This window comes from Brevundimonas sp. GW821-FHT12E07, assembly GCF_058807035.1.
The window spans coordinates 655881-1574390 of record NZ_JBXAQH010000001.1; the positions used below are offsets into that span (position 1 = coordinate 655881).

788 protein-coding genes, 6 tRNA genes, 1 other RNA gene, 4 pseudogenes and 1 riboswitch (1 of these 800 cut by a window edge) are annotated in these 918510 nt (G+C 67.9%); of the genes and pseudogenes, 439 read left to right on the forward strand and 360 right to left on the reverse strand.

All coding sequences use genetic code 11. From position 1 onward, the window contains the following. The 4 genes from hisB to AC1ROD_RS03380 all read right to left on the reverse strand — a co-directional run. Positions 1 to 937: the 5' portion of an imidazoleglycerol-phosphate dehydratase HisB gene (hisB, locus tag AC1ROD_RS03365; protein ID WP_492946839.1), read on the reverse strand. 488 nt of this gene lie to the left of the window's left edge; the window shows 937 of its 1425 coding nt (coding positions 1-937); it begins with the start codon at positions 935 to 937; its stop codon lies off the left edge, out of view. Positions 938 to 1085: 148 nt separating this feature from the next. After that, positions 1086 to 2393, reverse strand: a complete 1308-nt coding sequence (gene hisD / locus AC1ROD_RS03370; RefSeq protein ID WP_492946840.1) for a histidinol dehydrogenase — start codon at positions 2391 to 2393, stop codon at positions 1086 to 1088. Next, positions 2393 to 3274, reverse strand: coding sequence for an ATP phosphoribosyltransferase (hisG, locus tag AC1ROD_RS03375; RefSeq protein ID WP_492946841.1), 882 nt, complete (start codon positions 3272 to 3274; stop codon positions 2393 to 2395). Before hisG ends, hisD begins: the two co-directional genes overlap by 1 nt. A 7-nt stretch (positions 3275 to 3281) precedes the next feature. Then, on the reverse strand, positions 3282 to 3605 hold the full coding sequence (locus AC1ROD_RS03380; RefSeq protein WP_492946842.1) for a YerC/YecD family TrpR-related protein: 324 nt from the start codon (positions 3603 to 3605) through the stop codon (positions 3282 to 3284). Positions 3606 to 3795: 190 nt separating this feature from the next. Between AC1ROD_RS03380 and AC1ROD_RS03385 the strand changes: the two genes are divergently transcribed. From AC1ROD_RS03385 to pgsA, 7 genes are all read left to right on the forward strand, one after another. Then, positions 3796 to 5202 carry a circularly permuted type 2 ATP-grasp protein gene (locus AC1ROD_RS03385; protein WP_492946843.1) on the forward strand — a complete coding sequence of 469 codons (1407 nt, stop codon included), beginning with the start codon at positions 3796 to 3798 and terminating at the stop codon, positions 5200 to 5202. Next, positions 5202 to 6140: an alpha-E domain-containing protein gene (locus AC1ROD_RS03390; protein ID WP_492946844.1), complete on the forward strand. Its 939-nt coding sequence runs from the start codon at positions 5202 to 5204 to the stop codon at positions 6138 to 6140. Before AC1ROD_RS03385 ends, AC1ROD_RS03390 begins: the two co-directional genes overlap by 1 nt. 4 nt (positions 6141 to 6144) lie before the next feature. Beyond that, positions 6145 to 6987, forward strand: coding sequence for a transglutaminase family protein (locus AC1ROD_RS03395; protein ID WP_492946845.1), 843 nt, complete (start codon positions 6145 to 6147; stop codon positions 6985 to 6987). A 102-nt stretch (positions 6988 to 7089) separates the two neighbouring features. Further along, on the forward strand, positions 7090 to 7845 hold the full coding sequence (locus AC1ROD_RS03400) for a proteasome-type protease (protein ID WP_492946846.1): 756 nt from the start codon (positions 7090 to 7092) through the stop codon (positions 7843 to 7845). Positions 7846 to 7898: 53 nt separating this feature from the next. Beyond that, complete coding sequence (uvrC, locus tag AC1ROD_RS03405; RefSeq protein ID WP_492946847.1) at positions 7899 to 9797, forward strand: excinuclease ABC subunit UvrC; 1899 nt, start codon at positions 7899 to 7901, stop codon at positions 9795 to 9797. Between the two features lie 37 nt (positions 9798 to 9834). After that, positions 9835 to 10458 carry a carbonic anhydrase gene (locus tag AC1ROD_RS03410; RefSeq protein WP_492946848.1) on the forward strand — a complete coding sequence of 208 codons (624 nt, stop codon included), beginning with the start codon at positions 9835 to 9837 and terminating at the stop codon, positions 10456 to 10458. A gap of 76 nt (positions 10459 to 10534) precedes the next feature. Beyond that, on the forward strand, positions 10535 to 11191 hold the full coding sequence (pgsA, locus tag AC1ROD_RS03415) for a CDP-diacylglycerol--glycerol-3-phosphate 3-phosphatidyltransferase (RefSeq protein ID WP_492946849.1): 657 nt from the start codon (positions 10535 to 10537) through the stop codon (positions 11189 to 11191). On the opposite strand, the gene AC1ROD_RS03420 is transcribed toward pgsA, so the two are convergent. The 4 genes from AC1ROD_RS03420 to AC1ROD_RS03435 form a co-directional block, all read right to left on the reverse strand. Continuing rightward, positions 11188 to 11406 (reverse strand): hypothetical protein, encoded by a 219-nt coding sequence (locus tag AC1ROD_RS03420; protein ID WP_492946850.1) that lies wholly within the window; start codon positions 11404 to 11406, stop codon positions 11188 to 11190. The two genes, pgsA and AC1ROD_RS03420, sit on opposite strands and share 4 nt — an antisense overlap. A gap of 169 nt (positions 11407 to 11575) precedes the next feature. Continuing rightward, complete coding sequence (locus tag AC1ROD_RS03425; protein WP_492947728.1) at positions 11576 to 12091, reverse strand: GNAT family N-acetyltransferase; 516 nt, start codon at positions 12089 to 12091, stop codon at positions 11576 to 11578. 5 nt (positions 12092 to 12096) lie between these two features. Further along, complete coding sequence (locus tag AC1ROD_RS03430; protein WP_492946851.1) at positions 12097 to 14157, reverse strand: S46 family peptidase; 2061 nt, start codon at positions 14155 to 14157, stop codon at positions 12097 to 12099. A 205-nt stretch (positions 14158 to 14362) separates the two neighbouring features. Next, positions 14363 to 16444: a S46 family peptidase gene (locus tag AC1ROD_RS03435; protein ID WP_492946852.1), complete on the reverse strand. Its 2082-nt coding sequence runs from the start codon at positions 16442 to 16444 to the stop codon at positions 14363 to 14365. A gap of 182 nt (positions 16445 to 16626) precedes the next feature. Between AC1ROD_RS03435 and AC1ROD_RS03440 the strand changes: the two genes are divergently transcribed. From AC1ROD_RS03440 to AC1ROD_RS03450, 3 genes are read left to right on the forward strand one after another with little or no spacing between them, the layout of a single operon-like run. Next, complete coding sequence (locus AC1ROD_RS03440; protein ID WP_492946853.1) at positions 16627 to 17799, forward strand: ABC transporter permease; 1173 nt, start codon at positions 16627 to 16629, stop codon at positions 17797 to 17799. Continuing rightward, positions 17796 to 18554, forward strand: coding sequence for an ABC transporter ATP-binding protein (locus tag AC1ROD_RS03445; protein ID WP_492946854.1), 759 nt, complete (start codon positions 17796 to 17798; stop codon positions 18552 to 18554). The genes AC1ROD_RS03440 and AC1ROD_RS03445 overlap by 4 nt, the downstream gene beginning before the upstream one ends. A gap of 34 nt (positions 18555 to 18588) precedes the next feature. Next, positions 18589 to 19599, forward strand: a complete 1011-nt coding sequence (locus tag AC1ROD_RS03450; RefSeq protein ID WP_492946855.1) for an HlyD family secretion protein — start codon at positions 18589 to 18591, stop codon at positions 19597 to 19599. A 3-nt stretch (positions 19600 to 19602) separates the two neighbouring features. On the opposite strand, the gene AC1ROD_RS03455 is transcribed toward AC1ROD_RS03450, so the two are convergent. From AC1ROD_RS03455 to AC1ROD_RS03465, 3 genes are all read right to left on the reverse strand, one after another. Continuing rightward, complete coding sequence (locus tag AC1ROD_RS03455) at positions 19603 to 20268, reverse strand: DsbA family oxidoreductase (RefSeq protein WP_492946856.1); 666 nt, start codon at positions 20266 to 20268, stop codon at positions 19603 to 19605. Between the two features lie 75 nt (positions 20269 to 20343). Next, a complete protein-coding gene (locus AC1ROD_RS03460; protein WP_492946857.1) occupies positions 20344 to 22503 on the reverse strand; it encodes a histidine kinase dimerization/phosphoacceptor domain -containing protein in 2160 nt (719 codons plus the stop codon). A gap of 1 nt (position 22504) precedes the next feature. After that, a complete protein-coding gene (locus AC1ROD_RS03465; RefSeq protein ID WP_492946858.1) occupies positions 22505 to 23062 on the reverse strand; it encodes a biliverdin-producing heme oxygenase in 558 nt (185 codons plus the stop codon). 106 nt (positions 23063 to 23168) lie between these two features. Here AC1ROD_RS03465 and AC1ROD_RS03470 point away from each other — a divergent pair, with 106 nt between their 5' ends. Continuing rightward, the gene (locus AC1ROD_RS03470) at positions 23169 to 24380 is read left to right on the forward strand and encodes a hypothetical protein (protein WP_492946859.1); all 1212 of its coding nucleotides are present in this window, start codon (positions 23169 to 23171) and stop codon (positions 24378 to 24380) included. A 12-nt stretch (positions 24381 to 24392) separates the two neighbouring features. Here AC1ROD_RS03470 and AC1ROD_RS03475 read toward each other — a convergent pair whose 3' ends face one another. After that, positions 24393 to 25205 carry a crotonase/enoyl-CoA hydratase family protein gene (locus AC1ROD_RS03475; protein WP_492946860.1) on the reverse strand — a complete coding sequence of 271 codons (813 nt, stop codon included), beginning with the start codon at positions 25203 to 25205 and terminating at the stop codon, positions 24393 to 24395. Positions 25206 to 25318: 113 nt separating this feature from the next. Beyond that, positions 25319 to 25474, reverse strand: a complete 156-nt coding sequence (locus AC1ROD_RS03480; RefSeq protein ID WP_492946861.1) for a hypothetical protein — start codon at positions 25472 to 25474, stop codon at positions 25319 to 25321. A gap of 149 nt (positions 25475 to 25623) precedes the next feature. Between AC1ROD_RS03480 and AC1ROD_RS03485 the strand changes: the two genes are divergently transcribed. After that, positions 25624 to 25854: a DUF1289 domain-containing protein gene (locus AC1ROD_RS03485; RefSeq protein WP_492946862.1), complete on the forward strand. Its 231-nt coding sequence runs from the start codon at positions 25624 to 25626 to the stop codon at positions 25852 to 25854. Between the two features lie 118 nt (positions 25855 to 25972). After that, a complete protein-coding gene (locus tag AC1ROD_RS03490; RefSeq protein ID WP_492946863.1) occupies positions 25973 to 26503 on the forward strand; it encodes a TIGR02281 family clan AA aspartic protease in 531 nt (176 codons plus the stop codon). A gap of 3 nt (positions 26504 to 26506) precedes the next feature. On the opposite strand, the gene AC1ROD_RS03495 is transcribed toward AC1ROD_RS03490, so the two are convergent. The 6 genes and pseudogenes from AC1ROD_RS03495 to AC1ROD_RS03520 form a co-directional block, all read right to left on the reverse strand. Next, on the reverse strand, positions 26507 to 27181 hold the full coding sequence (locus tag AC1ROD_RS03495; RefSeq protein WP_492946864.1) for a hypothetical protein: 675 nt from the start codon (positions 27179 to 27181) through the stop codon (positions 26507 to 26509). 86 nt (positions 27182 to 27267) lie between these two features. Further along, entirely contained in the window at positions 27268 to 28302 is a 1035-nt protein-coding gene (dusA, locus tag AC1ROD_RS03500) for a tRNA dihydrouridine(20/20a) synthase DusA (RefSeq protein WP_492946865.1), read from the reverse strand. 57 nt (positions 28303 to 28359) lie between these two features. Continuing rightward, complete coding sequence (locus tag AC1ROD_RS03505) at positions 28360 to 29757, reverse strand: FAD-containing oxidoreductase (RefSeq protein ID WP_492946866.1); 1398 nt, start codon at positions 29755 to 29757, stop codon at positions 28360 to 28362. Between the two features lie 50 nt (positions 29758 to 29807). Next, a pseudogene (mmsB, locus tag AC1ROD_RS03510) lies at positions 29808 to 30719 on the reverse strand (3-hydroxyisobutyrate dehydrogenase); the annotation flags it as partial. A 16-nt stretch (positions 30720 to 30735) separates the two neighbouring features. Continuing rightward, the gene (locus AC1ROD_RS03515) at positions 30736 to 31875 is read right to left on the reverse strand and encodes an isobutyryl-CoA dehydrogenase (RefSeq protein ID WP_492946867.1); all 1140 of its coding nucleotides are present in this window, start codon (positions 31873 to 31875) and stop codon (positions 30736 to 30738) included. A gap of 9 nt (positions 31876 to 31884) precedes the next feature. After that, the gene (locus AC1ROD_RS03520) at positions 31885 to 33387 is read right to left on the reverse strand and encodes a CoA-acylating methylmalonate-semialdehyde dehydrogenase (protein ID WP_492946868.1); all 1503 of its coding nucleotides are present in this window, start codon (positions 33385 to 33387) and stop codon (positions 31885 to 31887) included. A gap of 185 nt (positions 33388 to 33572) precedes the next feature. On the opposite strand from AC1ROD_RS03520, the gene AC1ROD_RS03525 reads away from it, so the two are divergent. The 10 genes from AC1ROD_RS03525 (at position 33573) to AC1ROD_RS03570 (ending at position 47472) form a co-directional block, all read left to right on the forward strand. Next, a complete protein-coding gene (locus AC1ROD_RS03525) occupies positions 33573 to 34673 on the forward strand; it encodes a DUF2855 family protein (RefSeq protein ID WP_492946869.1) in 1101 nt (366 codons plus the stop codon). Between the two features lie 24 nt (positions 34674 to 34697). Beyond that, positions 34698 to 35588, forward strand: a complete 891-nt coding sequence (locus tag AC1ROD_RS03530; RefSeq protein ID WP_492946870.1) for a LysR family transcriptional regulator — start codon at positions 34698 to 34700, stop codon at positions 35586 to 35588. A 167-nt stretch (positions 35589 to 35755) separates the two neighbouring features. Then, complete coding sequence (locus AC1ROD_RS03535) at positions 35756 to 36397, forward strand: TetR/AcrR family transcriptional regulator (protein WP_492946871.1); 642 nt, start codon at positions 35756 to 35758, stop codon at positions 36395 to 36397. Between the two features lie 50 nt (positions 36398 to 36447). After that, positions 36448 to 37980 carry an acyl-CoA carboxylase subunit beta gene (locus tag AC1ROD_RS03540; protein WP_492946872.1) on the forward strand — a complete coding sequence of 511 codons (1533 nt, stop codon included), beginning with the start codon at positions 36448 to 36450 and terminating at the stop codon, positions 37978 to 37980. Between the two features lie 143 nt (positions 37981 to 38123). Beyond that, entirely contained in the window at positions 38124 to 40106 is a 1983-nt protein-coding gene (locus AC1ROD_RS03545; RefSeq protein WP_492946873.1) for an acetyl/propionyl/methylcrotonyl-CoA carboxylase subunit alpha, read from the forward strand. After that, positions 40106 to 41497, forward strand: coding sequence for a methylmalonyl-CoA mutase family protein (locus AC1ROD_RS03550; RefSeq protein ID WP_492946874.1), 1392 nt, complete (start codon positions 40106 to 40108; stop codon positions 41495 to 41497). Before AC1ROD_RS03545 ends, AC1ROD_RS03550 begins: the two co-directional genes overlap by 1 nt. Continuing rightward, positions 41494 to 43656, forward strand: a complete 2163-nt coding sequence (gene scpA, locus AC1ROD_RS03555; RefSeq protein ID WP_492946875.1) for a methylmalonyl-CoA mutase — start codon at positions 41494 to 41496, stop codon at positions 43654 to 43656. The genes AC1ROD_RS03550 and scpA overlap by 4 nt, the downstream gene beginning before the upstream one ends. Continuing rightward, the gene (gene mce, locus AC1ROD_RS03560) at positions 43653 to 44075 is read left to right on the forward strand and encodes a methylmalonyl-CoA epimerase (protein ID WP_492946876.1); all 423 of its coding nucleotides are present in this window, start codon (positions 43653 to 43655) and stop codon (positions 44073 to 44075) included. Before scpA ends, mce begins: the two co-directional genes overlap by 4 nt. Positions 44076 to 44118: 43 nt before the next feature. Continuing rightward, positions 44119 to 46473, forward strand: a complete 2355-nt coding sequence (locus tag AC1ROD_RS03565; RefSeq protein ID WP_492946877.1) for a TonB-dependent receptor — start codon at positions 44119 to 44121, stop codon at positions 46471 to 46473. Between the two features lie 123 nt (positions 46474 to 46596). After that, a complete protein-coding gene (locus AC1ROD_RS03570) occupies positions 46597 to 47472 on the forward strand; it encodes a hypothetical protein (RefSeq protein ID WP_492946878.1) in 876 nt (291 codons plus the stop codon). Between the two features lie 11 nt (positions 47473 to 47483). Here AC1ROD_RS03570 and AC1ROD_RS03575 read toward each other — a convergent pair whose 3' ends face one another. The 5 genes from AC1ROD_RS03575 to AC1ROD_RS03595 form a co-directional block, all read right to left on the reverse strand. Then, positions 47484 to 48227 carry a hypothetical protein gene (locus AC1ROD_RS03575; protein ID WP_492946879.1) on the reverse strand — a complete coding sequence of 248 codons (744 nt, stop codon included), beginning with the start codon at positions 48225 to 48227 and terminating at the stop codon, positions 47484 to 47486. A gap of 109 nt (positions 48228 to 48336) precedes the next feature. Then, positions 48337 to 49131, reverse strand: a complete 795-nt coding sequence (locus tag AC1ROD_RS03580; RefSeq protein ID WP_492946880.1) for a hypothetical protein — start codon at positions 49129 to 49131, stop codon at positions 48337 to 48339. Positions 49132 to 49142: 11 nt separating this feature from the next. Next, positions 49143 to 49679: a hypothetical protein gene (locus tag AC1ROD_RS03585; RefSeq protein ID WP_492946881.1), complete on the reverse strand. Its 537-nt coding sequence runs from the start codon at positions 49677 to 49679 to the stop codon at positions 49143 to 49145. Continuing rightward, a complete protein-coding gene (locus tag AC1ROD_RS03590) occupies positions 49676 to 50494 on the reverse strand; it encodes a DUF2092 domain-containing protein (protein ID WP_492946882.1) in 819 nt (272 codons plus the stop codon). Before AC1ROD_RS03590 ends, AC1ROD_RS03585 begins: the two co-directional genes overlap by 4 nt. A gap of 11 nt (positions 50495 to 50505) precedes the next feature. Next, positions 50506 to 51108, reverse strand: coding sequence for a DUF4136 domain-containing protein (locus AC1ROD_RS03595; protein ID WP_492946883.1), 603 nt, complete (start codon positions 51106 to 51108; stop codon positions 50506 to 50508). A 202-nt stretch (positions 51109 to 51310) separates the two neighbouring features. On the opposite strand from AC1ROD_RS03595, the gene AC1ROD_RS03600 reads away from it, so the two are divergent. Then, positions 51311 to 52516 carry a BamA/TamA family outer membrane protein gene (locus tag AC1ROD_RS03600; protein WP_492946884.1) on the forward strand — a complete coding sequence of 402 codons (1206 nt, stop codon included), beginning with the start codon at positions 51311 to 51313 and terminating at the stop codon, positions 52514 to 52516. Between the two features lie 4 nt (positions 52517 to 52520). On the opposite strand, the gene AC1ROD_RS03605 is transcribed toward AC1ROD_RS03600, so the two are convergent. The 3 genes from AC1ROD_RS03605 to AC1ROD_RS03615 form a co-directional block, all read right to left on the reverse strand. Beyond that, positions 52521 to 53483: an HAD family hydrolase gene (locus AC1ROD_RS03605; RefSeq protein WP_492946885.1), complete on the reverse strand. Its 963-nt coding sequence runs from the start codon at positions 53481 to 53483 to the stop codon at positions 52521 to 52523. Positions 53484 to 53653: 170 nt separating this feature from the next. Beyond that, the gene (locus AC1ROD_RS03610; protein ID WP_492946886.1) at positions 53654 to 55192 is read right to left on the reverse strand and encodes an arylsulfatase; all 1539 of its coding nucleotides are present in this window, start codon (positions 55190 to 55192) and stop codon (positions 53654 to 53656) included. A 91-nt stretch (positions 55193 to 55283) separates the two neighbouring features. Next, positions 55284 to 56279, reverse strand: a complete 996-nt coding sequence (locus tag AC1ROD_RS03615; RefSeq protein WP_492946887.1) for an HAD family hydrolase — start codon at positions 56277 to 56279, stop codon at positions 55284 to 55286. Positions 56280 to 56414: 135 nt separating this feature from the next. Here AC1ROD_RS03615 and AC1ROD_RS03620 point away from each other — a divergent pair, with 135 nt between their 5' ends. Both AC1ROD_RS03620 and AC1ROD_RS03625 read left to right on the forward strand, forming a co-directional pair. Continuing rightward, complete coding sequence (locus AC1ROD_RS03620) at positions 56415 to 57440, forward strand: hypothetical protein (RefSeq protein WP_492946888.1); 1026 nt, start codon at positions 56415 to 56417, stop codon at positions 57438 to 57440. Positions 57441 to 57454: 14 nt separating this feature from the next. Continuing rightward, positions 57455 to 58123 carry a hypothetical protein gene (locus AC1ROD_RS03625; RefSeq protein WP_492946889.1) on the forward strand — a complete coding sequence of 223 codons (669 nt, stop codon included), beginning with the start codon at positions 57455 to 57457 and terminating at the stop codon, positions 58121 to 58123. A 182-nt stretch (positions 58124 to 58305) separates the two neighbouring features. Here AC1ROD_RS03625 and AC1ROD_RS03630 read toward each other — a convergent pair whose 3' ends face one another. After that, positions 58306 to 58863 carry a hypothetical protein gene (locus AC1ROD_RS03630; RefSeq protein WP_492946890.1) on the reverse strand — a complete coding sequence of 186 codons (558 nt, stop codon included), beginning with the start codon at positions 58861 to 58863 and terminating at the stop codon, positions 58306 to 58308. 691 nt (positions 58864 to 59554) lie between these two features. On the opposite strand from AC1ROD_RS03630, the gene AC1ROD_RS03635 reads away from it, so the two are divergent. From AC1ROD_RS03635 to AC1ROD_RS03645, 3 genes are all read left to right on the forward strand, one after another. Then, positions 59555 to 60220 carry a hypothetical protein gene (locus tag AC1ROD_RS03635; protein WP_492946891.1) on the forward strand — a complete coding sequence of 222 codons (666 nt, stop codon included), beginning with the start codon at positions 59555 to 59557 and terminating at the stop codon, positions 60218 to 60220. A 326-nt stretch (positions 60221 to 60546) separates the two neighbouring features. Further along, on the forward strand, positions 60547 to 61140 hold the full coding sequence (locus tag AC1ROD_RS03640; protein WP_492946892.1) for a hypothetical protein: 594 nt from the start codon (positions 60547 to 60549) through the stop codon (positions 61138 to 61140). A gap of 477 nt (positions 61141 to 61617) precedes the next feature. After that, positions 61618 to 62646, forward strand: a complete 1029-nt coding sequence (locus tag AC1ROD_RS03645; RefSeq protein ID WP_492946893.1) for a retron St85 family RNA-directed DNA polymerase — start codon at positions 61618 to 61620, stop codon at positions 62644 to 62646. Positions 62647 to 62648: 2 nt separating this feature from the next. Here AC1ROD_RS03645 and uvrB read toward each other — a convergent pair whose 3' ends face one another. Next, a complete protein-coding gene (uvrB, locus tag AC1ROD_RS03650) occupies positions 62649 to 64880 on the reverse strand; it encodes an excinuclease ABC subunit UvrB (protein WP_492947729.1) in 2232 nt (743 codons plus the stop codon). A gap of 317 nt (positions 64881 to 65197) precedes the next feature. On the opposite strand from uvrB, the gene AC1ROD_RS03655 reads away from it, so the two are divergent. Continuing rightward, positions 65198 to 65920: an extensin family protein gene (locus tag AC1ROD_RS03655; protein ID WP_492946894.1), complete on the forward strand. Its 723-nt coding sequence runs from the start codon at positions 65198 to 65200 to the stop codon at positions 65918 to 65920. Here the strand turns inward: AC1ROD_RS03655 and AC1ROD_RS03660 are convergent. After that, complete coding sequence (locus AC1ROD_RS03660; protein ID WP_492946895.1) at positions 65917 to 66888, reverse strand: hypothetical protein; 972 nt, start codon at positions 66886 to 66888, stop codon at positions 65917 to 65919. The two genes, AC1ROD_RS03655 and AC1ROD_RS03660, sit on opposite strands and share 4 nt — an antisense overlap. 258 nt (positions 66889 to 67146) lie before the next feature. On the opposite strand from AC1ROD_RS03660, the gene AC1ROD_RS03665 reads away from it, so the two are divergent. From AC1ROD_RS03665 to AC1ROD_RS03680, 4 genes are all read left to right on the forward strand, one after another. Continuing rightward, positions 67147 to 67827 (forward strand): hypothetical protein, encoded by a 681-nt coding sequence (locus tag AC1ROD_RS03665; protein ID WP_492946896.1) that lies wholly within the window; start codon positions 67147 to 67149, stop codon positions 67825 to 67827. Positions 67828 to 67939: 112 nt separating this feature from the next. Further along, positions 67940 to 69589, forward strand: a complete 1650-nt coding sequence (locus tag AC1ROD_RS03670) for a tetratricopeptide repeat protein (protein WP_492946897.1) — start codon at positions 67940 to 67942, stop codon at positions 69587 to 69589. Between the two features lie 188 nt (positions 69590 to 69777). Continuing rightward, positions 69778 to 70566 (forward strand): isocitrate lyase/PEP mutase family protein, encoded by a 789-nt coding sequence (locus AC1ROD_RS03675; RefSeq protein WP_492946898.1) that lies wholly within the window; start codon positions 69778 to 69780, stop codon positions 70564 to 70566. Next, positions 70566 to 71087, forward strand: coding sequence for a methylated-DNA--[protein]-cysteine S-methyltransferase (locus tag AC1ROD_RS03680; RefSeq protein WP_492946899.1), 522 nt, complete (start codon positions 70566 to 70568; stop codon positions 71085 to 71087). The genes AC1ROD_RS03675 and AC1ROD_RS03680 overlap by 1 nt, the downstream gene beginning before the upstream one ends. Here AC1ROD_RS03680 and AC1ROD_RS03685 read toward each other — a convergent pair. After that, complete coding sequence (locus AC1ROD_RS03685; protein WP_492946900.1) at positions 71084 to 71461, reverse strand: winged helix-turn-helix transcriptional regulator; 378 nt, start codon at positions 71459 to 71461, stop codon at positions 71084 to 71086. The genes AC1ROD_RS03680 and AC1ROD_RS03685 overlap by 4 nt on opposite strands. Before the next feature lie 108 nt (positions 71462 to 71569). Here AC1ROD_RS03685 and acuI point away from each other — a divergent pair, with 108 nt between their 5' ends. Next, the gene (gene acuI, locus AC1ROD_RS03690) at positions 71570 to 72568 is read left to right on the forward strand and encodes an acrylyl-CoA reductase (NADPH) (RefSeq protein ID WP_492946901.1); all 999 of its coding nucleotides are present in this window, start codon (positions 71570 to 71572) and stop codon (positions 72566 to 72568) included. Between the two features lie 19 nt (positions 72569 to 72587). Here the strand turns inward: acuI and AC1ROD_RS03695 are convergent, their stop codons facing one another. Continuing rightward, on the reverse strand, positions 72588 to 75293 hold the full coding sequence (locus AC1ROD_RS03695) for a M14 family metallopeptidase (RefSeq protein WP_492946902.1): 2706 nt from the start codon (positions 75291 to 75293) through the stop codon (positions 72588 to 72590). A gap of 142 nt (positions 75294 to 75435) precedes the next feature. Here AC1ROD_RS03695 and AC1ROD_RS03700 point away from each other — a divergent pair, with 142 nt between their 5' ends. From AC1ROD_RS03700 to AC1ROD_RS03740, 9 genes are all read left to right on the forward strand, one after another. Further along, a complete protein-coding gene (locus AC1ROD_RS03700; RefSeq protein WP_492946903.1) occupies positions 75436 to 76125 on the forward strand; it encodes a hypothetical protein in 690 nt (229 codons plus the stop codon). Beyond that, positions 76118 to 76327, forward strand: coding sequence for a helix-turn-helix transcriptional regulator (locus tag AC1ROD_RS03705; RefSeq protein ID WP_492946904.1), 210 nt, complete (start codon positions 76118 to 76120; stop codon positions 76325 to 76327). The genes AC1ROD_RS03700 and AC1ROD_RS03705 overlap by 8 nt, the downstream gene beginning before the upstream one ends. A gap of 88 nt (positions 76328 to 76415) precedes the next feature. Beyond that, complete coding sequence (locus AC1ROD_RS03710; RefSeq protein WP_492946905.1) at positions 76416 to 77162, forward strand: helix-turn-helix transcriptional regulator; 747 nt, start codon at positions 76416 to 76418, stop codon at positions 77160 to 77162. 339 nt (positions 77163 to 77501) lie between these two features. Further along, complete coding sequence (locus AC1ROD_RS03715; protein ID WP_492946906.1) at positions 77502 to 77831, forward strand: PadR family transcriptional regulator; 330 nt, start codon at positions 77502 to 77504, stop codon at positions 77829 to 77831. 22 nt (positions 77832 to 77853) lie between these two features. Further along, positions 77854 to 78996 carry an HAAS signaling domain-containing protein gene (locus AC1ROD_RS03720; protein WP_492946907.1) on the forward strand — a complete coding sequence of 381 codons (1143 nt, stop codon included), beginning with the start codon at positions 77854 to 77856 and terminating at the stop codon, positions 78994 to 78996. 64 nt (positions 78997 to 79060) lie between these two features. Continuing rightward, on the forward strand, positions 79061 to 80176 hold the full coding sequence (locus AC1ROD_RS03725) for a bifunctional transcriptional activator/DNA repair enzyme AdaA (RefSeq protein WP_492946908.1): 1116 nt from the start codon (positions 79061 to 79063) through the stop codon (positions 80174 to 80176). Further along, positions 80157 to 80699: a methylated-DNA--[protein]-cysteine S-methyltransferase gene (locus AC1ROD_RS03730; RefSeq protein ID WP_492946909.1), complete on the forward strand. Its 543-nt coding sequence runs from the start codon at positions 80157 to 80159 to the stop codon at positions 80697 to 80699. Before AC1ROD_RS03725 ends, AC1ROD_RS03730 begins: the two co-directional genes overlap by 20 nt. 29 nt (positions 80700 to 80728) lie before the next feature. Beyond that, positions 80729 to 81928, forward strand: coding sequence for a GAF domain-containing sensor histidine kinase (locus AC1ROD_RS03735; RefSeq protein WP_492946910.1), 1200 nt, complete (start codon positions 80729 to 80731; stop codon positions 81926 to 81928). Between the two features lie 67 nt (positions 81929 to 81995). After that, entirely contained in the window at positions 81996 to 82883 is an 888-nt protein-coding gene (locus AC1ROD_RS03740) for a hypothetical protein (protein WP_492946911.1), read from the forward strand. 12 nt (positions 82884 to 82895) lie between these two features. Here the strand turns inward: AC1ROD_RS03740 and AC1ROD_RS03745 are convergent, their stop codons facing one another. Together AC1ROD_RS03745 and ilvA are read right to left on the reverse strand one after the other, a co-directional pair. Then, positions 82896 to 83624, reverse strand: coding sequence for a LamG domain-containing protein (locus AC1ROD_RS03745; protein WP_492946912.1), 729 nt, complete (start codon positions 83622 to 83624; stop codon positions 82896 to 82898). Positions 83625 to 83628: 4 nt separating this feature from the next. Continuing rightward, a complete protein-coding gene (gene ilvA / locus AC1ROD_RS03750) occupies positions 83629 to 85143 on the reverse strand; it encodes a threonine ammonia-lyase, biosynthetic (protein ID WP_492946913.1) in 1515 nt (504 codons plus the stop codon). 289 nt (positions 85144 to 85432) lie between these two features. Between ilvA and nadA the strand changes: the two genes are divergently transcribed. From nadA to AC1ROD_RS03770, 4 genes are all read left to right on the forward strand, one after another. After that, positions 85433 to 86512: a quinolinate synthase NadA gene (gene nadA, locus AC1ROD_RS03755; protein WP_492946914.1), complete on the forward strand. Its 1080-nt coding sequence runs from the start codon at positions 85433 to 85435 to the stop codon at positions 86510 to 86512. A gap of 1 nt (position 86513) precedes the next feature. Then, the gene (locus AC1ROD_RS03760) at positions 86514 to 88034 is read left to right on the forward strand and encodes an L-aspartate oxidase (protein WP_492946915.1); all 1521 of its coding nucleotides are present in this window, start codon (positions 86514 to 86516) and stop codon (positions 88032 to 88034) included. 4 nt (positions 88035 to 88038) lie between these two features. Beyond that, positions 88039 to 88896: a carboxylating nicotinate-nucleotide diphosphorylase gene (nadC, locus tag AC1ROD_RS03765; RefSeq protein ID WP_492946916.1), complete on the forward strand. Its 858-nt coding sequence runs from the start codon at positions 88039 to 88041 to the stop codon at positions 88894 to 88896. 87 nt (positions 88897 to 88983) lie between these two features. Beyond that, on the forward strand, positions 88984 to 89202 hold the full coding sequence (locus tag AC1ROD_RS03770; protein ID WP_492946917.1) for a hypothetical protein: 219 nt from the start codon (positions 88984 to 88986) through the stop codon (positions 89200 to 89202). Between the two features lie 7 nt (positions 89203 to 89209). Here the strand turns inward: AC1ROD_RS03770 and AC1ROD_RS03775 are convergent, their stop codons facing one another. Further along, entirely contained in the window at positions 89210 to 90355 is a 1146-nt protein-coding gene (locus AC1ROD_RS03775; RefSeq protein ID WP_492946918.1) for a cell wall hydrolase, read from the reverse strand. Between the two features lie 457 nt (positions 90356 to 90812). Here AC1ROD_RS03775 and AC1ROD_RS03780 point away from each other — a divergent pair, with 457 nt between their 5' ends. Continuing rightward, positions 90813 to 91013 (forward strand): hypothetical protein, encoded by a 201-nt coding sequence (locus AC1ROD_RS03780; protein ID WP_492946919.1) that lies wholly within the window; start codon positions 90813 to 90815, stop codon positions 91011 to 91013. Between the two features lie 253 nt (positions 91014 to 91266). Further along, positions 91267 to 91629 carry a DUF6481 family protein gene (locus AC1ROD_RS03785; RefSeq protein ID WP_492946920.1) on the forward strand — a complete coding sequence of 121 codons (363 nt, stop codon included), beginning with the start codon at positions 91267 to 91269 and terminating at the stop codon, positions 91627 to 91629. Between the two features lie 63 nt (positions 91630 to 91692). Here the strand turns inward: AC1ROD_RS03785 and AC1ROD_RS03790 are convergent, their stop codons facing one another. Beyond that, complete coding sequence (locus tag AC1ROD_RS03790; RefSeq protein WP_492946921.1) at positions 91693 to 95361, reverse strand: PAS domain S-box protein; 3669 nt, start codon at positions 95359 to 95361, stop codon at positions 91693 to 91695. 199 nt (positions 95362 to 95560) lie between these two features. Here AC1ROD_RS03790 and AC1ROD_RS03795 point away from each other — a divergent pair, with 199 nt between their 5' ends. From AC1ROD_RS03795 to AC1ROD_RS03815, 5 genes are all read left to right on the forward strand, one after another. Further along, a complete protein-coding gene (locus AC1ROD_RS03795) occupies positions 95561 to 96040 on the forward strand; it encodes a Dps family protein (protein WP_492946922.1) in 480 nt (159 codons plus the stop codon). 107 nt (positions 96041 to 96147) lie between these two features. After that, complete coding sequence (locus AC1ROD_RS03800) at positions 96148 to 97359, forward strand: cell wall hydrolase (RefSeq protein WP_492946923.1); 1212 nt, start codon at positions 96148 to 96150, stop codon at positions 97357 to 97359. 109 nt (positions 97360 to 97468) lie between these two features. Further along, entirely contained in the window at positions 97469 to 99409 is a 1941-nt protein-coding gene (locus tag AC1ROD_RS03805; protein WP_492946924.1) for a PAS domain-containing protein, read from the forward strand. A gap of 72 nt (positions 99410 to 99481) precedes the next feature. Beyond that, a complete protein-coding gene (locus AC1ROD_RS03810; RefSeq protein WP_492946925.1) occupies positions 99482 to 99889 on the forward strand; it encodes a response regulator in 408 nt (135 codons plus the stop codon). Positions 99890 to 99964: 75 nt separating this feature from the next. After that, positions 99965 to 100936, forward strand: coding sequence for an aldo/keto reductase (locus AC1ROD_RS03815; protein WP_492946926.1), 972 nt, complete (start codon positions 99965 to 99967; stop codon positions 100934 to 100936). Between the two features lie 3 nt (positions 100937 to 100939). Here the strand turns inward: AC1ROD_RS03815 and trxB are convergent, their stop codons facing one another. Next, positions 100940 to 101947 carry a thioredoxin-disulfide reductase gene (gene trxB, locus AC1ROD_RS03820; RefSeq protein WP_492946927.1) on the reverse strand — a complete coding sequence of 336 codons (1008 nt, stop codon included), beginning with the start codon at positions 101945 to 101947 and terminating at the stop codon, positions 100940 to 100942. A gap of 72 nt (positions 101948 to 102019) precedes the next feature. Here trxB and AC1ROD_RS03825 point away from each other — a divergent pair, with 72 nt between their 5' ends. Further along, a complete protein-coding gene (locus AC1ROD_RS03825; RefSeq protein WP_492946928.1) occupies positions 102020 to 102343 on the forward strand; it encodes a hypothetical protein in 324 nt (107 codons plus the stop codon). 12 nt (positions 102344 to 102355) lie between these two features. Here the strand turns inward: AC1ROD_RS03825 and AC1ROD_RS03830 are convergent, their stop codons facing one another. The 7 genes from AC1ROD_RS03830 to AC1ROD_RS03860 all read right to left on the reverse strand — a co-directional run bounded on the left by AC1ROD_RS03830 (position 102356) and on the right by AC1ROD_RS03860 (position 108740). Then, on the reverse strand, positions 102356 to 103327 hold the full coding sequence (locus tag AC1ROD_RS03830) for a mitochondrial fission ELM1 family protein (protein ID WP_492946929.1): 972 nt from the start codon (positions 103325 to 103327) through the stop codon (positions 102356 to 102358). Between the two features lie 8 nt (positions 103328 to 103335). Further along, a complete protein-coding gene (greA, locus tag AC1ROD_RS03835) occupies positions 103336 to 103809 on the reverse strand; it encodes a transcription elongation factor GreA (protein WP_207868605.1) in 474 nt (157 codons plus the stop codon). A 163-nt stretch (positions 103810 to 103972) separates the two neighbouring features. Continuing rightward, positions 103973 to 104173: a hypothetical protein gene (locus tag AC1ROD_RS03840; RefSeq protein WP_492946930.1), complete on the reverse strand. Its 201-nt coding sequence runs from the start codon at positions 104171 to 104173 to the stop codon at positions 103973 to 103975. Between the two features lie 90 nt (positions 104174 to 104263). Beyond that, entirely contained in the window at positions 104264 to 104929 is a 666-nt protein-coding gene (locus AC1ROD_RS03845; RefSeq protein WP_492946931.1) for a glutathione S-transferase, read from the reverse strand. Positions 104930 to 104998: 69 nt separating this feature from the next. After that, entirely contained in the window at positions 104999 to 105217 is a 219-nt protein-coding gene (locus tag AC1ROD_RS03850) for a cysteine protease (RefSeq protein ID WP_492946932.1), read from the reverse strand. Between the two features lie 68 nt (positions 105218 to 105285). Next, positions 105286 to 106620: an amidohydrolase gene (locus tag AC1ROD_RS03855; RefSeq protein ID WP_492946933.1), complete on the reverse strand. Its 1335-nt coding sequence runs from the start codon at positions 106618 to 106620 to the stop codon at positions 105286 to 105288. Beyond that, entirely contained in the window at positions 106620 to 108740 is a 2121-nt protein-coding gene (locus AC1ROD_RS03860) for a discoidin domain-containing protein (RefSeq protein WP_492946934.1), read from the reverse strand. Before AC1ROD_RS03860 ends, AC1ROD_RS03855 begins: the two co-directional genes overlap by 1 nt. 90 nt (positions 108741 to 108830) lie before the next feature. Between AC1ROD_RS03860 and AC1ROD_RS03865 the strand changes: the two genes are divergently transcribed. Further along, positions 108831 to 110123 (forward strand): dicarboxylate/amino acid:cation symporter, encoded by a 1293-nt coding sequence (locus AC1ROD_RS03865; RefSeq protein ID WP_492946935.1) that lies wholly within the window; start codon positions 108831 to 108833, stop codon positions 110121 to 110123. 4 nt (positions 110124 to 110127) lie between these two features. Here the strand turns inward: AC1ROD_RS03865 and arr are convergent, their stop codons facing one another. From arr to AC1ROD_RS03890, 5 genes are all read right to left on the reverse strand, one after another. Further along, positions 110128 to 110541 carry an NAD(+)--rifampin ADP-ribosyltransferase gene (gene arr / locus AC1ROD_RS03870; RefSeq protein WP_492946936.1) on the reverse strand — a complete coding sequence of 138 codons (414 nt, stop codon included), beginning with the start codon at positions 110539 to 110541 and terminating at the stop codon, positions 110128 to 110130. A 16-nt stretch (positions 110542 to 110557) separates the two neighbouring features. After that, on the reverse strand, positions 110558 to 113857 hold the full coding sequence (carB, locus tag AC1ROD_RS03875; RefSeq protein WP_492946937.1) for a carbamoyl-phosphate synthase large subunit: 3300 nt from the start codon (positions 113855 to 113857) through the stop codon (positions 110558 to 110560). A 21-nt stretch (positions 113858 to 113878) separates the two neighbouring features. Continuing rightward, the gene (locus AC1ROD_RS03880) at positions 113879 to 114181 is read right to left on the reverse strand and encodes a hypothetical protein (protein ID WP_492946938.1); all 303 of its coding nucleotides are present in this window, start codon (positions 114179 to 114181) and stop codon (positions 113879 to 113881) included. A 108-nt stretch (positions 114182 to 114289) separates the two neighbouring features. Then, the gene (locus AC1ROD_RS03885) at positions 114290 to 114991 is read right to left on the reverse strand and encodes an HAD family hydrolase (RefSeq protein ID WP_492946939.1); all 702 of its coding nucleotides are present in this window, start codon (positions 114989 to 114991) and stop codon (positions 114290 to 114292) included. A 54-nt stretch (positions 114992 to 115045) separates the two neighbouring features. Beyond that, positions 115046 to 116047, reverse strand: coding sequence for an acyl-CoA thioester hydrolase/BAAT C-terminal domain-containing protein (locus tag AC1ROD_RS03890; protein ID WP_492946940.1), 1002 nt, complete (start codon positions 116045 to 116047; stop codon positions 115046 to 115048). 152 nt (positions 116048 to 116199) lie between these two features. Between AC1ROD_RS03890 and AC1ROD_RS03895 the strand changes: the two genes are divergently transcribed. From AC1ROD_RS03895 to AC1ROD_RS03905, 3 genes are all read left to right on the forward strand, one after another. Next, the gene (locus AC1ROD_RS03895) at positions 116200 to 116661 is read left to right on the forward strand and encodes a DUF805 domain-containing protein (protein ID WP_492946941.1); all 462 of its coding nucleotides are present in this window, start codon (positions 116200 to 116202) and stop codon (positions 116659 to 116661) included. 94 nt (positions 116662 to 116755) lie between these two features. Further along, positions 116756 to 117913, forward strand: coding sequence for a glutamine-hydrolyzing carbamoyl-phosphate synthase small subunit (gene carA / locus AC1ROD_RS03900; protein WP_492946942.1), 1158 nt, complete (start codon positions 116756 to 116758; stop codon positions 117911 to 117913). Continuing rightward, complete coding sequence (locus tag AC1ROD_RS03905; protein WP_492946943.1) at positions 117913 to 118866, forward strand: hypothetical protein; 954 nt, start codon at positions 117913 to 117915, stop codon at positions 118864 to 118866. Before carA ends, AC1ROD_RS03905 begins: the two co-directional genes overlap by 1 nt. Here the strand turns inward: AC1ROD_RS03905 and AC1ROD_RS03910 are convergent. The 4 genes from AC1ROD_RS03910 to AC1ROD_RS03925 all read right to left on the reverse strand — a co-directional run bounded on the left by AC1ROD_RS03910 (position 118863) and on the right by AC1ROD_RS03925 (position 120787). Continuing rightward, entirely contained in the window at positions 118863 to 119132 is a 270-nt protein-coding gene (locus AC1ROD_RS03910; RefSeq protein ID WP_492946944.1) for a hypothetical protein, read from the reverse strand. The genes AC1ROD_RS03905 and AC1ROD_RS03910 overlap by 4 nt on opposite strands. Before the next feature lie 212 nt (positions 119133 to 119344). Further along, entirely contained in the window at positions 119345 to 119620 is a 276-nt protein-coding gene (locus AC1ROD_RS03915) for a transcriptional regulator (protein ID WP_492946945.1), read from the reverse strand. Next, the gene (locus tag AC1ROD_RS03920; RefSeq protein WP_492946946.1) at positions 119617 to 120279 is read right to left on the reverse strand and encodes a hypothetical protein; all 663 of its coding nucleotides are present in this window, start codon (positions 120277 to 120279) and stop codon (positions 119617 to 119619) included. The genes AC1ROD_RS03915 and AC1ROD_RS03920 overlap by 4 nt, the downstream gene beginning before the upstream one ends. A gap of 118 nt (positions 120280 to 120397) precedes the next feature. Then, a complete protein-coding gene (locus tag AC1ROD_RS03925; RefSeq protein ID WP_492946947.1) occupies positions 120398 to 120787 on the reverse strand; it encodes a cupin domain-containing protein in 390 nt (129 codons plus the stop codon). Positions 120788 to 120902: 115 nt separating this feature from the next. Here AC1ROD_RS03925 and dnaG point away from each other — a divergent pair, with 115 nt between their 5' ends. From dnaG to AC1ROD_RS03945, 4 genes are all read left to right on the forward strand, one after another. Continuing rightward, positions 120903 to 122783, forward strand: coding sequence for a DNA primase (dnaG, locus tag AC1ROD_RS03930; protein ID WP_492946948.1), 1881 nt, complete (start codon positions 120903 to 120905; stop codon positions 122781 to 122783). A 94-nt stretch (positions 122784 to 122877) separates the two neighbouring features. Then, positions 122878 to 124827, forward strand: a complete 1950-nt coding sequence (gene rpoD / locus AC1ROD_RS03935; RefSeq protein ID WP_492946949.1) for an RNA polymerase sigma factor RpoD — start codon at positions 122878 to 122880, stop codon at positions 124825 to 124827. A gap of 375 nt (positions 124828 to 125202) precedes the next feature. Beyond that, positions 125203 to 126093: a hypothetical protein gene (locus AC1ROD_RS03940; protein WP_492946950.1), complete on the forward strand. Its 891-nt coding sequence runs from the start codon at positions 125203 to 125205 to the stop codon at positions 126091 to 126093. Between the two features lie 69 nt (positions 126094 to 126162). Next, the gene (locus AC1ROD_RS03945; RefSeq protein WP_492946951.1) at positions 126163 to 129027 is read left to right on the forward strand and encodes a M16 family metallopeptidase; all 2865 of its coding nucleotides are present in this window, start codon (positions 126163 to 126165) and stop codon (positions 129025 to 129027) included. A gap of 38 nt (positions 129028 to 129065) precedes the next feature. Here the strand turns inward: AC1ROD_RS03945 and AC1ROD_RS03950 are convergent, their stop codons facing one another. From AC1ROD_RS03950 to AC1ROD_RS03960, 3 genes are all read right to left on the reverse strand, one after another. Further along, a complete protein-coding gene (locus AC1ROD_RS03950; protein ID WP_492946952.1) occupies positions 129066 to 131582 on the reverse strand; it encodes a TonB-dependent receptor domain-containing protein in 2517 nt (838 codons plus the stop codon). 291 nt (positions 131583 to 131873) lie between these two features. Beyond that, positions 131874 to 132380: a VOC family protein gene (locus AC1ROD_RS03955; protein WP_492946953.1), complete on the reverse strand. Its 507-nt coding sequence runs from the start codon at positions 132378 to 132380 to the stop codon at positions 131874 to 131876. A gap of 252 nt (positions 132381 to 132632) precedes the next feature. After that, the gene (locus tag AC1ROD_RS03960) at positions 132633 to 132842 is read right to left on the reverse strand and encodes a flagellar basal body rod C-terminal domain-containing protein (protein WP_492946954.1); all 210 of its coding nucleotides are present in this window, start codon (positions 132840 to 132842) and stop codon (positions 132633 to 132635) included. 172 nt (positions 132843 to 133014) lie between these two features. Between AC1ROD_RS03960 and AC1ROD_RS03965 the strand changes: the two genes are divergently transcribed. From AC1ROD_RS03965 to AC1ROD_RS03975, 3 genes are all read left to right on the forward strand, one after another. Further along, positions 133015 to 133548 (forward strand): hypothetical protein, encoded by a 534-nt coding sequence (locus tag AC1ROD_RS03965; RefSeq protein ID WP_492946955.1) that lies wholly within the window; start codon positions 133015 to 133017, stop codon positions 133546 to 133548. A 36-nt stretch (positions 133549 to 133584) separates the two neighbouring features. Continuing rightward, entirely contained in the window at positions 133585 to 133905 is a 321-nt protein-coding gene (locus tag AC1ROD_RS03970) for an Mpo1-like protein (protein WP_492946956.1), read from the forward strand. 83 nt (positions 133906 to 133988) lie between these two features. Then, positions 133989 to 134747 (forward strand): SDR family NAD(P)-dependent oxidoreductase, encoded by a 759-nt coding sequence (locus AC1ROD_RS03975; RefSeq protein ID WP_492946957.1) that lies wholly within the window; start codon positions 133989 to 133991, stop codon positions 134745 to 134747. Positions 134748 to 134824: 77 nt separating this feature from the next. On the opposite strand, the gene AC1ROD_RS03980 is transcribed toward AC1ROD_RS03975, so the two are convergent. Further along, on the reverse strand, positions 134825 to 135424 hold the full coding sequence (locus tag AC1ROD_RS03980) for a 3D domain-containing protein (protein WP_492946958.1): 600 nt from the start codon (positions 135422 to 135424) through the stop codon (positions 134825 to 134827). Positions 135425 to 135643: 219 nt separating this feature from the next. Here AC1ROD_RS03980 and AC1ROD_RS03985 point away from each other — a divergent pair, with 219 nt between their 5' ends. Continuing rightward, on the forward strand, positions 135644 to 136234 hold the full coding sequence (locus AC1ROD_RS03985; protein ID WP_492946959.1) for a glutathione S-transferase family protein: 591 nt from the start codon (positions 135644 to 135646) through the stop codon (positions 136232 to 136234). Positions 136235 to 136362: 128 nt separating this feature from the next. Beyond that, complete coding sequence (locus tag AC1ROD_RS03990; RefSeq protein ID WP_492946960.1) at positions 136363 to 137139, forward strand: transglutaminase-like domain-containing protein; 777 nt, start codon at positions 136363 to 136365, stop codon at positions 137137 to 137139. A 204-nt stretch (positions 137140 to 137343) separates the two neighbouring features. On the opposite strand, the gene AC1ROD_RS03995 is transcribed toward AC1ROD_RS03990, so the two are convergent. Continuing rightward, positions 137344 to 137565, reverse strand: a complete 222-nt coding sequence (locus AC1ROD_RS03995) for a hypothetical protein (RefSeq protein ID WP_492946961.1) — start codon at positions 137563 to 137565, stop codon at positions 137344 to 137346. Between the two features lie 112 nt (positions 137566 to 137677). Here AC1ROD_RS03995 and AC1ROD_RS04000 point away from each other — a divergent pair, with 112 nt between their 5' ends. Then, positions 137678 to 139282, forward strand: coding sequence for an NAD(P)/FAD-dependent oxidoreductase (locus tag AC1ROD_RS04000; protein WP_492946962.1), 1605 nt, complete (start codon positions 137678 to 137680; stop codon positions 139280 to 139282). Here AC1ROD_RS04000 and AC1ROD_RS04005 read toward each other — a convergent pair. The 4 genes from AC1ROD_RS04005 to AC1ROD_RS04020 form a co-directional block, all read right to left on the reverse strand. After that, positions 139279 to 139869, reverse strand: coding sequence for a hypothetical protein (locus tag AC1ROD_RS04005; RefSeq protein ID WP_492946963.1), 591 nt, complete (start codon positions 139867 to 139869; stop codon positions 139279 to 139281). The two genes, AC1ROD_RS04000 and AC1ROD_RS04005, sit on opposite strands and share 4 nt — an antisense overlap. Before the next feature lie 26 nt (positions 139870 to 139895). Beyond that, a complete protein-coding gene (locus AC1ROD_RS04010; RefSeq protein ID WP_492946964.1) occupies positions 139896 to 141638 on the reverse strand; it encodes a M1 family metallopeptidase in 1743 nt (580 codons plus the stop codon). Between the two features lie 67 nt (positions 141639 to 141705). Next, positions 141706 to 142272: an NUDIX domain-containing protein gene (locus AC1ROD_RS04015; protein ID WP_492946965.1), complete on the reverse strand. Its 567-nt coding sequence runs from the start codon at positions 142270 to 142272 to the stop codon at positions 141706 to 141708. A gap of 25 nt (positions 142273 to 142297) precedes the next feature. Next, a tRNA-Arg gene (locus AC1ROD_RS04020) sits at positions 142298 to 142374 on the reverse strand. Positions 142375 to 142702: 328 nt separating this feature from the next. Between AC1ROD_RS04020 and AC1ROD_RS04025 the strand changes: the two genes are divergently transcribed. After that, positions 142703 to 143449 carry an SDR family NAD(P)-dependent oxidoreductase gene (locus tag AC1ROD_RS04025; RefSeq protein ID WP_492946966.1) on the forward strand — a complete coding sequence of 249 codons (747 nt, stop codon included), beginning with the start codon at positions 142703 to 142705 and terminating at the stop codon, positions 143447 to 143449. After that, entirely contained in the window at positions 143449 to 144069 is a 621-nt protein-coding gene (locus AC1ROD_RS04030; RefSeq protein WP_492947730.1) for a 2-hydroxychromene-2-carboxylate isomerase, read from the forward strand. Before AC1ROD_RS04025 ends, AC1ROD_RS04030 begins: the two co-directional genes overlap by 1 nt. Here AC1ROD_RS04030 and AC1ROD_RS04035 read toward each other — a convergent pair. Continuing rightward, positions 144066 to 144638, reverse strand: a complete 573-nt coding sequence (locus AC1ROD_RS04035) for a hypothetical protein (RefSeq protein WP_492946967.1) — start codon at positions 144636 to 144638, stop codon at positions 144066 to 144068. The two genes, AC1ROD_RS04030 and AC1ROD_RS04035, sit on opposite strands and share 4 nt — an antisense overlap. 117 nt (positions 144639 to 144755) lie before the next feature. Between AC1ROD_RS04035 and AC1ROD_RS04040 the strand changes: the two genes are divergently transcribed. Then, positions 144756 to 147236, forward strand: coding sequence for a helicase-related protein (locus AC1ROD_RS04040; RefSeq protein ID WP_492946968.1), 2481 nt, complete (start codon positions 144756 to 144758; stop codon positions 147234 to 147236). Further along, positions 147233 to 147547: an RNA-binding S4 domain-containing protein gene (locus AC1ROD_RS04045; protein WP_492946969.1), complete on the forward strand. Its 315-nt coding sequence runs from the start codon at positions 147233 to 147235 to the stop codon at positions 147545 to 147547. The genes AC1ROD_RS04040 and AC1ROD_RS04045 overlap by 4 nt, the downstream gene beginning before the upstream one ends. Here the strand turns inward: AC1ROD_RS04045 and AC1ROD_RS04050 are convergent. Continuing rightward, the gene (locus AC1ROD_RS04050) at positions 147507 to 148181 is read right to left on the reverse strand and encodes a YceI family protein (protein ID WP_492946970.1); all 675 of its coding nucleotides are present in this window, start codon (positions 148179 to 148181) and stop codon (positions 147507 to 147509) included. The genes AC1ROD_RS04045 and AC1ROD_RS04050 overlap by 41 nt on opposite strands. Positions 148182 to 148371: 190 nt before the next feature. Here AC1ROD_RS04050 and fdxA point away from each other — a divergent pair, with 190 nt between their 5' ends. Next, positions 148372 to 148713, forward strand: a complete 342-nt coding sequence (gene fdxA / locus AC1ROD_RS04055) for a ferredoxin FdxA (RefSeq protein WP_207868559.1) — start codon at positions 148372 to 148374, stop codon at positions 148711 to 148713. Between the two features lie 312 nt (positions 148714 to 149025). Then, positions 149026 to 149583, forward strand: a complete 558-nt coding sequence (locus tag AC1ROD_RS04060) for a CarD family transcriptional regulator (RefSeq protein WP_492946971.1) — start codon at positions 149026 to 149028, stop codon at positions 149581 to 149583. A gap of 75 nt (positions 149584 to 149658) precedes the next feature. On the opposite strand, the gene AC1ROD_RS04065 is transcribed toward AC1ROD_RS04060, so the two are convergent. The 3 genes from AC1ROD_RS04065 to AC1ROD_RS04075 all read right to left on the reverse strand — a co-directional run bounded on the left by AC1ROD_RS04065 (position 149659) and on the right by AC1ROD_RS04075 (position 153950). Continuing rightward, on the reverse strand, positions 149659 to 152322 hold the full coding sequence (locus AC1ROD_RS04065) for a glycoside hydrolase family 3 C-terminal domain-containing protein (protein WP_492946972.1): 2664 nt from the start codon (positions 152320 to 152322) through the stop codon (positions 149659 to 149661). 128 nt (positions 152323 to 152450) lie between these two features. Next, a complete protein-coding gene (locus tag AC1ROD_RS04070; protein WP_492946973.1) occupies positions 152451 to 153395 on the reverse strand; it encodes a DUF808 domain-containing protein in 945 nt (314 codons plus the stop codon). A 75-nt stretch (positions 153396 to 153470) separates the two neighbouring features. Continuing rightward, positions 153471 to 153950 carry a DUF3617 domain-containing protein gene (locus tag AC1ROD_RS04075; RefSeq protein WP_492946974.1) on the reverse strand — a complete coding sequence of 160 codons (480 nt, stop codon included), beginning with the start codon at positions 153948 to 153950 and terminating at the stop codon, positions 153471 to 153473. 239 nt (positions 153951 to 154189) lie between these two features. Between AC1ROD_RS04075 and rpmB the strand changes: the two genes are divergently transcribed. Next, positions 154190 to 154486: a 50S ribosomal protein L28 gene (gene rpmB / locus AC1ROD_RS04080; RefSeq protein WP_492946975.1), complete on the forward strand. Its 297-nt coding sequence runs from the start codon at positions 154190 to 154192 to the stop codon at positions 154484 to 154486. A gap of 133 nt (positions 154487 to 154619) precedes the next feature. Here rpmB and AC1ROD_RS04085 read toward each other — a convergent pair whose 3' ends face one another. Then, the gene (locus tag AC1ROD_RS04085) at positions 154620 to 155042 is read right to left on the reverse strand and encodes a DUF983 domain-containing protein (RefSeq protein ID WP_492946976.1); all 423 of its coding nucleotides are present in this window, start codon (positions 155040 to 155042) and stop codon (positions 154620 to 154622) included. A gap of 95 nt (positions 155043 to 155137) precedes the next feature. Then, on the reverse strand, positions 155138 to 155503 hold the full coding sequence (locus AC1ROD_RS04090) for a hypothetical protein (RefSeq protein ID WP_492946977.1): 366 nt from the start codon (positions 155501 to 155503) through the stop codon (positions 155138 to 155140). Positions 155504 to 155651: 148 nt separating this feature from the next. Here AC1ROD_RS04090 and AC1ROD_RS04095 point away from each other — a divergent pair, with 148 nt between their 5' ends. Continuing rightward, entirely contained in the window at positions 155652 to 158492 is a 2841-nt protein-coding gene (locus AC1ROD_RS04095) for a tetratricopeptide repeat protein (RefSeq protein ID WP_492946978.1), read from the forward strand. A 48-nt stretch (positions 158493 to 158540) separates the two neighbouring features. Here AC1ROD_RS04095 and AC1ROD_RS04100 read toward each other — a convergent pair whose 3' ends face one another. From AC1ROD_RS04100 to AC1ROD_RS04110, 3 genes are all read right to left on the reverse strand, one after another. Then, on the reverse strand, positions 158541 to 158819 hold the full coding sequence (locus AC1ROD_RS04100) for an HU family DNA-binding protein (protein ID WP_207868550.1): 279 nt from the start codon (positions 158817 to 158819) through the stop codon (positions 158541 to 158543). Between the two features lie 111 nt (positions 158820 to 158930). Next, positions 158931 to 159758 (reverse strand): flagellar type III secretion system pore protein FliP, encoded by an 828-nt coding sequence (gene fliP / locus AC1ROD_RS04105; RefSeq protein WP_492946979.1) that lies wholly within the window; start codon positions 159756 to 159758, stop codon positions 158931 to 158933. Continuing rightward, positions 159755 to 160123, reverse strand: coding sequence for a FliO/MopB family protein (locus AC1ROD_RS04110; RefSeq protein WP_492946980.1), 369 nt, complete (start codon positions 160121 to 160123; stop codon positions 159755 to 159757). The genes fliP and AC1ROD_RS04110 overlap by 4 nt, the downstream gene beginning before the upstream one ends. Positions 160124 to 160266: 143 nt before the next feature. Between AC1ROD_RS04110 and flgB the strand changes: the two genes are divergently transcribed. From flgB to AC1ROD_RS04140, 6 genes are all read left to right on the forward strand, one after another. Beyond that, positions 160267 to 160680 carry a flagellar basal body rod protein FlgB gene (flgB, locus tag AC1ROD_RS04115; RefSeq protein ID WP_492946981.1) on the forward strand — a complete coding sequence of 138 codons (414 nt, stop codon included), beginning with the start codon at positions 160267 to 160269 and terminating at the stop codon, positions 160678 to 160680. Between the two features lie 20 nt (positions 160681 to 160700). Further along, entirely contained in the window at positions 160701 to 161120 is a 420-nt protein-coding gene (gene flgC, locus AC1ROD_RS04120; RefSeq protein ID WP_404822028.1) for a flagellar basal body rod protein FlgC, read from the forward strand. A 10-nt stretch (positions 161121 to 161130) separates the two neighbouring features. Further along, a complete protein-coding gene (gene fliE / locus AC1ROD_RS04125) occupies positions 161131 to 161430 on the forward strand; it encodes a flagellar hook-basal body complex protein FliE (protein ID WP_492946982.1) in 300 nt (99 codons plus the stop codon). Between the two features lie 18 nt (positions 161431 to 161448). Then, a complete protein-coding gene (kdsA, locus tag AC1ROD_RS04130; protein WP_492946983.1) occupies positions 161449 to 162300 on the forward strand; it encodes a 3-deoxy-8-phosphooctulonate synthase in 852 nt (283 codons plus the stop codon). Between the two features lie 64 nt (positions 162301 to 162364). Further along, positions 162365 to 162745: a VOC family protein gene (locus tag AC1ROD_RS04135; RefSeq protein ID WP_492946984.1), complete on the forward strand. Its 381-nt coding sequence runs from the start codon at positions 162365 to 162367 to the stop codon at positions 162743 to 162745. Between the two features lie 77 nt (positions 162746 to 162822). After that, a complete protein-coding gene (locus AC1ROD_RS04140; protein ID WP_492946985.1) occupies positions 162823 to 163239 on the forward strand; it encodes a response regulator transcription factor in 417 nt (138 codons plus the stop codon). A gap of 7 nt (positions 163240 to 163246) precedes the next feature. Here AC1ROD_RS04140 and AC1ROD_RS04145 read toward each other — a convergent pair whose 3' ends face one another. From AC1ROD_RS04145 to folE, 4 genes are all read right to left on the reverse strand, one after another. After that, positions 163247 to 165274 carry a GAF domain-containing hybrid sensor histidine kinase/response regulator gene (locus AC1ROD_RS04145; protein WP_492946986.1) on the reverse strand — a complete coding sequence of 676 codons (2028 nt, stop codon included), beginning with the start codon at positions 165272 to 165274 and terminating at the stop codon, positions 163247 to 163249. Positions 165275 to 165377: 103 nt separating this feature from the next. Beyond that, complete coding sequence (locus AC1ROD_RS04150) at positions 165378 to 166532, reverse strand: acyltransferase family protein (RefSeq protein WP_492946987.1); 1155 nt, start codon at positions 166530 to 166532, stop codon at positions 165378 to 165380. Positions 166533 to 166608: 76 nt separating this feature from the next. Further along, entirely contained in the window at positions 166609 to 167460 is an 852-nt protein-coding gene (locus AC1ROD_RS04155) for a 2OG-Fe(II) oxygenase (RefSeq protein ID WP_492946988.1), read from the reverse strand. Between the two features lie 10 nt (positions 167461 to 167470). After that, positions 167471 to 168040: a GTP cyclohydrolase I FolE gene (gene folE / locus AC1ROD_RS04160; RefSeq protein WP_492946989.1), complete on the reverse strand. Its 570-nt coding sequence runs from the start codon at positions 168038 to 168040 to the stop codon at positions 167471 to 167473. Between the two features lie 103 nt (positions 168041 to 168143). Here folE and fliQ point away from each other — a divergent pair, with 103 nt between their 5' ends. The 5 genes from fliQ (at position 168144) to AC1ROD_RS04185 (ending at position 174331) form a co-directional block, all read left to right on the forward strand. Then, complete coding sequence (fliQ, locus tag AC1ROD_RS04165) at positions 168144 to 168407, forward strand: flagellar biosynthesis protein FliQ (protein ID WP_492946990.1); 264 nt, start codon at positions 168144 to 168146, stop codon at positions 168405 to 168407. A 7-nt stretch (positions 168408 to 168414) separates the two neighbouring features. Further along, a complete protein-coding gene (fliR, locus tag AC1ROD_RS04170; RefSeq protein ID WP_492946991.1) occupies positions 168415 to 169197 on the forward strand; it encodes a flagellar biosynthetic protein FliR in 783 nt (260 codons plus the stop codon). Next, positions 169190 to 170269 (forward strand): flagellar biosynthesis protein FlhB, encoded by a 1080-nt coding sequence (gene flhB / locus AC1ROD_RS04175; RefSeq protein WP_492946992.1) that lies wholly within the window; start codon positions 169190 to 169192, stop codon positions 170267 to 170269. The genes fliR and flhB overlap by 8 nt, the downstream gene beginning before the upstream one ends. Before the next feature lie 121 nt (positions 170270 to 170390). Next, on the forward strand, positions 170391 to 172406 hold the full coding sequence (gene cckA, locus AC1ROD_RS04180) for a cell cycle histidine kinase CckA (RefSeq protein WP_492947731.1): 2016 nt from the start codon (positions 170391 to 170393) through the stop codon (positions 172404 to 172406). An 89-nt stretch (positions 172407 to 172495) separates the two neighbouring features. Continuing rightward, a complete protein-coding gene (locus tag AC1ROD_RS04185) occupies positions 172496 to 174331 on the forward strand; it encodes a DUF885 domain-containing protein (protein WP_492946993.1) in 1836 nt (611 codons plus the stop codon). On the opposite strand, the gene AC1ROD_RS04190 is transcribed toward AC1ROD_RS04185, so the two are convergent. Further along, entirely contained in the window at positions 174328 to 175251 is a 924-nt protein-coding gene (locus AC1ROD_RS04190) for a LysR substrate-binding domain-containing protein (RefSeq protein ID WP_492946994.1), read from the reverse strand. The genes AC1ROD_RS04185 and AC1ROD_RS04190 overlap by 4 nt on opposite strands. Positions 175252 to 175574: 323 nt before the next feature. Here AC1ROD_RS04190 and AC1ROD_RS04195 point away from each other — a divergent pair, with 323 nt between their 5' ends. Further along, the gene (locus AC1ROD_RS04195; RefSeq protein WP_492946995.1) at positions 175575 to 177425 is read left to right on the forward strand and encodes a DUF885 domain-containing protein; all 1851 of its coding nucleotides are present in this window, start codon (positions 175575 to 175577) and stop codon (positions 177423 to 177425) included. A 9-nt stretch (positions 177426 to 177434) separates the two neighbouring features. On the opposite strand, the gene AC1ROD_RS04200 is transcribed toward AC1ROD_RS04195, so the two are convergent. Genes AC1ROD_RS04200 through AC1ROD_RS04210 form a run of 3 tightly spaced genes read right to left on the reverse strand, consistent with a single transcriptional unit; the run spans position 177435 to position 178712 of the window. Further along, positions 177435 to 178349, reverse strand: a complete 915-nt coding sequence (locus AC1ROD_RS04200; RefSeq protein ID WP_492946996.1) for an NAD(P)/FAD-dependent oxidoreductase — start codon at positions 178347 to 178349, stop codon at positions 177435 to 177437. 7 nt (positions 178350 to 178356) lie between these two features. Then, a complete protein-coding gene (locus tag AC1ROD_RS04205) occupies positions 178357 to 178569 on the reverse strand; it encodes a hypervirulence associated TUDOR domain-containing protein (RefSeq protein WP_492946997.1) in 213 nt (70 codons plus the stop codon). Beyond that, positions 178566 to 178712, reverse strand: a complete 147-nt coding sequence (locus AC1ROD_RS04210) for a hypothetical protein (protein WP_492946998.1) — start codon at positions 178710 to 178712, stop codon at positions 178566 to 178568. Before AC1ROD_RS04210 ends, AC1ROD_RS04205 begins: the two co-directional genes overlap by 4 nt. A 191-nt stretch (positions 178713 to 178903) precedes the next feature. Here AC1ROD_RS04210 and AC1ROD_RS04215 point away from each other — a divergent pair, with 191 nt between their 5' ends. The 3 genes from AC1ROD_RS04215 (at position 178904) to AC1ROD_RS04225 (ending at position 181521) form a co-directional block, all read left to right on the forward strand. Next, a complete protein-coding gene (locus AC1ROD_RS04215; RefSeq protein ID WP_492946999.1) occupies positions 178904 to 180124 on the forward strand; it encodes an NADP-dependent isocitrate dehydrogenase in 1221 nt (406 codons plus the stop codon). Between the two features lie 148 nt (positions 180125 to 180272). Continuing rightward, positions 180273 to 180902, forward strand: coding sequence for a DUF2939 domain-containing protein (locus tag AC1ROD_RS04220; protein ID WP_492947000.1), 630 nt, complete (start codon positions 180273 to 180275; stop codon positions 180900 to 180902). A gap of 52 nt (positions 180903 to 180954) precedes the next feature. Then, positions 180955 to 181521 (forward strand): DUF2939 domain-containing protein, encoded by a 567-nt coding sequence (locus tag AC1ROD_RS04225; RefSeq protein WP_492947001.1) that lies wholly within the window; start codon positions 180955 to 180957, stop codon positions 181519 to 181521. 11 nt (positions 181522 to 181532) lie between these two features. On the opposite strand, the gene AC1ROD_RS04230 is transcribed toward AC1ROD_RS04225, so the two are convergent. The 4 genes from AC1ROD_RS04230 to AC1ROD_RS04245 form a co-directional block, all read right to left on the reverse strand. Beyond that, on the reverse strand, positions 181533 to 183323 hold the full coding sequence (locus tag AC1ROD_RS04230; protein WP_492947002.1) for a DUF885 domain-containing protein: 1791 nt from the start codon (positions 183321 to 183323) through the stop codon (positions 181533 to 181535). Between the two features lie 68 nt (positions 183324 to 183391). Beyond that, positions 183392 to 184684: an ammonium transporter gene (locus AC1ROD_RS04235; RefSeq protein ID WP_492947732.1), complete on the reverse strand. Its 1293-nt coding sequence runs from the start codon at positions 184682 to 184684 to the stop codon at positions 183392 to 183394. An 81-nt stretch (positions 184685 to 184765) separates the two neighbouring features. Beyond that, a complete protein-coding gene (gltB, locus tag AC1ROD_RS04240) occupies positions 184766 to 189283 on the reverse strand; it encodes a glutamate synthase large subunit (protein ID WP_492947003.1) in 4518 nt (1505 codons plus the stop codon). Then, complete coding sequence (locus tag AC1ROD_RS04245) at positions 189280 to 190710, reverse strand: NAD(P)-dependent oxidoreductase (protein WP_492947004.1); 1431 nt, start codon at positions 190708 to 190710, stop codon at positions 189280 to 189282. Before AC1ROD_RS04245 ends, gltB begins: the two co-directional genes overlap by 4 nt. Positions 190711 to 190972: 262 nt before the next feature. Here AC1ROD_RS04245 and AC1ROD_RS04250 point away from each other — a divergent pair, with 262 nt between their 5' ends. Continuing rightward, positions 190973 to 193780 (forward strand): M16 family metallopeptidase, encoded by a 2808-nt coding sequence (locus AC1ROD_RS04250; protein ID WP_492947005.1) that lies wholly within the window; start codon positions 190973 to 190975, stop codon positions 193778 to 193780. 82 nt (positions 193781 to 193862) lie between these two features. Here AC1ROD_RS04250 and AC1ROD_RS04255 read toward each other — a convergent pair whose 3' ends face one another. Genes AC1ROD_RS04255 through AC1ROD_RS04265 form a run of 3 tightly spaced genes read right to left on the reverse strand, consistent with a single transcriptional unit; the run spans position 193863 to position 199763 of the window. Next, positions 193863 to 195293, reverse strand: a complete 1431-nt coding sequence (locus tag AC1ROD_RS04255; protein WP_492947006.1) for an efflux transporter outer membrane subunit — start codon at positions 195291 to 195293, stop codon at positions 193863 to 193865. Beyond that, positions 195293 to 198541, reverse strand: a complete 3249-nt coding sequence (locus AC1ROD_RS04260) for an efflux RND transporter permease subunit (RefSeq protein ID WP_492947007.1) — start codon at positions 198539 to 198541, stop codon at positions 195293 to 195295. The genes AC1ROD_RS04255 and AC1ROD_RS04260 overlap by 1 nt, the downstream gene beginning before the upstream one ends. Positions 198542 to 198548: 7 nt before the next feature. After that, positions 198549 to 199763, reverse strand: a complete 1215-nt coding sequence (locus AC1ROD_RS04265) for an efflux RND transporter periplasmic adaptor subunit (protein ID WP_492947008.1) — start codon at positions 199761 to 199763, stop codon at positions 198549 to 198551. Between the two features lie 166 nt (positions 199764 to 199929). On the opposite strand from AC1ROD_RS04265, the gene AC1ROD_RS04270 reads away from it, so the two are divergent. The 11 genes from AC1ROD_RS04270 to AC1ROD_RS04320 all read left to right on the forward strand — a co-directional run bounded on the left by AC1ROD_RS04270 (position 199930) and on the right by AC1ROD_RS04320 (position 213071). Further along, positions 199930 to 200499 (forward strand): TetR/AcrR family transcriptional regulator, encoded by a 570-nt coding sequence (locus tag AC1ROD_RS04270; RefSeq protein WP_492947009.1) that lies wholly within the window; start codon positions 199930 to 199932, stop codon positions 200497 to 200499. Positions 200500 to 201062: 563 nt separating this feature from the next. Beyond that, positions 201063 to 202799: a dihydroxy-acid dehydratase gene (gene ilvD, locus AC1ROD_RS04275; protein WP_492947010.1), complete on the forward strand. Its 1737-nt coding sequence runs from the start codon at positions 201063 to 201065 to the stop codon at positions 202797 to 202799. 3 nt (positions 202800 to 202802) lie between these two features. Continuing rightward, positions 202803 to 203810 (forward strand): ketol-acid reductoisomerase, encoded by a 1008-nt coding sequence (gene ilvC / locus AC1ROD_RS04280; RefSeq protein WP_492947011.1) that lies wholly within the window; start codon positions 202803 to 202805, stop codon positions 203808 to 203810. A 26-nt stretch (positions 203811 to 203836) separates the two neighbouring features. Further along, a complete protein-coding gene (gene ilvG, locus AC1ROD_RS04285) occupies positions 203837 to 205549 on the forward strand; it encodes an acetolactate synthase 2 catalytic subunit (protein ID WP_492947012.1) in 1713 nt (570 codons plus the stop codon). Next, positions 205546 to 205800, forward strand: coding sequence for an ACT domain-containing protein (locus AC1ROD_RS04290; RefSeq protein ID WP_492947013.1), 255 nt, complete (start codon positions 205546 to 205548; stop codon positions 205798 to 205800). The genes ilvG and AC1ROD_RS04290 overlap by 4 nt, the downstream gene beginning before the upstream one ends. Positions 205801 to 205803: 3 nt before the next feature. Next, positions 205804 to 207219 carry a 3-isopropylmalate dehydratase large subunit gene (gene leuC, locus AC1ROD_RS04295; protein WP_492947014.1) on the forward strand — a complete coding sequence of 472 codons (1416 nt, stop codon included), beginning with the start codon at positions 205804 to 205806 and terminating at the stop codon, positions 207217 to 207219. Beyond that, on the forward strand, positions 207212 to 207802 hold the full coding sequence (gene leuD / locus AC1ROD_RS04300) for a 3-isopropylmalate dehydratase small subunit (protein WP_492947015.1): 591 nt from the start codon (positions 207212 to 207214) through the stop codon (positions 207800 to 207802). The genes leuC (AC1ROD_RS04295) and leuD (AC1ROD_RS04300) overlap by 8 nt, the downstream gene beginning before the upstream one ends. Further along, positions 207802 to 208902: a 3-isopropylmalate dehydrogenase gene (leuB, locus tag AC1ROD_RS04305; protein WP_492947016.1), complete on the forward strand. Its 1101-nt coding sequence runs from the start codon at positions 207802 to 207804 to the stop codon at positions 208900 to 208902. Before leuD (AC1ROD_RS04300) ends, leuB begins: the two co-directional genes overlap by 1 nt. A gap of 195 nt (positions 208903 to 209097) precedes the next feature. Further along, entirely contained in the window at positions 209098 to 210456 is a 1359-nt protein-coding gene (locus AC1ROD_RS04310; RefSeq protein ID WP_492947017.1) for an ammonium transporter, read from the forward strand. A 137-nt stretch (positions 210457 to 210593) separates the two neighbouring features. Continuing rightward, entirely contained in the window at positions 210594 to 211286 is a 693-nt protein-coding gene (locus AC1ROD_RS04315) for a TorF family putative porin (RefSeq protein WP_492947018.1), read from the forward strand. Between the two features lie 249 nt (positions 211287 to 211535). Further along, the gene (locus AC1ROD_RS04320) at positions 211536 to 213071 is read left to right on the forward strand and encodes an MFS transporter (RefSeq protein ID WP_492947019.1); all 1536 of its coding nucleotides are present in this window, start codon (positions 211536 to 211538) and stop codon (positions 213069 to 213071) included. A 409-nt stretch (positions 213072 to 213480) separates the two neighbouring features. On the opposite strand, the gene AC1ROD_RS04325 is transcribed toward AC1ROD_RS04320, so the two are convergent. From AC1ROD_RS04325 to AC1ROD_RS04335, 3 genes are read right to left on the reverse strand one after another with little or no spacing between them, the layout of a single operon-like run. After that, positions 213481 to 214110, reverse strand: a complete 630-nt coding sequence (locus AC1ROD_RS04325) for a DUF1190 domain-containing protein (protein WP_492947020.1) — start codon at positions 214108 to 214110, stop codon at positions 213481 to 213483. Positions 214111 to 214115: 5 nt separating this feature from the next. Then, positions 214116 to 214535: a DUF350 domain-containing protein gene (locus AC1ROD_RS04330; protein ID WP_492947021.1), complete on the reverse strand. Its 420-nt coding sequence runs from the start codon at positions 214533 to 214535 to the stop codon at positions 214116 to 214118. 27 nt (positions 214536 to 214562) lie between these two features. After that, positions 214563 to 215222, reverse strand: coding sequence for a YjfK family protein (locus AC1ROD_RS04335; protein ID WP_492947022.1), 660 nt, complete (start codon positions 215220 to 215222; stop codon positions 214563 to 214565). 390 nt (positions 215223 to 215612) lie between these two features. Between AC1ROD_RS04335 and AC1ROD_RS04340 the strand changes: the two genes are divergently transcribed. From AC1ROD_RS04340 to AC1ROD_RS04380, 9 genes are all read left to right on the forward strand, one after another. Further along, positions 215613 to 216050: a YjfI family protein gene (locus AC1ROD_RS04340; protein WP_492947023.1), complete on the forward strand. Its 438-nt coding sequence runs from the start codon at positions 215613 to 215615 to the stop codon at positions 216048 to 216050. 22 nt (positions 216051 to 216072) lie between these two features. After that, positions 216073 to 216816 carry a PspA/IM30 family protein gene (locus tag AC1ROD_RS04345; RefSeq protein WP_492947024.1) on the forward strand — a complete coding sequence of 248 codons (744 nt, stop codon included), beginning with the start codon at positions 216073 to 216075 and terminating at the stop codon, positions 216814 to 216816. Positions 216817 to 217001: 185 nt separating this feature from the next. Next, entirely contained in the window at positions 217002 to 218165 is a 1164-nt protein-coding gene (locus tag AC1ROD_RS04350; RefSeq protein ID WP_492947025.1) for a glutathionylspermidine synthase family protein, read from the forward strand. Between the two features lie 169 nt (positions 218166 to 218334). Next, positions 218335 to 220602, forward strand: coding sequence for a glycoside hydrolase family 3 N-terminal domain-containing protein (locus tag AC1ROD_RS04355; RefSeq protein ID WP_492947026.1), 2268 nt, complete (start codon positions 218335 to 218337; stop codon positions 220600 to 220602). Positions 220603 to 220774: 172 nt separating this feature from the next. Beyond that, positions 220775 to 224416: a hydantoinase B/oxoprolinase family protein gene (locus AC1ROD_RS04360; protein WP_492947027.1), complete on the forward strand. Its 3642-nt coding sequence runs from the start codon at positions 220775 to 220777 to the stop codon at positions 224414 to 224416. 173 nt (positions 224417 to 224589) lie between these two features. After that, complete coding sequence (locus AC1ROD_RS04365; RefSeq protein ID WP_492947028.1) at positions 224590 to 225294, forward strand: DUF969 domain-containing protein; 705 nt, start codon at positions 224590 to 224592, stop codon at positions 225292 to 225294. Further along, a complete protein-coding gene (locus tag AC1ROD_RS04370; protein ID WP_492947029.1) occupies positions 225291 to 226256 on the forward strand; it encodes a DUF979 domain-containing protein in 966 nt (321 codons plus the stop codon). The genes AC1ROD_RS04365 and AC1ROD_RS04370 overlap by 4 nt, the downstream gene beginning before the upstream one ends. Before the next feature lies 1 nt (position 226257). Beyond that, positions 226258 to 227265 (forward strand): DUF2891 domain-containing protein, encoded by a 1008-nt coding sequence (locus AC1ROD_RS04375; protein WP_492947030.1) that lies wholly within the window; start codon positions 226258 to 226260, stop codon positions 227263 to 227265. A 94-nt stretch (positions 227266 to 227359) separates the two neighbouring features. Continuing rightward, complete coding sequence (locus AC1ROD_RS04380) at positions 227360 to 230773, forward strand: amidohydrolase family protein (protein ID WP_492947031.1); 3414 nt, start codon at positions 227360 to 227362, stop codon at positions 230771 to 230773. Here the strand turns inward: AC1ROD_RS04380 and AC1ROD_RS04385 are convergent. The 6 genes from AC1ROD_RS04385 to AC1ROD_RS04410 form a co-directional block, all read right to left on the reverse strand. Next, the gene (locus tag AC1ROD_RS04385) at positions 230770 to 231228 is read right to left on the reverse strand and encodes a GNAT family N-acetyltransferase (RefSeq protein ID WP_492947032.1); all 459 of its coding nucleotides are present in this window, start codon (positions 231226 to 231228) and stop codon (positions 230770 to 230772) included. The two genes, AC1ROD_RS04380 and AC1ROD_RS04385, sit on opposite strands and share 4 nt — an antisense overlap. Positions 231229 to 231236: 8 nt before the next feature. Continuing rightward, positions 231237 to 232295, reverse strand: coding sequence for a pyrimidine utilization protein A (gene rutA / locus AC1ROD_RS04390; protein ID WP_492947033.1), 1059 nt, complete (start codon positions 232293 to 232295; stop codon positions 231237 to 231239). Positions 232296 to 232306: 11 nt separating this feature from the next. After that, the gene (rutD, locus tag AC1ROD_RS04395) at positions 232307 to 233116 is read right to left on the reverse strand and encodes a pyrimidine utilization protein D (RefSeq protein ID WP_492947034.1); all 810 of its coding nucleotides are present in this window, start codon (positions 233114 to 233116) and stop codon (positions 232307 to 232309) included. Further along, positions 233113 to 233502 (reverse strand): pyrimidine utilization protein C, encoded by a 390-nt coding sequence (rutC, locus tag AC1ROD_RS04400; protein ID WP_492947035.1) that lies wholly within the window; start codon positions 233500 to 233502, stop codon positions 233113 to 233115. Before rutC ends, rutD begins: the two co-directional genes overlap by 4 nt. Before the next feature lie 3 nt (positions 233503 to 233505). After that, positions 233506 to 234213 carry a pyrimidine utilization protein B gene (rutB, locus tag AC1ROD_RS04405; RefSeq protein ID WP_492947036.1) on the reverse strand — a complete coding sequence of 236 codons (708 nt, stop codon included), beginning with the start codon at positions 234211 to 234213 and terminating at the stop codon, positions 233506 to 233508. 73 nt (positions 234214 to 234286) lie between these two features. Next, positions 234287 to 234997, reverse strand: a complete 711-nt coding sequence (locus tag AC1ROD_RS04410; protein WP_492947037.1) for a FadR/GntR family transcriptional regulator — start codon at positions 234995 to 234997, stop codon at positions 234287 to 234289. A gap of 190 nt (positions 234998 to 235187) precedes the next feature. Here AC1ROD_RS04410 and AC1ROD_RS04415 point away from each other — a divergent pair, with 190 nt between their 5' ends. After that, positions 235188 to 236105, forward strand: a complete 918-nt coding sequence (locus AC1ROD_RS04415; RefSeq protein ID WP_492947038.1) for an ROK family protein — start codon at positions 235188 to 235190, stop codon at positions 236103 to 236105. A 63-nt stretch (positions 236106 to 236168) separates the two neighbouring features. Here the strand turns inward: AC1ROD_RS04415 and AC1ROD_RS04420 are convergent, their stop codons facing one another. Beyond that, a complete protein-coding gene (locus tag AC1ROD_RS04420) occupies positions 236169 to 238595 on the reverse strand; it encodes a membrane-bound PQQ-dependent dehydrogenase, glucose/quinate/shikimate family (RefSeq protein ID WP_492947039.1) in 2427 nt (808 codons plus the stop codon). Between the two features lie 207 nt (positions 238596 to 238802). Between AC1ROD_RS04420 and AC1ROD_RS04425 the strand changes: the two genes are divergently transcribed. After that, positions 238803 to 241355, forward strand: coding sequence for an ATP-binding protein (locus AC1ROD_RS04425; RefSeq protein ID WP_492947040.1), 2553 nt, complete (start codon positions 238803 to 238805; stop codon positions 241353 to 241355). 191 nt (positions 241356 to 241546) lie between these two features. Here the strand turns inward: AC1ROD_RS04425 and AC1ROD_RS04430 are convergent, their stop codons facing one another. Further along, a complete protein-coding gene (locus AC1ROD_RS04430; protein ID WP_492947041.1) occupies positions 241547 to 242464 on the reverse strand; it encodes a WecB/TagA/CpsF family glycosyltransferase in 918 nt (305 codons plus the stop codon). Between the two features lie 115 nt (positions 242465 to 242579). Between AC1ROD_RS04430 and AC1ROD_RS04435 the strand changes: the two genes are divergently transcribed. Together AC1ROD_RS04435 and AC1ROD_RS04440 are read left to right on the forward strand one after the other, a co-directional pair. Next, complete coding sequence (locus AC1ROD_RS04435) at positions 242580 to 243329, forward strand: type 1 glutamine amidotransferase (protein ID WP_492947042.1); 750 nt, start codon at positions 242580 to 242582, stop codon at positions 243327 to 243329. A 39-nt stretch (positions 243330 to 243368) separates the two neighbouring features. Further along, on the forward strand, positions 243369 to 243824 hold the full coding sequence (locus tag AC1ROD_RS04440) for a hypothetical protein (RefSeq protein ID WP_492947043.1): 456 nt from the start codon (positions 243369 to 243371) through the stop codon (positions 243822 to 243824). Positions 243825 to 243988: 164 nt separating this feature from the next. On the opposite strand, the gene hemF is transcribed toward AC1ROD_RS04440, so the two are convergent. Further along, the gene (gene hemF / locus AC1ROD_RS04445; RefSeq protein WP_492947044.1) at positions 243989 to 244885 is read right to left on the reverse strand and encodes an oxygen-dependent coproporphyrinogen oxidase; all 897 of its coding nucleotides are present in this window, start codon (positions 244883 to 244885) and stop codon (positions 243989 to 243991) included. Between the two features lie 71 nt (positions 244886 to 244956). Next, positions 244957 to 245313: an aspartate 1-decarboxylase gene (gene panD / locus AC1ROD_RS04450; RefSeq protein ID WP_207868482.1), complete on the reverse strand. Its 357-nt coding sequence runs from the start codon at positions 245311 to 245313 to the stop codon at positions 244957 to 244959. A gap of 216 nt (positions 245314 to 245529) precedes the next feature. Between panD and sppA the strand changes: the two genes are divergently transcribed. From sppA to AC1ROD_RS04465, 3 genes are all read left to right on the forward strand, one after another. Continuing rightward, the gene (gene sppA / locus AC1ROD_RS04455; protein WP_492947045.1) at positions 245530 to 247317 is read left to right on the forward strand and encodes a signal peptide peptidase SppA; all 1788 of its coding nucleotides are present in this window, start codon (positions 245530 to 245532) and stop codon (positions 247315 to 247317) included. Between the two features lie 133 nt (positions 247318 to 247450). After that, on the forward strand, positions 247451 to 247768 hold the full coding sequence (locus tag AC1ROD_RS04460) for a hypothetical protein (RefSeq protein WP_492947046.1): 318 nt from the start codon (positions 247451 to 247453) through the stop codon (positions 247766 to 247768). Between the two features lie 10 nt (positions 247769 to 247778). Then, positions 247779 to 248543, forward strand: coding sequence for an N-acetylmuramoyl-L-alanine amidase (locus AC1ROD_RS04465; protein WP_492947047.1), 765 nt, complete (start codon positions 247779 to 247781; stop codon positions 248541 to 248543). On the opposite strand, the gene bamE is transcribed toward AC1ROD_RS04465, so the two are convergent. Next, a complete protein-coding gene (gene bamE, locus AC1ROD_RS04470; RefSeq protein WP_492947048.1) occupies positions 248540 to 248860 on the reverse strand; it encodes an outer membrane protein assembly factor BamE domain-containing protein in 321 nt (106 codons plus the stop codon). The genes AC1ROD_RS04465 and bamE overlap by 4 nt on opposite strands. 111 nt (positions 248861 to 248971) lie before the next feature. On the opposite strand from bamE, the gene rnpB reads away from it, so the two are divergent. From rnpB to AC1ROD_RS04530, 12 genes are all read left to right on the forward strand, one after another. Then, positions 248972 to 249345, forward strand: an RNA gene (gene rnpB / locus AC1ROD_RS04475) — RNase P RNA component class A. A 451-nt stretch (positions 249346 to 249796) separates the two neighbouring features. Continuing rightward, complete coding sequence (locus AC1ROD_RS04480; protein ID WP_492947049.1) at positions 249797 to 250231, forward strand: division/cell wall cluster transcriptional repressor MraZ; 435 nt, start codon at positions 249797 to 249799, stop codon at positions 250229 to 250231. Beyond that, positions 250228 to 251181, forward strand: a complete 954-nt coding sequence (gene rsmH / locus AC1ROD_RS04485) for a 16S rRNA (cytosine(1402)-N(4))-methyltransferase RsmH (protein ID WP_492947050.1) — start codon at positions 250228 to 250230, stop codon at positions 251179 to 251181. The genes AC1ROD_RS04480 and rsmH overlap by 4 nt, the downstream gene beginning before the upstream one ends. Next, positions 251178 to 251579 carry a cell division protein FtsL gene (gene ftsL, locus AC1ROD_RS04490; RefSeq protein ID WP_492947051.1) on the forward strand — a complete coding sequence of 134 codons (402 nt, stop codon included), beginning with the start codon at positions 251178 to 251180 and terminating at the stop codon, positions 251577 to 251579. Before rsmH ends, ftsL begins: the two co-directional genes overlap by 4 nt. Before the next feature lie 68 nt (positions 251580 to 251647). After that, positions 251648 to 253339 carry a peptidoglycan D,D-transpeptidase FtsI family protein gene (locus tag AC1ROD_RS04495; protein ID WP_492947733.1) on the forward strand — a complete coding sequence of 564 codons (1692 nt, stop codon included), beginning with the start codon at positions 251648 to 251650 and terminating at the stop codon, positions 253337 to 253339. Then, entirely contained in the window at positions 253336 to 254802 is a 1467-nt protein-coding gene (locus AC1ROD_RS04500) for a UDP-N-acetylmuramoyl-L-alanyl-D-glutamate--2,6-diaminopimelate ligase (RefSeq protein ID WP_492947052.1), read from the forward strand. Before AC1ROD_RS04495 ends, AC1ROD_RS04500 begins: the two co-directional genes overlap by 4 nt. Continuing rightward, positions 254795 to 256207 carry a UDP-N-acetylmuramoyl-tripeptide--D-alanyl-D-alanine ligase gene (locus AC1ROD_RS04505; RefSeq protein WP_492947053.1) on the forward strand — a complete coding sequence of 471 codons (1413 nt, stop codon included), beginning with the start codon at positions 254795 to 254797 and terminating at the stop codon, positions 256205 to 256207. Before AC1ROD_RS04500 ends, AC1ROD_RS04505 begins: the two co-directional genes overlap by 8 nt. Before the next feature lie 63 nt (positions 256208 to 256270). After that, complete coding sequence (mraY, locus tag AC1ROD_RS04510; RefSeq protein WP_492947054.1) at positions 256271 to 257380, forward strand: phospho-N-acetylmuramoyl-pentapeptide-transferase; 1110 nt, start codon at positions 256271 to 256273, stop codon at positions 257378 to 257380. Positions 257381 to 257384: 4 nt separating this feature from the next. Next, a complete protein-coding gene (gene murD / locus AC1ROD_RS04515) occupies positions 257385 to 258824 on the forward strand; it encodes a UDP-N-acetylmuramoyl-L-alanine--D-glutamate ligase (protein ID WP_492947055.1) in 1440 nt (479 codons plus the stop codon). Between the two features lie 6 nt (positions 258825 to 258830). After that, a complete protein-coding gene (gene ftsW, locus AC1ROD_RS04520) occupies positions 258831 to 260015 on the forward strand; it encodes a putative lipid II flippase FtsW (protein WP_492947056.1) in 1185 nt (394 codons plus the stop codon). Between the two features lie 7 nt (positions 260016 to 260022). Further along, positions 260023 to 261105, forward strand: a complete 1083-nt coding sequence (gene murG / locus AC1ROD_RS04525) for an undecaprenyldiphospho-muramoylpentapeptide beta-N-acetylglucosaminyltransferase (protein ID WP_492947057.1) — start codon at positions 260023 to 260025, stop codon at positions 261103 to 261105. 44 nt (positions 261106 to 261149) lie between these two features. Further along, a complete protein-coding gene (locus AC1ROD_RS04530) occupies positions 261150 to 262295 on the forward strand; it encodes a mechanosensitive ion channel family protein (RefSeq protein WP_492947058.1) in 1146 nt (381 codons plus the stop codon). Here the strand turns inward: AC1ROD_RS04530 and AC1ROD_RS04535 are convergent. The 3 genes from AC1ROD_RS04535 to AC1ROD_RS04545 all read right to left on the reverse strand — a co-directional run bounded on the left by AC1ROD_RS04535 (position 262243) and on the right by AC1ROD_RS04545 (position 264050). Next, positions 262243 to 262686: a hypothetical protein gene (locus AC1ROD_RS04535; RefSeq protein WP_492947059.1), complete on the reverse strand. Its 444-nt coding sequence runs from the start codon at positions 262684 to 262686 to the stop codon at positions 262243 to 262245. The two genes, AC1ROD_RS04530 and AC1ROD_RS04535, sit on opposite strands and share 53 nt — an antisense overlap. Positions 262687 to 262691: 5 nt before the next feature. After that, positions 262692 to 263510, reverse strand: a complete 819-nt coding sequence (gene map / locus AC1ROD_RS04540) for a type I methionyl aminopeptidase (RefSeq protein WP_492031776.1) — start codon at positions 263508 to 263510, stop codon at positions 262692 to 262694. A gap of 102 nt (positions 263511 to 263612) precedes the next feature. After that, entirely contained in the window at positions 263613 to 264050 is a 438-nt protein-coding gene (locus AC1ROD_RS04545; protein ID WP_492947060.1) for a MarR family winged helix-turn-helix transcriptional regulator, read from the reverse strand. A gap of 50 nt (positions 264051 to 264100) precedes the next feature. On the opposite strand from AC1ROD_RS04545, the gene AC1ROD_RS04550 reads away from it, so the two are divergent. Further along, on the forward strand, positions 264101 to 264763 hold the full coding sequence (locus tag AC1ROD_RS04550) for a glutathione S-transferase family protein (protein ID WP_492947061.1): 663 nt from the start codon (positions 264101 to 264103) through the stop codon (positions 264761 to 264763). Positions 264764 to 264765: 2 nt separating this feature from the next. On the opposite strand, the gene AC1ROD_RS04555 is transcribed toward AC1ROD_RS04550, so the two are convergent. From AC1ROD_RS04555 to AC1ROD_RS04600, 10 genes are all read right to left on the reverse strand, one after another. Continuing rightward, complete coding sequence (locus AC1ROD_RS04555; RefSeq protein ID WP_492947062.1) at positions 264766 to 265419, reverse strand: glutathione S-transferase family protein; 654 nt, start codon at positions 265417 to 265419, stop codon at positions 264766 to 264768. Then, positions 265416 to 265892: an SRPBCC domain-containing protein gene (locus AC1ROD_RS04560; RefSeq protein WP_492947063.1), complete on the reverse strand. Its 477-nt coding sequence runs from the start codon at positions 265890 to 265892 to the stop codon at positions 265416 to 265418. The genes AC1ROD_RS04555 and AC1ROD_RS04560 overlap by 4 nt, the downstream gene beginning before the upstream one ends. Continuing rightward, positions 265889 to 266245 carry an ArsR/SmtB family transcription factor gene (locus tag AC1ROD_RS04565; RefSeq protein WP_492947064.1) on the reverse strand — a complete coding sequence of 119 codons (357 nt, stop codon included), beginning with the start codon at positions 266243 to 266245 and terminating at the stop codon, positions 265889 to 265891. Before AC1ROD_RS04565 ends, AC1ROD_RS04560 begins: the two co-directional genes overlap by 4 nt. A 56-nt stretch (positions 266246 to 266301) precedes the next feature. Further along, complete coding sequence (locus AC1ROD_RS04570) at positions 266302 to 266979, reverse strand: SDR family oxidoreductase (RefSeq protein ID WP_492947065.1); 678 nt, start codon at positions 266977 to 266979, stop codon at positions 266302 to 266304. A gap of 40 nt (positions 266980 to 267019) precedes the next feature. Beyond that, on the reverse strand, positions 267020 to 270457 hold the full coding sequence (locus AC1ROD_RS04575; RefSeq protein WP_492947066.1) for an AAA family ATPase: 3438 nt from the start codon (positions 270455 to 270457) through the stop codon (positions 267020 to 267022). Between the two features lie 21 nt (positions 270458 to 270478). Further along, a complete protein-coding gene (locus tag AC1ROD_RS04580; protein ID WP_492947067.1) occupies positions 270479 to 271087 on the reverse strand; it encodes a thioredoxin domain-containing protein in 609 nt (202 codons plus the stop codon). Between the two features lie 4 nt (positions 271088 to 271091). After that, entirely contained in the window at positions 271092 to 271709 is a 618-nt protein-coding gene (locus AC1ROD_RS04585) for a DsbA family protein (protein ID WP_492947068.1), read from the reverse strand. Positions 271710 to 271712: 3 nt separating this feature from the next. Beyond that, a complete protein-coding gene (locus AC1ROD_RS04590; protein ID WP_492947069.1) occupies positions 271713 to 272339 on the reverse strand; it encodes a DsbA family protein in 627 nt (208 codons plus the stop codon). A gap of 23 nt (positions 272340 to 272362) precedes the next feature. Beyond that, on the reverse strand, positions 272363 to 273001 hold the full coding sequence (locus tag AC1ROD_RS04595) for a DsbA family protein (protein ID WP_492947070.1): 639 nt from the start codon (positions 272999 to 273001) through the stop codon (positions 272363 to 272365). Between the two features lie 95 nt (positions 273002 to 273096). Continuing rightward, the gene (locus AC1ROD_RS04600; RefSeq protein ID WP_492947071.1) at positions 273097 to 273669 is read right to left on the reverse strand and encodes a DUF721 domain-containing protein; all 573 of its coding nucleotides are present in this window, start codon (positions 273667 to 273669) and stop codon (positions 273097 to 273099) included. A gap of 20 nt (positions 273670 to 273689) precedes the next feature. On the opposite strand from AC1ROD_RS04600, the gene mutY reads away from it, so the two are divergent. Further along, on the forward strand, positions 273690 to 274727 hold the full coding sequence (gene mutY / locus AC1ROD_RS04605) for an A/G-specific adenine glycosylase (protein ID WP_492947072.1): 1038 nt from the start codon (positions 273690 to 273692) through the stop codon (positions 274725 to 274727). Here the strand turns inward: mutY and AC1ROD_RS04610 are convergent. The 7 genes from AC1ROD_RS04610 to AC1ROD_RS04640 form a co-directional block, all read right to left on the reverse strand. Further along, entirely contained in the window at positions 274724 to 276871 is a 2148-nt protein-coding gene (locus AC1ROD_RS04610) for an amylo-alpha-1,6-glucosidase (protein WP_492947073.1), read from the reverse strand. The genes mutY and AC1ROD_RS04610 overlap by 4 nt on opposite strands. A 138-nt stretch (positions 276872 to 277009) precedes the next feature. Beyond that, positions 277010 to 278125: a glycosyltransferase family 4 protein gene (locus AC1ROD_RS04615; protein ID WP_492947074.1), complete on the reverse strand. Its 1116-nt coding sequence runs from the start codon at positions 278123 to 278125 to the stop codon at positions 277010 to 277012. Positions 278126 to 278275: 150 nt separating this feature from the next. Beyond that, complete coding sequence (locus tag AC1ROD_RS04620; RefSeq protein ID WP_492947075.1) at positions 278276 to 279835, reverse strand: permease-like membrane multi-spanning protein; 1560 nt, start codon at positions 279833 to 279835, stop codon at positions 278276 to 278278. Continuing rightward, on the reverse strand, positions 279832 to 280572 hold the full coding sequence (locus AC1ROD_RS04625; RefSeq protein ID WP_492947076.1) for an ABC transporter ATP-binding protein: 741 nt from the start codon (positions 280570 to 280572) through the stop codon (positions 279832 to 279834). The genes AC1ROD_RS04620 and AC1ROD_RS04625 overlap by 4 nt, the downstream gene beginning before the upstream one ends. A gap of 76 nt (positions 280573 to 280648) precedes the next feature. Next, positions 280649 to 281248, reverse strand: a complete 600-nt coding sequence (locus AC1ROD_RS04630) for an HD domain-containing protein (protein WP_492947077.1) — start codon at positions 281246 to 281248, stop codon at positions 280649 to 280651. A gap of 57 nt (positions 281249 to 281305) precedes the next feature. Continuing rightward, entirely contained in the window at positions 281306 to 282397 is a 1092-nt protein-coding gene (locus AC1ROD_RS04635; protein ID WP_492947078.1) for a site-specific DNA-methyltransferase, read from the reverse strand. Between the two features lie 45 nt (positions 282398 to 282442). After that, positions 282443 to 282910, reverse strand: coding sequence for a GyrI-like domain-containing protein (locus AC1ROD_RS04640; protein WP_492947079.1), 468 nt, complete (start codon positions 282908 to 282910; stop codon positions 282443 to 282445). Positions 282911 to 283006: 96 nt separating this feature from the next. Between AC1ROD_RS04640 and AC1ROD_RS04645 the strand changes: the two genes are divergently transcribed. The 4 genes from AC1ROD_RS04645 (at position 283007) to AC1ROD_RS04660 (ending at position 288396) form a co-directional block, all read left to right on the forward strand. Further along, positions 283007 to 284677: a M28 family metallopeptidase gene (locus AC1ROD_RS04645; RefSeq protein WP_492947080.1), complete on the forward strand. Its 1671-nt coding sequence runs from the start codon at positions 283007 to 283009 to the stop codon at positions 284675 to 284677. Positions 284678 to 284755: 78 nt separating this feature from the next. Further along, positions 284756 to 286348, forward strand: a complete 1593-nt coding sequence (locus tag AC1ROD_RS04650; protein ID WP_492947081.1) for a M28 family peptidase — start codon at positions 284756 to 284758, stop codon at positions 286346 to 286348. Between the two features lie 3 nt (positions 286349 to 286351). Beyond that, positions 286352 to 286780: a thiol-disulfide oxidoreductase DCC family protein gene (locus AC1ROD_RS04655; RefSeq protein ID WP_492947082.1), complete on the forward strand. Its 429-nt coding sequence runs from the start codon at positions 286352 to 286354 to the stop codon at positions 286778 to 286780. Further along, complete coding sequence (locus tag AC1ROD_RS04660; RefSeq protein ID WP_492947083.1) at positions 286777 to 288396, forward strand: saccharopine dehydrogenase family protein; 1620 nt, start codon at positions 286777 to 286779, stop codon at positions 288394 to 288396. The genes AC1ROD_RS04655 and AC1ROD_RS04660 overlap by 4 nt, the downstream gene beginning before the upstream one ends. Here the strand turns inward: AC1ROD_RS04660 and AC1ROD_RS04665 are convergent. Continuing rightward, positions 288393 to 289394 carry a DUF6607 family protein gene (locus AC1ROD_RS04665; RefSeq protein WP_492947084.1) on the reverse strand — a complete coding sequence of 334 codons (1002 nt, stop codon included), beginning with the start codon at positions 289392 to 289394 and terminating at the stop codon, positions 288393 to 288395. The genes AC1ROD_RS04660 and AC1ROD_RS04665 overlap by 4 nt on opposite strands. Before the next feature lie 21 nt (positions 289395 to 289415). Beyond that, positions 289416 to 291701, reverse strand: a complete 2286-nt coding sequence (locus tag AC1ROD_RS04670) for a TonB-dependent hemoglobin/transferrin/lactoferrin family receptor (RefSeq protein WP_492947085.1) — start codon at positions 291699 to 291701, stop codon at positions 289416 to 289418. Positions 291702 to 291848: 147 nt separating this feature from the next. On the opposite strand from AC1ROD_RS04670, the gene AC1ROD_RS04675 reads away from it, so the two are divergent. Further along, a complete protein-coding gene (locus AC1ROD_RS04675) occupies positions 291849 to 292346 on the forward strand; it encodes a hypothetical protein (protein ID WP_492947086.1) in 498 nt (165 codons plus the stop codon). Between the two features lie 22 nt (positions 292347 to 292368). Here the strand turns inward: AC1ROD_RS04675 and ychF are convergent, their stop codons facing one another. The 8 genes from ychF to AC1ROD_RS04715 form a co-directional block, all read right to left on the reverse strand. Then, positions 292369 to 293469, reverse strand: a complete 1101-nt coding sequence (ychF, locus tag AC1ROD_RS04680; protein ID WP_492947087.1) for a redox-regulated ATPase YchF — start codon at positions 293467 to 293469, stop codon at positions 292369 to 292371. Positions 293470 to 293540: 71 nt separating this feature from the next. Then, positions 293541 to 294017, reverse strand: a complete 477-nt coding sequence (locus AC1ROD_RS04685) for a copper chaperone PCu(A)C (protein WP_492947088.1) — start codon at positions 294015 to 294017, stop codon at positions 293541 to 293543. Positions 294018 to 294029: 12 nt separating this feature from the next. Further along, on the reverse strand, positions 294030 to 296090 hold the full coding sequence (locus tag AC1ROD_RS04690) for a TonB-dependent receptor family protein (protein ID WP_492947089.1): 2061 nt from the start codon (positions 296088 to 296090) through the stop codon (positions 294030 to 294032). Positions 296091 to 296161: 71 nt separating this feature from the next. Next, positions 296162 to 296569: a DUF2946 family protein gene (locus tag AC1ROD_RS04695; RefSeq protein ID WP_492947090.1), complete on the reverse strand. Its 408-nt coding sequence runs from the start codon at positions 296567 to 296569 to the stop codon at positions 296162 to 296164. Between the two features lie 49 nt (positions 296570 to 296618). Beyond that, positions 296619 to 297224, reverse strand: coding sequence for an aminoacyl-tRNA hydrolase (gene pth / locus AC1ROD_RS04700; protein ID WP_492947091.1), 606 nt, complete (start codon positions 297222 to 297224; stop codon positions 296619 to 296621). A gap of 78 nt (positions 297225 to 297302) precedes the next feature. Next, positions 297303 to 297989, reverse strand: a complete 687-nt coding sequence (locus AC1ROD_RS04705) for a 50S ribosomal protein L25/general stress protein Ctc (RefSeq protein WP_492947092.1) — start codon at positions 297987 to 297989, stop codon at positions 297303 to 297305. Positions 297990 to 298139: 150 nt separating this feature from the next. Beyond that, entirely contained in the window at positions 298140 to 299231 is a 1092-nt protein-coding gene (locus AC1ROD_RS04710) for a hypothetical protein (protein WP_492947093.1), read from the reverse strand. Positions 299232 to 299320: 89 nt separating this feature from the next. Continuing rightward, positions 299321 to 300253: a ribose-phosphate pyrophosphokinase gene (locus AC1ROD_RS04715; protein WP_207868428.1), complete on the reverse strand. Its 933-nt coding sequence runs from the start codon at positions 300251 to 300253 to the stop codon at positions 299321 to 299323. Between the two features lie 281 nt (positions 300254 to 300534). On the opposite strand from AC1ROD_RS04715, the gene AC1ROD_RS04720 reads away from it, so the two are divergent. The 3 genes from AC1ROD_RS04720 (at position 300535) to AC1ROD_RS04730 (ending at position 306806) form a co-directional block, all read left to right on the forward strand. Beyond that, positions 300535 to 301362: an outer membrane protein assembly factor BamD gene (locus AC1ROD_RS04720; RefSeq protein ID WP_492947734.1), complete on the forward strand. Its 828-nt coding sequence runs from the start codon at positions 300535 to 300537 to the stop codon at positions 301360 to 301362. A gap of 74 nt (positions 301363 to 301436) precedes the next feature. Continuing rightward, complete coding sequence (gene recN / locus AC1ROD_RS04725; protein WP_492947094.1) at positions 301437 to 303137, forward strand: DNA repair protein RecN; 1701 nt, start codon at positions 301437 to 301439, stop codon at positions 303135 to 303137. A 342-nt stretch (positions 303138 to 303479) separates the two neighbouring features. Next, positions 303480 to 306806: a TonB-dependent receptor domain-containing protein gene (locus AC1ROD_RS04730; RefSeq protein WP_492947095.1), complete on the forward strand. Its 3327-nt coding sequence runs from the start codon at positions 303480 to 303482 to the stop codon at positions 306804 to 306806. A gap of 239 nt (positions 306807 to 307045) precedes the next feature. Here the strand turns inward: AC1ROD_RS04730 and AC1ROD_RS04735 are convergent, their stop codons facing one another. The 4 genes from AC1ROD_RS04735 to AC1ROD_RS04750 all read right to left on the reverse strand — a co-directional run bounded on the left by AC1ROD_RS04735 (position 307046) and on the right by AC1ROD_RS04750 (position 310437). After that, entirely contained in the window at positions 307046 to 307957 is a 912-nt protein-coding gene (locus AC1ROD_RS04735; RefSeq protein ID WP_492947096.1) for a cobalamin biosynthesis protein CbiG, read from the reverse strand. Positions 307958 to 308033: 76 nt separating this feature from the next. Continuing rightward, positions 308034 to 308549: a hypothetical protein gene (locus tag AC1ROD_RS04740; RefSeq protein WP_492947097.1), complete on the reverse strand. Its 516-nt coding sequence runs from the start codon at positions 308547 to 308549 to the stop codon at positions 308034 to 308036. Next, positions 308549 to 309349, reverse strand: coding sequence for an exodeoxyribonuclease III (gene xth / locus AC1ROD_RS04745; RefSeq protein WP_492947098.1), 801 nt, complete (start codon positions 309347 to 309349; stop codon positions 308549 to 308551). Before xth ends, AC1ROD_RS04740 begins: the two co-directional genes overlap by 1 nt. 89 nt (positions 309350 to 309438) lie before the next feature. Next, positions 309439 to 310437, reverse strand: coding sequence for a hypothetical protein (locus AC1ROD_RS04750; RefSeq protein WP_492947099.1), 999 nt, complete (start codon positions 310435 to 310437; stop codon positions 309439 to 309441). 268 nt (positions 310438 to 310705) lie between these two features. Here AC1ROD_RS04750 and AC1ROD_RS04755 point away from each other — a divergent pair, with 268 nt between their 5' ends. The 6 genes from AC1ROD_RS04755 to AC1ROD_RS04780 are packed head-to-tail and all read left to right on the forward strand — an operon-like array spanning position 310706 to position 315572. Further along, positions 310706 to 311794, forward strand: a complete 1089-nt coding sequence (locus AC1ROD_RS04755) for an MBL fold metallo-hydrolase (RefSeq protein WP_492947100.1) — start codon at positions 310706 to 310708, stop codon at positions 311792 to 311794. After that, entirely contained in the window at positions 311791 to 312567 is a 777-nt protein-coding gene (locus AC1ROD_RS04760) for an enoyl-CoA hydratase (RefSeq protein WP_492947101.1), read from the forward strand. The genes AC1ROD_RS04755 and AC1ROD_RS04760 overlap by 4 nt, the downstream gene beginning before the upstream one ends. A 33-nt stretch (positions 312568 to 312600) precedes the next feature. After that, positions 312601 to 313098, forward strand: a complete 498-nt coding sequence (locus AC1ROD_RS04765) for a GNAT family N-acetyltransferase (protein WP_492947102.1) — start codon at positions 312601 to 312603, stop codon at positions 313096 to 313098. A 40-nt stretch (positions 313099 to 313138) separates the two neighbouring features. Next, positions 313139 to 313696 (forward strand): DUF1285 domain-containing protein, encoded by a 558-nt coding sequence (locus AC1ROD_RS04770; RefSeq protein WP_492947103.1) that lies wholly within the window; start codon positions 313139 to 313141, stop codon positions 313694 to 313696. After that, positions 313693 to 314355 (forward strand): CoA pyrophosphatase, encoded by a 663-nt coding sequence (locus AC1ROD_RS04775; protein WP_492947104.1) that lies wholly within the window; start codon positions 313693 to 313695, stop codon positions 314353 to 314355. Before AC1ROD_RS04770 ends, AC1ROD_RS04775 begins: the two co-directional genes overlap by 4 nt. Next, the gene (locus AC1ROD_RS04780; RefSeq protein WP_492947105.1) at positions 314352 to 315572 is read left to right on the forward strand and encodes a CCA tRNA nucleotidyltransferase; all 1221 of its coding nucleotides are present in this window, start codon (positions 314352 to 314354) and stop codon (positions 315570 to 315572) included. Before AC1ROD_RS04775 ends, AC1ROD_RS04780 begins: the two co-directional genes overlap by 4 nt. On the opposite strand, the gene AC1ROD_RS04785 is transcribed toward AC1ROD_RS04780, so the two are convergent. Next, complete coding sequence (locus AC1ROD_RS04785) at positions 315532 to 316545, reverse strand: endonuclease/exonuclease/phosphatase family protein (RefSeq protein WP_492947106.1); 1014 nt, start codon at positions 316543 to 316545, stop codon at positions 315532 to 315534. The genes AC1ROD_RS04780 and AC1ROD_RS04785 overlap by 41 nt on opposite strands. Positions 316546 to 316610: 65 nt before the next feature. On the opposite strand from AC1ROD_RS04785, the gene AC1ROD_RS04790 reads away from it, so the two are divergent. From AC1ROD_RS04790 to AC1ROD_RS04840, 11 genes are all read left to right on the forward strand, one after another. Beyond that, the gene (locus tag AC1ROD_RS04790) at positions 316611 to 317084 is read left to right on the forward strand and encodes a DUF4112 domain-containing protein (protein WP_492947107.1); all 474 of its coding nucleotides are present in this window, start codon (positions 316611 to 316613) and stop codon (positions 317082 to 317084) included. Between the two features lie 317 nt (positions 317085 to 317401). Beyond that, positions 317402 to 318895, forward strand: a complete 1494-nt coding sequence (locus AC1ROD_RS04795) for a DUF2793 domain-containing protein (protein WP_492947108.1) — start codon at positions 317402 to 317404, stop codon at positions 318893 to 318895. A 154-nt stretch (positions 318896 to 319049) separates the two neighbouring features. After that, positions 319050 to 319340 carry a hypothetical protein gene (locus AC1ROD_RS04800; protein WP_492947109.1) on the forward strand — a complete coding sequence of 97 codons (291 nt, stop codon included), beginning with the start codon at positions 319050 to 319052 and terminating at the stop codon, positions 319338 to 319340. Positions 319341 to 319669: 329 nt separating this feature from the next. Then, positions 319670 to 320503 (forward strand): flagellin, encoded by an 834-nt coding sequence (locus AC1ROD_RS04805; protein WP_492947110.1) that lies wholly within the window; start codon positions 319670 to 319672, stop codon positions 320501 to 320503. Between the two features lie 92 nt (positions 320504 to 320595). Continuing rightward, entirely contained in the window at positions 320596 to 320877 is a 282-nt protein-coding gene (locus tag AC1ROD_RS04810; RefSeq protein WP_492947111.1) for a flagellar protein FlaG, read from the forward strand. Positions 320878 to 321031: 154 nt separating this feature from the next. Next, positions 321032 to 321862 carry a flagellin gene (locus AC1ROD_RS04815; protein WP_492947112.1) on the forward strand — a complete coding sequence of 277 codons (831 nt, stop codon included), beginning with the start codon at positions 321032 to 321034 and terminating at the stop codon, positions 321860 to 321862. 288 nt (positions 321863 to 322150) lie between these two features. Then, the gene (locus tag AC1ROD_RS04820) at positions 322151 to 324973 is read left to right on the forward strand and encodes an NHL repeat-containing protein (RefSeq protein WP_492947113.1); all 2823 of its coding nucleotides are present in this window, start codon (positions 322151 to 322153) and stop codon (positions 324971 to 324973) included. A gap of 97 nt (positions 324974 to 325070) precedes the next feature. After that, the gene (locus tag AC1ROD_RS04825) at positions 325071 to 325751 is read left to right on the forward strand and encodes a hypothetical protein (protein WP_492947114.1); all 681 of its coding nucleotides are present in this window, start codon (positions 325071 to 325073) and stop codon (positions 325749 to 325751) included. Further along, entirely contained in the window at positions 325751 to 326152 is a 402-nt protein-coding gene (locus AC1ROD_RS04830) for a hypothetical protein (protein ID WP_492947115.1), read from the forward strand. Before AC1ROD_RS04825 ends, AC1ROD_RS04830 begins: the two co-directional genes overlap by 1 nt. A gap of 203 nt (positions 326153 to 326355) precedes the next feature. Beyond that, positions 326356 to 326844 carry a single-stranded DNA-binding protein gene (ssb, locus tag AC1ROD_RS04835; protein WP_492947116.1) on the forward strand — a complete coding sequence of 163 codons (489 nt, stop codon included), beginning with the start codon at positions 326356 to 326358 and terminating at the stop codon, positions 326842 to 326844. An 87-nt stretch (positions 326845 to 326931) separates the two neighbouring features. Continuing rightward, positions 326932 to 327837 (forward strand): DMT family transporter, encoded by a 906-nt coding sequence (locus AC1ROD_RS04840; protein ID WP_492947117.1) that lies wholly within the window; start codon positions 326932 to 326934, stop codon positions 327835 to 327837. Positions 327838 to 327847: 10 nt separating this feature from the next. Here the strand turns inward: AC1ROD_RS04840 and AC1ROD_RS04845 are convergent, their stop codons facing one another. Further along, a complete protein-coding gene (locus tag AC1ROD_RS04845; protein ID WP_492947118.1) occupies positions 327848 to 328438 on the reverse strand; it encodes a superoxide dismutase family protein in 591 nt (196 codons plus the stop codon). Between the two features lie 121 nt (positions 328439 to 328559). Between AC1ROD_RS04845 and gyrA the strand changes: the two genes are divergently transcribed. Then, entirely contained in the window at positions 328560 to 331349 is a 2790-nt protein-coding gene (gene gyrA / locus AC1ROD_RS04850; RefSeq protein ID WP_492947119.1) for a DNA gyrase subunit A, read from the forward strand. Between the two features lie 4 nt (positions 331350 to 331353). Then, positions 331354 to 332157, forward strand: coding sequence for an aminotransferase class IV (locus AC1ROD_RS04855; RefSeq protein ID WP_492947120.1), 804 nt, complete (start codon positions 331354 to 331356; stop codon positions 332155 to 332157). Positions 332158 to 332160: 3 nt separating this feature from the next. On the opposite strand, the gene AC1ROD_RS04860 is transcribed toward AC1ROD_RS04855, so the two are convergent. Beyond that, positions 332161 to 333693, reverse strand: a complete 1533-nt coding sequence (locus AC1ROD_RS04860; protein WP_492947121.1) for a L,D-transpeptidase family protein — start codon at positions 333691 to 333693, stop codon at positions 332161 to 332163. Positions 333694 to 333903: 210 nt separating this feature from the next. Then, the gene (gene rpmE / locus AC1ROD_RS04865) at positions 333904 to 334128 is read right to left on the reverse strand and encodes a 50S ribosomal protein L31 (RefSeq protein ID WP_492947122.1); all 225 of its coding nucleotides are present in this window, start codon (positions 334126 to 334128) and stop codon (positions 333904 to 333906) included. A 127-nt stretch (positions 334129 to 334255) separates the two neighbouring features. On the opposite strand from rpmE, the gene AC1ROD_RS04870 reads away from it, so the two are divergent. From AC1ROD_RS04870 to AC1ROD_RS04890, 5 genes are all read left to right on the forward strand, one after another. Further along, positions 334256 to 336103: an ABC transporter transmembrane domain-containing protein gene (locus tag AC1ROD_RS04870; protein ID WP_492947123.1), complete on the forward strand. Its 1848-nt coding sequence runs from the start codon at positions 334256 to 334258 to the stop codon at positions 336101 to 336103. A gap of 77 nt (positions 336104 to 336180) precedes the next feature. Further along, on the forward strand, positions 336181 to 336537 hold the full coding sequence (locus AC1ROD_RS04875) for a hypothetical protein (RefSeq protein ID WP_492947124.1): 357 nt from the start codon (positions 336181 to 336183) through the stop codon (positions 336535 to 336537). A gap of 46 nt (positions 336538 to 336583) precedes the next feature. Further along, positions 336584 to 337453 (forward strand): TIGR01459 family HAD-type hydrolase, encoded by an 870-nt coding sequence (locus AC1ROD_RS04880; protein ID WP_492947125.1) that lies wholly within the window; start codon positions 336584 to 336586, stop codon positions 337451 to 337453. A gap of 43 nt (positions 337454 to 337496) precedes the next feature. Further along, positions 337497 to 337958 carry a MaoC family dehydratase gene (locus AC1ROD_RS04885; protein ID WP_492031846.1) on the forward strand — a complete coding sequence of 154 codons (462 nt, stop codon included), beginning with the start codon at positions 337497 to 337499 and terminating at the stop codon, positions 337956 to 337958. Next, on the forward strand, positions 337958 to 338893 hold the full coding sequence (locus AC1ROD_RS04890) for a bifunctional riboflavin kinase/FAD synthetase (RefSeq protein ID WP_492947126.1): 936 nt from the start codon (positions 337958 to 337960) through the stop codon (positions 338891 to 338893). Before AC1ROD_RS04885 ends, AC1ROD_RS04890 begins: the two co-directional genes overlap by 1 nt. 3 nt (positions 338894 to 338896) lie before the next feature. Here AC1ROD_RS04890 and AC1ROD_RS04895 read toward each other — a convergent pair whose 3' ends face one another. Continuing rightward, a complete protein-coding gene (locus AC1ROD_RS04895) occupies positions 338897 to 339448 on the reverse strand; it encodes a DUF3828 domain-containing protein (protein WP_492947127.1) in 552 nt (183 codons plus the stop codon). Between the two features lie 220 nt (positions 339449 to 339668). On the opposite strand from AC1ROD_RS04895, the gene ileS reads away from it, so the two are divergent. After that, positions 339669 to 342608, forward strand: coding sequence for an isoleucine--tRNA ligase (ileS, locus tag AC1ROD_RS04900; RefSeq protein ID WP_492947128.1), 2940 nt, complete (start codon positions 339669 to 339671; stop codon positions 342606 to 342608). Positions 342609 to 342685: 77 nt separating this feature from the next. On the opposite strand, the gene AC1ROD_RS04905 is transcribed toward ileS, so the two are convergent. Further along, on the reverse strand, positions 342686 to 344287 hold the full coding sequence (locus AC1ROD_RS04905; protein WP_492947129.1) for an isocitrate lyase: 1602 nt from the start codon (positions 344285 to 344287) through the stop codon (positions 342686 to 342688). A 155-nt stretch (positions 344288 to 344442) separates the two neighbouring features. Here AC1ROD_RS04905 and AC1ROD_RS04910 point away from each other — a divergent pair, with 155 nt between their 5' ends. The 3 genes from AC1ROD_RS04910 to AC1ROD_RS04920 are packed head-to-tail and all read left to right on the forward strand — an operon-like array spanning position 344443 to position 346784. Further along, positions 344443 to 345846 carry a helix-turn-helix domain-containing protein gene (locus AC1ROD_RS04910; protein ID WP_492947130.1) on the forward strand — a complete coding sequence of 468 codons (1404 nt, stop codon included), beginning with the start codon at positions 344443 to 344445 and terminating at the stop codon, positions 345844 to 345846. Positions 345847 to 345876: 30 nt separating this feature from the next. Next, positions 345877 to 346437: a hypothetical protein gene (locus AC1ROD_RS04915; protein WP_492947131.1), complete on the forward strand. Its 561-nt coding sequence runs from the start codon at positions 345877 to 345879 to the stop codon at positions 346435 to 346437. Continuing rightward, on the forward strand, positions 346434 to 346784 hold the full coding sequence (locus AC1ROD_RS04920) for a hypothetical protein (protein ID WP_492947132.1): 351 nt from the start codon (positions 346434 to 346436) through the stop codon (positions 346782 to 346784). Before AC1ROD_RS04915 ends, AC1ROD_RS04920 begins: the two co-directional genes overlap by 4 nt. A gap of 236 nt (positions 346785 to 347020) precedes the next feature. Here AC1ROD_RS04920 and cobU read toward each other — a convergent pair whose 3' ends face one another. Next, a complete protein-coding gene (gene cobU, locus AC1ROD_RS04925) occupies positions 347021 to 347536 on the reverse strand; it encodes a bifunctional adenosylcobinamide kinase/adenosylcobinamide-phosphate guanylyltransferase (RefSeq protein WP_492947133.1) in 516 nt (171 codons plus the stop codon). Positions 347537 to 347572: 36 nt separating this feature from the next. Next, a riboswitch (cobalamin riboswitch) is annotated at positions 347573 to 347779 on the forward strand. Positions 347780 to 347929: 150 nt separating this feature from the next. On the opposite strand from cobU, the gene AC1ROD_RS04930 reads away from it, so the two are divergent. Genes AC1ROD_RS04930 through AC1ROD_RS04980 form a run of 11 tightly spaced genes read left to right on the forward strand, consistent with a single transcriptional unit; the run spans position 347930 to position 358802 of the window. Next, the gene (locus AC1ROD_RS04930) at positions 347930 to 349930 is read left to right on the forward strand and encodes a TonB-dependent receptor plug domain-containing protein (RefSeq protein ID WP_492947134.1); all 2001 of its coding nucleotides are present in this window, start codon (positions 347930 to 347932) and stop codon (positions 349928 to 349930) included. Positions 349931 to 349933: 3 nt separating this feature from the next. Beyond that, complete coding sequence (gene cobD, locus AC1ROD_RS04935) at positions 349934 to 350911, forward strand: threonine-phosphate decarboxylase CobD (RefSeq protein WP_492947135.1); 978 nt, start codon at positions 349934 to 349936, stop codon at positions 350909 to 350911. After that, positions 350908 to 351513 carry a cob(I)yrinic acid a,c-diamide adenosyltransferase gene (gene cobO, locus AC1ROD_RS04940; RefSeq protein WP_492947136.1) on the forward strand — a complete coding sequence of 202 codons (606 nt, stop codon included), beginning with the start codon at positions 350908 to 350910 and terminating at the stop codon, positions 351511 to 351513. The genes cobD and cobO overlap by 4 nt, the downstream gene beginning before the upstream one ends. Next, a complete protein-coding gene (locus AC1ROD_RS04945; RefSeq protein ID WP_492947137.1) occupies positions 351513 to 352391 on the forward strand; it encodes an ABC transporter substrate-binding protein in 879 nt (292 codons plus the stop codon). Before cobO ends, AC1ROD_RS04945 begins: the two co-directional genes overlap by 1 nt. Then, complete coding sequence (locus tag AC1ROD_RS04950; protein WP_492947138.1) at positions 352388 to 353374, forward strand: FecCD family ABC transporter permease; 987 nt, start codon at positions 352388 to 352390, stop codon at positions 353372 to 353374. Before AC1ROD_RS04945 ends, AC1ROD_RS04950 begins: the two co-directional genes overlap by 4 nt. Beyond that, positions 353371 to 354141: an ABC transporter ATP-binding protein gene (locus tag AC1ROD_RS04955; RefSeq protein ID WP_492947139.1), complete on the forward strand. Its 771-nt coding sequence runs from the start codon at positions 353371 to 353373 to the stop codon at positions 354139 to 354141. Before AC1ROD_RS04950 ends, AC1ROD_RS04955 begins: the two co-directional genes overlap by 4 nt. After that, complete coding sequence (cbiB, locus tag AC1ROD_RS04960) at positions 354134 to 355075, forward strand: adenosylcobinamide-phosphate synthase CbiB (protein WP_492947140.1); 942 nt, start codon at positions 354134 to 354136, stop codon at positions 355073 to 355075. Before AC1ROD_RS04955 ends, cbiB begins: the two co-directional genes overlap by 8 nt. After that, positions 355063 to 356544 carry a cobyric acid synthase gene (locus AC1ROD_RS04965; RefSeq protein WP_492947141.1) on the forward strand — a complete coding sequence of 494 codons (1482 nt, stop codon included), beginning with the start codon at positions 355063 to 355065 and terminating at the stop codon, positions 356542 to 356544. The genes cbiB and AC1ROD_RS04965 overlap by 13 nt, the downstream gene beginning before the upstream one ends. Next, complete coding sequence (gene cobT, locus AC1ROD_RS04970) at positions 356541 to 357542, forward strand: nicotinate-nucleotide--dimethylbenzimidazole phosphoribosyltransferase (protein ID WP_492947142.1); 1002 nt, start codon at positions 356541 to 356543, stop codon at positions 357540 to 357542. The genes AC1ROD_RS04965 and cobT overlap by 4 nt, the downstream gene beginning before the upstream one ends. A gap of 1 nt (position 357543) precedes the next feature. Next, a complete protein-coding gene (gene cobS / locus AC1ROD_RS04975) occupies positions 357544 to 358311 on the forward strand; it encodes an adenosylcobinamide-GDP ribazoletransferase (RefSeq protein ID WP_492947143.1) in 768 nt (255 codons plus the stop codon). Further along, a complete protein-coding gene (locus AC1ROD_RS04980; RefSeq protein ID WP_492947144.1) occupies positions 358308 to 358802 on the forward strand; it encodes a tyrosine phosphatase family protein in 495 nt (164 codons plus the stop codon). The genes cobS and AC1ROD_RS04980 overlap by 4 nt, the downstream gene beginning before the upstream one ends. A gap of 10 nt (positions 358803 to 358812) precedes the next feature. Here the strand turns inward: AC1ROD_RS04980 and AC1ROD_RS04985 are convergent, their stop codons facing one another. Genes AC1ROD_RS04985 through AC1ROD_RS04995 form a run of 3 tightly spaced genes read right to left on the reverse strand, consistent with a single transcriptional unit; the run spans position 358813 to position 362306 of the window. After that, positions 358813 to 360225, reverse strand: a complete 1413-nt coding sequence (locus tag AC1ROD_RS04985) for a DUF6880 family protein (RefSeq protein ID WP_492947145.1) — start codon at positions 360223 to 360225, stop codon at positions 358813 to 358815. A gap of 39 nt (positions 360226 to 360264) precedes the next feature. Then, entirely contained in the window at positions 360265 to 360867 is a 603-nt protein-coding gene (locus tag AC1ROD_RS04990) for a response regulator transcription factor (RefSeq protein ID WP_492947146.1), read from the reverse strand. Continuing rightward, a complete protein-coding gene (locus tag AC1ROD_RS04995; protein WP_492947147.1) occupies positions 360864 to 362306 on the reverse strand; it encodes a sensor histidine kinase in 1443 nt (480 codons plus the stop codon). The genes AC1ROD_RS04990 and AC1ROD_RS04995 overlap by 4 nt, the downstream gene beginning before the upstream one ends. Before the next feature lie 192 nt (positions 362307 to 362498). On the opposite strand from AC1ROD_RS04995, the gene AC1ROD_RS05000 reads away from it, so the two are divergent. The 14 genes from AC1ROD_RS05000 (at position 362499) to AC1ROD_RS05065 (ending at position 373486) form a co-directional block, all read left to right on the forward strand. Beyond that, complete coding sequence (locus AC1ROD_RS05000; protein WP_492947148.1) at positions 362499 to 362936, forward strand: response regulator; 438 nt, start codon at positions 362499 to 362501, stop codon at positions 362934 to 362936. A 127-nt stretch (positions 362937 to 363063) separates the two neighbouring features. After that, positions 363064 to 363744, forward strand: coding sequence for a TorF family putative porin (locus AC1ROD_RS05005; RefSeq protein WP_492947149.1), 681 nt, complete (start codon positions 363064 to 363066; stop codon positions 363742 to 363744). A 59-nt stretch (positions 363745 to 363803) separates the two neighbouring features. Then, a complete protein-coding gene (locus tag AC1ROD_RS05010) occupies positions 363804 to 365771 on the forward strand; it encodes a methyl-accepting chemotaxis protein (RefSeq protein WP_492947150.1) in 1968 nt (655 codons plus the stop codon). Continuing rightward, positions 365771 to 366049, forward strand: coding sequence for an STAS domain-containing protein (locus AC1ROD_RS05015; protein WP_492947151.1), 279 nt, complete (start codon positions 365771 to 365773; stop codon positions 366047 to 366049). Before AC1ROD_RS05010 ends, AC1ROD_RS05015 begins: the two co-directional genes overlap by 1 nt. Continuing rightward, the gene (locus AC1ROD_RS05020; RefSeq protein WP_207868367.1) at positions 366046 to 366411 is read left to right on the forward strand and encodes a response regulator; all 366 of its coding nucleotides are present in this window, start codon (positions 366046 to 366048) and stop codon (positions 366409 to 366411) included. Before AC1ROD_RS05015 ends, AC1ROD_RS05020 begins: the two co-directional genes overlap by 4 nt. A 1-nt stretch (position 366412) precedes the next feature. Next, a complete protein-coding gene (locus AC1ROD_RS05025; protein WP_492947152.1) occupies positions 366413 to 368791 on the forward strand; it encodes a chemotaxis protein CheA in 2379 nt (792 codons plus the stop codon). Between the two features lie 2 nt (positions 368792 to 368793). Then, entirely contained in the window at positions 368794 to 369258 is a 465-nt protein-coding gene (locus AC1ROD_RS05030; protein ID WP_492947153.1) for a chemotaxis protein CheW, read from the forward strand. Further along, entirely contained in the window at positions 369255 to 370121 is an 867-nt protein-coding gene (locus tag AC1ROD_RS05035) for a CheR family methyltransferase (RefSeq protein ID WP_492947154.1), read from the forward strand. Before AC1ROD_RS05030 ends, AC1ROD_RS05035 begins: the two co-directional genes overlap by 4 nt. Beyond that, a complete protein-coding gene (locus tag AC1ROD_RS05040) occupies positions 370118 to 371158 on the forward strand; it encodes a protein-glutamate methylesterase/protein-glutamine glutaminase (RefSeq protein WP_492947155.1) in 1041 nt (346 codons plus the stop codon). The genes AC1ROD_RS05035 and AC1ROD_RS05040 overlap by 4 nt, the downstream gene beginning before the upstream one ends. A 12-nt stretch (positions 371159 to 371170) precedes the next feature. Continuing rightward, entirely contained in the window at positions 371171 to 371560 is a 390-nt protein-coding gene (locus AC1ROD_RS05045; RefSeq protein ID WP_492031863.1) for a response regulator, read from the forward strand. Further along, a complete protein-coding gene (locus AC1ROD_RS05050; RefSeq protein WP_492947735.1) occupies positions 371560 to 372099 on the forward strand; it encodes a chemotaxis protein CheD in 540 nt (179 codons plus the stop codon). The genes AC1ROD_RS05045 and AC1ROD_RS05050 overlap by 1 nt, the downstream gene beginning before the upstream one ends. Then, positions 372099 to 372434 (forward strand): DUF8776 family protein, encoded by a 336-nt coding sequence (locus AC1ROD_RS05055; RefSeq protein WP_492947156.1) that lies wholly within the window; start codon positions 372099 to 372101, stop codon positions 372432 to 372434. Before AC1ROD_RS05050 ends, AC1ROD_RS05055 begins: the two co-directional genes overlap by 1 nt. Before the next feature lie 3 nt (positions 372435 to 372437). Further along, entirely contained in the window at positions 372438 to 373043 is a 606-nt protein-coding gene (locus AC1ROD_RS05060; RefSeq protein ID WP_492947157.1) for a response regulator, read from the forward strand. Then, positions 373040 to 373486, forward strand: a complete 447-nt coding sequence (locus AC1ROD_RS05065; RefSeq protein ID WP_492947158.1) for a chemotaxis protein CheE — start codon at positions 373040 to 373042, stop codon at positions 373484 to 373486. Before AC1ROD_RS05060 ends, AC1ROD_RS05065 begins: the two co-directional genes overlap by 4 nt. An 8-nt stretch (positions 373487 to 373494) precedes the next feature. On the opposite strand, the gene AC1ROD_RS05070 is transcribed toward AC1ROD_RS05065, so the two are convergent. From AC1ROD_RS05070 to AC1ROD_RS05085, 4 genes are all read right to left on the reverse strand, one after another. Continuing rightward, positions 373495 to 374202, reverse strand: coding sequence for a response regulator transcription factor (locus AC1ROD_RS05070; RefSeq protein ID WP_492947159.1), 708 nt, complete (start codon positions 374200 to 374202; stop codon positions 373495 to 373497). A gap of 174 nt (positions 374203 to 374376) precedes the next feature. Continuing rightward, positions 374377 to 377352, reverse strand: a complete 2976-nt coding sequence (locus AC1ROD_RS05075) for a TonB-dependent receptor domain-containing protein (RefSeq protein WP_492947160.1) — start codon at positions 377350 to 377352, stop codon at positions 374377 to 374379. A 342-nt stretch (positions 377353 to 377694) separates the two neighbouring features. Continuing rightward, a complete protein-coding gene (locus AC1ROD_RS05080) occupies positions 377695 to 379128 on the reverse strand; it encodes an ATP-binding protein (protein WP_492947161.1) in 1434 nt (477 codons plus the stop codon). Continuing rightward, positions 379125 to 379838 (reverse strand): response regulator transcription factor, encoded by a 714-nt coding sequence (locus tag AC1ROD_RS05085; RefSeq protein WP_492947162.1) that lies wholly within the window; start codon positions 379836 to 379838, stop codon positions 379125 to 379127. Before AC1ROD_RS05085 ends, AC1ROD_RS05080 begins: the two co-directional genes overlap by 4 nt. Before the next feature lie 208 nt (positions 379839 to 380046). On the opposite strand from AC1ROD_RS05085, the gene AC1ROD_RS05090 reads away from it, so the two are divergent. From AC1ROD_RS05090 to AC1ROD_RS05105, 4 genes are read left to right on the forward strand one after another with little or no spacing between them, the layout of a single operon-like run. After that, positions 380047 to 381366, forward strand: a complete 1320-nt coding sequence (locus AC1ROD_RS05090) for an MdtA/MuxA family multidrug efflux RND transporter periplasmic adaptor subunit (protein ID WP_492947163.1) — start codon at positions 380047 to 380049, stop codon at positions 381364 to 381366. A gap of 4 nt (positions 381367 to 381370) precedes the next feature. Then, positions 381371 to 384505, forward strand: coding sequence for an efflux RND transporter permease subunit (locus tag AC1ROD_RS05095; protein ID WP_492947164.1), 3135 nt, complete (start codon positions 381371 to 381373; stop codon positions 384503 to 384505). Then, the gene (locus AC1ROD_RS05100; protein WP_492947165.1) at positions 384502 to 387684 is read left to right on the forward strand and encodes an efflux RND transporter permease subunit; all 3183 of its coding nucleotides are present in this window, start codon (positions 384502 to 384504) and stop codon (positions 387682 to 387684) included. Before AC1ROD_RS05095 ends, AC1ROD_RS05100 begins: the two co-directional genes overlap by 4 nt. After that, on the forward strand, positions 387681 to 389102 hold the full coding sequence (locus tag AC1ROD_RS05105) for an efflux transporter outer membrane subunit (protein ID WP_492947166.1): 1422 nt from the start codon (positions 387681 to 387683) through the stop codon (positions 389100 to 389102). Before AC1ROD_RS05100 ends, AC1ROD_RS05105 begins: the two co-directional genes overlap by 4 nt. A gap of 4 nt (positions 389103 to 389106) precedes the next feature. On the opposite strand, the gene AC1ROD_RS05110 is transcribed toward AC1ROD_RS05105, so the two are convergent. From AC1ROD_RS05110 to AC1ROD_RS05130, 5 genes are read right to left on the reverse strand one after another with little or no spacing between them, the layout of a single operon-like run. Then, entirely contained in the window at positions 389107 to 389979 is an 873-nt protein-coding gene (locus AC1ROD_RS05110) for a flagellin (protein ID WP_492947167.1), read from the reverse strand. Between the two features lie 10 nt (positions 389980 to 389989). Further along, positions 389990 to 391684 carry a flagellar hook-associated protein FlgK gene (gene flgK / locus AC1ROD_RS05115; RefSeq protein ID WP_492947168.1) on the reverse strand — a complete coding sequence of 565 codons (1695 nt, stop codon included), beginning with the start codon at positions 391682 to 391684 and terminating at the stop codon, positions 389990 to 389992. Positions 391685 to 391697: 13 nt separating this feature from the next. Beyond that, positions 391698 to 392039: a hypothetical protein gene (locus tag AC1ROD_RS05120; protein ID WP_492947169.1), complete on the reverse strand. Its 342-nt coding sequence runs from the start codon at positions 392037 to 392039 to the stop codon at positions 391698 to 391700. Then, a complete protein-coding gene (gene flgE, locus AC1ROD_RS05125) occupies positions 392039 to 393304 on the reverse strand; it encodes a flagellar hook protein FlgE (RefSeq protein ID WP_492947170.1) in 1266 nt (421 codons plus the stop codon). The genes AC1ROD_RS05120 and flgE (AC1ROD_RS05125) overlap by 1 nt, the downstream gene beginning before the upstream one ends. 11 nt (positions 393305 to 393315) lie before the next feature. Further along, positions 393316 to 393969, reverse strand: coding sequence for a flagellar hook assembly protein FlgD (locus AC1ROD_RS05130; protein ID WP_492947171.1), 654 nt, complete (start codon positions 393967 to 393969; stop codon positions 393316 to 393318). Positions 393970 to 394193: 224 nt separating this feature from the next. On the opposite strand from AC1ROD_RS05130, the gene AC1ROD_RS05135 reads away from it, so the two are divergent. The 10 genes from AC1ROD_RS05135 (at position 394194) to AC1ROD_RS05180 (ending at position 406048) form a co-directional block, all read left to right on the forward strand. Then, entirely contained in the window at positions 394194 to 395018 is an 825-nt protein-coding gene (locus AC1ROD_RS05135) for a flagellin (RefSeq protein ID WP_492947172.1), read from the forward strand. Between the two features lie 62 nt (positions 395019 to 395080). Beyond that, positions 395081 to 396769, forward strand: coding sequence for a flagellar filament capping protein FliD (gene fliD / locus AC1ROD_RS05140; protein ID WP_492947173.1), 1689 nt, complete (start codon positions 395081 to 395083; stop codon positions 396767 to 396769). 22 nt (positions 396770 to 396791) lie between these two features. Then, a complete protein-coding gene (locus AC1ROD_RS05145; RefSeq protein ID WP_492947174.1) occupies positions 396792 to 397151 on the forward strand; it encodes a flagellar protein FliS in 360 nt (119 codons plus the stop codon). 96 nt (positions 397152 to 397247) lie between these two features. Further along, positions 397248 to 397904: a sigma-70 family RNA polymerase sigma factor gene (locus AC1ROD_RS05150; RefSeq protein WP_492947175.1), complete on the forward strand. Its 657-nt coding sequence runs from the start codon at positions 397248 to 397250 to the stop codon at positions 397902 to 397904. Further along, positions 397873 to 398061, forward strand: coding sequence for a hypothetical protein (locus tag AC1ROD_RS05155; RefSeq protein WP_492947176.1), 189 nt, complete (start codon positions 397873 to 397875; stop codon positions 398059 to 398061). Before AC1ROD_RS05150 ends, AC1ROD_RS05155 begins: the two co-directional genes overlap by 32 nt. 114 nt (positions 398062 to 398175) lie before the next feature. Further along, positions 398176 to 400689 carry a TonB-dependent receptor gene (locus AC1ROD_RS05160; protein ID WP_492947177.1) on the forward strand — a complete coding sequence of 838 codons (2514 nt, stop codon included), beginning with the start codon at positions 398176 to 398178 and terminating at the stop codon, positions 400687 to 400689. 12 nt (positions 400690 to 400701) lie between these two features. Continuing rightward, positions 400702 to 402405 carry an alkaline phosphatase D family protein gene (locus tag AC1ROD_RS05165; RefSeq protein WP_492947178.1) on the forward strand — a complete coding sequence of 568 codons (1704 nt, stop codon included), beginning with the start codon at positions 400702 to 400704 and terminating at the stop codon, positions 402403 to 402405. Between the two features lie 76 nt (positions 402406 to 402481). After that, positions 402482 to 404056 (forward strand): DUF5605 domain-containing protein, encoded by a 1575-nt coding sequence (locus AC1ROD_RS05170; protein WP_492947179.1) that lies wholly within the window; start codon positions 402482 to 402484, stop codon positions 404054 to 404056. 55 nt (positions 404057 to 404111) lie between these two features. Next, a complete protein-coding gene (gene cheB, locus AC1ROD_RS05175) occupies positions 404112 to 405212 on the forward strand; it encodes a chemotaxis-specific protein-glutamate methyltransferase CheB (protein ID WP_492947180.1) in 1101 nt (366 codons plus the stop codon). After that, the gene (locus AC1ROD_RS05180; RefSeq protein ID WP_492947181.1) at positions 405209 to 406048 is read left to right on the forward strand and encodes a CheR family methyltransferase; all 840 of its coding nucleotides are present in this window, start codon (positions 405209 to 405211) and stop codon (positions 406046 to 406048) included. The genes cheB and AC1ROD_RS05180 overlap by 4 nt, the downstream gene beginning before the upstream one ends. 55 nt (positions 406049 to 406103) lie before the next feature. Here AC1ROD_RS05180 and AC1ROD_RS05185 read toward each other — a convergent pair whose 3' ends face one another. Genes AC1ROD_RS05185 through AC1ROD_RS05195 form a run of 3 tightly spaced genes read right to left on the reverse strand, consistent with a single transcriptional unit; the run spans position 406104 to position 411483 of the window. Further along, complete coding sequence (locus tag AC1ROD_RS05185) at positions 406104 to 408035, reverse strand: methyl-accepting chemotaxis protein (protein WP_492947182.1); 1932 nt, start codon at positions 408033 to 408035, stop codon at positions 406104 to 406106. Positions 408036 to 408058: 23 nt separating this feature from the next. Further along, on the reverse strand, positions 408059 to 408529 hold the full coding sequence (locus AC1ROD_RS05190) for a chemotaxis protein CheW (protein ID WP_492947183.1): 471 nt from the start codon (positions 408527 to 408529) through the stop codon (positions 408059 to 408061). Further along, positions 408529 to 411483 (reverse strand): hybrid sensor histidine kinase/response regulator, encoded by a 2955-nt coding sequence (locus AC1ROD_RS05195; protein ID WP_492947184.1) that lies wholly within the window; start codon positions 411481 to 411483, stop codon positions 408529 to 408531. The genes AC1ROD_RS05190 and AC1ROD_RS05195 overlap by 1 nt, the downstream gene beginning before the upstream one ends. 125 nt (positions 411484 to 411608) lie before the next feature. Between AC1ROD_RS05195 and AC1ROD_RS05200 the strand changes: the two genes are divergently transcribed. From AC1ROD_RS05200 to AC1ROD_RS05215, 4 genes are read left to right on the forward strand one after another with little or no spacing between them, the layout of a single operon-like run. Beyond that, positions 411609 to 411995 (forward strand): response regulator, encoded by a 387-nt coding sequence (locus AC1ROD_RS05200; RefSeq protein WP_492947185.1) that lies wholly within the window; start codon positions 411609 to 411611, stop codon positions 411993 to 411995. Positions 411996 to 411997: 2 nt separating this feature from the next. After that, positions 411998 to 412318, forward strand: coding sequence for a hypothetical protein (locus AC1ROD_RS05205; RefSeq protein ID WP_492947186.1), 321 nt, complete (start codon positions 411998 to 412000; stop codon positions 412316 to 412318). A 7-nt stretch (positions 412319 to 412325) separates the two neighbouring features. Next, complete coding sequence (locus AC1ROD_RS05210; RefSeq protein WP_492947187.1) at positions 412326 to 412895, forward strand: response regulator; 570 nt, start codon at positions 412326 to 412328, stop codon at positions 412893 to 412895. Beyond that, a complete protein-coding gene (locus AC1ROD_RS05215) occupies positions 412892 to 413368 on the forward strand; it encodes a hypothetical protein (RefSeq protein ID WP_492947188.1) in 477 nt (158 codons plus the stop codon). Before AC1ROD_RS05210 ends, AC1ROD_RS05215 begins: the two co-directional genes overlap by 4 nt. Positions 413369 to 413377: 9 nt before the next feature. Here the strand turns inward: AC1ROD_RS05215 and AC1ROD_RS05220 are convergent, their stop codons facing one another. From AC1ROD_RS05220 to AC1ROD_RS05250, 7 genes are all read right to left on the reverse strand, one after another. Continuing rightward, a complete protein-coding gene (locus tag AC1ROD_RS05220; protein WP_492947189.1) occupies positions 413378 to 414211 on the reverse strand; it encodes an enoyl-CoA hydratase-related protein in 834 nt (277 codons plus the stop codon). A gap of 86 nt (positions 414212 to 414297) precedes the next feature. Continuing rightward, on the reverse strand, positions 414298 to 414678 hold the full coding sequence (locus tag AC1ROD_RS05225) for a MerR family transcriptional regulator (RefSeq protein ID WP_492947190.1): 381 nt from the start codon (positions 414676 to 414678) through the stop codon (positions 414298 to 414300). Positions 414679 to 414702: 24 nt separating this feature from the next. Continuing rightward, complete coding sequence (locus tag AC1ROD_RS05230; protein WP_492947191.1) at positions 414703 to 416028, reverse strand: MFS transporter; 1326 nt, start codon at positions 416026 to 416028, stop codon at positions 414703 to 414705. Positions 416029 to 416082: 54 nt separating this feature from the next. After that, positions 416083 to 417336: a serine hydrolase domain-containing protein gene (locus AC1ROD_RS05235; RefSeq protein WP_492947192.1), complete on the reverse strand. Its 1254-nt coding sequence runs from the start codon at positions 417334 to 417336 to the stop codon at positions 416083 to 416085. After that, positions 417329 to 418102 carry a TetR/AcrR family transcriptional regulator gene (locus AC1ROD_RS05240; RefSeq protein ID WP_492947193.1) on the reverse strand — a complete coding sequence of 258 codons (774 nt, stop codon included), beginning with the start codon at positions 418100 to 418102 and terminating at the stop codon, positions 417329 to 417331. Before AC1ROD_RS05240 ends, AC1ROD_RS05235 begins: the two co-directional genes overlap by 8 nt. A gap of 62 nt (positions 418103 to 418164) precedes the next feature. Then, complete coding sequence (locus AC1ROD_RS05245; protein WP_492947736.1) at positions 418165 to 419715, reverse strand: AMP-binding protein; 1551 nt, start codon at positions 419713 to 419715, stop codon at positions 418165 to 418167. A 23-nt stretch (positions 419716 to 419738) separates the two neighbouring features. Further along, positions 419739 to 421904: a TonB-dependent receptor gene (locus tag AC1ROD_RS05250; protein WP_492947194.1), complete on the reverse strand. Its 2166-nt coding sequence runs from the start codon at positions 421902 to 421904 to the stop codon at positions 419739 to 419741. A gap of 195 nt (positions 421905 to 422099) precedes the next feature. On the opposite strand from AC1ROD_RS05250, the gene AC1ROD_RS05255 reads away from it, so the two are divergent. Further along, positions 422100 to 422915: a GDSL-type esterase/lipase family protein gene (locus tag AC1ROD_RS05255; protein ID WP_492947195.1), complete on the forward strand. Its 816-nt coding sequence runs from the start codon at positions 422100 to 422102 to the stop codon at positions 422913 to 422915. Between the two features lie 54 nt (positions 422916 to 422969). Here the strand turns inward: AC1ROD_RS05255 and AC1ROD_RS05260 are convergent, their stop codons facing one another. Then, positions 422970 to 423746: an alpha/beta fold hydrolase gene (locus AC1ROD_RS05260; RefSeq protein ID WP_492947196.1), complete on the reverse strand. Its 777-nt coding sequence runs from the start codon at positions 423744 to 423746 to the stop codon at positions 422970 to 422972. Between the two features lie 132 nt (positions 423747 to 423878). Here AC1ROD_RS05260 and AC1ROD_RS05265 point away from each other — a divergent pair, with 132 nt between their 5' ends. Next, positions 423879 to 424664 carry an alpha/beta hydrolase gene (locus AC1ROD_RS05265; RefSeq protein ID WP_492947197.1) on the forward strand — a complete coding sequence of 262 codons (786 nt, stop codon included), beginning with the start codon at positions 423879 to 423881 and terminating at the stop codon, positions 424662 to 424664. A gap of 3 nt (positions 424665 to 424667) precedes the next feature. Here AC1ROD_RS05265 and AC1ROD_RS05270 read toward each other — a convergent pair whose 3' ends face one another. From AC1ROD_RS05270 to AC1ROD_RS05280, 3 genes are read right to left on the reverse strand one after another with little or no spacing between them, the layout of a single operon-like run. Then, the gene (locus AC1ROD_RS05270; RefSeq protein ID WP_492947198.1) at positions 424668 to 425741 is read right to left on the reverse strand and encodes a DUF3089 domain-containing protein; all 1074 of its coding nucleotides are present in this window, start codon (positions 425739 to 425741) and stop codon (positions 424668 to 424670) included. 35 nt (positions 425742 to 425776) lie between these two features. Beyond that, positions 425777 to 428284 (reverse strand): beta-mannosidase, encoded by a 2508-nt coding sequence (locus AC1ROD_RS05275; RefSeq protein WP_492947199.1) that lies wholly within the window; start codon positions 428282 to 428284, stop codon positions 425777 to 425779. Beyond that, positions 428281 to 429081: an alpha/beta fold hydrolase gene (locus AC1ROD_RS05280; RefSeq protein WP_492947200.1), complete on the reverse strand. Its 801-nt coding sequence runs from the start codon at positions 429079 to 429081 to the stop codon at positions 428281 to 428283. The genes AC1ROD_RS05275 and AC1ROD_RS05280 overlap by 4 nt, the downstream gene beginning before the upstream one ends. A gap of 223 nt (positions 429082 to 429304) precedes the next feature. On the opposite strand from AC1ROD_RS05280, the gene AC1ROD_RS05285 reads away from it, so the two are divergent. Then, a complete protein-coding gene (locus tag AC1ROD_RS05285; protein ID WP_492947201.1) occupies positions 429305 to 430486 on the forward strand; it encodes a lipid-transfer protein in 1182 nt (393 codons plus the stop codon). Here AC1ROD_RS05285 and AC1ROD_RS05290 read toward each other — a convergent pair. Together AC1ROD_RS05290 and AC1ROD_RS05295 are read right to left on the reverse strand one after the other, a co-directional pair. Beyond that, positions 430483 to 431823 (reverse strand): hypothetical protein, encoded by a 1341-nt coding sequence (locus tag AC1ROD_RS05290; protein ID WP_492947202.1) that lies wholly within the window; start codon positions 431821 to 431823, stop codon positions 430483 to 430485. The two genes, AC1ROD_RS05285 and AC1ROD_RS05290, sit on opposite strands and share 4 nt — an antisense overlap. A 60-nt stretch (positions 431824 to 431883) precedes the next feature. After that, complete coding sequence (locus AC1ROD_RS05295) at positions 431884 to 433182, reverse strand: MFS transporter (protein ID WP_492947203.1); 1299 nt, start codon at positions 433180 to 433182, stop codon at positions 431884 to 431886. Positions 433183 to 433512: 330 nt separating this feature from the next. Here AC1ROD_RS05295 and AC1ROD_RS05300 point away from each other — a divergent pair, with 330 nt between their 5' ends. Beyond that, complete coding sequence (locus tag AC1ROD_RS05300) at positions 433513 to 435861, forward strand: TonB-dependent receptor (protein ID WP_492947204.1); 2349 nt, start codon at positions 433513 to 433515, stop codon at positions 435859 to 435861. 187 nt (positions 435862 to 436048) lie between these two features. On the opposite strand, the gene AC1ROD_RS05305 is transcribed toward AC1ROD_RS05300, so the two are convergent. Continuing rightward, positions 436049 to 437287: a serine hydrolase domain-containing protein gene (locus tag AC1ROD_RS05305; protein ID WP_492947205.1), complete on the reverse strand. Its 1239-nt coding sequence runs from the start codon at positions 437285 to 437287 to the stop codon at positions 436049 to 436051. 240 nt (positions 437288 to 437527) lie between these two features. Here AC1ROD_RS05305 and AC1ROD_RS05310 point away from each other — a divergent pair, with 240 nt between their 5' ends. Genes AC1ROD_RS05310 through bktB form a run of 4 tightly spaced genes read left to right on the forward strand, consistent with a single transcriptional unit; the run spans position 437528 to position 441604 of the window. Further along, positions 437528 to 438190, forward strand: a complete 663-nt coding sequence (locus AC1ROD_RS05310) for a glutathione S-transferase family protein (RefSeq protein ID WP_492947206.1) — start codon at positions 437528 to 437530, stop codon at positions 438188 to 438190. Then, entirely contained in the window at positions 438187 to 439482 is a 1296-nt protein-coding gene (locus AC1ROD_RS05315; RefSeq protein ID WP_492947207.1) for a spinster family MFS transporter, read from the forward strand. Before AC1ROD_RS05310 ends, AC1ROD_RS05315 begins: the two co-directional genes overlap by 4 nt. Before the next feature lie 50 nt (positions 439483 to 439532). Next, positions 439533 to 440426: an SDR family NAD(P)-dependent oxidoreductase gene (locus AC1ROD_RS05320; RefSeq protein ID WP_492947208.1), complete on the forward strand. Its 894-nt coding sequence runs from the start codon at positions 439533 to 439535 to the stop codon at positions 440424 to 440426. Continuing rightward, positions 440423 to 441604: a beta-ketothiolase BktB gene (gene bktB, locus AC1ROD_RS05325; protein WP_492947209.1), complete on the forward strand. Its 1182-nt coding sequence runs from the start codon at positions 440423 to 440425 to the stop codon at positions 441602 to 441604. The genes AC1ROD_RS05320 and bktB overlap by 4 nt, the downstream gene beginning before the upstream one ends. Before the next feature lie 51 nt (positions 441605 to 441655). Here the strand turns inward: bktB and AC1ROD_RS05330 are convergent, their stop codons facing one another. The 4 genes from AC1ROD_RS05330 to AC1ROD_RS05345 form a co-directional block, all read right to left on the reverse strand. Further along, positions 441656 to 443224 carry an AMP-binding protein gene (locus AC1ROD_RS05330; protein WP_492947210.1) on the reverse strand — a complete coding sequence of 523 codons (1569 nt, stop codon included), beginning with the start codon at positions 443222 to 443224 and terminating at the stop codon, positions 441656 to 441658. A gap of 82 nt (positions 443225 to 443306) precedes the next feature. Next, positions 443307 to 444356 carry a serine hydrolase domain-containing protein gene (locus AC1ROD_RS05335; RefSeq protein WP_492947211.1) on the reverse strand — a complete coding sequence of 350 codons (1050 nt, stop codon included), beginning with the start codon at positions 444354 to 444356 and terminating at the stop codon, positions 443307 to 443309. Next, complete coding sequence (locus AC1ROD_RS05340) at positions 444353 to 445123, reverse strand: GntR family transcriptional regulator (RefSeq protein WP_492947212.1); 771 nt, start codon at positions 445121 to 445123, stop codon at positions 444353 to 444355. Before AC1ROD_RS05340 ends, AC1ROD_RS05335 begins: the two co-directional genes overlap by 4 nt. A 191-nt stretch (positions 445124 to 445314) precedes the next feature. Further along, a complete protein-coding gene (locus tag AC1ROD_RS05345) occupies positions 445315 to 447006 on the reverse strand; it encodes a thiamine pyrophosphate-binding protein (protein ID WP_492947213.1) in 1692 nt (563 codons plus the stop codon). Positions 447007 to 447206: 200 nt separating this feature from the next. On the opposite strand from AC1ROD_RS05345, the gene AC1ROD_RS05350 reads away from it, so the two are divergent. Continuing rightward, a complete protein-coding gene (locus AC1ROD_RS05350) occupies positions 447207 to 449480 on the forward strand; it encodes a TonB-dependent receptor (RefSeq protein WP_492947214.1) in 2274 nt (757 codons plus the stop codon). Between the two features lie 154 nt (positions 449481 to 449634). Here AC1ROD_RS05350 and AC1ROD_RS05355 read toward each other — a convergent pair whose 3' ends face one another. Together AC1ROD_RS05355 and AC1ROD_RS05360 are read right to left on the reverse strand one after the other, a co-directional pair. Continuing rightward, entirely contained in the window at positions 449635 to 451527 is a 1893-nt protein-coding gene (locus AC1ROD_RS05355) for a hypothetical protein (RefSeq protein WP_492947215.1), read from the reverse strand. Positions 451528 to 451675: 148 nt separating this feature from the next. Beyond that, positions 451676 to 452890, reverse strand: coding sequence for a LysR family transcriptional regulator (locus tag AC1ROD_RS05360; protein WP_492947216.1), 1215 nt, complete (start codon positions 452888 to 452890; stop codon positions 451676 to 451678). Between the two features lie 237 nt (positions 452891 to 453127). Between AC1ROD_RS05360 and AC1ROD_RS05365 the strand changes: the two genes are divergently transcribed. The 20 genes from AC1ROD_RS05365 (at position 453128) to AC1ROD_RS05460 (ending at position 480343) form a co-directional block, all read left to right on the forward strand. Then, a complete protein-coding gene (locus AC1ROD_RS05365; RefSeq protein ID WP_492947217.1) occupies positions 453128 to 454708 on the forward strand; it encodes an aldehyde dehydrogenase (NADP(+)) in 1581 nt (526 codons plus the stop codon). Positions 454709 to 454808: 100 nt separating this feature from the next. After that, positions 454809 to 455783, forward strand: a complete 975-nt coding sequence (locus tag AC1ROD_RS05370) for an ABC transporter substrate-binding protein (RefSeq protein WP_492947218.1) — start codon at positions 454809 to 454811, stop codon at positions 455781 to 455783. A gap of 10 nt (positions 455784 to 455793) precedes the next feature. Continuing rightward, a complete protein-coding gene (locus AC1ROD_RS05375; RefSeq protein ID WP_492947219.1) occupies positions 455794 to 456819 on the forward strand; it encodes an amidohydrolase family protein in 1026 nt (341 codons plus the stop codon). Between the two features lie 113 nt (positions 456820 to 456932). After that, a complete protein-coding gene (locus AC1ROD_RS05380) occupies positions 456933 to 457838 on the forward strand; it encodes an amidohydrolase family protein (RefSeq protein WP_492947220.1) in 906 nt (301 codons plus the stop codon). Then, positions 457810 to 459108, forward strand: a complete 1299-nt coding sequence (locus AC1ROD_RS05385) for an MFS transporter (RefSeq protein ID WP_492947221.1) — start codon at positions 457810 to 457812, stop codon at positions 459106 to 459108. Before AC1ROD_RS05380 ends, AC1ROD_RS05385 begins: the two co-directional genes overlap by 29 nt. A gap of 102 nt (positions 459109 to 459210) precedes the next feature. Beyond that, positions 459211 to 460224: a DODA-type extradiol aromatic ring-opening family dioxygenase gene (locus AC1ROD_RS05390; RefSeq protein WP_492947222.1), complete on the forward strand. Its 1014-nt coding sequence runs from the start codon at positions 459211 to 459213 to the stop codon at positions 460222 to 460224. A gap of 20 nt (positions 460225 to 460244) precedes the next feature. Next, the gene (locus AC1ROD_RS05395) at positions 460245 to 461102 is read left to right on the forward strand and encodes an HpcH/HpaI aldolase family protein (RefSeq protein WP_492947223.1); all 858 of its coding nucleotides are present in this window, start codon (positions 460245 to 460247) and stop codon (positions 461100 to 461102) included. Further along, positions 461102 to 462655, forward strand: coding sequence for an acetolactate synthase large subunit (locus AC1ROD_RS05400; RefSeq protein ID WP_492947224.1), 1554 nt, complete (start codon positions 461102 to 461104; stop codon positions 462653 to 462655). The genes AC1ROD_RS05395 and AC1ROD_RS05400 overlap by 1 nt, the downstream gene beginning before the upstream one ends. Before the next feature lie 13 nt (positions 462656 to 462668). Next, a complete protein-coding gene (locus AC1ROD_RS05405; RefSeq protein WP_492947225.1) occupies positions 462669 to 463553 on the forward strand; it encodes a substrate-binding domain-containing protein in 885 nt (294 codons plus the stop codon). Beyond that, a complete protein-coding gene (locus AC1ROD_RS05410) occupies positions 463550 to 465211 on the forward strand; it encodes an MFS transporter (protein WP_492947226.1) in 1662 nt (553 codons plus the stop codon). The genes AC1ROD_RS05405 and AC1ROD_RS05410 overlap by 4 nt, the downstream gene beginning before the upstream one ends. Further along, positions 465208 to 466341 carry a lactonase family protein gene (locus AC1ROD_RS05415; RefSeq protein ID WP_492947227.1) on the forward strand — a complete coding sequence of 378 codons (1134 nt, stop codon included), beginning with the start codon at positions 465208 to 465210 and terminating at the stop codon, positions 466339 to 466341. The genes AC1ROD_RS05410 and AC1ROD_RS05415 overlap by 4 nt, the downstream gene beginning before the upstream one ends. Positions 466342 to 466520: 179 nt before the next feature. After that, positions 466521 to 469364 (forward strand): TonB-dependent receptor plug domain-containing protein, encoded by a 2844-nt coding sequence (locus tag AC1ROD_RS05420; protein ID WP_492947228.1) that lies wholly within the window; start codon positions 466521 to 466523, stop codon positions 469362 to 469364. A gap of 202 nt (positions 469365 to 469566) precedes the next feature. After that, positions 469567 to 471204, forward strand: a complete 1638-nt coding sequence (locus tag AC1ROD_RS05425; RefSeq protein WP_492947229.1) for a TldD/PmbA family protein — start codon at positions 469567 to 469569, stop codon at positions 471202 to 471204. A gap of 23 nt (positions 471205 to 471227) precedes the next feature. Continuing rightward, positions 471228 to 472562: a TldD/PmbA family protein gene (locus tag AC1ROD_RS05430; RefSeq protein ID WP_492947230.1), complete on the forward strand. Its 1335-nt coding sequence runs from the start codon at positions 471228 to 471230 to the stop codon at positions 472560 to 472562. A gap of 34 nt (positions 472563 to 472596) precedes the next feature. After that, on the forward strand, positions 472597 to 473310 hold the full coding sequence (locus AC1ROD_RS05435; RefSeq protein ID WP_492947231.1) for a DUF4159 domain-containing protein: 714 nt from the start codon (positions 472597 to 472599) through the stop codon (positions 473308 to 473310). A 49-nt stretch (positions 473311 to 473359) separates the two neighbouring features. Beyond that, positions 473360 to 474355, forward strand: a complete 996-nt coding sequence (locus AC1ROD_RS05440) for an AAA family ATPase (RefSeq protein WP_492947232.1) — start codon at positions 473360 to 473362, stop codon at positions 474353 to 474355. A 63-nt stretch (positions 474356 to 474418) separates the two neighbouring features. Then, positions 474419 to 475258 (forward strand): DUF58 domain-containing protein, encoded by an 840-nt coding sequence (locus tag AC1ROD_RS05445; RefSeq protein ID WP_492947233.1) that lies wholly within the window; start codon positions 474419 to 474421, stop codon positions 475256 to 475258. Next, on the forward strand, positions 475255 to 476406 hold the full coding sequence (locus AC1ROD_RS05450) for a BatA domain-containing protein (protein ID WP_492947234.1): 1152 nt from the start codon (positions 475255 to 475257) through the stop codon (positions 476404 to 476406). The genes AC1ROD_RS05445 and AC1ROD_RS05450 overlap by 4 nt, the downstream gene beginning before the upstream one ends. Continuing rightward, entirely contained in the window at positions 476403 to 478520 is a 2118-nt protein-coding gene (locus tag AC1ROD_RS05455) for a DUF4175 family protein (RefSeq protein WP_492947235.1), read from the forward strand. Before AC1ROD_RS05450 ends, AC1ROD_RS05455 begins: the two co-directional genes overlap by 4 nt. Continuing rightward, entirely contained in the window at positions 478517 to 480343 is a 1827-nt protein-coding gene (locus AC1ROD_RS05460; RefSeq protein ID WP_492947236.1) for a hypothetical protein, read from the forward strand. Before AC1ROD_RS05455 ends, AC1ROD_RS05460 begins: the two co-directional genes overlap by 4 nt. On the opposite strand, the gene AC1ROD_RS05465 is transcribed toward AC1ROD_RS05460, so the two are convergent. Continuing rightward, the gene (locus AC1ROD_RS05465) at positions 480340 to 481974 is read right to left on the reverse strand and encodes a TldD/PmbA family protein (protein WP_492947237.1); all 1635 of its coding nucleotides are present in this window, start codon (positions 481972 to 481974) and stop codon (positions 480340 to 480342) included. The two genes, AC1ROD_RS05460 and AC1ROD_RS05465, sit on opposite strands and share 4 nt — an antisense overlap. Positions 481975 to 482045: 71 nt before the next feature. After that, positions 482046 to 485837 (reverse strand): LamG-like jellyroll fold domain-containing protein, encoded by a 3792-nt coding sequence (locus AC1ROD_RS05470; RefSeq protein WP_492947238.1) that lies wholly within the window; start codon positions 485835 to 485837, stop codon positions 482046 to 482048. A gap of 573 nt (positions 485838 to 486410) precedes the next feature. On the opposite strand from AC1ROD_RS05470, the gene AC1ROD_RS05475 reads away from it, so the two are divergent. Further along, positions 486411 to 489839 (forward strand): autotransporter outer membrane beta-barrel domain-containing protein, encoded by a 3429-nt coding sequence (locus tag AC1ROD_RS05475; RefSeq protein ID WP_492947239.1) that lies wholly within the window; start codon positions 486411 to 486413, stop codon positions 489837 to 489839. A gap of 40 nt (positions 489840 to 489879) precedes the next feature. After that, on the forward strand, positions 489880 to 490545 hold the full coding sequence (gene trhA / locus AC1ROD_RS05480; RefSeq protein WP_492947240.1) for a PAQR family membrane homeostasis protein TrhA: 666 nt from the start codon (positions 489880 to 489882) through the stop codon (positions 490543 to 490545). A gap of 10 nt (positions 490546 to 490555) precedes the next feature. Here the strand turns inward: trhA and AC1ROD_RS05485 are convergent, their stop codons facing one another. Genes AC1ROD_RS05485 through ligK form a run of 3 tightly spaced genes read right to left on the reverse strand, consistent with a single transcriptional unit; the run spans position 490556 to position 493165 of the window. After that, positions 490556 to 491446: an amidohydrolase family protein gene (locus AC1ROD_RS05485; RefSeq protein WP_492947241.1), complete on the reverse strand. Its 891-nt coding sequence runs from the start codon at positions 491444 to 491446 to the stop codon at positions 490556 to 490558. Continuing rightward, positions 491443 to 492498, reverse strand: a complete 1056-nt coding sequence (locus tag AC1ROD_RS05490; RefSeq protein ID WP_492947242.1) for a 4-oxalomesaconate tautomerase — start codon at positions 492496 to 492498, stop codon at positions 491443 to 491445. Before AC1ROD_RS05490 ends, AC1ROD_RS05485 begins: the two co-directional genes overlap by 4 nt. Beyond that, positions 492491 to 493165 (reverse strand): 4-carboxy-4-hydroxy-2-oxoadipate aldolase/oxaloacetate decarboxylase, encoded by a 675-nt coding sequence (gene ligK / locus AC1ROD_RS05495; protein ID WP_492947243.1) that lies wholly within the window; start codon positions 493163 to 493165, stop codon positions 492491 to 492493. The genes AC1ROD_RS05490 and ligK overlap by 8 nt, the downstream gene beginning before the upstream one ends. Before the next feature lie 101 nt (positions 493166 to 493266). Here ligK and AC1ROD_RS05500 point away from each other — a divergent pair, with 101 nt between their 5' ends. The 6 genes from AC1ROD_RS05500 (at position 493267) to AC1ROD_RS05525 (ending at position 498634) form a co-directional block, all read left to right on the forward strand. Next, on the forward strand, positions 493267 to 494433 hold the full coding sequence (locus AC1ROD_RS05500) for a LysR family transcriptional regulator (RefSeq protein WP_492947244.1): 1167 nt from the start codon (positions 493267 to 493269) through the stop codon (positions 494431 to 494433). A gap of 71 nt (positions 494434 to 494504) precedes the next feature. Further along, on the forward strand, positions 494505 to 495392 hold the full coding sequence (locus AC1ROD_RS05505) for an NAD(P)-dependent oxidoreductase (RefSeq protein ID WP_492947245.1): 888 nt from the start codon (positions 494505 to 494507) through the stop codon (positions 495390 to 495392). Then, positions 495389 to 496414, forward strand: coding sequence for an amidohydrolase family protein (locus AC1ROD_RS05510; protein WP_492947246.1), 1026 nt, complete (start codon positions 495389 to 495391; stop codon positions 496412 to 496414). The genes AC1ROD_RS05505 and AC1ROD_RS05510 overlap by 4 nt, the downstream gene beginning before the upstream one ends. After that, positions 496411 to 496833: a protocatechuate 4,5-dioxygenase subunit alpha gene (ligA, locus tag AC1ROD_RS05515; protein WP_492947247.1), complete on the forward strand. Its 423-nt coding sequence runs from the start codon at positions 496411 to 496413 to the stop codon at positions 496831 to 496833. The genes AC1ROD_RS05510 and ligA overlap by 4 nt, the downstream gene beginning before the upstream one ends. Beyond that, positions 496833 to 497675, forward strand: coding sequence for a class III extradiol dioxygenase subunit beta (locus AC1ROD_RS05520; protein ID WP_492947248.1), 843 nt, complete (start codon positions 496833 to 496835; stop codon positions 497673 to 497675). Before ligA ends, AC1ROD_RS05520 begins: the two co-directional genes overlap by 1 nt. Before the next feature lie 17 nt (positions 497676 to 497692). After that, on the forward strand, positions 497693 to 498634 hold the full coding sequence (locus AC1ROD_RS05525; protein ID WP_492947249.1) for a Gfo/Idh/MocA family oxidoreductase: 942 nt from the start codon (positions 497693 to 497695) through the stop codon (positions 498632 to 498634). Positions 498635 to 498645: 11 nt separating this feature from the next. Here AC1ROD_RS05525 and AC1ROD_RS05530 read toward each other — a convergent pair whose 3' ends face one another. Then, complete coding sequence (locus AC1ROD_RS05530; protein ID WP_492947250.1) at positions 498646 to 500502, reverse strand: bifunctional sugar phosphate isomerase/epimerase/4-hydroxyphenylpyruvate dioxygenase family protein; 1857 nt, start codon at positions 500500 to 500502, stop codon at positions 498646 to 498648. 107 nt (positions 500503 to 500609) lie between these two features. On the opposite strand from AC1ROD_RS05530, the gene AC1ROD_RS05535 reads away from it, so the two are divergent. From AC1ROD_RS05535 to AC1ROD_RS05550, 4 genes are all read left to right on the forward strand, one after another. Further along, positions 500610 to 501506, forward strand: coding sequence for a LysR family transcriptional regulator (locus tag AC1ROD_RS05535; RefSeq protein ID WP_492947251.1), 897 nt, complete (start codon positions 500610 to 500612; stop codon positions 501504 to 501506). A 171-nt stretch (positions 501507 to 501677) separates the two neighbouring features. Next, positions 501678 to 504137, forward strand: coding sequence for a TonB-dependent receptor (locus AC1ROD_RS05540; RefSeq protein ID WP_492947252.1), 2460 nt, complete (start codon positions 501678 to 501680; stop codon positions 504135 to 504137). A 75-nt stretch (positions 504138 to 504212) separates the two neighbouring features. Then, positions 504213 to 505454, forward strand: a complete 1242-nt coding sequence (locus AC1ROD_RS05545; protein WP_492947253.1) for an MFS transporter — start codon at positions 504213 to 504215, stop codon at positions 505452 to 505454. Continuing rightward, entirely contained in the window at positions 505441 to 506295 is an 855-nt protein-coding gene (locus AC1ROD_RS05550) for a shikimate dehydrogenase (RefSeq protein ID WP_492947254.1), read from the forward strand. The genes AC1ROD_RS05545 and AC1ROD_RS05550 overlap by 14 nt, the downstream gene beginning before the upstream one ends. Here AC1ROD_RS05550 and AC1ROD_RS05555 read toward each other — a convergent pair. The 6 genes from AC1ROD_RS05555 to AC1ROD_RS05580 all read right to left on the reverse strand — a co-directional run bounded on the left by AC1ROD_RS05555 (position 506292) and on the right by AC1ROD_RS05580 (position 516528). Further along, positions 506292 to 507707: a glycoside hydrolase family 53 protein gene (locus AC1ROD_RS05555; RefSeq protein ID WP_492947255.1), complete on the reverse strand. Its 1416-nt coding sequence runs from the start codon at positions 507705 to 507707 to the stop codon at positions 506292 to 506294. The two genes, AC1ROD_RS05550 and AC1ROD_RS05555, sit on opposite strands and share 4 nt — an antisense overlap. Before the next feature lie 40 nt (positions 507708 to 507747). Beyond that, positions 507748 to 510375, reverse strand: a complete 2628-nt coding sequence (locus tag AC1ROD_RS05560; RefSeq protein WP_492947256.1) for a TonB-dependent receptor — start codon at positions 510373 to 510375, stop codon at positions 507748 to 507750. Between the two features lie 27 nt (positions 510376 to 510402). Then, positions 510403 to 512874: a beta-galactosidase GalA gene (galA, locus tag AC1ROD_RS05565; RefSeq protein WP_492947737.1), complete on the reverse strand. Its 2472-nt coding sequence runs from the start codon at positions 512872 to 512874 to the stop codon at positions 510403 to 510405. Positions 512875 to 513057: 183 nt separating this feature from the next. Next, a complete protein-coding gene (locus AC1ROD_RS05570) occupies positions 513058 to 514857 on the reverse strand; it encodes an IlvD/Edd family dehydratase (RefSeq protein WP_492947257.1) in 1800 nt (599 codons plus the stop codon). Then, positions 514857 to 515606 carry an SDR family NAD(P)-dependent oxidoreductase gene (locus AC1ROD_RS05575; protein WP_492947258.1) on the reverse strand — a complete coding sequence of 250 codons (750 nt, stop codon included), beginning with the start codon at positions 515604 to 515606 and terminating at the stop codon, positions 514857 to 514859. The genes AC1ROD_RS05570 and AC1ROD_RS05575 overlap by 1 nt, the downstream gene beginning before the upstream one ends. A 151-nt stretch (positions 515607 to 515757) precedes the next feature. Then, positions 515758 to 516528 (reverse strand): IclR family transcriptional regulator, encoded by a 771-nt coding sequence (locus AC1ROD_RS05580; protein WP_492947259.1) that lies wholly within the window; start codon positions 516526 to 516528, stop codon positions 515758 to 515760. A 172-nt stretch (positions 516529 to 516700) separates the two neighbouring features. Here AC1ROD_RS05580 and AC1ROD_RS05585 point away from each other — a divergent pair, with 172 nt between their 5' ends. From AC1ROD_RS05585 to AC1ROD_RS05600, 4 genes are read left to right on the forward strand one after another with little or no spacing between them, the layout of a single operon-like run. Then, positions 516701 to 518284, forward strand: coding sequence for a sodium/sugar symporter (locus AC1ROD_RS05585; RefSeq protein WP_492947260.1), 1584 nt, complete (start codon positions 516701 to 516703; stop codon positions 518282 to 518284). Between the two features lie 9 nt (positions 518285 to 518293). Continuing rightward, on the forward strand, positions 518294 to 519169 hold the full coding sequence (locus AC1ROD_RS05590; protein ID WP_492947261.1) for a 2-dehydro-3-deoxygalactonokinase: 876 nt from the start codon (positions 518294 to 518296) through the stop codon (positions 519167 to 519169). Further along, positions 519166 to 519807 (forward strand): 2-dehydro-3-deoxy-6-phosphogalactonate aldolase, encoded by a 642-nt coding sequence (locus tag AC1ROD_RS05595; protein WP_492947262.1) that lies wholly within the window; start codon positions 519166 to 519168, stop codon positions 519805 to 519807. Before AC1ROD_RS05590 ends, AC1ROD_RS05595 begins: the two co-directional genes overlap by 4 nt. Continuing rightward, positions 519807 to 520667, forward strand: coding sequence for an SMP-30/gluconolactonase/LRE family protein (locus tag AC1ROD_RS05600; RefSeq protein ID WP_492947263.1), 861 nt, complete (start codon positions 519807 to 519809; stop codon positions 520665 to 520667). Before AC1ROD_RS05595 ends, AC1ROD_RS05600 begins: the two co-directional genes overlap by 1 nt. A gap of 16 nt (positions 520668 to 520683) precedes the next feature. Here the strand turns inward: AC1ROD_RS05600 and AC1ROD_RS05605 are convergent, their stop codons facing one another. Further along, complete coding sequence (locus tag AC1ROD_RS05605) at positions 520684 to 521754, reverse strand: DUF2332 domain-containing protein (protein ID WP_492947264.1); 1071 nt, start codon at positions 521752 to 521754, stop codon at positions 520684 to 520686. Positions 521755 to 522250: 496 nt separating this feature from the next. Here AC1ROD_RS05605 and AC1ROD_RS05610 point away from each other — a divergent pair, with 496 nt between their 5' ends. Beyond that, complete coding sequence (locus tag AC1ROD_RS05610; protein ID WP_492947738.1) at positions 522251 to 524083, forward strand: methyl-accepting chemotaxis protein; 1833 nt, start codon at positions 522251 to 522253, stop codon at positions 524081 to 524083. 394 nt (positions 524084 to 524477) lie between these two features. Continuing rightward, complete coding sequence (locus tag AC1ROD_RS05615; protein WP_492947265.1) at positions 524478 to 527009, forward strand: TonB-dependent receptor; 2532 nt, start codon at positions 524478 to 524480, stop codon at positions 527007 to 527009. A gap of 105 nt (positions 527010 to 527114) precedes the next feature. Here AC1ROD_RS05615 and AC1ROD_RS05620 read toward each other — a convergent pair whose 3' ends face one another. The 4 genes from AC1ROD_RS05620 to AC1ROD_RS05635 all read right to left on the reverse strand — a co-directional run bounded on the left by AC1ROD_RS05620 (position 527115) and on the right by AC1ROD_RS05635 (position 534090). Next, positions 527115 to 529412, reverse strand: coding sequence for a CHASE2 domain-containing protein (locus AC1ROD_RS05620; protein WP_492947739.1), 2298 nt, complete (start codon positions 529410 to 529412; stop codon positions 527115 to 527117). Continuing rightward, a complete protein-coding gene (locus AC1ROD_RS05625; protein ID WP_492947266.1) occupies positions 529409 to 530746 on the reverse strand; it encodes a FecR family protein in 1338 nt (445 codons plus the stop codon). Before AC1ROD_RS05625 ends, AC1ROD_RS05620 begins: the two co-directional genes overlap by 4 nt. Next, positions 530746 to 531471: a response regulator transcription factor gene (locus tag AC1ROD_RS05630; RefSeq protein WP_492947267.1), complete on the reverse strand. Its 726-nt coding sequence runs from the start codon at positions 531469 to 531471 to the stop codon at positions 530746 to 530748. Before AC1ROD_RS05630 ends, AC1ROD_RS05625 begins: the two co-directional genes overlap by 1 nt. A 369-nt stretch (positions 531472 to 531840) precedes the next feature. Next, positions 531841 to 534090, reverse strand: coding sequence for a TonB-dependent receptor domain-containing protein (locus tag AC1ROD_RS05635; RefSeq protein ID WP_492947268.1), 2250 nt, complete (start codon positions 534088 to 534090; stop codon positions 531841 to 531843). Positions 534091 to 534365: 275 nt separating this feature from the next. Here AC1ROD_RS05635 and AC1ROD_RS05640 point away from each other — a divergent pair, with 275 nt between their 5' ends. The 14 genes from AC1ROD_RS05640 (at position 534366) to AC1ROD_RS05705 (ending at position 549521) form a co-directional block, all read left to right on the forward strand. Next, on the forward strand, positions 534366 to 535364 hold the full coding sequence (locus tag AC1ROD_RS05640; protein ID WP_492947269.1) for a 3-oxoacyl-[acyl-carrier-protein] synthase III C-terminal domain-containing protein: 999 nt from the start codon (positions 534366 to 534368) through the stop codon (positions 535362 to 535364). After that, positions 535361 to 536344: an NAD-dependent epimerase/dehydratase family protein gene (locus tag AC1ROD_RS05645; protein WP_492947270.1), complete on the forward strand. Its 984-nt coding sequence runs from the start codon at positions 535361 to 535363 to the stop codon at positions 536342 to 536344. Before AC1ROD_RS05640 ends, AC1ROD_RS05645 begins: the two co-directional genes overlap by 4 nt. After that, positions 536341 to 537186: an MBL fold metallo-hydrolase gene (locus AC1ROD_RS05650; RefSeq protein WP_492947271.1), complete on the forward strand. Its 846-nt coding sequence runs from the start codon at positions 536341 to 536343 to the stop codon at positions 537184 to 537186. Before AC1ROD_RS05645 ends, AC1ROD_RS05650 begins: the two co-directional genes overlap by 4 nt. Next, positions 537176 to 538429 carry a cell division protein FtsA gene (locus tag AC1ROD_RS05655; protein ID WP_492947272.1) on the forward strand — a complete coding sequence of 418 codons (1254 nt, stop codon included), beginning with the start codon at positions 537176 to 537178 and terminating at the stop codon, positions 538427 to 538429. Before AC1ROD_RS05650 ends, AC1ROD_RS05655 begins: the two co-directional genes overlap by 11 nt. Beyond that, positions 538422 to 539582, forward strand: a complete 1161-nt coding sequence (locus tag AC1ROD_RS05660; protein ID WP_492947273.1) for an ATP-grasp domain-containing protein — start codon at positions 538422 to 538424, stop codon at positions 539580 to 539582. Before AC1ROD_RS05655 ends, AC1ROD_RS05660 begins: the two co-directional genes overlap by 8 nt. Further along, complete coding sequence (locus AC1ROD_RS05665) at positions 539579 to 540592, forward strand: Rieske 2Fe-2S domain-containing protein (RefSeq protein ID WP_492947274.1); 1014 nt, start codon at positions 539579 to 539581, stop codon at positions 540590 to 540592. Before AC1ROD_RS05660 ends, AC1ROD_RS05665 begins: the two co-directional genes overlap by 4 nt. A 199-nt stretch (positions 540593 to 540791) precedes the next feature. Continuing rightward, positions 540792 to 540875, forward strand: a complete 84-nt coding sequence (locus AC1ROD_RS05670) for a potassium-transporting ATPase subunit F (RefSeq protein WP_492947740.1) — start codon at positions 540792 to 540794, stop codon at positions 540873 to 540875. A gap of 16 nt (positions 540876 to 540891) precedes the next feature. Beyond that, positions 540892 to 542595: a potassium-transporting ATPase subunit KdpA gene (kdpA, locus tag AC1ROD_RS05675; RefSeq protein ID WP_492947741.1), complete on the forward strand. Its 1704-nt coding sequence runs from the start codon at positions 540892 to 540894 to the stop codon at positions 542593 to 542595. A 13-nt stretch (positions 542596 to 542608) separates the two neighbouring features. Then, positions 542609 to 544672: a potassium-transporting ATPase subunit KdpB gene (kdpB, locus tag AC1ROD_RS05680; RefSeq protein ID WP_492947275.1), complete on the forward strand. Its 2064-nt coding sequence runs from the start codon at positions 542609 to 542611 to the stop codon at positions 544670 to 544672. A gap of 11 nt (positions 544673 to 544683) precedes the next feature. Further along, on the forward strand, positions 544684 to 544848 hold the full coding sequence (locus tag AC1ROD_RS05685; protein WP_492947276.1) for a hypothetical protein: 165 nt from the start codon (positions 544684 to 544686) through the stop codon (positions 544846 to 544848). Further along, positions 544848 to 545549: a TorF family putative porin gene (locus AC1ROD_RS05690; RefSeq protein ID WP_492947277.1), complete on the forward strand. Its 702-nt coding sequence runs from the start codon at positions 544848 to 544850 to the stop codon at positions 545547 to 545549. Before AC1ROD_RS05685 ends, AC1ROD_RS05690 begins: the two co-directional genes overlap by 1 nt. 10 nt (positions 545550 to 545559) lie before the next feature. After that, entirely contained in the window at positions 545560 to 546135 is a 576-nt protein-coding gene (gene kdpC, locus AC1ROD_RS05695) for a potassium-transporting ATPase subunit KdpC (protein WP_492947278.1), read from the forward strand. A gap of 76 nt (positions 546136 to 546211) precedes the next feature. After that, the gene (locus AC1ROD_RS05700) at positions 546212 to 548821 is read left to right on the forward strand and encodes a DUF4118 domain-containing protein (protein ID WP_492947279.1); all 2610 of its coding nucleotides are present in this window, start codon (positions 546212 to 546214) and stop codon (positions 548819 to 548821) included. A gap of 10 nt (positions 548822 to 548831) precedes the next feature. Then, positions 548832 to 549521: a response regulator gene (locus tag AC1ROD_RS05705; protein ID WP_492947280.1), complete on the forward strand. Its 690-nt coding sequence runs from the start codon at positions 548832 to 548834 to the stop codon at positions 549519 to 549521. A gap of 9 nt (positions 549522 to 549530) precedes the next feature. Here the strand turns inward: AC1ROD_RS05705 and lldD (AC1ROD_RS05710) are convergent, their stop codons facing one another. Beyond that, on the reverse strand, positions 549531 to 550673 hold the full coding sequence (gene lldD / locus AC1ROD_RS05710) for an FMN-dependent L-lactate dehydrogenase LldD (protein ID WP_492947281.1): 1143 nt from the start codon (positions 550671 to 550673) through the stop codon (positions 549531 to 549533). A gap of 29 nt (positions 550674 to 550702) precedes the next feature. Next, positions 550703 to 553063: a glycoside hydrolase family 95 protein gene (locus tag AC1ROD_RS05715; protein WP_492947282.1), complete on the reverse strand. Its 2361-nt coding sequence runs from the start codon at positions 553061 to 553063 to the stop codon at positions 550703 to 550705. Positions 553064 to 553317: 254 nt separating this feature from the next. Between AC1ROD_RS05715 and AC1ROD_RS05720 the strand changes: the two genes are divergently transcribed. Together AC1ROD_RS05720 and AC1ROD_RS05725 are read left to right on the forward strand one after the other, a co-directional pair. Beyond that, the gene (locus AC1ROD_RS05720; protein ID WP_492947283.1) at positions 553318 to 556707 is read left to right on the forward strand and encodes a TonB-dependent receptor; all 3390 of its coding nucleotides are present in this window, start codon (positions 553318 to 553320) and stop codon (positions 556705 to 556707) included. 110 nt (positions 556708 to 556817) lie between these two features. Next, positions 556818 to 558143, forward strand: coding sequence for a pectate lyase family protein (locus AC1ROD_RS05725; protein ID WP_492947284.1), 1326 nt, complete (start codon positions 556818 to 556820; stop codon positions 558141 to 558143). 9 nt (positions 558144 to 558152) lie between these two features. Here the strand turns inward: AC1ROD_RS05725 and AC1ROD_RS05730 are convergent, their stop codons facing one another. The 4 genes from AC1ROD_RS05730 to fucP are packed head-to-tail and all read right to left on the reverse strand — an operon-like array spanning position 558153 to position 562390. Beyond that, positions 558153 to 559451 carry an L-fuconate dehydratase gene (locus tag AC1ROD_RS05730; protein ID WP_492947285.1) on the reverse strand — a complete coding sequence of 433 codons (1299 nt, stop codon included), beginning with the start codon at positions 559449 to 559451 and terminating at the stop codon, positions 558153 to 558155. Positions 559452 to 559462: 11 nt separating this feature from the next. Continuing rightward, positions 559463 to 560308 (reverse strand): fumarylacetoacetate hydrolase family protein, encoded by an 846-nt coding sequence (locus AC1ROD_RS05735; protein WP_492947286.1) that lies wholly within the window; start codon positions 560306 to 560308, stop codon positions 559463 to 559465. A 25-nt stretch (positions 560309 to 560333) separates the two neighbouring features. After that, entirely contained in the window at positions 560334 to 561083 is a 750-nt protein-coding gene (locus AC1ROD_RS05740) for an SDR family oxidoreductase (protein ID WP_492947287.1), read from the reverse strand. Further along, positions 561080 to 562390 (reverse strand): L-fucose:H+ symporter permease, encoded by a 1311-nt coding sequence (gene fucP, locus AC1ROD_RS05745; protein WP_492947288.1) that lies wholly within the window; start codon positions 562388 to 562390, stop codon positions 561080 to 561082. The genes AC1ROD_RS05740 and fucP overlap by 4 nt, the downstream gene beginning before the upstream one ends. A 177-nt stretch (positions 562391 to 562567) precedes the next feature. On the opposite strand from fucP, the gene AC1ROD_RS05750 reads away from it, so the two are divergent. Continuing rightward, a complete protein-coding gene (locus tag AC1ROD_RS05750) occupies positions 562568 to 563344 on the forward strand; it encodes an L-fucose dehydrogenase (RefSeq protein WP_492947289.1) in 777 nt (258 codons plus the stop codon). 12 nt (positions 563345 to 563356) lie between these two features. On the opposite strand, the gene AC1ROD_RS05755 is transcribed toward AC1ROD_RS05750, so the two are convergent. After that, positions 563357 to 564133 (reverse strand): IclR family transcriptional regulator, encoded by a 777-nt coding sequence (locus tag AC1ROD_RS05755; RefSeq protein ID WP_492947290.1) that lies wholly within the window; start codon positions 564131 to 564133, stop codon positions 563357 to 563359. Positions 564134 to 564292: 159 nt separating this feature from the next. On the opposite strand from AC1ROD_RS05755, the gene AC1ROD_RS05760 reads away from it, so the two are divergent. From AC1ROD_RS05760 to AC1ROD_RS05775, 4 genes are read left to right on the forward strand one after another with little or no spacing between them, the layout of a single operon-like run. After that, entirely contained in the window at positions 564293 to 565348 is a 1056-nt protein-coding gene (locus tag AC1ROD_RS05760; protein ID WP_492947291.1) for a zinc-binding alcohol dehydrogenase family protein, read from the forward strand. Next, positions 565342 to 566181: an amidohydrolase family protein gene (locus AC1ROD_RS05765; protein WP_492947292.1), complete on the forward strand. Its 840-nt coding sequence runs from the start codon at positions 565342 to 565344 to the stop codon at positions 566179 to 566181. Before AC1ROD_RS05760 ends, AC1ROD_RS05765 begins: the two co-directional genes overlap by 7 nt. A gap of 10 nt (positions 566182 to 566191) precedes the next feature. Continuing rightward, positions 566192 to 569320 (forward strand): sugar-binding domain-containing protein, encoded by a 3129-nt coding sequence (locus tag AC1ROD_RS05770; RefSeq protein WP_492947293.1) that lies wholly within the window; start codon positions 566192 to 566194, stop codon positions 569318 to 569320. Positions 569321 to 569333: 13 nt separating this feature from the next. Further along, positions 569334 to 570707, forward strand: a complete 1374-nt coding sequence (locus AC1ROD_RS05775; RefSeq protein WP_492947294.1) for a pectinesterase family protein — start codon at positions 569334 to 569336, stop codon at positions 570705 to 570707. Positions 570708 to 570757: 50 nt separating this feature from the next. On the opposite strand, the gene AC1ROD_RS05780 is transcribed toward AC1ROD_RS05775, so the two are convergent. Further along, complete coding sequence (locus AC1ROD_RS05780) at positions 570758 to 573004, reverse strand: glycoside hydrolase family 88 protein (protein WP_492947295.1); 2247 nt, start codon at positions 573002 to 573004, stop codon at positions 570758 to 570760. 202 nt (positions 573005 to 573206) lie between these two features. On the opposite strand from AC1ROD_RS05780, the gene AC1ROD_RS05785 reads away from it, so the two are divergent. After that, positions 573207 to 576401 carry an alpha-L-rhamnosidase gene (locus AC1ROD_RS05785; RefSeq protein WP_492947296.1) on the forward strand — a complete coding sequence of 1065 codons (3195 nt, stop codon included), beginning with the start codon at positions 573207 to 573209 and terminating at the stop codon, positions 576399 to 576401. 11 nt (positions 576402 to 576412) lie between these two features. Then, positions 576413 to 577804: a glycoside hydrolase family 28 protein gene (locus tag AC1ROD_RS05790; protein WP_492947297.1), complete on the forward strand. Its 1392-nt coding sequence runs from the start codon at positions 576413 to 576415 to the stop codon at positions 577802 to 577804. Between the two features lie 84 nt (positions 577805 to 577888). On the opposite strand, the gene AC1ROD_RS05795 is transcribed toward AC1ROD_RS05790, so the two are convergent. The 8 genes from AC1ROD_RS05795 to rhmD form a co-directional block, all read right to left on the reverse strand. Next, positions 577889 to 580678, reverse strand: a complete 2790-nt coding sequence (locus AC1ROD_RS05795; protein WP_492947298.1) for a TonB-dependent receptor — start codon at positions 580676 to 580678, stop codon at positions 577889 to 577891. Positions 580679 to 580870: 192 nt separating this feature from the next. After that, positions 580871 to 582322: an oligogalacturonate lyase family protein gene (locus AC1ROD_RS05800; RefSeq protein ID WP_492947299.1), complete on the reverse strand. Its 1452-nt coding sequence runs from the start codon at positions 582320 to 582322 to the stop codon at positions 580871 to 580873. A gap of 31 nt (positions 582323 to 582353) precedes the next feature. Beyond that, entirely contained in the window at positions 582354 to 584636 is a 2283-nt protein-coding gene (locus tag AC1ROD_RS05805; protein ID WP_492947300.1) for a hypothetical protein, read from the reverse strand. Further along, a complete protein-coding gene (locus AC1ROD_RS05810; protein WP_492947301.1) occupies positions 584636 to 585898 on the reverse strand; it encodes a sugar MFS transporter in 1263 nt (420 codons plus the stop codon). The genes AC1ROD_RS05805 and AC1ROD_RS05810 overlap by 1 nt, the downstream gene beginning before the upstream one ends. A 59-nt stretch (positions 585899 to 585957) precedes the next feature. Next, positions 585958 to 586854, reverse strand: a complete 897-nt coding sequence (locus tag AC1ROD_RS05815; protein WP_492947302.1) for an amidohydrolase family protein — start codon at positions 586852 to 586854, stop codon at positions 585958 to 585960. A gap of 16 nt (positions 586855 to 586870) precedes the next feature. Then, entirely contained in the window at positions 586871 to 587617 is a 747-nt protein-coding gene (locus AC1ROD_RS05820) for an SDR family NAD(P)-dependent oxidoreductase (protein ID WP_492947303.1), read from the reverse strand. Beyond that, positions 587614 to 588462: a fumarylacetoacetate hydrolase family protein gene (locus tag AC1ROD_RS05825; protein WP_492947304.1), complete on the reverse strand. Its 849-nt coding sequence runs from the start codon at positions 588460 to 588462 to the stop codon at positions 587614 to 587616. Before AC1ROD_RS05825 ends, AC1ROD_RS05820 begins: the two co-directional genes overlap by 4 nt. 19 nt (positions 588463 to 588481) lie before the next feature. Continuing rightward, positions 588482 to 589675, reverse strand: a complete 1194-nt coding sequence (rhmD, locus tag AC1ROD_RS05830; RefSeq protein WP_492947305.1) for an L-rhamnonate dehydratase — start codon at positions 589673 to 589675, stop codon at positions 588482 to 588484. Positions 589676 to 589812: 137 nt separating this feature from the next. Here rhmD and AC1ROD_RS05835 point away from each other — a divergent pair, with 137 nt between their 5' ends. The 6 genes from AC1ROD_RS05835 (at position 589813) to AC1ROD_RS05860 (ending at position 596403) form a co-directional block, all read left to right on the forward strand. After that, positions 589813 to 590607, forward strand: a complete 795-nt coding sequence (locus AC1ROD_RS05835) for an IclR family transcriptional regulator (RefSeq protein ID WP_492947306.1) — start codon at positions 589813 to 589815, stop codon at positions 590605 to 590607. A gap of 21 nt (positions 590608 to 590628) precedes the next feature. Next, positions 590629 to 591390: an L-rhamnose 1-dehydrogenase Lra1 gene (gene lra1, locus AC1ROD_RS05840; RefSeq protein WP_492947307.1), complete on the forward strand. Its 762-nt coding sequence runs from the start codon at positions 590629 to 590631 to the stop codon at positions 591388 to 591390. Positions 591391 to 591399: 9 nt separating this feature from the next. Further along, complete coding sequence (lldD, locus tag AC1ROD_RS05845; RefSeq protein ID WP_492947308.1) at positions 591400 to 592533, forward strand: FMN-dependent L-lactate dehydrogenase LldD; 1134 nt, start codon at positions 591400 to 591402, stop codon at positions 592531 to 592533. A gap of 125 nt (positions 592534 to 592658) precedes the next feature. After that, on the forward strand, positions 592659 to 593972 hold the full coding sequence (gene pelA / locus AC1ROD_RS05850; protein ID WP_492947309.1) for a pectate lyase: 1314 nt from the start codon (positions 592659 to 592661) through the stop codon (positions 593970 to 593972). Positions 593973 to 594170: 198 nt separating this feature from the next. Further along, positions 594171 to 595520: an MFS transporter gene (locus AC1ROD_RS05855; protein WP_492947310.1), complete on the forward strand. Its 1350-nt coding sequence runs from the start codon at positions 594171 to 594173 to the stop codon at positions 595518 to 595520. Continuing rightward, a complete protein-coding gene (locus AC1ROD_RS05860; RefSeq protein ID WP_492947311.1) occupies positions 595513 to 596403 on the forward strand; it encodes an SGNH/GDSL hydrolase family protein in 891 nt (296 codons plus the stop codon). Before AC1ROD_RS05855 ends, AC1ROD_RS05860 begins: the two co-directional genes overlap by 8 nt. Positions 596404 to 596408: 5 nt before the next feature. On the opposite strand, the gene AC1ROD_RS05865 is transcribed toward AC1ROD_RS05860, so the two are convergent. The 11 genes from AC1ROD_RS05865 to AC1ROD_RS05915 all read right to left on the reverse strand — a co-directional run bounded on the left by AC1ROD_RS05865 (position 596409) and on the right by AC1ROD_RS05915 (position 608969). Beyond that, positions 596409 to 597158: a FadR/GntR family transcriptional regulator gene (locus AC1ROD_RS05865; RefSeq protein WP_492947312.1), complete on the reverse strand. Its 750-nt coding sequence runs from the start codon at positions 597156 to 597158 to the stop codon at positions 596409 to 596411. Then, positions 597158 to 597988 (reverse strand): helix-turn-helix domain-containing protein, encoded by an 831-nt coding sequence (locus tag AC1ROD_RS05870; protein ID WP_492947313.1) that lies wholly within the window; start codon positions 597986 to 597988, stop codon positions 597158 to 597160. The genes AC1ROD_RS05865 and AC1ROD_RS05870 overlap by 1 nt, the downstream gene beginning before the upstream one ends. An 84-nt stretch (positions 597989 to 598072) precedes the next feature. Next, entirely contained in the window at positions 598073 to 599026 is a 954-nt protein-coding gene (locus AC1ROD_RS05875; RefSeq protein ID WP_492947314.1) for an alpha/beta hydrolase, read from the reverse strand. Between the two features lie 10 nt (positions 599027 to 599036). Continuing rightward, entirely contained in the window at positions 599037 to 600440 is a 1404-nt protein-coding gene (locus AC1ROD_RS05880) for an FAD-binding oxidoreductase (RefSeq protein ID WP_492947315.1), read from the reverse strand. 25 nt (positions 600441 to 600465) lie between these two features. Further along, complete coding sequence (locus AC1ROD_RS05885; RefSeq protein WP_492947316.1) at positions 600466 to 602598, reverse strand: TonB-dependent receptor; 2133 nt, start codon at positions 602596 to 602598, stop codon at positions 600466 to 600468. Positions 602599 to 602710: 112 nt separating this feature from the next. Continuing rightward, positions 602711 to 603661, reverse strand: coding sequence for an ROK family protein (locus tag AC1ROD_RS05890; protein WP_492947742.1), 951 nt, complete (start codon positions 603659 to 603661; stop codon positions 602711 to 602713). Continuing rightward, positions 603661 to 604434 carry an SDR family NAD(P)-dependent oxidoreductase gene (locus AC1ROD_RS05895; protein WP_492947317.1) on the reverse strand — a complete coding sequence of 258 codons (774 nt, stop codon included), beginning with the start codon at positions 604432 to 604434 and terminating at the stop codon, positions 603661 to 603663. Before AC1ROD_RS05895 ends, AC1ROD_RS05890 begins: the two co-directional genes overlap by 1 nt. Positions 604435 to 604441: 7 nt before the next feature. Then, on the reverse strand, positions 604442 to 605917 hold the full coding sequence (locus tag AC1ROD_RS05900; protein ID WP_492947318.1) for a carboxylesterase/lipase family protein: 1476 nt from the start codon (positions 605915 to 605917) through the stop codon (positions 604442 to 604444). 129 nt (positions 605918 to 606046) lie between these two features. Then, a complete protein-coding gene (nagA, locus tag AC1ROD_RS05905; protein WP_492947319.1) occupies positions 606047 to 607180 on the reverse strand; it encodes an N-acetylglucosamine-6-phosphate deacetylase in 1134 nt (377 codons plus the stop codon). Continuing rightward, positions 607180 to 608226, reverse strand: coding sequence for an SIS domain-containing protein (locus AC1ROD_RS05910; RefSeq protein WP_492947320.1), 1047 nt, complete (start codon positions 608224 to 608226; stop codon positions 607180 to 607182). The genes nagA and AC1ROD_RS05910 overlap by 1 nt, the downstream gene beginning before the upstream one ends. Then, positions 608226 to 608969, reverse strand: a complete 744-nt coding sequence (locus tag AC1ROD_RS05915; protein WP_492947321.1) for a GntR family transcriptional regulator — start codon at positions 608967 to 608969, stop codon at positions 608226 to 608228. Before AC1ROD_RS05915 ends, AC1ROD_RS05910 begins: the two co-directional genes overlap by 1 nt. A 284-nt stretch (positions 608970 to 609253) precedes the next feature. Between AC1ROD_RS05915 and AC1ROD_RS05920 the strand changes: the two genes are divergently transcribed. From AC1ROD_RS05920 to nagE, 4 genes are all read left to right on the forward strand, one after another. Beyond that, the gene (locus tag AC1ROD_RS05920; protein WP_492947322.1) at positions 609254 to 611893 is read left to right on the forward strand and encodes a TonB-dependent receptor; all 2640 of its coding nucleotides are present in this window, start codon (positions 609254 to 609256) and stop codon (positions 611891 to 611893) included. Between the two features lie 113 nt (positions 611894 to 612006). Beyond that, the gene (locus AC1ROD_RS05925) at positions 612007 to 614127 is read left to right on the forward strand and encodes a family 20 glycosylhydrolase (RefSeq protein ID WP_492947323.1); all 2121 of its coding nucleotides are present in this window, start codon (positions 612007 to 612009) and stop codon (positions 614125 to 614127) included. Position 614128: 1 nt separating this feature from the next. Beyond that, positions 614129 to 616666 carry a phosphoenolpyruvate--protein phosphotransferase gene (gene ptsP, locus AC1ROD_RS05930; RefSeq protein WP_492947324.1) on the forward strand — a complete coding sequence of 846 codons (2538 nt, stop codon included), beginning with the start codon at positions 614129 to 614131 and terminating at the stop codon, positions 616664 to 616666. After that, positions 616663 to 618339 carry an N-acetylglucosamine-specific PTS transporter subunit IIBC gene (nagE, locus tag AC1ROD_RS05935; RefSeq protein WP_492947325.1) on the forward strand — a complete coding sequence of 559 codons (1677 nt, stop codon included), beginning with the start codon at positions 616663 to 616665 and terminating at the stop codon, positions 618337 to 618339. Before ptsP ends, nagE begins: the two co-directional genes overlap by 4 nt. Positions 618340 to 618387: 48 nt before the next feature. Here the strand turns inward: nagE and AC1ROD_RS05940 are convergent, their stop codons facing one another. The 3 genes from AC1ROD_RS05940 to AC1ROD_RS05950 are packed head-to-tail and all read right to left on the reverse strand — an operon-like array spanning position 618388 to position 619318. Continuing rightward, positions 618388 to 618672: a DUF5985 family protein gene (locus tag AC1ROD_RS05940; RefSeq protein WP_492947326.1), complete on the reverse strand. Its 285-nt coding sequence runs from the start codon at positions 618670 to 618672 to the stop codon at positions 618388 to 618390. Next, complete coding sequence (locus AC1ROD_RS05945) at positions 618669 to 618941, reverse strand: DUF5985 family protein (protein WP_492947327.1); 273 nt, start codon at positions 618939 to 618941, stop codon at positions 618669 to 618671. Before AC1ROD_RS05945 ends, AC1ROD_RS05940 begins: the two co-directional genes overlap by 4 nt. Continuing rightward, positions 618938 to 619318, reverse strand: coding sequence for a hypothetical protein (locus AC1ROD_RS05950; protein ID WP_492947328.1), 381 nt, complete (start codon positions 619316 to 619318; stop codon positions 618938 to 618940). The genes AC1ROD_RS05945 and AC1ROD_RS05950 overlap by 4 nt, the downstream gene beginning before the upstream one ends. A 276-nt stretch (positions 619319 to 619594) precedes the next feature. Between AC1ROD_RS05950 and AC1ROD_RS05955 the strand changes: the two genes are divergently transcribed. The 3 genes from AC1ROD_RS05955 (at position 619595) to AC1ROD_RS05965 (ending at position 628979) form a co-directional block, all read left to right on the forward strand. Next, entirely contained in the window at positions 619595 to 625399 is a 5805-nt protein-coding gene (locus AC1ROD_RS05955) for a HAMP domain-containing protein (RefSeq protein ID WP_492947329.1), read from the forward strand. A 1-nt stretch (position 625400) separates the two neighbouring features. Beyond that, positions 625401 to 627410, forward strand: a complete 2010-nt coding sequence (locus tag AC1ROD_RS05960) for a response regulator (protein ID WP_492947330.1) — start codon at positions 625401 to 625403, stop codon at positions 627408 to 627410. A gap of 126 nt (positions 627411 to 627536) precedes the next feature. Then, on the forward strand, positions 627537 to 628979 hold the full coding sequence (locus tag AC1ROD_RS05965; RefSeq protein WP_492947331.1) for a CehA/McbA family metallohydrolase domain-containing protein: 1443 nt from the start codon (positions 627537 to 627539) through the stop codon (positions 628977 to 628979). A 3-nt stretch (positions 628980 to 628982) separates the two neighbouring features. Here AC1ROD_RS05965 and AC1ROD_RS05970 read toward each other — a convergent pair whose 3' ends face one another. The 5 genes from AC1ROD_RS05970 to AC1ROD_RS05990 all read right to left on the reverse strand — a co-directional run bounded on the left by AC1ROD_RS05970 (position 628983) and on the right by AC1ROD_RS05990 (position 637293). Continuing rightward, on the reverse strand, positions 628983 to 631952 hold the full coding sequence (locus tag AC1ROD_RS05970; RefSeq protein WP_492947332.1) for a TonB-dependent receptor: 2970 nt from the start codon (positions 631950 to 631952) through the stop codon (positions 628983 to 628985). 79 nt (positions 631953 to 632031) lie between these two features. Further along, complete coding sequence (locus AC1ROD_RS05975; protein WP_492947333.1) at positions 632032 to 633015, reverse strand: FecR family protein; 984 nt, start codon at positions 633013 to 633015, stop codon at positions 632032 to 632034. An 84-nt stretch (positions 633016 to 633099) separates the two neighbouring features. After that, positions 633100 to 633588, reverse strand: a complete 489-nt coding sequence (locus AC1ROD_RS05980) for an RNA polymerase sigma factor (RefSeq protein WP_492947334.1) — start codon at positions 633586 to 633588, stop codon at positions 633100 to 633102. An 80-nt stretch (positions 633589 to 633668) separates the two neighbouring features. Then, positions 633669 to 636479 (reverse strand): TonB-dependent receptor, encoded by a 2811-nt coding sequence (locus AC1ROD_RS05985; RefSeq protein WP_492947335.1) that lies wholly within the window; start codon positions 636477 to 636479, stop codon positions 633669 to 633671. Positions 636480 to 636687: 208 nt separating this feature from the next. Further along, positions 636688 to 637293, reverse strand: coding sequence for a carboxymuconolactone decarboxylase family protein (locus AC1ROD_RS05990; RefSeq protein WP_492947336.1), 606 nt, complete (start codon positions 637291 to 637293; stop codon positions 636688 to 636690). A gap of 243 nt (positions 637294 to 637536) precedes the next feature. Here AC1ROD_RS05990 and AC1ROD_RS05995 point away from each other — a divergent pair, with 243 nt between their 5' ends. The 4 genes from AC1ROD_RS05995 to AC1ROD_RS06010 all read left to right on the forward strand — a co-directional run bounded on the left by AC1ROD_RS05995 (position 637537) and on the right by AC1ROD_RS06010 (position 641597). Continuing rightward, on the forward strand, positions 637537 to 638946 hold the full coding sequence (locus tag AC1ROD_RS05995) for an acyclic terpene utilization AtuA family protein (RefSeq protein WP_492947337.1): 1410 nt from the start codon (positions 637537 to 637539) through the stop codon (positions 638944 to 638946). Then, positions 638939 to 639244, forward strand: a complete 306-nt coding sequence (locus tag AC1ROD_RS06000; protein ID WP_492947338.1) for a DUF4387 domain-containing protein — start codon at positions 638939 to 638941, stop codon at positions 639242 to 639244. Before AC1ROD_RS05995 ends, AC1ROD_RS06000 begins: the two co-directional genes overlap by 8 nt. A gap of 139 nt (positions 639245 to 639383) precedes the next feature. Then, a complete protein-coding gene (locus AC1ROD_RS06005) occupies positions 639384 to 640271 on the forward strand; it encodes a LysR family transcriptional regulator (protein ID WP_492947339.1) in 888 nt (295 codons plus the stop codon). Positions 640272 to 640406: 135 nt separating this feature from the next. Beyond that, positions 640407 to 641597: a carboxymuconolactone decarboxylase family protein gene (locus AC1ROD_RS06010; RefSeq protein ID WP_492947340.1), complete on the forward strand. Its 1191-nt coding sequence runs from the start codon at positions 640407 to 640409 to the stop codon at positions 641595 to 641597. 60 nt (positions 641598 to 641657) lie between these two features. Here AC1ROD_RS06010 and AC1ROD_RS06015 read toward each other — a convergent pair whose 3' ends face one another. Then, positions 641658 to 642821 carry an alpha-hydroxy-acid oxidizing protein gene (locus AC1ROD_RS06015; RefSeq protein WP_492947341.1) on the reverse strand — a complete coding sequence of 388 codons (1164 nt, stop codon included), beginning with the start codon at positions 642819 to 642821 and terminating at the stop codon, positions 641658 to 641660. Positions 642822 to 643016: 195 nt separating this feature from the next. Between AC1ROD_RS06015 and AC1ROD_RS06020 the strand changes: the two genes are divergently transcribed. The 3 genes from AC1ROD_RS06020 (at position 643017) to AC1ROD_RS06030 (ending at position 646880) form a co-directional block, all read left to right on the forward strand. Further along, a complete protein-coding gene (locus tag AC1ROD_RS06020) occupies positions 643017 to 643871 on the forward strand; it encodes a fumarylacetoacetate hydrolase family protein (RefSeq protein ID WP_492947342.1) in 855 nt (284 codons plus the stop codon). Between the two features lie 121 nt (positions 643872 to 643992). Further along, positions 643993 to 645723, forward strand: coding sequence for an IlvD/Edd family dehydratase (locus AC1ROD_RS06025; protein ID WP_492947343.1), 1731 nt, complete (start codon positions 643993 to 643995; stop codon positions 645721 to 645723). A 29-nt stretch (positions 645724 to 645752) separates the two neighbouring features. Continuing rightward, on the forward strand, positions 645753 to 646880 hold the full coding sequence (locus tag AC1ROD_RS06030; protein ID WP_492947344.1) for an AbrB family transcriptional regulator: 1128 nt from the start codon (positions 645753 to 645755) through the stop codon (positions 646878 to 646880). A 4-nt stretch (positions 646881 to 646884) separates the two neighbouring features. Here AC1ROD_RS06030 and AC1ROD_RS06035 read toward each other — a convergent pair whose 3' ends face one another. The 6 genes from AC1ROD_RS06035 to AC1ROD_RS06060 form a co-directional block, all read right to left on the reverse strand. Beyond that, the gene (locus AC1ROD_RS06035) at positions 646885 to 648183 is read right to left on the reverse strand and encodes a CitMHS family transporter (protein ID WP_492947345.1); all 1299 of its coding nucleotides are present in this window, start codon (positions 648181 to 648183) and stop codon (positions 646885 to 646887) included. Positions 648184 to 648344: 161 nt separating this feature from the next. Then, positions 648345 to 649217, reverse strand: a complete 873-nt coding sequence (locus tag AC1ROD_RS06040; protein ID WP_492947346.1) for an SDR family NAD(P)-dependent oxidoreductase — start codon at positions 649215 to 649217, stop codon at positions 648345 to 648347. Positions 649218 to 649221: 4 nt separating this feature from the next. Then, positions 649222 to 650229: a phosphoglycerate dehydrogenase gene (locus tag AC1ROD_RS06045; RefSeq protein ID WP_492947347.1), complete on the reverse strand. Its 1008-nt coding sequence runs from the start codon at positions 650227 to 650229 to the stop codon at positions 649222 to 649224. A gap of 27 nt (positions 650230 to 650256) precedes the next feature. Next, complete coding sequence (gene leuD / locus AC1ROD_RS06050) at positions 650257 to 650883, reverse strand: 3-isopropylmalate dehydratase small subunit (RefSeq protein ID WP_492947348.1); 627 nt, start codon at positions 650881 to 650883, stop codon at positions 650257 to 650259. 2 nt (positions 650884 to 650885) lie between these two features. Continuing rightward, positions 650886 to 652301 (reverse strand): 3-isopropylmalate dehydratase large subunit, encoded by a 1416-nt coding sequence (leuC, locus tag AC1ROD_RS06055; RefSeq protein ID WP_492947349.1) that lies wholly within the window; start codon positions 652299 to 652301, stop codon positions 650886 to 650888. An 88-nt stretch (positions 652302 to 652389) separates the two neighbouring features. Next, positions 652390 to 653091: a Crp/Fnr family transcriptional regulator gene (locus tag AC1ROD_RS06060; RefSeq protein ID WP_492947350.1), complete on the reverse strand. Its 702-nt coding sequence runs from the start codon at positions 653089 to 653091 to the stop codon at positions 652390 to 652392. An 86-nt stretch (positions 653092 to 653177) separates the two neighbouring features. On the opposite strand from AC1ROD_RS06060, the gene AC1ROD_RS06065 reads away from it, so the two are divergent. After that, positions 653178 to 653957, forward strand: coding sequence for a class II aldolase/adducin family protein (locus AC1ROD_RS06065; protein ID WP_492947351.1), 780 nt, complete (start codon positions 653178 to 653180; stop codon positions 653955 to 653957). Positions 653958 to 654096: 139 nt separating this feature from the next. On the opposite strand, the gene AC1ROD_RS06070 is transcribed toward AC1ROD_RS06065, so the two are convergent. Together AC1ROD_RS06070 and AC1ROD_RS06075 are read right to left on the reverse strand one after the other, a co-directional pair. Next, positions 654097 to 656316 (reverse strand): TonB-dependent receptor, encoded by a 2220-nt coding sequence (locus AC1ROD_RS06070; RefSeq protein WP_492947352.1) that lies wholly within the window; start codon positions 656314 to 656316, stop codon positions 654097 to 654099. 304 nt (positions 656317 to 656620) lie between these two features. Beyond that, positions 656621 to 657424: an SDR family NAD(P)-dependent oxidoreductase gene (locus AC1ROD_RS06075; RefSeq protein ID WP_492947353.1), complete on the reverse strand. Its 804-nt coding sequence runs from the start codon at positions 657422 to 657424 to the stop codon at positions 656621 to 656623. Positions 657425 to 657622: 198 nt separating this feature from the next. On the opposite strand from AC1ROD_RS06075, the gene AC1ROD_RS06080 reads away from it, so the two are divergent. After that, positions 657623 to 659035, forward strand: a complete 1413-nt coding sequence (locus tag AC1ROD_RS06080; protein ID WP_492947354.1) for an FAD-binding oxidoreductase — start codon at positions 657623 to 657625, stop codon at positions 659033 to 659035. Between the two features lie 22 nt (positions 659036 to 659057). On the opposite strand, the gene AC1ROD_RS06085 is transcribed toward AC1ROD_RS06080, so the two are convergent. The 3 genes from AC1ROD_RS06085 to AC1ROD_RS06095 all read right to left on the reverse strand — a co-directional run bounded on the left by AC1ROD_RS06085 (position 659058) and on the right by AC1ROD_RS06095 (position 663085). Then, on the reverse strand, positions 659058 to 661346 hold the full coding sequence (locus tag AC1ROD_RS06085) for a TonB-dependent receptor (protein WP_492947355.1): 2289 nt from the start codon (positions 661344 to 661346) through the stop codon (positions 659058 to 659060). 115 nt (positions 661347 to 661461) lie between these two features. Beyond that, positions 661462 to 662475 carry a FecR family protein gene (locus AC1ROD_RS06090; RefSeq protein ID WP_492947356.1) on the reverse strand — a complete coding sequence of 338 codons (1014 nt, stop codon included), beginning with the start codon at positions 662473 to 662475 and terminating at the stop codon, positions 661462 to 661464. Positions 662476 to 662575: 100 nt separating this feature from the next. After that, positions 662576 to 663085, reverse strand: a complete 510-nt coding sequence (locus tag AC1ROD_RS06095) for an RNA polymerase sigma factor (RefSeq protein WP_492947357.1) — start codon at positions 663083 to 663085, stop codon at positions 662576 to 662578. A gap of 277 nt (positions 663086 to 663362) precedes the next feature. Here AC1ROD_RS06095 and AC1ROD_RS06100 point away from each other — a divergent pair, with 277 nt between their 5' ends. The 5 genes from AC1ROD_RS06100 to AC1ROD_RS06120 all read left to right on the forward strand — a co-directional run bounded on the left by AC1ROD_RS06100 (position 663363) and on the right by AC1ROD_RS06120 (position 667365). Then, on the forward strand, positions 663363 to 663953 hold the full coding sequence (locus tag AC1ROD_RS06100) for a methyltransferase family protein (protein WP_492947358.1): 591 nt from the start codon (positions 663363 to 663365) through the stop codon (positions 663951 to 663953). A 119-nt stretch (positions 663954 to 664072) separates the two neighbouring features. Further along, the gene (locus AC1ROD_RS06105) at positions 664073 to 664906 is read left to right on the forward strand and encodes a DUF3313 family protein (RefSeq protein WP_492947359.1); all 834 of its coding nucleotides are present in this window, start codon (positions 664073 to 664075) and stop codon (positions 664904 to 664906) included. A 22-nt stretch (positions 664907 to 664928) separates the two neighbouring features. Then, positions 664929 to 665303, forward strand: coding sequence for a hypothetical protein (locus AC1ROD_RS06110; protein ID WP_492947360.1), 375 nt, complete (start codon positions 664929 to 664931; stop codon positions 665301 to 665303). Beyond that, positions 665300 to 666406: a Rieske 2Fe-2S domain-containing protein gene (locus AC1ROD_RS06115; RefSeq protein ID WP_492947361.1), complete on the forward strand. Its 1107-nt coding sequence runs from the start codon at positions 665300 to 665302 to the stop codon at positions 666404 to 666406. Before AC1ROD_RS06110 ends, AC1ROD_RS06115 begins: the two co-directional genes overlap by 4 nt. A 287-nt stretch (positions 666407 to 666693) precedes the next feature. Continuing rightward, positions 666694 to 667365, forward strand: coding sequence for a Crp/Fnr family transcriptional regulator (locus tag AC1ROD_RS06120; RefSeq protein WP_492947362.1), 672 nt, complete (start codon positions 666694 to 666696; stop codon positions 667363 to 667365). Here the strand turns inward: AC1ROD_RS06120 and AC1ROD_RS06125 are convergent. From AC1ROD_RS06125 to AC1ROD_RS06135, 3 genes are read right to left on the reverse strand one after another with little or no spacing between them, the layout of a single operon-like run. Then, entirely contained in the window at positions 667358 to 668965 is a 1608-nt protein-coding gene (locus tag AC1ROD_RS06125) for a tetratricopeptide repeat-containing protein (protein ID WP_492947363.1), read from the reverse strand. The two genes, AC1ROD_RS06120 and AC1ROD_RS06125, sit on opposite strands and share 8 nt — an antisense overlap. A gap of 27 nt (positions 668966 to 668992) precedes the next feature. Further along, the gene (locus tag AC1ROD_RS06130) at positions 668993 to 669616 is read right to left on the reverse strand and encodes a nucleotide synthetase (protein ID WP_492947364.1); all 624 of its coding nucleotides are present in this window, start codon (positions 669614 to 669616) and stop codon (positions 668993 to 668995) included. Beyond that, entirely contained in the window at positions 669613 to 671208 is a 1596-nt protein-coding gene (locus AC1ROD_RS06135; protein ID WP_492947365.1) for a toll/interleukin-1 receptor domain-containing protein, read from the reverse strand. Before AC1ROD_RS06135 ends, AC1ROD_RS06130 begins: the two co-directional genes overlap by 4 nt. 162 nt (positions 671209 to 671370) lie before the next feature. Between AC1ROD_RS06135 and AC1ROD_RS06140 the strand changes: the two genes are divergently transcribed. The 5 genes from AC1ROD_RS06140 (at position 671371) to AC1ROD_RS06160 (ending at position 675998) form a co-directional block, all read left to right on the forward strand. After that, complete coding sequence (locus AC1ROD_RS06140; protein WP_492947366.1) at positions 671371 to 672303, forward strand: hypothetical protein; 933 nt, start codon at positions 671371 to 671373, stop codon at positions 672301 to 672303. Positions 672304 to 672364: 61 nt separating this feature from the next. Next, the gene (locus AC1ROD_RS06145; protein WP_492947367.1) at positions 672365 to 673249 is read left to right on the forward strand and encodes an SH3 domain-containing protein; all 885 of its coding nucleotides are present in this window, start codon (positions 672365 to 672367) and stop codon (positions 673247 to 673249) included. Between the two features lie 52 nt (positions 673250 to 673301). Further along, positions 673302 to 673571 carry a hypothetical protein gene (locus tag AC1ROD_RS06150; protein ID WP_492947368.1) on the forward strand — a complete coding sequence of 90 codons (270 nt, stop codon included), beginning with the start codon at positions 673302 to 673304 and terminating at the stop codon, positions 673569 to 673571. Between the two features lie 4 nt (positions 673572 to 673575). After that, complete coding sequence (locus tag AC1ROD_RS06155; protein ID WP_492947369.1) at positions 673576 to 674592, forward strand: hypothetical protein; 1017 nt, start codon at positions 673576 to 673578, stop codon at positions 674590 to 674592. Positions 674593 to 674630: 38 nt separating this feature from the next. Then, the gene (locus AC1ROD_RS06160) at positions 674631 to 675998 is read left to right on the forward strand and encodes a hypothetical protein (protein WP_492947370.1); all 1368 of its coding nucleotides are present in this window, start codon (positions 674631 to 674633) and stop codon (positions 675996 to 675998) included. Between the two features lie 92 nt (positions 675999 to 676090). On the opposite strand, the gene AC1ROD_RS06165 is transcribed toward AC1ROD_RS06160, so the two are convergent. From AC1ROD_RS06165 to AC1ROD_RS06200, 8 genes are all read right to left on the reverse strand, one after another. Further along, positions 676091 to 676180, reverse strand: a tRNA-Ser gene (locus AC1ROD_RS06165). A 110-nt stretch (positions 676181 to 676290) separates the two neighbouring features. Continuing rightward, a complete protein-coding gene (locus AC1ROD_RS06170) occupies positions 676291 to 677256 on the reverse strand; it encodes an NUDIX hydrolase (protein ID WP_492947371.1) in 966 nt (321 codons plus the stop codon). A 2-nt stretch (positions 677257 to 677258) separates the two neighbouring features. Further along, positions 677259 to 677852: a YfbR-like 5'-deoxynucleotidase gene (locus AC1ROD_RS06175; RefSeq protein WP_492034981.1), complete on the reverse strand. Its 594-nt coding sequence runs from the start codon at positions 677850 to 677852 to the stop codon at positions 677259 to 677261. Between the two features lie 122 nt (positions 677853 to 677974). Then, positions 677975 to 678898: a methyltransferase type 11 gene (locus tag AC1ROD_RS06180; RefSeq protein ID WP_492947372.1), complete on the reverse strand. Its 924-nt coding sequence runs from the start codon at positions 678896 to 678898 to the stop codon at positions 677975 to 677977. Between the two features lie 121 nt (positions 678899 to 679019). Next, positions 679020 to 679892 carry an AAA family ATPase gene (locus AC1ROD_RS06185; RefSeq protein ID WP_492032015.1) on the reverse strand — a complete coding sequence of 291 codons (873 nt, stop codon included), beginning with the start codon at positions 679890 to 679892 and terminating at the stop codon, positions 679020 to 679022. A gap of 548 nt (positions 679893 to 680440) precedes the next feature. Continuing rightward, positions 680441 to 680641, reverse strand: a complete 201-nt coding sequence (locus tag AC1ROD_RS06190) for a hypothetical protein (protein WP_492947373.1) — start codon at positions 680639 to 680641, stop codon at positions 680441 to 680443. Beyond that, the gene (locus AC1ROD_RS06195) at positions 680638 to 681084 is read right to left on the reverse strand and encodes a hypothetical protein (protein WP_492947374.1); all 447 of its coding nucleotides are present in this window, start codon (positions 681082 to 681084) and stop codon (positions 680638 to 680640) included. Before AC1ROD_RS06195 ends, AC1ROD_RS06190 begins: the two co-directional genes overlap by 4 nt. A gap of 57 nt (positions 681085 to 681141) precedes the next feature. Next, positions 681142 to 682956, reverse strand: a complete 1815-nt coding sequence (locus tag AC1ROD_RS06200; RefSeq protein ID WP_492947375.1) for a tetratricopeptide repeat protein — start codon at positions 682954 to 682956, stop codon at positions 681142 to 681144. Positions 682957 to 683105: 149 nt separating this feature from the next. On the opposite strand from AC1ROD_RS06200, the pseudogene flbT reads away from it, so the two are divergent. From flbT to AC1ROD_RS06215, 3 genes and pseudogenes are all read left to right on the forward strand, one after another. Continuing rightward, positions 683106 to 683547: pseudogene (gene flbT, locus AC1ROD_RS06205) on the forward strand (flagellar biosynthesis repressor FlbT). Next, positions 683495 to 683860 carry a flagellar biosynthesis regulator FlaF gene (gene flaF / locus AC1ROD_RS06210; RefSeq protein WP_492947376.1) on the forward strand — a complete coding sequence of 122 codons (366 nt, stop codon included), beginning with the start codon at positions 683495 to 683497 and terminating at the stop codon, positions 683858 to 683860. The pseudogene flbT and the gene flaF overlap by 53 nt, the downstream one beginning before the upstream one ends. Positions 683861 to 684079: 219 nt before the next feature. Next, positions 684080 to 684910, forward strand: a complete 831-nt coding sequence (locus AC1ROD_RS06215; RefSeq protein ID WP_492947377.1) for a flagellin — start codon at positions 684080 to 684082, stop codon at positions 684908 to 684910. Positions 684911 to 685042: 132 nt separating this feature from the next. Here AC1ROD_RS06215 and AC1ROD_RS06220 read toward each other — a convergent pair whose 3' ends face one another. From AC1ROD_RS06220 to AC1ROD_RS06250, 7 genes are all read right to left on the reverse strand, one after another. Then, the gene (locus AC1ROD_RS06220; protein ID WP_492947378.1) at positions 685043 to 685330 is read right to left on the reverse strand and encodes a hypothetical protein; all 288 of its coding nucleotides are present in this window, start codon (positions 685328 to 685330) and stop codon (positions 685043 to 685045) included. A 90-nt stretch (positions 685331 to 685420) separates the two neighbouring features. Continuing rightward, positions 685421 to 685708: a hypothetical protein gene (locus AC1ROD_RS06225; RefSeq protein ID WP_492947379.1), complete on the reverse strand. Its 288-nt coding sequence runs from the start codon at positions 685706 to 685708 to the stop codon at positions 685421 to 685423. A gap of 350 nt (positions 685709 to 686058) precedes the next feature. Then, positions 686059 to 686739, reverse strand: coding sequence for an exopolysaccharide biosynthesis protein (locus AC1ROD_RS06230; protein ID WP_492947380.1), 681 nt, complete (start codon positions 686737 to 686739; stop codon positions 686059 to 686061). A gap of 127 nt (positions 686740 to 686866) precedes the next feature. Continuing rightward, on the reverse strand, positions 686867 to 687055 hold the full coding sequence (locus AC1ROD_RS06235; RefSeq protein ID WP_492947381.1) for a DUF3008 family protein: 189 nt from the start codon (positions 687053 to 687055) through the stop codon (positions 686867 to 686869). A gap of 68 nt (positions 687056 to 687123) precedes the next feature. Beyond that, the gene (locus tag AC1ROD_RS06240; protein ID WP_492947382.1) at positions 687124 to 689094 is read right to left on the reverse strand and encodes a lysozyme; all 1971 of its coding nucleotides are present in this window, start codon (positions 689092 to 689094) and stop codon (positions 687124 to 687126) included. Positions 689095 to 689239: 145 nt separating this feature from the next. Then, the gene (gene mgtE / locus AC1ROD_RS06245) at positions 689240 to 690652 is read right to left on the reverse strand and encodes a magnesium transporter (protein WP_492947383.1); all 1413 of its coding nucleotides are present in this window, start codon (positions 690650 to 690652) and stop codon (positions 689240 to 689242) included. Between the two features lie 143 nt (positions 690653 to 690795). After that, positions 690796 to 690880 (reverse strand) — tRNA-Leu (locus AC1ROD_RS06250). 185 nt (positions 690881 to 691065) lie between these two features. Between AC1ROD_RS06250 and AC1ROD_RS06255 the strand changes: the two genes are divergently transcribed. Continuing rightward, positions 691066 to 691674, forward strand: a complete 609-nt coding sequence (locus tag AC1ROD_RS06255; RefSeq protein WP_492947384.1) for a hypothetical protein — start codon at positions 691066 to 691068, stop codon at positions 691672 to 691674. A 72-nt stretch (positions 691675 to 691746) separates the two neighbouring features. Here the strand turns inward: AC1ROD_RS06255 and AC1ROD_RS06260 are convergent, their stop codons facing one another. Continuing rightward, positions 691747 to 692004, reverse strand: coding sequence for a hypothetical protein (locus AC1ROD_RS06260; RefSeq protein ID WP_492947385.1), 258 nt, complete (start codon positions 692002 to 692004; stop codon positions 691747 to 691749). Positions 692005 to 692164: 160 nt separating this feature from the next. After that, entirely contained in the window at positions 692165 to 692416 is a 252-nt protein-coding gene (locus AC1ROD_RS06265) for a FliM/FliN family flagellar motor switch protein (protein WP_492032028.1), read from the reverse strand. 75 nt (positions 692417 to 692491) lie between these two features. Between AC1ROD_RS06265 and lipB the strand changes: the two genes are divergently transcribed. The 5 genes from lipB (at position 692492) to AC1ROD_RS06290 (ending at position 697968) form a co-directional block, all read left to right on the forward strand. Then, the gene (gene lipB / locus AC1ROD_RS06270) at positions 692492 to 693220 is read left to right on the forward strand and encodes a lipoyl(octanoyl) transferase LipB (RefSeq protein WP_492947386.1); all 729 of its coding nucleotides are present in this window, start codon (positions 692492 to 692494) and stop codon (positions 693218 to 693220) included. 146 nt (positions 693221 to 693366) lie between these two features. Then, positions 693367 to 695028 (forward strand): ATP-binding protein, encoded by a 1662-nt coding sequence (locus AC1ROD_RS06275; protein WP_492947387.1) that lies wholly within the window; start codon positions 693367 to 693369, stop codon positions 695026 to 695028. A 126-nt stretch (positions 695029 to 695154) separates the two neighbouring features. Continuing rightward, complete coding sequence (locus tag AC1ROD_RS06280; protein ID WP_492947743.1) at positions 695155 to 696633, forward strand: hypothetical protein; 1479 nt, start codon at positions 695155 to 695157, stop codon at positions 696631 to 696633. Positions 696634 to 696874: 241 nt separating this feature from the next. Next, the gene (msrB, locus tag AC1ROD_RS06285) at positions 696875 to 697369 is read left to right on the forward strand and encodes a peptide-methionine (R)-S-oxide reductase MsrB (RefSeq protein ID WP_492947388.1); all 495 of its coding nucleotides are present in this window, start codon (positions 696875 to 696877) and stop codon (positions 697367 to 697369) included. 50 nt (positions 697370 to 697419) lie between these two features. Continuing rightward, positions 697420 to 697968, forward strand: a complete 549-nt coding sequence (locus tag AC1ROD_RS06290; RefSeq protein WP_492947389.1) for a hypothetical protein — start codon at positions 697420 to 697422, stop codon at positions 697966 to 697968. 86 nt (positions 697969 to 698054) lie between these two features. Here the strand turns inward: AC1ROD_RS06290 and AC1ROD_RS06295 are convergent. Beyond that, positions 698055 to 698129: transfer RNA gene (locus AC1ROD_RS06295), tRNA-Thr, on the reverse strand. Positions 698130 to 698225: 96 nt separating this feature from the next. On the opposite strand from AC1ROD_RS06295, the gene AC1ROD_RS06300 reads away from it, so the two are divergent. The 13 genes from AC1ROD_RS06300 to AC1ROD_RS06360 all read left to right on the forward strand — a co-directional run bounded on the left by AC1ROD_RS06300 (position 698226) and on the right by AC1ROD_RS06360 (position 705867). Next, on the forward strand, positions 698226 to 698402 hold the full coding sequence (locus AC1ROD_RS06300; protein WP_492947390.1) for a hypothetical protein: 177 nt from the start codon (positions 698226 to 698228) through the stop codon (positions 698400 to 698402). A gap of 120 nt (positions 698403 to 698522) precedes the next feature. Beyond that, positions 698523 to 699827 (forward strand): UDP-N-acetylglucosamine 1-carboxyvinyltransferase, encoded by a 1305-nt coding sequence (gene murA / locus AC1ROD_RS06305; RefSeq protein ID WP_492947391.1) that lies wholly within the window; start codon positions 698523 to 698525, stop codon positions 699825 to 699827. Continuing rightward, a complete protein-coding gene (locus AC1ROD_RS06310; RefSeq protein WP_492947392.1) occupies positions 699817 to 700347 on the forward strand; it encodes a DUF2948 family protein in 531 nt (176 codons plus the stop codon). Before murA ends, AC1ROD_RS06310 begins: the two co-directional genes overlap by 11 nt. Further along, positions 700344 to 700817 (forward strand): UPF0262 family protein, encoded by a 474-nt coding sequence (locus AC1ROD_RS06315; protein WP_492947393.1) that lies wholly within the window; start codon positions 700344 to 700346, stop codon positions 700815 to 700817. The genes AC1ROD_RS06310 and AC1ROD_RS06315 overlap by 4 nt, the downstream gene beginning before the upstream one ends. 136 nt (positions 700818 to 700953) lie before the next feature. Beyond that, entirely contained in the window at positions 700954 to 701175 is a 222-nt protein-coding gene (infA, locus tag AC1ROD_RS06320; RefSeq protein WP_131253431.1) for a translation initiation factor IF-1, read from the forward strand. Between the two features lie 7 nt (positions 701176 to 701182). After that, the gene (locus AC1ROD_RS06325; protein ID WP_492947394.1) at positions 701183 to 701761 is read left to right on the forward strand and encodes a Maf family protein; all 579 of its coding nucleotides are present in this window, start codon (positions 701183 to 701185) and stop codon (positions 701759 to 701761) included. 4 nt (positions 701762 to 701765) lie between these two features. Continuing rightward, positions 701766 to 702788 carry a ribonuclease E/G gene (locus tag AC1ROD_RS06330; RefSeq protein ID WP_492947395.1) on the forward strand — a complete coding sequence of 341 codons (1023 nt, stop codon included), beginning with the start codon at positions 701766 to 701768 and terminating at the stop codon, positions 702786 to 702788. A gap of 3 nt (positions 702789 to 702791) precedes the next feature. Then, entirely contained in the window at positions 702792 to 702998 is a 207-nt protein-coding gene (locus AC1ROD_RS06335; RefSeq protein WP_492947396.1) for a DNA gyrase inhibitor YacG, read from the forward strand. Positions 702999 to 703072: 74 nt separating this feature from the next. Then, positions 703073 to 703148 (forward strand) — tRNA-Phe (locus AC1ROD_RS06340). Between the two features lie 461 nt (positions 703149 to 703609). Beyond that, entirely contained in the window at positions 703610 to 704482 is an 873-nt protein-coding gene (locus AC1ROD_RS06345) for a MotA/TolQ/ExbB proton channel family protein (RefSeq protein ID WP_492947397.1), read from the forward strand. 5 nt (positions 704483 to 704487) lie between these two features. After that, positions 704488 to 704922 (forward strand): biopolymer transporter ExbD, encoded by a 435-nt coding sequence (locus AC1ROD_RS06350; protein WP_492947398.1) that lies wholly within the window; start codon positions 704488 to 704490, stop codon positions 704920 to 704922. Positions 704923 to 704934: 12 nt separating this feature from the next. Continuing rightward, positions 704935 to 705642 (forward strand): TonB family protein, encoded by a 708-nt coding sequence (locus AC1ROD_RS06355; protein WP_492947399.1) that lies wholly within the window; start codon positions 704935 to 704937, stop codon positions 705640 to 705642. Positions 705643 to 705790: 148 nt separating this feature from the next. Next, positions 705791 to 705867, forward strand: a tRNA-His gene (locus AC1ROD_RS06360). A gap of 116 nt (positions 705868 to 705983) precedes the next feature. Here AC1ROD_RS06360 and AC1ROD_RS06365 read toward each other — a convergent pair. Further along, positions 705984 to 707825, reverse strand: a complete 1842-nt coding sequence (locus AC1ROD_RS06365; RefSeq protein WP_492947400.1) for a patatin-like phospholipase family protein — start codon at positions 707823 to 707825, stop codon at positions 705984 to 705986. 166 nt (positions 707826 to 707991) lie between these two features. On the opposite strand from AC1ROD_RS06365, the gene serS reads away from it, so the two are divergent. The 11 genes from serS to AC1ROD_RS06420 all read left to right on the forward strand — a co-directional run bounded on the left by serS (position 707992) and on the right by AC1ROD_RS06420 (position 717955). Next, entirely contained in the window at positions 707992 to 709542 is a 1551-nt protein-coding gene (serS, locus tag AC1ROD_RS06370; protein ID WP_492947401.1) for a serine--tRNA ligase, read from the forward strand. Positions 709543 to 709545: 3 nt separating this feature from the next. Beyond that, positions 709546 to 709929: a hypothetical protein gene (locus AC1ROD_RS06375; RefSeq protein WP_492947402.1), complete on the forward strand. Its 384-nt coding sequence runs from the start codon at positions 709546 to 709548 to the stop codon at positions 709927 to 709929. 19 nt (positions 709930 to 709948) lie between these two features. Beyond that, entirely contained in the window at positions 709949 to 710737 is a 789-nt protein-coding gene (surE, locus tag AC1ROD_RS06380) for a 5'/3'-nucleotidase SurE (protein WP_492947403.1), read from the forward strand. Then, on the forward strand, positions 710734 to 711378 hold the full coding sequence (locus AC1ROD_RS06385; RefSeq protein WP_492947404.1) for a protein-L-isoaspartate(D-aspartate) O-methyltransferase: 645 nt from the start codon (positions 710734 to 710736) through the stop codon (positions 711376 to 711378). The genes surE and AC1ROD_RS06385 overlap by 4 nt, the downstream gene beginning before the upstream one ends. A 32-nt stretch (positions 711379 to 711410) precedes the next feature. Continuing rightward, positions 711411 to 712220 carry an OmpA family protein gene (locus AC1ROD_RS06390; protein ID WP_492947744.1) on the forward strand — a complete coding sequence of 270 codons (810 nt, stop codon included), beginning with the start codon at positions 711411 to 711413 and terminating at the stop codon, positions 712218 to 712220. Between the two features lie 112 nt (positions 712221 to 712332). Beyond that, entirely contained in the window at positions 712333 to 713511 is a 1179-nt protein-coding gene (locus AC1ROD_RS06395) for a peptidoglycan DD-metalloendopeptidase family protein (protein WP_492947405.1), read from the forward strand. A 122-nt stretch (positions 713512 to 713633) separates the two neighbouring features. Beyond that, positions 713634 to 713963 (forward strand): preprotein translocase subunit YajC, encoded by a 330-nt coding sequence (gene yajC / locus AC1ROD_RS06400; RefSeq protein WP_492947406.1) that lies wholly within the window; start codon positions 713634 to 713636, stop codon positions 713961 to 713963. Positions 713964 to 713998: 35 nt separating this feature from the next. Beyond that, on the forward strand, positions 713999 to 715612 hold the full coding sequence (gene secD, locus AC1ROD_RS06405) for a protein translocase subunit SecD (protein WP_492947407.1): 1614 nt from the start codon (positions 713999 to 714001) through the stop codon (positions 715610 to 715612). Then, entirely contained in the window at positions 715609 to 716592 is a 984-nt protein-coding gene (gene secF, locus AC1ROD_RS06410; protein WP_492947408.1) for a protein translocase subunit SecF, read from the forward strand. The genes secD and secF overlap by 4 nt, the downstream gene beginning before the upstream one ends. A gap of 85 nt (positions 716593 to 716677) precedes the next feature. Further along, positions 716678 to 717307 (forward strand): hypothetical protein, encoded by a 630-nt coding sequence (locus AC1ROD_RS06415; RefSeq protein ID WP_492947409.1) that lies wholly within the window; start codon positions 716678 to 716680, stop codon positions 717305 to 717307. An 18-nt stretch (positions 717308 to 717325) separates the two neighbouring features. Next, positions 717326 to 717955 carry a squalene/phytoene synthase family protein gene (locus tag AC1ROD_RS06420; RefSeq protein ID WP_492947410.1) on the forward strand — a complete coding sequence of 210 codons (630 nt, stop codon included), beginning with the start codon at positions 717326 to 717328 and terminating at the stop codon, positions 717953 to 717955. Here AC1ROD_RS06420 and AC1ROD_RS06425 read toward each other — a convergent pair. The 3 genes from AC1ROD_RS06425 to trmFO form a co-directional block, all read right to left on the reverse strand. Continuing rightward, positions 717952 to 718842, reverse strand: coding sequence for an oxygenase MpaB family protein (locus AC1ROD_RS06425; protein WP_492947411.1), 891 nt, complete (start codon positions 718840 to 718842; stop codon positions 717952 to 717954). The two genes, AC1ROD_RS06420 and AC1ROD_RS06425, sit on opposite strands and share 4 nt — an antisense overlap. Before the next feature lie 67 nt (positions 718843 to 718909). Next, positions 718910 to 719386 (reverse strand): DUF1579 domain-containing protein, encoded by a 477-nt coding sequence (locus AC1ROD_RS06430; RefSeq protein ID WP_492947412.1) that lies wholly within the window; start codon positions 719384 to 719386, stop codon positions 718910 to 718912. Between the two features lie 32 nt (positions 719387 to 719418). Beyond that, complete coding sequence (gene trmFO / locus AC1ROD_RS06435) at positions 719419 to 720819, reverse strand: methylenetetrahydrofolate--tRNA-(uracil(54)-C(5))-methyltransferase (FADH(2)-oxidizing) TrmFO (protein WP_492947413.1); 1401 nt, start codon at positions 720817 to 720819, stop codon at positions 719419 to 719421. Between the two features lie 96 nt (positions 720820 to 720915). On the opposite strand from trmFO, the gene AC1ROD_RS06440 reads away from it, so the two are divergent. Beyond that, positions 720916 to 721722, forward strand: coding sequence for a hypothetical protein (locus AC1ROD_RS06440; RefSeq protein ID WP_492947414.1), 807 nt, complete (start codon positions 720916 to 720918; stop codon positions 721720 to 721722). A 112-nt stretch (positions 721723 to 721834) separates the two neighbouring features. Continuing rightward, on the forward strand, positions 721835 to 722665 hold the full coding sequence (locus AC1ROD_RS06445; RefSeq protein ID WP_492947415.1) for a hypothetical protein: 831 nt from the start codon (positions 721835 to 721837) through the stop codon (positions 722663 to 722665). 74 nt (positions 722666 to 722739) lie between these two features. Here the strand turns inward: AC1ROD_RS06445 and flgH are convergent, their stop codons facing one another. From flgH to flgF, 4 genes are read right to left on the reverse strand one after another with little or no spacing between them, the layout of a single operon-like run. Further along, positions 722740 to 723501, reverse strand: coding sequence for a flagellar basal body L-ring protein FlgH (flgH, locus tag AC1ROD_RS06450; protein ID WP_492947416.1), 762 nt, complete (start codon positions 723499 to 723501; stop codon positions 722740 to 722742). Between the two features lie 12 nt (positions 723502 to 723513). Continuing rightward, the gene (gene flgA, locus AC1ROD_RS06455; RefSeq protein ID WP_492947417.1) at positions 723514 to 724302 is read right to left on the reverse strand and encodes a flagellar basal body P-ring formation chaperone FlgA; all 789 of its coding nucleotides are present in this window, start codon (positions 724300 to 724302) and stop codon (positions 723514 to 723516) included. Between the two features lie 3 nt (positions 724303 to 724305). After that, entirely contained in the window at positions 724306 to 725094 is a 789-nt protein-coding gene (gene flgG / locus AC1ROD_RS06460; RefSeq protein WP_492947418.1) for a flagellar basal-body rod protein FlgG, read from the reverse strand. 12 nt (positions 725095 to 725106) lie between these two features. After that, positions 725107 to 725844 (reverse strand): flagellar basal-body rod protein FlgF, encoded by a 738-nt coding sequence (flgF, locus tag AC1ROD_RS06465; RefSeq protein WP_492947419.1) that lies wholly within the window; start codon positions 725842 to 725844, stop codon positions 725107 to 725109. 180 nt (positions 725845 to 726024) lie between these two features. Here flgF and AC1ROD_RS06470 point away from each other — a divergent pair, with 180 nt between their 5' ends. From AC1ROD_RS06470 to AC1ROD_RS06495, 6 genes are all read left to right on the forward strand, one after another. Next, entirely contained in the window at positions 726025 to 726693 is a 669-nt protein-coding gene (locus AC1ROD_RS06470; RefSeq protein ID WP_492947420.1) for a flagellar basal body-associated FliL family protein, read from the forward strand. Beyond that, complete coding sequence (fliM, locus tag AC1ROD_RS06475) at positions 726693 to 727739, forward strand: flagellar motor switch protein FliM (RefSeq protein WP_492947421.1); 1047 nt, start codon at positions 726693 to 726695, stop codon at positions 727737 to 727739. The genes AC1ROD_RS06470 and fliM overlap by 1 nt, the downstream gene beginning before the upstream one ends. Beyond that, the gene (locus AC1ROD_RS06480; RefSeq protein ID WP_492947422.1) at positions 727736 to 728338 is read left to right on the forward strand and encodes a DUF6468 domain-containing protein; all 603 of its coding nucleotides are present in this window, start codon (positions 727736 to 727738) and stop codon (positions 728336 to 728338) included. The genes fliM and AC1ROD_RS06480 overlap by 4 nt, the downstream gene beginning before the upstream one ends. A 40-nt stretch (positions 728339 to 728378) precedes the next feature. Then, a complete protein-coding gene (locus AC1ROD_RS06485; protein ID WP_492947423.1) occupies positions 728379 to 729329 on the forward strand; it encodes a MotE family protein in 951 nt (316 codons plus the stop codon). A gap of 94 nt (positions 729330 to 729423) precedes the next feature. Next, positions 729424 to 729684 carry a DUF3297 family protein gene (locus tag AC1ROD_RS06490; RefSeq protein ID WP_492947424.1) on the forward strand — a complete coding sequence of 87 codons (261 nt, stop codon included), beginning with the start codon at positions 729424 to 729426 and terminating at the stop codon, positions 729682 to 729684. A gap of 87 nt (positions 729685 to 729771) precedes the next feature. Beyond that, the gene (locus AC1ROD_RS06495; protein WP_492947425.1) at positions 729772 to 732123 is read left to right on the forward strand and encodes an arylsulfatase; all 2352 of its coding nucleotides are present in this window, start codon (positions 729772 to 729774) and stop codon (positions 732121 to 732123) included. A gap of 39 nt (positions 732124 to 732162) precedes the next feature. Here AC1ROD_RS06495 and AC1ROD_RS06500 read toward each other — a convergent pair whose 3' ends face one another. From AC1ROD_RS06500 to lgt, 5 genes are all read right to left on the reverse strand, one after another. Next, positions 732163 to 732627: a chemotaxis protein CheW gene (locus AC1ROD_RS06500; RefSeq protein WP_492947426.1), complete on the reverse strand. Its 465-nt coding sequence runs from the start codon at positions 732625 to 732627 to the stop codon at positions 732163 to 732165. 2 nt (positions 732628 to 732629) lie between these two features. Then, positions 732630 to 734111 carry a methyl-accepting chemotaxis protein gene (locus AC1ROD_RS06505; protein WP_492947427.1) on the reverse strand — a complete coding sequence of 494 codons (1482 nt, stop codon included), beginning with the start codon at positions 734109 to 734111 and terminating at the stop codon, positions 732630 to 732632. Positions 734112 to 734391: 280 nt separating this feature from the next. After that, on the reverse strand, positions 734392 to 735162 hold the full coding sequence (pgeF, locus tag AC1ROD_RS06510; RefSeq protein ID WP_492947428.1) for a peptidoglycan editing factor PgeF: 771 nt from the start codon (positions 735160 to 735162) through the stop codon (positions 734392 to 734394). Then, positions 735162 to 736235 (reverse strand): class I SAM-dependent methyltransferase, encoded by a 1074-nt coding sequence (locus AC1ROD_RS06515; RefSeq protein ID WP_492947429.1) that lies wholly within the window; start codon positions 736233 to 736235, stop codon positions 735162 to 735164. Before AC1ROD_RS06515 ends, pgeF begins: the two co-directional genes overlap by 1 nt. Beyond that, on the reverse strand, positions 736232 to 737146 hold the full coding sequence (lgt, locus tag AC1ROD_RS06520; protein ID WP_492947430.1) for a prolipoprotein diacylglyceryl transferase: 915 nt from the start codon (positions 737144 to 737146) through the stop codon (positions 736232 to 736234). Before lgt ends, AC1ROD_RS06515 begins: the two co-directional genes overlap by 4 nt. A gap of 204 nt (positions 737147 to 737350) precedes the next feature. On the opposite strand from lgt, the gene AC1ROD_RS06525 reads away from it, so the two are divergent. The 3 genes from AC1ROD_RS06525 (at position 737351) to AC1ROD_RS06535 (ending at position 739056) form a co-directional block, all read left to right on the forward strand. Continuing rightward, positions 737351 to 737650 (forward strand): accessory factor UbiK family protein, encoded by a 300-nt coding sequence (locus tag AC1ROD_RS06525; protein ID WP_492947431.1) that lies wholly within the window; start codon positions 737351 to 737353, stop codon positions 737648 to 737650. 99 nt (positions 737651 to 737749) lie between these two features. Further along, the gene (locus tag AC1ROD_RS06530) at positions 737750 to 738253 is read left to right on the forward strand and encodes a type III secretion system chaperone family protein (protein ID WP_207868002.1); all 504 of its coding nucleotides are present in this window, start codon (positions 737750 to 737752) and stop codon (positions 738251 to 738253) included. Further along, a complete protein-coding gene (locus AC1ROD_RS06535) occupies positions 738253 to 739056 on the forward strand; it encodes a pyrroline-5-carboxylate reductase family protein (RefSeq protein WP_492947432.1) in 804 nt (267 codons plus the stop codon). Before AC1ROD_RS06530 ends, AC1ROD_RS06535 begins: the two co-directional genes overlap by 1 nt. Here AC1ROD_RS06535 and AC1ROD_RS06540 read toward each other — a convergent pair. Further along, on the reverse strand, positions 739053 to 741434 hold the full coding sequence (locus tag AC1ROD_RS06540; protein WP_492947433.1) for a pectinesterase family protein: 2382 nt from the start codon (positions 741432 to 741434) through the stop codon (positions 739053 to 739055). The two genes, AC1ROD_RS06535 and AC1ROD_RS06540, sit on opposite strands and share 4 nt — an antisense overlap. A gap of 188 nt (positions 741435 to 741622) precedes the next feature. Between AC1ROD_RS06540 and AC1ROD_RS06545 the strand changes: the two genes are divergently transcribed. The 3 genes from AC1ROD_RS06545 to AC1ROD_RS06555 all read left to right on the forward strand — a co-directional run bounded on the left by AC1ROD_RS06545 (position 741623) and on the right by AC1ROD_RS06555 (position 744218). Continuing rightward, complete coding sequence (locus AC1ROD_RS06545) at positions 741623 to 742108, forward strand: hypothetical protein (RefSeq protein WP_492947434.1); 486 nt, start codon at positions 741623 to 741625, stop codon at positions 742106 to 742108. A 93-nt stretch (positions 742109 to 742201) separates the two neighbouring features. After that, positions 742202 to 743194: a mechanosensitive ion channel family protein gene (locus AC1ROD_RS06550; RefSeq protein WP_492947435.1), complete on the forward strand. Its 993-nt coding sequence runs from the start codon at positions 742202 to 742204 to the stop codon at positions 743192 to 743194. Between the two features lie 7 nt (positions 743195 to 743201). Then, positions 743202 to 744218 carry a threonine aldolase family protein gene (locus AC1ROD_RS06555; RefSeq protein ID WP_492947436.1) on the forward strand — a complete coding sequence of 339 codons (1017 nt, stop codon included), beginning with the start codon at positions 743202 to 743204 and terminating at the stop codon, positions 744216 to 744218. Here the strand turns inward: AC1ROD_RS06555 and AC1ROD_RS06560 are convergent. From AC1ROD_RS06560 to AC1ROD_RS06585, 6 genes are all read right to left on the reverse strand, one after another. Further along, positions 744215 to 745258, reverse strand: a complete 1044-nt coding sequence (locus tag AC1ROD_RS06560) for a glycerophosphodiester phosphodiesterase (RefSeq protein WP_492947437.1) — start codon at positions 745256 to 745258, stop codon at positions 744215 to 744217. The two genes, AC1ROD_RS06555 and AC1ROD_RS06560, sit on opposite strands and share 4 nt — an antisense overlap. Before the next feature lie 55 nt (positions 745259 to 745313). Continuing rightward, entirely contained in the window at positions 745314 to 746120 is an 807-nt protein-coding gene (locus AC1ROD_RS06565; RefSeq protein WP_492947438.1) for an inositol monophosphatase family protein, read from the reverse strand. A gap of 110 nt (positions 746121 to 746230) precedes the next feature. Then, complete coding sequence (gene efp / locus AC1ROD_RS06570; RefSeq protein ID WP_492947439.1) at positions 746231 to 746800, reverse strand: elongation factor P; 570 nt, start codon at positions 746798 to 746800, stop codon at positions 746231 to 746233. 101 nt (positions 746801 to 746901) lie between these two features. Then, positions 746902 to 747459 carry a tryptophan-rich sensory protein gene (locus tag AC1ROD_RS06575; protein WP_492947440.1) on the reverse strand — a complete coding sequence of 186 codons (558 nt, stop codon included), beginning with the start codon at positions 747457 to 747459 and terminating at the stop codon, positions 746902 to 746904. 62 nt (positions 747460 to 747521) lie between these two features. Further along, positions 747522 to 747758: a helix-turn-helix domain-containing protein gene (locus tag AC1ROD_RS06580; RefSeq protein ID WP_492947441.1), complete on the reverse strand. Its 237-nt coding sequence runs from the start codon at positions 747756 to 747758 to the stop codon at positions 747522 to 747524. Further along, entirely contained in the window at positions 747758 to 748258 is a 501-nt protein-coding gene (locus AC1ROD_RS06585) for a DUF2975 domain-containing protein (RefSeq protein WP_492947442.1), read from the reverse strand. The genes AC1ROD_RS06580 and AC1ROD_RS06585 overlap by 1 nt, the downstream gene beginning before the upstream one ends. Positions 748259 to 748367: 109 nt before the next feature. On the opposite strand from AC1ROD_RS06585, the gene AC1ROD_RS06590 reads away from it, so the two are divergent. Both AC1ROD_RS06590 and AC1ROD_RS06595 read left to right on the forward strand, forming a co-directional pair. Beyond that, entirely contained in the window at positions 748368 to 749312 is a 945-nt protein-coding gene (locus AC1ROD_RS06590) for an ABC transporter ATP-binding protein (protein WP_492947443.1), read from the forward strand. After that, the gene (locus tag AC1ROD_RS06595) at positions 749309 to 750034 is read left to right on the forward strand and encodes an ABC transporter permease (RefSeq protein WP_492947444.1); all 726 of its coding nucleotides are present in this window, start codon (positions 749309 to 749311) and stop codon (positions 750032 to 750034) included. The genes AC1ROD_RS06590 and AC1ROD_RS06595 overlap by 4 nt, the downstream gene beginning before the upstream one ends. Here AC1ROD_RS06595 and bfr read toward each other — a convergent pair. Together bfr and AC1ROD_RS06605 are read right to left on the reverse strand one after the other, a co-directional pair. Further along, a complete protein-coding gene (gene bfr / locus AC1ROD_RS06600; RefSeq protein WP_492947445.1) occupies positions 750031 to 750531 on the reverse strand; it encodes a bacterioferritin in 501 nt (166 codons plus the stop codon). The genes AC1ROD_RS06595 and bfr overlap by 4 nt on opposite strands. A 156-nt stretch (positions 750532 to 750687) precedes the next feature. Further along, a complete protein-coding gene (locus AC1ROD_RS06605; RefSeq protein ID WP_492032089.1) occupies positions 750688 to 750873 on the reverse strand; it encodes a (2Fe-2S)-binding protein in 186 nt (61 codons plus the stop codon). Positions 750874 to 751001: 128 nt separating this feature from the next. Between AC1ROD_RS06605 and thiE the strand changes: the two genes are divergently transcribed. After that, a complete protein-coding gene (gene thiE / locus AC1ROD_RS06610; protein WP_492947446.1) occupies positions 751002 to 751658 on the forward strand; it encodes a thiamine phosphate synthase in 657 nt (218 codons plus the stop codon). A 99-nt stretch (positions 751659 to 751757) separates the two neighbouring features. Further along, positions 751758 to 753467 carry a sensor histidine kinase gene (locus AC1ROD_RS06615; RefSeq protein WP_492947447.1) on the forward strand — a complete coding sequence of 570 codons (1710 nt, stop codon included), beginning with the start codon at positions 751758 to 751760 and terminating at the stop codon, positions 753465 to 753467. A 317-nt stretch (positions 753468 to 753784) separates the two neighbouring features. Here AC1ROD_RS06615 and AC1ROD_RS06620 read toward each other — a convergent pair whose 3' ends face one another. Next, positions 753785 to 754033 carry a hypothetical protein gene (locus AC1ROD_RS06620; protein WP_492947448.1) on the reverse strand — a complete coding sequence of 83 codons (249 nt, stop codon included), beginning with the start codon at positions 754031 to 754033 and terminating at the stop codon, positions 753785 to 753787. A gap of 142 nt (positions 754034 to 754175) precedes the next feature. Between AC1ROD_RS06620 and AC1ROD_RS06625 the strand changes: the two genes are divergently transcribed. Continuing rightward, a complete protein-coding gene (locus AC1ROD_RS06625; protein WP_492947449.1) occupies positions 754176 to 754670 on the forward strand; it encodes a hypothetical protein in 495 nt (164 codons plus the stop codon). 3 nt (positions 754671 to 754673) lie between these two features. Here AC1ROD_RS06625 and AC1ROD_RS06630 read toward each other — a convergent pair whose 3' ends face one another. From AC1ROD_RS06630 to AC1ROD_RS06640, 3 genes are all read right to left on the reverse strand, one after another. Then, on the reverse strand, positions 754674 to 755015 hold the full coding sequence (locus AC1ROD_RS06630; RefSeq protein ID WP_492947450.1) for a VOC family protein: 342 nt from the start codon (positions 755013 to 755015) through the stop codon (positions 754674 to 754676). Positions 755016 to 755206: 191 nt separating this feature from the next. Continuing rightward, positions 755207 to 756400, reverse strand: a complete 1194-nt coding sequence (locus AC1ROD_RS06635) for a thiolase family protein (protein ID WP_492947451.1) — start codon at positions 756398 to 756400, stop codon at positions 755207 to 755209. A 119-nt stretch (positions 756401 to 756519) separates the two neighbouring features. Continuing rightward, positions 756520 to 757389, reverse strand: coding sequence for an acyl-CoA thioesterase (locus tag AC1ROD_RS06640; RefSeq protein ID WP_492947452.1), 870 nt, complete (start codon positions 757387 to 757389; stop codon positions 756520 to 756522). A gap of 191 nt (positions 757390 to 757580) precedes the next feature. Here AC1ROD_RS06640 and AC1ROD_RS06645 point away from each other — a divergent pair, with 191 nt between their 5' ends. The 3 genes from AC1ROD_RS06645 to AC1ROD_RS06655 all read left to right on the forward strand — a co-directional run bounded on the left by AC1ROD_RS06645 (position 757581) and on the right by AC1ROD_RS06655 (position 760675). After that, a complete protein-coding gene (locus tag AC1ROD_RS06645) occupies positions 757581 to 758087 on the forward strand; it encodes a winged helix-turn-helix transcriptional regulator (protein ID WP_492947453.1) in 507 nt (168 codons plus the stop codon). Between the two features lie 36 nt (positions 758088 to 758123). Further along, on the forward strand, positions 758124 to 759254 hold the full coding sequence (locus AC1ROD_RS06650) for a zinc-binding dehydrogenase (RefSeq protein WP_492947454.1): 1131 nt from the start codon (positions 758124 to 758126) through the stop codon (positions 759252 to 759254). Between the two features lie 86 nt (positions 759255 to 759340). Beyond that, complete coding sequence (locus AC1ROD_RS06655) at positions 759341 to 760675, forward strand: APC family permease (protein WP_492947455.1); 1335 nt, start codon at positions 759341 to 759343, stop codon at positions 760673 to 760675. A 5-nt stretch (positions 760676 to 760680) separates the two neighbouring features. Here the strand turns inward: AC1ROD_RS06655 and AC1ROD_RS06660 are convergent, their stop codons facing one another. From AC1ROD_RS06660 to AC1ROD_RS06690, 7 genes are all read right to left on the reverse strand, one after another. Next, the gene (locus AC1ROD_RS06660) at positions 760681 to 761637 is read right to left on the reverse strand and encodes an SDR family NAD(P)-dependent oxidoreductase (protein WP_492947456.1); all 957 of its coding nucleotides are present in this window, start codon (positions 761635 to 761637) and stop codon (positions 760681 to 760683) included. An 85-nt stretch (positions 761638 to 761722) separates the two neighbouring features. Continuing rightward, the gene (locus AC1ROD_RS06665; RefSeq protein ID WP_492947457.1) at positions 761723 to 762337 is read right to left on the reverse strand and encodes a hypothetical protein; all 615 of its coding nucleotides are present in this window, start codon (positions 762335 to 762337) and stop codon (positions 761723 to 761725) included. Positions 762338 to 762914: 577 nt separating this feature from the next. Next, positions 762915 to 764129: a tRNA 2-thiouridine(34) synthase MnmA gene (gene mnmA / locus AC1ROD_RS06670; protein ID WP_492947458.1), complete on the reverse strand. Its 1215-nt coding sequence runs from the start codon at positions 764127 to 764129 to the stop codon at positions 762915 to 762917. 134 nt (positions 764130 to 764263) lie between these two features. Further along, entirely contained in the window at positions 764264 to 764548 is a 285-nt protein-coding gene (gene sciP, locus AC1ROD_RS06675; protein ID WP_207867961.1) for a CtrA inhibitor SciP, read from the reverse strand. A gap of 170 nt (positions 764549 to 764718) precedes the next feature. After that, positions 764719 to 766191 (reverse strand): flagellar hook protein FlgE, encoded by a 1473-nt coding sequence (gene flgE, locus AC1ROD_RS06680; protein ID WP_492947459.1) that lies wholly within the window; start codon positions 766189 to 766191, stop codon positions 764719 to 764721. Between the two features lie 44 nt (positions 766192 to 766235). Beyond that, the gene (locus AC1ROD_RS06685) at positions 766236 to 766946 is read right to left on the reverse strand and encodes a flagellar hook assembly protein FlgD (protein WP_492947460.1); all 711 of its coding nucleotides are present in this window, start codon (positions 766944 to 766946) and stop codon (positions 766236 to 766238) included. 4 nt (positions 766947 to 766950) lie between these two features. Then, on the reverse strand, positions 766951 to 768744 hold the full coding sequence (locus AC1ROD_RS06690; protein WP_492947461.1) for a flagellar hook-length control protein FliK: 1794 nt from the start codon (positions 768742 to 768744) through the stop codon (positions 766951 to 766953). A 395-nt stretch (positions 768745 to 769139) separates the two neighbouring features. Here AC1ROD_RS06690 and flgK (AC1ROD_RS06695) point away from each other — a divergent pair, with 395 nt between their 5' ends. The 8 genes from flgK (AC1ROD_RS06695) to AC1ROD_RS06730 all read left to right on the forward strand — a co-directional run bounded on the left by flgK (AC1ROD_RS06695) (position 769140) and on the right by AC1ROD_RS06730 (position 778577). Continuing rightward, positions 769140 to 771263, forward strand: coding sequence for a flagellar hook-associated protein FlgK (flgK, locus tag AC1ROD_RS06695; protein ID WP_492947462.1), 2124 nt, complete (start codon positions 769140 to 769142; stop codon positions 771261 to 771263). Then, the gene (locus AC1ROD_RS06700; RefSeq protein ID WP_492947463.1) at positions 771260 to 772189 is read left to right on the forward strand and encodes a flagellin; all 930 of its coding nucleotides are present in this window, start codon (positions 771260 to 771262) and stop codon (positions 772187 to 772189) included. The genes flgK (AC1ROD_RS06695) and AC1ROD_RS06700 overlap by 4 nt, the downstream gene beginning before the upstream one ends. 73 nt (positions 772190 to 772262) lie before the next feature. After that, a complete protein-coding gene (locus tag AC1ROD_RS06705) occupies positions 772263 to 773504 on the forward strand; it encodes a putative DNA modification/repair radical SAM protein (RefSeq protein ID WP_492947464.1) in 1242 nt (413 codons plus the stop codon). After that, a complete protein-coding gene (locus tag AC1ROD_RS06710) occupies positions 773504 to 774949 on the forward strand; it encodes a UdgX family uracil-DNA binding protein (protein WP_492947465.1) in 1446 nt (481 codons plus the stop codon). Before AC1ROD_RS06705 ends, AC1ROD_RS06710 begins: the two co-directional genes overlap by 1 nt. A gap of 108 nt (positions 774950 to 775057) precedes the next feature. Further along, positions 775058 to 776176: an ABC transporter permease gene (locus AC1ROD_RS06715; RefSeq protein ID WP_492947466.1), complete on the forward strand. Its 1119-nt coding sequence runs from the start codon at positions 775058 to 775060 to the stop codon at positions 776174 to 776176. Next, on the forward strand, positions 776173 to 776985 hold the full coding sequence (locus AC1ROD_RS06720) for an ABC transporter ATP-binding protein (RefSeq protein WP_492947467.1): 813 nt from the start codon (positions 776173 to 776175) through the stop codon (positions 776983 to 776985). Before AC1ROD_RS06715 ends, AC1ROD_RS06720 begins: the two co-directional genes overlap by 4 nt. Positions 776986 to 777000: 15 nt before the next feature. After that, on the forward strand, positions 777001 to 777939 hold the full coding sequence (locus AC1ROD_RS06725; RefSeq protein ID WP_492947468.1) for an MlaD family protein: 939 nt from the start codon (positions 777001 to 777003) through the stop codon (positions 777937 to 777939). Further along, on the forward strand, positions 777936 to 778577 hold the full coding sequence (locus AC1ROD_RS06730; RefSeq protein ID WP_492947469.1) for an ABC-type transport auxiliary lipoprotein family protein: 642 nt from the start codon (positions 777936 to 777938) through the stop codon (positions 778575 to 778577). Before AC1ROD_RS06725 ends, AC1ROD_RS06730 begins: the two co-directional genes overlap by 4 nt. Here AC1ROD_RS06730 and AC1ROD_RS06735 read toward each other — a convergent pair whose 3' ends face one another. From AC1ROD_RS06735 to AC1ROD_RS06745, 3 genes are all read right to left on the reverse strand, one after another. Then, complete coding sequence (locus AC1ROD_RS06735; protein ID WP_492947470.1) at positions 778578 to 779444, reverse strand: hypothetical protein; 867 nt, start codon at positions 779442 to 779444, stop codon at positions 778578 to 778580. Positions 779445 to 779555: 111 nt separating this feature from the next. Next, positions 779556 to 780206 carry a 3-oxoacid CoA-transferase subunit B gene (locus AC1ROD_RS06740; RefSeq protein WP_492947471.1) on the reverse strand — a complete coding sequence of 217 codons (651 nt, stop codon included), beginning with the start codon at positions 780204 to 780206 and terminating at the stop codon, positions 779556 to 779558. Positions 780207 to 780208: 2 nt separating this feature from the next. Continuing rightward, entirely contained in the window at positions 780209 to 780913 is a 705-nt protein-coding gene (locus AC1ROD_RS06745) for a CoA transferase subunit A (RefSeq protein WP_492947472.1), read from the reverse strand. A 472-nt stretch (positions 780914 to 781385) separates the two neighbouring features. Between AC1ROD_RS06745 and AC1ROD_RS06750 the strand changes: the two genes are divergently transcribed. From AC1ROD_RS06750 to AC1ROD_RS06790, 9 genes are all read left to right on the forward strand, one after another. Then, positions 781386 to 782276, forward strand: a complete 891-nt coding sequence (locus AC1ROD_RS06750; RefSeq protein ID WP_492947473.1) for an SGNH/GDSL hydrolase family protein — start codon at positions 781386 to 781388, stop codon at positions 782274 to 782276. Then, positions 782273 to 783115 (forward strand): GDSL-type esterase/lipase family protein, encoded by an 843-nt coding sequence (locus AC1ROD_RS06755; protein ID WP_492947474.1) that lies wholly within the window; start codon positions 782273 to 782275, stop codon positions 783113 to 783115. The genes AC1ROD_RS06750 and AC1ROD_RS06755 overlap by 4 nt, the downstream gene beginning before the upstream one ends. Further along, on the forward strand, positions 783116 to 784534 hold the full coding sequence (locus tag AC1ROD_RS06760) for an MBOAT family O-acyltransferase (RefSeq protein WP_492947475.1): 1419 nt from the start codon (positions 783116 to 783118) through the stop codon (positions 784532 to 784534). It begins immediately after the preceding gene. Positions 784535 to 784550: 16 nt separating this feature from the next. Next, a complete protein-coding gene (locus AC1ROD_RS06765; protein ID WP_492947476.1) occupies positions 784551 to 785048 on the forward strand; it encodes a hypothetical protein in 498 nt (165 codons plus the stop codon). A 104-nt stretch (positions 785049 to 785152) separates the two neighbouring features. Beyond that, positions 785153 to 786499 carry a tyrosinase family protein gene (locus tag AC1ROD_RS06770; protein WP_492947477.1) on the forward strand — a complete coding sequence of 449 codons (1347 nt, stop codon included), beginning with the start codon at positions 785153 to 785155 and terminating at the stop codon, positions 786497 to 786499. Next, positions 786496 to 787278: a zinc metalloprotease gene (locus AC1ROD_RS06775; protein ID WP_492947478.1), complete on the forward strand. Its 783-nt coding sequence runs from the start codon at positions 786496 to 786498 to the stop codon at positions 787276 to 787278. The genes AC1ROD_RS06770 and AC1ROD_RS06775 overlap by 4 nt, the downstream gene beginning before the upstream one ends. Positions 787279 to 787350: 72 nt before the next feature. Then, positions 787351 to 788508, forward strand: coding sequence for a GNAT family N-acetyltransferase (locus AC1ROD_RS06780; RefSeq protein WP_492947479.1), 1158 nt, complete (start codon positions 787351 to 787353; stop codon positions 788506 to 788508). Next, positions 788505 to 789401: a hypothetical protein gene (locus AC1ROD_RS06785; RefSeq protein ID WP_492947480.1), complete on the forward strand. Its 897-nt coding sequence runs from the start codon at positions 788505 to 788507 to the stop codon at positions 789399 to 789401. Before AC1ROD_RS06780 ends, AC1ROD_RS06785 begins: the two co-directional genes overlap by 4 nt. A 135-nt stretch (positions 789402 to 789536) precedes the next feature. Beyond that, positions 789537 to 790865 carry an FAD/NAD(P)-binding protein gene (locus AC1ROD_RS06790; RefSeq protein WP_492947481.1) on the forward strand — a complete coding sequence of 443 codons (1329 nt, stop codon included), beginning with the start codon at positions 789537 to 789539 and terminating at the stop codon, positions 790863 to 790865. 281 nt (positions 790866 to 791146) lie between these two features. Here AC1ROD_RS06790 and AC1ROD_RS06795 read toward each other — a convergent pair whose 3' ends face one another. The 8 genes from AC1ROD_RS06795 to cyoA all read right to left on the reverse strand — a co-directional run bounded on the left by AC1ROD_RS06795 (position 791147) and on the right by cyoA (position 799390). Further along, positions 791147 to 792271, reverse strand: a complete 1125-nt coding sequence (locus AC1ROD_RS06795) for a hypothetical protein (protein WP_492947482.1) — start codon at positions 792269 to 792271, stop codon at positions 791147 to 791149. A gap of 102 nt (positions 792272 to 792373) precedes the next feature. Then, the gene (locus AC1ROD_RS06800) at positions 792374 to 792910 is read right to left on the reverse strand and encodes a response regulator transcription factor (protein WP_492947483.1); all 537 of its coding nucleotides are present in this window, start codon (positions 792908 to 792910) and stop codon (positions 792374 to 792376) included. Beyond that, on the reverse strand, positions 792910 to 794244 hold the full coding sequence (locus AC1ROD_RS06805; RefSeq protein ID WP_492947484.1) for an ATP-binding protein: 1335 nt from the start codon (positions 794242 to 794244) through the stop codon (positions 792910 to 792912). Before AC1ROD_RS06805 ends, AC1ROD_RS06800 begins: the two co-directional genes overlap by 1 nt. Positions 794245 to 794246: 2 nt before the next feature. Continuing rightward, positions 794247 to 795017 (reverse strand): SURF1 family protein, encoded by a 771-nt coding sequence (locus tag AC1ROD_RS06810; RefSeq protein ID WP_492947485.1) that lies wholly within the window; start codon positions 795015 to 795017, stop codon positions 794247 to 794249. 22 nt (positions 795018 to 795039) lie between these two features. After that, the gene (cyoD, locus tag AC1ROD_RS06815) at positions 795040 to 795546 is read right to left on the reverse strand and encodes a cytochrome o ubiquinol oxidase subunit IV (RefSeq protein WP_492947486.1); all 507 of its coding nucleotides are present in this window, start codon (positions 795544 to 795546) and stop codon (positions 795040 to 795042) included. Beyond that, a complete protein-coding gene (gene cyoC / locus AC1ROD_RS06820; protein WP_207867910.1) occupies positions 795543 to 796175 on the reverse strand; it encodes a cytochrome o ubiquinol oxidase subunit III in 633 nt (210 codons plus the stop codon). Before cyoC ends, cyoD begins: the two co-directional genes overlap by 4 nt. A gap of 3 nt (positions 796176 to 796178) precedes the next feature. Next, positions 796179 to 798176: a cytochrome o ubiquinol oxidase subunit I gene (gene cyoB, locus AC1ROD_RS06825; RefSeq protein ID WP_492947487.1), complete on the reverse strand. Its 1998-nt coding sequence runs from the start codon at positions 798174 to 798176 to the stop codon at positions 796179 to 796181. A 14-nt stretch (positions 798177 to 798190) separates the two neighbouring features. Next, positions 798191 to 799390 (reverse strand): ubiquinol oxidase subunit II, encoded by a 1200-nt coding sequence (cyoA, locus tag AC1ROD_RS06830; RefSeq protein WP_492947488.1) that lies wholly within the window; start codon positions 799388 to 799390, stop codon positions 798191 to 798193. Between the two features lie 150 nt (positions 799391 to 799540). Here cyoA and AC1ROD_RS06835 point away from each other — a divergent pair, with 150 nt between their 5' ends. From AC1ROD_RS06835 to AC1ROD_RS06845, 3 genes are all read left to right on the forward strand, one after another. Further along, a complete protein-coding gene (locus AC1ROD_RS06835) occupies positions 799541 to 800875 on the forward strand; it encodes an MFS transporter (protein WP_492947489.1) in 1335 nt (444 codons plus the stop codon). 99 nt (positions 800876 to 800974) lie between these two features. Then, positions 800975 to 801286: a UBP-type zinc finger domain-containing protein gene (locus AC1ROD_RS06840; protein ID WP_492947490.1), complete on the forward strand. Its 312-nt coding sequence runs from the start codon at positions 800975 to 800977 to the stop codon at positions 801284 to 801286. Positions 801287 to 801388: 102 nt separating this feature from the next. Further along, positions 801389 to 801643, forward strand: coding sequence for a hypothetical protein (locus AC1ROD_RS06845; RefSeq protein ID WP_492947491.1), 255 nt, complete (start codon positions 801389 to 801391; stop codon positions 801641 to 801643). A 239-nt stretch (positions 801644 to 801882) separates the two neighbouring features. On the opposite strand, the gene AC1ROD_RS06850 is transcribed toward AC1ROD_RS06845, so the two are convergent. The 7 genes from AC1ROD_RS06850 to AC1ROD_RS06880 form a co-directional block, all read right to left on the reverse strand. Further along, complete coding sequence (locus AC1ROD_RS06850; protein ID WP_492947492.1) at positions 801883 to 802305, reverse strand: helix-turn-helix domain-containing protein; 423 nt, start codon at positions 802303 to 802305, stop codon at positions 801883 to 801885. 252 nt (positions 802306 to 802557) lie between these two features. Beyond that, positions 802558 to 802977 (reverse strand): MerR family transcriptional regulator, encoded by a 420-nt coding sequence (locus AC1ROD_RS06855; protein ID WP_492947493.1) that lies wholly within the window; start codon positions 802975 to 802977, stop codon positions 802558 to 802560. Positions 802978 to 803086: 109 nt separating this feature from the next. Continuing rightward, a complete protein-coding gene (locus AC1ROD_RS06860) occupies positions 803087 to 804028 on the reverse strand; it encodes a 2-hydroxyacid dehydrogenase (RefSeq protein ID WP_492947494.1) in 942 nt (313 codons plus the stop codon). 2 nt (positions 804029 to 804030) lie between these two features. Next, the gene (locus tag AC1ROD_RS06865; protein WP_492947495.1) at positions 804031 to 805155 is read right to left on the reverse strand and encodes an acyl-CoA dehydrogenase family protein; all 1125 of its coding nucleotides are present in this window, start codon (positions 805153 to 805155) and stop codon (positions 804031 to 804033) included. Continuing rightward, positions 805152 to 806072 (reverse strand): acyl-CoA dehydrogenase family protein, encoded by a 921-nt coding sequence (locus tag AC1ROD_RS06870; RefSeq protein ID WP_492947496.1) that lies wholly within the window; start codon positions 806070 to 806072, stop codon positions 805152 to 805154. The genes AC1ROD_RS06865 and AC1ROD_RS06870 overlap by 4 nt, the downstream gene beginning before the upstream one ends. Then, entirely contained in the window at positions 806069 to 807235 is a 1167-nt protein-coding gene (locus AC1ROD_RS06875) for an acyl-CoA dehydrogenase family protein (protein WP_492947497.1), read from the reverse strand. The genes AC1ROD_RS06870 and AC1ROD_RS06875 overlap by 4 nt, the downstream gene beginning before the upstream one ends. Beyond that, positions 807235 to 808815: an AMP-binding protein gene (locus tag AC1ROD_RS06880; RefSeq protein WP_492947498.1), complete on the reverse strand. Its 1581-nt coding sequence runs from the start codon at positions 808813 to 808815 to the stop codon at positions 807235 to 807237. Before AC1ROD_RS06880 ends, AC1ROD_RS06875 begins: the two co-directional genes overlap by 1 nt. Before the next feature lie 354 nt (positions 808816 to 809169). Here AC1ROD_RS06880 and AC1ROD_RS06885 point away from each other — a divergent pair, with 354 nt between their 5' ends. From AC1ROD_RS06885 to AC1ROD_RS06895, 3 genes are all read left to right on the forward strand, one after another. Further along, positions 809170 to 810249: an AraC family transcriptional regulator gene (locus tag AC1ROD_RS06885; RefSeq protein WP_492947499.1), complete on the forward strand. Its 1080-nt coding sequence runs from the start codon at positions 809170 to 809172 to the stop codon at positions 810247 to 810249. Between the two features lie 147 nt (positions 810250 to 810396). Then, a complete protein-coding gene (locus tag AC1ROD_RS06890; RefSeq protein WP_492947500.1) occupies positions 810397 to 811374 on the forward strand; it encodes an acyl-CoA dehydrogenase family protein in 978 nt (325 codons plus the stop codon). A gap of 20 nt (positions 811375 to 811394) precedes the next feature. Continuing rightward, positions 811395 to 812144: a class II aldolase/adducin family protein gene (locus AC1ROD_RS06895; RefSeq protein WP_492947501.1), complete on the forward strand. Its 750-nt coding sequence runs from the start codon at positions 811395 to 811397 to the stop codon at positions 812142 to 812144. A 4-nt stretch (positions 812145 to 812148) separates the two neighbouring features. Here AC1ROD_RS06895 and AC1ROD_RS06900 read toward each other — a convergent pair whose 3' ends face one another. From AC1ROD_RS06900 to AC1ROD_RS06920, 5 genes are read right to left on the reverse strand one after another with little or no spacing between them, the layout of a single operon-like run. After that, on the reverse strand, positions 812149 to 812598 hold the full coding sequence (locus tag AC1ROD_RS06900) for a MaoC family dehydratase (protein ID WP_492947502.1): 450 nt from the start codon (positions 812596 to 812598) through the stop codon (positions 812149 to 812151). 1 nt (position 812599) lies between these two features. Further along, the gene (locus AC1ROD_RS06905) at positions 812600 to 813385 is read right to left on the reverse strand and encodes an enoyl-CoA hydratase (RefSeq protein WP_492947503.1); all 786 of its coding nucleotides are present in this window, start codon (positions 813383 to 813385) and stop codon (positions 812600 to 812602) included. Continuing rightward, positions 813382 to 814299 (reverse strand): SDR family NAD(P)-dependent oxidoreductase, encoded by a 918-nt coding sequence (locus AC1ROD_RS06910; RefSeq protein WP_492947504.1) that lies wholly within the window; start codon positions 814297 to 814299, stop codon positions 813382 to 813384. Before AC1ROD_RS06910 ends, AC1ROD_RS06905 begins: the two co-directional genes overlap by 4 nt. A 13-nt stretch (positions 814300 to 814312) precedes the next feature. Further along, positions 814313 to 815212 carry a LysR family transcriptional regulator gene (locus tag AC1ROD_RS06915; protein WP_492947505.1) on the reverse strand — a complete coding sequence of 300 codons (900 nt, stop codon included), beginning with the start codon at positions 815210 to 815212 and terminating at the stop codon, positions 814313 to 814315. A gap of 16 nt (positions 815213 to 815228) precedes the next feature. Continuing rightward, positions 815229 to 816071, reverse strand: a complete 843-nt coding sequence (locus AC1ROD_RS06920) for a cupin domain-containing protein (protein WP_492947506.1) — start codon at positions 816069 to 816071, stop codon at positions 815229 to 815231. A gap of 153 nt (positions 816072 to 816224) precedes the next feature. Here AC1ROD_RS06920 and AC1ROD_RS06925 point away from each other — a divergent pair, with 153 nt between their 5' ends. Then, entirely contained in the window at positions 816225 to 816944 is a 720-nt protein-coding gene (locus AC1ROD_RS06925; protein WP_492947507.1) for an SDR family NAD(P)-dependent oxidoreductase, read from the forward strand. A 7-nt stretch (positions 816945 to 816951) separates the two neighbouring features. On the opposite strand, the gene AC1ROD_RS06930 is transcribed toward AC1ROD_RS06925, so the two are convergent. From AC1ROD_RS06930 to AC1ROD_RS06940, 3 genes are read right to left on the reverse strand one after another with little or no spacing between them, the layout of a single operon-like run. After that, a complete protein-coding gene (locus AC1ROD_RS06930) occupies positions 816952 to 817290 on the reverse strand; it encodes a hypothetical protein (RefSeq protein ID WP_492947508.1) in 339 nt (112 codons plus the stop codon). Continuing rightward, positions 817290 to 818084: an SDR family NAD(P)-dependent oxidoreductase gene (locus AC1ROD_RS06935; RefSeq protein WP_492947509.1), complete on the reverse strand. Its 795-nt coding sequence runs from the start codon at positions 818082 to 818084 to the stop codon at positions 817290 to 817292. Before AC1ROD_RS06935 ends, AC1ROD_RS06930 begins: the two co-directional genes overlap by 1 nt. Continuing rightward, positions 818081 to 818881: an enoyl-CoA hydratase-related protein gene (locus AC1ROD_RS06940; protein ID WP_492947510.1), complete on the reverse strand. Its 801-nt coding sequence runs from the start codon at positions 818879 to 818881 to the stop codon at positions 818081 to 818083. The genes AC1ROD_RS06935 and AC1ROD_RS06940 overlap by 4 nt, the downstream gene beginning before the upstream one ends. Positions 818882 to 819228: 347 nt before the next feature. Between AC1ROD_RS06940 and AC1ROD_RS06945 the strand changes: the two genes are divergently transcribed. From AC1ROD_RS06945 to AC1ROD_RS06955, 3 genes are all read left to right on the forward strand, one after another. Then, on the forward strand, positions 819229 to 821406 hold the full coding sequence (locus AC1ROD_RS06945; RefSeq protein ID WP_492947511.1) for a TonB-dependent receptor: 2178 nt from the start codon (positions 819229 to 819231) through the stop codon (positions 821404 to 821406). A 103-nt stretch (positions 821407 to 821509) separates the two neighbouring features. Continuing rightward, the gene (locus tag AC1ROD_RS06950; RefSeq protein ID WP_492947512.1) at positions 821510 to 822289 is read left to right on the forward strand and encodes an SDR family oxidoreductase; all 780 of its coding nucleotides are present in this window, start codon (positions 821510 to 821512) and stop codon (positions 822287 to 822289) included. 15 nt (positions 822290 to 822304) lie between these two features. Beyond that, positions 822305 to 823087 (forward strand): enoyl-CoA hydratase/isomerase family protein, encoded by a 783-nt coding sequence (locus AC1ROD_RS06955; protein ID WP_492947513.1) that lies wholly within the window; start codon positions 822305 to 822307, stop codon positions 823085 to 823087. Here AC1ROD_RS06955 and AC1ROD_RS06960 read toward each other — a convergent pair. Continuing rightward, positions 823084 to 823704: a TetR/AcrR family transcriptional regulator gene (locus AC1ROD_RS06960; RefSeq protein ID WP_492947745.1), complete on the reverse strand. Its 621-nt coding sequence runs from the start codon at positions 823702 to 823704 to the stop codon at positions 823084 to 823086. The genes AC1ROD_RS06955 and AC1ROD_RS06960 overlap by 4 nt on opposite strands. Before the next feature lie 153 nt (positions 823705 to 823857). Here AC1ROD_RS06960 and AC1ROD_RS06965 point away from each other — a divergent pair, with 153 nt between their 5' ends. The 8 genes from AC1ROD_RS06965 to AC1ROD_RS07000 all read left to right on the forward strand — a co-directional run bounded on the left by AC1ROD_RS06965 (position 823858) and on the right by AC1ROD_RS07000 (position 839846). Then, positions 823858 to 825141, forward strand: a complete 1284-nt coding sequence (locus AC1ROD_RS06965; protein WP_492947514.1) for a spinster family MFS transporter — start codon at positions 823858 to 823860, stop codon at positions 825139 to 825141. Then, on the forward strand, positions 825125 to 825937 hold the full coding sequence (locus AC1ROD_RS06970) for an enoyl-CoA hydratase/isomerase family protein (protein WP_492947515.1): 813 nt from the start codon (positions 825125 to 825127) through the stop codon (positions 825935 to 825937). Before AC1ROD_RS06965 ends, AC1ROD_RS06970 begins: the two co-directional genes overlap by 17 nt. A 300-nt stretch (positions 825938 to 826237) precedes the next feature. Beyond that, positions 826238 to 828529 carry a type I secretion system permease/ATPase gene (locus AC1ROD_RS06975; RefSeq protein ID WP_492947516.1) on the forward strand — a complete coding sequence of 764 codons (2292 nt, stop codon included), beginning with the start codon at positions 826238 to 826240 and terminating at the stop codon, positions 828527 to 828529. Next, positions 828526 to 829923 carry an HlyD family type I secretion periplasmic adaptor subunit gene (locus AC1ROD_RS06980; protein ID WP_492947517.1) on the forward strand — a complete coding sequence of 466 codons (1398 nt, stop codon included), beginning with the start codon at positions 828526 to 828528 and terminating at the stop codon, positions 829921 to 829923. The genes AC1ROD_RS06975 and AC1ROD_RS06980 overlap by 4 nt, the downstream gene beginning before the upstream one ends. Positions 829924 to 830659: 736 nt before the next feature. Further along, positions 830660 to 831607, forward strand: a complete 948-nt coding sequence (locus tag AC1ROD_RS06985; protein WP_492947518.1) for a hypothetical protein — start codon at positions 830660 to 830662, stop codon at positions 831605 to 831607. Continuing rightward, complete coding sequence (locus AC1ROD_RS06990) at positions 831597 to 838898, forward strand: SPM autocatalytic domain-containing protein (protein ID WP_492947519.1); 7302 nt, start codon at positions 831597 to 831599, stop codon at positions 838896 to 838898. The genes AC1ROD_RS06985 and AC1ROD_RS06990 overlap by 11 nt, the downstream gene beginning before the upstream one ends. Then, positions 838895 to 839377: a toxin-activating lysine-acyltransferase gene (locus AC1ROD_RS06995; RefSeq protein WP_492947520.1), complete on the forward strand. Its 483-nt coding sequence runs from the start codon at positions 838895 to 838897 to the stop codon at positions 839375 to 839377. The genes AC1ROD_RS06990 and AC1ROD_RS06995 overlap by 4 nt, the downstream gene beginning before the upstream one ends. Then, positions 839349 to 839846 (forward strand): hypothetical protein, encoded by a 498-nt coding sequence (locus tag AC1ROD_RS07000; protein ID WP_492947521.1) that lies wholly within the window; start codon positions 839349 to 839351, stop codon positions 839844 to 839846. The genes AC1ROD_RS06995 and AC1ROD_RS07000 overlap by 29 nt, the downstream gene beginning before the upstream one ends. A gap of 205 nt (positions 839847 to 840051) precedes the next feature. Here AC1ROD_RS07000 and AC1ROD_RS07005 read toward each other — a convergent pair whose 3' ends face one another. The 5 genes from AC1ROD_RS07005 to AC1ROD_RS07025 all read right to left on the reverse strand — a co-directional run bounded on the left by AC1ROD_RS07005 (position 840052) and on the right by AC1ROD_RS07025 (position 849574). Then, positions 840052 to 842133: a pYEATS domain-containing protein gene (locus tag AC1ROD_RS07005; RefSeq protein ID WP_492947522.1), complete on the reverse strand. Its 2082-nt coding sequence runs from the start codon at positions 842131 to 842133 to the stop codon at positions 840052 to 840054. Then, positions 842120 to 843220, reverse strand: a complete 1101-nt coding sequence (locus AC1ROD_RS07010; protein WP_492947523.1) for a caspase family protein — start codon at positions 843218 to 843220, stop codon at positions 842120 to 842122. Before AC1ROD_RS07010 ends, AC1ROD_RS07005 begins: the two co-directional genes overlap by 14 nt. Beyond that, positions 843217 to 844746: a hypothetical protein gene (locus AC1ROD_RS07015; protein WP_492947524.1), complete on the reverse strand. Its 1530-nt coding sequence runs from the start codon at positions 844744 to 844746 to the stop codon at positions 843217 to 843219. Before AC1ROD_RS07015 ends, AC1ROD_RS07010 begins: the two co-directional genes overlap by 4 nt. Positions 844747 to 845064: 318 nt before the next feature. Beyond that, on the reverse strand, positions 845065 to 848976 hold the full coding sequence (locus AC1ROD_RS07020; RefSeq protein ID WP_492947525.1) for an SIR2 family protein: 3912 nt from the start codon (positions 848974 to 848976) through the stop codon (positions 845065 to 845067). Then, positions 848891 to 849574: a hypothetical protein gene (locus AC1ROD_RS07025; RefSeq protein WP_492947526.1), complete on the reverse strand. Its 684-nt coding sequence runs from the start codon at positions 849572 to 849574 to the stop codon at positions 848891 to 848893. Before AC1ROD_RS07025 ends, AC1ROD_RS07020 begins: the two co-directional genes overlap by 86 nt. A 688-nt stretch (positions 849575 to 850262) precedes the next feature. Here AC1ROD_RS07025 and AC1ROD_RS07030 point away from each other — a divergent pair. Further along, positions 850263 to 851576, forward strand: coding sequence for a tyrosine-type recombinase/integrase (locus AC1ROD_RS07030; protein ID WP_492947527.1), 1314 nt, complete (start codon positions 850263 to 850265; stop codon positions 851574 to 851576). Positions 851577 to 851666: 90 nt separating this feature from the next. Here AC1ROD_RS07030 and AC1ROD_RS07035 read toward each other — a convergent pair whose 3' ends face one another. After that, positions 851667 to 852173 carry a thermonuclease family protein gene (locus AC1ROD_RS07035; RefSeq protein WP_492947528.1) on the reverse strand — a complete coding sequence of 169 codons (507 nt, stop codon included), beginning with the start codon at positions 852171 to 852173 and terminating at the stop codon, positions 851667 to 851669. 67 nt (positions 852174 to 852240) lie between these two features. Here AC1ROD_RS07035 and radC point away from each other — a divergent pair, with 67 nt between their 5' ends. The 4 genes from radC to AC1ROD_RS07055 all read left to right on the forward strand — a co-directional run bounded on the left by radC (position 852241) and on the right by AC1ROD_RS07055 (position 860287). After that, positions 852241 to 852852, forward strand: coding sequence for a RadC family protein (gene radC / locus AC1ROD_RS07040; RefSeq protein WP_492947529.1), 612 nt, complete (start codon positions 852241 to 852243; stop codon positions 852850 to 852852). Continuing rightward, complete coding sequence (locus AC1ROD_RS07045; RefSeq protein ID WP_492947530.1) at positions 852849 to 853760, forward strand: toprim domain-containing protein; 912 nt, start codon at positions 852849 to 852851, stop codon at positions 853758 to 853760. Before radC ends, AC1ROD_RS07045 begins: the two co-directional genes overlap by 4 nt. A gap of 38 nt (positions 853761 to 853798) precedes the next feature. Next, on the forward strand, positions 853799 to 855865 hold the full coding sequence (locus AC1ROD_RS07050) for a ParB/RepB/Spo0J family partition protein (protein WP_492947531.1): 2067 nt from the start codon (positions 853799 to 853801) through the stop codon (positions 855863 to 855865). A 141-nt stretch (positions 855866 to 856006) separates the two neighbouring features. Continuing rightward, positions 856007 to 860287 (forward strand): strawberry notch-like NTP hydrolase domain-containing protein, encoded by a 4281-nt coding sequence (locus AC1ROD_RS07055; protein WP_492947532.1) that lies wholly within the window; start codon positions 856007 to 856009, stop codon positions 860285 to 860287. A gap of 17 nt (positions 860288 to 860304) precedes the next feature. Here the strand turns inward: AC1ROD_RS07055 and AC1ROD_RS07060 are convergent, their stop codons facing one another. Then, positions 860305 to 861024 carry an NRDE family protein gene (locus AC1ROD_RS07060; RefSeq protein WP_492947533.1) on the reverse strand — a complete coding sequence of 240 codons (720 nt, stop codon included), beginning with the start codon at positions 861022 to 861024 and terminating at the stop codon, positions 860305 to 860307. Positions 861025 to 861183: 159 nt separating this feature from the next. On the opposite strand from AC1ROD_RS07060, the gene AC1ROD_RS07065 reads away from it, so the two are divergent. The 5 genes from AC1ROD_RS07065 (at position 861184) to AC1ROD_RS07085 (ending at position 865358) form a co-directional block, all read left to right on the forward strand. Then, positions 861184 to 861549 (forward strand): single-stranded DNA-binding protein, encoded by a 366-nt coding sequence (locus tag AC1ROD_RS07065; protein ID WP_492947534.1) that lies wholly within the window; start codon positions 861184 to 861186, stop codon positions 861547 to 861549. Between the two features lie 37 nt (positions 861550 to 861586). After that, positions 861587 to 862012, forward strand: coding sequence for a single-stranded DNA-binding protein (locus AC1ROD_RS07070; protein ID WP_492947535.1), 426 nt, complete (start codon positions 861587 to 861589; stop codon positions 862010 to 862012). 124 nt (positions 862013 to 862136) lie between these two features. Then, positions 862137 to 862544 (forward strand): GcrA family cell cycle regulator, encoded by a 408-nt coding sequence (locus AC1ROD_RS07075; RefSeq protein ID WP_492947536.1) that lies wholly within the window; start codon positions 862137 to 862139, stop codon positions 862542 to 862544. A 305-nt stretch (positions 862545 to 862849) separates the two neighbouring features. After that, a complete protein-coding gene (locus AC1ROD_RS07080) occupies positions 862850 to 863788 on the forward strand; it encodes a DUF2493 domain-containing protein (protein ID WP_492947537.1) in 939 nt (312 codons plus the stop codon). Between the two features lie 331 nt (positions 863789 to 864119). Continuing rightward, complete coding sequence (locus AC1ROD_RS07085; RefSeq protein WP_492947538.1) at positions 864120 to 865358, forward strand: DUF3363 domain-containing protein; 1239 nt, start codon at positions 864120 to 864122, stop codon at positions 865356 to 865358. A 139-nt stretch (positions 865359 to 865497) separates the two neighbouring features. On the opposite strand, the gene AC1ROD_RS07090 is transcribed toward AC1ROD_RS07085, so the two are convergent. The 7 genes from AC1ROD_RS07090 to AC1ROD_RS07120 all read right to left on the reverse strand — a co-directional run bounded on the left by AC1ROD_RS07090 (position 865498) and on the right by AC1ROD_RS07120 (position 874416). After that, positions 865498 to 866637: a hybrid sensor histidine kinase/response regulator gene (locus tag AC1ROD_RS07090; protein ID WP_492947539.1), complete on the reverse strand. Its 1140-nt coding sequence runs from the start codon at positions 866635 to 866637 to the stop codon at positions 865498 to 865500. Beyond that, entirely contained in the window at positions 866634 to 867206 is a 573-nt protein-coding gene (locus AC1ROD_RS07095; RefSeq protein ID WP_492947540.1) for a chemotaxis protein CheB, read from the reverse strand. The genes AC1ROD_RS07090 and AC1ROD_RS07095 overlap by 4 nt, the downstream gene beginning before the upstream one ends. Further along, a complete protein-coding gene (locus AC1ROD_RS07100; RefSeq protein WP_492947541.1) occupies positions 867203 to 868027 on the reverse strand; it encodes a CheR family methyltransferase in 825 nt (274 codons plus the stop codon). Before AC1ROD_RS07100 ends, AC1ROD_RS07095 begins: the two co-directional genes overlap by 4 nt. An 8-nt stretch (positions 868028 to 868035) precedes the next feature. Next, positions 868036 to 871491: a response regulator gene (locus AC1ROD_RS07105; protein WP_492947542.1), complete on the reverse strand. Its 3456-nt coding sequence runs from the start codon at positions 871489 to 871491 to the stop codon at positions 868036 to 868038. Positions 871492 to 872347: 856 nt separating this feature from the next. Then, the gene (locus AC1ROD_RS07110) at positions 872348 to 872515 is read right to left on the reverse strand and encodes a hypothetical protein (protein WP_492947543.1); all 168 of its coding nucleotides are present in this window, start codon (positions 872513 to 872515) and stop codon (positions 872348 to 872350) included. A 144-nt stretch (positions 872516 to 872659) separates the two neighbouring features. After that, positions 872660 to 873475 carry a transglutaminase-like domain-containing protein gene (locus AC1ROD_RS07115; protein ID WP_492947544.1) on the reverse strand — a complete coding sequence of 272 codons (816 nt, stop codon included), beginning with the start codon at positions 873473 to 873475 and terminating at the stop codon, positions 872660 to 872662. 2 nt (positions 873476 to 873477) lie between these two features. Continuing rightward, complete coding sequence (locus tag AC1ROD_RS07120; RefSeq protein WP_492947545.1) at positions 873478 to 874416, reverse strand: transglutaminase family protein; 939 nt, start codon at positions 874414 to 874416, stop codon at positions 873478 to 873480. A gap of 13 nt (positions 874417 to 874429) precedes the next feature. On the opposite strand from AC1ROD_RS07120, the gene AC1ROD_RS07125 reads away from it, so the two are divergent. Further along, complete coding sequence (locus tag AC1ROD_RS07125; RefSeq protein ID WP_492947546.1) at positions 874430 to 875200, forward strand: N-formylglutamate amidohydrolase; 771 nt, start codon at positions 874430 to 874432, stop codon at positions 875198 to 875200. A gap of 25 nt (positions 875201 to 875225) precedes the next feature. Here AC1ROD_RS07125 and AC1ROD_RS07130 read toward each other — a convergent pair whose 3' ends face one another. The 4 genes from AC1ROD_RS07130 to AC1ROD_RS07145 are packed head-to-tail and all read right to left on the reverse strand — an operon-like array spanning position 875226 to position 878819. Beyond that, positions 875226 to 875606, reverse strand: a complete 381-nt coding sequence (locus AC1ROD_RS07130) for a hypothetical protein (RefSeq protein ID WP_492947547.1) — start codon at positions 875604 to 875606, stop codon at positions 875226 to 875228. Between the two features lie 45 nt (positions 875607 to 875651). Then, a complete protein-coding gene (locus AC1ROD_RS07135) occupies positions 875652 to 877118 on the reverse strand; it encodes a S41 family peptidase (RefSeq protein WP_492947548.1) in 1467 nt (488 codons plus the stop codon). Between the two features lie 40 nt (positions 877119 to 877158). Next, positions 877159 to 878340: an AraC family transcriptional regulator gene (locus tag AC1ROD_RS07140; protein WP_492947549.1), complete on the reverse strand. Its 1182-nt coding sequence runs from the start codon at positions 878338 to 878340 to the stop codon at positions 877159 to 877161. A gap of 59 nt (positions 878341 to 878399) precedes the next feature. Then, a complete protein-coding gene (locus AC1ROD_RS07145; protein ID WP_492947550.1) occupies positions 878400 to 878819 on the reverse strand; it encodes a BLUF domain-containing protein in 420 nt (139 codons plus the stop codon). 515 nt (positions 878820 to 879334) lie between these two features. Here AC1ROD_RS07145 and AC1ROD_RS07150 point away from each other — a divergent pair. After that, a complete protein-coding gene (locus tag AC1ROD_RS07150) occupies positions 879335 to 881257 on the forward strand; it encodes a response regulator (RefSeq protein ID WP_492947551.1) in 1923 nt (640 codons plus the stop codon). Between the two features lie 295 nt (positions 881258 to 881552). Here the strand turns inward: AC1ROD_RS07150 and AC1ROD_RS07155 are convergent, their stop codons facing one another. Next, positions 881553 to 882494, reverse strand: coding sequence for a histone deacetylase family protein (locus tag AC1ROD_RS07155; RefSeq protein WP_492947552.1), 942 nt, complete (start codon positions 882492 to 882494; stop codon positions 881553 to 881555). A gap of 499 nt (positions 882495 to 882993) precedes the next feature. On the opposite strand from AC1ROD_RS07155, the gene AC1ROD_RS07160 reads away from it, so the two are divergent. Continuing rightward, the gene (locus tag AC1ROD_RS07160; RefSeq protein WP_492947553.1) at positions 882994 to 884094 is read left to right on the forward strand and encodes a serine hydrolase domain-containing protein; all 1101 of its coding nucleotides are present in this window, start codon (positions 882994 to 882996) and stop codon (positions 884092 to 884094) included. Between the two features lie 117 nt (positions 884095 to 884211). Here AC1ROD_RS07160 and AC1ROD_RS07165 read toward each other — a convergent pair whose 3' ends face one another. Further along, positions 884212 to 884769 (reverse strand): lipocalin family protein, encoded by a 558-nt coding sequence (locus tag AC1ROD_RS07165; RefSeq protein WP_492947554.1) that lies wholly within the window; start codon positions 884767 to 884769, stop codon positions 884212 to 884214. A 62-nt stretch (positions 884770 to 884831) separates the two neighbouring features. Beyond that, a complete protein-coding gene (locus AC1ROD_RS07170) occupies positions 884832 to 885734 on the reverse strand; it encodes a DUF3313 family protein (RefSeq protein ID WP_492947555.1) in 903 nt (300 codons plus the stop codon). 75 nt (positions 885735 to 885809) lie between these two features. On the opposite strand from AC1ROD_RS07170, the gene AC1ROD_RS07175 reads away from it, so the two are divergent. Both AC1ROD_RS07175 and chrR read left to right on the forward strand, forming a co-directional pair. Then, complete coding sequence (locus tag AC1ROD_RS07175; protein WP_492947556.1) at positions 885810 to 886424, forward strand: sigma-70 family RNA polymerase sigma factor; 615 nt, start codon at positions 885810 to 885812, stop codon at positions 886422 to 886424. After that, positions 886421 to 887056 (forward strand): cadmium/peroxide/UV radiation responsive anti-sigma factor ChrR, encoded by a 636-nt coding sequence (chrR, locus tag AC1ROD_RS07180; protein ID WP_492947557.1) that lies wholly within the window; start codon positions 886421 to 886423, stop codon positions 887054 to 887056. The genes AC1ROD_RS07175 and chrR overlap by 4 nt, the downstream gene beginning before the upstream one ends. A gap of 138 nt (positions 887057 to 887194) precedes the next feature. Here chrR and AC1ROD_RS07185 read toward each other — a convergent pair whose 3' ends face one another. Next, positions 887195 to 887593 carry a DUF3253 domain-containing protein gene (locus tag AC1ROD_RS07185; RefSeq protein WP_492947558.1) on the reverse strand — a complete coding sequence of 133 codons (399 nt, stop codon included), beginning with the start codon at positions 887591 to 887593 and terminating at the stop codon, positions 887195 to 887197. A gap of 215 nt (positions 887594 to 887808) precedes the next feature. Between AC1ROD_RS07185 and AC1ROD_RS07190 the strand changes: the two genes are divergently transcribed. Further along, the gene (locus AC1ROD_RS07190) at positions 887809 to 887991 is read left to right on the forward strand and encodes a ComEA family DNA-binding protein (protein WP_492947559.1); all 183 of its coding nucleotides are present in this window, start codon (positions 887809 to 887811) and stop codon (positions 887989 to 887991) included. A 346-nt stretch (positions 887992 to 888337) separates the two neighbouring features. Here the strand turns inward: AC1ROD_RS07190 and AC1ROD_RS07195 are convergent, their stop codons facing one another. From AC1ROD_RS07195 to AC1ROD_RS07220, 6 genes are all read right to left on the reverse strand, one after another. After that, complete coding sequence (locus AC1ROD_RS07195) at positions 888338 to 889096, reverse strand: alpha/beta hydrolase family protein (RefSeq protein ID WP_492947560.1); 759 nt, start codon at positions 889094 to 889096, stop codon at positions 888338 to 888340. After that, the gene (locus AC1ROD_RS07200; RefSeq protein WP_492947561.1) at positions 889093 to 890304 is read right to left on the reverse strand and encodes a DUF3182 family protein; all 1212 of its coding nucleotides are present in this window, start codon (positions 890302 to 890304) and stop codon (positions 889093 to 889095) included. Before AC1ROD_RS07200 ends, AC1ROD_RS07195 begins: the two co-directional genes overlap by 4 nt. Before the next feature lie 1529 nt (positions 890305 to 891833). Beyond that, the gene (locus AC1ROD_RS07205; RefSeq protein WP_492947562.1) at positions 891834 to 892259 is read right to left on the reverse strand and encodes a BLUF domain-containing protein; all 426 of its coding nucleotides are present in this window, start codon (positions 892257 to 892259) and stop codon (positions 891834 to 891836) included. Next, the gene (locus tag AC1ROD_RS07210; protein WP_492947563.1) at positions 892259 to 894094 is read right to left on the reverse strand and encodes an ATP-binding protein; all 1836 of its coding nucleotides are present in this window, start codon (positions 894092 to 894094) and stop codon (positions 892259 to 892261) included. The genes AC1ROD_RS07205 and AC1ROD_RS07210 overlap by 1 nt, the downstream gene beginning before the upstream one ends. A gap of 373 nt (positions 894095 to 894467) precedes the next feature. Further along, positions 894468 to 895007, reverse strand: coding sequence for a response regulator (locus tag AC1ROD_RS07215; RefSeq protein WP_492947564.1), 540 nt, complete (start codon positions 895005 to 895007; stop codon positions 894468 to 894470). 602 nt (positions 895008 to 895609) lie between these two features. Further along, the gene (locus tag AC1ROD_RS07220; RefSeq protein ID WP_492947565.1) at positions 895610 to 895876 is read right to left on the reverse strand and encodes a hypothetical protein; all 267 of its coding nucleotides are present in this window, start codon (positions 895874 to 895876) and stop codon (positions 895610 to 895612) included. A gap of 325 nt (positions 895877 to 896201) precedes the next feature. On the opposite strand from AC1ROD_RS07220, the gene AC1ROD_RS07225 reads away from it, so the two are divergent. From AC1ROD_RS07225 to moaA, 8 genes and pseudogenes are all read left to right on the forward strand, one after another. After that, a complete protein-coding gene (locus tag AC1ROD_RS07225; protein WP_492947566.1) occupies positions 896202 to 897419 on the forward strand; it encodes a DUF2252 family protein in 1218 nt (405 codons plus the stop codon). A gap of 764 nt (positions 897420 to 898183) precedes the next feature. Further along, the gene (locus tag AC1ROD_RS07230; protein ID WP_492947567.1) at positions 898184 to 898456 is read left to right on the forward strand and encodes a hypothetical protein; all 273 of its coding nucleotides are present in this window, start codon (positions 898184 to 898186) and stop codon (positions 898454 to 898456) included. 219 nt (positions 898457 to 898675) lie between these two features. Then, positions 898676 to 898957: a hypothetical protein gene (locus AC1ROD_RS07235; protein ID WP_492947568.1), complete on the forward strand. Its 282-nt coding sequence runs from the start codon at positions 898676 to 898678 to the stop codon at positions 898955 to 898957. Between the two features lie 202 nt (positions 898958 to 899159). Further along, positions 899160 to 899786 (forward strand): aldehyde dehydrogenase iron-sulfur subunit PaoA, encoded by a 627-nt coding sequence (gene paoA, locus AC1ROD_RS07240; RefSeq protein ID WP_492947746.1) that lies wholly within the window; start codon positions 899160 to 899162, stop codon positions 899784 to 899786. After that, positions 899783 to 900433, forward strand: a pseudogene (locus tag AC1ROD_RS07245) (FAD binding domain-containing protein); the annotation flags it as partial. The gene paoA and the pseudogene AC1ROD_RS07245, both read left to right, overlap by 4 nt. Further along, positions 900416 to 900733, forward strand: a complete 318-nt coding sequence (locus tag AC1ROD_RS07250; RefSeq protein ID WP_492947747.1) for an FAD binding domain-containing protein — start codon at positions 900416 to 900418, stop codon at positions 900731 to 900733. The pseudogene AC1ROD_RS07245 and the gene AC1ROD_RS07250, both read left to right, overlap by 18 nt. Then, positions 900730 to 902922, forward strand: a complete 2193-nt coding sequence (paoC, locus tag AC1ROD_RS07255; RefSeq protein ID WP_492947569.1) for an aldehyde oxidoreductase molybdenum-binding subunit PaoC — start codon at positions 900730 to 900732, stop codon at positions 902920 to 902922. The genes AC1ROD_RS07250 and paoC overlap by 4 nt, the downstream gene beginning before the upstream one ends. 9 nt (positions 902923 to 902931) lie before the next feature. After that, on the forward strand, positions 902932 to 903978 hold the full coding sequence (gene moaA, locus AC1ROD_RS07260) for a GTP 3',8-cyclase MoaA (protein ID WP_492947570.1): 1047 nt from the start codon (positions 902932 to 902934) through the stop codon (positions 903976 to 903978). A gap of 23 nt (positions 903979 to 904001) precedes the next feature. On the opposite strand, the gene AC1ROD_RS07265 is transcribed toward moaA, so the two are convergent. From AC1ROD_RS07265 to AC1ROD_RS07295, 7 genes and pseudogenes are all read right to left on the reverse strand, one after another. Further along, entirely contained in the window at positions 904002 to 904595 is a 594-nt protein-coding gene (locus AC1ROD_RS07265) for a nucleotidyltransferase family protein (protein ID WP_492947571.1), read from the reverse strand. Beyond that, complete coding sequence (locus tag AC1ROD_RS07270; RefSeq protein WP_492947572.1) at positions 904592 to 905509, reverse strand: XdhC family protein; 918 nt, start codon at positions 905507 to 905509, stop codon at positions 904592 to 904594. Before AC1ROD_RS07270 ends, AC1ROD_RS07265 begins: the two co-directional genes overlap by 4 nt. 337 nt (positions 905510 to 905846) lie before the next feature. Further along, positions 905847 to 906146 carry a low affinity iron permease family protein gene (locus AC1ROD_RS07275; protein ID WP_492947573.1) on the reverse strand — a complete coding sequence of 100 codons (300 nt, stop codon included), beginning with the start codon at positions 906144 to 906146 and terminating at the stop codon, positions 905847 to 905849. A gap of 590 nt (positions 906147 to 906736) precedes the next feature. After that, positions 906737 to 907342 (reverse strand): cysteine hydrolase family protein, encoded by a 606-nt coding sequence (locus AC1ROD_RS07280; RefSeq protein ID WP_492947574.1) that lies wholly within the window; start codon positions 907340 to 907342, stop codon positions 906737 to 906739. 182 nt (positions 907343 to 907524) lie between these two features. Continuing rightward, positions 907525 to 907704: pseudogene (locus tag AC1ROD_RS07285) on the reverse strand (con-10 family general stress protein); the annotation flags it as partial. A gap of 81 nt (positions 907705 to 907785) precedes the next feature. Next, a complete protein-coding gene (locus AC1ROD_RS07290; RefSeq protein WP_492947575.1) occupies positions 907786 to 908961 on the reverse strand; it encodes a zinc-dependent alcohol dehydrogenase in 1176 nt (391 codons plus the stop codon). A 43-nt stretch (positions 908962 to 909004) separates the two neighbouring features. Next, a complete protein-coding gene (locus AC1ROD_RS07295) occupies positions 909005 to 909577 on the reverse strand; it encodes an SRPBCC family protein (protein WP_492947576.1) in 573 nt (190 codons plus the stop codon). Positions 909578 to 909697: 120 nt separating this feature from the next. Here AC1ROD_RS07295 and AC1ROD_RS07300 point away from each other — a divergent pair, with 120 nt between their 5' ends. Then, positions 909698 to 910504 carry an SDR family NAD(P)-dependent oxidoreductase gene (locus tag AC1ROD_RS07300; RefSeq protein ID WP_492947577.1) on the forward strand — a complete coding sequence of 269 codons (807 nt, stop codon included), beginning with the start codon at positions 909698 to 909700 and terminating at the stop codon, positions 910502 to 910504. Here the strand turns inward: AC1ROD_RS07300 and AC1ROD_RS07305 are convergent. From AC1ROD_RS07305 to AC1ROD_RS07315, 3 genes are all read right to left on the reverse strand, one after another. Beyond that, the gene (locus AC1ROD_RS07305; protein ID WP_492947578.1) at positions 910501 to 910671 is read right to left on the reverse strand and encodes a hypothetical protein; all 171 of its coding nucleotides are present in this window, start codon (positions 910669 to 910671) and stop codon (positions 910501 to 910503) included. The genes AC1ROD_RS07300 and AC1ROD_RS07305 overlap by 4 nt on opposite strands. Then, positions 910672 to 910998: a plasmid stabilization protein gene (locus tag AC1ROD_RS07310; RefSeq protein ID WP_492947579.1), complete on the reverse strand. Its 327-nt coding sequence runs from the start codon at positions 910996 to 910998 to the stop codon at positions 910672 to 910674. It lies immediately after the preceding gene. A gap of 322 nt (positions 910999 to 911320) precedes the next feature. Then, on the reverse strand, positions 911321 to 913420 hold the full coding sequence (locus tag AC1ROD_RS07315) for a glycoside hydrolase family 65 protein (RefSeq protein ID WP_492947580.1): 2100 nt from the start codon (positions 913418 to 913420) through the stop codon (positions 911321 to 911323). Between the two features lie 496 nt (positions 913421 to 913916). Between AC1ROD_RS07315 and AC1ROD_RS07320 the strand changes: the two genes are divergently transcribed. The 8 genes from AC1ROD_RS07320 to AC1ROD_RS07355 all read left to right on the forward strand — a co-directional run bounded on the left by AC1ROD_RS07320 (position 913917) and on the right by AC1ROD_RS07355 (position 918498). After that, entirely contained in the window at positions 913917 to 914693 is a 777-nt protein-coding gene (locus AC1ROD_RS07320) for a Crp/Fnr family transcriptional regulator (RefSeq protein ID WP_492947581.1), read from the forward strand. Positions 914694 to 914752: 59 nt separating this feature from the next. Beyond that, on the forward strand, positions 914753 to 915508 hold the full coding sequence (locus AC1ROD_RS07325) for a Crp/Fnr family transcriptional regulator (protein WP_492947582.1): 756 nt from the start codon (positions 914753 to 914755) through the stop codon (positions 915506 to 915508). A gap of 172 nt (positions 915509 to 915680) precedes the next feature. Beyond that, positions 915681 to 915872, forward strand: a complete 192-nt coding sequence (locus tag AC1ROD_RS07330) for a hypothetical protein (RefSeq protein ID WP_492947583.1) — start codon at positions 915681 to 915683, stop codon at positions 915870 to 915872. Beyond that, positions 915869 to 916489 carry a Crp/Fnr family transcriptional regulator gene (locus AC1ROD_RS07335; protein WP_492947584.1) on the forward strand — a complete coding sequence of 207 codons (621 nt, stop codon included), beginning with the start codon at positions 915869 to 915871 and terminating at the stop codon, positions 916487 to 916489. The genes AC1ROD_RS07330 and AC1ROD_RS07335 overlap by 4 nt, the downstream gene beginning before the upstream one ends. Before the next feature lie 108 nt (positions 916490 to 916597). Further along, positions 916598 to 916990 (forward strand): opioid growth factor receptor-related protein, encoded by a 393-nt coding sequence (locus tag AC1ROD_RS07340; RefSeq protein WP_492947585.1) that lies wholly within the window; start codon positions 916598 to 916600, stop codon positions 916988 to 916990. A gap of 265 nt (positions 916991 to 917255) precedes the next feature. Beyond that, the gene (locus tag AC1ROD_RS07345; RefSeq protein WP_492947586.1) at positions 917256 to 917453 is read left to right on the forward strand and encodes a hypothetical protein; all 198 of its coding nucleotides are present in this window, start codon (positions 917256 to 917258) and stop codon (positions 917451 to 917453) included. Next, the gene (locus AC1ROD_RS07350) at positions 917428 to 917820 is read left to right on the forward strand and encodes a hypothetical protein (RefSeq protein ID WP_492947587.1); all 393 of its coding nucleotides are present in this window, start codon (positions 917428 to 917430) and stop codon (positions 917818 to 917820) included. The genes AC1ROD_RS07345 and AC1ROD_RS07350 overlap by 26 nt, the downstream gene beginning before the upstream one ends. A gap of 72 nt (positions 917821 to 917892) precedes the next feature. After that, positions 917893 to 918498 carry a DUF4142 domain-containing protein gene (locus AC1ROD_RS07355; protein WP_492947588.1) on the forward strand — a complete coding sequence of 202 codons (606 nt, stop codon included), beginning with the start codon at positions 917893 to 917895 and terminating at the stop codon, positions 918496 to 918498. The last annotated feature ends 12 nt before the right edge of the window (positions 918499 to 918510 follow it).

Genomic DNA, 918510 nt, shown 5'->3' on the forward strand with positions numbered 1-918510 from the left:
TCGTGATCGGGCCGGTCGCATCCAGATCGACGGCGCAGACGATGCGCGTCTCCCTGGTGTCGCGCACGGCCTGTCCGGTGCGGTGCGGCCGGGCGCGTGGGACGTTGAGGCCCAGCGCCAGCAGCAGCCGGTCGTTGACCTCGGGCTTGATGGAGATCGGCAGACGTAACCGGTCGCCGGAACGGTCCCCCGCCACGCCATATTTCGCCAGCTCGGCCAGGGTCGCCTCGGGATCGGAGGGGCGGGCCATCAGGATGGGGCCGACGCCGCTTTCGACCGTCATGAGGCGGGCGACTTCGCGGGCCACACGGGCGCGCTCCAGCTTGACCGAGGCGATGCGTTCGGCGGTCTCGATCATCCGCGAAGGATCCAGCGCCTGCTGCGCCAGCCGGACGAGGGGCTCGGGCAGGGCGTAGGGCTCCAGCACCGACGCGAGACGCCCGAGGGTCTGCGGCTGGGCCAGCGCCGCCCCGACCCGTGCTCCGGCCAGACCATAGGCCAGCGACAGACTGCGCAGGACCACGAGATTGGCGTGGTCGCCGACGACGGTCACGGCCGAGGCGCCGTCGGCGAACTCGATCAGCCCCTCGTCCACGACCAGCAGGGCGGGGGCGACGCGTTCGGCCATCTCGGCGACGGCTTCCGGCGAGCCGAGGGCGCGGATGACGACGGCGGCCGGTTCGCTCTTGCCCGGATAGATGGCGGCCAGGCCGGTGTAGGGCTGGGCGTCGGGCGCCTGGACTGACCGGCCTTCACGCGCGGCGAGACGCCAGACCAGCTCCAGCCCATGGGTCAGGCCGCGCACCGGCAGGACCTGTTCGGCCGGCGCGCCATAGATCTGGGCCATGCGGGCGGCGAGCGCCGAGGCGTCGCCCGGATAGCGGTCCAGACCTTCGCCGCCGGAGACCAGCGGGGCATAGGGGGCGGGGAGGGTCATCTTGATCCTCCCCCGTTGGGAGAGGTGGCGCGACGCGGCTTCGCGTCGTGACGGAGGGGGCCAAATCCAGATGTGGCGTATGGGGTGAGCCCCCTCCACCGCTTTGCGGTCCCCCTCCCCCGACGGGGGAGGATCGACAGGGCAGGCATCATCCCTCGCTCCTCAAATCCGCAGCCCTTGCGTGGGCCTCCAGCCCCTCCAGCCGCGCCAGCCGGGCGGCGACGGGGGCGAGCACGGCGGCGCCGGCCTCGGTCACCGTCTGCACCGACATCGAGGTCATGAAGCTGGAGGTAGTGATCCCGCCCAGGGTCTTCGCCCCGCCGTCGGTCGGCAGGACATGGGACGGACCGGCGGCGTAGTCGCCCAGGGTCTCGGCGGCCCAGCGGCCGACGAAGACCGCCCCGGCGCACGCGATCTGTTCGACCAGATCCCCGGCGTCCTCGGTCTGGATGGCGAGGTGTTCGGGGCCATAGAGGTTGGCGACCTCGCAGGCCGTGTCCATGTCGCGCACCTTGACGATCCGGGCCTCGGCGAGAGAGGCGCGGGCGATGTCGGCGCGGGGCAGGGTTTCCAGCTGCTCCTCAACCGCTTCCAGAATGGCGTTGATCGTCGCGGTGCTGTCGGAAACGAGGATCACCTGGGCGTCCGCATCGTGCTCGGCCTGGCTCAGAAGATCGGCGGCTGCGATCTCGGGATCGGCCGAACCGTCGGCGATGACCAGCAGTTCCGACGGCCCCGCCGGCATGTCCTGCGATGGTCCGCCCGGCAGGGCCGAGGCGTAGCGCTTGGCCTCGGCGACATAGGCGTTGCCCGGTCCGAACAGCTTGTCGCAGGCCGGGATGGTCCCGTCCGCCAGTTCGACCCCGTAGGTCAGGGCGGCGATGGCCTGCGCCCCGCCGATCAGCCACAGGGCGTCGAGCCCAGCCTCGGACGCCGCCATGATCATAGCCGGGTGGACCCCACCGTCTTTCGCGGGCGGGGTCACGGCGACCCGCTCCCGCACGCCCGCCACGCCCGCCGGAATGGCCAGCATCAGCAGGGAGGAGAAGAGGGGCGCCGAACCGCCGGGCACATAGAGGCCGGCCGCCCCGATGGGCCGCCAGACCAGACGCGACTTCACCCCGGGCGTGGTCTCGACGAAGGGCGTATCGGCCGGCTTCGTCATCTGGTGGAAGACGCGGACGTTTTCGGCGGCGATGCGCAGCGAGCGCGCGTCGGCGGGCGCTAGGGCGTTGCGGGCCTCCGACACGACATCGGGCGTGATGGCGATCCGGCGCGGCGCGGCCTTGTCGAGCTTCAGGCTCCAGTCGGTGACAGCCTGACCGCCCCGGGCGCGGACGTCCTCGAAGATCTCGCGCACCACATCGACGACGCGGCCTTCAGTGCGCTGCGTCGGCCGGGCCAGCGCGGCCTTGCGGCCGGCGGCGTCCAGCGATGCCCAGTCCAGCCTTTTCATCACATCATCTTCTCGATGGGGAGGACGAGGATGGCCGAGGCGCCGGCGGCCTTCAGCTTCTCCAGCGTTTCCCAGAAGACGGCCTCCTGACAGACGGCGTGGACGGCGACGGCGTCGTCGCGACCCATCAGGGGCATGACGGTCGGGGCGCCGGCTCCGGGCAGGATGGCGGTGATCTCATCCAACGCCGAGCGCGGGGCGTTCAGCATCACGTATTTGGCCCCTTGAGAGGACACGACGCCCGCCATCCGCTCGATGATGGAGTCCAGCAGATGGGCCAGCTCGGGCTCGGGTCCGGTCGGCGATTTGATCAGGACGGCCTGGCTTTCGAACACCGTCTCCTTGGCGTTCAGGCCGTTGGCCTCCAGCGTCGCGCCGGTCGAAACGAGGTCGCAGATGGCCGAGGCCAGCTTCAGTCGTGGGGCCACCTCGACCGCGCCGCGCATGATGACGGTGTCCGCCTGAACCCCCCTGTCATTGAGGAACCGCTGCAGGATCTTGGGGTAGGAGGTCGCGATCCGCAGGCCCTGCAGCGAGTGCGGACCTTCGTAGGCAAGCGTCGGCGGCACGGCGAGCTTGAGGGTGCAGCGCCCGAAGCCCAGCGGCATGATCACCTCGGCCGTGGCCCCGCCGTTCTTGTCCTCCTCCAGCACATTCTCGCCGACGATGCCGAGGTCGCAGACGCCGTCGGCGACGAAGGTCGGGATGTCGTCGTCGCGCACGCGCAGCAGGTCGATCGGATAGTTCTCCACCCGGTACAGCAGGTCGTTGTGGCCCTTGACCCACTTGAGGCCCGCGTCGCGGATCAGCTCGAGCGAGCGGTCGGCCAGGCGGCCGGATTTCTGGACGGCGATGCGCAGCCGTCCCTGGACAGTACTCATGGCGGGATCAGGCTTTCTTCTTTTTCAGGCGTTCCAGCACCAGGCTGTAGCCCTGATGCGGCATGTCTTTCAGGAACCGGGCGACGCGCACCACGGTGGTCGGACTGGCGCCGGCCTCGGCGGCGATTTCACGATAGGACTTGCCTTGCTCGTGCAGCAGACGCGCCACGGCCCAGCGTTCGGCGAAGGCGCGCAGTTCCGACGGCGTGCAGAGGTCCGACAGAAAGGCGTCGACCTCCTCGCGCGTCTTCAACGTCAGCAGGGCGTCGTAGAGAGCGATCCTGTCGTCGGCGGCCTTGTGAACGGCCTTGCGGGTGATCGGGGCGGTCATAGCGTGTTCCACTAGAGTGTAACAGTGAAACGGTCAAGGGGTTCGGGCGTTCGTCTCCCTGCGCGGGGCGCACAGGTCTGACCCGGCGAAAGAAAACGTCTTTGCGCTGCAACATTTCTGTTGCGCGATGCGGCGAGGCCAGCCCAATCTGAAACGGCTTAGCAGAGGGAATGGGGCCACGTTCGACGAGATGTCAGGCGAAAGCGGATCCGGCGAGATCCGTCCCAGCTACCGGACCCTGGCCCGGTGGCTCGAGAACGCGCCGTCCGATCTGCTGCAGTCCCGGTCGCGTCAGGCCGAACTCTTCTTCCGCCGCATGGGGGTGACCTTCGCCGTCTATGGCGATGTCGAGTCCAATGAACGGCTGATCCCCTTCGACGTGGTGCCGCGCATCATCGGGGCGAAGGAGTGGGAGGACCTCGAGAAGGGCCTCAAACAGCGCGTCTCGGCCATCAACGCCTTCCTCAAGGACATCTACGGCCCGCAGGAGTGCATCAAGGCCGGCATCGTCCCGGCCGACCTGATCTTCACCAATCCCCACTATCGCCCCGAGATGCAGGGCCGCCGCCCGCCGGGCGACATCTGGACCCACATCACCGGCGTCGACCTGGTCCGCACCGGCGAGGACGGCTTCCTGGTGCTGGAAGACAACTGCCGCACCCCCTCGGGCGTCTCCTACATGCTGGAGAACCGCGAGATGATGATGCGGCTCTTCCCCGACCTGTTCGCCGAGCACCGCATCCGTCCGGTCGAGACCTATACGGACATGCTGCTGGCCAGCCTGCAGGCCTCGGCGCCGGCGGGCGCGGGGGCGGATCCGAACATCGTCGTCCTGACACCGGGTCCCTATAATTCCGCCTATTACGAACACTCCTTCCTGGCCGACAAACTGGGGGTGGAGCTGGTCGAGGGCGGCGATCTCGTGGTCAATGACGACATCGTCTACATGCGCACGACCGAGGGTCTGAAGCGCGTCGACGTCATCTATCGCCGCGTCGACGACGAGTTCCTCGACCCCCTGACCTTCCGTCCGGACTCGGCGGTCGGCATCCCGGGGATCATGGCGGCCTATGCGGCGGGCAATGTCACCCTGTCGAACGCGGTCGGCACCGGGGTCGCCGACGACAAGGCCGTCTACACCTATATGCCGGACATCATCCGCTTCTTCTCGGGCGGCGATCCGATCCTGGGCAATGTGCCGACCTGGCGCTGCCGCGAGCCGGACGCGCTCAAGGAGGTGCTCGACAAGCTGCCGGAGCTGGTGGTCAAGGAGGTCGGCGGCTCGGGCGGCTACGGCATGCTGGTGGGCCCCGCCTCGACCAAGGCCGAGATCGAGGAATTCCGCGCCAAGCTGATTGCGGATCCCGACGACTTCATCGCCCAGCCGACCCTGTCGCTCTCGACCGCGCCGACGCTCGATTCCTCCGGCGCCCTGTCGCCGCGCCACGTCGACCTGCGTCCCTTCGTCCTGTCCAGTCCCAAGGGCATTCGTGTCGCCCCCGGCGGCCTGACGCGGGTGGCGCTCAAGGCTGGATCCCTGGTGGTCAACTCCAGTCAGGGCGGCGGAACCAAGGACACCTGGGTGCTGGATGACTGATGCTTAGCCGGACCGCAGACAGCCTTTACTGGACCGGCCGCTACATGGAGCGGGCGGACTTCCTCGCCCGGATTCTGGAAGCCGCCGTGCGTCTGGCCGCGCTGCCGGCCAAGGACGGCGCCGCCGCCACGGCCTGGGCCAGCGCCATCGCCTCGGCCGGCGTGTCGCGCGCCTTCGCCGCTTCGGGCCGGACCCCGAACGAGAAGTCGGTGCGCGAATACCTGGCCTTCGCGCCGGACAATCCGTCGTCGATCCGCGCCTGTATCACCGCCGCCCGCACCAATGCGCGCTCGGTCCGCACCGCCCTGACCATCGAGCTGTGGGAGGCGATCAACGGCGCCTGGAACGGCATGAACGAGCTGGGCGAGCCGTCGAAGCGCGACGACTTCGTGCGCTTCCTGGAATGGGTGAAGACCGTCTCCCTGAACGTCGAGGGCGCCTCCTCGCGGACCATGCTGCGCAACGACGCCTACTGGTTCCTGCGTCTGGGCATGGCCATCGAGCGGGCTGACAACACCGCCCGCCTGCTGGACGTGAAATATCACCTGCTGCTGCCTGCCGACGAGCGCGTCGGCGGCCAGCTCGACTATTTCCAGTGGACCACCCTGCTGCGTGAGGTCTCGGCCCTGACTGCCTATCGCTGGGTCTATCGCGAAAGCGTGCGGCCGTGGCTGGTCGCCGACCTGATGGTGCTCAACCGACAGATGCCGCGCTCGCTCGCCAGCTGTCAGGGGATGATCGTCTCCTATCTGGAGAAGCTGGCCACCGACTACGGCCGGCGCGGTCCGGCCCAGCGTCTGGCCTCGGCGCGTCTGGCCCAGTTCAACGACGCCAGGATCGAGGACATCTTCCAGTCCGGCCTTCACGAATACATTCTCGGTTTTCTGAACGAGAACAACAATCTGGCCGCCGCCATTCACGACCAGTACCTGGTGTGACCTGATGCGCATCCGGATCGACTACCAGACCCAATATTCCTACGCCCGGCCGGCGCGGTTCATCGTCCAGACCCTGCGTCTGACGCCCCGCTCCAACGACAGCCAGCAGGTGCGGGAGTGGCGGATCGAGACCGACGTCGACACCCGCCTGCGCCGTTCCGACGACGCCTTCGGCAACATCGTCCACACCCTCTATACCGAGCGGCCGACGCCGACCCTGACCATCCGGGTCTCGGGCGAGGTGGCGACGACCGACACCGGCGGGGTCCTGCGCGGCGCCCCCGAACGCCTCTCGCCGCTGGTCTATCTGCGCGACACGCCGCTGACCCACGCGGATGCGGCCCTGCGCCAGTTCACCGACAAGGTGGACGGAGAGGGCGACGTCCTGGCTCGTCTGCACCGGCTGATGTCGGCCATTCACGGCGAGGTCGCCTTCATGGTCGGGGCCACGACCGCCGATCACACCGCCGCCGACGCCTTCGCCCAGCGTCAGGGCGTCTGTCAGGACCACGCCCAGATCTTCATCGCCTGCGCCCGCCGCATGGGCATTCCGGCCCGCTATGTCTCGGGTCACCTGCACCGGTCGGACGGGATCATCGATCAGGACGCCGCCCACGCCTGGGCCGAGGCCTGGGTTCCCGATCTGGGCTGGGTGGGCTTCGACGCGGCCAATGGCATCGCCCCGACCGAACACTATGTGCGGGTCGCCTCGGGACTGGACGCGCTCGGGGCCTCGCCCTTCCGGGGCACCAGCTACGGCGGCGGCCCTGAGACCATGACCGTGGCCCTGCGTGTGCGCCAGATGCAACAGACCCAGCAACAACAACAGACCATCGGATGGTCATGAAGTGTCAAGGGTCGTTGTGAGAAGAGAATCTGTTAGCGTTACGGCTTGCTTAGCGCGTGCGCGCCCCGAGGCTGTACTGAACCGATGACCTATTGCGTCGGCATGTTGGTGAATGAAGGTCTGGCGATGATCGCCGACACCCGGACGAACGCGGGCGTCGACAACATCTCGTCCTACAAGAAGCTGCACGTCACCGAAGTCCCGGGCGAGCGGATCATCTCCATCTGCACCGCCGGCAATCTGTCGGTCACCCAGACGGCGCTCTCCATGGTCGCCGAGGGCATCAAGATGCCCGGCCATGACGACATCGAGACGCTCGAGACCACGCCCAGCCTGTTCCGCGCGGCCCAGCTGGTCGGCTATGCGCTCAATCAGGTCCGCAAGGAAATCGCCCCCTCGCTCGAGGCCGACAGCCTGAAGGTCTCGGCCTCCATGCTGCTGGGCGGCCAGATCCGTGGCGGCAAGATGGGCCTGTATCTGATCTACGCCCAGGGCAATTTCATCGAGTGCAGCGCGGACACCCCGTATATGCAGATCGGCGAGCTCAAGTACGGCAAGCCCATCCTCGACCGCGCCCTGCGCCCCGACACCCCCATGGCCGAGGCGGTCAAGCTGGGACTGATCTCCTTCGACTCGACCATCCGCTCCAACGTCGCCGTCGGCGCCCCGTTCGACATGGTCGTGATCAAGCGCGACAGCGTGCATGGCGAGCAGCGCCGCATCGAGGTCGACGACCCCTACTTCAAGGACCTCGGCCGCCGCTGGTCCGAGGCCCTGGCCAACGCCCACCGCAACATGCCGCCTCCGCCCTGGCTCGAAGAGCAGAGCGGCCGTCCGCAGATTTCGGTGGTCGGCTAACTCGCCGCTCGATCCCGCCAGCAATCGGTTTCAAATCGCCTATATTGCTCCCGATGACCGAGGAGACGATTCTGGCTGAAGACGGTTCGGGCGCCCTGAAAGCCGCCGAGCTGATCCGCGACGAGGCGCGCCGCGCGCCGGACAAGCCCGGCGTCTATCGCATGTATGGCGAGGACGGGACCTGCCTCTATGTGGGCAAGGCGCGCTCGATCAAGAAGCGCATCCTCCAGTACGCCCAGGGGCGGTTCCATACCCAGCGCATCGGGCTGATGGTCTCCCTGACCCGGTCGATGGAGCTGGTGGTCACGGCGTCCGAGACCGAAGCCCTGCTGCTGGAATCCAACTTCATCAAGAAGCTGAAACCGCGCTTCAATGTGGTGCTGCGCGACGACAAGTCCTTCGCCGAGCTGATGATCCGCCGCGACCACCGCGCGCCCCAGGTCCGCAAGCACCGCGGCGCCCATACGACGCCCGGCGACTATTTCGGCCCCTTCGCCTCGACCTGGGCGGTGAACCGGACCCTGAACACCCTGCAGAAGGCCTTCCTGCTGCGGTCCTGTTCGGACAGCGTCTACGAGACCCGGACGCGGCCCTGCATGCTGCATCAGATCAAGCGCTGTTCGGCGCCCTGCACCGGCCTGATCTCGCTGGAGGACTATGGCGAGCTGGTCACCGAGGCGGAACAGTTCCTGCGCGGCAAGTCGCGCGCCGTCATCGGCCGCCTCTCGACCGAGATGACCGCCGCCGCCGAGGCCGAGGACTTCGAACAGGCCGCCCGCGTCCGCGACCGCATCCGGGCCCTCTCGGCCATCTCGATGGAGAATTCGGTCTCGGCCGAGGGGGTGGCGGAGGCCGATGTCTTCGCCCTGTTCGCCGAGGGCGGTCAGGCCTGCGTCCAGGTCTTCTTCTACCGCGCCGGCCAGAACTGGGGCGGCCGCGCCTATTTCCCGCGGGTCGACAAGTCGGACACCGATCCCGAGATCCTGTCGTCCTTCCTCGGCCAGTTCTACGAGGACAAGCCGGTCCCGCGCGTGATCCTCTCCAACATCGTCCCGTTCGAGAAGGAACTGCTGGAAGAGGCCTTCTCGATGAAGGCGAGGGAGGCGGACGGGCGGCGCGTCGTCTCGATCGATCGCCCACAGCGTGGCGACAAGGCCGCCCTCGTCGACCACGCCCTGACCAATGCCCGGGAGGCGCTGGGCCGCAAGATGGCCGAGGGCTCGGCCCAGGGCAAAATCCTCGACGAGGTCTGCGAGGCCTTCGGTCTGGAGAGCCGGCCCGAGCGGATCGAGGTCTATGACAACGCCCACATCTCCGGGACCAATGCGGTCGGCGGCATGATCGTGGCGGGGCCCGAGGGCTTCCAGAAGTCGCAGTACCGCAAGTTCAATATCCGCGATCAGGAGATCACGCCCGGCGACGACTACGGCATGATGCGTGAGGTCATGCGCCGTCGCTTCGGCCGTCTGGTCAAGGAAGAGGAGGAGGGCACCGAGGAGGTGGTCCGCCCCGACCTGCTGCTGATCGACGGCGGCGCCGGGCAACTGGCCGAGGTTCTGGCGGTGCTCGCCGATCTGGGGCTCGACGACATCCTGGCCGTGGGCGTCGCCAAGGGGCCGGACCGGGACGCGGGCAAGGAGCATTTCTTCGTGCCCGGCAAGCCGCCCTTCATGCTGCCGCTCAAGTCGCCGGCCCTCTATTACATCCAGCGGCTGCGCGACGAGGCCCACCGCTTCGCCAACGGCGCCCACGCCAAGCGCCGCTCGATGGACATCAAGAAGAACCCGCTCGACGAGATCGAGGGCGTCGGCCCCGGCCGCAAGAAGGCCCTGCTGCACGCCTTCGGTTCGGCCAAGGGCGTGGGCCGCGCCTCGGTCGTGGATCTGGTCAAGGTCGACGGGATCAGCGAACCGCTGGCGGAACGCATCCACGCCTTCTTCCGCAAGCCCTGACTTCCGTTACGGAAATACCCGGCCTAGAACCGCGATCATGAGCGACCACAAAGACGACATCCTGGCCGAAGGCTATCGCCGTTTCCGCCAGGAGCATTGGCCGGAAGCCCGCGCCGAATACGAAGCCCTGGCCAAGGGGCAGAAGCCGCACACCCTGATCGTCGCCTGTTCCGACAGCCGCGCCGACCCGGCCCTGATCTTCGACGCGGCGCCCGGCGAGCTGTTCGTGGTCCGCAACGTCGCCAATCTGGTTCCGCCCTATGAGCCCGACGGCCAGAGGCACGGCGTCTCGGCGGCGCTGGAGTTCGGGGTCAAGGTGCTGGAGGTGTCGCGCATCGTGGTCATGGGCCACGCCAGCTGCGGCGGCGTCGGCGCCATGCTGCACGGCGCCCCCGACAACTGCCGTGACTTCGTCGCTCCCTGGGTCGAGCAGGGCACGCCGGTCGTCCGCCACGTCGCCGAGACCGTGGCCCCCGATCAGGTCCAGAGCGCGGCGGAGGAAGCCGTCGTCCGGCTGTCGATCCGCAACCTGCGCACCTTCCCCTGGATCGCCGAGCGCGAGGCGGCGGGCAAGCTGACCCTGACGGGCCTGCATTTCGGCATCGCCGACGGTGTGCTGCGCCAGCTGGGCGACGGGCCGAGGTTCGAACCTCTGGGCTGATCGGTCGTTTGGTCGATGCAGTCGCGTCCGGCGGCGAAGCATGGCAAACGATATGCATCCGCCTGAAAGAGACCCGATGACCCCCGCCCATCACGCCAATCCGATCCCCAACATCCTGACCGGCATCCGCCTGTTCGCCGGGGTGGTGATGTTCCTGATCCTGGCCGGGGCCACCGGGGGCTTCGGGCCGCTGTCGGCCTATCTGGACCCGGACGACCAGTTCGCCCTGTATCGCGTCGCCTTCTGGATCTTTGTGGTCGCGGCCTCGACCGACTGGGTCGACGGCTATCTGGCGCGCCGCTGGAACGCGACGACGCGCTGGGGCGCCATCCTCGATCCGATCGCCGACAAGATCCTGGTCACGGGCGCCATCCTGGGCGTGCTGACCTCCGGCTCCGTGCCCCAGATCGCCATCCCCTGCGGCCTGATCCTGTTCCGCGAGTTCGCCGTCTCGGCCCTGCGCGAGACGGTCGCCGGCAAGGTCAAGCTGGACGTCACCCTGCTGGCCAAGTGGAAGACGACGCTGCAGATGGTGGCGCTGGGCGCCCAGCTTCTGGCCCGCAACTGGGACGGCTTCGGCTGGGACCTCGACTATATCGACCAGTTCCAGCTCGTCGCCGACACCCTGATCTGGGCCGCCGCCTTCGCCACCCTGTGGACCGGCTGGCAGTATTTCGACAAGGCGCGGCGCGAGATGAACAAGCCCGAGGTCGTCAAGCTGGACCCGCTCTAGCGGCGGCGTTCGGTCAGCCGCTGGTTGTCGTTCAGGCCCGTGTAGGGCGGGGCGGCTGTCGGGGCGTTGAGACGCGCCCGCCTCTCGCGCAGCATGGCGTGAAAGTCGTCGGCCAGTTCCAGCAACTGCCGGTTCGACAGGCGTTTGGCCACGGAGAGCAGTTCGCCTTCCAGCTTGCCGAAGGTCCGTAATGAGACTCCTGGACGGCCGGGCATGCGAATTCTCTACTGTTTGGCGGGGGGACCTGCGGATCAGCTAAATCGGCGTGGGGCCCGGTGTCATGGGGGCGGCATGATTAACGCCGCCCGAAACTCGCCATTTCTGAAAGCTGTCCACAGCTTTTAGCTGCAAAGCTTACCCGTTCCGCGATACGGCAGGATCGGATCACAGCGCCTTGGCCATGACCACAAACTCCAGATCGCGCCGCTTGGGCAAGCCGAACCGTTCGTCGTCCATCGGAAACGGCTGGGTCTCGCCGGTCAGGGCATAGCCGCGCCGCTCGTACCAGGCGATCAGCTCCGCGCGCTGGCGGATGACGGTCATCTCCATGCGCGGCGCCTTCAGCGTCCCGGCCGCAAAGGCCTCGGCGCCCGCCATCAGCTGACGCCCCAGACCGCCCGCCTGCCTGTCCGGATCGACCGACAGCATGCCCAGATAGGCCGAGCCGTCCGCCTGGCGAGCGACGAGGACGCAGCCGATCAGGACGTCGCCCTCGAACGCGACAAGCAGCGTCTTGTCCGGATCGGCGATGATCCCGGCCAGACCGTCCGCATCGGTGCGCTGGCCGCCCAAGAGGTCGGCCTCGTGGGTCCATCCCTTCTTCGCCGTCTCGCCGCGATAGGCGCTCTCGACCAGACGGTGCAGGGCCGGGATGTCGTCCGGCGTCGCCGGCCTCAACATCAGGCTCACCGAACCCCCAGCTCCGCCACCAGACCCGACATGCCATAGACGTCGCGCAGGGCGGCGGTGACCGCGCCGGTGGTGACGATGACGCTGCGGTTGACCTGACGATCATAGCCATAGGCGTTGCGCTGGCTGAGGACGGTCGAGTCGAAGTTCGCCCCGACGATCTCGCCCTTCGCATTGACGACCGGCGAGCCCGAGGAGCCGCCGATGGTGTCGGAGGACACGGTCATGTCCAGCACGGTGTCGGCCGGGATGCGGTCCTTCGCGGCCAGCAGTTTCGGCGCGACGTCGAACGGCGGGGCGCCGGTGGCGCGGTCCCATAGGCCGGCGAAGGTCGTGAACGGACCCCAGCGCTGGCCGGGCACGTCAGAACCTTCGATCTTGCCGTAGGTCAGGCGCAGGGTGCCGGTCGCATCCGGATAGACGGCGTCGCCATAGGCGGCGAAGCGGGCGGTGGCGAGGGCTTCCGAGCCGCGGTCGGTCGGGGCCTGAACCTTCTCTTCCCATTCGGTGCGAATGGCGCGGGTCGGCTCCTGGATCGACAGCAGGTACTGGATCATCGGATCGTCCGAGGCCTGGATGGCGGCGAGACCGCCTTCCCACAGGGCGCGGCGCACGGCCGGGTCAGCCAGCTTCGTGCCGGAGACCACGCGCGCCGAAAGTTGCTCCGGCGACTCGCGGCCCAGCAGAGGGCGCACATAGGGGCTGTCGACGGTCAGCCATTCGCGGGTCTTGGACAGCCACCATTCCATGCGGATCTGCTCGAGCTCCGGATAGACCGGTCGTTCGGCGAACAGGGCGGTGCGGGCGGCGGACAGGCGGCTGTCGGCGAACTCCGGCAGGCGTTGGTCGGACGGCTTGGCCCGCTCCTGGGCGCCGCGCACCAGCGTCCGGGCCCAGAGGAACAGCTGCGACCCGCCGGCGACGGAGGTGGTGCCGATACCGGTGCCGCCTTCCAGCAGGGCGTAGGGGGCATAGAGCTCGCGAACGGCAGGCTGGATCGCGGCGAGAGCGTTGAAGGTGCCTTCGCCGGCCTTCTGACGGAAGTCGGCTTCATTGGCCGCCCGCGTGGCCATGAAGGCCGGGTCGGTCAGGGCGCGCATCCGGCCGAGGCCGCGCTTGTAGGTGTTCTCGAGGCTGACGATCGGGTCCATGGCCTCGAACGCCTGACGCTCGCCCTCTTCGGAATAGCGGATCATCCGGCCGCGCAGCTCCGAGGCGATCAACTGGTCCATCGGCAGGACCACGTCGCGCACCGTCATGAGCTGGTCCTGGGTCAGCAGGCGCTGGGTCGCGCCCGGGCTGCCCGTGACGAAGACCGGCGTGCCCTCGACGGGCTTGGCGGCGTTCCAGACGAAGTGGGTCGGGGTCCGGGCGGGCGCATTGTTCTCGTACAGCCGAATGAAGGCCGCATCGATGGCGAAGCGCGGGAAGCTGAAGTTGTCGAGGTCGCCGCCGAAGGTCGCGGCGCGGTCCTCGGGCGCGAAGGCCAGGCGGACGTCGGTGTATTTCTTGTAGGTGTAGAGCTTGAACTGGCCGCCCCGGTACAGGCTGACGACCTGACAGCGCTTGTCCGTAGCCTCGCCACAGGCCTCGCTCTCGATCCGCCCGGCCTCGGCGTCGCGGGCCTGGGTGAAGGCGGCGCCCGACAGGCCTTCACCGGCCTTGTGCATCCGCTCGGTGACGTCGGCGATGCCGGTCAGGACCTCGGCGGTCGAGCCCGGGCATTTGACCTCTTCCTCGCGCGCCTTCGGGGTGAAGCCGGTCTCGGCGTAGTTGACTGCTTGCGTCGAGAGATTGGCCACGCAGGTCGCGACGCAGTGGTTGTTGGTCATCACCAGCCCCTCGCCGGAGACGATCCCCGCCGAACAGCCGCCGAACTTCACCGACGACAGCCGCACCTGATCCAGGAAACCCTGATCGATGTTCGTGCCCAGGGTCTGGTTGGCCCGGGCGATGGGGAAGTTGTCGAAGGTCCACATGCCTTCTTCGGCGCTGGCGGCAGAGGCGGCGGCGAAGCCGAGAACGGCGATGGAGGCGGCGAAGGCGAGATGACGCATGGAGTTCTCCTTCCTTCTCCCCTTGCGGGAGAAGGTGGCCGGCGGAGCCGGCCGGATGAGGGGTCACGCGGTGGCGTGAACAATTCTGGGTGCACGTATGAAAGAAAAAGGGGCCGACCGGCAAGACCGGTGCGACCCCTCATCCGTCAGCCCCCGAGCAAGTCGAGGGCTGCCACCTTCTCCCGCAAGGGGAGAAGGCCGGGCTTTAGCGAACCCCCAGCTCTTCGAGCAGGCGGGGCTGGTGGTAGATGTTGCGCAGGGCTTCGGTGATGGCGGCGGTCGAGACCGTTACCGTCCGGTTCAGCGTACCGTCGTAGCCGAACGACCCGCCCAGCGAGTGGATGTTGCCGTCGAAGGCCGCGCCGATCACTTCACCCTTGGCGTTGATCACGGGCGAGCCCGAGTTGCCGCCGATGATGTCGTTGGTCGAGACGAAGTCGTAGACGGTGTCCTTGTTCACCTTCGACTCGTTGTCGAGGAAGGCCTGGGCCGCGTTGAACGGCTCGGCGCCCGTGGCCCGCTCATAGAGGCCGCCCATATAGGTGAAGGGCGGGACGGTCACGCCGCGATAGGTCCAGCCCTCGACCGCGCCGTAGGAGAGGCGCAGCGAGAAGGTCGCGTCGGGATAGAGGTTGGTCCCGTAGACCGCGAACCGGGCCTGGGCGATCTTCTCGCCGGCCTTGGCGGTCGGGCCGTTGACGGCCGAGTCCCACTGGGCGCGCACGGCCTGGGCCGCATTGTCATTGGCCAGGACGAAGGCGATCATCGGGTCGCCCGAGGCGGCCAGCTGTTCCGGCGTCATGGCGAACATCTGCGCGCGCACGGCCGGGTCGCCCAGTTTGGTGCCCTGGACCAGACGGTCGGCGATGTCGGCCGGGGCGTCCTTGCCGAGCATGGCTTTCACCTCGGCATTGTCGACGGTCAGATATTCCCGCGTCTTCAGCATCCAGTGGGTCAGGTAGATTTCTTCCAGACCCTGATCGATCGGGGTCACCTCGGCCAGACGGCGGGCCTGCTGGGCCAGGGCGGCGTCGGTATAGCCGGCGCGGCGCTCGGCGACCGGCTTGGCGCGTTCCTTGGCGGCGCGGACGATGGTCTTGGCGTAGCGGTACAGGTCCGAACCGCCGCCGGCCGAGGCTTCCAGCTGGCGGTAGGGCAGGTAGAGGTCGCGGGCCGAGGCCTGAACGCGCTCCAGATCGCCCCACGGATCGCCGATGCGGGCGGCGATGGCGGGATCGGCGGCGACGCGGGCGCGCAGCTCGGCCTCTTCCTCACGCTTCTTGCCCATGAAGGCCGGGTCGGTCAGGGCGCCTTCCTGGCCGTAGTAGACCTTGAAGCTGTTCTCCAGACCGAACAGGGGATCGAAGACGACCCGCTTGGCCTCTTCCGAGGTGGTCGCATATTCCTGCAGGCGGCCGCGCAGTTCCGAGGCCTGGATCAGGGTGATCGGGTTCACCTGATCGCGCAGGCGCTCCAGCTGCGACATGGTCAGCAGACGCGAGGTCGAACCGGGGTTGCCGGCGACGAAGGTCACGTCGCCTTCCTTGGGCGGGTTCGGGTTCCAGGTCAGGTGGGTCGGGGTCGAGACGGGCTTGCCGTCCTCGTAGATACGCAGGAAGCCGCTATCGAGGGCGTAGCGCGGGAAGTTGAAGTTGTCGGGATCCCCACCGAAGAAGGCGGCCTGGTTTTCGGGCGCGAAGACCAGACGGACGTCCTCATACTTGCGGAACTTGTACAGGGCGTAGCGGCCGCCGCGGTAGAAGCTGATGACCTGACAGGTCTGGGTTTCCTTGTCGGAGCAGTTCTCGTCCTCGATCTTCGTCGTCTCGGCGCCGCGCGCCTGGACAAAGGCCGCGCCTTCCAGCCCCTGCCCGGCGCCCAGAACCCGGTCGGTGACGTCGATGATGTCGGTCAGGATCTCGGCAGTCTCGCCGGGGCATTCCTTCTCTTCCTCGCGGGTCGCGGTCAGGAAGCCGTTCTTGACGTAGTCATGCTCGGCCGACGACAGCTCCTGGGCGCAGCCGACGACGCAGTGCCAGTTGGTCAGGATCAGGCCTTCGCCCGAGACCAGCGACGCCGAACAGCCGTTGATGCGGACCGCCGAGTTGCGGATGTGGTCCAGCCAGGCCTGGTCGATGTGGGTGCCGTATTTGTCGTTCACCGTCTGGATCGGGAAGTTGTCGAACGTCCACATGCCCTCGTCCGCCTTCGCGGGCGTGGAGACGGCGGACAGGACGGCCGTGGCGGCGCCGAGCGCGGCCAGGGAGACGGTAAAGCGTAGCGACATAGGGTCGATCTCCGATGGGAACGCGGGAGTGCTAGACCCAAGCCGGGTGACCTGTCCATGCCGCTGGCCTGTGTCGTCGCGACACGCCCCCCGGCCGACGCGGCGCCTTACCCCGATTTAACTTGGTCTTGATCCCCGGCGGCCTCAGATAACGGGACACTTCGGGGTTGAAACGCTTTTCCATGTCGCTTGCACTATCCACGCTGCTGTTTGAGTGGCGGCGCTATATGGCCGCCGTCATGGCGCTTGCGCTGTCGGGTCTGCTGGTCCTGGCCATGACCGGTGTCTTCATCGGCATCGGCAAGGGCTTCACCGCCACCATCGAACGTTCCAGCGCCGACATCATCATCATGCAGCCGGGCGCCAAGAGCCTGATGGGCGGCCCCTCGGGCGTGCCGCGCCGCTTTATCCCGCTCGCCTACAACCACCCCGAGGTGGTCGAGGTGAAGCCGCTGGACGGCGCCGGCGGCTCGTTCCAGTCGATCAAGAACGTCGACCCGACCATGTCCCAGGCCGAGCGCGCCCGGCGCGGCGCGCCCAAGCAGCAGTTCGTCCAGACCTCGATCATCGACACCACGCCCGGTTCGGTGACCATTCCGACCGACTATTCCCAGGAACTGATCGACGCCCTGCGCCAGCCCTATACCGTCGCCATTGATGAAACGGCGCTCAAACCGCTGGGCGTCAAACTGGGCGACAAGGCTCTCTACAACGGTCAGACCGTGACTGTGGTCGCCATCCTGCGCGGCTATCCGAACATGATGCAGTCCAATATCGTCATGTCGCGCGACACCCTGCGGATGGTGGGTCAGGCCGACACCGGCCCACGCGTTGGACCGCTGATGGTCAAGCTGCGCGATCCTGCTCGCTCCCAGATCGTCGCAGCCCAGCTCAACGCCATGGGCAACGGCCAGTGGAAGGCCTGGACCCGTCAGGAACTGGCCGACGCCAACGCCGGCGCCATGTTCGAGGAAGGCATTCTGGTCATCATCATCGGCGGCTGCGTGGTGCTCGGCACCATCATCGGGGTGGCCATCACCTGGCAGACCCTGCGCGGCGCCATCATGGCCAACATCAAGGAGTTCGCCTCCCTGCGGGCGCTCGGCGTCGGCATGGGTTCGCTGAACCGGATCGTGGTCGAACTCAGCTTCTGGGTCGGTTGCGTCGGGGTGGTGGCCGCCATCGTCCTGACCTGGCTGGTGTCGCTGCTGGCCATGGCCAACGCCGTCATCATCGCCCTGCCGCCCATGCTTCTGGTGGTCGTCGGCGGCGGCCTGATCCTGATCGCCATGCTGTCCGGCATCCTGTCGCTGGGCATCCTCAAGAACAGCCAACCGGCGGACCTGCTGCGATGAACGCCCATACGAAAGTTCACGGCAAGCACGGCGACTTCGCCATCGAGGCCAAAAAGCTGGTCAAGCGCTTCAAGTCCGGCAAGTCATTCGTCGAGGTGCTCAAGGGCGTCGATTTCGATGCGCGCCACGGCGATCTGACCATGGTCATGGGGCCGTCGGGCTCGGGCAAGTCGACCCTGATCGCGGCGCTCTCGGGCCTCCTGCGTCCCGAGGAAGGCCGCGTCGACGCGCTCGACGTCGACGACCTGTGGAAGCTGTCCAGCGGCCGGATCGACAAATTCCGCCTGGATCACTGCGGCTTCATCTTTCAGGGCTTCAACCTGTTCCCGGCCCTGACCGCCCTGCAGCAGGTCGAGATCGTGCTCAAGTTCCAGGGTCTGTCGCCGGGGCAGGCGAAGAAGCGCGCCACCGAAGCCCTGACCGAGGTCGGGTTGTCGCATCGCCTGCATCAGCGTCCCGCCATCCTCTCGGGCGGCGAGAAGCAGCGCGTCGCCATCGCCCGGGCCCTGGCCAAGGACCCCAAGATCCTCTTCGCCGACGAACCGACCTCGGCGCTGGACGGCGAGAACGGCCAGGTGGTCATCCGTCTGCTGCGCCGGGCCGCCACCGAACACGGCGCCGCCGTCATCTGCGTGACCCACGATCCCCGCCTTGAGGCCTGGGCTGACCGGGTCATCAAGATCGAGGACGGCGTCATCGTCTCCGACGAGCGGCGGGTCCCCGACCCGACCGCCACCCTCTCCTCGCACCATTAATCGCCAGAACAAGATCCTTCAGGACCCACCTCCCATGCCCGCCTTCCTCAAGAACAAATGGACCTGGATCGGCCTTCTGCTGATCATCGTGCTGGTCGTCGGCTTCCTCGTCTTCAGCAAGGGACAGGCCGCCAAAAAGGCCGAACTCGCCAAGGCGGAAGCGACCAAGGTCGAAAGCCCCTATGCGGCCATCGCCAACGGCAAGGTCGATATCGAGGGCGGCATCATCCAGGTCGCGGCCCGTCGCGGCGGCATCATCCGCGAAGTCCTGGTCCAGGAAGGCGACCGCGTCGTCGCCGGCCAGATCCTGGCCCGTCAGGAAGACGACGAAGCCCGTCTGGCCGTCCAGAGCGCCCGCGCCCAGGTCGCCCAGGCCGAGAGCCAGCTGGCCCAGATCCGCGTCGACATCCGCACCGCCCAGCGCGAGCGCGAGCGCCTGCAGAAGCTGGTCGCCACCAACTTCGTCGCCGCCCAGCGGATCGACCAGGCCCAGGACGCCATCGACACGGCCCAGGCCCGCCTCGGCTCCCAGACGGCCGCCGTCCAGACCGCCCGCGCCCAGCTGTCGCAATCGCTCTACAATGAAGAGCTGACGGTGATCCGCAGCCCCATGGCCGGCCGCATCGTGCGCCGCTACGCCAACCCCGGCGCCGGCGCCTCGACCCTGAACGTCTCGGCCATGTTCGATCTGGAGCCCGACGCCCCGCGCATCGCCCGCGCCGAGATCGTCGAATCCGACATCCCCAACATCGCCGCCGGTCAGGCCGTCGAGATCACGCCGGAAGGCGATCCGACCAAGGTCTATATCGGTTCGGTCCTGCGTCGCGCCGCCGTCTTCGGCGCCCGCAAACTGGCCTCGGACGACCCCTCGCAGCGCTCCGACGAACGCGTCGTCGAGGTCGTGGTCTCGGCTGGCGACGCGCCCCTGCTGATCGGCCAGCGCGTCCTGGTCAAGTTCATGAAGCCCGGCCAGACCGCCGGCGCCCCGCGCGCTCCGTCCAACGGCGTGCCCGCCGACCGCTCAATGCGTCAGCCGGGAGCCTAAGGTCTAGGCGGCGGAGGGCGCGTTGCTCTCCGCCGCGACCTGCCTCAGCGCCTGTTCGAACACCTCGGCGGGCTGGCCGCCCGAGATCAGGTATTTGTCGTTGATGATGATGGCCGGGACCGAGTTGATCCCCCGGCTGCGCCACAGCTCCTCGGCCGCGCGCACCTCGTCAGCGTAGCGGCCCGAGGCCAGCACCTCCGCCGCCTCCGCCCGGTCCAGCCCGACGGACGCCGCCGCATCGGCCAGGACCTCACGGTCGCCCGGGCTCAGCTGCTTGGTGAAATAGACCTCGAACAGGGCCGCCTTCAGCGCCGCCTGCTTGCCGCTCTCCTCGGCCCAGTGCAGCAGGCGATGGGCGTCGAAGGTATTGTAGATCCGGCTGTCGTCGCTCATCCGCATCTCGAACCCGACCTCGGCCGCGCGGCCCTTGATCATGGCGCGGGTCTGGGCCGACTGCTGCGGCGTCGCGCCGTATTTGCGGCCGATGTGTTCGACGATGTTCTCGCCCTCGGGCGCCATCTGCGGGTTCAGCTCGAACGGCTGGAAATGGATGTCGACGGCGGCCACATCCCCGACCCGGCCGATCGCCGTCTCCAGCCCGCCCAGTCCGATCACGCACCAGGGGCAGGAGACGTCGGAAACGAAGTCGATCTTGATCGGGGTCGGCATGGCGGGTCCTCGAAGCGGTTCGCCAGCATATGGGGCGGGACGCCGCCGCCGCCAGTGTTTCCCGTGATGAGCCCGCTAACCGATCGGCGCCGTCAGGATGACCCGCAGCCCCGGCCTGGCCGCCCGGTATTCGATCGCCGCCCCCAGCTGTCCGGCCAGGCTCTCGATCAGGCGCGAGCCGAAGCCCTTGCCCGACTGGTGCCCGCCCACGCCCTCGTCGGCGACGATGACCCGGGCCGCGCCGCGGTCTTCCTCCAGGGTGACGTAGAGAGGGCCCGGACGGCCGCCATAGGCGTATTTCTGGGCGTTGATGATCAGTTCGGTCAGGACCAGGCCGAAGGTCACGGCGCGTCCGGCCTCGATGCTGATCGGAGCCAGTTCGGTATGGATCAGCGCCGCCCAGTCCTGCCCCGAGGAGGCCGCCATGTCCTCGATAAGCTCCGAGAAATAGCGGCCCAGATCGATCGTCTCGAACTGGTCGGCCCGGTACAGGCGGCTGTGGACGAGCGAGACCGCCTTCACCCGCCGCTGGGCCTCCCTCAGCACCTCGGACGGCGGACGGGTATCCACATTGTCGCGCGCCTGCAGCGACAGGAAGCTGGCGATCAGCTGAAGGCTGTTCTGGACCCGGTGATTGACCTCGCGCAGCAGGAAGTCCTGATGCTCGAGCTTCAGGTCGCGGTCGGCGACCGATTCCTGGAGCGACTGGTTGACCCGCCGCATCTGGCGAAGGGACCGCAACTCGAACAGGGCGTCGCGGAAGCGGCCGGCGCTTTCGATCTCGGGATTGGTCCAGCGCTGGGCACGGCCGCTGACCGTCTCGGTCCATTCAGCAAAGCTGGCGCGCGGCGTCAGCTTGCCGGCCTCGCCCGTCTTGACCGCCGTATGGGGATCGCCCGCCCAGCGCACGACCTCCAGTTTCTCGGCCCGGAACCACATCAGGACGAAGGGTTCGTCGGCGGCGATGACAAAGGCCATGAAGCCGCTGGCCTCGGCCTTCCACGCGGTCGCGGCCGGGAAAAGTTCGGACAGGCTGGCGCTCGAGATGACTCGCCCCGCCGCCGTCTTCGCCACCCAGTTCCCGAGGGCCGCGACCCCGTTGGCCGGGGGACAGGCGCCGCCGGTCGAAACGTTCTTGCCGCGCAGCACCGCGGCCCCGGTCGCCCCGATCAGGGACGCGATCTCGTCCAGATGTTTGGCCAGGGCCGCGTCCAGCGGCTCCTCCAGCGGGATGCGGGCGACCAGTTCGTCCTCCAGCCCGCGCAGCCGCACCCGCTCGCGATAGAGTTCGGCGTCATCCTTCGCCTTGAGCTGACGCGCCAGGCCCCGGGCCAGAGCCGTGGCGGCGATTCGTGTCTCATGGGTCAGCAGGCGCGGCTGGCTGTCGTGACAGGCGACCAGACCCCACAGGACCCCGTCGGTGACGATGGAGATCGAGGCCGAGGATCCGACGTCCATATTGCGCAGATACTGGAGGTGGATCGGCGAAACGCTGCGCAGGACGCTGTCGCTCATGTCCAGCGGCGGGTCGCCCTCGGGCAGGGGCGGGCGCAGCGGGCGGGGCTGGTAACGCACCTCGGGGATGACCCGCACCGGATTGCGGACATAGAGGGCGCGCGCCTGTTTCGGAATGTCCGTCGCCGGGAAGTGGTGGTTCAGGAAGGACGACATCTCCGGCGCCTTCGATTCCGCCAGAACGCTGCCGGCCTCGTCATCGAGGAAGCGGTAGATCATCACCCGCTCGAAGCCGGTCAGGCTGCGGAATTCGTCGGCGGCCCGGGCGGCCAGCTGGCGCACATTGGCGGCGCGTTCAAAGGCGACCCCGGCCTTGTCCATCCGCGACAGGAGGTCGATGCCGATATGGGTGGTCTCGCCGCTCTTCTCGGCCTCGATGATGCGGTGCGTCCCGCTGCGGTGGGTGCTGACGTCGAAGGTCTCACCTGAGGGCGCGGTCCAGCGGCCGATGAAGACGGCCCCGTCACCCGGAGGCGGGGCGGCGACGGCCTCACCGATCGTGTCGCCGAGCAGGGCGGACACGGGACCGCCGATCCAGTCCTGAACGCCCGTGATGTCCTCGATGTCGCCCGCGCCATGGGCCACGACGGCATCGTCACCGCCGGTCACCAGCATGAAGCCGTGCGGCTGTATCGACCCGGGAATGTGGATGGGCTCCCGATCGCAATCGTTCAGATCGGCGTCGGACAGCAGCAGTTCGGCGGAGGGCGTTTCAGGCACGTCAGTCTCCGCAAAGAACCTCATGGGCATAGCGGAAGCCGGCGACGCCGCCGGCCAGAACGTCCGGACGCGCCTCGGGTTCCCGGCGGTCGGCCGCGTCGAGAACCTCGACGAAGCGCCGCCACCAGTCCCCTGTATCAGGGCCGTAAGGATGCAAAAAGCTCAATCCCCGCAAATCCTTACCCTGGCCGAGAAGTGTACGGTGGATGACCCGCCCGCCCAGCGAACTGCCCTCCAGCACATACCACCAGCCGAGAGCCTCGGCCGCCGAGCCGATGTATGGCGGGGCGGCCTTCAGGGGGTGGCCTTCAAGGTCGACGAGGTCCCGCGCGATACCGTCGGCGCGACGGCGATGCGCGAACTCCAGCCCCGGCAGGTCCGCGAGGTAAGGCTCCACCGCCGGCTCGACCGAGGCGTGCAGCCTATGGAACCGCGCCACGAGATCCCGGCGGCGCTCCGGATCGGCGACCCGGCCGAACAGGTCGATGTCGGTCTCCAGCGCCTTGTGCGCCTCGCCGGTCGCTTCGCGCAGGGCCTCGATGATTGCAGGTTGGGACATGAGGCTTGTCTGCCGAACCGGGGGCGCCGACGCCAGAGGCGAATGTGTCGTGAGACGTTAAGACCGATGGTGCAGTGTCGGCTGCGGTCGTTTCGGGAGGGGCGTCATGAAGCGTGCGACGCTCATTGTGTTTCTGCTCCTCGTGATCGCGTGGGTCGCGGGGCCATTCCTCTACCGCGCCAGCTGGGCCCTGACCGGCGTCCCGGTCGCGGCGCGGACGACCTTCCCGATGCCGAAGGTCACGCCGGACAAGGTGAGGGTTTTCGGTCGCGACACCACCGAGGCCGCCGAGCCAACTCCCTCATGGGCACGACCTCTTTCGCCCGATGGGTATGGGCGGTCCGGCGACAAGCCGCTCACGTCGGAGGCACAGCTGAAGAAATGCGGTCTGCCGCGGCCTGACCCGAACGCCGAAATCATTCTGCTGGGGGTTGGCAGCGGCGAGGCGCTCGCCACTGTCAGCCTGGCGCATGAGGGCATGGCGACGACAGTGGTAGATCTGATTGTGGAGCCCGGAGATCGGCCCCTCTATCTGGTCTTATCCTCCTGGCAGAACGTCATTTGGCGGGTCGAGGGGGCCACGGACCGTGTGTCGCAAGTCGGTTTGCTCGCCTGGCCCCGGGCGTTCGCGTGGCCTGGGGCGCGAAAAGGGTTGCAGTTCAATGTCCCGCCGACTCCGCCCCGTTATGCGGGGGTAACCGGCCTCCCGGCGGCGCGCGTGGTGACGGCACAACCCGCCAGCTGTCTCCAGGTTCACGACATGGCGCGTGAGGACGTGATGGAGACCACCGAGGCACAGGCGAAATCCCTGTTCGGACGGGTCGCGGTGGTGATGGCCGGAGGCGACCGGGTCAGCGCCGTCCGGCTGCCGTCCGGGGTCGCCGCCACGATGCAGGCGACCACGCAGGGCGCGGAGCTCCTTGTGCCGGCCCCTCCCGCCATCATGCCCGAATCCTGGGCGGAGGCTCCGGACCCCCTCAGCCAATGGCCGGGCGGGCTGGCGGCGGTCCGGGCAAACCAGATCGTTTCCGCCGTTGCAGTCAGGTCCCCCGGGCTACTGCCCGGCTCCATGGGGCTCATGCAATTGATCGAGGCGGGAGACATCCGCCGGGTCAAGCGCGGCGACCGCGTTGAGTATCAGGTCCATCGGCCGATCGCGCGTCTCCCATCAGGAATGTCGCCATGGTCCGTCTTCGTGCTGGAACCCGGCGTGCCGGTTCCCGTCCGTGGTGATGGGACAGACTGCATCCGACGCCGAACAATCCTCGGACTGCCCTTCACTTACCCGGTCGGGCCAAAGCCGTGCATGGAATGGTGATCCTGACCCGTATCAGTCGCCGGTGAAGGTCCCGGGGCGCTTCTCGAGCACCGCCGTCACCCCTTCGATATGGTCGTCGGTCAGATGGGCCAAAGCCTGCATGGCGGCGGACAGTTCCAGGGTCTGGTCGAAATTCATGTCGCGGCCCTGACGCAGCAGGGACTTGGCCATGCGCAGGGCGCGCGGCGGCTGGGCGGCGACCTGGCCGGCGGTGGCCAACGCCTCGGTCATCAGGGCCTCATGCGGCACGACCCGGTTGACCAGACCCCAGCGGTCGGCGGTCTCGGCGTCCACGGCCCGGGCGGTGAACAGCATTTCGGCGGCGCGGACATAGCCGACGTTACGGGGCAGCAGCCACGATCCGCCGTCGCCGGGGATGATGCCGAGCTTCAGGAAGGGCACGCCGAAGCTGGCGCGGTCCGAGGCGATGCGGATGTCGGCCAGCCCCGCGATGTCGCAGCCCAGGCCGAAGGCGGGGCCGTTCACCGCCGCGATCAGCGGCACTTCCAGCCCGTAGAAGGCGCGGACGATCCGGTGCACGACCCGGCGGTACTGTTCGCGGATCGCCGCGCCCGAACCGGCGAACAAATCCTCGCGCGCCTTCATCGAATTCAGGTCGCCGCCCGCCGAGAAGGCGCGTCCGGCGCCGGTCAGGACCACGCAGCGGATGTCGAGGTCGGCGTTCACCGCCTCGCAGATCGCGGCCACCTCATCACCGTCGCCGAGGTCGGGGAGGGCGTTCAGCCGCTCGGCCCGGTCGAAGGTCAGGACCAGCACCGATCCGCCGCCGGGCTGGGCGATCTTTTCCTGAAGGATGAAGGCCACGACGCGCTCCGGAATTGCAAAACCCCGGCCTTGTCGGGGCCGGGGCGCGGGGGCGCAAGTCGAAACCTGCTGTTTGATCTTGCGATCTGGGCTTCGGCCCGGATCAGCGGACCCTATCGGGGGCGCTTGATCTCGATGGGCGTGAAGTTGGACGGATGACTGACCACGCGGTCGTTCGCGCGGCTCTGTTTGCCCGAGTTCACCAACATCCCGCCCCAGAAGGCGAAGGACGTCATGGCGTGCTGGAGATTCCTGTCCTTGTCGTTCATCTTTGATGTCTCCTTTCGTTGAACGAGGAAAAGAGACGCGTCGTGCTTGCAGGGGTTTGCACCCTCTTAGTCGTTTTGCGTCGAGTTTTAGATCGCATACGGAATGATTAATTGCAAGAGTTTTGGTCTGGGTTCGGAATATATTTCGCATGTCTGTCACGCCTGTGACTCCTGAGCCACGGCCCATTCCGCGGGCGATCGCGACCCCGTGCGTCAAGGTCTGCATCGTCGACGGCGCATCGGGCCTCTGCCTGGGCTGCTACCGGACCTTGGTCGAGATCGGCGGCTGGTCCGGCCTGACCGACGAACAGCGCGCTGAAATCATGGCCGAATTGCCGGGCCGCCGCGACCGGATCGAGCCCGCGAAACTCGGCCTCTAGCCCTCTCCCGATACGGCTCCGCTCGCTAACCTTTTGTCAGCCACATCGGTTCACCGCATCCCAAGACGGCTGTGAGAGGGTGATATCGCCGCAGAAGCGGTTTCAGTCGCGTGAGCCCATGATCCGCTTCGATTTTCAGACCATCGCCGTGATGGTGATGGCCACCGCCTCCTCGCTGAGCGTGGCCTTCTGGCTGAATCACGCCGATGCGCGCGGTCAGGCCCATGCCGAGACCGCCGCCGTCATTCCGGCCGTGAACGCTCCCGCCCATCATTCGACCTCAGGGGCCGCCCAGGTGCTCAAGGCCGCCGACGGTCACTACTGGGCCGAGGCCGAGATCGACGGCCGCGCCGTCCGCGTCCTAGTCGACACCGGCGCCAGCGTCGTGGCCCTGACCCGCGAGGACGCCCTGCGTCTGGGGCTCGATCTGGCCCCTGGGGATTTCACCCGCTCGGTCCAGACCGCCTCCGGCCCCGCCCGCGCCGCCGCGGTCGAGCTCAAGTCGGTCGCCATCGCCGGCGCCGAGGTCGAGCACGTCCAGGCGCTCGTGGTCGAGAACGGCCTGAAGCAATCCCTGTTGGGAATGAGCTATCTGGGCCGCCTGTCCGGCTTCGAAGCGACGCCCGCGGGCCTCACCCTGCGGCCCTAGACCCTAGAACCGGTAGGTCACGCCCACCTGCACGACGGGCAGCACCTTGTAGTTGTCCGCGTCGTCCTGGATGTCGGTCTCTTCCTGCGCGAGCCGCGCCTGGAAGGTCGGGTCGTTCGACAGGGTTCCGCCGCTCGAGTTCAGATCGACCTGGGGCGCATCGCCGAACGCCGCCCCGGCCAGCAGGCGGAAGCCCCAATGGCCCGTGTGGGTGAAGGTGTTGTCATAGCCGATGCCGACGAAGGGGGCGGTGCTCTCCAGCTCGATCTTGCCCGTCAGATTGCCGATCTGGGCCGGGGTGAAGACCGTGCCGCCGATGTTGGTGTTGGTCGTCGGCGTGGCGTCCAGGTTGACGTCTCGGGAGCCGAAGAAGGCGCCGGCTGAGACGAAGAAGGCGTTGCCGGTCGGGTGCCAGTCGAGGAAGGCGCCGGGCGAGCTGAAGTCCAGCTGGGCGTTGTAGTCGACGTCGTCATAGCTGTCGTCGCGGTCGAACTTCAGCGCGTCGTAGGAGCCGCGCACGACGAAGTTCGGCGACAGGGAATAGAGGACCGAGACGCCGCCGCCGGGCGTGCCCAGCTGGCCGCCGACGGCGAGGCGGCCGTCCTGGGCGGAAGCGCCCGACGCGAGGGTGAGGGCGGCGACGGCGGTCGCGGCGAAGACGCAGGTCGTGCGGATCATGGGGAGAACTCCGAAGGAACGGCCGGGGGAGGGGCTCGCCTTCTAATGGATTCACCCGATGGACGTTCCCGGCGCCTTGTGCCTGGTCAGGCCGCGCGATCCTCGGCCTGGCTGATTTCAAAGGCCCGCTCGGCCTCGCGCACGGCCTCGACGGCCCGGTCGACGATCTCGATTCCGGCGCCCCGGACGATGGAGTCCGTCGTCAGGATGCGGCGGAAGGCGCGGGCCCCGCGACGGCCATGCATCAGTCCCAGCATGTGCCGCGTCATGGCCGGCAGATGCACGCCTTCCTCCAGTCGGGCGGCCAGATAGGGACGATACCGGGCGATGGCCTCGAACGGGTCGACGTCGGGCGTGTCCGCCCCGAAGAAGCGCCGGTCGACCTGACCCAGCAGGGCCGGTTCGTGATAGGCGGCGCGGCCCAGCATGACCCCGTCCAGCTGAACGCCGTCGGACGCATCGAGGTGCGCCTCGGCGGCTTCCAGCGAGGCGATGCCGCCGTTGATGCAGATGGTCAGATGCGGCCGCTCGCGCTTCAGCCGGCGCACCAGCTCATAGTCCAGCGGCGGCACGTCGCGGTTTTCCTTGGGCGACAGACCCTTCAGCCAGGCCTTGCGGGCATGGACGATGAAGGTCGTGATCCCGACGGCGGCCGAGGCGTCGACCGTGGCGAACAGACTGGTCGCCGGGTCCTGATCGTCCACCCCGATGCGGCATTTGACGGTGGCGGGGACGCTGACGGCCTCCCTGATCGCGGCCATACAGTCGGCGACCAGCTCTGGCTCGCGCATCAGACAGGCGCCGAACCGGCCCGACTGCACCCGGTCCGAGGGGCAGCCGACGTTCAGATTGATCTCGTCATAGCCGAAAGCCTCGCCGATCTTCGCGGCCTCGGCCAGCTGGGCCGGATCCGATCCGCCCAGCTGCAGGGCGACCGGATGCTCGACGGCGTCGAAGCCCAGCAGCCGCTCGCGATCGCCATGCACCACGGCGGGCGAGGTCACCATCTCGGTATAGAGCAGGGCCCGGCCCGACAGGGCGCGGTGGAACGCCCGGCAATGCCGGTCGGTCCAGTCCATCATGGGGGCCACCGAAAGCCGGTGGGCGGGCGGGGTCTGCATGTCGGGCCTTGGGAAGGAAGCGGCGGTCTATAGGCGAAACCGGCCGAAAAGGCGACCTCAGGGCTTTTGGGGTTCCAGCATGCCGAACACGGTCGGGATCAGCTCCGAGACGGTAGGATGGATGTGCATGGTCCGGCGCATGTCGTCGGCGGTGGCGCCCCGGGCCATGGAATCGAGGATGGCGTGGATCGCCTCGTCGCCCTCGACGCCCAGGATGGCGGCGCCGAGTATGGCGTCGGTGTCGGCGTCGACGATCACCTTCATGAACCCTTGCGTCTCGCCGCGCTCCACTGCCCGGCCGACGCGCGTCATCGGTCGGACTCCGACGCTGATCTTGTGGCCCTTCGCCTTCGCCTGGCCCTCGGTCAGGCCGACGCGGCCCAGAGGCGGGTCGATATAGAGGGCATAGGCCTCGATCCGGTCGCTGACCTTGCGGTCGTCCCCCTCGGGCAATCCGTCCAGCAGATTGGCCGCGACGATCTCGAAATCGTTGTACGCCGTATGGGTGAAGGCCCCGCGCCCGTTGCAGTCGCCCAGCGCCCATATCCCGGGCGTGGCGGTCGCCAGCCGGTCGTTGACGGCGATGTAGCCGCGCCCGTCGACGGCCACGCCCGCCTTGTCGAGGTCCAGATCGTCCGTGTTCGGAGTTCTGCCGACTGCCAGCAGCACATGGGAGCCCGTGACGCTGGGATCGCCCGACTTGCAGTCGACATGGACCTCGATCCCTCCGTCCTTCGCCGGCTTGAAACGGATGCATTCGGCGTCGGTGCGGACAGCGATTCCCTCGGCCTCCAGGATTTCACGAATAGCGTCCGAGACCTCCGGGTCCTCCCGGCTGATCAGTCGTTCGCCCTTCTCGACGATGGTCACCTGCGCGCCGAAGCGGCGGTACATCTGGGCGAACTCCAGTCCGATGTAGCTGCCGCCGACGACCACCAGATGTTCGGGAACGACGTCCAGCTTCAGGATGTCGGCATTGGTCATCAGGGCGACGTCGTCGATCCCCGGCATCGGCGGACGCGCGGCCCGCCCACCGACATTGATGAAGATGCGCGGCGCGGTCAGGATCCGGTCATCCACGGCGATCGTGTCGGCCGAGACGAAACGGGCGTGGCCCCGGATCAGGGCCACATTCTCCATCCCTTCCAGCCAACGCTCGACGCCGCCGCGGGCGTTGTGAATGACTGTGTCGGCCCGGCCTTTCACGGTCGCCATGTCGATCGAGGCCTCGCCCGGGATCGTCACGCCCCAGTCGGCGGCGCGGCGCACCACGGCGGCCGCGCGGGCGCTGGCGACCAGGGTCTTGGTCGGCATACAGCCGGTGTTGACGCAGGTCCCGCCGACCCGATGCCGCTCGATCACGGCGACCTTCATGCCCGACTTTCCGAGCCGTTCGGCCAGAGGCGGCCCGGCCTGTCCCGCGCCGATGACGATGGCGTCGAACTGTTCGGTCATGGGCGGGCTCCGGATTGCGCCCGGAGCCTAGGCCGCTTCCGGAGGGGCCGCTACGCCTTCGGCAGCCCGTCCAGTTGTCCGCGCAGCATCTGCAGGATGGCCGAGAAGTCGCGGCCGCCGTAGCCCAGGCCGTTGAACATCTGGAACAGGGCTTCCGACTGGGCGCCCAGCGGGGTCGAGGCGCCGGCCTTGGCCGCCGCGTCCTGGGCCAGCTTCAGGTCCTTCAGCATCATCGCCGTGGCGAAACCGCCGTCATAGTTGCGGTTGGACGGCGCGGTCGGCACCGGGCCGGGCCACGGATAGTAGGTCGTCACCGACCAGCTCTGGCCCGAGGACTTGGCGGCGATGTCGAAGAATTTGACCGGGTCCAGACCCAGCTTCTCAGCCAGCGCAATGGCCTCGCAGGTCCCCAGCATGGTGATGCCCAGGATCATGTTGTTGCAGATCTTGGCCGCCTGTCCGGCGCCGTGATCCCCGGCGCGGAAGGTGGCGCGGCTCATCGGCTCCAGCGCCGCCTCGATACGCGCGAACTGGTCCTCGACGCAGCCGACCATGAAGGCCAGGGTCCCGGCGTCGGCCGCCATCGTCCCGCCCGAGACGGGGGCGTCGGCGAAGACATAGCCGGCCTCGGTGGCCATCGCCGCCACGGCCCGGGCCGTGTCGACGTCGATGGTCGAACAGTCCAGCAGCAGGGCCGAGGAGGGCGCCGCCCCGATGATCTGCTCCGAATAGACCGAGCGCACATGCGGCCCGGCGGGCAGCATGGTGATGACCACATCGGCGTCCTTGACCGCCTCGGCGACCGAACCGACCGGCGTGCAGCCCGCGCCGGCCGCGCGATCCAGCGCCGCCTGCGACAGGTCGAAGGCCGCGACCTCATGGCCCGCCTTGGCCTGGTTCGCGGCCATGCCGCCGCCCATGTTGCCCAGGCCGATGAATGCGATCTTCATGGTCGTTCTTCCCTGTGATTTTCGCTGCTTACTGACGAAGCATTTCGCGTGCGGTGATCACCCGCATGATCTCGTTGGTGCCTTCGAGGATGCGGTGGACCCGCAGGTCCCGCACGATCCGCTCCAGCGGATAGTCCTTCAGATAGCCGTAGCCGCCATGCAGCTGCAGGGCCTCGTCGGCGATCTGGAAGCAGGCGTCGGTGGTCAGGCGTTTGGCCATGGCGCACCATTTCGTCTTTTCCGGATGGTCGTTGTCGATCGCCCAGGCGCCGCGCAGCACCATCAGGCGGGCGGCTTCCAGATCGGTCGCCATATCGGCCAGTTTGAACTGGGTGTTCTGGAAATCGGCCAGGGCGCTCCCGAACTGTTTCCTCGACTTCACGTAATCCAGCGTCGTTTCCAGTGCGAGCCGCGACCCGCCCAGCGAACAGGCGGCGATGTTCAGACGCCCTCCGTCCAGCCCCATCATCGCATAGCGAAAGCCGTCGCCTTCCTTGCCCAGCAGGTTGGCCGCCGGGATGCGGCAGTCGTCGAACTGGACGATGGCGGTCGGCTGGGCGTTCCAGCCCATCTTCTTTTCCTGCGCCCCGAAGCTCAGCCCCGGCGCATCCTTGTCGATCACGAAGGCGGAAATGCCCTTCGGCCCGGCCTCGCCCGTGCGCGCCATGACCACATAGACGTCACTGGTCCCGGCGCCCGAGATGAAGGCCTTGGAGCCGTTCAGCACCCATTCGTCGCCTTCCAGGCGCGCGGTGGTCCGCATCGCCGCCGCGTCCGAGCCCGAGCCCGGCTCGGTCAGGCAGTAGGAAGCGATGTTCTCCATCGTCGTCAGGGCCGGCACATAGCGCTGGCGCAGATCGTAGGAGCCGAACCGGTCGACCATCCAGGTCGCCATATTGTGGATCGAGATGAAGGCCGCGACCGAGACGTCGCCGCGCGCCAGCTCCTCGAAGATGATCGCCGCCTCGACCCGGCCCAGACCCGTGCCGCCGAAATCCTCGGACGTGTAGATGCCGCAGAATCCCATCTCCGCCGCCTGACGCATGACGTCGACGGGGAAGATCTTGTGCTCGTCCCACTCGGCCGAGTTGGGCTTGAGCAGGTCCTCGGCGAAGGCGCGGGCCGCGTCCTGGATGGCGCGCTGGTCGTCGTTGAGGGCGAAGTCCATCTGCGGACCTCAGCCCATCGTCGGGATGACGAACGAGCTGTCGGCGTGCTCCAGCTCACTGTCGGGCCAACGGGCGGTGATCGTCTTGACCTTGGTCCAGAACTTCACGCCTTCCATGCCGTGCTGGTTGGTGTCGCCGAAGGCCGAGCGCTTCCAGCCGCCGAAGGTGTGATAGGCGACCGGCACCGGGATCGGCACATTGATGCCCACCATCCCGACGTTGACGCGGGCAGCGAAGTCGCGGGCCGCGCGGCCGTTCTGGGTGAAGATGGCGACGCCGTTGCCGTACTGGTGCTTCGACGGCAGGCTCAGGGCCTCTTCGAAGCTGGCGGCGCGGACGATCTGCAGCACCGGACCGAAGATCTCTTCCTTGTAGGATTCCATCTCCGGCGTGACGTTGTCGAACAGCGACGGGCCGACGAAATAGCCCTTCTCATGGCCCTGCAGGGTGAAGCCGCGGCCGTCGACGATCAGGTCGGCGCCGTCCTTGACGCCCTGGTCGATCCAGCCCTCGACGCGGGCCTTGTGCTGGGCCGTGACGACCGGGCCGTAGTGGGCGCCGGCGTCGGTGGAAATCCCGACGCGCAGGGTCTCGATCTCGGCGACCATGCGATCACGCAGTTCGTCGGCGGTCTTCTTGCCGACCGGCACGACGACCGGCAGGGCCATGCAGCGCTCGCCGGCCGAACCGAAGGCGGCGCCGGCCAGATCCTTGACCACCTGGTCCATGTCGGCGTCGGGCAGGACTACGCCGTGGTTCTTGGCGCCGCCCATGGCCTGGACGCGCTTATGGTTGGCTGCGCCGGTCTGATAGACATAGTGGGCGATGTCGGACGAGCCGACGAAGCTGACCGCATGGATCAGCGGGTGGGTCAGGATGGCGTCGACCGCCTGTTTGTCGCCGTGGACGACGTTCAGGACCCCGGCGGGGGCGCCCGCCTCCATCATCAGCTCGGCCAGACGCACCGGCACCGAAGGATCGCGTTCGGACGGCTTCAGGATGAAGGTGTTGCCCACCGCGATGGCCACGCCGAACATCCACATCGGGATCATGGCCGGGAAGTTGAACGGGGTGATGCCCGCGACCACGCCCAGCGGCTGGCGCATCGAATAGACGTCGATGCCGGGACCCGCGCCCCAGGTGTATTCGCCCTTCAGCGCATGCGGGATGCCGCAGGCGAACTCGATGACTTCCAGGCCGCGCTGGATGTCGCCCTTGGAGTCGGCGATGACCTTGCCGTGCTCGGACGACAGCATCTCGGCCAGCTGATCCATGTTCGCCTCGACGAGGCGTTTGAACTCGAACATCACCCGGGCGCGGCGTTGCGGATTGGTCGAGGACCAGCCCTCGAAGGCGCCCTGGGCGGCCTGGACCGCGCGGTCCATCTCGGCGTCATTGGCCAGTTGCACCCGGGCCTGAACCTCGCCGGTGTTCGGATTGAACACGTCCGAGAAACGCCCCGAGGCGCCCGCGAAGCTGGCGCCGTTGATGAAGTGGTTGATCTCGCGCATCGGCTGCGTCCTGTTGGTTTCGTCCCTGTTGCGGCCCGATCTAGCAGGCCGGGCAGGGCGATGGCATTGCAAAGTTGCGGTCACAGGCTTGCGAAAACGCATTATCGCGCGACACCGAAGCTTCTCCTGCGTCAACCGCGATATTCGCTAGGCTTGGCGTAACGAGGAAATGCCGGAGAGGCCAGATGCCCGATTTGAACCGCCGCCTGATGACGTCAAAGGCCGATCTCGGCGCGACCCTGCTTCAGCCCAGCGGCCCGTTCGAGCCCAAGGATGGCGAGGTGGTTCTGGCGCTCGACCGCTTCTCCCTGACCACCAACAACATCACCTACGCCGCCTATGGCGACCAGATCGGCTACTGGAGCGTCTTCCCGACCGGTCAGGACGGATACGGCATGATGCCCGTCTGGGGCTTCGCGGACGTGGTCAAATCGCGCGCCGAGGGCGTCGAGGTGGGGCAGCGGGTCTTCGGCTATTTCCCCATGGCCGACACGCTTCTGGTTCAGGCCGAGAAGGTCACCCGGGGTGGGTTCGCCGACGCCGCGCCCTGGCGCAAGGCCGTGCCGGACATCTACAACCGCTATGTCCTGTGCGCCGCCGACGCCAACTATGCGGCCGCGCTGGAGAATCCCGAGGTCCTGTTCCGGCCCCTGTTCATCACCTCCTATACGGCGGTCGATTTCCTGCGCGACCACGACTTCTTCGGCGCCAAACAAGTCGTGGTCTCCAGCGCCTCGTCCAAGACGGCCTATGGCGCGGCCTGGTGTCTGGGCGAGGACGACGTCGCCCTGATCGGCCTGACCGGCGCCCGCAACCGCGCCTTTGTCGAAGGGCTCGGCGCCTATTCGTCCGTGTACGGATATGATGAGGTCGAGGCGCTTCCGACGGGCGTTCCGACCCTCTATCTCGACCTCGCCGGCGATCCGGCCCTGCGTCGCCGGGTCCATGCGCATTTCGGCGCCGACCTGACCTATGACTGCCTCGTCGGCTCGACCCAGAGCGACGAATTCACCCAGGACGATCCCGACCTCGTGGGACCGAAGCCCGAGTTCTTCTTCGCCGCCACCTGCCTCGACGCTCACCGCGAGCGCGGCACGCTGCGGGCTTTCTACGAGAAATTCTTCGCGGACCAGCGCGCCTTCTTCGAGCGCGTCGTCGATCCGGCCTCGCCCTGGATCCGCATCGTCGAACACAGAGGGCTGGGCGAGGCGGCGAAGGTCGTGCGCGCTCTGGCGGACGGGGTAAGCGACGCGGCCGAGGGCGCTGTCGTGCGCATCCAGCGCTAACCCCTTGCATTATCGCAGTGGTCCATGCGCAATCGCGCAATGTTCGACTGGGACGACGTTCGCATCTTCATCGCCGCCGCCCGCGCCGGCTCGCTCGGCGGAGCCGCGACGCGCCTCGGCATCGACGCCGCCACCGTCGGCCGGCGCGTCGCGCGGCTGGAGAGCGCGCTGAAATCGACCTTGGTCGTTCGCTCCGCCTCGGGCCTGCAGCTGACGGCGGCGGGCGCCCAGCTGCTGCAGGTCGGGCTCGAGGCCGAGAGCGCCATGGACGCCGCCGCCCGGGTGGCCCAGCCCGACGTCGTCGCCGGCACCGTCCGCATCAGCGCCTCGGAGGGTTTCGGCGGCGCCGTCCTGGCCCCCGCGCTCGCCGGGCTTCACGCCGCCCGACCGGGCCTGCGCATCGAGCTGGCCGCCAGCTCGGGCTTCCTGTCGCCGTCGCGGCGCGAGGTCGACATGGCCATCACCCTCAGCGCCCCCGACAGCGCCCGGCTGATCGTCGAGCCCCTGACGCCCTATCAGCTGGCCCTCTACGCCGCGCCCGCCTATCTGGCGGCCCGCCCGGCGCCCGACAGCGTCGAGGCCCTGAGCGACCACGACATCGTCGGCTATGTCGACGACCTGATCTATGCGCCCGAGCTGCGCTATCTCGACGAGGTCCGGCCCGGACTGACGCCGCATCTGGCCTCCTCTTCGATCCGGGCCCAGCGCGAAATCATCGCCGGCGGCGGCGGGATCGGCGTCCTGCCCTGCTTCCTGGCTGACGGTTTGACGCGCGTCCTGCCCGGCGTCCTGATCGAGCGCCGCTTCTGGCTCAGCACCCATCGCGAGGTTCACGATACTGCCCGCCTGCGCGCGGTGACGAGCTGGGTCCGGACGTTGTGTGCTGAAGCAAGCGAGCGCCTGTCGCCTTTCTAGATCCTCCCCCATCGGGGGAGGGGGACCGCGAAGCGGTGGAGGGGGCCAGCAGCGGACACCGCATCCGGCCCGAGCCCCCTCCGTCTCCTCGCAAGGGCTCGGAGCCACCTCCCCCGATGGGGGAGGATCAAGGCTGACTTCTGCGTCCAGTCTGCTATGTCTGACGCATGAGTAGTGTTTCCGCACCCGCCGCTGCTTCCGCCACCGACGACCTCTGGTCCGCGCCGGGCCGGCCGCGCGACCCCGACGCCAAGCGCGAGGCCATCCTGACCGCTGCCGCCACCGCCTTCGTGAAAGACGGCTACGGCGCCACCTCCATCGACGACGTCGCCGCCCGCCTGGGGGTGTCCAAGCCCACGGTCTACTACTACGCCGGATCCAAACAGGCCCTGCTCAGCGCCTGTTTCATGATCGCGCTCGACGCCTATTCCGAGGCCGTGGAGGAGGGGGCGGTTTCGGGCATCGACGGGCGCGAACGCTTGCATCAAGTCGTTCAGAAATATGTAGAAATCACCACGACCGTGTTCGGACGCTGCCTGCATCGGGTGCCCGATGTCGAGCTGACCCCGCCGGTGCGCGAGCGTCTGCGCGCGGTCAAGCGCAAGGTGGACGCCCGCATTCGCGACCTGCTGCGCGAGGGGGTCCGCGACGGCTCCCTGCGCACCGCCGACGTGCGCATGTCGACCTTCGCCATTTCCGGTGCGATGAACTCCATCGCCCAGTGGTACGCGCCCGAGGGCAAGCTGAGCCCTGAGGAAATCGCCGAACGCCTGTGGGACGCCTTCTCCGAAGGGGTGAGGCCCCGTTGACCCGCTGTCAGCCTTCCGCCATTAAGTCTACTCGCAAGTAGGAAATCGGTATGCAAGCCATCCTCGACCAACTGGAACAGCGCCGCGCGGCGGCCCGCCTCGGCGGCGGCGAGGCGCGCATCGCCGCCCAGCACGCCAAGGGCAAGCTGTCGGCGCGCGAACGCATCGACGTCCTCTTGGACGAGGGCTCCTTCGAGGAGACCGACATGTTCGTCGAGCACCGCTCGACCCAGTTCGGCATGGACAAGCAGCGCATCCCGGGCGACGGCGTCGTCACCGGCCGCGGGACCATCGGCGGCCGTCTGGTCTATGTCTTCTCCAAGGATTTCACCGTCTTCGGCGGTTCGCTCTCGGGCGCCCATGCGGCCAAGATCGTCAAGCTGCAGAAGATGGCCCTGACGACCGGCGCCCCGATCATCGGCCTGTTCGACGCCGGCGGCGCACGCATTCAGGAGGGGGTCGAGGCCCTGGCCGGCTATGCCGACATCTTCCTGCAGAACACCCTGGCCTCGGGCGTCATCCCCCAGATCAGCGTCATCATGGGCCCGTGCGCGGGCGGCGACGTCTATTCCCCCGCCATCACCGACTTCATCTTCATGGTGAAGGACACCTCCTACATGTACGTGACCGGCCCGGACGTGGTGAAGACGGTCACCAATGAGGTCGTCAGCCATGAGGACCTCGGCGGCGCCAAGGTCCATGCGGGCAAGTCCGGCGTCGCCGACGGCGCCTTCGACAACGATCTGGAGGCCCTGTCGGAGGTCCGCCGCCTGATCGGCTTCCTGCCCCTGTCGAACCGCGAGAAGCCGCCGGTCCGCGACAGCTATGACGACCCGGCCCGGGACGAGGCCTCGCTCGACACCCTGGTCCCGGCCAATCCGAACCAGCCCTATGACATGAAGGAGCTGATCCTGAAGACGGTCGATGAGGCCGACTTCTTCGAGATCGGCGCCGACTTCGCCAAAAACATCATCTGCGGCTTCGGCCGTCTGGACGGCCAGCCCGTCGGCATCGTCGCCAACCAGCCCCAGGTTCTGGCCGGCGTTCTCGACATCGACAGCTCGCGCAAGGCCGCCCGCTTCGTGCGCTTCTGCGACGCCTTCGGCATCCCGCTGGTGACGCTCGTGGACGTTCCCGGCTTCATGCCCGGCACCAAGCAGGAGTACGGCGCCCTGATCAAACACGGGGCCAAGCTGCTGTTCGCCTATGCCGAGGCGACCGTGCCCAAACTGACCCTGATCACGCGCAAGGCCTATGGCGGCGCCTATGACGTGATGAGCTCCAAACACCTGCGCGGCGACGTCAACTACGCCTGGCCCACCGCCGAAATCGCGGTCATGGGCGCCAAGGGCGCGGTCGAGATCATCTTCCGCAAGGAGGCCGGCGATCCGGAAGCCCTCGCCGCCCGCGAGGCCGAATACAAGGATCGCTTCGCCAACCCCTTCGTCGCCGCCGGCCTCGGCTATATCGACGACGTCATCATGCCCCACGGCACGCGCCGCCGTTTGATCCGTGCGCTGAAGACCCTCGCGAACAAGGTCCAGGACAATCCCTGGAAGAAGCACGACAACATTCCGCTGTAGCGCACACCCGTCATCCTCGGGCTTGTCCCGAGGACCCATGTTTCCGCCCCACGATCAATGCCGACAAGCGCTGATCGATGGGCCCTCGGGACAAGCCCGAGGGTGACGGATTTAAAAGACTTCGCAGGACCGAGACGACCCTCATGTTCTCCAAAATCCTCATCGCCAACCGGGGCGAGATCGCCGTTCGGATCATCAAGACCTGTCGCCGGATGGGCATCAAGACGGTGCTGGTTCATTCCGACGCCGACACCGGGTCGTTGGCTTACGAGATGGCCGATGAGACCGTGCACATCGGTCCGTCGCCCGCCGCCCAGTCCTATCTGATCCAGGACAAGATCGTCGAAGCCGTGCGCCAGACGGGCGCCGAGGCCGTCCATCCGGGCTTCGGCTTCCTGTCCGAGAACCCGGTCTTCGCGCGGCGGCTGGAGGCCGAGGGCATCGCCTTCATCGGCCCCAAGCCCCACGCCATCGAGGCCATGGGCGACAAGATCACGTCCAAGAAGTTCGCCGCCGAGGCCGGCGTCTCCACCGTGCCCGGCCACATGGGCCTGATCGAGACGCCCGAAGAGGCCGTGAAGATCGCGCGCGAGATCGGCTATCCGGTCATGATCAAGGCCTCGGCCGGCGGCGGCGGCAAGGGCATTCGCGTCGCGGAATCCGACGCCGACATGGCCGAGGGCTTCGCCGCGGTGAAGGCCGAGGCCCTGACGGCCTTCGGCGACGACCGCGTCTTCCTCGAGAAATTCATCGTCAATCCGCGCCACATCGAGATCCAGGTGCTGGGCGACAAGCACGGCAATATCGTCTCCCTGTTCGACCGCGAATGCTCGATCCAGCGCCGCAACCAGAAGGTCATCGAGGAGGCGCCGTCGCCCCTGCTCGACGAGGCCACGCGCAAGAAGATGGGCGATCAGGCCGTCGCTTTGGCCCGCGCCGTGAACTACGACTCGGCCGGCACGGTCGAGTTCGTCGCCGGTCAGGACAAGAGCTTCTACTTCCTCGAAATGAACACCCGGCTGCAGGTCGAACACCCGGTGACCGAACTGATCACCGGCGTCGATCTGGTCGAACAGATGATCCGTTCGGCGGCCGGCGAGACCATGGCCTTCAGCCAGGATGATCTGAAGATCAACGGCTGGGCCATCGAGAGTCGCATCTACGCCGAAGACCCCTATCGCGGCTTCCTGCCCTCGATCGGCCGTCTGGTCCGCTACGAGCAGCCCGAGGAAGGCGATCAGGGCGACTACACCGTCCGCAACGACACCGGCGTCCGCGAGGGCGACGAGATCTCCATGTTTTACGACCCCATGATCGCGAAGCTCTGCACCTGGGGCGAGACGCGCATCGCCGCCGTCGACGGCATGGCCCGGGCGCTGGAGGACACCCATCTGTCGGGCGTCGGCCACAACGTCCCCTTCCTCGCCGCCGTCATGGATCAGGAGCGGTTCCGCTTGGGCGCCTTGTCGACCTCCTACATCAAGGACGAATTCCCCGAGGGCTTCCACGGCGTCCCCGCCGGCCCCCTGCAGAAGGACGTCATGGTCGCCACCGCTGTGGCCATGAACGAAATCCTGTCGGATCAGGCCGGCGACACCTCGCAACGCACCGACTGGATCGTCCTGATCGACCGCGAGGCGACCGGGGTCACCGTCGGCTATGACGACGAGGAGGCCCTGACGCTGGAGCTGGTCGAGGACGACCGCGTCCTGCAGCTGTCCGAGATCGACTGGCGGCCGGGCCTGGCCCAGTTCCGCGGCGTGCTGGACGGCGAGGCCTTCACCGCCGAGGTCAAGCGCGTCCCCGGCGGCTTCGAGATCCGCAGCCGGGCGTCGAAGGCCCGCGTCCGCGTCCTGTCGCCCCACCATGCCGAACTCTTCGCCCGCCTGCCGGAGAAGGTCGCGGCGGATACCTCGAAACTGATCCAGTCGCCCATGCCGGGTCTGGTCGTCTCCATCGCCGTCGAGCCAGGCCAGTCGGTCAAGACCGGTGAGACCGTGGCCATCATCGAGGCCATGAAGATGCAGAACATCATGAAGGCCGAGCGCGACGGCGTCGTCAAAGCCGTCGGCGCCAAGGCCGGCGACCCCGTCGCCGCCGACGACGTTCTGGTCGAGTTCGAGTGATGAGCAGCGCGGCCTTCGACACCCCCACGCCCGAGCAATGGCGCGAGTCCGCCGTCAAGGCGCTGAAGGACAGGCCGATCGAAAGCCTGCTTCATCTGGATACGGATCATCTGGTCGTCCGGCCCCTCTATGCCGATGCGACCGGCATCCAGCCCCTGTTCACGCCGCGCCCTTCGGACGCCGAGGGCCGGGCCTGGGACCTGCGGACGCAGGTCGAGGGTGATGAGCCAGAGGGTGTCAACGCCGCCGTCCTGACCGATCTCGAAGGCGGCGCGGCGAGCGTCATCCTGTCCGGCGCGGTGCTGGAGGATTCCGAACCTCTGGCGAAGGCCCTCGCCAACGTCGCGCTCGAGCTGGCCGCCGTCGGTCTCGACGCCGGCCTCACAGGGCCCGAGGCCGCCAATGCCCTCGCCGTCGTCGCCAAAGGGTCGCCACGCGCGAAGCTGATGTTCCACATGGACCCGCTGTCGGCCTATGCGGCTGCGGGCGGTTCGCCCCTGCCGATCGCCATGCATCTGTCGCAGGCGGCCGCCACCGCCGACCGTCATTCCGGCGCCTATCCCGACGCCAGCTTCTTCCTCGCCAGCGGCCGCGCCGTGCACGAGGCGGGCGGTTCGGCCGGGCAGGAGCTCGGCTTCACCGCCGCCTCGGCGATCGCCTATGTGAAGGCCGCCGTCGACGCCGGCCTGTCCGCCGAACGGGCGCTCAAGGGCACGGTCCTCGGTGTCTCGGTGGACGCCGAATATTTCGACAGCCTCGCCAAGGTCCGGGCCCTGCGCCTCATCTGGGCCTCGATGACCAGGGCCTTTGGTCTCGATCTCCCCGCCAATATCGAGGCCCGGTCCTCGCGCCGCATGCTGGCCACGCGCGACCCCTGGCCCAATCTGCTCAGGCTCACCGCCGCCGGGTTCGCCGGCGCCGTGGGCGGCGCCGACGCCGTGGTGCTGGACGGCTTCACCCGCGCCTCGGGCCGTCCCGACGCCTTCGCCCGCCGTCAGGCCCGCAACACCCAGATCGTCCTGATGGAAGAGGCGCACATCGGCCGGGTCGACGATCCCGCCGCCGGCAGCTGGTTCCTCGACGCCCGGACGCGTGATCTCGCCGAGGCCGGCTGGGCCGAGTTCCAGCGCATCGAACGCGAGGGCGGCGTCGTCGCCTCGCTCAAGGGCGGCGCCATCCAGATGCGCGTCGCCGCCAGCCGCCAGACCCTTCAGGCCGCCTTCGACAAGGGCGCGAACCAGATCATCGGCGTGACCAAATACGTCGACCCCGACGTCCGCCCCGCTCTGGTCGAGCCTGCGACACCCACCCCCGCCGCCGCCATTACCGACAGCTGCGCCCCGCTCCTGCCGATCCGCTTCGCCGCCGCCTTCGAGGAGGCCGGACAATGAGTTTCCCCGACTTCACCAAGGCTCAGCTCAACCTCCGCGCCACCGGAACCGGCCCCGCGCGCGATCCCTGGCGCACGCCCGAGGGCATCGAGGTCGCCTCCGCCTATGACGCCTCGGCCATCGCTGGCAATGAGACGGTGCACGGCCTGCCCGGCTTCGCCCCCTTCCTGCGCGGCCCCTATCCGACCATGTACGCGGGCAATCCCTGGACCATCCGCCAGTACGCCGGCTTCTCCACCGCCGAGGCCTCCAACGCCTTCTACCGCCGCAACCTCGCCGCCGGTCAGAAGGGTCTCTCCATCGCCTTCGATCTGGCCACGCACCGCGGCTACGATTCCGACCACCCGCGGGTGAAGGGCGACGTCGGCATGGCCGGGGTGGCGATCGACAGCATCCTCGACATGCGGACCCTGTTCGACGGCATTCCGCTGGACCAGATGTCGGTCTCCATGACCATGAACGGCGCCGTCCTGCCGATCCTGGCCCTCTATGTCGTGGCGGCGGAGGAGCAGGGCGTGCCGCACGCCGCCCTGACCGGGACCATCCAGAACGACATCCTCAAGGAGTTCATGGTCCGCAACACCTACATCTATCCGCCCGAGCCCTCGATGCGGATCATCGCGGACATCTTCGAATGGACGGCGAAGGAGACGCCGAAATTCAACTCCATCTCGATCAGCGGCTACCACATGCAGGAGGCCGGGGCCTCGGCCGATATCGAGCTGGCCTACACCCTGTCGGACGGGATCGAATATCTGCGGGCGGGCAAGGCGGCGGGCATGGCGATCGACCGGTTCGCGCCGCGCCTGTCCTTCTTCTGGGCCATCGGCATGAACTACTTCATGGAGGTCGCCAAGATGCGCGCCGGCCGCCTGCTGTGGGCGGAGGCCGTCCGCAAGGAAGGCGGCGTCGATCCCAAATCACTCAGCCTTCGCGCCCACTGCCAGACCTCGGGCTGGAGCCTCGCGGCCCAGGACGTGTTCAACAATGTCTCGCGCACCATGGTCGAGGCCATGGCCGCGGCGGGCGGCCAGACCCAGTCGCTGCACACCAATGCGCTGGACGAGGCCCTGGCCCTGCCCACCGATTTCTCGGCCCGGATCGCGCGCAACACCCAGATCCTGCTGCAGTCGGAGACCGGCCTGACCCGCGTCATCGATCCCTGGGGCGGCAGCTATTACGTCGAGAAACTGACCCAGGAACTGGCCGCGAAAGCCCGCGCCCTGATGGATGAGGTCGAGGCCGCCGGCGGCATGGCCAGGGCCATCGAGGCCGGCATTCCCAAGCTGCGCATCGAGGAATCCGCTGCGAAGACCCAGGCCCGCATCGACACCGGCCAGCAGACCGTCGTGGGCGTGAACCGCTATCTGAACGACGTCGCCGACGACATTCCGATGCTCAAGGTCGACAACGCCGCCGTCCTCGCCGCCCAGATCGAGAAGCTGAAACGCCTGCGCGCGGAACGCGATGAGGCGGCGACCCAGACCGCGCTTCAGGCCCTGACCGACGGCGCGCGCGGCACGGCCAATCTGCTCGAACTGGCGGTTCAGGCCGCCCGCGCTCATGCCACCGTCGGCGAGATCTCCGACGCGCTCGAGGCCGCCTTCGGCCGTCACGTCGCCTCGGTGAAGACCGTCTCCGGCGTCTATGCGAAGGAGGCCGGAGGTGACGCCCGCTTCGCCCGCGCCCGCGACATGGTCGCGACCTTCGTCGAAAACGACGGCGGCCCGCCGCGCATCCTGATCGCCAAGCTCGGTCAGGACGGCCACGACCGGGGGCAGAAGGTGATCGCCACCGGCTATGGCGACCTCGGCCTCGACGTCACCGCCGGCGCCCTGTTCCAGACCCCGGCCGAGGCCGCGCGCGATGCGGTCGCCGCCAATGTCCATGCGGTCGGCGCCTCGTCTCTCGCCGCCGGTCACCTGACGCTGGTGCCCGAGCTGAAGGCCGAGCTGGAGAAGCTCGGGCGATCCGACATCATGATCGTGGTCGGCGGGGTCATCCCGCCCTCGGACGTCCAGCCCCTGATCGAGATGGGTGCCGCCGCCGTCTATCCGCCCGGCTCGACCGTCGCCGACACCGCTGTCGACCTGATCGAGAAGCTGAACCAGCGCCTCGGCTACGCCCAGCCCGCCCCGCAGAAGGAGCCCGCCCGATGATCGGCAAGCTGAACCACGTCGGCGTCGCCACGCCCTCCATCGCCGACTCCATCGCCCTCTATCGCGACGTCCTCGGCGCGACGCGGATCGGCGAGCCCTTCGACCTCCCGGCCCAGGGCGTGAAGGTCTGTTTCGTCGACCTGCCCAATGCCCAGATCGAACTCATCGAGCCCTATGACGACAGCTCGCCCATCGTCGGCTTCCTCGCGAAAAACCCGAAGGGCGGCCAGCATCACGTCTGTTTCGAGGTCGAGGACATCCACGCCGCCGTCGCCGAATCCCGGGCCAAGGGCCTGACCATCCTCGGCACCGGCGAACCCCGCATCGGCGCCCACGGCACCCCCGTCGTCTTCCTCCATCCGAAGGAGATGGGCGGCGTCCTGATCGAACTGATGGAGACGCCGAAAGGCGCTCACTAACCGTCCCCCGGCGGCCTTTTCTTTCCCCCAACAAGAGTCTCTCATGACCTCCGCCTCTCTCGCCCGCGCGAGCGCCCTCGCGCTCGTCGCGTCCGCCTTCGCCCTTCCCGCGTTCGCGCAGACCGCCCAACTGGACGAGATCGTCGTCACCGCCGAGCGCCGCGAGAGCTCCCTCCAGCGCACCCCCCTGTCGGTCTCGGTCGCGGCCCAGCCCCTGCTGGCGGGCGCCGGCGTGGTGGACATCAAGGACCTGGCCATCGTCACGCCGGGCCTGCTGGTCGCCTCGACCTCGAACCAGACCTACACCACCGCCCGCATCCGGGGCGTCGGCACCGTGGGCGACAATCCGGGTCTGGAAAGCTCGGTCGGCGTCGTCGTCGACGGCGTTTTCCGCGCCCGCAACGGCGTGGCTCTCGGCGACCTCGGCGAGGTCGTGCGCACCGAGGTTCTGCGCGGCCCGCAGTCGACCCTGTTCGGCCAGAACACCTCGGCGGGCGTCATCAATGTCGTCACCGCCGGCCCGAGCTTCGACTTCGGCGCCACAGGCGAGGTCACTGTCGGCGACCACGGGACGCGCGGCGGTTCGGTCTCCGTCACCGGCCCTCTGATTGAGGACAAACTCGCGGGTCGCCTCTACGCCTCCGTCCGCCGCCGCGACGGCCTCTATGACGTGCGTACCGGCAATGGTCCGCGTACGGAATCCGACGACCAGAACGAGGCCTATGAGACCATCAGGGGCCAGCTGCTCTGGACGCCGGTCGAGGGGATCTCGAACCGCCTCAGCGCCGACTTCACCCATCGCGACGAACGCTGCTGCATCGGCGTCCAGCAATCGACCGGCCCGACCGCAGGCATCCTCGCCCTGCTCAGCCCGGACGGCGGCGTGATGAACCCGGCCGATCCCTCGGCCCGCACCGGCTATGCCGACCGCGACACCAATACCCGCATCAAGGACGGCGGCGTCTCCCTGCATACGAAGATCGACACCCGCCTCGGCCTGGTCGAACTGACCACCGCCGGGCGTCAGTGGCGCGCCGTCCTCAGCCAGGACTGGGACTTCACCTCCGCCGACATCGCCTACCGTCCCGACGACGGCAGCTGGTCCAACCGCTTCCGTACCTTCAGCGAGGAAGCCCGCCTGACCGGCTCGCGCGGCTCCCTCGACTATACCGGCGGCGTCTTCCTCCTGCGCGAGACCCTGCTGCGCAAGGACGCCTTCCTCTACGGCTCGGCCTATGAGGACTACCTCGGTCGCGTCCTGACCCGTTCCACCGCCAACCCGGTCGGCCTCGCCGGCTATGTCTCCACCCTGACCGGCCTTCCCGTGGGCCAGAGCTTCATCGCGGGGCAGGGGGCGCTCGACACCTACGAACAGACCGCCACCACCGCCGCCCTGTTCGGCCAGACGACCTGGCATGCGACCGACAAACTCGGTCTCACCCTCGGCCTGCGCTACAGCCATATCGAGAAGGATCTCGACGCCCGCTACACCAATACCGACGGCGGCAAGGCCTGCGCCGCCGCCCTCGCGCGCGGTATCAACAACGCCACGATCTGCCTGCCCTGGGCCAATCCGGCCTTCAACAATCTGAGCCGCTCCGAAGGCCTGACCGACGACGGCTGGTCGGGTCTGGCCCGGGTCGAATACCAGCTGACGCCCGCCGTCCTGACCTATGTGTCCTGGGCCCGCGGCCGCAAGAGCGCGGGCTACAACCTCGACCGCGCCCAGACCAACCTCGTCCCCGACGCCTCCACCGCCTTCGCGCCTGAGGTCGTCGATTCCGTCGAGGTCGGGGCCAAGGCCAACCTTCTGCAGGGTCGCCTGCTCGTCTCCGCCGACGCCTTCCATCAGGCCTATACGGACTTCCAGCTCAACACCTTCCTCGGCACCACCTTCCTGGTGAAATCCATCCCCGAGGTGACGGCCAAGGGCGCCGAACTCGAGACCACATATCGTCCCTTCACCGGCCTCAGCCTGCAGGCCGGCGTGGTCTACGCCCAGACCGAATACGGCGACGCCCCCGTCTCCGGCCTGCCGCTTCTGGCCGGGTCGCGCCTGTCCTTCGCCCCCCTCTGGTCGGGCAATCTGGCGGGCACGTATCGCCGCGACGTCGGCAATGGGTTCGCGGTCCGCGCGGCCCTCGCCGCCAAATACGCCTCGGCCTACAACACCGGCTCGGACCTTGCGCCCGAGAAGGTCCAGACGGCCTTCTGGCTGGCCAACGGCTCGGTCGGTCTGGACTCGGAGAACGGCTGGTCGGTCGAGCTCTGGGGCCGCAACCTGTTCGACGAGCGCTACAGCCAGGTGGCCTTCGGCGCCCCCTTCCAGACCGGCACCATCGGCGCCTTCCTCGGCGCCCCGCGCATGGTCGGGGTGACGCTCCGCGTCACGCGCTGACCCTGAGGCCGGGGCCCGCCGCGCGCGGGCCTCCGGCGTGGCCGTCAGGGTTCGTGCTGATTTCCGGGATCGGGCCGGACGGGGAGACTTCGGGCCTCCTGTCACGATCCCGAAGGCGCGATCATGGAAGTCCTCAAGTCGCTGATCCCTATCCTCCTGACCGTCAGTCTGGCCGGTCTGGTTCTGACCGTCGCCCTGAACTCCGTGGCCGGAGATCTGGTCTATGTCCTGCGTCGGCCGGTGCTGTTCGCGCGCTCTCTGGTCGCGGTGATCGTCATTCCGGTCGTGGTCGCGGCCTTCGCGATCTGGCTGCTGCCGCTCAATCCGATGGTGAAGGCGGGGATCATGCTGATGGCCGTGGCCCCGGTTCCGCCTCTGGTCCCGGGTCAGGAACTCGGCGTAGGCGCGCGCAAGGCCTATGCCTACGGCCTCTATATCGCCATGGCCCTGCTCAGCGTCGTCTCGGTGCCTCTGGCCCTGGGCGTCGCTTCCCATCTGTTCGGGCGGGACGACACGGTGACGGTGGCGCATATGGCCGTGACCCTGCTGACCGGGGTTCTGATCCCGCTGGCGCTCGGCCTGCTGGTGCGCCTGATCGCCCCGGGTCTGGCGGCGAAGGCGGCGCCCTGGGTTTACAAGCTCAGCATGCTGCTCGTGGTCCTCGCCTTCCTGCCGATCATCGTCAGCGTCTGGCCGGCGATCCAGTCCCTGATCGGCAACGGGACCCTGGTGGCCATGGCCGGGGTGGTGCTTGCCTGTCTGGCGGGCGGACATCTGCTGGGCGGGCCCGAGCGCATCGACCGCGCCACCCTGGCGATCGCCAGCGCCGTGCGTCACCCCGGCATCGCCATGTCCCTGGCCGGCGCCAATTTCGTCGACAAGCACGTCTCGGCGGCCGTGCTGCTGTTCATGCTGGTCGGCCTGATCGTCGGCGTGCCCTACAAGATGTGGATCAAGCGCACGACGAAGGCGGAGGCGGCTCAGGCGGCGACCGCCTGAGCCCAGACCCTCTAGAAGGTGATCGACATCCCGATCAGCGGGCCATACTCCGCCACGTCGAAGACGAAGCCGTCGTGGTCGTAGTCGATGGCGTAGTAGCGATAGCCCGCCGTCAGGGCGAGGCCGTCGCTGAAGTGATAGTTGACCGCCGCCATGGCCTGCCAGGTCAGGTCCGAGGACACACCGAAGCCGCCCACATCGCCATAGCCGGTCAGCGACCAGCGCGGGCTCAGCCAGACGATCCCCTTGGCGCCCACGACCGGATCGGCCCAGGTCTCGGTGTCGTTGGCCTTCACCGAACTGCCGTCGGGCCGCATCAGCCTGACGTCGTTGTCGGCCCAGTTGATCCGGGCGCCGCCCAGCACGTCCAGCGAGGCGCCGTCGCCATCGATCACCCGATAAGAGATGGCCAAAGTGCTCATCAGCGATTTGGAATCCAGCCCGGCGGAATCGAACCCTGAGGTCGGGGTCTTCAGGTCGGCGCTCTGGCCGGTGTCGACGTAGCTGAGGTCGCCGACGAAGGCCCACTGGCCGTTGCGGATCTCGAACGAGGAGGCCAGGCCCAGCTGCAGTTCGTCGACGATGTCGCTGAAGCTGGAATCGGTCTCCACCGTCGGCAAGCCCGGCACGGGGGCGACGTCTCCCTTCATCCCGGCGGCCCAGAAATACGGCGTCACGGTTACCTGTGCGGCGACAGGCGAAGCGACGGCGACGAGCGCCAGCACGGCGCAGGCGGCGGGGATCAGGGGCTTCATTGTCGGGACCTTCCGAGGCGGATGATTGAACCACCTCAGTATTTCCAACCCGCCCCGCATGGCCCATCAGGCGAAACCCCATGCGTCTCGCGGCGGGGCCCCCGGCGCGCTATTGCGGGAACAGGAAGGTGGCGGTCGCGCGCAGGCCCCAGTCGGGGGCATTGGTCTCATTGACCAGATAGATCTTCGCCCCAATGCCCAGCGACACCCGCTGCTCGCCGAACTTGTACAGGTGCGACACCGACAGATTGGCCGGCACGCTCCAGGTCTCGTGGGTCCAGTCGTAGGAGGCCTCCAGATTGGCGCCCCAGGTCGTCGCGTCGTGGGTGGTGTAGCTGTAGAAGGGCTGCAGGAAGGTCTGGCTGACGTCGTCGCGCGCCTTCGACCCCGCATAGGACCAGATGTGGTTGGCCAGCAGGCCATAGGTCGACTGGCCCTGCTGTTTGAGCACCAGCCCGGTCGGCCCCGCGCCCCATTTGTTCGTGCCCAGTTCGTCGGTCCCGACGGGCCACAGGAAGACCGGCCCCACCGCCCAGGTCAGGCCGTCCTTCGACTGCGGCGAGAAGAAGAAGCTCTGGGTGATGTCCGACAGGCCGTAGGCGTCCTCCACCCCCGGCGCCGGACTGGCCTGATACACCAGCGGCACGATGGTCCGCACGATCAGGTTCCAGTCATCGTTCAGCTTGAACGGCACGACCGGCTGGATGTTCAGCGTCTGCCGCGCCCCGTCGTCGGGACCGAAGCAGCAGTCGTAATTATACTGGAACGGCACGCTGATCATGCTGGCCACGGGATTGGACAGCTTCTTCGCCAGATCCGCGTCGCTCTCCTGGGCGAAGGCCAGACCCGGCGCCGCCCAGGCGGCCAGGATCGCAGCCGCCCGGATCGGATTTCTCCGTGTCATCCGCCCGCCCCTCAGGGTTGTTCGACGACGACATAGGTGATCGTGTCGCCCTGATACTGCGGGGCGTAATAGACCCCTCCGCAATAGTAGTAGCTCCCCGCATAGGGCGAGCAGGCCGGCGGCAGGGAATAGACCATCGAGCCGATCACCGCCGAGGTGACCGCCGCCGCCGTGCCGATCGCCACCCCGGTCGCGATCGGGTGGTAGTGGTCGTCCCAGTCGTAGCCGTGGTCGTGGTGATCGTTGTCGACGTTGATGTTCACGTCGCCGGTGTTGATGCGATTGTTGTTGCCGCGGTTGCCGCTGTTGTTACCGCCGCGATTGATGGTGTTGTTGCCGCCGCGGTTGCCCACATTGGTGTTGCGGTTGGGAGCGGGGCGGGCGGCGCCGCCGCCTCCGCGTGCGCCTCCCCCTCCGGCATGGGCGCCGCCGCCGTGGCCGACGCTGGACCGTCCGGCGCCGCGCACCTGGGCGTCGGCCTCGAGCGCCGGCGCGGCGGCCAGCAGCGCAGCAGCGGCCGCGACGAGGAGCGTGTAGGAGCGGATCATTGCGAACCTCCCTGATCGGCCATGCGGATGGGGGCATCGCTGCTGGCGGGGGTGAAGGCGAAGGTGGAGGCGTCGAACCGCGGGTTCAGGTTCCAGGTCAGCGTCGCCGAAAACTCCGGGCGCGCCGGATCGGTGCGGTCGACGATGACGACCTTGAGCGGCAGGGGCTTGTCGCCCTGCTGGATCCAGACCTGCCATTCGATGTCGTCGCCGGCGAACGAATACTGGTCTGTCGCGACGCCGTTGATGGTGGCCGTGCCGACATGCTGGGCGGTGGTGTAGCCGGTCGGCAGATTGGCCGGATCGCCCCAGTGGAAGATGTCTTCCAGCGGCAGGACGATGCCATAGCGGTCGGCGGCGACGTCCAGCACCCCGGCGATGGTCGGCGGCGCCTCGACACTGGCGTAGAAGCCGCGCGCTGGCGCATAGACGGTGAACCGCTTGCCGTCATAGATGAAGCGGCGGACCTTCTTGTCGGTCTTCGTCTCGATGACGAAGGCGTCCGGGCGGCGAACCTTGTAGGTGTTGGTCCCGTCCAGATCGATGCGGCGATCATCCTCCGTGACCAGGTCGATGCTGCTGGTGGCCACGACCTCGAAGCTCTGCAGCGTGCCCAGATAGGCGCCCATCCGGTGCAGGGCTTCGGTGGGTTCGGGCGCCGGATAGGGGGTTTCCTGGGCGGCCGCGGCGGCCGCCGGTTTCGTCATCATGGCGACGGCGATGGCGGGCAGGACGGTCATGGCCGCCGCCACGGCCAGGCCGACGAGGGCCGGCGCGGCCCGCGCCGAAGTCGGGGCGGAAGCAGGGATGCGCATCGTCATCGCCCCTACTGCGCCCCGCCCGGCAGGGTCTTGACCATGTCGGCGGCGACGGCGTTCAGGCTGGCCTGATCGGCGTCCGAGCTGTCGACGCGGCGGTTCGAGGTCGCCCGCCAGGCCAGCTGGCCCGAGGCCCGGTCGACCAGATCCAGGATCATCGTCCCTTGCGTGTAGTTGATGGTTTCGACGTCCAGCATCGGCGCGCCGTAGAAGCCCCAGCCGGCGACACAGCCGCGGAAACCGCAGGCGGCGGCCGGCGGCGGGCCCATGTTGTTGGACTGGATGTCGGAGCGCGCTTCCAGTCCGACGTAGTAGGACACCAGCAGGGTCGCCTGGCTGGTCGAGCTGACACGGCGATAGCCCTTGGCGGCCAGGGCGCTGTCGACCGCCGACTGGATGCGCTGGTTGATGATGTCGTTGGCGACGCGCGGATCGGTCGAACGCTGGGTCGCGCTGGTTACCGGCGCCCAGGCATAGGTGGAGCCGGGCACGACCGAGGTCGAGCTGGACTGGAGCACATCGACCTTGCCGGCGGGGGTTTCGCAGCCCGCCAGGGCGAGGACGGAAAGGGCGGCGGCTGCAACCGCGGCTCGGGCGAGGAAGACGGACATGGGTCAATTCCTTTGGGCTGAATGCCGGGGGAGTTGTCGGTCCGTGGGGGCGCAGGGGTAATCGGGTAAAAACCTGAGACCTCCGAAATCTCACCCGGAAGCAGGGAGTTGCCGCGCCCGCCCCAGCCCCCGTCTCAGGTCATCGCCCGATAGGATTCTCCTGTCCCGGGCCCGATACCGGAGCCGCCAGGAGGCGCCTCCCATGCCGTTCGCCGGTTCCCGATCTCCGTTCGCCGTCCCGAAGACCCGCGCCCTTCAACGGCGCCTTATGACCGGCGTGGCGCTCGGCCTCTGCATGGCCGCAACGGCGGGATCCGCCTGGGCCCAGATTGCTGCTCCGCCCGAAACCTCGTCCGGCGCCACAGCCGAAGCTCCGGTCGATCCGGATACGGATTCCACGACGAAGAAGCCTCACGACTTCAGCTACATCGCGCTGCCGATTCCGGTCTCCAACCCGACCATCGGCAGCGGCTTCGCGGTCGGCGCCGGCGCCCTCTACAAGGCGGGTCAGTCGGACAAGCCCTGGGTCACGGGCATCGCCTTCCTCTACACCAACACCGAAAGTTGGGCCCTCGCCCTGGTCCAGAAGGCCTATATCGGCGACGACAAATTCCGCTTCACCGGCGGCGTCGGGGGTGGCGAATTCCACGTCGACTACTACGGCATCGGGCCCGACGCGGGCGATCGCGGCTTCTCGGTTCCGATCACCCAGGACGCCGGCTTCGTCGGGCTTCAGGGCCTGATGCGGGTGGCCCCCAACCTCTATGCCGGGCTGCAGTATCGCTACATCGACATGTCGACGAGCCTGCACGTCGACCCGCCGCCCTATCCCGATCTGGACCTGCCGCCGGCGGAGCTGGAGTCTGTTTCGTCCGCGCTCGGGTTGTCCGCCGAATACGACACCCGCGACAGCGAGTACCAGACCTCCAGCGGGATCTACGCCACCGGCGTCTGGCTGGTCGCGGATCAGGCCTTCGGCAGCGATCGCGACTACAGTCGGGGCGAGGCGCGCCTCAACGGCTATCACCGGCTGGACCCGAAATCGGTCCTGGCCTGGCGCGGCTCGGTCTGTGTCGCCGGCGACGACGCCCCCTTCTACGACATCTGCAACTACGGCAGTCAGAGCGACCTGCGCGGCTATGCCTCGGGCCAGTATCGCGACCGGGCCATGGTCGCGGTCCAGGCCGAGTACCGGCGCCATCTGTTCGGCCGTTTCGGCGCCGTGGTCTTCGCCGGCGTCGGCGGGGTGGGCCCCGATTTCGGCTCGGTCACCGACGCCTTCCTGCCCGCCGCCGGGGCCGGACTGCGGTTCGAGGCCTCGCGGAAATACGGTGTCAACGTCGGTGTCGACTATGCGGTCGGCAAGGATTCCGACGCCTTCTACTTCCGCATCGGCGAGGCCTTCTGAGGCGTCAGATCCCCCGGCGGCGGATACGCTTCGGCGGCGCGACCGCCTCGCTCACGTCCGGAAAGACCGTCGCCCAGTCGCGGCTCATACTGACCCGCTTCAGCCCGTAGAACTCGGCCCGGTCCAGCGCCTCGACCAGGGGGCTCAGGACGAAGTCGCGGTCATAGGCGACCTCGCGATCCGCATCGTCGTGGTGCAGCAGCAGGGCCAGCCGCTTGCCCGGTCCGGACAGGGTGTAGCGCATCATCGACAGATCGCCGTCCGAGTTGCCGAAGGCCAGGATCGGCCGCCGCCCGATGTGCAGGCCGATGTTCTCGGTCTTCGCCTCGCGGTCGTCGAAGCTTTCCAGATGCGGCAGCTTGAACAGGTCCAGATGGCCGTTGGTGTCCTGCACCTGGGTCCGCACCGTGCTGCCGATCACCCGCTCCGGCGGCACCCCGTAGCGGCTCTCGGCGAAGGCCCGGATGAAATCTGATCCGCCGCCCGAGACGATCCAGATCTGGAACTCGTGATCGCGCAGCCAGTCCAGCAGCTCCAGCTGCGGCTGGTACGCCAGATCCGTATAGAGGCGGTCGAACCGCGGATGCGGCGTTTCGGTCAGCCAGTCCTTGGCCGAACGCATGAAGTTGTCGACCGTCATCCCCGCGTGAACGGCGAAGGCCACCTCGAACACGCCGCGCTTGCCCAGGGCCTTGAGCGCCGTCAGGTCGTGGTCGAGGAAGGCCTTGTACGGCGCCCGGTCGGCCAGCCCCGGATTGGTCCGCACCAGATGTTTGAGCCGCGCCTGGGCGAAAGCGACCTGGGGCTGGACCGGCTGTTCGCACCACAGGGTGCCGTCATTGTCGAACACGGCGATCCGCTCGGCGGCGGGCACGAAGTGGGGCCCCTTCGTCGTCACCGCCTCGACGAAATCGACGATGGCCTTGCGGATGGAGCCGGCGCGCCAGGAGGGCAGGGGGTCGATCATCGGAAGCATCGCCGTCTGTTCGTGGAGAGAGGCTGAAACAGACACGACGGCCGAGCTCGCGGAATCGGGTGAAACCCCGTCCCACGGCTCAGGTTGGTCTGTGACCTGCCTCGACGAAAAAGGCCGGCGGTCGCCCGCCGGCCTTTCCGCTTCCTGATCGGGAGAGCGCCTCAGCCGCCGCCCTGGGCCTCCGCCATCTTCGCCACCGCATCGTCGATGGTGAAGGTGTTGGGCTTCTGAACCGGCGGGAAGTCCTTGAAGGTGGCCGCGAACTGATCGGCGAGGCCCCAGGCGCCGTACAGGATGTAGGCGTGGTAGATGAACCACTCGTAGTAGCTGTTCGAGGTGACGTCCGCGTATTCGTATGGATCGGTCCTCAGGTTGAACAGCTTGGGCAGGCGCAGGGGAATGAACGGTTCGGCCCACAGACCCATCGTGCCCTTCAGCCGCTGCTCCATGAACACGACCTTCCAGTTGTCGTAGCGGACGCCCAGGATGTCGCCGTCGTCGGAGATATAGACGAACAGCTGACGCGGGCTCTTCTCCACCTCGCCGGTTAGGTAGGGCAGCAGGTTGAAACCGTCGATGTGGTTCTTGTACGACCGCCCGGCGGCGGTGACGCCCTTCTTGACCTTCTCAACGATGTCCGGCTCGCCCGCCGCCGCCAGGAAGGTCGGCAGCCAGTCGTGGTGCTGGATGATCTCGTTGGAGACGCTGCCCGCCTTGATCTTGTTGGGCCAGCGGATCAGCTCGGGAATGCGGAAGGCGCCTTCCCAGTTGGTGTTCTTCTCGCTGCGGAACGGGGTGGTGCCGGCATCCGGCCAGCTGTTGCGATGCGGCCCGTTGTCGGTCGAATAGACGACGATGGTGTCCTCGGCCAGGCCCAGCTCGTCGAGCAGATCCAGCATCTGGCCGACGTTCTTGTCATGGTCGATCATGGTGTCGTGGTACGGCGACTGCCACCGTCCGGCCTGACCCAGGCTCTCCTTCTTCGTGTGCGTGAACATGTGCATGTGGGTGGTGTTCAGCCAGACGAAGAAGGGCTTGTCGTCGCCGTCGGCGCGCTTGATGAAGTCGGTCGCCTTCTCGACGAACTCGTCGTCGCAGGTCTCCATCCGCTCGATGGTCAGCGGACCGGTCTCCTCGATCTTCTGCTTGCCGACCTTGCCCCAGCGCTCGTGGGTGGTGTCGTCGTCGACGTCGGTCGCCCAGCTGTGGACCACGCCCCGCGGCCCGTTCTTCTTCTTGAAGTTCGGGAAGTCCTTTTCGGGGTAATAGTCATACATTTCAGGCTCTTCCTCGGCATTCAGGTGATAAAGATTGCCGAAGAACTCGTCGAAGCCGTGGTTGGTGGGCAGCATGTGGTTCAGGTCGCCCAGATGGTTCTTGCCGAACTGGCCGGTGGCGTAGCCCTGCTCCTTCAGCAGGGCGGCGATGGTCACCAGCTTGTCGTTCATGCCCACCGGCGCGGCCGGGGCCCCGACCTTGGACAGGCCCGTCCGCAGCACGCTCTGGCCGGTGATGAAGCTCGACCGGCCAGCGGTGCAGGACTGCTCGCCATAGCTGTCGGTGAACAGCATGCCCTCGTTGGCGATGCGGTCGATATTGGGCGTCTGGTAGCCCATCAGCCCCTTGGTGTAGCAACTCAGATTGCTGATCCCGATGTCGTCGCCCCAGATGACGAGGATGTTCGGTTTTCCGTTCGGCATGGCGGTTCTCCTGAAGAGGGGAAGGCCGGTATCGCGCCGGGCGGGGCTCGCCGGGATCGGGTCAAACCCCCGCGACAGGTCCGGGGAGTCCTCAGCGGGCCTCGTCGGGGAAGACGATGCGCCAGTCGTTGCGGATGCTGACCACGGTCCATCCGGCCGGGCCCGCGGCGTCCAGCGCCTTGTCCAGCTTGCCGATCGCGCTCTGGCGGTCATAGGCGTATTCGCGCGCCGCATCGTCGTGATGGACCAGCAGGCCGAACCGCGTCCCGGTCGCCCCGGTCGCATACTGCAGCATCTGCAGGTCGCCGTCGGAGTTCCCCGCCGCGAAGATGGGCCGGATGCCGATCTGCAGGGCCAGGTTACGCACCTTGTCCGGCCCGTCGTCGGGCAGGGCCTTGTCCGTCCGCGTCAGGACCCAGCCGCCGTCCGCCTCGACCATGTCCAGCGCGTTGCTGGAGCCGATCACCTGCCAGGGCGCCACCCCATAGGTCTCGCGCGCGAAGGTCCGCATGAAGTCGCGGTCGCCGCCCGAGACGATGAAGACCTGAAACCCGCCTGCCCTCAGATAGTCCATCAGCTCCAGCATCGGCTGATAGACGCTGTCCGGGTACGGACGGCCCGACTGCGGATGCCGCGCCGTGGCCAGCCACTGCGCCGCCGCGGCCGAGAAGGCGTCGGTGGTCAGGCCGCTGTGCGTCGCCGCGACCAGCTCCAGCAGCTCGCTCATCGACAGGGCCGCGATCCGCGCCCGGTCGGCGCCCCCGTCGCTGGCCAGCACCGCCTGGAAGGCCGGTCGCGCCGCCAGGGCCGGGTCCGCCTTCGCCAGCTCCGCCGCCCGCGCCATCGAGAAGGCGACCTCCGTATAGACCGGCTGCTCGGTCCACAGGGTGCCGTCGTTGTCGAACACCGCCACCCGCTGACCCTCCGGCACGAAGCCCGGCCCCGGCGAGGTCACCGCCGTGACGAAGGCCACGATCGCGCTCTTCGTTGCGCCCGCGTTCCACGACGGCAGCGCCGCCCAGGCCGGGCTCGTCAGCGCCAGCGCGACCAGCATCACCAACGGGGCCAGCAGGCGTCTCACAGACATTCGCGATCTCCTTCCCCGCCAGCATCCCCGTGCGCGCCCCCGCCGTCTGTCCGGCCAAACCCCAATCCCGCCTGACCCGCCCCCTCAGGTTCTCGCCCGATGGCGGCCTGCGGGAGAACCGCGTCTTCTGCCCCCATGCCCAGCCGTCTGATCTCCCTGACAGGCGCCGTCCTCCTCGCCCTCACGAGCGGGGGCTGTATCGGGCTGGGCGGCCAGCGCATCGGCATCGACCGCGCCGACTACACCGTCCGCCTGCGCGACAGCGAGAAGGCCGAGCTGCTGTCCAATATCGTGGCCCTGCGCTTCGGCGACGCCCCCAGCTTCCTCAGCGTCGCCTCCGTGATCAGCCAGTACACGCGCGAGACCTCCGGCCGCCTGCATCTCGAGATCTCCGCCCCCGGCGACGACAGCCCGGGCAATACCGACGGCTCTATCCTGTTTCGCGAGACCCCCACGGTCACCTACACCCCCATGTCCGGCGAGCGGTTCGCGCGCAGCCTGCTGTCGCCCATTCCGCCCGCCTCCCTGCTGGGGATGATCGAGGCGGGCTGGGCGGCGGACGACCTGTTCCGCATCGCCGTCCGCTCGATCAACGGCGTCCGCGCCGGCGCCCGCGCCCCCCTGTTCGCCACCCCCGGCGACCCGAACTTCCCCGTCGTCGTGGCCTGTATGCGCCGCCTCCAGGCCTCGGGCGCCCTCAGCATCCGGCTCAAGCAGGAGGACGGCGTCTGGGCCTCCGTCGCCCGTTTGTCCGCCACCCTGACCGACCAGGACCGCGCCGACCTGGACACCCTCGCCGCCACCCTGAACCTGCGCCCCGAGGGCCGCGACATGCGCGTCGTCTTCGCCGTCGAGCCGGTCCAGAAGGACGAGCTGGCCGTCACCACCCGCTCGATGCTGGAGGTGCTGCAGGAGATGGGGCAGGGCGTCGACCTGACCGGCGACGACGTCTTCGACCCCTCCGACCTGATCCGCGTACACTCCGGTCCCAAGGCGCCCGACCATGTCCACGTCGCGGTCCAGCAGCGCGGCCGCTGGTTCTGGATCGAACAGGACGACACCGCCTCGATCCGCGCCTTCCTGCTGGCCCAGATCCTGATGTCCCTCAATGACGACACCGGCGCCGCCCGCTCGCCCCTCGTCACCATCCCCGCGGGCTGAGCCCGGAGAGCAAAATGGCCACCGCCGCTGCCACCCCCGCCCCGACGACCCTCTGGTCCCGCCTTGTCCACTGGATCGGCGGCCATGCCGACATCGCCAGCGCCGTCACCCTGTCGATCGCGGGCCTGCTGACCTCCTGGTCCGGCTATCAGGCGGCCCTGTGGGACGGGGACCAGGCCGCCGCCTACTCCCAGGCCGGCGCCCTCAGAACCGAGGCCTCGCGCCGCCAGATCCAGGCCGGCCAGCTCGAGGGCGGCGACGTCCTGATGTTCACCCAGTGGCTGGGCGCCGAGGCCCACGGCGACACTGCCCTGGCCCGGTTCTACGAACAGAGGTTCCGCCCCGAATACCGCCCCGCCCACGCCGCCTGGCGCGCGCGTCAGCCCCTGACCAATCCGGCCGCCCCGCCGACCCCCTTCGTCATGCCCGAATACCGGCTCGCCGCCCGCGCCGAGGCCGCCGTCATGGAGCAGAAGGCCACCGCCACCTTCGACCACGGCCAGTACGCCAACAAGGTCAGCGACGCCTTCGTCCGCGCCACCGTCATCTTCGCCAGCGCCCTCTTCTTCGGCGGCATCGGCCAGGCCTTCCGCCGCCCGTCCCTGCACGTCGTCATGCTGACCATCTCGGTCCTCCAGTGCCTCTGGGGCGTCATCGCCATGGTCCAGCTGCCGGTGAACTAACCCCGCCACCCTCTCCCGTCGGGAGAGGGCTTGAGCGCACGGCGGCGCAGCCGTCGTTCTTGCGCGAAAGGGTGAGGGGCTCCCCCTCACCGGTCAGCGCCAGCCCCTCACCCTTTCGGCTTGCGGATCGCCTGCGGCTCCCCGAGCCTCAAGCCCTCTCCCGCCGGGAGAGGGAACAAGAGTCACGGAACCCCCACCGCCTCCCCCTCCGGCAACCCCATCTGCTCGCGCCACTCTTTCCGATGCAGCCGCAGCATCGCCTCATCCAGCGCCCACAGCGGCTTCAGCCGCCCCTCCTCATCCCAGAACTCGTCCGCCCACGGATGCTCCGCCGCCCGCGCCCGATCCATGGCCGCGACCTCGGGCCCCAGATGGTCGGCGCGCCAGCGATAGAGGAAGGTCATGTGCCACATCGGCGCCTCCTCCATCGGCCCGCCGTCCATCATCCGGATCAGGTCCCGCACCAGCTCCCGCGCCGCATCCCGCTGGGCCAGAAACGCCTCCAGCTTCCGCTCGCCGTGCTTGTCCCAGCCCTCCGGCGGGATCGGCGACGGATCGCAATCCCCCCGCATCCCCGGCCCCCGCCGCCACCGCTCCGAGGCCCGCCGCCGCCACAGGTTGGCCAGCCCGACGTCATACCGCTCGGCCACCGACGCCGCCGGCTCCCCCGCCTCCCACGCCCGCCTGACCTCGCCCCAGGTCTCCTCCGACCGTATCTTCGGCGTCGCCCACCGGCTCATGGGTGGAGCTCCGGGGAGAGCGTGGCGGCGGATCGAGTGCGGGAAGGCGGCGACATGGATGGGACCCCGGTTGAAACCCCCGCAGTCTGACGCCACCCGCGACCGTGCGCGGTCGAACGGCCCGGCTGCGCCTAGGACCGGGCCGCAAGCCGTTCAAAGTATTGGGGCCGGACGTGTCCACCCGGCGCGGAGCGTGCGAGCTCAAGCCGGTCGGCCCAGCATCACCTCCCCATTCGCGAAGGCGAATGGGGAGGACAGATCGCGCAGCGATCAGGAGGGGGCGACACCGTGCCAAACATCAGCGACCCTCTCCCATCGGGAGAGGCTTGACGCTCGCAGAGCGCAGCGATGCGTGGAGCCGAAAGGGTGAGGGGCACCCGCCAGACGTCAGCTCAACCCGCATCCCCGGCCGCGCCACGGCTCACGCCGACTGACTCGCCAACCCCTCATCCGGCCCTGCCGGGCCACCTTCTCCCGCCGGGAGAAGGACAGATAAGCGCGGGCCCCATTCGTCATCCTCCGGCGTGGCCCGGTCGGACCCGGAGACCCAGCGGCTCCGAAGGCGACCTATTCAAACCGGCGGAGAGCCACCATAAACAGCCTCGTCACGTGCTTCAGAATCGCTGTAGCGACTGGGACTCGTTGAACGAGAGAATCGCACTAACCTCCGGTTAAATATCGGAGGTGCGCCGTGCCTACTTTCGGGTTCTCAGCCTTTCTGAAAATGCTCTCGCTCAATCCGCGCCCGCAGCGGACCGAGATGCGAAACCGCCTGCTTCCCAGCTCCGGGTCGGGCTATGACTTCCATCGTCAGTTCAGGGCGCTCGCCCACCGGTATCTCAGCGACGGCGAAGACCTAGAAGATCTGCTCGCGGAGACGGTGGGCTACGGTAACGCTGCTGAAGGTCGACAGGCTCGGGAAGCCTTGGAGTTTCTGGAGGAGTGGCGCGCTGGAATGCCTGGGCGCCTTCATGCGTTCGGGCCGCAGACGTGGAGCAGTACCAACGAAGTGTTCAAGGTGAAATACACTCCCGACTTCGGGATTGAGATCGATGGGGTCCGGGTCGCGGTTCACATCTGGAAAACCCAAAAGCCACCCCTTGACGCGCGTATGACCTACGCGGCGCTCTCCCTGTTCCCCGAGATGTACGCCGGCGAGGTGAACGGGCCGCAGGATTTCGCGGTCTTGTCGGTTTTGGATGGGCGCCTGTATCGTCTGAGCGACGTGCCGGACCAAGCCGTCTTGGCGGGACGCGTCATGGCCTTCATTGAAGGGCTTATCACAGAGATCATCGACGAAATCGCTCCGCCACCGTCTCGTCCTCCGGAAGGTGAGCAGCCCGGCCGGAATGCGTGACCGTTGACGCCCTCAATGTGCTTGTCCTCGAGTAGGCGATGAAGGCCTAGGGCATCACCCGCGCTGCCATGGCCGCCGAGATGGAAACCAGCCGCACCTGACCGACCCGTGTCCTCGATCCGGAGGCTGCCAACGTGACGCTGGACACCCTGAGCCGCGCGGCGCGGGTGCTGGGGCATTCGCTGAAGGTCGAGTTGGTCTAAGCGGCCGATAGAGCGGTTTTGCCCATTTCATTCCGCTCTTGTCCCGGAGGCACAGTGAAGGCTACGCTTGCTCGTTCACGTCGCTAATCGGCATGGCTCTCATAAGAATTTTCCAGAGTACTTGTGTCGTTAGCCCCCAAGCCATTCACAACGCCCATCCAACGAACCGCCTTAAATCTCGCGGCGAAGCGCCTTGCCCAAAAACTCAGCGTCTTCGTAGCTGGCCCGCTAATCGAAAAGGGTTGGGGGGAGGCGGAACTAGACGAGCGACCTGCATCTAAGCTTCGGTTATGGATTAAAACCTTTGTAGAAGATCAACTTCAGCATCACGTAATTTTTGGTGAACATCGTGGGGTATCCGAGATAGGAGACGAGCATTTCGGAACGCAAGCTAGTTTTGCGATTACCGAAATGGCCTTAGTGAACGATGCGCATGCTATAGTCATAGTCCCCGCAAGCGCTGGTTCGTTCTGTGAACTTGGTACGTGGTCCGCCCGGGAACATCTGTGTCCAAAGCTGCTTATTATAGCGGACAAAAAGTTTGAAACTGACAACAGCTACCTTCGGCTCGGTACGCTTCGAATGGCCGTCAACAACGGTGCCACTGTAGCGTGGTGCGACTATAACGATCCCGATACCGTAGCGACGCATGTGCACGCCTTTGTGCAGAGAGCCCATGATCGAGTGATGGCCAAATTGGTGGACCGTGGCCAGTAAGAAGCAGATCGACGACATATTGTTGCTGCTCGCCGTCCAACTGGCTCAGCCAGGCTTGCTGGGTGACGTGTCGCAAGCCTACGAACGGCTAGCCCCGCCTGAAGCGTTCACAGCGCACGTTGAATGGGAGAAGGCAGATATCCAGGCTCGTTTGGCTGATTTGATCGATTCTCGACTGGTCTGGCTTTACGTCGGACGCCGCTACATGCTGACAAGAAATGGCGAAAGATACGTTGGCTCTTCGGGGCTCAGGAGCCAGTTGGACGGTCGCCGACTGTACTTGCTCAAAGAGACCCGAAAGGCTAGCGTTGCCGCGCGGAGCGACGCTCGCAATGGGCCGCTGAAGCAGCGGTCGTAGGTTAAATGGTTCGGCATAAAATGCTCGCGGAAAGGCTGATGTCTCGCTTGCGGACGCAGCCACAACCGAGACATCAGCCTTTCCGCGCGCTCGAAGCAATCTTCCGGGATTGGTAAAACGTGTCGCTCCGCACCTATCCTCTCATTGTTCATCCCGCCTATCAGGAACTGATTGCGGCATCGTTGGTGTTTGGAAAGTCGGCAGAGCGAGCAGCGAATCTAGATGTCCTGTTCACGGTGCCTCCTCTCCGGGATACCCGAGAGATTGGGAACTATCTTGGAATATCTCCTGAGATAATCTGGAGCGTTCTCGCTCTAAACCACAAAGCATACCGTCACTTTGATGTGCGTAAGCGCTCGGGAGGCGTGCGCCTTATATCTGCTCCAAGAACATATCTGAAAGTAATCCAATGGTGGATATTAGATACTATTCTTCCGGCCGCAAAAATTTCCAATAGCGCGTACGGTTTTGTCCGAGGCAGGAGTTTCGTTGACAATGCAGAGTATCACCTTGGCGCAGCTTACATTTTAAACGTTGATATAAAAGACTTCTTCCCATCCGTTTCGTTCGTACGCGTTGTCAGTCTATTTCGCGAGTTGGGGTACGAGGCACACGTGGCGAACGGACTCGCAAAATTGACCACGATGTTCAACGGTCTTCCGCAGGGTGCTCCTACTAGTCCGGCCATCGCCAATGCGGTTTGCCTGTCCCTAGATTCCGAACTGGATGAGCTCGCCTATTCTCTTGATATGAAATACTCGAGATATGCGGATGACATTACATTTTCCTCTTCAAGGAAGATGCCTGAAAGCCTGCTTAAAAATCTATCTGAAACTATCGAGCGACATGGATTTAAACTGAACGAGTCCAAAACTCGTTTCATGGGAAAAAACCAGAGAAAAGAAATCACGGGCTTAGTTTTGGGTCAATCAGCTGTCGCTGTAGATCGTAAATACCTGAATTCCCTTCGTGGGTGGGCGCATACGCTAGAAGTATCGAACTTACCAAACCCGTTGGAGTTCGAGCGGCTCAGAGGAACGTTAGAGTTCGTCAGAATGGTCGGCGGCAGAGGAAGCGGCGCGGTTCTGAGGCAAGGCGACAGAGCGCTTACTAAGATGAAGCGGCTGCTAGATGGGGCCGCCATCTAACCCTACAGCCTGCTCTTCCGGAACGCCTCCGCCTTCTCCGCCGCCGCGTCTGCCCGCCAGCGCTTCGGCGCGGACTTGTCGACCTCCTGGCCCTCCGCCGTCATGACGTCGTTGGCGAATTCCAGGTCCAGAAGCTTGAGCTTCTTGATCTCGTCGCGCAGGCGGGCGGCTTCCTCGAACTCGAGGTTGGAGGCGGCGTCGCGCATCTTGCCTTCGAGGTCCTTGAGGGTGGCCTGGAAGTTGGAGCCGATGAAGGGCTTGGAGTCCTCGCGGACGCCGGCGGGGATCAGGACGCGGTCCTTCTCATAGGGGCTGTCGAGGATTTCCTTGATGTCGCGCTTGACGCTCTCGGGCGTGATGCCGTGTTCGAGGTTGTAGGCCTCCTGACGCTCGCGGCGCCGGTTGGTCTCGGCCATGGCGCGCTCCATCGAGCCGGTCATGCGGTCGGCGTAGAGGATGACGCGGCCGTCGACGTTGCGCGCGGCGCGGCCGATGGTCTGGATCAATGAGGTCTCGGAGCGCAGGAAGCCCTCCTTGTCGGCGTCGAGGATGGCGACCAGGCCGCACTCGGGGATGTCGAGGCCCTCGCGCAGCAGGTTGATGCCGATCAGGACGTCGAAGGTCCCCAGGCGCAGGTCGCGGATGATCTCGATGCGTTCGAGGGTGTCGACGTCGGAGTGCATGTAGCGGACGCGGACGCCCTGTTCGTGCATGTATTCGGTCAGGTCCTCGGCCATCTTCTTGGTGAGGACGGTGACCAGGGAGCGGTAGCCGTTGCGGGCGACGGCCTTGACCTCGTCGATGACGTCGTCGACCTGGTTGCGGGTCTGGCCGCTGACGGGGCGGATCTCGACGGGCGGGTCGATCAGGCCGGTGGGGCGAATGACCTGTTCGACGAAGACGCCGCCGGTGCGCTCCATCTCCCACGGGCCAGGGGTGGCCGAGACGTGGACCGTCTGGGGCCGCATGGCGTCCCATTCGTCGAACTTGAGCGGGCGGTTGTCGATGGCCGAGGGCAGGCGGAAGCCGTACTCCGCCAGGGTGGATTTGCGGCGGTAGTCGCCGCGGTACATGCCGTTGATCTGGCCCACGGTGACGTGGCTCTCGTCCACGAACAGCAGGGCGTTGTCGGGGATGTATTCGAAGAAGGTCGGCGGGGGCTCGCCGGGGGCGCGGCCGGTCAGCCAGCGGGAATAGTTCTCGATGCCGGCGCAGGAGCCGGTGGCCTCCATCATCTCCAGATCGAAACGGGTGCGCTGTTCGAGGCGCTGGGCCTCGAGGAGTTTGCCGTTCTCGACCATCCAGTCGAGCGTCTCCTTGAGCTCGGCCTTGATGCCGGTGACGGCCTGGTTCAGCGTCGGGCGCGGCGTGACGTAGTGGGAGGCGGCGTAGACGGTGATCTCCTGGAGCTCGGCCGTCTTCTTGCCGGTGAGGGGGTCGAACTCCTGGATGGATTCCACCTCGTCGCCGAACAGGCTGACGCGCCAGGCGCGATCCTCCTGGTGGACCGGGAAGATCTCCAGCACATCGCCGCGCTTGCGGAACATGCCGCGCTCGAAGTGGACGTCGTTGCGCTTGTACTGCAGCGCGATCAGATCCGCCCGCAGCTTGCCCTCGTCGATCGTGTCCCCGACCTTCAGCGTGAAGGTCATCGCCGTATAGGTCTCCACCGACCCGATACCGTAGATGCAGCTGACCGAGGCCACGACGATGACATCGTCCCGCTCCAGAATCGACCGCGTCGCCGAGTGGCGCATACGGTCGATCTGCTCGTTTATGGACGAGTCCTTTTCGATGTAAGTGTCTGTTCTTGGTACATAAGCTTCCGGTTGGTAGTAGTCGTAGTAGCTGACGAAATACTCGACTGCGTTGTCCGGGAAGAAGGCCTTGAACTCGGAATAGAGCTGCGCCGCCAGGGTCTTGTTGGGGGCGAGGATCAGGGCGGGGCGCTGGGTCTGTTCGATGACCTTGGCCATGGTGAAGGTCTTGCCGGAGCCGGTGACGCCGAGGAGGACTTGGTCGCGGTCGCCCTCGCCGGCCTGGGCGACGAGTTCGGCGATGGCGGCGGGCTGGTCGCCGGCGGGGGTGTATTTCGTCTCAAGGCGGAACTTGCCGCCTTTGCGCTTGCCTTCGTGCGAAGGGCGGTGCGGGACCCAGTCTTCGGGCGCGCCGGGGGCCTCCTCGGGCGTCAGGCGCGGGCCGGACACCGGGGCGAACATCGGCATCTTCGACATCGCCTTGGGCATCGAGCCGGCGTCGTCGCGCAGGAAGGCGGCGGGGGCCTCCTGCATCCCCGAGCCGGGGACGTGCACGGGCTTGGTGATCCGGGGCGCGGAGCCTTTGGGCGTCGAGGAACGGTTCATGAACGCAAGATAGGTCCGGAGGGCTGCAGACGCCAGTCAGAGCGCCCGGGACGGCGGAGGGTTGCTGACAGCAGGGTGGCAGCAAGTTCGAAGTGCGGCGACGCTTCGGTCCCGGCGCGACGTGACCTACCCTGCCACGGGGCGTCGCGTGGATGATTCGATTGCGGTTTGGAATAAGAGGCAGGGCGGTGCTGGCGGCTCTGCTGCTGCTGTCCGGCTGCGGGCGGCTGATCCCCGATGCACCGAAGCCGACGCCATACTATCCGCCGAGCATGAGCCGGCCGGGGCAGACCTCCTACGCCAGCGCGACGGGAGTGATCGGCCAGCCGATCGACGGTGACACCTTCCGGCGGCTGCGAGGGGCTACGAGTTCGCTGGGTCAATGTGTGGCCGAACTGGACGCAGCGCGGGTGACTTTCTCGCCGACGCCGGACCGGGTGAACTCCGAGACCTGCGGCCTGACCGACGCCGGGGTGCTGGGGCCGGACTTCGGGACGGTGGCGCGGATGCAGCCCTCTGACGTGACCATGACCTGCGCCCTGGCGGCGGCGGTCAGCGTCTGGCGTCGGCAATCGGTCGAGCCGGCGGCGCGTGAGCTGTTCGGCTCCGACGTGGTCCAGATCGATCACATGGGCGTCTACGCCTGCCGCCCCGTCAACTCCCAGGCGGGCAACCGGCCGAGCGCGCACTCACGCGCGGCGGCGCTGGACTTCGCGGGGGTGCGGCTCAGGGACGGGACGCGGATCACCGTGACCAACGACTGGAACGACCCGGGGCCGAAGGGGCAGTTCCTGCACCGGATCCGCGACGACGCCTGCAAGGTGTTCGGGACCACGCTGAGCCCCGACTACAACGCCCTGCACCACGACCACCTCCACCTTGAGGCGGAGGCCAGTCGCTTCTGTCGTTAGCGGCGGGTGCTGACCCGGGCACGGGTTTCCAGATCGCTCAGACGACCCGTCAGGTAGTCGCGATCGGCGGCCGAGGGCGGGGTGCGGCTGTAGGCGGCTTCGAGACGCAGTAGGTCGCCGTATTCGACGCGGATGTCGGCGGCTTCGGTGCGGCTGATCGAACCCGAGCGCTCGCCGGCCGAGACGGCGGCGTCAATGTTGGCGAGGCGGGTGCGGTTGTCGAGAACGGGCTGGTACCCGCCGCCATTCGACGGACCGTCGCCGAGCCGGGCGTCCAGCGCATCCAGACGCGCGTCGAGATCGGCCTGTTCGCGGGCGTCGATGCCGTTGCGGGCATAGGAAGCCTCGGTCTGGATCAGGGCCTGATAGTCGGTGCGCAGGCTGGTGGCCTGGGTGCGGGTGATGCGGCGCGCGGTGACGGCGGCGTTGATGCGGGCCTCGAAGTCGGCGCGGCCGTCGGCGACCGAGATGTTCGAGCCGTATCCGCCGCCGTTGTTGGGATAGCCGCTGCCGGTGTTGTCGACGACGTTCAGCCGTTGGGTGAAGGATTGATACTGGGCGTTCAGATCGGCGCGCTCCTGGGTGGTGAAGCGGCCGTCCGAGCCGTAGCGAGCTTCCAATTGGACCAGGGCATTGTAGTCGGTGCGCAGACGGTCGGCGCTGCTGCTCGACCGGGTCCCGGCGCGGACGTCGGCCGTCAGCTGGCTCTCGAACTGGGCGCGGCCGGTCTCCAGCGGGCGGCGGTTGGCCAGCCACTGCGGATCGAGGTTGGAGTTGATGCCGAAGAGGGCGCCGACGACGCTGCCGAGATTGGGCTGCTGGGTCTGGCTCTGGCCGTAGGGCGTCGTCTGGCCATAGGGCGTCTGGGCGTGGGCGTTCGTCGTGATCGCCATGGCGGCCGCCGCGATCCCGATCAGGGCGGGCGCGATCAGGTCGCGCGGGGTGACGGTGGTCTTGATCGAACGCATGGCGATATCTCCGAACGGGCCGGCCCCTGGCCCTGAGCCGACAGAACGACGATGGGCCGGATCGGTTGCGCAGAGCGGCAGACGGCAGTCGATGTTACGCACCTCAGAAGCAGACTCTTCGGCATTTTTGCTTTGGCGCTCGCCGGGCCGTCTTCGCCCTTTAGTTGAGAGTCGACGTCTCTCCTGCGTCGTGAGAGGGTCGTATATCGATGGTTTTCAGGATCGGGGGCTGGATTGAGAATCCAACGACTTAGGGAATTGCTGCGGACGTACGGCCCGGCGGCAGGTCCGATCAAGAACGCGACCGGCACGGTACTATCCGTTGATAATCTGTTGGCTTCCGATGCGCTGGAGGCATTTGACAAGGCGCACCCCGGGCTTTTCGGAATCGTTGTGTTCGATGAAATTGCCGACGCAGAGATTGCAGCCTATCTGCACACGGCTTCGCCTCAAAACGACACCGGGCCGGATATCCTGCTCCTTTTCGAGGGGGAAGCGACGGAGCGCTCGCTGCCTGCCGCAACAGGAAACGGCGTCCGCTTGATGCAGGCCAGCCCGCTGGTTGATTTCGCCCGCTCCCGGTTTGAGGGGAAGTTCATCGTCTTCCCAGGCATCGTCCTTCTCGATGGTCTCGCTTCCGCTTCGGACGCTGTCTACGCTCCTCTGAAAGGGGCTGGGGAAAAGGGCTCTGTCGTTGGACGCTTCAAGGATATTCTTGGAGCGGTGGCTACGGTGGCTGCGACTCTGGATGACCGGTCGCATTTCGCCGAGCCAACGGGTGTCGCCCTTGCGAAGGCAGGTTTCGCCTATGTGCGAAGTGGGGTCCGGTCCAAAAAGGAATGGACACTTCTGTTGCTTCGAGGGTTGTGGGACATTCGTCGAGACCTGCTCGCAGTCGTCCCCGTTATTGGAAAACTAGCGAGCCAGCGTAATGCCTAACCACTTCGCTGACCCCAAAACGGGAGGTGTGGCGAGAGACCTGTGGTTTCAATTCAAGGCCTTTGGGCGCCTCAGCTCGTCGGTTCATGACAAGGACAAATGCCGAAGGTGCTTGGAAGCTCTGCTGCATCCACAATTCGGCGTACTTGAGATTCTTCTAGCTACTCAGGATTCGTCTGAACTAAGGGTGCAATTTTCGGATGAGCCTGTAATTTACAATACCGCTGACTGGCCGATTAACTTGCCGGCTGCGGGGTACGTCGGATCGCTTCCTGACCTGCCGTTGACTTTGGTCCTGCGCACCAAATGGCTATTCTGGTATCTCCAATTGCGAGAAGAATCCGGACCAATCGTTCAGGGAAAACTCATCAGGGCCGCGCTTTGGATTTTGAAGCAAGGCTCCTTCGCTGACGCCATAAACTACATTCTCGACCTCGACGCGCACGGATGGCTGATCGATCCGCGGCCCGCGTTCGCAGCCATACGAACCTTGATGGTGATCCGGCGACGGGTTTCAACCGATGCGGATATTATTGACTACCTTGTGGATTCTGCTCCAGACGCTCAGGGCGACTGGATAGCCGTTGAGCTAAGGCATTGTCCTCAGGAAGCGCCTTGGCGTCGGGAGCTTGAGGACGATTTCTGGTTGCTGGTCGAGCGTTGCGAATCTCTGATTGAAAACATTCGTGACGTGAAAACGTTCGACGACTGGTTCTTGGGGCAGGGGGATATTGAGCGTCTGCTTCGGCATACCCATGGGATACTTCAGACGTTCGAGGTTGACCAATCGATAGGGTTCCGGACCTTCATGGCCAGAACGGAAGAGGTTTTGGCAGATGCTGGCGCCTTACGCCTTACGACCGGTCGGTTTGGCGCAGAACGTCTCTATTCGCCCTTCGAAGTGATGCCATGGCCATCGACAGGGATAATCAAGCTGCTCATGGAGGTGGGTGAGGGCTGGGAGGATTACGCCTATGGCGAGAGGCTTCTGGTGCCGTCCTGTATGGAGCAGTTCATTGAGGACGGTGAACTTGTCCCGCACAATGTCCCGGAAGCCTTGCAACGGTTTTCACCCCTTCTCGCTCCGATCGTAGGGCCTCTACATCTGAACGAGGATCGCCTGCAATTTATGCGGCGCCGCGCGTTCGACCTTGACGAATTGTCCGGTCTTTCGATCGACTCCTCCGTTTTGGCGACAATCTGCAACCCGGCCGTTTTCACCGCCCTGTACGGGTTCCTTGATGGCTCTGTCTCCGGAGTTGAAGAGGCATGTCTGTGGACGGAGGGATTTTCAATGGTCGCAGGCCGCCTGGTCTCTGATGACAGGTTGGAAGCGCTCCGGGCTCTTGGACTATCCAGTGCGAAGGACATCGAGAAGGTGGTTGGCCGTCTTGTGCGCGAGCATTGTGCGGCGGAGGTTCTCGCGGCTATCAAAAGCCGCGAGGCGTACGCGGCGGCAGGAGACCTTCAGGCCTTTTCCCGGAGTATGGATCGGATGATCAGCCTCTATCCCTACTGTGCTCCCCTGTACTGGGAACGCGTCATAGTGCGGGATGAGTGCGGTGATTTCGCGGGCGCTTGGGACGATATCACCAAGATGTTGCAGCTTGCGCCGGGCTTGCCTGTTTATTGGGAGGCAGCCGGTGTCGCGCTATTGCGACTGGGTGCGGATCCGGCGTCGATGGTGGCGCATGTCGTCGCCGATGCGATCAAGAGCGCCCCCGAAACCCGCCCCGACTTTGGTTGGCTTGAACCGCTTTGACTAGTGATGACAGGCGCGGCCCGATTGGGCCTTGGCTACGCACAGATGGCCGGTGTCCCGCCGCGACCGCGTCGGTGGATAGCGTAGCGTCGTTTTCAAACCTGTCAGCATCGCTCGTCCGCGTCCGAAAACCGCGAGACGCCGGCCGCGCGCGGGCCTAGTTTCTTTGACGCACACGGAGACCCGCCATGACCGAATTCCGCGACCTGCACGCCTCGGGCCTGCTGATCCTGCCCAATGCCTGGGATGCGGCCAGCGCCGTGATCGCGCGCGAGGCGGGGGCGAAGGCGGTGGCGACGACCAGCGCGGGGATCGCCTGGACCCTGGGCTGGCCGGACGGGGCGGAAGGCGAGGCGGCGCCGCCCGAGGGCGAACTGTTGGCCGCGCTTCAGAGGATCGTGCGAGTGGCGGGCGTGCCGGTCAGCGCCGACTGCGAGGCCGGCTTCTCCGACGATCCGGCCGAGGCGGCGGGCTTCATCCGCCGGGTGGTCGAGACGGGCGCCGCGGGCATCAATATCGAGGACGGGGCCGGGGCGGCGGAGCTGCTGGCCGAGAAGATCGCGGCCATCAGGGCGGCGGCGGGGCCGGATCTGTTCATCAACGCCCGCTGCGATCTGTGGCTGAGGGGGATCGGGCCCGTCGAAGGGCGCATGGAGGAGGCGGCGCGGCGTACGGCGCTGTTCCGTGAGGCGGGCGCCGACGGCCTGTTCATGCCGGGCGTGACGGACGAGCCGACGATCCGCGAACTTGTCGGCTTGGGCCTGCCGTTGAACCTGCTGGCGCGGGCGGCCCTGCCGGGGGCCGGGGCGCTGGAGGCCATGGGCGTGCGACGGCTGAGCGCCGGATCGAACATCTCGGCGGCCGCCTATGGAACCGCCGACCGGCTGACGCAGGCGTTTCTGGCCGACGGACTGTCGGCGCCGCAGGTCGAGGCGGCCATGGACTATGGGGCGCTGAACGCGCTGATGAGCCGCTGATGTTCTACCGCGCCATCATCGACAGCCCGATCCAGCCGCTGGCCATCGCCTTCGATGAGGCGGGGGCGCTGAGGGCGCTCAGCTTCGAAGCGAAGGGCGACAGCCTGCGCGCGACGATGGCGCGGGAATATCCGGGCGCGGCGCTGGTCGAGGCGCCCCTTCCGCAAGCGATGGCCGAGGCGTTTGACGCCTATTTCGCCGGCGACCGGGCGGCGCTGGAGCGGATCCCGTGGTCGCTGGACGGCGCGACCGGGGAGGGCGGGTTTCAGGCGCGGGTCTGGGTCGAGCTGACGCGGATCCCGGCTGGCCAGACGATCAGCTATGGCGAGATGGCCAAACGCGCCGGTGGTTCAGGCCCCGAGGCCGCACGCGCCGCCGGGGTCGCCCTGAACCGCAACCCGATCGCTCTGGTGCTGGCCTGTCACCGCGTCGTCGGCGCCGATGGGGCCATGACCGGCTTCGGCGGCGGGCTGGAGCGCAAGACCTGGCTGCTGCGCCACGAGGGCGCGCTGCTGCTCTAGGCGGCGGCGCTCTCCGCCGCGCAATAGCCCTCCGACACCGGCATGCCGTGGTCGCGTTGATAGGCCATGCCCCATTCGCGCAGGGTCAGGAGGATGGGCTCCAGGCTGCGGCCATAGTCGGTCAGCTCATATTCGACCCTTGGGGGAACCTGCGGAAAGACGTGGCGGGCGACGAGACCGTCGGCCTCCAGCTCGCGCAGCTGAAGGGTCAGCATCCTCTGGGTCGCATTGGGGATGCGTCGGGTCAGCTGCATGAAGCGCAGCCGCTTCTCCAGAAGATGGAACAGGATCAACGGCTTCCACACACCGCCGATGACCGACAGGGTCACCTCGACAGCGCATCCGCTCTTCGCGTCCAGGCGTTTGGGTCGCATCGCTATACGTCCATTCTTGTAAGTACCGGTGATGATTGTGCCTTCTTGCGATCATCGGCGCACCGACCGATCTGGGCCTCATCGACACTCCAGACAAGGACCGGACCGATGAGCGAACAGGCGAATTTCAGGGCGTTGCTGACCACGAAGGGGGAGGGCGGACTGCAGACGGCGGTGGTCGATTTCCCCGTGTCGGACCTGATGGCGGGCGAGGTCACCGTCGCGGTCGAATGGTCGACCATCAACTACAAGGACGGGCTGGCGATCACGGGGCAGGCGCCGGTGATCTCGGTGTTCCCGTTGATCCCGGGCATCGATCTGGCAGGTGTGGTCGAGGCCTCGGCGGACGATCGGTTCAAGGTTGGCGACCGGGTCCTCGTCAACGGCTGGGCGCTGAGCCAGACCCATCACGGCGGCTATGCCCAGAAGGCCCGGGTGCCGGGCGACTGGCTGGTCCCCGTGCCTGAGGCCTTCACGACGCGCGAGGCCATGGCCATCGGAACTGCGGGCTATACGGCCATGCTGTGCTTACTGGCGCTGGAGCACGGTGGCGTGACGCCGGAGCAGGGCGAGGTGCTGGTGACCGGGGCGAATGGCGGGGTCGGGTCGATCGCCATCGCCCTGTTGTCGAACCTTGGCTACCGCGTCGTGGCCTCGACCGGGCGGCTGGAAGAGGCCGACTATCTGAAGGCGTTGGGGGCGGCTGAGGTGATCGACCGCGCGACGCTGTCGGAGCCCGGCAAGTCGATCCAGGCCGAGCGCTGGGCTGGGGCTGTCGACTCGGTCGGCAGCCATACGCTGGCGAATGTTCTGGCCCGGACGAAGTATCGCGGGACGGTCGCCGCCTGTGGTCTCGCGCAAGGCATGGACCTGCCGGGCTCAGTCGCGCCCTTCATCCTGAGGAATGTGACCCTGGCCGGGATCGACAGTGTCAACGCCCCGCGCGACGTCCGGCTGGAGGCCTGGCGTCGACTGGCGACGGATCTGGATGTCGCGAAGCTCGCCTCGACCATCACCGAGGTGGGGCTGGCCGAGGTTCCGGGCGTCGCGGCGGACATCCTGCAGGGCAGGGTGCGCGGCCGGACAGTGGTGGACGTAAACCGCTGAGGCCTTTCCGGCCCGGCTCCTACCAGTTCGGACTGGCGTGGGCCGGGCCGCGGAAGATGGCGTTGGCGAAGATGACCTTCATCCCGTCCAGATAGCCGCGCGTGGTCGGGTCCTGGGCGAAGCCGATGATCCAGCCCCGGCCCGAGGGCGCCGCCATGATCGCCGGCTTGAAGGCCAGCTGGGCGCGGTTCTGGGCCCAGAGCTGGCCGGACATCAGCAGGTCGTCGGCGGAGGCGAAGCGGGCGACGTTCGTCCCCTCGCCGACCTTGAGCGGGGTGTAGATGTCGCTGCCGCCAACGAGGACGTTGAGCGACGGCGCAACGCCAGCCGAGAGCCAGTGGTCCGGGTCGACGTCGGCGCGAGCCAGGACGCCGGCGACCGAGGCGGGGCCATGCTGGCTGTCGCCGACCTGCTTCTCGTAGTCCGAGAGGCTGGCGATCAGCTGGCCATCGACGCGGGCCTTGTCAGAGGCACCCGAGCCGTCGCCGGCTTCGGCGGCGTTCTCGCGGCGCGAGGCCAGCATGTCGGAGGCCGGGTCGGTCAGGAAGCGGGTCGCCGAGCCGAGGCCGATCAGGGTGCCGCCGTTGTCGACCCATTCCTTGAGATGTTTGGCGCCGCCGTCGCCGAGGACCCCCTTGTAGCCGCCGCCCGCGGGCAGGACGATCACCTGGAAGGCCGAGAGGTCGGCGTTGCCGAGGTTGGAGGTGCGAACCACGGTGACCGGATAGCCGAACTCCCGCTCGAGCACGTAGCGGGTGGCGCCGACCGCGGTCGGGTCGGTCGGATCATCCCAGGCGAGGGCGATGCGCGGGGCGCGGACGGCGACGGCGTCGCCCGAACCGAAGCTGGGACCATCCGAGTTCCAGCTCTCGGCCGCGCCCACGACCTCGGCTCCGGTCGCAGCGGCCCAGCCGGTCATCTTTGCGGTCAGGTCGGCGGGGTTGCCGGCGCGGGGGATGACGAGGGTCCCCGCGGGCCAGCGGCGGCCCGCGTGGGTGAAGGGCTTGTCCATGGTGCGCATGGCCACGCCCTGACGCAGGGCGGCGGCCATCAGCCGGGTCGCGCCGAGGCCGGGGGCGACGAGGAAGCCATAGGCGGCGTCGGCCTCGGCGACGCCGCGCGGCGTGACCTTGTCCGTGCTGGCGGCGGTGACGCTGACGGTCGGGGCCGAGGCGCAGCGGTCCGAAGGCGTGTTGAACATCAGGGGCAGGGACCAGGCCGTGACGTCATAGATTTCGTCGCCCAGACCGCGGGCGCGACGGCGCTCCTGTTCGGCCAGGAAGGCGGCGGGGACGGCGACATCCTTCGTCAGCAGGACCTCGGCCATGCGGCGCTGGGGCTGGCTCAGGTTCACGACGTAGGAGCCGGCCGGATAGGACTTGCCGCAGGCGGAGAATCCCGCCTCGGCCTTGCCCACCTCGACGCCCGAGGCGACCAGCAGGCCCGCCAGACGGTCGGCCTCGCCCGGGTCCCAGCTGGAGCGCGACAGGATGTAGGCGCCGCGTCCGGCGACGCCGTCGGCGCCGTAGGCATAGAAGTTGTTGAGCAGCCGGTCGTGGTTGGCCGAGGCCGCCTCGATGGTCGAGAGGGAGGCGACGAAGTGGTTCCGCACCGTATCGCGGTAGGTCAGGATCTCGCCCGACGAGCGCCGCGCCGCCAGCCCCCGGGCCGAGCCCTGCTCATAGGTCATGGAGATGGCGCCGAGGTAGCCCGGCCAGCCGTCGCCATAGCCCGGATAGAAGGCGTCGAAGACCTGCCGGTTGAAGTACGGGATGCCGTTCTGGTCGAAGCGGCGGGCGGTGTTGCGGCCGATCAGTTCGCGGCTCTCCAGCGTCGCCGGATAGATCCACGGGTTCAGCGGCTGGGCCTCGGGCGGGAAGAAGAAGGTCTCGTCGGTGCCCATCTCATGGGCGTCGACCAGGACCTGCGGGCGCCAGTCGCGCACGGCGGCGGCCTGACCGCGCGTCTCGGGCTGGGTCTGGATGAACCAGTCGCGGTTCAGGTCGAAGAGGTCGTGGTTGAACCGGCCGCCGGGCCAGATCTGGTCGCGCTCGGCCGACAGGGGGTCGGGGTTGGGCTCGACGCCGAAGCCGGAGGCATTGGAGTTCAGGAAGCGCTCGCGGCCGTCGGGGTTCTGGGTCGGGACGAAGACCACGACGGTGTTGGCCAGCCATGACTGAACGGCCGGGTCGCGCGAGGCCAGCAGGTGGCGGGCGGCGGCCATCGAGGCATCGGCGGGGCTGATCTCGTCGCCGTGCACCGAATACATCAGCCAGACGATGATCGGCTGGTCGGCGATGATGGCGCGGGCGCGCTCGGGCGAGGTGACGCGGGCGTCGGCCAGGGCGCGGGAGTTGGCCTTGATCTGGTCCAGCCGGGCGATGTTGGCGGCCGAGCCGACGGCGGCCCAGAACACCGGGCGGCCCTCATGCGTCGTCGCATAGTCGCCCATGGCGACGCGGTCGGGGGCGGCGGCGCGCAGGGCCTCGAAATAGCGGCGCACGTCGGCCGCGCGGCTGATCCGGGCGCCGCTGTCATAGCCCAGCACCTGCGCGACGGACGGGATGGAGGCGTCGTAGTCGGCGCCGGGGATCAGCGGGACCGATACGGGCGCCGTCGTGGACGCGCTGGTCTGCGACAGGGCGGGGGCGGCGCCCAGGACGGTGGTGGCGGCGAGAACGGCGGCGAGGCCGGCCGGAACGAGACGGCGCGAGAAAGACGGCATGTGTGATGGGATCCCCGAAAGCGCAGCCACCCTAGCTTGGCCGCCGCGAAAGGAAAGTCGGTCGGCCCGGGGCTCTTGACGTCATGTAACCCATAGGTGATATATGTAACCCGAAGGTGACATCAGACGCAGGGGCGTGGCGATGACGACGGGTAACGGAAAATCGACGGAGCGGACCAGCCGGACGAAGTTCGTGCTGCTGGTCATGCTGACGGCTGTGGGGGCCGCCATGCTCGGCGGCGGCATCGCCTGGGGCGTCGACCTGACCGGAGATGAGGCGACCACGGCCGGGGTGATCGCAGGCATGGGAGCGGCCTTCATGGCGGCCGGGGCGATCTGCGCCTGGTTCTATCGCCCGGGCGGTCCGCGCTGGCGCACTGATCCGGCCGAGCCGGGCAAGCGCGACCGGCTGCAGGCCCAGAGGGCGCGGCAGCTGGCCATCTTTCCGGCCCTGTCGCTGCTGTTCCTGGCCCAGGCCCTGGGCGCCCTGGACCATGTGATGGCGGGCGAGCACCGTTGGGTCGACTATCTGAGACTGGCCGTGCCGGTTCTCTACGCCTGGGTCACGGCCCTGCTGGTCATGGGCTGGGACGGCGCCTCGCTCAAGAACAAGCGCTTTCTCGAGGACGAGCTGACCCAGTCGCTGCGGGCGAGGGCGATGACGCTGGCCTTCTTCGTCCTGCTGGCGGGGACGACCCTGTCGCTGGGGCTGGGTCTGTGGCGCCCGATGATCGGCGTCCTGAGCCTGATCCTCGTCCTGGCGGCGGCCGGGGCCGCGGCGGGACTACGCTTCGCCTGGCTGTTCCGCGAGGCGGGGCGCGACGATGGGTGATCCGCGTCTGGGGTCGCGGCTGAAGGCCGTGCGCACGGAAGCGGGCCTGACCCAGGCCGAACTGGCCGACCGGGCCGGCGTGTCGAGGAAGACCATCAATACTGTCGAGAACGGGGTCTTCATTCCCTCGACCCTGCTGGCGCTCAGCCTGGCCAAGGCGCTGGGGACCACGGTTGAGGCCCTGTTTTATCTGACCGAATAGGCCGGTCGCGGAAAATACCCCTTTCTGTCGGCTATTGGACATTGATCAACCCAAGGCTGTGCCTCATGGTGGGGCGTGGGGTTGGATCATGCCGAACAGAGACCTGTCGCTCGGTGAGCATTTCGCCGGACTGTTGTCCGAACGCGATCCGGACCGGCGCTGGAAAGTCCTGACCAGGGGTCTGGCCCGGATGGGGCTGGATCAGGTGAACTACGCCTTCCTCGACATGGTCACCTACGACCGGATGGAGGCGCGGGGCGACCCGGCCATGTCGACCATGCGGTCCGACTGGATCGAGTATTACACCGAGCGGATGTACGACATGCGCGATCCGCTGGTCGGTCATATCCGGGCGGCGCGATACGACCCGGTGGTGTTCGAGACCACGACCCACTACGGCCCGTCGCAGATCCTGAACGAGGCCGACGAGGCCGGACTGGCCGGCGGCATCCTGATCCCGCTACCGGGGGCTCCGGGGACGTTGGGGCCGGGCGCCGGGATCGTCATGGGCTCGGGCATGGACCCGGCCGAGTGCCGCCGGCTGATCGAGGAGCATGGGCCGCGGCTGGTGTCGGTGGCTCACCTGTTCCACGCGGGCGCGGTCGGGGAGATGATGCGGCGGCGATATGGAGCGGCGAAGCTGACGACGCGCGAGCGGGACTGTCTGCAGGCCGTGGCCCAGGGGCGGCGGATCAGCGCCATCGCCCACGACCTGATGCTGGCGGAGGTCACCGTCAGCCTCCATCTGAAGAACGCGCGCCAGAAGCTGGGCGCGCGCAGCCTGCCCGAGGCCGTGGCGCGGGCCCTGCTGTTCCAGCAGATCGAGGTCGCCTGACCGGTTTCAAGCTTGACCGTAACGTCTCAAATCCGGGACGCCCTATGGTTTTCCGCAGGTAGCGGCTGAGACTGCCCACCCCTAGATTCCGGGAACCCGACGGGATGGCTCCCAGATGTCGATTCGCCGGGTTCCGGGATCGCCCCGCCTGACCGTAGAGCGGCCACGGAACGGGCGTCCCGCCTTCGCCCCACGGGGACGGGACGCCCCCTTCAGCTCCTCCGAAATTCCCCGAAATGATCGGTTCGCGATTGCGGATTCCGGTGTTCGCTTGACTCGGTCATACAGTATGTCGCATACACTGTGCGTCACACACTATGTGACGCCAAGGCAGATGTGATGACCCCGGATCCCGAACTGTTCGAAAGCATGAGGCTGGAGCTGCGGCGCGGGTCGCTGGTCCTGGCCGTGCTCGCCCGCCTGAGGGAGGAACGCTACGGCTATACCCTGCGTCAGGCCTTGGCCGGTGACGGGCTGGAGATGGAGGAATCGACCCTCTATCCGCTGCTGCGGCGGCTGGAGAGCCAGGGGCTTCTGGTCTCCGAATGGCGCGAGGAGGAGAAGCGGAAGAAGCGCTTCTACCGCCTGTCGCCGCCGGGCGAGGCCATGCTGGGGGCCCTGGCTGACGAATGGCGGGGCATCAACGCCTCGCTCGACAAGATTCTCTGACATTCACGCTGGAGGGATGAACATGACCCTGACGGAACGCTATCTGAAGGCCGTGGCGGCGCAGCTGCCCAAGGCTTCACGCGAAGACATCGTCGCCGAGCTGCGCGACGCGATCCAGACCCGGATGGAGGACCGCGAGGAGGAGCTCGGCCGACCCCTGAGCGAGGCCGACGAGGAGGCGGTGCTGCGCGAGTTCGGCCATCCGCTGAGCGTCGCCGCCCGCTACGGTTCGGGCCCGCAGCATATCGTTGGACCTGAGCTCTATCCCTGGTGGATGTTCGGGGTGAAGGTTGGGTTGATGGCCCTGGTCTGCATCACCGCCATCGGCGCCATCGTCCGCGTTCTGGTCGGCGACGAGGAGGTCGGTCGGGCGGTCGGTCAGGCCTTCCACAGCATCTTCACCGGCGGGATCACCATCATCGGCCTGGCCACGATCGCCGGCTTCATCATCGAGCGGCAGAAGGAGAAGCCGGCCTTCCTGCGCGACTGGCGGGTCAAGGATCTGGGCCTGTTCGAGCTGGCGGGCATGGATGCGGATGCGGTGTCGCGGCAGCTGGCCGGGACGGTGGAGACCTCATCCCGGGACCGGCGCGGGCGTCGTCGCGGCCGGGTGGCCCTGTCGCCTTCGGCGCGGGCGATGGGCAGCGCGGCGGCCTGGACAGTGCTGCTGCTGTGGTGGGCCGGTCTGTTGATGGTCACGCCCCTGCGGCCCGAGGACCTGTTCACCCTGGGTGGCGCAACGATCAACGGGGTCGACTATGCCGACATCTTCCGCCGCATCCTGGACGTGCTCTACTGGCCTGGGATCGCCTATGCCGCCTGCCGGATCGGCTTCGACCTGATCCGGGCGGCCAACCCCGGACAGGTGCGGTTCACCGCCTTGGGCGACCTGATCTTCGGCGGGGTTCAGGCCTGGCTGTTCGGCTGGCTCTGGGCTGTCTCGCCCCTGTCGCCGGTGATCCATGTCGACAGTGTCCAGGCCTTTTTCGACCGGATCGGCGACGCGACCCGGGACGGCTGGTGGAGCCTGTCGACCGTGCTGATGGCCTGTGTGATCTTCGGTCTGGTCCAGGCCCTGTTCAGGATGTCGGGCGCCCTGTGGCAGCTGATCACCGGCCAGCCCATGCCGTTCGACCGGGGCCGTTGGGACATCGCCTCGGCCTGAGGTCTTCAACTCAAATGTCCGAAAACCGCGAGACATGGGGGCCGCGCGCCCCCATGTTGTCGGCATGGAAACGCGGCACACGGATCTGGATCAGGACGCCTGCTACCGCGCCGCGGTGACGCGGGACGCGCGGTTCGACGGGCGCTTCTTCGGCGGAGTGACCTCGACCGGCATCTACTGCCGGCCGGTCTGTCCGGCCCGGACGCCCAGGCGCGAGAACATGATCTTCTATCCCACGGCGGCGGCGGCCGAGGAGGCGGGCTTCCGCGCCTGCCTGCGCTGCCGGCCCGAGACGGCGCCCGACATGGGGGCGTGGCGGGGGACGTCCAATACAGTCAGTCGCGCGCTCAGCCTGATCGAGGCGGGTGCGCTGGATGAGGGCGATGTCGACACCCTGGCCGGGCGGCTGGGGGTCGGCGAGCGACAACTCCGCCGCCTGTTCCGCCAGCATCTGGGCGCGGCGCCGGTCAGCGTGGCCCAGACGCGAAGGGTGCTGCTGGCCAAGGCTCTGATCCACGAGACCGACCTGACCATGGCCGAGGTGGCGCTGGCGTCCGGTTTCGGCAGCGTGAGGCGTTTCAACGAGACCTTCCAGTCCCTCTACGGACGGCCGCCCTCGGCCCTGAGGCGTCGCAAGGAACGGCCGGGGGAGGGCGGGGTCCGGCTGAGCCTGCCTTATCGGCCGCCCTATGACTGGGACGCCATGCTGGCGGTGCTTCAGGCCCGCGGCGACGCGGTCGAGGACCGGGTCTGGTCGCGGGCGCTGGATGTGGCGGTCGACGGAGCGAGCGGGCGGGTGTCCGTCACGCCGGAGAAGCCGGGCCGGGTCGAGGTGCGGGTCGAGGCCTCGGACCTCAGGGCGCTGCCCGGGGTTCTGGCCCGGGTGCGGCGGGTGTTCGACCTGTCCGCCGATCCGGAGGCTATCGCGCGGGACCTGTCGGCGGATCTGGCGCTCGAGCCTTTGGTTGCGGCCCGGCCCGGGCTGAGGCTGCCCGGCGAGTGGGTCGATACGGGATCGGAACCGCCGAACGACCGGCTTCCGGAAGATTTCGACGCGCGGCTGACCGGCCGCGCGGATCAATGGCGGCCTTGGCGGGCCTATGGCGCGCTCCACCTGCGGACGGCGGGGATGGGGGCCGATGAACTGAAGGAGACGGACCATGGCCTCGAAGCGGCCTGAACCCCTTAAACTGACGCTCGACCGGATCGAGACCCCGGTCGGTACGGTGCTGCTGGTCGTCGATCCGGACGGGGCGGTCCGTGCCCTGGACTTCGCCGGCTACGAGGATCGGATGCATCGGCTGCTGCGCCGGCACTATGGCGATGCTCCGTTGACGGACGGGCAGGCGCCGGGCGTGGTGCGGGATGCGGTCGCGGCCTATTTCGCCGGGAATCACAAGGCCCTGGACGGGCTGACGGTGAAGACGGCGGGCACCGATTTCCAGCGCTCGGTCTGGGCGGCGCTGCGCGACATCCCGGCGGGCGAGACCCGCACCTATGGTGAGCTGGCGGCGGCGATCGGCAAGCCGAAGGCGGTGCGGGCGGCGGGGCTGGCCAATGGACAGAACCCGGTCGCGGTCATCGTCCCCTGCCATCGGGTGATCGGCGCTAACGGGACCCTGACGGGCTATGCGGGCGGGCTGGAGCGCAAGCGCTGGTTGCTGGATCATGAGGCCGGATCTGTACGTAGACACCCATTTTAACGTGACGCTTCATGGGGTAAGCCTGTCGCATGGCTTCCATGGAAATCCCGGCTGAGGCTGAAAACCCCATCGCGCGCGATATTGCGGCGGTGGCGCGGATCGCTGCGGTCGAGAATATCCTGGAGGTGGTTTGCCGCATCACCGGCATGGGCTTCGCCGCCGTCGCCCGGGTGACAGAGACCCACTGGATCGCTTGCGCCGTGCGCGACGAGATCGGCTTCGGCCTGCCGGTGGGCGGCGAGCTGCCGCTCAAGACCACGATCTGCGACGAGATCCGGGACAGCCGCGACCCGGTGGTGTTCGACGACGCCCAGGCCGACCCGGTTTGGCGCACGCATCACACGCCGCAGATGTACGGCCTGCGCAGCTACATCTCCTTCCCGATCGTGCGGTCCAACGGCGAGATGTTCGGCACCCTGTGCGCCATCGATCCCAATCCGCATGTGGTCGACACGCCTGAGACGCGGTCGATGTTCAAACTGTTTGCCGAACTGATCGCCTTCCATCTGGACGCGGCCGACAGTCTGGCGACGAGTGCGGCGGCCCTGATCGACGCCGATGAGGCGGCGGTGTTGCGCGAGCAGTTCATCGCCGTCCTGGGCCACGACCTGCGCAATCCCCTGGCCGGAATCCAGGCGGGGCTGACCCTTTTGAAGACGACGCCGCTGAATGACCGGGCGCGGACCGTGGTGGGTCAGATGGAGGCCAGCGCCACGCGGATGGAGCGGCTGATCTCCGATGTGCTGGACTTCGCGCGCGGCCGGCTGGGCGGCGGAGTGCCGCTGGCGCGTCAGGCCGAGGCCCATCTGACCGGGGTGATCGAGCAGGTGATCCAGGAGCTGGGCGCGGCCTGGCCCGACAGGACCATCACGACCGAGATTACGCTCGACCGGCCCGTCGCCTGCGATCCCCAGCGGGTCGGCCAACTGCTGTCCAACCTTCTGGCCAACGCCCTGACCCACGGGGCGGCGGACGGCGAAATCCATGTCCACGCCACCTGTGAGGGCGGCGCGTTCGAGTTGACGGTGACCAATACGGGCGAGCCGATCCCCGACCACGCCCTGCCGCATCTGTTCAAGCCCTTCCACCGGCCCAGGACGGACGAACCCCAGGCGGGGCTGGGACTGGGCCTCTACATCGCCTCCCAGATCGCCGAGGGCCACGCCGGTTCGCTGGACGCCCATTCGACGGCGGAGCGGACGCGGTTCCGCTTCGTGATGCCGATCTGATCAGCCTGCTTGACGGCTCGAGCTCGCGCATGTGTCATACGCGCTTGCTTGGAAGTGGGGGCTTCAAATGAGTGGAATGATCGTGGCCGGGCTCTGGTCCGCCCTGGCGATGCTGGCGCCCGCAGGCGCGGCGACGAATGCGCCTGCCAATGCGGCGATTCAGCAGGACGACGACTGGGAGTTCGCCGCCGATCCGGCGCGGAATCTGAGCGTGGCCTCGGTGCGGTACGGCGACGGTCAGGCGATCGTCGCGCAGTGTCAGGGCGCCGAAATGAAGCTGGTCATCGTCGGCCTGCCCGCAACGACGGAAAACAACCGGATCCTGACGGCGACGCGCGCTGACGGTCGCCATGACACCCAGGTCTGGACCGCCGAGGTCGGAGCCACCGCGTTTTCCAGCACGGTCACGGACCGTGACGCCCGCTTCCTCCGGGGCGGCGGGATGCTCGAACTGCGGACGCCTGCCGGAAAGCCGGCGCCCCTGCGGGCGAACTTCGACCTTCCCACCCAGAACGCCAACCTTGACCGCGTCCTGACGGCTTGCGGCGTCGCCCTTTCCGATGACCGGGACCTGCTTCAGCGGGCCGGCGACGACCTGAAGACGGCGTGGCAAGCGGAGCGCGAAGACGCTCCCAGCGGCCCGACTGTTCATGCGCGCAGTCGCAGCCGCAGCGTCAGCGGGGCGACCCGTCGTCCGGCTCCGCCCCCGCCGGCGGCGCCCCAGGTGCTCACCCAGGCCGATGTAAGCTGTCTCGTGCGAAACGCGACCTATGCGGATTGTCGTCTGATCCGGGCGACCGTGGGTACGCCGGCTGCGGCAGAACGGCAGGTCCGCGAAATGAACGGCACAAAGCTAGAACCGGTCAGCGCGGCGGCCAACGAAGGACGGGTCATCTATCTCACCGTGACCGGAACCCGCGTCGTGATCGACCACATCGCCACGCGGCCCGGCTGACCGTTCCGCGCCTCAGGCGAACGGGTTGCTGAACCGGTCGGGCGTCAGGGCCGCGGCATGGAAGCGGGCTTCGCGAACCGCGCCGTTGAAGTAGTTGCGCTTGTTGAAGCGGCACCCGACCGAGGACTTGCCCGGCCCCTGCGGCTTGAAGGCCAGCGGGCCCTCGGCCTGGACCACGCCGTTGACGAAGCTGCGATAGGTCGTCCCGTCGTACGTCTGGGCGACGTGGAACCACTGGCCGACAGGGAAGCGCTTGGCCGGGTCGATCAGGGTCAGGTTATAGCCCTCGCCCTTGGTGAAGGCGTCGAGATACCATTCGTTCTCGACCACGCGGATCTCGAACAGGAAGCGGGTCCCGATCGGCGCCGAGCCGTCGGCCGGGGTCGGTTCGTCAACGGCGAGGTGGAACCAGCGCTGCTCGAAGGCGCCGCCGTCGGGACGGAACAGGGCCTGGAAGGTGAAGTGTTCTGCGCCGGCCAACGGATGATCGTCGATGAACAGGGCGTCGTCGACGCCGTCGAACTTGACCGCCTGACCCCAGGGGCTGTCGGTCAGGATGGGCGCGCCTTCGACATGGGTCGGATGGCCGCCGATGTCGGCGAGTGTGTCGAAGGTCCAGACCTGGCCGGTCGCCGCATCGCGGGGGCGGGCGGACGGAGTGGCGCAGGCGGAGGTCGCGGCGAGCAGGGGCGCGGCGGCGGCCGCGAGGATCAGGTCGCGGCGGGTGGCGTCGGTCCGCATAGGTTCACACTCCGTCGAGGAACAGGCGACTGGCCGGGTTGTCGGTCTCGTCGACGTAGGGATAGCCCAATCCATCGAGCGCCGCGACCAGGGCCTCACGCTCCCCCGGCTGCACCGAAACCCCCGCCAGCACTCGCCCGACGTCGTCGCCGTGGTTGCGGTAGTGGAACAGGGTCAGGGCCCAGGCGGGCTGCAGGCTGTTGAGGAAGCGCAGGAAGGCGCCGGGGCGTTCCGGGAACTGGAAGCGCAGGATGCGTTCGTCGCCCAGCCCCGTGGCCCGGCCGCCGACCATGTAGCGGACGTGCAGCTTGGCCGTCTCGTTCTCGCTCATGTCCTCGACGGACCAGCCGTCGGCGCGCAGGGCGGCGATCAGGGCGTCCTTCTCGGCGGCGCCCTCCTTGAGCCCGACGCCGACGAAGAAGTGGGCCGCGCCGGTGTTGGACCAGCGATAGTTGAACTCGGTCACCGAGCGCCCGTCGAGCGAACCGAGGAAGCGGCGATAGGCGTCGCGGTCGTCGGGCAGGGCCACGGCCAGCAGGGCCTCGGCGCCCTCGCCGATCTCGGCCCGCTCGGCGACGTGACGCAGCCGGTCGAAGTTCAGATTGGCGCCGGAGTTGATGGCGACCAGCGCGCCCGTCCCCGGGTTGGCGGCGGCCCAGGCCTTCATCCCGGCCAGCGCCAGCGCTCCGGCCGGTTCCGCGACGGCCCGAACGTCGTCGAAGATGTCCTTCACCGCCGCGCAGATGGCGTCGGTGTCCACGAGCACGATGTCGTCCAGCAAATCCTTGCAGAGTTCGAAGGTCAGGTCCCCGGCGCGGCGCACCGCCACCCCGTCGGCGAACAGCCCGACCTGATCCAGGGTCACGACATGACCCGCGTCGATGGAGGCCTTCATCGTCGGGGCGTCGACGGGCTCGACGCCGATGATCTTCGTTCCGGGCCGCAGGAAGCGGACGATGGCCGCGACCCCCGCCGCCAGACCGCCGCCGCCGATGGGGACGAAGACGGCGTCGATCGTGTCCGGGTGCTGGCGCAGGATCTCCAGCCCGACCGTGCCCTGACCCGCGATGACGTCCGGGTCGTCGAAGGGGTGGACGAAGGTCGCGCCGGTTTCGGCCTCGATCTCGCGGGCATGGGCATAGGCGTCGTCGAAGCCGTCGCCGTGGAGCACGACCTCGCCGCCGCGCGCCCGCACGGCCGCGACCTTGATGCCCGGGGTGGTCACCGGCATGACGATGGTCGCCCTGGCCCCCCGGGTGGCGGCGGCCAACGCCACTCCTTGCGCATGATTGCCGGCCGAGGCGCAGATGACGCCGCGCGACAGTTCGGCCTCTGACAGGTTGGCGATGCGGTTGTAGGCGCCGCGGATCTTGAACGAGAAGACCGGCTGCAGGTCCTCGCGCTTGAGAAAGACCGGGCGGTCGAGGCGGCGCGACAGCCGGGTCAGGCCGTCCAGGGCGGTTTCTTCGGCCACGTCATAGACCCGGGCGGTCAGGATGCGGCGGATGGTGTCTTGCACGAACGTCTCGGAAAATCAGCGCGGGGAGAAAGGAAGCTGTCGTCTAGGCCGCTCTGAAGGCGCGGTCGAGCATAAATGCACCGCTTTGATCGCCAGGTTCCAGAGGCCGCCTGCACCCGGGGCGGCGAGTTTTACTTTTCTGGCGTGAAGGAAAACCCGTCGCGATCCGGCGCATTTACGCTTGCGCCCCACGAAGATCGGCCTACATTGAATGCACATATGTTCAAGTTGAGCATAAGTCTTGAATGTGAGATGGGGCGGCAGAGAACGCCCATCAGGAGGACCCGCGATGGCGGATGGAATGTTCGGTCTTTCGGAGCGCACGGCGCGCGAGACGGCCCCGGTCTGGGAGAAGGTCAAGGACCACGTCACCCCGATCGAATGGCCCTCGCAGGCGGAGCTGATCGTCGAGATCAACCGCCTGAAGAAGGAGCGCGACGCGGTCATCCTGGCCCACAACTATATGACGCCCGAGATCTTCCACGGCGTGGGCGACTATGTCGGCGACAGCCTGGGTCTGGCCAAGGAGGCCGCGCGGTCGAACGCCAAGGTGATCGTCCAGGCGGGCGTCCACTTCATGGCCGAGACCTCAAAGATCCTGTCGCCCGACAAGACCGTGCTGATCCCCGACCTGAAGGCCGGTTGTTCGCTGGCCGAGGCCATCACGGGCGAGGATGTGCGGCTGATCAAGCAGCGCTACCCCGGCCTGCCGGTGGTCACCTATGTGAACACCACCGCCGATGTGAAGGCCGAGACCGACATCTGCTGCACCTCGGCCAATGCCGTGCAGGTGGTGGAATGGGCGGCGAAGGAGTGGGGTGTCGACAAGGTCATCCTGATCCCCGACGAATTCCTGGCGCGCAACGTCGCGGCCCAGACGAGCGTCGGCATCATCGCCTGGAAGGGCCGCTGCATCGTGCATGAGCGCTTCACCGGCGAGGACATCGTCGCCATGCGCGAGGCCTATCCCGGCGCCGAGATCCTGGCCCACCCGGAATGCCCCGAGGACGTCCTGTCCGCCGCCGACTTCGCCGGATCGACGGCGGCGATGACCGACTATGTGATGGCGAAGAAGCCGAAGCAGGTGGTGCTGATCACCGAATGCTCGATGGCGTCCAACATCAAGGGCGACGTGCCAGAGGTGAACTTCATCGGCCCGTGCAACATGTGCCCATACATGAAGCGCATCACCCTGGAGAACATCCGCGACTGCCTTCTGAACATGGAATACGAGGTCACGGTCCCCGAGGACATGATCGCCAAGGCCGCGCTTGCCGTGCAGCGAATGATCGACCTGCCGCCACCCGCCGTTCCGGCGCGCTACGACATGGTCAAGGCCAAGCACCATGTCGCGGTGGAGCTGATCTGAGGTGGACCGGATCGTTCATAACGGCCCGCTGATCATCGGCGGAGGCCTCGCCGGGCTGTCGGCGGCGCTGGAGGCGGCGCCGGCGGAGGTGCTGGTCGTGAGCCCTGCGCCCCTGCTGCAGTCGGCCTCGAGCGCCTGGGCCCAAGGCGGCGTCGCGGCGGCCCTGTCGGCGAAGGACGCGCCGGCGCTGCACCTCAAGGACACCGAGGCGGCGGGCGCCGGTCTGGTCAATCACCATGCGGCCGAGGTCCTGACGGACGACGGCCGGGCGACGGTAGAGTGGCTGGCGTCGCTGGGCGCCCCCTTCGACCGCGAGGCCGACGGCGGCTTCGCCGTGTCGCGCGAGGCGGCCCACTCCATGGCCCGCGTGGCCCGGGTCGGCGGCGACGGGGCGGGCAGGGCGATCCTGTCGGCCTTGGTCGCGGCCGTGCGCGCGGCCGGACATGTCACTGTCTGGGAAGACGGCCGTCTGCGCGGCCTGCTGCAGGACGACACCGGCCGGGTGGTCGGCGCCCTGATCGAGCGCCACGATGCGGAGATGGTCGAGGTGCTGGCGTCCGCCGTGGTGCTGGCCACCGGCGGGGCGGGCGGCCTCTATGGGGCGACGACGACCCCGGCGGCCCTGCTCGGCGAGGGTCTGGCCCTGGCCTGGAAGGCCGGCGCCGAGGTGCTGGACCCCGAGTTCATGCAGTTCCACCCGACGGCCATCGACGTCGGTCTCGACCCCATGCCGCTCGCCACCGAGGCCCTGCGCGGCGAGGGCGCGCGGCTGATCGACAGGGATGGCGTCTTCATCCTGGGGCCCGCCGACGACGCCGATCTGGCCCCACGCGACGTGGTGGCGCGGGCGGTGCATCGGGCGCGGGCCGAGGGGCGCGGCGCCTTCCTTGATGCGACCAAGGCCATCGGCAAGCATTTCCCGAAAGAGTTTCCCGCCGTCTTCGCCTCCTGCATGGCGGCGGGGCTGGACCCGCGCACGACGCCGATCCCGGTGGCCCCGGCGGCCCACTACTATATGGGCGGGATCACCGCCGATCCGGACGGGCGCACGACCTTGCCAGGCTTGTTCGCGGTCGGGGAATGCGCGGCGACGGGGGTGCACGGCGCCAACCGTCTGGCCTCCAACTCCCTGCTGGAAGCCGCCGCCTTCGGTCGTCGCACCGGGCGGTCGGCGGCGGCTGAAAGCGTCGGCGGCGGTGAGCCTGTCGCGACCGCTGAGCCGGTCGATCACATGAGCCCCGAGGGGCTGCTGGAACTGCGTCAGGGGCTGAGCCGCGATGCGGGCGTGATCCGCGACGCGGCGGGTCTGACCCGTCTGCTGCAACTGATCGACCGGCTGGAAGGTGTCGAGGGCGAGGCCCTGCCTTTGGTCACCGCGCGGCTGATCGCCGAGGCGGCCCTGGCGCGGCACGAGAGCCGGGGCGGGCATTTCCGGTCGGACTATCCGCTGACGAAGGACAAGGCCGAACATACCCGGGTGCGACTGACGCCGGCGGGCGTGGTCATGATGGCGGCGGAGTAGGCGTATGCGACAACTGCCGGACATCATGATCGACGCGATCGTGCGCGCGACCCTGGCCGAGGATCTGGGCCGGGCGGGCGACGTCACGGCCCAGGCCTGCATCCCTGACGGCGCCCGGATGCGGGCGGTGGTGGGGGCGCGCAAGGCCGGGGTGCTGGCGGGCATCGACTGCGTGCGGCTGGCGGTTCTGGCCATGGACCCCAAGGGCTCGGTGGAGATTCGGGTGCGCGACGGCGAGGCCTTCGAGGCGGGCGCAGTGATGGCCGAGATCGAGGGCGATGCCCGGGCCCTGTTGTCGGCCGAGCGGACGGCGTTGAACCTGCTGGGTCGGCTTTGCGGGGTCGCCACCCTGACCCGCGACTATGTCCGGGCCGTCGAAGGCACAGGGGCTCGCATCGCGGATACGCGCAAGACCACCCCGGGCCTGAGGGCGCTGGAAAAGTACGCGGTGGTCTGCGGCGGCGGGATCAATCACCGCTTCGGGCTGGATGACGCCATCCTGATCAAGGACAACCACGTCGCCGTCTGCGGCGGGGTGGAGCCGGCGGTGCGGCGCGCGCGCGAGATGGCGGGGCATCTGATGAAGATCGAGCTGGAGGTCGACGGGCTGGCGCAGCTGGATGAGGCGCTGGCTCTGGTCGATCAGGGCGTCGGGCCGGACGTGGTGATGCTGGACAACTTCAGCCTCGATGACTTGCGGGCGGCGGTGACGCGCACGGCCGGGCGAGTGACGCTGGAGGCCTCGGGCGGGGTCAATCTGACGACCGTCAGGGCCATCGCGGAAACCGGGGTGAACGTGATTTCGGTCGGCGCCCTGACCCATTCGGCGGCCGCGCTGGACGTGGGTCTGGACGCGATCTGAGGGTTTTCCCCGATCGCCAAAGAGCGGCGTTCCGGAACAGCCTTGAGTCCCGGGGGTTTAACTCCCTGAGAGATCAAGGAGGTCTTCATGAGCAAGCCGCTGAAAATCCCGAAGGAACAACGCAGTTTCGCCGCTGCCGGCAATCTGTCCGCGGCCGATCTGGCCATGGCGCATGACCGGCGAGACCTGCTGACCGGAGCCCAGTCGGGCCAGCCGGGCGACGCCGACGTCAACCTCGGCGAACAGGGCCGCTACGGCAATCTGAAGCAGAACCTGACCACCCACTGGAAGGTGCAGGAACGCTAGACCTCCATCAGGCTTGCGGCGTGGCGACCGAGGCGGAGGCGGCCGCGGTGGCAGGCGCTGCGGGACGTTCGGCCGCCGTTACGCGCGGTGCGGGCGTGGCGGCCGGGGCCGGCGCGGGAGCCGCGGTCGCGGTCGCCGGGGCTGTGGGGCGGCTTTCCGTGGGGCGAGCGCTTTCGCCAGACAGGGCTTCCTGGGCCAGGACCATCGTATAGGCCACGGCCTGACCGGCCTGGCGGACCGGCACGCTCGGGTCGAGGCTGGCCTGCATCAGCTGCGGGCGATCCTCCGACGGGCGGGCGGCATAGGTGAAGGCATTGCTGGAGCCCGAACGGCCGCCGAAGCGGTAGAAGAGGTGGTGGCCGACCTGGCTGACCTGGATCAGGGCGCTGCGCCAGCCCGGCGAGACGCCGGTGGTGTGGAAGTGGGTCGCATTGCCGACCTGGGCGTAGACGGCGCCGGACAGGGCGTTGGAGGCGACGTCGCGGGCGCGGTTCCAGGCGATCGGATTAACCCGACCGCGCATCGAACCGTCGCAGGTGAAGCTGAACTGGCAGCCCGCGCGCAGGGCCGCGCCCTGGAAGACCACGCCGCAGATGCTCTTGGGGAAGGCGGGGTGGCGGACGCGGTTAAGGACCACCTGGGCCACGGCCTGCATGCCGTCGCGGCCTTCGCCGCGGGCTTCGTAATAGGCGGCCTGGGTCAGGCATTCGAGATCGCGCGAGGCGTCCAGCGCATTGCCCATGCGGAACGGGCGGGCGGCGTCGGTGGTCAGGCTGACCCGGCGCAGGGCCTTGTCCGCCGGTTCGCCGCGCAGCTGTTCGAGGCGGGCGGTCATCAGTTCGGCCTGACGGTCGCGCTGGGCGCCGCCGGCGACCGTATAAGGGTCGTGGCGTCGGGCGATGGTCAGGGCGCTTTCATCCAGCCCACCGGCCGCGGCCGAAAGAGCCTCTTCGGTGAAGCCCGCCGCGGTGGCGCCTTCAAGTCGTTCCGCCTGCGCGCGCAGGGTCGTCGCCTTTGCCACCGTGCCGCCCATATAGGCGCAACCGATAGCCAGTCCGACCAGCCCACCGAACATCGCGGCCGCCGTCACGGGCCGGATGCGGGCCACGTGGTCGGCAGGCGTGTTCGCACGCGTCTGCGCGGAATGAAACAAAGGCGTAGTCCTGTTCAGCAGGGCGAGAAACGCAGCCCCCGGGGTCGTCTTCACAGACGGGCGAGGTCCCTCTTCGGGGTTTGTCGCATCCGGCTGTCGTTAATCGATGGTCGGCGAACGGCCGGTCGTCGAAGCCGCGCCTTAAGCCATCCGTTTATGGCGTCAATGTGTTTGATTCGCAAGCTGACGCTGCGTCGCAGCAATTTGCGGGGATGAAAAGGCATTCGTTGCAGGCGTGTGTGTCGTTACGATACATCGCCTTCAGTCGGTCTATCCTTTACTGTATTGGATTTGCACTGATCAACTCAATGAGGATGATCCGATTGTGACATAAACTGAACGCGGTGAACTCTGTTGTCTTCGGCAGGTGGGGCTGGGGGCGTTAAACTTCAAGGACGGAATCGCGGAACCGTGTCCGTTAAACGGACGTTAAGCGTGACCATTCCGGAGTTTATGCATGATCCGCACCACTCATCGCGCGTTCGCCGCCGCCATCCTGACCGCCTCTGTGGTCGCCCTCGGCGCCTGCGGGCACACCATCGAACAAAAGGCCGCGACCGGAGCCGTCGCGGGCGCTGTCGTCGCCGGCCCGGTCGGCGCCGCCGTCGGCGGGGCGGCGGGCACGGCCGTGGGTCAGGCGCAAAAGCCGCACCGCTAGGCCGCGTCACGGGTTGGATTTCTGGCCCGCATGCCTATATCGACCTGTGATCAGAGGGGCGCCATCCGCCATGGATCGGCGCCGTCCCCGATTATCGGCCATGGCGAACCTTGCTTTTCGGCGCGGTTTCCGCTTTGTCCCACCCGCCCCGGCTCGCCTTAGTTTCGGCGGAGCCCCTCCCTAAGAGACGCGACGCTGTCACCCGGCGACGCCGCGTGACCTGAACCCGTCTGAAGGACAACCGACCCTACGCATGCGAGATCTGAAACAAACCGGCTTCAACGACCGTATCTCCGCCCAGCAAGAGGCCAAGAAGGCGCTGCTGGCCAAGTTCAAGCCCAAGACCGCCGCCCCCGACCCCGAGTTCGAAAAGCTGGCTGAGAAACGCGCCGCCGAGAAGGAGGCCCTGCGCCAGCAGCACGAGCTCGCCAAGGCCGAGCTTCGCCGCGAGAAGGCCGAGAAGGAAGCCGCCCGTCTGGCCGAGGAAATGGCCAGCCAGGAAGCCATCGACGCCGAAAAGCGCGCCGCCCGCAAGGAGCGCAAGCAGCTTTCCAAGGAAGAGCAGAAGGCCGCGCGGGACGCCCGCTACGCCGCCCGCAAGGCGCGTCAGCGCTAAGGGCTCTTTACTGAAGACCACGACGCCGGCGAGGGCCTCCTCGCCGGCGTTTTCGTTTGCGCCCTATTCGAGAGGCAGAAGGTCGCCGAGCGCCTGACGCAACTGGTCGCCGGAATAGGGTTTGCGCAGGAAGGGCCAGGGCGCGTCGCTGAGCGCCTCATCGACGTCGTCGCCCGCATAGCCCGAGGTCAGCAGGATGCGCATCGCCGGATAGCGGTCGGCGCAGACGCGGGCCAGCTCGATCCCGGTCATCCCGCCCGGCATGACCACATCGGTCAGCATGACGTCGAACGATCGGGCGGCGAGACGTTCCAGGGCCTCGGGCCCGGTCTCGGCGGCCTCGACGTCGAGGCCGAGACCGGTCAGCAGTTCCATGGCGATGGCGGCGACGCCCGCGTCGTCCTCGACCAGCAGCAGGCGGCGGCCGGAGGGGATGGCGTCGATCTCGGTGCGAACCTCGGGCGCGGCGACAGCCTCGCTCGTATCCAGCGGCGGCAGATAGAGTCTGATCTCCGTGCCCCGGCCGACGGTCGAGGCGATGTGGACGCCGCCGCCGCTCTGGCGCGCGAAGCCGTAAACCTGGCTGAGGCCCAGCCCCGTGCCCTTGCCGACGGCCTTGGTGGTGAAGAAGGGCTCGAACACCCGGGTCATGGTCGCGGCGTCCATGCCCGCGCCATTGTCCGAAACGGTGACGCAGACGTACTGACCGGCCGCCAGCTCGGAGACCTCCCCCGCGGCGACGGAACAGCTCATCGTCTGGACGGTGATCCGGCCCTTGCTCCTGGCGCCCACCGCGTCGCGGGCGTTGACCATCAGGTTGAGCAGGGCGGCCTCGAACTGGGCCGGGTCGACGCTGACCCGTGCCCCGCCGCGCTTCAGCTTCATCCTGTATTCGACCGCCTCTCCGACCGCGCGGCGCAGCAGGGGTTCGCTCTCCTGGATCAGGGCGTTGAGGTCGACCGGTTCAGGCCTCAGGGCCTGACGGCGCGAGAAGGCCAGCAGCTGGTGGGTCAGGCCCTCGCCGCGACGGGCGGCGGCAAGCGCCGCCTCGCCCAGCTTCTTCCGGCGCGCCGCGTTGTCCGGCGACTTCAGGATCATGTCCAGCGCCCCGATGACCACGGTCAGCAGGTTGTTGAAGTCGTGCGCCACCCCGCCGGTCAGACGGCCGACCGCCTCCATCCGCTGGGCGTGCATCAGGTCGGCCTCGGCCTTGGCCTTTTCGGCGAGGGCCTCGCCGACCCGCTCTTCCAGCAGTTCGTTGATGCGCTTGAGGTCGTCCTCGGCGCGTTTGGCGTCGGTGATGTCCAGGCTGGCGCCGACATAGCCCTGGAAGGCGCCGGTCGCGTCGAAGCGCGGCACCCCTTCCGAGCGCAGCCAGCGCTGGCCGAAGGTCGGGTGCTGGACCCGCATGACGGCTTCGAACTTGTCGCGCGCCTTGAAGGCCCTGAGGAAGGTCAGGGAGAAGATCTTCAGGTCGTCGGGATGGATGAAGCCCATCCAGCGGTCGTCCTGGATCTGTTCGGCGTCGACGTTGAAGAAGGTCTTGTAGCGCCGGTTGGTGAAGACGATGCCCGGGCGTTCGTCGGTCATCCAGATCAGGGCCGGGGCGCTGTCGGCGACGGTTCGGAAGCGGGCTTCGGACTCGGCCAGCGCCGCCTGGGCCTCGCGCGCATCGGTCACATCGAAGGCCACGCCGACGAAGCCCAGCACCTGACCGCCAGGCCCCAGTCGCGGGCGCGAGAAGGACTTCAGCCAGCGGTATTCGCCGGAATGATGCCTGTAGCGCGCCTCCAGCGAGAAGGGCTGGCCGGTGGCCTCTCCGGACATGGACTCCCGGACCAGATAGTCCTGGTCGTCGGGATGGATGAAGCTGCGCCAGTCGGCGGTGCGCACGCTCTCGTAGTCGCCGCCCATATAGGCGACATAGGCCTGGTTGACGAAGGCGCGCTGGCGGTCCTGCTGGGTCACCCAGATCAGCACCGGGGCGGTGTCGGCGATGGCGCGGAACCGGGCCTCGCTCTCGACCACCTCGGCCTGGGCGCGGGTGCGCTCGACCTCGACCCAGGCGCGCTCGGCGACCTCCTCGATCAGGCCCAGTTCGTCGGCGGTCCAGACCCGGGGTCGGGCCGAGGCCACATTCAGGAAGGCGCGCAGGCGGCCGCCGCGCATCAGGGGGATGGCGACGAAGGCCAGGGCCTGGATAGCCTCATGAGCGGGCAGGTCGGGGGACGTCCGCGAGTCGGCCGCGACGTCGTCGACCGCGACCAGCCCGCCGTCCGACAGTTCGCCACGGACCGCGTCGCCGAAGTCCGCGACCGGAAGCTCGCCCTGGTTGGAGGCCACGCCCGCGGTCCAGTCCTTCGACAGCCGCCAGACCCCCGCCTCGGCGTCCAGTTCGCCGAAGCCGACGCGGTTGACGCCCAGCCGCTCGCCGAGCGCGCGATTGACCACGGACATGACGTCGTCGGTGTCTGTCAGCTCGCGCAGGGTGTCGCTGAGCGTCAGGACGAAGCGCTGACGCTGGGCCTGACGCGCCATGGCCTCGATGGCCTGACGTGTCTCGGTGAGGTCGAACGACATCCCGACATAGCCCTGGAAGCGGCCCTCGCCGTCGAAGCGCGGATTGACCGAAATCCGCATCCAGCGCCATTCGCCGTCATGGCGGCGGAAGCGGGCCTCGAAACCGTAGGGCGCGTGCGCCGGCCGGGCCTCGGCCTGGACCCGACTGACCGCCGCCGCATCGTCGGGATGCAGGGACTGGCGCCAGACGTGGCCCAGAACTTCCCGCGCCGGTCCACCGTAGAAGGCGGCGAGCGCCGCGTTGACGAACTCCACCTCGCCCTCGGCATTGGTCAGCCAGACCGGGGAGGGCGCCGTGTCGGCCATCAGGCGGAACCGTTCCTCGCTCTCGCGCAGGGCGGCCTCGGTCTGTTTGGCCTCTGAGATGTCGACGATGACGGCGATGAACCCCTTGGGCTTGCCGTCGGGACCCAGCAGCCGCTGCAGGCTGGTCAGGGCCCAGACGATGGAGCCGTCGCCGCGGAAGTAGCGCTTCTCGATCTGACCGGCCCCGCCGATCAGGGTCGAGGCCAGCAGGGCCTTGGTCGGGGCGATGTCGTCGGGGTGGGTGACGTCTCCGGTCCGCGCTCCGATCAGCTTCGCCTCGGTGGTGCCCAGGATCTCGGCGAAGCGGCGGTTGGCCGTCTCGACCACCCCGTCCAGGCTGACGCGGGCGATGCCGGCCGAGGCCTGTTCGATGATGGCGGCCAGCTCCAGCTCGGTCTGGCCCATGCGCACATCCGACCGCTTCAGGGCCGCGACGGTGTCGTCGAGAGAGTGGACGGTCTTTCTCAGGGACGCCGCGACCAGGGCCGCGAAGATCCCGACGAGAAGGAAGTTGACGGTAGAAGCCTGACCCTGCGGCTCCATGAGCCGCGTGGCCCCGGAGGCGCCCACCAACACCCAGCCGCCGACCAGACTCGCGACCATGGCTGACAGGCCCGCCGCCCGCCCGGCGGCCAGCGCCGCCAGGATGACGCCGGGCAGCAGGATCATGAAGCCGGTATTGGCGGGGTAGAAGGACTGCAGCGCCCATCGCAGGACCAGGAACACCGCCGCGAACGCCAGCCCGATCAGAATATTGACGCCCATGGGCTGCGGACGCGACCGGGCCAGCCGCGCCAGAAGGGTGTCGGTCGCCAGAATCCGCCTGAGGAACGCCGCTGCGCTCATTCACCCCCCGATCGTACGAAGACCCGTTTCGCACGACGCTGCTGCAACGCTGTCGGCCGTTTCGCGTTCCCGGACGTCCGACATGCCACCTTGCCCCTGTTTTCAACCGCTTCGTCAAGCTTTGCCGGGGTTGGATTCGGGCCTCGAAATGCCTAACTGCAACTTCTGATATCTGAACGGCTGAACCCGGAGCTCCCCCATGACCGCAGCGATCAACACCGGCCTGAGCAAGGCTGAACGCACCGACGTCGTCGGCGAACTGACCAAGGTGCTGGCCGACAGCTATTCGCTGTATCTGAAGACCCACGGCTATCACTGGAACGTGCGCGGGGCCGAGTTCTTCTCGATCCACAGCCTGCTGGAGCAGCAGTACCGCGAAATCTGGGAGGCTTTGGACACCATCGCCGAGCGCATCCGGGCTCTGGGCGAGTTCGCGCCCCAGGGCTACGCCACCTTCGGCAACCTGACCTCGATCGTCGACGGCGATCCGGAGAAGGATTCCAACGCCATGCTGGCCGAGCTGATCAAGGACCACGGCACCGTCATCGCCACCATGCGTCAGGCGCTCAAGACCGCCGAGGACGATGGCGACGACGTCTCGGTCGACCTGATGACCCAGCGTCTGGCCGCCCATGAAAAGGCCGCCTGGATGCTGCGTTCGACGCTCGGCGCGAAGTAAGAGTCTGAACGAACGTAAATCCGTGGCCTGAAAATCGCCCGGAAGGTCTGGCATCCGCCCCGACCTTCCGGGCGTATCCACTTCGGGCGCCGCCGACCGAAAGCACGATGATCGCCATCGACTGGACCAGGATGAAGACGCAGGGACGGAGGGTCGCGGCCGCGGCGCCCGCCATGCTCGCCGCCCTGGGTGTGGCCATGGCCGCCAGCTCGACGCCGCGTCCGGCCATGGACCGCACCGCCGAGGCCGTGGCCCATGCGACCCGGGGCGATCTCGGCGGCGAAGGTCTGGCGGCGATGACTTCGCGGCTGACTCCCTCCGAGCTGGCCCTGGCGATCCGGCACGATCCCAACGAAAAACAGGTCGCCCTCTATGGCCTGACCCCGGGCTGGGAGAGCCTGACCCTCGCCGGCAAGCCGACGCTGGAGCTGGGCGCCAACGGTCTCGACGCCCAGCGGATGAACGCCGCCATGCCGGTGACCTCGGGCGCGCTCAGGCCCGCCCTGCCGTTTGTTTTCCGCGCCGCCTCCGAGGCCGATCGCAAGCGCGCCGAACGCTGCCTGACCCAAGGCATCTATTATGAGGCGGCGCTGGAAAGCACCGAGGGCCAAGAGGCCGTGGCCCAGGTCATCCTCAATCGCGTCCGCGACCCCAACTATCCGTCCAGCATCTGCGGCGTGGTGTTCGAGGGCGCCGAGCGGAACACCGGCTGCCAGTTCAGCTTCACCTGCGACGGGTCGTTGTCCCAGGCGCCGGTCGGCTGGGCCTGGGACCGCGCCCGGACCGTGGCGCAACGCATGCTGGCGGGCCATGTCGCCACGAAAGTCGGCACCGCGACCCACTACCACGCCGACTATGTCCATCCCTGGTGGTCGCCGACGCTGGCCAAGATCACCCAGATCGGGGCCCACATCTTCTATCGCTGGAAGGGGATCTACGGCGAGACCTCCGCCTTCCACCAGCGCTACGCCACGCGCGAGCCGGTGATCGACGAGGCCCGCTTCGCCCGGCCGCGCCTGATCGTGGCCTCGACCGCGCCGGACGCCCCGGCGATCGCGCTCGGCCCGGACGGCAAGCCTCTGGCCGTCGGCATGAAGACGGTCCAGATCGACGGCCAGACCCGGGTCGTCGGCGTGGTCAGTCTGGGCGGTCGCCGCGCTCCGACGCCTGAGGAGATCGCGGCCATCAACGCCCGGATGAGCGCCTTCGAGCACCCGCAGGCGACGCCGGCCGCCATCCCCTCATCCGGGCCGCGTGTGGTGGTCGCGCCCGGCGCCACGCCGATGGACGTCGAGGAAGTCGGCCGGCCCGCCAACTGATTGCGGCGTCTGAAGATTCAGCCGGCCTGACGACAGTCGGGTTGCAACGCTCCATCAGGCTCTGCATTTAAAAGGCTCGTTGGCGCCCGGCGCCCTGAGAAGGCCTGCCGTGACTGAAACGCCCGTCGAACAGATCGAGCCGTGGAGCGAGCCTGAGCGGATCGCCGCCCTGCGCAGCTATGCGATCCTCGACACCGACCGCGAGGCCTCCTTCGACGATCTGGTCAAGCTGGTCGCCCAGATCTGCGAGGCGCCGATCGCGGTGGTCAATCTGATCGACGAGGGCCGGCAGTGGTTCAAGGCCGAGGTCGGGCTGGGCGTGCGCGAGACGCCGCTGGAGACCTCCTTCTGCGCCCACGCCCTGCTCATGCAGGACGGCATGGTGGTTCCGGACGCGACCGAAGACCCCCGCTTCACCTGCAATCCGCTGGTCACCGGGGAGGCCCATCTGCGTTTCTACGCCGGGGTGCTGCTGAAGACCGCCGAGGGCCTGCCGCTGGGCACACTGTGCGTCCTCGACACCGAGCCACGGCCGGAAGGGCTGACCGAGTTCCAGGCCTCGGCCCTGAAGACGCTCGCCGGTCAGGCCATGGCCCAGCTGGAGCTGCGCCGCGCCCTGACCCAGCGCCGTGAGAGCGAGGAGACGACCCGCCGGGCCATGACGGCCTCGGACTATGTCGGCGCTTTCGACTGGGACATCGTCAACGACCGGGTCGTGTCGGACGAGAAATTCGCGCGCATGTACGGCGTCGACCCGGCGGTCGCCGCCGCCGGCGCCCCGATTCGCGTCTTCACCGCCGCCATCCACAACGACGACTTCGCGCAAGGGATGGAGGACATGCGGGTCGCCCTCCAGGAGGGCAAACCCTTCATCAGCGAATACCGTCTGGTGGTCGAGGGACAGCCGGAGCGCTGGGTCGTGGCGCGGGGGCAGGTCTATTACGGCGCCGACGGCGCGCCCGAACGCTTCCCCGGCCTGGCTGTCGACATCACCGAACGCAAGGCGATGGACGCCAATCTGGCCGAGGCCGCCTCGGCCCTGGCCGAGAGCGAGGCCAAGTTCCGCGCCATCGCCGACTCCATGCCCCAGATGGTCTGGTCGACCCTGCCGGACGGATTCCACGACTACTATAACGCCCGCTGGTACGAGTTCACCGGCGTCGAGGTCGGCTCGACCGACGGCGAGGGATGGAACGCCATCTTCCATCCGGACGACCAGCCGCGCGCCTGGGAGGTCTGGCGGCGCTCGCTGGAGACGGGCGACCTCTATGAGATCGAATACCGGCTGAGGCGGCACGACGGGGTCTATCGCTGGACCCTGGGGCGGGCGACGCCGATCCGGAACGAGGCGGGCGATATCGTTCGCTGGTTCGGGACCTGCACGGACATCGACGACCTGAAGCGGGTCGAACACAATACCGAGCTGCTGAGCCAGGAGCTGAGCCACCGGATCAAGAACATCTTCGCCGTGGTCTCGGCCCTGATCGCCCTGTCGGCGCGGGAGTATCCGGAGGCCAAGGCCTTCGCGGCCGCGGTGCGGAACCGGATCGGGGCCCTGGCGCGGGCGCATGAGTTCGTGCGGCCCCATACGGAGGTGTCGCGGCCGACCGTCGGGGGCATGACCCTTCACGCCTTCCTCGAGGCCCTGTTCAAGCCCTATGCCGCCCTCGACGGCGCGCCGCGGGTGGTGCTGGAAGGGGACGACGCCCTGTTCGATGATCAGGCCGCGACCTCGGTGGCCCTGCTGTTCCATGAGCTGGCGACCAATGCCGCCAAATACGGCGCCCTGTCGGAGCCCGGGGGTCTGGTGACGCTGGACACCCGTCTGGCCGGCGACCGCTTCCGCCTGACCTGGACCGAAAGGGGCGGGCCGCCGATCGCCGCGACGCCGACGCGCGTGGGCTTCGGCTCGTCGCTGGCGACCATCTCGGTGGAGGGACAACTGGCCGGAAAATTGGAACGAATCTGGGCTCCGACCGGTTTGATTGTCGTGGCGGACCTCCCCGCAACCGCGCTTTCCAGACGCAAGGCGGCCGAAAAGGCTGTTTGATGGTCCATGGCGTGAAACCTGCAAGGGCGTTGTGCGTTCAGGCGCAGGGCGTCGATCAAGCAAGCTGAAAGAATGACTTCGCGTATCCTGATCATTGAAGACGAAGCGCTGGTGGCCATGGAGCTGCGCTTCGTTCTGGAAGACCTCGGTCACGAGGTTGTCGGCACCGCGGCCGATGCGCGCACCGCCCGGAATCTGGTCAAGGAAATGGAAGTCGATCTGGCCTTGGTGGACATTCACCTGTCGGACGGCCCCACGGGCGTCGAGCTCGGCCGCGCCCTGGCCCAGGAAGACGGCGTCACCGTCCTCTATATGACCGCCAATCCCGGCATGGTGCGCGACGGCGTCGCGGGGACCATCGGCGTCCTGTCCAAGCCCGCCGACGAACGCGCCGTCCAGACCGCCGTCCACTACGCCCTGCGTCGCCGCAAGGGCGAGCCGGTCGACTACGCCCCGCCGGAACTGCAGTTGTTCGCCTGATAAATCGCCGCCGCGCCGGTTGCGGGCGGCCTGATCGGGCATAAGTCAGAAGCTCCCCCGAAAAGGAGCCTCCCCATGCAAAGACGTCCCCTCGGCAAGAGCGGTCTGGAGACCGCGCCCCTCGTGTTCGGCGGTAATGTCTTCGGCTGGACCATCGACAGGGACCGGTCGTTCGAGATCCTCGACGCCTTCGTCGACGCCGGCTTCAACGCCATCGACACCGCCGACGTCTATTCACGCTGGGTCCCGGGCAATTCCGGCGGCGAGAGCGAGACCATCATCGGCGAATGGCTGAAGGCGCGGGGCAAGCGCGACGACGTCCTGATCCTGACCAAGGTCGGGTCATCGATGGGCCAGAACGGCGACGACGCCCGTAACGACCTGTCGGCCAAATGGATCGAGAAGGCGGTGGACGCCAGCCTGAAGCGGCTCAAGACCGACGTCATCGACCTCTATCAGTCGCACTGGATGGACAAGGTCACCCCGACCGAAGAAACTCTGCGCGCCTACGAGGCCCTGATTCAGTCGGGCAAGGTCCGCGCCATCGGCGCTTCCAATCACGATGTGCCGAAGCTGAAGGAGGCCGCGGCGCTGGCGGCGGAGAAGGGGCTGCCGCGCTATGAGACCCTGCAGCCCCACTACAACCTCTACAGCCGCGCGACCTTCGAAGGCGAACTGCAGGACTATGCGGTCGCCCAGAACCTGGGCGTCATCACCTATTTCAGCCTCGAGAGCGGCTTCCTGAGCGGGAAGTACAAGACCGAGCAAGACCTCAAGAACGCCAGCCGCGGCGGGGCGCTGAAGGACCACTTCAACGAACGCGGCGTGCGCATTCTGGCGGTGCTGGACGGGATCGCCCAACGGCTGGAGGCGACGCCGGCGCAGGTGTCGCTGGCCTGGCTGCTGAGCCGTCCGGGCGTGACGGCGCCGATCGTCAGCGCGACCTCGCTGGATCAGTTGAACGACACCCTCAAGGCGGCGACGCTGGAGGTCCCGCAGGACGCCCTGGACGAGCTGACGGCCGCCAGCGAATACGATCTGGGGTGAGGCCTACCAGACCCCGATCTTCTCGGCCTCGTGGTGGCTGATCGGGTTGTGGGCGCGGGCGTGGTCTTCTTCCGCGAGGAAGCGGACCGCGTCGAGCGCGGCCATACAGCCCATGCCGGCCGCCGTGACGGCCTGGCGGTAGATGTCGTCGGTGACGTCGCCCGCGGCGTAGACGCCCTCGATATTGGTCGCCGTCGAGCCGGGCTTCACGACCAGATAACCGCCGGCCTTGGTTTCCAGCTGGCCCTGGAACAGCTCGGACGAGGGGGCGTGACCGATGGCGATGAAGACGCCGTCGGCGTCGACGACTTGCGTCTCGCCCGTCTTGACGTTCAGCAGGCGCGCGCCGGTGACATTGGAGGCGACGCCGTCCGTCTGGCCGAGGATTTCCTCGACCGCATGGTCCCAGATGACCTCGATCTTGGGATTGGCCAGCAGGCGGTCCTGCAGGATCTTCTCGGCGCGGAACTCGTTCTTGCGGTGCACGACCGTGACCTTGGCCGCGAAGTTCGTCAGGAACAGCGCCTCCTCGACCGCGGTGTTGCCGCCGCCGACGACGATCACCTGTTTGCCGCGATAGAAGAAGCCGTCGCAGGTGGCGCAGGCCGAGACGCCGAAGCCCTGGTATTTCTGCTCGCTCTCCAGACCCAGCCACTTGGCCTGGGCGCCGGTCGAGATGATCACCGTCTCGGCCAGCATCTCGGCGCCCGAATCCAGCTTCAGGCGGAAGGGCCGCGATGACAGGTCGGCGCTGACCACGATGTCCTCGATGATCTCGGTCCCGACGTGTTCGGCCTGGGCCTTCATCTGCTCCATCAGCCAGGGACCCTGGATGACCTCGGCGAAGCCGGGATAGTTCTCGACATCGGTGGTGATGGTCAGCTGGCCGCCGGGCTGGATGCCGGCGATGATCACCGGGTTGAGCAGGGCGCGTGCCGCATAGATGGCGGCGGTCCAGCCGGCGGGGCCGGATCCGATGATGGCGAGGCGGACTTTGCGAGGTTCGGTCATGATGGCCTATGTAGTCGCTGATTCCGCTTCGCGCGATGCCGTGCGACGTTCAAATCCACAGGAGCCGGCGACATGCCGCAACGCAGTTTTCTGGGCGTCGGCGTCCTGATCGGCCTGATTGTCGGGGCGATGTGCGGGCTGTGGACCGGGCATCTGGCCTTCGGCATCATCGGTGGCGTGCTGGCGGGTGTCGCCCTGGCCCTCATTATCGATTGGCTGGCGGCCCTCAAGCCGGGCCAGGGGCGCGATGGAGGCGGCTCCGGCGATGGCATCTTTCATGGCGACTTTTCCAGCCACAGGTCCAGTGATCATGGTCATCACGGACATGGCCACGGCCATGGCGGGCACGACGGCGGTTCGGACGGCGGCGGTGACGGGGGCGGCGGCGGAGACTGACCGTCCGGCGTTTCAGCGCGCCCGCATCGCCTCCAGAACGGCCCGGGCCGCCCGGTCGGTCTCGGCCAGGGGCGGATAGGTCCAGCTGCCCAGCGTCCCGTCGAACGGTCGCGTCGCCCCGTGGGCCTCAAGGTCCGCGTGCAGGCGCGCGAACTTGCCCGGCGGCTTGAGGGCGACCATCGGCAGGATATGCACCGGCTTGCCCGTCGAGGCGGCCTCGGCGGCCATGTTGGCGCTATCCTCGGTGACCAGGATGTAGTCGGCGGCGTTCAGGAAGGCGAAGAAGGGGTTGGTCCCTTGGCCGTCCCAGATCATGCCCGGCAGGCCCGCCAGGCGAGCGGTCATCGCCGCCTTCGCCGCCTCGGGCGTGCGGCGCGAGAAGGTCAGCAGCAGCGATCCGCCCGCCGCCTCGATCGCCGCCGCGATCTGGTCGGCCAGATCGGCCGCATGGGCCCCGGTCAGGTCGAAGGCCTTGGACTTCCCTCCGATGAGAACCGCCACGCGCGGATGGGGCAGGGGATCGATCGCCGCGGCGAAGGCCGGCGCGGCCTCGGCGATCCGTTCCGGCGTGATCCGGTGCGGCGATCCGATGATCTCGAAGACAGTGTCGCCCGACAGGCCGTCGTGGGCGGGCGCCACCACCATGTCGAAGCGCGCGGGCGACAGGCGCGGGTCCTGGGTCTGGACCACGAAGGTCTTGCCGGCCGACCGGCGGCGAACGGCCAGCGATAGCGGCAGGGTGGCGCGACCGGTGGCGATCCACAGATCGGGCCAGGCCTCGTTGTCAGCAGGGAAGGGGGCGTCGGACGCCGGGTCCAGCATCGCCGGATGCTTCAACACCGACGGCAGCTTGTCGAAAGCCGGACGCCAGCGGATGCGTTTTGTCACGATGTCTGCAGGCGTCAGGCGCTGGATCGCCTCGGCGAGGCCCAGCGCCTGATTCTCGATTCCTGCGCGGCCGTCGGAGACGACCTGGATCCGCAAAGGGCGGGTTACTTCCACTCGACCTTGAGGATTTCATAGGCCTTCACGCCCCCGGGCGTGTTGACCTCGACCACGTCGCCGATCTCCTTGGAGATCATGGCGCGGGCGATCGGCGAGGAGATGCTGATCTTGCCCTTCTTCACGTCGGCCTCGTGTTCGCCGACGATCTGGTAGCGGCCTTCTTCCTCGGTGTCCTCGTCGACCACGGTGACCGTGGCTCCGAATTTCACCTGAGAGCCCGACAGCTTGGTCACGTCGATGACCTGGGCGCGGCTGATCTTGTCCTCGATCTCGGCGATCGAGCCTTCGATCCAGCCCTGGCGCTCCTTGGCGGCGTGATATTCGGCGTTTTCCGACAGGTCGCCGTGTTCGCGGGCCTCGGAAATGGCCGCGATGACGCTGGGCCGTTCCACCGACTTCAATTGCTTGAGCTGCTCGTCGAGGGTGCGGTAGCCCTCGGCCGTCATCGGCACTTTTTCCATATGAATCAGGAGTTTCTTTTTCGCCCGGAGATCCGGAGGGAGGACAGTGAGAGGATACGCGGTGTTGGCTGCAGTCGCTGGGCGCGCGCGACCGGCCAAAGAGATTAGGGCGCCTGATGTCGAAACTCAAGTCGTCGGGGCGACCATCGTTATGCCGCGGGAGTCAGGCGGGGCGGCTCGCGTTGCGCTCGCTGCGATGCAGGAGCATCCGCTTGGCGATCGTATAAACCAGCCAGGCCAGGGCCGAAGCGCCGATCAGGGCGAATACCGAGGAGATCACCGCCGCACCCGCCGAAATGAAGGCGATGACGAAGGCGATGGCGGCGAGAAGGCCGGTGACGATCTGAACGGTCTGGATCTGCATGGACGGGTTAACGCACGCGGGAGGGGCCGGTTGCGGTACGTCTCCGATCACTTCTGGCGCACAGCCTTGTGAGCCCTCGTCCGGACAGCCCTAGGCGTAGGCGTAGGGCCCGCCACGCTCCAGCGCCCGCTGATAGGCGGGGCGCGAATGGATGGCCTGCAGGAAGGCGCGGCAGCGCGGCTTGTCCGCACCGAAAGGCGCCCGGGCCGAACAGGCCTCCAGCGGGAAGCTCATCATGATGTCGGCGGCGGTGAATTGATCGCCCGCGAACCACTGGGCCTTGGACAGCTCGCCCTCCCAATAGGCGGAGTGGGCCTCGATCTGGGGATCGATGAAGCTGGACTGGGCCTTGCCGGAGATGGCGTTGACCAGAGGCCGGACCAGACCGGGCGACCGCTTCGGCAGGGCGCCGAACACCAGTTTGAGCAGCAGGGGCGTCATGGCCGACCCTTCGGCGTAGTGCAGCCAGTAGGTCACGCGCCGCGCCGCCTCGCTGCCGGCGGGCGGGGTCAGGGCATTGCCCGGATGGGAGGCCAGGATCTGTTCGATGATGGCGCCGGTCTCGGCAGTGACGACGCCGTTCTCCTCGATCACTGGCGACTTGCCGAGCGGATGGATGGCGCGCAACTCGGGCGGGGCCAGCATGGTGGCGGCGTTGCGCTCATAGCGCTTGACCTCATAGGGCACGCCCAGCTCCTCCAGCAGCCACAGCACGCGCTGGGAGCGGGAGTTGTTCAGGTGATGGACGGTGATCATGGCGCGCTTTCCCAGGGTTTTCCGGAGACTAGGGCGCCTTCCCCAAGGGAGGGCAAGGGGCTTGCGCGATCAGGCGCGTCGACCGCTCCAGCGCGTGCGCGATTGCGGACGCGGTCGGCCCTGCGCCCGGGCCTGTCCCTTGGGAACGGCCCTGTTGCGATGCCCCTGCCAGAGCTCGAACGCCAGGGTGGCGAGGGCCAGCTTGCCCGCATGACGTCCGGCGAACCGGCGTCCGCCCTTCGACAGAAGCAGGCCGCCGACGACGGTGGCGATACGGGACAGGGCCATGACATTCACTCCGGTTGCCCGGATGAAACGGCCCTGACCGGCATCGGTTCAGGAGCTGGGGCGGATGGTCACGTCTTCGCCAGCAACGCCAGGGCCGCGACGGTCATGGCCTCGACGCCGGTGGTGACCGAGGGTTTGGCGTCGATCTTGAACAGGGGCGAGTGGTGGCCGGCGGCGGTCTCGACCTCGGCCGCGGGCGTGCCGCCCACGTCGAAATAGACACCCTTCACCCCGCTCTCGGGCGTGACGAAATAGGCGAAGTCCTCGGCGCCCATGCCTGACCGGGGTTCGTCGGAGAGGACGTCGGGGCCCATGGCGGCGGCGATGGCCTCGCGGACGCGCTGGGCGGTGGGGCCATCATTGATCGTGGCGGGCGTGGTCTCAAGCGTCGAGCGGGTGACAGTCGGCAGCAGGTTCTCCGGCACGCCCAGCGCCTCGGCGGTGCCGCGCGACACACGGTCGATGCCGTCCAGCAGCAGGGTGCGAACCTCGGGGCTGTCGGCGCGAACCGTCAGCTGCATGTCGACCCGGTCGGAGATGATGTTGTTCTTGATGCCGCCGTGGATGGATCCGACGGTGACGACGGCGCCTTCCAGCGGATTGACCGTGCGGCTGCGCAGGCTCTGCAGGTTCATCACGATGGACGAGGCGACCACGATCGGATCGACGCCGAGGTGGGGATAGGCGCCGTGGGTCCCGACGCCGTGGACGACGATCTCGACCCCGTCCGAGCTGGAGGAGTGGATGCCCAGCGGCACCGACACCTTGCCCTCTTCCATCTGGGCGGCGACGTGGAAGGCCAGGGCGTAATCCGGCTTGGGGAAGCGCGAATAGAGGCCGTCATTGACCATGGCCCGGGCGCCGAAGATCCGCTCCTCGGCCGGCTGGACGATCAGGACCAGGGTGCCGGACCAGTCGGTCTTGTGGTCCATCATCTGGCGCGCCGTCCCGACCAGGGCGGTGATGTGCACATCGTGGCCGCAGGCGTGCATGACCGGCTTCTCGGTTCCGTCGGAATCGACCTGACGGACGGTGGAGGCGTTGGGCAGGCCCGAGGCCTCCTGCAGCGGCAGGCCGTCCATGTCGGCGCGGATCAGGACGGTCGGACCCTCGCCATTGCGCAGCACGGCGACCACCCCCGTGCCGCCCACGCCGGTGGTGACCTCATAACCCAGGCCGGTCAGGAGTTCGGCCATCCGGGCCGAGGTCCGCGTCTCCATGCCCGACAGCTCGGGGTGGCGGTGGAAGTCGTCGAAGACGGCGGCCAGACGGGCGTCATAGTCCGCCAGGATCGACTGTTTGAGCGCGCCGTCCGGCGAGGCCGGAGCGACGGTTTGGGCGCTTGCGGCGCTCCCGGCGGCCAGGAGGATCAGGGCGGCGGTCGTCGGGATCAGTGCGCGCATCAGTCGTCCTTGGGTTTGGGAGCGTCGGAGGGAGGCGGTGTGGCGGTCGGAGCCGTCGTGGGAGCCGTCGTCGGGGCCGTGGTGTTCCCGGTCGCGGGCAGGGGGGCGCCGGTCACGGGCGGGGCGCCGCTGATGTAGACGGGCGGAATACGGGTCACGACGGTGCCGGTCGCGGGCGGCGGTCCGGGATCGCCGGGCTGCGGCAGGCCGGTCACCGGCGGATCGGGCTCGCGCACCGTCCCTGCCGCGCCGGGCACGTCCAGCACGACGCTGAGGGGCGAGACGCCGGTGTCGCCGAAGGCCTCGACGGCGAAGGCGTAGTCCACCCCGGCGTTCAGGGCCCGGATCTCGACCGTGCCGCCGCGCGCGGCCAGATCGTCGGCCCAGACCTGATAGGTCGAGTGCAGCCGGTCGCGCTTCACGCCCCAGCGGATGTTGTAGCCCAGGATGCGGCCGCCGGCCGGATTGGGCACGGCGTCGAAGGCGACGATGGCATTCCTCTGATCCTCGCCGCGCTTGACCGTGACATTGGCGGGGGCGGCCGGGGCCGGGCCGGTCGCATTGCCGAACACCCGCAGGTCGGCGATGGCCAGATGGGCGCCCGGCGCCTCGCCGTGTTCGTAGCGGATATAGCGGGCGCGGACCGGCCGCTCGCCCTGGACATAGGCGTTGGGACTGTCACGCTCGGAGTTCATCCGGCTGGCGAAGGTCGACCAGTCCTCGCCATCGGCCGACCACAGGATACGGAACCGGGTTCGCAGGCCCGGCAGTTCGGCGAAGATGCCGGCCTGGTAGTCGGCGTAGTTGACCTGCACCGCCTGAACCGTCTTCACCGCCCCGAGATCCAGCGTCAGGGTCTGACCCGCATTGTTGTTCGCAGCCACCCAGAAGGTGCGCGGATCCTCGTCGGTCGCGCGATCGGCGGCGAAATCCTCGAGCGTCGAGGAGGCGGTCGCCTTGGCGCGGTAGGACAGGGGCATCCAGCCGGTGAACAGGCTGTCGGGATCGGTGACGGGTCCGTCCGGCGCACGCTGGGGGAAGTCGCCGAAGCGGCTGGAGAACCACATCTGGCCGTCCGGATGCACCCCGCCCGGATAGAGGGCGATGCGCCGCTCGAAGCTCCAGTTCAGCCCCACCCAGGACGTGCCCGCGTTCCACAGATTGCCGTAGCGGTCCGCGAACGTGGAGCCCTGACCCGCCCCGCTGACGAAGCCGCCGGGCTTGTAGCTGATCGGGCTGTAGGGCGCGTACTCGAACGGCCCCAGCGGCGAGGCGCCGGTATAGACCCCCGTGGCGGAGGCGTTGTAGCCCGTTCCCGGCGCGGCGTACTGGAGGTAATACCGTCCGCCCACCTTGTTCATCCAGGCGCCTTCGAGGAAGGGACGAACCGGGGTCCCGTCGGGCAGGCCGCCTGAATGATCCTGTCCGAACCGCTCCCAGCCGTGGCGCTCGGGGTCGAGGGTGAAGAAGGGACGCGGGGTGTCGATCCATTCCATCGGCGGGACCGGATTGATCTCGGAGCCGAACAGGGGCGCGCTGTCGGACGAGCCCCAGTAGACGTACCATTTGCCGTCGTCGTCGATGAACAGATCGGGCGCCCAGGGACCGGCGGGGATCTGGCCCGTGGTCGGCGTCTCGCCCTTCGCCGCCATGCCCGGAACCGGAGGCATCACCCGGGTCAGATAGTCCCAGACCGCGCGGGTCGAATCGATACTGACCAGCATCGGCTTCGGCTCGGTCGAGGACTGCATCAGATACAGGCCGTCGTCGTCCGAGGCGGCGGCCGGGGCGACGCCGGCGCCGAACGGCCAGCGGTCGGGCGTGACATAGGTCCAGTCGACCAGATTGCGCGAGGTCCAGTAGCCGTCGCCCCCGGTCTGGAAGAGGTAGTAGCGGTCGCGGTGCAGGACGATCGTCGGGTCGCCGCCGGTCCGGTAGCTGATGCCCTGGTGCGTTTGTTCGAAGCTGTATTTGTAGTCGAGGTCGACCGGATTGGCCCAGGTGCGGCCGGCCGGCGCCGCCGTGGCTGTCGTCGGTGTCTGGGCCACGGCGCCAGGCGCGAGCGCGCTTCCCGAAATCAGGGCGGCGACGGCGGCGAGAACGACGGTCGAAAGGCGCATTTCTGAACCCTACCATGAGCTTGGCCGCGCGATAGTGCCGAACAACCGTCGGCGGGTGGCTTCCCGCGACGGGAGTGCTAAGCCTGTCGCATGACCTCTTCGCGCCTCCGCACCCTGTTCACCTCCCTCAGCCTGTGGGTGGTCGTCGCCCTCGTGCTCGGACTGGCCGTCGGCGCCCTTTCACAGGGCTCTGGCGTGGAACAAATCGTCACCGCTATCGAGCCCCTGGGCGGGGTCTGGCTGAACGCCCTGAGGATCACCGTCATCCCCCTGGTCTTCGCCATGCTGGTGACCGGGATCGTCTCCATCGCCGACGCCGCCTCGACCGGACGGCTCGCGGCCAAGGCGCTTCTGGTCTTCACCATCATGCTGGTCGGGGCGACCGTCTACGCCATCGTCGCGGGTCTCGGCCTGCTGAATCTGTGGCCCATCGACCCCGAGGCCGGGCGCGCCCTTCTGGCGGGCATTCCCGCCGACACCGCCGCGACGGTGGGCGAGGCGGCGCGCACCGACGGGCTGCAGGCCTTCCTCAACAGCCTGGCCCCCTCCAACCTGATCAAGGCCGCGGCCGAGGATGGGGTGCTGGGCGTCGTGGTCTTCGCCATTGCGTTCGGCTTCGCCGCCACCCGGCTGGAGAGCCGCCTGCGCCAGCCGCTGTCGGCCTTCTTCGAGGCCACCGCCGAGGCCATGGTGGTCATCGTTCACTGGGTGCTGCTGGCCGCGCCGTTCGGCGTCTTCGCCCTCGCCCTCGGCGTGGGCCTGCGCGCCGGGGTCGGCGCCGCCGGGGTGCTGGGCCACTACATCGCCATCGTCTGCCTGAGCCAGATCGGGGTGATCATCCTTGTCTATCTGGGCGTCCTCGCCTTCGGGCGGATCGGTCTCAAGCGGTTCGCGGGCGCCGTCGCCCCGGCCCAGGTCGTGGCCTTCTCGACCCAGTCGTCCCTGGCCAGCCTGCCGGTGATGGTCGAGCGGGCGCGCGATACGCTCGGCGTCTCCTCCGCCTCGGCCGGTCTGGTCCTGCCGCTCGCGGTGGCCGTCTTCCGCCTGACCAGCCCGGTGGCCAACCTGGCCGTCTGCCTCTACGTCGCCCAGCTGTACGGGGTGCATCTCAGCTTCGGCGCCCTGATCGCGGGTGGCCTGACCGCCATCGCCGTCTCGGTCGCCTCGGTCGGCCTGCCGGGGCAGGTCAGCTTCTTCGCCGCCATCGGCCCGATCTGCCTGGCCATGGGCCTGCCCATCGGCGTTCTGCCCCTGCTGCTGGCGGTCGAGGTCGTGCCCGACATCTTCCGCACCATCGGCAACGTCACCGCCGACCTCGGGGCCACCCGCATCGTCGCGGGACGGGACGAGGCCGTGGACCGTGAGGCGGGCGAGGGGATCTAGGCCGTCAGTCGATCGCCTCGACGCCCTCGGCCTTCAACCGGGCGATGTGGGCCTTCATGGCGGCGAGCTGTTCCGGCGAATGCGGCGTCCATTCCGTGATCTCGCCGACGATCCGCAAGGGGGCGCGTGAGCGGTAGGAGCGGGTCGGATTGCCCGGGAATTTCTTGTCGGTCAGGTTCGGATCATCGACCCAGTCGCCGGTCGGTTCGACCAGATAGATGCGCTGACGGCCCTCGCCGGCCGCCAGTTCGGCGCCCCAGATCGCCGCTTCCAGCGTGCCGGAGAAATAGATCCACGACCCGGCCTGGCCCGAGCCGTAGTTCGAGTTCCAGCCGGCCGCCAGTTCGTCGCCGACGCCCAGATCGGCGCGCGTGCCGTGGTGGAAGGGGCCCTTCTCGTCCGGCACGGCGTCGGTCATCGGGACATTTCCTGGATCAGCCGTAGGCCTGGATCGCCTTCACATCCAGCTCACCGGCCTTGATGGCCCCGATGGCCTGGGAGGCGGCGAGCGCCCCGGCGGCGGTGGTGTAATAGGGGATCTTCATCATCAGGGCGGTGCGACGCAGGCTGAAGCTGTCCTGCAGCGCCTGCTTGCCGTCGGTGGTGTTGAAGACCAGCTGGACCTCGCCGTTCTTCATCGCGTCGACGATGTTCGGGCGGCCTTCCAGCACCTTCTTGACCGGGGTCACGGCCAGGCCCTGTTCGGCGAGGTAGGTCGCCGTTCCGCCCGTGGCGATGATCCTGAAGCCTTCCGCGATCAGGCCCTCGACCGCTTCCTTGATGAAGGGCTTGTCGTCGTCCTTGACCGAGACGAAGGCGCAGCCCGTCGTCGGCAGGGTGGTGCCGCCGCCGATCTGGGACTTGGCGAAGGCGCGGGCGAAGGCGGGGGCCATGTCGGCCTCGCCGTCGCGCTTCCAGTCCAGACCCATGACCTCGCCGGTCGAACGCATTTCCGGCCCCAGGATGATGTCGACCCCGGCGAAGCGGGCGAACGGGAAGACCGCTTCCTTGACCGCGATATGGTCATAGGGCTTGTCGGTCAGACCGAAGGACTTCAGCGGCACCCCGGCCATGACCTTGGCGGCGATGGCGGCGACGGGCAGGCCGATGGTCTTGGCCACGAACGGCGCGGTGCGGGAGGCGCGCGGATTCACTTCCAGCACGAAGATGCGCGGGTTGTCGGAGTGCGGCTCCTCGATCGCGAACTGCACGTTCATCAGGCCGCGCACCTTCAGCGCCCGGGCCATGGCCTCGGTCTGGCGCTTCAGCTCGGCGACCACGGCCGGCGACAGCGACCACGGCGGCATCGAACAGGCGCTGTCGCCCGAGTGGACGCCGGCTTCCTCGATATGCTCCAGCACGCCCGCGACGAAGACGGTCTCGTCGTCGCACAGGGCGTCCACGTCCACCTCGGTGGCGCGGTTCAGATAGTGGTCGATCAGGACGGGATCGTCGCCCGAGACGCGCATGGCCTCGCCGACGTAGCGGTCCAGACCCTCACGGTCGTGGACGATCATCATGCCGCGGCCGCCCAGCACATAGGAGGGGCGCAGAACGACCGGATAGCCGACGCGGTCAGCCTCGGCGGCGGCCTCCTCATGCGAGCGGGCCAGGCCGTTCGGCGGCTGCTTCAGGCCGATGTCGTTCAGCATCTGCTGGAAGCGCTCGCGGTCCTCGGCCAGGTCGATCGAGTCCAGCGTAGTGCCCAGGATCGGCACGCCGTCGGCATGCAGGGCATGGGCCAGCTTCAGCGGGGTCTGGCCGCCGAACTGGACGACGCAGCCGATCAGCTCGCCCCTGGAGCGCTCGACCTCGATCAGCTCCAGCACGTCCTCGGCCGTCAGCGGCTCGAAATACAGGCGGTCGGAGGTGTCGTAGTCGGTCGAGACCGTCTCGGGGTTGCAGTTGACCATGATCGACTCGACGCCGATGTCGGCGAAGGCGAACGCCGCGTGGCAGCAGCAGTAGTCGAACTCGATGCCCTGACCGATCCGGTTCGGACCGCCGCCGAGGATGATGGCCTTCTTCTTGTCCGACGGATCGCTTTCGTCCTCGGGGATCTGGCCCAGGGCGCCGGTTTCGTAGGTCGAATACATATAGGCGGTCGCCGAGGCGAACTCGGCGGCGCAGGTGTCGATGCGCTTGAACACGGGGCGGACCGACAGGTCGCGGCGCGCCTTCCGGACGGCGCTCTCGCTCTGACCCGTCAGTTGGCCGAGGCGGGCGTCGGAGAAGCCCTTGGCCTTCAACTGGCGGAACTCGGCGGCGTCGGTCGGCAGGCCCTTGACCCGGACGTGGCCTTCCTCGCGCACGATGTCGGCGATCTGGCGCAGGAACCAGGGCTCGTAGGAACAGGCGGCGTTGACCTCTTCCACCGTCAGGCCGTGGCGGAAGGCCTGGGCGATGACGCGGATGCGGTCGGGGGTGGGCTGGCCGAGGGCGCGAACGACGGCGGCGCGGATCGAGCCTTCGTCGCCCAGCGCGTCGGCGCCCTCGATCTCGATCTCGTCGAAGCCCGACAGGCCGGTCTCGAGGCCGCGCAGGGCCTTCTGCATCGATTCCTGGAAGGTCCGGCCGATGGCCATGACCTCGCCGACCGACTTCATCGAGGTGCCCAGCAGGGGCTCCGAGCCCGGATATTTCTCGAAGGCGAAGCGCGGGATCTTGGTGACCACATAGTCGATCGACGGCTCGAACGAGGCCGGCGTCACCTGGGTGATGTCGTTCTGCAGTTCGTCGAGGGTGTAGCCGACGGCCAGACGGGCGGCGACCTTGGCGATCGGGAAGCCGGTGGCCTTGGACGCCAAAGCCGAGGAGCGCGACACGCGCGGGTTCATCTCGATGACGACCATCCGGCCGTCGGCGGGGTTGATCGCCCACTGGACGTTCGAACCGCCCGTCTCGACGCCGATCTCGCGCAGGACGTTGATCGAGCCCGTGCGCATGCGCTGGTACTCTTTGTCGGTCAGGGTCAGGGCGGGGGCCACGGTGATCGAGTCGCCCGTGTGTACGCCCATCGGATCCACATTCTCGATGGAGCAGATGATGATGCAGTTGTCCGCCGTGTCGCGGACGACCTCCATCTCATATTCCTTCCAGCCGAGGACGCTTTCCTCGATCAGCACCTCGGTCGTCGGCGACAGGTCGAGGCCGCGCAGGACGATCTCCTCGAACTCCTCGCGGTTGAAGGCGATGCCGCCGCCGGTGCCGGCCAAGGTGAACGACGGACGGATGACGGCGGGCAGGCCGACGAACTCCAGCCCGTCCAGCGCCTCTTCCATCGAATGGGCGGCCTTGGAGCGCGGGCTTTCCAGACCCAGCTTGTCCATGGCGTCGCGGAATTTCTGGCGATCCTCGGCCTTGTCGATGACCTCGGCCTTGGCCCCGATCATCTCCACGCCGTACTTCTTGAGCGCGCCCGAGGCGTCCAGCGCCAGGGCCGTGTTCAGGGCCGTCTGGCCGCCCATGGTGGGCAGCAGGGCGTCGGGGCGCTCCTTGGCGATGATCTTCTCGACCATCTCTGGCGTGATGGGCTCGATATAGGTCGCGTCCGCCAGCTCCGGATCGGTCATGATCGTGGCGGGGTTGGAGTTGACCAGGATGACGCGATAGCCCTCGGCTTTCAGGGCCTTGCAGGCCTGGACGCCCGAATAGTCGAACTCGCACGCCTGGCCGATGACGATGGGGCCGGCGCCGATGATCAGGATCGACTGGATGTCTGTACGCTTGGGCATCGGGGCCTCTTGGTCTTGAACTTAGTGGGTCACGACCGCGCATTCCCAGCCGTCGTAGTCGAGCTGGAAGGCCGCGGCCCAGGATTGCATCATGGCGGAGATGGGGGCGAAGCTGGCTTCGTCCACCGGAATGGTCGTTTCGAGGACGGTCACCTCGTCCTGGCCCCGGGTCACGAAGCCCGCGCGGCGGGCGACCTCATTCAGGTCGTCGTGGTCGCCTTCGCCGTAGAAGTAGAACAGGGTGTGGCGCGGGGTGACGCCCGTGTCGCCATGCGTGGCGAGAGCGGCGCGGACGGCGGCGTCTTTCTCGTCATGCTCGGACATGGGTCGGTCTCGCGCGAACGACCGGCGACGCGTGGATTCGCGGCCGGGGGCGTTCAGGTTGTCGGTTAAGCGGCCCGTCTAAAGACGGGGGGGCGGGGGGGCAACCCCTTATCCGTCCGCCTGCGTATCGATCCACGCCGGAAGCGCGGCAATGGTCTCCAGCGCGCCGTAGCGGGGATGGCCTTCCGGCGCGTCGGCCAGTTCGTGGGCCCAGGTGACGTGATAGGGGATGTGGACGCCGAAGGCGCCGGCCTCCAGCGCCGGCAGGACGTCGGACTTCATGGAGTTGCCGGCCATGACGGCCTCGGCCGGGCCGGTGCCGTGGCGGGCGAAGATGCGGTCATAGGTCCCGCGATCCTTCTCCGAGACGATCTCCACCGCCACGAACAGATCGCCGAGACCCGAGGCGGCGACCTTGCGCTCCTGATCCATCAGGTCGCCCTTGGTGATCAGGACCAGCCGGTACTTCTCCGACAGGGCGGCCAAAGCCTCGTCGACGCCGGGCAGGGTCTCGACCGGATGGGCCAGCATCTCGCGTCCGGCGGCCAGGATCTCGCGCACCACCTCGGGCGGGGCGCCGCCGTCGCACAGCTCCATCGCCGTCTCGATCATCGACAGGGTGAAGCCCTTCACCCCGTAGCCGTAGAGGCGGAGGTTGCGGCGCTCGACCTCGGCCAGCCGGGTCTCGATGGTCTCGAGGTCGCCGTGGTCGTCCAGCAGGTCGACGAAGCGGGCGTGGGTCAGGCGGAAGATGGTCTCGTTGTGCCAGAGGGTGTCATCGGCATCGAGGCCTACGGTCGTGATGGTCATGACGGGGGTCCTAGGCTCAGGCCCCCCGTCTCTCAAGTCCTGTCAGGGGCCAAATCAGGGATTCAGGGCCGTCCTCAGGAAAGCCAGGACCCGGGGCCAGCCGTCGGCGCGGGCCGCGACCAGACCGGGCACGGTGCCGCCCAGATAGGTCGCCCGCTCCAGCCCCGGGGCGTCGGCCGCCACCGGAATCCCGAAGGCGGCGTGGCCGGCGTCGGGATAGGCGATGTTGACGACCGGATAGGCGAAGTGACGGTCCTTCAGCCGCTGCTCGACCTCGGCGGCCATGCGCGAGGAGGGCCACAGGCTGTCGGCCTGACCCGAGATCATCATGACCGGGCCGTGGATGGCCTCGACGGGGATGTAGGCCTCGGCCGGCGCGGCGGTCAGGCTGTCGTTGTAGAGGTTGAAGACGCCGGTGAAGCCCTTGGACAGGTCGTAGTGGACATAGGTCAGGGGTTGGCCGTTCGCGGTCCAGGACGATCCGACCGGCCCACCGGCCATGTCGATCCCGGCCCAGACGACACTGGAGGGCACGCCGACCACGACGGCCTCAATCTGCGGCTCGCGGCTGGCGATCAGCAGGGCCAGTTCGGCGCCCTTGGAGATGCCCATGATCGCGACGGGGCCGTGGATGTCGGGCCGGGCCTTCAGCCAGGTCAGGGCGCGGCCCACCGGCTCGATCGGGACCTGATCCAGCTTGGCCTGCTGGCCCGGCTCGCCGAAGTAGGAGACGGCGATGGCGGCGAAGCCCTCATCCGCCAGATGCCGCGCCAGACCCCGCGAACCGCCGAGCCCGCCTTCGGACCCGCCGAGCACGATCACCGCACCTGCCGAGGCCTGCGATCCGGCGACCGGAGCGAAATATTCAGCGACCAGTCCCTCCTCGCGGATGACTTCGGTCGCGGGCCGGGCGGCGGGCGCGGCGGCCTGCAGTGTGGCGGGCGGCGGGGTCTGGGCCACGGCCATCGTGCCGGTCAGGACGAAGGCCCCGAAGAGAACGGCGGAGAGGGCGGCGGAGGCGCTGACGAAGGACGCGACGGGCAGGGCGTTGGGCATTTCGATCTCCATCTGTGAAGAACTTTGAAACACAAAGTAACTGACCGGTCAAGCCACCTTCCGAGGTTACGGCGACTTCACTGGTGGTTTGGCCGACCCGTGTTAGCGTCCACGAGACGGCGGTTGCCGTCGGATCGAGACCGGAGACCCCGATGAAGGATTTCGTGAAGGCCTACACCCGCTACGCCCAGTTCGAGGGGCGGTCCGATCGCAAGGAGTTCTGGTACTATGTGATCTTCTATCTGGTCGTCAGCAGCGTCCTCGGGGTGGTCGACGAGACCCTGTTCGGGTGGCGAGTGCTCGACCTGGGCGTTCACTCCTGGGGCCACGACGCCTGGACCTGGAGCTGGAACGGGGGTTGGGGTTCGGGTTGGAACTGGAGCCTTCATGACGATGGGCCGCTGACGTCGATCTTCAGCCTGATCTCCCTGATCCCCTCGATCTCGGTCAGCGTCCGGCGGCTGCACGACACCAACCGGTCCGGCTGGTATTTCCTGTTCTGGCTCCTGCCGGTCGTCGGCTGGATCTTCCTGCTGGTCTGGTATTCCCAGAAGGGCGACCCGGTCTCCAACACCTATGGCGAGCCGCCGATCGGCAGCCAGCTGGAGCTCTGAACCCGGGTCTCGCAGGGCCGCCGTTGACCCGGCGGCCCGCGATGAGTAGTGACGCCGCCGTTTGCTCGCCGGGATTCGGTGCTAAGGAACGGCCATGACCACTCAACTGCTTCCCGGCTGCACCGGCGTCCTCGCTCTGGCCGACGGAACCATCCTGCAAGGGATCGGCGTCGGCGCCGTCGGCACGGCCCTGGGCGAGGTCGTCTTCAACACCGCCATGACGGGCTATCAGGAGATCCTGACCGACCCGTCCTACATGAGCCAGATCCTGGCCTTCACCTTCCCCCACATCGGCAACACCGGGGTGAACGTCGAGGACGTCGAACAGCTGGGCGGTGGATCCGACACCTCGGCGCGCGGCGCGATCTTCCGCGACCTGCCGACCGATCCGGCCAACTGGCGCAGCGAAGCCAGCTTCGACGCCTGGATGAAGCGCCGCGGCGTCGTCGGCCTCGCCGGCGTCGACACCCGCGCCCTGACCAAGATCATCCGCGACAAGGGCGCGCCCCATGCGGTCATCGCCCATGATCCGGAAGGCAAGTTCGACCTCGAGGTCTTGGTCGCCCAGGCCAAGGCCTGGACCGGTCTGGTCGGCCTCGACCTCGCCAAGCCTGCCTCGACCCTGCAGTCGTTCGAATGGGACGAGGGTCTGTGGGCCTGGCCCGAAGGCCACCCGAAGACCGAGGGCCGCAAGAATGTGGTCGTCATCGACTACGGGGTGAAGCGCAACATCCTGCGCGCCCTGGCCTCGACCGGCGCGAAGATCACCGTCGTCCCGGCGACGACCTCGGCCGAGGACATCCTGGCCCGCAATCCTGACGGCGTGGTCCTGTCCAACGGCCCGGGCGATCCGGCCGCGACCGGCGAATACGCCGTGCCCGAGATCCAGAAGCTGGTCGAAAGCGGCAAGCCGGTCTTCGGCATCTGCCTGGGCCACCAGATGCTGGCGCTGGCTCTGGGCGCCAAGACGGTCAAGATGGAGCAGGGCCACCACGGCGCCAACCATCCGGTCAAGGACCTGACGACCGGCAAGGTCGAGATCGTCTCGATGAACCACGGCTTCACCGTCGATCGTGACAGCCTGCCCGACGCGGTCGCCGAGACCCACGTCAGCCTGTTCGACGGCACCAACTGCGGCATCGAGCTGAAGAACCGTCCGGTGTTCAGCGTCCAGCATCACCCCGAGGCCTCGCCCGGGCCGACCGACAGCCTCTATCTGTTCGACCGGTTCTCCGCCCTGATGGACGCCTGATGGGCCTGCCGTCCGCGAGCTCGGCCTATCTGGGCTGGCTCTCGCGCGCGCTGAAGCCTGACGCGGCGGCTGTGCCGGCGGTGGAAGGCGACGTCGTTCTCGGCTACGGCACCGGCTATGACGCCGCCGACATCGCGCCTTTCGTCCTGTCCCTGCGGGCCGTGTTCGACGGCGCCGTGGCTCTGGTCGTCGACGACCGGCCGGACCTGAAGGCCTTCCTCGACCAGCACGGCGTCATCGCCATCCATCCGCACCACCTCGGCGGCTGGGAGCCCCACGCCGTGATGGCCCGGTTCGCGGCCTTCGATCGGCTGCTGGGGCAATGGCCGGACGTGGAGAGCGTCCTGATCACCGATGTGCGCGACGTCATCTTCCAGGCCGCGCCCTTCGCCCCCGCGCCCGAGCGGCTGGAGGCCTATGTCGAGTATGAGGACGGGGTCCTCGGCGACCACGCCTTCAATATGAAATACCTGCGCGCCCTCGCCGGCGACGATCTGGCCGAGGCGATCGCGGGCAGGCCCTGCATCTGCGTCGGCACCGTCATGGGGCCGCGCGAGGCCATGATCCGCTTCTGCCGCACGGTGATGATGCTGGCCGCCATTCCCCGCTCGGAGCTGGGCGGCGCCTTCGGGGCCGATCAGGCGGCCTGCAATCTGGCGGTCCATATGGGGCTGGTCGAGGCGGAGATCCGCCCCAACTACGGTCGCATCGCCACCCTGGGCCTGACGAAGACGGAAACGCTCGGCTGGTCGGACGGCAAGGTGACCAATCCCGGCGGCGGCTGGAGCCCCATCGTCCATCAGCACGACCGCCATCCGGCCCTGGCGACCGCTGTCCACGCCCGCTGGGGCGGGGGGCTGGAGCACCGCGTGCGGGTGCAGAAGAAGACCGCCTCCCAGCGTTGGGAGAAGCAGATGCAGTCTATCCGCCGCCGGCTGCCAGAACTCCGCTAGGGGATCGGCGCGAAGCTGCGGTCCTCGCAGCGCAGGGCGCAGGCCTTGCGGATCGCGGCGGGGGCGGCGCTGAACCAGTACTGGGCGTCGTCGTCGCGGTGGGCGTGTTTGCGCTCCAGTCCGCGAAGCCGCCTGAGCGCCGCGTTCTCGAGCAGTCGCGCATGCAGGGCGCGGGGCGAGAGTTCGGCGATGGCGGGAGAGCCGGGAACGGCGACGGTGTCGGGTCCGATGGGCTCCACCGCCGGACGGGCGATAGAGATGAACATGGCAGGTGTCCTGAACGCATAGTGCTCGGAACGCCGACCGCGTCCTTTGCCCCGATTGCCCGCCGTTCTTTCTGGGGCGGGTCAGTATGGTTAATCCACAAGGTCTGTGGATTGTTCCGATGTGTCCATAAAAATATGCGTGAAATCAGGCGGTTATGGTCACGCTTTTAACTATATGGTTAACAAGAGATTAACGGCGACGCTCGCCGACCTCATCCCAGATGATCCAGATGGGCGGCCCAGGCGTCGCGGCCGGCCGGCGTCAGAATGATCCGTGTCCGGGGCTTTCTGCCGAGAAATCCGCGACCTAGCTCGACGTACCCTGCGCCTTCCAGCCGATGCAGGTGGCTCGACAGGGTGTTGTTGGCTAGGTCGAGGGCGGCGGCCAGTTCGGTAAAATCCGCGGCGCCGCGGTCGGTCAGATAGGCCAGGACGCCGGCGCGAATTCGGTTGGACAGCAGCGGATCGGCCTCGAAAGGGGCGTTCACCGGCCCCTCTGACGCATCAGAACCACCGCCGGAGCGAAGGCGAGTAGCAGCAAACAGGCGGCGGCGATCGGCAGAAGGGGAGGCGAGTTGCCGATGATCGCCATGCCGATGGCGGCGGCGAAACTGCCGATGGCGACCAGCAGCAGCCAGCGCCGGTCATTGAGGATGGCCGTCACCCACCAGGCCGCGCCCCACAGGGTGAGGAGGACCGGCGGCAGCATATAGGAGGCGTAGACGGCGTCGGTCGGCAGCTGGCCCTGCGTGAAGATCCTGAAAGCCACGACCGTGGTGACCATGGCGATGAAGGCCGCGCTCCAGGTGGCGGTCCCCGCGCGGCTCAGCCGGACCCGGTTGGGGCCGAAGGTGCGCCACACGGTCCAGATCAGGGCGCCGAGGAACAGCAGGTGGGCGGCGAAGATGCTGAGGTTGAGGGCCTGGACGATCGGGCCGGCCTTGCCCGGGCCGGGAAGGCCTTCGACGGCGACGCCGACAAGGATGGCCAGTATCGCGAACCCGTACCCGCCGCCGAACACCGCCATCAACAGCAGGAAGGGCGCGGGCTCACCGCGACCGGCGCTGGCCAAGCGTTTGAGATAGGCCAGATCGCTCTCGTCGGAAGCTGCGCGAGAGGGGGAGGTCGGCGTGGCGGCGTCGGTCATCGGAGCTCTCCGGTTTCGATCCGACTACTTTCAATTGTAAAGTTGTCGAGTCAAGGGCTGTGGCCGGGAGCGACGGTTAGGCCGTCCCCGGCGACCAAGGCGCTCTGGCGGAAGGGCCTTACCGTCGCTCGACGTTGGCGGCCCCGTCAGGGGTCTGGTCGACGGCGAACATGCGCACCGTCTCGGCGCCGACCACCGTGCCGCGATGCCACTGACCGCGAGGCTCGATGAAGACGTCGCCGGCCTTCAATTCATAGACCTGACCCGTGTCCAGGTTCTCGACGCGCAACTGACCGGCCAGCACATAGGTGAAGCGCTGATACGGATGGCGGTGCTCGGGAAAGACCGCGCCCGGCGCCAGTTCGGTGATGAAGGCGCTGACGATCGCGACAGTTGGCGGCTCGATTGGCTGACCCGAGGCCGTGGTGTCGTGCCGACCCAGAGGCGTGATCACCGGGCCGGCCGCCTGAAGCGCCATGATCAGCAGGATGTTGAAGAGCGCGCCCATCAAATAACGCTGTCATTCGAACGGCGCGCTGTCCAGTCCAAACCGCATCGCCGATCCGCGCTCGGGAGGACCTCAGCGGCCTCGCTTGTGGCGCCGTGGAAGGCTAGGATCGGGCGTGCGTTTCGATGAGCGATTTCTTGAAGAACTGAAGGCCCGCCTTCGCCCGTCCGACGTGATCGGCCGGTCGGTGAAGCTCAAGCGTCAGGGACGCGAATGGGTAGGGCTGAGCCCCTTCTCGAAGGAGAAGTCGCCGTCCTTCTTCGTCAACGACGACAAGGGCTTCTTCCACGACTTCTCCTCCGGCAAGCATGGCGACGTCATTTCCTTCCTGCAGGAAGTCGAGCGGCTGTCGTTCCCGGAGGCGGTCGAGCGTCTGGCCGCCGAGGCCGGGATGCAGATGCCCGCCGAGGACCCGCAGGCCGCCGAGCGCGAGCAGAAGCGACAGGGCCTGTCGGACTGGATGGACCTGTCGCAGAAATGGTTCGCCGCCAATCTGCGCCGGTCGGCCGGCAAGGCGGCCCGCGAATACCTCGAACGCCGCGGCCTGCCCGAGGATCAGTGGGAGCGGTTTGGCCTCGGCTATGCCCCCAACGACCGCGAAGGGCTGAAGAACGCCCTGATCCAGCGCGGAGCCAAGCCGGGCGAACTGGTCGAGGCCGGGATGCTGATCTCTCCGGAAGGGGGAGGGACGCCGTATGACCGGTTCCGCGACCGGCTGATGTTCCCGATCCTCGATGCGCGCGGCCGGATCGTCAGCTTCGGCGGCCGGGCCATGAACCCCGACGACCGGGCCAAATATCTGAACGGACCCGAGAGCCCGCTCTTCCACAAGGGCGCGACCCTGTACGGCCTGCCCGAGGCGCGACGCATTCTCGGGGCGGAATCGAAGTCGACCCAGGCCATCATCGTGGTCGAGGGCTATATGGACGTCATCGCCTGCCAGCGGGCGGGCCTGCCGGCCGTTGCGCCGATGGGCACGGCCCTGACCGAGGAGCAGATGGAGCGGCTGTGGCGGGTCTCGTCCGAGCCCGTCCTCTGTTTCGACGGCGACGGCGCCGGCCAGCGCGCCGCCTATCGCGCTATCGAACGCGCCCTGCCGCTGCTCAAGCCGGGCCGGTCGTTCCGCTTCGCCCTGCTGGAGGGCGGTCAGGACCCCGACGACATCCTGCGCGACAAGGGGGCGCCGGCCCTGCGTCAGGCGATGGGAGAAACGAAGCCCTTCGCCGAGGTCCTGTTCAAGCGCGAGGTCGAGGCCGAGCCTCTGGACACGCCCGAGCGCAAGGCGGGCCTGAAAGGGCGGCTGCGGCAGGCGGCGGCGGCCATCCAGGACAAGGATCTGGCCGAACAGTATCGCCGCGAGATGTTCGAGCGGTTCGACGCCCTGTTCCCGTCGGGCCGCAACGCGCCGCAGCAGGCGCGTCCCCAGCAAAGCGGCCCTGGAGGTCGCTGGCGTGGCCCGCCGCCCAAGCTCGGCCAGACCGCCGAGGGCGCCGAGGCGATGCAGTCCTTGAGCCGCTCGATCGAGCCGGTCGCCGCCGCCCTGGCCCACGGCGCCATCGACGATCCGGAGCGGATGGACGACCATCTGGAGGCGATCGCGTCACACGGCTTCGGCGATCACGCCCTGGACGGGCTGGCGCAGGAACTGGTGCGTCTGAGGTTCAGCGGCCAAACCCTTGACAGTGCGGCCTTGCGACGCCATCTGGCCGCTTCGGGACACGATGCTTTAGTGCGCGAGGTCGAGAAGGCGGCGGCGAAGTCCGGCGCGCCTTTCCTGGCCGCAAATGCGCCCCTCGCCGAAGCAAGGGTCCGGTGGTCGCAAGCGTTCGACGCTCTGACCCGCGTGGCGGGGCTGGAGAAGGCGCTGGCGTCAGCGAAGTCGAATGCCGAACAGGCCTTCGACGCCTCCGCCTTCAGTCGTCTGAAGGCGGAACGCGACGCATTGCGGCGAGCCATCAAGACCGGGACGATTTGGGAAGACGAGGCCTCTTCGTAACAAACGAAGGCCGGGCGCGTTCTCTTTTGGAACGGATGTTGCATTTTTGCCGGGGGGTCTGGCGGCCTCTGAATCGGCTGGAGACAGAGACTTAATGACCGATACGCAGGAACCTGCTGAAACCTCGTCCGATGGGCCGCTGCTCGACCTTACGGATGCGGGCGTCAAGAAGTTCATCAAGCAGGCCAAGGCCCGCGGCTATGTCACGATGGAGGAACTGAACAAGGTCCTGCCGTCGGAAGAAGTCACGCCCGACGCCATCGAAGATACTCTGGCGATGCTCAGCGAAATGGGCGTCAACGTCGTCGAGGCCGAGGAAGACGCGGCCGAGAGCTCGGGCGGCGAAGTCGCCGAGCGCGCCGAAACCCAGATCTCCGACGAGAACGCCAAGCCGACCTATGACCGCACCGATGACCCGGTGCGGATGTATCTGCGCGAAATGGGTTCGGTCGAGCTGCTGAGCCGCGAGGGCGAAATTGCCATCGCCAAGCGCATCGAGGCCGGCCGCGACGCCATGATCTCGGGCCTGTGCGAAAGCGCCCTGACGTTCGAGGCCATTATGGTCTGGCGCGACGAACTGGCCAACAACCGCATCCTGCTGCGCGAGGTCATCGACCTGGACGCGACCTATGGCGTGATCAACCCGTCGTCCCTGCCGCACAACCAGCCCCAGGCGCCCATCCCCGGCCAGCCCGCGGCGGCTCCGGCAGAAGCCTCTGAATCCGAAGGCGAAAGCCCGGAATCGGAAGACGAGGACGAAGATTTCGACGACGGCGGCGGCATGTCGATCTCGGCGCTGGAAGCCGAGCTGCGCGACGGCGTCATGGAGACCCTGGACGCCATCGCCTCGGACTTCGACGCCTTCCGCAAGCTGCAGGAGCGGCTGGTCGAAACGCGCCTCAAGGGCGAGGACCTGAACGCCAAGGACCGCAAGGCCTATGAGACCCTGTCGGTCGGCATTTCGGACCGGCTGAAGACGGTCAAGCTGAACAACAACCGCATCGAGGCCCTGGTCGAGCAGCTGTACGCGATCAACAAGCGGCTGATCGGTCTGGAAGGTCGTCTGCTGCGCCTGGCCGACAGCTACGGCATCTCGCGCCCCGAGTTCCTCAAGTCCTATTTCGGCAAGGAGCTGGACCCGAACTGGACCGAGGCCGTCAAGGAAATGGGCGTCCGCTGGACCAAGTTCAGCGACAACGAAGCCGCCCAGATCCACAAGATCCGCATGGACGTCGCGGCCGTGGCGGTCGAGGCCGGCCTGCCGATCGACGACTATCGCCGCATCGTCCAGACGGTCCAGAAGGGCGAACGCGAAGCCCGTCAGGCCAAGAAGGAAATGGTCGAGGCCAACCTGCGCCTCGTCATCTCCATCGCCAAGAAATACACCAACCGCGGCCTGCAATTCCTTGATCTTATTCAGGAAGGCAACATTGGCCTGATGAAGGCGGTCGACAAGTTCGAGTACCGCCGCGGCTACAAATTCTCGACCTACGCCACCTGGTGGATCCGTCAGGCGATCACCCGCTCGATCGCCGACCAGGCGCGCACCATCCGCATCCCGGTGCATATGATCGAGACGATCAACAAGATCGTCCGCACCAGCCGCCAGATGCTGCACGAGATCGGCCGCGAGCCGACCCCGGAAGAGCTGGCCGAAAAGCTGGCCATGCCGCTGGAGAAGGTCCGCAAGGTCCTGAAGATCGCCAAGGAGCCGATCTCGCTCGAAACCCCGATCGGGGACGAGGAAGACAGCCACCTGGGCGACTTCATCGAGGACAAGAACGCCATCCTGCCCATCGACGCGGCCATCCAGTCGAACCTGCGCGAGACCACCACCCGCGTGCTGGCGTCCCTGACGCCGCGCGAGGAACGCGTCCTGCGCATGCGCTTCGGCATCGGCATGAACACCGATCACACGCTCGAAGAGGTCGGCCAGCAGTTCTCGGTCACCCGCGAACGCATCCGCCAGATCGAGGCCAAGGCGCTGAGGAAGCTGAAGCACCCCAGCCGGTCGCGGAAGCTGCGGAGCTTCCTGGACAGCTGATCCGGGGCTTGAAAAAGACGATCAGGGGCCGCTCGAAAGGGCGGCCCTTTTTCTTTTGCCACCATGGGCATTTGTCATCCCGGCCGAAGCGCAGCGAAGAGCCGGGACGGGGCCTTGGATCCCTCACCGATCCCGGACGGCCCGCAGGGGCGAGCCGGGATGATCGCTCCGGATGAGCTGCGCTCTCCGGAGCGGGGCTGGTGGTGAGGGTTTGCGTCCCCGATCTCCGCTGCGCTTCGTCGGGGATGACAAGGGCCCATTCTTCCAGAGGGTGACCAACTGGTGTCGTCAAACGCGCCAATCGTTTTGGCCAATCGCACCAATCTCGCCGACGCTGCGACCGATACCGACGTTACGCCGTCTCACGGTCCTCCGATGACCCAGAGACGCGAAATCAAACAGAGGTCCCAGAAGGTCTGGGATGCGGCGAAGGAGGCCTATCTGGCCGGGGAGACGGCGGCCTCGGTCGCGCGGCGGTTCGACGTCGGCTACGGCAATCTGCGCTACCGGGCCAATGCCGAGGGCTGGACTCGCAAGGCCAGGATGGCGGCCAGGGCCGAGGCGGATGCGGAGGAGGCGATCCGCATCGCGGGCCGGGCCGATGAGGTCGCCGAGCCCGCCGCGATCATGGTTAGGCCCGCGACGGCGCCGGGCGCGGCCTTGCCGCTCCCGGCCGATCCCTTCGTCGATTTCGACATCCGTTGCCCCGTCCCCGAAAAGGCCTCGCCCGGCGAGGCGCTGGAGGCGGCGGTGCGCCGTGCGGGTCGCCGGCTGGCGCAGGGGCAGGCGCGCGAAGCGCTCGACCTGCTCAAGGCCGCCGAGGCCATAGCCCAGATCACCGGCTCGCGCCTGCCGACGATGGAGGAGATGGAGGCGGCCGATCACGAGTCCTCCCGCATCCGCGAGGCCGTCATCATCGCCATCGAACAACTGGCCGCCTTCCTGGCCGAGACCCTGCTGACGCCGAAGGTCGATCCCCTGCCGGGGTTCGAACATTTCCACCTCGACTGGCGCGCCCGTTGGGCGACGCCGGACTCGGCCACTATCGACGCCGACCGGGAACGGATCTGGGCCAGCGGCCGCGAGGACCTGATCGCCCTCTATGACGAGGAGGGAAACCTGCGCCCCCGCCCCGAACCCGACGCCGAAACCCTCGCCGAGGCCCTGAACCTGATCACGGTCCGGAACATCACCCGGAAGTATGGGAATTTCCGCGAGGGGATCGAGACAATGATCGCGGCGATCCGGAGCGGGGAGGGGAGGTGATCAGTTCTTGGCCCGGCGACGCCGCCCGGCTACGCTCTACGTGAAGTTGCGGTAGGGGCGGGGTAACGCGTGTCGGTCAGAGTGTGGGGCGCCGTCGCGCTCGGTCTTGTTCTCGCCTGCGTGTCGATGGACGCGGTTGAGGCGCAGGGGCGCAGCCGCGCCGCGGTCATCCCGACGGATCCCGCGGTTCGTCAGGGCCGGTTGCCGAACGGTCTGCGATACGCGCTGATGACCAACGACCGCCCGGTCGGCGGGATGTCGATACGCCTGCGCTTCGACGTCGGCAGCTATGAGGAGCCCGAGGCCGATCGCGGGGTCGCCCACTTCCTCGAGCACATGGCCTTCAACGGCACGCGGAATATTCCCGAAGGCGAACTGTCGCGCCGGTTTGCGCATGCCGGGGTCGCCTTTGGCCGGGACCAGAACGCCTCGACCTCGATGTTCGGCACAACCTACGATCTGGATCTGCCGCGGGCCGACCCGGAGGCGCTGGATCTGGCCTTCAGCTGGCTGAGGGACATCGGCGACGGGATGCTGCTGACGCCCGAGGCGGTGGCGCGTGAGCAGGGCGTCATTCTGGCGGAGCACAACACCCGTCTGGGTCCGAACAAGGACTGGTCCGACGCCTATCAGGCCTTCGCCGCGCCGAACGCGCGAAGCCGCAGCCGTCCGCCGATCGGCACGCCCGAGACCATCCGGACGATCGACGTCGACGCCCTCTCCCGCTTCCATCGCACCTGGTACAGGCCCGACAATGCAGTCCTGATCGTCGTCGGCGACCTGCCGCTGAATGATCTCGAAGCCCGGGTGCGGCGCACCTTCTCCGACTGGCAGGCGCCGACGGAGCCTCTGGTCCGGGTCGAGGCCACGCCCTTCGATCTGACCCGCCCGACGGCGGCGTTCGCCTATCCGGAGACCACCCTGACGACCGGGGTCAGCGCCTGCCGGCTGTCGCCCTGGGCGCCGCTCGGGCCCGATACGCGGGAGCGGCGGCGGACGCTGGCCCTGCGCAGTCTCTGGATGGGGGCGTTGAACCGCCGGCTGCAACTGCTCAGCCAGGGCGCCGACGCCCCCTTCGCCAGCGCATCGCTGGCGAGTTCGCCCTGGGTCCGCGAGAGCGATGCCCTGTGCCTGAATGTCTCGCCACCCGTCGGGGGGGACTGGCGCGCCGCCTTTTCCGCCGCCCTGATCGAGGTTCGCCGCCTGGAAGCCCACGGCCTTGAGGCCAGTGAAATCTCGCGCATCGTGACGGCCCAGAAGCGGTCCAATACGACGGGGGTCCGGCAAGCGGGCGACCGCTATTCCTCGAGCCTGGCGCAGGGTCTGCTCGGCCTGTTTCCGCTGCACGGGCTGGACCCGGGCGCCTTTGTCCGGCCGCGCGATATTCCGGCCCTCTACAACAGCATCGTCGCCGACATCACCCCCGCGGACATCCAGGCCGATTTCGTTCGCGCCTGGTCGGGATCGGCGCCTCTGATCGCGGTCCGCATGTCCCAACCGCCGACCGGGGAAGAGGTCGTCGCGGTCTGGAATGACGTCATGCAGGCCCCCGCGCCCGAAGCCCGCCCCGTGGCGGATCCGCTCGGCGACTGGGCCTATGGCGATTTCGGCGAGCCCGGCCGGATCGCCTCGCGTGAAGCCCTCACCAACCCCGCCTTTACCCGCGTCCGGTTCGAGAACGGGGTCGTCCTGAACGTCAAATCCGTCGCCTACACCCGGTCGCTGGTCCAGATTTCAGTGGAGATGGGCGGCGGGCGCTCCGCCGTGTCCGACGCCGATTTCCAGGCGGCCGCCCTGGGCTCGGGCTTCGTCCAGCCCGGCGGATTGGGGCAGCACAGCCAGCGGGAGATACAGGACCTGTTTCCCGATCGCCGCCTCGGCGCGGGCGTTCGCATGTTGAACGACGTGTTCCAGCTCTACGCCTCTTCACCGCCCCCCGATGTCGAACTTGAGCTGCAGATGATGGCCGGACTGGTCAGCGATCCCGGGTTCCGCGACGACTTCCCCGGGCAGCGCCGCCAGATGATTGACACGGTCTATCGGGGCTATCGCACCCAGCCGGTCAGCGTGCTCAGCATCGCGATGAGCGAGGCCGTCGCGCCCGGCAATCCCCGTCTCCTGCCGCCCCGGGAGAAGATGGACGCCCTGACCATGGCGGATATCGAGCGGTTGTACCGGCCGGTGCTGACCGAGGCTCCGCTCGAGGTCACCCTTGTGGGAGACATGCCGGAGAGCCGCATGATCGACCTGGTCGCCGCGACCTTCGGCGCCCTGCCGCCCCGTACATCCGCTCCCAACACGAACCAGGCCTTCGTCATGCGCTATGGCGACGCCCGGCCGCATGTCGAGGTCTTTCATGAGGGACCGGCCGACCAGGCGGCCCTCACGGCGCGGTGGCCGTTGTTCGTCTCCGAGCCGGCGCGCAGACGGGAACAGAGGGCGCTGGAGTTGCTCCAGATGGTGCTGCAGGAGCGAATTCGCGATGAGGTGCGGGAAGCACAGGGCGCGGCCTACAGCCCGCGGGTCAGTCTGCGGTTCGAGGATGGCGGAGACGACGGCGTCCTGTCGGTCGATGTCATCACCTCTCCGGCGGATGTGACCCGGGTGAGGGAAGCGATCCGGCGCGTCGTCGCCGAGGTCGCCGCAGGTCAGATCAGCCAGGCCGAACTGGACGACGCCCGCACGCCGATCCTGGCCCGGATCGCGGACAATCGGGCCACGACCGGGTGGTGGTACGGGGTTCTCAACGGCTCGGCGCGCGAGCCGCAGAAGTTGCGGGACGCCATGGACTGGGAAGGCGACTATCGGAGCATGAGGCTGGATGAGTTGAAGCAGGCCGCGGCGACCTGGCTGTCAGGGGCGGCTATCGAAGGCGTCGCGCTGCCCACCCCCGCCCCGGTGACCGCCACAGGCCCCGCGCCGACAGCCCGTTAGAATGGCGGCGGCTCCGGGAGGGGCCGCCGCCGTCTCGGTCAGAAGTCCATTCTTGCCGACAGCGAGATGGTCCGGCCATTCGCCGCCCGGCCCAGACCCACGCCATTGGCCGGGACCGAGGGTGTCGTGATCTCGATCCAGGCGACCTCGTCGAAGAGGTTGTTGGCGTTGAGCATGAGCTGGACGCGTTCGACGGGGCGGTACTGGAGGAAGGCGTTGACCAGCAGGTAGCCGGGGACGCGCATGATGTCGTTGTCGGTGGCGTAGCTGCTGGTGGCGCCGATGAGGTTGGCGCCGATGGTGACGTAGCGGTTCTGGTACTGGGGCGTGGCCTGGTAGAGGAAGTCGGGCTGGCGACGCGGGACCATGCCGTTGACGGTGGGGTTCAGCTTGTCGTCGACGATCTCGGCCTGGGTCCAGGTGACGCCGGCGATGAGGCTGAACGGGCCGTGCTGGACGGCGCCCTCGGCCTCGACGCCATAGGCGGTGTAGTTGCGGTCGGTGGTGATGGCGCCGGCCTGGACGTTGGTGTCCTCGGTGTCGGCCGAGAAGCCGGTGACGTTCAGGGTCAGGTTGGCGCGACGGTATTTGAAGCCGCCTTCCAGCTGTTCGACGATGTCATAGCCGTCGGCTTCGTCGGGCATCGAGCCGTCGACGGTGCTGACCTTGGACGAATAGAGGATCTTGTCGGCGCCGGCGCGGGCGCCGCGGCTGTAGCGGGCGAAGACGGCGAAGGGCTCGGCGACGCGGAAATTCACGCCGGTCGAATAGCTGAGATAGCCGTAGTCGTAGTCTACGGGTGCGGGGCTGCCGAGCGGGGTGACGGCGGTCTTGCCCTCGGCGACCGAGATGACGCCGTCGCCGTTGAAGTCATAGCCGATGATGCCGACGCGGCCGCCGCCGAGGTCGGCGCCGTAGAGCTGGCCGCTGACGTCGCCCGCATCCCAGCGCAGACTGCCGCCGACCGAGAAACGGCCGAAGCGGTAGTTGAGCGAGCCGTAGGGGGCGACGATATTGTACTCGACGTCGTATTTGCGGCGGTAGAAGGCGGTGTTGCCCGAGCGGTTGAAGCCCAGATAGCCGCCTTGGGTCTGGGGAATGCCGGCGGCGTTGGTCCAGTTGATCAGGGCCGAGGTTCCGTCGCCGCCGACCAGCTGGATATGGTTGCCGTAGAGCCAGTCGCTGCCGAGGTTCTGGATCGAGTTGTAGAGGCCGGCAGTGACCGTCAGCTCGTTGCCGCCGACCTCGAAGGCGCGGCTGGCGCGGATGTCGTTGATGAAGTTGTCGAGCTTGGTCGCGTCGATGCGGTTCAGCGAGCTGGCCACGACCAGGCCGTTGCCGTTGACGGTGGCGAGGTTGGGGATGACCTGACCGGCGAGGGGGCCGGTGGCGTAGCTGAAGGTCCCGGTGCCCCCACCGAGCGAGGCGGGCAGGGCGTTTCCGGCATAGACGGCCGAGATCAGGTTGCGAGTGGTGCCGCCCGAGATCTGGGAGTAGCGGGCGCGCTGGGTGATGGTCCAGTCGTCGACGGTGAACTGGCTCTCGACGCCGATCGACTTGACCTCGGCGTTCATGCCCGTGTCCATCGGGATAACGGTCGGGTTGTTGGAGCCGTCCAGGGTGATGACGCCGGGGAGGTAGCCGGAGAGCATCGAGTCCTTGCGGACGTCATAGCCGGCGTAGCTCTCGAAGGTCGGGTCGTCGTTCGTGCCGGTGATGCGCACGGGGCCGGACAGGTACTGGGGCGAGGTGTCTTTGAGGTATTTGCCCGAGAGGCGGACAAAGCCGCCGGTGAAGGTCTTGGTCAGGTTGAACTTCAGCTGGCCGCCTTCGAAGGCGTTGTAGCCGACCTCGCGCGGGCCTTCGCCGGAGCGGTAGAAGCCGCCAACGTGGAAGCGCAGGGTGTCGCTGAGCGGGGCGCCGTAGTCGAAGTCGACGCGGTTGGTGTCGTAGTCGAGGCCGGTGGTGATCTGGATCGCGCCGCCCTTGACGTCGCCGGTGCGCGACAGAAGGTTGATCACCCCGCCGGGCGAGTTGGAGGCGAAGGTCGAGGACGATCCGCCGCGGATGGCTTCAATGGCGGCTAGGTTGAAGTCGGCGCGAATAAAGATGTCCGAAGCGACGTTGAAGAAGTCGCCGAACTCCAGGACCGGCAGGCCGTCTTCCTGAATCTGCATGTATTTGGAGCCGCTGGACGCCAGGGGCAGGCCGCGGATGGTGTAGGCCGAGTTGCCGTCGCCGGTGGAGGACTCGGTGCGGATGCCCGGGATGTTGCGGATGATGTCGGCCAGGGAGCGGGCGCCGAGCAACTGAATCTCGTTCTGCCTCAAGGCGCTGGTCGAGGTGGCGCTGTCCAGACGATCGCGGCCGCGGGCGACGCCGGTCGAGAAGACGGCCTCGGCGGGCGCGGCGGCGGGCGGGCGAGCCGCAGGGTTCTGGGTCTGGATCGCCTCGCTGGAGGCTGCTCCATTTTCGGATTCAGCGGCCCAGGCCGGATTGAACGCTGACGCGAGAACAACTGGCGCAAATGCCAGCAACAGTGATTTGGTCTTCATGGTTTGTCCCCCGGATTAAGAACCGCTTCCGAGCGACATGGAACAAGAAGGATAATCACCGATTAACTGAACAATTCTTCGCCCTTGAGTTCGGAATTACGTAAGTAACACTACGTAGCGGTGCAACTTCCGACTATATAAACGCTGATCAGTTTTGAGAGGTTACACGGGCAATGGCTATCGGACAGGTCCGATAGTGAGCTCGGTCGGGTTGCTGCCGCATTTGGCGCCAAGCCGTCGCTGAAGGGGGGGAAACCGGCGGCCTCTCCCCGTGCCGCCGTCTCCACACGATCAGGCGTTCTCGAGCGTGCGTTCCTGAGGCTGGTGCGAATCCAGCGCACTGTTCGGGTCGGCCATGTCGGTCACGGCATTGGCGAAGCCCAGGTATTCCGCGGCGAAGGCGGGAGTCAGGGCCTCGACGAGCCAGGCGTTCTCGATCCACACCTCGACGACGTGGAAATGGCCGCCACGGTCGCAGACGTAGCTCTCCCAGCCGCGCGCCTCGGCCATCGCATGGATGGTCTCCGCCGAATGATCGACGCTGACGGCGAAGTGGGTGGGCGACCGCTCCGGGCCCGTGGCCGGGTTCTGCAGGAAGATGGAGCCGGGCTCGCCGTTCGGGACCATGACGGTTCCGGCCGGATAGATCTCGACGGCGGTGCCCTTGCCGTCGGCCTTGAAGACCATGCGGCTGCCGGGGTTGGGCGGGAAGTCGACGGACACGCCGCCGATCAGTTCGGCGAAGAAGTCGCCGACGGCGTTGGGGTCGCGGGCGCTGACGGACAGGTGGTGGATCATCGTAAGGGTCTCCTCAGAGTGGGCAAGGCTCCGCCGGGACGTGCGAAAGGGTTCGCCGCCTGAAGGTCGGGACTGGCCGCTGTTGATGGGTCTCGCGGGCCGACTCCCGCAGGAGCGGCGTCGCGAGGCCGGGAGAACTAGGGTCGCCGACCTCGGGTCTCAACTTAAATGGGTGTCATGAGCCCGTATTAACCTTGGCCACAGGACGGCCCCGAAATCGGACCGAATTCGGCAGGCGAACGGGCGTGTCGCCTAGGCGAAGATGTCCAGGATGGCGCCGACCATGTCGTCGGCGGTGCGGCGCACGGCGGCGTTGGCCTTGAAGGCTGTCTTGGCCTCGATGCGTTCGACCGTTTCTTCGGCCAGGTTTTCCAGCGGATTGGCGGCCGTGCGCGCCGCGCTGCCCTCGAAGCGGACGAGGGCGGTCGACATTCCGGCGCTGGCGATCGAGGCGGCGTTCATGGGAAGCGAGACTATTGCGAACAGGCTTAAACGGCCGTGAGCAAAGGTGGTGAACCGGTTCAGGTGTTTACCCGATCCTTTCAGCGAACGTCGTGCGGCTTGTGCGGCCGGTCGCGGCGGTGCAGGGTTAATCCGCCGGGGGGCGTCCACGAGGGTGGAGGAGAGGGCGACCATGTTCAGTGGAGCGCATCTGAAGCGGCGGCTGGGCCAGTACGGCGCCGCCTGGGTGATCGGGTTTCTGGTCTCGGGCGCGGGGATCCTGATCGGATGCCTGTTCATGGACATGATGGCGGCGGCGGATCTGGTGCTGCCGTTCGTGCTGGGCGCCGTCGGCCTGGCGCTGGGCGTCGGGGTCGTGACGACCCTGCTGTCGGGCCAGACAGTCGGGACCAAGCTGGCCGTCGTGCTGCTGGCCCTGCTGCTGGTGCTGCCGCTGTTGTGGGCGCCGGTGTCGGCGGCGGTCGTGATCGCCTTCTTCGCGGACCGGTCGATCGAATATTCGCAGGTCTATGCCGGCTTCCAGATCGGGATCAGCCGGGTCCTGTTCCCGATCAGCGAGTGGGTGCTGGGCGGGGCGGTGTTCCAGAGCGTCTGGCAAGCCTTCCAGATCGTGGCTTCTGTGGTCGGCTTCTTCTCGGCGCTCGCCAACATCTGGCCGATCATCCGGCGGGTGCTGGGACCGGAGCCCGGGCGAGAGGCGGCCTGATTTGCATCGGACCCGAGAGGAGCGCAGGTTTCACATATGAGCAGTCAACCCGCCCCCGGCGAACGCTACGCCTCGTTCGCAGCCTTCTATCCGTACTACATCCATGAGCACTCCAACCGGACGTGCCGGCGGATCCATGTGGTGGGCACGGGGCTGGTCATCCTGACCTGGGTGCTGGCGCTGACGGTGAGCCTGTGGTGGTTTGCGGCCAGTCCGGTGGTGGGCTACGGCTTCGCCTGGGTCGGGCATTTCTTCTTCGAGAAGAACAGGCCGGCGACCTTCCAGTATCCGCTGTGGAGCCTGATGGGCGACTTCCGCCTGTTCTTCGAGACGGTCAGCGGCAAGCGGAAATTCTGAAACCGTAAGTGTTCCGGATAGCGGTTACGTCAGCTGTCTGACAGGTCCATATCCAGCGCTCCCCCACTCAAGGAGCGTATCGGATGGAACAGGAACTCAAGGGTCAGGTGATCATCGTCACGGGCGGCGCCAGCGGCATCGGGCGCGACGCCTGTTTCGCCCTGGCCCGCAAGGGCGCCGATCTGGTGGTCGCGGACTTCAATGAGGATGGGGCGAAGCCCGTCGCCGAAGAGGCGCGGGCGCTGGGTGTGAAGGCCGAGGCCTTCAAGGTCGATGTGTCGAAGGCCGCCGAGGTCGAGGCCCTCGTCGACTTCGCCGTGACCACCTTCGGGACGCTGAGCGGCATGTTCAACAACGCCGGGGTCAGCAAGGTGCAGTCGCTGCTGGAGATGGACCCGGCGTCCTATCTGAAGGTCATCGAGGTCGATCAGCACAGCGTTTATTACGGCCTCCACTATGGGGCCAAAGCGATGGTGAAGCTGGGGGTGAAGGGGGTGTTCGTGAACACCGCCTCGATCTACGGCTCGGTCGCGGCCAAGGGCAGCTTCAACTACAACGCCGCCAAATCGGCCGTGATCGCCATGACCCGGTCGGGCGCGCTGGAGCTGGCCGAATACGGCATCCGGGTCGCGGCCGTGGCGCCGGGCTTCATCGAGACCCCGATGATGGGTCAGCTGGACGAAGCCGCCCGCGCCGCCCTGGCCAGCCAGCATGTGACCCATCAGCTGATCCAGCCGGAGAAGGTGGCCAGCGTGGTGGCCTTCCTGTTCACCGATGCCGCCTCGGCCATCAACGGTTCGACCGTTGCGGTCGACGACGGCTTCCTGGCGTTCAAGGTCTAGGCGGTAGCAGTCTGAAAGCAGAAAGGGCGGCCGGTTCGCACCGGCCGCCCTTTTCCGTATCGCCTTGAAAGCGGGGTCTAGTTGGCCGCCATCTGCAGCGGAGCCGCCGGGGCGGTGGTGGCTGGCGGGCAGCCGTCGAAGGTTCCGGCGCGGACGATGGTCAGGGTGGCCTGGTTGAGGCGGCGGGCCTGCTGCATCGAGGCTCGGCCGTTGCCGGTGTAGAGGTCGACGCGCTGGCCCTTGATCGAGCCGCCCGTGTCGGAGGCGTACCAGTAGCCGTCGTGAATAGTGCCGTCGGCCAGACGCATGCCGACCGTCTCGCGAATGAACAGCTTGGTGCGGCGGGGAATGACGCGGGGATCGGTGGCCACGGTGCGCATGGCGACCGGGCGGCAGCCCAGGCTGTCGTTGCCCGTCGCTCCACCGCCACCGGCATGGTAGAGGCTGGCGTGGGCGTTCCAGTCGGGATCTTCGGCCATCAGCTCGGCCTGTTCGGGGGTCAGGTTGGCGATCGCCACCGCATCCGTATCCGCGTCGCCGTTGGAACCGATCGTCGTATCCGGGGTTTCCGAAGCAGTCCGCTCGTGAGCGATGACGGCGTCGTACGCGACGGGCTCACCCATGGCCGAAGAGGCGAGGGCGGCAAGAGAGACGATGGCGGCGACGGCGAAACGCACGGGCAAGGCTCATGGCGGCGCCGACCGGGAACCATGGCGGCCCGTGCTGTCTCGTTTGAACCTGTGACCACAATGTGGCGAAGACTGTGGCGGAACCCGTTCGTCCACATCTGCGATGGATAAGCGTGGCTTATCCAGAGTGATTCTGAATCTGGCTTGGGCAGAGGCTGAGATTGCGATATCAGTATATCGCAATTCTTAATCCTTGATCTGGGCGCGATGCTTACTCTCTATGGTGATATTCGTTCGGGCAACTGCTTGAAGGTCAAGTGGTTGCTGGACTGGCTCGGGCGTGATTATCGCTGGATCGAAGTCGATATCCTGACGGGCGGTAGCCGGACACCGGAATTCCTGGCCCTGAACACCGCCGGCCAGGTCCCGACACTGGTATTCGCCGACGGCCGGCCGCTGGCCCAGTCGAACGCCATAATCCTCGCACTGGCCGAAAGTACGAGCCTCATTCCTGTGGATGACTACGACCGGGCGGTGATGCTGGAGTGGTTGTTCTGGGAGCAGTACAGCCACGAGCCCTATGTCGCGGTGGCCCGGTTCCAGCGCGCCTATCTCGGCAAGTCCGCCGAAGAGATCGAGACGCGGATCATGGAACGGGGCCACGGCGCCCTGGTCCGGATGGAGGCGCGGCTGTCCGAACCGGGGCGGGACTGGCTGGTCGCGGCAGCGGTGTCGTTGGCCGATCTGGCTTTGGTGGCCTACACCCGCGTGGCGCATGAGGGCGGGTTCGACCTGTCCGCCTATCCGGCGGTGAAGGGCTGGATCGGGCGGGTTGAGGCGGTGTTCGGTATCGGGTGACGGGGGTCTTCGGGCGGCCCCTCTAGCTTTCGCCCCAATCCTCGTGTCTATGCGCCGGCCCGATGCGGAACGCGCGCGCCTGAGCGTCGTTGAGCAGCGGCCAGTCTCACCCCTTTCAGAGTGCCCCGATGAAGCTGCGTGTCCGCGCCGAGCTGGTCTATCGTTTCGAGCCGCCCACGGACGCCATCTATCAGATCGAGGTGGCCCACTGGCCGGGTCAGGAGATCCTGGAAGAGAGCCTGACGACCAACCCGCCGGTGGTCTTCCACGAGGACAAGGACGCGGTGTTTGGAGCGCGGACGCTGCGGGCGCACCTCGAGGGCGAGGTGGCGCTGGTCTATGAGGCGGTGGTCGACAACGGCTCGCTGAAGGGCCTGCCGCTGGGCGTGCGTCAGCACGACTGGAACGACCTGCCGGCCGACGCCCTGACCTATCTGCTGCCCAGCCGCTATTGCCCGTCGGACCAGTTCGGGCGGTTCGTGCAGCGCGAGTTCGGCGAGACCACGGGCGGGGAGAGGGTGCTGGCCATCCTCGACTGGATCCAGCGCCATGTGGACTATGAGCACGGCGTCTCGGACAGCGAAACGACGGCGGCGCGGACCTTCATCGACCGGGCCGGGGTGTGCCGCGACTTCACCCATCTGGGCATCACCCTGTGCCGGGCCTCGGGCATTCCGGCGCGGGCGGTCAGCGCCTATGCCCACCAGCTGACGCCGCCGGATTTCCACGCCATCTTCGAGGTCTATCTGGACGCCGGCTGGTGGCTGGTCGATCCGACGGGTCTGGCGCCGATCGAGGGGCTGGTCCGCATCGCCTGCGGCCGCGACGCCGCCGACATCGCCTTCCTGAGCACCCAGGGGAACTGTCAGATGGTGCGGCAGTCGATCACGGCTGAGGCGGTTTGAGGCGACGGCGTCAGTTCGGGCCTGATGGGGCTCGATATCTTGCGTCGAGCGAAGCGGCGACAGGATCATTTCCCACAAGCGCGTCCAGCTCGGATCGAACTCTGTCGACGGCCTCCCGGGACTGGAAGCTTTCGTAGCGAACGACGACGTTGGCCGCGCGGATCACATTGTCCCGTTCGCGATGCGATAACCGTCGTCCTTGGCTCACCTCGCTCGCAGGTCTTCAAGGGTCATCGACACGATGAAATAGGCATAGACGCAGCGCGTGGCGTTCTCCGAGTAGTCATCGTCATCGACAAACGTGCATCGCTCCCGGACGCGTTCGGCCTGGGTCACGAGCGGGGCGCGTCCATGAATTTCAGGCCTGTGCGCACAGGCGCCGGTCGCCATCACAGCCAGCAGGGCCAAGCTTGCGGTGCGTATCATGATACGGCCTTGCGGAAGGGTGATCTCTGAAGACTGGTGGCTTCACGACGGTTCGCAACGTCGCTCGATCTTGCCCCATGCGTTCAGCGTCATGACCGGGTAGAAGGCGCGGATGTTGCGCCTGTCCGAACTCAAGCTGCCTCTCGACCATACGCCGGAGGCCCTGCCCGAAGCGATCGCCGCGCGTCTGGGCGTGGCGCCGCACGATCTGATTTCATGGTCGGTGTGGAAGCGGGCGCATGATGCGCGGAAGAAGTCCGCGATCCTGAAGGTCTATATCCTCGATGTCGAAGTCCGGGATGAGGCGGCGGTGCTGGCCCGGTTCCGGGATGATCCGCACCTGAAGCCGACGCCGGACGTGGCCTGGCGTCCAGTGACCACGGCGCCGAAGGGCGAGACGCGGCGGCCCGTGGTGATCGGGGCCGGGCCGTGCGGCCTGTTTGCCGGGCTTATCCTGGCCGAGATGGGCTTCCGGCCGATCATTCTCGACCGCGGCAAGGTGGTGCGGGAGCGGACGAAGGATACGTGGGAGCTGTGGCGGAAGAGCAGGCTGCATCCGGAGTCGAACGTCCAGTTCGGCGAGGGCGGGGCGGGCACCTTCTCGGACGGCAAGCTCTATAGCCAGATCAAGGATCCGCGCTTCCTGGCGCGCAAGGTGCTGACCGAGTTCGTCGCGGCGGGCGCGCCCGAGGAGATCCTGACCGAGGCCCATCCGCACATCGGCACCTTCCGTCTGGTCACCATGGTCGAGGCCATGCGCGAGAAGATCGAGGCCCTGGGCGGGGAGTACCGGTTCGAACACCGGGTCGTCGATATCGAGCTGGACAAGGGCGCCTTGCGGGGCGTGCATCTGCACACCGGCGAGTTCCTGGAGGCCGACCATGTGGTCTTCGCCATCGGCCATTCGTCGCGCGACACCTTCCAGACCCTGTACGACCGGGGCGTCCATATCGAGGCCAAGCCCTTCTCGATCGGCTTCCGCATCGAGCATCCGCAATCGTGGATCGACCGGGCCCTGTTCGGTCCCTGCGCCGGGCATCCCGATCTGGGGGCGGCGGCCTATTCGCTGTCGCATCACTGTTCGAACGGGCGGACCGTCTACAGCTTCTGCATGTGCCCGGGCGGGACGGTGGTGGCGGCGACCAGCGAGCCGGGCCGCGTCGTGACCAACGGCATGAGCCAGTATTCGCGCAATGAGCGGAACGCCAACTCCGGCTTCGTGGTCGGTATCTCGCCCGAGGACTATCCGAGCGACCACCCGCTGGCGGGGATCGAACTGCAGCGCGATCTGGAGACGCGCGCCTATGCGGCCGGCGGCGGCGACTATTTCGCGCCGGGGCAGCTGGTCGGGGACTTCCTGGCGGGGCGGGCCTCGACCGAACTGGGGGAGGTCATTCCCAGCTACAAGCCGGGGGTGCGGCCGACCGATCTGGCGCCGCTGATGCCCGACTATGTGATCGCCGCCATGCGCGAGGCCCTGCCGGTCTTCGGCCGCAAGATCCCGCGCTATGACGACGCCCAGGCCGTGCTGACGGGGGTGGAGACGCGCAGCTCCTCGCCGATCCGCATGACCCGCGGCGCCGACTTCCAGAGCCTGAACGTGCGCGGCCTGTTCCCGGCGGGCGAAGGCGCCGGCTATGCGGGCGGCATCCTTTCGGCCGCCGTCGACGGGATCAAGGTGGCGGAGGCCGTGGCGAAGTCGATGACGGGCGTCTAGCTGCTCGCGGAACAGCTTGCCGAGGCGCTGACGATGAAGCCCGACAGGCCGCCGCGCGTCTGGGCATCCAGCAAGGCGTCCAGAGCCGACGATTTCGCCTGGGGCTGTACGCGCAGGATCGCGCGATAGGCGCTGAGCGCGCTTTCGACGCCTGCCAGTTGCGCATACCGATCGTCCGTCCTTTCCGGATTCTCGATTTTGTAGACGGCCATCGCGAACGCGTACTGCAGCGTAATCTCACCGGCGTAGGGATAGTCCGTCTTCAAACCGCCGAGATAGTCGAGGCAGACGTTCACCGACACATCAGGCACGTCCACGAGCCATTGGAGCGCCCAGGCGCGATCGGCCCGGGCCTCCGGTTGCAGCGGAGCGGCTTCCAGCCTGTGCGTGATCGAGATGAAGCGCGCGCGTTCCTCGACCGACGAAGGCGCCCGGGATTGGGTCTGCGCCTGCGCCTGCGCTTGCGCTGTGCTCATCGGGGTCAGCGCAAAAACCAGCGCCAGCGCCAGCCATCCGAACAAGGACCGACGGCGCGCGCTCCCGGACGCGGTGACCGACATTCGCGGCTCCAATTTGATGATGTTCATGACGCACACGCCCCTGACTTCGCCGCCTAGTGCCTCGGCCTCGCAGGCCCGTTGTCCTCGCGCTGGCGGGCTTGGTAGGCGTCGATGAAGTCGAGCTGGCGCAGCAGCTTGTTGTGCGGGTCTAGGATGATGTGGGCGCCCTCGGGGGCGGTGAAGTCGCCCTTGCCGTCGCGCATCGGCAGGGTGCGCAGCTGGCCGTCGACCTCGACCTCGACCGGCATGGGGAAGGCCTCGGCGGTGTCGGTCCAGGCCACGCTGGCGCGGTCGCCGTCGCGGGTCAGGACCAGTTTCGGCAGGGCCGCCTGATAGACATAGGTGGCGAAGAACCAGCCGAGATCGCGCCGGCTCTCTTCATTGACGATGCGGATGAAGTCGGGCGTCGAGGCGTAGAGGGGCTCGAAATTGCCGGGGCGCGGATCGGGGCGGCCATAGACCAGACGGGTCAGGGAGCGCTTGAAGGCATCGTCGCCGATCAGCAGGCGCAACGAATGGGCGACGAGCGCGCCCTTGTAATAGAGGTCCAGCCCCGGGCCGGTGGCGTCGGTATAGACCGTCGCGGAATCCTGCGGCTTGCCCGAGACCAGAGGGAAGGTGTTGTGCAGACCCAGCCGCATGGTCGCCAGCTCGGCCTCCATATAACGGTCGCCGTTCAGCCAGCGGGCGTAGAGGGGCTGCATATAGGTGCCCAGCCCCTCGTGCAGCCACATGTCGTCCCAGGTGACATTGGTCATCTGGTTGCCGAACCATTCGTGGGCCAGTTCGTGCTGGAGCAGCCAGTCGTAGCCCTTGCCGTCCAGCTTGTAGGCATTGCCGTAGGCGTTGATGGTCTGGTGCTCCATGCCCAGGTGCGGGGTCTCGACCACGCCCATCTTCTCATCGCCGAAGGGGAAGGGGCCGACTTCGCTCACATAGAAGTCGAGCATCTTCGGAAACTCGGCGAACAGGGCCTCGGCGCGGTCCTGACGGTCGGAGGCGAGGCGCCAGAAGTGCAGGGGCACGGTGTTGCCGAACCGGCTGTGATAGTCGGCGGTCATCTCGACATACGGCCCGATGTTCAGGGCGATGGCGTAGGTGTCGGGGTGGGCCGCGGTCCAGTTCCAGGTGGTCGTGCTGTCGCCGTTGTCGGTCTTGCCGAGGAAACGGCCGTTGGACGGGGCCGAAAGGTCGGACGGGATGGTGATGTGCAGGTCGGCGCGGGCGGGCTCGCCCTCCGGATGGTCGATACAGGGCCAGAACAGGTCGCAGCCCTCACCCTGGACGGCGGTGGCGATCCACGGCTTGTTGTCGGGGGTTTGGGCCCAGACGAAGCCGCCATCCCAGGGGGCGTTCTTCGCCTGATGCGGCGAGCCCGAATAAGCGATGCGGAGCGAGGCCGTCTGGCCGGCGGCCAACGGGGTCGGCAGGGTGACGGTCATCCGGCCGTCGGGGTTGGTCCACTGGGCGGCGTCCAGCGTCTGGCCGTCGACCGAGACGGAGGAGATGGCGAAGACGGTATCGAACTCGACCACCAGCCGGTCGAGCGGGGCCGTGGCGGTGAAGTCGAGTGTCGCGACCGCGTCGATGGTCTTGCTGTCCGGCATCACCTTGAAGGCGAGGTCCGCCTTGTCGAAGCGCATGGCAAGCTGTTCGGGCGTGCGCGGCGTGCCGGTGGTCAGGGTGAAGGCGGTGCTCGCGGACGCCGGTTGGGGCGTCTGGGCCGGGGCCGCCGTTGCGGCGGCCAGCGCGGTCAGGGACAGGGTGGCGGCAAGAAGGAACCGGGACGCGGTCATGGACACTCCGAACAATGCGGGGCGACCCTAGACCGGGCAGGGCGGGGCTGTCGAACGCCCCAGGCCGTCAGAAGAGTTCGGGCCGGCGCAGGCGCAGGGCCGAGAGCAGAGCCAGGGTCTTCATGTCTTTGAGCGCGCCGTCGTCCTGAAGCCGGGCGAGATCGGCCAGAGGCGCCTCGACGACCTCGATCTCCTCATTCTCTTCTGCCAGCCCGCCGCCGGTCGCGACGCGGTCGGCCAGCGCATAGGCGCCGAGATAGAGGGCGATCCGTTCGGTGGAGACGCCGGGGCAGGAGTAGGCCGAAGCGACGAAGTCGAGCTCGCCGAGCGTCGCCCCGACCTCTTCCAGGGCCTCGCGGCGGACGGCGATCTCCTCGCTCTCGCCCGGATCGACCAGACCGGCGGGGGCTTCCAGCAGATGCGGATCGGCGGCGCCGTCGACGAGGGGGCCAGTCCGCATCTGGCGGACCAGCAGGGCGACGCGGCGTTCGGGGTCGTAGGGCAGGACGGCGACGGCCGAGCCGTGATCCTCGACCTCGCGAGTGATGATCACGCCCGAGTCGAGTTCGATGCTCGCCTTGTAGAGTTTCGACCAGCCTTCATAGACCGGCGTCTTCGAGATCAGTCGGCTCATTACGGCTCCACGGGGAGGGGAGAGGTGGCGACTCCGGAGGGACTCGAACCCCCGACCTCTGCTTTAGGAAAGCCTTGCTCTATCCGGCTGAGCTACGGAGCCACGCACCGGGACGACCTAGCGGTTCGTCGCGGGCGCGAAAAGCCCCGAGCGGTCCGTAATGCGACGCCTGACTGCCAGAAGCGACCGGTCCCTTCGGCGGCGGGGATTTCGGTTTGTGGTTAATCGGCTTTAAGATACAATATCTTGTAGGGAACAAATCCCGAATCGGGCCGTGTCGGTGATTCGGTCCTGATTCGTTTCGTGCCTGTTCCGCCCCCTGAAGCGACGCCGTTAATCGGCTCACCTGGCGGGATGAGCTGGCCGCCGATCCGGCTTTGACATCCTCTCCGTTTCGATCTGAAACTGTCTCCCGAACGGAGATCGCGAAATGGCGACCGCAGGAGAACGCAAAGGCGCCTGTCTGATCGTCGGCGCCGGAGACGGGGTCGGGGCGGCGGTGGCGCGGGCCTTCGCAAGGGACGGTCTGGCGGTCTGTGCGACACGGCGGCCCCGCCATCTGGACCAGCTGGAGGCGCTGGCGGCGTCGATCCGTGATGACGGCGGAGAAGCCCACGCCTACGGCGTCGATGCGCGTGATGAGGCGGAGATGATCGCCCTGGTCGACCGGATCGAGGCCGAGGTGGGGCCGCTGGAGGTGGTGGTCTTCAACATCGGGGCCAATGTCCGCTTCGGCGTGCGCGAGACGACGGCCCAGGTCTATTCCAAGGTCTGGGAGATGGCGGCTCTGGCCGGCTTCTTCGCCGGGCGCGAGGCGGCGCGGGTGATGGCGCCGCGCGGCAAGGGCACGATCCTGTTCACCGGCGCCACGGCCTCGACGCGCGGCGGATCGGGCTTCTCGGCCTTCGCGGGAGCCAAGGCGGCGCTCAGGCAACTGGCCCAGTCGATGGCGCGCGAGCTGGGCCCTGAGGGGATCCATGTCGCCCATGTGGTCGTCGACGGGATGATCGACGGGGCCTTCATCCGCTCGATGGTTCCGGATGCGGAGAAGAGGCTGGCGGACGACGAAATCGTCAGGCCCGACGAACTCGCGAAGAATTACGTCTGGCTGCATCATCAGCATCGCAGCGCCTGGACGTTCGAACTGGACCTGCGTCCGTGGAAGGAGACCTGGTGATGCCAGCCGCTCAGAGTGCTTCAAAGACGATCGATTTCATCTTCGATTTCGCCAGCCTGAACGCCTATCTGGCGTACCGCGCCCTGCCGGATCTGGTCGGGCGGACGGGGGCGACGGTGAACCTCATCCCCTGCCTGCTCGGCGGGATCTTCAAGGCGACCGGCAATCAGGCGCCCTTCTCGGCCTTCGCCGGGATCAGGGGGAAGCTGGACTATGAGATGCTGGAGATCCGCCGCTTCGTGAAGGCGCACGGCATCGTCGACTTTCAGATGAACCCCCACTTTCCGGTCAACAGCCTGCTGGCCATGCGCGGCCTGTGCGCCTGCGCGACGGGCGAGGAGTTCGACCGCTATGTCGACGCGGTTCTGGCCGGGTTCTGGGAGCGGGGGCTGTTGATGAGCGACCCGGCGGTGCTGGCGGGCGTCATCGACGAGGCGGGGCTGGAGGCCGAGCGTTTGCTGACGCTGGCCCAGACCGACGCGATCAAGGCGAAGCTGGCGGATAATACGGCGGCGGCGGTCGAGCGCGGGGCCTTCGGGGCGCCGACCTTCTGGGTCGGGGACGAGATGTTCTTCGGCAAGGAACGGCTGGGCCAGATCGAGGACCTGCTGTTCGCCTAGTGAGGCTCGGACGCCGGGACCCTGACAGAAGCGGGGCTGATCGCCGGGACGACGGGGGTGGCCACGGGAGCGATCACCGGGGCGGGGGTCGTCGTCGGCATCGTGGCGGGAGCGGTCGCTGACGTGACCTGGACAGAAGCCTGGGCGGCGGTGGCTGAAGCCGCCGAAGTCGGTTGGGCCGCGGTCTCGGCGCAGCCGCGCCCGGCGTAGAGGCCGTTCAGATAGTTCCAGCGGTCGCGCTTGGCGTCGGCCTCAGCTTCCTTCTTGTCCTTGCCGGAGCTGGTCAGTGCGTCGGCGCCGGCGATCGCCAGACCGGCGCCGGGGACCAGCATTGAGGCGCCCGCCCGGGCGATGCCGGCGGCGCGCCCCAGCAGGCCGGGCCCCTGTTCGCCCATGGAAGCGCTGATGGTCGCGGCCTCATCGGCCATCTGGGGGCAAGTCAGGGCATCGTCACCGGCGCGGACGACCGTGCCGGGAGCGTCCGTGTTTGCGGTCTGAGCCAGGGCGGGCTGGCCGGATACCAGAATCGTCGATGCGGCGGCGAGCGCCGCGCTTACGGGGATACGCATAGAAAGCCTCCACTCCACCCCCGAGGCCGGTCTAACGGGCGAGGCGGGCAAAGCGTTGCTCCGAACCGTCCGGCGCCGCTTGAGCAACCGAAACAGAATCGCCACCTTATGTCGGTCATGAGTGATCGCCCCACCGGCCTTGGCCCCTCCCGCGTCGTCGCGGTGCTGGGCCCGACCAACACCGGCAAGACCCACCTCGCGGTCGAACGGATGCTGGGCCACGCCTCGGGCATGATCGGCCTGCCGCTCAGACTGCTGGCGCGCGAGATCTATGAGCGGATCGTCAAACTGCGCGGCGCCTCGGCCGTGGCCCTGATCACCGGCGAGGAAAAGATCATCCCGACGCGGCCCCACTACTGGGTCTGCACCGTCGAGGCCATGCCGCTGGAGCGGGAGGTCGAGTTCCTGGCGGTCGATGAGATCCAGCTGGTCGCAGACCCCGAGCGCGGCCACGTCTTCACCAACCGGATGCTGCACGCCCGCGGCAAGTTCGAGACCATGTTTCTGGGCGCGGGGACGATGGCGCCTCTGATGCGGCGGCTGATCCCGGATCTGGAGATCGTCACCCGCGAGCGGCTGTCGCACCTGAGCTATGCCGGGTCGAAGAAACTGACGCGGCTGCCGCGCCGGTCGGCCATCGTCGCCTTCTCGACCGATCAGGTCTACGCCATCGCCGAGCTGATCCGGCGCCAGCGCGGCGGTGCGGCGGTGGTGATGGGATCCTTGAGCCCCCGCACCCGCAACGCCCAGGTGGCCCTGTTCCAGTCCGGGGAGGTGGACTTCCTGGTCGCCACCGACGCCATCGGCATGGGGCTGAACATGGACGTCGACCATGTGGCCTTCGCGGGACTGAGGAAGTTCGACGGGCGGCGGACGCGCTGGCTGCACGCCCATGAGATCGCCCAGATCGCCGGCCGGGCCGGGCGTCACGTCCGCGACGGCACCTTTGGCGTCACGGGCGAGTGCGAGGAGCTGGACGAGGATCTGGTCGAACAGGTGGTGTCGCACCAGTTCGATCCGGTTCAGGCGGCGGAGTGGCGCAACGCCCGGCTCGACTTCGACACCCTGCCGGACCTGCTGCGGTCGCTGACGAAGACGCCGGAGCGGGCGGGGCTGAAGCTGACGGCCCAGGCGCTGGACGAGACCCTGCTGCGCCGGGCCATGCAGGACGAGGACATCAAGCGGATCAGCCGGTCGCGCGGGACGATCATGCGGCTGTGGGAATGCTGCCAGCTGCCGGACTTCCAGAAGACGACGCTGGACGAACATGCGCGGCTGTCGCGGGATATTTTCCAGGCCCTGACCGGCAGGCGCGGGCGGCTGACCGACGACTGGATGGCCCCGCGTTTCGCGGAGCTGGATCGCGACGACGGCCAGATCGACCAGCTGTCGGCGCGGCTGAGCGGGGTGCGCACGCTGTCCTATATCGCGGCGCGGCCCGACTGGCTGGATCAGGCCAAGGGGTGGCGCGAGAAGACGCGGGCGCTGGAGGACCGGCTGTCCGACGTCCTGCACGAGCGGCTGACGGCGCGGTTCGTGGATCGCAAGACGACGGCCCTGATGCGGTCGCTGAACGACCGGGCCGGGACCCTGGCCGAGGTCGCGGACGACGGTGTCGTGACCGTGGACGGCGAGGCGGTCGGTCATCTGGAAGGCGTCAGCTTCGCGGGCCAGACCGGCGGCTCGCTGCTGGCCGACCGGACGCTGAAGGCCGCGGCCCTGCGCGCGGTGGCGCCGGAGATCACGCGGCGGCTGGGGCGGCTGGCGGCCGACCCGGACGAGGCCTTCGCGGTGACGCCCGAGGGCGAGGTGCTGTGGCAAGGGGCGCTGGCGGCGAAGATCGTCAACGCCGAGCCGTTCTCACCGCGCGTGCGATTGATCGGCGACCTGGGTCCGCAGGCGGCGCGCGACCGGGCGCAGCGGCGCATCGAGGCCTGGCTGGCGACGGAGTCTGGGCGGGCGCTGCGCGATCTGAAGCGGCTGAAGCAGGCGGTGGAGAGCGGGGGGCTGAAGGGCCTGCCGCGCGGCATCGCCTTCCGCCTGCTGGAAGCAGGCGGGATCATCGACCGGCGCGACGTCGAGCGCGATCTGGCGGCGCTGAGCCAGGTCGAGCGGCGAACGATCAAGACCTTCGCCATCAAGGTGGGGGCCCATTCGGTCTGGCTGCCGGGCGTGCTCAAGGCGCGCGGGCGGGTGACGGCCCAGGCGTTCGCGGCGAACGAGCCGTTCCGGGTCTCGGGCGACGGACTGGCCCTGCTGCCGATCCCCCAGCCGTCGGTACGCGCGCTCTCTGCCTTCGGGCGCCGGGCGGTGGGACGCTGGTCGGCGCCCGTCGAACTGCTGGAGAAGCTGGCCGAAGCCAAGCATGCGGCGGGCAAGGGCAATATCCCGGAGGCCGCCCTGGCTGAGCTGGGGCTGAAGGCGGGCGAGGCGGGGGCGTTGTTGGCGGCGCTGAAGACCACCCGCGCCCAGCAACCGGACCGGCCGGGCAAGCCGGTGGTCATCAAGGACTCGCCCTTCGCCAAACTGGCCGAGCTGACGGCGGCGCCTCAGCCCGCCAGGCGCAAGCGACCCCGGCGGAAGAAGGCAGCCTCGTGAGTTCGGGAGAGACCTCGGTCCGCGTCGATGTCTGGCTGTGGCGGGCGCGGTTCGCGAAGTCGCGGTCGATCGCGGCGGATCTGGTCGAGCGGGGCGCGGTGCGGCTGACCCATCAGGGGCGACAAACGCGGCTCGACAAGCCTAGCCGGGTCGTTCACCCGGGCGACGAGATCACCTTCGCCGTCGACGGCCGGGTGCGGGCGGTGCGCGTGGAAGCCCTGGGCGAGCGGCGCGGACCCCCGGCGGAGGCCCGCGCCCTCTATGTCGATCTTATTGAGCCGCCGCAGGCGCCGCCGGCTCCTGCTTCGTGAACTCGCCTTCGATGTGCAGGGTGACATCGTCGCCGAGGCCGACGCCCAGGCCGTAGCTGACGCCGAAGTCCGAGCGCTTGATCGTGGTCTCGCCGTCGAAGCCGACGCGGTATCCCTTGTTCATGTACGGCCCGGCCTGGTTGAAGCGGACCGCCAGGGTCACCGGACGGGTCACGCCCTTGATGGTCAGGTCGCCGACGACGGCGGCCCTGGAGCCGTCCTCACGGTCCACGGTCACCGAGGTGGCCATGAAGGTCGCGGTCGGGAACCGGGCGGCGTCGAAGAAGTCCGGCGTCTGGAGGTGACCCTTCAGGGCGTCGTTGTTCGGGGCGACGTCGGCGATCGGCACGACGGCGCTGAGGGTCGAGGCCGAGGGGTTGGCTGGATCGATCGTCAGGTCGGCCGAGACGTTGGTGAACTGGCCGGTGTAGGTCGAGAAGCCCAGATGTTTGACAGACCAGGTGATCTTGCCGTGGTCCGGATCCAGCTTGTAGGTCCCGGCCTGAACCTCGACCGGGTTCTGGGTCGCCGCCGACTGGGCGACCGCGCCGTGGGCGATGAGACCGCCGCCGACGAGGGCGAAGGCGAGGGCTGCGGCTGCGCTGGTGCGGACGAAGAGGCGACGATTCAACATGATGGGCTCCGGGAGGGGTGTCAGGTCGATCTAACTGCAATCGACACTGATGCAATAGCAGTTCGTCCCGGTGCGACAAGAAAGCCATGCTGTCCGGCGTCGATAGAACCGCTGAGTTGACACCCCCGGCCGCCGGGGCCATGTCCCCGAACCGCCCTCTCTCAATCGCCTGACGTGATCTCCGCCCGCCATGACCTACATCGTCACCGACGCCTGCGTGAAATGTAAGTTCATGGATTGCGTCGAGGTCTGCCCCGTCGACTGCTTCTATGAGGGCGAGAACTTCCTGGTCATCGCGCCGGACGAATGCATCGACTGCGGCGTCTGCGAGCCGGAATGCCCGATCGACGCGATCAAGCCCGACACCGAGGACGAGCCCGACGGCAAGTGGCTGCAGATCAACGCCTCCTACGCCAAGGTCTGGCCGAATATCACGGTGAAGGGCACGCCCCCCGCCGACCGTGAGGAGTGGGAGCGGGTCGAGAACAAGTTCGAGAACCATTTCAGCCCGAACCCGGGCAAGGGTTCCTGATCCAACCTTTGGCCTATCGCCGCAATGCGGTCGCAATTCACCCCTTCGCGCCAAAGGCGGAGGGGACGTTTTGAAATTGCCTCGTTTTGTGATATGTTCCTTCACATTGGATCGGGCGGTCAGCAGTTTCACTGCGCCGCCCGAGTTTGCGACAGAATCCCGCCCATGAAGGCGGGGTCGGCCAGAGGTTTGGTGATCCGTTTCTGCATTTGACGCCTGAACAGTCCCCCCGACGGCCTCGCCGGCGGTGGGAAAACTGTTTGCGCAGTGTGCTTTCGCTTCGCCGATCCCTGTGTCCGGGAAAGGAATGACATGACGAACAAGAGCGGTCTGGAATTCAAGGTTGGCGATGCGGTCGTCTATCCGGCGCACGGCGTCGGCAAGGTCGTCGCGATCGAGACCCAGGAAGTCGCCGGCATGTCGCTGGAAGTCTATGTCGTGACCTTCGACCACGAGAAGATGACCCTGCGTGTCCCGACGAAGAAGGCCAAGACCGCCGGCCTGCGTTCGCTGGCCGCCGACGACGTCGTCACCAAGGCCCTGACCACCCTGAAGGGCCGCGCCCGCATCAAGCGCACCATGTGGTCGCGTCGCGCGCAGGAATACGAAGCCAAGATCAACTCGGGCGACCTGATCTCGATCGCCGAAGTGGTCCGCGACCTGCACCGCGCCGACTCGCAGCCGGAGCAGTCCTACTCGGAACGCCAGCTGTATGAATCGGCTCTGGACCGGATGGCTCGTGAAGTCGCCGCCGCCAACCGCATCGACAAGGACGCCGCCGTCGAGCTGCTGTCCAAGTCGCTGAGCGCCAAGAAGGCCGTCGCCGCCGCCGCCGTGGACGCCGACGCCGAGGAAGCCGAAGCCGCCTGATCCGTTCGCGGAACCAGAGACTGAAAAGCCCGGGAGCGATCCCGGGCTTTTTGCTGTCTGGCCTCTACCTGCGCGCTAGAACGCCGGAATGTCGGCCGAGCCCCGGATGGTCAGCCGGGCTTCGCTGCCGGCGGGCATGACGCCGCTGGCGGACGGAACCGGCTGCCCGCCGCCGATCCAGAGCGTCAACGGTCCGGCGAGGACCGAGCGGCGTCCCCGATCGTCGACCGTACTCATCGCCGTGGGGCTGAGGTCGAAGTCGATCCGGCGGGTTTCTCCGGCCCTGAGCAGGACGTGCCGGAAGCCGACGAGGCTGCGTACCGGCGCATCGGGACCCGGGCGGGAAGCATAGAGCTGGACCACCTCGGCGCCGTCGCGCAGGCCGCTGTTGGTGACGTCGACGGAGACCTTCGCGGTCGAACCCGCCGCGACATCCTCGTGGTCGAAGATCAGGGGCGAATAGGCGAACCGGGTGTAGCTGAGCCCATGACCGAACGGGTAAAGCGGCGCGCCGTGGAAGCGGCGATAGGTGCGGCCGTCCATACCGTAGTCGGTGAAGGGCGGCAGATCGTCGGCGGACTTGTAGAAGGTCACCGGCAGACGGCCCGAGGGACTGAAGTCACCGGCGATCAGCTCGGCTACGGCCTGACCGCCCTGACCGCCCGGATACCAGGCCTCGATGATGGCGGGCAGGTGGGCGTCGGCCCAGTTGACGCTCATCGCCGAGCCGTTGGCGAGCACCAGGATGACGGGCTTGCCGGTGGCGTGCAGCCGCTCGAGCAGCTGTTGCTGGGGCGCGGGCAGGTCCAGGCTGGTGCGGTCGCCGCCAGCGAAGCCCGGGGCCTGGACGACCATTTCCACGCCTTCGAACTTCGAGGTCAGGCCGCCGACGAAGACGATCAGATCGGCGTCCTCGGCGGACCGCATGGCTGGTTCGGCGCCGGAGCCGGGCTTGCTCCACTGCAGCTTCTGGCTGGCGCGAGAGCCCTTCTGGATGGCCTCGACGCGGATCGCGTGGGGGCGGTCGGCGGTCAGGTCGATGGCGGTGTCGGAGGTGGGCCAGGCGGCGTCCCAGACGTCGGCGACCAGCACATCGTCCACGAAGACGCGATAGCCGTTCGCGCCGGTGTACCGGAAGCGGTACTGGCCGGGCTCGGCGACCTTCAGGAAGCCGGTCCAGCGGATGGAGGTCTCGCGCTCCTGCCGCACCGGGCTGCCCCAGGCGAATTTGGCGTTGGGGTCGGTTCGGGCGGCGACGGGCGCGCCCGACAGATCCGGGCCGGCGAACTCCTCGGCGGTCAGGCCGGGCGTGGCGCAGGCCGCGTCCACGCAGAAGGCCAGGTCGGGGACGTCCTCCAGCGGCGGGGCGACCCAGCCGGTCCCTTCCACAAAGCTGATCTCGGCATCGGGGTAACGGGCCTTCAGACCGTCGAGGATGGTGACCGGATGCGAGGGCGTGCCGTTGTAGTTGCCGACCAGGGCCTCGACGGTATTGGCGTTGGGGCCGATCACGGCGATGCGACGCGGCGCGGCGCGCAGGGGCAGGAGGCCATCGTTCTTGAGCAGGACCAGCGATTCCCGCGCCGTCTGCAGCGCCAGGTCGCGATGGGCCGGGGTGTCGTAGTCCGTGGCCTTGATCGCGGCGAAGGGGCCCGTCCCGGGCGGATCGAAGGTCCCCAGCCGCATGCGGGCGACGAACAGGCGATGCAGGGCGGCGTCGAGCACGCTTTCGGGCAGCAGTCCCTGTTCGACGGCCTTGACCGTGGTCTCGGGCTTGAAGGTCCCGTTGGCCATGAAGTCGCAGATCAGGTCGGTGCCGGATTTCAGCGCCAGGGCCACGGCCTCTTCAGGCGTGCGGACGGTGGCGTGGGAGGTTGGCAGATAGAAGTCGGCGATGGCGGCGCAGTCGGACACGACATGGCCGTCGAACTTCCACTCGTCACGCAGGCGGCGCTGCAGATAGTCGGTGTTGGCGCAGGCCGGGGCGCCGTCGATAGCGTTGTAGGCGCACATCAGGGCCTGGGCGTGGGCCTCGGTGACAGCGGCGTGGAAGGCCGGGAGATAGGTCTCGATCACGTCGCGCGGCGAGGGATGGATGTCGTCGCGGTGACGGCCGGCCTCGGGGCCGCTGTGGACGGCGAAATGCTTGACCGCGGCGATGGCCTGGGGGTGCAGCGGGTCGTCGCCCTGCAGGCCCTCGATGAAGGCCACCCCGAAGCGGGAGGTCAGATAAGGGTCCTCGCCCCAGGTCTCCTGCCCCCGGCCCCAGCGCGGGTCGCGGAAGATGTTCACGTTGGGCGACCAGACGGTGAGGCCGCGATACTGGCGGGTCGAGCCGTCGGGGGCGCGATCCTCGAGGTTCTTGGCCCGGAACTCGACGCCGATGACGTCGGCGACCTGATGGATCAGGTCCGTGTCCCAGGTCGCGGCCATGCCGATGGCCTGCGGGAAGACAGTGGCCTCGCCCGCCCGCGCCACGCCGTGCAGGCCTTCGCTCCACCAGTTGTAGGCGGGAACGCCGAGGCGGGGGATGGCCGGGGCGCCGTGCTGGATCTGGGTCGCCTTCTCCGCCAGCGTCATGCGCGAAACGAGGTCGGTCGCCCGGGCCTCGGCCGAGGCCGTCGGGTCCAGATAGATCGCCGGGGCGGACGGCGGCGTGGGGGCGACCTGCCGGGCCAGGCCCAGGCCGGGCGACAGACTGACCGCCAAGGCCAGGACGACGGTCAACGCCTTGTTCATGGGACCTCCCCGGCGGAACGCCGCTCCCGGTGCGCTGTTGGATCGCGCTTAAGGTCTCATTTGTATTATAATATGAGTTGAGGTGTCCAGATCGGCGAGGGCGGAGCGACGCGAGGTCGCGGGCCGCCCTAGTGCTTCGCGCCGGGTTTGAGCCGCATCGCCTGATGCAGAACGAAGGCGATGATCCCGCCGACCACCGTGCCAATGACGGCGGAGATCAGGGCGGTGGTCAGCCAGCCGGCGAGGCCGCCGATGGGACCGAGGGCCGAGGCGATGGCGTGGGACAGGTGTTCGACCGGCTCGGCGGGCCAGGCAAGGCCGAGCGTATGGGAGCCGTGCAGCAGGATGCCGCCGCCGACCCAGAGCATGGCGAAGGTGCCGATGGTGGACAGGGCGCTCATGACGACAGGCATGGCCTTGACCATGCCCCGTCCGAGCGCGCGGACGCCCTTGCTGTCGCGCTGGGCCAGGTGCAGGCCGACGTCGTCCATCTTCACGATCAGGCCGACCACGCCATAGACGACGACGGTCATGATCAGGCCGACGATGATCAGGACCCCGGCCTGGGTCAGGAGGGGCTCCGAGGCGACGTCGGACAGGGCGATGGTCATGATCTCGGCCGAGAGGATCAGGTCGGTGCGTACGGCGCCCGAGACCGTGGCTTTCTCAAGAGCGGCGGGATCGTCATGGGTCGGGCCGTCGTCCTCGTGACCGCCCGCGCCGAACATCTCCATCAGCTTCTCGGCGCCCTCGAAACAAAGATAGGCGCCGCCGCACATCAGAATGGGGGTGATGGCCCAGGGGGCGAACGCGGTCAGCAGCAGGGCGACCGGCAGGATGACCAGAAGCTTGTTGCGGACGGAGCCGACGGCGATCTTGCCGATGATCGGCAGTTCGCGGGCCGGGGACAGGCCGACCACGTAGCGCGGGGTGACGGCGGTGTCGTCGATGACCACGCCGGCCGCCTTGGTCGAGGCCTTGCCGGCAGCGGCGCCCATGTCGTCGACGGAGGCCGCGGCCAGTTTGGCGATGCCCGCCACGTCGTCGAGCAGGGCGATAAGTCCGGAGGGCATGGGCGCTGTTCAGGTTCGAGAAGGGGAGACCTTCGGGCCTAGAGCAGCCTCACCACCTTGTCGATGCGCCGCAGATCAGAAGTATTCGGCGTTGGCCGGGCATTGGGCGTTGAGGCGACGGGCGGTGATGCTGGCCGGGATATAGGGGGTGCCGCGCAGCAGCTGGGCGCCGCCGTTGAACTGGAAGCTCTCGGGGCGATAGGTGCCGCGCAGGCGCACGTTGAAGCGACGGCCCTTGCGGTCCTGACACGTCCCTTCGAAATGGGCGTTGCCGCCGCCGACCTCGCGCACCGGATAGGTGCAGGCATAGCGGCGGGTGGAGATGCCGCCGAAGAAGCGCGAGATGTCCTGCGGTCGCACGCATTTGGTTTCGGTGTTGCGGTCGCCCACGGCGCTGGTGGTGTACTCCCAATAGCCGGGCAGGACCGGTTGGGCCGGGGCCGGGGTCTGGGCGTGCAGGTCGCGGGTCGGCGAGGCCAGCAGAATCGCGCCCGCGAGGGCAGGGGCGGCGACGGCGGCGATACGAATGGCCACGGAGGTTTTTGGCGTCTTCATCTCTAAAAGGTCCCGGTCAGCGTCTTTCGCTGTTATGCCTTCACTATATGGCGGCTTTTGAACGGCGGCTGAACAGGGTGTTTCGATCAGGCCCAGACTCGGTTTCCGGGCCGAAAGCCTTGACGTCGCGCAGGCCGTTCCTCTATACGGCCCCCTCTCGCGAAGGGGACCCCTCCTTGCGCGCCCCTATTTCATGCGTCCGGTGCGTTTTGCCGGGCGATCACCTCAAGGATCAGACGATGTCGCGTCGTTGCGAACTCACCGGTATCGGCCCGATGGTCGGCCACAGCGTGAGCCACTCGAATGTGAAGACCAAGCGCCGCTTCCTGCCGTCGCTGAAGAAGGTCAAGCTGGCTTCGGAAGCCCTGGGCCAGACCTTCACCCTGCGGATCTCGAACGCCGCCCTGCGCACCCTGGACTACAAGGGCGGCCTGGACGCCTATATCGTCAAGGCCGGCGACGAACAGCTGTCGCTCTCGGCCCAGCGCATCAAGCGTCAGGTCAAGGCCAAGCTGGCCGAGCAAGCCGCCGCCTGATTTCGGCGCTGCTGACAAGAGTTTGAAAAGGCCGGTGGAAACACCGGCCTTTTTGCTTTTCCGTCCCACGCAGTGGGGAGGGGGACCGCCCGCCACTTGCGGGTGGTGGAGGGGTTGGTTCAGCCTGCGCGGCCTACCGCCAGGGCGAACCTTCGCCGTGTTTGCCGATGCTCTTCCACTCGGGCGGGGCGGCCTTGTGGACGTATTGCTCCGAGACCAGCCAGCCCTTGAAGGGCCGCAGGGTCCCCAGGCACATCAGGGCCAGCAGGGGGAAGGTCACCGCGAAATGCACCCAGATCGGCGGGTGGACGGTGAACTCGAAGGCCATGAAGGCCATCATCCCGACCACGCCCACGCCCGACATGACGAAGAAGGCCGGGCCGTCCGCCGGATCGGCGAAGCTGTAATCGAGGCCGCAGACCGGGCAGCTGTCGCGAATCGTCAGATAGCCCTTGAGCAACGGACCCTTGCCGCAACGCGGGCAACGGCAGCGGATGCCGGTGCTCAGGGTGTTGAGCGGCGGATATTCGGGCGAGGTCTCGGCCGGGTCTGACATGACGGCTCCTTTGAGCGGGATGTCGGCGCGCGGACGGTGTGGCGCAAGGCGGCGTCCTGTCCTTGGACGATTTGTCCAACCCGGTTCGGTGACGATCAGGGCGTTGGGCGCGTCGCATTCCAGACGAAGACGAAATTGCGATGCTCGGCCCAGGTCTGTCCCTCGACGTGATCGCCCGCCAGACAGGCCGCGGTGTGATAGGGGCCGACGCCGTCGGTGGTGCGGAAGGACACGCACAGCCGTCCGTTCTGGGCTTTCCAGCGGCCTGCCTCGATCGTGCTTTCATAGAAGTCGCCGGTGACCGTGCCGTCGGCGACGAAAGTCAGGTGCATCGGCTTCGTATAGGGCTGGGCCGGATTGGTGCTCAGGTCGACTGTCCAGGCGCCATCGAGGGCGCCTGCGCCGGGATTCGCGGCCGCCTGCGGCCCTGCGAGCGCCGCCATCATCATCAGGATCAGCATTCGGGCCTCCGTTCGGTCATGAGGCTGCGCCCGCGCGTCAACAGTGGCAAGCTGGTCACGCCTCATTAACCGCGTTGAAAGGCCCCGCGCGCGAGTGTGCGCGTCAATGGTTGGGCCGTCCTCGAGAAAATCGATCGCGAGGACCTCCGTGGCGCTGGGCGCCGTGGGGGCGGTCGTGCTCGCCCCGATCCTGACCGCCGCCGCGCCGGCGATCGCGCAGGAAGCCTCCAGTGCGCTGGAGCCCCTGACCATCCGCCTTGGCACCACCCGCCACGGCGAGGCCCAGAACTTCACCCGCGTCGAGTTCGCCGGGGTCATCGGCGCGCGTTCGAGGGTCCGCCGCGAGGGTCAGGCGGTCATCGTCCGCATCGGCACCACCGCCGCCCCGGACATCAACCTGCTCAAGAACAGCCTGCCGCCGGGTGTGACCAAGGTCGAAACCCGGGCGGTCCAGGGCGGCTCCGAGGTGCTCCTGACCCTGGCCCAGGGCGCCGATGCGCGTTCGGGCGTGGCCGACGGCGCGGTCTGGCTGAACCTCTATGCCCCCGGCGCCCAGCCCCAGGCCGGTCTGACGACCTCCAGCGCCGTCCCGGCCAACGGGGTCGTGCCGGTGACCACCACGGCCGAGGCCGACCGGGTGGTGATGAGCTTCCAGTGGGCCGCGCCGGTCGGGGCCGCGGTCTTCCGCCGCGACGACGCCGTCTGGATCGTCTTCGACACTGCCGCCAAGATGGGCCTGCCCAAGGGCGCCAAGATGGGCCCCGCCGGAGAGGCGCGCTGGGCCCAGGGCCCGGGCTACACCGCCATCCGCATCGCGGCTCCGGAAAACCTGGCGGTCTCGGCGACGGGGCAGGGCGCGACCTGGACCGTGACCATCGGCGGCATGCCGACCAGCCCGGCCCAGGCCGTTGAGGTCGATCGCGACGACACTGCCCGGACCGCCCTGGTCGCGCGCATGGCCGGGGCGACCAAGGCCATCTGGCTGACCGATCCGATGATCGGGGACCGGTTCGCCGCCGTCACCGCGCTGGCGCCCGGCAAGGGCTTCGACGCCCGCCGCCAGACCATCGACGTCACCCTGCTGCCCACCGCCCAGGGGATGGCGGTCGAGACGCCGACCGACGACCTGACGATCGTGGCGGCCGGCGATCTGGTGACCGTGTCCCGGCCGCAGGGACTGACGATGTCGGCGCCGTCGGAAGCCGTTCTGGACGCCGCGCCCGACGCCCCGCACCTGCCGCGCAAGGCGGCCTATCCGGCGATGATCCTGGCCGACTGGGCCGATCCGGGCGCCGAGGGCTTCTCCGCCCGCTACCGCGAACTTCAGAACGGGGCCGAACAGGAGACCGGCCAGGCCTCTGACGATCCGCGCACCCCGATCGAGGCGCGTATGGGTTTCGCCCGCTTCCTGATCGCCTCGGGGCTCGGCTTCGAGGCTATCGGCGTGCTCAACGCCATGATCGTCAGAACACCCAGCCTGCAGGGCGAGCCCGAGGTGCGCGGCCTGCGCGGCGCGGCCCGGGCCTCGATCGGGCGATTCGAGGAGGCCGAGGCCGATTTCGCCTCGGGCGCCCTCGCCGGCGACCCCTCGACCAGGGTCTGGCAGGGCTATGTCGCGACCCAGCGCGGGGACTGGACGGGCGCACGTCTGGCCTTCACCGCAGGCGCTTCGGTCATCGACCAGTTCCCCAACGACTGGAAGGCCCGGTTCGGCGCGGCCCACGCCCTGGCGGCGCTGGAGCTGGGCGATCTGCCGGCCGCTCGATCCCTGCTGGCTTTCAGCTTCAGCCAGCGCGCTCCGGCGGCCGATCAGCTGACCGCGCGGCTGGTGCAGGCCCGGCTGTTCGATCTGGACGGCCAGAGCGACCGGGCGCTGGCGGTCTATACGGCCGTGGCCCGCGCGCCGCTGGACGGCATCGCGACTCCCGCCAAACTGGGCGTGGTCAAGATCTCCCTGGCCAAGGGAATCATCACCCCCGACGCCGCCGCCAAACAGCTGGAAGAGCTGAAATGGCGCTGGCGGGGCGATGCGACCGAACTTGCCGTCGTCCGGACCCTGGGCAGCATCTACCTGCAACAGGGCCGGTACCGCGAGGCGCTGGAGGTGCTGCGCAGCGGCAACAAGCGGATGATCAACCTGCCGGGCGCCCGCGAGATCCAGGACGACCTGTCCTCGACCTTCCGCGCCCTGTTCCTGCAGGGCGCCGCCGACGGACTGCAGCCGGTGCAGGCCCTGGCCCTGTTCTACGACTTCCGCGACCTGACCCCGATCGGCGCCGACGGCGACGAGATGGTGCGGCGTCTGGCGCGCCGCCTGATCGACGTCGACCTGCTGGACCAGGCCGCCGAACTACTCAAACACCAGGTCGACGAACGTCTGGACGGGGTGGCCAAGGCCCAGGTCGCGACCAACCTGGCCACCGTCTATCTGATGGATCGTCAGCCGGAGAAGGCGCTTCAGGCGCTGTGGAGCTCGCGCACCACCCTGCTGCCGGTCGCCATGGCCGCGGAGCGCCGGGCGCTGGAGGCGCGCGCCCTGATGGATCTGGGCCGCTACGATCATGCGCTGGAGCTGCTGGAGGGCGACGCCACGCCCGAAGGTCTGGATGTGCGGGCCGAGATCTACTGGAAGCAGCAGAACTGGGCCGGGGCCGCCAAGGTCTATGACCAGCGGCTGGGCGAGCGGTTCAAGGATACGGCGACGCCGCTGGACGCCGCGGACGAGAGCCGGGTGATCCGCGCCGGGGTCGGCTATTCGCTGGGCCACGACCTGCCGGCCCTGTCGAAGCTGTCGCGCGCCTATCTGCCGTTCGCGGCGCGGGCGCGGTCGGCGGCCTCGATGCGTATCGCCCTGTCGGGCTTCGACGGCCAGGAGGGGGCGGTTCAGGCCAGCGACTTCGGCCAGCTGACCGCCGGCGCCGACACCTTCGCCGGATGGGTCCAGGCGATGAAGGCGGACTTCAGAAAGCAGACGGGCGGGAACGGCTGACCGCTCCCGCCCGCTTTTCCGTGTCGCGATGCGACGCGGAGATCGGTCTTACTTGTTGACCGCGTCCTTGAGGGGCTTGGAGACCCGGAAGCGGACGGCCTTGGAGGCGGCGATCTTGATGGTCGCGCCCGTGGCCGGGTTGCGGCCTTCGCGCTCGGCGCGGGCAGCGGTGTCGAAGACGCCCAGGTTCGAGATGCGGACGTCGCCGCCGGCGGTCAGCGACGAATGGATGTTCTTGACGATCGCTTCCAGCACGCGGCCGGCGTCGGCCTGCGAAACACCGGCGTCCTTGGCGACAGCGGCGATCAGTTCAGCTTGAGTGGTCATGTGGTCGTTTCCATAAACTCGCCCGATTCCGGACGATGACCGGGGGATCAACACGCTTTTGGGGCGGCTTGGCAAGCGCCGTTGACGCGCAAACGCCGTGACAGCGGGGGTTTACCCCCCGACAGTATGTCGCGTGAAGCTCTCGACAAGGCTCCCGGCGACCAGTCTCCAGCCGTCCACGAGCACGAAAAAGATGAGCTTGAACGGCAGGGAAATCACCACCGGAGGCAGCATCATCATGCCCATGGACATGAGCACGCTGGAGACCACCAGATCGATCACAAGAAACGGAACGAAAAGGAGAAATCCGATTTCAAAGGCCTTCTTCAACTCGCTGATCATGAAGGCCGGAGTGACCACGCGCAGGGGCAGGTCGGCCATCTCCGTATTGGGCTCCACCTTGCTCAGTCTGACGAAGAGGGAGAGGTCCCCGCGATCGACTTGGGCGAGCATGAAGTTTTTCACAGGTTCTGACGCCGCATCAAACGCTTGAGGCAGCTCCATCTGCTGATCGAGCAGGGGGCGGATGCCCGAATCATAGGCGTCCTGCCAGGTCGGAGCCATGACGATGGCGCTCAGGAACAGAGCCAGGGACACCAGAACGGCGTTCGGCGGCGACTGCTGCATGCCCAGGGCGGTGCGCAGCAGGGACAGGACCACGATGATCCGCACGAAGCTGGTGGTCATGATCACGATCGAGGGCGCCAGCGACAGGACGGTCATCAGACCGACCAGCTGGACGACCCGCTCGGTCAGGCCGGCGCCGGTGCCGAGATCGACGTTGATCGAGGAGCCGGTGCTCGCAGCCGCCGCCGCATCCTGGGCGAAGGCGGCCAGGGGCCAGATCAGGCAGAGCAGGGTGGTGACCAGCGACAGCAGGGCCGCGCGCTTGAGCTCGGCGCGTGTCGGGACGGTGAAGATCGAGGCGGCGAGCTTCACTTCGGACCCCCCTTGTTCAGGGCGGAGAGGTTCAGGCGCGCGAACGGGCGGGGCGTCTCTGCGGCCGGCTCGGGCGCGGGCGCGATCGGGGCGGGCCGTTCGGCGGGCTGGCGCGGCTCGATCAATTCGCGGCCCTCGCCGAGCAGGATCAGGCGCTCCTCGTCATCGACGCGGACCAGGACCAGCCGGCGGGCCGGGTCCAGCACCAGGGTCTCCATGACCTGCAGGCGACGCTCGCCCCGTTCGGCGCCGATCTTGGCCAGAAGCTGGGGAGCGTAGCGGCGGGCGGCCCAGGCGCAGAGCCCGATCAGGCCCAGCACAAAGGCCAGGCCGAAGATGGCGCGGGCGAAATCAAGGACGTTCATGCGGGCGACGGTTCCGGGGCCGCTGGAACGCGCGGCCGGTCGGGGCTGACTCTTTAACCATCGTGGTTAACGACCCGTTGAAATAACGCCTTGTTAACCATGCAGGCGGCATTTTCTGCCTATCCGATCAGGAGACGCGCCCGATGGGCATCGCCGACGTTCCACTGCTGGGCCAGATCAAGGGCCGCCTGAACTGGCTCGACGAGCGCCAGCGGGTGGTCTCGCAGAACATCGCCAACTCCTCGACGCCCGGCTTCGTCGCCCGCGATCTGCAGCAGCCAGCCAATGCCGACTTCGCCGCCGCGATGCGGCAGGGCGGGGGTCTGCAGATGGCGCGCACCAATGCGGCCCATATCGCTCCGGCCCAGACCAATGTGGCGCGTTTCTCGTCCCAGGCCTCGCCGGACTCGGAGACGACGCTGGACGGCAATTCGGTCGTGCTGGAAGAGCAGATGCTCAAGATGTCCGAGAGCCGCATGGCCTATGACGCCGCGATCGGCCTGTATCAGAAGTCCATGTCGATGCTGCGGATGGCCGCCAAGAAGCCCGGCGGCTGAGCCGGGATCAGGAATAGACCATGCCAGATCCGGTTCCGCCCCGTAACACCGCCATGGCCGTGGCCTCGAGCGCCCTGCGCGCCCAGCAGTCGCGCATGCGGATCATCGCCGAGAACATCGCCAACGCCCAGTCGACGTCCGAGACGCCCGGCGGCACGCCCTATCGCCGCCAGATCCCGGTGTTCGAGGCCCGCAACGTCGACGGCGCGACCGGCGTGGCGCTGGCCGAGGTCAAGCCGGACCAGAGCGACTTCAAGATGGACTACGACCCCTCGCACCCGGCGGCCAACGCCGACGGCTATGTGATGCGGCCCAATGTCGACACCCTGGTCGAGGCCATGGACATGCGCGAGGCGCAGCGCGCCTACGAAGCCAATCTGAACGTCATCGAGACGGCGCGGTCGATGGAAAGCCGCACCCTCGACATCCTGAAGCGATAGGACCCGATAGATGAACCCCTTGGCGGCGGCGAAGGCCTATGCGGCGGTGCAGGGCGGCGGAATGCCGACAGGCGGGGCGGCTCCAGCGGCGGCGCCTGGCTTCGGCGAGATGCTGCAGAACGTCATGGGCGACATGACGAAACAGACCCGGGCCGCCGAGACCCAGATGACCGGCGCCATCCAGGGCCAGAGCAATATGATCGACGTGGTCACCTCGGTGTCCAGCGCCGAGGCCTCGCTGGAAACCGTCATCGCCGTGCGCGACCAGGTGATCCAGGCCTATCAGGAAATAATGCGCATGCCGATCTGACGGCCTATATAGGCCGCCATGTCCATGATTCATCTCAAGCGCTGGAACCTCTCCATCGGGGCCGGCCAACCGCTCGTCGTCATCGCCGGCGTCAATGTGCTCGAAAACCTCGACATGGCTCTGGCCGTCGGGCGCGAGCTCAAGGCCAACTGCGAGGACCTGGGTCTGCCCTATGTCTTCAAGGCCAGCTTCGACAAGGCCAACCGGTCGTCGATCACCTCCTATCGCGGTCCCGGGATAGACGAGGGGCTGAAGCAGCTCGAGATCATCAAGGCCGAGCTGAACGTGCCGATCTGCACGGACATCCACGAGGTCGACCAGGCTGAGCGCATCGCCGCCGTCGCCGAACTGGTCCAGATCCCCGCCTTCCTGTGCCGCCAGACCGATCTGGTCGTCGCCGCTGCCCGCGCCACGGCGGCCGCCGGCGGCTGGATGCACGTCAAGAAGGGCCAGTTCCTGGCTCCCTGGGACAGCGCCAACATCATCAAGAAGGCCCGCGAGGCGGCGCCCGAGCTCGACATCGTCATGTGCGAGCGCGGCGTGTCTTTCGGCTATAACAACCTGGTCGTCGACATGCTGGGCATCGGCCAGATGCAGAAGCTGGGCGTGCCGGTGACCATCGACGCCACCCACGCCGTCCAGCTTCCGGGGGCCGATCCGCGCACCAGCGGCGGTTCGACCGGCGGGCGCCGCGAAGGCGTGTCGATCATCGCCAAGGCGGCCGTCGCCGCCGGCGCCGACGGCGTCTTCCTGGAGTTCCACCCGGACCCGGACAAGGCCCTGTGCGACGGTCCGAGCTGCCTGCCGCTGACCGCCTCCCATGGCCTGCTCAAGACCCTGAAGACGATCCACGAAGCCGTTCAGGCCTGATCCTCGCGGGGAACCGCCCGGTTCCCTGAGCGCTGGCCTCTCTCGGAGCTTCCGGGAGAACGCCGTGCTGAAAGACAAACCCTCGTCCGCCATCGTCGCCGTGAAGGATCTCGCCCGCGCGAGGGCCTTCTACGGCGGAACGCTCGGTCTGGAGGCCACGCCCGAGACCAGCGACCAGATCCTGGTGTTCAAGACCGGGGCCACGAAACTGGTCGTCTATGTCTCCAGCTATGCGGGAACCAACCAGGCCAACGCCGTGGTCTGGGGCGTCGGCGAGGACATCGAGGCCGTGGTCGCCGACCTGACCGAAAAGGGCGTCGCCTTCGAGAACTACGACATGCCCGGCGCGACCTTCGAGAACGGGGTACATCGGATGGGCGACTTCCGCATGGTCTGGTTCAAGGACCCTGACGGCAACATCCTGCACATCAACAGCGGTACTTAAGGCCAGTTGCGCGGGTTGCTGAACGGCCTAGGCTGAGACGCCCGACCTCCCCGGGCCGCTATCCGTCGAGTCTGGCCGTGCCCCAACAGATCCTGATCGCCGAAGACGACGTCGGCGTTCGCGAGTTTCTCGCCATCACCCTCGGCGGGGCCGGGTTCGAGACCGTCGAGGCCACGGACGGGGCGGCGGTGCTGACCCGACTGGCCTATGCGCCGCCGGCGATGGTGCTGATGGACTTGCACATGCCGGTCATCGACGGGCTGGAGGCCCTGCGGCGACTGAAGTCGGTCGAGAGCTGGGCCGAGGTGCCGGTGCTGTTCCTGACCGCTTCAGGCCAGACCGCCGACATGGTCACCGCGCGGCGGCTGGGGGCGCGCGGCTATCTGGTCAAGCCGATCCGGCCGGGCGATCTGCTGGCCAGGGTGAAGGCGGTTCTGAACGACCCGAGCCTGCTGTGGCTCGACGACATGACCCAGGTCCGCTCGGCGAGCTAGGCGCGGATCAGGCCGCGCGCTTCATCGCAGCGCCGTACAGGGCGCGACTGACCGTGCGGAAAAAGTCGGCCGGAACCAGCGGCTTGGACACCACCCCGGCGAAGCCGGCAGCCATCAGCAGCGAAACGTCTCCGTCGCCGTCGGCGGTATAGGCCAGGATGGGGGTATCGGCGGCCGAGGCGACGTAGGACCGAATGGCCTTGAGCGCCTCGCGGCCGTCCATGCGCGGCATGCGCAGGTCCAGCAACACCAGATCGAACGCCGCCTGCGTCAGGCGATCGACGGCGGCGGCGCCGTCCTCGACCTCGACCACCTCGGCGCCGAGGCCCGACAGGAACAGGCGGGCCAGTTCGCGATTGGCCGGATGGTCGTCGGCGACCAGAACCCGGGTTCCGGCCAGGGCCGACAGCTGGGTGACTTCGGCGGGCGCCGCGACTTCCTGGGCGGCGTTGGCGGCCTGGGCGTCGATCTCGAACCAGAAGCGGCTGCCGCGGCCGATGACGCTTTCGGCGCCGACGGTTCCGCCCATGGCCTCGCACAGGCCCTTGCAGATCGCCAGGCCGAGGCCGGTCCCGCCTGCGCCGCGCGTGGTTGAGCCGTCGATCTGGGAGAAGCGCTGGAACAGCAGGCCCAGCTTGTCGGCAGGGATGCCCGCGCCGGTGTCGGCGACCGAGACGCCCAGTCGCTGGGTGCGCGGATCCCAGGCGGCGACGACCTTCACCCCGCCGGCTGCGGTGAACTTCACGGCATTGCCGATCAGGTTGAGCAGGACCTGACGCACCCGGTCGGGGTCGATCATCAGGGCCGGGACGAGCGCCGAGGAGACCGCGCCCATGCGGAAATCCAGCGTCAGGTCCTTGGCCCCCGCCTGGGGTGCGAACAACTCCAACGTGGAGCGACACAGGTCCTCCAGATCGGTCGGCTCGGGGCGGATGGCGACCTGACCGGCCTCCAGCTTGGAGAAGTCGAGGATGTCGTTGACGGTGCACAGCAGGGCGCGGCCGGCGTTGTCGATGCGGCGGACATAGTCGCGCATGACCGGCGACAGGTCGGGCTGTTCGGCGGCCAGGTCGGTGAAGCCGACGATGCTGGTCAGGGGCGTGCGCAGCTCATGGCTCATATTGGCCAGGAATTCGGATTTCACGGCGGCGGCCTGTTCGGCGGCGACGATGGCGGCGCGCTGCTCGGTCACGTCCTGGAAGACGCCGAACAGGCTGACGGGGCGGCCGTCGTGGTCGAACTGGCAGTCGCCCTTGGCCAGGACGCGGCGCTTCTCGCCATCGGGACGGTTGAGGCCGAGTTCGAGATGGAACGGCCCCTTGCCCAGGGTCGAGGCTTCGATGGCCGCGGTCAGGATCTCCTGGTCCTCGACGTCATAGAGGTGGATCGACCGACCCAGCATCGGCTTGAAGGTCGCGCGGTCCAGGCCGCAGATGGCGAAGACCTCGTCGGACCACAGGAGGGCGCCGGTCTTCAGATCGCATTTCCAGTGGCCCACGCCGCTCATGGCCTCGGCCATGTGCAGCATGGTTTCCCGCTCGGTCAGCTGGTGTTCGGCGCGCAGCCGTTCCAGCTCGGCGACGGCCAGATCGGCCAGGTCGCGGAGATCGGCGAGGGCCTGATCCGACGGGCGCCGGCGCGGCACGGTGTCGATGACGCACAGGGCGCCCAGGTTGAAGCCGTCCGAAGTGGTCAGGGCCGCGCCCGCATAGAAGCGGATATGCGGATCGCCGGTGACGAGGGCGTTGTCCTTGAAGCGGGGGTCGGTGGACGCGTCCTCGACCACCATGACGGCGCGCGGCGGGCGCTGGATGGTCACGGCGCAGAAGGCGTCTTGGCGCGAGGTCGAACAGACGTCCAGACCCGTACGGGCGGCCAGCCACTGGGTGTCCTCATCGATCAGGGTCACGGCCGTGATCGGGCACTCGAACAGGCGGGCGGCGAGACGGGCGGCGGCGTCCAGAACGGGGTTGGCGGGCGCGCCGACGACGTTGAAGGTGCGCAGCTCGGCGAGACGTTCGACTTCAGCAGACATGGCAGGCTCGGGGGAGGGGACCAACGATACGTCCCTATCCTGCGCCCGAATGCTTACCGCGGAGGATACGTTTGGCTCCTGCCGAGCTTTGAATCCTATAACTTTAGGGCGTTTTGAGCGCTCCGGCGGGTGTCGGCGCTACCGGGGCGCGGCGGGCCTTGCGCCGCTTCAACCATCCCTTGATCCGTGTCTGCATCGGCTGGTCGATCAGGGTGTGGAAGGTGAAGGCTACGCCGAAGGCGGCCGCGATCCCGCCGACGTAGAGCCCCCACTGCACTCCGACCGGCAGGGCGAGGCGGGCGATCAGGACATTGGCGACGCCGAACCAGGCGATGCGCGTCACCTCATTGGTGATGAACATCGAGAAGGACATGACCGACAGCTTCTCGACCAGTTTCGACGGCCGGGCCACGGGCACGGCGCCTGCGGACAGGATGATCAGGGAGATCAGGGTCAGGGCGACCAGGGCGTGCTTGTCGAAGGCCTCGACCACGAAGAAGGCGACGGCGGCGAGGATGCCGACAACCGCGGCCAGTTTCGGTGCGATCCAGACCCGCTCGGTGAACTGGGCCAGACCCATGCCGAGGATGAACAGGGGCAGGGCGCGCCAGAAGCCGTACATCATCGGCATCTGGTAGACGGGATAGCCGAACAGGGCCCAGGCCGCCTGATTGGCCGCGAGGTAGAGCAGGACCACGCCCGCCAGCGCCGTCCAGGGGCCCAGCCTCTTCATCCCTTTCAGGATCCACGGGAAGGCCAGGTAGCAGCCGATCAAGGCCGAGACCGACCAGCTGGGTGCGTTCCACCCGACGCCGCCATGGACGCCGAAGGCCTGGGTCAGGGTCAGTTGGGCGGGCAGCTGGTCCCAGCGGAACCACTCCGGATTACGCGGCGGGTCGCCCAGGGCGGTCGAGACGACAACCAGGATCACGAGGGTCAATCCCATGATCAGATGGGCCGGGACGACGCGCAGATAGCGCTTCAGGAAGAAGTCGCCGGGCGACATCCTTCCGGCGTTCACGGCGGCTCCGTAGACCCGCATCAGCACATAGCCGGAATCGATCAGGAAGAAGTTGGTCAGCAGGAAGCCGCCGCGCTCGAACATCGGATTGATCAGCTGCGACAGGGGGACGGGGCCGGCCGCCTGGTAGTGGTGCAGGATGATCAGGCTGGCCACAATGAAACGCAGGGCGTCGAGCCAGCCGCCACGGGAGATCGGCGGTGTCTCGTTTCGGGTCGAAATCGCGGTCCAGGCCATCGCAACAGGCTCCTTCGGGCCTGTTGCAGCAAGGGGTGGACCATCGGCTACAGCAACGGTTGCGAACCTTTGGATCTCAACTGTGAATGGAGGCCCCATGCGCCGGCGCTCTGGGCCGCATCCATTGCGACAGGATCCACTTCTCGCCTGAGGCCGGGGGCAGGCCGGCGTGGCGGGTCAGGGGATCGGGAGCGCCATTGGGCGTGACATTGGCCCAGAGGATGGCGTCGCCCGTCTTGCCCCGGAAGCGCTGGGCGCCCGTCTCGAAGGCGGTCTCGCCGCCTTCATAGTCGTCGTTGAGCCAGATCAGGCAGGTGGCGATCCTCTGGCCGGAGCGGGCCAGGTCGTCGTGGTGGCCGGGGACGGCGGGATCGAGGAAGTCGACGTGCCAGTCGAACTTCTGGCCGGGCGTGTAGCGCAGCACCTGACAGGGCTCGAGGCCGGGGACCGGCAGACCGGCCAGCCGCGCGATCCGCTCGCGCACCAGCACCAGCACCACGTCGGTCGCGTTGAGGTCGAAGGCGAAGGCGGTGTTGGTGCGCACCGGATCGGGCCGTCCTGCGCCCGAGACAGGGTCATAGATCTTCGCCCGCGTCAGATGCGGTTCGGCGCGGGCGCGGAGCCAGTCGCAGATCGCCGGCGAGACGAAGCCGTCGGCCAGCAGGACATGGGGGTGTTCGGAGACGCGGCGCGGGGCAGGCGGGCGGAACCAGGCCTCCAGCCCGCCGGGCTCGGCGTCGAGCAGGGCCAGGCTTTCGGCGGCGGTCGCATGGCCGAGTTCGGCGGCGCGGCGCAAACGCTCAAGCGCCAGCGGCGGATCATGCGGCGTCCCCAGACCGATGGCCGAGAGCACGGCAAGCCGGTGCAGGGCCTCGCCGTCGTCCGCGAGGCGCTCCAGCTCGGCCGGGCTCCAGCCGACATCCGCCATCAGATCGCGATCACCGTGTCAGGCGCAGGAACTCCTCGCGGGTGCGAGGGTCGTCCTTGACCACGCCCAGCAGGGCGCTGGTGGTCAGTTTGGCGCCGGGGACGTTGACGCCGCGCAGGGTCATGCAGCTGTGCTCGGCCTCGATGACCACGCCGACACCCTGGGGCCGCAGCACCTCCTCGATGGCGGTGGCGATCTCGGCGGTCATCTTCTCCTGGATCTGCAGGCGTTTGGCGTAGCCGCGCACGACCCGGGCGAGCTTGGAGATTCCCACGACCCGGTCGGTCGGCAGATAGCCGACATGGGCCACGCCCACGACGGGCAGCATGTGGTGCTCGCAGAAGCTGACGAAGCGGATGTCCTTCAGCACGACCAGCTGGTTGTAGCCGCCGACCTCTTCGAAGGTCCGCTCCAGATAGGCGCGCGGGTCGCTCTCATAGCCCTGGAACAGCTCCTTGTAGCTGCGCGCCACGCGCCCCGGCGTGTCCAGCAGGCCTTCACGATCGGGATCGTCACCGGCCCATTTGATCAGGGTGCGAACGGCGGCTTCGGCTTCGGCGGCGGAAATCTCTTCGGTCATCGGGGGGATATAGCGGTCGAAAGTGCGAAGGGGGAGGGGGACTTTGCTAACCCGCCGTTAACCATGGTCCCGGCATTTTCTGCCCAGTATCTGGAGTGGATTAATGAACGGCGCTGAAGTTCTGGACGTGGGCCGCGACGCCCTGTGGCTGACGATCCAGCTGTGCGCGCCCGTGCTCATCGTCGGCCTGCTGGTCGGCGTCGGCATCGGCCTGTTCCAGGCCCTGACCCAGATCCAGGAACAGACCCTGGTCTATGCGCCCAAGATCATCGCCATCTTCGTCTCCCTGCTGCTGTTCCTGCCGCTGATGGGCGCCCTGCTGGGCGGCTTCATGCGGACCATCGCCGCCCGCATCGCCGGGATGTAGCGAGGACGTGGAGCCTTACGCCACCGCCGATCAGGTCTGGGCCGGCGGGCTGATCTTCGCCCGCATCGGCTCCCTGCTGCTGACCATGCCCGGCATCGGCGAAAGCTATGTGCCGCCGCGCATCCGGCTGGCCCTGGCTCTGCTGGTCTCGCTGGTGCTGTGGCCCATCGTGGCGGGCGCCCTGCCGGCGCTTCCGGCGACCATCGGCGGCGTGGTCGGCTGGGTTCTGCGCGAGGTCATCACCGGCCTGATGATCGGCACCATGCTGCGCATCTTCACCTCCTCGCTGTCGACGGCGGGCGAGATCATCTCCTTGCAGACCACACTCAGCTTCGCCCAGACCGCCAACCCGCTGCAGGCCCAGCCGGGCACGACCATCGCCTCGTTCCTGATGCTGTTCGGCACGGTGCTGGTCTTCGCCACCAACACCCATCACCTGTTCATCGCCGGCATCGTCGGATCCTATGAGCTGATCGCCCCGGCCAAGCCCCTGATCGTCGCCGACTTCGCCCAGATGGCGGTGCGCACGGTCGGCGACAGCTTCATGCTGGGCGTCCAGCTGGCGGCGCCGGTGATCGTCTTCGCTCTTATCTTTAACCTGGCCTCGGGTCTGGTCGCGCGGGTCATGCCGGCCTTCCAGGTCTATTTCGCCGCGGCGCCGCTGAGCGTCATCCTGGGTCTGTCCATCTTCGCCCTGTCCCTGGGCGTGCTGGGCACTGTTTTCATCGACCGCTATCGCGCCCTGGCGTCGATATTCGCGGCTGGAGCGGGAGGAGCGGCCGGTGGCTGAAGACTCCGATCCCGACTCCAAGACAGAAGACGCCACCCCACGAAAACTCGAGGAGGCGCGACGCAAGGGTGACGTCGCCAAATCTCCCGACGTCGCCCAGACCCTGAGCCTGATGGGCGCCTCCGCCGTGGTGATCTTCGGCGGCGGCTATTTCGCCAGCCGGATGGCCGATTCCTTCGTGCCCTTCATCGCCTCGCCCCACGCCATGCTGGGCGTCCTCGAATCCGGCTCGGGCGCCCAGATCGGGATCGCCGCGATGTGGAGCGTCGCGCCCTTCCTGGGGGCGGTGATGCTGGCGACGATCATCGGCGGGGTCGGCGGCAATGTCGGCCAGATGGGCGGCCTGATCTTCAGCCCCGACAAGCTGGCGCCCAAATGGGACAAGGTCAGCCCGATGGCCGGGTTCAAACGGCTGTTCGGCCCGGACAACTTCATGCATTTCGGCCAGACCCTGGCCAAGCTGATCGCCGTCGGCGTGATCTGCTGGATGGTGCTCAAGCCGCATATGCGGGAGTTCGAGAACCTGGCGGCGATGAGCCCCCTGGCCATCCTGCCCCTGACCCGCGACCTGGCGGTGGCCCTGCTGGCCTCGGCCCTTGTCTTCATGGGCGCGGCGGCGGGCGCGGACTTCATCTGGCAGAAGCTGCGCTTCGCCAAGAAGATGCGGATGTCCAAGGAAGAGCTGAAGGAAGACTACAAGCAGACCGAGGGCGACCCGCACGTCAAGGCCAAGCTCAAGCAGATCCGCATGCAGAAGAGCCGCCAGCGGATGATGGCCAACGTCCCCAAGGCGACGGTGATCGTGACCAACCCGACCCACTATTCGGTGGCCCTGCGCTACGAGCCCGATCAGGGCGACGCGGCCCCCCTCTGCGTGGCCAAGGGCGTCGATGCGCTGGCGCTGCGCATCCGGGAGGTGGCGAAGGAGCACAAGGTGCCGATTGTCGAGAACGTGCCCCTGGCCCGCGCCCTCTACGCCGCCGTCGACGTCGACGAGACCATCCCGCGCGAGCATTTCGAAGCCGCCGCCAAGGTCATCGGCTTCGTCATGCAGAAGCGGAAGAAGCGCTGATCGCGTTTCCGCGTATGCTCAGGACTCTGATTCGTCGCGGGGTCGCATGACCGCAGTCACACCGGGTTTGCCAAAGCTCCAGAAAGCCGGCCTCCAGAAGGGGCGCGGCATCGATCTGCTGATGATCGTTATGGCGGTCGGTTTCGCCATGGCCATCGCTGCTTTGGCCTGGCCGGCGTTCCGGGCCGGGCCGACCACGACGCCCAGCATGATCCTGCTGCTGACCGTTTCCGCCGTGGCCCTGATCGGCCTGTTCGCCTTCGGCCGCGTGGACGCCAAACGCCCCGCCGGGGATGTGGCGGTCGAGATGCTGGACGCCATGGCCGAGCCCGCCGCTCTCGTCTGGGCCGGGGGGCAGGTGCTGGCCTACAACGGCGCCTGGGCCTCGCATAACGGGGCGACCGTCGCCCTGCCGAAGGGCAAGTCGGCGCAGGCGCTCTACATGGCCTTCGCCCAGGCCCGGAAGGGCGAACAGGGCCGGGCCATCGTCCGTCTGGGCGAGCGCGAGATTGAGGTCCTGATCGGACTGGCCGGAGAAGGTCGCTTCCTGGTGCGGGAGGCGCCCGAGGCCGCCCTGACCCACACCGCCTCCGCACCGCGCCCCTATGTCGCCGCCAAGGGCGAGGGTCGGGCCATGGCCGCCGGCGCTCCGTTCGGCTCGGCCGTCATCGCCGGCGACGACATCTTCGCGGGTCGCGCCGAAGAGCCCAATCCGGCCCTGTCGGTTTTGACTGGCCCCAATGCCGCGGGCGACGCCGCCTTCGGCCATCTGTTCGAACCCGGCGGCGTGACCGAGGCGCGCAAGCGGCTGGAGGACGGTTCGACCGGTCCGATCGAACTGGTCGCCCGAGCCTTCCCCGACAAGATGCTGCATCTCTACGTCGCGCCCGAGGGCGACAAGCGCCGCATCTGGCTGTTCGACGTCTCGGCCCAGAAGTCGATGGAGCTGCAGCTGTCGCAGGCCCAGAAGATGCAGGCCGTGGGCCAGCTGGCGGGAGGCGTGGCCCACGACTTCAACAACCTGCTGACCGCCATCCAGCTGCAGCTGAGCGGCCTTCTGGAGCGCCATCCGGTCGGCGACCCGTCCTATGAAGGCCTGAACGAGATCCGCCAGACGGCGATCCGCGCGGCCGATCTGGTGCGCAAGCTGCTGGCCTTCTCGCGCAAGTCCACGGTGCGGCGCGAGCGGCTGGATCTCGGCGAGCTGGTGTCCGAGTTCACTGTCCTGCTGCGCCGCCTGCTGCGCGAGGACGTGCGGCTGGAGACCGACTACGGCCGCGACCTGCCGGTGGTGCTGGCCGACAAGTCCCAGCTGGAGACGGCGGTCATGAACCTGGCCGTCAACGCCCGCGACGCCATGCGCGGCGTGGTCGCGCCGGGCGCCGGGGTGGTCACCATCCGCACCCAGCGTCTTACCGTCGAGGAGGCGCGCGCGCTGGGCTGGCGCGACGCCCCGGCAAACGAACAGGCCGGCGGCGAGGTCGCCCTGATCGAGGTCTCCGACACCGGCCCCGGCGTGCCGCCCGAACTGCTGGACAAGATCTTCGAGCCGTTCTTCACGACCAAGGCGGTCAATGAAGGCACGGGCATGGGCCTGGCCACCGTCTACGGCATCGTCCAGCAGGCCGGCGGCCATATCGGCGTGGCCAATATCGAGGGCGCCGGCGCCGCCTTCCGCATCTTCCTGCCCGCCGCCACCCCTGAGGAACTGGTCGAGGCCGCTCCGGTGGTGGTCAAGGTCAAGGCTGCGCCGCGCGACCTGTCGGGCGCCGGCCGCATCCTGTTCGTCGAGGACGAGGCCGCGGTGCGCGGCATCGCCGCCCGCCTGCTGCGCCAGCGCGGCTATGAGGTCATCGAGGCCGCCGACGGCGAGGAGGCCCTGGGTCTGGCCGAGGAATGGGCGGGCCAGATCGACATGATGATCTCCGACGTCATCATGCCCGGCCTGGACGGCCCCAGCCTGCTCAAGAAGGCCCGGCCCTATCTGGGCGACGCCCCGGTGATGTTCATCTCGGGCTACGCCGAGAGCGACTTCTCCGACCTGCTGCAGGACGAGAAGGGCGTGTCCTTCCTGCCCAAGCCGCTGGATATCAAGACCCTGGCCGAACGGGTGAAGCAGGAGCTCCACGCGGGCTGAGTCGCCCGGCGGGGCAGGGCTTTCCGGAAATTCACTTGCTGTTGTGGGCGCGTCGCCGTTCATTGACGCACCTTTTTCCGGAGCTTCCGATGATCGACCGTCGCCGCCTGCTGGTATCCGCCGTCGCAGGGGCCGCCCTGACCGGGCTGTCCGTTCCCGTCATGGCCCGCACCGTGACCTCGGACCCGGCCGAGGCCGCCAGGCTGAACGCCATCTTCGATGAGATGTTCAAGGAGGTGGTCGCCACCTCGCCGACGGCCGCCACCTATCTCGGGCTCGACAAGGGGGACAACGCCGCCGCCAAGTCGAAGCTCGACCTGCCGACCGCCGAATACCTCGCCGCCAGCGAGGCCATGCGCCGCAAATATGTGGCCCAGCTCAAGGCCATCGACGCCGGCAAACTGACGGGCATGGACGCGGTCAACCTGGCCACCGTCCTCTATGATTCCGAGACCAGTCTGATCGGCTATGACCGCTACCGCTTCGGCAATCAGGGCTCGGCCAACCCCTATCTGATCAGCCAGCTGGGCGGCGCCTATCGCGACATCCCCGACTTCCTCGACACCATGCACTCGATCGAGACCGAGGCGGACGCCGAGGCCTATCTGGCGCGTCTGGAGCAGTTCGCGACCCTGCTGACGCTCGAGACGGGTCTGGTGAGGACCGACTTCGGCAAGGGGATCGTGCCGCCCGACTTCGTCATCGAGCGCACCCTGACCCAGATGAACGCCTCGATCGCGGCGGCGCCGGCCGAGAGCGGGCTGGTCGGTTCGCTGGTCCGTCGCACGGCCGACAAGTCCATCGCGGGCGACTGGGCCGGCCGCGCCACGCCGATCGTCGCCGACAAGATCTATCCGGCGCTCCGGGCCCAGATCGCCTTGTTCGAGAGCGCCAAGGCGGGCGCCACCCACGACGCCGGCTGCTGGCGCCTGCCGGGCGCCGAGGGCTATTACGACTTCGGCATCCGCAGCTACACCACCACCACCCTGACCGGCGACGAGGTCCATCAGCTGGGTCTAACCCAGGTCGCCGAGATCAGCGCCCGCGCCGACGCCATCCTCAAGGCCGAGGGCCGGACCGAGGGCACGGTCGGCGTGCGCCTGGGCGAAATGGCCAAGGATCCGCGGTTCATCTATCCGAACACCGATGCGGGCAAACAGACCTTGCTCGACGACCTGAACGCCCAGGTGCGGGCCATGCAGGCGCGTCTGCCCGACTATTTCGGCATCCTGCCCAAGGCCTCGGTGGAGATCCGTCGCGTGCCCCCGGCCATCGAGGCGGGCGCGCCGGGCGGCTACTATCAGGGGCCGTCGCTGGATGGGTCGCGCCCCGGCGCCTATTACATCAACCTGCGCGACACGGCGGAATGGCCCAAATGGACCCTGCCGACCCTGACCTATCACGAGGCGATTCCGGGCCACCATCTGCAGATCGCCATCTCGACCGAGGCGCAAGGGATTCCCACCATCCGCAAACTGATCGGCTTCTCGGCCTATTCGGAGGGGTGGGCCCTCTATACCGAACAGCTGGCCGACGAGATGGGGGTCTATGATCAGGACGCCTGGGGCCGCCTCGGCTATCTGCAATCCCTGCTGTTCCGCGCGGTGCGCCTGGTCGTCGATTCCGGCCTGCACCACAAGAAATGGAGCCGCGAACAGGCCATCCGCTACATGGTCGATACCCTGGGCGATCAGGAGAGCAGCGTCACCACCGAGGTCGAACGCTACTGCGTCTGGCCGGGCCAGGCCTCCAGCTACAAGGTCGGCCATACGGAGTGGGTGCGCCTGCGCGAGGACGCCAAGGCGCAGCTGGGCGCGAAGTTCGACCTCAAGGGCTTCCACGACGTCGCCCTGTCGTCGGGCGGCATGCCGCTGGACGTGCTCAAGACCGTCGTCGGCGAATGGGTGGCCGCGAAGAAGGCTTAAGCAGGCCTGACGGCGGCAAGGGCGGCGGTGATCGACGGATCGTCCGCCGCCGCCTTGAGCAGCCATTCGCGGAAGCGGACGATCTTGGGCGAGCGCCGGCGGTCGGCGGGCCAGCAGATCCAGTAGCCGGGGCTCAGCTCGACCATTTGGGGGAAGGGCTGGATCAGCATCCCGGCGGCGATCTCGCGCGCATAGAGGATGGGGGAGGCGAGGGCCACGCCCTGGCCGCCCAGCGCCGCATTGACCTCCAGCGCCTGGAAATCGGCGCGCAGTCGCACCGCCGGATGGGCCACGCCCTCGACCCCGGCCTCGGCGAACCAGGCGCCCCATTCCTTCTCCTCGCCGATGCGCGGCGCGGCGATCAGGTCGGCGGGCGTGCGCAGGTTCAGCTTCTCGCACAGCGCCGGGGTGCACAGGGGGGTGAAGACGCTGGGCATCAGCAGCGCCGACTCCAGTCCCGGCCACGACCCCGTGCCCGAGCGGATGGCGATGTCGAGGTTCTCGCGCGTCAGATCCATCAGGGCGGAAGAGGTGTCGACCCGCACCGCCAGACCCGGATTGGCGATCTGGAACTCGCCCAGCCGTTGGGCCAGCCACTGGCTGGCGAGGGTGGCCAGGGTGGTGATCGACAGCACGCCCTGATCGGCGTCGGTCAGGTCGTTCAGGGCGCGGCGCAGCAGCAGCATGGCCTCGGTCGCGGCGCGCGACAGCCGCTCGCCCGGCTCGGTCGGAGCGACCTCGCGCGGCAGGCGGCGGAACAGGCTCATGCCCAGCCGGCTTTCCAGCGCCTTGATCTGCCAGCTGACCGCCGCCTGGGTCATGCCCAGCTCCTCGGCGGCGCGGGTGAAGCTTTTCAGGCGCGCGGCAGCCTCGAACACGCGGATCGAGGCGAGAGGAATTCCGGCGAGCGGATCAGACATAAGCCTGCCTTGTTGTGGGCTCGCATAATCCGGTTTGTGGAGCCGCGTCGTCAAGCCCAACTTGCGTGTACTGATAAACCACAGCGCAGGAGGCTGTTATGGAAGAGATGCACCGCACGCATAAGGAGCCTGTATGGGGATGGGTGGCTGTCGTCGCCGACCTAGTCGCCCATCTGCGCCAACCCCGGACGGCTGCGAAGGTCCGGCCCTCGCGCCCGGCCCGGGCCGTTCCGGCGCGTTGAACGAACGGGGAAATCGGCGGCGGCGTCTTGCGGCGGGCGACGGCTTGGGGGCCAATGCGCGTCCCTGAACGGAGACGCCCCATGATCGACCGCCGCCGCCTGCTCCAGACCGCCGTCGCCGCCGGGGCCTTCGCGCCCGTCGTGGGATCGCTGGGCGCCTGTGCGTCGGAAGGGGCGACGCCGTCCTCGGCCGCCGATGCCCTTGTCGCGGAGATCGGCGAGACCTCCGTGGACGTCAATCCGGCCCTGGCCTCGAACCTGGGTCTCGACACCGGCGCCCGCGCCGCGCTCAAGGGCCAGTTCTCGCCAAAGGGCGTCGAGGGGCGCGCCGCCGCCATCGCTCGCAACGACGCCTGGGTCGCCAAGATCAAGGCCATCGACGCCTCGAAACTGACCGGCCAGAGCGCCGCCAGCTTCGGCGTGGTCAAGTTCCAGGCCGAGACCCTCGATACCGCCAAGGGCTTCGGCTACGGCGACTTCGGCTTCGTGGACGCCTCGGCCTATCCGATCCAGCCCTATACGATCAGCCAGCTGACCGGGACCTATCAGTTCGCCCCGGACTTCCTCGACACCCAGCATGCGATCGAGACGACGGCCGACGCCGAGGCCTATCTGTCGCGTCTGTCGGCCATGGCCACGACCATGGATCAGGAAACGGCCTCCAGCCGCGCCGACGCTGCCAAGGGCGTGGTCCCGCCCGACTTCATCATCCGCAAGGCTCTGATCCAGATGACGGCCCTGCGCTCGGCCAAACCCGCCGAGGCCGGTCTGACCACCAGCCTGTCGCGTCGCGCGAAGGAAAAGGGTCTGGCCGGCGAGTGGGACGCCCGCGCCGCCGCCCTGGTGGAGCAGCAGGTCTATCCCGCTCTGGATCGCCAGATCGCCCTGATGAATGAGCTGCTGCCCAAGGCGAAGTCGGACGCCGGCATCTGGGGCCTGCCTGACGGCCCGGCCTATTACGCCGCCGCCCTGAAGCTGATGACAACCACCGACCTGACGCCGGACGCCATCCACGAGATGGGGCTTGAGCAGTCCAAGGACATCCTGGCGCGCATGGACGCCATTCTGAAGGCTCAGGGGCTGACGGAAGGCACGGTCGGCCAGCGCATGGCCGCGCTCGGCAAGGATCCGAAGCACCTCTATCCGAACACCGACGCCGGCAAGGCCCAGGTCCTGACCGACCTGAACGCCCAGATCGTCGCCATGAAGGCGCGGCTGCCGGAGTATTTCGGCCGTCTGCCCAAGGCGGATGTCGAGGTGCGGCGCGTGCCCGTGGCCATCGAGGCGGGCGCGCCCGGCGGCTATGCGGTGTCGCCGTCGCTGGATGGCTCGCGGCCCGGCGCCTACTATATCAACCTGCGCGACACGGCCGAATGGCCGAAATACACCCTGCCGACCCTGACCTATCACGAGGCCATTCCGGGTCACCACCTGCAGGGCACGCTGGCGGTCGAGAACACCGCCCTGCCGCTGATCTCCAAGGCCCTGTTCTTCTCCGCCCACGGCGAGGGCTGGGCCCTGTATTCGGAACAACTGGCCGACGAGATGGGCGTCTACGCGAACGACCCGTTCGGGGAGCTGGGCTATCTGCAGTCCCTTCTGTTCCGCGCCTCGCGTCTGGTCGCCGACACCGGCCTGCACCACAAGAAGTGGAGCCGCGAACAGGCCATCCGCTACATGGTCGACACCGGCGGCGATGAGGAGAGCGGCATCGCCACCGAGATCGAACGCTACTGCGTCTGGCCGGGTCAGGCCTGCAGCTACAAGATCGGCCATACGGAATGGGTGCGCCTGCGCGAGGACGCCAGGACCACCCTGGGCGACAAGTTCGACATCAAGGGCTTCCACGACACGGCTCTGGGAGTCGGCGGCGTGCCGATCGCGGTGCTCCAGACCGTGGTCGCCGACTGGGTGACGTCGAAACAGGCCTAGACCGCCGCTCTAGACGGTTTGGCCATCGGCTTCGCGCAGGGCGTTGTGGATGGCGGTGGCGGCGACGGCCGCCTCCGCCGTGGCCACGGCGATCTGGTTGAGGCCGCGCACCACGTCGCCGGCGGCGTAGAAGCCCGCAACGGTGGTCAGCTGATGGCTGTCCACGATGAGGCGGCCATCGTCGCCGGTGGCGGCGCCCAATCGCTCGGCCAGTGAGGCGTTGGCCGAGGTCCCGAGCGCCGAATAGACCAGATCGAAGGCCGTGCGCCGTCCGCCGAAGCTGAGGGCCGTGACGCGGTCGTCCTCCAGATGCACCCGTTCGATCGCCGTCTCGACGAGGGTGATCCCCAGACGACCCAGGGCGGCGCGCTCGCTCAGGGCGTCTGTCTCGCCGATGTGGATCAGGGTGACGCGGTCCGTATAGGTGCGGATGAAGGCCGCCTCGCGCACCCCCATGTCGCCGTCGCCGATGACCGCCACGGCCTTGCCGGTGGCTTCATAGCCGTCGCAGATCGGGCAGATGCGAACCAGGGCGCGCCGCACCGCATCCTCGACGCCCGGCAGGTCGGGATGGTGGTCGACGACGCCGGTGGCCAACAACACCGCTCGAACGGAGATGTCGCGACCGTTCAGCCGCGCCATGAAGCCCCCGTCGGTGGCCGTCAGGCTTTCGACCGATCCGTCCTCGATCACCGCGCCGTACTCCTCGGCCTGATCGCGCAGCCGGCTGAGGATGGCGGCGCCGGTGATCCCGGCCGGGAAGCCCGGCATGTTGTGGCTGACCGGGATCCAGCAGGCGCGAGGCTGTCCCGCGTCCGCGACGAGCACCCGGCGCAGGAACCGCCCCAGATAGGTCGCCGCCGTCAGCCCCGCCGGGCCGGCGCCGATGATCAGGATCTCGGGATCGAGGGCGGGCCCGGCCAAGGTCGGCTCAGCCCTTGCGCAGTTCGGAGGGTTTGTGCGCCGCCCGCGCGCCGGTCTTGCTGCTCTCGACGAGGTATTCGGGATTGTCCGGTGAGGCCGCGACCTTGTGGTCCTTGATCTTCATCGGCTTGGTCAGCTTGCGCACGACCTTGCCGGTGGTCGTGCCCTGACTGTGATCCCATTTGACCGTGTCGCCGGCCTTGAAGCTCTTTTCGGTCACGGCGGGTCCTCCTCGGCGCGGGGCTGATGCCCGGCCTGATGCTCAGCGAGCACCATTCGCATCAGTTCCACATCCACCAACGGCGGCGCCTCCAGAAATGTCAGTATCCATTGTTCGGTCAGTCTTTCGGCTTCCTGGCTCACTCTGCCCCTCGATGAGTCATGACGCCCTTCCGGCACAGGTAAGCCGCCCGAACGGCGCCGGTTCAGCTCTGCCGTGGGTGACTTTTTGAGGGCAGGGTTAACCGGTGGCAGGCCCCCCTTTGCGTGCGGGGCTTGAGGTGGCTATACCGCCGCCAACCTATTCTCCTTCCCAAACGTCAGAGGCGCTCCGCATGGCCAAGATCAAGGTCGCAAACCCCATCGTCGATATCGACGGCGACGAAATGACCCGCATCATCTGGCAGTGGATCAAGGACAAGCTGGTCTTCCCGTTCCTGGATCTGGAGCTGGACTACTACGACCTGGGCATGGAGCACCGCGACGCCACCGACGACCAGGTGACGATCGACGCCGCCCACGCCATCCAGAAGCACGGCGTCGGCGTGAAGTGCGCCACCATCACTCCGGACGAAGCCCGGGTGAAGGAATTCGGCCTGAAGAAGATGTGGAAGTCGCCGAACGGCACCATCCGCAACATCCTGGGCGGCGTGGTCTTCCGCGAGCCGATCATCTGCTCGAACGTGCCGCGTCTGGTTCCGGGCTGGACCCAGCCGATCGTCGTCGGCCGTCACGCCTTCGGCGACCAGTACAAGGCCACCGACTTCCTGTTCCCGGGCAAGGGCACCCTGTCGATCAAGTTCGTCGGTGAAGACGGCGCCGTGATCGAACACGAGGTCTATCAGGCGCCGGGCGCCGGCGTCGCCATGGGGATGTACAACCTCGACGCCTCGATCCGCGACTTCGCCCACGCCTCGTTCGGCTATGGCCTGAAGCGCAACTACCCGGTCTATCTGTCGACCAAGAACACGATCCTGAAAGCCTATGACGGCCGCTTCAAGGACATCTTCCAGGAAGTGTTCGACGCCGAATACGCCGACAAGTTCAAGGCCGCCGGCCTGACCTATGAACACCGTCTGATCGACGACATGGTCGCGGCCGCGATCAAGTGGTCGGGCGGCTTCGTCTGGGCGTGCAAGAACTATGACGGCGACGTGCAGTCGGACGTCGTCGCCCAGGGCTTCGGCTCGCTGGGCCTGATGACCTCGGTCCTGATGACGCCGGACGGCAAGGTGCTGGAAACGGAAGCCGCCCACGGCACCGTCACCCGCCACTACCGCCAGCACCAGAAGGGCGAGGCCACCTCGACCAACTCGATCGCCTCGATCTTCGCCTGGACCCAGGGCTTCAAGCACCGCGCCAAGCTGGACGGCAACGCCGAGCTGGAGCAGTTCGCCTCGACCCTGGAAAAGGTCGTCGTCGACACCGTCGAAGCCGGCTTCATGACCAAGGACCTGGCGCTGCTGGTCGGCGACCAACAGGGCTGGCTGACCACCGAGGGCTTCCTCGACAAGGTCGCCGAGAACCTGCGCGCCGAACTGCCGAACGTCGGTTAAAGGCCGGCGCTCAAGCCGCGAGCGACCGCGTCGCTCGCGTTAGCGCGAACAAGAATGATGCGCCCGCAACGGCTTGGCCGTTGCGGGCGTTGTCTTGAGCGCATAGCGTTGCGGTTGAAGCCGTCGGGGGACGTGTGAGGGACAGGCCGTGAGCGACGAAACGTCGAAGGACGCCGACTATCAGCCGGTCTGGGCGCGCTCCCAGGCCCGCAAGGCCGCGTCGCGCCGCGATCCCTCGTTCAAGCGGCTGATTCTGAACCTGATTGTCGTCGGCGTGGTCGCCGCCGTCGTCGCTTTCTTCATCGCCCCCGCCGTCGCCTTCTTCGGCATCCGTGCGGCGGCCCAGGCCAATGATGCCGCGGGGCTGGCCCAGCTGATCGACTACCCGGCCGTGCGCCAGTCGTTGCGGCCCCAACTGACCGGGCAGGCGGAGACCCTGGCGCCGCCGCCGTCCTTCCTGGAGGATCCGATCGGCGCGGTCCGGCGGCAGTTCCAGGACCATCCGATCGTCGCCCAGCCTGACGTGGACACCTATCTGACGCCGGCCGCACTGCTGGGGCTGACGGGTGGCATGGGACGGGTCTCGGGTCATCCTCCCGTGGACGATGACCCGCAGATGGTGCTTCCCCGACCGGTTTACTGGAGCGTCAACCGCGCCCGGCTGAGCGTCGCCGACGACGCCCACGCGTCAACGATCTTCACCTTCGAGCGGCGGGGGCCGTTCGAATGGAAACTGGTGCATATCGGCCTCCCTCCGGAAGGATCCGTCGCGCCTTGATTACCCCTCGAAACCGTCAAGCCTGCGCCGCGTTGCGGTTCGAGGAGCACCAATGAACCGCAAGACCCAGCTCATCGTCCTCGGCGGCGTCCTCGCCCTCTTCTTCGCGGCCTATTTCGCTTCGCCGCTGCTGGCTGTGCGCGGCCTGATCTCGGCGGCCAAGGCGGGTGATGAGGCCAAGCTGGAACAGCTGGTCGACTTCCCGGCCTTCCGCACCAGTATGAAGGAAGAGCTGAACGCCAAGCTGGTCGAGCAGATGCGGTCCGACCTCGGTGACCGCGCAGGCGGTCTCAGCGGCCTGGGCATGATCCTGGCGCCGACCCTGATCAGCGGCGCCGTCGATGCCTTCGTCACGCCCCAGGCCGTCGCCGCCATGGTGCGTTCGGGCGAAGTCCCCAGCGCGAAGAGCGTCGCCCGCAACCGGGCCCATGTGCCGGACGAGCCGTCGAGCAAGGTCCATCAGACCTACAGCTATCGCGGCCTCAACACCTTCGCGATCCGGCTGACCCGCGAAGACGAGCCGGACCAGTATGTCGATCTGCTGATGGACCGCCGCAACGTCTTCGGCTGGAAACTGGCCGCGATCGACCTGCCGAAGTCCCCGCCTTCGCGGGGATGAGCGGCTGAGGCTTACTTCGCCTTCTGCGCCGCGATCCAGGCGTCCATGCGCTGGTCCAGCAGGTCGAGCGGCAGGGGGCCGTCGACCAGCAGGGCGTCGTGGAAGTCGCGGACGTTGAACTTCGGCCCCAGCTCGGTCTCGGCGCGGGTGCGGATGGCGCGCAGGCGGATTTCGCCGATCTTGTAGGCCAGGGCCTGACCCGGCCAGCCGATGTAGCGCTGCAGCTCGGTCTCGATGTTGTGCGGCGACAGGGCCGAGTTGTCGGTGAAACACTGACGCGCCTGTTCGATGGTCCAGCCCATGGCGTGCATGCCGGTGTCGGCGACCAGACGGCAGGCCCGCCACATCTCGTAGGACAGCCGGCCGAAGCGCTCCTCCGGGGTGCGATAGAAGCCCATCTCCTCGCCGAGGAACTCGGAATACAGGCCCCAGCCCTCGGTGAAGGCGGTGACGTCGACGTTGCGGCGGAAGTAGGGGCCCTGGGCCGCTTCCTGCTGCAGGGCGATCTGGATGTGGTGGCCGGGCACGGCCTCGTGCAGGGTCAGGGCGGGCAGCTCATAGAGCGGCCGCTGATCGAGCTTGCCGGTATTGACGATATAGCCGCCCGGCACCCCCTCCGCGAGCGAGCCGCCGTTGTAGCGGCCGGTCGTATAGGTGTCCTCGATGTCCAGCGGCACGGGTCGGACATTGTAGGTCAGGCGGGGCAAGGTGCGGAACAGGGCCGGTAGGCCGCCGTCCGCCCGCTTGGCCATTTCCGACGCCTTCTCGATCATGTCCTCGCGCGAGGTGGCGTAGAACTGCGGGTCGGTGCGCAGGTGCTGGAGGAAGCCGGCGAAGTCGCCGGTCCAGCCTGCGGCCTTCATCTCCACATCCATGCGGGCGCGGATGCGGGCCACCTCGTCGAGACCGATCTGGTGGATCTGCGCCGGGGTCAGATCGGTGGTCGTATAGGAGCGGGCCTGGAAGGCGTAGTAGTCCGCGCCGCCCGGGCGGGAGCCGATGCCGACGACCTCGGAGGCGGCGGGCAGGTAGTCATCCTGGACGAAGGCCAGCCACTGACGGCGGCGCGGGTTGATCTGGTCCGCCACGATGGCCGCCGCCCGCGCCTTGAGCGCCGCCTGATCTGCCGCGGGGATCGAGGCGGGCAGGGTGGCGAAGGGCTTCAGAAGCGGGTCGGTCTCGGACGTGAAGGCGACCTCGTTGCGCAGTGAAACGAGGTAGCTTTCGGTCACCGATTTCGGCTGGGTGAAGCCGGTGGTCAGGCCGCGCCGGGCGTTGTCCAGACTGTCGTCATAGAGTTTGGGCAGGCCTTCCAGACGGGCGATCCAGGCGTCGGCGTCGGCGCGATTGGTGATCCGGGTCGATGAGGCGACATAGGCCATGTTCTGACCGATCCCGCCCTCCGAGGTGAAGGCCAGACGGCCGCTGTCAAAGCGGATGGATTCGACGGCGCGCTTCAGCACCCAGATCAGAAAATCGCGGTTCAGCCGGTCGTCGGAGGACAGGCCCTCGGTCGGGATGGCCTGGGCGCGGGCGAGGAAGGCCTCGAGCGGCGCCTGCTGTGCCACCTCGGCGGCGCGAGTGACGTCGGGCAGTTTCGACTTGGCCGCCTGATCCCCCTCGAACCCGGCCGAGATCGGGTCGTTGGCCTTGAGAAAGGCCTCGTAGTCGGTGAGCAGGGTTGCGAGCGCGGGGCTGGGCGCGGGCGTCGCGGCGGGGGTTGGCGTCGTCTGCGCGAAGGCCGCGCTCGCGGTGGTCGTGAGCAACAGTGCGGCGATGCCGATGGCGACGCGAGAGTTCATGTGAAGGCCCCTTCCAGACGGCGCGCATGGGGCCGGATGGAAGGGGCTTCGTCAATGGGCGGCGGTCGTCAGCTGTGAATGCTTTCGCCGTGTTCGGAGTAGTCGAGGCCTTCGACCTCGCCTTCCTTGGTGACGCGCAGGCCGACCGTGAATTTGCAGATCATCAGGACGACGAAGGTGCCGACCGCGCTCCAGGCGATGGCGCCGCCCAGGCCGATGGCCTGTTTCACGATCGAGGCGCCTCCGGACAGCGGATTGACCGCGGCCGAGGCGAAGACGCCCGTCAGCAGGGCGCCGACGATGCCGCCGATGCCGTGGATGCCCCAGGCGTCGAGGCTGTCGTCATACTTGAGCGCATGCTTGAGCCAGACGGCGCCAGCGTAGCAGGCCGGGCCCGCGATGACGCCGATGAAGAAGGCGCCCTTGGGATCGACGAAGCCGGCCGCCGGGGTGATGGCGACCAGACCGGCGACGATGCCGGACAGCAAACCCAACAGGGTCGGCTTCTTCTTCTCGATCCATTCGATGGCCAGCCAGCCCAGCGAGGCGGCCGCGGCGGCGAGGATGGTGTTGAAACAGGCCGTGCCCGCCAGCGCATCGGCGGCCCCCGCCGAGCCTGCGTTGAAGCCCAGCCAGCCGACCAGCAGCAGTCCCGTGCCGATGGCGGTATAGGCGAGGTTGGCCGGGGCCATGTTGTCGCGCCCGAAGCCGTGACGCGGCCCCAGCACCAGACAGCAGACCAGACCGGCGATCCCGGCGTTGACGTGGACGACCGCGCCGCCGGCGAAGTCGAGCACGCCCAGCGAGCCCAGATAGCCGCCGCCCCAGACCTGATGGCAGATCGGCGCATAGACGATCAGGTGCCACAGGCCGAAGAAGAGCAGGGACGCCGAGAACTTCATCCGCTCGGCGAAGGCGCCGGCGATCAGGGCCGGGGTGATGATGGCGAAGGTCATCTGGAAGCTGACGAACAGCAGCTCCGGAATGCCGGGCAGGAGGCTGTGGGCCGTGGTCGAGGTGACGCCGTTCAGAAAGGTCGCCTGCAGCCCGCCGATATAGCCGTTGACCGCGTCCGGCCCCTTGCCGAAGGCGAGGCTGTAGCCGGCGATGAACCAGAGCACCGAGACGACGGCGAAGGCCGCCGTCGACTGGGCGATGACGGAGATGATGTTCTTCTTCCTGACCATGCCGCCGTAGAACAGCGCCAGACCCGGCAGGGTCATCATCAGGACCAGGGCCGTCGAGGTCAGCAGCCAGGCGCTGGCGCCGGAGTTCAGGTCGAGAACGGCCTGATGGCCCAGCAGGGCGGGCGCCGCCGCGGAAGCAGGCGCGGCGGTGAGGGCGAGAAGCGCCGCCCCCATCAATGGAATTGAAGCGAGGCGGCGGATCAGGGTCATCGGCGGGGAGGCCTATCGACTAGAGAAAACAGGGAGGAACCCGGATCATGCGGGCACGGCCTCCGGATGGTCAAGCTTGGCCTCCGCCTCGGCGACCGGGATCGGAACGATGCGCACGAAGCGGGTGACGCTCTCGGCCCAGTTGGCGATCAGGCGCTTGGCCAGGGGCGAACCCGTGGCCTTGGCATGGGCGCGCACGAGGGCCTCCAGACGGTCGGCGGCGGCCGGGGTCAGGGCCGCGACCGAGGCCAGGTCGCCGTTCAGGGCCAGGTCGATCTGGGCCCGGTCCTGGAGCACGAACAGCTCGCCGCCGGACATGCCGGCCGCCAGGTTCCAGCCCACCGGGCCCAGGACCACGACGCGGCCGCCGGTCATATATTCGCAGCCGTGGGCGCCCAGGCCCTCGACCACGGCTTCGGCGCCGGAGTTGCGCACCGCGAACCGCTCGCCCGCCGAACCGGCGACGAACAGCCGGCCCGAGGTCGCGCCGTACAGGGTGGTGTTGCCAACCGCCGGCTGGTGCTCGCGGTATTCGATCGGCTTGACCACGATGTCGGCGCCAGACAGCCCCTTGCCGACATAGTCATTGGCCTCGCCGGTCAGCTCCAGCTTGAGACCCTTGGCGCAGAAGGCGCCGAAGGACTGGCCGGCCGAACCCTGCAGCTTCAGGGTCAGGACGCCGGTCGGACCCGTGGGGCCCCAGCGGCGCACGATGGCCGAGGACACGCCCGCGCCGATGGTGCGCATGACGTTGGAGATCGGATAGCTGAGCTCCGAGGTCTGGCCCCGGTCGAGGAAGGCCCAGGCGTCGTTGAGCACGCGGGCGTCCAGGGTCGCGGGCACCTCGGCGCGGCCCTTCTCGGCCCACAGCTTCTTCTCGGGCGCCTCGACACGGACCAGCAGGGGGTTGAGGTCGAGGTCGTCCAGATGGGCGCCGCCGCGACGCACCTGACGCAGCAGGTCAGTACGGCCGACGATCTCGTCCAGCGTCCGCGCGCCCAGCATGGCCAGGTATTCGCGGACTTCCTCGGCAATGAAGCTGAACAGGTTGACGACCTTGTCGGCCGTGCCCGTGAACTTCTCACGCAGGCGCGGATCCTGCGAGCAGACGCCGACCGGGCAGGTGTTGGAATGGCACTGACGCACCATCAGACAGCCCATCGCGATCAGCGAGGCGGTGCCGATGTTGAACTCCTCGGCGCCGAGGATGGCGGCGATGACGATGTCGCGGCCGGTGCGCATGCCGCCGTCAGCGCGGACCACGACGTGGCTGCGCAGATTGTTGAGGCTGAGCACCTGATGGGTCTCGGCCAGGCCGATCTCCCACGGCAGGCCGGCGTGCTTGATCGACGACTGGGGCGAGGCGCCCGTGCCGCCGTTGTGGCCGGCGATCAGGATGGCGTCGGCCTTGGCCTTGGCGACCCCGGAGGCGATGGCGCCGATGCCCGAGGCCGAGACCAGCTTGACCGTCACCCGGGCGTCCGGGTTGATCGACTTCAGGTCGTAGATGAGCTGGGCCAGATCCTCGATCGAATAGATGTCGTGGTGCGGCGGCGGTGAGATCAGGGTCGCGCCCGGCGTCGAGTGACGCATGCGGGCGATGAACTCGGTGACCTTGAAGCCGGGCAGCTGACCGCCCTCGCCGGGCTTGGCGCCTTGGGCGATCTTGATCTCGATCTCGCGGCACTGGTTCAGATATTCGGCGGTGACGCCGAACCGGCCCGAGGCGATCTGCTTGACCGCCGAGTTCATGTTGTCGCCGTCGGCGCGCGTCGCATAGCGCTCGGGATCCTCGCCGCCCTCGCCGGAGACCGAGCGGGCGCCGATGCGGTTCATGGCGACGTTCAGGACGCCGTGCGCCTCGGGGCTGAGGGCGCCCAGCGACATGCCGGGGGTCAGGAAGCGCTTCCTGATCTCCGAGACGCTCTCGACCTCATAGACGGGCACCGGCGACAGGCCTTCGCGCCAGTCCAGCAGGTCGCGCGGGGCGTTGTCGGGCTGGGCGCGGATGGCGTCGGTGTACTGCTTGAAGCGCTTGTAGTCGCCGCGGTTGCAGGCGTCCTGCAGCAGGTGGATCGTCTTCGCGTCGTGGGCGTGGCTCTCCTGACCGGCGCGAATGCGGAAGAAGCCGCCGATGGCCGGGGAGGGGGTGGCCTCGGTCCAGGCCTGGGCGTGGCGACGCAGGGCCTGCTGTTCCAGACCGGCCAGGCCGATGCCCGAGATGCGCGACGGGGCGCCGGGGAAGAACTCGGCGGTCAGGGCGCGCGACAGGCCCAGAACCTCGAACTCGCAGCCGCCGCGGTAGGCGGAGATGACCGAGATGCCCTTGCGCGCCAGGGTCTTCATCAGACCGGCCTCGAGACCCGCCTTGTAGTTCAGACAGGCGTCGCGCAGCGACAGGCCGGGGTACATGCCCCGATCCAGACGCTCCTGGAACATCTCCTGGGCCAGCCAGGGGTTCACGGCCGTGGCCCCGACGCCGACGAGGACGGCGACGCCGTGCGGCTCCAGCGCCTCCGACGAACGGACCACGATGGAGACGAAGCTGCGCAGTCCCTTGTCGGTCAGACGCAGGTGCACCGCCGCCGTGGCCAGGATCATCGGGATGGTGATGCGCTCTTCCGAGGCGCGTTCATCGGTCAGGACCACCAGAGCCGAACCCGACTTCACCGCGGCCTCGGCCTCGGACTGGATACGGTCGATGGCGGCGCGCATCCCGACGCCCGGGCGGTCGCCCTCGGCCGGTAGCGGGTATGAGCAGTCGATGGTCACGGTGGTGCCCGCGCCGACGACGCCGAGCATCCGCTCGTACATGCCGGTGGTCAGGATGGGGCTGTTCAGGACGAAGACGTTCGTCTGGGCCTCTTCCTCGGCGAGGATGTTGCCGAGGTTCTTGAACCGGGTCTTCAGGCTCATGGCCCCGGCTTCGCGCAGGGGATCGATGGGCGGGTTGGTGACCTGGGAGAAGTTCTGGCGGAAATAGTGGGCCAGTGGACGCGGCAGGTCCGACAGAACCGCCGGCGGAGTGTCGTCGCCCATCGAGCCGACCGCCTCCTTGCCGTCGCGGATCAGCGGATCCAGCAGCATGTCGAGGTCTTCTCTGGAGTAGCCGGCGGCGATCTGACGACGCGTCAGGGCCTCGCCGGTGGCGGCGCGCGGCTCGGGTCCGGGGCCGATGACCGGCTCCAGATCGATCATATTGTCCAGCCACTCCTGATAGGGGTGGGCGGCGGCCAGGGCGTCGATGGCCTCGGATTCGTCGAGGATGGTCCCGGTCTTCAGGTCGGCGACGATCATCCGGCCGGGGCCGATGGGCAGGCGGCGCGCGATACGGGCTTCGGGCAGGCCGGCGAGGCCCGCTTCGGACCCGGCCAGCAGCAGGCCGTCGTGGGTGACCATGGCGCGCAGCGGACGTAGGCCGTTGCGGTCCTTGCCGCAGACGATGTAGCGGCCGTCGGTCGCGCAGATGGCGGCGGGCCCGTCCCACGGCTCCATGACCGCGTTGCAGTAGGCGTAGAGGGCGCGGTGGTCGCCCTTCATCAGCCCCTCGTCGCGGGCCCAGGCCTCGGGGATCAGCAGGGCCTTGGCCATGGGCGCGGGACGACCGGCGCGGACCAGAACCTCGAACACATTGTCCAGGGCGGCCGAGTCGGAGCCGCCGGCCTGAACGACCGGCTTCACGTCCTCGTCGTGGTCGCCGAAGGCCTGGGCCGTCATGCGGATCTCGTGCGACCGCATCCAGTTCAGGTTACCCTTCAGCGTGTTGATCTCGCCGTTGTGGGCCAGCATCCGGAACGGCTGGGCCAGCCGCCATTCGGGGAAGGTGTTGGTCGAGTAGCGCTGGTGGAAGATGGCGTAGGCCGACTGGAAGGTCGGATCCAGCAGGTCGGGATAGAGCTGGTCCAGCAGCTCGGCGCGGACCATCCCCTTGTAGATCAGCGACCGGGCCGACAGGGAGCAGACGTAGAAGCCGGGCACCGCCTCGGCGGCCACCGCATTCTCGATCCGGCGGCGGCAGAGATAGAGTTCGCGCTCGAGATCCTCGCCGGCCTCAGGGTCGGCGAGATGGGCGGGCGTGGCCAGCATGATCTGTTCGATCTCGGGCCGGGTCGCCCCGGCCTTGGAGCCGACGACCGACAGGTCGATCGGGGTCTGGCGCCAGCCATAGATATAGAAGCCGGCGCGCAGCACTTCGCTTTCGACGATGGCGCGGGCGCGGTCCTGGGCGCCCAGGTCGGTGCGCGGCAGGAAGATCTGGCCGATGGCGATCGGGCCCGGACGCAGGGTCTGGCCGATGACGCGGACCTGTTCGGCGAAGAAGGCCTGCGGGGCCTCGACCATCAGGCCGGCGCCGTCGCCGGAGAGGCCATCGGGATCGACGGCGCCGCGGTGGGCGACATTCTTCAGCGACTTGATCGCGTATTCGACGACTTCGCGACGCGGCTTGCCGTCGATGGCGGCGACGAGGCCGACGCCGCAGGCGTCTTTCTCGGACGCGGGCTCATAGGCGTGGGCGTCGATCAGGCGCTGACGGTCCGCGGTGTATTGGTTGAGCCAGGTCATGCGGCCTGCTCCTCGGTCTGGGTACGCAGATAACGGTCGATTTCGGCGGCGGCGTCCTGGCCGTCGCGCACGGCCCACACGACCAGCGAGGCGCCGCGAACGGCGTCGCCGGCGGCGTAGACGCCGGGCAGGGAGGTGGCGAAGCCCGAGCGGGCGGTCGCGACCGTGTTCCACTCCGTCAGCGACAGCTCATTGTGGTGGGCGGCGAACTGCTCCGGCTCGAAGCCCAGGGCTTCGATGACCAGATCGGCCTGCAGGTCGAAGTCGCCGCCGGGGACGGGGACGATCTCGCGGCGCTTGCCGAACTCGGGCTCCGACAGGGCCATGCGAGCGGCGCGGACGGACGAGACCGAGCCGTCGCGCGACATCAGGGCCTTGGGCGCGCCCAGCCATTCGAAGATGACGCCTTCTTCCTCGGCATTCTGAACCTCGCGCGCCGAACCGGGCATGTTCTCCTTGTCGCGGCGATAGAGGCAGACGACAGATTCGGCGCCCTGACGAATGGCGGTACGGACGCAGTCCATGGCGGTGTCGCCACCGCCGACCACGACGACCTTGCGGCCCTTGGCGTGGTGCCAGCCGTCGCCGTCCTGTTCGCCCAGGTCGCGGCGGTTCTGATGGATCAGATAGTCGAGGGCCGCGACGGTGTCGCCGGGACCGCCGCCGGGAACCGACAGGGCGCGCGCCTGATAGACGCCCATGGCCAGGAGCACGGCGTCGTGACGCTCGCGCAGTTCCTCAAGGGTGACGTCGACGCCGACGTTGCAGTTCTGGACGAACTCCACGCCGCCCTCGGCCAGACGGTCGGTGCGGCGCTGGACGACGCGCTTCTCCAGCTTGAAGCCGGGGATGCCGTAGATCAGCAGGCCGCCGGGACGGTCGTGGCGATCATAGACGGTGACCGCGTAGCCCGCGCTGCGCAGCCGGTCGGCGGCGGCCAGACCGGCCGGGCCCGCGCCGACGATGCCGACGGACTGGCCGCGCTCATGCGCCGGACGGATCGGCTCGACCCAGCCGTTGTCGAAGGCGGTGTCGCCGATGAAGGCCTCGACCGAGCCGATGGTCACGGCTTCCCAGCCAGACTGGTTCAGGGTGCAGGAGCCTTCGCACAGCCGGTCCTGCGGACAGATGCGGCCGCAGATCTCGGGCATGGTCGAGGTCGCCGAGGCGACGCGCCACGCTTCGCGCATCTCGTCTTGCGCGGACAGGCCAAGCCAGTCGGGGATGTTGTTCTGCAGCGGGCAGGCGTTCTGGCAGAAGGGCACGCCGCAGTCGGTGCAACGCCCGGCCTGGACCTCGATAGTCTCGGTCGTCGGTTTGACGATGATCTCGCCAAAATCCTGCACGCGGACGGACGCTGTCGTCTTGGGAAGACGACGCGGTTGCACGACGAAGCCCTTCGGCCCGGATGTTCCTTTGTTCTGCATACGCGCATAAAGCCAAAAACAGGCTTTTCGGCAAATGATTTTCTCGGGAGTGGGGTTTTCGGACAGTGTTCGGCATGATCTTGCCGACGATGTGCAAAGCCGAGGACGAACTGACCCTGTGTCGTGACGCTTGTTTGCGAACGGTTCGCGATAACCCGCCCGAACATGACCAAAAGTTCAGGAAACGTTGCTTTGCCGGGGGCGATCAGCGGGCTACGCAGCTGTAACGGCCCAGCTGGGCCCCTCGCATTCGGAGGATTTCATGCGTTCGACCGCCCGCCGCCTAGCCTTGATGGGAGGCGTCGCCGCCTCCGTCGCATTCGCCTCCGCCGCCTGGGCCACGCCTGAACCGGCTGCCCCCGCCGCCGGCGCTACGCAGCGTGGCGAGCGTCTGGCGCCGCTGCCGCCGATCGACATTCCGTTCACGAAATTCGTCCTGAACAACGGCCTGACCCTGATCGTGCACGAGGACCACAAGGCTCCGATCGTGGCGGTCAACATCTGGTACCACGTGGGCTCCAAGAACGAGCCGGCCGCGCGGTCGGGCTTCGCCCACCTGTTCGAACACCTGATGTTCAACGGCTCGGAGAACTTCAACAACGACTTCTTCAAGGCCACCGAGCTGCTGGGCGCGACCGACCAGAACGGCACCACCAACACCGACCGCACCAACTATTTCCAGAACGTCCCCACCTCCGCCCTGGATTCGATCCTGTGGCTGGAGAGCGACCGTATGGGCCACCTCGTCGGCGCCATCGACCAGGCGCGTCTGGATGAGCAGCGCGGCGTCGTCCAGAACGAGAAGCGCCAGGGCGAGAACCAGCCCTACGGCCGCGTCTGGGACGCGATCACCAACGCCACCTATCCGGCCGACCACCCCTATGGCCACACCGTCATCGGCTCGATGGACGACCTGAACGCCGCCGATCTGGATACGGTCAAGGCCTGGTTCCGCGACTACTATGGCGCTTCCAACGCCACCATCGTCCTGGCCGGCGACATCACGCCCGAGGAAGCCAAGGCCAAGGTCGAGCAGTATTTCGGCGACATCCCCGCCGGACCGCCCGTCACCCATCCCAACCGGATGATCGCCCCCATGGTCGGCCATCAGTCCGAGACCATGTACGACCGCGTCGGCCAGCCCCGCATCTACAAGGTCTGGAATACCCCGGAAGCCGGTACGGCCGACAGCGACTATCTGGGCCTGCTGGGCCAGGTCCTGTCCTCGGGCCGCAACTCGCGCCTCTACAAGCGTCTGGTGTTCGACGATCAGGTCGCGGTCGGCGTCAACGCTGGCCAGAACGAGAGCGAGATCGGCAGCCAGTTCCTGGTCATCGTCACCGCCAAGCCGGGTCAGGACCTCAACCGCATCGAGGCCATTGTCGATGAAGAGATGGCCAAACTGCTGCGCGACGGCCCGACCGCCGAGGAGCTGGAGCGCGCCCGCACGGTTCAGGGCGCCGGCCTGGTGCGCGGCACCGAGCGCATCGGCGGCTTCGGCGGCAAGTCCGACCTGCTGGCCGAGAGCCAGGTGTTCCACGGCGATCCGAACGCCTGGAAGGAAAGCTATGAGCGCGTCCTGGCCGCCACCCCGGCGAATCTGACCGCCGCCGGCCGCCAGTGGCTGACGGACGGCAGCTATACGCTCGATGTCCTGCCGATGCCCGACTACGCCGCCGCGACGACGGGCGTCGATCGGACCCACGGCGTGCCCGCCACGGGCGCCGTTCCCGCCGCCATCTTCCCCGAGGTGCAGCACGCCACCCTGTCGAACGGTCTGAAGGTGGTTCTGGCGCCGCGCGACGGCGTGCCGACCGTGTCGATGAACCTGATCGTCAATGCGGGTTCCGCGACCGACGCCGCCGACAAGGCCGGTATCGCCTCGCTGGCCCCGACGGTGATGACCAACGGCACCGACACCCTGGACGCACTGGAAATCTCGGACCGCACCCAGCTCCTGGGCGCGACCCTGGGCGCCGGCTCGGCCGCGGACTACTCCAGCATCTCGATGACGGCGCTGGCGACCCGGATGGAGCCTTCGCTGGCCCTCTACGCCGATGTGATCCAGCACCCGGCCTTCCGCCCGGCCGACTTCACCCGCGCCCAGGCCCAGCAGGTCGCCGGCATCCAGCAGTCGAATCGTAGCCCGGGCGCCATCGCCGGCCGCGTTCTGGCCGCCAATGTCTATGGCCCGAACAGCCAGTACGGCCGTCCGACGAGCGGCACCGAGGATACGGTCAAGGCCCTGACCCCGGCCGACGCCGAGGCCTATCACGCGACCTGGTTCCGTCCCGACAACGCCACCCTGGTCGTGGTCGGCGACACGACCCTGGCCGAGCTGCAGCCGCAGCTAGAACGGGCCTTCGCCGGCTGGAAGGCGCCCGCGACCCCGCTGCCGGCCAAGCCCGCGACCTCGGTCATGGCCGCTCCGGCCCAGCCGCGCGTGCTGCTGGTCAACCGTCCGGGTCCGCAGGCGATCATCACCGCCGGCCGCTTGACGGCGCCGTTCGACGCCGCCACCGAGCCGCGTCAGGACGCCTTCAACACCGCCTTGGGCGGCGCCTTCACCAGCCGGATCAACATGAACCTGCGGGAAGACAAGCACTGGTCCTACGGCGCCTCGTCGGGCGTGCGCACGGCCATCGGCCCGCGCATGTTCGCCGCCACCGCCGCGGTCCAGTCGGACAAGACCGCCGAGAGCGCGGCCGAGGTTCGCAATGAGCTGACGAACGTCGTCGGTTCGCGTCCGGTCACCGAGGCCGAACTGACGGCGGTCAAGGCCAACCTGATCCAGGGCATGGCCGGCGGCTGGGAAACCAACGCCGCCGTCATGGGCGAACTGACCCGCATGGTCGTCTACGGCCTGCCGGAAGACTACTACACCGCCTACGCCCGCGAGGTGAACTCCACGACCCCGGCCATGGCCGCGACGGCGGCGCAGACGGTGGTCGGCTCCGGCCCCACGACCTGGGTCATCGTCGGCGACGTGGCCGCGATGAAGTCCAAGATCGAGGCCCTGAATCTGGGTCCGGTCACGGTGGTGGACGTCAACGGCAACCCCGTCCCTTAAGGGACGGGCGGACGCCTGAAACGACGAAGGGGCCGGTGATCACTCACCGGCCCCTTTGCTTTGCTCGAGTGTGAGCTCGAGGTCAGGTCTCTGCCTGCCAGCCTCCCGCCAGCGCCTTGAACAGGGCGATCTGGTAGGTGGTGACGAGGGCGTCCGACTGGGCCAGAGCCGCCTCGGCGCCGGCCAGGGTCCGTTCGGCGATCAGCACCGTCAGGAAGCTGTCCGCGCCCGCGTCGAAGCGGGTGCGCGACAGGGTGGCGGCGCGCGCGGCCTGATCGCGCGCTTCGGTCAGGGCCGTACGCCGGTCCAGTTCGTTGGCGTAGTTGGACAGGGCTGTCTCGGTCTCCTGCAGGGCCGTCAGCACGGTCTGGTCGAAGGTCGCCAGGGCCGCGTCGCTCAGGGCGCCCGTCTGGGCGATCCGGGCGCGGGCCACCGCTATGTTCGGGAAGGACCAGCTGATCAGCGGGCCGAAGGAGAACCGGTAGTTCTCGTCCTTGCCGAGATCGCCCGAGTCCAGCGCCGTCGACCCGAAGGATCCGCCCAGGCTGATGGTCGGATAGAGCGAGGCCGTGGCCACGTTCACCCGTGCGGCCGCGGCGGCCAGGTTACGTTCGGCCTGACGTACGTCGGGACGACGGGCCAGAAGCGCCGCGCCATCGCCGACCGGGATCGGCTGGCTGAGCCGGGGCGGGCGGGCGCAGGTCTTCGCCGCTTCCGAGGCCTCGGCCGGGGTGCGGCCGGTCAGGGTCGACAGGCGGAACAGGGCCTCGTCGCGGGCGGCCAGAAGCGAGGGCACGGCCGCCCGGGTCTGGGCGAGGGTCGAGCGCGCCTGGGCGACGTCCAGACCGGTGCCGGCGCCGCCGTCCAGCAGGCGCTGGGTCAGGTCGACGGTGTTCTGCTGCAGGTCCAGGTTCCGTTGGGCGACGGCGATCTGGGCGTTGGCGGAGCAGGCGTCGGCATAGGCGCGGGCCGTCTCGGCGGCGACGCTGACGCGGACCACGTCGACGGCCGCCGCCTGGGCGTCGGCGTCGGCGCGGGCGGCGCGGATCGTGGAGCCCACGCGGCCGAACAGGTCGATCTCGTAGGAGGCGCTGATCCCGGCGTCATAGGTGTCGACTTCAGGCCCCTGAACGCCGGTGGCGCTGGTCGCGGCCGAGCCCTGGCTGCGCGTCGCCGAAGCGCTCAGGTTGGTGGAGGGCAGGCGGCCGGCGCGGGCTTCCGAGAGGGAGGCCCGGACGGCGCGCAGATTGGCCTCGGCCGCTTCCAGCTGGTTGTTCTCGGCGAAGGCTTGGGTGATCAGGCCGTCCAGCGTCGGATCGTTATAGAGCCGCCACCAGTCGTCGCGGGCCTCGGCGGTCGAGGTGACCGCCGTCGAGGAAGAGCCAATGAAGGCGCCCGACGCCTGGGGGGGAAGGTCGGCGTCGGGCGCCTTCGGCCCAACCGCGCAGGCTGCCAGAACAAGGGCGGCCGGGGCGACGGTCAGGAACCGTTGAACGTAGGAACGAGCAGTCATCAGAGGTCTCCGGCCGGGCCCGTGGCGGGCAGCGGCTGGTTGGGGTCTTGCGGCGGGGTCCCGGTGGTCGGGGCCGGCGGCGTCTTGGACGGCTCATGCGGGATGCGGGCCGCGATGGCGCGCGTCAGCACATAGAAGACCGGCGTGAACAGCAGACCGAAAATGGTCACCCCCAGCATCCCGAAGAAGACCGCCGCGCCCAGGGCCTGGCGCATTTCGGCGCCTGGACCTTCGGCCAGCACCAGCGGCAGAACGCCGAGGATGAAGGCGAAGGAGGTCATCAGGATCGGGCGAAGACGGGTCCGGGCGGCGGAGACGGCGGCGTCCCAGCGGTTCAGGCCTTCTTCTTCCGCCTGTTTGGCGAACTCCACGATCAGGATGGCGTTCTTCGCCGCCAGCGCCACCAGCACCACCAGTCCGACCTGGACCAGGATGTTGTTGTCGAGACCCAGGGCGTTGACCCCGAGCATGGCGGCCAGCACGCACATCGGCACGATCAGGATGACCGCCAGCGGCAGGGTGAAGGCCTCGTAGTTGGCGGCCAGCACCAGGAAGACCAGCAGGACGGACATCGCGAAGATCAGACCGGCGCCGCCGGACGCGGATTTTTCCTGGAAGGCCAGTTCGGTCCATTCGTAGGAGAAGCCCGGGGGCAGGGTGGCCGCGGCCAGTTGCTCCATGTCGGCGATGGCCTGACCGGACGAGATGCCCGGCGCGCCCTGACCCTGCAGCTCGGCCGCCGGGAACAGGTTGAAGCGCACGATCCGCGACGGACCGGAGTCCTGGCGCAGATTGGCCAGCGAGCCGATCGGCACCATGGCGCCCGAGGCCGACTTGACCTTCAGATTGGCGATGTCGGCCAGGTCGTCGCGATAGGACGGCTCCGCCTGGGCGGTGACGCGGTAGGTGCGGCCGGCCATGTTGAAGTCGTTGATGTAGGACGAGCCCAGATAGATGCCCAGGGTGCTGAACACCGAGGACGGCTGGACGCCCAGCATCAGGGCCCGGTCACGGTCGACGTCGGCGGCGATGCGCGGCGAGGCGGTGTTGTAGGTCGAGAAGACCTGCTGCAGCTCGTCGGGCTTCTGGGCTGCGGCGCCCATCATGGCGAAGGTGGCGCCTTCCAGCGCACGGTAGCCCGCGCCGGAACGGTCCTGGACCATCATCTTGAAGCCGTTGCCGGTGCCCAGACCCTGAACCGAGGGCGGGGCGATGACGAAGATATTGGCTTCCTCGATGCCGCCGGTGGCCTGGGTGATGGCCCCGGCGAGGGCGGCCGCCTTGGTCTCCTTGGACTTGCGGTCCTCGGACGGGTCCAGACGGACGAAGATGGTCGCGGCGTTGGAGCCGAAGGCGAAGCTGGAGCCGTCGAGGCCGGCGAAGGCCACGGTGCCGTTGACGCCTTCCTTGGACTGGATGATGTCCTTGGCCTTCAGCATCACTGCCTGGGTGCGGTCCAGGGACGAACCGGCCGGCAGCTGGATGACGCCGATCAGGAAGCCCTGGTCCTGCTCGGGAATGAAGCCCGAGGGGGTGTCGACCAGACGCCAGGCGGTCAGGGCCAGCAGGCCCGCGTAGACGACCAGGACGATGGCGACCAGACGCACCAGTTTGGCGGTGACCCGACCGTACTGGTTCGACAGCCAGTCGAAGCCTTCGTTGAACTTGCGTCCGCCGAGGCCGACGTACCAGACGACCGAACCCCAGACGCCCGGCTTGCGATGGCCATGGCCTTCGGCGTGCGGCTTGAGCAGCAGGGCGGCCAGCGCCGGCGACAGGGTCAGGGAGACAAACAGGGAGGTCACCGAGGCCGCGGCGATGGTCACCGCGAACTGGCGATAGAAGATCCCCGGAATGCCCGGCACGAACATGGTCGGGATGAAGACCGAGACCAGCACCAGACCGATGGCGATCAGGGCGCCGGACACTTCCTCCATCGAGCGATAGGCGGCGTCGCGTGGACTGAGCCCCTCGCCGATCAATCGCTCCACGTTCTCGACCACGACGATGGCGTCATCGACGACGATGCCGACGGCGAGGATGAGGGCGAGCAGCGACAGGGAGTTCAGCGAATAGCCGAGGGCCAGCTGGACCGCGAAGGTGGCGACCAGGGCGACCGGGATGGCGATGATCGGGATGATCGCCGCGCGCCAGGTCTGCAGGAAGACCATGACCACGATGACGACCAGGATGATCGCTTCCACCAGGGTGTGCTGCACCGACTCGACCGAGGCGGCGACGAACTCGGTCGGGTTGTAGGCGACCTTGACCTCGGCGCCTTGCGGCAGGTCCTTGCGGATGGCTTCGAGCTCGGCCTGGACGCGTTCGGCGGTGCCGAGCGCATTGGCGCCGGGCTGCTGGACGATGGCGACGCCGACGCCGCGCTTGCCGTCGAAGAAGCCGCGGATGCCGTAGTCCTGGGCGCCCAGCTCGACGCGGGCGATGTCGGACAGGCGGGTCACGGCGCCGTTGGCGTCGGTCTTGAGCACGACCTGGCCGAACTCTTCGGGCGTGTTCAGACGGCCTTGAACCTGAATGGGTTGCTGGAAGGCGGCGGCGTTGGTGGCGAAGGGCGGGGCGCCGATCGAACCGGCCGCAGCCTGGACGTTCTGGGCCTGCAGGGCGGCGATGACTTCCGAGGCGGACAGGTTGCGGGCCGCCGCCTTGGCCGGGTCGATCCAGACGCGCATCGAATAGTTGCCTCCGCCGAAGACGGTGACCCCGCCGACGCCCTCGATCCGCAACAGTCGGTCGCGGATGGTGGAGTTGGCGTAGTTGCCCAGATAGTCGTTCGAGAGGCTGCCGTCCGGCGAGGTGACCGAGGCGATCAGCAGGAAGCCCTGCGACGCCTTGGCGACCACGACCCCGGTCTGACGCACCTGATCGGGCAGGCGCGGCTCGGCCAGGGCGACGCGGTTCTGGACAAGCACCTGGGCCTTGTCGAGGTCGGTGCCCGGCTTGAAGGTGACGGTGATCGCCACCGCCCCGTCGGAGGTCGACGAGGAAGTGACGTAGAGCATGTCCTCAACGCCGTTGATTTCCTGCTCGATAGGGGCGGCGACGGTCTCGGCCAGGGTCTCGGCCGAGGCGCCCGCGAAGGCGGCGTTGACGGTGATCGTGGGCGGCGCGATCTCCGGGTACTGCGAAAGCGGCAGCAGCGGATAGGCGGCGATGCCCACGATGGTGATGACCACCGACAGCACGGCCGCGAAGATCGGCCGGTCGATGAAGAAGCGGGAGATGTTCATGTGTGGATCAGTCGCCGATCGCAACGCTGCCCGAGAGAGCGCTGGCTGAGGTCGCCGTGGCGGCCGGGGGGGCATAGGTGACGGGGGCGGCGTTGGCCGTCGGCGTATGGGTGATGCGGCCGGGGTTGGCCTTCACCTTCTGACCGGGCTGCTGAACGCGCGAGCCGCCGTTGATGATGACGCGGTCCTGGGCGGTGATGCCCGAACGGATCACGCGCAGGCCGTCGATCAGCGGGCCGAGGACCACAGGGCGCGGCGTGACCGTGCCGTCGGCCGCGACGACCGCGACGGTGCGCTGGTCGGCGCCGGCGGAGACCGCCGAATCCGGGACCAGCAGGGCGTCATAGGCGCCGGCGCCGGCGACGCGGATCTGGCCGAACATGCCGGGCTTCAGGAAGCCGTCGCCGTTCTGGATGATGGCCCGCAGGCGGATGGTGCCGGACGACGGATCGATGGCGTTGTCGGTGAAGTCGAGCGTACCGGCGTGACTGAACTCGGCCTCGTCCTGCAGGCGGATGCGGACCGGGGCGCCCTTACCGGCGCGGACCTGGCGCTGGTACTTGAGCAGGGTCGCTTCCGAGCCGTCGAAGACGAACCAGATCGGCGAGGACGACACGATGGTGGTCAGGACGTCGGCGGCCGACGATCCGCCGGCGACCAGGTTGCCCGGATCGGTGCGGCGGTTGGAGACGCGGCCCGAGACCGGGGCGGTCACCCGGGTGAACTCGACCTGCAGCTGGGCGGAACGGACATTGGCCTGGGCGGCGGCGACATTGGCCTCTGCGGTGCGCAGGGCGCCGGTGTTGGCGTCGACCTCGGCCTGGGAGACCGCTTGCGAGGCCAGCAGGCCTTGCGAGCGCGTCAGATTGGTGCGGGCCAGAGCCACCTGGGCGTTGGCCTGGGCGACCTGGGCCTGGGCGGCGGCGAGGGCGGCCTGGGCCGGACGCGGATCAAGCGTGAACAGCAGCTGGCCGCGCTGGACGTAGTCGCCGTCCTTGAAATGGACCGACTGGATATAGCCGCCGACGCGGGCGCGGACGTCGACCTGCTGGGTCGCTTCGAAGCGGCCGGTGAAGTCGTCCCAGTCGACGATGCGTTCCTGCAGGGGGTTGGCCACGGTGACCGGGGCGGGGGGCGGCGGGCCGGCGGCCTCGCTCTTGGAACAGCCATAAAGCGCGGCCGCAATCATTGCGGACACGGCGACGATCTTCAGCCTGCGCATGCAAGGCCCTCCAGCAAGCAATTTGAGTCCAGGCGGACAAACGGGCAAATGGGGGGACGCGCCCGCAGGTCAACACCTGATGACATGTTTATTGTGCGACTGCGAAAACCTTGTCAACAGACGATGACATAGCCATACTCCCAATGGGGCCTTTGAGGACATCAACTTGAGTTTCGAGCTTTGCAGCAGACCCCGGAACGCAGCGGCGACGCGAGAGGCCATTCTGAAGGCCGCCAACCGTCGCTTTTCGGCTGAAAGCTACGACCAGGTCGGCATGCGCGACGTCGCCCGCGACGTCGGCGTCGATCCGGCTCTGATCTCGCGTTATTTCGGCTCCAAGGAAGAGCTTTTCGTCGCCGTGCTCGAGGACTGCGGCAACGGCTCCAGCATCACCGAGGGTCCGCGAGAGACGTTCGGCGAGCGTATGGCGCACGATCTCGTCTACGGCCCGAAGAAGGAGGGCAAGCTGGAGTGGCTGCTGATTCTTCTGCGCTCCATCTCCTCGCCAAAGGCCGCCGAGATCGTCCAGCGCAACTCGCGCAACCGCTTCTATCAGCCCTTTACCGACTGGGTCGGCGGCCCGGACGCCATCATTCGCGCCCGTCTGGCCGGAGCTTTCATGATGGGACTGGCGATCAGCCGCGACATCACCGGCGGCTTCGACATGACGCCGGCCGAATGTGAATCGATGTGCAAACGGCTCGCCGGATTGCTTCAGGATTTGATCGACAACTGACACCGCTGTCGGTCAGGGATTTTGCGCGGCGCGCCTCGGGGACGGCCCGCAAACCCTGCCTCTTTCGTGCTGACCGCAACGCTCCGGCTTTTCGACGCTGGCCGTTTTCGCCTGAACGGTCAGAGTGCAGGTGCGGCTTTCGACCCTCAGTCGCCATATCGAGGTGAATTTTACCTCCCGGGGTCATCTGGGGCTGAAAATTGGAAATTTATTCCAAGTGCCGGTTGCGCCGGGCCGGTTAATCTGGCTTTATGCCGGGGTAAGCAGGAGATCGGCCGTGCGCCAATCCATTCGCCATGACCAGAAGACGCGGGGGGCTCAGGCCGTCGCCGCGGCGCGCGCAAGCGTCGGTCCCGCGATGCTGACCACCCTCATTCTCAGCGTACTCCTCGGCCTTCTCCTTACCGGAGCGGGATGGATGCAGCTGACCTGAGCACACGCAAAATCAGGATCACACGCAGACACCCGCTCCCGCCAGGAAGCGGGTTTTTTCATACCCGAAACGACCCCGAACGCCGTTCCGCCACCCCCGACCGACCGACCAGCAGAAACGACCGCCTCCCGTGACCACGCAAGATTCCACCCCAGAGAACAGCACCGGCAACCGTCGGAGCTCGGTCGTGACCAAGGGCCCGAACCGGGCGGCGGCGCGCTCCTATCTGCGCGCGGCGGGGATGCAGGACGCCGATTTCGACAAGCCGATGATCGCCATCGTCAACACCTGGTCGACCATCACCCCGTGCAACATGCATCTGAACCGTCTGGCCAATGACGTCCGCGCCGGGATCATCGCGGCGGGCGGCTATCCGGTCGACTTCAACACGGTGATGGTCACCGACGGCATCTCCATGGGCACGCCCGGGATGAAGGCTTCGCTGATCTCCAGAGAGGTCGTCGCCGACTCGATCGAGCTGGCCGTCGAGGGGCATCAGCTGGACGGCGTCGTCTGCATCGTCGGTTGCGACAAGACCATCCCGGCGGCGGCCATGGCCCTGGCGCGGATGGATATCCCGGGCCTGGTCTATTACGGCGGCACCATCATGCCGGGCGTGATCGGTTCCAAGGAGGTCTCGGTCCAGGAGGTCTTCGAGGCCATCGGCGCCCATGGCGCGGGCACGATCGACGACGAACAGCTGAAGATGGTCGAGAGCGCCGTCTGTCCCGGCGCCGGCGCCTGCGGCGGCCAGTTCACCGCCAACACCATGGCCATGGCCCTGGCCGTCATGGGCATCTCGCCCATGGGCGCCAACGACGTCCCCGCCGTCGACCCGGCCAAGGCCGCCGAGGGTCATCGCTGCGGTCAGCTGATCGTCGAGCGCGTCTTCGCCGGCGACAGCGCTCGCAAATACATCACCCGCGCCAGCCTGAAGAACGCCGCCGTCGCCGTCTCGGCCTCGGGCGGATCGACCAACGCCGTCATGCACCTGACCGCCATCGCCATCGAGGCGGGCGTCGATTTCGGCGTCGAGGACTGCCACCAGGCCTGCGTCGAGGCGCCGGTCATCTGCGACCTGAAGCCGGGCGGCAAGTTCCTAGCCTCGCACCTGTACGCCGCCGGCGGCACCCGTCTGGTCACCCAGCGGCTGGCCGAGGCCGGCAAGATCGTCAACACCCCGACCGTCTCGGGCCGCAGCCTGTTCGCCGAGGCCGCCGAGGCCGAGGAGACCCCCGGTCAGGTGGTGGTCGCCACCATCGAACAGCCCATCATGGAGCGCGGCTCCTATGCGGTCATCTACGGCGATGTCGCCCCCGAAGGCGCGATCATCAAGCTGACCGGCCACAAGGTCGATCGCTTCGAAGGTCCCGCCGCCGTCTTCGATTCCGAGGAAGACGCCTTCCACGCCGTCCAGGACGGATCGGTCGGCGAGGGCGACGTCATCATCATCCGCTACGAAGGCCCCAAGGGCGGTCCGGGCATGCGCGAGATGCTGCAGGTCACGGCGGCGCTGAAGGGGCGTGGCATTTCGGATGTCGCCCTGCTGACCGACGGCCGCTTCTCGGGCGCCAGCTACGGCTTCGTCGCCGGCCACGTCTCGCCGGAAGCGGCGGTCGGCGGGCCGATCGGCCTGATCCGCGACGGCGACCGCATCACCATCGATGTCACCAACCGCCGCATCGACGTGGACGCCGACCTGGCCGCGCGGCGCGCCGACTTCGTCCTGCCGCCCATGGCTCCGGCCCACGGCGTCTTCGCCAAATATCGCGCTTCGGTGGCTTCGGCCTCGCAGGGCGCCGTCACCATTCCCAACCCTCCGCCGGCCCAAACGCCCGCGACCATTAAAGAAACCGAGAAGGCCTGAGCCATGGAAATCTACACCAACGACGACATCCGTCCCGGCGTCATCGCCGGCCAGCGCATCGCCGTCATCGGCTATGGCTCGCAGGGCCGCGCCCACGCCCAGAACCTGAAGGACTCGGGCCACGACGTCATCGTCGGCGTTCGTGAGGGCGGCAAGGGCTGGAAGAACGCCCAGTCGGACGGCCTGGCCACGGCCGAGCCTTCGGAAGCGGTCAAGGACGCTGACATCATCGCCATCCTGACGCCGGACATGGCCCAGGCCGAAATCTACAAGACCGTCATCGAGCCCTTCGCCAAGGCCGGCTCGGCCCTGCTGTTCGCCCACGGCTTCTCCATCCTGTACGGCCGCGTCACCCCGCGCGAGGACATGGACGTCATCCTGGTCGCGCCCAAGGGCCCCGGCGATCTGGTCCGTCGCGAGTACGCCCGCGGCCGCGGCGTCCCCGCCCTGTTCGCCATCGAGAAGGACGTCACCGGCAAGGCCCGCGACCGCGCCATGGGCTATGCCAAGGGCATCGGCGGCGCGACCGGCGGCCTGCTGGAAACTTCGTTCAAGGAAGAGACCGAGACCGACCTGTTCGGCGAACAGGCCGTCCTGTGCGGCGGCGCCAAGGAACTGGTCATGGGCGGCTTCTCGACCCTGGTCGAGGCCGGCTACCAGCCCGAGATCGCCTATTTCGAATGCCTGCACGAGCTGAAGCTGATCGTGGACCTGTTCTACGAAGGCGGCATCACCAAGATGAACGAGTTCATCTCCGAGACCGCCAAATGGGGCTCGGTCGTCTCCGGCCCGCGCGTCATCAACGGCGAGACCCGCGAGCGCATGAAGGAGATCCTGACCGAGATCCAGAACGGCACCTTCGCCCGCGAATGGATCGCCGAGAACGAAGCCGGCAAGGGCGCCTACGACGCCCTGGTCAAGGCCGACTCCGAGCATCCGATCGAGGTCGTCGGCGCGGGCCTGCGCGAGCGCATGGCCTGGCTGCACGCCCCCAAATCCGAAGCCGCCTGAGCGCCTGAGTAACCAGAGTCAGACCGATGAGCGCCGCCGCGACAGCCATAAAGCCTTCCGCCGAGACCGAACCCCAGTCGGGTGCGCGTCTGGTGGTCTCCACGCTCGAGAAGCTGGGGGTCGAGGTGCTGTTCGGCTATCCCGGCGGCGCCATCATGCCGATCTACGACGCCATCGCCGGGTCGAAGCTGCGCCACTATCTGTGCCGCCACGAGCAGGGCGCGGCCTTCGCGGCTGACTCCTATGCGCGGGTCTCGGGCAAGGTCGGGGTCTGTATGGCGACCTCGGGACCGGGCGCGACCAATCTGGTCACCGGCATCGCCAACGCCATGCTGGATTCCATCCCCATGGTCTGCATCACGGGCAATGTGGCCCAGGGCGTCATGGGCATGGACGCCTTCCAGGAGGTCGACATCCTGGGCGTCACCCTGCCGATCGTGAAACACTCCTATCTGGTCCGTAGCGCCGCCGACATTCCGGCGGTGATCGAGGAGGCCTTCCACATCGCCCGCTCGGGCCGCCCGGGACCGGTCCTGATCGACCTGCCCAAGGACGTCCAGTTCGAGATGACCGACGCCCCGCGCGGCATCCATCTGTCCAATGAGATCGACGTCGCCGAGGGCGCCATCATCGCCGAGGCCGAAGCCGCCATCCGCGCCGCGAAGAAGCCCATCCTGTACATCGGTGGCGGGGCCAAGATCTCGGGCGCGGTTGAGGCGGTGCGCGACTTCGCCCGCATCACCGGCATCCCCCAGGTTTCGACCCTGAACGCCCTGGGCACCATCCCGACGGGTCAGGACAACTTCCTGGGCATGCTGGGCATGCACGGCACCCGCGCGGCCAATGAGGCGGTCCAGGACTCGGATCTGTTGATCGTCGTCGGCGCCCGCTTCGACGACCGCGCCACCGGCAAGCTGACCGAGTTCGCGCCCCACGCCGGGGTCGTTCATTTCGACATCGACCCGTCCGAAATCGGCAAGCTGCGCAAGGTGGCGGTCGGCGTCACGGGCGACCTGAAGCCCAATCTGGAAGCCCTGAACGCCCGTCTGGGTCGCGGCGCCCCGATCGAGGTCTCGGGCTGGGCCGACCAGTGGCGCGCCCGCTCTGTCGAGACCGCCTTCGACTATAATGCGCCGGGGGAGGGGGTCTTCGCGCCCCAGCTGCTGAACGAACTGTCGAAGAAGGCCGGGCCCAACTTCATCGCCGCCTGCGACGTCGGCCAGCACCAGATGTGGGTCGCCCAGTACTGCGAGTTCTCGCGGCCCCAGGCCCATATCACCTCGGGCGGTCTGGGCTCGATGGGCTTCGGCCTGCCCGCGGGCGTCGGCGCCAAGCTGGCCGAGCCGGACGCCTGCGTCGTCACCATCACCGGCGACGGCGGGGTCATGATGAACATCCAGGAGCTGGCGACCGTCAACCGCTTCAAGATCCCGCTGAAGATCATCCTGCTGGACAACTCCCGCCTGGGCATGGTGCGCCAGTGGCAGGAGTTCTTCTTCGAGCGGAACTTCTCCGAGGTTGATCTGTCGGACAATCCGGACTTCGTGAAGGTCGCCGAGGCCTTCGGCATCCCGGCCTTCCGCATCGACCGCCGCGATCAGGTCTCGGCCGGCATCGACCGGCTGCTGGCCGCCGAGGGGCCGATCCTGGCCCACGTCATTATCGATCCCGCCGACAACGTCTGGCCCCTGGTTCCCCCGGGCAAGAACAACGGCGAAATGCTGGAGGGCTCACGATGAGCGACACCATCCATATCCTGATCGACCGCGCCGACGGCGCCCTGCAGCGTCTCATCGGTCTGGTGGAGCGGCGCGGCTTCCACATCGACGCCATGGACATGGCGACTGAAGGCGCCGCCCTGCGCATCGCCCTGACCGTGCGCGGTCGCGACGCGGGCCGGTCCATCGTCAACCTGGGCCAGCAGATCGACCGTCTGGTCGGGGCGCGCCGCGTCTCGAACGACGCAGCCTTTCGCTTCGAGGCCGCCTGAACGATGAGCGTACCGCGTACATTGTATGAAAAGGTCTGGGACCGGCATCTGGTCGTGCCGGAGACCGACGCCACGCCCGGCGTTCTGTATATCGACCTGCATCTGGTCCATGAGGTCACCAGCCCTCAGGCCTTCAGCGAAATCGAGAGCCGCGGGCTGAAGATCCGTCGGCCCGACCGCACCTTCGCGACGCTCGACCACTCCACCCCGACCCTGCCTGCCGTGAACGGCCAGCGCCCCTATGTCACCGACGAGGCGCGCGATCAGGTGGCCCGGCTGGAGAAGAACTGCGCCGCCCACGGCGTCGAGCTGGCGGGCTGGGATTCCGACGCGCGCGGCGTCGTTCACGTCATGGGGCCGGAGCTGGGCCTGACCCAGCCGGGCATGACCGTCGTCTGCGGCGACAGCCATACGGCGACCCACGGCGCCTTCGGGGCCCTGGCCTTCGGCATCGGCACCTCCGAGGTCGGCCATGTGCTGGCGACCCAGTGCCTGCTGCAGCGGACGTCGAAGACCCTGCGGGTCACCGTCGACGGCGAACTCCAGCCCGGCGTCTCGGGCAAGGACGTGGCCCTGGCCGTGATCGCGGCCCTGGGCTTCGGCGGCGGCACCGGCTACGTCATCGAATATGCGGGCGAGGCGGTGCGGTCCCTGGACATGGAAGGGCGCATGACCCTGTGCAACATGTCCATCGAGGCCGGCGCCCGGGCAGGCATGATCGCCCCCGACCAGAAGACGATCGACTGGTTGCGCGGACGCCGGAAGGTTCCTCAAGGGCTAGCCTATGAGGCGGCCGCCGCCGAATGGCTGACGCTGGCTTCGGATCCCGGCGCGGTGTTCGACAAGGAGGTCGTGCTGGACGGCGCGGCCATCCGCCCGATGGCGACCTGGGGCACCACGCCCGACGCCGGCGCCCCGATTGGATCGAAGGTTCCCGAGCCCCAGTCCGAAAGCGACCGCAAGGCCATCGCCTATATGGGCTTCGAGGCCGGGCAGACGACGACCACCCAGGCCGTCGACGTTGTCTTCGTCGGCTCCTGCACCAACGGCCGCCTGCCGGATCTGCGCGCCGCCGCCGAGGTGCTGAAGGGCCGCAAGGTCAAGGACGGGGTTCGCATGCTGGTGGTCCCGGGCTCGGAGGCCGTGCGCCGAGACGCCGAGGCAGAAGGTCTGGATCAGGTCTTCATCGCCGCCGGGGCCGAATGGCGCCTGCCGGGCTGTTCGATGTGCATCGCCATGAACGGCGATGTGGTTGGCGCCGGCCAGCTGGCGGTCTCGACATCCAACCGCAATTTCGAGGGCCGTCAGGGCAAGGGCGCCCGCACCATCCTGGCCAGCCCGGCGACCGCCGCCGCCTCGGCCATCGCCGGGGTCCTGACCGATCCGCGCGTCTATCTGAGCGAGGCCGTCGATGCCTGAGCCGATCAGAGTGTTCACCTCCCGGTCGCTGGTCCTGACCCAGGCCAATATCGACACCGACCAGATCATCCCGGCCCGCTTCCTGACCACGACGGAGACGACGGGTCTGGGCGCCAAGGCCTTCTACGACTGGCGCTATGAAGCCGACGGCTCGGCGCGGCCCGAGGCCGTGCTCAACCGCATCGACCCGGCCGAGCACCGCATCCTGGTGGCAGGCGACAATTTCGGCTGCGGCTCGTCGCGCGAGCATGCGCCGTGGGCGCTCTACGACTACGGCTTCCGGGCGGTGATCTCGACCAATATCGCCGACATCTTCACCTCCAACGCCCTGAAGAACGGTCTGCTGCCCATCGTCGTCGATCAGGCGACCTGGGACGATCTGGTGGCCCATCCGGAACAGCCGGTGACCATCGATCTGGAGACCAATGAGGTGCGGCGCGGCAACCATGCCCCCGTGACCTTCGCCGTCGAGGCGTTCGCCCGCCAGTGCCTGCTGGACGGCGTCGACACCCTCGGCTGGCTGCAGAACAAGCTGCCTGATATCGAAGCCTATGAGCGTGGCCACGCTCCGGAGACCGTCTGATGCCCACGCCCAAAACCTGGAAGATCGCCCTGCTGCCCGGCGACGGCGTCGGCCCCGAGGTCATCGCCGCGACCAAGGCGGTGCTGCAGGTCATCGGCGACTTCTACGACCACGACTTCCAGTTCTCCGAGCACCTGATCGGCGGGGCCGGGATCGATGCGGTCGAGAACCCGCTGCCGCAGGACACCATCGACGCCTGTCTGGCCTCGGACGGGGTGCTGCTGGGCGCCGTCGGCGGACCCAAGTGGGACGGCCAGAAGCTGCGGCCGGAACAGGGGCTGCTGGGCCTGCGCAAGGCCATGGGTCTGTTCGCCAACCTGCGCCCGCTGCAGGTCTCGCCGGTCATGGCGCACCGCTCGCCGCTCAAGAAGGAGATCGTCGAGGGTGTCGACCTGATCGTCTTCCGCGAGCTGACCGGCGGCGTCTATTTCGGCGACAAGGTCCGCACCGAGACCATGGCCTCGGACCTGTGCGTCTATTCGGTCGAGGAGATCGAGCGGGTCACCCGCGCCGCCTTCAAGATCGCCGTCCAGCGGCGCGGAAAGGTGACCTCCGTCGACAAGGCCAATGTCATGGAGACCAGCCGCCTGTGGCGCGAGGTCGTGACCCGCATCCACGCCGAGGAGTTCCCCCAGGTCGAGCTGAAGCACGCCCTCGTCGATTCGATGGCCATGCACCTGATCCAGCGGCCGCGCGACTATGACGTCATCCTGACCGAGAACATGTTCGGCGACATCCTGTCGGACGAGATCTCGGTGCTGGGCGGCTCGATTGGCCTGCTGCCTTCGGCCTCGCTGGGATCGGGTGGTCCGGGCCTGTTCGAGCCCATCCACGGCTCGGCGCCGGACATCGCGGGTCAGGATCTGGCCAACCCGGTCGGGACGATTCTCTCGGCCGCCATGCTGCTGCGTCACGGTCTGGGACTGGAGGACGAGGCCGGTTCGATCGAGGCCGCCGTGGCCGCTGTCCTGGCCGCAGGCGCCACCACGGCCGACCTGGGTGGCGAATTGGGCACACGTGCGGCCGGGGAGGCGATCATCGACGCCATCCGCGCCATCCACTGGGCGGCTGCACATCGTGTGCAGATGCACTGGGGTTAAGCTTTTCGTTAGCATTTGCGAAAGGGGTGTGAATTTTCGAAATCACGCCTCTTTCCGGCAATATCCCTCAAGACGGCCGTGCTGAAATAATACGGCAGCACGAAAATTGCGCCGATCACGGCAAACCCTCTTGCATATGTCCGTTTTGCGATGGTTACCTCGCAGTTGCGAGATTGCAGAGGGGCTACAACGCAAATGTCACAGGTACTGAATCGACTTCCGGGCATCCTTGCCCTGCTGATATTGACCGCCGTGCTGTTTTACGCTGGCGGCGCCTTCGCCCAGGACGCCGCAGCGGCGCCGGCTCCGGTTCTGGCCGGACACCAGGCTGTGCTTGAACTGAACGGCGCGGACACCGCCTGGATGGCCACCTCGGCCGCCCTGGTTCTCCTGATGACCCTGCCGGGTCTGGCCCTGTTCTACGGCGGCATGGTGCGCCGCAAGAACGTCATCGCCACCATCACCCAGTCCGTCGGCGTCTTCGCCGTGGTGACCATGGTCTGGTTCATCGCCGGCTACTCCCTGGCCTTCGGCAAGAACCCCGACCCGACCCTGAACAACTACATCGGCAGCCTCGACGCCCTGTTCCTGAACGGCGTGACGCTCGAGACGGCGCACAGCCTGCTGCCGGGCATCCCCGAGTTCGTCTTCCTGACGTTCCAGATGACCTTCGCCATCATTACCCCGGCCCTGATCACCGGCGCCTTCGCCGAGCGCTTCAAGTACTCGGCCCTGCTGCTGTTCACGGCCCTGTGGTCGCTGCTGATCTACTCCCCGATCTGTCACTGGGTCTGGGGCGGCGGCTTCCTCGGTTCGGCCGGCGTGCTGGACTTCGCCGGCGGCGCGGTCGTTCACGTCAACTCCGGTGTCGCCGGTCTGGTCTGCGCCCTCTTCCTGGGCCGCCGCAAGGGCTATGGCACTGAGCCGATCAACCCCCACAACCCCGTCCTGACCATGATCGGCGCCTCCCTGCTGCTCGTGGGCTGGATCGGCTTCAACGCCGGTTCGGCGGGCGCCGCCAACGGCCTGATGGGCGTGGCCCTGTTCAACACCATCGCCGCCGCCGCCGCCGCCGCCCTGACCTGGAAGATCATCGAGGTCATGCACAAGCGGAAGCCGTCGCTGATCGGCATGCTGTCCGGCATCGTCGCCGGTCTGGTCGCCATCACCCCGGCCGCCGGCTTCGTCGACCCGAAGGGCGCCGTCATCATCGGCCTGCTCGCAGGCCCGATCTGTTACGTCTCCTCGGTCTGGATCAAGAAGCTGCTGCGCTACGACGACAGCCTGGACGCCTTCGGCATCCACGGCGCGGGCGGTCTGGCCGGCGCCCTGCTGACCGGCGTGTTCGCCTCCACCGCGATCAACAGCCTGTCGGGAGACGCCACCATCGCCAAGCAAGCCATCGGCCTGGCCTGGACCATCGCCTACTCGGCGGTCGGCACCCTGGTCATCCTGATCATCTGCAAGTTCACCACCGGCCTGCGGGTCTCGGATGCTGAAGAAGCCGAAGGTCTGGACACCGTGCTGCACGGCGAGTCGCTGGAGCACACCTGAGCCACAGCGCGGGATGCGGCTGGAACCGCATCCCGCGTGACCACCTCAAGACCGGATACCACCCAAGACCAATCGACCGGAGCTCCGGAGCTCTCTCATCCGCCGGTCGTTCTCACACTCACTGGAAGGGGATACCCATGAAACTGCTCACCGCCTCCGCCCTCGCCGGGGCCGCCGCCCTGGCCCTGCTGGCCTCCGCCGGCGCCGCTTCCGCCCAGGACGCCTCGATCACCGCCAACATCGCGGTCACCAGCGACTACGTCTTCCGCGGCTTCAGCCAGACCAATGAAGACCCGGCCGTCCAGGGCGGCGTCGATGTCACCGTGGGCAGCTTCTACGCCGGCGCCTGGGCCTCGAACGTCGACTTCGGCGACAACACTGAAGCCGAGATCGACGTCTACGGCGGCTTCCGCGGCGAGACGGCCGGCTATGCCTGGGACGTCGGCGTGGTCACCTATCTGTACGCCCCCGGCGCCAACCAGGACTACGACTATGCCGAGCTGAAGGTCGCGGCCTCGCGCGCCATCGGCCCGGTCACCGCCGGCGCCGCGGTCTACTTCTCGCCCGACTTCTTCGGCGTCGACAAGGAAGCGACCTATGGCGAACTGAACGCCGCCTACGCCACGCCGGTGACCGGCCTGTCGGTCTCGGGCGCCGTCGGCAAGCAGTGGCTGAACGTCACCGACGACTACGTCACCTGGAACCTGGGCGCGACCTACGCCTTCGCCGGCACTCCGCTGGCGCTGGACGTCCGCTACACGGGCACCGACGTCGACAACGCCCCGCTGGCCGACGACCGCGTGTTCGCCACGCTGAAGGCCACATTCTAGGTCCGAAACGGTGTTATAAGGCCCTGTTCGCGGTGTGAGACGCGGACAGGCTGCACCCCGATCCGGCGCTGTCGGGATGGGGAATGCATCTGAAAGTGGCCTCGCGGCGCGCCCGCGGGGCCACTTTTGGTTACGGCAAGGCTGAAACGGCTGGACCGCACGCCCCTGTCCGTGGAAGCAAGGCTTATCAAGAGCCTCCACGACGCATCCAGCGCCGGAGGGGCCGCCCGGGAACCGCAACAGGACCTCATGAGCCAGTCAGACGTCACCGACACCGCAGCACCGAAGGGCGCAGGCCTCGCCTTCGCCTATGTGACCACCCTCTTCTTCGCCTGGGGCTTCGCCACCTCCCTGGTCGATCCGCTGATCGCGGCCGTGCGCGGGGTGTTCGAGCTGAGCTTCACCGAGGCCCTGCTGACCCAGTTCGCCTGGTTCACCGCCTATGGCGTCTTCTCCCTGCCGGCGGCCGCCGTCCTGTCCAAGCTGGGCTATGCCCGGTCGATCGTCAGCGCCCTGGGCGTCATGGTGCTGGGCGCCCTGATCGTGCCCCTGTCGACCCTGATGAACTTCTATCCGGGCGTGCTGATCGCCCTGTTCGTGATCGGCGGCGGGGTGACTCTGCTGCAGGTCGCGGCCAACCCGCTGGCGGCCTCGCTGGGCTCGGCGGGCAAGTCGCACTTCCGCCTCGTCTTCTCCCAGGCCTTCAACTCCCTGGGCACCGTGGTCGGCCCGCTGCTGGGCGCGACGGTCATGCTGTCGGGCGGCATCTTCGTCGCCGGGGGCGTGACCGAGCTGGCCTCGTTCGAAGGCATCGTCCTGCTGGGTCTGGGCCTCGTGCTCGGCGCCGTCGCGGGCGGCCTGATCGGCGGGCTGAAGCGCTCCTTCAAGAGCTGGCTGATCATCGGCGCGGCTCTGGGTCTGGCCATCGGCTGGCTGGTCTTCCTGCAGCACTACATCGGTCAGGTTGAAGCGACCGGCGCCGCCGCCGCAGCCAATGTCGATCTGACCCCGGCCGCCGCCGCTCCGGCCGCCGCGACGCTGGATCCGGCCCTGCGCGCCGTGACCCTGCGCAACATCGACTTGGTCTTCTTCATCCTGGCCGTCCTGTTCGCCGCCCTCGGCGCCTTCATCTGGCTGATCCGCTCGCGCCTGAACCAGCCCGGTCAGGAGAGCGGCCACGTCGAGTCGCCGTTCAAGGCCCTGTCCTCGCCCTGGGCCATCGCCGGCGCCGGCGCCATCTTCCTCTATGTCGGCTCCGAGGTCTCCATCGGCAGCCTGATGACCAACCTGCTCCACTCCGAAGGCACGCTCGGTCTGCGGATCGAGGACGCCGGCCGTCTGGTCGCCCTGTACTGGGCCGGCGCCCTGATGGGCCGGTTCGCGGGCAGCGCCCTTCTGACCCGCGCCCCGGCGGCCCTGCTGCTGACGCTCTGCACCGTGGCGGCGGCGATCCTGAGCTTCGTCGTCTTCCAGAGCACCGGCGCGGCAGCGGCCTTCGCCGCCCTGGCGATCGGCCTGTTCAACTCCATCATGTTCCCGGCCATCTTCACCCTGACCCTGGAGCGTTCGACCGCCCCGGCCTCGGCGACCTCAGGTCTGCTGGTCTTCGGCATCATCGGCGGCGCCCTGCTGCCGTTGCTGGCCGGTCAGATCGCCGACATGGGCAACCTGAACCACGCCTTCATCGTGCCCCTGATCGGCTATGTGCTGCTGACGGTCTTCGCCGTCGCCGCCATGCGGACCAAGCCGGTCACGGCCGCGGGCGTTAGCGCCGCCAGCCACTGATCTGAACCGCGTCTGCACTCGGAAAAAAGCGAGTGCAAAAAGTGCAAGGCTTGAAGCCGGGTGAGAGAGGCGGCCGTCAGGGCGCTGATCTTGCCCGGCTTTTGTTTTGGGCGTTGGCGGCGGTGGGTTGCACTTGAGTGCAAGGCAGGTGCGGGTGTGGGGGATGTCAAAGACCGGGAGGTCGGGAGTGTACCTCAGCCCGTGGGGATGCTGGGCCGAATGCGGCGCCGTTAGGGTAAGGTGTTGAGCGGGCAGGGGATCGGGTTCGCGAGGATGCGAGGTTGAGCGGGGCTCATCACACTCCGTCATCCTCGGGACGAGCCCGAGGATGACGGATAGTGGGACTGAGAATTGGAAAAGGGCGGGCCGTGAGGCCCGCCCTTAGTGTTTTCTAACCGGTGCTCTGGGGTTACCCCCCGAAGCTTCGGCCGCCGCCGCCGAAGCCGCCGCGGGAGACGACGGTGGTGCGGCTCTGGACGCGGGTGGGGGCCTGGCGGGCGACGTCGACGTCGTTGCGGTTGGCGACGGTGCGGCCGGTGCGGTAGTCGCGGCTGAGATAGCCGCCGCCGAAGCCGTTGGAATAGCCGCCGTCGCGGTCGCGATACAGCGGGCCGCCGCCGCGATAGCCGCCGCCGTTCATCAGCTGGCCGATGATGAAGCCGGTCGCCAGCGGGCCGAAGAAGGAGCCGCCGCCGTGGTTGATCGGGCGGCACTGTTCTGGCCCCCACTGGCCTTCGCACTCGGCCTGGGTGGCGTAGCGGGGCCCGTTCTCCTTCGCCTGATCGTCGGCGGCCTTCCATGCGGTGTCACACTCGGCGTCGGAGACGTCGTTGGCGGCCTTGCAGTCGGCCAGCGAGGTATAGGCCGGGGCCGGATCGGGCTCAGGGGCCGCCAGCTGGGGCTGGCCGCAGGCGGCGAGCGAGAAGCTGGCCGTGGCCATCAGGCTGGTGACGTGCAGGCTGCGCGAGCGCATCAGCCGGCGCATGGAGCGTGACCCTTCCTCGGGGCGCTCATCAATGGGTTTGGTCTGGTCGGTCATGGAGCTTACGCCGTCATGCAGGCGGCGTTGAGCAGCCCGATGCAGATGGAGATGGAGGCCAGATAGACGGCGGCGGAGGTCTCGCCCGCCTCGATGCGCTCGGCCATCTTGCGATAGACGAGGCGGCTGACGATGACGAAGGCCAGGATCTGGATGATGGCGGCAAGGAGGGCCCAGGCGGCGAATTCGCGCAGGGTCACCGTGTGCGACAGCGCCGAGGCCAGGGGCAGGACATAGCCGATCAGGGCGCCGCCCAGGGAGATGGCGGCGGCGGTGTTGCCGTCGCGGATCAGGGTCTGCTCGTGATAGGGCGTGACCCACTGATAGATCAGCTTGAAGGCGACGGTGAAGACGCCCGCCGCGGCGAAGGCGATGAGGAAGGCGATGGCCCCCTGCATGAAGGCGTAGCGGTCGAAGTCGAACATTCCTGTCTCCCCTAAAGGTCTGCGCGATCAGGCGCGGAACTCGGCCATCTCCAGCGGGATGCCGATCATGATTTCGTGGCTGAGGTCGCCCTGTTTGCCCCGGGCGTCCTCGGGCTGCATCTCCAGCGCCAGCATCAGCTCGCGGCCGTCATCCAGATCGCGCGCATAGAGCATGCAGGTCTGGAAGATCTTCGAGTACGGGACGCGGGCGGCGCGATCGTCCCAGACCGTCTCCCAGATCGTCACCGGCGGCTGGCGGCCGTCGGCCTCGGTGAACCAGAAGCGCGGATAGTCGGGCAGGCTTTCGGCCGCGCCGTGGAAGACGGGCTCGGACAGCCGGTCCTTCCAGATGCGCCGCTCGCGCTCGCCGGCCGGATAGGCCGAGGTCCAGGGCATGAAGAGGGTGAAGTCGTAGCTCTCAAACCCCGCGGCGTCGTCGCTCATGGCCTGAAGCATCAGATGGTCCTCGGTGTAGAACCGGTGGACGAACTGGCCGCTGTCGAGGGTGACGGTCCCTTGCGCCGTGATGTCGAGGACGTCGCGGTCGAGGGTGAATTTGGTCTGGTCGCCCAGCCGGCGCCAGGCCAGCGGGTCGAGGGCGACGGTGCGGCCGATGGTGATGTTGCGCACCACGGCAAGGGCGGGCGCCGCCGGTGCTTCCTGTCCGCCGAAGAGACGCTTGAACATGGTCTGTCCTTAGCCTCGATCCGCGCGGGCGGCGAGGGCGTGTCCTGCACGATCCGGTGTGTCACGCGTTTGAAGCTGGCCCATGCGACAAAAAATCGCTCCGCCCGAACCTCTTGTCAAGCGTACATGTTACGCGTTACATGTAACAACATGACGGACGAGGACGACAGCCTGTCGCCGAACGCAGCCACGGATCGCATCCGGGCGTGGCGGAAGGCGCGCCGTGAGGCGGGGATGGTCAAACTCGAGTTCTGGGTTCCCCAGGCGGCGCGCGACGATGTGAAGGCGGCGGTGCGCGCAATCGTCACGGATTCGGCGCGGGCCCCGGCTCTTGCTCCCCGCCCCCGATCCTCTCAATTCCAAGCCTTCATTCCTGGAGCCGACCATCAAATGGACGCCGTGATCGAAACCCCCTGGACCGTGCCGGCCATCAAGACCGCACTGGACGCCTCGACCCTGATCCGCGAGGGCGAAATGACCCTGCGGGTGCTGGAGGGCGCCGAGCCCGTCCTGCTGGTCACCATGCATGAATACGGCGACCTGCCGATCTATCTGTCGGTCGGCGGCGCGCAGATCGTGGTCTCGGTGCTGCTGTGGCCCGTGTCCGAACAGGCCGATCCGGCCCGGTTCAACGAGTTCCTGCTCAAGGCCCAGCGGGTCGTGCCCCTGTCCAACTTCGCCATCACGGCGGTGGGCGGCGAAGATGTCTATGAGTTGATGGGCGAACTGTCGTGCAAGACGACGCTTCAGACCATATTGATCGAACTGCGCACCCTGGCCGAGAACGCGATCGACGCCACGGCCCTGCGCGAAACCTTCGACGCCTGATTACCGGAACCGGATCCTACAGATGTCCATGCTCTCCAAACTCTCCGCCCTGTTCCGCGGCACGGCCCATGACGCCGGCCAGTCGATCGTCGACGCCAATGCGCTGAAGATCCTGGACCAGGAAATCCGCGACGCCGACAACGCGCAAGGCAAGGCCCGCGACGACCTGGCCGGTCTGGTGGCGCGCCGCCGCATGGCCGAGAACGAGCTGCAGAGCTTCGGCGAGCAGATCTCGAAATACGAAAGCTCGGCCCGCGCCGCCCTGGGTCAGGGCAAGACCGATCTGGCCCGCGAGGTCGCCGGCCGCATCGCCGAGCTGGAGACCGAGATCGGCACGCGCGGCCCGCAGATCGAGAACATGAAGGCCGCCGAGGCCAAGCTGCGCACGGCCATCGCCTCGACCGACCAGAAGATCGAGACGCTTCGGCGCGAGATCGACATCGTCAAGGTCAATGAAAGCGTCCAGCGCGCCCAGACCTCGGTCGCGCTGCAGTCGGCGGGCGCCCAGTCGCGCATCGGCTCGGCCGCCGACAGCCTGCAACGCATCAAGCAGCGTCAGGCCGTGAACGAAGAGAAGCTGCGCGCCGGTCAGGAGCTGGAAGACAAGCGCACCGGCGCCGATCTGGACGCCAAGCTGCGCGACGCGGGGATTCTGCCGGGCCACGCCTCGGCCGACGACGTGCTGGCGCGGCTGACGCAGCAGGAGATCAAGGTGGTGACGCCGCAGATCGAGACGTCCGTGCCGGTCGAGAAGGACAAGGCGTGACGGCCTTTTCCTCCCCATCGCTCTCGCGATGGGGAGGGGGACCGCGCGTAGCGCGGTGGAGGGGGCTCTTCGTCGAGCCCCGCTCCGGCCTGAACAAGGCAGCAAGCAAGAACCCCCTCCACCCCGGCGCAAGCGCGCCGCGGTCCCCCTCCCCACGCTCCGCGTGGTGAGGACAGAGCAGCATCATGCAACGCATCAAACTCTCCCCCCGCGCGGACTGGCAGGCCAAGGCCGAGGCGGTCGGGTTCACCTGGAACCACGTCGACGGTCAGCAATACTGGGACGAGGGCGCGGCCTATGAGTTCTCGCTGACCGAGATCGAGGACGGCATCGAGGCACCGACCGAAGAGCTGCACTCCATGTGCCTCGATCTCGTCGACGAGGCGGTCCAGTCCGAGCGGCTGATGGCCCAGCTCGAGATCCCCGAGGCCATGCGCGACTATGTCGCCGACAGCTGGAAGCGGAACGAGCCGTCCCTCTATGGCCGGTTCGACTTCGCCTACGACGGCACGGGTCCGGCCAAGCTCTATGAGTACAACGCCGACACCCCGACCTCGGTGTTCGAGACGGCGGTGTTCCAGTGGCTGTGGCTGGAGGACCAGATCGCGGCGGGCGTCTTCCCCGAGGACAGCGACCAGTTCAACAGCCTGCACGAGAAGCTGGTCGAGCGGTTTCGGACGATCTTCCCCGACGGGGGTTTCGTGCATTTCTCGTCCGTCCCCGACTATGTCGAGGACCGGCAGACGGTGCTGTTCCTGGAAGATTTGGCGAAGCAGGCCGGGCTGGATCCGCAGTTCGTGGCCATCGGCGACATCGGGCTGAACGAGGCCGGGCGGTTCGTCGACCACGAGAATTTCGAGATCGGGGCGATGTTCAAGCTCTATCCGTGGGAGGAGATGCTGCGCGACGACTATGCGGAGCCTCTGCCCAATGCGGAGATCACGGTGCTGGAGCCGGCGTGGAAGAGCCTGCTGTCCAACAAGGGCATATTGCCGCTGCTGTGGGAGCGGCATGCGGGGCATCCGAACCTGCTGGAGGCCTATTTCGAGAGCGATCCGGCCCATACGCGGCTGGGTTCGTCCTATGTGCGCAAGCCCCTGTTTTCGCGCGAGGGCGCCAATGTCGAACTGGTCAAGGACGGGCGCAAGTCGGCCGTGCTGGACGGCGGATACGGCGACGGGGCCTGGATCCGGCAGGCGCTGCATGCCCCGCCCAGGTACGACAACCGCTATGTGATCATCGGCTCATGGGTCGTAGGGAACGAAGCGGCCGGGATCGGCTTGAGAGAGGATCGCGGCCGCATCACGCGCAACGGCTCGCGCTTCGTGCCGCACCTCATTCGGGGGTGAACGCTCTCAAATCCTCGCCGGAGAAACGATCGGTGACCTGACAGACGGGTTCGGGATGGTTAGGAACGCCGTGCTCCTGACGAAAAGGTCCGCCATGTCGATGATCACGACTGCCACCCCGACGCGAACGGGAGTAGCTTCCTCCGCCCAGATGTCTCGCCGATCCGCCATGTCCAATCTCGCTATCCTCGCGGCCCTCGGCGCCGGCCTGTTCTCCGCCCGCAAGGCGGACGCGCAAACCGCCGCGCGCTCGGTCGAGGAACACTCGGACATGATCGAGGGGCTGATCGCCCAAATGACGATCGAGGAGAAGGCAGGGCAGCTGAACCTTCTGCCTGACCCGTTCCGGTTCCGGCCCCAGAACGTCAATCCGCTGGACGGGCAGGGCGATCCGGCCAAGGTGCATGACGCCATCCGCTCGGGCCACTGCGGCGCCCTGTTCAACGGGGTCGGGGCGGACGCCGGCCGGGTCATCCAGCGCATCGCCATGGAAGAGACGCGGCTGAAGATCCCGCTGCTGTTCGCCGCCGACATCATCCACGGCCTCTATACGGTCTTCCCGGTGCCTCTGGCGGAGGCCTCGGCCTTCGACGCCGACCTGGCCGAGCGCACGGCGCGGGCCATGGCGCTGGAAGGCGCCGTCTCGGCCATCCACCAGACCTATGCCCCCATGGTCGACGTCGCGCGCGACCAGCGCTGGGGCCGGGTTGTCGAGGGCGCGGGCGAGGACGTCCACCTGAACGAGGTGCTGGCCGCCGCCCGGGTGCGCGGCATCCAGGGGACCAGGGGGCTGAACGACCGCGACGCCCTTCTGGCCACGCCCAAGCATTTCGTGGCCTATTCCGCCGCCATCGGCGGGATGGAATACAACACCACCGACATGTCGGAGGCGACGCTGCGCGGCGTCTTCCTGCCGCCGTTCAAGGCCGCGCTGAGCGCCGGCGCCCTGTCGGTGATGAGCGCCTTCAACGACCTGAACGGGGTGCCGACCTCGGGCAACCACCGAATGCTGACCGACGTCCTGCGCGGCGAGTGGGATTTCGAGGGCTTTGTGGTCTCGGACTATACCTCGGAGCAGGAGCTGATCGCTCACGGCTTCGCCGAGGACGGCCGCGACGCGGCGCGCATCGCCCTGCTGGCCGGGGTCGATATGAGCATGGTCTCGGGCCTGTACATGGCCCACATCCCCGACCTGGTGGCCAAAGGCGATGTGCCGATGAGCCGGGTGGACGAGGCGGTGCGCCGCGTCCTGCGGACCAAGGCGGCGCTGGGTCTGTTCGACGACCCCTATCGCGGCATGGACGCCCGGCGCGAAAAGGCCGTCTGCGGCTCGCGCGAACACTATGCGCTGGCGCGCGAGGCGGGCCGCGAGTCGATCGTCCTGCTCAAGAACGAGGGTGATGTCCTGCCGCTGAAGGCCGAGGGGCAGAAGATCGCCCTGATCGGACCCTTCGCCTCGGACCTGGACGTGTTCGGGCCCTGGACCATCTGGGGCGACGAGACGCACCGGATCTCGGTCGAGGCCGGTCTGCGCGCGGCGATGAAGACGCCGTCCGACCTGACCGTCATCAAGGGCTGCGACATCGAGACGGCGCTGGAAGGCGGCATCGCCGACGCGGTCCTGGCCGCAGGGCAAGCCGACGTCGTGGTGCTGGCTCTGGGTGAAGGCTCGCGCTTCACCGGCGAGGCCCAGTCGCGCACCGAGATCACCATTCCCGAGATCCAGCGGAACCTCGCCGCGGCCGTGGCCGCCACGGGCAAGCCGGTCGTGGTTCTGATCCGCAACGGCCGGGCGCTGGAGCTGTCGGGCGCGATCAAGGACGCGCAGGGCATCGTGGTGACCTGGTTCCTGGGCTCGGAGATGGGCCACAGTGTCGCCGATGTCTTGTTCGGCGATCACTCGCCCTCGGGCCGCCTGCCGGTCAGCTTCCCGCACAAGTCCGGCCAGCAGCCCTTCTCCTACGACCACAAGCGGACCGGCCGCCCGGCCAATCCGAACCTGGCGTCGGAGGAGTACACCGCCCGCTATCGCGAGACGACGAACACGGCGCTCTATCCGTTCGGGCACGGCCTGACCTACGGCAAGGTCAGCTATGCGACCCCGGTCGTCGCCAGTCCGACGATGAGCTGGGACGGGACGCTGGAGGTCTCGGTGGACGTGACCAACGCCGGCGAGGTCGCGGTGGTCGAGACGGTCCAGCTCTATATCGGCGACAAGGTCGCCAGCCTGACCCAGCCGGGCCAGCGTCTGCGCGATTTCCGCAAGGTGGCCCTGGCCGCCGGCGAGACCGAGACGGTGCGGTTCACCCTGAACCGCGAACAGCTGGAGTTCATCGGGGCGGCGGGCACGCCGACGGTCGAGCCCGGGGCGTTTGATCTGTGGCTGGCGCCGTCGGCGCAGGTCGGGACGCCGGTCAGGTTCACGCTGGTTCGGTAGTCTAAAATCCTCCCCCATCGGGGGAGGTGGCTCCGAGCGCTTGCGAGGAGACGGTGGGGGCTGGGCCAGACGCCGGCGAGCGTGGTGAGCCCCCTCCACCGCTTCGCGGTCCCCCTCCCCCAAAGGGGGAGGATTTGTTGACCTCGCCTCTTCGCCCCCGTCTAATCCCGGCATGACGACATCCGTGGATTCCGACGCCGTGACGGGCGAGGGCTGGCGCTTCTGGATCGACCGGGGCGGCACCTTCACCGACATCGTGGCCCGGACGCCGGGCGGCGAACTGAAGACCGCCAAGCTGCTGAGCGAGAACCCCGAACACTATGCCGATGCGGCGGTGGAGGGGATCCGGCGGTTTCTCGGGGTCGGGCCGGGCCCGATTGAAGCCGGCCTGATCGAGGCGGTGCGGATGGGGACGACGGTCGCCACCAACGCGCTGCTGGAACGCAAGGGTCAGCCGACGTTGCTGGCCATCACCGCCGGGTTCGGTGATGCGCTGAGGATCGGCTGGCAGAGCCGGCCCGAGCTGTTCGCGCGCCACATCGTGCTCGATCCGCCCCTGTATGAAGAGGTAGTCGAGATCGCCGAACGGGTGGGAGTGGACGGCGATGTCCTGACCCCGCTCGACGAGGCGAAGGCGCGGGCGGATTTCGCGGCGGCGCGGGCCAAGGGGCTGAAGGCCGTGGCCATCGTCCTGGTGCACGGCTGGCGCTGGACGGCACATGAGGCGCGGCTGGCGGAGATCGCCCGCGAGGCCGGGTTCGAACAGGTCTCGGTCAGTCATGACGTCGGCGCCCTGATCAAGCTGATCGGGCGCGGGGATACCACGGTGGCCGACGCCTATCTGTCGCCGGTGTTGCGCGCCTATGTCGACCGGGTCGGAGCGGACCTCGGCGAGGCGACGCCGTTGCTGTTCATGCAGTCGAACGGCGGGCTGACGGGCGCGAAGGCGTTCCGCGGCAAGGACGCCATCCTGTCGGGACCGGCGGGCGGGGTGGTCGGGATGGCCACCACCGCGCGCGAGGCCGGGTTCGATCACGTTGTCGGCTTCGACATGGGCGGCACCTCGACCGACGTCTCCCACTATGCCGGCGACTATGAGCGGACCTCTGACAGCGTGGTCGCCGGGGTGCGGCTGCGCGCGCCGATGCTGTCGATCGAGACGGTGGCGGCGGGCGGAGGCTCGATCTGCCGCTTTGACGGATCGCGGCTGAGAGTGGGCCCGGAGAGCGCAGGCGCCGTGCCGGGGCCGGCCGCCTATCGCCGCGGCGGGCCGCTGACGGTGACGGACTGCAATGTGCTGCTGGGCAAGCTGAGGCCCGAGTTCTTCCCCGCCGTCTTCGGGCCGGGCGCCGATCAGCCGCTGGACGCCGAGGTGGTGCGAACGAAGTTCGAGGCCCTGGCGGCGGAGGTTGAGGCGGCGACCGGGCGGACGACGACGCCGGAGGCCCTGGCCGAGGGCTTCATCGCCATTGCGGTCCAGGCCATGGGGCAGGCGATCAAGACCATCTCCATCCAGCGCGGCCACGACGTGACCCGCCATGTGCTCAACTGCTTCGGCGGGGCGGGCGGGCAGCACGCCTGTCTGGTGGCGGACGCCTTGGGGATGACGACGGTGCTGCTGCATCCGTTCGCGGGGGTGTTGTCGGCCTATGGGATGGGGCTCGCCGATGTGCGGGCCATCCGTCAGGAGACGGTCGGGGCCCTGCTGAGCCCTGAGCGGGATGTGGAGCTGGCGGCGCGGGTCGAGGCTCTGGGCGCGGCGGCCGAGGCGGCGCTGGCGGGGCAGGGATCGAGCGGGGACGTGGTCTCGCGGCTGGCGCGGGCCGAGGTGAAATACGCCGGGACCGACACCCCCCTGACCGTGCCGTTCGGATCGGCGGTCGAGATGCATGCGGCGTTTCAGGACCAGCACCGGCGGCGGTTCGGCTTCGTCGGCGAGCGCGATCTGATCGTCGAGACCTTGCAGGTGGAGGCGGTGTCCGCTCCGCCGAGGGGCTCGGAGGCGCCGGTTGCGGGGGCGACCGAAGGCGGGACGGCAGAGCCGGTCGAGGTCGCGTCCGTCTGGATGGCCGGGGGTATGCGGGAGGCCGCGATCTATCGCCGCGAGGGGCTGGCGTCCGGCGTCGCGGTCGACGGGCCGGCGATCATTCTGGAGAGCACGGGCACGACGGTGGTCGAGCCCGGCTGGCGGGCCGGCGTCGATGCGCGCGCCAATCTGATCCTGACCCGGGTCGAGGCCTTGGCGAAGCGGACGGCTCTGGGGACCGAGGCCGACCCGATCCTGCTGGAGCTGTTCAACAGCCGCTTCATGGCCGTGGCGGAACAGATGGGCGAGGCGCTGAGGGCCACGGCCTATTCGGTGAACATCAAGGAGCGGCTGGACTTCTCCTGCGCCGTCTTCGACCGAACGGGCGCCCTGATCGCCAATGCGCCGCACATCCCCGTGCATCTGGGCTCGATGGGTGAGAGCATCGCGGCGGTGGTGCGGTCACGGGGGGACGCGCGGGACGGGCGCGGCCTGAAGCGCGGCGACGTCTATATGCTGAACGCCCCCTATAATGGCGGGACCCATTTGCCCGACATCACCGTCATCTTGCCGGTGTTTCTGGCGGACGATACGGCCCCGGCCTTCTTCGTCGCGGCGCGGGGGCATCACTCGGACGTCGGCGGGATCACGCCGGGCTCCATGCCGCCGAACAGCCGGTCGGTCGAGGAGGAGGGGGTGCTGATCGACGACTTCCTGCTGATCGATCAGGGCGTGTTGCAAGAGGCGGAGACGCGGGCCCTGTTCGGCTCGGGCGCCTGGCCGTCGCGCAATGTCGAGATGAACCTGGCCGATCTGAAGAGCCAGGTCGCGGCCTGCGCGCGGGGGGCGGAAGAGCTGGAGCGGATGGTCGCCGAGTTCGGGCGCGAGACGGTCGAGGCCTATATGGGCCACGTTCAGGACAATGCCGAGGAGGCGGTGCGGCGGGTGCTGGCCGACTTCGGCGGCGGCGAGTTCGCCCTTGAGATGGATGACGGAGCCATCATCCGTGTACGGATTTCGGTGAAGCCGGAGACGCGCTCGGCGTGGGTCGACTTCACCGGGACCAGCGCCCAGAGGCCGACGAACTTCAACGCCCCGAGGTCGATCACCCGGGCGGCGGTGATGTATGTGTTCCGGACGCTGGTCGACGACGCCATTCCGCTGAACGAGGGCTGTCTGAAGCCGATCACCCTGATCGTGCCGGAGGGATCGATGCTGTCGCCCGTCTGGCCGGCGGCGGTGGTGGCGGGCAATGTCGAGACCAGTCAGGCGGTGGTCGACGCCCTGTACGGCGCGCTCGGCGTGCTGGCGGCCAGCCAGGGGACGATGAACAACTTCACCTTCGGCGACGCGACGCGGCAATACTATGAGACCATCGCGGGAGGCTCGGGCGCCGGGCCGGGGTTCGATGGGGCGTCGGCGGTCCAGACCCATATGACCAACAGTCGGCTGACCGATCCGGAGGTGCTGGAGACACGGTTCCCGGTGCTGCTGGAGGGCTTCTCGATCCGGCATGGGTCCGGCGGGGGCGGGGCATCGACCGGCGGCGATGGAGCGGTCCGGCGGGTGCGGTTCCTGGAGCCGATGACGGCGGGCATCCTGTCGAACCGGCGGCGCGTGCCGCCGTTCGGGGCGGTGGGCGGCGATCCGGGCATGGTCGGGATCAACCGGGTCGAGCGGGCGGACGGCACGGTCGAGGCGCTGGGCGCCACGGCCGAGGTCGAGATGGCGCCGGGCGATGTGTTCGTGATCGAGACGCCGGGGGGCGGGGGGTATGGGATGGGTTGATCCTTCTCCCCTTGCGGGAGAAGGTGGCAGCCGAAGGCTGACGGATGAGGGGTTTCGCTGACGTCTGACGTTGGGGGAGAAGCGCTCACTTTCGCCGGCCGAGTGACCCCTCATCCGTCTCGCTCCGCGAGCCACCTTCTCCCGCAAGGGGAGAAGGGAAAGGAACAGACTTCTTGCTCGTCCTTCTCGGAATTCTGGTCGTGGTCGCGGGGTTCGCGGCGAGGCTCAATCCGTTGCTGACTATCGTGGTCGCGGCGTTGGTGACGGGGGTGCTGGCGGCGGTGGTCGCGGGCGCCGATGCGGCCGGGCTCTGGCGGGCCGGGTTGGATACGCTGGCCCTGTTCGGCAAGGCGTTCAACGACAACCGCTACTTCCACATCACCTGGCTGATCCTGCCGGTGATCGGCCTGCTGGAACGCGAGGGGCTGCAGGAGCGGGCGCGGATGCTGATCGGCCGGGTCCGGGCCGCGACGGCCGGACGGCTGCTGCTGGTCTATCTGGTCATCCGGCAGGCGACTTCGGCCCTGGGCCTGACCTCGCTGGGCGGGCATCCGCAGATGGTCCGGCCGCTGGTCGCGCCCATGGCCGAGGGGGCGGCGGAGAAGGATCAGGGCGAGATCAGCGATGAGACCCGTTTCCGCATCCGCGGCATGGCGGCGGCGACGGACAATGTCGGCCTGTTCTTCGGCGAGGACATCTTCATCGCCATCGGCTCCATCGTCCTGATCGTCGGCTTCCTCGAACAGGCGGGGGTCAAGGTCGAGGCCCTGCACGTCTCGCTCTGGGCCATCCCGACGGCCATCGCCGCCTTCGTGGTGCACGGCGTGCGTCTGTGGTTCTTCGACCGGACGCTGAAGGCGAAAGGCGGTGAGGCATGATCACTCTCGACCACGCCTATGTCCTCGTCGGGCTGATGTTCCTGGCCTTCGCCGTGCTCACGGCGCTGGACCGCAGCCATCCGACGCGGATCCGCAACACCCTGTTCTGGGGCCTGATCGCCGTGTCGATGCTGTTCGGCGCGAAGCTGGGCGGGCTCGGCAACGGCATTCTGGTGCTGGCCCTGGTGGCCATCGGCGCGACCGGCAAGATGGGCGTCGCAAAGCCTGTGACGACAGGGCCCGAAGAACGCGTCGAGCGGGCCGAGCGGCGCGGCAACGCCCTGTTCCTGCCCGCCCTGATCATTCCGGTGGTGGCCGTCGGCGGGACGCTCGCGGCCAAATACACCGAGGCCGGCAAATGGCTGATCGGGCCGACCCAGACGACGCTGATCGCGCTGGGCCTCGGCTGTCTGATCGCCTTCTTCGCCGCCGTGGCCTGGTTGAGGCCGCCAGCTTCCGCGCCGGCGCAGGAAGGGCGGCGGCTGATGGATTCGATCGGCTGGGCGGCGCTTCTGCCCCAGATGCTGGCCTCGCTGGGGGCGGTGTTTCTGGCGTCCGACGTCGGGGGCGTGGTGGGGCAGGCGGTGACCTCGGTCATCCCGCTGACGACGCCGCTGCTGGCCGTGATCGCCTATTGCGTCGGCATGGCCCTGTTCACCATCGTCATGGGAAATGCCTTCGCGGCCTTCCCGGTGATGACGGCGGCGATCGGCCTGCCGCTGGTGGTGCATCAGTTCGGCGGCGACCCGGCCATCGTCTGCGCCATCGGCATGCTGGCCGGCTTCTGCGGCACCCTGCTGACGCCCATGGCCGCCAACTTTAATGTGGTGCCCGCCAATCTGCTGGACCTGCCCGACCGCAACGCCGCCTTCAACGGCGTGATCCGCGCCCAGGCGCCGACGGCGGCGGTGATGCTGCTGGTCAATATCGCCCTGATGTACGCCCTGGCCTTCCGGTTCTGAGATGACACGACTGACAAGTGAGACGGCCAGCCTCTACGCCCGCACGGCCCTGGGCCATGTGACGCGCGAATATCCGAACAAGCTGGATCATGTGATCAGCGGCCCGGAGTCGGTGCAGGGGCCGCGCGCCCTGCATCCGATCTTCTTCGGCAGCTTCGACTGGCACTCGTGCGTCCACGGCTGGTGGACCCTGTTCACGGTCCTGCGCCTGCATCCGGAGATCGCGGAGGCGGACGCCATCCGGACGCTGGCCCATGAGCTGTTCACCGGGGCTCATGTCGCGGCCGAGACCGCCTATCTGGCCGAGCCGTCCAGCCGGGGGTTCGAACGGCCCTATGGCTGGGCCTGGCTCCTGATGCTGGCGGGCGAACTGACGCGCCACGACAGCGAGGAGGGGCGGCGCTGGTCCCGGACGCTGAAGCCTCTGGCCGACGCCTTCGCCGACCGGTTCAAGGCCTTCCTGCCGCTGGCGACCTACCCGGTGCGGGTCGGGACCCACTACAACACCGCCTTCGCCCTGACCCTGACGCTGGACTATGCGGCGGCGGTCGGCGACGCGGCTCTGGCCGATCTGTGCAAGACCAAGGCGCGCGACTGGCATCTGGGCGACGCCGGCTGTCAGGCCTGGGAGCCGTCGCAGGACGAGTTCCTGTCGCCGGCCCTGATGGAGGCCGAGCTGATGCGGCGGGTGCTGACGCCCGCCGGGTTCGCTGACTGGTTCGACGCCTTCCTGCCCGATCTGGCGCAGCTGAGCCCCGCTGCGCTGTTCGCTCCGGCCAGCGTCAGCGACCGTTCGGACGGCAAGATCGCCCATCTGGACGGGCTGAACCTGAGCCGGGCCTGGTGCTGGCGGGGCATCGCCTCGGCCCTGACGGACGACCGCAAGGCCATCGCCCTCAAGGCCGCCGACGACCATCTGGCCGTCGCCCTGCCGCAGGTCACCGGCGACTATATGGGCGAGCATTGGCTGGCCAGTTTCGCCCTGCTTGCCCTGCTCGCGGCCACATGAACAATCGGTAAGGTCGGGCCCCTCGCCAAGACCTTCCGCATACCGCTAGATGCCGCCCTGTTCGGAGAGGGGCTATTCGATGAAGCGGATGTGGTTGACGACGGCTGCCGTCGCGGTGCTGGCGATGCAGGGGCCGATGCAGGCTCTGGCCCAGACGCAGAGCCCTCCGCCCACGCCGACCCCCACCCCCGCACCGGCCCCGCAGGATGCTCCGCCCGCGCCGACGCCGGACCAGCCCGCGCCGGCCCCGGTGCTGGAGACGGCGACGCCCGCCGCCACCGCCACGCCCGCCCCCGCCACGGCTGCAGCCGAGAAGCCCAAGTGGGACGTCAACAACCCGCCCGGGCCGTCGCATGAGGTGAACATCAACGTCACCCAGGGCACCTGGATGTCGTTGGACGTCAGCCCGGACGGCCAGACCATCGTCTTCGACATGCTGGGCGATATCTACACCATGCCCATCGGCGGCGGTGAGGCGAAGGCCATCGCCTCCGGCGTCGCCTGGGAGATGCAGCCGAAATTCTCGCCCGACGGGACCCGCATCGCCTTCACCTCGGACCGGGGCGGCGGCGACAACATCTGGACCATGGCCGTGGACGGCTCGGACCTGCAGCAGGTGTCGAAGGAGAGCTTCCGTCTGGTGACCCAGCCGGAGTGGACGCCGGACGGTCAGTTCATCGTCGGCCGCAAACACTTCACCTCCAGCCGTTCGCTCGGCGCAGGCGAAATGTGGATGTGGCATCGCTCGGGCGGCGGCGGGGTGCAACTGACCACCCGCCGGACCCAGCAGAAGGACACGGGCGAGCCCGCCTTCTCGCCGGACGGCCGCTATCTCTACTTCTCGGACGACACGACCCCGGGCGGTCAATTCGAATACTCCAAGGACGTCAACACCCAGATCTACGCCATCCAGCGGCTGGACCGGCAGACGGGCGAGACCGAGGAGTTCCTGTCCGGTCCCGGCGGGTCGATCCGCCCCACGCCCTCGCCGGACGGCAAGTCGATCGCCTTCATCCGCCGCGTCCGCTACCAGTCGACCCTCTATGTCATGGACATCGAGAGCGGCCGCGAGACGCCGATCTACGGCCATCTGGACCGCGACCTGCAGGAGACCTGGGCGATCCACGGCGTCTATCCGGCGATGAGCTGGACGCCGGACGGCAAGGCGATCGTCTTCTGGGCCGGCGGCACCTTCCACAAGATCGACGTGGCCTCGCAAGCCGTAACCGACATCCCCTTCCATGTGTCCGACACCCGCCGGGTCGAGCCCGCGGTGCGCACCACGGTCGAGGTCGCGCCCGACACCTTCCAGACGAAGATGATCCGCTGGGCCCACGCCTCGCCGGACGGGACGAAGGTGGTGTTCGAGTCGCTCGGCAACATCTGGATCCGCGACCTCCCCACCGGGACCGCGCGCCGTCTGACGTCGCAGAGCGATCATTTCGAGCTCTATCCGTCCTGGTCCCGCGACGGCCGGTCGATCGTCTATACGACCTGGTCGGACAAGGACCTGGGCACGGTGCGGGTGATCCCGGCCTCGGGCGGGACGGGCCGCGTGGTGACGCAGCATCCGGGCCACTTCATCGAGCCGAGCTTCTCGCCGGACGGCAGGACCATCGCCTATCGCGCCGTAACCGACGGCTTCCTGACAACCGGCCTGTGGGGCCGCAATCCGGGCATCTATCGCGTGCCGACGGCGGGCGGAGAGTCCACTCTGGTCACCGAGGACGGCTCCTCGCCGCAGTGGGGGGCCTCCAACGACCGCATCTTCTTCCTGGGCCGTCAGGACGGCAATTCGGCGCTCAAGTCGGTGGATCTGGGCGGGCATGAGCCGCGCACCCACCTGACCTCGCAATGGGCCTCGGACTTCGAGATCTCGCCGGACGAGCACTGGGTCGCCTGGACCGAGCGCTTCAACGCCTATGTCGCCCCCTTCGTCGCCACCGGCCGCCCGGTCGAGATGGGCGCCAAGGGCGACGCCCTGCCGCAGACCCGCGTGACCCGCGACGCCGGAAACTGGCTGACCTGGTCGGGCGACTCGTCGCGGCTGAGCTGGGCCATCGGGCCGGAGTTCTTCACCCGCACCCTGCAGGACAGCTTCAAATTCGAGGACGGCGCCCCTGCCGAACTGCCCAAGCCCGCAGAGCACGGCATCAACCTCGGCTTCACGGCCACGGCCGACAAGCCGACCGGCCGTCTGGTCCTGACCGGCGCCCGCATCATCACCATGAACGGCGACCAGGTGATCGAGGACGGCGTCATCGTCGTCAACGAGAACCGGATCGAGGCCATCGGGTCACGCGGTTCGGTCACCGTGCCCGCCGATGCGACGGTCATGGACATGACCGGCAAGACCATCACCCCCGGCCTGATCGACGCACACTGGCACGGCTCGATGGCGGCGGACGGCATCATCCCGCAGCAGAGCCGCATCGACTATGCGTCCCTGGCCTTCGGGGTGACCACGATCCACGACCCGTCGAACGATTCCAGCGAGATCTTCGCCCACTCCGAACTGGCCCGCGCCGGCCGGGTGGTCGGGCCGCGCATCTATTCGACCGGCACGATCCTGTACGGCGCCCAGACGCCGTTCACGGCCCAGATCGACAGCCTCGACGACGCCCTGTCGGCGCTGCGCCGGACCCAGGCCCTGGGGGCGATCAGCGTCAAGAGCTACAACCAGCCGCGCCGCGACCAGCGCCAGCAGATCATCGAGGCCGCGCGCCAGCTGGACATGAACGTCGTCCCCGAGGGCGGGTCGCTGTACCAGCACAATATGTCGATGATCGTCGACGGCCATACGACCATCGAACACTCGATCCCGCTGGCCCATCTGTATGACGACGTGCGCCAGCTGTGGAGCCAGACGGACGTGGCCTATACCCCGACCCTGATCGTGGCCTATGGCGGCGCCTTCGGCGAAAATTACTGGTACCAGGAAAGCCCGGTCTGGAACGATCCGCTGCTGCAGCAGTATGTCCCGCGCCGGGTGCTGGACGCTCGCGCCCGCCGGCCCACGACCCAGCCGATGGAGGAGTGGAACCACATCGCCATCTCCACCCAGGCCAAGGCTCTCTCAGACCTCGGCGTCAACGTCGAGACCGGCGCCCACGGCCAGCGCGAGGCCCTGGGCGAACACTGGGAAATCTGGATGATGGCCCAGGGCGGGATGACGCCGATGCAGGCCCTGCGCACCGGCACCCTGAACGGGGCGAAGGCTCTGGGCATGGACAAGGACATCGGCTCGCTGGAGGTCGGCAAGCTGGCCGACATGGTGGTGATGAACACCAACCCGCTGGACAACATCCGCAACACCCGCGACATCGCCTACACGGTCGCCAACGGCCGGGTCTATGACAGCCATATGGACGAGGTGGGCCGCCGCAACCGTCCGCGTCAGCCCTTCTGGTTCGCCTCGTCGGACGGGGAGGCGGGACCCGCGGGCGTCGCCGTCGCGACCGGCCACGGCCATGGCTCGGGCGAGAATGACGGATCCGACGCGGACTAAAGCGTCAGGTGCAGGAACTGGTTGAAGGCGCTGCGCTCGTAGTCGCTGAAGGCCTCGCCGTCGACGAAGCCGCGTCGGCGGTAGAGGGCGAGCGCCGGGTCGAAGGCCTCGCCTGAGCCGGTCTCCAGCGACAGTCGGGCATAGCCGCGCGCCTTCGCCTCGCCAATGACGTGCTCCAGCAGGGCGGCGGCGACGCCGCTGCGCAGATGGTCGGGGTGGGTGCGCATGGACTTCAGTTCGCCGACGCCGTCGGGCAGGGCCTTCAGCGCGCCGATGCCGGCGATGCTGTCGCCCCGCCAGACGGACCAGACGGTGACGTCGGGCCGCTGCAGCCCGGTCAGGTCCAGCGCGCGGACGTGATCGGGCGGCGAGTTGGCGTGCATCCCCGCAAGGTGCAGGGCCAGCAGGGCGCGGGTGGGCGCGCCGGACAGGTCGTCGATGCGGATGTCCAGCACGGCAGGCTCTACTTCCGGCATTCCATCAGCGGCTGGATCTTCGTGCCGAAGTCCTCGATGCCCTGTTCGAAGTCGTCGAAGGTGAGGAGGACGCCGCCCGTTCCGGGGACTTCCGACATCTCGTCCAGCATCTTCGCGACGCTGGCGTAGGAGCCGACGAGAGTCCCCATGTTGATGTTGACCGCGCCTTCGGGGGCGGCGAGCTGGATGACGTTGGTGGTGGCGTTGACCTTGTCGGCGGCGCCCTGGTCCTTGAGCCAGCTGATGGCGTCGACGTCGACGCCGTCGTTATAGGACTTCCACTTGGCCTGGGCTTCCTCGTCGGTGTCGGCGGCGATGATCATGACCAGGACGAACATCTTCACGTCGCGGCCGGTCCTGGCGGTCGCCTCGGCCAGACGCTCGTTGTTGAAGGCGAAGGCCTTGGGCGTGTTCACCCCCTTGCCGAGGCAGAAGGCGTAGTCGGCCCATTTGGCCGAGAAGGCGAGGCCCTCGTCCGAGGAGCCGGCGCAGATGATCTTCATGTCACCGGTCGGCTGGGGCCGGACGAGACAGTCGTCCATGGTGTAGTAGTCGCCCTTGAGGTCCGACCGGCCGGTCTCCCAAAGCTCGCGCAGGATCTGGGCGTATTCGTCGAGCATCTTGTAACGGTTGCGGAAGTGGTCCTCGCCCGGCCACAGGCCCATCTGGGAATATTCCGGCTTCTGCCAGCCGGTGATCAGGTTCAGGCCGAAGCGGCCGTGGCTGATACTGTCGATCGTGTTGCACATCCGCGCGGCGAAGGCGGGCGGGATGATCAGGGTCGGGCAGGTGGCGTAGATCTTGATCTTCTCGGTCACCGCCGCGAGGCCGGACATCAGGGTGAAGCTCTCCAGCCCGTATTCCCAGAACTCGGTCTTGCCGCCGAAGCCGCGCAGCTTGATCATCGACAGGAGGAAGTCGAGGCCGTGCTTCTCGGCTGCCTGGGCGATGCGCTTGTTCAGATCGAACGAGGGCATGTACTGCGGCGCGTTCTCCGAAATCAGCCAGCCGTTGTTGTTGATCGGGATGAAGACGCCGACTTCCATGGGGATGATCCTTATCGGGTTGGCAGCTCGCCGGAGAGGAAGGCGATGACGGTGGCATTGAATGCATCTGGAAGCGTCGCCGTAAAGGCATGACCGCCCCAGGCTTCGGCTTCGTACCGCGCGTGCGGCAGGCCATCGACCAATCGCCATGACAGGCGGGGCGGAACGAGCATGTCGTCGACCGAGCAGTAGGCCAACACCGGGTGAGGGATTTCGCCCAGCCGGTCGTCGATGTCGAAGGCCAGAAGGGCGTTGATACGGGCCAGCATGACGTCGGTGCGCGGGAAGTGGGCCACGTGATGCGGCTCCTGTTCCTTCAGCAGGGCGTCGTTCTCGCTGATCCAGTCGGGCGGATAGAGGAACAGGCTCTGGGCCTCGACATAGGCCTGGGGCCCGAAGGCCTCCAGCAGTCGGGTGCGGGCGGAGAAACAGCGGGCGACATGCGGATCGGGGCGAGACCAGCCGTTGACGACGACCAGTCTGTCTAGCCGGTCGGGATGGTCGAGCGCGAGCTGCAGGCCCGCGTTGCCGCCCGCCGCATGGCCGACGAGGTGGGCCTTGTCCGTGCCTGTGGCGTCGAGGACGGCGACGATGTCCTTGGCCATCGCGGCGACGGTGTGATCGGGCTTGAGGGAGCGGTCGCTGCGGCCCGTGCCGCGATGGTCGTAGAGGATGACGCGGAAGCGCTCGGTCAGGGCCTGCATCTGCGGCGCCCAGAAGGCGGCCGAACCGCCCAGGCCGGCGGACAGGACGACGCTGGCGGCGTCTTCAGGGCCGTCGTGGATTTCGAACCAGAGACCGTCGGCGACGCCTTCGGTCACGTCTTGCCGATGTGGGCGATGGTGGCGATCTCGACGAGGAAGTCGGGGCGGACGAGGCCGCACTGGATGCAGAAGCGGGCCGGCTTGTCGCCCGGGAAATACTCCGCATAGACCTTGTTGAGGGCGGCGTAGTCGGCCCAGTCCTTGAGGAAGATGTGGTTCATGGTCACGTCGTCCATGGTCCCGCCGGCGGTCTCGATCACCGACTTGATGGTCTCCAGCACGATGCGGGTCTGGCCCTCGGCGTCGCCCACGCAGGCGACGTTGTTGTCCTTGTCGAAGGCGAGCGTCCCCGAGACATAGACCACGCCGTCGGCGAGGGTACCGGGCGAGAAGGGGGCGATCGGGGTGACGGTCCCGGGCGGGGTGATGACGGTCTTGGGCATGGTTCAGGCCTCCTGTTCAGTAGTGGGCGCGATCTGGCCAACGACGCCCTTGAAGTCGGCGACGCTGGAGACCCAGCCGAAGAATTTCTCGATGTTGTAAAGCGCCGCCTGCTGGACGAACTCGGGCCCGGCCTGATGGGTGGCGTCTTCCAGAACCACGCCGAAATATTCGAGGAAGAAGCCGTCGCGCAGGGTCGACTCGACGCAGACGTTGGTGGCGATGCCGACGAAGACGAGGTTGCGGATGCCGCGCGAGCGCAGGACGCTGTCAAGCTGGGAGTTGAAGAAGCCGGAGTAGCGGGTCTTGTGCAGCTGGATGTCGCCCGGCTGCGGCTTCAACTCATCGACCAGCTCATAGTCCCAGGTCCCGCGCGCCAGCAGCGTCCCCTCCAGCTCGGGCCGGGCGCGCATGGTCTTGAGCGCATTGGACTTGTGCCAGTTGGGCGAGCCGGGGCCGCCCGCCTCGACATAGTCGGAGTCCCAGCCGTTCTGGAAATAGACGACCTGAACACCAGCCGAGCGCGCCGTCTCCAGTACACCCTTGATGTTCTGGATCACCGCCTTGGCGCCCGAGATGTCGAAGCCCGCGAGATCCAGATAGCCGCCCGGCGAGGCATAGGCGTTCTGCATGTCGATGACGATGACGGCGGTCGAAGCCGGATCGATCTCCAGCGGTTCGGGGCGGGCGGGCAGGGTGACTTTGGCAGCCATGGGGAGAAGGCGTCCGCGTTACGGGAAACACCTACCCTCTCGCGGCCTGAGCCCGGCGCCAAGCCCCGATGCGTCAGATCGGATCGTCGAGCAGCAGGCGGGCGGCGACGGTGGCGTCGAAATGGCTGTCCATCGCGGTGCGGGCGGCCTCGGGATCGCCCCTGGTGATGGCCTCGGCGATATCCAGATGGCGATCAAGGATGGCGCGATGCTGGGCGTCGGTGCGCAGCAGGCCCCAGGCGGCCGACACCGAGGATTCCAGCAGGGGCTCCAGCGAGGCGATGATCTGGGCCATGAGCAAATTGCGGCCGGCATCGGCGATGGCCTTGTGGAGCTGGATGTCGAGGCTCATCAACTCGGGTGATTCCCGCTCGGCGGCGGACATGGCATGGGCCAGTTCGCGGATCCGGGCGGCCTCGGCGTCGGTGCGGCGCACGGCGGCCAGGGCGACGGTCTCCGCTTCGAGGCAGCGGCGCGTCTCCCAGATCTGGCGCATCGAGATCTGTTCGGTGCGGACGGCGTGATCCAGCGAGATCGACAGCACCGAGCCGTTCAGGGCGCTGACCCGGGGACGGCGGCCGTTGGCGGTCTCGACGATGTTCAGGGCGGCCAGGGCGCCGAAGGCCTCGCGCACCACCGGGCGGCTGACGCCCAGCACCTCGACGAAGCTGGTCTCGGACGGCAACTGGTCGCCGACGCGCAGGCGCTCGCGCGAGATATGCTCGACGACGCGGCGCATCACGAACTGGACGCGGGTTTCGTCGGGGGGAGTGTCGGTGGTCATCGAGCTCGGTTCACGGGACCCATTGAGGTCCTCAGGCAGGAAAATGGCGGGATTTCTGAAGTCTAGCACACCGGAACCCGAAATGGCTCAGCTTGGCGGCGCGACACATTCAACCCTCGTAACATCCGATGGGGTGACGCAGGGCGCGACGCACGGTCTAGAAGGGCGGACCGCTCATTGGAGGCGCCGCATGGCCGAACTCACCGACACCGCAGCCGCCGCCCCTCTGATCGCCGGTGTCGAACTGGGCGGGACCAAGATCGTCTGCCTGTTGGCCTCGGGCCCCGATGACATCCGAGACGAGGTCCGCCTGCCGACCACGACGCCGGAGGAGGCGCTGGGTGAGGTCGCGGCGGTGCTGAAACGCTGGAAGGCGGAGCACGGATTCGAGGCTCTGGGCATCGGCAGCTTCGGGCCGCTGGAGCTGGACGACCGGGCGGCGAACTGGGGCTCCATCGTCTTCACCCCCAAGCCCGGCTGGTCGGACGCCGACCTGACGGTGCTGGGCCGCGATCTGGGCGTGCCCATGGCCATCGACACCGACGTCAACGGCGCGGCCTTCGCGGAGGGGCTGTGGGGCGCGGCGCAGGGACTTCGGTCGTTCTCCTACATCACCGTGGGCACGGGGATCGGGGTGGGCGTCGTGATCAACGGCCAGTCGGTCAGCGGTCTGGGCCACACCGAGGCGGGCCATCTGCGCGTCGGTCGGATCGCGGGAGATACATGGCCCGGCAGTTGTCCTTATCACGGCGACTGCGTCGAGGGTCTGGCGGCGGGGCCAGCCCTGCTGGCGCGCACCGGCAAGCGCGGCGAGACCCTGTCGGCGGATGATCCGGTCTGGGAGATGGTGGTTCAGGCCCTGGCGGGGCTGCTGCACAATCTGGTGCTGACGACCGCGCCCGAGCGCATCCTGATCGGCGGCGGCATCTTCGGCGGCAACGACCATCTGTTCCCGCGCCTGCGCGGAGCCCTGATCGAGAGCCTGGCCGGCTATGCGACCGCCGGGCGGATTGCGGCGATGATTGACGACTATGTCGTGCCGCCGGGGCTGGGCGGGATGGCCGGGCCGCTTGGGGCGATCGTGCTGGGCCAGAAGGCGCTGCGCTAGACAGCGAAACGGCCGCCCGGGGTGTCCCGGACGGCCGCTCTGCCTTCTTCGATGTTTCCTAGCCTAGGTCGGCAGGGCGTAGGCGATCACCTCGTCGGAGATCGGGGTCTCCATGAAGTGGTGGCCTCCGGGCGCGATGACCAGATACTGGCGGCCGCCGATCTCATAGGTCATCGGGGTGGCCTGACCGCCGCCGGGCAGGACGTCGGACCAGACCGTCTTGCCGGTGTTGATGTCGATGGCCCGGATCAGGCCGTCGGTGGCGGCGGCGACGAAGATCAGATTGCCCGCCGTGACGACAGCGCCGCCGTTGTTGGGCGTCCCGATATTGATCGGCAGGCCCGAAGGGATGCCGAACGGACCGTTGTTCCGGGCCGTGCCCAGGGGGCGGTCCCAGATCTGGCGGCCGGTCTTCAGGTCGATGGCGCGGATGCCGCCGTAGGGAGGCTCCTTGCACAGCAGGCCGGTGAAGGGCAGGCGCCAGCCGGCGTTGACGGAGATGGCGTAGGGCACGCCGGTCTGCGGATCGCCGGCGCCTTCAGGCCCGCCCTTGCGGGCGTTGGGCTGGCCACGCGGGACCCAGCCGCGCTTGTCGGCCTCTGCCCGGGGAACGAGCGTATTGTAGTTGGGCATGTCGTTGTAGTTGGCGACGATCACGCCCCGGTTCGGGTCGATGGCGATGCCGCCCCAGTCCGAACCGCCGTTGTAGCCGGGGTATTCGATATAGTGCTGGCCGGCCGTCGGCGGGGTGTAGAAGCCCGCATAGCTGGCCTGACGGAACTGGATCCGGCAGACCATCTGGTCGATCGGCGACATGCCCCACATCGACTTCTCGGTCAGGTCGTTCTGGCGGCGCAGGGTGTGGAACAGGGAGTGGGGCTGGGTCTTCGTGCGCATGGCCGGCTCCTGACCGCCCTGCGGGACGGGCAGTTCGGCGACCTGGGTCAGGGGCTGGCCGGTCTCGCGGTTCAGGACATAGATGTCGCCCTGTTTGGACGGCAGGACCACGGCCGGAACGGCGCCCGCGGCGGTGGGGAAGTCGACCAGGGTCGCCTGTGAGCCCAGGTCATAGTCCCAGACGTCGTGGTGGACCGTCTGGAAATTCCAGCGCGGCTTGCCCGTCGTGACGTCCAGCGCCACCAGCGAGGTCGCATAGTCGAGCTGCGGCCCGGTGCGGTCAGAAGACCAGTAGTCGGCGGCGGTCGAACCGAGCGGCAGATAGACCAGGCCCAGACGCTCGTCGCCCGAGGCGGTGGTCCACATGTTGGGCGTGCCCAGCGTATAGATCTGGCCCGCCGGCGGGGTGGTGTTGATGTCAGGGCGCATCATGTCCCAGGCCCAGCGCAGCTGGCCGGTGACGGCGTCGAAGCCCTTGATCACGCCCGAGGGCGCCTGACGGTATTGGCCGTCCAGGATCTGGTGGCCGGTCACCACCACGCCGCGAACGATGGTCGGGGCCGAGGTGATGGAGACCATGCCCGGGATCAGCGGGCCCATGTTGGCGGCGGTGTCGACCTGACCGTTCTGGCCGAAGCCGGCGCAGCGCTGGCCGGTGCGGGAATCGACCGCGATCAGCCGGGCGTCGAGCGTGCCCCAGATGATGCGGGTGGCGCACGGGGTGTTCGCCGTGACGGCGGGCACGACGTAGTAGCTCACCCCGCGGCAGGCGGCGGTGTAGGGGATGTTGTCGTCCGAGACCTGCGGGTCATGACGCCAGATCGTCTTGCCGGTGCCCGCGTCGACGGCGAGGACGATGCCCTTGCCGGAGCAGATATAGAGGGCGTTGCCGACCTTCAGCGGGGTGTTTTCGGAGGCGTATTTGTTCTGCGCGCCGGGGCGGTCGCCGGGCAGGTCGCCGGTGTGGATGTTCCACGCGCGCTGCAGCTTGCCGACGTTGCCGGTGTTGATCTGGGTCAGGGGCGAATAGCGCTGGGCGTGGTAGGTGCCGCCATAGGCGGGCCAGTCGGCGCCGACCGGGATGGCGTCCGGATCGCTCGAGGTCGAGGGCTGGGCCGCGGGCAGGGGCATGTCGACCTTGGGCGCATTGGCCTGGGCGACGCCGAAGCCGGCGATCAGGGCGACGACGACGAAGCCGATCCCGCCGCCGAGGGCCCATTTGCGACCGTCGCGGCCGGGGTTGAGCACTGGAAGCGAGGCGATGACGAGCGCCAGAAGCACGGCCGGGGCGATGACGCGGGGCACCAGCCCCCAGCCGTCCAGACCCACCTCCCACAATGCCCAGAGCACCGTCAGGACGAAGACGCTGAAGTAGATCCAGGCCCCGACCAGTTTGAGCCGGAACATCATCACGCCCGAGGCGATCAGGCCCAGACCGGCGAGCAGATAGTAGAAGGAGCCGCCCAGCGTCAGCAGCCAGGCGCCGCCGATGGTCAGGGTCGCCCCGATGAGGACGAAGACGACCGAGAGGATGCGGACGAGTATGGCTCCCGCCCCCCCTCCGCCGGATGCTGCGAGGGACGGTCTGGCCATGTCGGTTTCCTTCTCGGGGTGCGTCAATTTGTCATGACAAACACGCCTGTCAGTCAGGTCGTTCCCTCACGAACCGTAACAGCCACGGTTTTTTATGTGTCACACTGTGTCGGCTGGCCGACATTGGAAGATCGGGGATTTGCGAAATGCGGCGCTAAGCCTTGCTCAAGGTTCTTGTGCGAGGAGTGAGGATCACCCGGATTTCGTATGTTCCGTTTTGTAAAGTTCCTCATCGCGGCGTGCTTCGCGATCACCCTCGGGGCGGAGGCCGCGTCAGCGCAGGCCTCGACGCCGCCGCGCAGCCCCACAGCCCTGATCGCGACCGTCGAACGACGCGCCGGCGCGACCGACTTCCGCGCCCTGGATCGCTTCGGCGAGACGGCCGTGGCCCGGGGCGACCGGGAAGGCCTGAACCGGCTCTATCATGTGGCCTGGATCTATCTGAACCAGGGCGAGTTCGAGCACGCCAAGCAGTGGAACGACCGGCTGGAGGCCGCCGCGCGGCGCCAGAACGACGGCCGCTATACGATGATCGCCTATCTGAACAATCTGGCGATCCGCTACGACAATGGCGAAGTCGGCGCCGCCGACCAGATGCGATATCTGGCGGACACCCAGGCCGACTGGTTCACCCGCGTCCATGCGACACGGCTGTACGCCCTGTCCCTGATGGACAACGACCGGATCGGCGACGGGCTGAAGATGCTGGCCGAGATCGACACCACCATCCCCGAACACGACCCCTATGCGGCGACGGCCCATGCCGGGGTCTGGGAAGTCGCGGGCATCGGTCTGATGAAGCTGAACGACTTCGAGGGCAGCGCCACCGCCTTCGGCAAGTTCGAGCTCGATTTCGCCAATCCGGCCTATCCGCGTCCGGACTTCGACAGCCTGTACAACCTGGCCCGCCTGGCGGTGCAGGTCGGGGATCAGCCTTTGGCCGACCGCCTGGCCGCCGCCCACCACCGCCTGGCCGCCCGCACCGGCCTGCAGAGCCTGCTGGTCTATGACGCCAGCCTGTGCGCGGCCGTGGCCCAGGCCCGCAACGCGCCGCGGGACGTGCTGAAATGCATCGCGCCCTACGGCCGCAAGCTGGGGCCGGCGGCCTTCCTCGCCGGGCGGTTGCTGCCCATGCGCGCCATCGCCAACGCCCAGCTCGGCCATGTCGCCGAGGCCCGGGCCGACCTGGCCGAAATCCGCCGCCGCGAGGCCGTCGGCGCCTTCCGCGAGGACGGCGCGTCGGAAATCCCGCACGTCGAGGCCGAGCTGCTGTTCGCCGAGGGACGTCCGGAAGAGGCCTACCGCAAGCTGCGCGCCTATGACCACGCCGCCGAGATCCAGGCCAACCGCCGCTTCAGCGCCGGCATTCGCCAGGTCACCGGCGACATGCAGGACAAGCTGGACCGTCGCCGCCAGCAGCTGGAGACCGAACGCGCCAACACGGGCCTGCAGAAGGATGTGATCCGCTCGCAGAACTGGATCGTCGGCATCGCCGTCGTCTTCTTCCTGTCGGCCGTCGCTGCGGCCCTGTGGCAGTTCCGCCTGTCGAAACACCTGCGCGTCGCCCGTAAGCGGGCCGAGGCCGCCAACCTGTCCAAGTCCGAGTTCCTGGCCAATATGAGCCATGAGATCCGCACGCCGCTGAACGGTATCGTGGCCATGGCCGACACCCTGGCCCGGGCCGGGATGAAGCCGCGCGAGCATGAGATGGTCGAGGTCATCCGCGCGTCCGGCGTGACCCTGGAACGTCTGCTGTCCGACATCCTCGACAGCGCCCGGATCGAGTCGGGCAATGTCACCATCGAGACCGCGCCCTTCCATCTGGGCGAGGCCGCCCGGGGCGTGGGCATGCTGTGGACCCAGACGGCCGAGGAAAAGGGCGTGGCGCTGGAGGTCTCGATCGACCCGGCTCTCGAGCATGTGGTCAGCGGCGACCCGGTGCGGTTCCGCCAGATACTCACCAATCTGATTTCCAACGCCCTCAAGTTCACCGACAAGGGTTCGGTGCGCGTGACCGGCGAAATGACGCCCGAAGGTCTGGCGCGGTTCACCGTCACCGATACAGGCGTGGGTTTCGACGACGCCGAGAAGGAACGCATCTTCGGCCGCTTCCAGCAGGCCGACGGCTCGATCACCCGGCGCTTCGGCGGCACGGGCCTGGGTCTGGCGATCTCGAAGGACCTGTCCGAGCTGATGGGCGGGACCCTGGATTGCCGCAGCCGCCCCGGCGAGGGCGCGACCTTCTGGTTCGACCTGCCGCTGCCGCCCTGTGAAGCCGCGGCCCCGGTCGATGTCACGGTCGCCTCTAACGATGAGGACGGCTGGACCGACGCCGGCGGGACCCTGCGCATCCTGCTGGCCGACGACCATCCGGCCAACCGCAAGGTGGTGGAGATCATGCTGGCCGAAAGCGCGGTCGAACTGGTCCCGGTCGAGAACGGTCAGGAGGCGCTGGACGCCTATGCCGCCAGCCTCGACGACGGGCCCCGCTTCGATCTGATCCTGATGGACATGCAGATGCCGGTGATGGACGGCCTGACCGCCACCGCCGCGATCCGGGCGCTGGAAGCCGAAAAGGCCGCCATCCGCACGCCGATCATCATGCTGACCGCCAACGCCCTGGCCGAGCATGTCGCGGCGGGCAAGGCCGCGGGCGCTGACGGCCATCTGGCCAAGCCCATCACCCTGACCACCCTGTTCGCCGCCATCGAAACGACCCTCGCGGGCGTCGAGGCGAAGGAAGAGCTGGAAGCGGCTTAACTTTCCTCACCACGCGAAGCGTGGGGAGGGGGACCGCCCGCGTCTTCGCGGGTGGTTGAGGGGGCTCTTCGCAGAGCCTCATCCCCGCAGCCGTCAGTAAATCAAAGCAAGAAAGAACCCCCTCCGTCACGATGCCAAGGGGCGTCGCGCCACCTCCCCACGCTGCGCGTGGTGAGGAGAAGGGCGCGATCTTACCGCCGGCCCGGGTGGGCTTCGCTGCCGACGGCGGGGAGAACCGCGCCTTTGCGGACGGCCCTGAGGCGGCGCTTCGCGGCGGCGGCCAGGTCGTCGTAGATCAGGTCCAGCAGGCTCCACGGCTCGACGCAGTAGCGGCGGAACAGACGCTTCGGATCGGCGGCCAGGCGATACAGCCATTCGACCCCGGCCTTGCCCATCCAGCGCGGCGCGGACTTCTGGACCCCGGCCTCATAGTCGAAGGCGGCGCCGACCGAGAAGACGGCGCAGTCGGGCAGGGCTTCGAAGTTCTGGGTGATCCAGATCTCCTGACGCGGCATGCCCATGCCCACGAACAGGACGTTGGGCTTGAAGGCCCTGATCTGTTGCAGGACCTCGGCGTTGTCGGCCGAGCCGGGCGTGGCGTCGAAATAGCCGTTGCGGGTCTCGATGACCGCGCGCGGATAGCGGGCGTTCAGCCGGGCCTTGGCGACGTCGACGACCTCCTGGGTCGCGCCGACGTACATGATGCGCCAGCCGTTGCGGTTGACCAGGCTCCAGAAATGGTCGCGCCAGTCCAGATAGGTGCAGCGGTGGAAGGGGCGGCTGTTGATGCCCAGAAGCTTGGCGAAGTGCACCAGGGGCGTGGAATCCAGCTCGACCAGTTCAGCGCGCTCATAGAAGGCGCGCATCTCGGGATGCTTCCGCAACAAGTAGAGGCTGTTCAGATTGTGGTTGGCGATGATCGCCTTGCGGCCTTCCTGGATCCAGCGCTGCATGTGGAACAGCACTTCCTCCGGCTTCACCAGATCGACCGTCTGACCCATCAGGCGCACGCGCTCCTGCGGCCGGCGCGACTTGCGAAACCCGGTGCGGGTCTGGTCGCGGCGGTCCGGGGCGACGCTTGAAAACCGGAATTGGGTGCTGTCGGCCATCGCATGACCGTAGCGGGGATGTCTCAAGGTGGGGTGAGCAGACAGCGTTAATGGATGGCGCCTCTTTCGCGCCGCGTCGGGATCGCCTCTTATGGGGGTGAGCCGGAGACCGCCTTTGAAGCCCATCGCCATTCTGGAAACCGGAAAGCCTCCGGCCGATCTCCAGGACGCCTTCGACGACTATCCCGCCCGCTTCCGCGCCCTGCTGGGCGAGGGGGTGGCGACGGTGCGGTTCGACGTCCAGGCCGGGCGGCTGCCGGAGGATCCGACCGAGTTCCAGGGCGCCATCGTCACGGGCTCGGCGGCCGGAGTCTATGATGACCTGCCGTGGATCGCGCCCCTGCTGGACTGGCTGAGGGCGGCGCGGGGCAAGACCCGGCTGGTCGGCATCTGTTTCGGCCATCAGGCCCTGGCCCAGGCCTTCGGCGGTCATGTCGCCAAGTCGGACAAGGGCTGGGGCGTCGGCCTGCACCGCTATGACGTCGTCGCCGACGAGCCGTGGATGTTCCCGCGCGCCGCCAGCATCGCCATCCCGGTGTCGCACCAGGACCAGGTCGAGATCCTGCCGCCCGACGCCCGGGTGATCGCGTCCAGCGCCTTCACCCCCTATGCGGGTCTGGCCTGGGACGACCCGACGGGCGGAGAGAACGGCGTGGTCTCCTTCCAGTGCCACCCGGAGTTCCAGCCCGAATACGGCGTCGCCCTGATCGAGGCGCGGCGCGGGACGCGGGTGCCGCACGACCTGGCCGACGAAGCCGTCGCCAGCCTGTCGCGCGTTAACGACCGGGCCGTGCTGACCGCCTGGATCCGCGCCTTCCTGATGCTGACCCCGCCCCCGATCGAGGAGGCCGGCAGTGGCATCTAATCTGCAGGACAACGGGTGAGAGCCCTCAGGATGAGACATATGCGCGCCTCTATCGTTCTTGCCGTTTCCGCTGCCACGCTCGCGCTCGGCGCCTGCGGGACCACCAGCGCCCCGACCGGGCCGGCCATCGTCGGCACGCCTGCCTCGGCCGACGACTGTGCGGTGATGGGCGCGACGCTCGAGGTCTTCTCGCGCCCGCTCGACGGGACGGGGCTGAAGGTGCTGGACGTGGCGGTTCCTGAAAACCCGCCCTTCATGCCGCAGCGGCCGGAACAGCGCGGGCCGACGCCGATCTCCCTGCGCGGCTGTTCGTTCATCGAGGTGCAACTGGTGTCGCGCGGCCCGGCGGTGATTCTGGGGCGGCCCGAAATCCACGACGATCGCGTCATCGTCTCCTATCAGGAGCCTGGGGCGGCGCCGGTCCATGCGGTGCTGCAACGCGCCCCGGACGGCCATTGGCAGCATATCGGCGCCCTGTTGAACCGTCCTCAATAGAGAGAGGTGGCGACCCAACGTCGTCGACAGTTTGCGGTATCGACGAGGCCGGGCCGCCTGTCGTCGGGGGGACCAACGACGGACTTACTAGGTCACAGCGCGCGGCCGGCAGGAAGCGCGGAACAGCTGTGCGCCACTCTGTCGCGGACCCTCAGCCAAGGGTGTCAGGGCCAGGTGACGGCCGGGGGCATGGAGCTCAGGATCGACTCGACATTGCCGCCGGTCTTGAGCCCGAACATCGTGCCGCGGTCGTAGAGCAGGTTGAACTCGACGTAGCGGCCCCGGCGCACCAGCTGTTCCTGCCGCTCGTCCGCCGTCCAGGGTTCGGCCATGCGGCGGGTGACGATGGCTGAATAGACGTCGAGGAAGGCGGTCCCGACGTCGCGGGTGAAGGCGAAGTCGGCGGCGTGGTCGCCGGTGTCGTGATGGTCGAAGAAGATGCCGCCGATCCCGCGCGGCTCATTGCGGTGCGGCAGCCAGAAATACTCGTCGCACCAGGCCTTGAAGTGCGGGTGGAAGGCCGGGTCGTGGGCGTCGCAGGCGGCCTTCATGGCGGCGTGGAAGGCGAGGGCGTCGGGCGCGTTCTGCGAGCGGTCGACGTCGAGGACGGGGGTCAGGTCGGCGCCGCCGCCAAACCAGCTCTTCGTCGTGGCGATGAAGCGGGTATTCATATGCACCGCCGGGACGCGCGGGCTCCACGGATGGGCGATCAGGCTGATGCCGGTGGCGAAGAAGCGGGGGTCGTCCTCGGCGCCCGGGACGGTCTTCGCATAGTCGGCGGGGAAGGTTCCGTGAACGGTCGAGCAGTGGACCCCGACCTTCTCGAACAGCCGGCCGTGCATCATGCCCATGACCCCGCCGCCGCCCGGGCTGCCGTCGGCGTTGGAGGCGCGGGTCCAGGGGGTGCGGACGAAGCGGCCGGGCTCACCGGGGAAGAGGTCGGCGGGCGCCGCGTCCTCCAGGGCCTCCAGACCCGCATGGATCCGGTCGCGCAGGGCCTCGAACCAGGCGCGGGTCTCGGCCTTCTTCAGGGCCAGGGGGTCGGACGTGGCTTCGCTCATTCGCGGCTTGAACCACGGATGGGGCAGGGCGTCACCGGTGCAATCTGTCCAACCCCTTCAGGGCTGGAAGATCAGGCGGCGCGTTTGATGTTGTTGGCGTCGTCCAGCAGCACTACGGTGGGCGACCACTGACGGGCTTCTTCCTGCGGCATCTGGCCGTAGGTGACCACGATGACCTTGTCGTTCTTCTGCACCAGGCGCGCGGCGGCGCCGTTGACGCCGATCACCTTCGAGCCGCGCGGGGCCTCGATGGCGTAGGTCGTGAAGCGGGCGCCGTTGGTGATGTTCAGGACATCGACCTGTTCGTGCGGGAAGATCCCGGCGGCGTCCAGCAGATCGCCGTCGATGGCGATCGAGCCTTCATAGTCGAGGTCGGCCTGGGTCACCGTCGCGCGGTGCAGCTTGGCCTTCATCAGGGTGACCAGCATGGGAGGTGCTGTCCGGTCGTGACGCGGGGCTATCGGCCCCCGCTCGCAGGCGGCTCATATAGGGATTTCACCCGAGGGCATCAATCGCCTTGCTGCGCCGCAGCGAAATCGTGATTTCACCTCGCCTGCCGCGATACGTTCATTTGACGGTGACTTGCGGGCCTGTAGGGTCGCCGAAGCGCCGCCATTGGCCCTGCGACGGATCGCCGCCCGACCATGAAACAGTTCTTCCTGACGATGGGCGGCGTGTTCGCCGGCCTGCTGCTGTTCTTCGTGATTTTGCCCTTCATCTTCCTCACGATGATCATCGGCGCCGCGTCCAGCTCGTCGAAGCAGACCACGGCGGCCAACACGGTGCTGGAGCTGGATCTGCGCGACGGGATCTCGGACCAGGCTTCGTCCAGCCCCTTCGCGGCTTTCAGCGGCTCCGGCCTGTCGGTGATGAAGGTGGTCGACACCCTGGCCCAGGCCGAGAAGGACGACCACGTCAAAGTCCTGCTGCTGCGTCTGCCTGAAGGCGGCGTCACCCCGGCTTCGGCCGACGAGATCCGTCAGGCGATCCGCCGCTTCCGCGCCTCGGGCAAGCCGGTCATCGCCCATTCGCAAGGTTTCCAACCGGTCGGGACTGTCATCGACAGCTATATGATCGGGGCCTCTGCGTCCGAGCTGTGGATGCAGAACACCGCCAATTTCCAAGTCACCGGCTTCTCGTCGAACGAGGTCTTCCTGGGCCGGGCGTTCGAGAAATACGGCGTCCGCGCCGACTTCGAGCAGCGCTACGAATACAAGAACGCCGTCAACGAATACACCCAGTCCGACTTCACCGCGCCGCACCGCGAGGCGATGACGGCCTGGATGACCTCCATCTACACCAGCGCCCTGGCCAACGCCGCCTCGGACCGCAAGCTGGCCCCGGCCGCGCTCAAGGCGACCATCGAGGCCGGACCCTATTCGGCCCAGCAGGCCCTGTCGCTGAAGCTGATCGACAAGATCGGCCAGGCCGAGGAGGCCGAGGCCGAGGCCAAGCGCCGCGCCGGCTCCAACGCCGAGATCGTCGAGTTCGGCGACTATGCCTCGTCGCAAGGGTCGCGTGACGGCTCGGGCTCGGACGCCATCGCCATCGTCGGCGCCGAGGGCGACATCGTTACCGGGCGTGGCGGCGGGGGCGGTTTCGGCGGCGGATCGTCGATCCATTCCGACGACACGGCCAAGGCCATCTATGACGCCATCGAGGACAAGGACGTGAAGGCCATCGTCTTCCGCGTCTCCTCGCCCGGCGGCTCGCCGGAGGCCTCCGAACAGATCCTGGCCGCCGTGCGCGCGGCGCGGGCCGCCGGCAAGCCGGTGGTGGTCTCCATGGGCTCCTACGCGGCGTCCGGCGGCTACTGGATCAGTTCCGAAGCCGACTGGATCGTGGCCCAGCCTTCGACCCTGACCGGCTCCATCGGCGTGTTCGGCGGCAAGTTCGTCCTGGCCCCGGCCCTGGCCCGGTTCGGCGTGGACATGCGGGGTATCTCGGTCGGCGGCGACTATTCCGACGCCTTCTCCCCGACCGAGCCCTTCACGGCCAGCCAGCGCGCCGCCTTCGCCGCCTCGATGGACAAGACCTATGACGAGTTCGTCCAGCGGGTCTCCACCGGCCGTCGTCTGCCGATCGACCGGGTCCGCGAGATCGCGCGCGGCCGTGTCTGGACCGGCGCCCAGGCCAAGGATCTGGGCCTGGTCGATCAACTGGGCGGGATCACCGAAGCCATCGGCAAGGCCCGCGAACTGGCCAAGATCCCGGCCAGCCAGTCGGTCCGCTTCAAACGCTATCCCAAGGCGGAATCTCCGTGGGAGGCCCTGTCGTCGGTGTTCGGCGTCTCCAGCGAGGCCGCCCACGCCCTGGTCGCCATTGGCGGTGTGATGTCCGATCCCCAGGCCGAGGCGGCGATGCGCGCCATCGAGGCCGACCGGATGCGCAGCCGCGGCGCCGTGGTCATGGCCGATCGGCCACTGGACTGACCCAAACCGACCCCAAACCGACGCATGAGGGCGCGACACACCGGCCTGTGAAGCCCTTGGTCATTGACGGTTCACCTCTATGGACCGACATTGGGGGTCAGGCGTTCCAAGGAACGCCCTGAAAGGGATTCGAATGACCCAGGACCGCTTCACCCCGCTCGGCTTCAACGCCCGTCGTCAGACGAGCGGCTGGCTCGCGCCGGTGATGTGGCTGGGCGGTCTGGTGGCGACGATCGCGGCCCTGGCCGTTGGCGCGGTCCTGGCCGTCTTCACTGCCGCCGCCGTGGCTGTCATCGCCCTGGTCGCCAGCGTCCTGGTCTTCTTCGCCGGTCTGGCCATGGGGGCGCGTCGAAAGATGACCGTCCGCACCCGTCGCGGCGACGATGTGATCGAGGCCCACAAGGTCGGGGACACCTGGGTGACCTACGGCTGGGAACGGCCCGGCCACTAAGGCCTCACCCATGCCTCTGACATTCGAAGACGCCCCGTCGCCCAATTTCAATGCGCGGCGCGGACCGCCCGACATGCTGGTCCTGCACTATACCGGCATGCCGACCGGCGAGGCCGCCCTGGCGCGACTGCGCGACCCCGCCGCCGAGGTCTCGGCCCACTATCTGGTCGAGGAGGATGGGCGGATCTTCTCCCTGGTGCCCGAGGAGCGTCGGGCCTGGCATGCGGGACGCGGCGCCTGGCAGGGAGAGACGGACGTCAACGCCGCCTCCATCGGTATCGAGATCGTCAATCCGGGCCATGAGTTCGGCTATCGCGCCTTCCCGGACGCCCAGATCGAGGCTGTCATCGCCCTGACCGCCGATATCCGCTCGCGCTGGAGCATTCCCGACGCCCGCATCATCGCCCACTCCGACCTGGCGCCCGAGCGCAAGGAAGATCCCGGCGAACTGTTCCCGTGGAAGCGGCTGGCCCAGGCCGGGCACGGCCTGTGGTTCGAACCGGCGCAGGAACGGATCGCCGCCTTGGGCGGCTTCCTGCAGGTCGGGGACGAGGGGATCGGGGTGGTGGTCTTGCGCGCCGGCCTGCACCGGCTGGGCTATGCCCTGCAGCCGGGCTCGACCTATGACGCCGAGACGGCGACGACGGTGAAGGCCTTCCAGCGCCACTGGCGTCAGGACCGCGTCGATGGCGTCGCCGACGGCGAGACCCGCGCCACCCTGATGGGGGTGCTGCAACTGGCCACCGCCGAGAGCGTGACGGGCGTCCTGAACTAGGGGCTGGTGGTTGTGGTGGTGGTCGTCGTCGTGGACGAGTGGCTGTAGCCCAACACCCGGTCGCCGGCGAAACGGACCTGTAGTTCGCGAGAGGCGGTCGTCGCGCCGGACGCCGCGTCGGTGCGATCATAGGCCCAGACCGTATAGCCTTCGGCGTCGGTGAACCGGCGCGTCGGCTGGCCGAAGCCGGCCTCCACCTGAGCCTGGCTCATACCGACCTGCAGCGCCGTATCGCCATTGTCCCACGGAATCTGCGTCGCGCAGGCCGACGTGAACAGGATCGCGGCGAGGGCGGCGGCTTTGACGGGAAACTTCATCGGTGGTCCTGTCGGGTTGAGTCTGGTGCTGGACATGACCTTGGCGCGAACCCGCCCTCCGATGCGACTGAAATTTGACGCCGCTCCTCCAAACGGTCACTAACGCCGCCGTCAGACGGCCGGGCGGTCGCGGCGGAGCTTGCTCCGTCGAGGAAAGTCCGGGCTCCACGGTGATAAGGCGGCGGGTAACGCCCGCCCGGGGCGACCCGAGGGATAGCGCCACAGAAAGCAAACCGCCTGCGTCGCGACGCAGGGAAGGGTGAAAGGGTGGGGTAAGAGCCCACCGCGGGACTGGCAACAGGACCGGCATGGCAAGCCCCGCCTGGAGCAAGACCGAATAGGGATGTCGCGCGAGTTCGCTCGCAGGGTCACCGCCCGAGGCATCCGGGTAGGTCGCGAGAACCGTCCAGCAATGGGCGGTCCAGAGGAATGATCGTCGCTGTCTTCGGACGGAACAGAACCCGGCTTACAGGCCGTCTGACATTATATTGGGCCTATCGCCTTTTCGGCTATTTGAGGCCGGGGTTTGGTTAACCTTCGCCGTTCGCTGACGGCCGGTTCGCCGACGATCCACACCTAACTTTGGCATGACCAGAGCGAGTATTGGCCTCGGCGTGATCGCGCGCCTCGGTTGTCGGGGTTCCGTCGGGGAACTTCGCCGCGCGGCTTGATTTTGCTCGTTAATCCGCCGGCGACACATTCGGCTCAAACTGGTCGTCGAACCGGCGTTACTGAGCGTGTTCTATGTATGTTCTTACGTATCATTACGCGACATCGTGAACACAGTCGGAACATGGTTAAAAAGTGCCTTCCAATCCCATTGAGACCCATCTGATCCCATGTTATCCCAGTTTCGTGAGCCGGGGGTGATCAGCGTCTGGCTTCAGGCGTTTTGGCAGTTCAGGGGCGGACCGACGGGTCCGATGGGACAAGGGCGTGTTTCTCGGCACCTTTGAGAAACAATTGGACGGCAAGCGCCGCCTCCTGATCCCCCAGGAGTTCCGCACCTCCGACAACGGCGCCGAACATGGCGTCTTCTGCTTTCTCTCCATGAAGGACGACTGTCTGGAAGCCGGCGGCGATCCGCTGATGTCCGACTATGTCGACCGCATCGAAGCCCTGCCGTTCGGCAGCGAGGACCGCACGGCGCTGGAAGAGGCCTTCTATGCGGGCCAGCGTCCGCTCTCCTACGACGGCGGCGGTCGGATCACCCTTCCGGAGAGCCTGTGCGAGGAGGCCGGGCTGACCGACGAGGTCGTCATCCTGGGTATGGGCCGCCGTTTCCGCATCTGGGACAAGGCGAAGTGGGAGGTCCGCAAACCGGGCAGCCGCAAGCGCGCCGGCGTCGTGATGTCGGGGGAGGGCGCATGACCGCGTCTCCCCACGCTCCCGTCCTGATCGCCGAGGTGATCGAGGCCCTGTCGCCCAAAGCCGGCGAGACGATGATCGACGCCACCTTCGGCGCCGGCGGCTATACCCGCGCCATCCTGTCGACCGGGGCCGAGGTCATCGCCCTGGATCGCGACCCGACGGTCCAGCCGCACGCCGATGCGGTGGCGAAGGAATTTCCCGGTCAGTTCACCCTGGTCCGCACCCCCTTCTCGGGTCTGACCGAAGCTTTCGAAGGCAGCGGAAAATCCCGGGTGGACGGCGCCGTGTTCGACATCGGCGTCTCCTCCATGCAGCTGGACCAGGCCGAGCGCGGCTTTTCCTTCATGCGCGACGGGCCGCTGGACATGCGGATGTCGGATCAGGGTCTGACGGCCGCCGACATCGTAAACACCTATGAGCACGGGCCGCTGGCCCATCTGATCAAGCTGTACGGCGAAGAGCGTCAGTCGGGGCGGATCGCCACGGCCATCCTGCGCCGTCGCCAGAGCCAGGCCTTCACCCGCACCCTCGACCTCGCGGAAGTCGTCGAAAAGGCGTTGGGCGGCCGTCGCGGCGCCCCGACCCATCCCGCGACCCGGACGTTTCAGGCCCTGCGCATCGCGGTCAACGACGAGCTGGGCGAACTCGAAGCCGGCCTCGCCGCCGCCGAGGCCAGCCTGTCGCCGGGCGGCCGTCTGGCGGTCGTCACCTTCCATTCGCTGGAAGACCGGATCGTGAAGGCCTTCTTCACCGAGCGCAGCGGCAATGCGCCCGGCGGCTCGCGTCACGCCCCGGTCGCCGTCGAGACCCGCAAGCCCAGCTTCACCCTGCTGTTCAAGGGCGCGCGCGAGGCCGGCGAGGACGAGCTGGCGGCCAATCCGCGCGCGCGGTCGGCCCGGCTGCGCGCCGGCGTCCGCACCGACGCCCCCGTCTGGAGAGCCGCCGCATGAGCGCCTCCCTGATGCTGAAGCGGCTGTTCGACTGGAAGGTGCGTGGCATCCGCTGGGTCGAGATCATCGGGGTGGTGATGGTCGCGGCCATGATCTTCTCGGTCTATATCGCCAAGGCCGCCGCGGCGCGCGAGAGCGGCCGCATCGACGAGCTGAACCGCGACATCGCGGAGAACCGCCAGCGCGTCCGCCTGCTGCGCGCCGAGATCTCGCGGCTCGAGCAGCCGAGCCGGCTGGAGGCCCTGTCGCGCGAAGCCGGTCTGGCGCCCGTCGATGTGCGTCGTCAGGCCACCGAGAACGAACTTCCCGACCTGAAGCCGACCCACGCTCCGGCCCCGGTCGCCGCGCCCGCTGCTCCCGCCCCCACTCCCGCACCGACGACGGGAGAGCCGCAGTGAGCGTTCACGATCACCGCACCGACTATCATCGTCCCGCGCCCGGCCCGCGTCCGGCCCTCGGCTCCACCGTGGGCCAGAGCCTGTCGCCGTGGCTGCGCCTGTTCTCGTCGGGCATCTGGTGGATCGAGCATGCGTTCGAACGCGCCCGCGCCGACGGCCGCCCCGAGGAAGACACCCGGGTCCGCATCTTCCTGATCACCTGCGTCTTCTCGCTGGTCTTCGTCTGTCTGGCCATCGGCGCGGCCCATGCCGCCCTGTTCGCCAAGCGTGGCGGTCTGGGTTCGATCGACAATCCCAACGCCCTGACCCGCGCCGATCTGGTGGACCGCAACGGCGCCCTTCTGGCGTCCAACATCACCCACTACGGCCTCTATATCGATCCCGCCGAGGTCTGGGACCGCGAGCTGGCCTATGAGCAGATCCATCGCGCCATGCCGGCCATTCCGGCGTCCAAGCTGCGCAAGGTGCTGTTCGGCGAGCGCCGCCTGATCGTCCAGACCGGCCTGACCCCGCGCGAGCGCGCCACCATTCATGCCCTGGCCCTGGGCGGGGTGTCGTTCGAGCCCGAGGATCGCCGCGTCTATCCGCTCAACAACTCCGCCACCTATGTCGTCGGCTCGGCTGACACCGGTGGGCAGGGCACTGCCGGCGCCGAACTGGCGTTCAACGACGAAATCCGGGCCGCCGGCGCGCGCGGCGACGAGTTCCCCCTGTCGATCGACCTGCGCGTCCAGGGCGTGCTGGAGAACGAACTGGCCGCCGCCGCCATCGCCAACGGCTCCAAGGGCGCGGTCGGCATCGTCACCGACACCCGCACCGGCGAGGTCCTGGGCATGGCCAGCTGGCCGCTGGGCACGATGAACCGGGCCGTGGGCTCGGTCTATGAGATGGGGTCGGTGTTCAAGACCTTCACCATCGCCGCCGCGGTCGACGCGGGCCGGGCCGACATGAACTCCATGATCGACGCCTCCAGCGCCTATATGATCGGCACGCGCCGCATCACCGACTTCCACGCCACCAACCGGGTTCTGAGCTTGGAGGAAGTCTATCTGCACTCGTCCAACATCGGCTCCTCGCGTCTGGCCGTCGGCATGGGCGGGACGATGATGAAGGACTATCTGACCCGCTTCGGCTTCATGGACGCGGCGCCGATCGAGTTGAGGGAATCGGCGCGCCCGATCCGGCCGCGCGACTGGTCCGACTCCAGCCTGGCCTCGATGTCCTTCGGCTATGGCATCTCCATCACCCCGGCCCAGATGGCCGCGGCCATGGGCGCCCTGGCCAACGGCGGCCGTTACCTGCCGCTGAGCCTGCGCAAGGGCGGGGCGCCGAACCGGGGCGAAGGCCGCCGCGTGGTGTCGGAACAGACCTCCCTGACCATGCTGGAGCTGATGCGCCGCAACGTCGTCGCCGGTTCCGGCAACTTCGCCGAGGCGCCGGGTCTGCGCGTCGGCGGCAAGACCGGCTCGGCCAACAAGCTGGTCAACGGCCGCTATGACCCCAGCCACGCCGTCGGCACCTTCGCCGCCATCTTCCCGGCGGACGGGCCCATCGGCACCCACCGCTATTCGATCCTGGTCCTGATGGACGAGCCCCAGACCTATCCGAAGACCGGCGGCTTCGTCGCGGCCCCGGCCGTGGGCCGTATCGCCGACCGCATCGCCGGCTTCCTGGGCGTGCAGCGCCGGGCCGATCCGTACCGCACCGCGATGGGCGACAAGATCCCGCGCTTCCAGGACGTGGAGGGCGACGGTCGATGAGCGCTATCCACCTGTCCGATCTGCTGCGCCGCGACGTGGCCTCCGACCCGGTCATCACCGGGGTGACCGCCGACAGCCGCAAGGTCGCCCCGGGAGCCCTGTTCGTGGCCCTGCCGGGCAGCGCCGCCGACGGCCGCGCCTTCATTCCGCAGGCCCTGGCCCAGGGCGCGGCGGCCATCCTGGCTCCGGTCGACACCCCGATCGACACGGCGCCGCTGCTGGTCACCTCGGGCGATGTGCGCCGCGCCTATGCCCTGGCCGCGCGCAGCTTCTACGGCGCCCAGCCCGCCACCTGCGTCGCCGTGACCGGCACCAACGGCAAGACCTCGGTCGCCGCCTTCTGCCGCCAGATCTGGGCGGGGCTCGGCCTCAAGTCGGCCAGCATGGGTACGCTTGGCGTCGTGGGTCAGAAGGGCGACAGGACCTACGCCCTGACCGGCCCCGGCCTGACCAGCCCCGACGCCGCCGACGCCGCGCGTCTGCTGGCCGAGCTGGCGGCGAAACAGGTGACCCACCTGGCGCTGGAAGCCTCGTCGCACGGCATCGACCAGCGCCGTCTGGACGGGGTGACGATCAAGGCGGCGGGCTTCACCAACCTGACCCAGGACCACCTCGACTATCACGGCACGATGGAAGAGTACCGGGCCGCCAAGCTGCGCCTGTTCGAGACGCTTCTGCCGCGTGGTCGGACCGCGGTGCTGAACGCCGACTCCGACGCCTATTCCAGCTTCGCCTCGGCCAGCATCATGTCGGGTCTGGGCATCATGGGCGTGGGCGAGCGCGGCCGCGACCTGGCCCTGATCGGGCGCAAGGCGACGCCGGAAGGTCAGCGTCTTCAGATCGACGTGCGCGGGGTGGTGCATGACATTCTGCTGCCGCTGGCCGGCGCCTTCCAGGCCTCGAACGCCCTGGTCGCGGCGGGTCTGTGCATCGCCGCGGGCGAGAGCGCCGACCGGGTGCTGGGCGCGCTGGAAGGCATCACGGGCGCGCAAGGGCGGCTGCAACGCGTGCGCGGCCCGGAAGGCCTCGAGGCGCGGGGCGAGGTCTATGTCGACTACGCCCACACCCCGGACGGGCTGGAGACGGTGCTGACGGCGCTGCGCCCCCATGCGACCGGCAAGCTGATCGTGGTGTTCGGCGCCGGCGGCGACCGGGATCGCGGCAAGCGGCCCCTGATGGGCGAGATCGCCGGGCGTCTGGCCGACGTCGCCATCGTCACGGACGACAATCCCCGCTCGGAAAAGGCCGCCCTGATCCGCGCGGAAGTGAAGAAGGGTTGCCCCGAGGCGCTCGAGATCGGCGACCGCCGCGAAGCCATTCGTCACGCCGTATCGCTGATGGGCGAAGGAGATGTGGTGGTCATCGCCGGAAAAGGGCATGAACAGGGTCAGATCGTCGCCGGGGTGACCCATCCCTTCGATGACGTCACCGAAGCGACCGAGGCCCTGCTCGCCTATGCCTGACACCCATCCGCCGCTGTGGACGGCGCCCGAGATCGCCGCGGCCACCGGTGGACGGATCGAGGGCGGCGATTTCAACGTCTCCGGCCTGACCTACGACAGCCGTGAAATCGGTCCGGGCGAACTGTTCCTGGCCCTCAAGGGCGAGCGCGACGGCCATGACTTCGCCGCCGCCGCCTTCAAGGCCGGCGCCGCCGGCGCCCTGGTCGAACGGGCCGTCGAGGGCGGCCCCTGCATCGTCGTTCCCGACACCCTGAAGGCGCTGGAACAGCTGGGCGCCGCCTCGCGCGACCGGGCGCCCCAGGTCCGGCGCGGCGCCGTTACCGGCAGCGTCGGCAAGACCAGCGTGACCCAGGCGATCAAGGCGGGCCTCGATCTGGCGGGTCCGGCCCATGCCTCGATCAAGAGCTACAACAACCATATCGGCGTGCCCCTGACGCTGGCCCGCATGCCCGCCACGGTCGAGCGCGCGGTGTTCGAGATCGGCATGAACGCGCCGGGCGAGATCGGGCCGCTGTCGAAGATGGTCCAGCCGCACGCGGCCTGCGTGACCACGGTCGGCCCGGTCCATATCGAAGGCTTCTCCGACGGCGAGACCGGGGTGGCGCGCGAGAAGTCGGCCATCTTCCAGGGGCTCGGCCCCGGCGGTGTGGCGGTGATCAACGGCGACAATGTCTGGGTCGACCTGCTGCGCGAGGCGGCCCTACGGCAAGGCGCGCGCATCGCCCAGTTCGGCTCGGGGCCCGGTCAGGACGCCCGGCTGATCGACTTCGTCCCCGGCCCGAACGGCGCGCGGGTGACCGCCGAGATCTGGGGCCGCACCCACGGCTTCTCGCTGAAGCAGACCGGCTTCCACTGGGGGCTGAACAGCCTGGCGGTGATCCTGATGCTAGACGCGCTGGACGTGCCGGTCGAGACGGCCTTCGCGGCCCTGGCGGAGTTCCAGCCGCTGGCGGGGCGCGGAGAGACCCGCACCGTGCGTGTACCCGGGGGCGCCTTCACCCTGATCGACGAGAGCTACAACGCCAATCCGCTGTCGATGCGGGCCGGCTTCATGAGCCTGGGCGCCAAGCCGGTCGCCGCAGGCGCGCGCCGCGTGGTGGTCCTCTCGGACATGCTGGAACTGGGCGACCAGTCGGGGGCCCTGCACGCCGGACTGGCCGAAACGATCGAGGCGGCGAAGCTGGATCTGGTCCATGCCGCCGGTCCGCAGATGCGCCACCTGTACGACGCCCTGCCGGCCTTGCGCCGGGGTCTGTGGGCCGCGACCTCGGCCGAGCTGGCGGCGCAGGCGGCCGAGCTGGTGGCTCCCGGCGACATCGTCATGGTCAAGGGATCCAACGGTTCGAAGGCCTCGCTCGTCGCAAAGGCCCTGGCCGCGCTCGACAACCCCGGGAACGGCGCATAAGGCCTCAAGACACGGCCGCGCCGAACGCGCGGCCGGACAAGGGACAAGGAAAGCCCCTCACCGATGTTCTACCTGCTGTACCTGCACTACGCCGACGTGGCGAAGGACTATCCGCTTCTCCACCTGATCCAGTATCAGACGGTGCGCGTCGCCCTGGCGATGGCCACGGCGATGATCGTGGCGGTGGCGATGGGCAGCCGGTTCATCAACTGGATTCGCGCCAAACAGGGCCGGGGACAGCCGATCCGCGACGACGGCCCGGTCTCGCACCTGTCCAAGGTCGGAACCCCGACCATGGGTGGTCTGATGATCCTGGCGGGCATCGGCGTCGCCGTCCTGCTCTGGGGCGACCTGACCAACCCCTATATCTGGATCGTCAGCTTCGTGACGGCGGCCTTCGGGGTGCTGGGCTTCATCGACGACTACGCCAAGGTGACCAAACAGACTTCGGCCGGCCTGACCTCGAAACAGAAGCTGCTGGCCCAGCTGGTCGTCTCGGTCATCGCCGGCATCGCCACGGTCGCCTGGATGACCCAGTCGCCGACCTCGCCGAACCTTGAGACCTCGATCGCCTTCCCGTTCTTCAAGAACGTGCTGCTCAACATCGGCTGGTTCTACGTAGCCTTCGCCGCCTTCACGATCATCGGCTTCTCCAACGCCGTGAACCTGACCGACGGCCTCGACGGCCTGGCCATCGTGCCGGTGATGATGGCCTCGGCCGCGTTCGGCCTGATCGCCTATCTCGTGGGTAACTTCATCTTCGCCGAGTATCTGGGCGTCCACCACGTGCCGGGCTCGGGCGAGCTGGCCATCTTCTGCGCCGCCATCATCGGCGGGGGCACGGGCTTCCTCTGGTACAACGCCCCGCCGGCCAAGATCTTCATGGGCGACACCGGGTCACTGGCCCTGGGCGGCGCGCTCGGCTCCATCGCCGTGGCCACCAAGCACGAGCTGGTGCTGGGCATCGTCGGCGGCCTGTTCGTGCTGGAGGCGGCCTCGGTGATGATCCAGGTCGGCTATTACAAGGTCACCAAGAAGCGCATCTTCCTGATGGCGCCGATCCACCACCATTTCGAAAAGCTGGGCTGGCCGGAATCGACCGTGGTGATCCGCTTCTGGATCGTCGCCGCCATGCTGGCTCTCGCCGGTCTCGCCACCCTGAAGCTGCGCTGATCCCATGATCGCGGTTCCCGGATTCGAGAACCGTCGGGTCGCCGTCTTCGGCCTGGGCCGGTCGGGGATCACGGCGGCGCGGGCGCTGCATGCGGGCGGGGCCATCCCCATCCTGTGGGACGACGGCGTCTCGGGCCGGATGCAGGCCGAGGCCGAGGGCTTCACGGTTGAGGACCTGACCACCGCCGACTGGAGCCGGTTCGCGGCCCTGATCCTCTCGCCCGGCGCGCCCCTCACCCATCCGAAACCGCACTGGACGGTGGACAAGGCCAGGGCCGCGGGCGTCGAGGTGATCGGCGACGTCGAGCTGTTCGCCCGGGCCCTGGCCGCCACGCCCGAGGCCGTGCGGCCCAAGGTCGTCGCCATCACCGGCACCAACGGCAAATCGACCACCACCGCCTTGACCGGCTGGGTGCTCAAACAGGCCGGTATGAAGGTCGCCGTCGGCGGCAATATCGGCATCGGCGTCCTGGCCCTGCCGGCCCCCGCCGAGGTCCAGGTCTATGTGATCGAGGTCTCCAGCTACCAGCTGGACCTGACGACCAGCTTCGCGCCCGATGTGGCGATCCTGACCAACATCACCCCCGACCATCTGGATCGGCACGGCGGGATGGAGGGCTATGTCGCGGCCAAGAAGAAGATCTTCCGGGGTGATGGGACCCACAAATATCTCGGCGTGGACGATGCCTTTGGCCGCGCCCTCCTGACCGAACTTCGCGCCCGCGGCGCCGTCGACGAGGTCTCGGTCGTCGCGCCGCTGGACGGTGTGACGGGGATGTATCTGGACGACGGCTGGCTGACCTACAATGTGCGCCACGAGCCGAAGGGTCCGGTCGTGCCGTGCAGGATCGTGGACCTGTCGCAGGCGCGCTCGCTGCCCGGCCGGCACAACGCCCAGAACGCAGCCTTCGCCTTCCTCGTCGCGACCGATCTGGGCATTCCGGAGGAGATGGTCATCGAGGGCCTGACGAGCTTTCCGGGCCTCGCCCATCGGATGGAAACGGTCGGTCAAATTTCTGATCAAACCGGCCAATCGGGGACGATCAAATTCGTCAACGACTCCAAGGCCACCAATGCCGACGCCGCGCGTCAGGCCCTGACGTCCTACCCGGCCGTCTTCTGGATCGCGGGCGGCAAGGCCAAGGACGGGGGCATCGACGACCTGACCGACCTCTTCGGCGTGATCACCAAGGCCTATCTGATCGGGGAGGCGGCCGAGGCCTTTGCGAAGACCCTGGGCGACGTCCCGCATGTGATTTCGAAGACCCTCGACGTCGCCGTCGCGGCGGCCGCGGAGGATGCGAAGGCCGCGGGAGGCGAGCAGATCGTGCTCCTGTCGCCGGCCTGCGCCTCCTTCGATCAATATCCGGACTTCGAGGCGCGCGGAGAGGCGTTCCGGGCGGCGGCTCTTAACCTTGGAGCTACCCCTCTCGTTCATGGTTAGCGAACCATGACCAGCCCGACCTACAGCCCCGCTTTCTCGCGCAACGACCAGAGCCCGATCGCCCAGTGGTTCTGGACCGTCGACCGCGCCCTGCTGGGGGCCGCGCTGGTGCTGATGTCGCTGGGCGTGGCGCTGAGCTTCGCCTCGTCGCCGGCCGCCATCCTGGCCGATGAATCGATCACCGATCCCTTCCACTATTCCTGGCGAATGATCGTCTGGGCCTCCATCGGGGGCGGGATCATGCTGACGGTGTCGCTGTTCTCGCCGCGCGGCGTACGGCGTCTGGCGGTGCTGGGCCTGCTCGGCGCCATCGTCGTCATGGCCGCCCTGCCGTTCATCGGCGATGAAGTGAAGGGCGCGGCCCGTTGGGTGAACCTGGGCCCGTTCAGCCTTCAGCCGTCCGAGTTCGTCAAACCCTGCCTGATCATCTTCGCGGCCTGGATGTTCGCCGAGGGCCAGAAGGGGCAGGGGGTGCCCGGCGTCTCGATCGCCTTCGGCTTCTGGGCGCTGGTCGTCGGCCTGCTGCTGATCCAGCCGGACATCGGCCAGACCCTGCTGATCACCACCACCTTCATGTGCGTCTTCTTCATGGCCGGGGTGCCGCTGAAGTGGATGGCGGTGCTGGCCGCCGCCGCCGCCGGCGGGGTGGTCTCGCTCTATTTCATGTTCGGCCATATGCGCGACCGCCTGAGCCGGTTCACCAATCCCGAGACCACCGACACCCACCAGATCGACCGCGCCTCGGACGCCATTCGCGCGGGCGGCCTGTTCGGACGCGGCGTCGGCGAGGGCGTCATGAAGCGCCACGTGCCCGACCTGCACACCGACTTCATCTATTCGGTCGCCGCGGAAGAGTTCGGCCTGGTGCTCAGCCTGACGATCATCGGCCTGTACGCCTTCATCGTCATTCGCGGCATGCGCCGGGCGATGAAGCTGAACGACCCATTCGAGCAGACGGCGGCGGCGGGCCTGTTCATCCTGATCGGGCTGCAGGCCTGCATCAACTGCGCGGTGAACCTGAACCTGATCCCGACCAAGGGCATGACCCTGCCCTTCATCAGCTATGGTGGCTCGTCCATGCTCGCCATGGGTCTGACGATGGGGCTGGCTCTGGCCTTGACCCGCCGCCGTCCCGGCGCCTACGAGCCGGGGGCCAGCCTGTCGCGTCCGCGTCGGCGTATCCTGCCTTAGGGTTCACATGTCGTCCAAAGTCTGCGTCGCCGCCGCCGGGGGCACCGGCGGTCACATGTTCCCGGCCGAGGCCCTGTCGCGCGAGCTGACGGCGCGGGGCTGGCGGGTGGTTCTTGCGACCGACCAGCGCGGCGAGAAATACGCCGCCAACTTCCCGGCCGAGGAAAAGCTCTATCTCGACACCGCGACCGGCTCGGGCCCCGTCGCCCTCTTGAAGGCCGGTCTGGCGATCACCCGGGGCGTGCTGCAGGCGCGTTCGGCCTTCAGCCGTCTGGATGCCGGTGTCGTGGTCGGCTTCGGCGGATATCCTTCGGCCCCGGCGCTGGTGGCGGCCTTGACGCAGAACAAGCCGACCCTGATCCACGAACAGAACGCGGTGCTGGGCCGCACCAACCGGCTGCTGGCCGGGCGGGTGAAGGGGGTGGCCTCCTCCTTCCCCACCCTGAAGCATGCGCCCGAGGGGCTGAAGGCCGAGGTGGTCGGCAGCCCGGTCCGGGCCGAGATCCGCGCCCTGTTCGACCGGTCCTATGTGGCCCCGACGCCTGATGGGCCGATCCATGTGCTGGTGACCGGAGGCAGCCAGGGCGCGCGCATCCTGTCCGAGACCACGCCCCGGTCGCTGGCGGCCCTGCCCGAGGCCATCCGCAAGCGTCTGAAGGTCCAGCAGCAGTCGCGGCCCGAAGCCCTCGAGGCCGCGCGCCAGATCTATCTGGAGGCCGGGATCGACGCCGTCGTCGCCCCCTTCTTCCGCGACATGGCCACGCGCCTGTCCGAGGCCCATCTGGTTATCGGCCGGGCCGGCGCCTCGACCTGCGCCGAGCTGGCCGTCGCCGCCCTGCCGTCGGTCCTGATCCCGCTGAAGATCGCCACCGACGACCACCAGACGCTCAATGCAAAGGCTCTGACAGACGTCGAGGCCGCCGTGGTGATCGCCGAGGACGACGTCACCGTCGACCGTCTGACCGACGTGCTGGTTCCGCTCCTGTCCGACCCGGTGAAGCTGGCGGTGATGAGCGCGGCGGCGAAGTCGGTGGCCATTCCCGACGCGGCCCAGCGTCTGGCCGATCTGGTCGAGGCGACGGCCCGGTAGTTCGCAACTGCGAAACAGGGCGGCGGCTGGCGCGTTAAACGCCGATGCCTCCCGAAATCCACAACATCACCCGCGAGATCGCCGTCCTGTGGCGACAGTTCAACTGGCTGCCCGAATGGGCGGTGGTGGCGATCGTGCTCGCCGTCTTCGTCGGCGGCGGCTGGATCGTGCACAAGCTGGTCTTCGCCGTCCTGAGGCAGGCGGTGAAGAACCGCGACGTCTTCTGGCGCGGCGTGGTCGAGCGCGGGCGGGCCAAGCTGCGAGTCATGATGATCATCGTCGCCCTGGGCATCGGGGTGACGGTTTCGCCCATCGACCCGGGACCCTCGGCGCAGATCCGCGCGGCCTTGCTGTTCGCCTTCATCCTGACGCTGGGCTGGCTGGCGTCGGGCGTGCTGGACATGTGGACGGCCATGCATCTGAGGCGGTTCAATATCACCGCCGAGGACAATCTGGTCGCGCGCAAACACTATACCCAGACCCGCATCCTGCAGCGGGTGGCCAAGGTGCTGCTGCTGATCGTCACCGTCGGTCTGGCCCTGATGACCATCGCCGGCTTTCGTCAGTGGGGCGTCAGTCTGCTGGCCTCGGCGGGGGTGGTCGGCATCATCGCCGGTCTGGCCCTGCAGCCGGTCCTGACCAATCTGCTGGCCGGCATCCAGATCGCCCTGACCCAGCCGATCCGCATCGACGACGCCGTTATCGTCGAGAACGAGTGGGGCAATGTCGAGGAGATCACCGCGACCTATGTGGTCGTGAAGCTGTGGGACTGGCGGCGAATGGTGCTGCCGCTCAGCTGGTTCATCACCAACCCCTTCCAGAACTGGACGCGCGAGAGCGCGCGGCTGATCGGCACGGCCATGTTCTATGTCGACTACGAAGCCCCCATCGACCGGCTGCGCGAGGCCTTCGAGGGGATCGTGAAGTCGTCAAAGCTCTGGGACGGCGACGTTCAGGTGATGCAGGTCACCGACATCACCGAACGGGTGATGCAGGTGCGCTGCCTGGCCAGCGCCCGCTCGGCGCCGGTCGCCTTCGACCTGCGCTGCGAGATCCGCGAGAAGCTGATGGCCTTCATGCGCGACCAGTGCCCGGAGGCCCTGCCGAGGGACCGGCTGGACTGGCAGAGGGGCGAAACTATTCCGCCAGAGCGGCTCGTCCACGCCGAACCGCGTCCTCAAGCGTCGTAGCCTCCGCAGGACGGCTTGGGTCGCCACAGGCCGCGGCCAGCAGTTCGGCTGCATCCCCTCCGGGAGCGGCGGCGTAGGCGGGCTGGTTGTCGGGACTGGACGGACCCTCCGCGCCGCCCTCGCGCACCCCGGCGAAATCCAGACGGTCGGCGGTCAGGGCCTTGCAGTCGAAACGCCAGCGCGACCAGCCGCCCCAATAGGCGTTTGCGCCCGCCGTGAAGCCGGGCTCGACCACCTGAAACGACCGCATGGTCGCCACCTCGCCGTCGCGTTCTATCGTCGCCAGATCGGCGAAGACAGCGAACCGGCCCGAGCCGGTCAGGACGAAACGATTGGGTTCAGGCGCGGCCTGTGCCGCCATTGCGACGGCGGCGAGCGCGAAGCCGATCATCAGGCTCAGTTCGGGCGGAACAGGCCGGCGGGGCTGGCCGAGAAGATCTCGACGCCGTCCTCGGTGACGCCGACGGTGTGTTCGCACTGTGCCGACAGGGACTTGTCGCGGGTCACGGCGGTCCAGCCGTCGGACAGGACCTTCACATGCGGCTTGCCCAGATTGACCATGGGCTCGACCGTGAAGCACATGCCGGGCTTGAGCACGGCGCCTTCGCCCTTGCGGCCGTAGTGCAGGACATTGGGGCTGTCGTGGAAGACACGGCCGATGCCGTGACCGCAGAAGTCGCGCACCACGCTCATGCGGGCGGCCTCGACGTGACGCTGGATGACATAGCCGATGTCGCCGAAGGTATTGCCCGGCTTCACCTGCTCCAGACCCAGCATCAGGGCCTCATAGGTGACGTCGATCAGTTTCTTCGAGCGCGGATTGATGTTGCCGACGGCGTACATGCGGCTGGAATCGCCGTGCCAGCCGTCGACGATGACGGTGTGGTCGATGTTGACGATGTCGCCGTCCTTGAGCACCCGGTCGCCCGGAATGCCGTGGCAGACGACGTGGTTGATCGAGGTGCAGACCGTCTTCGTATAGCCCTTGTAGCCCAGGCAGGCGGGCAGGCCGCCGCGGTCGAGGGTGTATTCGCGGATCAGGTCGTCGATCTCGCCGGTCGTGACGCCCGGCACGACGTGCGGGACGATCATGTCGAGAGCCTCAGCGACCAGACGGCCGGCGATGCGCATGCCTTCGAAGTCGTCCTGATCATAGATCCGGATCGCGCTCGACCGGGTGAAGGTCTCGTTGTCCAGTTCGGGGGTCTCGTACATCGGGGGCTCGGAAGGCGGTCGGGGGGTCAGGAGGCAGATGGTCCTTTTACCACAGAACCTCAACCCTGTCCGGAGTGTGGCGTGTCGCAGTTGGGACGGGTTTCAGATCAGGCTGTTCAATCCGGCCCGCAGGGCGTCGCCGCCGCCGGCCAGCGTCGCCTCGATGGCGGCGTGTTCGCGGGTCCAGATCGGTGTGGCGGCGGCCAGAAGGGCCAGGCCCTGTTCGGTCAGGGCGATGCGCCGCCCGCGTCGGTCCTCGGGGTCGGGTTCGATCCGCACCAGCCCCTGCCGCTCCAGCGGCTTGAGATTGGCCGTCACCGTCGACCGGTCCATGGCCAGCAGGTTCGCCACGGCGCCGATGGTCGGCGGCTCGGGCCGGTTCAGGCCGTTCAGCAGGGAGAACTGGCCGCTCGTGATTCCCACCGGCCGCATGGCCTCGTCGAAATGCCGCGACAGCCGCCGCGCCGCCCTCTGGGCGTGCAGGCACAGGCAGTGGTCGCGGATATGAATCGTGGTCGCGAAGGGATGAGGAGTCGACATGAGGTCGATTATGTTGATATCAACGTAAAAGATCAATCCGGAGCGCCGCCATGATCCAGGTCACCGCCTTCAAATGGGTTCCGCCGTTCGCGCAGGGGTCCGTGCGCGACATCCGCGTCCGCTGGGCGCTGGAGGAGGCCGGCATTCCCTATGGCGAACATCTGATCGGGTTCGAGGATCAGGGCACGCCCGAGTATCGCGCCATGCAGCCCTTCGGTCAGGTCCCGGCCTATCGGGAGGGCGACCTGCAGATGTTCGAAAGCTGCGCCATCGTCCTGCATGTGGCGCGCAAGTCCGACGTCCTGATGCCCGCCGACGAGGCCGGGAAGGACCGGGTCACCTGCTGGCTGTTCGCCGCGTCCAACTCCATCGAGCCCTGGGTCGGGCAGCTGGCGACCATCGACCTGTTCGCCGCGGACAGCGCCTGGGGTCAGGAACGCCGCCCGCAGGTGGAGGAGTTCGTGCGCCGTCGTCTGGGCGAGCTGCAGGCGGCGCTGGGCGACCGCAGCTGGTTCGCCGACGACCGCTTCTCGGCCGCCGACATCATCATGACCCACGTCCTGCGCGACCTGCGCCACACGGACATCCTGGCCGACTTCCCGAAGCTGGACGCCTATGTGAAGCGGGCCGAGGCGAGGCCGGCCTTCCAGCGGGCGCTCGCCGACCAACTTGCGCCCTTCCGCGAGACGGAGAAGGCGATGGCGCAGGCCTGATCCTAGTCCCGATCCGGCGCGCCCAGCGGGAAGTAGTGGCGGAAGCGGCGGGCGTCATCGACCGCTCGGGCGAAGGAGGGGCGCTGCAGCAACCGGGCGCGATAGGCCAGCAGGTGGGCGTATCGCTCCGGAATCCGGTGCGTCCAGTCGGCGTAGAACAGCGACGGCGCCGCGGCGCAGTCGGCGATGGTGAAGGTCTCGCCCACCGCCCAGGTCCGGTCCTTCATCCGGTCGTCCAGCCAGGCGTAGCTGGTCTCCAGCATCTCGCGAGCCTGTTTGACGCCGTAGGGATCGCGGGCCTCGGCCGGGCGCAGGCTTTCGAAGACGATGTCGCCCTGGGGCGTCATGACATAGTTGTCGAAGAAGCGGTCCAGCATCCGCGCCTCCAGCGCCAGATCCGCGTCGTCCGGGATCAGCTTCACCGGCCCCGGATAGTGGACAGCCAGATATTCGATGATGACCGAGGTCTCCAGCACCACTCGCTCCCCGTCGCGCATGATCGGGAAGCGCTTGATCGGCCAGAGCGCCGCGAATTCCTCCCCGACGCCGGGGTCCTCCATCATCCGGTAGGTGAAGGGGATGTCGTTCTCGTAAAAAGCGATCAGCGCCTTCTGGCAGTAGGAGGAGAAGGGGTGGGCGAACAGTTCGAGGGTCATGAGAAGGCTTTCGGTTCGCGGCCCTCGATCACGGCCGCCAGATTGTCGATGTGCCAGGCCGTGCCATGCTCGCGGCTGGCCACGGCCTCGGCGCCGCCGACCAGATAGGAGCCCTGTTCGGTGTGGATCAGCCGGGTCCGGCCTTCGCTCTCGGGCCGCAGCTCCAGCGTCTGCAGCGAGACCGACAGCTTATCGCCGTTGTGGAACATGTCGTAGACGAGGATGATCCGTTCATCCTCGACGATGTCGTGGAAGACGGCCTGGAAGTCGGTGACCATGCCGCTGGGCCAGCGGGCATGGAACCGCTCACGCCCCCCGACGCGGAAGTCGAAGTCGCGGTTCAGGGTCTCGATCTCGGACGGCGCCCGGAACCAGGCGCTGCGGGCCTCAAGCGTGCGATAGGCGTCGAAGACCCGGCCCGGCGAGGCGCTCAGCAGCCGCTCGATGACGAAGGTGGCGTTGTGGACGGTCATGGCTTCTCCTCAGGCGCAGTCTTGGGCGCGGTTTGGGCGAGGTACGCTTCCAGCTGGTCGTACTGGCCTTCCCAGAAGCGTTTGCGCTCGGCGATCCAGCGCTCGACCTGGGTCATCGCGGCGATCTCGAGCGTGCAGGTGCGGACGCGGCCGCGCTTCTCGCTCTTCACCAGCCCGGCCTCCTCGAGGACCTTCAGGTGCTGGACGACCGCCGACAGGGTCATGGGCAGGGGTACGGCCAGCTGGCTGACCGAGGCGGGACCCCGGCTCAGCCGTTCGACCATGGCCCGCCGTCTGGGATCGGACAGGGCCTGGAAGGCGAGATCGAGCGGTTCGGGTTGATACTGTAGCATTCACTTAAGTATTGAGGCGGGCGCCGTGGGAGTCAAGCCCGGCGCGCGATCAGCCCCTATTCGACGTAGATCATCTTCTTCGTCATCCCGCCGTCGACGGTCAGGACCTGGCCGGTGACGAAGCCGGCCTCGGCGAGGTAGAGGACGGCTCCCGCGATGTCGTCGGGACGGCCGACGCGGCCGACCGGGTGCTGGTCGTTATCGGCCTTGCTCAGCCCCTTGCCGTCGGAAATCCAGCCGGGCGCGACGGCGTTCACGCGGATCTTCGGCCCCAGGCTGATGGCCATGGCGTGGGTCAGGGCGACCATCGCCCCCTTGGACGCCGCATAGGCCTCTGTGTCGGGCTCGGACATGAAGGCGCGGGTCGAGACCATGTGGACGATGCTGGCGCCCTCGCGCAGCAGCGGGATGGCGGCCCGGCTCATCAGGAAGGCGCCGGTCAGATGGCTGTCGGTGACCTTGCGCCAGTCAGCCAGCGACAGCTCGGCCATCGGCCCCCGGTTCGGCGAGGCGATTCCGGCGTTGTTGACCAGCAGATCCAGCGTCTCCCAGCCCAGTTCGGCGAAGCCCGCCTTGACCGAAGCCTCGTCGCCGACGTCGCAGATCACTGAGCGCGCCCCCTCATGCCCGGGCTTGAGGTCGAACGACGCCACCTCCCACCCGGCCTCGATCAGGGAGGCGCACAGCCCGGTTCCGACAAGTCCGGCGCCGCCGGTGACGATGGCTTTCTTCATGGGTGCCTCAAGCGGCGAGAGGGCGGAGGGTTCCGTCGCGCTACGCCACCAGCTTCTCGGCCTGGTGCAGGTCGACGCTGACCAGCTGGCTGACGCCGCGTTCCGGCATGGTGACGCCGTACAGGCGGTCCATCCGGCTCATGGTCACCGGGTTGTGGGTGATGACGATGAAGCGGGTGTCGGTGCGGCTGCGCATCTCGTGCAGCATGCGGCAGAAGCGGTCGACATTGGCGTCGTCCAGCGGGGCGTCGACTTCGTCCAGCACGCAGACGGGGGCGGGGTTGGCCAGGAAGACCGCGAAGATCAGGGCGGCCGCCGTCAGGGCCTGTTCGCCGCCGGACATCAGGCTCATGACGGACAGCCGCTTGCCGGGCGGGCAGGCAAAGATCTCCAGACCGGCCTCCAGCGGGTCGTCGCTCTCGACCAGCTTCAGCTCGGCCTGACCGCCGCCGAACAGGGCCTCGAACAGGCTCTTGAAGTTGTCGTTGATGACGTCGAAGGCGGCGATCAGCCGTTCGCGGCCCTCGGCGTTCAGCTCGTCGATGCCGTCGCGCAGGCGGGCGATGGCGCCGGTCAGGTCCGAGCGCTCGATGCGCATGGTGTTCAGCCGCTCGCCGTATTCCTCGGCCTCGTCTTCGGCGCGCAGGTTCACGGGCCCCAGCTGTTCGCGCTCGCGCTCCAGACCGTAGAGCAGGCTTTCGGCGCCGGCGGCGTCCGGCGGGCGGGCGATGGCGTCGTCGATCAGCTTCTGGCCCAGCGCCTCGGGCTCCATCTGGGCCGTCTCGCGCACGGTGTTGGCGGCGTCGAGCAGGCGGTCGGCGGCGGCCTCGGCCCGGGCCGACAGACCGGCGCGGGCCTCGCGCGCGGAGGAGGCCGTGGCGTCGGCTGCGCGGCTGGCCCGGTCGGCGTCCCCGGCCTCGCCCTCGGCGACGGCCAGAGCGTCCGAAGAGGCCTTGCGACGGGTCTCGGCGGCAGTCAGGGCGTCCAGCAGGGTGTTGCGTTGGGCGGCGAGAGCTTCGGGGGCAGCGGAAGCCTGTTTGAGCAGGGCGGCGGACTTTTCGGCGTCGGACGCCAAGGTCTTGATGCGGGCGGCGGCGTCCTTCGACCGGGTGGCCCAGCCGTCGCGCTCGCGGGTCAGATTGGCCAGACGGGCTTCGCGGCCCGAGCGCTCGCGGGCCTCGGCGTCGCGGTCGGCGCGGGCCTGGGCCGAGGCGGCGCGGGCGGCGTCGGCGGCGAGGCGGGCGGCGGCCAGCTCGTCCCTCAGCCCGGCCAGGGTCTCGGACGGGGCGTCGACAGACATGGCCTCGGCCAGGGCGGCCTCGGCGGCCTCGACCTCGGTGGTCTGGCGGGCCAGGGTTTCGTCCAGAGCCTGGGCGCGGGCCTCGCGGCGGGCCTGATCGCGGCTCAGGCTCTCGACCTTGTCGCGGGCGGCGGCAGCGGCCTTGTCGGCGGCGAAGGGGGCGAGGCGGGCAGTCTTCACGGCCTCTTCCGCCGCGCGGAAGGCTTCGGTCGCGGCCTTCTGGGCGGCCTGAGCCGTCTCCAGCGCCGGCTTGCCCTCGTCGATGGCGGCTTCGAGTTCGGCCAGTCGCCCGCGCTGGGCCAGACGCACGGCGGCCGGACGCGGCGCCTCGGCGCGCGAGACGAAGCCGTCCCAGCGATAGAGGTCGCCTTCCTTGGTCACCAGACGGGCGCCGGGCGGCAGGCCTTGCGCCAGCTTCGCCGCCTCGGCCTTGTCCGCGACACCGCACAGGGCCAGACGGGCGGCCAGTTGGTCGGGCGCGGTCACATGGGCGGACAGGGGCGAGACGCTTGGGGGCCAGCTCGGGGCAGGGGGCGTGGCGCCCGCCCAATAGGCGGCTGCCTTGGGATCCAGCGCCGCGTCCAGATCGTCGCCCAGCGCGGCGGCGAGCGCGGCCTCATAGCCCTTGTCGGCCGAGACCTTGTCCAGCGCCGGGGCGTGTTCGCGTTTGCTGGTGACCAGAAGGGAGGCGAGGCCGCGCGCCTCGGTCTGAAGGCGACCCAGCTTGTCCTCGGCGGCGCGGGCCTCGGTGCGGGCCTCCTGTTCGGCACGGGCCAGATCGCCGCGCTTGGCCTCGGCGGCCTCCACGGCGGCGCGGGCGGCGGTCAGGGCGGCGGTGGCTTCTTCGAGGGCCGTGCGGGCCGTCGCCAGTTCCGGCGTCTCCAGCGGACCCAGCGCCTCGCGTTCACGCTTCGCCTGATCCAGACCTGAGCGGGCGCGGGCGACGCGGGCTTCCGCATCGCGCTTGCGGGCCGTCTCGGCATTGGCGCGGGCCTCGACGGCGGCCAGGGTCCCGGCCAGACGCTCGACCTCGGCGTCGGCGGCGCGGCGGGCGTCTTCGGCGGCGGTCAGGGCGGCTTCCAGCTCGGGGCCGCGCGCAGGGGCGGCGGCGACCTCGGCGGTCAGGGTTTCGAGCTCTGCGGTCAGGCGGGCCAGTTCGGCGGCCGCGTCCTCCGACATCTTCTCCTCGCGCTCGGCGTCGGCGGCGATGCGCGCGCCCTCGGCCTTCAGCCGGTCGACCTCGGCGCGGGCCTGCTGCTCGGCCATGTCCAGCCGGTCGCGCTCAAGGCTGGCGCGGTGCAGCAGGGCGGCGGCGACGGCGTCCTCCTCGCGCGCGGGCTTGAGGCCTTCCTGCGCCTTCAGGGCGGCGGTCTGGGCGGCGGCGGCGGCGGCGGTCGCCTCGGCCACGGCCCGGTCGGCCTCGCGCAGCTCGCCGGCGGCGGCCTCGGCCGCGACCCGGGCGTCGTTCCAGCGCACGAACAGCAGGGCCGATTGCAGGGCGCGGATCTCGGCCGAGATCTTCTTGTACTTCTCCGCCTGGCGCGCCTCGCGCTTCAGCCGGGTCAGGGCCGTCTCCAGCTCCTTGCCGATGTCGTCGAGGCGTTCGAGGTTCGACTCCGCCGCCTTCAGCCGCAGCTCGGCTTCGTGGCGACGGGTGTGCAGACCGGCGACGCCGCCGGCTTCCTCAAGGATGCGGCGGCGGTTCTGGGGCTTGGCGGCGATCAGCTCACTGATCTGGCCTTGCCGGACGAGCGCGGGCGAATTGGCGCCGGTCGAGGCGTCGGCGAACAGCAGCTGGACGTCGCGGGCCCGGACCTCCTTGCCGTTGATCCGGTAGGTCGAGCCCTGGCCCCGGTCGATCCGCCGCGACACCTCCAGCACCGGACTGTCGGTGAAGGGTTGGGGCGCGCGGCGTTGCGCATTGTCGATGGTCAGCTGGACTTCGGCGTGGTTCCGGGGCGGACGGTTCGAGGCGCCGGCGAAGATGACGTCGTCCATGCCCTGGCCGCGCATGGCCTTGGCCGAGTTGGCGCCCATGACCCAGCGCATGGACTCAAGAACGTTGGACTTGCCGCAGCCGTTGGGGCCGACGATGCCGGTCAGGCCGGGCTCGATCTGGACCTCCGACGCATCGACGAAGGACTTGAAGCCGACGAGGCGGAGGCGCTGGAATTGCATCGCGTCCCCCGGCCCTTCGCGTCAGCGGCCGGAGGCTTCGTCGATGGCGGCGCCCAGGGTCTCGAGCGAGCCGTCGGCGACGACCTTGCCGTCGACGAAGAAGGTCGGCGTCTTGGTCACGCCCGCCGCGATGCCGCCGGTCATGGCCTCGCGAATGGCGGCCAGGGTCGCCGGGTCCTGCACGCAGGCGTTGATTTCCTCACGCGAGCGGCCGCTGACGGCGATGGCGCGGTCGTACCATTCGCTGACCGGGCCGAAGTTCCGCGCCGTCGACTGCCAGCGGTAGAAGGTGTGCAGGACCTCGAAATACTGCTCGGGGGCCGCGCAGCGGGCGATGGCGGCGGCCTGGGTCGCCTCGGTCACCGGCTCGGTCAGCATGTCGCGGAAGACGAAGAGGACCTGGCCCGTGTCGACGTAGCGCTCCTTGAAGGCATACCAGTTCGACATCTGCCATTCGGCGCAGTGGGGGCAGGCGAGGGAGCCGTATTCCACCACCGTCACCGGGGCGCGGGGATTGCCGATGGTCCGGTCGGCCGAGCCGATGCGCGGCAGATTGCCCGCGACCGCCGCCGAAGCCAGCAACGGAGACGCCAGCATCAGGCCCAGGATCAGTCGGCGGAGCATCGACATGGCTTCAGTGTCCCGGACGATGAGCGGCGTCGACGGCGGCGGCGAGGCTGTCCAGCGAGGGATCCGCGATCCGGCGGCCGTTGACGAAGAAGGTCGGCGTGCCCTCGACGCCGGCGGAGGTGGCGCCCTCGATCTCGGCGTCGATCCGGGCCTTGGTGGCGGGATCCGCGAAACAGGCCTTCATTTCGTCCTCGGTGCGGCCGCCGACGGTCACGGCGTCGCGGAGCCAGGTCCGGCTTCCGGCATAGAAGGCCGGCTGGCCGTCGAACAGGGAATCGACCACGGCGAAGAAGCGGTCCGGCCGCGAGCAACGGGCGATGCCGGCGGCGGTCATGGCGAAGTCCTCGGGCGAGGTCGGCAGGTTGCGATAGACGAACTTCACCTTGCCGGTGTCGATGAAGCGCGCCTTGAAGGCCGGATAGACATCCTTGTGCCAGGCCGCGCAGTGCGGACAGACGAAGGAGGCGTATTCCACCACCGTCACCGGGGCGTCGGCGCGGCCCAGAACGCGGTCCTCGGCGGTGACCGGCGGCAGATCGCCGGCCAGAACCGGCGTTGCGGCGGTCGCCAGCGGCGCTGTCGCCAAGGTCAGGATCAGGAAGAGACGGCGGAACAGACCCATGGCTTACTTGGCCAGCTCGGCGTCGATGGCCTTGGCCAGGTCCACCAGATGCGTGCCTTCGTCGCTGCCGGGGGTGATCACGTCCTTGCCGTTGACCTTGAAGGTCGGGGTGCCGGTGACGCCCGCGGCGGTCGCGGCCTGGATGCGCTTCTCCAGGGCGGCGATGTTGTCCGGGTTGGTGATGCAGGCGGTGTACTGCTCCTGGCTGAAGCCGAAGGCCTGGGCCGTCTTTACCAGCGAGGCGTTGGGGGACAGGGCGCCCGAGCGCCATTCGTCCTGGTTGGCCAGAAGCTCGTGCATGACGTCGAAATACTTGTCCGGACCGGCGCAGCGGGCCAGCAGGATGCCGGCGGTGGCGACGTCCTGTGGCGGGGTCGGCAGCTCGCGGAAGATGTAGCGGACCTTCTTGGTGTCCACGTACCGGGTCTTGAACGCCGGCCAGGTGTTCTTCTGCCACAGGGCGCAGTGAGGGCAGGACGGCGAGGCGTATTCGATCACCGTGACCTTGGCGCCGTCGGCAGCGCCCAGGGCCATGTCGCCCTCGGCGGGCTTGCCCGCGCCGCCGCAGGCCGCGAGGGCGAGGGCCAGAAGGGCGACGACCGATCCGGTCAGTTTCTGCGAGAAGGTCATGTTCGTTTCCGGATCAGCTGGTTTCACTTGGCGAGGGCGGCGTCGATCTTGGCCGACAGGCTGGCCAGGCTCGAGTCGGCGACCTTCTCGCCGTTGACGAAGAAGCTCGGCGTGCCCTCCACCCCGGCGTCGAGCCCCGCCTTGACCCGCTTGTCCAGAGCCTCGGCGGCCTTGGTGTCGGTGACGCAGGCCTCGAACTGGGCCTCGCTGAGACCGGCGCCCTGGGCGATGCGCAGCAGGGTGGTGCGCGGCGGCGTGCCGCCGAAGATCTCGGCCTGGCTGGCCATGATCTCGTGGATCACGTCGAAATATTTGTCCGGACCGGCGCAACGCGCGACCAGAAAGCCGGCGGCCGCCACCGGCACCGGCGCGGTCGGGAACTCGCGGAAGACATAGCGGATTTTGTTGGTGTCGACGTATTTGGCCTTGAAGGCTGGCCAGACCTCTTCCTGCCAGGCGGCGCAGTGGGTGCAGGTGACCGAGGCGTATTCGACGACCGTGACCTTGGCGCCCTTGGCCGCGCCCAGCCCCATGTCGCCCTCGGCTTCCTGATAGCCGCCGCCGCTGCAGGCGGACAGGGCGGTCATGGCGGCCAGGGCCGCGCCGGTGATCGCCGCGCGGCGGCTCATCGATCCGAATTTGAAGGGCTTGCTGGCGCGCATGGGCTCTTTCTACAGGCAATAGCGAACGATGATCACGCGATTCCCCGGGAAGGCGCGCATCGACACCTTTCGAGAACAGGTGCGGCGAAGTTTTGTCAACGGCGCGGGGGGCGGGAGCGCTGTTTCGCCTCGTCCGAAAGCACGGCGCGGCCCAGGCCGGACAGGGCGGCCTTGAGGGCGTCGGGGGCCTTGGCGACCGACTGGGTCAGCTCCGCCTCGGTTCCGGCGTCCAGCGGATCGAAGCGGCGACGCGCGCCCTTCAGGGAGGCGGCGGGCGTGGCCAGGGGCTTCACCGGTCCTTGGGCGATGCGCAGCTTGTCCACCGCGCCGGGGCCGAGGAACAGGTTCACCCGCGAAAGGATTTCGGCCGACTGGTGCTGGACCAGAAGCGCGGCGGGGCCGGCGACGCGCAGCTCCAGCGTCCCACCGGCGCCGGCCTTGCCGCGGGTCAGCTTCTGAGGGCGGGTGACGCGGGCCAGCTGGTCACCGACGATCTCGCGCCAGCGCGGCTCCAGCGCCCCGGCGCCGCGCCCGAATTTCTCGTCCAGCTGTTTGATGAACCCCGTCAGGGCGCGGCCAGCGGGCGGAGCGGGCCGGGGCGCGGGACGCGTGCGGGTACGGGCGAGAATCTCGCGTGCTTCTCTTTCCGTGGGCAGGTCCCGGGCCATGGCCCTATATAGCGCCACTGATGCCCGACGTCGCCCTCCACAAATCCGACATCCGCGCGGCCCTGCTGGCCTGGTACGACGAACGCGCGCGGACCCTGCCCTGGCGCGCGCCGCCGGGCGCGGCAGAGCGCACCGACCCCTACCGCGTCTGGCTGTCGGAGGTGATGCTGCAGCAGACCACCGTCCCGCATGCGACGCCCTATTTTCAGAGCTTCACCCAGCGCTGGCCGACGGTGAATGACCTCGCCGCCGTCGCCGACGCCGATCTGATGGCCGCCTGGGCAGGGCTGGGCTACTACGCTCGCGCCCGCAACCTGCTGGCCTGCGCCCGGGCCGTGGCGGATCAGTATGGTGGGGTGTTTCCGGACACGGAGGCGGGGCTGCTGGCCCTGCCCGGGGTCGGCGCCTATACGGCCGCCGCCGTCGCCGCCATCGCCTTCGACCGCGAGGCCAATGTCGTCGACGGCAATGTCGAACGGGTCATGGCCAGGCTGTTCGCGGTCGAGACGCCGGTCCCCGCCGCCCGGCCCGAACTGCGCGCCTTGGCGGGTTCGCTGGTCGACGCCCATCGCCCCGGCGACTGGGCCCAGGCCCTGATGGACCTCGGCGCCACCGTCTGCCGCCCCAAGTCGCCGTCCTGCCTGATCTGCCCGGTCAACCAGTGGTGCGCGGCCTATCGGACCGGTGAGCCCGAACGCTATCCGCTCAAGACGAAGAAGGCCGACCGACCGCACCGCAATGGGGTCGCGTGGGTGCTGCGCGACGGCGCGGGCCGCGTCGCCCTGGTCCAGCGTCCGGACAAGGGATTGCTCGGCGGCATGCTTGGCCTGCCGACCAGCGACTGGTCCGTCGCGCCCACGGACACGCCGCCGATCGCGGCCGACTGGACCGACGCCGGCGCGATCGAACACGTCTTCACCCACTTCAGCCTGACCCTGTCGGTGCGGGTGGCGACGGGAAGCGGCGACTTCGTCTGGACGCCCGAGGGCGAGGCGCTCAAGGCCCTGCCGACGGTATTCCGGAAGGCGTTGGAGCGCGGGCTGGCGAGCACCGCCTAGCGCGACGTCAGAATCCGGATGTCGCCCTGCTTGCCTTTCGGCATCAGGACCGTGCCCTCGCCGATGCGTTCGAAGATCAGGTCGACCTTCGACGTCCCGACGCGCAGCTCCGACACCGTCAGCCGGTCGACGCCGGCGGGCAGGGTCGGGTTGGCGACGGTCACCACCCCGTCCAGCGCGTTGACGTCCACGCCCAGCGACGCCTGCAGCATCAGGAAGGCCGAGCCCGCCGCCCAGGCTTGCGGCAGGCAGGCGACCGGATAGGCGATGGGCCCCTCACCGGGTTCGCGATCGAAGCCGCAGAACAGCTCGGGCAGGCGCATCTGGAAGTGGCTGGCGGCGGTGTAGATCTCGCCGAGGATGGTCGAGACGGCGTCGCGCTCGCCATAGCGCGCCATCCCTGCCACCCCGATGGAGGTGTCGTGCGGCCAGACCGAGCCGTTGTGATAGCTCATCGGGTTGAACCGGGCCTGACCCTTGGCCAGGGTCCTCAGACCCCAGCCGCTGCGGAACTCGCTGGACAGCATCCGGCGCGTGACCCGTTCGGCCCGGGCCTTTGATGGCAGGCCGCTGAACAACAGGTGGCCGGCGTTGGAGCCGATGGAGCGGCACTGTTCGCCGTCGCCGTCCAGGGCGATGGCGTAGAAGCCCTCGTCCTCCATCCAGAACCGGTCCTCGACCAGGAAGCGGACCTCGTGGGCGTGGTCCTCCCAGGCCTGGGCGCGGGCGTCGCCGACCCGGGCGCCGAGGTCCGCCATGGCCAGCCAGGCGGCATAGGCATAGCCCTGCACCTCCAGCAACGCGATCGGCCCCTTGGGGAACCGCCCGTCGCGGTGGAAGATCGAGTCCTCACTGTCCTTCCAGCCCTGGTTGGACAGGCCGGTTTCGGCGCCGCGCGCATAGTCGATCAGGCCGTCGCCGTTCGAGTCGCCATAGTCGCGCATCCACTCCGAAGCGGCGACCAGATTGGGCCAGAGCTTGCGGATGAGGTCGAGGTCGCCGGTCCGTCGGGCATAGGCGCCGGCCAGGCCGATGAACAGGCAGGTGGTGTCGACCCCGCCGTAGTAGAGGCCGAACGGCACCTCGTGCAGGGCGCTCATCTCGCCGCCGCGCGTCTCGTGCATGATCTTGCCGGGCGCCGAGTCGTGGAAGGCCGAGACCTCGGTCGCCTGACGCGCCGCCAGATAGGTCAGGACGCCGCGCGCCAGCGAGGGATCCAGCCACAGCATCTGCCAGGCGCTGAGGATGCCGTCGCGACCGAACGGGGTCGAGAACCAGGGCGTCCCCGCATAGGGATAGGGGCCTGTCGGCAGGTCGGTGGTCAGCAGCGCCATGTCGGCGCGTGACTGGTCCAGCCAGGCGTTGAACATCGGGCTGCGCGGTCCGCGAAGCGAGGCGCCGCGCCGCCGCCTGCGCCGCATCGACAGCCGGGCCGCCAGGGCGTTTTCGCGCCAGCGCAGCGGATCGGGCGTGGTGCAGGCCTCGCCGCCGCACTCGATGTAGAGGTCCATCCGCTTGCCCTTGGGCAGGCTGAACATGAATTCCGCCTTGGTCGCCGAGAGCCGCGCCGGGGGCTCCGAGAAGGACAGGCAGCTGGTGCGCTCGACCTCGTCCAGGCCGGTATATCGGAAGGTGATGCGCCGCCCGTCATGCGTCGGCGTATGCACCGTGCCGCGCTTTTCCCGCAGCGTGCCGCGCACCTGGAAGATGTCGGCGAAGTCGGCGGCGAAGTCGAAGGCCAGGGGCAGGAGGACGTCCTCGACCCCGTGGTTGACCATCCGCACCCGCTCGAACATCCGCTGGTTCCACAGGAAGCGGCGGCGCTCGATATGCATCACCCCGGCCGGGGCCGAGCGCCCGCCCATCGGGGGCAGGGGGCGGTTGGTCGAATGGGCGGTGAAGAAGACGTTGTCGCGCGACACGCCGGACGACAGCCGCGAGGGCCGCGCCATCCCCGCCGTCATCTGGAAGCGGGACAGCAGGCGGGTGTCGCTGTCGAACAGGCCGTCGGCCCCGCCCTTCATGTCGCCCCAGCCATCGGCGACCAGGAAGGTGTCGCCGTCCTTGAGCGCCTGAAGGGTGTCGAGACCGCCGGTCTCGCCGGTCTCTGCGGCCGTGGTCTGGACCGAGTAGCTGTCGTCCATGGAAACTCCGCGCGCGGCTTAGGGTCGCCTGAATCGTCCCACCCGAATGCGGCTCTAGACTGTCCGCTTCATGGCCTAATGGTTGAGACGGTCGGCGGTTCAGCTTGGGCCGCGCGGAAGGCGGTGAGTTTCCTGCGACTATCCGGCGACGGCGAAGCTGCGCGGTTCGTCCAGCGGCCGCAGCGGCGTGACGACGTCATCCAGCGGCGCCTCGGCGAAGGGGCGTTTGGCCAGCAGGTCGCCATAGACGTCCAGGTAGCGCCTCGCCATGGCGGTCGCCGAGAAGCGCAGTTCGAAGCGGGCGCGCACGGCTTCGCGGTCCAGCAGCCCGACCCGGCCGGCGGCGGCGATGGCCTGCTCCATCGTATCGACCAGATAGCCGGTGGCGCCGTCCTCGATGATCTCGGTGGTCGAGCCGCAGCGGAAGGCCACGACCGGCGTCCCGCAGGCCATGGCCTCGATCATCACCAGGCCGAAAGGTTCCGGCCAGTCGATGGGAAACAGCAGGGCCTCGGCGCCGCCCAGGAAGGCCGACTTCTGGTGATCGCCGATCTCGCCGATGAACTCGATCAGCGGATTGCCGTCGATCAGCGGCTTGATCTTGTCTTCGTAATAGGTGCGGTCGGCAGCATCGACCTTGGCCGCGATCTTGAGCCGCTTGCCCAGTTTGGTGGCGATCTCGATGGCACGGTCGGGGCGTTTCTCGGGCGAGATACGGCCGAGGAAGGCGAGGTAGCCCTGCGACTTCGCGGAGAACCGGTACTGCTCGGCCGGCATGCCGTGATGCACGGTCGCCTTCCAGTTGGCGAAAGCCAGGGGACGGCGCTGGTCGTCGGAGATCGAGATCAGGCCGAACTCGGTGAACCGGTCATAGACTTCGGTAAGGTCCTTCATGTCGAGCCGGCCGTGCAGGGTCGTCAGCGTCTTGTCGGCGTACTTCCGGAACATGGGGAAGTGGATCATGTCGGTGTGGAAGTGGATGACGTCGAACTCGTCGACCCGGTCCATCACCTCGGCCAGCATGGTCAGATGGGCGGCCAGATCGGATTTCAGCGGCGCCGGGTCCAGACGAATGGCCTGATCACGCACCGGGATCAGGCGGGCCCGGGTCAGGGCGTCGGCGCTGGCGAACAGGGTGACCTCATGGCCCAGATCGACGAGGGCGTCGGTCAGGTGGGCGACGACCCGTTCGGTCCCGCCATAGAGCTTCGGAGGGACGGCCTCGTACAGCGGGGTGACCTGGGCGATCTTCATGATGTGTGTGCTCCGACCCGCTCAGCCGGGCCGTAGACATCAATGTTCTCGCAACTGCGAAGTTCCGTCGCGGAACATGCAATTTTGTTCAGCGATTGCGGGGCGTTACAGGTGTTACATCTGTTCGATTCCGGACATTTCGTCCAGAGTTCAGGACTCCCAGCGCTTTTGCGGCGACCGATACAGCGACAGGGTGATCAGGGTCGCCAGGACCGCCGGTATGACCGCCCAGACCATGCCGACCAGCGCCAGGGCGGTCGCCCCGCCCCAGCCCGCCTGAACGAACATCTCCGCGATGTTGACCAGCCATGAGCCGCCGCGCTGGCGCTGGTTGAACGCCTTGCGGGTCGCCGGCTTCTGACGCCAGATCTGGATCAGGCCCGAACAGGCGGCCGCGCAGACGCAGCCGATCAGGACGACGGCGGCCTGAAGCGGGGCGAGGAAGGCGAAGCCCGCGACGGCCAGTCCCGTCAGGACGAAGGTCGGGATCAGGGCGGCGATCAGCTTGGCGCGGTCGGCCAGTCCGCGGTCGACCGGCGCCGATCGCAACAGGTCCGGGCTGTCCTCAGCCGAGATGGCGATCCAGGCGAAGCTGCCGGCCAACTGGCCCGCCATGAAGACGATGGCCGCGCCGCCGAAGATCGAGCCGGTTCCCGAATGAGAGTTCTTGAACAGGACGACGCCGAGCGGGATCAGATAGACGATGCGCAGCAGGATCTGGCTGATCAGCTGCGGGTCGCGGGCCAGCAGCCGCAGCTCCTTGCGGACCATGATGCGCGTCAGGCCATTGGCGAAGGCGCCGTCGGCGCCGCGGGTGCGGGCGGGGGTCGACTTCTCGCCGACGGCGGCTGCCGCGTCCTTGGCGAAGCGCGGGCCGAGCAGGCGGATAACGGCGGAGAGCAGGACGACGCCCACGCCGCCGATCACGATCAGGGGCAGGGGGCTGGCGGTCAGGGCGCGCACCGGCCAGGCCAGCGGGCCGTTCGGCGCCAGCAGCGGACTGGCGGTCAGTCCCATGGCGAAATCGGCGACGCCCGAGGACCCATGGCCGCCCTCGTGCCGGGTGAAGTTGTAGAGCTGGCTCAGGACGAACATCAGGCCGCCGACGAGCGCGGCCAGGACCTGGGCCACGACCCGCGTCTTGCGCGGCCCGATCAGGGCGAACAGCCCCATGGTCAGGAGGATGCCCAGGGCCGTTGCGACCATGGCCAGCGAGATCAGGATCACGAACAGCGACAGCCATTCAGGCCGTCCCAGCACCGAGGCGGTGATCACGAAGGGCGTCACCAGGGCGACGTAGAGAATGCTCGACACCACGGTGATCGACAGGGCCCGAACCGTCAGCACCACGCGCGGCCTGAGCGGCGAGGACAGCAGCAGGTCGAGATCGCCGCGCTCGTACAGGGCCTGAACCGCCAGATTGATGGCTTGCGACAGCATCAGCGTGAACAGGACCACGCAGGCCGCATCCACGATCAGGGCCGACAGCGGGGTGATCGGCAGGGGCCAGCGCGAGGCGAGGAAGCCGAGGGACAGGCCGCCGAAGACGACGCCGGCGACGGCGACAATGGAAATGATGATCAGGGCGATCTTCGAACCGCTGGCGCCGCCGCGCTTGCCGGCCATGCCGCGCAGGCCGAGGCGAACCTCGGCGGCGAGAAGCCAGGCGGCCGATCCCGGCGGCAGCATCCGGACGACGGCGCTGATCACGAGACGTCCGCGCCGACGAGGTCGAGGAAGACGTCTTCCAGCGTGGCGCCGCCGTGCCCGGAACGCGTGCGCAGCTCTTCCAGCGTGCCTTCGGCCAGCAACTTGCCGTGCTGGATGATGCCGATGCGGTCGGACATCCGCTCGGCGACGTCGAGGATGTGGGTGGTCAGGATGACGGTGGCGCCGGCCTTCACCCGCTGCTGCAGCAGGTCCTTGACCTGACGCGCCATGGCGGCGTCGAGGCCGGTCAGGGGCTCGTCCAGCATCAGCAGTTTCGGCTCGTGGATCAGGGCGCCCGCGAGCGCCGCCTTCTGCTTCATGCCGCGCGAAAAGCCTTCGCAGCGCTCGCCGCGATGGGGCCACAGGGCGAGGAACTCCAGCAGCTCCTGGGCCCGCTTGCGCGCCGTCTTCGCGTCCACGCCCCACAGACCGGCGACGAACTCCAGATACTCCATCGGTGTCAGCTTGTCGTAGAGCATGGGCTCGTCGGGCAGCCAGGCGATCAGCCGCTTGGCCGCGACAGGATCATCGATCGCGTCGGTCCCGAAGACGCGGATCGACCCGGCGTCGGCCCGGGTCAGGCCCGCGACCATGCGCAGGGTCGTGGTCTTGCCCGCGCCGTTCGGGCCGAGCAGGGCGTAGAGCTCTCCCGCCTTCACGGTCAGGTCGAGGTTGTCCACCGCCGGGCGGCTGAACGTCTTTCGCAGGCCCCGGATCTCGAGTGCGCTGTCCGTCATAGGCTGTCCCCCGTCATGCCCCGACCCTGCCGCCCGCGCGACGGGAGGTCAAATGGCGCGCGCGGAAATCGTGTGATCAGACGGCGCGCAGGGCGTCGATGGAGCGCCGCAGATTGATCCGGGCCGGCGCCTCGAACCGCTCCAGTCCCCAAGGCGACATATAGAGGCGGTCGCGGGCCAGAAAGCCTTCGAGGATGGCCGCGCGGCCCATGCGAAACAGCGCCTCGGGAACCTCGCGGTATTCGTGCCGCACCCCGCCCTCATAGGCGTCGAAGGCCGCGTCCGACGCCGCCAGGATCGACAGGTCCATGTCGAGGAAGACCGCCATGTCGGCCGTCTCGTCCTCGGCCAGGCCGTCGGGGATGGCGTGCGCCCTGGTCGCCTCGATCAGGCGGACGGTTCGGTCGAGAGTCTCGGTCGGCACGACCCCGGTCAGCAGCTCGCGGGCCAGCGCGGCGCTGCGATCCTCATTGTCCGGGCGGCGCGGCTCATAAATGGCGTCGTGCAGCAGGATGGCGCAGCGCACCGCCAGCGGATCGTTCAACCGGTTCTCGACCTCGGCGAACAGAGCCAGAAGCGCCACCGGATGGCTCCAGCCGTGATAGCCCCGATCCGGTCCCGAATGCAGATCGCGGATCTGGTCGACAAGGGCCTGGGGCAGGACATCGGTGGGCATCGGCGACACTCCGCGGCGGGCAACGGGAGATAGCTAACCCGCGCCGATCGCAATCCACTACAGCGTCGCGCGGATTTCCGAGCGGAGGGCGTCGATGGACTTGAAGCCCTGGTCGGTCTTGAAGCGCCAGTAGGTCCAGCCGTTGCAGGCCGGGGCGTTCTCGAGGATGGCGCCCAGTTTGTGAATCGAGCCGGTGAACTCGCCGGACACCAGAGAGCCGTCGGCGCGGACGCGGGCTTCGCGGTCGCCCTTGGGCGAATAGAGGCGGTCGCCGGGGGCCAGCAGACCGGCCTCGACCAGGGCGCCGAAGGGTACCTTCACCTCCGCCCGCTTGGAGCCCATGACCTTCAGGTCCTCGGCCGCGGCGGGGATGACGGTGGCGATGCGGGTCTCGGCGACCTTGGCGTAGGTCTCGTCGCGCTCGATGCCGATGAAGTGGCGGCCCAGACGTTTGGCGGCGGCGCCGGTGGTGCCCGTGCCGAAGAAGGGATCGAGGATCACGTCGCCGGGCCTGGTCGCGGCCAGGATGACCCGGTGCAGCAGGGCCTCGGGCTTCTGGGTCGGGTGGGCCTTCTTGCCGTCCTCGCCTTTGATTCGCTCCTCGCCGGTGCACAGGGGGAAGGTCCAGTCCGAGCGCATCTGGGTGTCTTCGTTGAAGGCCTTCAGGGCGTCGTAGTTGAAGGTATAGCGCTTCTGCTCGCGCGACTTGGCGGCCCAGATCAGGGTCTCGTGGGCGTTGGTGAACCGGGTGCCCTTGAAGTTCGGCATCGGGTTGGACTTGCGCCAGATGATGTCGTTCAGGACCCAGTAGCCCATGTCCTGAATGGCGACGCCCAGGCGGAAGATGTTGTGGTAGCTGCCGATGACCCACAGCGAGCCCTCGTCCTTGAGGACACGGCGGCATTCCTTCAGCCAGTCGCGGCAGAAGGCGTCATAGGCGGCGAAGCTGTCGAACTTGTCCCAGTCGTCGTCGACCGCATCGACCTTGGAATTGTCCGGACGCAGCAGATCGCCGCCCAGCTGCAGATTATAGGGCGGATCGGCGAAGACCATGTCGACCGACTTCGACGGCAGGCCACGCAGAACCTCGAGGCAGTCGCCAAGGTGGATGACATCCTTGATCAGGTCTGGGGTCTTCAGGTCGGTCACGCGCACAGCTCCGGGGAGTGGAGCCGGTATGGTGAATCCTTACGGTTAAGGCCGGGTAACCGGAAGCCAGATCTCGGTATCGCCCATACCGGTCGCGGCGTCGTAGGCCGGGCCGTAGCGTTCGAAGTCGGGCGTGCCCGCGTCCTTCCATTCGCCGTTCGACTCCAGCCAGGCGTGGCCGGCCATGATGGTGTCGCGGATGGTCCAGACCGGGGCGTCGTGGACGAAGATGGCGTAGTGGGCCTCGGGCACGCGCATCCGGCCAAGGTCTTCGGGCAGGCCGTCGAAGGTCTCGACCTCGGCGGCGCACATATATTCGAAGCGCTGGCCCTCGGGGTCCATTTGGCAGGTCGCCCCGTAGGTGCGTCCGCCGACCTGGCCGGGCAGGGGCAGGCGGGCGACGAATTCCTTCCAGTCCAGCGGGATCTGGCTCGGGCCCTCGGAGAAGGCGTACCAGCGGCGCAGGCCCGCCAGAAGCATGGGGCGGCCGGTTTCGAAACGGGATGGGGTCATGGGGCCAGCCTAGGCCGCGGACTGCGACACTGGGAAGACATCGACTCCTCCGGCGACGCTGAATAGGGTCCCGGCATCGTATCCCCCGGAGCCGCCATGCGCCTGACCCTGTCCCTCGCCGCCCTGATGTCCGGCGTCGCCCTTTCGACCATGGCTGTGGCCCAAAGTGCCGAACCCGCCTTTGACGCCGCCAAACTGTCGGAGCACATCCGCATCCTGGCCGATGACAGCTTCGAGGGCCGGGGCATCGCCACCGAGGCCGAGCCCAAGGTCATCAAATATCTGAGCGAGCAATACGCCGCCGCCGGCTTCGAGCCGGGCGGGGACCTGCAGGCCGACGGCTCGCGTCTGTGGACCCAGGCCGTGGCCCTGAACCGTTTCGAGGTCGATGACTTCAAGGCCACGCTGAAAGTCGGCGACTGGACCCTGCCGCTGGCGCAGGGCGAGCAGATCGTCGCCTCGACCCGCCTGCCCAACGCCTCGGGCCACGTCATGCTGATGAACGCCCCGCTGGTCTTCGTCGGCTACGGCATCAAGGCGCCCGAGCGGAACTGGGACGACTTCAAGGGCATGGACCTGAAGGGCAAGATCCTGGTCGTTCTGGTCAATGACGCCGACTTCGAGGACCCGTCCCTGGACACTTTCGGCGGCAAGGCCATGACCTACTACGGCCGCTGGACCTACAAATACGAAGAGGCCGCGCGTCAGGGGGCTGCGGGCGTGCTGATCGTCCATGAGACCGCACCGGCCTCCTACGGCTGGGGCACGGTGCGCAACTCCTGGACCGCGCCGCAGTTCGACATCGAGCGCGCCGATCCGTCGAAGGATCGTGTCGCCATGGAGGCCTGGGTCCAGCGCGACGTCGCCGTCCAGATGTTCCAGCACGCCGGTCTCGACTTCGAGGCCCTGAAGGTTCAGGCGCGCAGCCGCGACTTCCATCCGGTGACCCTGACCGGCGCGGGCCTGAGCGCCATGTTCGATCTCAAGACCGACCGGATCGAGAGCCACAACGTCGTCGCCCGCCTGCCCGGCACGACACATCCGGACGAGACCATCCTCTACACCGCCCACTGGGACCACATCGGGGTCGGCACGCCCGACGCCAACGGCGACGCCATCTTCAACGGCGCGGTGGACAACGCCTCGGGCACCTCGGGGCTGCTGGAGATCGCCCGCGTCTTCGGCGCGGCGCCCCGCACCCAGCGCTCGATCGTGGCCATCAGCTTCACCGGCGAGGAGAGCGGTCTGCTGGGCTCGACCTACTACGCTGCCAACCCGCTGTATCCGCTGGCCAGGACCGTCGGCGGCTTCAACATGGACTCGGCCAATGTCTATGGCCGGACCACGGCGATGAGCATCATCGGCTTCGGCCAGTCCGACCTCGACGAGCGCGTCACCGCGGAGGTGGAAACCCAAGGGCGGGTCATCGAACCCGACGCCAACACCCAGGCCGGCTACTACTTCCGCTCCGACCACTTCCCGCTGGCGAAGGAGGGCGTGCCCATGGCCTATGCCGAGAGTGGCGGAAGCTTCCGCGACGCCCCCGTCGAGGAACGCATCGCCAAACGCGATGAATATACCGAGAAGCGCTACCACCAAGCCGACGACGAATGGTCCGCCGACTGGGACTATCGCGGCCAGATGGAAGATCTGACGGTCTATTACGACATCGGCCGGGCCCTGGCCGACAGCCGCGACTGGCCGCAGTGGAAGACAGGTTCGGAGTTCGGTCCGGCCCGCGCGGTCAGCGCCGCCGAACGGCAGTAAGCCGCATTACAAAAATGTAAGGGGCGGTCGGGCGCGGCCGCCCTAAGGTGCGCGCGCATTTTCCACGGAGTTTCCTTGATGCTGGCCCGACTGACTTGCGGCGTCGCCGCCTCGGCGATGTTGCTTCTGGCCCTGCCGGCCTCGGCCCAGGACTTTTCGGCCCAGCGCCTGTCCGACCACATCAAGTATCTGTCCGACGACAGTCTGGAAGGTCGCTTCCCCGGCAAGGTCGGCGAGAAGATGACCCTTGACTACCTCCAGGCCCAGTATGAAGCCATGGGCCTTCAGCCCGGCGGGCCGGACGGCCAGTGGCTGCAACCGGTCGACCTGCTGCGCCTGACCCCGGCCCGTCCCGCCACGGTCAGCTGGACCGGCGTCGATGGCGTCGCCCACCCGGTCGAGGCCGGGCTGTTTGTCCGCGCCGGCGCCGCCGACGGCCATGTGAAGCTGGACAATGTGCCGATCGTCTTCGCGGGCTACGGCGTCGTCGCGCCCGAGCGGAACTGGGACGACTATGGAAACATGGACCTGACCGGCAAGGTCGTCGTCGTCCTGAACGGTCAGCCGGCCGCCTTCGGCGCCGATCCCAATTTCTACGGCTCCTCGACCCATAAGGTGGAAGAAGCGATCAAGCGCGGCGCCGTCGGCGTCATCACCCTGTACGAAGTGTCCGGCGGTCGCGGCATGCGTGGCGGCGGTCGTCCGCGCATGACCATCACGGGCGCCCATGAGACGACTTTCAGCGGGACCATGACCCTGGACGTGGCCACCGCAATGGCCTCCTCCAAGGGCGAGGACTTCCAGCCGGTTCTGGCCGCCGCCAAGGCCGGCGGTGACTTCAAGGCCGAGGACACCGGTCTGAAACTCAATGTCGACATCGACGAGATGGCCGAGGTCATCCACTCCCACAACCTGCTGGCCAAGATCCCCGGCACGACCCGTCCGGACGAATATCTCGTCTATTCGGCCCACTGGGACCACGTCGGCGTCGCCGCTGATCCGGACGCCAACGGCGACCGCATCTTCAACGGCGCCTGGGACAACGCCTCGGGCACCTCGGGCGTGCTGGAGATGGCCCGCGCCTTCAAGGCCGGCCCGCCGCCGGAGCGCACCGTCGTCTTCCTGCACGTGACCGCCGAGGAGCAGGGCCTGCTGGGCTCGGAGTGGTACGCCACCCACCCCGTCTATCCGCTGGAAAAGACGGCCGCCGACATCAACATCGACATGCTGCCCTTCACCCCCGCGACCAAGACCATCGCCATCTTCGGCATCGGCAAGTCGGAGCTGGAGGATGATCTGGAGCGACTGGCCCAGCGTGACGGCCGCCACGTCGTCGGCGACGGCGAGCCGGAGCAGGGCTACTACTACCGCAGCGACCACTTCAACTTCGCGGCAGGCGGGGTTCCGGCCCTGATGCCCTGGACCGGCGTCGACTTCGTCGAGGGCGGCGAGGCCGTCGGGCGGCCCTACTATCAGGCCCAGATGGCGAAATACTACCACAAGCTCGACGACGAATGGCGCGCCGACTACGACTTCACCGCCGCCCTGCAGAACCTGAAGCTGCTCTATGAACTGGGTCAGGAAGTCGCCGACAGCACCGACTGGCCGCAGTGGAAGCCGACCTCGGAGTTCGCCGCCATCCGCCGCCAGAGCGACGCCGCCCGGCGCTGACGGGTGGATCACTGGGCGTCGAAGCCGGTTGAGGATGTCGCTGACGGCCTGATCCTGTTCGACGGCGTCTGCGTCTTCTGCTCGCGTTGGGTGCGGTTCGTGCTGCGTCACGATACGGCCCGGCGCTTCCGCTTCATAACGATCCAGAGCGAAGCGGCGCGAGCCTTGGCCTCGCGGCTGGGCATCGATCCGGACGCGCCTGAGACCAATGCGGTGATCCTGAACGGCCGCGCCTGGTTCAAGTCGGACGCGGCCCTGAAGGTGCTGGAGGCCTTGCCTGCGACTCGTCCGTTGGGGCTCGGCCGTCTCGCCCCCAAGGCGCTGCGCGACCCGCTCTATGACCTGATCGCGGGCAATCGCTACCGGATCTTCGGCAAGACCGACGTCTGCATGATCCCCGAGCCAGCTGACCGGGATCGGTTCCTCACGTGACCCGCGTCCTCGTCATCGGGGCCGGAGGCGTCTTCGGCGCGCGGCTGGCGAAGGGGCTGGTGCGCGACGGGTTCGAGGTCGTGGTCGCGGGGCGGAGCCTGGCCCGCGCCGAGGCGACGAAGGCCGAGGTCGGCGCGGCTTCGGCCGTGGCGTTGGACACTCGCAGCCTGACCGCCGCCGACCTGAAGGCGACCGGCACGAGCATCGTGGTCGATGCGGCGGGGCCGTTTCAAGGGGCGGAGCCGCGCGTGGCACGGGCCGCCATCGCGGCGGGCCTGCATTATGTCGATCTGGCCGACGGGCGGGACTTCGTCGCCGGGTTCGGGGCGCTGGATGCCGAGGCTAAGGCGGCGGGCGTCACGGCCCTGACGGGCGCCAGTTCGACGCCCGCCCTGTCCAACGCCGCGCTGGACGCCCTGACCGAGGGCTGGACCCGCATCGACGCGGTCGAGGCGGCCATCTCTCCCGGCGCCCGGGCGCCGCGCGGCCGATCGGTGACCGAGGCCATCCTGTCCTGGCTCGGACGGCCCGTTCGGGTGTTCGAGGACGGGCGCTGGACCGAACGCACAGGATGGGGCGCGGTCGTAACGCGCGATTTCGGTCCTGCGGGACTGCGGCGCCTGTCCCTGTGCGAGACGCCCGATCTCGACGTGTTGGCCGAGCGGTTCCAGCCGACCGATCGCGCCCTGTTCATGGCCGGGCTGGAGCCGGGGTTCGCCCATTGGGCCGGCTGGCTGTTGGCGAGGTTGGTCAGGTTGACCGGCGCCGACCCCACAGGATTGGCGGGTTTGGTCATCTTCCTGTCCCGGCTCGCGGCCCCATTCGGAAGCGACGTCGGAAGCATGCGCGTCGAGGCGAGCGGGCGGGACGGACGGGGCAGGGCCGTGTGCGCCGTCTGGCTGCTGGTCGCCCCGCCGGGCGTCGGACCGGTGACCCCGGGCATCCCGGCCCTGGCGGCGGTGAAGGCGCTGGCTACGGGACGACTGAAGCCGGGCGCCCGCGTCTGTGTGGGCGAGCTTTCGCTGGCTGAACTGGAGGCGGAGCTGGCCATCCACAGCATCACGACCACGACGACGGTCGAACCGTCTTCCCTGTTCGAACGCGCCATCGGCCCAGCCTTCGCGAGCCTGCCGACTCCGATCCGGGCGCTGCACGAGACGTCCGGCCGGTCGCTGTGGCGCGGTCGGGCCTCCGTCGAGGGCGCGGCCAATCCCGTCGCCGGTCTGGTCGCGCGGGTCTTCGGCTTTCCGAAGGCGGGGCAGGGCGTCCCCGTCGAGGTCCATATCGACGCCGACCGCGACGGTTCGATCTGGCGGCGCGAGATCGCCGGAAGCCGGTTCCAGAGCCGGCTGTCGTCTCCGAAGCCGGGCGGGCGTGTGGTCGAGAGCTTCGGTCCCTGCGCCTTCGACCTGACCCTGACGCCCGAGGATGGGCGGCTGGTCTATCGGGTTCAGGGCTGGCGGCTACTGGGCGTTCCGATGCCGAAGCGCTGGGCGCCGACCACCGTGACCCACGAAAAAGAAGACGCCGAAGGCCGGTTCGCCTTCGACGTCGAGATCGGCCTTCCGATAGCGGGCCGGATGGTCCGCTATCGGGGCTGCCTGGAAGCGGTTTAGCGGGCCGTCGCCGTGGCGATGATGGTCTTGGCCTGATCGATGGCCGCCGCGGTGGTGACCTCGCCGGACTGGACCTTTTCGGCCAGGTCCATCAGCGGGGTCCCGGTGACGGCGCCCGTCTCGGCGACTTCCTGAACCCGGACGCCGCCGTGGGCCGCGATGGCTGCATCCCAGAGGTCGCGAACCGCCGCCCAGTAGTCCTTGGTCGCCGCCCAGTAGTCGTCGCCGGCCTTGGGGTCATAGCCGTCCCACTTGCGGTAGGTGTTGACCACATCCTCCTGGACCACGGCGACCGGATCGCCGTCATCGCCCTGACCGGGCTGCATCTTCATATTGTCCTGGATGTGCACCCAGCCGACCGGGGTCAAGGCGTGGCGGTTGGTGCCCAGATAGCGGTCGTAGACCGGGTGACGCACAGCGTCGCGGCGGGCGAGCGGGCGCCAGGTCGGGCCGCTGGTCCAGACGGCCATGCCGTTGTCGTAGCTCCACTTGCCGACGCCGCCGTAGCGCGGGGAATCGTCCGTCTGCCACACCGTCTGGGACCAGGCGCCGGCGCGCTCGGCCTCAGGCACGTCGGTCAGCGTCCACTCGCCCGGACCGGCATAGGTCAGGACGGTCGAGGGCTGGTAGGTCCAGTCCTCGCGCCAGTGTTTGACGACGATCGACTGGCCCTCATGCTCCATCACCAGGATGTGCTGCAGGCTGATGCGGTCGCCGTGGTCGTAGACGACCCGGACGATCTCGTTGCCGGCCGAGTCATGGGACTCCACCGGGGTGTAGCCCGCCAGGAAGCTCACGTTCTCGCGGAAGTCGAAGCGGACACGGAACTGGCCCGCCTCCGCCAGGATCGACTGCCGGTCACGTTCGAACGCGCTGGTCGGCGCGGTCGCGGCGGGCGCAGCCGTTTGGGCGACCGCTGCGACAGGCGCAGCGGAGGCCAGCAGGGCGGCGGCGATCATCAGGGCGCGCATCGGAACCTCTTCGGTTTTGATAGTCATTCGCATCATCCTCCGTGACGCTTACAGACGCAAGGACAGAGAGATGCCGACGTTGCGGCCCGGCTGGGTGTAGGCGTCGACCACGGCCGAGGACGCCGCCACGCCGCGGATGTCGCTCCACCAGCCGTACTTCTCGTCGGTGACGTTGAAGACGCCGACGCGGGCGGTGACCTGTTCGGTCACGTTCCAGTATCCGGTCAGGTCGATCAGGGCGAACTCCTTGCCCGTCAGACAGCCGCTGGCCGGGGCGGCGTTGTAGCAGCTCAGGCCGTTCGTATCGGCGTTGTCCTTGTGCGCCGACCAGGTCAGCAGGCCTTCCACGCCCCAGACGCCGGTCGGGGCATTGTAGCCCAGACCCCAGACCAGCTTGACCGGATCGATGGTCGACAGCGAGCGGGTCACGCCCGCGTCGGTCTGGTCGCCGTCCGCCCAGGCGCCGGCGAAGCGGGCATAGACGCCGTTGTCCCAATCCAGATTGGCGCGAGCCTCGACGCCGTGAACCTCGACCGAGGAGAAGTTCACATACTTGTAGATCAGCGGGTCCGCAGGGGTGCCGGCGCCCGAGACGACCTGCTGGGAGATGAAGTCGTCATAGTCGGACTGGAAGCCGACCAGCTGGGCGCTCAGACGGCCGTTCAGGGCGTTGATGTCGCGGAAGCGGACGCCCAGCTCGACGCTCTGGCTGGTTTCCGGATCGAGATCCGGGTTGGGCTGGGAGGTGTAGCCGAAGGCCAGGTTTGCAAAATAGTTGTTCACCTGGCTGGGCGTTGGGGCCTTGAAGCCCTCGGCGACGTTGGCGAACACTTGGAACTGCGGTGTGGCCTGCCAGACGACGCCCAGCTTGGGCGAGACGTGGCTGTCGTCCTGATCGGCGCGCGTGCCGATGTAGAGCGGGTCACTGTCGGTCGACAGCTCATAGGCGTCGTACCGCACCGCCGGGATCAGGCGCAGGGCGCCGCCGGCCAGAACGATCTCGTCCTGAACATACAGGCCCGCCAGGGTATAGTCGGTCTTGGGGAAGGGGCTGGTCGGGAAGGTTTCGCCGGTCGGCGGCACCGTGCCGTCGCGGACGCCTTCCTGGGTCGTCTGCGACCAGTCGCCGCCGAAGGTCACGCGGTTCTCGAAGCCGCCGCCAGCGCCAAAGGTCTTGCGGGCCCAGGCCGAGGCGCCGAACACCGTGTTGTTGAACTGGTTGTCGCGGATGCGGTCCGTGCCGACGCGGTCTTCATAGGTATACTGGCGGGTCGTGGCGTCCTGGCCGTAGATCGAGACCTGACCCTGATCCAGGCCGAAGCTGTCGGAGAAGCGCCAGTCCAGACCGATGCGTTGACGCTCGGTGTTGTCCCTGGCGGTCAGGCCCAGAACCGCCGTGGCGGCGGTCGGTGCGGTGGCGGCGACGGTGCGGGCCGTGCGGCCGCTCAGGACGTCGTAGGACGACTCGGACTGATAGCCGTCATAGGTCAGGCGCAGGCTCTGGTTCGGAGCGAAGTCCCAGACCAGCTTGGCCAGCAGGGCGTCCGACTGGTTGTCCTGCGGGTTGGCGATGGTGCGGTTGGCGTAGGTGACGCCGCCGGTGGCGGTGATTTCCTCGCCGGTCGCGTCGCCGTTGGTCTCGGTCTCGGACGAGTCGCGGCGGGTGTAGGCCAGCAGGCCGGAGACGGCGCCGGTGCGGCCCGCGAAGGCCAGGGCCTCGGTGAAGCCTTCGTCCGCGGAGTTGTAGCCGACGCGGGCGCGGGCGGTGAAGTCGCGGCCTTCGGTCAGCAGGTCCGACGGATCCTTGGTGGTGAAGCTGACGGCGCCGGCGACGCCGTCCGAGCCGTAAAGGGCCGAGGCCGGGCCGCGCAGGATCTCGACCGACTTCATCAGGTCCAGATCGGAATAGCCGCCGCGGCCGACGCTCTGGGCGCCGAAGACGAAGCCGTCGGGCTGGCGCACGCCGTCAACGACGATCAGGACGCGATCGCCGCCGAGGCCGCGGATGGTGAAGCCCTCATTGCCGGCGCGGCCGGCGGTGCCGAGCGCGGCGCCGAAGCGGGCGGGCTGGCTGACGACGCTGACGCCCGGCTCGTACTTCACCAGGTCCTTGATGTCGGTGAACAGCAGGCGTTCGATCTCGGCGGAGGTGTAGACGCTGACGGTGGCGGGGACCTCGTCGACCGGGGTCGCGGTGCGGGTGGCGACGACGGTCACCGGCGCGACCGGGGTCGCCTGGTCTTCCGGGGCAATCGGGGCTTCGGGCGCGGCGGCCCGGGCCGCACCGGCGGCAAGGGCGGCGAGCCCGGCTGTGATCATGAGGAGGTTGCGCATTTTTATGGTCCCGCTTGAGAGAGGGGGCGCAATTACTGCGAACGACTATCAGAATCAACCGCAACAGATGCAGGGTCTTTGCCGGGGCCGTGAACGGCTACGCTCCGGACGCGTTGGGCTGCGATGAAACACGCGGTTCCTTGTCTGATGCTGGCGGGTTTGGCGGGTCTGGCCGCCTGCGACCGGTCGCGGGTCAATCCGCCGACCGAACCGGCCAAGGCGATCACTTCGCCGATCGTGGATGCGACGGCGGAGGCGCCGTCGGACTCGATGGCTCCCCTGATGCCGGGCACGGGGCCGACGAGCTTCATCGGCCGCTGGAGCGCCGATCCGGCGCTATGCGCCGCGCCTCAGGGGACCAGACGCCCGCTCGAGATCACCACGATGCGTTTCGAAGGCGAGGAGGGCGGCTGCGACATAGCCCATATCGATCAGGTCACGGGCGGCTATCAGGCGACCCTGTCCTGCCCCGCGCCGACTGGCCGCCATGTTGAGCGGGTGCAGATGTCCGTCGTCGGCCAGACGCTGGATCTGACCTGGGTCGACCGGGGCGGCCCGGACGGGACGCCCCGGTCGGTCAAGCTGCTGAAATGCACGACCCTGACCGACACCTCGCAAAAGGCCCCGGGGTTGTCGCTGCCCTGAATTCAGATCTGAATGCGGCGGCTCAGCTGAACAGGAAGTTCATCACGTCGCCGTCCTTGACGACATAGGACTTGCCTTCGGCCCGCAGCTTGCCGGCCTCGCGCGCCTTGGCCTCGCCGCGCAGGGCGACGAAGTCTTCGTAGGCGATGGTCTCGGCGCGGATGAAGCCCTTCTCGAAATCCGTATGGATGACGCCGGCGGCCTGGGGCGCGGTGTCGCCGATATGGATGGTCCAGGCGCGCGCCTCCTTGGGGCCCACGGTGAAGTAGGACTGCAGACCCAGCAGGGCGTAGGCTTCGCGGATCAGGCGGTTCAGGCCCGGCTCGGACAGGCCCAGGCCTTCCAGGAACTCCGCCTGCTCTTCGGCGTCCAGCACGGCCAGTTCGGCGTCGATCTTGGCCGAGATGACCACCGACTTGGCGTTGTCGGCGGCGGCGCGCTTGGCGACCAGATCCGACAGCTCATTGCCCTTGTCGGCCGAGCCCTCGTCGACGTTGGCGACATAGAGGGCGGGCAGGGACGTCAGCAGCTGGAGCATGTGCCAGGCCTTCATGTCTTCCTTGGACACTTCCGGCAGGGCGACGCGGGCGGGCTTGCCGGCGTTGAGTTTCGACAGGGCCAGATCGACCAGTTTGAGGCTGAGCTGGCTTTCCTTGTCGCCGCCCTTGGCGCGTTTCTCCATCTGGACGCGTCGGCGTTCGAGGCTTTCGAGATCGGCCAGCATCAGTTCGGTTTCGATGATCTCCAGGTCCGAGATCGGGTCGATACGGTTCTCGACGTGGGTGATGTCGTCATCGACGAAGCAGCGCGCCACGAAGGCCACGGCGTCGCAGTCGCGGATATTGGCCAGGAACTGGTTGCCCAGGCCCTCGCCCTTGGACGCGCCGCGCACCAGGCCGGCGATGTCCACGAAGGTGATGCGCGACGGAATGATCTCTTTCGAGCCCGCGATCTCGGCCAGGGCGTCCAGGCGCGGCTCCGGCACGGCGACGTCGCCGGTATTCGGCTCGATGGTGCAGAACGGATAGTTGGCGGCTTGCGCCGCCGCCGTCTTGGTCAGGGCGTTGAACAGGGTGGACTTGCCGACGTTGGGCAGGCCGACGATCGCGACTTTCAGAGCCATAGGATTCCTCGAAGAAGGCGCGAGCCTTTAGACGGTTCGGGACCGTTTGTCAGGCTCGGCCTTCAATCACCTTATTTGGGCTGGCGAACCGGCGCCTGGACCGTCATGGCCGGGGTGTCCGAGAAGGTCAGGGTCAGGGGCACGGCCGAGCCCTCGACCAGCGGCCCGGTCAGGCCCATCAGCATCAGATGCTTGCCGCCGGGCTTGAGCTCGACCTTCTCGCCGCCCTTGAGCGGCAGGCCGTCGGCCATCTCGGACATGTTCATCATGCCGTTCGCCATGGTCATGTCGTGGACCATGGCGTTGGCGGCCATCGGGGTGGCCACGCCGGTCATGGTGTTCTCGTGCGACGACTTGATCGTCAGATAGCAGGCGCCGGCCTGGGCGCCGTTGGGCGTGGGCCGGCACCAGGGATCGGTGATCTCGACCGTGGCCTTGACGCCGTCCGTCTCGATCGAGGCGGTGGTCGAGTTCTTCTTGCCCTGATGGCAGGCGCCCAGGGCCAGAACGGGGGTCAGGACAAGCAGGGCGATCACGGTCGGTTTCATCGTCATTCCTCCCTAATAGGCCAGTCGGAGGCCGAGGAACAATGACCGACCTTCACCGGGGAAAAACACCGCCGTGGAGGCGACCCGGGCGTCGGTCACTGCGCTGAAGTTCGAGACATAGCGTTCGTCGGTCAGATTGCGCAGGTCTACGAAAAGATTGACCCCCTCCGAAACGGCCCAGCCTGCATTGAGCGAGGTTACGGCGTAGGACGGCGCCTTCAGGGTGTTCTGATAATCGACCCAGCTGTCGGCCATCGACCACTCCAGCGAGGGGGCCACGAACCAGCCCTGTGCGGCGTCATAGCGCAGCTCGGCGCGGTACAGATGAGGCGGAACCACCGGCAGGTCGTGGTCGCCATAGACCTTGTCCCCGTCGAAATGGAAGTTGGAGAAGGCATAGGTCTGGCGCAGCCGCCAGCGGGAGGCGAAGCGCCAGTCGAGGCCGGCCTCGATACCCTGATGCACGGTCGGTCCGGCGTTGAAGGTCGCCGCCGGAATGCCCGCCGCCGCATTGACCACGAAGTTGAGCAGTTCGTGATCGAGCTCGGCCCGGTAGGCGGAGACATCCCAGGTGAAGGCCCCGCGCCTGCCGCGCAGGCCCGCTTCCCAGGTCACCGCCTCCTGCGGAACCAGAGGCTGGAAGCCCTGGGTGGTCGGCGACAGGGCCGAGAAGTTCGGCGGCTCAATCGAACGGGTCACGTTGGCATAGGCCTGTGTTCCACCGCCGGTCTGCCACAGCAGGCCGAGGCGCGGGGCGAACCAGTCGTATGTCCTGCCGGTGGTCAGGTTGAAGGTCGTGGTGACGCCGGGCAGGGCATAGCTTTGATAGTCACGCTCGGCCCGTCCGTATGAGCCACCCGCGACCACGGCGAGGTGTTCGGTGACGAACAGCCGGCCTTCGGCGAAGACGTCCAGGCCCGTGGCGTTCTGACGGCTTTGGGCCATATGGGCGCCGTGCGAACCCGCGAGGTTGATCCACTGGTTGGCGTCCAGATCGCCCGAACGGTACGAGATCCCGTAGAAGGCGTCGGCCGCCTTGCCGAAGGCCTGTCCGGTCCAGTCCAGACGGCCGAAGACACCGTAGTTGCGGCTCTGCTGGTCGACGACCTGGAAGATCGGGTGGTCGAGGTCCTTCCAGGTCCCGTAGACGCCGCCCTCGAAGACCGTCTCGTCATTCAGCCGCCAGCGGGTCTGCAGGGTCGAACGGATCGAGGCCATGTCGCGCTGATAGGCCATGGCCTTGTTGGTCGGATTGGCGGTTTCCGGCTTCGTCAGGGCGTCGGACAGGGAGACCGAGCCGGGAATTTCCTGATGGACGTATCCGCCTGAGACATAGAGCCGGACCTCGCGGTCCTCGCCGAAGCGGCGGCCGATGTTGAGCGAGCCGTACTGCTGCTGTCCGTTCGACTGGTCGCGCCAGCCGTCGGCCTTCTGACCTGTGGCGGCGGCGAAGACGTCCCAGTCGCCGTAGGTGCGCGCCACCTCGGCATGGGCGCGCAGCGTGCCGTAGGAACCGCCGTCGATCCTGAAGGCGTTCTCGGCGCCCGCCGTGCGGCCGGTGGGCGTCACCAGATTGATCGCCCCGCCCAGCAGGGCGCCGCCGAAGCGCAGGGCGTTTCCGCCCTTGTAGACCTCGGTGTAGCGGGCGATCGACGGGTCGATCAGCTGGAAGTCGCCGAAGCCGTCGGCCTCGTTGAACGGGATGCCGTCCTGGGCCAGCAGGGTCCCGCGATTGTGGCTGGAGTTGCCGATGCCCGAACCCCGGATCGACAGGCGGATGTCGCCGCCCCACTTCTTCTCGGCATAGACGCCCGGCACGTCGCGCAGGACGTCGGCCAGGTTGGGCGCGAAGCGGTCACGATAGGCCTCGGCCGCGACCACCGCGACGGCCCCGGGGGTGCGCGACAGCCGGGCGCGGGTCTCGGCGACCACCGGAGGGTCCTCGGGATTTCGGGCGGCGGTGACGATGATCTCGTCGAGTTGGGTAGGCCGGTCGGCAGTTTGAGCGAAGGCGGGGCCGGCAAATGCGGCGAGCAGCAGGGCGCAAGGCGCCGCGGTGGTCTTGAGAGACATGTTTTCTTGAGGTCCTGAACAGGAATGAGCGGGCGCACGAGGGCTCGCGCGCGGTCGGCGTCAGTCGGGGTTCAGGCTTGGGGCGGGGCGGTCGAGGGCGGGCGCGGCGGGGCGCGGGCCGGCGGCGTCGGGCGCGAGGCTTCGGCGATGAAGACCGAGGCCGGACGGGTGGTCGGAGCGGCGGCAGGCGTGACCAGCGGCGGCGCGGGCAGGGCGACCGACAGGGCCAGCAGACAGGCGGCGCATTTCGCCCCCATCATGCCCTTGCCGGGCTCGGACTGGCCCTGCTGATCGAAGCCGTCGACGTCGACGGCGATGGTCTGGGGCCCTTCGGCGGAACAGATGACCAGCGGATGGCCGGGCGTGGAGGCGGCGAGGGCCGCGAACGGCATCAGGCTGCCGAACGTGATCGCGAACGTCGCGGCCAGGAAGGCCAGCGAGCGCCGGATCGACCAGTTATCGGCCTGGGAGCGGTTCACCTGCGACGCCTAGCGGGAACCGGGACGGCAGGGAAGGGGACGGACTGTCCTACTCGCCGCGCGCCTGCTGCCGGGGGCTGAATTTGGGCGCGGGGGCCAGGCGCATGACCTCGCCCTGGTAGCGGTCGTCCTCGCCGGCGACGGCGAAGGGCAGGGCGTCGGCGCAGGCCTGGAGCAGGGCGTCCAGCCAGGGTTGTTCGGCCTTGTGGAAGTCGCCCAGGACGTGGGGCATGACCAGATTGGCCTCGCCGGGATGGCCGATGCCCATGCGGGCGCGGCGGAAGTCGGCGCCCAGATGGCTGATCAGGGAGCGGATGCCGTTCTGACCGGCCGCCCCGCCGCCCTTCTTCATGCGGAAGCGGCCCGGCGCCATGTCGATCTCGTCGTGGAAGACGATGATGTCAGCGGGCGCGATCTTGTAGAAGCGCGCGGCCTCGCCGACGGCCCTGCCGCTCTCGTTCATATAGGTCTGCGGTTTCATCAGCAGGATTTTGGTCCCGTCGACCTCGCCCTCGGACACCACGGACTGGAACTTGGCCCGCTCGGGACCGAAGCGCCAGCGGCGCGCGATCTCGTCGGCGGCCATGAAGCCGATGTTGTGTCGGTTGTTCTGGTATTTTGGGCCCGGATTGCCGAGGCCGGCGATGATGATCATGCGGTCAGGTCCGGATATGGAAACGGCCCATTCCAGCGAAGGAATGGGCCGTTCCGAAGTTCAGGTCTCGTGAGAGGCTTAGCCTTCCGAGGTTTCGCCTTCGGCGGCGTCGTCCGACTGTTCCGAGGCGGGGACTTCGTCCGCGGCGGCTTCGGCGGCGGCAGCGGCCTCTTCTTCTTCGTCATGGGCGGCCGAGATGGCGGCCGACGAGGTCTTGATCGAGGCGATCACAAAGTCGCGGTCGGTGATGGTCGGGGTCACGCCGGCCGGAACCTTGATGTCCGAGAAGCGGATGGTGTCGCCCAGCTTGTGGCCGGCCAGGTCGACGATCAGGTCTTCCGGGATGTGGTCGGCCTGGACCGAGATCTCGACCGAGTGACGGACGATTTCCAGCGAGCCGCCCTGACGGAAGGCGCCGCACTTGTCTTCGTTGATGAAGTGCACCGGCACTTCGATCTTGATGGTCTGGGTGGCGTCGACGCGCATCAGGTCGAAGTGCAGCGGACGGTCCGACACCGGGTCGAACTGGACGTCCTTGGCGATGACCGGCTGGGTCTCGTCGCCGTACTTCAGCGTGACCAGGTGGCCCAGCAGCTTGCCGGTGTACAGGTTCTTGCGGAAGTCCTTCTCGTTGACCGAGATGGCGACGGGGGCCTTGCCGCCGCCGTACAGGATGCCGGGGACGGCGCCGTCACGACGGGCGGCGCGCGCGCCGCCGGTGCCGGTGTTTTCGCGGACGTCCACGTTCAGAATGATCTCGGCCATCTGGCTCGCCTCAACAACAATAACGCCTGCGCCAACCTGTGGCCCGCGCGGCGGGGTCATCAACCCTCGAATTCAAGAGCGCGGGTCATTACACGCATCGGACCGCAGGCGCAACCGCCTCGGGCCGACTCCGTAAAGACTCTTCGGCGATCAGTGCCCGGCGGGCGCCGAGGTCTGGTTCAGGGCGGCGGTCGTGCCCGGTTGCGGCAGGCTGACGGTCGGCGCGGGCTGGCCGGTGGTGTCGGTCGGCTCGGTGACCGTGATGATGGCCGTGCGGGTCGAGGTCGAGGCGCAGGTGGCCAGATCGCGCACGATGTGGCGGCCGACGCAGAACATGTCCTCATAGCTGGGGCGCGACGCCGCCAGGCACTGATAGAGGTTGAGCTTGGACATGCTGAGGCAGAACTCGCTGCCGGTCTCGATCGCGAGGGCGTCGGTGTTGGCCCTGGCCTCATCGCCGGCGGCGCCCAGGGCGGCCAGGGCGGCGATGGCCAGGGCGTTGGCCACGGCGGGGGTGTAGGGCGCGCGAATCGGCGCCGATGAGACGTTCAGGCCCTGACCCGAGTTGCCGGCGGCGAAGAGCCGGGCCGATTCCTCGGCCGAAGGCAGCATCCGGCCTTCGGAAATGGTCTTGGCCTGTTGCAGCCGCACTTCGCGGTTCGGGATGGGGGTCACGGCCCAGCGGCGGCGCGGGTCCTGGCGTTCCTGGATCGTGTAGGCATCGCCCTCCACCGCGTCGGCGATCGTGGTCAGGGCGGTGATGTCCTGGCCCAGGGTCGAGATGATCAGACCGGCGGCATAGTCCGCGCCCGGCAGGGTGGCGGCGTAGGCCGGGTCGTTGATGATGGCGGCGATGACCTGGCGACGCTGGGCGGGGTCGACGGCGTACTGGCGCACGCCCATGACGAACTCGGGGGACTGCAGGGCCAGGATCGAGGCGTAGGCGATCATGCCGCGCGACAGCTGGGCGGGGTCGTAGGCGGCGCCCTTGCGCATGGCCTGCTGAATCGATTCCGCGTCGGGGAAGCCGGCCCGGATGGTGCCGACGTCGCGGATGAAGTTCACATAGATCGACGCGGCTTCGGCGACGCTGGCGTTCAGGGTCACCGGCGGCGGCGGGGCGATGGCGGGCGGCGGGGGCGCCTCGACGACGACCGGTTCGGGGGTGGAGCAGCTGGCCAGCAGGCCTGCGACGGCGGCGGCGGCGATGACGGCGACGCCGCGACGGAAGACCAGAGACATCGAGGCTTTCCCCACAAGAACACAGGCGTCGCGGGGGACGCCCCTTACTCAGGAGGGGTTATAAAGCCTTCGAAGTGGTTTTCCGACTGTTAATCGAAGAGCTTCGAAACCGATTCCTCGTTCGCGATCCGCCGGATAGCTTCACCGATGAGAGGTGCGACGGGCACTGTGCGAATCTTGGCGCAGGTCAGGACCTCGTGCGGCTGTTCGATCGAGTCCGTGATCACCAGCTCCTTGAGCGGGCCGTCGGTGACGCGCTTGACCGCCGGGCCCGACAGAACGCCGTGGCTGATATAGGCCGAGACCTCGGTGGCGCCGGCCTCGATCAGGGCCTTGGCCGCGTTCACCAGGGTGCCGCCCGAATCGACGATGTCGTCGAACAGGATGCACTGGCGGCCCGAGACGTCGCCGATGATGTTCATCACCTCGCTCTCGCCCGCCTTGGGGCGGCGCTTGTCGACGATGGCCAGGTCGACGTTCAGCCGTTCGGCCAGGCTGCGGGCCCGCACCACCCCGCCGACGTCGGGCGAGACGATCATCAGGTTTCCGCGCGGATAGTTTTCCTTGATGTCCTGGGCCAGCACCGGGGTGGCGACCAGGTTGTCGGTCGGGATGTCGAAGAAGCCCTGGATCTGGCCGGCGTGCAGATCCATGGTCAGGACCCGGTCGGCGCCCGCGCGCGTGATCATATTGGCGACCAGCTTGGCCGAGATGGGCGTGCGGCCGCCGGTCTTCCGGTCCTGCCGGGCATAGCCGAAATAGGGCATGACCGCCGTGATCCGCTTCGCCGAGGCCCGCACCAGGGCGTCGATGCAGATCAGCAGCTCCATCAGGTTGTCATTGGCCGGATAGGAGGTCGACTGAATGACGAAGACGTCCTCGCCGCGGACGTTTTCCTCGATGACCACGAAGACCTCGTTGTCGGCGAATCGCTTCACCTGCGACTTGGTCAGGGGCATGTCGAGGTGGTCGGCGATGGCCTGGGCGAGTTGCCGGTTAGAGTTGCCTGCGAGCAGCTTCATCGCCGGTCATCCTTTCGCCGTCATCGGACCGCCAATGACGCCTGTTCAATTCTCGCGCTCCTTTACCAGCGCGCCGGACGGGAGCAAGCCGTATACGGTCGATTTCAGCCTTAATGGGCCGATTTGGGCGGATTGGCTTGGGGCCGGTGGCTGGTATAGAGGTCGCGGTCATCACCGGGGGCGGTGCACGTTCCCTTCAGGTCCGGCGTGTCATGAGGTCTTCTTTGTCTGCTATTTCGGCGCTGTCTTCCCCGGGTTCCGCCCGGTCGCCGCGCGCGCGTCTGTCGCGCGCCGGAACGATTCTGCTGGCCGCGGCCCTGACCGTCACCGTCGCGGGCTGCCAGGGCAAGCAACGGCCGAAGCTGGCCTATGAGGAGCGTCCGGTCGAACTGCTCTACAACACCGGCTACGACCGGCTGCAGAGCCACCGCTGGGCCGACGCCGTCGACTACTTCCAGGAGGTGGAGCGCCAGCACCCCTATTCGGAATGGTCGCGCCGCGCGATCCTCATGCAGATCTACGCCTACTATCAAGACGGCCAGTACGCCGACTCGATCGCGGCGTCGGACCGGTTCATCCAGCTGTTCCCGGGCAGCCCCTCGGCGGCCTACGCCTTCTATATGAAGGCGACCTGCAATTTCGAGCAGATCGTCGATGTCGGTCGCGACCAGGCCTATGCCCAGGCCGCCCTTGACGGACTGAAGGACGTCCAGCGCCGCTATCCGCGGTCGGCCTACGCCACCGACGCCATGGTCAAGATCGACATGGTCAATGACCAGCTGGCCGGCAAGGAAATGAACATCGGCCGCTACTATCAGCGCGCCAACCAGCCGCTGGCCGCCATCGGGCGCTACAAGGCCGTCATCGACAACGACGCCTATCAACGCACCTCGCACACGCCGGAAGCCCTTTATCGTCTGGTCGAGGTCTATCTGACGCTGGGCCTGAAGGACGAAGCGACCCGCAACGGCGCGGTCCTGGGCTTCAACTATCCGGGCAGCCCCTGGTACGCCGAGGCCTATGCCCTGCTGACCGAACAGGGCGCCAAGCCCGAGACGGCCCCGACGGGGCAGCGCGAAGGCTGGCTGCACCGGCTGATCCCGGGCTGATCCTGTCGCGGGCTCTGTTCCGTATTGGTTCTGCACGGCTATAGAGGGGGCTTGATGTCGAATCGGGCCCCTTCATGCTGACCGCCCTCTCTATCCGGGACATCGTCCTGGTCGATGTGCTGGACCTCGACGTCGAGACCGGCCTGACCGTGCTGACCGGCGAGACCGGGGCGGGCAAGTCGATCATTCTGGACGCCCTCGGTCTGGCCCTCGGCGGACGTGGCGAGGCCGGCCTGGTGCGCGCGGGCGCCAAACAGGCCAGCGCCACCGCCGTCTTCACCGCGCCGGACGACGCCGATCTGATCGCCCTGATCGCCGACCGCGGCTTCGAGGTGGCGGCAGGCGAGGACCTGATCCTGCGTCGGGTCCTGTCCGCCGACGGCCGCAGCCGGGCCTATGTGAATGATCAGCCGGCCGGGGTCGCGGCCCTGCGCGAGATCGGGTCGCGGCTGGTCGAGGTGCATGGTCAGCACGAAACCGTCGGCCTGCTGGACTGGCGCACCCACCGCGCCCTGCTGGACGCCTATGGCGGCCTCTCGCCCCAGCTCGCGGCCGTCGCCGCCGCCGCCGAGACCCTGAAGGCCGCCGAGACCCGGTTGGCCGAGTTGCAGGCCGCCGCCGCCGACGCCGCGGCCCGGGCCGAGGAAATCGCGCTCAACCTCGCCGACCTGGACGCCCTGGATCCGCGCGAGGACGAGGAGACGGAACTGGCCGGGGAGCGCGCCATCCTCGGCGCCGCTGAAAAGGCCATGGCCGATCTGGCCGACGCCCGCACCCAGCTGGGCGGCGACAAGCTGAGCCAGAAGCTGTCGGCGGCCCTGCGCGCCGTCGAACACGCCCGGCAGCGCGCTGTGCAGGCGGGGGCCGAGGCCGACCATCCGGTCATCGCCCGCCTGGCCGCCGCCGCCGAGGCCATCGACCGGACCATCGTCGAAGCCGTCGAGGCGATCGCCGAGGTCGACGCCGCCGCCGCCGCCTTCGACTTCGAGCCGGGGCGTCTGGACAAGGCCGAGGAGCGGCTGTTCGCCCTGCGCGCCGCCGCCCGCAAGCTGAACACCACCGTCTCGGCCCTGCCGAAGCTGCGGATGTCCCTGCGCGAGCAACTGCGGCTGATCGAGGACGGCGAAGACGCCCTGACCGCCGCCCGACGCGAGGCGACGGCGGCGCGCGAAGCCTATGATCTGGCCGCGACCTTCCTGACCTCGGCGCGTGAGGCCGCCGCCGAGCGGCTGACGGTCGGCGTCATGGCCGAACTGACCCCGCTCAAGCTGGAGCGGGCCCGCTTCCGTGTCGCCTTCGAACCGGTGGGCGAGGGCAGGCGCGGTCCCCTCGGTGTCGAAACAGTGCGGTTCGAGATCGCAACCAATGCCGGCGATGGGTTCGGTCCGCTCGACGCCATCGCCTCAGGCGGCGAGCTGGCGCGTTTCGCGCTGGCCATGAAGGCGGCGCTGGCGGGCCGTGAGGATCAGCGCCAGCCGGTGATGATCTTCGACGAAGTCGATCAGGGCGTCGGCGGCGCCGTCGCCGAGGCCGTCGGCCAGCGCCTCAAGCGGCTGTCGACCGGCGCCCAGGTTCTGGTCGTGACCCACAGTCCCCAGGTCGCCGCCCGCGGCCATGCCCACTGGAAGGTGATGAAGTCCGATCAGGATGGCGTCACCACCACAACCGTCGTCGCCCTCGACGACGCCCGCCGTCAGGAAGAGATCGCCCGGATGCTGTCCGGCGCCGTCATCACCGACGAGGCCCGTGCGGCCGCCAAGGCCCTGATCGGCTGATTTCCATATTTCGGCGGTGAAACGCGCGCGGGTGGAATCTGCCCTGCGCGCGCCTGTGATTCAGTCAATTTCACCGCACAGGCTGATTAGCGCCAAAGTTGCGCCAGTGCTCATCGCTGGCTTTCGTTCCATCACGAAATAATACCTTTTTCATACGAATTCGCCGAATTTGACTATTGACACATGAAAACCACGCTTTTTTGAATAACGATGATACAACTTCAGTTAGGCTTACGGCCAAGCTTGACGTGTCACCTCCGTGAAATGTTTGTGTCCCCATCGCGGCGTCTCTGCGTCAGGGATGCGAACGAGCTTCACTGCTCCATTTGAGAAACGGTTGTTATGCGTAAGCACTTGCTGGCCTCCACAATCTTCACGACGGCCATCGCCCTCGGCGCTCCCGCCCTGGCACAAACCGCACCGGCTCCGGCCGCCGGCGCCCAGGACGACACGACCACCGTCGAGGAGGTTGTCGTCACCGGCTCGCGCATCCGCCGCGACGCCGTCAACGCTCCGACCCCTCTGATTCAGGTCTCGCAAGACCAGCTGCTGTCGACCGGCCAGGCCACGGTCATCGACTATCTGGCGACCATCCCCGCCCTGTCGAATTCGGTCGTGCCGTCCGACACCACCGGCTCGAACCTGGGCGATGGCGGCCTGTCGCTGCCGAACCTGCGCTCGCTGGGCGAGAACCGCACCCTGACCCTGGTCGACGGTCGCCGTCACGTCGGTTCCAACGGCGGCTCGCTGGCTGTCGACATCGACACCATCCCGCGTCTGCTGATCCAGAACATCGAAATCGTCACCGGCGGCGCCTCGTCGGTCTACGGCGCTGACGCCGTGTCGGGCGTGCTGAACTTCATCCTGAAAAAGGACTTCGAAGGCCTCGAGATCGATGCCAACTATGGCCAGATCAACGAAGACGGCCAGGCCAACCGCCGCATCTCCGCCCTGATTGGCAAGAATTTCTTCGACGACCGTCTGAACGTCTACGCCCACGGTGAATACGAGAAGATCGACGAGGTCACCTCGCTCGACATCGACTGGCTGCGTCGCGCTCCGGTCCGCATCGGCGTTGACGCCGATCCGACCAGCCGCCCCGATGACGGTCTTCTGGACGCTCGCCTGTTCACCGGCGTCAGCCGCATCGATCGTCCGCGCTGGGGTCAGACCACCCTGGCAAACGTCCAGCAGCCCAGCGACCTGACGAACCCGAACGTCCCCTACGAAGACTGCTTGCCGGGAGCCGACGCGGCGAACTTCAGCTATTCCGCCAACTGCTTCGGCGTCACGCCCGGCAAGACCTTCTGGTACGACGGGACGACGGCGCGCTTCGCCAACTTCGGCACCCGCGTCGGCGCCACCGGCGCCAACCGCCCCTACAACATCGGCGGCGACGGCGAGAACCCGGCCGAATTCTCGACCGGTTCGCGCGTGCCCCGTTCGGAATCGCAGCGCTACCAGGTCGGCGCCAACTTCAAGATCACCGACAACATCACCGCCTACGGTGAAGCCAAATACGTCACCGAAGACACCTTCGACGTCGGTCAGCCGACCTTCTTCGACATCGATCTGGTCAACTCGTACGGAACCAACAGCGCCAACCCGGTCTATGCGGTCAACAATTTCGACCTGCGCTGGTCGGACAACGCCTTCCTGCCGAGCAACGTGAAGGACGCGATCCGCACCAACCTGGTCCAGACCTACCTGCCGCCGACCGCCGGCGCGCCGGGCGCCCTGGGCCCGCAGGTCCTGCTCCAGAACGCGCGTCACAGCATGTTCGGTCCGGACCGCACCCAGGACAACACCCGTGAACTGCAGCGCTATGTCGCCGGGGTTCGCGGCGACCTGGGCAACTTCTCGGTCGTCAAGGATATCAGCTTCGACGTGGGCTACACCTACGGCAAGGTCGAGGTCGAGAACCGCGAACGCGGCGTGGACGGCCAACGCTTCGCCCTGGCCATCGACTCGGTCGTGGACGTCGCAGGTGTCGTGAACGGCCGTCCGGGCGAAATCGTCTGCCGGGTTCAGCGGTCCAATGCACTCGGCGTGCCGAACCGCCTGCTCGACGCTGACGGCAACGTCATCCAAGAGGGCCTGCAGGACTACCAGCGTGGCGGTGATCTGCGCGACACCGCCTATGGCCGCGCCTCGATCAACGACTGCCAACCGCTGAACGTGTTCGGCAAGGGCAACCAGAGCCAGGCCGCCCTGGACTACATCGACGCCACCATCCACGTCACCGAGCGCAACGAGCAGCAGCAGGGGATCGCCTCGATCTCCGGTAGCCTCTGGGACTTCTGGGGCGCCGGTCCGATCGGCGTCGCCCTGGGCGGCGAGTATCGCAAGGAATCGACCGAAGCCACCGGCCGCGACCGCGACACCGATGGCCGACTGCTGTTCCTGAACACCGGTCCGGACTTCCCGGAAGCCAGCTACGAGAGCAAGGAAGTCTTCGCCGAGCTTTCGGTGCCCCTGTTCCGCGACAACTTCCTGGGTGAGTACGCCGAGCTCAGCGGTTCCTACCGCTACGCCGACTATTCGACCGTCGGCGGCACTGACGTTTATGGGGTCAACCTGGTCTATCGTCCGATCCAGGACATCACCTTCAAGACCAGCTACAACACCTCGTTCCGCGCGCCGAACCTGGGTGAGAATTTCGCGCCCAACAGCCAGACCTTCGCCAACGGCATCGTCGATCCCTGCACCACGCTGAACATCGCCGCCGTCAACGACGCCGAGACGAAGACCAACCGGATCAACAACTGTACGGCTCTGGCGGCCGCCCAGGGTCTGTCCTTCGACTTCGCAGGGATCACGCCGCAGAACACCGACGACTTCCGCCCGAACTACACCTCGGGGATCGCGGGTCTCGCCGGCGGCAACCCCAACCTGAGGCCGGAAGAATCGGACTCGTTCACCTTCTCGGTGGCCCTGCGTCCGCGCTTCATTCCGAACTTCAGCCTGGTGCTGGACTACTATGAAATCGGCATTGATGACGTGATCGCGGCGGTGTCGGCTGACACGGCGGCGGCCAACTGCGTCAACGGTGCGACGCTGAACGCCGACGCCTGCTCGACCATCTTCCGTACCGGCGGCGTCAGCCCGTTCGCCGTCGGCAACTTCATCGAGCGGTCGTTCAACTACGCCTCGCTGAAGACCCGCGGTCTGGACTTCAATGCCCGCTACCGTCTCGACACCGCCGACATGTTCGGTCGCGACCTGGGCCGGTTCGACTACTCGCTGGCCGGCTCCTGGCTGATCACCCAGCAGCAGTACCTCAACGAGTCGGATCCGTCGGACTACGACGAACTGGCCGGCACGCTCTACTACCCGCGTGTCCGCATGACCTCGTCGCTGACCTGGACGCCGAACGACACCTGGAGCGTCAACTGGACGGCGGACTGGCAGACGGCCCAGAACATCGTCTACCCGCGCGACTACGTGTCCAACATGGACTCGCGTCAACCGAACGAGCTGAACACCGGCAACTTCGTCCGGAACGACTTCACCTTCCGCTACAACGTCAACGACGACCTGGCGCTGCGGGCGGGTGTGGTCAACGCCTTCGACGCCGAACAGGCGCCGTACCTGGGCACGACGCTCTACTCGAACTTCGACCCCTACGGCCGCCGCTTCTTCATCGGCCTGAACTACAAGGCCTGGTAAGCCAGACCTCCGAAGATCCGACGGGAGGCGTTCCAGCGCCTCCCGTCATCGACTTCCGGCGCATGGAGAGATGCGCCGGGATCGGGAATTCCCGTTCAGCCGATCGCTCCTTTCTTCCAGAAGGGCGCACCAGGAAGGGCGAAGAAGGATATTCCGCGAAAAGAAGGCCCGACGGACATCGCCCCATGTTCGCCGGGCCTTTTCGCATTCTGGAGGGTGTTGGAGGCGAGGCCGGGCCTCTACTGGACGCCCAGGATCCAGCCCTCTTCCTGCTCGACCTGTTCGATCAGTTCGGGCGAGGCGTCCTTCGGCGGAGCGAAGGCCCGGGCCAGCTCGCCCTTGTCGTCCAGTTCGGCGAAGGCCATGGCCGTGGTGCGAACCTGGGCCTGATCCTTGAACTCGCCCTCGGCGACGGTGGTGGGCCACATCGAGGGCCAGACCTCGGCGACCAGCACAGACAGGGGCTCGACGTCGGCGGCGTCCAGGGCGCGCCAGCCGGTGCCGAAGGGCCAGACGGCGGCCGAGGCGCCCAGGCTTTCCAGCAGGCGGCGCACGGCCGGGATGCCGACCAGGGTCTGGCCGCCCACGGCGCCGGCGCCGTGCATCTGCCAGTTGGACTTGGGCTGCAGCCGGCCCTTGCGCACGGCGTTCTCGGTCGCGCGGTATTCGGGGATGTCGGCGCCGGCCCCTGCGGGCGGCTTGGTCGTGGTCAGCCAGCGCTGCGCCTGATTGGCGGGCGAGCCCCAGAAGGGCCAGGCCTCGTCCGTCATCAGCCGGTTCATCTTGGCCGCGACCTGATAGCGGTTGTTGGTGTTGTCCGGCTTGTCGACGATGTTGGCCGCGATGAATTTCCACATCGCCGACCAGATCGGCTCGCCGGTCAGCTTCAGGCGCGCGGCCGTGCCCGTGGGGTAACCCAGGGAGAAATCGAAGCCGACCAGGACGCGGTCGCCCCGCTTGCGATGATCGGCCAGGATGGAGGCCAGCAGGGCCTCGCCCTCGGCGCGCGTCGCGACATTGTGGGTCTCGGTATAGAGGCGGAAGCGCACGTCGCGCTTGGCCACCCCGATCCATACGGAGTTCTCGCCGAGTTTCTTGCCCTCGGCGGCGGTCCAGTCAGCGATCACATAGGCGTCGAAAAGGCGGGCCACGGCGGGCTCCTCAGATTACTCAGGCACGAAAGGAATGGGGGCTTCTAGCGTTCCCCGTCGCTCGCCGAAAGGGCGATCAGGCCTTCAACAGCGCTTCGAGGTGGGACAACCAGCGGCGGCCCAGGCGCAGGGCCTCGGCGGGGGAGCCGGTCTGGGCCGGGGCCACAGCGTTCCACAGGGCCAGTTCGAACTCGGGATAGCGGGCGTCCGCGAACATCAGCCGCAGGGTGACCTGTTCGGCGTCGGGGGCCATGACGTCCAGCGACTTGCGCGGTTCGCCGCGGCGGATACGGGCCAGGACGTGGCCGTCGACGATAACCTCGCCGCCCTCGACCTCCTCGAAGCCATAGACCAGACCGTGAGCGCCGCGGTCCCAGAGGACGGCGATCTGGCCCCCGTCGAAGTCAAGACCGGCCGCCCGGCCCTCGGTCGGCGACAGGGCCTCGGCCTCGGGCTGGACGCCCAGGGACTTGAGCAGGGCGCGGCGCATCCGGCGCTCGGGCTCCATCCACCAGTTCAGCGTCAGGGCGCCGGTGGTCAGGGCCGCGGCGGCGAGGCCGACCAGCAGAATGACCCGCAGCGCCTCGCCCATCAGGCCGCCAGCTCGATCACCACGGGGACGTGGTCCGAGGGCTTTTCCATGTCGCGGGCGTCGCGGTGGGTCTCAACACCCCGGAACCGGTCGGCGGCCTGGGGCGAGAGCAGGTGGAAGTCGATGCGGATGCCGTTGTTCCTCTGCCAGGCGCCCGCCTGATAGTCCCAGAAGGTGTAGGTCCCGGGCGGCTGCTCGCCCAGTTCGCCGGCCTCCGACAGACCCAGCCACTTCAACGCCTTGAAGGCCGCGCGGCTTTCGGGCTGGAACAGGGCGTCGCCGACCCAGTCGGCAGGGTTCTTCGCATCGACCGGCTCGGGAATGACATTGTAGTCGCCGCACAGGACAAAGGGCTCCTCCAGCGCCAGCAGCGCGCGGGCGTGGGCGTTCAACCGGTCGAACCAGGCCAGCTTGTACGGAAACTTGCCGGTGCCGACGGGATTGCCGTTCGGCAGATAGATGGCCCCGACGCGCACCGGGACGGGCGCCTCGACCAGGGCCTCGATGTAGCGCGCCTGATCGTCGTCGGCGCCGTCAGGCCCCGCGCCCTCGGCCCCGGGCAGGCCGCGCCGGATGTCGCTGAGGGGGAATTTCGAGAGGATGGCCACGCCGTTATAGGTCTTCTGGCCGTGGGTCTCGACGTTATAGCCCAGCCGCTCGAACTCTTCGCGCGGGAACTTCTCGTCGATCGTCTTGATCTCCTGGAAGCAGACGACATCGGGCGCCGCGGCCTCAAGCCAGGCCAGCACCGTCGGCAGGCGGGCGTTGACGGAGTTGACGTTCCAGGTGGCGATACGCATGCCCCGGACGCTAGGGCGATCCGCTGAAAAGCGAAAGAGCCGCCCCGCTTTCGCAGGACGGCTCTTCAAACCTCGGGATGGAGGCTGTCTTAGCGCTGGGTCGTGGGCGCGGGCGCCGGGGCGGCTTCCGGAGCGGCCGGAACGACCGTCAGGGTGCAGCCGCCGCCGATCCGCTGGGCCTCGGCGCAGGGATAGACCTGCTGCACGGCCATGGCGTTGTCGAAGCGGGCGATCAGGCCATCGCCGGCCGCGCATTTGGCTTCATAGAAGGAGCCGTTGGCGTTGTTGCCCATGTAGCGGGCTTCGCTGACGTCACAGGCCGAGGCGGCGCTGCCCTCGAACCACTTCTTCAGCGTGGCGGCCTGTTCGGCGGCGGTGGTGTATTTGCAGGTGGCGTTGCGGCTGACGAGCTTCAGGCACTCGGTGTGAGTCCAGCCTTCGGCGGTCTTTTCGAGCCAGTAGCCGTCCGAGTTGGCGCAGCCCACTTCGTAGATGACGTTGCCGCTCGTCGACTTCCCGACCGAAGAGCCCTGATCGACGGTGCAGTTCTGGATGCCGGCCTGGGTGGCATAGGCGGCGACCACGGCGAGGACATTCTTGTTCGGTTCCATCGCGCACTGCAGGCCGACGTCGGCGGCAGGATCGCGCGATCGGCTGATGTCGGCCTGGCCGGACAGGATCACGCAGTCGACGGCCTGGGGCGGGGTGGTGGCCATCAGGATGAAGCCCGGACCCGTTGCGCAGGTGACTTCATAGACCGACTGCTTTTCAGCATTCGTCCCGCGCAGGGTGGCGTCGGCGACCGTGCAGCCGCTGTTGGTCGAGGCGGCCAAGGCCGTGGCGGCGGCCTTTACCTGTTCCGGGTTCGGCGCAGCGGGCTGGCGACCGCGCTGGCGCTGGCCCTCACGGTCGTTGCGGTCGCCGCCGACCCGACCGGGAAGGACGCGCTCGCCGGTGACCGTGGTCTCGTTGCCATTCGAGGTCGTTCCCGGCGCATTGGGGTTGCCTTGGGTGGTCTGGGCCAAGGCGGGGCCGCCGGCGGCCAGAAGCAGGGCCGAACCTAGGGCGACAAGCAGGCGATTGAACACGGCGAAGGCCTCCGGATGGAACAATTCGTGGGTTGCATGGCCCGCCGTTGTGTCGCGGTCAAGGCGTGGTTTTTGTCGCGTCAGGACGGGAACGCCTTCCACCCGATCTCGCTCCCGCCTGCCGCGTATTCCTGTGCAGATGACGGTTGCGGCGCCTGACCGTCGCCCATGTCCGAGGGCCGACTGGACGGGGATCGGCGGATGGGTTTATGTGCCAGCGTTTCGATTGGAGACTGACTTGGCCGATGGCGTGATACCGACGGAGACTGTGTCCGGACCCCGCACCGAACGGGGCCTGACCTATCCGCTCGGCGCGCCGCCGGTTCCGGGCCAGGCCGTGCAGGCCGCCCCCGGCGTGCTGTGGCTGCGCCTGCCTCTGCCCATGTCGCTGGACCATATCAATGTCTATGCGCTCGCTGATGGCGACAGCTGGACCCTGGTCGACACCGGTCTCTACACCAAGGCCTCTATCGCGGGCTGGGAGGCGGCCTTCGCGGGACCTCTGGGCGGCAAGCCGGTGAAACGGGTGATCTGCACCCATATGCATCCCGACCACCTGGGCCTCGCCGGATGGCTGTGCGAGCGGTTCCGGGTTCCGCTGCTGATGTCGCGGCTTGAGTATGTCACGGCCCGGATGCTGGTTGCCGACACCGGTCCGGCCCCGCCCGAGGGCGAGACCTTCTTCCGTGCGGCCGGCTGGGACGACGAGCGGATCGACGGCTGGCGGCGCGAGTTCGGCCGCTTCGGCAAGGGCGTTTATCCCATGCCCCAGAGCTACCAGCGGCTCAGCGAGGGCGACGACATTGAGATCGGCGGCGACGTCTGGACCGTGGTCGTCGGCAACGGCCATTGCCCCGAGCATGTCTGTCTGTGGCGCAAGTCGGACGACGTCTTCCTGTCGGGCGATCAGATCCTGCCGCGCATCTCGTCCAATGTTTCGGTCTGGCCGACGGAGCCGCTGCAGGACCCGCTGGGCGACTGGCTGACCTCGCTGGCGAAGCTGCGCGCCCTTCTGCCGGAGGGACTTTTTGTCCTGCCGTCGCACGGGGAGCCCTTCACCGGGGTCCATACCCGGCTCGACGCCCTGACCAAAGGGCATCATGCGGGCCTGACCCGGCTGGAGCGGGCGCTGCGCGAGCCGCGGCGGGCCACCGACGTCTTCTCCAGCCTGTTCGCCCGCCCCATCGGCGACGGCGTCTTCGGCATGGCCACCGGCGAGAGCGTGGCCCACCTCAACTATCTGGAAGCGCAGGGGCGCGCCCGCCGCGACCGCGACGCCGACGGGGTCGACTGGTGGACCGCCACCCGAACCGACACTGAAATCGGGAACGATCCCGAAGAGGAAACGACCGCATGAGCGACCCCATCCGCACCGAACTCAGCGACGGCGTCCTGACCGTCACCCTGGCGCGGGCCGAGAAGAAGAACGCCATCACCCAGGCCATGTACGCCGCCCTCGCCGAGGCGACGGAGCAGGCCCAGACCGACGCCGCCGTGCGGGTTCTGGTGTTCAAGGCCGAGGGCGACAGCTTCTCCGCCGGCAACGACATCGCCGACTTCATCGCCATCGGGACCAGCGGCGGCGGCCAGATGCTGGACGCGCCCGTCTTCCGCTTCCTCAAGAGCCTGGCCGAGCTGGACAAGCCGGCGGTGGCGGCGGTGCGCGGCCGCGCCGTCGGTATCGGCGTGACCCTGCTGCTGCATTGCGATCTGGTGGTCGTCGCCGAGGACGCTCTGCTGTCGACGCCCTTCGTCAACCTGGCCCTGGCGCCCGAGGCGGCCTCGTCGCTGCTGCTGCCGATGGTCATGGGCCATCAGCGGGCCTTCGAGATGTTCGCCCTGGGCGAGCCCATCGACGGCAAGACGGCCTTCGCCTGGGGCCTGGCCAACCGTTGCGTCCCGGCCGCCGAGGTCGAGGCCGTCGCCGACGGTCTGGTGGCCAGGCTGGCGGCCCGCGCGCCCAATTCCATCCGCAAGACCAAGCGGTTGATGCGCGACGCCGAGCAGATCTGGGCCCTCATGCAGCGTGAGGGCGAGGCCTTCGGGTCGCAGCTGTCCAGCCCCGAGGCGATGGAGGCCTTCATGGCCTTCAGCCAGAAACGTGCGCCGGATTTCTCGAAAGCCGGTTGAAACCGTCGCATTCAGGGCCTAGGTGCGCGCGCCATGACCGCCGCCGCCGTCCTTCGCAACACGTCTCTGGCCATCACGCCGGAATTGCCGTCCGACCGCGCCGCGGTCGAGGCGCTGGTTCTGGCCGCCTTCGGCCCGGGCCGTTACGCCAAGACGGCCGAGCGGATTCGTGAGCACGCCCGCATGACCCTCGGTCTCGTCGCCCGCGACGGCGACCGCATCGTCGGTTCGGTGCATCTTTGGGCGGTGAAGGTGGGCGAGGTGTCCGCCGTCTTCCTGGGCCCCATCACCGTCGATGCGACCTGCCGCAAGGGCGGGCTGGGCGGCGATCTGGTCGCGGCCTGTATCGAGGCGGCGCGTCAGGACGGCGTGGGCGGCGTGCTTCTGGTCGGCGATCCGCCCTATTTCGAGCGCTTCGGCTTCCTGCCCGCGCCGGACGCCATTCTACCGGGACCGGTCGATCGCCGCCGGGTCATGTGGCTGCCGATCACGGCGTCGGTTCCCACAGGCCCGGTGACGCCTGTCGCCTGAGCGGGTTTGCGGCGCGGGCTTCACGCGCTTAAGTCGGGGCATGACGGATCAACCGACAGGACTCGCAGGGATCGCCGCCGCCGCGAAACAGGCGCCGGGCCGCGGCCTGCCGCCGGTGCATCTCTGGCATCCCGAGCACTGCGGCGACATCGACATCCTGATCCGCGCCGACGGGACCTGGATGCACGAGGGTTCGCCCATCGGCCGCAAGGAGCTGGTGCGGCTGTTCTCCACCGTCCTGCGCCTCGACCCGGACGGCTATCATCTGGTCACCCCCGTCGAGAAGATGAAGATCCGCGTCGAGGATCTGCCGTTCCGGGCCGTGACCATGGAGGCCCGCGAGGAGGGGCTGGCCTTCACCACCGACGTTGGCGACGAGGTCATCGCCGACGCCGAACACCCTATCGTGGTCGAGACCGATCCGGTCACGGGCGAGCCCGCGCCGCGCATTCGGGTGCGCGCCGATCTCGAGGCCCGCATCGCCCGCACCGTCTTCTACGATCTGGTCGAGATGGCCGAGGTGGTCGACGGGCGGCTGACGGTCAGCTCGGCGGGCCAGCGCTTCCCCCTCGGCCCCGTCGGAGCGGGCGTCGAATGAGCCTCGCATCCCTGAAGGCGCGTCTGATCGAGCGCCTGCATTCGCCCGAGAGCTGGCGGCCGGACGCGGACGCCGAACGCTCGGACTTCGATCTCAATCCGGGCCTGACCCCGGACGGCAAGCCGCTGAAGCCGGCGGCGGTGCTGGTGCCCGTCATCGCCCATGCGGACGGAGCCACCGTCCTCTTGACCCGCCGCGCTGACACCCTGACCAGTCACTCGGGCCAGATCGCCTTCCCCGGCGGACGTCATGAGGCCGGCGAGACCGCCGTCCAGACCGCCCTGCGCGAAGCCAATGAAGAGGTTGGCCTCGACCCCGCCGTTGTCGAGGTGCTGGGGATCATGCCCGCCTATCGGACCGGCACGGGCTTTCTGATCACGCCTGTGATCGGCTGGATCGCCTCGGCCCCCGCACTGACCGCCCAGGACAGCGAGGTCGCGGACATCTTCGAGGTCCCGTGGGACTTCCTGATGAACGTCGCCAATCACCAGCGCGGCCACATGGACCCGCCCGAGGGGCCGCGCCGCTGGTTCTGGGCCATGCCGTTCGAGAACCGCTACATCTGGGGCGTGACCGCCGGGATGATCCGCGCCCTGCACGATCGTCTCTATGAGGACGTCCCGAACCCCGAGGCCGCCGCCGCCGAGGATGCGGCGTGAGCGCTTCCGTTGCTGAACAACCCTGGCTGAGCGACCCCGCTACCCGGGCGGTGCTCGACGCGCTTCAGGCCGCCGGCGGTCCCGACTGCGTCCGCTTCGTCGGCGGCTGCATCCGCAACGCCCTGATGGGACAGTTGGTCGACGACCTCGATCTGGCCACCCGGCTGCTTCCCGAAGCGGCCATGGCGGCGCTCCAGAAGGCCGGGCTGAAGGTCGTGCCGACCGGCATCGCCCACGGCACGGTGACGGCGGTGTCCAAGGGTCGGCCCTATGAGATCACCACCCTGCGCCGCGACGTCTCGACCGATGGGCGCAACGCCACCGTGGCCTTCACCGACGACTGGGCCGAGGACGCCGCCCGCCGCGACTTCCGCCTCAACGCCCTCTACGCCGATGCGGACGGGCAGGTGTTCGATCCGACGGGGCAGGGCGTCGAGGACGCGCGCGAGGGCCGCATCGTCTTCGTCGGCGACCCGGAGACCCGGATCCGCGAGGATTACCTGCGCATCCTGCGCTTCTTCCGCTTCTTCGCCTGGTACGGCCGGGGCGAGCCGGACGCGGCGGGGCTGAAGGCCTGCGCCGACCTGTCCGAGGGCATGGTGCGGCTGTCGGCCGAGCGGGTGTCGAAGGAACTGCTCAAGCTGCTGGCCGCGTCCGATCCGCGTCCGGCCGTGCGGGCGATGGCGCAAGCCGGGGTTCTCGCGCGCATCCTGCCGGAGGCCGAGGAGGCGGCGGCTTTCGAGGTCATGGTCGGCCTGACGGACGATCCGGCCCTGAGGCTGTCAGCCCTGCTGTCCCCCGACCCGGTGAAGGTCGAGGCGGCGGCCCGACGGCTGCGCCTGCCCAACGCCATGCGCGACCGGCTGCTGGCGGCGGCTGGCGGGGAGGTCGATCCGGCGACGGACGCCCGCGCGGCCCGGGCCCTGATCTATCGTCTGGGCAAGCCGACGTTCGCCGACCGTGTGCTCAGGGCCGAAGCTCGCTCCGGTCGCCCCGGCGCGGGTGCTGCCCTGCTGGACCTCGCAGACCGCTGGCCGGTCCCGCGTCTGCCCGTCGGCGGGCGTCAGGTCGCGGCGGCGGGTCTGGCGGCGGGCCCCCTGACCGGTCAGGTGCTGGCGGCGTTTGAAGACGGCTGGGTCGGGGACGACTTTCCGACCGAAGGCCATGCCGAACGGCTCAGGGCGTTGATTGAGGCTCTGCCAGCGTCAGGCGGGTGATCACCGGCCGGTGGTCCGATCCGGTGCGTTTCCCGATCTCGCGGCCGACCACGGCCAGATCGGGCGTGCGATAGACCTGGTCGATGGTGAAGCCGAAGATCGCCGGAACCTGCGCAGGCCAGGTGCCGGGCCAGCCGGGATTGGCTTTCATCCCGGTCTCCGTCTGGATCTGGCGGCCGATGCGGCCGCTGGAGACGCTGTTGAAATCGCCGGCGACGACGGTGTGGTCGCCGAGGAGGATCATGAGATCGCTGAGGGCGCTCGCCTGCCGGATCTGCTCCCACTGGATCTGGTAGGGCCAGGGGCGCGTGACATGGGCGCCGACGACGTTGAGCGGGCCGAACGGGGTGTCCACCTTCACAATGGCGCCGTTGAAGCGGGAGGGGGTCAGGGGGAAGCGGGAGGCGATCACGCTGGCGTCGCGCGCGCCGCGGGCGCTGTCGCTGGCGATCCTTCGGTTCGGATAGCCCGCCAGCACCGTGTCCAGCTGCCGGACAAGCGCGGGCGAGGTCTCGATGAGGACGACGATGTCCGGATCGGCGGCGGCGATGGAGGCCCGGACCTTCGCCGCGTCGGTGTTCAGATAATAGAGGTTGGCCGAATACAGCGTCACGACCGGAGCGCCTGGGCGCGGTTTGCCGCGATCCGCCATCGCCTGGGGCCAGACGGCCCCGATCAGGAGCGCCGTGACGACCAGGGCGCTGATCAGGGCGGTACGCAGCCGCAGGACGGCAAGGATCGCCACGAGGATCACCGTCGCGGCCAGGGCCGGGGCCGGGAACTGGGCCAGAATGTCCGGCCAGCGGTGGTCCAGCCCGCTCAAGGCGGCCACGCCGACCGCCAGCGGCGCCGTCAGCGCCCCGATCGCCAACACCGTCGCGACCCGCCTCAGAACCGTCCGTCCGTCCGGGCCGCGCATTGTCCAGCTGATCGGCTGATGCTGTGGGCCGCGGTCGGACAGCAGCTTGGGCATACGGCCTTGCCTTTTTGGTGAACGCGGTTCGAGATGGGGCGTTGGGTATCCGCTGCGGAGGGAAGATGGCCAGGCGGACGATCAAGGATATCGAGAAAATCTGGTCCAATGTCGAGGGCGTCAAAAAGCTCTCGGACCGGGCGGTCGGCATCGGCCCGTTCGGCATCGGTCTGGATGGTCTGCTGGCCTTCGTGCCGGGGGTGGGGCTGGTCTATACGGTCGGAGCCGCCGGTTGGCTGCTGATCCAGGCGGCGCGGGCCAAGGCCTCGCCCTCGACCTTGCTGCAGATGACGACCTGGCTGGGGCTGGACACGGTCACCACCCTGACCGGCGAGGCCTTCTTCCTGCCTGCCGATGTGATCGACGTCCTCTTCCCCGGGCACCTTCTGGCGGCCAAGGCCCTGCAGAAGGACATCGCCTCGACCCACTGGGTGGAGGGCTCGGAGCGCGACGCCAAGGCTTCGGGCGAGCATGAACGGCATCTCGAGACGGTCCGTGGCGACCGCAAACTCAAGCGCGTCGTCTATCTGCACGACTGAGCGATTTTTTCGACCCGCGGACGCATCCGGACCCTTGGGGCTGACGTAGCTCACGCGACCGGGCGTGCGGGACGGTTCACCCCTCCCGAGCGGTCCTGACAGCCGCGTCCCGGTCAGCGGGGAGACCACACGAGCCCTTCCACGGTCTCCCCGCACCCCTCCATCAGGCGCCGATAGGGCGCCTCGATCCGGCGGGCGCACGTAGCGTCGGGCCAAAACCGCCACGATTTCCGACTGTTGAACTGAAAGCATCGGCCTGAGCCCGCCCTGGTCGGCGCCGGCAGGACACTGATCTCCGCAATCGATGGAGATCGGAAATGAGTGACGACGCCAGCGCCCGTCTGGGCCTGTCCTATCTGGCCGCGGGCCAGCTTCAGAAACATGTGACCCTGAACGAGGCCCTGACCCGGCTCGACGCCCTGATTCAGATGCGGGCGGTCAGCCGTTCGACGGCGGCCCAGCCGGCGTCACCCGCCGACGGGGCGCTCTACATCCTGCCCGCCTCGCCGACAGGGACGGTCTGGGCCAGCCGCAGCGCCGGCGACCTGATGCGGTTCGAGGCGGGCGGCTGGACGACCGTCACGGTTCCCGACGGCGCCCTGGTGTGGATCGCTGACGAGGACCTCTTCGTCGTGCGCGACGGCCCCGCCTGGGTCGCTCTGGGCCAGAGGCTGGGCGCGGTCCAGGGGCTGACCCGGCTGGGCCTGAACACCACGGCGGATGCGACCAACCCCTTCGCGGCGAGGATCAACAAGGCGCTGTGGACCGCGATCAATGTGGGTGACGGCGGCGACGGTGATCTGCGCATGACTTTCAACAAGGAGGCGGCGGCCGATGTCCTGTCCCTGCTGTTCCAGAGCAACTGGGGCGGCCGGGCCGAGCTGGGCCTGATCGGCGACGACGATCTGACGCTGAAGGTCAGCGCGGACGGCTCGACCTGGCGCACGGCCCTGACCGTGGACCGGTCGACGGGGGCGGCGGCCTTCCCGACCGGCTGCGGCCGGGCGGAGACCACGGTCCTGACCAGCGGCGCCACCTGGACTGTGCCCGCCTGGGCGCGGCGGATCGAGGCGGTGGTCGTCGGCGGGGGCGGGGGAGGCGGCTCGGGCTGCGCCGGGGCATCGGGAGCCAGCCGGTTCGGCGGCGGAGGCGGCGGTGCGGGCGGCGCCTGCACGGCCGTGTGGACGGCGGCGGATCTGGCCTCGACCCTGACGGTCACCGTGGGCGCCGCAGGCTCGGCGGGGGCTTCGGTCGCATCGGGGACCGGCAACGCGGGCGGAACGGGCGGGGGGAGTGCGATCGCCAGCGGCGGCGTGACTCTGATCAGCGCGCCAGGCGGGGTGGGCGGGGCAGGGGGCGGCGCGTCCTCCGGGACCGGCGGCGCGGGCGGGGCGGGCTTTCCGGCCTCCAACGGCGGCGGCGCGGCTTCGGTCACGGCGACCTCCGGCGTCGGTGCGGCCCTGACCCGGCCGGACGGCTCGGGCGGCGGCGGCGCGGGTGGCGGTCTCGATTCCGCCAATACGGTTCGGGCCGGAGGCGCGGGCGGAGCGGGCGGCAGCCTGGCCACCCCGGCCAACGGCGGTGCGGGCGGCAATGCGGCCGTGGGCTCCGCCGGAACGGCGGCCTCGACGCCTGCACGCTCCTGGGCCGGCGGCGGCGGCGGCGGCGGGGGGGCCTCGACCACGACCGGGTTTGCCGGCGCGTCCGGTGCGGCGGGCGCAGGCGGCGGGGGAGGCGGCGCTGGCGTGACCGCTTCGGGCGCCGGAGGGCCAGGGGGCATGGGCCTGGTTCGGCTGACCGCGATCGGATGAGCCCGATGACAGCGGATCCCCCCGAAATCGAACTGCTGGACCCGGAGGTCTTCGAGGCCCCGCGCCGGCTCTCCCGCGACGATTGCCGCGAACACCTCGGAGGCGACGGCTGTCGTCGTGCGCCTCCGACCGACCCTGAACAGGATGACGACCGATGACCGACCTGCAAACCCCGCCCGCCTCCCAGCCCGTCTCCCAACCTGCGCCATTGGCGGAGGGGCGCTGGCTCTGGCGGCGCGTCTATGTGTTCGGCGTCAGCCTGGGCCTGTGGGGCCTGCTGGCTGGAATCGTCCGGACCTCGACGCCGCAGACCCTGCCGCATCTCGCCGACGGGCTGATGGGGCTGCTGGCCCTGCTGCTCATCCTCTACCTCGTGGCGCCCACCGCTGAGCAGTTGCTCGAACTCATCGCGGACATGCAGCCGAGGCTCGGAAGGGAGCGCTGAGCGTCCATCCTCCGCCATTGTCCGTGAGCGGACGAGGTGAAGTGGCGGTGTTTGGCGGTGTGGCGGTGTTTTCAAACCGCCAAACCCGGCAATCCGTGCCGGGCTCCCGGCAATTTTTGCCGCCGTCGCGGCTTTCACCCGGCAGGGCTTGCCGGGTCCAAAGCGTGGTTAAGCGAAAGTACCGTAAGAAAAACAACGAAACCCGGCTCTGGCACGGTGTCGAGAGCGAACGGCGGTGTCTGGCGCGGCCCTTGCTCAGGGTCTCTCCGAGCAAAATGCTCCCGACGGCTAAAATGGCGGTCGGACACCTTGAAACAAGGACTATGGTCATGGCTGTGAACAGCGTGAACACGAACGCGGGCGCTCTGGTCGCCCTGCAAAACCTGAACGCCACGAATACCGAACTGGGCACCGTCCAGTCGCGTATCAACACCGGCAAGAAGGTCAACTCCGCGAAAGACAACGGCGCTATCTGGGCTATCGCCCAAGGTCAGCGTTCGGAAATCTCGGCTCTGGGCGCCGTCAAGGACTCCCTGGCCCGTGGTTCGTCCGCCGTGGACGTCTCCATCGCTGCCGGCGAGTCGGTCTCCGACCTGCTGACCCAGCTGAAGGAAAAGGCCCTGGCCGCGACCGACAAGTCGCTGTCGACGGCTTCGCGCAGCGCCCTGAACGAAGACTTCAAGGCGATCCGCGATCAGATCACCACCGTGGTCACCAACGCCAAGTTCAACGGCATCAACCTGCTGGATAACTCCACGGGCACCGCCGGCTACAAGGCGCTCTCGAACACCACCGGTTCGACCATCAAGGTTGCCGGTGAAAACCTCTCGCTGGGCGGCGCCAACGTCACCGTCGCTGCGACCACCACCATCGGCACCTCGACCCTGGCCACCACGGCTCTGGGTCTGGTCAACGCCTCGATCGACAAGGTCTCCGCCTCCCTGGCTCGCCTGGGCACCGGCGCCAAGTCGCTCGAAACCCATGCTACGTTCGTCGGCAAGCTGTCGGACGCCATGGAAGCGGGCGTTGGCAACCTGGTCGACGCCGACCTCGCCAAGGAAAGCGCTCGTCTGCAGTCGCTGCAAACCAAGCAACAGCTGGGTGTGCAGGCTCTGTCGATCGCCAACCAGTCGACGTCGGTCCTGCTGGGCCTGTTCCGCTAATACACTCTCGGAAGGGCGGGACTTCGGTCCCGCCCGACCTTGACCCTTCATCCTCATCAGGGAGCCGAATCTAGCACTCGGCGCAGGGAGTCATGGAAACCAATGCAAAGCTGAGTCTTGTAATCCCCCCTCCCGCCGTCGCGCCCGCGACGACCGGAAACGAACCCTCCGTCCCCCAGGCTTCCAGTGAAGTCGAACAGGCCGCCCAATACCGGCTGGTGATCGAGGAAGGCCCGACCATCGGGTCGTTCATCTACAAGACCATGGACAGCGCCACCGGCGAGATCGTCCGTCAGTTCCCCCGGGAACAGGTGATCCGCATGGCGGAAGCGAAGAAATACGATGCGGGATCGGTGATCGACACCACCGCCTGACAACCGAACCCGACGCTCCGGCGCGGGGATCGAAACAAATCTTTCGCCACCCAGGGAGCCCCTGGCGTGGTTAAAATGCGTGGTTATCGCGCGTTAACCATCCGCTCACTTGTTAACCATAAGCTGGCTGGAACTTTCCGGGGCTATCAAAACGATGAGCAACAGCGTCCTTACCAATTCCGCAGCCGCGATCGCGCTGCAGAACCTGACCACGACCAACAACAAGCTGACGGACGTGCAAGGCCGTATCAGCACCGGATTGAAGGTCCAGGGCGCCAAGGACAACGCCGCGGTCTGGGCTATCGCCCAGAGCCAACGCGCCGACGTCGGGGCCCTGGGGGCGGTGAAGTCCAGCCTGGACCGCGCGACCTCGATCGCCGACGTGGCCCGCTCCGCCGGCGAATCGGTCTCGGACCTGCTGAACCAGCTGAAGGAGAAGGTCGTCGCGGCCAAGGATCCTTCGCTGACGACCCAGTCGCGCAAACTGCTCAACTCCGACTTCAAGGCCCTGCTGGGCGCGATCAAGTCGGCGGTCGACAACGCCACCTTCGACGGCGGTAACGTCCTGAACGGCTCCCTGCCGACCGGGCTGAAGTTCCTGGCCAACTCCGACGCCAGCGCGTTCGTGACCCTGTCCACGCAGAACCTGAGCCTGTCGGGTTCGATTCTCAGCCTGGGCATGGCCGACAGCCTGCTGACCATGACTGGGGCGACCACCGCCCTGAACAAGCTCGACAATTCGATCACGGCCGTGAACGCGGCGCTCGGCGCGCTTGGCTCGCAGGCCAAGCAGATCGAGGCGCACAACACCTTCGTATCCAAGCTGACGGACACGCTGGAATCGGGCATCGGCAACCTGGTGGACGCCGATCTGGCCAAGGAAAGCGCCCGTCTGCAGGCGCTGCAGGTTCAGCAGCAGCTCGGCGCGCAATCGCTGTCGATCGCCAACCAGTCGCCGCAGGTCATCCTCAAGCTGTTCCAGTAAGCGCGGATCAGCGCCTGGGCTGAGGCGCTCCGATCATCACCGGGGCAGGGCGGCGACGCGGCGCATGGGCGCGGTCGCCGAACCCGTAAAGCGCAAGAAAAGACTGAACCACCGACGGAAAGCTCATCGCGACGCTCCAGAGTATCAAGAGCGAAGGCTGACGAGGCGAACGCTCGTCGAACCCTGCTCTCCTGAGACGCGAGGAACGCACGATTCCATGCCCGGTTCCGAGTCCGTGTTAACGGTCCGTTGCCTCTCCCCTGCGATACTGCCAAGTCGGAGGTTCGTGTGACATCGGTCAACAACGGCTATCTTCTGGGTCTGTTCGGCGGGAGCTATGACGCTTCGAGCGCCACCGCCCTGACGTCCGCGATCACGAAAAAGGCCCAGCCGACCGCGCCCTGGTCCACCGGCGTCAAGGCTGCGGACCCCTCGGCCCTGGTGCGTTCGGCCCTCGCCGGCCGCAACATCATCAACGAGAACGCCGCCCAGCTCGATGTGAAGGGCGCGTCTGCCGACTACAAGAAGCTGTTCGCCATGTACCAGGGTCTGGAGACCCTGAGCGCCCTGGCCAACCGCGCCTCGACCAGCGGCCTGACCTCCAGCGAGACCGCCCTGCTGCAGAAGCGCTTCGCCTCGGGCATGGCTGAGCTCAGCAAATACATGACCACGGCCGATCTGGACGGGGTCCGCATCGTCCAGGGGACGGCCGCTGCGACCAGCAAGACCACCGCAGCCGTGCCGCGCGACAGCGCCGTCTCGATCACGGGGCCCGTCCACGAGGGGTCTCTGGATACGCCGGTCGCCGCGTTCCAGGGCGACACGAAATTCAACATCACCATCAAGGTGCCGGTCGGGCTGTCGACCAACACCACCACCGTTCCGATCGATCTGTCGAACATGGGGTCAACGCCCCGCACGATGGACAACGTTCTGGAATACATCAACAAACAGCTGTCCGATGGTGGCTTCCAGACCCGGATCGGTCGCCAGCAGATCAAGGAAGATCCCAAGACGGTCCAGGTCAACGGCAAGGCGGTCACCCTGCCGGCCGGACCCGACAAGTGGGCCCTGGCGATCCGTGGAACCTCGACGGAGACCGTGGGCTTCACCGCCGACCAGACCTCGGACGCCGTCTATGTGGTTCAGCAGGCGGGCAATGCGGCCGTGACCACGACGACCACGGTCAACGGCGTCAAGACGACCAAGACCACGACCGCCTCGACCCTCACCAACCAGATCCTGAAGTTCCAGGTCGACGGCGGCGATGCGCCGGAGCCGACCGCGGGCAATGTGGGTGAGACCCAGTGGGTCGACGGCCGCCTGTCGCAGGAAACCCTGCCCGAAGGCGTCCAGACGGTGCGGGCCAGCGCCGTCGGCCCCGACGGCTCGCTGTGGATCGTCGCCGACGTCACCGCCGGACCGGACACCCAGCCGATCAAGGGCGTCCAGGACGTCGCCCTGATGAAGTACGACAGCGCCGGCCGTCTGGTCGCGACGCGGGCCCTCGGCGCCGCCTCGACCGCCAGCGGCTATGCCCTGGCCATCGACGCCAACGGCAATGTCGCGGTGGCGGGCTCGGTCACCGGCGCGCTCAACACCTCGACCACCGATGCAGGCAAGACGGGCGACGTCGCGGGCGTCGCCGACAGCTTCGTGACCGTGTTCAACAAGGACGGCGAGGAGCAGTGGACCCAGAGGCGCGGCGCCCGGTCGGCCGATGAGGCGACCTCGGTCAGCTTCGGCGCTAACGGCGTCGTCTATGTCGCCGGGCGTTCGCAGTCGGCCATGACCGGCGCGGTCAGCGTCGGCGGCTGGGACGGCTATGTCCAGGCCTTCAAGGCCGCCGAGCCCTATCCGACCGCCGGCATCGTCTCCAAGTCCATCGGCGTGACCCAGTTCGGCACCGGCGGCGACGACAGCGTCGACGCGACCGTGGTCGACGGAAACAATCTCTATACGGCCGGCGTCGAGAACGGCCGCGCGGTGGTGCGCCAGTTCACCCTCGGCGCCGACGGCGTGCCGACCCTGGCGGCGACACGTGATCTGGGCCTGATCAGCGGCGACATCGCCGGCATCGCCGTCGCCGACGGCAAGGTCATCCTGACCGGGACCAGCCGCGACAGTGGCCTGTCGGCTGGCACGGCGACCAACGCCAACTCGGGCGGCAAGGATGTCTTCGTCGCCTCCCTGTCGACCAATCTGACCCCGGCCGCCAGCGATCGGCTGAGCTGGTACGGCACGGCGGGCGAGGACACCGCCGCCGACGTCAAGGTTCATGACGGCAAGGTCTGGATCACGGGTATCACCGGCAAGACCGAAGGCGCGCTCGCGACCGATCCGACCAAGGGCTATCTGGCCCGACTCGACCCGACGACCGGGGCGGTCGAATACGAGCAGAGCTGGACCGGCGTCGGCGATCAGGCCAAGCCCGCCACCCTGGCCGTCGCCTCCAACGGCGCCAGCGTGCTGGACCGGCTGGGCCTGCCCCAGGGCGAAATCGACCAGAGCGATTCCAAATATCTGACCGCCGCGACCTCGCTGCGGGTCGGCGACCGCTTCTATATCAGCCCGCCCGATGGCGGCCGGGCAGTGCCCGTGACCATCGAGGCCAAGGACACCCTGGCGACCCTTGCCCGCAAGATTTCGGTCGCCTCGGGTGGCAAGCTGAAGGTCACGGTCGCCTCCGAGGGGGGGACCGTCACCGGCAAGGAGGGCGAGACCACCACCACGACCGGCGGCTTCCAGCGCCTGTCGATCACTGCCAAGGACGGCGTCAAGGGCGCGATCCTCACATCGGGCGAGACGGGCCGCGACGCCTTGGCGGGCCTCGGGCTTTCGGCCGGCTATATCGGCCTGGCGACCGTCGACAAGTCGATCTCGACCTATGGCATGGGTCTGCCATCGAACCTGACGCTCAATGACGCCGCCTCGATCAAGACCTCGGGCGAGAAGCTGCAGGCTGCGCTCAAGGCGGTGCGCGACGCCTATCGCGCCCTGGCCCCGGTCGATCCGACGACGTCGGCGGCCAGCGGCACGGTTCCGGCCTATCTGACCGCCCAGATCTCGAACTATCAGGCCGCCCTCTCGCGGTTGACCGGCGGTTCCTGAACGGCGCCGGGTTCTTCGGGGTCGCAGCCTGACGGTTGGCGGTTGACCTCAAGGGCGAGGACGGGGTTATTGAGGCGCAGGTCCCCGCGAGTGCTCCATGGCGTTTCCCAACGACAATCGAACCATCATCGCGATCGGCGCCGGCCTGGTCGTCGTCGCCGCGGTGGTGGCGGGCCTGGTCTTCGCCGGCGGGGGGGACAAGACGCCTGAAGCGCCCCCTGCCTCCCGGGGCGGACTGAACATCGACCTGGCCGAGGCCCCGGTGCTGGAGACGACGCGCCAGCTGCGCTGCTTCGTCAACGGCCAGTTCGTCGGCATGGCCACCCTCGCCGACTGCGCGCGGCGCAACGGCCTGGCCACCGACGCCCTCGATGTGGGTCTGGACGAGACCGGCGCCCTGGCGGCCGCCCCGACCGCCGCCTTCGCCCCGCCGCCGGCCGCGCCTGCCGCCGATCCGGTGGTCGAGGTTCCGACCGCCACAACTCCGACCGACGCCCACCCGGCGCCCGCCCAGACCGCCGTCGTCAACGGCAGTCCCTGCCTGCGTTACACCGGGAACGAGTGGCGCACTGTCTCCACGGGGGGTACGCTCGGTCAGTGCGTCCAGGCCCTCTATGCCGGTCAGTGCGTGGGCCGCCCGGGCGACGCCCAGTACGGCCGCTGGGGCGACCAGACGCTGCGACTGGTCCCGCGCCGCGTGGAACAGTCCAGCGACAACAACCGTTTCCGCGTCCTCGCCGAACAGGACCGCAGTTGCCAATTCCCGGGATTGAACTGATGCGCCTCTCTTCCGTCGTGATCACCGGGGCCCTGACCGCAGGCCTGCTGGCCGGCTGCTCCACCCAGACCAAGGCCCCGTTCGATCAGGGCGTCTGCTACAGCGTCGCCCTGCCGGACGCGGGCGAGAAGGCAGAGCCGCGCTTCAACGTCCTGGCCCGCGACCAACCGCAGATCGAAAGCTGCGCCGCGCGGCTGGAGGATATGCGGCTTCGGTTCCTGAGCATGGGCGGATCGAATAACGACATCGTCGGCGCCTATCAGGGCCAGTTCATCTTCATCGATCGCGCCGGCGTCTGGTTCGGCAAGACCCTGGAAGGTCAGCGCTACTTCGCCCTGGCGCGGACCGGTGACGGCCGTCTGGCCACGCCCGGCACGATCGAGCGCGCGCCGGCCCAATAAGAGCGGTCGAGTCACGCCGGTTTCCGGCCTGCCTGCCAAGAACAAAGCTGGAACATCCACAAGCTTTCGTTTAGGATGCCTTAACGGGGGGTGGCTTGGCGGCCGTGGCGCGCTAGGCCGGTCCTCCGACGACTGATCGTCGGACACGGCATTCAAGCAAGCCGCAGCCCGGACGGGCGCGGGGCAGACAACGAGAGAGCATCATGGCGGGCAGCGTCAACAAGGTCATTCTGGTCGGCAACCTGGGGCGCGACCCCGAAATCCGGTCGATGCCGAACGGCGACCGCATCGCCAACTTCTCCTTGGCCACGTCGGAGACCTGGCGCGACAAGTCCTCGGGCGAGCGCAAGGAAAAGACCGAATGGCACCGCGTCTCGGTCTTCAACGACAACATCGTCAAGGTCGTTGAAAACTATGTGAAAAAAGGATCGACAGTCTACGTCGAGGGCTCGCTGCAGACCCGCAAGTGGACCGACAAGGACGGCGTCGAGAAGTACACGACCGAGGTCATCATCGGCCGCTTCAACGGCCAGCTGACCATGCTGGGCGGCCGTGACGGCGGCGGCGCTTCGCAGGGTGGCGGCGGTCGCGGCGGCGACGACGACTATTCGTCCGGCTTCTCCACCGGCGGCGCCAAAAAGCCGTCCGGCCCGCGTGAAAGCTACGACCTGAACGACGACATTCCGTTCTGAGGCTTCGGCTCTTCAGATCCAGACCTTGCAACGTCGGCTCACGGATTGTGAGCCGACGTTTTGCGTTCAGCATGCGATAGGCGGACGGTGACCACGCCCGATAAACCGCACAGCCCGCTGACCCTGCTCGAGATCGCCGCCATCGTGGCGATCATCGTGATCTGGGGGGTGAACAACGCCGGGGCCAAGGTGGCGACCGAGCAGATGTCGCCTCTGCTGGTCGGGGCGATTCGTTTCGGTATCGCCAGCCTGTGTCTCGCGGGCTTCATCCGGCCGCCGTTCCCGGACTGGAAGAGCCTGCTGATTATCGTCCTGGTCGGGGGCTCGCTGCAGTACGGCCTCGTCTACACCGCCTACTGGCTGGCGCACGACGTCAGTCCGGTGACGGTGGCCAACCAGCTCTGGATCCCGTTCACGGCCCTGTTCGCCTTCCTGCTGCTGAAGGAGCGCCTCAGCCGGGCGGCCATGGTCGGGATGGTCGTGGCCTTTGTCGGCGTCGGCTGGATGACCCTGGACGCCCATGCGCTGCAGGACTGGCGCGCCATCCTGGTGGGGATCGCCGCCGCCGCCGCCTGGGCCCTGACCACCGTCGTCGCGCGCCGCACGACCTCGATCCCGCCGCTCAAGATGCAGGCGATGCTGGCGGTTGGCACCCTTCCGGTCATGGCCTTTGGATCCGCCGTGTTCGAACACCATCAGATTGAGGCGGTGAAGGCGGCGACTCCGATCGTCTGGATCTCGTTGCTCTGGGCCGGGATCGTCTCGTCCGTTCTGGCGACGACCCTGCTGTTCTGGCTGGTGCAGAGGCGTGAGGCCGGGCGGGTGACGCCCTATCTGCTGGCGACGCCGGTGGTGTCGATCCTGATCGGCTGGGGTCTGATGGGCGACGTCCTGACGCCCCAGATCCTGACCGGCTCGGCCATCGCCATGGCCGGGGTCGCGGTGGTGGCCCTGGCCGAGCGGGGCTTGCGCGCCGGCGCGGCCAAGGCCTGAACCACAGCGCCTAGCGGGCGGTGACGACCACCGGCTCGAACACGCCGCAGGCGATGCGCGCGCCCGCGCCGCCGATCGGCTGGCTCACATAGTCGTCAGCGTTGGCGTGGACGACGAACGACAGGCCGTTGGCGTCGACATAGTCGCTTTCGTGGGCGTCCAGACCCTCCCACGCCAGATAGACGTCGGCATTGGCCGCGCCATCGGCGGCGGCGAAGACGTTCTGCAGATCGCCCAGGTCCGGGCCGCCGTTCTTGTTGAGCAGGCCGTGCGGGCGCGCGCCCTCGGCGTGGTTCACATGGCCGCCGGCCGAGGTGAAGCCGGGCGCCTCGCAGTTGCCGACGGCGTGCAGGTGGACGGCGTGCCAGCCGGCGGGCCAGCCCTTGCCGACGACGCGAAAGATCATCCCCTTGGGCCCCTCATAGCCGGTCACCGTGCCCGCATCGGCGCCGTCCGCCGTCTTCAGCGAAGCGATCACCACGGCCTGCGGCGGCGGGGCGGGGGTGGGGGCAGCGGCGGGCGCCGCGGTCTGGGCGAGAGCCGCTCCGGCTCCGAGAATCGAGGTGGTTGCGAGGATGGCGGCGAGGGGGAGGGCGCGCATGGAATCTTCCTTTCACGGACGACGTCGAAACAGGCGTAAACTTTGCCTCCGGACGCCACGGATGCTAGAAAACCGGATAGCGGATCACGTTCCGATTCCGGCCATTTAAAGCCTAAACTCCTTGACCGACGACAGCTACGAAAACGCCGCACCTCCTGCCGGACCGAGCGGCGGTTCCGACATTTCGACCATCACGATCGAGGACGAGCTGAAACGCTCCTACCTCGACTATGCCATGAGCGTGATCGTCAGCCGTGCCCTGCCGGACGCGCGCGACGGCCTGAAGCCGGTGCATCGCCGCATCCTCTATTCGATGCACGACCTGAACATGACGCCCGAGCGGTCGTACTCGAAGTGCGCGCGCGTCGTCGGTGACGTGCTCGGCCGCTTCCACCCGCACGGCGACGCCTCGGTCTATATGGCGCTGGTGCGCATGGCCCAGCCGTTCTCCATGGGTCTGATGCTGGTCGACGGTCAGGGCAATTTCGGCTCGGTCGACGGCGATATGCCGGCCTCGATGCGGTACACGGAAGCGCGCATGGCGCCGGCTGCCGTGGCCCTGCTGGCCGATATCGACAAGGACACGGTCGATTTCCAGCCGAACTACGACGAGAAGGAGCTGGAGCCGGTCGTCCTGCCGTCGCGGATCCCGAACCTGCTGGTCAACGGCGCGGGCGGCATCGCCGTCGGCATGGCGACGAACATCCCGCCGCATAATCTGGGCGAGATCGTCGATGCGGCCGTGGCCCTGCTGGACGATCCGAACATCTCCGACGACGCCATTCTGGACATCGTGCCCGGTCCCGACTTCCCGACGGGCGGCGAGATCATGGGCCGGACCGCGCCGCGCAACGCGCTCCGCGACGGCCGTGGCTCGGTCATCGTACGCGGCAAGGCCTCGATCGAGACGATCCGCAAGGATCGCGAGGCCATCGTCGTCACCGAACTGCCCTATCAGGTCAACAAACAGACCCTGATCGAGCGCATCGCCGAAATGGTCCGCGAGAAGCGGATCGAGGGCATCTCTGACGTCCGCGACGAATCCGACCGTCAGGGCATGCGGATGGTGATCGAGCTGAAGCGCGATGCGTCCGGCGACGTGATCCTGAACCAGCTGTGGCGCTACACCGCCATGCAGTCGTCGTTCGGCGTCAACATGCTGGCCCTGAACCACGGCCGGCCCGAGCAGATGGGCCTGCGCCAGCTGCTGGAAGCCTTCCTCGAATTCCGTGAGGAAGTCGTGGTCCGCCGGGTCAAGTTCGAGCTGGCCAAGGCCCGCGACCGTGGTCACGTCCTGGTCGGTCTGGCCGTCGCCGTGGCCAATATCGACGAGGTCATCCACATCATCCGCTCGTCGGCCGATCCGGCCGAGGCGCGTCAGCGCCTGCAGGACCGCGCATGGCCCGTCGGCGACATGATCGCCCTCGTCGAGCTGATCGCCGATCCGCGCTCGATGCTGATCGACGGCGACAAGCTGAACCTGACCGACGAACAGGCCCGCGCCATCCTGGCCCTGACCCTGTCGCGTCTGACCGGCCTGGGCCGCGACGACATCTTCGGCGAGGCCCGCGGCTTGGCCGACACCATCCAGGGCCACCTGACCATCCTGTCGGACCGCGCCAACATCCTGGCCATCATCCGCGAGGACCTGCTGGCGGTGAAGGGCGAGTTCGCCGTGCCGCGCCGCACCCTGATCGGGGAGGGCGACGCCGAGATGGAGGACGAGGACCTGATCCCGCGCGAGGACATGGTCGTCACCGTCACCCACGGGGGCTACGTCAAGCGCGTGGCCCTGAACGCCTATCGGACCCAGCACCGCGGCGGCAAGGGCAAGTCCGGCATGACGATGAAGGACGAGGACGCCATCACCGGCGTCTTCTCCGCCTCGACCCATACGCCGGTGCTGTTCTTCGCCACCAACGGCAAGGCCTACAAGCTCAAGGTCTGGCGCCTGCCGCTGGGCGGGCCGACCTCGCGCGGCAAGGCCTTCGTCAACCTGCTGCCGATCGAGCCGGGCGATTCGATCATGAACGTCCTGCCGCTGCCCGAGGACGAAGCGACCTGGGGCGACTACGACATCATGTTCGCCACCAAGTCGGGCGACGTGCGTCGCAACAAGCTGTCGGACTTCGCGACGGTCAACCGCGCCGGCAAGCTGGCCATGAAGCTGGAAGACGACGACCACATGGTCGGCGTCGCCCTGTGCACGGCCGAGGACGACGTCCTGCTGACCACGGCGCTGGGCCGCGCCATCCGCTTCAAGGCCGACGACGTCCGCGTCTTCAAGGGTCGCGACTCGACCGGCGTGCGCGGCGTCCGGCTTCAGGACGGCGACGAGGTCATCTCCATGGCCGTGCTCGGCCGCGTCGACGCGACGCCGGAAGAGCGCGCCGCCTACGTCAAACACGCCAACGCCATGCGCAAGGCGCTGGCGGGCGGCGAGGGCGACGATGAGGCCTCCGCGCCGGAAGCCGATGACGAGGTGGTCGGCGACGCCGCCCTGACCGTCGAACGCATCGCCGAACTGGGTGCGGCGGAGCAGTTCATCCTGACCGTCACCGACAGTGGCTTCGGCAAGCGCTCCTCGGCCTATGAGTACCGCCGCACGGGTCGTGGCGGGCAGGGGCTGACGGCCCACGGCCTGGGCGGTCGCGCGGGCACGCGTCTGGCCGCTGCCTTCCCCGTGGAAGACACCGACGAACTGCTGATGGTCACCTCCAGCGGCCAGATGATCCGGACCCGGGTCGGACAGGTCCGCGTGGTCGGCCGCTCCAGCCAGGGTGTCACCATCTTCAAGACCGCCGACGGCGAGCGGGTGGTCTCGGTCGAACGTCTGGCGGAAACGCCGGGCGACGATGACGCGGGCGGTGACGAAGGCGGTGAAGGCGTCGAGGGCGGCGGCGAAAGCTGATCGCATGACCGGGTTCCCGCCGATCCTCATCGACGGCGAACCCGCCTCGACCGACGACCTGACCTATCTGGCCTTGGTCAACTACGGCGCCTACACCTCGTTCCGCGTCGAAGACGGCGCGGCGCGGGGCTTGGGCCTGCATCTGCAGCGGCTTGAGGCCTCGGCGGTCGAACTGTTCGGAGAAAGCCCGGGCGAGGCCCGTCTGCGCGATCTGATGCGGCTGGCGGTCGAGGGGCGGGACGCCTGCTGGCTGCGGGTCAGCCTGTTCTCGCCCGAGCTCTGGGCGCGGACGCCGTCGTGGCGCGGCGTTCCCAAGGTCATGACCATGGCGGCCGAACCGCCGCCGCCTCTGGCCGCCTCGCTGCGGCTGGCGACCCGGGTCTATTCGCGCGACAGCGCCCATCTGAAGCACACGGCCCTGTTCGGCCTGATCCAGTCGCGGCGACAGGCGCGCGACGACGGCTTCGACGACGCCCTGTTCCTCGACCAGGCGGGGCTGATCTCGGAAGGCAGTCTCTGGAACATCGGCTTCGTGAAGGGCGACACGGTGATCTGGCCCGAGGCGCCGATGCTGGCGGGCGTAACCCAGGCTCTGATCGAGGCCGGGCTGGCGAGCGTGGGTCTGAAATCGGAGACGCGGCCCGTGCATCTGTCCGATCTGGCGGACTTCGATCAGGCCTTCATCTGCAACAGCGCGACGCCGGCGTGCGCCGTGACGGCCGTCGGCGATCACGTCTTCTCGGGCGATCCGGTCCTGATCGAACGGTTGGAAACGGCCTGGGCGTCGAATATGCCCGAGGCCATTTGAACCCTACGGCCCGACGTCGTTGGCGACGGCGGCGCCGTCATCGACCGGCACGGGCAGGTTGACGGCGATGCCCAGGGCCTCGGCCAGCTTCTGGTCGCGCTTGTACACGTCCTCGCGGAAGGCCACGCGCTGCTGTCCGTCGACGAAGGCCGTCCAGTAGAGCAGGCGCACGGTGATCTCGCGGCCGGTCTGGATGCGTTGGGTCTCGCGGGTCTGCTGGGCCGTGTCGAACTCGGCCAGACGCAAGGGATCGGGCGACAGCAGCAGGCGCGCGAACTCGACCGCGCCCTGGACCCGGACGCAGCCGTGCGAACGCTGGCGCGTGGCGAGGTCGAAGGCGCCCTTGGCCGGGGTGTCGTGCAGGAAGATGGCGTAGCTGTCGCGCAGCTCGAACTTCACATAGCCCAGCGCGGCCTGCGGGCCGGCGCGTTGGATCACCTGACCGTTCTGGATGTACATGTCCCGGGCGGCCAGATAGGCCGGGCCCTGGGGCAGGATCTCGCGGCGAGCGATCCCGGCCGGGACGTACCAGGGCGGGTTCGCCACGACCGAGGCGAAGGGCTTTTCGAGGCTGGGGGTCTGGTTCTCGGCCGAGCCGACGACGACGCGGTTGGAGTGAACCGGACGGCCGTCCTTCCAGTAGACCATGATGGCGGCGGCGGTGTTGACCTCGATCCGCTCGGGATTGAGCTCGCGCTTCAGCCAGCGGCGGCGTTCCAGGTTCAGGGCGATCTGACGGGCGCGGTCGTCGGACGAGGCGCCGAGCGAGCGCTGGGTGCCGGTGCCGATCCGGGCATCGGGCAACAGGCCGTGGCGCTGCTGGAAGCCGCGCACCGCCGTCTGGAGTTCGTCGCCATAGGTCAGGCCCTGGGCCTTCAGGCGGGCGCCGTCGGCAGCGGTCATGTCGCCCTCGGCGACCAGACGCTCGATCAGGACGGGGATGCGGACGTCGCTCATGCCCGGCTCGATGCCGGCGCCCTGATTGAAGGTTGGCCAGCCACCGGCGCGGCTCAGGCGGCGATAGCGCAGATAGCCGTTCGACAGGTTGGTATAGCCGATGTCGGTGGGCGGCAGGCCGTCGAACCAGGTCGCCAGCTGGTTCTGCGCCAAGGCGTTGTTCAGGCCGGTCGGCAGGTCGACGCGGTTCTTGCCCATCTCCCACAGGTCTTCCACGTCCTCGGGACGGACGCGGCCCTCGGCGAGGACGCGGGCGTAGGTGAGGACCGCGGCGGTGGTGCGCACGTCGCTGGAGGCCGGATCGGCGGCCAGACCCACGAAGTCGAAGAAGTCGGTCGCCGCCAGGCCGTGGTTCTCGGATTTGCGGGCGACGGCGTTCAGCGCCTGCATCTGGGCCGGGGTCCAGACGGCCTTCCAGCCATTCGCCGTGTAGAAGGCGCGGACGTCATCCTGGATGTTGGCGGGCAGACGGGCGATCTGGGGCGTGTAGACGGCCTGGCCGCCGGGCGCCGCGGCGGGCTGTGCCGGACGGGAACGGCGGAACTGGGCGGCCTGCGCGGACCCCGCAGCAGAAACCATCGCCGCTGTCGCGATGCCGAAACCCAATTCCCGTCGATTCATCTCAGTCCGCTCTAGATCGGTCCGCCGCCCCAAAGACCGCCCCCAGGACGACGAACGCACTGATGTTACCGAGGTTCAACGCAAACAAAAAGCGCCGGTCGCAGGACCGGCGCCTTTCGTGATCCCAAAAGCGCAGTGCCGGAAAATGGGGCCTGCGCTGGAACCGGCTCACTTCTTGATGAAGCCGCCGAACTTGTTGTTGAAGCGCGAAACGCGACCACCGCGGTCCAGCATCTGCTGGTTGCCGCCGGTCCAGGCCGGGTGGGTCGACGGGTCGATATCCAGGTTCAGCACTTCGCCTTCCTTGCCGTAGGTCGAACGCGTTTGGTACGTCGAGCCGTTCGTCAGGGTGACGGTGATGAAGTGGTAGTCGGGGTGCGTATCCGCTTTCATGGTCGTTCAGCCTCTGGCGCGATGACGATGCCGACCGTCGGTGCGCATAAATGAGAAAACCCGCCAGCAGGGGCGGGAATGAGCGGCGGCGTTTACACCGCAGGGCGTTCCGGGGCAAGAGGCGGCCATGACCGACGTTTCGCCGACCGCCACGCCCGCCGACGTTCAGGGACGCCCCGGGGCCGGCGCCCTGTTGGTCGAGCAGCTGGGCGAGGCTGGATCGCGACGCCAGAAGCGCAAGGACATCCGCCCTCTGGGCCGGCTGCTGCCCTATCTGGGCAAGCACAAGCTCGACGCCCTGTTCGCCCTGTTCTGGCTGCTGGCCTCGACGGGGGCGTCGCTGGCCCTGACCGCAACCGCGCGCGGCGCTATCGATCAGGGATTCGCCGGCGGCGGATCGCACATCAATCGCTGGTTCCTGCTGCTGGGCGTCAACGCCCTGATCCTCGGGGCCGCCACCGCCATCCGCTACTTCTATGTGACCAAGACCGGCGAGCGGATGATCGCCGACATGCGCACCGCCCTGTTCGGCCGCATTCTGACGCTGGACCCCTCCTTCTATGCCAAGATGCGCACCGGCGAGGTGCTGAGCCGCCTGACCACCGACATCGCCCTGGTCGAGACGCTTCTGACCACCTCGGTCTCCTTCGCGCTCCGGAACTTCCTGACCCTGGTCGGAGGCATCGGCATGCTGTTCGTGGTCAGTCCCAAACTGACCGGGCTGGTGCTGCTGATCGCCCCGGTCCTGCTGGGACCGGTCTTCCTGTTCGGGCGCACGGTCAGGAAGCTGACCGTGGCCTCGCAGGACCGGTTCGCCAATGCGGTCGGATTCGCGGGCGAGAGCGTCGACGCCATCGAGACGGTCCAGGCCTTCGGCCGCGTCGGCTCGGCCATCGCCCGCTTCGGCGCGGCGGTGGAAGCGGCCTTCGCCGTCTCCCTGACCCGGATGAAGGCCCGGGCCCTGATGACCGCCCTGGTCATCGTGGTCATGTTCGGCGGCGTGACCCTGGTGCTCTGGCTGGGGGCGCAGGACGTGGTCCGGGGCGCGATGTCGCCCGGCGCCCTTTTGCAGTTCGTCTTGCTGTCGGTCTTCGTCGCCGGGGCCGTGGGCGCGCTCGGCGAGAGCTGGGGCGACGTCCAGAAGGCCGCCGGGGCGATGGAGCGGATCGACGAGCTGATGCGCGCCACGCCCGACATCGCCGCGCCGGAGAAGCCCGTCGCCCTGCCCAGCCCGCCGCGCGGCGAGGTGTCGATGTCGGCGGTGGCTTTCGCCTATCCGGGCCGTCCCGACCTGCCGGCCCTGAAGGGCTTCTCCCTGACCGTCCGGCCCGGCGAGACCGTGGCCCTGGTCGGTCCGTCGGGGGCCGGCAAGTCGACCGTCTTCCGCCTTCTGCTGCGCTTTTACGATCCGCAGGCCGGGGTGGTGTCGGTGGACGGCGTCGATGTGCGCGCCGCCGATCCGACCGCGGTTCGAAACCGCTTCGCCTGGGTGTCACAGGAGGCGCCCCTGTTCTCGGGCTCTGCGCTGGAGAACATTCGCTTCGGCCGCGAGGACGCCTCGGAGGAGGAGGCCCGCGCCGTGGCCGCCGAGGCCCAGGCCCTGACCTTCATCGACGCCCTGCCGGAAGGCTTCGCGACGCCTCTGGGCGAGCGCGGCAAGAGCCTGTCGGGCGGCCAGCGCCAGCGCCTGGCCATCGCCCGCGCCCTGGTCCGCGACGCCCCGATCCTGCTGCTGGACGAGGCGACCAGCGCGCTCGACGCCGAGAACGAACGTCTGGTGCAGGTCGCGCTGGATCAGGCGATGGAGAGCCGCACCACCCTGGTCATCGCCCACCGACTGGCCACCGTGCTCCGCGCCGACCGCATCGTGGTCATGGAGGACGGCCGGGTGGCGGAGGAGGGGACCCATGCCGAGCTGGTGGCCAAGGGCGGCCTCTACGCCCGGCTGGCCAAGCTCCAGTTCCGCGCGGAATAGTCCGGCCGGCCCGAACTTGGCGGATTGAAATCATCCGCGTTCGGAGCGACTGTCCGCCCCACTGAGGGGAAGACAGTATGCTTTTGATGACCGCGTTCAGCGTGATGCTCGTGCTTCAGGCCCATTCTACACCGACGGAAGCCGATCTGGAGCCGGCCTTCGGCAACACCCTTCTGTCCACCTATCCGGACGGGCGCACCGCGCGGATGTGGCTGCAGCGCGGCGGGCGGTTCGAAGGGCGCGGACGGCGCGGCGGGCTCAGCAGCGGCACATGGCGCGTGCGCAACGGTCAGGTCTGTTTCAGCCAGCGGCGACCCGTGCCCCTGCCGGGCTCCTTCTGCACCCCGATCGTACCCGGCGGCATCGGCGCCCACTGGACGGCGAAGGCCGTGACCGGTGAAACCATCCGTGTGGATCTGATCGCCGGTCGATAAGGCCTCCCGCCTTCACCGGAGCGGCCGGGCAGTCTAGAAGCCCGCCATGACCCAGCCTCACGCACTCTCCGGCCTCGGCGCCGTCGCCGCCGACTATGACGTCCTGCTGTGCGACATCTGGGGGGTGATCCACAACGGCCGCGAGAGCTGGCCCGAGGCCTGCGAGGCCCTGGCCCGCTTCAACCGCGAGGGCGGGACGGTGGTGCTGATCTCCAACTCCCCGCGTCCGACCCCGGGCGTCGTGGTGCAGCTCGATCAGCTTGGCGTTCCGCGGGAAAGCTGGAAGGCCATCGTCACCTCGGGCGACGCCACCCGTCTCGAACTGGGCAAGCGCGCGCCCGGACCGGCCTGGATCATCGGCCCCGATCGCGACGCGCCTCTTTATGAAGGCCTGGGTCTCGAACGCGCCGAGAGCGCCGAAGACGCCGCCTTCGTCTCCGTCACCGGCCCGACCGACGACGAGGTCGAGACGCCCGAGGACTATCGCGAACGCTTCGCTCCGGCCGCCGCCCGCGATCTGGAGATGATCTGCGCCAACCCCGACCGGGTCGTGCAGCGCGGCGACCGGATCATCTACTGCGGCGGCTCGCTGGCCGATCTCTACGAATCCATGGGCGGGCGGGTGACCATGGCGGGCAAGCCCTATGGTCCGATCTACGCCCTGGCTCTCACCGAGGCGGAGCAGCTGCTGGGCCGTCCGGTCGATCGGTCGCGCGTGCTCTGCATCGGCGACGGCGTGGTCACCGACGTCATGGGCGCCAACCAGCAGGGGCTCGACTGCCTGTTCATCGCGCAAGGCATCCACGGCGACGCGGCGCGCGGCGCCGACGGCAGGCTGGACCCCGCGAAGGCCGCCGACCTGCTCAAGGCCGAGACGACCTATGCCCGTTATGCCGCGCTCGACCTGATCTGGTAGGTTCGGCCTCGCCAAATCGTCGCACCGGCGCTAACACCGTCCGATGGTTGAACTGGTTCAGAAGCATCCGTCGGGGGGCTATATCCTCGACGAACTCCACGTGGGCATGACCGCCGAAAAGGCCGTCGAGGTCACCGAAGCCCGCATCGCGCAATTCGCCGAGGCCTCGGACGACTTCAATCCCGTGCATATGGACGAGGCGTTCGCGTCGAAGACCGCCTATCGCGGCCGGATCGCGCATGGCCTGCTGTCGGCGTCGTTCGGTTCGGCGGTGGTCGGCACCATCCTGCCGGGCGCGGGCGCCATCTACCTGACCCAGACCCTGGCCTTCCACAAGCCGGTGCGCATCGGCGATGTGGTCATCGCCCGCATCACCGTCTCGGCGGTGGACGAGGTCTCGGCCCGCGTCACCCTGCGCTGCGAAGGCTATGTCGGCGACGAGCCGATCATGGACGGCGAGGCCACCGTCCGGGTGCCGCGCCGGCGTCGTCCCGCCAAGGGCTGATGACCATCGAGGTCTTCCGCGGCTGGCGCGACCTGCCGGAAACGGCGAAGGGCGCGGCCGTCGCCGTCGGCGCCTTCGACGGCGTGCATCGCGGCCATCAGGCGGTGATCGCCGCCGCCCGTCAGACCGCCGACGCCATCGGCGCGCCGCTGGCCGTCGTCAGTTTCGATCCCCATCCGCGCCGCTGGTTCCAGCCCGACGCCGCCCCCTTCCGCCTGATGACCGCCGCTCAGATGGCGGGCGCGCTGGAGCCTCTCGGCGTCGATCGCCTCTATCTGCTGCCGTTCGACGGCGAGATGGCGGCCATGACCGATGTCGAGTTCGCGCGCCGGGTCCTGGCCGACGGTCTGGGCATCCGTCACGCCGCGGTCGGCTTCGACTTCACCTTCGGCCGCGGTCGCTCGGGCTCGCCCGAGGCGCTCCGCACCTATGGCGAGACCCTGGGCTTCACCGTCTCGACCACCGAGCGCATCGACGATCCGGATGGACTCAAACTGTCGTCCAGCGCCGTGCGCGAAGCCCTCAAGGCCGGGGACATGGCCCGCGCGACCGCCATCCTGGGCCGCCCCTTCGCCATCGAGGGCGAAGTCATCCACGGCGACAAGCGCGGCAGGACCATCGGCGTGCCCACGGCCAATGTCGCGCTCGGCGACTACATGCGTCCGGCCTACGGGGTCTATGCGACCCGCACCCGCCTGCCGGATGGGCGCGTCATCGATGGCGTCGCCAATCTGGGCGTCCGTCCGATGTTCGAGATCGAGACCCCGCTCTTGGAGGTCTGGCTGTTCGACTTCGCTGCAGACCTCTACGGCCAGACCGTCGAGACCGAACTGGTCGCCTTCCTGCGCGGCGAGCTCAACTTCAACAGCCTCGACGCCCTCAAGGTCCAGATCGATGCGGACGCCGAGGCGGCGAAGGCGATCCTGAAGCGCTGAGCCTCAGCCCCCCGCCGCCTCGATCACCTTGATGGTCGCGTCCTTGAGGGACTTGCCTTCAGCGTCGATGACGTCGTCGACCTTCCAGTTGATGCCCTCGCGGACCAGTTTCAGCGTCTGGTGGGTGGTTTGGCCGGCGTTGGTGAAGGCCACGGCGGCGGTGGCGTCGTTCACGCCCGTCTTGGTGACGGCGAGGCTGTCGAGGGTGAAGGCGCCCTGGTCCTGGCAGCCGCACAGGATGTCGTAGTTGACCGTGGGAACCTCCCCCTTCGCGACCCGGACGTCGGCGCCGAGGGTGGCGTTCAGCATGCGCGAATAGATGGGGTCCTGGCCGGCGGCGGGCGGCGGCTCCTTGGGCCCGCCCGCGACATAGACGGCGTAGATGGCGCGCACGAAGGGCTCGGGGCCTTCGCCGGCGGCCTGGTAGATGGCGGGGCGGCCGGGCGCCATGCTGGCCGAGGCCGGGGCGGCGGGCGCCTCGGCCTTCTTTTCGGGTTCGGTGCAGCCGGCCAGCAGGGCCGCAGCGGCGGCGGGAAGCAGGAGAAGGGCGCGCATGATTTCCTCGGCAGCGACAACGGCGCCCCGACGGCGCTCTTGAAGCGCACGCTACGCTTTTCCCAACCGCTGTCACCTGTTACACCGCCCGGCATGGACGTCCGCCTGATCATTCCGGCCCGGATTAGCCGCCCGGCGTAGCGCCGACGGGGGATTCCCCACGCGCACGTCGGGTTCCGAGCTTTCCACCTACGTCCCCTTGCCTGATCCGAGACGCCGAATGTCCGATACGCCTACCGAATCCACCGCCGAATCCACTTCCGATTCTGGCCGCGACTACCGCGAGACCGTCTTCCTCCCGGAGACGCCGTTCCCCATGCGGGGCGGCCTGCCGCAGAAGGAGCCGGTCATTCTCGAACAGTGGGGCGACCTCTACGGAACCCTGCGCGCCGAGCGTCAGAAGCAGAAGGCGCCGCTCTACGTCCTGCACGACGGCCCGCCCTATGCGAACGGCGACATCCATATCGGTCACGCCCTGAACAAGACGCTGAAGGACTTCGTGGTCCGCTCGCGCTTCCTGCTGGGCTATGACGTTGACTATGTCCCCGGCTGGGACTGCCACGGCCTGCCGATCGAATGGAAGATCGAGGAGGAATTCCGCTCCAAGGGGCGCCGTAAGGACGAGGTCTCCAAGGAGGAGTTCCGCCGCGCCTGCCGCGCCTATGCCGGCAAATACATCGACCTGCAGAAAGAGCAGTTCAAACGCCTGGGCATCACCGGCGACTTCGCCAACCGCTACGCCACGATGGACTTCACCTCCGAGGCGGCCATCGTCGCGGAGTTCCACAAGTTCAAGAACTCGGGCCAGCTGTATCGCGGCTCCAAGCCGGTGATGTGGTCGCCGGTCGAGCGCACCGCCCTGGCCGACGCCGAGATCGAATATCACGACCACGTCTCGCCGACGATCTGGGTCAAGTTCCCGGTCATCGCGGCCTCGGACGACCATTCCGACGACCTGCTGAGCTTCCGCAACGCCACGCCCGCCATCGTCATCTGGACGACCACGCCCTGGACCATCCCCGCCAACCGCGCGATCAGCTACGGCCCCGAGATCGCCTATGGCCTCTATGAGGTCACGGCCATGGAGACGGGGCTGGAGTTCGAGCCCTGGGCCAAGCCGGGCGACCGCCTGATCGTCGCCGACAAGCTGGCCGAGGACGTGTTCAAGGCCGCGAAGATCGCGTCGTGGACCCGCGTGGACGATCTGAACCCGTCGGGCCTGGAGTGCGCCCACCCGCTGGCGGCGCTGGATCCGGGCTACGGCTTCTCCGTGCCCCTGCTCTCGGGCGACCACGTCACCGACGACGCCGGTACGGGCTTCGTTCACACCGCGCCGGGGCACGGCGCGGACGACTTCGAGGTCTGGAAGGCCCACGGTCATCACGAGGTGCCGGACACCGTCGATCCGGACGGCGCCTACTATCCGGGCGTGCCCCTGTTCGCGGGGCTGAAGGTGCTGGAGACCGAGGGCAAGAAGACCGGCAAGTTCGGTCCCGCCAACGGCGCGGTGATGGAGAAGCTGATCGAGGCCGGGACGCTTCTGGCCCGCGGCCGACTGGAGCACTCCTATCCGCACTCCTGGCGCTCCAAGGCCCCGGTCATCTTCCGCAACACGCCGCAGTGGTTCATCCGCATGGACGAGCCCCTGAAGTCGGGCGACACCCTGCGCGAGACGGCGCTGAAGTCGATCGACGCCACCGCCTTCCACCCGGCGGGCGGCAAGAATCGCATCCGCTCCATGGTCGAAGGCCGCCCCGACTGGCTCGTCAGCCGTCAGCGCGCCTGGGGCACGCCTCTCGCCATGTTCATCGACAAACAGACCGGTCAGCCCCTGCATGATCCGGAAGTCGACGCCCGCATCGTCAAGGCCGTCGCCGACGGCGGCGCCGACGTCTGGTTCACCGCGCCCGACAGCGACTTCCTCGGCGCCCACGACACGGCCCGGTTCGAGAAGGTCGAGGACATCCTCGACGTCTGGTTCGATTCCGGTTCGACCCACGCCTTCACCATCGACCCGCGCACGGTCGAGAACGGCTATACGGGCGACTGCCCGTCGCATTGGCCGGCCGACCTCTATCTGGAAGGCTCCGACCAGCACCGCGGCTGGTTCCAGTCGTCGCTGCTGGAAGGCTCCGGCACGCGCGGCCGGGCGCCCTTCGAGGCGGTCCTGACCCACGGCTTCACCCTCGACGAGAAGGGGGAGAAGATGTCCAAGTCCAAGGGCAACACCACCGATCCCCTGACCATCATCAAGGAATCCGGCGCCGACATCCTGCGCCTCTGGGTCGCCCTGGTGGACTATTCGGACGACCAGCGGATCGGCAAGCAGATCCTGCAGACCACGGTCGACGCCTATCGCAAGCTGCGCAACACCGTCCGCTATCTGCTGGGGGCGCTGGCCGACTTCGACGAGGCCGAGCGTCTGCCGCTGGACCAGATGCCGCCGCTGGAGACGTTCATCCTGCACCGTCTGCACGAGCTGGATGGCCAGGTGCGCAAGGCCTACGGCGAATACCGGTTCCAGGACGTGGTGCGGCCGGTGCTGGAGTTCTGCTCCAACGACCTGTCGGCGCTCTATTTCGACGTCCGCAAGGACAGCCTCTACTGCGACCGGCCGGACGCGATCCGCCGCCGTGCCGCCCGCACAGTGATGGACGAGGTCTTCGCCCGCCTGACCGCCTGGCTGGCCCCGCTGACGCCCTTCACCATGGAAGAGGCCTGGCAGACGCGGTTCCCGGGTTCGCAGACCAACTGCGCCCGCGTGATCCCCGAGACGCCGGACAGCTGGAAGAATGAAGCCGAGGCGGCGCGCTGGGCCAAGGTCCAGACGGTGCTGGAGACGGTCAACGAACAGCTCGAGGCCGCGCGTCGCGACAAGGTCATCGGCGGGGCGCTGGACGCCTGGCCGGTGGTGACCGGTCCGGCCGAAGCCTTCGCGCCCTTCGAGGGTCTGGACGCCGCCGAGGTGTTCCGCACCTCGGGCGCCGAACTGGTTGTCGGCGGCGAGGCGGTCACGGCCGAGGTCAAGCTGGCCGACTATCCCAAATGCGCCCGCTCGTGGCGACGCGTGCCGGACGTCGGTTCGGATGCGGCCTATCCCGAGCTCAGCGCCCGGGACGCCGACGCGGTCCGCTACTGGGACGAACGGCACGTCGGCTAAAGCCTACGCATCGCTGAAAGCAAAACCGGCCCGGAGCGCGCGCTCCGGGCCGGTTCTCGTTTAGCCGTATCGATGGATCAGGCGGCTTCGCCGAACTGGTTCATCGTGTTGTGGACGCCGCCGGCCTTCAGGGCGGCCTCGCCGGCGAAGTACTCCTTGTGGTCGTCGCCGATGTCCGAGCCGGACATGTTCTGGTGCTTCACGCAGGCGATGCCCTGACGGATCTCCTTGCGCTGGACGCCCGCGACATAGCCCAGCATTCCGGCCTCGCCGAAGTACTCCTTGGCCAGGTTGTCCGTGGACAGGGCGGCCGTGTGATAGGTCGGCAGGGTGATCAGGTGGTGGAAGATGCCCGCCCGCTTCGCGCCGTCCGCCTGGAAGGTGCGGATGCGTTCGTCGGCCTCGAGCGCCAGCGGGGTTTCGTCATAGGCCGCGCTCATCAGCTTGGCGCGGTCATAGCCCGAGACGTCCTGGCCGTCGGCCTGCAGGGCGTCGAAGACCTGCTGGCGGAAGTTGAGCGTCCAGTTGAACGAGGGCGAGTTGTTGTAGACCAGCTTGGCGTTGGGGATGACCTCGCGGACGCGGTCCATCATGCCGGCGATCTGTTCGACGTGGGGCTTCTCGGTCTCGATCCACAGCAGGTCGGCGCCGTTCTGGAGGCTGGTGATGCTGTCCAGAACGCAGCGGTCCTCGCCCGTTCCGGCGCGGAACTGGAACAGGTTGGACGGCAGGCGCTTCGGGCGCAGCAGCTTGCCGTCGCGGTTCAGGATGACGTCGCCGTTCTTCAGGTCCGAGGGCGCAATCTCCTCGCAGTCCAGGAAGCTGTTGTACTGATCGCCCAGGTCGCCGGGTTCGTTCGAGACGGCGATCTGCTTGGTCAGGCCGGCGCCGAGGCTGTCGGTGCGGGTGACGATGACGCCGTCCTCCACGCCCAGTTCCAGGAAGGCGTAGCGGCAGGCGCGGACCTTGGCCAGGAAGTCCTCGTGCGGGACCGTGACCTTGCCGTCCTGGTGACCGCACTGCTTCTCGTCGGAGACCTGGTTCTCGATCTGCAGGGCGCAGGCGCCGGCCTCGATCATCTTCTTGGCCAGCAGATAGGTCGCCTCGGCGTTGCCGAAGCCGGCGTCGATGTCGGCGATGATCGGCACGACGTGGGTCTGGTGACCCTCAATGGCCGCCAGCGCGGTCTTCTCGGCGGCGGCGTCGCCGGCGTCGCGGGCGGCGTCCAGATCGCGGAACAGCATCCCCAGCTCGCGGGCGTCGGCCTGACGCAGGAAGGTGTACAGCTCCTCGATCAGGGCCGGGACGGAGGTCTTCTCATGCATCGACTGGTCGGGCAGGGGGCCGAACTCCGAGCGCAGGGCGGCGATCATCCAGCCGGACAGGTAGAGGTATTTCCGGTCGGTCGTTCCGAAATGCTTCTTGATGGAGATCATCTTCTGCTGGCCGATGAAGCCGTGCCAGCAGCCCAGCGACTGGGTGTACTTGGACGGGTCGGCATCGTAGGCCGCCATGTCCTTGCGCATGATCGCCGCCGTGTAGCGGGCGATGTCGAGGCCGGTGCGGAACCGGTTCTGCAGCCGCATCCGGGCCACGGCCTCGGCCGAGATGCCGGACCAGGGGGCGGCCTTGGCTTCGATCAGTGAAGCGACCTGGGTGATGTGATCCTGATAGGACATGGGGTGTTCCTCGACGCACGGAGATGACGTTGAGCGCATCGGTAGGCGTCCGGTTCGCGGTCCGGCAGGGGCTTCGCGGTGAAGCTGTCAAACTTTACAAGATTTTCCTGTAATGATGTAATGTCTCGACCGACGCTGACTTTTCAGGCCCTTTGATGCCCGCACAACGCCGCCTCTATGTCGGGCCCAGCCTCAGGCGGTTGAGGCGCGACCTCGGCCTGACCCAGGCCGACATGGCCTCCGATCTGGAGGTTTCGGCCTCCTATGTGGCCCTGCTGGAGCGCAATCACCGGCCGCTAAGCGCCGAGATGCTGCTCAGGCTGGCCCAGACCTACAAGCTGGACATGGCGACCCTGGCGGGGGACGCCTCGACCGATATCGCGGCGCGGCTGAACTCGGCGCTGAAGGATCCGATGTTCGCCGACATCGACCTGCCGTCCCTCGAGAACGCCGACCTCGTCACCAACTTCCCGGGCGTCACCGAAGCCCTGCTGAGGCTCTATACGGCCTATCAGGAAGAGCATCTGGCGCTGGCGGACCGGAGCGTGGAGGCGATCGATCCGGACGGGGCCGACAGCGCCGATCCGGTGGCCGAGTCGAGGCGGTTCCTGGCGGCGAGGCGGAACAGTTTTCCGGTGCTGGACGAGGCGGCGGAGCGGCTGGCGGCGGCGGCCGCGGAGGCGGGCGGGCTGGAAGGCTATCTCAGCCAGACGCACGGCCTGCGGACCCGGCGAATGCCGCCCGACGTCATGGTCGGCTCGATCCGGCGCTATGACCTGCACCGGCGCGAGGTTCTGCTGGATGACACCCTGGACGGGGCCAGCCGGCAGTTCCAGCTGGCGCTGCAGATCGCCTGGCTGGACCTGAGGGCCGACATCGAGGCTGTGGCCGCGGGCGGCGTCTTCGCGACCGAGGGCGGGGAGCGGCTGACCAAACGGGCCCTGGCCTCCTATGCGGCGGCGGCCATGGTCATGCCCTATACGGCCTTCGCCCGGGCGGCGGAGACGCGGCGTTACGACGTCGAGGCCCTGGCCCGGCAGTTCGGGACCAGCTTCGAGCAGACCGCACACCGGCTTACGACGCTGCAGAAGCCGGGGCAGGAGCGGGTGCCCTTCTTCTTCATCCGGGTCGATCCGGCGGGCAATGTGTCCAAGCGGCTGGACGGGGCCGGCTTCTCCTTCGCGCGGCACGGCGGGGGTTGTCCGCTGTGGTCGGTGCACCTGGCCTTCCGGACGCCGCGGGAGATCGTCACCCAGTGGCTGGAGCTGCCGGATGGCCAGCGCTTCTTCTCCATCGCCCGGACGGTGACGGCGGGGGGCGGGGCCTTCGGGGCCCAGAGGGTCGAGCGGGCCATTGCCCTGGGCTGCGCGGCCGAGCACGCCCATCGGCTGATCTACACCCAAGGCGCGCCCGAGCCGGACCCGACGCCGATCGGGGTCACCTGCCGGCTGTGCCAGAGGATGGAGTGCACGGCCCGGTCGGCGCCGCCGATCGGCCGCCAGATCCTGCCCGACGACATCCGCCGGACCAGTACGCCCTTCGGTTTCTCGGACGGGTGAGGTAGGCCGAGCCATGGCGAGACATTCCTCATGACCGGGCTTCCCCTGTTGCCCGACCGGACCTGCGGCGGCTGCGTGGAGTGCTGCCGCTATATTCCGCTCGACCTGCCCGAACTGGCCAAGCCGACGGGCGAACTGTGCGCCTACTGCGTCGACGGGGCGGGGTGCGGCGTGCATGCGATCCGGCCGCAGACCTGCCGGACCTGGTTCTGCGTCTGGCGGGTGGTGGAGCTGTCCGACGACTGGCGGCCCGACCGCAGCGGGGTGATCGTCCGGCCTGACGGTCTGACCGAGGGGGAGATCACCCTCTATGTCATCGACCGCAGCGACTTCCTATTGTCCGACGACTTCTTCGACACCGTGGTCCACTGGCTGGACAGCGGGATCCGGCTGGCGCTGAGCATTCCGGGGCCGGTGGGGACCTTCCCCGTGCGGGCGGTGGTCACCGACTATCTGAAGCAAGCGATCACCGCAGGCGACCGCGACCTGTTCGACGAACTGGTCGAGCGGTCGCTGGATAGCCTCGCCCAACACGATTGGCAGCCGGACGGCGTGGTCGCCCGCTATGCCGTGGGGGAGACGCCGTCGTGATGCGGCCGCGCTGGACGCAGGGCAGGGCAGGACCGCGCGCGCCGAGGTCCCTGTCGAGCGACCCGGGCGCCAACCGCATCCGCTGGTTCGGGGCCATCATTCTGGCGGTCCTGGGTTACTGGACCTGGAGCCACCAGAAGCCGGGGTTCGCCCAGCGGGCCGAGGCCGCGGCGAAAGCGGCGGGGGCGACCGAAGTCCGTTTCGATCCGGCGCGGCAGAGGAACGGCAAGACCATGATTTGCGGGGTCGCGGACGGCAAGCTGGTCATCTACCGCGAGCCGCAGGGGCTGGCGAAAGACGACGGGTCGCTGGCCTTCATCACTCTTTTTCGCGACGGCTGCGCCTGAGGGCCTTTGGCGGTGTCAGTCTGAAAAAAACGCCGCCACACCGCCAAACACCGCCAACGATTGTGAGCGAAAGCAGTGGCTTGGCAATTTTCGGTGTCAGGGGCACTGCCAGATTATGGGAAATTGAAGGGCTGGTACGGGGATGGTGAGCGGGTGGGCTGAACCTGTCAAAGACCGACCCGGCGACATGGCGACGCCGGTTTCACGGCGCAAGCTCGAAGCAGGAATAAATTCCTCTAGTTTAGCCTGAGCGGCAGGCCGGCGACGATCAGCACCGTCTCCTCCGCCACCTTGGCCAGCCGCTGGTGCAGTCGCCCGGCGTGGTCGCGGAAGGCGCGGGCGAGGGCGTTGTCGGGCACGATCCCCCAGCCGACCTCGTTGGAGACCAGCAGCAGATCGGCCGGGCAGGCAACGACCGCGTCCACGAGGGCGTCGAAGGCGGCCTCGATATCGGCCTCGGCCAGCATCTGGTTGCTGAGCCACAGGGTCAGGCAATCGACCACGCAGACGTCGTCGGGCGTCAGGGCGGCGAGGGCGGGGGTCAGGTCCAGCGGCGCCTCGACCGTGGTCCAGCGCTCGTCGCGGTCGGCCTGATGCCGGGCGATGCGGTCGGTCATTTCGGCGTCGAAGGCCTGGGCGGTGGCGATCATGACAAGGCGGCGATGCATCGGGGCGGCGATGGATTCGGCGCGGTTCTGGGCATAGGCCGTTTTGCCGGAGCGGGCGCCGCCGAGAACGAGCGTGGTCGGCATCAAGAACACTCCATTGCCTGCGGCAGCGCTTTGGCCTAAGTCGGCCCCGCGACAGGTTCCCCGGAAACGGGGATGAAAAGGGAACTCGGGTGAAAATCCCGGACTGCCCACGCAACTGTAAGCGGCGAGCCCGCGCACCATTAGCCACTGGACCCCGAAGGCGAAAGCCGGACGGCCTGGGAAGGCGGTGCGCATCGGCATTGACCCGTGAGCCAGGAGACCTGCCCGTCGTGGTCGTCCTTCGCGCGGACGTGGTGTGCCGAGCGGAACGGGATCTACCCGAATGACGACGTCTGTTGGGCTGCGTGCGCGCGCGGTCGTGACCGGGCGCGTCCGCATCCGATCATGGCCTCGTTCGGCCGGCTCGTTGTCGAGCTAGGGATTGGACCCGCTATGAGACCTGAACTGTACCTGGGCGCCGCTACGGCCGCGCTTCTCCTGACCGCCGGCGCGGCTTCCGCGCAAACCTCGAACGGGGCCGCCCCGCAAACCGACGATTCGACGCTGCTGGGCGACGTCATCGTCACCGCCAACCGTTCGGCCCAGGCGGCCGATCGCGTCGGCCAGTCGGTCACCGTCCTGACCACCGAACAGATCGAGGCCAGCCAGACGGTCGAGGTCGTCGACCTGCTGGTCCGCACGCCCGGCGTCAGCCTGTCGCGCAACGGCGGCATCGGGACCACGACCTCGCTGCGCATCCGTGGCGCCGAGGCCGACCAGACCGTCTATGTCATCGACGGCGTCAAGCTGAATGACCCCTCGTCGACGGGCAGCGGCTATAACCCCGGCAACCTGCTGACCGGCGACATCGCCCGGATCGAAATCCTGCGCGGCGCCCAGTCGACCCTGTGGGGCTCGCAGGCCATCGGCGGCGTTGTGAACCTTGTCACGGCCGAACCGACCCGCCCCTTCCAGGCCTCGCTGAACGCCGAGGCGGGTTCGCGTGGAACCTCCTGGCTGCGCGGCGGCGTGGGCGGCGCCGGCGAGCGCATCACCTGGCGCGTCGCGGCCTCCCACTACCAGACCGACGGCTTCTCCACCTTCGTGCGGGGAACCGAGAAGGACGGCTATGAGAACACCGGCCTCAGCGGCCGTCTGAACCTCAAGCTGACCGACGACGTCTCGCTCGACCTGCGCTCGGTCTACTCCAGCGGCCGCACCGACATCGACGGCTTCCCGGCCCCGACCTTCGCCTTCGGCGATACGCGTGAATACGGCACGACCAAGGATCTGGTCGCCTATGCCGGGCTGAATTTCGACCTGTTCGAAGACCGGTTGAAGAACCGCGTCGCCTATGGCTGGACACAGACGGACCGGCAGAATTTCAACCCCGCCCAGCCCGTCACCAACCTGACCTTCGACGCGCGCGGCGAGAACAAGCGGTACGAATACCAGGGCGTGTTCGACATCGCCCAGGGCTGGGTGGCCACCTTCGGCGCCGAGCATGAGGATTCGGAGTTCCGCACCGCCTCGCCGTCGGAGTTCACCCCCAACCCGACGCCGGTGGCCAACTCGGTCGGCCTCGACGGCTATTATCTGCAGGTCCAGGGCGAGGTGGTTTCCGGCCTGACCCTGACCGGCGGCGTGCGTCGCGACGAGCATGACACCTTCGGCGGCAAGACCCTGGGTCAGGCCGCCGCGGCCTGGTCGCTGAACGACGGTTCGACGGTGTTGCGCGCGAGCTTCGGCCAGGGCTTCAAGGCGCCGAGCCTGTACCAGCTCTACAGCGAATACGGGAACACGGCGCTTCTGCCGGAAGAGGCTGACGGCTGGGACGCCGGGGTTGAGCAGCATTTCTTCGACAAGCGCCTGATGCTGTCCGCGACCTACTTCAATCGCGATACGACCAACCAGATCGACTTCGTCTCCTGCTCCAGCACGGTGACCCAGGCGGCTGCTCCGCTGTGCTTCCGCAACACCGCCCCTGCCGGCGCGACGCCGGTGTATGTGCGTCGGTCGGGCTACTACGGCAACACGGCCAAGACCCAGGCAAACGGTGTCGAACTGGCCGCCGCCGCCTACCTCGGCGCCGTCGAGGTGCAGGCCAACTACACCTTCACTGACGCGACCAATGAGACGGCCGGCGCCAACTTCGGCCGGCATCTCGCGCGCCGTCCGGAAGAGACCGCCAACCTGTCGGCGACCTACGTCTGGCCGTTCCGCCTGGCGACGACGGTGGCGGTCCAGTACGCCGGCGAGAGCTTCAACAACGCGTCCAACTCGGTGCGTCTGGAGCCCTACACCCTGGTCGATCTGCGGGCGTCTTATCCGCTCAACGACACGGTCGAGATCTATGGCCGGGTCGAGAACGTCGGCGATGAGAAATACCAGACCACGACCGACTACGGCTCGGCCGGGCGCGGGACCTTCGTCGGCGTGCGGGCCCGGTTCTAGGGTATGGCCAACGCCGTCTTTCACGGCGGGCGGCTGGCGGCGGCGCGGGCGGATCATCCGTCCGCGCCGGAGCCCTGGCTCGATCTGTCGACGGGGATCAATCCCGACGGATGGCGCGGCGTTCGCGCCCCGACCACGGCCCTGACGGTCCTGCCCGACCCGGTGGAGACGGCGGCGCTGGAGGCGGCTGCGGCCCGGGCCTTCGGCTGTGAGCCCGAACAGGTCGCGGCCGTGCCGGGGGCGGAGGCGGGGCTGAGGCTGTTGCCCGGCCTGCTGGACGTGGCGCGGGTGGCCATCGCGGCCCCGACCTACGGCAGCCATGCCGACGCCTGGCGACAGGCGCGGGCCGAGACGACCGAGGTGGAGCGGGCCATGCTGTTCCAGCAGCCGACCGACGCCCTGGTCGTGGTCAATCCGAACAATCCGGACGGGGCGATGACGCCGGGCGCCGAACTGGTCGCGGCGGCCGGGCGGCGTTGGCTGGTGATCGATGAGTCCTTCATCGACACCGATCCGGCGATGAGCGCCATTCCGCATCTGACCGAGCGGACGGTGGTGTTGCGGTCGTTCGGCAAATTCTACGGCCTGCCGGGACTGCGGCTGGGCTTTGTGGTCGGCAGTCCCACGTTGGCGCGGCGGGTGCGTGAGCGGACCGGCGACTGGCCGGTCAGCGGCGACGCCATCGCCATGGGGCGGGTCGCCTATGCCGACGACGCCTGGGCGGTGAAGACGCGCGCGGCCCTGGTCTGGGATGCGGAACGGCTCGACGCGAAACTGACCGCGGCCGGGTTCGAGATCGTGGGCGGGACCAGCCTGTTCCGGCTGGCGCGCTGCGAGGATGCGAAGGGGCGGGCGTACCGGCTGGCGGAGCAGGGGGTTCTGGTGCGAACCTTCCCCCACGATCCGGGCCTGATCCGTTTCGGCCTGCCGGGAAAAAGGAATTGGCGGCGGCTGAAGGCCGCTCTGGAGATATCGCGATGACCGATCAGACCGACGCAGAACACGCTGAGGCGATGAAGGCCCTGCAGGCCGAGCGTCGTGAGCTGATGCGCTCCAAGACCGAGGAGCGCGGCCTGCTGATCGTCAATACGGGCGACGGCAAGGGCAAGTCGACGGCCGGCTTCGGCATGGTCGCCCGCGCCCTCGGCTGGGGCCAGAAGGTCGGCATCGTCCAGTATATCAAGGGCAAGTGGATCACCGGCGAGCGGCAGTTCTTCCGCAAATTCCCCGATCAGGTCCGCTATGAGGTCATGGGCGAGGGCTTCACCTGGGACACCCAGGATCGGGCGCGCGACATCGCGGCGGCCGAGGCGGCCTGGGCGACCTCGCTGGAGATGATCGCGGATCCGACGCTGGATCTGGTGCTGCTGGATGAGCTGAACATCGCCCTGCGCTACGACTATCTGGACATCCATGCGGTGGTCGCCGGACTGGTCGCGCGGCCGGAGGGCAAGCATGTCTGCGTCACCGGCCGCAACGCCAAGCCGGAGCTGCTGGCCGTCGCCGATCTGGTCACCGAGATGACCCTGGTGAAGCATCCGTTCGAACAGGGCGTGAAGGCCCAGCGGGGGATCGACTTCTGATGACGATCGACCGGAGGGCGGTGATGGCGGCGGGCGGACTGGCGATGCTGGCCGGCTGCAGGGTCGCGCCGCCGATGTCGGTGACGGGGCCTGGCAGCGGGCGTCCGCAGCGGATCGTGTCGCTCAATCCGTGTCTCGACGTCATCCTGATCCACGTCGCCGACCGGTCGCAGATCGCTGCGCTGAGCCACTATGCGCGCGACGACTACGGCTCGACCTTCGCGCCCGTTGCGCGGACCCTGCCGTTTACATACGAGACGGCCGAGGAGGTGATCGCCCTTCGGCCCGATCTGGTGATGACGGGACGGCACTCCTCGCTGGCGACGCGCAATGCGCTGGACCGGCTGAAGATCCCCACCGCCCTGTTCGGCGTGCCCGAGACGGTCGCGGAAAGTCTGGAGCAGGTGCGCGAGGTCGCCGCGAAGGTCGGCCATCCGGAGCGGGGCGAGGCCCTGGTCGCGCGCATCGAGGCCGCGCTGGCAGAGGCCGCGCCGAAGCCGGGGACGCCGCGGCTGTCGGCCCTTGTCTTCATGCCCGGCGGCTTCGCCTCGGGGCCGGGCACATTGATGGACGAGATGATGCGGCGGATGGGGCTGGACAACGCCGCGACGAAATACGGGCTGACGCGCTCGATGAATGTGCCGCTGGAGCGGGTCATCGCCGATCCGCCGGACCTGCTGATGTCGGGCGAGCCCTATCCCGGCGCTCCGAGCTGGGCCATGCGCGTCATGACCCATCCGGCGCTCAGTCACGTCGCCGGCCATATGCAGCGCGCGACCTTCCCCGAAAAGCTGCTGTTCTGCGGCGGCCCGGTGCTGATCCAGACCGCCGCCGCCCTGTCGCGGGCGCGGGAAAACGCATTGAAAGGTCGAGCATGAAACCGGTCAGCCGACCTCTTCTCTATGCGGGGCTGATCGCCCTGCTGCTGCTGCTCTCGGGGCTCAGCCTGATCTCGGGCAAGGTCTGGGTGCCGTTCAGCGCCTGGACGCAGCCGGACCTCGATCCGCGCTGGGCCATCGTCTTCGAGCTGCGGCTGCCGCGCACCCTGCTGGGTCTCGCCGTGGGCGCCGCGCTGGGGCTCTCGGGTGCGGTGCTGCAGGGCTATACGCGCAATCCGCTGGCCGATCCGGGCGTGCTCGGTGTCTCGGCCATGGCGGCGCTGGGGGCGGTCCTGACCCTCTACTACGGCGTGACCGCCGTGGCGCCCTGGGCCCTGCCGGTCGCGGCGATCAGCGGGGCGCTGATCGGGGTGGCGATCCTGATGCTGTTGTCGGGCTCGGCCTCCAGTCTGGTGACCTTCGTCCTCGCGGGGGCGATCCTGAACATCCTGTCGAGCGCGGGGGTGTCGCTGGCCCTGTCGCTGGCCCCCAACCCCTGGGCGGTGAACGAGATCGTCGACTGGCTGATGGGATCGCTGGCCGACCGCAGCTTCGAGGAGGTGAAGATGGCGCTGCCCTTCATCATCGCCGGCTGCGGCCTGTTGCTGACCACGGGCCGGGCTCTGGACGCCTTGACGCTCGGCGAGACCGGCGCGCGGTCCCTGGGCGTCTCCATGCCCGTGACGCGCTGGAGCATCGCGCTGGGCGTCGGTCTCGCCGCCGGAGCCAGCGTCGCGGTGACCGGAGTGATCGGCTTCGTCGGACTGGTGACGCCACACCTGCTGCGCCCGCTGGTCGGGGCGAGGCCGGGCGCCCTGCTGGTCCCGAGCATCCTCGGTGGGGCGGTGATCGTCCTGGCCGGCGACGTGCTGGTGCGGCTGACCCCGGCGGCGGGGGAGGTCAAGCTGGGCGTGGCCATGGCGGCGCTGGGCGCGCCCTTCTTCCTGGCCCTGCTGCTGCGTCTGCGGAGGACGATCGCATGAGCCTCTTGTCCTGTTCCCGTCTCGGCGTCGCCATCGGTGGCAAGACCATCCTGTCGGACGTGTCCCTGATGATCGAGGTCGGCACGGTGACGGCCGTCGTCGGGCCCAATGGCGCCGGCAAGTCGACCCTGCTGTCCTGCCTCGCCGGCCTGAGAACGCCGTCGGCGGGGTCGGTCATGCTGGACGACGCGGCCCTGTCTGAGATGAAACCGCGCGACCGCGCCCGGCGCCTGGCCTTCCTGCCGCAGACGCCCGAGATCGCCTGGTCGGTCGAGGCCCGGACCCTGATCGAGCTGGGGCGCACCCCCTTCATCGGCGCCCGGGGCCAGACGGCGGAGGACGGCGCGGCCGTCGATCGGGCCATGAAGGCGGCCAATGTCGAGGCCTTCGAACACCGCATCGTCGACACCCTGTCAGGGGGCGAGCGGGCCCGGGTCCTGATCGCCCGGGGTCTGGCCGGAGAGCCGGAATGGCTGCTGGCCGATGAGCCCCTGACCGGCCTTGACCCGGCGCATCAGCTGGACGCCGCCGCCCTGTTCCGCCGTCTGGCCGACAGCGGGGTGGGGGTGGTGGTGACCCTGCATGACCTGTCGATGGCCCTGCGCATGGCCGACCGGATCATCGTTCTGGCCGAGGGGGGCGTTCTGGCCGACGAACCGCCCGCCACGGCCCTGACGCCCGAGGTGCTCAGGCGCGCCTATGGCGTCGAGGCGACGGTGACCAAAGGCCCCGGCGGCCCGCTGATCGATGTGATCCGGCGTGCCTAGGGCGCGCGCGCCCTTCGCCCATGCCTCCCTGACCCTCGCCGCGCTCGCCGTCGAGGCGGTGGTCGGTTACCCGGACCGTGTGCATCGCCGTCTGCCGCATCCGGTGGTCGGGCTCGGCGCCCTGATCAATGCTGGCGAGCGGCGTCTGAACCGGCCCGAACGTTCGCGACGGACGCGGCGTCTCTCGGGCGTGGCGACCGTGGCGGCGACGGCGGCCGTCGCGGCTCTGGCGGGGCTGGCGGCGTCGCACCTGCCTGGACCGGCGCCGGCTTTGGCAGCCACTCTCGGTCTCGCGCAGCGCAGTCTCTACGATCACGTCGCCGCGGTGGCCCGGGCGCTGGAGGCGGACGACCTGCCCGCCGCCCGGAACGCCGTCGGGATGATCGTCGGGCGCGACACGGCGGGTCTGGACGCGTCAGGCATCGCGACGGCGGCCATCGAGAGCCTGGCCGAAAGCTTCAATGACGGGGTCGTGGCCCCGGCCTTCTGGCTGGCGCTGGCGGGGCTGCCCGGCCTCTACGCCTATAAGGCGGTCAATACGGCGGACAGTCTGATCGGTCATCGCGAACCCCGCTGGAAGGATTTTGGTTGGGCGGCCGCCCGCACCGACGACCTCATGAACCTCGCGCCCGCGCGGCTGGCCGGCGCCCTGATCAGCCTCGCCGGCGGCGGCGGCTGGAAAGTCATGCTGCGGGACGCCCGTCATCACGCCTCGCCCAATGCCGGGTGGCCCGAGGCCGCCATGGCCGGAGCCCTGGGCGTCCGACTTGGCGGCGCGGTTCATTACGATGGGGTCTTGACTGAACGACCCGTGTTCGGCGAAGGCCTGCCCCCCACCGTCGCGGATCTGAGGCGCGCCTTGAACATCTATGTCCGCGCCTGCGCCCTGCTGGCCGCCGCCGTCGCTTTGGGAGGTCGCTCATGGCGGCGCTGATGATCCAGGGCTGCGGCTCGGACGTGGGCAAGTCGGTGCTGGTCGCGGGCCTGTGCCGGTTGTTCACCAACCGGGGCTACACGGTTCGCCCGTTCAAGCCGCAGAATATGAGCAACAACGCCGCGGTCACCGAGCCGGACGAGGCCGGCCGTCGTGGCGAGATCGGACGCGCCCAGGCCCTGCAGGCCATCGCCTGCCGGACGCCCCTGACTGTTCACATGAACCCGGTCCTGCTGAAGCCACAGAGCGACGTCGGCGCCCAGCTGGTGGTTCGGGGTCAGGTCGAGGCCAGCTATCAGGCGATGGCTTATCAGGATCGCAAGGCGGCCTTGCTGGATGTGGTTCTCGACAGCTTCTGGAGGCTGGAAGACGAAGCCGATCTGGTTCTGGTCGAGGGGGCGGGCAGTCCGGCCGAGATCAATCTGCGCAAGGGCGACATCGCCAATATGGGCTTCGCCCTGGCCGCCGAGGTGCCGGTCGTTCTGGTCGGCGACATCGACCGGGGCCATGTCATCGCGTCGCTCGTCGGGGCCAAGGTGGTGCTGGACGAGGCCGACGCGATCAAGGGGTTCATTATCAACAAGTTCCGGGGCGACCCGAAACTGTTCGACTGCGGCCGCCACGAGATCGTCAAACGCACGGGCTGGCCGGACATGGGGTTGGTGCCTTGGCTGGCGGCGGCGCGGCGTCTGCCGGCGGAGGACGCCGTGGTGCTGGGCGAGGCGTCGGACCGGGCGGAGCGGCGGGTGAAGATCGCCGTCCCGATCCTTCGCCACATCGCCAATTTCGACGACTTCGATCCCTTGCAGACAGAGCCGTCGGTGAACCTGGTCTATGTGCCTCCGGGGCTGCCGCTGCCGGGCGACGCGGATCTGATCATCGTGCCGGGCTCCAAGGCGACCCTGTCGGATCTGGCCTTCATGCGGGCCCAGGGCTGGGACATCGACATCAAGGCCCATGTGCGTCGCGGCGGGCGGGTTCTGGGCGTCTGCGGCGGCTTCCAGATGCTGGGCCGCACGGTCGCGGATCCGGACGGGATCGAGGGCGAGGCGGGGTCGGCCGAGGGGCTGGGGCTGCTGGACGTTGACACGGTCCTGACCGGCGACAAGGTGCTGGAGCCTTGCCGGGGGCGCACCCTCGTCGGCGACGGCGCCTATGAGGGGTTCGAGATGCATATCGGCCGCACGACCGGCGACGGGCTGCAACGCCCCATGTTGCTGCGCGAGGACGGGATCGGCGAGGGCGCCGTCTCGGCCGACGGGCGGGTCTGGGGCTGCTATGTCCATCGGCTGTTCGACAAGGGCGAGGCGCGCGCCGCCCTGCTGGCCGAACTGGGCGCGGCCTCCGAGGCCATCGACCACCAGGTCTGTGTCGATGCGGCACTGGACGAGATCGCCGACGCGCTGGAAACCCATCTCGACATCGCGGCCCTGGCGAAGCTGGCGGGACTGAAGGACTTCAAGTTGTGATCATTGAGGCGGCGCTTCGCGCGCATCTGGACGCCCAGGCCCGGCCGCCGGGGTCCTTGGGACGGATCGAGGATCTGGCCGTCCGGCTGGCCCTGATCCAGCAGAGCGCGACGCCGGGTGCGAACGCTGCGACCCTGCTGGTCTTCGCCGGCGACCACGGCCTGACCGAGGACGGGGTGTCGCGCTATCCGTCGGCGGTGACCCAGGCGATGGTCGCGACGCTGCTGGCGGGCAAGGCCACGGCCAACGCCTTCGCCCGCGCCGTCGGGGCCGAGGTCGTGATCGTCGACGCGGGGGTGGACGCGGATCTGCCCGCCCACCCGACCCTGATCGACGCCAAGGTTCGCAAGGGCACGCGCAACGCCGCCCGCGAACCGGCGATGACGCTCGACGAGGTCGAGCTGGCATTGCGCCGCGGCGCCGAACAGGCCGCCGCCGCGATCGCGCGCGGGGCGGAGGTCATTGCACTGGGCGAGATGGGGATCGGCAACAGCGCCTCGGCGGCCCTGTTGATGCACCGTCTGGCGGCCCTGCCGCTGGCGGACTGCGTCGGCGTTGGGGCGGGCCATGACGCCGCCGGTCTGGCGCACAAGCTGGCCGTTCTGACCCGGGCCGCCGAGCGTTCTAATGCGACGGATCCGCTGGAGGTGCTGCGCCAGTTCGGCGGGCTGGAGATCGCCATGATGGCGGGGGCGATCCATGGGGCGGCGGACCGCAAGACGCCGGTGGTGGTCGACGGCTTCATCTGCACGGCCGCCGCGCTCGTCGCGATCCGGCTGCGGCCCGAGGTTCGCGACGCCTGCCTGTTCGCCCATCGCTCGGCCGAGGCCGGGCACGACCGGATGCTGAAGGCGTTGGGCGCCGAGCCCCTGCTGGATCTGGGGCTGAGGCTGGGGGAGGGGACCGGCGGGCTTCTGGCCCTGCCCCTGCTGCGCGCCGCCTGCGCCCTGTTGGCCGAGGTGGCCAGTCTGGACGACGTTCTGGCCGGGCGGATCTGAGATGCCGCGCCAGCTGGCCCTGTTCCTGACGGCGGTGCAATTTCTGACGCGCGTTCCCGTGCCGGGGTTGAGGGGCTTCCAGCCGGACTGGATGGCGCGATCGGCGCGCTATTTCCCTCTGGTCGGGGGGCTGGTGGGGCTGGCGTCCGGCGGGGTGCTGCTCGCGGCGGCGCAGGTCTGGGGCGGCGTCCTGCCCGCCCTGCTGGCGACGGCGGCGGGCATTCTGGTCACCGGCGCCTTTCACGAGGATGGTCTGGCCGACACCGCCGACGGGCTGGGCGGTGGACAGACGCCGGAGCGCCGTCTGGAGATCATGAAGGACAGCCGCCTCGGAACCTTCGGGGTGCTCGCGCTCGGGCTGGCCCTGGCGATGAAGGTGGCGGCTCTGGCCCAGATTCCGGTCGCGACGGTGGTCTTCGCCTTGGTTGCGGCCCATGCCGGAGGACGCGGGGCGGCGGTGCTGGTCATGCGAGTGCTGCCCTATGCCGGAGATCGGGCGGCGGCCAAGGTCAAGCCTGTCGCGGACGGGGTCACCACGGCTGAGGTCGCCATCGGCCTGGCGTTCGTCGCGCTGGCCATGGTTCCGGCGCTGCTGTCGGCGCCCGTGGCGACGGCGGAGGGGCTGGCCGGAGGCGCGGTTGCAGCGACCGTCATGGCGCTGACCGCCCGGCGGCTGATCGGCGGCTGGGTCGGGGATACGCTGGGAGCGACAGAGCAGGCGTTCGAGATCGGGTTTCTGGTGGTCTTCGCGGGGCTGGCCGCAGGATGATCGTCGTCGCGCCCCTGCATGAGGTCGAACAGGCGATGCGGATCTGGCGGCCGTCGCATGTCGTGGGCCTGGCCTCGCCGGGGGCGGAGACGGCGCGCTTTCCCGCCAGTGTCGCGCGGCTGCAGCTGACCTTCCATGACATCGACGGGCCGCGGGACGGGCTTCAGCCGGTGACGGAGGCGGACGTGGGACAGCTGCTGGCCTTCGCGGGCGCCTGGCCGCGAACCGCGCCCCTGCTGATCCAGTGCTGGGCGGGGGTCAGCCGATCGCCGGCGGCGGCCTATGCGGTCGCCTGTGCGATCCGGGCGCCGGGCGAGGAAGTCGCGCTGGCGAAGGCGCTGAGGCTGGCGGCGCCGTTCGCGACGCCCAATCCGTTACTGGTCGCCTTGGCCGATGCGGCGTTGGGACGAAGGGGGCGGATGATCGAGGCGATCGCCGCCATCGGCCGGGGGGCGGAGACTTCGACCGGTGCGACCTTTACCCTGACCTGACGCAAGGGGGCTAGCGCCAGAGCCGGCCACGCGGCGCGGGGGACAGGATCTCCAGCTCGTCGATGAAGTCGGCGTGGCTGGGCAGGGTGTCGAGGGCGCCGGGCAGTTCGGCCAGATGGGCGGCCTCGGCGGACAGGGCGCGCACCTCTTCCGATCGGCCAAGACCCTGACGCGCCAGAGCCCGGGCGCGGGAGCGGATCAGGGCGAGGGCCGCATTAGGCCAGCGCCCCTCCAGCCGCCCGGCCCAGAGCGCCGTGTCCTCGGCCGTGGCGTGGAGCTCGTCGGCGCGGGCTAGGACCATGGCCGCCGCCTCTCGCAGGGCCGGCCAGTTGATCAGGAACCGGAGGCCGGTCGTGGCGTCGAACCAGCCGGCGGCGAAGGCCAGGGCGCGGTCGATGGCCTCAACGTCGTCGAAGTCCGCCAGCCGGGTGATGTGGGCGCGCAGATGGGCCTCCGACAGGGTGCGTTCGAAGGCGATCCAGCGGGCGGTCTGGGCGTCCTCGGGGCGACCCTCGGCGTCCAGCACCGCGATCTCTGCGGCTTCCCAGAGCGGCGAAGGCTCGGGCTCGGCGGGCGTCTTGATGCGCAGGCCGAGACGCGACGGAGCGGGCGCGCGCGGCTTCGAGGCGTCCAGTGCGGCGCGGGCCTCGACCGGGCGTCCGGCCTCGGCGAGGCGTCGGGCGATCTCGGCGCCGACGTCGGGCTTGAGACGGTCCTCGTCGGAGAAGGCGGCGGCCCAGGCCTCGACGTCGCCGGCCCGGTCTGCGAGCTTGCGCACCACCAGGGCCCGACGCCCGGTCGGTCGCGGGCGGCCGTCGGTCAGGGCCTTCAGGATGCCGGAGGCCAGGGCCTCGCTCATCGCCGGCGCCGCGCGGCCGACCCAGCCGCCCCAGTCGGACAGCCGGGTCTCGACCGCCTCGGCCAGGATGGGCACCGCCTCGGCGCCGACGGCGGAGGCAATGCTCGCCAGATCGGGGGCGGCATCGAAGAACAAGGCCGACAGCTCGCCCTTGGGATCCTTCACCCGCGTCGCCAGACCCGGATAAAGGTCGAACCAGCTCACCAGACGGTCCAGCGCCAGCCGTCCGTCCATCGGCGCCAGACGGTCGACGATCATGCGCCGGTGCGCCTGAAGGTCGGCGACGAGTTCGGGGCGTTTGCGCCAGGAGACCCGGGTGTTCGAGGCCTCAAGGGCCGTCAGCCGCTTGTCGATCTCCAGCGCCAGATCGGGCGCTCCGACCGCGGCGGCCAGTTCCAGCTTGAGCACCCGTTTCAGATTGGCGTCGCCGACCGTCGCCTCGATCAGCAGTTCGGCCAGCACATCGGCGCCGAGAGCCGAAAGGTTGGCGGCCGACAGGGTCTTCCGGCGGGCGGGAGACGGGGCAGTCGGAGCGGCGCGTGAGGAAACAGGGCGTTTGGCCATCCCTCTCATGAGGGGATTCGCGAGGCCCCCGTCAACCGGTCAGGTCAGGCCGAGGCTCATCCGTACGAGCGCCGACAGATTGGCCGCCTCCATCTTGCTCATGACCTTGGCGCGGAAGATCTCCACGGTCCGCGGGCTGATGTCGAGCTGGGCCGCGATCTCCTTGTTCGACAGGCCGCCGGCGAGGGCCTCGAACACCTGACGCTCGCGCGCGGTCAGCTGGGACAGCCGACGGTCGATGTCGGCGCGCCGCTCCAGACTGGCGCCGACCTCCTGCACCCGGCGGATACAGCCCTTCAGCGTCTCGACGAGGCGGTGCGGCTCGAAGGGCTTTTCGATGAAATCGGTGACCCCGGCCTTCATCAGCTCGACGGCGGAGGAGACGTCGGCGTGGCCGGTGATGACCACGATGGGCCAGGCCTCGCCGCGCAGCTCGACCAGTTTGCGCACCACCTCGAAGCCGTCGGCGCCGGGCATCCTCAGGTCGGTGACCACACAGGCCACCGGATCGTTGGGCAGGTTGTCGAGAAACTCCTCGCCGTTGGCGAAACCCCGGGCCCGCATCCCTTCGGAGCGAAGCAGCAGGACCAGGGAGTCCCTTACGGCGAAGTCGTCCTCGACGACAAAAACGGACACCGTCACTGGATCGGTTCCTCCTTCGCTCGGCTCAGACTGAACGTGAACGCAGCCCCGCCCATGGCGCTGCGGCCGACGGTCAGCGACCCGCCGTGATTTTCGACAATGGTGCGGGTGACCGAGAGGCCGAGGCCCATGCCGTCCGATTTGGTGGTCATCAGGGGCTCGAACATGCGCTCGACCTGATCCGCGGGGACGCCGGGGCCGCTGTCCTCGACCCGGACCTCGTAGAAGTCGGGGCAGGTGGGGCGGCCGATCAGCCGGACCTCGCGCCGTTCGCGGTCGGCGACGGCCTCCACCGCGTTGCGGACCAGGTTGACGATGGCCTGCTGGAACTGGATCCGGTCGGCCATGACCCGGTCCTCGATATTGTCGACGTCGATCTGGATGCTGGCGTCGGAGGCCGGGCCCAGCAGCTGGATGATCGGGCCCAGGTCGTCGATCATCGAGGACATCCGCTCGGGCTCCAGCGGCTGGGTCTCGACCGTCAGAAGCTCACGCGCCCGGCGGATAATGGCGCCGGCGCGCAGCACCTGGCTCTTGGCCAGTTCGACCGTGCGGCTGGCGCTGTCGGCGATGATGCCTGCGCGGCCCAGATCGACCTGGCTGGCCTGGAGGTAGCTGGCCGCGGCCGTCAGGGGCTGGTTCAGCTCGTGCGACAGGATGGCGGCCATCTCGCCGAGGGAGTTCATTCGCCAGACCTGGTTCAGCTGATCGCTGAGTTCCTGGCTCCTCAGTTCGGCCGAATGCCACAGGCTGAGATCGGTCAGGGTCAGGATCGCTTCCGAGGTCTTGGGGTCGCCGGTGACGAAGGCGAGCTGGATACCCAGGGGAAAGACGTCGCCGTCAGCCCGGCGCCCCAGCCAGTATTGATCAGCTGAATACTCGCCGGGCGGCGAGGATCTGATGATTCCGGCGTCGAAGAACTCGACAAACTCCTGAAACGGTCGGCCCACGGCCTCGCGTTCGGCGACCCGGAACAGGGCGCAGGCCGGCTGGCTGATGGCCAGGATGACCGATCGGGAGTCCAGGGTCACCACCGGCGCCGAAGCCAACATGGCGTGTATGGTGGCGTTTCGCGTGTTGAGCTGGCTTTTCAGCTCCAGGGAACGCTCTTTCAGGGAGCGACGGGCGCGGCCGATCTCTCCGATCGCGGCGCCGACCAGGGCGAAGAGCAGGGCGTTGACCACCGCGTCAACGATGCTTTCCCGCGAGACGAGAACCACGTTGGCGGCGATCGACAGGGCGATGGCGAGGGCGGTCGCCCGTCGCGACGCCAGCATCGCCGGCAACATCACGGCGGGGATGAGCGGCAGATAATAGAACTTGCCGAAGGCCTCGAGACCCAGTCGAGCCAGAAGCGCGAGCCCGACAGCGACGATGGCGAGGGCATAGCCGTTCGGCCCTCTGGAAGCCCAGTTCGAGATCGCAGCGATGCGCGCCATGAATGGTGGCGAATCTGTGGCGGAATTCACTTGGGCGACGCTCGGCACGGCCTGTTTTCTTGCCCCTTACCCTATCCGTTCGTAGCATCGTGTTCGTTAAGGGTAAATACGTAAGCAAAACACCCTAATCCGAAAGTTACGACCGCTTCGCACCTGCACATTATCGGTGGTCTCCTGACGGAGGGCCTGACGATGACTGACGCTGTGCGCATACTGGTGGTGGATGACTCTCCGGCTATCAGACAGGTGCTGGGCGGCATTCTTCGCGCGGCCGGTTGTGAGGTCGTCGTCGCGGAGGGGGCAAGGGCCGCGCTGCGCTGTCTCCGGGCGTTCGAGCCCGATGTCATCCTGACTGATTTCAACATGCCACGCCTGAACGGAGAGGCCTTCGTCAGGCTGATCAGGCGCGATCCCAAACGGCTCCATCTACCGGTCTTCGTGGTCTCCAGCGAGGACGATCCGGGCATTCAGGAGCGGATGGAAGCCGCCGGCGCCGACGCCTGGTTCGACAAACCGGTCGATGTTCAGGGCCTGGTCCGGACGATCAGGGCGGCCCTCTCGGCGCCCAGCGCTGACACCGGTTCCCGCCGCCAGCGGCGGCCCTCCGCAGGTCTCGAAGCCGCGGCCTGAGGGCCGGTAAGTATTTTTACGTAGAGGGCGATTTACGAAGAATATTAGCCCTTTGCCTCAACCTTAACGACAACGGCGACTGCCAGAACGGCGAAACATGACCAAAGTTATACTGAAGAACACTGTGATGCGAATCGCCTTGGGCGGTATTTCCGGCGTCCTCGGCGCGATGATGCTGGCCGGAGCGGCCCAGGCTGCAGACCCGGTCTCGATCCAGCTGGGCGTCGCCAGCCAGTATCTCGGCAAGGGCGTCGGCAAGAGCAACGACCAGACCAGCTATTCGGGCTCGATCGAGGTCAATCACAACGGCTTCTACGGCAGCCTGTTCGCCGCGACGGCTGAACTGTCGCAGGGCGCGGACGCCGAAGTCCTGACCACCATCGGCTATCGCTGGACCATCTCGGGCGTCGCCTTCGACGCCGCAATCATCAACCGCGACCTGCCCGGCACCCGCAAGGGCGTCGACGCCAACTACACCGAGTACCAGGTCGACGCCTCGCGCAAGTTCGGCCCGGTCTCGACGCGTTTCCGCGTCAACTATACCGCCGACGGCTTCGCCGCGACGCAGGAGGCCTGGTGGGTCGAACTGCAGGGCGGGGTCTCCCTGGATTCCAAAACCAAGGCCACGGCGGCGATCGCCGACCGCACCGCCGACGGCGGGGCCGAATACACGGCCTGGAACCTGGGCGTGAAGCGCAAGCTGAACGACCGGATCGCGGTCGACCTGCGCTGGTACGACACCGACGGCCATGAGTACGGCAACCAGTACGACGGCCGTTTGGTCGCCGCGTTAACCCTTTCTCTCTGATTTGACCTGCATCTAGCCAGTAGGCCGCCTGCCCGCGACCAAACGACCAAGGATCCGTCATGCACCTGAGCAATGTTCCCATCTGCAGGAAGCTCATCCTCGCGTTCGCCGTCGTCCTGACGGCCATCGTCGCCATGGGCGGGACCATCGGCTTCAACCTGATGGAACTGAGGAAGTCCGACCTGCTGCGCACGAGCGGCAATGAGATGGTGCGCGACACCTCGGCGGCCGAGTTCTCGCTGGCGCGTCAGGAAAACAGCTTCCGCGGTTATCTGGTGTCGGGCGACGCCTACTATATCGACCGGATCAACACCCATCGCGCCGCCTTCAAGGCCAAGCTGGAAGAGCTGAAGGGCGCGGGATCGCCCGAGGCGGACGCCAAGATCGACGAAGCCGGCAAGGCGGCGGACGCCTGGTACGACCTGGTGGTCAAGAAGGGGCTGGCTCTTGCGGCCAACCCCGCGACCAAGGCCCAGGCCGAGGCCATGGTCAGCCATGACGGCGAGGCCGACGCGGCCATGGGGCCGGTCGAGGACGCCATCGACGGTCTGAAGACCCTCAACATGGCCGAGCTGGACCGGGCCAAGGCGATCCAGAGCAAGGCCACGACCGTCGCCGAATGGAGCCTCTATATCGGCCTGGCGATGACGATGCTGATCGCTGTCGCCGCCAGCATGGTCCTTTCGCGGGCCATCGCCACGCCGGTCCTCAAGATCGCGGGCTATATGCGCAAGCTGCAGGCCGGCGAAAACAACATCGAAATCCCCGAAGCTCGCCGCAAGGACGAGATCGGCCAGATGGGCGTCGCCGTCCTGGCCTTCCGTGACGCCGCCCTCGACAAGATCCGTCTGGAGCAGGAGGCGCTGGCCAACCGTTCGCAATCCGAGATCGACCGCGCCAACGCCGAGGCCGAGAAGGCCCGTACGGCCGAAGAGGACGCCATCGCTCTCGGCGCCCTGGCCCAGGGCATGGCCGCCATCGCCAACGGCGATCTGACGCACCGCATGACCGCCCAGGTCGCGCCGCGCGCCGAACAGCTGAAGACCGACTTCAACGCGGCCGTGGCCCAGCTGCAGGACGCCATGTCCGTCGTCGTCACCAATGTCGCGGCGATCCGCTCCGGTTCGGGCGAGATCAGCCAGGCCGCCGACGACCTGTCGCGCCGCACGGAACAGCAGGCCGCCTCTCTGGAAGAGACCGCCGCGGCCCTCGATGAGATCACCGCCACCGTCAACCGCACCGCCTCGGGCGCGCGCCAAGCCTCCGACACCGTCCAGGCCGCCAAGGGCGACGCCGAGACCTCGGGCAATGTCGTCCGCGACGCCGTCTCGGCCATGGGCGCGATCGAGAAGTCGGCCCAGGAGATCAGCCAGATCATCGGCGTGATCGACGAAATCGCCTTCCAGACCAACCTGCTGGCCCTGAACGCGGGCGTCGAGGCGGCCCGTGCGGGCGACGCCGGCCGCGGCTTCGCGGTCGTGGCCTCCGAAGTCCGGGCCCTGGCCCAGCGCTCGGCGGAAGCCGCCAAGGAGATCAAGGTTCTGATCTCGGCCTCGACCACCCAGGTCAACACCGGCGTCAACCTGGTCGGCCAGACGGGCGAGGCCCTGCAGCGCATCGTCGGCCGCGTCGCCGAGATCGACGGCCTGGTGTCCGAAATCGCCGCCTCCGCCCAGGAACAGGCGACCGGCCTTCAGCAGGTCAACACCGCCGTCAACCAGATGGACCAGGTCACGCAACAGAACGCCGCCATGGTGGAGCAGTCGACCGCGGCCAGCCACTCGCTGTCGCAGGAGGCTGAAAGCCTGGCCGGTTCGGTCGCGCGCTTCAAGATCGGTTCGCCGACCGGCGGCGTCCGCTCCGCGCCCCATGCCGCCCCGAGAGCCGCGGCTCCGGCGCCCCGCGCCGCGCCGCAGCCGGCTCAACGCCCGGTCGCCCAGATGCGCACCGTCAGCCAGGGCGGAGGCTCCGCCGCCGTCCGTCGGCCCGATCCCGTGGCTTCTGACGACGGTTGGGAGGAGTTCTGATGACGGCTTCCATCGTTCTGCCGCCCGTTCTGGACATCCTGTATGCGGAGCCTCTGCGGACTGATCTGCTGGGCCTTCGCGGCCAGCCCCTCGCCATCGACGCTTCCGCCGTGGAGCGTCTCGGCGGCCTGTGCCTGCAGGTGCTGATCTCGGCGCAGCAGACCTGGGCCCGCGATGGCCAGGGCCTGACCATCGACACCCCATCCGAAGCCTTCGCAACCCAATGGAAGATGTACGGCGCCGCTCTCCAGGCGACCGTTCAGGGAGAGCCCGCGTGACCAAAACCGTCCTTACCATCGACGATTCCCGTACGATGCGTGACATGCTGATGATGGCCCTCGTCGATGCGGGCTATCATGTGATTCAGGCCGTCGACGGCATCGACGGGCTGGAGACGCTGAGCGCCGAGGGCGCCGACGTCATCATCACCGACATCAACATGCCCCGTCTGGACGGCTTCGGCGTCATCGAGGGCGTGCGCGCCGACCCGAACCACCGTCAGACCCCGGTGCTGGTGCTGACCACCGAGAGCGACGCCGCCAAGAAGCAGCGCGCGCGCGACGCCGGCGCGACCGGCTGGATCGTCAAGCCCTTCGACCCGGCCAAGCTGGTCGAAGCCGTTCGCCGGGTGGCCGCCTGATATGACCGACGCCGCAGATCCCTTTGAGGCCATCAAGGTCGTCTTCTTCCAGGAGTGCGACGAGTTGCTCGGCGACCTGGAAGCGGGTCTGCTGGCAATGGAATCCGGCGCGGCCGATGACGAGACCGTCAACGCCGTGTTCCGGGCCGTCCACTCGGTCAAGGGCGGGGCAGGGGCCTTCGGCCTCGACGCCCTGGTCCGCTTCGCTCACGTCTTCGAGACCCTGCTCGACGAGCTGCGCTCGGGCCGCAAGCCCTGCGACGACATCACCGTCAAGACCCTGCTGCGCGCCTCCGACGTCCTGGCGGACCACATCGCCGCGGCGCGGGGCCAGGCCCCGGAGGTCGACGAGGCCCGTTCCGCCGGTCTGGTCGCCGAGCTGGAAATCCTGACCCACGGCGTGGCCAGCGCGCCCGCCGCCGAGGCCCCGGCCGAGGAAGAGCCCGTCTTCACCCCGGTGATGATGGCCGCGCCGGCTGTCGCCGAGGCGGACGGTCTGCCCGAGGCCGACGAGTTCGGCTTCCGCCCCGTGGCCTTCAGTTTCGCGGGTCTGGACGACGCCCCGGCCGAGGCTCCGGTCGAAACCGCCGCCCCGTCGGGCGACGTGTGGCGCGTGGTCTTCCGTCCGCACGCCCGCCTCTACGCCAACGCCAACGAGACCGGCATCCTGCTGCGCGAGCTGTCGCGCCTGGGCGAGATGACGGTCGAGGTGGACACTTCCGCCCTGCCGACCCTGGACGAGCTCGTCCCCGAGGAAGCCTATCTGGTCTGGACCATCGACCTGACGACGACCGCCAGCGAAAGCGCCGTGCGCGACGTCTTCGACTTCGTCGAAAGCGACTGCGACCTGTCCATTCGCCCGGCCGGCGGCGCCGCCGAGGCTCCCGCCGCTGACGTCGCCTCCGAGGCCGCGCCCGAGTTCGACATCGCCGCCCTGATGGCCAGCGCCAAGGCCGACGTGTCCGCCCAGGCGGCCGCGGCCGCTGCGGTCCCCATCGCCGCCCCTGTCGCGCCTCCCGTCGCGGCTCCGGCTGCGACACCCGCGCCGGTCGCTCCGGCCCCGGTAGAAGCGGTCGCCGCTCCCGCGCCGGCCCCGACGCCCGCTCCGGCGGCTCCGGCTCCCGCCGCGCCCGCCGCCGCCGCCGCTCAACCCGCTGCCCAGGCCGCCGTCACCATTCGCGTCGATCTGGATCGCGTCGATCGCCTGATCAACGTCGTCGGCGAGCTGGTCATCCAGCAGGCCATGCTGGCCCAGCGCGTGATCGAAAGCGGCCTGGCCCGTTCGTCGGGCATCTCCGTCGGTCTGGAGGATCTCGAGCTGCTGACGCGCGAGATCCAGGACAGCGTCATGGCCATCCGCGCCCAGCCGGTGAAGTCCGTCTTCCAGCGGATGCCGCGTCTGGTCCGCGAAGTCGGTGAAATGACCGGGAAGCGCGTGCGTCTGGTCACCGCCGGCGAGGACACCGAGGTCGACAAGACCGTGGTCGAACGCCTGGCCGAGCCGATCACCCACATGCTGCGCAACGCCATCGACCACGGGCTGGAAAGCCCGGAAGAGCGCGTCGCCGCCGGCAAGCCCGCCGAGGGCACCGTCCGCCTGGCCGCCCTGCACCGCTCGGGCCGGATCGTCATCGAGATCGGCGATGACGGCAAAGGCATCAACCGCGAACGGGTCAAGGGCATCGCCATCTCGCGCGGCCTGATCGCCGAGGACGCCGTCCTGACCGACGACGAGATCGACAACCTGATCTTCCTGCCGGGCTTCTCCACCGCCGAGACCATCACCGACGTCTCGGGACGCGGCGTGGGCATGGACGTGGTCAAGCGCTCGATCCAGGCCCTGGGCGGCCGCATCGCCATCAGCTCGGTTCCGGGCAAGGGATCGACCTTCACCCTCAGCCTGCCGCTGACCCTGGCGGTGCTGGACGGCATGGTCGTGACCGCCGCCGAACAGACCCTGGTCGCGCCCCTGACGGCCATCGTCGAGAGCCTGACCCCGCGCGCCGAAGACATCCACTATGTCGGCGGCCACGATCCGGTGATCCGCTTCCGCGACCAGTTCGTGCCCCTGATCGACGTGGCTCTGGGCATGGGCTTCCGCGATGCCCCGGCTGCGGCCGAGGGTGGCGTCGCCGTGATCATCGAGACCGAGGCCGGCGCCCGCGCCGCCCTGCTGTTCGACGCCATCCAGGGCCAGCGCCAGGTCGTCATCAAGAGCCTGGAAACCAACTACCAGCAGGTCGAGGGCGTGGCCGCCGCGACCATCCTGGGCGACGGCCGCGTCGCCCTGATCCTGGACGTGGACGCCATCGTCGCCTCGTGGCGCCGCAAGGCCACCCGCGTCGAGGCCACCCGTCCTGACTTCAAACTCGCGAGCTGATCATGACCGAAGCTTCCAACGCCGCCGCCTCGCGCGAACTGATCGCCTTCCGCATCGGCGAGCAGGAGTTCTGCGTGGACATCATGTCGGTGCGCGAGATCCGCGGCTGGACCCCCGCGACGCCTCTGCCACGCGCGCCGGGCTTCATGAAGGGCGTGATCAACCTGCGTGGCGCCGTGCTGCCGATCATCGACCTGGGCGCCCGCTTCGGCCTGCGCACCTCCGAGCCGACCGCCCGTCACGTCATCATGGTCGCCCATGTCGGCGGCCGCATGGTCGGCCTGCTGGTCGACGCCGTGTCGGACATCATCCAGCTGACGGATGAGGCCGTGCAGCCGACGCCCGACGTGGCCAGCGAGCAGGTGAAGACTTTCGTCAAAGGCCTGTTCGCCATCGACGGCCGCATGATCAGCCTGATCGAACTGGACCGGATCGTCCCCGACGCCGCCGAGGCCGAAGCCGCATGAGTACGTCCGCCGGGCGCGAATCCCTGGTCGAAGGCGAGTTCGTCTTCACCGCCGAGGATTTCCGCCACATCGCCCAGATCCTGCACAGCCACGCAGGGATCGCCCTGAACGAGGGCAAGGCCGCGCTGGTCTATTCGCGCCTGGCCAAGCGGCTGCGCACCCTCGGCCTGCGCAGCTTCCGGGACTATTGCGCCCTGATCCAGGACGCGGCGGGCGTGGACGAACGTCAGGCGATGACGGCGGCCCTGACCACCAACGTCACCCGCTTCTACCGCGAGCCGCACCACTTCGATCATCTGCGCGACGAGGTCATGCCTATGCTGGCCGCCCGCGCCCGCGCCGGCGGCCGGGTCCGTCTCTGGTCGGCGGCCTGTTCGAACGGGCAGGAGCCCTATTCTATGGCCATGACGGCCCTGTCCGTCCTGCCCGAAGCCAATGATCTGGACTTCCGCATCCTGGCTACCGACATCGATCCGAACATGGTCGCCGACGGCATCGCCGGCGTCTATCCGGAGGAGGCGCTGGATCCGGCGCCCCCGGCCCTGCGCAACAAATTCTTCGAGAAGGCGCCTTCGCAAGGGCGCAACATGCTGTCGGCGAGCCAGCCCCTGCGCGACCTGATCGCGTTCAAGGAGCTGAACCTGATCGGCGACTGGCCGATGCGCGGCAAGTTCGACGTCATCTTCTGCCGCAACGTCGTGATCTATTTCGACGACGCGACCCAGGAGAAGGTCTGGAAGCGATTCACCCCGCTGATGAACCCCGGCGCGACCCTGTATATCGGCCATTCGGAACGCGTCAGCGGCCCGGCGATGAACCAGCTGAACACCAGCGGCCTGACCACCTACAGGCTGGCCGCATGACCGCCCCCGTCCGTGTCCTCGTCGTCGACGACAGCCCGACCATGCGCGGCCTGATCACGGCCGCCCTGCGTCGCGATCCCGAGATCGATGTGGTCGGCTCCGCCGCCGATCCCCTGGAAGCGCGCGCGTTAATCAAGGAATTGAACCCCGACGTCATCACTCTCGATGTCGAGATGCCCAATATGAACGGGCTGGAGTTCCTCGAGAAGATCATGCGGCTGCGGCCCATGCCCGTGGTCATGGTCTCGACCCTGACCCAGGCCGGCGCCGAGATCACCCTGGAAGCCCTGGAAATGGGCGCCGTCGATGCGGTCGGGAAGCCGGGCGCGGGTGTCACCGCCGCCGAGGCCTTCTCCGAGCTGACGCTGAAGGTGAAGACCGCCGCTCGCTCGCGGGTTCGCGCGCGCGTTCCGGTCGAGACCGTGCGTGCGCACCATGACTATCGCGCCGGCGCCGACCACATCCTGGCGATCGGCGCCTCGACCGGCGGCGTCGAGGCCCTGCTGACCATCATCTCCGCCTTCCCGGCCAACTGCCCGGCGACGGTGGTGACCCAGCACATGCCGGCGACCTTCACCGCCAGCTTTGCTGCTCGCCTGAACAAGGCCTCGGCCGCCACCGTCACCGAGGCGGTGGACGGCGACCTGATGATGCCGGGCCATGTCTATATCGCGCCCGGCGGCCTGACCCATCTGGAAGTCTCCGGCACGACGCCGCGCGTCCGCCTGAGCCAGGGCGACACCGTCAGCGGCCACCGGCCGTCGGTCGATGTGCTGTTCCGTTCGGTCGCCCGCCTGCGCCGTCCCATGACCGGGGTCATCCTGACCGGCATGGGCCGTGACGGCGCGCAAGGGCTGCTGGAAATGCGTGAAGCCGGCGCCCATACCGTCGGCCAGGACGAAGCCTCTTCTGTTGTTTACGGCATGCCGCGCGTCGCCCACGAAATCGGGGCCGTCGAACGCCAACTGCCGCTGTCGCGTATTTCATCAGCCATTCTCGACCTGTGCGCTGCGCCCCCGCGCGGCGCCGCCGCCTGAGGTACCCCCGCCATGCCTGCCGCCTCCGCTATCCATACCCTGATCGTCGACGACCAGATGTCGATGCGCGGCCTTGTGCGCACCAGTATGCAGCAGCTGGGTTTCCGCGAGTTCCGTGAGGCTTCTGACGGCGAGGCGGCCCTGCGCGAGATGATCGGCAAGCCTGCTCACCTGATCATTTCCGACTTCAACATGCCGAACCTGGACGGCCTGGGCCTGCTGCGCGCCATCCGCGCCCACCCGCCGACCCAGGGCGCCGCCTTCATCATGCTGACCGGCCGCGCCGACCGCGAGCTGGTGGCCCGCGCGGTCCAGTTCGGGGTCAACAACTACCTGGTCAAGCCCTTCACCGTCGCCCAGCTCAAAGAGAAGCTGGAAGGCGTCTTCGGTCCGCTGACATGATGTCCGAGGCGGCCCTGGCGACCGAAAAGAGGATTCATGTGGGCCAGGGCGAGCACCACATCACCTCCGACCCGAACGTGATGCTGACCACCATCCTGGGCAGTTGCGTGGCCATGTGCCTGCGCGATCCGCAGACGGGCGTGGGCGGCATGAACCACTTCCTGCTGCCCGAAGGTTCGGGGGCGGGGACCGACGCGGGCCGCCGCTACGGCGCCTATGCGATGGAACTGCTGATCAACGACGTGCTCAAGGCGGGCGCGCGCCGCGACCGTCTGGAGGCCAAGCTGTTCGGCGGCGGCCGGATGTTCAACTCCCTGCGCGATGTCGGCATGCAGAACGCCGACTTCGCCGAGCGCTTCCTGCGCGACGAAGGCATTCCCGTGGTGGGCGGCAGCCTGCGCGGCGATGGAGGGCGTCGCCTGCACTACTGGCCCACGACCGGTCGCGCCCTGCAGCGCGCCGTGACCGACAGCCATGTGCCGACCCAGGCGCCGCCGAAGCCGGAACCGGTCGCCTCCGGCGCCGTGGAGCTGTGGTGATGTTGTCGCGTAGCCGTACCCTCCTGACCGCCGTCTCCGACGAACTGGCCGAGATCCGCGCCCAGGTCGATGGCCTGTCGGGGCTGACGTCCGAGCTGATGGCCCATTGCCCGCCCGAGAAGTTGAGCGGCGTGATGGCGCGCATCCAGGACTTCGACCTGCTGATCCAGCGTCTGGACGGGCTGAGCGGCCTCTCCGCCGCCCTGGGCGCCGGCGTGCCCATCGACACCGCCCTGCACGCCCTGACCCTGACCGATCAGTCCAACCGGCTGAGCCCGGGTGTAACCAATGCGTCCGCTGAAAAGGCTTCGGGCGATCTGATGCTGTTCGACTGAGCCATGGCGCGCCGGCAGCCGGACATCAACGAAAAGGTCAACCTCGCGCGCTCGTCGGTGCTGCTGGTCGACCATAACCAGAAGTCGCTCGACATGCTGAGCTCGATCTTCCAGGGCTTCGGCGTCCGGGAACAGATCAAGCGCATGACGACCGAGGATGCCGTCCGCGTCGTGGACGAGCGCGATCTCGACCTGATCCTGATCGACTGTTCGATGCCCGACATGGACGGCTATGATTTCACCCGCTGGCTCCGGCGCGATACGCCGCCGCCGGTGCGCTATACGCCGGTGATCATGCTGGTCGGGCACGCGGCCCAGTCCAAGGTCCAGAAGAGCCGGGACTGCGGCGCCAGCTTCGTCGTCACCAAACCCATGACCCCGTCGGTCCTGCTGCAGCGCATTCTGTGGCTGGGCAATGACGAGCGGCAGTTCGTCGAGGCCGACACCTATGTCGGCCCGGACCGTCGGGTGCGCAATTTCGGCCCGCCCCTGGGCGTGCCCGGCCGTCGCGCCGGAGACCTCTCCGAACACGTCGGCGCCGCCAGCGAGGCCAATATGGATCAGTCGGCGATCGACATGATGATGAAACCGATGAAGGTGCAGCTGTGAGCGAAGCCCGGACATTCAAGGTCAAGAGTTCGCTGTCGAAGCAGCTGTTCGAGCCGGGCGGCCGCCTGGTCCGCGACGCCGAACGGCTGGCGGGCGAGGCGCTCAACACCCATCGCGACGAGGCGATGGCGATGATTTCCACGACCCTCGACGAGCTGGAAGCCGTCTGCAACGCCGCGCAGGAGGGATCAGGTCCGCAGGTCTACACCCTGGGCGCCAAGGTCATCGATCTGGCCGCCTTCTTCGATACCGGTCCGCTGCACGATGCGGCCTACAGCCTGTGCGAGGTCTCGGACCGGATGATCACGGCGGGCATCTGGCATTGGCCGTCGATCACGGTGCATCTGCAGGCGATGCGGCTGATCATCGCCAGCGGCTGTCGCACGGGTCGGACCAGCGAGACCCTGCTGGACGGTCTGCGCAAGATCTCGCAGCGGCCGTAACCGGACGACTACTGGCGCGCGACAGGGGTGTCGAAGACATACCCCTTGCCGCGCAGGGTCACGATCAGGTCGTGGCCGCTCTCGTCGCTGAGGCGTTTGCGCAGGCGGCTGATCTGGACATTGATCGCCCGGTCGCGGACGTTCGCCTCGCCATCGTGGGCGCCGCTGATCAGCTGGGCGCGGGTCAGGACCCGGCCCGGGTTCTCGGCGAAGGTTCGCAGCAGGTTGAACTCGTTCGGCGTCAGGGCGGTGGACTCTCCATCGGCCTTGATCAGGCGCCGACGCAGCAGATCCAGTTGCAGGCCTGCGAAGCTCAGCACGCCGGCGGCGCCCGCCTGAACCGGCCTGGCCCGACGCAGGACGGCGCGGATGCGGGCCAGCAGTTCGCGCGGATTATAGGGTTTGGCCAGATAGTCCTGGGCGCCCATTTCCAGCCCAAGGATGCGGTCGGTGTCCTCGCCCAGGGCGCTGGCGACGATGACCGGCGGACCCATCTCCGACAGCCGGCGACACAGAGCCAGGCCGTCGCCGCCGCGCATCGAGACATCCAGGAGGATAAGGTCGGGGCGGTCTTCCCTGAGACGACGCTCCATCTCCGGAAGACTGTTCGCGCAGCGGGTCACGAAGCCCTGTCTGCCGAGGTAGCCGCAGAGGGGATCATGGTGATCATGCGCCTCGTCGACGATCAGGATGGCGGGCGAAGATGAACTGTGCATGAACAGTTTGTGCCCGCCAAATAGGGCGGGCGGATTGCACATTCGTTATACGGCTCAGTCGTTTGACACGTTCTGATACAGACCGGCGACGCTTTGCCGGACGGACACCGGGCGCATGAAAAAGGGCGGAGGCCCGAAGACCTCCGCCCCTCCCGTTTCACCGATCGGGATCGATCAGAAGGACTTGCTCAGGTTGATGAAGAAGGTCCGTCCGACGTAGTCGTAGCCCGAGTAGAGCGGGGCGTTGCCGACCCGGCTGACGACGCCCGCCGAGAGGGTCGGCGGCTCTTCGTTGAAGATGTTGCGCATCCCCGCCGTGGCGGTCCAGCCGTCAGCCGCATACTGCACCGAGGCGTTGTGCAGATAGTAGTCGCTGACCTCGGCGTCATAGCCCAGCGACGCCAGGGTATAGCCGTAGTTCTTCAGGTAATAGGCGTCGTACCCCATCGAGTCGATCCACTCGACGCCATAGTGCACCGTCCACTTGTCGAAGGCGTAGGCGGCGTCGAAGTTGGCGCTGAACTCCGGCGTGCCGATGGTGCCGACCTCGTCGAGGATCGGATCGTCGGCGAACAGAGTGCTGTAGCGCTTGGTCATCTGGGTGACGCCCAGGTTGAAGATCGCACGGCCCGGACCGAAGTCGTTGGCGTAGCGGACGGTGTAGTCGATGCCGTGGACCACGTCGGTGGCGACATTGACGTAGCTGTCGTGAACCGTCAGCGCGCCGGTCGAGGCGTTGCGGTCGATCAGGCCGCAATAGCCGTTGTCGGCCTGGAACTCGGCCGCGGCCGAACTGTAGCAGAGGCCCAGGATGCTGCTGTAGCCGATACGCGAGACGCCGTTGTCGATCTGGATCTCGTAGTAGTCAGCGGCGAACGACAGCTTGCCCCAGCCGTCCGGCAGTTTCGGCTGCAGGATCAGACCGACGGTCAGGTTGTCCGAGGTCTCGGCGCTCAGGTTGTTGTCGGCGCCGCCCGAGGTGATGACGGCCACGCTGGAGGTCTGGTTGAAGTTGGTGGCCAGACCTTCGCTGGCGCAGTTCGCGGCCACGATCGGGTCCGTGCCCGTCGAGCCGTAGCTGTTGCAGGGGTCCGCCGTCGAGCTGACGAAGCCCGAGGTCGCGCCGACGAACTGCTCGAACAGGGCCGGGGCCCGGTAGGAGGTGCCGTAGGAGCCGCGGAAGGTCAGGAAGTCGAACGGCTGGTAGACCAGACCCAATTTGTAGGTCGAGTCGTCACCGTAGGATTCATAGTCGGTCCAGCGGGCCGAACCGGTGAAGGTCAGGGCCTTGGCGAACGGCAGGTCGGCCAGGATCGGCACTTCCACTTCGCCGAACAGTTCCGTCACCGAGTCGCTGCCGCGGGTGATGGCCGAGGTCGAGTAGTTCCAGGTGTTGGCGTTCTGGGAATCGATGCCGGGCGTGTCGTCGATCGAGGACTTGCGGTACTCGGCGCCGACATAGGCCATCACCTGACCGGCGGGCAGGGTGAACAGCGGGCCGTCGAAGCCGACGCTGGCGACAGTCTCGTCATAGATCGTCGTGCCGGTGACGTCCTGCTTGACGTAGTCGACCCAGGCCTGGGGGAGGTCGCCGCCGATGACCGCCGAGGTCAGATAGGGCGCCGCGACGCAGTTGGCGTCGGTGCTGACGCACGAGAAGCTGCCGTCCGCGTTCTTCACGACGTTCAGGCTCTTCTGCAGCCGGTCGGTCAGGAACTGCTCGGTCGTGTAGACCGACTTGGAGCGGGTGTAGCTGACATAGGCGTCGTAGTGCCAGTCCGGCAGGAACAGGTCGCCACGAATGCCGGCCAGCTCCTTGGCGAAGTCGACCCGTTGCTGGCTTTCGGTGTTGCCGAAGCCGATGAAGGCGCGAACGCCGACGGCGGAGCCGGGGTTCAGGCCCTGGCTGGAGGCGGCGTAGGTGCTGCCGGCCAGGCTGGTCGGAATCAGCGGGCTGCCCTTGGCGTAGTCGATGACCAGCTGGCGATAGTCGGTCGAACTGGACTGGCGCTGGTTGACCAGAACCTCGCCATAGACCTGGGCGTTGCCGAGGGCGTGCAGGTCGTAGGAGCCTTCCAGATAGCCGGTGGTCACATCGACCGGCGTGATCAGGGAGGTGTTCAGCATGTCCGGGTCGTAGGTGGTGCGGACGCTGGTGTTGGTCGCCGAGTTGCCGACGCCCTCGAAGCCGACCAGGCCCGTGGTCACGGCCGAGTTCGGACGCCAGCGGTTGAACGTCGTCCCAACCGCATTGGTCGCGCCAACGCCGGCGATGGTCGAGGTGCCGATGGTGTTGATCGTCACGCCGCCCGAGTTGAGCGAGAAGCATTTCGACAGGCCCGTATTCGGGTCGATGTAGTCCGAGCCGTCGGCATAGGCGTCGGTCGGGCAGGAGGTGAAGGCCCGGTCGCCCAGGCTCAGCTCCTCGCGCACATAGCGCTCGGCCGAACCGGCGATGTGCCAGCGATCGCCGTGCGTGCCAGCCACGATCGAGAAGCGGTTCTCGTCGCCGCCACCGTTGGCGTCGTTGGTGAAGTTGTACTGGCCGCTGACCGTGACGCCGTCGACGCCCTTGTCGGTGACGATGTTGACGACCCCGGCGATGGCGTCCGAACCATAGATCGACGAGGCGCCGTCCTTCAGGATTTCGATGCGCTCGATCATGGCGGTGGGCAGGACGTTGAGGTCCGCCGAACCGACCGAGCCGCGCGAGCCGGCGGGGGCCACGCGACGGCCGTTCAGCAGGACCAGGGTGCGGGTCGCGCCCAGGCCGCGCAGCGACAGGGTGTTGGCGCCGGGGCCGCCGTTCACGACATAGCCGCCGTAGGCGTTGTTGATCTGCGACGTGCCGCCCGTAACCGCCGTGCCCTGAAGCAGGCTGGTGGTCGAGGTGAAGCCGGCCAGGGTGGCCTCGTCGCGGGTGATCACCTGGACGGGGGAGGGGGCGTTATAGTTGTCGGTGCGGATGCGCGAGCCGACGACCACGACTTCCTCGACCTGATCGGCCGCCTTGTCCTTGTCCTTGTCGTCCTGAGCCGTGCTGGTGCTCGTATCCTGCGCCAGGGCGATGGCGGGGATGGCCGCCGGAACCAGGGCGGCGAGGCCGACGACCATCGTCGTGCTCAGAAGATGTTTTCTCAAATCGATCATGCGTCCCGCAGGCTCCTGTGTAACCGAGAGGTATTTCGGGGCTCGATCTGGCCCCGTCGCGGTCAATAGGTGTCATGATGTCGATGCAAGAAAGCCATAAATCATATAGAACGATGGTATTAAGGCCGGTGTATCCCGATAAACACTAGATTTTGCAGTAATGTATCTCAACATTTCCCGGGGTGATCGCAAAACAATTTATAGTCTCAAGTATTACATAAGAAGTCTGTGGCGATACATTTGGGGCTGAATTGGGGCGCATTCCAAAGCGCCTCGGCCCGGCGCGGATGCGTTCGGGTCCGGCGGCGACGGCGCCGGCGATGGGTCCGGGCTGAGCTGAAGTCAGGCGGGGCCGGCGGCCTGAAGGATCAGGGTCGCGGTCAGGCCGCGAGGCTTGCGCGACCGCAGCACCAGACGGGCCCGGTTGTCGCGCGCCAGCCGGCCGGCGATGGTCAGGCCGAGGCCCGATCCGCCCGTCTCTCGAGAGCGGGAGTCCTCGAGGCGGACGAAGGGCTCCAGCACTCGTTCCAGATCGGCGTCGGCGATGCCGGGGCCGTCGTCCTCGATGTCCAGCAAGACCTTGTCGCCTTCGATCCGTGACGAGATCCGGGCGTTGCCGCCATGGACCACGGCGTTCTCGATCAGGTTGGCGACGCAGCGGCGCAGCGCCTTGGGCCGGACCATGACGTCGCAGTCGCAGCCCTCGGTGAAGACCACGGGACGTCCCGCATCGGCCTCATCGTCGGCGATGGAGCGCAGCAGGGAATCGAGGGCCATGCGGGCGAAGGGCTCCTGGCTCGGCTCGCTGCGCGCCAGTTCCAGCCCTTCCTTGACCAGGGCCTGGGTCGCGGCGAGGTCGCCGAGCAGCCGCTCCTTCAGCTCGGGGTCCGACACCTTCTCGACGCGGAGCCGCAGACGGGTGAGGGGGGTCTGGAGATCGTGGGTGACGGCGGCCAGGACCTGGGCCTTGTCGGCCATGGCCTGCCGCAGCCGCGTCTGCATGGTGTTGAAGGCGTTGGCCGCCTGGCGCACCTCGGTCGGGCCCGCGTCGGCCATGGGCGGGGCGTCGAGGCTTTCGCCGAGGGCCTGGGCCGCCGTCGCCATCTGGCGCACAGGCCGGGAGGCGAAGCGGGCGACGAAGAAGGACAGGAGGGCCAGGGCCAGCGCCTCGATGCTCAGGAACCAGGGATCGAGCACGCGCGGGCGCGACGCGGGCGGGGGAGCGCCGGTGACCATCGAGAATTGCGCGCCCCGGGCGTCGGTGAAGTCGATGATCCAGCAGGCGGGCGGGTTCAGGCCCAGAGCCTGGGCCTCGGTCTGGACGGCCTTTTCGTGGGTGGCGTCGACGACCACACGGACGTCGCGGTTGTCGTTCCTGCGGCAGGCCGTGGACTCGGTGGACCAGGCGATGGCCCGGATCTGGCCGAGACGGCCGTCGGACAGGCGCCGGTTCAGCTCCAGATCAGGCTGGCCGCGCACGGCCGTCGCCGGGCGAGGTTGCAGGCCGGCGGCGCCGGTCCGCGCCATATCGACGGCCTCCACCGGGTCCAGACCCTTGAGCACCGAGGCGTAGGATTCGATCCGGTCCGTCGTCCGTTCCGCACGGAAGGCGGCGAGATCGGCGCGGTAGCGCATGTCGGCTATGGACAGGGACGCGAGGGCCGCTAGCCCGGTGCCGAACAGCAGGATGACGAACAGCCGTCCGGTCATCGAGCCGAGGAAACGTTCGACCCAGGCCTGCGGGCCCTTCGGCGCCGGGACGGAGTCCTGGCTCACGTCAGGACGACATTGGCGGTCAGGACATAGCCTTCATTGCGGATAGTGCGGATCAGGACCGGCCCCTCGGCGCCGAACTTCTGGCGCAGGCGGCTGACCTGGATGTCCACGGCGCGGTCCAGGGCGTCTTCCTGACGGACCCCGCCCAGCGAGATCAGCTGTTCGCGGCTCAGCACCCGGTTGGCATATTCGACCAGCACCTTGAGCAGCCGGTATTCGGCGCCCGAAAGAACCACCACCCGGCCGTCGGGGTCGTGCAGCAGCCGCTGCTCGAAGTCGAACGACCAGCTGTTGATCCGCGCGGCCCGCGCCTCCAGCGGCGTCAGATTGGTCGGCAGGGTGCGGGTGCGGCGAAGCACGCTGCGGATGCGGGCGATCAGCTCGCGCGGCTCGAACGGCTTGGTCAGATAGTCGTCGGCGCCCATCTCCAGACCCACGATCCGGTCCACCGCCTCGGCCCGGGCCGTCAGCATGATGACGGGCACGGCGGAATCGGAGCGCAGGTCGCGACAGAGCTTCAGCCCGTCCTCGCGCGGCAGGTTCAGGTCCAGAAGAATGATGTCGGGCTCGTGCGCGGCGATGGCGCTGCGCATCTGCGAGCCGTCGGCGGCCGTGTCGATCTGAAAGCCGGCGTCCGACAGCTGTTCAGCCAGCATGACGCGGATATCGCGGTCGTCGTCGACCAGAAGAATGCGTGCGGGAGTGTCCATGGCCGCATCCTGAAACGATCTGTCGCTCCTCGCGCGGGTCATTTGGTTTCAGCTCTTGTCGTCATCGGTCTCGACACACTGTGACACAACTTTCCGGTCTCGCGACAAAGAGAGAGACCCGCGGAACCTAACTGGGCCGTTAGGACCTGGCATTCGGAATATGGCGCCGCATGCGCCGGAATGACGTCGCGCGAGGATTAAAGGACCCATGACCCAGGACAAAGACCCCTCGCCCAAACCCGAAGCCGAAGCCCCTGTGACGGCGCGCCCGCGCCAGATCGGGCCGCGCAAACTCACCAACACCCAGAAACTGATCGGCACGGTCGTGGCCTTGATCGTCGTCGGCCTGCTGGCGGTGGTGGTGGCCATGTCGCTGGGCGGCGACAAGGGCGGCGACGGCCAGCAGGGCGGTCCCGGCGGTCCCGGCGGTCCGGGTGGCGGACGACGCGGCGGTCCGGCCAGCACGGTCGGGGTGGCCACGGCCTCCAGCGCCGACATTCCGGTCCTGATCGAGGCGCTCGGCACCGTGACGCCGGCGGCGACCGTAACGGTGCGCCCGCAGGTGTCGGGCATGATCACCCAGGTCTTTTTCCGCGAGGGCCAGATCGTTCAGCGCGGCCAGCTCCTTGCCCAGATCGATTCCCGCGCCTTCCAGGCCCAGCTGACCCAGGCGCAAGGGCAGCTGCAGCAGAACACGGCCCAGCTGGCCGCCGCCCGAGTCACCCTGACCCGCTACGAGACCCTGCAGGGTCAGGACTCGATCGCCGGGCAGGACGTCGACACCCAGCGCGCCCTGGTTCAGCAGCTGGAAGGCGCCGTCACCGCCAATCGTGGCGCGGTGGACGCCGCGCGCCTGAACCTGACCTTCAGCCGGATCACCGCGCCGGTCACCGGCCGGATCGGCCTGCGGGTCGTCGATGTCGGCAACTATATCGGCGCGGGCGACAGCGCGGGTCTGGCCGTGATCACCACCACCACCCCGATCGACGTCGAGTTCACCGTGCCCCAGGACAGGATTCCGGACATCCAGCGGCGAGTCTATTCCGGCGCGACCCTGCCGGTGCTGGCGCTGGACCGCACCCGAACCACGACGCTGGACAGCGGGACCTTCTCGACGCTGGACAATGTGGTCGGCACCACGACCGGCACGGTGCGTGGCAAGGCGCGCTTCGCCAACGCCTCGGGCGCCCTGTTCCCCAGCCAGTTCGTCAATGTCCGCATCACCCTCGACACCCTGAAGGGCGCCGTGGTCGTGCCCGCCACCGCCGTGCGTCAGGGAACGGACTCGGCCTTCGTCTGGCTGGTCAAGGCCGACAACACCGTGACCAAGCGCACCGTCGTGACGGGGCAGGCAACCACGACCCAGGTGGTCATCTCCTCGGGCCTGGCCATCGGCGACAAGGTCATCACCGAAGGCGGCGACCGTCTGACCGAGGGCGGCAAGGTCACCGTCGCAGGTCAGGCCCCGGCACGCGGCCAGCGCGGCCAACACTCCGGTCAGCGTCGTAACCGTCCGGCGGCCCAGTAAGCCGATGAGCCCCTCGCGTCCCTTCATCCAGCGCCCGGTCGCGACCGCGCTGCTGATGCTGGCCATCGTGCTGGCCGGCTTCGTCGGCTTCCGCATGCTGCCGCTCTCGGCCCTGCCGCAGGTCGACTATCCGACCATCCAGGTCCAGACCCTGTATCCGGGCGCGAGCCCCGAGGTCATGAGCCAGACCGTCACAGCCCCGCTGGAACGCCAGCTCGGCGAGATGGCGGGGCTGGACCGGATGAGCTCTGTCAGCTCGGCCGGCGCCTCGGTCATCACCCTGCAGTTCGGGCTGAACGAGACGCTGGACGTCGCCGAACAGGAGGTCCAGGCCGCCCTGAACGGCGCCAGCGCCCTGCTGCCCGCCGATCTGCCGGCGCCGCCGACCTACGCCAAGATCAATCCGGCCGACGCACCGGTCCTGACCTTGGCCATCACCTCCGACACCCTGCCGCTGACCGAGGTGCAGAACCTCGTGAACACCCGTCTGGCCCAGAAGATCAGCCAGACCGCGGGCGTGGGCCTGGTCAGCCTGTCGGGCGGCCAGAAGCCGGCGATCCGCATCCAGGCCGACACCCAGGCCATGGCCTCCTACGGCATCACCCTGACGGACATGCAGTCGGCCATCACCGCCGCCAACGCCAACGGCGCCAAGGGCAGTTTCGACGGTCCGACCCGGACCTATACAATCAACGCCAACGACCAGTTGCTGACGGTCGATGACTACAAGAACCTGATCGTCACCTATGCCGACGGCGCGCCCGTGCGGCTGTCGGATGTGGCCAAGGTCATCGACGGCGCGGAAAACTCCAAACTGGGCGCCTGGGCCGACGAGAAGCCCGCCATCCTGCTGAGCGTCCAGCGCCAGCCGGGCGCCAACGTCATCCAGACCGTCGACGCCATCAAGGCGCGCCTGCCCGAGCTCCAGACCCAGCTTCCGGCCGCCGTCGACATGCAGGTCCTGACCGACCGGACGACAGGCATTCGCTCGTCCGTGCATCACGTCGAGTTCGAACTGGTCCTGGCCATCATCGGCGTCGTGCTGGTGATCTTCCTGTTCGTGCACAGCCTGCGCGCGACCCTGATCGCCAGCCTGGCGGTGCCCATCTCCCTGATCGGCGCCTGCGGGGCGATGTATCTGCTGGGCTACAGCCTGAACAATCTCAGCCTGATGGCCCTGACCATCGCGACCGGCTTCGTCGTCGACGACGCCATCGTCATGATCGAGAACATCTCGCGCCACATCGAGAAGGGCGAGAAGCCTATGGCGGCGGCGCTCAAGGGCGCGGGCGAGATCGGTTTCACCATCATCTCGCTGACGGTTTCCCTGATCGCGGTGCTGATCCCGCTGCTGTTCATGGGCGATGTGGTCGGGCGGCTGTTCCGCGAGTTCGCCATCACCCTGGCCATCACCATCCTGATCTCGGCGGTGGTCTCCCTGACCCTGACGCCGATGTTGTCGGCGCGCTGGCTGAAGCCGGAAGCGGAGGGCGAGCTGAAAGGCGTCAGCCGTTACAGCGCCCGCCTCTTCGCCGATGTGGAGCGCCGCTACGAGAAGGGTCTGGACTGGGTGCTGCGGCATCAGCCCCTGACCCTGGGCATTGCGGTGGCGACCGTCGCCCTGACTGCCGTCCTGTATCTGGTCATCCCCAAGGGCCTGTTCCCGGTGCAGGACACCGGCCAGCTTCTGGCCCGCACCGAGGCGACCAGCTCCATCTCCTATGCGAAGATGAGCGAGCTGCAGCAGCAGGCGGCCAAGGTCATCCTGGCCGACAAGGACGTGAAGTCGCTGAGCTCCTTCATCGGCGTGGACGGGACCAATAACGCGACCCTGCACAACGGCCAGATGACCATCAACCTGAAGGACGGTCACGGGTCGCAGGACAGGATCATGGCCCGGCTGAAGTCCGAGGTCGCCGAGATCCCCGGCCTGCGCCTGTTCCTGCAGCCGACCCAGGACCTGACCATCGACACCGAGACCGGCCCGACCCAATACCGCCTCGCGGTCGAGGGCGCCGACACCGCCGTCGTCAAGGAATGGGCCGGCAAGCTGGCCGCGGCGATGGAGAAGCAGTCCAAGCTGAGGAACGTCTATAACGACGCCAGCGCCACGACCTCGGCGGCTCTGGTCGATGTGGATCGTGACACCGCCGCACGGCTGTCGATCACCGCGTCCCAGGTCGATGAGGCCCTCTACAGCGCCTTCGGCCAGCGGATCGTCTCCACCATCTTCACCGAGACCAACCAGTACCGGGTGATCCTGGAGGCCGACCCGACCCTGGTCACCGACCTGAACACCCTGGGGCAGCTGAACCTCAAGGCCGAGGGCGGGGCCGCGCCGCTCAGCGCCTTCGCCACGATCCGCGAGCAGCAGTCGCCGGTGCAGGTGACCCACGTCGCCCAGTTCCCGGCGACGACCATCGGCTTCGACGCCGCGCCCGGCGTCTCGCTCGGCGCCGCGGTCGGGCAGGTGAGGGCGGCGATCAAGAGCATCGACATGCCCGCCAGCGTGACCACGACCTTCCTCGGCAGCGCCGGCGCCTATGAGAAGTCCCTGACCAACCAGCTGTGGCTGATCCTGGCGGCGGTGGTCTGCGTCTACATCGTGCTGGGGGTCTTGTACGAAAGCTACGTCCACCCCCTGACCATCCTCTCGACCCTGCCGTCGGCGGGCGTCGGGGCCCTGTTCGCCCTGCTGATCACCGGCAACGATCTCGGCGTTATCGGCATCATCGGGCTGATCCTGCTGATCGGCATCGTGAAGAAGAACGCCATCATGATGATCGACTTCGCGATCGACGCGGAGCGGACCGAGGGCAAGTCGCCGCGCGAGGCCATCTTCCAGGCCGCGGTGCTGCGCTTCCGGCCGATCCTGATGACGACCATGGCCGCGCTTCTGTCCGCCGTGCCCCTGATGCTGGGCATGGGGGAGGGGGCGGAGCTGCGCCGGCCGCTGGGCATCGCCATCTTCGGCGGCCTGCTGGTCAGCCAGTTGCTGACCATGTTCACGACGCCGATCATCTATCTGGCCTTCGACAAGCTGGGGCCGAGAAAGACGCCGACGGGCGCTGCCGGTGCGTCCGAGGACGACGGCCCGTTGCCGACCGACCTTGAAGGTGATCCGGAGCCTGCCCGGTGAACCTGTCCCAGCCCTTCATCCGGCGGCCCATCGCGACGGTCCTGCTGAGCATCGGCTTGGCGCTCGCGGGCATCGGCGCCTTCTTTGTCCTGCCGGTCGCGCCCCTGCCGCAGGTCGACTATCCGGCCATTTCGGTGCGGGCGAGCCTGTCGGGCGCCAGTCCGGAGACCATGGCCTCCAGCGTCGCGACGCCGCTGGAGCGCCGGCTCGGCGTCATCTCCGACGTCAATGAGATGACGTCCCAGAGCTCCACGGGCTCCACGCGGATCAATCTGCAGTTCAACCTGAACCGCAACATCGACGGCGCGGCGCGCGAGGTGCAGGCGGCGATCAATGCGGCGCGCGCCGACCTGCCCGCCTCGATGCGCAGCAATCCGACCTACAACAAGGTGAATCCGTCCAGCGCCCCGGTCATCATCCTGGCCCTGACCTCGGACACCAAGACGCCGGGCCAGATCTATGACGCCGTGTCCAACACCGTTTCCCAGCGCATCGCCCAGGTCGACGGCGTCGGCGAGGTCGAGATCGGCGGCGGCTCCCTGCCGGCCGTACGAGTCCAGATCAATCCGTTCCAGCTGAACACCTACGGCATCAGCCTGGAGGACGTGCGGGCCGCGATCGAATCCGCCAATGCCGACCGCCCCAAGGGCGCGGTGGAGGGCGACGGCCGCCGCTTCCAGATCTACACCACCGCCGCCGGCCGCAACGCCACCGACTATTCCAACCTCGTCATCGCGTGGCGGGACAACGCCCCCGTGCGGCTGTCGGATGTGGCCACGGTCGCCGACAGCGTCGCCGACACCCGCACCCTGGGCCTGTTCAACGGCAAGCCGGCGATCATCGTCCTGATCACCCGCGAGCCCGGCGCCAATGTCATCAAGACCGTCGACGGCGTTCGCGCCGTGGTGCCCGAGCTTCAGGCCCAGCTGCCCAGCGACATCAGGATCCAGGTCGCCTCGGACAGCACCAACTCCATCCGCTCGTCCCTGCACGAGATCGAGCTGACCCTGATCGTGTCCCTGATCCTGGTGGTGCTGGTGGTCTCGGCCTTCCTGCGCACGGCCTCGGCGACGATCATCCCGGCGGTGGCCACCGTGGTCTCCCTGCTGGGGACCTTCGGGGTCATGTATCTGCTGGGCTTCTCGCTCAACAACCTCTCACTGATGGCCATTACGGTCGCGACCGGGTTCGTGGTCGATGACGCCATCGTGGTGCTGGAGAACACCCAGCGCCACATCGAGGCCGGGATGGAGCGGGTCAAGGCGGCGCTGCTGGGCGCTCGTGAGGTCGGCTTCACCGTCCTGTCGATTTCCATCTCGCTGGTCGCCGTCTTCATCCCCCTGCTGTTCATGGGCGGGCAGGTCGGACGGCTGTTCCGCGAGTTCGCCGTGACCCTGTCGGCGGCGGTGATGATCTCTCTGGTCATCTCCCTGACCCTGACGCCGATGATGTGCGCCTTCATGCTGAAGCGGCATCCCGAGGGGCATCGCGAGAACTGGCTGGCGCGCCAGTTCGAGAAGGCGTTCAGCTTCGTCCAGAACGTCTATTCCTGGTGTCTGGACTGGGCCCTGGCGTGCAAGCCGCTGGTCATCCTGTCGCTGGTCGCGATCATCGCCCTGACCGGCTATCTCTATGTGGTCGTGCCCAAGGGCTTCTTCCCGCAGCAGGACTCCGGGCAGTTGATGGCCGGGGTGCGGGCGGACCAGAGCGTGTCCTTCCAGGCCATGTCGGCCAAGCTGAAGACGGTCGTGGACATCATCCACAAGGACAAGGCGGTCGACACGGTCGTCGGCTTCACCGGCGGCGCCCGGGCCGGCGGCGCCTTCATGTTCGTCAATCTGAAACCGCTCAAGGAGCGGGGCGAGAACGGTCAGGCGGTCATCGCCCGGCTGCGGCCGCAGCTGCAGAAAGTCGCCGGCATCAGTGTCTTCCTGAACCCGGTGCAGGACGTGCGCATGGGCGGGCGGTCGTCGAACTCGACCTATCAGTACACCCTGATCTCGGACTCCAGCGCCGACCTCAAGACCTGGGCCACGAAGCTGGGAGAGGCGATGAAGGCCCGGCCCGAGCTGACCGACGTCGACAGCGACCAGTCCGAGAACGGCGTCGAGACCTTCATCACCATCGACAAGGACTCGGCCGCGCGGATGGGGATCACGCCCCGGGCCATCGACAACAGCCTCTACAACGCCTTCGGCCAGCGGCAGGTCGCGACCATCTATGAGGACATCAACCAGTATTCAGTCATCATGGAGTGGCAGCAGCAGTTCGCCCAAGGCCCCGAAGCCCTGAACGACGTCCAGGTCCCGACCAGCGGAACGGGGGCGACCACCAACGCCGTGACCAATCCGGCCCTGCGCGACCCCTCGACCGGTACGGCGCTCGCCACCACGACCACACCGATGACGCCCCTGTCGGCCATCTCGTCGGTCAGCCAGCACGCGACGGACACCTCGGTCAATCACCAGAACGGAGAGCTGGCCACGACCGTCTCCTTCAACCTCGCGGACGGCGTCACTCTGGACGACGCCAAGCGGGCGATCACCGAGGCCGAGGCCTCGATCGGCATGCCGATCAACGTGCGCGGGACCTATGCCGGCACCGCCGCCAGCGCCGGCGATCTGGCCAGGCAAATGCCCCTGCTGATCGGCGCCGCCCTGGTCGCGATCTACCTCGTGCTGGGGATCCTCTATGAGAGCTACATTCACCCCCTGACCGTGCTCTCGACCCTGCCCGCGGCGGGCGTCGGAGCGGTGCTGGCCCTGATGCTGTTCAACATGGAGTTCTCGGTCATCGCCCTGATCGGGGTCTTCCTCCTGCTCGGCATCGTGAAGAAGAATGCGATCCTGATCATCGATTTCGCGCTGGATGCCCAGAGGTCGCGGGGGCTGACGGCGGTGGAGGCGGTGCGGGAAGCGTCGCTGCTGCGCTTCCGCCCGATCCTCATGACCACCCTGGCCGCGGGGCTCGGCGTCCTGCCGCTGGCCATCGGCTTCGGCGAGGGGGCGGAACTGCGCCGTCCGCTGGGCATCACCATCATCGGCGGGCTGATCGCCAGCCAGCTTCTGACCCTGCTCACCACCCCCGTCGTCTACGTCTATCTCGACAGGCTGAGGGGCAGGAAACGCGACGAGAGCGCCCTGGCGCGCCACATCGAACCGGAGACCACGACCGCATGACCCGCATCCCTGCAAAGACCGCGGCGGCCCTGTTCGGCGTCGCCCTCCTGACCTCCGCTTGCGCCGTGGGACCGAACTATGTGGTCCCGACGACGGCCTCCGCCCCGCTGACGTTCAAGGCGCCGACGGGCTGGAGCGTGGCTGCGCCCGGCGACAGTCTGGAGCGCGGCGACTGGTGGATCCTGTTCGGCGATCCGGTTCTCAACGATCTGGCCGCCCGCGCCGAGACCGCCAATCAGACCATCGCCGCCGCAGAGGCATCCTATCGTCAGGCCCGCGCCGCGACGCGCGAGACCCGGTCCAGCCTGTTCCCCACGGTCGACCTCAACGGCTCGGGATCGAAGTCGGGCGGCGACGGCTCGACGGGTGACAGCGAGAGCTATCAAGTCGGCATCGGCGCCAGCTGGGAGCCGGACCTGTGGGGCCGTATCCGGCGTCAGGTCGAGGGCTCTAACGCCCAGACCGAGGGCAGCGCCGCCGATCTGGCCAGCGCCCATCTGTCCATCCAGGGCGAGCTGGCGGCCAACTATCTGAACCTGCGCGAGGCCGACGCCGAGACGGCGATCCTGAACCAGACCATCGCCGCCTATGAGCGGGCGCTGACGATCACGCAGAACCGCTATGACGCCAAGATCGCGCCGCGCACCGACGTGCTTCAGGCCCAGAGCCAGCTGGCCACGGCGCGCTCCACCTTGGTTGGGTTGGAGCGGACCCGCGCGACCTATGAGAACGCCATCGCGGTGCTGGTGGGCGAGAACCCCAGCAGCTTCACCCTGGCGGCGGTCAACGACTGGAGCCCCGTCGTGCCCGACGTGCCTCTGGGCGTGCCGTCGGAAATCCTGCAGCGTCGTCCGGACATCGCCTCGGCCGAGCGGGCGGTGGCGGCGGCCAATGCGACCATCGGCGTCGAGCAGGCGGCCTTCTTCCCGACCCTGTCCCTGACCGGATCGGCCAATTCGCAGGCGTCCAGCCTCGGCGACCTGTTCGCGGCCTCGACCAATGTCTGGTCGTTGGGCCTGGGCCTGGCCGAGACGGTGTTCGACGCCGGGGCGCGCGGCGCGCGCGTGGCGCAGGCGCGGGCGACCTATGACGGCACGGTCGCGACCTATCGCCAGACGGTGCTGACCGCCTTCCAGGACGTCGAGAACCAGCTGACGGCGACCGGCGTGCTGGCGCGTCAGTACGCCCTGCTGCAGGAGGCCTCGACGGCGGCGGACCAGACCGAGGCGGCGATGCTCAACCAGTATCGCGCGGGGCTGGTGGCCTATACCGACGTGATCTCGGCCCAGACCAGCGCCCTGAGCGCGCGCCGCAACCTGCTGCAGGCGGGCGTCGATCGCCAGACGACGGCGGTCGCGCTCATTCAGGCTCTGGGCGGCGGCTGGACCACGGCGTCTCTTCAGAATCCGCCGACCTGAGGGCCTAGCGCAGATAGTCGGACAGCTTGACCGACATCAGCATGTTCAGGGTCGACCAGGCAGTCTGGAGCTGGGTCTCGTACTGGGTCGCCAGCACCGAGGCCTCGGCGAGGTCGGCCTCCTTCAGGGTGCTGACCAGATCGGACAGGGCCGAGGCCTTCGCGTCCGCCCGCTCGGCGATGGCCTCGAGCCGCGTCGCCCCCGCCGAAAGCCCGGCTTGCAGATCGGCGACGCCCGAGGCCGCCGACTGGACCTGATCCAGCGCCGCCGCCGCGGTCGAGGTCCCGTTGATCAGCCCCTTCAACGCCTCGACCAAAGTCGCCAATGAAGAATTGGCGGAGTTGACCGAAAGGGCCACCGTCTGGCCGTCCGAGGCCGTGAACACCCGTTCGTCGGCGCTGCCCAGATAATAGCTGTCGGCCGCGCCGGAGACATAGTCGGTCAGGTTCACCGCCGTGGCGTCGGTCGCGGTCCCGGCGAACAGGGACTGGTCCGAGAACCGGCTGTTGAGGATGCTCTCAAGGTCCGCCAGCCAGCCCTCGGCCGTCGCGGCGAGGTCGGTCGTGTCACTGGCGCTGACGGCGGAGGCGAGGGTGGTGGAGATGGTGTCGGTGAGGTCGGTGATCGTGCCGAGCGCCGACCACGACTGCTGTAGCACCGTCAGGGCGCTGTTGGCGGCGTTCGACTGGGCGGTCGCCGTCTCGTACGCCGTCTGCTGACGCGTCAGGGCCCCCGCCGAGACGCCGAGGCCGCCGAAGGTCGAGGACTTGAGCCCGCTCGCCGTCTGTTCCTGAACCTCGGCCAGCTTCGCCTGGGTCCCCAGGCTCTGGTGCAAGACGTAGAGGGACTGGGTGAAGGTCGCGACCCGGCCGATCATGACGCCCCCATCACGACGCAGCCATGCTGACGAGAGTGTCGAACATGTCCTTGATGGCGCTCATCAATTGGGCGGTCATCTCGTACTGCTGCTGGTAGAGACTAACGAGGGCGGTCTGTTCGTCGAGGTTCACGCCCGTGACGTTGCTGAGGCTGTTCTGATACCCCTCGGACAGGGCGGTCGAGAGCGACGCCGCGCTCGCAGCCTTCGACACGGTCGAGGCCGCCGAGGCGAGGACGTTGGAGGCATAGGACAACAGGCTGGTGGTCTGGGCCGACAGCTTGCCGGAGGCGGGCAGGGCGCGGTCGGCGCCCAAGGCCGTCAGCATGGCCTGGACGCCGCCCGTTCCCCCCGAGGCGACCGCGCTCGCATTGACGGCCGCCGTGGAGTCGAGAGTCGAGGTGGCCAGCTTGCTGCTGTCGGACAGCAGGCCGGCGGAGACGCGGATGGTCGAGGCGTCAGCCCCCGTGAAGACATCGTTGAAGCCGAGCCAGGCGTTCAGCGTCTGACCGGAACTGGTCAGGGCTGTGCTGGAGTCCAGGGCGATCCCGCCGCTGGCGCTGGAGAGGGTCAGCTTGCCGTTCGACAGGCTGGCGGTGACGCCCGACACCCCGTTCAGGGCGGTCATCAGGTCGGCGACGGTGGTGATCCCGGACAGGTCGAGCGTCGTCGATCCGGTAGACGTCCCGGAGGTCGTCATCTGGACGATCGTCAGGCTGCCGGTCAGGGACAGGGCGTCGCTGGAGGTCGCCGACAGGCTCGAGGTGAGGCTGGACGGCGGATAGCTGGCCGAACTGGCGGCGGCGGTGTTGACGGCGTCGATCACTCCGGCGGCCAGGGTGTCGAGCGCGGACTGTTCGGCGGGCAGGATGGTGTCGCGCAAGGCCAGCAGCCCGCCCAGTTCGCCGGTCGTCAGACTGCTGGTGAGGTCGCGGCCGTTGAGGGTCACGCCGGACAGGCTGCCGGGGTAGGTCGCGCTCGCCGACACGGCGCTGGTCGAGAAGCCGAGAACGCTGGCGGTGTCCCCGACCAGCTGCTGGCCGCTGGTGGTGTAGACGTTGAGCCGCCCGGAGGCGTCCTCATAGCTGGTCACGCCGAGCAGGCTCGCCAGCGAGGTCATGGCCGTGTCGCGGGCGTCGGCGAGGCTGGCCGCGTCCCCCTGACCCGAGACGATCTGGCTGTTGAGGCCGCTGATGGTGGTCAGGAGGGCGTTGATCTGGCCGACCGTGGTGGCGATGGCGCTGTCGGCGTCCTTGCGCAGCGACTGGATGCCCGAGGACAGGTCGCGCAGACCGTCGGCCAGTTCGCTGGCGGCCGAGACCACATCGGCGGCGCTGGTGGTCGAAGAGCCCGAGGCCAGACTGGTCAGGGCCGTGGACAGGGCCGAGGTCAGGCTGGCGATGTCCGAGCCGTCGTCCGTGCCGCCCAGCAGGGTGTCGTAGCGGCTGAGGGTGTCATTGACGGCGGTGTCGTATCCCGCCTGGGCCGCGCTGGCAGTCACGGCCTTCAGGAGGTAGCTGTTCGTGGCCCGGCTGACTGTGCCTGTGCTCAGACCCAGGATCGCCGTCTGGGACGTCGCCACATAGGTCTTGGAGGTGTAGCCGGCCGTACTCGCGTTCGCGACGTTGGTCGTGCTCAGGGCGACCTGATACTGGGCCGTCGAGAGGGCCGCCGAGGCGTTGGCGAGAACGCCGCCCAAGCTCACGGCTGATCCCCGTTCATGCGTCGCTCCTCGGCGGCGTCCGCCGCAGGCGAGCGCCCGCGCCATAGGCGTCGCGCGCGCCGGCTCCACGATTCAGGCGGATGATTTCGCTGGAGTGAGTGGCCATTTCGGAGCGCAACACCTCGGCCCGGGTCTTGAGGGCGGCTTCCAGCAACTGCACGTCCGAGATCAGCACGGCCCGGTCGTCCCAGGGCAGGGTGGCGAGCTTCGCGGCGATGTCGCGCGCCATGGCTGCGGCTTCTTCGTAGCCCTCGATGATGGGCAGGCTGAAGCCCGCGCCCCGCGAGCGCCGGGCTTTGGACAGCAGTTTCTGAAGGTTCTGCCCGTGATCCGGCATCAGCGGACGACCGAGATCAGGGTGTCGAACATGTCCTTGACGCTGGACACGACCTGGGAGGCGGCGGAGTAGGCCTGCTGGGCCACGATCATCTTGTTGAACTCGGTCGCCGTGTCGGTGGTCGAGCCTTCCAGGGCGCTGGAGACCACGTCGCCGGCCGCGCCCACGCCGGACAGATTGATCTGGGCCTGACCGCTGGAGGCGCTGGCCTTGAAGGTGGTGCCCGACACCTGGCTCAGGCCCGAGGCGTTGGCGAAGGTGGCGACCGGGATCTTGTAGATCGTCTTGGTCAGGCCGTTGGAGAAGGTCGCGCTGACCGTGCCGTCCGAACCGATGGAGACGCCGCTGAGCGTGCCCGCCGCCATGCCGTCGCTGGTGATCTTCGTCACCGCGATGGTCGGGTCGGTGGCGCCGGAATCGTACTGTGTCAGGCCGGTCGACGAGCCGACGGCGCCCAGGTTCAGCGCGACCGTGGCGTCCGAGGCGCCGTCGTTGAAGCTGAAGGTCACCGACGACGGATCCGGATTGATCACCGACGGCAGGCCGTTGCTGTCGAAGGTGATGCTGACCGTATTGGTCGCCGCCGTCCCGGTCTCCTCGCCGCTGCCGGCCGAATAGGGATTGCTGACCGCGAGCGACCAGGTGTTGGCGTCGGTCTTGGTCCAGGTCTGGTCGAAGATGTGGGTCGCGCCGAGGCTGTCGATCACCGAAGAGGTGGTGGTGAAGGCGTCGCCGACGGCGGCGTCGGCCGGCAGGTTTGCGGCGACCGTCAGACTGGTGCTGGCCGAGGCCGGCGAGGTCAGGTTGGAGACATTGATCGCCTGCAGGCTGGAGGCGCCGGTCGCGGTCACCACGCCGTCGGCGTCGGTGGCGTAGCCCTGCAGATAGTAGCCTTCGGAGTTGACCAGATAGCCGGAAGAGTCGGTCGTGAAGCTGCCGTTGCGGCTGTAGGCCAGGTCCGCGACCCCGCCCGTCGGGCTGCTGGTCACGGCGAAATAGCCCGAGCCGTTGATCGCCAGGTTGGTGTCGACCGTCGAGGTGGAGATCACCCCCTGAACCAGCATGGCGCGGCTGAGCGTGGTCGAGACCCCACCGGCGGCGATGCTGGATTCCATGCTGGAGGAGACCAGCGACTGAAACGACGTGTCCTTGACCTTGTAGGCGGTGGTCGAGGAGTTGGCGATGTTCTCCGAGATGGACGACAGGGCGACGCCCTGGGCGGTCAGGCTGGAGACGGCGGAGGCGAGGGCGCTGGACAGGGTCATGGGGGCGCTCCTCAGGCCGAGGCGTAGAGTTTGAGGATGTCGTCGGTGGAGATGACCGCGTCGCCGGCCTGATAGGCCGTGGTCCCGCTGTCGAAGGTCACCGCGTCGATCTGGGCGAAGGCGGTCACGGCGTTGACCGTGCCGACCCCGTCGGCGTCGCTGGACACCGAGGTCAGGGTCAGGACGTCGCCGTCCTCGACCCCCGTGAGGTCGGACTGATCGAGCGAGAAGGCGTGCTGGCCGCTGCTGGTCTCACCCGTGCCGGACCAGACCACGTCGCCGTCCTGATTGGTCACCACCAGGGCCGTCGAGGCGGCGTCCGATCCGACCGTATAGGTCCACGAGGCCGAACCGTTCTGGACGGGGGCGTCGGTGCTGTCGGTCTCGGCGGTCTTGCCGATGTAGTCGGCGCCGCCCGACGTCAGCATGGCGGTCAGGGACGACGACAGGGCCGAAAGACTGTCGTTGGTCTCGGTCTGGGCCCCCAGCTGGGCATAGCCGACCAGCTGGTTGGTGAAGTCGGTGACGTCCGTCGGCTCAAGCGGGTTCTGCGTCTTCAGCTGGGTGACCAGGATCTGCAGGAACTGGTTCATGTCGAGCGTCAGCGCCGACGACGAGGATGTCGCTGTCGAGGTCGTCGTCGCGACGGATGAAACGGTGGTCATGGCGTCGGCCCGGTCCGGTTGCTGTCACGGGTTCAACGAGACGGCCGGAACGGATGGGGCGCGAAAAATGCGCGGGCCCTGATTTTTCTCACGGCGACAGAAAGCGCGCCCCAAACGCGGCGGCCGTTCCGTTCCATCGGCGGGACCGGAGACGAGAAGCGTTCTCCGCCCCCTCCGGCGTGCATTCCGCACGTCGGCGTCAGTCTGGAGAGAACGAGGAAAGAATGCCTGTCATCTCAACCAATACCGCCGCCAACACCGCCCTGCGCTATCTGAACGCCAATTCGGCGGCGCAGTCGGCCTCGGTGGCGAAACTGTCGAGCGGCCAACGCATCCAAAGCGCGAAGGACGACGCGGCCGGCCTGGCCACGTCGACCAATATCGCTGCGGACGTGGTGGTGCTCGAACAAGCCTCCATCAACGCCCAGCAGGGAACCGCGGTGCTTCAGACCGCCGACGGCGCCCTGTCCCAGATCAGCGACATCCTGCAACGCATGAAGTCGCTGACGGCCCAGGCCCAGACCGGGTCGGTGGACGATGATGGCCGCGCCAACATCGATGCGGAGTATCAGCAGCTGCTGGAAGAAGTCGGGGACATCGCGACCACGACGAACTTCAACGGCTCGACCCTGCTCGACGGCGCGGGCGACTATGCGAGTGGCGTCTCCTTCCTCCTGGGCACCAGCAGCACCGATACGCTGACGGTGACCATCGACGGGGTGACGGCGAGCGATCTCGGCATCGACAGCACCAGCGTGGCCACCGCGGATGACGCGGCGGATGCGATGGACGCCATCGATACGGCGATCAACACCATCTCAACCTCGCGGGCCAATGTGGGCGCCAGCCTGTCGCGCTTCGACTATCGGGCGAGTGTCATCGACACCTCGCTCGAGAACCTGGAGGCCGCGAAATCGGCCATCAGCGACGTCGACCTGGCCTCCGAGCAGACCAACTACACGACGCTCTCGACCCTGACCCAGGCGGCCATCGCCGCCCTGAGCCAGGCGAACAGCATGAGCCAGTCGCTGTTGAAGCTGCTCCAGTAAAGGCGCGGGCGGGGGTTCGCCTCCGCCCGTTCCCCTGATCCCCACACGAACGGATAAACCTCATGGCCAGCGTCGCCGCGACCGCCTCGACCTCCGGGTCGGCCAGCTACATCACCTCCATCTCCTCGGGACTGGACACCGACGCCCTGATCGATGCGGCGGTGGCCCAGAAGACCGCGCGCGCCGACACCATCGACGCCAGGATCACCACGAACACCACGAAGATCAGCGCCTATCAGGAGGTCCAGAGCCTGGTCGCGGCCGTGTCCGACGCCATGGAGTCTCTGGCGCTGCCCGCCTGGTCCAGCCTGGGGTCGGATAACGCCTTCGACAACCGCTCCGGCTCCCTGACCACGGCCTCGGGCGTGACCGTCTCGGGCCTGGCCGTCGACGTCGACAGCGAGGCGGCCACGGGCGTCTATTCCATCGAGGTGGTCCAGCTGGCCCAGGCGATGAAGGTCGCCGCGACCGCCGGCCCCTCGACCACCGCGCTCGGCCTGACGGGGGTGATGTCGGTCGGCGTCGAGGGCGGGACGGCCGCCGAGATCACCGTCACCGCCACGACGACCCTCAGCGATCTGGCCAAGGCCATCAACGCCCAGACCTCGACCACGGGGGTGCAGGCCTCGCTCGTGAAGCTGGACGATACGAACTACCAGCTCGTGCTGTCCGCCGTGGACACCAATGAGACCATCGTCCTGGGCACGGTCAGCGGTGACGACGTGGCCCAGTCGGTCGGACTGACCGACGCCGACGGCGGCTTCACCAATGTCCTGCGCGAGGCCCAGCCCGCGATCATCACCGTCGATGGCGTCACTGTCACCCGCTCGACCAATGAGATGACCGACGTCATCGACGGGGTCAGCTTCTCCCTCGCCGGGGTCACGACCGAGCCGATCACCCTGACGATCACCGCCGACAATTCGGGGGTGAAGACCGCGATCAGCGACTTCGTCACCGCCTACAACGCCCTCAAGCAATATGTGCTCGACCAGCAGGCGGTGTCGTCCAGCGGCGGGGCGTCCGACGACGCGGTCCTGTTCGCCGACAGCCTGCTGCGGTCGCTGGACCAGTCGCTGAAGACCATGATCAACGGCGCCAGCGCCTCGGCCTCGGGCGACATCACCCGGCTCAGCGACATGGGCATCACCTGGACCTCGGACAATCTGCTCGAGATCAGCGACGAGACCGCGCTGAACGACGCCATCCTGTCCAATGCCAAGGCGCTGGAGAGCTTCTTCGAAACCGACTTCACGACGTCGGACAGTGGCCTGAAGCTGCTGCGCAACAACACGTCCAGGTCGCTCGACTTCACCCTGTCGATCACAACCGACGACAGCGGGGCCATCACCGGCGTTACCATCGACGGGAATGACGCGGCCTTCACCATCTCCGGCTCCCGCCTCGTGGGGGCGACGGGCACGGCCTATGAGGGCATTACCTTCATCCTGGCGCCGGCCTCGACCGGGGACATTTCTGTGTCGATCCAGCAGGGGTTCGCCAATCTGCTGACCCAGGCGATGACGCTCTACAACAGCTCGACTACCAGCCTGATCCAGCAGCGCATCGACTCGATCGAGACGGTCAACGAGGACCTGACCACCCGGTCCGACAAGATCCGCACCGACGCGGACACGTACCGCGAAAAGCTCGTGACCAAATACGCGAACATGGAGGCCGAGCTGACCCAGGCCAAACTTCTTCAGGCCCAGATCGCGGCCATTCTCGGGAACACATCGGACGATGACTAACACCGCCTACGGACGGGCCAGCATGGCCTATCGCGCCTCGGGTCTGTTGATCCACGAGCCCGCCAGCGTCGCCCTGGCCCTGCACCAGAAGCTCTATGCGGCCGTGACCTCGGCAAGCCTTGCCGAGGAGCAAAATCGGCTCGACGAGATGACCACCCACGTGCAGACGGCCACAAGTCTGCTTACCGCGATGAGAATGCACATGAATTTCGATCTGGCGGGGGCTGATGGCCACCGTCTGGCCGAATTCTACCGCCGACTTCAGCGCCAGATCGTAGCCGCCGGAATGTTGCGGGAGGGAAGCCCGGAGTGGTCGAACATAACCGCCCAGATACGCAACGTCATGTTGGGGCTCTCAAAGGCCACAAGCCGGCAACACTAGGCGCCTCAAGCTTACATCATTGAAATATAAGGAGAAAATGTCAACTCTGGCATGTCGATTGCTGCGCGGAGGGCAGTTGAATGCTGGATCCGCCCGATGTCCGCCAAGCCCGCGCCCGCCTCCAAACCGACAGTCCTTGAGCCGGTCTCCTGCCGTGACGACCTGCCCGACGAGGTCCTCTACGCGCGGCTGAGGGAAGGGGACGATCTCTGCCTGCGGGTGCTGATGGATCGCCACAGCCGCATGGCCCAGGTCATCTGCCGCAACATCGTCGGCGATCCTGACGAGGCGATGGACGTGGTGCAGGAGGTCTTCTTCACCCTGTGGCGCAGGGGCGGGTGGACGCAGGAGGGGGCGAGGTTCTCGACCTGGCTGCACCGGGTGGTGATCAACCGGGCCATCGACCACCGCCGCCGGCGGCGCGACGCCCCGACCGAGGACACGGTGCTGGCCACCGCGCTCGAGGCTCATGACGACCACGGCCCGGTCCCGGCCGACCGCGCCATCGAACAAAGACAGGCGGGCGACCGCCTGAGAGCGGCCGTCGAACGGCTGCCGGACGCCCAAGCCCAGGCCATGCGCCTGCACTATTTCGAAGACGCCGACGTGCCGGAGATCATGGCGCGGATGGCCACCACCGAGAGCTCGGTGCGTTCACTGCTCAAAAGGGGCAGGATGGCGCTCCGGGACGATTTGCGGAATCAGAAGAAGCTCTGGACCCATGACCATGACCGAATGGCGCGACCATCTTGAAATCCTCGGCCCCGACCTGAGCGTCTGGCCGCCCCGCCTTGCCGAGGAAGCCATCGCCCTGATGAGCGTGTCGCGCGAGGCCCAGGACATCTTCGCGGTCGCGAGCGGCGCTCCGACGGCCGGTGGGAACGCCGCCGACAGAACAGCCATCCGCTAACTGATCAACCGTCACCAATCCGCGGCTGGAGCTTCATGCGCCGGTCGCCGCGCTGTCGCCTGACGGGCACGGAGCGCCGTTAACTCCTGCGAAGCTGTGCAGGGGATCTGAAAAATGGCGCGTCACGACACTCTCAAAATCGGCCTTCTGGGCGCGACCGCCCTAGTGGCGACTCTGGGCGGAGCGACCGCCGCTTCCGCCCAATCGACGGAACAGACGAGCCAGGTCGAGGACGTCATCGTCACCGCCCAGCTGCGCGCCCAGGATCCGATCGAAGTTCCCTTCGCCCTGACCGCCTACACGGGGACGCTGCTGGAAAAGCTGGGCGTTCAGGACTTCGAGGAACTGTCGGCCTTCGTCCCGGGCTTCCTGGTCCAGAACCAGTCGCCGAACAACGCCGGCTTCGTGATGCGCGGCATCACCTCGGACTCGGGTGAATCGACGGTCGAGCCCCGCGTCTCGGTGTTCCAGGACGGCGTCTCCATCTCCAAGTCGCGCGGCTCCTATGTCGAGCTGTTCGACATCCAGCGGGTCGAGGTGGCCAAGGGGCCGCAGTCGACCCTCTATGGTCGCGGCGCCCTGATCGGCGCGGTCAACATCATCCAGAACAAGGCCGACGTCGGCGACTACGACGCCGCGGCCCGCGCCAGCGTCGGCAATTTCGACTACCGGATGGCCGAGCTGATGGTGAACGTCCCGGTCGGCGAGACCGGCGCGATCCGCTTCGCCACCCGTATGAAGACGCGCGACGGCTATATCGACAACCTGCTGGACGGCGACAACTACAACAGCGTCGACACCCAGGCCTTCCGCCTGTCGGGCGTCTTCGAGCCGTCGGACCGCCTGCGCGTCGATATCATCGGCAACTATCAGACCGACAATCCGGCCGGCACCTCCTTCAAGTCGATCGCCTATAATCCGCAGGACCCGAACACCGGCGCGGTGCTGGGCGTGCGCGACGCCAATGAGGGCGCGGCCCTGACGCCGGGCGGAAACTTCGACGGCGGCAAGACCCTGGGTCTGGACCGCGAGGTCTGGGGCGTGACGGGCATCGTCAAGGCGGGTCTGACCGACAGCCTGACCCTGAACTCGACCACCGCCTACCGCGAGTTCGACAGCTATGAGACCTTCGACGCCGACGGGATTTCCCTGCCGCTGCTGACCGCCGCCGAGGATGCGGAAGGCAAGCAGTGGAGCCAGGAGTTCCGCCTGAACTACGACAACGGCGGCCGCTTCTCGGGCTTCGCCGGGGTGGGCTATTTCAAGGAAGAGGGCTCGCAACGCGCCCCGGTCGAGTTCAACGAACGCGTCGCCCTGGCCCAGCTGTCCGGCCTGCTGGACGGCGCCCCGGGCGTGGCCCTGCCCAACGCCCTGCCGTTGGCGGCCTATAGCTCCTCGACCCTGATCAATCCGATCCTGGCTGGCCTGGGAATCCCGGCGCCCTTCATCCCGGGCATCGCCGCCAATCTGAAGTCCAGCCATATCGAAGAGGCGACCAACTCCAGCGAGCTGGAATCCTGGGACCTGTTCGCCGACGCCACCTACAAGCTGACCGACCGGCTCGAGGTCTCGGCGGGCGTGCGCTACACCCATGACGACAAGACCACGGGCTTCGCGTCCCAGGTCGATAACGGCCGTTCGATCGTCGGTTCGCTGCTGGCCCTCAGTGCTATCCCGCCCGCAGGCCAACTGGCCTTCCTGACGGCCCTGGCCACACCCGGCGCCGCCACCGCTCCGGTCACCGCCGCCTTCCCCCTGTTCGGCCTGACGTTCCAGCCGACCGCCGGCAACGGCTCGACCGTGACTTCGGATCTGGAGGACGACGGCTTCACCTGGCGCGCCACCGCCCGCTACGCCCTGTCGGACGACGCCAGCGTCTACGCCAACTACGCCCGCGGCCGTCGCCCGACCGTGCTGGCGGCCAGCGCCCCGAGCGCGCCGTTTGGAACGCCGCGCTTTACCGAAGTCGCCTCCGAACAGGTCGACAGCTATGAGGTCGGCTACAAGGCTGCCCTGATGGACCGCCGTCTGCGCGTCGATGCGGCCGCCTATCTGTACAACTACGAAAACTTCCAGACGACGGTGCAGCAGGGCACCCTGTTCGTCACCACCAACGCCGGCAAGGCCGAGAGCTACGGCTTCGAGGGCCAGCTGAGCTGGGCGATGACCGAACAGGTCGAGGTGTTCGGGACCTATGGCTACAACCACTCGCGCTTCAAGGCGGGCATCTATGACGGCAACAAGTTCCGCCTGTCGCCCGACAACCGCGCCTCGGTCGGCCTGATCTGGACCCAGCCGGTCGCCGGCGGTTCGATCGAAATCCAGCCGACCTACACCTGGCAGTCGGAGATGTTCTTTGACGACAACAACGACCGCACCGACCTGCAGACCCGCAACTTCGTCGCCGACACCGTCGTGGACGAGGTCCAGGACGCCTACGGCCTGCTCAGCCTGCGCCTCCGCTACATCCCGGACGGCGCCAACTGGGGCGTCGAGGTCTTCGGCGACAACCTGACCGACGAGAAGTTCATCAAGGACGCGGGCAACACCGGCGACGGCCTCGGCATGCCGACCTTCATCGCCGGCGAGCCCCGCACCTACGGCCTGACCGTCAGCCTGCGTTACTGAGAGTAGAGCGTCATGAAGATCGACCGCCGCGGCCTCCTGAAATCCATCGGCGCGGCGGGCGCCGTCCCGGTCGTCGCTTCGGCGGCGACCGCGCAAGCGGGGGCGGTCGCCTTCCGGCACGGCGTCGCCTCGGGCGATCCGTCGACGACGGCGGCGATCTTCTGGACGCGGGTCACTCCCGCCGACGCCTCCAGCGGTCCGATCCCGGTGGTGCTGGAGGTCGCGTCCGACGCGGCCTTCGCCCACATGGTCCGGCGTTCGACCGGCCTCTCGGCCGAGCCCGCGCGGGACTTCACGGTCAAGCACGACCTCGATGGTCAGGGGCTGAAGCCGGGGACGGAATACTTTTACCGCTTCATCGCCGCGGGCGTGACCTCGCCGGTCGGGCGGGTGAAGACCCTGCCGGAAGGTCCCACGGCCGACGCGGCCCTGGCGGTGGTCTCGTGTCAGCTCTATCCGGGCGGTCTGTTCAACGCCTATGACGCCATCGCGAAGCTGGATCGGCTCGATGCGATCGTGCACCTGGGCGACTACATCTATGAATACGGCGCCGAGGCTGACGACTACGGCATGACCGCCGGCGCGGCCCTGAACCGTATCCCTGAGCCGGCGCACGAGATCGTCACCCTGGCCGACTACCGCCAGCGTCACGCCCAGTACAAGACCGACCCCGACCTCCAGGCCGCCCACGCCCGCGCCGCTTTCATCTGCGTCTGGGACGATCACGAGGTCGCCAACGACACCTGGAACACCGGCGCCGAGAACCACCAGTCCGCGACCGAGGGCGACTTCAATGCGCGCAAGGCCGCCGCGCTGAAGGCCTATTTCGAGTGGATGCCCATCCGCGAACCGGTTCCCGGCAAGATGGCCGAGGCGATCCAGCGGACCTTCCACTTCGGCGATCTGGCCAGTCTGATGATGGTCGAGACCCGGCTGCAGGGCCGTCAGCAGCAGCTGACCTATGCGGCCGACATCACGATGAAGCCGGGCCCGGACGGCAAGCCCGTCCCCGACGCCGCCGCCTTCGAGGCCAGGCGCAACGCCCCCGAGCGCGACCTGCTCGGAGACGCCCAACGCGACTGGCTGGGCCGCGAACTGGCCGCCTCCAAGGCCGCCGGCCGTCCCTGGCAGGTGCTGGGCAATCAGGTTGTCATGGCCCGTGTCGCCGGACCGAACATCGCCGCCATGGCCACGCCGGAGCAGATCTCGGGCATGCTCGGCGGCCTGCCGGCCTCGATCCGCGCCCAGGTCGAGGGCTCGATCGCCCTGTTCGCCCAAGGCCTGCCGTTCAACCTCGACAGCTGGGACGGCTATCCGGCGGGTCGCGAGCGCCTGTACCAGACCTTCAAGGCGGCGGGCGTCCAGCCCATCGTCCTGGCCGGCGACAGCCATTCCTTCTGGGTCAACGATCTGGCCGACGCCGCCGGTGAACGCGTCGCCGTCGAGTTCGGGACCAGCTCGATCACCAGCCCCTCGCCGCAGGACGCCATCGGCGACTTCCCGCTCGGCATGGCGCTGGACATCGCCAACACCGAGGTCCTGTTCTGCGACCAGACCTCCAAGGGCTACATCCTTCTGACCCTGACCCCGACCGAGGCCCGCGCCGATCTGGTCGGGGTATCGACCATCGTCTCCAGACCCTATGAGGCCAAGACGGTGACGCGTTGGAGCGTGGCGAAGACCGACGCCGGTCTGGGCCCGACGACCCGCATCTGACACCGGTCGACCCGGTCAGCCCCGCCCGCTAGGCTCTCTTCAGGGAAGAGCGAAAGGGGCGGAAATGGCCGGGCAAATGACGCGTCGCGGAGTGATCGCCGCCGGAGGCGTCGGCTTGACGGCGGTCCTCGCGGGGCCGGTCGCGGCTGCGACGCCGATCGTCGAACGCTGGGGACTGCATGAGGTCGTCCTGACCGGTGAGGCCCCCGGCAATCCATTCGACGTCGAGGTCTCGGCCGCCTTCACCGACGGGCGCACGTCGCTGGAGGTCCCGGGCTTCCACGACGGTGAGGGGACCTGGCGCATCCGCTTCTCGCCGCCGGAGACGGGGGCTTGGCGCTGGACCACCCGCAGTGACCTTCCCGCCCTCAACGGCCACACCGGCGTGGTTGAGGTCGTGGCTCCGACGTCCGGCAGCCACGGCCCGGTCGGGGTAGTGGAGACCTATCACTTCGCCCATGCCGACGGGACGCCCTACCGTCAGCTCGGCACGACCAGCTACGGCTGGACGCACCAGCCCGAGGCCCGGCGGCGCGAGACCCTGGCGACCCTGCAGGCCGCGCCTTTCAACAAGATCCGCATGCTGGTCTTCCCCAACGCCTCGGTGAAGACCAATGACGGTCTGGCGCCGTTCGAACGGGCCGGCCAAGGCGATCGCGATTGGGACCTGACCCGCTTCAACCCCGCCTTCTTCCAGCGCCTCGATGCCTGCGTCGCCGCCCTGTGCAGGATGGGGATCGAGGCCGACGTCATCCTGTTCCATCCCTATGATGGTCGCTTCGGCTTCGACGAGATGTCCGCCGACATCGACGATCGCTACGTTCGTTATGTCGTCGCCCGGCTGTCGGCGTACCGGAACGTCTGGTGGTCGCTCGCCAATGAGTTCGACGTGGTCAAGGCCAAGACCGCCGACGACTTCGACCGTCTGGGCCGACTGGTTCAGGCGCGCGATCCGCATGGCCGCCTGCGCTCGATCCACAACTGGCGAGCCCTGTTCGACAACGGTCGGCCGTGGGTGACCCACGCCAGTATCCAGAACGGCTCGGCCGTGATCGACGACGCCCGCGCCGTCCTCTACCGCGACGTCTGGAAGAAGCCGGTCGTCTTCGACGAGGTTCGCTACGAGGGCGACATCGGCGAGCGCTGGGGCAATCTGACCGGACCGGAGATGGTCCGCGCCTTCTGGGAGGGGTTGGTCGCCGGGACCTACGTCGGCCATTCCGAGACCTTCGATAATCCGCAGGACGACTACTGGCTGGGCGCGGGTGGATCGCTGAGGGGGCAGAGCGCGCCGCGTCTGGCCTTCTTCAAGACGGTCATGGAGGCCGGACCCACGCCCGGCTTCGAGCCCATCGACAAATGGTGGGAGCGGCACATCGGCGGCAAGGCGGGCGAGGTCTATCTGCGCTATTTCGGCGAGGCCGCGCCCGACGGCTGGACCGTGGACATCCCGCGCGACGGCCTGACCGGCGGCGAGCGTTTCGCCGTCGACGTCATCGACACCTGGAACATGACCGTCGAACGCCTGCCCGGTGTCATGACCCTGAGCCAGGGCGCGACCAAATACACATACCGCGATCCGGAGCGGCCGGTGGTCGCCCTGCCGTCAAGACAATGGATGGCCGTGCGGCTCACTCGCGAACACGGATAAGTAGTATTGAATTCACCTCTGTCGGGTTAGAAGGGGCGGCCTCTAGGAGTCGCCCGTGCAGCCGTCCCGTCTTTCCGACCTCGCCCAACCCGATCTCTCGCAGACCGATCCGGGGCGTCCGATCCGCGTCATGGTCGTCGATGACTCCGCTGTGGTGCGCGGCCTGATCGCCCGGGCGCTGGAAGCCGATGCGGCGGTATCCGTGGTGGCGCGAGCGGAGAACGGACAGGCGGCCCTGGCTCAGCTCGAACATGTCGAGGTCGACGTCATCGTCCTGGATCTGGAGATGCCGGTGATGGACGGGATGACCGCCCTGCCGCTGATCCTGGCGCGTCGCCCCGGGGTGCGGGTCATCGTCGCCTCCACTCTGACGTTGCGCAATGCAAGGTTGTGTCTGGACACGCTTCAGGCGGGGGCTTCGGACTATGTCTCCAAGCCCGAGGGCGGGGGCCTGGTCCATGCCGAGGAGTTTCATCGTCAGCTGCTGGCCAAGGTCCGGGCCCTCGGCGGCGCGCCAGAGCCGGTGGGCGCCGCGCCCACCCCACGCCCTTCGCCGCGTCCGGTCCCGCCGCCCTCCGCGGAGACCGCCCGGCCCGAGGTCATCGCCATCGGCGGTTCGACCGGGGCGCCGCCCGCCCTCGTTCAGGTCTTCGAGGCCCTGCGCGGCGTGACCCTGCCCATCCTCCTGACCCAGCATATGCCGCCCATGTTCACCGCCCTTCTGGCGGAGCAGTTGTCGCGCGCCGGCGATCGCCCCTGCCGCGAGGCCGTGGACGGCGAACCGGTGGTCGCGGGCCGCGCCTATGTGGCCCCCGGCGGCTGGCATATGACCGTCGAGCGCGCCGCTGCGGGCCCCGTCATCCGGCTGGACCATGAGCCGCCCGAGCATTTCTGCCGTCCTGCCGTCGATCCCCTGATGCGCAGCGTGGCCCGGACCTACGGCCCCGGGGCGCTGGCGGTAATTCTGACCGGCATGGGCTCGGACGGGGCTGCCGGCTGCGCCGCCGTCGCCGAGGCCGGCGGCCGGTTCGTGGTCCAGGACGAGGCGACCAGCGTGGTCTGGGGCATGCCCGGCGCCGCCGCCCGGACCGGCCGCGCCGAAGCCGTCCTGCCCCTGTCGCGCATCGGCGAATGGCTGAAGCGAGCCGCCGCATGACCGGGGCGATCAGCGACATCGAGGCCTTCCGCCGTCTGGTGCTGGAACGCTCGGGCCTCAGCCTCGGGGCCGACAAGGACTATCTGCTGCAGAGCCGGCTGACGCCCCTGATGCGCGAAGAGGGGCTGGCGACGCTGGAGGCCCTGTTCGCCCGCCTGCGTCTGGACCCGCGCGGCCGCCTGGCCCAGCGCGCCGTCGACGCCATGGCGACGCACGAGAGCTACTTCTTCCGCGACGCCACCCCCTTCGACCAGCTGCGCGACGTGCTGCTGCCGGCGCTGGTGGCGCGGCGGGTCGGGGCGAAGCGACTGCGCATCTGGAGCGCTGCCTGCTCCAGCGGTCAGGAGCCCTATTCGCTCGCCATGCTGCTGCTGGAAGAGCGCCGCCGGTTCCCCGACTGGACGATCGACATCGTCGCGACAGACATGTCCCAGCCGATCCTCGAGCGCGCCCGGCGCGGGGTCTACAGCGACTTCGAAACCTCGCGCGGCCTGTCCGAGGCCCGGCGCTCCCGCTGGCTGAAACGCGACGGCGGCGACTGGTCGATCGCGCCGGAGGTCCGGACCCTGGTCGAGTTCCGTCCGCACAATCTGATGGACGGCACCGCGGGCATGGGCCGGTTCGACCTGATCTTCTGCCGCAACGTCCTGATCTATTTCGAGCAGATCCAGAAGCGATGGGCGCTCGCCCGACTGTCCGAGGCGCTGGAGCCCGACGGCGCCCTGGTCCTGGGCAGCGCCGAGACCGTGGTCGGTCTGGACAGCGCCTTCGAACCCATGCCCGGCCTGCGCGGCGCCTTCCAGCCCTGCGTCCGCGAGGAGCGTCTGCGCGCATAAAAAAAGGGGCGCGGCCAGGGTCGCCGCGCCCCCCCGGACCTCACCGACCTGCCGTTCAGGCGGCGGCCAGCTTGTCCATCTCCAGCGTCAGGGCCTCGGCCTGCTGCGCCAGTTCGCCGGACGCCTTGAGCAGGTCGGCCGAGGCGTCGCTGGTCTGGACGGCGGCGGCGTTGACCCCGGCGATGCTGGACGACACCTGCCGCGTCCCCTCCGCCACCTGGGTGACGTTGGCGGCGATCTCGCGCGTCGCGGCCGACTGTTCCTCGACGGCGCCGGCGATGGCCGAGGCGATGTCGGCGACCTTGCGGATGGTGTCGGTGATGCCGCCGATGGCCCCGACCGAGGTCTGGGTCGCCGACTGCATGGCCGAGACCTGGGACGAGATCTCGTGCGTCGCCCGCGCCGTCTGGTCCGACAGGCTCTTCACCTCCGAGGCCACGACCGCGAAGCCCTTGCCGGCCTCGCCCGCCCGCGCCGCCTCGATGGTGGCGTTGAGCGCCAAGAGCTTGGTCTGGCCGGCGATGTCGTTGATCAGGGTGACCACATTGCCGATCTTCTGCGCCGCCTGGGCCAGGCTGCGGATCGAGTCCGAAGCCTTGTCCGCCTCGGTCACCGCGTGCTGGGAAATGCTGGAGCTTTCGGCCACTTGCCGCGCGATCTCGCCAATGGAGGCGGTCAGCTCCTCGCCGGCCGAAGACACGGTCTGGACGTTGACCGAGGTGATCTCGGCGGCGGAGGCGACCATCCCGGCCTGACGCGTGGTCTCCTCTGCGGTGACCGCCATCCCCTCGGCGGTCGCGCGCATCTGGGAGGCGGCGGAGGCGACGATGCCGGAGATCTGGGTCACCCGCTCGGCGACCCGCTTCTGGGCGGTGATGTCGGTGGCGTATTTGACCACCTTGAACGGCCGGCCGTTGCTGTCGAGGATCGGGTTGTAGCTGGCCTGAATCCAGATTTCGCGGCCGTCCTTGCCGAGGCGGCGATACTGGCCGGCGTCGTATTCGCCACGCCCCAGCTTCTCCCAGAACCGGCGGTACTCGGCGCTGGCGGCGTATTCGGGATCGACGAACAGGCTGTGGTGGCGGCCGACGATGTCCTCCAGCCGATAGCCAACGGCGCCGACGAAATTCTCGTTGGCGTTCTGGATGGTGCCGTCGAGCGTGAACTCGATCACGGCCTGGGCCTTGTTGATGGCGTCGATCTGGCCCGAGAAGTTGGCGGCTTCCAGCTTCTGGGCGGTGATGTCGGTGGCGTATTTGACGACCTTGAAGGGCCGTCCGGCGGCGTCGAGGATCGGGTTGTAGCTGGCCTGGATCCAGACCTCCTTGCCGTTGCGGCCGAGGCGGCGGTACTGACCCGCGTCGAACTCTCCCCGGCCCAGCCGCTCCCAGAAGGCGCGATAGCCGGGCCCCTGCGCCTCCGTCGGATCGACGAACAGGCTGTGGTGGCGCCCAACGATGTCCTCCAGCCGGTAGTCGACGGTGGCCAGGAAGTTGGCGTTGGCGTCCTGGATCGTGCCGTCCAAGGCGAACTCGATCACCGCCTGAACCTTGTCGAGCGCGGCCAGCATCCCGGCCTGTTTGCGGTCCTCGCCGATATCGGCCAGTTCGACGAGCTCGCCCAGCGGCCGGCCGACCTCATCACGCACGGCGGTGACCCGGACCGAGAAGGGGGCGGCGCCGACGGCGATCTCTCCGGTGCGGACGTCGGGCGCGGCGCCGGCTCGGCCGGGCGTGAAGCTGACTCCGCTCAGACCCATCCGCCCGCCCTCGGGGTTCAGGGGATCAAGGCCGGGGAAGGCCTGGGACAGGGCGGTCGCGTGGGCCTGCATCAGGCCGCGCGCCGCGCCGTTGACGCGCAGCACCTCGCCCATGGGGTCGAGCAGGATCAGGGCCGAGGCGGCGCCCTCCAGCGCCGCGGCGGCGAAGGCGGGGTCCAGCAGGGCCGGTTCGTTGGCGGCTTCAGAAGCGTGTGCGAGTGCGGGCATGGGCGTGTTCCTCGGATGAAGGGTCAGGCTGCAATGGGGGCGGGGGCCGCGGCGGACAGGGCCAACACGGCCTCGATGTCGAGGACCAGCATCAGGTCGCCGTCGAGACGGTAGAGGCCCGCACACAGGGCGCGCCATTCGCTGGCCAGGGTGATCGGCTGAGGCTCCTGTGCGGCGAGGTCCAGCCACAGGACGTCGCCGACATCGTCGACCTGCAGGGCGTAGAGCTCGCCTGCGCTCTCGACGATGACGCACATATGCGGCTGGTCGGCCTCGCGCGGCGTCATGCCGAGGCGGCGACGCATGTCGATGGCGGTGACGATCCGGCCGCGCAGGTTCAATGACCCCGCCACCTCGGCCGGGGCGCGGGGCACGCGGTCGATGCGCACGGGGGCGATGACGTCCTGCACGCTCAGCACAGGCGCGCCGAAGGTCTGGTCGCCGACGCGCACCGAGACCAGTCCCTGAACCCCGTCTGTCGTCGGCTGGCTCATCACGCGGCTCCGCGCAGCAGATTGTCGTCGAGGTCGCTCAGCAGCTGTTCGCGGTCGAGATCAGCCTCGAGACTGTCCAGCCGGTCGCGCGCCTCCATCCGGTAGGCGCCGAGACCCAGCAAGGGCGTCGCATGCCAGGCCGAGGCTTGGCCCAGCGTGTGGGCCAGTTGGCGGGCGCCGGGCGCCCCGGGCGTGGTGTCGGCCAGGATCAGGTCGAAGACCGCGCCGCCGTCGTGCAGGGTCAGGGCATCCTGGGCGCTGGACGCCACCTCGACCCCGTATCCCGCCTGGGCCAGCAGGGGGGCGAGCAGCAGGCGGGTGAAGGGGCTCTGGTCGACGACCAGAACACGCCGGTCCCCGATCTTTGAAGCCGCGGGGGAGGCGGCGGCGGGGACGGGCGTCGCGGACGCCACCCCGGCGCTCCGGCCGTAGAAGTCGAGGTCGATCAGCTCCGTCGCCTGGCCCGCGACGATCAGACTTCCCGCCGCGCTCGCGCCGGCGCCGCCCAGCTGGGCCATGGCGGGACCTTCGACGATATCCACGATCTCTTCGGCCAGGACGCCGAAGCCGGTCGCGCCCCGGGCGAACACCAGCAGTGGGCGACGCCTGTTCTCGTGGGTCTGCCCGTCCTCAGCCCCGTCCTCGATCCGGACCGGTTTGCCGTCGCAACCCACAACCGGCATCAGGGCGCCCCGGTACTGGATCACCGACCGGCCGTCCACGTGTTCGATGCTGGCGCAGTCCAGGTCCTCGATCCGCGCCACACTGTCCAGCGGGGCCGCCTTCAGCGCCGCCTCGGGGGTCTTGAAGACCAGCAGGGTGCGGGTCTCGCCCGACGCCTCCGCCCCGGCCTCGGGCGTGTCCTCGGCGCCGTTGACCAGATGGCCGGCGCCCGCCTCCAGCGACATCCCCTTGAAGTCCAGGATCATGATCACGGAGCCGTCGCCCATGATCGTCGCCCCGGAGTAGATCTTCAGATGGCGCAGCACCGAGGCGACCGGCTTGACCACGATCTCCTCGGTGTCGAACACCCGGTCGACGATGACGCCGAAGGTGAAGGCGCCGATGCGGGCCACCACGATACAGGCGTCGGCGCGCGGGTCCTCGCGCTCCTCCAGCCCCAGCAGGGCCTGTAGCGACACCAGGGGCAGCAGCCGGTCGCGCAGCCTCAGAACCCAGGCGCCGTTGATCTCCTCGATACGGCGGGAGGGTTGCCCCCCTCCTGTATCGCCTTCGCTGTCCGACGTGTCCTGGCTTTCGCTTGGGGCCTCGTCCGACAACGGACCCGCGCCGGTGCTGACCAGTTCGATGATGCTCGACTGGGGCATGGCGAACCGTTCGCCGCTGGCCTCCACGATCAGGGCGGAGACGATGCTCAGGGTCAGGGGAATGCGGATCGTGAAGCGGGTGCCCTGACCCTCGACCGAGGCCAGTTCGATGGCGCCGCCGATCTTCTCGATATTGGTGCGCACCACATCCATGCCGACGCCGCGTCCCGAGACGGCGGTGACCTGATCGGCGGTGGAGAAGCCGGGGGCGAAGATCAGCTGGCGCGCCTCGGCGTCGGTCATGGCCGCGGCCTGGGCCGGGGTGATCAGCCCGGCCGACAGGGCCTTGGCGCGGATGGCCTCGGCGGGCAGGCCGCGTCCGTCGTCGGACATCTCGACCAGGATGGCGCCGCCCTCATGCCGGGCCTGCAGCAGGATGCGGCCGGCGTCCGGCTTGCCCACGGCGCGGCGACGCTCGGGCGTCTCGATACCGTGATCCGCCGCGTTGCGGATCATATGGGTAAGGGGGTCCTTGATCAGCTCTAGCACCTGCCGGTCCAGCTCGGTCTCCTGACCCTGCATGACCAGTTCGATCGACTTGCCGAGGTCGGCGGCGAGGTCGCGCACCAGGCGCGGCAGCTTGGCCCAGGCGCCGGAGATCGGCTGCATCCGGGTGGTCATCACCCCTTCCTGAAGCTCGCTGGTCACCTGATTGAGCCGGTTCAGCGGTCCGGCGAAGGCGCTCTCGGGATCGGTCCTCAGGGTCTGGATCAACTGGTTGCGGATCAGCACCAGCTCGCTGACCACGGTCATCAGGTTTTCCAGCACCTCGACATTGACCCGGATCGACTGGCTGTCGGCGGCGGCCGGGGGCGCGGCCTCTGCGCGCGGGCTTGCGGCGGGGGGAGGGGCGGGCGGCGCCAGCACCCGGTCCACGGCCTCGGCCTCGGCTTCCAGTTCCAGCAGGGCCTTGCGGATCGCGGCGACGACGCGCCCGGAGGTCTCGGCCGTCAGCCCGGGCAGGGCGGCGCCCAGAACCGTGGGGAAGTCTCCCGCCCCGCCGCGCGCGATCGTGCACAGACCGTCCCTCAGGGCGGACTGCACCCGGTCGGCGTCCAGCGTTCCGACCACGGCCTGAATCTCGGCGTCGGCCGCCAGGGCGAGCAGGGCGGCCTCGCAGGCCGCGTCCAGCGTCGCCTCTCCGCCCAGCTGTTCCAGCAGGGGGCGGGCGGCCGTCTTCGGCGCCGGTGCGGCCTCGGCCGCCGTTCCCGCGAAGATGGCGTCCAGCGCCGCGATCAGTCGGCTGTCGTCTCCGCCGGGCTCTTCTCCATGCGCGGAAAGGTGGTCCACGATCTCGCGGATCACGTCCAGGACGTCGAGGATGGCCGAGACCGCGCTCGGGGTGACGGCCAGGGTTCCATCGCGAAATCCGCCCAGCACATTCTCGGCCGCATGGGCCACGCCCTGCAGCCGCGACAGGCCCAGAAAGCCGCTGGTCCCTTTCAGCGTATGGGCCAGGCGGAAGATCTCGCCCAGCAGGGCAGGGTCGTTCGGCGCCTGTTCCAGCCGGACCATCTTCGAATCGAGCGCCTCCAGCCCCTCAAGGGCCTCAGCCACGAAATCCCTGACGACCTCGTCCAACGGATCACCCTGTCGCAAGCCCGGACGGCCGGGCGAAGCAACCATGACGCGAACAGGGTTAACCGGAAGTTACAACTAAAAACTGTGCCAATTCGTCGTTAACTCAACCTTAGAGTGTATGGTTTCACCTTCGATCCGGGCCGGGAGGGCCGGGAGAGGGAGCAGGGACCATGGCGGTCGACAAGACGATGAATGTCCTGGTGGTCGACGACTACCGCACGATGATCCGGATCGTCAGGGGGCTGCTCAACCAGCTCGGCTTCCACAATGTGGACGACGCGGCCGACGGCGATACGGCCTTCCAGATGATCAAGGCCAAGTCCTACGGCCTGGTCCTGTCCGACTGGAACATGCAGCCGACCACGGGACTGCAGCTGCTGCAACGGGTGCGCGCCGACGATGAGGTCAAGACGACACCCTTCGTCATGGTCACCGCCGAGGCCAAGACCGAGAACGTCGTCGCGGCGCGTCAGGCGGGGGTGAACAACTATGTCATCAAGCCCTTCACCCTGGCCGTGCTCAAACAGAAGCTGACCTCCGTCCTGGGCGAGATCTGACCATGACCCGGTCCGATTTCCTCGCCGAGATCGCCGTCATTCGCGACGTGCTGGATACCGCCGCCCAGACCCTGCTGTCCCTGTCGGAACGCGGGCTGGATCTGGCCCAGGCTCCATTCGTCGACGCCGCCGCGATCGAGGCGACCTTTCTGGACGTGCTTCAGACTTGCGCCTTTCAGGATCTGGTGGGCCAGAGGCTGGACCGGCTGGCGGCCTCGGCGACGGGCCGCGTCGAGACCCGGACGGACGCCCACCTGCTCAACGGCCCCGCTGCGCAGGGGCTGGACCAGACGGCGGCCGACCGCCTGATGCAGGTCGAGTGAGGCCGTCGTGCCGCTGTCCAGAACCCGCCTGGCCCTCCGCGACGTCGACCCCCTGGTCGTGGACGATAATCCGCAGTCGACGGAGTTGCTCGGCGCTATCCTGATGGGTTTCGGCATCAGCCGCCCGACCAAATGCCATAGCGTCGAGGCGGCCCGCGAGGTCCTGCTGACCCGTCGCTTCGACCTGATCATGGTCAACTGCGAGATGATCGAGGAGGACGGCTTCACCCTGGTGCGCGAGATGAGGGCGGACCGTCAGGGGCCGAACGCCTGCACCCCCGTCCTGATGCTCAGCGCCTCGACGCCCGAGTCCAAGGTGGTCCGGGCCCGCGATTCCGGCGCCAACTTCACCATCGCCAAGCCGGTCTCGCCGATGATCCTTCTGGAGCGGATGCTGTGGATCGCCCAGAGTCGGCGGGCCTTCATCGACACGCCCCGGTATCAGGGACCCGACCGCCGTTTCCGCACCGAACCCCTGCCGCCGGGCGTCTACGAACGCCGCGCCGAGGACCTGCGCATCACCGCGACGCCCGACCGCGCCCTGTCCCAGGACGAGATCGACGGGCTGTTCACATGACCAGGGTCAGCTTCACCCCGCCCAACCGTCTGGCGCGAATTCTGAGCGCGACCGACACGAAAACGGTCGAGACCCTGGCCCGCAACGCCGAGGCGCGGGTGGAGGCCATCACGCCCGCCATCGCGATCCGGCTCGGGCCGCTGATCATCGATCTGCTGACCGCCTGTCGCCGATCCGACGAAGCGATCCAGGCCGACGCCCGGGCCGTCCGCCGGCTGGCCCTGTCGGTCGCCGAGACCGCCGCCGTCGCGCGCCGCAACGATCTGGTGCCCCTGACCATCGACCTGTGCGACCTGCTGGACGGCTGGATCGACTGCGGCTGCTGGCGCGTGGGGGCGGTGACTGTTCAGGCGGAGGGGCTGGCCCTGCTGTTCCTCGACCGGTCGCTGGCTCCTGCCGATCAGGCGCGGCTGCTGGCCGGGCTGTCGGCCATGACCTCGGCGATCACACGCTCGGCCCGCCGTGCAGCCTAAAGGCGCGGCCTAGCCTTCGGAGCCCGGCGTGACGAGAGGCGCGAGCGCGGCGAAGGCCGGCGTCTCCTTGGCCCGGCGCGCCCGGATGGCGGTCAGGATGTCGGACGGGTTCCACAGCGAGCCCTGCATCACCGCCACCCACTCCAGCCCCTCGGCGACGGTGTGATCACGGGCGTAGTTGACCGCGGCCTTGGACCCGGTCACGGCCAGCGGCGCCTTGCCCGCGATGGTCCGCGCCATCTCCAGCGCCGCCGCGACCACGGCCCCGGCGTCCGGCAGGACCGCATTGACGAAGCCCAGCCGCTCGGCCCGGTCGGCGGTCAGGCTGGTCCCCAGATAGGCCAGTTCGCGCACCACGCCCTCAGGCAGGACCTTGGGCAGCCGCTGCAGGCTGCCGACGTCGGCCATCATGCCGATGTTGATCTCCTCGATCCGGAACAGGGCGTCGGCGGAGGCCAGCCGCAGGTCGCAGGCCGAGACCATGTCCAGCCCGGCCCCGACGCAGGCGCCGTGCACCGCCGCGATCACCGGGAACCGCGCCTTCTCCAGCGCCGTCAGGGCGTCCTGCAGATCGCGCACCGCCTGATGGAAGGCCTGCCGCTGCGCCGAGGTCTCGGCCGGCAGGATGGCGCCGCTGGAGAAGACGGAGATGTCCATCCCGGCGCAGAAGTTGCGGCCCTCGCCGGAGATCACCAGGGCATGGACCTCGCCGGTCCGGTCCAGCGCCGCGATGGCGGGTCCGAAGCCGCGCCAGAAGCTCATGTCCAGCGCGTTGGACGCCTCGGGCCGGGTCAGGCGCAGATGGGCGACGGCGCCCTCACGGGTGATCTCGAAGGCGGCCATGGCGGATCCTCGTCCAGCGGCGTCTCTGACGGACGCCCGGCCTCTTCCTTCCACCGCCCGACGCCCCTCGCAAGGGTCACCTAAGGTCAGGCGGCGCTGAGACTTTCGTGAACGGCGCCCGTTCCGGCGAGCGCGACCCGCACCTCGCGCAGCTGTTCCGACAGCTCCGCCGCCTTGCGCTCCAGCGTCTGGCGCAGGCGCACCGCGCGGTCGGTGTCTGAGGAGGCCTGATCGATCACCGCCCGGATCTCGACCACGGAGACGTCCAGCCGCCTGAGCAGGACGATCATCGCCGCCATCTCGCACTGATGGCCGGTGAACAGCCGCGCCCGGTTGGCGGTGCGGAAAGGCCTGAGCAGGCCGATTTCTTCGTAATACCTCAAGGCTCTGAGGCTGGCCCCGGTAATCTCCGCGAGGCGGGCGATGCCGACGACGGCGAGACCGGGATTCACGCTGGACTGGCTCATCGTCGTCGGCTCCGGGGAGAGGGGTCAGGCGGGCGCTTCGGCTTCGGCCTTGCGCGGGGCATTGGCCATGGCGACCCAGTAGCCGCCCAGCGAGATGAAGCCGGTTACGACGCCCAGCCAGGTCAGGGAGATGCCCATCCCGGATGGTCCCGAGAAGTGTGAGGCCATGCCCACGACGATGGCGCCGGTGATCGGCCCTCCGACCACGGTGGCGACGATCTTGAGCGCGGCGATGCTGGTGGCCCGCTCCTCATTGGGCAGCAGGACGGCGATGGCAGCGGTGTTGACCAGGTTGACGATGGCGCCGCCGGTCAGCAGGGCGAACAGGACCCAGGCGAAACCGGTGACGGTCGGCATGATCGGATAGAGGCTGGCGGGAATGCTGATCGCCGTGGCGATGACGGCGGGCAGCAGGATGGCGCCGCGCATCTTCAGCTTCTGGGCCCAGTCGGCGGTGAAGCCGCCGAGGATCGAACCGACGATGCCGGCGCCGAGGATGACGAGGCCGACCCAGCCGCCGAACTGGCCGGGCGACTGGTGGTACTGGCGCACCAGGATCGAGCCCATCCAGAGCGCCGCGGCGCCCTCGGCCAGACCGCCGGCGAAGTTGCCGATCAGAAGCGGGCCGAGGAAGCCCTTGCGCTTCCAGAAGGCGCGCAGGGTCGGCATCAGGGCGACGCTCTGTTGCTCGACCTCGTAACGTTTCGGTTCGCGGATCAGCAGCAGCGGCAGGGTCAGGAGGGCGGCGCCGATCCCCACCAGCAAATGGGTCGCGCGCCAGGGCGCCATGCCGGCGAGGAAGGCGGCGGGGTGGGCTTCCAGATAGCCGAACAGGGTGCCGCCGATGGCGAAGGCCGCGGCGACGCCGCCCCAGGCGCCGATCGAGAGCAGCAGCATCGACCGGCCGCGCTTCTCGGGCATGCAGACGTCGGCCAGCAGCGAGACGACGACCGGGAAGGCCGTGCCGGCGCCGATGCCGGCGACCAGGCGGGCGGCGAACAGGCCGTAGAAGTCGGTGACGAAGGCGGTGCCGATAGTGCCGATGGCCCACAGTGAGGCCAGGACGACCAGCATCCGGTTGCGGGTCTTGTGGTCCACCCACCAGGCGATGGGCAGGGCGAGGACGGCGGTCGGAATGGCGCCGGCCGTGCCGACGATCATGGCCAACTGGACGTCGGTGATCTTCAGGTCGGCCTTGGCCGCCTCCTGCAGCGGGGCCAGCAGGCCGCCGACGGTCAGGGCGGTGAACAGGGTCAGGGTCAGGAGCCAGACGACGCCCCATTTGGTCTTGCGGAACTCCGCGGGCGGCGAGGCGGGGACCTCGGCGTCGTCTGCAGTGACGGTGGTCATTTTCGTTTCCTCGAAAGCGGACCTTGGGGCCCGTCTATTTTCGCAGTTTGAAAGTCAGAGCTCGGGCCGGGTCAGGGCCGCGTAGGTGAAGGTGCGGGCCTTGGCGCGGAACTCGCCGGAGATCGGATCGGCGAAACGCTGGATCAGGCCGACGAAGATCAGGTCGTTCTCCGGATCGATCCAGAACCAGGTGCCGCCCATACCGCCCCAGGCCAGGGTCCCGCGTCCCTCGACCGATCCCATCCGGCGCGGATCCCTCATCACCGAGAACCCCAGGCCGAAGCCGAAGGCCGGGTTGAAGGGCAGCAGGCGCAGGGGATGGGAGGTCGCCAGAACGGCGTCCGGAATGACGTTGGTCGACATCAACTCGACCGTGACCGGCGCCAGGATGCGCACGCCGTCCAGCTCGCCCTTGTTCAGGATCATCTGGGTGAAGCGGGCGTAGTCGCCGATCGTCGAGACCAGTCCGCCGCCGCCGTCCTCGAAGGGCGGAGGGGCGATGAAGCCGTTGATCGGCGCGTTCAGGACCTCGGTGACTTCCTTCAGCCCGCCCTGGGCGTCGTCCTGATAGAAGGTGACGAGACGATCGGCCTTGTCGGGTCCGGTCTGGAAGCCGGTGTCGACCATGCCCAGCGGGCCGAAGATCCGGGCCTGCAGGAAGTCGCCGAACGTCTGGCCCGAGAGGCGACTGACGATGACGCCGAGGATGCCCGAGGCGATGGAGTAGAACCACTCGCCGCCCGGCTGGAACATCAGCGGCTGGGCCGCGACCTTGTCGACGAAGGCCTGGGCGCCGTCCGGACGCGCGATCCCCTCGACGAAATAGGCCTTCTCCAGCGGATGGTAGTCGGGAAACAGGCCGTAGCCGAAGCCGGCGGTGTGGCTCATCACCTCGCGCAGGGTCGGGGGGCGTTTGGCCTCCTCGATGATCATCTCGCCGTCAGGACCGACGCCGGCGCAAACCTTGAGGGCTGCGAATTCGGGAATGAATTTGGTCACCGGATCGTCGAGGACCCAGTGGCCCTCCTCGAACAGGATCATCATGGCCGTCGCCGCGATCGGCTTGGTCATCGAATAGATGCGGAAAATGGCATCGGGGCTCAGGGGCGTCTCGCCGCCCAGCACGGCCGAACCGTGGGTCTTGAAGGCCGCGACCTTGCCGTGCCTCAGGATCAGGGTGGAGACGCCGGCGACACGGCCCGCCTCGACCATCCCGGCCATATAGTCGTCCAGGCGTCCCAGTCGGGCGCTGTCGAAGCCCAGGTCCTCGGGACGGGCCGCGACGGGGAAGCCGGCGACGTCAGCCATGGGGTGTTCCTGCTTTTCGCTCGGCGGCACGGGATTCGCAGATGGCCATGAATCCGCCGGCCATGAATTTCGCCATCCGCGCCTTGATGGCTTCGAAGTCGTCGGACTGGCACAGGCCGCCCGACAGGTGATCGATCCGGCCGGTGCGGGCCAGGCTCAGGGTCAGGGCGCCGGTGACGAAGTGGTAGCCCCAGAAGATGTCTTCCTCGGCCGCGTCCGGCATCGCCTTCTTGAGCAGCTCGATCAGCTGCAACACGACGGGATCGAAGTTTTCCCACATCACCGCGGCGCCCCAGGCCGGGGTGTTGTTCAACTGACCGCCCAGCGCGCCGTAGTTCCGCCAGCCCTCGCCGCCCTCGATGTAGAGGTCCAGATCGGTATCCAGAAAGGCGCGCAGCGAACCCTCGACCGTGGGGTGGTCGCCGGTCTCCTCGGCATAGCGCGTCATCGCCTCGACCCGGCGGCCGATGGTGATCGGCGCCTTGCGGCGAACGACCTGAAGGAAGAGATCCTGCTTGTCTTCGAAATAGTAGTGCATCAGCGAGGTGTGGACCCCCACCTTCTGCGCCACGTCCTTCAGCGTCACGCCATACAGGCCATGCTTGGAGAACAGCTCCTCGGCCGCATCCAGCATCTGCTCCAGGCTCTCGGCGCGCTGCTCGGCCTTGGACCGGCCCTTGGGACGGGCGGCGGTCTTGGGAGCCTTCGCCTTGGCGGCGGAGGACTTGGCGGCGGCTTTCGGGGCGGCGGCTTTCGGGGTCGTCATGGCGCGGGTCTCGAGCTCGGGCGGCGGCGCCCGATTCGCGAGCGGCCTGTAAGGATCGATGGTCATCCTAAGGCCTGCCCGTAGTCCGCGCGAAGCCGCGTCTTGTCGATCTTGCCGGTGGCGGCCAGGGGCATGGCCTCGACCTGCACCACCCGGTCCGGAATCCACCAGTCCGCGACCTTGCCCTTCAGCGATTTCAGCAGGGCGCCGTTCTCGACCGCATGGCCCTGACGCGGCTCCACCACCAGCAGCGGCCGCTCGCCCCATTTGTCGTCGACCCGGGCGATGACGGCGACCATGCCGACCGATGGATCGGCGCCGATGATCTGCTCGATGTCGACAGGGTTGATCCACTCGCCGCCCGACTTGATCAGGTCCTTGGACCGGCCCGCCAGCGTCAGTGCGCCGGTATCATCAATGATGGCCAGATCGCCGGTGTCGAACCAGCCGTCGGCGTCCAGCGCCGGGGCGGGGGCCTTGAAATACTGGCGCGCCACGCTCGGTCCCTTGACCTTCAGGTGGCCGACCACATTGCGCTGCTCGGGCAGGGCGACGCCCTCTGCGTCGGTCAGCAGCATGTCCAGGCCCATGGCCGGGCGGCCCGAGGCCAGGGCGACCTCATCGGGCGGCGACAGGGTGCCCATGGGCGACAGCTCGGTCATGCCCCAGCTGGTCTGGACGCGGACGCCGAGACGATCTTCCATGCGGCGGATCAGGCTCTCGGGCGCACCGGCGCCGCCCAGGATGATGCGCTCCAGCGTCGGAACCTGCAGATCGTTGGCCTCGACATGATCCAGCAGGCCGATCCAGACGGTCGGCACCCCGGCCGTGACGGTCACGCCTTCGCTGCGGATCAGATTCGCCAGGCTGGCGCCGTCCATCAGTCGTCCGGGCAGGACCAGGGTCGACCCGACCGAGGGCGCCGAGAAGGGGAATCCCCAGGCGTTGGCGTGGAACATCGGCACGGTGATCAGGGCCACATCCGACCGCGACAGGGCCAGACAGTCCGACTGCAGCGAACGGATGGTGTTCAGATAGTTGGAACGGTGGGTATAGAGCACCCCCTTGGGCGCTCCCGTCGTGCCCGAGGTGAAGCAGAGGCCGGCCGGCGTCTGTTCGTCGAACCCGCCCCAGGCCGGGCGGTCGTCCGAGCCCTCGATCATCGCCTCGATGTCGAGGTCGTCTCCCTCCAGCGGATCGCCGTCGAGGATGATCAGTTTTTGCAGGCTGGGGCAGCGCGCCATCAGGGCGCGTCCGACCTCGCCCAGACTCGAGCCGACGGCCAGGACCTTGTCCTCCGCCTGATCGATCATCGAGGCCAGATGGTCGGCGGTCAGCCGGGGATTCAGGGTGTGGCAGACCATGCCGACCCCCATGGTCCCGTACCACATCTCGAGATGGTGCCGGGTGTTCCAGGCCAGGGTCCCGATCCGGTCCCCGGGCCGCAGGCCGAGGCTCAGGAGAGCGCCCGACAGCCTGCGGCTCCGGTCCAGCGTTTCGGCGTAGGTCTTGCGAGAGACCCCGCCCGGATCGGCCGAGACCACCTCGACCGACCCGTGCCATTTGGCGGCGTGGACCAGGAACTTGTCCACGGTCAGCGCATACTCCTGCATCGACCCCACGCCGCCGTACTCCACTAGAAGTTCTTCGTCAGACGGAGGCCGTACTGACGCGGCGCGCCGGCGTAACGCAGGCCCGCCTTGATCGAGGCGACGTATTCGAGGTCCGTGAGGTTGGTCGAATAGGCCTGCAGCCTCCAGTCGCCCGTGTCGTAGGTCAGCTGGGCGTTGACGATGTCGCGTTCCTTCAGCTTGTCGCCGAGGGCCTCGTTGGCGAAGATCGTCGTCCAGGTCTCGGAGATGTGGCTGTAGTCCACACGCGGCGTGAGGGTCGCGTTGCCGATCTGGAAGGCGTATTCGGCGCCCAGGCTCACCGTCAGCTCCGGCGCATGGGTCTGGGCGTTGCCGTTGAGGTTCACGCAGTTGCCGCTGGCGGGGCCGGTGTTCTGATCGCAGGCTCCCGTCCGAGGCCGACGCGGATCGGCGCCGTAGAAGTCACCCAGTTCCGAGTGCGACAGCGACAGGCCGGCGTCGAAGCCGAAGCCGCCGAACCGTCCCTGGGCCGAGGCTTCCAGACCGTAGATCTTGGTGTCGCCGGTGACGTTCAGGATCGAGGTGATCGAGGCCGTCGTCGGGTCGCCGATGATGATCTGGAAATTTTTGTAGATGTCATAATAGGCGCCGAGCTGGGTGCGCAGGTGACCGCCGAACAGGGTGGCCTTCCAGCCGGCTTCGAAGTCGTCGACATCCTCGCCGTCAAACGCCTTGGGCGGCACGAAGGCCAGGTTCGGGCCATTCAGGCCGCCGGCCTTATGGCCGCGCGCGTAGAAGGCATAGAGGAAGTTGTTGTCGTCGAGCGTCCAGTTCAGGGCGATCTTGCCGGTGAAGGCGTCTTCCTCGTAGCGGTCGTTCTGGACCAGGGCCAGGCCCAGCAGAGGCGCGGCGAACTTGGCGTTATTTTCCACCGTCGAATGGGTGTAGCGGCCGCCGACCTGCAGCTCGAGCGCGTCGGTTAGGTCATAGCTGATCTGGCCGAAGCCCGCCGCCGTGGTCTTGGGATTCTCGCCGTCCAGGATGGTGTCGTACAGGATCGGCAGGGTGGCCGAGACGTACTGGGTGGTGACGAACTGGCCGGGAGGGAAGGTGATCAGGTCGTCCTGGTAATAGGCGCCGACCACCCACTTCAGGCGGCCGTCATCGGGCGACACCAGGGTGAACTCCTGCGACAGCAGGCGCTGTTCGACCTTGTCGTAGAAGCTGAAGGGCAGGGTGGCCGTACCGTCCAGGTCCGAGCGAACCATGGTGGTGCCGTACTGGGCGCCCGAGATCGACCGCAGGGTCACGCCGTTGGCGAACTCGTAGCTGACGTTCAGGACCGTCCGCGCGGTTTCGTCCTTGGCGGCGTACGGGCCGTTGGTGGCGATCGTATGCAGCGGCAGGGTCGAGTTGTAGGGGCTGGCCGGATAACCGCCCATGTCGTTGATCGTGTAGTCGCTCTTGAGCAGGACCCGCAACTGGTCGGTCGGTGTCCACAGCAGGCTGCCGCGCACGCTCTTGGAGTCCAGGACGCCCGGACGGCCGCGCGACGGCGTCCCGATGACGTCATAGAAGCTGTCGCGGTTCTCGCTGTTGAAGGCGAGACGGGCGGCCAGGGTGTCAGTCAGCGGCAGGTTGATCGCGCCCTGCAGGCGGAAGTCGTTGTAGTTGCCGGCCTGGGCCGTGACATAGCCGCCGAGGCCGCCGAAATCGGGGTTCTTCTCGGTGATGAAGACCGCGCCGCCGGTGGCGTTCTGGCCGGCGAAGGTGCCTTGCGGACCGCGCAGCAGTTCCAGGCTCTGGATGTCGAAGAAGGGTTCGTTCTGGAAGTAGGCGGGGAAGACCGCCACGCCGTCGCGATAGGTGATGACGCCGACGCCGATCGAGGAGCTGTTCTCGGTCTTGCCGATGCCGCGGATGTTGAAGCTGTTGCCCTGGCCGGAGTTCTGCACCGTCACTGACGGCATGGAGAACTGCAGGGTCTCGATGTTGGAGACGCCCTTGTTCTGCAACTCCTCGCCGCTGAGTACGGCGGCCGCGACTGCGGTGGTCTGAAGGTTGGTGGTGCGTCGTTCGGCGGTGACCACCACGTCGCCCAGGGTCGTGGCCTGGTCTTCAGGGGCGGTCGGTTGGGCCTGTTGGGCGTGAGCCGCGCCGCACCACAGCAGCGCGGCGACGGACGTCGAAATCCAGAGCTTCCCGGACATGGGGCTAGCCTCCCTCGTTTGCGTTTCCTCGGCGATCTGCGTCGCCATCGACGATGAACGTCACACCGAAATTTGCTTTCGTCAACGCTCATTCAATCGCGAGTGAAGATTTGACGTTTGCTGCATTGCGGGAGCAGACTGGGCTCTCAACCGACGCGGGCGAAGACCCGGGCGGCCAGGATGGAGACAGACGGAATGCCCAATTCGGATCACCCCGAAGACCTCCCCATGCCCATGGGCATGGTCGATCATCTCGATTCCGCGGGCTTCGGTCCGGGAGAGGAGGAACTGGCTTTCGCCCGCGCCTACGTCGCCGACGGGGAGATGGATCCGGCCGTTCTGGCCATGCTGTCGGACCCCGAACGCGGCGCGCGAAACGAGCGCCGCAAGGCCTGGCGGATGCAGCGCGACTGGCCTGCTCTGAGCCAGTATCGCGAAGACAATGCGGCCCGCGCCGGGACCGCTGTCGACGTTGTTTTCATGGGCGATTCCCTGACCGAGATGTGGCGTGTCGCCAATCCCGACCTGTTCGAGGGCGGCCATGTCAATCGCGGCATCAGCGGTCAGACCACGCCCCAGATGCTGCTGCGCTTCATGGCCGATGTAATCGCCTTGAAGCCCCGGATCTGCCACCTGATGGCCGGGACCAATGACGTCGCGGGCAATACCGGACCGAACACGCCGCGGGACTTCAGGAACAACATCCTGGCCATGCTGGATCTGGCCGGGGCGCACGGGATCACGGTGATCCTCGCCAGCCTGCCGCCCTTCGCCACCCTGGCCTGGAGCCCCGCGCTCGGCGACGTCAGCGCCCGGGTGACCGAGCTGAACGTCTGGCTGAAGGCGACGGCGGTCGAGCGCGGTCTGGTCTTCGCCGACTATTTCGCCGCCCTGACCGACGGCGCGGGCCGGATGCGGACCGACTTCACCCGCGACGGCGTCCATCCAACGCGGCGCGGCTATGAGGCGATGGAGCCGGTGCTGATCGACAGCTTGCGACGGGCAGGCTGAAACGCAAGGAGGCGGACCCTGCGGCCCGCCTCCTGTCGGCTAAATCGTGATCGCTCAGTAGCTGTTGGCCGCCGAGATGATCGCCTTGGCCGTTTCTTCCGGGGCGATCAGCATGGCCAGGTGGCCGGCCTCGACCGGGACGACCGTCGAATGCATCTGCTGGGCGAACAGCATCTGCAGCGGGGCCGGGATGATGTGATCCTGCTGCGAGACGACGGAGAAGACCGGGCGCGTCGACCAAGCGGCGGTGTCGCCGATGGCGTTGTCGTTGACGCCGTGGAAGGTCGGGTGCTGGGTCGCGTGCAGCATCTCCTGCTCGCCCTCGGGCAGGCCGGTGGCGAACTCGGTCTTCCAGGTGCTGATCGGCCAGGTGACATAGCCGCCGGCGTCGGCGTGCAGGCTGGCGAACCAGGCGGGCAGGGGGAAGGCCGACAAGATCGAATTGACTGACTGGCCCGGCTTGGGCGCGAAGGCGGCGACATAGACCAGGGCCTTCACCTTCGGATTGTTGCCGGCCTCGGTGATCACCACGCCGCCGTAGGAGTGGCCGACCAGGATGACGTCGCCGGCCTGATCGTTGATGACGCGGGTGGTGTTGGCGACATCGCCTTCCAGCGAGGACAGCGGATTCTGCACCGCGACCACGTTCAAACCGGCGGCCAGCAGATAGGGGATGACCCGGCTCCAGCTGGTGCCGTCAGCCCAGGCGCCGTGGACCAGAACCACGGTCTTCTTGGCGGGAGCAGCCGTCTGGGCGTTGGCCGAGACGGCGGTCAGGCCGCCAAGCGCGATCAGCGCGGCGGCCAAAAGGGTACGAAGCGTCCTGAACATTGGGGAGAAGCCCTTCCATGGCTCCCGGTCCCGCGCCGTGCGGTTCCCTGTGGAGTTGAATCCCTTATAACGCGGTTAGGCGACGGAAGCTTGTCTGTTACCGGACTTGAACGACGATTGTCGGGGAGAGCCATGACCAAAGCGACCGACCGCACGGTGGTGCTGATCCACGGCCTGTGGGTCACGACGGACTCCTGGGTGGGGTTCCGCGAGGCATGGGAGGCGGCGGGCTGGACGGTGGTCGCACCCACCTGGCCCGTGCTGCGCGGAAGGGCGGCGGTCGAGATCAATGCTGCGCCGCCTGCGGAGCTGGGCGGGCTCAGCATCGGTCGGATCGTCGATGCGCTTCAGACCGAGATCGAGCGTCTTCCCGGCAAGCCCCTGCTGGTCGGCCATTCGTTCGGCGGGCTGTTCACCCAGATGCTGCTCGACCGGGGCGTGGGCCGGGCCGGGATCGCAGTGAACCCGGCGCCGATCGGCGGGGTCTTGCACGGCTGGCTGACCCTGACGGCCGCCCTGCCGGTGATCCTGCGCTGGAACGGCTGGAATCGGCCCTATGCCTTCACCCGCAAGCGTTGGGCCGACCGTTTCGCCAACGGGGCGCCGCCGGAGACGCAGAACCGGGCTTTCGACACCTACGTCATTCCGACCTCGGGCCGGGTCTTTTATCAGGCCGCCTTCTGGGCGGGGACGCGCATCGATCCGCGCCGCCGGACCCAGCCTCTGCTGATCACCTCGGGCGACAAGGACCGGCTGGTGACGCCCTATCTGTCGCGAGCGGCATGGCGCATCCAGAAGCGCTCGGCCGCGAAGACCGACTTCCTCAACTTTCCCGGCCGCTCGCACCTGCTGCTGGCCGAGCCGGGACGGGAGGAGGTCACGCGCCAGCTGATCGACTGGGCCGAGGCCAACGCCTGAGGCTTAAGGGTGCGCCGCCGTCAAGGTCCGGACCCGCGTCAGGGCGTTTTCGCGCAAGGCTCCGTAGAACAGGCCGTAGTCGTTCAGGTGATAGCTGCCGAGGGTGCGGGCCAGCGGGTCGCTGTAGGCGGCAGGCGAGTCCTTGGGCAGGTCGACTTCCAGCATGCCGTCATGGCAGCGTGCGCCGGTCAGGTGCGGAAGCAGCGGCGCCATGGTCGCGGCGGCCGTCGGGAAGGGATCACGGGGCAGGGGGATGCTGCCGGGATTGGCCTCGGGCCCGGCGGCTTCCGGGCCATGCCCCTCGACGCGCCAGGTCAGGGGATTGACGCAGACGGCCGGCGCCTGGTCCTCGTTCTTCCAGGCTCCGCGCCACCAGTAGGTCTTGTCGTGGAGGATGATCCGCGCCGTCAGGCTACCGGGCTTGCTGGAGTTCCAGGTCAGGACGCAGCCGGTCTGGTCGGCCGCGTCGCACAGCGGCAGACCCAGCTCGGGGAAGGCGTCGGGTACATAGCCGCCGATCAGATAGGCGACCACCAGCCGGTCCTGCAGCGGCGTGCCCAGCACCTGCTCCTGCAACAGACGGATGGCGTGGATCACCCCCTGGCTGTGGGCGGCGATGATGAAGGGGCGCCCGTTATTGCGGTGGGCGATGAAGTCGCGGAAGGCAGCAGCGACGTCCGCATAGGCCAGATCGACCGCCCCGGTGTCGCCGAGCCCCCGTAGGGACGCCTGCCGATAGTGGGGCGCATAGATGCGGCAGCAGCCGTTGAAGGCGCTGGTCTGGCCCATCAGCACCGCCCGGTTCAGTGGCGCGACGGCGTCCGAGGCGTCCCATGCCGCGTTCCAGGTCTCGCTGCCCTTCACGGTGGTCGGATGGACGAAGAAGACGTCGGCGGGCGCAGCGGCCTCATCGACGACGGTCAGTCCGGCGGGCGCGGATCGCTCCAGCCCGTTGCGCCCGGGCAGAGCCAGCCACGCCTCCGCCCTTGTGTAGTCGGGCGCGGGTGGAGCGAGAGCCAGATCGAACGGCTTCGAGGGCCCGCCGCCGCATCCGGCGAGGACGATCGCGGCGGTCATCGCGGCGGCCCCGAAAGCCCGCCGCGACGCCCGGCTCACGCCGCCGCTCCCGAGGTCCGATCGTTCCAGCAGCGCACCGCGATGTCGGACGGCGTCAGGTCGCCGGCAGCCGTGACCGTGATGGTTCGCCGTTCGTCCGCAGCCATGTCGAAATAGCTGTCGCTGAACCGCACATCGGCGCGGTCGGACACCAGATGCACAAAGGCCAGCCAGGTCTTCGCCGACAGCTCCACCGCCAGCTCGCGCGGCCCCACCTGCCGGACCTCGACTTCCGGCCGCGCACCCTGCGACAGGGGCAGGCGCATGACCGGGGCGAACAGTTCGCGGTTCGCCGGGAACAGGTCCTCAGGCGAGTGCACGGTCAGGACCAGATCATCGGCCACCGCGACCTCGCCGTGCCAGACCAAGGCTCCGGTGTTCGGGGCAACGGTGAAGTCCGCCTCGACCCGCCATTCCGACCGGCCGTCCAGATGCGTCAGGGCGATCCCGGCCTTGCCTGACACGGGCTCCAGCCGATCGTTCGTGACCCACAGTTCGGCAACGCCGTCCTCGACCCGGAAGGAAGCCATGACCGGGGCGAAGGCGCGGCGCACCGCGAACCAGCTGGCCTTCTGCGCTCCGTCATAGTCGACCAGTGACCAGCTCACGCAGGGCCAGCAGTCGTTGAACTGCCAGATCAGGGCGCCCGAGCAATGCGGCGTCCGGCGGCGGAAATGCTCGATGCCGAACTTCAGCCCCTCGGCCTGGGTCCATTGGGTGAAGTCGACATAGTCCTGGAGGGTCGTCGCCGGGCCCGTGACGGTGAAGATCATGGCGTCGGCCTTGCGCGCCTCGTCCTTGATCCGGGCGAGGAAGCCGGGGCTGTCGGGGGTCAGGTCGGCGGGGTCCATCCAGCGCTTCAGGGTCGCCATGGCCGGGGCGGCCTGGATGCCGAACTCACTGACGAACCGCGCCTTGTCCTCGGCGTAGCGGGTGTAGGCGATGCCCTCCGGGCTGACCTCATAGGCGCCGATCATGGTGTCGTCGGGGATTGGCGGCAGGCCGTGCCAGACGGTCCAGTTGTGCACGTCCCCTGCCCGCATGGTGTTCGGATTGGATCCGCCCCACGGGCTGCCGGGGCGATACAGGGCGTTCGGATCGAGCCGGCCCAGCACCTCGGGGATCAGGTCGTCATAGAGGGCGGTTCCGGACAGCCGCACGGGATCGCCGCCCTTGTCGGTGTTGATCCGGTTCATCGCCTGGCTCTCGTTGTTGCCGCACCAGACGGCGAGGCAGGCGTGGTGGCGCAGGCGGCGCACCTGCTCCTCGACCTCGATCTTCACCGAGGCCGCGAACTCGCCTTCCTCCGGATAATGGGCGCAGGCGAACATGAAGTCCTGCCAGACCAGCAGTCCCTTGCGGTCGCACAGATCGTAGAAGGCGTCGGGCTCATAGACGCCGCCGCCCCAGACCCGGATCATGTTCATGTTCGACGCGACGGCGTCGTCCAGCAGCCGGTCGTAGGGCTCCGACGCCAGGTCGCCGACGAACGAGGAGGCGGGCACCCAGCAGGCGCCCTTGATGAAGATCGGCCGACCGTTCAGCACGAAGCGGAAGAAGGTCGTGCCCGGTTCGTCCGGGTCCGGAGACTCGTCCAGCGCGATCGTCCGGATGCCGACGGACTGTGTGACCTCGTTCACCAGCCGGTCGCCGTCGGACAGGCGCACGGTCAGGCTATAGAGGGGCTGTTCGCCGAGATCGGCCGTCCACCACAGGCGGGGACGGTCGATGTCCAGGGCGCCCGAGGCGTCGCCCGGCTGGCAGGTTCGGCTGAAGACGACCGCGCCGTCGGGATCGGTCAGGACCACCTCGACCACCAGGGCGGCGTCATGGGGCGCATCAACAGTGAGGTGGACGCGGGCGCTGTCTGCGGAGACGGACAGGGTCTCGAAGCGGACCTCGTTCAGCCGGGCGCGCGCGCGGGTCTCGATGCGGGCCGCTTGCCAGACGCCCACGGTCGGCAGGTCGGGGCCCCAGTCCCAGCCCCAGCCGAACTGGGCCTTGCGGATCTGGTTGCGCTTCGAGACGCTGACCCGGTCGGTGAAGGCGGTCCAGACGGGCAGTGGGCGGTCGACGACGGCCAGCGCCGGCGGATCGAAGCGAACGGCGACGGTGTGGGTTTCGCCGGGCGTGATGTGGGCCCCGATGTCGAAGGCGTAGCGCCGGAACATATTGTCCGTCCGGCCCAGCAACCGCCCGTCCAGATAGACGGAGGCGAAGGTGTCCAGGCCGTCGAAGACCAGCTCAGTCACCGTGTCCGCTTCGGCGGCGGGGGCGACGAAGGTGGTCCTCTGCCACCACTCGCGATCCCGAACCCAGGCGGCCGGGTCCTCGTTACGCCCCTTGAACGGATGCTCCAGCCGGCCGGCTGCGATCAGGGCCAGATAGGCGTCGCCGGGCGCCGGGACCGGCATCCAGTTCTCGCCGCCGTCGGCCGCGCCCTGTCCGGGTTCGAAGTCCAGAAGCTCCCAGCGGTCCAGCAGCACCGGAGCGGCCCCGCTCATCGGCTCTTCTCGACGTCCTGGATGAAGCGGTCGACCTCGGCGTTGGCGCGCTCTCCGGCGCCGACGAAGTAGTTGTGGCCGATGTCCTGGAAGGTGACGAGCCGGGCGTTGGGCAGCATCTCCGACATCTTCTTGCCGGCCTCATAGGGGACGGCCAGATCCTGGGTGCCGTGCAGCACCAGCGCCGGGAGCTTCACCGCCGCCACCTCCTCCGGGGTGATGGAATAGTCGATGATGGCGTGGCTCTGGGCGATAACGCCGGTCATGTTGAACGGGTCCTTGTCCAGCATGACCTTGTCGCGGGCGATGGCGTCGTCGGGCGCCGCATCGCCGTATCCGCCCTTGTATTTGGCCGGCTTGGCGAAGGCCTTGAGCAGGGGCAGGGCGCGATAGATCAGGCTGATCAGCCATTTCGGACGCGGCGGAATGTCGGGCGTCTTGGCCATGGTGCAGCCCAGGATCAGCGACCGGCAGCGCTCCGGATAGCGGGCCCCGAACTCCAGGGCGATGCCGCCGCCCATGGAGACGCCGTAGACGTGGGCGCTCTCGATCCCGGCGGCGTCCAGCACCTTCAGGGCGTCGGCGGCCATTTCGGAAACGGAGGTCTTGCGCCGCGTCCCGCTCTTGCCCGTGCCCTCGTTGTCGAACGACACCAGCCGGTACTTGTCGCCGAACGCCTCATAGACCGGGTACCACATGGCCGAGGAATAGCGGTGGCCCATGATCAGCAGGATCGGCACGCCGTCGCCGCGTTCTTCCCAATGCAGCTTGATGCCGCCGTTCGAAATGAAGGGCATTCGGTCTTCCTTCTCTGCCGCCAAAAGGCGTTCGCGTTTCCGGTGGCGATCTGGCGTCGCCTGAAGCCATGCATCCCACCGAAAGGCAGCCTCGTCAATCTTCACTCGCGATTGAATGAAAGTTGACCGACCTCGATTTCGGTGGAACATCTTATGCCATGGCGACGTCAGATCGCCGAGGAAACCGGCCCCACCGCGCGGGCCCCGGAAAGGCTTCAGTTCCATGGCTCGCACCCTGATCGTCGGCGTCGGCATGATCCCCTTCGCCAAGCCCGGCCAGAGCGCCGACTGGGACGTGATGGCCGAGCAGGCCATTCGCCTCGCCCTGACCGATGCAGGCGTCAGCTATGAGCAGATCCAGCAGGCCTATGCCGGTTACGTCTATGCCGACTCGACCGCCGGACAGTCGGCCCTCTATCGCGTCGGCTGCACCGGCATCCCGATCGTCAACGTCAACAACAACTGCTCGACCGGCTCCAGCGCCCTGTTTCTGGCGCGCCAGATGATCGAGGCGGGCGCCGTCGACTGCGTCCTGGCCTTCGGCTTCGAACAGATGCTGCCCGGCGCGCTCGGCGCCGTCTTCACCGACCGCAAACGGACGCTGGACCATCACCTGACCGCGCAGGAGCGCATCCTCGGTCAGGACGATACGTCACCGCTCGTCGCCCAGCAGTTCGGCGGCGCGGGCCTCGACTATCAGCAGCGCTACGGCGCCGCGGACGAGGTGTTCGGCATGATCTCGGTCAAGGCGCGTCGCCACGCGGCGAACAATCCCATGGCCCTGTTCCGCGATCCGATCTCGCTGGAGGAGGTGATGGGCTCGAAGCATCTCTACGGCCCCCTGACCCGCTATCAGGCCTGCCCGCCGACCTGCGGCGCGGCGGCGGCGGTGCTGGTCTCCCCGGCCTTCACGGCGAAGCACGGGCTGAAGGCGGAGGTCGCCATCCTCGGCCAGGCCATGACCACGGACTATGCCGAGACCTTCACCGGCCGGTCGATGATGAGCGTCGTCGGCTACGAGATGACACGCGAGGCCGCCCGCGCGGTCTACGAACAGGCGGGCGTCGGCCCCGACGACATTCAGGCCGTCGAACTGCACGACTGCTTCACCGCCAATGAGCTGATCAGCTACGAGGGCCTGGGCCTCTGCGAAGAGGGCGGGGCCGAGCGCTATATCCGCGATGGCGGCAACACCTACGGCGGCCGCCACGTCGTGAATCCGTCGGGCGGCCTGCTGTCCAAGGGCCATCCGCTCGGCGCGACCGGTCTGGCCCAATGCTATGAGCTGACCCAGCAGTTGCGCGGCGCGGCTGATCGGCGGCAGGTCGAGGGCGTGCGCCACGCCCTGCAGCACAATCTGGGTCTCGGCGGCGCCTGCGTTGTCACCCTTTACGGCCGCGCCTAGGCCGCCGTCACCGCCAGCAGCAGGCGGCGGAAGCCGTCAGCAGCGGCGACCGTCGCGGGCACGTGAAGGCAGCGCGCGTCGTCTTCCTCGACGTGGTGATAGCGGTGGATGCCGAACACTCCGGCGGCGGGGGCGTATCCGGCCTTGATCACCTCATCCAGCTCCCCCGCCGACAGGACGGCGCTGGACACCGGCGACTCATAGCCGAGCTGACCCGCGAACACGCTTTGCGCCACCGGCACCAGCTCGGGCGAGATCGACAGCACTCGCTGGGCGTCGACATTGGGCAGGGGCGTGAGCACGCCGGGCAGCTCGCGCCAGTCGCGCGCCGCGACATTGGCCCCGAGATGCAGCCAGAAGCGGGTCGCCTCGACCGGGGGGGCGATGGCCTTCATGGCCTCGGCCGCGCCCAGATATTCGTACTCGTGCCCGGTGTTGCAGATCAGGGCGAGGTTGTAGTCGGGCAGGGCGGTGGGGGCCCAGCGGGCGATGTCCAGCCAGGCCGCGACGCCGCCGCCGCGCTCGGCCGCGCAGCCGAACCAGCCGGACCGGGGCGTCGAGACGGCGATCCATTTCGCCTTGCCGCGATCCATCCGTCCCACGAAGTTGAACGCGTCGCGGCGGCCGCCCTGACCGTCGAGAACCAGCGTCACATCCTTTCGCTCGAAGGCGGCGGCGAGGAAGGGCTGGGCCTTGTCGGGCGCCAGCAGGGCGACCGGGCCGGGGAACATCGGCTGGCGGCCGTCGGCGTTCAGCGCGATCACCTTGCCGGTCGGGCCGTTGGTGATGGCGACGACCGCCTTCGCCCCGGCCGCGAAGGCCGCGTCGATCGGGCCGCGAACGGGGCGGGGCAGGGCCGAGGACCAGCGGGCGAAGGACAGGTCGACGAGGGCGATCGCGCCCTGCAACGAACCGGTGAAGTGACCGGCGACGTCGACGCGGACCAGCGGCCCGGTCATGCCCTCAGGCCTGGTCGGGGTCACGATGGGCTGCGGATAGACGGGGACGGTCGTTCCCTCCAGCGTCAGCTCGGCCTTGGTCGCTTCGAAGAAGGGGGCCTGGAAGATCTGACGCTCGACGGCGTATCCGGCCTTCTCGATCTCGCCGGCGAGCCAGTCGCCGCAAGCCGTGTCGCCGGGACCGCCCGCGCGCTTGTTGCCGAAGCCGACGTACTTCTGCAGATCCGCCTCAATGCTCGTGGCGTCGGGCCCTGCCGTTGCGGATGCCGGGACGCCGGACGCGGGAGCGGCAGTGGCGCAGGAGGCGGTCATGGCCGCTCCGCCGAAGGTCGCCAGGGCGCCGGCGCCGAGGAAGGTTCGTCTTGAGGCATCGATCATCGCGGTCGCTTTCGTTGATCCGGAACGCAGGATGTTCAGGTTGGTCTCAACCCACCAGTCTTATCCGACCAGCCCCTTATTCGCCCGTCCGCCGAGGAACAGGACGCTGATGAAGGACAGGGCGCACATGGCCGACAGATAGACGGCGATGGGCAGGCTCGATCCGTATTCGGCGAACAGGGCCGTGGCGATGATGGGAGCCAGACCTCCGCCGACCACGGCGCCGACCTGATAGCCCAGGGAGGCGCCGGAATACCGCACCGACCTGGGGAAGAGCTCGGCGAACAGGGCGGCCTGCGGCCCGTACATCATGCTGACAAAGGTCAGCTGGACGGTGACGGCGGCGAAGATGAGCAGGGGCTCTTTCGTCTCGATCAGGGGGAAGACGGCGAAGGCCCAGGCGCCCGACAGGAAGGCTCCCCACAGGAAGACGCCCAGCCGCCCGAAGCGGTCCGAGGCCGCGCCGCAGAGCATCAGGATCGGGATCATCAGGGCGCTGCCGGCCAGCACCGAGAACAGCAGGACGTCCCGGTCGATCTTCAGCGTCGTCGAGCCATAGGCGATGGCGTAGGTGATGGCGATGTAGAAGCAGACGTTGTTGGCCACGAAGGCGCCGCCCGCCAGCAGCACCGTCCGCCAGTGGCCAAAGATCACCTCCAGCAGCGGCGAGCGGCGGCGTTCGGCGGGTGCGGCATCCGCGGGTTTCTCCGTTTCGGGCTCCTGGATGCTCAGGTGGATGATCAGGCCGATCAGGATCAGGCCGACGCTGAGCACGAACCCGATGCGCCAGCCCCAGGTCAGGAAGGCGTCGTTCGGGGTCAGGGCGCTGACGATCAGGAAGACGGTATTGGCCAGGACCACGCCCAGCGGCACCCCGATCTGGACGAAGCTGCCGTAGAAGCCGCGCTTGTTGGCCGGGGCGCTTTCGATGGCGAGCAGGGCCGCGCCGCCCCACTGGCCACCCACAGCCAGCCCCTGCAGGAACCGCAGGGCCACCAGGGCGAGGGGCGCCAGGACGCCGGCGGTCTCATAGCCGGGCAGCAGGCCGATGATCGTCGTCGCCAGCCCCATCAGCAGCATGGCCACGACCAGGGCCTGTTTGCGCCCATGGGTGTCGCCGTAGTGACCGAACAACATCCCGCCCAGCGGCCTCGCCACGAAACCGACCGCGAAGGTGCTGAAGGAGGCGATCTGGGCCACGAACGGCGGCAGGTCGGCGGGGAAGAACAGGTGCGGAAACACCAGGGCCGCGGCCGTGCCGTAGATGAAGAAGTCGTACCATTCCACCGCGGCGCCCGCCGAGGCCATGACGGCGACCTTGAGGCCGGGCTTTTTGCCGGTTTCATCCATGGCGGACATCGCTCCCTGCGGGTTTCCTCGGGGCGTTCTGACGACGCCTTCCGTCCCTGGACTTTCGGCCGGGTCGCACGGCAGTGTCAACCAATTGTACAACAAAACAAAGATTATTGTTCGTCTCTATTGATAGGAAATCTATCCGGTATGTCAGAATATGCCTTCTCTGTAGCCTCTCGCTATTAGCTTGGCTTCAAGTGGTCGCTTCAAAATGTCGTAACGCAACAAAAGAAGGATTGTCGTACAATCTTGACAGCCTCCGGAGGCGGGAGGATTGTCCGGCTCAACCGGCGTCAAAAAGCCGGCATCGATAAATCATGGGAGAGGTAACAAGGCATGGTTCGTTTGCTCGCGTGCCCGTCTGCGGCTCTGATCGCGGCGATGGTCCCCGGGGCGGTGTTCGCCCAGACGGCGGCCCCGGCTCCCGCACAGGCGCAGTCTGAACAGTCCACCAGCGTGGGCGACGTCGTCGTCACCGCCCGTCGTCGCGAAGAGGCCGTCCGCAACGTGCCCTCGACGATCACCGCGCAGGGCGCTGAAGCTCTGGAACAGAAGAGCCCGATCGAGGGCGTGGGCGACCTGCTCCAGCTCGTCCCGGGCGTGCGCTTCAACGGCGTCCAGTCCGAGAACCTGGCCGAGGTTTCGGTGCGCGGTTCGGGCACCCAGCGCGCGACCAGCGCCGACTCGGCCGTGGGTCTGTTCGTCAACGGCGCCTACGTTGGATCTTCGACCCTCGGCGGCCGCAACTTCAAGCGCGTTGACTACTTCGACCTGGCCCGCGTCGAGGCTCTCGAAGGCCCGCAGGGCGCCCTCTATGGCCGAAACTCCGAGTTCGGCAGCATCAACATCGTCCTGAACCAGCCTGTCTTCCGCAACGGCGGCCGCGTCTCGGCGACCTACACCGACGACCTCGGCCAGGTTCAGCTGAGCGGCATCGTCAATCGTCAGGTCACCGACAAGGTCGCGGTCCGCTTCGGCGCCCAGGTGACCGGCCAGGGCGGCGGCATCTATTACAATCCCAATCAAGACAAGTACTACGACCACACCGACGGCTATATCGTCCGCGGTCAGATCCGCTACAGCTCGGGTCCGCTGGACGTGAACCTGATGGTCGATGCGCAGGACATGAACCTGCCGACCTTCGTCAACCAGTGGGTCGTGCCGGCCGGGCGTATCGCTACCCTGCCGCAGGGCTATACCGGTCCGCGCTATGACGTCGGCTCCGACGTTCCGAACGATCTGCACCAGACCGTTCAGCGGGCGATGCTGACCGCCAAATATGATCTCGGCTGGGCCCAGCTGACCTCGACCTCGATGGCGATGCAGTACCACTCGGTCCAGAATTTCGCCGCGGCGATCGATCTGGCGACCGAGGCCAGCTTCCAGCAACAGGGCTGGATCGGCCTGTATCCGCTGGGCGGCACCCGCACCGACGTCAAGGACCAGACCCTCTATCAGGACCTGCACCTGACCGGCGACGCCATGAGCGGCAATCTGCAATGGCTGGCCGGCATCGAGGGTCTCTGGCAGGACGACGACTACAACCGCGACATCCGCACCAGCCCCTGCGCCCTGACGGCGACCTCGGGCATCTGCGGCGGCACCCCGACGGTTCCGGTCTGCTACAAGCTGACTCCGACGGCGGCCAACTGCCCGGCGACATTCCCCCTGGCCTTCGGCACCCGCCGCGTCGTGCCGTCCGAATATCACTCGGCCGCCATCTATGGCTCGATGAAGTACGACATCGGCCAGCTCTCGCTCTCGGGCGAGCTGCGCTACTCGAAGGACAACAAGACGGCGTCGCAAACCGACTACCGCCTCTACACCACCACCCTGGTGGGTACGCCCTCGACCTATGAGTTCGACGAGGACAACGTCTCCTGGGCCGCCTCGGCCAGCTACAAGCTGAGCCCGACCTCGCTGATCTACGCCCGCATGGGCACCGGCTATCGCGCCGGCGGCGTCAACAACGGCTCGACGGTCGCTGTGGCGCCCAACCCGCTGCAGCCGACCTACGGCAACGAACAGACCACCAGCTATGAGGCCGGTCTGAAAACCAATCTGACGCGCAACATCTTCTTCCGTCTGTCGGCCTATCAGTCGCGGACCAAGGATGCGATCGCCCTGGTCACCGACGGCTGCACGGTCACCAACGCCTGCCTGCAGGCGGCCACCAACTTCAACATCAACGGCGGCACGATGGAGGTGAAGGGTGTCGAGGCCTCGCTCGACGCCGCCTGGCAGGTCGCCGACGGTCGCCTGACCCTGGGTCTGAACGGCGCTCATCAGGATGCGAAATGGGACGAGGTTGCGGCGGTCGCCGGCGCGCCGATCCTGGACAGCATCGTGGCCCAGACGCCCGAGTGGACCTATTCGGCCAACGTCAACTTCCGTCATCCGCTGGCGACGAACATGAGCGGCTTCGTCAACGTCGCCTGGAACGGTCAGGAAGGCGGCGGTCAGGACACGGTCACGACCTCCACCCCCTTCATCCCGCTGGAGACCGTCAGCAACGTCGACTTCCGCACGGGGATCGACATCCGCCAGATCGAGGTCGCGCTGTTCGTCAAGAACGTCACGAACCAGATCATCCCGGTGCTCAAGCTGCAGCAGGTCGATATCCCGCTGGCCAATCGCTACACCCGCCCGAGGACCTGGGGTCTGACCGCCACCTACCGCTGGTAAGTCCGAAAGGCTGCTTCCTCCCCGGAAGTCTCGCCGCCCCCGTTTTGCGACGGGGGCGGCGATTTCGTTTGGGCGGAACCCAGGCTTGGAGTTCGGGACAAAAAAGACCGGGACCGAAGTCCTGCGACTTCGATCCCGGCTAAAGGGCCTCCGGGAGAGGCCCTCAGGCTGGACGTCGGAACGGCCCTCAGGTCAGGGCCGAATAGATCAGGGTCTTCAGCTCACGCCGGATCGGATAGAGCATCGAGGGGCTGAGCTGGGTCATGAAGACCATGTGCAGCTTTTCGACCGGATCGACGAAAAAGGCCGTGGTGAACATCCCGCCCCAGTAGAACTCGCCGGGCGAGCCGGGGATCATGGCGCGGGCCACGTCCTGGGTCACGGCAAAGCCCAGGCCGAAGCCGACGCCGCCGTTCTGGGTCTCGCTGAACAGCGACTGCGACATGGTCGACAGGTCCGACCGGTTCGGCAGATGGTTCATGGTCATCAGCTCGATGGTCTTGCGGCCGACGATGCGCACCCCGTCCAGCTCGCCGCCGTTGCCCAGCATCAGGCAGAAGCGGTGGTAGTCGAGCGCCGTCGAGACCAGACCGCCGCCGCCCGAGAGCAGTTTCGGCGTCTGCAGGTACATGCTGTTTTCGCCGCGATCGTACATGACGCGTCCGGCCGGCCCGGCGAACATATAGCAGTCGGTCAGCCGGTCGGCCTTGTCGGCCGGGACCATGAAGGCGGTGTCGTTCATCTTCAGCGGGGCGAAAATCTTCTCGGCGAAGAAGCGGTCCAGGCGCATGCCCGAGACCCGCTGCACGACGGCGCCGAGGACGTCGGTCGAGACCGAATAGTTCCAGGCCGAGCCCGGCGAGAACTCCAGCGGCAGCTGACCAAGTTCGTCAATGAACTGATCAAGATCCGCTTCGCCATACCAATTCTCGACCGGCCCGGCGTTGGACTTCTGGGTGCGGTAGGCCGCGTCGATGTTCGAGCGGTACTGGAAGCCGTAGGTCAGGCCCGAGGTGTGACGCAGCAGGTCCAGCATGCGCATCGGCTCGGCCGGCGCCTTGGTGACGAAGGGCAGACCCGCGCCGCCGCCGTTATAGACGCCGACGTTCCTGAACTCGGGCAGGATGTCTGCGACCGGGGTATCGACCGCGACCTTGCCTTCCTCGACCAGCATCATGAAGGCGATCGAGGTGATCGGCTTGGTCATGCTGGCGATGCGGAAGATCGAGCCCTCGTCGATCGCCTTGTCCGAGCCTTCGCGCGCGGCGCCCTGGCTGGAGAAGTGGACGATCTCATTGTCGCGGCTGATCAGGATCTGCGCGTGGGGCAGGCGGCCCGTATCGAGGTAGCGTTCCTTCAGGAAGCCGTCGATGCGGCTCAGGCGGGCGGCGTCGAGGCCGTGTTTTTCCGGGGATTTGATCTGCATCTGATTTCCTTCCTCGCCGCCCGGCCTCCGCTCTCGTTCGCCGTCACGGCGCTGGGCGGAGGTCTGGAAAGCTTCGTTTCGACTTCAACAGGACGCCGCGGCCAAGCTCAAGGCCGCGAGTTTCTGTAACACCACAGCGCAACAATTGTCGTACAAAAATTTTGACAGCGGACGGCTTTCGGCCGATGACAGGCGCAGGGCCGCCGTCAGAATGCGACCGTCAAAACGGGAGGTGCGGAGTTGATCGAACTCTATCATTGCGTCGATGCTCGCTCGTTCCGCGCCCTGTGGGCGCTGGAGGAGCTGGGGCTGGATTACCGGCTGCACGTCCTGCCGTTCCCGCCGCGCGTCCTGGCTCCCGAATACCTTCAGCTCAACCCGCTCGGCACCATTCCGCTGCTCATCGACGGCGATGTGCGAATGACCGAGAGCGCCGCCATCCCCCAGTATCTGGCCACCCGCTACGGACCGTCGCCCCTGGCGGTCGACGTGAGTGAAGCCGATTACGGCCCGTGGCTCGACTGGCTGCACCGCGCCGAGGCGACCTTCACCTTCCCCCAGACTATCGTGCTTCGCTACACCCAGCTGGAGCCGGAAGAGCGCCGTCTCAAACAGGCCGCCGACGACTATGCCCAGTGGTTCCTGTCGCGCCTGCGTTACCTCACCCGCGCCCTGTCTGACGGCCGCGAATGGCTGTGCGCCGGGCGTTTCACCATGGCCGACGTCTGCGTCGGCTATGCCCTGCTGTTCGCCCGCGACCTGAACCTCGATCACAAATTCAGTCCCGAAATCCAGGCCTACTGGGACCGCCTTTCGGCGCGTCCCGCCTTCAAGGCCGCCCAAACCGCTCAAGATCTGGCCGCGCAGACCGCGGCCGCTTCTGACCGTGAGGAGATCGCATGACCGATACGCCCGCGCCCAACCAGACGACTCTGGTCCCGACCGCCCCGACCTACAGCCGCGGCTATGCCAACCTCGTCCTTCTGATGCTGTTGGTGGTCTATACCTTCAACTGGCTTGACCGGCAGATCCTCGGCATCCTGGCCCCGGCCATCAAGGCCGACCTGCATCTGTCGAACACCCAGCTGGGCATGCTGGGCGGGATCGCCTTCGCCGCCCTCTATTCGACCCTGGCCATTCCGCTGGCCGTCGTCGCCGACAAGACCAGCCGGACCTGGGTCATCACCCTGTCGATGATTGTCTGGTCGGGCTTCACCGCCCTGTGCGGTCTGGCCAGCGGCTTCTGGACCCTTTTCCTGTTCCGCCTTGGCGTCGGGGTGGGCGAGGCGGGCGGCGTCGCCCCCAGCTATGCCCTGATCTCCCAGTATTTCCCGCCTGAGCGCCGGGCCCGGGCCATCGCCATCTACTCCATGGGCATCCCCGTGGGTCTGGCCTGCGGCGTCCTGTTCGGCGCGGCCATCGCCAAGGCCGTCGACTGGCGCTGGGCCTTCATCACGATCGGCATCGCCGGCGCCCTGGTCGCACCGGTATTCCGCCTGATCGTCAAGGAACCGCCCAGGGCGCCCGTCGCCGAGCGCGTTCCCGTGGGCAAGGTCTTCGCCGTCCTGACGAAGAAGCCCAGCTTCTGGCTGTTGGCCTTTGCCTCGGCCATGAGCAGCACCGCCGGTTACGGCCTCGCATTCTGGACCCCTTCGCTGCTGATCCAGACCTTCAAGTTCGACCTGACCGTGGTGTCGTTGTTCCTGGGTTCGCTGCTGCTGATCGGCGGCGTGGCGGGTGTGCTCCTCGGTGGTGTCCTCGCCGACCGGCTGGGCAAGGGCGACAAGGGCGCCTACGCCTGGGTTTCGTCGCTCGCCTGGTTCGTCACCGCGCCGCTGTTCATCGCCGGCTTCCTGTCGCCTTCGCCGATGATCGCCTGGGCGGCTCTCCTGATCCCCAATGCGCTGAATGTCCTGTTCGTCGGCCCCGTCATGACCGCGACCCAGCATCTGGTCCCGGCCCAGATGCGGGCGACGGCGGCGGCCAGCTTCCTTCTGATCAACAATCTGATCGGCATCGGCGCGGGCTCCTGGCTGCTGGGCGGGCTCAGCGATGCGATGAAGCCCCACTTCGGCGACGAGGCTCTGCGCTGGTCGGCCATCGCCCTGGTCTGCCTCTACTTCGTGGCCTCGGGCCTGGCCCTGCTGGCGGTCAGGCCGCTGCGCAAGGACTGGGTGGACGAACCGGCCGCCTGACTCTCCGCGCCTGACTCCTCACGGGCGCGCCTCGATCAAAGGAACTGACGATGGAAATCGATCTCTCGAACCGGGTGGCGATCGTCACCGGGGCGGGCGGGGGTCTGGGCGCGGCCCATGCCCTGGCGCTCGGCAAGCGCGGCGCCCGCGTCGTCGTCGCCGACATCAACGCCGAGGCCGCCGAGGCCGTCGCGGCGCAGATCGAGGCCGACGGCGGTCAGGCCATCGCCTGCGGCGTCAGCGTCACCGACGCGGCCGGCGTCACCGCCATGGTCGAGGCCGTCATGGCGCGCTGGGGCCGGATCGACATCCTGATCAACAACGCCGGCATCCTGCGCGACAAGAGCTTCGCCAAGATGGATCTGGACGATTTCCGTCTGGTGCTGGACGTCCATCTGATGGGCTCGGTCAACTGCACCAAGGCGGTGTGGGAGATCATGCGCGCTCAGAACTATGGCCGGATCGTCTTCACCACCTCGTCCTCGGGCCTCTACGGCAGCTTCGGTCAGGCCAACTATTCGGCCGCCAAGATGGGGCTCGTCGGCCTGATGCAGACCCTGGCGCTCGAGGGCGAACGCTACGGTATCCGGGTCAACTGCCTGGCCCCCAGCGCCGCCACGGGCATGACCAACGACCTCTATTCGCCCGAGGTTCTGGCGGGACTGGACTCTTCTCTGGTCAGCCCGGCCATCGTGGTTCTGGCCAGCGATGAGGCGCCGACGCGCGCCGTGCTTCTGGCCGGCGCCGGCAGCTTCGAACAGGCCCATGTCACCATGACCCGCGGCGTCTTCCTGGGTGACGGCGATCAGGTCGCCGACGCCCTTCTGGCCCGGCTCGACGAGGTCGCGGAACGCGAGGGCGAGACCATCCCGGCGCGGGGCGAGCAGCAGCATCAGTATGAGATGGGCGTCCGCGTCGCCCGCTTCGAAGGAGTAGAGGCATGACCGAACCGGTCTTCATCGTCGCGGCGCGCCGCACCGCCATCGGCGGCTTCGGCGGTTCGCTGAAGGACAAGACGCCGGGCGAACTCGGCGCGTTGGTTACCCGCTCCGCGCTGGAGGCGGGCGGGGTCGATTTCGCCACCGTCGGCCACGTCGTCTTCGGTCAGGTGATCCCGACGGCGCCGCGCGACGCCTATCTGGCGCGGGTCGCAACGATCGAGGCCGGCCTGTCGCAGGATGTGCCCGCCATGACCGTCAACCGCCTGTGCGGCTCGGGCCTGCAGGCCGTGGTCTCCGCCGCGCAGATGATCATGCTCGGCGACGCCGAGGTCACCGTCGCCGGCGGCAGCGAGGTCATGAGCCGCGCTCCCTATTTCGCCCCGGCCGCGCGCTGGGGCCAGAAGATGGGCGACGCCCTGCTGGTCGACGGGCTGAACGGCGCCCTGACCGATCCCTTCGGCGGCGGGCTGATGGGGGTGACGGCGGAGAACGTCGCCGAACGTCACGGCGTCGATCGCGCCCGTCAGGACGCCTATGCGGTTGAGAGCCACCGCCGTGCGGCCCGGGCCATCGCCGAGGGCCGTTTCGCCTCCCAGATCCTTCCGGTCGAGGTCAAGGCAGGCCGTACGACGAAGATGTTCGAGGTCGACGAGCATGTCCGCGCCGACGCCACGGTCGAGGATCTGGCGAAGCTCAGGACGATCTTCCGTGACGGCGGCACGGTCACGGCGGGCAATGCCTCGGGCATCAACGACGCCGCCGCCGCCCTGGTGCTGGCGGGCGAGAGCGCCGTGGCGCGTCAGGGGCTGAAGCCCATGGCCCGGATCGTCGCCTATGGCCATGCGGGGGTCGATCCCAACATCATGGGCATGGGTCCGGTCCCCGCGACCCGCGCGGCTCTGGCCAGGGCGGGCCTGTCGGTCGCCGACATGGATGTGATCGAATCCAACGAGGCCTTCGCGGCCCAGGCCTGCGCCGTCTCGGACCAGCTCGGTTTCGACCCGGCCAGGGTCAATCCGAACGGCAGCGGCATCTCGCTTGGCCACCCGGTCGGCGCGACCGGCGCCATCATCGCCACCAAGCTGGTGCACGAGCTCCGGCGGGTGCAGGGCCGCTATGGTCTGGCGACCATGTGCATTGGCGGCGGCCAGGGCATCGCCCTGATCGTCGAGCGGGTCTGATCGCTCTCACAGGTAAGGTTGGGAAGGGGGCCGAGAGGCCCCCTTTCTGCGTCAGCCGTGGCTGTAGGTCGCGCGCAGGCTCAGCTTGTCGATCTTGCCCGTCGAGGCCAGCGGCATGGCCGGCAGGCGCACCACGCTGTCGGGAATCCACCACGAGGCGATACGCCCCTTCAGCGAAGCCAGCAGGTCCTGATCGCTTATCTCCTGCCCCTCGCGCAGCTCGACCAGCAGCAGGGGCCGTTCGCTCCACTTCACGTCGGCCTTGCCGATGACGGCGGCCAGCGACACCTCGGGCAGTTCGCAGACCAGGGCCTCGATCTCGGCCGGATTGATCCATTCGCCGCCGGACTTGATCAGGTCCTTGGACCGGCCCGTGATCATCAGATTGCCCTTGCGGTCGATCTTCGCCAGATCGCCAGTGTCGAACCAGCCCTCTGAGTCCACGACCGAATGGGTCTGGCCGAAATAGCGGTCGATGACGGCGGCGCCGCGCACATGCAGCCGGCCTTCGTTATCGCGTTGCTCGGCCAGGGGGGCGCCGGTCTCGTCGGCGACCATCAGATCGACCCCGATGGCCGGGCGGCCCGAGACATTGGCGCGGCGGTCCGGATCGCTCAGCACGCCGAAGACGCCGACGGGCGACAGCTCGGTCATGCCCCAGCTGTTCTGGACGAGGACGCCCAGATCGCGTTCCAGCCGCTCCATCAGGGCCGGAGGCGTCGCGGCGCCGCCGAGTATGATCCGCTCCAGCGACGGCAGTTTCGTCCCCGAGGCTTCGAGATATTCGCACAGGCCGAGGAAGACGGTGGGCACGCCCACGGCGACGGTCACGCCTTCCGAGGCGATCAGCCGGGCAAGGCTCGCGCCATCGGTCTGACGTCCCGGCAGGACCATCTTCGATCCCGCCGCCGGCAGGGCGAAGGGCAGGCCCCAGGCGCTGGCGTGGAACAGGGGCACGATCGGCAGGATGACGTCCGTGGTCCGCGCGCCCAGCACATCGGCCTGCAGCATCTTCAGCGTATGCAGGAAGCTGGAGCGGTGGGTGTAGGTCACGCCCTTGGGCGCGCCGGTCGAGCCCGAGGTGAAGCACAGGCCCGAGGGCGCGGTCTCCGCGAACCTGCCCCATTCGACGGGCGTGGTCGCCGTGGCCAGCAGCGGCTCCAGCGTCTCGACCTTCGCCCGCGCATGGGTCGCATCGGCCTCGCCGTCGATGACGAAGATCCGCTCCAGCCCGGCGGCGTCATTGGCGACGTCGAGGGCGAGTTTCAGCAGGTCGGCGCTGACGATCAGGATCCGCGCGCCCGACTGGTCCAGCATCCAGGCCAGCTGCACGGCGGTCAGGCGTGGGTTCAGGGTGTGGCAGCCCACCCCCATGCCCATGATGCCGTACCAGCTCTCGACATGGTGCTGGGTGTTCCAGGCCAGGGTGGCCACTCGGTCGCCGGCGACGACCCCCAGACCGGCCAGCAGGCTCGACACCTGCATCGCTCGTTCGCGCAGACCGGCATAGGTGACGCGCGCATTCTCCCGGCCCTCGCGCGCGGTCACGACCTCGGCGTCCTGGTGCCATTTGGCGGCGTGATCGACGATACGGTCGAGCGTCAGGGGAAAGTCTTGCATGCTGCCGTCGATCACGGGCGCGTCCTGGGTCTGGAGAGAAGGGAAGGGGCCGGCGCGCGAACGGCGCCGGCCGGACCGGCGATCAGCCGATCACCTTCATCAGGCGCAGCCACAGCTGCTGGTCGAAGTCGGTCTCATTGGTGGCGGCGCCGGTGCGCACCACGACCAGCTTGCGGCTGGGGACGACATAGAGGCGGCGGTCGAAGGCGCCGAGCGCGCCGACGAGGTCCACCGGAGCCGCCGGGATCAGCTGGCCGTCGCGGCGCGCGCCCGCGGCCCGCATCGTGTATTCGCCGCCGTTCAGCCACCACAGGCGGCCATAGGCGGGGTTGGTCGCAGCCCGGGTGAACAGGGCGTGCAACTGCTCGGACGAGACCACGCGCGTGCCGTCGGCGGCGAGGCCGTCATGCAGGACCATCTCTCCGAATTTCGCCACATCATGCGGAGTGGTGACCAGGCCGGTGGCGTTGCCGACCGAGGCCAGGGCTGCCGGGCGCTGACGCCATTCGGTGTTGGTCATCCCGGTCGGGCCGGTCAGCCAGTCGCGGGTCAGGGTCTCGAGGGACTGATGCGCCGCGGCCGCCACGATGGCCTTGGTGATGGCGTAAACCGGGGTGTTGTAGAAGAAGACGGTCCCCGAAGGCGCGACATAGCCGAACTGCTCGTTCAGGCCCGAGCTCATGTTCAGGACGTCGATGACCTTGATCGCTGCTTCCTGCTCGGGCGAGGCCTTGGACCAGCCCTGACCGAGGTAGGCGTCGACGGGCTTGTTGATGTCCAGAAGGCCCTTGTCGATGGCGACGGCGACGAGGATAGAGACGAAGCTCTTCTGCTGGGACGCCACGTCCTCCAGCAGTTCGCCGTCGGCGGCGCGGCCATAGAGGAAGGCGGAGAACATCCCGGCGTCGGTCGGGGCGGGCCAGGTCTTGTCGATCAGCACCTTGCCGTCCTGGATGACGACGAAGCCGGTCGAGGCGTGGTTCTGGACGTAGGCGAGGAGGTCGCTCATCTCCGGCGAGGTCTGCTCAACGGCGGCGACCGGTTCGGCAGTGGCGAGGGGGGCGGCGCAGGCGCCGGGGGCGATGGCCAGAACGGCCAGTGCGGCGGAGACCGCCAGCGGGTGTTTCGTCATGTTTTCCTCCGGGGTACGGCACGCTTCGATGTCGTGCTCGATGGGATTTGCGGGGCATCCGCGATCAGGCGCGGACCGCGCGACAGCATGATCCGGGCGACCTCGCCCTGCATGAAGTACAGGATGTCGCGAGCGCCCTGGCTGGCCGCCTCGGCGTCGCGCGCGACCAGGGCTGCGCGGACCGTGCGCCAGTGGTCATAGGGGCCGGGGCCGTTGGTGTTCAGCGCCAGGGCGGCATACGAGAAGTGGAAGCGGGTCTTCCTGCGGATCGCCTCGATCATGCGCTGGCCGTCGGCGCTGGCGCAGGCGCTCATGTCGCTGAAGATCGACTCGCTTTCCTCGATGATCCGCTCGGCCGCGACCCCGCCCTCGGCGTCGGACAGCATGCGGTCGATCTTGGTGATGATGGCGCGGATCAGGCCGTCGGTGCCGCGCAGGCAGGCGAAGCGCGCCGCCATGCCGTACAGGGCCGCCCGCACCTCATAGAGGTCGAAGACTTCCTCGACGGTGGTAGAGGAGACGCGGGCGCCCCGGTTCTCCTCGATCTCGATCAGGCCGTCATCGGCCAGGGCGCGCAGGGCGCGGCGCACGATCGAACGGCCCACGCCGAACTCGCTGCACAGCCGGACTTCGCGCAGCCATTCGCCGGGCGCCAGCTCGCTCCTCTGGATCTGGGCGCGCAGGGTGTGGGCCAGATCCTCGGCCGTCGGCGCGGCGACGGCGGTCTCGCCTTTGGAGGTCTTCGGAGTTTTCGCTGTGGTGGCCAAGGGACGTACCTCACACGGTGTCGCTGCAATTCACGGCGAACATACCAAACTCCGTACCCGACATTCCTATTTCGCAGTGGACGCGCGAGCAAGTAATTTGTCGGACGGTACGCCTCGATTGTTGTACAATAAATCACGCATTCGACGATCCGTCGACATGTCACGGTCTTGCGAGGGTCAGGCGGGGAGGCTCAGCCCATCCACTGGCTGACGGGCACGGCGGTCTCTTCCAGCGGCTGGGAAATGACGTTGACCAGGGTCGGTCCGTCGTGGGCCACCGCGGCCTTGATGACGCGCTCGACGTCCGCCGGATCCTCCACCGTCCAGGCCTTCAGCCCATAGGCCTCGGCGATGCGGGCGTGGTCGGTACGGCCGAAGTCGACCGAGAAATAGCGCTGGCCGTATCCCGATTTCTGACTGGCCTTGATCCAGCCGTAGGACGCATTGGAGAAGACGATCAGGGTGACCGGGATCTGCTTGCGCACGATCGTCTCCAGCTCCCCGACCGCGAAGCCGAAACTGCCGTCGCCCATGGCCGCGACGATCTTCGAACCCGGGCTGGCGTACCAGGCGCCGATGGCGGCGGCCATGGAGAAGCCCAGCGCCCCGTGAGCCCGGTTGGTGATGAAGCGGCGCCCCGCCCGGTTGAACTGGAAATGGCCCGAGAAATAGGGGCAGGGGGTGCCGGGATCGGCGACCACGATGACGTCGGCGGGCAGGGCGGCCTGCAGGGCGGCCAGCACCCGCTCGGGTCGGATCGGGGCTTCGTCCGAGGCGGCCAGCCGGTCGAAGGCGGCGCGTTTCCTCGCCTTCAGGGCTTTCAGCTGATCGCGGACCTCGATGTCGCGCGACCGCCCCTTCAGGCTGCCTTCGATGCGCGCCAGCAGGGCCGACAGGCACAGCCGCGCATCCCCGACCAGCCCGGCCTCGCAAGCGTAGTTGGCGCCGACCACCATCGGATCGATGTCGATATGGACGATGCGGACGCCCTTCGACGGGGCGGCGCCGTGTTCGGTGGTGGTCGAGCCCGCGCGGCAGCCGATGAAGACCACCAGATCGGCGCCCCGGACGACTTCCCGCGTCTCGGGCGTACCGCCGTTGGCCCCGACCACGCCGACGGCCAGAGGATGATCATCGGGGATGGCGCCGTGACCACTGACGGTCGAGGCGACCGGCGCGTCCAGCGCCTCTGCCAGGGCGGCCAGCTCCGCCGTCGCGCCCGACAGGATGACCCCGCCGCCGCAGATGAAGACCGGCCTTTTCGCGCTCAGGATCGCCTCGGCGGCGTCCTCGACCAGCAGCGGATCGGGCCCGGTGCGGAAGGCGGGGAAGCGGGAATGCTGGGCCTGGGCCCAGATGCGGTCGGGGTCCAGCGCCTGCTTCTGCAGATCATAGGGCAGGCCGATGTGGGTCGCGCCCGGCCGGCCCGTGGTCATGGCGCGGAAGGCCTTCCGGAACAGGTCCGGGATCTGGTCGACGTGGTCGGCGACGGCGTTCCACTTGGTCAGGGGCGCGAACAGCCGGTTCTGGTCCAGCTCGGTCAGGGGGTAGCGGCCCCGCGCCGTCACCGGCACGTCCGAGGTGATGGCCAGAAGGGCGACCGAGCTCTCGTTCGCCTCGACCACGCCCGGCAGGATATAGGTGGCCCCGCCGCCGCTCGGCCCCTCGCACACCCCGGGCTTGCCGGTGATCCGCGCATAGGCGTCCGCCATATAGGCGGCATGGCGTTCGTCGCGCGTCAGCACGTGTTCGATGCCGTGATCCAGCCGCGCCAGGGCGTCGTAGAAGGGCAGGCTGGTGTCGCCGCACAGGCCGAAGATGTGTTTCACATCATGGGCCTGGAGCATCCGAACGGCCGCTTCGGCCCCTGTCATGCCCGTCATTTCCGCCTCCCGCTGATCGTCGGCGCTCCAAGGCGGCGACTGAATTTCCTTATCGGAATAGCGGTTTAGGCTGGGAAACGAGGGCGCGATTCCCGTTATCAATAGGCGCGAGCACAGTTTGAATAGTCCAGAATTGGCGGACTGATCCCTACCATCCCCTCATAAGCTGGAGACACCAGCAGCACACGGGGAGGAATATGATGCGGAACCGCATCCTGAAATTCGCGCTACTGGCCACGTCCTGCATCGCGGGATCGGCATTCATCGCTTCCGCGGCATCGGCCCAGGTCTCTGGCCAGACCGCGCCGACGCCGGCCGAGCAGGACGCCGCCACCGTTGAGGACATCGTCGTCACCGCCCAGAAGCGCGAACAGAACGTCCAGGACGTTCCGGTCGCCATCACGGCCCTGGGCACGGAACAGCTGGCCGCCACGGGCGCGACCGGCACGGCGGACCTCAAGGCCGTGGTGCCTTCGCTGAACGTGACCACGGGCGTCGGCGGCTTCGGCCTGCCGCGCATCCGCGGCGTCGGCGCTTCGGGCCAGGGCCCCGGCATCGAGAACCCGGTCGCGGTCATGGTCGACGATGTCTACTACGGCGCCGCCTTCGGCGTGCTACAGTCCCTGTTCGACACCCAGCAGGTCGCCGTCCTCAAGGGTCCGCAGGGCACCCTGTTCGGCCGCAACGCCACCGGCGGGGTGATCCAGATCACCACCAAGGGACCGCAGTTCACGCCGCACGGCTCGTTCATGCTGGGTTATGGCAACTACAGCACCACCAACGTCGGCACCTTCTACACCGCCCCGCTCAGCGACACGGTCGCCTTCAGCGTGTCGGGCCAGTACGAGAACCGCGGCGAGGGCTTCGGCGTCAACCGCTTCACCGGCAATGACGTCATGGACGGCGACAGCTATTCGGTGCGCGCCAAGCTGCTGTGGAACCTGTCGGACGACACCTCCCTGCTGCTCTCGGCGGACGCCAATGGCCGCGACGCCTCGGACCCGACCTTCCGCAACTTCGGCCTGAACGCCCTGGGCCAGGACGTGACCCAGCAGATCATCGCCGCCGGCGGCGATCCGGACTACGACATCTACAGCGACGTCGACCCGGTCCTGCGCGCGCGTCAGTCAGGCGGCAGCGCCATCCTGACCCACGATTTCGGCGGCGTGGCCTTCAAGAGCGTGACCGCCTATCGCGAGAGCGACCTGCGCACCTACTTCGATCCGGACGGCACCACCCAGGCCCGCCTGCGTATCGACAACTCCAACTTCGACAAGCAGTTCACCCAGGAAATCAACTTCCTGTCCGACGGCGATGGTCCGTTCAGCTGGGTGGTCGGCGCCTTCTACATGTCCGACTCGGCCGGTCAGGCCCCCGGCCGGACGACCGGGCTGAACACCTTCGGCGGCAACGGCTACAGCGATACGATCACCGAGGTGACCCTGTCGTCGTATTCGGCCTTCGCCGAAGGCACCTACGCCATCAACGACAGCACCAACTTCGTCGCGGGCATCCGCTACACCTCCGACGACCGGGAGTTCACGGCCCATACCGACACTTACAACGGCGCCACCAACGTCTTCACGGCGGGCGCCCTCCAGTCGGCCAGCCGCAACTTCTCCAAGCCGACCTGGCGTCTGTCGCTGGATCACCGCTTCTCGGACCAGCTGATGGCCTATGTCAGCTACAACCGCGGCTTCCGCAGCGGGACCTATGTGCCCCAGGCCTCGCCGATCATCGTCCTGGAGCCGGAACTGATCGACGCCTATGAGGTGGGTCTGAAGACGGACCTGTTCGACCGTCGCGTCCGCGCCAATATCGCGGCCTTCTACTACGACCAGACCAACGTCCAGGTTCAGCAGGTCATCGCCGGCGTCAACAGCGTCTACAACGCCCAGGGCGCAGAGGTGAAAGGCATTGACGCCGACATCACCTGGCAGGTGACCGACAACCTGCGTCTGTTCGGCGGCATCGGCTATACCGACGCTCACTACACCGAGTTCACCAACGCCATCATCTCGGTCCCGTATCCGCTGCCAGCGGGCTATGTCATTCCGACGGGCCAGACCTGCCGCGGCACCTTCGGCAGCCCCTATACGCAGCTCGGCGGCAACTGCCTTCTGATCGGCGACGCCTCGGGCAACCAGCTGCAGAACACGCCCAAACTGACCGCCAGCCTCGGCGGCAACCTCGCCATCCCGACCGCGATCGGGACGTTCACCGCAGCCGGCAACGTCTATTACAACGACGGCTTCGTCGCGACGGCGGACGAGCGGGTCAAGCAGGGCAGCTACACCACCGTGGACGCCTCGGTGACCTGGCGGCCGGACAACAGCGGCCTCTATGTCCGCGCCTGGGGCAAGAACCTCGGCGACGCCTATTACCGGGCCCAGCTGGGCGCCACCAACTCGGGCGACAACGGCACGCCCGGCACGCCGCGCACCTTCGGCCTGACGGTCGGCTACGACTTCTAGACGTCTGTCTTCGGGTGAGACGAAAACTGGACCGGCGCCTGTCACAGGCGCCGGTCCTTTCTTTTGGGCGTCAGACATCCGCGCCCGGATCTCCAGACAATGAAAAGCCGGCCGTCCGTTTCCGGGCGGCCGGCTCTGTCGTGTCAGGCTGAACTCAGCGGATGGCGTCGAGCACCGCATTGGGCAGGTACAGAGGCATGGAGTCCTCCCACTTGCTGTCGGTCAGCATCCGCTTGCGGCCGCCGTCGGCGTCCATGATGTAGATCTGGCCGTACTGCTGGAAGGTCTGCTCATACAGGGCCGCCTCGTCGCGGAAGCCGTGCTGCGAGCCGCTCCACAGGATGCGGCCGTCGTGGTTCCAGACCGCATGGCCGTCGCCCGACGGATGGTCCGTGCAGCGATGCAGGCCCGTGCCGTCCGGCCGGATCGTATAGATGTCGAAGCTGCCGTCCTGCTGGCGGCGCGTGAAGACGATGCGCTTGCCGTCCGGCGACCAGTCGGGAAGGTTGTCGGGCTGGTCGGTCAGGACGCGCACCTGACGCGTCTCCAGGTTCAGGATCCGCAGACCCTTTTCGGTCGCGCTATAGACGCGGAAGACCAGCTCCTTGCCGTCGGCCGAATAGCTGGGGAAGCCCGAATGGGTCTCGCCGTCGGTCAGCTGTTCGGCCCCCGTGCCGTCGCGGCGCACGCGCCACAGGGCGGCCGAGGCCTTCATCCGCTCCTGGAACCAGCCGCCCAGACCGAAGGCGATCCATTCCCCGTCCGGCGACCAGGCCGGCTGGAAGGCGCCCGACAGACCGATGCGCACCTGGTTCTCGTCCAGACCCCGGCCCGAGCTCTCGAAGACCTTGCGCTTCTCCTCGCCGTTCGGTCGCATGACCATGATCGAGGAGTTGCCAGTCTGCTTGTCGGTATAGACGATCCAGCCGTCGTTCGAGAGGCGCGGGAAGACGTCGATGTGGCGATAGTCCCAGTCGCGGTCCCAGCTCATCAGCGGCTTGTTGATCGGCCGCACGGGGCGGAAAGCGACCTTCTCATAGATCACCGACCTGCCGTCCGGCGTCCAGGCGGGCGAGCGCAGGAAGGGCGATTTGAAGCCCGGCCGGTCCGAGGTGTAGGCGATCCCTTCGTTCGGACCGTATTTGAGCAGATAGCCGATCTCGTCAGGCCCGATGTACTGGGGCTGCAGGCGCAGCTCGGTCCCGGTGGTGTGTTCGGTGCGGTCGCCCGAGGCGACGTCGACGGAGACGATCTGGGAGAAGGCGCGGCCGATATAGTTGGGGCGGCGGGCGCCCCAGGTGGCCTCGACCGTCATCTCGTGGAAGACGATCCGCTTGCCGTCCGGCGACCAGTTGGGCGAGCCTTGGCAGAAGCCGGTCTTGCCGCAGATCTTCCTGAAGCCCGTGCCGTCCGGCTTGATCGCATAGATGGCCAGCTCCTGGGTATGCTCCCAGCCGTGACCCTCGTCGTGGCCGCGCCACTGGGTGTTCCTGTCGCTGGAGAAGGCGATCCACTGGCTGTCGGGCGACCAGGAGGGGCGGAAGTAGCAGTCGGGCGAGGCGTGGTCGTCGCCGCGAACCTGCCGCGTGCCGGTCAGCTGGCGTGTGCGCCGCGTGCGCATGTCCATGACCCAGATGTTGGCGCGGTAGCCGTTGCGGGTCGAGACGAAGGCCAGCTTCGTCCCGTCCGGCGACAGGACGCCTGCGTCGTCGACCGAGGTCGAGGTCACCAGGGGCGTGATCCCGGTCCCATCCAGACGCGCGCTGAAGATGTCGGACTTGCCGTCGGCGTTGCGCTCCGAGGTGAAGATGACGGTGTCGCCCGCCTTCGAGACCTGGGCGTTGTAGTCGAAGGTCGAGACCGACAGCAGCTTGCGCTCGTTCGATCCGTCCAGGTCGGCGATGTAGAGTTCCGACACCGAGGGCGCGATGCGGTTCATCATCATCACCCCCTTCTTGCCGGGGCCGGCGATCACGGGTCCGGCGATCCCGGCCTCGGCCAGCAAGGCGGTGGCCGGGACGGTGGTCAGGAAGGTCCTGCGGTCCATTTCGATACTCCCTGTTTCCGGTGCGCGCCTTCGAGGGCGGCTTCCGGCGGCCCGAACAGGACCGGTTTCATCTGGCCATGAAGGTAGCCGGGGCGGGAATCGCCAACGCCATTGATTGCGCTTCCCGGCGCATTGAATCCGCGCTCCCTCAGCCTTCCGTCTCGGCCTCCAGCGTCGAGCGGATCAGGCGGATGAAGTCGCTGTGGATGCGGGTCGGAAGCCAGTTGTTGCGCATCGTCACTCCCACCGCCGGACGCGCCGCGATCGGGCCATAGGGCAGGGCGACCAGGGCGTGGCGCTCGTGCTTCAGCTCATACCGGGTCATCAGGGTCAGGCGGTCGCTGTCGGCGATCAGCTGGCGGATGATCGGCAGGGTCGAGGTCTCGATCGGCGCCCGGGGCAGGCTGTGTCCCTGGAACAGGGCGTCGAAGCACAGCCGGCGGCTGGCCCCCTCCAGTCCCGCGATCCAGTCGTAGGAGGCGAGGTCGTCGAGGGTCACATCGGCGCGGTTGGCCAGCGGATGGTTCTTCCTCGCCACCACCTGGAACTGGGTGTGGGCGAAGATCTCATTAGTCAGGTCGGCGCTGGCCATCTCCTGAATGATGCCGACGACCAGATCCACGTCGCCGAAGCGCAGGCGGCGAATGATTTCCGTCGCGCCCTCGGTCAGGATGCGGATGCCGGCGTCGGGGTGCCGGCGCGTGAACTCGTCCAGCACCGAGGCCAGCAGCATGGAGCCGCCATAGGGCAGGGTGCCCAGCACCATCTGGCTGGCCTGCGCCCCGCGCGCCTCCTCGATCTCCTGCAGGCCCCATTCGATCTCCTGCGTCGCCAGCTTCAGCTTGCGGCCCAGGTCGACGCCGTCGGGGGTGACCATCACTCCGGTCGAGGTTCGGTGGAAAACGGCGGCGCCGAGGTTGCCCTCCAGGTGGCGCACGGCCCGCTGCAGCGAGGCCTGGGTCAGCTCCAGATCGTCGGCCGCCTTGGCCAGGGACCCGCTCTCGATCACCGCGATCAGGCTGCGCACCTGCGACCGTGACAGCCGGTTGGCGACGGTCGAAGCCTGCGCGGCGTTGCCCACGCCGAGGTCCTGAAGCGCCGCCTCCATCTGGGCGAACATCCGCTGCACCCGGACGTGGAAGATCTTCCCGGCCTCGGTCAGATAGCTGCCGCTGGCCTTGCGCTCCAGCAGGGTGTCGCCGACCTCCTGCTCCAGCTTGCCCAGCGCCTGGGTCACTGCGGGCTGTGAGAGGTTGCACTCCTCCGAGCCCCGCCGGACACTGGCGAGACGGCCCACGCTTTCGAAAAGTCTGCACTGGCGGAAACTGATCTCCGCCGCCCGGGCCTTTAAAACGGCGCTCATTATGCGGTTCTCCCGATCGCTGGCCTAGCAGGGTCCGGGCGCATTTCCAAATGCCGCCTTCGGGCTGAAACCGGTGTTGTACAAGGGCTGGGCGCGCAACCCCGTGTTTTCCACGCGCCGTGCTGCGACAGGAAATGTATCACCCCTGACGCCAAACCTGTGCTGCGGCGGTCGCATCCCGGGACTAGAGAGCCCACCTAGGCGAACTGCGCCGTCGCGGCGCGCGAATCGAACGGGATGACGACGATGTTGAAGGGCGAACTGCTGATCGGCGGCGAGGCGCGGCGCGGGGCCGGGGCCGAGTTCAAGGCCTTCGATCCGACGCTGGGAGCCGAGATCGCCCCGGCCTTCGCGAGCGCCGACCTCGACGACGTCCGCATCGCCTGCGGCCTGGCCGCCGCCGCCTTCGACGAATATCGCGCCACCTCTCTCGACGAGCGGGCCGGCTTCCTCGAATCCATCGCCGAACATCTGGAACGCGACGCCGACGAACTCCTCGCCCGCGCCGGCGCAGAGACCGGCCTGCCGCCCGCCCGGCTCAAGGGCGAACTGGGCCGCACCACCGGCCAGCTGCGCCTGTTCGCCCGCGTCGTGCGCGAGGGCGGCTACCTCGACGTCCGCATCGACCACGCCCTGCCGGAACGCACGCCGCCGCGTTCGGACATCCGCCTGATCCACCAGCCTCTGGGGCCGGTGGTGGTCTTCGGGGCCAGCAATTTCCCGCTCGCCTTCTCGGTCGCGGGCGGGGACACGGCCTCGGCCCTGGCCGCCGGTTGCCCTGTCATCGTCAAGGCTCACCCCGCCCATCCGGGAACCTCGGAAATCGCCGGTCGCGCCGTCGCCCGCGCCGCCGCCGACTGCGGCCTGCCCGCCGGGGTCTTCGCCCTGCTGTTCGACAAGGGGATCGAGATCGGCGCGGCCCTGACCGCCGATCCGCGCGTCGCCGCCGTCGGCTTCACCGGCTCGCGCCGCGGCGGCGAGGCCCTGATGGCGATCGCGGCCAAACGCCCGCGCCCCATTCCCGTCTATGCCGAGATGAGCTCGATCAACCCGGTCCTGCTGCTGCCCGGCGCCCTGGCCGAACGCGGCGAGGCCATCGGCAAGGCCTTTGCCGGCGCGCTCAGCCTCGGCTCGGGCCAGTTCTGCACCAACCCCGGCCTGATCCTGGCCATCGGCGAGGCCGAGAGCTTCATCGCCGGCGCCCGCGCCGCCATCTCCGAGATCGCCCCGACCACCATGCTGACGCCCGGCATCCACGCCGCCTATCGCGCCGGGGTCTCGACCCTGTCCGGGCACGAGCGCGTGTCGTGCGCCGTCCAGGGCGCCGAAGGGGAGGGGCTGCAGGGCCAGGTCCATCTGTTCACCGCAACCTCCGCCGACCTGCGCGCCGATCCGCGTCTGGTGGAAGAGGTCTTCGGCGCCTCGGGCCTGCTGGTCCGTTGCGAGGACGCCGACGACATGGCCGCCCTGCTCGATGATCTGGAGGGCCAGCTGACCGCCTCGGTCCACGCCGCGCCGTCCGACTATCCGCTGGCCGCCGCCCTGATGCCGCGCCTCGAGAAACTGGCCGGCCGCATCCTGTTCAACGGCTTCGGCACGGGGGTCGAGGTCTGCGACGCCATGGTCCACGGCGGCCCTTACCCGGCGACCGGCGACGGCCGCTCGACCTCGGTGGGATCGCTGGCCATCGCCCGCTTCCTGCGCCCCGTCAGCTATCAGGACGTGCCCGCCGAACTGCTGCCGACGGCGCTCCGTGAGGACAATCCCGAAGGCGTCTCGCGCCGCATCGACGGGGTCCAGGCGTCCGCCGTCCGATAGGATTTGGTTCGCGATCGGCAGGTTTCGGGTCGGCTCGATTGACCGGAGGGGGTGTCGGAAGCTTCAGCTTCTCAAAAGGATAAAGCAGGGGAGGCCCATCATGTCCGACAGAGTGAAGCTGAAGATCGCCGTCGCGGAGCATCCGCACACCTCGGCCATCCGCAGCGGGGCCATCCCCATCGAGGGCGTCGACGCGGAGATCATCACGGTCAAGCCGCAGATCGGCGCCTTCCGACGCATGGTCCGCGACGTGGAGTTCGACGTCTGCGAGATCGCGCCCACGACCTACATCATCGCCCGGGCCTATGGCGCGCCCTTCGTCGGCCTGCCGATCTTCGTGGTGCGCCGCTTCCACCATGGCGGCCTGCTGGTCCGTCCGGACGCGGGGATCAGGACGCCCAAGGATCTGGAAGGTCACAAGGTCGGGGTGCGCGCCTATTCGGTGACCACCGGCGTCTGGCTGCGTCAGGCCCTGATGGATGACTGCGGTCTGGATCCGTCCAAGGTCACCTGGGTCGTGGATGACGAGGAGCATGTCACCCAGCTCAAGCTGCCCGCCAATGTCATCCATGCGCCGGAGGGCCGGTCGCTGGCCGACATGATGGCTGACGGCGAGCTGGTCGCGGGGCTCGAAGGCGCCGCCGGCATCGGCCGCACCGGCAATCCGACCGCCGGCTGGCAGGAGGTCGAGGCCGACTACCCGGACCTGCTGCCCAACGCCGCCGAGCTGGAGGCCGACAGCTTCCGCCGCACCGGCGTCTATCCGATGCACGGCACCATCGTGGTCAAGGACTCGGTCCTGGCCGAACACCCCTGGGTCGCCCAATCGCTCTACAACGCCTTCGAACAGGCCAAGGACGAATGGCTGGAGCGGGTCAAGGCCGAGGGACCGCAGAACGCCTCGGACAAGAAGTACCTCAAGCTGATGGACATCGTCGGCCCCGACCCTCTGCCCTACGGCATCGAGGAAAACCGGGCGACCATCGAGGCCCTCGAACGCACCGCCTTCGAACAGGGGCTGACGCCGCGCCGCATGACCATGGACGAACTGTTCGTCGATCCGACCAAGGCCTGAGGACAAGACCATGATCATCGATTGCCACGGCCACTTCACGACCGTCCCCAAGTCGTTCCGCGAATGGCGCCAGCGCCAGGTCGACGCCGCCAACGACCCGGTCAATTCGCCGCCGGTCTCCGAGGCCCACGTCACCGACGACGAGATCCGCGAGGGCGTCGGCAACGGCCAGCTCAAGCTCCAGCAGGAGCGCGGCTCGGACCTGACCCTGTTCTCGCCGATCGCCGGCCTGATGAGCCACCATCTGGGCAATGAGCGCACCAGCCTGGAATGGGCCGAGGTGTCCAACAACCTCGTGCGCCGCGTCGCCGACATGTATCAGGACAACTTCGTCCCGGTCTGCCAGCTGCCCCAGTCGCCGGGCGCCCCGCCGGCCAACTCCATCCCCGAACTGCGCCGCTGCGTCGAGGAGATGGGCTTCGTCGGCGCGAACGTGAACCCCGATCCGACCGGCGGCTACTGGACCGGCAAGCCGATGACCGACCGCGAGTGGTATCCGCTCTATGAGGCCCTGTGCGACCTCGACGTCCCGGCCATGGTCCACGTCGCGGCCTCGTGCAATCCGAACTTCCACGGCACGGGCGCCCACTATCTGAACGCCGACACTTCGGTCTTCATGCAGCTTCTGCAGTCGGACCTGTTCAAGGACTTCCCGACCCTGCGTCTGGTCATCCCGCACGGCGGCGGGGCGGTGCCCTATCACTGGGGTCGCTATCGCGGCATGTCGCTGGAGATGGCCAACCGTCCGCTGGAAGGCCTGCTGGACAACATCTTCTTCGACAGTTGCGTCTACCACCACCCGGGCGTGGACCTGCTGACCAGGGTGATCCCGTCGAAGAACGTCCTGTTCGGCTCGGAAATGATCGGCGCCGTGCGCGGCAGGGACCCGAACACCGGGCACTATTTCGACGACACCAAACGCTATGTCGACGCCTGCGTCAGCCTGACGGATGAGGATCGTTTCAACATCTACGAAGGCAATGCGCGCCGCGTCTATCCGCGCCTCGACGCCCAGCTGAAGGCGAAAGGCCTCTAATCTTTCGCGCCCCGAACTTATGTCCCGGGGCCGAACTTCGAATACCCAAATCTCCCCGCGGGGCCAAAATCAAAGGCAACGAAAACAAGGTCCCCGGGGAGGATCAGACGACCATGTCGCGCTTTATCGACATCCATCCGCACGTCATCTCCGATGACGAGACGCGCTATCCGCCCGCGCCCCTGTTCGGCAAACGCTCCGACTGGTCCCAGGAACGGCCCTGTGTGGTCGAGACCCTGATCGCGGCAATGGATGAGGCGGGCGTTTCCAAGGCCGCCGTCGTCCATTCCTCGACCACCTACGGCTTCGACAACTCTTACGTCGTCGATTCCTGCAACCGCTATCCCGACCGGCTGATCGCCGTCGGCTCGGTCGATGTGCGCGCGCCCGACGCGGTCGAAACCATCCGGGCCTGGACCGATAGGGGCCTCGCCGGCCTGCGCATCTTCACCGGCGGCTCGACCAAGGATTTCGACCCGACCGAGCTTGGGGACGAGGCTGCTTACCCGGCCTGGGAGCTTCTCGGCGAGCTCGGTCTGACCATGTGCATCCAGACCGGTCCAGTGGGCCTGCCGCAGGTCCGGTCGCTGGCCGAGCGCTTCCCCAATGTGCCGATCATCCTCGATCACCTCGGCCGTCCCGACGTCACCGACGGCCCACCCTATGCGAAGGCGCAGTCGCTGTTCGACCTGGCCGATGTGCCCTCCATCTATCTGAAGCTGACGCCGCGCATCATGGGCGACAGCGTCTCGGGCGCCGCGACCCCGGAAACCCTGTTCCCGAAACTGGTCGAGGTCTTCGGCGCGAACCGCATGGCCTGGGGGTCGAACTTCCCGACCTCGCCCGGCGCCCTGACGGAAATCAGGGCGACGGCCGTGCAACGGCTGGCGTCCCTGTCGCAGGACGATCAGGATTGGATCTTCAACAAGACCGCCCGGGCGCTTTACCCCGCACTGGACGCAAAAGAAGAAAATGCCTTGGGAGGCGCGAGTGACCGAATCCAGTCCGCCGGACGCTAAGTCCGGCCCCGTACCCGCGTCCACGCTTGCGCGGTGGTTCCTGCTGGGTCTTCTGGCGGTGGGGGCCCTGATCGCCTTCGTCGACCGGACCAGCATCTCGTCCGCTTTGGCCGTGCCGTCCTTCAAGGACCACTTCCATCTGACCGACATCGACCGCGGCTGGGTCAACTCGGCCTTCTTCTGGTCCTATGCGGTGATGCAGGTCCCGATGGGCTGGATCGTCGACCGCTACGGCGTGAAGGTCCCCTATACGATCTGCTTCGTCCTCTGGTGCATCGCCTCCGCCGCCACGGGTCTGATCAGCGTCCTCTACGCCCTGATTATCATGCGGCTGATCGTCGGCGCCGCCGAGGCGGTGGTCGTGCCCGCCAGCTACCGCTGGATCCGCAACAACTTCCATGAGGGGCAGAGCGGCACCGCCGTCGGCCTCTATATGCTGGGCACCAAGGCCGGCCCTGCCATCGGCGCCCCCGTCGCCGCCTGGCTGATCGTCGCCTACGACTGGCGCGCCATGTTCTTCATCACCGGCGCGGTCGGTCTGGTCTGGCTGATCCCCTGGCTGCTGTTCATCAAAAACGACCTGCCGAAGAAGGTCGACATGGCCGCCGTGCGCAAGAAGGCCTCGGCCGTGCCGATGGCCAATATCCTCGCCAGCCCCCTGGTCTGGGGCACGCTGGTGGTCAATTTCTGCTATAATTACTTCACCTTCTACTGCATGACTTGGATGCCGGCCTATCTGGTCGAGGAGCGCGGCCTGTCGCTGGAGAAGATGGGCCTCTATTCCTTCTTCAGCTTCGCCGGCATCGCCCTGGTGGCCCTCGCGGCCGGCTGGGCGGCGGACAAGCTGATCGCGCGGGGCGGCGACGCCGTCGTGGTCCGCAAGGCCTTCGTCATCGCCGGCTTCGTGGGGGCCTGTACGGTCATCCTCGGCGCCTGGACCAGCTCCCTGCAGTGGGCCCTGTTCTGGAATGTGGCGTCCCTGTCCTTCCTGGGTCTGGCCACCGCCAACAACCTGGCCCTCTGCCGCCTGACCCTGATCCCGGCGCCCGCCGTCGGCATGGTCACGGGCATCCAGCAGGTCTCGGTCAGCCTCGCCGGCATCGTGGCCCCGATCCTGTCGGGATGGCTGCTGCACGTCAGCGGCGGCTACGCGGTGCCGATGTTCGTCATCTTCGTCTTCCTGGCCATCGGCGCGGTCACGACCCTGTTCGTCCTGCGTCGCGAATGGGCCCCGAAGATTCCCGACGAGGCGCTCGCCGCACCTCAGTAGGGCGACGCCGGAGCGGCGAAACGATCGCTCCCGTCGTCAAATGGATTGGCCGGGCGTCGGCGACGCCCCTACGCCCGGCCACAGTTTCACGGAGACCAGCACATGGCCCAGATCGTATTCGGCATGGCGGTGCCCCACAGTGGCATGCTGGGCCAGGCCCCTGAGGACTGGCTGACCAACGGCGAGCGCGACCGCAACAATCCCGAGCTCTGGTTCCAGAACCGCACCTGGACCTATCCGGAGCTCGAGGCTCATCGCGGCGCCGCTTTCGAGCCCTTCCTGACGATTGAGGAGCGCACCGAGCGTGCCAGACGCTGCCGCGCGGCGCTGGACGAAATGGCCGAGGCCTACAAGCGGGCGACGGTCGACGTCTGCATCGTGCTGGGCAAGGACCAGAAGGAGATCTGGCCCGACCAGTCGCCCTCGATCACCATCTACACCGGAGAGGACGTCCACAACGGCCCGCCCCAGCGCCCCGTCTACGCCCCCGAACACCACGTGGTGCACAAGGCCTATCCGGAGCTGGCGACCTACCTGATCAAGGCCTTCCAGAAGGAGGGCTTCGACCTCAACGATCTCCAGGCCTGGCCCGAGAACGTCTGGATGGAAAAGCAGCGCGGTCGCAAGGCCGACTATCCGGTCGTCCCCCACGCCTACAGCTTCGTCTATCACCAGATCATGGGCGACGAGCCGCCGCCGCATGTGCCGGTGCTGTTCAACCTCTTCTATCCGCCGACCCAGCCGTCGATGGCGCGCTGCATCGAGTTCGGCCGCGTCCTGCGCGAGGCCGTCGCGGCCTGGCCCGAGGACGTCCGCGTCGCCGTCATCGCTTCTGGCGGCCTGTCCCACTTCGTCAACGACGAGGAGTTCGACCGCGACGTCATGGGCAAGCTGGCGGCCTATGACTACGAGGGTCTGGCCGCGATCCCGGACGGCTACTACCAGTCCGGCACCTCCGAGGTGAAGATCTACTCCATCGTCATGATGGCGCTGCAGCCGACCGGCGCGGCCATGACCCTGGTCGATTACGTCCCGTGCTGGCGCACGGCCGCCGGCACCGGCGAGGGCATGGGGTTCATGTACTGGAACCCCGAAGAAACGCCCGCCGCCGCCTGAATTCCAGAGAGAACAAGACCATGAGCAGCACCCGCCTGAATGGCGTCATCCGGGCCTGGGAAGAAGGCCGCGTCGCCTATTCCTGCTTCGCCAAGGCGGACAAACAGTCGGCCATCGACCTGTCGGAGTCGCCCTACGACGCCCTGATGTTCGAGATGGAGCACAATCCGTGGGACATGGCGGCGCTGCAGGACTCCCTGCAGTACCTGCTCAACCGCAAGCAGATCGCGACCTCGGGGACGCTCGCGCCCGCCGTCACCCCGCTGGTGCGCATCCCGGCCAACGGCGTCGAGATGAACCAGGCCTATGCCAAACAGGCACTGGATCGCGGCGTCTACGGCATCGTCTGGCCGCACATCAACAATGTGGCCCAGGCCTATAACGCCGTCGCCGCCTGCCGCTACGGCCGGCCCAAGAACGCCCCCCTCTATGAGCCGCGTGGCGTGCGCGGCGACGCCCCGACCACGGCGGCGCGCTACTGGGGGCTGTCCACGGCGGAGTATTACGAGAAGGCCGACGTCTGGCCTCTGGCGCCCCACGGCGAGATCCTCGTCGGCCTGATGATCGAGAGCGTCGCGGGTATCGAGAACCTCGACGAGATCCTGAAAGAGGTCCGCGGCATCGGCTTCTGCCTGATCGGGGAGGGCGACCTGTCCCAGGAGATGGGCTTCCCGCGTCAGTACGATCACCCCGAGGTCCGCGACGCCATGAAGAAGATCGCCGACACCTGCGTGCGCCACGGCGTCCAGGTCGGCAATCCACACACCAATGCGAAGAACCACGATCGGCTGGTGGAGGAGGGCTACCGCTATCTGATGGTCGCGCCGCAGAAGTCCTACGGTGTCGTCGGTCAGGCGCGCGAAGGCGCGAGCTACTGATGAACGGCGCCGAGACCCTCGTCGAGACCCTGGCCGATCAGGGGGTGGACGTCTGCTTCGCCAACCCCGGCACCTCGGAAATGCATTTCCTGGCGGCGCTGGAGAACCCGCGCATCCGCAGCGTGCTCTGCCTGTTCGAGGGCGTGGCCACCGGCGCGGCGGACGGCTGGGCGCGGATGATGGATCGTCCGGCCTCGACCCTGCTGCACCTCGGGCCGGGCCTCGCCAACGGTCTGGCCAACATCCACAACGCCAAGCGCGCCGGCGTCGGCATGGTCAATGTGATCGGCGAGCATTCGACCCGTCACCTCAAATACGACGCGCCCCTGACCTCGGACATCCAGGGTCTGGCCCGGCCCCTGTGCCACTGGATCCGGACCACGGACGGCTCCCACGCCATCGCCGCCGACACCGCCGCGGCCGTGGCCAAGGGCAATGAAGGCCTGATCTCGGCCCTGATCCTGCCGGGCGACGCCTCCTGGGGCGAGGCGGGGGAGCTCAAGCGCCAACCCAAGGCCACGACGGTCCGTCCGGCCCCCGACGCCGCCCGCGTCGACCACGTCGCCAGGGTGCTCAAGTCGGGCGAGCCGACCCTGATCATCCTCGCCGGCCGCTCCATGCGCGGCCTGCCGCTGGATCTCGCGGGCCGGATCGCGGCGACGACCAACTGCCGCATCGCCACCCAGTTCTTCAGCGTCCGCATCGAGCGCGGCGCGGGCCGCACGCCGCTGGAACGCATCCCCTATGCGGTCGATCAGGCCATCGCCTTCCTGAGCGGCTTCAAGCACATCATCACGGTCGAGACGGGCGAACCGATCGCCTTCTTCGCCTATCCGGACAAGCCCAGCCTGCTCAAACCCGCCGACTGCCAGCTGCACACGCTGGTCGAAAAAGGCGAGGACAGCGCCGCCGGTCTGGAAATGCTGGCCGAGGCCCTCGGCGCCCTGAAGACCCTGCCGACGCTTCAGGCCCGCATCGAGGAACCGCTGCCGCAAGGGCCGCTCAACCCGACCAGCATCGCGAAAGCCCTCAGCTACGCCATGCCCGAGCACTGCATCCTCGTGGACGAAAGCCTGACCACGGGGCGGGAGTCGATGGGCCTGACCGCCGGCGCCCGGCCGCACGACACCATCCAGAACATGGGTGGCTCCATCGGCTACGGTACGCCCGTGGCGACCGGGGCGGCGCTCGCCTGTCCCGACCGCCGGACCTTCTGCATGGTCGGCGACGGCTCGGCCATGTACACGATCCAGTCGCTGTGGACCCAGGCGCGCGAAGGCCTGCCGGTCACGACGATCATCTTCGCCAACAACACCTATGCGATCCTGAAGGCCGAATACGCCAATATGGGCGCGGGCGGTGAGGCCAGGGCCGCGCCCGGTCCGCGGGCCCTGTCGATGATCGACATCGACAATCCCACCATCGACTGGGTCGCCATGGCGAAGAGCATGGGCGTGCCCGCCGTGAGCGTGGAAACAGCCGAGGATTTCACCCAGGCCATGATCAACTCCGTCCGCGAAGCCGGGCCGGTGCTGATCGAGGTCAAGCTCTGAACGGGGGACGAAGATGAGCGACGTGCTGACCCTGCGCGCCAATGTGCAGGACTATCCTCAAACCCGGGCGCTCAAGGACGGGCGGGTCACGTCCGACATCGTGCGGCTGGACTTCCAGGGACCCGAGCTGGCGCAGAACGGCTTCAAGGACATGCTGCGCCGGGGCGCCTATGACGCCGGCGAGCTGGCGATCGTCACCTACCTCCAGGCCAAATGCTACGGAAAGCCTTTTGTGGCCCTGCCTGCGCCGATCTCGGGCCGGTTCCAGCACCACTGCGCCGGCTTCAACAAGGAGCTGGGCTGGCTCGATCCCAGGGACATCGAGGGCAAGCAGGTCGGGGTGCGCACCTATGCCCAGACGACCGGCCTTTGGGTGCGCGGCATCCTGCAGCACGAGTGCGGCGTCGATCTGGACAAGGTGACCTGGATGACGGTCGGCGACGGCCACCTCGAGGAATACACCGATCCGGCCAACTGCGTTCGCCTTCCCAAGGGTTCGGATATCGGCCAGATGATGCTGGACGGCGAGCTCGCCGCCACCCTGCAGGGGGTCGACCTGCCCAAGGATCCGCGCGTGCAACGGCTGGTGCCCGATCCGTTCGAAGCGGCCAAGCGCTGGTACGCGCGCGAGCAGGTCGTGCCGATCAACCACATGTTCGTGGTGCACGAGGACATCTCGAGGAACCGGCCCGATGTGGTGCGCGAGCTCTATCGCATGATCACCGAAAGCCGCGACCTGACCGAGGGCGGCCTGCCCGATCCCTTCCCGCCGATGGGGCTGGAGGCCAACCGCAAGGGGCTGCAACTGGCCATCGACTGGGCCTTCGAACAGAAGATCATCCCGCGCAAACTCAGCGTGGACGAGCTGTTCGACGACACCACTGCGGCCCTGGGGTGACGGCTCAGGTCGTCCCCTCCGAACCGACCGCGCCCAGAGCTCCTCCGGGGTCTCCGCTGGGCTACCGTCAGTTTCGCGAGCTGTGGACGGCCAACGCCGCCTCCAATCTCGGCAGTCAGATCCAGGTCGTCGGCGCGGCCTGGCTGATGGCCAGCCTGACCCATTCGCCCCAGATCATCGCCCTGGTCCAGACGGCGATCAGCCTGCCGACGGTGCTGTTCATCCTCGCGGGCGGGGCCCTGGCCGACAACTACGACCGGCGGACGATCATGCTGACGTCCCAGATCGCCATGCTCGTCACGGCGGTGCTGCTGGCCGGGCTGACGCTGGCGCATCTGATCGCCCCCTGGTCATTGCTGGCCCTGACCTTCGTCATCTCCATGTTCGGCTCGCTGAACAATCCGTGCTGGCAGGCCTCGGTGCGCGACATCCTGCCCCGCGACATGATCAGCCGGGCCGTGGCGCTCAACAGCATGAGCATCAACCTGGCCCGCACCGTCGGCCCGGCGCTCGGCGGCGCCCTGGTCGTCGCGGCCGGGGTGGCGACAGCCTTCGTCGCCAATGCCATCAGCTTCGTCGCCTTCATCGTCGCCCTGGTCCGCTGGACCCCGATCCGCCATCCGCGCACCGCCCCGCGCGAGAAAATCCTGCCCGCCATGGCCGCCGGGGTCCGCTACGCCGTCCACGCCCCGAACGTCAGGAACGCCGTGGTGCGCGGCGGCCTGTCCGGGCTCTCGGCCAGCGCCGTCTTCGCCCTGCTGCCCGTCGTGGCGCGTCAGCAGATGCACGGCAACGCCATGCTCTACGGCCTGCTGCTCGCCGCCTTCGGAGGCGGGGCCATCGTCAGCGCCTGGATCGGCGGCCGCCTGCGCGCCCGTCTGGCCCCGGACCAGATCGTCCTCGTCGCCGTGGTCTGTCTGGCCAGTGGTCTGGCCATCCTCGGCCTCGCCCCTCATCCGGTTCTGGCGGGTCTGGGCGCGGCCCTGTGCGGCTCCGGCTGGGTCCTGGCCCATTCGACATACAACACCACCGTCCAGCTCTCGGCGCCCGCCTGGGTCACCGCCCGGTCGCTGGCGCTTTATCAGACCGCGACCTTCGCCGGGATGGCGGTCGGCAGCGGCCTGTTCGGCTGGGTCGCCGAGCATTTCGGCGTCTCCATGGCGCTGCTGTCGGCGGGCGGCGCCCAGGCCGTCGCGGGCGTGATCGGCGTCTTCCTGCCCCTGCCGCGCTTCGAGGATCTGCGGGTCGAGCCGCTCGGCCGCTGGAAGGCACCGTCCACCCAGATCGATATCGACGCCGACGACGGCCCGGTTCAGGTCCAGCTCGAATACCGCCCCGACCCGGAGCGGATCGCCGACTTCCTCGCCGCCATGACCGTGCGCCAGCGCATCCGCAGCCGCGACGGCGCCCGCGACTGGATGCTGTGGCAGGACCTCGGCGACGCCGGCCGCTGGATCGAGAGCTACCGTGTCGCCACCTGGGCCGACTATCTGCGCCACAACCAGCGCCGCACCGTCGCCGACCGCGACAACTCCGACCTGCTGCGCCAGCTCAACCCCGAGGGCGCCGGGCCGGTCATCACCCGCTGGGTCGGACGCCGCCGCGCCTCGGGCCCGGCCCTGACCCGACCGGCCGAACAGGGAGACCTCCTGCCATGATCCAACGCCGCACCCTGATCGTCGCCGCCGTTGCAGCGGCCGCCACGCCCGCGACCGTCCTCGCGGCGGCGCGCACCGACCTCGTCTACATCGGCATGCAGGGCGACACGGTCCACGCCGCCCGCTTCGATCCCCGCTCGGGCGAGCTGACCGCCATCGGTCCCGTCGCCCAGGGCCTGCGCCCGACCTGGGCGGTGCGCCACCCGCGCCTGCCGGTGGTCTGGTTCACCGATGAGGCGGGCAATGACGGCGCCAGCCAGGGCGGGGTGGTCGCCTTCCGCGTCGAGCCGGCGTCGGGCGCCCTGACCCGCCTCGGCGACGTGCGGGCGGGGGGAGGGGGCACGACCCATCTGGCCTTCGACCGCCGCTCCTCGACACTGATCACCGCCAACTATGGCGGCGCCTCCTCAGCCAGCATCCCGGTCGGCGCTGATGGCGTCCCCGGCGCCCCGACCTCGGTCCTGCACATGACCGGCTCGGGCCCGCACCGCCGTCAGGCCGCGCCCCATCCGCACGGCGGCTGGATCGATCCCTCAGGCCGCTTCGCCCTGATGGCAGACCTCGGCGCCGACCGCGTCTGGATCCTGCCCTTCGACAGCGCCGCGCAGAAATACGCCGTCGCCGATCCCGCCGCCAACGCCCCCTATATCGCCCCGCCCGGCAGTGGCCCGCGTCACCTCGCCGCCCATCCGGACGGCCGGACCCTCTGGCTGATCTGCGAGCTGACGGCCGAGATCCACACCCTCGGCTGGGACGCCCGCGCCGGGGTTCTGACCCATCGCCAGACCGTCTCCCTGAACAGCCCGGGCTTCACCGGCGCCGGCAGCGGGGCCGAGATCGCCGTCAGCCGCGACGGCCGCTTCGTCTATGCCTCGAACCGGGGCGAGAACAGTCTGGTGGTCTTCGCCGTCGACCGCCGCGCAAAGACTTTGACCCAGATCCAGTCCCTGCCGTCCGGCGGCGACAAGCCCTGGCATTTCGCGATCCATCCGAACGGGCGCTGGCTGCTGGTCGCCAACCGCGACGCCAATGCGATCCGGGTCTTCGCTGTCGATCCTCGTTCGGGCCGCCTGACCGACACGGGCCGCGCCCTGGCCTCTCCGACCCCGGTGCACGTCCACATCTTCTGACGTGTCCGCACGCTTGCGGACACGAAACCAATGTTCGCGCGCCCGAATTGAATAGACCCCTCCGATTTCAGCCTTGGCATAGTCCAGTCCAAGGAGCGGCCAAAGCCGCCGAGGAAACGCACGGGGGAAACATCAAGTCTTTGATGGCGATTACCTGTGCCTAACGGGAAGGCCATCAGGTGAAGACCCAGTCCAGAATTCTCGCGTTGCTCGCCGGCGTCGGCCTTGCCGCCCTCGGAAGTTCCGCCTTTGCGCAAACCGCCCCGGCCCAAGACCCGATCCCGGCGGATGACGCCTCCGACGTCGGCGACGTCGTGGTCACCGGTTCGCGCGTCATCAGGAACGGCGACGCCAGCCCGTCGCCCGTCACCGTGGTCTCGACCGAGGAGGCCCTGCGGGTCCAGCCCGGCACCCTGGCCGACGCCCTCGCCATCCTGCCGGTCTTCGCAGGCAACCGCGGCTCGGGCTCCAACCCGACCTCGACCGGCAGCGTCGGCGCCGGCAATGCGGGCGCCAACTCCCTGAACCTCAGGAACGTCGGAGCCAACCGGACCCTGGTCCTGCTCGACGGCCTGCGGGTGCCGCCGACCCTGCTGAACGGCGTCGTCGACGTCGACGTCATCCCCCAGGCCCTGGTCCAGCGCGTCGACACCGTCACCGGCGGCGTCTCCGCTGTCTATGGCTCGGACGCCATCAGCGGCGTGGTCAACTACGTCATCGACAAGAATTTCAACGGCCTGCGCGCCACGGTCAGCACCGGCCTTTCGGGGCAGGGCGATGCGGCCAAGCAGAACCTCTCCATCGCCGGCGGGACCCGCCTTCTGGACGGCCGCGCCCATGTCGAGGGCAGCTATGAGTACCGCGACGACGAGGGCATCCCCTATCGTTCCGACCGCGACTTCATGGACCTGTGGGGCGTTGCCGGCGCCGGGACCACGGCCAACCCCTATGTCCTCTACAGCGACGTGCGCCAGGCGACCTTCCCGTTCGGCGGCCTGATCACCAGCGGCGTCCTGACCGGCCAGACCTTCGCGACCGACGGCGTCCTTCGCCCCATCGTCCACGGGACCGCGACCGGCTCGGCCGCGCTCGAGGTCGGCGGCGACGGCGGCTACTATGACTCGTCGCTCCTCGCAGCCCTGGAGTCGCAGCAGATCTTCGGCCGCTTCGACTATGACATCACCGACCACATCCACGCCTACGCCCAGGTCAGCGGTAACCTGAAGACCAACACCAATGCCTCCGACTACGTTCGCCTGACGAACGTGACGATGAGCTCCAGCAACCCGTTCCTGGCCCAGACCTATCGCACCCAGCTGGCCACCGCGCTCCAGCCGACGTTCCGCCTCAGCGAGCTGCTGCGCGCGCGCCGGCTCGAGGCGGTCAGCGATTCCGATCAGTGGATCTATATGGGCGGGCTGAACGGCGATTTCGGCGACGGCTGGAAATGGAGCCTCGACCTGGTCCACGGGACCACGGACATGGACACGACGCTGAACAACAACGTCAACAACCAGCGGCTCGCGGCGGCGCTGGACGCGGTTCAGAACGGTTCGACCATCTCCTGTTCGGTCACCGTCACCAATCCGACCCTGGCCAACGGCTGCGTGCCGCTGAACGTCTTCGGGCCCACCGCCGCCAGCGCCGAGGCCCTGGCCTGGGTGCTGCAGTCGACCCACTATTCGGCCCAGACGGTGATGGACTCGGCCTCGGCCCACATCGACGGCTCGCCGTTCAGCACCTGGGCCGGTCCGGTCGCGGTCGCCGTCTCGGCCGAGTGGCGCAAGCTCAGCTTCTCCTCGGTCAGCGACGCCCTGCCCAGCGCCGTCGTCGACTGCACCGGCATCCGCTACAACTGCACCGCCGGCGGCGCCCTGTGGGCCAACACCTACGCCTCCAGCCCCGAGGTCAGCCAGACGGTGAAGGAGGTCGCCTTCGAGTTCGACGCGCCCCTGGTCGTCGACGCCCCCTTCATGCAGGCGTTCAGCCTGAACGGCGCGGCCCGCTTCACCAGCTACGACACCTCCGGCGACTACTGGACCTGGAAGATCGGGGCTGACTGGCGGATCAACGACGCCTTCCGCCTGCGCGCCACCCGCTCGCGCGATATCCGGGCGCCTACCCTGTACGAGCTGTTCGCCCCGGTGAACTCCGTGCCGGTGACGACCCAGGACCTCCTGACCGGCGCCAGCCCGACCGTGCCCTCGACCGACCTGTCCAACCCGAACCTGACGGCCGAGATCGGCGACACCTCGACGGCGGGCTTCATCTGGAAGCCGATGGACGGGCTCAGCATCGCGCTCGACGGCTATCACATCACCATCTCGGACGCGGTGACCCAGATCAACGGCGCCACGGCGGCCTATCAGCGGGCCTGCTACGACAGCGGCGGCACGTCGGAGTTCTGCGCCCTGCAGGTCCGACCGACCAACTACACCTCGACCGCGGCCTCCAACGCCGTGACCCGCTGGTACACCAAATACATGAACATCGCCGAGGTCGAGACCTACGGCGCCGACCTCGAGGTCAACTACGCCGCGACCCTGTTCGACCGTCCGGCCGCCTTCCGCTTCCTCGCCGCCTACCAGCCGCATGTGACCTATGCCCAGCCCGGCGTCGTGACGACCGATCAGGGCGGGGTGGCCTTCGGGCCGCTCGGCGCCGCCGCCGGTCCGGACCTGCGCCTGACCGCCCTGCTGCGCTTCCAGCCGGTCGAGAACCTGACCGTCGATCTGATGCAGCGCTGGCGCGACACGATGAAGCTGGGCGGCGATCCCTCCCAGGTCTGGGCCGGCAACCGCCTCGACGCCTTCGCCACCACCAACATCAACCTGTCCTGGCAGGCCGAGACGCCGGTGGGCTCGACCGAGGTCTTCCTCAACGTCTCCAACCTGTTCGACGCCGAGGCGCCCGGCGGGGCCTATGCCCTGAACGGCACCCGGGCGGGCCTGCGCGACGGCTATGCGATGGGTGACGACGTGCTGGGCCGCTACTTCACCCTGGGTGTGCGCTTCAAGCTCTGAAATCGCCAGTTGCGCCATGGGCTTTCGGCCCCGCATCCCGTCCGGGGTGCGGGGCCGAACCTTGCTTCCTTGTAATGTGACCATGGTTTGACGCGCGCCGTTTGGGCGGCAATGATCGTGCTCCCCGAACCGGTCAGGTCCGGGGCGAGGACATCATTCATCCCCAGATCGTGACCCGCGACAAAGCGGGCGGAGGCGAGCCATGCATAGACGCGACTTCCTGTCTCTCGGCTCTATCGCCGCCGGGGGGCTGATCATTCCGTCCCTGTTCGGCGGTCAGGCCATCGCCGCCGAGGAGCTGGTCTCCACCCTCGACGTCGCGGTCAAGAAGACCCTCGCCGACGCCGCCATGAACGCGGCCAAGGCCGCCGGCGCCACCTACTGCGACGTCCGCATCGGCCGCTATCTGCGCCAGTTCGTGATCACCCGCGAAGCCAACGTCCAGAACATCGTCAACACCGAGTCGACCGGCGCCGGCGTCCGCGTCATCGCCGACGGGGCCTGGGGCTTCGCCGCCACCAACAGTCTGACGGCCGATTCCATCGCCAAGGCCGCGCGCCAGGCGGTGGCCATCGCCAAGGCCAACGCCCCGACCCTGACCGAGCGGGTCCAGCTGGCCCCGACGCCCGGCGTCGGCGAGGTCTCCTGGCGCACCCCCATCGTCAAGAACGCCATGGAAGTGCCGATCAAGGAGAAGGTCGACCTTCTGCTCAGCACCAACGCCGCGGCCATGGGCGCCGGCGCCGACTTCTTCCAGTCCATGCTCTTCCTGGTGAACGAGCAGAAGTATTTCGCCTCGACCGACGGCTCCTACATCGACCAGGACGTGCACCGCATCTGGTGCCCCATGTCGGCGACGGCCATCGACAAGACGTCCGGCAAGTTCCGCAGCCGCGACGGCCTCTCGGCCCCGATGGGTCTGGGCTACGAATATCTGGACGGCGCCGACTCCGGCAAAACCGTTCTGCCCAACGGCGTCACCGTCTATGGCCAGTCCTACGACATGCACGCCGACGCCATCGCGGCCGCCCAGCAGGCCCGGGCCAAGCTGACGGCCCCTTCGGTCAAGGCGGGCAAGTACGACCTGGTCCTCGACCCGTCCCACACCTGGCTGACTATCCACGAGTCGGTCGGCCACCCGCTCGAGCTCGACCGCGTCCTCGGCTACGAGGCCAACTACGCGGGCACCAGCTTCGCCACGATGGACAAGAAGGCCGAGCACTTCCAGTACGGCAGCGACAAGGTCAACATCGTCGCTGACAAGCTCCAGCCGGGCAGCCTCGGCTACGTCGGCTATGACGACGAGGGCGTGAAGACCAAGAAGTGGGACCTGATCCGCGACGGCAAGCTGGTCGGCTATCAGGCCATCCGCGACCAGGCCCATATCGAGGGCAAGACCGAATCCGACGGTTGCTGCTATGCCGACAGCTGGTCCAACGTCCAGTTCCAGCGCATGGCCAACGTCTCGCTGGAAGCCGGCAAGGAGAAGATGAGCGTCGCGGACATGATCTCCAACGTCGAGGACGGCATCTACATCATCGGCGACGGCTCCTTCTCCATCGACCAGCAGCGCTACAACGCCCAGTTCGGCGGCGAGCTCTTCTACGAGATCAAGAACGGCCAGATCACCCACCAGATCGAGGACGTCGCCTACCAGATCCGCACGCCGGAGTTCTGGAACGCCTGCGCCGGCGTCTGCGACGCCAGCGACTACCGCCTCGGCGGTTCGTTCTTCGACGGCAAGGGCCAGCCCGCCCAGGTTTCCGCCGTGTCGCACGGGTCCTCGACCGCGCGCTTCAACGGCATCAACGTCATCAACACCGCCCGTTCGCTCGGCTGATCGCGCACCAAGGAGACTGACAGATGAGCATTCTTCCAGAGGCGGAAGCCAAGGCAATCCTCACCAAGGTCGTGGCCCTGTCCACGGCCGACGAGTGCACGGCCCAGCTGGCCGGCTCGACGCGCGGCAACGTCCGCTTCGCCCTCAACAACGTCTCGACCAGCGGCATCGTCGACAACGTCGAACTGTCGGTCCAGGTGGCCTTCGGCAAGCGCACCGGCGTCGCCACCATCAACCAGTTCGATGACGCCTCGCTGGAGCGCGTGGTCAAACGGGCCGAGGAGCTGGCCAAGCTGGCGCCCGAGAACCCCGAGTTCATGCCGGCGGTCGACAAACAGACCTTCGTTCCCACCCCGACCTTCAGCGCGTCGACCGCGGCCATCACCCCCGAGTACCGGGCCAAGGTGGCGGCCGACTCGATCGGGCCGTGCAAGTCCGAAAACCTGATCGCCGCGGGCTATCTGGAAGACACGACCGGCTTCGTGGCCTTCCTGAACTCCAAGGGCAACTACGGCTATCAGACTGCGACGACGTCGGACTACACCTGCACCGTCCGCACCGCTGACGGCCGCGGCTCGGGCTGGGTCGGCGACAACGTCCAGGACGTCGCTGCGTTCAAGGCCGGCGACGATGTGCGCATCGCCATGCGCAAGGCGGCCGCCTCCGCCGACGCCCAGGCGCTCGAGCCCGGCAAATACACCGTCATCCTGGAGCCCGCCGCGGCCGCCGGCCTGATCGGCTTCATGATGAACTTCTTCGACGCCCGTTCGGCGGACGAGGGCCGCAGCTTCCTGTCCAAGGCGGGCGGCGGCAACAAGACCGGCGAACAGGTCTATGGGCCCGAGGTCAACTTCTTCACCGACCCGTCCTACCCCAACGCCGCCGTCTATCCGTGGGATGACGAGGGCATGGCGCGCGAGCGCATGCAGATCGTCGAGAACGGCAAGATCTCGAACCTGAACTACTCGCGCTACTGGGCCCAGAAGCAGGGCAAGACGGCGCTGGCCGGTCCGGGCAACCTGATCATGACCGGCGGCGACAAGTCGACGGCCGATCTGGTCCGCACCACCCAGCGCGGCATCCTGGTCACCCGCACCTGGTACATCCGCATGGTCGACCCGCAGACCGTGCTGCTGACCGGCCTGACCCGCGACGGCACGTTCTACATCGAGGACGGCCAGATCAAGCACCCGATCAAGAACTTCCGCTTCAATGAATCGCCGGTGATCATGCTCAACAACGTCGAGGAGCTGGGCCGCCCGGTGCGCGTCTCGGCCGACGAGGGCGGCAATGTCATGTACCTGCCGCCGATGAAGCTGCGCGACTTCACCTTCACCTCGCTTTCGGACGCCGTCTGATGGCGACAGCCCGGTTGGAGGCCCATCAAAGGGCATGAACCGGGCGCAGTTTCTCCGGTTGGGGGCAGGGGGGCTGGCCGGGCTCGCCCTGTCCGCCCTTCCGCGTTTCGCCGCCGCGTCTTCGGCCGGCAGCTACGATTTCTGGTTCACGCGGCTGCGCTACGACTCGGGCGACTGGGACGTGGACCAGCGCATGCCGTCCAACCTGATCACCTCCCTGATCGACTACACCACCCTGCGCGTCGACCCGACCGAGCGGGTCATTCCCCTGTCCGACCCGCGCATGCTGACCGCCCCCTTCTGCTATCTGGCCGGGCACAAGCTGGTGGAGTTCTCCCAGGCGGAGCGGCAGAATTTCGAGCGCTATGTCCGCAACGGCGGCTTCGTCTTCGTCGACGATTGCAACCACGATATCGACGGCCTGTTCGCCCGCTCGTTCGAGGCCCAGATGCGCGCCATCTTCGGCCCGGCCGCGCTCAAGGTCCTGCCCAAGACCCATCCCATCTACCGCAGCTTCTTCACCTTCGAGGACGGCCCGCCCAATACGGGGCTCGAGCTCAACGGCTGGGGCGACGACCTCGTCCACGACTACCTCAAGGGCATCGAGATCAATGGCCGCCTCGGCGTCCTCTATTCCAACAAGGACTACGGCTGCGAGTGGGACTACGACTGGCGCAACAAGCGCTTCCTCGCCGTCGACAACACCCGCTTCGGCGTCAACATCGTGATGTACGCCCTCAGTTCCTGACTACCGTTTTCCTTCTCCAGTTTGCTTCAGCCCCTCCCCGGGACCCGCCATGACCGACACCCTCTCCGAAGCCGACATCAAGGCGCAGCTCGCGCGTCTGGGTGATCTCCGCACCGCCATCGCCCAGGCCATCGTCGGCCAGCAGGACGTCGTCGAACAGCTGTTGATCGGCCTGCTCGCCGGCGGCCACTGCCTGCTGGAGGGCGTGCCGGGCCTTGGCAAGACCCTGCTCGTCCGCTCGCTCGGCGAGGCGCTCAAGCTGGAGTTCCGCCGCGTCCAGTTCACTCCGGACCTGATGCCCAGCGACATCCTCGGCACCGAACTGCTGGAAGAGGATCACGGCACCGGCCACCGCAGCTTCCGCTTCCAGCCCGGTCCGGTCTTCACCAACCTGCTGCTCGCCGACGAGCTGAACCGCACCCCGCCCAAGACCCAGGCGGCCCTGCTGGAGGCCATGCAGGAAAAGACCGTCAGCTACGGCGGCGTGACCCACGTCCTGCCCAAGCCCTTCTTCGTCCTGGCCACCCAGAACCCGCTGGAGCAGGCCGGCACCTATCCGCTGCCGGAGGCCCAGCTCGACCGCTTCCTGCTGCACATCCGCGTCGAATATCCGACCGAGCAGGAAGAGCGCGACATCCTCGCCCAGACGACCGGGGCGAAGACCGGCGCCGTCCCCGCCGTGATGAAGGGCGAAGAGGTCCTGGCGCTCCAGGCCTTGGTCCGCGAGGTGCATTTCTCCGACGCCCTGCTCAGCTGGGTCACCCGCATTGTTCGCGCCAGCCGCCCGGGCGAGGGCGCGCCGGAAGAGGTCCGCAAATACGTCAAATGGGGCGCCGGTCCGCGCGCCGGCCAGTCGCTGATCCTCGCCGCCAAGGCTCGCGCCCTGCTGCAGGGCCGTCTCGCCGCCACGCGTGAGGACATCGTCGCCCTGTCGGCCCCGGTCATGCGCCACCGCCTGCTGCTGTCCTTCGCCGCCGAGGCCGAGGGCCGCAGCGCCGACGACGTGGTCGCCGCCCTCGTCCGCGCCGTTCCCATGCCCGCCTGATCCAAAGGCTGCCCCCGCGTGACCGACCTCATTCCTCCAGACGTGCGGAGCCGGCTCAAAGCCTTGCGCCTGATCACGCGTCGGGCGGTGGGGTCGCACGGCCTCGGCCTGCACCAGAGCCACAGCCGCGGCGCGGGCCTCGAGTTCGCCCAGTACCGGGCCTATGAGCGCGGCGACGAACTGCGCCAGATCGACTGGAAGCTCTACGCCCGCTCCGACAAATTCTTCGTGCGCGAGGCCGAGCGCGAGAGCCCTGTCGCCGTCTGGATCCTGATGGACGCCTCCGCCTCCATGGGGCAGACGGAAGGCGGAACCAGCCGCTTCGACGCCGCCAGATCCCTGACCGCCTCCCTCGCCGAACTGGCGATGCAGCAGGGCGACCGCTTCGGCTGGATGGCGCTCAGCGATCAGGGTCTGCGCCTGCTGCCGCCCGCCACGGGCCTGCGCCAGCGCGACCGCCTGACCCTTGAACTCCTGCCGCTCAAGCCCGCCGGCGGCTTCGCCCGCGAGGACCAGTTGAGCCCGGTCTGGGAGCGGGTCGGGGCCCAGGATCTGGTCGTCCTCCTCAGCGACTGTTTCGACCCCGGCGTCGTCGATCTGGCCGAGACCCTCGCCGCCGCCGGGCGCGAGGTTCTGGTCGTCGAGATGCTGACCGTCGGCGAGAAGGATTTCGCCTTCACCGGCGGCTACCGCTTCCGCGATCCGGAGACGGGCGAGGAACTGCTTGGCGATGCGCCCGCCCTGCGCGCCGAGTTCCTGCGCCGCTTCGGAGAGGCCCGCGCGGAACTGCACGCCCGTCTCGACGCCGTCGGCATCCGCCGCGCCGAACATGTGCTGGGCCAGCCCGTCGACCTGCCGCTGCGCCGCCTGTTCGGCGCCCATGACGCGGCCGAATACTCATGACGCCCGCGCTGCTCCTGCCGCTGGGTCTGGCCGCGCTCGCCGCCCTGATCGTCCCGCTGGTCATCCACATCGCCCGGCGCAGCGAGCAGCTACCCACCGACTTCGCCGCCCTGCGCTGGCTGAGGCAGAAGCCGCGCCCGCGCTCGCGCCTGCGCTTCGACGAATGGCCGCTGCTGATCCTGCGCCTGATCCTTCTGGCCCTCGTCGCCCTCTGGTTCGCCCGTCCGGTCCTGTTCGGCGCCGGCGACAAGACGGCCTACGTCGCCGTCGTCCCGGGCGCGGACGTCGCCCAGGCCCGGACGGTCGTCGGCGAGGGCAGGGGCCACTGGCTCGCCCCCGGCTTCCCCGACCTCAAGACCCCGCGCCCCGCAGCCGCCGCGCCCGTCGCCGGCCTGATCCGCCAGCTCGACGCCCAGCTCCCGCCCGGCGCCCCCCTGACCGTGGTCGTCCCGCAGGTGCTTCAGGGCGCTGACGCCGAACGCCCCCGCCTCTCCCGCCCCGTCACCTGGCGCGTCGTCTCCGGCAGCATGGCCGCCCGTCCGGCCGCGCCCGTCGCCGTCCCACCCCTGTCGATCCGCACCGACGCAGGACACGCCGCTGGCGCCCGCTACCTCCAGGCCGCCGCCCTGTCCTGGCAGCCCGCTGGTCGCCCCGCCGACGCCGAGACCGCCGCCCTCGACGCCGCTCTCCCGGACGCCAAACGCACCCTGATCCGCCTCGGCGCCGGAACCTTGCCGCCCGCCGTCGTCCAGTGGGTCGAAGCCGGTGGAACGGCCCTCGTGTCGTCCGATGCCGTCGTTCCTGAAGGCCCCCGCGCAACCGTCTGGCGTGACGCCCTCGACCGCCCCCTGATCGAGGCGCAAGCCCTCGGCGCCGGCCGCCTGCTGCGCTTCACCCGCCCCCTGACGCCCTCCGAGACCCCCGAACTGCTTCAGGCCGAGTTCCCCGTCCATCTGAAGGCGGCGCTCACCGGCCCGGCGACGCAGCCTGCCCGCGTCATGGCCGCCGACTACGCCCCCCTGACCGGCGGCCGCGCCTTCGATCCGGCTCCCCTCGATCTCAAGCCCTGGCTCGCCGTCCTGATCGGTCTGCTGCTGCTCGGCGAGCGCTGGCTGGCCACGCGCCGTTCACGCGGAGCCATCCCGTGAGCCCTGCAAGCCTGATCTCCACCTGGACCGCCCCCGCCCGCCGCCGCGGCCTGTTCAACGACCTGCTGCTGGCCGCGCCCGTCGCCCTCCTGATCGCCGCCCTCGGCTGGGCGTTCGCAGGCTCAACCGCAGGCCTCGTCCTCCTCGCCCTCGGCGCGGCCGTCATCGCCGTCCTCGCCCTGCGCCGCGCCACACGGTTCGACCGGCTGTGGCTGACGCATCGCCTCGACGGCGTCCGGCCGGACATGGAGGACAGCGCCGAACTCCTCTTCGCCGACCCTTCCGGTCTCGGCGTCCTGCAACGCCTCCAGCGCGCCCGCCTGCTGGAGCGTCTGAACACCGGCTCGCCCAAAGCCCTCGTCGCCGACTGGTCGCGCCGGCCTATCCTGATCCTCTGGGCCGTCGCCCTGATCGCCGTCGTCGGGGTCGCCGTCTGGCCGCGCGGCGCCGACAAACCCGTCACCCTCTCCCCCGCCGCCGAGGGGCCCGTCGCGCCCGGCGTCCCCGCTCTGGTCGGCCAGAACCTGCGCATCTATCCGCCCGCCTACACCGGCTTGCCGATGCGCGATGAGGCCAAGCTCGACGCCCGCGCCCCGCAGGGCTCCCGCCTCGAATGGACGCTGAAGTTCGACCCGCAAGCCGAGGTCCCGGCCATGGTCATGCTGGGCGGCGCCCCGCTTTCCCTGACGCGTTCGGGCGACAACTGGGTGGCCAGCCGCACGCTGGAGACCTCCTTCCTCTACCGGGTCGATCCCGCGCCCGGTAGGACACAGACCCCGCCGCTCCACCGCATCGACGCCGTCGCCGACACGCCGCCCTCGGTGAAGGTCCTGTCCCCGACCGGGAGCCTGACCCTCGTCACCGCCGGCCAGCGCGGCTGGAGCCCGGTCTTCGCCGTGACCGATGACTACGGCGTCGCTCCCACCGCCCGCCTGCGCATCACCCTGGCCATCGGCGAGGGTGAGAACGTCACCTTCTCGGAGCGGGAGATCGCGCTCGCCGGTTCCGGCCCCGCCCGCGACCGTCGCTTCTCGCCGCGCCTCGACTTCGCCGCCCTCGGCTTCGGCCCGGGCAGCGACATGGTCGTCCAGCTGATCGTCTCGGACCAGCGCGCCCCGGGTCCCCAGGTCGTGCGCGGCCCCAGCTTGATCCTGCGCTGGCCCTCGCCGAAGAAGGCGGAGAGCACAGGGCTGGAGGGCATGGTCAACACCACCCTCCCGGCCTATTTCCGCAGCCAGCGTCAGATCATCATCGATGCCGAGGGGCTTCTGCGCCAGCGCCGCCGCCTGTCGGACGATTCCTGGCTCGAGCGTTCCACCGTCATCGGCAACGACCAGCAGATCCTGCGCGGCCGCTACTCTAAATTCCTCGGCGGCGAGGAGGAGGGCGAGCCCGAACTGCCCACCAGCGACGGCGCCGCGCATTCGGACGACGACGGCCACGACCACGGCGCCCCCGCCGGCCGCACCACGACCTTCGGCGGTCCCGAGGACGTGCTGGCCGAGTTCGGCCATCCTCACGACGACTCTCAGGCCTCCAGCCTCGATCCCCAGACCCGCGCCATCCTCAAACAGGCGGTCGACGAGATGTGGCTGTCCGAGCGGGAGCTGAAGCAGGGCCGTCCCGACCTCGCCCTGCCGCACGCCAACAAGGCGCTGGAGTTCATCAAGGAGGTCCAGCGCGCGACCCGCATCTACCTCAATCGCGTCGGTCCCGAACTGCCGCCCATCGACCCGGCGCGCCGCATGACCGGCAAACGAGAGGGTATCGAAGGCCGCGCTCTCGCCGTCGCCCCGGTCGAGACCGGCGACGGTCCCGCCGCCGACGCCTGGCGCGCCCTGGGTCAGGGTCCCGATGCCGTGCGCGGCCCCATCGCCCTCGATGCGCTGGAGCGCTGGATCAGCGCCAATGCCGGACGCCTGCCCGATCCGCTGTCGCTGTCGGGCGCGGTCGACGCCGTGCGCCGCGATCCCGCCTGCGCCGAGTGCCGCCAGCATCTGCGCACCCTGCTGTGGACCGCCATGGCCCGCCCGCCCGCCGGTCTCGACCGCCGCCGTCCCGCCGACGCCGCCGGCGCCCGCTACCTCAACGCCATCGGGGGAGGCGGCCAATGACTTCGATGCTGACCCCGAAGCTGATCCTCGCCCTGATCCTGACCGCCGCCGTCCTCGCGGCCTGGGTGCGGCTGGTCCTGTGGCGTCGCGGCGCCCCCGCGTCGCCGTTCTGGAGGTTTGCCCTTCTGTTGGGCCTCCAGCCGGTCTGGGCCGCGCTGCTGTTCCTCGGCCTCTTCCCGCCGGGTCTGCCGATCGCGGGCGGGACCCTGACGGTGCTGACCGCCAACGCCCCGCGCACCGCCGCCGCCTCGGGCGGCCAGATCGTCGCCTTGCCCGAAGCGACCGTCCCCGGCGTGGAGCGCGCGCCCGACCTCGGCACGGCCCTGCGCCAGTATCCCGACGTCCGCCGCATCCGCGTCCTCGGCGACGGCCTGACCGCGCGCGACCGCGATGCGGCCGGCGGCCTCGCCGTCGACTTCACCCCCTCGGCCCCGCGCCCGGGCCTGATCTCCCTGACCCCGCCCGCCCGCGTGGCTCCCGGCATGCGTTTCCAGACGGGCGGTCAGGTCGCGGGCCTGCCGGGCGCCGTCGTCGATCTGGTCGACCCCGCCGGCCGCGTCACCGACAGCCAGACCGCCGATGCCGAGGGGCGCTTCACCGTCTCCGGCACGGCCCGGGCGGCGGGCCTCGTCACCTTCGGCCTCCGCGTGAAGGACGCCGGCGGCAAGATCGTCGAACAGGCCGACGTCCCTGTCCGCATCGAGACCGATGCGAAGCCTCGCCTGCTGATCCTCGCCGGCGCTCCGGGGCCGGAGGTGAAGTATCTGCGCCGCTGGGCGACCGACGCGGGCTTCACCGTCAACACCCAGATGAGCGCGGGCGGCGGCATCCAGCTCGGCGATCCGGCCATCGCCCTGAACCCCGCGACCCTGCGCCAGTTCGACGTCGCCGTGATCGACGACCGCAGCTGGCCCGGCGCCCGGGCAGCCGTTCTGCCCGCCGTGCGCGACGGTTTGGGCCTCGTCCTGCGCACCGGCGGTCCGCTCGATGGTTCGACCCGTGCCTCCTGGCGGTCGCTGGGCTTCGCCCTCAATGGCCCCGACGCCCTCAGCCCCATCGCCCTGCCGCCCGCGACGGATGACGCCATCGCCCGCACGCGCTCCGGCATCGGCAGCGCCGACGCCCCCGCTGATGCCGAAATGGGCGAGCCGATCATCCCCGAACTCAGCCGTCTGACCGCTGTGCCCGGCGGCGACGCCGTGCCCCTGATCAAGGACGCGGGCGGCTCGCCCCTCTCGGTCTGGCGCGCGCTGGGCCTCGGCCGGGTCGCCGTCTTCACCGGGATCGACAGCTACGGCCTGACCCTGACCGGCCATACCGCCCTCTACGGCGACTGGTGGAGCGGCATGCTCGCCACCGTGGCCCGGCCCTCGCCGAGCGCTTCCGTCATCACGGGGCCCGCCTGGGCCGGTGACCGCCTGACACTGTGCGGCTTCTCCGCCAACGCCCGCGTCCAGAGCCCCGACGGCGCCGTCACGACCCTGATCCCCGATCCGGCGGCGGGCGGTTGCGCCGGCCTCTGGCCCGCGTCGTCGGGTTGGCATCTGCTGCGTACGACGGGGGTCAACAACGCCGAACTGGTCTCGCCGCTCTACGTCCAGCCCGCCGACCGCCTGCCGGGCGTCAAGGCCGCCCGCGACCGCGACGCCACAATGATGCTGGGCCGTACGCCCGCGTCCGCCTCGACGGGCGAGGGCCGCACCCAGCCCGGACCGGCCTGGCCCTGGCTGCTGGCGTGGTTGTTGGTGGGGGCGTGGTTGTGGTGGTTCGAACGCTCGAACCTCGGCCGCGCCGTCCCGAAGGCGACGCCCGCCGATGCCTAACCCAGCGACCGCGCGGTATTGATCACATTGATCCCGTTGAATCGGGTCGTCGCCGAGCCGTGGCTGACGGCCGAGACCTGGCTCGGCTGACCCTTGCCGTCGAAGAAGGAGCCGAACATCCGGTAGTCGCTCTCGTCGCAGGTCGCCGCGCACGACGCCCAGAACTCGGGCGTGCGCATCTGATAGGCGACGTCGGCGATCGGCCGGGTGATCGCCCCGTTCTTGATCTCATAGAAGAGCTGGCCGCCGAACTGGGCGTTGTAGCGCTGCTGGTCGATCGAATAGGAGCCGCGACCGAGGATGTAGATTCCGTCCTCGACGTTCGCGACCATGTCGGCGGCGCTCATCTTGATCTTGCCGGGCTGGAGCGAGACGTTCGGCATCCGCTGGAACTGCACCGTCGACCAGCTGTCGGCATAGGAGCAGCCGTCGGACGCCGTCTTGCCCAGCAGGTGGGCCTGATCCCGCGTCGCCTGATAGTCGACCAGGACGCCGTCCTTGATCAGGTCCCAGCGCTTGGCCGCCACGCCCTCGTCGTCGTAGCCGACGGCGCCCAGGCTGCCGGGCTGGAGCTTGTCGGCGACGATGTTGACGACCTCGCTGCCGTATCTGAACCCGGCGTCGCGCTTGTCGATCGTGGCGAAACTGGTGCCGGCATAGTTGGCCTCATAGCCCAGCACCCGGTCGAGCTCGAGCGGGTGGCCGACCGACTCGTGGATGGTCAGGCCCAGGTGGTTGGGGTCCAGCACCAGATCGTACTTGCCGGCCTTGACCGACTCGGCGGTCAGCTTCTCCCTGGCCTGGGCCGTCGCGGCGACCGCGTCCTCGCGCATGTCATAGGACTTGCCATAGGCGATCAGGCCGCCGGGCAGGGCCGTCTTGTCCTCGGCCTTGCCGTCCAGATATTCGTAGCCCAGCCCCATGGGCGACGAGAGCCCGTCGCGGGTGCGGAACTTGCCGCTGGTCTTGTCGACGGCGGTGACCGTGAACGGCGCCCAGATGCGGTGCACGTCCTGATCGATGTACGACCCGTCGGTCGAGGCGAAATACTTCTGCTCGTTCACCAGGAACATGCGCGAGGCGACGAAGCTGGCGCCCGCGCCCATGGCGGCCGAATTGACCCCCATCAGCAGTTCGATCTTCTCCTCGATCGGCACGGTCATGCCGTTGCGCGCGATCGGGGTGCGCCACGAGACCTCGCCGACGCCGGGCGTCGGGGCCAGCTGCACCGGGGCGGTCTGGCTGGTCGCATTGGCCTTGGCGATGGCTGTGGCCAGCTTCGCGGCATTGGCCACGGCCTCGGCGGTCAGCTCATTGGTGGCGGCGAAGCCCCAGGCGCCGTCGGCGATGACCCGCACCCCCACGCCCGAGCTCTCGGTATTGACGATGTTCTCGACATTGGCCTCGCGCGTCATGACGAACTGGCGCAGATATTTGCCGACCCGCACGTCGCAATAGGTCGCGCCCGCGGCCCTGGCGGTCGACATCGCCGCATCGGCCAGCCGCTTCTTGATCGCGACGTCCAGCGTATCGCCCAGCTCTTCGGCGGCGATCGCACGCCCCGCGAAGCCGGGCAGCAACAGGCCGCCGGCGCCGATGCCGCAGGCGGTCAGGAAGGCGCGTCTGTCCAAGGCGGTTCTCCGGAATCTACCCCGCCACCTTCGCCGCTGCGGACGCCCCGGTCAAACGGTCCGGAGCGCCTTTACGGCAGTGGACGCCGATTGTTGCTCGCGCTGATCTCCAGCGGCTCGCCGTCGAGGATCAGCCGCACCGAGGTCCCCGCCGGAGCGCCGCGCGGCACGCTCAGCCGCACCGTCTCGGTCTTGGGCAGCAGGTCGTCGGGCGCGGCCAGGGCGCCGAAGCGGGCCGTGGCCAGCACCGCCCCATCGGGGCCTTCCAGCACCACGCGACCGGCCGGGGAGGCGACGGCGCCGAGGCCGTGCACCGTCACCGACAACCGCCCGCCGCGCTTCACCAGATCGTCGGCGCCGATGCCCACATCAGGCCGCGTCGACATCGCCGGACCGGCTTCCGTCATGGCGAACTCGATCACGCTGGCGCCCGGCGGCAGGGTCACCGGCACGGCCTGACCGGGCCCGAAGGCGACGGTCGAGGTCTGGCCCGCATCGGGCCGATCGTCGCCGTTCGCGTCCGCGCCTTGCGTCACCGTCCACGTTCCCGGCGTCACCTCGGCCCCGCCGATCTCGGCCTTCACCGGCGTCGAGGCCATGTTCCAGACCACGACGCGGAAGCCCGTCTGGGCCGGCTCGCGCACCAGCACCGCGACCTTCAGGGCGTCGTCGGGGTTCTCGAACCGCCAGCTGATCCGGTGGCCCGGCACGATGCGGTTGCGCACATGGGCGACCCCGCCCAGACGCGCGCGCTGCAACTGGTCGCTCGGCAGCTCGACCCGGTCGGTCCACCAGTGGTCCTCGGTCTGCATCTTCATGCGGATGGAGGCGAACTGGATGTCGTCGGCATAGAGCCGCTCGAGGAAGCTGCGGTCGCCCGTCTCCGCCGCCGCGATGGTCAGGGCGTCCGACGAGGCGCCGGCCTTCGCCGCCGCCGTGACGTAGCGCTGGTCCAGCTCGGGCCGGCCCAGATCGCGGGCCACGTCGCTGTTGACGCCCGACCAGCCCGGCGACCCCGGCTCGCCCATCGGCGCCAGATATTTGGCGTCGCCGCTCCAGCGGTACGAGGCCCACAGCAGCATGTTCGTCGGGCTCAGCCCCGTGCCGCGATCCGCATCGGTGGTCCAGTTGATGTCGGCGGGCCAGACCGTCACCCCGCCGCCGGTCTTGCCGTGTGCCAGGAAGCCGTCGGCCAGCTCCAGCAGCAGGCCGCGCAGCTTCGGCGAACCATTGTAGTCGACCAGGGCCATCCCCGGATGCAGCACCAGATAGCTCTGCGCCTTGGACCAGTCCCACGGCGTATCGCGCGCGAACTGCGAGCCGGAATAGTAGCTGGAGATGATGTGGCGATGCCCCGCCGCATTGACCTGGGTCAGCTCGTCATAACGCCGCGCCGTGGCCATCAGCCGCTCCAGCGTCCTCGGATCGCCGCGGTTCAGCAGGGCCGACTGGCTGATGGCGTTGATGCCCTCCTCATAGGTGTGCAGCTCGTCGGTCTGGATGGTGCCCAGCCCGTTGGTCCACATGCCGTTGCGATGGCTGGCCTCGATCAGGGCCTCCAGCGAGGCGTTCAGCCGGTCGGGCTCGACGCCCATCAGGGCCGGACCGACCCACTGGTTGGTCAGGTCGGTGTCGTCGGAAATGCCGCCGCCGAACTCGCCGTCCACCTGCCGGTTATCGATCCACCAGTCGATGAATTGCTTGACCAGCTTCAGGTCCTCCGTCTGGCGGAAGGCCCACAGCGGCACGCCGGCGGGGGCGGTCGGTTGCGTAAAGGCAGGCAGGGGCTGGGAGGCGTTCCACTCGCTCCAGTAGGCGCGGCCCTCGACATTCTCCGGATCGACCCGCAGCAGGTCGGTCAGGTCCAGGTAGAACTGGTCGAACAGGCCCAGATCGCGCGTGATCTGCCGCTCCTCGACGAGGAAGCCGTAAGAGTCCTTGATCTGGGCCAGACGGTCGGCGACGTGCTCGGCGCGCGCGGCCTCGCGGGTCTTGAAGATCATCTTCACCCCCATGCCGTCCAGGTCCGAGGCGTGGAAGTCGGGGCTGGAGGCGGCGACGGTGAAATACAGGCTGTCGTCGTCGTCGAGAATGCGGTCGCGAGTGTCGAGGAAGACGGTGCGCGCCTCGCCCGGCTTCACGGCGACATTGACGTCCAGCAGGTCGCGCAGCGGCCATAACGGGTCCTTGACCCGGATGTTCAGCGAGATCAGCCCGTCCGCGCCCGGCGTCGCCTTCAGCGCCGGAACGGTCAGGACGATCCCGTCCAGCCCGCCGGCCTCCTGGAAGCTCAGGGTCGGGACGTTGCGCACCAGCGGCCCGCCCGCGCGCCCGCGCCGGAAGTCGATGGGGATCAGGACGTGGGCGATCGGCCGGTCGCCGCTCAGGGCCGTCTTCCTCGCCGTCGTCGGGGCGCTGGAGGGCAGGGCGGCCAGGGTGTCGCGCTCCTCGACCGGATACCGCCCGGCGATGAAGTCCGACAGTTTGTCCGTCGCCACATAGCTGGGCTCGACGCCCGCGCGCACCGTGTACGAATAGTCGCCGATGCTGTCCGGGATGGCCCCGGCCGTGACGTTGTAGACGCCGATCTCCTGAATGGGCGTTTCCTGGGCGATGTTGGTGAAGCGGACGGCGCCGCCCTCATGGCCCGCGACCCGGGTCGTGGTGCGCTCGGCCCCGCGCGGCCGCTCCGCCAGCGTCTGGGGCGCCGAAGCGTCGACCACCCGGCTGGCGTCGATACGGGCGTCCACCGCCGCGAGGCGACCATAGGCCGCGCCCTGGATCTCGATCTGGTTCCACGGCTCGTCGGGCAGGAACCAGGTCGCCGACTTGCCGCCCATGGAATAGACGTTCCAGTCGGGCAGGGTGAAATAGTCGTTCCGCCCCGCCAGCCGCGAGCGGTTGTAGACGCCCGGCCAGGTCGTCTCGCGCACCCCGTCATTGCCCTTCCACATGCGCTGGGCGATGTCGCGCTGGTCGGTGAACTCGACGCGGCGGATGCGGGTGATCGGATCGGCCAGATAGGGCGCCGGGCCCTGATCGAAGCCGAACCGCTTGTTCCACGCGGCCTGCCAGTCGCTCGCCGGAGCGGGCGCGGCTGCGGCGGCGGGGGCGGGGGCCACCAGCGCGGCGGCCTCGGCCTCGCTCAGGGCGTGGTCATAGACCCTCAGATCGTCATAGTCGGAGCCGCGCGTGAAGCTGTAGCGGCTGTGCACCTGGATCGGGGACACGATGCGTGAGGCGATGCCGAACTGGTCCAGCGCCGCGTCCAGCACCGCCGGGGTCGCCGTCGCCGCGACCTTCTTGCCGTCGACATAGAGGACCACGCCGCCGGTCTCGTCCCAGCTGAAGGCGATGTGCATCCAGTGGTCGGACGCCGGGTTGGCCGGCAGCTCATACGACACTCGCACCCGCGCCAGATTGTTGTCGGTGACGAAGGCGTCGAAGCCGTGGCCGTTCCAGTCGATGCGCAGGAAGGCCATGTCCCAGCTGGAATGGTCGGCATATCCGACGCGGAACAGGACGAAGGGCGTCGGCCCGACCGGGTATCGCGAGCGCCAGTCGAAAGCGACCGTGCCGCGCTGGGCGAAGATATTGCCCGCCGCGCGATAGGCCAGGGCCTGATCGTCCGTGCCCTCGATATATCCGCCCTCGGCCCCGCCGCTCGGCTTCAGGGCCAGTTTGTCGGCGAAGGTCGGCCCGGCCTGACCCGCGGCGTAATCCGCCGTCAGCGAGCTGTCCGCCGTCAGATGGAACAGCAGCCCATCCGGTCGGGGAGTGGTCTGAGCCTGTGCGAGGGAGGTGGCGGCCATGGCGGCGCCGGCGGCAAGGAGGGCGGCGACCGCCCGTTGAACGACAGACATGAAACACTCCCAAAGCCTGCCGCTCTTCGTCGGCCGCGCCCCGGACACTAGCCCTGTCCTGACACCGGTGTCTTCCCTCAATTTGTTTCAGCCGGACAGAATGTCGCAGGGGGGCTCCGACGCTCGACCCGGCGCCCGCCCGACGCAAAAGCCTCGCCGCCTCAGCCGCTTGGCGCGTTCGCGGCCTCCTCGGGCGCCCATCGCTCCGCGCGGCCCTATAATGTCGTCCGCTCCGGTCTTTGACATCGCGATCTCGACATCCTCTTCCGTGCGCGGTCTTGCACCCGGCCTGCACGCGAGTGCAAAGGTGCGATCAGAAAACTCTAGAGGAAAATCAAATATCTGAGGTCGAAACCTCGTGCTCCGCATTCGCCATTGCACTTTTTGCACCCACCTTTTTTCGAGTGCAACACGTGACCCTGGCGAAACCTTCGCCGCACTCCCGCCGCATGTTTTTCCATCCGCGCCCGGCCTCCGCTCCAGGGCGTCGAAGCGGCAACAATGGCGTCCCGCAATCGCCATCCGCCGCCCGGAAACAGGCCCCTCTACTCAGACGCTCGGGGCTTCCAGACCATGCTTTCCAGATTCGCCGCGGCGGTGGCGCTCGCGCCTCTGGTGCTGGCATCGACCGCCGAAGCCCAGGTCACCCTCTCCGGCGACCGCACGGCGCCGGTCCTGACCTCGACGGTCGACAGCGGCTCGGCCGCGGACCTGACGATCTCCGACACCGGCTCCATCGCGGTGACCAGCGGCGTGGCCATGACCGGCGATTCCAGCAACTCCATCACTCTGGAGGACGGTTCGGCCATCACCCTCGAAGACGCCGACAGCGACGTCACCGGCATCCTGCTGCGCGGCGGCTACAGCGGCTTCCTGACCGTCGGCGGCGCCATCACCATCACCGAGGACTACACCGCCGAGGACGACGACGAGGACGGCGACATCGACGGCCCGTTCGCCGAGGGGACCGGCCGCTACGGCATCCGCGTCACCAATGAGGGGACCCGCACAGGCGACATCACCCTGGAGGACGCCGGCTCCATCACCGTCTACGGCAATGAGTCATACGGCCTGTCGCTGGAGAGCGACCTGGTCGGGAACATCGGCCTGTACGGCGCCGTCGCCGTGGTCGGTAACGACAGCTACGGCGTGCGGCTGCAGGGCGCGGTCTCGGGCGACGTCCTCCTGCCGATGGGCTCGATCTCGGTCACCGGCGCCAACGCCGTCGGCCTCTCGGTCGAAGGCGCGGTCAGTGGCCTGCTGGACATCCAGTCCGCCATCACCAGCACCGGCTATCGCTACACCACCAGCCCGACCTCCCTGACCGCCTATGACGCCGACGTGGCGGCCGAGATCAAGCTCTCGGACGACAGCCTCTACCTCGAGGACCTCGACGCCGACGACCTGCTGCAGGGCGGGGCGGCGGTCCAGGTCAAGGCCGACGTCGTAGGCGGCATCCTGCTGGGCACGGCCCCGACCTACCTCGACCCGGACGGCGAGGACGGCGACGACGACAAGGACGGGGTCACCAACGGCAATGAGGACGACGACGGCGACGGCGTGATCAACGCTGATGATGACGACCGCGACGGCGACGGCATCCTCGACGCCAGCGAAGGCACAGCCTCGATCGCCAGCTACGGCGGCGCGCCGGCCCTGCTGATCGGCTCCAGCGTGGCGGACGTCACCATCGGCGCGGTCGGGACCGGCGATGACGCCTGGGGGCTGATCAACAAGGGCTCGGTGGCGGCCTATGGCGTCTATGACGACGTGGCTGCGACCGCGCTCCAGGTCGGCGGCCTGGGCGGCGGGACCACCCTGATCGCGGGCGGCATCCGCAATGACGGGACCATCGTCGGCTCCTCGGTCGGCGCCGACGCCGTCGCCGTCCGCCTCGCCGCCGGAGCGGAGGTCGCCACCCTGGTCAACAACGGCACCATCACCGGCTCGGCGACCACCGAGGACACGGACGTCGCTACCGCCATCCGGATCGATCAGGACGCCATCCTCTCCTCCCTGGTCAACAACGGCCAGATCCTCGGCGTCATCTACGGCGAGGCCGGCGACGCGGTGGCCGTCCGCGACCTATCCGGCACCCTGACCAGCCTCACCAATACCGGGACCATCTCCGGCGCCATCGTCGCGACCGACGCGGTCAACGACACCGACGACGACGACACCGACGCCACCAACGAGACCGTGACCGGGCGCGAGATCGCCATCGACCTGTCGGCCAACACCTCGGGCGTGATCATCACCCAGACCGGCGCCCAGACTGACAACCGCTTCACCGACAGCGACGGTGACGGGGTCTATGACGACGTCGACACGGACGATGACGGCGACGGCGTCCCGGACGATCAGGACACCGACGACAACGACGACGACAACGACGGGGTCTATGACAGCGCCGAGCCCTACATCTACGGGGCCATCCTGCTGGGCTCGGGCGCCGACACGGTCGACATCCAGAACGGCGCGGTCGTGGGCGACATCAGCTTCGGCGACGGAGCGGATACGTTCCTGATGAGCGGCGGCTCCACCTATGTCGGGGCCCTGTCGGACTCCGACGGCCTGCTGGACATCGCCATCGCCGACGCCACCCTGGACGCCCGCCAGACGGAGGCCCTGAACGTCACCTCCCTGACCGTCGGCTCGGGCGGCGAGCTGGTCGCCAACATCGACCCCCTGACCCACACGGCGGGCGGCTTCAATGTCTCGGGCGCGGCCGCCTTCGCCGACGGCTCGATCCTCAGCCTGCACCTGACCTCCCTGATCGATGACCCGGAGCGGTTCACCCTGATCAAGGCGGGCAGCCTGAGCTTCGGCGATGTGGCCGGCAACGACCTGACAGGGACCACGCCCTATATCGTCGTCGCCGGCTTCGGGGCCGACGTCACGGCGGGCGAGGTCTATGTCGATGTGCGCCGCCGGACCCCGTCCGAGATGGCCTTGTCGACCAATGAGACCTCGGCCTATGACGCCTTCTACGCGGCTCTGAGCCGGGACACGGACGTCATGAACGCCTTCCTCGCGCCCACCGACCGCGAGGACTTCATGAACCTCTATGAGCAGACCCTGCCGGACCATTCGGGCGGGACCCTGATGTCCCTGTACAGCGGCGTCGACGCGGTCACCCAGGCCCTGGCCAACCGCAACACCTCCGCCGAGGTCGGCTCGACCAGCGGCTGGATGCAGGAGATCAACTTCTACGCCGACAAGGACAAGACCGGGAGCTACGGCTACCGGACCGAGGGCTTCGCGGTCGCGGGCGGGCTGGAGAAGGTGTCGAAGGTCGGGGCGCTCGGCGTCTCCCTCGCCATGACCTCGTCGGACATCGAGGATCCCGAGTCCGAGGCCGAAGAGGTGCTGTCGGCCAGTCTGATCGAGCTAGGCGCCTACTGGCGGGCGCAAGGCCACGGCTGGACCGGCTGGGCGCGGGCGGCGGCGGGCTACGCCACCTTCAAGTCGACGCGCACCCTCGTCGGCGACGACATCTACCTGTCCAACACGGCGGACTGGAACGGATACACCCTCTCGGCGGCGGCGGGTCTGGCCTATGAGCACCGCTTCGGCCGGCTGAGCCTGAGGCCCGAGCTCTATGCCGAGACCTTCAGCCTGACCGAGGGCTCGCGCACCGAGAGCGGCGGCGGCGACGCCTTCGACCTGATCGTCGAGGGCCGCGACGGCTCGATCTCCAGCGCCACCGCGGCGCTGCGGATCGGCTACGGCTTCGGCCAGGACGGCTTCATCCGGCCCGAGCTCAAGCTCGGCTGGAAGCAGATCCTCGCCTCCGACGGCGGCGAGACCCTGGCCCGCTACGCTTCGGGCGGCTCGGAGTTCAGCCTGGTCAGCGACCTGGTCGAGGGCGGCGGCCCGATCGCAGGCCTCGGCCTGACAGTGGCCAATGAGCTGGGCCTGTTCCGCATCTCGGGCGACGCCCAGCTGCTGGAGGACTATGTCCGCTACAGTTTGCTGCTTCAGGCGACGTTCCGGTTCTGAGCCTCATTCTCGCCGCGTGAGTCCGTGCTAGAGTGCGGCCATGAGCCAGCCCCCATTCCCGCCGAGGCACTACCCCACGTCGCGCGCCAAGTGCGCGGACCTGATCGTGCACATCTCCGGCCTGGCCTTCGCCCTGTTCGGGGGCGGGGTGCTGCTGGGGCTGTCAGTGGCGCGGGGCGATCTGGGGCTGGTGTTCGCGGTCAGCGTCTATGCCGTCGGCATGCTGGCCATGCTGGGCTTCTCGACCGCCTACAACTTCGCCAAGCCGCAGTGGCGGCCGCTGCTGCGCCGGCTGGACCATGCGGGCATCTTCCTGATGATCGCGGGCTCCTACACCCCCTTCACGACCCACAACCTGACCGGCGCCTGGGCCTGGGCCATGACGGGCGCCGTCTGGGGCCTCGCGACGCTCGGCGCTCTGGGCAAGCTGTTCCTGCCCGGCGTGGGCAAGAAGCTCTGGGTCGCGATCTATGTCGCCCTGAGCTGGCTGGTGGTGATCGCCTTCAAGCCCATGGTGGCCCACGGCTCATGGATCGCCCTGCTGCTGCTGGCGATCGGCGGCGCCCTCTATATGAGCGGCGCGGTCTTCTATGTGCGCAAGAAGCTGGGCTGGTTCCGGGCCATCTGGCACGGCCATGTGGTCGCCGCGGCCAGCGTGCACTGGGCCGCGGTCCTCGTGGGCGTGGTGTTGGCCACCAGCCACTAGGACCTGACGGTCAGGCCTCTTCGGGCCAGTAGAGCCGCATCGGATTGTCGACCAGCAGCCTGCGCTGAAGCTCCGGCGTCACGGCGATGCGCGGGATGACGTCGACCAGATGGCCGTCGTCGGGGACGTTGTCCTGCATGTTCGGATGCGGCCAGTCGGTGCCCCACAGAACCCGGTCCGGATAGCGTTCGACGATCGGGCGCACGACCTCGACGAAGTCGTCCCACGGGTCGCCCTGTGCGGACAGGCGGTCGGGGCAGGTGACCTTGGTCCAGATGTCGTCGCGGCTGTCCATCAGGGCCTTGAAGGCGGTGATCTCCGCGCCGTCCGGCCCCTGAGACATCGAAGGCCGGCCCATGTGATCGATGACGATCGGCGTCGGGATGGCGGCGAGGAACGGCAGCATCTCGTCCAGGATGTCGGCCTCGAAGTAGATGACGACGTGCCAGCCAAGCGCCTGGATGCGATGGGCGACCTCAAGGAACCTGTCCTTGGGCGCGTCGTCCACGAGGCGTTTGAGGAAGTTGAAGCGGACGCCGCGGATGCCGCCGTCATGCAGGGCCTTCAGCTCCGCGTCGGTGATGGCCGGATCGACGACGGCGACGCCGCGCGCCAGACCGTCCGACTTCACGATGGCGTCCAGGGTGGCGGCGTTGTCCGTGCCGTGACAGCTGGCCTGGACGATGACGTTGCGGGCGAAGCCGAGGTGGTCGCGCAGGGCGAACAGCATGTCCGGACCGGCGTCCTCGGGCAGGTATTTGGCCTTGGCGCTGAACGGGAACTCGGCCATCGGTCCGAAGACGTGGCAGTGGGCGTCGACCGCGCCGGGCGGCGGGGTGAAGCGCGGCTTCGACGGCGCCGGATGCCAGCTGACGATGCGCTCGACGGTGTCGGTGGTCATGTGAAGACGGTCCCATCCATCAGCTTGCGGGCGGTGCGGAGCATGGCGGCGCTGACGACGGCGCCGCTGTCGTCCAGTTCCATGACACAGGTCGTCTCGCCTGTCGGGTGTTCGACCGACAGGGTCTTGCGGCGGCCGTCGGGGACGACGGCGACCTCGGCGGCGGGCGAGCCCTCCAGCAGGCAGGCGGTGGCCAGGCTGACGGCGGCAAGAACCCCGACCGAGGCGTGGGCGCGATGGGGGATGAAGCTGCGCACGGTGATCGCGCCACCGTCGCGGGGCGGGGCGACCAGCAGCATCTTGGGCACCGACTTGTCGGCGACGTCGCCCAGATTCATCATCGGTCCGACGATCAGACGGATGGCCTCGATCCGGGCCTTCAGCGCTTCGTCGGCGTCGAGTTCCTCACGGGTCTCATAGCCGGTCGCCCCGACGTCGGCGGCCTTGATGACGACGCAGGGCATGCCGTTGTCGATCAGGGTCAGGCGCACGCCGTTGACCTCATCCACCGCGCGTCCGGTGGGCAGCAGGGCGCCGCAGCTGGATCCGGCCGTGTCGCGAAACTCCAGCGGCACGGGGGCGGCGGTTCCGGGCACGCCGTCGATCCGGGCCTCGCCGGCATAGTCGACCAGGCCGCCCGGCGTCTGGATCGTCGCTACGGCGGTCTGGCCGGTGTTGACCATGAAGATGACGACGCGGGTCTCATCCCCCGTCGCCGCGACCAGGCCGCGCTCGATCGCGAAGGGGCCGACGCCGGCGAGGATGTTGCCGCAGTTCTGTTTGTCCGTGACGATGGCCTGATCGACGAAGACCTGCAGGAACAGATAGTCGACGTCGACGCCCTCGTGCTCTGACTTCGACACTACCGCAACCTTGGAGGTCAGGGGATCGGCGCCGCCCATGCCGTCGATCTGGCGCGGATCGGGCGAGCCCATGACGCGCAGCAGGAAGGCGTCGCGCTCGGCGATGTCGACGGGCAGGTCGCCAGCAAGGAAGTACCCGCCCTTTGAGGTGCCCCCGCGCATCCACATCACCGGAGCGGCGCTAGACATACTTCAGGCCCATCTGCTCCAGCTTGCCGCGCATGTCGTAGATGTCGAGGCCCAGTTCGCCGGCGGCGAGGCGGGCGCGTTTGGCCTCCTCCAGCGCCTCGCGGGCCCGGGCCTTCTCCAGCACGGCTTCGGCCTGCGCGCGGGGGACGACGCAGACGCCGTCGTCGTCGGCGATGACCACGTCGCCGGGATGGATCAGGGCGCCGGCGCAGACGATCGGCACATTGACCGAGCCGAGGGTGGCCTTGACGGTCCCTTGCGCATGGATCGCCTTGGACCAGACGGGGAAGTTCATCTGGGTCAGGTCGCGGACGTCGCGCACCCCGGCGTCAATGATCAGGCCGCGGCAGCCGCGCGCCTGGGCCGAGGTGGCCAGGAGGTCGCCGAAATAGCCGTCGGTGGAGGGGCTGGTGGGGGCGAGTACGAGCACGTCGCCTTCGCGAAGCTGTTCGATGGCGACGTGGATCATCCAGTTGTCGCCGGGCGGGGCCGAGATGGTCACGGCCGATCCGGCGATCCGGGCGCCGGGATAGATGGGGCGCATGTGCGGGGCCAGCAGGCCGGTCCGGCCTTGCGCCTCGTGCACGGTGGCGACGCCGCAGGCGGCGAGGCCGTCGAGGGTCGAAAGGCTCGCGCGCTCGATCGAGGTGACGACGATGCCGGACATGTTGGACCCTCAGCGTGGCGGTTCGACGGTATTGCGAGCGATGCCGGGCGGGCGCCAATGGGAAAACTGGCGTCCCTATTAGCCTGTGCTAAGTTTGGGTGGTGAAGCCGTTCGATCTCAATATCCGTCACCTGCGCGCCGTGGCCGCCGTCGTGGACACCGGCAGCATCAGCGCGGCCGCGCGGGTGGTGAACCTGACCCAGCCCGCCATCACCCAGGGGATCGCCAAGCTGGAGCGGCAGATCAACCTGCCGCTGTTCGAGCGGCGGCCCGGCGGGATGGTCCCGACGGCGGCGGCCGAACTGCTGGCGCCGCGCGTCATGGCCGCGATCCGGCTGATGGACAGCCGCCATGCGACGGCGGCCCAGGTCAGCGCCTTCCTGGCCCTGGCGCGGTGCGGCTCCTATGCGGCGGCGGCGGTGGAGACGGGGCTGTCGGAGCCGTCCCTGCATCGGGCGGTCGGCGATCTGTCGCTGGCGGTGGGCCACATCCTGGTCGAGCGGCGCGGGAAGGGGGTGGCCCTGACACCCCGGGGCATAGGGGTGGCGCGACGCTTCCGGCTGGGCGAGAGCGAGTTGAGGTCGGCCCTGTTCGAACTGGCCCTGCTGGAGGGGCGTGAGGTCGGACGGATCACGGTCGGGGCCATGCCCCTGTCGCGCGCCCGCCTGCTGCCCGCCGCCGTCACGGCGTTTCACGCGCTTCACGGCGACATCAGCGTGGGCATCGTCGAGGGGTCGCATGCCGAACTGGTCGGCCCCCTGCGTGACGGGGAGATCGATCTGATGGTCGGCGCCCTGCGGCCCAAGTCCACCGACGACAGCATCATCCAGACGCCCCTGTTTGAGGACCGGCCGGTGATCCTGGCGCGGGCGGGGCATCCGTTGGCTGGCGGCAAGGGGTCGATCACGCCGGACGCCATGACGGCCTATCCCTGGATCACCCCGGCCGAAGGCACACCGCTGCGGGCCCAGTGGCAGGCGATGTTCGCGGCAGCGGGGGCCGTGGCGCCCTCGGTGCCGATCGAATGCGGATCGGTCATCATGGTGCGGCAGATGCTGCTGCACAGCGACTTCCTGACCCTGTTGTCGCCCGATCAGGTGGCGGTGGAGCTGGAGGCGGGCTGGCTGGTCAAGGTCGCCGACGCCCCCGGCGACGTCAGCCGGATTATCGGGGTGACCACCCGCGCCGACTGGCGGCCGACAGCCTTGCAGCGGCGGTTCCTGGGCGTGCTCAAGGAACAGGCGGAACTCATCGCCGCCGACCCATAGTTCGTATTTGCTGATAGGTCGGCGGACATTCCGATTGGCCGGGATCGGCGGGCTTGCCTAAGCCGGATCGCATGACGGACACCTCCGACATCATCGCCGTGATCGGCTTCGGCGAGGCGGGCCAGACCTTTGCCTCGGCGGGTGGCTGGGCCGCGCGGGCCCGAGCTTATGATCGGCTGACCGAGGCCGCTTCGACGCGCGAGGCCAAGCGGGCCGACTATGCGGCGGCGGGGGTCCGGGGCTGCGACACGGCGGCGGAAGCCGTCGCCGGGGCCGGAGCGGCAGTCTCCCTCGTCACCGCCGATCAGGCCCTGGCGGTCGCGACGGAGGCGGCGCGGTCGATCGCGCCGGGCGCCCTCTATCTGGATCTGAACAGCGTGGCGCCCGAAACCAAGCGGTCGGCGGCGCGGGCCGTCGAGGCGGCCGGCGGCCACTATGTCGACGTCGCGGTGATGTCGCCGGTCCAGCCCGCGGCCCTGGCCTCGCCCCTGCTGCTCAGCGGGGCGAAGGCGGATGAGGCCGAGGCCCTGCTGGCGTCGCTGGGCTTCAGCAAGATCCGGGTGGTCGGGTCGCTGGTCGGGCGCGCCTCGTCGATCAAGATGATCCGCTCGGTCATGATCAAGGGTCTGGAGGCCCTGAGCGCCGAATGCGTGCTGGCCGCCAGCGAGGCGGGAGTGCTGGACGAGGTCGTGGCCTCGCTGGACGCCAGCTGGCCGGGAGCCGACTGGGGCAAACGCGCCGACTACAACCTCGACCGGATGATGGTCCACGGCCTGCGCCGCTCCGCCGAAATGGAGGAGGTGGTGCGAACGTTGGAGGACCTGGGCGTCGGCGCGGAGATGAGCCGGGGCACGGTGGCGCGCCAGGCGGCCGTCGGGGCTCTGGGCCTGAAGACGCCGCCGCAAGGGCTGATCGCCAAGATCGCCGCCCTGCTGCAGAAGAGGGCCAGGGCCGCATGACGCTGATCATCGATTGCCACGGCCATTATACGACCGCGCCCGAGGCCCACACGGCGTGGCGCGAGGCGCAGGTAGCCGCGTTTAAGGCTGGACAGCCGGCGCCCGCCTATCCTGAAATCTCCGACGCCGAGATCCGCGAGACCATCGAGCAGAACCAGCTCAAGCTTCTGCGCGAGCGCGGCGCCGACCTGACCATCTTCTCGCCGCGCGCCTCGACCATGGCGCCGCACGTCGGGGACGAGGCGGTCAGTCTGGAGTGGGCGCGGCGCTGCAACGATCTGATCGCGCGGGTGGTGGGCCTCTACCCCGAGACCTTCGCCGGGGTCTGTATGCTGCCCCAGTCGCCCAGGGCCGACCTGACCGGCTCGATCGCCGAGCTGGAGCGGTGCGTCAACGAGCTGGGCTTCGTAGGCTGCAACCTGAACCCCGATCCGGGCGGCGGCCATTTCCAGCACCCGCCCCTGACCGACCGCTACTGGTATCCGTTCTTCGAGACGATGGTGGCGCTGGACGTGCCGGCGATGATCCACGTCTCGGGCAGCTGCAACCCCGCCCTGCACGCCACGGGCGCCTATTACATCGCCGCCGACACCGTCGCCTTCATGCAGCTGATCGAGGGTGACCTGTTCAGGGACTTCCCGACGCTGAGGCTGATCATCCCGCACGGCGGCGGGGCCGTGCCCTATCACTGGGGGCGCTATCGGGGGCTGGCCGACATGCTGAAGAAGCCCGAGCTGGACGGGCATCTGATGAACAACGTCTTCTTCGACACCTGCGTCTATCACCAGCCCGGCGTCGACCTGCTGGCCGAGGTGATCGAGACCAAGAACATCCTGTTCGGCTCGGAAATGGTCGGCGCCGTGCGCGGCATCGACCCGCGCACCGGCCAGTATTTCGACGACACCAAACGCTATGTCGATGCGCTCGACATCTCGGCCGAACGCAAGCACGCGATCTTCGAGGGCAATGCGCGCCGCGTCTTCCCGCGTCTGGATGCTATCCTGAAGGGGCAGGGCCGATGAGCGAGAGCCAGCCGTCGAAGCAGGACATCCACGCCTATCTGGCGGAGCTGGAGGACATCCCCGGCACCCGGGTGTTCACGGCCGCTCGCGCGCGCAAGGGCTACTGGCTGAACCAGTTCTGCATGACCCTGATGAAGGCCGACAACCGCGAGCGGTTCCGGGCCGACGAGCGCGCCTATCTGGACGAATGGCCGATGACCGAGGCCCAGAAACAGGCGGTGCTCAAGCGCGACTACAACGCCGCCCTCGACGAAGGCGGCAACATCTACTTCCTGGCCAAGGTCTTCTTCACCGACGAGATCAGCTTCCTGCAGGCCGTGGGGACCATGACCGGGATGAGCCCGGCCGACTATCAGGCGATGATGCTGGCGGGCGGGCGCTCGCCCGTCGGCCTGCGCTCCAAGAAGGATCCCTACTGATGGCCCGGATCACCGCCGGCGTCGCGTCCAGCCACATCCCGGCCCTGGGCGCGAGCATCGACCTCGGCAAGACCGGCGAGCCCTATTGGGCGTCCTGCTTCGCTGGCTTCGACTGGACCCGCGCCTGGGAAGAGGCCCAGAAGCCGGACGTGGTGATCCTGGTTTTCAACGACCACGCCTCGGCGTTCGACATGAACATCATCCCGACCTTCGCGATCGGCTGCGGCGAGCGCTACGCCTCGGCCGACGAGGGCTGGGGGCCGCGCCCGGTGCCCGACGTCATCGGCGATCCGGACCTGGCCTGGCACATCGCCCAGAGCTGCATCCTGGACGAGTTCGACATGACCATCGTCAACACCATGGACGTGGACCATGGCCTGACGGTGCCGCTGAGCCTGATGTTCGGACAGCCGGAGGCGTGGCCCTGCAAGGTGGTGCCGCTGGCGGTCAATGTGGTCACCTATCCGCCGCCGACGGGCAATCGCTGCTACGCTCTGGGCGAGGCCATCGCCCGCGCCGTGGCGTCGTATCCCGAGGACCTGAACGTCCAGATCTGGGGCACGGGCGGGATGAGCCATCAGCTGCAGGGACCGCGCGCCGGCCTGATCAACGCCGAGTGGGATCAGCGCTTCCTCGACGACCTAACCGCCGATCCGCAGCGCCTGCGCCACATCCCGCACATCGAATACCTGCGCGAGACCGGGTCGGAAGGCATCGAGCTGGTCATGTGGCTGATCATGCGCGGGGCGCTGGGCAAGGGCGTCAAGGAACTGCACCGGCACTACCATGTGCCCGCGTCGAACACCGCGGTCGGGCACATCGTGCTCGAACCGACCGACTGACTTTCGGAGACCTCCCCATGAAGATCGCACTCGCCGGCGCCGGCGCCTTCGGTGAAAAGCACCTGGACGGGCTGAAGCTGATCGACGGCGTCGAGGTCGTCAGCCTGGTCAGCCGGAATCTGGACGCCACCCGGGCCGTCGCGGACAAATACGGCATCGGCCACGCCACGACGGAACTGTCCGAGGCCCTGGCCCTGCAGGACGTCGATGCGGTGATCCTGTGCACCCCGACCCAGATGCACGCCGCCCAGGCCATCCAGTGCATGGAGGCCGGCAAACATGTGCAGGTCGAGATCCCGTTGGCCGACAGTCTGGCAGACGCGGAAGCCGTGCTGGCCAAACAGCAGGAGACGGGTCTGGTCTGCATGGTCGGCCATACCCGGCGCTTCAATCCGAGCCACCAGTTCATTCACAACAAGATCCGGGCGGGCGAACTGAACCTCCAGCAGATGGACGTCCAGACCTATTTCTTCCGGCGCAAGAACATCAACGCCAAGGGCGAGCCGCGCAGCTGGACCGACCACCTCCTGTGGCACCACGCGGCCCATACGGTGGACCTGTTCGCGTACCAGTGCGGACCGATCGTCAAGGCCAACGCCATCGAGGGGCCGATCCATCCCGAGCTCGGCATCGCCATGGACATGTCGATCCAGCTGAAGAGCGAAAGCGGGGCGATCTGCACCCTGTCGCTGTCGTTCAACAACGACGGGCCGCTGGGGACCTTCTTCCGCTACATCGGCGACAACGGCACCTGGATCGCGCGCTACGACGATCTGGTCACCGGCCGCGAGGAGCCGGTCGATGTGTCGAAGGTCGACGTCTCGATGAACGGCATCGAGCTGCAGGATCGGGAGTTCATCGCCGCCATCCGCGAGGGGCGCGAGCCGAACAGTTCGGTGGCCCAGGTCCTGCCCTGCTACCGGGTGCTGGACCAGCTGGAACGGCAGCTGAAGGCCTGATTGGCCGGGTTTCAGTCCTGCAGGGCGGGGCGGAAGCGGCTCTGCGCCGCCAGCCGCGCCTGGGTGTTCACCGCCGAATAGCCGTCATAGCCGCGCCGCTGGACGAACTCGAAGAAGACCCCCTTGTCGAGGGCGCGGGTGTAGATCTGGAACACCTCGCCGTCGTCGCCCCGGTCGTAGAGGATATTGCCCGCGCGCATCCGCTCCAGCACCTCGGGCGCGATGTCGAACCGGGCGGCGAGGTCGTCGTGGTAGTTCGCCGAGATCTCCAGAATGGGTGCGCCGAGCGCTGCCAGCCGTTCGGCGGCGGCGAAGATGTCGTCGGTGGCGATGGCGATATGCTGCACCCCGGCGCCGAAGCTGCGGTGGATGAAGCGCGAGGCCAGGGTCTGGCCGGCGTGGGCGCCGATCAGCATGAAGCGCAGGCCGCGATCGGGCGCCTCGACCGCCTGGTTGGCGACCAGACCCAGGGGGTCGGCCACCTCGGCCATGCGGGTTCGGTCGATCCGGAACAGGGCGCAATAGAAGAGCTGCCAGGACAGGAACTCTTCGTGCTGCATGGACTGGGACAGGTGGTCGATGCCGCTGATGTGGCCGTCCAGCGCGTCCGGGGCTTCGGCCTCCGCCGCCTCGAACTCGACCGTCCAGGGGGAAGGGCCTTTGGCGTCGACCAGATGGATCAGGGCGGCGCCGACGCCGCGGATGGCGGGCATGGGCAGGCGGGGCGGGGCGACGGTGGTCGGAAAGACCTCCATGCCCAGGGCCTCGGCGCGCGCGAGGGCGGCGGCGGGATCGTCGACCGTCACTCCGATGGCGCAGACCGAGGGGCCGTGCAGCAGCCGGTAGCTGGCCGCGAAGCCGGTCTGTTCGCGGTTGATGACGATATGGACCTGCCCCAGCCGCCAGTGTTCGACCGCCATCGTGCGGTGCAGGCCCGCCTTGATGAAGCCGAGGGCGGTCAGCATGGCCCGCATGGGTTCGGCCTCGACCTCGGTCATGGCGAACTCGACAAAGGCGGGGCCGGCGGCGGGCACGCGGGGAGCGACGGCGGTCGCCTTCGGAGCGATGGCCTCCTCGACGAGGACCAGCGAGCGCTTGCCGTCCCTGGCGATCTGGCGCGCGGACCAGGCGCGGAAGTCGTCGTTGAAGATCTCGAGGCTCAGCGGACCGTCATAGCCGCGCCGGGCCAGGGTCTCGACATAGGCGTTGACCGCGAACTCGCCCTGACCGGGCATGCAGCGGTGGTGCCGGCTCCAGGACAGATGGTCCATCTGCAGACGCGGGGCGTCGGCGACCTGAACGAGGACGATCTTCGCCGGATCGATGGCCTCAAGGCTCTCGATCGGGATGTCGCGGGACAGGGAGTGGAAGGTGTCGAGGATGATGCCGATCGAGGGGTGGTCGACGGCCCGAACGATGTCCCAGACCTGTCGATGGTCGTTGATGTGACGGCCCCAGGCGAGGGCTTCATAACCGACGCGCAGACCCCGGACCGCGGCGCGGTCGCCCAGGTCGCGGAAGTCGTCGGCGATGCGGGCCGGGTCGCCCGACGCCTCGGGATGCAGGCTGCTGCAGACCAGCATGTCCCGGGCGCCCAAGGTCTGCATCAGGTCGAATTTGCGTTCCGCCCGGTCGAAGACCTTGGCCCGCAGGGCGCCCGACAGGCCCTCGAAATCGCGGAAAGGCTGCCAGGCGGTGCAGACGAGGCCCAGGTCGCGGATCATGCGGGCGATGGTCCCGGGCGTCTCCGGACTGCCGATCAGATCAGCCTCGAAGATCTCGACGCCGGCGAAGCCGGCTTCGGCGATGGCCGCCAGCTTCTCGGTAAGGGACCCGCTGACGGACACGGTCGCGATGGAATGAAGCATGGGGTCCCCGTCGCCAGTGAGCGTCTGTCAGCGTTGTTGCGCGGGCCGGGGCCTTCGATCAAAGATCAAGTTTTTCGTATTCAATAACTCTCAGTTATGGGGCTCCGATGCTGAACCTGCGCCAGATCGAGGTGTTCCGGGCGGTCATGACGACCAAGTCGGTCAGCGGCGCGGCGCGCATGCTGAACTGTTCCCAGCCCGGGGTCAGCCGCCTGCTCAAGCACACGGAATCGCGGCTGGGCTTCGCCCTGTTCGAGCGCGGGGCAGGGGGGATGATCCCGACGCGCGAGGCCGAGCGCATCTTCCGCGAGGTCCAGGCCATCTATGGCGTCATGAACGACCTCGACGGCTTGCTGGAGCGGATCCGCACCGGCGAGAGCCATGAGTTCAAACTGGGCGCCTCGCCCTCGCTCTCGAACCACATGGTGCCGGCGATCCTGCGCAAGCTGGTCGACCAGTTCCCGGAGCTGCGCATCCAGTTCGACGTCCTGCCGGTCGACGAGATCTCGGACTATCTGGTGCGCGAGCGGGGCGAATATGCGCTGAGCGTGTTCGACGTCAGCCATCCGAACATCGAGAGCCGCATCATCGGGCGGGGAAGGCTGGTCGCGGCCCTGCCGCCCGGCCACCGCCTCGCCGACCGCACCGTCATCTCGGCCCAGGACCTGGCGGGAGAGCGCATCATCGGGCTGCGGGAGGCCTCGCCGCACGGCCAGCTGGCCCGCGATCTGATGGCCGACGTCGAGCCTGGCCTGAACCGCGCCACCACCGTCCGCTTCGCCGAAACGGCCTGCGCCTTCGTGCGCCAGGGGCACGGCATCGCCCTGGTCGACGAATTCACGATTCGAGGATTTCCGTCGGACGAGCTGGTCATCGTCGGTTTCGACCGGGCGCTGACCATGCCGGTCTATCTGCATCGCGGCAAATTCGCGCCGAGGTCGAAGATCGGTCGACGCTTCGAAGAGCTGACCGAGGAGTTTGTCGCAAATCATCCAATGGATTAGGCCGGAAACCGCGCGCCCGCCTCATAACTCGCCGTTATGGGAAGCGCCTGTTTTGGTATTTGCGTTAGCGGCGCGCTTCACAGCCAATACCCCTCAAGAGCCGGTTTGAAAATCGGCCGCCAAAAACCGCCACACGCTCTGCGGGTGGCTTTTCCTGAGGGGGAAACCTGGATGCTGAACCACCTGTCGACCAAGTCACGCCTGATGATGGCGGCCTGCTCCCTGATCATGGTTCCGGGCGCGGCCTTGGCCCAAAGCGCCACGCCGGAACCGGCGCAGGAAGAGGCCACGACCGTGGGCGAAATCGTCGTCACGGCCAACAAGCGCAAGGAGTCCCTGCAGGACGTCCCGGCCAGCGTGGCCGTGATCTCGGAAGAGACGCTCGAGAACGCCCAGATCGCCAATCCGCAGGACTTTCCCCAGCTGGCGCCGACGCTGAACTTCCAGGCGGCGGACGAGGCCCGGCTGTTCAACTTCTCGATCCGCGGGATCGGCACGGAATCCTTCTCGGTCGGGGTCGAGCCCAGCGTGGCGACGATCATCGACGGCGTCGTCTACACCCGCCCCGGCGCCGCCTTCGACGGCCTGGCCGACATCGAACAGGTCGAGGTCCTGAACGGGCCGCAGGGCACGCTGCAGGGCAAGAACGCCTCGGCCGGCGCGGTCAATATCGTCACCCGCCGCCCCAATCGCGACCACTTCGAAGGCCGCGCCTCCCTGACCCTGGCGGAGGGCAACGAGCACCGGGGCGAGCTGAGCCTGACGGGCCCGATCAGCGACACCCTGGCGTACCGGCTGTACACCTACTACCGCGAGAATGACGGCCAGGTGCGCGACATCAAGACCGGCGACACGGTCAATAACGTCGAGAGCTACGGCGTGCGCGGCAAGCTGGAGTGGGAGCCGCGTGCGGGGATCAACTTCCTGCTGGCCGCCGACGCCTCCAAGCGGATCGCCGACTGCTGCGCCGAGCCGCTGCGCGTCGCCGCCGCCTCGGGCAATGTCACCGCCGCCTTCACCGGCACCCCCGTCGGGCCGGACAATGAATACGTCAATCTGAACACGGTGCAGGAAGGTTCGCAGGAGAACCGGGGCGTCTCGCTGGAGGGCAATTTCGACGTCTTCGGCGACATGACCCTGACGTCGCTGACCGCCTATCGCGAGTTCCGGGACTATGCCATCCGCGACCGGGACGGCACCAACGCGCCCTTCACCGGGGTCACGGCCCAGCAGCTCTATAGCGCCACAGTCCCGGGCATCAGCCAGGCGGACGCCATGACCCGGCTGTCGGCCCTGCTGCTCAATCCGATCGACCGCGCGTCGCGCAACGGCGTCTTCGGCGAGAGCAACAGCCTGGAGCTGAACAACACCTTCTCGCAGGAATTCCGACTGACCTCGCCGGTCTATGAGCACTACGACTTCATCCTGGGCGCCTTCTACTACGACTCCTTCGTCGAGCGGGACCTGACCATCGCGGGCGTGCGGTCCAACATCGCCGGCAACGTCGTCTTCCCGACCCCGACCACGGTCGTGGTGGCGCGCGACACGGCCTATGTGCTGGCCGACATGATCACCGAGGTCGAGACCACCAACCAGGCGGTGTTCGGCAATCTGAACGTCCGGCCCTTCGGCGGCCTGACCCTGACCGGCGGCTTCCGCTATCTGAAGGAAGACCTCGACTGGTATCACCGCAAGGTCACCGGCCCGAACGGCGACCACATCGGCGGCGGCGTCGGCACCAATCCGGCCGGACAGGTCGCGCCGGGCGCCAACGTCGGCACCCCGGCCTTCAACTTCCGCCGCAGCTACAGCGACAGCGAGCTGATCGGGAAGCTGTCGGCCCGCTATGAGTTCACCGACGACCTGACCGCCTATGCGTCCTGGGCCAAGGGCTACAAGGGCGAGGCGGTCGATGCCGACATGTACCTGACCCAGGACGGCTTCAACACCTCGCCGGTCGCGCCGGAAACGTCGCGGTCGTGGGAGGTTGGCTTCAAGGGGCGGTTCTTCGAGCGCCGCCTGTCGATCAACGTCGACTACTACAACACCCGGTTCGAGGGGTATCAGACCACCTCGGCGGGTTCGGACGGCTCGGGCGCGCCCGTGCTGCGGTCGGCGGGCGAGCTGGACACCAGCGGGTTCGAGGGCGACATCACCTTCTACCCGATGCCGGGTCTGACGCTGTCGGGGAATTTCCTGTTCGCGGACAACCAGTTCGGCGACCTGTTCGTCAGCGGCGTGAACGTGAAGGGCGGCATGCCCCTGAACGCGCCCGACACCAAATACGGCTTCAGCGGCACCTATAACTTTGACGTCGCCGGCTGGGGCATGATGGTCAACGGCAACTACGCCTGGACCTCGGAGACCCTGTTCACCAACCTGGCCGACGCAAACAACCCGAACTCGGTCTGGCTGCGGCCCTCGTACGGGGTGGCCAATCTGAGCCTCGCGGCCTCGTCGCCGGACGACCGCTACAAGGTCACCGTCTTCGTCAAGAACCTGTTCGACGAGCAATACGTCGCCGGCCTGCGCCGGATCTCGGGTTCGGTCGGCGGCGCGGGGGCGGTGGCCCAGGCCCTGCCGCGCGACTTCCACCGCTATGTCGGCGTCACCCTGACCGCCAACTTCTAGTTCCTTCGACCTCTCGCGGGCAGCGGCGACGCCGTTGCCCGCGTCTCTTTTTCCAGCGTTCGGATCGGGTAACTCATGGCGTATTCACAGGGCTCATCGGATGTGACCGATGGGCCGATCCGCTGCAGTCGCTGGACCTTCAAGGCCTTCATCGCGGTGGCCCTGTGCTTCGTCATCAACATGATCGACGGCATGGACATCGTGGCCATGTCCTATGTCGGCCCGGCCCTGAGCCGCGACTGGAGCCTGTCGCCCAGCACCCTGGGTCTGGTGTTCAGCGCGGGTCTGGGCGGGATGGCGATCGGCTGTTTGCTGGTGGCGCCGCTCGCCGACCGGTTCGGGCGCAAGCCCCTGATCATGACCGCCCTGACCCTGATGTCGATCGGCATGGTCGCCTGCGGCTTCGTCACCAATGTCTATGAGCTGATGGCGGCCCGGGTCGTGGTCGGCGCCGGCATCGGCACGGTCCTGACCACCATGGCGGCCCTGACCGCCGAGGTCGCCCCGCCGAAATATCGCAGCCTGGCGGTCGGCATCGTCCAGGGCGGCTATCCGCTGGCGGCGGTGGGGACGGGGCTGGTGGTCGCCGCCCTGTTGCCGACGCACGGCTGGCAGCTTCTGCTGCTCTGGGCCGGTGTGCTGACGGTCGTCATGCTGCCGGCCGCTTACCTGATCCTGCCGAAGACCTCGCCCGAGGCCCTGCGTGCGCTCAAGGCGACCTCGTTCGGGGCGCTGGTGTCGAAGGGCTTCCTGAAGAACACCCTGCTGCTGTGGATCGCGGTCTTCTCCGGCTTCATGGTGCTCTACTACATCGTCAGCTGGGTGCCGCGTCTGGCCATCCAAGCGGGTCTGTCCGAGACCAACGGCATCTATGCCGGCACCCTCTACAATCTCGGCGCCTTCGTCGGGACGGTGATCATGAGCAGCCTGTCGGTGCGGCAGCCGCTGACCCGGATCATTCCGACCTTCCTCGTCGGCGCGACCATCGCCATGCTGGTCTTCGGAATGGTCCCCATGTCGGTGGCCCTGACCCTGTTCACCGCCTTCATGATCGGGGTGCTGCTGCAGGGCGGGTTCAACGGCATCTATCCTCTGGCGGCCTCCGTCTATCCCGAGGGGGTGCGGGCGACCGGCATCGGCTGGGCCTATGGCATCGGACGGGGCGGGGCGGTCATCGGCCCGTGGCTGGGCGGCTATCTGATCGCCACGGGAGCGTCGCTGCCGATCCTGTTCGGCGTCTATGCCGTGCCCATGCTGATCTGCGCCGCCGCCACCCGCCTGACCACGCCCGCGGAGCCGACGCATGTCAAAGGCTGACCGTTTCCTGATCGGCCTCGTCGGCGACGGCATCCAGTTTTCCAGAAGCCCGGACCTGCACCACGCGGAGGCGGCGGCCCAGGGACTGGCGGTGCATTACCAGCTGATCGACATGGCCGCGCTGGGGCTGGGCGTGGCGGATTTGGCCGAGGTGCTGGGCTGGGCCGAACGGCTGGGCTTCTCGGCCTTCAACATCACCCATCCCTACAAACAGGCCGTCCTGCCGTTGCTGAGCGAGCTGTCGCCCGAGGCGGCGGTGCTCGGGGCGGTCAATACGGTGGTGGTGCGCGACGGACGGCGGATCGGGCACAACACCGACTGGGTCGGCTTCGCCCATTCGATGACCGAGGGCCTGCCGGGCGCCGACCTGATCCGCGTCGCCGTGATCGGGGCGGGTGGGGCCAGCGCGGCCATCTGCTACGCCCTGCTGAGCCTCGGGGCGCGGGAGATCCGTCTCTTCGACCCCGCACGCGAGCGGGCCGAGGCGCTGGCGGCCCATATGGCCATCGCCTGGCCGGGACGGACCGTTTCGGCCCAGCCGAGCGCGGAGGCGGCCTGCGAAGGCGTGACGGGCATGGTCCAGACCAGCCCGATCGGGATGAAGACCTATCCGGGCATGCCCCTGTCGGCGGACCTGATCCCCGGCGGGATCTGGGCGGCGGACATCATCTATACGCCGGCGGAGACCGAGTTCCTGAAGGCCGCCAGGGCGAGGGGGTGCGCCACCCTGAGCGGGATCGGCATGGTTGTCGGCCAGGCGGCGAAGTCGTTCGAGGTCTTCACCGGACGCACGGCCGACCTCACGCGAATGCGAGCCCTCTTCGAGGAGCCGAAAGCCTAGCGGTCGCCGACCGAATAGCTGGCGGTCAGGCCGTCGGCAGCGACGTGGGCCTCGACCATCTTGCCGCCTTCCAGCAGACCGTGATCAAACGGACGCCGGTCGAAGACCTGGAACTTGATGTCCGTGTCCGGCCGGGTCGTCGTCGTGTAGCGGTAGAGCGTCGGGTCCGAGGCGTCGGGGGCCAACCGGGCGATGATCTCGTTGGAGCCCAGGAAGTCGCCCCACAGCCACAGCGGCCCCGTTTCGCCGGCAGGACGGCGGATGGTCAGGGTGATGGGCGCCGGCTCCTGATAGGTCGCCTGGGCGAAGGTGGCGGCCGGGGTCGGCTCATTGCCGTTGCGCCAGTCGAAATACGTCGAGTTCTCCCAGTTAGAACCCTGGCCCCAGCGGGTGGAGCAGGAGGTCGAGACCCAGGCCGGCTCCCAGTAGACCACGCCGACGCCGCCCGCGAACTTCACGCGCTGGGTCAGGTCGATCATATACTGGCGCTGGCCCTCATAGGTCGCGGGATAGCCGGGCAGGAGGGAGTCCTCGCCCAGCAGATTCGGAGAACTGTCAGCCGAGTCCGTGGTGAAGGGATAGGCGGTCTCGACCACCACCACCTCGGCCGGATAGCGGTGACGCAGGCGGTTGATGGTCTGTTCCGGACCGTCGAGGCCGCGGGTCGACCATTTGCGATAGTAGCTGACGCCGATCAGGTCGAAGTCGGTGACGCCGTGGGCCCAGGCGGCCGCGAACCAGGGCTCGACGTTCTCGGGCTGGGCGATGTGCAACATGACCAGCGGCTGGATCTTCGACTGGGCGCCGGCGTCGCGGACGGCCTTGATCCCGGCGTTGAGCAGGGCGGCGTTGCGGTCCCAGTTGATGCCGTTGTGGGTGGTCTTCCAGTCGGCCTCGCCCATCAGCTCGGGGTTGGTTTCGTTGCCGACCTGGACCTGGTCGGGCATCAGTCCCTCGGCGTCGAGGGTGCGCAGAGTCTGGAAGGTGTAGTCGTAGACGGCCTGGGACAGGGCCGGGACGTCGTCGCGGATATCTCGCCAGGCGGCGGGCACGATCTGTTTGTCGCCGTCGGCCCAGTCGTCGGAATAGTGGAAGTCGAGCAGGACCTCCATGCCGGCGGCGCGGGCGCGGCGGATGGTCTCGCGGGCGTCGTCGAGGTCGCTGTACTTCGTCCAGTCGGGGTTGTGCCAGATGCGCACCCGGACCAGATTGGTGCCGAGCTCGGCGAACAGCTGGTAGGGATCGCGGGCTTGGCCGTCCTTGCGATAGACGGCGCCGCAGTCTTCCATCTCGTTCACATAGGACAGGTCGGCGCCGAAGTAGAAGGGCGCCGGTCGGCCCGCCTCCTGCGCCTGCGCGGGCAGGGCGAGGAGGGCGGCGAGAGCGGGAAGAAGCAAACGGCGGATCGTCATTCTCCGGAGTTGAGAGGCAAGGGGCCAGGCCGCACAGGTCCTAGTAGCGGAAGGTCGCGTCCAGGCTGAAGCGACGGCCGAAGCGCGTTTCGCTCGCCAGGCGGTTCACGTCGTTGTCGTAGTGAACCCGGACCTCCTCATCCGTCAGATTGCTGGCCTGGAAGCGGAAGCCGACATTGTTGGTCAGCTGGTAGGAGGCGCTGAAGTCGAGGGTGGCCTCGCTTTCCAGCGTCCGCAGGGCCGAGCCGTCCCAACCGGTGATGACGGTGAAGGGGCTGTGGTACTTGTAGCCCAGACGGCTTTCCAGCTTGCCGTCCGAGTACCAGAGGTCGACCGTCGCCGTCTCCTTGGCCAGACCCGTGGACTCCAGCGGATTGTTGGCCGGGTAGAACTCCTTCACGTCCGAATGGACGAAGGCCAGGTTGGCGTAGATGCCGAAGTTCTGGAGCGCCGGGACGAAGCTGAACGGGGTCTGGAACGTCAGTTCGGCGCCGCTGATGCCGCCGCCGTCGCCGTTGAACGGGCCGGTGACGTTGTAGGTCACGCCGTTGATGGTCACCGGTTGGGTCGAATAGCCGATGTGGCTCTCGACGTCCTTGTAGTAGACGGCCGCGGCGAACAGGGCCTCGGGCGCGAAGTAGAATTCGTACGACAGGTCGACCTGGTTGGCGATGTAGGGCTCCAGCAGCGGGTTGCCGGCCGAGCCCGTGGGCGGCGGGGTGGTGTTGTAGAGCGTGCGGCCGGCGCGCAGCTCGTCCAGCGGCGGACGGGCCATGGTGCGGGCCAGGCCGAAGCGCAGTTGCTGACCTTCGGCGAGGGCGAGGGTCAGGTTCAGGCTGGGCAGCAGCTGGAAGTAGTCGTTGTCGATGCTGACCGGGCTCAGGGCGCCGCCGTTGACCGATTCATAGCCGTGGCTGGTGGTGTCGACCTGGACCGCGCGGGCGCCGACGTTGCCGGTGAACGGCAGGTTCATGAAGGTCCCGGCGAACTTGGCCTTCACATAGGCCTCGGCGACGGTCTCATCGACGGACCAGCCGGAGGCGGTGTCGGTGCTGTTGGCGGGCTGGACGAAGCCGCCGATGGCGGCCTTGGCCACGGCGTCGAAGTCGCCGTTGATGAAGGAGGGGGTGTCGAAGTCCGAGACCTTGAAGCTGGTCAGGATGCTGGCCGGCAGGGTCGCGATGATCGGCGCCTGGGTCCAGAAGGTCCGCGTATATTCCTTGGTGCGGTCCGTGACGCGAGCGCCGAACGAAAGCTCGGTGAAGCCGGTGTCGCCGCTGTAGTGCGAGACGTCGAAGCGGGCCGAGGTCAGCTCGTCGGACAGGTTGCCGCCGTCGGCCTGGGCCGGACGATAGCTCTGCAGCGGCTGGTAGGAGGTGTCGCCGGTGTCGAAGCTGGCGTAGGCCGAGGGCGTCTTGCCGGGCGTCATGTCGACGCCGGCCATGGCCGGGTACAGCTCGGTGAAGACCGCCTTCCACATGTTCTCGCGCTCGGCCTTGGAGTAGGCGAGGTCGCCGGTCAGGGTCCAGTCGCCCGAGGTCCACTTGCCGTTCAGGCCTGTGGCGAACAGGGTCTTGTCCTCGGTGTATTTGGCGATGACGTTGGTGACCGAGGCATAGGGCAGGCGCGCCGCCACCACGGTGTTGTTGATGATGGTGTAGGAGGCCGTCGGGTCGCCGTAGGCCCAGGCCGAGCTGCCGCCCCAGTTCCCGTAGGCGCCGTTGTTGCCGTACCAGATCTGGTTCTGGTCCTCGTCGATCTGGATGTCCGAATAGAGGACGTCGAGGTTCAGTTCGAACTGGTCGGACGGCTTCCACTGCAGGGCGCCGTTCACGCCGTTGCGGGTCTCGGTCAGGCGTTTGACCTGGGTCTGGGCGCCCCAGAAGGTCGCGTCCAGATCGCCGTCGCCGTCGACGTCGCCGGGCGTGCCGCCGGTCGCCGCGTCGTTCCAGCCCCAGCCTTCGAAGGTCGAATAGCCGTTCTTCTGGACCTGATGGGTGGCGCCGAGGGCGAGGCCCAGGGTGTCCGAGACCGGGTGGGTGACGTTGGCGCTCAGGCGATAGCCGGTCGGGTCGTAGTCAGGCAGGTCCTTGCCCGCGTCATAGTAGACCACGCCGGCGGTGCCGACGAACTCGGGGCCGCGATAGTCGAGCGGGCGCACGGTGCGGATGTCGATGGTGCCGGCGATGCCGCCCGAGACCAGATCGGCCGACTGCGACTTGTAGACCTGCACGCCCGAGACGATTTCGGACGGATAGATTTCCCAGCGGATGTTGCGGTCCGGCTCGGACGAGGCGACCTCGCGGCCGTTGACGAGGCCGAGTACCAGACGCGGGCCGAGGCCACGGATGGCGGCCTGGCTCTGGTTGCCGCGGTCGCGGGTGCCGTTGATGCCAGGCAGGCGAACCAGTTCCTCGGCGATGGTCACGTTCGGCAGCTGGCCGATGTCCTGCGAGGAGATGGCCTCGATGACGAGGTCGGAATTGCGCTTCACCCCGATGGCGCTGCGCAGCGAGCCGCGGATGCCGGTGACGACGACTTCGTCGACCTGGGCGGCGTCATCGGTCTGCGGAGCCGGAGCCGTCTGGGCGAAGGCCGGCGCGGCGGCGGTGAACAAGGCGGCGGCGGAGACGCCGGCTGCGATGAGGGTCTTTCTCTTGATGGTCATGGTGTCCTCCCCTGGTGTCGCCTGATTTCAGGTCGATTGTCTGATGGTGGTGGCGTCGAGCCGCAGGACGGCGGGGCGAAGGCCCTCGGCGCGTGCGGTGACGGTGACGGCGCCGCCCGTGCGGCCGGCTTGAAGGATGGCCTGGGCCAGTCCGTTGAAGAGTTTGCGGCGGTCGGCGCGGTCGGCCTCATGGCTGACCGGATTGCCGTTGCCGACGCCGATGACGCGGGCGTCGCCCGTGACCTCGAACACGACCAGATCGTCGGCGCGCGGGCAGGGCCGGCCACGGTGGTCGACCACGCTCGCGGTGATCATGCCCACGTCCTCGCCGTCGGCCTTGAGGGCGTTGCGGTCCACCGACAGGGTCAGGGCGGCCGGGGCGCCGGCGGTCTCGCGCCGCCGGGTCGCGACCAGACGGCCGTTCTTCCAGCCGCGCGCCTCCAGCACGCCGGGGGCGTAGGGGACCATCCAGGCCAGGTGGCGATTGGCGACGACGTCCTTCGCCCCGACCGAACGGCCGTTCAGGAACAGCTCGACGCGGTCGAGATTGGAATGGACCCAGACCTCGACGTCCTGGCCCTCGCGGCCTTCCCAGTTCCAGTGCGGGAAGAGGTGCAGCAGGGGCTCCGGCCGCCACCAGGCGCGGTAGTACCAGAAATTGTCCTTCGGGAAGCCGCAGGAGTCCATGGCGCCGAAGTAGGAGCCGACGCTGGGCCAGCGGGCGTAGGGCGTGGGCTCGCCGCGATAGTCGAAGCCGGTCCAGATGAAGCCGCCGGCGATGTAGGGGCGCTCCGCCGCGATGGTCCACCACTCCTCGGCGGTCGAGGCCCACCAGGGGTGTTCGCGGTCATAGGCCGGGACGATGTGGCCCGGGACGTCCAGGACGTATTCGCCGCGGGTCGAGACGGTGCTGCCCGTCTCCGTGCCCATGATCGGCTGGTTCGGGAAGCGGGCGTGATAGCCCTCCATCTGGGGCGTGCGGTAGTTGAAGCCGAGGATGTCGACGACGCGCGAGACGCCGGTGTCGAAGTCCTGATCCTTGGCCGCCGTGACGGGGCGGGAAGGGTCCAGCCGATTGATCAGCCGCTTCATGGTGCGGGCGACGGCGGCGCCGGTCTCCGTCCCCTGAATGGCCTGTTCTTCATTGCCGATCGACCAGGCGATGACGGAGGGACGGTTGCGATCGCGGCGGACGAGGGTCGCCAGTTCCTTCATCGACTCGTCGTCGGAGGACATGCGCCGGGTCTCGGCGATGACGAGCATGCCCAGCCGGTCGCAGGCGTCCATCAGCTCGGGCGTCGCCGGATTGTGCGAGGCGCGGTAGGCGTTGCAGCCCATGGCCTTGAGCTGAAGGATCCGCCAGTCCTGCAGCGCGTCCGGGATGGCCGCGCCGACACCGGCGTGGTCCTGATGGCAGCAGGCGCCGAGCAGCTTCAGCGGTTCGCCGTTCAGCAGGAAGCCGCGCCTGGCGTCGAAGACGGCGGAACGGACGCCGAAGGCGGTCTCGGTGCGGTCCACGACCACGCCATCGACCTCGACCTCGGTCGTCAGGCGGTGCAGCTGCGGGTCGGCGGGCGACCACAACGGGGCGGTGGGCCAGCGCAGCTCGGCCTCGACCTTGCCGTCGGTCCAGCCCTCGAGCGCGAGCGGCGTCTCGGCACGGGCCAGTTCCAGACCGTTGGGCGCGGAGACGACGGCGCGGACCGTAGCGGTGCGCGGGGCGTCGGCCTGGTTGCGGACGGCGATCTCGACCTTGCCGACAGCGCCGGAGCCGCGCGGCTCTGACTGGATGAAGGCGCCGTTGGGGGCGATGTGCAGGGGGGCGGTCGCGGTCAGCCAGACGTGGCGATAGAGGCCCGCGCCCTCATAGAACCAGCCTTCGCCGAGGCTGGCGTCGACGCGGACGACCAGCCAGTTGTCCTGACCCGGGCGAGCGACGTCGGTGATGTCGGCGGTGAAGGGGGTGTAGCCGCCCGCATGCTCGTCGACGATGATGCCGTTCACGAAGACGACCACGTCGCGGAAGGCGCCGTCGAACTCCAGGCCCAGACGCTGGCCGGCCCAGTCCGCCGGGATGTCGAGCTTGCGGCGATACCAGCCGACGCTGTTTTCGGGGTGGTCGCGGCCCAGAGCCTTGTAGCCGTGGGCGGCGCGGGGATCGTCCTGATCGTCCTGATCGTCCTTGAAGCCGCCGGGACCCGGATCGTAGGGCAGGTCGATGGCCCAGTCGTGCGGGACCTGAACCGTGGCCCAGGCGGAATCGTCGAAGCCGGCGAGGGCGGCCAGGGCGATGGGCGAACTCTCCGAACCGCCGGTCTTGGCATAGGTCCGCTGGTCGCGGCCGAAGCCGAAATCCTTGTCCATGTCGGCGGCGTGGCCGAGCGCGTGCTTCCAGTCGAAAGCCAGCTTCACGCGGCGACGCGCGGTGGTGGCTTCGGCAGAGGCGACGGCGGGAAGGGCGAGGGAGGAGGCGACAGCCAGAACGCCCGCGCCCTGCATCAGGACGCGGCGATCAACCACGGTCGATTGTGAAACCTCGCGCTTCAACGCAGCGCCTCCCTGATGTGCTCAGGCCTGTTCCCGACCTCTTGCAGGCAGGAAACCGCCGAGCGGAACTTCTGTCAATAAAATAATTTTCATATGCGACGCGACGCGTCGTGAAAACTGTTGTCCTGGCTGCCGCTAGTGGCTGTCGCGGGGCAGGCCGAGGGTGTCGATGATGCGGTGGTATTTCACGGCGGGTTCGAGCACGGCGCCGGTCTCCAGCTGCCCGACCATGGACCGCTGGATCTCCTGCCAAGGCGTCTGGGAGGCGGGGTAGGCATAGCCGCCCGCCGCCGTGAGCGTCTCGCGCCGCTCCGCCAGCTCCGCATCGGGGATCAGGATGTCGGCCCGGCCGGTGTTGAGGTCGATGCGCACCCGGTCGCCGGTCTGGATCAGGGCGATGTTGCCGCCCGCCGCCGCCTCGGGCGAGGCATTGAGGATGGAGGGGCTGCCCGAGGTGCCCGACTGGCGGCCGTCGCCGATGCAGGCCAGCGCCGTGATCCCCTTTTTGATCAGGTGGGCGGGCGGCCGCATGTTCACGACCTCTGCCGCGCCCGGATAGCCGATGGGGCCGGCGCCGCGCATGACCAGCACGGTGTGTTCGGTGATCCCCGTCGCCGGGTCGTCGATGCGGTGGTGATAGTCCTCGGGCCCGTCGAATACGACCACGGGGCCCTCGAAGGCGTTGAGGTCGTCCGGATTGGACAGATAGCGCTCACGGAACTCGGGCGAGATGACGCTGAGCTTCATGATCGCCGAGTTGAACAGGCTGCCGCTCAGAATGACGAAGCCGGCGTCGGTCTTGAGCGCGGTGTCGAAGGTGCGGATGACGTCGGGCAGAACGATCTCCGCGTCCTTGCAGTTCTCGCCCATGGTCTTGCCGTTGACGGTCAGGGCGCCCTCGTGGATCAGCCCCTGACGCATCAGTTCGGCGACCACGGCCGGGACGCCTCCGGCCTGGTGATAGTCCTCGCCCAGATAGGCGCCGGCGGGCTGGAGATTGACCAGCAGGGGGACGTGCAGTCCCTTGGTCTGCCAGTCCTCCAGCGGCACATCGACATGGGCGTGACGGGCCAGGGCCGTCAGGTGGATCGGGGCGTTGGTCGAGCCGCCGATGGCCGAGTTGACCACGATGGCGTTGTGGAAGGCCTCTTTGGTCAGAATGTCCGAAGGCTTCAGATCCTCGCGGACCATGTCGACGATACGCCGGCCGGTTTCATAGGCGACCTGGGCGCGCTCGCGGTAGGGCGCGGGGATGGCGGCCGAGCCGGGGAGGGACATGCCCAGCGCCTCGGCCAGCGAGTTCATCGTCGTCGCCGTGCCCATGGTGTTGCAGTAGCCGACGGACGGCGCCGAGGTGGCGACCAGGTCGATGAAGCCTTCGTAGTCGAGATCGCCGCGCGCCATCATCTCGCGGGCCTTCCAGATGATGGTGCCCGAGCCGGTGCGTTCGCCGCGGTGCCAGCCGTTCAGCATCGGGCCGACCGACAGGGCGATGGCGGGCATGTCCACGGTGGCGGCGGCCATCAGACAGGCAGGGGTGGTCTTGTCGCAGCCGATGGTCAGGACGACCCCGTCCAGCGGATAGCCGTAGAGGCTCTCGACCAGGCCGAGGTAGGCGAGGTTGCGGTCGAGACCCGCGGTCGGGCGCTTGCCGGTCTCCTGGATCGGATGGACCGGGAATTCCATGCAGATGCCGCCGGCTTCGCGGATGCCTTCACGGACGCGTTTGGCCAGTTCAATGTGGTGGCGGTTGCAGGGGCTGAGGTCGGAACCGGTCTGGGCGATGCCGATGATCGGCTTGTCCGACTGCAGCTCCTCGCGGGTCAGGCCGTAGTTCAGATACCGCTCCAGATAGAGGGCGGTCATGTCCGGGTTTTCCGGATTGTTGAACCAGGCGCGCGACCGCAGGGGCTTCTTCAGGGGCTTCACAGTCATCAGTTCCAGCCGCCGTCGACGATGTAGTGCTGATTGGTGATGGCGCCGGCTTCGTCGGAACTCATGAAGACCGCGACCTTCGCAATGTCGTCGGGGACGAGGCGGCGCTTCAGGCACTGGTTCTCGTAGATGCTCTTCTCCGTCTCGGGCGTGACCCAGAGCTCGAGCTGGCGCTCGGTCATGATCCAGCCGGGAGCGATGGCGTTCACCCGCACGCCGAATTCGCCGAAGTCGCGGGCGAGGGAGCGGGTCAGGCCGATGACCGCCGACTTGGAGGCGGTGTAGGCGGGCATGCCGCCCTGGCCGATGACCCAGGAGGTCGAGCCCATGTTGACGATGGCGCCCTTGCCGGTCGCCTGCATATCGGGAAGCACGGCCTGGGCGGCGAAGAACTGGTGCTTCAGGTTTACGGCCATGCGGCCATCCCAGTAGTCCTCGGTGACCTCGAGCGTGGCGTGGCGTTCGTCGTGGGCGGCGTTGTTGATCAGGATGTCGATGGGGCCGAAGGCGTCGCGGACGGTCTGGATCGCGGCCTTGAGCACCGGGATGTCGGTCAGGTCGCACTTCACGAAGCGGGCGTCGGCGCCGAGCTCGGCCTCCAGCCGTTCGCCGCGCGCTACGTCGATGTCGAGGAAGCCGACCTTCGCCTTCTGGGCGATGAAGGACCTTGTGATGGCCTCGCCGATGCCGCCGGCGCCGCCGGTGACGATGACGACCTTGCCGGCCAGGTCAGGATAGATCGCGCCCATGTCGTTTCCCCGCTGTCGACGGACTGCCTCCGCGACGCCTTGTTCGGCTTTCATCAATGAAAGCGATATTGCAGGCAAAAATGACGGCGCGTCTCCGCCAAGTCAACGGCGGTTACCGAATATCAGGCTCCAAGCCTTGGTCAGGCCTCGATCAGGCCTGGGACATGGCTGACATTTCAGCGGAAATGGCCCGCACCGCGGCCTGCAGATGCTCCAGCGAGGCGTCGATATCGCAGGCCGCGCCGGCGTGCTGGATATAGGGGGTGATCAGGGTGGCGATGACGCTGTCGGCGCCCATGATCGGCGCGACGAGGTCGGTGACACCCATGACGAAGTCGCTGGCGCGGCGGACGAAGCCCTGGGCGCCGGCCGCCTCGGCGTCGGCGTAGTAGCGGGCCAGACGGTCGGCGGGATACAGCGGCTCCAGACGCGCCTTCAGGGCCGCCTGCGTCCGGTCCGACGCGCAGCCGTAGAACAGCAGGCCGGAGGAAGCGTCGATGATGCTGCGGCGATAGCCCAGCCGCACGGAATAGCCGAGGTCGCCCGGGCTCTCGATCCGGGCGATGACCACGATCTGGTCCTCGGTGGGGACGACGAGGTGGCAGGACTGGACGGTGTCGCGCGCCAGATCGCGCATGATGGGCAGGGCGCCCTCGGTCAGCGACTTCACCGGCGCCTGGGTCATGCCCAGCGAGAACAGGCGGTTGGTCGGGCGATAGCCGTCGGGCGTGGCCTCGATATAGTGCCGGAACTCCAGCACCTGAATCATGCGGAACAGTTCGCTGACCGACCGGCCCAGCTCCACCGACATCTGCGACGGCGTCATCGGACGGCCGTGAGACGACAGCAGCTCAAGCACGTCCAGTCCCTTTTCCAGAGCCGGGGCGCGGTATTTGCGATCCGACTCGTCCTGCATGGTCATCGAGAATCCTCCTGACATCAGCCTAGGCCGGAGCCGTCGTCCTGACCACAATCATTGTGATCACCAATGAAATGTAGCGCCAGATATAAAAATCAGGTGGACGGTCGCCGACCCTTGGCATAGCGTCTCCGCCCACAGCGTCGAAGAACGACAGCCCTTGGGGGGACTCCGCGTGAAACTTGCAGTCATAGATCTGGTCATCCTGGCGATCTACGCCGTGGCGATCTTCGGCCTGGCCCAGTGGGTCTCGCGCGACAAGTCGGGGGCCAAGAAGACCTCCACCGACTACTTCCTGGCCTCCAAGAACCTGCCCTGGTGGGCCATCGGCGCCTCGCTGATCGCGGCCAATATCTCGGCCGAACAGATCATCGGCATGAGCGGCTCGGGCTATGTGATCGGCCTGGGCATCGCCTCCTATGAATGGATGGCCGCCCTGACCCTGCTGATCGTCGGCAAGTTCTTCCTGCCGATCTTCCTGCGCAATGAGATCGTGACCATGCCGCAGTTCCTGCAGCAGCGGTACGGGCCGACGATCCGCAACGTCATGGCCGTCTTCTGGCTGCTGCTCTACGTCTTCGTGAACGTGACCTCGATCCTGTGGCTGGGCTCCATCGCCGTGACCACGGTGACCGGCATCGACCAGAACCTGGCCATCGTCTGCATCGCGGTCTTCGCCCTGGCCTATCAGCTGTGGGGCGGTCTGAAGGCCGTGGCCCTGACCGACATCGTCCAGGTGGCCCTGCTGGTCGCCGGTGGCCTGATCATCGGCTTCATCGCCCTGAACCACATCGCCGACGCGACCGGCGGATCGGGCGTCATCGACGGCTTCGCGACCCTCGTGCATCGCTTCCCCGACAAGTTCGACATGATCCTGTCGCCCGACAATCCCCACTATCAGCAACTGCCGGGCATGGCCGTGCTGCTGGGCGGTCTGTGGGTCATGAACATCAGCTACTGGGGCTTCAACCAATACATCATCCAGCGCGCCCTGGCCGCCAAATCACTGCCCGAGGCCCAGAAGGGCATCGCCTTCGCCGCCTATCTGAAGCTGCTGATGCCGGTGATCATCGTCCTGCCGGGTCTGGCGGCCCTGATCATCGCGCCGGGTCTGGCCAAGCCGGACGAAGCCTATCCGACGATGATGAACCTGCTGCCTACGGGCCTGAAGGGTCTGGTCTTCGCCGCCCTGATCGCCGCCATCGTCGCGTCGCTGGCGTCCAAGGTGAACTCGATCTCGACCATCTTCACCCTGGACCTGTACGCCAAGGTCCGGAAGGACGTGTCGGAGCAGAACCTGGTGCTGGTCGGCCGCGTCGCCGCCGTCGTGGCCATGGTCATCGGCGTCCTGACCGCCCGCCCGCTGCTGGGCTCGGCCGATCAGGCCTTCCAGTTCATCCAGGAGTTCACCGGCTTCTTCACCCCCGGCATCGTGGTCATCTTCATGCTGGGCCTGTTCTGGAAGCGGGCCTCCGAGGCCGGCGCCCTGACGGCGGCGGTCGGATCGGTGGTGCTGTCGGCGGTCTTCTGGTGGCTGCAGGACACCGGCCAGTTCATCTTCCCCTTCATGAACCGGGTGGGCGTCGTTTTCGTCGCTTCGCTGATCGCCGCGGTGGTCGTGTCGCTTCTGGTCCCGGCCAAGCCCGACGCCATGAAGATCAAGCTCGACAACATCACCTACAAGACGACGTTGGGCTTCAACCTGGCCGCGGTGGGCGTGATCGCCTTCCTGATCGCCGTCTATACGATCTGGTGGTAGCGGCGGCTTATGACTGAGCTGATCGGAGTCGACTGGGGCACCAGCAATCTGCGTGTCATGCGCCTCGGCGCCGACGGGCAGGTGCTGGATCGCCGGGTCGATCCGCGCGGGGCGGGGCGTCTGAGCGCGGACGCCTTCGCCGGGGTGCTGGACGAAGTCGCGCGCGACTGGCTGGGCGAAACACCCGTCCTGATTGCCGGCATGGCGGGATCGCGTCAGGGCTGGGTCGAGGCGCCCTATGTCTTCTGTCCCGCCGACGCCGCGGGTCTGGCAGGCCAGCTGGCCCGGCCCGTCGCCGATCGCGACATCCGCATCGTTCCGGGCGTGGCCCTGACCCCGGACGGCCTCGGCGACGTCATGCGCGGCGAGGAGACCCAGGCCCTGGGTCTGTTCGAGCCGGGCGAGACCGGCCTGATGGTCGCGCCGGGCACCCACTGCAAATGGATCCGCGTCGAGGGCGGCGCCATCACGGCTTTTCGCACCTTCCTGACCGGAGAGCTGTTCGCCGCCGTGCGCGAGGCGACCCTGATCGGGCGCGGCATGGGCCAGCCGGGCGGCAATGACGCGGCCTTCGACGATGGCGTGCGTCTGGCCCTGTCGGATCCGGCGGTCACCGCCCATCTGTTCAACATCCGCGTGCGCAGCCTCGCGGGTCAGCTCGATCCGGACGGCGCGGCGGACTTCCTGTCGGGTCTGCTGATCGGGGCCGAACTGGCCGCCGAGACCGCCGATCGCGACAGCCCCGTGCGCGTCGTGGGCGAGGAACAGGTCGCGGCCCGCTATGAGCGCGCCCTGGCCCTGGCCGGGTTCGCGCATGTCGGCCGGGTGTCGGGCGAAGTCGCCGTGGCGCGCGGTCTCTATCGAATCTGGAAGGCCCTGCCATGACCCTGACCGTCCAATCCGCCCTCGACGCCCTGCCTCTGGTCGCCATCCTGCGCGGCTTGACGCCGGAGGAGGCGGTCGGCGTCGGCGAGGCCCTTGTCGAGGCCGGCTTCACCTGTCTGGAGGTGCCCCTGAACTCGCCGCGTCCGCTGGAGAGCATCCGCCTGCTGCGCGATGCGCTGGACGGCCGGGCCGTGGTCGGAGCCGGCACCGTCCTGACGCCCCAGGCGGCCGAGGAGGTCGCGAGCGCCGGCGGTCAGCTGATCATCTCGCCCAACATCAACCCGCGCGTCATCGAGCGGACCAAGGCTCTGGGCCTGTTCTCCATGCCCGGTTTCTTCACCCCGACCGAGGCCTTCGCGGCGCTGGAGGCGGGCGCCGATGTGCTGAAGCTGTTCCCGGCCGAACTGGCCGGACCCGGCGCGGTCAAGGCGGTGAAGGCCGTTCTGCCAAAGGGCCAGCCGCTTTACGCCGTCGGCGGCGTCGATCCGGCGAACATGGCCGGCTGGCGGACGGCCGGGGCGGACGGCTTCGGCATCGGCTCCGCCTTGTACAAGCCCGGACGGGCCGCTAGCGAGGTCGGCGCCGTCGCCCGCGCCTTCGTCGGCGCCTGGAACGTGTCCTGGAGCCCGTCCGCCTGATGACCGCCGAACCTGAGCTGATCTGGGATCTGGGCGCCGAACTGGGGGAGGGGCCCGTCTGGGACGCGGCCCGGTCCTGCCTGTGGTTCGTCGACATCAAGGGGCGACGTCTGCATCGCTATACGCCCGCGACCGGCGAGAAGGCGTCGTGGGACACGCCGGACCATACCGGTTTCGCCCTGCCGGCCGAGGACGGCTCCCTGATCTGCGGCGTGCGCGGCGGCCTGCACCGGTTCGACCCGTCGACGGGCGACTTCACCCTGATCCTGCCGGTCGAGGAAGACCGGCCGCAGAACCGTCTGAACGACGGCTTCGTGGCGCCCGACGGCGCGCTGTGGTTCGGGTCGATGGATGATTCAGAAGAACTGAAGACCGGCGCCCTGTATCGCTGGTTCGAGGGCGAACTGGTCCGCCATGACGACGGCTATGGTGTCACCAACGGCCCGTGCCTGAGCCCTGACGGCAAGACTCTCTATCACCACGACACCCTGGCGAAGACGGTGCTGGCCTTCGATCATGAGGCGGGCGTGCTGTCGAACCGGCGCGTCTTCGCGGTGACCGAGGACGGCTATTGCGACGGGCCCTCGATGCGCTCCGACGGGGTGCTGCACGTCGGCCTGTTCAACGGCTGGGGCGTGGCCCTGTATTCGCCGGAGGGCGAGCGCATCGGCAAGATCCAGACGCCGGTCCAGACGGTGACCAAGGCGGCCTTCGGCGGTGAGGATCTGCGCGATCTCTATATGACCACGGCCTGGCTCGGGAATGCGGACAAGCGGGCCGAGCAGCCGACGCTGGGCGGCCTGTATCGCGTGCGGGTCGAGACGCCGGGTCTGGCCCAGAACCTGATCCGGCTGCCGTAATCGACCGAGGCGTCGGTCAGGCGGCGACGGCCGCCTGAATCGCGGAGACGTCGAGCCATTCCAGCCAGTCGCCGTAAGGGTGGCCCTTGGCCAGGACAACGGATTTGCCGGACGGCCAGGCCGTGAGGCGCAGCTCGACCTCGCGGCGGTCCTTCGTCCACTCATAGCCGATCCAGATCAGAGGACGTTCAGTGGTCGCCATGGCGCCGGCGGCGGCGATCATGATCGAAATCGCCTGACGGTCCCATTCGGGCAGGTACTGCAGGAACATGGAGTGGACGATGGCGCGGCACTGTCCGAATTCTTGCGGCTGGGCCAGTTGCTCGGTGAGCCAGTCCAGGGCGTCGCCGCGTTCAATGCGCGGCGGGTGCGCCATCGCGACCTGCAGGGCCCCCTCCAGCCGCTTTGACCGCTCGGGGCGATCCGCCCAGGTGAAGGACAACAGGCGTTCACGGTGGTCGGGGTTGGAGGCGTCCAGCGGGTGCAGGTCGACGCCGCGCGCCGAGGCGATGCTCACCGGCGTGACGGTCGGCGCGGCGCCGCGCCACTGGGGCGAGATATGGACAGGGGAGGCGGGATCGCCCGCGACGAGGCCGCCCAGGTCATAGGCGTATCGTGCGAGATTGAGGTTCAGGCCGCAGCTGGATCCCAGCTCAAGCAATTCGAACGGCATGGGCCGATCCAGCGGCGCCGCCATCAGTCCGGACATGATCGCGGCCGCACGGGCGATCTCATTGGTCTGGGTGGGATCGCGCAGCCAGTTGGCGATGAAGCGATCTTCCTGGGCCAGAGCGGTGGCGACGGCGCCGTCGAAGTCTTCGTGCTCGCCGCGATACAGCGCCGCGAGGTACTGGGGCTCGCCGCGGCGGGCGAGAGCGTGCAGGGCGCCGTTGAAACGCAGGGCCACGGCGGCCGCGGCCAGATCGCCGGACCAGTCCATGACCATGTTCGCGCTGATCGGCGCCTGCAGGAGCTGGCGGTCGACGGCCTCAAGAACGGAGGCCAGGAAGGGGGAGCCCATTTCGCGGCAGCGCTGGGCCTGACGCAGGAATTCATGCCGGGCGTCGGCGGTCGTGAGCACAGTCATCAATTCACGATCCGCATAGTCATCTAATCCCGATGCGCCCTTCCAAGTACTTCGGAAGTATCCGTCATCTAATCGTCCGCGCCGCGGCCAGCCACTTCAGCCGGTCATTTGCGTGCTGTCGAGGCTTCGGTAGCTAGGCCACGATCGTTAAATTCATATAAATTCCCGAGCCTCCCGAGCCCTGAAGTTCGGATTCTGGGACCGGTGTCAGGCGCCCCGCCGCCCTGCCGGTCTGGCGCAGCTCTCTGGAGGAGCTAGGTAAAAATACGTAGTTTATACACGCGAGCAGGCTGCCTTAGGCCTTGTTTTGAAGCAGAAACGCCAATCCTGGCGTCGTTAACCGTCCCTTCAATCAAATGTAGTCAATCGTGGCGGGTGGGGGTCCCGTTTCGAACGCTGCTCGTCGGTCGTTCGCGAGGGTGAAGCCCGCGCTCCGTTGGGCCTGTGGTCCTTCGGTCTGGGGCTGGCTACGGAAACAAAGTTGCAAATCAAGAACATGATCGCTGCGATGAACATTACCCGGAAATTGAGCCTGTCATTCGTTCTGATCTGCGTCTCTGCCGCAATCATGATGACAGTGTTCTTCGGCACGATCTGGATGATCCGGTCGTCGACCGACAGCAACAATATGAGCCAGTCCATCCACGCCAACGCGCTGTCGTTGGAGACCGCTATTCTGCGGCAGAACAGTCAGTTCCGAGGTTTCCTCGTGACCGGGGACGAGAGCTATCTCAAGTCCTACTACGAGGGCCGGGACGAATACGACGCCATCTACACCGAGATGAAGGGCCTGCTGAAGGACCCCGCCAATCTGAAGAGCCTTGAAGACTCGCACACGGCGACCCTGGCCTGGCGCAAGGACTGGGGCGACCGGATCATTCAGGTCGTTCGCTCGGGTCGACGCGACGAGGCCCAGCAGATCGTTCGCGACGCCGGCAAGAAGGTCCTGGTCAGCGAGGCAGTGCTGCCGCTGCGCGATATCCGGACCGTCCAGGGCGAGCTGATCGCCAAGAACGGCAAGCGCCAGGAAGACGCCATCGTTACGGCCATCGCCGCCCTGATCCTCGGCGGCATCGCCCTGATCGCCACCGCCATGACCTTGTCGGTCCTGCTGAGCCGCACGATCGCCCGTCCGATCACCACCCTGACCGCCGCCATGGGCGACCTCGCCCGCGGCAACAACGACATCACCGTCGACGCCGGCCGCGCCGACGAACTGGGCGACATGGCCCGCGCCGTTCTGGTGTTCCGCGATGCGGCTCTGGCCAAGGCGGAAGCCGATCTGGCCAAGGCCGAGGCCGAGCGGGCCAAGGAACAGGCCGATCTGGCCAAGGTGGGCGCCGACGAAGCGCAACGCCGGGTCGTGGAAGCCCTGGATACGGCGCTGGAAGCCCTGGCTTCGGGCGACCTGACCCACGTCATCAGCCGGCCGTTCGCGCCGGAATACGAGCGCCTGCGCAAGTCGTTCAACAGCGCCGTCGAGGGGCTGGAGCAGAGCATTTCCAGCGTCGCCCGTTCGGCCCAAAGCGTTCACTCGGGCGCCGCCGAGATCTATTCGGCCTCGGAAAACCTGTCGCAACGCACCCAGCAGCAGGCCACGCGTCTGCAGGAAACCACCACGGCGACCCAGCAGGTCACCGGCATGGTCGGCGAGACCGCCCAGCGCGCTGCTGACGCCCGCACCGCCATCACCGTCGCCACCCAGAACGCTTCGGAAGGCGGCGCCATCGTCAATGAAGCCGTCTCGGCCATGGACGCCATCCAGTCGAGCTCGGAAGAGATCGGCCAGATCATCAACCTGATCGACGGCATTGCCTTCCAGACCAATCTTCTGGCGCTCAACGCGGGCGTCGAGGCGGCGCGCGCCGGCGACGCCGGCCGCGGCTTCGCGGTCGTGGCCACCGAGGTTCGCGCTTTGGCCCAACGTTCCGCCGATGCGGCGCGCGACATCAAGGCGCTGATCACCAAGTCTTCCGAACAGGTCCAGTCGGGCGTCGGCCGCGTCGGCGACACCGGCAAGATGCTGGCGCGGATCGGCTCCAAGATCGGCGACACCAATGCGCTGATCAGCGAGATCGCCCACAGCTCGGGCGCGCAGGCCGACAAGCTGAAGCAGGTCAACAGCGCTGTCGTCAGCATGGACAGCATGACCCAGCAGAACGCCGCCATGGTCAAGGAAGCCACCGCCGCCGCGCGCAGCCTGGCGACCGAGGCCGACGAACTGGCCCGGCTGGTCGCGCGCTTCCGTCTGGGTTCGGAGGCGGGTCAGACGCACGCTGCCGAAACGTCCCACGGCGACGCCGACTGGTCGTTCCGCAACGTGGCCTGAGGCCAGGGCAGGGCGGGCGCCGGATCCGGCGCCGAAGTCCGGTGATCGAGAGGCGGGTCCGGCGCGTCATCACGCGCTGACCTTTTCGAGGTCGGAGGGCCGTCCGGCGGACGGCGGATTATCCCAACATCGTCGAGAAGGCAGAGGCCTTTCAGGTCTCCGCGTCTGACGTTTCACGCCGGCTCGCTCCGGCAGGGGGCAGTCGGGACAGGCGCCGCTACGTCAACTTGTTCGTGTACTGTTGTTCTTCGGGAATAGGTAGAAATACTGATAAGTCCCGTTTTCGTACATTATATCGAGCAGCGTTACTGATATTTAACCCATCTATTCTATATAGGTAACACTACGTATTTCAGAAGAAATGCGCGCAACCAAAAAGACCTGCGGGGACTGAATGAACTATCTGTATCTGTCGGCGGCGATCGTGCCGCTTCTGCTGGCCGCGCCGGCCATGGCCGAGGCGCCTGCCGCCACCCCGCCCGCCGCGACGGCCCAGGCCGCTCCGGCCGCCGACGCCCCGATCCGCACCGCTCCCAAGGCCTTCAGCACCGGCGTCGCCAAGGGCCGCGACCTGCTGGACTCCGCCATTTCCGCCAGCACCCTAGACGAAGTCGACCTGCCCAAGGTCGGCACCTCCAGCGTCGCCGGCATCATCGGCAACCTGCCGGGCATCCGCGCCGAAACCTCGGGCATCGACGGCGTTTCGTCGCTGACCGTGCGCGGCCTGCCGCTGGCGGCCGACGGCTCCAAGTATCTGCAAATCCAGGAAGACGGCCTGCCGGTTCTGGAGTTCGGCGACATCCACTTCGGTTCGACCGACATGTTACTGCGTGCCGACATGGGCCTGTCGCAGGTTCAGGTCATCCGCGGCGGTTCGGCCTCGACCTTCGCCTCCAACTCGCCGGGCGGCCTGATCAACTTCATCTCCAAGACGGGTGAAGAAGAGGGCGGCGCCGTGATGGTGACCTCGGGTCTCGACTACGACCTGAACCGCGTCGACTTCGACTACGGCGCCCCGCTGGGCGACGGCTGGCGCTTCCACGTCGGCGGCTTCTACCGCCAGGGCGAAGGCCCGCGCGACATCGGCTACGACGGCTTCAAGGGCGGCCAGTTCAAGGCCAACCTGACCCGCCAGCTGGACCACGGCTACGTCCGCTTCTACGCCAAGTATCTGGACGACCGTCAGCCGAACTACGCCCTGTTCCCGCTGGTGGCCTCGGGCTCGAACAGCGATCCGAGCTTCTCCAGCCTGCCGGGCACGGACGGTCTGCGCGACACCACCCTGTCGAACGACACCGCCGTCTACAACGGCGTCGACCAGAACAATAACCCGACCACCTTCGACCGCCGCAACGGCGTGCACGGCGTGGTCAAGTCGGTCGGCGCCGAAGGCCAGTACGACATCAACGGCTGGACGATCACCGAGAAGCTCCGTTACTCGCGCATCTCGGGCGAGTTCAACGACGACATCTCGCTGGTCAGCATGCCGGCGACGACCCTGATGGCCGCCTTCGCCGGCCCGGGCTCGCGCCTGAGCTACGCCACCGGCCCGAACGCCGGTCAGGTGATCGCCAACCCGGCGACCCTGAACGGCAACGGCCAGCTGCAGATCGGCGTCTACGCCAATATGGATCTGAACAGCCTGGACAACATCACCAACGACCTTCGCGCCTCCAAGGTGTGGAACGTCGGTGAGGGCAAGCTGACCACGACCTTCGGCCTGTACGCCTCGTCGCAAGACGTCGACATGTACTGGAGCTTCGTCAACGCGCTGGAAGGCTTTGCCTCCGGCGGCCAGGGCGTCCGTTACAATCTGACCACGGCGACCAACATCCCGGTCACCGATAACGGCATTCTCGCCTACGGCTTCGCCACGGCGACCTCGCTGTACACCTACCACCAGCGGTACGACGTCAACTATCAGACCCTGGCGCCCTATGCCTCGGCCAACTACCAGATCGGCAAGCTGGCCCTCGGCGCCAGCATCCGTCTGGACCACGGCGACGTCAGCGGCGACCTGTACGGCGCCAGCCTCGGTGGCGGCCGCGTGGGTCAGGCCACGATCGACGTCAACGGCAACGGCTCCATCAGCCTGCCCGAGACCAAGGTCGCCGTCCTGCCGCTCTCGCAACCGGGCACGGTCGACTACGGCTACGACTACGTCTCCTACTCGGTCGGTGTGAACTACCGCATCGCCGAGCCGGTCTCGGTCTTCGGCCGCTACAGCCGCGGCGGTCGCGCCGCCGCCGAACGGCAGCTGTTCTCGCCGACCCAGTTCGACTCGACCACCGGCAAGCTGGTCAACTCCGACACCGCCTATGGCGAGGTCCAGCAGGCCGAAGCCGGCGTCAAGTTCCGCCAGGAAGGCCTGACCGCCTACGCCACGGCGTTCTGGGCCTCGACCGGTGAAACCAACTCGCAGATCGGCGCGGACTCCTCGGGCGCTCCGAAGGTCATCAGCTTCACCCGCGACTACAGCGCCACCGGCATCGAGCTGGAAAGCGAGTACAGCTACGGACCGTTCAGCATCGCCGTCGGCGCCACCTACGCCAAGGCCAGCATCGACAGCGACTCGGCGAACGCCGCCTTGGAAGGCAACCGTCCGCGTCACCAGCCGGAACTGTTCTACAACGTCCGTCCTGAATACGAGCACGGCATGTTCACCGTCGGCGCCACGATCAACGGCACGACCAGCAGCTATGCGCAGGACGACAACGTCCTGGTCCAGCCCGGCTATGTGATCGTCAACCCGTACGTCTACGTCCGCCCGCTGCGGAACATCGAAGTCGGCGTCACCGCCTTCAACGTGTTCGATGAGGTCGCGATCGTGAACATCGGCGCCAGCGCCATCCCGGCTTCGGGCGTGGTCCAGGCTCAGACCCTGAACGGCCGCACCATCTCGGCCTCGCTGCGCTACACCTTCTGATCAAGACGGCCGCGGCGGTGAAAACCGCCGCGGCCTGATCGGACCGGTATCCAGTCTCTTGAGAAGCCCGCCTCACGGCGGGCTTCTTGTCGTTCAGCAGGGCGCTCAGCCGGCGTCGGGCAGGGTCAGGGTGAACCGGGCGCCGTCGCCGGGCGCCGAGGTCGCGCTCGCCGAGCCGCCGTGCCGCTCGGCCACGATGCGCACGAAAGCCAGTCCCAGGCCGGCGCCCGGCTTCGCATCGGCGGCCTGATGGAAGGCGTCGAACAGGCGCTCGGCCTCCTCCGGCGGGAAGCCCGGGCCCCGGTCCCGAACGGTGCAGAGGTGGAAACGTCGCCCATCGATCTCGGCGGCCTCCAGCGTGCAGACGACCGCACCTCCGCTCGGCCCGTACTTCAGGGCATTGTCGATCAGATTGACTAGGGCGCGCCCAACCAGAACCGGATCGCCGAGGACCAGCCGCTCCTCGTCATCCTCGGAGGTGATGATATCGACGCCGCGCGCCTGGGCCTGGGGCCATAGATTGTCGGCGGCCTCAATCAGCACCTGACCCAGGTCGAACTCGCGTCGGTCGATGACCTGGGACTCGGCGCGGGCCAGCTGCACATAGCTTTCGGCCATGGCGAGGGTCCGCCGCGCATAGTCGCCGATGCGGCGCTCGAAGCCTTCGTCGCGTGGCGTTTGATCCGCCAGCAGGGTCAGGATCGACACCTGCGGCGAGCGCATGTCGTGGCTGAGCAGTTGCAAAGCCTGTTCGCGCTGGCGTTCGGCGACGCGGATGGCGGTGACGTCCGCCAGGCGCACGATGCCGCCGGGGCGGGCGCCCTGGGCGAGGTCCAGCCGCGCCTCGTCCAGCTTGAGCACTTCGCCGGTGGCGGTGCGGATCTCGCGCGCCGTGCCGGTGCGGGCCAGGAGGGCTTCGAGCGGCTCGGCGCCGATCCGGGCGAACAGGCTGTCGATGTCGGAGCCGGTCAGGGCTCCGTCCGCCTGAAACAGGTCCGCCGCCCGGGCGTTGGCCAGCAGCACCCGGCCCGTGTCGTCGATCACCAGCGTGGCGTCGGGCAGGCTGCGAAGGGTGTCGGAGATCAGTCCGCTGAGGTCCCTGAGGCGCAGCAGGGCGGCCTTCAGGACCGTGGCCTGCCGGTCGATGTGGTCGCCCGAGGCCTGGGAGGCGGCGATGTCGGCCAGCCAGGGGCCGTCCGACCGGAAGGCGTCGATCTCGGCCTGCATATAGGCCGAGGCGGCCTCCAGCCGGCGCCAGCTCCATAGAGGCCAGGCCAGGGCGACGCCGACGGCCGCCGCCACGGGCGCGAGCCAGATCCCGGCGAGGAAGGCGAGGGCGCTGACGATGAACACCGCGGCGATCGCGCCGACGCCCGCCGCCAGGCTGATCGCCGGCCGCAGCATCAGGAAGGCGGCCATCAGGGTCCACAGCGGGATCAGGGACAGCAGGGCCAGAAGGAGCGGGGGCGTGGCCCGGACGGCGTCGCCGCGGATCAGGGTGTCGAGCAGGGCGGCCTGGATCTCGACGCCGGGCCTCAGTTGGCCATGCGGCGAGACCGGAGTGGCGAACCGGTCGCCCAGACCGTCGGCGGTCATTCCCACCAGAACCTGCTTGCCCTTCAGGAAGTCGGCCGGGGTCTCGCCGCGAACCAGATCGACGAAGGAGACGGTGCGCACCGCCCCCGGCGGGCCGCGATAGCGGATCAGGGTCGAGCGGAGCGGGGTCAGATACGGTGAGGCGTCCGTCTCGCGCACGGGAGCGACGATCCCGCCTGTGGCCGTTCGCATCCGTGCGGTCATATGGGGCCAGGTCTGCCCGCCGGCGGCCATGAAGAGCGGCAGGCGGCGCACCACGCCGTCGGGGTCCGGGGTCAGGTCGACGTGGCCCAGTCCGGCGGCGGCTGTGGCCAATTCCGGGATCGGCTCCACCACCCCGAAGGCGGCGCCGTTCTCGCCGGGCTCCTGAAGCAGTTCCGCCAGCCAGGTTCGGCCGTTGCGTGACAGGGCTCGGGTCAGCTCAGGGTCGGCGCCCGGCTCCGGCTCGGCGAACAGGACATCATAGCCCACCGAGGCGGCCCCGGCCTTCGTCAGCTGATCCAGTGCCTGGGCGTGCAGGGTCCGTGACCAGGGCCAGCGGCCCAGGGCCTCGATGCTGCGGTTGTCGATGGCGACGACGACGACCTGTTCGCTGGACCGTCCCGGCGACAGACCCAGCAAGGCGTCATAGATCCAGTTGTCGGCGCGCCGCGTCGGCGACCCGAGGGCCAGCCAGACGACCAGAAGAGAAAGGCCCAGGCCGACGATCAGCCATTCGATCAGGGTGCGGCGGTCGGCGAGACGGCGCCGGATCGGGCCGCCCCCGCCGGCCTGGACCTTCAGCCAGGTCAGGACGCGGTGGGTCAGGGGACACTCAGGGAGGCGGACGGGGACCAGGCTTCGACGGGCTTGCCATCGACGCGCCAGACGGACATCACCCGCCAGCGATACTCGCCGGACGGCAGCGACGGCAGGATGATGCCGGGCCTGGGCACGTCAGTCCGATCGGCCACCAGGGTTCCGTCCGCTCGCGCCAGCTGGAAGTGGTAGCTTTCGGCGCCCTTCGGCGGGGTGCTCCAGTGGAAGGCGCGGCCGCCGCCAGCCTGGGGCTCGACGCTCAGGCCGCTGACCACGTTCAGGGCGCGAACGAAGCGGTAGTCGGCGGGCATGCCCTCAAGGTCCAGCGGCGAGATGGCCGTCAGCCGGATGAAATAGGGGCCGTCGGGCAGGGGGTAGATGTCGATCGTCGTTTCGCCGGGGCGCGACTCGCCGCTGCTGACGACATTGACGAAATCGGCGTCGGTGGCGACGACGGCCCGGTACTGGGCGGCGCCCGCCACGGGCGGCACGGCGAAGGACAGCATGCCGCCGGCCTGGATGGCGTTGTCGGGAGCCCAGGCGGGCTCGGGCAGCAGATCGACCAGATCGGCCCGTCCGTCGGCGATGGCCACGCCCTGGCGCGGGGCAGCCATCAGCGGCTCCAGCCCCTCGGGCGCGACATGGACCGATCCGCCCAGAACCTCGGTCTGGGCCCGGTCCGCGGCGCCGTCATAGCCGATGCGGAACTCGGTGCCCCGAACGGCCGAGGCCGACAGGGGCGTGCCGACGCGGAAGCCGCCGGGCGACCGCACGGGCGAGACGCGAAACTCCGAGCGGCCGCCCAGGACGGTGATTTCCTGGTCCATGGCCCCGTTCAGAACATAGGCGCGCAGCCGGGTCAGACGGACCCGGCTCATGGAAGGAATGGCGACGGTCCCGCCGTCGGGCAGGCCGAAGCGCGCATTGGCGTTGGCGCCCGTCTCGATCTCGGCGCCTTCGCCCAGGACGGCGCCGACCCGGGTCGTGACGGCTCCGCCCTGGCGCAGGGTGACGTCGCCGCGGAAGCTGACGAGGCGCGCCTGGACCGGCCGGGTCCTGAGCAGGGCGGCCGGCAGCCTCAGGGTCATTCCGACAGGCAGACGCAGCGGATTGGCGACGCCATTCAGCGTCTGCAACGCGCGCCAGTCGGACTCCCGTTCCAGATGGGCGCCGGCGATACTGCGCAGGGTGTCGCCCTGACGGACCACATAGCTGAAGGTCTCGCCGGAAGCCCGAACCTGTGGAGCAGGGGTCGGCGCGGGTTCGGCCACTGCGGAGCCCGGCAGGCCGGCGAGCGCCAGCCAGGCGGCGGCTCCCAAAGCGGCAAGCCGGGCGGTCCTCATCAGGTCTCTCCGTCTGCGGTCCCCACGGTCGACGCCGTCGCCTCGATCCGCTCCAGACGATACCCATAGCTGTAGACGGGGGCGAGGCGAAAGCCCGCATCTGGCCGCAGGTTCAGCTTGGACCGCACCCGCGAGATGTGCATGTCCAGGGTGCGGCTGTTCAGATCGGGGTCGCTGCCCCAGACCGAGTCGAGCAGATAGGACCGCGACAGCGCCCGGTTCAGGTTGCGGAACAGGGTCAGGGCGACGGCGAACTCCTTGGCGGTCAGGCTGACGGGCGCGCCGTTCGCGGTCGCCGAAGCGGTCGCCGGATCCAGCATGACATGGCCATGGGTTTCGGCGGCCTGGGCCTCGGGCGCGCCATAGGCGCGGCGCAACAAAGCATGGATGCGCGCCTTGAGGACCGGCTTGGACACCGGCTTGGTCAGGAAGTCGTCGGCGCCTGCGCCCAGACCCTCGATCACATCCGAATCGTCCGAACGGCTGGTGACCAGCAGAATCGGCGGGGGCGGCGTCAGGTTGTTCTGGGCCCACTGGATGACTTCCACACCCGACTTGTCCGGCAGCTGCCAGTCCAGAACCATCAGGTCGAAGGTCTCGCGGCGCAGGGCGGACAGCAGGGCGTTGGCCCGCGAGAAGCCCGAGCCCTGGAAGCCGGCTTCAGAAAGGGTGTCGAGGATCAGTTCGAGCTGAACGGGATCATCATCGAGAGCGGCGATTTTCATCGGGTCCTTCGGTCACGGGGGGCGGCCGGTGGGCGCAAGGCTGGGGAGACCCATCATGCCCATGTCGGCGCGCGAAGACTGTAAAATCTCGTATCAGGTGAGCGCGCATGGGAACGCTCAACCCATGCCGCGCCGCTCGAGGGCGCTACCCGCCATCTGGCGCTCGATCCAACGGTCGCTGGCCGTGACCCAGCGAACGGCGTTCGGATTTTCTCGGGCGCGCGCGACCGCCAAGGTCGGGACGTCAGACGGCGCGCCGGCCTCGATCAGCCGGTCGCGCCTGGGTCATGCGTGTTCGTGCAGCCGCGGCTCCCCTCGCGACCGGACTGGAGGACCCGGTCGTGTTGCGGATCCTGCCGGAGGCGCCGATCAGCCGCCGGTCGGAGCGCCGCCGAAGTCGAACTGTTCCTGCTGCTGGCGGCGCGGGCCGCCGCCGAAGGTCCAGGTCAGGCCAATGTAGGCGGAACGGCCTGCGAACTGGCGCTCGGTCCGCTCGCGGAAGGTCGGGGTGTCGTAGGTGGTCACGTCGCCGAACTGGTTGAAGACGTCACGCACCGTCGCCTGGAAGGCGAGGGTGTCATTCAGCTTGTGGCGGTAGCCGAGGTTTACCATGCCGCCGCCGTCTCGCGTGCCCTGGGCCAGCAGGGCCTCGCCGTTCCACTGGGCGGCGATCTGCAGGAAGTCCTTGGGCGTCGGCTGCCAGTTCAGGTTCACCCGGCCCGAGACCTGGGTCCCCGACCGGTCGGTCGCGCCCGGAATGCCCGCGGCGTCGATCTCCTGGCGGAAGACGTTGACGCTGGCGTTGTAGCGCAGGCTGGGGATCAGGGCACCGTTGGCCACGACCTCAAGCCCGACGTCGCGACGGGCGCCCAGGTTCTCGGGCCGGGTCAGGAAGACGCCGCCGCCCAGGTCGGTGGCGACCTCGGTGAAAGCCTTGCGGGTGTCCCGGAAATAGGCGGTCGCCTGATAGAAGGTCTGGCCCGACCGCATCTGCCACATGGCCTCGAAGGCGTCGGTCTCCTGCGGCTCCAGATCCGGATTGCCCGACCGCAGGTTCAGCGGGTCCGTGTAGGAGACATAGGGGTTCAGCTGGAAGGGCTGGGGCCGCTGGATGCGGCGCGAATAGCTGGCGCGGACCGTCTGATCGTCGTCGAGCTTGTAGGAGACGTGAAGGGTCGGATAGGCGCGGAAATAGTCCTGCGACGCCGTCACCCCGTTGCTGACGGCGTTGACCTCGATGTCGGCCTGTTCAAGCCGCAGGCCGAACTGGGCCGACAGCTTGTCGGTGAAGGGCCGTTCATAGGTGGCGTAAAGGGCCTGGACCGTCTGTTCGGCCTTGAAGCGGCTGGACAGGGCCGGGACCACGGCCAGGCCGGCTTCGGTGGCGCCGCGGCTGACGGTGTTGTCCTGACGCGGCTGGCGGATTTCGAGCTCATAGCCGAGGCGCAGCCTGGCCTCGCCCATCGGACGGACATAGGCGCTGGTCAGGGCCATGATGGTGAAGCCGCCATCGTTCAGGACGCGCTCATAGGATGGCGCGCCCGCCGGAACCGATGGGAAGGACACCGTCGCGAGGTCCAGGGTGTTGTCGCCCTGGTCGATCCGAACCTCATTGGTCCATTCGTGGCCCTGGTCGTCGAAACGGTGCAGCAGGCGGGCGGTCAGGCCCTGGTTGCTGAAGGTCTGGTCGACGTCGGTGTCGCGGCGATAGGCGGAGGTGACGGCGCCGGCGGCGTTGCGGTTCTCGAAGCTGTCGTTGCTGACCCCGGTGTTGTGGAAGTCGGCGCCGCGCGCTTCCAGCGTCAGCTGGTCCTTGTCGGTGAGCTTGTATTCCAGACCCAGGCGGCCGTTGAAGCCGTCGACGTCCGCATTCACGACCTGGTTCTGGAGCACGGGCAGGTACTGGCCCGAGACGGTGTCCAGCCGCTCGCGGTCGCGATCGACGCGCTGCTCGATGGTGTCGTGACGATAGCCGAGGTCACCCGACAGGGTCAGCCGGCCCCGCGTCTGCGACCCCGTAAGGCCCAGGTTCCAGCGGCCGTCGTCGCCGACGTTGGCGCGGACCGAGCCGGTGGTGGTCATGCCCGGCTTGGGCTGGTTGGGCTTGGAGATCAGATTGATCACCCCGCCCGAGCCTTCGGGGCTGTAGGCGGCCGAAGGATTGGTCATCACCTCGATGCGGGCGAACTGGGAAGCCTGCATCTGCTGGATCGCCTGGGCGCGGCCTTCGCCGGTCAGCACACCGGCGGGGCGGCCGTCGATCAGGATGGTGACGTTGCTGTCGCCGCGCAGGGAGACGTTGCCCTGGGGATCGACGTCCACCGAGGGCACGTTGCGCAGGGCGTCGGCCAGGGTGCCGGTCGAGGCCTGAAGGTCATTGGCCAGGCTGTAGCTGGTGGAATCGATCGAGGTGCGGATGGCGTCGGCGCGGGGGGCAGTGACGGTCACGTCCTCGACCTTGGCGCTGTCCTCGGCGGGCGTGCTCTGGGGCGCTGCGGTCGTCTGGGTGGCGGGACGGGGAGCGGTCGTCTGGGGAGCCGTCTGGGCCAGAGCCGGGCCGCACAGGGTGGTCAGGGCCGAGGCGGCCAGCAGAACGAGTTTGGAAGTCGACGCCGTCATTGGTCTTTTATCCCTGCCGGCGCTCCGCCGTGCTCGGTTGTGAACTGGAGCTCGCCGGAGAGGGGCGCGCGCGGCGACGCTTCGCCGGTGGGCTAATCCGCCGAGTATCAATCGGCGGCGCGGGGCGACAGTTACAACGGGGACAGGTAGATTGCTTATCGTTCATGTGCCGACGCAGACCGCCCGGATGACCTGACAGGCCTCCCGCAAGACGCTAGAGCTTGGTAGACGATTCAGGCAGTCGTTGTGTCCGTAGTGCAGGCGAGGATCCGTATATGACGACACCGCTCGCCATCGCCGGGTTCGGCGTCTGCCTTCCCGAGACGCGGCGCCCCTCGACCTCTCTCGACGCGCGGTTCGGCCAGGCCGAGGGCTGGACCGAGAACCAGTTCGGCATCGCGAGCCGGGGCGTGGCCTCGCCGGAAGAGACCACATCGGTTATGGGCGCGCGCGCGGCGCGCGAGGCGCTGGAGGCCGCGGGCTGGGGCGAGGGGGAGTTCGACGTGCTCATCGGCGCCTGCGGCGTGATGGAGCAGCCGATCCCGGGGACCTCGGTGCTGATCCAGCACGAGCTGGGGCTGGGTCGGTCAGGGATCTGGGCCTTCGACGTCAACCAGACCTGCCTGTCGTTCCTGTCGGCGCTGGATGTCGTGGCCATGGGCATCGCGACAGGGCGGTTCCGCCGGGCCCTGGTGGTGTCCAGCGACATCGCCTCCGCCGGACTGGATTGGAACACCCCTGCCTCGGCCGCGATCTTCGGCGACGGGGCCGCGGCGGTCTGTATCGAGGCGCGCTCGGACCCGGAGGGGCCGGCCCTCCTGGCCCGGCGGTTCGAAACCTACGGCGAAGGGCGGGAGCTGGCCGTGCTGCGCGCGGGCGGAACGCGCATCCGGGCCGAAGACGGCTATGAGGGTCTGCTGGAGGGTTCGCGCTTCCGCATGGACGCCTTCGGCGTGTTCAAGGCCGCGGCCAGGGTGCTGCCGCGCCTGATCGGCGGCGTGCTGGAGGAGGCGGGGCTAACGCGCGAAACCGTCGATGTGGTGGTCTGCCATCAGGCCAGCCGACCGGGCGTCGAACATGTGAAGCGGCTGATGGGCGGCGATCCAGACCGGGTCATCGACATCTTTTCGGACCGGGGCAATCAGATCGCGGCCTCCCTGCCCAGCGTCCTCGCCGAGGCGCACGCCCTGGGACGGCTGCAACCGGGCAAGACCGTCCTGCTGCTCGGAACGGCGGCGGGGATCAGCGCGGCGGCGATGGTTCTGAGGGTATGAGGCGGGCGCTGGTCACGGGCGCGACGGGAGGACTGGGGCTGGCGCTGACGGCAGCCCTGCTCGACGCCGGCTATGCGGTCAGGGCGACGGGGCGATCGCTTGCGGCCGGACAGCGGTTGCAGGCCATGGGCGCCGAGGTGGTGACCGGGGATCTGTTGCACATGGATCTGGCCTCGCTCTGCGACGGCGTGGATGCGGTCTTCCACGCGGCCGCCCTGTCCAGCCCCTGGGGTGACGAGGCGGTGTTCCACCGGATCAATGTCACCGCGACCGAGGCCCTGCTGGCCGCGGCCGGAGCGGCGGGTTGCGACGCCTTCGTCTTCGTCTCCTCGCCCTCCGTCTACGCCGCGTTTCGCGACCGGATCGGATTGACCGAAGCCTGTCCGCCCGAGGCCCATCCCTTGAACGCCTATGCCCGCACCAAGAAGCTGGCCGAAGCCCGGGTGCTGGCGGCCGACGGACCGGGCTTCAGGACGATCGCCCTGCGTCCCCGCGCCCTCGTCGGGCCGGACGACGCCGTGGTCCTGCCCCGCATTCTGAGGCTGGTGCGCAAGGGGAGGCTGCCCGTGCTGCGTGGCGGGACGGCCCAGGTTGATCTGACCGACGTGCGCGACGCCGCCCGCGCGCTCCTGCTGGCCGATCAAAGGCGCGAGACGGTCGGCGGCCGGGTGATCAATATTTCGGGCGGTCGACCGGTCGGGGTGCTGGATCTCGCGGAACGGCTGTGCGGCGTGCTGGGCGTTCGGGCCCGACGGGTCGCGGCGCCCATGCCGGTCATGCGGGCGGCGGCTGTGGCCTCCGAGGCGATCTGTCAGGTCCTGCCGGGACGGCCCGAACCAGTGCTGACGCCCTATACGCTGACGACACTCGCCTATTCCCAGACCTTTGATCTCAGCCTCGCCCGGACGACCCTCGGCTATGCGCCGGAGCATGATCCGGTCGAGACGGCCCTGAGGCTGGCGCCGGATATGGCGGCATGATGCGGTGCCGGGTGCATGGTCTGGACACCGGAGCCTGTCGCCATCCGGCGGCGATGGCGCGGCAGGGCGCAGGCTGGGCTCCGGCGGTCTTTCCGGCGCTGGCGGGGCTGATCCTGCATCCGACCGTGGGGCCGGTCCTGTTCGACACAGGGTACGATCCGGCCTTCTTCAGGGCCACGAACGCCTTTCCCGAGCGTCTCTATCGTTGGGCCACGCCGGTCGATCTGCCGGAGGGCGCCGCTGTCGCCGATCAACTGAAGGCGTTCGGGCTCGGGGCCGGGGACGTGCGGGCGGTGGTCATCTCGCATTTCCACGGCGACCATATCGCCGGACTGCACGCCTTTCCGCAGGCGACCCTGTTCTGCGCCCGGGCCGGGCTGGAGGATGCACGGCGGCCCGGGCGGCTGGCGCGGGTGAGGCGAGGGATACTGGACGGACTGATGCCGCCGGACATCGACGCCCGGGCCCGGTTCTTTGAGGACATGCCCCGGGTCTCGCCGGGGCCGGACATGGCGCCGTTCGAGGATGCGGTCGACCTGTTCGGCGACGGGTCGATGCTGGCGATCCCTCTGCCCGGCCATTGCCCCGGGCATTGGGGTCTCCGGGTGCGCGGCGAGGACGACCGGGACCATTTCCTGATCGGGGACGCGGCCTGGTCGCGCGGGGCGGTTCGGGACAATGCGCCGCCGCCACGGCTGACGACGGGCCTTCTGGGTGAGACGACGACCTATCGACGGACGCTGAACGACCTGCACCGCTTGTGGGTCCGGCGTTCGGATCTGGTGCTGACGCCGTCGCACTGTCCCGAAGCGGCCGCGGAGATCGCCGACGATGGCCGTTGATCGCGTCGCGATCGCCAGGGCCTGGCTCGACGCCCGGCTGACCGCCGTGCGGCTGCGGTCCCGGGCGGATGTTCGACGCCGTCAGGCGCGGCTCTGGCGCCGGTTCCAGAGCGTGATCGCCCGCACCCCGGCGCTGGCGGAGTTTGCGGGGCGGCCGCTGGAGGACTTCCCGATCTCGACCCCGGCGCAGGTCAGGGCCGACTTCGCGCGATGGAACACCCTGGGCCTCGACGAGGGGACGGCGCGCGCGGCCGCGGAGGCGGCGGAAACGGGGGGCGAAAGCCTGCTGCCCGGCGGCCTGACGGCAGGGCTCTCGACCGGATCGAGCGGAACGCGCGGCCTGTTCCTGGCCAGTCCGGCGGAGCGGGCGACCTATGTCGGGCACGCCCTGGCCCGGCTTCTGGGCGCCGACGCGCCGCTGCGCGCGTGGCGGATCGCCCTGTGCCTGAGGGCGGACAGCGCCCTGTATCGGGATGTCGGCGGCGCCGGGCGCGTCGCCTTCGAGTTCATCGGTCTGGACGTCTCGCCCGAGGCGCGGAAGGCGCGGCTCGACGCCTTTCGCCCGCACGTGCTGATCGCGCCCTCCCACGTCCTGGCCGATCTGGCGCGCCGTTTCGCAGCAACGCCGGACTGGCCCCTGCGGCGGCTGTTCTACGGCGCCGAGCCGATGGGCGAGGACGAGCGGGCGTGGATCGCCGGGCGACTAGGGGCGCGGCCTGATCCCATCTATCAGGCGACGGAGGGCTTTCTGGGCGCGCCCTGCCGGTTGGGCGTGCTGCACCTGAACGAGGACGTTCTGATCGTCGAACGGCAGGCCGTCGAGGGGACGAACCGGTTCCGGCCCGTCGTCACCGATCTGCGCCGGACGAGCCAGCCGGTGGTGCGGCTGTTGCTCGACGACCTGCTGGAGCCGATCGAGGCCTGCCGCTGCGGCTCGCCCCTGCTGGCCGTGAAGGGGGTGGAAGGACGGGTAGAGGACCTGTGGCGCTGGGGCGACCGGGTCGTCACGCCGCGCGCGGTGGAAGACGCCATGGTCGCGGCCCTGGGGCCGGAACGGGGCTGGTCCGTGGTCGCCTCGCCGGGGCAGGTCGTGATCGCGGTCGATGCCGGGATGGCCGCCGCCGCCACGGCGGCCGTCGCCACCCTGCTTGAAGGCCTCGACCCTGTGCCGACGCTGCGAGTGACCGACCCGGCGACCTTATCCGGCCCCAAGCGACGCCGCGTCCGGTGGTCCGATGTCTGAAAGGGTGTTGATCACCGGCGCGCGTGCGCCCGCGGCGCTGGATATCGCCCGCGGCTTCAGGGCCGCCGGGTTCGCCGTGCATTTCGCGGACAGCCGCCCGGGCCTGATGGCGCGGTGGTCGGGGTTGGCGGAAGCCTGTCATCTCTATGCGCCCCCGGCCTTGAAGGCGGACGAGTTTCGTCGGGATATCAAGCGACTGACGGACGATCTTCAGCCCGATCTGGTCGTGCCTGTGTGCGAGGAGGTGTTTCATCTGAGGCAGGCGGCTGACGCGGGCGCGCCGTTCGGGACGCTGCTGGCGCCGTCCTCCGAGGTCCTGGGCCGACTGCATTCCAAGGCGGGCTTCGCCGATCTGTGCGGCGAGCTGGGGCTGCCTGTTCCGGCCACCCGACGGGTCGTCAGCCGTGCAGAGCTGACGGCTGCGGCCGGCGATCTGGGTGATCAGGTGTTCAAGGCCGAATACTCCCGTTTCGGCGCCGAGGTTCTGGTCGGACCGTCGGCCAAGGCCCTGTCGCGGATCCATCCGCCCGAGGCGCGGCCGTGGGTCGTGCAGGACCGGATCCGGGGGCGGGAGGCCTGCTTCTATGCAGTGGCGGTCGCGGGACGGCTCACCGCCTTCAGCGCCTATCGCTCGCCTTGGCGGATGCCCGACGGCGCCGGCTATGCCTTTACGCCACTGGAGGGAGCGATCGGCGCCCGGCTGCTGTCCATGGCGGAGCGCTTGGCCGAGGTCGTCGGGACGGGCCAGTTCGCCTGCGATCTGATCGTCGACGCCGAGGATCGGCCCTGGCTGATCGAGTGCAATCCGCGCGCCACCAGCGGCGTCCATCTGTTCGGCGGCGGCTCCGGTCTGGCCGAGGCCATGACAGGCGGGACCACCCTGCCGGTCATGGGATCAGAGCCCGGCCATCTGGGGCCGGCGATGTGGCGCTATGGGCTGCCGTCGGCGATCCGGCAGGGACGGCTGCGCGAATGGTCGGTCGAGCGGCGAGGGGCGCCGGACGTGATCACCCGGGGCGGCGGCTGGGCCCCCGCGGCGGGCGCGGTCCTGGACAGCGCCGGATATTCTATCGAGGCCCTGCGGCGGGGCTGTGCGCTGGAGCAGGCGATGACCCGCGACATCGAATGGAACGGCCCCGGAGGCGCACAATGACTCCCCTGCCTGAAAGCATCGCGCGCAGCTGGCAGCTGGTCGCCCTGTCGAAGGAGGTGCGGGCCAAGCCGCTGGCGCGCAAGGTCGCCGGAACGCCGGTCGTCCTGTTCCGGGGCGAGGACGGACAGATCGCCGCCCTGCTGGACCGCTGTCCGCATCGCAACTTTCCCCTGTCCGACGGCCGGGTCAGGAAAGGGGGGCTGGTCTGCCCCTACCACGGCTGGCGCTTCGCCCCGGGCGGAGACTGCGTCGAGGTCCCGGGATGCGTGCTGAAATCGGGAGACGACACCCGTCTGGCCGCCAGTCCCGTTGCGGTGGTCGAGCGCAACGGCGGCGTGTTTGTTCGTCTCAAGCCCGGTCAGGACGACCTGCCGGATCTGGGCGTCTGGGGCGATCCGGACCACGACCATTTCTGGTGGGCCCAGGGCGTTTGGCGCGGCCGGGCGCTGGACGCAATCGAGAATGTGCTGGACGCCTTCCACACCAACTACATCCACGACGGCATCATCCGGCGCAGCGGGCGGCGGATGCCGGTGAAGCTGAGCACCAACGTCTATCAGCAGGGCATCGAGCAGGTGATCGAACAGCCGGTCCCGGATCTGGGCTGGATGTCGCGGATGCTGGAGCCGCCGCGGGATCGCAGCCGAACCCGCCTCTATGCGCCGACCACGGTTCAGGCGCGCTGGGAAGGGCCCAAGGGGCTGAGCCTGTGCGTCTCGGCCTTCTTCACCCCGGTCGATGAGGGATCGCTCAGGCCCTTCGCCCGGTTCACCACGCCGAAGGGGCGCGGTCCCGCCTGGCTGAAGGAGCAGGCGATTCGGCTGTTCCTCAATCCGGTCGTGGCCCAGGACCGCCGGGCCCTGGCGCGGCAGCTGGACGGGATCGAGAGCTTCGGTGGACCGCGCTTCCTTCAGGGACCGGGCGACCTGCTGGGCGCCCGCGTGGCGCAACTCTATCAGGGACAGACCCTGGAGCCGGGCGTGGAAGGCCCGTTCGACCACACCCTTTAGCGACTGAACGCGGGCAGTCCTTACGCCGCCCTTATGCCGGGCGCCGAAATCCGAATGGCGCGCTTACGGCCCCAGGGTCTCTACCTCCGCTCGAACCGAGTTGGAGGCGCCGAATGGCCGATCTGTTGTTTCTCGCGTTGGGCGGCGGGGCGTTTGTCGCCTTCGCCGCTCTCGCCCATGCCCTGAAGAGGATCGGCTGATGATCGCCATTCTCTGGGGCGTCGGCGCCGTCGTGGTCGCCGTCTATATGGTCGCGGCCCTGCTGCGGCCCGAGCGGTTCTGAAGGAGCCGCCGTCATGATGACTGTTCAAGGATGGGCGGAGATCGCCCTGACCCTTTCACTTTCCGTCGCCTTCGCCTGGCCGATCGGAATCTATCTTTCGCGCGTCTGGAACGGCGAGCGCACCTGGCTCGACCCCGTGCTGCGGCCGGTCGAGGGCCTGTTCTACAAGGCGTCGGGCGTCGACCCGAACCGCAGCCAAGGCTGGGTGGGATACGCCATGGCCCTGATCGTGTTCAACGCGGTCGGCTTCTTCCTGCTTTACGCCCAGCTGCGTCTGCAAAACGTCCTGCCGCTGAACCCGCAAGGCTTCGCTGGCATGTCGCCGCATCTGGCCTTCAACACCGCCGTCAGCTTCGTCACCAACACCAACTGGCAATCCTACGGCGGTGAAAGCACCGCCTCGACGCTGAGCCAGATGGTCGGCTTCACGACCCAGAACTTTCTGTCCGCCGCCACCGGCGCAACCATCGCGGCCGCCCTGGCGCGCGCCTTTATCGCCAATCGCGGCGAGGGGGTCGGAAACTTCTGGGCCGACCTGACGCGCACGACCCTCTATCTGCTGCTGCCGCTGTCGATCGTTCTGGCCATGGTGCTGGTCGGTCTGGGCGTGGTGCAGAGCCTGGCCGCCTCGGCCTCCGCGACCGGCCTTGAAGGCGGGTCGCAGACCCTGGCCCTGTTCCCGGCCGCCAGCCAGGAGGCGATCAAACAGCTGGGCATCAACGGGGGCGGCATCTTCAACGCCAACTCCGCCCATCCGTTCGAGAACCCGTCGCCGCTGACCAATCTGATCGAGTCCGTTTCGATCAACGTCCTCGGCTGGGCCGCCTTCTTCGCCTTCGGCCGCAGCGTTCTGGCGAAGAAGGACATCCGCGCCCTCGTCGCCGCCGCCTTCGTCCTGCTGGCGACCTGCACCGCCGGGATGTACGTCGCCGAAACCCAGGCCGCGCCCGCCCTCGTCGCCGCCGGGATCGAGCAGCCGCTCAACATGGAAGGCAAGGAGGTCCGTCTCGGCGTGCCGTCCTCGGTCGCCTGGGCCGGCCCCACTACCGGCGCATCCAACGGCTCGGTCAACGCCATGCACGGCAGCTTCATGCCGCTGTCGGGGGGGCTGCAGATGCTCCTGATGCAACTGGGCGAGATCCTGCCCGGCGGGATCGGCTCGGGCATCGCGATCATGGTCGTCATGGCCATGCTGGCGGTCTTTGTCGCCGGTCTGATGGTCGGCCGCACGCCCGAATATCTCGGCAAGAAGATCGAGGCGCGCGAGATCCAGTTCGCCATGATCGCGGTGCTGGTTCTGCCGCTCGCCATTCTCGGCTTCACGGCGATCGCGGCGGTCCTGCCCGAGGCGCTGAAGGGGCTTCTCAACAGCGGGCCGCACGGCCTGTCGGAGATGCTCTACGCTTACACCTCGGCGGCGGCGAACAACGGCTCGGCCTTCGCGGGCCTGACCGCCAACGCCCCCTGGTGGAACACGACGCTGGGGATCGGGATGCTGATGGGACGGTTCGTTCCGGCCGTCGCGGTCCTCGCCATCGCCGGCGCCCTGGTGGTCAAGCCCAAGCTCGCGCCCAGCGCCGGCACCCTGCCGACCGACGGCCTGCAGTTCGTCGGCCTGCTGATCGGCGTCATCCTCATCCTGGGCGGGCTGCAGTTCTTCCCGGCCCTCGCCCTCGGACCCATCGTCGAGCACTTCCAGATGCTTGGCGGGCTCCATTGATTGGACACCTGAAATGATCTTCGCCAATCCCGAACACGTCGGCGAGCCGAAACACGCTCCCCTCGCGGGCGGTCTGTCCGGCGCCATGCTGGGCCGCGCTCTCAAGGACGCCGTCGTCAAGCTGAACCCCAAACACCTGCTCCGGAACCCGGTCATCTTCGTCACCTGGATCGTCGCCCTGCTGGCGACGGTCTCGGCGGCGGGGGCGGTCGCCGGCGGTCACTCGGCGAGCTTCGCCGTCCAACTGGCGCTGTGGCTCTGGGCCACGGTCCTGTTCGCCAATGTCGCCGAAAGCGTCGCCGAGGGCCGGGGCAAGGCCGCCGCCGACTCCCTGCGCGCCACCCGCGTCACGACGCCCGCCAAACTGATCGACCCGGCCACCGGCAAGGTGTCCGAGACCCCGGCCGGCGACCTGACCATCGGCGCCATCGTCCTGGTCGAGGCCGGCGATGTGATCCCGTCCGACGGCGAGATCATCGAGGGCGTCGCCTCGGTCAACGAGGCCGCCATCACCGGCGAGAGCGCCCCGGTCATCCGTGAGAGCGGCGGCGACCGCTCGGCCGTCACCGGCGGCACCACGGTCGTCTCCGACTGGATCAAGGTGCGCATCACCTCGGCCCCCGGCTCGACTTTCCTCGACCGCATGATCGCCATGGTCGAGGGCGCGGACCGCCGGAAAACGCCGAACGAACTGGCCCTGTCGGTCCTTCTGGCCGGCCTGACCCTGGTCTTCCTGATCGCGGTCGTGACCCTGCTGGGTCTGGGCGCCTATTCGGGCGTCAAGCTGGATCCGATCGTGCTCGGCGCCCTGTTCATCACCCTGATCCCGACGACGATCGGGGGGCTGCTGTCCGCCGTCGGCATCGCCGGCATGGACCGGTTGCTGAAGGTGAACGTCCTGGCCACCTCGGGCCGTGCGGTGGAGGCGGCAGGCGACGTCGACACCCTGCTGCTCGACAAGACCGGCACCATCACCTTCGGCAACCGCATGGCGACCGAAGTCATCCCGGTCCCGGGCGTGCGTCCCGAAGCCGCCCTGCGCGCCGCCGTGACCGCCTCCCTCGCCGATGAGACGCCGGAAGGCCGCTCGATCGTCGAACTGGGCCGCAACGCCGGGATCACCGCCGAGGCGCCCGCCGGCGCCAAGGTCATCCCCTTCACCGCCGTGACCCGCCAGTCGGGTCTGGAGAGCGGCGGATCGTCGTGGCGCAAGGGGGCGGTCGACGCCGTCCTGAAGTCGCTGAACCTGACCGAGGCCGCGACCCCGGCCGAGTTCCGCGCCGCCGTGGACCGGATCGCCCGCTCGGGCGGCACGCCTCTGGCGGTGACCGAGAACAACGTCCTGGTCGGCGTCATCCACCTGAAGGACGTGGTCAAGCCGGGTGTGAAGACCCGCTTCGCCGAGCTCCGCGCCATGGGGCTGCGCACCGTCATGATCACCGGCGACAACCCGGTCACGGCGGCGGCGATCGCCTCGGAGGCCGGGGTCGACGACTACCTCGCCGAGGCCACCCCCGAGGACAAGATGCGCCTCATCAAGGCCGAACAGGCCAGGGGCCGTCTGGTCGCAATGTGCGGCGACGGCGCCAACGACGCCCCCGCTCTGGCCCAGGCCGATGTCGGCGTCGCCATGCAGACCGGCGCCCAAGCCGCGCGCGAGGCCGGCAACATGGTCGATCTCGACAGCGACCCGACCAAGGTCATCGAGATCGTCGAGGTCGGCAAACAGCTGCTGATCACCCGCGGCGCGCTGACGACGTTCAGCATCGCCAACGACGTGGCCAAGTATTTCGCCATCATCCCGGCGATGTTCGTGGTCGCCCTGCCGGCGTTGGGTGCGCTGAACGTGATGCGTCTGGGGAGCCCTGAGAGCGCCATCCTGTCGGCGGTGATCTTCAACGCCCTGGTCATCGTGGCCCTGATCCCTCTCGCCCTGCGCGGTGTGAAGTATCGGGCGGTCGGGGCCGGCAAACTGCTGGGTCGCAACCTGCTGATCTACGGCCTCGGTGGTCTGGTGGCGCCCTTCGTCGGCATCAAGGCCATCGACCTGATCATCACCGGTCTGGGTCTGGCGTGAGAGCGATCCCCATGCCCCGCAACACCTTCAAGGCCGCCGGAAAGAACGACGTCTGGTTCGCCCTCTTCGTCATCGCCGCCGTCGTGGTCGTCAGCCTGCTGGCCCACGCCGACCGCTCCCACGCTCCCGAACGTCCCGGCCCCGTCCCGGCGTCCGCACTGAAAGAACAAGCCTGATGAACACCTCTCTCAAACTGCTGCTGGCCTCGGCCGTCGCTCCCCTCGCGCTCACCGGGGCCGCCCAGGCCCAGGACGCCACGGCCCCGCAATGGAGCTTCAACGTCGCCGGAACCTCGGACTATGTATTCCGCGGTGTCAGCCAGACCCAGGAAGATCCGGCCCTCTCGGCCGGCATCGACCTGACCGCCGGCTCCTTCTACGCCGGGACCTGGGCCTCCAACGTCGACTTCGGCGATGGCGATACAAACGCCGAGGTCGACCTCTACGGCGGCATCCGACCCGAGGTCGCGGGCTGGAACCTCGACATCGGGGTGGTCGGCTATCTCTACACGAACCAGCCCGACGGTGCCGACTACGACTACGCCGAGCTGAAGCTGGCGGCGTCCCGGCCGGTCGGCCCGGCGACGCTCGGCGCCGCCGTCTATTGGTCGCCCGACTTCTTCGGCGCGTCCGAGGACGAGGCGACCTATGTCGAGGCCAATGCCGCGATCTCGCCCGCCGACAAGTGGACGATTTCCGGCGCGGTCGGCCGTCAGTTCGTGTCCTCGGACTTCGACTACACGACCTGGAACCTCGGCGCGGCCTACCAGCTGACCCCGCACCTCGCGGTCGACGTCCGCTACCACGACACCGACGAACACGACTTCGGCGACATCTACGGCGCCCGCGCCGTGGCCTCGCTGAAGGCGACCTTCTAGGAGACCGAAGATGGTCAACCAAATCCGTCCCGCCATTGTGATGATGGCGCTCTTCACCCTGGTTCTGGGCCTCGCCTATCCGCTGGCCGTGACCGGTTTCGCGCAAGGGGTCTTTCCGGCCCAGGCGAACGGCAGCCTCGTTCGCGACGCCTCGGGCACGATCCAGGGTTCGTCCCTGATCGGCCAGCCCTTCGCCGAGCCCCGCTATCTGCATCCGCGTCCGTCGGCGGCGGGCGACGGCTATAACGCCCAGTCGTCGTCCGGCTCCAACCTCGGTCCGCTCAACACCGATCTGGCCATGCGGGTGAAGACCGAGGCCGACACGATCCGCACGGAAGACGGCGCGACGTCGGTCCCCGCCGACGCCGTCACCGCCTCGGCCTCGGGTCTCGACCCGGACATATCTCCGGCCTACGCTCGGCTTCAGGCGGCGCGCATCGCGACCGCCCGGGGCGTGCCCGCAGCCGAGGTCCAGAGCGTGATCGACCAGAACACCAAGGGCGCCTTGCTCGGCTTCATCGGCCAGCCGCGTGTCAATGTCCTGATGGCCAACCGCGCGCTCGACGCCCGTTTCCCGGCCAATTGATTTGGCGGAGTCTGCACCCGAGCCTTCGCTGAAAGCCGCCTCCCGGAAACGGGGGCGGCTGAAGGTTTTCCTCGGCATGTCGCCGGGGGTGGGCAAGACCTATGAGATGCTGCGCGCCGCCCGCCGCCGAAAGGCCGAGGGGGGCGACGTCGTGGTGGGGGTGGTCGAGACCCACGGGCGCAAGGAGACCGAGAGCCTGCTGCGCGGGCTGGAGGTCATGGCGCGCAATCCGCTGGACTACAAAGGCCGAACCCTGCTGGAGTTCGACATCGACGGGGCCATCACGCGCCGCCCCGAGCTGCTGCTGGTCGACGAATACGCCCACTCCAATGCGCCCGGCTCGCGCCATCCCAAGCGGTGGCAGGACGTGGAGGAGATCCTCAAGGCCGGGATCGACGTCTGGACGACGCTGAACGTCCAGCATCTGGAGAGCCTGTCCGATGTGGTTCTCAGGATCACCGGGGTGCGCCAGCGCGAGGCCGTGCCCGACAGCGCCCTGAGCCGCGCCGACGACATCGAGGTGGTGGACATCACCCCCGACGAGCTGCGCAAGCGGCTGACCGACGGCAAGGTCTATGTGCCCGAGACCGCGCGTCTGGCGGCCGAGAATTTCTTCAAGGTCGAGAATTTGACGGCCCTGCGCGAACTGGCCCTGCGCCGCGCGGCCCAGACCGTGGACGACCAGCTTCTGTCGCACCTGCGCGAGCAGGGCGCGCCCGGGCCGTGGGCGGTCGCCGAACGCATTCTGGTTCTGGTCGGCGGGGACGCCATGGCGGCGTCGCTGGTGCGGACTGGGCGGCGGTTGTCCGACATGATGATGGACGCGCCCTGGACCGTGGCGACGGTCGACCGCGCGGCCCGTTCGGCCGAGGCCGACGCCCGGTTGAACGAGGCGCTGAAACTGGCCGAGCAGCTCGGCGCCCGCACCGTGACGCTGAGCGGCGAGGATGTGGTTCGCGCCGTCATGGACCATGTCCAGCGCAACCATGTGACCCAGATCGTGCTGGGCAAAGGGCGTGACAGCCGCCTGCGCGACCTGCTGGGCCGGTCGCTGGCGGCGGAGCTGCTGCGCTCGGCGAAGGGGGCGGCGATCCATATCGTCACCGACAATGCTCCGGCCGAGGCCGCCCCCGCGAGGGCGGCGCCGCGTCCCGTCACGGCGCGCAGTCTGATGCTTCAGGCGAAGGGCTATCTCGCCAGCGCGATCTTCGTCGCAGTGGCCACCGCCGTCGCCCTGACGCTGGACTACAAGTTCGAGCGCGTGGATCTGGGCGTCATCTATCTGTCGGCGGTGGTCGCGGCGGGCGCGCTCTACGGAATGAGGCCCGCTCTGGCGGCGGCGACGGCGGCCTTCCTGATCTACAACTTCCTGTTCCTGCATCCGCGCTACAGCTTCGTCATCGGCTCACCGACGGACGTGCTGACGCTGGTGGTCTTCTGGGGGGTGGCCCTGCTGACCGGAGCCCTGGCCGGGCGGGTGAGGGAGCAGGCGAAGCGGACCCAGCGCCGGGCCTCCGCGGTCTCGGCCCTGTTGGGCGCCAGCCAGGCCCTGGCCGCCGCCGACGACCGGGTCCAGACCGCCCGCATCCTGGCCGAACAGACCGCCGAGGCCGCGGGCGCGCGGGCCGTGGTGCTGCTGCCGGACGGCGAGGACCTGACCATCGCGGCGGGCGCGCCCGAGACGCCGACGCTCGGCGCCGCCCCCATGGCCGCAGCCCGCTGGGCCTGGGAGCATGGCGAGGCGGCAGGGTTCGGGACCGGCACCCTGCCGCAATCCAGCTGGACCTTCCGGCCGTTGCAGGGCGTGCGCGGCCGCTCGGGCGTGGCGGGCATCGAGGCCGAGGCCCTGGCGCCCGGATCGGACGAGGAACGGCTGGCCCTGGCCCTGCTGGATCAGGGCGCGGTCGCCATCGAGCGCGCCGAACTGGCCGGACAGGCGCTGGAAACCGAGACCCTGCGCCGCGCCGACCGCTTCCGCGGCGCCCTGATGAACTCCGTCAGCCACGACCTGCGCACGCCGCTGTCGACCGTGCTCGGCTCGGCGACCACCCTGATCGACTTCGGCGAGACGCTGAAGCCCGCCGTCCGCGCCGATCTGCTGCTCTCGATCCGCGAGGAGGCGGAGCGGCTGAACCGCTACGTCGGCGACCTTCTGGACATGACCCGGCTCGAAGGCGGCGGGCTGAACATCAAGGCCGACTGGACCGATGTCCGCGACGTCCTGAACGCGGCGGCCGAACGGGTCTCGCGGCGGCTGCAGGCCCGTGTCCTGACCCGCGACTTCCCCGCCGAACTCAGTCTGGTGATGATCGATCAGGGGCTGCTGGAGCAGGCCGTGGTCAACATTCTGGAGAACGCCATCGCCTACAGCCCCGACGGTTCGGTCATCGAACTGGCGGCCTATGAGGATCGCGGCTCGGTCGTCATCTCCATCGAGGATCAGGGTAAGGGTATTCCGACCGAGGAGCTCGAACGGGTGTTCGACAAGTTCCGCCGCATGGAACAGCCCAGCGACCGGTCGCCCGGCGGCGTCAAGGGCGCAGGTCTGGGGCTGGCCATCTCCAGGGGCTTCGTCGAGGCCAACGGCGGGCGGATCGCGGCGGCCAGTCCGATCGCCGACGGCAAGGGGACGCGGGTCCTGATCAGCCTGCCCAAGGCCATCGCGACCCACCCGAACCTGCTGTAAGGCTGCGCGCATGTCGGCCGTCCGTCCCCGCATCCTCGTCATCGACGATGAACCCCAGATCCATCGCTTCCTGACCCCGGCGCTCGACGCCGCCGGCTATGAGGCCCGGCGCGCCGACAGCGGGCAGGAAGGGCTGCGCGCCATCGCCCTGTGGTCGCCCGACGCCGTCCTGCTCGACCTCGGCCTGCCCGACATGGACGGCAAGGATGTGCTGAAGCGCGCGCGTGAGTTCTACGCCGGTCCGATCCTGATCCTGTCGGCGCGCGACAAGGAGGCCGAGAAGATCGAGGCGCTGGATCTCGGCGCCAACGACTATGTCGAAAAGCCCTTCGGCGTCGGGGAGCTGCTGGCGCGCGTGCGCGCGGGTCTGCGCCAGAGCGGCGACGCGGGACGGCCTAAAGGACCGGTGACGGCGGGCGACGTCGTCATCGATCTGGAGAGGCGGCTGGTCACCCGGGCGGGCGAGCCGGTCCGGCTGACGCCCAAGGAGTACGATGTGCTGGCCCAATTGGCGCTGCATGCGGGCAAGCTGGTGACCCATATGGACCTGCTGAGCGCGGTCTGGGGCAGGGCGCATGTCTCCGACACCCAGTATCTGCGGGTCGTGGTGGGGCAGCTCAGGCACAAGCTGGAAGCCAATCCGGCGACCCCGACGCTGCTGCTGACGGAGCCCGGCGTCGGCTATCGGCTGGCGGGATAGACGGCGCCCTCAGGGCTTCGCGCGGGCCAGAATGTCCGGGCCGATGTCGGCGATGGTTCGGGCGCCGGTCAGGGTCATGGCGACCCGCATCTCCTTCTCGAACAGATCCAGCAGGTTGGCGACGGCCGCCTCTCCTCCCGCCGCGAGGGCGTAGACGAAGGCGCGGCCGAGCATGACGGCGTCGGCGCCGAGGGCCAGGGCCCGCACCACGTCCAGCCCGTTGCGAATGCCGGAATCGATGAGGATCGTCATCTCCCCCTTCACCGCCTCGGCGATGGCCGGCAGGGCCCGGGCCGTGGACAGGACCCCGTCCAGCTGGCGTCCGCCATGGTTCGAAACGACGATGCCGTCGGCGCCGAAGGCCATGGCGTCACGCGCGTCGTCGGGGTCGAGGATGCCCTTGATGACGATCTGCCCGTCCCAGACATCGCGGATCCACTGCAGATCCTTCCACGCGATGGAGGGATCGAAATTCTGGCTGATCCAGCCCATGAAATCGGCCAGTCCCGTCGGCTGGCCCAGGTAGGCGGAGATGTTGCCGAGGGTGTGTGGCGTTCCGTGCAGGCCGACGTCCCAGGCCCAGGCCGGATGGGTCAACGCCTGCATCATTCGCCGCATCCCGGCGTGGGGGCCGCTCATGCCGGAGTGGGCGTCGCGGTAGCGGGCGCCGGGCACGGGCAGGTCGACGGTGAAGACCAGGGTGTTCACGCCCGCCGCCCTGGCCCGCTCCAGCACATGGCGCATGAAGCCCCGATCGCGCAGGACATAGAGCTGGAACCACATCGGCCGGTCGATGACGGGGGCGACCTCCTCGATCGGGCAGATCGACATGGTCGACATGGTGAAGGGCACGCCGCACGAGGCCGCCGCCTTCGCCGCCTGGACGTCGCCGCGCCGGGCGTACATGCCGGTCAGGCCGACGGGGGCGAGGACGATGGGCAGCTTCAGCGTCTCGTCGAACAGCCTGGTCTCGAGGCTGAGGTCCGACATGTCCCGAAGCACACGCTGGCGCAGCAGGACGTCGTGCCAGTCCTCGACATTGTGGCTGAGCGTCGTCTCCGCATAGGCGCCGCCGTCGATGTACTGGAACAGGAAAGGCGGAAGCTTGCGGCGCGCGGCCTCGCGATAGTCGCCGGGCGACGAGATGATCATTCAAATGCTCCGCGACAGACGAAGCTTGATCATACCGTCAGGGTCACGACCCCGTCTCGCCCCATGACGACCGTCTGAACCGCATCGCCATAGCGGACCCGCGTCCTCGCCCCGGCCGGACCGCGCAGCACGGCCGAGGACATACGGCCCGCCTTCCAGTCCAGATCCAGCGAGAAGCCGCCGCGCGCCCGGACGCCGTGCAACTTGCCGTCGGCCCAGGCCGTGGGCAGGGCGGGCAGGAGTTCGATCTCTCCGGGGCGCGACTGCAGGATCATCTCGACCATGGCGTTGGTCCCGCCGAAATTGCCATCGATCTGGAACGGCGGGTGGGCGTCGAACATGTTGGGATAGGTCCGCTCCGGCCCCAGCAGCAGGCTGAGCACGCTGTGGGCATGGTCGCCCTGGGCCAGACGGGCCCACAGATTGATGCGCCAGGCCGTGCCCCAGCCGGTGGCGTAGTCGCCGCGGATCTCAAGCGAGCGGCGGGCGGCGGCGGCCAGCGCGGGGGTGTCGCGCAGGTTGATCTGATGGCTGGGGAACAGGCCGTACAGGTGGGAGACGTGGCGGTGGTTCATCTGGGGCGCCTCCATGTCCCAGCCCTCCATCCACTCCTGAAGTTGACCCGCCTTGCCGATGCGGTCGGCGGGCAGGCGGGCGCGGGTCGCCAGGACCTGCCGCTGGAAGGCGCGGTCGCGGCCGAGGACCTTTGCGGCCTCCGCGGTCTGGGCGAACAGGTCGCGGAGGATCTGCCGGTCCATCGCCGGCCCGGCGCAGATGGAGACGCCCGCATGGTGGTTGTTCTCGGGCGACATCGACGGGCAGGTGACCAGGCCGTCACCCGACGGGTCCTCGACCAGGGTGTCGAGGAAGAACTCGGTGGCCCCCTTCAGCAGGGGATAGACCTCGGCCAGATAGGTCTTGTCCTGGCTGTAGTCGAAGTGGTCCCACAGGTGGGTGCAGAGCCAGGCGCCGCCCATGGGCCACATGCCGAACTTGGCGCCGTCGATCGGCGCCGTGGCGCGCCACAGGTCGGTGTTGTGGTGGCAGACCCAGCCGCGCGCGCCGTAGTTGGTCTTCGCCGTCACCGCACCGGTCTCGGCCATCTGGCGGACCATGGCGATCAGGGGCTCGACGCACTCCTGAAGCGCGCAGGGCTCGGCCGGCCAGTAGTTCATCTCGGTATTGATGTTGATCGTGTACTTGGACCCCCACGGCGGGTTCAGCTTGTCGTTCCACAGCCCCTGCAGATTGGCCGCCTGCGTCCCCGGACGCGAGCAGGACAGCAGCAGGTAGCGGCCGTACTGGAAGTAGAGTGAGGCCAGGGCGGGATCGTCCATCGACTGGGACTTGGCGACGCGCTGGTCGGTCGAGGGCAGGGCGGCCTCGGTGGTCCCGACCTCGAAGCTGACGCGGCTGAACAGGGGCTTGTAGTCGGCGAGGTGACGGGCCTTCAGGGCTTCGAAGTCGGGCGTCAGGGCGGCGAGCGTCGCCCGCGTCTTCGCCTCCGGATCGCCGTTGACGTCCTTGGGGCCCTTGTAGCTGGTGGCCATGGCGATGAGCAGCAGGGCCTCGTCGGCGCCCTCGACATGCAGGGCGTCGCCGTCGGCGCGGGTGCGGCCGCCCTTGGCGATGACCTTGACCCGGGTCTGGAAGCTGAGGGCCCCGGCGACCTCGTTCTGGCCCGAGTTGCGGCCCGAGAGGGTCAGGGTGTCGCCGTCGATGGCGGCGGTTCCGGCCAGAGGAGTTTCAAAGGCGGCGCCGAAGTCCAGCGCGCCCGGCTTGTCGGCGCTCAGGCGCAGGACGATCACATCGTCGGGCGCCGAGGCGAACATCTCGCGCCGGAACGTGACGCCATCCTGACGGTATTCGACGCGGTGGACGGCGTCTTCCAGATCCAGTTCGCGGCGATAGCCAGAACTCGCCGAGGAGACGCCGAAGGTCAGCATCAGCTCGCCGATGGTCTGATAGGACATCTGGCGGATCGGCTTGCCCATCATCCGGGCCTGGGCGAGGTCCTGCGCTTCCAGATACTGACCGGCGAAGATCAGGCGGCGGACCTCGGGCAGGGCCGCGAGGGCGTCTGAACTCGACGGATCATAAGGGCCGCCGCCCCACAGGGTGTCCTCGTTCAGCTGGATCCGGTCGCGCGCTACCCCGCCGAAGACCATGGCGCCCAGACGCCCGTTTCCCAGCGGCAGGGCCTCGGTCCAGAGCTCGGCCGGGTTGCGATACCAGAGCTTGAGCGGCGCGGGCTGGCCGGTGCGGGGCAGGGGAACCATCGGCGGCGGGACCGCCTGGCGCGCCATCGCGGGCAGGGCGGCGACCGCGGCCGCAGCCGCCGTTCCGAGCAGCAGCTGCCGGCGCGACGCGTTCCGGAATCGATGGGTCATCATGGTCTCTCCCTACGCTGAACCGTCTGTCTCTGCGCGCGATCTGCGCGCGCTGGCGACGGCCATTGGGTCCCTATTGCCAGAACTGTCTTCATGGGTGAAGATGCTATCGCAAATATGAAGACTCGCCGCGAGTGTTTGCGCTAACAATTTTAGCTTGCGGCGGGATCGTCATATTATCATACTAATTAACGCTGCCGTTCAAAGAGCAGCATCAGGGCGGGGATTCAGCGAAATCCCCATGGAGGGAAATCATGAAGCTCAACCGCACGACCGTGCTCGCCAGTTCCGTTGCGTCCGGGGTCATCCTGGCCGCGCTCACCGTCGGTTCCGCCGCCTCGGCGCAGACCGCGACGCCCCAAACCAGTACCGATCAGGCGTCCGAGGTCGAAGAAGTCGTCGTCACCGGCTATCGCCAGTCGCTGCGCCGGGCGCTGGACACCAAGCGCAACTCCAATGTGATGATCGACGAGATCAACGCCGAGGACATCGCCGACTTCCCCGACGCCAACCTGACCGAGTCGCTGCAACGCCTGCCGGGCGTCTCGATCGATCGCGATAACGGCGAAGGCCGTTCGATCTCGGTGCGCGGTCTGGGGGGCGACTTCACCCGCGTGCGTCTGAACGGGCTCGAGACCCTGTCCACCGCCGGCTCCAACGATTCCGGCTCCAGCCCGAACCGCGGCCGGGGCTTCGACTTCTCGACCTTCGCCTCGGAGCTGTTCAGCTCGCTGAAGGTGCAGAAGACCGCCTCCGCCGAGACCGACGAAGGCGCGCTGGGCGCCACGGTCGATCTGGTGTCGGGCCGCCCGTTCAACTTCCAGGGGCCGCGTTTCGGCCTTTCGGTTCAGGACGCCTATTACGAGAACGGCGAGAGCCACAATCCGCGCGTCGCCGCCCTGATCTCGGACCGCTGGCGCTTCAATCACATCGGCGAAGTCGGCCTGTTGGGCTCGGTGGCCTACAACAAGCGCGACTCGTCGAGCGACAGCTTCGAGCGTTCGCCGGGTCAGTCGGACTACGCCTATCGCGGCGCCACCTTCCAGGGCACCAGCAACCCGGCCGGTACGGAATATCAGGGCTTCGCCCGTCCGATCGGGACGACCATTCCGAACGTCACCAATCCGAACGCCCTGGCCCTGCTGACCGGTTCAGACCCGGCCGCTTACGCCCTGATCAACGGCACGGGGCGCGGCTCGCAGGTGAGGATCCCGGCCCTGCCGACCCTCAGCCACCGCGATATCGATCAGGAGCGGATCGGCCTGACCCTGGGCGGTCAGTGGCGGCCCACCGACCGCACCACCGTCAGCGTCGACGGCCTCTATTCGAAGTTCGAAAGCACCTCGATCAACTACCAGCTCTCGCCGATCGGGCTGAACCGCAACAACACCTCGGGCGTCATCCCGAACGCCACCAACTACAGCTACAACACCGCCCGTCCCGGCCCGCCCAGCCCGGGCACGGCCAACACCAACCAGGGCTCGGCCACCCAGCGTCGCGGCCTCTATTCCAACTGTACCGCGCAACCGGCCCTGTTCGGCAGCGACGGAACGCGTATTCGTGATGAGATCGACTGTGGTCAGTCTTTGAACGGCGGCTCTTTGGTTCCGGGTTACGCTTTCAGCTATAATCCGAACAATCTCGACGTCTACGAATACTATAACAATCCGACCTCGCCCGGGTATATCAACGATCCCTACGGCCTGGCCATGCGCGGCGCCTTTATCGGGCGGCCGGCGACCAGGCTGATCGACGCGGCGGTCAGCGACGACGGTTCGCAGGCGACCTATCTGAAGCTCGGCAATGTCGACATGGCGTCGCGGGCGGATTCGGGCAGCTTCACCACCGAGTTCCAGCAGCTGTCGATCAACATCGACCACCAGTTCACCGACCGCTTCCGGATGAACTTCATCTACGGCGCCTCGAAATCGACCAACGAGAGCCTGGGCCTGGTCGCCGAGTTCAACCGGATGGACTCCGGCAACGGCACGGCGGGCAACGACTACTTCATCTACGACGCCCGCGGCGGCGGGGACTTCCCGCTGATGAGCTTCGGCTTCGATGTCGCGGATCCGACGAAGTGGGATGTGGTCAAGGGCTTCTCCGCCCTGCGCGCCTACAAGCGTTTCGTGGAGAACACCTACGACGGCGGGCGTCTGGACTTCGCCTATGAGGCCAACGACCAGATCACCCTGAAGTTCGGCGGCAGCCGCCGCAACTTCGGCTTCAGCACCGCCCAGTACGAACGTCTGGTCGGCGATACGGTCAACCCCAGCCTGCTGGAAGGCGGCTCGCCGACGACCGTGCGCGACATGGGTCAACTGATCGAGTGGGGCAAGGGACTGGATGTGCCGGCGGGCATGCCGACGTCCTTCTGGGCGCCGAACCTGGACGCCTTCATCAACCGCTTCGGCTTCACCTGCGACTGCATCAACAAGTTCGGCGACTGGCGTCTGTCGGGCCTGCGCAGCCCGGCCAACACCTATGGTGTGGACGAGACCGATACGAGCATCTTCCTCCAGGCCGACTTCAACACCGAGCTGTTCGGTCGCGAGCTGCGCGGCAATGTCGGGGTGCGCTATGCCCTGACCGAGCTGGAGTCCTCGGGCCTGACGACCACGGCCCGGCGCGTCTCGGCGACCAACGAGTATGACGACACCCTGCCGTCGCTGAACGCCGTCTATGAGATCGCCGACAACATGTATCTGCGCTTCGGCTGGTCCAAGGTCATGGCGCGGCCGCTGCTGGGCAACCTGGCGCCGAGCGTCACCGGCTTCTCGGTGCCGAGCGCGGCCGGGGCGACCACGGGCGGCAGCATCACCCTGGGCAATCCCAAGCTCCAGCCGTTCCGGGCGACCAACTACGACCTGAGTTTCGAGTGGTATCCGTCGCGCGACACCCTGTTCTCGATCGCCCTGTTCGACAAGGAGATCGGCAGCTTCCCGCAGACCCTCGTCGGCGAGAACCGCCTGTCGGAAATCCTGTCGGCGACCGAAATCGCCCAGCTGCGAGAGGCCTTCCTGGACGCGCCGGGCGCCACGCCCAGCACCACCCTGGCGGCCCAGCGCGCCTATATCGACAGCGATCAGGTCTTCGCAGTGCGCCAGTTCCGCGACGCGCCGGGGGGCTATCTGCGCGGTATCGAGATTTCGTACCAGCAGACCCTGTCCTTCCTGCCCTGGTATTTCGAAAACCTCGGCATCCAGGCCAACTACACCCATATCGAAAGCCAGCTGGACTACATCCTGAGCCCGCAGCCGCTGGTGATCGGGGGCGCGCCCTTCCTCGGCGCCTCGCCGGACGCTTTCAACTTCACCCTCTACTACGAGGTTCCGAAGTTCTCGGCCCGGGTGTCGACGGCCTATCGCGCCGCCTATCAGACCACCTATCCGCTGGCGACCGGCACCTGCGATCCGGGCGTCTGCGACAGCCCGCTGGTCAACGACTTCGGTGGAAGCCAGGAGACGTTCAACGTCGACTTCTCGTCCAGCTACAAGTTCACGCCAAATATCAGCGTGACCCTGGAAGCGCTCAACCTGACCAACCAGGCCAATGATCGCTGGGCCTATCAGTCGAGCCCGGTGGTGACCTCCTACGGCACCAACGGTCGCCAGATCATGCTCGGCGCCCGGATGACTTTCTAGAGCCGGCTTCCGCCCACACATCTCCTTCCCAGGGCGGCTTCAAAGGCGCCGGCCATGTGCCGGCGCCTATTTTTTGTTCAGAATGCCCTCTCGATCGCGGAGCGCCCGTCATGATCCACCGCAGGCAGTTGATGGCCGGCCTCGCCGCCGGCGCCCTGGTCCCGGCGACTGTCCCCGCGGTCGCTCGGGCTGAGGCACAGGTCTCGGGCGCGGCCTTTCCCGGGGCCATGGGCTGGGCGGCGACGACGAAGGGAGGACGCGGCGGGGCGATCCTCAGGGTCACGACCTTGGCGGGCGAGGGGCCCGGCTCCCTGCGGGCCGCGCTGGAGACGGAGGGGCCGCGCATCGTGGTGTTCGAGGTCGGCGGGATCATCGACCTGGGCCGCCGCGACATCCGCATCGACAACCCCTTCCTGACCGTCGCCGGCCAGACGGCGCCGGAGCCGGGGATCACCATCATTCGTGGCGGCATCGGCCTGTCGGCCCATGACGTGGTCATCCGCCATATCCGTATCCGGCCGGGCGCAGACGGGGCGGCTCAGCGTAGCGGCTGGGAGGTCGACGGCCTGTCCACCCGCGGCGCCCATGACGTCATCGTGGACCAGTGCAGCTTCAGCTGGGCGACCGACGAGAATCTGTCGGCCTCGGGCGCGCGTTTCGACGGCGGCGATACGGTGGAAGCCTGGCGTCAGCACACCTCTCACCGCATCAGCTTCACCCGCAACATCGTCGCCGAGGGCCTGTCGCACGCCAGCCATTCCAAGGGCGAGCACTCCAAGGGCACCCTGATCCACGACAATGCGACGGCCATCCTGATCGCGGGCAACCTCTATGCGCACAACTACGAGCGCAATCAGCTGTTCAAGGGCGGGGCCCATGCGGTCAGCGCCAACAACCTGATCTACGACCCGGGCAACCGCTGCATGCATTACGGGCTGAACGCTCCGGAGTGGGGCGATCATCCGTGGGAGACAGGACGGCTGGCGCTGGTCGGGAACCTTACGAAGGGCGGGGCCTCGACGCGAGCAGACCTGCCGTTCTTCCTGGCCGAGTCCCAGGGCGACGTCGCGCTCTACGCCATCGACAATCCCGCCTTCCATGCCGACGGCCGGGTCATGCACGAGATGGCGATCCAGTCGGACCGCGACCTGAAGATCATCCGCCTCGATGAACCTCCGCATTGGCCGCCTGCCTTCACCGCGCGTCCCTCGGGAGAGGTCGAGGCCTGGGTCTTCGCCGAGGCCGGGGCCCGGCCCTGGGCCCGCGATGCGGTGGATGCCCGTATCCTCCAGTCTGTGCGCGACGGGACCGGCCGGGTCATCGACGACGAGACGGAGGTCGGGGGCTATCCGGTCCTGCCGTCCACGCGCCGCGCCTTCGTCGAGGCCGACTGGAACCTCGACGACATGACCCGCAAGGACGGCCGGCCGACCTAGGTTTTCGGCCTATGCGACGGCGCTGGTCGGCGCAGCCGGATTCCATTCGTAGCGGCGCAGGGACTCCGGCTTCATCTCGATCGAGAAGCCCGGCGCCCTGGGCGGCATATAGGCAGCGCCCCGGATCTCGCACGGCTCCAGGAAATGCTCGTGCAGATGGTCGACGTACTCGATCACCCGGCCCTCGCGCGTGCCCGAGACGCAGACATAGTCGATCATCGACAGGTGCTGGACGTATTCGCAAAGGCCGACACCGCCCGCGTGTGGACAGACCGGCAGGTCGTACTTCGCCGCCATCAGAAGCACCGCCAGCACCTCGTTCAGCCCGCCCAGACGGCAGGCGTCGATCTGCACCACATCGATGGCGCCGGCCATGATGAACTGTTTGAACAGGATGCGGTTCTGGCACATCTCACCGGTCGCGACCTTGATGTCGCCGATGCCGCGTCGGATGGCGGCGTGGCCCAGGACGTCGTCGGGGCTGGTCGGCTCCTCGATGAACCAGGGACGGGCGAAGGCCAGGTCGTTGATCCAGTCGATGGCCTCATCCACCTCCCAGACCTGGTTGGCGTCGATCATCAGGGTGGCGTCGCCGATGGCCTCGCGGGCAATGCGCAGGCGACGGATGTCATCTTCGCGGTCCTGACCCACCTTGAGCTTGATGTGGCGGAAGCCGGCGGCGACGGCCTCGGTGGCGAGGCGACGCAGCTTGTCGTCGCTGTAGCCCAGCCAGCCGGCGCTGGTGGTGTAGCAGGGATAGCCCTCGGCCTCGAGCGTGCGGATCCGCTCCGCCTTGCCCGCCGCCTTCTCGCGCAGCAGGACAAGGGCTTCGTCGGGGGTGATGCAGTCGGTCAGGTAGCGGAAGTCTATGGCCCGAACGAACTCCTCCGGCGACATCTCGGCGACCAGACGCCAGACCGGCTTGCCCGCCGCCTTGGCCATCAGATCCCAGACCGCGTTGACGACCGCGCCCGTGGCCAGATGGATGGCGCCCTTGTCCGGGCCGATCCAGCGCAGCTGGCTGTCGCCGGTGACATGCCGCCAGAACCGGCCCGGATCCTCGGTGATCCAGGCCAGCTCAAGACCGACCACCCGCTCGCGAAGAGCCTCGATGGCGACGATGCAGATTTCGTTGCCGCGACCGATGGTGAAGGTCAGGCCGTGACCCTCCAGCCCGGGCTGGTCAGTCTCCAGCACGACATAGGCGGCCGAATAGTCGGGGTCGGGGTTCATGGCGTCCGACCCGTCCAGCGCCTGGCTGGTCGGGAAGCGGACGTCGATGGTGCGAAGGGCGGTGATGCGGGTCATGAAAGGCCGTCTCAGGTCGCGGCGACGACGCGCTGGCGTTGAACGCCCAGACCGTCGATGCCCAGGGTCATGGTCTGACCGGGACGCAGATAGACGGGCGGCTTCTGGCCCAGACCCACGCCGGGCGGGGTGCCGGTGGATATGACGTCGCCCGGCTGCAGGCTCATGAACTTGTTCAGATAGGCGATGATGGTCGGGACGTCGAAGACCATGGTGGCGGTGGAGCCGTCCTGATAGCGGCGGCCGTCGACCTCGAGCCACAGACGCATGGCGTCGGGAGCGGGGGCTTCGTCCGGGGTGACCAGCCAGGGGCCGATCGGGCCGAAGGTGTCGCAGCCCTTGCCCTTGTCCCAGGTCCCGCCGCGCTCCAGCTGGAATGCGCGCTCGCTGACGTCGTTGATGACACAATAGCCGGCGACGTGCTCCATCGCGTCGGCGGCGTCGATATACCGGCCGGCCCTCCCGATCACGACGCCCAGCTCGACCTCCCAGTCGGTCTTTTCCGATCCGCGCGGAATCTCGACGTCGTCGTCGGGGCCGCAGATGGCGCTGGTCCATTTGTTGAACACGACCGGCTCCTGGGGAACCTCCATCCCGCTCTCGGCGGCGTGGTCGCTGTAGTTCAGGCCGATGCAGATGAACTTGCCGACCGCGCCGACGCACGGTCCGATCCGGGGCGCGCTCTCGATCAGGGGGAGGTCGTCGAGGTTGATCGCGCGCAGACGGGCCAGACCTGCGGGCGTCAGGACGTCGCCCGCGATGTCGGAGATGACGGCGGACAGGTCGCGGATGCGGTCTTCTGAGTCCAGGATGCCGGGGCGTTCGAAGCCGGCGGGGCCGTAGCGGAGGAGTTTCATCGGGGCCTTTGGGGAGGTGGCGGGCTCAGTTGATCCAGCCGCCGTCGATCACGTGGACGGCGCCAGTGGTGAAGGCGGATTCGTCGCCCGCGAGGTGAACGGCGAGGGCGGCGATCTCCTCGGGCTTGCCGAGGCGGCCGACAGCCTGACGCGCCTCGAAGGCGGCCATGGCGGCGCCAAAGCCGATGTCTTGAGCTACGGCCTGTTCGGCGACGCGCTGGCGCAGGGACGGGGTGTCGATGGTGCCCGGGCAGATGGCGTTGCAGCGCACGCCCCGGCCGACGAAGTCGGCGGCGATGGCCTTGCTGAGGCCGATCACCCCGGCCTTGGTGGCGCCATAGGCGAAGCGGTTGGGGATGCCCTTGATGCTGGAGGCGATGGAGGCGACGTTGACGATCGAGCCGCCGCCCTTCGCCAGCATGCCGGGGATGAAGGCGCGGCACAGGCGGTAGGTCGCGGTGACGTTCAGGTCCAGGGACCGGGCCCAGGCGTCCTCGTCGCAGTCCAGAATATCGCCCGCGTGGACCATGCCCGCGGCGTTGACCAGCACATCGACAGTCGGGAAACGGGCGGGCAGGGCGGCGACGGCCTCGCGGTCGGTGACGTCGAGACGCAGGGTCTGGACGCCCGGAACGCCTTCCAGCGTCGCCAGGGCCTCGGCATTGATGTCGGCGGCGATCACCGTCGCCCCCTCGCGCGCGAAGGCCTCTACGATGGCGCGGCCGATGCCCTGGGCGCCGGCGGTGACGAAGGCGGTCTTGTCCTTGAGTCTCAAGCGACGGCTCCTTTCGCGGCGCGAAGCTGGCGCAGGCCGAAGACCCCGACCACGACGAAGGCGATGAGGGGCACGATCAGGGCCGCGCGCAACCCGCCCTGGCCATGGCTGATCCAGCCCATGATCGGAGGCGCCACGGCGCCGCCGATGATGGCCATGATGATGAGTGAGGCGCCCAGCGACTGGTCCGGTCCGAGATCGCGGACGCCGAGGGCGAAGATGGTCGGGAACATGATGGACATGAACAGGCCGGTCAGGACGAGGGCCGCGACCGCGCCGAGGCCGGGCGACAGGGCGGCGGCGGCGCAGAGGACGACGTTGGCGACGGCGAAGAGAGTCAGGAGCCGGGCGGGGGAGACGCGCGACATCAGGGCCGCCCCGCCGAACCGGCCGAGGGTGAAGAGGGCGAGGCTGGCCGAGAGCAGGAAGGCCGCGTTGCGTTCGCTGATCCCGGGCGCGACCGACTTCACGAAGTCGACGAAATAGCTCCAGACCCCGACCTGGGCCGCGACATAGAAGAACTGGGCGATGACGGCGCCGACCAGCAGGCGATTGCCGAGCAGACGACGCCAGGCCCCGGCGCGGCCGGCCTCTGCATGGGGTCGGACCTCGGGCAGGGGGACGAAGGCGACGGCGGCGGCGACGGCGAGCACCAGAAGGGCGAGAACCAGATAGGGCATCTGGACCATCCCGGCCTCGCCGGCGCGCCAGGCGGCGAGTTCGGCGGGCGGCAGGGCGGCGTGGCCCGCGGCGTCCATCTCCACGCCCGAGAAGATGAAGATCCCTCCGACGATGGGGGCCAGGACCGCGCCGACGCCGTTGAAGGCCTGGGCCAAGTTCAAGCGCTGGGCGCCGCGCGCAGGATCGCCGAAGGCGACGATATAGGGGTTGGCCGCCGTCTCCAGACAGGCCGCGCCCGCGGCCAGGACGAACAGGGCCAGAAGGAAGGCGCCGTAGACCTGAAGATCGGCGGCGGGCCAGAACAGCAATGCCCCGGCGGCATAGAGCCCCAGGCCCAGCAGTATGCCGGCCCGATAGCCGAAGCGCCGCATGACCATCCCGGCGGGCAGGGCCATGACGAAATAGCCGATGTAGAAGACGAACTGGATCAGCCCCGCCTCGGCCCTGTCCAGATCCAGCGCCTTCTGGAATTGGCGGATCAGGATATCGTTCAGATTGTTGGCGATGGCCCAGAGAAAGAAGAGGCTGACGATCAGGGCGAAGCCGAGCCGGAAGCCGGGGGTGATCAGACCTTTCGCGCCGGGCGCGGCCGCGGAGGTATCGGGTGGAGGTTGGAGGATCGCCATGGCCGGTTTCGTTTCCCCGCAGGCGCCTCCACTTTGATGGTGGTTGGCCTGTCTGTTTTTGTATAGGTAAAGAGTCCATCGCATATGTGCATAGGCTGATCAAGCCGCCGCACAGTCTGTGGTGTCGTCAACTTGACCAATGAGAGCGTCCCCAGGACGCCAAACGGGAGTGGAAGCGTGGATCTGGGACTTCAGGGCCGGGTGGTCATCGTCACCGGCGGCGGGGCGGGCATCGGCGGGGCGATCTCGACCGTTCTGGCCGAGGAAGGGGCGATCCCCGTCATCCTCGGCCGCAGCCCTTTGGCGCCGGAGTTCGAGGCGAGCCTGAGGGCGCTGCAGCCCGACTTCCTGTTCGTCCAGACCGAGATGACGGACGAGGCGGCCTGCGTCGCGGCGGTGGAGAAGGCGGTCGGCCTCGGGCGCGGCCTGCACGGTCTGGTCAACAACGCCGGGCGCAACGACGGGGCCGGGCTGGAGAAGCCGCTCTCGGCCTTCATGGCTTCGGTGACCGAGAATCTGGGCCACTATTTCGGCATGGCGCACCACTGCCTTCCGTATCTGCGCGCCTCGAAGGGGGCGATCGTGAACATCTCGTCCAAGACGGCGGTGACGGGTCAGGGCGGAACCAGCGGCTATGTCGCGGCCAAGGCGGCCCAGCTGGGGCTGACGCGGGAATGGGCGGCCGAGCTGGCGCCGCACGGCGTCAGGGTCAACGCCGTGGCGCCGGCCGAGGTGATGACGCCCCTGTATCGCAGCTGGCTGGACACCTTCGACGATCCGGAGGCGAAACAGGCCGAGATCACCCGGCGCATTCCGCTGGGCCATCGCATGACCACGGCGCGCGAGATCGCCGACACCGTCGTCTTCCTGCTGTCGGACCGGGCCAGCCATACGACCGGCCAGTGGGTCTTCCCCGACGGCGGCTATACCCACCTCGACCGCGCCCTCGACTAGGGCGCGAGACGCTCAGGGGCGGACGTCGGCGCCAATCAGCCGCTCGGAGATGCGGCCGGCAGCCTCGGTCAGGGCGGTGGCGGCCTCATCCAGCGAGACCCGGGCGTTCAACCGCTTCAGATAGGGGATGGTCAGGGCCGCCACGGCGGAGCCGCCGCGGAAGACCGGCACGGAGATGTCGCTGACGCCCTCGACGAACCGGCTGGCCGACTGTTCCTGACCGTTCTTCAGGGTGCGGGCGACGCGCTTGTCGAAGGTCTCCAGCGTCGCGGCGTCGATCTCGGGGTCGAAGCTGGCGCGCCAGGCCGCGCGCACCGCCTCGGTCTGGAAGGCGTAGAGCACCGCGCCCGAGGCCGTCTTGGGCAGGGGCTGGCGATAGCCGACGGGCAGGGAGAAGGAGAGCTGCTGGCTCGATTCCATCCGCGCGATGACCACGATGTCGCCCAGCGCCCGCACCGCCAGGTGGCAGGACTGGCCGCAGAACTCGGCGAGCTGGCGCATCTCCGGCAGGGCCACCTCGACCAGCGAGCGCATCAAGGGGCGTTCGAGCCCCAGCGACAGCAGCCGGTCGGTCAGCTGATAGTTGTCCGTCCCCGGCACCTGTTCGATATAGCCCCGGTAGACCAGCACCTGGATCATCCGGAATAGTTCGCCGTGCGACCGGTCGAGAATGCGGCCGGTCTCATTGATGGTCAGAGGCTTTTCCGACCGCGACAGCAGCTCCAGCACGTCCAGCCCCTTTTCCAGGGCCGGGGCCTTGTACCGCCGGTCGTCCGCTTCCTTCGTCATCCTGTCCCGCTCTCGAGGTGTAACCCGACGACATGCCGAGCGTCGCGGGAACCGTCAACAGAAGCGCGTTTCCGCACGATGTCCATGTTGTCATATGTGCAAATAGATCGTCATATATGACGAATGTCGGCGCCAGTCCGGCGGGCGAGGAAACCGATCATGTCAGCGATGGATCACCCGTCCCTCGAAGGGGAAGGCGCCCTCATGGACGTCGTCGTCTGCACCGAGCCCGGGCGACTGGATCGCGAGCAGCGCGTGACGCCGGAGCCGGCGCCCGGCGAGGTTCTGGTGCGGGTGCGCCGGGTCGGGGTCTGCGGCACCGACATGCACATCTATCGCGGCACCCAGCCCTATCTCAGCTATCCGCGCGTCATGGGCCATGAGCTGTCCGGCGAGGTCGCGACGGCGCCGGAGGGCAGCGGCTTCGAGCCCGGGGAGCCGGTCTACGTCCTGCCCTATCTGTCGTGCGGCGAGTGCGCGGCCTGCCGCAAGGGGCGCGAGAACTGCTGCATGAAGATCCAGGTGCTGGGCGTGCACCGCGACGGGGCCATGGCGCGCTATATCGCCGTGCCCAGCCGTTTCCTCAGGTCGGCGAAGGGCGTCAGCCTCGACGCCGCGGCCATGATCGAATTCCTCGCCATCGGGGCCCATGCTGTGCGCCGCGCCGACGTGAAGCCGGGACAGAGCGCGCTGGTGGTCGGGGCCGGGCCGATCGGTATCGCGGCGGCCCTGTTCGCCAGATTGCGCGGCGCCAGCGTCACTGTCATCGACCGGCGCGCGGATCGTCTGGCCTTCTGCCACGACCGGATCGGCGCCGACCATGTCGTGGTGGTAGACGATGCAACGCCCGCGCGGCTCGGCGCCCTGACCGGCGGCGACTTCTTTGATGTCGTCTTCGACGCGACCGGCAGCCCAGCGGCCATGGAGGCGGGCTTCGCCTATGTCGCCCACGGCGGGACCTATGTGCTGATCTCGGTGGTCGGGGCCGACATCACCTTCAGCGATCCGGAGTTCCACCGCCGCGAGACGACCCTGCTTGCCAGCCGCAACGCCACGCCCCAGGATTTCGAGACAGTCATTCAGGCCATGCGCGACGGGCTGGTCCCGGTCGAGGCGTTGAACACCCACAAGGCCGATCTGCTGGAGCTGCCCGACGTCATGGAGGCCTGGATGGATCCCGCCAACGGCGTCATCAAGGCTATCGTGGCGTGCTGATCGATGCCCATCAGCACCTCTGGCGTCTTGAGGCTCCGGGCCATGAGTGGCCCGGCCCGGACCTCCCGGCGATCCATCGCGACTTCGGGCTGGACGACTTCTGGCGCGTGGCTGGTCCGGCGGGTGTGACCGGCACGGTGCTGGTCCAGTCGCAACCGAATGAAGGCGACACGGAATGGCTACTGTCGGTCGCCGAGACCGATGATCGGGTGCTGGGCGTCGTGGGCTGGATCGATCTTCTCGCCGCTGATGCGCCCGAGCGGATCACGGCCCTCGCGCGGTCGCCGAAGCTGCGAGCCTTGCGCCCGATGCTGCAGGCCCTGCCGGTCGACTGGATCGCCGATCCCGGCCTGACCCCGGCGGTCGAGGCGATGCTCGCCGAGGGCTTGCGTTTCGACGCCCTGGTGCGGCCCGGGCATCTGCCGTTTCTGGCGGAGTTCGCGCGGCGCTGGCCGGACCTGCCCATCATCATCGACCATGCGGCCAAGCCGGATATCGCGGGCGAAGGCAGGGCGGAATGGTTCGAGGCCCTGTCGTCTCTGGCCGGCCTGCCGAACGTCCATTGCAAGCTTTCGGGGCTGCTGACCGAGAAGGGGGCGGGGCAACCGGATGCGGCCGTCATCCCCTACATCGAACAGATCTTCGCCCTGTTCGGTCCCGATCGGCTGGTCTGGGGAAGCGACTGGCCGGTGCTCGATCTGGCGGGCGAATACGCCGGCTGGCTGGGTCTGGCGCGGGACGCCATAAGGGCGCTTGACCCTGCGATAGACACCGGTGTCTTTAGTCGCAACGCCCTGTCTTTCTACGGCGGATTCGCCGCCGTCTCCGCTTGAGAACATCACAATGCAGCTCGACAGACGCGCCTTCCTCACCGCGGCCGGAGCCGGGGTCGCCGCCGGAGCGGCGCCCGAGCTGGCCTTCGCCGCAGACGCCCTTCCGCTCGCCATCCCGGACGAGGGCTGGAGCCTGTGGGTCGATGAGGCCGCGGCGTGGAAGGACGACGACATCCATCTGCCGGGAACCTTCGATCTGGCGACCCTGCCGGTCAGTCCGCCGACCGGCGGCTGGGACGCGCTGAGGTCTTCCGACGGCCTGACGGTCAGCCTGCCGACCACGGTCGAGGAACATCTGTGGGGCCGGTTCGGCACGCGGCCCTACGGCCCCGATGAATACCGCTATGCCGAGACCGACAATGTCCCGCAGTACGGGGCGTACAAGGGCGTGTCCTGGTGGTCGAAGGCCGTCGACATTCCGGCCGAGGCGGCGGGGAGGCGGGTGCTGCTCAACCTGCGCGGCGCGCGCCTGCGGGCCGAGGTCTTCCTCAATGAAAAACTGGTCGGCTATTCGATCATGTCGGAGCTGCCGTTCAGCTGCGACCTGACGGAGGCCATGCGGCCGGGGCAGGCGAACCGACTGGCGATCCGCATCACCAGCCCCGGCGGCCGGTTCGACTGGCGCGACTCGACCACCATGATGTGGGGCAAGGCGAAGCTGTTCGCCTCCCACGGCTTCAGCGGGCTCGATCGGGGGATGACGCTGAGCGTACATCCGCTGAGCGCCCGCATCGACGACGCCTGGGTGCTCAATATGCCCGCCCCCCGGACGGTGACCGGCTTTATGGACATCGTGACGGAGGCGCCGATCGTGGCCGCCACCATTGCGGGGCTGAGGACGAAGGCGGGCGTCGAACTGATCGATGACAAGACTGGCCAACGCGTGGTCGCCGAGGTTCGGCTGGAGGCGCTGGAAGCTATCGGCGACCGCCGCCTGCGCGTCCGCTTCACCGTAACCGCGCCGGACGCGAAGCTGTGGGATCTGGAGACGCCGAACCTCTATCGGCTGCGCTTCCGCTGGGCGGAGACGGCGGACGCGGTCGATACGCGCGAGGCGCGCTTCGGCTTCCGCTGGTTCGGGGTCGAGGGTGTCGGGACCGACGCCCTGCTGCGCCTGAACGGCCGCCGGACCCGGCTCTATTCGGCGATCTCCTGGGGCTATTGGGGCTACAACGGTCTGTGGCCGACGCGGGAGCTGGCGCGGCGCGAGGTGACGGCGGCCAAGACCCTGGGGCTGAATACGCTCCACTTCCACCGCAATGTCGGCAAGGCCGAGGTCTTCGCGGCCATGGACGAGATGGGGCTGATGCGGGTGATGGAGCCCGGCGGGGGCCGTCACGCGGTCGGAGCCGACCTGAAGCCCGGCGAGAGCCTGTCGCCCGCCGACGCCTTCAGCCGCGACTTCATGGTCGAGAAATGCCGCGCCATGGCCCGCGCCTTCCGCTCCCATCCCTCGCTGGTCCAGTACACCCTGCAGAACGAGATCGGCGCCAACCTGGCTAATCCCGACGTCCAGTTCGTGCTCAAGGCCATCCATGACGAGGACCCGAGCCGGGCGGTGGTCCTGAACGACGGCTTCGTGAAACGCGGCGCGGCCCAGGCCATGTACCTGCCGTACAACGACCACTACTTCCGCTCCGACGTTGAGGAATGGGGCGGCTGGTGGGTCGAGCACCAAGCCGCCGGCGACCAGTGGTACGACCGCTTCTACAAATCCAAAGACGACTATGTGCACATGCAGAAGGGCAAGCCCTTCATCGTCGAGTTCGGCGAGATGCAGGGCTGCGCGGTCGCCGACAACCATGTGAAGATGGTCGCCGACATCCTGGCCCACGGCGGCAAGAGCTATGATCTGGAGGACCACAAGGTCGTGGTCGCGGCGACCAGTACGTATCTGGATCGCTGGGGCTTCCGCGGCGCCTTCCCGACGACCGAGGCCCTGTTCCTGTCGGTCGGGCGCAAGGCTTATGAGAGCTGGCGGAACTATCTGGAGAACATCCGTCTGGGCGAGACGGTGGACGTGGCCTGCGTCTCCGGCTGGGAAAGCACGGCGATCGAGAACCATTCGGGCATCGTCGACAACCTGCGCTACTTCAAGGCCGATCCGGAGCTGCTGGGGCAGGCGCTGAGGCCGGTGATGGCCGTCGCCAAGCCGAGGGCCCTGGCCTATGCGATCGGGGATAAGGCCGAGCTGGACCTGTGGCTGTTCAACGATGCGGCGACGCCGGCGACCGGCGAGATCGTCATGAGCCTGACGGCGCCGTCGGGCGCGGAGACCGTCTTCGCCCGGCATCCCGCCCCGGAACAGACGCCTGACCAGTTCAGCTATCTGGTCGCCGAGAGCGTGCGGTCGCCGGCCTTCGCCGAGGAGGGACTGCACCGCCTGCGCGTCACGGTCGGGGGGGTGACCTCGGAGCGGGAGCTGTGGGCGACGGGGGCGGCGGCGGCGAGGCGGCCGTTGCGGATCGGGGTCTTGGGCATCCCACGCAGTCTGCGGACGAAGCTTGAGGCCCTGCCGGGCGTGACGCTGGAGGATATGGTCGCGGCCGGCCGCTATGACGGCATCATCGCCTCGGGCCTGAAGGCCGAGGAAATCGCGCGGCGGCAGGTGGGCGAGGAGACGGGTCTGGAGGCCCAGCCGACCCCCGGCCAGACGCCGCCGGTGGTATTGGGCGAGCTGCCCGAAGAAGTGCTGGCCGCCGTCCGTGCGGGCACGCCGCTTCTGGCCATGGTGCAGGAAGACGGTCTGGCCGACGGGGTAGCGAAGCAGCTCTCGGGTCTGGGCCTGTTTGACTATGCGGGGCAGGTCGGCGGGCTGCGCGCGCCCTGGATGGGCAACTGGAACTATGTCCGCGCCCACCGGACCTTTGAGGGCATTCCGGTCGATTGCGGCATGAGCGTCCTGCATCAGGTCGAGGGCCAACCCTCGAACGGTCTGCTGATCGAAGGGCAGGGTCTGGAGGTCATCGCTGCCTACAGCCGCGACCACGACCGCCAGAACGGCGCCGCCAGCTTCATCGCGCGCAAGGACGCGATGCGGGTGCTGGTGCACCGCCTTCCGGACATGGCCGGGCCGCTGCAGACCCGCTGGCTGGCCAACGCCGTCGGCTGGCTGGCGCAAGACACTTCACACGCGTGACCGGAGACCGACCGTGAGCCTTTCCGCCTTCACCCTCAGCCGCCGTTCGGCCCTGGCCGGTCTCATGGCGAGCGCCGCGGCTCCCGCCTTCGCCCAGGCGGCGCGGGCGAGCGTCCCGACCTGGGAGGCCGAGCCCGACATCATCGTCGCCGCCGACGGCACGGGGCAGTTCACCTCGATCCATGAGGCGGTGCAGTCGATCCCCAGGGACAATCGCGAACGCAAGATCGTCCTGATCCGCAACGGGGTCTATGACGAGGTCGTCCGTGTCGACGCCGCCTATGTGACCCTGCGCGGGACCAGCCGGATGGGCACGCGGCTGCAGTCGAACCGCCCCGCCGACCTGCCGCGCGACGCGCTCGGTCAGGGCGTCCTCAACATCAGCGCGACCGCCCACGACTTCGTTCTCGAGACCATGACGGTCCACAACACGGTCACGGCGATCGGCCCGCACGCCTTCACCATCTTCGGCCGCGCCGACCGGACCATCATCCAGAACGCCGACATCCTGAGCCTGGGCGCCGATACCCTGTCGCTGTGGCGCGGGATCAAGGGCAATGACGAGGCGGGCCTGTCCGAGGGGCCGGGCGCGACGCCCCTGACCGCCGATGGCGGGCGGTACTATCACACGGGCCTCAGGGTGATGGGCTCGGTCGACTTCATCTGCCCGCGCGGCTGGTGCTTCCTGTCGAACTCGGAGATCACCCAGGTCAATCCGAACACCACCGCCGCCTTCTGGCATGAAGGGATGCGGGTCGAGGACAAGAAGTTCGTCATCAGGGGCTGCGCCGTCGACGGCCCGCCGCAGTTCTATCTGGCCCGGCATCACCGCGACGCCCAGTTCTACTTCATCGACTGCAGTTTCTCGGAGCGGATGCGCGATCAGGCGCCCTATCTGGTCGTCTATCCGCTGAACGGCGGGACGCCCACCGCCGACGACCTGGCCCGCAATCGCGCGGCGCAGGAGGAGGGGCGCTGGCCCGAGCGGCACTATTTCCACAACAGCCACCGCAAGGGCGGCGACTATGGATGGCTGGCCGACAACCTGGCCACGGCCAAAGGCGCGCCGACGCCCGCCGACATGACGGCGAAGTGGACCTTCGCCGGGACCTGGGATCCCGAGCGGACCGACGGGCCGGTGGTCACCGGCATGCAGGTCGGGCCGCAAGGGTTGGTCGTGACCTTCGACCGGCTGGTGACCGTCAAGGGTGCGCCGCGTCTGGCCTTCGGCGGCGGAGTCTTCGGCGCATACAAGAGCGGCAGCGGGACCAACGCCCTGACCTTCGACGCGGCCGGACCCGTACGTCGGGCCGAGCTGGACCAGGGCCAGGGTCTGGTGATCGGCAGCGAGGCCGTGTCGATGCCGACACCGGCGTCCGCCGTCTGAGCGAACGAGGCGCGTCGTCCGGCGATCAGTCGGACGGCGGCGCGGTCCCTTCAGTGCGTGGGATCAAAGTCCGGCGTCTGTTGGGCGGCGAAGGTCTCCCACGCCTCGCGGGACGAGAAGTCGAGCCCGTGGTCCCAGGCCGAGCCCATATAGTAGACGAACGGCCGGCCCGGCGTGACGCGCAACAGGATCAGATAGTTGTCCGCATCCTCGGTGAAGCCCTCGACCATGGCCGGGTCCACAAGGATGGCGATGCCGAGGCTGCCGTGGGCCGGGTCGTTCGGCTCCCAGAACATCAGGCGGCCGTTGGCGGCGTCCTTGGTCACGAAGCCGCGCCCGGCGTCGTTCTGGCGCTTGGAGATGCCGATGGCGACGGTCAGGGGCGTGGACTGGTCCGACTGGAGCGTCGAGACCATGCGGGTGAAGTTCGAGCCGAGCGGCAGGTCAAAGGTGCGGGTTTCCGAGACCTGCCGGCCCACATCGACCGGCCAGGGCGCATAGCTGACCTCGAATTTCGCCTCGTCGCCGCCCGTCTCGAGGATTTTGTAGGTCTGGAAATTGCGCGAGGTCCAGAGCTTGTTGTCGTACCAGACACCCAGGCCGCCGGCGCCGCGCCCGCGTCCGACATCGTAGTAGTCGAGGCCTTCGCCCCGGTCGGTGTGATAGTTGGGGAAGCGCAGCTGACGGTCCATGAAGGGCCAGCGGACCCGCTTGGCCCAGACATCGATGCCCGACCCGGACGGCGCCTCGCGGGCCTCCAGCGCGGGGCCGTAGATGCGGTGCGCGACCCGGTCGTTCTCCCACAGCAGGTCGTCGAAGCGGTCGGGGGCGAAGCGGGCGACGGCGCGCGGACGCTGCTCCTCGGTCGTCGGGGGCGTCAGCGGCTCGATGGTCGAGGGCCGATTGAGGGTCGCGGGGTCGTAGGCGAGCGCCTGGGTCGCGGTCATCTCGGCGGCGCGACGCTGCTGTTCGGCCTCGCCGACGACGGTGACGGGGGCGGGCGGCGTCGGGGTCGTCGCGGCGATCACGGTGTCGCTGTCGCGGGCCGGCGGCGCCTCGGGCAGGCTCTGGACCTGCCCATTCAGATCCATGACCTCGATCCCGGCCAGCAGATAGGCTCCGGTGGCGTAGAGACCGACATCGCTCTCGGCCGTGGGGACGGGCTGGTCGCCGGTCTTCTGGGCCGCGCCGATGAGGCCGTCCGCGGTGACGTGACGGTTCAGCGCCGCCCAGCCGCGGGTGACGTGGGGCAGGGCGGTCTCGCGATCCAGCAGGCCGTGGTTGATCCCCCAGGCCAGGGCATAGACGAAGAAGGCCGAGCCCGAGGTCTCCGCTTCCGGATAGGCCTGCGGATCGAGCAGGCTCGAGCGCCACAGGCCGTCCGCCTGCTGCAGCTCCATGATCCGGCCGGCCAGCTTCTGGAAGATGTCGACATAGAAGGCGCGGCCGGCGAAGTCGGCGGGCATGTCTTCCAGCACCCGCGTCAGACCGCCGATGGCCCAGCCGTTGGCGCGGCTCCAGTAGATCAGCTCGCCATTGCCCGACGGGCGATCCTTGAACCGTTCATCGCGCAGGAACAGCCGTTCTTCGGGATTCCACAGGCGGCCGGCGGTGCGACGCCATTCGGCGTCCATGGCGCGCAGGTATTTCGGGTCGCCGGTGATGGTCGACATCCGGGCGAGCACCGGCGGGGCCATATAGAGGGCGTCCGTCCACCACCAGACCAGGGCGGGGGTCTCGGTGCTGCGCGCCAGATGTGGGACCATGAAGTCCAGCCGCTGCTGCAGGGGCATCAGCACGCCCTGCTGGCCGCGCCGGGCGTACAGCTCCTCATAGAGGTCGCCGATGGCGACATCGTCGGCGTTCAGCATTGTCTTCGCCGACCGGGCGCCGCGAAGGCTGTAGTTGTAGTGTTCCGCCGTCGCCGTCAGGAAGCGCAGGATCTCGGGCCGTTCGGACACCCGGGCCAGTCGCGTGGCGCCGACATAGAAGGTCGCCGCCACCCAGTTGGACGAGATTTCGCTCAGGTTGCTGCCGGTCGACAGGGCGATCCGATGCCGGCTCAGGTCGGCGATCTGGGACGTCGCGACATAGTCCAGGGCGGGCATGACCTGGGCGCGCGAGGGCAGGGTGTCAGGGCTGAAATTCAGGTCGGGACGGGGCGACGGCGTCAGCCAGGCCGTCTCGACGCCCGCGACCGGCGCCAGCGGAGCCGTCTGGGCGAGCGCCGGCGAGACGAGGGCCGTGGTCGCCAGAAGGGCGGCGAGCGTCAGGGCTTGAAGAGCGGGTCTGGCCATCCGGTGTTCCTCTTTCGCAGTGACGGCGAACCGTTCCACGATTTCCATTATATGTACGCGAATATCATAAAATGGATATTCGGGCCGGGGAAGGGTGTGGGGCGCGATTTGCGACGCAAGACTGCGGCGGATGCGTTCCGGCTTGCCTGATTGGCACTGTCCGGTATTTTGAAACAAAATAATACAATGTGGGAAACGCTTTTTGCGGGTTGATCGCCGACAGGTCCTGGGCGCCGCCGTCGTTGCGGGCGCCGCTACCCCGTTCGGCGAGGCCGTGGCGGCGGACGCGCGTGTTTCCGTGCGAGGTCTCTGCGCCAACGGCCTGATCCGTCCGCTTGGGCTGGATCGGGCGGTGGAACTGTCATGGACGATGACGGGCGAGGGCGCGGCGGCGCGACAGACCGCCTGCCGCATCCGGGCCGCCGCGTCCGAGGCCGCGCTCGCTTCCGGCCCGCTGCTCTGGGACAGCGGCGTCATCGAAAGCGCCGGCCGCACGGCCGACTGGGGCGGGCCCACCCTGTCTTCGGCCCAGCGGGTCTGGTGGACCGTTCAGGTCGCGGATGCGCAGGGCCGCTGGTCCGCCTTCGCGACGCCGACCTGGTTCGAGACGGGACTTCTGGCGGAGGCCGACTGGAGCGCCGACTGGATCGAGTCGGAAACGCCTGAGTTCCGGGCCGAGCGTCTGGCGGGGCTCGACTGGCTGTGGGGAGAGACGGCGATCGAGCCCGGGCCGCGTGCGTTCCGCTGGCGGTTCGAAGTCCCGGAAGGCGCGACGGCGACCGTCATGGTGGCGGCCAAGGATTCCTTGCGCGGCCTCTGGCTGGATGGCCGGTCGCTGATTCTGGACGGCCAGCGCACGGCTTGGGGGCAGGGACCGATGTTCGACCTCGGCGCCCTGTCGGCCGGCCCCCATGTTCTGGCGGTGGAGATCGGACTGCGCACGGACGAGGCGCGGCCGGTGATCGGCGGCGCCCTGGCCACGGTTCTGCGGCTTACGACGCAAGATGGCGTCGAGCGGCGCACGGGCGCGGGCCAATGGCGCACAGCCCTGCCGGGCGAGGACCGGGGCTGGATCGCACCCCGCTTCAACGACGCGTCCTGGCCCGAGGCGGTGCGTGCGACGACCGATCCGGGCGCCTGGCCGCTGCCGCCGCAGGGCGCGGTCAGTCTGAGACGGGCCTTCTCTGTCGACAGGCCGGTGGCGCGGGCCCGGCTCTATGCGACGGCGCTGGGCGGCTATGAGGCGCGGTTGAACGGAGCGAAGGTCAGCGACGCCCTGTTGTCTCCCGAGACCACGGACTTCCGCACCCGCGCCCTCTATCAGGTCCATGACGTCACCGGCGGGATCGTGCAGGGCGAGAACGTGCTGGGCGCCGTGGTCGCGGACGGCTTCTTCGCCAGCCCGTTCAGCTTCCTGGACATGCGTTACGCCTTCGGACCGCCGCCGCGCCGGTTCCGGGCCCTTCTGGTCGTCGATCATCCGGACGGCTCCTCGACGCGGATCGCGACCGGGTCGGAGTGGCGGCTGGGCCCGTCGGCGATCACGGCGTCGGAAATCTATGACGGCGAGACCCATGACGCGCGGCTCGCTCCGATCGGTTGGGACCGGCCGGGCTTTGACGACGCGGGCTGGACGTCAGCCGTCCCGGGCGAGGCGCCGGAGCTGAGGCTGGACGCCCAGCCGGGTCCCTTCATCCGGGCGACGCAGAGGCTGCACGCACGCGCCGTGACCCGGCCGCGATCCGGTGGCCGCATCCTCGACTTCGGCCAGAATTTCACGGGCTGGTGCCGGCTCAAGGTCAGCGGTCCCGCAGGCACGACGATCCGCCTGCGCTTCGCCGAGGCCCTGACGCCGGAGGGCGAGCTCAACCTCACCTCGAACCGTCGCGCGCTGCAGACCGACGCCTTCGTCCTGGCCGGTGTGGGGGAGGAGGTGTTCGAGCCGGCCTTCACCTATCACGGCTTCCGCTATGTCGAGGTGACCGGCTGGCCCGGCGAGCCGGCCACCGACGCGATCGAGGCCGTGGTCATCCATTCGGACGCGGCCCTGACCGGGGCCTTCCGTTGCGGCGATCCGCTGGTCGAGCAGATCTGGCGCAACACCCTGTGGAGCCAGCGCTCGAATTTTACAGGCGTTCCCACCGACTGCCCGCAGCGGGACGAGCGGATGGGCTGGACCGGCGACGCCCAGATCTTCTGGGACGCGGCGGCCTTCAACATGGACGTCGACGCCTTCAGCCGGCGCTATCTCGACGACATCCGGGCCGGGCAGGCCGCGACCGGCGAGATGCCCGACGTCGCGCCCTACTGTGCCATCGGCCAGAACACGCCGGGCTGGAGCGATGCCTCGGTGGTCCTGCCGCACACGGTCTGGCGCCGGTACGGCACGACTGGCGTGGTCGAGGACAACTGGTCGGCGATGCGGCGCTGGAACGACCGGCTGTTGGCGCTCAATCCCGATCATGTCTGGACCCATGTGCGGGGGCTCGATTACGGCGACTGGCTGTCCGTGGATGCGAAAAGCCGCGAGGACGTGACCACGCCGAAAGAGCTGATCTCCACCGCCTTCTGGGCGCGGTCGACCGGCATGCTGGCCGAGATGGCGCGGGCGACGGGGAGGCCGAACGAGGCGGCGATGCTGGAGGCCCGGCGCGACGCCATCGTCCGGGCCTGGCGCGCAGCCTTCGTCAGCGCCGACGGCCTGATCGGCAACGACAGCCAGACCAGCCACATCTTGGGCCTGCGCTTCGGCCTGACGCCCGAGGACCAGACTGTGCGCTCGGCGGCGCGGCTGCGGGCCGACATCGCCCGGCGGGGCGACACCCTGTCGACCGGCTTCATCGGTACCCCCTATATCCTCGACGCCCTGGCGGACCACGGGCATGAGGACATGGCCGTCAGCCTGCTGCTGCAGCGCCGCAACCCGTCCTGGGGCTATATGATCGACCAGGGCGCGACGACGATCTGGGAGCGATGGACCGGCTCGGTGGACGGCGTGGTGACCGGGTCTCTGAACCACTATGCGCTGGGGGCCATCACGGGCTTCCTGTATCGCCGCGTCGCCGGGATCGCCGAGACCGCGCCGGGCTTCGAGCGGATCGAGATGCGGCCGATCCGCGATCCCCGCATCGCCTCGGCGGGCGCGACCTGTGAATCCGCGCGGGGCCGCATCCGTATCGACTGGCGCCGCGACGCTTCAGGGGCGCTGACGCTGGAGGCCGAGGTTCCGGCCAACGCCCTCGCCGCGATCCATCTGCCGGCGGCCCCGGGCGCGAGCGTCCGCAGCGGGCGTCGGCCTCTTGGCGAGGCCGGCCCCGTCCGCCTGATCCATCGTGACGACCGGACCGCTGTCGTCGAGGCCGTTCCCGGCCGCCACACCCTTACCGTTTCCGCCTGAAGGACGTCCGCATGCACCGTCGCACCCTGATCCAGCTCGGCCTCGTCGGCGTCGCCGGCGCCGTCGCGCCCCGCGCCCTTGCCCAGACCGCAGGCCGTCTTTTCGACGCCGCCGACTATGGCGCGGTCGGCGATGGCCGCGTCATCGAGACCCGGGCGATCCAGTCGGCCATCGATGCCGCGGAGGCGGCGGGCGGCGGCGTGGTGCGGCTGCGGCCCGGGGTCTATCTGAGCGGATCGCTGTTCGTGAAATCCGGCGTGACGTTCGAGGTCGGCAAGGGCGCGACCCTGCGCGGATCGCAGTCCCTGGCCGACTATCCCGAGATCCGCACCCGCGTCGCCGGTGTCGAGATGACCTGGCCCGCCGCCCTGGTGAACGTCTATCGCCAGAGAGGCGCGAAGATCACGGGCGAGGGCGTCATCGACGGCGACGGCAAGGTGTTCTGGGACAGCTACTGGGCCATGCGCCGCGACTATGATCCGCGCGACCTGCGCTGGGCGGCGGACTACGACTGTCGCCGCCCCCGACTGGTCCATGTCTATGAGTCCGACGAGGTCGAGGTCTCGGGCCTGGAACTGACGCGGTCCGGCTTCTGGACCGTCCACATCTGCTATTCGCGTCAGGTCCTGGTGTCGGATCTGGTCATCCGCAACAATATCGGGGGCAGGGGGCCGTCGACCGACGGCATTGACATCGACTCCTCGGACGGCGTCCGGGTCGAGCGTTGCGATATCTCGGTCAATGACGACGCCCTGTGCATCAAGGCCGGTCGCGACTGGGACGGACTGCGCGTGGCCCGGCCGTGCCGCAACGTGGTGGTCAAGGACTGCGTCGTGCGCGACGCCCTGGCCGGCATGACCTTCGGCAGCGAGACCTCCGGCGGCTTCGACAATATCGAGGTGACGGGCCTGCGGATCGAATATCCGGTGCCGCTGGGCGTCTTCTTCAAGTCGGGTCACACCCGCGGCGGCGTGATCAGCAACATCCGTATGCGCGACATCCATATGCAGGATGTCCGCACCCTCTTCCGGGTAAACCTGAACTGGTATCCGGAATACAGCTACGCCCGGATCCCGGCCGGAACGACCGACGTCCCCGACTACTGGACCGCCCTGGCCACCCCCGTGCCGCGCGCGCAGGGCATTCCGCGCATCCACAACGTCCGTGTCTCGGACGTCGTCGCGGTCGGCGGCAAGATCGGCTTCGAGGCCGCGGCCTATCTCGAGGCGCCGCTGGAGGACTTCACCTTCGAGCGCCTGGACTGGGACGCCCAGGACGCGGGAACGATCGCCAATGCGAAGGACTGGCGCTTCGTCGACTGCAAGATCGACAGCCTGGACGGCAAGGCGCCGAAGGTGACGGACTCGACCAACATCACCGGCCTGCACGGGCGGATCGCCTAGTCTCCACCGCCGTCGCAAACACAAAAATGGCCCGGAGCGAAACGCTCCGGGCCTTAGTGATGCGCTGATCCTTGGGAGGAAGACTCAGTATTTCCAGCGCAATCCCACGGCGATCTCACGACCGGTGTGACGGTAGTCGGAGACGCGATCGGTGATGTCGACGTAACGGTCGGTGTAGGCGTCTGTCAGGTTGATACCTTCCAGCGACACGGTCATGCTGTCGGTGATGTCGTAGGACATCGAGGCGTCGATGTTCACGGCGTCGTTCACGCCCTCTTCCGAGTTGCCGTTGGAGCCCGGGAAGGACACCAGGTACTGGCTGCGATAGGCCGCAGACACCCGGGCCTGGAAGCGGCTGGTCTCGTAGTACAGGGTGGCGTTGGCCGTATTCTTCGACTGACCCGTCAGACGGTTCCGGCCGGCGGTGGCGCCGTAGCTGACGTCGGAATCCACCCAGGTCACATTGCCGGTGAAGCCGAAGTTCGACCAGAAGCCGGGCAGGAAGGTGAAGGGCTGCTGGTACTGGATCTCGATGCCGTCCAGCTTGCCGCCCTCGCCGTTCAGGCGACGGGTCACCAGGAAGAGGTCCGTCGGCTGGGCCGCGCCCTGCAGAAGCTCCAGCGGCAGTCCCAGGGTGTTGTAGGGCGCCGAGACGGTTTCCGAGGTGATGAAGCTGTCGATGTCCTTGTGGAAGACGGCGACGGCCAGCAGGGCCTCGTTTCCGAAGTACCACTCCACCGAAGCGTCGTAGTTGGTGGCGCGGAATGGGTTCAGAAGCGGGTTGCCGTAGGAGACGGTGCGAGTGGTCGGAGACACGCTGCCGCCCGGGGTCAGGTCGCCCAAGGTCGGACGCGACATCACCTTGGCCGCGCCGAGGCGCAGAACGACGTTGTCGCGCGGTTCGAACACCAGGTTGAACGACGGCAGGACGTCGTCGTACTCGTTCTCGGCGGTGACGTAGTTGTAGCTGACCACCGCCGGGGTGCCCGAGGTGACCGTCTGCCAGCCCTTGGAGGTGACCTCGGTCTTCGCGTAGCGGATGCCGACGTTGCCGCGAACCGTCCAGTCGCCCAGCATGGTGTTGAAGTCGGACTGCAGGAACAGGCCGTTGTCCGTCTCGTAGACTTCGCGCTCGCTGCGGTTGGCGACCAGCGGATCGTTGTAGAAGCTCAGGCTTTCCGCCAGCTTGCGGATGTCGGGCACGATGAACGAAAGGGTCGAGCCGGCAGGGGCGTCGACATAGCCGTCGATGCTGACCACGCGGCCCCATTTGTCGACGCCGACCGCAGCCTCGGCGCCGGTGGGCGCCGTCTTGGCGCGGGCCAGACCGAAGGTCTCGAAGTCGTAGGTGCGGTGTTCGCCGCCGAACTTGAAGCTGATCTGGTCGGTCCAGTCATAGGCGAGGTTGGCCGCCAGCACCCGGTTTTCGAAATTCCCGCCGCCGTTGCTCTTGGTCGCATTGGTCAGGGCGAAACGGGCGCCCGAGGTGGTGTCGAAGCCGTAGCTGATCATCGGCTGGCGGTTGTCGCCGCGGGCGTCGAAGGTATAGCCGTTCACGCCGGTCGCCTCGAACCGATAGGCCTCGCTGATCGGGGTGCGGGCTTCCGAACGGTTGATGCCGACCTTCAGGTTGCCGTGCAGACGATCCGTGAAGTCGTGCCGGGCGTTCAGCGAGGCCTGGGCGAAGGTGCTCTCGTTGCGGGTGAAGCCGTTCTCGGCCGCCACGATCATGTTGTTGAACACACCGTAGGACAGGGCGTTGCGCGTGGTGTCGATCGCGTAGTCCTGCACGATCACATTGTTCACGGCGGCGCGGCTGAACGACCAGGCCTCGAGGTTGGGGCTCTCGGTCTCGGAGTTGAAACGCGAGTAGAGCAGGTCGAGGTCGACCTCGGTGCGGTCGCTGGGACGGTATTGCAGCGAGCCGGTCATACCCAGTCGGTCTTCAAACGTCTGGCCGAGGGTGTAGCGGGGGATGCGCGGATAGAAGGCGCGCAGCAGGGCGTCGCGTTGGGCGGTGGTGGTGCAGGGAACGCAGCCGCCGAAATTCTGGCCGCGGCCATAGGGCGAGCCCGTGACGGTGTTGACGTTGGTCGGGTCGCCCGACTGCCAGCGCGTGGTGTTGAAGCTGCCCAGGATGGGCGCGCGTTCCGAATAGGCGATCGAGAACAGGCCGCCGAAGGTCCTGTCGGGGTTGGACCAGCTCAGCAGGCCGGCAAGGCGCGGGATCGTCTTCTCGGACAGGTCATTATACGAGGCCTGCGCCGACAGGGCCGAGTGGAAGCCCGGGGTGGCGAAATCTAGCGGACGGCCCGTTTGCAGATCGACGGTCGCGCCCAGGGAGCCTTCCTCGATCTCGGCCGACTGGGTCTTGCGGACCTTGATGCTGTTGAAGAGCTCCGAGGCGAACATCGAGAAGTCGAAGCTGCGGTTCCGGTTGCCGCCGGTCGCCGCCTGGGCTTCCAGGCCGTTGATGCGGGTGCGGGTGAAGTCGGATCCCAGGCCGCGCACCGAGATGGTCGTGCCCTGACCGTTGACGCGGTCGATGGTCACGCCGGGCAGGCGCTGGATGGCCTCGGCCAGGTTCTGGTCGGGGAAGTCGGCCATGTCTTCGGCCAGGATGACGTCGACGGCGCCGGCTTCGCTCTTCTTGATGGTCAGCGCGCGCTGCAGGCTGGAGCGGAAGCCGGTGACCACGACGTCCTCGACCTGGGCGGCGCCGTCATCCGGGGCGGTCTGGACGGGCTCTGCGGGAGTCGGGGTCGGGGCTGGGGTCGTCTGGGCGGCGGCGACCGTCGCGGACCCAAGGGCCAGCAGCAGGGCGGTGGCGGAAACGCCCGCGGTGATCGCAGATCTGGCGTGAACTGGACGCATCTTCATCTTCTCCCCGCACCGGGCGCGATGGCACCGGTGTCATTTGTTGGTATGGCATCGCGATAGTTGGGCGCGATTTCGTTCCACTTATTGCAACAGCTTCTCGCTTTTTGCAACAGGGTGGTCTTCGAGGTCGAAAGATGGCGTGTTTTTAGGGGAGGCGACCTCGACCTCCGCCCCCGATGGCCTGCATCAGGCGCGGGCTACCTCGGCGGCGTAGACGTGGTTGCGGCCATGCATGTTGGACACGAACAGCACCCATTTGCCGTCGGGCGTGAAGGTGACGTTGGGCTCCAGCCGGTAGTCGTGCAGGCTCATGTCGACGAGGCGTTCGGTGCGCAGATATTCGACAGCGATCAGCTCGTCCTTGTCGCTGTCCGGATCGCTGTCGATCAGTGGCTCGGGGCGGAGAAGGACCAGCCATTTGCCGTCGGGCGCGTGGGCGACCATGTCGGCGTCGCCGCCATCGCCCGCGAAGAAGGTCCCGTCGGGTGCGGTGTTGTAGTGCACCGACCAGCTGTTCTGATCGACCCGCCGGTAGATGCGCTTGCCGGTGGTCAGATCGACCGAGGCGACCCAGAAGACCTGTCCGCGCGGCGTCTGCAGGTCATAGGTCACGGACTGGCCGTCCGGCGCGAACCATTCGTGGCCGAAGATTTCAAAGTTCATGGTGCGCTGGTGAAGCTTGCGCAGGTCCGAGCCGTCGACCTTGATGGTCCACATCCGGTCGACACGGTGCCAGGGGCCCTCGTGCGAGAAGATGATGCGGTCCGGATCGACCGGCGAGAACTGCGGGTGGTTCAGCCAGTCGGTCGCCGAGTGGATGACGCGCCGCTCGCCCGTCTTCAGGTCAACGACGAACAGCTCCATCGGCACGCGCGCGGCCCAGCGCTGCAGCATCCGCACGCCCTTGGCCTTGGCGAAGATCAGCGGCTTCCCGTCCGGCCCGAGAGCCGCGTACTCGGCCTGACCCGCGCGGCGATTGCGGGGATCGGCGGCGTCCGGCTGCAGCGGCGCATCGCCATAGGCCACGGTGCCGACGCACAGGGTCTCGTCGGCGTTGATCGAGCTGAACTGTCCCTGTTCGAGCCGGGCGATGCGGCGCGTCTGACCGCTGTCGATATCGACCGCATGCAGGGTGCGCGGACGGTCCGTCGGCTGGCCTTCGCCCGGATCGGTGACGGTGTAGTAGACCGTGCGGGTCTTGCGTCCGGTCAGCAGCAGGTCGGCGTTGTCGTCGGCGACCAGGACCGAGCGGCGGAAGCCGTTGTTCAGCTCGACCTTGATGATCCCCTCCGACGAGGAGAAGACGAACACATCGCCCTGGGGCGTGAACATGCTGCGGTAGAAATAGAGCTTGTTGCCCCCTTCGTCGCCGGACAGACGCACCACGCGGTGGCCCGTCTTCGGGTCGACCCAGTCGGTCGGAACCGGGCCGTTCCAGGTCGGCCAGGGCGGCGGCGTATCACCGACCTGATGGATGGGCGGGGCGGTGTTCGGGGCCGGGAAGACAGGCGCGTCTCCGGGGGCAGGCGCGGCGACGGGCGTCGTCTGGGCCTGGACCGGGCCGGCGAGGGCGCCCACGGCCGGGGCGGCGAACAGGGCTTTCAGGGCGGTGCGGCGGGAGGTCGTCAGATCCGTCATTGGGGGGGGCGTTCCTCGGAATGTCTTGTGATCAGGGGGCGGGCGTCAGGCCTTCGACGCGGACGGTCCAGCCTTCCTTCGGGAAGCCGGGCGCATGGCCGGTCGAGCCGTCCCAGCCGGCGGCCATCAGACCCACGGCCATCAGCAGCGACCCGTTCGACGGGAAGTAGGTCTCGGCCGCGCGGCGATAGCCCGGACCGTCGGGATTGACCGACATCGTCACCCCGCCGGCGCCGGCGGAGATGGGCACCAGTTCGTCGGCGTGCTCGTCCAGATGGACGCGCGGGGTCATGCCGGTGACGCCCCACTGGTTGTTCTTGCGGTCAGCGAACAGCCAGTCGACGGCCTTGTCCGGCTCGCCCAGCCGCGCGGCCGTCATGGCCATCATCGGGAAGTCCCAGCCCCAGGTCTGGCGCATGTCCCAGTTGGCTTCGACAGCGTCAAAGGTGCGGCGCATCGCTGCGGGGTCGATCCGGTCGCCGGGAATGAAGCCATAGGCCATCAGGAAGGATGGGTGGTCGCGGTTCTTGCACGACGGGTCCGAGGCGTGCTGGCGGCACAGGTCGGACATGGCCGTGGTCCAGAAGTCCGGAACGCTCTCGACCGGCAGATAGAGGCCGTCCTTCATCGGCGGCGGCGCCAGTTTGGCCAGCGCCTGATCCCATTCGGCCTTGCGCGGCTTGCCCTCACGCTCGCGCCAGGCCTGGGCCGTTTCCAGCGCCCAGCGATAGTATTCCAGCTCGAACGTCGGATTGGTCGTGGTCAGGGGATCGTAGTTCTCCTGCGCCGGGATCATCGGGGCGCCGAGGTTCAGCCGGCCGCCGCGTTCGCTGGGCCAGGAGGCCAGCAGGTCAGCGGTCGCCTCGACCACCTCGCCGTAGCGGGCCAGCACCGCCGGATCCTTCTCCGCGCGCCAGACCAGTTCGGCCAGCAGGATCGGATGCGGCTGCTGCCACATGATGAAGGGCGAGACGAGGCTGGGGCTGTTGCGCCCCTCGGGCCCGACCATCTTGGGCCACCAGGCGCCCTGAATCCCATGACGGGCGGCCTCGGCGCGGGCATTGGCCAGATTGCCGACATACCAGGGCAGGCTGCGCTCCAGCATCTCCGGATGACCCCAGAGAGCCTGCCAGCCCGAGTGCCAGGGATGCATCTCGAGATGGAATTTGCCGTACCAGCTGTTGGAAAACAGGCCTTCCTCCTGCGGGGGCAGGGCGCCGGCGCCGTTCACGGCGGAGAGATACTGCGACAGCACCACGCGGCGCTCCAGCTCCGCCGCGCGAGGGTCGGTCGAGCCGGAGAAGTCGACGGCGCCGCCCTTGGTCCAGAAATCATGCCACCAGTCCGTGGTGGCCTGCGCCCCGTCCGCGAGGGTCGGAGTCGCGACCGCGCTCTCGGCCTTGTCGAAGCGGACCATGACGGTCAGGCGGTCGCCGCCGGTCGGGGCGACGCGGAAGTCGGTGTCGCCGACCTGTTCGACCCGGCCGTCGCCGGCGATGGCGGACAGATAGGTCGTCTCGTCGAGCGTTCGGCGGATGCGGGTTTCCTGCGCCGTCTGCGACACGATGGAGAGGCTCTGTGCGCCCGAATTTTCGAACGTCGTCGTGTCCGGATTGATTGCCGGATTGACGCCCGGATAGCGGACGCGGACGCCGAGACCCTGGCTGGCGACCAGCGGCGAGGCGATCTCGACCATGACCATGTCGAGCGTCGGATGGACGCGGGTCACCACCTCGACGGGCTGGCCGTCATAGGTGAAGCGGCTGGTCAGGGTTCCGGTCCAGAGGTCCAGCGTCTGGGTCGCGCCCGACACCTTGGCGAAGTCCAGCGCCTGACCGTCCTTCAATGTCAGGCCGATGCGGGCCACCGAGAAGCGGTGGGGATTGGCGCGCAGCCAGGTGAAGGCGGGGTTGGTCTCTGCGTCCGCCCAGGATTTCATCCAGGCGTAGGGCTGGTCGCCCCGACCGGGGACCGGAACCTGAACCAGACCGCTCTGCTCGGTATAGCCGTTCGGGTTGGGGAAGCTGTGCCAGGACCACTGGGCCATGGTCATCAGAGGGGCCAGTTCCGAATATTGCTCCGGAAAGGTCTGCAGGCCGGTGATGTCGGCGGTGAAGCCCAGCGCCCCGTTGCCCAGCATGACCGGCGCATGCCGGTCGATGGCGGTCAGGGTGACGTTGTGACGGCTGACCAGCGCTTGTCGGTCGATCGGCGCGGCGGACGCCACCGCTGCGATCGGGGCGACCGTCTGGGCGCAGGCCGCCGCCGGAACGGTCAGCAGGGTGAAGGCGAGAAGTGCGGGACGCAGGCGCATCAGACGGCGTCCTTCCGGCCCAGCCCGGCGCCCTTCCAGCCATACCAGGCGACCACGACGAAACAGACGGTCGGCAGCAGGAAGGCGATATTGGCGCCGTAGAGATCGGCCAGCTTGCCCATCGGCCAGGGCAGCAGCACCCCGCCGCCGATGGCCATGACCATCAGCGAGGACGCCTGTTTCGTGCGCGCGCCCAGACTCGTGGTGCCCAGGGCGAAGATGGTCGCGAACATGGTCGATTCGAAGAAGAAGACCGCGATCAGGGCGTAGGACGAGACCTTCTCGATATTGGCCGCGACGACCAGGGTCAGGATGACATTGATGATCCCGTAGGCGGTCAGCAGGGCGCGGGGCGGGATACGCAGCAGCAGGGCGGTCGCCGCGAAGCGCCCGACCAGATAGCCGATGGTCGCCGCGGACAGCATGAAGGCCGCCGCCTGGGACGTCAGGCCGGTCCAGTTGTGCGTGACCATGTTGATGAAGTACGCGCCGATGCCGACCTGGGCGCCGATATAGAGGGCCTGGGTGATCACGCCGGCGATGAAGTGCGGCTGTTGCGACAGGGGGCGGGCAGGAGCCTCGCCCGAGGCCTCGCCGCCGTGATCGGCCAGACCCGTCTCGGGTAGGCGCGCGCGCCAGACGGCGAAGGCGAAGATCAGCACGCCCACGGCGATCAGGCCATAGACCGTCTGGATCGAGCGGGTCGCGCCGCCCAGGGCCTGGGTCGTCGTGGGGCTGAAGAAGACCGCGCCGCCGATCAGGGGGCCGAAGAAGACGCCGAGCGCATTGAAGGACTGGGCCAGGTTCAGCCGCTGCGACGCCTTGGCGGGATCCCCCAGCACATTGACGTAGGTGTCGGCCGAGGTCTCCAGAATGCACAGGCCGCCCGCGAGCACGAACATCGAGCCGACGAAGGGCAGGAAGGCCCCGGCCGAGGCGGCGGGAATGAACAGCAGGGCGCCGATGGCGGTGACGCCGAGGCCGGTCACGATGCCGAACTTGTAGCCCCGGGCGTGAAGCAGCATCCCGGCCGGAATGGAGAGCAGCAGATAGGCGCCGAAATAGGCGATCTGCAGCCAGGAGCTGTCCGCCTGGCTGATGCTCAGCGTCTCCTGGAAATGCTTGTTCAGGACGTCGAGTAGCCCGTAGGCCAGCCCCCAGATCAGGAAGCAGGCGATGGCGAAGGCCAGCGGGCCTTTCAGGTTTCCCGCGGGCTTTGCGAGACCTCCGGTCGTATGGCCGGCGTCGGTTTCGATGCTCATGTCGTCCTCGGTGTTTCCTGGTTGCCCGGCCGTCTTGGTGCGGCGTTCGGCGGTGAATATCAGATGCGGTAGATGGCCTCGGCGTTGGCGGCGAACAGGCAGTCGCGCTCGGCAGGGCTGAAGTCGGCGGTGATGGCGTCGAAGGCGGAGTAGAAGGCGTCGAACGATCCGTGGACCCGCTCGACCGGAAAGTCGGAGGCGAACATGGCGCGCTCGATCCCGAAGACCTCGATGCACTCCAGAACGATCGGGCGAAGGGACTCCGTCGTCCAGGCGCGGTCCGTGATGCCGAGGCCGGAGATCTTGATCGAAACCTGGGGCAGGGCGGCGAGCAGGCGCAGGCCGGTCCGCCAGCGCGCCATTCCGGCCTCGTCCCGATCGGTGGGCAGACCGGCATGGTTGATGATTATCGGCACATTGGAACAGCGCGCGGCGATGATCGCGGCCTCCGCCATCTGCGACGGATAGAGCTGAAGGTCGAACGACAGCCCGTACCGGGCCAGCTTCGCCAGCCCCGCGATCCAGGCCGGATCGCGCAACAGGTCGCGGTCGGTATAGGTCTTCAGCGGATCCGCGTGCCAGCAGACGATCTGGCGGATGCCGCGCACGTTCGGCCGGGCGGCATGGGCCTCCAGCAGGGCGTCCAGATCGGGATCCAGGAGGTCGGCGCCGGCGACGATGCCGTGGGGATAGCCGTACTGGTCGGCCATGGCCTGCAACCAGTCGGTCTCGCCCAGTTGTTCGCCGATCGGCATGCCGCATTCGACATGGACGATCTTGTCGATCCGCCAGCCGGCCGTGTCCGCCATATAGTCGGCGAGCCCGTAGTTCCGGTGTGCGATGGGGCTCATGTTCCCCGCCGGATTGTTCGGCAGGGGATCGTCCTGGAGCCAGCCGTAGCGCGCGCGGGACAGGTCCCACAGGTGGACGTGAGGATCGACGATGCGAAGGTCCACGCCCACCTGCCGGCGCCTAGTAGGTGGTGCGGCCGCCCGACGTGTCGAACGTCGAGGCGGTGGTGAAGCTGCATTCTTCCGAGGCCATGAAGCAGACCATGGCGGCGCTTTCCTCGACCTCGCCGAGCCGGCCCATGGGGATCTTGGACTTCATGTAATCGACCTGGCTCTGGGGCAGTTGCTCCAGGATCGGGCTTTCGAAGGTGGCGGGGGTCAGGCTGTTGGCGATGACGCCTTTGCCGGCCAGTTCCTTGCCCAGCGACTTGGTGAAGCCGATCACACCGGCCTTCGACGCCGAATAGGCCGAGGCGTTGGGATTGCCTTCCTTGCCCGCGACCGACGCGACGTTGACGATCCGGCCGTAGCCGTTCTCAAGCATGTAGGGGACCACCGCGCGCGAGCAGTAGAAGACGCCGTTGAGGTTGATGTCGACCACCCGCTTCCAGCTGTCGAGCGGGAACTCGTGCACCGGAACCGTGGCGCCCGTGATGCCGGCCGAGGCGATCAGGATGTCGACCTTGCCGAGTATCCGGTTGGCTTCGGCTGCGGCGGCGGCGACCGCGTCCGCATCGGAGACGTCCAGCGCCACGAAATGCTGGGCGCCGATTTCGGCGGCGACGGAGGCCAGGGCCTCGGCGTTCAGATCCCACAGCGAGACCTGGCCGCCCTCGGCGATGATGCGTTCGGCCGAGCTCTTGCCCAGACCCGACGCGCCGCCTGTGACGATGGCCGTGCGGCCCGCGAAACGTCCTGCGTAGCTCATCGCGACCACGCCACGAAGGTCTGGCCCTGTTCGCCCAGCTTCTCGATGCCGAGGCGAACGGTGTCGCCCGCCTTCAGATAGAGAGGGGGCTTCATGCCCATGCCCACGCCGGGCGGCGTGCCGGTGGTGATCAGGTCGCCGGGCTCCAGCGTCATGAATTCCGACAGGTAGGACACGATCTCGGCGACCGTGAAGATCATGGTGTTGGTGTTGCCGGTCTGGACGCGTTTTCCGTTGAGGTCGAGCCACATGTCCAGGTTCTGGACGTCGCCCACCTCGTCGGCGGTGACCATCCACGGGCCGACGGGGCCGAAGGTGTCGCAGCCCTTGCCCTTGTCCCAGGTCGGTCCGCGCTCGATCTGGAAGGCGCGCTCGGACACGTCATTGATCAGGACATAGCCCGCGACGTGGTCCAGCGCCTCTTCTTTGGTGACGTAGGAGGCGGCCGTGCCGATCACGACGCCCAGCTCGACTTCCCAATCGGTCTTCTCCGAACCGCGCGGAATGACCACGTCGTCGTTCGGGCCGTTCAGGCAGGTGATGGCCTTGGTGAAGACCACAGGCTCCGAGGGGATCGGCAGGTTCGATTCCGCCGCGTGGTCGGCGAAGTTCAGACCGATGGCGATAAATTTGCGGCTGCCGGCGACCGGCACGCCGTAGCGGGGCTCGCCTTCGACGACGGGCAGGGAACCGGTGTCAATCGCGGCCAGCGCTTTCAGGCCTTCGGGCGACAGATGATCCGGGGTCAGGTCGGCGATGACGCCGGACAGGTCGCGGATGCGGCCTTCGCCATCCACCAGGCCGGGCTTTTCCTGACCCTTGGGGCCGTAACGCAACAGTTTCATAGGGGAGGGAGCCTTTGTCTTAGCGGGCGTAGGGGCGGTGCAGGGCGATGTCGCGGTTCAGCTCGACGCCGAAGCCGGGCGCATCGGGAACCTTGAGGCGGCCGTTCACGGGAACGGGCTCGCCGATCAGCTGCGGATGGAACATCGGCACGACCTCGTCGGCGCCGGGGGCCATCATCAGGAACTCCGCGAACGGGCTGTTATGGCGCGTCACGACGAAGTGGTAGGAATAGACGCTGGATCCGTGCGGGATCATCAGCACGCCCTTGGCGTCGGCCATGGCGGAGATCTTGATCAGTTCGGTGACGCCGCCGCACCAGCCCACATCGGGCTGGATGATGTCGCAGCACTCCATCTCCAGCAGCATGCGGAAGCCCCAGCGGGTGGCCTCATGCTCGCCGGTGGTGACCAGCATCCCCTTGGGGGCGTTCTTCTTCAGGGCCTGGTAGCCCCAATAGTCGTCGGGGCTCAGCGCCTCCTCGATCCACTTCAGGCCCAGCTTGTGCGCCTCATGGGCCAGGCGGGTGGCATAGTTCAGGTCCAGCGCCATCCAGCAGTCGAACATCAGCCAGAAGTCGTCGCCGCAGGCGTTCCGCATGGCCTCGAGTTCGGCGAGGTTCTTGCGCAGCCCCTCGACCCCTTCGGCCGGGCCGTGATGCAGGGGCATCTTGCCGCCGATGAAGCCGAGTTCCCTGGCCTTATCCGGCCGGGCGCCGGTGGCGTAGAAGGTCAGTTCGTCGCGAACCGCCCCGCCCAGCATGGCGAAGACAGGCTCCTGACGCAGCCGGCCCAGCAGGTCCCACAGCGCCAGATCGACGCCGGAGATGGCGTTCACCACCAGACCCTTGCGGCCATAATACTGGGTCGAGAAATACATCTGGTCCCAGATCTTCTCGACCTCGGACGGATCGCGGCCCTCAAGGAAGCGGGCCAGATGCTTCTCCACGATATAGGCCGCCGGTTCGCCGCCGGTGGTCACCGCGAAACCGACGACGCCGTTTTCGGCCTCGATCTCGACGACCAGGGTGCCCAGCACATTGATGCCGAAGCTGCGGCGGCTCTGGCGATACTCCGGATACTTCGCCATCGGCGTGGCGATGTGATCGTCGATCCAGTGGCCGTCGCCCTGGTCGTGATAGTCGGCGCCGCCTCCGGTCCCGTCGTTCTTCACGACGAAGGCGCGCACGTGTTTGATTTTCGGCAGGCGACTCATCCGCGCAGGACCTCTTCGTGAATCGTTCCCATATTTCGGGATGACACTGGCGTTTCTCCGCGTGTCGCGTCAAACTGGACTGGCAATCGCCGTCCGACTTGCGCGTTTTGCTACATTCTGAAACAGGTGATTACGTGATGGGACAAACTGCGTCAATCGACACGATGGAGCCGGAAGAGCCGGCCAAGGCCTCGGGCAGCCAGACCCTGCTGCGCGGGCTGGACGTCATCGACGCCCTGATCGACGGCCCGCTGTCGCTGGCCGATCTGTCCGAGAAGCTGGAGCTGACGCGCAGCACCACCCACCGTCTGGCCGCCGCCCTGGTGGACCGGCGTCTGCTCTCCTTCCGGCCGCGCGAGGGCTACACCCTCGGGCCGAAACTGCTCGAACTGGGTCATGCGGCCAGCCACCAGATGCATCTGCCGCGCATCGCTCGGCCCTGGCTGGAACAGCTGTCGGCCGCCACCGAGGACACGGTCCATCTGGGCGTTCTGGACGGCCATCACGCCCTCTATCTCGACAAGGTCTCGGGCCGTCGGCGCATCAACATCGGTTCGAAGCTGGGCGAACGTCACCCGATCGCCTCGACGGGTCTGGGCAAGGCCCTGATCCTCGACAAGTCCGAGCCGGAGTGGACCGAATTCTACGCCCCCGAGGGCTCGACCTTCGACTCCACCGCCCGCGCCGTCTGGCTGGAGCGGATGCGGGGCTATGCGTCCAAGGGCTATGCCTTCGACCTCGAGGAAAACGAGGATCAGATCCGCTGCGTCGCCGCCCCCGTGCGCGGGGTGGACGGCAAGGTCGTCGCCGCCGTCAGCGTCTCCAGCGCCGCCCAGTATATGAGCGACGCCCGCATGGCCGAACTGACCGTGACCGTCACCGACGCCGCCAACGCCATCAGCCGCGATCTCGGCTGGTCCCCCAAACCGTAAATCGTCATCGCCGGAGCCCGCATGCTGCTTGAGAACAAGGTCGTCCTCGTCACCGGAGGATCACGCGGCATCGGCGCGGCTGTCGCCATCGAATGCGCCCGTCACGGCGCGGACGTGGCCATCCATTCCAACCGGGGCGGGGAGGCGGCCGCCGAGGTCATCGCCGCCGTCGAGGCGCTGGGCCGTCGCGCCATCCACGTCGAGGGCGACGTGGCCCAGCCTGAAAGCGCCGCCGAATTCGTCGCGGCGGCTGTCCAGGCCTTCGGTCGCGTGGACGTCTTCGTGTCCAACGCCGGCATCTGCCCGTTCCACGCCTTCCTCGATATGCCGCCCGAGACCCTGAAGCGGACCATGGAGGTCAATCTCCACGGGGCCTATTTCATGACCCAGGCGGCGGCCAACCAGATGGTGAAGCAGGGGGAGGGTGGGGCGATCGTCGCCATCAGCTCGATCTCGGCCCTGGTCGGCGGCGAGTTCCAGACCCACTACACCCCGACCAAGGCGGGGGTGCACAGCCTGATGCAGTCCTGCGCCATCGCCCTGGGCAAACACGGCATCCGCTGCAACTCGGTCCTGCCGGGCACCATCCTGACCGACATCAACAAGGACGACCTCTCCGATCCGGCCAAGCGCGAATATATGGAGGGCCGTATTCCTCTGGGTCGCCTCGGCCAGCCCGAGGACATCGGCGGATCGGTGGTCTTCCTCGCCTCCGACATGGCGGCCTATGTCACCGGCGCGGCCCTGCTGGTCGACGGCGGCGCCTTCGTGAACCTGCAATAGGCCTCAACGGTGGTCATCTCTTCGCCCGGCGACTTCCGGGAAGCGGCGCGCCGCAAGCTGCCGCCCTTCCTGTTTCACTACATCGACGGCGGGGCCTATGCGGAGCAGACCCTGCGCCGCAATGTCGAGGACTGGCAGGCCGTCGCCCTTCGCCAGCGCGTGCTGCAGGGCGTGGGCGAGATCGATCTCGAAACGGAGCTGTTCGGCGACACCCTGAAGCTTCCGGTCGTGCTGGCTCCGGTCGGCCTGACCGGCATGTACGCCCGGCGCGGCGAGGTGCAGGCGGCCATGGCGGCGGCCTCCCGCGGCGTGCCCTTCACGCTGTCGACCGTCTCGGTTTGCCCCATCGAGGAGGTGGCTCCCGCCATCGACCGTCCGATGTGGTTCCAGCTCTACGTCCTGCGCGACCGGGGCTTCATGAAGCACGCTCTTGAGCGGGCGAAGGCGGCGGGGGTGAAGACGCTCGTCTTCACGGTCGACATGCCCGTTCCCGGAGCCCGTTACCGGGACGCCCACTCGGGCATGAGCGGGCCACACGCCGAGGTCCGGCGCATGGTGCAGGCCATGACCCACCCGGCCTGGGCGTGGGACGTCGGCCTGAACGGCCGGCCGCACGACCTGGGCAATGTCTCTCGTTATCTGGGAAAGGCGACAGGCCTCGCTGACTACATCGGCTGGCTGGGGGCGAATTTCGATCCGTCGATCTCGTGGAAGGACCTGCAATGGATCCGCGACTTCTGGGACGGGCCGATGATCATCAAGGGCGTTCTCGATCCGCAGGATGCGCGTGATGCGGTCAGTTTTGGAGCCGACGGCATCGTGGTCTCCAACCACGGGGGGCGTCAGCTGGATGGCGTCCTGTCCTCCGCCCGGGCGCTGCCGGCCATAGCCGAGGCGGTGAAGGGTGACCTGAAGATCCTGACGGATTCAGGCATCCGCAGCGGGCTCGACGTTGTGCGGGCGCTGGCGCTCGGCGCCGATGCGGTCATGCTGGGCCGCGCCTTCGTCTACGCGCTCGCCGCGGACGGGCAGGCCGGGGTCGAGACACTGCTGGACCTGTTCGCCAGGGAAATGCGGGTCACCATGACCCTGTCCGGCTGCAAACGCATCGCGGACGTCGGTCCGGGCGCCGTAGCTATTTGATCCTTGGCGTAATGTTTCGTGATCGCGCGGACGTCGTGACGCTGATTGTCGGATGATTGACGCTCAAGTCTCATCATGTAGCATGACTATCAACATAATGAGATAGAGTCCGGGGAGGACCTTCCATGCGATCCCACTACAAAGCCGCCGTCGCGGCCTCCGCTGTCATGGCCGCCCTGTTTGTCGGCGCGCTCGCCGTCCCGGCCGCGGCAGATGTGATCGGACGCAACGTCCCCGCGGTCTCCATGACCGCCGACCGGATCGCCAGCCTGCCGGCTGCCGAGCAGGACGCCTGGTACGACTATATGAACCGCTCCATCGCCCAGCGCGCTCTGGACCGCGCCACCCTGGCCGCCGAACTGCCCGCCGGAGCCACGCCGCCGCCGCCGCCCCAGGCCGTCGGCGGGTCCCACTACAACATGCCGCTGGACCGCGATCCGGCCTGGTACGCCACGGCCGAGGCCCGCGCCATCGCCGACAATATGGTCAGCTTCCAGACCCCGGCTGGCGGCTGGTCGAAGAACCAGGACCGCACCGTCCATCGTCTGCCCGGCCAGCGTTACGCCAACGACGCCGAGCATATGGACCTCGACATGGAGAATTTCGACGCTCCGGTCGACCGCTTCTGGACCTTCGTCGGCACCCTGGACAATGACGCCACCACCACGGAGATGCGCTTCCTCGCCAAGGTCGCGGCCCAGGCGCCGGGACGGCAGGGCGACGCCTGGCGCGCCAGCATCCTCAAGGGCGTCAACTATCTGCTGAACGCCCAGTACCCCAACGGCGGCTGGCCGCAGATCTGGCCGCTGGAGGGCGGCTTCCACGACGCCATCACCTTCAACGACAACGCCGTCGCCAAGGCGTCCATGGTTCTGGAGGATGTCGCCGAGGGCAAGGAAGGCTTCGGCTTCGTGCCCGCCGCCCTCAAGACCCGCGCCGCCGCCGCCCAGGTCCATGCGGTCCAGCTGATCCTGCGGGCCCAGATGCGGATCGACGGACAGCTGACGGCCTGGCCCCAGCAGATCGATCCCCTGACCCTTCAGCCGTCCAGCGCGCGCAACTACGAGCCCCACTCCCTGGCCAGCGGCGAGACCACCGACATCCTGATGTTCCTGATGCGCCAGCCGAATCCTTCGTCGGAGGTCAAGGCGGCCGTTCGGGCCGGGATCGCCTGGCTCGAGAAGACCCGCGTCTACGACAAGTCGTTCGAGATGACCCCCGACGGACGCAAACTGATCGACAAGCCGGGCGCCGGGCCGATCTGGTCGCGGAACTATGACGTCACGACGGGACACCCGATCTTCGGCGACAAGGACCAGTCGATCCACGACGACGTCAACGGCATCTCGATCGGGCGCCGCAACGGCTATTCCTGGTGGAACGCCACGCCCCAGCACGCGCTCGACGCCTATCCGGCCTGGGCCGCGGCGAACCCCTGATCCGTTGATCGCGCCCCTCGCGCGCATGACCGGTTCAGCTGGCAGGTGAGCGGCAGGGGCGCGCCGGCACGCAGGTGATCCATGTCTGCCAAGTGAGACTTGCAGTCTGCATACCGACCATCGTTTCGGCTGAGGCCCGGAATGCGTAGGTCTGGGTTCGAGCGGCCCTGACGCATTCGGCGGGGTCAGGAGCCGAACATGCCGAGCATTGATCTACCCACGTTTGATCCGACCGAGGCAGAGGCGGCGAACACCGCCGCGACTCCCGGGCTGCGCAAAACCGCCTGGGGCGCGGTCATTCTGGTCTCGACCATCATCCTGATGGCCGGGATGGTGCGGCTGGCTTTCTCGCCGCTGCAGGAGGCCGCCAAGGCCGAGCTGGGCCTGACCGACTACCAGATCAGCCTGATCCAGGGCATCGCCGCAGCCCTGCCCATGGCCCTGATCGCCATCCCGCTGGGCTGGCTGACCGACCATACGAACCGCGCCCGCATCATGCTGGTGCTGGGCCTGTGCTGGACGGTCGGCATGGTCGGCTCGGCCTTCGCCAACGACTTCACCAGCCTGTTCGTGACGCGGATGCTGGCGGGGCTGGGCACGATGAGCCTGGTGCCGGTGGCCATTTCCGTGCTGGCCGACATGTCGGCGACCCAGCAGCGGGGCAGGGCGATGCTCTTCCTCGGCATGGGCAATACGCTGGGGCCCGCCCTGGCCTTCGTCATCGGCGGCGCCCTGTTCACCGCCTTCTCCGGAAACCTCAGCCTGCCGGGGATCGCCCTGACGCCCTGGCGCGAGACCTCCCTCGTCTTCGGCGTGGCCAGCGCCGTGATGCTGCTGCTCCAGTTCCTGATCCGCGAGCCGGCGCGCCACGAGGTCGAGAACCACAGCAAGGCCATCAAGCCGCTGGTTCAGGCCCTGCTGCGCCGCTGGAAATTCCTCCTGCCCCTGTTCGTCGGCCAGATCAGCGTGATCATGGCCGATGCGGCGGCGGGCGTCTGGGCCGTGCCGGTCATGCAGCGCGACCTCGGCATGAGCGTGGGCGAGGCGAGCGGCCTGCTCGGCGGCATCCTTCTGCTCGCGGGTGTGCTTGGGCCGGTGGTCGCCGGCTTCGTCGCCGACCGGGGGCACAAGAGCTCGATCCGCGGCGGCATCATGATCGGGGCCGTGATTGCCTCGGCCATCGGCGTCCCGGCGGCCCTGTTTCCGATCATGACCAGCGTCCCGGTCTTCGCGGGGGTCCTGTTCGTCCTGCTGATCGCCGGCTCCATGACCGGCCTGATCACCGCCACCGCCATCGCCGTCCTGGTGCCCAATGAGGAGCGCGGCGTCTGCCTCGGCGCCTTCATGATCCTCGGCGCCCTGATCGGTCTGGGCCTGTCGCCGATCCTTGTGACGCTCGGCAGCCGGGCGCTCGGCGGCGAGAGCCATCTGGGCCTGTCGCTCGCCATCGTCGGGGTGGCGACGGGGTTGATCTCCTTCGCCGGCTTTGTGATCTCGATGATGAACGCCCCGGTGCGCGCCGTGCTCGCGGGCGCCGACCATGACTGAGCGGAAGCGCAGGTCGCGCTGGGTGGCGCGGGGCTGCCTCGGCGTTCTCTTGCTCCTGCTGGCGCTCGTCGCGCTGGCGACCCTCTTCGTCTGGCTGCAGGCGCGGCGGACCCCGGCCGGACCGCATGATTATGTGGCGCTAGGCAGCTCCTACGCCGCCGGCGCGGGCCTCGGAAAACTCGTGAAGGATAGCCCCTTGCTCTGCGCCCGCAGCATCAACGGCTATCCGCAACAGCTCGCCCGCCTGCGCCGCATTGCCATCACCGACATGAGCTGCGGCGGGGCGGTGACGAAGAACGTCCTCACGGGCGGACAGTTCTTCCAGGGGCCACAGATCCGCACGATCGGCCCCGAGACCAGGCTGGTCACCCTGACCGTCGGCGGCAACGACATCGGCTATGTCGGCGACCTGTCGCTAATGGCCGCGCGCAAGGCCGATAGCCTGTTCGGCTGGACCGTGCGTCGCCTCTGGAAGGGGCCCAAATCCCCGGCGGACCGCGACTACGCCGGCCTCCAGGCCGAGCTGACGGCGAGCCTCAAGGCGATCCACCAGCAGGCGCCGAAGGCCACGGTCGTGGTCGCCACCTATCCGACCATCCTGCCCTCGTCCGGAACCTGCGCCCGTATCGGCCTGACGCCGGCCGAGGCCGATATGATGCGTGAGGTCGGAGCACGGCTGGCCGACACCACGCGTGCGGCGGCTGAGCAGGGTGGGGCCATCCTCGTCGACATGAATGCGCTGGGCGTCGATCACCACGCCTGTTCCGCCACGCCCTGGACCAGCGGCTGGCCCAGCAAGAACGGCGCGCCCTTCCATCCTACGCTTCAGGGCGCCGAGGCGACGGCGGCCGCCGTCTCCGCCGCCCTCGAGGGACGGCGCTAGGCCTTTCAGGCGTCGTTGGCGCTCGGCCGACCGGACATCCCCTGCAGCACGTCGTCGATCGAGGCGTCGAAGTGGTCCTGCATGGCCGCCACGGCGGCGACCGGATCGCGATCGCGGATGGCGTGGGCGACCGCGAGGTGACGGTCCAGCGTCGCCCGCTTGTCCTCTTCCACCACGCGGGTGTCCCAGGCGGCGGGCACGGCGACCTCCATCAGATGGGCGAAGGAGGAGACGATCTGGACGAACAGGGCGTTGTGGCTGGCCGCCGCGATGGCCTGATGGAAGGCGATGTCGTGGCGGGTCATCGTCGGCCGGTCATCGACGTCGCGGACCATGGCCTCGGCCAGACGGACGATTTCGGCGGCCTCCGCGTCGGTGCGCGAGGTCGCCGCCAAAGCGACCGTCCGGGCCTCGATGGTGCGGCGCACGTCCCAGACCTCGGGCACGGTGATCTGGGCCGTGGAGACCGCGTGGTTCAGGGAAGAGGCGATCACCGAGCCGTCGATCGCCCCGACGCGGGCGCGCCGACCGTTGGCGACGTCGATCAGGCCCAGCGCGGCCAGGGCGCCGAAGGCCTCGCGGGTCACCGCACGGCTGACGCCGAGGCTCGCGACGAAATGGGACTCGCCCGGCAGATTGTCGCCGACGCGCAGGCCATGGTCGCGGATGTGGTCGGTGACGGCGTTGATCGTCGTCTGGACCAGAGAGACCGTCTGGGTCTCGGGGCTTGAGCCCGATGCGAACGGGATTCCCATCAGGCGGCCAGCCGGGCGGCGCGGTAGTCGGAGGGCGTCTGGCCGAAGCGGCGGCCGAAGGCGCGGGCGAAGCTGGCGTTGTTCAGATAGCCGTTCTCATAGCCGATGGAGGAGACCGGCAGGTCGGTGGTCTCCAGCATCCGGCTGGCCTCGATCAGGCGGCGCTCGACGATGGCCTCGGCGACGGTGCAGGCGAACATCTCGCGGAAGCCGCGGGTCAGCTTGTCCCGGTTCAGGCCGCACTGGGCGGCGATGGAGCCCAGCGACAGCTTCTCGTTCCAGCGGGCGTCGATCAGCTCGCGCACGGCCAGGATGCGGACCGCGTCCGTGTGCGACAGCGAGCCGTTGGTTGACAGCGGGGTCAGGGCGCGAGCGTCCAGCCGACGCCAGGTCTCCCACAGCAGTTCGATGGCCTTGGCGGCGCGATAGATCTCGCCCGCCTCGCCGAACCGGTCGCAGTCGCGCAGGGCCAGGGCGATGGCGCGCAGCTCGGGCGGCAGGTGATAGCCGTGATGCGCGTCGGCCTCCGGCTGGCTGACGCCCTCGATCCGGGCGAGCGCGGTGGGCGCGACGAGCAGCAGGATGCGGGTGGCGGCGGCGTTCTCGGCCAGCAGGCCGTTCACGGCGTTGGCGCCATAGACATGGACGGACGGCGCGACCTCGATGGCGCCGAGGCCATAGGCGACCGCGATGGCCTCGGTCGGAAGGACGATCCCTTCGAACGGACCCCGGCCGATCAGGACTGTCATCTCGGGTGAGACGACCAGGCTGATGAAACGGGACGGCCCCGGAGACGGAGTCTGGGCGTCGGTTTGCGCGTCGGGCTGCATGATGTTCCTCCTGCTTCTCTGTCGGAAGCTAGAAGGGGACGATGCACCTATCCGATAGGTCGTGCAAGACCTTTCAGATAGGTCTTAAGTCAGGAAGCGATGCAGGGCTGCGAAGCTGTCCCGCCGGGCCTGTTGGGCGACCGAGGCGGCCGGATCGAAGTCGAAGCCGTGATAACCGCCGGGATAGACATGCAGTTCGGTCGGCACTCCCGCCCGCAACAGCCGACGCGCGTATTCGAGGTCTTCCTCGAGGAAAAGGTCCAGTGATCCGGTCGAGACGAAGGCCGGGGGCAGGCCGGTCAGGTCCTCGGCGCGGGCGGCGGCCGCATAGGGGCTGACGCCGTCGGAGCCGGGCTCGACGCCCAGCAGGGCCGCCCAGCCGAAGCGGTTGTTGTGCGGCGTCCAGATGAACTCGCCGGTATGGGGATGCGGATCCGCATGGGTGACGGTGCGGTCGTCCAGCATGGGATAGATCAGGTGCTGGAAGGCGAGGGGATATTCGCCCCGATCGCGTGCGAGCAGGGCCAAAGCCGCCGCCAGTCCGCCGCCGGCGCTTTCGCCCATGACGCCGATCCGCGTCGGATCGACGCCCAGTCCGGCGGCGTTGGCGAAGGTCCAGGCCAGGGCGGCGTAGCAGTCCTCGATGGCTCCGGGGAAGCGGGTCTCCGGCGCCAGCCGGTAGTCGACGGTCACGATCACGCAGCCCAGCCGCGCGACCATGCCACGATGCTGGGCCTCCTGTCCGTCCACGGCCCCGATCACATAGCCGCCGCCGTGGATGTGGAAGATGCAGGGGAAGGGACCGGCGCCCGTCGGCCGATAGACCAGCACCCCGACCTCGGGCGCGCCTACCGGGCCGGGGGCTGTGCGGCGGGTCAGTTCGACGGCCTTCGACGCCGCATCCAGCTCGGGCGCCGGCAGTCGGTCGGCGCTTCGCAGGGCGGGCAGCATGTCCTCGGTCAGCGCCACCTTGGGCCAGGCGTCGAGCAGGGTCAGCAGCTCGGGGTCGACGAGGCGGCGGGTGTCGGTCGGGGTCATGCAGCAGTCTCTACAGGCTGAAAATCTTGCCCGGATTGAACAGGTCCTTCGGGTCCAGGGCGCGTTTGATCATGCGCATAAGATCGACCGCGTCGCCCAGTTCCGCGACCAGCCAGTCCTGCTTGCCCAGGCCGATGCCGTGCTCGCCGGTGCAGGTACCGTCCATGTCCAGCGCGCGTTGAACCAGAAGCTGGTTCAGGGCCTCGGCCTCCTCGGCCTCTTCCGGCTTGTTCGGATCGAGGACGAAGACGACGTGGAAATTGCCGTCGCCGACATGGCCCAGGATGGTCGCGGGGATGCTGGCGGTCGCGAGGTCCTTCTTGGTCTCAAGGATGCATTCGGCCAGGCGGCTGATTGGGACGCAGACGTCCGTGGCCCAGCCGACGCATCCCTTCCTCAGGCCGATGGCGGCGTAATAGGCCTCGTGCCGCGCCTTCCACAGCTTGGCCCGCTCCTCGGGCAGGTTCGACCAGCGGAACTCGCCGCCGCCGTTCTCCGCCGCGATGGCGGACACCGTCTCGACCTGCTCCTCGACATAGCGTTCCGAGCCGTGGAACTCGAAGAAGAGGGTGGTCTTCTCAGGGTAGTCCAGCTTCGACCAGGCGTTGACCGCCTTCATCTGCATGTCGTCCAGGATCTCGACGCGGGCGAGGGGGATGCCCAGCTGGATCGACTGGACCACGGTGTCGACCGCGCCCCCCAGGGTGTCGAAGCTGCACACCGCCGACATGATGGCCTCGGGGATGCCGTGCAGCCTCAGGGTCACCTCGGTGATGATCCCCAGCGTCCCTTCCGAGCCGATCATCAGCCGGGTCAGGTCATAGCCGGCGGCCGACTTGCGGGCCCGGCGGGCGGTGCGGATATCGCGGCCGTCCGGGGTGACCACGCGCAGATTGAGCACCGCCTCGCGCATCGTGCCGTAGCGCACCGCATTGGTGCCCGAGGCCCGGGTCGAGGCCATGCCGCCGATGGTGGCGTTGGCGCCGGGGTCGATGGGGAAGAACAGGCCGACGTCGCGCAGGTGCTCGTTCAGCTGCTCGCGCCGCACGCCCGCCTGGACCGTGACGTCGAAGTCCTCGGCGTTGACCTGCAGGATGGCGTTCATCTCCGACAGGTCCACCGTGACCCCGCCCCGCGTCGGCGTGGTGTTGCCCTCGATGGAAGTTCCCGCGCCATAGGGGATGACCGGGGTGTTGTGGGCGACGCACAGCTTGACCAGCGCGACGACTTCCTCGGTCGAATGGGCGAAGACCACCGCGTCGGGCAGCATGGTCTCGAAGTGGGCCTCCGAGGCGCCGTGCTGGGCCCGCATCGCCTCGCCCAGGTGCAGGCGATCCTGGAAGATCGCCCGCAAGCCCGTGAGCACGGCCTCCGGCAGCGGTGGCGTCGTCACCGACGTCGGCAAGGCGCTCATGACGCTTCCTCCCCCCGCCTTCGCCCTAGAACTTCGCGCTCAGCCGCACGCCGACCCGCCGCCCGTCGCCCGTGATGCCGAGGTCATGGACCAGCGCCGACGGGAAGCCGAAGGCCGCCAACAGGGACTTGTCGAGATAGCTGTCATAGTAGTCGGCGTCGAACAGGTTGGTCGCGAAGATCGAGGCGGTGTAGTTCCCCCACTCGTAAGCGACGTTGGCGTTGACGATCGTATAGGCCTCCAGCGTCGGGAAGACGGTGGGGCTGAGGGTCGAGCCGACGCGTTCGCCCTTGTAGCTGGCGGTCAGGTCGGTGCGCAGTTCGCCCGAGCCCAGCGGGTAGGTGAAGCTGCCGGTCACGAAGCCGTTGACGTCCGGCTGGAACAGGATCCGGTCCGACGGCAGGCCGTGGCCGATGATCGCCGCATATTCGCTGTCGTCGGTGATCCGCGCGTGGTTGTAGGTGCCGCCCGCCTTGAGCTGGAACATGGCGTTCGGCGTCCAGACGCCTTCCAGTTCGACGCCGTAGCTTTCGACCGAACCGGTGTTCAGGTTCACCGCGATCAGGCTGGGGGTCAGGGAGTTCTGGCCGATGTAGTGGCTGTAATCGTTGAAATAGATCGCCGAGTTCACCGTCAGGGTGCGGCTCTCGTTGGTGAACTTGTCGCCGAGCTCATAGGTCCAGACCGAGTCGCCCTGATAGAAGGGGTTCGGCGCGCCGGCCGGGTTGGCGCCGCCGCCGCGGAAGCCGCGCGAGATCGAGGCGTAGCTGGAGTGCTGCGGGTTCCAGGTCCGGCGCAGGGTGATCCGGGGCTCCCATTCATCGGCGGTATACTGGCCGACGGTGCCGTCGATCGAGACTTCCTGGTGGTCGAAGCGGATGCCGGCCGACAGTTCCCAGTCGTCGCCGAGGTTGTAGAAGCCGTTGGCGTAGATGGCCTGGGACTGCAGCTCGCTGTCGCGGATCGTGTGCTGCGGCAGGACCAGAGCGCCGAGCGGCAGGCCGAGCAGGAGGTAGCCGGCGTCGATGGTCTGGCTGATGTCGTCGGTGTTGTCCGATTTCTGGGCGAAGACGCCGATCAGGGTCGAGAAACGATCGCTCCAGTTGGTGTCGAAGCGGGCTTCGCCGGTGTAGGTCTGGCGGTCGTTGCGGCCGTCGAGGACGTTGATGGCGTTGACCGCGCCGAAGTCGCCGTCGCCCGAAGCCCGGCCGTCCTTGTCGTCATAGGCCAGGATGGTGGTCATGGTGGTGTTCGGCGTCAGGTCGACCACCAGCTTCGCATTGATCCCGGAGTAGGTGTACTCGGCCACGCTGTTGCGGTTCAGCAGGACGTCGTCGACATAGTTGGTCGGGCTGTTGACCGTGTTGTAGGCCGTCTGGGAGCCGGTGACCCGGTTCCAGTAGGCGTTGAGACTAAGCTCGGTGCGCTGGGCCTGCGGGATCTCCCAGACCAGGGTGCCGTTGACGGCCTGGGTCTCCAGCGGGCGCGCGTTTCCGCCGGCCAGCAGGTTCTTCGAGAAGCCGTCCTGGGTGTGATAGTTGGCCGCCAGACGGCCACGCAGGCTGCCCTCGATGATGGGGCCGGAGACGCTGGCGCCGTAGGTCTGATAGTTGTCCGGTCCGGCGTAGGAGGCCGTGGCGCGACCTTCGAAATGATCGGTCGGGGCGCGGGTGATGACGTTGATCGCGCCGCCCAGGGTGTTGTTGCCGAACAGGGTCCCCTGCGGGCCGCGCAGCACCTCGATCCGTTCCACGTCCACGACGGGGCTGTTCAGATAGGAGGTGTTGGGCTGGTAGATGCCGTCAATGAAGATGCCGACGCCCGGCTGGACGCTGTCGATCAGGGTGTTGCCGACGCCCCGGATGGCGAGGAAGGCGCGGCCGACGGCGTCGGAGGAAATGTTCAGGCCCGGGGTCAGGGCGGCGACGTCCTTGACCAGATTGATCTGCTCGCGCTCCAGGGTCTCGCCGGTGGTGGCGGTGACGGCGATCGGCACGTCCTGCAAGCGCTCTTCGCGTTTCCGGGCGGTGACGACGACGTCGTCGACCTGGGAGGCGCCGTCAGGGCCGGTGGGCTGGGCGGTCTGGGCGCTGGCGGCGCCGCAGGTCATCAGGGTGGCGATCGCCGTGCCGGCGGCGAGGATGGTGGTCAGGCGCATCGTGTTTCCCCCTATGGGTCCGCGCCGGGATTTTTCCCGGTCGCTGTTGAGGGAAGGCTAGGCGCGTAACCGACCTGTCTGAAAGGTCCGTCGGTGTGCTGGCCCGCAGGAATTATGCGCAGGCTTGTGCCGGTCGAAGGATCGGGGCTGCTTCTCCGGCATCGAGCGCGCCGAGAGCGAGAGCGATCGACCCCAGCGGCCCGGCCCGGTTGCCCAGAGCCGGATGAACCAGGAAGGCATCGATATCCTCGGCGATGCGGGGCGCGACGGCATAGCCGTTCAGGCTCTCGACGAGAGCGGCGCGGATGCGCGGCATCAGGTGTTTCTGGCCGAGGCCGACGCCGCCGCCGATCAGGATGCGCTCGGGCGCGGCGGTCAGGACGAGGTTGTGGAAGCAGCCGGCCAGGGCGTGGACGACGTCGTCCCAGACCGGATCGGTTCGGCTCAGGCTCTCGGCCGGAAAGCCCGCCTGGATGGCGATGGCGGGACCCGCGGCGATCCCTTCGACGCAGTCGCCGTGATAGGGGCAGGCGCCCGGCCAGGACCGGCCCTTGAGGCGCGGAACCCTGAGATGGCCCAGCTCGGCGTGGCCGAGGCCGCGGATCGGACGGCCTTCCACGATGGCGCCCACGCCGATTCCCGTGCCGACGGTGACATAGGCCCAGGACTGAAGCCCCTGCGCGCCACCCCATCGTCCCTCGGCCAAGGCCGCCGCGTTGACATCCGTATCCAGTCCCACCGGCACGCCGAAGCGCAGGGCCCGCTGGATCAGGGAGGTCCCGTTCCAGCCCGGCTTGGGCGTGTTGACGATGCAGCCATAGTCCGGGCGCCGGGGATCGAGCGCCAGCGGACCGAAGCCGGCGACGCCGATGGCTTCGAACCGATGCTTGATCCGCCATTCCCTCAGCCGGTCCTCAATGGCGTCGAGCGTCTCCTGCGGGGTGGTGGTGGCGATCCGGGCTTCGGCGCGGATGTCGTCCGGACCGGTGGCCAGAAGGACGACGCATTTGGTGCCGCCCAGCTCGATCCCCGCGACCAGAGGGGCCTCTTCACGCGCCGTCATCACCAGCAACTGTATCCGCCGTCGGCCAGGACGATGGAGCCGGTCATCAGGCTGGCGGCGTCCGAGGCGAGGAACAGGACGACCGAGGCCACTTCTTCGGGCTCGCCGAGCCGCGCCATCGGGGTGGAGTCGATCCAGCGCTTGTACATCGGGGCCTCGCGGTCGGCGAAGGCGTTCAGGGGGGTGGCGATATAGGTCGGGGCGACCGCGTTGACCCGCACCCCGCGCGGCGCCCATTCGGCGGCCAGCGACTTCGTCATCTGGTGCACGGCCGCCTTGGAGGCATTGTAGTGGGCCTGACCCTGCGGGCGGTTGACGATGAAGCCGCTCATCGAGCCGACGTTGACGATGCTGCCGGAGCCCTGGGCCAGCATGTGACGCCCGAAGGCGCGGGCGCACCAGAAGCTGCCGTTCAGATTGACGTTCAGGACATCGAGCCAGCGCTCGTCTTCCATGTTCTCGGCAGCGATCTCGCTGCGGGCGATGCCGGCGTTGTTGACCAGGACGTCGACGCGGCCGTGGCGGGCGACGATGTCGTCGGCCGCGCGTTGAACGGCGTCGGCGTCGGTGACGTCCAGTGTCAGACCCTCGACCGAATGGCCCTTGGCGGACATTTCCGCGATGGCCGTGGCGATGGCTTCCGGGTTGCGGTCGGCGATGATCACCCGCGCTCCGGCCTCGGCGAGAGCATCGACGCAGGACAGGCCGATGCCGCTGGCCCCGCCGGTGACGAAGGCCACGCGGCCGGTGAGCTTGAACAGATCGAGATACATGTCGGCCTCAGGACCAGAAGGGGGCGCAGGGGAGTTCGGCTTCGTGTTCGGCGGCGCCGATCTCCGGGCGGTAGACCTGCCGGGTCTGCGCGTCGAACTCGGGCCAGGGCAGGGAGCCGTCGCGGGCGTAGTCGACCCAGATCCGGTGCACATGGTCGGCCAGGGCCTGGGGCGGGGTCTCGCCGAGGAAGCCCTTGGCGCCCGTGCCGGTCGAGAGGGTGTCGAACACGAACGGCACCTCGACCGCATGGCAGGCGCCGAGTTCGCCGTTGAAGGCGGTCGAGCGCCAGCCGAACTCGTACATGTGGGTCCGGCCCTTGTGCGCGGCGGCATAGACCCGGGCCGGCCAGCGGAACATCAGATCGCCCATCGCCTCGGTCAGGGCCTCGCCTGGTTTGCCGCCGGGCTTGCGATAGGCCTTCAGCGTCGCCCCGGCGCGCGGCGCGGAACGACTGAGGACGAACCAGGCCAGCAGCTTGCCGACCTTGGCCTTCACCCCCGTGGGGATGAAGTAGAGGTTCATTTCCTCGCTGTTGGTGCCGATCAGCACATCGACCTCGGCGCCCGCGCCCTGCTTCAGGGCGTCCAGCGGCTTGATCGGGATGATGTCGTCGCCGACGACCGGGGCGAAGCGGCTGACACCGAAGGTCGGGTCGCGGCCCTCTTCGTCGCGCATATCGATGCGGGTGGTCGGCAGGGAGATCTTTTCCAGCGCCGCGAGGCCGCGCTCGATGGAGGCCGAGCGGAAGCCCGCCAATGTCGGAGCGACGCCGAGCAGCTTGGCCATCTTCGCCGTCACCCGCCGGGCGACCGACAGCGGACGGACGATGGAGCCATGACCGCTCTGGATGATGGCGCGGCGGAACAGGCCCTTCGCCGCCGGGGAGGGGACCAGGTCGCCGATCGACATGGCGCCGGCCGACTCGCCGAAGACGGTGACGTTCGCGGGATCGCCGCCGAAGGCCGCGATATTGTCCTGCACCCAGCGCAGGGCGGCGATGGTGTCGTGCAGGCCGAGATTCAGAGGCGCGCCGGGAATGGGCATGAAGCCGTCGACGCCCAGCCGATAGGTGATGGAGACCAGGATCACGCCGTCGCGGGCGAAGGCCGTCCCGTCCTGCACCGGCGCCATGGCCGAGCCGCCGACCCAGCCGCCGCCGTGGACCCAGACCATGACGGGCAGGCCGCCCTCGGCCTTCTCTGGCGTCCAGATGTTGAGGTTCAGATAGTCCTCGCCTCTGTCCCAGCCCGAGCCGACGAGGGGCGCGAGGTCGAGAGCCGGGAAATCCTTGAGCAGCCAAGGTGCGCTCGGGCCCTTGGCGCGGCCGTCCCATTCGTCCCAAGGCGCGTGAGGTTCGGGCAAGGCGAAGCGGCGCTCACCGACGGGCGCGGCCGCATAGGGAATGCCGAGGAAACGCGAGACGCCGTTCGCCGTCGCCCCCCTGACGGGGCCGCTGCGAGTGACGACGATGGGATCGGACATGGCGGGCCTCCGGCGCGGATTGCGAGGCCCAGACTAGAAGCAAATGACGGGGCAAGGGGCGGCGGCTGTTTGCCGTTCAGCAGTTACACCTTGCGCGCAGGACCTTCGTCATGCTGTCCGTTCATCAGGTCAGGGTGTCGGGGCGCCGTCAATCCAGGCGCCCGTGACGGTCAGGGCCTCGTCGATCGTCAGCAGACTGGCCCGGCTTCCGACCGCGATCCGGCCCAGGTCTTTCAAGCCCAGAAACTCGGCGGGCCAGGTCGACGCCATGGCCACGGCCGCCTCCAGGCCGAGGTCAAGAAGGTCGCGGGCATTGCGCACGGCTGTCGCCATATCGAGATCAGAGCCGGCCAGGACGCCGTTCCCGTCGCGACAGACGCCGTCCCGGACCTCAATGCGTCGGCCCTGCAGGAAGAAGTGGTCCTCGCCCGAACCGACGCTGGGCATGGCGTCGGTAACCAGCATGAAGCGGTTGAGGGGGCGGCAGCGCAAGGCCAGCTTCAGCACGACGGGATCGACATGGACGCCGTCCACGATCAGGCCGCACCAGGCGTTGATGTCTTCCAACGCCGCCCCGACAGCGCCAGGCGCGCGGCTGGTCAGCGGAGACATGGCGTTGAACAGGTGAGTGAAGCCGGTCATTCCGGCCCCGATCCCCGCGCGGGTCTCGGCATAGTCCGCGTCCGTATGGCCGGCCGCGACCACGGCGCCCCCGGCGACCAGGGCGCGGATCATGTCAGGCGTGGTCATTTCCGGAGCGAGGGTCACGAGGGTCTTGCCGCCTTTCAGCCTGGTCAGACGGGCGACGGCCTCGGCGTCCAGGGTGCGGAATTTCGAAGCGTCGTGCACGCCCTTGCGAGATTCGTTGAGGTAGGGGCCCTCGATATGGATCCCGATGACACCGGGGACGCCCTGCGCGATCGCGGCCTCCACGGCGTCGATTGCGGTATCGATGACGGAGAGGTCGTCGCTGATCAGGGTTGGAAGGAAGCCGGTCGTGCCATAGCGGCGATGGGCCTGTCCGATGGCGTCGATGCACTCGACGGTCGGGCAGTCATTGAACAACACGCCTCCGCCGCCGTTGACCTGGGTGTCGAGGAAGCCCGGGATCAGCATCCTTCCGGCCAGATCGACCGCCTCGCCGTCGGGCGCGCCGGAAGCGGGCCCAACGCGCACGATCCGGTCACCGTCGATGGTGACGGCCGCGTTTTCGGCGAAGGCGCCGTCTATCAGGATGGGGCCATTGCTGAAGGTGGTCGGCATCAGACGGTCTCGGTGACCTTGTTGAGATAGGGCGGCCGGTCCGGATCGTAACCGCGTGCGACAGCGACCTCTGCGGCCAGGCGATAGAAGCTCTGGATCATCAGGATGGGCTGCACCGCCGGATGGGCGGGAAGGGCGGGCAGGGCGATGGTTCCTTGCACAGGAGAAACATCGGGCAGGATGACCTTCGCGCCGCGAGCCGCGAACTCCGAAGCCAGCGCCAGGGTGTCGTCGCGGCTTTCATCATCCTGGGGCAGGACCAGGACCGGGAAGCCGGATTTGACCAGCGCCATGGGGCCGTGACGGATTTCCGCGGCGCTGAAGGCCTCGGCGTGAAGGCCGGAGGTTTCCTTGAGCTTGAGGGCCGCTTCGCGCGCTGCGCCATATCCGGGGCCCCGGCCGACGACGTAGAGGTCGCGCGCCTCTGTCAACGTAGGCAGGGCCGCGGACCAGTCGAGCGCCCAGGCCTCGGCGAGCCGATCCGGCAGGGTCTCCAGCGCGGCGAGCAGCGCCTCGTCGTCGAGCCAATGGCCGATCATCTGGGCCAGCGCGGTCAGACTGGCGATGAAGGATTTGGTGGCGGCCACCGAGTACTCCGGGCCGGCCCGCACGGGCACGACGGCGTCGGCGGCGCGGGCCAGCGGCGAGTCCTCGACATTGACGACAGCGATCACGAAGGCGCCGCCGTCCCGGGCGGCGGCGACCGAGGCCAGAAGGTCGGGGCTCTTGCCCGACTGCGACACGGCGATACAGACCACCCCGCGCATGTTCTGGGCCGTTGAATAGACCGAGGCCACCGATGGGGCGGCCGAACTGGTGAGCAGGCCGGCTCCGGTCTCGATCAGGTGGCGGGCGAAGACGCCGGCGTGGTCGGAACTGCCGCGCCCGCAGATCAGGGCCGCAGTAGGCGCGAAGTCCCGCAGGCGCCGACCCAGGGCTTCGGCGATGGGGCGGTTGAGGCGTAGCTGCTCCGCGACCACGCGTCCGGAATCGGCCGCTTCCCGAAACATCAGGGTGTCAGCGACCTGCTTTTCGACAAGCCGCATCAGGCCGGACCGTCGTTGAGCTCGGCGACGAAGTCGTAGGCGTCGCCACGGTAGAAGGATTGGGTGACCTCGACGGCCTGGCCGGTCCGGGAAAAGGCGCGGCGTTCAATCAGGAGCCCTGCCGCGCCCGGGGCGACCCCCAGAAGCTCGGCCTGTTCGGTGGTGAACAGAACGGCGCGCAGGCGTTGCAGGGCGCGGGTGGGCCGCTGGCCGTTGGCGTCCAGCGCCTGGTAGAGCGAAGGCTCCACCGCTTCCAGTGAGGGCAGGCACGACGCCGGCACGGTCGAATACTCCAGCGCCATCGGCATGCCGTCGGCGTAGCGGATCCGGTGGTAGCGATAGACGGCGGTGCCGGGGCTGAGGCCGAGGGTCAGGGACTCCTCCGGAGTCACCGCCCCCTCGGTGCGGCTGAGCCAGGAGCTGGTCGCCTTGCGTCCCCGCGCCGCCATGTCCTCGGAGAAGGACGTCAGCTTAGAAAAGCTTTTCTCGACGCGGGCGGCGACGAAGGTGCCGGCGCCCTGACGGCGAGACAGCAAGCCCTCGGCGACCAGACCGTCGAAGGCCTTGCGGACTGTTATGCGCGACACATCCAGCTCGGCCGCCAGATCCCGCTCGGCGGGAAGCGCCTGATCCGCCTTGAGTACGCGCTGGGCGATGGCCTCGCGGACCGCCTGCTGCAGCTGCTGGTAAAGCGGGGCCGGGCGGCGGGCGTCCAGCGTTCCGATCAGTTCAGAGAATGACATGGGCTCCCCGGGCGATGGAACAGACTTGACCTATCGCTGTGATCATCACAACCCATCTGACCAAACCAATCAAGAACCAATCTTAGAAAAAGATATGTCCAATGTGACGATTTGGGCTTGTCAGAGATGATTGTTCGATGACAGGCTCCATTCCACGGCCTTTTTCGGAGGGTCCACGGGAGCGGAGGGCCTTTATTGGTCTTCTATTGGCATTGTCAGGGATCGCTGGGGAGCGGACCTGCTACATTGGAGGGGATTGGGTCATGCGTAATTGTCGGGCTTTGATGATCGGAACCGTCAGCGCGCTGGCGCTGTCGGCAGGCGCCGCCATGGCGCAGGACGGCCAGTCCGCCACCACGGTCGATGAGGTGGTCGTCACCGGCATCCGTGCGTCGATCCTGGAATCGATCGGCACCAAACGAAACGCCGACGCCGTCGTCGACGTCGTGACCGCCGAGGATGTCGGCAAATTCCCGGACAAGAACGTGGCTGAAGCGCTGCAGCGGGTCCCGGGCGTCGTCATCAATCGCGAGTTCGGCGAAGGCGAGCGGGTCTCGCTGCGCGGCACCTCGCCCAACCTGACGCGGACCCTGATCGACGGCCACGGCCTGGCCACCGCCGACTGGTTCATCCTTGAGCAGCTGTCGGCGACCCGCAGCTTCAACTTCCTCATGCTGCCCTCCGAGATCATCGGCCAGACCCTGGTCTACAAGAGCCCGACGGCCGATCTGGAAGAAGGCGGCATCGGCGGCACGATCGACACCCGCACCCGCCGCCCGCTCGACCTGAAGGAATTCGAGGCCTTCGGCTCGGTGCAGGGCGCCTACAATGAGAACGCGGGTGATCTGGACCCGAACGCCTCGGCCCTGGTCAGCTGGCACAATGCGGACAAGACGCTCGGCGTCCTGGTCGCGGGCATCTATCAGAAGCGCAACATCCGCCGCGACGGCGTTGAAGTGCTCGGCTATTTCGACAACGACCCGGGCGCGGGCACCCTGCTGGTTCCGTCGCTGATCGGCTCGGCCCTGTTCGAGCAGGAGCGGGTGCGTGAAGGCGCCAACTTCGCCGTCCAGTGGCGGCCCACCGATCAGATCGATCTGACCCTGACCGGCCTCTATTCGCGCTTCGGCGCCGACAACTTCAACCAGAACTATCTCGCCTGGGGCTCCAACGCGCTGGGCGGCGGCGGGACCCTGACCAACACCACGGTGGTGGACAATACGGCAGTGGCCGGCACCATCACCTCGACGCCCGGCGGCCGCGGCGCGGTGTTTGACGCCATCGACCGCGACGCCGAGGCGACCACGAGCAACATCGCCCTCGACGGCAAATTCACGCCGAACGACCGCCTGACCCTGGACTTCAAGGTGGGCTACACCGAAGCCAGTGGCGACACGACCAACCAGCCGTTCGTCGAGTTCGGCGCCCCGGCCGCCTTCACCTATGACCTGCGCGGCAAGACGCCCCAGGTCACCTTCCTGAACCTGGATCCGACCGATCCGACCGACATGCAGTTCGACTTCGCGTCCCTGCACGAGGTGACCAACGACGACAGCGAGCTCTACGCCTATGTCGACGGCAAGTATGACGTCGACCTCGGGCCGCTCCATGCCGTCAAGGTCGGGCTGAAATACACCGACCACGACCGCGACACCGACTTCCAGGCGACCACCTACGGCGGGTTCTTCCTGCCGCTGGCGGCCACGGGCTGCGGCGGCGCCGCCTGTACGCCGGCCAGCTTCGCAGGCGGTCTGACACCCAACGACTATCTCGACGACATCAAGGCGCCCGGCACCCTGGCCTCCTACTGGCAGGTCGACCGGGGCAAGCTGGAATCGATCCTCTACGGCCTGCCGGCGAGCGTTCGGGCCCGGGTGTCGAACTATCCGGAAATCTTCTCGGTCAACGAGAAGGCGGCCGGCGCCTATGTGATGGGCGAGTTCGCAGGCGAGGGCTGGCGCGGCAACATCGGCGTGCGCGTGGTCCGCACGGACCAGAGCTCGAGCGGCTACGTCAACGCCCTGGTGGCGTCCCCGACCAATGTCTCCAACGCCTTCGGGACCTTCGCGGCGGTCAGCGCCGATCGCAGCTATACCGACGTTCTGCCCAGCGCCAACTTCGCCTTCGATCTGACGGACGACGTGGTGCTGCGCTTCGCGGCGGCGCGGACGATGGCCCGTCCCGACTTTACCGACGTCGCCCCGCGCACCTCGCTGAACCCGGGGTCGCTGACCGGCGTCGGCGGTAATCCGAACATCGATCCCTACCGCGCCAACCAGTTCGACCTGTCGCTGGAATACTATCCGGAGCGCGGCACGATCTTCTCGGCGGCGGTCTATTACAAGGACATCGAGAGCTTCATCACCGACGCGCCGTCGCTCGAAACCTTCGCGATCGAGACGACCACGCCGAACCTGTCGCTCTGTACGGCGGCCGGTCCGGCCAATCCGGTCCTCTATAACTGCCAGTTCACGATCAATCGCCGCGCCAACGGCGGCGGTGCGCGACTGCAGGGGATCGAGCTGGCTGTGGTGAAGAACATCTGGCGCGGCTTCGGCGTCCAGGCCAACTACACCTACTCCGACGTGCAGACCGAAAGCGGCGATCCGATGCCGGGCAACTCCGAGCACTCGTACAACGCTTCGGTCTTCTACGAGGACGACACCTTCTCGGCCCGGGTGGCCTACAACTACCGTTCGGAGTTCTTCGTGACCTTCGACCGGTCGACCCAGCTGAACCAGGACGCCATCGGTTCGCTGGACGCCTCCTTCGCCTGGAACGTCACGCCGCAGGTCGCCCTGACCCTGGAAGGCCAGAACCTGCTGGACGAGGACATCATCCAGTTCGCCGGCGACAAGGTTCGTCCGCGCGCCACCTACGACAACGGCCGCGCCCTCTATGCCGGCGTGCGATACCGCTACTAGACCCTGACCGACTGGGCGGAGAACGGGCGACCGTTCTCCGCCTGTTTTTCCCGGGTGCGACGACCTAGGCTCCGTATGGACCTGCGTCAGGTTCGCCGGATCGGAAGCGTGCGATGTCGAAACTGCCTGCCGTCCTCCTGACCTTCCTGGCCCTGTCCGTGGGGGGCTGCGCCGGCCTCGGAGTTCCGGCTGGGTCGATGCCCGCTCCCGCTGCGGCCATTATCCCCGAGCCCGCGAGCGTGGAGCCCGGGGAGGGCGTCTTCGTCCTCAGGACCGGCGTCCGCCTGGCCATCCCTGCTGGCGACGGGCAGGCGAGGGCGACCGCGGAGCGGTTCGCCGATCTGCTGCAACGCACGCGCGGTCTGTCCGTGACGGTGGTCGAGGGCGGCCGGGGCGAGATCGTCCTGACACGCACGACGACGGCGGCGGCCGAAAGCTATGCCCTCGACGTGCGGTCGAGCGGCGCGACAATTTCCGCCGGCGACGATGCCGGGCTGCAATACGGGCTCATCAGCCTTTGGCAGCTGGCGACGCAGACCGAGGCCGGGCCCGCGCCGATCGCGGCCGTGCATATTCAGGACGCGCCGCGCTTCGGCTGGCGCGGCGTGATGCTGGACTCCGCGCGCCACTATCAGTCGCCGGAGTTCATCAAGGGCTTCATCGACTGGATGGCCCTGCACAAGTTGAACGTCTTCCACTGGCATCTCACCGACGACCAGGCCTGGCGCCTCGAGATCCGCCGTCACCCCAAACTGACCGAGGTCGGCGCCTGGCGGGTGCCTGAGGGTGAGGCGGCACGGGCGGATATCGATCCGGCGACCGGTCAGCCTCGCCTCTACGGCGGCTTCTACAGCCAGGACACGGTGCGCGAAATCGTCGCCTACGCCGGTGCTCGCAACATCACGATCGTTCCCGAAATCGATGTGCCGGGGCATGCCAGCGCGGCGGTCGCGGCCTATCCCGAACTGGGCGTCCAGGATGCGCCGGACAGCGCCGTGCGCGCTGTGCCATCGGACTGGGGCGTCTACCACACCCTGTTCAACACCGATGAGACGACCATCGTCTTCCTGCAGGAGGTGCTGGGCGAGGTGATCGACCTGTTCCCCGGCCAGTATGTGCACCTGGGCGGCGACGAGGCGGTCAAGGATCAGTGGAAGGCCTCGCCGAGCACCCAGGCCCATATGCGCGCGCTCGGGATCACCGACGAGAACGCCATGCAGAGCTGGTTCATGGGGCGGATGGAGCGGTATCTGAACCAGCATGGCCGCCGCCTCATCGGCTGGGACGAAATCCTCGAAGGCGGCCTGCAAGGCAATGCGGCCGTCATGTCCTGGCGCGGGATCGCCGGCGCGGTCGAGGCCGCCCGCCTGGGCCATGACACGGTGCTGACCGCCCAGCCGACTCTCTATCTCGACAATCGCCAGAGCCCGAACGACGGCGCGCCCGGTCGCGGACGAGTGGTCTCGGTTCAGGACATCTACGACTTCGATCCGGTCCCTGCGGCCCTCACGCCGGAACAGGGCGCCCATGTTCTTGGGGTGCAGGTCAATCTGTTCACCGAGCACATGGTGAGCGAGGACCGGGTGGAATACATGGCCTATCCCCGGATCGCGGCCCTGTCGGAACTCGCATGGTCTCGGCCGGAGGCGAAGGGCTGGGACGACTTCAGCCGCCGGCTTCGGCCCCAGCTGTCGCGCTATCGCCGGCTGGGCATCGACTATGCCGAGGCCGCGCTGGACACCGACCAACTGGCGCCGCCGGCCGACGGCGAGCGCCGCTACGATCACCAGATGAAGCTGTGCACCGAAGGGCTGGTCCTGACCCTGATCGACGACGCGCCTGTGCAGGGCGAACGCGCGGCCTACAAGATGGACATCATGAACCCGTGCTGGACCTATCAGGCCGCGGATCTGACGCAGGGCGTCATGCTGGAGGCCGCCGTCGGACAGGTGCCTTTCAACTTCCAGATCGGGGCTGATATCGCCAAGGTCCATGTGCGTCCGGCCGCCGGACCGGTCGGTGAATTCGAGGTGCGGATTGACGGCTGCGAGGGAGCGGCCGTCCTCTCGATCCCACTGACGGAAGCGGCGCGATCGCACGGCGTGACGGTGCTGAAGGGTCGGCTGCCGGCTCTGGCGGGGCCGCACGATCTGTGCCTGACGTTCGCCCAGCACGGCATCGATCCGATGTGGGCGGTGGACTGGGTCAGGCTGAGCCCGACGGGAGCGAACTGACATGGGCGTGGTGACGCTTCTGGCGCCGATCACCGGCTGGGCCGCCCCCCTCGACGAGGTTCCCGACGCCGTCTTTTCACAACGGATGCTGGGTGACGGCCTTGCGATCGACCCGACCGAGGGAGAGGTGCGGGCGCCGTTCGACGGGGTCATCACCGTCCTGCCGGCCTCACGCCACGCGGTCAGCATCCGCAGCGACGAAGGCTTCGAGGTCTTGATCCATATCGGGCTCGAGACCGTCGGGCTGCACGGCCGGGGCTTCGTGGCCCATGCGGCCGAGGGCGACCGGGTGAAGGCCGGAGATCGTCTTTTGACCTTCGATCTGGACGCCGTGGCGCGCGGCGCAACCAGCCTGATCACGCCCGTGGTTGTGACCGGCGACGGCTGGACCCTTTCGGGGCGGGTGACGGACCGGCTGGTAACGGCGGGTCAGCCCGTGCTGCGGATCGAGGGCGGAAGCCCGGCCGGGGCAGAGGCGACACCGGAGGGGTCGGCAAGCCGCACCATCCGGTCGCCTCTGCCCCATGGTCTCCACGCCCGACCGGCGGCCCGGGTTGCGGGCGTCGCCGCCGCGCACCGGGCCCGGATCACCCTGGGGGTCGGTCAACGCACTGCCAGCGCGTCAAGCCCGGTCGGGATGATGGCTCTGGGTCTGCGCGCCGGCGATGACCTGACGCTGAGCGCATCCGGGCCTGACGCCGAGGCGGCTGTGGCGGCTCTGGCCGAGCTGATCCTGTCCGGAATGGGCGAGAAGACCGGGCCAGGCCACGCCGCGCTGGCGACGACGACGATCGCCTCGGCCGGACCCGTGGCGGGTGAGGACGGCGAACTGATCTTCTCCGGCGTCTGCGCGGCGCCCGGCCTGGTGGTCGGCACGGCGATCCACCTGCGGCTGAGCGAAATCGTGATCCCTGAAGCCGGGCAGGGCGTGGCGCACGAGGCGGCGGCTCTGGATGCGGCGCTGAAGGCTGTCGGCGCGCGGCTTGAGGGTAGCGTCTCGGGCGGCTCGGTGGAACGGCGCAGCATACTGGCGGCCCATGCCGCGTTCCTGACCGATCCCGAATTGGTCTCCGCCGCGCATCAGGCCGTCGCCGAGGGACGAAGCGCCGCCTTCGCTTGGCGGTCCGCCTGTGGGGCGACCGCCGGCCTGCTGCGCTCGCTCGGCGATCCCCGGATGGCCGAGCGCGCCGACGACCTGATGGATATCGAGCGGCAGGTGCTGGTGCAGCTGACGGGCGCGGAGCCGGCCTCGCCGCTGGCGCTGGGGCCGGGCGATGTTCTGCTGGCCGATGACCTTCTTCCCTCCCAGCTGATCGCCCTGGACGGCGCGCGCCTCGCCGGGATCTGCACCGCGCGAGGCGGACCCACGTCCCACGTCGCCATCCTGGCCGCCGCCATGGGCGTGCCTTGCCTCGTGGCGGCAGGCGAAGGTATGGATCGGGTCGCGGACGGAACTCTGGTGGTGCTGGACGCGGACGGACGACGCCTGACCGCCTCGCCCTCGGCCCAGACCTTGGCGGCCTCGGAAAGCCGCGCCGCCGCCGACCGTCGGCGCAAGGCCGATGCCCGGGCCGCGTCCGGCGAACCTTGCCGCACCGCAGACGGCGTACGGATCGAGGTCTTCGCCAATCTGGGCGCGGTGTCCGAAACCGCAGGCGCGGTAGCCGGGGGCGCGGAAGGCTGCGGACTGTTGAGAACCGAATTCCTGTTCCTCGACCGGCAGACGCCGCCCGACGAGCGCGAGCAACTGGATCAGTACCAGGCCATCGCCGACGGACTTCAGGGACGGCCGCTCATCGTGCGGACGCTGGACGCCGGTGGGGACAAGCCCTTGCCCTATCTGCCCATGCCGCATGAGGACAATCCGGCGCTGGGTCTTCGCGGAGTCCGGTCAGGCCTGCTGCATCCCGAGCTGCTTCTGACCCAGATGCGGGCCGTCTGCCGGGTCCGGTCGGCGGGGGCTGTGGCTGTCATGCTGCCCATGATCGCCTCCGTCGCCGAGGTGCGTCAGGCGCGCGCCCTGCTGGACCGCGCAGCGACGGACACCGGTTCGGCGACGCCTCTTCTGGGCGTGATGATCGAGACCCCGGCGGCGGCGATGACGACGGATCTCCTGCGGCCGGAAATCGACTTCGTCTCCCTCGGGACCAATGACCTGACCCAGTACGCCCTGGCCATGGACCGGCAGAACCCGCATCTGGCGGCGCAGCTCGACGGGCTGCATCCGGCCGTGCTGAGGCTGATCGCGGCCGCTGCCGCAGGCGCAGGGGACCTCCGCTGGACCGGCGTCTGCGGCGGGCTGGCGTCCGACCGACTGGCCGCGCCGATCCTGATCGGACTGGGCGTCACCGAACTCTCCGCGGCTCCCGCGATGGTCGCCGAGATCAAGGCCGTCGTGCGCACCCTGACCCTGGGCGAATGCCGGGCGCTGGCCGGCTCGGCCCTGGCGGCTGAGAGCGCGGACGCCGTCCGCCAACTGGCCGCCGAAGCCCTTGATCGAAGCCGAACCCCGCGCCAACCCGCAGGAGCGCCCGCATGAAGATCGGTCTGTCCAGCCTTCAGCCGCTCGGCCGGGCGCTGATGCTGCCCATCGCGGTCTTGCCGGTGGCGGGCCTGCTGCTGCGCCTCGGCCAGCCGGATCTCCTGGACATCGCCTTTCTGGCCGCGGCGGGCCAGGCGGTCTTCGCCAATCTGGGCCTGTTGTTCGCCATCGGCGTGGCCGTGGGCTTCGCGAAGGACAACAACGGCGCGGCCGGTCTGGCGGGGGTGGTCTGTTTTCTGATCGCCACCGAAGGCGCCAAGGCGTTGATCGCGGTTCCGCCCGAAGCGGTTGCCGACATGACCGAGGCTGCCGCGAAGCTTGCCGCGGCGGCGTTCAAGGACAGTGCGATAGCTCGTCTGGGCGTGCCGCTGGGCATCCTCTCCGGCCTGATCGCGGGAAGCTTCTACAACCGCTTCTCCACCCTGCAGCTTCCCGAATATCTGGCCTTCTTCAGCGGCCGGCGGTTCGTACCCATCGTCTCTGGCCTTGCGGGGCTGGCGCTGGCGCTTGCCGTCGGCCTCGGCTTCACGGCGCTCGATCACGGGATCGATGTCTTCAGTCGCGCCATCGTCGGGTCGGGCGAGATCGGGCTGTTCGTCTACGGCGTGCTCAACCGCCTGCTGATCATCACCGGGCTGCATCACATCCTGAACAACGTCGCCTGGTTCATCGTCGGCGACTACGGCGGGGTGACGGGTGATCTGAACCGGTTCTTCGCGGGCGACCCGACCGCGGGGAAGTTCATGAGCGGCTTTTTCCCGGTGATGATGTTCGGCCTGCCGGCGGCCTGTCTGGCCATGTACCACAGCGCTCGACCGGATCGTCGCAAGGCCGTCGGCGGAATGCTGGGGTCTCTGGCCCTGACGGCCTTCCTGACCGGTGTGACCGAGCCGATCGAGTTCACCTTCATGTTCCTGGCTCCGGTGCTCTACGCCATCCATGCGGTTTTGACGGGCCTGGCCATGGTCATCATGAGCCTGCTGGGATCGCACCTCGGCTTCACCTTTTCCGCCGGTCTGTTCGACTATGTCATCAACTACGGGCAGGCCACGCGGCCGTGGATGCTGGCGCCTGTCGGACTGGTGTACGGACTGATCTATTACGGCCTGTTCCGCTTCTTCATCGAGCGGTTCGACCTGAAGACGCCCGGGCGTGAGCCGGCCGAAGCCTCGCCGATGACACAGAGGTTCGTGAGCGGGACATCCCCTTCCGGGGCGCCGTCGCGCGCCAGCGCCTTCGTCGCCGCGCTGGGCGGGGCAGCCAACCTGAACACGGTCGCAGCCTGCACGACGCGACTGAGACTGACGATCCACGACCAGGCCCGGGTTGACGAGGCGGAGCTTCGAGCCTTGGGCGCGCGCGGCGTGCTGGTCCTGTCGACCACGGACCTTCAGATCATCCTCGGCCCCGTTGCGGATGCAGTGGCCGATGAGATCAACCGCCTGATCCAGAGCGGGATGGATGGGCCCACTACCGGCGAACCCGAAATCGACGACGCCTTGGGCGGCTCGGCCAATATCCGTTCAGTCCAGGCCCGCGGATCGCGCCTGCTTGTCCAGGTCATCGACGGCGCCGCCATTGACTGGGCCCGCCTTTCCTCGACGTCGCTCAGGGCCAGCGTTTCGACGGGCGAAGACACCTTGCAGCTGATCACGAGGCCGTCGAGGTGATCGGGAGAGCAGCGTCAGCCCTGCCTCCAGCGACCGAAAGTGATGCCGTCAGTCCGGCGCCGGGGCGTCGCCGGGACGCGGTGTCTTCATCGACTTGGCGATGATCGCCCCGATGATCAGGAGATAGGCCGCGAGCCGGAGCAGATAGAAGGGGCTCTGTTCCTCCTTGGGGATTCGCAGAACCGCCGTCAGACAGGGGGTGGCGGCCATGAGAAGAAAGGCCCCGGCAAAGGCAAGGAAGAGCCCGTCCCGCGTGCGCCGCCAGAACTTCAGGAAGAACAGGCTCGCCATGGCGTAGCCCATGACGATGGCGCCGGGCGCGAGGGCGCTCATCGCTCACTCTCCCAGATGAAGCCGTAGAGCAGGGTCGCGACGGCGGCCAGGGCGCTGATCTGGCGCGCAAGGGTGAAATCGATGTCCGCGAAGATGACCATGTCCAGGACCACGAACAGGTTGTTGAGCGCCAGCAGGGCGAAGCAGATGGCGCTCCAGAACAGCAGGGGCTGGCGGCTCGCCCACCAGGCGCGGCCGAGCAGGACGGCGCATGTGGTGCTGGCGAGCAGGCACAAGCCGTAGACGATCTGCGGGCCCGATGCCGTCACGTGTTCTTTCCCCCAAGCCGGAAGGCGTTAGCGAACGTCGCCAGCGAGCCCGTCCGGCGCCGGATGATCGCATTGACGACCGAGACCGGACGATCACGGTAGGTCGCTTCGATCGCGGCGCAAAGCCCGTCGATCGCGGCGGGCGGCGCATATCGCCAGTCTGCGCCCTCGCGGCTTACGACGCTCGCCCGCTCCAGTGACACGAGACTTTCCGCGACGATCTGATCGCTGGCGCGCAGGGCCGTGACCAAGGCGTCGGACGACCAGGCGCGGTCGGGCTCACCCCGCATCAGGATCATGAGGTCGAGCGCCCAGACGGACGGAATCGCGGCGTCGATGAAAGAGATCAGGTCTTCGCCGAGGGTGTTTGAAGCCACTGGGCCTTTCCGGTGTCGCCGCATTTTCGGCATCGGTTTCAGCGGCGAGAAGCTAGCGAGTCCGGCCCCCGGCGCAACCCGTGAAGTTTTCGCCGGCGTACGGAACCCGACGATGGGTTCGCGGGTTTGTTGTGGTTGGTTGGGGCTTACGGGGACAGCGTTACATTCAGGTCGGGCTTCGGAGCGGAGACGCTCCGATCGTCATGACTCACATGTTCGCTGCTTGCGGGTTCAGGCCGATTTCCGGGCCCTTGCCCTGTCCGTAGTGAGCGCACCATGACCGCTGCCGCGTTGGCTCAACCGACCCTCGACAACCGTCAACTTCTGGCCGCGCTTCGAGCGTTCCGACGCGGCGACTTCTCCGTCCGCCTGCCCGACGACCTGACCGGTCTGGACGGCGATCTGGCCGAGGCTTTCAACGACGTCGTGGAACTGAACGATGGAATGAGCCGGGAGTTCAATCGGCTGGGCGAAATCGTCGGCCGGCAGGGCAAGATCAATCATCGCGCCAAGGTAGCAGGCGCCACCGGATCCTGGGCCGCCAGCGTCGACGCGGTGAACACCCTGATCGCCGACATGGTCCACCCGACCGCGGAAATGGCGCGGGTGATCGGCGCGGTGGCCAAGGGCGACCTGTCGCAGACCATGGATCTGGAGAACGAGGAACAGCCCCTGCGCGGTGAGTTCCTGCGCATCGGCCGGGTCGTGAACACCATGGTGGGCCAACTCGGCTCCTTCGCCTCCGAAGTGACCCGGGTGGCGCGTGAAGTCGGCACCGAAGGCAAGCTGGGCGGCCAGGCGAACGTGAAGGGCGTCGCCGGCACCTGGAAGGATCTGACCGACAACGTAAACTTCATGGCGGCCAACCTGACCGGTCAGGTCCGCAACATCGCTGAAGTGACGACGGCCGTCGCCAACGGCGACCTGAGCCGCAAGATCACCGTGGACGTGAAGGGCGAGGTGCTCGAGCTCAAGAACACCATCAACACCATGGTGGACCAGCTGAACTCCTTCGCCTCGGAAGTGACCCGGATGGCGCGCGAGGTCGGCACCGAGGGCAAGCTGGGCGGTCAGGCGAACGTGAAGGGCGTCGCCGGCACCTGGAAGGACCTGACCGACAATGTGAACTTCATGGCCGCCAACCTGACGGGTCAGGTCCGCAATATCGCCGAAGTCACCACCGCGGTGGCCAAGGGCGACCTGTCCAAGAAGATCACCGTCGATGTGAAGGGCGAGATCCTGGAACTGAAGTCCACGATCAACACCATGGTCGATCAGCTGAACGCCTTCGCGTCCGAGGTGACCCGCGTGGCGCGCGAAGTCGGCACCGAAGGCAAACTGGGCGGTCAGGCGCGGGTGGAAGGCGTCGGCGGCACCTGGAAGGACCTGACCGACAACGTCAACCTGATGGCCGACAACCTCACGGGTCAGGTCCGCAACATCGCCGAGGTGACCACCGCGGTGGCCAAGGGCGACCTGTCCAAGAAGATCACCGTGCAGGTCCGGGGCGAGGTGCTGGAGCTGAAGGACACCATCAACGTCATGGTGGACCAGCTGAACGCCTTCGCGTCCGAAGTGACCCGCGTGGCCAAGGAGGTCGGCACCGACGGCAAGCTGGGCGGCCAGGCCCAGGTGGAGGGCGTCACCGGCGCCTGGAAGGACCTGACCGACAACGTCAACCTTATGGCCGACAATCTGACCGGTCAGGTCCGCAACATCGCCGAGGTGACCACCGCCGTGGCCAACGGCGACCTGTCCAAGAAGATCACCGTGGACGTGAAGGGCGAGATCCTGGAGCTGAAGTCGACCATCAACGTCATGGTCGATCAGCTCAACTCCTTTGCCTCGGAAGTGTCGCGGGTGGCGCGCGAGGTCGGCACCGAGGGCAAGCTGGGCGGTCAGGCGAATGTGCGGGGCGTCGGCGGCGCCTGGAAGGATCTGACCGACAACGTAAACTTCATGGCCGCCAACCTGACCGGCCAGGTCCGCAACATCGCCGAGGTGACCACGGCCGTCGCCAACGGCGACCTGTCCAAGAAGATCACCGTCGACGTGAAGGGCGAGATTCTGGAGCTGAAGTCGACCATCAACGTCATGGTGGACCAGCTGAACGCCTTCGCCTCGGAAGTGTCGCGGGTGGCGCGCGAGGTCGGCACCGAGGGCAAGCTCGGCGGTCAGGCGCAAGTGACCGGGGTCACCGGAACCTGGAAGGACCTCACCGACAACGTCAACTCCATGGCCGACAACCTCACGGGTCAGGTCCGGAACATCGCCGAGGTGACCACCGCCGTGGCTAACGGCGACCTGTCCAAGAAGATCACCGTGGACGTGAAGGGCGAGATCCTGGAGCTGAAGTCCACGATCAACACCATGGTCGATCAGCTGAACGCCTTCGCTTCCGAAGTGACGCGGGTGGCGCGCGAAGTCGGCACCGAAGGCAAGCTGGGCGGGCAGGCGAACGTGAAGGGCGTCGCCGGCACCTGGAAGGATCTGACCGACAATGTGAACTTCATGGCCGGCAACCTGACCGGTCAGGTGCGTAACATCGCCGAGGTCACGACCGCCGTCGCCAAGGGCGACCTGTCCAAGAAGATCACCGTCGACGTGAAGGGCGAGATCCTGGAGCTGAAGAACACCATCAACGTCATGGTGGACCAGCTAAACGCCTTCGCCTCGGAAGTGACCCGGGTGGCCAAGGAGGTCGGCACCGAGGGCAAGCTGGGCGGGCAGGCGCGCGTGGAAGGCGTCGGCGGCACCTGGAAGGATCTGACCGACAATGTGAACTCCATGGCCGCCAACCTGACGGGTCAGGTGCGCGGCATCGCCGACGTCGTGACCGCGGTGGCCAACGGCGATCTGAAGCGCAAGCTGACCGTGGACGCCAAGGGCGAGATCGCGTCGCTGGCCGATACCATCAACGGCATGATCGAAACCCTCGCCATCTTCGCCGATCAGGTGACCAACGTGGCGCGCGAGGTGGGGATCGAGGGCAAGCTGGGCGGGCAGGCGCGGGTGCCGGGCGCGGCCGGCCTGTGGCGCGACCTGACCGACAACGTCAATCAGCTGGCCGGCAATCTGACGACCCAGGTCCGCGCCATCGCCGAGGTCTCCACCGCGGTGACCAAGGGCGAGCTGACCCGGTCCATCACCGTCGAGGCCTCGGGCGAGGTCGCGGCGCTGAAGGACAACATCAACGAGATGATCCGGAACCTGAAGGATCAGACGCTCAAGAACACCGAGCAGGACTGGCTGAAGACCAACCTCGCCCGGTTCACCCGCATGCTGCAGGGCGAACGCGATCTGGCGACGGTGTCGAACATGGTGCTGTCAGAGCTGGCGCCCCTGATCAACGCCCAGCACGCGGTCTTCTACGTCTCCGATCGGGACGCCGAGGAAGAGCCGATCCTGGTGTTGGCCGCCGCCTATGCCGCGACCGAGCGGGAGCTGCTGTCGAGCACCTACCGCATGGGCCAGAGCCTGATCGGCCAGTGCGCCAAGGAGAAGGAGCGCATCCTTCTGACCAATGTGCCCCAGGACTATATCCGGGTGGCCTCGGGCCTGGGCAGCGCGGCGCCCCTGAACATCATCGTCCTGCCCGCCCTGTTCGAAGGCGAGGTCAAGGCGGTGATCGAGCTGGCGACCTTCGGCGAGTTTTCCGAGACCCACCAGTCCTTCCTCAGCCAGCTGATGGAGTCGATCGGGATCGTTCTGAACACCATCGCGGCGAACATGCGCACCGAGGGGCTGCTGTCCCAGTCGCAGCTGCTGACCGCCGAGCTTCAGGTCCAGCAGGGCGAACTCAAGACCACCAACGACCGGCTCGAACAGCAGGCCGCGTCGCTGCGTCAGTCCGAGGAACTGCTCCGCGCCAAGCAGGAAGAGCTGCAGCAGTCCAACGCCGAGCTGGAAGACAAGGCGGTCCTGCTGTCGACCCAGAACAAGCAGGTGGAAGCCAAGAACCAGGAGGTCGAACAGGCCCGCTTCGCCCTGGAGGAAAAGGCCGAACAGCTGGCCCTGACGTCGAAGTACAAGTCCGAGTTCCTGGCCAATATGAGCCACGAGCTGCGCACGCCGCTGAACAGCCTGCTGATCCTGTCCAAGATGCTGAGCGAGAACACCCAGGGCAATCTGACGCTCAAACAGGTCGAGTTCGCCAAGAACATCCACGCCGCCGGCTCGGATTTGCTGGGCCTGATCAACGACATTCTCGACCTGTCCAAGATCGAGTCCGGCACCGTCACCCTGGATGTCAGCGACACTCCGTTCGCCTCGCTGCGCGAGCAGATGCAGCGGACCTTCGCCCAGCTGGCGCAGGACAAGAAGCTGGACTTCACCATCGACATCGATCCGACCCTGCCGGCCTCGATCTACACCGACGACAAGCGGCTGCGGCAGATCATCAAGAACCTGCTGTCGAACGCCTTCAAGTTCACGGCGGCGGGCTCGGTCGCCCTTCGCGTCGCGCGGGTCCAGAGCGGCTGGGCGCCCGGCAACGAGACCCTCGCCGCCGCGGACGGCGTCGTCGCCTTCTCCGTTCAGGACAGCGGCATCGGCATTCCGGAAGACAAGCAGCGCATCATCTTCGAGGCCTTCCAGCAGGCGGACGGCACCACAAGCCGCAAATACGGCGGGACCGGCCTGGGCCTTTCCATCAGCCGCGAGATCACCCGCACACTGGGCGGCGAGCTGAAGGTCGAGAGCGAGCCCGATCAGGGCAGCGTCTTCACCCTCTACCTGCCGCTGGCCTTCACCCCGGCCCTGGCCCAGGCGCCCTCGACCCGCGAACCGATGAAGCAGGTCACGGTCCGCAGCGCGCCCGCCGAAATGGTCGAGGACGTGGTCGATCCCGTCACCGACGACCGCGAAACCTTGTCGCCCGAGGATGCGGTGGTCCTGATCGTCGAGGACGATCCGCGCTTCGGGTCGATCCTGCTCGCCCTCGCCCATGACTGCGGCTTCAAGGGGGTGATCACGCGTGAGGGGATCGCCGCGGCCTCGCTCGCGCTTCGATACGCCCCGCAGGCCATCATGCTCGACGTCGGCCTGCCGGACATGGACGGCCTGGCCCTCCTCGACCTGCTGAAGCGCACGCCCGAGACGCGCCACATCCCGGTCCACGTCATCTCCGCAGACGATCAGGCGGGCCTCGGCCTCGCCATCGGCGCCTTCGGCTTCACGGCCAAGCCGGTGGACCGGGAGGGCGTGGTCGCGGGCCTCGACGAGGTTCGCCGCTTCGTGGCGTCGCCGGATCGGCGGCTGGTCCTGGTCGGCAAGGGCGCCGAGGCGGTCGCGACCCTGGAGGCGGGCTTCGGCGCCGTCACCCGCGTGGCGCGTCTCAAGGACCTGGCCAAACTGCCCCTCCAGGCCAGCGACAGTCTGGTGGTCGAGATCGACGCCACCTCGGTGGGGGAGCTGATCGACTATCTGAAGACCGCGGAACGCCCCGCTGTCGTCTATGCGGCCGGCGCGCTTTCGGCGGAGGACGAGCGTCGATTGAGGCTGGCGGTGTTCGCGGGCTATCTGAGGCTGGCGCGGACGCCCGAGCAACTGGTCGAACAGGCCACCCTGATGCTGCATGAGCCGACGGACCGGCTGTCGGAATCGGCCCGCGCGACCCTCGCCCAGACCCGCAAGGAAGACGCCATCCTCACCGGGCGGACGGTGCTGGTCATCGACGACGACATCCGCAACATCTTCTCCATGGCCAGCGCCCTGGAGGAGTTCGGCGTCGATCTCCACTATGCGGAGAGCGGCCGCGCCGGCATCGACCTGCTGCGCCAGCACCCCGAGGTCGACGTCGTCCTGGTCGATATCATGATGCCGGACATGGACGGCTACGAGACCATGCAGGAGATCCGCTCCCTGCCGAACTTCGCCAATCTTCCGATGATCGCCGTGACCGCCAAGGCGATGAAGGGGGACCGGCTGAAATGCATTCAGGCGGGGGCTTCCGACTATGTCTCCAAGCCCGTGGATATCGACTATCTGATCTCGGTGATGCGGGTGGCCATCCAGCGCACCGACGCCACCCGCTTCGCATCCCAGACCCTGATGGCCGCCCCCGAACCGGCGGTGGGCTGAAATGGATTCCCCGGACAAGCTCACGCTTCCGCCGCTCACGGCGAAGGTGCTCATCGTCGATGATGACGAGCGCAACGCCTTCGCCGCGACCGAAGCCCTGGCCTCGCTCGGGCATGAGCTGATCATCGCCCGATCCGGCGAGGAGGCCCTACGCTGCCTGCTGACCAACGAGTTCGCGGTCATCCTGCTGGACCTGCATATGCCGGGCATGGACGGTTACGAGACCGCCCGGCTGATCCGCGAACACCCACGCACGCGCGACACGCCCATCGTCTTCGTCACCGCTGTCTTCCGCGACGAGGCGCACATCTTCCAGGCCTATACGGTCGGCGCCGTCGATGTGGTGTTCAAGCCCGCCGATCCCTTCATCCTGCGCTCCAAGGTCGCCATCCTGGTCGATCTCTATCTCAAGACGCAGGAGATCCGCCGCCAGGCCGACCAGAGCCGGCGGCTCCTGGAAGAGAACGCCCGGGTCAGCGCGGAGAAGAGCGAGGCCGAGGCCGCCCTGCGCCGCAGCCATGCGCGCCAGGACGCCATCCTCCAGTCGCTGCCGATCGTCTTCACCTCGCGCGCACCGACCCATCCGTTCGGGGCCCTGTTCGTCAGTGACAGCATCACGCCGATGACCGGCTTCGCGCCGATGCGCTTCGTGGAGGAGCCCGAGATCGGTCTGAGCCGCATCCATCCCGACGATGTGTCGGCCGTCGCGGACTGCCTGATGGCGGCGTCACAGACCGGGGCCTACGCCTGCGAATACCGGTGGCTCTGCGCCGACGGAAACTACCGGGTCTTCCTTGATCAGGGTGTTCTGGCGCCTCGCCATGACGGGGACGGCATGGAGATCATCGGCACCATCCTCGACGTCACGGACAGGCGGTCGCTGGAGGAACAGCTGACCCAGGCGCGCAAGATGGAGGCGGTCGGCCAGCTGACCGGCGGCGTCGCGCACGACTTCAACAACCTGCTGACCGTGGTTCTCGGCAATGCCGACATCCTGTTGCGACGGGGCCTGTCCGACGAGAAGCAGGCCCGGCAGGTCGGCGCCATTCGTCAGGCCGCCGAGCGGGGCCAGACCCTGACGCGTCAGTTACTCGCCTTCTCGCGCCGTCAGCAGTTGAACCCGGTCGTGGTCGAGCTCAATGGCCTTGTGCGGGACTTCGCGCCCCTGCTGCAGCAGGCGGTTGGCGAGGGGGTGACGCTGGATCTGGGCCTGTCCGATGCGGTCGTCTGCGCCCATGTCGATCCGACGCATCTCGAAAACGCCCTGCTCAACCTCGCGGTCAATGCGCGCGACGCCATGGCGCGGGAGGGGACCCTGTCGATCCGGGTCGACGCCGGAACCGAGGCGACCCAGACGGAAGGCCGGGTTCTGATCACCGTCAGCGACACGGGGGCGGGCATGGCGCCCGAGGTCGCCGCGCGGATCTTCGAACCCTTCTACACCACCAAGGACGTCGGCAAGGGTTCGGGCCTGGGCCTGTCCCAGGTCTATGGCTTCGTCCGTCAGTCCGGCGGCGAGGTGACCGTCGACACGGCGCTCGACCGTGGCGCGGCCTTCACTCTGAGCCTGCCGCGCAGCGCCGAGCGGGCGGAAAGCCGGGCGCAGGCGGAGCCCGAGACCCTGGCCCAGGCCTCGGAGCGGGTGCTTGTCGTGGAGGACGATCCTGAAGTCCTGAACCTGTGCGTCGACCTTCTGGAGTCGCAGGGCTACCGCTGCGACACGGCCGCGAACGCCGCCGAGGCGCTGGACCGGCTGGAAACCTCCGGTCCCTATGACCTGCTGTTTTCCGATGTCGTCATGCCGGGCGGCATGACCGGCATCCAGCTGGCCCGAAAGGCCGTTGAGCGCTTCCCCCGCATGCACATCCTCCTGACCTCTGGCTATGTCGGCGAGAACGGTCTGCAGGAAGCGCATGAGTTCGACGTGATCGACAAGCCGTATGAGCAGATTGGGCTGGCACGGCGGCTGCGGCTGCTGCTCGACGGCGAGGCGGCCAAGGCCGTGGCCTGAACGGGGCCGACCAGCGACTGAAGTGGGAAATCCGGCGGGGTGGCCTGAGGTATCGCGCCCTCCGGTCGTTGTTCAGAGGGACGGCCCGCTTCGCTGACGGCCGGACCCGCTGCATGGACAATTGAGATGATGCATCACCGCCAACGCCCGACCGCGCGCGCGCCTCTCGTTCTGACTCTGCTGGCCGGTCTGGCGGGAGCGGGCGTCGCCTCGGCCCAGGAGGCGGAGGCCCCACGCTGGCTGGCGGGCGATCATCACGTCCATAGCCGGTTCAGCGCCACCTACACGCCGAACCCCGCCGATCCGGACGCCGTGCCCACCCCGACCCTCGGCGGTGATGGGCCGCACACCATCGTCCAGAACGGCGCCGCGGCCGGACGGTTCGGGCTGAGCTGGATGGTCTCGACCGACCATGGCGGGCCGCGCCATTCCGCGATCAACGCCGAACAGGCCTATCCGGAGCTGCTGCAGTCGCGCGCCGCGACGCCGGGCGTCATCCAGTTCTACGGCATGGAGCTGGACACCCCCGGCAGCGAACACTCCAGCCTGATCATCCCGATCCACGACGGCGAGCTTGAGATGCTGCGCGGGATCGAGGCCCGCTGGGGCTCGCGCGAGCCCTGGCCCGCTGACGCCACCCACGATACCCGCGCCGCTATGCTGGATCTGCTGCGCACCGTCGACGGCTATTCGCCCCGGCCCATCGTCATCGCCAACCACCCGTCACGCTCGGCCGAGGGCTTCGGCGTCTGGGGCGAGCACGACGCCGCCTCCCTGCGCGACTGGCAGGACGCGGCCCCGCGCGTAGCCATCGGCATGGAGGGGGCTCCCGGCCATCAGGCGACCAGCCTGAAGCCTACCGGCGAGCGCGGCATCTATCGCCGCTACCCGACCATGGGCGGTTTCGACCAGATGACCGCGACCCTGGGCGGCCTGTGGGACACGATGCTGGGCGAGGGCCGTCACTGGTGGATCACCGCCACCTCGGACTCGCATCGTCACTGGAGCGAGGGCGGTGACGACTTCTGGCCCGGCGAATATTCCAAGACCTGGGTCATGGCCCGACCCACCTCCGACGGCATTCTGGACGGCCTGCGCTCGGGTCAGATCTTCGTCGCGACCGGCGATCTGGTCACCGCCATGGATGTGACGGTCGCGGGCGGGGACGGCGAGGCCCGGATGGGGCAGGACCTGATCATCCAGAAGGGTTCGGACATCGTCGTGACCATTCGCCTGCGCGACCCGGCGGCGGCCAATTCTGCGGGCCGGACGCCGGAGGTGAAGCGCATCGACCTGATCGTAGGTGATGTCACCGGTCCCAATCCGGACCGTATGGCGGATCACAATCCGACGACCCGTGTGGAGCGCCGCTTCACCGCCGCCGACTGGACCCGCGATGGCGAGGTGCTGACCGCGCGCCACGTCCTGCACGGCGTCGACCATCCGATCTATCTGAGAGTTCGCGCCACCGGCGGGACCGAGCAGGAGCCCGTCGCCGACCTGCCGGGCGAGGACCCGTGGTCGGACCTGTGGGCCTATGGCAATCCGGTCTTCGTCGAACTGCGCTGAGACCTACAGGCTGAACTTGAGGCCGAAGCCGAACGATCGGCCTGAGCGGGTGATCTGCAGCGGGCGGCTGCGCACCCCGTCATAGGCGACATCGACCGCGTCGGTCAGGTTGCCGGCCTCGGCGAAGAGGGTGACGTCGTCGGTGAGGCGCCAGGAGGCGGCCGCGTCCAGCACCCCGGCCTCTCCGACCACGAAGGCGCTGACGCCCCCGCCCTGAAGATCGGCGATCGAGCGGAACGGTGACCGCCAGGTCCAGCTCAGATGCGCCTCGAACGGACCGCGCTCGATGAAGGGGCTGATGGAGTATGAGACGCGCGAGACACCCTGAAGGTCGGTCGTGGGGCCGCCGCCGGTCTCGCGGCTGACGGCGTCGGTCAGGGTCGCGCTGGCCCAGAGGCCGAGGCCCGACGACCAGCGCCGACTGTAGCCCGCCTCCAGTCCCGTTACGGTCGCTCGCCCGACATTGCGCGGCCGCGACATCAGGACATCGACCATCACCGGCGGCCCGGCCCGGGTGGCGAAGGTCAGACGCTCGGTCTGGTTCACCACCAGAACATAGTCGTCGATAACCTTGTGGAAGGCGGCCAGGCTGAAGCCGCCGAAGCCGTCGAAATAGTGCTCGAAGGAGACGTCGAGGCTGATCGCCGAATAGGGCTTCAGGTCCGGATTGCCGCCCACGCCGGTGAAGATGGTCGAGGGGGAGGGATGGTCGATCTCGGTCTGACCCCGCTCGAATACGGCGCTGACCAGGGTGCTGGCGGGCACGGTCGCGGCGCCGAGATCGGCCAGGGACGGGCGGGTGATCGTGCGCGACGCCGCAAACCGCACCAAGGTGCGCGGACCCAGTTCGACGCTCAGATTGGCGCTGGGCAGCCAGTCCGTGCCGGAGCCATTGTGGATCAGGGGGCGAACCTGAAGCGCGCCAGCCGGATCGACGCCGAGGATTGAACCCTCGACCTCCGTCCGCGACGAGACGGCGCGCAGACCGACGTCGCCGGACGAGGGCAACCCTCCGATGGATCCGGACAGGTCGAGCCGGACATAGGCCGCGGCCAAGGTCTCGCCGACCCGATACGAGCCCTGCATATCCGTCCCGGTCGGCGCCAGGTCGCCGGCGCTGAAGATGACGCCGTCATATTCGCCGGGCACGACGAAGGCGTCGCGGAAGCGGTCGAAATTGGCCGCTGTCCATGGCCCCTGACCGTCGCGGATCACGCCGGAGAAGGCGTTGGAGGGGATCATGACGTCATAGAAGGACGGATCGACGCTCCGGCCCGGCCGCAGGGCCGCCTCCCGGTCGCGCCTCTCATAGTCGCGACCCCGATCGCTGTACTGGCCGCCGAGGCGCAGGCGCTCAAGCCTGAGGCCTCCGATGGATCGATCCAGCGCCCGTTCGGCAGCCATCTGAAGCGTCAGGTCGTCGTCATCGACGTCGATGGCGCGGACCCCGTAGCGGGACGGGGTCAGGAGGCGCGGATCCGTCAGGTCGAAGCTGGTTCTGAGACGCGCGATGCTGCGCTCGCCCAAGGGGGCCGGCCCGAAGTCCAGGGCATAGCTGACGCCTTCCGGCGACACAGCCGCGATACGCTGCAGCGGCGTCGCCAGCCCTGACAGGGCCCTCGAATAGCTGATCCGGGGCTGTAACCGCCAACCGGCCCAGTCCGTCTCCAGCGACAGGCTGGAGGCGATGTTGTCGTGGATCTGGTCCGAGACTTCCAGGTTGTTGCTGATCCGGCCGTTGCTCAGCTCGACGCCGGTCAGGACGCCGTCGGTGATCCGGACACTGCCCGGAACGATGGCGCCGGGCGTCACCCGCTCGCCCAGCTCATAGACGATGCGGTCCTCACGGATGGCGTTCTCGAAGCGGGAGGCGAGAGTGTCGAAGTCGATCGTGACCCTGTCGTTGGGCCGCCACTGGGCGCCGGCGAACAGGCTGATCCGGGTCCGGTCCTCGCGCTCCAGCGTCGTGCGGATGTCGTTGGGCACGGCGACGGTCTGGCCGTTCACGACCATGTCGCGATAGCGCTGGGTCTGCAGCCGGTCGAACTGGACATTGCGGTCCTGGGTTGAGACGCCGCCGACGAGACCGAGGCTCCGGTCGGCGTTTCGGCACCGGCCTGACAGGCTGAACTCCCCGGTGGTGTCGCCTGACCGGTCTTCGTGATGGCTCACCGCCTGACCGCTGAGGAAGGCGGGGCCGCCCAGACCGCGGATCGTCCGGATGTCGATGTTGGAGCCGATGCCGCCGTCGACCAGATCCGCCGTCGCCGACTTGGTCAGGGTCGCCCCGGCCAGCAGATCCGCCGACAGGGCCCGGAACCGGAACTGCCGTCCGCTCTGGGTCGAGTTGCGGATGTTCTCGTTGAAGGCCACCGGGGCGCCGTTCAGGGTCACCGACTGGAACAGGGGGCCGAGGCCGCGCACGCTGACGAACTGGCCCTCGCCGACCTCGCGCTCGATGGCGACACCGGGGATGCGCTGCAGGGCCTCGGCCAGGTTGGCGGCGGGCAGCTCTCCGATCCGGGCAGCCGAGACGGAGTCCTGGATGACGTCCGCCCGGCGCTTCTCGGTCAGGGCCGTGTCGATGCTTTCCGCGAACTGTCCGATTACCTCGACCGGCGCGACCTCAGTCGGTTTGAGATCCGGCGCGGGCGGCGGCGGGGCAGGGGGCAGTACCCAGACGCGGGCGGACCGCGCATCGACCAGTCTGTAGCCGAGGCCGGTGCCCTCCAGCATGGTCCCCAGCGCCGCCTGCCAGGTCCGCGCCCCGTGCACCGCCCGGGTGCGATAGGCGATCTCCGGCTCGGACACGAAGCTGACCGCGCAGCCGGTTCTCAGACACAGAGCGACGAGCGCCGACCGGGCGTCCTGGGCGGGGATGTCGATGGGCGCGACAGACTGGGCCAGCACGGGCGCGGGAAGCACGACCGCGAACGCGGCGGCTGCGAGGGCGAGCGCTCTGGAGGTCGGCATGCGACGGCGGAACAGGGAGGCGCGACGCGGTCCGTCGCTGCCTCCGGTCTAGACGGCGCAGATGACAGCTCTGCGATATTTATTCCGGCCGAACCGTGACGGTTTGGGGTCCCGAAGCGGTTATCGCGACGGGGAGTAGCCGGTCGATCCGATCCACCACGGAATCCTGACCGTCCAGAGGAAAGACCGCCGTGACCCGCACCTCGGCGAGGGCCGGATCGGCGACCAGCCGGACGGGGGTGTAGCGCGAGAGTTGGGCCACGACCTCGGTCACCGGGGTGTCACGGAAGACCAGACGGCGTTCGCGCCAGGGGGCGGTCTCGACCGGATCGATCCGGCTCCAGGTCTGGCCGGCCTGCTTCACCCGATAGGCGACGCCGTCGCCGGGCTTCATCTTCAGCACCTGACCGGACCCGGACCTCAGGGAGACAGAGCCCTGCAGCAGGGCGACCGATGCTGTGTCGCCGGACAGGGTCGTTACGAAGCGGGTCCCGGTCACGACGACGCTGCGATCTCCGACCCCGACCTCGAAGGGGCGCGTCGTGTCGTGATGTACCTCGAAATAGGCCTGTCCCCGGTCCAGCACGACATGGCGGGCGTCACCAGCCATGGCCACGCGGAGGGTCGAACCGGTGTCGAGGGTTACATGCGATCCGTCGGCCAGAACCACCTCGCGGATCTCACCGGTCGCGGCGGCATAGGTGATTGCCCCGGCCATGGGATCGGGCATGAGGCGAGGCCAAAGGGTGAAGCCGATGACGGCCAGGCAGAGCGCCGCGAAAACGGGGCCGCCGATCAGCAGGCCCCGCGACCGCGACCCTGACTTGCGAGGGCGAGCCGGGATCGCCGCCAGTTCGGGCGTCAGTTCCGACTTCAGGGCGCGGGCCTCGCGTTGGGCCGTCTTCAGCGCCTGATAGTCGTCCAGACGGCTGGGATCGGCGTCAAGCCAGGCCTCGAACGCCTCGAGATCGCGCGCGCTCACCTCCGGCCGTCCCATGCGGACCAGCCAGGCCTCCGCCGTGCGCGGCGTCGGGTCGAACAGGCGGGGCAGGCGATCAAGCATCAGGACGAAGAGCCTTCGAGAGCGAATGAAGGTCGCGGGCAGGGCGCCCCGACTGTCTTATCAACGACACAAATCACGGACACCTCAATCACCCCGCGCCGATTTCAGCCGTTTGAGCGCCTCGGCCAGGTGTTTCTCGATCATGCTGACCGACACGCCGAGACGATCCGCGATCTGACGATAGGTCAGGTCCTCGAACCGGTGCAGCAGGAAGGCGTCGCGCGTGCGCGGCGGCAGGGCCCGGATCACCGTCAGCGCCTGATCCAGTTGCTCGCGTCCCAGAAGGCCCCGGTCGGGCGCCGGGGCGTCGTCGGCCATGGCCTGTCCGACGGTTTCGAGTTCCTCCGGCGAGACGGCGGCGCGCCGGCCCTGTTCGCGGTTTGCGCTCTTCCAGTGATCCTTGAGCAGGTTCCTGGTGATGACGAAGATCAGCGGCCGGGCGTCGGCGTCCGACACGTCGTTTCCGGCCCGATGGAAACGCAGGAAGGCTTCCTGGACGATGTCCTCGGCGGTCTCCGCCGACTGGCCGCGCCGCAGCAGTAAGGCGACCAGCTCCTGACGCAGGCGCCGCATCGCGACGGTGTCGTCCGAACGCGCGAAAACGCCCCCTCGCGGAGAGGGGGCGTTTCCTGTCTTCAGCGTCGGCGAGGGGCTCAGAACGTCGCCCGCAGGCCCAGATTGTAGCTGGGGCCGTATTCATGGATCTGGAACGGGCGATCTTCGCTGCCCTGATAGACCGCCTGGCGCTCGTCGGTGATGTTGGTGCCTTCCGCGAAGATCTGGAAGCGGTCGGTCACCTGCCAGGACGCCCCGAAGTCCAGGGACCCGAAACCGTCGGCGATGATGGCGGAGTTCTTGTCGATCACGGCGTTCGATCCCGGGGTGATGTTGCCGTTGGCCGTGAAGTCGGAGCGGTAGGTATAGCTGAAGTGGACCTCGAACGGACCCTTTTCGAAGAAGGGGCTGATCGAGAAGCTCTGGTCCGACACGCCCTGAAGGCCGGCGGTGGTGAAGACGCCCGGCGTCGCCTCGATGTCGGCCGAGGAGTCGGTGAAGGTCGCGCTGGCCGCGAGACCCAGACCCCAGTCCAGCTTGTAGGAGAAGCCCATCTCGAAGCCCTCGACCGAGGCGTCGCCGATGTTCTGCGGGCGGGTGATCAGCAAGTCCGCCGTCAGGGTGGCCCCGGCCTGGGTGGCGAACAGGATCTGCTCGTTGCGGGCGATGCCGCCGATGAAGTCCGAGATGTCCTTCTTGAATACCGCGCCGTAGATCGCGCCGAAGTCGTTGAAGTACCACTCCAGCGAGGCGTCGTAGTTGATCGAGGTATAGGGGCGCAGTTCCGGGTTGCCGCCGACGCCGACCTTGGTGCTGGCCGCGGCGGTGTCGAGCGCGGTCTGGCCGTTCAGGAAGACCTGGGTGACGAGCGAGCTGTTCGGCACCACGGCGGTGCGCAGGTCCGCCAGCGACGGCCGCGTCAGGGTCTTGGAGGCGCCCAGACGCAGATAGAGGTTGTCGCGAAGTTCGAAGTTCAGGTTCAGGCTGGGCAGGAACTCTTCATAGGAGCCTTCAAAGGTCTGCGGATTGACGACGGTGGTCACCGCGCCCGCGCCGTTGCGGCCGGCGGTCAGAAGCGTGCCCTTGACGGTGGTGTCGGTCGAGACCCAGCGGATGCCCAGGTTGCCGGTCAGCGGGAAGGGGCCGACCTCCGCGCTGAAGTCGCTCCGGACATAGGCGGCGCTGACGGTCTCATCGACGCCGTAGGACTGCTGCAGGTCGGCGCCGGTGGGGACCAGGTCCTCCGACTGGGCGTTGGTGTCGTCAGACTCGCCGGGGATGACGTAGGCGACGCCGTAGAGGCCGCGGTTGTAGGTCAGCCCCATCGGATAGAGGGCACCGATCGACTCGTTGAAGGCGTTCGAGGGCAGCCGGACGTTCAGATACTCGGGCGTGTTGACGTTGACGCCCGGGCGCGCCGTCAGGACCCGGTCGCGGCGCTGATAGTCGCGCGAACGCTCGGTGTACTGGCCGCCGAACCGGAACTCGCCGAACTCGAAGCTGCCGAACCGGGCGCCCAGGTCGCGCTGGACGTTCAGGACGGCGGTGGTGTCAGTGTCTTCCGAGTTGATCGGCCGCGTGCGGTAGGCGGTGACGGCGGTCGAGGTCGGGCTGCCGAGGTCGAGGTTGGTCAGGACCGAGGCGTAGTGGCGGTCACCGATCGGGTCATCGCCGAAGTCATAGCTGTACAGCAGACCGGCCGGGTTCTCGGCGGTGGCGCCGCTGATCCGCTGCAGCGGGACGGGCAGGCTGGACAGGGCCTCGGAATAGCTGATCGACGGCGTGATGGTCCATCCGGCGACGTTCCAGTCGATCTGGCCGCGCAGCGACAGGTTCTCGTGCTCCTGTTCCGAGTATTCGGCGTTGCGGTCGATGCGGCCGCCGCTGATCTGGCCGGCGTAGAGGACGCCGTTGACGACGCGGGCGCTGCCGGCGACGAGGCGGGTCGAGAAGTCCGAGCGGCCGCCGAAGCCGAAGCTGATCCGGTCCTCGTCGATGGTGTTGTTGAAGCGCGAGTACAGGGCGTCGGCGCGCAGGGCGAAGGCCTCATTGGGCTTCCACGACAGGCCGGCCATGGCGCTGATGCGCGTCCGCTCTTCCTGCTCCAGCGTCAGCTGGATTTCGTTCGGCACGGCGACGGTCGCGCCGTTGATGACGCGGTTGGTGTAGCCGGTGGTCTGAACGCGGTCGAACTGCACGTCGCGGGTCGCCAGGGAGACGCCGGCGATCAGGCCCAGCGTGCGGTCAGCGTTGCGCCAGCCCAGCGAGATCGAACCGTTCGGCGTATTCTCCTCGGTGCGGCCCTCATAGTGGGTATAGGCGCGGGCGGTGACGAAGGGCTTCATCTCCAGGGCGTCGGCGGTGCGGATGTCGATGTTGGAGCCGATGCCGCCGTCGATCAGGTCGGCGGTCGGGGCCTTGGTGACCACGATGGCCGAGATCAGGTCAGCCGGGATGACGCGGAACTGGAACTGACGGCCGCTCTGGTCGGAGTTGCGGACGTTTTCGTTATAGGCGATCGGCGAGCCGTTCAGGGTCACTGACTGGAAGTTCGGGCCCAGGCCCCGGACGCTGACGAACTGGCCTTCGCCCGCTTCGCGCGAGATCGAGACGCCGGGCACCCGCTGCAGGGCCTCGGCGACGTTGACGGCCGGGAAGTTGCCGATGTCGGAGGCCGAGACGGCGTCCGAGATCGAGTCCGCGCGGCGCTTGATGGTCAGGGCGTCGGCCAGGCTGGTGGCGAAGGAGCCGGTGACCACGATCTCCTCGACCTCGGTCGCCTCCTCGGGCGCGGGGGTCTGCTGGGCCAGGACGGCGGTCGGCGCGCCGATCAGGGCGGCCACGGCGCAGCCTTGAAGCAGGCGGGCCGCACGGCTGTTCGCGCCGAGGCGCAGGTTGGATTTGGACATTGATGATCTCCGCAGGTCGAATGATCGGCGGACGCGACACGGACCCTCCGGTCCGGCCGCGTGCACCCCCTGCGGTCTTCAACGGCGGCCGCCTTCGAGGCCTCAGCGCCTTGCGTAAGGTTTCATCAAAACTTCATCGGAGCCGGCGCGAGACGTCCCGGCAATGCGGCGACAGGGGTTGCAGCGGACTGGGACCTCCCTTCGCTATTCAACGCATCCCGGCCGAGCGCTGCTGATCACGCAGCGCCAGCAGGTCCCCGGAAAAGCCGGGAACGCCGTCTTCGAGGTCGACGCCGGTCGAGTTGGCGAGGTTGGCCTGCATGACGAAGATCGCGTGGGTCATCAGGATGTCGAGCTTGGCGTCCGGTCCCAGCGGCTCGTCGAAGCCCGTCCATGAGGCGTCCGAATAGCGGTGATCGAAATGCAGTTCGTCGATCGCCTCCACGATTTGCTGGTCCAGCCCTTCGAGCATCGTGTTCGTCGGGCCGACGGCGACGGCGTAGAGCTCCGCGTCGGTGATCCCCAGGGCCAGGGAGGCGGTGCGGTGCTGGGACCACAGATACTCGGCGTCGCAGAGCCAGGACGCCCGCATGCAGGCGATCTGGTACAGCCGCGGCGGCAGGGAGTTGTTGTCGGCGGTGCGCGCGCCGAGCGAGCGGATGGCCTGGCCGTAGATCGGGAAGTTGACCAGCATCTTCATCAGCTTCGTGGCGTTCGGTCCGCCGCGGCGCGGCCCCATGATCCGGCGAAGCTCGATCTGGTCTGGCGTCAGATTGTCCATGTCGGGGTAGGGGAGGCGGCGCGGATAGGTCATCGACGGGTCCTTCATCGGGCGTACGGTCCTCGCCTAAGCCCGCGCGCGCGGACCCTGAAATGCCGAATGCGCATCATACGATGCAGGAAGGTCGGGAGGGCCGGTCGCGCCCCCCAAGGTCTGATGCATGGTTCCAGTCGGATTTTCGATTGGCGCCGGAGCCGGGCGGCTTCTAGTCCGGACTGAAAGCCCCCGCCGCCGGCCGACCGCCGGGCTGAGGCGGGCGGTCAGGAGGAAATGCAAATGGCGACCGAGGCCGAGTTTTCGTCGGTGAAGATCTATGTCCCCCAAGGCTCCCTGGGCGTGGGCATCTTCCCGGAAGAGGTGGAATACGCCCTGGCCTGGGGGCCTGACGCCATGGCCCTGGACGCGGGCTCGACCGACGCCGGCGCCGCCTATCTGGCCAAGGGCGTATCCAAGAACGACAGGGGCTCGGTCAAGCGCGACCTGACCTTCCTGATGGACGCCCAGCAGAAGGCGGGCATCCCTCTGCTGATCGGCACCGCCGCCCAGGCCGGCGGCGACATGAACGTCGACTGGACCCGCGACATCGCCCTCGAGATTGCCCGCGAGAAGGGCTGGTCGCCGAAGATCGCCGTCCTTTACTCGGAACAGACGGCCGAGACGATGAAGGGCAAGCTGGCCGACGGGAAGATCACCAATCTGCCGCCGCTCGGCGATCTGGACGCCGCGACCCTCGATAACTGCCTGCACATTGTCGCCCTGATGGGCCCCGAGCCCTATCACAAGGCGCTGGAGGCCGGCGCCGACATCATCATCGGCGGACGCACGTCCGACCCGGCCGTCATCGCCGCCTTCGCCCTGTGGAAGGGCGCGCCGGCCGGGCCGTCGTGGCACGCGGGCAAGATCGCCGAGTGCGGCGCCCAGTCGACGACCGCCAACACCGGCCAACGCGGCGTCCTGATCGAGATTCACAAGGACGGCTTCGACGTTCAGCCGGCGGATCCCAAGACCAAGGCCCTCGTCACCGGCATCTCGGCCCACCTGCTGTATGAGAACAAGAGCCCCTGGCGGCTGACCGAGCCGGGCGGCGAACTGGACGTCACCAAGTCCGAATACATCCAGCTGACGGAAAACACGGTGCGGGTCACCGGCTCCGTCTGGGATCCCAAGCCCTATACGATGAAGCTCGAGGGGGCGACGGGCGACCTCTACCAGTCGCTTCTCATCGTCGGCATCGCCGATCCCAAGGTGCTGGCCGAGCCCGAGGTCTTCCACGACCATATGCTGATGCGGCTCAAGGACCGGGTGAAGGCCTCGCTCGGACTGGCCGAGGACGAGTTCGACATCTCCCTGCGGATGTACGGCTACAACGCCCTCAGCGGCATGAAGCCGCCGCCGGGATCGCGTCCGCTGGAGATCGGCCTGATGGGCGTCTTCACCGCCCGGACCCAGGAGCTGGCCCACGCCATCGCCAACGCCTGCAACCCCTACTTCTTCCACATGCCGATCCGGCTGGGCGAGGAGCTGCCGAGCTACGGCTGGCCGTTCACCCCGGCCGAGGTGGACAGGGGACCGGTCTATCAGTTCGTCCTGAACCACGTGGTCCACATCGACGATCCGCTCGAACTGGTCCGGATGGAGATCCTGGACGTCGCCAAAGCCCCGACTGAGGAGAAGGCCGTTGCCTAAGGTCAAGGAAGTCTGCCGGCACGTCCGGTCCAAGGTCGCCGGGCCGTTCTGGGTCACCATCGACCTGATGTTCGACAGCCGGGAAAACTACGACCGGTACAGCCAGAGCCCGACCCTGAGCGCGGCCTCGATCGGCGAGATCTATGACGTCGATCCGGCGACGGTGCAGCACTATCCGGTGCCGACCTTGCAGGTGCTCAAGATCTCCTATCCCCGCCGGGGCTCGCAGGGCGGGGTCGAGGAGCGCGATCTGCACTCGGGTCAGCAGTACACCTATCTGATCGACCGGGAGCTCTAGTCCGTTTCGGACGACTTTTCAGGACGATATCGACCTCGGCCGGTCCGCCTCGCGGGCCGGCCGATCTGCGTAGCGGGCCGACCTGCGCCGGGGTCAGGTTTCAGTTGCAAACGGCGGCGGTTCGGGACAGACGAACGATATGGATACGGACTGGCTTGAGGACTTTCTGGCCCTTGTCGATTGCGGGGGATTCTCGCGCGCGGCCGAGCAGCGAAACGTCAGCCAGCCCAGTTTCAGTCGCCGGATCAAGTCGCTCGAGGACTGGGTCGGCGCCACCCTGGTCGATCGCAGCACCCATACGATGCGGCTGACCCCGGCCGGCGAACGGTTCAAGGTCTTCGCCGAGGAGGCCCTGCGCCGCCTCCAGTTCGGACGCGAGGAAGCCCGCTCGGTCGCCAAGACCGCTTCGGAGACCCTGCGCTTCGCCGCCACCCACGTCCTGTCCCTGACCTTCTTCCCGGCCTGGCTGCGGGAGCTGGAAGCCGGGGAGCCCGCCAGTGTCACGGTCACCCTGACGGCCGACAATATGGTGGCCTGCGAGCGGCTGATGGTCGAAGGCCGGGTCCAGTTCCTGCTGTGCCATCACCATGAGGCGGCGAGCACGCGTCTGGGCGCCGATTTCCGGTCGGTGAAGCTGGGCGACGACGTGTTGCTTCCGGTCATGTCGCCACGGCTGGCCCGGACGACCGATCTGGCGAATGCGCCGCAGCTCTGCTTCACGGCGGATTCCGGAATGGGCCGGATCCTGACCGCGGCCTGGGCGGCAGGCGGGCGGACCGCGCCGGTCCAGCCGATCTTCGCCTCCCACCTGGCCAGCGTCCTGACCGCCATGGCCAAGGACGACCGGGGCATCGCCTGGACGGCTCTGAGTCTGGTCGAGGACGATCTGGCGTCCGGCAAGCTGGTGCGCGCGGGCACGGCCGAGGACGACGTGCCAATCGAAATCCGGCTGTGGCGGCCCAAGGCCCGCCAGGCGCCGGCGGCGGAGCAGCTCTGGTCGCGCGTCCTGAAGTCGGTGGCGACCTAGGCCGGGGCGCCGCGCCGGACGGAATACAGGGCGCGCATCCAACCATGTGAAGCCTGCATTGGCCCCGCAGCGTCACCTGCGCCAATCACGGGGTGCGCCCATCCTGTCCGACGGCGCCCAGACCAGGAGATTTCGATGCCGCATCCGATGCGGGTTGCCCCGGCCGACCACGCCGCCCTTTCACCGCGTCAGGTTCATATCAGCCTGAAGATGGGTCCCTTCGGCACGGCCGACGCCCCGAACCTGATGCGGACGATGCTCAACTATCCGGAGTTCGCCCGCGCGCTGGGCCGGATGTCGACGCGGGTGACGCTGACCAGCGACCTGACGCCCCGCCTGTACCAACTGGCCTGCCTGCGCACCGTCTGGCTCTGCGACAGCGAATACCTTTGGGCGCGGCATGCCGACGAGGCGTTGGCGCTTGGCGTCACGGAGGCGGAGCTGACCGAGGTCGCGCGCGGCGGGGCGGGGCTTGAGGGTCTCGACCGACTGGCGGTGGAGGCGGTCGATCAGATGCATACGACCCACTATCTGTCCGACGAGGCCTGGACCGGCTTCGATCCTCTCGGCCCGAACGCCGCGATGGATCTGATGACGACCTATTCCTTCTATGTAACCCTCAGCGCCTTCGCGAACACGACCGGAGTGCAGCTGGACGAGGGTCTGACCGGCTATTCAGACGCCCTGCAGGCCATCCGGGCCTCGGGCGACCAAGGCGGCTGGTCGGGGGTCGCACCCAGCCCCTGTCCCAAGCGGGTCATGGAGGCGGACTATACCGCCCTGTCGCCGGCCCAGATCGAGCAGACCCGCCGGATGGGACGTCGGGGCCTGCCGACGACCTCGAAGCTGCAGAAGGCGATGATCAACTATCCGGACGTCCTGAAGGCGATCTCGCCCTTCGGCATCCGGTCGATCGACAAGACCTCCCTGCCGCCGCGGTTCTGGCAGCTGGCCTGTATGCGGACGGTCTGGCTGTGCGACAGCGAGTATCTGTGGTCCCAGCACCGCAAGGCCATCCTGCAGCTGGGCGTCACCGACGAGGACCTGCACGGCGTCGCGGAAGGACCGGACAGCCCCCGTTTGCAGGGCTTCGACCGGGTTGTCGTGAAGGCCGTCGATGAACTCTATTTCTCGGATCGCCTGTCCGATGAGACCTGGAGCCAGTTCGACCAGTTCGGGCCCGAAGGCATGACCGACCTGATCCTGGTCTACGGCCTCTACATCCTGCAGTCCTGCGTCGCCCGGAATTTCGGCACGACGCTGGAGGCCAATACCCTGGGCTTCCTGCCCGAGCTGGAGCCGCTGCGGGTCAACCAGCAGCGCTGATCCGCGAGCCGCCATTGAAAGCCGCACGACCCCGGTCGTGCGGCTTTTGCATTTCGGGCCTCAGCCCATGCGGACGGCGCCGGCCGCGCGCAGGGCGGCGATGTTGGGGAAGCCGTCCACGGCCATCAGCAGGTCCGCCTCGGCCTGCAGCGAGCGCAGGACGTGGACCGCACCCTCGGTCCCGCCGAGCGCGAGGCCGTAGGAATAGGGACGTCCCACCCCGACGGCGGTCGCGCCGAGCGCCAGGGCCTTGGCCACGTCGCTGCCGGACCGGATGCCGGAATCGAACAGGACCGGCATGTCGCCGGCGGCTGCCACCACATCGGGCAGGAGATCGATCGCGGCCATGCCGCCGTTCGCCTGACGGCCGCCGTGGTTGGAGCAATAGATCCCGTCCGCGCCCGCATCGGCGGCGCGACGCACGTCGTCGGGATGGCAGATGCCCTTGAGGATGATCGGCAGCCTGGTCAGCGACCTCAGCCAGGGCATGTCGTCCCAGGTCAGGACCTTTCCGAAGGTTCCCGCCCAGGCCATGACGGCCGCCGCGACGTCTTCCTCCGGCGGGCGCGGGGTCATCTGGCGAAAGCGCGGATCGGACCAGTAGTTCGACAGCACATGGCCGCGCAGTTGCGGGAAGTTGGACTCGTTCAGATCGCGCGGCCGCCAGCCGGTGACCCAGGTGTCCAGGGTGACGACGATGGCCTTGTAGCCGGCCGTCTCGGCGCGCCCGACCAGGCTGGCGGCGAGTTCCGGATCCTTCGGCGTGTAGAGCTGGAAGAGACCCGGCGTGTCGCCCATGGCGACCGCGACATCCTCAAGCGGATCGTTGGTCAGGGTCGATACGACCAGGGGCACGCCGGTCTGGGCCGCGGCGCGGGCGGCGGCCAGATCCCCGTGACCGTCCTGGGTGCACAGACCGGTCACCCCGATCGGTGCCATGAACAGCGGGCTGGGCAGTTTCATCCCGAACAGATCGACCGACAGGTCGCGGGTGGAGCAGTCCATCATCATGCGCGGGATAAGGCCCCAATGGCCGAAGGCTTCGGCGTTGCGGCGCTGGGTCAGCTCGTCGCCGCAGCCGCCCTGAACATACTTCAGCAGGGACGGGGCCATGGCCGCCTCGGCGCGCCGCTCCAGCCCCGCGAAGTCGACCGGATATTTCGGCAGGACCCCATGCAGGCCGCCGAAATAGATCTCGAGCTGAAAGTCTCCGTAGTGGGCCATGGCTTCCTCCGTTGGGACCCGCGGCTCTGCGTCCGCCAGTGTCGTCTGACGCTTCTTCTCCATGCCGCCGCACAAGCCAAGACCTCCGGCGAGGGGGCATGATTTCATTCGATCATGCTATTGGCCGCCCCCTCCCAAAACTGCGAGGCCCGCCTCGTGACGGTCGGCGATACGGCCACGACGGGAGGACGGTTCATGCGTTTCATCAGCTACAGCAGCGCGGCGGGCGAAGGCGTCGGACTCTGGACGGACGGGGGCTATCGCGGCCTGTCCGTCGCCGATCTGGGCGGCGATCTGAAGACCTTCCTTGGCGAGACCAAGGCCCTGGCCGGACTGGCCCTGCGGCTGGCGCAGGCCCCTCTGGTGGATCTGGAGGCGGTCGATCTGCTCCCGCCCGTGCCCCGGCCGAACAAGACCATCTGCATCGGCCTGAACTACCTCGACCACAGCGCCGAAAGCGGTTTCGAGACCCCGACCTATCCGACGGTCTTCGCCCGCTTCGCCAATAGCCTGATCGGACACGGCGCGCCTCTGGTGCGGCCGAACGCCTCGGACATGTTCGACTATGAGGCCGAGCTGGTCGCCGTCATCGGCAAGGGCGGGCGGCATATCTCCAAGGCCGACGCCCTGAACCACGTCGTGGGCTACACCCTGTGCAACGACGCCTCGGTGCGCGACTACCAGATCAAGTCCCCGCAATGGACCATGGGCAAGGTCTGGGACGGCACCGGCGCCGTCGGGCCCGCCCTCGTCACCGCCGACGAACTGCCCGAGGGCTGCAAGGGCATGACCCTGACCATGCGGGTCAACGGCGAACTGCTGCAGAGCGCCTCGATCGACGACATGATCTTCGACATCGCCACCTTGGTCTCGGTCCTGTCGGAAGCCATGACCCTGGAGCCGGGCGACATCATCATCTCCGGCACCCCGGGCGGGGTCGGGGCGTCGCGCAAGCCTTACCTCTGGCTCAAGCCCGGCGACGAGGCCGTGGTTGAGATCGAGGGACTGGGCACTCTGGTCAACCGCGTGGTGCAGGAAGCCCGCGCCTGAGACCACCGGCTCCGAGGGACCGGTCACCCCTAAGTTTGACGCATGGTTTCAAGCGTTCATCGAGCCCATGGGCCTCGATATGAACGCCCTCAAGACAAGAAAATCATCGAGGAAGCGTACAATGTCGGACAGCAAGAAACCCGGACTCCGTTCGCAGGACTGGTTCGGCGGCCGAGGCCCCAAGGGCTTCGTCCATCGCGCCTGGGTGCGCAGCCGCGGCGTTCCGGGCGACCATTTCGACGGCCGCCCGGTCATCGGGATCTGCAACACCTGGTCCGAGCTGACGCCCTGCAACTCCCACTTCCGGGACCTGGCCCAGTATGTCCGCGAGGGCATCCTGGAGGCGGGCGGCGTGCCGATGGAGTTCCCGGTCACCTCGCCCGGCGAGACCCTGACCCGGCCGACCGCCATGCTGCTGCGCAACCTGACCAGTATGGACGTCGAGGAGACGCTGCGGGCAAACCCCATCGACGGCGTTGTCCTGCTGATGGGCTGCGACAAGACCACCCCGGCGCTGCTGATGGGGGCGGCCAGCGTCGACCTGCCGACCATCGGTCTGAACTCCGGCCCGATGCTGAACGGCTCCTGGCGCGGCAAGCCGTTCGGCATCAAGGACGCCTGGAAGCTCGGTGACGACGTTCGCGAGGGCCGCGCGACCATCGCCGACGTCGAGGACGCCGAAAGCTGCCTGAACCGCTCGCACGGCGTCTGCAACGTCATGGGCACGGCCTCGACCATGGCTTCGATCGTCGAGGCGATGGGGTTGTCGCTGCCCGACAACGCCACCATCCCGGCGGTGGACGCGCGCCGCAAGGTGATGGCGCGGATGGTGGGACGCCGGATCGTCGACATGGTCCGCGAGGATCTGACGATGACGAAGATCGTCACCCGCGAGGCGATCGAGAACGCCGTCCGCGTCAACGCCGCCGTGGGCGGTTCGACCAATGCCGTGATCCACCTGACCGCCGTGGCGCGCCGCCTGGAGGTGCCGCTGGACATCGACGACTGGGACGTCCAGGGCCGCAACATCCCGAACCTGCTGAACATCCAGCCGTCCGGCGACTATCTGATGCAGGACTTCCACGAGGCGGGCGGCCTGCCTGTGATCATCCGCGACCTGTGCGAGGCCGGTCTGCTGCACGGCGACGCCCTGACCTGCACCGGCAAGACCCTCGCCGAGAACAATGCCGAAGCGCGGTGCTTCAATCCCGGGGTCATCTTCAGCGTTGCCCAGCCGTTCAAGCCCAATACCGGCATCGCCGTGCTGAAGGGCAACCTCGCCGCCTCGGGCGCGGTGATCAAGCCGTCGGCGGCCTCGCCGCACCTGCTGACCCACACCGGCCCCGCGGTGGTGTTCGAGAACCAGGAAGACTTCGAGGCCCGGGTCGACGATCCAGCGCTGAAGGTCACGGCTGACTCCGTCCTCGTGCTCAAGAACAGCGGACCGAAAGGCTTCCCCGGCATGCCCGAGGTCGGGATCATGCGGGTGCCGGCCAAGCTGCTGCGGGAAGGCGTCAGCGACATCGTGCGCGTGTCCGACGCCCGGATGAGCGGCACCTCCTTTGGCACCGTGGTGCTGCACGTCTCGCCGGAAGCGGCGGTCGGCGGGGTGCTGGCGGTGGTCCAGGACGGCGATCTGGTGGAGTTGGACGTTACCGCGCGCCGCCTTGAACTGAAGGTCCCGGCCGAAGAGATCGAACGGCGCCTGGCCGAGTGGGCCAGGCCCGCGCCCCATAGTCCCCGGGGATGGGTCAAGCTCTACACCGACACCGTCAATCAGGCTCACGACGGGGCGGATCTGGACTTCCTGGTCGGCAAGTCCGGCAGCGAACCCCCGGCCAACCAGCACTGACGGGGTAGTCCCCGATGGAGATGACGTGAATGACCCGTAGCCTCGGTCTGTCCTGGGCGGCCCTCGTCGGCCTGACCCTTGTTCTGACCGGGGCGATGCGGCTTCTGCATCTGCCCGCCGCCCTGATGCTGGGGCCGATGATCTCGGCCATCGCGGTGGCGATCCTGCAGCCCGGAGCCCGGCTGCCGAAGGGGGCGACGGTTCTGGCCCAGGCGGTGCTGGGTTGCCTGATCGCCCACGCCCTGTCGCCGCATCTGCTGGCGGATCTGGCCCCACGCTGGCCGCTGATGCTGGGTATGAACCTTCTGATGATTCTCGCGATCGCCGGGCTGGGCCTGTTGACCGCCCGTTTCGGCTGGCTGCCGGGCACGGCCGGGATCTGGGGCATGTCCCCGGGCGGCGCCGGAGCGATGGTGCTGCTGTCCGAGGCCTATGGCGCCGACAAACGTATCGTCGCCGTCATGCAGTACGTCCGGTTGCTCTGCGCCGCCCTGGCCGTGGTGGTGATCGGGTCCCTGCTGGGGCAACCCCACGTCGGCCCGCCGGCCATCGCCTTGCCGGGAGGTCCCTCAACGCCCTGGCTGGCTCCCATCGACTGGGCGGGACTGGCCATGACCGTCGCCCTGTCGGCCGCCGCCGTCGGCGCCTCCCTGCGGTGGGGCAAGCCCGCGCTGGTGCTGCTCATCCCGGTTTTCGGCGGTATCGCGGTGCAGGTGGCCCACTGGCCCGCGCCGGCCGTGCCGCCCCTGTTGTCCGCCGCCGCCTTCGCCCTGATCGGCTGGCATGTGGGGCTCAGCTTCACCCGCGCCTCACTGATGCACACGGCGCGGCTGGCCCCGCGCATTCTCGCCTGCAGCGTCGCCATTCTGATGCTGTGCGCGGCTCTGGCGCTTGTTCTGGCATGGCTGGGGAAGGTCAGCTTCCTGACCGCCTATATGGCCCTGAACCCGGGCGGCACGGATGTGGTTCTGGCCATGGCCGCCACTATCGCCGTGGACCTGCCGCTGATCCTGGCGATGCAGCTGACCCGGCTGGTTCTGGTCATCGCGGTCGCGCCGGGGCTGGGGCGGCTGGCCTCCGGCCATCACCTGAAGGCGGTTGACCAGCCGCAGGATCCCGCCGCGAAACTGGCCGACGACGTCGACGCCGTCCTCTGATTTCTCAGGGGAAGGGGATGGCCCCGGTCAGGGCCGCGGCGATCAGGGCGATGAAGGACAGGGCGATGGTCCAGGGCCAGGCGAAGCGCTGCAGCGAACCGACGTCCGTCCTCAGCAGGCTGGCCACGAAATAGATCGGCGCGATCAGCGGGCTCAGGGAATGCATCGGCATGCCGATCAGGCCGGCGCGGGCGATGACCTCCGGCGCCACGCCATGGGCCGCGCCGGTATGGCCGAGGATGGGCAGAACCCCGAAATAGAAGGCGTCGGTCGACAGGATGATCAGCAGCGGCATGCTGAGCAGGGCCGAGATATAGCCGAAGAAGGGGCCCCAGCTTTCGGGCACCACCGAGATCAGGCTGTCGGCCATGGCCTTGACCATGCCGGTCTGGTCCAGAATGCCCGTGAAGGCGCCGGCGGCCAGCACCAGGGTGACCAGCATCATCACAGTCGCGCCATGCGGCTTCAGCCGCTCCTGCTGTTCCTTGATGTTGGGCAGGTTGACCGTCACCGCGATGGCGAAGCCGACCATCACCAGGGCGGGCAGGGGGGCCAGGCCGGCGGCCAGACCACCCATCATGCCGACGGTCAGCAGCAGGTTGAACCAGAAGTTCCGGGGCGTGATGACCTTGCGCTCGCGCGGCAGCAGATCGTGCTCCTCCAGCTCCGGCCCGGAGGCGACGGCCAGTCTGGAGAGGCGGCGGCGCTCCGAGAGGCCCAGGTAGTAGGCGAAGACCAGGGTCGCGCCGAGCGAGATGATCAGGGCCGGGATCATCGGGCCGACGATGTCGGCGACGTCGACCTTCAGCGAGATCGCGGCGCGCGCCGCAGGTCCGCCCCAGGGCAGCCAGTTCATCAGCGGATTGATGAGCCCCAGCATCAGGGCGATGATCAGGGGGTTGATGCCGACCCGGCGATAGATCGGGTACATCGAGCTAATGGTGATCAGGACCGCCGTGGCGCCGTCGCCGTCGAAGCCGACGATCATGACCAGCACCGCCGTCCCCACCACGATCTTGACCGGGTCGTCGCCGACCAGCTTCAGGATGCCGTTGATGAAGGGCTCGAACAGGCCGGCCTCATACATGATCAGGAAGTAGAGGAGGGCGAAGACCAGCATCACCGCCGTCGGCGCGGTCTGGATGATGCCCTTGACCATCATCTCGCCCAGGCCGAAGCCGAAGCCGCCCAGCAGGCCGAACACCACGGGAATGAGGATCAGGGCCGCCACCGCCGACAGGCGATTGGTCATGACCAGGGCGATGAACAGCCCGATGGTGGCAAAGCCCAGTAGCGCCAGCATATTTTCCGTCCCTGGATGATCTTATCGTTGTTGGCGCGCCTTTGAACGGGTCTCGCCTCGCCCGCGCCGGTTCCGCAACCTAGGCCATGGTGGCGTCGTACGCGCCCCTCGCGGTCCCGATCTATCCATTCGGGTTTTGCATGACGGCGGAGGTCGGAGAGCTAGGCCTTGGTCACCAGATCGGCCGACAGGGTGGCGTTCGGGCCGTCGCCGCCACGGGCCGCCATCAGCCGTGCGCCCTCGCCGGAGAGGATGTCGAACAGCAGCTCGGGCGCGGTGGCGCGCAGGGTCAGGGCCTGGCTTTCCTGCTCGCCGGCGATGACGATCTCTCGCGCCCCGGCGGCCAGACCGTCAACGATGGCGCGGGCGGCGACGGCGGGGTCGATGCCCGCCGCGATATTGCCGTCGGTGGTCCCCAGGGGCGAACCGTCGCCGGTCAGGGCGTTGGCCGAGACATTGGTCTGGACATAGCCGGGCATGACGGTGGTGACCCGGACGCCGCAGGACGCTTCCAGCTCGGCGCGCAGGGCGTCGAAATAGCCGATGCAGGCGTGTTTGGCGGCGCTGTAGCCGGTGCGCAGCGGCGTCCCGACCTTGCCGGCGACCGAGCTGATCACCGCCACATGGCCACGCCCTTTGGCGATCATGGCAGGCAGGACCAACTGGGTCAGGCGCAAGGGGGCGAAGAAGTCGATCTCCATCAGATCGCGATAGACCTCGAACCGGGTATCGACGGCCAGGCTGCGCTGGCTGACGCCGGCGTTGTTGATCAGCAAATCGACGCCGCCGCGCCAGGCGAGGGCGGCCTCCACCACGGCGGGCAGGGCGTCATAGTCGGTGGCCTCGAACGGCAGGACCAGGGTCTCGCCGCCTATGTCGCGCGCGACCCGATTCAGGGCCTCCACCCGGCGGCCGGACAGGATCAGGGCCGCGCCGCGCCCCGCCGCCTCCCGGACCAGGGCCTCGCCGATGCCGGAGGAGGCGCCGGTGATCCAGATCGTCAGGCCCTGCCAGTCCGTTGCGTCGTCCGCCATGTCGTCACCGTCCCGCTCTGCCGTCGGCCACCACGCAACCCGGCGCCGGGTCGCCGCCCGCGAGAACCGCGACCACGGACTCCGCCGCGATCCTGTTCGTCCGGTTCAGCCCTTCGCGCGAGGAGGCGGCCGCATGAGGCGTGGCCACGACATTGGGCAGGGCGAGGAGGGCGTTGGTGGTTTCCATGAAGGTCGGATCGCTCTCGCTGACGAAGACGTCAAGACCGGCGCCCGCCAGGTGTCCGGAGCGCAGGGCGTCCAGAAGGTCGGCGTCCTGGACCAGACCGCCGCGCGCCGCATTGATCAGGATGGCGCCGGGCTTCATCCGGGCCAGGGTTCCGGCATTGATCAGATACCGGGTCTCGGGCGTCAGGGGGGCGTGGACGGTGACGTAGTCGCTCTCCGCCAGCAGCCGATCCAGATCGACATATTCGACGCCCGTCGCTTCGGCATAGGCGGGATCGGGATCGGCCGTCAGGGCCAGAACCCGGGCGTCGAAGCCGCTCAGCCGCTTGACCAGGCTCTTGCCAATCCGGCCCAGACCGATCACCCCGACCGTCTTCTCATAGAGGTCCGAGCCCGTGAGGATGCCCCATTTCCCGGCCTGCATATTGGCCTGGGATTCCCGCAGCCGCTTGGCGATGGCCAGCATCATGCCGATGGTGTGGTCGGCGACGGACGCATCGTTGCCGCCCGCGCCGATGGCCACCACCCGGCCGAGATCGCGCGCCGCGTCCAGATCGACCCGCTCATAACCCACGCCCCGGCGCGAGATGATCTGAAGCTTCGGCAGGGCTTCCAGCAGGGCGCGGGTGACCCGGGCATGGCCGACGATCCAGCCGTCGGCCTTCGCCAGCAGCTGGACCAGCTGGTCGTGGTTCAGGTCGCCGTCCGCCGTTCCGGGCGCGAGATCGACGATCGCCACCTCGCAGCCGTTGTCCTCCAGATAGGCGATCGTGGCCTCGTCGAAGAAGCGCTGGGTGACGACGACGCGGTGACGGGAAGCGGACATTCGGGTTCTCTGTTGGGCCGGTGACAGTCAGTAGCTGGAGCGACGCCCGCCGGCCAACCAGGGTCGCTCGGCATGATAGGCCGCCTCGAAGGCGCGGATCCGATCGGCGTCCTTCAGGGTCGCCCCGACCCCGTCCAGACCTTCAATGAGCCTGAGCTTGAGATTCGCGTCGATCTCGAAATGGATGTCGCCCTCGACCGTGGTCAGGGTCTGGGCCGGCAGGTCGATGGTCAGGCGGTTGCGGGCGGGGTCCGAGACCAGGGCCAGAAGCTCCGCGATCTCCTCGGGCGTCAGGGTGACGGCCAGCAGCCCGTTGCGGGCGCAGTTGTCGTAGAAGATGCCGGCGTAGCTGGTGCCGATCAGGGCGCGAATACCCAGCTGACGCAGGCCCCAGACGGCATGCTCCCGGCTGGAGCCACAGCCGAAGTTCGGGCCGACGACGAGGAAGGCCGCATCGGTCCAGCCGGGGCGGTTCAGAATGAAGGTCGGGTCCGGACGGCCCTCGGCGTCGAAGCGCAGTTCATGCAGGACGCCGATGGCCAGCCCGTCGCGGTCCACCCCCTTGAGGTAGCGTTTGGGCATGATGACGTCGGTGTCGACATTGGCGGCGGGCAGGGGCGCCGCGGTCCCGGAGACGATCGAAAAGGGCTCCATGCTCACCGGTCCAGTCGTCGGCTGTCGGTCAACCGCCCCGCGATCGCCGCCGCCGCCACCATGGCCGGGCTCATCAGATGGGTCCGGCCGCCGAGGCCCTGCCGGCCCTCGAAATTGCGGTTGGTGCTGGAGGCGCAGCGCTCGCCGGGCGCCAGGACGTCATCGTTCATGGCCAGACACATGGAGCATCCCGACTGACGCCACTCGAACCCGGCCTCGCTGAAGATCTTGTCCAGGCCCTCGCTCTCGGCCTGCCGCTTCACCGCGCTCGAACCGGGCACGACCATCCCGCGGACGCCGTCTGCGATACGCCGTCCGCGCAGCACCTCGGCCGCCTCGCGCAGGTCCTCGATACGGGCATTGGTGCATGAGCCGATGAAGGCTCGGTCGATGGCGACGGCCTCCAGCGGCATGCCGGCCGTCAACCCCATATAGTCCAGTGCGCGCTTCAGATCCCGGCGGACGGCCGCATCGGGCTCCGCCTCCGGATCGGGTACGACGGCGCCGATGGGCAGGGCCTGATCCGGGCTCGTGCCCCAGGTCACCATGGGTTCGATCCGGGCGCCGTCCAGAACCACCGTGCGGTCAAACCGGGCGTCGGGATCGCTCCTCAGTGTCCGCCAGACCGCGACCGCGTCGCGCCAGGCCTCCGTCGTCAGGCCGGTCTTGTCCTTGAGATAGGCGAACACCTTGTCGTCGGGCGCGACCAGGGCGCCGCGCGCGCCACACTCGACGGCCATGTTGCAGATCGTCATCCGCCCCTCGACGCTCATGGCCTCGATCACGGCGCCGCAGAACTCGATCGCGAACCCGGTCGCGCCCGCCGCCCCGATCTCGCGGATCAGGGCCATCACCACATCCTTCGGCGCGACGCCCGGTCCCAGCGCGCCGGTCACCTCGACCCTCAGGGTCTGGAGCCGGCTGTAGGTCACCGTCTGGGTCGCCAGATAGTGTTCGATGTCCGATGTCCCGATGCCGAAGCCCAGGGCCCCCAGGGCGCCGTAGGTCGTGGTGTGGGAATCCCCCGCCGCGATCACCATCCCGGGCAGGACGCGCCCCGTCTCCGTCATGACGACATGCTCGATGCCCTGCAGCGGATGCAGGATGTCGTAGAGTTCGATGCCGAAGTCGCGGCAGTTCTCGTGGAAATAGTCTGTCTGGTTCTGCCCGCCCGGATCCGGCATGGCCCTGACACGGCGGGCGGCGGTGGGGTTCACATGGTCGACGACGCCCAAGGCGGCTTCCGGTCGCCACACGGGGCGTCCGGCCTCACGCAGTCCGGTGAAGGCCTGGGGGCTGGTGTATTCGTTGAGCACCGTCCGATCGACATAGAGCAGCAGGGCGCTGTCGACCGCGTCGAAACTGCGCACGCGGTGGTCATCGACGAGTTTGTCGTAGAGCGTTCGTGATTGCCGCAACCCGGAGCGTCCTTGTCGCTCCCCCGATCAGGAGCCCTCCGAAGTTAGCGGACGAAGCGCGGCTGCTGCATGCAAAGGCCAAATGGAATCATAGGCCAACGGGCTGAGCCGGAGGCTCGTTTCGACGGCTCAGAAGAGTCAGGCGCTCGACGTCCAGAAGGGCGACGCGGCCGTAATCCGCGCGCACCAGCCCGTCGCGTTCCAGGGCCTTCAGATAGCGGTTCAGCGTCTGTCGGCTGACCCCGACCAGCACCGCCAGTTCGGCCTGACGCAGCGTCGGAACGTCCGAACCCGTGTTCGCCGCGGCATTCAGCAGGGCCGTGGCAAGGCGCACGGGCGGCGGCTGAACCACCCTCTGGCCGATGAAGCTCAGGGACTCGCGCTGATGGGCGCAGCCGAGCAGAGCCAGATCCCGCCAGAGCGCGGGCTCGGCCTCGGCCATTCGCACAAACCTGGATTGCGGGATGTTGAGCGCGAGCGTCCCGCCGAACGCGATCGCATCCTGGGGTCTCGGCCCATCGTCGAGGGTGGAGAGTTCGCCGCACCAGCTTCCGGGACCGAGCCGCCGGATGACGACCTCGGATCCGCTGGTGGGATAGGCCATGAGCCGGACCTGGCCCTCCACCACCGCCCACAGACCGTTGGGCGGATCCCCGGCGCCGTACAGGCGCGCGCCGTCGGCCAGTTTCAGAGGTGTCGCCTGATCGAGCAGCAGCGCCTGGCGGGACGCGGGCAGGGCGCCGAACCAGCCGTCCGCCGCCATCGCAGCCTTCTGTTCCGCCGTCAGCATGGTGCGCCTCCCCCGATTGTCGCGTTCGCGACAATCTCTGATCCGGTCTGGAGATACCGTCGGTGAAACTCAAGGGAGAAACAAACATGACGGCCCAGCTGAAACCGGTTCCCACGCTTCGCGATCGCGTATCGCCCGAGGAGTGGGCCCAACGCGTCGACCTGGCCGCCGCCTATCGGCTGGTAGCCCTCTACGGCTGGGACGATCTGATCTTCACCCATCTGTCGGCGCGCGTTCCGGGGCCGGAGCACCATTTCCTGATCAACGACTATCGCAACATGTTCGACGAGATCACCGCCTCAAACCTGATCAAGATCGATGTCGAGGGGAACATCGTCGACGACGTCCCCGGCGGAGTGGTCAATCCGGCGGGCTTCATCATCCATTCGGCCATCCATATGGCGCGCGAGGACGCCAATGCGGTGATCCATCTGCACACCCCGCACGGCCAGGCGGTCTCGGCGATGAAGGAGGGGCTCCTGCCCCACACCCAGACGGCCATGATCGCCCACCACGACGTCGCCTATCATGACCACGAAGGCATCGCCGAGGCCCTGGGCGAACGCGACCGGATCGTCGCCGACATGGGCGACAAGAGCGCCCTGATCCTGAGGAACCACGGCACCCTGACGGTCGGCGAGACGGTGGGGCAGGCCTTCCTGCGCATGTACATCCTCGAGCGCGCCTGCGAGGCCCAGGTGATGATGCTGGCGGCCGGACGCGACGGGCTCAACCCGCCGCCCGAGGGCATTCCGGAAACGGTCGAGCGTCAGACCAAGGGTCCGATGGGCGCCCTGGCCGACCGCATCGCCTGGCCGGCCCTGCTGCGCCGCCTCGATCGCGTCAGCCCCGGCTATCGCGACTGACCGGACAAAGAAAAGTCCCGGACGACGGGCGCCGTCCGGGACCTTGAGGTCGGTGATCACAAGAAACGCACGTCCCGTCTCCGTTGGCCGAAGGCCTTGGGAAGACGCCAGTTTCGGGGAGGTCGAGACCCGAAAGGGCTCAGTAGTTGTACCGCAGCGTCACCCCATAGGTCGGCGGCGGGTTGAACGACCCGAAGGTCACGCCGGCGAAGGTGCCCTCATAGGTCTTGGTCTGTTCGTCGGTCAGGTTCTTGCCCCACACCGAGAAGGACCAGCGGTCCGCCGGGTCGGTGTAGATGATCCGGGCGTCGACGAAGCTGGTGGGGTCGCGGATCTCGGGCGGCAGATTGCTCTGGTCGTCATAGATCTTGCTTTCATAGACATAGTCGGCCGCCACCTTGATCTCGGCGCCCGAGGCCAGGTTGAAGGCGTAGGCGGGCGACAGGGTGAACTTGTGGTCCGGAATGCGGGTCAGGTGATTGCCCGAATAGTCGACCGCCACGCCGCTCTCGATGGTCGTGTAGTCGGTGAAGCGGGCGTGGGTGTAGGCATAGGTGGCGTTGACCGAAAAGCCGTTGCCCGGGTTCCATCCGAACTCCGTCTCCAGACCCTCGATGCGGGCCTCGCCGGCGTTGGCGGTCTTCAGGCCGGTGCCCGAGGGAATCCGGACCTGCAGATCGGTGTAGTCGGCCAGATAGACCGAGGCGTTGAACGTCACCGTCCGGTCGAGGAACTGGGTGCGGATACCCAGCTCATAGTTGGTGATGAACTCCGGATCATAGGGCACCACGGCCTCGGCCGCGTCGCCCGGGCTTTCCTGGAAGCCGCCGCTCTTGAAGCCGCGCGAGATCGAGCCGTAGCCCATCACGTCCGGCGAGAAGTGGTAGTCGGCGCCGATCCGCCAGGTCGCCGCGCCCCAGTCGTCGCCCGCCGCCACGTTCGTGTATTCGTCGTTGACGTTGAAGGTGCCGGGAACGTTGCTGAGGCCGGTCGAGACGATGTCCTTCTCGTCGCGGGTGTAGCGGGCGCCGCCGAAGACGTTCAGCTTGTCCGTGACCGGCCAGGTGATGTCGCCATAGACGGCGGTCGAGACAGTCTCGTTGTCCTGGGTGATGAACTCGTCGATCACGAGGCCGAACAGATCCTCGAAGTCCAGGAAGGACGAGGCGGTCCGGCGGGTGTCGCCGTGGTAGCGGTACAGGCCCAGAACCCAGGTCAGGGGGTTGTCGGGCAGGGACTTCAGCTGCAGCTCGTGGCTGTCGATCTGGCTCTGCTCGTCGGTGCCGCCCGAGATGCCGCCCAGCCCTTCGGGCAGGCCGGTCGGGGTCGCCGAACCGTCGAAGTCATAGAGGGCGTCGTAGTCGAGATCGCGATAGGCGCCGAGGTAGCTCAGGGTCGCGAACGGCAGGTCCCACTCGGCCTTGGCGCGCACGCCCCAGGTGTCGCGATCCTGCCGGCCGTCGAAGGTCGAGTTGTTGTAGTCGCGGTCCCAGTTGATGACATACAGGCCGCTCAGCGCCCCACTGCCGTCGTCGTACAGCGCGCGGTTGGACGGGCCGTGGGCCCGGTCGCGGGCGTAGTCGACCGTCAGGTTCATGCGGAAGGTCTCGACCGGCTCTACGCGCAGCTGGATGCGGCCGCTCTGCGAGTCCTGATCGTCGACGTCGCCTTCCTTGTCGCCGTCCACGATGCGGTCGACATAGCCGTCGTGCTGATGGATGCCTGCGCCGATTCGCACCGCCGCCTTGCCGTCGGCGAAGGGAATGTTGATCAACCCGGCCAGGTCGCGGCTGTTGAAGTTGCCGAGCGAGCCCTCGACGGCGGCGTCGAAGCTGTTGAGGTCGGGCCGGTTGGTGACCACGTTCACCGCGCCGCCGACGACGTTGCGGCCGAACAGGGTGCCCTGCGGCCCCTTCAGGACCTCGATGCGCTGCAGGTCGAAGCTGTCGAAATTGATGGCGGCCGGGCGACCGTAATAGACCTCGTCGACGAAGACGGCCGAGCTGGGGTCGCCGGCGGCCCCGCGGTCGGAGGACGACACGCCGCGCACCGACAGCCGGGGTTCGCTGGACGGATAGGCGTCGAACTGCAGGCCCGGGGTGCGGGCCACGACGTCCTGGACCGTCTGGATCCGGGCCTGGTCGATCTGTTCGCCGCCCAGAACGGTGACGGTGACGGGGACGTCCTGCTTGTTCTGATCCCGCCGCTGGGCCGAGACGATGATGTCATCGACGGTGGTGGCCTGGGCGTCCTGTGCGGTGGGCGCCGCGTCCTGCGCCCAAACCATCGTCGGCGCGCTTGCCAGCGCGACGAAAGACACCCCCAGCATGAGGCCCTTACGGCCGAGCCAAGCTTTCATTCTATCCTCCCGTCCCCGGTTTATCCGAGGTTCCGGAAACGGTATCCCGCCCCCGTCTTTGTTCAAGGCATGATAATATAGCGAAAGTGCATCGTGCGAGCCGATGCGGAGAGATCGGCGATATTTTGTAGGGAATGTCTTCCGCTCTTCTGTGGCATGCTCGCCGAGCGGGAATTCATACTTGGAAATGCAGGCGCATCGCCGTCTGGTCTCGGCGCGCAGGCTTCGACGCCGCCAGCCTACACCGTCGCAGTACCGATCTTCATGCGAGTTTTCTATCGTTTCATTCGGCGGGCGAGGGGGTTCAGAGCCCCTCGCTCCACACCGGCGCGTTCATCGCCTTGAAATGCGCCAGACTTTCCGGAGCGCCGAAGCGTTTGATCGTCTCTGCGTCCGTCAGGTCCTGACCCGAACATTCGGTGGCGGTGCGCATGGCCAGCAGGACGGCCGCCTCGACATAGCTGTCCGGCGGCGAGACCCGATGCGCCCGCGTCTGCAGGACCTCGGCGGGCCGCGACTCTTCCCAGCCCGGCGTCCGGATCGCCGCGACGGGGCGAAGGGCGTTGACCGCGATCCCGTTCTCTCGCTGCTCCTCGGCGAAGCCCAGGGTCATTCCGGCGACCGCGCGCTTGGTCGCCCCGTAGTGGCTGATCTTCCCGGCGGCCACCGAGGAGACGGTGATGATGGCGCCGCCGCGGTTCTCGATCATGGACGGAAGGACCGCGCGAATGGCGTGGAAGACCCCGTGCACATTGACCCGGAACTGCCGCTCCCAGTCCTCCGCGCTGATCGTCGAGAAGGACCCGGGCGCATAGTAGACGGCGTTGGTCATCAGGATGTCGATGCGCCCGAACCGGTCCAGAACCGCATCGACCATGGCCTGGATCGAGGCGGGATCCGCGACGTCGCAGATGACCGGAAAGGCCACCCCGCCCGCCGCCTCGATCATCCCGGCCGTGTGGGCGAGGGTGTGCGGTTCCTCGCCCCTGGACCGGGCGGCGATGACGACGGCGGCGCCCTCGGCCCCGAAGCCCTCGGCGCACCAGGCGCCCAGGCCGCGGCTCGCGCCGGTGATGATGGCCACCTTGTTCGCCAGCCGTCCCGCCATATCCGTCCCTCTTGCTCCGATCCCCACGCCATAGGCGGCGAGGCCGTTGAGGCCCAGCCGAACGGCCGAATGAAACCATGTGAGGGGCGGCCGGCGGCATTCATCTGACGCATGATCAGATGAGCAAATCGCATCCTGAACGGCGCCTGCGGTCGCTAGTCTCGGACCGGCGCCGGGATTGCGGCGCATGACTTCGGAATGTCTGAGTTGAGCCTGTTCGACGATCTTGAAGCGGTGCTGGGAGCCGGCAATGTGCTGCGCGGCGAGGCGGCCCGGGAGAAGGTGCATACCCTCTATTATCCCGTCGGAACGCCTCTGGCGGTGCTGCGGCCCGGCTCGACGGAGGACCTGGCCCAGGCGCTCAGGCTCTGCAACGTCGCCGGCCAGCCGGTCGTACCCTTCGGCGGCCTGACCAATCTGGTGGAGAGCGCCCATGCGCAGGACATGATCGCCATCACCCTGGAACGCATGGCCCAGGTCGAGGCCATCGACACCGTCAACTCGGTGATGACGGTTCAGGCCGGATGCAAGCTCCAGACGGCGCAGGAGGCGGCGGAGGCGGCCGATCTCTTCTTCCCGGTCGACATCGGGGCGCGGGGCTCGGCGACCCTGGGCGGCGTCCTGTCGACCAACGCCGGTGGCAACCGGGTGCTGCGCTGGGGCATGATGCGCGACAACGTCCTGGGCCTGGAAGCGGTGCTCGCCGACGGGACCGTCATCAGCAGCCTGAACAGCCTGATCAAGAACAACGCCGGTTACGACCTCAAACAGCTGTTCATCGGCTCGGAAGGCACGCTCGGGGTCATCACGCGCGCCGTTCTGCGCCTGCGCACCCGGCCGACCAGCCAGTGCACGGCCCTGGTGGCGGTCGAGGATTTCGAGGCCCTGCCGAAGCTGCTGGAGGCGGCGCACCGGGGGCTCGGTGGGACCCTGTGCGCCTTCGAGGTGATGTGGGGCGACACCTATCGGCTGGCGACGACGGCGCCGGCGCCCGCTTCGCCGATCCTGCCGCACGGTCACCGGTACTACGCCCTGATCGAGTCCATGGGCGCCGATCAGGAGGCCGACGCGGCCCGGTTCGAGACCCTGCTCGGCGAGGCGTTGGAAGCCGGTCTCGTCGCCGACGCCGTCCTGGCCAAGTCGACGGCGGAGACCGCCGCCATGTGGATGGTGCGCGAGGAAGGCACCGCCGAAACCGCCCGCCGCGGCGCGATCTTCCTGTTCGACGTCAGCCTGAAGATCGGCGACATGGAGGCCTATGTCGGCGCCCTCAAGGCCTCGCTTGCGGACCGCTTCGGCGACACGGCCGACGTCTGGGTGTTCGGCCATCTCGGCGACGGCAATCTGCACATCAACATCAATATTCACGGCGCGGCCGAAGGCGTCCGGCACGAGGTCGAGAGTCTGGTCTACGAACCGCTGGCGCGCGTGAAGGGCTCGATCTCGGCCGAGCACGGGGTGGGACTGCACAAGCGCGACTTCCTGCACGTGTCCCGGTCGCCGGAGGAGCGAGATCTGATGGCGCGGCTGAAGACCGCCCTCGACCCGAACCATATCCTCAACCCCGGCAAGATCTTCGTGATCGGGGAAGAGGCTGCGGCGTCTCACTGACCGCGTCGGCGAGGCTTCGGGTTCAGAAGCGCCGGGACAGGGACAGCGACAGGTTTCTGGGTCTCTGCGGCGTGGCGACGGTCTCGACGCCCACAAGGAACGGATTGCCGTAGCCGAAGGTGTCGCCTTCACCGCCGAACAGATTATCGATGCGCAGCACCGCCGACCAGGCGCCGAGGTCGAAGCCGGCCGCCGCCTCCGTCGTCGGATAGCCGCCCATGTCCGTGGTGGTGAGCAGGGACAGTTGCTGGGTCGAGGCCCCGACATAACCCACCGAGCCACTCACCCAGGCCCTGCGTCCGCGTATGGACAGGTCCCGGCGCGCGCTGACGGCGCCCAGCACGCGCGGCACGCCCGGCAGGTCGCCGTCGATGGCCAGGGGGTAGCTGTCGTCGGACGCATCCAGCACCGGGTTGCTGCCCATCAGGTTGAAGTCGATCCGCAGGGGACCGTCCTTCCAGACGCCTTCCAGCTCGATCCCCTCATTGCTGCCCGAGCCGATATTGGCCGTGAAGGGCAGGCCGTCGCCTGAGACCCGGTCGGACTGGATCGAGCGCCAGTCGACCACGAAGGCGGCGACCCGCAGGGCGAGGCGCTCGTCGAACGCACGCCAGCGCACGCCCAGTTCATAGCTGTGCAGGGTGTCCGGGCGGAAGGACCGATAAGGCTGCGAGCCCGAGCCGGGCTGGCCATAGGCGCCGTTCAGCAGGGCGCCGCCGTTGAAGCCGCCAATCCGATAGCCCTGACTGACCTGACCGAAGATCAGGACATTGTCGCGCCAGGCGTATTCCACCACGGCCTTGGAGACGACGCCGTCATCCGTGTTCTCGCCGTCGAAGGCGTCCGCGACGCCGCCGCGCAGCTGGGCGCGTGTGGAGGATTGGGTCGCGGTGTAGAAATACCGTCCGCCGAGAATGAGCTTGAGACCGTCCAGCGGCGCCCAGGAGACCTCGCCGAAGACGGCGCCTTCATTGGTCTCATCCTGCTTCTCCGCCTGATAGAGCCGGGCGTCGGGCTTCAGATCGAGCACTTCGCCGGTGCGGTCGTGGCTGTAGTGAGAGCCGTAGAGGCCCGCCAGCCAGCCGATCGGGTCCGAGGTCGGCGCCGCCACCGAGGCTTCGATGGCGAAGGCGCGAATGCTGTCGGCCTCGTCATAGGCCGTGGGGCCGCCGCCTCCGCCGAACCGGGCCGCGGCTGTGGTCGCGTCGTAGCGGCGGTCGAGGTCGTGACCCTGATAGGCGCTGGTCAGCCGGACCCGGCCCCAGTCGTAGTCGCCGGTGACGGCGAGGGAGACGCCGTTGAAGTCGTTGTTGCTCGGCTCGCGCACCGACAGCGCGCGTTCGTAGGGTGACAGCCGCTCGAACGCATACTGGCTGTCGTCGATGTGCAGCTCCTGGAACACCGAGCCGAGCCGCGCTTCCCACCGGTCGTTGACCCGCCAGAGCAGGCTGACCCGGCCGCCGTTCCGCTGGGTGGCGCCGGTATTGGTCAGGCCCAGGCCCGGGTCGTCGACCACCCCTTCCAGCACTTCGTCGTACAGCACCACCCGCAGACCCAGACGGTCGCGCAGGAGCGGGGCGTTGAACACCACATCGCCGGAATGGCCCGGCGACGTATTGTCGGCGAAGGTCAGCCCCGCCGTGGCCTCGCCCTCATAGACATCAAGACGGGGTTCGCGGCTGACCAGCTTGAGCACCCCGCCGATGGCGCCCGCGCCGTACAGGGTGCCTTGCGGGCCGCGCAGCAGTTCGACCCGGTCCAGATCCACCAGCCTCAGATCCGGATCCGGCGCGTCATAGGTCAGGCGGGTGTCGTCCAGATACATCCCGACCATGGCCTGGGTCTGGCCCGTCAGAGCGCTGTCGGCCAGGCCACGGACGAACAGCTTGTTTCGGCCGGGGCCCAGGTTGGTCACGGTCAGCCCGGCCAGCCGGGTCGACAGGGCCGCTGTGTCCAGCCGGGGCGCGGCCTCCAGCGACAGGCCGTCAACGGTCGACAGGGAATAGGGGGCGTCGGCCAGCGCCATGTCCCGCTTGGTGGCGGTGACGATGACGTCGCCCAGTTCGACCGCCTCGGGCTCCGCAGGCGATGCAGGCGGGCTGGGGCGCGGCGCTGCTGGCCGACGAATGATCAGGAACGTCCGGGCGTCGATGCGCCGGTAGGTGCAGCCGCTGCCCGAGAGCATGAGGCGAAGCGCCGCCTCGACCTCGAATGTCCCTTGCACCGGTCGCGACCAGCCGCAGGCGGCGGCATCGCCCGCGCCGATCGAGATGCCGGTCCGGGCGCCCAGTTGCAGGACGGCGCGCGGCATCGGCTGCGCCGGAATGCTCAGCCGTTGAGCGTCCGCCTGCGCCGTTCCGCAGCCCAGAAGCCAGAGGAGGCCCGCCCCGAGAGCCTGTCGTCGAAATCCCGGCGTCATCGACAGATCAGCGGGGCCGGAGCTCGATCGCCCCGTCACGCTGGACGGCGGTCACCGGCAGGAAGGCTTCCAGCCGACGGATTGTCGCCGCCTGGTCATCGGGGCCTTGGCTGTCGAGCGCCAGAACACCGGTGAAGCGCAAGGCGGCCGCCGCGCCCACGGCCCGGATCGGCGTGGGCCAGGCGCGGTTGAGGTCGGCGACGACCTCGGACAGCGGCCGGTTCTCATAGACCAGACGCCCGGTCCGCCAGCCGGCCGTCTCCGGCGCGACGGTCTCGACCTCCAGAACCCCGTCGTCGTCATCGCGCTCGACGGTCTGGCCCCGGGTCAGGCGAACATTGTGAGCGGGGTTGGCGAGGTCGGACACCCGGACCACGCCACGCGTGACCGCGACGCGGGTTTCGTCCTGCCCGCGACGGATGTCGAAGGCGGTGCCCAGCACCTCGACCCGGCTCTCGCCGACCGTGACGCGGAAGGGGCGGTTCGGATCATGAGCGACGTCGAAGGCCGCCTCCGCCGAGGCCATCTCCACCAGCCTTTCGCGCCGGTCCAGCCGCACGGTCAGACGGGAGGCCCCGTTCATGACGATGGTCGATCCGTCGGCGAGGGTCACGGTGCGCTGCTCGCCCGGGGCGGTGACATAGACATCCGCATGGCTGCCCAGCGACGGCGCCACCACGACGGCGACCACAGCGGCGGCGGCGACCGCGAGACCGCCCCCGGCCCAGCGCCAGGACCGGGCGCCGTACGCCGGGCGGCCCGTTCGCACAGGCGGACGCAAGGCGGGCGCAGCAGACGCGGCCGCGCGCGTCAGGGCCGCGTCCAGCGCCGCCCGGTCATCATCGAGGGCCGCGAGCAGGCCCTCAGCCCGGGTATAGGCCTCGGCGTGATCCGGCGAGAGCGCCAGCCAGGCCTCCAGCGCCAGGAAGTCCGCCTCCGTGGCCTCGTCTCCGGCCAGCCGCACGGCCCAGGCCGAAGCCTGTTCCATGACGGACGGGGAGGGATCATCGCGGCGGGTCATGCGGTTTCGATCAGACGGGCAGGACGTCCGAAGAGGCGTCCGGATGAAGAGACGCCGCGACGGGCGGCGCCCCACAAGAGAAAATGGCGAAATCTCGACATCATGGCCATCCGACCTGTTCCAGCAGCCGGGCGAGCACGGTGGCGACGTACTTCTCGGCCGAGCTTCTGGACACCCCCATCCGGGCGGCGACCTCGGCATGGGTCAGGCCGTCGATCTTGTGCAGGCGGAAGGCCTCGCGCGCCTTGGCGGGCACGCCCTCCAGGGCGGCGGTGACCTGATCCAGTTTCAACCGCGCCCAGGCGGCGTCCTCGGGCGAGGGGGCGTCGACCACGGCGATCCCGTCCACGGCGGCGCCGGAGGCGTCGGTCCAAGCCTTGTCGCGTTCGGTCGCCCGCCGGCCGCCGCGGATGGCGTCCAGCATCAGATTGCCGCCGATCCGGTAGAGGAAGGGCAGGGGCGATTGCACCCCGGCGGCGGCCTCGTCCGACATCGACTGCAGCCGCACATAGATGTCCTGAACGATGTCCTCGGCGCGGTCGTGCGAGCCGGTGCGCGTCGTGAAGAAGCGGACCAGCGCGGGGCGGCGGTCGAGGTAGACCGCGAGCAATTCGGCTTTGGGACCTGGCGTCACCTGGGGGACCTGTCTTGCGTGACGCGATGGCGACCTCGCCTGTTTCGAACGGCTTCCCGCGCCGCGCAATGGCCCTTTCTGATTTTTTGTATTCGCGATTGAGAGGGTTCGGGTGTGGCGGCGTCATTGACGGAGCGCCGGATCAGCGGGCGCGATCAATCGAGACGAGACGACGATGTCCCTCCCGCAAACCGGCCGACCCAATGGCCTTTCCACGCCTTCGTCTGCCGGTGAAAGTGCCGCGCTCAGGCGCGTGCAACTGCGGCGCAAGGCCCTGCTGGCGGGCGTGGTCCTGCTCTTCGTCGGCGCGGCGGCGGTCACCCGGCCGCTGGCGGAAGAGACCGTCCTGAAGACGCTTCTGGTCGGCGCCGGCCAGCTCGCCATCTTCGCCTCCATCGTCGGGCGCGGCTGGTGCTCGCTCTATATCGGCGGCCGCAAGACGCATGAGATCGTTCAGCGAGGACCCTATTCGGTCAGCCGCAACCCCCTTTATGTCTTCAGCTTCCTGGCGGCGTTCGGCGTCGGCGCCCAGACCGGCAGTCTCGTCCTCGCCGTCGGCGCCCTGGCGCTCACCTTCCTGGTCATGCAGGCGACCGTGCTGCGGGAAGAGGCCTTCCTGCGGGGCGCTTTCGGGCCCGACTATGAGCGGTACACGGCCGTGACGCCGCGATACTGGCCGCGCTGGTCGCTGTGGAGTGATGAGCGCACGCTTCAGATCGACCCCTGCCGCTTCGTCACGACGGTGCTGGACGGCGCCATCATGCTGGCCGCGATCCCGTTGCTGGCGGCCCTGACCACCCTGCGCTTCGAAGGCTTCATTCCGACCCTTCTGACCCTGCCCTGAAGTCGGTTGGCCCGACCTGATCGGGCCTCTTTCCGAACCCTGCCCACCGCTTCCCCCGGCGTCGTGCTCGACGGCGCCTTGCTTCCGCTCGCCTGCCTTCCAAACCCCCGGAGACCCTGATGTTCAAGCCCCATATCGTCCTCGTTCCGCTCCTGGCCGCCGCCGGTCTTGGCGCCTGCCACACCACACCCGCGCCCAGCTCGGGCTATCTCGCCAGCTACGACGGCTTCGAGCGGCCGGGCAGCCGCAGCGCCTCCGTCAGCCAGCGCCGCGACGACGCCGCTTCCGACGCCGTCGCCTCCGTCTTCCTCCAACACGCCGTCTTCGCCGCGGGCGTGGGCGACCGGTTGACCCCGTCGGAGCGCACCCGCGTGCTCAACGAGGTCGATCGTCAGATCTGCTTCGAGGTCAGCGAACGTTTCGCCATCGCGCCGCTGGCGTCCGCCGAAACAGCGACCGTCCGGACTGCGGTCGTCCGGCTGCAGACGACCGGTCGTATCGGATCCGCGGCCAGCGCCGCCGTCGGCTATTTCGTGCCGGTGATCGATCTGCGTGCGCCCGGCGCCACCGGCGGCCTGGCGATCGAGTCCGAACTGCTGGAGGCCGGCTCGGGGCGTCAGCTCGCCGCCGTCTCCTGGGCGCGCAACGCCCAGTATGTCGGCCGGGATTCGCCGTCGCTCTCGCGGATCGGCGACGCCCTGCAGATGGCCGAGCCCATGGGCGATGCGGTCGGCGACGCCTTCGCCAGCAAGGCGCGCAAGGTCCACGACATCCCCCGTCCCGATCCCTGCGCCGCCTATGGTCCGCGTCGCAACATCGGCCGCATGGCCGCCGGCTTCGCCGTGGGCCAGTTCACGGGCCTCTACCATCCGGAGATCGAGGTCGCCGGCGTCCGGGCTCAACCGACCGAGGCGGGGCAGGCCGCCGCGCAACCGACGCCTCAAGGGGAGTGATATGGAGCGCGCCCTTCTTCCCTTGACCGCGCCGTTTCCCGCGCCTCAGGCCCTGGTGATCAACGTCGCCGACGCCCACGGCCTCGACATCGTCCGGCGGCTGGCCGAGCTGGGCGTCGGGGTGGTCGTCCACTTCACCGCCCATCGCCGGTCGGTCAACCGGCTGGTCCAGGACATCTGGGACAGGGGTGGCTGGGTCAGGGCCTTTGACGGGACGATGGCCCCCGGCGGGAGCGGCGAAGGGTCGCTCCAGGCCGCCTGGTCAACCTTCGGTGACGGCCGGCTGGTATTCGACGCCTCGAGCCCGCCGGCGGCCTCGCCGGCCCGAATGAAGGCCCGGACGATGGGACGGCGGTTCCGGGAATGGCCGGCGTCGGGCTCGGAGAACCGGGCTTGACCGTCGTCGTCGATATCCTGACCTCCCGGAGCGAGGTCCGGCGCGAAGGCGGCGCACGGCTCGGCCAGGGGTTCCTGTGGAACAGCTGGTACGTCGCGGCCGTGAGCGACGATCTGGCCCCGGGGCGGCTCGCGCCGCGCCAGATTCTGGGCCTGCGGGTGGTTCTCGGCCGCGCCTCATCCGGCGAGGTCTGGGCGCTCAGCGACCGATGCCCGCACCGGGCCGTTCCCCTGTCGGCGGGGCGGACGGCGCGCGGCGACCGGGGCGAGGACCTGATCGAATGCCCCTACCACGGCTGGCGGTTCCGTACGGACGGGGTCTGCGCCTCGACGCCCGCAAACGCCGACCCGGACTTCACGGTCGAGACCATCCGCGTCTCCACGTTCCGGGTCGTGGAGGCCCAGGGTCTGATCTGGATCTGGATGACGCAGGACCGCGCGGAGCCCGATCACCCGCCGCCCGTCATTCCCGGCGTGGCGGGCCGCCGCCCGCTGGCGGTGGCGGCCATCGACTATCCGGTCCACGTCGACCACGCCATCCTCGGCCTCGTGGACCCCGCCCACGGCCCCTATGTCCATCGTCAATGGTGGTGGCGAAAGCCGACGCGCGTCAGGGTGAAGTCCAAGGCCTTCGTCCCGTCCCCTGAGGGTTTCACCATGGTCGGCCATGCCCCGTCGGAAAGCGGCCGTTTGTATCGGCTCCTCGGGGCGTCTCCGGTGACCGAGATCGTCTTCCGCCTGCCCGGGCTTCGTTGGGAGCATCTGCGCCTGGGCGCGCGCTCGGTCCTCGCCCTGTCGGCCATGACCCCCGTGACGGAACACGAGACCCGGATGACCCAGATCATCTGGTCGGACCTCGGCGCCTTGCGCCTGCTGGCGCCGCTGGTCCGGCTCGCGGTTCGCCGCTTCCTGCGCGAGGACGAGACGGTGATCACCGCCCAGAGCCGGGGCCTGACCGACCATCCGCCCTTCCTCTGGGTCGGCGACGCCGACCAGCAGGCGCGCTGGTACGTCCAGCTCAAGCGGGAATGGTTGGCCAGCCAAGGCGAGGGTCGACCGTTCGCCAACCCGGTCAAGGCGAAGCGGCTACGCTGGAAGAGTTAGGAACGGGTACCGCCTACGTGGGCGTGAAAGCGGCCCCGCTCCCGTGCCCAGAGGCGCAAACCCGTGGATGGCAAGGCGGTTGAGATTTCAACGGGCTGCAAGGCCAGTAGCGGGTCCCGCAGTTGCTGGCGCCGTCGCCACTTCGGCGCTAACTGTAACCTTACGGAGAACGGTGTGATCCGTTGGGCCTCAAGCAAGGCTCGGGCCTGCATGGGGCAGGACAACGTGTCTGTCTGGCGGGCAGGATCGGGGCGGCCATGCTCCTTCACAGGAGTTGAGTTGACTTCATGGGTCAGGACCATGCGAGCTTCGAGACCGCGGTAGAGGTTGCCTTCCGGTGGGGTGACGATGTGACGCTGAATCTTACGCGCTGCTCAACCGAGCGGCGTTTTCAGCCGAAAGACATTCTCCACCCTGCAGGGCATAGCGGAACCCAGGTCTTCCTGGTCCTCGCCGGGCGAGCGCAGGCACGAGCTTTTGGGCTGACCGGGCGTGTGGTCGTGGTCCACGAGTTTGCCGGCGGAGATATCTTCGGCGCCTTCGAGCCGGGCGAGGCCTTGCCCGATGACGCGGACGTGATCGCGGTCGATTCCACGAGAGCGGCCGTGGTTCCCGGCAGGGCTTTTGTCGCGCTGGCAGAGCGTCACGGCGCTATCGCACAGGCTCTCGTCAGATCGCTGTTGCGTCAGCTTCGGTCAGCGTCGGCGCGGATGGCGGATGGGGTGACATTGTCAGCCCCGGGGCGGGTCCATGCCGAGTTGATACGGCTCGCGCGTCTGAAGGACGGCAAGAGGATCGAGCCTGTCCCCGTATTTTCCGTCCTTGCGGCCCGTCTGAACACCACTCGCGAGACTGTGTCCCGGACTATCAGCGCGCTCGAACGCCGGGGGATTGTCCGACGCGAACAGGGCTGTTTGATCATTGTCGCGGTCCAAAGACTCGAGGATCTGATCATCTAGCCTCTGGATCGAGCGCGTAGACTTCCAACGAGTGCGGCGGATTGCCTGCATCCCCAAGGCAGACGGTATGGTTCGTCCCGTCTGGCGAAGCCGACTGTAGGGCCATCGCGAAGGTTTCGCTGACGTAGATTGCGCCCGCGGGCGTCAGGGCCAGAAGCCTCTCGGGCCAGATTGTAGTCGACCCTGCCAGGGCCAGGGCGCCGAAGAGGCCGGGCTTCCAGTCGGCGACGGCGTAGTGGCCGGCGATGCGGCAGTGATCGCCACAGATCGTGACAATCCTGCGGGCCGCCTCCGCCGCGTCTACCGGTTCGGCGAACACCGCCTGTATGGTGCGCCCGACCTGGGCCGGGGGCATGAGCAGGGACAGATTTCGCGTTGACCGATCAAGTCTGTCCAGCAGATCGGGCGCATCCGATGTCGCATGCCCCGTTCCAAGGACGGCCTCATCGAAAGCGCATACGAGCACAGCCGCGGGGAAAAGGCCGTCGTGAGCGATGTCGGCCCTGGCGGCGATCCTCACATCGGAGGTGCTCTTTCCCCCAATGATATGTTGTGGCCGCATCGAGCGGCGCCACCTCGTCTCGATCCATTGCGTGACCGAGCCCTGGGTTACGCCGCCAGCCTCGTCGGCGAGGATCAGTTGCATGGCTTCGTCGGACAGAGCCCGGGCATTCATGGCCGCGCGTCCCATCGCCACCTCCGCAGCGATCTTCACCTGGGCGAGGCCGGCCGCGTGGGGTGCGGATTCCTGCACAGGCCTGAGCGTGCTTCGGGAGAGAATCCTGTCGAACCGTGCGGACCAGTCCCGACCGAGAGGTTCGACGGAGGTCGCACGGAACTGCCTTGGCGGGAAGGGTAGTACGACTTCCAGGTCGGCGCCGTGGTCGAGGACGGCCTCCGCCACGATAATGTCAGCGCCGCCCGCGAGCGCTCCGAAGGCAAAGCCGGTCCTGGAGTCCTGCAGAAGTCTGTCGATCGCTTCCCGAAGCTGCGGCGTCTCGACCTGGGTCATGGGGCCCGCGAAATGCAGACTGGAAGGCGGGCGCAGTACCTCGACCCAGCCATCATCCTCGCCGGTGATGGAGAGGATCAGCCTGAACTGCCGACGGGTGGTGGCATGATCCTCCCACGCCGAGGGCGCCAGTCGAACCGCGGCCTGAAGCGCCGCTTCGGCCTCGGCTCGCCGCTCAAGCAGGAGCAGGGCCTCGGCACGCGTGGCCTCGAGATAATAGGGCGTCTCGGCGATGTCCTGACCGCTGTCGAGGATTTCCAGCACCCGTCTCGCCCTGTCCTGAGCGAGGCCCACGTCGCCCCCGAGCAGGGACAGGGTGGCGGCGTTGATCAGGTGATAGGTCTTGCCGCTGAGATCCGCCGCTCGCCCATAGGCGTCACCCGCCGCGCGCCATAGACGCATCCGGTCGTCACCCTGGGCGCGCCGCGCCTGGTCCTTGAGCAATCGTCCCCTGACGCTGAGCACCGCATCGTCGTCCCCGACGCTTGCCAGCCCCTTGTCGTTGAAAAGACGCAAGGCCCGGTCCAGCGCGCCGGACCGGGCCAGGGCGATGATCCTGAGCAGGACGCCCGTATTCGAAGTGTTCAAAATAGCCTCGTGGCCTCTGGAGACTTATCACGCCACCTGGCAGGGCGACCTGGGAAACATCGGGAACTTGCCGCCGTTATTGGGGATGTCCGGATCGACGAAGGGCTCGGGCTCGCGCAGCGCCATGAGGTCGAAGTCGATATTGCAGATAAAGCCGGCGTGTTCGAACGGACCGCGCTGCTCGACGCTAAAGAAAAGGATGCGGCACCCGTCTTCAGTGGGTCCGTTTGCGCCCACGATCCGACCGTCGCGCAGAACATGCTTGAGATCCCCGTCGAGAGGCGCGCCGCTGACCTTTGTCTCAATCCCCGGCATACCCTTTTTGAAATGCCAAGGCAGGTTTCGATCCAGTTCGATCACGACATAGCATGGACAGCCAAGGTATATGTCGATCGGTCGGCTTGGACCCGGATGCGGGTCTTTGAGGCCGCGTTCGCGAATGAGCGTCCACGGAGGCAGGGCCACGCCGGCCGCCCGTTCCTTCACAAAGGCCTCGATATCCGTTCGGCAGATCACATAGCTTCTGGGATCACCACGCACCCCATCTTCGTCAGTCAGGGTGTAGCGGGTGTAGACAATTTCCAGGGGCTTCCAGGCGCCAGGCATGGACGGAGCGAGCGGGTAGCCCGGGGCGGGGGTCGAGGCGGTCATTGGTCTTTCTCCTCCAGGGTTTTCAAAAGGGTCAAATCCTCGCCGATCTGGCGGCGAAGCTCCCGCCAACGGGCCTTCGACGGCTCGAACGCAACGAGGGCGTCGGCGGCGTCGCGAGCCTTGATCAACTGGTCTCGGGCAAGGTCGGGACGTTGCTCTCCGTAGTCCAGGGCGGCATAGGCGCGATGAAGGGCCACCCATCGTTCCTGGACCTCCATATTCCGTGGCTCTTTGGCTGACAGCCGGACCAGCAGACGCTCCTCAGCCAGTCGGTGCGCCCGTGCTTCGGCGGGCCTGTCGTTGGCCCGCAAGGCGTCGGCAAGCCAGGCATGACGGTCGGCCAGTTCCTTGGCGTAGCCGTCGGGGTCACCCGTCGCGGCCGCCGCGGCTTCCATGAGGGACATTGCCGCGCGACACCTTTCCAACGCCAACTTAGCTTCGTCCTTCGCCAACAGGGAGAATGTGCAGAGATTGCCTTGGGCGAAGCCGGCCTCGCGCAGAGACCGGGGCGTACCGGGTTGCACCGCCAGAAGACGGCCCGACAGTTCGAGATAGGAATCGAAAGCGGCTTTCGCCGTTTCGTTTTGTCCTCGCGCGAAGGCGATGGAACCCACCCAGTATTCGCTCTGGGCATGTGTGAAGATGCGCTCGGGGTTATCCGGATCTGACCTGAGCAGAGCGGCTGTCGTGCGACGCGCCTGTTGAAACTGGCCTAAGGCGGAGGTTAGGTCGCCAAGCTCTTTCTCGTCCTCGCCCATGACGAGTTGAATTCGCGCGCCCCGTTCGAGCGACTGCGGCGACCCTCGGTCGACATCTTGGCTCTGGTAATAGGTCAGTGCGCGCTGATTGACGGCGGACATGATATCCAAGCGCCCAACGCTCTTCAGCTTGTCTCGCAAGTCGGTGAGCATGAACTCGACCATTCCCTCGGCTTCAGCCCGTTGGCGTTCGGCCTCCGCACGCGCTCGCAACGCGACGAAGGCCAGCACCGCCATCACTAGGGCGATCACCACCGCCGTACCCGTGATCGCCGTCACGCCTCGCAGCTGCCGCTGCACGTCGCGCTGCACCAGTTCATCCAGACCGACACCGACAATGCCCGCGGCCAGTTTCAGGAACCCCAGACGGTCACCGTCGCCTTCGCGCCGCAGATCGGCGGCGAGCGGTTCGCGGCTCTGTCCCCCTGCGCCGGGCTGAAGCAGGGCAGGGGGAAAGGCGTCGGTGGGCTCGCCGGAGACCAGGGCGGCCAGTATCGGGCGATCGGGGTGCACGGTGCGGAACAGCTCGATTTCGCGCGAGACCCAGGCCGATCGCCGCGCCGCCGGAGAGCACACCACGATCAGACAGCCCGAATTCTGGATGGCGGCCCGCACCTCCGCGCTCAGATCGTCGGCGGCAGCCAGATCCTCGCGATCCCTGAAGATGGGACCGAGGCGACGCGGCACAGGACCCCGGGCGGTGACCTGTCCGACCAGTCTGCCGGGAAGCCGGTAGCGGTCGAGCTTGCGGTGCAGCCGCCTTCCGACGGCGGCGTCCGCATGGCTGTAGCTGATGAAGGCTCGATAACGGGCCGGCTCTGGTTCTGTCCGCATGCAACCCCCCGGCGAACAGGTTGGCAGAACGGTGTGCGTTCTTCAACGCGGCGTGATGGCCGTCACGCGTGGCCCCGCCGAACATCGTTCATCCTGAAGGCCGGTTGAAACGTCCGGGCGAGGGGTTCGGACGGCCTCGGGACGGAGTTTGAGATGGCTGGAATGTGCGACGCGGCGAAGCAATCGCTGCATGACGTCGTGGATGCGGTGGGCGGCGAGCTCTCCACCGCGATCCGGGCGATCAGTGATCGTTACGAACCCGAGTTCGACAGGATCAGCGACGACGCGCCCGACGGCGACCTCTTGGCGGCCGTCGATCTCGACATCGAGGTCACATGGGAAACCGTCAGCGTCGCGCTCGACCTGCCCGAGGTCACGATGACGACCCAGGAATGGTCGCTCGACCTGCCTCAGGTGACCATGAAGGACAAGCGGATCGTGTTCCACACGCCGTCGGTTCGAATGGTCGACCGGGTCGTCGGCCGCTACCCGGTCGTCCACGGCTGGACTGTCAAGTGGAAGGACATCATCACCGCCGTGCCCGAGACCTTCATGCAGGAGCATGAGATCATCATGGGTATTCCGGAGGTTCGGATGGACACCACCTCCTTCAAGCTCGATGTGCCCGAGTTCACCATGCGCACACAGGAACTGAAGTTCGATCTCCCGCAGATCACGGTGAAGAGCATCCGGGCGGAGGCGCACCAACTCAAGCAGGAGGCTGAGGCGAAGGCCGCGGAGATGCGCAACGATATCGAGACGACCCGCGCCGGGATTATCAACAAAGGCGGTGAGAAGCTGATCGCAGCCTCCAACACATTGTTCACCTGCCTGCGCACCCAGATTCAGATGAAGCGCGACGAGACCGCCGCCATGTTCGAGCCGGGCATTTCGCTGATCCAGCAGGCGCTGAGCAAGCTGCAGGACGTCAATGCCGGCGCCGAAGCCGACGAGATGCGCCAACGGCTGGCCGACCTTCTTGCAAAGAAGGATGCGGCGACGGCCAATTTCGATGCGGCTGTCCGTCAGCTGATCGAGCAGGAGAAGACCACGGTCGAGGGCCTGCTGCGCGGACTGCGCGGCGCAACCGCCTGACGGTCGTCGGGCGCGGCGCCCCCGCCGCGCCCGGTTCGCCTCATTCAAAAGGAATCCAGAGATGCGTTACAAGGTGACGGCGCGCGGGCTCTTCCTGCGCAAGGAACCGCGCAAGGCGCGCGGCAATGAGCGCGGCGTCCTGCCCGAGGGATGCGAAGTCGAGGTGCTGGAAAGCAATGGCGGCTGGCGACGCGTCATCGGCGCGCTGGACGGCGTCGACTTCGATGGCTGGGTTTCGGCAGACTATCTGGCCCCCGCTGCAGAGGTCAGGTTCGCGACGGCGTCGCAGCTGGCCCCGGTCCACTGGCGCGAGCACAACCCCGCCTCGACCCGCGCCGGAGCCGCTTCCGCCAGCCCGATCGGCGAACCCGGCATGCCCAATAATGTTCCGCCGTCGAGTGCGGGGCTGAACAAGGTGATTGACTGGCTGGCCGTCTCACAGAGCCGGCGGTATCGGCCGGGCGGCGGCAGCACCTTCTGCAACATCTACGCCTACGACGTGGCCTATGCTGCGGATGTCTATCTTCCGCGTGTCTGGTGGACGGACAAGGCGATCGGGGCGCTGGAGGCCGGCCAGCAGGTTCCGGCGCAGTACGACGTCACCATTCGCGAGATGAACGCGAACGCGATCCACAACTGGCTCATCGACTACGGTCCCCGGTTCGGCTGGCGGCGAACCTTCTCGCTGACCGAGCTGCAGGACTGCGCCAATAGCGGCGGCATCGCGACGATCTGCGCCCGTCGGAAGGACCTGAGCCGTTCCGGGCACATCGTCATCGTCGCGCCGGAAACCGCTCAACTGAAAGCCGTTCGGGATGCCAGCGTCCGCGTCACCCTGCCGGTGCTCTCCCAGGCCGGCAGCGTGAATTTTGAACGCGCCGTCGCCACCGCCGCATGGTGGGCCGACGCCCGCTTCAGCAGCTTCGTCCTGTTCACCCACGGATAGCCACCGCGCTCCGAGCCCGGCGCATCAACCCCAAGCCTGAAAGGTTTCCGACATGTCCACCCTGGCCGTTCTTGCAGCCGGCAACGAAAAGCGCGCTCGACTGATCGCCGCGCTCGATCTTTTCACGCGCCGAAACCTGGTCGCGCAGCCGCCGGCGGACACGGATACGATGAAAGATCTGGGCGTCGGTTCGACCAACCTGGATCGCTACATTCGCCCGTGGATCAATCAAACGTTCCGGGATCCCCAGAACCGTCCACGCCTGCTCTCGGGGCAGTTGAAGGTGACCGCGACCTTCGCCGCCGTTCTCGCGGAATGCTGAGCCGATGACCATGCGCTCCATCAATCTCGCCGCGGCGACCTTTGTGCTCGTCAGCGCGCCCGTGGCCGCCCTGGCCCAACAATCTGCCACCCCGACCATCGTCCTGACCGGCGAAGAGGCGCCAAGCTCCCAGGCCTGGACCCAGCCGGCGTCCCTTACCTACGTCGACAGCTCGGACGACGGCGAGGATCGCACCCAGCTCAACGCCGCGCTCAAGGTCTCGGGCCGGATGCCGGGGCAGACTGCGAACACCTGGTTCGTTCGCGGCGTGGCCCAGGTCAGCGACCGCGCGTCGAAGGAACAGGAAACCTACGCCCTTCAGATCGGCTGGCATTTCGAACCCGATCAAATCCGGACCTCCGGTGGGCTGCCTGACCCGAACGCCCTGAATGTGTTCACGGACGTGTCGCTTGGCTTCAACAGCAAGGCCATCTTCGCCAACCCGACGGCGGCCGCCTGTGTGGCTGACCCCGGCCTGCCCGCCTGCTCGACCCAGCACGAGCGCTCGCTCCGCCTGACCGTCGACGTCCAGCCGCACCTGGCGGCCTGGGAGCAGACCTATGAAACCAGAATGGTCGACGGCCGGCCTCGCACCAGCGATGTCTGGGCCCGATCCTTCGCCCCGCGCGCCCTCATCTTTTACGACCAGGTGACTGACGCCGTGATCGACGCCGCGGGCGCCCGCGCCGAAGGCGGGGTGGCGGGCGTCAAGCTGTCCGCCTCGCTCGCCCTGGCGCCGCCGATCCTGGAGCACCGGCTGGTGTTCCGCGCCTCGGTCCAGCACGTCCACGCCTTACATGTGGCGGACGCCCGCGCCTCGACCTTCGACGCCGACACGACCCTGTTCACCGCGTCGGCGGACTACGAGTTCGGGACGAGATCGTTCTCGGCGGACGGCGCGCCGACGGGTTGGTCGCCCTCCGTGGGCGTCACCTACAGCGACGGGTCCGACGCCCTGGCCGGACGCGCCGACAAGGACGACGTCACGATCGCCTTTCGTCTGACCTACCGCGGCGGTTGATCACCACGGCGTCAGCGCCGGTTCAAAGGAAATGCGAGATGCGCTCCAAGCCAAATCTCTATCGCTGGTTCCAGTCGCTGTTCAGCGGCGATCCCTCGTCCAGTCGCGGATCCGCCGAAAAGAACGTGCTGAACGACCTCGGCTACACGGTGATGTGGCTGGTCGTGGTCGCGCTGCTCAGCGGTGTGTTGCTCTCGGCGATCGGCGCGCCCATCGGCGGCTGGATGCTCGGCCCCGCCTTTGTCGGCCTGTGCGGGCTGGTGACCCTGACGGCCGCTGCGGTCGGCGGCGTGGCGGGCTTTCTGTTCGGCATTCCGCGAATGCTTTCGAACGAGACCTCCGCCGTCTCTGACGGGGTGTCGAGCCAGGAGGCGCAATATGCGCGGTCGAACACAAATCTGGAGCAGATATCCGACTGGCTGACCAAGATCGTGGTGGGCGCCACCCTGGTTCAGATCAACCTGGTCTGGCCAAGCCTGGTCGCGTACGGCTCGGCCTTCGAGTCCCAGATCGTCCGGCTGCCCGGCTTCACGAACTTCAACGGTATCGGCGGCCTGGTTCCCTTGCTGGTCATCCTCGGGTTCACGACCGGCTTCCTGGCGCTCTACCTGCAGACCCGCACCTTCCTGGCGATCCTGTTCGCCCGGACCGAGCATGTGATGAAGGATCCCAAACTGGGTCTGGGCGACCTCGACCTGCTGAAACAGGCGGTCATCAAGATCGCCCTGGAAGGGGAGAAGGCGGAGGTGTCGCCCGCGGCCCGCGAGATCGCCCGCCGCGCCCTCGGCAGCCAGTCGCTCAACGAGGGGGACGTGGACGCCCTGCGTCAGCGCGGCTTCGCCCAGGTCGTCATGGGGCTGACGGCCGAAGGGGCCACGACGTTGAAGAAGATCTATGAGCAGACGGGCGATGAGGAAATCGGTCGGATCGCCTCGCGGCTGCTGGCGCGCACGAACCGGCCGGGCGAGGCCAAGGACATGCTTCCGACCAAGGCCCTGCCTGCGGCCGACGCGGTCCTGTCGGAAGCGGACGCGGATTTCTGGCTGACCAGGATGTTCGTCTCGCTCTACGACGCCCCGCCTCTGGGCTTCAATGAATCGCTCCGGATCGGCGAGAGTCTGGCGGGCCAGGCCGTCGTGCTCAACACGCCAAAGCGGCGGGGCCGCCTCGCGGTCTATACGGCGGCCGCCCTGGGCCAGTGCTATGCGTTCCCCTCGACCATCGAGGGCGAGCCCGACCGTCCGGCGATCCGCGATCGCGCCTATCAGAACGTGCAGGAGGCCCTGACCGCGGACCCCGCCACGCGCAGCCTCCTCAAGAACATGCTGCTGGGAGAGGGCGAGGACGACGATCTGATCGTCTTCCGCAACGACGAGGCGTTCGCAAAGCTGATCCTCGAAGGATAGCGCCCAGCTTCATCCATGCGCGGTCTGTGTGCCGGTAAAAGGTTGAGCTCCTCAGCGCCCGCCGGCGGACCGGCGTCTGGCGACTGAAGGAATGGCGGAGAGGGTGGGATTCGAACCCACGGTACCCTTCCAGGCACGCCGCATTTCGAGTGCGGTACATTCGACCACTCTGCCACCTCTCCGCGGGGCCGTAAGTACGCTTGGTCGAAGCGAGGGGCTTCTCTAGTCGGACAGGGCGTGCGCCGCAAGCGGGTACTGACGATTTTCTCGCAGGGGCCCGAACCCGCCGGAACTAGCGCTGGGCGGGGAGGGCGAGGCCGGGGGCGTGGCCGTCGTTGGGGCCGCCTTCGCGGTCGGCGCCGGTGAAGCGGAAGAGCTCGGCGGGGCGGCCGCCGGTGGCGGCGCTGAGGCGGCCGGTGGCCTCGACCAGGCCCGTGCGCTCGACCCCTCGGCGGAAGTTCTGCTTGTGCAGGGGCAGGCCGGCGACGGCCTCGGCGGCGGACTGGAGGCCGGACAGGGTGAAGGTCTCAGGCGCCAGTTCGAACAGGACAGGGCGGTACTTGAGCTTGGAGCGCAGGCGGCCGAGGCCCGTGGCGAGGATGCGGCGGTGGTCGGAGGCCATGGCCAGGCCGGGGAGGGCGGCGGCCGAGGCCGTGCGACCCGCGTCCCGGGCGGCCTCGGGGACCAGTCCGGCCTCGTAGAGCAGCTCATAGCGCTCCAGCACCCGTTCCTCGTTCCAGCGGGCGCCGGGGGTCAGGGCGAACAGGCCTTCGGCGCGGGCGAGGCGGCGGGCGTCGGCGCCGGCCCAGTCGCGTAAGGAGCCGGCGATCAGGGCGCGGGCGGGGTCCTTCGGATCGCGGCGGTCCTCCCAGGGGAAGGCGTCGAGCACGGGGGTCCAGTGAGCCTCGGCGGCGTCGGCGCCGGCGGCCTCGCGTGTCAGGGCCAGATAGCCGACCGAGATCTCGCGGGCCCGGTCGGGGCCGGGGGCGGCGCGGGGGCTTTCGCGGCCCGCGTCGCCGAAGGTGTAGAGCTGCTCGACAAAGCCGGGGCGGAAACCGGTCTGGGCGGTGACGAAGGCGCGCAGGGACAGCTCGAAGGTGCGGTCATGGGCCGGATCGAAGGGGCCCGACGGCAGGGCTGTGGCCTCGCCCGCACCGGTGGTCAGGACGCACAGCCGCCCGCCGCGCGGCGGATCGCGCAGGGCCATGACGACCGCCGAAAGGCTGATCCTGACGCCGTGTTCCCCCCCGAAGGCCATGGCTACTCCGTATGCCAGGCGTCGGGGGCGGGCATGATGCCGACGGCCTCGCCGAGGACGCGGAAGCGCTCGAGATAGCGGGCCTGGGCGATCGGTGCGGGCAGGGGATCGATGGTCAGGTCGTAGCCCGCCGGCGGGGCGCCGAAGATCTTGAGCGACTCGGCTCGGCCGAAGCCGGCCAGCTGGGTCGCCTCGAAGAAGGCGCAGGCCCGATCGGCCTTCTTGATCAGGGTCTTGATGGCCACGGGCGACTTGGGCGGCAGGCCGAAGCGGACGTGGATGGCGTCCTCCAGCCGGGCCTCGAAGGCCTTGTAGCTGACCCCGAGCGCCGCCTTGAAGGGGGAGATCATGTCGCCGATGACGTACTCGGAGGCGTCATGCAGCAGGGCGGCCAGACGCCATTTGGGGTCGAGATCCGGCTTCATATGGACCGCGATCTCCTCGACCACGCAGGAGTGCTGGGCGACCGAGAAGGCGTGCTCGCCGATGGTCTGACCATTCCAGCGGGCGACGCGGGCCAGGCCGTGGGCGATGTCCTCGATCTCGATGTCGAACGGCGAGGGATCGAGCAGGTCGAGGCGGCGACCGGACAGCATGCGCTGCCAGGCTCGGGGTGCGTTCTTCGAGGTCGGGTCGGCCAAGTCGTTGATCCTGCTGTCGGCAGGTCAGGTGACCCATTGCGGCGGCGCGATCAAGTCCGGCGAGGCGCTTTGGGCCTCTATTCGCCGACGTTGAGGGTCACCAGCTCCTTGGCGTCGTCGAAGACGCCATCGGCGTTACGCTCACGCGAACGGACGGTGGCCACGACGATCGGGCCGGTGCGGGGGCCGCGCGCCTCATAGCCGACCGTGCGCCAGCCGTTCGGAGAGGCGCGGCTGTCGGTCAGGAGATAGGTCTGGCGGATGGCCTCGCCGGGCGCGCGGGTGCGGATCTCGGCGGAGTCGTCGCGCGCCTTGAAGCTGACCGCCTGCTCGCCCTCGCCGGTCGTCACATGGCCGTTGACCGAGGCGTCGCCGTCGTTGGCGTGGATGACGATGCCGCCGATGCGGACGTCGGCCTTGTCGCCGTCGGCCTCGACATGGATGCCGGGCATATGGACCGAGGCGCGGTCGCCCTCGGCGTCGACCTTCATGCCGGGGGCGGTGATGTGGGCGCTGTCGGCGCCGTTGGCGCGAGCGTCGGCCTCGGCTTCAGCCCGGGCGGATTCGGCCTCGGCGCGTGCGGACTCGGCGTCCGCACGGGCTGCATCGGCGTCGGCCCGTGCGGCGTCGGCGGCGGACCGGCTGATGTCGGCCGCGGTCTGGGGCATGACCGCCAGCAGGCCGGCCTCGAAGCGTTTGAGGATGGGATCGGCGCCGTCGTCGCCGAGGGTGACGAGGTGGAGCTCGACCTCGGCCCCGCGCGGGCCGGTGTAGGTGCAGACCGCGCCGTCAGCGCGCGCCGAGCCCTTGCGGGTCAGGGAGCCCAGGCTGTCCGGGCACTGCAGGGCGTCCACGACCTTGAGCACGCCCTTGGCGTCCGAGCTGGAGCGGGTGGTCGAGATGCGGACGCCGTCGTTGTCGCCACAGGCGGTCAGGGCCAGGCTCAGGGCCAGGGTTGGGGCCAGCAGGGCGGCGCGGGCGACGAGTGTGGGCAGGCGCATCGAAAGGGTCCTCTTCACACGTCTATCCTGCGCGGAACGCCGGCGCATTCCAGTGAAATCGCGGTAATCGGAATGGCCAAACCTGTCCGTTCGCGTGTCAGGCATGAAATGCGAAAGGTTCTCAAGAGCCCGGACGAGCGCCTTCGCGGCGGTTGAGGAACGCCAGCCGTTCGAACAGGTGAACATCCTGCTCGTTCTTCAACAGGGCCCCGTGCAGCGGCGGGATCAACTTGTTGGGCGTCTTCTCGCGCAGGGTCTCGGGGTCGATATCCTCGACCATCAACAGCTTGAGCCAGTCGAGGAGTTCGGAGGTCGAGGGCTTCTTCTTCAGGCCCGGCGTGTCGCGGATCTCATAGAAGGTCTTGAGGGCCTCGGAGACCAGGCGTTGCTTGATGCCCGGGAAGTGGACCTCGATGATCGACCGCATGGTCTGATCGTCGGGGAAGCGGATGTAGTGGAAGAAGCAGCGGCGCAGGAAGGCGTCGGGCAGCTCCTTCTCGTTGTTCGAGGTGATGACCACGACTGGGCGAACCTCGGCGCGGATCGTCTCGTCAGTCTCCTGGACGTAGAACTCCATGCGGTCGAGTTCCTGGAGCAGGTCGTTGGGGAACTCGATATCGGCCTTGTCGATCTCGTCGATCAGCAGGACGGGGCGGACGGGGGAGGTGAAGGCCTCCCACAGCTTGCCCTTCTTCAGATAGTTGCGGACGTCGTGGACCCGCTCCTCGCCGAGCTGGGAATCCCTGAGGCGGCTGACGGCGTCGTATTCATAGAGGCCGTTGTGGGCCTTGGTGGTCGACTTGACGTGCCAGGTGATCAGGGGGGCGTTGAGCGCCCGCGCCATCTCATAGGCCAGGACCGTCTTGCCGGTGCCGGGCTCGCCCTTGATCAGCAGGGGGCGCTGCAGGGCGACCGAGGCGTTGACCGCGACCTTGAGGTCGTCGGTGGCGATATAGTTCGAGGTGCCCTCGAACCGGTCGGTCGGCTGGGTCATGCGCTGGCTCCGGTCAGTCCCGATGACGCCTAGCGCCGAAGCAGGGGGTTAACAACGATAAGGTTCGAGCGAGCGGGAGCGTGGCACGCGGAAAAAAGTTTTGCACTCCGAGTGCAATTCGCAGGCGGGGTGGGAGTTTCGGGGTGGAGATGGTTGAAAGGGCTGGGCTTTAATTTGGATGCACCGGGTGCATCGATTGCACTCGCGCGCAAACGGGGTGTGGCTGCCGAGCGTTTGGAATGGCGATGTCAAAGACCCGGAGACGGGGAGTGTAGGCCGGGGTTTGACGATGCTGGGCCGAATGGGGGCGGGGATTGGGAAGGGGTTGGAAAGGCGAGGGATTGTGACGGGGAGGATGCGAGGTCGGCGTTTCCTCACTACGCGCAGCGTGGGGAGGTGGCTCGGAGCGTAGCGGAGAGACGGAGGGGGTTCTGACGGCGGTGGGATTTGTTCGGATGTGGGCTGAAGAGCCCCCTCCGTCACGGCGCTGAAGGAGCGCCGCGCCACCTCCCCATCGCAAGGGCGATGGGGAGGATACTCACCTGTCGTCAGGTAATCCGCTTGACCGAGACCGGGTCGCTGGCGGGGAAGGTTTCCTCGATGCCTTCGTCTACGAGGGCTTCCTGACGGTCTTCGGCGAGGGAAAGGGCGTCCTTTAGCTGGTCGGGCTTGCCCTTCTGCGGGGCGGCGCGACGGGCGTGGGGGACCTGGGTGTCGCAGTCCTGCTTGGCTTTTTCGATGTCGCTCATCGGATTTGCTCCTGTTGTTGCGCGCCGTCCGGGCCGTAGCCGAGGTCGTCGATGTCGTCGTCGGAGAGGGTCTTGGCCTCCCAGTGGGCGGCGCTGGCCTGGGCCCCGCGCTCGTTCTCCATGAGGCCCGAATAGACGAGTTCGACCTCGTCCTCGCCGCGCAGGCCGTCGCTTTCGGCGTCGATCTGGTTCACGCGCTCGCGGTCTGCGCCGAGGATGGCGTCGGCCTCCGCCTCGATGCCCGAGGCGCCCAGTTCGTCGTCGATGTCCTGATCGTCCTCGTCGAAATCGTCTTCGTCGGCGTCGCCCTCGGCCTGGGTGACGTCCAGGACGTCGTCGGCTTCATCGAGCAGGAACTCGCCGTCGCCCTCGTCGTCGAGATGGGTCTCGTCGAAGGTTTCGGACTGGTCCTGTTCGTCGCGGCCGTCATCGAGATCGGGCATGGTTCGCCTCCCTGTGTGTTCACAGGGGAGAACGTTCGGCCTAGCGCGGCTGTTCCGTCAGAAGCCGGACTTAACGACCTCATCCAGCGCCGCCCGGACTTCGGCAATGGCGCGGGGCCAGCCGTCGAAGCCGCCGGTCGCGAAGGTTCGGACGCGCGGATAGAAGGGATAGCGGTCGGTCGCCAGCAGGTGCCAGTCGTCCGGGGCGTGGATCAGCCAGGTCCGGGCGCCCGAGGCCGCGGCCATGTTTGTGCCGGCGATGCCCGGGCCGATGACGAGGTCGAGGGCGTTGGACAGGGCGGCCAGGTCGTCGAGGTCGTCCTTGAGGTTGATCGGCGGGGTCCAGATCTTCGCTCCCGCGGCCTCGGCCGCCGCCAGGTCGTCGGAGACGTCGCCGCACTGGAGATTGACCATGACGCAGCCCGGGGCGGTCAGGACGGGCGCCCAACGCTCGAAATTGGAGAAGTAGCGGGCGCGGACCCCTGTCAGGACCGAGCTCTTCCAGTGCAGGCCGACCTTGAGGCCGGGGCCGAGCTTCTCCAGCTCCGCCTTCCAGTGGGCGACCTTGGCCGCGTCGGGCACGAGGTAGCCGTCGCGATCGGGGAAGTCGGAGATGTCCTGGCGATAGACGGCCGCGAGGCTGGCCATGGGGACCCAGCAGTCGGCCTTGCCGCCGTCGGGGCCTTCCTGCTCGGCGATGTCTTCCATGAAGGGGACGAAGCGGGTCAGGCGGCCTTCGAGGCGGACGGCGCGGTGGCCGCCGACGACGGCGGTGGGGAAGGTGCGCTGATAGAGATCGACGAGGCGCGGCTCGACGGCGATGAAGACCTTGCCGGTCGGGCCCACGGCCTCGACGATGTCGGGCAGGACCGTGCCGAAGACCATTTCGTCGGCGATGCCCTGTTCCCCGACGACCAGCAGACGCTTGCCGGTGATGTCCTGGGTCTTCGGATCCCAGCGCGGGCAGTCGACGAGAACGTGCATGGCCTCGGTCAGATCGGGGTCGAGGCGGATCTCATAGGTCTCGAAGCCTTCCTTGAGCCGCCCCATGCCCATCAGGGTCAGGGCCTTGGCCATGGTCATCATGGCCGCCTCATAGGGGCCTTCCGCACCGGGAATGGCGGCGTCGAGGTCTTCCAGCGCGCCTTCGTGGTCGCCGAGCGGCTGGCGGGCGTTGGCGCGGTTGTAGCGGGCCTTGGCGAAGGCCGGGTCGATGCGCAGGGCCTCGTCGAAGAAGGTCATCGACTGGCTCATCTGGCCCTGGTCGCTGAGCACGGTGCCGAGGGTGTTCCACAGCGTCGGCTCGGTCGGCTCGATCTGGATCAGGTCACGCAGGACGTCGATAGCGTCGTCGTAGCGCTTCTGGTCGCGATAGACGCAGGCCAGGTTGTTGGTGCCCTCGATATGGCCGGGGTTGGCGTTGAGGAATTTCAGAAGCAGCTTCTCGGCGATCTCCAGATGGCCGAGGCGCTGGGCGAGGCGGCCCAGGTCGTGGGCGATGTCGGGGTTTTCGGGGTTGAGCGTCAGCGCCGCCTCATAGGCGGTCAGGGCGTGGGACAGATGGCCGCCCTTTTCCCGACAGATGGCCAAAACGTGCCAGGCGAGGGCGTTGCGTTCGTCGGTCTTGAGCACCTGCAGGGCGCGGTTGGCGCCGCCGTCGTAGTCGCCCATACGGACGGCGGCGAGGGCGGCCTTGAGGGTCTCGATCGCCTTCTTCTGGGCCTTGATCGATGTGCGGTCGCCGGCGAGCGCCTTCGACAGGCGCCGGATCGCCTCGGGCGAGGCGGCGTCGCCGGCCGCGCCCTGGGCGACGGGCATCAGGGCGTGGGCTTCTTCCTCGGGAGCAGAAGGATCGGCGGCGAGTACGGGCATGGAAAATCGTGCGCTGCGGGACCGGAAATCGGCCCTCGGTACGTAGATTGGCCGCAAGGCTCACAAGGGATAGTTAACTACGTCCGTTTAACCTGTGTTCGCCCTCATCCGTTACGGAGATCATGCGGGCGAGATTGGGGACCTGCCGGATGCCTTTAAAACTGTCACTGAAGCCGGGTGAGAAGTTCGTCCTGAACGGGGCCGTCGTGCAGAACGGCGACCGTCGCGGCGTGCTGATCCTCCAGAACAAGGCCTCGGTGCTGCGTGAGAAGGACATCATGCAGCTGGAGGAAGTCACCACCCCCGCAAAACGCATCTATTTCCCGGTCATGATGATGTACCTGGACGAGACGTCGGCCCCCAAGGTCTACGACGAGTTCGTGCGGCGCGTGACCGAGTTCATGGGCGCCACGCGCAATCCGGAAGCGATGCAGGACTGCGTCGACGCCTCCAAGCACGTGATGGCCCGCGAATACTACAAGGCCCTGATGTCCGCCCGGAAACTGGTGGACTACGAAGACCAGGTAACAAAGGCTGAGTGATGCTTCAGGCGTACAAGCAGGCGGCCACGCGGGCCGAATCCCCGCGTGAAATGGAATACCGCCTGTTCGGTCAGGTGACGCGGGCGCTGATGCAGGCTTCGGCCGCCGACCCGTCGGATGTCGCCACGCGCATCGACGCCCTGGACTGGAACCGCCGGCTGTGGTCGACCCTGGCCACCGACTGCGCCGACCCCGGCAACGCCATGCCCATGGCCCTGCGCGCCCAGATCATCTCGATCAGCATCTTCGTGGGCAAGCACTCGTCCGTCGTGATGCGCGGCGAGGACGACTTCGAGGTCCTGATCGACATCAACCGTTCGATCATGCAGGGCCTGAACCAAGGCATGCAGCAGGCCGCCTGAGCCAGCCTTCCGGGGCGGAGTTTTCCGCCCGGCAAATCCTGACCGGTCCCCGGCGCAACATGCCGGGTTAACCATACAGAGCTGAAGCAAACCCTTGATTTTACACAAGGCCAGACCCGCAAGGTCTGGCCTTTGTCTTGCGTGTGCCCTTCCGAGCCAAGAACCGGCTCGACGGCCAGAAGGCCGTTTTCTCCCCGACCAGAATGGAAGGACACCCCCATGGCCAACTCGGTCAATACGAACCCTGGCGCGCTCATTGCGCTTCAGAACCTGAACGCGACCAACGCCCAACTGGCGACCACGCAATCCCGCATCAACACGGGCAAGAAGGTCGCCAGCGTGAAGGATAACGGCGCCATCTGGGCTATCGCCCAGGGACAGCGTGCCGATATCTCGGCTCTGGGAGCGGTGAAATCCTCGCTCGACCGCGGCGCGTCCGCTGTCGACGTTTCGCTGGCTGCGGGCGAGTCGGTCTCTGACCTCTTGCTCCAACTGAAGGAGAAGGCACTGGCGGCGACTGACAAGTCGCTGTCGACGGCGTCCAGAAGCGCGCTGAACGAAGACTTCAAGGCCATCCGCGACCAGATCACCACGGTCACCAACAACGCCGACTTCAACGGGATCAACCTGATCAAGACCGGCGCGACGGGTTTCCAGGCCCTGGCCAATGCGAATGGCACCGCGACCCTGACCGTCAAGCCGGAAGTCCTGGCGCTGGGGTCCACGAACGTCACCGTCACCGCGACGACCACCATCGGTACCGCGACCCAGGCCACCTCGGCCCTGGCTCTGGTCACCGCCTCCATCGACAAGGTCTCGGGCGCCCTGGCGCGTCTGGGTACGGCGTCGAAGGCCGTTTCCACCCATGCGACGTTCGTCGGCAAGCTGTCGGACGCGCTGGAAGCGGGTGTGGGTAACCTGGTCGACGCCGATCTGGCGAAGGAAAGCGCCACGCTTCAAGCCCTGCAGACGAAGCAGCAGCTGGGAGCCCAGGCTCTGTCCATCGCCAACCAGGCGCCGCAAATCCTGACGTCGCTGTTCCGCAACTAAGGATGCGTTCAGGGATCAAGCGCCGGAGGGGGAAACCTCTCCGGCGCTTCCTTTTTTGTAAGGGGAGCGGCTTCGCCGCCGCGCTACCGCTCGCGCCGCGGGCGCTCGCTACTTGAGCGCGAGGCTGGCTGATCAGACCCCGACGACGACCAGCCAGCCGAAGACGGGCAGGGCGGTGACCGCGAGGGTGATCAGCGAGATCCAGCCGGGCACCGGCCGGGCCTTCGTCGAGATGGCCCAGACGATCAGCCACAGGCCGGCCAGGACGACGTGGATGCCCAGCCATTGGCGTGGCAGCAGCCAGAAGAACAGGGGGCCGGTCGCCATCTCCACGACGACGCCGGCCAGGGCGATGATCACCAGGGCGAGGGCGTAGCCGCCGCCTTCGTTCACGTGGGCGTGGTGATGCGCGACCCGCATCGGGAGCCTCGGGATTGCCTCGAACCCGGAGGTTATCGCGCCAGGGTCCGGCGCCGGACATCGGGCCAAACCCCATCAGGAGGGCGAGGGCTATCCGGCGATCTCGTCGCGTATCGCGTCGGGGACATTGACCCATACGGTCCGGGCCGTGGGTTTGAGCTGCACGCCATACTCCCCGAGGACCGCCGAGACGATCTGCCGAAACCATTTGGGATATGTGGCCTGGCGGGGCGTGGGGCTGTGCAGGCATTCGAGTTTCGCATCCCAGCCGACTTCGGCCGCCGCTCGATAGATGTGCTCGAACCTTGTGGACTCCGGCGTGACGCACAGGCGGCCGTCCTGATCGATTTCAACCCGTGTGATGGCCTCTTCGAGCATTGCGCGACCCTGACGTCTTCGATGCGAAGGCGGCCCGCTTGACGACCGCCTGATCGAGTCCCACCTTCACCTTCCCTGTTAGCAGCGAAAGGAGGTGATCAAGTGATCTCATTGTCCCAAACCCGTACGGTGACCGAAGCTTGGTCCTCCCACGAGGTCCGGGTCTGATAACTCCTTCGCGCGCGGACGGCCTTCGGGCCGGCTGAACGCAAGTAGCAGACTGGTTTAGGTCAGGCCGTACGCGGTCAGACAATGAGGGCCGTCGGGGCAACCCGGCGGCCCTTTTTGTTTTGGGCGCTATCGCTCGCGCCGCGGGCGCTCGCTGCTTGAGCGCGGGGAGTCGTGGCGGTCTACCCGAACAGCCCCGTGAACCAGCCCGGGATGTGAGCGAACCAGCCCGCGATGTGGGCCAGCCAGCTGGCGGCGTGGTTGGCGGCCTCGACGGCGGTGCGCCAGATCAGGGCCAGATAGGCGGCGGTGGCCAGGGTGCCGAGGATGCCGAGCAGGACCGCGACCCCATCCTTCTGCATCACGCCCAGGGCGAAGAATATCAGGCCGAGCGCCGGCAGGAGGTCGCCGAGCGGCACCGGCAGGGCCATGACCACGGCTAGGAGCACACAGGTCAGGCCCATCAGGATCTCGCTGACGGCGCCGGTCAGGAAGGTCAGGCGCGGGCGCGTCAGGTTCTCGACGCGGCGGATCGGGCCGATGACCTTGGAGACGGCGGTGCGGTAAGCGGCGCGACTGACCGAGACGCGCAGGGCCCAGCGCGGCAGCCAGACCTCGTTGCGTTGAAATGTCAGTTCGGCGGCCAGAAGGATGATGGGCATGGCGAAGACGGCCTTGCCCCCCGGAGGCCAGGGGAAGAGGGCCATCAACGACAGGACCAGGATCAGGGCGCCCAGGCCCCGGTCGCCGAAGGCTTCGACCACCTCGCCCAGCGTCAGGGTCGGACCCTCCGCCACGCCCAGCGCTTCCAGCACCTGGGAGAAGGTGCGTTGGTTGTCGGAAGAGGCGTGAACCAGAGACATCGTCGGCCGATCAGCGGCCCCATGCGGCCCCGGGGTGATGTAGTCGGCGGCGGAGCCCGGCGCCAGCGCTGACACAGAGTGTTACGGCGATTTCAGGTTGTCGAACGCCGGTCGTAATGTGGGAGCGCTATTTGGCCGCGACGTGCTCGGGCTTGCCCTTGCGTTTGGTGTGGGCGAACTCTTCGAGCTGCTTCTCGGTCATGGACTCGACCATCGATTTTGAGGCGCCCTTGAGCTTCGATTTCGGCGTCTCGCCACGCTTGGCCGACAGGGCTGCGCCGGCGGCCTTCTGCTGGGCGGCGGATTTGGCGGGCATGGGAAACTCCTCTTTCGAGGAGGTTCAACGATGGGGAGCAGGCCGCGTTCCCGAAGGGATGTCGCGGTCTATTCCTCTTCCGTGCGGCCCCAGCGGCGGTACAGGTTGTAGGCCGAGACGCCGACGCAGGCGGCGCCGACGACAGCCAGGACCACGGCGATCAGGATCGTGCCGTCGCCGCCGGCGCTGTCGTCCGCGGCGCGGCGGAAGGCGGCCATGGACATGCCGAACGACACCAGGCCGAAGCCGCCCATGACGCCGTAGGCGGCCAGTTCGCCCCAGGGGATCTGGGCCGGAGGCGTGTCTTCAACGACTTCGTGGCGCAGGATGTTGCCGGGCGCCAGGCGAAGGGAGCCGTCGTCCTCGAACAGGGCCGGGGCGTCGTCGCCCGAGTGTTCGCCCTGCGGCCAGACCAGGCGCGGGGAGGCGAAGACCTCGGTCTCGGGCGATCCGTTGAGCACCAGAAGCTCGCCGTCGGTGCGGGGCTCGCTGGTCGCGCTGATCGCGGCGGGCCAGGGATCGGGCGTCGGCTGTGCTGCCGGAGGCGTCCCGAAGACGGGGACTTCAAGCGCGGGCTGAGGCGCAGCCGCCTCGAAAGGCGAGGGTTGGGGCGCGACGTCAGCCGGGGCAGGGGGAGCGACGAGCGCGAACGGATTCGGCTCAGCCTCGCTCGGGGCTGTTTCAATCGGGGCCGTTTCCGCGGGGGCAGGCTCCGGGAAGGGAGAGGTCGCAAACGGGTTCTGGGCGAAGGGCTCGACCGGGGGGATGTCGCCCTTCGGGGCCTCGCCGACATACCAGGGCGCGGCGGTGGGCGCAGGCGCCGGCTCGGCGGGCGAGGCGTCCGCGGCGGGCTCGACCCCGGTCGCCACGGGGGTCTCGATGGCGGCTTCCGCAGGAACGGGCTCCGTCGGCGTGGCCTCGGTGGGGGCGACCTCAGTCGGGGCGGCTTCCGCTTGCGGAAGCGCGAACGGGTTGACCTCGGCCTCGGCGACAGGCTCGGGAGCCGCCACGGGAGCGGCTGCGGCCACGGGGGGGAGGAAGGCGTTCGCGAGCGGCGAACGGAGCGATCCGGGCAGGGGGCCGACGATCGAGCCGGCATAGGCCGAATAGCGCTGCATCGGCAGGTTGGCGGCGAAGCCGCCGGGAGCCGGGGCGGGCCGGGGAGCCGGGGCGGGCTCTTCGGCGGCGACTTCGACGGCCTCGGATGGAGCGGGTGCGGCTTCCACGGCTTCCACGGGCGCTTCGGGTTCGGCCGCAACGGCTGCGACGGGCGCCGTTTCGGCGGGGGGCGTATCGAGCGACGGCGCTTCGACCTCGGCCGCTTCCGCCTCAGCCGGCTCAGCCGGCTCGGCCTGATGCAGGACCGGGGCGGGATCGGCCAGCAGGGCGGCGACGGCGGCGTGACGCGCGCTCTGCTCGGCTTCTTGTTCGGGCTCCTGAACCGCTTCCTGGGCCAGATCGGGGGCGAGGTATTCGGCCGGGACCTCGGCTTCGACCGGGGCGACGGGCGTCGGGACGGGCGGCTCGACCGGCCCGCGGTAGGGCGGCGGCAGCGGGGCGGCCAGCAGGTCGGCCAGGGCGACCGGAGCGCCCGGATTGGCGACGAACAGGGCCCGTTCGGCGGCGCGGCGGCGCAGGGCGGTCTCGGCGAGGACCGGTTCGGGCCAGCCGATCATGGCGTCGGCAGCCTCGCCTGCGAAGCCGGCGTTCAGGCGCGACAGGACGTCGGAGGACTGGAAGCGGTCGACGCCGACCGAGAAGGCGAAGCTGGCCAGGGCGTCGAACTGGTGCTGGTTCAGGGCGGCGGAAACGCCCTCGTTGACGGCCTTGGCGACGGGGATCAGGTCGTACTGCAGCAGCAGTTCGGCGTCGGTCTCGCTTACCGTGGCGCCTTCACGGGCCGACAGGGTGTGGCCATAGCCGATCACCCACTGGCCGTCCTCGCGGCGGATTGCTCGAGGGCGGAAGCCCTCGAAGCTCTTGATCAGAATGACCCCCTCCCGGGAGATCTTCAGGCGCTGGATGACGGCTTCGGACACGGAATGACCCAAATCGAGACAGGCGGGCTCGCCCTGTCGGAGAGGGAGCAAGCACCGCGCCGCAACATTGCCGCACTGCGGCGCCGTTCGAAACCGGATTCCACCCCCGGGCGGTCTGTTAACCGTGATGTCCGGTGGGTCGTTTCTACAGGAGAACGATGGTCGCCAGTCCGAGGAAGATCAGGAAGCCGAAGAAGTCGGTCGTGGCGGTGACGAAGACGGCCGAGGAGACGGCCGGGTCGAACTTCAGCTTGGACAGGGTCACGGGGGTCAGGACCCCGACCGAGGCCGCGACCAGCAGGTTGAGCACCATGGCCGCGCCGATGACCAGGCCGATGCGCCAGTCCTCGTCACGGAACCAGAAGCCGGCGACCACGCCGATCAGGGGCGCCAGGACCAGGCCGTTGGCCAGGCCCACGACCAGTTCGCGCCAGAAGGTGCGCGTGGCGTTGGCCGAGTTCAGCTCGCGCGTGGCCAGGGCGCGGACGGTGACGGTCAGGGCCTGGGTGCCGGCGTTGCCGCCGATGGCCGAGACGATGGGCATCAGGACCGCCAGGGCGACGATCTGCTGGATGGTGGCCTCGAACAGGCCGATGACGCTGGCGCCGAGCGCCGCCGTGGCCAGGTTGATGGCCAGCCACGGCACGCGGCCGCGCACGATCTCCAGCACCGAGGAGCCACGGTCCTCGTCGGACACACCGGCCAGACGCAGGATGTCCTCGCGGTTCTCTTCCTGAATGATGTTGACGATGTCATCGACGGTGATCTGGCCCACCAGCCGGCCGGCCGCGTCGATGACCGGGGCCGAGATCAGGTGGTATTTCTCGAAGATGTAGGCGACCTCTTCCTGATCCTGATCGACGGCGATCTCGTTGATCGGCTCCATCAGGTCGGTGAGTTTCGCGGTGCGCGGCGCGCGCAGCAGCTGGCTGATCGGCAGGCCGCCGACCGGCTTGTTCATCGGATCGACGACATAGATGTCGAAGAAGAGCTCGGGCAGGTCGTCGCTCTGGCGGCGGATGTGGTCGATGGTGTCGCCCACGTTCCAGAAGGCGGGCGCGGCCATGACCTCGCGCTGCATCAGGCGGCCGGCGGAGTCTTCCTCGTAACCCAGGGAGCTTTCGATGGCGGCGCGGTCGCCGGCCGGCATGGCCGACAGGACCTTCTCGCGCTGGTCGTCCTCCAGATCCTCGACAACGGCGGCGGCGTCATCGGAATCCAGTTCCTGCAGGGCCTCGGCCAGGGTCAGGTGGGGGACGCGCTCCAGCACCTCCTCGCGGATGCCGTCGTCGAGCTCGGGCAGGGTGTCGGCCAGCAGCTCGGGCGGCAGCCACAGCATGATGACCGCGCGCAGCTCGGGATTCAGATAGCCCATCAGGTCGGCGACGTCGGCCGGGTGCAGGTCCTCGAGCAGGGAGCGCAGCCGCATGCCGTCGCCCTCGTCGGCGGCGTCGGCGACCTTTTCGACGAAGGCCGGGGTCAGGACGTAGTCCTCGTCCAGCGCTTCATGATCTTCGGTGATGAACTCGGGATCGAGAGTGGCGGTTTTGTCGCTCACGCGGGGGCCTCCCTCTCGATGTGAATCAGCCGGTTGCGCCGATATCTATCCCTTGTACGGAATCGGCTCGAAACCAATCCCGTTTTTGTGTGTCACGCGCCCTGACAGCGAAACTGGTAGGGTTTCGCCCGGCGTGTGATCGATGGTGCGGTCGAGAAGACTCGAACTTCCACGGGTTGCCCCACAGCGACCTCAACGCTGCGCGTCTACCAATTCCGCCACGACCGCTCGCATCGGAGCGGGGCTGATAACGGAAGCCGACAAGAAAGGGAAGCGCCAGTTTGCACATCCTTTCTCAGGAAGTTTGTCGCAAGACTGGCTCCCCTGAGGCGGGCAGGCCCTTGCGGGTTCTGAAACGTTCATATCATAAGCGAAAACGGGGCGCCGCGGCGCCGGGGCTGTGGGGATAGGTCATGGATACGAAGCCGAGCGGCGGTGACGCCAAACGCAGGCGGCGCCGGAGCGGCGAACGCAGCGGTCGCGGCCTGACCACGGCCAGTTCCGTCATTCAGCATCCTGCGATCAGCAAGTTCGCGCCCATCGTCATGGGCGCCGGGGCGGCTCTCTATGTCGTGGCGTCGGCCGGCTGGATCTATCATTCGGCCATGATGACGGACGTGCTGTGGCGCGGCATGACCAAGACCGACACCCGCTATATCCTCGGATCGCCCGCCAAGGAGGGCGCCAGCCAGTGGGTCTATAACCGCGGCGAGACGACCCTGACGCTGAACTACGACAGCCGCGACCAGTCTGACGCCATCCTCTGCTACACCACGGGATCGAGCCGGGGCGCCTGTCCGGACTTCCAGAGCGTCGGGATCAACGACACCGAAGACGCGATCTGGACGGCGTTCGGCAAGCCGGACATGCAGCGCTACTACGGCGACACCAAGGTGATCGCCTACAGCGGTCTGGGCGTGCAGTTCACGATGGAGCGGTTCACGGTCAAGGGCATCGGCTTCGTGCCGATCAGCCGTCCCGATCTGACCGTCTTCCAGATCGCCCGGGCCATGCTGCCCTGATCACTGCGATCTGACTGTCGCCACAAAAGCAGACGGCGTCGGACCCGGTCCGACGCCGTTTTCGTATGCGGCTCAGTTGGTGTTGCGACGGACCACGTCGTAGCGCAGCCACAGCAGCGAGGCGACGCCGAAGAGGAACGGGGACCAGAGGTCGAAGACGTTCAGCCCGGCCCGGATCATGCCCGTGGTCACGGCGAGGACCAGGAAGGTCACGGCGTGGACGCCGACCAGACCCCAGAGCTGCCGGCGCGTGCCGGTCAGGCGAATGATCAGCCGCGTGATCCAGTAGGTCAGGATCACCGCGCCGACAAACAGCCACAGATAGTTCACTTCGGCGCTCCCCAGGCCCTGGATACGCGCGGGCGGAGGTCTCTCCGGTCCACTGGCGATCCAAACTCGTTTTCAGTCTCTAGAATAAATTGCCGCAGTGCAGAAGACGCTACCGCTGCGAGGCGAACGGCAAGGTTAACCGGCCTGTCGCGCCACGGGTTCAGGCGGCCCCCGCCATGAAATCATAGACGTCGGCGGGACGGGTCACGGTGATGGCGATCCGGTCCTCGCGGATCTCGATCTCGCCGCGCGCGACCGGGTGGTTGTTGGCCAGGATCCAGACCTCGTCATGCTCGGACGCGTCGAGCGGAATCACCGCGCCGCGGCCCATCTTGAGCAGTTGCGACATGGGCAGGACCGAACGGCCCAGCACCACGGAAATCTCGACGTCGACGGAATCGATCTGGCTCAAGGGGTACTCTTTAATCCTCGGGACGCGCAGGAGGAGGTCTTGCGCGCACGCGTTGGCGCACACATTGAGTCCGTCATGCTTGCCGACCCGTTAAATCCCGCCCGTTCCCCGACCGATTCGGTTGTTTTCCGGCCCGATGGACCACCGGTCGAATGGGCGGTGGCGTCCGGCCATGTCGACTACGAGCCGGCGGTGGCGGCGATGGAGGCCCGGGTCGCGGCGATCGCGGCCGGAGAAGCGCCGGAGCTGATCTGGCTGCTGGAGCATCCGCCGCTCTATACGGCGGGCGTTTCGTCGAAGGACGACGACCTGCTGGACGCGGGCCGCTTCCCTGTGCACCGCACCGGGCGGGGCGGGCAGTTCACCTACCATGGGCCCGGCCAGAGAGTGGCCTATGTGATGCTGGACCTGAACCGGCGCGGCCGCGACGTTCGGGCCCTGGTGCGCGGGCTGGAGGACTGGATCATCGGCGCCCTGGGCGAATTCGGGGTCGAGGCCGGGGTGCGCGAGGGCCGGGTCGGGGTCTGGGTCGAGCGAAAGGGCGCGGGCTGGTCGCGCGAGGACAAGATCGCCGCCATCGGGGTCAAGGTGCGTCGCTGGGTCACCTTCCACGGCATCAGCCTGAACGTCGAACCCGATCTGGACCATTTCGGCGGGATCGTGCCGTGCGGCATTTCCGAGCATGGCGTCACCAGCCTGCTGGACCTCGGGATCACCGCGTCCATGGACGATGCCGACGCGGCGCTGAAAGCCAGTTTCCAGCGCGTTTTCGGTCCTGTGACCCCGGGGCGGTCACCTGGATGAAACCGGTGCAGGACTGAGACAGTTCTCCCGGTAAAACAGCATGCTGCGTCAAATTGAACATTGTACGCTGAGCGACAAAAGACGGTTAAGACCTTAAGGCGTAGCTTCTCGCCGAAGGGTCGTTTTCGTACCGGAGTCTCCGTCTGATGTTGGACCACGAGGTCAAGATGAGCGCCGCCGGAGAAGCGGACGCCGTCGATGAGGCCGCCAACGATCGCACCTCCGATCTGGACGTTTCGGCCTTCTTCGACGTCTCGCTGGATATGCTGTGCATCCGCGACATGGACGGGCGGCTGATCAAGCTGAGCCGGTCGTGGGAGGACGTGCTGGGCTATTCCCTGGCCGAGCTGGAAGGCGGGCAGATGCTGGCCCTGATCCATCCCGACGACATCGAGATGACGCGAACAGAGATGGCCCGGATCGAGGCGGGCGAACTGGGCGGGGAGCTGTTCGGCATCATCAACCGCTATCGGCGCAAGGATGGCGAATACCGTCAGCTGGAGTGGCGGGCCAAGCGGCGCGGCGACCGGATCTATGGCGTGGCGCGCGACGTCACCGAACGGCTGGCCGCCGAAAACGCCCTGGCCGTGGCCAAGGCCGCCGCCGAGGCCGCCAACCAGGCCAAGAGCGATTTCCTGGCCAATATGAGCCACGAGATCCGCACCCCGCTGAACGGCGTCATCGGCCTGGCCGCCACCCTGGGCCGCAGCGGGCTGGAGCCGCGTCAGAAGGAGATGGTCGATCTGATCGCCCGCTCCGGCGCGACGCTGGAACGGCTGGTGTCCGACATCCTAGATGTGTCCAAGGTCGAATCCGGCCGGATGAACATCGAGATCGCCGCCTTCGACCTGGAGGTCGAACTGGACCCGCTGGTCGAAATGCAGCGGTCCCGGGCCGAGGAAAAGGGGCTGGCCTTCGACGTCCGGATCGGCGCGACGACGCGCGGCGATTTCCTGGGCGACGCCCTGCGCATCAAGCAGGTGCTGATGAACCTGCTGTCCAACGCCATCAAGTTCACCGAACAGGGCGGGGTCTCGCTGGAAATCGGCATCGCCGAGGATACGCCCGGGGCGGGCATGTCAGAGCTGAGCCTGACGGTGCGCGACAGCGGCATCGGCTTCGACGCGGGTTTCGGGGTGTTCGAGCGCTTCAGCCAGGCGGACGGCACGATCACGCGCCGCTTCGGCGGCAGCGGTCTGGGTCTGTCGATCTGCAAATCCCTGGTCGAGCTGATGGGGGGAACCATCGCCGTACAGTCGGCGGTGGGGGAGGGCAGCGCTTTCACCGTCACCGTACCCCTGTCGCGGACCCGCTCGCTGGCCGACTATGACCAACGTGCGCTGGAGGCCCTGGGCGGTCTCGCGAGCGAGGAAGAGGACAGCGGGCTTGGCGCCGGGCTGAGGGTGCTGCTGGCCGAGGACCATCCGGTCAACCAGCGCGTGGTCCAGCTGATCCTGGGCGAATACGGGATCGAGGTCGTCACCGTCGAGAACGGCGCGGACGCCGTCACCGCCTTCAACCTGGACCGCTATGACCTGATCCTGATGGACATGCAGATGCCCGTCATGGACGGTCTGGCCGCGACCCGCGCCATTCGCGCCATCGAGGCCGGTTCGCCCGAGCGGGCGGCGACGCCGATCGTCATGCTGAGCGCCAATGCGATGGACCAGCATCTGGCCGAGACAGAGGCGGCGGGCGCCGACCGCCACCTAGCCAAGCCGTTCACGCCGCCGGCCCTGATCCAGGTGGTGAGCGATCTCACCGTCCGTGCCCAAACGGGCGAGAAAATTGCGGTGAACGCGGGGTAGGCGACCGGTTTCGGTCTTTGATGCCGCATGACGTCGCGTCACAGGGGTTGGGACTTGGCAAGGCGGCGGTGGATCGGCTTTAACACGCCGCAACACGTCGTGACCGCTTCCCGGAGTCCTCCCTTGATGCATCGTCTCATCGCGGCTTCCGCCGCCGCCCTCGCTCTCGTCGTCGCCTCCGGTTCGGCCCAGGCCCAGGATTTCCGGGAATTGGCGCGTCAGGATCTGCAGGCCGCGCATGATCAACTGCGCGCCAATCACCCGGCCCCGGTGGTCGGCGGGGCCGCCGCCCAGACCTTCAACAGCTGGATCGACGCCGGTCTGGCGGACGCGCTCGGCAAGGCCGGCCAGGCCAACAGCGGCGACAGCCACGCCTATCTGATGCGCTACTACGCCAACGGCTTCCGCGACTCGAACATCGCGATGACGCCCAGCTTCGAGGGCGCCGGCGCCTATTTCGGCATCAGCTGGCCGGGCTTCACCACCGGCTGGCGCGACGGCAAGTACGTCGTGACCTATATCAAGCCGGGCGTGCGCAACACGCCGCCGCTGGGCGCGACCCTGGTCGACTGCTTCGGCAAGACCGCCGAAGATCTGGCCAAGGAGAAGCTGGACCGCTGGGAAGGCGACCTGACCTCGGAATCCGGCCGGGTGCTGAGCGCGCCCTTCCTGCTGTGGAACCGCAACAACCCCTTCACCAGCGGCGTGCCCGCCCTGTGCAACTTCCAGGTCGGCCGCGGCCGTCCGCGTGAGTTCCAGCTGCGCCCGACGCCGGTCGCCGCCGGCGATCTAGAAGCCGCCTACCGCGCCACCGTCTATGTGCCGTCGGGCGCGCCCCTCGGCATCGAACAGGTCAACGGCCGTCCGTGGATCAATGTCCACTCCTTCGCCGACAGCGCCGGCTGGGACGCCTTCAACGCCACCGTCCTGGCCCAGGCCTCGACCTTCCGGAACGGCTTCGTGCTGGATCTGCGCGGCGCCAAGGGCCAGTCCTATACCTCGACCGCCCGTGGCTATGGTCTGGCCAACCGCATCTGGACGCCGGAGTTCACCGTCAGCCGCCAGCCGGCCGCCGGTGAAATCACCTACCGCGCCACCACCGCCAACCGTCAGTGGTACGCCGACACCCTGGGCCGGATGCAGGCCGACCCGCGCTTCGTGCAGGAAAGCGCTCCGGTGATCGAACAGACCGCCGCCATCGTCGCCGCCTTCGACGCCGCCCTGGCCTCGGGTCAGCAAAGCTTCACCCTGCCGGGCCGCGCCGCGGTGCAGGACACCGGCGCCGCCAACCCGATCTCGGGCCCGGTCATCGTCCTGGTCGACGCCGGTTGCGCCGGCGGCTGCCTGGACACCCTGGACCTGCTGAGCCGCCTGCCGAACGTCCGCATCGCCGGTTCGACCACCGCGACCGACACGATCTTCATCGAGCCGACCATGGTGCGCCTGCCGTCGAACTATTCGGACCTGGCCTACGGTCACAAGGCCTGGACCTCGCGTCAGCGCGCCAACAACACCGCCTTCGTTCCGGCGGCGGGCCTGGCCTACACCGGCAACCCGACCGACGAGGCCGCCGTGCGCGCCTGGGTCGGAACGCTGATGCAGTAAGAAGGGCGTTCACCTCCCCATCGCCGGAGGGCGATGGGGAGGACAGATCGCGCAGCGATCAGGAGGGGGCGAGGCGGCGGTGGCCGTTTCGCCCCCTTCTTCGTTTTCAGGATTCCCTTGCGGTCGGCGCCGCGTCGCCCTCTCCTGACGACCTGCGGTCGTCTGTCCTCTCCACGCGCCTTCGCGCGCGGAGAGGTGAGGACGTCTTGGAACTCAGCTTCGCCCTTCCCATTTGGACGCCATGACCGACACATCGACCGCACCGCACCCGCTTCGCTCTCCGTCCGGCTATGACCTGACGCCGCCGTCGGAGGGCCAGCGCGTGGCCCTGGAAGCCTCGCTGAACGCCGAGGAGAAGCGGGTCCTGCTGTCGCATGGCACCGAGGCGCCCTTCTGCGGCGTCCTGCTGGGCGAGAAGCGGCCGGGCGTGTTCTGCTGCCGCGAATGCGGCCTGCCCCTGTTCCGGGCCACGACCAAGTTCGAGAGCGGCACCGGCTGGCCCAGCTTCACCCAGCCGGTGGACGAGGCCCATGTGACCGCCATCGTCGACCGCTCCTACGGCATGGTGCGCACCGAGACGACCTGCGCCCGCTGCGGCAGCCATCAGGGCCACGTCTTCCCCGACGGGCCGCCGCCGACCGGCCTGCGCTACTGCATCAACTCGGTGGCCCTGCAGTTCGTGCCCGAGGGCGAGCCTCTGCCCGACCCGTTGCAGCGTGGAGACGGAACGGCCTGACCTTGGCCGCAATGTCCGCTAGAGTGCCTCTGTACCCGGAGTAAGACCGCATGCTGATCGCTCTTCTCGCCCTGACCGCCGTCATGGCCTCCGACGACCCGGAAGGGGTGGTGACCACCGCGCCCGCGGGCCACCAGTCGGTTGCCGCCGATGTCGCGGCGCCTGTCGCGGCCGAGGTTCCGGCTGCATCCGGCCAGGAGATCACGGCGCACGGCCTGACCACCGCCGAACAGATCGACCGCTGGATCGGCCAGCGGGCCGAGGCCGCCAAGCCGTTCGCCAATGCGCCCGATCCCTGGGCTCCCGTCGATGACCGGAAGATGCACAGCGAATTCAGCGCGTCGATCGGCACCGGCGATTTCTCGTCCTATTCGGCCGCGGTCTCGATTCCCTTCGGTGAAACCGGACGGGTGGATCTGGAATACCGCCAGACGAAGAACGGCTACGGCCTGTATGGCTATCCGGGCTTCCAGCCGGGCTATGGCCGGTACCGGACCTATGGCTACGGTCGGCCGCTGTCGGGACGGAGCGAGAGCTTCAGCATCGGGTTCAGCAGCGATTCGACCACGCGCGAACCGGATTATCCCGGCTATCCCTGAGCGGACCTGCCCGGCGGGGCAGGCGATTCAACAAGCCGGATAAGGAAAAAGGCCCGATCCGTGAGGATCGGGCCTTTCTTTTCAGATGGTGCCGCCGGGGGGAATCGAACCCACGACCTCAGCCTTACCAAGGATGCGCTCTACCACTGAGCTACGGCGGCCCGTTCTGAGGAAGCGGCCGTATAGCCAACAGACTCGCGGGGGGCAAACTGAAAAGTGCGCTTGTGCGAGGAAAGATTTTCGAGCCTTGTTATCGCATGACCGAAACGCCGAAGACGCCGGGCGAAACGCCCGCCCCGAAAGCCGCCGTCCAACAGCGTTCGCCGGAGCAGACCGAAAAGGCCGCGCGGCTGGCCAAGGCGCTGCGCGACAATCTGCGCCGCAGGAAGATCGCCCACCCGGCGGCCCCGAAGCCCGGCGGCCAGGGTCACTGATAGCTCCGGCAACGGAAAGTCATCGCCGGACGTTTGAGCGGGCCTTTCGCAGGACGGGCGTGGCGCGCTAGATAGCCGGCTCGCCGGACCGCACGTCGCGGAGTGGCGGCCAGGATCGACATGGACAGTATCGCGGTAAACGGCGGCGCCCAGCTCTACGGGGAAATCCCGGTCAGCGGCGCCAAGAATTCGGCCATCAAGCTGATGGCGGCCTCGATCCTGACGGCCGAACCCGTTCGGCTGACCAATATGCCGCGCCTGGCCGACACCAAGTTTCTGGGCCAGTTGCTGCGCCAATTCGGCATGACGGTGACCGAGAGCGACGGACCGGACGGTCAGCAGACCCTGTTCGACGCCCGCGAGATCACCTCGACCTTCGCCCCCTACGACCTGGTTCGCCAGATGCGGGCCTCGTTCAACGTGCTGGGACCGCTGCTGGCGCGCACGGGCCACGCCAAGGTCTCCCTGCCGGGCGGCTGCACGATCGGCGCGCGGCCGGTCGACCTGCACATCGACGCCCTGTCCAAACTAGGCGCGGCGATCGAGCTGGAAGAAGGCTATGTCTCCGCCACGGCTCCGAAGGGGCTGAAGGGCGCCGAGATCGAGTTTCCGTTCGTCTCGGTCGGGGCGACCGAACACACCCTGATGGCCGCCGTGCTGGCGCAAGGCACGACCGTGCTCAGGCGCGCTGCGCGCGAGCCGGAGATCGGCGATCTGGTGCGCTGCCTGATCTCGATGGGCGCCAAGATCGAAGGCGTGGACACCGACACCCTGACCATCACCGGCGTGACCTCGCTGAAGGGTACGGACTGGGCGGTGATCCCGGACCGGATCGAGATGGGCTCCTACGCCTGCGCCGCCGCCATGGCGGGGGGCGAGGTGCGTCTGACGAAGGCGCGGCCGGAGCTGATCGACGCCCTGACGGTCAAGATGGTCGAGGCGGGCGTCGAGGTGACCCCGACCGAGGACGGCGTCATCATCAAGCGCGACCGCGCCCGGCGGCTGAAGGCCGTCGATGTGGCCACCGAGGTCTATCCGGGCTTCGCCACCGACCTGCAGGCCCAGTTCATGGCCCTGATGACGACGGCCGATGGCGTGTCGACCATCCACGAGAACATCTTCGAGAACCGCTTCATGCACGCGCCCGAGCTGGCGCGGCTGGGCGCCGACATCTCGGTCCACGCGGGCGAGGCCAAGGTCACGGGCGTCGAATGGCTGCGCGGGGCTCCGGTCATGGCGACCGACCTGCGGGCCTCGGTCAGCCTGGTAATCGCCGGTCTGGCGGCGGAGGGTGAAACCACGATCGGACGTGTCTATCATCTGGATCGCGGGTTCGAGCGTCTCGAGGAGAAGCTGGGGGCCTGCGGGGCCGAGATCCGCCGGATCCACGGCCCGCCCGTGGAAGGACCGGCGGATGAGCACTGACGCGGACATGATGCAGGCGGCGCCGACCGCCGCCGAGGTTGCCGAGCAGGTCGAGAGCGTCCGGTCGGGCGCCAATGAGCCGCTGCGGCTTCTGGCCGAGGACGCCGAGGACCTGGCCATCATCTCCGCCGCGCTGCAGGACGCGATCCTGCGGCCCGCCGACATCGTCTGGGAACGGGCGGCGCGCCGGCTGACGGTCGAGTTCAGCCGTTTCTGCTGGGAATGCGGCGGCACCCGGGTTCGGGCCGCGATGCAGTTCGGCGACGTCATGGCGGTCAAGAGCCGCGGCCTGCCGCGACTGCCAGACGCCCCGCTGGAGCTGCTGGCCATCGATTTCGAAGAGGTCGAGGCGCCGGGCGGCAAGGTGACGCTGATGTTCGCGGGCGGCGGCGATCTGAGGGTCGAGGTCGAATGCCTGGACGCCGTGGTCGCGGATCTGTCCGACCGCTGGGAAGCCCGGGTGGCCCCGACCCATCTGGATCCGGTGTTGGACGAGACGCCGTCGGAGACCCCCGCATGAGCGAGCACAGGCTTTCGGCCGTCGATCTGGACATGGCGACCCTGCCTGCCGCCACCGCCGAGATCGAGCACGAGCGCCGCGTCGCCATCTTCGACCTGATCGAGAAGAACAGCTTCGAGCCCGAGGGCGCGCCCGGCGGACCGTACAAGCTCAAGCTCTCGCTGCAGGACAACCGTCTGGTGTTCGACATCGCGGGGGAGGGAGCGCACGAGGACTTCGCCCGCACCTACGCCCTCAGCCTCACGCCGCTGAAGAGCGTGCTGAAGGACTATCTGCTGATCTGCGACAGCTATTACGAAGCCCTGCGCGGGTCGTCGCCCAGCCAGATCGAGGCCGTCGATATGGGCCGGCGCGGTCTGCACAACGAAGGCGCAGATGCGCTGGAGGAGCGGCTTAAGGGCAAGGTCGCCATCGACCACGAGACGGCGCGGCGGCTGTTTACGCTGGTGTGCGCGCTGTATCGGCGTTGAATCCGGGCGGCGGGCGCCCAAATAGCCTCCCGCCCTCGACTGTTTGCGCATTTTCGGGCATTAGCCCCCACTTCTTACGGCTCGCGCTCCGCCCGGCGCGAGCCTTGATTCGTATTCACCGGGCGTGAGAGGCCGCATGGCTAAGGAAGAACTGCTCGAGTTTCCCGGTGTCGTCAGCGAACTGCTGCCGAACGCCACGTTCCGCGTGCTGCTCGAGGACAACAACCACGAGATCATCGCCCACACCGCTGGCAAGATGCGCAAGAACCGCATCCGCGTCCTGGCCGGCGACAAGGTCCTGGTCGAGATGACGCCCTACGACCTGACCAAGGGCCGCATCACCTACCGCTTCAAGTAAGGACGGGTTGTCTACCCGTCCTGAATTGGTGCTGGCTTCGGCCAGCCCGCGCCGCATCGAATTGCTGGCGCTGATCGGGATCCAACCCGATCGCATCGATCCCGCCGACATCGACGAGACGCCGCAGCGCGACGAGACCCCGTCGCGGCTGGCGGTGCGTCTGGCCCGGTCCAAGGCCGAGGTCGTCGCCGCCCGGTCGCCCGAGGCGGTGGTCCTGGCCGCCGACACCGTGGTCGCCGTGGGACGGCGCCTGCTGGAGAAGGCCGCTGACGAGGCCGAGGTCACGAAATTCCTGACCCTGCTGTCTGGCCGCAATCACCGCGTCTTCACTGGCGTCGCCGTGGCCCATGCGGGCAAGGTTCGGACCCGGGTGGTCGACACCCGCGTCAGCTTCAAGGTCCTGTCGCCCGGCGAGATCGCCGATTACGTCGCCGGCGGCGACTGGCGCGGCAAGGCGGGTGGGTACGGCATCCAAGGGCCTGCCGGGGCCTTCGTCACCCGCATCGTCGGCAGCTATCCGGCGGTCATGGGCCTGCCGCTGTTCGAGACGGTCAATCTGCTGTCCGGCGCCGGCTGGCGGAAATAACCGGATGAGCGGGGAGATCGAGGTCTTCCTCGACCAGACGCCCGGCGAGACCCGCGGCCTGATCGCCCGCGACGGCCGCTACACCCACATCCTGATTGAACGCGACGGCGATCCGGCGGCGCTGAGGCTGGGCGCGCGCTCGGTCGGCCGGGTGGCGGAGATCGACGCCGGGCTGAGGGGCGCGTTCGTCGATCTGGGGGGCGGGCAGAGGGGCTTCCTGCCGCTCACCAGGTCCCACGATCTGAAACAGGGCCAGAAGATCGAAGTGGAGGTCTCCGCCGAGCCGCGTGAGGCCAAGGTGGCGACCCTGCGACGGATTGGCGCGGCCGAGGGCGAGCCGAGGCTGCTGAAGGCCGGGCCCAAGGTGACGGAGGCGCTCGCCGCACTCGCTCCGCGCGTGGAGATACAGACCGGCTCCGTGGCCATCGAGGCCGTCTGGGAGGCGGAAGAAGAGGCCCTGGGGCGTCGGGTCATGCTGACCGGCGCCGGCCTCGACCTGGCCATCCAGCGCACCCGGGCCCTGATCGCGGTCGATATCGACCATGTCGGCGGCAAGTCCGGAGGGGCGAAACAGGCGAATCTTCTGGGCCTCGCCGAGGCGGCGCGGCTGATCCGGCTGAACCGCTGGGGCGGTCTGGTGGCCGTGGATCTGGTCGGGGCGGGGCACGAAGCCGAGCCCCTGATCAAGGCCGCGAGGGCCGCGTTCGGCGACGATCCCGAAATCGTGTTCGGTCCGCTGAACCGGTTCGGCGTGCTGATGTTGTCCCTACCGTGGCGTGAGACGCCTCTGGAGGAGGTTCTGAACGCGGGGGAGGGGCGGCCGACGCTGCGCACCCGGGGGATCGCGGTCGCGCGGCGGCTGCGCCACGCCCTGCTGACCGACACCCGGGCGCCCCGGCTGTTCGCGCGCTGTACGCCGCAAGAGGCTGAAATGGCGGCGCCTCTGGTGGAAAAACTGGGGCCGCGCGCCCATCTGAGACCCGATCCCGCCGCCATTCCGGGCCGCGTCGCGATCGAGGAGGCTTGACCTGTGGCGACCTGTCCGATCTGCCAGAAGCATCCGGCCGAAGCGAAGTACAAGCCCTTCTGCTCGCGCCGCTGCGCCGATGTGGACCTGGGCCGCTGGTTCTCCGGGACCTATGCGATTCCGGTGCGTGACGACGAGCCGACAGACGAGGAGGGCGGACCCGGGGAGGGCATGAGAAGCCCGGCGCGGCGGCCTTTTGAAGAAGACTGAAAACTTCTTTCAGCGAGTGCTGGACACCCCGGATCGGCTCGCTTATAGACCCCGCTCCCGAACGGGAAGCGTGCGCCTGGGTAGCTCAGTTGGTAGAGCAGCGGATTGAAAATCCGCGTGTCGGTGGTTCGAATCCGCCCCCAGGCACCACCGCTCCTTCGGCTTCCCTCCGGTTGTTAACCTCTCGGCTCACTGCCACCGGTTTCCGTCGGGATTCGAATATCGCCGTGAGGCATGTTCGGGGCGCATGGCACGATGCCTTCAAGGCATCATCAAAATGTCGCTTTCGCCCACTGCATATGGGTTTTGCACGTCGCGTTCGCTTCACGAGCGAAAAGCGCCAATGCGCCCTTGACGCTCTGATAACGGTTCGCCAAAGACGCTTGACGCCTTTCTAAAGCGTTAGCGCGCGAGCGCTCCGAGGACATGCGTCCGAGGGTCGTTCGTCACGTGAAGGTTCCCCTAGGGGCAACCAGGTGCGATAGAAGGCGTTCCGCCGTCGGTCATTCCGGCCTGGCGGTGGAACAAAACCGAATTTGTGGAGGGGCGGTCGCATCTCGCGGCTGGCTCCAGGGTCCAAGAGCTAAGACCGAAACAGGAACTGGCGACACATGCTGAAGAAAACCAACATCATTCTCGCCATGGCCGGCGCTGCCGTCCTTATGGCGAGCTCGCCGGTCCTGGCGCAGGAAACCGCGGCTCCGACCGCTGCTGCCCCGGCCGCCGCGGCTCCCGCCGCCGCCCCGGCTCCGGCTCCGGCCGCTGAACCCGCCGCCGAAGAGGCCAAGTCCTCGCACGGCAACATCACCCCGATCTCCATGTTCATGGAAGCGACCCCGGTCGTTAAGGTCGTCATGATCGGCCTGCTGCTGGCGTCGGTCTTCTCCTGGACCCTGCTGATCATCAAGCTGATCGAGTTCGGCAGCCTGAACCGCAAGACGGACCGCTTCCTGGAAGAGTTCCGCGGCGCCCGCACCATCGCCGACATGCACAAGGTCGCGACGGACGAAGCCTACGAAGGCAACCCGCTGGCCGACATGGCCGCCGCCGCCACCGAAGAAATCCAGCTGTCGCGTCAGGCCGGTCTCTCGGTCACCGGCGACCACCGCGACTCGGCTCTGGCCCGCGCCCAACACGCCGTCTCGGCCGTGCAAGCCGGTCTGGCCTCGCGTCTCTCGGGCGGTCAGCAGTTCCTCGCTTCGACCGGCTCCATCGGCCCGTTCGTCGGTCTGTTCGGTACCGTTTACGGCATCATGAACTCCTTCATCGGTATCGTTCAGTCGAACACCACCAACCTGGCCTCGGTTGCTCCGGGTATCGCTGAAGCCCTGCTCGCCACCGGTATCGGCCTGTTCGCCGCTATCCCGGCCGTCGTCATGTACAACTACTTCAACACCCGCATCTCGGCCTACGGCACTCGCTCGGACGGCTTCGCCGCTGAGCTGCTGAACGCCGTCTCGCGTCAGCTCGACAAGGGAGCGTAAGACGGATGGCCGCCAAACTCGGAGGACCGGGCGGCGGTAAGTATCACGTCGAGCAGAACGCTGAGATCAACGTCACGCCTTTCGTTGATATCATGCTCGTCCTGCTGATCATCTTCATGGTGGCGTCTTCGGTCGCCACCGTGTCGGTGGAGGTGAAACTTCCCCTTTCCCAGGTGCCGCCTGGTGAAAATCCGCCCAAGCCGGTGTTCATCTCGATCACCACTGACGGCCGGGTCTTCATCGGTGACGGTGAAACGAGCTTCGACACCCTGGGCGCGGACCTGAACAGCCAGATCGGCCGTCGGGACCCGACCAAGGAACGGATCTTTATCCGGGCCGACCAGCAGACCCGCTACGGCGATTTCATGCACGCCATGAACTCGCTCCAGGACGCGGGCTTCTACAGTGTCGCGCTCGTCGGTGAAGACAAAGCTGAGTAGGACGGGACACACATGACAGACACTCCCGTTGAGTATCACCGCAGTCGCTACGACGCGCCCCGCAAGAAGGCCAATCCGGTCGTCTGGCTGATCGCTCTGATCGTTGTCTGCCTTCTCTTCGTGGCCCTGATCCTCTGGGTTCAGCGGACCAAGTTCGAGAACAAGGTGATCGAATATAACGACGACGCGGTGAAGGTGGATCTGATTCCGCCGCCTCCGCCGCCGCCGCCGCCGCCTCCGCCGCCTCCGCCGGACACCCCGCCGCCGCCCAAGCTGCAGGTCCGTCCCCCGGTCGTGGTGCCGAACGCTCCGCCGCCGCCGATCACGCTTCCGATCGAGCCGACGAAGAAGGAAGACCGCGTCGAGTACTCGGGTCCTCCGGTTATCGTCCCCGGACCGCCCCCGCCTCCGGCTCCGCCGGCTCCGGCGCGGCCCGCGGTGATCACGAACCCGAGCTGGGCGGCGCAACCGCGTCCCGAGTTCCCGGAACGTGCTCTGTCGCGCGGTATCGAAAGCGGTCGGGTCGAGATGGAATGCACTGTGAACGCCAACGGTAGCGTCAGCGGTTGCACCATCGTCTCGGAAACGCCTTCGGGTGCCGGCTTCGGCGCTGCTGCACTCTCCGCGGCCCGCCGCGCCCGCCTGTCGCCCCGCTCGGTCGACGGGGTCGCCACCGGCGGCAAGGTGCGGTTCGCCACCTCGTTCCGCCTGCCCGATTAAGGCGAAACGAAACCAGGTCAGACGCCCCGGAGGAAACTCCGGGGCGTTTTTCTTTGTGCGGTTCTTTTCAGATCGGCGCATTGTCCGCTTGATCGGCGCGCGGACCGCCGCTAGAGAACGCCCCTCGCGCGGTTCGCCGCTTCGATGCGCCACCTTAGCTCAGTTGGTTAGAGCGCCGGTTTGTGGAACCGGAGGTCCTCAGTTCAAGCCTGAGAGGTGGTACCATCGGCCGTTACGGCCTGAAGGGCCGGATGCGCGACCTCCCTCACAGCCTCGCTGACCACGGTCCCTGAACCGGCGCCGGGTCTTGGCCGCCTCACGCGAAGGCGGCCGGGCGGGGGTCAGGCCTTGGCCTTCACCGGAAACAGTTTGCGGCCTTTGCGGACCGGCTCGGGGGCAACTTCGGCCAGAGGCTCGGACGGAGCTTCGTCTCCGGCCAAGGCGGCAGCGCGGCGCTTGCGCAGGGTGGGCACCGGCCCGTCCAGCGCCGACAGGGCCGCGACCGCCGCGGCATGGCCCGAGGCCACCACGGGCTCATAGATCTTCCAGTCGCGGATATCGGTCCCGGTCGGGCGCGGCAGGATCAGCAGATCGGTATCCTCGCGCGACCGCTCCAGCTCGGCGTCCGTGGTGATGGTCGCCGACCGCATCAGGATCGAGACGATCGGCGGTCCCGCCTTCCATTTGCCCGACAGCAGCCATTTCCACCAGGACGGCGGGTTCTCGAGCCCCGAGGGATCGACGCCGCGGGTCTGGGAGATGTCCGAGCCGACGATGGGGCCGGAGTTCAGCTGACGCATGACGTCGGTGGGGAAGTTCTTGAGCACCGCCCCGTCGACCAGGACCTGGCCGTCCATGACCACCGGCGGCATCACGCCGGGGATGGCGATCGAGGCGCGCATGGCCCGGCGCATCAGGCCGCGGCGATGCACCTCGATCCGGCCCGTGGTCAGATTGGACGAGACCGCGAAGAAGGGCAGGGGGGTGTCGGCGATGTCGATCTCGCCATAGGCGTCCTGCAGCAGGCCCGCGACCTTGCGCGCCCGGGTCATGGCGACGATGGGCAGGGCGAGGTCCGAGAGCGGGTCCGACTTGACGAAGGCCTTGCGGATCCGGGCGTCCAGCTCCTCGTCGTTCCAGCCCAGGGCAGGGCCGGCCGCGACGACGGCGCCCATGGAGGAGCCGCCGAGAAAGTCGAGGGTGACGCCCGCCTCATGCAGGGCCCGGACCACGCCGATATGGGCATAGGCGCGGGCGCCGCCGCCCGACAGGACCAGACCGACAGAGGTCCCGGTCACGACACGGGCGATGCGTTCGGCGTCGGCGGCGTCGCCTTCGGTGGCGTGGAACCAGCGGCCGGGCTCGAGCGCGTCCAGCCAGACGGCGGTGTTTGCGGGCCGGGGCATGCGCGGATCGCGCAGAAGGATGAGGTCGGTGAACTGGTGCCCGCCGCCGAAGTCGCCGTCGCCGCGCGAAGGAATGGTGCGGGGCGGGGCAGTCAGGGCGTTGCCGACGATGAACAGCCGGTCGACCTGGCGGGCGCACAGCGAGGCCCAGTTGGGCTCGTCCTGTTCAGCGACATAGAGGACGTAGTCGTGGCTGTCCTCGACGCGCGAAAACCATTCCGAGGCGGACGACAGGGCCGAGTGGTCGATGACCTGACAGGTATTGCCCTGGGCCTCGATGGCGGCGGCGATGCGCTCGACGAAGGCGCGGATCGGCCGGGGGCGGGCCGAGATGAAGCCGAAGACGCTGGGCTCGGTCGCGCCGGTCGTCCGCTCGCGGGCGCGGTGCAGCATCAGCCGCGACAGCTCGATCATGACATCGGGCTGGGTCTTCACGGCGTCGAAGAAGGCCTCGCGCGGCAGGGCCAGGATCTCGGAGTCCCGAAGCGCCACCACGTCGGCGGTGTGCGGCGTGCCAGCGATCAGGGCCATTTCGCCGACGGGTTCGCCCGGTCGCACGACGCCGACGAAATAGGGCGGCTGGCCCTCTTCGCGCCGGAACACGCCGAGGCGGCCCGAGCGCAGCAGATACAGGCTGTCGGCCTCTTCCCCCGCGGTGAACAGGGGCTCGCCCCCGGTCAGGGCGAACCAGCTGGCCCTGGTGTTGCGATCGTCGAAGACCCGCGCCAGGGCGGCTTCGAGCGTATCGGTGCGCGGGGTCTGACGACGAGGGGCCATGGGACCGGATATGTGTTGAGACGAACGCAACGCTAGGGCTTCAGCATGAAGGGATGCGGTTAACGTCGAGACAAGAGGCCGGTTGCGGGTGATCCTGTTTGCCCGACTCCGTTCGGGGCGGTAAGGCGTACGCCTTCTGAAACGCCGAAGCTGAAATGACGCCGCCATGCATGATATCCGAGCCCTCCGCGACAACCCGGACGCCTTTGTGGCCGGCTGGTCGTCGCGCGGCGTGGACAATGCCGCGGAGATCGTCGCCGAGATCCTGAAGCTGGATGTGGAGCTGCGCGCGGCCCAGACGGCCGGGCAGGAGGCGCTGGCCAAACGCAATGCGGCGTCCAAGCTGATCGGCGCCGCCATGGGCCGCAAGGACATGGAAGAGGCCGACCGGCTGAAGGCCGAGGTCGAGACCCTGAAGGGCGAGATTGCCGGTTTCGAACAGACCGAGAAGGACGTCGGCGCCCGCCTGCGCGACATTCTGGCCCGCGAGCAGAACCTGGCCGCCGCCGACGTGCCAGAGGGCGAGGACGAGAGCGGGAATGTCGACGTCGATCCGGAGGCCACCAGGGCCCGGTTCGAGGCCGCGCGGCCCGTGCTGCCGGCCTTCAAGCTGAACGCGCCCAAGGACCATTCGGACCTCGGCGAGGCCCTGAAGATGCTGGACTTCGAGGCCGCCGCGCGGATGTCGGGCGCCCGCTTCGCCGTGCTCAAGGGCCAGCTGGCCCGGCTGGAGCGCGCCGTCGGCCAATTCATGCTGGACGTCCAGACGGACCAGCACGGCTATCTGGAGGTGAACCCGCCGTATCTCGTGAAGGGCGACGCGATGTTCGGCACAGGGCAGCTGCCGAAGTTCGAAGAGGATCTGTTCAGCACCGGGTCGGACCAGGAAGCCCTGTCTCTGGCGAGCCGCATGTATCTGTCCATGTCGAAGACGAGCGACGATTTTATCGGCGTGTATCTTGCGGCGACAAAGGCGCTCACAGCGGACGAACGCGTCCGCATGGGCTTTGACAGGATCGACGGATACGCAAAGCAGCTGCTTGAGCTGTCGATCCGGGATCACCAGAACTTTATGGAATGGTTCCCCGAGAGCGGTTCCGCGGATCGCCGCTACCTCATCCCCACCGCCGAGGTCTCCCTGACCAATCTGGTGCGCGAGCAGATTCTCGATGAGGCGGAGATCGCGACGCCGATGCGGCTGACGGCCCTGACGCCCTGTTTCCGGGCCGAGGCGGGATCGGCGGGGCGCGATACGCGCGGCCTGATCCGCCAGCACCAGTTCACCAAGGTCGAGATGGTCTCCATCACCCGGCCCGAGGATTCCGACGCCGAGCACGAGCGGATGACCGGCTGCGCCGAGGCGGTGCTGCAGAAGCTGGAGCTGCCCTATCGCCGGATGCTGCTGTGCAAGGGCGACATGGGCTTCACGGCGCGCAAGACGTTTGACCTCGAGGTCTGGCTGCCCTCGCAGGACACCTATCGCGAGATCAGCTCCTGCTCCAACTGCGGAGACTTCCAGGCGCGGCGCATGGACGCCCGGTTCAAGCGCGCGGGTGAGAAGAAGACCGAGTTCGTCCATACGCTGAACGGCTCGGGTCTGGCCGTCGGTCGCACTCTTGTCGCCATCATGGAGAACTATCAGGACGAGGACGGCCGCATCGCTGTCCCCGCCGCCCTGCAGCCCTATATGGGCGGTCTGACCCACATTGGAGGCTGAACCATGAAAACCGTCGCCCTCTCCCTGATCGCCGGCATGTTGATGACCGCCGTGACGCCCGCATTCGCATTCGCCGAAGAGCCGCGTCCGCAGGCCGACGATACGACCTTCACCGGCTATGTCCGGTTCTCGCACGGCGAGTTCCAGCTCTATGCCAACCAGAACCAGGTGCTGCAGCCGTTCTCGCGCCCCTGCGTCTCCGGTGTCCTGCCTGACGCCCTGCAGCGCCAGGCGCAGTCGGATTTGGGCGGCGTGAAGGTTCAGATCACCGGCGCGACCCGCGCCTGGGACAAGAGCAAGTCGAGCCTGCGTTACGGCGACAGCGTCATCCGCAACGACTGCGGCGGCGACCTCGTGATCGAGGCCACCTCGATGCGCCCCATCTGACCGGAGCCGAACGCCGCGCATGAGAATACTGCTGACCAACGACGACGGGATCGAGGCCGAGGGACTGGCGTCGCTGGAACGGATCGCGCGGACATTCACCGACGACGTCTGGATCGTTGCGCCCGCGACGGAGCAGTCGGGCAAGGGGAGGGGCATCACCCTGACCGAGCCTCTGCGCGTCAACCGGTTGGGCGAGAAGCGGTTTTCGGTGACCGGAACCCCGACCGACTGCGTGGTTCTGGCCTTCGACCTGATGGATGAAAAGCCCGATCTGGTGCTGTCGGGCGTCAATCGGGGCCATAATGTCGGTGAGGACTGCTCCTATTCCGGCACGGTGGCGGGGGCGCTGCAGGGCATGGCCTATGGGGTGCGCTCCATCGCCCTGTCGCAGTCGCTGGACCGTTTCCACGACGAGGTGACGGCCCACTGGGAGACCTGCGAGGCCTTCGCCCCGGCGATCATCTCGACGCTTCTGGCCCAGGAATGGCGTCCGGGCGTGGTGATGAACCTGAACTTCCCGGCGCGGCCTCCCGAGCAGGTGAAGGAGGTCGAGGTGACGGTGCAGGGCTTCCGCCAGATCGGCGAGATGCATCCGGTCAAGCGCACCGACCTGCGTGGCCGCGACTACTACTGGATGAGCTTCCGCGGACAGAAGCAGGACCATGCGCCAGGCACCGACCTGCGCGCCATGGACGACGGGAAGATATCGGTCACGCCCCTGCACATCGACCTGACCCACCGCGCCAGCGTCAACGACCTGAAGGGCGTGCTGGGCGGGGTTCCGCCGAAGGTGCTGGCCGCCGAATGAACCTGAGGGACGACCGCGCGGGCCGATTGATCCTGAGCCTGCGGCAGCAGGGGGTGACGGATCCGCGCGTGCTGTCGGCGATGGAGTCCATCGACCGCGCCGTCTTCGTGCACGAGAAATTCCTCGATCAGGCCTGGGAGGATCAGGCCCTGCCGATCGACTGCGCCCAGACGATCTCCCAGCCCTATATCGTCGGCCTGATGACCCAGGCGCTGGACGTCCAGCCGCGTCACCGGGTGCTGGAGATCGGTACGGGCAGCGGCTACCAGTGCGCGGTGCTGAGCCGGCTGGCGCGGTATGTCTATACCGTTGAACGCTACCGCAGCCTTCTGGTCGAGGCCGAGGCCAAGCTGCGTCAACTCGACATCGACAACGTCATCACCCAGCATTCCGACGGCGGCCTGGGCTGGCCCCAGCAGGCGCCGTTCGACCGGATCATGGTCACTGCCGCCTCGCCGACCGAGCCGACCGAACTGCTCAAGCAGCTGAAGCCGGGCGGGATTCTGGTGGCGCCGGTGGGCAAGACCTCGGTGCAGATGCTGCACCGCTACACCGGCCAGCCCGACGGCAGCTTCCACCGCGAAAGCCTGCGCGAAGTGCGGTTCGTGCCCCTGGTCGAGGGGACGGCGAAGGAGGGGTAGCCGGGCGGCGAGGTTCGTCTGATAGTTGCGTGATGTGGACACGCACGCCCCGGATCTTCGCCGCCCTGATCGCCGTCGCGATGACGGCTTCTGCCGCGCCTGCTTATGCCCATGAGTGGGTCGACTATTTCGCGGCCGGAGAGACCCACCTTTCGCCCCAAGGCTACAGGGTCGCCCGTGAGGTCGCGGCTTATGCGGGCCGGGCGCCGTCGAGAGTCGTGATCACCGCTCACGAGGACGGTATGGAGGCAGGGACGCAGGCTTCCGAACGTCTGGACGTCTGGCGTGGTCGGGAGATGATGCTGGAGCTGATGCGTCTCGGCGTTTCGCCCGGAGCGATCGACATCCAGGCCAAAGGCGCGAGCGAGCCTGCGCGGATAGTGGCGGCCGATGCTGCGGAGCCGCTGAATCGGCGCGTGACGGTGGATGTGAACCCAATTCCGCCGCGGCCCCGCGGCGCACTGCCGTCCATGACACTTAGCCATCTCGACCAACCGTTGATTTTCTTTGAGTCTGGCTCGGTCGAGGTCGACCGTCAGGTGCGGTTCGTGTTGGCGCTGGCTGTATACGGCCATCGCCCCGGCGACTGGCGGGTCATAGTGAAGGGCTACGCCGACACACTGGGTACGGTCGACGCCAATGACGCCTTGGGGATGGCGCGAGCGGAAGCCGTCGCAAGGGCGCTGGTGCAACTCGGCATGCCCTGGGAGGACATGGAGATCAGTAGCGGCGGCGAGCGTCTGCTGGCCCGAGCAAGCCCCGATGAACGGTCGGAGCCGTTGAATCGTCGCGTGACGGTGAACTTCTTCCTCAAGCCGGACCGAGTCCCTGTGGGCGGTTAACCTTCGCTCCCCACTTTCGCCGGGTTTGGCGGCTTGGCTTATGGTGAACGGCGGGGCACATCTGGATCAGGATTCGAACCCTGATTTCAGGCAAGATTTTCAGGAGAGCGCGATGAGCGGAATGAGCGGCTGGACCAAGGGTCTGATCGTCGCGGGCGCGGCCCTGAGCGTAACCGCCTGCGCGAACTATCCGACCGAGCCCCGCTATTCGACGCGCGCCGACCAGCCGCACGCGGTCGCCAATGTGCCGCCGGTTCCGAACTCGCCGGTCTATCCGGGCCAGCCGGGCCAGCCCTATCCGGGCGCGGTCGTGACCAATGAGGCGCCGCCGCCCGCGCGCGCGCCGATCGAGAGCATCGACGGCGGCGGCCTGCCGCCCGCGGCGGTGACCAGTTCGTTGAACGGCGGCCCGGCCAACAGCGGGCGACCGGCCGTGTCCAGCCCCAACTATCCGTCGTCCGGCCAGCCCGAACCGGCGTCGAGTTCGCCGAGCTACAACCCGCCCGGAACGCCGCGCGCGCCGGTGACGGCGGGATCGGTGGCCTATGTGATCCAGCCGGGCGATACGATTTCCGGTGTCGGACGGCGGTTCCAGACCCCGGTCCAGACCCTGATCGACCTGAATGGCCTGGGCCCGCGCGCATCCATTTCCAGCGGCCAGCAGATCGTCCTGCCGGACAATGCCGTCGACACCGGTCGCGACCCCTACGCTACCGGCCCCGCGCCGGTCGGGGTGACCGTCCCTCGCGGCGGCGCCGTGCCGCCGCCGCCGACCCCGCCGTCGGGCAACGCCGCCCTGCCGCCCGCGCGGCCGGTCGTTCCGGCGCAGGGCCCGATCCGTCCGCCTGCACAGGTTCCGGCCCAGATCCCGGCCCAGACGCCTTCGGCCCCGGTCGCCGGCGCCATCGGGCTGCAGTGGCCTGTGCGCGGGGACATCGTGCGGCGCTTCGGCCCGGTCGGCATGGGCGAGCGCAACAACGGGGTGAATATCGGCGCCTCGGCCGGCGCCCCGGTCGTGGCCTCGGCCTCCGGACGCGTGGCCTATGTCGGCGACGCCCTGGCCGGGCAGGGGCTGACGGTCCTGATCGTCCACCGCGACGGCTGGCGCACCGTCTATGGCCACCTGGGTTCGGCGACGGTCGAGGACGGCGCCGATGTGCGCGCGGGCCAGCAGATCGGCACCGTCGGCCTGACCGCCGGCGACGGCCGCCCGTCGATGCATTTCGAGACCCGGCACATGCAGGGGGACGAGCCGGTGGCCATCGATCCGCTGACGGTGTTGCCGCGCTGACGCAGCCGTGAGGTCTTGGCCGAAACGTCGCGTTGCAATGTCGGGGCGTCGGCCCTAGGTTCCGCGCCTCATTTTCAACGGGCGCCCGACTGAAGGCTCGCCCGGGTCGGGGACTATAGAATATGCCTACTGGTGAAGCTGGCGGCCTGATGGCCCAGGTCGTGACCTTCCTTCCGTTCATCGCGATCTTCGTGATGTTCTACTTCCTGCTGATCCGTCCGCAGCAGAAGAAGGCCAAGGAACACGCCGCCCTGATCGCCGCCGTGAAGCGCGGCGACACCGTCGTCCTGTCGTCGGGCGTGATCGGCAAGGTGACCCGCGTCGAAGAGGCCGAGGTCAACGTCGAGATCGCGCCGAGCGTCAACATCCGCGTCGTGAAGGGCATGATCGCCGAGGTGCGCAACCGCACCGCCGTCGCCGCCAACGACACCAAAGCCATCGCCAAGGGCTGATCGCCTCGCGTCGCCGAAACGGATAGTCGATTCCCATGATTCAGCTTTCGCGCTGGAAGATCGTTCTTCTCGCATTGTCGCTCGTGTTCGGGCTGCTGCTGGCGTTCCCGAACGTCCTGACGCCCGACCAGCGGGCCAAGCTGCCGGGCTTCGTCCCGAAGAACGCGCTGAACCTGGGCCTCGACCTGCAGGGCGGCTCCTATCTGCTGCTGGAAGTCGACGTGCCGGCGATGCGCGCCAAGCGGGTCGACAACCTGGTCGAGGACGTCCGCGTCACCATGCGCGACGCCGGCATCAATGTGAACGCGACCCAGCGTGAAGAGGGCGGTGTGGTCATCACCCTGGCCGATCCGGGCCAGACCGAAACCGCCTATCAGGCGCTGCGCCGTCTCGTCGGCGGGGCGAACCAGCAGGGCGTCGTCGAACGCGCCGTGACCCGCGAGGGCAACGGCCGCCTGCGCTTCGCCTTCACCCAGCAGACGCTCGACAGCATGGGCTCCACGGCCGTGGACCAGTCGATCGAGGTGGTGCGTCGCCGGATCGACAGCCTGGGCACCAAGGAGCCCTCTATCACCCGTCAGGGCTCGAACCGCATCGTGGTCCAGGCCCCGGGCGAAAGCGACCCGGCCGCCCTGGAACGCGTCATCGGCCAGACGGCCCAGCTGACCTTCCAGATGGTCGACAGCGAGAACTCGGTGCAGCAGGCCGTCGCCGGCGCCGTGCCGCCCGACGCCGTGCTGATGGTGGACGAGGACGGCGTCACCCCGCTGCTGATCAAGCGCCGCGTGCTGGTGTCCGGCGAGCAGCTGACCCATGCCGACGTCACCACCGACCAGAATGGCCAGACCGCGATCGGATTCCGCTTCGACGGCGTCGGCGCCCAGCGCTTCGCCCAGGCGACCGCCAGCGAGAACCTCGGCAAACGCTTCGCCATCATCCTGGACGGCAAGGTGCTTTCGGCCCCGCGGATCATCAGCACCATTCCCAACGGTTCGGGCCAGATCACCGGCCGGTTCTCGATCCAGGAGGCGTCCGAGATGGTCAACCTCCTCAACGGCGGCGCCCTGCCGGCCCCGCTGAAGGTCGAGGAACGCCGCACCGTCACCGCCGAACTGGGCGCCGACGCCGTTCAGAAGGGCGGCGTCTCGACGATCATCGGCTTCATCATCATCGTGGTCTTCATGCTGGGGGCCTACGGCTTCCTGTTCGGCGGCGTTTCCGTCGTCGGCCTGCTGCTGAACGGCATTCTGATCATCGCCGCCATGTCCCTGACCCAGGCGTCGCTGACCCTGCCTGGCATTGCCGGTCTGGTGCTGACCTTCGCCGTGGCCGTTGACGCCAACGTGCTGATCTATGAGCGGATGCGTGACGAGGCCCGCGCGGGCCGGTCGGTGATCGCTTCGATGGACGCCGGCTTCAACAAGGCGATGGGCACCATCATCGACGCCAACCTGACCACCCTGGTGGCCGCGGCCATCATGTTCATCTTCGGCGCCGGCCCCGTGCGGGGCTTCGCCTGGACCCTGACCATCGGGGTGTTCACCTCGGTCTTCTCCTCGGTGCTCGTCGCCCAGGTGCTACTCGGCTACTGGCTCAAGGTGGCCAAGCCCAAGAAACTGCCGATCGCCGACCCGGAGACTGTCCGATGAACTGGTGGCCCCTGATCAAGGTTCTTCCGCAGAAGACCAACCTGCATTTCGTCAAATACGCGCGCTATGCCGCCGTCCTGTCGATCGTCCTGTGTGTCGCCTCCATCGTCGGCTGCTTCGTGCCCGGCCTGAACATGGGCATCGATTTCCGGGGCGGCGCCTCGCTGGAAGTCGCCAAGCCCGCCGGTCAGGTGATCGAACTGGAAGCCGTGCGTGAGTCGGTGGCCAAGCTGAATCTCGGTGATGTCGGGGTCCAGGGCATCGCGCGTCTGGACACCAATGTGAACGACGGCTCCACCGCCATCGTCCGCTTCCAGGTGCCGGAAGGCCGCGACCAGACCGCCGTCGTCAACCAGGTGGAAAGCGCCATCACCGCCGCCACCGGCCAGGTGTCCTATTCGGGCGTCAGCGTCGTGGGTTCCAAGGTGTCGGGCGAGCTGTTCACCTCGGGCCTGCTGGCCCTGGGCTGCGCCATCGTGCTGATGTTCGCCTACATCTGGTTCCGGTTCGAACCGCAGTTCGGCTTCGGCGCCGTCGCCGGCCTGCTGCACGACGTGATCCTGACCTTCGGCCTGATCGTGGTGCTGCGCCTCGAGTTCAGCCTGAATATGGTCGCGGCCATTCTGACCGTCATCGGCTATTCGATGAACGACACCGTCGTCGTCTTCGACCGCCTTCGCGAGAACCTGCGCAAGTACAAGACCATGCCGCTGCGCGACGTGATCGACCTGTCGCTGAACGAGACCCTGACCCGGACCATCATCACCGGCGTGACCGCGGTGCTGGTTCTGGCGGCCCTGGCCATCTTCGGCGGCGAGGCCCTGCGCGGCTTCTCGATCGCCCTGATGTTCGGGATCATTGTCGGCACCTATTCCTCGATCTATGTCGGGGCGCCGATCATCCTGCTGTGGGGCGTCAAGCGCGGCGAACTCAACGAGGACGCCAAACCGATCAAGCTCGGCATGGCCAGCCGGCCGTAGGACGCATCATCTTTCCCTCCCCCGCGCGGGGAGGGAGATGTATGTCTGGCGTGAGACAACTCATTACCCGGGGGAGGGCGTTCGCATGGCCGGACTGCTGAGCAATTTCCGAAACACCGTCATTCTCGGCCTGATTCTGGCGGCCTTGATGATGGTCGCCACCGGCTTCGTTGCGCCCCGCGGCTTCGAGCGCGAGTTCCTGCGCGCGGTGCTGACCTGGGCGACTGCGGTGTCGGTACTGCTGTGGATCGGCCTGCTCTACTACTTCAACGTGGTCCAACTGAGGGTCTGGTCGCAGATCCCGGCGGATCAGAAGCAGGTCATCAACCTTTATATCACCCCCGTGGCCCTGGTCTGGGTGCGCTGGGCGTCGCTGGCCGCGGTCGTGTTCGGGGCCGCCGCCGCGCTCGCTCACTCCGGCGTCTATCTGGCCGAGATCGCCACCGTGGGCTTTTTCCGCGGCTTCGCCTCCGGTGACCAAGCCTATGTCCTGCTGGGTGTCGGCGCTTGGCTGGCCGTCATTATGTGCCTGAACACCTGGGCGGTCATCTGGCCAAACCAGCGACGCGCGCTCAACATCGGCCAAGGACAGGTCGAGCTCGAGGAAGATGTCCGCGCCAAGGCTGGCCGTGTCGCCATGTTGGCCACGCGCGTCAATCTGCTGCTCAGCCTGCCGATGATGACCTTCCTGACGTTCCAGCCGCTGTTCGGCTGATCGGGCGATGACGGCGGGATGAGCGAGACCGACCTCGACGCCCAGGTGCGGGACGCCGATCCCGACCGCTGGCTGTCCAGCCGGTTCGTTGGCGACCTCGAGGCCCGCGCGGACCTGATCGCCCTCTACGCCTTCGAGGCGGAGCTTCTGACCATCCCGACGCGGGTCACCCAGCCGATGCTGGCCGAGATGCGCTATGTCTGGTGGCGAGATCAGATGGATGGGGTCTTTTCAGGCCAACCGCGCAAGGGCCATCCGGTGCTGGAGGCGCTGACGGCTGCGGCGGAACGACGGCCGCTGGATCGCGCGCCGTTCGACGCCCTGATCGAGGCCCATGTCGGCCGGGTCCACGGCGAGCCCCACGATCTGGACGCCTTCTACGTCGGTCCGATGCAGGCGGCGGTGCGCATTCTGGCGGGCGAGGGGCATGACGCCGCCGTGGTCGAGGCCGGGCGCGTCCGGGGCCTGACCCAGGTCGGGCGGGCCGAGGAGGCGAAGGCCTTGCGCGGTGCGGCCAATGCCGGGCTGAAGACCCTGCCGACAGCGGCCTTCCCGGCGGTGGCCCATGCGACCCTGTCGGGCGCCGAGCGCGGCGAGGGAACCAAGCGGCTGAAGCTGCTGTGGGCCAGCCTGAGGGGGCGAATCTAGCGGGGATTCCCGTTCGGCCAGGACAGGACTTCCGGCGGCCAGACCTGGCGGTTGGGCGAGCCGGTGTAGGTCCAGTTGAGAGTGCGCTGCATGGTCCGGGCGCCGGCCCTGGCCACGGTTGAGGCCTTGGGCAGGCTGTGCATCTCGCGCGCCCAGTCGGGCAGCAGGTCGGCGCCGGCCTGCATGATCAGATCGGCGGAGATGTCCTCGAAGAACCCGCCGACCTTCTGGCGCATGACCAGGGCCGCGACCTCGGTCGTACGGGCGTCGGCCTTAAGCTGCGGCCGCATGGACTGGATCAGGGCCTCGGCCTCGGCCCTGTTGGTCGGGACGGGATCGGCGCCGAGCGCGATGCCGATCCGCGCCATCTCGGCCAGATAGGCGTCCTGATCGGCCAGGGACATGGTCGGCTCGGCATAGCGGACCCAGCTGTCGAGGAAGCTGATCGTCTCGGTCACATGAACCCAGGCCAGCAGAGTCGGGTCGCTGACGCGATAGGGCGCGCCGTCGGGCAGGGTCCCGCCCAGTTTGTCGTGAATACGCCGGACCTTGTCGATGGCGGCGTTGCCCGCGACGGCGTGGTCATAGGTGGTGACGGCGATGAACTTGGCCGTTCGCCGCAGCCGCCCATGCATGTCGGCGCGAAAGTCGGAATGGTCCCAGACCCCCGCCAGCACCGCCGGATGCAGCATCTGGAGCAGCAGGCCCGAGACGCCGCCGATCATCATGGTGACGATGTCGCCATTGACCCGCCAGGCGACGGAGTCCGTCGGGAACAGGGCGTCGGCGCGGCGCAGGGCGGGCCGCTCGCCGCGCTCATAATCGTTGAACAGCTCGTTGATACGCCGCCGGATGGCGATCTTCACGGTTTCGGACGGAGAGGGCATTCAGACTTGAGGGGAGGCGTCGAACTTGAACATCGGTGGTATCGTCACGCCATGCGCAAGTCGACCTTCAGGCCCTTGTGAAGTCCATGGTCCAGTTGGTTTCCCAGGTCGCGCCGCGGTCGGCCGACATCGCCTGCTCCCAGCGGGGCGTTTCGGTCCGGGTGTTCAGCCACAGGAACCGGGTCAGGATCGGGCGGCCGTTCAGCGTATCCTCGGCGAGGAAGGTCCCGTCGCCGTCCTCGAACCGGCCGACCACGGGCACGTCCATGCGATGCGGATCGTTGGAGGCCAGCCACCAGATGGCCCAGGCCTTCGCCGCCGGATCGTAAGAGCGGATCGCGATGGCGCGGATCGTCCCGCTGGGGAAGTGCAGGACATTGTCCTCGATATTGCCGTTTCCGCCCAGCACCGTCCGCATCTCGCAGGCGCCGTCGAAGGCGTCCCAGTCGGTGCAACCGGCCAGACGCTCGCGCAGGCGGCGATGTTTGACCGTCCACCGCCCGATCTGGAAATCGAAGTCCGGGCAGGCGTCGGGCAGGGACATGGTCACATCCTCAAGGAACAGGCGGCGGGCGCTCAGGCGGCAGCCGCGTCCCGCCAGGCCTTGAGCGCCTCCAGAGCGCGGATGCTCATCAGACGCTTCTTGGCCCGGCCGCGTTCCTTGAGCGGGATCTTCTTGCCCTCTTCATCCACCTTGGGTGCGTCAAGGGGTGGCAGCAGTCCGTAGTTGATGTTCATCGGCTGGAATTTGGCGCCGTCCAGATGGCCCCCGGTGATGTGCTCGACCAGGGCGCCCAGCGCCGTATGGGCGGCCGGGGCGTCCAGCGGCTTGCCGAGCCGTTCGGCGGCGGCGAGGCGGCCGGCCAGAAGGCCCGTGGCGGCGCTTTCGACATAGCCCTCGACCCCCGTCACCTGACCGGCGAAGCGCAGGCGCGGCATCGACTTCATGCGCAGCTGGCGGTCCAGCAGGTGAGGCGAGTTCAGATAGGTGTTGCGGTGCAGGCCTCCGAGGCGAGCGAACTGGGCGTCCTGCAGGCCGGGGATCATGCGGAAGACCTCGGCCTGGGCCCCGTGCTTCAGCTTGGTCTGGAAGCCGACGATGTTGAACAGGGTGCCGAGCGCATTGTCCTGACGCAGCTGGACGATGGCGTGGGCCTTGACCAGAGGGTCGCGCGGGTTGGTCAGGCCGACGGGCTTCATCGGGCCGTGGCGCAGGGTCTCGCGGCCGCGCTCGGCCATGACCTCGATGGGCAGGCAGCCGTCGAAATAGGGAACGTTCTCCCACTCCTTGAACTCGGCCTTGGGGCCGTTGAGCAGGGCGTCGATGAAGGCCTCGTACTGCTCCTTGTTCATGGGGCAGTTGACGTAGGCGGCGGCGTCTCCGCCCGGGCCTTCCTTGTCGTAGCGCGACTGCCGCCAGGCGATGTCGAAGTCGATCGACTCGGCATGGACGATGGGGGCGATGGCGTCGAAGAAGCTGAGGCTCTCCTCACCGGTCAGCGTCAGGATGGCGTCGGCGAGGGCGGGGGAGGTCAGGGGGCCGGTGGCGACCACGACGCTGTCCCACTCCTCGGGCGGCAGGCCGGCGATCTCCTCGCGCTGGATGGTGACCAGCGGATGGGCCTCCAGCTTCGCCGTAACGGCTTGCGAGAAGCCGTCGCGGTCGACGGCCAGGGCGCCGCCCGCCGGAACCTGATGAGCGTCGCCGCAGGACATGATGATCGAGTCCAGCGCCCGCATCTCGGCGTGCAGCAGGCCGACGGCGTTGTGCTCCCAGTCGTCGGAGCGGAAGGAGTTGGAGCAGACCAGCTCGGCCAGACCGTCGGTGTGGTGGGCGTCGGTCTTCACGCCCGGAACGCCGCGCATCTCGTACAGGATGACGGGCACGCCGGCCGAGGCGATCTGCCATGTGGCCTCGGAGCCGGCGAGGCCTCCGCCGATGACGTGGATGGGCTTGATGTCGGAAGAAGAAGTCATGGCGGGCCTTCTAGAGCCCTCGGGAGCGTTCGTCAGCATTCGTCTGGTCGCAGACGTAAGGCAGGCGCTAGAGTGGTGACGAAGACGGGGGAATGAATGGCGGAATCGCCTGCAAGGAAGCGGCTGGACCTGATCGAGGTCCTGACCGAGGCGGTGGGGCGGATGGGCGAGATGGCGCGCGGCGCCGGTCCCGCCCTGGCCTTGACGGCCGTTCTGGCCCTGGCCGTGGTCTTGCTGCGTCTGCCGCACGGGGCGGGACTGCTGCTGTCGGCCCTGACCCTGATCGCCGGGCTGGCGGCCTTTGGCGCGACGACGCGGATCGGGACGGCGGGCGATCTGGAGGCGGCGCGGCGCGCGGGCCTGCGTCCCGGCGGCCTGCAACTGGGCAAACCCGAGGCGCGGCTGGCGGGGGCGACCCTGCTCTGCGCCCTGTTCATGGCGATCATGCTGGCCCTGCTCTTCCTCGTGGCCTTGGCCCTGTTCGGCGGGGCAGGCCTTAACGCCGAGGCGGTCAAGGCGCGCGACTGGGCCGCTGTCGGCCCGGCGTGGAAGCTGGTGTTGCTGGCCGGGGTGACGTTGGTGGTGCTGGGGGCGCCGCTGCTGTTCGCGGTCCGGCTGAGCCTCTATGCCCCCGCGACGGTTGGACGCGGCCAGATGATCTCCCTGACCGCGACGGGCCTGACCAACCGGGCCATCCTGCCGCTGCTGGCCGGGCTGATCGCCTGCGCGGTTCCGGGTCTGATCTGGCTGGGACTGGTCGTTGCGGGGGTTCTGGGCGGCAAGGCGGCTGGGGCTGTGGCGGTCCTGACGCTGGTCGCGATCCAGTGGCCCCTGACCAGCGCCTTTCTGGGCGCGGCCTATCGGCGGCTCGAGACCCACGAACTTCTGGGGGTCTGGCAGTGAAGCCGAAGCCGGCCAGGACGATTGGCGGACCTCAAGTCTTTGAAAGAAGGGCGACGTCGTCCTGGCCCCGCGCTATGAGCGGCGGCGAGAGAGTCGCCCTGGGAGTGAACGGATGAGTTTTTCGGCAACGGAAGCCGCCTTCGAAGGCTTCAGGGTGACCCGGCATCATCCGCTGGCCGTCGTGGCCTGGACGGGGGTGTCGCTGGTGGCCGTCGTCGCGATGGCGTTCATCGCCATGCCAATCCTCAGCCCCGTGGCGGATGAGTTCCGCTCTATCCTGGCCTCCGGCGGTGTCACCCAGCCGTCCGCCGCCATGGCGGAACGATTTTCCTATGCGGCAATGGCGACGGTCCCCGTCAGCCTTCTGATGCAAGCCATCCTCCTGCCGGCCATCTATCGGGCCATGAGCCAGTCTGGTGGCGACAGGTTCGGCTTCCTGCGGCTGGGACCTGATGAGCTTCGGGTTTTCGGCGCCCAGGTGATCATCACCCTGGTGTCCCTGATCGTCAGTCAGGGCGGCGAACTGCTGGCGACCTTGGCCACCGGCGTGGGCGGCGCCGGCCTGGGCTTGCTGGTCGAGGTCGTGGTGATGGTGGTGGGCCTCTATCTGTCGGTACGTCTGGTCCTGGTGGCGCCCGCCGCCTTCAGCCAGGGACGGATCGATCTGAAGGCTGGATGGGCGGCGACCGCCGGCCTTTTCTGGCCTCTGATCGGAATGGCGATCATCGCGGGCTTCATGGCCTTCGTGGTCATGCTCCTGCTGGGGATCATCGCCCTGCCGATTTCGATCGGTATGACGGGCGGCGCGGCCGGTCCGGCGGGTCTGGTCGCCGGGGGCGGTCTTCTGATTATCCTCTCGCTGGCCATGGCCCTGACGACCGTCATTCTTGTCGCACCGTTCATGGTGGCCTACCGCGAGGCCCGGGCGCCGGCGAAGGGCTGACAGAAAAGGGGCCGCGCATCGCACGGCCCCTATCCAATTCCAGTCTCGAGTCGCGCGACCGCGCGACAGGCCCGTTAAAACGGGCTGAAACGCTCGACCAGGGCCTGGGCGGCAGGCGTGGCCTGCACCCGGCTGATGTCGCCGCGGCCGCCGTAGCTGATGCGGGCCTCGGCGATCTGGGTGTGGTTGATGGTGTTGGCCGAGGAAATATCTTCCGGGCGCACGATGCCGGCGACGGTCAGCTCGCGGATCTCGCGGTTGGTGCGCACTTCTTGCCGACCTTGAATGACGAGGTTCCCGTTCGACAGGACCTCGGTGACCACGGCGGCGATGGTCAGGTCGACCTTTTCCGAGCGGCTGACGGCGCCGGAGCCCGTTGCGTTGCTGGAGCCCGACATGCCGACCATGTTCGCGGGGTCGAAATCGCCCGGCAGCACGCGGCCCAGGCTGCTTTCCAGCCCGAACAGGTGGCTGACCCCGGCCGAGCTGTCGTTGGTGCGGGCGCGGGTGGTCGAGTTGGAAGTCTGGGCCTTGTCGTCGATGGAGATCGCGACGGTCAGGATGTCGCCGACGCGGCGGGCGCGCTGGTCGCCGAAGAAGGTGCGGGCGCCGGTGCGCCACAGGCTGTTGGCGCTGGCGGCCATGGCGCCGTTCTGACGGGCGCGGATGGCGGCCTGCTCTTCGGGCGAGGGCTGGTAGGTCTGGCTGGTCGGGACCAAGGCGGCTGGATAGCCGATGGGAGCCAGTTCGGGGCCGCGCACGGCCTCGACGGCGGTGGAGCAGGCGCCCAGAGACAGGGCGGCGGCGGCGACGGAGAGGATCAGGACGGTACGCATGACGGCAGGCTCCTAGCGAGCGGCGAACTGTTGGGGATTGGCGCGGGCGGCCTGGGCCGCCGGGCCGACGACCGCCTGGCCGGGGCCGGTGGCGACCGCGTCGATGGTGCGGTTGGAGGTGGTGTTGAGCACGGAGACCGGCTCGCCGATCGCGGCGTTGCGGGTGGCGCGGCCGGTGACGGTCAGCTTCACGCCGCCGACGTCATAGGTGACCTCGACCATGTCGTTGCGGGCGATGACCTGGGGCGAGGCCAGGTCGCGTGTGGCGACCGGGGCGCCGGCGCGCAGCGGGCGTTTGGCGCTGAGGCCGATGACCCGGTCGGCGTCCTGGGGACCGCCGGCGGGGGCCATATGGGCCTGAAGCGTGGTCCAGACGACGTCTTCGGGCTGGATCACATCGCCGGTGTTGAGGTTGCGGGCATAGGTCAGGACGTCGACCGTGGCGCCGGGGCGGCCGGCCGTGGCGGAGGCGGCGCCGGTCGAGGTCGCGCCCGTCGAGGCGGGGGTCAGGACGGCGGGCGAGGCCGAGCCCTGGCGGACCACGACGCGGCTGAGCCCTTGCGGGTTCGACCACTGCAGCCCGGCGCGCAGGGCCTGGCCCTGAAGCTGGCCCGCCTCGAAGACGATCGAGGGGCCGGCGCGCGTGCCGACGACGACGTTCGCGGCCGTGCCCGCGCCGTCGAAGATGTCGCCCAGGGTGACGCGGCCGTCGTCGTCGACGGGCTGGGCCTTGAGGGTGACGGGCCCCGCGAGCGCCGGAGTGGCGGCGAGGGACAGGAGGAGGGCGATGGCGATGCGCATGGCTTAGCTCTTCACCTGGGAGGTCACCGACATCATGTCGTCCGCGGTCGAGATGACCTTGGAGTTCATTTCGTAGGCGCGCTGGGCGACAATCAGGGCGCTGATCTCGCTGACGGCGTCGACGTTCGAGCTTTCGGTGTAGCCCTGCAGAAGTTGCCCGAAGCCGGGCTCGCCGGGCGCCGCGACATTGGCCGGACCCGAGGCGGCGGTTTCCATCAGCAGGTTGTCACCGACGGCTTCCAGACCCGCTTCGTTGAAGAAGTTGGCGATTTCCAGCTGGCCAACGACCTGCGGATCCACCTGTCCATCGATCTTGACCGAGACCTCGCCGGTCTTGGAGATGATCGTGTCGACGGCGTTCTGGGGGATGGTGATCGCCGGCTCGACGGCATAGCCGTCCTCGGTGACGAGCGTGCCCTCGGGGCTCAGGGAGAAGTTGCCGGCGCGGGTATAGCCGATCTCGCCGGAGGGCAGGGTGACCTGGAAATAGCCGTGGCCATCGATGGCCACATCGTACTGGTTGTCGGTCCGGCCCGGCGTGCCCTGTTCGGTGATCCGATAGACGCTGCCCGCCTTGACGCCCAGGCCGACCTGGATGCCCGTCGGGACCACGGTGCCGGCGCTGGACGACTGCGCGCCCATCCGCTCGACGTTCTGGTACATCAGGTCCTGGAACTCGGCCCGCTGGCGCTTGTAGCCGACGGTGTTCATGTTCGCGATGTTGTTGGAAATGACTTCCACGTTCAGCTGCTGGGCGGCCATGCCCGAAGCTGCGGTTCTCAGAGCGCGCATCTAACGGCCCTCCTAGTTCGCCCGACCAAGGCGCTCGACGGCGCGCTTGGACAGGTCATTGACGTTTTCGATCATCTTGGTCGCCTGTTCGTAGGCGCGGCTGATCTCGATCATCGAGGTGATCTCGGTCAGCGGATTGACGTTGGAGGCTTCCAGCGAACCCTGGCGGATCTTGGCGCCCGTGGCGTCGATCGGCGTGGCGTTGGAGCGGTTGCGGTAGAGGCCGTCGCCGTCCTTGGACAGGGCGCCGAGGGTATCGAAGCGGGCCAGGGTCAGCTTGCCCACGAGGGCGCCGTTCTGGCTGATGGTGCCGTCCTCGCCGATGACCGGCGCGCCCTTGGCGGGGTCCAGGATGATGTCGCCGCCGTCGCCCTGAACGGCCAGCCCGGCCTTGGTGACCAGCTTGCCGGTCGGGTCCAGGGTGAAGGCGCCGTCGCGGGTGTAGGCGTCGGCGGTCCCGTCATTGACGGTGAAGAAGGCGCCTTCGCCCTCGATGCCGAAGTCGAGGTCGCGGCCGGTCTGCTGCAGGGCGCCCTGGCCGAAGTCGCGGCCGACGCCGTTGTCCAGGACGAAGCTGGCGCCGGGTTTGATCGAGTCGTTGCGGGCGCGGGCGCCGACCTCGGTCCCGACCAGCAGCTGCTCGACCTTGAAGCCGGTCGTGTTCGCATTGGCGATGTTGTTCGCCACGATGTCGAGCTCGCGGCGCAGCGTCATCTGGCGGGACAGTCCGATATAGGCGGCGTTTTCCACGGGGCGGGCTCCTTCGTTAAGGGTCCACGCAATGACCGTGCCAACAGGGTTAATGCAGGCGTGGCGGGCTTTTGAGCGGATTTCGGGCCCTGGCGCCCGGCAGGATTTGCCGGATTTCAATCTCGCGTTAACCAAACTGGCTGCATCTGGAGGCTGGAATCATTCCGGGGCGTCGGACGCATGTTGAAGCTTGGCAAGAAGAAGGGGCCGCCTGACGATACGGCGACCGACATCGCCGTGGCCCATGGCCATGAGGTCGATGGCGACGCGCCCGCCAAGAAGAAGCTGCCCCTGCTGTTCATCATTGCCCCTGTCGCGGCCCTGGTCCTGATCGGCGGCGGCGCCGGCGCCTTCTTCATGCTGCAACCCAAGCCCGCCGCCGCCGAGGGCGAGCACGGCGAGGCCGCCGCCGGTCACGGCGAGGAGAAGGCCGAAGGCCACGGCAAGAAGGAAGAGAAGAAGGGCGGCCACGGCGCGGCCAAGGAAGGCGAGGGCGAAGCCGCCGCCGATCCGTCGCTGGGCGTCGTGTCCGAGGGACCCGACGGCGTCACCTTCCTGACCCTGCCTGACATGGTGGTGGACATCCAGTCGCAGGACGGCCGCCCGACCCATATGCAGCTGAAGCTGACGCTGGAGATGAAGGACGCCGACCTGGCCACGACCCTGCAGGAGCAGATGCCGCGGATGCAGGACATGTTCCAGGGCTTCCTGCGTGAACTGCGTCCCGAGGACATGGCCGGTTCGGCCGGCAGCTATCAGCTGCGCGCCGAGATCCTGCGCCGCGTCAACCTGATCGCCGCCCCGGGCAAGGTCGATGCGGTCCTGATCGAAAAGATGCTGATCCAGTAATGAGCGACACCGAGTTCGCAGACTCCGGCCTGGGCGACGAGTTCCGCAGCGCGGCGTCCGAACGCGTCCTGAACCAGGACGAGATCGACAGCCTGCTGGGCTTCGACCTCGGCGACGACGACGGTTCCGAACGGACCGGCATCCGCGCCATCATCAACTCCGCGCTCGTCAGCTACGAGCGTCTGCCGATGCTCGAGATCGTCTTCGACCGCCTGGTGCGGCTGATGACGACGTCCCTGCGCAACTTCACCTCCGACAACGTCGAGGTGTCGCTGGACAACATCTCCTCGATCCGCTTCGGCGACTATCTGAACTCCATCCCGCTGCCCGCGATCCTGGCGGTGTTCCGGGCCGAGGAGCTGGACAACTACGGCCTGCTGACGGTCGATTCCAACCTGATCTATTCGATCGTCGACGTGCTGCTGGGCGGGCGTCGCGGCACCGCGGCCCTGCGCATCGAGGGGCGGCCCTACACCACCATCGAACGGGTGCTGGTGCAGCGGATGGTCGAGGTCATCCTGGCCGATGCACAAGCCGCCTTCGAGCCCCTGACCCCCGTCCACTTCAACCTGGACCGTCTGGAGACCAACCCCCGCTTCGCCGCCATCGCGCGCCCGGCCAACGCCGCCATCCTGGTCAAGCTGCGCATCGACATGGAAGACCGCGGCGGCCGGGTCGAGCTGCTGCTGCCCTATGCGACGCTGGAGCCCATCCGGAAGATGCTGCTGCAGCAGTTCATGGGTGAGAAGTTCGGCCGCGACAACATCTGGGAAGGCCACCTTGCCACCGAGCTCTGGACCACCGACACCGAGGTGCGCGCGGTCCTGGACGAGCAGCAGGCCCCGCTGTCGACGGTTCTCAATCTGAAGGTCGGCGACACCTTCATGCTGAACGCGACTCCCGATAGCGACATCTCGATCCGTTGCGGCCCGATTCCGGTCACGACGGGCCGAATGGGCCGCAAGGGCCAGCACATCGCCGTTCGCGTCGAGGCGCCCATCAGCGTCGAGGTCGCGAGCAGCCTGACCCGGGTGAAACGCTCATGATCGGCATCGTCCTCGACTCCTTCCTGATGCTGCTGCTGGTCGCGGCCATCGGTTACGGCATCCGTCTGGAGAAGAAACTGACCGCCCTGCGCGCCGGCCAGCTGGCCTTCGCCGGCGCGGTGACCGAGCTGAACCAGGCCGCGGGCCGCGCCGAGAACGCGCTCCGGGCCCTGAGCGCCGCGGGCGACGAGGCCGACATGCTGCACGACCGCATCCTCAAGGCCCGCGCGGTCAAACAGGAGCTGGACGTGCTGATTGCCCGCCAGTCGCGGGGTCTGTCGGGGCCGGCTCCGGCGGCCGTGCGTGAACCCGAGATCATCCGCGAACCCGAGATCATCCGCGAACCCGAGCCCGTCCGCGCGCCGCCTGCGCTGCGCAATCCCCTGATCCACGGCCTGCCCGACGACGAGGACCGCGCCCTGCGCATGGCCGCCCTGGCCGAGCGTATCTCGGGCATGAACGCGGCCCGCACCGCCGCCCCGGCCCCCGGCCGCGAAAATGTCAGCGCCATCATGTCGGCCCTGACCGCTAACCAAGCCGCGCAACAGAGCCTCAACAAGGCCCGGCGTAGTCTGGACGACGATCTCTTCGCGGCGTGACGCCGAAACCTCCCTTTCCTGAGTACCGAGACCTGTTCTGATGGCCAAAGTTCCTCGCCTCCTGCCGCTCATCGCCATCGCCATCGGCGGGGTGGTGGCCGTGCGCGCCGTCGGCGCGGGTCCAGGCCTGTTCGAGGGCGCCAAGGCCTGGGCCGAAGACGCCGCGGGCGCGGTCGCCCCGGCCCCGGGCAATACGGACGTGCCCAAGGCGCCGGCCCCTGTCTGCGCCCTGACGCCGGAACAGCTGGCCCAGCAGGCGGGGATTTCCCCGGCCGAGCTGCGGATCATCCAGTCGCTGTCGACGCGCCGCAAGGAGCTGGACGCCCGCGACGCCGACTTCTCGACCACCCTGCCGCTGATGGTCGCCGCCGAGCAGAAGCTGGACGCCAAGGTCCAGGCCCTGAACGCCATCAAGGCCGAGATCCAGGGCATGCTGGGTCAGGTCGACGCCAAGGCCAAGGCCGAGACCGACCGTCTGGTCGCCGTCTATTCGGCCATGCGCCCGCGTGAGGCCGCCGCCGTGTTCAACACCCTGTCTGACGATGTGCGCCTGCCGGTCGCCGCCGCCATGCGTCCGCGCGGTCTGGCCGCCATCCTGGCCCAGATGCCGCCCGCCAAGGCCCAGGAACTGACCGAGAAGCTGGCCCGCCGCTATGAGGCCCAGCAGCTGGCCGCGCGCGCCGCCGCCGCCGGCGCCGCTGAACCGGCCGCTCAGACCGCCGAACAGCCCGCTGCGCCTCCGGCGGCGACGCCCGCCGCCAACGCCGGCGCCGGGGCCGCCGCCAAGCCCGCGACCCAGACGCCCGCCGCCACGCCGACGCGTCAGGCTCCGCGCGCCGCCGCCAATCGTCCCCGCACCCCGGCCCGGACCCCGGCTCGCACGCCTGCGCGCCAACCCGCCGCCACGCCGGCCCCGTCGGGACCGCAGCCCTACGCCGCCGGCGCCTCGGCCCCGGCCGCCGCGCCTGCGCCGCGTCAGTCGGTTCAGTAAGGCGGGTCAATAAGGCCGGGGCGCACTCCCCGGTTGGCAGGGCGGGCGAGGGGGGCTATGCACGCGCCTCCTCTTTCGCCTTCAGGCCACCACCATGTCCGACACGCCTCCCGACCGCCTCTCGGTCAATCCGAGCAGCAAATTCTACGACGCCGACGTGCTTCAGCGCGGCGTGGGCATTCGCTTCAAGGGCGAGGAAAAGACCAACGTCGAGGAATACTGCGTCTCGGAAGGCTGGGTCCGCCTGGCCGCCGGCAAGGCCGTGGACCGCAAGGGCAACCAGCTGACCATCAAGCTGCAGGGCGTGGTCGAACCCTACTTCCAGAGCGCCGACGAGGCCCCCGTCGAGGGCTGAGCCTGATCCTCGACCCGGGGTTGGACCCGATGGCGAGGCCCAGGGCGGTGGATAGGCTGAGAGGACCCGTCCTCTCAGGAGCCTGCCATGCCTGTCGACCCGGATCGTTCGCGCCTTCCCCTTCCCGAACCGGAGTTCAAGGGGGTCATCGGCAAGACCTATCTGGACTCGAAAGAAGACTGGCCAAAGGTCCCGACCCCGCCCGATGGCGCGCCCAATGTGGTGGTCATCCTGCTGGATGACGTCGGCTTCGGTCAGGTTTCAACCTTCGGCGGTCCGGTTCCGACGCCCGCGCTGGACAAGCTGGCCGCGCGCGGTCTGCGCTACAACCGCTTTCACACCACGGCGATCTGCGGGCCGTCGCGCGCGGCCCTGATCACCGGCCGCAACCACCACAACTGCGGCGTCGGCTTCCTGGCCGAATGGGCGACGGGCTTTCCCAGCTACAACAACATGATCCCCCGCAGCACGGCGACCATTGGCTCGGTGTTGAAGGGCAATGGCTACGCCACCTCCTGGTTCGGCAAGAACCACAATACGCCCGACTGGGAGAGTAGCGTCGCCGGACCGTTCGACCGTTGGCCGACCGGCATGGGCTTCGACTATTTCTACGGCTTCATCGGCGGGGAGACGCACCAGTATTACCCGGTCCTGTTCGAGAACACGGTCGCGGTCGAGCCGCAGAAGACGCCCGAAGAGGGCTATCACTTCATGGAGGACATGACCGACCGGGCCATCAACTGGATCCGGTACTCGAAGGCCGTGGCCCCCCAGAAGCCCTTCTTCACCTATTTCGCCCCCGGCGCCGCCCACGCGCCGCACCATGCGCCCAAGGCATGGCGCGAGAAGTTCGCGGGCCAGTTCGACGCCGGCTGGGACGCGGTGCGCGAGGCGACGTATCGGCGGCAGCTGGAGGCCGGGATCATCCCGCCCGGGACCGAGCTGACGCCGCGTCCGGACTGGGTGAAGGCCTGGGACAGCCTGCCGGCCGACGAGCGCAAACTCTATGCGCGGTTCATGGAGAATTTCGCCGGCTATCTGGCCTATGCCGACAGCGAATGCGGCCGGCTGATCGAGGCGATCGAGGCCCTGCCGGACGCGGACAACACCCTGATCCTCTATATCGTCGGCGACAACGGCGCGAGTTCGGAGGGCGGCTTCTCGGGCACGGTCAATGAGATCATGAACCTGAACGGCGTGGCTTCGCGGCTGGAGGACAATCTGGCCATGCTGGACGAGATCGGCGGGCCGGACACCGAACCCCACTATCCTCTGGGATGGGCCTGGGCCGGCAATGCCCCGTTCCAGTGGGTCAAGCAGGTGGCCTCGCATCTGGGCGGGACGCGCAACCCGATGGTCGCCGCCTGGCCGGCGGGGATCAAGGACCACGGCGGGGTACGCGACCAGTTCACCCACCTGATCGACATCATGCCGACCATTCTGGACATCGCGGGCATCCCGGCGCCGCAGTCGGTGGACGGGGTCGAGCAGAAGCCGCTGGACGGCGTGCCCATTACCGCCACCTTCGTCGACGCCAGGGCGAAGCCGGTGCGTGAGCGGCAGTATTTCGAGGTCTTCACCAACCGGGCCATCTACGACAAGGGCTGGATCGCTTGCGCCCAGCACACCCTGCCCTGGCGACAGGATCTGGCCCCCGGTCACTGGGAGAACGACCGCTGGGAGCTCTACAACCTCGACGAGGACTTCTCCGAGGCCAAGGATCTGGCCGAGGCCATGCCGGACAAGCTGGCGGAGATGAAGGCCCTGTTCGATGAGGAGGCGCGCAGGAACAACATCTATCCGTTCGACGACCGCGGCTCGGGCCGGCTGGCGACGCCCAAGCCCTCGCCGGGAGGGGCGGACCCGAACCGGACCCACTTCACCTATTTCGCGGGCGCCTCACGCCTGGCCGAGACGGCGTCGCCCAACACCAAGAACCGCTCGCACCGGATCACCGCCGAGATCGAACTGCCGGACAAGGGGGGCGAAGGGATCATCGTCGCCGCCGGCGGCAGCTCGGCCGGCTATGCCCTGTATGTCCAGGACGGCAAGCTGGTCTACCACTACAACTGGTTCGACAGGGAGCGGACGGATGTGATCTCCGACGTCCCCGTTCCGTCAGGCAGGAGCACGGTGTCGGTGGAGTTCGCCTATGACGGCGGCGGCCTCGGCAAGGGCGGCGAGGCGGTGATCGGGATCAACGGCAAGGAGGCCGGGAAGGCGCGGATCGAGAACACCGTCGCCGGCCGGTTCGGCATCGACACCTTCGGCGTGGGCTCCGACACCGGCTCGCCGGTCGGCAAGAGCTATGCGGCCCCGTTCCGGTTCACCGGCAAGGTGCTCAAGGTCGAGGTCGAACTGGGGCCGCGCGACCTGTCGCCCGAGGACGAGACCAAGCTGCATTCCATGAACACGGCCTTCGCCGAGACGCACGAGTAGGGCCGTGTCGCCGGGACATGTTACCGGGGCGGGGCGGCCTCAGGCCGCCTGAGACGGGCTGACGGGCAGCAGTGCGTCGATGACCAGGCGCGACAGCATGCGGCCCTCCAGCGGAATGATGGCGTCGACGAACGGCGCCTCGGCGCCGCCGCCCATCTCGGGCGGGGCCTGGAGCAGGCTGGCCGGAAGCTGGAAAGTCTCCTGCACCTCATCCACCAGCACCCCGGCCATGCGGGAGCCGTGCTCGATGACCACGATGACGTGGCGCGGCGAGGGTTCGGTCGGTCCGACGCCGAGGCGCTGACGCAGGTCCAGCACCGGCATGACCGCGCCGCGCAGATTGATGACCCCGAGGATGTAGTTCGGCGTCTGGGGAATCGGGGTCGCCGGGGTCCAGCCGCGGATCTCGCGCACCGAACGGACGTCGATGCAGTATTCCTGACCGCCGATGGCGAACGAGATCAGCTCCAGAATCCCGTCGGCGTCGGTGTTCAGCGAGGTCATGGTCAGAACTCTTCCCACTCGTTGACGACCTTCAGGGCCGTCGCGCCCATCGAGCGCGGAGGGGAGTGTACGGCGGGTTGAGCCGGGACGCCACCGGGAGCGCCATTGGGGGGCGCTCCCTGTGCGAACGCCTCGATCCGGGCCTGAGCGGCGCGGACGGGGTTGGGGGCGCGGAAGTTGTCGGCGGAGCGGGCTCCGGTATTGAACCGCTGCACCATCTGGGCCAGCTGGCTGGCCTCGGAGCGCAGGCTGGCGGAGGCGGCGGTGGCCTGTTCCACCATGGCCGCGTTCTGCTGGGTGACCTGATCCATCTGGTTGATGGCCGAGTTGACCTGGGCCAGGGCCGTGGACTGTTCCTGGGCCGAGCCGGCGATCTCGATGATCAGGCCGTCAACCTCGGCGACGCGGCCGGCGATGGAGGTCAGGGCCGCGCCGGTGTCGTCGACCAGCTTCACACCCCGGGCGACCTGGGCGGTCGAGGCGGTGATCAGGGACTTGATCTCCTTGGCTGCTTCGGCCGAACGCTGGGCCAGGGCGCGAACTTCCTGGGCGACGACCGCGAAGCCGCGGCCGGCGTCGCCCGCCCGCGCGGCCTCGACCCCGGCGTTCAGGGCCAGGAGGTTGGTCTGGAAGGCGATTTCGTCGATCACGCCCAGGATCTGGCCGATCTCGTTGGAGCTGCGCTGGATCTCGCCCATGGCGGCGACAGCCTCGCGGACCACTTCGCCGGAGTGTTCGGCGTCGGCCCGGGCGCTGCCGGCGGCCCCGGCCGCCTGCTTGGCGCCCTGCGCGCTGCGCTGGACGGTGGCGGTGATCTGGTCGAGGGCGGCGGCCGTCTCCTCAAGGCTGGCGGCCTGTTGCTCGGTGCGGCGGGCCAGATCGTCGGAGGCGCCGGAAATCTCGTCGGAGCCGCAGCGGATCGAGCCGATGCTCTGCAGCACCGAGTCCAGCGTCGCGCGCAGGCTTTCAACGGCGGAGTTGTAGTCGTCCTGAACGGTCTTGTGCGCGCCCTGCCGATCGCCTTCGAGCCGCGCGGTCAGGTCGCCGTCCGACAACCGGCTGAGGCTCCCGGCGAGGGCCGCGACCAGGTCGTTCTGGGTCTCTTCGGCCTGTTGACGCGCCTGCTCGCTGCGGGCCGCGTCCTGCTCGGCCTTGGTGATGTCCACCGCCAGCTTGATGACCTTGTAGGGCTTGCCGGCCGCGTCGAGGACCGGGTTGTAGGAGGCCTGGATCCAGATCTCGCGCCCGCCCTTGGCGAGGCGGCGGAATTTCTGGGCGACGAACTGGCCGCTTCTCAGCTTGTGCCAGAAGGCGCGGTACTCTTCGCCCGCGGCCTCGGCCGGGTCCATGAAGAGGCTGTGATGCCGCCCCACGATCTCGCCGGCGGAATAACCCAGGGCCCCGAGGAAGTTATCATTGGCCTGGATGATGGTGCCGTCGAGATTGAATTCGATCACGGCCTGGGAGCGCGAGATGGCCGCCATCTTGCTCTGGAGATCGTAGGCCGCTGCTGCTGACTCAGCATCGAGCTTCTTGGAACGCGCAAACATGTGTTTCCCCTCAAGACAGCCTTTGGTGGTAAGGCTCCCCTTGGGGCAGCTAAGGCGCGATTGGTTACCCGCGCCTTTATGTCGCGTTGGGGACTGCTACTCAGTTGAATGCCGGAAGACTTCCCGTCAGCTTTACACCTGCAGTGTAAACGTTGAGCTTTTTGGTATAATGTCGTCCACCCGACACAGGTTTTGACCGGTTTTATAACTAAAGTTATAGGGCGATCGCCGACATCAGGCGGCCGAAGTCAGGCTCGGAACGCTGGAAGGCGCGGCGGTTCGAAAAGAAGCGACTCTCGTCGGCGCAGGTGTCGTCGCCGGTCCAGGCGGCTTCGCCGACCCCGGCCTGTTCCAGCCGCCACAGGACGAAGGCAGGCAGGTCGAAGCGGCGCTTGTCGGGCGCGTCTCCGACGATGAAGAAGCGTTCCGAACCCGGGTCGTGATGGGCGAAGCGCTCCTCGAAGTCGGCGCCGACCTCATAGCTGGTCTGGGCGATGCAGGGGCCGACTACGGCGACCGTGCGCGAAGCGTTGGCGCCCAGCGATTCCATCGCCGTCACCGCCGAATGGACGACGCCGCCCAGCGCGCCCTTCCAGCCTGCATGGACGGCCGCGACCACGCCTGCTTCGGCATCGGCCAGAAGGACGGGCGCACAGTCGGCGGTCAGGACGCCGCAGATGACGCCCCGCGTGGCGCTGGCGACAGCGTCGCCCTCGGGCCGGTCGCCCTTCCACGGGCCGTCGGCGACCCGGGTGATGGCGGAATGGATCTGATAGCAGGCGGCGAGATCGTCGGGGGCGCCGCCCACGGCCTCGGCGATGCGGCGGCGGTTCTCGGCGACGGCAGCGGGATCGTCGCTGGAGCCGAGCCCGGCGTTCAGCCCCTCGAAGATGCCGGTCGAGACCCCGCCCTGCCGGGTGAAGAAGCCGTGGCGCACCCCGGCCTTCGTCAGCAACGGGTGGGTGATGGGGGCCAGATCGCTCATCATTCAAATCCCGGGACGGTCAGGCTGCGCGGCGAGAAGATGGAGGCGACCTTGAACAGGGTTCCCATCTGGTCGTCGGCGGTCAGGCGGTCCAGCTGGCGGCGGATCACCGCCTCGGCCGAGGGCCGTCCCTGTATCAACCGGTCGGCGCGCGCCTCGATCCCCAGCAGGCGCAGGAATTCGCCCTGGCCCTTGCAGCCGGTGACGTCGGCGCCGGCGCGGACGGCGGCTTCCAGAACGCGCGGGAAGTCGGCCCACATGGTCAGGTCGGCGGCGCCGGGATGCGCCAAAGGGTCGACCCTGGCGTGGCGGTGCAGGGCCTGAAGGGTGTCGCCGGGGCCAGGCTTGTCGCGGCCGTAGTCGATCAGCAGGGCCGCGCCCGAGGCCTCGGCCATCAGCACCGCCAGGTCGCGGCCGAAGATAGCCTGCTGGTCCGATATCTCGACAATCTGGCCAGGCTCAACGTCGTAGGCGGGCTTCTCGAAGCCGCCCGTGATGGTGCTGAGGCCGAACAGGATGTCGTTCCCGTCGTCGCTGACCCCGACGCGCCGCTCGGACCAGCCATCGTCGGTCTTCACGAACTGACGCGCGGGCATACAGTCCAGCACCTCATTGGCGATCAGGATGACCGGGGCGTCGGTCTCGATCTGGTTGAGCGAGCTCAGCCAGCGCGGGCTGATGTCGGCGCCGGCCAGCCGCCGTTCCTGTTCCTTGCGCAGGGGGGTGCTGGGCTCGATCAGGATCAGGTCGCAGGCTTCGAGGAAGTCGGGCGCCAGACGCAGGGCGCGCAGGGCGTCGTCCATCAGGGTCCCGTCGCCGGGGCCGACCTCGACCAGCCGCACCTTCTCCGGCGCGCCCAGCCTGTGCCAGGTCTCCGCCGCCCACAGGCCCAGCAGTTCGCCGAACATCTGGCTGATCAAGGGCGCGGTGATGAAGTCGCCGCCTTCGCCCAGCGCCGGGCGTGTCGAATAGTAGCCCCCCGCCGGATCGTGCAGGCAGCGGGTTACATAGTCGGCGACCGACATCGGCCCCGTCAGGGTGATCTCCCGCGTCAGACTGGCCTTCAGGCTCACGCCGGGACCTTCTCCGTTTCGGGCTCCGCTTCAGGCTCTTCCGGAGCGGCGACCGGCGGCGTCTTCCACGCGTTCCAGATCAGCCAGGCGCCGATCAGGATCATCGGGGTCGAGAGGATCATCCCCATGGTCAGGCCGAAGGGCAGGTGGTCCAGACCGGCGTCGGGCTGGCGCACATTCTCCAGCGAGGCGCGGATCAGACCATAGCCGAGCAGGAACAGGCCGGTGACATAGCCGGGCTTGGCCAGCAGCCGGAATTTCCACACCGCCAGCGCCAGGATGCCGAACAGCAGGACGCCTTCGAGGCCGGCCTCATAGAGTTGGCTCGGGTGGCGCGGCACATCGCCGGCCGGGCACATGCCATAGGCCTTCTGGATCGTCTGGTTGCAGAAGCGGATGGCCCAGGGGACGGTGGTCTCGCGGCCCCAGAGTTCGCCGTTGATGAAGTTGGCCAGCCGGCCGAAGCACAGGCCGAGCGGGGCGGTGGCCAGGGCCATGTCGCCGATGCTGAGCGTCGAGAGCCTGTTGCGCCAGGCGTAGAGCACCACCGCGATGGTGCAGCCCGCCAGACCGCCGTGGAAGGACATGCCGCCGGTCCACAGCTGGAACAGCTCCAGCCGCTCGCCCCAGCCGTGTCCGGTGAACAGCTGCAGATACATCACCGGCTTGTAGGCGAGGGCATAGCCCAGACGGCCGCCCAGAATGATGCCGAGGGTGATCCAGAGAACGAGATCGTCGAGCTGGATCGGGGTCAGGGGCGCGCGGCGCGGCGACCACAGCGAGGCCCGCTTGATCAGGACCCCGGCGTACCACCAGCCGAGAACGATGCCCGCCACATAGGCCAGGGCGTACCAACGGATCGGGATGATCCAGATGTGGAACCAGACCGGGTCAAAATCGGGAAAGATCACGAAGGGCAGCTCCAGCCGTTTTCAGGCCTGCGGTGTAGCAAGCGTCGCTGGCGCCGTCTTCCCTCTCAATCACGGCGGCTTCGGGGCTGGCCGCTTTCCGGCCGACGGCGGCTATAAGTCGCTTGGACGGAAAGGTTTCGTTCACCATATCGAGTAACCCTCATTAACGACTCCCGAAGCGATTCATTCGGGGCGGAGACGACCATGCAGACCCGCAATCCCATCCTCGACGAGTTCGCCAAGCTGACGACCGGCGCCATGGGCCTGGCCCAGGCGGCAGGGGAGGAGGCCAAGGCCGCCTTCCGCGCGCAGACCGACCGCGTCGCCGCCGAAATGGACCTGGTCCGTCGCGACGAGTTCGACGCCCTCAAGGCCGAAATCGCCGCCCTGCGGGCCGAAATCGCGACGCTCAAAGGCGCTCCGACCACTGAGAAAAAGGCAGCGAAGAAGCCTGCCACGGGAACGTCCACAGGTGGAACTCCCGCCCCGGACGCAGCCGGTTGAGCCGAATCCGCGAACACGTCTACCGTCCCGCCATGATCGATGAGTCGCGGCAGTCGCGGCCCATCGACCGGGCTCTCTCTTGCTGATCGGGGAATATTGATGGACGCCGTGAGGCCTGAGGAGGTCGATGTTCCCTACGATCCGCTGGACGTAGTTGAACACGTGCTCAACGCAGAGAATTTGCCCTTCGACCGGACGGACGACGGCGATCTGGCCTTCGCCCTTGCTGGCGACTGGAAGGACTATGAGCTGTGGTTCGCCTGGCGTCCCGAGGGCGACTGCCTGCAGCTGTGCTGTGCCCTCGACCTGCGCGCGACCAAGGCCCGCCGCGGCGCCGCCTATGAGCTGGTTTCGCTGGTCAACCAGCGCACCTGGATGGGCCATTTCGAGGTCTGGTCCGAGGACGGCGAGATCGTCTTCCGCCACTCCCTGGCCCTGCCGCACGGTGAGCGCCCGACCCTGGCCCAGGCCGCGTCGATGATCGACGCCGCCGTCGAGACCGCCGACCGCTACTACCCGGCCTTCGACTTCATGATCCGCGGCAACAAGAAGCCGCAGGACGCCATCGACGCCTGCCTGTTCGAGACCGTCGGCACCGCCTGATGGCGGTTAGCGGCAGGCCGGTGGTCCTGGTCGGCTGCGGCCGGCTGGGCTCGGCCATTGTCGAGGGCTGGCTCCTGACCGGCGCGGTCGATCCCGCCGAACTGATCATCCTTACCCCGTCCGAAAAGCCCGTCGCGGAGGCCGCGCGGGTGAAGGGCGCGCGGGTCAATCCGCCGTCTGAGGCGCTCGCAAACGCCCGCGCCGTCGTCCTGTCGGTCAAGCCGGCTTACTGGAAGGGCGCCGTGGAGCCTTTGGTCGCCGCCCTGCCGGAGGACGCGACGATCGTCTCGGTCATGGCCGGGGTGCGCGCCGCCGACATCGGGGAGGCTCTGACGTCGCGTCCTGTCGCCCGGGTCATGCCGACAACGGCGGTGGCTACGGGCCATGGCATCGCCGCCGTCTGGTCCGCCGACGACAGCGCCCGCGCCGTCGCTCACGCCCTGTTCGCGCCCCTGGCCCAGGTCGTCGATCTGACGAGTGAGGATCTGATGGACGTCGCCACCGCGGTGGCGGGCTCGGGCCCCGCCTACGTTCATGCTTTTACCCGCGCCCTCGCTGCGGCGGGGGAGGAGGCCGGTCTGGATCCCGCAGCAGCCCTGACCCTGGCCCGGGGCGCGGTCCGCTCGGCCGCCTCGGCCGATCCGTCCGAAAGCCTTGAGGCTCTGATCGCCCGCGTCGCCTCGCCCGGCGGCACCACCGAGGCCGGCCTCAAGGCTCTGAACGCCGCCTCGGCCCTCGACGACGCCGTCGCCGCCGCTGTGGGGGCCGCCCTCAGACGCGCCCGGGAGCTGTCGAAGGACTAGCGTCCCGCCGGGTACTCGACCTTCAGCCCCCTCAACACCACCGAGCCGCTGCGCCGTGACGCCGTCCAGAAGAAGCCGGCGCCGCCGAAGCGGTTGGGCTCGATCGTCCCGGTCAGGGCCAGGGTCTCCTCGTCCTTCGTGTTCGATCCGGTGACCTCGACCGCGCTCCCGTGCGTGCGGATGCGGATCGTGGTGGTCGGCTTGATCACCCCCGTGAGCCGGTCCTCGCCCATCGGCGTCCCGTGGCCGTCGACGATCCGGTAGAGCTGGAACACCACCGCCGTCGCCGATCGCGTCGAGCGCCAGAAGCGCAGGGAATAGCCGGTCCGCGTCGCCGGGTCGTATTTGAACAGGATTTCGGCATAGGGGCCGCGCTTGCCGGTCGCATCCGGGATGTCGCTGGGCGAGCCGGGGATGGCGAAGCCCTGACCCTCGTATTTGTCGGTGTCCATCTCGACGATGACGTCCATGTCGCCCGCTTCCGGGTGGCCGACATAGAGCAGGGTCGAGTCCTCGCCGCCGACGCGCATGCCCCAGGAACTATCGGGCGCGGCGGGCGCCTCGGAGGTCCAGGCGCCCGTCAGCTTCCAGTCGCTCTCCCAGCGGCGCTCGACCGTGGTGTCGGGCAGGCTGTGCAAATCGACGCCGCCGCCGGGGGCGTGGATGTCGACGGGCGCCGGGACCGGATCGCTGGTCCAGACCTGGCCGGGCAGGCTGAGGTCGTGCTCGGGCGCGATCGAGGCCATCACATACTGGCCTTGCAGATTGCCGGAGATGGGCAAGTCGCGGAACGGGGCGTCGCCACGCGTCTCGGCCAGCCGCTGAGGCCGGGCGCAGGCAGCGTCGGGGCAGGCGAACCAGGTGATCCGCGACCGGTCCTCGCGCCCGGCGGGCAGGGTCAGGTCGTAGTCGAGCCGCAGCCCCTCGGGCGTGCGCCTCAGCACCGGCTGACGGGTCAGAGCCGGCGCCGGGCGATACGCCGGATCGACGGTGATCCAGGCGGTCGAGGAAAAGCCGTTGTCGGCCGAGACCCGGATCGGGACCGTCTGGGTCTGGTCGGTGTGGTTCGCCGCCGTGACCGTGACCTTGTCGCCCTCGGCCGCGCTCAGCCGGACCAGCGGCGAGGTCGTCGTCCAGTGTACCCGCGTCGTGCCCGAGGCCGGGAAGACCTGCGCCGAAACCTCGACCGGCGCCTGATCCGTGCGGATGCGTGACACGCCGTTGGTCAGCTTGATGCGGAAGGGCAGGGCGGGCGTCTGGCCCCCGTGCCGCGCCACAAAGCCCGCCGGATCCCAACCGTCGTCTACACCCTCGGGCGTCCAGCGCAGCAGGTTGAAGCTGTTGAAGGCCAGGACCTCCACGTCCGACAGCTCATGCGTCAGGGTGCGGCGTGGCTCCCCGACGACGCTGTCGAGGATGTCCACGGGGCGGCCGCTCTCGGTGATGGTGTGCCAGGTCAGGGAATATTCGCTGGACCGCTCGGGCGCCGCCCAGCCGAACCAGGCGACTGGCACGTCCGGCAGGGTCGACTCGATCAGGGCCACGGGCGCGACGGGGATCTTGTAGAAGGTCATCGGCTTCGTCGCCCGGAAGCGGGTCCGGAAGAAGATCGTGCCGCCCGCGAACAGGATGCCGCCGCCTTCGATGAAGTTGATCTCGGAATCCTCCCAGACACTGCCGCCCGGCGCGCCGAGATAGTCGTCGGTTCCCTCCAGATAGGCGTGGGTGAAGTACGACCGCTTTGTCCGGTTGAACATGGTGTCCAGCCGGCTGAGGATGGCCACGTGGGAATAGATGTGGCGGTCGCCCTGCATCTGGATGGCCACAGCCTGGGTGATCACGTCCGACCGCTTCTTCAGGCTCTTCGACGGATCGCCGGGATAGTCGTAGTCGAGGTTGCAGTAGTTCAGGATGGTCAGGTTGATCATCGAGAAGCCGTCGGCGTCGACCATCATGGTGAAGCCGTTGTTGGCCGCGCCCTGCTTGTTGCCCCGGTTGTCGGCGATGACCACGCTGCGCCGGTCGCGCGTCAGCCCCATGAGGGTGATGTTGGCCTTGGTGATGGTCAGGCCCGTGTCGGTCTCCGTGCCGTTCAGCTGATAGACGTCGGGCATCAGACCGATCACAGTCGGCCGCTCGCGCGTGCCCTCAGGCGCGGCGGCATAGGCGGCCTGAAGGGTGCGGTAGCGGTGCGCCGCCGGGTCCTCGGGCCGGGAGGCGTCGACCAGAATGTCGTAGCGCTCGGCCGTGGTGTCGAAGAGGACATCCGTATAGCCGCGCACGGGAGCCAGCCCGACCAGGGTGTCCTGGGCCATGACCGGCTGGCCGGCGGCGACGATCATGGCGAGCATCAGCCCGCCCAGCATGGTTCTGCGCATCTGCTTCCTTCCCAATTGACACCGGTGTCAGCTTCAAGCCGATCTTGTCCCGTCGGAGGGGAGGCTAGCGCATTCTGTTTCGGGGCGCACGGGGGAGGGGATCTGACGAAAACTGTGCCCCCGGGCGCTCGTTACGACTGGAAAGCGCACGCCGTTGGAGGCAGTTTGGCGGAGGGGGGACCAAAGCCATGTTGACCAGATTTGCAGGCGCGGTGCTGATGTCAGCTCTGGTCACGGCGGGGCCGGCGGATGCGCATCCGCATGAAGATCCAGCCGACAGGCTGTGCCATCCGTCCCGGGCAACTTTTGTGGACGCGTTCCGGTCCGAAAAGGTCGTCCTGTTCATCGTCAGAGGGGTCAAGGTTGAGCCTGATCCATTTCCTGACGACGGCCTGGATCTGGTCAGAGGGACCTATGAACTGATCCCGCTGGGCGTGCTCCAGGGTTCAGGAGAGGGGGAGAGAATAACGCGCCGGTTTGATGCGACGCTTTCGAAGGACTTCTTTTTGGGTATCCCGTGTCGATGGCAGCTCAAGCCTGTCGAAGGCGCGATCTGGCTGGGATCAGGTACTGCTGACGGTGAAGACTGTCCGAGTTGCGACAAAAGGCTGGACGCGACGCACGCACTGGACTGGCTGGGACCCCTGACGCTCTTCGCCAAGCGCCGTCACTAGTCTCCGCAAATGGTTCTGCGATTCTTCGCCGACCGTCGAAATGAAACACCTTCACGGGTTCCAAATCGAAGCTGAGGCGTTAGACCCGGCTCAATGACCTCGACCCTCGTTAATCCCCTCGATCACGCCGTCGCCGCCGGACAGAAGGTCGTCGCCCTGGACGCCGCCATGGTGGCCAAGCTGACCGACATGGCGGGCGACTTCGCCGTCAGCGCCACGATCGCCATCATCATCCTGATCGCCACCCTGTTCGCCTCGCGCTGGGCGGCGGCGGGCACGCGGCGGGCTCTGGGCCGGGTGCGGGGCTTCCGCCACGATCCGACGGTGCTCAGCTTCGCCGTGCAGGTGGTGCGGGTGCTGGTCTTCCTGATCGGCTTCATCGCCGTGCTGCAGCGGCTGGGCGTCCAGACGACCTCGATCATCGCCGTGCTCGGCGCCGCATCGCTGGCTGTCGGCCTGGCGCTGCAGGGCACGCTGTCGAACGTGGCGGCGGGGGTGATGCTGCTGGTTCTGCGGCCGTATCGCGTGGGCGACCTGATCAATCTGTCCAGCAATGTCGGCAAGGTGCAGCGGCTGGACCTGTTCACGACCCAGCTGATCGACGCCAACAACGTCAAGATCGTGATCCCCAACTCCAAGGTCTTCGACGGCACCATCCTGAACCTGTCGGGCCAGCGGACGCGGCGGATGGAGCTGAAGATCGGCGTCGGCTACGGCGCCAACCTCAGCCAGGTGCGCGACGTCCTGACCGAGGCGGCGGCCGCTCACGAGAAGGTGCTGCCCGATCCCGCGCCCTGGGCCGGGGTCACTGGTCTGCTCGACAGTTCGGTCGAGGTGACGCTGCAGGCCTGGACCCTGTCGGGCGACTACTGGCAGGCCAAGGCCGATGTGCTTCAGGCCGCCAAGGAGGCGCTGGACGACGCCCGGATCGAGATTCCCTTCCCGCATCAGGTCGCCGTCCCCTACACCCCGGAAGAGGGCGCGCCCGAGTATGACGAGACAGCCGCCGCGCGGAGGCGTAAGCCCGGCAAACCCACATACGAGACGTCAGCGGACAGCCGCGGCGCAGACCAGAGTGAAGGCTAGGGCGGGCATGCGTTACGACTTCGGATCCGACAACACCGCCGGCATGGCCCCGGCGGCGCTTCAGGCCGTGATCGAGGCCAATACCGGCTTCGCCCGGGCCTATGGCGCGGATGAGACGACGGCCCGCGCCGCCGACCAGATCCGTCAGAGGCTGGACGCCGACGCCGAGATCCGTTTCGTGTTTTCAGGCACGGCGGCCAACGCCATCGCCCTGTCGATGCTGGCCTTCCCGTTCGAGGCCGTCCTGGCCCATCAGGCGGCCCACGTCTGTACCGACGAGACCGGAGCGCCGGGCTTCTTCGGTCAGGGCGTCGGCCTGATCGGCCTGCCGGGCCTGTCCGGCAAGATCGACCAGAGGGCGCTGGAGGCCGCGCTCGCCGAGCCGGTGGTCGGTCACCGCCAGCCGGCGGCCGCCCTGTCCCTGACCCAGTCCACCGAATACGGCACCGTCTATACCGAGGAAGAGCTGCGCCACCTGATCGAGCCGGTGAAGGCCATGGGGTACGGCGTGCATCTGGACGGGGCCCGATTGGCCAATGCGGCGGCGGCGGGCTTCGACCTGACCCAGATCCCGCGCCTCGGCGTCGATATCCTGATCTTCGGCGGGGCCAAGGCCGGCGCCAACGGGACCGAGGCCATTGTCCTGTTCGACAAGTCGCTGGCCCGGCGTCTGGACAACCGGCTGAAGCAGGCCGGGCAGACGGCGTCCAAGGGCCGGTTCCTCGCCGCGCCCTTCCTGGGTTTGCTGGAGACGAACGCCTGGGAGGACGGCGCGGCCCACGCCAATCTGATGGCCCAGCGGCTGGCCGACGGCATCGAGGCCCGCTCGCCCTTCGTCCTGGCCCATCCGGTCGAGGCCAATGCGGTGTTCGTGCGGATGCCGGAGGAGGCCCACGCCCGTCTCAACGCCCTCGGCTGGGCCTGCTACCGCTTCGACGACGGCTCGGTGCGCTTCGTGTGCTCGTGGCAGACGGAAGAGGCGGTGGTGGATGAGGTGATCGAGGCGATCGCGACGCTCGCTTAAGGCCTGAACGCGTCGACCGCGATCCCCGGGAAGTCCGAGAACACCGCGTCGACGCCCAGATCGCGGAACTGCCTGAGTTGGCCCGCCAGGTCGCCGTGATCGGCCAGCCCGTCGCCCCGGCGCAACTCGGCCGGCAGGAAGGCGTTTTCGGCGCGGAAGGTCCATGACACCACCTTCAGCCCGGCCGCATGGGCGTCCGGGATCAGAGGCATGGCGGGCAGGGAGGCGCCATCTAGGCCGCGCGGTACGATCATCGCCGTTTCGACGCCGATCGCCCCGGCATAGGCCTGGATGGCCGCGAGTCCCTCGGGCGTCGCCATGGCGGCATAGGTCAGGCCGGGCTTGTCGACCGGACCGCCCGCGCCGCTCATCAGCTGCAGCAGGGGCGAGCGGATGCGGGCCGACAGCCGCTCCAGCGGCCCGACCTCGAAGCACTGGATCAGGATCGGGGCGTGGGCGCCGGTCAGGTCCAGCCGCTCCAGCATGGCGACGAAGCCGTCCTCCATCGGCAGGCCGATGCTTGCGAAGTAAGACGGGTGCTTGAGCTCGGGCGCGACCGAGATGGCGCGGCCGGTGCGGGCCGAGGCCTCGCGGGCGATGGCGACGACCTCGTCGAAGGTCAGGATCCCGTCCTGGCCGTCATAGGCGGTGTTGGCAGGGCGAAACGCGGGCAGGCGCTCGCGAGCTTTCAGCGTCCCCAACTCGGCAAGCGTGAAGTCCTCGGTGAACCAGCCGGTGGTGGAGACGCCGTCGATGACCTTGGTCGTCTTGCGGTCGGCGAACTCAGGGTGGGCCGCGACATCGGTCGTGCCGCCGATCTCGTTCTCGTGCCGCACGACGAAGGCGCCGTCCTTCGACATGACCAGATCGGGCTCGATGAAATCCGCGCCCTGTTCGATGGCCAGCTCATAGGCGGCGCGGGTGTGCTCCGGCCGCAGCCCCGAGGCGCCGCGGTGGGCGATGACGACGGGATGGTTTTCGGCCAAGGCGGGCGCTCCCGTCAGCAGGAGAAGGGCGGCGGTCAGGATGGCGCGGATCATGGCCCATGGGTAGGGCAGGGGCGCGACAGGCCCGTGAAGGCCAGCCGCTTCCGGATCAGGCGGCCTGCAGCACCTTGCGCAGCTGCGGGTGCAGTTCGGTGTTGGACGCCAGGACCGTCGAGCCGGTCTTGGGATCGCCGTCCTGCTCGATGGTGGTGACCAGGCCGCCGGCCTCGGTGACGAACAGGATGCCCGCCGCCACGTCCCAGGGCTTGAGGTTGCGCTCGAAGAAGGCGTCGTAGCGCCCGCAGGCGACCCAGGCGAAGTCCAGCGCGGCCGAGCCCAGGCGGCGGATGCCGGCGGTGCGCTGGCCGATGGCGTGGATGTCCTTGATCGACTGGGCGTGGCCCGACTTGCCGATGAAGGGCAGGCCGGTCGAGATCAGGCTCTCGGACAGGTCGCGACGGCCGGCGACGCGGACGCGCTGGTCGTTCAGATAGCAGCCCTTGCCCTTCTCGGCCCAGAACAGCTCGTTCATGACGGGGTTGTAGGTCACGCCGGCGACGATCTCCGACGAGCCGTCCGGGGCGAAGCGCTCCAGCCCCACGGTGATCGCGAAGTGGGGCATGGCGTGCATGAAGTTGGTCGTGCCGTCGATCGGGTCGACGATCCAGCGGTGCGACTTGTCGGTGCCCTCGATCAGGCCGCGCTCCTCGCCGAGGAAGCTGTAGCCCGGACGGGCCTTCATCAGCAGTTCGAAGAGGGTGTCCTCGGCCTTGATGTCGGCCTGGGTGACGAAGTCGCCGGGGCCTTTGCGCGAGACCTGCAGATGGGCGACTTCACCAAAGTCGCGCAGCATCGGGCGGGCGGTCTTGCGGACCGCGTCAATCATGACGGAAACGAGGGCGGAGGCGAGGGCCATGGTCGGAATCTCCTGGTCCGTCTGTCCTTGAGAAGGCTCAAATGCCCGGACAGACGGAGAAGTTCATGTGCAAAGGCGCGGAATGCGCCTCCGGATCGTAGTGCGGTCGTTTAGTCCGCGCGGCGGACGTATTCGCCGGTCGAGGTGTCGACGATGATGCGTTCACCCGCCGACATATAGGGCGGGATCATGATGCGCACGCCGTTGTCGGCGATGGCGGGCTTGTAGGACGACGAGGCCGTCTGGCCCTTCACGGTCGGCTCGGTCTCGGCGACGGTCAGGGTGACCTGTTCCGGCAGCTCCAGGCCGATCGGACGGCCTTCGTGCATCTCGATGACGACCTTCATGCCATCCTGCAGGTAGGGGATCGAATCCTCGCCGACCCAGTCCTTCTGCAGTTCGATCTGCTCGTAGGTGGCGTCGTCCATGAAGACCAGGGCGTCGCCCTGTTCGTACAGGTAGGAGAAGTCCTTCTGCTCAAGCGTGACGCGCTCGACCTTGTCTTCCGAACGGAAGCGCTCGTTCAGCTTGTTGCCGGTCTCGAGGTTCTTGGCCTCGACGTTGGCGAAGGCGCCGCCCTTGCCGGGCTTGACGTGGCTGGCCTTGGTGACGACCCAGAGGCCGCCGTTGTGCTGGAGCACCATGCCGGGCTTGATGGTGTTGCCGTTGATCTTCGCCATGAGATTCACTGTCTGAGTGGCGCAGCCGGTCCCGTGACGGGCGCGCGAAAGAGGGCGCGATCCCTAGAGGAAGCCGCCGAAAAGGGCAACCCGGGGCAGGCTTAGTGCAGGGTGCGCCCCGTGACCTGATCGGTCTTGCGCTGGATGAAGTTGGCGACGCGGGTGCCGCTGCCGATCGGGGCGGCGATCTTGCCTGCCCCCTCGTCCAGCTTGCGGGCCTCGAAGGCGAAGGCGGCGGCGAGACCGGCCGAGGACATGGCGGCGGCGATCTGGCTCCGCATCGAGGCCGGGCGCAGGCCCAGCCAGACGGCGTTGATCGTCTGGGCGGCGAACCACAGGCCCATGGCAAGTGACCGCTCGCGGCTGGCCGGGGCGTTCCAGACCCGCACCGCCGACAGGGTGGTCGCCGAGAAGACGGCAGGCAGGATCAGGCTGAAGGCGCCGCGCGGCTTCTCCATCACCGGCATGGCCCGGTCGCGCAGATGGCGCTTGGAGCGTTTTGGCTTGAGCGTGTTGGAGGCCAGGGCCGTGGCCAGAAGGGCGAAGCCGACGGTCAGGACGATGCCGGTCGCGACATGGGCGCCGGAGCGGCCCTGGGAGTTGAGCAGGTCGGTCGCCTGGTCCTGTACGTCGTCGATGAGTTCGTCGATGGCGCTCATGCCCGTGTCCTTCAGCCCGTCTATCCCGACGGAGCAATGAGCGGGGCGGTGATCAGTTCCGCTTACTCTTCGTCGGCCTGCTGAAGGTCGTCCGGATCGAAGGCATAGTCCAGCAGGTCGCCCGGACGGCAGTCGAGGGCGGCGCAGAGTTTGGCCAGGGTGCGGAAGCGGATGCCCTTCACCTTGCCCGAGCGGAACAGGGACAGCTGGGTCTCCGACAGCCCGACCTCGGCGGCGAGGTCGCGGGCCTTGATCCCCTTTTTGACGATCAGGGCGTCGAGGGTCACACGGACGGGCATCAGATCATCTCGTCGAGTTCGGCCTGCACATGGTCGGCCTGATCCACGACCCGGCCGAGCAGGAACAGGGCCCCGCCGATCATGCCCAGCGTCATGGCCCCGACATCCCAGTAGAGATAGCCGCCCTTCGTCTCACCGATCAGCCGCAGCAGGTTGGTGACGACGAAGACCTGCAGCACCCCTCCCACGCCGAGCGAGAGACCGACGCGGCGCAAGGCGCTGGCCAGGGTCGGCTGGATCAACCGGCCCTTCTGTAGCTCGCCCATGGCCCGGCCGATCGACCAGACGGCGAACAGATAGCAGGCCGACGGCGCGCCCATGATCAGCCCCGACAGGATGCGCATACCGGGGCTGGGCAGGGTTCCGCGCAGACCCAGAACGGTCGGTGCGATCACATACATCAGGGCCGCGACGGCCCCGACGCTGATCACCATGAAGATGGCGAGCCAGCGGAACTGGCCGCACAGGCGGCGGAAGCGGGCGGTGTCGGCGCGGGCCAATGCGAGGCTCCTGAGAAGTGGTCGAATCCTGTCTTGTCTTTAATCTTGACTTAAAGACGCGTCGTCCGCAACTTTATCTAAGAGTTAAACGACATCGAGGGCGGCGAGCATGACCATGGCGATCGAAACACGGGATCTGACGCGTCGCTTCGGCGCGCGGTGCGCCGTCGACCGGGTGTCGATGACCGTGCCCGAGCGGGCGGTCTACGGCTTCCTCGGTCGCAACGGGGCGGGCAAGACGACGACGCTGAAGATGCTGCTGGGCCTGATCCGTCCGAGCGCGGGTTCGGCCTTCGTCGACGGCGTCGATGTGACGCGTGACCGGATGGGCGCGGCCCGGCGGGTCGGGGCCCTGCTGGAGGCGCACGGCTTCTACGTCAATCTGACCGGGCGCGAGAACCTGGACCTGACCCGCACCCTGCTGGGCGTGCCGGCGACCGAGGTCGAGCGGGTGCTGGAGGTGGTCGAGATGCGCGACAACGCCGGTCGGCGGGTGTCCGACTATTCGCTGGGCATGCGTCAGAGGCTGGGGCTGGCCCGGGCCATGCTGGGCGCGCCACCGGTGCTGGTGCTGGACGAGCCGAGCAACGGCCTCGATCCCGACGGCATCGCCGACATGCGCCGCTTCCTGAAGAGCCTGCCGGACCGCACGGGGGCGACCGTCCTGTTGTCCAGCCACCTGCTGGGCGAGATCGAACAGGCGGCGACCCACATCGGTATCGTCAACGAAGGCCGGCTCGTGCTGGAGGGGGAGTTGTCACGGCTGAAGTCCGACCTCGCGCCCGAGATCGCGGTCCGGACCGACGATCCCGTGCGGGCGGCCGAGGTGCTGCGCGGCTGGGACCTGACGGTCATCAACGGCGACGATGGCCTGGCTGCACGGCTGCGTTCCGGCGACGACGCCGACCGCCGGTCCGCCGAGCTCAACCGCGCCCTGATCCAGGCCGGCCTTTCCGTCTTCGCTATCGGGCCGCGCGCCCGCTCGCTGGAGGGCATCTATCGCGAGGTGTCGCAGCCGTCCGCAATCCAACGCCAACCGGAGACCGTCCGATGATCGCCGTCCTCACTGTCGAAGCGCGCAAGCTCAACCGGTCTCTGGCCGCCCTGCTGGCCGTCGCCGCGCCGAGCCTGATCGCCGTCTTCCTGTTCTTCAACCTGCTGAGGGGCGGCAAGCCCCAGCCGTGGGAGATGTGGACCCAGTCCTCGACCGGCATCTGGGCCTTCTTCATGCTGCCGATGAGCGTGACGGCCCTGACCGCCCTGGTCGCCCATATGGAACACGGGCCGCGTGCCTGGGATCATCTGAGGGCCCTGCCGGTGGCGCGCTGGAAGCTCTACGCCGCCAAGGCGATCTGCGTGATCGCGGTGGCCGCGGCGATGAGCCTGCTGAACCTCGTCCTGACGCTGGGAGCCATCTACAGCGCGGCGGCGGTCAAGCCGGAGATCATGCCGACGGGGACCCTGGAGGTCGCCGCGCAGGTCATTCTGATGGGCAAGGTGCTGTTGGCGGCGATCCTGATGATCGCGATCCAGCTGTGGACTGCGCTCAGGTTTTCCAGCTTCGTCCCGGCGCTTGCCGTCGGGATCGGCGGGACCTTCTTCTCGGTGGTGGCCACGGCGGCCAAGCAGGGGGTCTTCTTCCCCTGGCAGATGCCCGTGAACATGCTGGCGTCAGAGCCGTGGCGCGCGGCGACGGCCCTGACGCTGGGGGCAGGGGCGGGGACCGTCGTGCTGCTGCTCGCGATCGCCCACCTGTCCCGCCGCGAAGTGCTTTAGTTGCCCGTGGCGGCGCCGTCGGTGACGATCTCCTTCATCGCCGACTGCAGGTAGTTCTGGGCGCCCATCAGCTCGATCAGCTTGTGCTGGTTCTCGAGGAAGTCGATGTGCTCCTCGGTGTCGGCCAGGATCTTCATCAGAAGATCGCGGCTGACGTAGTCGCGGGCTTCCTCGCACTGGGTGACGGCGGCCGAGGTGGTGACGCGGCTGTCCAGCTCCAGCTGCAGATCGGCGCCCAGGCATTCGATCGGATGCTCGCCGACCTTCAGCTTGTGCAGGTCCTGCAGGTTGGGCAGGCCGTCGAGGAAGAGGATGCGCTTGATCAGCATGTCGGCGTGCTTCATCTCGCCGATCGATTCCTCGTAGATCACGTTGCCGAGGTGGGCCAGGCCCCAGCTCTCGAACATCCGGGCGTGCAGGAAGTACTGGTTCACCGCCGTCAGTTCGTTGGTCAGCACCGCATTGAGGGTGCGGATGATCGCGGGGTCGCCCTTCATGGCCATGGTCCTTGCTCGTCTCGCGGACGGGACGCCGGGGCGCGTCCAGACTCATCCGCCGTCTGTTCAAACGGCGTTTAGCACAGGAAATCGACTGTTGTTTATTTGAGAGTATTTATCACGCACATTGATATTGCGAGTGATTTTTGGCCGCGACTACTCGGCTGCGAGTGCGAATGCTTCGCGGCTGTCGTCGATCATCTGACGCATCTCGCAGACGCATTTGGCGCACTGCGCCTGGCACTGGTTGCGCGCGAAGATTTCACGGGGGCGGGTCGCGCCGGCCTCGATGGCGAGGGCGACGTCACGCTGGCGCAGGCCGTTACAGTTGCAGACGTACAAGAGGCGGACCCAAGTCGAACTGAGAATGGTTCTCTGTAACACATATGAACGCGGTTGCAACTGGTTCGCATGCGCGTTCGCAACATACCGCCGTTGACGTGAGGCGGCGCAGGGGGCAGGGCGGGGCCATGGCTCGTGCTCCCCAAATCCCGGACCGTCCTCCGGCCCGTCTGTACCTGATCACTCCCTCCGCGATTCCGGACCTGGAGGCCTTCGCGGCCGATCTGGAGGCCGCGCTCGGGGCCGGGGACGTCGCCGCCCTGCAGATCCGTTTGAAGCCCGCGAGCGAGGACCAGATCCGCGCCGCCGTCGAACGGCTGGGGCCGATCGCGCGCAAGCACGACGTCGCCCTGATCCTGAACGATCGGCCCGATCTGGCCGCGGCGCTTCACTGCGACGGTGTGCACGTGGGGCAGGAGGACGCCTCTGTGGCCTCTGCCCGGCGGCTGATGGGGCCCAACGCCATGATCGGCGCGACCTGTCACGACAGTCGCGACCTGGCCATGGAGGCCGCCGAGGCCGGCGCCGACTACGTCGCCTTCGGCGCCTTCTTCCCGACCGATACCAAGGAAACCACCCATCGGCCCGAACTCGACATCCTGACCATCTGGCAGGAGACGGTCGAGGTTCCCTGCGTCGCCATCGGCGGGATCACGGTCGAGACCGCCCGCGCAGTCGCCGAAGCGGGCGCCGACTTCATCGCGGTCAGCGCGGGGGTCTGGAATCATCCTCAAGGCCCGGCGGCGGCCGTGATCGCCTTCAACGCCGAACTGTCCGGTGGCTGACTTTTCCTGCCGGATCGGCATTCCCGGGCGTTAACTTCACGGGATATTAGGGAGCAAGGGCTTAGCTGGCGCATCGTCTGTACCGCCGAGTTTTCGCCAATGTCGCTCAGCCGCGCGCTGGAAACCCCGCCTGGAGGTCTCGCCACGACCCCTGTTCGCAAATCCGCGCCCCCCGCCGCGACGTCGGCCGCGACGCCTCCGGCGACGACCGATACCGCGCGCCTGTTCAGCCAGCCCTTCGTGCCGCTGGCCACGGTTTGCGCCGTTCTGGTGATGACGGTGTTCTCGATCCAGTTCGGCCGTTCCTCGGACGGCATCGTCGTGATGTGGATGGCCAACGCCGTCGCCGTCGGCGTCTGGCTTCGTATGGGGCGCGGCGCTGCGTTCGACCTGAGCTTCGGGGCCCTGATGGCGATCGCCGTCGCCAGCGGGGAGTTCCTGTCCGGCCATACGCCCGTGAACACGGCGATGCTGACCGCGGTGAACCTGTTCGAGATGGTCGCCGGGGTGATCCTGGTTCGCCGGTTCGCGCCGGATCTGACCATTCAGACCGTACGGTCGACCTTGCGGCTGGTGCTTCTGGTCGCCGTGGCCGCCCCTCTGATCGGCGCCATGGCCGGCGCGATCGTGTTTTCGGCCATTATGGGCGCGCCTCTGCTGGAGAGCTTCCAGATCTGGTGGTTCGGCCATTCGCTGGCGATGATGCTGGTGGTGCCCCTGATCCTGTCGATCAATCGGCGCTCCCTCGTCATCGTTCGCCAGCCGCTGAGGCTTCTGGAGTGGGCTGCTCTGCTGGGTCTGCTGTTCGCGGTCGCCTACGCCCGTTATTTCCTCGGCTTTGTCGTCGTCACCTTCTTCCTGAACATGCTGCTGGTGGTGATCGCCGCGCGTCTGCGAATGGCCGGTCTGACCACGGCCATTCTGGGCGTGGCCATCGTCACCTTCGCGGCCATGCTGCATGGCCAGCCCGTGACCGCCGAGCCCGTTTCGGCCATGCGGATCCTGACCGCCCAGCTGATGCTGATCTCCATCTCCCTGCCTTTCATGCTTGTCGCGGCGCTGCTGAACGAACGCGACGGCCTGTCAGCCCGCGCCCGGGCCGGCCAACGCCGCGCCGAGTTGGCTTCCGAGGCCAAGTCGCGGCTGCTGGCCAACGTCGCCCACGAGATCAAGAGCCCGGTCGGCGGCGTCATCGGCATCGGGGAGCTGTGGTCCAGCGGCCAGCTGGGACCGGTCACCGAGACCCAGAAGGAAATGGCCGAGATGCTGGTCAAGACCGCCCGTCAGGTCGAGGCCCTGGCCCACGATCTGCTGGACGTGGCCCGCGCCGAGTCCGGAGCGGTCAAGGTCGAGCTGCGTCCCACCGATGCGCCCGGCCTGGTCGAGGATATCCGCCGCGCCACGGCCCTGAGGCCCGAGGCTCTCAACATGCGGCTGGAGGTCGTCCGCGAAGGCGAAGGTCTGGTCGCCCTGGCCGATTCCCAGCGGCTGAGCCAGGTCATCGACAACCTGGCCACCAATGCCGTCAAATACGGCGGCGCTGGCGGGGTCGTGACCTTCCGCGTGTCGCGCGTGTTCGAAGCCATCCGCATCGAGGTGACCGACCGTGGGCCCGGCCTGTCGCCCGAGAAACAGACCCAGCTGTTCGAGCCGTTCAATCGTCTGGGCCTGGAACGGTCGACGGTCGAGGGGCACGGCATCGGCCTGGCCTTGGCCAAGCGGCTGATCGAGCTGCAGGGCGGGGTGATCGGGGTTGAGTCCACGCCCGGACAGGGCGCGACCTTCTGGGTTGAACTGCCCGCCGCCTGAGGCTCTCTCCAAGGCTGTTTTCCGGTCTTGCCGTCCGTTCGCCGAGAGGCGATGGTCCGGCCCATGAAAACCGCCCGTACCCTTCGCGTTTCCCTGCTTCTGGCCTCCAGCGCCGTCGCCTTGTCGGCTGTTCCGGCCCTGGCCCAGACGGCGTCCCAAGCGACTGGGCGCACGACGTCTCCGTCGACCGCGACCTCGAACCTGAACACCGCCCCCGTCCGGACGCCCGCCCAGACTCCTGCTCAAACCCCGCCTGCGGCGCGTCCGGGCAGCGACCTGACCCGCAGCCTGAACGGTGGTCCTCCCGCGCGGGCCGACTATCTCGCCCAGCCGCCTGCTCCGACGACGACGGCGCCCGCGACCACAGCCCCCGCGACGACGCCACGCACGACGGCCCCGGCTCCTACGCGCACGGCGCCGGCCACGACGCCTGCTCCGACCCGGGCCGCGCCGTCGACCACGCCTCCAGCCACGCGCTCCACCACGCCGCAGCCCACGCCCGCGCGGCCGACCGCGCCGACCACGACTCCGCCCCGCGCGCCCGCGACAGTGGCGCCGCGAACCACGGCCCCGAACCCGGCCCCGCCGCGTACGGCCCCGGTAACGGCAGCGCCGACGACCCGGGCTCCGGCTACAGCGCCGACGACGACACCCCGGCCGGCGCCGCCCGTAACCGCTCCGGTGACGGCGCCTGTGACGAGCGCGCCCGTGACGACGTCCGCGCCTGGCGGCCGGGTCTATGCGCCGCCGGTCCTGCCGGGCAGCCAGCCGGCGGCGACCGTTCAGCCTGCCCCCGTGCCCGCGCCGATGCCCGCCCCGGCCGAGCCTCCGCCGCCGATGACGGTGCTCAATGCGCCCGCCGTCGCGGCCCTGCCGTTCAGGGTCGATCTGCCCAACGGGTTCCGCATCACCACCAGCCGGCCGGGTCCGGACTTCAACGTCTATACGATCCGGCGCGGCGACCAATCGTTCGTCATGGTCTATGTCGGGCCGTCATCGCAGTTTCCGATCTATGACGGCGAGATGGTTCAGGCGGGCGGCCGCGCCTCGATCGTCGTCAACGAGGGCGGCCAGAGGCATGCGATGGAGCATCTGTTCCAGCGTGCGACGGCGCCGAAGGAGATCCACGTCTGGGTCTCCAGCCTGGACGGCGCCGACGAGGCTCTAGCCGAACGCATCGCCCAGTCTGTCGACGCCAAATAAGACCTAGGTCTCGGACCAGACGGCCAGCTCGCTGCCTGCCGGATCCGTGAAGTGGAAGCGCCGCCCGCCGGGGAAGGCGTAGATCGGCTTGACGATGACGCCGCCCGCCGCCTCGACCTTCGCCTGCATGGCGTCAAGGTCGTGGGCGTAGAGGACGGGCAGGGGGTGGGGGCTGGCGTCGCCCACGTGCCCGTTGAAGCCGCCGTCCAGACCTTCGCTGAAGGCGGCGTATTCAGGGCCGTAGTCCTGGAAGCGCCAGCCGAAAGCGGCGCCGTAGAAGGCTTTCACAGCCAGGACGTCGGTGGTCGGGAATTCCAGATAGTCCAGCTTGCCGTCTTCACGCATGTTCTCGTTCCGTTCATGAAAAGCCGCCGAAAAGGGGCTTGCCACACGAAGCACTCGCGCGCAATCTTGAGAACTATTCGCAGTCGCAGAGTCGCCGTGATGATCGTGCTGGCCACCGGACCCCACGCCCTCAGCCGTCTTATGGAGGCGGACCGGACGGCAGGCTGCGGGTCCAGCCTGCCGCCTAAAGATCAGGCCAGTTCGACCGCCATGGCCACGGCCTCGCCGCCGCCGATGCACAGGGATGCGACGCCCTTCGTTCCGCCCCGGGCCTGAAGCGCGCCGAGCAGGGTGGCCAGAACGCGGGCGCCCGAGGCGCCGATCGGGTGACCCAGAGCCGTGGCGCCGCCGTTCACGTTCAGCTTGGCGTGGTCGATGCCCAGTTCCTGCATGGCGATCATGGGGACGACGGCGAAGGCCTCGTTGACCTCCCACAGATCGACGTCCTCGACCGACCAGCCAGCCTTCTTGAGCGCCTTCTGGATCGCGGGCACCGGGGCGGTGGTGAACAGGCCCGGCTCATGGGCGTGGGCCGAGTGGCTGACCACCCGGGCGACGATCGGCAGACCCATGGCCTTGGCCACGCTTTCACGGGTCATGACCAAAGCTGCTGCGCCATCGCTGATCGAGGCCGAGGAGGCGGCGGTGATGGTGCCGTCCTTGGCGAAGGCGGGCTTCAGGCCCGGGATCTTCTCCGGCATGGCCTTGCCGGGCTGCTCGTCCTCGGAGACGGTGACCGTACCCTTGCGGCCCGCGACCTCGACCGGGGTGATCTCGGCCTTGAAGGCGCCCGAGGCGATGGCGGCGACGGCGCGGTTCAGGCTTTCGACCGCATAGGCGTCCTGGGCCTCGCGCGTGAACTGATAGGTTTGGGCCGAGTCCTCGGCGAAGGAGCCCATGGGCTTGCCGGGCGAATAGGCGTCTTCCAGTCCGTCCATCATCATCGAGTCGACGATGACGTCATGACCGATGCGGGCCCCGGCGCGGTGCTTGTTCATCAGGAAGGGGGCGCCGGTCATCGATTCCATGCCGCCCGCGACGATGATGTCGGCCGAACCGGCGGCGAGGCTGTCACTGGCCATCATCACGGCCTGGAGGCCCGAGCCGCACATCTTGTTCAGGGTGGTGGCCTCGACCGACTTCGGCAGGCCGGCGCCCAGGGCCGCCTGACGCGCCGGGGCCTGGCCCAGGCCGGCCGGCAGGACGCAGCCCATATAGATCTGGTCGATCTTGTCGGGCGAGACGCCCGCGCGCTCGACCGCCGCCTTGACGGCGGTGGCGCCCAGCTCGGTCGACTTCACGCCCGCGAAGGCGCCCTGGAAACCGCCCATGGGCGTGCGGGCGAACGAGACGATGACGACGGGATCGTTGGAAGAAGCGGTCACTGGGTGTTTCCTTGCGGAGAAGTGTTGGGGCCTAGATCGTCGGTCTGGTCGTCGGGTTCAAGCGTCGCGGCGTCAGGCACAGCCAAAGCGTCGCGGGGTCAAGACTTTGTCCTCAGGCGTCAGGCTTGAGAATCGGGGGCCAGGCGGGGCGGGCGCACGGGCGCCAGTTTGCGCCGCTGACGGCCGAGCGCGAGGATACGGCCGTCGCCGCTGCGCACGATCAGGTCGTCCACGGTCCAGCCGCCGCCCAGATCGGCCAGGGTGAACTCGAAGAAGGCCCAGCCGTCGGGCGCCGTCTCGGGCGTGATGTCGGCGATGAAGTCGTAGCGCAGATCGACCGTCGCCATGGCCAGCGGCTTGGTGATCGCCGTCCAGGCGGGCGGATAGAGGGCGTCCATCAGATAGCAGAGCCGTGCCTCGTCCAGCGGCGCCCCGTCATTGGTGCGCATCCACAGCCGCTCTCCAGCCTTGTCGCCCGGAAGGCCCTGCAACAGGCTGGGGCCCGTTTCGAGCCGATAGTCGACATAGCGCGAGAAGCGCGGCGCCAGCGGGCCGTGCAGGGTGCGGGCGGGGTCGATGCTGTCCAGCGGGGGCGGGGGGATGATCGGGCCCGGCGTCACCGGGGCATTGGCGTCGTCCTGACCATAGGTGGCCTGGGCGTGGTGGGTCAGGCGCTCGCCCTGACGCACGTCCAGCCCGGCGAAGGCCGCGCTGCGCCCGCCGCGCATCAGCCGGGGCGTGAAGACGATCGGGGCGTCATAGGCGGGCGCCGCCAGATACTGGATCGACAGGCTGCGAAGGGGTGCGGTCAGGCCCAACCCTTCACGCAGGGCGTTGGCGCACAGGGCCGCCAGCAGGCCTCCGAAGGGAAAACCCTTCTCCGGCGGCATGGCGATGGGGCCGTTGGAGAACTCGCCGTCGATCGTGCCCGTCAGCCCCTCCGGGCCGGGCGTCAGGATCAGGGCGTCGGCGAGGAGGGGAAGGGTCATGACAGGCGGATTAGCGTCCAAAGGAGACGGGCGGAAGACCAGCCTCCGCCCGCACAAGTCGAGGAATGCAGGAGCCGCCGCCAAACCCGTTGGGGATTTTGCGCCACGTCCGTTGCCAAACGAGACTGACGCAGAGGGTTCGGTTTGGCAACCCACTTGCAAAAAGCCTGACGCGAGGTCACCTTCCGTCCATGGGCCGTACCGCAGACTATTCAAAACAAAGCTGTTCCATCGCCGCGACGCTGGAAGTCATCGGCGATCCGTGGACGCTGCTGGTGATCCGCGACGCGTTTCAGGGCCTGACCCGCTTCGAACAGTGGCAGGAGCGGCTGGGCGTGGCTCGCAACGTCCTGGCCGCGCGCCTGAAGACCCTGGTCCAGCACGGGGTGCTGGAACCGCGCCTCTATTCCGAACGGCCGCCGCGCAACGAATATGTCCTGACCGCCAAGGGCAAGGACCTGTCGGCGGTGCTGGTGACCCTGCACGCCTGGGGCAACAAGCACGTCTATGGCGACACCGACAGCGGCGTGGATCTGGTCCACAAGACCTGCGGCCACACCCTGAACCCCCGCATCGCCTGCGCCCACTGCGAGGAGATCGTGAAGGGCCGCGACATCGTCCTGACCCGCAAGGCCAACCGCCCCACCGTCGGCGACGTCATGCCCAAGGACGCGACGGCGGACGAAGAGGCCGCCTGACGCTTTAAACGGCGTCGGCTTTCAACCGGAGTTTCCATGACCCAATCCCTTCCCGCGACCGGGCTTCAGCTCCGGTCGTTGATCACGGCTGACGGACGGCTGGAGCTGTCGCTGGCCGAGGTTCCGGTCGCCGCGCCCGGTCCGGACGAGATCGTGGTGCGGATCCAGGCCACGCCGATCAATCCGTCGGACCTCGGCCTGCTGGTCGGGGCGGCGGACATGTCGACCTCCCGCGTGGAGGGCGACATCACCGTCGCCGATGTGCCGGCACAGGGGATGCGCGCCATGGCCGGGCGGCTCGGCGAATCCATGCCGGTCGGCAATGAGGGCGCGGGCATCGTCGTGGCTGCGGGGGAGGGCGCCGGAGCCCAGGCCCTGATCGGCAAGACCGTCGCCATCCTGGGCGGCGAGATGTACGGCCAGTACCGGACGATCCGCGCCGACGCGGCCCTGCCGTTGCCGGCCGACGCCACGGCGGCCGACGGCGCGTCCTGCTTCGTCAATCCGCTGACGGCCTTGTGCATGGTCGAGACCATGCGCGCCGAGGGCCATACGGCTCTCGTCCACACGGCGGCGGCGTCCAACCTCGGACAGATGCTCAACAAGCTGTGCCTCAAGGACGGGATCGGACTGGTCAACGTCGTGCGCAGCGAGGCCCAGGCCGAAATCCTGCGCGGGCTGGGCGCCTCGCATATCGTCAACTCGACCTCGCCCGACTTCATGAGCGAACTGATCGAGGCCCTGGTCGCGACCGGCGCGACCCTGGCCTTCGACGCCATCGGCGGCGGGAAACTGGCGGGTCAGATTCTGACGGGAATGGAGGCGGCGGCCAACCGCACGGCGACGACCTACAGCCGCTACGGCTCCTCGGTGCACAAACAGGTCTATATCTACGGCGCGCTGGACACGAGCCCGACCGAGCTGAACCGGGCCTTCGGCCTGTCCTGGGGCGTCGGCGGCTGGCTCCTGACTCCGCGCTATGCCGGTTTGCCCGCCGAGCGTCGCGGCGCCCTGCGCCAGCGGGTGGTGGGCGAGCTGAAGACCACCTTCGCCAGCGCCTATGCGGGCGAGATCTCCCTGCGCGACGTCCTCAAGCCCGAGGTCATCGCCGTCTACAACCGCCGCGCCACGGGCGAGAAATATCTGATCAATCCGTCCCTGGACTGAGCATCCGCGGCTGCGGGATCATTGATCCCCGCCGCCATCGGTGATCTATCGAAGGCAGGCGAGTGGGGCTTGCCGGGGATGTATCGATGACGACCGAAGACGGCGGGGCCGACCGCGGCCATCTGTTGCGCGTGCTGGGGGTCGCCTTCGGGGTGGCCGTCATCGTCGGCGGCACCATAGGGCAGGGCATCCTGCGTAGTCCCGGCGTGGTCGCCGAGGGCGGAAAGACGCCGTTCCTCATCATCGGCCTGTGGCTCTTGGGCGGAGCCATCGCCTTGATCGACGCCATGTCGACGGTCGAACTGGCCTCCTCGATCCGCAAGACCGGCGGCCCCTTCATCTTCGCGCGCCGGGCCTATGGCTCCATGGGCGGACTGGCCGTCGGGATCGCCGACTGGTTGGGCAATATGGGCGGGATCGCCTTCGTCTCGGTGGTGTTCGCCGAATATCTGCATCGTCTGGGCATCGCGACGAGCCTGCCGCTGGGGATCATCGCCCTGCTTCTGGTCTGTGTCGTCGGCGTGGTCCAGTCGCTGGGCACCAAGGTCGGCGGGCGCTCGCAGGAGGTTGGCAGCGCCATTAAGGCGGTGCTGTTCCTGCTGCTGATCGGCGGCCTGCTGCTGGCGCCGCGCGGCGCGCCGGTCGCGACCCCGGTCTCGCCCGGCATGGCGACGGCCCTGACGATCAGCGGCATCGTTGTCGCGATGCGCGCCATCTTCGGCACCTATCAGGGCTGGAACTCGGCCGCCTATTTCTGCGAGGAGGTCAGGGATCCCGCCAAGGCCATCGCCCGCGCGACCTTCTCCGGCATCGCCGTGGTCACGGGCATCTATGTGCTGGTCAACCTGGCCCTGCTGCACGTGATGACTCCGGCCGAGATGGCGGGCTCGAACCTGGTCGCGGCCGATGCGGCGGAGCGGGTGTTCGGGACCGCGGCCGATCCGATCGTCACCGGCATCAGCCTGATCGCCCTGGTGACCATCATCAACGCCATGGTCATGGTCTTCCCCCGCGTCCTGTTCGCCATGGCGCGCGAGTTCGAGATCGCGCCCCTGACCCGCGTGACGCGGGTCGGGACCCCGATCACGGCCGTGATCGCGACGGTCGTCGTGGGCGGAGGTCTGGCCCTGATCGGGGTCTATGAGACCCTGCTGGCCTTCTCGACCTCGATCCTGGCCCTGATGGGGGTGGCGGTGAACGCCGCCGTCATCGTGATGCGGCGCAAGGAGCCCGATCTGGAGCGGCCGTACCGGATGCCCCTCTATCCCCTGCCGGCCATCGTCGCCTTCGTCATCAACCTGGCCCTGTTCGTCGCCTTCGTCCGCGAGGATCCGGTCACCTCACTGCAGGCCTTCGCGGCGCTGGCGGTGCTGACGGTCGTGGGCTGGTGGCTGACGCGAGGGCGGCACGCGGGCGGCTGAGACGCTCAGAAGGTTTCGCCCACCATCCGCTCGCTCAGCTTCCACAGGGCCGCCGCCCGGTCGGGATCGACAGCATAGGGCCTGACGCCACCGCGGATCAGCGGGTCGGAGACGACCTCCGCGACGTGACAGTCCTCGCAATACCGGCCGCCGACAGCCTCGGCAGGGGCGACCACGGCGGCCCAGACCGACGTCGCCGCGCCTTCGGGAATGGTCTTGTAGCGGAACGGCGGCAGGCCGGCCTTCGCATTGTTCTCGTTGATGGAGGCGATCAGTCGGGCCTCTGCCTCCTGATCCATGTGCCGCCCGAGCTCGGTCTGGATACCGCCGGGGTGGACGGCGGTCGCGCGGACGCCGCGATCCTTCCAGCGCCGGTCGAACTCCACGGCGAACAGGATGTTGGCCGTCTTCGAACGGCCATAGGCGACGAAGGGCGCGTATTCGGTGCGCTCGAAGCCCGGGTCGTCCAGATCGACATCGGCGTAGCGATGCCCGGCCGAGGACAGGTTCACCAGCCGTCCGCCGGACCGGATCAGGCCGGCGATCCGGTTGACCAGCACGAAATGCCCCAGATGGTTGGTGCCGAACTGGGTCTCGAACCCGTCGGCGGTCTGGCCGAGGGGCGTGGCCATGACCCCGGCGTTGGCGATGATGACGTCGAACGGCCGTCCGTCGGCGTTCAGGGCGTCGGCGCACGCCCGCACCGAGGCCAGCGAAGCCAGATCCAGCGCGACCAGTTCCAGCGACCCGCCGCCTTCGCGCGCCGCCTCGCGGACACCGGCCGTGGCGCGCTCGGCCTTGTCCAGATCCCGCGCTGCACCGACGACATCGGCGCCGCGGGCCACGAGCGCCCGGGCCGTCTCGACGCCCAGTCCGGCGGAGACGCCGGTGACCAGAATGCGTTTGCCCGTCAGATCGACGCCCGTCAGCGCCTCGTCGGTGGTCGTGAATTCTCCGAACATGCGGGCATCCTTTCAGCGGGCGGGAACGCCCGGAGCGGATATGGCCGCGAAGCCGGAGGGTGCAATGGCGCAGGCTCTCCGATCGTCAGGCCGGAGCTCCCAACTGCTGCAGCAGGGCGTCCCGCTGCATCTGGGAAGCGGTGCGGCGGCGCGAGATGGCGCCGGTCTGGTCAGCCAGAGCCATGGCGGCCTCGTCCTCGCCGGCGGTGATCTTGTCGGCCAGCTGGTCGAGGAGGGCGGCCATCTCGCGTTCGATGCCCGCGCCTTCCTCGAATCCGGCGGTGTAGCGGGTCAGGAAGTCCTGCTGGGCCGGGGTGGACAGGACCGGGTTGTTCCGGTTTTCCGCCTGCTGCTGTCTGGCGGATTCCACGATCCGGTCGGCATCGAGCCGGATTTCGGTCGCTGCGGCGTGGATGGCTGCAGCGCGACCCGACCGATCCAGTGGCGCCTGGTTCCAAAGATCGCGCAGATGGCGGTACCACTGGGCCAAGGCCTTGTCCGACTGGATATTGGCCGCGCTGACGAACCGTTGCGTGCCGACCTGTTGCGAGGTGGTGTCCAGAAGGGCGCATTCGCTGTCCAGCAGCGAGATAACGAGACCGATCTTGGCGAGCTGGAAGGCCTGTTCCGGATTTCGCGATGCGGCCGCGGCGGCGATGGTGTCCATGTAGTCGGCGGCCTGGCGGTCGGTCATGTCCATGAAGGCGGCGAACCGCGCCGGCAGACCCTCGATGTGGGCGATGGGGCCGGCAAGGGCCTCGAATATCGGGGCGGGCCAGAAGGGCCGGGTTGATCGCCAGCTCCGCGACGGGCGGGATGGCCCCCATCGCGGTGCGGTCGCCGGCGAGAAGGGCTAGCTGCTCCGTTTTCCAGCGTGCGGCCGCCGCGGCCGCGCCGGCCTTGTCGCCGGACATCACCAGCTGCTGGATCGGCGCCGATCCGCCGCCCAGGGCCGTCAGATGCCTGACCCGGGCCATCAGGACCTGGTTGTTCTGCGTCGTCCAACGCGCAGTATCCGCCAGCCACTGGCGCATGGCCGCCTGATCCTGAGGCGTCTCGGTCTGCACCGCAGGCGCCGGCTCGGCCCGAACAGGCAATGCGACCGCCATCGGCGCCGCCAGCAGAATCGCGGCCCCACAGGCCGCGCCTTTGAAATGTCTCATGAAGTCCCCCCGAACGCTTTTTGTTGGCCAAAGGGGTGCCTGAAACGGCGAAGCTTGTGAAGCTCTGTTCAACTCAGGCGGGCAAGATCCGAACGACGACTCGCCCCGAATCTCTCAGATCGCGACGGCGGTCGTCGTCTGGATGAAGCCGCCGCCCAGCAGCCGGTCGGGATCGGTCGGGTCGTAGAGGGCGCAGGCCTGGCCAGGCGCGACGCCTTCCTCGCCCGTCTCGAAGGCCACGCCGACGACACCGTCCGTCAGGGTCAGCCGGGCCGGGGAGGGCGGACGGGTCGAGCGGACGCGGGCCAGCACCGGCGCGCCGGCCATCGCCGCCGCCTGAATGTCCGCCTCGTCGCCCAGCCAGTTAGTCTCGTCCAGCGTCAGGCTGGCGGTCAGCAGGGCCTCGCGCGGGCCGACGATGACGCGGCGAAGCGCGGGGTCCAGCTTGGTCACGAACAGGGGTTCGCCCACGGCGACGTTCAGGCCCCGGCGCTGGCCGATGGTGTAGTCGGTGATGCCCGAGTGTTTGCCCAGCACCCGGCCGTCCATGTGCACGATCTCGCCGGCCTCGCGCCCCTGCGGCCGCAGGCGGTCGATGAGGGTGCGGTAATCGCCGGACGGCACGAAACAGATGTCCTGGCTGTCCGGCTTGGCCGCGATGCGCAGGCCCAGTTCGGCGGCGACGCCGCGCACCTGGGGCTTTTCGAGGCCGGCCAGGGGGAAGCGCAGATAGTCGAGCTGGGCCGGGGTGGTGGCGAACAGGAAGTAGGACTGGTCGCGCGAGGGGTCGATGGCCTTGCGCATCTGGGCGCGGCCGTCCGGACCGACGGCGCGGCCGACATAGTGGCCCGTGGCCATGGCCGCGGCGCCCAGATCGCGGGCGACGTCCAGCAGGTCGCGGAACTTCACGGTCTGATTGCAGCGGATGCAGGGCACCGGCGTCTGGCCCGCCAGATAGGAGTCGGCGAACTGGTCGATCACCGCGTCGCGGAAGCGGCTTTCATAATCCAGCACATAGTGGGGGATGCCCAGGGTCTCGGCGGCCAGACGGGCGTCGTGGATGTCCTGACCGGCGCAGCAGGCGCCCTTCTTCTTGAGCGCCGCGCCATGGTCGTAGAGCTGCAGGGTCACGCCCACGACGTCATAGCCCGCCTTGTGCAGCAGGGCGGCGACGACGGTGGAGTCCACCCCGCCCGACATGGCCGCCACGATCCGCGATCCGATCGGCAGCCCGACCGCCAGACGCGCGGCCTCGACCGCCTGATCCATGTCAGCGGGGGCCATGTCGGGAACGGGGCAGAAGTCTTCAGCCAAACTCATCGCCGCCATCTAGTGCGGAACCGGGACAATTTCGAGGTCTGGCCCGCACGTGACGTCACGGTGTGTCTTTCAGGCGGCCCAGACGACAACGGCCGCCCCCGTCGCCGGGTGCGGCCGTCCGTCTTCCCTTGATAGGGAAATCCTTAGGAGCGGTAGCTCTGGATCCGCGTCGTGCGCAGGCCCTGCATGCCCCATTTGTCGATCGCCTTCTGCCAGGCGATGAACTCTTCCGCCGTCAGGCGGTATTGCGAAAGGGCGTCCTCCAGCGAGAGGAGACCGCCGCGAACGGCGGCGACGACCTCGGCCTTGCGGCGGATGACCCACCGGTCGGTATTCGCCGGCGGCAGATCGCGCAGCGTCAGGGGCGTGCCAGTCGGTCCGACCACGTATTGTTCGCCTTTGTTATTCAGGCGTCGCTCTTGCAACATGGGCTTTTGCCTCATCACCAATCACCGTTGATGAGACAATAGCCACGCAGCGCTAAAGGCCGTTTAAAGCTCGTGGTGAAGGAAACGATAAAATCGGATCCCTTCGTCAAGCCCTTCAGGCCAGTATTTAAGCGACGATTCATTGACACTAATGATTAATTACTTGCCGATCAGCGTTTGACGTTGATCAACTCGGCGAGCATCTCGTCTGCGGTAGTGATGATCTTTGACGAGGCCGAATAGGCCCGCTGGGTGGTGATCAGGCCGGTGAACTCGGCCGACAGGTCGACGGTCGAGGCTTCCAGCTGGGAGGCGCCGATGAAGCCGGTGCCGCCGCTGCCCGGGGCCTTGAGGTTATAGGTGCCCGATCCCTGGCTGACCTTGAACGCGTTGCCGTTGGCGGGCGTCAGGCTGTCCGGGCTGGTGAAGGTGGCGATGGCGACCTGGGCGATCTTGCGGGTCACGCCGTTGTCGAAGATGGCGGTCACGAAGCCGTTCTCGTCGATCTCGATGTTCGACAGGTTGCCGAAGGCCGTACCGTTGGTGACCACGGCCTGGACGACGGAGTCGGAGTCGTACTGGGTCAGGCCGCCCGCGGAGGCGTTCAGGTTGAAGGTCAGGTTTTGGTTGTCGATGCCGAGGCCGTCGGCCCATTTGATTTGGCCGGCGGCCGGCGCGGCGGCGTTCGAGGCGCCGAACGAGATGGTGGCGTCGGTCACGTCGGTGAACAGGGCCGCCGAACCCAGGGCGGTCATGGCGTCGACGTCCAGACGGCCATCCTGGGTGAACGCCACGATGCCGCTCTTCAGCTGGCCGTTGGCCAGGGGGGCGCCGGTGATCACGTCACTGGCGGGAACGGCGCGGATTTCGGCGTACCACTGGTTCGGCACGGAGCTCTTCAGGAAGGAGACGGCGACGTTTCGCTGGCCGCCCTTGGAGTCCGACACCGGCACGGTCATTTCGAAGTCCGGCTTGACCCCGGCCAGGGTGTCCGGATCCCACATGGCCATGGAGTTGGTCGTCGGGTCGTAGCGGCCGGCGCCGGCCGGATCGAGCGGGTCGGCGGCATAGGCTGCGGCGGCCTTGGCCTCGGCCGAGACGGGCTGGCTGGATTTCAGGTTGGCGTTCAGCTGGGCGCGGGTGGTGGCCTCGGCGGTGCCGCCGACCGAGCCGACGTTGATCGAGCGCAGACGGCCCAGATCCGACGGGTCGGTGTTCAGATTGCCGTTGCTGTCGACCGGCCAGCCCTGCAGGTAGAGGCCCGCCGTGTTCTTCAGATAGCCGAACTCATCGACGCGGAAGGCGCCGGCGCGGGTGAACAGGCGGGGATCGGTCGGGTCGAGCCCTTCCGCCTTCTGGGTGGTGACGAAGAAGCCCGAGCCCGAGATGCCGAGGTCGGTCGACTCGGTCGTGCGCTGCAGCTGGCCGCCTTGCGAGATGTAGTTGCGGGTGTTGGACAGGACGCCGCCCGCCGAATAGCCGGCGCCGCGCGTCTGGCTGTTGACCACGGTCGAGAACTCGCTGGACACGCGCTTGTAGCCGATCGTGTTCACGTTCGCGATGTTCTGCGAGATGGCGGCCAGGGCGGCCGAGTTGGCCGAGAGGCCCGAGACCCCGGCCAGAAGGGCGCTGTTGATGCTCATGGCGTGTGTTCCTTGAAACTAAACTGTGGAGGTCGGGGAAGGGGTCAGGCGTCGGTGGAAGGGGTGTCGGTCGCCGTGTCGGCGGCCGCGGCGGCCTTCTGCTGCAGCGAGATGACGGTGCTCAGCGGAATGATGGTGTTGCCGACGTTCAGATAGGGGACGTTGTCGTAGAGCTCGACGCCGCTGACGGTGCCGGTCATCAGCACCTGGCTCGAGATGGCGTTGCCTGAAGCGTCGGTGGCGGCGACCTTCAGGGTGTAGACGCCGCCGTCCGACATCTGGCCGCCGGCGGTGGTCTTGCCGTCCCAGGTGAAGTCGTGGGTGCCGGTCTTCAGGTCCGTCGCCGGGCCGGTCCAGACGACCTTGCCGGTGCTATCCAGAACCGAGAGCGTGGCCTTGGTCGCGTCGGCGCCCAGTTCGTAGCTCCAGCTGGCCTTGCCGTCGGTCAGTTTGTCGGCCGACCAGACGGCGGTGACTTCCTTGCCAATGTAGTTGGAGCCGTTGGCCAGGCCGCCGCCGTTCTGGGCCGCGAGAAGGCTGGTCAGCAGATCATTGGTCAGCAGCTGCTGCTGCACGCCGGTCATCTGGGTCAGCTGGGCCGTGAAGTCGGTCGAATCCATCGGCGACAGCGGATCCTGGTTCTTCAGCTGGGCGGTCAGCAGGGTCAGGAAGGTGTCGAAATTCGTCGCCAGGCTGGTCCGGGCGGAATTGGCGTTTGCGGCGGCGGAATCGACTGTGGTGACGGCGGCGACCATCGGATCAGACCTTCATATCCACGCCGCGAGGCGTGAGGGACAGGGATACCCAGGCGGCGGGAGCGGCGGGGAGGGCGTCGGCGGCGTCGGAGAGGCGCGACGCCGAGGCGAAGGCGCGGCTCTGGCGCTGTTCCGAACCCCGGTCGTTGCCGTTCGAGGACGAGGCGTCCTGCTGGGTGAAGCTGAGGGCGTCGTCGGCCAGGGTGAAGCCGGCGTCCTGAAGCTGGCCGCGCAGCTCGTCGGCGCGGGCGCGCAGGTCGGCGGCGGCCAGGGGATTGTCGAAGGCCAGCTGGGCGGTCAGCCGGCCGCTGGCGTCGATGTCCATGCTGACGTTGACCTTGCCGAGGCCTTCCGGCGTCAGCCCCATCTCGAACCGGGTCGAACGTCCGGCGAGCTGGCGGGTGATCTGGGCCGCGATCTGGACCGTGGTTTCCAGCGTCGCCCGCGACAGGCCGGACTGGGCCCCGGACTGGGCGATCGCGGCGGGCGCGGCGCTGGTCGCGGTCGCCGTCGTGGCGGTCTGGGCCGTCGGGACAGTATCGGGGGTCAGGGTAAGCGGCGCGGCGGCGTCCTGCGACTGGGCCTGAACCTGGGCGGCGAAGGCCGAGGTGGAGGCAGAGACGGCGACAACCGGAGTCTGTTCCGTCGAGGCGGCGGATTCGGGGTTGGCCAGCGCCCGGGTTGCGGCGCCCTCGGTGGTCTCGGCCTTGGCGGGGGCGTTGGTGACCACTTCGCCGCGCAGATGAGCGGGCATGCGCGGGGCGGCCTCGGTCGACGCCGGGATCTCGGCAGGAGCCAGGGCGGCGGAAGCGGGCTGCTGCGCCTCAACCGCGACCGGCGCTGCGGCGGGCTGGGCTGCGACGGCCTCGTCAACCTTGGGCGCGGGCTGCGGCGGCGCCACGGAAGCCGACGCGTCTTTCACGGGCGCGGCCTTGACGGCGGCCAGAACCGGTTCGGGCGTCGGGGTTTTGGCGTCGGCCTTCAGGGCCGAGGCCAGAAGATCGCCCACGACGTCGGCGACAGCGCCCGCCACGGGCCCGGCGGTCTCGGCCGCGGCCTGGGCGAGTTCGATAGCGGCGGTCGCGGCGGCGACGGCGGCATCTTCGGCGGGCGCTGCAGTCGGAGCGGCGTCGGCCGTCGCGGGGGAGGCGAGGGTCTGGGCGGCCGCCTGCGCGAAGGCTTCGGTGGCCGACTGCGCCGTGGCCTGCGGGGCGATTTGCGGAGCGATCTGGGGGGCGGTCTGGGCCGGAGCCTCAGGCGCGACTTCGGCGAATTGAACCGGAGTCTGGACCGGAGCCTGCGCGGGGGCGGCATCGATATCCGCGGATACTGACGGCGTGGTCTCAACGGTCGCGGCGGCGACCTGAAGGGTCGGCACAGGCGCCAGGGGCGCCGGCTCGGCCGGGGGCAGGGCGGCGCTGTTCAGCAGAACGGCGGCGTCGGTGCTGTCCTTGGCGGCCTCATCGGCCTTGTCGGCGTCAGCGACGACTGCATCGTCGGCCGCGGCCTCGGCAGGCTTGTCCGTCGCGTTCGCCTTCGTGGCCGCGGTCTCTTTATCCTCGTCTGCGGCGTCGGCCTTCGCGGCCTCGGCTTTGGAGGCGTCCTGTCTGGCGTCGGCCTTGGCGGCGACCTTCTTCGAAGCGGCTTGCTTCGAGGCGGCAGCTGCGGCGTCCCGGTCATCCCGGTCGGCGGCCATCAGGGCGCCGAAGTCATCACCCGTGGCCGAGGCGGCCGTCTTCGCCGCCCGGGTCGGGGCGGGCGGGACGAGCGAGGCAATGGCGGAGGCGGGAAGAGACATGCGTCTGCAGGCGGCTCTGAAGGGATGAGGTCGACGCCTGCTGCGCCCGGGTCATTCGAAGCCTCCATCGCAAAGGTCGGGCCAGTTCCGATTGCGCCGTCAATGCGTTGAAAAGTCGAAATAATGTTCCGAGGCGGCTCGCCCGGCATTTCGCGACCTGCGGCCAAACTTGCCGCGCCTCCGCCGTTTTTTGCCCGGCTCGCGAGGCATTCGTTTCAGGGCTGAAAGCCTGGCCCGGTGTTTGCGCTTCACAGACATCATGATTCACGCGCGATCCACGATTGTCTTTGGTTTCAACGCATTACAGCGGCGTAGCCTTTCTGTGGCCGGGCAAAAAGCGCGCGTCGGCAGGCAGGGCTTGCCGAGCGGCGTTCTGGTGAAGGGGGTCTAGGCCGATGTCGCTCAGCTCGATCCTCAACATCGCCAACAGCGGTCTGGCCACCTCCCAGGCTCAGCTGCGGGTGGTTTCCGACAACGTCGCCAACGTCAACACGCCCGGCTATGTCCGCAAGATCGCCGACCAGGTCGCGCTGACGACCGAGGGCGTCGGTTCCGGCGTCGACATCGCGCGCGTTCGTCTGGCCACCGACCGCTTCCTTCAGGCCGCGAGCCTGAACTCCGGCGCCGAGGCCAACCGTCAGGACGTGAAGTACGAACTGTACGACCGGATCCAGACCCTGTTCGGCGATCCGGGCGGGGATGACGGCTTCTTCTCCCAGATCGACGGGATCTTCTCCGCCTTCGCCGCCACGGCGGAGAATGCGACCTCCTCGCCGCTGCGGCAGGAGGCCTTGTTCAAGACCCAGGCCCTGTTCGACGAGTCCGCGCGCATCGCCGGCCAGATCCAGTCGGTCCGCGAAGACGCCGACGGCCGCATCCAGACGGCCGTGGAAAAGGCCAACGACCTGCTCAAGCAGATCGAGACCCTGAACACCGACATCGCCAAGGCCAAGGCCACCAACGGCGACGCCTCCGGTTCGGAAACGACCCAGGCGACCCTGATCGGCCAGCTGTCCTCGCTGATGGACATCAAGGTGGTTCAACGGAACAACGGCGGCGTCACCGTCCGCACCACTTCGGGCCTTCTGCTGGCGGGCGCGGGCGCGGCGAAGATCGAGTATCGCGCGGCCGGCTCGATCAACGCCGAGAGCAAGTTCGACGACATCTATATCACCGAGCCGGGCGGCCAGAAGCGGTCCCTGACCGAAGGTATGGTCTCGGGCGAGATCAAGGGCTTGCTGGAAACGCGCGACATCGAGGCTCCGGCCGCCGCCGAGCGGCTGGGCGAACTGATGACGCACGTCGCCGACGAGCTGAACCGCGCCCACAACGCCAACTCCTCGGTCCCCGCGCCCAAGACCCTGACCGGCAAGAATGTCGGCCAGACGCTGGAGACGGCGCTGACCGGCTTCACAGGCACGACCAACATCGTGGTGACCAACGCCGCCGGGGCGATCACCACCCGGGTGCCGATTGTCTTCTCTGGCGGGACCATGACGATCAACGGCGTCGCCGCGACGCCCGCGACCTTCCTGACGACGCTGAACGCCCAGCTGGGCGGGGCGGCGACCGCCAGTTTCACCGACGGCAAGCTCAGCCTGACGGCGGCGGGGGCCACGGACGGCGTCGTCATCACCGACGATGCGACTTCGCCCAGCAGCAAGGCGGGCAGGGGTTTCTCCCACTATTTCGGGATGAACGATCTGATCACCACGGATCGTCCAGCCACCTATGACATCGGCCTGTCTGCGACCTCCCTGCATGGCTTCACGCCGGGCGAGACGGTGACCCTGCGGTTCGCCGAGCCGGACGGCACGCGGCTGCGCGACGTGACCGTCACCGTGCCGGGTGGGGCGGGCACGATGTCCGATCTGTTGACGGCGATGAACAACCCCCTGACGGGGGCGGGCCGCTACGGGACTTTCAGCCTGGATTCCTCGGGTTCGGTCGTCTTCAAGGGCAATACCGACCCGGCCGCGACCATGAGCGTGATCCAGGACACCACGACCCAGGTCCCGTCCGGCGTCTCGATGACCGAGCTGTTCGGCCTGGGCGGCGGGGTCCGGGCCTCACGCGCCGACGGCTTCAGCGTGCGGGCCGATGTCTCGGGCAATCCGATGAAGCTGTCGCTGGCCCAGCTGAACCTGTCGGCGGCGGCGGGAACGACGGCCCTGGCCTCCGGCGACGGCCGCGGCGCGCTCGGCCTGGCCGACGCCGGCCAGAAGACGGTCAACTTCCAGGCCAGCGGCGGGTCGGCCGCGGGCTCGCAGTCGGTGTCACGGTATGCCTCGGACTTCTCGGGCGACATCGGCGCACGGGCGGCGGCTGCCAAGACCCGCGCGGCCAGCGCCGACGCGGTCTTCACCGAGGCCCAGACACGCCAGACGGCCTATGAGGGCGTCAATCTCGACGAGGAACTGGTCAATATGACCACCTTCCAACAGTCCTTTAACGCCTCCGCCCGCCTCATTCAGGCGGTCAAGGATATGTACGACACGCTTCTGGGGATGGTCCAATGAGCCGCGTTTCGACCACGGGCAACTACCAGTCGGCCCTGCTGAACCTGATGTCGGCCCAAGCCCAGCAGAACGAGGCCCAGACCCGGCTGTCGACGCAGAAGATCGCGACCGACTCGAAGGGCTTCGGGCGCGGGGCCGAGAGCCTGACCGCCCTGAAGGCCGCGCAGAACCGGGTGCAGGGCTTCATCGACACCGGCACAGCGGTCGCCGACCGTCTGGAGAGCCAGGACCTGGCCCTGAACCAGGTCGGGGACGGCGTCACGGGCGCGCGATCGGCGATCGGCAGCGCCCTGGCCACCGAGAACATCAACACCCTGATGCTGGAGCTGCAGGGCCAGTTCCAGTCGATCCAGAACGGGCTGAACGCCCAGCATCAGGGCAACTATCTGTTCGCGGGCTCCGACTCCTCCAAGGCGCCCGTCACCGTCTCGACCATGGCCGAGCTGAACGCCGCGCCCAGCATCGCCTCGACCTTCACCAACGACAGCCTGCCCCAGACTTCGCGTCTGGGCGAACAGACCACGGTTCGCACCGGATATCTGGCCAATGACCTGGGCACGGCGATCTTCCAGATCTTCAAGGACATCCAGGCCTACAACGACGACCCGGCGACCGGCCCCCTGACGGGCAAGCCGACCGACGCCCAGAAGACCTTCCTGACCGCCCAGCTCAGCCGGCTGGATTCGGCCGGCACGGCGACCATCGAGGTCATCTCGCGCAACGGCGCCCTGGCCAAACAGGTTGAGAGCACCAACGCCAGCCATAAGGCCCAGGCTGACCAACTCGGCGAGATGGTCAACACCAAGACCGAAGCCGACATGGCCAAGGCCGTCACCGACATTCAGCTGGCCCAGCTGGCGGTTCAGGCCTCGGCCCAGGTGATCAGCCAGCTCAAGGACACCTCCCTGCTGAACTACCTGCGGTAGAGGCTAAGTCCTTATCCACATTGATTTTATGGCCACGCTGGACGTTTGTTTCCGATTGGAACATAACACGAACATGGCCCAACTTGATCTACGCCAAAAGCTGGCGGTTCTGGCCGATGCGGCCAAATACGACGCCTCCTGTTCATCCTCCGGCACGTCAAAACGGAACTCCGCCGGCGGCAAGGGGATCGGCTCGACGGAGGGGATGGGCATCTGCCACGCCTATACGCCGGACGGGCGCTGCGTCAGCCTGCTCAAGATCCTGCTGACCAACTTCTGCATCTACGACTGCGCCTATTGCATCAACAGGGTGTCCTCGAACGTCCAGCGGGCGCGGTTCACGGTGCAGGAGGTCGTGGACCTGACACTGAACTTCTATCGGCGGAACTATATCGAGGGGCTGTTCCTGTCCTCGGGCATCATCCGCTCGGGCGACTATACGATGGAGGAACTGGTCAGGGTGGCGCGGTCGCTCCGGTTGGACCACGACTTTCGCGGCTATATCCATCTGAAGCTGATCCCCGAGGCCGATCCGAAGCTGGTCGAGGAGGCGGGCCTCTACGCCGACCGGCTGTCGGCCAATATCGAGGTGCCGCGCGAGGAGGCCCTGAGCCGGCTGGCGCCCCAGAAGGACATCGGGGTCATCAAGAAGGCCATGGGCCAGGTCCGGCTGAAGGTCGAGGCTGCGAAGCCAGAGAAGAAGGACCGGATCAAGCCGCCGAAATTCGCCCCGGCCGGCCAGAGCACCCAGCTGATCGTCGGCGCCGATGGGGCGCCGGACACCGAGATCCTCGACCGCAGCGCCTCACTCTACGGCGGTTACGGCCTGCGCCGGGTCTATTATTCGGCCTTCAGCCCGATCCCGGATTCCAGCGCGACGCTGCCGCTGTCCAAGCCGCCCCTGATGCGGGAACACCGGCTCTATCAGGCCGACTGGCTGATGCGGTTCTACGGGTTCTCGGCGCCTGAGATCGGGGAGGCGACGACCGGCGGGATGCTGGACCTCGCCGTCGATCCCAAACTGGCCTGGGCCCTGAACCGGCGCGAGCTCTTCCCGGTCGATGTGAACACCGCCGACCGCGAGGCCCTGCTGCGGGTGCCGGGGCTGGGGGTGAAGTCGGTCGACCGGATGATCGATGTCCGGCGCTACCGGACCCTGAGGCTGGAAGATGTGGCGCGTCTGTGCCGGGGCATCGACAAGGTCCGGCCTTTCGTCACCGCCCTGGACTGGACCCCCGGCGGCCTGACCGACGCGATCGACCTGCGCGCCCGGCTGACGCCGACGGTCGAGCCGGTCCAGCTGAGCCTGTTCTGATGCGCGTCGCGGTTCTGGCCTCGGAGACCGACTTCGACGGCTGGCGTCAGGCCGCGCGCGCCTTCCGGCTGGCGGGCGTCGCGCCGGCGGAGGCGCGGTTCGTGGTCGGGGAAAACCTGCAGGGCGGGCTGTTCGACGCCACCCCTCCCCAGGACCTGGAGGTGACGCCTGCCGCGCGTCCCCTGCGCGTCCCTCAAGCCTTCGTGGATATGGCCCAGGACGTGGTCCTGCACCGCACCGCGGACCGGTTCGACCTGCTGTATCGCATCCTCTGGCGGCTTCAGGCCGAGCCGGACCTGATGCGGGTGCGTTCGGACCGCGACGTCGCCGACGCCATGGACCGGCAGCGCAACGTCAGCCGCGCCGGCCACAAGATGAAGGCCTTCGTCCGCTTCCGTCAGGCCTTCGACGAGGAGGGCGAATGCTGGGTCGCCTGGTTCGAGCCCGCGCATCGGGTCCTGGCCCGCACCGCTCCCTTCTTCGCCAACCGCTTCACCACCATGCGTTGGTCGATCCTGACGCCCGACGGCTCCTGTTTCTGGGACGGCAAGGCCATGAGCTTCGGCCCGCCCGCCGAGGCCGCTGACGCGCCGCAGGAGGATGAGATCGAGGAGTTCTGGAAGACCTATTACGCCTCCACCTTCAATCCGGCCCGGCTGAAGACGAAGACCATGCAGGGAGAGATGCCCAAGCGGTACTGGAAGAACCTGCCCGAGGCCGCCCTTATTCCGGAACTGGTCGCCGCCTCGGCGGTTCGCACCGACGTCATGGTCGCGACCCCGCACTCCGAACCCAACGCCCGTCTGGCCAAGGCCATCTTCCGTCACAACCGCGACGGCGCCTTCGAGGAGGGCTTCTCGCCATCGAATCTCGACGAACTGCGCCACGGGGTTCAGGCTTGCCGCCGTTGCCCGCTGTGGCGCGATGCGACCCAGGGCGTCTGCGGCGAGGGCCCCTCGCGCGCCAAACTGATGATCGTGGGCGAGCAACCCGGCGATCATGAGGATCTGGCCGGCCGTCCCTTCGTCGGCCCGGCGGGGCAGCTGCTCAACGACGCCCTGCGCGAGGCGGGCATCGACCGGGACGAAGCCTTCGTCACCAACGCCGTCAAACATTTCAAGCACGAGCCGCGCGGCAAGCGCCGTCTGCACCGCACGCCCACGACCAGCGAGGTCACCGCCTGCCGCTGGTGGCTGGATCACGAACGGACGCTGGTTCGGCCCAAGGTGGTGCTGGCCCTGGGGGCGACGGCCTCCCTCGGCGTGCTGGGCCGCAAGGTCGCGGTGACGAAGGAGCGGGGCATGCCGATCCCCATGAACGACGGCTCCAACGCGATCATCACCGTCCATCCCGCCTATCTGCTGCGCCTGCCCGACGAGGCGGCGAAACGGCGCGAGCACGCCGCCTTCATCGAGGACCTCAAACGCGTCCGCCAACTGCTGTGACGCGTAACTGCCACGGTCGACTGAACAACTTGACCATATGGGCGTTCAGAGGCCTCGGGACCGGCTTCGCCATGGGCGTTCGGCGCGGGCTCGGCTAAAGGGGAGGGGATGAGCGCAGCGGATTTCCAGATCGATGAGTCGGGTGGCGACAGCGCGGTTCTGCGCCTCACCGGCGACTGGACCACGGGCGGTCTGGGTCAGGCGGCGCGCCGGCTCAGCGACCAGCTGTCCGGTCGTACGGTCTCGCGCATCGACATCTCGGATCTGGGCCGCTTCGACACCGCCGGCGCCCTGATCATCGTTCAGGCGACGAACAAGTCCCTGCCGGCCGAGGCCTGGTCCTCACGGCCCGAGGCCGGGCGCATTTATACGATGGTCGAGAAGCTGGAGCGTGAAAGCGCCCCGCCGCCGCGCAGGCCCGATCCCCTGACGCGCACCTTCGCCAAGATCGGCCAGGGCGTGTACGACATCGGTGGCGAAATGATCCTGTCGATGGCCTTCCTGGGCCGTCTGATCACCGCCTCGGGCACGGCGGTGCGGCATCCGTCGGATATTCGCTGGCCGGCCTGGTTCAGTCAGGGTGAGCGCGCGGGTCTGGACGCCATTCCGATCATCGCCGTGACCAACTTCTTCATCGGCGCCGTCATCGCCTTCCTGGGCGCGAACCTGCTGACCCAGTTCGGGGCGGGGGTGTTCACAGTGCAACTGGTCGCCGTCGCGACCCTGCGTGAGCTGGCGGTCCTGATCACCGCCATCCTGCTGGCCGGTCGGTCGTCCTCGTCGTTCGCGGCCGAGATCGGTTCGATGCGGATGAACCAGGAAGTCGACGCCATGCAGGTCATGGGCGTCAATCCGTTCCAGGCGCTGGTCATTCCGCGTCTGGCCGCCATGCTGGTGATGATGCCGCTGTTGACCTTCGTTGGCATCCTGACCGGCTTGCTGGGCGGCATGCTGGTGACCTGGAGCCAGCTCGGCTACGGCCCCGCCTTCTTCATCCAGCAGCTGGGCCAGGACAATACGATGGCGACCCATCTGTTCGTCGGCATGGTCAAGGCGCCGGTCTTCGCCATCGTCATCGCCGCCATCGGCTGCCGGCAGGGGATGGCGGTCGCCGGCGACGTCGAAAGCCTCGGCCGGCGGGTCACCGCGGCCGTGGTTCAGGCCATCTTCGCCATCATCCTGCTGGACGCCGTCTTCGCCCTGATCTTCCTGGAGCTGAACCTGTGACCAAGGCGAAGACTCCCGAAGCGGAAATCCCCGCGAACGACAAGACGCCCGACAACCTTATCGAGGTGCGTGGTCTGGTCAGCCAGTTCGGCGATCAGGTCATCCATGACGGCCTGAACCTCGACGTCCAGCGCGGCGAGGTCCTCGGCGTGGTCGGCGGCTCCGGCACCGGCAAGACGGTGCTGCTGAACACCATCATCGGGCTCAAGGAGCCCGACGGCGGCACGATCCGCATCTTCGGCCACGACACCTCGGACCTGACGTCCGAACAGTCGGCCGATATCGAGCGGCGCACCGGGACCCTGTTCCAGCAGGGCGCGCTGTTCTCGTCGCTGAGCGTGCTCGATAACGTGGCCTCGCCGCTGGTGGAGCATACGAAGCTGCCGCGCGAGACCATCCGCGAGCTGGCCGAGATGAAGATCGCCATGGTCGGGCTCAGGCCGGAGTCGCACCACCAGAAGCCGGCCGAGCTGTCGGGCGGGATGCGCAAGCGCGTCGGTCTGGCCCGCGCCCTGGCCCTTGATCCCGAGCTGCTGTTCCTGGACGAGCCGACAGCGGGGCTGGACCCCATCGGCGCGGCGGCCTTCGACGAGCTGATCCGCACCCTGTCGGACGACCTGGGGCTGACCGTCTTCATGATCACACACGACCTCGATAGCCTTTACGCCATCTGCGACAAGGTCGCGGTGCTGGCCGACAAGGGGATCGTCGCTAAGGCCACGGTTCAGGAACTGGAGCGTTCCGATCATCCGTGGATCAAGGAATACTTCCTGGGGCCGCGCGGACGCGCTGCGACCAAAGCCGCCTGAGGAGAGCGGACGACTATGGAAAGAGACGCACACTACGCCGCCGTCGGCATCGCAACGGTCTTCCTGTTGCTGGCCCTGGCGCTGTTCACGATCTGGATGGCGCGCCTCCAGTTCAACAAGGACTACGACGTCTACGACATCGTCTTCTACGGGCCGGTGCGCGGTCTGTCGGAGGGCGGCGAGGTCCACTTCAACGGCATCCGCGTGGGCGAGGTCACCGACCTGAACCTCGACCCCAAGAAGGGCGATCAGGTCATCGCCCGCGTGCGCCTGAACGGCACCACCCCGGTCCGAGTCTCCTCGCGCGCCCAGCTGGAGCCGCAGGGCATCACTGGCCTGAACTACATCCAGATCACCGCCGGGACCGAGGGCAGCGCCCTGCTCAAGAGCCAGTATCCCGAGAACGTGGTGCCGGTGATCCAGAGCCAGCCGTCGCCGATCGCCGAGCTGCTGTCGGGCTCGGGCACGGTGCTGGCCCAGACGGTCGACGCCCTGAACCGGATCAACCGGGTCATGTCCGACGACAACATCCGTTCCTTCTCCACCAGCCTGAAGAACATCGAGGCCCTGTCGACCGAGCTCGAGGCCCGCAAGGGGATGTTCAAGGAGCTTGAGGACGCCTTGGCCAAGGCCAACGCCGCGGTCGAGGAGTACCGTGAGCTGGCGGTCGACGCCCGCACGGTGGTCAACGGAGACGGTCGTCAGGCCATCGCCAACATCAACAAGGCGACCGAGGACGCGCGCGCGGCCATCGCCTCGATCAACCGGTCGGCCAATGCTCTGGAGCGGCCGCTGGGCGAGTTCTCGACCACGGGCCTGCCGCAGCTGACCCAGACCATTGAGGAGCTGAACGAGGCCACGGCCTCGCTGCAGAGCCTGATCGACGACGTCCGCGCCAGCCCGCGCGACTTCATCGGCCGTCCCGCATCCAAGGAAATGGAGGTCCAGCCGTGACCGGTTCCCCGATCCGTATCCTCGCCATCGCCGGTCTCGCCCTTGCGGCGTCAGGCTGCGCCCTCCTGTCCTCGCCCAAGCCGGTGCAGCTCTATCGCTTCGGCGGGACGGGGGCGGAGCCGGCCGCTGCTGCGCCGGGGGCGACGGCGCCGATCCCGGTGGCTCTGCGCCGCATCGACTTCCCCGAGGCGTCCAAGGGCGACCGTATCCTCGGCGTCACGGGGACGGAAGCGGCGTACATCAAGGGCGCGCGCTGGGTGTCTCCGGCCGAGATCCTGTTCAACGACGCCCTGGAAGAGGCCTTCAACGCCCATCCGAAGGTGCGGCTGATCGGGCGGCGCGAGCCGGGCGTGGCGACCCGGGTCCTGAGCATCGACGTCACGAAGTTCGAGGCTCGGTACGACGCTCCGGGCGCGACCCCGACGGTGGTGATCACGGCCCGGGCCCGGTTGACGGTCCTGCCCGAGCGGTCGGTGACCAGCGAGGAGGTCTTCACGGTGTCCCAGCCGGCGCGGGAGAACCGGGTCTCGGCCATCGTCGACGCCTTCGACATCGCCTCGCGGGATCTGGACAACCAGATCGTGGACTGGACCGCGAACAGCGCTCCGGCGGCCGTTGCGGCCCCGGCCGCCCGATAGTCAGATCGCCTTGCGGGCCGCCTCGATGCGGCCGTCGGCCTCGACGCGGCGCTGGCGGGCGGTCTCGACCTCGCGGGCGGCGGCGTCCAGCATGGCCAGCACCGTCTGGCGCGAGGTCGTCAGCCGGGCCTGATCGGGCGCGACCTTCTTCGCCTTCTTCGGGCCTTTGACGCCCAGGGCCCGGACCCCGAGGTTGTCGGCCCATTCGTGGTGCCATTCGATCATGGCGTCGCAGGCCATCTTGAGGCGTCGGGCGGCCTGGCCGTCGGCGTTCTGGCCCACGCGGACCTGGGGCAGGAGGCGGACCCCGGCGTCGCGGGCGTCGGCGAGGCGGTGGCCGCGCTGATGCACCGGATGCAGGGCCGGTTCGGCGCCGGGTTCGGGCGTCGGGACCGGGGCGATCTTCCTCAGGCAGGCGGCGACGAAGTCGTCCATCTCGAGCACGCCGTGGCGGATGTCGGTCCAGAGCTGCTCCAGCACGCCCGAGCGGCGGGCCACGGCTCCGACCCGGACCTGAAGGTCGTCGAGGGATTCGGCCAGGGTGCGGGTCACCTCGGCGAAGCGGTCGCGGAAGGCCTTGAGGCGGCGCTTGCGGCTGTCGAACAGGCCGCCGAGGCCCTTGCGGGGCTCAAGATCGGCCGGGTTCAGGCTCTCCAGACCGGCGCGCAGATGGTGGATCACGGCCAGGGCCTCGGTCAGCTCGCCGCTGCGCATCTCGGCCCGGACCCGGTCGGCGAGGGCGGCGAGCCCCTTGCGGGCGTCCTCGCCGAAGCCGTCGGAGACGGCCTCGGGCGAGAGCTGGGCCACGCGCGCCTCATCCGGAGCGGGCAGGCCCGGCCAGATTCGATGCGTATTGGTTGCCGACATGCCGCCCCTCACTCTTAACCACTATCGTCAGGGAACGGCTCGTTTGCCAAGCGGGATCGCGTGCCGGTTGCGAGATTTGGTTAAACGTCAGGCGGTTAGGCGAAGGAACGCTTACGTGAGGGAAGGCGAGACGGTATAGGCCGCCTGGGTCCTGGCCGCGACCTCGTCGAGGGTCACGCCGTCGGCCAGTTCGATCAGCTCCAGCCCGGCGCCGTCCGGCTTGACGTCGAAGACGGCCAGGTCGGTGATGATGCGGCTGACCACACCCGTGCCCGTCAGGGGAAGGGTGCAGGCCTTCAGGACCTTGCTTTCGCCGTGCTTGTTGGCGTGATCCATGACCACAACCACCCGCTTGACGCCCGCGACCAGATCCATGGCGCCGCCCATACCCTTCACCAGCTTGCCGGGGATCATCCAGTTGGCGATGTCGCCGTTCTCGGCGACCTCCATGGCCCCCAGGATCGACAGGTTGATATGGCCGCCTCGGATCATGGCGAAGCTGTCGGCCGAGCTGAAGTAGGCGCTCTCCGGGATCTCGGTGATGGTCTGCTTGCCGGCGTTGATCAGGTCGGGGTCTTCCTCACCCGCCCACGGGAAGGGGCCCATGCCCAGCATGCCGTTCTCGGACTGAAGGGTGACCTCCATGCCTTCGGGAATGTAGTTGGCGACCAGGGTCGGGATGCCGATGCCCAGGTTCACATAGAAGCCGTCCTGCAGCTCTTTCGCGGCGCGTTCGGCCAGTTGTTCGCGGGTGCGGGCCATGATTATGCGACCTCTTTCTGACGGACGGTGCGCTGTTCGATGCGCTTTTCGAAGCTGCCCTTGAACAGGCGGTCGACGTAGATGCCGGGGGTGTGGATCTGGTCCGGATCGAGCGAACCGGTCGGGACGATCTCCTCGACCTCGACCAGGGTCACCTTGCCGGCGGTGGCCATCATCGGGTTGAAGTTGCGGGCGGTCTTGCGGAAGACGAGGTTGCCGCGCTCGTCGGCCTTCCACGCCTTGACGATGGCCAGGTCGGCGACAAGGCCGGTCTCCATGACATAGTCGCGGCCGTCGAAGTTGCGGACCTCCTTGCCCTCGGCGACCAGGGTGCCGACGCCGGTGGCGGTGAAGAAGGCGGGGATGCCCGCGCCGCCCGCGCGGATGCGCTCGGCGAGCGTCCCTTGCGGGTTGAATTCCAGCTGCAGCTCCCCGGCGAGATACTGGCGCTCGAACTCCTTGTTCTCGCCGACGTAGGACGAGATCATCTTGGCGATCTGGCGGGTCTCCAGCAGCTGGCCGAGGCCGAAGCCGTCCACGCCCGCATTGTTGGAGATGACGGTCAGGCCCTTGACCCCGCTGTCGCGCAGGGCGGCGATCAGGTTCTCCGGAATGCCGCACAGGCCGAAGCCTCCGGACATGACGGTCATGCCGTCGAAGGCCACGCCCTCGAGGGCCGCCTTCGCGTCAGCGACGATCTTCCCCATACGCTTCCCTTTTTCACTCTTTGATGAATATTTCTTGAGCCGGTGAATAGTCCGACCCGAACCGCTTCGCAAGCCGGATCGTAGCCCGCCGGAGCCGTCGGAGGAATGGCGGTCCTGCTCGCAAAAAACACCGCCACACCGCCAAACACCGCCAAACCCGGAATGGCAGTGTCAGTCGGCAAAAACATACGGACAGGTTGCCAAATCCTGCCAGATCGGCTCTGTGCGGCGCGTCCGTTCCGCCCGATTGAAAGACTAGCACGGACGCCGACCATGCTGGCTCAAGGTCCGGTCGACGCCGCTTCCTTCATGCTCCGTCTGCGATCCCGGCGCCGGACCGAAAGTTCCGGACGCCACAGTTAACCTTTTTCTTCGCTCGCGACGCGCAGGCGGTGGGCGGCGATCCGGGGATCGGTTATGGCTGTTCGGTCAGTAAACGTGCGGGTGGGGCGTGCGGGCGAACATCAATTCCTTGACGGCGGCGCTTCTGGTCGGCGTGGGCATCGGCCTGGTGCTGACCCCCGACGGTCGCAATTGGCTGCAGCATCCGACCCTGCTGTTCGGCTCGACCGCCAACGCCTCGGCGGGGCCTGAGCCGGTCTCGGCCGCCGTTCAGCCCGTGGCCAATGTCTCTACCGGTCCCGCCATCACGCCGCTGAAGGTGCGGATGGCCAGCGGCAAGCTGCGCGTCGGCGTCTTTGGGGACTCGATGGGTGACGGCCTGTGGGCCGGGCTCTACCGCGACCTCAACGGCACGCCGGGCGTGACCGTGACCAAGTTCTCTGAGGTCTCCACCGGCCTGTCGCGCTACGACTACGTCGACATCCAGGCCAAGACCGAGCGCCAGATCGCCGAGACGCCCGTGGACGTCGCCGTCATCCTGTTCGGCACCAATGACGCCCAGGGCATCAGCCTGGACGGCCAGATTCACGCCTTCGGCTCCGAGGGCTGGAAGGCGGCCTATGGCAAGCGGGTCGACGATCTGGTGGCCTTGCTGCGCAGCCGCGACGTCGCCGTCTACTGGGTCGGCCTGCCCAAGATGAAGCGCGAGAGCTTCGACGCCCGGATGACCATCATCAACGACGTGGTCTCGGCGCATATGAAGGCGCTGAACGTGCCTTATATTTCGACCGTCGCCCTGACCTCGGACGCCGACGGCGATTACGACGCCTATCTGACCGCCCACGACAGCGGCCGTCGCCAGCTGATGCGGGCCAACGACGGCATCCACATGTCGATGGCCGGCTATCTGCGGATCAGCGAGCCGGTGGTCGAGCGGCTGAGGGCCGACGCCGGTCTGGCCTCGCCGCAAGGCGCGGTGCAGGCTCCTGCCCAGGCGAGCGCGGGCGGCGCCGGGGCGTGATCCGCGCCTCAACCCTGGCTCCGGTCCTGTCAGCGGCTGCGCTCGTCGCGAGTCCTGGCTTTGCCGTGGCGCAGGAACGGCCGTGGACGCCCCTGCCGTCGCCGCCGAGCCGGTCCTGTCCCGATGGTCTGTGCCAGGCCGAGGCCCTGACGCCTCTGTTCCGGGCGCTGGATGGGCGCTGGGGCGGGGTGGTGCGCATCGTCCAGTTCGGCGACAGCCATACGGCGGGCCGGCTGATCACCGGATCGCTGGAGATGCGGCTCAAGGGCCGGTTTCCCGCCCGCGACATCCGCATCGAGCCCATCGGCGTCGTGGGCGTGACCCTGACCGATCTGGCCAACCACCCGCTGCCGGTGCTGGACGCGCCTGTCGATCTGATCGTGCTGGAGTACGGGGTCAATGAGGGCTTCGACGACACGCTCGATGCCGCCGCCTACGAACGACTGCTGCGGTCCGAGATCGCCCGGCTGCGCGCCGAGGCTCCGCGCGCGGCTCTGCTGATCCTGGGCGCGCCCGAGGCCCAGCGCGGGGAGGGCGGGGGAAGCTGTCCCGGCGACGCCGAGGCCCGCTGGCGTTCGCCGGCCATGCTGGCGGTGGTGCGCGACATCCAGCAGCGCGTCGCGGCCAGTCTGAACGTCGCCTACTGGGATTGGCGCGGCCGGATGGGCGGCGACTGTTCGGCCTTCCGCCTGACTCTGCCGGGCGCGAACGGCGAGGACCCGATGATGCGCGGGGACCATGTGCATTTCACCCAGGCCGGGGCCGACTGGATCGGCGGCCTTCTGTACGAGGACCTGATGACGGCGGGGCGGAATTGGTATCGTGGGGGCGGTCGCTAGATGCTGTTCCCGACCCTCGCCTTCGGCGTCTTCTTCCTGTTCGTCTATTTCGTCTCCTGGTCGCTGGACCGGGAGAACGGGCGGCGCAAGCTGTTCCTGCTGCTGGCCAGCTGGTTCTTCTACGCCCAGTGGGACTGGCGTTTCGTCGGCCTGCTGATCGGCTCGGCGGTGCTGAACTGGGCGATCGCGGCGATGATCGCGAGGAAGCCCGTCGACGGCGAGGGCCGCCGCATCGGCACGGCCTGGCTGGTCGGGCTGGGCGTCGCGGCCAATCTGCTGATCCTCGGCTTCTTCAAATACTACGGCTTCTTCGCCGTGCAGATGGGCGAGCTGCTGACGCGGTTCGGCTGGGAGCGGGACCTGCCCCTGCTGCAGGTGGTCCTGCCGGTGGGCATCAGCTTCTTCACCTTCCAGGGCATCAGCTATGTCGTCGATGTGAATCGGGGCCGGACGCCGGCGGCCAAGTCGCTGCTCGACGTCATGCTGCTGATGAGCTTCTTCCCGCATCTGGTCGCCGGGCCGATAGTGCGGGCCTCGGACCTCCTGCCGCAGTTCGACCGCGTGCCGCGTCTGACGAAGGAGATGGCGATCCACGGCTTCCTGCTGATCGCCTGGGGCCTGTTCAAGAAGACGGTCATCGCGTCCGAGCTGTCGATCCGGCTGGTCGATCCGGTCTTCTTCGACCCTTCGGCCCATTCGGGGCTGGATATCGCCGCGGCCGTCTATGGCTATGCGGTCCAGATCTATTGCGACTTCTCGGCCTATTCGGACATGGCGATCGGGATCGCGGCCCTGCTGGGCTATTCCTTCCCGCGCAATTTCGACCAGCCGTACCGGGCCAACTCGATGCAGTCCTTCTGGCGGCGCTGGCACATCAGCCTGTCGAGTTGGTTGAGGGACTATCTCTATGTGCCGCTGGGCGGGGGCCGGAAGGGGCTGGTCATGTCCTGCGTCAACGTCATGATCACCATGCTGTTGGGTGGGCTGTGGCACGGGGCGGCCTGGACCTTCGTGGCCTGGGGCGGTCTGCACGGCGCGGCCCAGGTGGTGGAGCGGCTGGGGCGTTCGGTGTTCGGCGAGAAGAAGGTGGTCCCACATTGGCTGGGGGTGCTGATCACCTTCCACATCGTCTGTCTGGGCTGGATCCCGTTCCGGGCCGAGAGCTTCGGCATGGCCATGGATGTGCTGGAAGGGTTGGGCCGCGCCGGGCCGGTGCTGCTGACCACGCCCTTCCTGCTGCTGCTGATCGTCGGCGGGCTGGCCATGCACTGGCTGCCGCCGCGCATGGTCGAGGGCGTCGCCGAGCGGCTGAAGCCGGCCCCGGCCCTGACGGCCGCGGTGCTGATCGGGGTCGCCATCCTGCTGGTCGAGGCGGTGCGGCCGGACGGCGTCGCCCCCTTCATCTATTTCCAGTTCTGAGGGAGGTTCGAGAGCGATGACTGATCATCCTGAAGACCCGCCCGTCGAGCCGTTTCCAGCGGCGACCGGCGCCTCGCCCTTCCCGCCGCTGGACGGGGAGGTCCCGGCCGATCCGCCCAGCGACTGGATCGAGACGGCGAACCCGCACGACCTGCCGACGCGTCATCCGCTGGTTCCCGAGCCTCTGGCCGCTCTGGGGCGGTTCGCCTTTCCGCCGGGGCCGCCGCCGGACGAGGAGGGGGTCGCCGCGCGCGACCGGCGCTGGACCAGCCATGTGATCCTGCTGGTCACCGTCTTCCTGCTCGTCTTCAACGCCGCCTCGATCCAGAACTGGTCGCGGCAGCAGGCGCCGGGCTGGGTGACCTCCACCGTGCAGCAGCTGTCGGACGTCTGGGTCGCCCAGATCGCCCAGCTGGGCGCCGACCAGCCGCGCCAGACCGTCCGCGACGCCTATGAGGGGCTCCACGCCCTGCGCTTCCCCGGCCAGAAGCCGGTGCAGAAGGGCGAGGATTGAGGCTAAAGGCCTGATCTCACTCGCCGGATCGGTTAGGCCGCTGGACACAGACCGGCGTTTGCTGGACTGTCGTTAAGCACGAACGATCGGCCGGGGGGCTGACCATGACCATCGACAGACGTCAGGCGCTTGCGGGGGCGGGCGCGGCCATCGCGGCGGCGACCGCCCTGCCGGCCTGGGCTCAGACCGGACGGGTGCGCAAAGGCGCCTCGACCCTGTCGCCGAATTCGGACGATCTGGTCGCCTTCCGCGACGGGGTGGCGGCGATGAAGCGGCGCACCGACAACCGGTCGTGGGCGCGCCAGACCCGGCTGCACCGCGAAAAGGCCCAGCACGGCAGCGGCCTGTTCCTGCCCTGGCACCGGCTGGAGCTGGCCCATCTGGAGCGGATCATCGCCCGGCTGACCGGCCATACGACCTTCGCCCTGCCGTACTGGGACTGGCAGGAGGACCGCTTCCTGCCGACCTGGGTGACGACGCCCGGTTCGCCGCTGTACGAGCGTCAGCGCGGGCCCAACGCCAACACCATGGACTTCGCCAAGGCGCGCTGGGCGACCTCGCGCAATGTGGCGCGGCTGGCGTCCGACAGTTTCGAGGTCTTTGCCGGCCTGCCGCGCTCGGCCGGGGCGGTCGAGGCCTATGGCCACAACCATATCCACGTGCTGGTCGGCGGTCTGATGGGCCGGACCGAGACGGCGGCGGCGGATGCGGTCTTCTGGCTGCACCACTGCAATATCGACCGGGTCTGGGCGACCTGGCACAATCTGGCCAAGCCCGTGTACCCCAGTGACTGGAGCAAGGTTCCGCTGACCGGCTATGTCGGGGCCAACGGCGAGGACACGGGGACCTGGACGCCGGGCGCGATCGTCGAGACCCGGTCGCTCGGCTACAGCTATGACCGGCTCTATCCCTTCCCGGTGTTCAATGTGGCCAGCAACGGACCGGCCGGGGCGACCCGGCAGGAGCCGATCGGCCAGACCTCGGTCACTCTGAAGGCGGCCTGCGAGCCCGGCCAGACGAAGATGTCGGTGACGATCCCGGCGGACATCGCCGCCCGGCTGCGCGCCGCAGACGACACCCTGCTGATCCAGGGCGTGGGGCAGGCGACCTACAAGCGGGACGAGCGGCTGCTGGACCGCTGTCTGAACATCGACATCCTGGCGGGCGAGCGGAAACTGGCGCTGGGGTCGTCGCCGACCTTTGTCCACGTCGGACCCATGGGCGGCATGGACCATTCGATGCCCGGCATGGTCCACGACCACACGACCGGCGACGATTATGGGGTCAGCTTCCAGTTCGGGACCGAGATCCTGAACCTGTTGGCGCGCGATGCGGGGCCGGTGGTGGTCACCGTCGACGCCGAGGATCTGACACCGACGGTCCAGCGGGCGAATACGGAAGGGCTGTCGCTGGAGGTCGTGCTGACCCTGACCGAGACCCGTTGGGTATGAGCCTGTTGCGCCGGATCACGGCTCTTCTGGCGATCGGCCTGCTGGCCGGTTGCGCGACACAGGTCACGCCGCCGCCGCCTCTGCCTCCGCCCTATGTGGCCCCGCCGCCGCCGCCGCCGCCGATGGTCATGGCCGCGCCGCCGCCGCAGAGCGACACCTGGGACGGCGGCATCGTGCCCATGTGCTTCGAGGCGCCGCAGGCCGAGGACGACTGGGCGCGCGAGCAGGTCCGTTCGGCCGCCGCGACCTGGGAGGGCGCCGCCGACGTGCATTTCCATATCGCCGACGACTGCGCTACGGGCGGAGACGGCGGCCGCGCCGTGCCGATCCGCATCGTCCACGACCCCGAGATGTTCGCCTCGTCCAGCCATCTGGGCCGCAGCCTGCTGAACGGCGGGGAGATCACCCTGAACGCCGAATATCTGGTCACAAACCGGCTGTGCGGGCCGCGGGGGACGCTGGGCGAGTTCAAATGCTTCTACGCCGACTCCCTGCACGAGCTGGGGCATGCGCTGGGCTTCTCGCACGACCACGTCAGCCCGCGCGCGCCCAACTGCCTGGCCCGGACCCAGACGCCCGAGGCGGTCAATCAGGCCGAGAGCTATTACGACCCGGACTCGATCATGAACTACTGCAACGACAAGCGCTGGGAAGGGAAGCTGAGCGCGGCGGACCGTTGCTCGGTGGCCTCGGCCTATGGGGCGCTGGAGGGCGACCGTCCGACGCGGGCGGAGTGCTACGCCATGGTCGGTGCGACCCCAATGACGCAGGAGCCCTGACACCGGGGGAGGTGCGACAGTTTGGCAGACGCATTGCACGGCTGAAACGGAGCCGTTTGCGAGTGTGTCAAAATGACTGTCCGAGCCACGCCCTTCGAAGTCGAGATCCTCCGCCCCTCCATGCTGAGGGTTGCGGACACCGCCGCATGGTCGGCGATCCAGCGCGCCGAGCCGGCCTTCCGCAGTCCGCTGCTCAGCCCCCACTTCGCCCGCGCCGTGGGCAAGGTCCGCGACGACGCCCGGGTGGCCATGGTCAGCCGGGACGGGGAGAGGGTCGCCTTCTTCGGCTTCCACCAGCGACCGGGCGGCTTCGGCCGGCCCCTCGGGGCGCCGTTCAGCGATTATCACGGCGTAGTCTCGACCGCCGACACAGGGCTGAAGCCCGGCCAGATCATCGCCCTGGCCGGTCTCAAGGCCTTCCGCCACAACGGTCTGATCGATCCGCACGGCCTGTTCCCGGCGACCGAGACGCCCGTCGAGGCCTTCGCCATCGAATTGACCGGCACGCCGGACGACTATCTGGAGGCCGTTCGCGCCGCCAGTCCCAAGAAATTCAAGAACTACCGCCGTCTGGCCCACCGTCTGGCCGAGGTCGGGCCGCTGGCGATCCGCGCCGATACCTCGCAGGACGCGTTCAACGCCGTGATGGAATGGAAGAGCGATCAGTTCCACCGCACCGGGGTTCAGGACGTGCTGCGCCCGCAATGGGCCGGCGAGCTGATGCAGACGCTGTTCGAGCGGCGCACCGGGCCGATGACCGGCCTGCTGCTGTCGCTCTATGCCGGCGATACCCTGGTCGGCGGGCATTTCGGGGTGCGCGAGGGCGGGGTCTATCACCCCTGGATCGCCTCGATGTCGCCGGAGATGGCGGCCTTCTCGCCCGGCCAGACCTTCCTCGACCAGGCCATCCGCGCCATGCCGGAGCTGGGGCTGGAGGTCTATGACCTGGGCTGCGGCCATGACCACTACAAGCGCCCCTTCGCCCCGACCATCAGCACGGTCGGTTCGGGCTTCCATTCCGCGCCCGGCGGGACCTTCAAGCGCGCCGAGGAGGCCGCCTGGACACTGGGGCCGCTCGGACGCTCTTCGGCCGTCGACAAGGTACGCCGTCGTCTGGACCATATCGCCACCGCCGATCCGTCGATGCGCGGCCGGGTGCAGGGGCTGATGGAGGCCGTGTCCGCCACGCGCCGCCGGTCGCTGGGCTCCAACACCGGAGCGGGCGAATGACCATCATCACCGACTGGACCGCCGAAAAGGCCGCGCAACTGACGAAGGCCAACCTCGGCTTCGATCACGGCCTGCACGAGCGGCCGATGTTCAATGACGAGGGCCTGATCTCCCTGCTGGACCGCTATCCGCGCGACAAGCTGGGCGTCTTCACCATGGGCCACGACCCGGTCGACTGGCAGAGCTGGCGGCGCGGTTCGGCGGGCGATCTGTCGGGCGAGGAACTGCTGCGCGCGGCGCAAGAGGGGCGCATCTGGCTGAACCTGCGTCACGCCAACGACTATCTGCCGGAGTACGCCGCGCTCGAGGAGGAGATCTTTACCGAGAAGCGCGCCCATGCCGGGATCAAGACCTTCAAGCGCGATCTGGGGATGCTGATCTCCTCGGCCAACGCCCAGGTCTTCTACCACCTCGACGTGCCGCTGGTGTCGCTCTGGCAGCTGCGCGGACAGAAGAAGGTCTGGGTCTATCCCGTCGCCGAACCCTGCGTCGGGGCCGAGCAGCTGGAACGCGTCATCCTGAAGGAAACCGCCGAACAGCTGGAGTTCCGCCTCGATATGGACGCCGAGGCCGAGGTGTTCGACCTGACGCCCGGCAAGATGGTCACCTGGAGCCAGAACGCCCCGCACCGGATCGAGAACGGCCCGATGCTGAACGTCTCGCTGAGCGTGGAATTCATGACCCCGGCGGCCCTGATGCGCGCCAATGTCCTGTACGCCAACGGCGTGATGCGCAAGGCCGGGGCCCGTCCGCGCGTGCAGGCCGCGCCGCACCCGACCGCCCTGGCCAAGATCGCCTTCGCCCGCGCCGCCAAGATGTCGGGGATGACCAAGACCTTCGAGCGCAGCCTGCCGGAAACGTTCAGGCTGGACTGCGAGCGCCCTCACGCCTGACCGGTTCCACGAATAATTCTCTATCCATGAGATAGGATATTTGCGTGGCTCGCGCCGGGCGGTCGCGCCATGCTGGGGTATGGCTGAGAACTGTCCCGAGCATTCCGGAAACGCCACCACGCCGCGAGGCCGACGGTGACCGCCCCGCGCATCGCCGTCATCGGGGCGGGGTTCAGCGGGTTGCTGACCACGGTCCATCTGTCGCGCAAACTGCCCGACGCCGAGCTGTGGCTGATCGAGAAGGCGCCCCGGTTCGGGGAGGGGGCGGCCTATGGCACACGCGAGGCCGATCATGTGCTGAACGTCCGCCTGGGCAATATGAGCGCCTTTCCGGATGATCCCGACCATCTGTCGCGCTGGCTGGCGACCCAGCCGCACTGGTCGGCCCAGGGCGCCTTCATCACGCGCGGCGACTATGGCCGCTATCTGCGGTCGATCCTGTCCGAGGCTCTGGGCCAGTCGGGCTCGCGGCTGAAGCTGATCCATGACGAGGGCGTGGTGCTGGCGCGCGAGGGCGGCGGCTGGCGCATAGGCTTCGCCTCGGGCGACCGGCTGGACGTCGATGTGGTGGTTCTGGCGCTCGGCAATCTGGAACCAGCCGATCCGCCGGGGCTGGATCCGGCGGTGGTCGAGGCGGGCTGCTATGTCGCCGATCCCTGGCGCGGGGCGGCGGCGCTGGACGGCGATGTGCGGCGCGTTCTGCTGGTCGGTTCCAGCCTGACCATGGTCGATGTGGTGCTGTCGCACGCCCGCACAGGACGGCGCTTCTTCGCCCTGTCGCGGCGCGGCTTCACGCCCCGGGCGCACAAGGCGGCGGATCTGGCCGTCGGTTCGCGGCCCTACTCCGGATCGCCGGGCGCGGTGCTGAGGCGGGCGCGGGAAGCGGCCCAGACCTCGGACTGGCGGGCGGTGACTGACGACCTCAGGCGTTCGGCCCGGTCGCTGTGGCGCTCATGGACGCGGGCCCAGCGCGGGCGGTTCCTCAGGCACCTGCGGCCGGTCTGGGATGTGCATCGCCACCGTCTGGCGCCCGGGGTCGCGGGCCGGGTCGAGGCCATGATAGCGGCGGGGGAGCTGTCGATCGACGCCGGTCGCATCGTCCGCATCGAACCGTCCGAGGACAAGGTTCTGGTGACCTGGCGGCCGCGCGGCTGGACCCGCACCACGACGCGCAAGGTCGATGCGGTGATCAACTGCACCGGGCCGCTGGCCGATGTGGCGGGCAGCCGGATCCCGCTGATCCGGGGTCTGGTCGAGAGCGGTCTGGCGCGCGCCGATCCGGATGGATTGGGTCTGGACGTCGACGACGACTGCCGGGTCCGCGACATCGACGGCGCGGCGCAGGACGAACTCTATGCCGTCGGGCCGATGACGCGCGGGGCCTTCTGGGAAGTGACCTCCGTCCCCGACATCAGGCTTCAGGCCGCCGAGGTCGCCGAGGTCATTTCCTGGACGGTGGGCTGAGGCGCGGCGTCCGACCGCGGTGACGGCGCCGCTTCGTCTTTCAGTTGATCGAGGACGTCGCTCCACACGTCGGCGAGGGTCAGGCGACTTTGAACTCGCGCGCCACCGTCCGCGACGGCGGCTCCGCCCATCATCTCGTCAATCTTCTTCAGACACGTCTGGCGAGTTTTGAGAGGCGGCATGACAATCTGGAGTCCCAACGGTCGAATAATCCCTGTCGCGCGCCGTTGTTCCCTGCGGTCACGCCGGGCCCGGCTTTGCAGCCATATGGAGACCCCGTCTCAGGGCGCGGGCGGTGTGCCGTTCAGCGACCGGGTCAGGCTACGGGCGTTGGTCTGGTCGGCTGTGGGCGCGGACGGCGGGACCGGGACCGGCTCCGGACTGGCGACGAAGGCTGGCTCGGTCGGGCTCGGGACAGTGGGGGTCCCGGCAGGCTCGGCGGACGGAGTGACGACAGCGGCCGGCGCAGTCGCCGGGGCCTCGACGGGCGTGACGACCGGCGCAGGCTCGGGCGCACGGGGAGCCTCAGCGTCAGCCTCGGGGCCGGTCGCCGTCTGGGACTCCAGCTGCGGGCGGTCCTGCTCGCGTGCGACGATGTTGCCGACGGGCGGCGGCAGATAGATCAGCTGGCGGGGCGCCGGCGGGTTCTCGGGAACCTGATCGGCGGGCAGGGGATCGGGGGCGTCGCCGGTGCGGTAGTTCAGACCGATCAGCTGATCCATGACCCTGAGGTCGCCGATGCCGGTCTGCGACAGGCAGATCTTGTTGACGTAATAGGCCTTGCCGAAACGGACGAAGACCCAGGACTTGCTCAGTCCGTCGAAATGCGGACCCGTACCGTCGGCGCCGCCCCAGCTGAAGCGATCGACCACGCGGGTGTCGCCCGAGCCCTCGCGCGTCCGCTCGCCGGTGCGGACCAGATCGGGATGGTCGCGCTTGATCGTCTCGAACTCGGCGGTGGCCAGTTCGGGGTTCAGGGCGTTGGCCTGATCCTGGGTCAGGGGGCGCTCGACGGCGCGGAAGGTGAGCGAACAGGAAGCGGCGTTGGGGGCGTTCAGGGCCCAGGCGTCGATATAGGTAGCGCGGACCCGCGACTGGAACGGGTCGAAATTCAGGACGCTGAGGCCGTACTGGTCGCTGCCGTCGATGGTGGCCACACCGCCGTAGAAGGAGACGCCGTTGCCGTCGCGGCGCTCGACCTCGGAGACCTTGGGCCAGGTCACGCCGGCGGCGACGGGGCGGCTGAGGGTCGGGGCGATCAGGGTCCCTGTCGAGCGCGGCGGAGGGGGCGGGAGGGCGGCTGCGGGGGCGGCGGATTGCGCAAGGGCAGGGCTCGCCGCGCCCGCGAGGACGGCGATGGCCACTCCGGAGGCCAAGCCCCTGAAAATGCGATCAAACCCCAGCATGATCTTCCCCTAGGGGAGGCGACCGGCGTTCGGCAACCGCCTTCCCGTGCCGGGTGAGAGATACGGTTAAGAAAGCCGGCGACCGTTGCGGATTTGACCGGGTCAGGTCACCTGCCGCTTGGCCAGTTTGCGGGCCAGGGTGCGGCGGTGCATGCCCAGGCGGCGGGCGGCCTCGGAGATGTTGAAGCCGGTGTCGGCCAGGGTCTCGTGGATCCGTTCCCACTCCAGGGTCTTGATCGAGGTCGGGCGGGCGCTGAGGGCCATGTCGGGATCGCCCTCGACCTTGCCGAAAGCGGCCTCGATGTCGTCGGTGCTGGAGGGCTTGGCCAGATAATGGGAGGCGCCCAGCTTGATGGCCTCCACCGCCGTGGCGATGCTGGCGAAGCCGGTCAGGACCACGATGGTCGTCGCCGGATCGGCCGCGTGCAGGGTCTGGACGCAGGTCAGGCCCGAAGCGCCGCCCGCCAGCTTCAGATCGACCACGGCATAGGCGGGCTTGTGGACCTCCAGCACCGTAACCAGCTCATCGTGGTTGGCGGCGGTGACGACGGTGTAGTCGCGGCGCTCGAACGACCGTTTCAGGGTGCGGGCGAAGGCCTCGTCGTCTTCGACCAGAACCAGCAGCTTGTCGGACGACATCAGGACGCCTTTCCGGGCAGGGCGATGGCCGACAGCGGCAATCGCAGGACGACCACCGCGCCGCCGTCCTTGCGGTTGCGGGCCTCGACCCCGCCGCCCATCTTGCGCAGGACGTTGACCAGAAGGAAGAGGCCCAGACCGGCGCCGGGCCGGGTCTTGGTGGACTGATAGGGCTGGCCGAAGCGGTTCAGGACGGCGTCGGCGAAGCCCGAGCCGTTATCGCTGACGGTGATCGACAGATCGTCCCCGGGACGCTCGGCCAGGATGACGATGTCGGTGGCCCCGGCCTCGGCGGCGTTGTCGAGCACATTGACGAGGACCTGCAGCAGGGCGGGGTCGGAAACGACGTTGACGTCTTCGCCCAGTGCGTCGCGCAGGGTGACGGCGACGCCGGGCCGGTTCGGCTTCCAGCCGGCGATGAGGTCGTTGATCAGGGCGCGGGGGGTGGTCACGACCGGGTCCTGGCCCCGGGCCTCACCGGCCGACATCAGGATACCGGTGACGATGGATTTGCAGCGCTCGACCTCGGCCTGCATGTCGGCGATGTCCTGGGACAGCTCCGGGTCGGCCTTGATAGTCGGCATCCGCCGCCAGTCGCCGAGGATCACGGCCAGCGACGACAGGGGGGTGCCCAGCTCATGCGCGGCGCCGGAGGCCAGCAGGCCCATGCGGACGATGTGATCCTCCTCCGCCTCGCGCTGACGCATCTCGGCCAGATAGGAATCCCGGGCCCTGAGATTGCCGCTGATCCGGGTCACGAACACGACCAGCAGGAAGGCGATCAGGCCGAAACAGACGAGGCTGCCCTGCAGATAGAGGCTGAAGTCATTGTCCTGAAGCCGCTCGGGCAGCAGCAGCGGGCGGTGCACTCCCAGCAGCAGCAGGGAACAGAGCATGGTCACCCCGACCATCAGCCAGGCCGACAGGGGCCTGAGCAGGACCGAGGCCAGCACCACCTGAAGCAGATACAGGGGCGTGAAGGGGTTGGCGGCGCCGCCGCTGAGGTAGAGCTGCCAGGTCAGCGCCGCGACATCGACCAGAAGGGACAGGACCAGCTCGCCCTCGGACACGTGCGGATGCAGCTTGAGCCTCTGCAGGCCGAGGATGTTGAAGGCCAGAAGGGCGAGGGGCGCGGCGAGGATCAGCCCCAGCGGCAGGGTGACCTTCATGCCGAAGTGGACGACCAGGATGGCCAGGATCTGACCGGCGACGGCGATCCAGCGCAGCTGGATCAGCAGCTGCATGTTGCGCCAGCCGGTCGAGGCGGCGACGTCGGCGTTGCGGTCGCGCCAGACGCCGAGGCCGGCCAGTTTGCTCAGGGTCTCGGCCGCCACGCTCAGGCCGCTCCCGCGAAGGCTTTGCGGACGCGTCGCTCGTCCCAGGCCAGGAAGGCGCCGCCGGCCGTCAGCATCAGGGCCAGGCCGAACCAGGTCAGGGCATAGACCAGATGGCTGTTGGGGAAGCGGATGACCGTCAGCCCGCCCTTGGGCCAGCCGCCGGGATTGGCCGTGGCGTCGGCGTCGACGAAATACGGGGCGGTGTTCGTCAGGCCGCGCTTCGCCGCGATGGCCTGGACGTCGCGCGAGCGCCAGCTGTCCGCCGCCGGATCGTTGGCGCGCAGGAAGCCGCCCCTGGGCTCGGTGATGCGCAACAGGCCCTGAACTGTGGTCTCTCCCCCGATCTGGCCCGCCGCCCGGTTGTCGGGCGCGCGGCGATCCGCAGGCACATAACCGCGATTGACCAGAACCGTGAAGCCGGCGTCGGTCGTAAAGGGGGTCATAACCCAGAAGCCGGGGCCATAGTCGGTGACTGCCTGGGTCAGGGTCTCGCGGTCATGGTCGAACCGGCCGCGAAGGATGACGTGGCGATACTGGTCGCTGTCGCGCGTGACCGTCGGCCAGCGGTCGGGGCCGGGGGCGGGGACAGCGGGGGCGTGGACCCGGGCGTCGACCTGACGGATCAGGTCGTTCTTCCACTGCAACCGCTCGACCTGCCAGACGCCCAGCGCCAGCAGCCCCAGGATCATCCCCGGAATCAAGACGCCGAGGATGGCCAGGGTCAGCGTCGACCTTGGCTTCCTCGGCGTTTCGTGGGGCCCTTCGGGCATCGGCTGGTCCTGATGACCCGGCTCAGGGAGCCGGGTTCATGTCCATGCCGTGCGGCATCATGTTGGTGTTCAGGTGGTACATGACCCACAGCGAACCCGTCAGGGCGATGACCACCAGGATGAGGGTGAAGATCAGGGCCAGGATGGTCCAGCCGCCCTCGGACTTGGCGTTCATGTGCAGGAAGAAGATCATGTGGACCACGATCTGGGCCACGGCGAACGCCATGATGATCCCGCCAGTCAGCTGGGGCGCGAAGACGCCCGACATGACCAGCCAGAACGGGATGGCGGTCAGCACGACCGACAGGCCGAAGCCGATCAGATAGTCGCGCATCGAGCCGTGGGCGTGGCCGTCGTCGTGGTGGTCGTCATGACCGTGGCCATGGCCGTGATCGACGTCGTGGGCATGGGTGTGGCCATGCGGCTCGACGGCGGCGGCGGTGACGGCGACCGTCTTCTTCGCCGCAACAGGCTTGCGGGCAGGGGCCTTCTTCGCCGGGGTGGTGGTCTTGGTCGGAGCCTTGCTCATCGCAGCATCCCCATCAGGTAGACGAAGGTGAAGACGCCGATCCAGATGACGTCGAGGAAGTGCCAGAACAGCGACAGGCACATCAGGCGGCGCTGGTTGGCGGGGATCAGGCCCTTCCAGCTGATCTGCACCATCAGGGTCACCAGCCAGATCAGGCCGAAGGTGACGTGCAGGCCGTGGGTGCCGACCAGGGTGAAGAAGGCCGAGAGGAAGCCGCTGCGTTGCGGCGTCGCGCCCTCGTGGATCAGGTGCGCGAACTCATAGAGCTCGATGCCCAGGAAGCAGAGGCCGAAGACGCCGGTGATCGCCAGCCAGATCAGGGTCTGGGAGACGTTCTTGCGCACCATGGCCAGCATGGCGAAGCCGTAGGTGATCGACGAGAACAGCAGCATGGCGGTGTTCAGGGCCACCAGAGGCAGCTCGAACAGGGCCTTGGGCCCCGGACCGCCGGCGTAGTTGCCGCCGATCACGCCGAACACGGCGAACAGCATCGCGAAGATGAGGCAGTCGCTCATCAGATAGAGCCAGAAGCCCAGCATGGTGCTGGAGCCCTCCGGATGATGCGGCTCTTCCTTCAGGTGGAAGACGACTTCCTCGCCGGGGGCGAGAGGTTTCACAGCGCTCGCCATGGATCAGGCCTCCGCGGCCAGGGCGCGGGCCTTCGCCTCGGTCTCGGTCACTTCCGAGGCCGGGATGTAGTAGTCGCGCTTGTAGTTGAAGGTGTGGAAGATGGCATAGCCGATGATGCCGACGAAGCTGATCGCGGCCAGCCACCACATGTACCAGATCAGACCCACGGCGCAGGCGACGCTCAGCCCGGCCAGAATGATCCCGGCGCCCGTGTTGGAGGGCATGTGGATGTCGCGATAGCCGCCGGTCGGCTTCTTGTAGCCGCGGTTTTTCATGTCCCACCACGCGTCCGAGTCATGGATGACGGGGGTGAAGGCGAAGTTGTAGTCCGGCGGGGGCGAGGAGGTGGCCCACTCCAGGGTGCGGCCGTTCCACGGATCGCCCGTCTTGTCGCGCAGCTTCTCGCGGTTCCGGATGGAGACGAAGAACTGCATCAGCATGGCGGCGATACCGCAGGCGACCAGGGCCGCGCCGAAGCCGGCGATGATGAACCAGATCTGCAGCGAGGGGTCGTCGAAGACCCGCATGCGGCGCGTAACACCCATCAGGCCCAGGACGTACAGCGGCATGAAGGCGAACCAGAAGCCGACGACCCAGAACCAGAAGGAGATCTTGCCCCAGGTCTCGTCGAGCTTGAAGCCGAAGGCCTTGGGCCACCAGAAATTGATCCCCGCGAACAGGCCGAACAGCACGCCGCCGATGATGACGTTGTGGAAGTGGGCGACCAGGAACAGGGAGTTGTGCAGGACGAAGTCGGCCGGCGGCACGGCCAGCAGCACGCCCGTCATCCCGCCGATGGTGAAGGTGATCATGAAGGCCACGGTCCACATCATCGGCAGCTCGAAGCGGATCCGGCCCCGGTACATCGTGAACAGCCAGTTGAAGATCTTCGCTCCCGTCGGGATCGAGATGATCATGGTGGTGATGCCGAAGAAGGAGTTGACGCTCGCGCCCGATCCCATGGTGAAGAAGTGGTGCAGCCACACCAGGTAGGACAGGATGGTGATCACGACCGTGGCGTAGACCATCGACGTGTAACCGAAGAGCTTCTTGCCCGAGAAGGTCGAGACGACCTCCGAGAAGATGCCGAAGGCCGGCAGGATCAGGATGTAGACCTCGGGGTGACCCCAGATCCAGATCAGGTTCACGTACATCATCGGGTTGCCGCCGAGATCGTTCGTGAAGAAGTTGGTGCCGACGTAGCGGTCCAGACCCAGCAGGGCGAGGACGGCGGTCAGGACGGGGAAGGCGGCGACGATCAGGACGTTGGTGCAGAGCGCGGTCCAGGTGAAGACGGGCATCTTCATCAGGCCCATGCCGGGCGCACGCATCTTGACGATGGTCGCGATCAGATTGACCCCGGACAGCAATGTCCCGACCCCCGCGACCTGTAGCGCCCAGATGTAATAGTCGACCCCGACGTCAGGGCTGTAGGCCAGACCCGACAGCGGCGGATAGGCCAGCCAGCCGGTGCGGGCGAACTCGCCGACGAACAGCGACATCATGACGATGATCGCGCCGCCCGCCGTCATCCAGAAGCTGAAGTTGTTCAGGAAGGGGAAGGAGACGTCGCGCGCGCCGATCTGCAGCGGCACGATGTAGTTCATCAGGCCGGTGACCATGGGCATGGCCACGAAGAAGATCATGATCACGCCGTGGGCGGTGAAGACCTGGTCGTAGTGGTGGGCATTGAGGTAGCCCTCGGACCCGCCGAAGGCCATGGCCTGCTGCAGGCGCATCATGATGGCGTCGGCGAAGCCGCGCAGCAGCATGATCAGGCCCAGGATCATGTACATGATGCCGATCTTCTTGTGATCGACGGTCGTGAACCACTCTTTCCAGAGATAGGTCCAGAGCTTGAAGTAGGTGATGGCGCCCAGCAGGGCGACGCCGCCCAGGCAGACGACCGCGAAGGTCGCCACCAGGATGGGCTCGTGGAAGGGCAGGGCCTCGATGTTGAGGCGCCCGAAGACGAATTGGATGATCTTGTCGGCGGACATGGGATGCGGTCCGATCAGGAGGCGGCCCGCGGCGCCGACGGCGCTGCAGGGCTGAAGGCGGCGGGAGCGGTCAGGCCGGCGCCCATCATGGGGACGGAGCGGGCCAGATCGGCGGGCGAACCGAGCGAGGCCAGACGGGTCTGGTTCTTGTCGGTCGCTTCGGGGTCGGTCGGGGAGCAGAGGGTGGCGACATAGGTCGGCATGGGGCCGAAGACGGCGCCGCGACGCTCGGTCTTGTCATAGGTCAGGGCCAGCATGTTGTGGGCGCTCTCGATGTCGAGCCCGCCCTTCGCATCGATGGCTTCCATCTCGTGCATGCACATCTTGCCCGGCTCGACGCACATGTTGACGATGGCGCTGAACAGGCCGCCGTCGACCTGGGCGAAGCGCATGGCCGGCACGTTCTCGCTCGGCGCCTCAAGACGGCGATAGCCGTCGCGGTCGAGAGCGAAGCCGCTCGACTTCACCTGGGCGACCCACTGGTCGAACCCGGCCTGGGGCAGGCCGTGGAAGTTGAAGCGCATGCCCGAGAAGCCCGCGCCGGAATAGTTGGCCGAGAAGCCTTCGTATTCACCCGGCTTGTTGATCACGCCGTACAGCGTCGTCTGCATGCCCGGCATGGCGTAGATCTGGCCGGCCAGGGCGGGGACGTAGAAGGAGTTCATCACCGAGGAGGAGGTGATCGTGAACTGGATCGGACGGTCGACCGGGGCGGCCAGTTCATTGACCGTGGCGATGCCGTACTCGGGGTAGATGAACAGCCATTTCCAGTCGAGGGCGACGACATTGACCTGCAGCGGCTTGACCGTCTTCTCGGCGGGACGGCCCGCGGCGATCCGGTCGAGCGGGCGATAGGGGTCCAGCAGGTGGGTGCCGGCCCAGGTCACGGCGCCCAGGCAGATGATGATCAGCAGGGGCGCGCCCCAGATGGCCACTTCCAGATAGGTGGAGTGGTCCCAGTCCGGTTCGTACTTCGCGTCCTTGTTCGACTGGCGATATTTCCAGGCGAAGATGACGACCAGTGCGATCACCGGTATGATGATGAACAGCATCAGGATGGTCGAGATGACCAGCAGATCGCGCTGTTGGGCCGCGACGTCGCCCGACGGGGCGAGGACGACGGCGTTACATCCCGCCAGAAGGGCGAGGGCGGGCAGGGCGATCCACGGGGCGAGACGTCGCGCGGTGGATCGAATCGGGTGCTGGGGAGGCATGGTGCGGGCCTCTAGGCTGACGCGATCGGGAACAACATTGGACAATCTGCCCTATCTCCTTTTGACGCGTTGGGTTCCAATAAGCGCGCCACAAGTCCGTGACTCGTCGTCGCGCGTCACACCCAGAATTTACAAGGAAGCGATCATTCAATGAGCGCCACCAGCGGAGCCTCCTCTACTCCCCTTGAGAGAGACGCCCAACAGATCAACGCCCGTTCGCACGACAAGATCGATGCGGGCGAGATCGCCATCGGAGTCGTCATCGGCCGGGCGTCGGAGTTCTTCGACTTCTTCGTCTTCGCCATCGCCTCGGTCATCGTCTTCCCGCAACTGGTCTTCCCGTTCGCCGGGCCGCTGATGGGCACGGTCTATTCCTTCGCCATCTTCGCCCTGGCCTTCATCGCCCGGCCGCTGGGCACCTGGGGCTTCATCGCCATCGACCGCTTCTTCGGGCGCGGGACCAAGCTGACCATCGCGCTTCTGCTGCTCGGCACCTCGACCGTGGCGACCGCCTTCCTGCCCGGCTACGAGACCATCGGCCTGTGGTCGGTCGTCCTGCTGGCCCTGCTGCGTATCGGTCAGGGCGTGGCCCTGGGCGGCACCTGGGAAGGTCTGGCCTCGCTGCTGGCCATGAACGCCCCGGCCGGCAAGAAGGGCTGGTACGCCATGCTCGGCCAGATCGGCGCCCCGATCGGCCTGATCCTGGCCAGCGCCCTGTTCGCTTTCTTCGTGTCGCTGCTGTCGACCGCCGACTTCCTCGACTGGGGCTGGCGCTACCCGTTCTTCGTGGCCTTCGCCATCAACGTCGTGGCCCTGTTCGCCCGCCTGCGCATCTCGGCGACCCCGGCCTTCATCGAATCCTATGAGGACCGCGAGCTGCAGCCGACGCCGTTCCGCCAGACGGTTCGCGCCGAGGGCAAGAACATCGTCATCGGCGCCTTCGCCCCCCTGGCCAGTTTCGCCCTGTTCCACATGGTGACCGTGTTCCCGCTGTCGTGGGTGCTGCTCTACACCAAGGAGCCGCCGGCCCGCTTCCTGGTCATCGAGCTGATCGGCGCGGTCGTCTGTCTGATCTGTGTGATGCTGTCGGGACCTCTGGCCGACCGCTACGGCCGTCGCAACCTGCTGGCCGCCACGGCCGCCGCCATCGCCGCCTTCTCGGGCTTCGCGCCCCAGATGCTGGCCGGCGGCGAGATCGGCGGCATCGTCTTCATGATGAGCGGCTTCATCCTGCTGGGCCTGTCGTTCGGCCAGTCGTCGGGCTCGCTGGCCTCCAACTTCGCCGCCGCCAACCGGTACACCGCCTCGGCCCTGACCTCGGACCTGGCCTGGCTGTTCGGCGCGGGCTTCGCGCCCCTGGCGGCCCTGCTGCTGGCCTCGAACTTCGGCCTGGGCGCGGCCGGCGTCTATCTGCTGTCGGGCGCCGCCGGCACCCTGATCGCCCTGTGGATTAACCGCGAGACGACCCAGCACCGCAAGGCCTGAGATCGGGGCCTGAGGCCCCAAGGTTCAAGGTTATGAAGGCGGCCCCGGCTTGACCGGGGCCGCCTTTGCTTTGCACGATGCCTCCCGCAATCCGGGAGCGTGATCTTGACCCTGTCGTGCGGCCATTCCCCCACCATCCAGACGGTCACGCCCGGTTCGCGCGGCTGCGAGGAGTGCCTGAAGACCGGCGGCTGGTGGGTGCACCTGCGCCTGTGCCGCCGCTGCGGCCATGTCGGCTGCTGCGACGACTCTCCCAGCAAGCACGCCCGCGCCCATTTCCACGCCACCCATCATCCGATCATCGAGGGCTATGATCCGCCCGAGGGCTGGGGCTGGTGCTATGTCGACGAGGTCCAGGTCGACCTGCCCGACCAGACGCCGCAGCTGGGTCCGATCCCCAAATTCTTCTGATGCGAGAAGACTTCGTGGGTTGGGCGTAAACCACGGATATTATAGCTAAAGTTATAGCTGTAATTGGCTTCACACAACCTGCGACTGTGTTATCTGCGTGCGATGATGTACGTCGTCCACGTCGAACAGAACGCCTTGCGGGCCAACTCGGACCCGATGGAGGCCGCCACCGCGCTGAAGGTGGCCAAGGCCTGGCAGAGCCACGGCGATCGCGGCGTCCGGATCTGCGAGGCCCCGCGAGAAGGCGAGAGCGTTTCCGACCGCTCCTGGACTGTTCGCGAGTTCATGACCTTCGTTCGGGGCGGCTCGGCCCGGTCCCGGGTCCCGGAAACGGCCGGAAATGCGGCGGGCCGCTGACCGGCGTCGCGGGCCTGCAACAAAGTCGCCCTCGAACCGCCTCGACACGGAGCTAGATCGGGACTGCGCCACGGCGCACGCCCCTCCCGGGCGTTTCCCTCCCAAAAAACCTTCAGGGCCGTGCGTGATCGCACGGCCCTTTTTTCATCCGAAGAGGCAGGGAGGAGGCAGCTTCCAGTGAAGCCTGGTCTTCACAGCGCTGAACCCGGTCTAGGGCTCAGGCCTGAAACCGGAGGGTTTCAGGCTTCGCCGGATGTTCCGTTGAGCATCTCGCGGACGATCTCGAGCGCGATCTTCTGCCGGCGGCTGCTGAGTTGCGGCGCCAGGGCGGACATTTCCAGCGTCATACGGGTCGGCGGATAGTCGAGGTTGGGCGTGGGCGTCAGGGTCTCGGGCTCGCCCTCCGCGGTCTCTCGGGGCAGGCCTTCAAAGAAGTAGCTGATGTCGACGCCGAAAAACTGGCTGATCAACCAGAGCTTGGAGGCGGAGATCCGGTTGGTCCCCTTCTCGTATTTCTGGATCTGCTGGAAGGTCAGGCCCAGCGCCCGACCGAGGTCGCCCTGGTTGTAGCCCAGGGCCACCCGCTTTTCGGCGACCCTGCGACCGACCACGCGGTCGACCGGATGAGGATTGGTTGCGGTATCACCGTCGCCGCGCGCCATGTCGTAACTCCACTGCCGTGACTATCCCACGCATTCCGGCCGCCGAAGAGGGAGGGACGGCCGGACGATGCAGACTTCGAAATCCTTAAACGGCGCTCGGCCGAGCTTCCGTCGCTGACTGGCACAAAGACTGTGTCGATTCTTCCGGCGCGTCGTGCAGGGAGATGTTTCAGGAAATGTCAGGACGGCGGTGTCCGCGTCCGGCAGACCTCCATCGGCGACCCGGAACCAGCCTTGACCTGGCCGCGCGATCTACTCGAACTGGTCCAGCAGGGCCTGCAGATGCCGTGTCTGCTCGTGCAGATGGTCGAGGCGGGCCTGGAGGGCGGCGAAGACCTTGGACCGCACGCCGTCGTCACCGATGTCCTCACCCGTGAGGATGGCGCGAATCTCGCTGACCGAATGGCCGGTGCGGCGCAGGGTGACGATCAGCTCCAGCGCCCGGCGGGTTTCGGGTTCGTAGTTGCGGGCGCCCTGGGGGTTGCGGGCGGGGCGGATCAGCTCGACCTGCTCATAGTAGCGCAAGGCCCTGTGCGTCGTGCCCAGCCGCTCGGCCAGCTCCTTGATGCCCATGCCGCTGCCGTTGACCGAGGTGCGGCGCGGGCGGCCGCCGCGGGCGGGATGGCGCGGCCTGCGCCAGAGGTTCGCGACCTCGGGTTCGAGCATGGCCATGGCAGGTCTCCGGATTGAGGAAGGATGTCTACTCGTCAGTAGCATGACGCATCGTCAGCGGGATTGACGCCTCAGGCCAACCCCTTGACCGTTTCCGACGTCGTACGTCTCAGACGTCCGGACGCGAGGCGTCCAGCACGGGATGGAGCAGGGGACGGCCCGCGAAGAAGGCGCGGAGGTTGGTCGCAACGGCTTCGAACATCAGATCGAAGGAGCGGCTGGATCCCCCACCGATATGGGGGGTCAGCACCGTGCCGGGCGCGGCGAGTAGGTCCGGACGGACGACGGGTTCGTCGGCAAAGACGTCGAGAGCGGCGCCGGCGATCGTCCGGGTCTCAAGCGCGGCGATGAGGGCGTCCTCATCGACCGCCGAACCGCGCGAGACGTTGATCAGGAAGCCGGTCGGGCCGAGCGCCGTCAGGACCCGAGCCTCGACGATCCCGCGATTGGTCTCGTCGGCGCGATGGGCGAGGACCAGGATGTCGGCCCAGGCGGCGAGGTCGGTCAGGTCTGCAAGGAAAGGCCAGTCGAGCTCCGGTTTGGGACGGGGGCCGCCATAGGCGATCTCGACCTCGAAGCCCGACAGGCGACGCGCGATCTGCTGGCCAATCGCGCCCATGCCGAAGATCCCGACCCTGCGTCCGGTCAGGCCGGGTGCGTTGAAGAACTGCTGGGGCTGATCGCCACGCCATTGGCCGTCGCGGAGTAGCCGCTCGCCGTAACTGATGCCGCGCGTGACCGACAGGATCAGGCCCATGGCCAGATCGGCGACGGCCCCGGCGTTTGCGCCGGCGGTGTTGGTCACCGAGACGCCGCGACGGCGGCAGGCTTCCAGATCGATGGTGTCATAGCCCGTGCCGATACAGGCGATGATCCGCAGGTCGGGCATGGTGTCGAGCCAGTCGGCGTCGACCCTGAACACGCCGTCGCCGATCAGCCCTTGCACGCCCGCGCGACGACCCTGGTCGAAGGTCAGGTCGAAGTCGGCTTCCAGCGCGCGGCGCCGGTCCGGATCGATGGCGACCGGAACAAGGATGAGCGGTCGGGCCACGGCTAACGGGGGCCGCGCGGCAGGCCCAGGACGCGCTCGCCGATGATGTTGCGCTGGATCTCGGCCGAGCCGCCCGCGATCGTCTCGGAGAAGGCGTCGAGATAGTGGTGGCTGAACCCATGCTCGCCGAGCGCCTCGGCTGAGGCGATGCCGAACAGGTCGAGCGCGGCGGCCGAGACGCGCTGGGCATATTCCGCGAACCCCAGCCGGACGATGGAGCCGGACGAGTCGGGCACGCTGTCGGCGCTGTCGAGGGCGAAGCGATAGGCCATGGCCTTTTGGGCGGCCCCCTCGGCCCGCAGCCGGGCGATCCGGGTGCGCATGGCCGGACGGTCGGTCGGGCAGGCGGCCAACAGGGTCTCGACCCCCTCGATCAGACCCAGCAACAGGGGAAGGCTGGCGGTGCCACGCTCGAAGGCCAAGGTCGACATGGCCGTGCCCCAGCCGTTGTTGACCCCGCCCACGACATTCTTCAGCGGGATGCGGACCCCGTCATAGAAGACCTCGCAGAACTTGCGAGGGCCGGCCATGGTCTTGATGGAGCGAACGGTCAGGCCGGGCGCGTTCATCGGGCAGATGACCCAGGTCAGGGCTCCTGAGGTTTTGGCCGTCGGGTCGGTGCGGACCAGCAGTTCCTGCCAGTCGGCTATGTCGGCATAGCTGGACCAGATCTTGTGGCCGTCGATGACCAGTTCGTCGCCCTCGATCCGGCCACGCGTGCGCACGGCGGCGAGGTCAGACCCGGCGCCGGGCTCGGAAAAGCCCTGACACCAGATGTCCTGGCCATTCAGAAGACGGGGCAGGTGGAAGGCTTTCTGCTCGGGCGTGCCGCAGGCGATCAGGGTCGGGCCGGCATGGTTCAGCCCGACGAAGGAAGCGTCGAGCGGGGAGGGGGCGCCGGCGCGGGCGTATTCCTCGCACCAGACGATCTGCTCCAGCACGCTGGCGCCGCGGCCGCCGTAGGCTTTCGGCCAGGCGATGCCGGCCCAGCCGCCCTCGGCCTGGGTCTTCTGCCAGGACAGGATGGCTTCGCGGGCGCCGGGGCCGTCCAGCGGATGGGGTTGGGCGGGCTTGTTGGCCTGAAGCCAGTCGCGCGCCTGTCGGCGGAATTCGGCGATGTCAGTCATGCGGCGTCTCCCCAGGCCGCGATGGCGGCGGCCCGCGCCTGGCCGGTCGACCCGCCCAACTCGCCGACCAGGGCGCGCAGGCGGTAGGTCCAGTAGTGCAGCGGATATTCCAGCGTCAGGCCCATGGCGCCCGAGAACTGGTGCAGGTCGAAGGTGAACTGCGGAATGCGGGTCTGGACGAAGCCGGCGGCGATGGCCGCGTCGTCGTCGCGGCCCGACCAGGCGGCGCGCAAGGCCAGCCAGCGGGCGGACTCGGTCGTCTCGGCGGCCATGGCGAGGCGGTGCTGGATGGCCTGGAAGGCGCCGAGCGGACGGCCGAAGGCCTGGCGGGTGCTGACGTGCTCGACCACGGTGGCGACGGCCGAGGCCATGCAGCCGGCGGCCTCTGCAGCCAGGGCGACGCGCCAGACGCGGCGCAGCAGGCCGACGTCGGCGAAGACGGTCCCGGCGCCCTCATCGACCTCAGTCAGACGGCCGTAGGGATAGGCGAACAAGGTCTCGACCGGCGCCACCTTCGCGGCATCGACCGGCAGGATCAGGGCGTCGGTTCCCCGGTCCACGATAAGGACCTGGGCCATGGGCAGGTAGCGGGCCGCGCGGGTTGTGCTGCCGCTGGTCAGGGCCACCGGACGGATGCCAGCTTCCAAGCCCAGAGCCGGGGCGACGATCGCGGTCGAGGCCGCCTCCACCGTCTGGGGCAGGCGCGCCAGCCGCTCGACGATCAGGGCGGCGTCCAGCAGGCCGAAGCCTTCCTCGCGTGCGATATCGAGGAAGCCGGACTCGCCCAGCACCGCATCAAGGCCGTGGGCGTATTCGGTGAAGACCGGCTCGGTCGGGGCGGGCGGCACCTCGGCGGCCAGAAGCTGGTCGAGGCCGGTCAACAGGCTGGTCTGGTCTTCGTTGAGACTGAAGTTCATCGCCGGCCTCCTTCGCCCGGAAGCTCGAGCCAGCGGCGCGCGATCAGGTTGAGCTGGATCTCGGCGGCGCCCGAGGCGACCCCGGCGGCGATGGCGCGCTGGTGGTGCGCCTGCTGCACCGGGTCTTCGCCCAGAAGGCCCTCGGGCAGGAACTCGGTCAGGAAGTCGTTGACCCCGTTGTCGGCCAGGACCACGGCCCAGCGCGCCACCGCGCCATAGGCGTCGGGCGGCAGGTCGCGCGCCCGGGCGTCGACGATCCGGTAGACCAGCATCCGCGCCGCCTCGCACAGCATCAGGGCCCGGCCGGCGCGGTCCTGAACCACCGGATCGGCCCAGCGCCCGTCGGCTTTCAACCGCCCGACCGCCCGGTCGAGGATGCGGCGCGAGAACTCGTAGCGGGGGATGCCGACCCGCTCGTTCTGCAGGGCGAAGGTGATGATCTCCCAGGCTTGCCCCTCGGCGCCCAGCCGGTTGGCCTCGGGCACGAAGACCTCGTCGAAGAAGACCTCATGGATGTCGCCGTCACCGATCAGGGACGGGATGGACTTCACCTGGATGCCGGCCGATTTCATGTCGGTCAGCAGGATGACGATGGCCGCCTTGCCGGTCGCGGCGCCCTCCACGGCCGGGACGCGGGCCAGCAGGAAGCAGGTGTCGGCGCGCCCGGCGTAGGAGGTCCAGACCTTGGCCCCCGAAACCCGATAGCCGCCCTCGACGGGGGTAGCGGTGGTGCGCAGCGAGGCGAGGTCCGACCCGGCCGAGGGTTCCGAGAAACCCTGACACCAGATAGCGCGACCCTCGCGGATCGGCGGCAGGTAGCGGTCCTGCTGGTCCGCCGTGCCGAAGCGCATGAGCACCGGCCCGATCCAGTTGATGTTCATATATTGCGGGCCGCGGGGCTCACCCGCCGACCAGACCTCCTCGGCCATGATGAACTGACGCCAGACGCCTTCGTCGCTGCCCCCGAATGCGCTCGGCCAGTTGGGGATCAGCAGGCCCTCGTCGGCCAGGGCCGCGCAGAAGTCATAGGAGAAATCGGTCTGGACCTCGCTGCCCGGACCGTGGAGGGCGATCTCTTCCCAGTTGTCAGGCAGCATCCGGTCGAGGACCGAGCGGATGCGTTCACGGTGCGCGACCTCGTCCGCCGACCAGCCGAACTCCATCAGGCCGCTCCTCGCGTCAGGTCGGCGCGCAGCACATGCTTGAGCACCTTGCCCGCGTCGTTCTTGGGCAGGGCGTCGAGGACGGCGACCTGCTCCGGGATCTTGAAGGAGGCCAGCCCCGCCTCGCGCAAGAAGGCGCCGAGCTCGACCACATTGGGCGCCTCGCCGTCGCGCGGCACGATCACGGCGCAGGCCCGTTCGCCGGTGGTCACGTCGGGCAGGCCGACCACGGCGATCTCGGCGATGCGCGGGTGGGTGACGAGGATGTCCTCGATCTCCTTGGGCGCGATGTTCTCGCCCTTGCGGATGATGATGTCCTTGGCCCGGCCCGAGATGACCAGACAGCCGTCGTCCCAACGGCCGAGGTCGCCGGTGCGGTAGAAGCCGTCGGCGTCGAAGACCGTGGCCTCGTCCTCGGCATGCAGATAGCCGACCAGCATCTGAGGTCCCCGGGCGCGGACTTCGCCGGTTGCGGCGACGGCTTCGTTGCCGTCGATCAGCCGGACCTCGGCGATCCCCGGCCGCCCGTCGGTCTCGGCGGCCAGATCGACGGCCTCGGCCTCCAGCACGCCGACGGTGGTGACGGGCACTTCGGTAGAGCCATAGACGCGGGTCACCCGGGCCTTGTCGAACCAGTCGGCGGCGGCGCGGATCAGCGATGGCGGCACCGCAGCCCCGCCGCAGATGAAGACCTTCAGGCTCGGCACGTGGTTGTTGGCCGCCTTCGCGGCAGCCAGCAGCTGCTCGAGGAAGGGGGTGGCGCCGGCCATATGGGTGCAGCCGTGGCGGCGCATCAGGTTCAGCCCGGCCTCGGCCTCCCAGCGGTCCATCAGGACGGCGGTCGTGCCCAGCAATAGCGGGATTTCGAAGGCGTAGATGGAGCCGCCGATGTGGCTGATGGGCGAGGGCACGAGGAAGACGTCGCCGGGTTCGATCAGCCAATGCGCCTGAAGCTGGCGCACCAGGGCGTGGATCGAGTTATGGGTGTGCATCACCCCCTTGGGCAGGCCGGTGGTGCCCGAGGTGTAGAGGATCATGCGGACGGCGTCGGGCTCCAGCATCGGCAGGGGCGCGATGTCGCCGGTCTCGAGCGCTTCGAACGCAGTATGGCGCCCGGCCTCGCCGCGCAGGACAACGACCTCGGGCGGGGCGGGCAGGTCAGCGACGACCCGGTCCATCATGGCCACATAGTCGTGGCCGCGCAGGTCGGCGGGCACGAAGATGATGCGGCTGTCGACGTCGTCGAGCATGAATTTCAGCTCGCGATCCCTGAGCGACGGCAGGATCGGATGGGCGACCATCCCGGCCAGGGTCGTGGCCAGATAGATCAGGGCCGCCTCATGCCAGTTGGGCAGCATGAAGGAGACGACGGCCCCCCTCTGTGCGCGCTCCAGCAAACGACCGGCGAGGACGATGGCGCGGCGGCGAAGCTCGGCGGCGGTCAGTTGAACTTCGCCATCGACGATCAGCACCCGGTCTGGCGTCGACAGGGCCGCCCGGTCCAGGGCCTCGGCGAGGGTCTCGCGCACCCACAGTCCGCGGGCATAGGCGTCCTCGGCGCGAGTCTGGTCCCAGCGCACGCTCCGGTTTTCGATTTCACGGCGCCCGGCGCCCGCTGAAGCTGAATTGCGTGATTGCACCGTCATTTCGCAGGAATCCCGAAGCGCCCTGCGGAATGCGAAACGGGGCGGGAAACGGGGACCGTCCGATCCGGACGGCGGGCGTGGCGATGCAGGGACAGACGCGGGAACATGGACTTGAGGGTTACGCGGTCGCCGGGCGGCTGTCGTTGACCCAGCACGACATCGTGTCCGCAAATGGCGACCGGCGCCCCCTGTGGCCCCTGCGCCCGCCTTGTCAGGGCCACAGAGACGGGCGCATGATCCGCTTCGGGAACAAGAAGCCGAAAAGGCCGCGTTCATCGAGGAAACATCATGCCGCTGGATTTTGTTCAGGACCGCACCGCCGACGAGCCCGCGAAAGCCGACGCGCGCTTCGAGGTCGTCCATATCGAGACCCTGAGGTTCTTCCCCGAGCTGGTGATCGAGCTGGGCGGCGATCCCGCGCCCCTGATGCGCAAGGCGCGGATCGACCCCTTCATCTTCGACAAGCGCGGTTCGGTGCTGGAGTACCGGTCTTTCGTGCAGCTGCTGGAGCTGGCGGCGGCGGAGCTGAACTGCCCCGACTTCGGGATGCGGCTGGCCATGCTGCAGGGCGGGCACAAGGTCATCGGCCCGGTCGGGGTGGTGATGAAGAACTCCAAGACCGTGGGTCAGGCGCTGGGCTACTGCGCCAAGCACATCCACGCCTACAGCCTGGCGACCCGGGTGCGGTTCGAGCCGGACCGCGCCAATCACCGGCTGTTCGTGGGCCTCGAAATCCTGCTGGAGAATATGCCCCAGCGGTCCCAGGCGGTGGAGCACGGCCTGCTGCTGGCCAACCGCAATATTCGCGACATTTCGGGCGACGGGGTCGCGGCGCGGGCGGTGATGTTCCGGCACCCGCCGGTCGCGGCGCCCGAGGTCTATCGCGCCATGTTCGGCTGCGACGTCCGCTTCGGCCAGCGCTCCGACGCCATCATGCTGACCGAGAACGATCTGCTGTGCGAGGTCGCCGAGGCCGACGAGCAGATCTATGAGATGGCGACATCGTTCATCGACACCCGCTTCCCGCCGGCGACGCCGCCGATGCACGCTCGTGTCCGGGGGCTGGTGCGCCAGCTGCTGGGCGGCGACGACTGCACCAACGAACGGGTCGCGGCCGAGCTGTGCATGCATCCGCGCACCCTGCAGCGCCGCCTGCGTCAGGAGGGCAAGTCGTTCGAAAGCATCAAGGACGACGTGCGCAAGGATCTGGCCCTGCACTACCTCCAGCAGACCGACATGCCCCTGTCGCGGGTGACCGAGAAGCTGGGCTACGCCGAAGCCTCGGTGCTGTCGCGCAGCTGCGACCGCTGGTTCTCGACCTCGCCGCTGCAGCTGCGGCGTCAGGCCCTGATCGCGCCCGCGGCCTGATCCCGGGTCAGGCTCGGGATGACAAGGCGCCAGACCGGACACGATACGTGTCGCGTCGGGTCGGGGGTTCGTCTGGAGCCGTCAATGCGGGCGACCGCCTCCCGGGACTAGGATGACCGCCTGTTCGGGTGGTTGAAAGTCGGGTGCATGGGTGAGAGCGGAGAGCAGGGCGGGCGGTATCAGCCCAGCGGCGATCAGCTCGCCCTGGCGTCGACCGTGGCGGATGCGCTCGAAGACCTGCTGCCGATCGCACGCCTGCATGTCGCCGCAGATGAAACCGCCGAGACCTGGGCTGCGCTGGAAGATCTGGGCCTGTTTGGCGTCGCGCTCGATGAGGCGGCCGGAGGCAGCGGTCTCGGCGCGGCCGAGCAGGTGCTGATCGTCGCGGCTTTGGGGCGACAGCTGGCCTCGCCCTCGGTTCTCGCCACCATCGGCGCCGCCCATGCCCACTGGAATGGCGGCGGGCCCGCCGGTCTGGACGGACGCCGGGTCGCGGTGGCCTATGAGGCGCGGGGACGCACCGTCGTGATCGCAGATCCCAAGGCCGATCTGGTTCTGCTGCGCGGCGCGGATCCGAAGGTGCATTCCGCTCCTGCCGACCTTGAACCTCTGGACGAGGCGCTGTGGACCGTGCGGTTGGTTCGCACCGAGGGGCTGGGGAATTCCGTCGCCGGCTTCGATCCGGAGGAGGCGCTGCGGCTGAGGCTGCTCGACGCCGCCATGCTGTCGGGTCTGGCCGAGGCGGGCCTTCAGATGGCGGTCGGCTATGCGGGGATGCGCGAACAATTCGGTCGCCCCATAGGCAGCTTCCAGGCGATCAAGCATCGCTGCGCCGACATGGCCATGGCGGCCCGGGGCGCGCGCGATCTGGTCACCTTCGCCGCTGTCGCCTTCGACGACGGGCGCGCCGACGCGGAAATGCTGATCGAGAGCGCCTTCCTGATGGCCGGACAGGCGGCGCTCGATAACGCGGCGGCCAATATCCAGATCCACGGCGGTATCGGCTTCAGCGACGAGGCGGACCCCCATCTGGTTCTCAAGCGGACGCAGGTCTGTCTGGCGATCGCCGGGGGACTGGAAGCCGCCGCTGATCGCGTCGCCGCCGCGTCCCCCGGTCAGGCGTGACCCCGATGCCGGAGCCCTCCATGAACATCGAATCCTCCGTTCCCAACAGCGCCGAAGCCGCCCTGCGCCGCGATCTGGCCGCCGCCTACCGGCTGGTGGCCCACTTCAAGTGGGACGATCTGGTCGCGACCCACATCTCGGTCCGGCTGCCGGAAGAGAACGCCTTCCTGATCAACCCCTTCGGCATGCTGTTCGAGGAGATCCGGCCAAACGACCTGATCAAGGTCGATATGGACGGCGCGATCCTGAGCCCCACGCCCTGGCGGGTGAACAAGGCCGGGTTCGTGATCCACAGCGCCATCCACGCCGCTCGCCATGACGCCCAGTGCGTCATGCATTTGCACACGCCCGACGGCATCGCCGTGTCCATGCTGGAGGAGGGGCTGCTGCCGCTCAACCAGACGGCCATGCTGCTGGCCAACGACATCGCCTTCCATGAGTTCGAGGGCATCGCGGTCGAGATGGAGGAGCGCGAACGGCTGGCCCGCGACCTGGGCGACAAGAACATCATGTTCCTGCGCAACCACGGCACCCTGGCGCTTGGACCGTCGATCCCCGAGGCCTTCGCCTCGATGTATTTCCTTGAGACGGCCTGCACCATTCAGGTTCGGGCCCTGAGCATGGGGCGGCCAATCCACTGGGCCCCCGACGAGGCGGTGCAGAAGGTCGCGGCTTTCCGCCCGAACCAGGGCCACGACACAGCCCACTCCCTGATCTGGCCGGCGCTTCTGAGAAAGCTCGACCGGCTCGATCCGACCTGGCGCGACTGAGGCTTCAGGCCGGGTAGAAGAGCGTCAGCCAGTCGGCGATGACGGCGGGGCGGTCAGAGCCCTGAAGTTCGATCCGGCATTCGCGACGCAGCAGGAGGCCGTCGCCGCTCGCCTCGACCGAGGCGACGGTTTCGCGCAGTCGCACCGACGATCCCGCCCTGACCGGCGTCAGGAAGCGGATTTTGTCGAAGCCGTAGTTCAGCCCCATCCGAGCGCCCGCGAAGACCGCGATCTCGCCCGTCATGCCGCCGATCAGGGACAGGACCAGAAAGCCGTGGGCGATGGTTCCGTCCGCTTCACGCGCCGCCCTGTCGACATCGACATGGATCCACTGACGGTCGCGGGTCAGGACGGCGAAGGCGTCGATCATGGCTTGATCGACTAAGACCCAGTCGGACACGCCCAGCTCGGTTCCGGCCAGTCCGGGCAGGTCGGCGAGAGGGATGGCGCGCATATCAGCCCCGCTTCAACGGATCGGTGAAGCCGGCGCGGGTCATGGCTCGGAACTCCTCTGACACATGGGAGATCTGGTGGGTGTCGAAATGGGCCTGAAGCGCGGCGCGGAAACCCTGGATGTCCAGCGCCCGGTGCAGCGACCGCTTCACCAGCCGCAGCGCGAACGGCGGCTTGGACGCGATCTCTTGCGCGAGAGCCTCGGTGGCCGCCTCCAGCTCCGCGCGCGGAACCAGCCGAGAGACCATGCCACAGTCGAAGGCCTCCTGCGCGCCGACGCGACGGCCCGTGTAGAGCATGTCCTTGGCCAGCTTCAGCCCCAATACCGTATGATGCAGCAGCACGCCCGCGCCCGAAGAAGCGAAGGTCCCCACGACCGGGTCCGCGAAAAAGGCGTCATCAGAGGCCACGATCAGGTCGCACAGATTGGCCAGGATGAAGCCGTAAGCGATGCAGCCGCCCTGAACCGAGGCGATGGTCGGTTTGGGCGCGTCCCAGATCCTCATCGACAGATCGAAGGAGAAGCGCTGTTCGAAGGCGTAGCGCTCCTCGACGGTGAAGCCCCGGCCGTTGTCCTCGGCGGCCTTGAGGTCATGCCCGGCCGAGAAATGATCTCCGGCGCCGGCCAGGACGATAACCCGCACCGCGTCGTCGGCGATGGCCCGGTCGAAGGCGGCGCCCAGCTCGGTCATGGTCCGCTCGCTCTGGGCGTTGCGGCTGGCGGGACGGTTGACGGTGATGTGGGCGACGCCGTCGCGGACCGCATAGTCGATGTGTTCGAAGGTCATTTCTGCGCCTCCAGCATCGCCAGCCGCTCCAGAACCCGGCCTTCGGGGCCTGGCCGGGTCGGGACGCCGTGCGACAGGTCGGCGATCTCGGCGAAGCGGGCGTCGAACATCTCGACCGTGATCTCCTGCGTCGGGTCGAACTGGACGCCCTCGGTCTCGAAATAGTGCAGGCGGCCGAAGCCCCCGGCGGCGGCGGTCAGGATGGTCGCGGTGACGTCGCAGCGCTCGCTGGCCAGCCAGCCCACGGCGGGCGAGACGAGCGCCGGATCCAGCGCCTGCATCAGGGCGTCGGCCGGATCGACCTCGCCCGACATCCGGGTCAGCCCGCCCGGCGATATGGCGTTGACCAGCACATTGTTGCGTGCCCCCTCCAGCGCCAGGACCCGCATCAGGCCGAGCAGCCCCTCCTTGGCCGAGGCGTAGTTGGACTGGCCGAAATTGCCGCCGGTCGCCGAGACGGAGGTGGTCAGGATGACCCGCCCGTACTTCTGCGCGTTCAGCACAGGCCAGGCGGCGCGGGTGCAGTAGAGGCTCCCCCAGAAGTGGACGTCCATGACGGCGCGGAAGTCGTCCAGCTCCATCTTCGCGAAGGTGCGGTCGCGCAGGATGCCGGCGTTGTTGACCAGGATGTCGAGGCCGCCGAAGGCGTCGAGCGCGGTCTGGACGATGGCGGCCGCGCTTTCCGGCGTCGCCACGCTTTCGAAGCTGGGCACAGCCTCGCCGCCCGCGGCCCGGATTTCGGCGACGACCGAGGCCGCCGGAGTGTAGTCCGCGCCCGCGCCGTTGACCGCCGCCCCGGGGTCGTTGACGACCACCTTCGCCCCCTGCCGGGCCAACAGCAGGGCGTGATGCCGCCCCAGCCCCGCGCCCGCGCCGGTGACGATGGCGATCCGCCCGTCCAGTCTGAGGGTCACGGGTCTCTCCTTGTCAGACGAACAGGTGCTTTTCGCGCGCGACGCAGTCGAGGACGTAGTCGCAGACGGCGCGGTAGCGTTTCACGGTCCGCAGATCGCGATGGATGATCATCCACAGCTGGCGCACCACCTTGATCTCCTTCGGCAGGACCTGAACCAGATCGCCGGGCGCGTTCTCGACCATATATCCGGGCAACAGGCACAGGCCGCCGCCGGCGGATGCGGCATGAAGTTGGGCCACCAGATTGGAGCTGGCGAACTCCGGCTGGGACAGCCGGGAATAGGCGAGTGAGGTCGGGTCCAGCGCCGGCTCGAAATCGAAGTCGCGCATGTATCCGATGAAGCGGTGCGGGTTCAGATCGTCGGCCGAGCGGATGCGCGGCGACCGGTCCAGATATGCGCGCGAGGCATACAGGTAGAGGGAAACGTCGGTCAGCTTGCGGATGATGTGTCGGCTCTGCTGGGGCCGGGTGATCACAAAGGCGACGTCAGCCTCGCGTTTCGACAGGTCGAAGAAGCGCGACTTGGCGACGAGGGTGACCCTCAGACTCTCATGCTGGCGGCACAGTTCGGCGAGACGCAGCGCGAGATAGTAGCTGCCGAAGCCGTCATGGGCGCCGACCCGGACCGGACCGGAGATCGAGGTGTCGGACCCCGACACTTCCTCCGAGGCCCCGAGCACGATGCTCTCCACCGCCTCGGTCGATTCCAGGATCCGCTCGCCCTGGGCCGTCAGCTGGAAGACATCCTTCTGGCGGTCGAACAGCTTGGTCTCCAGCGCCCGTTCCAGCGCGGCGACACGCCTGCGGACGGTGGTGTGATCCACCGACATGATCTTGGCCGCGCGCGCCGGACTGCCCGCGCGCACCAGCGTCAGGAAGAAGCGGAAATCGTCCCAGTTGAGCGGGTTCACGGATCGGCCCGGAGGTTCATGCGGCGGCCCCCGCATCTTCCGGGGCAACGGTCGGGACGGTCGAATAGTCGGCGGGAAGGCAGAGCTCGAACACCACATAGTCGGGCGAGAAGCCGGCCACGTCGTGCCGCATGCCGTTGGCCAGGCACATGGCGTCGCCGGGGAACATCCTGACCGGCGGCTGGCCGTCGACGGCGATGTCGACCCAGCCGGCGACCACCAGGAACATCTGGCTCATCGAATGGACGTGCCAGCCGGTGCCGCCCTCCATCTGGCCGATGGCGCGCACGACGTGGATATGGACCCGCCCGCCGGTCGCGGCGGTGGTCCCCAGATCGCGATAGACGAAGAAGGTGCGCGGCCCACCGTCGGCCTTGAACACCTCGGGTCCATACCGGCGCACGCCCTCGGGAAGGCGGACGGTCGAGAAGTCCAGGGTCGGGTGGGGCGTGACGCCCGCGCCCCGGCCCATGGTGGTGGTTTCGAAGCCTGCGAAGGCCGCCGACCATTCGACCGCCATGGCGCCTGAGGTCACGTCCTGAAAGGCGCAGTCGTCGGGGCCGAGCCGGACCGTGGTTCCGTCCATCCCGGTGAAGGCGATCTCGCCCGCTGTGACATAGAGGAGGCCGAGCGCGCCGTCCGAAGCGGCGCTCCAGCGCGTCGCCTGACCGGCCTCGTCGGCCTTCAACGCGCGACCTACGACCTGGCCGCTGGAGGCTGCGCCGATGCCGAGGTCGCGCTGCTTCAAGCCGGTGACGGCGTCGGTGGACCAGAGCGCGCCTTCGGTCTGCGCGAGGGCGAACTTCATCGGCACGGGTTCAAACCGGCTCATCGAAGGCGCGTCGAAGGGTCTGTACATTCCGGAGTTTCCTGATTTCCGCCAGGAGGCGTTCGGCTGCGAGCCTATCGCGCCGTCCCTCTTGGCGAGACGGCTAAGTGCGCGCAGTTTTGCAACTGGACTTGGCAGGGATCGCCGTTGCGGCGACCGCCCCGGAGAGCGACCAAACCCGTCATGAGCACTTCCGGCGACACGTCCCGCACCGCCCTGGTCACCGGCTGCCTCGGCGCCATTGGACAGGCGATCTGCATCGAGCTGGCGGCGGCGGGCTATCGCGTGGTCGGCATGGATCGGATCGAGAGCGCGGCCTTCGCCCAGGGGGACTACCTGATCTGCGACCTGTCCGATCCGGTGGGCGTGGCGAGGAGCATGCAGGCGTTCCGCGACGACGGCGGCGCGGTCGATCTGCTGGTCAACAACGCCGGCCACTACGACCCGAAACCCTTCTTCGAGACCTCGGTCGAGGACTTCGAGCGGGCCGCGCGGATCAACGCCACCGCCCCTTTCCAGCTCAGCCAGATCGTCGCCCGCTGGATGGTCGAGGACGGGCGGGAAGGGGCGATCGTGAATATCGCGTCCATCGCCGGAAAGCTGGGCAGCCCCATCGTCGCCTACGGGGCGTCCAAGGCGGCGGTGCTGGGTCTGACGCGAGGGCTGGCCAAGGCGCTCGCTCCGCACGGCATCCGCGTCAACGCTGTCGCGCCCGGGGTCATCCGCTCGCCGATGAGCGACGCCATCGCGCCGGAGCAGGTCGCCGCCCAACTGACCGTCACAGCCATGAAGCGGCTGGGCGAACCGGAGGAGATCGCGAAGGTCGTCGTCTTCCTGGCCGGATCGGGCGCGGCCTATATGACCGGCGCCGTCGTGGACGTCGCCGGCGGCTGGATGTCCTGACCGGACCTCAGGCATCGACCGCCATGAACTTGATGGTTCCCGTGCGGTCGAAGGCGGGGCTCAGCGGCATGGCCTGCGTTCCCGCGATGGACAGCAGATGGAAGGCCAACGCCGTCGGATCCTCGGTCTCGAACTCGTAGATGGCGAGGGAATCGAAGGGTGCGGCTTGCGTCGGCGCGGCTTCGTTCGGCGACAGCACCTGATTGAGGATGCGGTAGCGCTTCGCGCCGGTCACCCCCGCCACCCGCAGGCAGTCGGGGATATGCTGATCGTCGTACCAGTCGGCGAAGGCCTGTGCCTGTCCCTCAACCGCCTTCGTCAGAACGAGGTAGTGGTAGGTCGCCATCAGGCGGCGCCCGGGCGTTCGACCCAGTCGGCGTCGAGCGCCTTCTGCGAAAGGAATTTGGTTGTCGACCAGCCACCATCGACCGCGAGGGTCTGGCCGTTGATCCAGCGCGCGTCGGGCGAACAGAGGAAGCAGATGGCCGCCGCCACGTCCTCGGGTTCGCCCCAGCCCTCGGCCGGGGTCATGTCGAAATTCATGCGACGAAGGCGCTCGTCGTAGAGTCGATCCCTGGTCATGTCGGTGGCGATGACGCCGGGGGCGACGGCGTTGGCGCGGATGCCCTGCGAACCGTACTGGACGGCCAGATGCCGGGTCAGGCCGATGATCCCCGCCTTCACCGCCGCATAGGTCCCGGCGCGCATCCCGCCGATCAGGCCGAAGGTCGAGGAGACGTTCACGATCGCCCCGCCGCTGCCCATGACCGTCAGGGCCTGTCGCGTCAGCCGGATCGGCGCGCGCAACATGAGGTCGAGGCTCTCGTCGATGAAGGCGTCGTCGGACTCATGCAGGGGTTTGGGGCTGCCGGCGCCGGCGTTGTTGATCAGATAGTCCAGTCGCCCGAAGGCGGACATCGCCAGCTCGACCGCATATTTCGGCGTGTCGTCCGCGGTGACGTCGGCGGACAGGACGGCGACGCGGTCGACCTTGTCGCCCGCCAGCCGTTGCAGCTCGGCGAGGGGTTCGGGGCGGCGGCCGACCCCGACCACGGCGACGCCGTCCTGAAGGAACCGCAGGGCCGTGGCCAGGCCGATACCCGTGCCGGCGCCGGTGATGAGGGCGACAGGTCGGCTCATGCCTCGATCTTCCATGTGGGGGAGCGGGGGCGGTACTCGGGCCTGCGCTTTTCGGAGAAGGCGCGCAGGGCCTCCTTCGAATCCGGATGGCCGCTCATGCGCACGGTGAAGCCCTGCTCGAATTCGTAGCCGTCGCGCAGATCCATGGTCTCGATCCGGTTGAGGATCTGTTTGGCCAGGCGGACGGCGGTCGGGCTGAAGCCGGCGCTGCGGCGGGCATAGCTCAGGGCGCGGTCCAGCAGCGCGTCGCGCGGGCAGACGACGATCGCGCCCCCGGCGGCGGCGAAGTCGGCGGCCGGGATGTGCTCGCCGGTGAAAAACATGCGCCGGACCAGAGGCTGGGGCGCCATGCGCGCCAGATGCCGGGCGCCGCCCATGACGCCCACGGTCAACTCGGGCAGGCCGAACCGGGCGTCCTCCGACGCTACGACGAAATCGCACGAGGCGGCGATGGCCAGACCTGTGCCGATCGCCACGCCATGTACTGCGCCAATGACGGGCAGGGGGCAGTCCTGAATGGCGAAGAAGGCCTCGCGCACCCGCCACATCCGCTCGGTCCCGTTCTCCGGCGTCATCGACATGAACTCGGCCAGATCGTTGCCGGCGCAGAAGTGCGGGCCCTCGGCGGCCAGGACGATGGCGCGGACGTCGGCGCCCATCTGATCAGGATCGGCGAAGAGGCCGGCCAGTTCGATATACATGTCCTGATCGACGGCGTTGGCCGGGGCGCGGTTCAGGCGGACGAGGGCCACGCCCGTGTCGTCGACCTCGATGAGCAGGGATTTGAAACGGGTCACGACAGGCGGCTTCCGGCTCTGCGGCAGTCCCTCGGGACGTCCGCGACCGGTCTTCAGTGAGCGGCGGCGACAGTGTTGGCAACGGCCCGGACGGCCCCGGTCGCCTCAAGTCAATGCGATGTCGGCAGGCGTCTACGCCTTCGTCAAAAGCGCTGGAATTCCATGGCGGGAGCGGCTTCTGGCCTTGGGCGACAGCAGACGACACGGGTGAAAATCGTGTCGGGGCATGTCAATCCAATGTCGTCTCGCACGGGCCGTATAGGGGCTACTCTCCAGTATAAGGAAATCAAGGTCCCGCCAAAAGGGACCCGCCAGAGGGAGGCACAGGAATGAACCGGACCTATCGCATGAAGCGTTTTCTGACCGTCGGCGTGGCCCTGGCCGCGCTGGGCGCCGCCGGAAGCGCCTTCGCCCAATCCGCGGCGCCCGCCACGTCTCAGGACGACTCGGCCAAGGTCGATGATGTCGTCGTCACCGCCCAGAAGCGCGCTGAACGCCTGCTCGACGTACCGATGTCGATCACCGCCACCTCGGGCGAGGAGCTGTCGAATGCCGGCATCGGCTCGACCTCGAACCTGCAGCACATCAGCCCCGGTCTGGTGACCGTGAACAACGGCTTCGCCTTCACTCCGGCCATCCGCGGCATCTCCTCCGTCGGCACCTCGGCGGGCGATGAGGCCAACGTCTCCATGTATCTGGACGACGTCTATATCGGCGCGCCCCTGGCCGGCATGTTCGATCTGAAGGATATCCAGCGGGTCGAGGTTCTGAAGGGGCCGCAGGGCACCCTGTTCGGCCGTAACGCCACCGGCGGCGCACTGCGCATCGTCACCCTGGCTCCGTCCTTCACGCCGCGCGCCGAGTTGTCGGCGGACTATGGCTTCGACTTCAAACAGGTGAAACTGGGCGCCTATGTCACCGGCCCGATCACCTCGACCATCGCCGGCTCGCTGAACCTCTTCCATCTGGAGAACGACGGCTATGTCGAGAGCGTCGCGCCCGTCCTGAACGGCGCCCGCGTCGCCAAGTCCGACAACTCCTCGATCCGCGGCAAGCTGCTGTTCCAGCCCAGCGACACCCTGCAGTTCACCCTGGCGGCCGACTATTCCGACCGCAGCGACAACTCGATCTTCTCGGCCATCCCGCGTGACGGCCAGAACCTGAACGCCAGCACGCCGGGCGTTCTCGTCGGCAGCCTGGACCACTATCCGGGCGGCACCTTCCCGATCATCGACACGACCGCCAAGGGCGTAAGCCTGGACGGGACCTGGAACCCGTCGGACAATCTGACGGTTCGATCCATCACCGCCTATCGCAGCGCCTCGGGCCTGTTCCAGACCGACACCGACCGGTCCAGCGCCGCCGTCAGCTCCCTGCGCCTGATCCAGGACCAGGACACCTTCAGTCAGGAGTTCAACTTCTCCGGCCCGTCCGAGGATCGTCTGTCCTGGATCGGCGGCCTGTTCTACTACCACTCGACCGCGGGCAACCCCTACTTCCAGGCGGTGTCGGGCAACGCCCCGAACGGCACGGTGGTCTCCAACTTTACCGACACGGTCAAGACGACCTCCTACGCCGCCTTCGGTGAACTGAACTACGACTTCACCGACAAGCTGCACGGCATCCTCGGCGCGCGCTACACCTCCGAGAAGAAGCAGTTCGACTTCGCGGACATCGTGCGGGCCGCCGGCCTGCGCACCAGCACCGCCGAAAACACCTGGGAAAGCCCGACCTTCCGCGCGGTGCTGCAGTACGATTTCGCGCCAGACGCCAACATCTATGTCTCGGCCTCGAACGGCTTCAAGAGCGGCGTCTACAACTCCTATTCGCTGCCGGCCATTCCGGTCGCGCCGGAGAAGATCACCGCGGTCGAGATCGGCGCCAAGGGCCGGTTCTCGGGCATCACCCTGACGGCGGCGGCTTTCTGGTACGACTACACGGACATCCAGGTGACGGCCTATACCTCGCTGCCGGGCGGGGCCTATGTCTCGACCCTGAACAATGCGGCGGCGGCGACGGTGAAGGGCTTCGAGGTGACCGCGCGCGGCAACATCACCGACCACCTGTCCTTCGACGTCGGTCTGTCGGCCCTGCCGACCGCCAACTACGACGAGTACACCACGGCCTCGGTTTTCATTCCCAACCCGGCGACGGGCGGTGCGACCAGCGTCGTGCCCTATGACGCTTCGGGCAGCCGGATGCTGCGGGCGCCGAAGTATCAGGCCAATGCGCGCCTGACCTATGAGGCTACCGTCGCCAACGGCGAGCTCTATGCGACGGCCAATCTGTCCTACAACGACGGCTTCTACTGGCAGGCCGGCAACCTGACCCAGGAGTCGTCCTACACGACCATCAACGGCAAGGTGGCCTGGACGGACCCCCAGGGACGCCTGACCTATTCGGTCTGGGTCGAGAACCTGACGGACGAGCGCTACAGCATGAACAGCACCAACGGCGCCCCCGGCCTGTCGGACGCCTTCTCGCCGCCGCGTCTCGTCGGGGTCGGCATCGCCGCCCACTTCTGAAGCCTTTCCTCCCGCGCCTCAGGCCGTCGGACGCCCCTCTGCACTTCCAGGCAGGGCGACCGGCGGCTGCTCTTTCGGGGCGTGCTTAACCGAAGGCCCGGCCATGGACCTGAAGATCCGCGGACGCACGGCTTTGGTCTGCGCCGCCAGCCGGGGTCTGGGTAGGGCCTGCGCCGAGGCCCTGGCGGCCGAAGGCGTGCAGATCACGATCACCGGTCGCGATCCGGAAACCCTGTCGGCGACCGCTCGCGAGATCGGGGCCGCGACCGGGGGCGAGGTCGGCTTCGCCGCCGGGGACATCGGCACGGAGGAAGGGCGAGCGCTGGCTCTGGTCGCCTGTCCCGAGCCCGACATCCTGATCACCAACGGCGGCGGCCCGCCGCTCGGCCCCTTCGGAGCCCACGACGAGGAAGCCTGGCGACAGGCGGTCGAGGCGAACATGCTGGCGCCTCTGGCTCTGATCCGGGCGGTGCATCCGGGGATGCGGGCGCGACGGTTCGGGCGGATCGTCAACATCACCTCGGCCTATGTGAAGGCCCCGCATCCGCTGCTGGCCCTGTCGGTCGGGCCGCGCGCGGGGCTGACGGCGGCGGTGTCCTGGCTGGCGCGCGAGGGGGTGGCGGACAATGTCACCATCAACAACCTGCTGCCCGAGATGATCCTGACCGACCGCGCCCGCTCGGGCTTCGGCGCCATGGCCGATCAGGCGGGCGTCGACCCTGCGACCTTCATCGAGGGCGTGGTTGCGGACCTGCCGGCCCGGCGGCTGGGCGAACCGCGCGAGTTTGGCGCCGTCTGCGCCTTCCTGTGCGGCGCCGACGCCGGATACGTGACCAACCAGAACATCGTCATCGACGGCGGCCATTACCCCGGCGTCTTCTAGAGTGGAGTTCCGTCAATGAGCGAGGTCGTCGAGCTGACTATCGAGGATGGGATCGCCGGCATCCGGTTCCGCCGCCCCGAGCGGCTGAATGCGCTCGATCTGGACATGACAACGGGCTTCCGGGCCGTGGCCGAAAGGGTCGTCGCTGAGCCCTCCGTGCGTGTCGTGGTCCTGTCGGGGGAGGGGCGGGCCTTCATGGCCGGCGGTGATCTGGCCTGGCTCAAGGCGGCGACGGATCGGCCTCAGGCTGCGCGCGAACTGATCGCGCCGATCCATGAGGCCCTGGTCGCGCTCAACGACAGCGGCCTGCCGGTGCTGGCGGCGATCCAGGGGGCGGTGGCGGGCGCCGGGCTCAGCCTCGCCCTGTTCGCCGATCTGGTCATCGCGGCCGAGGATGCGAAGCTGAACATGGCCTATCTGAAGGTCGGGGCGCCGACCGACTGCGGCGGCGCCTGGTCCCTGACCAGACTCGTGGGGCCGAGGAAGGCGATGGAGATCGCCCTGCTGTGCGAGCCGATCGATGCGGCGCGGGCGCTGGATCTGGGGCTGGTGAACCGCATGGTCCCGAACGCTGATCTGGAAGCCGAGACCCTGGCCTGGGCGAAACGCATCGCGGCCGGGCCGCCGCTGGCCACGCGCCTGACCCGGGGACTGATCGCAAGGGCGACGGGCCGGGACTTCGCCGATCATCTGGCCGCCGAGCTCGAGGCCTTTGCGGCCTGCGCCGGGACGAAGGACTTCGAGGAGGCGCTCGACGCCTTCCTCGGCAAACGCGCCCCGGTCTTCACCGGCCGCTAGCGCGGGTCCAGCGCCGCGACGAACAGTTGGGCGTAGTGTTCGCCGATCTGACGCGCCGTGCTCGGTCCGTCGTCCTCGAACCACAGGGCGGCGGCGTTCAGGGCGCCCGCGATGGCGAAGGCGGTCATCTTGGTGTCCGTGGCGATCAGGGAGCCGTCCTCCACGCCTTGCGTCAGAACCGCGCGGATGCGGTCGTCGACGGTGCGCTTGATTGCCCTGAGCTCCGCACGGATCGGTGGTGAGACGCTGTTGTCCGGCACCCGCGTCAGGCAGCGGCCATAGATCGACAGGATCGCCTCGGCATAGGCGATGATCAGCACCCGCAACCGGTCGCGCGCACTGGCGCTTTCGGGCCCGGCGGCCAAGGTGACGTCGTCCAGCGTGTCCAGCGCCCGGCGATAGCAGGCCGCCAGCAGGGCCTCCTTGCTCTCGCCATAGTAATAGACCGTCGGCTTGGTGACCTTGAGGTCCCGGGCCACGTCTTCAAGCGCCGTATTGTGGAAGCCCCGCTCGCTGAAGGCCCGGGCCGCCGCACGCAGCACCGCCTCGCGCTTGATCTCGCGCTCCCGCAGGCGGTCGTCAGCGGACTTCCATGGCGAGGTCTGGGTCGGGGCCATACTCACGGGTATGGGTCATCCGCCGTCGTAGGACAAGCGCTTGCGGTTGCGATCGACGCCTCGGTCGCATGAAGTCAAGCCGATGTCGTGGTCGGCGAGGGACTGCCTCGTTAGGCTCACGCAGGCCATCTGTGCGGCTTGGGAACGAAACGCTTGAAAATCAAACCGTTCAGTGGCCGGGGCCTGGCGATCGTGATCGTCCTGCTGCTGGTCAACATCCTCAACTTCGTGGACCGCCAGCTGCCCTTCATCCTGATCGACGCGATCCGGACGGAGCTGCGCCTCAACGACACCCAGATCGGGCTGATGGCGGGGGTCTCCTTCGCGGTCGTCTATTCCTTCGCCGCGCTGGGTCTGGCTTGGGCCGCCGACCGGTTCAGTGCGCGGTGGGTCATCGGCCTGTCGCTGGCCTTCTGGAGCGTGATGACGGCCGCGGGCGGTCTGGCCCAGAACTTCTTCCATCTGCTGCTGGCCCGGGCCGGCGTCGCGGCGGGGGAGGCGGGCAGCACGCCGGCCGCCCACGCCATGATCGCGCGCCTGTTCCCTGACAATAGCCGGGCCCTGGTCCTGGCCATCTTCTCTCTGGGCGTGCCGATCGGCGGCACCATCGGCCTGGCGCTGGGCGGCTTCATCAACGACGCCTGGGGCTGGCGCGAGGCCTTCTTCTTCGTCGGCCTGCCGGGGGTGATCATCGCGATCCTGGCTCTTTTTATCCTCCCTCACGGCGCCTCCAGCGCGCCTGCGGAAGGCGTCGCCCGAACCAGCTATCTGTCGGCAATGAAGTTCCTGTTCGGCCTGCGCTCCTTCCGGCACATGGCCGCGGCCTCGTCGCTGTTCGCCATCGGCAGCTATGCGATGAACGTCTTCGCTCCGGCCTTCCTGATGCGCACCCACGGCATGACCTCGGCCGAGGCCGGGCTGGGTCTGGGTCTGGTCAGCGGGATCGGTGGCCTGGTCGGCACCTTCGCCGGCGGCATGCTGGCCGACATCCTGGGCAAGCGGGACACGCGCTGGCGCCAGTGGGTGCCCGCCATCGCCATGGCGGTCTGCGTGCCCGTGGCCCTTGGCGCCTGGCTGGCGCCGGACGCCCTCGTGTCCATGATCCTTCTCGCCCTCGTCTACATGCTGGGCCTGATGTATTTCGCCCCGACCTTCTCGGCGGCCCAGTCGCTGGCCCCGGACGAGATCCGCGCCACGGCCTCGGCGGTGCTGCTGTTCTGCCTGACCATCGTCGGATCCTCGGTGGGGCCCTATGTCATCGGCTGGGCCAGCGACTATCTGACGCCGCGCTTCGGCCACCTGTCGCTCCGCTACGCCATGTGCCTGCTGGCCGTGACCATGGCCTGGTCGGCGCTGCACTTCTTCCTCGCCGCCCGCGCCCTGAAGGTGGATCTCGCGGCCCAGCAGCTGGAGCGTGACCGTGTCGTCACCGTCTGAAACGCCTCTGACCTTCGAGCTGGAGGGGCAGGTCGCGATCCTGACCCTGAATCGGCCCACCCGCGGCAACTCGATCAGCCCGGACATGATGCTGGCGCTGGAACAGGCCTGGGCCCGCGTCAACCGTGACGACGCCATCCGCGTGGTCATCATGACCGGGGCAGGGGAGCGCCACTTCTGCACCGGTGCCGACGTCTCGGCCCTGCATGTCGGCATGGGCGGGCTGAACAACATCACCTATGCGGCGGCCAACCGCTTCTCGTCGCGCATGTGCGAGGTGACCAAGCCGGTGATCTGCGTCGTCAACGGACTGACCAACGGCGGCGGTCTGCACTTCGTCGCCGACAGCGACATCGTCATCGCCTGCGAGGGCGCCGACTTCATGGACAGCCATGTCAGCGTCGGCCTGGTCTCGGCTCTGGAGTCCGTCGGGGTCGCGCGCAAGGCCGGGATCGGCGCGGCGTTGCTGATGGGGCTGGCCGGGCGCGACTACCGGATGCCGGCGTCGCGCGCCCACGCGCTGGGCATGGTCGATCTGCTTGAGCCCACGGCGGCCGACGCCATGGCCCTGGCCCGTAAACTGGCCGCCTCAATGTGCGCCAATTCTCCCCAGGCCATGGCCCTGACCAAGCGCGCCATCTGGGGCTCGACCGAGCTCACGGACCCGGCCGCCCACGTTTACGGCTGGGAACTGCTCAAGTCCCAATGGGCGCATCCCGACTTCGAGGAGGGGCCGAAAGCCTTCGAGGAACGTCGCGCTCCGGTCTGGAACCCGGACCCGAACGCCCGGCGCTGATGTAGGGGCCAACTGCCGCTGACTGCGACAGTTTCGCCAGGAAAAAGCCGCCGGGGCGGCGACGACGGCTGGTTGGGCCTGAGACACCGCTGGCGGTCTTTTCAGGCCCCTGCGCAGAAGAGGACGTGCCTGAAGCGCATTGGAAGCCGCTACGGCTGGCGGCCGCTCGCTCAAGCGCGAACACCCGCATACGGCGCAAGGCCGTGGTTTCAGTCGCGCCCGCGTTTCAGATTCTCCGAGGCGGCGCTGACGGTCAGCCTGCCAAGTTTCCGGCGCGCCATCGACGACCAACGCGGTCCGATGATCGACATTTCAAATACGGCGGCAGGGGTTTTCACAAACCTGGCGCATCGAGATGTTTCAATCTCGAAACATTGTTTGCAACCTGACGCGGCGCTCGATATTCGTCTCGGGGTTGAGTGGGGGTTCAGTCAGTTGATTACCGATGGCGGTGCTGAGACCCTTGCGCCCGATCAGGACACCGGCCTTGAATGCCTGGCGCTGCTCCTGGGTTTTCACCAGATTCCAGCAGATCCATCCCAACTGCGACATGCTCTCGGGCATGGTGGACTTTCGGAAAGCGCTGACATCGTCCGGCTGGCCAAACAGCTGGGCGCCAGGGCGCGCCAGGCGTCCCTGACCCTCGCCGACCTGGATCGGACTCCCTTGCCGACGATCGGCCAGACGCGGGACGGAGGCTTCTTTATCATCGGCGCAGTGCGCGACGGCGAAGTCCTGATCCAGGAGCCGGGCCACGGACCGAAATCTGTAACGCTCGAGACCATGGGCGGCCTGTGGTCCGGCCGGGTCATATTGATCACGACACGGCTGTCTGCGGCTTCGAGCCGGGCGTTTGATGTCACCTGGTTCATCCCGGCACTGGTGAAATACCGTTGGATGCTCGGGGATGTCCTGGCGGCGTCGCTGGCGTTGCAACTGTTCGCTCTGGCGACGCCGATGATTTTCCAGGTGGTCATCGACAAGGTGCTGGTCCACCGCGGGCTGACGACCCTGGACGTGCTCGCCATCGGGCTGATCACTGTCGTTCTGTTCGAAACCTTCCTCGGCGGTTTGCGGTCCTACATCTTCACCCACACGACCAGCCGGGTTGATGTGGAACTGGGGGCCAAGCTCTATCGCCACCTGCTTAACCTGCCGATGGCCTATTTCGAGAGCCGGCGGGTCGGTGACACCATCGCTCGCGTGCGCGAACTGGAGACCATTCGCGAGTTTCTGACGTCGTCGTCGGTGACCCTTTTCGTGGATCTGTTCTTCACCGTCATCTTCCTGGTGGTGATGTGGTTCTATTCGCCGTTCCTGTTCGCCGTCGTGCTCGGGACGATCGTCCTCTACGCCCTCATCTGCGTCGCGATCACGCCTGCGCTGCGCAAGCGGGTCGAGGAACGTTTCCAGCGCGGCGCGGAAAGTCAGGCCTTCCTCGTCGAAAGCGTTACCGGAGTGCAGACGCTCAAGGCCTCGGCCGTTGAGCCCCAGATGCAGGCGCGATGGGAAAAGCTGCTGGCGGGCTATGTCCGGGCCGGGTTCCAGGCGGCCCAGCTCAACATCTGGGGCGGGCAGGCGATCCAGCTGGTCAGCAAGGTGTCGACGGCGCTGATCCTCTACATCGGCGCCAAGCAGGTCATCGGCGGGCACATGACCGTCGGCGAGCTCGTCGCCTTCAACATGCTGGCGGGGCGGGTGGCTGAGCCTGTCCTGAGGCTGGCCGGGCTGTGGCAGCAGTTCCAGGAGGCGCGGGTCGGGGTGGATCGACTCGGCGACGTCCTGAACGCCCCGACGGAAAGTCAGTTCTCGGCATCGCGCTCGGCCCTGCCGCAGATCAAGGGCGCCATCGCCTTCGACGACGTGACCTTCCGCTACAAGCCCGGCGGCCGCGAGGTGCTTCGGGGTGTCACCCTCGACGTGAAGCCCGGAGAAGTGCTTGGTATCGTCGGTCCCTCAGGCTCCGGCAAGTCGACCCTGACCAAGCTGGCCCAGCGACTGTATGTGCCCGAGAGCGGCAGGGTGAGCGTCGACGGCACCGATCTGTCGCTTGTCGATCCCGCCTGGCTGAGACGTCAGGTCGGCGTGGTGCTTCAGGAGAACCTGCTGTTCAACCGCACCTTGCGCGAGAATATCGCCCTGGCTGATCCTGGGATGGCGATGGAGCGCGTCGTCGCCGCCGCCACCCTTGCCGGGGCCCACGAGTTCATTCTGGAACTCCCCGAGGCCTATGACAGCCTGATCGAGGAGCGCGGCGGCAATCTGTCAGGCGGGCAGCGCCAGCGGATCGCCATCGCCAGGGCCCTGGTCACCAACCCCCGCATCCTGATCCTGGACGAGGCGACCTCGGCGCTGGATGCGGAATCCGAGGCCATCATCCATCGCAACATGCGCGCCATCGCCCGCGGTCGCACGGTGATGATCATCGCCCACCGTCTGTCGGCGATCCGTATGGCCGATCGGATCATCACCATGGAGAACGGGGCCATCACCGAAATGGGCACCCATGACAGTCTGATGGCGCAGGGCGGCCGCTACGCCCAGCTGTGGCGCACCCAGATGCACGGCGATCTGTCGAGAGAACCCGCATGAGCCTGTCGCGGCACTGGTCGACCCTGGTCGAGGCCTGGTCGGCCGAGAATGCGCGCCGCAGGGCAGGGGTGCGCGAATGGCGCGAGCGTGAGTTCCTGCCCGCCGCTTTGGAGATCTCCGAGACGCCGCCGTCGCCGGTCGGGCGCGCTGTGCTCTGGACGATCATCGCCGCCGCGGCCGTCGCCCTGCTGTGGTCGATCCTGAGCTTTGTCGACGTCGTCGCCGTCGGAGACGGACGGCTGGTCCCGACCGGACGGCTGCGCAGTGTCGAGGCGGCCGAAGGCGGCACCATCCGCACGATCGCCGTGCGCGAGGGCCAGCACGTCACCGCCGGCCAGCTTCTGGTCGAACTGGATCCCACCTTTGCGGCCGCAGACGCCGGCAGCGCCCGCTCTGAACTCGCGACCGCCCTTCTGGTCCGCGCCCGGTCGGAAGCGATCCTCCAGTATATTGCGACCGGCCGATCAGGATTCGCCGCCCCGGCGGGATCCGACCCGAGCGCCGTCGCGGCCGAACGTCAGGTGGTCGACGCGCGCATCCGCGAATATGAGGCGAAACGCGCGGGCATCGTCGCCCGCCGGGCCGGCGCCCTGTCGGCCGCGGCGACCTCGGCCGAGAATGTCGGCCGATATGAGGACACCCTGCCTCTGGCCCGGCAGCAGCTGACGGCCCGTCAGGAGCTGGAGCGGCGCGGTCTGGCCCCGCGCCTGCGGGTTCTGGAGCAGGAAGAGCGCTACATCTCGCTCAGCCGCGAACTGGCCGCCGAGAAATACCGGCTGGCCGAGGCCCAGTCCCAGGTCACCATGCTCGACCGCGAGATGAGCCAGACCGCCGAGGCGTTCCGGGGGGAGGCGGCGCGCGAGAAGGCCGAGGCCGAGTCCATCGTCGCCACCCGGACCGAGGGCCTGACCAAGGCGGACCAGCGACAGTCCCTGCAGCGAATGGTCGCACCCGTTTCGGGAACGGTGAACGAGGTGTCGGTCACCACCCTCGGCGAGGTCGCTGAAGCCGGTCAGGCGCTGGTCACCGTGGTGCCTGAAGGCGAGGCCCTTGTCGTCGAGGCCTTCATTCTCAACCGGGACGTGGGCTTCGTGCGTCGAGGCGCACGTACAGTTGTCAAATTAGAAGCGTATCCATTCACGCGGTACGGGAGTCTGGAGGGCGTGGTGGAGCATATTTCTCCCGATGCGATTGTAGACGAACAGCGCGGATTGGTGTTCCCTGCACGCATACGTTTAACCCGATCCACGTTGGGGTTGAGTGCGGGGGAGGGTGCGATCTTGTCACCAGGCATGTCCGCGACGGTGGAAATCGTCACCGGCCGACGCCGCGTCATCGACTTCCTCTGGTCCCCCGTGGCGAAGGCCGTGGGCACGGCGGGGAGGGAGCGGTGATCCGTTGTGCGGTGAGCCTGCTGGCCGTGGTGGTGCTGACGGGATGTCAGACGGTTTCGCCATCCGGATCGGTCATCAGCGCGAACCTTGAGCCGGTAAGGCGGGCAGTGGCGGAGAATCCTTCCGATCTGCGGGCGTCGGCTCTCGCTGGCGACGCGACCGCAGCCTACGCTCTCTCGATCATTTTTGCGGAAGGGCTTCGGGGGGAAGCGCCAGACGCCGCCGAGTCTTCGCATTGGCGAACCCGGGCCTTCCAGGTCCGGACGAGTTCCCGCGTTGGTGTCTACTCGCCAGGCGTCAACGGTCGGCCGGGCCGGACGAATGTCGTGGATCTCCCGCGTCCGGCCATCACCCCCTTCCAGCAGGGTGTCGTCGATCAATGCGTCGACTACCTGGCGGGGCGTGGCGGAGAGGCGAAACGGTGCGGAAGCCCCGAAGATGCGCAGCGTCTTCAGGCTGGCTGGGGAAGATCAGGCCGATGACGCAGCATCGCAGGACTGTCCTGTCAGCTTCGAAAATCCGTCGGTCGGTCCTCGCGGCGGTGTCTATGTCGGTTGTAGGGGCTGGAGGGTGCGCAGCTGCTCCATCTGTACAGTCTCGCGCCCCAGTTGCCGCAGACCCCCGTCTGTTTGAAATCCCTGTCGACAGTCAGGCCATAACCGCCCAGGCGTGCAATCTTTCGTCTTTCCGGGTGACTGGCGGGGCTCCTGAGCTCTTGCCGGGGTCGGGCCTGACCATGGCGGAATATGTCTCACGACTGTTCCTCACGACCTGCGAGGCCGGGGTCATGCCCGTATCGCATGGCCCCATCCTGATCGACATCCAGGTCGCCGGCGATATTCCGGCTTCGATCACTGTTGATGACGGTCGGACCCCGCGTGTGTTTACCAATGCGAACATGCCGTCGGGCCGCGTTGGCGTGGTCATCGTGGGGTTCCGGCCCGAGCGAGCTTCATTCCTGCTGAAATCCGTACTGGACTGGTTCGATCAACAGGGACCGGGCGTGCCTCACACCGCAAAGGGGCTTTTCGAGCTGTTTTGCGACAACTCGCCGATGATGATTCCCGAAATGCCGGACCCGGCCGAAGGGCCGGGACCCGTGTTTATGCTGATCGCGGCCGACAACGTTGGTGACACCGCCTTCAGCAGTGTCAGTCGGGTCGAATGGGCCTATGCGGCCCCGATCAGGGCGGCCGACGGAGTCGGCTGGTCGAACACTCGTGGGGGCTCGACGGGTTTGCTGCGTGTTCTGGAAAACGGGGATTACGAGGTTCAGCCCGTTTTTCTTGTTCAGGACATCACCAGCGCCCCCGCCGAGTGCCGGAACAACTATGACCTGTCGGCGTCGGGGCTGAATGACGCCGATCAGGCTGGCTTGCGGGCGCGTCTCGCTGCCAGCGATGCGAACATCGCCGGGTCGAACCCTGACGCCCGCACGCGCATCTGTTCTCGTTACAGAGTGATACAGCGTCCAACCCGCTTCGAGGGATCGGTCTCGGGAGGGCTAGGCTCCTTCGGCGACGGGACCAGCTTCGCCTTGCTTATGCAGGTGGGAAACGGCGCGACGCCGTCCGAACACACCCAGATGACGACCAGCATGTTCTGGGGCCCCCGAGATGTGTCCTGGAACACCTGTAACCGTGCCGTAAGGCGACAAATAAGGGGAGGCCGCGATGCCGGATGACAACAGGTTGTTCCGACGCTTGACCGTCGGTCTGGGTTATGACGCGACGATAGCGGGTCAGCTTCGCAACAGCCCGACCCGTTCGGTGACCCTGTCGAACGCAACTCTGCGGGACGCCTATAATCGATTATTCAATATCGGCACGCTGCCCGGCGGAAGCGGGCATCCGTCGGGAGTAGGCAACTACGCGCTCAGATTTTTCGATGAGTATGCCCCTGGACGGAACATCGAGACCTTCATCTATCAGGGTGTAAACGGGGCCACGGTCAGCATCACCTCCGTCAGCGATGCGACAGGAAATCACTATTCCTTGAGCGTCGACGGGATTGACTCCGGCAATGGTGAATTCTGGCCCGATCTGACCGATATCACCTCGCAGCAAGTGGGACTGCGGAGCCGCCAGTTACAAGATATCACTTCCGCCATGCAGGCCTATTTCGGGGCAGGCTATCAGTCCGTCGTCTTCGATCAGGTCGTCGGCCATTCCCACGGCGCCGCTGTCGTTCTCGATTTCGCGGCGACGCACGTCAATCAGGTCGCGGGCATCGAGGTCTACGATCCTCAGGGGATTTCCTTCCTGTCGAGCCTCAGCTCGATCCGGGCCGCCGGCATTCCCTTCTTCGGTCAGGCGACGACCGGCGACTTCCTCACCAACGGTCTTCTGGCGGGAGGACAGTACGGCGCCAACGCCATGGCCCTGGCGACGCTCGGCGTCGGGCAGATATCTCGACTGTTCCTGGATTTTCCGGGGTCGATCGAGCTGCTGGATGATTTCACTCCGATGTCGCAGTTCGGGAAGTCGGCCTTTTACACCCACACCTGGGACTCGCTGATCACAGAGCTGATCGCCAAATACGGTCTCGGTTCCGACCCGGCCGCGTGGCAACTGCCGCTTTGGGCCGACAATCAGGCCGCCTTTTTCCGAAACGATCTCGATACGCCCATTCTCGGGCCGACCGGTCGACCCCGTCGCCCCGCGTTTGACGAAATGGGTGCCCGCGCCAACGCGGCGATCGTCAGATTTGCTCAGGATAGTCTTCGAGGGCACAATCTGAGACCCGGGACCCGGGTAACGCAGGACCTCGGCGGCGGCGTTTACAACATTCGTTACCAGTTCAACAGCACGACCAATCCCAACATTTTTGTCAGCGTTGAGACACGCTTGACGATGAAGCGACCACTGACTCTCGCCGAGCATAACCTCTTGGTCGATCGGGGGATTTCCTGGGCGTACGGTTCAGGCCTCGTAATGGACAATGCGCAGGTAAGCACTCAGGTTCACGGAGCGACGAACCTTACCGCGACAACTGTTTCGAACCTGGACGGCACTTCCTCGATGACGGTGAACGTCGGCGGCCCGAATGGCCAGACCGCCGCGACCTTCGTGTTTACCGACGACCCCCAGACCGGCGAGACGACGATGACATCGGCGCTCGGGGTCACTCCCGCCCAGCTTGGCGCCACCTTCCTTCGCAATCTGGGGCCGACGATCGCCGATCTTCTGGTCCCGGACAGCCGGGTCGGCAATTTCGTGGCCAATGTCGTGATTTCGGGCGTTCTCGACCGTGTTGCGACCAGCCTCACCCAAGCGCCGCGGTCTGCGAACTTGGCGGATGTTTCCGAGCGCGCCGTTGGAGAAACCGCCCAGACCTGGGGCGGCACCTTCCGCTCTGCGCTGACGGATCAGGTGGTTGGCGCCGCCAGCAGCTATCTCGCCCTCGAGCTGGGAGAGGCGCTGGGCCTTCGGGGGTTTGGAGCAGAGCTCTTCGGGCAAGTGTCCGGCTCTGTCTTCAGTGAAGTCTTCAGCTCCGCCCTGATCGACTCTCGCAACATTTTCGCGGGCGTCGACATCGGGCAGATTTTTGATGCCGGAAACTGGACCAGCGCCGCCACAGCGCCGACGCTGTGGCAAACCACCATCGGATCGTTCTTCGGTTCTCAGCTGGCGTCACGTCTGGTTGCTCCGCAAACCCAGGCGGGAGCGGTCCTGGCCTCCCTTGGCTCCTCGTTCGGGTCGTTGGTCATGTCGTCGGCCCTGACCGGGATCACGGGACTGGGTTCGATCGGGACGGCGCTGACCGGGATCGGCTCGGCCTTCTCGGCGCTGGGGACCTTCGGAAATTTCCTTGCGCCCGGAATCGGATCGTTCGTCGGCTATGTGCTCGGGGCGCTGATCGGCAACCTGTTCGGCCGCAAGAAGCCGAGGACGCCGACGGCCTCCGGCGAAACCTATCTGAACAGCAGCAGCGGCATTTTCGTCCTTGGGGCGGTCACCGCCGCCAACGGGGGTGATCTCAATCTGGCCCGTTACATGGCGACTTCTGCCCGGGACGTGCTCAACCAGTTCGGCGCGAGCTACGGCGAAGGCGGCAGATCGATCTTTGTTGACGGTGGCGCACCCGTCCAGAAATACGGGCACACCGGCTCGCAGATCTGGGCGGAAATCAACGGCGTTCGGAAGAACTATTCCAGCGCGAACGACGCCGTCGACTACACCGTCATGAGCGTGGTCAAATCCAGCTACATCGTCGGTGGCGACATCTTCCTCAAACGGCTGATCAAGAACAGCAACGCGGACATTCTCTCGGAGTTTCTGGCCGACACCACGACGGTCGCTGACTACCGGACCTATGTTCTGAACAGCGACTTCATCAACGACCAGATCATCCGGGATCCGCATTCGACGTTTGCTGCGACGTGGACAATCACCGCCCTGCGCGCTGCCGAGCTGAAACTGGACGAGTGGTCGACATCCGACTTCAACGGCGGCCTTCAAGGATTCCTGCTGAGCATGGATCTGGAGCGCCACGACGTCTATTTCGAGGATGTGCAGGTCAGCGACGTGCTCGGGGGCATGACCCTGTCGGTCGACAAGAAGACTGATCCGGGCGGGGTCTTCTCCATCCTGCGTCAAGCCATGGACGGTCCGGCCGGCAACGATCTGCTCAATCCCCGCTGGCAGCAGGGACTGGCCGGCTGGGGGATGGCGAACTGGAACGCGACCAACCCCTATTTCGGGGTCAACGTAAACTCGGACTGGTCTGGACACGGCAACGACGTCCTTTGGACCCATATGCAGGGACCCACGGGTTCGGGCGTCAACGACATCTGGTCCGAGATGATCGACAGCCAGGCCGGGGCGACCTACGAGTTCAGCGTCATGGCGGCCCAGCATCGTGGTCTGGCGCGGCTGGAGGTCCAGTTCCTTGACGCCAATGGCAACCAGGTCGGCTGGGTGGAAATCCCGGGCGGCGGCCGTGAAGGCGGCGGCAACTACGGCGATCTGGCCAATTTCGACCTGATTTCGGGAACCGCCGTGGCCCCGCCCGGCACGGTCTATCGGCGGATGGCCATGCGCCTGTGGTCGATCGGGCAGGACAATCCCTACGCCTTCTTCACCCAGCCGAGCACCCGGCAGGTCGGCGGCCCGGCGCTCGACTGGTCCGAAAGCGGTAACGCCGTGCGCATCGATGACCTGTCCAAGATCGGTTATGTGCAACTGACCGACGGCAATACCTCGGGTAACGACTTCCTCGACTTCTCGAACCGGACCTCGGCGGTGGGCTGGAGCGACTGGAGCCAAACGACGGAGTACCAGACCTCCTACGACCAGTACGGCTGGGAGTATCAGGAACAGATCACGGTGACTCACTCCGGCGGCGACGACATCGTCGTCGGCAGCCGGTTCGGCGACTACCTCGCGGGCGCCGACGGCTGGGACTGGATCGACGGCGGAGAGGGCGACGACACCATCGAAGGCGGCGAGGGCAATGACGTCCTGCTGGGCGGCGGCGGCCGCGATCGTCTCGTGGGCGGCGCCGGCGACGACTATCTCGTCAGCGGCGCGGGCGATGACCATCCCTGGGGCGGCATCCCGGGAGCCGGCATGTGGGGCGGCGAGGGCAACGACATCATCGTTTTCAACGGCGGCATCGACGGCGGCTTCGGCGAGAACGGCGACGACATCTTCCTGATGGAGCAGGACACCTACATCCCGGGGCTCGAGGCCAGCGGAAACTACGACGGCAACTACATGGACTATGTCGACGCCGGCGCGGGGTCCGACACCGTCTCCTACGAGCGCTACACGACACCCATTCAGCGCAATCCCGACGCTAACTTCTGGCCCTGGGCGACGAACACCCTGGCCATGCCCGCGGGCGGCATCAATGGCGTTATTGTCTATCTGGGCAACCACCCGTCGTCCTGGAACAACGGTGACGCCTACTGGTCTGACGCCAAATACATCATGGGCGACTGGATCAAGGGCGTGGAGAACGTCACTGGGTCGAAGTTCAACGACTATATCTGGGGCGATGTGGGCGACAACGTCCTGAAGGGTGGCGACGGCGACGACTTCCTGGACGGCAACTACGGCAACGACGTCTTCGAGGGCGGGGCCGGGGCCGACTACATGTTCGCGCCGGGCGAGGGGACGCTGTCCTACGAAGGGTCCAACGCCGGGGTCTATGTCAATATGACCACCGGGGAAGCCTATGGCGGCCATGCGACGGGCGACCGCTGGCAGGCGATGGACCACCTCAGAGGTTCGCGGTTCGCCGACGACCTGAAGGGCGACGCCGGATCGAACCGCATTACCGCCCTTGGCGGCGACGACTGGATCGTCGCGACCGTCGGCGGCGACATCTATGACGGTGGCGAGGGCGTCGACACCGCCGACTATTCGGAAGGTTTCGCAACCGGGACATCGACATACGAAGTCTGGGTCGATGACGGCTACTGGGAGTACGACTGGTGGCTCCAGCAGAACGTCTGGGTGCCGAACGGCGGCCACTACGAGACCGTCACGACAACCCGGGCGGGCCTCAGCGTCTCGGGCGGATACGTCGAGTGGCGGGCGGCGGACGGTACGACCGGCACGCACAGCCTGATCGGCATAGAGCATGTCATCGGGACCGCCGGCGACGATTTCATCGGCATGGGATCAGGCGATGAGTACCTCACCGGTGGTGCGGGCAATGACACCCTGTCCGGCGGATCGGGCTCCGACACCTACTATTTCTCGCGCGGAGACGGGTTCGACCAGATGGTCGAGGACAATTCGGGCTCGAACGTCCTGTCGTTCGGGGCGGACATCAAGGTCGGCGATCTCGGCTTCGGCTGGCAGAGCCATGCGACCGGGGTGTTCGAAATCTTCCTGCTGAACTCGCCCACCGGTGATCGGGTGCGGGTCCAGGGCAATGTCGTCGCCGTCGGCAACAACAAGCTCAAGACGATCGACTTCAACGGCGGCGGGCAGCTCGATGTGTCGGGCCTGACCCGGATGCGCGTTGGGGGCAACGGCGACGATACGGTCACCGGCGAGTCGGATCAGGTCGACCTGATTGCCGGCTATGCGGGCAATGACGTCATGCGGGGCACCAACCAGAGTTGGGAATCCACCGGCAACGTCTTCATCGGCGGCGGCGGCGCGGACTATATGGTTGGTTCAGTCGGTGACGATCAGTACGCTTTCGATATCGGCGACAGCTACGACACCGTCGTGGACAGCGGCGGCGAGGATACGCTCGTCTTTGGCTCGACCGTCTCGGCGGATGGCGTTCGCGTTGAGGTTCAGGGCGGCGATCTGGTCGTGTTCTACAACCCTCTGGACTCGAACGACCATGTGCGGATCAGCGGCGGCGGCTACCGGATCCATAACGTCTACAGCGGCGAATACACGTTCAACACGATTGAATACATCAATGCTGGCGGCACCTGGATGGATATCCGCAAGCTCAACATCGCCTGGACGGACGTCGAGGACTACAGCGGCGGCTGGTATCCGATCGTGCTCGATCTGGCCGGAGATGGCCTCAGCCTGACCTCCATCGACGACTCGATGGTGGTGTCCAGACTCGACAGCGGCCAACTCGCGCGGGTGAGCTGGGTCGGGCCGACCGACGGCATCCTGGCGTTTGACCGGAACGGTGACGGCGCCATCAACCAGCTGTCCGAAATCTCCTTCGTCGGAGACAAGGAGGGCGCGAAGACGGACCTCGAAGGGCTCCAGGCCTGGGACACCAATGGCGACGGCAAGCTCTCCGCACTGGATGCGGGATGGAGCAAACTGAGGATTTGGGTCGATCGCAACCAGAACGGCCGCTCGACGGCCAGCGAACTGCAGACGCTGGACGAGATCGGGATAACCGAACTGAATCTGGCCGGCCGTGCGACGGGCTATACGGCGGATCTTGGACGCGACAGCTTCGTTCACAGCACGCTCGACTTCACCTGGTCGGACGGGACGGTCGGAACCGGTTACGATGTGGTTCTGATGCGACGTCTGATCGCCGAGAGCGGTCTTACCCGAGAGCAGATTCTTGCGGCCTGGGGAACGCCCGGGGCTGGGGGGGAACTGGGACGGCTGTTGAACGACCCTCTCGACGAGGCGGTCAACTCGCGGTCTGTCGGCAGCAATCTTACGCCTGCCGCCGTGGACGCCAGCTCTGGACGCAAAATGGCGGCCATTGCCAGCGAAGACTCCTCCGATAGCGAGACCACGATCAACGATGTGATCGCGCCGATCGATGTCAGGGCGACCCTGGCGGATATCCTCGCCCGCGCCCAGGTGGACTTCAGCGATCACGACGACCTGTACGAGGAAGACGAGGCGCGCTGGACCAATGTCCTTTCGGGACGCCGCGGCGTGTCGGACGGCTATGTCGAGACAGATGCCGGCGTTCTGCCGTCGGCCAGTCTGGCGACGACGGTGCGGGGCGCCTTCGGGCGCGCCTTCGGTGCGCCGGAGATTTCTCTGGAGCAGGACGCTTCAGGGCCCGTGGATACGCCTGCTGCAGGGCAGGCGGGCCTTCCGGCAACGGCAAGACCGGGCGCTGCTTCTGGCGTCGGTGGTCTGACGGATTCTGGCGGGTACGCGTCGTTCGCATCCGACTACTCGGATCTGGACGCCGCAGCGTCACTGCTGAGCGGCGAGGGGGCGATGTCGACGGCGCTCGATGTTGCGCCTGTCACCCTTGCGAGCGCTGACACCGGATCCGCCTGGTGGCGAACGGCGGACATGCCAGGTTTGACCCAGATCAGTGAGGGCATTGTTTCTGTATCCGAGGGCGTCGAGACGCCTTCGGTCGATGGAGGCCTGCACGCGTCCCGGTCGATCTCCAGTGATCGTCAGAAGTTGCTCCAGGCCTTGTCCGGCTTCAGTCGGGACAAGGGGGCGTCGGCCGCGGTCTGGAACCGGGGAGATGATCTCTCGGGGACTGGCGGGCTTCTGTCTGCCAGCAAGCCGTTGCCCATTGCGAGGTCTGGTGATCAAAGGCTCCTCGCATGACCGAAATCTCCGCCAATGAGTTGCCGATGACGCCGCAGAACATTCCGCCTTCGCCCGCGCCCAAAACGGTCGCCCAGATGTTGGGGGAGATTGTCTGGCTGATGTCGCAGTCGCCCGTTCACAAGCAGCTGTTCATCGGCGATCTCGAATGGTTCGCCATGCCGGCGATCCTGGTCGAGCAGTTCCGGATCTTCTACGGCCCGAACTCGCCGGCGGCGGTTGCGCTGTGGGCTATGGTTTCGGAAGAGACGGAACAGCGGCTTGAGGCCGGGGCGCACAAACTCCGCGCCGACGAGTGGCAGGGCGGCGACCGGCCGTGGCTCATCGAACTGATCGCACCGTTCGGCGCCCAGGACGAAATCCTCGCTGATCTCTCTCTCAATGTTTTCAACGGGCGGGCGTTTAAATTCCACGCCGCGACCCCGCAAGGCCAGCGCGAAGTCAAGACCTATGAGCCCGAAAGCTCTGCAATCAACTAGCGCGACGGCGGGGCTTTTTCTCGCCGCCTCTACTTTGGGCGCATGTGCGGTGCTGGCGCCTCCGGTCGATACGGTTTCGATGTTGCGCCCCATCGAGACCGCCGCCGTCAATGACGTCGCGCAGATCCGGCCTCGGGCGGAAGCCGGCGACGCCCAGGCGCAGCTTGCGCTTTGGGTCAGTCTTTCGCTGGGTCTGAATGGCGGTGAACGAACGCCGGCGGAGGCCGCCCTGTGGCGGTCGAGAGCCCTGGCCTCGCGAGGCTATACGCCGATCACCCAATACACCGCTGCGTTTGACGGCCAGCCCTCCCGGATCAACATCATCAACGTTCCTCGCTACGGAGCGCCGCCCGTGCAGGTCGAATTGATTGAGCGATGTCTTGCCTGGCTCGATGGCCTTGCGCCGGATACGAGCCTGTGTGGAGAAGGTGAATACGGCCAAAGGCTGCGGGCGCTGTGGACCCGTTAGACGATGCCCGATCAAGGGCACGGGGCCTGATCTCCAGGCGATGAGGTGGCTGCCGCGAAACCCCGCCTCCAGGACAGTTCCGCCCGCTGGCGCGCCGAGCTTATCGGCCAGATGTCAGACATCGGCATGTCTATGAAGTCCGCTCCTGGCGCATTTCGCCCTGCACCGGGCTTGTGATGAGGGGAGGCTCACGATTCAGCCTCGATCACCAATCGCGTATGATCTGCGGTGCGTCGTCCAGTAGGGCGAGGTCGAGTTCAAGCTCGAGTCCTGGGCGAGGCATCCACATGCCGACCGTGAATCCCCCATAGGCGCGTACGGTCAGCACCGCCCGGCCCTCGCAGATCCGCGTCGATTGCTCGGGCGACGAGAAGGTGCTGTGCAGGAAGAACAGGACCCGATCGCCGTCCTTCCACGCCGCGCGCGGGCTGGCTGACAGGGTCAGTTCGATCTCAACCCATTCTCTGTCGATCTCGCGGAACGCGGCGCCCAGTCGGAAACCGTCGCGTTCGGACAGACCGCCGAAGCGGCCTTTGTTGGAATCGTCCAGGACAGTGATCGGCCGCCGGGTGAAGGGCGGGGCTAAGCGGACCTTGCGCTGTTCGAGCGCGGAGCTCACCCCCGGTATCCGCGGTATCCGCGGTATCCGCGGCGCCCGGGGTGGGGCGGGCTCGGAGGCTGGTGTCGCCCAAGTCTCGGCTGATTGGCGCTCGGATGCGACCTCCTTGCTCACTTGCATAACGAGCCGCTCCAACGGCTTCCGACAGAAAAGGAAGAGCGCCGCGTAGACCGCAATGCAGGACGCGATCTGCAAATAGAAGGCAGTGTGCGAGGGCATGAAGTTCACGAGCATGCTTTGTGTCTGGCTCGCGAACATCACTACAATCCCGAGCAGGCCCGCCAGCGCCACTGCCAAAAGTTCGGAAAAATTCCAGTCTCGTCTACGGATGTCGAGGTCCGACCGTCGTTGCGACCATGCGTCCCGGGGCGTCGCGATCCCTCCCGACTTCGCCGCAGCCACCCGCCCCACGACCCATGGGCCGGAGGCGAGGGAGTCCGGTACGGTCGCCGATTCCGCGCGTTCATCGCCCGGGAATCCGATGTGGCGTTCCTCGTCGGTCAGCCAACTTGCGGCGGCCAGGAGCATTGGAAGCGCGGCGATCGGCGGGACCGTCTCGCCCGTCAACCTCCTGCGGCACAAGGCGACATCGGGGACGCCCGCCATGTCCTCGCCGAGGCTGTCGAGGAGGTGGCCCGCGCGCTCCCGCCAACGGATCTCGAACTCGGCCTGGTCCGCCTCGTCGTCCGGCCACGGGTCGTCGAAGGCGGCCGATCGCGATTGCCCGAGAGCGGACAAGATGGTCGTCGCGGCGTAGAGCTTCAAAAGCGGGTCGCCTCCCTCGTCGGCCACCCGCGCGAGGGTGGGTTCGTTGAGGTTGTCTCTGGGGCCGGCCAACGCGTCCAGGAGCGTCTCGGCGACCCGGACATCGGATTCCCTCGGCGGCCTTACCTGGTTCTGAGGCGCGCTGATGATCACCGTCCGCGCAGGGTCCGCTCCCTTGCGTGTCTCGAGGCCATAGCGGCCCTCCTCCTGTACGAGGACCTGGGCGACGGTGCGTCGCAAGATGATGAAGGTCCTCCGTCCCTTGATGGCGGGCACGGTCTGATAGACGCTGGCGCCTTCCGCGGTCTCGAACCTGAGGCGGAACAGGCCAGGATCGACCGGATAGACGCGGACCGCCCAGGCGGCGCCGGTCTCGGGATTGGCGCCCGCCTCTTCACGCGCGGCCGACACCGCGGCTGTCCGGACCTCTTCACGCACTTCCGAGACCGCGACATCGTCGGAACGCATCGCGACACGGCGGCTGTCGAAAAGCTTCAATCCCCTGGACATCAAACCCCGCGCCCGCGGATCGAGGCTCTGCTCGAGGATCACGATCGTGGCGTCGCGGCTCGGTTTGTGGGTGCGGGGGCCAGACGCCTTGAGTCCCAGACTGCCGACGGCCTCGCGGTCCTCGGGGTAGGGCACGCGGACGGACGATCCTGGCTTGATCAGGGGTACGATCGTCTCGCGGGTCTCGCTCACTGAGGACCAGCGGACCACATATAAACCCAACGGCAAGCGCAAGCTCAACCGCTCGGCTCCACGCGCGATGGGCTCATAGCGGCCGGTGAGGATCTGGATTTCGAACCCCGGAGGTGAGGTCACCAGAAGGCGCGGTTCCCGGGTCTTCCTGGCCGATAAGGTGTCGGGTGCATCGCGGGATGGCGGCTCAGAGCTCGACATGACTGTCCCCGGGTCCGAAATGGGGAAATGCCTTCCCGCCCGGCAGACCCACCGGCTTCAACATATAGACCCCACCCGTCGGGACGCTCAGTCTCGTCGGCTGCGCCGTCGACACGATGGGTGGGCCCACCGGATTGAAGCTGTTGTCCATCAGATCGACGACCGTGCCTGGAGGAACGGTCCTGAAGGTGATGACGACGCCCGCCGTGAGGATCGCGGCGGGGCCTGAGACCACGATCAGCGGCGGGTTCGTATTCGGCGGGACGCAACCGAACTGAGGCTCCTGGCTCCGGCCACGACCCAGTAGCTCAGGAACGCGTTTCTCTACCTCGAGACCGAGGTCGCGGAATGTCAGAACATCATTCGCGTCGCGAAACGTCCGCAGCTTGTCCGTCAGGGCGTGCGTGAACGCCCCGCGTTTCGGGTCGTCCTGGGGAACTTCATACGACGTCCCGTTGGGCGCCGCCGCGCGGCCTACGCCGGTCAGGCTCCGCTTCTTGGCGACGCCGAACATCCGGGGGATCGGCATGTCGCCGGGGATGAGCGTCCTGCAGCAGTCGAGGAACATCAGGACCTGGGCGAATCCTTTGGACTGGAGCGCCCTGTTCATCTCGTCGCACGGAACGAACCCGGTGCCATTCGCGTAATCGCCGGCCAGGAAGCAGGTCTCGGTCACCGTATCGTCGGTGATCTCCACACCATGACCCGCCAGAAAGACAAAGCACCGGTTGACCTTCTTGTTCAGAAAACCTTCTGACGCCTCGCCCTGCAGAAAGCTGACGAGATTGATGAAGTCTCCGCTCGTGGGAGCCTTGCCCATGTCCGGAGGTGCGCTCCTCCTGCCGTTCGGGGGGAGTGGCCAGGGCGTCGGCGCCTCGAGGTAGGCCTCCAGGAGGGGACCGATCGCCCGGGCAGGCGGCGCGGGATAGGTCCAGAAGAACAGTCTGGCCGGCTCCACGCCGCCGCCGTTTGGGGCGAGCGCCCATTCGGCGAAATCGGCCGCGTCCGCGACCGCCCCGAAGAGATCGTTGAGCTCTGCCTGAGGCGGATGTCGATCGATGCCGACGATGATCGCCCAAGGCGTCATCCGATCAGGAACGCAATGGCGCTCTCCAGGGTGTCCGGGTCCTGGTCGAAGCCGCCGTGGCTGACCGCCTGGCTGCTGGCGCCCACACCGCCGCTCGATGTCGCATAGACGATGCCGTTCTCGGGGGCGGCGAAGAACCTGGTGATGGCGCCGATGGCCGCGATCTGGTCAGGGTCCTTGAGCCAGGAGATGTCAGCCCCAAGGAAGCGCTGCATTCCGACGAGTGGCGCATCTACGAAGGCTTCGCCTTTCAGTTCCTCGAACGCGCCGCTGACGAGGTAGAGGAGCGACGACGGATAGAGGAAGGGGAGCTTCTTGCCGAGGAGCACATCGGCGCGCTCGAGGTGGTCCCGCATGGTGAACATGCGCAGCCCGATGATGCGGCCGGCGGCGTGTTCGATCGCCTTCGCGAAGAGGTCGGTCCTGACGGCAGGCGCCAGTATTGCCAGCTTCACGGTTCGCGGTCCGTCTGGATCCAGGCGCAGGAGCAGTTCCGAGGCCCAGATCGACCCCGCGCTATGCGTCGTGATCATCACCTTTGACGCCGCCTCAATTGCCGGCAGCAACACCGCACCGAGGTTGTCGACCTTGAAGTGGTCGGCGGCGTCACGGTTCATCATCCCCCAGACCGCCGCGCCGATGACGTCGCCGTAGAGTTCGCGGACGAGTTCTTCCACGATCGTGGCGTAAAAACCGTGGTCCCGCCGCGAGCGGAACCGGCCGATTACGCGGAGCACGATCTTTCCGGCGTGCTCAAGGAGGAAGCTCGCGATCTGAAATCCCGTGAAGAGCGCGCGTCCAGGGGCATCAGCAGGGGTCGCTTGCCGGAGTTCGGCCTGGACCGCCGGGTTTAGCCGCTGCAGGATCGGATCACCTTTGGTCGCGTCCCCACGACGCGACAGGCTGCGCCCGAGCGTGGGCTCGAACGTGAGAGATGCAGCGATGTCGTCGGCGACCTTGCTGAAGGCGATGTCCGATTCAAGCAGACCCATGAACTGGCTCGCGAGCTGGCCGTCTGTACCGCCCAGGATCTCGGGCCCACGGCCCGAGGCCGTCGCCATCTCCAACCGCTCATCGATATCGGCGAACGGATCGCCATACCCGTCGGACTCAAGGCGATCAGCGATGGCGGTCGGCGTCAATTCCATATCGAGGTAGGCCGACCGCCCCTCCTTGCCCGGCAATCCCAGCCGGCTTGCCGCGAAATCCAGCAGCTTGCGAAGGAGGGTCCGGTAGAGGCGATCGTTCTTGAACAGGTCCGTCCAGTTGGTCTGAACAGTTTCGAGACCTCCCGTCCGCCAGACGACATAGACCTGCTCCCAGTCGGCAGGCGCTTGGAAACCGCCAGGCTTCCCGCCACTGAGCCGTTCGGCGATCGCAAGTCCGGCCTTCAGGTCCACGAGACCGCCGTGGAGGTGGAGATGGAGCGGCGCGCCGCCTTTAAGACGGACGAGTAAAGCGTCGAGCTTCTCGCGATCATCGGCGTCCAATTCGCCGTTCTTCGTCTTCAGGATTGTTACTGGCATGCGCAGCCCCCCTCCGCTTAACGAGATATCTACCACCACAACAACCTCGGGGCGAGATTCAAATATCTGCGATCTGCAAGCGGGGGCGACGGGTGTGGATATCCTTGGCTCGCCAACCGGTCTCAGAAATCGAACCTTCGCTGATCCTCCAAAATCGATCTTCCCAGCCGTCATCGACGTCGAAGTCATTCGGGCAGGAGAAGTTACGGTTCGGGTCGACCGACTGCTTTCGGCATTACGGAGGCCGATCTCACGGACCGATGCTCGACAGAGGCGACCCGGCCCGGAGACGGGAGATCGTCTCGACGGCTGCAGCTCTCACGAGATCGGCACGTCCGCCCGGTTGGAGGGCAGGGGGAAATGGCCTTCATTGGCCTCCGCCCGGCGAACGCGTTCCAGCGCCTGCTGGAAGCCCTTGCCTGTGCCGATTTCTGCCGCCTTGTCGAGAAGGGCGCGACCGGATTGCGGGTCCCCGCGCGCGGTCAGGATCCGGCCGATTTCGATCCTCAGCGAGGTCTTCTGCAGGCTGTGGCCGTAACGGCTGGCGATTGTCAGGGCGTCGGCCGCATAGCGCAGCGCCGTATCATAGTCGCCGCTCAGCCGCATGTGGCGGGCCAGGCTGGCGCTCGCTTCGATCCGGGCGCGATAGCAGTCAGAGAGCGTCGAGTAGCGCAAGGCGCGTTTGACGTCCTCCAGCGCCATGCGACGGACGTTCGGGTCAGCATTGACGCTGTGATTAATGTCGGCGCGAACGATCCTGCAGCGATGGAGGATGTCCATCTGTTTGGCGGACTGGGCCGCCGCAATGCCGTACTCGATGTGTTTTCGGGCTGAATCCTTGTCGCCGATAAAGCTCTGCAAACTCGCATAATGTCTCTGGAAGTGGGCGTAGGCCCGCTGTTCGCCGAGCCGGCGCAGGATTTCCTTGGCGCTGACATAGTAATCTCGCGCTTCGTGGTAGCGCCCCCGGACGTGGGCGATCAGGCCACGATAGCCGGTCGCCATGGCCGTCACGAGGATTTCCTCACGGGAGTGGGCGAAATCTCCCCGTGTCGCCGGGGTGATGTCGTCGCGGAACATCGCCTTGATGGTGTCGACCCGATGTCCATCGGGCGCCGCGGCGGCGTGATTGCGCCAGGGCGGAGCGTTTACAGTCGCCTCGATCTGATCAAGGAGCCTTTCCGCCGGCTTCAGGGCGCCACGCTCAATCAGGGTGGCCACGACATTCAGCGAAATCCGCCGCCAGTTATGGCCATGGTAGCCCGGCTCGATCACCCTGTTGGCGAGTTTGGCCGCGCTGAAGGCGCGGCGCGCATCAAACAGGTGCCCCTGGGCCAGGGCGACGACGCCACGTTCATTCTGAAGCCAGACCAGGTCGTCCACATAGAAGGGCTCGGGGCCCATGTGGTTTCGGGCGACAGGATCGTCTCTTGCATCATCCACCTGGTGGGTGCTGGCGGCGTCGTCGTCCTTCTCAGGAATGCTCGTCAGCTGCCGAACGATCTTGCGCGCCGCCGCGATCGCGCCAAAGCCCTGGATGATGCGATCCAGCCTCTGGGCATGCTCGGTCAGGGCGCCGTCGCGCTCCGAAGTCGCGAGGCGATCGTCCCGGTCGAACTTGAGCAGGGTGCTTGTCGAATAATAGCCCCGTACCAGCGAGAGGGCGGCGCGCAGACAAGCCGAGGCAATTCGGCTGCTTCTGGCGTTCAGCGAAAGGCGCGCTGTTTCCGCGTCACCCGGATGGAGATCCAGGGGCAAGAGGCTATCGGCAGGAATCGACGCCAACTGCGCCTCAGTCAGGACCGGCTTGTCGCTGGCGTTCTGGTACCTGTGCACGTCGTGCCAGCCGCCGACCAGATCGTCGACAAGAGCACCAAGCTCGTCATGGAAAGCCGGCTCAGGCGAGTAGTTGTCGCTCGGCTCGCTCATGAACAGCGACATGTTGAAGGTCGTCGCCAGCTTGGCGTCATTGATCGGAACGCCATGACGATCCCTGAGATAAAGCGCGAGGGATCGATGCAGGCCGTAACGGACGTGCAGCGGGTCTGTGGCCTCTTCAAGCGGCGTGTCTTCAGTCCGTCTGTTGTCGGGACCCGGTTCGTCGTGGCGTTCGAAGGCGATGACGAGGCCCAGGGTCTGCAACTGCGCCATGACCTCGGCGAGGTTGGATTTGACCTCGGCGTCCGTGGCGACATCCGTGCCTTCCTCTGTCTCCGCAAGGATCGCCCGGACCTTGGGCGCGAAGAGAAGAACAGCCGCCTCGATCGGAGCGCCGATGAAGCACATGGTGCGCAGGACCTCGAAGGCCACAGGACAATCGATCTTCAGGGCGCGCAGGAGAGACGGCTCAAGATAGGCGTCAAAGAAGGCGCGTGTGACGTCTTCGGGATTGTAGCGGGAGGCCTCACGGATCCGCAGGGCGGCTGATTCCGAAATGTCCCGGTCCTCGGCGAGGAAGGGCCGGCCCGTCGTCGATTTCGCCTTCGCGACAATTTTTTTCGTCTCTCGGGCGCGTTTTTCGAAGCATTGCGCAATCCAGTCCAGGTATTTGGACTTCAGAGGGTCCTTCTCCCGACCGGTGAGGATCTGCAGTCTCGTGCGCAGGATCGGCCGGGCTTTCGCCGGTTTGGGTTCAACCTCACGAACCGAGATCATCTGCAGGCTCGATCCCAGGGCCTCGCAGTAGGGGCGCAGCCGCTCCGTGCCCAGAAGAAGGAATTGAACCTTCCCGTTGGCCATCGCACAGCGGAGCATGTGGTCAAGCTCCGCGCTGAGCGGCGTGCCGTCAAAACCGAAGAAGCGGTCCGCGCCATTGATGACGATCAGGGTCGGGCGTTCGGTCTGGAATAGATCCTTGTTTGCGAACAGCCGCTCACGGCAGAAGTCGCCTTTCAGCGTCTTGTTGTGGCGCTGGGCCAGAAAGTTGGCGATGCCGAACAGAAGCGCGTCGCTGTCATAGCTGAACCCGGCGTTGATCAGGAGCCGATCCCCGGGGGCGGTTTCCCGGATGGTCATCCGGTCGATCTTCACCTCTCTCGCGCTGGCCTGGATGAGGTGTTCGCCCAGTTCTCCGCGACCAAACCCGGCGCGCGCGGCGGCGAAGATCACATCTTCAACCACGGATCCGCCGTCATGCTGCAGTCGCAGCAGTTCGGCATCGGACTGACGGCCGTGGGCCAGTTTGATCAGGCCCAGAGCCCCCCACATGCGAAACCCGTGATCCCGGCCCTGGGTGCGGGAAAAGCGGCGGTCGATGCGCCGCCAGCGATCAGGCGCCGGCCCATTGTCATTAATGCGCGCTACCAGCGCCGGCAGTTTGCGCAGCGTTCTGACGAGCGCCTCCTCCTCGGCCTTTGCCAGCGCGGCCGGGCTCGCTTCAGCCTTCTGATGGGGAAGCGCTTTCAGGTCCGCCGCGATCTTTCGCAGACGCTTGATGAATTTCGCCTGGTCTTCGGTCTCGGCTGTGTGTCCGAGCAGATCCCGGATCGAAGGTTCGATCCGGCCCAACTCCGTGGCCACCGACCTGCAAAGCGCCTCGACCGAACCTTGCGTCTTCAGGTGCGTGAGAGGCCCGTCGGGCGAGCAGACGACGTCCAGGTCCTCTTCGAAGAGGACGTGGATGCCGAGCCGGCGGCGGAAATCCAGCCGGCGATCCTTCATGAACTGGTCCCTGTTCTCCGGGCTCACCCGGGTGGTGTTCCAGACCAGAAACATCGGCGCAGGACGCCGCACCGGCGCATTGCTGACGAAATACTGCAGGGTCTGGTTCAGTTCGGTTTCGGTCATGCCGATACCGACGAACAGGATCGGATTGCCGCCAAACAGGACGCGCAGGCTGTGATCAAAGGGATCGCGATAGAGATCATCGAGCCGGTAAAGCCGATCGTACTGCCGGATATTGGCGATCAGGGAATCCGGAACGTCGGCGCGTCCGTGCAGGTGAAGAATGTGAGAGCCTGTTTCCGACGAACCGACAGCGAACTCGAACAGGCGGTCGGGGCGTTCACGATCTACGATGTCGCTCTCGACCTGGATCCCGTTACCGAGGGTCCTGCTCAACCGATTGCGATAGGTTCGGTTGATCGGCTTGCCGCTTTCCGGGCTGCCCATGAACCGACAGACCGAGCTGGGGTCCTTTTCGACATCACGTTTGGCCGCATATACGGCGGCCGGGTTCGCGGCGACGGTCGAGGGGGGGAAGGGGGTTATGTCCGAGTTGGTCGCGCTCATCGGCCCTGAGCATCAGGGCACGCTCAATCTCCAGATCGTAATTGAGGGTCGCGAACCGCTTGACCCCAAGGCCTTCGATCAGCGGTCGGATCGCTGCAGGCTCGGCATGCGCCCGAAGCAATCTGGCGTGGTGGGTTCGTGACGCGAAGATCCGCGCCACGCTGTTCTCGAACCTTTCCAGGGCCGGGGTTTGATAGACCCGTTCGATGACGAGCCCGGCGCGCGTTCGGCGCATTCGCGCATCAAGGTCACGAAAGGCTTCGTGCAGCTTCCACATCGCGACACGTACGTCGATGTCCTTGAGCGTGCCCTTCTCCATATGCCCGGCGTCGTCGATAATTTTCCAGAGCGCGGCCTCTTCCCGACGTACGCGGCGGAAATCGGTAGGGCGGACTTTGGAGAAGCCGCGTTTGTCGCGGATCTCTTCCGCCAAGTTGCGCGCGATCACCGCATAGGCCTGGGTGAAATCCGACCACGACGGGTAGCCGAGGGCGCGCGTCGACATCGCGCCGGTGACCGCAACCAACCGTCCCGTATTCATCGCCTTGGCGAAGGCCCTGAGCGTGTCTTCGCGCAGTTTGCCGTTCTCGTAGTCCACCCGACTTCGCATCTCGCTCCCCAGCCCTTGGCTTCAGGATGATCAACCAGTGTTCTGCGTCAACCTTAACGTGCTCGTCAGGGGAATTCGGGCCGTCAGAGCCTGCTCTGTCTTCCCGGTCCTCCAGGGTTGCGCCAGGTTCGCGCGGACGGATCACGTTCTGGTTGACAGGGATGTCAGCTCAATAACGGTGGCTGCCCTTAGCCTTTTCGGCCAAGGGCACGAAATGGCGCCGTCAAAACCCAAGCGGACAGGGGGCGGCGCCTTGAGAGCCGATGGCGTTCGCGCCTAGCCGAGCGCGGAGGAGAGCGCCAGAACGCCGATCAAGAGTCAGGGAAGGCCGGCTGGGGAACAGGTCGATCTGACCGCTCCAATGACCGGTTAATCGCCATTTCGGGTGAATTCTCGAACATCATTGGTTCCCCGGCGGGGGTACTTAATGATTTCAAGAGGGGGACGATGGTGGGTGATGTAGGGTTCGAACCTACGACCCGCTGATTAAGAGTCGTTGATTTGGCCTTTTTCAGCGCTTTTCGCCAAGTGTCAAAACTGGTGAAAATGATATACGAATCAGATTGTTAGGTTGTTCTCCGCGCTTCATCGCTTTTCGCCCAGTTTCTGCATTTTGTGCCCCCGTTGTGCCCCAGCATGATCGGGGGCACACTGCTCTCACTGGAGGGAGCGCCGCGTGCCCAAACTCAGCGAGAACAATCTGACCGCACGTTCTGTCGCTGCTGCTCGCGCGGTAGGCGGTCGACGCAAGGAAATCTGGGATAGCCGTACGGGTCTGGGCCTCCGAGTGTCGCCGACCGGCGAGAAAACCTGGGTCGTCCGATATCGCACGCTGGATGGACGACAGCCTCGAATGACGCTTGGTCCTGCGGGCGAAGGGATCGGAGCGATGGATCTCAAGACGGCTCGCGACAAGGCGATTGCGATCCGGGGCGAAGCGCGAGACGGCGGCGATCCGGCAGGAGACCAGCGGCGTCAGGCGGCCGCCAAGAAGGCCGAACCCATCAAGACGGTTGATGATTTGGCCACGGCCTACTTCACGCAAACCGAGGACGGCCGCTACCGAGCAACACGCCGCCGCAAAAAGGCCGAGACCATTGTTGTTGAGAGGCGGCTCTGGAAGAGCCGTTTGAAGGCGGAACTCGGCTCGATAAATCTCGACAAGCTTCGGCGCCAGGATGTGAAGAGCCTCCTGCAGAACATCGCGGACGAGGCCCCGATCCAGTCCAATCGCGCCCTGGCTCTGGTGCGGGGAATGTTGAACTTCGCGGTTGCCATCGAGCGAATCCCCATCAACCCGATTGCGGGCCTCAAGGCCGTGTCGGAGGAGCGGCCACGCGAGCGCATCCTGAGCGATGTAGAGCTGAAGTTGCTCTGGAACGCCTTGGCTCGGCCCGTCGATCTCGTCCGCGAGACCGCCAAGGGGCCCGTCAAGCTCATGGTCAGTGACGCTGTCGCAATCGGTTTGAAACTGGCGATCGTCCTGCTGCAACGCAGGTCCGAAGTCGCGGGCATGCGTAAGGACGAACTCAGGCTGGATGAAGCGGTCTGGGTTATCGGATCCGCCCGGATGAAAGCGGGCCGCACCCACCTCGTTCCCCTGCCGTCGTCTGCTGTCGATCTGATCCGGGAAGCGATCGCCCTGCAGACGGATGGAAAGTCGCCCTTCGTGTTTCCAGCCCCGTGGCGCAAGCTGGCGGACAAACCGATTGAAGGCGGCGCGCTCAGCCATGCGTTGAGCGACATCTACGCGGCAATCGGGATTGAGGGCGCGACCCTTCACGATCTGCGTCGAACCGGTGCCGCCAACATGGCCTCCGAACGGCTGAAGGTGGCCCCGGTCGTGATTTCGCGTGTCCTGGGGCACACCCTGGACAGCGGGGGCGGGTCGATGGTGACGGCGCGGCACTACGCGATCTATGACTACGCCAGCGAGAAGCGCGCGGCCCTGACCGCGTGGGAAGCGCTCCTCTCCAAGATCGTGGAGTAACGCAAGAGGCGTCGTCTTGGGGGCGGCTGACAGCCCCGAGCCGCTGGCCCCTTTCCAACCGGCTCGGCAGGTCGTGGCCTATCGGACAGGCTAGCGGCCGCCTTCACGACCACCAGCGGCGCGCAGCAAATCTCCCAGCGGGCGTCCGTCAAGCCGGCATCGGGCGATTACCCTGTCGTAGACGATGACCCGGCCATTCCGGCCGCGGACTGCGACGCAATCGATACGGCGCCCCAGAGCGAGGCCGAGAAGGCGATCCCGAGCGGCGCGACCGCCGGGACTGTGCAGTTCCGGCGCATCGAAATCAGCCAGCCGGACCTCAATCCAACTGGACGCATTTGCGCTTTCACCGACGCAAAGCCCGTCCCCGTCGCCGACATAGCGAACCGCACCGGAAAAGGTCTGACCCGCGTGGGCGGGCAATCGACCTTCGCAGGGATCGGCGTGGGCGACCGCGGGGACGGCGAGGACAGAAAAGATGAGCCACCACTTCATGTGCTCAAGGTGAGCCGATCCGGCCTGATCGGGAAGCGTGGTCGGGAAGAAAGGAAGGGCAGCCGGGAATGCTCCGATTGGGAGCTCGCTGGAGACCGCCATGCGCCCGCTACCTGACCTCGAACCCGCGACCGCCGCAGCCGGGCGTTCACCCGACACGAGTTCCCTCGTGAACCTCGGCGACCGCGCCCTCCTGGCGCTTCTGCTCGGCCGCAGCATGCGACAGACATCCATCGGTGCCGTGGACGCCCTGTTTGTCCGGTTCGGCGACATCGCCGCCATCGCTTCCGCCGATGTGCCGGAACTGGCGCGCGCGAGCGGGCTTGGACCCGAGGCGCTGACCGACCTCAAGCTGCTCCGTGTCCTCAGCGAACGGCTGGTCCGCGCCGAGGCTTCGAGACGGCCGGTCATCACCAGCTGGACGGCCTTGCTCGCCTATGTTCGGGTCGCGTTGGCCGAGGAGCCCAGGGAGCAATTCCGAGCCCTGTTCCTCGACAAACGCAACCGGCTCTTGAGCGATGAACTGGTCGCCCACGGAACGATCGACCATGCCCCCGTCTATCCGCGCGAGGTCGTGAGGCGGGCGCTCGAGGTGTCTGCCGCATCCATCATCCTCGTCCACAATCACCCCTCGGGCGATCCCGAGCCGTCCCGCGCCGACATCGAGATGACGCGGGAGATCGTCGACGCCGCCAAGGTCTTCGACATCCAGGTTCATGATCATCTGATCGTCGGGAGGGACGGTACGGCCAGCCTGCGCACCCTGGGGCACTTCCGATGAGCCTGCGCCAGATCGTGGCGATCCTCGGCGGCGACCTCTATCAGAACGGCCTGCGCGCCAATGTGCCGGCGCCCGGCCATGGGAAGGCGGACCGTTCTGTCTCGCTGCTGCTCGATGGCGGCCGGGTCGTCATCCACACCTTCGGCGCGGCCGATTGGCGGGAGGTCCGCGACGACCTGCGGCGTCGCGGACTGGTCGATTCCGGCGGTCGGCTCTTGGGCGTCTCGGGCACGCCGGACCGGCCCGTCATAGACCACCCCCGACGGCGCGCGGTCGCGGGCGCGCTCTGGCGGGATGGGGTAGGGCCGGCGTGGACCGGCGTGGTCGCACGTCACCTGGCCGTGCGCAGCGTCGCCTGGCGAGAAGACCTCGACGACCTGCTCGAACATCCCCGCGCCCCTTTCTCGGTCTACCGTCCGGGGCGGCGCGCTGGACGCGCGATGATGACCGGGATCCGTTCGCCTTCAGGGGATCTGACGGCCGTCGAGCTCACCTATCTCGCGACCAACGGCCAAGGCGCATCGGGTCTGAGGGTTCCCCGTAAGACCGTGGGCCAGGTTCTGCCGGGATCGGCCGTTCGGCTACGTCCGGCGGCGGCGCGGATGCTGGTGGCCGAGGGCGTCGTCACCACCCTGTCCGCCATGGCCCGCTTCGACCTGCCGGGCTGGGCGCTCATGTCCGCCGGGAACCTCTCGCGGTGGCATGCACCCCACCAGGTTTCGACGGTTCTCATCGCCGGAGACCGGGGCGACGCGGGGGAGACCGCCGCGACGCGCCTGGCCAGGCGGCTCCAGCGGGATGGCGTGGAAGCGATCCTCGCCTTTCCGCCGCGCCCGTTCGGCGACTGGAACGAGGCCGCTCGAGACCATCAGAAAGCGGGAAAGGAAGGGCGCGGACGGGCGCCGTAAAGGCGGGGATGGACCTCGCCTCCGGCAGGAGAACCCTCATGTCCCGTTCAACCGCCGTCGCCGTCGTCGCCACCCCCTTCCAGGTCGCGTCGACCCGTAGCCGCCCGCTGGTCCCTCTCCGTGATCTCGACATCGCCCCGGAGAACCTTCGCTTCGGCGAGCCCCCCGACGATGACATTCCTCTGCTTGCCGAGACCCTGTTCGCCGCCGGTCAGCTGCAGCCCCTGACCGTTCGGCCCGGTCGAAAGAAGGAAGCCGCCAATATGGCGCTCGACGGCCGGCGGCGCTTGCTGGCGCTTCGTCTTCTGGTCGAACAGGGACGTATCGACGACAGCTTCCTCATCGACGTCTTCGTCGAGACGGATCCCGCCCGCCAGGCCGCGGCTGTCCTGCTCACCAACACGGCCGTGCCGTTCCATGTCGCCGACATCATCGCCGCGATCGGCCGGATGCTGAAAGGCAAGCTTGGCGTGCCCACAATCGCCAAGGCACTGGGATACGCGGAAATCGACATCAAACGTCTCGCGGCCCTTTCCGCCCTGCCGGATGTCGCGTTGCAGGCGCTGCGGCTCGGCCGGCTGAACCTGCGCCAGGCGCGCCTGCTCGCCCGGCTTTCCGACCCCGACGAGCAGGCGGAGCTGGCTCGGATGACCCTCGACGGTCATGGGTTCCAGGATTGGCGGGTGACCGAAAAGCTCGACGAGGCCCGTGTCACCGCGCGCGACCCCCGCTGCGGCCTCATCGGGCCGGAACGCTACGCCGAGGCCGGGGGGCGCACCGAGACCGATCTGTTCGGCGAGCTGCCGCCGGTGCTGCTGGACCCGGCCATTCTCACCGAGGTCTGGACCCGGCGTGCGCGAGAAATCGCCCTGATCTACGAGGCCGAGGGCCTGGCGGTCCACGTCACGGCGGGTCCCGAACCGGACCTGCCGGACGATCTGGAAGCCGCCGGTTACGTCTACGGCGGCATGCTTCCGGCCACGGAGATGGCGGACTACCGCGACAAGCGCGACGCCTTCAACGCCGCCGTCGATGGGGTCGAGGCGGTTCTGACGGAGACGACCGACGCGGAGGCGGTGGACGCCACGCTCGATGTGATGATCCGCTCCCGGCTGGCCATGGATCAGGCGGGATGGAACGGTCGCGCAGCCACGACCCTGGTCCTACGTCCTGCCGCACGCACCGGGATCGAAGTCCGGTGCTTCACGCCCGTGGAACCGGAAATCGAGGACGAGACCGACGATCAGGCGCCCGCCTCCGCGGGGGGCATCGCTGCCGCGCCCGTCTACCGGCCGCCCGAGGTCGATACGCCGGAACCCGAGACCGAGGGCGTCAATCACGCCCTTCACGCCGTGCGCACCGACGTGGCCACCCGCGGTCTGATCCGCGCCCTCGCCGACGATCCCGGCGTCGCCTTCACGGCGCTGATCGCCCGCCTGTTCAACCAGCTGGCCGTCAGAACCTTCGGCCAGAGGTCCGAGTCCGCCCTCGCCCTGACCGCGTCCGCCTTCAAGCCGACCGGCGGTCGCGTCATCGAGACGCTGGACGGCGAGGTCCGCCAGAGGCTCGACGATCGGCGCGCCGCCTGGGAGGCGTCGGGCCAGACGGTGATCGCCTGGGTGCATGGTCTCGCCCATGGCGACAAGATGGGTCTGCTGGCCGAGCTCACCGCCCTCTCCCTGGATGTTCGGGAGGAGCGGACCACACTGATCCGCAAGTCGGCCCGGGCCGAAGCCGCTGAACTCGCCGAGCTTTGCGGCGCGGACATCAGTCTGCACTGGACCCCGGACGCCGAGTTCCTGAAGCCGCATTCCAAGACCCTGCTGCTGAAGATGCTGGAAGAGATGGACCGGGCGGATGTGAGGGCGGCCCTGCTGAAGAAGGCCGACCTGATCCCTTGGGTCGAGGAGAATGCGGCCGAGAAGAGATGGGCGCCGGCCAGCCTGTCCTGGACCACGCCGCCCGACGTCGACGAGGTCGCGGCATCAGACGCTGGCGATCGGGAGAGCGACACGGCCGAAGAGCGTGAAGGCGATGCCGAAGACGGAGCCGGCGCCTTCGAGGTCACCGCTGAAGGCGAGGCGGCGCTCCACGACGCCGCCTGATCAAGGCGCCAAGACGACGAGGCCCGTCGCGACATCGTCGCGGCGGGCCTTCGTCATGGAAGGCGGGAGGAAGGGCGGCTAGGCGCGGGCCTGGAGGACCGGAGGGATTAACCCGCCGCTCCAGGCGACGGAGCCCTTCCCATGACCGCCGCGCAGACACCGCCTCAGACCGCCAGCCTCTCGCTCTTCAGCGCACCACGCCCGTGCGACCGCGCCGCCAACCTCATGGCCGCCGCACGAGCGCTCGTCACCCACCTGGCCCGGTCCCGCCTGCTGGACCGCAAACTGGTCTCCAGCGTCATGACCACCGGCTTCGGCGGGTCGGACGCCGAGGGCTTGTGGAACTGGCGGGACGCCTATGAGGCCATCGAGGCGGCGACCGTTCTGCAGATCCGCCGGCTGGCGCCCCAGGTGTCGCGGCTCGAGGACGCGCCGGCCGCCATCACCGCCCTTCTGGCGACGGTCGGCGGCCTGGGTCTGACCCACAGCCGACGCAGCGAGGATCAGATCGCGCTGGACCAGTTCTCCACCCCGCCGGAACTGGCGGCGCTCGTGGTGCTGGCCGGCCAGGTTCGCCCGGGCGACAAGGTGCTGGAGCCTTCGGCGGGCACCGGCCTGATCGCCATCGTCGCCGAGGCCTGCGGCGGGGCTCTGACTCTGAACGAAATGGCCGAGGGTCGCGCCGTCCTGCTCGACGGCCTGTTCGCTTCGGCGACGCGGTCACGTCTTGATGGACGTCGCGTCCAGGACCTGTTGCCGGGCGCGGGCGGCTTCGACGTCGCGGTCTGTAATCCGCCCTTCACCGACCTCGAGGCGCATCTGACGGGGGCCTTCTCGGCCCTTGCCGATGGCGGGCGCCTGTCCGCCGTCGTGCCGATCACCGCCCTCATCGACGAGGGTCTGATGCGTCGGCTGAGCGCCAGGGGGCGGGTCGTCGCCCGGATCGGCTTTCCGCCACGCGCCTTCTCCAGGCACGGCACCAGCGTTGAGACCGGGTTGCTGGTTCTGGACCGGCTCGAGGGCGGCGCAGCAGTCGCTGCGCTCGCGAACGGTGAAGATCTCGCCGCCTGCGCCGCCCTGGCTTCGGCTGTGCCCGAGCGCGCCAAGGCCAAGCCGAGGGTTCGCCTCGAACTCGGGGCGCAGACCTTGTTGGCGCCCCGGGACCGGTTGCTGGCCCTGCCGTCCGGGCGGCTTGGCTTCCTCGCGCGAGCGTCCCCCATCACCTATGAGGCCCTCGCCTGGATGGGCGAGGGCCGCGATGTCGGCCTCTACCAGGCACACCGATTGGCGCGGATCGCCCTGACCGACGAGAGGCCGCATCCCTCTCCCTTGGTGGAATCCGGCCCAATGGCGTCGGTCGCGCCTCCGGCGCCGACCTATCGGCCGGTGCTGCCGCCGTCGGTCCGGGAGGACGGCCGGATCTCCGACGCCCAGCTGGAGACGGTCATCTACGCCGGCGAGGCTCACGCCGGCATGCTGCCCGCCTGGTGGACGCCGGGAGAGGCGGCTCATCAGCTCAGGTTGTCGCGGGAGGAGGACGAGGGTTCCGTCCAGCTCCGGCGCGGCTTCTTCCTTGGCGACGGCACCGGCTGCGGCAAGGGCCGGGAGATCGCCGCCGTCATCGCCGACAACATGGCCCAGGGGCGAACCAAGGCCCTGTGGCTGTCCAAGAATGACGCCCTGCTCGACGACGCCCGGCGGGACTGGGGCGCGATCGGCGGCGGCGCCCACGACATCGTGCCGCTCAACAGCTGGAAGCTGGGAGATGGCGTGCGGCTGGATCGCGGGATCGTCTTCACCACCTACGCCACCCTGCGCCAGCCGGCGCGGGGGCAAAAGATGTCCCGGCTCGATCAGATCGTCGCCTGGCTGGGAGAGGACTTCGACGGGGTCATCGCCTTCGACGAGGCCCACGCCATGGCCAACGCCGCCGGGGGCGGCAAGGGCGCGCGGGGGACCAAGAAGGCCTCGCTGCAAGGGATGGCCGGACTGGCGCTTCAGAACCGGCTGCCGAACGCCCGGGTGCTCTATGTCTCGGCGACCGGGGCCACCACCGCGGAGAATCTGGCTTACGCGGCCCGTCTGGGTCTCTGGGGCGGGCCGGAGGCGCCTTTCGTGACTCGCGACGACTTCCTCGACGCCATGGACAAGGGCGGGGTCGCCGCCATGGAGCTGGTGGCGCGCGAGCTCAAGGCGCTGGGCCTCTACGTCGCGCGCTCCCTGTCGTTCGAGGGCGTCGAGTACGAGCCGCTCTTCCACGCCCTGACCGAGGACGACATCACCATCTGGGACGCCTGGGCCGACGCCTTCCAGCTGATCCACGCCAATCTGGGCGAGGCGCTGAAAGCAACCGGCTTCAATGATGAGGAAGGCGAGGCCAGGAGCGGCTTGGCCGCCTCCGCGGTCCACTCGGCGTTCGAAGGCGCCAAGCTGCGCTTCTTCGGCCACCTGCTCGCGGGGTTGAAGGCGCCGACGCTTGCGGCGTCGATCCGGGCGGACCTGACCGAAGGGCGTTCCGCCGTGGTCCAGATCGTTTCGACGAACGAGGCGGTGATGGAGCGAAGACTGGCGTCGATCCCGCCGGAGGAATGGAACAACCTCTCCATCGACCTGACGCCGCGCGAATATGTCCTCGACTATCTGCGCGAGGCTTTCCCGGTGAATCTCATGGAGGCGATCGAGGGTGACGACGGCGCCGTGACGCTGGTCCCGGTCATGGTCGACGGCAGGCCCGCCGTGAGCCAGGAGGCGTTGCGCCGGCGCGAAGACCTGATCGAGAAGATGGCGTTCCTGCCGGCCGTGCCCGGCGTTCTGGACGCCCTTCTGGACACCTTCGGAACAGAGGCGGTCGCAGAGATCACGGGACGGTCGCGTCGCGTCGTCGCGCGTGACGGACGCCGGCTCGTCGAGCGCCGCGGCGCCTCGGCCGCGCGGTCGGAGACCGACGCCTTCATGTCCGGCCGCAAGCGTATCCTGGTCTTCTCGGCCGCGGGCGGGACAGGACGCAGCTACCACGCCGACCTCTCGGCGCCGAACCAGCAGCGCCGCTCGCACTACCTGGTCGAACCGGGCTGGCGGGCGGATACCGCCATCCAGGGTCTGGGGCGCAGTCATCGAACCCACCAGGCGTGTCCGCCGCTGTTCCGCCCGGTCACCGCCGACATCCACGGCGAGAAGCGGTTCACCTCGACCATCGCCCGACGGCTGGATTCGCTTGGGGCCCTGACGCGCGGCGAACGCCGCATGGCGGGCGCGGGTCTGTTCCGGGCCGAGGACAATCTGGAAAGTCCGTGGGCGCGCCGCGCCTTGCTGGTCTTCTACGGCGCGCTCGGCTTCGGCGAGCTGTCGTCCATGACGGTGGAGGACTTCGAGACCAGGACCGGCCTGAAGCTGCGCGACGCCGACGGCGGGCTCAAGCCCTCCGACGACCTGCCGCCGATCCACACCTTCCTGAACCGGCTGCTGGCGTTGCGCATCGCCGACCAGAACGCCCTGTTCGCCGACTTCGACGGCATCCTCTCGGGGATCCTCGAAAGGGCCGCCGCCTCGGGCGATCTGGATCGCGGTCTGGAGGACATCGAGGCCGAGGAACTGGCCGTGGTCGAGGAGGAGACCATCCGCACCGACGTCTCGACCGGGGCGGAAACCGCACTCGTCACCTTCGAACTGAAGGTGCGGCGTGAGATCGTCAGCTCGGACGCGGCGTTGGAAGGCGCTGAAGGCTCGGCCTTCCGCCTGGTCGTCAACGACCGCTCCGGCCGCGCCGCCGTGGCCGAGTTCGGGTTGACCACCACGACCGACGACGACCGGCTTGTGCCGGCGGTGCGCCTCTTGCGGCCTGACCAGCATCAGGTCACGCCGGAGAAGACGTTCGAGGAATCGGCCTGGGCCCAGACCGACGAGGCGGTGTGGCGGTCGGTCTGGGACGCCGAAGTCGCCGCGACCGATCCGTGGCGGACACGCCGCCTGACCCTGGCGACCGGCCTGCTGTTGCCGATCTGGGGAAAGCTGCCGTCCAAGGGCTGTTCGGTTCGCCGCGTACGCGCGCCGGACGGTCGGCGTTGGCTGGGCCGCGTGCTGGACGAGGTTCAGGCCGCCAGCCTGAAGACGGCGCTGGGCCTGACCGAGGTCGGAGACGCCTGGGCCGACGGCGGGCGCACCGCTGCGGCCGTGCTTGACCGCAATGTGCAGCTCGCCCTTTCGGGCGGCCTGTGGCTCAAGCGATCGCGGGTCATGGACCGCTGGCGGCTGGAAGTGGTCGGGGGCCGCACCGACCGTGACGCCCTGGTCGCGCTCGGCTGCTTCGTCGAGATTATCGCCTACGCCCCACGTGTCTTCGTTCCGGCGGACCGGCCCGATGTCGTGGAGGGGGTGCTGCGCCGCCACCCGGTCCAGTCGATCCTGGAGGGCGCGGCGGCCTGAAGGATCGGTCGGCGCCGTCAGATCAGCCAGTGAAACGCGATCTCCGTCTCCCCCGTGACGGCGCCGACCGCATCGAAGCGCCGCTCCCAGATCCTGCCACGCCCGGTTCGATCCACGGCGACGACGGTGCTGCACCGCGTTCCATAAAGGTCGTTGAGGAGGAAGATCGGCCGGTCAGCCCTGGCCGGTCGTCCCTGCTCGCGATCGTCGAGGCTCGCGAGAAGACCTTCGGGCTGCCCGGCCGCCGCCGCGAGCCGGGCCTGTGCGGCCTCGGTCAACCGCTCCTTGCGGTCCCACGCCGCATCGAGAAGACCGTTGGAAAGCGCGTGCCACCCCGGGGCCAGAGACCGGGACAGCGGCTCGGGGCGGTTGGTCCGCTCCATGGCCGCATCTTCGGCGATGACGATCAGGTTGAAGGGGTTGAAGCGGCTCAGCTCCGGGGAGTCGAAGGGCGCACGGCTCACGAGCGCGTCGTGGACCAACCCGCCGCGGCTCAGCCGGTCGGGATCCGGCGCGCCCTGTCCGGTGACATTGGTGACGACGGCGAAGCGGGGATGGGGCTCGGAGACGCCCATCCACATGCCGCCGGACTGAAGATCGCGCCCGCCGATGACACCCGAGCCGTCGCCCCAGCGCGCCAGCGGCGCGGACGGGCGGGCGTGGGCTTCGTCCCGGTTGCCCGCCGCCACGAGCAGCCAGTCCGGATGGATATCCCAGGCGAGAGTGAGAACGCACATGCCCCAGCATCGCGCGAAAGCGGATCGATAGCGACAGTCCAGGCGGTCACGCCCGGGCGAAAGCGCCCGGCCGGGAGCTGAGGAGGAAGGGAGGTCCCGGGCGAAGCGGGATTGGGGAGATCGGCTCCCCCGGCGGCTTCGGATCAACAGGAGACTGACATGCAGACCATGGTGTTCACGGGCCGCCTCGCGGCCGACCCCCAGATCAGCGACGATTTCGGCAAGGCGGTCTTCCGCCTGCTCGAACAGCGCGGGACCGACAATGCCGGCAAGGCCCGGCTGGTCGGCGTCAACTGCGTCAGCTGGTCGAAGGGCCTCAACGAGAAGGTCATCGCCCGCGGGCTGGCGCAAGGCTGCGAGGCCGTCGTGATCGGCACCTTCATCGACACCGCCTACACCGCCCGCGACGGGTTGGAGCGGACCGCCAAGGAGCTGGTGATCAACCGGCTCACTGTCCTCGACTGGGCTGAAGACCGCCAAGCTGATGCGAGCGCCGACCCGGCCGACGACCGCATCGCCGCCTGATCCTCAACCCCTCATCCTCATTTCAAGGAGACTGACCATGCAATCCCTGACCCTCGAAGGCTATCTGGCCGCAGACCCTTCCATCCTGTCGGCGCAAGGCTCCGGCAAGACGCGCGCGAGCTTTCGCGTCGTGGAAACCACCCGCTTCCGGCGCGCCAACGGTGAACCCGGCGAGCGGACCACCGGCTTCAACTGCATCTGCTTCAACGAAGCGACGGCTGAAAACTACATCCAGCCCTATGCCCGAAAGGGCAGCCGCGTCGTGATCCAGGGCCATGTCGAAAACGACACCTGGACCGGCAAGGACGGGGTGGAGCACTACGACCTTCGCCTCGTCGTCAGCGACATCCGGTTGAAGAACCGACGCGTCGCCGGCGAACCGTCCCAAGACCGGTCCGGCGTCGCCGACCACGTCGTCGAGGCGGGCGGCGGCTACGATCTCAACGACGACATCCCGTTCTGATCCGAAGCGGAGATTTGAAGGGCCCGGGCGCGCTGCGCCTCGGGCCCTTTTCGTGCTGGCGAAGGGAAGGCCGGAGGAAGGGCGCGGTCGGGCGAGCCATCGGGGCTCGACGAAGGAGACCGCCATGTCCGCCTGGACCCAAGACCGTATCAATCTGCTGAAGCGCCTGTGGCTCGAAGGGCGGAGCGCCGAGACCATCGCCCTGGAGCTCGGCGGCGGTCTCACCCGCAACGCCGTCCTCGGCAAGGTCGCCCGCCTGGGCCTCTGGGAAGAGCGCACAGGCGCCCGGCCTCAGCGTGAGGCGGCGCATCGCGTGCCGCTCGAACTTCCGCCCGATGGTGTTGCGACCATCCTGTCGGTGAGGCGGACGGATTGCCGTTGGCCGTATGGCGAACCGGGTGACGCCGCCTTTAGCCTCTGCGGTCGTCCGTCTGAACGCGGAGCCTTCTGCGCCGCCCATGCGGCGATCGCCTATCGGCCCACACCGCTGTCGGTGGAGGGTCTTATGCGCCTCGCAGGCGTGGCGCCTTGAGGACGGCTCGCTCGCCTGGGGTGCGCCGCCGGCTCGCCGGCGTCGAAGGACGAGAAGATCGATGCGTTGCCGTCCGTATCGGCGCGACGGCGCCGAATGGGGTCGTCGTCGCGAAGGGCGACGACGACATTGTCCCCACACAACGCCCTCCGATCTTGTCACAGCACCCCGGAAGTCAACGGCTGCGCCGTTCCCCTCCACGGACGACAAGAGGTCGTCCGCTCCGGTGACTGCCGGGGGCCCCGCTGTGGCCAAGACCGGGGTCGTTGCGCATGGGGCGCACGGCATTCTCAAGGAATGTTCCAATGACCCACTTCAACACTCCCTTCTCTGCTTCCTCGAAGACCGACTCCGCCTTCGACGACCTGACCGCGTCCCTGGGGGATCCGCGTCCGCACCCGACCGAGGACGCCCTGATCCAGCTCGGGCGCGCGCTCATGACCGAGCTCGTGGACGTGATCTCCGACACCGCTCTGGAGGACTATCAGACGATCCTCGGTGAAGCCCTTATCGGCGCCTTCCACTCGGCCGCAGGACGGATCGAACGACATGCGGATCGGGCGCGCGACGCAATGCGATCGCTTGATCGGGACTTCGACGGATCGGAAGCGGCCGATGTTGAACTTCAGGAAGCGACAGCGAAGGCTCGGGCGGGGGATGCGGCGACCCAGGCCTGCGAACTGATCCGGGATGCGGCGTCCGAAACCTGGACGATCGCGACCGGGGAGGTCTGGACCGCCTGGCGCGGATCACGACGCGGCACCCATCTGACGGCGGCCCAGCTGGAGGCGAAACAGGCGATCCGGGCGATCCGAAATCGTCGGTCCGGAGACGCCGATCCGGGCGGTCCGGTGATCGCCTTCCGGGGCGCGCCGACGGCCGACACCGCCGAGGACGCCGGGCGAATCTTCGACGCCCTCAACTGGGCGAAGGGGGAGTGGCCGGACATGGCTCTGGCGACGACCGGGGCGAAGGGCTCCGAGAAGCTGGCGATCAAATGGGCGGCCCAGAAGGGGGTGAAGCTGATCCTCGCCCGGGCGGATTTCGACGCTCACGGCAAGGCCGCCCCCTTCCGGGCGAACGACGAACTGATCGCGCTCGAGCCGGAGGTCTGCCTGACGCTCGTCCATTCGCTGGCGGGAATGAGGGCGGAGCAGCGGCCGTTCGGACCGGCGCTCAACCTCGGTCAGAAAGCGATGGAGAATGGGATGCGGCACATGGCCATCAAGGCCCGGGCCGCCTGACGCGTAACAGGCTGGATGAAGGACCCGCTCGGCTTCGGCCGGGCGGGTTTTTCCTTGTCATCCGGAAGGCGTCGGAGATCAGGCGATCGCAAGAAGACGCGGAGGCGTGGAATTCCCTGCGGCTTTGCGCGGTTTTGCGACCGTACGCTGGATATTGATGGTTAGGTCTGAAAATCCGTCGAAAGGGCTGTAGGGCAAGATAAAAGAGGGTGATCGGCAGTCCTGGTTTCCTGTAGTTTCTCAGGACGTTATCGGCCTGATCTGCGGCGATGCACGACTTGCGGAGAGTTGTCTGGTTCGCAGCGCGTCGGTGACGGACTGGAGCCTTGCGATGCTGATCCGCGACGCCATTCAGATCCGGATGTCGGTACCCTTGGAGCGCGACGGCGCGTCCGGAGCCACAGACCTTCCCCGTCGGCTGAAGACGGAGCGGATGACCGTCAGGAACGGCATGATGAAGCGGCTGGCGGCGACGCGCCTGTTCGCTCTCGGCGACCGGTCAGGCGTGTTGAGGGCGGCCCAGACCCGGTCCGGACGGGCTTTTCGTCTCGAGGTCCGGCAAAGGGTGATCGTCAAGGCCCTGGTCTCACGCCACGTCGGCAGGGGAGCGGACCGGACGGCGACCTTGGGAAAACATGTCGCCTATCTCGGTCGATCGGGGGCCGGCGCCGAGGGGGCGAAGCCGGAGTTCTTCGATCGGGACCGGGACGCCCTGAGCGCTCGGTCCGAGACCGAAGGATGGAGCGAGGACCGGCATCATTTCCGGTTCATCGTCTCGCCCGAGCACGGCGACCGACTGGACCTGAAGTCCTACGTCCGCGAGGTGATGGGGCGGGTGTCGGCGGACCTTGGAGAACCGGATCTGAAATGGATCGCAACCTGCCATTACGACACCGACCAGCCGCACGCCCACGTGCTCGTTCGGGGGCGGCGGGGGGATGGGCGGGACATGGTCATTCCGCGCGATTACATGGGCTACGGATTTCGCGCCCGGGCCCAGGAAGTGGCGCAGGAACGGCTTGGCGATCTGTCGCGTGCGGACGCCGAGCGTAGGATTTGGCGGGAGACCCAGGCGGACCGGTTCACGGGCTTTGATCGCCGTCTGGTCGCCGCAGCGGACGGTGAGGGCAGGGTGGGTGACGGCGCCGGGGCGAGCGATCCCTGGGCGGCCCTGAACCGCGGACGCCTGCTTCACCTTGAGGCGCTCGGCCTCGCTGTCCACGAGGGCGATCGATACCGGCTTGACGCTGCGCTTGAAGAGAAGCTTCGCGGTTTACAGACGCGACGTGACATTCTGCGCACCTTGAACCAGAGGCGGCTGGAGACCGGCCATGAGAGCCGGATGCTTGGCCACGCGCCCGTGCGGGGGGCTGTGGTCGGCGGCGGCGTACATGACGAGATCGGCGCTGCCTCCTTCGTCCTGGTGCGCGATCGGGAAGGCGTCGATTATTACGCGAGACTGAGACCCGGGACGGCGGTGCTGCGACAAGGCCAGACGGTGACCATGGGACTGGATGACCATGGCTTCGCCAGAATGCTCGATGGCCGAGGCTCTACGCTGGCCCGGTGAGAGCGCCCGGTCGGGCTGCGGGCCCAGAAGGACCCCGGCATTCAGCGGGGGGCGGGGCGTTACCCGCTCGGCAGCGTCGACCTCTCTGCTGTCTCCACGATCTTCGGACACAGATCCACGGGAGGGCCATCCGGTAACGTCATGCGCTGCGCGGAAGAACCACTCTGAAGCAACTCCCCGCGCCTTCGCCGGCGCTGGACACCGAAATCGCACCCTGATGCAGATCCACCAGCTGACGCACCAGGGCCAGGCCGATGCCGAGACCCTCAGCCGAGCGGGCATCCGGTCCCGGCGCCTGGGTGTAGAGGTCGAAGATGCCGGACTGAATGTGCTCGGGGATTCCAACTCCGTTGTCGGACACAGAGAATACGACGGCGTCGGTCTCAAGCGCGACCTCAAGACGGATATCGCCCTGTGGCGGGGTATATTTGGCGGCGTTGGTCAGCAGGTTGCTCAGAATCTGCGACAGCCGCGTGAAGTCGGCGGTTACCCAGGCCGGTTCGACCGGGCCCTCGACAGTGAGAGTGTGGCGGCCCGCATCGATCTTGGGGCCACTCGTCTCTACGGCGGAATCGATGACGGCCTCGACAGACACACGCTCAAGCCGCAGAGCGATTTTGCCCTGGTCGATGCGGGTCACATCGAGAAGGTCCTCGACCAGCCGGGCCAGGTGCAGGACCTGGGTCGCCATCCGGTCGCGGATCAGCCTCGCCTTGTCTTCCTCGGCTTCGCGACCGAGGAGTTGAAGCCCGGCGCGCAGGGCCATGACCGGATTGCGCAACTCATGGCCCAGGACGGCCAGGAACTCGTTCTTTCGCTTGTCGGCGGTGGCGAGGGTGCGGGTCGCCTCGTCGAGGGCGTCGCGGTGGTTCTGGATTTGTCGGCGCTGGGCGAAGAGATCGCAGAAGACCCGGGTCTTGCTGCGCAGGATATCGGGTTCTATCGGCTTCTGGATGAAGTCCACGGCCCCGGCCTCATAGCCCCGAAACCGGCGCTGGCTATCGGCGCTGCCGGCCGTGACGAAAATGATCGGAACATGGCGCGTACGGCTGGACCCGCGCATAAATTCCGCGAGTTGAAAGCCGTCCATCCCGGGCATCTGCACATCGAGGAGCGCGAGCGCGACGTCCTGGGTCAGCAGAAGCTCAAGCGCCTCGTCCCCAGAGCGGGCCTTGAGCACGACCAGACCGTCCCGGTGCAACAGCGCCTCCAGGGACATCAGGTTTTCCTCGAGGTCGTCCACGATCAGAACGGGGATCGGCGCGTCGTCGGTCGTCATGGGGCGGGCCGTTCGGAGAGAAGGGTGAGAATGGCGTCGAGGGACAGGACCTCGGCTTCTGGACAGGCGATCAGGGCCGCCTCCGGCATGGCGGCGGCATAGGCGTTTGCGGGATCCTGGACGATCGCCCGGCCGCCGGCGTCGCATACGGCGCGCAGGCCGCGGGCTCCGTCGTCATTGGCCCCGGTGAAGATGACGCCCGTCAACGCCGGGCCCGCGGCGTCGGCGGCGCTTTCGAAGAGCACGTCGATGGACGGCCGCGAATAGTTCACCTGCGCATCTGACGACAGGGACAGGGAGAAATCCTTTTCCATCAGCAGGTGATAGTCTGGCGGCGCGAGATAGAGCACGCCCGACCGCAGACGCTCCTTGTCCTCGGCCTCCTTGACCTGAACGGCGCACCGCGACGCCAGAAGCTCGGGGAGGACATTGTCCCGATCGGGAGGGATATGGACGACCGCGACCACGGGCGGGCCATCCGCCGGCAGACGGGGCGCGAGATCCAGCAGAACCTGCACGGCTCCGGCGGAGGCTCCGAGAACGACGACCGGGCGGGGATCGGCGCTCATACGGTCCGTTTCCGATAGATCTTCTCGGGTCCGGCCATCTCGGTAAAGGCGTCGGCGTGGCGCGAGAAGCGCAGACTCTCGCGCGAACCGAGACCCAGGACGCCGCCGCGGGGCAGGGCGTCGCGGAATAGTCCGATCGCACGGTCCTGAAGGTCCCGATCGAAATAGATCATCACATTGCGGCATGAGACGAACTGGACCTCGGCGAAGACGGCGTCCGTCACCAGACTGTGGTCGGCGAACACGACCCGGCTGCGCAGGCTCTTGTCGAAAACGGCGCGGCCGTAGTCAGCGGTGTAGTAGTCCGACAGGGAGGAGCGACCGCCGGACTTCTGATGGTTCTCCGTAAACTTGCGGATCCGGTCCAGGGCGTAGACGCCCGCCTCGGCGGCGCGCAGGGCGTCCGGATTGATGTCGGTGGCGTAGAAGAGGGTCCGGTCGAACAGGCCCTCCTCCTTGAACAGGATGGCGAGGGAGTAGACCTCCTCGCCGTGACTGCAGCCCGCGACCCAGACCTTGAGGGAGGGGAAGGTGCGCAGATGCGGCGCGACAACCTCGCGCAGCGCCCGGAAATAGGCCGGGTCCCTGAACATCTCGCTGACCTGAACCGTCAGATAGCCGAGCAGGCTGGGCAGGAGATCCGGCGTATGCAGGACGTCCGCCTGCAGCGCCGATATCGAGGCATAGCCCATCTGGTCACGCGCCTGCAGGAGGCGGCGCTTGATCGACGCCCGCGCGTAATCACGGAAGTCGTAGTGGTAGCGCTGGAACAGCGCCTCCAGCAGAAGCTGGATTTCCAGATCCTCGAGACTGTCCGGCACCATGGTCCTCAGCGGGCCAGCCACACGCGCACAAGCGACAACAGTTTGTCCACGTCGATCGGCTTGGCCATATAGTCGCTGGCCCCGGCCGCCAGACAGCGCTCCTGGTCGTCAGGCATGGCCTTGGCCGTCAGCATGACGATCGGCAGGGCCTTGTGCCGTTCGTCCTCGCGGATGCGCCGGGTCGCGGTCAGACCGTCCATGACCGGCATCATCACATCCATCAGCACCAGATCGATCTTTCCGTCGTCTCCCTCAGCGTCCGCCTGGAGGCGGTCGAGGGCGTCCTTGCCATTGCGCGCGATCTCGACGACCGCGCCTCGGGGCTCCAGAACGTTGGTCAGGGAGTAGACGTTGCGTACGTCGTCCTCGACGATGAGAATTCTTTTCCCTTCGAGAACGGCGTCGCGGTTGCGGGCCTTGCGGATCAGGCTCTGCTGCTCGGCCGGCAGCTCGGACACAACCTGGTGGAGGAAGAGCGAGACTTCATCGAGCAGCCGCTCCGGGGAGCGCGCGCCCTTGATGATGATGGAGCTGGAATAGCGACGCAGCGCCTGTTCGCTCTCCTGGGAGAGATCCTGACCCGTGTAGACGATGACGGGAGGGAAGGCCGGGCTCTCGGCCTGGCTCAGCATCTCCAGCAACTGCACGCCCGAGGCGTCGGGCAAGGTCAGATCCAGAACCATGCAGTCGAAGGTCTGCTCCTTCAAGGCGGCCAGGCAATCCGCCGCCGACCCGACGCCGACGGTCTCCACCTGGCCCGACGAGAGCAGGGCCTGGACCGCCTCGCGCTGGACGGTGTCGTCCTCGACCACCAGGATCCGGCGCACCGTCCGATCCAGACTGCGCTCGAGATCGGAGAGGACGTTCGCCAGGTCCTCTCGCGGAACCGGCTTTCTCGTATAGCCGCGAGCCCCGAGGGCGAGAGCGGTCTGGCTCTGGTCCTCGCCGGAAACGATGTGGATCGGAATATGACGGGTCGCATCGTCACGCTTGAGGCTGTCCAGAACGGTCAGACCGGACTGATCGGGCAGGCCGATGTCGAGAATGATCGCGCTGGGCTGATGTCGCCGCGCCAAAACCAGGGCTTCTTCTCCGGTTGCAGCCACCAGGCAATGGAAGCCCAGTTCCCGCGAGAGATCGCGCACGATGGTGGCGAACCGGTCGTCATCCTCGATGACTAGCAGCACCCGCCGCCCGCTCTCGGTGTGTTCACGATCGTCCTCGACGGCCCGTGGCAGGGCGCGTGCCCGGGTCCGGGCCGGCCCGGACGCGGTCTCGGTCGGGGGCGCGGCGCGGGACGCGGCGACGCCCTGTGAACCGGAACGGCCTTCGGGCGCATGCGCCGGAACGGCGACGGGGACGTAATCGAGAGGAAGGAACAGGGTGAAGAGGCTGCCTTCGCCGGGTGCGCTTTCGAGCCGGATCGCGCCGCCGAGCAGGCGAGCCAGCTCGCGCGAGATCGACAGGCCAAGCCCGGTTCCGCCGTATTTGCGGCTGATGCCGCCGTCGGCCTGCTGGAAGGCCTCGAACACCCCCGCCTGTTGCTCACGGGAAATGCCGATGCCGGTGTCTTTCACGGCGAAGGCGACCCCGGCCCCATCGCGGTGGACGGTAAGGCGCACGCTGCCGGCCTCCGTAAACTTGCAGGCGTTGGACAGCAGGTTCTTGAGAATTTGCTCGAGGCGTTGGCGGTCGGTCTCGATCTGCGCGGGAAGATCCGAGGCGAGATCGATCTCGAAGGTCAGGCCGCGATCCTCGGCGAGGGGCCGGAACAGTCGATCGAGATCGGCGGCGACCCGTTGCAGGGCCACGCCCTCGGGTCGGATATCGACATGGCCGGCCTCGATCTTGGAGAGATCAAGGATGTCGTTGATCAGGGTCAGGAGGTCGTCCCCCGACGACTGGATGGTGCGGGCGTAGCGCACCTGTTCCTCGGTCAGGTTGCCCTGGTCATTGTCCCCGAGAAGCTTGGACAGGATAAGCAGGGAGTTCAGCGGCGTTCGCAACTCGTGCGACATATTGGCGAGGAAGTCGGACTTGTAGCGGCTGGCCTGTTCCAAATCCTCCGCCTTGCGGCCCAGTTCGGCGCCGGCGCGCTCCAGATCGTCGCGCTGGGTCTCCAGGGTTTGCGCCTGCTCTTCGAGCTGGCTGTTGGTCTGCTCGAGTTCGACCTGCTGCTGTTCGAGCCGGGCCTGTTGCTCCTTCAGCGCGCGGCCCTGTTCTTCCAGCTCCTCATTGGAAACCCGCAGCTCCTCGCTCTGGACCTGAAGCTCCTCGGCCTGACGCTGCGTCTCCTCCAGCGCATTTTGCAGGTCGGAGCGGTACCGGGCGGAGCGTAGCGCAATGCCGATGGCGTCCTCGGCCTGGGCGAGGAAGGTCAGGACGAGGTCGTCAGGCTGGTGCAGGAAGCCCAGTTCGATGACGGCGTTGATGGTCGTCTCGGCCCGGGCGGGTGCGATCAGCAGGTGACGGGGACGATCGCGGCCGAGAGCGGAGCCGAAGGTCAGATAGCCCTCCGGCACATCGGACAGAAGCATGGCCTCGCCTTCAGCGGCGACCTGGCCGAGAAGACTCTCCTTTGCGCGGAATCCGGTCGGCACGGGCGCATCATCCGGAACGCCCAGGAGGGCGGCGCGGCGAAACTGACCGGCCTCTCCCTTGAACAGGGCGCCGGCCTGGGCGCCGACATAGCGCGACAAGTAGGCCAGCACCCGTTCCGACAGCTGCTCGACATTGAGATCTCCGCTCATGGATTCGCCCAGCCCGACCTGGCCGGTCTGGAGCCAGTCCTGACGCGCCCGGGCGCGAGCGCTGCGGCGAATGAGGAGGAAGACGGCGATCGTCAGGGCCGCACCGAGGAGGGCGGACAACAGACCGCTGATCAACGCCGTCCGGTAGGCGGTCTCCATCTCGGCAAGCCACTGCTGCCTTTGGCGCAGCCCCTCCGCACGGATTGCGGCGACCTGTTCACGCACCCCGTCCATCTCCGTCTTGCCCCGGTCGGTGGCGACGACGGCAAGGGCGGCCTGGAGACCCTCGGTGCGGCGCAAGCCGATGGTCTCTTCGAGTTCGGAGGTCTTGCGCGCCACATGGCGACGCAGCATGGCGACGCTCGCCTCCTGGCGCGGATTGTCGCGGGTCAGACGCGCGAGACCGTCCAGTCGGCTGTTGATGACCGCGGTCGCCCGGTCATAAGGCTCCAGATAGCGGTCGTCGCCGGTGAGGAGGTATCCCCGCTGACCGGTTTCGGCGTCCTGCACCGCACTCAGCAACTCGTCTGCACTGACCAGGACAGTATGGGTCTGGATGACGCGCTGATTATTGGCGCGCAAGGCCGAGACGTTGGACCAGGCCATGGCGCCGGTGATGAGGAAGAAGGCCAGCACCGTCGCCAGCCCCGCTCCGGCCCAGACTTCGATCCTCGACCGGGCGACGACGGCGCGGGACTGGGAACGGGACATGCAAGGCCTCGGCGTTGGGGGAGACCCGACCTAGCGGGCGACCGCGATTAATCAAGCCGCAATCGCTGGGTCTCCGAATGCCCGTCTGACAATCCCGCCTCGTTGCGCGCGCCACAGGGGCGATCGGTCCTTTGACGGCCGGCGACTCCGGCAATGGCGAGGCGCCAGACCCGTCGCAAGCCCAAGGGACGCGGGTCGAGCGCCTGGGCTGGACCACCGGTCAGCAGACCGGCCGCAAACCCCGATCCGGTCGCGGGATCTACCGCGGTGAGCCTGCCTCTGGTCGAGCATCAGGGTTCGCCGTGCTGGAGGGAACCGTGGGGGCGTTTACATTTGGAGCCTCCCCGGTGGGCACAGGCCGAGCCTCGCCCGTGGCGGAGGTCGGCGCGTCCGCCGTTGGCGGACGGCCTTGCGCATCGCCCTCGAAGCTGCGCACGGCGGCTGCTCCGCCGCCGACGTCGCTCGCCTCCGACGAGAAGGCGCCGTGGAAGAGCGCCCAGAGACCGAACAGGGCCAGGGCCGCAGCGGCGGTCGAGACGACGAGGACAAGGAGAACCGGGACCCCGGGGCGCCCCGCCCGAACCAGTTCCGCGTCGACCGGGCGGCCTTCGTGAACGGCGTCGGCCGCACGGTCATGTCGGTCGGGATCTTCTGGGGTCATCGTCCATCCTCTGGTTCACGGGGTCAACGCGACCCTTCTCAAGGTGTTGCGTCGCGCGTCAGAAGAATCGGAGAGTTCCCGGGTCGGCCCGCTTCCGATGGCCGGTCAGACGGCCGGTCTGAACTTTGCTTCGCCCGGTCCCGGCGCGGGTCAGGCGAAGTCCTGTTGAGAGAGTGTTCCGCGCCGTCGCGGAGCTCAGCCCGCCGGTGCGTTTGAGACGCTGGCGGCGGCCTTCGCGTCAAATGCAGCGGCCAAGCTCAGAAGTTCCTGACGGATGGCGGCGTCGGAGGTCAGGGACGCCGCCTTGCGGCAGATGGCGGCCTTGGCTCTCGCAGACGCGGGGGTCAGAGGGGTCTTCGCCATGGACTCCGGTCTAGGGGAAAATACTTATCCGACGATGAAAGTCTGGAAAAAGGTTTGGGATTTCAAGGGGAGCGGCCGTCGCTCGGACGGGGCCAGAATTGGTCATCTGCGGAGCCCACTCTTCCAATCCTGGCTGCGGCGGCTTCAGGCGAGGGCGTCGATCTCTTCGGTCACCACCTTGAACCGGGTCAGGGTCGCCTGACCAAAGGCGGTCGTCAGGGCCGCATCGACCGCATCCCGACCCCGCGCCATGACGATCCGGCCGATCCGCGGCCGGTTGTGGCGGGCGTCGAAGGTGCGCCAGGCGCCGCCCAGATAGACCTCGAACCAGGCTGAGAAATCCATCGGGGCGTCGATGGGATCAATGCCGATGTCGCCGAGATAGCCGGTGCAGTAGCGGGCGGGGATATTCATGCAGCGGCACAGGGTGATGGCCAGGTGAGCGAAGTCGCGGCAGACCCCGGCGCGCTCGTCGTGAGCTTCGTAGGCGGTCTTGGTCGCCCTCGCATGGTGGTAGCCAAAGGCGATCCGCTCATGGGTATAGTCCACGATGGCCTGGACCCGCGCCCAGCCGGGCGTCGTGTGGCCGAAGGCGATCCAGGCGGTGTCCAGCATCCGGTCGGTCTCGCAGTAGCGGCTGGCGAGGAGATAGACGAGCACGTCCTCCGGAAGATCCTCGACAGGGTGCTGGACCGCGTCGGCGATGACGGGGTCAGGCTGGCCGGAGTCCTCGACGACGAAGTCGCAAGACAGATCCAGGCCGCCCACCGGCAAGGTGAAGCGACTGACGACATTGCCGAAGCTGTCCGCGTATTCGAACATCGGCACGTCGGGCGAGGCGACGATCCGGTGCGGGGTGCGCAGATCGTGATGGCGCGACGGATGCAGGCTCAGCAGGGCCAGCATCGGCGTCGGGCGGTCGGTTTCGAAGCGGATGTCGTATCCGACGCGAATGAGCATGGTCAGAGGACGTCCTGGGGCGCGGAGGGAACAAGGGGCGCGTTGGAAAGCGGAGCCGCGGCCAATGGTTCCGGCTCGACATCGATCTGTACGGTGACGTCCATCCCTGTCGCGCTTCCGGGAAAGCCGGTCCAGGCGCCGGACAGGGGCAGGGCCTGATACGGATCGCGAGCAATGGCGACCCGGATCAGGCCGCGGTTGCCGATGATGCCGTTCGTCGGATCGAACTCCACCCAGCCCGAGCCGGGAATGAAGATGCGGACCCAGGCGTGGGTGTTTCCGCCGCCGACCCGACCATCATGCTGCGTCGGCGAGTAGACATAGCCGGACACGAACCGGGCCGCGAAGCCGAGGGAACGCACCGCCTCGATCATCAGGACGGCATAGTCCCGGCAGGTGCCCTGGCGGTATTTCAAGGTCTCCACCGGCGACTGGGTCCCCTTCTCGGCGCGGGGGATATAGGTGAACTCGCGCTTGATGGTCCGCGTCATCTCGGTCAGCAGGCCGAGCGTCGGGGTGCGGGTGTCGGTATCGAGGAAGCGCCGCGCCCATTGGTCGACCACCCGGTCAGGGTCGTGATGCTGGCGCTCGATCGAACGCAGCAGGTCCGGCATGTCTTCCGACGAATAGGTGAAGGGGTAGTCGCGGGCATAGTCCTCGATATCGACCCGCTCGGGCTCGACCGGGGCGTGCTCCATGCGCACCCGGCTGTCGAAACGCAGTTCGGTGGCGCGGCGGTCGAACCGGGCCAGGGCCACGGCGTTGCCGAACACGTCCTGGACCCAGCGCAGGTCGGCGGGCGCCGGATCGATGTCGAGGGTGGCCTCTATCAGCCGCTGGTCATAGCTCTCGCGCGGCCGCACCATGATGCGGTGCTCGCCGAAGGCGACCGGCTGGTTGTACCGGTAGACGGTCAGGTGGGAGAGGGTGAGGATTGGCATGACGGAGAGCGGAATGAGCGGCGGCGGACTTCTGGGGCCGCGGGATCCGCGAACGGTGTCGCTTGTAAACCCGACCGGAGCCTCTCCGTTCCTGCTCATCGGGGACCACGCCGGGCGCGCCATTCCGGAAGCCCTCGGTGATCTGGGGCTATCGCAAGAGGATCGGGTCCGGCACATCGCGTGGGACATCGGCGTCCGGGCGCTTGGGGAAGCCATGGCCGGCAGGCTGGATGCCGTCTTCATCGCCCAGACCTGGTCGCGGCTGGTCATCGACTGCAATCGCGATCCGGAACGGCCCGACGCCATTCCCGAGGTCAGCGACGGATCAACGATCGCGGGCAATGCGGATCTCACGCCTGAGGAGCGGGCGGCGCGCATCCATGAAATCCACAACCCCTACCAGGAGGCCATCGCCGCAGAACTGCGTCGACGGTCGGATGAAGGGCGCGAGACGATACTGGTGGCTCTGCACAGTTTCACGCCGCGGATGGGCGGTTTCGACCGGCCCTGGGACGCGGGTGTTTTGCACGACGCCGGCGATCCGGCATTCGCGCTCAGCATGCTGAAGCAAATGAAGGCCACGCCTGGTCTGACCATCGGTGACAATGAACCCTACCGGATGGACGGTATCGACTACACCGTGCCCCGGCATGCCTTTTCCGCCGGGCTCCCCTATGTCGAACTGGAGATCCGGCAGGACCATCTGGGGACCGACGAGGGCGTCGCAGTATGGTCCGAGCGGCTTCAGGCCTGGCTGCAGCGAGCGCACAGCGATCGCGTTTGAATGCGCGTGGATGGCGGCGGACGCGTCAAGGCGCGGGACTCTGCGGCGTCGCGGTCCAGATGAAAACAAAGCTGCGGTGTTCGGCCCAGGTCTGCCCCTCGATGTGATCGCCTGCGAGGCAGGCGGCCGTGTGATATGGGCCGACCCCGTCCGTCGTTCGAAACGAGACACACAGCCTTCCGTTTTGAGCCTTCCAACGCCCGGCCTCGATCGGGCTCTCATAGAAGTCGCCGGTGACCGCGCCGTCCGGCGAGAGCCTCAGGTGCATGGGCTTCAGGTAAGGGGCCGTCGGGTCGGTCGACAGGTCGACCGTCCAGTCGCCGGACAGGGCCTGGGGGCGCAAAGCTTCGGGTGGCGCAGCGGCTGCGGACAAGGCGGTCATGGTCAGGAGAGTCGCGATCAGCACGGGGAAGCTCCGTGGAAAGAGGCGGGCCATCGAGGCTCGCAAGGTTCAGGCGGCAAGATGGTGAAGTGCGGCGATCATCTGGGGGTCGCGCGCGAGCCGGATGTCTTCAGCGGTCGTCGGTACAGCGATGTCCGGCAGAATGGCGGCATCAGGCTGCGGCGTCGACGGGAAGCTTGCGATCAGAGGCAGGTCGACTTCAAGACCGGAGGCCGGCAGTCTGAGGAAGAAAAAGGCGCCGCCATTGATGCCGCGCCGGTTGCCCCCGGTCGGCTGGCCGACGAGGGTGGCTGCGCCGCTCTCCTGAACGGCCTGGGCGAAGCCGAACGTGGCGGAACTGTTGGAGGCGTCACAGAGCACGGCGACCTTGCCGCGAAACCGCTTGCCGGACGGTCTGATGAGGACGCTGTCGTCGCCGTCATCATAGCGGGTCAGACGGTAGTAGCCGGGACGTTCCGCCGAGGGTTGAGCCTGATCTCCCCAATCCAGGAAGCTGCGATCCCAAGTGTGGAGATAGGGACGAACCGCGTCCGGCGCGCTGCGATAGCGTGTCCAGCGCTGGTTCCGCGACAGGGGCAGATCCTTCTCTACCAGCCGGCTGAGAATGACGTTGCCGCAATCCAGTCCGCCTTCATTGCCCCGCAGGTCGATGACCAGTCCTCTGATCCCGTCGCCCGATAGATCATCCATCGCCTGACCCAGCCAGGCCTCCCAGGCGAAGGTTGTTTCGTACAGCGCCCAGTTGGGCATGGTCAGGACGGCGATGCCATCGGGTCGCTTCAGCAGCGTCCAGGGGTTACCTCCGCCCGAAGGATCGGCGGAGGCCGGGAGGCGGCGACGCCGCTCCTCAAGAGAGAGCAGGGGAGACCGGATGCTGCGCCCGTCCGCGAGCGTGAAGGTCGCGGTGTCCTTGATCGGCAGGATCAGAGGCAGGTGGATGTCGAAGGTTTCGAAGCGGTCTTCGCCACGAACCTCCATCAGATTGATCCGCTTGGGATCGTTGTGACCGTCCGCGCGGGCGAGGGGGATAAGCTGGGCGAGGAGCTCGGCGGTCGGGGCGGCGTCGATGGCCGTGACCACCGACCCTCGAGAAAACGTCTGTCCGGCGCTGTGATCATCGGTGACGACCATGCATCCGTCGATCCAGCGGAACCGAAAGGGAACCAGGGATGCACCGGGATACATTGCCGCCACCATGGCGTCGGAGCCGTTGTAAGGGCTGGGGTAGGTGTGGCCGCACCGGATCGAGGCGGTGACGCGGGTCAGGGCGAGAAAGCGGTCGCGAAAGGACGCTGGAGCCTTCCAGACCGCGGACAGACCGTTCAATCGACCGGTGATGTCTGCAGGGGTGTTGTAGCGATACAGACCGGGATGCATGGCCTCCCACGTCTCGCGAAGGATGGCGACATCGCCGCTCCAGTCGTCGTCGAGAACACGGGCCCAGGCCGGCGTTGCGGAGACAAGGCCGAGGCCGGCCGAAAGTTGGAGAAGGCGGCGTCGGTTCAACGCAGACATGGAAGCTCCTGCAGAGGTCATCCCGCGACCGTGACCGAACCTATGTCCCGGCGCGCCTCAGATCCGTAGCCGCCGCGATTGAGTCACGATCTGAGACCTTTCGCCGGTATTTCGAAGGCGTCATGCCGTAACGGGCGTGAAAGGCCCGGTTGAAGCTGGCCTTGGAGGCGAAGCCCATCTCGAAAGCGAGATCGAGAAGGTCGGTTTCAGAGCGGGCGGCAAGCGCCTCGGCCACGCCCTCCGCCCTGAGGCTGTTGATGAAGGTGGAAAAGTTCATTCCCAGACCGAGGTTGATGGCGCGCGACAGCTTGCCGGTATTGGTGGCGAGGCGTCGCGCCAGACCCGGGAGGGTCAGCCCCGGTTCGCGCCACCAGGCTTCCACGCGCGTGCGTGCGGCGAAGTCGGCGGCGATAGTCGCCCAGTCCAAGCGGCCCTGTCCGGCCTCGGTCGGATCCGCAGCCGGCGGCCGTATGGGAACAAGAGCCGTGTCCTCGGCGAAAGCCGGCAGTCCGGTCTGGCGCCATCCGGCGACGCCCAGATAGAGGCCGATCGCCCCGAGCACGAGATAGAGGCCGGTTTCCTGGAAATAGTCGATGCCGCCGGTCAGGAACGCCCACAGCCAGAAGCCGACTTCGACCACGAGAGCGATCAGAATTGTGAACCGAACGCGCGAGAGCCATCTCGCCGAGAAGCGGTCGTCGTCGCTGCGGTTGTCGGCCAGGCGTGAGCGGTACCGGGCGAGGACGCGTCCGATCGCCCAGGCGTATCCGCCCAGGCTGATCAGGGTCAGGCTGCTGAGAACGGGGGCGACGAAGGCGTTATGCCCTCCGGTATACCATGCCCATTTGAGATCCCTCGGCAGCAGAAAACAGACGATGAAATAGGCCAGCTGGAGACCCGCGGGCGCGGCGTGCCAAACTCGATGTCGGGGCGTCCTGCCTGTTTCGAGCGCAGAGGCGTAGGCGTACAGCAGCGGGCCGAGCGCCAGCGGGATGGCGAAGGGCGCGAAAGTCAGGTCTCTCCAGACATCATACGCCCCGGCGAACCCGATGGCGTAGGGAGTGAGAAGCCCGCTGATCACTAGAAGCGCGCCCGCCAGAAGTCGAGGCGGCGCCCTGTCGGGGTCCGCAACCATGATCATTCCGGCGAGGACGATGATCTCGATGATCAACAGACCCAGCGCCGCCGTTCGCCAGCCGAGGAAAAGGTTTTCAAAGCCCATTCAGCGAGGCTAGGGGCAACGGCGGTGGTGAGAAAGACCTTCCGCTCTCGACGGCTCGATCAGGGCTGAGCCCGGACCTGCGCCTCCACAAGCGCGAGCACCCTCAAGGTCGCCGTCTCAGGGTCCGACGACGCCAGTTCAACAATCTCATCCATCTCGGGGGCCCGCGAGATCGAGATACCGGCGGCGGCCATCGTCCAGTTTGCGAACCGGCGGTGGTGAATGGGGCCACGGCACAGGATCGCGATATCATGGTGCCGGCTGTCGTCGCGCAGTCGATCCAGCGTTCGGTCCAGGTCCTGCCGCGCGCCCTCGAGGATCTGAAGGAAGCGGGTGGCGGTCACCACGAGGGCTCCCGTCACACCGTCTCGACGATTGTTCCGATCGGAGACCGCGAGAATATCGGCCAGGATCGCGATTGTCGGATCCGTCTGGGTTGCCTCACTGACGTAGATGACGCGTTCCAGACGAAGGTTCATGTGCGGGCTCCCATACAGGGCAGGGAAGACCGCATGAGTGCGAAGGTTCCTTCGCATGGGGAAGCGCTGCAGCTCGCCGGCTGAGAGCGTCTGGACATGGATGCGCCGACGGGGGCGGTCGGCCCCTCGGCGAACTGGCGTGGACGCGCTTGCCCGCAACCCATCGCGGCTCCGTTCGCGCAGGCGTCACATCCGCAGGTATTCGCCGCCCTGTGTTCGCATCCGGCGAAGGACAGTCGGGTGCGGCTCCCGAGCAGCATCGACGCGAGGCGTCGAGTCCGAGGGGGCAAGGGCGCAAGGGCGGCAGGCGCCATCGCGGCCGCCTCCCAGATGTCACGACGGGCATGCGGGCGCGGTCTTTGCGGCTGCGGCCTTGGATACGCAAAGTCCGCCGCCTCCGACGAGGCGACGGGCTTCTGATCGTCAAATCGATCGGTACGCTACTCAGAGCCTTTGGCTCTGTCCGATAAAGCCGCGTCTCGACACGGGGTTCCAACCCCAAGGACACGACTGGCATGTCGGCGCCCGCTGGCGCAGCCCTTGATGCTGGGTGTCATTACGACACTGGCAGAGCCCTGCATCCGGCGCCCTTGCGAAGCATTGCTGCCGTTCGAGGATTGGCCGAGGCGCACTCCGGAACCGTCGGATGGGAAAGGCTTTCTTTCTGCCAAGCGTCGCTAACGCTCAGGGTTGACCCGCGCGGCGCATCAGGGGATTCACGGCCTATGACAGAGGATACCGAAAGCGCCACCGGCGTTCCGGCCGCCGGCGGTCTGGAGACGCCGAACGAGACCCTGATGGGGCGGACGGGCATGCGCCATTGGAAACAGAGCGTCATCTCCCATGACGGCCTGGATGAGCGCGGCGGCGTCTTCTTCGCAGCCCTCGAAATGACTCGGATGCCGATGATCCTCACCAATCCGAGGCTCGAGGACAATCCCATCGTCTTCGCCAATAACGCCTTCCTGGACCTGACCGGCTACGAGGTCGAGGAGATCGCAGGCCGAAACTGCCGCTTCCTCCAGGGCGCAGAGACCGATCCGGCCGCCGTGTCAGAGCTTCGGCGCGCGGTCGCGGCGCGTGAGGCCATCGCGCTTGAGATTCTCAACTACCGTCGCGATGGATCGGCCTTCTGGAACGCCGTCTTTGTCGGGCCTGTCTATGGGCAGGATGACGAGCTCCTCTACTTCTTTGCAAGCCAGCTCGATGTGACCGCCCGGCGTGAAGCGCTGCAACAGACGCTTCAGTCGCAGAAGATGGAAGCCATCGGCCAGCTGACGGCCGGTCTCGCTCACGACTTCAACAATATCCTGCAGATCATCGACGGCAGTCTGGAGCGCATTGACAGCCGGCGCGGCGATCCCGTCGCCATGGACCGGTTTCTGGGCGCGGCGCGCACGGCGACCTCGCGTGGGGCGGCGCTGACCAAGCAACTTCTGGCCTTCGCCCGCCGCAGCCGGCTCGAGCCGCGCGCCACGGACGTCTCGCTGCTCGTCAACTCCGTCGCCGAACTGCTGGACAGCACGATTGGAGCCGGTTGCACCTTGCAGTTCCATCTTCAGCGTCGTCTGCCGCCGGTGAAGGTCGATCCCATCCTGCTCGAGACCGCCCTGCTGAACCTGATCATCAATGCGCGCGACGCGATGGGCGGTGAAGGCGAAATCACCCTGTCGGTGAAGTTGGCGCGCCTGGAGGGCGACAGCGTTGCGCCCCGTCTGGCCGACGGGGATTACCTCTCGATCGAGGTGAGTGATAACGGTCCCGGCATGCCGCCTCATGTGAAGACCCGCGCCGCCGAGCCGTTCTTCACGACCAAGCCTCCCGGGCAGGGAACCGGCCTGGGGCTTGCCATGGCCCACGGGTTCGCCTCGCAGTCGGGCGGACGGCTCGAAATCGAAAGCGAGGAGGGCGAGGGCGCGACGATCCGCATTCTTCTGCCGGCCATCGCCGATCGGGATGACACGCCGTCGACGCGGTCGGATTTCAATCCCCGACCTGTCGATCTTACAGCCCCACCGCGCATACTGATCGTCGAGGACGAGCCGGAGATCGCGGCGATGGCCAAAGACATTCTTGAAGAAATCGGCTACCGCACGGTTGTCGCTCACAACGCCGACAAGGCGCTGGAAATTTTCAAGGCGTCCCAGGAGGCCGGCGCCTTCGATCTTGTCTTCTCCGATGTGGTCATGCCCGGTCCGGTCAACGGCGTGGCGCTGGCGCAAGAGATTCACCGTCTCAGTCCCGCGACCCCGATCCTCATGACCACGGGGTATAACGATCAGATGGCGCTTGAGGGCCCTCAGGCGGAAGCCATGGATGTCCTCGGCAAGCCGTACAAGCCGAAGGAACTTATTGACCGGGTTCAGGCTGCGCTGCGCAACGGGGCGAGAACCGGACCCGGGCGCCAACGCTCGGACTTCGGCCATGCCCAGTCCTGATGCGGCCTTCACTCCGGATTGCGCCTTGCGCGAAGGGCCTGACTGCAGGCCCTTCGAAAAGGTCGGGTGAACTGACAGCACCATCGTCGAGTTCGAAGTGGGTGAGCCTGAAAATGACGCTGTGTTCCACGGGTGAGGCTCCGGCATGCCTGCGCGCATGAGGAGCGGCGCTCCGGGGGCGCGGCGGGGTCAGGCCCTGGTTTCGGTGTCGTGGGAGATGGACTGACACAAACCCTGAAACCGGGCGAAGGCGCCGACGTCGAGGGCGGCAGTCAGGATCAACGCGCCAGGATGGTCAGATTCCAGCTTTGGCGAGACCTCGGCGCCAAGCGCCAGCGGCTGCGCGATGGAGAATGGCGTGACGATCGGCCAGCCGGTCGATGTCGTCATCATAACCCCCGCCGATAAGTCCCGCGACGGGCGCCACCGGCAGACACGTCTCCAGAACATAGGCGTCCCGAGCCGCGAGGCCCTCGTCGCTGAGGGCCAAACGGCCCAGACGGTCGCGGACATGTGGATCGACACCCGCGTTGTAGAACACGAGGTCCGGACTCACGCCCTCGAGAAGCGCGGGAAGGACGGCGCGGAGTTGAGCCAGATAGGTCTCGTCGCCGGTTCCATCCGGAAGATCGATGTCCAGATCGCTCGGTCCGCGTCGGGTGGGATAGTTCTTCGCGCCATGCATGGAGAACGTGAAGACACGCGGCTCGTTCTCGAACAGAAAGGCCGTTCCGTCGCCCTGATGCACGTCCAGATCGACGACGAGCGCCTGCCTGATCTCGCCAGCCTCCAGCAGGGCATGGCCGACGACGCCGACGTCGTTGAAGACGCAGTATCCCGCTCCAGCTTCCTGCCTGGCGTGGTGACTGCCGCCCGCCGTATTGCACGCAAGGCCGTGTCGCAGGGCGAGCCGCGCCGTCATCAGGGTGCCGCCGACGGCCGCCTGGGCGCGGCGGGCGACGCCGGGGGTCACCGGCATGCCGATGACCCTCTCCAGGCTCAACGGCACCGCCGAATTCAGAACCTGTTGGACATAGGCTGGGTCATGCACCGCGGACAGCATCTCGAAGCTGGCAGGCTCGGGAGTGTACAGCCCTTCCGGGCCGATCAGACCCTTCTCATCCAGCATCTGCGCCAGTCTGGCGTATTTGTGCATGGGGAAGCGATGACCGGGCGGCATGGGCGCGCCATAGGCCGGGTGGTAAACGACAGGCGGGAGGAGGGTCGGGTTGGGCATAGGCTGAGCGTCAACGCGTGAGCAGGCTTCGGGGCGCCGATGGCTGAACTATGTCCAGTTTCAAGGCCTCGACCTCTTGGCCAATGCCTGGATCCGAGAGCCTTCGCTCGACGGTGCTCTTTGGGCAAGGGTCGAATAGACTTGGAAAATTCGCCCCCTCAGGGGAAGCATCCGCTGAAGGGATCCGCCGAAAAGTAGAGCGACCGCCCTTTGGGAGGCGGGGCGTGGTTCGCGGCGTTGCCGATTGTAAAACCTTTGGTCGCGTGCGACGAGGGCGTGAAGGCTAAGGCCTTTGTTCGGCTATCCCGCGTCCCCCACGCGAGGCCGGGCGCACTGCTCCAGTCCCTCGACGGCAGTGAAGGCGGTCTGGTCTGTGTCAAGGCGGACCGGGCCGCCCGCTGCGAGCGTGTTAGGGGAGGTTTTGTATCCCCCTTGGCCCCTGTACTCCCGGCGCCGGGGTGCTTTACTGGTTCGTCAGACCTGTACGGACCTCCCAGCCATGAAAGCGATGATCGGACTGACCGCGGCTGTCTCACTACTCCTGTCCATACACACGCCGGCCGTGGCCGAGGAGAGACGGCCGGCCTGCGCCTCGACCATGGATATGGGGCAGGCCGGACCGGCGGCGGCTGTCGATGAGGTCGTGCGCGCGGAGATGAACCGGCAACATATTCCGGGGCTGGCGCTCGCCGTCCTCTGCGACGGCCAGGTCGTCATCGCCAAGGGCTACGGGAAGGCCAATCTCGAGACCGGTTTGGACGTTTCCATAGACACGGCGTTCAACATCGGATCGCTGAGCAAGCAGTTTCTCGCAACGGCCGTGCTGATCCTTGCGCAGGAGGGGCGGCTGAGCCTGGACGAGCCGGTGTCGGCCTATCTGACTGACGCCCCGGAAAGCTGGCGGGCCATAACCCTGCGCCACCTTCTTAACCACACTTCCGGGCTGGTGCGTGAAGCCCCCGCATTCCGGCCCGACCAGGTCCAGGCGGACATCGACGTCATTCGGTCCGGATATGGGTTGCCGCTCCTGTTTCCGACCGGGACCCGCTTCGAATACTCCAACCTCGGCTATTATGTCGTGGCTGAGATCATCAGCCGGCAATCGGGCCAGCCGTGGCCGGATTTCGTGAAGACCCGGATCTTCGATGTCGCCGGGATGACCGCGTCAAGGCCGACCAGTCCCACTGACCTGATCTCGGGTCGCTCGGGCGCCTACGAATGGAAGGCGGGGCGGACCGTCAATGTGCCGCCCTTGGCGGCCCTGAGGCCCAGCGGCGCCTTCGTGTCGTCCCTCTCGGATTTGATGCGCTGGGATCGTGTCCTCGATAGCGACGCCCTCATCTCCGCTGACTTCCGGCGGCAGATGAGGACCGCTCCCGTTCTTCCCGGGGAAGGGCCAGGCGCCTACGGCTTCGGATGGCGCCTCGAACCTGTCGAGGGACATTTCGAGATCGGTCATGGCGGAGCCCTCGCGGGCTTCCGGTCCTATTACGCGCGATACCCGGATGATCGACTGTCCGTCATTGTGCTGACGAACGAGGGTGACGCCGATCCTCGCGCGCTCGTTCGCGCCGTCGCCCGTCTTGTCCTGAACGACTGAGGGCTCGGGTAGAAGGCGTTCGTCCCGGCGCGGCGTGGAGGCGGCCCCTTGGCGTTTCCTCGGCTCAGACCACGCCGCCACCGCGCCGTGTCCCGACACGAGGCGCCCGGAGCCGGCTCAACCCGGCAGGTCGTGGCGAGTGGGTCTGATCAGGTCGGTGTCGTAGCCCAGGTTGCGGACACGCGTCATGATCGCTGCGGAGACCGATTGGGAAGGACGGGGCGTGCGACTGAGAAGCCAAAGGTAGCGACCCGACGGTTCGCCCACGATCGCCCAGGAATAGTCCTCGGCCCGGTCAAGAACCCAGTAGTCGCCGAGGAACAGAGGGCCCCAGAAGGAAACCTTGAGCTTGGCGTTGCCGCTGCCCGGCGTGATTTTGGCGCGTCCTTTTGAGCGCCGTTCCGTTCCGCTGGGATGCTCGCGGCACAGGTTGCTGACGCCCACCAGCCCATCGTCCCGCAGTGTGTATTCCGCCGTCACCCCCTCACAGCCCCGTTCGAAGCCGTTCTCGTACCGACCGATCTCGTACCAGAGGCCGGAGTAGCGCTGCAGATCGACGGGCCGGGCGGGCTGCGGAACGCTGATGTTGCCCACAGGGCCGCGCTGGAGGGTCGCACAAGCGCCGAGCGCCAGGGTCGCGCTGGTCACCAGCAGGAGGGGAAATGCTTTTTTCATGGAGGCGACAACGACATGACAGGGCGCCCGTTCCGAAGGTTCGTCAGTCCGGTGCGCGGCTTTCAGGGCTCGGCGGACGTCCCGATATCAGGCCTGGCGACCGTCGGATCCTGCTTCAACGGTTGTTGTGGTCTGACGCCTTGAGCCTGAGGCACATAGAGGCCGGTCACCAGTCGCGCGAGGAAGCCCGCAGGCTGAGCTCTCGGGCCGAAGCGTTCGCAGGGATCAGGTGTGGGAATGGCGCGCACCTTGCGGTCAGGCGCGGCGAAGCTGTCACCGACCGGGTCGCCCAGCACCTCCGCGAACTGGAGCGCGTCGCCGACCCGCGACAGGGAGGGGGTGTCGGTTCCGACCACATTGGCCTGTCGCGCGAAGGCGAGGGCGGCGATCTGCACGCCGTCGGCGCCGACGAGCTCCGCCTCCGCCGCCAAGGCGCCTGTGGCGCCCGGCGCGCGCACGCCGATCGGGCCGGGGATGAAGGTGTTGGCCACCGCGGCGACGCCGGCGGCGGCCGGTTCGCTACCGCGCAGGCGCGTAATCGCGAGACGCACGACCCCGACGTCTGGTCCCCGGGCTTCTGTGAGGGTGAAACGCTCGCTGAGCTCATAGCAGGCCTTGGCGATCCACCTCGCCGAGAACCAGGGCCACATCCGCCGGCGGCAACCCCTCGGCGGCTCCGGGATGGAGGGCTGCGGGCTGAATGTACAGGGTCTCCACCGTCCCGGCGCTCGCGCACACACACCCGCAATGTTCCCGGCTTGGTCGCCAGACCCTCGTAGCCGGTCAGATAGCCGCTCAGCGGAGCAGGGGCTGTCTGGCAGGCTGCGGCTGCGACAACGAGGCCGGCGGCGAGCAGGGGAGGCACACGCATGGGGAGGGTCCTCTTGGCAAGGGAACGGGTGACCTACCGTCCCCGGCCGCATCCTCAACAGCGGCGCGATGTTGCGGCGCCTCCCGGCCATCATGGGGTGATGACTGGCCTAGTTCGGGACGATTCACCTAGGCGCATCCGAAGCGCGCTGAATCGCGTATGCAGGCCGATGTATGGACAGATCGAAATTCTACGGCCTGAAGTCGGGGTGACGTCGCGAGCGATGTCACAAGGTGATGAGCACGCCCGGTGGATCCAGGCAATCGCGGCCCATGGGGACCGGGAAGCCTTCGCGAACCTTTTCGCCTTCTATGCGCCCCGCCTTAAATCCTATCTCATGCGGGCGGGAGCAACGCCGGGGGCGGCCGAGGACTTCGCGCAGGACGCGCTGCTGACCGTTTGGCGCAAGGCGGCGTTATTCGATGCCGGCAAGGCCAGCGCGGCGACCTGGGTCTATGTGATCGCCCGCAACCGCCGCCTCGACGCGTTGAGACGCGAAAGGCTGCCCATGCCGACACCGGAGGTCGAGCTGGCGGGCGAGGCCCCTGCCTTGCCCGATGCCCGCCTGGACGCGGAACAGGACGCTGATCGCGTCCGCCGCGCGATGGAGCGTCTGCCAGAAGATCAACGCGAGGTTCTCACACTCGCCTATTTTTCGGACCATCCCTATGCCGAGGTCGCCCGCCAGCTCGGAATGCCGCTCGGTACGGTGAAGTCGAAGATCCGCAAGGGGATGATCCGCTTGAGAAAGCTCCTGGGGTCGCGTGATGGAGTGAGGAAGTGAGCGGCAAGACAGGATTGTCAGAAGAGCGCCTGCTGGCCTTCGCGGCCGGCGCCCTGAGCCCGCCGGAGGCGGTCGTCGTTAATGCCTGGCTCTCGTTTCAGCCGCAGGAGGCCGCCTTCGTCCGGGATCTGCAGATCCTGGGCGGACAGGTCCTGGACGCCCAGCCTCCCGCGGCGATGTCGTCAGATGCCCTGGATCACGCCTTGGCCAGGATCGAGACCCGGCCGCCTGCGGTATCAGCTCCGACTCTCAACGAGATGCCTGAACTGCCGGACTGCCTTCGCATCTACCCGCTGGGGCCCTGGCGTTGGCTCGGCCCGGGCGTGCGGGTCCGCGATGTCGGCGCACCGTGGGACGGGGCCTGCAGGGTGATACTGCTCAAGATCGACAGCGGACAGCGAACGCCTCGTCATACCCACGGCGGCGTGGAGCTCACCTGCGTTCTCTCCGGCGCCTACGCCACAGAAACCGCCCGCTTTGAGGCGGGCGATATCGAGGAGGCGGACGAGAGCGTGACGCACCAGCCGCGGGTCGTTTCCGCCGAGCCCTGTCTGTGCGTCGCCGCGCTTGATGGACAGATCCATCTGGACGGTTGGTTGGGACGGTGGCTGCAGCCGTTGGTGAGGCTGTAAGCGCCGCACGCTGTACCTACGGCGGCGCTCTCAGACCTTTCGGCAGATCGGGGGGCGCGTGGGGCATTGTGCCGCCAAGCCGCCGGCGTCCGGCTCGCCCCCACCGATCAGGAGATCGGCTCTGGCGCGCTCAAGGGGCTATGTTTCACTCGCGGTTAGGGGAAGGCGACAGGCCGACTTCGGCGCTGTAGACCGCGGAGCCGACGCAGGCGTTGCGTAGGGCGTCGACCGGGTTGCGGCCGGAGATCGAAGGTCATCCCGGCTGACTTGCGGTGGTGGAGCAACTCCACCTGAACGACCCATGCGATAAGGACCTCTGCGCACGGGCAGGGCTCCGCCTTTCCAGCTCAGTCCGATGTCACCGGCCGCCATCAGGTCATCGACGGCATGGTGCACGGCCGGCATGGCCTGTCGCCATGCCGAGGGAGTCGCTTCCTGAGCCGCGACGGCGCGAGCGACTTCGCTCGGGCAGACCGTCGCATCCGCCCGTCGTTGGGAGAGCAGATCGAGAACCAGGCGCTTCGCATTCCTATTCAAACGGGCGCTCCTTCAGCCGTTGGAGCAGTGCGTGAGCCGATGGCCGGTTCCGCACCTCGAGAGATCAGGCCTCTGCATCGTGGAGCTGCAGGCGCGTTGGGGCAGGCGCCTGCGGCGGTGCGGTCCGCAGCCTGGTCACGGAACCGGGGCCTGCGATCCACGCTGGAGTTTTGGGCCGCACCGCCGAGTTGCGGACACCACGTGAGAGCGACCGTATGATCAACTTGAACCACGCAACCGCCGCCGAGCTGGATGGTGTCCCGCAACTGCAAGGCCACGGATTTGAGATCGTCCGCTACCGCGAGGAGCGGGGAGGGTTCGACGCCGTGCGCCAGCTTGAGGAGGTCCCGGGGCTCGCCGGCAAATGGGATGGGGCTGAAAGCCAGCTGATGACATGAGGCCTGATCGCGCCTGGCCCCCGGATGCGATGTTGTGAGCCTCTGGCTTGCGCAAAGCTTCGGTGTTCACAGTCCGGGTCACATCCACCCCTCCTTATTGTGACCGGAGAGCCTCCCGTAGCCGCCGCGCGTCTGCCGTTCACGTCCTGAACGGGACTGCCGCCAGTCACCCTGGAGCGTTCGTCGGCTCCGGCCCGGATCGCGCGACAAGACGCCGAGTTTCAGCGCAGCGCGGCCCGGCCGGGCCTGCGACGGCGGCCAAGATCAAGCCGGTCGGGACGCCGTTTCCCCATCATAACCGCCCTGACGCAAGCCGACGATGCGATCAGGCGGTCGGCGTCCGATCCTAGCGAAATGCGCGACGGCTGGCCCGCACCATCTCCTCGACCCAGTTGATCAGAATCGTCGTGTAAACCTTCTGATGGTCAGGATCGCGCATCGCGTGGGACGCACCCGGGATGATGCGGTGGGTAAAGGAGTTCGCGCGCTTGAAGGCCGCCTGGTAAGAAAGGATGACCTCCGTCGGAATGCGGTCATCCTCCCCGGACTCGACAATCAGGACGTCGCCTTCGAAGGCCGCGCAGGCGGCGAGCGCCCGATCCTCGTCGGGCGACCGGAGCGTCTGGCGGTAGGCTCGCACGTCGTCCTTGTCCAGCCGAGCCTTGGGAACATCCCAATGCTCGTCCGGGTAAAGGGCAGGGACGCGCAGCGCAAGCCAGCGGATCGATCTCTCCGCGGTGAGGAGGGCGGAGAGGTATCCTCCATAGCTCGTGCCGATAAGGCCGATGGCGGACGGATCGATCAGCGGCTGGGACGCCAGATAATCATAGGCGGTCCTGACGTCGTCCAACCCGTCCTGGCGGGTCACCTCGTCGCGCCGGGCGTCACTGCCCGCGTGGCCTCTGAGATCAAAGGTGAAGCAGATGCAGCCCAGGCGGGCGAGTTCCTCCGCGTGACCGAGATCTTCCTCCTGATTGCCGCCCCAGCCATGAACGAAGAGGAGGCCGGGCACCGGCGCTTCCGGCGGAAGCAATGTGCCGGTGAGGGTCTGTCCATCAACGGTGAGGTTCACCCGGCCTTCGTCGATTTGAATGGCGGCCTTCACGCAATCCTCATCGCATATTTGGTCATCGGGCCGACCACGGGATCGACGCCCTTGAAATAGAGAACGGCCCCCTCCGGCGTCTCGGAAACCTCGTAGCGCTCCACGGTGACCGTGTGTACCGAAGTCAGCTCCGGAGCGTCGGCGAACGCCTCCAAGGCGGCGATCTCCGCGCCGGTGGCTCCGCCGATCCGCCAGGATTGCTCGAGGACGCCGACCCGTCGCAGGCCACGCGCGTCGCGGCCCGCGATGACGTCGTAGTTTCGGCGCGTCAACACCATGGATGGGTAGGCGCGCCGGGCTGCGTCGTCGAAGACGGCGGCGCAGCGAATAGCTTCGGTGGCCTCTGTGTCCAGACCGAGGTGGGTCAGCCGGTCGAGCCCTCCGCGGACCGATCGCAGGCTCGATCCGCCGTACACGTTGCGGCCCTTGTGATCGATTGTTTCCTGCTGGTCGCCCACATAGCTGATCTCCAGTCCGGCCACGGAGAGGGAGCCCACGCTGTAGGTCTCGACATCGAAGAGGTTCTCCTCGATCACGATGCCGAACGTCGCCAGCTGCCGCGGATCCTGTTCCTGGATCACAGAAATGAGCTGCCGTTCGGTCTCCACGACGGTCTGGCCGAGGCTTGCTCGAGCACACACCTCCTTGACCCGCGCGGGACCGCTGCGCAGGAGCCGGCGGCCGCCTTCAACGGCGTCCTCCGGTGTGAAGGCCGTGTAGCCTTTCAAGGCGGCGTCGCCGAGCCGTTCGGCCATGGAGGCGCACCACCCTTCAGGATGCGCTGCCTCCTTGCCGATCAATCCATGAGTGATCGCCTTGGTCGCGGCGAAGCGATAGGGCGTCAGGCCGCCGAGCAAGGTCCCGATCGACAACCGGGTCTTCCAGGTCATCGTCTCTGCGATGAGGGTGTCTCTAGGAACCAGGAGAACGTCCGGTCCTACATCATCCGGATCGGTGACGGATCCGAGCCGCGGGATTCTGAGCAACGTCGCCAGGCGCGTGACCAGCGTCTCACGGGACTGTTTATCGTGCAGGTTGCCGGGGCTGTGACCGACGGGATCGAGCATGGCGATTCCCGCCAAGGGGTAGCCGTTGGTGAACGACGGCATGGCTGCAATGCCGACACGGTCCAGAGAGATCATCACGGCCTCGAGCTGTTGATAATGGCCTAACCCGAAGGAGAGCAGCCAGTTCAGGCCGCGAAGCAATTCCTTCTATTGACGGGCTTCGGGCGCCGCCCTGGCGGGTGAGTTCTGGCCCGCGCGGGACCGGCGCGTCAGCCGCGGGGGCGGGGCGTCGAGACGAAAGGTCCTGCGGGGCATCGCTGCAGAGGCCGCGAACCTGATCATAGGCGACTGCCCTCGAGCCGGCGCAACGCACACCGGGCGAGAGACGCTTCAGTCGTAATCACCGCGGCGTTTTCGTCTCGGCCGTCTGATGAGGCCTCGCCGCATCAGGGGATCCCGCAGCGAGAGCCAGGCGAGAAGCCCGGCAGCTGCGACCACGACCAGGTAGAACAGTATCAGCATCCGCACGTCCCCGGGGCGAGCCTACTGATGGAGATGACGTCACGGTCGAGCGGTGAACTCACCCCGCTCCGGCGGCTTTCAGAAGACGAACGCCATGATGAGCGCCGAGAGCGTGAGGCCCAGACCTGCAAGCGTGGCGAGCCCGACGATCAGCAGCGGCGGATCTTCCTGAAGGCGTTTGATCATCGTCTTTTCCGAGCCCTGGGCCGTTCCGCGCTGTGAATGATCCGGCGAAGATATCGTTCCGGGCGGGGCGGGCCGTCATCGGCCTGTGCTTCGGGGACGCAATGGGGTCGGACGGGCGCAGACGGTTTTCGGATGATGGCGCGGGATCGTAAAACAGGGTCGGCGCCGCTCAATGTTTCGCGGATCCGCTCTACTCAGGGCGTATACACCCGTGAGGTCCCGCGCCATTGGCTATGAATTTATGCTTAGAGACTGGGAGTGATGAAGCCCGCCGCCTCCGGGAGGCGGCGGGCTTCTTCGCGGAACCGCGCGGGAGGCTCGACGCGAGATCAGGTCTACTGATGTGACCTGACGACCAGCCGCTCAAACGCGACGACGAAGCCGGGGGTTCCGCGCGACCGAGGGACTCTGCTTGCAGACGCGTGTCTCCACGCTTCGACCATGCGGTCGGGGGTAACGGCCTGAGCTCCCGGTCAGGTCCGATGTCGTGTTCAGAGCCTTCGGTCGGCGCGCTGGACCGCGTCTTCACGGCGGGCTGATCGTCCCTGTCCCAACGGCGGGACGCGTCCCATTGCCGGGGGATGAGGTGGCCGGACGTCGGCGTCGTCTTTGAAGAGGGGCGGCCCTGTCCGTCCCGGCTGTCCTCGGGGGAGGCGGCCCGATCCTTCCAGATCGGCGGCCCGGCGACCTTCGGCTCGCCGGGCCACTCTGTTTGGCCGCGAAAGTCAGAGGCGGAGGGTTTCGTCAGCCCCGTGCGATGTCGCCCGCCTGCCGTGGTCAAAACATGTTTGCGGACAAGCTGTGAGCGATGACAACAGAGGTCGCTCCGAACGAGGAGGCGCTTCAGGCTGCCGCAGGATAATACGGCATGTAAGGCCGTACTGAGTGACGCGAAAGCGAGAGCCATCGGCGCCTCCTTCGTTCTCCAGGCCGGCGACCGAAACACGCACCGCGGCTCGTATTCTCCTGGTCTGAACGCCGCCAGGGCCCTGAGCTCGTCAGCCTCCTGGAATGACCAAAGATCAGGAGAGGCGAGGCGTCGCTGCCGTAGACGGTGAGGTTCCCTCACCCAGCGCAGCCGCAGCGGCTTCAGCGGATCGCCGCCCGCTGACGACGTCTGCGACCAGCCGGGAGATCAGCGTTGAAGACAGCGGGCCACGCATGGACCACCCCGCATGCGCGCGTTCGGCGACGCCCTCGCGGACCAGGATACGGATGTCCGAATGCCTGACGTCCTGCTCAAGACGCCGCATGAGCATGTCGAGCGCGTACCCAGGGCCTTCGAGAACCTGAAAGAAATGGGTCTCGCCGACCGCGAGGGCGCCGGTGATGTCGCGTTGATCGTTGTTGCGCTTGGCCTGGCCGAGAATCTCGGCGATTCCGAGAAGGGAAAGGGAGGCCGGGGCGCCTCGACTGGTGTAGACGACCCGCTGCAGCTTGAAGGGCATCAGGCGGCGTCCCGGGCGTCGACGCCGGGTGTCGAGGCGCCCATCGTGGCGACGCTGGCCCGGCCGCGCGGAGCGACCTGCAGGACGTGAGCGACGGCGCTGAAGTCGATCGGTTTGTTGAGATAGGCGTCCGCCCCAGCCGCGAACCCCTTGAGGTGATCCTCGCGGGTGGCGGAGGCCGACAGGACGACGATCGGCGTCTCGCGATTGGGGCTGTCGGACCGCCGGATCGCCAGCGTCGATGCGAGGCCGTCCATCACAGGCATGTTGACGTCCATGATGATCAGGTCGAAGGCCTCCACCTGCGCGGCGTCCAAGGCTTCGCGTCCATCCGTCGCGCAGGTGACGACATGGCCCGCGGGCTTCAGGTAGGCTTCCAGCACAAGACGATTAACCGGGTGGTCCTCGGCCACGAGAATCCGCAGTCCGTGTTCGGGCTGATCTGACGGGTTCGTGTCTTCAGCCGGGTCGAGATCATGGACCGTCTCACGCCAGGCTTCCACCGCTACCCTGATCGTGACGGAGAAGGTGGAACCCACTCCGGGCGTGGATTCTACCCGCACCTCGCCGCCCATGACTTCCGCGAGGCGTTTGGAGATGCTGAGCCCCAGTCCGGTGCCGGAGAACCGGCGGGTGGAGGAATCGTCGACCTGGGCGAAAGGCTGGAACAGTTTGGCGAGATCTTCAGGCGAGATGCCCACGCCCTGATCCTGCACCGAGAAGCAAAGCAGCGCGCTATCGCCCTCCGCAGGACTCTGGAGAGCCACGCCGAGTCGGATCGAACCTTCGCCGGTGAACTTGATCGCATTACTCAGGAAGTTCTGCACGATCTGGGTCAGGCGCAGGGCGTCGGTCCGGATCGAGGCCGGCGCGGCGGGATCAACCTCGACGGTGAAAGACAGACCCTTGGCCTCGGCATGGGCCTGGAAGGGGCCGACGACCTTGCGGCAGAGATCGTCGAAGGCGATCTCGGCGATCATCGTTTCCATCTTGCCCGCCTCGATCTTGGTGATGTCGAGGATATCGTTGAGGAGCGTCAGGAGCGAGGCTCCCGACTGTTGAATGATGGAGACGAATTCGCGCTGCTGGGGAGCCAGATCGCCGACGGCCAACAGCTGGGCGGCGCCCAGAACGCCGTTCATGGGCGTCCGCAGTTCGTGGGACATCACCCCCAGGAAATTCGACTTGGCCTGGCTGGCTGCATCGGCCTTGTCTCGCGCCGCGCGGAGCTCCACGATGAGATCCGCCTGCCGCTGCGCGGCCGCCGCGATCTCACCGTCCCTGATCTGGGTGATGGCGACCTTGATAAGGAGTGCGGCCCCCAGCACCGGAATGACCGCGATGAGCGTGTTGAAACCGGTCGTTCCCCAGAGGCCGAAGACCATGACGCCGAGGACGGCGGTGTAGGGCAGGGAGACGATCAGCGCCTCGCGGGGCGCGGCCCGCATCTGGGTGAAGACCAGAGTATAGCCCGCACCGAGCAGTGCGATCGCCAACATGGCGCCGTAGGGACCGCCCTCCAGGAAGGCGAGGAGGGGCGCAGCGGCCCATGCGATGCAGGATACCGACGCTGCCCAGACAACGTGGCGGCTCGACATCCCCTGGACCGAAGCCTGACGCGCCTTGCTCTCGACCAGGCCTCGGACGAGGCCGAGCGCCATGGTGACCCCATACCAGATGGCGACGTGAGACAGGGAGACTTCGGTGGCAAGGGCCAGGGCCCAGCACGTGATGATCCAATACCGCAGGTGGCCGGCGGACACGAGACGCTGCAGCAGAACCGGGGCATCTTCGCGCGCCGCGGTGCGGGGTCTATGGCGGTAGGTGAAACGCATTTGAGACCCCCATTCTGATGTCTCTACACTGACCAGAATTATATAAGGTGCGGTAAAAGCACGGAAATGTCCGGTTCCGGGCACAGCGGCGTGGGCTCCGGCATTGGGTTGTGCGTGTGGTTCACCCGCGGCGGACTTAGCCTTGGGCGGCTGCTTTACCCGGCTCGAACCCTCTTCCCCGGCGCGTTGCCGCAGGTTGAGATCCAGGCGGCGGCGTTCGCCTTTGGCGCGGAGACGCTTGTGGTCCGGCTGGGCAGGCGATGGGTTCAGCGCTGGCGAGCAGTCCAGGCGGTAGGTCGGTGACAGCAGCCGAAGGGGTCCGGACTCGGGCATCGGGAGATACCGGCTCCCCAATCCCGGTCGATCGAAATGATCACATCGCAGAGCTGAAGAAGGCCGAGCGTCGCGGCATCATAGCGGGTTTGGTCGACATCACGGCAGCGACCCAGGGGCGCCCGGCTGGAATGAGGGGAAAGCCGTCAGGAAATCCGCCGGTGGGATCGCTCGCCAGCCGGCGGGCGAGCACCCCGACGAAATGGTCTCGCATCGCGGTCTCATCGAACGGCTTCGGAAAGGCCTTCAGGGCGTTGAATGGCGGGCTCGAGGCAGGCCCAAGGCGACAACTGGCCAGCACGACCTCAACGCCCGGCCATCGATCACGCACGTAGAGTGCGAGGGCCAGGCCGTCCATCTCGCCCGGCAGGTCAATATCCGCGACGACAAGGGCGACATCTCCGTCGAGCTCATCCAGCACCCGTCGCGCCTCGTCGGCGGTCGCGGCCTCGATCGGAGAGAGCCCTGCGTCCGCGAGAAGGGCGCCGGCATGCATTCGAATGACGGCTTCGTCTTCGACGACCAGTGCGGAAAGTGATGTAGCGATGGCCATGCGCGTCAAATGTCGAAAATCGAACAAGGTTCACCGCCCGGTCGCTTCCCATCTGGGAACCACTGCGCCACACGGCGGCCTGGATGTCAGGTCTGTTGGCGCCGAGCGCCCGCAAGCGTTGTCTGATGGGAGCAGCGAAAACCATCGCAGAGAGCTCCTGCGCGGATGAGACGCTCCTTGTGCCGGGTCAGCATAGGAGCGGCGACCGCTACTGGTGCGGACGTCTCCTAAGATCTGAACGCGCGACCGCTCTCGATCACCGTCAGGCTCGGAGGCTTGCGTTCGGAGTGCCGCGAAACCCAATGGATGACGGTGGCCCAAGCAGAGAGCACCAGGATGGACAGCGCTCCGACGATGAATATGGCGAACACCGGCGTCTCCTTTGGGTCTGTCCTCTAAGCGTCACAAGGGAAGGTCTGTTCCCGACCTAGGGCGTCGAACGAGCGGTGGGGACGTCGGTAGGGGGCGGGCCAGCCTCGAGGTTTAGGGCGAGCGGGGTGCGACACTGATGGCTCGGCTCCCGTGCCGTTAGAAGCGCTCGACGTGCCGGGGTTCTCGTCCGGAAACGACAGACAACAAAAAAGCCCCGCCACTGAGGCGGGGCTTCTGATGGATGGCGGCCTGAGCCCTCAGTGGCCGGGCTGTTCGCCGGCGGTCGGCGACGTGCTCGGCGTATTGGAGGTCGTCATGCCGCCATCCGCGTTGCCGGCCTGCTGCTCGATGTGGTCAGCCTGGGCGTTCAGATTCTTTTCCTGCTGCTCGTTGGGGGTCGCCGCCGCCTGGGCTTCAAGCTGGTCCGCCTTCACCTCGGCCGCCTTGTCGGCCGAGCTCTCGCCGCAAGCCGCCAGACCGGCGAAAAGGGCGGCGGTGGCCGAAGCGATAATCAGTTTACGCATGGGTTTTCCTCCTGATGGGCCTCTCCAACGCCGCGAGTGCGATTCGGGTTCACAGGGCCGCGACGCCGCTCAGCTGTCCACGCTTGCCGCGATCGCTGCAGCCGGGTCGCCTGCCGAGGCATTCCGGCCGGGGAGGTCTCCAATCCTGTTTGACGATCATAAGCCGCGCTACGCAGGAATATTGCGACCTTCCGCCGCATGATGCGTTAGCCGCCCTACTGCAAGGCGCAGGGGGGCGCGACAGTCTGCGATGCAGGCGAGGCTGACCTCGATCTGTTGACACGCATTCTGGCCAAACCTGAAAGGGGCGGCGATCGGGAGCTCCATGCCGCAACGTCCCCAGCGTTCGCCGACCCACTCGGACCGGTCTGCCGTTCTAAACCTCACGCGTCGTCTCAAGATGGCCCGCTCCGCCCACGCCTATGTGCGGGGCAGTACGCGTCAGTTCTACGCATGGCTGGAGGCTTCGCCGGCGTCGGTTCCGGATGCGCCGCCGGTCTGGATCTGCGGCGATTGCCATCTCGGCAACCTGGGGCCGCTGGCCGACGTCAAGGGACGTGTCGAAATCCAGATCCGGGATCTGGACCAGACGGTGATCGGCAATCCCGCTCATGACATCATCCGGCTGGGGCTGTCGCTCGCTTCCGCCGCTCGAAGCTCCGACCTTCCCGGGGTCGCAACCGCCCGTATGCTGGAGCATCTCATGCTGGGCTATCAGGATGGCCTGACAGACGACTTCGATGCCCAAGACGCTTCCAGCCGGCCCAAGGCGATCCAGACCCTGCTCAAGCAGTCCCTCCGACGCCGGTGGCCGCAACTCTCCCAAGAACGCCTCTCGGGCGATCACCCCGAAATTCCGCTGGGCAAACGCTTCTGGCGGTTGGCGGACAGCGAACGCCGCGACCTTGAGGGTCTTATTGGGACGGCGGATGCGCGCGCTATGCTCATCCGGCTCGAGCAGCGCTCCGGCAAGGAAAAGCCCAATCGCAAGGTGGCGCTTGCAGACGCGGCCTACTGGATGAAGGGGTGCAGCTCTCTCGGCCGACTCCGCTACGCCGCCCTGGTCCGGGTCGGATCTCACCATCCCTCATTCGCCCTGGTCGACATCAAGGAAGCAGCGGCTGCGGCCGCGCCGCGCGCGCCGGGGGCGACCATGCCGCGCGACAATGCCGAGCGGGTCCTTGCTGGAGCGAAGGCATTGTCGCCTCACCTCGGCGAACGAATGGTCGCGGGTCGGATGGCTGGCAAGGCGGTGGTGTTGCGAGAGCTCGCGCCGCAGGATCTCAAGATCGAGATGACCCGCACCCGACCCGCGGAGGCCGCGGCCCTGGCGCGCTATCTCGGCGGAGTGGTGGGACGCGCGCATGGGCGGCAGATGGAGGCTGGAGATCGCAGGGCGTGGGGTCGGCGTCTGGTGCGGGATCAGACGGCGACGCTGGATGCGCCGTCATGGCTCTGGTCCAGCGTCGTCGAGTTGATAGGCCTCCATGAGGCCGCCTATCTGGAACACTGTCGCCTCTATGCGCTGGAAGAGGCGGCCTGACACTTCTGGTGACCGACCTTTATCAACATCGGGCGCGTTTGGGGCTGCACCGCCACAGGGATGACGTGCTGGCGTGTCCATGGGGTTCCTTTGACCGCTGGACGGGCAGCCCGGCTCGAAGGCGACGACGCTGCCCGATAGGCCGGGCGCCTTGATTCCGGCGAGGACAGCCCGTCCTGGTGTTAGCAAACCTGGCAGCAGATCCTTGCGGCGCGCTTTTCTAAGATCTGTGGGCCCCGGATAGAAGCGGCCCGCGCCGAGGCAAGGGATGGTTCGGCGCGGGCCGCGGCGGATCGTCGTGGGGCTTCGACCGCGACACCACCCTCAGACTTTTCGACCTGAGCGCCATGGGGTCTTTCGGAGCGGTACGTAACGGTGAAGCCTCAGGAGGCAGAAACGGCCCGGCGCCCCACGCCGAGCCGTCGATCCATGCAGATCCGGCCGTCTCCCCCGAGGTCGGCCGCTCGGGTGGTGTGAGCCACCCGCCGAGATGACGGCGCCGGTGGATGGTCACCTCAGAGAACTCCGCGAAAAAGCGGCTGCGGCCGGTTGCCGCCCAGAGGCGCGAGTTGCGGCCGGGTGATTGTCGATCACGCCGGCCCGGGCCTTGGGTCGACTGTTCAGGCGCCTCACGAGGTCGTCCTCTTGGCGTTGCTGGGCCGTCTGCTCAAGCCGCCCTGTTCGGACCCTGCACAGGCGTAGTCGCTGGTGGGCTCTCAGGTCTGCGGCGGACGGAGCTGAGCGACTCAGTTAGACGTCGCCCGATGACGCCCGCAGAACTCGATCAACGTCTGGAAGACCAGCGCTTGAAGGCTGGCGGTGATCCGGGAGGCATGCCTGGGCTGATCACCATCCAGACCGATGACTGGATCACAAGCCTTCACGAGGGAGCAGCGCGGCCGAAGACGCTCGTCGACGGCATCCGTATCCGGGACATCAAGGTCGCGATCGGGGCGACCTTGACGACCGGCGTCCTGACCCGTGCTGAAGCCGGCGAACGCGGCGAACCCTATCGTGATCTGGCGCCGGCATCCTGACCGGCCCTGCGAGGCCCTTTCCGGCCGCATGGGCCTGATAGCGGGTCGCGAGGCTCTCCGACGCTGACGGCGCTCGGCGTGCGCGCGGTCGCAGGTCGGACCGGAAGAGACGGCCCCTCGGCGATGAGACGAACATCTTGACGACCCCGCCAGCATTTCCAAAATCGCGACTGTCCGGCGGGCAGACCCCCCCCCGCCGGCTCTTCAGCGGAGGACCTTATGGAAAAGATCGTCGTTGAACCCCTGTCAGGCGGCTGGGCCGTGCGCAGCGACATCATGGACAATGCAATGGTGTTCAGGAGCGGGAGCGCCGCCGAGGACGCCGCCAGAACCCTCGCTTTGAGGCTGGCCAGGCTCGGAGAGCCCGTCAAACTCCATCTCAGGCTACGCAACAGCGCGACCGAAGCGCGCTTCATCTGCCTGCCGCCGGTGGATCCCGACGCCCCGCCGAACCTCTTGCCGATTCCCGACGCGCGCACGCCGGATTTCGAGCACGCCTAGCCAGACGCTGGATCGGCATGGGGGCGCCGGAATACGCCCGGCGCCTCCCCGCGTTGGCGGCGGTTCACCGTGACCCGTTCGGTCACCCTCGGCTCCAGGAACATCAAGCGTCGCTGCGGGTTCTCTCAGGGCGGTTCCGTCGATCGGCGAGGGATCGCAGGCTTGCGCTCGCCGATCGGGAACGGAGCGCGTGGTGATCGACGTGATTGAGACGAGCCCATCGCGGCGCGGGCTGTTGCTGGGAAGCGCAGGAGGGGCGGCCTTGATGGCTCTGCCGGCGCAAGCCGCCGAAACCCCTGCGCCCGAACCCGCGCCGAGCACCGCGCCTGTGAGGCTTACCGTCAACGGTCGAGAGGTGGCGCAGGACCTCGATACCCGTACGACCCTTCTCGACCTGCTGCGGGAGCACCTGCACCTCACGGGGACGAAGAAGGGCTGTGACCACGGCCAGTGCGGAGCCTGCACCGTTCTCGTAAATGGCCAGCGGATCAACGCCTGCCTGTCGCTGGCGGTGATGCACACCGGCGATCAGGTCACCACGATCGAGGGACTGGGCTCGCCCGAGCGGATGCACCCGATGCAGGCCGCCTTTGTCAAACACGACGGCTATCAGTGTGGCTATTGCACGCCCGGCCAGATCTGCTCGGCCGTGGCCGTGCTGGATGAAATCCGCGCCGGCATTCCGAGCCACGTCCAGGACGACGTTTCCGGCCGCCCCGAGATGTCGACCGAGGAGATGCGCGAACGGATGAGCGGCAACATCTGCCGTTGCGGCGCCTATTCCAACATCGCCGAGGCCATGGCCGAGGTAGCGGGAGCGCGGGCATGAAGGCCTTCACCTATGAGCGCGCGCGGACGCCGGTTGAGGCCGCCGCCGTCGTCGCGGCCCGGCCAGGCGCCAAATTCATCGCCGGCGGCACCAATCTGCTCGATCTGATGAAGCTCGAGATCGAGACGCCGACCCATCTGGTCGACGTCCAGGACACCGGTCTGGACAGGATCGAGGAGACGGCCGACGGCGGACTGCGGATCGGGACCCTGGTCTCGAACACGGCTCTTGCCAGCGATCGCCGGGTGCGCCGGGACTACGGGGTGTTGACCCGCGCCATCGTGGCGGGCGCCTCCGGCCAGCTGCGCAACAAGGCGACGACCGGCGGCAATCTGCTGCAACGGACCCGGTGCCCCTATTTCTACGACCCCAACTAGGCCTGCAACAAGCGCGATCCCGGCTCGGGCTGTTCGGCCATCGGCGGCGTGACGCGGCAACTCGGCGTCATCGGGGTCAGCGACAGCTGCATCGCCACCCACCCCAGCGATATGGCCGTAGCCATGCGCCTGCTCGACGCCTCGGTCGAGACGGTCACCCCCGCCGGCCAGACCCGCAGCCTGCCGGTCGCCGATCTGCACCGCCTGCCCGGCGATACGCCTCACCGCGAGACCCATCTGGAGCCGGGCGAGATGATCACGGCGGTGATCCTGCCCCGACCCATCGGCGGCAAGCAGGTCTATCACAAGGTCCGGGACCGCCAGTCCTACGCCTTCGCCCTGGTTTCGGTGGCCGCGGTGATCCAGCCGGACGGCTCCGGTCGGGTGGCGTTCGGCGGCGTGGCGCCCAGGCCCTGGCGGGTTGAAGCGGCGGATGCGGCGATGCCGGGCGGCGCCGAGGCCGTCGCGACCGCCGCCTTCGCCGGCGCGCGCACCCGCGAGGACAATGCGTTCAAGGTGACCCTGGCTCAGCGGACGTTGGCCGGGGTTCTGGCTGAGGCCCGGGCATGAAGTTCGATCAACCTGCCGGGCCCAATCCGATCGATCAGATGCGGGTGGTAGGCCGGGCCACGCCCCGTATCGATGGCCCGCTGAAGACCACCGGTCGTGCGCCCTACGCCTACGAGCATCGCGAGGAGAATGTCGTCTACGGCTATGTCGTGGGCTCCGGCATCGCCAAGGGCCGGATCCGGTCGATAGACCTTGCCGCCGCCCGCGCCGCGCCGGGCGTGCGGGGCATTGTGACCGCGGAGAACGCGGGGCCTCTGGGCAAGGGCGACAACAACACCGCCAAACTTCTGGGCGGCCCTGACATCCAGCACTACCACCAGGCCATCGCGGTGGTGGTGGCGGACACCTTCGAACAGGCCCGCGCCGCCGCGGGGCTGGTGAAGGTCAGTTATGCCCGAGAACAGGGCCGCTTCGATCTCGAGGCGCGACGGGCCGGCGCAAAGGAGCCGGAAGGCGACAATGCCGACAAGAGCCATGGCGACTTCGCGACCGCCTTCGCCGCCGCGCCGGTGACGCTCGACGAACATTACGAAACCCCGGACCAGAGCCACGCCATGATGGAGCCCCACGCGTCCATCGCGCGCTGGGACGGCGATCAGCTGTTCGTCTGGACGTCCAACCAGATGATCGCCTGGGGCAAGGGCGATGTAGCGAAGACGCTCGGCATCCCGCCGGAGAAGGTGCGGATTTCGTCGCCCTACATCGGCGGCGGCTTCGGCGGAAAGCTGTTTCTGCGCGCCGACATCATCCTGGCGGCCTTGGCGGCCAAACAGGTCGGGCGGCCGGTCAAGATCGCGCTTCAGCGGCCCTTGATGGCCAACAACACCACCCATCGTCCAGCGACGCACCAGCACATCCGCATCGGCGCGGGGCGTGACGGCAAGATCGTCGCCCTGTCCCACGAGAGCCTAAGCGGCGACCTGCCGGGCGGCGGACCGGAGACGGCGACGGCCCAGACCAATCTCATGTACGCCAGCCCGGCCATCGTCACCCGGCTGCGGCTGGCCGAGCTGGACCTGCCCGAAGGCAATGCGATGCGTGCGCCAGGTGAGGCGCCGGGCCTTATGGCGCTCGAGATCGCGATGGACGAGATGGCCGAGAAGCTCGGCATGGACCCGGTGCGTTTCCGCATCCTCAACGACACCCAGGTCGATCCAATGCACCCGGATCGGCCCTATTCGCAGCGGCAGCTAATCCGGTGTCTGGAGGAGGGCGCGGACCGGTTCGGCTGGGACCGCCGCAACGCCAGCCCGGGCGCGGTGCGCGACGGGCGTTGGATGGTCGGCATGGGCGTGGCCGCGGGCTTCCGCAACAATATGAACATGAAGTCCGCGGCTCGGGTCCGGCTCAATGCGGACGGACGGGTGACCGTCGAGACCGACATGACCGACATCGGCACCGGGACCTACACCATCATGGCCCAGACCGCGGCCGAGATGCTGGGCGTGGACCTCGACCAGGTGACGGTGATCCTGGGCGATTCCGCGCTACCCGCCGCCGCCGGCTCCGGAGGGCAGTGGGGCGCCAACAGTTCCACGGCCGGGGTCTATGCGGCGGCGATGAAGCTGCGCCGCGCCGTGGCCGAACGTCTGGGCTACAATCCGGAGACCGCGGTGTTCGAGAACGGCCGGGTCCGTGATGGTCGGCGCTCCGTCAGGCTGGGCGAGGCCGCGCGGTCAGGCGAGATCGTCGCCGAGGACACGATGGAATACGGCGATCTGGCCAAGAAATATCAGCAGTCGACTTTCGCCGCCCATTTCGTCGAGGCCGCCGTGGACAGTTACACGGGCCAGACGAAGGTGCGCCGGATGCTGGCTGTCTGCGCCGCCGGCCGGATTCTCAATCCCGTGACCGCACGCAGCCAGGTGATCGGCGCCATGACCATGGGCGTGGGCGGCGCCCTCATGGAGGAGCTCGCGGTCGACAAGCGTCTGGGCTTCTTCGTCAATCACGACCTGGCCGGATACGAAGTGCCGGTCCACGCCGACATCCCGCACCAGGAGGTCGTCTTCCTTGAGGAGGCTGACGACAAGACCTCGCCGATGAAGGCCAAGGGCGTGGGGGAATTGGGTCTGTGCGGCGTCGGGGCGGCGGTGGCCAATGCGGTCTACAACGCCACCGGCGTGCGGGTGCGTCAGTATCCGGTCACCCTGGACAAACACCTCGACCGGCTGCCCGCCCTTGTGTGACGCTGGCGCATGACCACGGTCTATGCCGCCTATCACGTCCGGTCCCAGGCCAGCGTTCCGCCCTTGATCGATCCGTTCGGGCGGCGGATTGACTATGTGCGCGTGTCGGTGACCGACCGCTGCGACCTGCGTTGCGTCTACTGCATGGCCGAGCGCCAGACCTTCCTGCCGCGCGCCGAGGTGCTGAGCCTCGACGAACTGGACCGGCTGTGCTCGGCCTTCATCGGTCTCGGGACACGTCGGATCCGCCTGACCGGAGGCGAGCCTTTGGTGCGCAAGGGCTTTATCGATCTGGTCGAGGGGCTGTCGCGCCACCTGAGATCGGGGGCGCTCGAGGAACTGACCCTGACCACCAACGGGACGCTGCTGGCCCAGCACGCCGAGGCCCTCGCGCGCCACGGCGTACGGCGGATCAATGTCTCGCTGGATACGCTGGATCCGGACGCCTACCACCGCATCACCCGCGGTGGCGACCTCGGCAGGGTGATGGACGGTCTGGCCGCCGCGCGTGAGGCGGGTCTCGAGGTCAAGATCAACACGGTCGCCCTGAAGTCCGACAACGCGGCCGATCTGCCCGGCATGATCGCCTGGGCCCACGGCCTGGGCATGGGACTGACCCTGATCGAGACCATGCCGCTCGGCGAGGTCGAACAGGACCGCACGGACCAGTATCTGTCCCTGCGCGACGTGCGCGAAGATCTCGAAGCCCGCTGGACCCTGACGCCCCTGGCCAAACGCACCGGCGGCCCGGCCCGCTATGCGAGGGTCGAGGAGACCGAAGGCTTACTGGGCTTCATCACCCCGCTGAGCCACAGCTTCTGCGAAAGCTGCAACCGTGTCCGGGTCACCTGCACCGGCCAGTTGTTCCAGTGCCTGGGTCAGGAGGACGAGGCCGACCTGCGAGCGGTCCTGCGCGGCTCGCCCGACGACGACGCGCCTCTGATCGAGGCCATTCGCGCCGCGGTGGACCAAAAACCCAGGGGGCACGACTTCCGCATCGACCGACCGGGGGCCGCGCCGGCTGTGGCGCGTCCGATGTCGATGACCGGAGGCTGAAGGCGGCCGGCGGAAATCGCGTCTCAGGAAGAGCGCGAGCGCTGCAGGTCGGACGGCGTATCCACGTCCAGGGTGGCGCCGGGATTGGTCGAGGGGATCAGGGCAACGGCGTCCCCGAGGTCGGCCAGCAGGTCCTTGGCGCCCTTGTCGCCGGTAATCGCTCTCAGGCGCGCAAAGACCGACCGGCCGAAGGCCGTGGGATGCGCCGGCCCATCGGGGTGCGACAACCGGGCAGCCGACGCTCCGGCCTGCACGGCGTCGAGCAAGGCGTCGGCTTCGGCGGCGGAGACCAAGGGCATATCGCCGAGGAAGATCGCCGCGGCCTCGGCGCCCGGAGGCAAGGCCTCGACGCCCGCTCTCAGCGAGGTTGACAGGCCGTCGGACCAATCCGGGGCGACGATGATCGCCAATCGGCTATCGGGCATTGGCGCCAGCGCCGCCTCAACGGCTTCGGCGTCCGACCCGAGCACGACCGTCACCCGATCGACCCGGGCCGCGAGCGCCGCATCGACCGCCCCCAGGATCAAGGGGCGCCCACGCCAGTCGGCCAGCAGCTTGCCGCCGCCGAACCGCGTCCCCGCGCCGGCCGCGAGGACGATCGCGTGACGGCCCGTCACACGCGACTCGCGATGATTTCGCCGATGACCGCGGTCGCGATCTCCTGTGGCGAACGGGCCGCGATCTTCAGGCCGATGGGGGCGTACAGCCGATCAATGACCGCATCCTCCAGCCCGGCTTCGGAGAGTTTCGTGAGCCGGGCCGCCAGCCGACGCCGCGATCCAAGCAGGCCGACGTATCCGGCCTTGCTGGCTAAGGCGGCAGGCAGAACCTGGTCATCAAGGTCAGAGTCATGGGTCGCGAGTGCGACGGCCGTCCACGGATCAAGTTCAAGAGACTCCAGCGCCGCCGCGGCGTCGGCGTCACGTCGGTAGTCGACCGGTAGCGGGGGAGGGGTCTCGGGTCCGTTCGGGCGCAGGATAGCGACGCGCCAGCCCTGCGCCAGACCCTGCTGGGCGATCGCCAGGGCGAACGGGTCGGCGCCGACCACGACGAGCCTTTGCGAAGGCAGATAGGCGCGCAGGCGATCGGCGGCGCAAAGGTCCCCTTCGAACACTCCGCGCGATCGGCCGTCCGAGGTCAGGGTCACGACCCGACGCTCGGTTTCTGCCTGTCTCAGATCGGTGATCGCAGGATCGTCCGGCATGATCCGCTCCACGAGGAGTTCCAGCCGGCCTCCACAGGGCAGACGGGCGTCGACGAACGGGCTGCCGCGGCCGTAGACGAGGCGTTTCGGCGCGCCGTCAATCAGGGCTTCACGGGCGTGGAGAGCCACATCGGCCTCTATGCAGCCGCCTGACAGGAAGCCCGCCATGTCGGAAGCCGTGACCACCATCTGGGCCCCCAGGCCACGCGGGCCGCCGCCTTCGGCCGCTACGATGGTGACCAGGGCGAACGGCTGGCCCCTTGAATGGAGGTCAAACATCCGTGGACGCAGATCATCGTCCAGGCCTGCCATGTACCAGTCGTCCATTCCTTGGTCATAAGCCTCCTGACGCGCATTTAAACCCCGCTCGCCGTCTGGAACGCCGGGGGCGGAAAAACACCAGGCCGTCTGCAGGTGCGAACGTGGGGACCGGCGCCTGTCGATCGGCAAGGCGGAGCAGCACGCGGAAGACGGGCCGGCTCGCCTATGGCGGACCGACGCGGCGAACCGGCGCGCGGGGAGCGCTTGAGCCCAGACACTCTGATCCAGGCTCATATTGGCGAGTAAGCGGCGACTTTCACGGCCTGACCGGCGGGGGGTGGCAAGGGATATCGCAACGCCGCAGGAGGAGACGGCCTCATTCCCGGACGCATGGCGCGGCGACTTACCTCCGTCGGCCGACCTCGCGGATGTCGTTGATTGCGTCGGTGGTCTCATCATCCAGGTTTGCGACTTCATCGCGGGCGCCCTCTGTCGCATGGATCAGTTCGTCCAGCTTGGCCTGCAGGGCGGCGGTGTCGCGGTTCTGTCCCCTCTGAATGATCAGGGTCATGGCGATGGCGACCAGGGTCGCCACCGCATGGAGGTCGAAGCTTTCCGGTTCGACCTGCCGCCAGACGAGGGCGCTGACGACGAGGGCGATCAGGCTGGCGGGGTGGCCCAGGGCGTTGACCGCGGAGACCATGATCTTGTGGAGGTTTTCTCGCATCCCGTCCAAGCGAAGCGGGGATGTCGCTGTTCCTTGACGGGGCCGCGACAAAAGGGCCCGCCCCCGGATGAGCCTTGTCAGACATTCGCCGCCGTCGATCCCGGTTCAGCTCCAGCGTTGGCCGCATAAGCGAGGCTTTGCCCGGGGTGCCGATGTGTTTCCGCCGCCGGTCGGGCGAGGGATATTCGGACGGGAGCCGGAAGGGATGGCCATCGGTCGGGCCCACGCGTGAGGAGAGGCGCGGGCGCATCGCTCTTTCACGCACACTCTGCGGAAGGGAGGCAGCGCCACGACGGCTTTGCACAGCGCTTCAGGCCGCGGGACCGTCGTCCTGCCTCCCAAGGGCGCACACTGAAGACGGCCCCAAAGAACGCCCCCGGAGCCACAGTCCCGAAGCCCGCCATCCGATCGCGCCTCGGGGCGCGGCCTCTGTCGCGGACGACCCGGGCGCCGGCAGCAGGCGGCGGGGTCTGTCGGGTCGGCGCCGCATCCTTGGTGAGCGACAAGCCGACCACCCGGGCGGCTCGGCCGGCGGGCTCTGGCGCCGCTCTGAAGATCGGCCCCTTCTAGGTCCAGACCTCGAGCAGTTGCGCGCACTCGACAGTTTCGATCTGCTCGCCATAGCGCTGGTGGTAGAGGTCGATCAGGGCGTCATGGGAGGAATCCGCCGAACTGCACAGGGCGTCGGTGACCACGAGAGTGCGATAGCCGCGGTCGATGGCGCCGAGGACGGCGGCCAGCACGCAGACATCGGTCTCTGCTCCGGTCACCACCACGGTGTCGACGCCGCCCGCCCGCAAGGCGGCGTCAAGGCCGGTTTCGATCCAGGGCGAATAGATGCGCTTGTCGAGGACCCGGGCCGGCGGGACGAAGGCGGCCAGAGCGGGGACCAATTCGACGAAGTCCGGGTCCAGCCGGTCCAGCGTCATCTCCGGCCAGCGCGCCCAGTACCGCGCCCACGCGCCAGGCGCCGCCTCTGCGGATCTGGCGGGCACAAAGCGGGTGAAGCAGGTGCGGTCCGCCTTCGCCTCGCAGAGGCGCACGATCACCGGCAGGACCCGCTCCATCCAAGGCGTTTGCCAGGGCGTCGTCTCGGCGAACATCCGTTGCATGTCGATACAAAGATGCACCGCGTTAGACGCCACCGGCCCCCACTTCAGAGTCTGACCCAAGGCGGTCTCCGGGATGCGCCCTACCGCGTGCCTTCGTCGGTCCCCGGCGCGCCCGGGGGCGTGATATTGCGCGCTGCGGGATTGTCCGGATGGTCGGGGTCGCGCAGCCAGGCGTCCGACCCGGGACCGGCGCGCTTGCGGGAGCCGTCGAGCGGATCGGGCGTCGGTCTGCGGGCCTCAACCGACCTTTGTCCCCCCTTGCGGCCCGCGTCGCGGGCCAAGTCGCGGTTCTGGGCGAAGGCGCGCTTTTCGTCTGGAACAGCGGCTCCGCCCAGGCGGGCGATTTCACGTCGTTTCTCCGGGGTCAAGGTGGCGAAGCCGCGCCGGCGCGGGCTGTTGTCGGGTGTCGCAGGAATATCCATGACGTGCTCCTTGGTGGGAAGGGAAGCCTTGTCCTTGCAAGACGGTTCCTGTGTCTGGAACCGGTCTCAGACGCGCCGGGATCAGTGCGGAAGCAGAACGACCTTGGTCCACTCGTTCTGGTTTTCCTTGAAGTTCTTGTAGCCCTCGGCGGCCTGTTCCAGCGGCAGCCGGTGCGAGATCAGGTCGGTGGTGTCGATCTTGCCATCGAGGATCAGCTGCAGCAGCTGGGGCAGATAGTTCTGCACATGGGTCTGGCCGGTCTTGATGGTCAGCCCCTTCTCCATGAGGGCGCCGACGGGGATCTTGTCGGCGAAGCCGCCATAGACGCCGGGGATCGAAACGGTCCCGCCCTTGCGCACGGCCATGATCGTCTCGCGCAGGACGTGGGCGCGGTCGGTGCCCAAACGGACGCTGGTCTTGATCGCGTCGAGGATATTGTCGGGCGAGAAGCCGTGCGCCTCCAAGCCGACGGCGTCGATACAGCTGTCGGGGCCGATGCCGGCCGTCATCTCGGTCAGGGCCTCGCGCACCTTGACCTCATGATAGTTGAGCACCTCGGCGCCATTGGCCCTGGCCAGTTCCAGTCGGCGCGGATGGTGGTCGATGGCGATGACCCGACCCGCGCCCTGTAGCAGGGCCGATTTGATCGCGAACAGGCCGACCGGACCACAGCCCCAGATGGCCACGGTGTCGCCGGGCTTGATTTGGGCGTTCTCGGCGGCCTGCCAGCCGGTGGGGAAGATGTCGGAGAGGAATAGCACCCGCTCGTCGGAGATCCCGTCCGGAATCCTGATCGGCCCATAGTCGGAGTAGGGGACGCGCGCATACTCGGCCTGGCCGCCGGCGTAACCGCCAGTCAGGTGCGAATAGCCAAAGGCGCCGGTCATGGCGTAGCCGTAGGCGATCTCCGAAGCGTCGGCCTTCTCGGCCGGATTGGAGTTGTCGCAGGCGGCCGGCATCTTGTGGTCGCAGAAGAAGCATTTGCCGCAGGCGATGACGAACGGCACCACGACCCGGTCGCCGACCTTGAGCGTCGTGTTTTCCTTCCCGACTTCCTCGACGATCCCCATGAACTCATGGCCCAGGATGTCGCCGTTCGACATGCCGGGGATGTAGCTGTCGTAGAGGTGCAGGTCCGAGCCGCAGATGGCGGTGGCCGTGACCTTGATGATGGCGTCGCGGGGATTGACGATCTTGGGGTCGGGGACCGTGTCCACCTTGACGTTGTGTTTGCCGTGCCAGGTCAGTGCGCGCATGCGAGATCCTTCGGGGAATGAGGGAGGCGGCCGGAGCCGGAGATCAGAGGTGACGGTCGGCGCGGGGGGCGGCGTCGGGCGCCCTTGAGGTTGAGACCTCGCCGGTCTCCATCAGCTGTTTGAAGCGGCGCAGCTCACGCCGGGCCTGCACGCGCGGCTCGCGCTGCAGGACCTTGGCGACGACCTTGCCGATGGCGCCGGCGGGTGGATCGTAGCTGATGAACAGCCGCACCTCGGTGCCGCGCCCGAAGGCGTTGTCGCGGAACTCGATCCAGCCCTCGTGGTCGACGTCGGAACCCTCGCTGGAGGTCCAGGCGATCCGCTCGCCCGGAATGTCCTCGGTGATCTCGGAGACCAGTTCGACGTCCATCCCGCCCGGACCCGCGACCGTCCATTGCGACCGGCCGGCCTCCAGGATTTCGACCGACTTCACGTTCTCCATGAAACTCGGCAGGTTGGTGATGTCGCTCCAATAGTCATAGAGCTCGCGCCGGGGGCGGTTGATCATGGCCGCCCGGATGCTGGTCGCCGCGTGGTCGCCCTCGACATTGTCCTTGTCGATGAAGGCGGGGGAGGCGACCTCGGCGTCGGTCGAAATCGGGTCTTCGGAAGGCATGGCGTTCTCCGTCTACTGGCCTCTCCAATCCCTCCGCGTCCTGCCCGTTCCAGCGCCGCCATACGGAACTTGCGGTCGTCCGGGCTATTACCGCCGCTTCGAACCCGCTGGAGATTTCTTATGTCGGATTATGGACTTACGTCGGCGCAAGCCGCGCGCCCGCTCGCCCTGGTTACAGGCGCCTCGTCGGGGATCGGCTATGAGCTGGCCCGACTTTTCGCCTCCGACGGCTTCGATCTGATCGTCGCGGCGGACACCCCGCTGGCCGAGGCGCAACAGGCTTTCGAAGGCTTGGGCGCGCGGGTCGAGACCCTGCAGACGGACCTGTCGACGCCGGAGGGCGTCCAAGCCCTCTACGGCCTGACCGCTGGCCGCCCGATCGACGCCCTGGCGGCCAATGCCGGTCACGGCCTGGGGGAGGGCTTCCTCGATCAGGACTTCGAGGACATCCTGCATGTCATCAACACGAACATCACCGGCACGACCCGGCTGCTGTATCTGATCGGCCGCGACATGCGGGCGCGGGGCAAGGGCCAGATCCTGTTGACCGGCTCGATTGCCGGTCTGATGCCGGGCAGCTTCCAAGCCGTCTACAACGCCTCAAAGGCCTATGTGGACAGTTTCGCGTTCGCCCTGCGCAATGAGCTTAAGGACACAGGCGTCAGCGTCACGGTCCTGATGCCCGGACCGACCGACACCGAGTTCTTCGCCCGCGCGGGGATGGAAGACACTGCGGTGGGCGAAGGCAAGAAGATGGACCCCGCCAAGGTCGCCGAGATCGGCTATCGCGCCATGCAGCGCGGTGACGGGGACGTCGTTGCCGGTGTCATGAATAAGGTCCAGGCGGCCATGGCCGCTGTCACGCCTCAGAGCGCGCTCGCTGAAATGCACCGCAAACAGGCCGAGCCCGGCTCGGGCGAGGGCTAGCTCTCCTGGGCCTCGTCGGCGTCCTCAGACGGCGTCGGCGAGGCTCCGCCTCTGACGGCTCGGCCGACACGCGCCTGTTCCCGGGCTTCTTCCTGGACGTCCAAAGCGTCCGGGGTGTCGGACCGGGGCGCTTCTGTCTTGCCGGAGGTCGAGGGTGCGGCGGTCATTCAGCCGGCCTTCTTGCGTCGGGTTTCCCAACCCTTTTTGGCTGCCGCCGACCGATCCGCCTTCGGACGTGAGGCGGAGGCGGCGCCGCCTTTGCGGCCGCCCTTATGGGCGGCCGGATGGCCGGTGGACCTGCCCCGGCCGGAGCCGCTCTTCTTGCCACCGCCGTCGTCCTTGTTGACGGTAGCCCACGCGCGGCGCTCGGCCTCCTTTTCAGAGACCCCCCGCTTTTCGTAGCCCTCGGCGATATGGTCCGCCTTGCGCTCCTGTTTGTCGGTATAGGCCGACTTGTCGCCTCTCGGCATGGTGTGTCTCCCTTTGTCGATCAATGCCGCTTCGGGAGGAGGCGTTCCTTTGTTCAAAAGGCGACATTGGATCAGCGACCCTCCGCGCCCTCGGGTGCGAGACGCCCGGCGTCGCGCGCTCAAGGGGCCGCGGCTCCATCCAGCCCGGACGATTGGGCCGGCCGGCGCTTACGGTGGGGGGAGAATGGAATCGATTTCCACACATGACGTCCGGACGCCGCCGCTGGACGAACCCTGTCCCGGCCTCAGGCTGTCCCAAGAGACAGCGCCGGACGGCGCTGGTGTAAAAGTTGGGCCAGGCGGCCCCTCGGGCGTCGTCAGCAAGGCTGGAAGCTTCTCGGGCCGGTCACTTCTGACAGGCGCGTACGTCGGACCAGACAGGCGCAAGGCTCGCCCGATCGGCGCCGTGGGTCGCCTGGAGAGACCAGGGTTCGCCCCGGATCCACAGGCGTTCGATCTCCAGGGCCGTCCAGCCCTTTGGCAGAACGACGGGCCGGCGAGGCCACTGGCGAGGATCGCCGTCATCAATGACAAGGCCGGTGAGGCCGAGCATCAGTCCCATCAACATCCCGCCCAGATTGGCGAAGAAAGGCCCGGCGGCCACCTGGCTATCGGGGTGATCGGGCCGATACTCCAGACACTGATGAAAGCGGCCGCTGTCGTAGGCGGCGTAGCCCTCTTCGAACAGCTTCAACGCCAGGTCACGGTCGCCGGTCATGGCCGCCCAGGTGGTGTAGAGGGCGGGGAACATCGGGGCGCCGACGTAGTCCGGCCAGCGTTTAAGGTAGAACTCCAGCGTCTGCCGCCGCTCGCTGTCGGAAGCGGGGTAGTCATAGGGAAACAGGCCCGCGAGCGGAGAGGGGGTTGCGCCCTTGTCCTCGGTGATGCGGAAGCCGTCGTGAGAGGCGATGACCCCGTCGGTTCGTCTCGGGAGATAGAGGTCTTTTGAAGCCTCCAGCCATTCACGAGGGGCAGGGCGTGCGAGCTGCTCCGCTGCGCGTATGGAGCGTTTCAGGATCTGGTCGGCCGCCATCAGGGTGAAGGCGTCATTGTCCGGCGGTTGCGGGACCTCTGCAGGTCCCGTCGACCGTTTGATCTCCAGGCCCCGGTCCGTTCGCGTGACCCGGCTGACAATCCAGTCGGCGGCACCTTCCAGGATCGGCCAGGCCTCCTGCTCCAGCCACGCGGCGTCTCCCGTGGCGTCGGCAAAGAGGGCGAAGGCTCGGGCGGTATGAAGCGTGCCGTGGTCTTCATGTGCGGCTGAGGCGCCGCCGCCGGGCGCCGCCTCCTGGCCGGACAAGGGCGCGGCTTCCCACGGGAACTGCAGTCCTCTTCGTCCGGACAATCGCGCGTTCGACCGCGCCGCCTCGACGCCCCGCCGACGGAAATCCAGCATCGCCCGCGCCCCGTCCGGCTGGAGCAGGACCAGCGGCGGCACGCAGAAGGCGTCCACGTCCCACATGACGTGACCGAAGTAGTAGTTGTAGTCGTGCCAGGTCGCGAGGCCAAACATGGAGGTGGCCGCCGGCGACGCGGGATGAGCCGAACTGTTCAGATAATAGAAGGCGGCGTCGATCAGGGCCTGATGGCGGTCGGGCGCGCCGCGTGCCACGATGCGGCCGTTCCACAGGTCGGTCCAGGTCTCACGATTGCGGGCGCGCAAGACGTCGAATCCGGTTTCCTGCGCGCGCGCCAGCCGGCGTACAGCTTCTTCATCGGGCCGAGCGTGCAGAACGGAGGGGACCAGGGCGACGATCTGACGAAGACGCGTCGGCCGGTCCGCGCGCCCGCGCGTGACATAGTCCGTGCGCAGAGGGCCCGTCGCATCCCAGGTCGACACGCCGCGCCCGACCTGTTGTGCGCCCCGGACCTCGCTGGCTAGGGCCAGGCCGCACTGGCTCAGGCCGCCGTCCGATTCAAACAGCAGAGAGCCATCGCCGACAGGCGCCGCTTCGCCTGGCGTACCGGTGCGGTGACGCAGCACCCGGCCCCGCAGCCCGGCGGTCTCGACGATCGCCCGCAACCCGATATCGCAGGCCCGGTCCGGCTGGACCATGACCTCCTGCAGGACGATCGAGGGCGCGGTACGGCTGGCGAAGGTCACGACGGTGACTTCCGCGGTGACCCCGCCTCCCGCGTAGCGGAAGCGGCTGGTCAGCTCCGCAGCGCCGAAATCATAGGCCTGGCGCAGGTCGGATACGCTGGAAGGCTGATCATTCAGCCACACGCCGTTCAGGGCGATATCGGCGGCGAGCGGATAGGGTGCGAAGGCCGCCGCCTCGATCCGGCGCTCTGGGTGTTCGCCCGCAAAGCCCGAGACCAGCGCCATCCCGGGCTGCAGCGGTTGCTCGCGCACCCGCAGTCCAATCAGTCCGTTCCCCACATAGGCGGGAAGGGCTCCGTCACGCGGGCCGATCTCCTCAGGCGGATTGACAGGTCGGCTCAATCGCGGCGCTCCAACAGCAGGGCGTCACGAAGCGGGGTGTGGTGGCCGGCGAGTTCGAAAGTGAGGTCGATTTGCGCGATCAAGGCCGTCTGGTCTTTCCAACCGACTCTGCGGCGCGTCGCGTCGAGATGCGTCCGACGCAGCCTCTTTGTGGCGAGTGGGCCCCGTGAAGCCGTCCGGCATGGCGTCACGGGAGCCGCGTGACGCGGCCCGGGGACCCGGCGATCATTATCTGCGCCATGGATGAGAGTTTGATGGGGTTTCCAGCTCACGGCGTGAAGGTCCTGACCTACTGTCGCACAGGTTTTCTCCCCGATTAAGGCGCGTCGGCCCGCGGCGTTCCAGTGTCGGAAAACCGACGGACCCGGGAGGGGCAGGGCTGCCGCCGCCGAAGATTTTTCCTGCGCAGGGCCGAAGACTGGTAGGGTCGACGCCGCTGAGGGTCTTCCGCCATCGGCCAGACGTCACGGCGACTGGCGCCGTCAGGATCTCCTGGATGACGACTTCCCTCAGAATGAAGCTGGAACAGTACACGGCGTTCAGCGCCGCGGAATGTCCTCGGGTGGACGCCCTGTCGCGATACCCCTCTGAAGTCTTCGCCGCAGGGGAGATGATCCTCTCGGAGGGTGAAAAGGTGGGCCAGATTCATCTCATCACCCAGGGGTTTGCGACGCGATCCAAGACCTTGCGCGACGGCACGCGGCAGATCGTCGCCTTCATGATCCCGGGGGATCTCTGCGACCTGGAGGTCTTCGTCCTTGAGGGCATGGATCACGACATCGTCGCCATGACCGACACGACGTGCGTGCTTATCCCGGTTCCGGACATCGTCGAGCTGCTGTCGGAGATGTCCACCCTGACCATGGCCCTGTGGTGGAGCACCATGACGGATTCCGCCGTGCTTCGTAGCCGGATCGTCGATCAGGGCCGGCGCGAGGCCCCTGAGCGGCTGGCGCATCTCTTTTACGAACTGCTGATCCGGTACCGCGTCATCGGTATGGCTGCCGACAATGCCTATCCGCTTCCGCTGACGCAGGAAGGTCTCGCGGACGCGGCCGGCATGTCTCCCGTCCACGCCAATCGCAGCCTTGAGCAGATGAGGTCCGAGGGCCTTGCCACCTTCGAGCGCGGCGTCGTGTCCGTTCTGGACGCGGCGGGACTCAAACAGGCGGCCGGCTTCGAAGCCGATTATCTGCATCTGATCCGCAGCGAGCGTGAAAGCGATGTCTCGAGCCGGGCAGGCGACCTGATCCAAGGCGTTTCCCGCAACTAATCCGGCGCGGCTTAACATACGATAATGCAAGCGCCGCCGTTATTGGCGAACCCGATGACATGGGTGAATCGCCAGCGTACGACGTGCCTCCGGGAGACCTTCTCGGGGACCGATTCCGGGAGTTTTTCCGCCTGACGGCCGAGGAGGAAGAGGCGCTCTCGGGCGCCTTGGGACCCATTCAGCAGTTTCCGCGCGATCATGTGCTGCGGCGCGACGGCGCCGAGCCGACCCATCTTTATCTTCTGGTGGAAGGCTGGGTCGCCGCCTCCATTCCCCTGACCTCCGGCAAGCAGCAGATCATCAAGATCCACCTGCCGCGCGATCTCGTCGGCGCGGCCAGCCTCTGTGTCATCCGCGCCGCCGATTGCCTGACGGCGGTGACGCCTGTCGCTGTCCGGAAAATCTCGCGCGCCGATCTGATGTCCGTGTTCGTCCGCTATCCCCGGATCGCCAGCTCTCTGTTCCTGAGCGCCCAGAAGGAACGGGTCGCCCTGATGGACAGCCTGGCCATCCGCCAGAGCGAGGGCGGGGCCCGGATTGCGGGCATGCTGACCGATCTTCACGACCGGCTGGGAGCCCTGGGTCTGGTCACTGATGGGGCGTTCCAGCTGCCGCTGACCCAGGATCAGATCGGCGACCTGGTGGGGCTGTCGCCGGTCCATGTGAACCGCAAGCTGCGCGAGATGGACAATGCCGGAATCATCGAACGGACCGCCCGGATGATACGGCTGTCCGATATCGACCGGCTCCGTGTCATGGCCAATCTGCCGTCTCACACGTACCAGCGTGATCCCGACTGGGTCCTCCTGCCGTGACGCCGCAAGAGCTGTGTCGAAAAACGACGCAGGTCTTAACATATGATAAGGCGCTGCCCCGGACCCCCGCCTATGACAAGGCATCGCGTGCCGCGGATTTCTCGTGCACGCTGCCGGAAAACATCAGTATCGCACGCCGCACACTCCCGCCTGTCAGGCTCGTGAGCGCCTCATGACCTTCTTCTGCTTTCTGGATACCGACCGCAGCGACACGCCGCATATGGAACCGCTCGACGCGGCGTCTCTCGACGACGCCCGCATCGAGGCCCGTCGTCTGATGGCCCAGCACGCCAGCGCTTCACGCGCGCGCATTTTCCTCGACGCCGCGGAGGTGGACATGCTGCGGCGCGACGATTCCGCATGACCCCGGAAAGCCAAAAGGTGGCTTTCCGGAGCGAGAATGTCCTGCTGTCGGCCTTGGGTTCAGAGGCGTCGCCGGGCAGACGGGTGCGTCTCGCTGCAGGGCAAGGTCTCGATCTCGCAGGCGACATCATCTGGTTTCCCCTGACGGCGGTGGTTCGCATGGAGGTCGGCGATCCTCTCGTGCTTGGCGGGTGGATCGGCGACGAGGGCGCAGTGGGATTGGCCGAGGGCCTTGAGGGCGACCACTCCAACCGTCGCGCCCTCGTGGAGGTCGGCGGCGAGGCCTGGGCAGTGTCCCGCGCCGCTGTGACGGAGCTTCTGTCCCAGTCGTCGTCCTTCACCGACGCGGTCGTGAGGTGGCTGGCCGAAAGTCTCGCCGAGGCGCGACAGGCGGCGGCCTTCAATGCCTGCGGCAATGCTCGAGATCGGGTCACCAACCTGATCGAGACCCTTGATCGCCTGCATGGGCATGGCCTGGACTTTCCCATGAGCCAGGCCGAGATGGCGCGACTGACGGGCATCCAGCGGACGACAGTCTGCGGTATCGTGGTCGGGCTTAAGCGTGAGAAGCGCATCACCCACACGCGGGCGCGCTTCAGGGTCCTGCAGCGGCTGTGAGCCTGGTTCCGGCCCGAGACGGAGCCGCCGTCCCTTCAGCGCGTTGTCGCGATCATGAGCAAGCTTACGGACTTCCTTCAAGGCGTCGGACCGGACGCCGCGGGGCGAATGATCGACGAGGTGCTTCGGCTCCCGCCTGCCGATCTGGAGCGCTTCCACGACTTCATTCAGTGGCTTTTCCCCTTGCCGGAACCCAGTGCGGCGGTCCCCGGATCGCCCATCCTCTCGATCGATGACATCGCCCTGATCCATCGGTCGGAACCTGCGCAGCGAAACCTCGCCGAAGCCTCGGCGCTGATGTCGGGCTTTTACGCGGAGACCGATCATTGGCTCCGCGAGACCGACCACAACCACCTGCGCATCACGCGTATCGTCCGGAGCCTGCGCGTTCTGGTGGACGACGCTGCGGCCGACACCTTCGCAAAGGCTATCCATGACCGCGTCGCAGCCACGGGCGCTCCGATAAGTTCGGCGAGCCGCGCCTACTGGGCGGCAGCCTGAGAGTGGCGGCGGCCGCCTCCTGCGTAGGGCGACGTTGGCATCCGACCTGAACCCTATCCGGCGTCGAACGCGACCGGGCGGCGTGATGCGCCGCCCAGGGTCGAAGCCCGATCCGGGTCCGGTGTGATCGGTTATCCGAAAGGCTTGCCGGGGCCCTGACCCTTCTGCCGGCTCATCATGTTGCAGATGTGAGCCCTGAGTCCGATTTCGGACGGAGAAACCAATCCCGCCCGGACGGATTAGCCGTCCGACAAGGGAGATCGACATGACCGCCGAAACGACTGCACCGGATAACGCCAATGGAGAACTGGCCCTGGCCATCGTTCTGGAAGACCTCCAGGCGCGGGTCGCCAAGGCGGAAATGACCGAAGACGAAGCGAAGTCTCTGGTCGCGGCGGCGCTCGAGCGGTTTCCGGCGTCCATGCACCCGCAGGTGCATGCGCTTCTCGACCGTCGGTCCTGAGCGGCGAACCATGATCCTTTTCTGCTTCATCGATCACGGACCGGACGGCGCCGTCGGTATGAGCCTGCTCTCGGCGAACGCGCCGGAGGCGAGCCTCGCCGAAGCGCAGGATGTCCTGCGGTCGCACCCCGGCGCAAGGGCGGCTCACGTCTTCGACGGCGATAGGTTCTTGGGTACGGCGGAGGCCCCGGCCTTCGGCTTTGTCGGAACCAACAATACCGACCCGATCTCGGCTGACGCGGCCGCCGTCCCCGCTTCGGTGGCCCTGACCGAGCCGACCGCCGTCCCGGCGTTTGAGACCGCGGCGCCGCTTGTCGGGCGGGCGCGGCCGCGCCGCAAGCCGGTGGCGACGCGCGCGCTCGGTTGATCGACTTTGATGGGTTTCGGAGGGAAGGCGCGCCGCTCTCTCCGGGTAAAATGGGCGCTGGAGGAACGGACTATGAGAACCTTGATGATGACGACGGCGGCGATCGCCCTGACCCTGGCGGCGTCGGCCTGTCAGAAGGAGACGGGCGGCGCGCCCGATCAACAGAACCAGGCCGTGAACGCGGTTCAGGACCATGCGGCGGGCGTGGTCGGAACCGTCGCCGCACCGGCGGGGGCGGCCACGAACGAAAGCTTCGTTTCGAACGCGGCCATCGGCGGCCAGTACGAGGTCGAGGCGGGCAAGATCGCGGCGGCCCGCTCGACCAACCCCCGGATCAAGGCGCTGGGGTCGAAGATGGTGGCCGATCACAGCAAGGCCGGCGACGAGCTCAAGGCGATCGCAGGCCGTCTCAACCTTGCCGTCCCCGCCACGCTGGATGAGCGCCACCGGGGCCTCATCGACAATCTCCGGGGCGCTACGGACCAGGATTTCGACCGGGTCTATCTGCAACAGCAGGAGGCCGCCCACAACGAGACCGCCATGCTGCTTACCGATTATGGGCGAGTCAGCGATCAGGCCGATCTGAAGGGATGGGCCGCCAAGACTCTCCCGGTGGTCCAGATGCACCAGCATATGGTCGATGAACTCGATGAGGCTGACGCCGACGCCCCGCACTGAGAGGCTGTCGTC

Bases quoted from the DNA above. Each gene is read 5' to 3' on its own strand.
- hisD (WP_492946840.1), bottom strand. From the start codon at position 2,393: ATGAAAAGGCTGGACTGGGCATCGCTGGACGCCGCCGGCCGCAAGGCC.
- hisG (WP_492946841.1), bottom strand. From the start codon at position 3,274: ATGAGTACTGTCCAGGGACGGCTGCGCATCGCCGTCCAGAAATCCGGC.
- AC1ROD_RS03380 (WP_492946842.1), bottom strand. From the start codon at position 3,605: ATGACCGCCCCGATCACCCGCAAGGCCGTTCACAAGGCCGCCGACGAC.
- AC1ROD_RS03385 (WP_492946843.1), top strand. From the start codon at position 3,796: ATGTCAGGCGAAAGCGGATCCGGCGAGATCCGTCCCAGCTACCGGACC.
- AC1ROD_RS03390 (WP_492946844.1), top strand. From the start codon at position 5,202: ATGCTTAGCCGGACCGCAGACAGCCTTTACTGGACCGGCCGCTACATG.
- AC1ROD_RS03395 (WP_492946845.1), top strand. From the start codon at position 6,145: ATGCGCATCCGGATCGACTACCAGACCCAATATTCCTACGCCCGGCCG.
- AC1ROD_RS03400 (WP_492946846.1), top strand. From the start codon at position 7,090: ATGTTGGTGAATGAAGGTCTGGCGATGATCGCCGACACCCGGACGAAC.
- uvrC (WP_492946847.1), top strand. From the start codon at position 7,899: ATGACCGAGGAGACGATTCTGGCTGAAGACGGTTCGGGCGCCCTGAAA.
- AC1ROD_RS03410 (WP_492946848.1), top strand. From the start codon at position 9,835: ATGAGCGACCACAAAGACGACATCCTGGCCGAAGGCTATCGCCGTTTC.
- pgsA (WP_492946849.1), top strand. From the start codon at position 10,535: ATGACCCCCGCCCATCACGCCAATCCGATCCCCAACATCCTGACCGGC.
- AC1ROD_RS03420 (WP_492946850.1), bottom strand. From the start codon at position 11,406: ATGCCCGGCCGTCCAGGAGTCTCATTACGGACCTTCGGCAAGCTGGAA.
- AC1ROD_RS03425 (WP_492947728.1), bottom strand. From the start codon at position 12,091: ATGTTGAGGCCGGCGACGCCGGACGACATCCCGGCCCTGCACCGTCTG.
- AC1ROD_RS03430 (WP_492946851.1), bottom strand. From the start codon at position 14,157: ATGCGTCATCTCGCCTTCGCCGCCTCCATCGCCGTTCTCGGCTTCGCC.
- AC1ROD_RS03435 (WP_492946852.1), bottom strand. From the start codon at position 16,444: ATGTCGCTACGCTTTACCGTCTCCCTGGCCGCGCTCGGCGCCGCCACG.
- AC1ROD_RS03440 (WP_492946853.1), top strand. From the start codon at position 16,627: ATGTCGCTTGCACTATCCACGCTGCTGTTTGAGTGGCGGCGCTATATG.
- AC1ROD_RS03445 (WP_492946854.1), top strand. From the start codon at position 17,796: ATGAACGCCCATACGAAAGTTCACGGCAAGCACGGCGACTTCGCCATC.
- AC1ROD_RS03450 (WP_492946855.1), top strand. From the start codon at position 18,589: ATGCCCGCCTTCCTCAAGAACAAATGGACCTGGATCGGCCTTCTGCTG.
- AC1ROD_RS03455 (WP_492946856.1), bottom strand. From the start codon at position 20,268: ATGCCGACCCCGATCAAGATCGACTTCGTTTCCGACGTCTCCTGCCCC.
- AC1ROD_RS03465 (WP_492946858.1), bottom strand. From the start codon at position 23,062: ATGTCCCAACCTGCAATCATCGAGGCCCTGCGCGAAGCGACCGGCGAG.
- AC1ROD_RS03470 (WP_492946859.1), top strand. From the start codon at position 23,169: ATGAAGCGTGCGACGCTCATTGTGTTTCTGCTCCTCGTGATCGCGTGG.
- AC1ROD_RS03480 (WP_492946861.1), bottom strand. From the start codon at position 25,474: ATGAACGACAAGGACAGGAATCTCCAGCACGCCATGACGTCCTTCGCC.
- AC1ROD_RS03485 (WP_492946862.1), top strand. From the start codon at position 25,624: ATGTCTGTCACGCCTGTGACTCCTGAGCCACGGCCCATTCCGCGGGCG.
- AC1ROD_RS03490 (WP_492946863.1), top strand. From the start codon at position 25,973: ATGATCCGCTTCGATTTTCAGACCATCGCCGTGATGGTGATGGCCACC.
- AC1ROD_RS03495 (WP_492946864.1), bottom strand. From the start codon at position 27,181: ATGATCCGCACGACCTGCGTCTTCGCCGCGACCGCCGTCGCCGCCCTC.
- dusA (WP_492946865.1), bottom strand. From the start codon at position 28,302: ATGCAGACCCCGCCCGCCCACCGGCTTTCGGTGGCCCCCATGATGGAC.
- AC1ROD_RS03505 (WP_492946866.1), bottom strand. From the start codon at position 29,757: ATGACCGAACAGTTCGACGCCATCGTCATCGGCGCGGGACAGGCCGGG.
- AC1ROD_RS03515 (WP_492946867.1), bottom strand. From the start codon at position 31,875: ATGGACTTCGCCCTCAACGACGACCAGCGCGCCATCCAGGACGCGGCC.
- AC1ROD_RS03520 (WP_492946868.1), bottom strand. From the start codon at position 33,387: ATGCGCGAGATCAACCACTTCATCAACGGCGCCAGCTTCGCGGGCGCC.
- AC1ROD_RS03525 (WP_492946869.1), top strand. From the start codon at position 33,573: ATGCCCGATTTGAACCGCCGCCTGATGACGTCAAAGGCCGATCTCGGC.
- AC1ROD_RS03530 (WP_492946870.1), top strand. From the start codon at position 34,698: ATGCGCAATCGCGCAATGTTCGACTGGGACGACGTTCGCATCTTCATC.
- AC1ROD_RS03535 (WP_492946871.1), top strand. From the start codon at position 35,756: ATGAGTAGTGTTTCCGCACCCGCCGCTGCTTCCGCCACCGACGACCTC.
- AC1ROD_RS03540 (WP_492946872.1), top strand. From the start codon at position 36,448: ATGCAAGCCATCCTCGACCAACTGGAACAGCGCCGCGCGGCGGCCCGC.
- AC1ROD_RS03545 (WP_492946873.1), top strand. From the start codon at position 38,124: ATGTTCTCCAAAATCCTCATCGCCAACCGGGGCGAGATCGCCGTTCGG.
- AC1ROD_RS03550 (WP_492946874.1), top strand. From the start codon at position 40,106: ATGAGCAGCGCGGCCTTCGACACCCCCACGCCCGAGCAATGGCGCGAG.
- scpA (WP_492946875.1), top strand. From the start codon at position 41,494: ATGAGTTTCCCCGACTTCACCAAGGCTCAGCTCAACCTCCGCGCCACC.
- mce (WP_492946876.1), top strand. From the start codon at position 43,653: ATGATCGGCAAGCTGAACCACGTCGGCGTCGCCACGCCCTCCATCGCC.
- AC1ROD_RS03565 (WP_492946877.1), top strand. From the start codon at position 44,119: ATGACCTCCGCCTCTCTCGCCCGCGCGAGCGCCCTCGCGCTCGTCGCG.
- AC1ROD_RS03570 (WP_492946878.1), top strand. From the start codon at position 46,597: ATGGAAGTCCTCAAGTCGCTGATCCCTATCCTCCTGACCGTCAGTCTG.
- AC1ROD_RS03575 (WP_492946879.1), bottom strand. From the start codon at position 48,227: ATGAAGCCCCTGATCCCCGCCGCCTGCGCCGTGCTGGCGCTCGTCGCC.
- AC1ROD_RS03580 (WP_492946880.1), bottom strand. From the start codon at position 49,131: ATGACACGGAGAAATCCGATCCGGGCGGCTGCGATCCTGGCCGCCTGG.
- AC1ROD_RS03585 (WP_492946881.1), bottom strand. From the start codon at position 49,679: ATGATCCGCTCCTACACGCTCCTCGTCGCGGCCGCTGCTGCGCTGCTG.
- AC1ROD_RS03590 (WP_492946882.1), bottom strand. From the start codon at position 50,494: ATGCGCATCCCTGCTTCCGCCCCGACTTCGGCGCGGGCCGCGCCGGCC.
- AC1ROD_RS03595 (WP_492946883.1), bottom strand. From the start codon at position 51,108: ATGTCCGTCTTCCTCGCCCGAGCCGCGGTTGCAGCCGCCGCCCTTTCC.
- AC1ROD_RS03600 (WP_492946884.1), top strand. From the start codon at position 51,311: ATGCCGTTCGCCGGTTCCCGATCTCCGTTCGCCGTCCCGAAGACCCGC.
- AC1ROD_RS03605 (WP_492946885.1), bottom strand. From the start codon at position 53,483: ATGATCGACCCCCTGCCCTCCTGGCGCGCCGGCTCCATCCGCAAGGCC.
- AC1ROD_RS03610 (WP_492946886.1), bottom strand. From the start codon at position 55,192: ATGCCGAACGGAAAACCGAACATCCTCGTCATCTGGGGCGACGACATC.
- AC1ROD_RS03615 (WP_492946887.1), bottom strand. From the start codon at position 56,279: ATGTCTGTGAGACGCCTGCTGGCCCCGTTGGTGATGCTGGTCGCGCTG.
- AC1ROD_RS03620 (WP_492946888.1), top strand. From the start codon at position 56,415: ATGCCCAGCCGTCTGATCTCCCTGACAGGCGCCGTCCTCCTCGCCCTC.
- AC1ROD_RS03625 (WP_492946889.1), top strand. From the start codon at position 57,455: ATGGCCACCGCCGCTGCCACCCCCGCCCCGACGACCCTCTGGTCCCGC.
- AC1ROD_RS03630 (WP_492946890.1), bottom strand. From the start codon at position 58,863: ATGAGCCGGTGGGCGACGCCGAAGATACGGTCGGAGGAGACCTGGGGC.
- uvrB (WP_492947729.1), bottom strand. From the start codon at position 64,880: ATGTCGAAGATGCCGATGTTCGCCCCGGTGTCCGGCCCGCGCCTGACG.
- AC1ROD_RS03660 (WP_492946895.1), bottom strand. From the start codon at position 66,888: ATGCGTTCGATCAAGACCACCGTCACCCCGCGCGACCTGATCGCGCCC.
- AC1ROD_RS03675 (WP_492946898.1), top strand. From the start codon at position 69,778: ATGACCGAATTCCGCGACCTGCACGCCTCGGGCCTGCTGATCCTGCCC.
- AC1ROD_RS03680 (WP_492946899.1), top strand. From the start codon at position 70,566: ATGTTCTACCGCGCCATCATCGACAGCCCGATCCAGCCGCTGGCCATC.
- AC1ROD_RS03685 (WP_492946900.1), bottom strand. From the start codon at position 71,461: ATGCGACCCAAACGCCTGGACGCGAAGAGCGGATGCGCTGTCGAGGTG.
- acuI (WP_492946901.1), top strand. From the start codon at position 71,570: ATGAGCGAACAGGCGAATTTCAGGGCGTTGCTGACCACGAAGGGGGAG.
- AC1ROD_RS03695 (WP_492946902.1), bottom strand. From the start codon at position 75,293: ATGCCGTCTTTCTCGCGCCGTCTCGTTCCGGCCGGCCTCGCCGCCGTT.
- AC1ROD_RS03700 (WP_492946903.1), top strand. From the start codon at position 75,436: ATGACGACGGGTAACGGAAAATCGACGGAGCGGACCAGCCGGACGAAG.
- AC1ROD_RS03705 (WP_492946904.1), top strand. From the start codon at position 76,118: ATGGGTGATCCGCGTCTGGGGTCGCGGCTGAAGGCCGTGCGCACGGAA.
- AC1ROD_RS03710 (WP_492946905.1), top strand. From the start codon at position 76,416: ATGCCGAACAGAGACCTGTCGCTCGGTGAGCATTTCGCCGGACTGTTG.
- AC1ROD_RS03715 (WP_492946906.1), top strand. From the start codon at position 77,502: ATGACCCCGGATCCCGAACTGTTCGAAAGCATGAGGCTGGAGCTGCGG.
- AC1ROD_RS03720 (WP_492946907.1), top strand. From the start codon at position 77,854: ATGACCCTGACGGAACGCTATCTGAAGGCCGTGGCGGCGCAGCTGCCC.
- AC1ROD_RS03725 (WP_492946908.1), top strand. From the start codon at position 79,061: ATGGAAACGCGGCACACGGATCTGGATCAGGACGCCTGCTACCGCGCC.
- AC1ROD_RS03730 (WP_492946909.1), top strand. From the start codon at position 80,157: ATGGCCTCGAAGCGGCCTGAACCCCTTAAACTGACGCTCGACCGGATC.
- AC1ROD_RS03735 (WP_492946910.1), top strand. From the start codon at position 80,729: ATGGCTTCCATGGAAATCCCGGCTGAGGCTGAAAACCCCATCGCGCGC.
- AC1ROD_RS03740 (WP_492946911.1), top strand. From the start codon at position 81,996: ATGAGTGGAATGATCGTGGCCGGGCTCTGGTCCGCCCTGGCGATGCTG.
- AC1ROD_RS03745 (WP_492946912.1), bottom strand. From the start codon at position 83,624: ATGCGGACCGACGCCACCCGCCGCGACCTGATCCTCGCGGCCGCCGCC.
- nadA (WP_492946914.1), top strand. From the start codon at position 85,433: ATGGCGGATGGAATGTTCGGTCTTTCGGAGCGCACGGCGCGCGAGACG.
- nadC (WP_492946916.1), top strand. From the start codon at position 88,039: ATGCGACAACTGCCGGACATCATGATCGACGCGATCGTGCGCGCGACC.
- AC1ROD_RS03770 (WP_492946917.1), top strand. From the start codon at position 88,984: ATGAGCAAGCCGCTGAAAATCCCGAAGGAACAACGCAGTTTCGCCGCT.
- AC1ROD_RS03780 (WP_492946919.1), top strand. From the start codon at position 90,813: ATGATCCGCACCACTCATCGCGCGTTCGCCGCCGCCATCCTGACCGCC.
- AC1ROD_RS03785 (WP_492946920.1), top strand. From the start codon at position 91,267: ATGCGAGATCTGAAACAAACCGGCTTCAACGACCGTATCTCCGCCCAG.
- AC1ROD_RS03790 (WP_492946921.1), bottom strand. From the start codon at position 95,361: ATGAGCGCAGCGGCGTTCCTCAGGCGGATTCTGGCGACCGACACCCTT.
- AC1ROD_RS03795 (WP_492946922.1), top strand. From the start codon at position 95,561: ATGACCGCAGCGATCAACACCGGCCTGAGCAAGGCTGAACGCACCGAC.
- AC1ROD_RS03800 (WP_492946923.1), top strand. From the start codon at position 96,148: ATGATCGCCATCGACTGGACCAGGATGAAGACGCAGGGACGGAGGGTC.
- AC1ROD_RS03810 (WP_492946925.1), top strand. From the start codon at position 99,482: ATGACTTCGCGTATCCTGATCATTGAAGACGAAGCGCTGGTGGCCATG.
- AC1ROD_RS03815 (WP_492946926.1), top strand. From the start codon at position 99,965: ATGCAAAGACGTCCCCTCGGCAAGAGCGGTCTGGAGACCGCGCCCCTC.
- trxB (WP_492946927.1), bottom strand. From the start codon at position 101,947: ATGACCGAACCTCGCAAAGTCCGCCTCGCCATCATCGGATCCGGCCCC.
- AC1ROD_RS03825 (WP_492946928.1), top strand. From the start codon at position 102,020: ATGCCGCAACGCAGTTTTCTGGGCGTCGGCGTCCTGATCGGCCTGATT.
- greA (WP_207868605.1), bottom strand. From the start codon at position 103,809: ATGGAAAAAGTGCCGATGACGGCCGAGGGCTACCGCACCCTCGACGAG.
- AC1ROD_RS03840 (WP_492946930.1), bottom strand. From the start codon at position 104,173: ATGCAGATCCAGACCGTTCAGATCGTCACCGGCCTTCTCGCCGCCATC.
- AC1ROD_RS03845 (WP_492946931.1), bottom strand. From the start codon at position 104,929: ATGATCACCGTCCATCACCTGAACAACTCCCGCTCCCAGCGCGTGCTG.
- AC1ROD_RS03850 (WP_492946932.1), bottom strand. From the start codon at position 105,217: ATGGCCCTGTCCCGTATCGCCACCGTCGTCGGCGGCCTGCTTCTGTCG.
- AC1ROD_RS03855 (WP_492946933.1), bottom strand. From the start codon at position 106,620: ATGCGCGCACTGATCCCGACGACCGCCGCCCTGATCCTCCTGGCCGCC.
- AC1ROD_RS03860 (WP_492946934.1), bottom strand. From the start codon at position 108,740: ATGCGCCTTTCGACCGTCGTTCTCGCCGCCGTCGCCGCCCTGATTTCG.
- AC1ROD_RS03865 (WP_492946935.1), top strand. From the start codon at position 108,831: ATGACCTCTTCGCGCCTCCGCACCCTGTTCACCTCCCTCAGCCTGTGG.
- arr (WP_492946936.1), bottom strand. From the start codon at position 110,541: ATGACCGACGCCGTGCCGGACGAGAAGGGCCCCTTCCACCACGGCACG.
- carB (WP_492946937.1), bottom strand. From the start codon at position 113,857: ATGCCCAAGCGTACAGACATCCAGTCGATCCTGATCATCGGCGCCGGC.
- AC1ROD_RS03880 (WP_492946938.1), bottom strand. From the start codon at position 114,181: ATGTCCGAGCATGACGAGAAAGACGCCGCCGTCCGCGCCGCTCTCGCC.
- AC1ROD_RS03885 (WP_492946939.1), bottom strand. From the start codon at position 114,991: ATGACCATCACGACCGTAGGCCTCGATGCCGATGACACCCTCTGGCAC.
- AC1ROD_RS03890 (WP_492946940.1), bottom strand. From the start codon at position 116,047: ATGCCCAACGCCCTGCCCGTCGCGTCCTTCGTCAGCGCCTCCGCCGCC.
- AC1ROD_RS03895 (WP_492946941.1), top strand. From the start codon at position 116,200: ATGAAGGATTTCGTGAAGGCCTACACCCGCTACGCCCAGTTCGAGGGG.
- carA (WP_492946942.1), top strand. From the start codon at position 116,756: ATGACCACTCAACTGCTTCCCGGCTGCACCGGCGTCCTCGCTCTGGCC.
- AC1ROD_RS03905 (WP_492946943.1), top strand. From the start codon at position 117,913: ATGGGCCTGCCGTCCGCGAGCTCGGCCTATCTGGGCTGGCTCTCGCGC.
- AC1ROD_RS03910 (WP_492946944.1), bottom strand. From the start codon at position 119,132: ATGTTCATCTCTATCGCCCGTCCGGCGGTGGAGCCCATCGGACCCGAC.
- AC1ROD_RS03920 (WP_492946946.1), bottom strand. From the start codon at position 120,279: ATGACCGACGCCGCCACGCCGACCTCCCCCTCTCGCGCAGCTTCCGAC.
- AC1ROD_RS03925 (WP_492946947.1), bottom strand. From the start codon at position 120,787: ATGGGCGCGCTCTTCAACATCCTGCTGATCATGGCGCTTCAGGCGGCC.
- rpoD (WP_492946949.1), top strand. From the start codon at position 122,878: ATGACCGATACGCAGGAACCTGCTGAAACCTCGTCCGATGGGCCGCTG.
- AC1ROD_RS03940 (WP_492946950.1), top strand. From the start codon at position 125,203: ATGACCCAGAGACGCGAAATCAAACAGAGGTCCCAGAAGGTCTGGGAT.
- AC1ROD_RS03950 (WP_492946952.1), bottom strand. From the start codon at position 131,582: ATGAAGACCAAATCACTGTTGCTGGCATTTGCGCCAGTTGTTCTCGCG.
- AC1ROD_RS03955 (WP_492946953.1), bottom strand. From the start codon at position 132,380: ATGATCCACCACCTGTCCGTCAGCGCCCGCGACCCCAACGCCGTCGGC.
- AC1ROD_RS03960 (WP_492946954.1), bottom strand. From the start codon at position 132,842: ATGAACGCCGCCTCGATCGCCAGCGCCGGAATGTCGACCGCCCTCGTC.
- AC1ROD_RS03965 (WP_492946955.1), top strand. From the start codon at position 133,015: ATGTTCAGTGGAGCGCATCTGAAGCGGCGGCTGGGCCAGTACGGCGCC.
- AC1ROD_RS03970 (WP_492946956.1), top strand. From the start codon at position 133,585: ATGAGCAGTCAACCCGCCCCCGGCGAACGCTACGCCTCGTTCGCAGCC.
- AC1ROD_RS03975 (WP_492946957.1), top strand. From the start codon at position 133,989: ATGGAACAGGAACTCAAGGGTCAGGTGATCATCGTCACGGGCGGCGCC.
- AC1ROD_RS03985 (WP_492946959.1), top strand. From the start codon at position 135,644: ATGCTTACTCTCTATGGTGATATTCGTTCGGGCAACTGCTTGAAGGTC.
- AC1ROD_RS03990 (WP_492946960.1), top strand. From the start codon at position 136,363: ATGAAGCTGCGTGTCCGCGCCGAGCTGGTCTATCGTTTCGAGCCGCCC.
- AC1ROD_RS03995 (WP_492946961.1), bottom strand. From the start codon at position 137,565: ATGATACGCACCGCAAGCTTGGCCCTGCTGGCTGTGATGGCGACCGGC.
- AC1ROD_RS04000 (WP_492946962.1), top strand. From the start codon at position 137,678: ATGTTGCGCCTGTCCGAACTCAAGCTGCCTCTCGACCATACGCCGGAG.
- AC1ROD_RS04005 (WP_492946963.1), bottom strand. From the start codon at position 139,869: ATGAACATCATCAAATTGGAGCCGCGAATGTCGGTCACCGCGTCCGGG.
- AC1ROD_RS04010 (WP_492946964.1), bottom strand. From the start codon at position 141,638: ATGACCGCGTCCCGGTTCCTTCTTGCCGCCACCCTGTCCCTGACCGCG.
- AC1ROD_RS04015 (WP_492946965.1), bottom strand. From the start codon at position 142,272: ATGAGCCGACTGATCTCGAAGACGCCGGTCTATGAAGGCTGGTCGAAA.
- AC1ROD_RS04025 (WP_492946966.1), top strand. From the start codon at position 142,703: ATGGCGACCGCAGGAGAACGCAAAGGCGCCTGTCTGATCGTCGGCGCC.
- AC1ROD_RS04030 (WP_492947730.1), top strand. From the start codon at position 143,449: ATGCCAGCCGCTCAGAGTGCTTCAAAGACGATCGATTTCATCTTCGAT.
- AC1ROD_RS04035 (WP_492946967.1), bottom strand. From the start codon at position 144,638: ATGCGTATCCCCGTAAGCGCGGCGCTCGCCGCCGCATCGACGATTCTG.
- AC1ROD_RS04040 (WP_492946968.1), top strand. From the start codon at position 144,756: ATGAGTGATCGCCCCACCGGCCTTGGCCCCTCCCGCGTCGTCGCGGTG.
- AC1ROD_RS04050 (WP_492946970.1), bottom strand. From the start codon at position 148,181: ATGTTGAATCGTCGCCTCTTCGTCCGCACCAGCGCAGCCGCAGCCCTC.
- fdxA (WP_207868559.1), top strand. From the start codon at position 148,372: ATGACCTACATCGTCACCGACGCCTGCGTGAAATGTAAGTTCATGGAT.
- AC1ROD_RS04060 (WP_492946971.1), top strand. From the start codon at position 149,026: ATGACGAACAAGAGCGGTCTGGAATTCAAGGTTGGCGATGCGGTCGTC.
- AC1ROD_RS04065 (WP_492946972.1), bottom strand. From the start codon at position 152,322: ATGAACAAGGCGTTGACCGTCGTCCTGGCCTTGGCGGTCAGTCTGTCG.
- AC1ROD_RS04070 (WP_492946973.1), bottom strand. From the start codon at position 153,395: ATGCCCTCCGGACTTATCGCCCTGCTCGACGACGTGGCGGGCATCGCC.
- AC1ROD_RS04075 (WP_492946974.1), bottom strand. From the start codon at position 153,950: ATGAAGACGCCAAAAACCTCCGTGGCCATTCGTATCGCCGCCGTCGCC.
- rpmB (WP_492946975.1), top strand. From the start codon at position 154,190: ATGTCGCGTCGTTGCGAACTCACCGGTATCGGCCCGATGGTCGGCCAC.
- AC1ROD_RS04085 (WP_492946976.1), bottom strand. From the start codon at position 155,042: ATGTCAGACCCGGCCGAGACCTCGCCCGAATATCCGCCGCTCAACACC.
- AC1ROD_RS04090 (WP_492946977.1), bottom strand. From the start codon at position 155,503: ATGCTGATCCTGATGATGATGGCGGCGCTCGCAGGGCCGCAGGCGGCC.
- AC1ROD_RS04100 (WP_207868550.1), bottom strand. From the start codon at position 158,819: ATGACCACTCAAGCTGAACTGATCGCCGCTGTCGCCAAGGACGCCGGT.
- AC1ROD_RS04110 (WP_492946980.1), bottom strand. From the start codon at position 160,123: ATGAACGTCCTTGATTTCGCCCGCGCCATCTTCGGCCTGGCCTTTGTG.
- flgB (WP_492946981.1), top strand. From the start codon at position 160,267: ATGGGCATCGCCGACGTTCCACTGCTGGGCCAGATCAAGGGCCGCCTG.
- flgC (WP_404822028.1), top strand. From the start codon at position 160,701: ATGCCAGATCCGGTTCCGCCCCGTAACACCGCCATGGCCGTGGCCTCG.
- fliE (WP_492946982.1), top strand. From the start codon at position 161,131: ATGAACCCCTTGGCGGCGGCGAAGGCCTATGCGGCGGTGCAGGGCGGC.
- kdsA (WP_492946983.1), top strand. From the start codon at position 161,449: ATGTCCATGATTCATCTCAAGCGCTGGAACCTCTCCATCGGGGCCGGC.
- AC1ROD_RS04145 (WP_492946986.1), bottom strand. From the start codon at position 165,274: ATGTCTGCTGAAGTCGAACGTCTCGCCGAGCTGCGCACCTTCAACGTC.
- AC1ROD_RS04150 (WP_492946987.1), bottom strand. From the start codon at position 166,532: ATGGCCTGGACCGCGATTTCGACCCGAAACGAGACACCGCCGATCTCC.
- AC1ROD_RS04155 (WP_492946988.1), bottom strand. From the start codon at position 167,460: ATGGCGGATGTCGGCTGGAGCCCGGCCGAGCTGGAGCGCCTCGCGGAC.
- folE (WP_492946989.1), bottom strand. From the start codon at position 168,040: ATGACCGAAGAGATTTCCGCCGCCGAAGCCGAAGCCGCCGTTCGCACC.
- fliQ (WP_492946990.1), top strand. From the start codon at position 168,144: ATGAACGGCGCTGAAGTTCTGGACGTGGGCCGCGACGCCCTGTGGCTG.
- cckA (WP_492947731.1), top strand. From the start codon at position 170,391: ATGATCGTTATGGCGGTCGGTTTCGCCATGGCCATCGCTGCTTTGGCC.
- AC1ROD_RS04185 (WP_492946993.1), top strand. From the start codon at position 172,496: ATGATCGACCGTCGCCGCCTGCTGGTATCCGCCGTCGCAGGGGCCGCC.
- AC1ROD_RS04190 (WP_492946994.1), bottom strand. From the start codon at position 175,251: ATGTCTGATCCGCTCGCCGGAATTCCTCTCGCCTCGATCCGCGTGTTC.
- AC1ROD_RS04195 (WP_492946995.1), top strand. From the start codon at position 175,575: ATGATCGACCGCCGCCGCCTGCTCCAGACCGCCGTCGCCGCCGGGGCC.
- AC1ROD_RS04215 (WP_492946999.1), top strand. From the start codon at position 178,904: ATGGCCAAGATCAAGGTCGCAAACCCCATCGTCGATATCGACGGCGAC.
- AC1ROD_RS04225 (WP_492947001.1), top strand. From the start codon at position 180,955: ATGAACCGCAAGACCCAGCTCATCGTCCTCGGCGGCGTCCTCGCCCTC.
- AC1ROD_RS04230 (WP_492947002.1), bottom strand. From the start codon at position 183,323: ATGAACTCTCGCGTCGCCATCGGCATCGCCGCACTGTTGCTCACGACC.
- AC1ROD_RS04235 (WP_492947732.1), bottom strand. From the start codon at position 184,684: ATGGGGGCGGCGCTTCTCGCCCTCACCGCCGCGCCTGCTTCCGCGGCG.
- gltB (WP_492947003.1), bottom strand. From the start codon at position 189,283: ATGACCTGGCTCAACCAATACACCGCGGACCGTCAGCGCCTGATCGAC.
- AC1ROD_RS04245 (WP_492947004.1), bottom strand. From the start codon at position 190,710: ATGCAGAACAAAGGAACATCCGGGCCGAAGGGCTTCGTCGTGCAACCG.
- AC1ROD_RS04250 (WP_492947005.1), top strand. From the start codon at position 190,973: ATGCGTTCGACCGCCCGCCGCCTAGCCTTGATGGGAGGCGTCGCCGCC.
- AC1ROD_RS04255 (WP_492947006.1), bottom strand. From the start codon at position 195,293: ATGACTGCTCGTTCCTACGTTCAACGGTTCCTGACCGTCGCCCCGGCC.
- AC1ROD_RS04260 (WP_492947007.1), bottom strand. From the start codon at position 198,541: ATGAACATCTCCCGCTTCTTCATCGACCGGCCGATCTTCGCGGCCGTG.
- AC1ROD_RS04265 (WP_492947008.1), bottom strand. From the start codon at position 199,763: ATGCGCAGGCTGAAGATCGTCGCCGTGTCCGCAATGATTGCGGCCGCG.
- ilvC (WP_492947011.1), top strand. From the start codon at position 202,803: ATGGAAATCTACACCAACGACGACATCCGTCCCGGCGTCATCGCCGGC.
- ilvG (WP_492947012.1), top strand. From the start codon at position 203,837: ATGAGCGCCGCCGCGACAGCCATAAAGCCTTCCGCCGAGACCGAACCC.
- AC1ROD_RS04290 (WP_492947013.1), top strand. From the start codon at position 205,546: ATGAGCGACACCATCCATATCCTGATCGACCGCGCCGACGGCGCCCTG.
- leuC (WP_492947014.1), top strand. From the start codon at position 205,804: ATGAGCGTACCGCGTACATTGTATGAAAAGGTCTGGGACCGGCATCTG.
- leuD (WP_492947015.1), top strand. From the start codon at position 207,212: ATGCCTGAGCCGATCAGAGTGTTCACCTCCCGGTCGCTGGTCCTGACC.
- leuB (WP_492947016.1), top strand. From the start codon at position 207,802: ATGCCCACGCCCAAAACCTGGAAGATCGCCCTGCTGCCCGGCGACGGC.
- AC1ROD_RS04310 (WP_492947017.1), top strand. From the start codon at position 209,098: ATGTCACAGGTACTGAATCGACTTCCGGGCATCCTTGCCCTGCTGATA.
- AC1ROD_RS04315 (WP_492947018.1), top strand. From the start codon at position 210,594: ATGAAACTGCTCACCGCCTCCGCCCTCGCCGGGGCCGCCGCCCTGGCC.
- AC1ROD_RS04320 (WP_492947019.1), top strand. From the start codon at position 211,536: ATGAGCCAGTCAGACGTCACCGACACCGCAGCACCGAAGGGCGCAGGC.
- AC1ROD_RS04325 (WP_492947020.1), bottom strand. From the start codon at position 214,110: ATGACCGACCAGACCAAACCCATTGATGAGCGCCCCGAGGAAGGGTCA.
- AC1ROD_RS04330 (WP_492947021.1), bottom strand. From the start codon at position 214,535: ATGTTCGACTTCGACCGCTACGCCTTCATGCAGGGGGCCATCGCCTTC.
- AC1ROD_RS04335 (WP_492947022.1), bottom strand. From the start codon at position 215,222: ATGTTCAAGCGTCTCTTCGGCGGACAGGAAGCACCGGCGGCGCCCGCC.
- AC1ROD_RS04340 (WP_492947023.1), top strand. From the start codon at position 215,613: ATGGACGCCGTGATCGAAACCCCCTGGACCGTGCCGGCCATCAAGACC.
- AC1ROD_RS04345 (WP_492947024.1), top strand. From the start codon at position 216,073: ATGTCCATGCTCTCCAAACTCTCCGCCCTGTTCCGCGGCACGGCCCAT.
- AC1ROD_RS04350 (WP_492947025.1), top strand. From the start codon at position 217,002: ATGCAACGCATCAAACTCTCCCCCCGCGCGGACTGGCAGGCCAAGGCC.
- AC1ROD_RS04355 (WP_492947026.1), top strand. From the start codon at position 218,335: ATGTCCAATCTCGCTATCCTCGCGGCCCTCGGCGCCGGCCTGTTCTCC.
- AC1ROD_RS04360 (WP_492947027.1), top strand. From the start codon at position 220,775: ATGACGACATCCGTGGATTCCGACGCCGTGACGGGCGAGGGCTGGCGC.
- AC1ROD_RS04370 (WP_492947029.1), top strand. From the start codon at position 225,291: ATGATCACTCTCGACCACGCCTATGTCCTCGTCGGGCTGATGTTCCTG.
- AC1ROD_RS04375 (WP_492947030.1), top strand. From the start codon at position 226,258: ATGACACGACTGACAAGTGAGACGGCCAGCCTCTACGCCCGCACGGCC.
- rutA (WP_492947033.1), bottom strand. From the start codon at position 232,295: ATGGAAGTCGGCGTCTTCATCCCGATCAACAACAACGGCTGGCTGATT.
- rutC (WP_492947035.1), bottom strand. From the start codon at position 233,502: ATGCCCAAGACCGTCATCACCCCGCCCGGGACCGTCACCCCGATCGCC.
- rutB (WP_492947036.1), bottom strand. From the start codon at position 234,213: ATGGCTGCCAAAGTCACCCTGCCCGCCCGCCCCGAACCGCTGGAGATC.
- AC1ROD_RS04410 (WP_492947037.1), bottom strand. From the start codon at position 234,997: ATGACCACCGACACTCCCCCCGACGAAACCCGCGTCCAGTTCGTGATG.
- AC1ROD_RS04415 (WP_492947038.1), top strand. From the start codon at position 235,188: ATGGCCGAACTCACCGACACCGCAGCCGCCGCCCCTCTGATCGCCGGT.
- AC1ROD_RS04420 (WP_492947039.1), bottom strand. From the start codon at position 238,595: ATGGCCAGACCGTCCCTCGCAGCATCCGGCGGAGGGGGGGCGGGAGCC.
- AC1ROD_RS04425 (WP_492947040.1), top strand. From the start codon at position 238,803: ATGTTCCGTTTTGTAAAGTTCCTCATCGCGGCGTGCTTCGCGATCACC.
- AC1ROD_RS04430 (WP_492947041.1), bottom strand. From the start codon at position 242,464: ATGGCCGACAGCACCCAATTCCGGTTTTCAAGCGTCGCCCCGGACCGC.
- AC1ROD_RS04440 (WP_492947043.1), top strand. From the start codon at position 243,369: ATGCGCGCCTCTATCGTTCTTGCCGTTTCCGCTGCCACGCTCGCGCTC.
- hemF (WP_492947044.1), bottom strand. From the start codon at position 244,885: ATGAGCGAAGCCACGTCCGACCCCCTGGCCCTGAAGAAGGCCGAGACC.
- panD (WP_207868482.1), bottom strand. From the start codon at position 245,313: ATGCTGGTCACCCTGATGAAGGCCAAGCTGCACCGCGCGACGGTGACC.
- sppA (WP_492947045.1), top strand. From the start codon at position 245,530: ATGAAACAGTTCTTCCTGACGATGGGCGGCGTGTTCGCCGGCCTGCTG.
- AC1ROD_RS04460 (WP_492947046.1), top strand. From the start codon at position 247,451: ATGACCCAGGACCGCTTCACCCCGCTCGGCTTCAACGCCCGTCGTCAG.
- AC1ROD_RS04465 (WP_492947047.1), top strand. From the start codon at position 247,779: ATGCCTCTGACATTCGAAGACGCCCCGTCGCCCAATTTCAATGCGCGG.
- bamE (WP_492947048.1), bottom strand. From the start codon at position 248,860: ATGAAGTTTCCCGTCAAAGCCGCCGCCCTCGCCGCGATCCTGTTCACG.
- rsmH (WP_492947050.1), top strand. From the start codon at position 250,228: ATGACCGCGTCTCCCCACGCTCCCGTCCTGATCGCCGAGGTGATCGAG.
- ftsL (WP_492947051.1), top strand. From the start codon at position 251,178: ATGAGCGCCTCCCTGATGCTGAAGCGGCTGTTCGACTGGAAGGTGCGT.
- AC1ROD_RS04500 (WP_492947052.1), top strand. From the start codon at position 253,336: ATGAGCGCTATCCACCTGTCCGATCTGCTGCGCCGCGACGTGGCCTCC.
- AC1ROD_RS04505 (WP_492947053.1), top strand. From the start codon at position 254,795: ATGCCTGACACCCATCCGCCGCTGTGGACGGCGCCCGAGATCGCCGCG.
- mraY (WP_492947054.1), top strand. From the start codon at position 256,271: ATGTTCTACCTGCTGTACCTGCACTACGCCGACGTGGCGAAGGACTAT.
- murD (WP_492947055.1), top strand. From the start codon at position 257,385: ATGATCGCGGTTCCCGGATTCGAGAACCGTCGGGTCGCCGTCTTCGGC.
- ftsW (WP_492947056.1), top strand. From the start codon at position 258,831: ATGACCAGCCCGACCTACAGCCCCGCTTTCTCGCGCAACGACCAGAGC.
- murG (WP_492947057.1), top strand. From the start codon at position 260,023: ATGTCGTCCAAAGTCTGCGTCGCCGCCGCCGGGGGCACCGGCGGTCAC.
- AC1ROD_RS04530 (WP_492947058.1), top strand. From the start codon at position 261,150: ATGCCTCCCGAAATCCACAACATCACCCGCGAGATCGCCGTCCTGTGG.
- AC1ROD_RS04535 (WP_492947059.1), bottom strand. From the start codon at position 262,686: ATGATCGGCTTCGCGCTCGCCGCCGTCGCAATGGCGGCACAGGCCGCG.
- map (WP_492031776.1), bottom strand. From the start codon at position 263,510: ATGTACGAGACCCCCGAACTGGACAACGAGACCTTCACCCGGTCGAGC.
- AC1ROD_RS04545 (WP_492947060.1), bottom strand. From the start codon at position 264,050: ATGTCGACTCCTCATCCCTTCGCGACCACGATTCATATCCGCGACCAC.
- AC1ROD_RS04550 (WP_492947061.1), top strand. From the start codon at position 264,101: ATGATCCAGGTCACCGCCTTCAAATGGGTTCCGCCGTTCGCGCAGGGG.
- AC1ROD_RS04555 (WP_492947062.1), bottom strand. From the start codon at position 265,419: ATGACCCTCGAACTGTTCGCCCACCCCTTCTCCTCCTACTGCCAGAAG.
- AC1ROD_RS04560 (WP_492947063.1), bottom strand. From the start codon at position 265,892: ATGACCGTCCACAACGCCACCTTCGTCATCGAGCGGCTGCTGAGCGCC.
- AC1ROD_RS04565 (WP_492947064.1), bottom strand. From the start codon at position 266,245: ATGCTACAGTATCAACCCGAACCGCTCGATCTCGCCTTCCAGGCCCTG.
- AC1ROD_RS04570 (WP_492947065.1), bottom strand. From the start codon at position 266,979: ATGAAGAAAGCCATCGTCACCGGCGGCGCCGGACTTGTCGGAACCGGG.
- AC1ROD_RS04575 (WP_492947066.1), bottom strand. From the start codon at position 270,457: ATGCAATTCCAGCGCCTCCGCCTCGTCGGCTTCAAGTCCTTCGTCGAT.
- AC1ROD_RS04580 (WP_492947067.1), bottom strand. From the start codon at position 271,087: ATGTCGATGCTCCGCCGACTGATCCTGGGCCTGATGCTGGCGTCTCCG.
- AC1ROD_RS04585 (WP_492947068.1), bottom strand. From the start codon at position 271,709: ATGGGTCTGTTCCGCCGTCTCTTCCTGATCCTGACCTTGGCGACAGCG.
- AC1ROD_RS04590 (WP_492947069.1), bottom strand. From the start codon at position 272,339: ATGACCTTCTCGCAGAAACTGACCGGATCGGTCGTCGCCCTTCTGGCC.
- AC1ROD_RS04595 (WP_492947070.1), bottom strand. From the start codon at position 273,001: ATGCGCGCCAGCAAGCCCTTCAAATTCGGATCGATGAGCCGCCGCGCG.
- AC1ROD_RS04600 (WP_492947071.1), bottom strand. From the start codon at position 273,669: ATGGCCCGGGACCTGCCCACGGAAAGAGAAGCACGCGAGATTCTCGCC.
- mutY (WP_492947072.1), top strand. From the start codon at position 273,690: ATGCCCGACGTCGCCCTCCACAAATCCGACATCCGCGCGGCCCTGCTG.
- AC1ROD_RS04610 (WP_492947073.1), bottom strand. From the start codon at position 276,871: ATGGACGACAGCTACTCGGTCCAGACCACGGCCGCAGAGACCGGCGAG.
- AC1ROD_RS04615 (WP_492947074.1), bottom strand. From the start codon at position 278,125: ATGAAGATCGCCCAGGTCACCCCGCTGTACGAGGCCGTCCCTCCGAAG.
- AC1ROD_RS04625 (WP_492947076.1), bottom strand. From the start codon at position 280,572: ATGACGGACAGCGCACTCGAGATCCGGGGCCTGCGAAAGACGTTCAGC.
- AC1ROD_RS04630 (WP_492947077.1), bottom strand. From the start codon at position 281,248: ATGCCCACCGATGTCCTGCCCCAGGCCCTTGTCGACCAGATCCGCGAT.
- AC1ROD_RS04640 (WP_492947079.1), bottom strand. From the start codon at position 282,910: ATGACCCCATCCCGTTTCGAAACCGGCCGCCCCATGCTTCTGGCGGGC.
- AC1ROD_RS04645 (WP_492947080.1), top strand. From the start codon at position 283,007: ATGCGCCTGACCCTGTCCCTCGCCGCCCTGATGTCCGGCGTCGCCCTT.
- AC1ROD_RS04650 (WP_492947081.1), top strand. From the start codon at position 284,756: ATGCTGGCCCGACTGACTTGCGGCGTCGCCGCCTCGGCGATGTTGCTT.
- AC1ROD_RS04665 (WP_492947084.1), bottom strand. From the start codon at position 289,394: ATGACTATCAAAACCGAAGAGGTTCCGATGCGCGCCCTGATGATCGCC.
- AC1ROD_RS04670 (WP_492947085.1), bottom strand. From the start codon at position 291,701: ATGCGCAACCTCCTCATGATCACAGCCGGGCTCGCCGCCCTTGCCGCC.
- AC1ROD_RS04675 (WP_492947086.1), top strand. From the start codon at position 291,849: ATGCTGGCGGGTTTGGCGGGTCTGGCCGCCTGCGACCGGTCGCGGGTC.
- ychF (WP_492947087.1), bottom strand. From the start codon at position 293,469: ATGGCTCTGAAAGTCGCGATCGTCGGCCTGCCCAACGTCGGCAAGTCC.
- AC1ROD_RS04685 (WP_492947088.1), bottom strand. From the start codon at position 294,017: ATGAAACCGACCGTGATCGCCCTGCTTGTCCTGACCCCCGTTCTGGCC.
- AC1ROD_RS04690 (WP_492947089.1), bottom strand. From the start codon at position 296,090: ATGTCTCTCAAGACCACCGCGGCGCCTTGCGCCCTGCTGCTCGCCGCA.
- pth (WP_492947091.1), bottom strand. From the start codon at position 297,224: ATGATCATCATCGCCGGCCTCGGCAATCCGGGCCCAAAATACCAGAAC.
- AC1ROD_RS04705 (WP_492947092.1), bottom strand. From the start codon at position 297,989: ATGGCCGAGATCATTCTGAACGTGGACGTCCGCGAAAACACCGGCACC.
- AC1ROD_RS04710 (WP_492947093.1), bottom strand. From the start codon at position 299,231: ATGTCTCTGGTCTTCCGTCGCGGCGTCGCCGTCATCGCCGCCGCCGCC.
- AC1ROD_RS04715 (WP_207868428.1), bottom strand. From the start codon at position 300,253: ATGAAGCTGCTCGCAGGCAACTCTAACCGGCAACTCGCCCAGGCCATC.
- recN (WP_492947094.1), top strand. From the start codon at position 301,437: ATGCTGACCGCCCTCTCTATCCGGGACATCGTCCTGGTCGATGTGCTG.
- AC1ROD_RS04730 (WP_492947095.1), top strand. From the start codon at position 303,480: ATGCGTAAGCACTTGCTGGCCTCCACAATCTTCACGACGGCCATCGCC.
- AC1ROD_RS04740 (WP_492947097.1), bottom strand. From the start codon at position 308,549: ATGGGCGAGGCGCTGCGGGTCATTCTGCTGGTCGGCCTCGCCGCCGCG.
- xth (WP_492947098.1), bottom strand. From the start codon at position 309,349: ATGCGTATCGCCACCTGGAACGTCAACTCCGTCAACGCCCGCCTGCCG.
- AC1ROD_RS04760 (WP_492947101.1), top strand. From the start codon at position 311,791: ATGAGCGACCCCATCCGCACCGAACTCAGCGACGGCGTCCTGACCGTC.
- AC1ROD_RS04765 (WP_492947102.1), top strand. From the start codon at position 312,601: ATGACCGCCGCCGCCGTCCTTCGCAACACGTCTCTGGCCATCACGCCG.
- AC1ROD_RS04770 (WP_492947103.1), top strand. From the start codon at position 313,139: ATGACGGATCAACCGACAGGACTCGCAGGGATCGCCGCCGCCGCGAAA.
- AC1ROD_RS04775 (WP_492947104.1), top strand. From the start codon at position 313,693: ATGAGCCTCGCATCCCTGAAGGCGCGTCTGATCGAGCGCCTGCATTCG.
- AC1ROD_RS04785 (WP_492947106.1), bottom strand. From the start codon at position 316,545: ATGCCCAAGCTGCTGTCCGACCGCGGCCCACAGCATCAGCCGATCAGC.
- AC1ROD_RS04790 (WP_492947107.1), top strand. From the start codon at position 316,611: ATGGCCAGGCGGACGATCAAGGATATCGAGAAAATCTGGTCCAATGTC.
- AC1ROD_RS04795 (WP_492947108.1), top strand. From the start codon at position 317,402: ATGAGTGACGACGCCAGCGCCCGTCTGGGCCTGTCCTATCTGGCCGCG.
- AC1ROD_RS04800 (WP_492947109.1), top strand. From the start codon at position 319,050: ATGACCGACCTGCAAACCCCGCCCGCCTCCCAGCCCGTCTCCCAACCT.
- AC1ROD_RS04805 (WP_492947110.1), top strand. From the start codon at position 319,670: ATGGCTGTGAACAGCGTGAACACGAACGCGGGCGCTCTGGTCGCCCTG.
- AC1ROD_RS04810 (WP_492947111.1), top strand. From the start codon at position 320,596: ATGGAAACCAATGCAAAGCTGAGTCTTGTAATCCCCCCTCCCGCCGTC.
- AC1ROD_RS04815 (WP_492947112.1), top strand. From the start codon at position 321,032: ATGAGCAACAGCGTCCTTACCAATTCCGCAGCCGCGATCGCGCTGCAG.
- AC1ROD_RS04825 (WP_492947114.1), top strand. From the start codon at position 325,071: ATGGCGTTTCCCAACGACAATCGAACCATCATCGCGATCGGCGCCGGC.
- AC1ROD_RS04830 (WP_492947115.1), top strand. From the start codon at position 325,751: ATGCGCCTCTCTTCCGTCGTGATCACCGGGGCCCTGACCGCAGGCCTG.
- ssb (WP_492947116.1), top strand. From the start codon at position 326,356: ATGGCGGGCAGCGTCAACAAGGTCATTCTGGTCGGCAACCTGGGGCGC.
- AC1ROD_RS04845 (WP_492947118.1), bottom strand. From the start codon at position 328,438: ATGCGCGCCCTCCCCCTCGCCGCCATCCTCGCAACCACCTCGATTCTC.
- AC1ROD_RS04855 (WP_492947120.1), top strand. From the start codon at position 331,354: ATGACCGGGTTCCCGCCGATCCTCATCGACGGCGAACCCGCCTCGACC.
- AC1ROD_RS04860 (WP_492947121.1), bottom strand. From the start codon at position 333,693: ATGGTTTCTGCTGCGGGGTCCGCGCAGGCCGCCCAGTTCCGCCGTTCC.
- rpmE (WP_492947122.1), bottom strand. From the start codon at position 334,128: ATGAAAGCGGATACGCACCCCGACTACCACTTCATCACCGTCACCCTG.
- AC1ROD_RS04870 (WP_492947123.1), top strand. From the start codon at position 334,256: ATGACCGACGTTTCGCCGACCGCCACGCCCGCCGACGTTCAGGGACGC.
- AC1ROD_RS04875 (WP_492947124.1), top strand. From the start codon at position 336,181: ATGCTTTTGATGACCGCGTTCAGCGTGATGCTCGTGCTTCAGGCCCAT.
- AC1ROD_RS04880 (WP_492947125.1), top strand. From the start codon at position 336,584: ATGACCCAGCCTCACGCACTCTCCGGCCTCGGCGCCGTCGCCGCCGAC.
- AC1ROD_RS04885 (WP_492031846.1), top strand. From the start codon at position 337,497: ATGGTTGAACTGGTTCAGAAGCATCCGTCGGGGGGCTATATCCTCGAC.
- AC1ROD_RS04890 (WP_492947126.1), top strand. From the start codon at position 337,958: ATGACCATCGAGGTCTTCCGCGGCTGGCGCGACCTGCCGGAAACGGCG.
- AC1ROD_RS04895 (WP_492947127.1), bottom strand. From the start codon at position 339,448: ATGCGCGCCCTTCTCCTGCTTCCCGCCGCCGCTGCGGCCCTGCTGGCC.
- ileS (WP_492947128.1), top strand. From the start codon at position 339,669: ATGTCCGATACGCCTACCGAATCCACCGCCGAATCCACTTCCGATTCT.
- AC1ROD_RS04905 (WP_492947129.1), bottom strand. From the start codon at position 344,287: ATGTCCTATCAGGATCACATCACCCAGGTCGCTTCACTGATCGAAGCC.
- AC1ROD_RS04910 (WP_492947130.1), top strand. From the start codon at position 344,443: ATGCCCGCACAACGCCGCCTCTATGTCGGGCCCAGCCTCAGGCGGTTG.
- AC1ROD_RS04915 (WP_492947131.1), top strand. From the start codon at position 345,877: ATGACCGGGCTTCCCCTGTTGCCCGACCGGACCTGCGGCGGCTGCGTG.
- cobU (WP_492947133.1), bottom strand. From the start codon at position 347,536: ATGCCGACCACGCTCGTTCTCGGCGGCGCCCGCTCCGGCAAAACGGCC.
- AC1ROD_RS04930 (WP_492947134.1), top strand. From the start codon at position 347,930: ATGAGACCTGAACTGTACCTGGGCGCCGCTACGGCCGCGCTTCTCCTG.
- cobD (WP_492947135.1), top strand. From the start codon at position 349,934: ATGGCCAACGCCGTCTTTCACGGCGGGCGGCTGGCGGCGGCGCGGGCG.
- cobO (WP_492947136.1), top strand. From the start codon at position 350,908: ATGACCGATCAGACCGACGCAGAACACGCTGAGGCGATGAAGGCCCTG.
- AC1ROD_RS04945 (WP_492947137.1), top strand. From the start codon at position 351,513: ATGACGATCGACCGGAGGGCGGTGATGGCGGCGGGCGGACTGGCGATG.
- AC1ROD_RS04950 (WP_492947138.1), top strand. From the start codon at position 352,388: ATGAAACCGGTCAGCCGACCTCTTCTCTATGCGGGGCTGATCGCCCTG.
- AC1ROD_RS04955 (WP_492947139.1), top strand. From the start codon at position 353,371: ATGAGCCTCTTGTCCTGTTCCCGTCTCGGCGTCGCCATCGGTGGCAAG.
- AC1ROD_RS04965 (WP_492947141.1), top strand. From the start codon at position 355,063: ATGGCGGCGCTGATGATCCAGGGCTGCGGCTCGGACGTGGGCAAGTCG.
- cobS (WP_492947143.1), top strand. From the start codon at position 357,544: ATGCCGCGCCAGCTGGCCCTGTTCCTGACGGCGGTGCAATTTCTGACG.
- AC1ROD_RS04980 (WP_492947144.1), top strand. From the start codon at position 358,308: ATGATCGTCGTCGCGCCCCTGCATGAGGTCGAACAGGCGATGCGGATC.
- AC1ROD_RS04985 (WP_492947145.1), bottom strand. From the start codon at position 360,225: ATGGCCAAACGCCCTGTTTCCTCACGCGCCGCTCCGACTGCCCCGTCT.
- AC1ROD_RS04995 (WP_492947147.1), bottom strand. From the start codon at position 362,306: ATGGCGCGCATCGCTGCGATCTCGAACTGGGCTTCCAGAGGGCCGAAC.
- AC1ROD_RS05000 (WP_492947148.1), top strand. From the start codon at position 362,499: ATGACTGACGCTGTGCGCATACTGGTGGTGGATGACTCTCCGGCTATC.
- AC1ROD_RS05005 (WP_492947149.1), top strand. From the start codon at position 363,064: ATGCGAATCGCCTTGGGCGGTATTTCCGGCGTCCTCGGCGCGATGATG.
- AC1ROD_RS05010 (WP_492947150.1), top strand. From the start codon at position 363,804: ATGCACCTGAGCAATGTTCCCATCTGCAGGAAGCTCATCCTCGCGTTC.
- AC1ROD_RS05015 (WP_492947151.1), top strand. From the start codon at position 365,771: ATGACGGCTTCCATCGTTCTGCCGCCCGTTCTGGACATCCTGTATGCG.
- AC1ROD_RS05025 (WP_492947152.1), top strand. From the start codon at position 366,413: ATGACCGACGCCGCAGATCCCTTTGAGGCCATCAAGGTCGTCTTCTTC.
- AC1ROD_RS05030 (WP_492947153.1), top strand. From the start codon at position 368,794: ATGACCGAAGCTTCCAACGCCGCCGCCTCGCGCGAACTGATCGCCTTC.
- AC1ROD_RS05035 (WP_492947154.1), top strand. From the start codon at position 369,255: ATGAGTACGTCCGCCGGGCGCGAATCCCTGGTCGAAGGCGAGTTCGTC.
- AC1ROD_RS05040 (WP_492947155.1), top strand. From the start codon at position 370,118: ATGACCGCCCCCGTCCGTGTCCTCGTCGTCGACGACAGCCCGACCATG.
- AC1ROD_RS05045 (WP_492031863.1), top strand. From the start codon at position 371,171: ATGCCTGCCGCCTCCGCTATCCATACCCTGATCGTCGACGACCAGATG.
- AC1ROD_RS05050 (WP_492947735.1), top strand. From the start codon at position 371,560: ATGTCCGAGGCGGCCCTGGCGACCGAAAAGAGGATTCATGTGGGCCAG.
- AC1ROD_RS05055 (WP_492947156.1), top strand. From the start codon at position 372,099: ATGTTGTCGCGTAGCCGTACCCTCCTGACCGCCGTCTCCGACGAACTG.
- AC1ROD_RS05060 (WP_492947157.1), top strand. From the start codon at position 372,438: ATGGCGCGCCGGCAGCCGGACATCAACGAAAAGGTCAACCTCGCGCGC.
- AC1ROD_RS05070 (WP_492947159.1), bottom strand. From the start codon at position 374,202: ATGCACAGTTCATCTTCGCCCGCCATCCTGATCGTCGACGAGGCGCAT.
- AC1ROD_RS05075 (WP_492947160.1), bottom strand. From the start codon at position 377,352: ATGATCGATTTGAGAAAACATCTTCTGAGCACGACGATGGTCGTCGGC.
- AC1ROD_RS05085 (WP_492947162.1), bottom strand. From the start codon at position 379,838: ATGGACACTCCCGCACGCATTCTTCTGGTCGACGACGACCGCGATATC.
- AC1ROD_RS05090 (WP_492947163.1), top strand. From the start codon at position 380,047: ATGACCCAGGACAAAGACCCCTCGCCCAAACCCGAAGCCGAAGCCCCT.
- AC1ROD_RS05095 (WP_492947164.1), top strand. From the start codon at position 381,371: ATGAGCCCCTCGCGTCCCTTCATCCAGCGCCCGGTCGCGACCGCGCTG.
- AC1ROD_RS05105 (WP_492947166.1), top strand. From the start codon at position 387,681: ATGACCCGCATCCCTGCAAAGACCGCGGCGGCCCTGTTCGGCGTCGCC.
- AC1ROD_RS05110 (WP_492947167.1), bottom strand. From the start codon at position 389,979: ATGATCGGCCGGGTCGCGACCTTCACCCAGTCCCTCTACGTCTTGCAC.
- AC1ROD_RS05120 (WP_492947169.1), bottom strand. From the start codon at position 392,039: ATGCCGGATCACGGGCAGAACCTTCAGAAACTGCTGTCCAAAGCCCGG.
- flgE (WP_492947170.1), bottom strand. From the start codon at position 393,304: ATGACCCTGTCCAGCGCCCTCGCCTCCGCCGTCTCCAGCCTGACCGCC.
- AC1ROD_RS05130 (WP_492947171.1), bottom strand. From the start codon at position 393,969: ATGACCACCGTTTCATCCGTCGCGACGACGACCTCGACAGCGACATCC.
- AC1ROD_RS05135 (WP_492947172.1), top strand. From the start codon at position 394,194: ATGCCTGTCATCTCAACCAATACCGCCGCCAACACCGCCCTGCGCTAT.
- fliD (WP_492947173.1), top strand. From the start codon at position 395,081: ATGGCCAGCGTCGCCGCGACCGCCTCGACCTCCGGGTCGGCCAGCTAC.
- AC1ROD_RS05145 (WP_492947174.1), top strand. From the start codon at position 396,792: ATGGCCTATCGCGCCTCGGGTCTGTTGATCCACGAGCCCGCCAGCGTC.
- AC1ROD_RS05150 (WP_492947175.1), top strand. From the start codon at position 397,248: ATGTCCGCCAAGCCCGCGCCCGCCTCCAAACCGACAGTCCTTGAGCCG.
- AC1ROD_RS05155 (WP_492947176.1), top strand. From the start codon at position 397,873: ATGACCATGACCGAATGGCGCGACCATCTTGAAATCCTCGGCCCCGAC.
- AC1ROD_RS05160 (WP_492947177.1), top strand. From the start codon at position 398,176: ATGGCGCGTCACGACACTCTCAAAATCGGCCTTCTGGGCGCGACCGCC.
- AC1ROD_RS05165 (WP_492947178.1), top strand. From the start codon at position 400,702: ATGAAGATCGACCGCCGCGGCCTCCTGAAATCCATCGGCGCGGCGGGC.
- AC1ROD_RS05170 (WP_492947179.1), top strand. From the start codon at position 402,482: ATGACGCGTCGCGGAGTGATCGCCGCCGGAGGCGTCGGCTTGACGGCG.
- AC1ROD_RS05180 (WP_492947181.1), top strand. From the start codon at position 405,209: ATGACCGGGGCGATCAGCGACATCGAGGCCTTCCGCCGTCTGGTGCTG.
- AC1ROD_RS05185 (WP_492947182.1), bottom strand. From the start codon at position 408,035: ATGCCCGCACTCGCACACGCTTCTGAAGCCGCCAACGAACCGGCCCTG.
- AC1ROD_RS05190 (WP_492947183.1), bottom strand. From the start codon at position 408,529: ATGAGCCAGCCGACGACAGACGGGGTTCAGGGACTGGTCTCGGTGCGC.
- AC1ROD_RS05195 (WP_492947184.1), bottom strand. From the start codon at position 411,483: ATGGTTGCTTCGCCCGGCCGTCCGGGCTTGCGACAGGGTGATCCGTTG.
- AC1ROD_RS05200 (WP_492947185.1), top strand. From the start codon at position 411,609: ATGGCGGTCGACAAGACGATGAATGTCCTGGTGGTCGACGACTACCGC.
- AC1ROD_RS05205 (WP_492947186.1), top strand. From the start codon at position 411,998: ATGACCCGGTCCGATTTCCTCGCCGAGATCGCCGTCATTCGCGACGTG.
- AC1ROD_RS05215 (WP_492947188.1), top strand. From the start codon at position 412,892: ATGACCAGGGTCAGCTTCACCCCGCCCAACCGTCTGGCGCGAATTCTG.
- AC1ROD_RS05220 (WP_492947189.1), bottom strand. From the start codon at position 414,211: ATGGCCGCCTTCGAGATCACCCGTGAGGGCGCCGTCGCCCATCTGCGC.
- AC1ROD_RS05225 (WP_492947190.1), bottom strand. From the start codon at position 414,678: ATGAGCCAGTCCAGCGTGAATCCCGGTCTCGCCGTCGTCGGCATCGCC.
- AC1ROD_RS05230 (WP_492947191.1), bottom strand. From the start codon at position 416,028: ATGACCACCGTCACTGCAGACGACGCCGAGGTCCCCGCCTCGCCGCCC.
- AC1ROD_RS05235 (WP_492947192.1), bottom strand. From the start codon at position 417,336: ATGGCTGACGTCGCCGGCTTCCCCGTCGCGGCCCGTCCCGAGGACCTG.
- AC1ROD_RS05240 (WP_492947193.1), bottom strand. From the start codon at position 418,102: ATGACGACCCCGAAAGCCGCCGCCCCGAAAGCCGCCGCCAAGTCCTCC.
- AC1ROD_RS05245 (WP_492947736.1), bottom strand. From the start codon at position 419,715: ATGCAGGAGTATGCGCTGACCGTGGACAAGTTCCTGGTCCACGCCGCC.
- AC1ROD_RS05250 (WP_492947194.1), bottom strand. From the start codon at position 421,904: ATGTCCGGGAAGCTCTGGATTTCGACGTCCGTCGCCGCGCTGCTGTGG.
- AC1ROD_RS05255 (WP_492947195.1), top strand. From the start codon at position 422,100: ATGCCCAATTCGGATCACCCCGAAGACCTCCCCATGCCCATGGGCATG.
- AC1ROD_RS05260 (WP_492947196.1), bottom strand. From the start codon at position 423,746: ATGTTCAGGACGCTTCGTACCCTTTTGGCCGCCGCGCTGATCGCGCTT.
- AC1ROD_RS05265 (WP_492947197.1), top strand. From the start codon at position 423,879: ATGACCAAAGCGACCGACCGCACGGTGGTGCTGATCCACGGCCTGTGG.
- AC1ROD_RS05270 (WP_492947198.1), bottom strand. From the start codon at position 425,741: ATGACCGCCGCGATCGTCCTCGCCGGATGCGGCGGCGGGCCCTCGAAG.
- AC1ROD_RS05275 (WP_492947199.1), bottom strand. From the start codon at position 428,284: ATGAGCGGGGCCGCTCCGGTGCTGCTGGACCGCTGGGAGCTTCTGGAC.
- AC1ROD_RS05280 (WP_492947200.1), bottom strand. From the start codon at position 429,081: ATGCCCTTCATTTCGAACGGCGGCATCAAGCTGCATTGGGAAGAACGC.
- AC1ROD_RS05285 (WP_492947201.1), top strand. From the start codon at position 429,305: ATGGCTCGCACCCTGATCGTCGGCGTCGGCATGATCCCCTTCGCCAAG.
- AC1ROD_RS05290 (WP_492947202.1), bottom strand. From the start codon at position 431,823: ATGATCGATGCCTCAAGACGAACCTTCCTCGGCGCCGGCGCCCTGGCG.
- AC1ROD_RS05295 (WP_492947203.1), bottom strand. From the start codon at position 433,182: ATGTCCGCCATGGATGAAACCGGCAAAAAGCCCGGCCTCAAGGTCGCC.
- AC1ROD_RS05300 (WP_492947204.1), top strand. From the start codon at position 433,513: ATGGTTCGTTTGCTCGCGTGCCCGTCTGCGGCTCTGATCGCGGCGATG.
- AC1ROD_RS05305 (WP_492947205.1), bottom strand. From the start codon at position 437,287: ATGCAGATCAAATCCCCGGAAAAACACGGCCTCGACGCCGCCCGCCTG.
- AC1ROD_RS05315 (WP_492947207.1), top strand. From the start codon at position 438,187: ATGACCGATACGCCCGCGCCCAACCAGACGACTCTGGTCCCGACCGCC.
- AC1ROD_RS05320 (WP_492947208.1), top strand. From the start codon at position 439,533: ATGGAAATCGATCTCTCGAACCGGGTGGCGATCGTCACCGGGGCGGGC.
- bktB (WP_492947209.1), top strand. From the start codon at position 440,423: ATGACCGAACCGGTCTTCATCGTCGCGGCGCGCCGCACCGCCATCGGC.
- AC1ROD_RS05330 (WP_492947210.1), bottom strand. From the start codon at position 443,224: ATGCAAGACTTTCCCCTGACGCTCGACCGTATCGTCGATCACGCCGCC.
- AC1ROD_RS05335 (WP_492947211.1), bottom strand. From the start codon at position 444,356: ATGACGAAACACCCGCTGGCGGTCTCCGCCGCACTGGCCGTTCTGGCC.
- AC1ROD_RS05345 (WP_492947213.1), bottom strand. From the start codon at position 447,006: ATGACGGGCATGACAGGGGCCGAAGCGGCCGTTCGGATGCTCCAGGCC.
- AC1ROD_RS05350 (WP_492947214.1), top strand. From the start codon at position 447,207: ATGCGGAACCGCATCCTGAAATTCGCGCTACTGGCCACGTCCTGCATC.
- AC1ROD_RS05355 (WP_492947215.1), bottom strand. From the start codon at position 451,527: ATGGACCGCAGGACCTTCCTGACCACCGTCCCGGCCACCGCCTTGCTG.
- AC1ROD_RS05360 (WP_492947216.1), bottom strand. From the start codon at position 452,890: ATGAGCGCCGTTTTAAAGGCCCGGGCGGCGGAGATCAGTTTCCGCCAG.
- AC1ROD_RS05365 (WP_492947217.1), top strand. From the start codon at position 453,128: ATGACGACGATGTTGAAGGGCGAACTGCTGATCGGCGGCGAGGCGCGG.
- AC1ROD_RS05370 (WP_492947218.1), top strand. From the start codon at position 454,809: ATGTCCGACAGAGTGAAGCTGAAGATCGCCGTCGCGGAGCATCCGCAC.
- AC1ROD_RS05375 (WP_492947219.1), top strand. From the start codon at position 455,794: ATGATCATCGATTGCCACGGCCACTTCACGACCGTCCCCAAGTCGTTC.
- AC1ROD_RS05380 (WP_492947220.1), top strand. From the start codon at position 456,933: ATGTCGCGCTTTATCGACATCCATCCGCACGTCATCTCCGATGACGAG.
- AC1ROD_RS05390 (WP_492947222.1), top strand. From the start codon at position 459,211: ATGGCCCAGATCGTATTCGGCATGGCGGTGCCCCACAGTGGCATGCTG.
- AC1ROD_RS05395 (WP_492947223.1), top strand. From the start codon at position 460,245: ATGAGCAGCACCCGCCTGAATGGCGTCATCCGGGCCTGGGAAGAAGGC.
- AC1ROD_RS05400 (WP_492947224.1), top strand. From the start codon at position 461,102: ATGAACGGCGCCGAGACCCTCGTCGAGACCCTGGCCGATCAGGGGGTG.
- AC1ROD_RS05405 (WP_492947225.1), top strand. From the start codon at position 462,669: ATGAGCGACGTGCTGACCCTGCGCGCCAATGTGCAGGACTATCCTCAA.
- AC1ROD_RS05415 (WP_492947227.1), top strand. From the start codon at position 465,208: ATGATCCAACGCCGCACCCTGATCGTCGCCGCCGTTGCAGCGGCCGCC.
- AC1ROD_RS05425 (WP_492947229.1), top strand. From the start codon at position 469,567: ATGCATAGACGCGACTTCCTGTCTCTCGGCTCTATCGCCGCCGGGGGG.
- AC1ROD_RS05430 (WP_492947230.1), top strand. From the start codon at position 471,228: ATGAGCATTCTTCCAGAGGCGGAAGCCAAGGCAATCCTCACCAAGGTC.
- AC1ROD_RS05435 (WP_492947231.1), top strand. From the start codon at position 472,597: ATGAACCGGGCGCAGTTTCTCCGGTTGGGGGCAGGGGGGCTGGCCGGG.
- AC1ROD_RS05440 (WP_492947232.1), top strand. From the start codon at position 473,360: ATGACCGACACCCTCTCCGAAGCCGACATCAAGGCGCAGCTCGCGCGT.
- AC1ROD_RS05450 (WP_492947234.1), top strand. From the start codon at position 475,255: ATGACGCCCGCGCTGCTCCTGCCGCTGGGTCTGGCCGCGCTCGCCGCC.
- AC1ROD_RS05460 (WP_492947236.1), top strand. From the start codon at position 478,517: ATGACTTCGATGCTGACCCCGAAGCTGATCCTCGCCCTGATCCTGACC.
- AC1ROD_RS05470 (WP_492947238.1), bottom strand. From the start codon at position 485,837: ATGTCTGTCGTTCAACGGGCGGTCGCCGCCCTCCTTGCCGCCGGCGCC.
- AC1ROD_RS05475 (WP_492947239.1), top strand. From the start codon at position 486,411: ATGCTTTCCAGATTCGCCGCGGCGGTGGCGCTCGCGCCTCTGGTGCTG.
- trhA (WP_492947240.1), top strand. From the start codon at position 489,880: ATGAGCCAGCCCCCATTCCCGCCGAGGCACTACCCCACGTCGCGCGCC.
- AC1ROD_RS05485 (WP_492947241.1), bottom strand. From the start codon at position 491,446: ATGACCACCGACACCGTCGAGCGCATCGTCAGCTGGCATCCGGCGCCG.
- AC1ROD_RS05490 (WP_492947242.1), bottom strand. From the start codon at position 492,498: ATGTCTAGCGCCGCTCCGGTGATGTGGATGCGCGGGGGCACCTCAAAG.
- ligK (WP_492947243.1), bottom strand. From the start codon at position 493,165: ATGTCCGGCATCGTCGTCACCTCGATCGAGCGCGCGAGCCTTTCGACC.
- AC1ROD_RS05505 (WP_492947245.1), top strand. From the start codon at position 494,505: ATGACGGACACCTCCGACATCATCGCCGTGATCGGCTTCGGCGAGGCG.
- AC1ROD_RS05510 (WP_492947246.1), top strand. From the start codon at position 495,389: ATGACGCTGATCATCGATTGCCACGGCCATTATACGACCGCGCCCGAG.
- ligA (WP_492947247.1), top strand. From the start codon at position 496,411: ATGAGCGAGAGCCAGCCGTCGAAGCAGGACATCCACGCCTATCTGGCG.
- AC1ROD_RS05520 (WP_492947248.1), top strand. From the start codon at position 496,833: ATGGCCCGGATCACCGCCGGCGTCGCGTCCAGCCACATCCCGGCCCTG.
- AC1ROD_RS05525 (WP_492947249.1), top strand. From the start codon at position 497,693: ATGAAGATCGCACTCGCCGGCGCCGGCGCCTTCGGTGAAAAGCACCTG.
- AC1ROD_RS05530 (WP_492947250.1), bottom strand. From the start codon at position 500,502: ATGCTTCATTCCATCGCGACCGTGTCCGTCAGCGGGTCCCTTACCGAG.
- AC1ROD_RS05535 (WP_492947251.1), top strand. From the start codon at position 500,610: ATGCTGAACCTGCGCCAGATCGAGGTGTTCCGGGCGGTCATGACGACC.
- AC1ROD_RS05540 (WP_492947252.1), top strand. From the start codon at position 501,678: ATGCTGAACCACCTGTCGACCAAGTCACGCCTGATGATGGCGGCCTGC.
- AC1ROD_RS05545 (WP_492947253.1), top strand. From the start codon at position 504,213: ATGGCGTATTCACAGGGCTCATCGGATGTGACCGATGGGCCGATCCGC.
- AC1ROD_RS05550 (WP_492947254.1), top strand. From the start codon at position 505,441: ATGTCAAAGGCTGACCGTTTCCTGATCGGCCTCGTCGGCGACGGCATC.
- AC1ROD_RS05555 (WP_492947255.1), bottom strand. From the start codon at position 507,707: ATGACGATCCGCCGTTTGCTTCTTCCCGCTCTCGCCGCCCTCCTCGCC.
- AC1ROD_RS05560 (WP_492947256.1), bottom strand. From the start codon at position 510,375: ATGACCATCAAGAGAAAGACCCTCATCGCAGCCGGCGTCTCCGCCGCC.
- galA (WP_492947737.1), bottom strand. From the start codon at position 512,874: ATGCAGGGCGCGGGCGTTCTGGCTGTCGCCTCCTCCCTCGCCCTTCCC.
- AC1ROD_RS05570 (WP_492947257.1), bottom strand. From the start codon at position 514,857: ATGACTGTGAAGCCCCTGAAGAAGCCCCTGCGGTCGCGCGCCTGGTTC.
- AC1ROD_RS05575 (WP_492947258.1), bottom strand. From the start codon at position 515,606: ATGGGCGCGATCTATCCTGACCTGGCCGGCAAGGTCGTCATCGTCACC.
- AC1ROD_RS05580 (WP_492947259.1), bottom strand. From the start codon at position 516,528: ATGACCATGCAGGACGAGTCGGATCGCAAATACCGCGCCCCGGCTCTG.
- AC1ROD_RS05590 (WP_492947261.1), top strand. From the start codon at position 518,294: ATGACTGAGCTGATCGGAGTCGACTGGGGCACCAGCAATCTGCGTGTC.
- AC1ROD_RS05595 (WP_492947262.1), top strand. From the start codon at position 519,166: ATGACCCTGACCGTCCAATCCGCCCTCGACGCCCTGCCTCTGGTCGCC.
- AC1ROD_RS05600 (WP_492947263.1), top strand. From the start codon at position 519,807: ATGACCGCCGAACCTGAGCTGATCTGGGATCTGGGCGCCGAACTGGGG.
- AC1ROD_RS05605 (WP_492947264.1), bottom strand. From the start codon at position 521,754: ATGACTGTGCTCACGACCGCCGACGCCCGGCATGAATTCCTGCGTCAG.
- AC1ROD_RS05610 (WP_492947738.1), top strand. From the start codon at position 522,251: ATGATCGCTGCGATGAACATTACCCGGAAATTGAGCCTGTCATTCGTT.
- AC1ROD_RS05615 (WP_492947265.1), top strand. From the start codon at position 524,478: ATGAACTATCTGTATCTGTCGGCGGCGATCGTGCCGCTTCTGCTGGCC.
- AC1ROD_RS05625 (WP_492947266.1), bottom strand. From the start codon at position 530,746: ATGAGGACCGCCCGGCTTGCCGCTTTGGGAGCCGCCGCCTGGCTGGCG.
- AC1ROD_RS05630 (WP_492947267.1), bottom strand. From the start codon at position 531,471: ATGAAAATCGCCGCTCTCGATGATGATCCCGTTCAGCTCGAACTGATC.
- AC1ROD_RS05635 (WP_492947268.1), bottom strand. From the start codon at position 534,090: ATGACGGCGTCGACTTCCAAACTCGTTCTGCTGGCCGCCTCGGCCCTG.
- AC1ROD_RS05640 (WP_492947269.1), top strand. From the start codon at position 534,366: ATGACGACACCGCTCGCCATCGCCGGGTTCGGCGTCTGCCTTCCCGAG.
- AC1ROD_RS05645 (WP_492947270.1), top strand. From the start codon at position 535,361: ATGAGGCGGGCGCTGGTCACGGGCGCGACGGGAGGACTGGGGCTGGCG.
- AC1ROD_RS05650 (WP_492947271.1), top strand. From the start codon at position 536,341: ATGATGCGGTGCCGGGTGCATGGTCTGGACACCGGAGCCTGTCGCCAT.
- AC1ROD_RS05655 (WP_492947272.1), top strand. From the start codon at position 537,176: ATGGCCGTTGATCGCGTCGCGATCGCCAGGGCCTGGCTCGACGCCCGG.
- AC1ROD_RS05660 (WP_492947273.1), top strand. From the start codon at position 538,422: ATGTCTGAAAGGGTGTTGATCACCGGCGCGCGTGCGCCCGCGGCGCTG.
- AC1ROD_RS05665 (WP_492947274.1), top strand. From the start codon at position 539,579: ATGACTCCCCTGCCTGAAAGCATCGCGCGCAGCTGGCAGCTGGTCGCC.
- AC1ROD_RS05670 (WP_492947740.1), top strand. From the start codon at position 540,792: ATGATCGCCATTCTCTGGGGCGTCGGCGCCGTCGTGGTCGCCGTCTAT.
- kdpA (WP_492947741.1), top strand. From the start codon at position 540,892: ATGACTGTTCAAGGATGGGCGGAGATCGCCCTGACCCTTTCACTTTCC.
- kdpB (WP_492947275.1), top strand. From the start codon at position 542,609: ATGATCTTCGCCAATCCCGAACACGTCGGCGAGCCGAAACACGCTCCC.
- AC1ROD_RS05685 (WP_492947276.1), top strand. From the start codon at position 544,684: ATGCCCCGCAACACCTTCAAGGCCGCCGGAAAGAACGACGTCTGGTTC.
- AC1ROD_RS05690 (WP_492947277.1), top strand. From the start codon at position 544,848: ATGAACACCTCTCTCAAACTGCTGCTGGCCTCGGCCGTCGCTCCCCTC.
- kdpC (WP_492947278.1), top strand. From the start codon at position 545,560: ATGGTCAACCAAATCCGTCCCGCCATTGTGATGATGGCGCTCTTCACC.
- AC1ROD_RS05700 (WP_492947279.1), top strand. From the start codon at position 546,212: ATGTCGCCGGGGGTGGGCAAGACCTATGAGATGCTGCGCGCCGCCCGC.
- AC1ROD_RS05705 (WP_492947280.1), top strand. From the start codon at position 548,832: ATGTCGGCCGTCCGTCCCCGCATCCTCGTCATCGACGATGAACCCCAG.
- lldD (WP_492947281.1), bottom strand. From the start codon at position 550,673: ATGATCATCTCGTCGCCCGGCGACTATCGCGAGGCCGCGCGCCGCAAG.
- AC1ROD_RS05715 (WP_492947282.1), bottom strand. From the start codon at position 553,063: ATGACCCATCGATTCCGGAACGCGTCGCGCCGGCAGCTGCTGCTCGGA.
- AC1ROD_RS05720 (WP_492947283.1), top strand. From the start codon at position 553,318: ATGAAGCTCAACCGCACGACCGTGCTCGCCAGTTCCGTTGCGTCCGGG.
- AC1ROD_RS05725 (WP_492947284.1), top strand. From the start codon at position 556,818: ATGATCCACCGCAGGCAGTTGATGGCCGGCCTCGCCGCCGGCGCCCTG.
- AC1ROD_RS05730 (WP_492947285.1), bottom strand. From the start codon at position 559,451: ATGACCCGCATCACCGCCCTTCGCACCATCGACGTCCGCTTCCCGACC.
- AC1ROD_RS05735 (WP_492947286.1), bottom strand. From the start codon at position 560,308: ATGAAACTCCTCCGCTACGGCCCCGCCGGCTTCGAACGCCCCGGCATC.
- fucP (WP_492947288.1), bottom strand. From the start codon at position 562,390: ATGGCGATCCTCCAACCTCCACCCGATACCTCCGCGGCCGCGCCCGGC.
- AC1ROD_RS05755 (WP_492947290.1), bottom strand. From the start codon at position 564,133: ATGACGAAGGAAGCGGACGACCGGCGGTACAAGGCCCCGGCCCTGGAA.
- AC1ROD_RS05760 (WP_492947291.1), top strand. From the start codon at position 564,293: ATGTCAGCGATGGATCACCCGTCCCTCGAAGGGGAAGGCGCCCTCATG.
- AC1ROD_RS05770 (WP_492947293.1), top strand. From the start codon at position 566,192: ATGCAGCTCGACAGACGCGCCTTCCTCACCGCGGCCGGAGCCGGGGTC.
- AC1ROD_RS05780 (WP_492947295.1), bottom strand. From the start codon at position 573,004: ATGGCCAGACCCGCTCTTCAAGCCCTGACGCTCGCCGCCCTTCTGGCG.
- AC1ROD_RS05790 (WP_492947297.1), top strand. From the start codon at position 576,413: ATGCACCGTCGCACCCTGATCCAGCTCGGCCTCGTCGGCGTCGCCGGC.
- AC1ROD_RS05795 (WP_492947298.1), bottom strand. From the start codon at position 580,678: ATGCGTCCAGTTCACGCCAGATCTGCGATCACCGCGGGCGTTTCCGCC.
- AC1ROD_RS05800 (WP_492947299.1), bottom strand. From the start codon at position 582,322: ATGACGGATCTGACGACCTCCCGCCGCACCGCCCTGAAAGCCCTGTTC.
- AC1ROD_RS05805 (WP_492947300.1), bottom strand. From the start codon at position 584,636: ATGCGCCTGCGTCCCGCACTTCTCGCCTTCACCCTGCTGACCGTTCCG.
- AC1ROD_RS05810 (WP_492947301.1), bottom strand. From the start codon at position 585,898: ATGAGCATCGAAACCGACGCCGGCCATACGACCGGAGGTCTCGCAAAG.
- AC1ROD_RS05820 (WP_492947303.1), bottom strand. From the start codon at position 587,617: ATGAGCTACGCAGGACGTTTCGCGGGCCGCACGGCCATCGTCACAGGC.
- AC1ROD_RS05825 (WP_492947304.1), bottom strand. From the start codon at position 588,462: ATGAAACTGTTGCGTTACGGCCCCAAGGGTCAGGAAAAGCCCGGCCTG.
- rhmD (WP_492947305.1), bottom strand. From the start codon at position 589,675: ATGAGTCGCCTGCCGAAAATCAAACACGTGCGCGCCTTCGTCGTGAAG.
- AC1ROD_RS05835 (WP_492947306.1), top strand. From the start codon at position 589,813: ATGGGACAAACTGCGTCAATCGACACGATGGAGCCGGAAGAGCCGGCC.
- lra1 (WP_492947307.1), top strand. From the start codon at position 590,629: ATGCTGCTTGAGAACAAGGTCGTCCTCGTCACCGGAGGATCACGCGGC.
- pelA (WP_492947309.1), top strand. From the start codon at position 592,659: ATGCGATCCCACTACAAAGCCGCCGTCGCGGCCTCCGCTGTCATGGCC.
- AC1ROD_RS05855 (WP_492947310.1), top strand. From the start codon at position 594,171: ATGCCGAGCATTGATCTACCCACGTTTGATCCGACCGAGGCAGAGGCG.
- AC1ROD_RS05860 (WP_492947311.1), top strand. From the start codon at position 595,513: ATGACTGAGCGGAAGCGCAGGTCGCGCTGGGTGGCGCGGGGCTGCCTC.
- AC1ROD_RS05865 (WP_492947312.1), bottom strand. From the start codon at position 597,158: ATGGGAATCCCGTTCGCATCGGGCTCAAGCCCCGAGACCCAGACGGTC.
- AC1ROD_RS05870 (WP_492947313.1), bottom strand. From the start codon at position 597,988: ATGCAGCCCGACGCGCAAACCGACGCCCAGACTCCGTCTCCGGGGCCG.
- AC1ROD_RS05875 (WP_492947314.1), bottom strand. From the start codon at position 599,026: ATGACCCCGACCGACACCCGCCGCCTCGTCGACCCCGAGCTGCTGACC.
- AC1ROD_RS05880 (WP_492947315.1), bottom strand. From the start codon at position 600,440: ATGAGCGCCTTGCCGACGTCGGTGACGACGCCACCGCTGCCGGAGGCC.
- AC1ROD_RS05885 (WP_492947316.1), bottom strand. From the start codon at position 602,598: ATGCGCCTGACCACCATCCTCGCCGCCGGCACGGCGATCGCCACCCTG.
- AC1ROD_RS05890 (WP_492947742.1), bottom strand. From the start codon at position 603,661: ATGACGGCGCGTGAAGAGGCCCCTCTGGTCGCGGGGATCGAGCTGGGC.
- AC1ROD_RS05895 (WP_492947317.1), bottom strand. From the start codon at position 604,434: ATGTATCTCGATCTGTTCAAGCTCACCGGCCGCGTGGCCTTCGTCACC.
- AC1ROD_RS05900 (WP_492947318.1), bottom strand. From the start codon at position 605,917: ATGTCCGATCCCATCGTCGTCACTCGCAGCGGCCCCGTCAGGGGGGCG.
- nagA (WP_492947319.1), bottom strand. From the start codon at position 607,180: ATGCCGACCACCTTCAGCAATGGCCCCATCCTGATAGACGGCGCCTTC.
- AC1ROD_RS05910 (WP_492947320.1), bottom strand. From the start codon at position 608,226: ATGCGGCTTGTCGAAAAGCAGGTCGCTGACACCCTGATGTTTCGGGAA.
- AC1ROD_RS05915 (WP_492947321.1), bottom strand. From the start codon at position 608,969: ATGTCATTCTCTGAACTGATCGGAACGCTGGACGCCCGCCGCCCGGCC.
- AC1ROD_RS05920 (WP_492947322.1), top strand. From the start codon at position 609,254: ATGATCGGAACCGTCAGCGCGCTGGCGCTGTCGGCAGGCGCCGCCATG.
- AC1ROD_RS05925 (WP_492947323.1), top strand. From the start codon at position 612,007: ATGTCGAAACTGCCTGCCGTCCTCCTGACCTTCCTGGCCCTGTCCGTG.
- ptsP (WP_492947324.1), top strand. From the start codon at position 614,129: ATGGGCGTGGTGACGCTTCTGGCGCCGATCACCGGCTGGGCCGCCCCC.
- nagE (WP_492947325.1), top strand. From the start codon at position 616,663: ATGAAGATCGGTCTGTCCAGCCTTCAGCCGCTCGGCCGGGCGCTGATG.
- AC1ROD_RS05940 (WP_492947326.1), bottom strand. From the start codon at position 618,672: ATGAGCGCCCTCGCGCCCGGCGCCATCGTCATGGGCTACGCCATGGCG.
- AC1ROD_RS05955 (WP_492947329.1), top strand. From the start codon at position 619,595: ATGACCGCTGCCGCGTTGGCTCAACCGACCCTCGACAACCGTCAACTT.
- AC1ROD_RS05960 (WP_492947330.1), top strand. From the start codon at position 625,401: ATGGATTCCCCGGACAAGCTCACGCTTCCGCCGCTCACGGCGAAGGTG.
- AC1ROD_RS05965 (WP_492947331.1), top strand. From the start codon at position 627,537: ATGATGCATCACCGCCAACGCCCGACCGCGCGCGCGCCTCTCGTTCTG.
- AC1ROD_RS05970 (WP_492947332.1), bottom strand. From the start codon at position 631,952: ATGCCGACCTCCAGAGCGCTCGCCCTCGCAGCCGCCGCGTTCGCGGTC.
- AC1ROD_RS05975 (WP_492947333.1), bottom strand. From the start codon at position 633,015: ATGCTTGATCGCCTGCCCCGCCTGTTCGACCCGACGCCGCGCACGGCG.
- AC1ROD_RS05980 (WP_492947334.1), bottom strand. From the start codon at position 633,588: ATGCGGCGCCTGCGTCAGGAGCTGGTCGCCTTACTGCTGCGGCGCGGC.
- AC1ROD_RS05985 (WP_492947335.1), bottom strand. From the start codon at position 636,479: ATGTCCAAATCCAACCTGCGCCTCGGCGCGAACAGCCGTGCGGCCCGC.
- AC1ROD_RS05990 (WP_492947336.1), bottom strand. From the start codon at position 637,293: ATGACCTATCCGCGCCGCCTCCCCTACCCCGACATGGACAATCTGACG.
- AC1ROD_RS05995 (WP_492947337.1), top strand. From the start codon at position 637,537: ATGGCGACCGAGGCCGAGTTTTCGTCGGTGAAGATCTATGTCCCCCAA.
- AC1ROD_RS06005 (WP_492947339.1), top strand. From the start codon at position 639,384: ATGGATACGGACTGGCTTGAGGACTTTCTGGCCCTTGTCGATTGCGGG.
- AC1ROD_RS06010 (WP_492947340.1), top strand. From the start codon at position 640,407: ATGCCGCATCCGATGCGGGTTGCCCCGGCCGACCACGCCGCCCTTTCA.
- AC1ROD_RS06015 (WP_492947341.1), bottom strand. From the start codon at position 642,821: ATGGCCCACTACGGAGACTTTCAGCTCGAGATCTATTTCGGCGGCCTG.
- AC1ROD_RS06020 (WP_492947342.1), top strand. From the start codon at position 643,017: ATGCGTTTCATCAGCTACAGCAGCGCGGCGGGCGAAGGCGTCGGACTC.
- AC1ROD_RS06025 (WP_492947343.1), top strand. From the start codon at position 643,993: ATGTCGGACAGCAAGAAACCCGGACTCCGTTCGCAGGACTGGTTCGGC.
- AC1ROD_RS06030 (WP_492947344.1), top strand. From the start codon at position 645,753: ATGACCCGTAGCCTCGGTCTGTCCTGGGCGGCCCTCGTCGGCCTGACC.
- AC1ROD_RS06035 (WP_492947345.1), bottom strand. From the start codon at position 648,183: ATGCTGGCGCTACTGGGCTTTGCCACCATCGGGCTGTTCATCGCCCTG.
- AC1ROD_RS06040 (WP_492947346.1), bottom strand. From the start codon at position 649,217: ATGGCGGACGACGCAACGGACTGGCAGGGCCTGACGATCTGGATCACC.
- AC1ROD_RS06045 (WP_492947347.1), bottom strand. From the start codon at position 650,229: ATGTCCGCTTCCCGTCACCGCGTCGTCGTCACCCAGCGCTTCTTCGAC.
- leuD (WP_492947348.1), bottom strand. From the start codon at position 650,883: ATGGAGCCCTTTTCGATCGTCTCCGGGACCGCGGCGCCCCTGCCCGCC.
- AC1ROD_RS06060 (WP_492947350.1), bottom strand. From the start codon at position 653,091: ATGCTGACGGCGGAACAGAAGGCTGCGATGGCGGCGGACGGCTGGTTC.
- AC1ROD_RS06065 (WP_492947351.1), top strand. From the start codon at position 653,178: ATGACGGCCCAGCTGAAACCGGTTCCCACGCTTCGCGATCGCGTATCG.
- AC1ROD_RS06070 (WP_492947352.1), bottom strand. From the start codon at position 656,316: ATGAAAGCTTGGCTCGGCCGTAAGGGCCTCATGCTGGGGGTGTCTTTC.
- AC1ROD_RS06075 (WP_492947353.1), bottom strand. From the start codon at position 657,424: ATGGCGGGACGGCTGGCGAACAAGGTGGCCATCATCACCGGCGCGAGC.
- AC1ROD_RS06080 (WP_492947354.1), top strand. From the start codon at position 657,623: ATGTCTGAGTTGAGCCTGTTCGACGATCTTGAAGCGGTGCTGGGAGCC.
- AC1ROD_RS06085 (WP_492947355.1), bottom strand. From the start codon at position 661,346: ATGCCGCGCGCCGTCCTGCAACTGGGCGCCCGGACCGGCATCTCGATC.
- AC1ROD_RS06090 (WP_492947356.1), bottom strand. From the start codon at position 662,475: ATGACCCGCCGCGATGATCCCTCCCCGTCCGTCATGGAACAGGCTTCG.
- AC1ROD_RS06105 (WP_492947359.1), top strand. From the start codon at position 664,073: ATGTTCAAGCCCCATATCGTCCTCGTTCCGCTCCTGGCCGCCGCCGGT.
- AC1ROD_RS06120 (WP_492947362.1), top strand. From the start codon at position 666,694: ATGGGTCAGGACCATGCGAGCTTCGAGACCGCGGTAGAGGTTGCCTTC.
- AC1ROD_RS06130 (WP_492947364.1), bottom strand. From the start codon at position 669,616: ATGACCGCCTCGACCCCCGCCCCGGGCTACCCGCTCGCTCCGTCCATG.
- AC1ROD_RS06135 (WP_492947365.1), bottom strand. From the start codon at position 671,208: ATGCGGACAGAACCAGAGCCGGCCCGTTATCGAGCCTTCATCAGCTAC.
- AC1ROD_RS06140 (WP_492947366.1), top strand. From the start codon at position 671,371: ATGTGCGACGCGGCGAAGCAATCGCTGCATGACGTCGTGGATGCGGTG.
- AC1ROD_RS06145 (WP_492947367.1), top strand. From the start codon at position 672,365: ATGCGTTACAAGGTGACGGCGCGCGGGCTCTTCCTGCGCAAGGAACCG.
- AC1ROD_RS06150 (WP_492947368.1), top strand. From the start codon at position 673,302: ATGTCCACCCTGGCCGTTCTTGCAGCCGGCAACGAAAAGCGCGCTCGA.
- AC1ROD_RS06155 (WP_492947369.1), top strand. From the start codon at position 673,576: ATGACCATGCGCTCCATCAATCTCGCCGCGGCGACCTTTGTGCTCGTC.
- AC1ROD_RS06160 (WP_492947370.1), top strand. From the start codon at position 674,631: ATGCGCTCCAAGCCAAATCTCTATCGCTGGTTCCAGTCGCTGTTCAGC.
- AC1ROD_RS06170 (WP_492947371.1), bottom strand. From the start codon at position 677,256: ATGGCCTTCGGGGGGGAACACGGCGTCAGGATCAGCCTTTCGGCGGTC.
- AC1ROD_RS06175 (WP_492034981.1), bottom strand. From the start codon at position 677,852: ATGCTGTCCGGTCGCCGCCTCGACCTGCTCGATCCCTCGCCGTTCGAC.
- AC1ROD_RS06180 (WP_492947372.1), bottom strand. From the start codon at position 678,898: ATGCGCCTGCCCACACTCGTCGCCCGCGCCGCCCTGCTGGCCCCAACC.
- AC1ROD_RS06185 (WP_492032015.1), bottom strand. From the start codon at position 679,892: ATGACCCAGCCGACCGACCGGTTCGAGGGCACCTCGAACTATATCGCC.
- AC1ROD_RS06190 (WP_492947373.1), bottom strand. From the start codon at position 680,641: ATGAGCGACATCGAAAAAGCCAAGCAGGACTGCGACACCCAGGTCCCC.
- AC1ROD_RS06195 (WP_492947374.1), bottom strand. From the start codon at position 681,084: ATGCCCGATCTCGATGACGGCCGCGACGAACAGGACCAGTCCGAAACC.
- AC1ROD_RS06200 (WP_492947375.1), bottom strand. From the start codon at position 682,956: ATGCCCGTACTCGCCGCCGATCCTTCTGCTCCCGAGGAAGAAGCCCAC.
- AC1ROD_RS06215 (WP_492947377.1), top strand. From the start codon at position 684,080: ATGGCCAACTCGGTCAATACGAACCCTGGCGCGCTCATTGCGCTTCAG.
- AC1ROD_RS06220 (WP_492947378.1), bottom strand. From the start codon at position 685,330: ATGCGGGTCGCGCATCACCACGCCCACGTGAACGAAGGCGGCGGCTAC.
- AC1ROD_RS06225 (WP_492947379.1), bottom strand. From the start codon at position 685,708: ATGCTCGAAGAGGCCATCACACGGGTTGAAATCGATCAGGACGGCCGC.
- AC1ROD_RS06230 (WP_492947380.1), bottom strand. From the start codon at position 686,739: ATGTCTCTGGTTCACGCCTCTTCCGACAACCAACGCACCTTCTCCCAG.
- AC1ROD_RS06235 (WP_492947381.1), bottom strand. From the start codon at position 687,055: ATGCCCGCCAAATCCGCCGCCCAGCAGAAGGCCGCCGGCGCAGCCCTG.
- AC1ROD_RS06255 (WP_492947384.1), top strand. From the start codon at position 691,066: ATGGATACGAAGCCGAGCGGCGGTGACGCCAAACGCAGGCGGCGCCGG.
- lipB (WP_492947386.1), top strand. From the start codon at position 692,492: ATGCTTGCCGACCCGTTAAATCCCGCCCGTTCCCCGACCGATTCGGTT.
- AC1ROD_RS06275 (WP_492947387.1), top strand. From the start codon at position 693,367: ATGTTGGACCACGAGGTCAAGATGAGCGCCGCCGGAGAAGCGGACGCC.
- AC1ROD_RS06280 (WP_492947743.1), top strand. From the start codon at position 695,155: ATGCATCGTCTCATCGCGGCTTCCGCCGCCGCCCTCGCTCTCGTCGTC.
- msrB (WP_492947388.1), top strand. From the start codon at position 696,875: ATGACCGACACATCGACCGCACCGCACCCGCTTCGCTCTCCGTCCGGC.
- AC1ROD_RS06290 (WP_492947389.1), top strand. From the start codon at position 697,420: ATGCTGATCGCTCTTCTCGCCCTGACCGCCGTCATGGCCTCCGACGAC.
- AC1ROD_RS06300 (WP_492947390.1), top strand. From the start codon at position 698,226: ATGACCGAAACGCCGAAGACGCCGGGCGAAACGCCCGCCCCGAAAGCC.
- murA (WP_492947391.1), top strand. From the start codon at position 698,523: ATGGACAGTATCGCGGTAAACGGCGGCGCCCAGCTCTACGGGGAAATC.
- AC1ROD_RS06310 (WP_492947392.1), top strand. From the start codon at position 699,817: ATGAGCACTGACGCGGACATGATGCAGGCGGCGCCGACCGCCGCCGAG.
- AC1ROD_RS06315 (WP_492947393.1), top strand. From the start codon at position 700,344: ATGAGCGAGCACAGGCTTTCGGCCGTCGATCTGGACATGGCGACCCTG.
- infA (WP_131253431.1), top strand. From the start codon at position 700,954: ATGGCTAAGGAAGAACTGCTCGAGTTTCCCGGTGTCGTCAGCGAACTG.
- AC1ROD_RS06330 (WP_492947395.1), top strand. From the start codon at position 701,766: ATGAGCGGGGAGATCGAGGTCTTCCTCGACCAGACGCCCGGCGAGACC.
- AC1ROD_RS06345 (WP_492947397.1), top strand. From the start codon at position 703,610: ATGCTGAAGAAAACCAACATCATTCTCGCCATGGCCGGCGCTGCCGTC.
- AC1ROD_RS06350 (WP_492947398.1), top strand. From the start codon at position 704,488: ATGGCCGCCAAACTCGGAGGACCGGGCGGCGGTAAGTATCACGTCGAG.
- AC1ROD_RS06355 (WP_492947399.1), top strand. From the start codon at position 704,935: ATGACAGACACTCCCGTTGAGTATCACCGCAGTCGCTACGACGCGCCC.
- AC1ROD_RS06365 (WP_492947400.1), bottom strand. From the start codon at position 707,825: ATGGCCCCTCGTCGTCAGACCCCGCGCACCGATACGCTCGAAGCCGCC.
- serS (WP_492947401.1), top strand. From the start codon at position 707,992: ATGCATGATATCCGAGCCCTCCGCGACAACCCGGACGCCTTTGTGGCC.
- AC1ROD_RS06375 (WP_492947402.1), top strand. From the start codon at position 709,546: ATGAAAACCGTCGCCCTCTCCCTGATCGCCGGCATGTTGATGACCGCC.
- surE (WP_492947403.1), top strand. From the start codon at position 709,949: ATGAGAATACTGCTGACCAACGACGACGGGATCGAGGCCGAGGGACTG.
- AC1ROD_RS06385 (WP_492947404.1), top strand. From the start codon at position 710,734: ATGAACCTGAGGGACGACCGCGCGGGCCGATTGATCCTGAGCCTGCGG.
- AC1ROD_RS06390 (WP_492947744.1), top strand. From the start codon at position 711,411: ATGTGGACACGCACGCCCCGGATCTTCGCCGCCCTGATCGCCGTCGCG.
- AC1ROD_RS06395 (WP_492947405.1), top strand. From the start codon at position 712,333: ATGAGCGGAATGAGCGGCTGGACCAAGGGTCTGATCGTCGCGGGCGCG.
- yajC (WP_492947406.1), top strand. From the start codon at position 713,634: ATGCCTACTGGTGAAGCTGGCGGCCTGATGGCCCAGGTCGTGACCTTC.
- secD (WP_492947407.1), top strand. From the start codon at position 713,999: ATGATTCAGCTTTCGCGCTGGAAGATCGTTCTTCTCGCATTGTCGCTC.
- secF (WP_492947408.1), top strand. From the start codon at position 715,609: ATGAACTGGTGGCCCCTGATCAAGGTTCTTCCGCAGAAGACCAACCTG.
- AC1ROD_RS06415 (WP_492947409.1), top strand. From the start codon at position 716,678: ATGGCCGGACTGCTGAGCAATTTCCGAAACACCGTCATTCTCGGCCTG.
- AC1ROD_RS06420 (WP_492947410.1), top strand. From the start codon at position 717,326: ATGAGCGAGACCGACCTCGACGCCCAGGTGCGGGACGCCGATCCCGAC.
- AC1ROD_RS06425 (WP_492947411.1), bottom strand. From the start codon at position 718,842: ATGCCCTCTCCGTCCGAAACCGTGAAGATCGCCATCCGGCGGCGTATC.
- AC1ROD_RS06430 (WP_492947412.1), bottom strand. From the start codon at position 719,386: ATGTCCCTGCCCGACGCCTGCCCGGACTTCGATTTCCAGATCGGGCGG.
- trmFO (WP_492947413.1), bottom strand. From the start codon at position 720,819: ATGACTTCTTCTTCCGACATCAAGCCCATCCACGTCATCGGCGGAGGC.
- AC1ROD_RS06440 (WP_492947414.1), top strand. From the start codon at position 720,916: ATGGCGGAATCGCCTGCAAGGAAGCGGCTGGACCTGATCGAGGTCCTG.
- AC1ROD_RS06445 (WP_492947415.1), top strand. From the start codon at position 721,835: ATGAGTTTTTCGGCAACGGAAGCCGCCTTCGAAGGCTTCAGGGTGACC.
- flgH (WP_492947416.1), bottom strand. From the start codon at position 723,501: ATGCGTACCGTCCTGATCCTCTCCGTCGCCGCCGCCGCCCTGTCTCTG.
- flgA (WP_492947417.1), bottom strand. From the start codon at position 724,302: ATGCGCATCGCCATCGCCCTCCTCCTGTCCCTCGCCGCCACTCCGGCG.
- flgG (WP_492947418.1), bottom strand. From the start codon at position 725,094: ATGCGCGCTCTGAGAACCGCAGCTTCGGGCATGGCCGCCCAGCAGCTG.
- AC1ROD_RS06470 (WP_492947420.1), top strand. From the start codon at position 726,025: ATGTTGAAGCTTGGCAAGAAGAAGGGGCCGCCTGACGATACGGCGACC.
- fliM (WP_492947421.1), top strand. From the start codon at position 726,693: ATGAGCGACACCGAGTTCGCAGACTCCGGCCTGGGCGACGAGTTCCGC.
- AC1ROD_RS06480 (WP_492947422.1), top strand. From the start codon at position 727,736: ATGATCGGCATCGTCCTCGACTCCTTCCTGATGCTGCTGCTGGTCGCG.
- AC1ROD_RS06485 (WP_492947423.1), top strand. From the start codon at position 728,379: ATGGCCAAAGTTCCTCGCCTCCTGCCGCTCATCGCCATCGCCATCGGC.
- AC1ROD_RS06490 (WP_492947424.1), top strand. From the start codon at position 729,424: ATGTCCGACACGCCTCCCGACCGCCTCTCGGTCAATCCGAGCAGCAAA.
- AC1ROD_RS06495 (WP_492947425.1), top strand. From the start codon at position 729,772: ATGCCTGTCGACCCGGATCGTTCGCGCCTTCCCCTTCCCGAACCGGAG.
- AC1ROD_RS06500 (WP_492947426.1), bottom strand. From the start codon at position 732,627: ATGACCTCGCTGAACACCGACGCCGACGGGATTCTGGAGCTGATCTCG.
- AC1ROD_RS06505 (WP_492947427.1), bottom strand. From the start codon at position 734,111: ATGGCGGCCATCTCGCGCTCCCAGGCCGTGATCGAATTCAATCTCGAC.
- pgeF (WP_492947428.1), bottom strand. From the start codon at position 735,162: ATGAGCGATCTGGCCCCCATCACCCACCCGTTGCTGACGAAGGCCGGG.
- AC1ROD_RS06525 (WP_492947431.1), top strand. From the start codon at position 737,351: ATGCAGACCCGCAATCCCATCCTCGACGAGTTCGCCAAGCTGACGACC.
- AC1ROD_RS06530 (WP_207868002.1), top strand. From the start codon at position 737,750: ATGGACGCCGTGAGGCCTGAGGAGGTCGATGTTCCCTACGATCCGCTG.
- AC1ROD_RS06535 (WP_492947432.1), top strand. From the start codon at position 738,253: ATGGCGGTTAGCGGCAGGCCGGTGGTCCTGGTCGGCTGCGGCCGGCTG.
- AC1ROD_RS06540 (WP_492947433.1), bottom strand. From the start codon at position 741,434: ATGCGCAGAACCATGCTGGGCGGGCTGATGCTCGCCATGATCGTCGCC.
- AC1ROD_RS06545 (WP_492947434.1), top strand. From the start codon at position 741,623: ATGTTGACCAGATTTGCAGGCGCGGTGCTGATGTCAGCTCTGGTCACG.
- AC1ROD_RS06550 (WP_492947435.1), top strand. From the start codon at position 742,202: ATGACCTCGACCCTCGTTAATCCCCTCGATCACGCCGTCGCCGCCGGA.
- AC1ROD_RS06555 (WP_492947436.1), top strand. From the start codon at position 743,202: ATGCGTTACGACTTCGGATCCGACAACACCGCCGGCATGGCCCCGGCG.
- AC1ROD_RS06560 (WP_492947437.1), bottom strand. From the start codon at position 745,258: ATGATCCGCGCCATCCTGACCGCCGCCCTTCTCCTGCTGACGGGAGCG.
- AC1ROD_RS06565 (WP_492947438.1), bottom strand. From the start codon at position 746,120: ATGGCCCTCGCCTCCGCCCTCGTTTCCGTCATGATTGACGCGGTCCGC.
- efp (WP_492947439.1), bottom strand. From the start codon at position 746,800: ATGGCGAAGATCAACGGCAACACCATCAAGCCCGGCATGGTGCTCCAG.
- AC1ROD_RS06575 (WP_492947440.1), bottom strand. From the start codon at position 747,459: ATGAGCGCCATCGACGAACTCATCGACGACGTACAGGACCAGGCGACC.
- AC1ROD_RS06580 (WP_492947441.1), bottom strand. From the start codon at position 747,758: ATGCCCGTCCGTGTGACCCTCGACGCCCTGATCGTCAAAAAGGGGATC.
- AC1ROD_RS06590 (WP_492947443.1), top strand. From the start codon at position 748,368: ATGACCATGGCGATCGAAACACGGGATCTGACGCGTCGCTTCGGCGCG.
- AC1ROD_RS06595 (WP_492947444.1), top strand. From the start codon at position 749,309: ATGATCGCCGTCCTCACTGTCGAAGCGCGCAAGCTCAACCGGTCTCTG.
- bfr (WP_492947445.1), bottom strand. From the start codon at position 750,531: ATGAAGGGCGACCCCGCGATCATCCGCACCCTCAATGCGGTGCTGACC.
- thiE (WP_492947446.1), top strand. From the start codon at position 751,002: ATGGCTCGTGCTCCCCAAATCCCGGACCGTCCTCCGGCCCGTCTGTAC.
- AC1ROD_RS06615 (WP_492947447.1), top strand. From the start codon at position 751,758: ATGTCGCTCAGCCGCGCGCTGGAAACCCCGCCTGGAGGTCTCGCCACG.
- AC1ROD_RS06630 (WP_492947450.1), bottom strand. From the start codon at position 755,015: ATGCGTGAAGACGGCAAGCTGGACTATCTGGAATTCCCGACCACCGAC.
- AC1ROD_RS06640 (WP_492947452.1), bottom strand. From the start codon at position 757,389: ATGACCCTTCCCCTCCTCGCCGACGCCCTGATCCTGACGCCCGGCCCG.
- AC1ROD_RS06645 (WP_492947453.1), top strand. From the start codon at position 757,581: ATGGGCCGTACCGCAGACTATTCAAAACAAAGCTGTTCCATCGCCGCG.
- AC1ROD_RS06650 (WP_492947454.1), top strand. From the start codon at position 758,124: ATGACCCAATCCCTTCCCGCGACCGGGCTTCAGCTCCGGTCGTTGATC.
- AC1ROD_RS06655 (WP_492947455.1), top strand. From the start codon at position 759,341: ATGACGACCGAAGACGGCGGGGCCGACCGCGGCCATCTGTTGCGCGTG.
- AC1ROD_RS06660 (WP_492947456.1), bottom strand. From the start codon at position 761,637: ATGTTCGGAGAATTCACGACCACCGACGAGGCGCTGACGGGCGTCGAT.
- AC1ROD_RS06665 (WP_492947457.1), bottom strand. From the start codon at position 762,337: ATGGACATGACCGACCGCCAGGCCGCCGACTACATGGACACCATCGCC.
- mnmA (WP_492947458.1), bottom strand. From the start codon at position 764,129: ATGGCGGCGATGAGTTTGGCTGAAGACTTCTGCCCCGTTCCCGACATG.
- sciP (WP_207867961.1), bottom strand. From the start codon at position 764,548: ATGTTGCAAGAGCGACGCCTGAATAACAAAGGCGAACAATACGTGGTC.
- flgE (WP_492947459.1), bottom strand. From the start codon at position 766,191: ATGAGCATCAACAGCGCCCTTCTGGCCGGGGTCTCGGGCCTCTCGGCC.
- AC1ROD_RS06685 (WP_492947460.1), bottom strand. From the start codon at position 766,946: ATGGTCGCCGCCGTCACCACAGTCGATTCCGCCGCCGCAAACGCCAAT.
- AC1ROD_RS06690 (WP_492947461.1), bottom strand. From the start codon at position 768,744: ATGTCTCTTCCCGCCTCCGCCATTGCCTCGCTCGTCCCGCCCGCCCCG.
- flgK (WP_492947462.1), top strand. From the start codon at position 769,140: ATGTCGCTCAGCTCGATCCTCAACATCGCCAACAGCGGTCTGGCCACC.
- AC1ROD_RS06700 (WP_492947463.1), top strand. From the start codon at position 771,260: ATGAGCCGCGTTTCGACCACGGGCAACTACCAGTCGGCCCTGCTGAAC.
- AC1ROD_RS06705 (WP_492947464.1), top strand. From the start codon at position 772,263: ATGGCCCAACTTGATCTACGCCAAAAGCTGGCGGTTCTGGCCGATGCG.
- AC1ROD_RS06710 (WP_492947465.1), top strand. From the start codon at position 773,504: ATGCGCGTCGCGGTTCTGGCCTCGGAGACCGACTTCGACGGCTGGCGT.
- AC1ROD_RS06715 (WP_492947466.1), top strand. From the start codon at position 775,058: ATGAGCGCAGCGGATTTCCAGATCGATGAGTCGGGTGGCGACAGCGCG.
- AC1ROD_RS06725 (WP_492947468.1), top strand. From the start codon at position 777,001: ATGGAAAGAGACGCACACTACGCCGCCGTCGGCATCGCAACGGTCTTC.
- AC1ROD_RS06735 (WP_492947470.1), bottom strand. From the start codon at position 779,444: ATGTCGGCAACCAATACGCATCGAATCTGGCCGGGCCTGCCCGCTCCG.
- AC1ROD_RS06740 (WP_492947471.1), bottom strand. From the start codon at position 780,206: ATGGCCCGCACCCGCGAACAACTGGCCGAACGCGCCGCGAAAGAGCTG.
- AC1ROD_RS06745 (WP_492947472.1), bottom strand. From the start codon at position 780,913: ATGGGGAAGATCGTCGCTGACGCGAAGGCGGCCCTCGAGGGCGTGGCC.
- AC1ROD_RS06760 (WP_492947475.1), top strand. From the start codon at position 783,116: ATGCTGTTCCCGACCCTCGCCTTCGGCGTCTTCTTCCTGTTCGTCTAT.
- AC1ROD_RS06765 (WP_492947476.1), top strand. From the start codon at position 784,551: ATGACTGATCATCCTGAAGACCCGCCCGTCGAGCCGTTTCCAGCGGCG.
- AC1ROD_RS06770 (WP_492947477.1), top strand. From the start codon at position 785,153: ATGACCATCGACAGACGTCAGGCGCTTGCGGGGGCGGGCGCGGCCATC.
- AC1ROD_RS06775 (WP_492947478.1), top strand. From the start codon at position 786,496: ATGAGCCTGTTGCGCCGGATCACGGCTCTTCTGGCGATCGGCCTGCTG.
- AC1ROD_RS06780 (WP_492947479.1), top strand. From the start codon at position 787,351: ATGACTGTCCGAGCCACGCCCTTCGAAGTCGAGATCCTCCGCCCCTCC.
- AC1ROD_RS06785 (WP_492947480.1), top strand. From the start codon at position 788,505: ATGACCATCATCACCGACTGGACCGCCGAAAAGGCCGCGCAACTGACG.
- AC1ROD_RS06795 (WP_492947482.1), bottom strand. From the start codon at position 792,271: ATGCTGGGGTTTGATCGCATTTTCAGGGGCTTGGCCTCCGGAGTGGCC.
- AC1ROD_RS06800 (WP_492947483.1), bottom strand. From the start codon at position 792,910: ATGTCGTCCGACAAGCTGCTGGTTCTGGTCGAAGACGACGAGGCCTTC.
- AC1ROD_RS06810 (WP_492947485.1), bottom strand. From the start codon at position 795,017: ATGCCCGAAGGGCCCCACGAAACGCCGAGGAAGCCAAGGTCGACGCTG.
- cyoD (WP_492947486.1), bottom strand. From the start codon at position 795,546: ATGAGCAAGGCTCCGACCAAGACCACCACCCCGGCGAAGAAGGCCCCT.
- cyoC (WP_207867910.1), bottom strand. From the start codon at position 796,175: ATGGCGAGCGCTGTGAAACCTCTCGCCCCCGGCGAGGAAGTCGTCTTC.
- cyoB (WP_492947487.1), bottom strand. From the start codon at position 798,176: ATGTCCGCCGACAAGATCATCCAATTCGTCTTCGGGCGCCTCAACATC.
- cyoA (WP_492947488.1), bottom strand. From the start codon at position 799,390: ATGCCTCCCCAGCACCCGATTCGATCCACCGCGCGACGTCTCGCCCCG.
- AC1ROD_RS06835 (WP_492947489.1), top strand. From the start codon at position 799,541: ATGAGCGCCACCAGCGGAGCCTCCTCTACTCCCCTTGAGAGAGACGCC.
- AC1ROD_RS06845 (WP_492947491.1), top strand. From the start codon at position 801,389: ATGATGTACGTCGTCCACGTCGAACAGAACGCCTTGCGGGCCAACTCG.
- AC1ROD_RS06850 (WP_492947492.1), bottom strand. From the start codon at position 802,305: ATGGCGCGCGGCGACGGTGATACCGCAACCAATCCTCATCCGGTCGAC.
- AC1ROD_RS06855 (WP_492947493.1), bottom strand. From the start codon at position 802,977: ATGGCCATGCTCGAACCCGAGGTCGCGAACCTCTGGCGCAGGCCGCGC.
- AC1ROD_RS06865 (WP_492947495.1), bottom strand. From the start codon at position 805,155: ATGACTGACATCGCCGAATTCCGCCGACAGGCGCGCGACTGGCTTCAG.
- AC1ROD_RS06870 (WP_492947496.1), bottom strand. From the start codon at position 806,072: ATGAACTTCAGTCTCAACGAAGACCAGACCAGCCTGTTGACCGGCCTC.
- AC1ROD_RS06875 (WP_492947497.1), bottom strand. From the start codon at position 807,235: ATGGAGTTCGGCTGGTCGGCGGACGAGGTCGCGCACCGTGAACGCATC.
- AC1ROD_RS06885 (WP_492947499.1), top strand. From the start codon at position 809,170: ATGCCGCTGGATTTTGTTCAGGACCGCACCGCCGACGAGCCCGCGAAA.
- AC1ROD_RS06890 (WP_492947500.1), top strand. From the start codon at position 810,397: ATGGGTGAGAGCGGAGAGCAGGGCGGGCGGTATCAGCCCAGCGGCGAT.
- AC1ROD_RS06895 (WP_492947501.1), top strand. From the start codon at position 811,395: ATGAACATCGAATCCTCCGTTCCCAACAGCGCCGAAGCCGCCCTGCGC.
- AC1ROD_RS06900 (WP_492947502.1), bottom strand. From the start codon at position 812,598: ATGCGCGCCATCCCTCTCGCCGACCTGCCCGGACTGGCCGGAACCGAG.
- AC1ROD_RS06905 (WP_492947503.1), bottom strand. From the start codon at position 813,385: ATGACCTTCGAACACATCGACTATGCGGTCCGCGACGGCGTCGCCCAC.
- AC1ROD_RS06920 (WP_492947506.1), bottom strand. From the start codon at position 816,071: ATGTACAGACCCTTCGACGCGCCTTCGATGAGCCGGTTTGAACCCGTG.
- AC1ROD_RS06925 (WP_492947507.1), top strand. From the start codon at position 816,225: ATGAGCACTTCCGGCGACACGTCCCGCACCGCCCTGGTCACCGGCTGC.
- AC1ROD_RS06930 (WP_492947508.1), bottom strand. From the start codon at position 817,290: ATGGCGACCTACCACTACCTCGTTCTGACGAAGGCGGTTGAGGGACAG.
- AC1ROD_RS06935 (WP_492947509.1), bottom strand. From the start codon at position 818,084: ATGAGCCGACCTGTCGCCCTCATCACCGGCGCCGGCACGGGTATCGGC.
- AC1ROD_RS06945 (WP_492947511.1), top strand. From the start codon at position 819,229: ATGAAGCGTTTTCTGACCGTCGGCGTGGCCCTGGCCGCGCTGGGCGCC.
- AC1ROD_RS06950 (WP_492947512.1), top strand. From the start codon at position 821,510: ATGGACCTGAAGATCCGCGGACGCACGGCTTTGGTCTGCGCCGCCAGC.
- AC1ROD_RS06955 (WP_492947513.1), top strand. From the start codon at position 822,305: ATGAGCGAGGTCGTCGAGCTGACTATCGAGGATGGGATCGCCGGCATC.
- AC1ROD_RS06960 (WP_492947745.1), bottom strand. From the start codon at position 823,704: ATGGCCCCGACCCAGACCTCGCCATGGAAGTCCGCTGACGACCGCCTG.
- AC1ROD_RS06975 (WP_492947516.1), top strand. From the start codon at position 826,238: ATGATCGACATTTCAAATACGGCGGCAGGGGTTTTCACAAACCTGGCG.
- AC1ROD_RS06980 (WP_492947517.1), top strand. From the start codon at position 828,526: ATGAGCCTGTCGCGGCACTGGTCGACCCTGGTCGAGGCCTGGTCGGCC.
- AC1ROD_RS06985 (WP_492947518.1), top strand. From the start codon at position 830,660: ATGGCGGAATATGTCTCACGACTGTTCCTCACGACCTGCGAGGCCGGG.
- AC1ROD_RS06990 (WP_492947519.1), top strand. From the start codon at position 831,597: ATGCCGGATGACAACAGGTTGTTCCGACGCTTGACCGTCGGTCTGGGT.
- AC1ROD_RS06995 (WP_492947520.1), top strand. From the start codon at position 838,895: ATGACCGAAATCTCCGCCAATGAGTTGCCGATGACGCCGCAGAACATT.
- AC1ROD_RS07000 (WP_492947521.1), top strand. From the start codon at position 839,349: ATGAGCCCGAAAGCTCTGCAATCAACTAGCGCGACGGCGGGGCTTTTT.
- AC1ROD_RS07005 (WP_492947522.1), bottom strand. From the start codon at position 842,133: ATGTCGAGCTCTGAGCCGCCATCCCGCGATGCACCCGACACCTTATCG.
- AC1ROD_RS07010 (WP_492947523.1), bottom strand. From the start codon at position 843,220: ATGACGCCTTGGGCGATCATCGTCGGCATCGATCGACATCCGCCTCAG.
- AC1ROD_RS07015 (WP_492947524.1), bottom strand. From the start codon at position 844,746: ATGCCAGTAACAATCCTGAAGACGAAGAACGGCGAATTGGACGCCGAT.
- AC1ROD_RS07020 (WP_492947525.1), bottom strand. From the start codon at position 848,976: ATGAGCGCGACCAACTCGGACATAACCCCCTTCCCCCCCTCGACCGTC.
- AC1ROD_RS07035 (WP_492947528.1), bottom strand. From the start codon at position 852,173: ATGGCGGTCTCCAGCGAGCTCCCAATCGGAGCATTCCCGGCTGCCCTT.
- AC1ROD_RS07045 (WP_492947530.1), top strand. From the start codon at position 852,849: ATGAGCCTGCGCCAGATCGTGGCGATCCTCGGCGGCGACCTCTATCAG.
- AC1ROD_RS07050 (WP_492947531.1), top strand. From the start codon at position 853,799: ATGTCCCGTTCAACCGCCGTCGCCGTCGTCGCCACCCCCTTCCAGGTC.
- AC1ROD_RS07055 (WP_492947532.1), top strand. From the start codon at position 856,007: ATGACCGCCGCGCAGACACCGCCTCAGACCGCCAGCCTCTCGCTCTTC.
- AC1ROD_RS07060 (WP_492947533.1), bottom strand. From the start codon at position 861,024: ATGTGCGTTCTCACTCTCGCCTGGGATATCCATCCGGACTGGCTGCTC.
- AC1ROD_RS07065 (WP_492947534.1), top strand. From the start codon at position 861,184: ATGCAGACCATGGTGTTCACGGGCCGCCTCGCGGCCGACCCCCAGATC.
- AC1ROD_RS07070 (WP_492947535.1), top strand. From the start codon at position 861,587: ATGCAATCCCTGACCCTCGAAGGCTATCTGGCCGCAGACCCTTCCATC.
- AC1ROD_RS07075 (WP_492947536.1), top strand. From the start codon at position 862,137: ATGTCCGCCTGGACCCAAGACCGTATCAATCTGCTGAAGCGCCTGTGG.
- AC1ROD_RS07080 (WP_492947537.1), top strand. From the start codon at position 862,850: ATGACCCACTTCAACACTCCCTTCTCTGCTTCCTCGAAGACCGACTCC.
- AC1ROD_RS07085 (WP_492947538.1), top strand. From the start codon at position 864,120: ATGCTGATCCGCGACGCCATTCAGATCCGGATGTCGGTACCCTTGGAG.
- AC1ROD_RS07090 (WP_492947539.1), bottom strand. From the start codon at position 866,637: ATGACGACCGACGACGCGCCGATCCCCGTTCTGATCGTGGACGACCTC.
- AC1ROD_RS07095 (WP_492947540.1), bottom strand. From the start codon at position 867,206: ATGAGCGCCGATCCCCGCCCGGTCGTCGTTCTCGGAGCCTCCGCCGGA.
- AC1ROD_RS07105 (WP_492947542.1), bottom strand. From the start codon at position 871,491: ATGTCCCGTTCCCAGTCCCGCGCCGTCGTCGCCCGGTCGAGGATCGAA.
- AC1ROD_RS07110 (WP_492947543.1), bottom strand. From the start codon at position 872,515: ATGGCGAAGACCCCTCTGACCCCCGCGTCTGCGAGAGCCAAGGCCGCC.
- AC1ROD_RS07115 (WP_492947544.1), bottom strand. From the start codon at position 873,475: ATGCTCATTCGCGTCGGATACGACATCCGCTTCGAAACCGACCGCCCG.
- AC1ROD_RS07120 (WP_492947545.1), bottom strand. From the start codon at position 874,416: ATGCCAATCCTCACCCTCTCCCACCTGACCGTCTACCGGTACAACCAG.
- AC1ROD_RS07125 (WP_492947546.1), top strand. From the start codon at position 874,430: ATGAGCGGCGGCGGACTTCTGGGGCCGCGGGATCCGCGAACGGTGTCG.
- AC1ROD_RS07135 (WP_492947548.1), bottom strand. From the start codon at position 877,118: ATGTCTGCGTTGAACCGACGCCGCCTTCTCCAACTTTCGGCCGGCCTC.
- AC1ROD_RS07140 (WP_492947549.1), bottom strand. From the start codon at position 878,340: ATGGGCTTTGAAAACCTTTTCCTCGGCTGGCGAACGGCGGCGCTGGGT.
- AC1ROD_RS07145 (WP_492947550.1), bottom strand. From the start codon at position 878,819: ATGAACCTTCGTCTGGAACGCGTCATCTACGTCAGTGAGGCAACCCAG.
- AC1ROD_RS07150 (WP_492947551.1), top strand. From the start codon at position 879,335: ATGTCGGCGCCCGCTGGCGCAGCCCTTGATGCTGGGTGTCATTACGAC.
- AC1ROD_RS07155 (WP_492947552.1), bottom strand. From the start codon at position 882,494: ATGCCCAACCCGACCCTCCTCCCGCCTGTCGTTTACCACCCGGCCTAT.
- AC1ROD_RS07160 (WP_492947553.1), top strand. From the start codon at position 882,994: ATGAAAGCGATGATCGGACTGACCGCGGCTGTCTCACTACTCCTGTCC.
- AC1ROD_RS07165 (WP_492947554.1), bottom strand. From the start codon at position 884,769: ATGAAAAAAGCATTTCCCCTCCTGCTGGTGACCAGCGCGACCCTGGCG.
- AC1ROD_RS07170 (WP_492947555.1), bottom strand. From the start codon at position 885,734: ATGATGGCCGGGAGGCGCCGCAACATCGCGCCGCTGTTGAGGATGCGG.
- AC1ROD_RS07175 (WP_492947556.1), top strand. From the start codon at position 885,810: ATGTATGGACAGATCGAAATTCTACGGCCTGAAGTCGGGGTGACGTCG.
- AC1ROD_RS07190 (WP_492947559.1), top strand. From the start codon at position 887,809: ATGATCAACTTGAACCACGCAACCGCCGCCGAGCTGGATGGTGTCCCG.
- AC1ROD_RS07205 (WP_492947562.1), bottom strand. From the start codon at position 892,259: ATGCCCTTCAAGCTGCAGCGGGTCGTCTACACCAGTCGAGGCGCCCCG.
- AC1ROD_RS07210 (WP_492947563.1), bottom strand. From the start codon at position 894,094: ATGCGTTTCACCTACCGCCATAGACCCCGCACCGCGGCGCGCGAAGAT.
- AC1ROD_RS07220 (WP_492947565.1), bottom strand. From the start codon at position 895,876: ATGCGTAAACTGATTATCGCTTCGGCCACCGCCGCCCTTTTCGCCGGT.
- AC1ROD_RS07225 (WP_492947566.1), top strand. From the start codon at position 896,202: ATGCCGCAACGTCCCCAGCGTTCGCCGACCCACTCGGACCGGTCTGCC.
- AC1ROD_RS07230 (WP_492947567.1), top strand. From the start codon at position 898,184: ATGACGCCCGCAGAACTCGATCAACGTCTGGAAGACCAGCGCTTGAAG.
- AC1ROD_RS07235 (WP_492947568.1), top strand. From the start codon at position 898,676: ATGGAAAAGATCGTCGTTGAACCCCTGTCAGGCGGCTGGGCCGTGCGC.
- AC1ROD_RS07250 (WP_492947747.1), top strand. From the start codon at position 900,416: ATGATCACGGCGGTGATCCTGCCCCGACCCATCGGCGGCAAGCAGGTC.
- paoC (WP_492947569.1), top strand. From the start codon at position 900,730: ATGAAGTTCGATCAACCTGCCGGGCCCAATCCGATCGATCAGATGCGG.
- moaA (WP_492947570.1), top strand. From the start codon at position 902,932: ATGACCACGGTCTATGCCGCCTATCACGTCCGGTCCCAGGCCAGCGTT.
- AC1ROD_RS07270 (WP_492947572.1), bottom strand. From the start codon at position 905,509: ATGGACGACTGGTACATGGCAGGCCTGGACGATGATCTGCGTCCACGG.
- AC1ROD_RS07275 (WP_492947573.1), bottom strand. From the start codon at position 906,146: ATGGTCTCCGCGGTCAACGCCCTGGGCCACCCCGCCAGCCTGATCGCC.
- AC1ROD_RS07290 (WP_492947575.1), bottom strand. From the start codon at position 908,961: ATGCGCGCACTGACCTGGCACGGCAAACACAACGTCAAGGTGGACACG.
- AC1ROD_RS07295 (WP_492947576.1), bottom strand. From the start codon at position 909,577: ATGCCTTCCGAAGACCCGATTTCGACCGACGCCGAGGTCGCCTCCCCC.
- AC1ROD_RS07300 (WP_492947577.1), top strand. From the start codon at position 909,698: ATGTCGGATTATGGACTTACGTCGGCGCAAGCCGCGCGCCCGCTCGCC.
- AC1ROD_RS07305 (WP_492947578.1), bottom strand. From the start codon at position 910,671: ATGACCGCCGCACCCTCGACCTCCGGCAAGACAGAAGCGCCCCGGTCC.
- AC1ROD_RS07320 (WP_492947581.1), top strand. From the start codon at position 913,917: ATGACGACTTCCCTCAGAATGAAGCTGGAACAGTACACGGCGTTCAGC.
- AC1ROD_RS07325 (WP_492947582.1), top strand. From the start codon at position 914,753: ATGGGTGAATCGCCAGCGTACGACGTGCCTCCGGGAGACCTTCTCGGG.
- AC1ROD_RS07330 (WP_492947583.1), top strand. From the start codon at position 915,681: ATGACCTTCTTCTGCTTTCTGGATACCGACCGCAGCGACACGCCGCAT.
- AC1ROD_RS07335 (WP_492947584.1), top strand. From the start codon at position 915,869: ATGACCCCGGAAAGCCAAAAGGTGGCTTTCCGGAGCGAGAATGTCCTG.
- AC1ROD_RS07340 (WP_492947585.1), top strand. From the start codon at position 916,598: ATGATCGACGAGGTGCTTCGGCTCCCGCCTGCCGATCTGGAGCGCTTC.
- AC1ROD_RS07345 (WP_492947586.1), top strand. From the start codon at position 917,256: ATGACCGCCGAAACGACTGCACCGGATAACGCCAATGGAGAACTGGCC.
- AC1ROD_RS07350 (WP_492947587.1), top strand. From the start codon at position 917,428: ATGCGCTTCTCGACCGTCGGTCCTGAGCGGCGAACCATGATCCTTTTC.
- AC1ROD_RS07355 (WP_492947588.1), top strand. From the start codon at position 917,893: ATGAGAACCTTGATGATGACGACGGCGGCGATCGCCCTGACCCTGGCG.